The sequence below is a fragment of the Cupriavidus gilardii genome (genome assembly GCF_013347325.1).
Taxonomy (GTDB): domain Bacteria; phylum Pseudomonadota; class Gammaproteobacteria; order Burkholderiales; family Burkholderiaceae; genus Cupriavidus; species Cupriavidus gilardii.
This window is the reverse complement of record NZ_CP054626.1, coordinates 680,674-1,435,000: the sequence shown is the minus strand read 5'-3', so window position 1 is coordinate 1,435,000 and position 754,327 is coordinate 680,674. Positions and strand designations below refer to the sequence as shown.

The window sequence follows — 754,327 nt, the reverse complement described above, 5'->3', positions numbered from 1 at the left end:
CTGAGCACGTCGAACCCGGTCACCTTGACCAGCGTGACCGGCACGTCCACATGCTGGCGCAGATAGGCCCCATTCGAGCCGGCGGCGACCACCGCGTCGAGCCGCCCTTCCCTGGCCTCCCGCGCGATCGCGGTGGCGGCGGCCTCGTAGCCTTTGCCGACCAGCCGAAAGTCGGCCTGGGCGGCATAGGAAGGAATCAGATCGGCGAACGCGCGCGACAGGCGGCTGATGCCGACCGCCCAGATGCGAGGCCGACCAGGGGGGATGGGGGTAGCGGGAGTCATCGATCGAAAGAAAAAACCGAACGCCGCAAGCCGCGGCCAGCGGATGAACAAGAGCGGCCACAATAGGACGTTGACGCACTGTCGCCGCATTCTGCGCCCTCCGTCGCTGCATTTCAATCCACCATCGTGGAATTCAAATTTGAAATGCAAATGGAGCGCCGCGTACATCACCTGAATTGGCAGAAGACCCGGCAATCCCTTGCCCGGCCTGACCAAACCGGGCTTGGTCGCCGCCAGGCCAGCCCTTGGCACGCCGCTTGCGCTCAGCCTGCATTCCGCTCACCAGGACGCCACCATGACCCTGACTTCCCAAGACCTGGCCCGCTCGGCGGGCGCCCGTTTCCGCCAGGCGCTGGCCGACGAGCAGCCGCTGCAGGTCGTCGGCACCATCAACGCCAACCACGCCCTGCTGGCCAAGCGCGCCGGCTACCGCGCGATCTATCTGTCCGGCGGCGGTGTCGCGGCCGGCTCGCTGGGTCTGCCCGACCTCGGCATTTCGAACCTCGACGACGTGCTGACCGACATCCGCCGCATCACGGACGTCTGCGACGTGCCGCTGCTGGTCGATGTCGACACGGGCTTCGGCGCCTCGGCGTTCAACGTGGCTCGTACCACCCGCTCGCTGATCAAGTTCGGCGCGGCCGCGATGCACATCGAGGACCAGGTCGGCGCCAAGCGCTGCGGCCACCGGCCCAACAAGGAGATCGTCTCGCAGGACGAGATGGTCGACCGCATCAAGGCCGCGGTCGATGCCCGCACCGACGAGCATTTCGTCATCATGGCCCGCACCGATGCGCTGGCGGTCGAGGGCCTGGACAAGGCGATCGAACGCGCGGTGGCCTGCGTCGAGGCCGGCGCCGATGCGATCTTCCCCGAGGCGATGACCGACCTGTCGATGTACCGCAAGTTCGTCGACGCGGTGAAGGTCCCCGTGCTGGCCAACATCACCGAGTTCGGCGCCACGCCGCTGTTCACCCGCGACGAGCTGGCCGGAGCCGGCGTCGCGATGATCCTCTATCCGCTGTCGGCATTCCGCGCGATGAACAAGGCCGCGGAGAACGTCTACGCGGCGATCCGTCGCGACGGCACGCAGCAGAACGTGCTGGACACCATGCAGACGCGCGCCGAGCTCTACGAGAGCATCGGCTACCATGCATACGAACAGAAGCTGGATGCGCTGTTCGCGCAAGCCAAGGCCAAGTAACCAGAACAGAGCGAAGCAAGGAGACGCCATGTCCGAAGCCACTCCGGCGCAAGCCACCCCGAAGCCCAAGAAATCCGTCGCGCTGTCCGGCGTCGTCGCCGGCAATACCGCGCTGTGCACGGTCGGCCGCAGCGGCAACGACCTGCACTATCGCGGCTACGACATCCTCGACGTCGCCGAGAACTGCGAGTTCGAAGAGATCGCCTATCTGCTGGTGCACGGCAAGCTGCCGACCCAGGCCGAGCTGAACGGCTACAAGACCAAGCTGCGCGCGCTGCGCGGCCTGCCCGCCAACGTCAAGGCGGCGCTCGAATGGGTCCCCGCCTCGGCCCATCCGATGGACGTGATGCGCACCGGCGTGTCGGTGCTCGGCACCGTGCTGCCCGAGAAGGAAGACCACAATCTGCCGGGCGCGCGCGACATCGCCGACCGCCTGATGGCTTCGCTCGGCTCGATGCTGCTGTACTGGTACCACTACAGCCATAACGGCCGGCGCATCGAGGTCGAAACCGACGACGATTCGATCGGCGGCCACTTCCTGCACCTGCTGCACGGCCGCAAGCCCAGCGAGCTGTGGGAGCGTGCGATGCACACCTCGCTGATCCTGTACGCGGAGCACGAATTCAACGCCTCGACCTTCACCGGCCGCGTGATCGCCGGCACCGGTTCCGACATCTACTCGGCAATCTGCGGCGCGATCGGCGCGCTGCGCGGCCCCAAGCACGGCGGCGCCAACGAGGTCGCGTTCGAGATCCAGAAGCGTTACGACACGCCCGACGAGGCCCAGGCCGACATCACCCGCCGCGTCGAGAACAAGGAAGTCGTGATCGGCTTCGGCCATCCGGTCTACACGACCGGCGATCCGCGCAACCAGGTGATCAAGGAAGTCGCGCGCCGCCTGTCCAAGGACGCCGGCTCGATGAAGATGTTCGACATCGCCGAGCGGCTCGAGACCACGATGTGGGACATCAAGAAGATGTTCCCCAACCTCGACTGGTTCAGCGCGGTCAGCTACCACATGATGGGCGTGCCGACCGCGATGTTCACGCCGCTGTTCGTGATCGCGCGGACCTCGGGCTGGGCCGCGCACATCATCGAGCAGCGCATCGACAACAAGATCATCCGCCCGAGCGCCAACTACATCGGCCCGGACAACCTGAAGTTCGTGCCGATCGAGAAGCGCCGCTGATCCGGCAGACGCGAACGGAAGCGGCCGCACCACGCGCCGCTTCCGTCCCGCAGTCCCAAGACATTCCACGGCGCGCCGAGCACGACCCCGTATCGATCCCCTCCCCATGAATACTGCCTTCCGCAAACCGCTGCCCGGCACGGGCCTGGACTATTTCGACGCACGCGCCGCGGTCGATGCGATCCAGCCCGGCGCCTATGACACGCTGCCCTACACCTCGCGCGTGCTCGCCGAAAACCTGGTGCGCCGCTGCGACCCGTCGCTGCTGACGGCAGCGCTGACGCAGCTGATCGAGCGCAAGCGCGATCTGGACTTCCCGTGGTTTCCCGCGCGCGTGGTCTGCCACGACATCCTCGGCCAGACCGCGCTGGTCGACCTGGCCGGCCTGCGCGACGCGATTGCCGACCAGGGCGGCGATCCGGCCCAGGTCAATCCGGTGGTGCCGGTACAGCTGATCGTCGACCATTCGCTGGCGGTCGAGCACGGCGGTTTCGACAAGGACGCGTTCGCCAAGAACCGCGCGATCGAGGAGCGCCGCAACGAGGACCGCTTCCATTTCATCGAGTGGACTCGCAAGGCGTTCAAGAACGTCGACGTGATCCCGCCGGGCAACGGCATCATGCACCAGATCAATCTGGAGCGGATGTCGCCGGTGATCCATGCGGTCGACGGCGTGGCCTACCCCGACACGCTGGTCGGCACCGACAGCCATACCCCGCACGTCGACGCGCTGGGCGTGATCGCCATCGGCGTGGGCGGCCTCGAGGCCGAGAACGTGATGCTGGGCCGCGCCTCGTGGATGCGGCTGCCCGACATCGTCGGCGTCGAGCTGCGCGGCAAGCCGCAGCCGGGCATCACCGCGACCGATATCGTGCTGGCGCTGACCGAGTTCCTGCGCAGCCAGCGCGTGGTCGGCGCCTATCTCGAATTCCGCGGCGACGGCGCAGCCAGCCTGACGCTGGGCGATCGCGCGACCATCTCGAACATGGCGCCCGAATACGGCGCCACCGCCGCGATGTTCTTCATCGACGGCCAGACCATCGACTATCTGCGCCTGACCGGGCGCAGCGACGAGCAGGTGCGCCTGGTCGAGACCTATGCGAAGACCGCCGGCCTGTGGGCCGATACCCTTCAGCACGCCGAATACGAGCGCACGCTGGAGTTCGACCTGTCGACCGTGGTCCGCAACATGGCCGGTCCGTCGAACCCGCACAAGCGCCTGCCGACCACCGCGCTGGCCGAACGCGGCATCGCCGCCAAGTGGGAAGAGGTGCCGGGGCAGATGCCCGACGGCGCCGTGATCATCGCCGCCATCACCAGCTGCACCAACACCAGCAACCCGCGCAACGTGATCGCCGCCGGCCTGCTGGCGCGCAACGCCAACGCGCGCGGCCTGACGCGCAAGCCCTGGGTCAAGTCCTCGCTGGCACCGGGCTCCAAGGTCGTGCAGCTGTATCTGGAAGAAGCCGGCCTGCTGCCCGAGCTCGAACGGCTCGGCTTCGGCATCGTCGCGTTCGCCTGCACGACCTGCAACGGCATGTCCGGGGCGCTCGATCCGGCGATCCAGCAGGAGATCGTCGAACGCGATCTGTATGCGACCGCGGTGCTGTCGGGCAACCGCAATTTCGACGGCCGCATCCACCCTTACGCCAAGCAGGCCTTCCTCGCATCGCCGCCGCTGGTGGTGGCCTACGCGATCGCCGGCACCATCCGCTTCGACATCGAGCGGGACGTGCTGGGCCACGACGCGAACGGCCAGCCGGTGACGCTGAAGGACATCTGGCCGAGCGACGAGGAGATCGACGCGATCGTCGCGCAAAGCGTCAAGCCCGAGCAGTTCCGCAAGGTCTACGAGCCGATGTTCGCGGTGCAGGCCGCCAACGCCGAGACGATCAGTCCGCTGTACGACTGGCGGCCGCAGAGCACCTATATCCGCCGCCCGCCGTACTGGGAAGGCGCGCTGGCCGGCGAGCGCACGCTCAAGGGCCTGCGTCCGCTGGCGGTGCTCGGCGACAACATCACCACCGACCATCTGTCGCCGTCCAACGCGATCCTGCCCGACAGCGCCGCCGGCGAATACCTGGCGAAGATGGGCCTGCCCGAGGAGGACTTCAACTCGTACGCGACCCACCGCGGCGACCACCTGACCGCGCAGCGCGCGACCTTCGCCAACCCGACGCTGGTCAATGAAATGGCGGTGGTCGACGGCAAGGTCAAGAAGGGTTCGCTGGCGCGCATCGAGCCGGACGGCAAGGTCGTGCGGATGTGGGAAGCGATCGAGACCTATATGGAACGCAAGCAGCCGCTGATCATCATCGCGGGCGCCGATTATGGCCAGGGCTCGTCGCGCGACTGGGCGGCCAAGGGTGTGCGGCTGGCCGGCGTCGAGGCGATCGTCGCAGAGGGCTTCGAGCGCATCCACCGCACCAATCTGATCGGCATGGGCGTGCTGCCGCTGGAGTTCAAGCCCGGCACCAACCGGCTGACGCTGCAGATCGACGGCACCGAGACCTTCGACGTGATCGGCGAGCGCAAGCCGCGTGCGGAGCTTACGCTGGTGATCCATCGCAAGAACGGCGAGCGCGTCGAGACCGCGGTGACCTGCCGGCTCGATACCGCCGAGGAAGTGTCGATCTACGAGGCCGGCGGCGTGCTGCAGCGCTTCGCGCAGGACTTCCTCGATTCGACCAAGGCGGCCCAGGCGGCGGCGTCCGCATCGGCGGCGTGAACGCGCCACGGCGCTCCCCCTTGAACCAGCACGAGGCATCCATGGTTTCTCTTCCCCAGATCCGCATCCCCGCCACCTATATGCGTGGCGGTACCAGCAAGGGCGTGTTCTTCCGGCTGCAGGACCTGCCCGAGGCGGCGCAGTCGCCAGGGCCCGCCCGCGATGCGCTGCTGATGCGTGTGATCGGCAGCCCCGACCCCTACGGCAAGCAGATCGACGGCATGGGCGCGGCCACCTCGAGCACCAGCAAGACGGTGATCGTGTCGCCCAGCACCCGGCCCGACCACGACGTCGATTACCTGTTCGGCCAGGTCGCGATCGACCAGCCCTTCGTCGACTGGAGCGGCAACTGCGGCAATCTGTCGGCCGCGGTAGGCCCGTTCGCGATCGCCGCCGGCCTGGTCGATCCGGCCCGCATCCCGCGCGAGGGCGTTGCCACCGTCCGCATCTGGCAAGCCAATATCGGCAAGACCATCGTCTCGCATGTGCCGATCGTCGACGGCATGGTCAAGGAAACCGGCGACTTCGAGCTGGACGGCGTGACCTTCCCCGCCGCCGAGATCATGCTCGAGTTCATGGACCCGGCCGCCGAGGAGGAAGGCGGCGGCGGCGCGATGTTCCCGACCGGCAACCTGGTCGACGACCTCGAGGTACCGGGCGTCGGCACGTTGAAGGCGACGATGATCAATGCCGGCATCCCCACCATCTTCGTCAACGCCGATGCGATCGGCTACACCGGCACCGAGCTGCAGGAAGCGATCAACGGCGATCCGAAGGCGCTGGCGATGTTCGAGACCATCCGCGCCTACGGGGCCGTGCGCATGGGCCTGATCCAGAACGTCGACGAGGCCGCGCGGCGCCAGCACACGCCCAAGGTGGCCTTCGTCGCCCCGCCGGCCAGCTATACCGCGTCGAGCGGCAAGCCGGTGCGCGCCGAAGACATCGACCTGCTGGTGCGGGCGCTGTCGATGGGCAAGCTGCACCACGCGATGATGGGCACGGCGGCCGTGGCGATCGGCACCGCGGCGGCCATTCCCGGCACGCTGGTCAATCTGGCGGCCGGCGGCGGCAAACGCCAGGCGGTGCGCTTCGGCCATCCGTCCGGCACGCTGCGCGTCGGCGCCGAAGCCGCCCAGGTCGATGGCGACTGGACCGTGAAGAAGGCCATCATGAGCCGCAGCGCGCGGATCCTGATGGAAGGCTGGGTCCGGGTGCCGGGCGACTGGAACCCCGTTGCCTGACGGCTTGCATGCCGGGGCCGCCTGTCGGCCCCGGCATGGCATGGCTTTGAAGGGAAACGTCGGCGGTTAATTGCGTTTCAATACAATGGCCGGCGCGCGCGTGTCCATCGCCACTACGGCGGAGGACGGCCCCGGCCCCGCAGCGCTCAACCGAACAGCACGCTGTTCATCAACGCCTTGGCCACCACGGTGCCCGCCTCCGGCTGCTCGGCATAGACGGTGATTTCGGTGGCGATCTGCCGCTGGCCGCGGCGCACCACGGTCGCCACGGCGCGCAGCGCGGCCGCCTCGGCCGGCGCGACATACTGGATCGACAGCGCGCTGGTCGCCCCGCCGCGCACCTTGTCCGGGTCCGCGCCCGACGCCGCGGCCGCCGCGCCGGCGATATCGATCAGCGTCGCGATCACGCCCCCGTGCACGGTCTTGCCGACCGTGACATTGGCCGGGCTGAACGGCAGCACCAGCTCGACATGCTCTGGCGCCAGCACGTCGAGCGCGACGCCAAGCGTGCGGGCGACCGGCGAACCGATCAGGATTTCCTCGACCATCGCGCGAACGCGGGGCGCGACCTCGGCGTAGGTACCGGTAGCGGAGAGTGGGGGCAGCGAAGACATCATGCGGGCTCCTGAAAAGGAAATCGTTGGCCTGTCGTGGTGAGTCGATGATGGCAGCCGGCGGGGCGCACGCTCAATTACCCGGCAGGTAATCCGCTGGACGACGCGCCCGACTGAATCGCAGCCCAGCGCACCGGCACCGCCTCACCCCGCCGCTTATAATGGCCGCCTTTGCCTCGCCCAGCCGCCATGCCGCCTACCCGCCCCGACACCGCGTCAAACCCGCTCGCCCTGCCGGACACCGCCGACACCACCGACGACAGCCTGTTCGACCGCCCCGACAGCCCCTGCATCGGCATCTGCTCGACGCTGTTCGACGAGGTCTGCCAGGGCTGCGGCCGTACCGCGATGGAGGTCAGCAACTGGGTCTTCATGAGCGATGCGGAAAAGCAGGCGGTGTGGGAGCGCATCACGCGCGAGGCCACCGCGCGCCGTTTCCAGCGCGACTGAGCGCCAGACGCGTCGAAGCGCCCTCACCGGCTCGCACCGCTGGTCCGGCCGCCATCGCCCGCCGCGGGTGTCAGCACCAGCGTCTCGAACGCTTTTGCTCCAGCCGGGTGCCCGGCATCCCGGATCGTCACGTATTCCCCGCGCGCCCATTGCTCGGTCCAGTCGCGATAGTGCGGCGACAACACGTTGCCTGACTGCCCGGTCGGCGTGATGAAGCGCGAGGCCGACAGATCGGCCAGGTCGTAGATCGCGCGCACGCTGGCGCCATGCACGTTCTCGAACGGGGCCTGCTCGTCGCCGATATTGTGGCGCCCGGCATTGACCGTATAGGTATCCCCGCCGGTCGGCACCTTGACGTTGAAGAACCCTGCCAGCGACGGCACCCTGGCGAACGGCCGGTGTTCGGCGCGGGCCGCGTGGGCCTGGCCCCAGCGCCAGCGCCGCGGGTCGTCGCCATAGCGCTGCTGCAGATCGGCGATCGCACGTTTCCACGCCGCGCCCATCTGGTCGTTGCAGTCCTCCGGGGCCGGCGTCTTCGGATCGTCGCACCAGAAGCGCCCCAGGCCCCGCGAGCTGCGCAGGATGTTCAGCATCGCCTGTTGCACATTGCGCTGCTCCCACATGCGCGCGAACACGCCGTCGCCGACCTTGCCCTCGAACATGCCGCGCGACAGCTCGCGCAGCCAGGCGGTGGCGACCAGCGGCTCCGCACGGTCGGCCGACATCGTGCCGTCCCAGCGCGCCAGCGCGGCGAACAGCTCGCGCTCGCGAGGAGGACGCGTCGCGTCGGCCGCGATCGAGGCGCCGAGCAGCAGCGGCAACGCATCCTTGACCGCCAGCGACAGTTCGTCCTTCTGGATCGCCGCGAACGTATCGAGCGTGTGGGGCCGCCGCGCGGCCAGCAAGGCGCGGATGCGGTCGTGCCGATATGGCACCGTCCATTCGCTGGTCAGGAAGAACGGATAGTCGTCCGGCACGATCTTCTGGTTCGCGGTCACCACCACGCCGCCGGGCGGATTGAGGCTGCGCGGCAGCTTTTCGAACGGAATGAAGCCGCTCCAGTCGTAGCGCGCATCCCAGCCCGGCGCCGGCGCCAGCCCCTTCAGATCGTTCGCCGCGTTGCGCAGCGGCACGCGGCCCGGTGCAAGGAAGCCGATATTGCCGTCGACATCGGCATAGACCGCGCTCTGTTGGGGTGTATGGAAGTCGCGCAGCGCCTCGGTAAAGCTGGCCCAGTCGTGCGCGCGGTTCAGCTTCAGCCCGGCCTGCACGGTACGATCGTCCGGCCGCAGCGCCACCCATTGGAAGGACACGACATACTGCGCACCCAGCGGCGCGACGGCGGCGGCAAGCGGCTCGGCGACATCGGAAATCACCGGCCCGTGGCGCGTCGAGCGGACGCGGATCGTCACATCGGGCTGGTCCTTGACCCGGATGGTCTCCTCGCGCACCGCGAAATCGGCCCAGCCGGCCGGCGTCTGGTACTGCTCGGGCCGGCCGGGACGCAAGCGTTCGATATACAGGTCCTGCAGATCCGGCGCGGTATTGGTAAAGCCCCAGGCGATGCGCGGCGTATGGCCGATCACGACCACCGGCATTCCCGGCAGCGTGGCGCCGGTCACGTCCAGTCCCGGCGCGCGCAGCGTGGCGAAATACCACAGCGCCGGCGCCTGCAGCCCCAGATGCAGGTCGTTGGCCAGCAGCGGCTTGCCCGAGCGCGTATGGGCGCCGGAGACGACCCAGTTGTTCGAGCCCATGCCCTCGACCAGCCCCGGCGGCGCCGCGGCCTCGACGCTGGCCATCGCCGTAGTCAGCGGCGCCAGCTGCCGATACAGCGCGGGATAGTCGCTCGTGCGCGGTGGCTGCTCGCCTGGATACGGCGCCAGCAGTTCGTTGATGCGCGACAGCGGCAGCGTCTGCGCCAGCCGCATGCGCAGCACCTCGCGGCTCCAGTTGGCGCTCAGGTCCCAGGCCATCATCGTCTGCCAGGCGAGCGTATCGGCCGGCTCCCAACGCTCGGGCACGGTGCGCAGGATCGCGAATTCGGGCGGCAACGGGCCCTTGTGGCTGGCGATGCCGGCATTGACCCCGTCGGCATAGGCCTGCAGCGCGGCGCGCGTCTCCGGCGTGCTGGCGGCGAAGGCTGCCTCGGCGTTGCGGCGTACGCCGATGGTGCGCAGGAAGCGATCGGTCGGCAGCGCGCTGGCCCCGAGGATCTCCGCCAGCCGGCCCGACGCGATGCGCTTGTTCATCTGCATCTGCCACAGCCGGTCCTGCGCATGGACAAAGCCGAGGCCGAAATAGGCGTCGAGCGGATCGCCCGCCTCGATGCGCGGAATCGCATGGCGGTCGCGCACGATGGTGACGCGCCCATGCAAACCCGCCAGCGCGACGGTGCCTGCCACCGCCGGCTGCGACGCCTGCCGATACCAGGCATAGCCGCCGATCGCCGCGGCCAGTACCAGACCCGCCAGGATCACCGTCAGCCATGCCAGCCGCTTGAGCCAATGCATCGCCTGTCCCTCCCCGTCCAACCGTTCGTTGCGGTGTCGTGCTGTTGTCGATGTGTCGATGTGCCGTTGCCGACGTGCTGTCGTCAATTATCGTCGACACAAAAATGCCCGGACAGGCCGGGCATTTTCAAGGCGGTCGGCGCTCAGGCCGCGGGCTTCTTCAGCTGCAGCGCCTTGTACTCGAGGAACTCCTCGAGGCCGTACTTGCCGGCCTCGCGTCCATTGCCCGACTGCTTGTAGCCGCCGAACGGCGCCATCATGTTGAACGGGCCGCCATTGATGTCGACCTGGCCGGTACGGATGCGGCGCGCGACGCGGATCGCGCGCGCCTCGTCGCCCGACCACACGCCGCCGCCAAGACCATAGACGCTGTCGTTGGCGATGCGCACCGCGTCCTCCTCGGTGTCGTAGCAGATGATCGACAGCACCGGGCCGAAGATCTCCTCCTGCGCGACGGTCGCCTTCGGGTCGACGTTGCCCAGCACCGTCGGCTGCACGAAGAAGCCCTTGTCCAGCCCGGCCGGCGGCTCGGTGCCGCCCGCCACCAGTTCGGCGCCCTCGTTCAGTCCGCGCTGGATATAGCCGGTCACGCGGTCCTTCTGCGCGGCCGAAATCAGCGGACCCAGCCTGGTGGTCTCCTGCAGCGGATCGCCGACGGTAAAGCCAGCGACCACCTTCCTGACGATTTCCTTGACCTCGTCATAGCGGGCGCGCGGCACCAGCATCCGCGTATGCGCCGAGCAGGTCTGGCCGGAGTTCAGGAAACAGGCGTTGATGGTGCCCTTGACGGCGGCCGGCAGGTCGGCATCATCGAGGATCACCGAGGCGGACTTGCCGCCCAGCTCCAGCGCGACCCGCTTGACGGTCTGCGCGGCCAGCTCCGAGACGCGCTTGCCGGCGCGGGTGGAGCCGGTGAACGACACCATGTCGACCTCGCGATGGCTGGCCAGCACCTCGCCGACCACCGGGCCGTAGCCGGTCACCAGGTTGAACACGCCGGGCGGCAGGCCGGCGGCCTCGATCACTTCGGCCAGCACGAAGGCGTTCAGCGGCGCCACCTCGGACGGCTTGAGCACCACGGTGCAGCCGGCGGCCAGCGCCGGCGCGACCTTCAGCGTGATCTGGTTCAGCGGATAGTTCCACGGCGTGATGGCGGCGACCACGCCGACCGGCTCGCGCACCACCAGCGAATTGCCGACTTCTTCCTCGAAGGAGAAGGACTCGACCAGCTTGGCGGCCTGGCTCCAGTTGAAGACCGGTCCGCCGACCTGGATCGCGCGGGCCAGCTTGATCGGCATGCCGACCTCGGCCGCGATCAGCTGCGCCAGCTCCTCGGTGCGCGCCTTCAGGCCCTCGGCGATCTTGCGGATATAGTCGGCGCGCTGCTGCGGCGACGTCGCGGCCCAGCCGTCGAAGGCGGCGCGGGCGGCCTGGATCGCGTCCTCGGCGTCGCGCGCATGGCCTTCGGGGATCCGGCCCATCACCTCTTCGGTGGTCGAGTGGATGACGTCGATCTGCCCGGTGCCGTGCGGGGTCACCCATGCACCGTTGATAAAGAGTTTGTCTCGTTGCTGCATAGCCACAATTCCTCGGTGAGCCGTCAGGCGTATTGCCTTCCGGTGTTTCCAACCTGATTCAGGCGTTTCAGGGCGTTTGCTGTTGTTATCGATTTTTTCTGTGCCGACATTGTAAAACCGATTTTGCCGGCCGATATCGCCTCGCCGCATGCCCTTCGGAGGCGGACGCCAATATGCCGCCGATAATCGCGCGCGCAGCGCCGCGACGGGCCATAGGCCAGGCCACCGGCCATAAAAAAAGGTTCATCGAGGAATACCGGGGAAGGCAGCGCGGATTTTGAGGAAGAAGTACTCCTCATCGCGATAGCCGTAAGCGCGCCGCTTGATGACCTTGATGGTGTTATTGATGCCTTCGACGACGCTGGTGTTCAGCGGGTGCCGGCACCGGGCCACAATGCCGTGCCAGTAGCCGCTCAAGCGATGGGCGAACTGCTGTAACGGACCAATACCGCTTTGCTGCGCTTGCTCAAACCAGTTGTGCCATGCCCGCTGCGCCCATCCCGGGCGGCGGTAGAACCACAGCCGCTTGAGTTCGTCGCGCAGGATGTAGACCGTCATCAACGGTCGGTTCGCAGCCAACACCTCGTTCAGATGAATGGCCTGACCCTCGCTCAGATTGGCCCGATTGCGCAGCAGCAGCCAACGCGTCGACTTCAGAACGCGTCGGGCCGGCCTGTTGTGGCGTAGCCGATTGGCTTGATCGACCCGAACCCGATCAATGACCTCGCGTCCATATTTGGCCACGATATGGAACAAGTCATAGACGACTTCGGCCTGCGGGCAATGCTCGCGGATCTCGAGTTCATATGCCGTCGTCATGTCGATGGCAACCGCTTCAATCCGCTCTGCCGCGCCCGCTGGCAGTTGCTCGAAGAAGGCGCGCGCCGTCTCGCGTGAACGGCCCTTGCCAATCCACAGCACCTGCCGGCCGATCGGGTCCACGACGACCGTGGCGTAGCGGTGGCCCTTATGCAGCGCAAATTCGTCCATCGCCAGATAGCGGATGTTGGCCCAGTCCGGCTCCGTCACCGCCTCGCGCAAGCGCGCCTTGTCGATGGACTTGATCGTGTGCCACCCAAGCTCATAGAACGCGGCGACAGCGCGCACCGAGCAGTCGCGCAACAGTCGACCACAAGCCTCGGCCAGGCGCGCTGTCACGCGCTGATAGCGCCCGAGCCAATCCAGCCGCTCCAGCCGCGGGCCGCCACATTGATCACACCAGACACGCCGGCGCGGCACGTGTAGAACGACGCGATAGTCGAAAATCGGCAGGTCTCGTACCCGCCGAACGGTGGTCTCGTGTACCTGCTTGCAGCGCGCACCGCATTCCTGGCAGTGCATGACCTTGCTGGTCGGCTTCAGATAAAGCGATAGCGTCCGACTGTCGCCTTCGGGCCAGACTACCCGCTCAAGACGGTATCCGGTCCAGCAACCCAGCGCCTGCAACGTCTTCCGATCCAGCATTCCCGCTCCTGACCCCTGAAATAACAGGCATCAAGCATACGAAAAACCGGAACCCTTCACGGAATTCTGCGAAGAACCTAAAAAAAGGCCGCAACGCGTCGATCGCGTTGCGGCCTTCATCGGCTGGCCGACAGAAACGGGAACCGGATCAACCGGCGATGCCCTGCGACTCCAGGTATTCGTCGTAGGTGCCCAGATAATCGGTCACCGTGCCGTCGGTGCGGATCTCGATGATCCGCGTGGCCAGCGCGCTGACGAATTCGCGGTCGTGCGAGACGAAGATCAGCGTGCCGGTGAACTTGTCCAGCGCGATCTGCAGCGACTCGATCGACTCCATGTCCATGTGGTTGGTCGGCTCGTCCAGCGCCAGCACGTTATGGCGGCCCAGCATCAGCTTGCCCCAGATCATGCGGCCCTTCTCGCCGCCGGACAGCACCTTGACCGACTTCTTGATGTCGTCGGCCGAGAACAGCAGCCGGCCCAGCGTGCCGCGCAGCGACTGGTCGTCGTCGCCGGCCTGCGTCCACTGGGTCATCCAGTCCATCAGGTTGGTGTCTTCCGGGAATTCCTCGTAGGTGTCCTGCGGCATGTAGCCGACGTTGGCGTTCTCGGCCCACTTGACGCTGCCGTGGTCGACCTCGATGCCGCGCTGCACGCCGGTCTGCACCGCGCCGTCGAGCAGGCAGCGCAGCAGCGTGGTCTTGCCCGCGCCGTTCTCGCCGATGATCGCGACGCGCTCGCCGGCCTGGATCGACAGCGACAGATTGTTCAGGATCTGGCGGTCGTAGGCCTTGCTGATGTTCTCGGCGGTCACCGCCAGGTTGTGCAGCTTCTTCTCGAACTCGAAGCGGATGAAGGGGTTCTGGCGCGACGACGGCTTGATGTCCTCGACCTTGATCTTGTCGATCTGCTTCAGGCGCGAGGTGGCCTGGCGGGCCTTGGACTTGTTGGCCGAGAAGCGGCGCACGAAGTCCTGCAGTTCGGTGATGCGCTCCTTGGCGCGCGCGTTGGCCGCCATCTGGCGCTCGCGGGCCTGCATCGACGCTTCCATGTAGTCGTCGTAGTTGCCCGGGTAGACCTTCAGCGTGCCGTAGTCCATGTCGGCCATGTGCGTACAGACCGAGTTCAGGAAGTGGCGATCGTGCGAAATGATGATCATGGTGGAATTGCGCTCGTTGAGCACGTGTTCCAGCCAGCGGATCGTGTTGATGTCCAGGTTGTTGGTCGGCTCGTCCAGCAGCAGCACGTCCGGATTCGAGAACAGCGCCTGCGCCAGCAGCACCCGCAGCTTCCAGCCCGGCGCGATATTGCTCATCGTGCCCTGATGCTGGTCGGTCGGGATGCCCACGCCCAGCAGCAGCTCGCCGGCGCGCGCCTCGGCCGTGTAGCCGTCGTATTCGGCGTACTTGGCCTCGAGCTCGGCGGCCTTCATGTAGTCTTCGTCGGTCGCTTCCGGGTTCGCATAGATCGCGTCGCGCTCCTGCGCCGCGGCCCACATCTCGGTATGGCCCATCATCACCACGTCGAGCACGCGCATGTCCTCATAGGCGAACTGGTCCTGGCGCAGCTTGCCCAGGCGCACGCCCGGTTCCAGCATCACGTTGCCGGAGGTCGGCTCGAGATCGCCGCCGAGGATCTTCATGAAGGTGGACTTGCCGCAGCCGTTCGCGCCGATCAGGCCGTAGCGGTTGCCCTCGCCGAACTTGACCGAGATATTCTCGAACAAGGGCTTGGGGCCGAACTGCATGGTGATGTTTGCGGTAGATAGCACGTCGAAGAACCTTTTGGAATGCGGTGTAGCGGTGATGGCGGCCGGTGAAGGCGGCGAATCGGCAAATCGGCGAAGCTGCCGACGGCGTGCCGCATGGCGCGGCGGGCTGGGCCAACGGAACGAAACGACGACCGTGGCGCGTGGCCGGACAGGCCTGGGCCCTTCACCTCGCGAAGAATCGGAGATTTTACCATTCCTCGCGCAATCGGGCGCGAGGACGGCGGCGGATAGGGAGGCCGGGCTGCGCTGGGATCCTGCGACCCAGCCCGCGCCCCGGGCGCGATGCGCCGGGCGCTCGGCGGGCCGCTCAGGCCGGGCGGGCCAGCAACGGGTGCCCCGACATCGTCAGCGTGAATCCGTCGGCCGAGGCCTGAAGCGCGCCCTGCCCGCCCACCGGCAGCGTCAGCTTGCGCGCGCAGTGGCCGAACGGCAGCCCGGTGACGATCGGCACCGGCAAGCGCTCCCGTAGATAGGCCACCACGGCCGGCAGGTCGTAGCCATTGTCGTAGTCGCTGACGCGGTAGCTGGAGAAGTCGCCCAGCAGGATCGCGCGCTGCGCGCCGAGCACGCCGGCCTGTTCCAGCTGCAGCAGCATGCGCTCGACGCGGTACGGCGGCTCGTTGACGTCCTCGAGAAACAGGATGCCGCCCTCGACCTGCGGCAGGTACGGCGTGCCCAGCAGGCTGCACAGCATTGCCAGATTGCCGCCCCACAGCGTGCCCGCCACCTCGCCAGAGAACGGCTGGCCGCCGTCCTGCGGCGCGTCGATGTCGACGGTATAGGACGATGCGTGCAGCAGCCCTTCGAAATGCCGCCACATGAAGGCATCGACCGGCTCGGCGCCGAAGTCGGCCAGCAGCATCGGACCGGCCAGGCTGATGCCGCCGGCCCGCGCGAGATACGCCAGCTGGAATGCCGTGAAATCGCTGTGGCCGACGATCGGCGTGGCCGCGCGGCGCGCCTGCGCGGCGATGCGGTGAAAATCGATGCGCGGCAGCAGACGCGCCAGCCCGTAGCCGCCCCGCACCGCCAGCGTCAGCGCACCGGAAGCCCCGGTGCCGATGCCATGCAGGTCGGCCAGCCGCTCGTCGTCGGTGCCGCCGAAGCGCTGATGGCGGCGGTCCAGCACCTCCGGGTTGACGACGCGGTAGCCGTGCGCCCGCAGCCAGTCGCAGCCGCGCGTGGCGACGGCCATGTCGTGCGGATAGCCGGAGGGAGCGAGCAGGCGGACTTCGATGGGCGCGTTCATGCGTCGGGCTTTCCCTGAGGATCGGATGACGGTTCGGTGACGGAGCCGTTGCCAGGCTCGGTGACAGCCTGCCCGCCGGCGCGGTCAGCCTTCTGCGCGCGCCGCCGCGCCCGGAAAAAATCACGCAGCAGCTGGCCGCACTCGTCGGCCAGCACGCCGCCGCGGATCGTGGTCTGGTGGTTGAGCCGCGCCTCGGCGAACAGGTCGAGCACGCTGCCGGCGGCACCGGTCTTCGGATCGGTCGCGCCGAACACCACGTGACGCAGCCGCGCGTGCAGCATTGCCCCGCTGCACATCGCGCACGGTTCGAGCGTCACGTACAGCTCGCACTCGGGCATCCGGTAGTTGCCGATGACCTGCGCCGCCGCGCGCAGCGCCTGCATTTCGGCATGGGCAGACGGATCGCGCGAACGGATCGGCAGGTTGTGGCCGCGGGCGATGATCGCGTCGTTCCATACCACCACCGCGCCCACCGGCACCTCGCCGGCCGCCTCGGCCAGGCGGGCCTCCTCCAGCGCGGCACGCATGAAGCGCTGGTCGCGCGCATCGGCCAGCGGGCCCTCGAACGGCGGCGTGGCGATGGCTCCGGTAGCGGCGATAGGCGATGGCGGCGGCGTGTCTGTCATCGGCGGGTCATCGTCGAGTCGGTTGTCGGCACCTAGGCGGTCGGATCGAGCCGGATCAATCCTGCGCCGGCGCGACGGCGGGCGCGGTGACCTCGGCCCAGCAGTTCGGCGTTTCGAACAGCACCAGGCGGGTCAGCTGCAGATGGTGGCCGAAGCAGTCCTTGAACACCGGCGCCAGCATGTCGAAGGCGATCTGCGCCAGGTTCTCGACGGTCGGAATCGCGTCGAGCACCACCGTCTTGTGCCCCTCCATGCCACACAGGAATTCGAGCAGCGCGGTGTCGCCGCGATGGATCAGGAAGGCGTGGTCCCACTTGTCGACCAGATGCTGGTTGGCCAGCGCCTTGATGTCGCTGAAGTCCAGGATCATGCCCTCGTCGGCCGCGCCCTCGCGATGCAGCACCTCCCCCGACAGCGTCAGGTCGAGCCGATAGCGGTGGCCATGGATATTGCGGCATTGGCCGCCATGGTTGGGGATGCGGTGGCCGGCATCGAATTCGAGGCGGCGCGTGATCGAGACTTGCTTGTTCATGAAGGCCGGTGCCGGGACCCGTGCGGCAGACGCCTAGCGGATGCCCAGCAGCTTGTGGGTTTGCAGCGAAAGGCGCCAGCGCGGATGGCGCTGGCAGAAATCGACGGCGAGGGCCGTATTCTCGCGCGCCAGCAGGCCGTCCATCGGCTGCACGAGGAAATAGCGGAAATCCAGCGCCTCGTATGCCGCGAAGTCCTGGCCGGGCTGCGGGATCACGACCTTGAGCTCGTCGCCGCGCGTGACCACCAGTTCGGCGCCCATCTTCGGGCTGACGCAGACCCAGTCGATGCCGTCCGGCACCGCGATCGTGCCGTTGGTCTCGATCGCGATCTCGAAGCCCTGCGCGTGCAGCGCGTCGATCAGCGGCGCATCGAGCTGCAGCAGCGGCTCGCCGCCGGTGCAGACCACCAGCGGGCGGCCGCCCGCGCCTTGCGGCCATTGCGAGGCGACCTGCGCGGCCAGTTCTTCGGCGCTGCGGTACTTGCCGCCCAGCGTGCCGTCGGTGCCGACGAAATCGGTATCGCAGAAGCGGCAGATCGCCTGCTCGCGGTCCTGTTCGCGGCCCGTCCACAGATTGCAGCCGGCGAAGCGGCAGAACACGGCGGCACGGCCCGCGTTGGCGCCCTCGCCCTGCAGCGTGTAGAAGATTTCCTTGACGGCGTAAGTCATGCTTGGGGTCGGTTCGACCTGTCTGTTCGACCGATGGGTTCGAACTGGATGGTTGGCGACGGACAGTGCCCTGGCTATGCCAGCCCATCTGCTTCATGCAGGGACGGATGCCGGTGCGGCTGGCCCCTGGCGGTGGCATTTCCGGTCGCGCGGGGAAACGCGACAGTATACCAAAGACGCCTCAATGACGCAGGCGCCCGGCTGGTGGGCGATCCGAGCCCTGGCGCGGGGCTTCGTCCTGCATCCGCGCCGCCAGAAAGTCCAGAAAGCAGGCAATGCGCGCCGACAGTTGCGTGTTCAGATAGTAGACCGCATGGATGGGCTGGCGCACATCGAGCGTCTCGCGCGGGAACAGCTGCACCAGGTCGCCGCGGGCCCGATCCTGGGCCGTCATGAAATCGGCCAGGCACACCACGCCCTGGCCGGCCAGCGCCAGCTGCCGCAGCGTCTCGCCGCTGGAGGCGGACACCGCCGGCGTGATCTCGAACTCGTTGCCGGCTTCGTCGCGCAGCGGCCAGCGGTTCAGGCTGTCGGGCTGTGTGAAGCCGAGCAGGCTGTGGCGGGCCAGCTCGCCGACCGAGCGCGGCCGCCCGTGCGCCTTCAGATAAGCCGGGCTGGCGAGCACCCGCAAGCGGCTGTGGCACAGCGGCCTGGCATGCAGCGTCGAATCGCGCAGCGCGCCGATGCGGATCGCGACATCGGTGCGATGCTCCAGCAGATCGATGATCTGGTCGCTGCTGTGCAGCTCCAGCTCGATCTCGGGATAGGCGCGGCGGAAGTCGTCGACCAGCGGCACCACCACATGCAGCATGAACGGCGAGGCGGCGTTGATGCGCAGCTTGCCGGCCGGCTTCTGCCTCCGCAGCGCGATCTGGTCCTCGGCCTGGTCCACCGCGCCCAGAATCGCGCGGGCATGCGCGAGCAGCGCGGCGCCCTCCTCGGTCAGCTCCAGCCGGCGCGTGGTCCGCCGCAGCAGCGCAGTGGCCAGCTTGTCCTCGAGCCGCGCCAGCGCCCGGCTGACGCCGGAGACGGTCTGGCCCAGCTGGTCGGCTGCGGCCGTGATCGAGCCGCTGTCGACCACGGTGACGAAGGCCAGCAATTCTTCCAGGGTCATCTTCATGGCGGGGTTTCCTGCGGGAGCGATCGCGCCCGGTCCCGGCCGAGCGGGGGCCGGGACCGGGAGCCCACATGGCAATCCGGGAGGTCGCGATTGTTGACTGCTGATCAAATATTATCTGCATATTAACGGATTAATCGGCAAGCCAGCCAGGATCACAATGCGGGCCATTCCAATCCCCATATCCGATCCCTGATACCTGGAGGCCATCATGCCCCTCGCCTTGTTGGCGCTGACGATCAGCGCATTCGCCATTGGCACGACGGAGTTCGTCATCGTCGGCCTGATTCCCACCGTCGCGGCCGATCTGAACGTGTCGCTGCCCTCGGCCGGCCTGCTGGTCAGCCTGTACGCGCTCGGCGTCGCCGTCGGCGCCCCGCTGTTGACCGCGCTGACCGGCCGGCTGCCGCGCAAGACATTGCTGCTGTCGCTGATGGCGCTGTTCACGCTCGGCAATCTGCTGGCCTGGCAGGCGCCCGGCTACGGCTCGCTGGTGCTGGCGCGCGTGCTGACCGGCCTCGCCCATGGCGTGTTCTTTTCGATCGGCTCGACCATCGCGACCGGACTGGTGCCGCGCGAAAAGGCCGCCAGCGCGATCGCCATCATGTTTACGGGCCTTACCGTCGCGCTGGTAACCGGCGTGCCGCTGGGCACCTTCATCGGCCAGCATTTCGGCTGGCGCGAGACCTTCCTGGCCGTCTCCGCGCTCGGTGTCGTCGCCTTCGTCGGCAGCCTGCTGTTCGTGCCGTCCGGCATCCGCCATACGCGGCCCGCGTCGCTGATGCAGCAGGCCCGCGTGCTGGCCGAACCGCGGCTGTTGCTGGTCTATGCGAAGACGGCGATCGGCTACGGGGGCTCGTTCATCCCCTTCACGTTCCTCGCACCGATCCTGCAGGACGTGTCCGGCTTTGACGCGGGCGCGGTCAGCCTGGTGATGCTGGTGTACGGCCTGTCCGTCGCCGCGGGCAATATCTGGGGCGGCCGCCTGGCCGACCGCCACGGCCCGATCCCGGCGCTGAAGACGATGTTCGTGCTGCTGGCCGCGGTGCTGCTGGTGCTGAACTTCACCGCGCCGCACCGCTGGCTGGTAGTGGCGACAGTGCTGGCCTGGGGCGCGGTGGCCTTCGGCAACGTGCCGGGCCTGCAGGTCTATGTCGTCAAGCAGGCCGAGCGCTTCACGCCGCAGGCGGTCGACGTCGCCTCCGGCCTCAATATCGCCGCGTTCAATCTCGGCATCGCCGGCGCCGCGTGGGCCGGCGGCCTGATCGTGACGCACCTTGGCCTGATGCATACGCCCTGGATCGGCGCGGTGGTGGTGCTGGTCGCGCTGGCGCTGACCGCCTGGAGCGGCCGCCTCGATCGCGCCGACGGCGTGGTCCATCGCGGCGGCGGCACCGCGGGCGCGATGTCGCACTGATCGGCCGTGCCAACTGGCGTGGCGGCGCGAATCGACACGCCGCCGCCACACGCCATATCTGCACCGCTTCCCGGCCAATGCTGCAAGCCTCTTCTGCCCTTCCCCGCGGATGTGACGCATGCCATCACGGCATGCAACTTGCGTCGCGCTAGCCCGTCTGCGCGCAACGACAGAACGAACGCCGGGCGACGCCCGGCGATATCACACATCCTGGAGAGACAGCATGAAAGCAACGACCTTGGCAGCAGCGCTTGCTGCTTGCCTGGCGCTCGCGACCGGCGCGGCCCTCGCGCAAGGCGGCGGGGCGGGAAGCGGCAGCGGCGGCAGTGGCGGGAGCAGCAGCGGTGGCGGCAGTGCCGGCGCCGGACCCAGCACGACCCCCGGCACGGGTACCAGTGCCACGGGCTCGGGCAGCACCAGCGGCAGCGGTGGCACCTCGGGCTATCAGTCCGGCAGCGGTTCGGGCAGCAAGAGCGGCGCCAGTGCCCCGCGCGGGCGTTCCGGCAGCGGTGGGACCGGTGGCACCGGCACCGGATCCGGCACCGGCTCGGGAATGGGCTCCGGCAGCCCTGGAAGCCCCGGCAGTTCCGGCAGCACGGGCACCTCGGGCTCGGGCGGTACCGGCACCGGTACCGGCGGGCTTGGCACCGGCGGCATGGGTTCCGGCGGCGCGGGCGGCTCGGGCGGGACCAGCGGCGGTTCCGGCGGCCGCTAAGCCAGGCGTCAGCGCGCCGGCAACGGGGCGCTGACTCGGCCTTGGGCCGCGCTCAGGTCTCGCTCAGGTCTCGCTCAGGTTTCGCTCAGGCCGCGGCCCGCTGCAACACCCGCATCGCCTCCCCCGCCTCGCGGCGCAGCGCCTCGAGGTCCAGTCCCACGATCGCGCCGTCCTGCACGACCTGGCGTCCGCGCACGAACACGTGGCGCACCGGCGTCGGTTCGCCGGCCGCCACCGGCGCGGCGGCGATGTCGTGAAAGCCGTGAAAGCGCAGGCCGCTGACGTCGTAGATCGCCAGGTCGGCCGACTGCCCGGGCGCCAGCGTGCCGATCCGCGGCAGGTCCAGCACCGCGGCACCCCCTGCCGTGCCCCAGTGAATCACCTCCTCCACCGTCGTCTGCGCGGCGCCGCCGACCGCGCGGTGCACCAGCCAGGCGAAGTTGGCCTCGTGGACCATGCTGCCCGACTCATTGGAGGCGACGCCGTCCACCCCGAGCGAGATGCGCACGCCGGCATCGGCCAGCGCGCGCACCGGCGCCACGCCGCTGCCCAGCCGCGCGTTGCTGACCGGACAGTGCGCCATGCCGGTACCGGTCGCGGCCAGCATGCGGATCTCGTCCGGCGACAACGTGACCAGATGCGCGAACCAGACGTCCGGGCCCAGCCAGCCGTGCTCGCCGACGAACTCCACCGGCGTGCAGCGATATTTCTCCCGGCAGAAGCGCACGTAGTTGTCGGTCTCCGACAGATGCGTATGCAGGCGCAGGCCGAGACCGCGGCCGAACTCCGCCAGCTCGCGCAGCATCGCGGGCGGCAGCGAGAACGTCGGCGTGGTCGGCGCCACCGCGACGCGGCGCATCGCATCGCCGGCCGGGTCGTGATAGCGCGCCTTCAGCCGTTCGATATCGGCGACCATCTCGTCGAGCGTCTCCGGCACCAGCGCGGTCTTGGACATGCCGGGATGGTCGGCCGCCGACTGGATCGCGCCGCCGCGGCACAGCACCAGCCGCAGCCCCATTTCAGCGGCCGCGTCGAACAGCAGGTCGCCGGTCTCGGCGCCATGGCCGTGGTGATAGAGGTAGTGATGATCGGCGCAGGTGGTGGTGCCCGACAGCAGCAGCTCGGCCATGCCGAGCCGCACCGCGGCGCGCAGCACCTCGGGCGTGAAGGCCGCCAGGCGCGGATACGGCACCGCCGCGAGCCAGGCCTGCAGGTCGGCGTTGATGCCGGCCGGCACGGCCTTCAGCAGGTTCTGGAACAGATGGTGGTGCGTATTGATCCAGCCCGGGTAGACCACGGCGCCCGGGACATCGAGCACGCGCTCGCCGGGCAGCGGCACGAGCCCTGGCGCGATCTCGGCGATGCGGCCGTCGCGGATGCGGATATCGGCCGCGCCGGCGCGCGCCGCCGGGCCCGCCTGGCCGGTCATCACCGCAGCGGCGCCGCGGATCAGCAGGTTGTCGCGCAGGGTCTCGCGCTGTTTTTCGTTCAGGCATTGGACTTCAGTCAAGATCAGATCTCCGGGGCATGTTCGCCGGCGTGCGCCAGCGGTGCGTCACGGCGCGGCAGGCCGTTGAGCAGCAGGTTCAGGAAGACGGACACCACGCAGGCGATGATCACGCTGCTGTGCACGAACGGCTGCAGCGCTTCGGGCAGCTTCTCGAGCACGGACGGCATGATCACCGGCATCAGCGCGCAGGCCAGCGTGATGGCGACGATGGTCAGGTTCGAGCGGTTGTTCTCGTAGTCGACCTGGCCCAGCGTCTTGATGCCCGCCGCGCCGACCACGCCGAACATCACCAGCGCGGCGCCGCCGAGCGCCGCGGCCGGGATCGACGCAAAAAGCGCGCCGATCTTGGGCACCAGCGCGACCGCACACAGCATCAGGCCGCAGGTCGCCACCACCCAGCGGCTGCGCACGCCCGTCACGATCACCAGCCCGACGTTCTCCATGAACGCGATATACGGAAAGGCCGCGAACATGCCGCCGATCGCGCTGGCCAGGCCGTTGGCGCGCAGGCCGTTGGTCGCCTCGCGTTCGCTGACCGGGCGCTTGACCAGATCGCCGATCGCGATGAACAGCCCCATCGACTCGACCATCTGCACCAGCATCACGATCGTCATCGTGACGATCGCACCGATATCGAATACCGGCAGGCCGAAGGCTAACGGCTGCACCATCGTGAACCACGGTGCGCGGCGGACCTCGGTGAAGTCCCCCATGCCAAGCGCGGTCGCAACCGCCGCGCCGGCCAGCAGGCCGATCAGCACCGACAGGTTGCGCAGGAACTCGCTGCCGTAGCGATTGATCGCCAGGATCAGCGCGACCACCCCGATCGCGACCGCAAAGAACACCGGCGCACCGAACTGGGGCGCACCGCGCCCGCCGCCGAGCCATTGATAGGCAACCGGAAACAGCGACAGGCCGATCGCCGTGACGATGCAGCCGGTGACCACCGGCGGGAAGAACTGCCGCAGCCGGCCGATCACCGGCGCCAGCAGCAGCGTGATCACGCCCGCGCCGATGATGGCGCCGCAAACGCCCTGGAAGCCCAGCGACGGATCGGTGCCGATTGCGATCACCGGACCGACCGAGCTGAACGCGACGCCCTGCATGATCGGCAGCCGCACGCCGAACTTCCAGAAGCCGACGGTCTGCAGCAGCGTGGCGATGCCCGAGGTGAACAGCGCGGTGCTGATCAGCAGCGTGGTCTGCGCCGGCGTCATCTTGAGCGCCGCGGCGACGATCATCGGCACCGTGATCGCGCCCAGATAACTGACCAGCATGTGCTGGAAGCCCAGCGTGAGCATGGCGCGCGGCGGCAGCACCGCGTCGACCGGGTGTTGGGGCGAAGCCATCGTCGTCTCCTTGGTGGTGGCTGTAGGGCGCTCGAAGCGGCGCCTGCAGCCACAGTAGCGGCCGCGCCCATCCCCTCATAGCGCAATTGCGAAGGCGATAGGCGCAAAGCGCAGCGATGTGAGGCCGCCGTGCAATGGCGGTGCGACGGCGATGCGATGGTCCAGGAACACGATGGCCATGCCGCGGTGCGCTGCGGGTTTGTCCCGGCTTTGCCGTCGGCAACGGCGGCCCTTACGATAGGCGCGCACCGCCTGCCCCGATGCCTGCTACCGCATCCTCTGCTCGACGTTTCCATGCTGCCGCCTTCCGACGTTTCCGCGCCCGGCAATGGCGCCGTCCATCGTTTCCACGCCAGCGAGCTGCTTCACGTGCAAGCGCTGTGCGCGCGGCTGTTCGGGCCGGCACGCGTACGGCCGCTCGATACGCGCGCACCATTGCATGTCGAAGGCGAGCAATGCCATATCGGGCAGCTGTCGCTGGTCGATATCCGCTACAGCACCGCGATGGAGATCGAGCCGCAGGCCGGCAAGGACGAGTACGTGATCCAGACCACGGTGGCCGGCCATTGCGAGGCGCTGACCGAGGGCCAGTCGCAGCATTTCGCGCACGGCAGCACGCTGATTGCCTCGCCGACGCTGCGCACGCGGCTGCTGCTCGATAAGGATTGCGAACGTTTTTGCGTGGTGCTGCGCCGGCGCGCGATCGAACACGCGTTCCGCGAGCATTTCGGCTTCGAACCGCCGGCGCCGATCGCGTTCGCGCCGCGCCTGGCCAGCGATGATGGGCTGAATGGCCGCAATGGGCTGGCCGAGCGCTGGCAGGCACTGGTGGGATATCTGCGCGCGGAGATGCGCACGCGCCGGGCCGGCGCCGCCAACCCGACCATCGACGCCAGCATCGAGCATATGGTGGTGTCGACGCTGCTGTTCGACCAGTTCTCCGGCGACGGCGCCACGCTGCCGCGACGCTTCCAGCCGACGCTGCCGACCTATGTGCGGCGGGCCATCCAGTACCTGCGCCGCAATCTCGATCGTCCGATCACGATGCGCGAACTCGCCGACCATTGCGGCGTGTCGGAGCGTTCGCTGCAGGTCGGCTTCCGGCGCACCAAGAACGCGACACCGATGGAATATCTGCGGCTGCTGCGGCTGCAGGGCGCGCGCGACAGCCTGCTACGGGCGCCGCAGCAGCCGGGCGCCGTGACCGCGATCGCGCTCCGGCACGGCTTCGCGCATCTGAGCATGTTCTCGCGCGAATACCGGCGCGAATTCGGGGAACTGCCGTCGGACACGTTGCGCCGCGCGCATCGGCGCGAAGGATAGAGGCAGTTTTATCCAGCGATCCCAGCCGTGGCGGCGCGGTTTTTCCGCCCCGCCTCCCCGCCGCCACGGCGCCGATGCGACGCTGCGCCCTCGCCTCAACGTGCCAGGCAGATCCCGAGCATTGTCTGCAATCGGCCGCGGTCCAGGTTGCGGCCGATAAAGACGAGCTTGCTGTCGCGCGGCGCGTCCAGCCATGGATCGCCCGCATGCAGGTCGAGCTGCCGGTGCACGGCCTGCAGCACATGGCGCCGCCCGCTGCCGGCGACCGCGACGATGCCCTTGATGCGGAACAGGTCGTCGCCCTGCGCCGCCAGCAAGGCTCGGATCGCGCTGGCGAGGCGGTCTCCGTCGAACGGCCGGTCGAACACCAGCGAGACGGAAGACACCGAGGGGTCGTGGCGGTGCGCGTGCTCGCGATCGTGGTCGTGGTCGTGGTCGTGGCCGCAGTGCTCGTCGCAGACGTGGCCTTCTCCATGATCGTGATCGTGGCCGTGCTCGTCCTCGCTGTCGTCGAGCACGGCCAGCCCCGGCGTAAACCCGCCGATCCCCAGGATCCGCCGCAGGTCGACGCGCGCGTAGTTCGAACGCAGGATCTGCGCGCCCTCGTTGAGCCGGCGCAGCCGCGCCTCCAGCGCGTCCACCGCCGCCGGGTCGGCCAGGTCGGTCTTGTTGATGACGATGCGGTCGGCCGCGACGATCTGGTCGACCGCCTGATTGTCGAAGCCGCGCAGCCGCGGATCGTCCAGATGGCTTTCGATATGCAGCGCGTCGACCAGCGTGACCACCCCGTCGAGCGCGACCTCGCGCGCCACCTCGTGGTCCATGAAGAAGGTCGCTGCCACGGGGGTAGGGTCGGCGAGGCCGCTGGTCTCGACGATGATATGGTCGAAGCGTTCGGGCTGCGCCAGCAGCTTCTGCAGGATGCGGACCAGATCGGTACGCACATCGACCACGCAGCAGATGCAGCCGTTGGTCATCTGGTAGATCTCTTCGTCCGAGCTCAGCACCAGATCCGAATCGACATCGACCTCGCCGAACTCGTTCTCGATCACCGCGATCCGATGGCCGTGCCGCTCGGTCAGGATATGGTTCAGCAGCGTGGTCTTTCCCGCGCCGAGAAAGCCGGTCAGGATCGTCACCGGCACCGGTACGGGCGCGCGCTCCGCAGCGTGTCCGGCGGCTTGCTCGCCGCTGGCAGGGCGCACCGCTTCAGGCATCAAGGACGTAAGGGCATTCATCGTGTCTCCTCCTGCGCCATGGCAGTCGGCATCGCGTCGGCCGGCACGGGACGCATCCCCTGCCAACGCGCGACCAGACCGGCATGGTCGATATCGAACAGGTCGAGCGTACGCCCGACGGTATGGTTGACAAGATCGTCGATGGTGCCTGGCCGGTGGTAGAACGCCGGCACCGGCGGCAGCACGATCGCGCCCATCTCGGTGACCGCGGTCAGGTTGCGCAGATGGCCCAGATGCAGCGGCGTCTCGCGCGGCAGCAGCACCAGCCGGCGCCTTTCCTTCAGCATCACGTCGGCGGCGCGCGTGACCAGGTTGTCGGCGATGCCATGGGCGATCGCCGCCAGCGAGCGCATCGAGCACGGCGCCACCACCATGCCGGCGCAGCGGTAGGAGCCGCTGGCGATGGTCGCGCCGATGTCCCGCACGTTGTGTGCGACGTCGGCCAGCGCCTCGACCTCGGCGCGGCGCAGGCCAAGCTCGTGCTGGATGGTCAGCCAGCCGGACGGCGTCACCACCAGATCGGTGCGCCAGTGCGGCTGCTGTGCCAGCCACTGCAACAGGCGCACGCCATAGATCGCGCCGCTGGCGCCGGTGATGGCGACCACGAGGCGCCGGCTCATGGGCGCCCCAACGCTTCGCCGAGCAGCCGCGCCGCGCGCGCCATCGCCTCGTCGCCGATGCGCGCGCGGATGCCGTCGAACTGCGGTCCGCGTGTCGCATCGAGCCCCATGCGCGACGTCGTACCGACGCCGGATGCCGACGGATCGAGCGCGCTGCCGGGCAGGCCGTCGACGACCACCACGTCAAGATGCGGCTGCAGATGCGTGGCGACCGCCCACAGCACCTCTTCATCGCGCGTGATGTCGACGTCCTCGTCGACCGCGATCACCGTTTTCAGGTACGGGTCCCAGCCCAGCAACCCCAGCATGACCTGGCGCGCCTCGCCGGCGCGCATCGGCTTGAGCGCGACATAGGCATGGAAATGCGTGCCCGAACTCGGGTAGTGCACGGCGGTGACGCCGGGAAAACGCTCCTTCAGCTTCTCGACCATCTCCGACTCGCGCGGAATCCGCCCGAGATTGAGGTGCTCGGCCGAATTGCCGCCGACCACGTCGATCAGCATCGCGTCGCGCCGGCGCAGGATCGTCTCCACGCGCAGCAGGTTGTTGGTCGAGCGGTCTGACGAATAGCCGGTGAACTCGCCGAACGGCCCCTCGTCGACGCGCGCCTCCGGATCGATGACCCCTTCCAGCACGATCTCCGCGCTGGCCGGCACCGCGATGCCATGGCGCGGCGTGCGCACGACCTCGAGCGGCGCGCCGAACAGGCCGCCGGCGACGTGGCGCTCGTCGACGCCGTACGGCAGCCGCGCCGCACCGGCCAGCATGAACAGCGGATGCGCGCCGATCACCATCGCGACCGGCAACGGCTGCCCGCGCACGGCGGCCTGCTGCTGCATGCGCCACAGGTGGCCGCGCGAATGCAGGCTGGTGGCGATGCCGGTGGCCGAATGCACCATCGAGCGGTGGTAGCTGGCGTTGCCGATGCCGGTCTCCGGATCCTGCGCGATCAGGATCGCGTTGGTGATATAGGGCCCGCGGTCGGTAGCGAAATGCCGTATGGCCGGGATCGTGCTCAGGTCGATGCCGTCGCCCTGCACGACGTCGAGCACCGGCCCGCTGTCGACCTCGCGCGGCGGCACCAGGCGTCGGCTGCGTGCCTGATATTCGGCGTGGATGCCGTCGGCGCCGACGCCAAGCAGCCGGCCGACGCGCTCGCGCGAGGCGAAGATATTGGTGACCAGCGGCGCGTCCAGACCACGCACGCGTTCGAACACCAGCATCGGATGGCGGCCCTGCGCGGCCAGCTGCCAGACCACGGCGGTCGCATCCTGATCGGCACCGACTTCGTCGCCGATCACCAGCACATCATCGGGATGCGCGGCCCGGTAGGCCGACAGAAAGTCGCGGAAATCCTGCGACGACGAGTAGCGCCCAGAATCGCACCCCGAATCGCGCCCCGAATAGCGCCCCGAATAGCGCCCCGAATTGAGCGACGATGTCATCGTTCTCTCCTTGTCACGCCGGCCGGGCCGCGGCACGCGAAGGTGCCGGGCCCGGCCGGCCGCCGTGTGGGGCGGTTCAGCGAAGACCGGCGTAGGTGTCGGTCAGGCGCGCCTGCGCCTCCTCCATCGTGCGCGGCGGCGGCGTGGTCTCCAGGCCGATCAGGCGGGCGATGTTGTTGCCCATGTAGTCCTCCAGGCCGTCCTCGTCCAGGTCCATGCCCTGCGGCGCGGGGCCGCACAGCATCTCCAGCTCGCGCAGCCACATGCCGGGCTCGTTCGGCGGCGTGTCAGTGCCGAACACGATCTTGTTGCGCGGCAACTGGCGGGCGAATTCGACGATGCGCGACTGGAAGCACCAACCCGATTCGCAATAGACATTGGGCGTGTCCATCGCCATCCAGAACGCCTCGAACGAATAATTGCCGCCGGTCTGGATGCCGAAATGGCCGATGATGAAATTGACCATCGGGAATTCGCGGATGATCGGATAGAACATCGTCGGAATCGTGTACGGCCCGTCGCCGGTGTGGATCAGCACCACGACGTTGTACTTGGCACACATCTTCAATGCGGGCCGCAGCCAGTCGAGCGCGCGGTCGGGGCGATAGCCGTGCATGTTGGCATGCAGCTTCATCATCTTGAAGCCGTATTCCTTGACGTGGTATTCGAGCTCGAGCGCGCCCTCTTCCGGACCCCAGCGCGGATTGAAGGTGAAATTGCCGATGAAGCGGTCCGGATATTTCTGGCACAGCTCGGCCACATAGGCCATGTAGTCGCGCACGCCTTCGCGGCCGCGGCGATTGCCGTCGCGATAGCCGGTATTGCCGGGCGGCGGCTGGATGAAGCCCATGTCGATGCGGCGCGGCTTGCCGTTGATGATGTAGGGGCCGTCCATCATCTTGAGCAGGCGCTCGCCGGTGAACGGTTCGCCGGTATGGCGCCAGGCCTCGTCGACGAGGTTGGTGGGATGCAGATGGGTGTCGATGATCATTGCAGTGGCTCCGTGCGGGGCTGCGTGGTCTGGAAGCGGTCGTGGGCGGCGCGGCTCAGGCGGCGAGCCTGGCGCGGGCCTCTTCGACCGTGCGCGGCACCGGCGTCGGTTCGAGCCCGATCATCCGCGCGACGTTGTTGCCGAGGTAGTCCTCGAGCGTGTCCTCGTCCAGATTGAGCCCCTGCGGCGGCTCGAAACACAGCACCTCCAGCAGGCGCAGCCACATGCCCGGCTCGTTCGGCGGCGTATCGGAGCCGAACAGGATCTTGTGCTTGGGCAACACCTTGGCGAACTCGACGATGCGCGACTGCAGGCACCAGCCCGATTCGCAATAGACGTTCGGCAGGTCCATCGCCATCTGGAACGGCTCGAAGCAATAGACGCCGCCGGTCTGCACGCCGAAGTGGGCCATGATGAAATTCACCGTCGGGAATTCCTTGATCATCGGCACCCATTCGGTCGGGATGCTGTAGGGGCCATCGCCGGTATGCAGCTTGACCAGCACGCCCAGTTCCGCGCATTTCTGCAGCGCCGGACGCAGCCAGTCGAGCGCGCGGTCGGGTCGATAGGCGTGCATGTTGGCCTGGAACTGGACCATCTTGAAGCCGAGCTTGCGCACGTAATGGTCGATCGCGTTGACGCCGTTCTCGACGCCGCAACGCGGGTTGTAGACGAAGCAGCCGATGAAGCGGTCGGGATATTTGCGCACCATCTCGACCGTGTAGGCCATGTAGGCGTCGATCGATTCGCTGCCCGACCTGGTGCCGTCGGTCCAGGTGTAGATGGTGTTGCCTTGCGGCGGCTGGATGAAGGCGCGATCGATGCGGCGCGGCTTGCCGTTGATCAGGAATGGGCCATCCATCATCTGGATCAGGCGCTCGCCGGTGAAGGGCTCGCCATCGTGCCGCCATGCCAGGTCGACCAGATTGGTCGGATAGCAACTGGTGTCGATGATCATGCGGGTGTCTCCTCGCAATGCTGCAGGTTGAAGGCATGCGGGACCGGGCCGGTCATTGCGGGACCGGCCGGGTGCGCGTTGCGTTCGGGAGCACTGTCGAGGGGAGCGTTGGAAGAATGCGCCACCGACGGTACTCCGTCAGTGAGCAATCTCCAGTTGAACGATCGCGGCATTGCGCCGCTGCTTGTTCAATCGACCGCTTCTACCCACGGCGCCTTTATACCGCCGTGGAAATTCGGATGTCAAGCGGGAAGCGTGAACGCCGATGTTGCCGTGCCCACGTTCCCGCGCTCGGATCGATCGCCGGAGCGTGCGATCAGGCGTTGGTACCGTTATCGATGGTCCATGCCGCGCCGGTCACCGCCTGGCCTTCCGGCGAGGCCAGCAAGGCCACGACCGCCGCGACATCGTCCGGCGACGCGAATCGCTGCGGACCCGCCATCAGCGAGCGCTGCCATTCCGCATGCGGGCCATCCGGCGGGTTCATGTCGGTGGCGGTCGAACCGGGATGCACGACATTGACCGTGATGCCGCGCGGACCGAAGTCGCGCGCCAGGCCCTGCGTCATGCCGACCAGCGCTGCCTTGCTGGCGCTATACACCGACATGCCCTGCCCCGGCACGCGCACCGCCAGGTTGCTGCCGATCGAGATGATGCGGCCGCCATCGGGCATCACCTTGTCGACCGCCTTGATCGCGGCGAAGGCAGCGCGCACATTGACCGCCATCGTGATGTCGAAATCTTCGATGCTCAGGTCCGCCGGCGGACCGACGCGGAAGATGCCGGCGTTGTTCACCAGGATGTCGATCTTGCCGAATTGCCCGGCCGCGCGCGCCACCGCATCGGCGACCGCCTTCGGATCGGCGTTGTCCGCCCGAATCGCCAGTGCCTGGCGGCCGTGCGCGCGCACCTGCGCGGCGACCTCTTCGGCTTGCTGCTCCGAACTGGCGTAGGTCAGTGCAACGTCCGCGCCATCGGCGGCCAGCCGGCGCGCGATCGCGGCGCCGATGCCGCGGCTGCCGCCCGTGACCAGGGCCGTTTTTCCTTGCAGGGATGCCATGTCTTGCTCCTTGAACGTGGTGTTCAACGTCGTATGTCGGTTCGCCGGTCCGCCGCCCCAAGGGCTGCCGAACCGGCATCGTCGGTTTCACCCATAATTTGTACTTTCCGGTACAAATTTAAGGCAGATTATTGGCACGTTGTCGCCGACGGTCAAGGGATTTACTATCCGGTCAGTACAGAATTCACCGTTCCATCCATGAGCCAACGAGGAAGACCCCGCGCCTTCGACCGCGACACCGCCCTGCAGGCGGCGATGCGCGTGTTCTGGGAGCGCGGCTACGAGCAGGCGTCGCTGAGCGAGCTGACGGCCGCGATGGGCATCAACCGGCCCAGCCTCTATGCCGCCTTCGGCGACAAGGCGCAGCTGTTTCGCGAGGCGACGGCGCTGTATCAGCGGACCATGAACTTCACCACGCCGGCACTCGCCCGACCGACCGCACGCGCGGGTATCGAGGCGATGCTGCGCGACAACGTCGACGCCTACTGCGACCCGGCGACGCCGCGCGGCTGTCTCGTGGTATCGGTCGCCGCCGCCTGCCCGGACGAGGACAGCGAGATGAAGACCATGCTGTCGAGCAAGCTGCGCACGGTCGGCGAGTCGGTGCGCCAGCGGTTGAAGCAAGGCGTCGAGGCCGGCGAACTGCCCGCCGACACGGACATCGGCGCCCTCGCGGCCTACTTCGAAACGGTGCTGCAGGGGCTGTCGATCCAGGCCCGCACCGGGGCCTCGCGCCAGCGGCTGCACCGGGTGGTGGACTGCGCGATGCGGGTGTGGGACAGCGTATCCGGCGAGCCGCAGAAACGCCCCGCGCGGCAGCGTAGTGCCTGATACGCCTCTTCAAGACCTCCTTTCCTGACGACCAAACGAGCGCGATGCAGGTCGCCCGATGCCATCGTCGTTGCTTGGTGTCAGAAACTATTATAAACTTCCGACAGCCCGAGGAGGAACGATGGGAACCCTTGCCCAACAGATCACCGAATACGCAGCCGGACTACCGGAAGGCACGCCCTTGATGGCCAAGGGCTTGCTGCATCTGGGAAATCGCGCCGCCGTCGACCAGGCGCTCAGCCGTATGGCGCGCCGTGGCGCATTGCTTCGCATCGAACGCGGTATTTATGCCGTTCCCGTGCCTACCCGCTTCGGCAACCGGGCGCCGGCCGCCTCGGCATTGATCGAGGGTCTTGCCCGGCAGCGTGGGGAAACCGTCGTGCCTCATGGCGCCGCGGCGGCCAACGAACTGGGGCTGACGACGCAAGTTCCCGTGCGCGCCGTGTATTTGACCTCCGGCCGCAGCCGCCTGCTTACGCTGGGCGCCCAAGTCATCGAGTTCCGGCATGCGCCGCGATGGCAGTTGGCATTGGCCGGCCGCCACGCCGGAAAGGTCCTGCGCGCTCTGACATGGCTCGGCCCCCAACATGCCAACGAAGCGATCGCAAAACTGCGCGCCCGGCTCTCGGCATCCGACCTTGCCGAAGTCGCGTCTTCACGCGGTCAGCTGCCCACGTGGATGGCCAAGGAAGTGAGTACCTTGCTGCAGCATTGACCCAACGTGACCGAGTTCTTCAGCCTGTCCCGGGCGGAACAACGGGATGCTCTCGAAGTGGTCGCGACGCGATCCGGCAGGCCGCCGCATCTGCTCGAAAAGGATCTATGGGTGGTATGGTCGCTGCGCCATCTCTTTGCCGGCCCTCATGCCGATCATCTGGTCTTCAAGGGCGGTACTTCTCTGTCCAAGGCGTATGGCGCGATCCGCCGCTTCTCAGAAGACATCGACCTGACCTATGACATCAGGGCGATCGCCGGCGACCTGATCGGGGACACCGGCGAACCGCTGCCGCCTAACCGTAGTCAGGAGAAGCGATGGACCAAGGCCATCCGCACGCGCCTGTCCGTTTGGGTCATGACCGAGATGCTTCCGTCGATTCAAGACGAATTGGGGAGGCAACGGCTGCGGGCTGCCGCCAGCGTGGACGGTGACAAGGTCTTTATTGCGTACGAGCCGCTGTCCGGTGGAACCGGCTACGTTTCCCCGGTCGTCATGCTCGAGTTCGGTGCCCGATGTACGGGCGAGCCGAGTCATCTGCGCCCGATCCACTGCGATGCGGCCGCGCATCTTCGCGAGATCGCGTTTCCAGACACTACCGCGCGCGTCATGCGCGCCGAACGCACGTTCTGGGAAAAGGCCACGGCGATTCATGTCTACTGCGCACAGGGTGAGTTCCGTGGCAGCGCGCGTTTCGCCCGGCATTGGCACGATCTGGTGCGCCTCGACGACGTCGGATTCGCCGATGCCGCCCTTGCCGATCGCGGTCTTGCCCACGCCGTCGCGAAGCACAAGGGGATTTTCTTCGCCGAGAAATTTCCTGGCGGCGAACCGATCGACTATGGCGTGGCGGTGTCCGGGGGCTTGCGATTGGTCCCTGACGACAAGGCGCTTAGCGCATTGGCCTCCGACTATCAGCACATGATCGATGACGGCCTGCTGCTTGACGATGGCGAGCCATTTGAAATACTGCTGGAGCGCTGCGCCACCATCGAACGCAGAGCGAACGACCTGGCCCGCGGTACAGAACCACTGCCCAAAAATACGTTCTGATCCGCGGCTCGCGCTATGGCGAAGGGCGTTTCAAAGCTCCGGTTCACGCCGATTCACACTGCTAGGCCCCAAACCGCATGCCGCGCGCCAGCAGCATGGCGGCCAACGCCGATAGCGCCACGACGGCCGCGGCGGCGTGCCAGCCCCACGCCTCGATGGCCGCGCCCACGGTAACGGGTCCGACCACCTGCCCAACATTGCTGCCCTGCATCAGCAGGCCGATCACGACCGGCAGCAGTCCCGCCGTGGGGGCGACGATGGACGCGCCCGACAGCAAGGTCGCGGGAATCAGACCGCCCACCGCCGAGAACAGCAGGCACAGCAGGAAGGTCGGCACATCGCCGAAGAGCGGCAGGAAGATGCCGAGCGCGGCCAGTCCCATGGTCAGGCAGGTAGCGCCCACCACCAGGGACCGCGATACGCCGCGCGCCAGCAGATAGCCCGCGGCCAGATTGCCGATCATGTTGGCGGCGATCGCGAGCGCCGTCAGCAGACCGACCATGCGGTGGGAGACGCCGATCCGTTCGATCAGCAGCACCGGCAGGAAGCTGAACAACGCAAAGAACATCAGGCTGTACAGCGCGAAGCAGGCCGCGAGCCGCAGCGGCTGCGAGGCGCGCAGCACGGACACGATATCGGCGCGCATGGTTGCGGCAGCACCCGCGACGCCGTGCGATCGCAAGGACGGCTGCGGCGACGCCGGCCGCTGCGCCGCAGCCGGTATCGCCAGCCGCGTCGCCACGGTCGCGACCACGGCCAGCGCCGCGCTGCCCCACCATAGTCCGCGCCAGGTGCCGAACAGCGGACCGGCGACCATCGCCAGCGCCATGCCGGCCGGCATGAAGCAGCTCCACAGCGCAAAGGCGATATCGCGCCGCTGCGGCGTCACCACCCGTTGCAGCACCGCGGGCCCGGCCACGGCGATCAGCAGGAAGCCCAGCCCTTCGACGAAGCGCGACGCGATCAGCGCCGGCAGCGTCGGCGCCAGGGCGCCCGCGCAGGCTCCGACCACCACTGCGAGCAAACCGCCCAGCAAGATCCGCCGGTCGCCGAATGCGGGCACCAGAGCGCCGGCCGGAATCCCGCCCAGCGAGCCGAGCACCGCGACGATGGCCATCAGCCAGCCCGCCTGCGCCAGGCTCGCGTCAAGCTCGGCCCGCAGCATCGGCATCGCGATCGCGGCCTTGCCGACCTGCAACGCTGCCACGACGCCGGCGCCGACCACCACCGCCACCGTCAGCCACATCGCCGCGTTGCCTGACCTCGCGGCGGCTATCGGCGTCGCTTTGCCAGACCGCGCGGCGGGCATCCGCGTCACCTTGCCCCACCCCTTGGCGGCGGACCATGCCCGCCGCCGCTTCGCACGATCGTTTGCACAATCCGCCATCTCGGTCTCCCTGCCGGAACTCGCGATGGCGGACAGCATCGCACCGTCTGTACATCGACGGAAGTGATATAAGTTCGATCCAAACGATCGATCCAATAGATCATTGGAGCGACGGCTTCCGGCTACCCAACTCATGCTCGACGCCCTGACCCTCGACCAGCTGCGCACCTTCGCCACCGTCGCGGACGCCGGCAGTTTCCGCGCGGCAGCGGCCAAGCTCGGCCGCGTGCAATCGGCAGTCAGCCATGCGATCGCCAATCTGGAGGCGCAGCTCGGCGTCGCGCTGTTCGACCGTAGCGCGCGGCGTCCGGTATTGACCGCCGAGGGCCAGGCCCTGCTGGTCAACGCGCGCGACATCCTGCTGCGCGTCGACGCGATGCGGGCACGGGCCCGGGGCCTCGGTCAGCAACTGGAGCTCGAACTGTCGGTAGTCGTCGATACGCTGTTTCCGCTGGGGCAGATCAGCGCCGCGCTGGAAGCGATGCGCGACCGCTATCCGTCGGTGGCGATCCGGCTCGCGGTCGAACCGCTGGGCGGACCGCTGGCCGCCCTGCTCGAGCAGCGCGCCACGCTGGCGGTGATGGTCGGCGAGGGCTTTCGCGATCCGCGCGTCGCGCTGCAGGCGCTGTCGTCGACCGAGGTGGTGGCGGTCGTGTCCGCTCGCCATCCGCTGGCATCGCGGCGGCGCGGCCCGCCGCTTGGCATTGCCGATCTGGCCGATCACCTGCAGATCGTGCAGTCCGACCCGACGCCGCTGTCCGCCGGCCGCGACTTCGGCGTGCTGTCGCCGCAGACCTGCCGCGTCAACACGCAGGACACCAAGTACGCGCTGATCCTGTCCGGCCTCGGCTGGGGGCGGCTGCCGCGCTGGCTGGTCGAACGCGACCTGCGCGAGGGCCGGCTGGTTCGCGTGGCCACCACGTCGCTGGGCCGCGATGCGCGCGTCCTCTACGAGGCCTATCTCGCCCATCGCGTCGACCAGCCGCTTGGACCGGCCGCGCAGGCTTTCCGCGAAGCCCTGACCCGCATCGCCGCGCAAGGTTGACCGACTCCTTATGTTGCGAAGCGCCAATGGCCGACGACTTATGTTGCAAACAGGAATGGTTATCAATAAGATTGACGGCTTTTTGTAACCGCAGATTACGAGAGAGCCCGGACCGCGCGCCATGAGACAAGAACGAGCCTGTTTGCAACCGTCGCGGCTGACGCCGTCGGCCCTGATCGCCGCGGCCATCGCCGGCGGCGTCCCGCTTTCCACGCTGGCGCAGCAGGCGCCGTCCGCCAGCCCGGGCACCGCGCCGGCGCATGAGCTGAGCACCGTCGAGGTACGGGTCGACCGGATCAAGAGCGATCTGGTCAATCCGACGCGGCAGGTCACCGTGATCGAGCGCGAGCAGATCGAGGAGCTGAAGACCGGCTCGACCAATCTGGCGACGATGTTGAGCAAGCTGATTCCGGGCATGGCCGATTCGAGCCGCACCGTGACCGACTTCGGCCAGACGCTGCGCGGACGCAGCGCGCTGGTTCTGGTCGACGGCATTCCGCTCAATACCAACCGCGATTCAGCTCGCAATCTGGCAACGATCGATCCGAGCAACATCGAGCGGATCGAAGTGCTGCGCGGCAGCAGCGCGCTCTACGGCGCCGGCGCGAGCGGCGGCATCATCTCGATCACGACCCGCAGCGCGGGCGGCGCGCCCACCGCCGACACCACGGTAACGCTGGGCACGCCGCTGACGCGGCTCAGCAAGGAGGGGCTCAGCGCCAACGTGCAGCAGCACTTCTCCGGCAGCCAGGGACCGATCGACTACGCCTTCCACGTCGGCGCGCAGCGCATCGGCAGCCCCTACGACGCGCACGGCCATCGGATCGCGCCCGAGCCGAGCCAGGGCGATCTGTTCGATTCCAACGTCTACAACATCAGCGGCAAGCTGGGCTGGCGCATCGACGGCCAGCAGCGCGTCCAGCTGAGCCTGAGCCGCTATCACGCCAGGCAGAACACCGACTACGCCTCCGACCCGTCGGTCGGACGCCTGCCGCCGGGCTCGGCCACGGCGCGCGCGATCCGCGGGCTGCAGCTGGAAAACCAGAACGAGCTGCGCAACACGGTGCTGAACCTGGATTACCAGCACCAGGACTTCTACGGCAGCACGGTATCGACGCAGTTCTACTATCGCGACTACTTCACGCGCTTTCCTCCGTTCGACGCGCGCGCGGTCGCCACGCGCGGCGGCAACGTCGACCAGATCAGCCAGAACAGCAGCGTCTTCGGCGGCCGGCTGACCGTCGGCACGCCGCTGGGCACGAGCAAGCAGACCAAGCTGCTGTGGGGCGCGGACTACAACCAGGAACGCAGCGACATGCCGCTCGACGTGTTCGACGCCGCGCGCTACGACGCCAGCGGCGGCCTGGTGTTCCAGCGCACCGGCGGGCTGACCTATATGCCGCCGCTGACCACGCGCAGCGGCGGCGTGTTCGGCCAGCTGCAGCACAAGTTCGACGAGCGCTGGTCGATGGAAGGCGGCGCGCGCTACGAGCGCGCCAGCGCCAGCTTCGACGACTTCGTGCCGCTGTCGCAGTCGAAGGTCGCCAACCCGGTCGGCGTCAAAGGCGGCACCGTCGACTACGGCGCCTGGCTGTTCAACATCGGCGCGGCCTTTGCGCCAGTCAAGGGCCAGGAGTTCTATGGCGCCTTCAGCCAGGGCTTCCAGCTGCCGGACATCGGCCTGCAGATCCGCAATGCACGCCCGGGCTTCGACATCAACTCGTCGAGCCTGGAGCCGGTCAAGACCAACAACTACGAGCTGGGCTGGCGCGGTGCGCTGGGCAGCAACACGCTGGCCAACGTGGCGGTGTTCTACACCACCTCGAAGCTCGGCGACGTGCAGAGCTTCAACAACGGGCTGATCCTGACCCGCACCAAGGAACGGATCTTCGGCGTCGAGGCGGCGGCCGACTACCTGACCGACGACGAGAAATGGGGCGTCGGCGGGACCTTCACCTGGCTGCGCGGCCGCGAGCAGCCGCAAGGCAGCAGCAGCTTCCAGAACATGACGGGCTACCGCATTCCGCCGCTGAAGCTGACCGGCTACCTGCAATACCGGCCGATCAGCCAATGGACCAACCGCCTGCAGGTCAGCTATTACGCCGGGCGCGACTATCGCCTGAACGGCCAGAACGGCTTCGGCAGGCGCGATACCGGCAGCTATACCACGCTCGATCTGATCAGCCGCTACCAGCTGACGCGCAAGGACACCATCACGATCGGCATCGAGAACCTGCTCAATCGCGACTACTACCCGCTGTACAGCCAGCTGCTGCGCAACAGCAGCAATACCAGCCGGCTGCCGGCGGCGGGCATCACGCTGACGGCGATGTATCAGCACCGCTGGTAAGCGGCGGCGAGCCGGGACGGGAGCGCATCGCCTGCCCCGGCTCTGTTCGACCGCATCGCTCGCGCGCATAATTGCAACTGCAACGATACGCAACGGCAACGATACCGGACAGCATCATGACGACAAACGGGCCCGACCTGTGGTTCTCCTTCGTACGCGCGCACCGGCTGATCATCCGCGAGGTGGAACGGCGCCTTGCCGACGCCGGGCTGCCCACCTATGCCTGGTACGACGTACTGTGGGGACTCGAGAGCGGCCCGGGCGGCGCGCGACGCATGCATGAACTGGCCGACGCGCTTGTCATCGAGCGCTACAACCTGACCCGCCTGGTCGACCGGCTGGAGAGCGAGGGCCTGGTCACGCGCACTCGCTCGGCCGACGACGGCCGCGCCGCCTTCCTCACGATCACGCGCGAAGGCCGCGCGCTGCGCAAGAAGATGTGGAAGGTCTATCAGGCCACGATCGCCGACCTGTTCCTGTCTCAGTTCGATCCCGACGACGAACAACGCTTCGCCGACGCGCTGGAGCGTGCCGCCCAGGCCGTGCGCGCTGCCGCGGCCGCATCGCGCCCTTCCTGACGCCGCTGCGCCGGTCCCTGTCCCAGGTGGGAACCGGCTGACGACCCACCACCGGGACCAACCCGTCCTCCCACCATCGCACGCGCACACCACGCCGTGACTGTCGCCGGCCCGGCGACGGCATGCGCGCGTCGACCGCTGCCGTGCCAGCACGCCGGTGCCGCCGGCAATCGGCCGACCGCCCTCTTCGATCGCTCCACCGATGGCCGTGCTTGCCGAAGCCGCCCCCATCGACTACAGTTGCATCTGCAACGATTGCAGATGCAACTCATAGCCATATCGCAGGACATCATCGGAGGAACCACCATGTCATCCGTCATCCCGTCAAGGCTGACCACGCCAGACCTGACCTTCTACACCGCCAACACCCCCAATGGCCAGAAGGTCAGCATCTATCTGCAGGAAGCCGGATTGCCCTACCGGCAGGTGGATGTCGCCCTGGACAAGGGCGAACAGCGCCACCCCGACTATCTCGCGATCAACCCCAACGGCAAGATCCCGGCGCTGGTCGATCACGGCGAAGGCATCACCGTGTTCGAGTCCGGGGCGATCCTCGGCTATCTGTCGAGCCAGTACGGCCCGCTGCATCCGACGCAGCGCCACGAGCAGTGGCAGGTCCAGCAATGGCTGCATTTCCAGGTCGGCGGCATCGGGCCGATGCTTGGACAGCTGTGGTGGTTCCTGCATGGCTCGCAGAGCGGAAATCGCGAAGCGATCGAGCGCTACACGAAGGAAGCGCATCGGCTCTACGGGGTGGTGGACCGACGGCTGGCGGAATCGAACTATCTGGCGCTGGACCGTTACACCATTGCCGACATCGCCGCGTTTCCGTGGTTGCGTAGCCATGACGAACTGCGGCTCGACATCGGGCAATACCGGCATGTGGCCCGCTGGCTCGAGCGGATCGCCGAGCGGCCGGCAGTACAACGCGGTCTCGCGGCGTTGCGCCGGCCCGCGGCGGCAACGCAGGATCGGGCGGAGGCGTGAGCGATGGCGTGGACCTTTCTGTTTGCCGCCGCCGCGCTGGAGATCGTGATGGGCGTCGCGCTGAAGTTGAACCAGGGCTGGACACGGCTGCTGCCGAGCGTGGTGGCCGTTGCCGCTGGACTGGCCAGCATCTACCTGCTGGCCAAGGCGCTGCGCAATCTGCCTGTGGGCACCGCCTATGCGATCTGGACCGGCATCGGCACGCTGGGGCTGGTCGCGATCGGCATCGTCAGCTTCGGCGAGGGCATGCAATGGCAGCGGCTGCTGTTCCTGACGTTGACGGTGGTGGGGATCATCGGGCTGCGGTTCTCCGAGGCGGTGAGCTGACCTGCGGAATAAACCATCGGGAGATACGATGAAAACCGTGCTTCATGTCAGCGCCAGCCCCAATGGAGAGGCGTCGACCAGCCGCGCCACGGGCGCCGCGTTGATCGAGCGGATGCGGCAGCGGGAAACGCTGCGCGTGGTCGAGCGTGACCTGGCGCGTCGTCCGCCGCCCCTGGTCGATGGCGCATTCGCGCATACCAGCCTCGCGGCGGAGTCTACCGATGCGGCCAGCGACACGGGCGTGCTCGCGTTGTCGGCCTCGCTGATCGCCGAACTGCAGGCCGCGGACCGCATCGTGATTTCGACGCCGATGCACAACTTCACGGTGCCGGCGACGCTGAAGGCGTGGATCGATCAGATCCTGCGCCCCGGCCGCACGTTCGCGCGGACGCCGGAAGGCAAGAAGGGGCTGCTGGCCAGCCGCCCCGTCTATCTGATCGTCGGCAGCGGCGGACCGCTCGGCGATGACGGCAAGGGCCAGCCGGACTTTCTGACGCCCTACCTGCGTCACGCGCTGGCGACCGCGGGTCTTCACGACCTGTCGGTGTTGCGGCTCGACAATCTGCGGCGCGGACCGGCCTATCTCGAGCGGGCGCAGGCTCTCGCCGATGCGTGGATCGCGCAGCAGATCGCCGCCCTGTCGCTGAACCCGCCGGCGCTCACTGCACAGAAATCTGCACCGTCTGGAATACCTTGCCCCATCGATCCACCTCTTCGACCAGGTATTGCCTGAACTGCTCGCGCGAGCCACCGACCACAATGGCCCCCTGCGATACCAGCGTGTCGCGCACGTCGGGCGAGGCCAGCGCCTTGTTGACTTCGGCGTTCAGGCGGTCGAGCACTTCCTTGGGCGTTCCCGCCGGGGCCAGCAGGCCGTTCCACGAATCGGCCTCGAATCCGGGCAGCCCCGCCTCCTCCATCGTCGGCAGCTGCGGCATCTGTGGCATGCGCTTCTTCGATGCCACCGCGATCGCGCGCGGATTGCCGGACTTCAACGTGGGCAACGCCGACATCGACGTCATGAAGACCATGTCGACGGTGCCGGCCATCAGATCCGTCAGCGCGGCCGAGGCTCCCTTGTACGGAACATGCAGCATGTCGATGCCCGCGCGCTGCTTCAGCAGTTCGCCAGCGAGGTGCTGCGACCCTCCGGCGCCGGTCGAGCCGAACGTCAAGGTACCCGGCTTCTTCTTCGCCAGCGCGATCAGCGAGCGCAGGTCGTGCGCCGGCAGCCTGGTCGATACCGCCAGCACGGCCGGTGCCGTCATCACATTGGCGATCGGCTCGAAGCTCTTGAGTACATCGAACTTCAGACCCTTGTAAAGGTACTTGGTCATCGTGATCGGCGCCGCGGCCAGCAGCAGCGTGTAGCCATCCGGGGGCGCCGACGCGACATAGTCGGAGGCGATGTTGGAGCCCGCGCCCACCTTGTTCTCGACGATGACCGGCTGCCCCAGCCCCGCCTGCAGCTTGCTCGCCAACAGCCGCGCCGTCAGATCGGTAGGACCGCCGGCCTGGTAACCAACGATGATGCGGATCGGCTTGGTGGGATAGCTGGACGGCGTGGCATGGGCCGCGCTGGCAAGGGACAGGATCAGCGCACCGGCGGCGAGAGCGCCGGCGACCGGACCGAAAGTCTTCATGGATGTCTCCGTCATGGCATCAGGGATGGCGCATTGCCGCATGGCTGCGCTCTGTTCGTCGGCAACGACCGGCTGGTGCCCGCCGTTTTCCGCATGGCAACCGCGACATACCGCACGTGTCCGGTCGAACCATCGCCATGGTGGGTGAACCGCTCGCCCCTGAGAACTTCCGATTCGGCCCGCTGCCATGAGAAAAACTCAATACAGCGCCACTGGTCCCGCACCGCCCTGGCATTCCTGTATGTCATACCTGCACGATCAATTGGAAGTTGCCATCCGCACCGCCCTGCGCGAGCATCGGCGCCAGCCTGCCAACGTGAACGGACCCCATGACCATCATCGAGACCTTTTCCGCCTTCGCCCAGCAGCCCGGCCCCGGCGCGCGCTCCAGCGAAGTGATCCACCACGCCAAGCGTGCGGTGATCGACTGGTATGCGGCATTGCTGCCGGGCGCGGTAGTCGCGCCGTGCACGCTGCTGGAGCGCGCCTGCGCCGACGATCTCGATCGCGGCGATGCCCGCCTGGCCCTGGGCCGCCCGGCCACTGCGCGAACGGCGGCGCTGATCAACGGCACCGCCGCGCATACGGTGGAGGTCGACGACATCTACAAGCACGCGATCTACCATCCGGGCGCGCCGACGATTGCCGCGGCGCTTGCCGCCGCTCAGCAACGCCAGGCAAGTGGGGCGGCATTCCTGCACGCCGTGATGATCGGCTACGAAATCTCGACCCGGATCGGCGCGGCGCTGGGACGCACGCACTACCGCTACTGGCACAACACAGGCACGGTCGGTACCTTCGGTGCGGCGGCCGCCGCCGCTACGCTCTTCAAACTCGATGCTGCGCGCTTCGCGCATGCACTGGCCACGAGTGGCACCTTCGCCGCGGGATTGCAGCAGGCGTTCCGCATGGATTCGATGTCCAAGCCGCTGCACTCGGGCCGAGCCGCCGAGGCGGGACTGCTGGCAGCGCTGGCTGCCGAGGCCGGCGTCACCGGCTCGCTCGACGTGATTGACGGCGAGGCGGGATTGGGACGCGCGATGAGCGATGGCCCGGACTGGCAGGCCGCTGCCGCAACGCTGGGCCGCGACTTCCATATCACGCAGATCACCTTCAAGAATCACGCCTGCTGCGGCCACACCTTCGCCGCGATCGACGGCGCGCAGGCCTTGCAGCGGGCGCACGGCTTTGCGGCCGAGGATATCGCCGCCGTGCGGATCGGCACCTATCGTCCGGCGCTGGACGTGGCGGGCAATCCCAACCCGCGCACCGCGGCAGAGGCCCGCTTCAGCGTGCAGTTTGCCGTGGCCTGCGCGCTGATCCATGGCAGCGTGCGACTTGCCGCCTTCTCCCCCGAACGGCTCGCCGATCCCGCTATCAGGGCATTGATGGCGCGCATCGAACTGTCGGTCGACGGCCAGCTCGATGCCGCCTTCCCCGGACAACGCGCGGCGCGCGTCACCGTGCGTCTGCGCGATGGACGCGAGCTGACCCATCTGCAGCCGAACCGCAAGGGCGACCCCGAGGAACCGCTGAGCGATGCGGATCTCGACGACAAGTTCGTCGAGCTGGTGGCGCCGGTGCTCGGTCAAGCCCGTACGCGCGCGCTGCTGCAGCGGCTGTGGTCGCTCGACAGCGCGGCGTCGCTGCCCTGAGGAAGTGCTGCGTCCGGCGGCATAGATATAATGAAATGTCATTGCTCGGACGCGACAACATGGCTCGCCGCATTCCCCCCTTGAACCCGCTGCGGGTCTTCGAAGTCGTGGCGCGCACCCAGAACCTGACCGTCGCCGCGCAGGAACTGCATGTTTCCCAGTCGGCGGTCAGCCGGCAGATCGCGGTGCTGGAGGGCTATCTGGGCATCGAACTGTTCCGTCGCGAGCGCCATGGCGTTTCGCTGACGCGCGTCGGCCAGGCCTATGCCGAGGAAGTCGTTCCGGCCTTCGATGCCATTGCCACTGCCACCGCCCGACTGCTGAAGAACACCTCGCAAGGCGCGCTGCGGGTGCGCACCTACACCACCTTCGCGGCGAAATGGCTGATCCCGCGACTGCCCGACTTTCAGGCCCAATATCCCAGCATCGAAGTGCGCATCGACAATGCGATTCCCGATGTGGACTTCGATCGCGATCCCGCCGATCTCGCCATCCAGTTTGGCGACGGCCGCTGGCCCCGTGTCAGCGCCGACTTCCTGTTCCACGACGAGATCGAACCGGTCTGCACGCCCGAATACCTGCGCACGCATCGCGGCGGCGGCCGCGGCCGGCCTGAAGCGCTGCTGCGCCACCGTCTGCTGGTGTCGCACTATCGCCGCGCCGACTGGGACGATTGGCTGGCCTTCGCCGGACTGGCCGAGATGGCCGACCGCACCGAGCGCATGAGCTTCGGCAGCTCGGTGCTGACCTGGCAGGCGGCCCTCGATGGCCTTGGTATCGCAATCGGACAGGCTGCCATGCTGCAGGCCGAGCTCGCTTCCGGCCGCCTGGTTCGGCCGTTCGCGCGGCCACTGGTACGCAGCAAGTCCTACTACCTGGTCAGGCCCGCCGTCCAGCGCGAGTCCCGCAAGGTCACGGCATTCCGGGATTGGCTGCTCGACACCGTGGCACGCGAACAGCGCGCGGCGAAATGAGGATGCGAGATGCGGCGGCCTCAGGTATGACGATAGGTTCTACCTGCTCTCCAAACGCGAAGTTCACAACCGTCTCGGGATAGCGGAAGCTGATGCCTGACTTCTGCCCCCAGAGATTTCGACATGAACTTTGAACTCAGCGAAGAACATCAGGCATTTGCGGAATCGGTGCGCCGGTTCGCCCAGGACAAGCTCGCGCCCGGCGCGCTGCAGCGCGCGCACTCCGCGCAGTACCCATGGGATGCGGCACGCATGCTGGCCGAGCAGGGACTGCTTGGCATCGCCTTCCCGGAAGAGGATGGCGGCCAGGGCGGCACGCTGATGCACGCCGTCATCGCGATCCAGGAGATCGCGCTGGTCTGCCCCAAGAGCGCGGATATCGTGCAGGCGGGTAATTTCGGACCGATCCGGACCTTCGTCGAATACGCGACGCCCGAACAGAAGGCGCGCTTCCTGCCCGATCTGCTCGCCGGACGCAAGTTGATCGCGCTCGGCATGACGGAGCCAGAGGCCGGCTCCGCCGTCACCGAACTGCGCACCACCGCGCGCCGCGACGGCGACCACTACGTGATCGACGGCAGCAAGATCTTCTCGACGCATAGCCCCGAGGCCGAGCTGTTCCTGATCTACGTACGCTTCGGCCCGGGCGTCAATGGCATCGGTTCGGTGCTGGTGGAACGCGGCGCGCCGGGCTTCCAGGTCGGCGAGCCGTCGAAATTCATGAGCGGCGAGGAATGGTGCCAGCTGTATTTCGAGGACTGCCGCATTCCCGCCGGCAACCTGCTGCTTGGCGAAGGCGGCTTCAAGCGCCAGATCGCCGGCTTCAACGTCGAGCGGCTGGGCAACTCGTCGCGCGCCCTCGCGCTCGGGCGTCATTGCTTCAACGTGGCCCGCGAGCACGCGATGGTCCGCAAGCAGTTCGGCCGCGAATTGTGCGAATTCCAGGGGATTCAATGGAAGTTCGCGGAGATGGCGTTGAAGCTCGAATCCGCCCAGCTTCTGCTCTATCGCGCCGCCATGGAGGGCGAGCACGGGCTGCCGTCCGCGCACAGCACGGCAATGGCCAAGCTCGCGTGCAACCAGGCGGGCTGGGACGTCGCCAACGAAGCGCTGCAGATCATGGGCGGCATGGGCTACAGCCAGGAATCGATCGTGGAATACTGCCTGCGCCGCATCCGCGGCTGGATGATCGCCGGCGGCTCCATCGAAATGCTGAAGAACCGCATTGCGGAAGGCGTGTTCGGCCGATCGTTTCCGCAGCGTCCGCCCAGGCCTGCCCCGAACTGAACATGCCGCGCCAGCCGAGCTCCCCGACTTTCCCTGTTCCCTGCTCCCTGTTCCCAGCCGCAATGAACTCGACCTCTCCAGCATCCGGCCCCATCGACTCGGCGCTCGCACAGGCGCTGCTGTCTCCACGCAGCGTGGCACTGTTCGGCGCGTCCGACGATCCGGCCAAGACCGCCGGACGTCCATTGAAGTTCCTGCGTGCGGCCGGCTATCGCGGAACGATCTATCCGATCAATCCGAACCGGGATACCGTGCAGGGCGAAACCGCCTACCCCAGCCTCGCATCGCTGCCGCAAGTCCCCGACCAGGTCTTCGTGCTGACGCCGACCGACACCGTGCTCGATGCGGTGCGCGAGAGCGCCCGCCTCGGCGTCAAGGTCGTGACCATCCTCGCCAGCGGCTTTGCCGAGTCCGGGCCCGAGGGCGCGGCCAGGGAGGCGGAACTGCGAGCCCTGAGCCGGCAGACCGGCATCCGCGTGCTCGGCCCCAGCAGCCTCGGGGTCATCCATCCGCAGGCGGGCGTCATGCTGACCGCCAATGCGGCCTTCGCCGAGCCGGAACTGCCACAAGGGCGCGTCTTCGTCGCCTCGCACAGCGGCAGCATGATCGGCTCGCTGGTTTCGCGCGGCAAGGCGCGCGGCGTCGGCTTTGCCGGGCTGGTATCGGTCGGCGGCGAAGCCGACCTGTCCATTGGCGAAATCTGCCTCGCTACGCTCGACGATCCCGCTATCGAGGGCTATCTGCTGTTTCTCGAGAGCCTTCGCCACGGCGACAAGCTGCGCGCCTTCGCGATCGAGGCCGCCCGGCGCGGCAAACCCGTGATCGCATACAAGCTGGGGCGTTCGGCCGTCGCCGCCGAGATGGCCGCCACCCACACCGGAGCGCTGGCCGGCGAGGACGACATCGCCGATGCCTTCCTCAAGGACCTCGGCATTGCGCGCGTCGGCGTGCTTGAAGCACTGCTGGAAGCGTTCCCGCTGGCGCGGCGGATACCGCTGGCGCAGCCGGGCGGGCAACCACGCGTGCCGCCGCGCCGCGTGGGCGTGGTGACTACCACTGGCGGCGGCGCGGCGATGGTCGTCGACCAATTGGGCATTCGCGATGTCGCCGTGGAACCCGCCTCGCCGGCAACGCTCGACAGGCTCGCCGCCGCCGGTATCGCGGTATCGCCGGGACGCGTGCTGGACCTGACGCTGGCCGGCACAAACTACAAGGTCATGAAGACCGCGCTCGACATCATGTTCGAGGCGCCGGAGTTCGATATCGTGCTTGCCGTCGTCGGCTCTTCCGCACGCTTTCAGCCGCAGCTTGCAGTCAAGCCGATCATCGACAGCGCGGACAGCGCCAAGCCGCTGGCCGCGATGCTGGTGCCCGACGCACCCGAGGCGCTGGCCGCGCTGACGGCCGCCGGGGTGCCCTGCTTCCGATCGCCCGAACCGTGTGCCGATGCCATTGCCGCCGTGCTTGCACGCCGCACGCCCGGCACGCAACCGGCGGCGCGACTGACCGGCGAGCGGCCGCCGCGCGCGCTCAGCGAGGCGCAGGCATACGCCGTGCTGGAACAGCTCGGCGTGCCCTACGCGCCGGCGATCACACTGCCGATCGGCGGTCCCATCCCTGCGCTGCCGTTCGACTATCCGGTGGTCGCCAAGGTCTGCTCGCCCGAGATCCCGCACAAGACGGAAGTGGGCGGCGTCGTACTGGGCATTCGGGACGCCGGTCAGTTGAACAGCGCATTCGCAACGCTGAAGACCAACCTGGCCGAGCGCGCGCCCACCGTGCGATGCGATGAAGTGCTGGTGCAGCCGATGACCAGGGGCCTGACCGAGGTGCTGGTCGGCTACCGCATCGATCCGGACGCCGGTCCGATCGTGATGCTGGCCGCCGGGGGCATCTGGGCCGAAGTCGCACGCGATCGAAGCATTCGGCTGGCACCGGTCACCGTCGATGTCGCCCGGGAGATGATCGCCGAAGTGAAGGCACTGAAGACGGTCGGGGGACTGCGCGGCAGGACCCGCGGCGATCTCGATGCGCTGGCACGGGCCGTCTCCGCGTTGTCCCAGCTCGCGGTACGCCCTGAGCTTGGCATCGCCGAAGCGGAGGTCAACCCGATGATGGTGCTGCCCGAAGGGCAAGGTGTGCTCGCCGTCGATGCCCTCGTACTGACATCGTGAAGACGCCTGCCCTGCCCCCAGCCCCCGCGTTGAACGCCGAACTGGCCGCCCTGGACCGACGCGCGCAGACCTGCGTCGTACGTGACGGGGACCGCGAGACGGTCTGGCGCAAGTTCGGCAGCGGGCCACCGCTGGTGCTGATCCATGGCGGCCATGGCAACTGGCTGCATTGGGTCCGCAACATCGAGCCCTTGTCGGCAACGCATACGCTGTGGATTCCCGATCTGCCGGGATTCGGAGAGTCCGACGCGCTGCCCGGGGATCCGCACGCGGCCGACCGGCTCGATCGCCTGGTCGGCACCGTCATCGCAGCGCTGGACCGTCTGGTCGGTGTAGACGCAACCGTCTCGCTCGCCGGCTTTTCGTTCGGTGGACTGGTGGCCGCCCAGGTTGCGGCCCGGCGTGGCGGCACGGCGCGGCTCGCACTGCTGGGGCCCGCGGGACACGGCGGTACGCGACGCCAGCGCATGGAGATGATGGACTGGCGCAAGGACGACCCTCACACCATGCGAAGCGCACTGCGGCACAATCTGCTCGCGCTGATGCTGCACGAGCAAGCCAGCATCGACGAGACCGCCATGCTGGTGCACGAGCTCGCGTGCAGGGCGACGCGATTTCGGAGCAAGGCGATCTCGCGACAGGCGCTGCTCGAATCCGCGCTGGATGCATTCAATGGTCCCACGCTGCTGATCTGGGGCGAGCACGACGTCACCGCCTCGCCGATCGATGTGGCCAATCGAATCGCGGGGCCCGCGACGCACCGGGATTGGTGCCTGGTGCCCGGCGCCGGGCACTGGGTCCAGTACGAGCGCCATCGCGATATCAATACGCTGCTGGCACGCTGGTTCGGCTCGGAACCTCGCTGACACCCGGATTTGCTTGCCGAGTTCCTTCTGGACGTAGGCGTTGGCGTTGCGGCTGCTCAATCCGCACGCAGCCGGTCGAGCGCCGCCGTTGTCTTCAGCCAGTCGAGCACCGCGGCAGCGGGCGTGCCGGCCCGGATGGGCACCGGCGACAACAGACAATAGCGTGAACCGTCCTCGACAAAGCCCATCGGCGCGGCCAGGATGCCGCTGGCGATATCGTCCTGCACCAGATGCCAGGGCCCGATGGCGACACCAAGGCCCGCCACCGCTGCCTGCAGGCTGAAGTAGAAATGTTCGAAGCGCTGCTCCGGCGCGCGCGATAGCGTCTGTCCCGTGATGTCGGCCCAGGTCTGCCAGGCGTTCGGCCTTGTCCGCGTATGCAGGCGCGGTGCGCAAGGACGCAGGGCAGTGCCGGCCTTGCGCGCGGCAAACCATGCGCCGGCCTGGTCCGGCCGGCACACCGGACCGACCCGTTCGACGAACAAGGGCACCGCGTGGACGCTGTCGGGCCAGGCGAAGTCATCGCGGCGAAGCGCGAGATCGATGCCGCTGTCGAACGCGACCGCCCCGCCGCCAGCCACCAGATGGACGTCGAGCTCGGGATGCCGCGCCTTGAAGTCGGGCCAGCGCGGGATCAGCCAGCGCATCAGCAAGGTTGGCTCGCAAGACAGCACCCATTGGCGCGCCTGCCTCGCACTGGCACGCAGCTCCCGTGTGGCCTGTCGGATCACGCCGAGGCCATCCCGCACCGCCTGTGCGAGCCTTCGCCCTGCCTCGGTCAGGAAAACGCGACGGCTGCGCCGTTCGAACAACGCCACTCCGAGATCGTCTTCGAGCGTGCGCACCGCGCGGCTGACCGCGCCATGCGTCAGATGCAATTCGTCGGCTGCTCGGCTGAAGTTCTCCAGCCGGGCCGCTGCCTCGAAGCAGCGCAGGGCCAGCAGGGAAGGAAGCCGGGCGTCTCCCGATGGTGAGTTGGACTCACCATGATGGTCAGAAAACATCGCTATTCGTCGATCGTCCGGTTCCCTAACATAGGGCAACCATGCGTGGCACTTTGCCACAGGATTCGACAGAGTAAACCATGACTGAACTGTTAGCCGTGATCACCATTACGCTGCTCGCCGTGATCAGCCCTGGACCGGACTTTGCCATGGTGAGCCGCAACAGCCTGGTGCTGTCGCGCCGCGCCGGCTTGCTGACGGCACTGGGCATCGGGCTTGGCGTACTGATCCACGTCGGCTACACCATCCTCGGCGTCGGCGTGTTGATCCAGCAGTCGCTATGGCTGTTCCAGACGGCCAAATGGATTGCCGCCATCTATCTGGTCTATTTGGGTATCGGCATGCTGCGCGCCAGGCCGGGCGGCTCGCTGGCCGAGGGCCGCACCGCCCCGCTGTCGGATCTCGCCGCATTGCGCTCGGGCCTGCTGACCAATGCGCTGAACCCGAAGACCACCGTCTTTATCGTCAGCCTGTTCATGCAGGTCGTGCGCCCCGACACGCCGCTGGCCACACAGATCGGCTACGGCGCCTTCATCGCGGCCGCCCATATCAGCTGGTTCAGCCTGGTCGCGGTGTGCCTGTCGACGGGCCCCGTACGCGCTCGGCTGCTGGCCGTGCGCCACTGGATCGACCGTGTCTTCGGCGCCCTGCTGGTCTCGTTTGGCGTGCTGCTGGCGGTGGCGCGCGGCGCGCGTTGAAGCGCGATCCTGCGCCGGTCTACTGGCCGAATTCCTGCTGGATGCGCGGCGCCTGCGGACACTGCCGATCCAGCGACTCCCGATACTTGACGCAGCCGCGCAGAAACTGCGGCCAGTCCGGGACCGCGGGCGTGTGCGTGGCCGCGTCGGGCAGCAAGGCCCACAGGTCCGGGTGATGCCAGCACAGATCGTGGCCCGACGCATCCCGATGGCGGCGGATGCCGGCGCGCAAGCGCCTCACTTCCTCAACCAGTTGTTCGCGGCTCATCGTCTCGACGTCGTCGTCCATGGTGCCCTCCTGCGTGTCGGTTGGCTTTGTCGAAACCTTCAGCTTAGGCGGGCTGCGCGCAAGCTGAGGAGACCTTTGGCATATGGCGCAGCGTCAGCGCCCAGAACGCCAGCGCGGCGGCACTGATGCCGGCGCCGAGCAGGCAGACCGCCTGCCATCCGGCCAGCGCATAGACCCATGTCGACGCGATGGCGCCCAGCCCGCTGCCCACCGAATAGAACAGCATGTAGCAACCGACCAGCCGGCTGTGCGCATCGCGCTGCGCCGCGAAAATCATGCTCTGGTTGGCGACATGAATGGCCTGCCCGCCGAGGTCCAGCGCGACGATGCCGATCACCAGCCACCACAGCCCGTGGGCATCGAACCACCACAGTGGCAGCCATGAGGCCAACAGCACCAGCAGCGCCCCGCCGGTGACCCGCTGCCCCAGGCCGCGGTCGGCCAGCCGCCCGGCCCGCGCGGCCGCCAAGGCGCCGACCACGCCGACCAGCCCGAATGCGCCGATCGCCGTGTGCGACAACGCGTACGGCGGCGCGCTCAACGGCAGCACCAGCGCGCTCCAGAACACGCTGAATGCGGCGAACATCAGCATCGCGATCGTGCCGCGGATCTGCAGCACGCGTTGTTGCCGCAGTAGCGTCAGCATCGACAGGATCAGCTTCGGATAGCTCAGCCGTGAAATCGCTGGGTTCTGTGCCGGCAGACGGCGCCACAGCAGCAGCGACAGCGCCAGCATCGCCAGCGCCGAGAACAGATACACGCCACGCCAGCCTGCCACATCGGCAATCAGGCCGGCCAGCACGCGCGCCAGCAACAGACCGATGACCACCCCGCCCTGCGCGGCGCCGACCACCCGCCCACGCTCCGATGGCGCACCGGCGGTCGCCGCGTAGGCGATCAACCCCTGCGTCATCGCTGTACCGAGCAAGCCGACGGCCAGCATGCCAACCAGCAAGGCCGGCGCCGACGCGGCCGCGGCCACGGCAATCAGCGCCCCCACCAGTGCAGCCGCCTGCCACAGCATCAGGCGCCGCCGATCGATGCGGTCGCCCAGCGGCACCAGCAGCAGCAAGGCCAGCGCGCAGCCGATCTGCGTGGCCGTGATCACGCCCCCTACCGCGGCATGGTCCAGCGCGAACTCCCCGCCGAGCGCGTCGAGCAAGGGCTGCGCGTAGTAGACGTTCGCCACGCTCAGACCGCAGGCGCAGGCGAACAGCGCGACCAATGCGCTCGGCATGGGGCTGGCGGATGGCGTTGGAGGGTTGGGTGCAGGCCCCGTCGGCGGTTCGCCCGGCATGGATGTTCCTTTCGTCAAAGCGGTTTCAAATCAAGACCGGTTTGATTGTAGGCAAACTGGTCTTAAAATGAAACCACCAAGACAAACCCACATCTGGCACATGCCTTTACCGAAGGAGCATCGATGGCAAAACGTCGCGACAGCCAGGCGGAAACCTGCCCGGTCGCCCGCTCGCTCGATCTGATCGGCGACCGCTGGTGCCTGCTGATCGTGCGGGATGCCTTCGATGGCGTGCGCCGCTTCAGCGAATTCCAGCGGCGCCTGGGCGTGGCCCGCAGTATCCTGGCTGACCGCCTGCGCCTGCTGGTCGAAGCCGGCATCTTCCAGATCAGCCCGGCATCGGATGGCACCTCGTATCAGGAATATGTGCTCACACCCAAGGGAGAGCGGCTATTTCCGGTGATCGTGGCGTTGCGGCAATGGGGCGAGCAACATTTGTTCGAATCGAAAGACGCGCATTCCGTGCTGGTCGACAAGCGCACCGGGAAACCGCTGACGAGGATGGAGCCACGCGCGGCCGACGGCAAGGTGGTGCGTCCCGCGGAAACGGTGGTACGGCTGCCAAAAAGAGAGGACTCAATGGCGTCCTTATTGGGTGACTGAAACGTCATGACCGGATCATGGATTTGATGTGAGCGGCGTCCAATTTGCGGGAAACGGCGAGAATGCTTTGGTTCTTCCGCGGCAGACTAGCCGATTGCGTTGGAGGCGTTGTCACTGCGATGGCGTGCCGCCGATATACTCGCGACTTACCCTCTGGAGTCTCAGATGAGCAAGGTCTCCCTTTCGAAGTACAACGTCCCCATCAAGGAACGAACAAAAGTCACGAGTGCCCCAAGCCCAGAGCGCGTCGCCGCAAGCACGAGGATCGAGCATGTGTTCGACGGGCGAATCGTTGTGGTCAATAAGGCCGACTCGACAACCGTTCAGGAAACCGCTCGGAAGGTCATCCAGAAACACCACGAAGTCATCGAGCGCTTGGCGAAGCGATGACCAATGGCTTCATCTCACTCACGCCAGATCAAGTCCGTGAAATTCACGACTTGATTCTCGAAACGGAGATTGGACTGGCGGGCGAGCACAAGGGCTACCTTGAGGGCGCGCTCCATCGCATCGCGGCTGCGCAGTTCTATGAAGGAGTCGATGACCTCTTCGAATTGGCCGCACATTACGCGCGCGCGATTGGCCAAGGCCATTGCTTCATCGATGCCAACAAGCGCACAGGCCTCGTTACATGCCTGACATTCCTGGAATTGAATGGCATCACAGTCCAAAAGAACGACGACCTGGAAGACGCCATGGTCGATCTGACCACGAGAGATCTACCGCTGTCCGACTTTGCCACTCTGTTATTTTCGTTGGCCGAGTGCAACGAGACCGGCGGCCCACCGGCGGGATAGTCCCAAGGACCAGCAGATCCTGACGCACCGGGCACTTCCTGCCGTCGGTTTGGTCCCGGGCCATCTCGGCGACCAGGTCGTTCGGTAGCAGTACGCCGTTCCGCTGACGCAACGCCTCCAGCAGGCGCATCGGGTCTGGCGCCGTGCCCGCCCCGCTCGATCGAAACGAGCGCGGCGTCAGGCGTCATCGCCCGTCCGCCGCGCTTAGTGGATGCTCAATTCGGCGATCTTGTCTTTTTCGATCGTGAACAGAAATTCCAGCGTGACAGGACTATTCGGGAACTGCCCGCTCACCCTGGCGCGGACCCGGACCTCGGTGCCGGTGCCAGCGGCTTCGACTGGCTCGGCGACGTGGCGATATTTTTCCTTGGCCGCCTGCCACCACGCGCGTATCGCCTCCCTTCCCTGATGCCGCGCACTCTCATCATTGACAACGGCATTGGGGAGAAAAAGCGATACCAGCGCATCGGCATCGCCGCCCTTATCCGCTTCGAAATACGCGCCCACAACGGTCGGAATATCCATCCTTCTGCTCCTGATCTGTGCTTGCCTGGCAATGTTGCAGCGCCAGTTTAAGCTTGACCATTGTCCGGATAAACAAGATAAAGCTGGATGTGGCGATGAAATAAACAGGACAATGGAAAGAACCTCCCTTCACGACCTCGAAGCCGTCCTCGCGATCGCCCGCCGTGGAACATTCCGCGCAGCGGCGATCGATCTCGGGATGTCGACCACGGCCCTGAGCCATGCCATTGGCAAGCTCGAGACCCATCTAGGCGTCCGCCTGTTCAATCGTACGACGCGCAGCGTCTCGCTGACCGATGCCGGTCGACAGTTTGTCGAGCAGGTCGGGCCCGCGCTTCACGATATCCACGGCGCATTGGAGGCAGTGCGGTCGCAGCGGGAAACCCCATCCGGAACACTGCGGATCAATGCCGCGGCATTTGCGGCGCGAGACATCATGTCCCCGCTGGTGCTCGAATTCCTGCGCCGCTACCCGGACATGAATGTCGACCTGGTGACCGAAGGACGGCTGGTGGATATCGTTGCCGAGGGTTTCGACCTCGGCGTTCGGGTTGCCAACCTCGTTCCCAGCGACATGATTGCCGTGCCGCTCGGCCGGCCCCAACGCTATGCCGTCGTGGGATCGCCCTTGTATTTCGAGAACCATCGGAAGCCTCGCGTCCCACCCGATCTGCTGAAGCACCAATGCGTGCGTGTACGCCTGCCCGACGGGACGTTGTATCGGTGGCAATTCGAGAAGGCCGGCGAGACAGCGCAGATCGACGTGCGCGGCCCGATCACGCTCGACGAAGCGAGCCTGGCGCGGGCCGCCGTGATCGGGAATATCGGCCTGGGCTATTTCATGGAGCAGGACGTGCAGCCCGATATCGAGGCAGGACGCCTGGTTCGCGTGCTGGCCGATTGGACGCCGCCTTTGCCCGGGCTCTGCCTCTATTACCCCGGCCGGCGCCACCACTCTGCCGGAATGAAGGCATTCCTCGCGTTGGCCCGTGAGGTGGCCGAGCGGGGGCCAGACCGCCAATCGCCGGCCGGACGAAACCGCCGTCGACATTGAGCAGCCGATCGCGTTGCCGAACGCGCGATGTCATGTCGCAAGCGGAAATTCTTGACAACACAACCGACCAACTAGTAGATTGGTCAACGTATTGAATGCCACGCGCGGCATCCCGGCAGTTGCACGAGCGATGTCTTGCATGCGTGGGCCGCAATCCCGCTTATTGATATCTATGGAACTTTCCCCCCGCGCGGCCGAAATCGCCGAGCATACGAAGCTGTTGCTGGCCGCTGGCGGTTATCACGGATTCAGTTATGCGGATCTGTCCGAGCGCGTGCGTATCGGCAAGCCGAGCATCCATCATCATTTTCCGAGCAAGGCGGACCTGGTCCTGACCGTGGTCGCGCTACACCGCGCGCAGGCACGGCAAGGCCTGGCCGCTCTCGATGGCCAGATCGGCGATCCGTTGACGCGGCTGACGGCCTATATCGATTACTGGTCGCGGTGCATACGCGACGGCACGTCATCGATGTGTATTTGCGCGATGCTGGCTGCCGAATTGCCGATCATCCCGCAAGAGATCGCGCATGAGGTTCGAGCCTACTTCGAGGACCTGACCGCATGGCTGGCCACGGTCCTGGAGGCAGGTGCCGCGAAAGGACAATTGCATCTGCGCGATACGGCGCTTGTCGAGGCACAGACCTTTATGTCCACGGTGCACGGCGCAATGTTGACCGCACGGGCTTTCGACAATCCCGAGGCATTTGCCTCCATCTCGCAAGCGGCGATCAGACGGCTGACCGGGTCGAACTGACCGCTTTTTTACCGGCCGCGAGCCGGCTATTTTTTCACCGCGACACCGACCAACTAGTTGGTTGTCTTGCGTGTGAGATTTCGTTGTTTCAACCCATGGTTTGAAGGAGCCATCGTCCTATGCCGCATCCGATTTCCGCCCTGGGGTCCGGGCACACGCTGATCAGCATCGTCCCCGTCATCGCGGGCCTCTATAGCTTTGCGCGCTACTTCAGGATCGACAGCAGCACCCATGCCGGCCGGATTTACCTTGGCGGGCTGGTGTTGTCGGTGCTGACGTCATTCGGGCTGTCCAGCAGCGGGGGCTTCAACGTCGGCCATGCGCTCGGCATCGTGGCGCTGCTCGCCATCTTCGGCGCGCTGGTGCTGCCACGGGTCCCGGTCTTTCCCCGGGCCCAGCCCTACCTGTCCCAGTTCGGATTCACGTTCAGCTTCTTCCTGCTGCTGGTCCCCGGAATCAACGAAACGCTGACACGATTGCCCGTGGCCCATCCTCTCGCCGATGGCCCGCAATCGCCGGTGGTGCGCGGCGCGCTGGCCGCGTGGCTGGTCGTCTTTATGCTTGGCTCCGCGCTGCAGGCTTGGTGGATGCATTCGCAACGGCGGCGCGCGCCACTGTCCTGATTCCGGGTACGCGGCCCACGCGGCCCTCGGATGTCGCGTGGCCCCCGCTTGCCCGCCTCGGCATCACTGTTCAAACCAGGAGAGATGGAGCATGGCATTCCCGCTGGACACTTTTTCCGAAACGGAGTCGAGCGTCGAGGATCTGGAGAGCATGCTGGCCGACGATGAAGCCCTGGAGGGCATCGAGGCCTGGCTCAGCCGACAGCAACTGACGATCCATGCCGGCCCGCGCGGACAGGACCTTGCAGGCGGCGCGACGATCGAAACGTCGGCCGGTTGGCTGCTACGCCTGGTCCGCCATGCGCGTTCGGCGCTGGCGGCGCCCAAACAAGGGCGATCAGTGGCGTCAGTGCGATGACACGAACGGCGAGCCGGCATGCGGAGGCGGCACGGCAAATTCCGCCTTCATCCGCTTGACCTCTTCGACGGGGCTTCGCCCGAAAAGGCGCTTGAATTCCCGGCTGAACTGCGAGGGGCTGTCATAGCCAACTTCGGCGCTTGCGGCGGCCGCGGTCATGCCGTGACGGACCATATGCAGGCGCGCCTGATGCAACCGTATCGACTTCAGGTACTGCACCGGCGAGGTTTTGGTGACGGCTTTGAAGTGGGCGTGGAAGCTGGGCACACTCATCCCGGCTTCGCGCGCCAGCTGTTCGACACTGACGTCGACATGAAAGGACGCATGGATCCGGCGCAACGCGCGCGCGATCTTGCCGAACTGCCCATGCATGGCGAGCGCGGCGCGCATCGATGCGCCTTGCTCTCCTGTCAGAACATGGAAGTAGATTTCCCGCACCAGCGCCGGGCCAAGAATCCGGGCTTCCACAGGGCGGCTCATCGCCTCCAGAAATCGAACCAGCGACTCGCATAGCCGGCTGTCCATCGGGGTGGACATCATGCCGCGCGGCTCGGTCGGCTCCATGCCGCCATGCTGGTCGATCTGCAGCATCAGATCGGCAGCGAGCTTGAAATCGAGGTGCATGTAAATGGCCAGCAGCGGCTCGGATTCGCTGGCGTCCGTTTCCATGGTGAATGGCACGGGCACCGAAACGGCGAGGTAATGCCGATCGTCGTACAGATAAATCTGATCGCCGAAGTACCCGCGTTTCCTGCCCTGGCAAACGATCACGATGCCGGGATCGTAGAGCACCGGCACCGCTTTCAACGGGCGATTCGAACGCAGGAACCTGACATCGGGCAACGCCGACAAGTTGTATCCCTCGTGCGGCGCCAGCGTTGCCAGCATGGACACCATGCGCCGCGCCAGCATCGCCAGGCTTGGCGCCTCGTTTTTGCCAGATCGAGTCATGGCGAACCTCTTTTGTCTGCACTGTAGCGTAGCTTAGCAGCCCCATTACCGAAATTCTTGCCGTTCATAGGATCAGGCAAACATCAGAGATCCCCAGCCATGGTCGCATGCAGGATTGGATTCCATTATTCAATCCGCAGCGCAAAGCCGCGTCGTGGTGACGCGGCGCGCATTGCACCCAACTGGAGCGGTGAATATCCATGATCGACGTACTGAACCCTGCAGACGGATCGCGCATCGGGGCGGCGCCCCATATGAATGGAGCGCAGGTGAAGGCAGCGATAGACCGAACCTGCAACGCATTTCCGGCATGGTCGCGCAAACTCGCCAAGGAACGCAGCGCGCTGCTTCGCCGCTGGTTCGAACTCGTCAGAGACGACAAGCACGTCTTTGCCGAATTGATGGTCAAGGAAAACGGCAAGTGCCTGGCCGAAGCGCTGGGCGAAATCGACTACGGGCTTGGCTTTATCGAGTGGTATGCCGAGGAAGCCAAGCGGGTCTATGGCGACACCATCCCGTCCCACGCCGATCATGCCGCCGTGATGGTCATCAAGGAGCCTGCAGGACCGACTGCGGCCATCACGCCCTGGAATTTCCCCTTCATGATGATCACGCGCAAAGTCGCGACCGCACTGGCGGCCGGTTGCACCATGGTCATCAAGCCATCCGAAGAGACACCGCTGACTGCGTACAAGCTGCTCGAGTACGCGCGCCAGGCAGGCATTCCCGAGGGCGTGTTCGAGATGGTGACCGGCAACCCGCAAGAGATCGGCGCACTCTTTACCGGCGACGATCGGATCCGGAAGATCTCGTTCACCGGCTCCACTGCCGTCGGCAAATTGCTGGCCGAGGCCAGCGGGCGCGCGCTGAAAAGGATGACGCTGGAATTGGGCGGCAACGCCCCGTTCATCGTGTTCGATGACGCCGATTTCGACCAGGCCATCACCGGCCTGGTGGCCGCCAAGCTGCGAAATTCCGGCCAGGTCTGCATTTCGCCGATCCGAATCTACGTGCAGGATGGGATTTACGATCGCTTTGTCCGGGCCGTCGTTGAACGGGTCTCCGAATTTCGCGTGGACCAGGGACTGCAGCCCGGGTTCGTCGTGGGGCCGCTGATCAATCAAGCGGGCTTCGACAAGGTCGTTCAGCTCGTCGAAGACACGAAGCGGCGCGGTGGGAAAGTGTTGCTCGGAGGCAAACCGCACGAAAAAGGCGGGCTGTTCTATGCGCCCACAGTCCTCGCCGACCTCGATGACGATATGCCGATCGCCCATACCGAAATCTTCGGACCGGTCTTCGCCGTCTATCGCTTCCGCGATGAAGCCGAGGTGGTCAACAGGGCCAACAACACCGAATACGGGCTCGTGGCCTATGCCTACACGCGCGATCTTGGCCGCGCCTTTCGCTTGTCCCGCGATATCGAGGTGGGCATGGTGATCCTGAATTCCGGTTCAGTCGGCACAGCCTCGGTGCCATTCGGCGGGGTCAAGCATTCGGGCTATGGGCGCGAAGGCAGCTACTACGGGATCGAGGAGTATGTGGAGGTCAAGTACGTACTGATGGGAGGGTTGGAGTCCTGATCCACGGGGAGATAGGGCATCATGGTGACGTCCACCCAGCCTACGCCTTCTGTTACTGCCATGGTGCGTCGCGCCCTACTCCCCCCACTGAATCCTGCCCGAGCATTCGAAGCGACCGGGCGGCTGCTCAGCATTTCCAAGGCCGCCGATGAGTTGTGCGTCACGCCGGCCGCGGTCAGCAGGCAGGTGCGCGCGCTGGAGAGCTATCTGGGAACGCCGCTGTTCGTCCGCCAACACGGTGGCCTGGAATTGACCCCGGCCGGCGCGCGCTACCTTTCCGACTTGATACCCCTGTTCGAAACATTGCGGGAAGCCACCCTGGCGGTGACCAGCAGCAGCCCTGGCCGAAACACCTTGCGATTACGATCGCCCGCCACGTTCGCCGTACGCTGGCTCATCCCCCGGCTGGCGAGCTTTCATCGACTGCATAAGGACATCGACGTTCAGGTCATGACCTCGTTCGCGCCGTTGGACTTTGAGCGCGAGGATATTGACGCAGGCATACAGCTGGGCGACGGCCGTTGGCCTGGGATGCGAACGTTGCAACTAGTCCGCAACGAGCTTGTTCCCGTGGCCTCGCCTGCAGTGCGCCTGACGCACAAGAAGCAGCTCGCCACGCAAACCTTGCTGCATTCGATGGCGCGCCCCGACGACTGGATGCTTTGGTTGCGCGCAGCAGGCTTGCGCAATGTCAGTGCCACCGATGGCATGAAATACGAAACATCGTTGCTTGCCTATCAGGCGGCGATCGAGGGGCATGGCGTCGCCATCGCGCAGAAAGCATTGATCGAAAAAGAACTGGCGGACCAGACGCTGGTGGCGCCACTCGGTCCGACGCTCGATCGCGGCGATTACACATACTACTTCGCGTGGCCGACGGGCAAACCGCAGTCGAGCGCATTGCGCGCATTTCGCGATTGGCTATCGACGCTAGTCGCGATCTGATCCGCTCGAGCGATCGATCCCCTTTTACAAAAAGTCAAAGCGTACGGCCCATAAAGTCGATTGCCGGCTCGGGTGCCCCTGCCTATTCTGCCCCCCATAACAAGTGATCGCGGCCACCAGCGAAGCCGCGTCATCCGGGAGCCGGAATATGTTGAAGCGCAGCTTGAGAGGCCTGCGGGTAATCGATTTTTCGCATGTACTCGCGGGGCCCGTTTGCACCATGATGCTTGCGGACATGGGTGCCGATGTCATCAAGGTCGAACCGCCCGATGGCGAACTGGCCCGGCAGATCGGCCCGCCGTGGATCGCGGGCGAAAGCGCGGTGTACCTGAGCGTCAACCGGAACAAGCGCGGCATCGCACTGAATCTGAAATGCGCGGAAGGCCGCGAAGTCGCCCGTCGACTGATTCGGGACGCGGACGTCGTGGTCGAGAATTTCAGGCCAGGCGTCATGCAGACATTGAGCCTGGACTACGACACGCTGGCTGGCAGCAATCGCAAGCTGGTGTATTGCTCCATCTCCGCCTATGGCCAAACCGGGCCGATGCGCGAGCGCGCCGGTGTGGACGGCATCATCCAGGCAGCCAGCGGCCTGATGAGTACGCTTGGCACAGCGCACAGCGAGCCCATCAAAGTCGCGATTCCGGTCGCGGATATGGTGGCCGGCTATCTGGCGACGATCGCGATCCTTGCCGCGGCCACCGCCGCTCGGCAAAGCGGACAAGGCGAGTACCTGGACATCAGTCTGTACAACGCCACGCTGATGCTGCAGCAGATCGGCTACGCGTCCTACTTCGCCACCAATGCCGTGCCAGCCAGGACGGGCAGCGCAGCCCCCTACGCCGCGCCCAATGAAGCGTACCAGACGCGCGATGGCTGGCTCATGGTAGCCGCCTACCAGCCGAAGCGTTGGCAAGCGCTATGCGCGGTGCTGGGTGCACCGGACCTGGAGCACGATCCGCGCTTCGCCTGCAATGCCGACCGCGTCGCCCACCGCGACGCGCTGCGCCAGGCACTGACGCCGTTGTTCCAACAGCGCTCCACCGAAGCGTGGATACAGCAGCTGGCCGCGCACGACATCCTGTGCGCGCCCATTGCCAGCTACCAGGATGTCCTCCGATCCCCGCAGTACACGGCCAGTGGCATCGACAGCTGGGTCGACCACCCGCTCGCCGGAAAGGTGCGCATGCCAGGCTTCGCACCCGGACCGACTCACGCGACGAGTGCGCAGGATCGCGATATGCCCGCGCCTACGTTGGGCCAGCACGGCCGCGAAGTCCTTGAGGAATTCGGCTATAGCCGGCCGCAAATCGACGCCATGCTCGATCGCGGCGTCCTCTTCGTTCCTCCAAACCCATCTACCTGACCAGGATACGTCGATGAAACCTGATGAAGCCGGCGCGATGCGCCCCGCCACTGACCAGCCTGACACGCTGGTCCGACAAGACATCGTCGAAGGCGTCCTCACGTTGAGCCTCAATGACCCGGGCACGGGCAATGCCATGTCGGTGTCCATGGCCGAAGCGCTAGCCGAAGCACTGGAGAGGGCCAATCGCCTGCCAGACGTCCACTGCGTATTGCTGCGCTCCACCGGCAAGTACTTCTGCACCGGCGGCAACGTCAAGGACATGGAAAGCGGATCGGATCTGATGCAGGGTTCCGCGGCACAGGTACGGGTTCGGCTGAAGACAACGTTGCACCGAATCACCCATGCCTTGCTGGCACTGCAGGTGCCGTCGATTGCCGCAGTCAATGGGGCAGCGATCGGCGCCGGCTGCGACCTGGCACTGATGTGCGATCTGCGCATCGCGAGCGAGCAGGCCACCTTCGCCGAGAGCTTTCTACGCCTGGGGCTGGTGTCCGGCATCGGCGGCGCATGGTTCCTGACCCGGCTCGTCGGCACGGCGAAGGCACTGGAACTGACGCTGACCAGCGAATTTATCGATGCCGCCACCGCCTTGCAGTTCGGCATGGTGTCCCGTGTCGTTTCGCCGGAGGCATTGGACCAAACAAGTACCGCCCTGGCACGCCGGATCGCATCCAACCCACCCCAAGCCCTGCGCATGGCCAAGCGCCTGGTATTGGATGCGGCCGAGACGACATTGCCCGTGGCGCTGGAGACGGCGGCCGCCATGCAGGCGATCCTGCTTTGCGGGGACGAACACAAGGCTGCCGTGCGCCATTTTCTGGAGCACCGCGCACGACGCAACTTGTCCTCGCAACCCGGCTGAAGGCGCGGCCTCAGCGCTCGCCCGGGACGGTGGATGGACAGTGAAGCCGCTTGACGCCACGTTCCCATAGAACAGGAGACAAACACCATGATCGGAACCACAACGCGCATCGCCCGTCTGGCAGCGGCGATGGCATCGGCGCTCATTGGCCTGGCCTGGGCGGTATCGGTAGCGGCGGCAGACTTTCCGGAAAAGCCAATCACCTTTGTCGTGCCGTTCGGCGCGGGCAGCGCGACCGATTTGCTCGCGCGCGCGCTGTCGGCGTCGATGGCACAGCAGACCGGGAAGGCTGTCGTCGTCGAAAACCGCCCTGGTGCCAGCGGCATGATTGCCGCGCAGCATGTGGCCCGGGCCGCTGCGGACGGCTACACCGTGCTGATCACCACGAACACGACGCAGGCCGCCAATCCGCACCTGTTCAAGAAACTGCAATACGATCCCGTCACGGATTTCCTGCCGTTGACAGCATTGGGGCGTGGCGGCCAGGTGCTCGTCGTGCGCGCCAACTCTCCCTTCCGCACCGTCGATGATCTGGTGCAAGCAGCCAGGAAGGCGAAAGGAAAACTGAGCTTCGGCAGCGGGAATTCGTCCAGCCGAATAGCCGGCGAAATGCTCAAGCAACTGACCGGTACGGACATCGTCTGGGTCGGATACAACAGCAATCCGAACGCCCTTAACGATCTGCTTGGCGGCCACATCGACATGATGGTCATCGACACGGTCACCGGCCTGTCGCAGATCAAATCGGGCAAGCTCCGCGCGCTGGGCGCGTCCACCAGGGAAAGGCTGCCCGAGCTTCCGGACGTTCCGACCCTGGATGAGGCCGGCATCAAAGGCTACGACATGGGGTATTGGTTCGCCGCCTACGTGCCGGCAGGAACGCCTGCTCCGGCGGCTGCCAGGCTGCGACAGCTACTGATTGCCGCGGTTGACAGCTCGGGAGCCCGCGCATTCTTCCGCAATTCCGCGACACAGGCCTGGACTACGACGCCCTCGGAGCTGCGGGCATTCCAGAACGCGGAAATCCAGAAATGGGGCCGTGTCGTCAAGGGAGCCGGCATTGAGCCGGAGTGACAGCCGGAGTGACAGTCACGCTGAAAGGCAAGCATTGAGGCCGTGTCAGGACGCTGTTGAGGATGAGAGCAGACGATCCGCTGAGACCGACACGTCGGTCGAGCGCTGCCGGTATCTGCAGCACGTAGATTGCGTATGGCGTTGACGGATATCCCTCATTGCATGGGGCTTCCTGCAAAAGCCATTTTTAAGCTTGTCAACAAAGGCACAAGGAGGTTCGGCATGTCCGATCAATCCGCCAAGAAGCCGCAACCCGATCCAGCCGAGAGGAATGCATTCTTTCCCTCAAGCTATTCTCTGAGCCAGTTCACTTCGCCGAAGTCCGATCTGAGCGGGGCCGATTACCCCAACGCCCTACAAGGCGGCAAGAAGATCCTGATGATCGGTGCCGACGAGCGCTACCTGCTGACCGACAACGGCACCTTCTTCTCGATCGGCAACCATCCGGTAGAAACGCTGCTGCCGATGTATCACCTTGACAAGGCCGCTTCGCCTTTCCTTATGCCCATGAGCCGGGGCATTCAGGGACTACAGGTTCCAATATTCGGTCCGTTGGGCTGGGAAGGCGCGATGAGCCTAGGCGGGGAGCGGATCGATGCTTCACCGCTGGCGCGTCTCGCCTTCAGGCTCATTGCCGAATCGGCGTTTCTGGCAGCGCGTAGACTGCTGGAGCTGCCCCAAGATCATGGCAACAGATCGCTGTCTGATCGTGAACGCGAAGTGCTCGCGTGGACGGCTGCCGGCCGATGGCAGGTCGACATCGCCGCGACCCTTGGTCTTTCCGAACGCACGGTGTAGAACCATCTGCGCCGCATACGCAAACGCCTCGGCGTCGCAACGACAGCGCAGGCAATCCGAGTGGCGATCCGAAACGGCGAGATCGTCGCGTAAGGATGTTGTTCTGACAATTGCGCCGGGCAAGACCGCTCTCTGTACCGGCGCAACAGCCGGGCTCGCGTTGGCCTCGTTTCTCGGCAAAAAAAGCCCGCGGTTACGCGGGCCTAGCTCGTTTTGGTGCTACCTAGTACCCGGCGATGCGAGATACCGCATCATTCCCACTCGATTATTAATAGTCAAAGAACACCCTTTAAAATCATAGCATTGCTAGACATGACACCCTCGATACCGCAAAAAATACCATGTGCGGAAAAAGCGACGATATGGTCAGCCCATGCTTGCGGTACGAGACTGTTGGCTTGGCGCCTGCCTCAGCCTCCTATCGGCGATCACGCTAACAGCACTGTCATAGGCTTTTTAGCCCAGGCGCTTTGCCGAGGCGCAAGTCTGACCAGCTCACTACCAAAAAGATTTCTACGCCGGTGAGGTTAGAAGCGACGATGACCTGCTTTTCGGGGTCTTCCACGTTTGGCGCAAGATAGGCAGGGACGATGCCGATACCGATCTGGCCACCGGCGCCGATGATGAGGCACGGGGACTTCTCGCCACGGGCTCGGGCCGCCCTGATCTGATCCTCGTACCAATCCCAATCCTGCCCCGTCACGGCCATCGGTGCGAGCGTATGGGCAAGCTGCGGGTGCCATGCATCGACCAAACTGGGAATGTCTTTCAGCATCCTATCCAAAACAAAATCCGAGCTGAGCGCATCAATCGCTTTGGACGCCACGATGGTACCTTGGCTCAGCGGGATACGGGCGCCGAACAGATTTTCGATTTTCTCCGCCGTCTTCGCTGCATCACGACCGTTGCCTAAGGCTTGCTCGACTGATTGAGTAAGCCAGTCCCGACCCGCTTGGACGGCCGCTGCCTTGATACTCGGAATCGTCGGGTCAAGGGCATATTGAGGATCGAAGGCCGCGTAGCATCGGAGCCCCACGTCGAACGCTTGGCACATGAGCGGCTCACCAGGCCCTAGAAAATCAGCCACGAACCAGTTAGCGAAAGCGTTGCTTTGCGCGATTACGGCTTGCTCGTCTTCGTACCGACCGATGGAAAGCGTCGGCGGCTCGTTGGTGATTTCTACGGCGGACAGGTAGCGCAAAGCCGCCTCCTGCATAGGGCGCACGAGATCGGCCTCAGCCCAGAACAAACTAGCCCGCATAAGGCGTTGCTGGTGCTCGTCAGCTTCGGCGTACTGAGCGGCAATCGATGTGAAGCGGCCCAACCGCAAGCCAAAGCCGAAAACTGCGGACATCGTCCATTGCCCATCTTGGATGAGAGGCGTGAGCGCGATGTCATCGAGAAGGGTTACCCCCAGACTCGGAAACCGCCAATCCATACCGGGCTTCGCCAGTCCGCCGAGGAAGTTTCTCATCCGGGGAACGTTTCGGACGGCGTCTCTGGCGTAGTCACCGAGCATGCCCCAAAAATCCATGGTCACCGGCGTGAGGTGCCGATCCGGCGTCACACCGTCCACCATCCAGCGGCGCACATCGCGCAGCGTTCGCCAGTCGGAGAAGCCTTCCCAATGGGCGCGGCCGTAGGCATTCAGGTAGTCGGCCGCCGCTCCTACGTCTCCGCCAATCCAATTCCAGGAAGAGGACAGAGCGTCCAGCTTGCCGCCATCGTAAACGTAGTTGGCAATCGGCGACGTGGTCGCCTGCAAAAATCCTTGGTCGATGGCATGACCCACGAAGCTGAATGGATCCACCACGCCCGCAAGGATCAAATACGGCCCTTCGGCGAAACCCGGATAGAAGTGATTGTAGGCAACCAGCGCGAAACCCGAGCCGCCCGACCGTTCTGCTTCACGGACCATAAGCTGGGCCGCCGTGTCGCAAGCTGCGTATATCTGGTCCTCGGCTAGGCTCGGTTCCGGTGCAAATGAAAGGAACGCTGTGACAATGGCATTGTCCGGCATCGCCGCTTGCCCGATCGATGTCCAAGCCTTCGGCAAGTGAACTTCGAGGAATGGAGCGTCTTCACTGTCATCGAACCGCAAGCAAAGAACGTTTCGGCGGCTCCAGGTGTTTAGGCCCGCCACCGCGTGATCGAGTAGCGTCGAAAACTCTCGAGAGATGATCACCATCATGATGTCGTTTGCACCCGCAAACGGCAGGTGGTTCAAGGCTTCATGCTCGTAGGCAAGCAGCTCGGTAATGGCCTCACGAGCAGTGACATTGTGATTTTTGACTTCAATGACGATGAACTGCGAGGTGCCTCTCGCGCAATAGAGCAAGTCCGTGAACAGTCGCTCACCCTTCTCGGCTGACAAGTTCCGGTTATTCTTGCTGATCAGATCGAGCGTCCCGAGCGATGCCAGCACGTTTTGGGCGGCACGTTGGCATCCCTTGCGTGTCAGGTAGTCAACAGGAAATGAGGGCCAGAACTCTGGCGCGGACCAGTGGGCCAGCTCCAGCCCGACTTTCTCCTGCCCTCGAATATGCTTTTGAATATCACCAGAGCGGACGGCTGCTTCCAGCCAGTCCTGCACGGCCTGCTCTGATGTGAAAGCAGGCTTCGGTTTTGGTGTGGTGGGCATAGTGGATTGTCCTTGATTGCGTCTACGTATCCAGCATGTCCCACTCATCGCCGAGCGCCCAGCGTATTGCAGACAGCTTGCCGTTAATCATCCCCCACTCGAATTCCGTCCAGGGACCTAGATTGTCTTTGCCAAGCTCGTCTTCAGTCCGCTTCATCGCAGCAAGCCTCCCTTCCCAAATTGTGTTGACCATGAGACCTCGACGCTCTTTCGGAGTCGCCCTCTCCCACTCCTCTTTGGGCACTAATTTCTCTGCTCCGCGTTCGACGCGATCAATGATGCCTCACTTCCTGTTGTACCAGACCTGCTGAGTCAGCTTCTCCTCTGCCTCCAACAACTCCGATAGCTGTCGGGGTTCCTGGCTATATTCGCGCTCAAATCTGGTCTCTTCGATCAGGTCGCTCGCGAACTCGCTGAGCAGCGCGCTAAGGTTGGTTTCGTATCGCGATCTCACTCCATCAAAGAGCGGTGCCAAATCGGGGTGAGGGATACGCGTGTCAGCCCTTTTTTGGCTGAAGTCGTGGATGTTGTGGGTCACGAACGCGAACACGTCCTCGTCTTTACGCGCCGCTAGCGCATCAATGTAGGTCTCGATAATGATGGCATCGCCAATCCCGTTCATTTGCCGATGAAATGGGGCAACCATTAGCAATGGCGCGATCCGCAGCGCGCACCTTGATGTTATCGCTGGCCGGTACAGGCGTAGTCTTCCCGAACAACTTTTCGATCAAGTCCACCGCCTCATTCACAGCCTCTCCGCCAGTGGCAACCCGGTGATCGACTTCATTTAGCTGCTTCAGCGTGGCGTCCCGCCCATCTTCTGGGGCGAATTGCATAATCGCCTCCCTAACGCGTTTGAAGTGACTGGAGCATTGCCAAATCCAAATACCATGACAGACCCGCAAAGGGCAGCATGGTATCGAGTGCCGAACATGGCATCGGGTTCAGAGAGTACCACCTACCATGCCATACAAACGGGGTGCTTGGCGATGCGAAAATTTGCCAGACAGCGCCGGACTCAGAATAGAAAAAGCCCGCAGTTACGCGGGCTTAGAGGTGGTTTCGTGCTCTTTGGTGCCGGTCCATGCCGGACGTGGGATCACTCCCACTCGATCGTCGCCGGCGGCTTCCCCGAAACGTCGTACACGACCCGGTTCAAACCCCGCACCTCATTGATGATCCGATTCGAGCAGCGACCCAGCAGCGCATACGGCAGGTGCGCCCAGTGCGCGGTCATGAAGTCGGTGGTCTGCACCGCCCGCAGCGCGACGACGTAGTCGTAGGTGCGTCCGTCGCCCATCACGCCGACCGACTTGACCGGCAGGAACACGGCGAAGGCCTGGCTCGTCAGGTCGTACCAGCTCTTGCCGACCTGGTCTTCGGTGCACAGGCCCGCGGCGGCGTCCTGCGCCGTGGCGATGGTGCCGCGCAGTTCTTCGATGAAGATCGCGTCGGCGCGGCGCAGCAGGTCGGCGTATTCGCGCTTGACCTCGCCGAGGATCCGCACGCCGAGGCCCGGGCCCGGGAACGGGTGGCGGTAGACCATTTCGGGCGGCAGGCCGAGTTCGACGCCGAGTTCGCGCACTTCGTCCTTGAACAGGTCGCGCAGCGGCTCGAGCAGCTTCAGGCCCAGCGTCTCGGGCAGGCCGCCGACATTGTGGTGGCTCTTGATCGTGGTCTGCTTCTTGGTCTTGGTGCCGCCCGACTCGACCACGTCCGGGTAGATGGTGCCTTGGGCCAGCCACTTGGCGCGGGTCAGCTTCTTGGCCTCGGCCTGGAACACCTCGACGAATTCGCGGCCGATGATCTTGCGCTTCTGCTCGGGATCGGTGACGCCGGCCAGGTGGCCGAGGAACTGTTCCGACGCGTCGATGTGCACCACCTTGGCATGCAGGCGGCCGGCGAACATTTCCATCACCAGCTTGCCTTCGTCCTGGCGCAGCAGGCCGTGGTCGACGAACACGCAGGTCAGCTGGTCGCCGATCGCGCGATGGATCAGCGCCGCGGCGACCGACGAGTCGACGCCGCCGGACAGGCCCAGGATCACCTCTTCGTCGCCGACCTGCTCGCGGATCTTCGCCACTGCCTCGTCGATATGGTTGCGCATCACCCAGTCCGGGCGCGCACCGGCGATCTTCAGCACGAAGCGCTCCAGCATTTCGCGGCCCTTGACCGTGTGCGTGACCTCGGGGTGGAACTGCACCGCGTAGTAGCCGCGCGCTTCGTCGGCCATGCCGGCGATCGGGCAGCTCGGGGTCGAGGCCATCAGCTTGAAGCCCGGCGGCAGTTCGGTGACCTTGTCGCCGTGGCTCATCCAGACCTTCAGCATGCCGTGGCCTTCCGGCGTGACGAAATCCTGCACGTCCTTCAGCAGCTCGGTATGGCCGTGCGCGCGCACCTCGGCGTAGCCGAATTCGCGGGAGTCGCTCCACTCGACCTTGCCGCCCAGCTGCACGGCCATGGTCTGCATGCCATAGCAAATGCCGAGCACCGGCACGCCCAGGTCCCACACCGCCTGCGGCGCGCGCAGCTGATGGTCTTCATAGGTGCTGGCGTGGCTGCCCGACAGGATGATGCCCTTCGGCGCAAACTCGCGCACGAATTCGTCCGACACGTCGTTCGGGTGGATCTCGCAATAGACGTGCGCCTCGCGGACGCGTCGCGCGATCAGCTGCGTAACCTGCGAGCCGAAATCAAGGATGAGGATTTTGTCGTGCATGATGGGGAGCGATTGACGTGTCGACCGGTTCGACATCGGTCACCACTTCGGTGCCGGGACCGTAGCCGGGCGGCGGCGTGATGACCGGCTCGCGCCGGACTTCGGGGGATGGGGATGGGTGAACGGTCGGCGCAGCGGGAGCCGGACGGTTGGCCGCGGCCAGCTCGGACTCGCGGCGCAGCAGTTCCTCGCGCTCGCGGTTGCGGATGCGCTTGGCCAGCGGAATCTGCACCAGTGCGAAGAAAGCCAGCATCGCCGCCAGCAGCCCGAGCCAGATTCTGCCGGCGCCCTGCACCTGCAGATCGAAGAAGATCAGCCACGCGGCGATCAGCAACGCGCACGCCAGATTGACGGGCCCCGCCATGCGGGCCACCGGTACGGTCAACTGGCCGCGGAAAGCGGCCTGAGCGAGCAGCCACGCCACGCCGAGCAGCGTGAAGCCGAGCAGCTGGCCGTACAGCGCCGGCTGCGGCTGCGGCAATTGCAGCGCGGCATAGAAGGTGGCGAACGGCGCGAGCAGCAGCACGGCGCCGAGCGCGAGATCGAACAGGGCGTCGAAGAACAACACGGCGCGGAGCAGGACCTTCATCGAATCTCCTTGGCGGACTCAGGGGTGCACCGACGACCGGAGCCGATACGCGGCCCCGATATGAAGCGCGGCCGCACCGCCCTGAAGCCGTGCAGCCGCGCATCACCGGCATCGCGCATGGCGCCGCGCTCGCCGGTCCGTCGCTGACGTTAGTCGATATGGTAGTTCGGTGCTTCCTTGGTGATCTGCACGTCGTGGACATGCGACTCGCGCATGCCCGCGGCGGTGATCTGCACGAACTGGGCGGTCTCGTGCCATTCGGCGATCGAGCTGCTGCCGCAATAACCCATCGACGCGCGCACGCCGCCGGTCAGCTGGTGGATGATGGCCATCACCGAGCCCTTGTAGGGCACGCGGCCTTCGATGCCTTCGGGGACCAGCTTGTCGACGTTGGCGGTGTTGTCTTCCTGGAAGTAGCGGTCCGCCGCGCCGTCCTTCATCGCGCCGACCGAGCCCATGCCGCGGTAGCTCTTGAACGAGCGGCCCTGATACAGGAACACTTCGCCCGGTGCTTCCTCGGTGCCCGAGAACATGCCGCCCATCATCACGGTATGCGCACCGGCGGCCAGCGCCTTGGCGATATCGCCCGAGTAGCGGACGCCGCCATCGGCCACCAGCGGCACGCCGGTACCGGCCAGCGCCTCGGCCACGTTCGACACCGCGGTGATCTGCGGCACGCCGACGCCGGCGACGATACGCGTGGTGCAGATCGAACCCGGGCCGATGCCGACCTTGACGCCATCGGCGCCATGCTCGACCAGCGCGCGGGCGGCTTCGCCGGTGGCGATGTTGCCGCCGATCACCTGCACGTGCGGGAAGTTGTCCTTGACCCAGCGGACGCGGTTCAGCACGCCCTGGCTATGGCCGTGGGCGGTATCGACGACGATCACGTCGACCCCGGCCTTGACCAGCAGCTCGACACGCTCGTCGTTGTCCGGGCCGACGCCGACCGCCGCGCCAACGCGCAGCTGGCCGTGGTCGTCCTTGCTCGCCAGCGGGTGCTCGACCGCCTTCTGGATGTCCTTGACGGTGATCAGGCCGCGCAGCTCGAAGGCTTCGTTGACGACCAGCACGCGCTCCAGGCGGTGGCGGTTCATCAGGCGCTTGGCCTCGTCCAGGCTGGCGCCCTCGGCCACCGTGACCAGCTTCTCGCGCGGCGTCATCTTGGCGCGCACCGGGGCGTCGAGCTCTTCCTCGAAGCGCAGGTCGCGGTTGGTGATGATGCCCACCACGGTCTTGCCTTCCAGCACCGGGAAGCCCGAAATGCCGTGCTGCTGCGACAGCGCGATCACGTCGCGGATCTTCATGTCCGGCGAAATGGTGATCGGATCACGCAGCACGCCCGATTCGTAGCGCTTGACGCGCGCCACTTCCCGCGCCTGGTCGGCCGGCTTCAGGTTCTTGTGAACGATGCCGATGCCGCCCGCCTGTGCCATGGCGATGGCCAGACGCGCCTCCGTCACGGTATCCATGGCGGCGGAAACCAGCGGAATGTTCAATTCGATCGAGCGGGTCAGGCGGGTGCGGAGGGAGACATCCCGGGGGAGGACGGCCGAATAGGCCGGGACGAGCAGCACATCATCGAACGTGAGTGCTTTCTGGACAAGACGCATAGCGATTCCTCTAGGCGCAAAATCGAATTATACAGGAACCGCCCCTTTCATGATGGGCGCGTGCCCGGAATCTGCCGCGCCAATGCTATCCTTTGAGGCTTTTCTGAGCGGAGGCGCGTCCAGCGCGGCAAAACGGATGGGGATCGGCGTACTGTGCGGCCTGCTGGCCGGCGCGTTCTGGGGCATGGTGTTCATCGCGCCCAAGCTGCTGCCGGTGTTTTCGCCGTGGGAGCTGGCGATCGGCCGTTACCTGGCCTACGGGCTGGTGGCCGCCGTCGCCGCGGCGCCACTGATGCGCCGCATCGCGCGCAAGCTGACCCGCGCCGACTGCATCGCCCTGCTGCGCCAGGCCTTCACCGGCAATCTGCTGTACTACGTGCTGCTGGCCTTCGGCGTGCAGCTGGCCGGGGTCGGACCGACTTCGCTGATCATCGGCATCCTGCCGATTTCCGTCACGGTGATGGGCCGGCGCGACCACGGCGCGGTGCCGCTGTCGCGGCTGCTGCTGCCGCTTCTGGTGGTCGCCGCGGGCATCGCCTGCATCAACCTCGATCTGTTCGCGGGCGGCGGCCACGGCGGGCACGGCGCGGCCGCGGCGGAAGCGGCGCGACCGGTCTGGCAGAAGCTGGCCGGCGTCGTCTGCGCGGCCGGCGCGCTGGTCTGCTGGACGCTGTACGCTGTCGACAATGCCCGCTACCTGCAGCGCAATCCGCAATACAGCGGCAACGAATGGTCGGCGCTGTACGGACTGTCGACCGGTATCGTCTCCGCGCTGCTGGCGCTGGTCGGCTGGCTGCTGTTCCGCGACGTGCTGACCGCCCCGGGCAGCGGGCGCGACTGGCAATGGTTCTGGTGGGTCAATGCGGCGGTGGCGCTGGGCGCCTCGCTGATCGGCAACAACCTGTGGAATATCGCCAGCCGGCGGCTGCCGCTGACGCTGTCGGGCCAGATGATCGTGTTCGAGACGCTGTTCGCACTGGCCTACGGCTTCCTCTACGAGCAGCGCTGGCCGCGCGGCCTCGAACTCGCGGCCATCGTGCTGCTGATGATCGGCGTGGCTTGGTCGGTGCGGCTGCATGCGGGCGAGAAGACCGCCGCGCCTGCGGCCAACGAGCCCGCGAAGGCGGAAGCCGCCGAAGCGACCGCAGCCGCAGCCACCGAGTCCGGCCACGCGGACAAGCGGCCGGCCTGACGCGCCGATCGACCGCTCAGCGGCCCGCCGCCTCGCTGTCCCCGCCGCCGCGCATCCACTTCTGCCCTTCCCGCGTCCCGGCCTCGCGCGCCTTCTGTACGCGGCGCCGGCGCGCGGTCTTGGGATCGGCCACCAGCGGCCGGTACAGCTCGATGCGATCGCCCTCGCGCACCACGGTGTCCAGCGTCTTGAGCTTGCCGAAGATGCCGACGCGCAGTGCCGCCGGATCGAGCTCCGGATGGGCCGTCAGCACGCCGCTGGCCTCGATCGCCGCGGCGATCGTGGTGCCGGCGGGCAGTTCGATTTCCTTCAGGAAGACCGTGTCCGGCTTCGCGTGGCAGACGGCCACACGCACGGTGGCCGGCCCTTGCTCAGCTGTTGCCATAGACGACCTCGGCACGCTTGACGAAGGCGTCGACGAAGGTATTCGCGATCATGCTGAACACCGGCCCGATGATCTTCTCGAGGATGATGCTGGAGAACTCGTAATGCAGATGGAATTCGATCTTGCAGGCGTCCTCGCGCAGCGGAATGAAATTCCAGTAGCCGTTGAAGGTCTTGAACGGACCATCGGCGAAATTCATGTCGATGCGGGTCGGCCGATGCTGCGTATTGCGGGTATGGAAATACTGCTTGATGCCGTTGAAATGGATATGCAGCTTGGCGTCGAGCAGCGTCTCGGTCTGCTCGAACACTTCCACGCCGCCGCACCAGGGCAGGAACTTGGGATAGTCCTCGACGCGCGTGACCAGGTCGTACATTCGCTCGGCCGAATAACCGAGCAGCACGGTTTTATGGACGTCTGCCATGAGTTGACGATTCTGGGCCGATGGCTGTCCACGGGCGACAACCGGGGCCGGTCTGTTTGCTAGAATCCGGATTTTAGCCGACGCGCGCCTGCCTGGCGTACGCTCCGGCCGGGCCGCCGCCTTCGGCCGCGGCGCCAATCATCGTACCAGCGGCCGCCACCGGCGTCCGCCGAACCGGCGGAGCCCGCAGAACGGCGCCGCCGCCCCCTACCATCCACCACCACGCATGACCATCGCAGACAACAAGAAGGCCTTCTTCGACTATTTCATCGAGGAGCGATACGAAGCCGGCATCGTGCTCGAAGGCTGGGAGGTCAAGGCGATCCGCGCCGGGCGCGTGCAGATCAAGGAGGGCTATGTGGTGGTGCGCGACGCCGAGCTGTTCCTGATCGGCGCGCATATCAGCCCGCTGCAGAGCGCCTCCACGCACGTCAAACCCGACCCGGTGCGCACCCGCAAGCTGCTGCTCAAGGCCGACGAGATCCGCAAGCTGATCGGCAAGGTCGAGCAGCGCGGCTATACGCTGGTGCCGCTGAACCTGCATTACACGCGCGGCCGCGTCAAATGCGAGATTGGCCTGGCCAAGGGCAAGAAGCTGTTCGACAAGCGCGAGACCGAGAAGGATCGCGACTGGCAGCGCGAAAAGGCGCGGATCATCAAGAGCGGCGGCAAGGAGTAAGCCCCCTGCGCCACGCTGTCATTGCCGCGAAGGCGGCAATCAAGCGTCTTTCAACGGTGGTTCGATGCCGCCGTGTCCCCGCGTTCGCGGGGACGACGGGACACGAAGCGCGATCGCTCAGCCCGCGCTTTTCTGGCTTTTGACGATCTGCAGCGCCGACGCGACCATCGAGCTCATTTCGCCCAGATTGCCCGGCACGATCAGCGTGTTGCCGGTCTTGGCCAGATTGGCAAACGCGCCGACATATTCCTCGGCGACCTTCAGATTGACCGCTTCGACGCCGCCCTCGGCGCGAATCGCGCGCCCGATCTTCTCGATCGCCTGCGCATTGGCCTCCGCCACCGCCAGGATCGCGGCGGCCTCGCCCTGCGCCTTGTTGATCGCGGCCTGGCGTTCGCCCTCCGACTGCTGGATCGCCGCCTCGCGCGCGCCCGAGGCCAGGTTGATCTGCTCCTGCCGGCGGCCTTCCGAGGCCGCGATCAGCGCCCGCTTCTCGCGCTCGGCGGTGATCTGTGCCTGCATCGCATGCAGGATCTCCTTCGGCGGGGTCAGGTCCTTGATCTCATAGCGCAGCACCTTGACGCCCCAGTTAGAGGCCGCCTCGTCCAGCGCATTGACGATGCTGTGATTGATGAACTCGCGCTCCTCGAAGGTCTTGTCGAGCTCCAGCTTGCCGATCACCGAGCGCAGCGTGGTCTGCGCCAGCTGCGTGATCGCGACGACGAAGTTGCTCGAGCCGTACGAGGCCTTCATCGGGTCGGTGACCTGGAAGTACAGCACGCCGTCGACCTGCAGTTGCGTGTTGTCCTTGGTGATGCAGACCTGGCTGGGCACGTCGAGCGGGATTTCCTTCAGGATGTGCTTGTAGGCAACGCGGTCGATGAACGGCAGCACCACGTTGAGCCCGGGCGTCAGCGTCGCACGGTATTTGCCCAGGCGCTCGAGCACCCAGGCGTGCTGCTGCGGCACGATCTTGAAGCTCTGCGCGAGCAGCACGATCACGGCGATCAGGACCAGGAGAGGCAGCACGCTGCCGGCGACATCTAGCATGGGGACTCCATCGGTTGTTGCAGGGAAGGACAAAGGGACGACAAGGGAAGAATGCCGCAGGCGGCATGGCCCACGCGGGCGGCGCCACCGCCCGGGCGAAGCGATGCTGCCCGCGCCGGCGACGGGCTAGCGCGGCACCACGACGAGCGTGTTACCGCGGACCTCGACGATGCGATGGCGGCCCGGCAATGCCTCGCCGGGCGCGCCCAGTTCGACCTGCCACTGCGCGCCGCGGTACGGCACACGCGCGCGGCGATCGGCGCCCCAGGCCGGCACGTCGAGCTCCTGGCCGATATCGAGATTGACGTTTGGATCGGTGGCTGCCGCGCCGCGGCGCGCGCGGCCATAGCGCGAGCGGCGCAGCGCCGCGAAGCCGATCAGCGCAATCACCGCCGCGACGCCGAACTGCGCCGCGATGCCCAGCCCCGACAGCGCCGCGATGCCCGCGGCAACGGCCGCCAGCGCGACCATCAGCAGATACAGCGTCAGGCTGGCCAGTTCGGCGATGACCAGCAGTACCGCAAGGCCGAACCAGATGTGGTAGTCCGCCATGGCGATTCACCCCTCGATCTCGTTGTTGCTGTTCTTGTTCTGATGCACGGGCGCGGCCCTGTGTGTCGACCGCGGGCGCGCCCTGCCAAAGCGAAAAACCCCCGCGGCACCGTAGCACCTGCGGGGGCATGGTCTCGCCCTACCGAGGTAGGGCGCGGCGGACGGCACCGAGCCTGTCGTCCTTTCAAATTACGACGCCAGTTGCCGCCACGTGTCGATCACCGAATCGGGATTCAGCGAGATCGACTTGATGCCTTCCTTGGCCAGCCACGCGGCGAAGTCCGGATGGTCCGACGGCCCCTGGCCGCAGATGCCGACATACTTGTTCAGCCGCAGCGCGGTCGAGATCGCGCGCGACAGCATGAAGCGCACCGCGGGGTCGCGTTCGTCGAAGTCCTTGGCCAGCAGCTCCATGCCCGAATCGCGGTCCAGGCCCAGCGTCAGCTGCGTCAGGTCGTTCGAGCCGATCGAGAAGCCGTCGAAGTACTGCAGGAATTCCTCGGCCAGGATCGCGTTGGACGGCACCTCGCACATCATGATCACGCGCAGGCCGTTCTCGCCGCGCTTCAGGCCATGCTTGGCCAGCAGGTCGATGACCTTCTCGGCCTGGCCCAGCGTGCGCACGAACGGCACCATGATCTCGACGTTGGTCAGGCCCATTTCGTCGCGCACGCGCTTCATGGCCTTGCATTCCATCTCGAACGCCTCGGCGAAATCCTCGGCGATATAGCGCGAGGCGCCGCGGAAACCCAGCATCGGGTTTTCCTCGTCCGGCTCGTAGCGCGAACCGCCGATCAGCTTCTTGTACTCGTTGGACTTGAAGTCCGACAGGCGCACGATCACCGGCTTCGGATAGAAGGCGGCGCCGATCGTCGCGATGCCCTCGGCCAGCTTGTCGATGTAGAAGGCGCGCGGGCTGGCATGGCCGCGGGCCACGCTCTCGACCGCCTTCTTCAGGTCGGAGTCGACCTGCGGATAGTCGAGGATCGCCTTCGGGTGGACGCCGATGTTGTTGTTGATGATGAATTCGAGGCGGGCCAGGCCGACGCCGCTGTTCGGGATCTGCGCGAAGTCGAACGCCAGCTGCGGATTGCCGACGTTCATCATGATCTTGACGTCCAGCTCCGGCATCTCGCCGCGCTGCACCTCGGTGACCTCGGTCTCGAGCAGGCCGTCGTAGATGCGGCCCTCGTCGCCCTCGGCGCACGAGACGGTGACCAGGGTGCCGTCCTTCAGCACATCGGTGGCGTCACCGCAGCCCACCACGGCCGGCACGCCCAGTTCGCGCGCAATGATCGCCGCGTGGCAGGTGCGGCCGCCGCGGTTGGTCACGATGGCCGAGGCACGCTTCATCACCGGTTCCCAGTTCGGATCGGTCATGTCGGCGACCAGCACGTCGCCGGGCTGCACGCGCTCCATCTCGCTGGGGTCGTTGATCACGCGGACCGGACCGGTGCCGATCTTCTGGCCGATCGCGCGGCCGGTGGCCAGCACCGCGGACGTGCCCTTGAGCTTGAAGCGCTGCTCGGCCTTGCCGGCCGACTGGCTCTTCACGGTCTCGGGACGCGCCTGCAGGATGTAGATCTTGCCGTCCTTGCCGTCCTTGCCCCACTCGATGTCCATCGGGCGGCCGTAATGCTTCTCGATGATCATCGCGTAGCGCGCCAGCTCGCTGACGTCCTCGTCGGTGATCGAGTAGCGGTTGCGCAGTTCGCTCGGCACGTCGACGGTCTTGACGCGGCCCGCTTCCCCGGGCCCGGTGAATTCCATCTTGATCAGCTTCGAGCCGATCGAGCGGCGGATGATCGGATATTTGCCCGCCTGCAGCGTCGGCTTGAAGACGTAGAACTCGTCCGGATTGACCGCGCCCTGCACCACCGTTTCGCCCAGGCCATAGCTGGAGGTGATGAAGACCACGTCGGGAAAACCGGATTCGGTGTCGATGGTGAACATCACGCCGGACGCGGCCAGGTCCGAACGGACCATGCGCTGCACGCCGGCAGACAACGCCACCACGTCGTGGGCGAAGCCCTTGTGCACGCGGTACGAGATCGCGCGGTCGTTGTACAGCGAGGCGAACACATGCTTGATCTTGTCGAGCACGTCGTCGATGCCGCTGACGTTCAGGTAGGACTCCTGCTGGCCGGCGAACGAGGCGTCGGGCAGGTCTTCGGCGGTCGCCGACGAGCGCACCGCGAACGAAGCTTCGGCGCCCTCGCGCTCCGCGACGCGTGCGTAGTGTTCGCGGATCTCCTGCTCCAGGCGCGGCTGGAACGGTGCGGTGGCGACCCAGTTGCGGATCTCGGCACCGGCCTCGGCCAGCGCCTTGACGTCGTCGACGTCGAGCGCCTTCAGGCGGTCGGAGATGCGTTGGGTCAGATTGTTGTGGGCCAGGAAGTCGCGGAAGGCCAGCGCGGTGGTGGCGAAGCCGCCGGGCACACGCACGCCGGCGCCTGCCAGCTGGGAGATCATTTCGCCGAGCGACGAATTCTTGCCCCCCACCACTTCCACATCCGCCATGCGCAGCTGCTCGAACGGCAGCACGTAGGCGCCGTCATTTGCCAGGTTGGTCATAAAAGCCTCAAAACAAAGTAGGAAACCTGTCGCTCACGCCGGAATGTCGTTGGAGTTCTGCTACCGGGCGGATCGCTTTGCTAAACAATCCGGGCACCGAGGGACCGTGGGACCGTGAAGTTAGCGGAATGCTGTCGAACCCATTTGTCGACAATCCCGCGCCGAATCGTCCCGCGCGTGGCGCGCCGTGCAATTGCTTAGCGAAAAGATCGCCGCTATTCTACCGTGCCGCACCGCACTTTCGCGTGCGGCAGGCCCCAAAATAATTGTTCAGACATGGATTCCCCCGCCGCGCCGCGCGCCGACAAGCCGGCCGTCCGCACCGTATTTATCGTCTCGGACGGCACCGGGATCACCGCCGAAACATTCAGTCATTCGATCCTGGCCCAGTTCGAGATGCGCTTTCGCAAGGTGCGAATGCCCTTTATCGATACGCCGGAAAAGGCGCATATGGCGGTCGGCAAGATCAACGAGGCCTTCTATGCCGAAGGCGTGCCGCCGATCGTCTTCACCACGCTGGTCAATGCCGAGTCGAACAAGGCGCTGCGCCGCGCCAAGGGCATGATTCTGGACATGTTCCAGACCTTTATCGAGCCGCTCGAAAAGGAATTGGGGCTGAAATCGACTCATGCGATCGGACGCTTTCACCAGAATGCCGATACCGAGGCGTACAAGAACCGGATCGAGGCGATCAATTTCTCGCTGGCCCACGACGACGGCCAGTCGCACAAGAATCTGGCCGAGGCCGACGTGATCCTGGTGGGCGTATCGCGCAGCGGCAAGACCCCGACGAGCCTGTACCTGGCGATGCAATATGGGCTGAAGGCGGCCAATTACCCGCTGATTCCCGACGATTTCGAACGCGGCAAGCTGCCGTCGGCGCTGTACGATTTCAAGCCGAAGATCTTCGGTTTGTCGATCGATCCGCAACGGCTGTCCGAGATCCGCAATGAACGGCGACCCGGCAGCAAATACGCATCGCTGGAGAATTGCCGCTATGAGGTCAACGAAGCGGAGATCATGATGCGCCGCGAAGGGATCAAATGGCTGTCGTCGACGCACAAGTCGATCGAGGAGATCGCCACCACGATCCTGCAGGAGATCAAGGTCGATCGGGACAATTACTGAGGGAAGTTTCCCTCTTTGCTTTCCCCTTCTCCCGCCGTGCGGGAGCGGGGAGCGCGATGGCGGCATGCACGCCGTGTCGCCGGCCCGCATACGTCGCGTCGCCCTGCCCGGCTACCCCCGCCGCTGCCGTACCGCCTCGAACAGGCACACCGCGGTAGCGGCGGCGACGTTGAGCGATTCGAGCCCGCCGGGCTGCGGAATGCCGACGGTGCGCCGCACATGCGCCATCCATTCGGCGCTGACCCCCGCCCCTTCATTGCCGACCACCCAGCCGACCGGCCCGCGCAGGTCCGTGTCAAACAGCGCCGCGTCCGCGTGCGACGAGGTCGCCAGCAGCGGCACCGCCAGCCGCGGCGCCAGCATCTCGACCGTGCAGTGCTCGACGATATTCAGGTGGAAGTTGGCGCCCATCGCCGCGCGCAGCGTCTTGGTGGACCACGCGAAGGCGCAGCCGGTGCCGAGGAACGCGTGCTGGATGCCGGCGGCCGCGGCGCTGCGCAGGATCGAGCCGACGTTGCCGGCGTCCTGCACGCCGTCGAGCACGATGCAGTCGGTGTCGATGCTTGGCGGCAGGTGCCCCGCGGGGGTATCGATCACCAGCATCAGGTCGATGCCGTTGACCACGCCGGTAATCTGCGCGAACAGCGCGTCGGCCAGCACCACGATGCGCTGATCGTCGATGCGGGCCAGCAGCGCGGCGACCTCGGGGTGGTCGAGATGGCGCTCCGACACCACGCAGCTGACCGGCTGGCCCAGCGCGGCCAGATAGGCGTCGGCCAGATGAACCCCGTCGAGCACCGATTGCCCGGCCTTGCGCCGCTGATGGGTCGAGCCGGTCAGGGCCTTCAGGTGCTTGAACAGCGCGTTGTCGCGCGAGCTGACGTGCTTCACGTTAATCCACGTTGTTCTACGTTATGCCGCAAGGTCATGCCGCAGCGGCTCACGACAGCGCCGCCCCGGGGCTGACAGCCGCACCGAGGGCGTCCTCGATCGCGTCGAGCGCATCGAACGCGTCAATGGTCTCGGCCAGTTCGTCCGGCGAAGGCCGCAGGCCAGCGGCGGCGCTGTCCAACCCGCCCGCTGGCAGCAATGCGTCCGGGCCGAGTGGCCCGCGCGCCAGCGCCTCGCGCACCGGCGCGAACGAGCGGCGGTGATGCGGCGTGGCGCCGAAGCGCGCCAGCGCCAGCAGATGCTGCGGCGTGCCGTAGCCGACGTGGCTGTCGAAGCCGTACTCGGGAAACTGCGCGTGCAGCGCGACCAGTTCGCGATCGCGCGCGACCTTGGCGAGGATCGATGCGGCGGAAATCGCCTGCACGGTGGCATCGCCCTTGATCACCGCTTCGACCGGATACGGCACGTGCGGGCAGCGGTTGCCGTCGACCTGCACCAGGTCCGGCGCGATGCCGCAGGCGGCGACGCCGTGCACCGCGCGCTGCATCGCCAGCATGGTCGCGTGCAGGATGTTCAGCGTGTCGATTTCCTCCACCGTGGCAAAGGCGATATGCCACGCCATCGCGCGCGAACAGATCTCGTCGAACAGCGCTTCGCGCCGGGCCGCGGTCAGGATCTTGGAGTCGGCCAGGCCCTCGATCGGCCTGGCCGGATCGAGCACCACCGCGGCGGCGAACACCGGGCCGGCCAGCGGCCCGCGTCCGGCCTCGTCGACGCCGCACAGCCGCTGCGCCATCGCCGCGGCCGGCGACAGCGACAGGCCGAGCTGCGCCTCGGCGGCGGCGACCCGGGCCGCCTTGCCAGACCTCGTCGCCTTGGTGGTCCTGGCAGCCGCACCCGTCTTGGCTGCCTTTGCGGCAGGGGTGCCGGAGCCGGGCTGGCGCGCGGGCAGCCGCGCCATCAGCCGGCCCTCCGGCTGCGCAGCAGATCGACCACCACGTCGGCGGCGATGTCGGCGGTATTGCGGCGCAGGGTCTGGTGCATCTGCGTGAAGTGCTCGTACAGGAAGGCGGTGTTGTCCTGATCGTTCAGCTGCAGCAGCGTCTCGCGCGCCAGCGCCTCGGGCGTGGCGTCGTCTTGCAACAGCTCGGGAACGACGAAGCGTCCCGACAGGATATTCGGCAGGCCGACATAGGGCAAATAGCCCTGCCGCTTCATGATCTGCGCGGTCAGCCAGGGCACCTTGTACGAGATCACCATCGGCTTCTTGTACAACGCCGCCTCCAGCGTCGCGGTGCCGCTGGCCAGCAGCACCACGTCGGCCGCCTCCATCGCCAGATGCGACTGGCCATCGACGATCGTGACATCGAGCTCGGGATACTCGGCGGCATGCGATTCGATCACCGCCCGCAGCGAGGCATTGGCGGCCGGCACGACGAAGGCCAGCGCGTTGTCCATCTGCCGCATCTGATCCATCGCGGCGAAGAAGGTCGCGCCCAGGTGCCGGACCTCGGACTGCCGGCTCCCCGGCAGCACCGCGACCACGCGGCGCCCGGCCGGCAGGCCCAGCCTGGCCCGCGCGCCGTCGACGTCGGGCACCATCGGGATCACGTCGGCCAGCGGGTGGCCCACATAGGTCGCCGCAATGCCGGCCTTGGCGTAGATCTCCGGCTCGAACGGGAACAGGCAGAGGATGTGGTCGACGGCCTTCGCGATGGTGCGGATACGCCCGCCCCGCCAGGCCCAGATCGACGGGCTGACGAAGTGGACCACCGGAATGCCGGCGCGGCGCAGCGGCACTTCGAGGCCGAAGTTGAAGTCCGGCGCGTCGACGCCGATGAAGCACAGCGGCGGATCGGCCAGCAGGCGGTCGCGGATCGCGCGCCGCGTCGCCAGAATCTCGCGCAGCGAGCCCAGCACCTCGACATAGCCGTTGACCGACAGCGTCTCCATCGGCCAATGCGAGACAAAGCCCTGGGACATCATGCGGGCCCCGCCGATGCCCGAGTAGGACACCGCGTCGCCGAGCCGCGCGCGCAGCCCGGACAACAGCAGCGAGGCCAGCAGATCGCCGGAGGCTTCGCCGGCCACCATCGCGATCTCGCCACGCAATCCGGGCAGCGCCGACGCCGCGGCGGCAGCTTGGGGTTCGATGACCGGAATCGGCTGCATTTTCGCGTCGGCCATGGCGACGCCGGGCTTCAGCGCACGATGCCGCGCTTGGTCGCGGCGATGAACTCGAGGAAGGCGCGCAGCGGCACGGCGGTGCTCGCATCGGCCTGGGCCAGCATCTGGCCGATCTCGGCCTGCGCCTGGTCGAAGCCCAGGTCCGACTTGTACAGCAGCTTGTAGGCCTGGCGCAGCGCGGCGATCTGGCCGGCGTCGAAACCGCGCCGGCGCAGCCCTTCGACGTTGATGCCGTGCGGCGTGGCCTTGTTGCCGTTCTTGTCGCTGGCCGCGATCACGAACGGCGGCACGTCCTGCACCAGCGCCGAGGCGCCACCGAGCATCGCGTGGTCGCCGATGCGCACGAACTGGTGCACCCCGCTCATGCCGCCGAGGATGGCCCAGTCGCCGACCTGCACGTGGCCGGCGATCTGCGCATTGCTCGAGAACACGGTGTGGTTGCCGACGCGGCAGTCGTGCGCGATATGCACGTACGCCATGATCCAGTTGTCGTTGCCGATGCTGGTCACGCCCTCGTCCTGCACCGTGCCGGTATGGATCGTGGTGAATTCGCGGATGCGGTTGCGGTCGCCGATCACCAGCCGGGTCGGCTCGTCGCGGTACTTCATGTCCTGCGGCGCGCCGCCGACCGAGGCGTACGGGCCGATGCGGTTGTCCGCGCCGACGGTGGTGTGGCCTTCGATCGTGGTGTGCGAACCGATCACGGTACCGCTGCCGATCCGTACATGGGGACCGACGATGGAAAACGGTCCGACGCTGACGTCGGCCGCCAGTTCGGCCTTCGGGTCGACCAGGGCGGTGGGATGGATTTGCGTCATGCGTGAAAGTCCTATCGATCTTGTGGTGGGCGGCGCGCCCGCGTTCGCGTTCGCGATCACGGGCGCCGCGTCAAGACGGCGCCGGGCGCCGTGGCGTCAGGCGTCGGCCTGCTTGACGGTGCACATCAGCTCGGCCTCGCAGGCGACCTTGTCGTCGACGGTCGCGTGGGCCTTGAATTTCCAGATGCCGCGGATATAGCGCTCGACCGAGACATGCATATGCAGCTGATCGCCAGGATAGACAACCTGCTTGAAGCGGGCGCCGTCGATGCCGACGAAGTAGTACAGCGAGCCTTCCTTGCGCTCCATGTCGGCGCCGAAGGTCAGCAGGCCGGCCGACTGCGCCAGCGCTTCGAGGATCATCACGCCCGGCATCACCGGCGCGCCGGGGAAATGGCCCTGGAAGTACGGCTCGTTGATGGTGACGTTCTTCAGCGTCTTGATGCGCTTCTGCGGTTCGAATTCGAGCACGCGATCCACCAGCAGGATCGGGTAGCGATGCGGCAACAGCTTCAGGATCTGGCGGATGTCGATGTCGGTGGCGGTCATGATGATTTCTCTTCCGTATTCTTTGTCGTGGCGTCCGGGCCCTGCCCGCGCAGGCGCTTCTCCAGCTGCACCACGCGTTCGCGCAGCTTCGACAGCCCCCGCACGATGGCGGCGTTGCGCTCCCAGTCGCCATGCGGCAGGAAGGGAAACACGCTGGTGAAGTGCTGGCCCGGCCTGGCGATCGATTTGGTGATCGAGGTCCCGCCCGATACCGTGGTGCGATCGGCGATCTGCAGGTGGCCGGCGAAATTGGCCGAGCCGCCGATCACGCAGAAACGGCCTACCTTGGTGCTGCCCGCGATCGCGGCGCAACCGGCGATCACGGTATGGGCGCCGACGCGCACGTTATGCGCGATCTGGACCTGGTTGTCGATCTTGCAGCCGTCCTCGATCACGGTATCGCCCATCGCGCCGCGGTCGATCGCGGTGTTGGCGCCGATCTCGACATCGTTGCCGAGCACCGCGCGGCCGGTCTGCGGAATCTTGACGTACTCGACGCCGTCCGGGCGGATGTCCGGCGCAAAACCGAAACCGTCGGCGCCGATCACCGCGCCGCTGTGGACGATGCAGCGTTGCCCGATCACGCAACCGTGATAGATCGATACGTTGGCGTACAGCAGCGTGTCGTCGCCGATCTGCGCGCCGGCGCCGATATAGGTATTGGCCAGCACGCGCACGCGCTCGCCGAGCCGGGCGCCGGCTTCGATCACGACATTAGGGCCGATATGGCAGGAGGCGGGCACCACCGCGCCGTCGGCGACGCTGGCGCGCGGATCGATGCCGGTACGCGGGTCCTGGTTGGCGGCGCGGTCGAATTGCTGGGCGATGCGCGCGAAGCAGACGTACGGGTTGCGCGCGACCAGCCAGTTGCGGCCGTCGGCTCGGCCCTGCTCGCGAATGCGGTCGAGGTCGGCCGGCGAGACGATCACCGCGGCGGCCGACGAGGTCAGCGCCTGGGGCAGATACAGCGGATTGGACAGGAAGGACAGCTGCCCTTCCCCTGCCTGATCGAGCGGCGCGAGGCCGCGCACGGCCAGCGTGGGATCACCCACAACTTGCGCGCCGGTGTCCGTGGCGAGCTGACCCAGTGTGGGTGTCTTCATCGCGGTACTTCCTGGAACGACGAACGCGGACGGCTTACTTGCCGCCGGCGTTCAGGGCCTTCATCACATCGTCGGTGATGTCGATGCGCGGATTGACGTAGACCGCTTCCTGCACGATCAGATCGTACTTGCGCTGCTCGGCCAGTTGCCGGATCACGCGGTTGGCACGCTCGAGCACCTGCGCCAGTTCCTCGTTGCGACGCTGGTTCAGGTCCTCGCGGAACTCGCGCTGCTTGCGCTGGAATTCGCGGTCCAGGTCGGCCAGCTCGCGCTGACGGCGCTGGCGGTCGGCGTCCGCCAGCACGGCGGTGTCCTTGTCGAGCCGGTCGGCCATGCCCTTGATCTTCTGGGCCATGTCCTGCAGCTCGCGGTCGCGCTTGGAGAACTCCTGCTCCAGCTTGACCTGGGCCTGCTTGGCCGGCTGCGAATCGCGCAGGATGCGCTCGGAATTGACGGCGGCAATACGGGTTTCCTGCGCGCCGGCGGGCGCGGCCACCGTCAGCGCGGCCGCCGCTGCGGCGGCGACGACGAACGACTGGATGATGCGGGTTGTATTTTTCATGAATCGACCTCTGTCAGAACGCGGTACCGATCTGGAACTGGAAGCGCTGGGTGCGGTCGCCCTCTTCGCGCTTGAGCGGGAAGCCCACGCTGACCTTCAGCGGACCGATCGGCGACAGCCACGACAGGCCGAGACCGGTCGAATACCGCAGGTCGCTGAAGCGCGGCGCCTCGCCTTCCTGGTACACGTTACCGAAATCAAAGAACGTGAAGAGCCGCAGCGTGCGGTCCACGCCGGAGCCCGGCAGCGGGAAGATGAATTCGACGTTGCCGATCACCTTCGAGGCGCCACCGATCGGGTTGCCGTTCTGGTCCTTCGGGCCCAGCGTGCTGGTCTGGTAGCCGCGCACCGAGCCGATACCGCCGGCGTAGAAGTACTTGAAGACCGGGAAGTCCTTGCCGGCATAGCCGTGACCGTAGGCGATTTCGCCGTTGAATGCCAGCGTGAAGGCTTTCGACAGCGGATAGTAGTACTGCTGCTGCAGCGTGGCGCGGTAGTACTGCGTATCGCCGATGCCGGGCAGGCCCACTTCGAGGTTGGCCTGCGTGTACGGGCCCTTGGTCGGGATCAGCGCGCTGTCGCGGCGATCGCGCGCCCAGCCGATCGTGAACGGGAAGTTGTTGGTGACGTCACCGTTCTCGCGCACCCAGCGCTGGTACTGGATCGGCGTATTGTTCGACACCGTCAGCTCGGTCCGCTCGTAGCCGATGCCGAAGAACACCGTGTCGTTCTCGGAGAACGGCACGCCGAACTTGAAGCCGCCGCCGGTCGACACGATCCGGTAGTCCTGGTCGCCGATGTAGTACAGCGGGCGCGAGGTCCGGTAGTAGATGTCGGTCGAGCGGCTGATGCCGTCGACGGTGAAATACGGGTCGTACTGCGTCAGGGCAATCGTGCGGAACGACTTCGCGGTGTTGACGTCCAGGCCCAGACTGGTACCCGAACCGAACACGTTGTCCTGGCGCAGGCCGGCCTGCAGCACGAGCTTGTCGGTCGACGAGAAGCCCATGCCAAGGCTGATCTGGCCGGTCGGCTTCTCGGTGACGTTGACGTTCACATCGACCTGGTCGGGCGCGCCGGGCACGTCCTCGGTGGTGATGTTGGTGTCGGTGAAGTAGCCGGTGCGGTTGATGCGGGCCTGCGATTGCGTCAGCTTCTCGCTGTCGAACCACGAGCTTTCCATCTGGCGCATCTCGCGGCGCACCACCTCGTCACGCGTCTTGCTGTTGCCGACCACGTTGACGCGGCGCACGTAGACGCGGCGGCCCGGGTCGACCATCAGCGTCAGCGCGACCTCGCGCTTCTCGCGGTCGATCTGCGGCTGCGGATTGATCGTGGTGAACGCATAGCCGTAGGTGCCCATCAGGTCGGTGATGGCCTTGGTGCTCTGCGTCAGCTTTTCCGACGAGAAGATGTCGCCCTTCTTCAGGGTCAGCAGCTTCTCCATTTCTTCCTGCTTGCCGAGCAGCTCGCCCGCCAGGCGGATGTCCGACACCTTGTACTGGTCGCCTTCCTTGATGTTCAGCGTCAGGTAGATGTCCTTCTTGTCCGGCGTGATCGACACCTGGGTCGATTCGATCGCGAACTCGAGATAGCCGCGGTTCAGGTAGAACGAGCGCAGCGCCTCGAGGTCGGCCGTCAGCTTCTGCTTCGAGTACAGGTCGTTCTTGGTGTACCAGGACAGCCAGTTCGGCGTCGACAGCTGCATCTCGTCGCGCAGCGTGCCTTCCTTGAAGGCCTTGTTGCCGACGATATTGATCTGCCGGATCTTGGCGATCGGGCCTTCGTCGACGTTGAACACGACCGAGACGCGATTGCGGTCCACCGGCGTGATCGTCGTCTGCACCTCGGCCGCGTAGTAGCCGCGCGCGACGTACTGGCGCTTCAGTTCCTGCTCGGCCTTGTCGATCAGCGCGCGGTCGTAGTAGCGCGCCTCGGCCACGCCGACGGCCCGCAGCGAACGGCGCAGCGTGTCCTTGTCGAATTCCTTGATGCCGACGAACTCGAGCTGCGAGATGGCCGGGCGTTCCTCGACGTGGACCACCAGCACGCCGTCCTCGGCGCGGATCTGCACGTCCTTGAAGAAGCCGGTGTTGTAGAGCGCGCGGATCGCGTCGGCGCCCTTGTCGTCGGTGAAGGTCTCGCCTACCTTGACTGGCAGATAGCCGAAGACCGTGCCGGGCTCGACCCGTTGCAGACCCTCGACCCGAATATCCCTGACCACAAACGGATCCGCGGCCCAGCCCGCCGGTGCCCAGGCCGCGATGATGGCACTCGCCAGCATGCTAAGCGAGATGCGCTTATGTCTGATCAATCTTGATCCCCTCTTTGATTCCATGCAGGATTGGGCTCTGATGCTTCGCCGGGCGGCCTCGCGACGAGGTCCGCAACGGGTCGCCGTGGCCGGTGCCGCGGCACGCCGCTACGTCATTGCGCACCGGATTCTAGCTGCGCGCGAGAAACAGGCGGCTGACGTCGTTGAACAAGGCGAGCGAAGTCAGGAGCAAGATGCAGGCAATGCCGACCTTCTGCAGCACAGCCTGCCAGTGGTCTGGAACGGGCCTGCCAGTCAAAAATTCAACGCAATAATACAGCAAATGCCCCCCGTCCAATACCGGAATGGGTAACAAATTCAATACGCCGAGGCTGACGCTGACCAGCGCCAGGAAGCCGACGAACGGTTGCCAGCCGAGGTTCGCGGCCTTGCCTGCGTAATCGGCGACGGTCAGCGGACCGCTGAGGTTCTGCAGCGAGGCCTGGCCGATCAGCATGCGGCCGAGCAGCTTCAGCGACAGCACGCTGGTGTCCCACACCTGCTGGCCGGCACGGGCCAGCGCCTGCAGCGGGGCATCGCGCACGGTCTCCATCTGCACGGCCTGCGTCAGCGCCGCGCCGAGCTTGCCGGCGGTCGCGGCCTTGCCGCCGCCCTCCTTCGCCTTCTGCTGTGCTCCTTCGCTGTCGTCGGGCACCGCGTCCACCTTCACCGGAACCTGCAGCGTGCTGCCATCGCGCTCGATCGACAGCGTCGCCTGCGCGCCCGGATTGGCGCGCACCGCGCGGATCAGCTGATCGGCCTGACGGATCGGTTCGCCCTGCCATGCCAGCACGCGGTCGCCGGCGCGCAGGCCGGCGCGTTCGGCGGCCGAATCGGGCAGCACCTCGCGGATCGTCACCGGCCCGCCCTTGAGCGCGAGCCCCAGCGTCGCCAGCGGATCGCGCTCGGGATCGCCGCCGGTGCTGGGCAGCCGCGCGATGGTCAGGTCGCGTTCGGCGCCGTCGGCACCGCGCACGCGCAGCACCGCGCCGGCGCCATCGAATCCCTGCGCCATCACGGCCATGCGCAGGTCGTTCCACGAGCGCACCGCCTCGGTCTCGTCGTTGGCGGTCAGCGCGAGCACCCGGTCGCCCTCGCGCACGCCGGCCTGGGCCGCCGCGGTACCGGCCACCGGGGCGGCCAGCACCGGCGCCGGCTCCTGCATGCCGCCGGCGAACAGCGTGAAATACAGCACGATCGCCAGCAGGAAATTGGCGACCGGCCCGGCCGCGACGATGGCGATGCGCTTGCCGACCGGCTGCCGGTTGAACGCGCGCGGCAGGTCGGCTGGATCGTAGGGAGGATCGCGCTCGGGATCGCGTTCGCGCTCGTCGAGCATCTTGACGTAGCCGCCCAGCGGAATCGCCGCGAGCGTCCATTCGGTGCGGTCGCGATGACGCGACACCCAGCGCAGCAGCGGACGGCCGAAGCCGATCGAGAAGCGCAACACCTTGACGCCGCAGGCGCGCGCGGCCAGGTAATGGCCCATCTCGTGCACGTAGATCAGGATGCCGAGCGCAACGATGAAGGCAAGAATGGTTTGCATGGCGGCGATCCGGTTCAGCCTGGCGTGGCCGCGCCGGCGCTGGCGCCTGCGTGCACCAGCGTCCGGGCCAGCGCACGGGCCTGCCGGTCGGCCTGCAGCACCGCATCGAGGGAGTCGGCCGCATGGCGCGGGCCCTGCTCGAGCACGCGCGCGACCACGTTGGCGATCTCGGTGAAGCGGATCGCGCCCTGCAGGAAGCTGTCGACCGCGATCTCGTTGGCGGCGTTCAGCACCGCAGGTGCCACGCCACCGGCGCGCAGCGCGTCGAAGGCGAGCGCCAGGCACGGAAAGCGCTGCAGGTCCGGCGTCTCGAAAGCGAGCGTGCCGGCCGCGACCAGATCCAGCGGCGAGACGCCGGCATCGATCCGTTCGGGATAGGCGAGACCGTAAGCGATCGGCGTGCGCATGTCGGGGTTGCCCAGCTGCGCCAGCACCGAGCCGTCGGCGTACGCGACCATCGAATGGACGATGCTCTGCGGGTGGATCAGCACGTCGATGCGCTCGGCCGGCGCGCCGAACAGCCAGTGGGCCTCGATGACCTCCAGGCCCTTGTTCATCATCGTGGCCGAATCGACCGAGATCTTGCGCCCCATCACCCAGTTCGGATGGGCGCAGGCCTCGTCGGGGGAAATGTCGTGCAGCGAGGCCGGATCGCGCGTGCGGAACGGCCCGCCCGAGGCGGTCAGCACCACGCGGGCGACGCCGGCCCGATAGCGCGGATCGTCGAACGGCAGGCACTGGAAGATCGCGTTGTGCTCGCTGTCGATCGGCAGCAGCGTCGCGCCATGCTCGCGCACCGCGTCCATGAAGATGGCGCCGGACATCACCAGCGCCTCCTTGTTGGCCAGCAGCACCCGCTTGCCGGCCTGCGCCGCGGCCAGCGTCGGCCGCAGCCCGGCGGCGCCGACGATCGCCGCCATCACGGTATCGGCCTCGGCGTCGGCGGCCACCTCGGCCAGCGCCGCGTCCCCGTGCAGCACCTCGGTGCCGACGCCGGCGACGCGCAGCCGCTCGCGCAGTTCGGCCGCGGCGCTCTCGCTGCCGACTACCGCCCGCGCCGGACGGAACTCGGCGCAGCGCTCGGCCAGCTTGTCGATCTGCCGATGCGCGGTCAGCGCATGCACGGCGTAGCGCTCGGGATGGCGCCGGATCACGTCCAGCGTGCTGTCGCCGATCGAGCCGGTGGCGCCAAGGACGGTAATGCGACGCATGAAAGAGGCCTGGGGAAAATCAGAGGTACAGGATCAGCAACGCCGCCAGCGGCAATACCGGCAGCAACGCGTCGATGCGGTCGAGCACGCCGCCATGGCCCGGCAGCAGCCGGCTGCTGTCCTTCTTGCCGACCTGCCGCTTGAGCAGCGATTCGAACAGGTCGCCCACCACGCTGGCGATCACCATCAGCGTGGTCAGCAGCGCCACCGTCAGCAGACCGCTGCGGTCGGCGACACGATCGAACCAGGTCGGTGCGAACGCATGGGTGGCCGCCAGCGACAGCGCGACGGCCAGCGCAAACAGCCAGCCGCCGATCGCGCCTTCCCACGACTTGCCGGGGCTGATGGACGGCGCGAGCTTGCGGCGGCCGATCGCCTTGCCGACGAAATAGGCGCCGATATCGGCGGCCCAGACCAGCGCCGCGGCCGACAGCAGCACGCCGACGCCGAGCCCGCGCAACAGCATCGCGGCATGGCCGAACGCGGGCAGGATCACCAGGCCGACCAGGCCGGCCACGATCGCGAAGGCCGGCGTGGCCTTGCGCACGCCGCGCGCGAGCAGCACGATGGCGACGCCCCAGGCGACCACCGAGGCCTGCAGCAGCCACAGCATCGCGCCGCGCGCCGGCAGGTCATGCCAGGCGATCATCGCGACCACGCAGGCGATCGCGTAGATCCACGGGCCAGCGCCGCGCAGGCCGAGCAGGCGGCCGAATTCCCAGGCGGCCAGCGCGACGATCACCGCCATCAGGCCGGCCAGCGCCGCGGGCGGCGCCAGGAACAGGATCGGCAGGATCAGCAGCAACAGGCACAGGGCGGTGATGACACGGGTAAGGAGCATGCGCTGCGAGTCCGGGTTGGTTCGATGGCGAGCGGCCGGCCCGCTCAAGCGGTGCCGGACAGCCCGGACGGCGCCACGACCTGCGCGCTGGTGCGGCCGAAACGCCGTTCGCGCTGCCGGTACGAGGCGAACGCCTTGTCCAGTTCGGCCGCATCGAAGTCGGGCCAGAACACGTCGGTGAAATACAGCTCGGAATAGGCCAGCTGCCACAGCAGGAAATTGCTGATGCGTTGCTCGCCCCCGGTGCGGATGAACAGGTCGGGCTCCGGCGCGTAGGCCATTGCCAGGTGCGGCGCCAGCGTCGATTCCTCGATCGTCGAGGGGTCGAGCATCGGCTGCTGCAGCAGCATCTTGCGCACTGCCTGCAGCAGGTCCCAGCGGCCGCCATAGTTGGCCGCGATGGTCACCGTCAGGCCGGTATTACCCGCGGTGCGGCGCTCGGCGTCGGCAATCAGCTGCTGGATGCGCGGGCTGAAGCGGGTCAGATCGCCAACCACCTTCAGGCGGATATTGTTGGCGTGCATCTTCACCACTTCGCGCCGCAGCGACATCATGAACAGCCGCATCAGGAAGGTGACCTCGTCGGCCGGCCGCCGCCAGTTCTCCGAACTGAAGGCGAACAGCGTCAGGTACTTGACCCCTCGCACCGCGCACGCCTCCACCACGGTACGTACCGCATCCAGGCCGCGGCTATGGCCGGCGACCCGCGGCAGATGCCGCTGCGTGGCCCAGCGCCCGTTGCCATCCATGATGATGGCGACGTGGGCCGGTACGTAACCGGTCTCGGGGATGGCGAGTGTGGAACTGATGTGCATGATGGTGGACGGGTCCCGGGCGGCGGCGCCGCGCCAGTCCCTGCGGGGCTGGCGCGCTGCGCCGTGGCTCAGACCGTCATGATCTCCTTGTCCTTCTCGGCGACCAGCTTGTCGATCTCGGCGACATAGCGGTCGGTCAGCTTCTGCACCTCGTCCTGGCCGCGGCGCTCGTCGTCTTCCGAGATGCTCTTGTCCTTGACCAGCTTCTTGAACTGTTCGTTCGCGTCGCGGCGCAGATTGCGCACCGCCACCTTGGCGCTCTCGCCCTCGCCCTTGACCACCTTGGTCAGCTCCTTGCGGCGCTCCTCGGTCAGCGGGGGCATCGGCACGCGGATCACCTCGCCCATGGTGGCGGGGTTCAGGCCCAGGTCGGCGTCGCGGATGGCCTTCTCGACCGCGGCGACCATCTTCTTTTCCCACGGCTGCACGCTGATGGTGCGGGCATCGGCCAGGCCGATATTGGCGACCTGGCTGATGGGCACCGGCGAGCCATAGTATTCGACCTGGACATGGTCGAGCAGACCGGTGTGCGCACGACCCGTGCGGATCTTGGCCAGATCGGCCTTGAACGCTTCGATGGTCTTCTGCATCTTCTGCTCGGCGCTCTTCTTGATGTCGGCGACGCTCATCATAACCTCCGGAAAACTGGCTGCCATGACCCCGGCGGACGGGGCCGAAAACGAATCATTCTACTCTGTGCCGTTGCGTGCGCCACCTCGCGGCGGGCCCGCAAGGCGCCTCAAACGTGGACCAGCGTACCCTCGTCCTCGCCCAGGATCACGCGCTTGAGCGCGCCCGGCTTGACGATCGAGAACACCTTGATCGGCAGCTTCTGGTCGCGGCACAGCGCGAAGGCGGTGGCGTCCATCACCTGCAGATTGCGGGAGATCGCCTCGTCGAAGCTGATCGTGGTGTAGCGCGTGGCGCTGGGGTCCTTCTTCGGATCGGCGGTATAGACGCCGTCGACCTTGGTGGCCTTGAGCACCACCTCGGCACCGATCTCGGAGCCGCGCAGCGCGGCCGCGGTATCGGTGGTGAAGAACGGATTGCCGGTGCCGGCGGCGAAGATCACGACCTTGCCTTCTTCCAGCTGGCGGATCGCGCGCGGGCGGATATAGGGCTCGACCACCTGGTCCATGCGCAGCGCCGATTGCACCCGGCCCTCGATATTGGCGTGCCGCATCGCGTCCTGCAGCGCCAGCGCGTTCATCATCGTGGCCAGCATGCCCATGTAGTCGGCAGTCGCGCGGTCCATGCCGGCGGCGCCGCCGGCGACGCCGCGGAAGATGTTGCCGCCGCCGATCACCACTGCCACCTGCACGCCGAGCTTCACGATCTCGGCAATATCATTGACCATGCCTTCGATCGTGGACCGGTTGATGCCGAAGGCATCGTCGCCCATCAGGGCCTCACCGGACAGTTTCAGAAGGACGCGCTTGTAGGCTGGCATATTCACCCTCGGGCTGGTTCGAGTCTTCGATCTGGGCCTTGCCCCGGAGGGCGGATGCCGCCGGGACCAAGCCGGCTTTCCCCGTGGCCCGGGCGCGTCGGCAGGGCCCCGAGGGCGATGCCAGTCAAAACGGGCGACGGCGAAAACGGGCTCCGCGTGCGGCTCGCAGGCCGGCACGCGCCATTGTTCTCTCTTCTTGTGCCGAGGGGCACCTCGCGGTGCCCCTCGGGATTATACGGCGGGCCGTCATGGCGCCAGACCGGCGCCTGCCTCCCGCCCGGGATATCAGCCCTTCTGCGCGGCGGCGACCTGCGCGGCCACTTCGGCGGCGAAGTCGTCCTGGCGCTTCTCGATGCCCTCGCCGACCACGTACAGCGTGAAGCCCTTGACCGTGGTGTTGGCGGCCTTGAGCATCTGCTCGACGGTCTGCTTGTCGTTCTTCACGAACGGCTGGTTCAGCAGCGAGACTTCCTTCAGGTACTTCTGCACCGAGCCTTCGACCATCTTGGCGGTGATCTCGGCCGGCTTGCCCGACTCGGCAGCCTTCTGCTCGGCGATGCTGCGCTCCTTGGCGATCAGCTCGGCCGGCACGTCGGCCGACGACAGCGCCACCGGCTTCATCGCGGCGATGTGCATGGCGACGTCCTTGGCGGCGACTTCATCGCCGTCGAACTCGACCATCACGCCGATGCGGGTGCCGTGCAGGTACGAGACCAGCTTGCCGCCGCCGTCATAGCGGGCGAAACGGCGGATCGTCATGTTCTCGCCGATCTTGCCGATCAGCGCGGCACGGACCTGGTCGACGGTCTGGCCGTCCAGCGGCAGCGCGGACAGCGCGGCCACGTCGGCCGGGTTCTGCTTGGCGACCAGCTCGGCGACCTTGGCCGAGAAGCCCAGGAAGTCGTCGTTCTTCGAGACGAAATCGGTCTCGCAGTTCAGTTCGACCAGCGCGCCGGTGGTGCCGTCGATGAACGCGGCGACCACGCCTTCGGCGGTCACGCGCGAAGCGGCCTTGCTGGCCTTGTTGCCCAGCTTGACGCGCAGCAGTTCCTCGGCCTTGGCCAGGTCGCCGTCGGCCTCGGTCAGGGCCTTCTTGCACTCCATCATCGGCGCGTCGGTCTTCGCGCGCAGTTCAGCCACCATGCTTGCGGTAATTGCCGCCATTTGTCACTCCTTGATTGGTTCACGCACCGCCGCCCGCCGGACCTGGATGTCCCGCGCCGCGGCCGGCCGCGTGGTGTTCAAAGACTCACCCGCCGTGATCGTAGCCACATCGGATGACAATCATTCCTGCTTGCTGCGCGCGCACCGCGCGCATTCAAAAAAGGGGGCGTACCATGTCGCCCCCTTTTCTGGTGGTCGCGCGGCCGGCGATGCCGGCGCACGCCACGGGTCTGTCAGGGCCGTCCGGGCCGTCCCGCCTGCCGGCGGGGCTGGCCTCAGGCTTCCTCGACTTCGACGAAGTCGTCGCTGCCGCGGACCGCTTCGACCACGTCCTGCACCGCGTTGGCGCGGCCTTCCAGGATCGCGTCGGCGACGCCGCGCACGTACAGCGCCACCGCCTTGCTCGAGTCGTCGTTGCCCGGGATCACATAGTCGATGCCGTCCGGCGAGTGGTTGGTATCGACCACGCCGATCACCGGAATGCCCAGCTTGTTGGCTTCGGTCACGGCAATCTTGTGGTAGCCGACGTCGACCACGAAGATCGCGTCAGGAATGCCGCCCATGTCCTTGATGCCGCCGATCGACTTCTCGAGCTTTTCCATCTCGCGCTCGAACATCAGCGCTTCCTTCTTGCTCATGGTGTCCAGCGCGCCGGCTTCCTTGGCGGCTTCCATGTCCTTCAGGCGCTTGATCGAGGTCTTGACCGTCTTGAAGTTGGTCAGCATGCCGCCGAGCCAGCGGGCGTCGACGTAGGGCATGCCGGCGCGGCCCGCTTCCTCGGCCAGGATCTCGCGCGACTGGCGCTTGGTGCCGACGAACAGGATGGTGCCGCGATTCGCTGCCAGCTGACGCACATACTTCAGCGCGTCCTGGAACATCGGCAGCGTCTTTTCCAGGTTGATGATGTGGATCTTGTTGCGATGGCCGAAGATGAACGGGGCCATCTTGGGGTTCCAGAAGCGGGTCTGGTGGCCGAAGTGGCAACCGGCTTCCAGCATTTCACGCATGGTGACGGACATTGAATTCTCCATAAGGGTTCGGTCTGAAGTCCGCCCCGACATTCCTGAACAGGAACACCCCGGATGGGCGGACTCGCGATTTCGCGGACGTGGCAGGCTGCGCCACCCCGCACCCGCCCGGACCGCCGTTGCGCACCCAACAATTCCCAAGGTCAGGAATTCAAGGGGCGAGGCGAAGCCAAGCGAGCCCGCGATTGTAGCAACATCCCGGCCATCGCTCAAGCCTGACCGACGCCGGCGATCCGTGAGCACCGTCACGGTGCGGCGCCGGCTTCTCGCCGCCGCGGGGTGCGGCGGGCTGCCGATGGTGCGATAATCCCGGTTTGCCAATCCAGAAACGGGCGCCAACCCCACTTGGCGCCCGTGACACATTTTCCGCGTCGCAGCATGAGCATCCATTTGAAGACCGCCGAAGACATCGCCCAGATGCGCGTCGCCTGCCGGCTGGCCAGCGAAGTCCTCGACTACATCACGCCGTTCGTGAAGCCCGGCGTCACCACCGGCGAGCTCGATCGCCTGTGCCACGCCTATATGCGTGACGTACAAGGCACGGTCCCTGCGCCGCTGAACTATGCGCCTCCCGGCTATCCGCCCTTCCCCGGCGCGATCTGCACTTCGGTCAACGACGTGATCTGCCACGGCATCCCGGGCGATCGCGTGCTGAAGAACGGCGACGCGGTGAACCTGGACATCACGGTGATCACCAAGGAAGGCTATTACGGTGACACCAGCCGCATGTTCATCGTCGGCGAGGGCTCGATCCTGGCCAAGCGCCTGGTCCAGGTGACCTTCGAATGCATGTGGAAGGGCATCGCCCAGGTCCGCCCGGGCGCCAGGCTCGGCGATATCGGCCACGTGATCCAGCAGCACGCGGAGGCGGCCGGCTACAGCGTGGTGCGCGAATACTGCGGCCACGGCATCGGCAAGAACTTCCACGAGGACCCGCAGATCCTGCACTACGGCCGCCCGGGCACCGGCATGGAACTGCAGGCCGGCATGATCTTCACGATCGAGCCGATGATCAACGCCGGCAAGCGCGACATCCGCACGATGCCCGACCAGTGGACGGTCAAGACGCGCGACCGCAGCCTGTCGGCGCAATGGGAACACACGGTGCTGGTGACCGACACCGGCTACGAGGTGCTGACGGTGTCGGCCGGCACGCAGGCGCCGCCCGCCTTCATCACCGACACGCTCGCGGCCTGATCGCAGGGGGGCGCCGGAAGGCGCCCCTGTCGTTTGCGCCACGCCGATTTCGCCCGTTCGCCGACCGACCGCACCCTCGCAGCTTCCCCGCGCCCTCGCCGCCTCGCTCCGCCTCAGCTCCCATGTCGACCCAACCCGTCCCAGCCATGGATACTTCCCCGGAACTGCTGCTCGCCACGCGCGTGCGCGACCGGCTCAAGGCCGACAAGCAGACGCTGTTCGACGCCTTCACCGGCGGCAGCCAGGTCGGCTCGCTGCTGACGCGGCTGCGCCAGGCGGTCGACCACGCGCTGATCGAATGCTGGCGCGGCCTCGGGCTGCCGGCCGGCATGGCGCTGGTGGCCGTCGGCGGCTATGGCCGCGGCGAACTGTTCCCGCATTCGGACGTCGACGTGCTGCTGTTGTTGCCGGCCGAACCCGACGCGGACACCGTCGCCCGCATGGAGAAATTCATCGGCCTGTGCTGGGACCTGGGGCTGGAGATCGGCTCGTCGGTACGCACCGTCGACGACTGCATGCGCGAGGCGCGCGCGGACGTGACGATCCGCACCGCGCTGCTCGAAGCCCGGCTGGTGACCGGCAACCGCACGCTGTTCGCCGAGCTGCAGGCGCGCTATCGCGCCGAGCTCGACGCGCGCGCTTTCTTCCAGGCCAAGCTGCTCGAGCTGCGCCAGCGCCACGCCAAGTACCAGGACACACCCTACGCGCTCGAACCGAACTGCAAGGAAAGCCCGGGCGGCCTGCGCGACCTGCAGGTGATCCTGTGGATGACGCAGGCGGCGGGCTACGGCGACAGCTGGAAGGAGCTGCGCGACAAGGGCCTGCTGACCGAGCGCGAGGCACAGGAGCTGACGCGCAACGAGCGCCTGCTCAAGACCATTCGCGCGCGCCTGCATCTGCTGGCCGGACGCCGCCAGGACGTGCTGGTGTTCGACCTGCAGACCGCGCTGGCCGAGGCCTTCGGCTATCGGCAGAACGCCAACAAGCGCGCCAGCGAGCAGCTGATGCGGCGCTACTACTGGGCCGCCAAGGCGGTGACCCAGCTCAACAGCGTGCTGCTGCTCAATATCGAGGCGATGCTGTTTCCCAGCGAGTCGAAGGTCACGCGCGTGCTGAACGAGCGTTTCGTCGAGCGCCAGGGCATGCTCGAGATCACCAGCGACGATCTGTACGAGCGCAATCCGCACGCGATCCTCGAAACGTTCCTGCTGTACGAGCGCACCCCGGGCGTCAAGGGCCTGTCGCCGCGCACGCTGCGCGGGCTGTACAACGCGCGCACGGTCATGGACGCGCGCTGGCGCAACGATCCGGTCAACCGCCAGCAGTTCCTGGCCATCATCCAGGAGCCGCAGGGCATCACGCATGCGCTGCGGCTGATGAACCAGACCAGCGTGCTGGGCCGCTACCTGATCAACTTCCGCCGCATCGTCGGGCAGATGCAGCACGACCTGTTCCACGTCTATACGGTGGACCAGCACATCCTGATGGTCGTGCGCAACATGCGCCGTTTCGCGATCGTCGAGCACACGCACGAATTTCCGTTCTGCAGCCAGCTGATGGCGAACTTCGACAAGCCCTGGGTGCTGTGGCTGGCCGCGCTGTTCCACGATATCGCCAAGGGCCGCGGCGGCGACCACTCGAAGCTCGGCACCGCCGATGCGCGCCGCTTCTGCCGCCAGCACGGCATCGCGCGCGAGGACGCCAACCTGATCGCCTGGCTGGTCGAGCACCACCTGACGATGAGCCACGTCGCGCAGAAGCAGGACATGACCGATCCCGAGGTGGTCCATGCCTTCGCCCGCGTGGTCGGCAACGAGCGCTATCTGACCGCGCTGTACCTGCTGACGGTGGCCGATATCCGCGGCACCAGCCCCAAGGTCTGGAACGCGTGGAAGGGCAAGCTGCTGGAGGATCTGTACCGGATCACGCTGCGGGTGCTCGGCGGCGCGCGCGTCGATCCGCATTCGCTGTGGGCGCAGCGGCGCGAGGAAACCATTGCCGCGCTGCGGCTGCAGGCATTCGATCCGACCCGCGCCGAGGCACTGTGGGAACGGCTCGACGTGGCCTTCTTCCTGCGCCACGACGCGCGCGACATCGCCTGGCTGACGCGCCATCTGGCCCACCGCGTCGACAGCGAGCAGCCGGTGGTCAAGGCGCGCGTGTCGCCGGCCGGCGAGGGGCTGCAGGTCGCGGTCTACGCCAAGGACCAGCCCGACCTGTTCGCCCGCATCTGCGGCTACTTCGAGCGCAAGGGCTTCTCGATCCAGGAGGCGAAGATCCACACCACGCGGCATGGCTACGCGCTGGACACCTTTCAGGTATTCGATCCGGGCGTCGTCGGTGGCGGGCGCGACACCTATCGCGACATCATCGCGCTGGTCGAGCACGAACTGTGCGAGCGGCTGACCCATCAGGCGCCGCTGCCCGAGCCGTCGCAGGGCCGGCTGTCGCGGCAGTCGCGCAGCTTCCCGATCAAGCCGCGCGTCGATCTGCGGCCCGACGAGCGCGGGCAGTACTTCCTGCTCGAGCTGTCGGCCAACGACCGCACCGGCCTGCTGTACGCGATCGCCCGCGTGCTGGGCCGCCACCATATCTCCGTGCATACCGCACGCATCAACACGCTGGGAGAACGGGTCGAGGACATGTTCCTGGTCGACGGCAGCCGCCTCGCCGCCGACAACCGGCTCGAAATCCAGCTTGAACAGGACCTGCTCGCGGCACTCGACATCTGAGCCGCGACACCATTGAAAACCATGAGCGATCAACCCTCCCCCAAGCGCAAGACCTTGGGACTGAAATCCGCCGCCAGCGCGGGTACCGGCGCGGCCCGCAAGAGCGGCGCCACCCGGCCGGTACGCGTGTCCGACCTGAACCGGCGCCGCGTGCAGACGGTAGCCGAAGGCGTGCGCGCCGCGCAGCAGCGCGCCGAAGCCGGCGGCAAGCCGCGCAAGGAAGGCGGCGGCCGTCCGGCGCCGCAAGCGGGCGGCCTGCGCCGGCCTGGTGGCGACGAGCGCGGTCCGCGCCGCGCGGGCGGCGAAGAACGCGGCCCGCGCCGTTTCGGCGACGAAGCGCGCGAACGGCCGGCACGCTGGGGAGAACGCAGCGAGCGCACCGAACGGCCGCAACGCTTCGAGCGCGGCGAGCGCACCGAACGGCCGCAGCGCTTCGAGCGCGGCGAGCGCACCGAACGTGGTGCCGGCCCGCGTCGCGAATTTGGCGCGGATCGCAGTGGGCCCGGCGCCCGCCCCGGTGCCGGTCCGCGCCGCGAGTTCGGCGCCGATCATGGCGAGCGCGCTCAGCGCGGCCGTCCGGGCGAGCGCGGCGAGCGTCCGCCACGCTTCGCGGCAGCCGAATCGCGCGACCGTCCCCGCCGACCGCAGGCGCAAGCCGGCGAACTGCGCCCGGCCCGCTCCGGCTTCGGCGCCGGCGCCGGCCGTGCCCCCAAACCCGGCAGCGACCGTGTCCGCGACGACGCGCGGCGCCCCGCCCCGGCCCGCAGCCCCGCGCGCCCGCCGTCGAACGCGCATGCCGCCGGCGCGGCGCATGAGCCCGATGGCCTGGTGCGCCTGTCCAAGCGGATGTCCGAACTGGGCCTGTGCTCGCGCCGCGAGGCCGACGAATGGATTCCGCGCGGCTGGGTGCTGGTCGACGGCAAGCCGGTGACCGAGCTTGGCACGCGCATCCGCCCAGACGCGACGATCGAGATCCATCAGGCTGCCCGCTCCGAGCAAGGGGAGCGCGTCACGGTGCTGCTGCACAAGCCTGTCGGCTATGTGTCCGGCCAGGCCGAGGAAGGCTATCAGCCGGCCGCCGTGCTGTTTACCGCCGAGAACCAGTGGGAAAACGATCCGACCCGCAAGCGCTATGCGCCCTGGCAACACAAGGGCCTGGCCCCGGCCGGACGCCTCGACATCGATTCGACCGGCCTGCTGGTGCTGACCCAGGACGGCCGCATTGCCCGCCAGCTGATCGGCGAGGACTCGAACATCGAGAAGGAGTACCTGGTGCGGGTGGTCTGGGAAGATGCGCCCGATGGGCCGGTCGAGCGCAATGTTTCCGCCGTGTTCCCCGCCGACCGGCTGGACAAGCTGCGCCACGGCCTGTCGCTGGACGGCGAGCCGCTGAAGCCGGCCAAGGTCAGCTGGCAGAACGAGGAACAGCTGCGTTTCGTGCTGCGCGAAGGCAAGAAGCGGCAGATCCGCAGGATGTGCGAGCAGGTCGGCCTGAAGGTGGTCGGACTGAAGCGCGTCCGCATGGGCCGGATCGTGCTCGGCGACCTGCCGGTCGGCCAGTGGCGCTTCCTCGGGCCGTTCGAGAAGTTCTGAGGCCCGGTGCCGGGACCGGCCGCTGCGCGGTCCCGGCCGATCCCGCCTTTTATCGCGCTTGCTGATCGGCCATCGGCTACCGGCTGTCGGCTATCGCCTCTTGCCCTGTTGCCGAGGCGACGGCCCGCGAGCTCAATCGTCCGACGGCACCCCGTTCAGCTCCGGAAACAGCACCTCGGTAAAACCGAACTTGCTGAAGTCCTTGACCCGCATCGGATACAGGATGCCGCGCAGGTGGTCGCACTCGTGCTGCACCACGCGCGCATGGAAGCCCTCGGCGACGCGCTCGATGCGCTGCCCCATCAGATCGAAGCCGGTATAGCGCAGGCTGGTATGGCGCGGCACCATGCCGCGCAGTCCCGGCACCGACAGGCAGCCCTCCCAGCCGTCCTCCATCTCGTCGGACAGCGGCGTCAGCTCGGGATTGATCAGCACCGTCTTGGGCACCTGCGGGGCATCGGGATAGCGCGGGTTGCGTTCGAAGCCGAAGATCACGACCTGCAGGTCCACGCCGATCTGCGGCGCGGCCAGCCCGGCGCCATTGGCATGGTCCATCGTGTCGAACATGTCCTTGATCAGCGTGCGAAGTTCGGGGGTATTGAAGCGCTGGACCGGGCGGGCAACCTGCAGCAGCCGGGGGTCGCCCATCTTCAGAATGTCGCGAATCATTGCTTGTCCTCTGCCTGGGCGGCCGGCGGTCGTACCGGCGGCCGCATGCGGTGGTTCTCCACCGAGATCCGGTCGATTATAGCCAGCGCTGCGCGCCGACGGCCGCGGGGCGCGCGGGTGCCAGGATCGGACCCATGCTCACGCCGCGAAGATCCTGTCCACGTCGACGTTGACCGAGCGCAGGCGTTCGAGCGGCACATGCGGCGTCAGATAGCGCAGCATCGTCTGCGCGCGCGACTCCAGCATGGGACAGCCGAATGTCCACTGCTTGTCGCCGTCCCACATGTCGAGCAGCGGCGCAAACAGGTTCGCGACAATTTGCCGGATGCGAAGCGGCCACGGCACCGGCGACGGCGCGGCCGACACCCGGCACGCGAGACGTCCGGCGCGCCGCTCGACGCTGCCCCTGTGAGACCGGATGCTGCGCAGGATGCCGGTATCCGCATCGGCGAGATATTCGAGCCGAAATGTCTGGCCGCGAAAGACGAAGACCTGCTCGTGCCGCTGCGCCGGCTGCTGCCGCAAGCGCTCGCGCAAGCCGTCGAGCTTGACGCGGACGGCCAGCCAATCGGCGCATGGTGCGGGTTGTGCTGCGATCGGACTCATGGGTGTCTCCTGGTGATGGGAAGAACCCGGCGAGGTTAATCGCGCGGCGGAGGCCGGTTCTTTCGGAATCGCCCCTGCCCCTTTGCTTTGCCGACCGGCGATCCGGCGTCCCACTGGACAGCGCCGCCAATCGCGGCCAGCGCAGTCCTTCGCGCGGTCCTTCGCACCGGCTTCAGCGGTGGCTTCGGCATCAGCCTCCCGCCACCCCGTGCTGCTGCAGCAGCGCCATCATGCCGGCCTCGTCCAGCACCGGCACGCCAAGCTCCTGCGCCTTGGCCAGCTTGCTGCCGGCCTCCTCGCCCGCCACCACGTAGTCGGTCTTCTTCGACACCGAGCCCGCGACCTTGGCGCCGGCTCCTTCGAGCAACGCCTTGGCCTCCTCGCGCGACAGCGTCGGCAACGTGCCGGTCAGCACGAAGGTCTTGCCGGCCAGCGGCGCCGGCGCGCGCGCGGCCGGCTCGCTCTCGGGCCAATGCACGCCGGCGGCGCGCAGCTGCTCGATGACCTCGACGTTGTGCGCCTCGGCAAAGAAATGCGCGATCGACTGCGCGACCACCGGGCCGACGTCGTTGACCTCCAGCAGCGCGGCTTCGTCCGCCGCCATCAGCCCGTCGAGCTTGCCGAAATGCCGGGCCAGGTCCTTGGCGGTCGCCTCGCCGACATGGCGGATGCCCAGCGCGAAGATGAAGCGGTTCAGCGTGGTGGCGCGCGACGCGTCGATCGCGGCGACCAGGTTGCTGGCCGACTTGTCGGCCATGCGGTCCAGCGCCGCCAGCTTGGCCACGCCGAGCTTGTACAGGTCGGCGGGCGTACGGACGATGCCCTGCTCGACCAGCTGGTCGACCACCTTTTCGCCGAGCCCTTCGATATCCATCGCGCGGCGCTGCGCGAAATGCAGCAGCGCCTGCTTGCGCTGCGCCGCGCAGATCAGCCCGCCGGTGCAGCGTGCGATCGCCTCGTCCTCCAGCCGCTCGATATGCGAGCCGCACACCGGGCACGCGGTGGGCATCACGAACGGCCGCGCATCGGCGGGCCGGCGCTCCGGCACCACCGCGACCACTTCCGGAATCACGTCGCCGGCGCGGCGCACGATCACGGTGTCGCCGATATGCACGTCCTTGCGGCGGATTTCGTCCTCGTTGTGCAGCGTGGCATTGGTCACCGTGACGCCGCCGACGAACACCGGCGCCAGCCGCGCCACCGGCGTGATCGCGCCGGTGCGGCCCACCTGGACTTCGATGTCCTCGACCACCGTGGTCATTTCCTGCGCCGGGAACTTGTGCGCCAACGCAAAGCGCGGCGCGCGCGAGACGAAGCCCAGGCGTTCCTGCTCGTCGACCGCATTGACCTTGTAGACCACGCCGTCGATGTCATAGGGCAAGCTGTCGCGCTTCCTGCCGACGCCGCGGTAGAAGCCGAGCAGCCCCTGCGCGCCCTTGACCACGGCGCGCTCGGCGCAGACCGGCAGGCCGAGCGCGGCGAAGCGTTCGAGCAGCGCCTCGTGGGTGGCCGGGCGCGGCTCGCCGTCAAGCTCGCCCAGACCATAGGCAAAGAACGACAGCGGACGGCGCGCGGTGATGCGCGGATCGAGCTGGCGCAGGCTGCCGGCCGCGGCGTTGCGCGGATTGACGAAGGTCTTCTCGCCGGCCTCGGCCTGGCGCGCATTGAGCCGGTCGAAATCGCGCCGGTACATGAAGACCTCGCCGCGCACCTCGATCACCGCCGGCGCGCCGGCCTTCAGCTTCAGCGGAATCGCCTTGATCGTGCGCACATTGGCGGTCACGTCCTCGCCGGTCTCGCCATCGCCGCGCGTGGCGGCCTGCACCAGCCGGCCGTTTTCGTAGCGCAGCGACATCGCGAGGCCGTCGAACTTCAGCTCGCAGGCATATTCGACCGCGTCGGCGGCCGAGAACAGGTCCGCGGCGCCCTCGGCGGCGACGGTGCGGCCCAGGCCCTGCGCGCAGCGGCGATCGAAGCCGATCACGTCGTCGTCGTCGAACGCATTGTTCAGCGACAGCATCGGCAGCCGGTGCCGCACCGTCGCGAACGCCGTCAGCGGCTGCCCGCCGACGCGCTGGGTCGGCGACTCAGGCGTCAGCAGTTCCGGATGCGCGGCCTCCAGTTCCTGCAGCTCGCGGAACAGCGCGTCGTAATCGGCGTCCGGAATGGTCGGCGCGTCGAGCACGTAATACTGGTAGTTGTGGTGCTCGATCTGCTCGCGCAGCCAGTCGGCGCGCGCGGCCGGGGTATCGGGCTTGTCGGCGGAATTGTCCGGACGCGCGGCTTCGGCCGCGTCGGCTGCTTTGGCCGCAGCGGTCCGCGGCGCATCGGCCGCAGTGGGAGCGCCGTGTTTCTTTGCTGGCATGGGCGTGGGCGGTACGAAAAAGCGGTCGGCTGACGGACGGCGAAACGGGCGATGAAAGCGGACGGCGAAAGCGAACGACTGGAAGCGGTGCGGGTCCGCCCGTCAGCTGCTGAACAGGCGCAATGCCACCGGCGATCCGGCCGGCATGCCGCGCGCCTCGAGCTTGTCGTAGAGCGCCTGCAGCTGCTGGAAGATCGCGACGAACGACGTCTCGGTCAGCGGCCGGTGATTGTCGTCGACCAGTCTTGCGCCCATCCGCTGCGCCAGGCTGTCGCCATACTCGCACATCGTCTTCAGCGGCTTGACCGCCTGGGAGGCCTGCGGCACGTCCAGCAGCAGCGTGATCTGGCTGCCCGCCTTGACGGTCAGATCGTCGCGCAGGAAGTTGGTATCGCCGAACTGCAGCGTAAACAGCGCGCGCTGGATGCCGTCGGGGCCGGCCTGGTAGCGGGTGAAGCGGGTGCCGTCGCGCGACAGCACCAGGCCGTCCTGCGTGGCGACGTTCTGCACATAGGCGGCCGACCACGGCGCGCCGTCGGACACCACGTTGACGCCCAGCTGCACGTCGCAGGCGGCGGCGAAGCCGTCGAGCTCGCGTGCATTGGCGACGGTCTCGCTCATGTCGGGCAGTTCGGCCGACGCATCGAGCGATTCGGCCAGCGCCTCGACCGCGTTGACGAACTCGGAGAATTCCAGCGCGTTCAGCGGACCGCCGCGATTGGCCAGCTGCACCGCGACCTGCAGGTCCTCGTACTGATGGCCGGCGGTCACCGGCTCCCACGCGTTGGCGGGCTCGTACAGGCCCTCGATGTGGACCTGCTTGGTGCCGGCCCGGCGCAGGCGCCCGGTCAGCGGCAGGATGCGGTCGCCCGAGGCCTTGCGTTCCAGATGCAGCGGCACGATGCAGTCGATCAGCGGATCGATGACCGCGGGCCTGGGCTGCCCGTCTGCCACGATCGGCTCGGCCACCGGTTCGGGCTGCGGCGCCGCGGCCGGCGCGGCGGCCGTGGCGGAAGGCTCTGCCCGCGCGGCTTTCGGTGCCTCGCCCGCGTCGGCAGGCGTATCCTGGCCGGCGTGCGGGGCGGGGGGCGCGCCGGGGGTGCGGACGGACGGCGCGCTGCGCGCGACACCATCGGCGACTTCCTCGGCCAGCAGCTCGTCGGCATCGGCGCTGCCGGCCATCAGCGGCGAAGCGGCCTGCGCGGCCTGGGCGTCGTCATCGAGCGGCGGCACCGACAGCTTCGGCTCCTTGCGCTGGATCGTTTCGGGACGCGGCGGCTCGTGCAGCTTGGCGCTGACTTCGGGCTTGATTTCCTCGCCCACCACCGGCTCGCGCATCGGCGGCAGGTCGTCCTCGGGTTGCAGCGCGCGCGGCCGGCGCGACTTGCGGATCTGCCATTGGTTGTAGGCCACCACCAGCAGCAGCAGCACGATGCCGGCGACGACCAGCGCGGTTTGGAGATCCATTACGCGCGCCCTCCACGGTTCGGCGAAAACGCCAGCCGATGCTTGCGCCCATGCGTCAATCGAAGCGATCCGGTCATGCCGCCTCCGCCATCGAAACGGCCGCGTCCATGTCGACGGCGACGATCCGCGACACCCCCTGCTCCTGCATCGTGACGCCGATCAGCTGGTGCGCCATTTCCATTGCAATCTTGTTGTGTGAGATGAAGACGAACTGCGTCTTGTCGGACATGCGCGCGACCATATTGGCGTAGCGCTCGGTATTGGCGTCGTCCAGCGGCGCGTCGACCTCGTCGAGCAGACAGAACGGTGCCGGGTTCAGCTGGAACATCGCGAACACCAGCGCGATCGCGGTCAGCGCCTTTTCGCCGCCCGACAGCAGGTGGATCGTCGAGTTCTTCTTGCCCGGGGGCTGCGCCATCACCTGCACGCCGGCATCGAGGATCTCCTCGCCGGTCATGATCAGCCTGGCCTGGCCGCCGCCGAACAGCTGCGGGAACAGTTCGCCGAAATGATGGTTGACCTGGTCGAAGGTGCCCTGCAGCAGCGCACGCGTTTCCTGGTCGATCTTGTGGATCGCGTCTTCCAGCGTCTGGATCGCGTCGTTCAGGTCGGCCGACTGCGCGTCGAGGAAGGTCTTGCGTTCGCGCGCCGCCGCCAGTTCCTCGAGCGCGGCCATGTTGACCGGGCCGAGCGCGTTGATCGCGTTGTTGATCCGCGTGACCTCGCCCTGCAGATAGGAAGGCTTCAGGTTGGCGCCAAGCTCGCCGGTCAGCTTGCCGGCCAGCGCGGCCTCGTCGACCTCGGCCGCGGCCAGCTGCTCGGCGAACTGCTCCTGCGCCAGGCGCGCGGCCTGCTCCTTGAGCTGCAGTTCGGTGATGCGGTCGCGCAGCGGCTGCAGGCTGCGCTCGGCGGCCAGGCGCTGCTCGTCGGACTGGCGCAGCTGCGCCGACAGCGCGTCGAGCTCGATGCGGGCCGCGGCCAGCTTCTGCTCGCGTTCGGCACGCAGTTCCAGCGCTTCCTGCAGCCCGGTATGGGCGGTCTGCTCGTTGATCGTTTCCAGCTCGGCGCGCGCGTTCTCCAGCGATTCGGCGATGCGCTCGCTCTGGTCGCCCGCGACCTGGATATTGCGGCGCAGCTCGTCGATGCGGGCGGCCAGATTGCGTTCAGCGAACACGGCCTCCTGGGCGGCGCGTTCCAGATCGCGCAACTGCTGGCGCGCGTCGGACAGCTTCGCATCCAGCGCTTCGTAGGCCATCTGGTGGTCTTCGTGCGCGGCCTGCATCTCGGCCAGCTCGGCATCGTGCCGCTCGAAGTTGGCCTCCGATTCGGCCTTCAGCGCGCGCTGCTCGTCGATCTGCGCGGCAATCTCCTCCAGCTCCTCGCGGATCTGGCTGCTGCGCGCGGCGTAGCGCTCCATCGCCTGCGACAGCTTGAGCACGTCCATCTGCAGCCCGTGGACGCGCCGCGTGACGCGCTCGCTGTCGGCGCGCGCCTCCACCAGCTTGCGGCTGCCCTCGGTATAGGCAGCCTCGGCGCGCACCGCCTGGGCCTTGGCCTCGTCGGCCAGCAGCGTCTGCGCGCGGGCCTGCTTCTGCAGATTCTCGATTTCCTGCTCGCGCGCCAGCATGCCGGCCTGCTCGGAGTCGGCGGCATACAGATGCACCGAGCTGCGGCCGACCAGATGGCCTTCGGCGACGACGAAGGTCGCGCCCTCGGGCAGGCTCGCGCGGGCCGCGAGCGCCTGCTCCATGCTATCCGCGGTGTAGACGTCGGCCAGCCAGTCCTGCATCACCGCGCGGATGCCCGGCTCGGTGATCTGCAGCAGCGACATCAGCGGACGCAGTCCGGCCGGTGCTTCGCCGGGGCGCGCCGCCGGCGGCGGCGCGTAGAAGGCCAGCTTGGCCGGCGGCGCGTCGGTCAGCAGCCCCTTGACCCAGTCGAGGCTGGACACTTCCAGCGCGGCCAGCTTTTCGCGCAGCACCGACTCGAGCGCGTTTTCCCAGCCCGGTTCGATATGGATCTTCTTCCACAGGCGCGGCAGTTCGGACAGGCCGTGCCTGGCCAGCCAGGGCTGGACCTTGCCTTCGCTCTGCACGTTCTCCTGCAACTGGCGCAGCGCGGCCAGGCGCGCCTCGAGCGCCGCGATCGCTGCGGCTTCGCTCTGCACGCGCTCCTGCGCGGCGCGGCGTTCCGCGTCGAGCCGCGGCAGATTGTCCTCGGCCTCGGCCAGCGCGGCCTGGGCGTCCTCGAGCATCGCCTCGTGTTCGGCCAGCTCGGCGCGCAATTCCTCCAGCCTGACGTCGTCGGGCCGGTCCAGGCCCTTTTCCTCGCCGGACAGGCGTTCGCGGCGCTGCTCCAGCTGCTGCAGCATCTGGTCGGCATTGCGCTGGTGCGCGGCCTCGAGCTTGAGCGCCTGCTCGGCCTGCATGATGCCGGCGCGCTGCTCGTTCAGCAGCGCCTGCGCGTCGCGCCATTGGGCTTCCAGCGTCGGCAGCGCTTCGCTCTGCTGCTCGACCGCCTGCTGCGCCTCGATGGTGCGGCCCTCGGCCAGCGCCAGTTCCTCTTCGGCCTGCTCGAGCTCGTCCCCGGCCTGCTGGGCCTTGGCCTGCCACTGCTCGCGCTGCGCCGTCAGCGCGGCGATCTGCGCCTGCACGCGGTTGCGCGACTCGACCACATAGCGGATCTCGGCCTCGAGCTTGCTGACCTCGGTATTGGCTTCGTAGAGCGCGCCCTGGGCGGCGTGCATGCCGTCGGAAGCGGCGTAGTGCGCGGCGCGCAGCGTCTCCAGCTCGGCCTCGACGTGGCGCAGCTGCGCGGTCTGCGCTTCCAGGTCGATCTGGGCCTGCTCGATCGCGCGCTGATGGCGTTCCTGCTCGGCCAGCGCCTCGCGCTTGCGCAGCAGCCACAGCAGATGCTGCTTCTCCTCGCCTTCGGCCTGCAGTGCCTTGAAGCGCTGCGCGACCTCGGCCTGGCTCTCGAGCTTGTCGAGGTTGGCCGACAGCTCGCGCAGGATGTCCTCGACCCGGGTCAGGTTCTCGCGCGTGTCCGACAGCCGGTTCTCGGTCTCGCGGCGGCGTTCCTTGTATTTGGAGACGCCGGCCGCTTCCTCGAGGAAGATCCGCATGTCGTCGGGCTTGGCCTCGATGATCCGCGAGATCATGCCCTGGCCGATGATCGCGTAGGCGCGCGGACCTAGGCCCGTGCCCAGGAAGATGTCCTGGATGTCGCGCCGGCGCACCGGCTGGTTGTTGATGTAGTAGGACGAGGTGCCGTCGCGGGTCAGCACGCGCTTGACCGCGATCTCGGCGTACTGGCTCCACTGCCCGGCGGCACGGCCTTCGGCGTTGTCGAACACCAGCTCGACGCTGGCGCGGCCGGCCGGCTTGCGCGCGGTGGAACCGTTGAAGATGACGTCCTGCATCGATTCGCCGCGCAGCTCGGAAGCGCGGGACTCGCCGAGCACCCAGCGCACCGCATCGATGATGTTGGACTTGCCGCAGCCGTTGGGACCGACGATGCCGACCAGTTGGCCGGGCACTTGGAAATTGGTGGGATCGACAAAGGACTTGAAGCCCGCCAGCTTGATCGAGGACAGTCGCACGGTTGGTCTTGAATGGGTTCGAATCCGTGGTGAGGCACGCCCGCGAGCGGCACCCAGAAAGGCCGGGCAGCCTGCGCGACGCCCTGTGCCGACGTGCCGTCCGCACCGCATTCGTCGCGCACTTGTGCCCGAAAATTGGCGCTAATCATACCATCGGTGTGACGCCGTCCAGCCGGATTTACCGGCAGTTACGGGGACGTTGCCGGCCGCTTCCCGCGCCATCCGGGCCGCATCCCGGCCGCATCCGGTGCGCTTCGGCAGCGGTACCGACGGCACCCCGGCGGCATCCCGGGTACCCCCCGGCGCCAGACCGTGATGGCGGCCCCTACTGCCCTTGCTGCCCCTGCAGGCCGGTACACCGGGCGCCGTCGGCCGCCCGCACCGGCCCGCCGCGGCGGTGCACCAGACCCGACAGCGCCCCGGCCGCCACGATGCACAGGCCGCCGGCCGCCTCCTTCCAGCTCAGCGTCTCGGTCGCCAGCCACCACGACGACACCGCGGCGACCACGATCTCGAACAGCATCAGCAGCGAGACCCGGTTCGCCGGCAGATGCTGCAGGCCGTACTGGACGATCGCGTTGCCGACCACCAGCGTGGCCGCCAGGCCCAGCACCAGCAGCGGCGCCGCCACGCGGGCCTCGGGTGCGATCGTCACCGCGCCGGCGTCCAGCCACAGCGAGGCGACGCCGCCGAGCAGCGTGCCGCCGCCGAACACCATCAGCGTGCGCAGCCGCGCGTCCATCTGCGGAAAGCGCTGGCCGGCGCGGCGCGACAGCACGTTGTTGAACGCGAACGCGATGCCGGCCACCAGACCGGCCCATTCGGCCGCATCGCGCGGCAGCGGCACGCCGACCTCGGGCGTCCACAGCATCAGGCCGGCGCCGAACATCGCCAGCGCCACCAGCATCAGGCCCGCCGGCGAGACGCGCTCGCCGATCAGCAGCCGCGCCACCAGCACGGTCCACACCGGGGTCAGATAGAACAGCAGCAGCACCCGCATCACATGACCGTGGACGCTGCCCCAGACAAAGCCGGCATTGGTGACGCCGGCCGCCAGCGCGATCGCGACGAACAGCCACGACCGGCGCAGGCCGCGCAGCTGCCGCCGCAGCACCAACAGCGCCAGCACGGCGGCGACCGCGCTGACCACCGCCGCGGCCTTCATGCCGCCGAGGCCCCAGGCGTCCAGCAATCGATAGGGATACCAGGCGATGCCCCATACCGAGGCGCCGAGCAGGATCGACAGGGAAGCCTTGAAGCTGTCGGCGTCATGGAGGGCGCCGGGCTGCACATTGGCGTTGGAATGGCTCATGGAATGGAAAACACTGGAGGCGGCACCCGGGAAACGGTGCCTGACATGGCTCTGGGTGGTTCGGGGTGCCCGACCGGGGCCCGTCAAGCCGCTCAAGCCCGTTGGCCCAGATCGGGCCGAATGGGCCGAATGGGCTGGAGGGGCCGAACAGGCCGGATGGGCCGGACGTGGGCGGATCGGGCCGGAGAGCGCGCGGCCCGCCGGTCCCTCGGCGCGGCGCCTCGTCCCCTGCCTCGTCCCCAGCCTCGTCCCTTATAATGCTGCGTTTCGACAGGCCTTCGACCCATCATGAACCCGCGTCTCGATTTGCTGCAGCCCTACCCGTTCGAGAAACTGAAGGCCCTGTTTGCGGGAATCGAGCCGAACGGCGCGCTGCGGCCGATCAGTTTCGGCATCGGCGAGCCCAAGCATCCGACCCCGCGTTTCATCCGCGATGCGCTGGCCGAGTCGCTTGGCGGGCTGGCGAATTATCCCACAACGGCCGGTTCCGAAGCGCTGCGCCAATGCATCGCCGGCTGGCTGGAACGCCGCTACGGCCTGCCCCGCGTCGACCCCGCCAGCCAGGTGCTGCCGGTCACCGGCTCGCGCGAGGCGCTGTTCGCCTTCGCCCAGACCGTGGTCGACGGTACCCGCCCCGGCGCGCTGGTGCTGTGCCCGAACCCCTTCTATCAGATCTATGAAGGCGCCGCGCTGCTCGCCGGCGCGACGCCGGTGTTCGCCAACAGCGATCCGTCCCGCAATTTCGCCCCCGCCTTCGACCGCATTGCCGACGACGTCTGGCCGCGCGTGCAGCTGGTCTACGTCTGCTCGCCCGGCAATCCGACCGGCGCGGTGCTGTCGCTGGAGGACTGGCGCCAGCTGTTCGCGCTGTCGGACCGCCACGGCTTCGTGATCGCCTCCGACGAGTGCTATTCCGAAATCTATTTCGACGAAGGCAAGGCGCCGCTGGGCGCGCTCGAGGCGGCACACCGGCTGGGCCGAGGCTTCGAGCGGCTGGTGATGTTCTCCAGCCTGTCCAAGCGCTCGAACGTGCCGGGCCTGCGCTCGGGCTTCGTCGCCGGCGACGCCGCGCTGCTGGGCCGCTTCCTGCTGTATCGCACCTATCATGGCGGCGCGATGAACCCGGCGGTGCAGAGCGCCAGCGTCGCGGCCTGGAACGACGAGGCCCATGTGCGCGAGAACCGCACCGCCTATGTCGCCAAGTTCGCCGAGGTCACGCCGATGCTGGCCGAGGTGCTGGACGTCGCGCTGCCCGACGCGGGCTTCTATCTGTGGGCCGACGTCTCGCGCACCGGCCTTTCCGACACCGAGTTCGCCGCGCGGCTTTACGCCGAGCAGCACCTGACCGTGCTGCCGGGCAGCTATCTGGCACGCGAAGCGGACGGCATCAACCCGGGCGCCAACCGCGTGCGGATGGCGCTGGTGGCGACGCCCGAGGAATGCCGCGAGGGTGCCGAGCGCATCGTCGCCTTCTGCCGGGGGCTGACGAGCCGCGGCTGAGCCCGCCGGAGGACAATTCGATCCCACGATTCGATGCCCCCCGGACCTGGGATCGGCTCCGGGAATCGGCCCCGGAAGTCGGCCCCGGAAGTCGGACCCGGCACTCGGACCCGATATCCGCCGCAATACCGGCCGCCACCGGCACCACGCACGGCGGCCTCGAATTCAACCACGACAACACGCGAAGAAACGCATATGACGCAAGCACTGCAAGCTCTGATCGACCAGGCCTGGGAAGACCGCGCCAGCCTGTCGCCCAAGTCCGCCCCGGCCGACATCCGCGAAGCGGTGGCCACGGTAATCGGCCAGCTCGACGCGGGCACGCTGCGCGTGGCCGAGAAGCAAGGCAAGGACTGGATCGTCAACCAGTGGATCAAGAAGGCGGTGCTGCTGTCGTTCCGCCTCGAGGACAATGCGCCGATGGCCGCCGGCGGCTTCGCGCAGTTCTACGACAAGGTGCCGACCAAGTTCGCCAACTGGTCGGCCGACGATTTCGCCAGGGCCGGCTTTCGCGTGGTGCCGCCGGCGGTGGCCCGCCGCGGCTCGTTCATCGCGAAGAACGCGGTGCTGATGCCCTCGTACGTCAACATCGGCGCCTATGTCGATGAGGGCACGATGGTCGATACCTGGGCCACCGTCGGTTCGTGCGCGCAGATCGGCAAGAACGTGCACCTGTCGGGCGGCGTCGGCATCGGCGGCGTGCTCGAGCCGCTGCAGGCCAACCCGGTGATCATCGAGGACAACTGCTTCATCGGCGCCCGCTCGGAAATCGTCGAGGGCGTGATCGTCGAGGAGAACTCGGTGATCTCGATGGGTGTCTACCTGGGCCAGTCGACCAAGATCTACGATCGCGAAACCGGCGAGATCCACTACGGCCGCGTGCCGGCCGGCTCGGTGGTGGTGGCCGGCAACCTGCCGTCGAAGGATGGCAAGTACAGCCTGTACTGCGCCGTGATCGTCAAGAAGGTCGACGCGCAGACGCGCGCCAAGACCAGCCTGAACGACCTGCTGCGCGGCGACTGACGGCAGCGCGGTGGCGGCCCCGTGCCGCCACCGCTGTCGCTTCTTCCGCCCCCCTCGCCCCGACCGGCGCACCGCACCGGCTCCCACGTGAGGTGACCCGTGCCCTCCCTTCGCAAGCGATTCATGGCCCTGGACCCCGCTACCGTCAGCACCGTGCTGTCCCTGCTGCCGACCATTCTCGAGCAGGCCAACAAGACCATCGAGAAGCTCAAGAAGAGCAAGCGCAAGGACGAGCCGGCCGACAGCGGCGACGGCACGCCGGCGCTCGATCCGCAGGCGCAGGCGCGCCAGCTCGCGGCGCGTGTCGCCGAGCTGGAAACGGCCGCGATGCAGCAGGCCGAGAACGTCAAGCTGCTGGCCGAACAGCATGCGATCACGATCGATGCGCTGCGCAAGGAAGCGGCGCGGCTGGACCGCCGGCTGCGGCTGATGACCGCGGTGGCGATGGCCGGCTTCGCGCTGGGCCTGCCGGCGCTGGTGATCGCCATCAATCTGCTGCTGCGCTGAAGCGGGCTTCGGTCCGCGCCATCGCGACTGCGTCACCGTCGCCACCCCTGCCAACGTTTCATTCTTCATTCGCCATGACCGTCCAGCTCTACGGCATCCCGAACTGCGATACCGTCAAGAAAGCCCGCACCTGGCTCGAATCCAACGGCGTCGACTACGCCTTCCACGATTTCAAGAAGCAGGGCGTCGACGAGACGATGCTGCGCCGCTGGCTGAAGCAGGTGCCGCTGTCGCTGCTGCTCAACCGCAAGGGCACCACCTGGCGCGCGCTGCCGGACGCCGACAAGGCGCTGGCCGAGAACGCCGACGGCGCGATCGCGCTGATGCAGCGCAGCCCCTCGCTGATCAAGCGGCCGGTGCTCGAGCATGACGGCACGGTCGCGGTCGGCTTTGCCGCGGACCAGTACGCCGAACGTTTCCACGGCTGAGCTCGCTCGCCGCTTGATCCCCTCACCGCCTGACCGCCTCCCCACCGCCGCACCATGACCGCCAACGCCCCCGCAACGCCCGCCGCCAATCCCACGCTGGCGCTGACCGAAGACCTGATCCGCCGCCAGTCGGTGACTCCCGCCGACGAAGGCTGCCAGGCCGTGCTGCAGGCGCGGCTGTCCGCGCTCGGCTTCACCTGCGAATCGCTGGTCAGCGGCCCGGACTCGTTTCGCGTGACCAATCTGTGGGCCGTCAAGCGCGGCCGGCTGGGCACCGGCGGCAAGCTGCTGGCCTTCGCCGGCCACACCGATGTGGTGCCGACCGGCCCGCTGGAGCAATGGACTTCGCCGCCGTTCGAGCCGACGCATCGCGACGGCAAGCTGTACGGCCGCGGCGCCGCCGACATGAAGACCTCGATCGCGGGCTTCGTGGTGGCGATCGAGGAATTCCTGCAGGCTCATCCGGACCATGCCGGCTCGATCGCGCTGTTGATCACCAGCGACGAGGAAGGCCCGGCCCACGACGGCACCGTCAAGGTCGTGCAGGCGCTGCAGGCGCGCGGCGAACGGCTCGACTACTGCGTGGTCGGCGAGCCGACCTCGGTCGACACGCTCGGCGACATGGTCAAGAACGGCCGGCGCGGCTCGCTGTCCGGCAAGCTGACCGTCAAGGGCGTGCAGGGCCATATCGCCTACCCGCACCTGGCGCGCAATCCGATCCATCTGGCGGCGCCGGCGCTGGCCGAACTGGTCGGCGAGCGCTGGGACGAAGGCAACGCGTATTTCCCGCCGACCACCTGGCAGATGTCGAACATCCACGCGGGCACCGGCGCGACCAACGTGATCCCCGGCCACGTGACGATCGATTTCAACTTCCGCTTCTCGACGGCCAGCACGCCGGAGCAGCTGAAGGCCCGCGTGCACGCGATCCTCGATCGCCACGGGCTCGACTACCAGCTCGACTGGACGCTGGGCGGCGAACCGTTCCTGACGCCGCGCGGCGAGCTGTCCGAGGCGATGGCCGCGGCGATCGCCGCCGAGACCGGCGTGCAGACCGAACTGTCGACCACCGGCGGCACCTCGGACGGACGCTTCATCGCGAAGATCTGCCCGCAGGTGATCGAGTTCGGTCCGCCCAATGCAAGCATCCACAAGATCGACGAGCACGTCGACGTGCGCTTCATCGAGCCGTTGAAGAACATCTATCGCGGCGTGCTGGAACGGCTGATCGCCTGAGCGACCCGCCCCGGCCGCGCCACTGTCATCGCGCCGCACCGATCGACCCCTGACCTCTCCTTCGCCATGGCTCACGCCTCTCCCCTGTCCACCGTCCGCGATCTGCTGCGCCTGGCGGTGTCGCGCTTCACCCAGGCCGGCCTGTCGTTCGGCCACGGTACCGACAACGCCTACGACGAGGCGGTCTACCTGATCCTGCATACGCTGCATCTGCCGCTCGATACGCTCGAGCCCTTCCTCGATGCGCGGCTGCTGCCCGAGGAGATTGCCGCGGTGATGGAGGTGATCCGCCGCCGCGTCGACGAGCGCGTGCCGGCGGCCTACATCACGCACGAGGCGTACATGCATGGGCAACGCTTCTATGTCGACGAGCGCGTGATCGTGCCGCGCAGCTTCATCGGCGAGCTGCTGCAGGACGGACTGGACCCGTGGGTCGGCGATGTCGATGCGATCGGACCGGTGCTGGAGCTGTGCACCGGCTCGGGCTGCCTGCCGATCCTGGCCGCGCAGGCCTGGCCGCACGCGACGATCGACGCGGTCGACATCTCGGCCGATGCCCTCGAGGTGGCGCGCCGCAATGTCGCCGACTATGGGCTCGAGGACCGCATCCATCTGCATCACGGCGACCTGTACGCGCCGCTGCCGCCGGGCGCGACCTACGACGTGATCCTCAGCAATCCGCCCTATGTGAACGAAGGCGCCATGCAGCGGCTGCCCGCCGAGTATCTGGCCGAGCCCCGCATCGCGCTCGCCGGCGGCGACGACGGCATGGACGTGGTGCGCCGGATCGTGGCCGGCGCACGCGCCCGGCTGAATCCCGGCGGCGTGCTGGTGGTCGAGATCGGCAACGAGTTCGACAATGTCGAGGCCGCCTTCCCCGATCTGGAACTGATCTGGCTGACGGTCAGCGCCGGCGAGGAACAGGTGTTCCTGCTGACGTACGAAGCGCTGGAGGCGGCGGGGCTGTAGGGCCCTTTGCTGGTCCTGCGTTGCCGGTGATGTTCTGCCCCCCAGGGGGAGAGGGCTGGGGAGAGGAGGTGGTTTCTCAGCCTTCCGCCAGCGCCCCCAGCCCCGCCACAGCCGCCCGCACCGCGGTCGTGCACTGCTCGACCACCCCTTCGCGCCAATCGTCGGCGTCGCCATAGAAGGCGCGCCACATGCCCTGGCGGATCAGCGCGCGCTGCGTGTTGTCGGCGTCCGGATGCAGATGCAGCCAGTGGTCGCCGCGCAGCGCCTGCAATACGTCGGGCAGCGGCAAGGTACCGAACTCCAGCGCAATGCCGGCAAAGTCGATATTGGGCAGCGTATCCGGAACGGCGTGCCAGGCAAGCCCGGTCAGGTTGGCCGAGGTCGACGAGCCGTCGTACATCGACGTCACGTGCTGGCCCCAGATCGCACGGGTCCGCTCCAGCTGCGGCGCGTCGTCGGGCCCCATGTAGATCGGCTCGCCATAGCCCCAGGGCCCCAGCCCGGTATGGATGTCGATCCAGCGCAGGCTGGTGCGTCCCGCGCCGTAGCGCGCCAGGATGCGGCGCAGCGTGTAGTTGCTCCAGGTCGCCACGCGGCCGCCATAGAACATGCCGTGCGGATCGTCGTACTGGCCCGCGCTGACGGCGGCCTGATACCAGCTCATGCCGCGCTCGGCGATCGCACGCGCCAGCGCGGCCTCGTCCTGCTCCGATGGCGGCCAGTGCGCCGGCAGCAGCAGCGGCGCGACCTCGGCATAGGCGGGGTTTTGCGGCAGCGGCCGCGTGAAATCCATGAAGTTGCGGTTCAGGTCGACGTTGTCCTCGTTGACCCGCCGCATGTGCGAGAAGCCGTAGGGGTTGACCGCATGGACCAGCAGCAGCGCCGCCCCGGCCTTGGCGCATTGCTGCAGCAGCGCGGCATCGTGCAGCAGCGCGATCTGCGCGCCGGAGCCGCAGAAGCCCTCGGCGCCGTGCATCGCCGAGGTGACCAGGATCAGATGGCGCGCGTCGCGCGGGCCGATCCAGGCGACGTCCATCGCCAGTTCCTCGTCCTCGGCGCCGCGCCGCGTGGGGTGCGCGAACGGCGTGGGCACGTCGCCGACGTTCTCGGCCGCGAGCCGGAACTTCGCGCGGGCTTCCTCGTAGCGGCTTGAAAAGCAATCGTGCAGCTGCATCGGCGGCTCTCCGGGCGACCAGGATCGATCACCGCATTAAACGCCATTCCGCCGCGACACGCCAGCCGGTACAATCCCGTCCGCACAAGGTTGGATCGATCCAGCGCGGCCGGCGCGGCTTCCCAGGCCCGCCACGCGTCTCAGGTAACACCAGTCCCGATCTCCAGCCGGATTTCCCTCGCGCCCGTTCCCCGGGTCCCGCCTCTTCCCTTCATTCCGACCGCCACGTCGTTCGACCGGCCCGGGGTTGGCACGCCCATCCCACCGGCGCACCGGCGGTCTCTTGCTCCTGAGACTTTCGACATGATCGTGCGTTATTCCAAGATCGCCGCGGTATTGGCCATGGCCCTGTTCGCCTCGCTGGTGTCGTTCGGCAACATCACCGACTACGGCACCAACTTCGCCTTCGTCCAGCATGTGTTCCTGATGGACACGACCTTCCCCGGCAACGGCATCATGTACCGCGCGATCCGTTCGCCGGTGCTGCATCACGCCGGCTACATCGGCATCATCGCGCTCGAGACGGCCACCGCGCTGCTGTGCTGGGCCGGCGGCATCGCGCTGTGGCGCGCGCGCGGGCAATCGCCGCGCGCATTCCATCGCGCCAAGACCTCGGCGGTGGCCGGCCTGACGCTCGGTTTCCTGACCTGGCAGGTCGCCTTCATGTCGATCGGCGGCGAATGGTTCGGCATGTGGATGTCGAAGGAATGGAACGGCGTGCCCGACGCCTTCCGCTTCTTCATCACGCTGCTGACCGTGCTGATCTACGTCAGCCTGCCGTACGACGATCTCGATCTCGCCGATCGCCGGTAGGCCGCTCCGGGGCGGTTCCGATCAGCCGTCCCAGTCGGCATCCCGCGCTGCCGCCGCAAGCCGCGGCGGCGCCTCCAGCTGCCACGCGCGCGGATGCAGCGCCAGCCCCGCAGCCTCGCCCTGCGCGCGCGTCAGCGTCAGATGGCGGGCCAGCCAGTCCATCACGCCGCGCAGGAAGCGCTGCTGCTCCAGCCGCACCGCCTCGCGCAGCGCGCGCTCCAGCTGCACGTAGGCGGTGTAGACGTCGAGCAGATTGGCCGTCTTCAGCGTGGCCGGCGTCGACGGGCTGCGCTCGATCGCCAGCACTCGGGCGGCCTGCTGCTGGGTCAGCTTGCCGTGCTCGCGCCAGGCCGCATACAGCGGCTCGAGCGGAGCGAAACGGACGCTGGGCTGCACGCGCGGCACGCCGGCAACCTTGTCCATGCGCAGCAGCAGATAGCGGACCGCGGCGGCATGCTGGCGAGCCAGTTCGCGTTCGCCGTCCCGTCCTCGTTGCCGGCCCCCGCCGCGGCGCGGCCACACGTCGTCGCGCCAGGGTCCGGCGCCGGCCGCGCGCGCGGTGAAATCAGGCACCGCGTCGAGCGCGCCATGGCCGCCCAGCAGCCGCAGCGCGCAATCGGGTCCGAACGCATGCTCGCGGCCGGCCGCGTCGCGCAGGATATAGGCGTGGCCCGAGCCGATGCCGTGGCCCTTGTTGCCCGCCGGCATGCCGATTCCCGCGCCGGCGCAGCGCGTGCCGGGCTCGACGAAATCCTTGCGGACGGCGGTCCAGGTTGCGGCCGGGTCTGAACCGAGGACGGAAGCGGGCTCGAGGGGCATGCCTTGACGGTGGGACAACGAAGCAGCAAAAAGGAGGCCGAAACGGCGGCGGGGGCGCATTGTCGCGCGAAAACCCGCCGGGCGCGATAGCGCAACGATAGCCTCGCGGCATACCGCCCGCCGCCCCAAGCTAAAATGCGCGCTGCCCGGCCTCGTGCCGGGCTCGACTTTCCATAGAAGACTCTCGTGATCCGAATCGACCAGCTAGTACTCCAGCGCGGCACCAAGGTGCTGTTCGACCACACCAGCGTGACGCTCAATCCCGGCGAGCGCGTCGGCCTGGTCGGTGCCAACGGCAGCGGCAAATCGACGCTGTTCGCGCTGCTGCGCGGCGAATTGCATCCGGACGGCGGCGACGTCGCGGTGCCGGCGCAATGGCGCGTGGCCCATGTCGCGCAGGAAACGCCGGCGGTCGAGCGCAGCGCGCTGGACTACGTGATCGACGGCGATACCCGGCTGCGCGCGATAGAACGAACCATCGCCGCCGCCCAGCAGAGCGGCGATGGCCACGCCGAGGCCGAAGCGCACGCGGCCTACGCGGACGCCGACGGCTACACCGCGGCCTCGCGCGCCGAGGCGCTGCTGCTGGGCCTGGGCTTCACGCTGGCGCAAGTGGGCCAGCCGGTGGCGGCCTTCTCTGGCGGCTGGCGCATGCGGCTGAACCTGGCGCAGGCGCTGATGTGCCCGTCCGATCTGCTGCTGCTCGACGAACCGACCAACCACCTGGATCTCGACGCGATCGTATGGCTCGAAGACTGGCTGGCGCGCTATCCCGGCACGCTGGTGATGATCTCGCACGACCGCGAATTCCTCGACGCGATCTGCAACGTCACGGTCCATATCGAACAGCAGCAGCTGCGCCGCTACGGCGGCAACTACAGCCTGTTCGAGACGCTGCGGCTGCAGCAGATGGCGCAGCAGCAGGCCGCCTACGCGCGCCAGCAGAAGCAGATCGCCCACCTGGAATCGTTCATCACCCGCTTCAAGGCCAAGGCGACCAAGGCGCGCCAGGCGCAGAGCCGCGTCAAGGCGCTGGAGAAGATGGAACGGCTGGCGCCGGTGCACGCCGCGGCCGGCTTCTCGTTCGAATTCCGCGAGCCCGATGCCGCCCCCAATCCGATGATGGTGCTCGATGCCGTCGACTGCGGCTACGCGGGGCCGCCGCCGGTGACGATCCTGCGCGGCCTGACGCTGTCGATCCAGAACGGCCAGCGCATCGGCCTGCTCGGCGCCAACGGCCAGGGCAAATCGACGCTGGTCAAGACGCTGGCCGGTACGCTGGCGCCGCTGGCCGGCACGCTGCGGCACGGCAAGGGCCTGCAGATCGGCTACTTCGCCCAGCACCAGCTGGAGACGCTTCGCGACCACGACTCGCCGCTGCAGCATCTGGCGCGGCTGGCGCCCGATACGCGCGAGCAGGAACTGCGCGACTTCCTCGGCAGCTTCAATTTCCGCGGCGACATGGCGACCTCGCCGATCGAGCCGTTCTCGGGCGGCGAGAAGGCGCGTCTGGCGCTGGCGCTGATCGTCTGGCAGAAGCCCAATCTGCTGCTGCTCGACGAGCCGACCAACCACCTGGATCTCGATACGCGCGAGGCGCTGACGATGGCGCTGGCGCAATTCGAAGGCACGCTGATCCTGGTCTCGCACGACCGGCACCTGCTGCGCGCCACCACAGACCAGTTCATGCTGGTGGCCGACGGCGGACTGCAGCCCTTCGACGGCGACCTCGACGACTATCGCGACTGGCTGCTGCAGCAGGCCGCGGCCAAGCGCAACGCCGCGGCGGCGGCGCATCGGGCCGACGGTGCCGAAGGTATCGATGGTGTCGGCAATGCGGCGGCGCCCGCGCAGAATCGCCGCGATCAGCGCCGCGCCGAGGCCGACGAACGGCAGCGGCTGGCGCAGCTGCGCAAACCCTTGACCCGGGAACTGGAAAAGGTCGAGAAGCGGATGGCCGTACTGCAACAGGCCAAGACCGAGATCGACGGCTTCATGGCCGACGAAACCAGCTATGCGGAGGCCAACAAGGCGAAGCTGCTGGAGATGCTCAAGCGCCAGGGCGAGGTCGAAGGGGAACTGGCCGCGCTGGAGGAGCGCTGGCTGGAGTTGCAGGAGCAGATCGAGCAGATCGCCTGATCGGGCGAGCGGCTTCGCGCCGCGAGCCCTTCCCGCTCCCCTACCCCGCTTCCCCGCTTCCCCGCTTGCCGGCCCCTTTCCGGCTGCTGTTTCCGGCTGCCATTTCGCGCTGCCATTTCGCGCTGCCATTTCCCGGCGGGCTTTGCGGCCCCGGCCGCTTACTCCTGCAGCGCCTCCTCGGCCGTCAGGAAGCCGCCGCTCTGGTGGGCCCACAGCCGGCTGTACAAGCCGCCGCGCTGCAGCAGCTCGCGGTGCGAGCCCTGCTCGACGATGCGGCCGCGGTCCAGCACGACGATGCGGTCCATCGCCGCCAGCGTCGACAGCCGGTGCGCGATCGCCACCACGGTCTTGCCTTCCATCAGCCGGTACAGGCTCTGCTGGATCGCGATCTCGACCTCGCTGTCGAGCGCGCTGGTGGCCTCGTCCAGCAGCAGGATCGGCGCGTCCTTGAGCATCACGCGGGCGATCGCGATGCGCTGGCGCTGGCCGCCCGACAGCTTGACGCCGCGCTCGCCGACGTGCGCGTCGTAGCCGCGCCGGCCTTCCCGGTCGCTCAGCGTGTGGATGAAGTCCTCGGCCTCGGCGCGCCGCGCGGCCGCCACCATCTCGGCATCGCTGGCATCGGGGCGGCCGTAGACGATGTTGTCGCGCACCGAACGGTGCAGCAGCGAGGTGTCCTGCGTGACCATGCCGATCTGCGCGCGCAGGCTGTCCTGCGTCACGCCGGCGATATCCTGGCCATCGATCAGGATGCGGCCCGACTCGACGTCATAGAAGCGCAGCAGCAGGTTGACCAGCGTCGACTTGCCCGCGCCCGAGCGGCCCACCAGCCCGACCTTTTCGCCGGGACGGATCGTCAGCGTGAAGTCGTCGAATACCGGCCGGCCCGAGCCGTAGGAGAAGCCGACGTGCTCGAAGCGGATTTCGCCCTGCGGCACCCGCAGCGGTACCGCATCGGGACGGTCCTCGATATGCCGGGGACGCGCCAGCGTCGACACGCCGTCGCGCACCGTGCCGATATGCTCGAACAGCTCGGCGATCTCCCACATCGCCCATTGCGAGATGCCGTTCAGCCGCATCGCCATCGCGGTCGCTGCCGCCACCGCGCCGATGCCGATCTGGCCGGCCGACCACAGGTACAGCGCGAGCCCCGTGGTGGCCACGATCAGCATCATGATCAGCGTGTGGTTGACGATCTCGAAGGCGCTGATCAGCCGCCCCTGCGCATAGACGGGCTGCATGAACTCCTGCATCGCGCTGCGCACGTAGCTGGCCTCGCGGCGCGAGTGCGAGAACAGCTTGACGGTGGCGATATTGGTGTAGGCGTCGGTCACGCGCCCGGTCATCACCGAGCGCGCGTCGGCCTGGTGCGCCGACACGCGCGCCAGCCGCGGCACGAAATACCAGGATGCGCCGACATAGGCGACGACCCACAGCAGGAACGGCGCCAGCAGCCAGCCATCGAAATTGGCCAGCACCACCGCCGCCGACACCAGGTAGATCACGATATAGACCAGGATATCGGCAACCGTCATCACCGCGTCGCGCACGGCCAGCGCGGTCTGCATGACCTTGGTGGTGACACGGCCGGCGAACTCGTCCTGGAAGAAGCCCATGCTCTGGTTCAGCATCAGCCGGTGGAAATTCCAGCGCAGCCGCATCGGGAAGTTGCCGAACAGCGTCTGGAACTTCAGCATGCTCCAGATCGCCACCACGACGATGCTCGCCAGCACGATGCCGGCCAGCAGCAGCAGGCGGTCCGAATAGGTCGACCACAGCTGCTGCGGCTTGACCGCGGCGAGCCAGTCGACCAGGCGGCCCAGCATGCTGAACAGCACCGCCTCGAAGATGCCGATCGCCATCGCGCACAGCACCAGCAGCAGCAAGTAACGCCGCACGCCCGCGGTGCAATCGACGATGAACGCGATCCAGTGCTGCGGCGGCGTATCGGGAAGCGAATCCGGGTAGTTGTGGATGCGCCTTTCAAACCAACGGAACACGGCCAGTTTCTCCAATGATGTTGTCGAGCGGCCGCTGGGGCTCGCTCAACGATAGTTGCGCTCGCGCCGGATCAGTCCGACCGCCAGCACGCCGGTCAGCACCACCAGCCAGATCAGCGACCAGCCGGGAATCGAGATGCCCAGCACCGGCGGCAGCGGCGCGGTGCACAGACCGTCGGAATAGAAGACCTGCGGCAGCACGCGCGCGGTCGGCAGCGCGTTGACCCAGTTCTCGAGCGGATCGATGCCGCAGCTCGCCTTCGGATCGAGCAGCAGCGAGATGTGGTAGCCGGCGACCGCGATGCCGCCGACGCCCGACAGCATCGCCAGCCCTTGCCACAGCGTGCGGGTGCCCTGCCCCAGCGCGGCCAGCAGCGAGAACAGGCCGATCGCGACGAAGGCGAAGCGCTGCATCACGCAGAGCGGACATGGCTGGTAGCCCTGCGCGTGCTGCAGATACAGGGCGTAGCCGACCAGCCCGAACGAGACGATGGCAATCAGCAGGAAGTAGGCGCGGGAATTCGCTTGCATGGCGGAATGGCGGTCGACAGAGCGGTGAACAAGAGCGGTGAACTGGATCCGGAACGTTCCGGATAGACAAGGCATGGCGATAGCGGTGGTCCGGCATCGCGGACAGGCGCCATCTTACCGATTTTGCATCGCGCGCGTCGCAGCGATGCGATGACCCCTGCACGCGCTGGGGGCATCGTTGCGGCCGATCGCCGCAGCGCGGCGGCTTTGCATTGCCGAGGCCGGCGATCGCGCGAACAATGCCGTTCATTGTGTCGGCGCGATGCGATCCCGTGCGATCCCCATGCGTCCGCCCCCGGCTTGGTTGAGGACAGTACCCATGAAGAGCAATGCGCTGCGCGCGGTGCGCAGCAACGATGTGCGTGCCCCGCGTTTTCGCACGACCCCGCCGCCCGCGGCGTCCATGGCCCGGCGCGACGCGGCGGCCAACTCGGCAAACGCCGGGAAACCCTCGGTACCGGTGGTGCCGGTCGGCTATCGCCAGGGGTTCATCACCGCGATCTCCGTGCTGCTGGCCTTTACGCTGGCCTTCTGGCGCTACTGGAGCTTCGAGAGCCCGGGCGCGTGGAATCCGCTGTCGCTGGCGGTCGAGGTCTCGCTGGGCGTCGCGGCCGGCCTGCAGGTGGTGGCGTTGTTCCGTTCGCTGCGGGTCGAGGACGATCAGGTGCCCGAGTATCGCCGCACGCAGCGCTGGCTGTTCGTGTCGGCGGTGGTGCTGATCGCCGCGCTGCTCGGCGCGCTGTGCGAGGACTCGGTGTTCGGTTGAGGGCCGTGCTTCGGCCCGTCTCTATCCGGGCGCGCGCATGGCCGCCCCACAAACCGGAAATCTAGCCGTCGAGGTAGCGCACCCGCTCGATCGCCTGCTCGATCCGCTCGACGGCGATCACCTCGAGCCCGTCGATCGACTGCTTCGGCGCATTGGCCTTCGGGATCACCGCCTGCGTAAAGCCCAGCTTGGCGGCCTCGCGCAGCCGGTCCTGGCCGCGCGGGCTTGGGCGGATCTCGCCGGCCAGCCCCACCTCGCCGAATACCACCAGTCCGCGCGGCAAGGGCTTGTTGCGCATCGACGAATGGATCGACAGCAGCACCGCCAGGTCCGCGGCCGGCTCGGTGATCTTGACCCCGCCCACCGCATTGAGGAACACGTCCTGGTCGAAGCAGGCGATGCCGGCGTGGCGGTGCAGCACGGCCAGCAGCAGCGCCAGCCGGTTCTGCTCCAGGCCCACCGCCAGGCGGCGCGGATTCGGCACGTGCGCCGCATCGACCAGCGCCTGGATCTCGACCAGCAGCGGGCGCGAGCCCTCCTGCGTGACCATCACGCAGGACCCGGACACGGTCTGCTCATGCTGGGACAGGAACAGCGCCGACGGATTGCTGATGCCGCGCAGGCCGCGCTCGGTCATCGCGAACACGCCCAGCTCGTTGACCGCGCCGAAGCGGTTCTTGAATGCGCGGATCAGCCGGTGCGACGAATGCGTGTCGCCCTCGAAATACAGCACCGTGTCGACGATATGCTCGAGCACGCGCGGCCCGGCCAGGCTGCCTTCCTTGGTCACATGGCCGACCAGGATGATGGTGGTGCCGCTGCTCTTGGCAATCCGCGTCAGCTGCGCCGCGCATTCGCGCACCTGTGCCACCGAGCCCGGCGCCGATGTCAGCGCCTCCGAGTATAGCGTCTGGATCGAGTCGATCACCGCGACCTCGGGCTTGTCGGCGTCGAGCGTCGCCTGGATCTTCTCGAGCTGGATCTCGGCCAGCAGCCCCAGGCTCGGACTGTCGATGCCGAGCCGCTGCGCGCGCAGCGCGATCTGCGCGCCCGACTCCTCGCCGCTGACATAGAGCACGCGCCGGCTGGCCGCCAGATTCGCCAGCGCCTGCAGCAGCAGCGTGGACTTGCCGATGCCGGGGTCGCCGCCGATCAGCACCACGCCGCCGGCGACCAGCCCGCCGCCGAGCACCCGGTCGAATTCCTCGATGCCGCTGGTAAAGCGCGGCACGTCGGACGCCTCGATTTCCGACAGCCGCTGCACCGTGCTCGAGGCTGCCAGCGGCTGGAAGCGCCGCGCCGACGGCGTCTCGGGCACGCTCTCGACCAGCGTGTTCCATTGCTGGCAATGCGGGCACTGCCCCTGCCAGCGCGGCACGGAGCCGCCGCATTCGGTACAGGTGTAAACGGTCTTGGTCTTTGCCAACGGAAATCCTTGGGGCCGGGGAGCGGAGAGCGGAGAGCGGAGAGGCGCCGATTCTACTTGGCCGGCGCGGCCTCGGCCACGCCGGGCGCATCCGGCACCGTCAGCGTCGCGACCGTCACCGGCACCCGCGGCGCCAGCGCGCACATCAGCTCGTAGCCGACCGTACCGCTGGCGGCGGCGACATCGTCGATCGGCAGGCCGTGGCCCCACAGCGTCACCGGCGAGCCGACCCGCGCCTTCGGACACGGCGTCAGGTCGACGCACAGCATGTCCATCGACACGCGGCCGACCAGATGCGTGCGTACGCCGTCGACCAGCACCGGCGCCGGCTGGTCGCCCCAGCCCGCGGCATGGCGCGGATAGCCGTCGGCATAGCCGCAGGCGACCACGCCGATCCGCATCGGCCGCTCCGCGGTATACAGCGAGCCGTAGCCGACCGTGTCGCCGGGCCGCAATTCCTGCACCGCGATCAGTTCGCTGTGCAGCGACATCGCCGGCATCAGCCCGGTGTCCGCGATGTCGGCGTGCCGGCCGCTCGGCGAGGCGCCGTACAACACGATGCCGGGCCGCACCCAGGCGCGGTGCGCGGCCGGATGCCACAGCGTGGCCGCGGAGTTGGACAGGCTGGCCTCGCCCGGCAGATTGGCGGTGGCGGCGTCGAACACCTCCAGCTGATGCGCGATGCCGCGCTCGCCGTCGGCGTCGGAGAAGTGCGTCATATGGACGATGCTGCCGACCCCGGACAGCGTGCGGGCGCGCTCCCAGGCGGCACGATACTGGTCCGGTGCGAAGCCGAGCCGGTTCATGCCGGTATTGAGCTTGAGCTGGATCGCCAGCGGCCCCTTGGGACGGGCAACCTCGAGCATGCGCAGCTGCTCCTCATTGTGGATCGCGGTGGTCAGCCGGTACTCCTCAAGCAGCGGCACGTCCTGGGGCTGGAAGAAGCCCTCGAGCAGCAGGATCGGGCCCTGCCACCCCAGCTCGCGCAGCAGCACGGCCTCGTTCAGGTCCAGCAGGCCGAAGCCATCGGCCGCGCGCAGGCCGGCGAAGGCGCGCCGGATGCCATGACCGTAGGCGTTGGCCTTGACCACCGCCCAGACGCGGGAAGCCGGCGCGTGCCGGCGCACCACCTCGAGGTTGTTGGCCAGGGCGGGTTGATGGATGACAGCGTGAATCGGTCTTGGCATGGGGATCAGGGAAGGTTCGTCACAGCGGCCTCGCGGCGTCGCGGGGGCCCTGGCGGCTATTTGCCTGGGCGGGCGCGCCGAAGTGGTGCGCGGGGCACTGTCAGCGGGAACACCGCGGATTGACCGGGGCGTTCGGCATCCATGCGCGGCAGCACACCGAAGGGGCACCGCGTAGACCGTTATTTGACCACATTGGTTCGGCAATTCCCGGGAATCCGCTCCGGAGCGAATGGTCAAATCGGGTCAATTTGCGGTCTTCCCTTCTTCGGAATTGAAAGACTTTCGTGATATAAAGCCGGACGTTCCGGCCATGTTTCAAAAGTGATTCAATATGACGGGTCACGTCAGGTACGTACACGCCCCCGCCACGCCGAACCGGACCCGGCGCGGGCGCCCCGTGCGTCCCGGGCCTCCTTTTGGCACGGCCGCCGTTCACCCCCTCCGCACGATGCCGACGGCCGTTGGCGCGGGCACGCCAGTAGCGCAAGGAAATCGCGATGGAGACAGAGTCCAAGGTATGAAGAAGGGTTTTTACACCATCATGGCCGCGCAGTTCTTTTCTTCGCTGGCCGACAACGCTCTGCTCATCGCCGCCATTGCCCTCCTCGCCGAATTGCACTCCCCGCAGTGGATGACCCCGCTGCTCAAGCTGTTCTTCGTGCTGTCCTATGTCGTGCTGGCCGCCTTCGTCGGCGCCTTTGCCGACTCGATGCCCAAGGGCAAGGTGATGTTCATCACCAACACGATCAAGATCGCCGGCTGCGCGATCATGATGTTCGGGCTGCACCCGCTGCTGGCCTATGGCGTGGTCGGCTTCGGCGCGGCGGCCTATTCGCCGGCCAAGTACGGCATCCTGACCGAGCTGCTGCCGGCCGAGCGCCTGGTGGCCGCCAACGGCTGGATCGAGGGCCTGACGGTCGGCTCGATCATTCTGGGCACGGTGGTCGGCGGCGCGCTGATCTCGGTCAAGGTATCGAGCCTGATGCTGGCGATCGACCTGCCGTGGATCGAGACCGGCATCGATACGCCGGCCGAGGCGGCGATGGTGGTGATCATGCTGTTCTACGTGATCGCCGCGCTGTTCAACCTGTTCATCCCCGACACCGGCGCCCGCTATCCGCAGCAGGAAAAGAACCCGATCAAGCTGATCGCCGAGTTCGCCGACTGCTTCACCGCGCTATGGAGGGACAAGCTCGGCCAGATCTCGCTGGCGGTCACCACGCTGTTCTGGGGTGCCGGCGCGACGCTGCAGTTCATCGTGCTGAAGTGGGCGGAAAAATCGCTCGGCCTGAACCTGTCGCAGGGCGCGCTGCTGCAGGCCGTGGTCGCGGTCGGCGTGGCGGTCGGCGCCATCATGGCGGCGATGCGCATCCCGCTGCGCAAGTCGCTGTCGGTGCTGCCGTTCGGCGTCGCGATGGGCGCGATCGTGATGCTGATGGCCTTCTACACCAAGGACGCGATGCCCGATGTCGCGCTGGACGTGCTGGGCATGCGGATGCCGCTGTATATGGCGATCGCCTATGTGTTCCTGATGGTGGTGGGCGGCATGTCGGGCTACTTCGTGGTGCCGATGAACGCGCTGCTGCAGCATCGCGGCCATGTGCTGCTGTCGGCGGGCCACTCGATCGCGGTGCAGAACTTCAACGAGAACGTTTCGGTGCTGCTGATGCTGTGCCTGTATGCGCTGCTGATCAAGCTGAACGTGCCGATCGGCATCGTGATCATCGCCTTCGGCATGTTTGTCTGCGGCACCATGCTGCTGGTGATGCGCCAGCATCGCAAGAATGTCCGGCTGTACAACTCGCTGGCGATGATCGGCGAGGACAAGCACCACTGAGACGGCGCCGGCCCGCCGTCGCCGTCGCGGACGCGGGGACCCGGTGGCTTGCGCAGAGGCGGGCAAGGACGCCGGGTTCCCGCCTTCGCGGGAATGACGCGACGATCTAACGCGACGATCTAACGCGTCGATCTAAGGCGTCGATTTAACGCGTCGATTTAACGCGACGATCTAACGCGGCGGCTGCGCGATGCGCTGCCGCGCCCTCTCCTCCCATCCCGGCGGTACCACGAAGCCGCGCGAACGCTCGCGCCACCAGCCCGGCGCCGACGCGCCGGCCGGTTCCATCTCGCAGATCATCACCGGCGACTCGCGCCGCCAGGCCAGGTCGCGATGCGGCTCGGCGAAGCGCGCGGCCAACGCGTCGTGCAGCGTCTCGAACGGTTCGGTGTCGTGCTCGGGCACCAGCGCCGGCGACAGCCAGCGGGCGCGCGGCAGCCGATGCCAGCGTACCGGCGCTGCCGAGGCGGACGAAGCCGACCCGCCGACCCGCTGAGCCCATTGCTCCAGCGTCGACCACCAGCCGCGCAGATGGGCCGGATTGAGCCCGAGCGCGTCGAGGCCGGCCGGCATCCGCCCATCGCGATAGAACAGCCAGCCGAGCAGATAGATTTCGCTGCGATCGACGCGGCCGCCCAGCAGCGCCTCGGCCTCCGGCGTGCGCGACAGCGGCAGCTGGCGGCGGACGATATGCGACAGCTTGTCGCCGAGGCGGTCGACCAGGTTCGGGCCGACGAAGGCCTGCAGCCAGGCAGTGCGCTCGGCGGGCGCCGCCGCGTCTGGCGCATCGCCGCCGGGCTCCACCAGCAGATAGAACTTGGCCGCCATCTCCCAGTGCACCAGCTGGCCGGCACTGCCTGCGCCAGCCGTACTCTGCCGCCAGACGAAGTCCAGCTCGCCCAGCGTCTGCACGCCGTGCGCGCCGTGCCGGCGCACCGGCAGATTGGACGCGACCAGCTCGATACCGTCGCCGTGCTCCAGCGCGAAATGCAGCAGCCGTTCGGCATGCCGGCCCAGCCGCAGGCTGCGCGCGGCCGGAGCCAGCGCCTGGACGGCGCCGGGCAAGGCGGACAGTTCCTCGATCGTGGGCGGCAGCTGCCGGGGATCGGCGGCGGCCAGCCAGCGCTGCCAGGCCGCGAGGGCGGCGGGCGGCCAGCTCGCCAGCGCCGCGCCGCCCCCTTCGGCGAGCGCGGCCAGCGCGGCGAGATCGCGCGGCAAGCCGCTCAGCAGCGGCGGCGCCAGCGTGCACCAGGCCAGATCGCGCACGCGCGCCGACGTGGCGGCGCGCCACAGCGGCTCGGCCGTGGTCGCGCCGGCGCCGGCCAGTTCAGTGACCGGCTCCCGCATCGCCGCCGCCGGCAACGCCGGCCCGTGGTAGGTCGCGCAACGGGGAGTCGTGCTGTCCGGAATCCAGCAGATCGGCCGGCGCGGCCGGATCGCTCTGCCGATAGACATCGCGCGCCAGGCACAGGTCTTCCCAGGCGCGCGCCTTGTCGGAGAGCGTGCGCAGCAGGTAGGCCGGGTGGTAGGTCACCACCACCGGGATGCCCTCGTAGCGATGCACCGTGCCGCGCAGCTTGCTGATCGGCGTGGTGGTGCGCAGCAGCGTCTGCGCGGCGAAACGGCCCAGCACGACGATCAGGCGCGGACGCACCAGGGCGATCTGCCGGCGCAGGAAGGGCTCGCACTGCTCGACCTCGGCCGGCTCGGGATTGCGGTTGCCCGGCGGCCGGCACTTCAGCACGTTGGCGATGAACACGTTGCGCCCGCGCGCCAGCTGCAGCGACGCCAGCATGTTGTCGAGCAGCTTGCCGGCCTGGCCGACGAAGGGCTCGCCCTGACGGTCCTCGTTCTCGCCCGGGGCCTCGCCGACCAGCATCCAGTCGGCCTCGCGATCGCCGACGCCGAACACCGTGCGGGTCCGCGTGCCGCACAGCTGGCAGGCGGTGCAGCCGGCCACGCGCGCTTCCAGCGCCTGCCAGTCGAGCGTGGCAAGGTCGTCCGCGGGCTGCGCGACCGCTTCGCCGGGCGGCAGCCGCAAGCCGTCGTCGGCAACGATCGGAATGACCGGCTGGCGTGGCGTCGGCGCGGGGGCGGGGGCGGTCGTCGCGCGGGCAGCGTCGAGGCGCGGCGCCTGATGGTCCGGCGCTGGATGGTCCGGCGCTGGATGGCTCGGCACTTGATGGCTCGGTCCTTCGAAGCCTGGCGCTTGCCGCTCCGGCAGCCCCGTTGCCGCCGCGGCCTCGGGCTCCGCCTGAACCGCCGCGGCATGGCGCGGCACCCATTCGGTGCCGATGCCGAGCGCCTCCAGAAACAACGCGCGCCGGTTCATGCCGATGCCTCCCGCGGGCCGTCCTGCCCGCCGTCCAGGGCCGTGTCCCAGCGGCGCCGCAGCACCAGTGCGTCCTCGCGTCCTTCGGCGGCCGGGTAATAGCCCTTGCGCCGGCCGATCGTCTCGAAACCGGCGGCCTCGTACAGCGCCAGCGCGGCGGTATTCGACGGCCTGACTTCGAGCAGCACATTGGGCAGCCGATGCTGATGCGCGGTGGCCAGCGCCACCGCCAGCAGCAGCTTGCCGAGTCCCTGCCGATGGCGCGCCGGCTCGATCGTGATATTGAGCAGGTGCATCTCGTCGACCACCGGCATCAGCACCGCATAGCCGGCCAGCTGCCCGGCCGGGTCGCGCAGTGTCAGGCCGATATGGCCGGCCTTGACCGAGTTCTCGAAATTGCCGCGGGTCCAGGGGTGGGTATAGGCGCGCTGCTCGATGTCGACCACCGCGTCGAGGTCGCGCGCGGTCATCCGGGCCAGCGCCCAGCCGCTCGGCAACACCGGCATGGCCGGCACCGCGGGCCAGGGGACGGCGCGGGCACGGCTGTCGCCGAGCGCGGCGCTCATTGCCGCTCTCCGGTCGCTGCCAGCGACGCGCGGCCGGCCGCCGCGGCCTGGCGCTCGGCGACGGTCTGCGCGACCTTGTCGCGCAGATACAGCGGCGCCGCATCGGCCGCCGCCACGGTTTCGCCGCGCGCCAGCGCGCGCTGCGCCAGCGCCACCACTGCGGCCGCGTGCGGCATCGCGCCGGGGATCGTGCGCGCGGCCTGCGCGGCGGCGTGCAATCGTTCGCCATGGACCGTGACGCCGTTGCCGGCCAGCCAGAACGTCGCGGACGGCGCCTGCACCGCCTCGGGCGGGACCACGCCCATCGGACCGGCCTGCTGCCATTCGCCGCGGGCCGCGTCCCAGCCGAACAGCCCGGTGTAGACCTCGTCCATGCGCGCGTCGAGCGCGACCAGTACCGGCATGCCGGCGGGCAGCGGCTCGGCCGTGGCGTCGCCCGCCAGCGCGGCCCCGGGCACGCCGCGCACGCGCTCGGCGCAGGCCATCAGCGTATTGACGGGAACGACCGGCAGATCGGCGCCGAAGGCCAGACCCTGGGCGATGCCGCAGGCGGTGCGCAGGCCGGTGAACGAGCCCGGGCCCGCGCCGAAGGCGATCGCGGCACAATCGGCCAGCCGGATGCCGGCCTCGGCCAGCAGTTCGCCCGCGGCGGGCAGAACCCGGCCCGACGAGCGCGGACCGGTCTGTTCGTGGCGGGCCAGGCAGCGCAGGCCGCCGGCTGGCGAGGCGTGGCCGAGCGCGACCGAACACCACTCGGTGGAGGTTTCAACGGCAAGAATCCATGACATGCCGCGATTGTATCCGCTGGCCGCCGAACCGAAGCCGTCCTCGGTTTTTTCCGGGCCGGATCGGCGGCACGCGCGGCTATCATCGCGGGTCGATCCCCCTCACCGTCCCGGAGTCCCCATGAGCGACCTGCAGCAGCGCTTCGAGCAAGCGCAGAACGACGTCAAGCAACTGTCCGAACGCCCCAGCAACATGACGCTGCTGCGCCTGTACGCGCTGTACAAGCAAGGCAGCGAGGGCGACGCCCATGGCGACAAGCCCGGCATGACCGACTTCGTCGGCCGCTACAAGTTCGAGGCGTGGGAAACGCTGAGGGGCACCAGCCAGCAAGAGGCGATGCAGAAGTACATCGAGCTGGTCGAGGAGCTGAAGTCGGGCGCGGCGAGCTGACCCTTGGCGTACCGCCGTCCCCCCGCAGGCGGGGACCCGGCGGCTTCAACGCAAGACCGCCGGCACACGGGGCCCCGCCTGCGCGGGGCGCCGCGATCGGTCACTCGACAAGGCGCTACTGCCCCACCCGCTCCGGCTGCTGCCGCGGCCGGATCCGCCAGGCCGCGAGGATCGCGGTCGCGATCACCAGCCCGACCGCCAGGAAGGTTTCGTCGAACGCGCGGATGCGGGCCGCGGCATCGGCGCCGGCCTGATTGCCGGCCAGCAGCGCGCCATGCGACTCGAGCCGCCATTGCAGGCCGACGCCGGCCAGGCTGACGCCGATCGCACCGCCCAGCTGCCGCACGAAGTTGATCACGCTCGAGCCCTGCGCGATCAGCGAGAAATCGACGCCCCGCATCGCACCCAGCGACAGCGACGGCAGGATGCAGCCCAGGCCGATGCGGCCCAGCACCGCCAGTGCGATCAGCACCACGTAGGGCGTCGTCAGCGAGCCCAGCGCCATCAACAGGAACGACGCGGCCAGCAGCGCGAGGCCGGCCGACACCTGGATATGCGGCGGCACGCGGCTGGTCAGGCGGCCCGCCAGCGCGATGGTCACGGCCAGCGCAATGCCGGCCGGCAGCAGCACGAAGCCCGCCTGCGACGGCGAGTACTGCAGCGCCATCTGCATATAGACCGGCAGCAGATAGGTCGAACCGAACAGTCCGGCGCCATAGATGAAGGCGACCACCGCACCGGCCGAAAACTGCCGATAGCTGTACAGCCGCATGTTCATCAGCGGGTCCGACGCGCGCAGCTGCCACAGCACGAACAGCACCAGCAGCAGCACGCCCAGCCCCGACAGCAGCATGCCGGTGGCCGTGTCCTCGCGCAGCTCGACCAGGCCGTTCAGCAGCATCACCGTGGCGACCCCGGCCAGCGCCAGCCCCTGCCAGTCGAGCGGCTTGCGCTCGCCCATCATCGCCGAATCGATCGCCATGAAGCGGCGCGCCATCAGTCCGGCGACGATCGTCAGCGGCACCACCACGAAGAAGATCGAGCGCCAGCCGAACGATTCGACCAGGAAGCCGCCCAGGCTCGGCCCCAGCGCCGGCGCCAGCACTACGCCGAAGCCGAACATGCCCATCGCCCGGCCCTGCTCGCGTTCCTCGAACACGCGCAGGATCAGGATATTGGGCAGCGGCTGCATGATGCCCGCGGCGATGCCTTCGGCCACGCGCATCGCGATCATCACGCCATAGCTGGGCGAGAAGCCGCCGACCAGCCCGCCGACGCCAAGCAGCACCGCCGCGCCGAGAAAGGTGCGGCGCAGGCCGTAGCGGTTCAGCAGCCATGGGGTCAGCAGCATCGCCAGCGTCATCGCGATCATGAAGCTGGCCGCGACCCATTGCGCGCGCTCCTGCCCCAGCCCGAAATGCCGGCTCAGGTCCGGCACCGCGACGTTGACGATGGTCGACGACACGATCGACGACATCGTGCCGATCATCAGCGTGACCAGCACCAGCCAGCGCAGCTTGTCGCCATAGCGCTCGCGCAGCTGGGCGCGCGTGGGGGCGCTGCGGGCGCGGCCGTCGCCGCCGCGCGGCGGCAAGGCGTCCTCGCTCACCCGAGCCTGCCGGTGCTGGCCAGTTCGCGGATCTTGCGGACCGTATCGAGATCGGCCTCGTGGTAGGCCGACTTGACGATCACGGCGTAGCGGTCGTCGCCGCTGGCGTCGACGGCCGGCATCGTCGTCTCGTAGGTAAAGCGCAACAGCAACGCGCCGGGGCCCGGCGTCTCGACCGTCATCGTCAGCGTGCCGCCGGCATGGTCGGCGGTGGCGGCGGTCTCGTAGCGGACCGAGCGGCGCGGTTCGAACACGACCCGGTCGCGAATCTGCGCGTTGCCGAAATGCAGCACGCGTTCGATCCAGTCGTCGCCGCGGCCCGTGATCTCGGCACGGTCCAGGCCCAGCACGAACAGCTCCGGCGACTGGCCGCGCAGTACCAGCCCCTGCCAGACCTGGTCCGCCGTCAGCGGTTCCAGCGCCGGCATGTTGGGGTCATTGATCTCTACCAGATGCTCGAAGCGCAACTTGATTCTCCCTCTTGCTCAAGCCGCCATTATGAGGGCCTCGCGCCGCAGCCGCATTCCGCAAAGCAAAAAGCCCGCGGATGCGGGCTTGTCCAAGGTGTGCGATCCACCAGTGATCCGCCCTCTCCCGCAAGCGGGAGAGGGCAACGCCATCAGATCTCCTCGTACAGCGGCAGCGTCAGGAATTCGGCGAACGATTCCGACGTCGACATCTGTTCGAAGATCTCGGCGGCGCGGTCGTAGGTCTTCGTGTCGCCACCGACCACTTCCTTGACCTTGGCCAGTTCTTCCGGAATCAGCGCGCGCACCATCTCGGCGGTCACCTTGCGGCCGTCCTCCAGCACGCCCTTCGGCGAGCGGATCCACTGCCAGACCTGCGAACGCGAGATCTCGGCGGTGGCGGCGTCTTCCATCAGGTTGTGGATCGGCACGCAGCCGTTGCCGGCCAGCCAGGCGCCCAGGTAATGGATGCCCACATTGATGTTCATGCGCAGGCCGCCTTCGGTGATCGGCGTCTCCGGCTGGAAGTTCAGCAGGTCGGCGCCGCTGACGTTGACATCCGGGCGCTGCTTGTCGAACTGGTTCGGCTTGTCGCCCAGCACCGCGACGAATTCCTTCATCGCCGGCTCGACCAGGCCCGGGTGAGCCACCCAGCCGCCGTCATAGCCGTCGGTCGCATCGCGGCGCTTGTCGCCGATGATGCCCTGCATCGCGATCTCGTTCTTCTCCGGATCGTTCTTGATCGGGATCAGCGCGCTCATGCCGCCGATCGCGGGCGCGCCGCGCTTGTGGCAGGTCTTGAGCAGCAGCAGCGCGTAGGCGCGCATGAACGGCGCGGTCATCGTGACCTTGGCGCGGTCGGCCAGGCAGAAGTTCTTGTCGGTCTTGAACTTCTTGATGCACGAGAAGATGTAGTCCCAGCGGCCGGCGTTCAGGCCCGCGCTGTGCTCGCGCAGCTCGTACAGGATCTCTTCCATCTCGAAGGCGGCCAGGATCGTCTCGATCAGCACGGTCGCCTTGATGGTGCCCTGCGGCAGGCCGATCTCGTTCTGCGCCATCACGAAGATGTCGTTCCACAGGCGCGCTTCCAGATGGCTTTCCATCTTCGGCAGATAGAAGAACGGACCGGCGCCGCGCGCGATCTGCTCCTTGGCGTTATGGAACAGGAACAGCGCGAAGTCCCAGATGCCGCCCGACACGCGCTGGCCGTCGATGGTCACGTGCTTCTCGTCCAGATGCCAGCCGCGCGGACGCACCTGCAGCGTGGCGATCTTGTCGTTCAGCTTGTAGACCTTGCCCTTGGCCTCGAGCGTCAGCGTGCGGCGCACGGCGGCCTTCAGGTTGACCTGGCCCTGCAGCTGGTTGTGCCAGTTCGGCGTGTTCGAATCCTCGAAGTCGGTCATGTAGCTGTCCGCGCCCGAGTTGAACGCGTTGATGACCATCTTGGCTTCGACCGGGCCGGTGATTTCGACGCGGCGGCATTCGAGCGCCTTCGGGATCGGCGCGATCTTCCAGTCGCCTTCGCGGATCGACCTGGTCTCCGGCAGGAAGTCGGGGCGCTCGCCCGCGTCCAGGCGCTTGGCGCGTTCGACGCGCGCGGCCAGCAGCTGCTGGCGGCGCGGCTCGAAGGCACGGTGCAGCTTGTCCACCAGGGCCAGCGCTTCCGGCGTGAGGATATCTTCGTAGGCCGGCAGGATTTCGCCGGTAATCTTCATGCCCGCAGGCAACGTGATGGCCATCAATGTTCTCCTGTGATCGATGGGGGTTGTGCCATGCCTGCCCTCTTCATCCATGCGCGACGGCGATGCCGCGTGCGCGCACGAAATCGAGCAGGTCGTTCATGTCGTGCCCGGTCCCGCTCGGCTCGGCGTCGAGCCGCTCCGCCGGGTGGCCGGCACGATTGATCCAGAACGTGGTGTAGCCGAACCAGGTCGCGCCGCACGCGTCCCAGCCGTTGGACGAGACAAACAGCATCTCGTGCGCCGGCACGCCGAAGGCCGCGGGACCGAGCGCATAGGCGGCCGGCGCGGTCTTGTACTGGCGCACCGCGTCGACCGACAGCACATGGTCGAACAGGCCCTGCATGCCGGCGCTCTTGACCGAGATGTCCAGCATCTCCGGATTGCCGTTGGACAGGATGCCCAGCGGCAGGCCGGCCGCGCGCAGGCGGCGCAGCGCGCCCAGGTTTTCCGGAAAGGCCGACAGGCACGCGTATTCCTTCAGCAGCTGCCCCTCGGCGGCGGCATCGAGCCGCAGATCCAGCCGCTGCGCCGCATAGCGCAGCGCGTCGACGGTGATCGCCCAGAACGGCTTGTACCAGGCCCCGTCGGGCGCCGCCATCGTGCGGATCCGCGTGTAGTCGATCTGGCGGTCGCGCCACAGCAGCGCCAGCGCCTCGCCCTTGCCGGGAAACAGCTGCTCCGCGCGCGCCGTGACGGAATACACGTCGAACAGCGTGCCATAGGCATCGAAGACGACGGCGCGGATCGGGTTCATAGCAGCAAGGACCAGGGGTTGGCGGCCGCGGCACAGGGCCGGCGTACCACGAATTCCGAGCATTGTAGGCAGGCGCTGCAGCGCGGCATAGCCGACCCGGGTCACTTGATCTTTTACTTTTGCGCTACTAATCTTGGCGAACCGCCGGAAGATCCGAAACCAATATCGGCCCCGGCCCTCCCATCCGCCGGCCCGCACGTATCGCCAAGATCGCTTTGTGTCGCGCCGGCCGCAAAACATCGGGGACACGTGGATCATTTCAAGCAACTGGCGACCTTCGTCTCGGTCGCCTCGCGCGGCAGCCTGTCGGCGGCCGCCACCGCCGAGGGCGTCGCGCCGGCCATCATCGGCCGCCGCATCGACGCGCTGGAGGAACGGCTCGGCGTCAAGCTGCTGGTGCGCACCACTCGCAAGATCACGCTGACCTTCGAGGGCTCGGCCTTCCTGGAGGACTGCCAGCGGATCCTGAACGATCTGCAGAACGCCGAGGCCAGCGTCTCGGCCGGCGGCGTCAAGGCCAGCGGCCATCTGCGCGTGACGGCACCCGCTGGCTTCGGCCGCAAGCACGTCGCGCCGGTAGTGCCGCTGTTCATCGAATCGCATCCGGACGTGACCATCACGCTGGACCTGTCGGACCGCGTGGTCGATCTGGTCAACGAGGGCTTCGACTGCGCGATCCGCCTGGGCGACCTGCCCGATTCGAGCCTAGTGTCGATCCGGCTGGCGGAGAACCGCCGCGTGGTGGTGGCCGCGCCGTCGTACCTGGCGCGGCGCGGCACGCCGCAGACGCCGGAAGAACTGGCGGCCCACAACTGCCTGGCCTTCGGCGCCAGCGCCAACGTGCAGCGCGGCTGGGTGTTCCAGCAGGACGGCCGCCCGGTCACGGTCAAGGTCGGCGGCAATATGGAATGCACCGACGGCGCCGTGCTGCATGCCTGGTGCCTGCAAGGGCATGGCTTGGCGTGGCGCTCGTGGTGGGAGGTCGGACACGAGATCGCGACCGGGCGCCTGGTTACCGTGCTCGACGAATTCCAGGCGCCGCCGATCGGCATCCACGCGGTGTTTCCCCAGCGCAAGCATCTGCCGCTGCGGGTGCGGCTGTTTATCGATCATCTGAAGAACACCTACGGCAATCCTGCCTACTGGCGCCGCGGCGAGCAGGCGCCGCTGCCCGCGGCCGACGAGCCGGTCGGTGCCTGACTCGGCACGACGAGCGGGCAAGGGTTCGCCCGCGATGCATTAGCCGCCACACTGGCTACAATGAAGTCAGCGCGGGTCGGTTCCTTCGCCCCGCTTCCGGTGCCCTCGGGCATGCCTTTGGACTCATCGCAAGGAGATCGGCCATGTTCAAGCACATCCTGCTCCCCACTGACGGTTCGGAGCTGTCCAAGAAAGCGATCGACGGCGGCATCGAGCTGGCCAAGGCCATCGGCGCCCGGGTCACTGCCTATGTCTGTCTCGAGGAATATCCGTACACGCCGTTCAGCGAGATCGTGGTCGAGGCCCCGCAGGCCTTCAAGGACCGCATCGAGGCGCAGGCGCGCATCTACCTGAAGGAGGTCGAGACTGCCGCCACCGCGGCCGGTGTGCCATGCGACACCGATATGTCGACCTTCGCCGTGCCCTATCTGGGCATCATCGACGCGGCCGAACGGCATGGCTGCGACGTGATCTTCATGGCCTCGCACGGCCGTCGCGGCCTGTCCGGCCTGCTGCTCGGCAGCGAGACGCAGAAGGTGCTGACGCATACCGATATTCCGGTGATCGTCTACCGGTGAGTAAGGCCGGCCTGCCCAGCCACACGCTGCGATGATGCTCCCCCTCTCCCCCTCACGGGGGAGAGGGTGGGGGAGAGGAGGTGGTTGCAGGAACCGCATCGGCCTGTGCGCCGCCGCCTTTCCTCTCCCCCAACCCCTTTCCCGCAAGCGGGAGAGGGAACCAGCACGCGCAAGTCTTACGACTTCAAGCCACCTTCTTGTCGAAGAACTGCTCGTCCTCGGTCGAGCCCTTCAGCGCGGTGGTCGACGACTGGCCGCCTTCGATGGTCTGCGTGACCGCGTCGAAGTAGCCGGTGCCGACTTCGCGCTGGTGCTTGACCGCGGTGAAGCCCTTCTCGGCCGCCTTGAACTCGGCCTCCTGCAGCTCGACGAACGCGCTCATCTGGTTGCGCGCATAGCCGTAAGCCAGGTTGAACATCGAGTAGTTCAGCGAGTGGAAGCCGGCCAGCGTGATGAACTGGAACTTGTAGCCCATCGCGCCCAGTTCCTTCTGGAACTTGGCGATGGTGGCGTCGTCCAGGTTCTTCTTCCAGTTGAACGACGGCGAGCAGTTGTAGGCCAGCAGCTTGCCCGGGAATTTGGCGTGCACCGCCTCGGCGAACTTCTTGGCGAACTCCAGATCGGGCTTGCCGGTTTCGCACCAGACCAGGTCGGCCACTTCCGCATAGGCCAGCGCACGCGCGATCGACTGCTCGATGCCGGGCCGGGTGCGGTAGAAGCCTTCGACGGTGCGCTCGCCAGTGCAGAACGGCTTGTCGCGATCGTCGATGTCCGAGGTCAGCAGATCGGCCGCTTCCGCATCGGTACGGGCGATCACCAGCGTCGGCACGCCCATCACGTCCGCCGCCAGGCGCGCGGCGGTCAGCTTGGCGACGGCCTCGCGGGTCGGCACCAGCACCTTGCCGCCCATGTGGCCGCACTTCTTGACCGAGGCCAGCTGGTCTTCGAAGTGCACGCCCGCGGCGCCCGCTTCGATCATCGCCTTCATCAGCTCGAACGCGTTCAGCACGCCGCCGAAGCCGGCCTCCGCGTCCGCCACGATCGGCGCGAAGAAATCGACATCACCCTTGCCCTCGCTCCACTGGATCTGATCGGCGCGCTGGAAGGTGTTGTTGATGCGCTTGACCACCTGCGGCACCGAGTTGGCCGGATACAGCGACTGGTCCGGATACATCTCGCCGGCCAGGTTGGCGTCGCCGGCGACCTGCCAGCCCGACAGATAGATCGCCTTCAGGCCGGCCTTGACCTGCTGCATCGCCTGGTTGCCGGTCAGCGCGCCCAGCGTGTTGACGAACGGCTCGGTATTGAGCAGATGCCACAGCTTCTCGGCGCCACGACGGGCCAGCGTGTGCTCGATCTGCACCGAGCCGCGCAGCCGCACCACGTCCTCGGCCGTGAAGTTGCGGCGGATACCCTTCCAGCGCGGGTTGGTTTCCCAGTCTTGCTTGAGCTTTTGTGCTTCGATTTCGCGGGACATGTCACTCTCCTGTTGATGGGGTTCGGCAAATCTTTGCGACGCGACCGGACGGGGAGCCGGTCTGCCGACCTGGGCGCCGGTGCCGGCATCAGCGTTCCGGAAGCGCCGCAAGTCATATGTCTTATATAAGAGTGTAGAGAAGCGTCCCGCGACGCAACAAGGCTCGATGCGGCCTTCGCCGCAGATTTTTTATCCTTAAATTTCAGTATGTTATCGAAAACATTTCACGATACGGCAAGACCTTTCCCATCATGAGAAACGACGGTTGTGCCGCGCACCCATGTATTTTTGCGCATCAAAACGTCTTTCCGCATCGTGAAATTGTGTGCAAGGGCTGTCGGACGGCTCAGGCCGCCTTGCCCCCCTTGCCCCCCTTGCCCAACTCCACGTCGGACACCAGCACACCGTCCTCGTCGGCATAGATCCAGTTGCCCGGACGCACGACCGCGCCGGGCATCTGCAGCGCGACGTCGCGCTGCCCGCTATTGCGCTTCTCGCTCTTGCGCGGATGCACGCCCAGCGCGCGGATGCCGATCTCGCAGTCGTTCAGCTCGACGGTGTCACGCACATAGCCGTTCAGCACGATGCCCGCCCAGCCGTTCTTCTGGCCAAGCTGGCCGAGATTGCCGCCGACCAGCGCGCAGCGCGCCGAACCGCCGGCGTCGACCACCAGCACCCTGCCCTGCCCCGGCGATTCGAGCGCCTCGCGCACCAGCGAGTTGTCCTCGAACACCTTCAGCGTCATGGCGGGACCGGCAAAGCGCGCACGCTTGCCGAACGCCTGCCAGCCCGGCGTCAGCACGCGCAGCGAGCCGTCGGCCAGGCGAGCCTCGTGATCGTCGCAAAGGTCGGTGGTGGCGAAATCCATGGCAATTCACTCCTCGATCAGCAGGGAAATAAAGGGAAACAACGGGGAAACGGCAAAAGGAAAGCGAAGGCGGCGCGACGCCCCGGTGCCCGCGGTGGTGCGGCGCAACCGGAGCATCATAGTGGAAAACCGCTGGGGAAACGGCGCATCGCGCGCCGGCCGCGCGTTACATCTGCTTGAACAGATAGGCGTACTGGCGCGCCACCGGCAGCGTCTCGGGTCGGTTGCGCAGCTTCAGCGCGAGGCGCCCCAGCGACTGGTTGACCGCGGCGGCGACGCAGTCGATGTTGACCACCGTGCCGCGATGGATCTGCCAGAAGCGGTCCGGATCGAGCTGCTGGGTCAGTTCGCGCAGGCTGGTGCGGATCAGCGCCTCGCCGCTGTTCGACACCACGTTGACGTACTTGTCGGTGGCCTCCAGATAGATCACCTCGTCGACCGGGATGATGCGCACCTCCTGGCCCACCAGCGCCTTGATGAAGCGCAGATACGGACCGCCGGTGCGCGCGATGGTGTCGCGGTCCAGCGCCTCCAGCCGGTTCAGCAGCTGCTCCAGCCGCTCGCCTTCGAGCGCGCCCGCCGAGGCGTTGCCGTCCATCGCCTGCGGCGGCATCGCCAGCCGCGTCTTCAGCCGGTTGACGGTGGCCTCCAGCCGCTCGCGCTGGATCGGCTTGAGCACGTAGTCGACCGCCGCGCTTTCGAAGGCTTCCAGCGCGAACTGGTCGTAGGCGGTGACGAACACCACCAGCGGCGCGCCGGGCTTGCCGAGCAGGTCGCGCGCCACCTCCATGCCGGTGATGCCGGGCATCCGGATATCGAGAAAGGCGACGCGCGGCGCGTGCTGGCGCACCGCCTCGAGCGCCGATACCCCGTCATGCACGGTCGCGACGACCTGCGCCTCGGGCCACAGGCTGGACAATTCGGCATGCAACACGCGGGCGAGCAGCGGTTCGTCGTCGGCAATCAGCAAGGTCGGCGTCATCGTGGAATCGGTGGCAGTCGATCGATGGATCATCGACGGGGCGCGAAGGAGATCGGCGACCGTCGGCGCTAACGGGGCGGGCGGCGGCAACACACGGCGCAGCCCGCGAAATCGGTATCAGGATCGGGGGACGACCGACGCGGCCGAGCCGGCCGGAATCGGCGGCACCGGCACCGCCGGCGCGGCCCCGCCCTGCGCCGCACCGCAACTGGCGGCCGGCGCCGGCACGCCCTGCGCGGCCGGCTTGCGCGTCACGGGCACGGTCAGCCGCACCACCACGCCGCTGGGCACGTTTTCCTCGATCTGCATCGTGGCCGCGGCGCCGAAGATGCGCGCCAGGCGTTCGCGCACATGGGTCAGCCCCAGGCCCGAGCCCTTGACCGGGGCCTGAGCAAAGCCGACGCCGGTATCGGCGATCGACACCTGCACGGCGTTCTCGCCCTGGGCGCGCGCCGACACGGTAATGCGCCCCCCCGCCATGCACGGTTCGATGCCGTGCGTGACGGCGTTCTCGACCAGCGGCTGGATCAGCATCGGCGGAATCTCGACCTCGGCCAGATCGTCCGGCAGATCGAACTGATAGGACAGCCGCTGGCCGAAGCGCAGCCCCTGGATATCGAGATAGCTGCGCAGCAGCGCGAACTCCTGCTGCAGCGTGCATTGCTCCGCGCGGGTATGGGCCAGCGAGCGCCGCAGGAAGCCGATCAGCCCCTGCAGCAGCTTGCGCGCGGCATGCGGATCGGTGGCGATCAGGCCGTCGAGGTGGGCCAGCGAATTGAACAGGAAGTGCGGTTCGATCTGCGCCTGCAGCGCCATCAGCTGCGCGCGCACCAGCTGCTTCTCGGCCTCCTCGCGCTGCAGCGCGTCGAGCGCGGCCTGGCGCTGCAGGAAGGCCAGGCGTTCGCGCGACCAGTAGAAGTAGATCATGCTTGTGGCCGCCAGCATCCCGACCACCAGGCACATGCGCAGCATGTCGTTGGCCTCTTCCATCGACTTGGGCGGCAGGTCCATCACCATCCGTGTCGCCCAGCTGCCGAACAGCACGCCCAGCGGCACCGCGGCGATCGCCAGCAGGATGAAGGGCCAGCCGGCCGGGCGCTCGTTGCGCCAGATCACCACGCGCGGAATATCGATCAGCGCCCAGATCGACAGGCCGATCAGCTGGCTATAGACGAAGTTCTTCAGGAAGGTGCCGCCGGTCTGGAAGCCCCAGGTCAGGCTGACCGCGATCACGCCGTTCATCACGAGCACGAACACCAGGTCGCGCCCCAGCAGCGTCAGGCGGGAGGGAATGGCATGGGTGAAACAGCGGTGCGTCGATCTCATGTCGCCTCCGTCCTTCCACCGCCACCTCGGCGACGCGGGTGTGGGGAGGGACTGTTGCCTCATTCTAGCCGCCGCCCGCCGACGTTCCATGCGGCAGTGCGGCCCCCACCGCGGCATTCGCCAACTGTCGGGCGGATCGCACGCGGCACGGGATGACCGGCGATGCGGTGCAGCATGGCGCGCGGCCGCTGCATCGGACCGCATCCCGTGTCCGTGCGCGTAATGTAACCCGGGTGGCGGCGCGAATGAAACCCGGATGCGACGAACGGGCAGCCGGCGGCGCGAAGGGGCCGCTGCCGGGCCCGAACCGAACGCGGCGGGATCCACGTATGACGAGACGCAGCAGAGTGCAAGCGCGGCGAGCGCCCGGAGCAGAACCATGCCGGCATGCGGCAGCGCCGCGATGCTTGCGGCATGGCAGTCCCTGTGGGTGTTTCTCCCCTCTCCCGCTTGCGGGAGAGGGGCCGGGGCAGAGGGCAGCCGCGTTGGCAACCGCGCCGCGAACGCCTACGCGGCCTCGGCCGTCAGCGCGCCCAGGCTGCCGCCTTCGGACAGCGCGCTGCTGACCGCCTGCTCGGACAGCTGCGGCGCGAACAGCTGGATGAAGGCATGCGCGTAGCCGCGCAGATAGGCCCCGCGGCGCACCGCCACGCTGGTGGTGTTCGGCGCGAACAGATGATCGGCCGAAATCCGCACCAGGCCGCTGTCCTTGCGCGCGTCGTAGGCCATCGACGCAATGATGCCGACGCCCAGATCGAGCTCGGCATAGGTCTTGATCACGTCGGCGTCCAGTGCGGTCAGCACGATCTCCGGCTGCAGGCCGGCCTGTGCGAAGGCGCTGTCGATCTTGCGCCGGCCGGTAAAGCCAGCGTCGTAGGTGATGATCGGAAAGCCTGCCAGGTCCTCCAGCGTCGGCTCGGGCAGCCGCGTCAGCGGATGGTCCGGCGCCACCACCAGCACATGGCGCCAGGTATAGGCGTCGAACGCCGTCAGCGACGGTTCGCTGGCCAAGGCCTCGGTGGCGATGCCGATGTCGGCCTGTCCCGACAGCAGCAGCTCGACGATATGGTTGGGCGAGGCCTCCTGCAGCGCCAGCGTGACGTGCGGGTAGGCACGCCGGAATTCGGTGACGACCTTGGGCAGCGCATAGCGCGCCTGCGTATGCGTGGTGGCGACCGTCAGCCGGCCGGTATGGCGGCCGGCGAATTCGTCGCCGGCCTGGCGCAGGTTCTCCGCCTCGAGCAGCAGGCGCTCGACGATGCGGACGATCTCGCGGCCCGGCGCGGTCAGCCCGGTCAGCCGCTTGCCGTAGCGCTCGAAGATCTCGACACCCAGTTCCTCCTCGAGCTCGCGGATCTGGCGCGACACGCCGGGCTGCGAGGTGTACAGCGCGTTGGCGACCTCGGTCAGATTGAACTGGCGGCGCACCGCCTCGCGGATCGATCGCAGTTGCTGGAAGTTCATCGCGACGCCCCTGCCGATGCCGGCGTGCGTGCCGCCTGCCGCGCGCCCTGCTCTCCGGCGAACACCCGCATGCGGCGCGGCCGCGCCGCCAGCAGCTCGCCCTCGCGATAACCGTCGCGCTGGAAGCGTTCGAGCGGCAGCACCACCTCGATCAGCTCGCGGTTGTCCTCGCGCTCGAGTTCCAGCTGCGCGACGGGGCCGAGCGCGAGCGCACGCCGCAGCGTTGCGACGATGCCTTCGGCGCCGGGCGCATAGCGCTCGAGCTCGACGTCGTGCGGACGGACGTAGCCGATGGCCTCGGCGCCATCCACCTCGTCGACCGCGCCCAGGCCCTCGTCATCAGGACCGCTGCACAACGACAGCAGCGCCGCACCGCTACGCAGCGCCCCGCCCCCGGCTCCGCGCTCGAGCCGCCCGTGAATGCGGTTGACATGGCCAAGGAAGCCGAACACGAACGGCGTGGCCGGATGTTCGTAGACCGCCTGCGGCGAGCCCACCTGCTCGACACGGCCGCGCTGCATCAGCACCACGCGGTCGGCCACTTCGAGCGCTTCCTCCTGGTCGTGCGTGACGAACACGCTGGTCACGTGCAGCTCGTCGTGCAGCCGCCGCAGCCAGCGCCGCAGCTCCTTGCGGACCTTGGCATCGAGCGCGCCGAACGGCTCGTCCAGCAGCAGCACGCGCGGCTCGACCGCCAGCGCGCGGGCCAGCGCGATGCGCTGGCGCTGCCCGCCCGACAGCTGCGGCGGATAGCGGTCGGCCAGCCAGTCCAGCTGCACCAGTTCCAGCAGCGCGCGCACGCGCTCGCGGATCTGCGCCTCGCCCGGCCGCTCGCCGCGCGGCTTGACGCGCAGGCCGAAGGCGACGTTCTCGAACACCGTCATATGGCGGAACAGCGCGTAGTGCTGGAACACGAAGCCGACCTGGCGCTGGCGCACCGGCTGCCCGGTCGCATCCTGGCCCTCCAGCAGCACCTGCCCGCGATCGGCGCGCTCCAGTCCCGCGATCACGCGCAGCAGCGTGGTCTTGCCGCAACCGGACGGCCCCAGCAACGCGGTCAGTTCCCCTTCCGCGAAATCGAGCGTGACGTCGTCCAGCGCGACGAAATCGCCGAACTGTTTGTGCAGATGCCTTACCTGAATGCTCATGATGTCCATCCCAAGCTGTCTTGCGGATCGGCCCCGGCGGCCGGACGGCGCACCTTGGCGGGTTGCGCGGCGCACGCCGATTCGTTGGCGAACGCCGCGGCCTGCGCCGGCACGGCAAGCGCCGACGCAGCCGGCAGCATGGCCGGCGCGACCGGCATGCCTTCCTCGTTCGCCTCGCCCAGTTCGCGCCGGGTACGGAATTCGACCAGCGTCTTGATCGCCAGCGTCAGCAGGGCCAGCAGCGTCAGCAGCGAGGCCACCGCGAAGGCCGCGACGAAGTTGTATTCGTTGTAGAGAATCTCGACGTGCAGCGGCATCGTGTTGGTCAGCCCGCGGATATGGCCCGACACCACCGACACCGCGCCGAACTCGCCCATCGCCCGGGCATTGCACAGGATCACGCCGTACAGCAGGCCCCAGCGGATATTGGGCAGCGTCACGCGCCAGAAGGTCTGCCAGCCCGATGCGCCGAGCACGATCGCGGCCTCCTCTTCCTCGGTGCCCTGCGCCTGCATCAGCGGAATCAGCTCGCGCGCGACGAAGGGAAAGGTCACGAAGACGGTCGCCAGCACGATGCCCGGCACCGCGAACAGGATGCGGATGTCGTGCTCGGCCAGCCACGGTCCGAACCAGCCCTGCGCGCCGAACAGCAGCACATAGATCAGGCCCGAGATCACCGGCGAGACCGAAAACGGCAGGTCGATCAGCGTGGTCAACAGGCTCTTGCCGGGGAATTCGAACTTGGCGATGGCCCAGGCCGCGGCAACGCCGAACACCAGGTTCAGCGGCACGGCGATCGCCGCGACGGTCAGCGTCAGGCGGATCGCGGCCAGCGCGTCGGGCTCGACCAGCGCGCTCCAGTAGGCGTTCAGGCCCTGGCGCAGCGCCTCGTAGAACACCGCGGCGAGCGGCACGAAAAGGAACAGCGTCAGGAACAGCGCGGCGACCGCGATCAGCGTGCGGCGCACCCACGGCGCCTCGGCGGTGGCGTCATGCACCGGCGTCGCCGGCAGCGCGCGTGCCGCGCCCACGGGAAGGGAGCCGGCCATCTCAGAAGTCTCCGGCCGCGGTCAGCGAACGCGATGCCCCCGCCGCGTCGTCGCCGCGCGGCTGCGCGGGCGCCTGGCGGCCGCCGTTCTGGCGGCGCCGCGACCACGCCTGCAGGCCGTTGATCAGCAGCAGCAAGGCGAACGAGATCAGCAGCATCACCACCGCCACCGCGGTCGCGCCGGCATAGTCGTATTGCTCGAGCTTGGCGTAGATCATCAGCGGCGCGATCTCCGACACCATCGGCATGTTGCCGCTGATGAAGACGACCGAGCCGTACTCGCCGGTGGCGCGGGCGAAGGCCAGCGCAAACCCGGTCAGCAGCGCCGGCGCGATCGCCGGCACGATCACGCGGCCGAAGGTCTGCCAGCGCGTCGCGCCCAGGCTCGCCGCGGCCTCTTCGAGCTCGCGCTCCAGTTCTTCCAGCACCGGCTGCACCGTGCGCACGACGAACGGCAGGCCGATGAAGGTCAGCGCGATCACGACGCCCAGCGGGGTGAAGGCGACCTTGATGCCGAGCGGCTCGAGCCAGCGGCCGATCCAGCCGTTGCCGGCGAACAGCGCGGTCAGCGCGATGCCGGCCACCGCGGTCGGCAGCGCGAACGGCAGATCGACCAGCGCATCGACCAGGCGCCGGCCGGGAAAGCGATAGCGCACCAGCACCCAGGCCACCACCAGGCCGAACACCGTATTGACGATCGCCGCGATCAGCGAGGCGCCGAAGCTAAGCTTGTATGCGGCCAGCACGCGCGGCGCCGTGACGAGGGCCCAGAAGCTGTCCCAGCTCAGCGTGAACGCCTTCAGGAAGGCGGCCGCCAGCGGAATCAGCACGATCAGCGTCAGATACAGCAGCGTGAACCCGAGCGACAGGCCGAAGCCCGGCAGCACCGTATGGCGGGCGCGCAGCGGGCCGGGCAGCCGCCGCGGGAAGGTCGGCGCCGCTGGCACGGTATCGGTCAATGGCAAGGTGGCAGGCATGGTGTCGGATGCGAAAGCCGGCGAAGGCAACGTGGCGCGCCGCGCTGGGCGCGCGTTCGACGTGCGTTCGACGTGCGATGGGCACCGCCGGCGCGGCTTTATGCGGCGACGGCAGCGGACCAATAGATTGTGCAGAGCAGCGCTTATATCCAGAACGAATATTTACGCATGTCTTTAGTCGATTCAGATATATGGGACGGTGGGGATCACTTCGAGCCCGGCTTCCCATGCGGTGCCGTGCTTGTCATGGGCACGGCCGGCGCCGCGGGCGTCGATCCTTTGCAGCAGCGTGCCGAGCAGGCCGAGCCCCCCCGGCCAGCGGCCCAACCCGGAATCCGCATTGATGTGACCCAGGCTGCCCGCATCGTGCAGCTCGCTGCCCCACAGCGTGCCCCAGGTGAACGCGGTCCGCTGCGCCATCCACGGGTCGTTGCGGCTCGCGACGACCAGCGTCGGGAACGGCAGCCGGAAGGTCGGCAGCAGCGGCGCGACGCCGAACTTGTCGGGGTCGGCCGGCGCGACCAGCAGGGCGCCGGCGATGCCGTCGGGGTCGTTCGCCGCCTGGCGCAGCGTCGCCAGGCAGCCGAAGCTGTGGGCGACCAGCACCGCGCCGCGCGGTGCGACCCGCCGCACCCGAGCGACCGCGTCGCCGACGCGCTCGGCCCACAGATGCAGGCTCGGGCGCGACCAGTCGCGCTGTTCGACCCGCTGCCAGTCGGGAAAGCGGCGTTCCCAGCGGCTCTGCCAGTGCTCGGGGCCGCTGCCGTGCAGGCCAGGCACGGTCAGGATGCCGAGCCCCGGCGGGACCTCGAGCTCGATGTCGGCGGCATGGGACGGCAGACGCGACGTCATCTGGGTTCCTCCTGGTCGTCGTGGTGGGAATCGGGGCGCCGTGAGTCGGGGTGGCGCAAGTCCGGGTGGCGCAAATCGCGGCGGTGCGGGTCGGGACGCTGCGAGTCGGGACGGCACGACAGTGGTCCCGCGCGCCGCAGTTCGCCCGGGCCGAGCGTCGCGCCGGCATGGGTCCCCTGCCCCAGTTCGATGCCCGCCGCCTGCAGCCGCAGCGCGGTTTCGGCGCTGTCGAGCCGGCGGCCGATCAGCGTCACGCCGGCATCGGCGGCGCTGGCCCGCAGCCCCGCCAGTTGGCGATCGGTCCACAGCCGGCCCATATCGAGCTTGAGCCAGTCCGGCCGCGCCTGCGCGATCAGCACGCCCGCCTCGGCGGGATCGGACGCCTGCAGGCTGACGGCAAAGCCGTTGCGCCGGTAGTTGCCGACCACTTGCAGCAGCAGCGCCAGATTGTCGTTGGCGCTGGCCGGCACCTGGATCACCAGCTGCGACTGCGGCAGGTCCAGCGCCTGCACCGCGCGCCGGAACGCGGCGCCATGGTCGTCGGCCACCGCCGCCAGCAGCCGGTTGTGCACGTTCAGCACCAGCCGGCCCGTGCCGCCCGCGGCCACGTAGTTGATCGCATGCAGCAGCCGCGACAGCCGGTCGAGCGCGACCAGCGAGGCGTCGTCGGCTGCCAGCGCGAACAGTTTCCACGCGGCCAGGCCGGGCTGCTCGCCTGCGTACGTCCGGATGGTGCCCTCATGGCCGATCACGCGGCGGTCGGCCAGCGCGATCAGCGGTGCGAACGCGCTGGTCAGCGAGCACTGGTGGAAGCGCCCCTGCACCTGGCCGCGGGCGTCGCGCCACAGCGAATAGCCGGGCTCGGGCCGCGCCGGCAGCGCCTCCAGATAGCGGGCCAGCGCGGCCGGAAGCGGCAGCGCGCCGGCCGATTCGAACCGCGCGGCGGCGCACCGGTCGAGATCCTGTTGGTCGCCCTCTTGTGCGAGTGGCCGTCCATCGGCGGGGGCGCGGCGGGCGAGCGTGCCACGTTCGGTGCCACGGTCGGTGCCACGGTCGGTGCCGCGTTCGGTGCCAGTTTGGGTCATCAACGCTCCCGGTCCCCCGCGGCTCAGCGGCGGCCAGGCTGATAGACCTGGTCGAAGGTGCCGCCGTCGGCGAAGTGGGCCTGCTGCGCCTTCTGCCAGCCGCCGAACACTTCGTCGATGGTGAACAGCTTGACCTTCGGGAAGGCCGACGCGTACTTGGCCGCCACCTTCTCGGAGATCGGCCGGTAGTAATTGCGCGCGGCGATCTCCTGGCCCTCGTCGGTATAGAGGAATTGCAGATAGGCCTCGGCGGCGCGGCGGGTGCCGCGCTTGTCGACCACCTTGTCGACCACCGCGACCGGCGGCTCCGCCAGGATCGACACGGACGGCGCGACGATATCGAACTTGTCCGGACCGAGCTCCTTGATCGCCAGCAGCGCCTCGTTCTCCCAGGCGATCAGCACATCGCCGATGCCGCGCTCGACGAAAGTCGTGGTCGCGCCCCGGGCGCCGGAGTCCAGCACCGGCACGTTCTTCAGCAGCTGCGCGACGAAATCGCGCGCCTTGGCCTCGTTGCCGCCCGGCTGGCGCAGCGCATAGCCCCAGGCCGCCAGATAGTTCCAGCGCGCGCCGCCGGAGGTCTTCGGATTGGGCGTGATCACCTGCACGCCGGGCTTGACCAGGTCGCTCCAGTCGCGGATGGCTTTCGGGTTGCCCTTGCGCACCAGGAACACGATGGTCGAGGTATAGGGCGAGGCATTGTGCGGCAGCCGCTTCTGCCAGTCCGGCTTGATCAGGCCCTTCTGCGCGATCGCATCGACGTCATAGCCGAGCGCCAGCGTGACCACGTCGGCCTCCAGCCCGTCGATCACCGAGCGCGCCTGCTTGCCGGAGCCGCCGTGCGACTGGCGGATCGTCACGTTGTCGCCGCCCCTGGCCTTCCAGGCCTTGGCAAAGGCGGCATTGACGTCGACATACAGCTCCCGCGTGGGGTCGTAGGACACGTTGAGCAGGGTCGTTTGGGCATGCGCGAGACCGGCCGCGCCGGCAAGGGACAACACTGCGGCCGCAATGGCCAACTGGCGAATCATCTTCAAGGGCTCCCGTCCGTCGGAAAAAATGAGGCTGGCATGCGCGACGGCATGCATGGGCCATCGCGACAGCATCGAGGCTACCGGGCGCCGCAGCGACAAGGAACGAATGGTTTCGCCGATCCAAGCACGTTTTTCGCATAAGGCCGCGGAGCGGCCGTGCCTCGGGTAACGACAGGGGCAATGGCAGCCGTGGCGGCCGTGGCGGCCGTGGCGGCCGTGGCGGCGATGGGGCCGCGGCCGAGCGCCCCAAAAGAAAAAACCCGCGGTACGGGAGCACCGCGGGTCAAGTTTCCGCAAGGAAACGGGTAGACAGTCATGAAGTGCGCCCCCGCAGCTTCATGACGGAGTCGATGTTAGGGGCGCGGAACGGACAGCGACTTGATGCAGGTCAAGAAACGCGCACCGATCGGTGTACTCCCTCCCGCCCTCAGGGGGAGAGGGTCGGGGAGAGGGAGGTGGTTTCAATCCACAGTGGCATAACAAGAGCCGCTTGCCCTCTCCCCCGCCCCGTCCCGCAAGCGGGAGAGGGAAACCCGAACCGGACCGTCAGGCTTCAGGAATGCAGGCGCTTGCCGACTTCAAGGGACCATTGCGCGAGGGCGGCGGCTCCCGTCTTGCCATGAACAGTGGCCGGAATGGCATGCAGACGCAAGCCAAGCGCCGCGACAATCCTCAAGACAGTCGCAAAGTCAGCGGCCGACTTCGTATTCAGAACCTTGCCGAGCGCGTCGACGGACAGACCGGCGCGTACTGCCACATCGTGAAGGCCCTTCGCACGAACGATGTCGCCCAGCGCCGCGATCACCAGCTCGGGATCCTGCTCCTCGAGACAGGCCTCCAGATACAGCGCCATCTGGCGATCCGTCTTGAGGTGATCGGCAACGTCAAAGATTCGGGGTTTTGCGGTCATTTCCTACTCCAGATGCAGGCGAGCAAGGCGCAACGCGCTTCAAATTCGGTGGTGGCGCGGATCGTCGGCATGACCCGACGCTACCGAGGCCCTTATCGGAGGACCATGAGACCCACGGTCCGTCAGACCAAATCCGAACATACGCGGCAAAATAAAAAAACGCCGGGCCAAGGCCCGGCGTCTTCATGTGGCAGCATTCGCCGAAGCGACTGTCGCCCCGCGGGTCAATGCACCACCCGCCCAAACGTGAACTCGCCGTTCTGGTAGTCCACCGGCACGACGTCCTTGGCGGCGAACTTGCCCTCCAGGATCAGCCGCGCGACCGGGTTTTCGATCTGCTGCTGGATCGCGCGCTTCAGCGGGCGGGCGCCGAACACCGGATCGTAGCCCGCGCTGGCGATGCGCTCGAGCGCCGCGTCGCTGACCTCCAGCGCCATGTCCATGCGCGCAAGACGCGACTGCAGCCGCTGCAGCTGGATCTTCGCGATCGACTCGATGTGCTTCTGGTCGAGCGCGTGGAACACCACCACTTCGTCGATGCGGTTCAGGAACTCCGGCCGGAACTGCGTCTTGACCTCCTGCCACACGGCGCCCTTGACGGCCTCGTGCGGTTCGCCGCTCATCTGCTGGATGATCTGCGAGCCCAGGTTCGAGGTCATCACGATCACCGTGTTCTTGAAGTCCACGGTGCGGCCCTGGCCGTCGGTCAGCCGGCCATCGTCGAGCACCTGCAGCAGCACGTTGAACACGTCCGGGTGGGCCTTCTCGACTTCGTCGAGCAGCACCACGCTGTACGGCTTGCGCCGTACCGCCTCGGTCAGGTAACCGCCTTCCTCGTAGCCGACATAGCCCGGCGGCGCGCCGATCAGCCGCGACACGCTGTGCTTCTCCATGAATTCGCTCATGTCGATGCGGATCAGGTGCTCCTCGGAGTCGAACAGGAACTCGGCCAGCGCCTTGCACAGCTCGGTCTTGCCGACGCCGGTCGGGCCGAGGAACAGGAACGAGCCATACGGCTTGTTCTCGTCGGCCAGCCCCGCGCGCGAACGGCGGATCGCGTCGGACACCAGCCGCACGGCCTCGTCCTGGCCGACCACCCGCTTGTGCAGATAGTCCTCCATCGCGATCAGCTTCTCGCGCTCGCCCTGCATCATCTTCGCCACCGGAATGCCGGTCGCGCGGCTGACCACCTCGGCGATCTCCTCGGCGCCGACCTGCGTGCGCAGCAGACGGTTCGGCTGCTTCTGCTCGCTGGCCTCCGCCGCGGTGGCGGCCTTGAGCTTGCCTTCGAGTTCCGGCAGCTTGCCGTACTGCAGCTCGGCGACCTTGTCGAGCTTGCCCTCGCGCTGCAGCCGCGCGATCTCCAGGCGGATCTTGTCGATCTCCTCCTTCAGCGCGGCGGCGCCCTGGGCAGCCCCCTTCTCGGCCTTCCAGATCTCGTCGAGATCGGCGTAGTCCTTCTCGAGCCGTTCGATCTCCTGCTCGATCAGTTCGAGCCGCTTGCGCGAGGCCTCGTCGGTCTCCTTCTTGACCGCCTCGCGTTCGATCTTCAGCTGGATCGTGCGGCGCTCGAGCTTGTCCATCTCCTCCGGCTTGGAGTCGATTTCCATCTTGATGCGCGCGGCCGCCTCGTCGATCAGGTCGATCGCCTTGTCCGGCAGGAATCGGTCGGTGATATAGCGGTGCGACAGCTCGGCCGCGGCGACGATGGCCGGGTCGGTGATCTCGACACCGTGGTGCAGCTCGTACTTTTCCTGCAGGCCGCGCAGGATCGCGATGGTCGCCTCGACCGTGGGCTCGTCGACCAGCACCTTCTGGAAGCGGCGCTCCAGCGCGGCATCCTTCTCGATGTACTTGCGGTATTCGTCCAGCGTGGTGGCGCCGATGCAGTGCAGCTCGCCGCGCGCCAGCGCCGGCTTGAGCATGTTGCCGGCGTCGATCGCGCCCTCGGCCTTGCCGGCGCCGACCATCGTGTGGATCTCGTCGATGAAGACGATGGTCTGGCCCTCGTCCTTGGCGATATCGGACAGCACCGCCTTGAGCCGCTCCTCGAACTCGCCGCGATACTTGGCGCCGGCCAGCAGGCCCGCCATGTCGAGCACCAGCACGCGCTTGTTCTTCAGGGTCTCGGGGACTTCGCCGTTGACGATGCGCTGCGCCAGGCCCTCGACGATCGCGGTCTTGCCGACGCCGGGCTCGCCGATCAGCACCGGGTTGTTCTTGGTGCGGCGCTGCAGGATCTGGATCGCGCGGCGGATCTCGTCGTCGCGGCCGATCACCGGATCGAGCTTGCCCATGCGGGCGCGCTCGGTCAGGTCGATCGTGTACTTCTTCAGCGCCTCGCGCTGGGCCTCGGCATCGGCGCTGTTGACCGACTCGCCGCCGCGCACCGCGTCGATCGCCGCCTCCAGCGACTTGCGGCTCATGCCGTGCTCGCGCGCGATGCGGCCGGTCTCGCCCTTGTCGTCGGCGACCGCGAGCAGGAACAGCTCGCTGGCGACGAACTGGTCGCCGCGCTTGATCGCCTCCTTCTCGGTGGCGTTGAACAGCGCCGCCAGCTCGCGGCCGAGCTGGACCTCGCTGGTGCCCTGCACCTGCGGCAGCCGCTTGATCGCGGCGTCCAGCGCGCTGGCCAGGCCGTTGATGTTGACGCCGGCGCGCGAGAGCAGCGCGCGCGCCGAGCCGTCGTTCTGCGCCAGCAGCGCGCGCAGCAGGTGCTGCGGTTCGATGTATTGGTTGTCGTTGCCGATCGCCAGCGTCTGGGCATCGGCCAGCGCTTCCTGGAATCGGGTAGTCAGTTTGTCAAGACGCATAGGGAAATCCTCACTGGGATACGTGTCCCGAGGCGGCCCCAGCGGCGCAGTCGCAGAGCACCGCGTCGTCGGCCGGCAGGACACCGGATGTCACTGCCGAAGATAGGGCTTTGCCGTGACATTTCAAGACGAAACGATGCGTATTTGATGTGGCGCAAGCAGCGCGCCATCGGACGGATCAGGAAGGAACCGCGGTCTGGCGGCCCTGCGCGAGGCCGCCGGCATCGCCGGCAAGCTTGCGCTCCAGGTTGCGGACCAGCACCAGCGCCTCGCCCTGCAGCACCGGCCGGCCGTCCTCGCCGGTGATGTCGGTGGCCAGGTTGACCAACTCCTTGTCGGCGCGCAGCCGCACGATCCGTACCGAGGCCCGCAGCGGCTCGCCCAGCCGGGCGGCCGCGCGCAGCCGCAGCGACTGCTTCATCCAGCCGGTGCCGCGCCCCGGCAGGCGGGTGCCGAGCAGGTCGGAGAACATGCCGGCCAGCAGCGGCAGCGGCACCAGCGGGCCGTCGAAACCGCGGCGCCGGGCCAGCGCCGCGTCGGCATACAGCGGATTGGCGTCCCCGCTCAGCGCCACGTACTCGTCGAGATCGGCCCGCTCGAAGGCGCGCACCGCGTCGGCCTGCTGCCCCGGCCTCAGGTGGTACAGCGCCGCATCGCCTGCCGCCGCGGCGCCCGCGCCGCCTGCACCGGACACGAGCGGCCCGGCCAGCGCGGCCGCGTCGGGATCGAGCAGCAGCTCGGCGTCGCCGCTGGCGGTGACCGGCGCCTCCCCCGCCGGCAACGCGCGGCCGCCGCGCTGCACGCAACGGATCGCGGTGCGCAGCCCGATCCGTCCGGCCGCCCCCTCCCCCGGCACCAGCTCCGCCACCACGCCGTCGCCGACGTAGGTCGGCTGCGGGAACATCAGCGTCTGCGCCAGCGGCAGCACCGGCCCGGCGCGGCCGCGCTGCATCTGCGCGCACAGCAACGAGAACAGCAGCATGCCGTGCGCGACGGTGGCGCCGAAATGCGTGCCGCGCGCAAACGCCGGGTCGCAGTGGATCGGATTGTCGTCGCGCGACAGCCTCGCGAAGCGATCGAAGTCCTGCTGCGTCAGCACGCGCGGCGCGGACGGTACGGAAGACCCGGAAGGCTGGGAAGGCTGCGGGATGGCCATCGTCACTGCGGCACCTCGACGATGCCCCCGACGACCTCGATGCGGTCGCCGGCGGCAGGGTTGGCGGCAAAGCCGGGAACATTGGACGGCTGGATTGCCGGCGCGGGCGAGTTCGGCGTACCGCCGCGCGGCACCGTACGCACCACCTGCGACGGCGGCAGCGGCGTGCCGTTGCGCAGATGGTCGTACATCGCGTCGAGCGCGCGGTTCAGGTACAGATGCAGCGGCACATAGCGATTGCCATAGCCGGGCACCAGCGCATTGAAGGCGTCGAAGTGCTGGGCGTTGGTCACCTCGACATACGACAGCCGGCTCGCCGCGCCCTCGCGCTGCCGGTTCAGGCCCAGATACGGGCGCGACGTGTGGTTGACCGGCAGCAGCGCATCGTCGCGGCCATGCACGATCAGCGCCGGCTTGCCGCGCAGATTGCCGTTGCGCAGCGTCAGCCGCTGGCCGACCTGCAGCGCAAGGGCCTGCGGCGAATTGCCTGTCACCAGATCGCGCAGGCAGCGCGCGCCCGCGGTGTTGGCGTCGTCCACCGGCGAGCCCGGCGAGCGCGACAGCAGATCGCGGCGCGGACCGCGCGGGTCCAGGTCGTTGATCAGCTGCACGCCGGACGACGGCGGCACGCCGTTGCCGGTCGCGAACATGTTGGCCATCTGCGCCTGCGTCACCGGCGCGGGCTCGAACGCGGCGTTGATGCCGCTGAAGCTGTAGCCGCACAGCCGGTCGGTCACGCTGGCGCGCGACAGCGCATTGGCATAGGTCACCGACACCGCGCTGGCGACTTCAAAGAAGCCCAGCGAGGCGTGCAGCACAGCGGACTCCGGCTCCCAGCCATAGTCGCGCAGCGCCTGCTGCGCGCTGGCGGCCTGCTCGGCCAGCGTCGCGCCCTTGACGATGCCGGGGCTGGCCAGCGCGGCGCAGCGGTTGGCCGGGACGGCGCCCAGCGTCGCGTAGAAGCCGACCGCCGGCGCCTGCGCGTTGGCCGGGTCCTGCGCCGCGCACAGCTGCAGCAGGTTGGCCATCGTCGTGTAGTCGTACAGCGTGCGACCGTTGACGGCCACCGGCGTGCCGCCGCGCCGCACGGTGATGCCGGCATCCTGCGGCATGTTCAGGTTCGGCTCGCTGACCGCGACGCCGTCGATCAGGCCCTGCACGTCGGCCTCGGCCGCGGCGACCGCAGCGCCGCCGCCATTGGACAGGCTCGAGGCGATCACCAGCAGCTTGTCCTTGCCGATGGTGCGGCGGCGCTGGCCGTCGCGCATCTCGCCATGGCGGTCGTTGATCGCCCAGAGGCCGAATTCGATCGCCTGCAGCGTGAACAGGCCCCAGTCCTTCTCGGGATTGCGCTGCGAATGCGCGTGCTTGAAGGCGAGCCGATGCGGCGCCGCGGCGATGAAGGCGGCGCGCGCGTTGTCGTCGATCGGCGCGGCGAAATGCGCCTCGCGGCCGGCGGCGGCGCGGCTGGTGCGGGTGCCGTCGATCAGCGCGACGGTGTCGTTGGCGAGATCGTGCGCCGCGGCGCCGGTGCCCTTGTCGGTATAGGCCACCGCGCAGCCGCGCTTCAGCCCCCATTCGCCGGTCGAGATGCCGCCGTAGATGCCGCGCGAGCCGGACGAGGTCGCGGTGATCAGGCACGGCCGCGCGGGATCGAAGCTGGCCGGGATCTGCACCATCATCGTGACGTTCTGCCGGCCGCTGCCGTCGTCGGCGTAGGCCAGATACTCGACGCCGGCGATCTTGCCCTGGCCGCCGGTGACATTGCCCTGCGCATCGACGTTGGGCCCGTACAGCGTGCCGTAGCCGCCCGCCGCGCTGACGTCGACCAGCGCCTGGTAGTTGCTCCAGATCGCATAGCGGCGCAGCTCGGTGCGGGTCGGCGCGTTGGGATCGGCCGGCAGCGGCGCGGTGCCGGCCAGTCCGTCCTTGCCGAGACCGGCGGTCAGCAGATCGTCGGCGTTGCCGTCGTAGTCGTGCACCGTCAGCGAGCCGATATAGGCGGGACGCTGGTTGACCGGAGCGCCATGGTCGTCGTCATCGTCGGAGCCGCAGCCAGACAGCGCCATGCAGGCCAGCGCAATCAGCAACGGGACCAGCGGCGTCCGCCCTGCCGATCCCGCCCTTGCCCTGGGCCGGCCGCGCCGTTGCCCTGCCGCTTCGCGTCGGTGTGTCTGCTGCATCGTGGTCTCCTTGCATGGCAACGCCGCATGCGAGCGCCGCATCAATGCTGCCGGTATTGCATGCGCAGCTTGTGTTTCTCGATCTTTCCCGATGGCGTGCGCGGCAAGGCGTCGACTACGCGCACGTGGCGCGGCACCTTGTAGCCGGCCAGCCGCTGCCGGCAATGCGCGATCACGTCCTGCGGATCGAGCGCGGCGCCGGGCCGAAGCACCAGCAGCGCCATGCCGACCTCGCCCCAGCGCTCGTCGGGCACGCCGATCACCGCGGCCTCGCCGACCTGCGGCAACGCGAACAGCGCCTGCTCGACCTCGGCCGGATAGACGTTCTCGCCGCCGGAAATGAACATGTCCTTGGCGCGATCGACGATGTAGTAGTCGCCGTCGTCATCGACATAGGCGATATCGCCCGAATGCAGCCAGCCGTCGCGCAGCGCGGCCGCGGTGGCTTCGGGCAGATTCCAGTAGCCCGGCGTCACGCCCGGCCCCTTGATCAGCAGCTCGCCGCGCTCGCCGGGCGCGACATCGTTGCCCAGCGGATCGACCACGCGCGTCAGCATCGAGCCGACCGGCTTGCCGATGGTGCCCGGCTTGCGGCGCGCGGTGTCCTCGTCGGCGACGAACACCGTCGGGCCGGTCTCGGTCATGCCGAAGCCGAAGCAGATCGTCACGCCCTTGGCCTGGTATGCGTGCAGCAGCGGCAGCGGCACCGGCGAGCCGCCGGCCGCGCAGCTGCGCAGCCGCGACAGGTCGGCCCGCTCGAAGTCCGGATGCTGGGCGAGAAACTGGTAGATCGACGGCACCGCGAAGAACATCGTGATGCCCGCGCCCGAGCGCGCATCGAGCCGCGCCAGCGTCGCGCCCGCATCGAACTGGCGCGCGACGTGCACGGTGCCGCCGGCATGCAGCACCGGATTCGCGTACAGATTCAGGCCGCCGGTATGGAAGAACGGCAGCACCGCCAGCATCACGTCGTCGCGCGTGATGCGGTTGGCGATCGTCGCGTTGACGGCGTTGAAGAACACCATGCCGTAGGTCTGGATCACGCCCTTGGGCCGGCCGGTGGTGCCCGAGGTGTACAGCAAATGCCAGACCTCGTGTTCGTCGCGGCAAGGCATCTCGACGATGCGCCCCGACGCGGCGGCCAACACCGCCTCGTATTCGGTCCAGCCCGCCGGCACGTCGGCCGCCTCGTCGTCGGCCAGATGCAGCACCGCGCGCAGCGCGCGCCCGCGTGCCAGTTCGGCGGCGACATCGAGAAAGCCATCACCCGCCACCAGCACCTCGGGCGTGCAGTCGTCGAGGATCGGCGCGAGTTCGGCCGGCGCCAGCCGCCAGTTCAGGCAGACCATCACCATGCCGGCCTTGGCGCAGCCGTACAGCATCTCGAGATAGTCGGAACTGTTGTGCGCCAGCACGGCGATGCGGCTGCCCGGGGCCAGCGCCAGCGTGTCGGTCAGGTATTCGGCGAAGCGGCTGGCGCGTTCGTCGAACTGGCGGTAGCTGACCTGCCGGCCGCTGTCGACATCGACCAATGCGATCTTGTCGGGGCGGTGCCGTGCGTGCTTGTGCAGCCAGTCGACTACGTACATGGGCGCCCCGCCTCGCGTTGAACTTCGATGGTGAGCTCGGTCATGGTCGTCACCGCGCGGCGCGCAGGCGTCCGACGATGCCCTGCGGGAAATAATAGACGCTGAGCACGAACAGCAAACCCAGCCACAGCAGCCAGCGATCCGGATGCAGCAGCGACGACAGCAGCGGCAGCGCCGCGGTGGCCTCGCTGGCGAGCGCCATCACGTCCTGCAGATAGGTCTGCGCCAGCAGGAACAGCACGGTGCCGATCACCGCGCCATACATCGTGCCCATGCCGCCGATCACGACGATCAGCAGGATGTCGACCATGATCTCGAACGACAGCGAGGTATCCGGGCCGTTGTATCGCAGCCAGATCGCCATCAGCACGCCGGCCAGCGTCGCGAAGGCCGCCGACAGCACCGTCGACACCGTGCGGTAGACCACGGTGCGGTAGCCGATCGCCTCGGCGCGGAAGTCGTTCTCGCGGATGGCCTGCAGTACGCGCCCGAACGGCGAATTGACCACGCGCAGCAGCATCAGGAACAGCACGGCGGCGCCGGCCAGCACCAGGTAGTACGAAAACAGCTTGCCATTGAGCGGCACGCCCAGCCATTCGATCGCCTCGCCGTCGGCGTCCTCCAGCGCGAAGCCGGGCGTCAGCATCGCCGGCACCTTGAACGACAGGCCGTCCTCGCCGCCGGTCCAGTCGGACAGCTGCGACACCAGCGTGGCGAAGGCGGTCGCCACCGCCAGCGTGATCATCGCGAAGAAGATCGCGCGTACGCGCAGCGAGAACAGCCCGATCAGCAGCGCCAGCAGCATCGAGACCGCCAGCGCGCCGGCGACGCCTGCCAGCAACGCACCCCAGCCAGGCTCGAAGCGCGTCATCGCGATCGCGACGCCATAACCGCCGATGCCGAAGAACATCGTGTGCGCGAACGAGACGATGCCGGTGTAGCCGAGCAGCAGGTCGTAGCTCGCCACCAGCACCACGAAGATGCAGATCTTGGCGGCCATGTTCAACGCGCGCGCCCCGGGGATCAGGAACGGCGTGCAGAGCAGCGCCAGCAGCAGCAGGAGCAGCAGCACCGTCAGTGCACGGCTGCGCGGGGTATCGCCGGAGAGCAGTCGGATCATGATGCGGTCGGTGTCTCGATAGCGGGGCAACGGTGGCGATGCAAGGATGCGGCGGCGCGGCTTCAGCGGCGGGCCACCGGATACAGTCCCTGCGGCCGCCACAGCAGGATCAGCACCATCAGCAGGATGTTGGAGAACAGCGCCACCTTGGGAAACAGGAAGCCGGTGTAGTTGGCCATCAGCCCGACCAGCAGCGCGCCGACGAAGCAGCCCGCGGTGGAACCCAGCCCGCCGATGATGATCACGATGAAGATCAGCACATTGACCTGCGCGCCGATCGCCGCGGTGATGTTCTGCTGATAGAGCCCCCACAGCACGCCGCCCATGCCCGCCAGCCCCGCGCCGACCGCGAACACGCCGACGAACAGCCGGCGCACGCGATAGCCGAGCGCCTCGACCATCTCGCGGTTCTCGACGCCGGCGCGGATCAGCAGGCCGATGCGCGTGCGGTTCAGCACCAGCAGCATCGCGATGAAGACGGCCAGCCCCAGCACCACCGCGATCAGCCGGTATTTCTCGATTGCGGCATCGCCCAGCAGCACCGCGCCGCGAAAGCTCGCCGGCAGCGTCAGCGCGATGGTCTCGGGTCCCCAGATCGCCTTGATCAGCTGTTCGGCGACGATCATGCCGCCCATCGTGATCAGGATCTGCTTCAGATGCTGGCCATAGACCGGACGCACCACCACGCGCTCGAAGGCCAGGCCCAGCGCGCCGGCCACCGCCATCGCGGCGAAGATCGCCAGCGCGAACACCGCGAGGTTCAGCGCCAGGCTGTCGGCCTCGACCCAGGGCGCCAGCGGCAGCAGCACCGAGGCCGCGATATAGGCGCCCAGCGCGATGAAGGCGCCGTGGCCGAAGTTCAGCACGTCCATCAGGCCGAACACCAGCGTCAGGCCCGACGACACCACGAAGATGATCATGCCCATCGCCAGGCCGGCGATCGTCAGCGTCAGCCAGGTCGAGCCGCTGCCGATCAGCGGGTACGCCAGCAGCATCAGCAGCGGCGCCAGCGCCAGCGGCAGCCAGTCGAGCCGGGCCGCCGGCAGATGGGTGGCATTGGCCGCCGGCGTGGCGTCGGCACTGACCGAGGTCACGGGGGCGGCGGGTTTGGATGCGGTGCTGCCAGCGGTCATGGTCGGGTTTCCTCGCACAGGGGCCGGCATCATTGATGCGCGGCCAGCGACAGCCCCAGCAGGCGCTGCTGCAGGCCCTCGTCGGCCGCCAGTTCGGCCATGGTGCCGGCGTGCACGACGCGGCCGTCGTCCATCACCGCCACCGTGTCGCCGACCGCGCGCGCCAGCTGGAAGTTCTGCTCGACCAGCAGCATCGACACCTCGGTCTGCTTCAGTTCGCGAAACACCGCGATCATGTTCTGGATGATGGCCGGGGCCAGCCCCTTGGTCGGTTCGTCGACGATCAGCAGCCGGCGCGGCTCGACGATGGCGCGCGCGACCGACAGCATCTGCTTCTGGCCGCCGGACAGCACGCCGGCGCGCTGATGCCAGAACACCTTCAGCGCCGGGAACATGCGCAGCACCCAGTCGAGCCGCCGCGGATCGGCCGGGCCCTGGCGCGCGGCCAGCCGCAGGTTCTCGGCCACCGTCAGGTCGGAGAACACCCCCATGTTCTCGGGCACGTAACCGATGCCGGCCTGCGCGATCGCCGGCGTGTCGAGCGCGGTGATGTCGCTGCCGTCGAATTCGATCCGCCCCGCGCTGGCGCGCCACAGGCCCATCACCGTGCGCAGCGTGGTGGTCTTGCCGGCGCCGTTGCGCCCGAGCAGCATCGTCACGCCGCCGCGCGGCACCTCGAGCGTGACGCCGTGCAGGATGTGATACGGACCGATATGCGTGTGCACGTCGCGAAGGCGCAGCAGCGGCCGAGCGGCAGCTTGCGGCGCGGACGGCAAGGTGGTGTGCTCAGGCATCGCCGTCCTCCCCGTCGGCCGGCAGGCCCAGATAGGCCTGCTGCACGATCGGCGAGGCGATCACCTCGGCCGGATCGCCATCGGCCATCAGGCTGCCGTTGTGCAGCACGACGATGCGATCGGCCAGCGAGCGCACCACGTCCATCTTGTGTTCGACCAGCAGCACGGTGTGCGCGCGGTCCTGCTTGATCTCGCGGATCAGGTCGAGGATCACCGGCACCTCGTCGACGCTCATGCCGGCGGTCGGCTCGTCGAACATGAAGACGCGCGGGCGCAGCGCCAGCAGGATCGCGACCTCCAGCTTGCGCGGTCGCCGTGCGGCAGCGCGGCCACGGTCAGGTCGCGCTTGGCCGCCAGCGCGACCCGCTCCAGGCAACGCTCGGCCTCGGCATTGACGCCGCGATGGCTGCTCCAGACGGTCAGCAGATCGAGCCCGATGCGGGCCCGTGCCTGCACCGCCAGCCGCACGTTCTCCAGCACCGACAGGTTCGGAAACAGGCTGGTCAGCTGGAAGGCGCGGCCGATGCCGCGGCGCGCCTTGCCCGATGCGCTCAGCCCGGTGATGTCGCGGCCATACAGCGCGATGCGGCCGCCGGTCGGGGCCAGCTGGCCCGAGATCAGGTTGAAGTAGGTGGTCTTGCCGGCGCCGTTCGGGCCGACGATGCAGGTCAGCTCGCCGGCGCGGAACGCGCACGACACCGCGTTGACGGCCACATGGCCGCCGAAGCGGATGGTCAGGTCGCGGGTTTCCAGCGCCGGCTGTCCGGGCGCCGCCGCGCCGGCGGGTCCGCGCCGCGCATCGCCGCCGGGCAGCGGCGCGGCGCTATCGGCGGCCGCGGTGCGCGCGGCCGCGCGGGCCGCGCCAGGGGTTGCAGGGGTGGCTTGCACCGGGCTCTCCACGGTTATTGCCGTCGTTGCCGTCGTTGCCGTCGTTGCCGCTTGTCGACGCGGATTCCGGCTCATTGCAGCTTGTTGGCGCTGGTTGCCGCTCGTCGCCCTTATTGCCGCTTGTTGCGGATCGGCACCTGCATCTCCTCGGGCTTGATCTCGCGGACCAGCTCGGGGACGCCCCAGGCGAAGGCGGGGTCGACCTTGATCTTGAAGTGGTACATCGACTGCATCGCCTGATGGTCCTCCTTGCGGAACGTCATCCGTCCCTTCGGCGTATCGAACGACATGCCTTCCATCGCGGCGATCAGCTTTTCGCTGCCGGTGGCGCCGCCGGTCTTCTTCAGCGCCTCGACCAGCGCGATGCCAGAGGCCATGCCGCCGGCGGTAAAGAAGTCGGGCGGCGTCTTGTACTTGTTGTAGTGATTGGCGACCAGCCACTGGTTGGCCGGATTCTTCGGGATGCCGAAGTAGTAGTAGGTCGCCCCTTCCATGCCCGGGAAGTTCTTGTAGCTGGCCATCGCCGGCAGGATGTTGCCGCCGGTGGCGATCTCGATGCCGTAGCGCTTCGGATCGAGGTCGGCGATCTTGAACGGATTGCCGGCGCCGGCCCAGATGATGAAGATCACCTTGCGGCCGGGCTTGTCCTTCAGCGCATCGAACAGCCGCTGGGCACCGGCGGTGAAATCGGTGGTGTTGGTCGGCAGGTATTCCTCGTGCACGACCTTCGCCTGCTTCAGCGCGTCCTTGAACGCCTTGACGCCGTCGCGGCCGAACGCATAGTCCTGCGCCAGCGTGGCGATCTGCACGCCGGGCTTGTCGAGCGCGACCGCGTTCGCGATCGCGTCCTGCGACGAATTGCGGCCGGTACGGAAGATATAGCGGTTCCACTTGTCGCCGGTGATCGAATCGGCGACGGCCGGCTCGACCAGCAGCACCTTGCGGTATTCCTCTGCCACGGGCAGCATCGCCAGCGCCGTGCCGGACGAGGTCGGTCCCACCGCGATATCGGCGCGGTCGTCGCTGTACGCCGCCGCCAGTTGCGCCTTGGCGACGTCGGGCTTGCCCTGCGTGTCCTTCTCGATCACCACCAGCTTGCGCCCGTTGACCGTCATGGTGCCGCCGGTCGCGTATTCGAGGCCCATCATCAGCCCGATCTGGGTCTGCTTGGCATAGGCCTCGAGCGCCCCGGTCTTGTCGTAGACGTGGGCGATGCGGATGTCCCTGGCGGCGGCGGCGCCGGTCAGCAGCGTGGCGGCGAGCGCGACGGCAAGCGCCGCGGTGCGGCGGGCAATGCGGTGGGGTTCCATCGTTTGTCTCCTCGGTCCTTCTTGTTTTGTCGTGGCCAGGTGGTACCGCCGATCGATGTCCTATGTCGCGCTGATGCGCTCTTCGTTGACCGTCATCGCGGCGCCAGCCCGTGCGTGATCAGGTCGAAGGCGGTGTCGACGACCTTCTCCATCGACGGCGGCCGCTTCCAGCGCGCATAGCGCATGCCGAGGAAATTGCTGATGCCGATCAGGCACCAGGCACGCACCTCGGCATCGCCGGGAACGATCTCGCCGAGCTCCTGCGCGCGCGTCAGTCGGCGGCTGTAGAGTTCGGCGAAGACCTGGAAGTACTGGCTGTAGATCGTCTCGTCGACCGAATACGAGTCGAGCACGATGCGGTACAGGTTCTTGTGGCGCGAGACGAAGGACAGGAAGGCCTTCAGGCCGAGGCGTTCGGCCTCGATCTGCGTGGTGGCCGGCGCCACATGCTTGCGCAGATGCGCGCGCACCAGCTCCAGCATGTGCTGGACCAGCGCGCGGAACACGTCCTCCTTGTCCTTGAAGTACAGGTAGAAGGTGCCCATCGCCACCTGGGCCTCCTGCGTGATCTCGGAGATCGACGCGGCGTAGTAGCCCTTCTCGCCGAATACTTTCTCGGCGGCCCGCAGCAGCGCCTCGCGGGTCTTCTGGCCGCGCGCGGTTTTCGGGATCACACAGGCTTCGGTCGGTGGCATCGGCGCCTTCGTTCGAGCTGGACTACGGTTGGCAAACGTGGCAGCAAGGCATGGCGCCGGGCAGCGTCGGCGCATGTTGCGGAATCGCGCATCAAGCCGTGAAACCTGATAAGTGATTCATGTTTCATGGTATAAAGCAGCGAATCGGAATGTCAATAGATGGCTGTCCCAAGGGCCCCGGCCGGCATGGCGGCGGCGCGCGGCTTGGCCGCACCCCGGGATGGGCCACGCCGCCACGGAGACACCGTTTGGACGCCGCCGATCGCACTGCCCCGCCCGGCTCAGCCGTGCCCTGCCCTGCCGGGTCGTCTCCCGCCGCCTCTGGTTTCAAGGAATACCGCCCCCACGCGGACCTGCCCGGCTGGCGCGAAGCCGGCACCGGCAGGCCCTTGCTGCTGCTGCACGGCTGGTCGGTGCCCGGCCTGGCCTTCGCCGGCCAGGCGGCGCTGGCGGCGCGGGGTTATCGCGTGATCGTGCCCGATCATGCAGGGCATGGGTTGTCGGTGCGGTGGCGCGCCGTGGCCGGCGGCACCATCGCCGGACTGGCGGACGGCGTCGCCGGCCTGATCGACGCGCTGGCTCTGCGCGATGCCATCGTGGTCGGCTGGTCGATGGGCGCGATGGTCGCCTGGGAGCTGGCGCGCGGTCGTCCCCGGCAATGGCTGGGGGCGCGCGTCGCGGCGATCGGCGCGATCGACATGACGCCCCGCCTGCTGACCGCGCCCGACTGGCCGCATGGACTGCACGGCCGTTACACCGCGGCGGAGGCAGAGCAGATGGCGGCGCAGGTTCGGCGCCACTGGCACGGCATGGTGCCGCTGGTCGGCGCCGGGCTGTGGGCCGATGGCGCCGAGCCGGCGGCGCATCAGGCGGCACGGGTGCGGGAATGGATGGTGGGCTGCGATGCCGGCATACTGGCCGAGCTGTGGCTCGACATGGCGCGGCAGGACTACCGGCCGATGCTGCGCGAGGCCGCCGTGCCGCTGTTCTGCCTGTATGGGGAACGAAGCCGGCTCTACGGGCCGCCGCTGGCGGCGGCCACCGCGGCGCTGCAGCCCGCGCTGCGATTCGCGACGATCCCCGCGGCGGGCCATAGTCCCCATCTGGAGCGGCCCCAGGCCTTCAATACCGCGTTATTGCAGATGATCGATGCGATGTCGGGCGCTGGATCGTCGACGGATCGTCGACGGTTCGGGGATGATCCGGATCAGGCCAACGCCCGATAGCTCCACAGCCCGAACAGCGTCAGCAGCAACGAGCCGCCCAGGTGCAGCAGCACGTGCAACGCCGCGGCGGCATAGTCGCCCGCCAGCAGGTTGGCGGTCAGCTCGCTGGAGAACGTCGAGAAGGTGGTCAGTCCGCCGAGAAAGCCGGTGATCACCAGCAGCCGCCAGGCCGGTGACAGTGAGGCATGGGCGTCGAAGAAGCCGACCGCCACGCCGATCAGGAACCCGCCGAGCAGATTGGCCGCCAGCGTGCCGTACGGCAACGCCGGGTTGGCGGCATTCCACAGCAGCGAGAATAGCCAGCGCAGCCAGGCGCCGATCGCCGCGCCGACGCCGACCGCGACGAAGCCGAGCCCGCTCAAGCCGGGGCTCCGGACCGGCCTTCTCCCTCGTCGGCATCGCCACTGGCATTGAGCGAGCGCACGCCCCAACGCGCCAGCGCGGCCTCGTCGGTGACGCGGGCATCGACCCAGCGCGCGCCGTCGGGCGTCGATTCCTTCTTCCAGAACGGCGCCTCGGACTTCAGATAGTCCATGATGAACTCGCAGGCGGCGAAGGCATTGCCGCGATGGGCCGACGCCACCGCCACCAGCACGATCTGGTCCTGCGGCTGCAGCGGGCCGACGCGATGGATGATGGTCACGCCTTCCAGTGCCCAGCGCTCGCGCGCCACCGCCTCGATCCGCTCCAGCGCTTTCTCGGTCATGCCCGGATAGTGCTCGAGCTCCATCGCCTGCACCGGGCTGCCGTCGTTGACGTCCCGCACCGTGCCGATGAAGCTCGCCACCGCGCCGACGCCGGGGCGCCCCGCGCGCAGCGCCGCCACCTCGGCGCCCAGGTCGAAATCCTCGCGTTGTACCCTGACGCTCATCTCAGCCTCCGGTCACCGGCGGGAAGAAGGCGACTTCGCTGCCGTCGGCCACCGCGGTATCGGCGCGCGCGACCGCATGGTTCACCGCCATGCGCAGCGCCCGGCCCTCGGCCAGCGCCTCCTGCCAGACGCCGCCGCGCTCGCGCAGCCACTGCCGCACCTGGCCCACCGTCGCGACAGTGTCCGGCAGCTCGACGCGCTCCTGGGCCACCCCCAGTTGCTCGCGTACGCTGGCGAAGAACCGCAATTCGATCTGCATCGCTACCTCTTCTCTCTACGGCTTCGGCTGGCCTCGCCTCGGCTAGGCCACCAGATTGGCAAACGGCAGGAACGACACGATGTCGCCGCGCCGGATCGGCTGGTTGGGCGGATTGTCGACCAGGCCGTCGCCCCAGACCGTCGAGGTCAGCACGCCCGAACTCTGGTTGGGGAACAGGTCCAGTCCGCCGCCCTCGTTGATCTTCACCCGCAGGAATTCGTTGCGGCGATCGAACTTGGTCAGGTCAAAGTCGGCCCGCATCGGAATGCGCCGCGGCGCCACGTCGGTGACGCCCTGCATGCGCAGCAGGAACGGACGCACGAACAGCAGGAAGGTGACGAAGCTCGACACCGGGTTGCCCGGCAGGCCGAGGAAGGCCGCGCTGTCGGCGACGCTGGCTGCATCGCCTGTACCGGTCGTGCCGCCGGCACCGCCGCGCGACACATGGCCGAACGCCAGCGGCTTGCCCGGCTTGATCGCGATCTGCCACAGGTCCAGCCGCCCTTCGGCCTGCACCGCCGGCTTGATATGGTCCTCCTCGCCGACCGACACGCCGCCCGAAGTCAGGATCAGGTCGTGACCCTGCGCCGCGCGCCGCAGCGTGTCGCGCGTGGCGTCGAGCGTGTCGGGCACGATGCCGAAATCGGTCACTTCGCAGCCGAGGTTTTCCAGCAGGCCGCGCAGCGTGAAGCGGTTCGAGTTGTAGATCGCGCCCGGCTTCAGCGGCTCGCCCGGCATCGCCAGTTCATCGCCGGTAAAGAACACCGCCACGCGCGGGCGCCGCACCACGTCGACCTGCGCCTGGCCGACCGAGGCCGCCAGGCCCAGCGCCTGCGGCGTCAGCCGCGCACCGGTGGGCAGGATCACCGCGCCTGCCATGATGTCCTCGCCGGCGCGGCGGATCCACTCGCCAGGACCGGGCGCGTGATTGACCACGACGAAGTCGCCGTCGGCCTGGCACTGCTCCTGCATCACCACCGCATCGGCGCCGGCCGGAATCAGCCCGCCGGTAAAGATGCGCGCCGCGGTGCCCGCTTCCAGCGGCACGCCGACATGGCCGGCCGGAATGCGCTGCGCAACGCGCAGCCGGGTGCCCGGCATCGGCACGTCCGCGCAGCGCAGCGCGTAGCCATCCATCGACGTGTTGTCGGCGGGCGGGACGTCGAGCGTGCTGGCGACCGGCCGGGCCAGCACGCGGCCATTGGCCTGCAGCGTATCGACGCGTTCGCTTTCGGTGATCGGCTGCGCGCCGGCCAGCAGCGCGTCGAGCGCCTGCGCCAGCGTCAGCATCGGGGGACGATTTTCCATGCGAGGTGCGTTGTCGTCGCGGCCCGCGCAGGCGGGAACGCAATGTCCGGACAGGCCCCGCCTGCGCGAGGCGGCGCTGGCGGCCGCGGCGCGAAGCCGGCGGCGGCAAGCGGCTGATTCGATTGTACTGGGGCGATTGTAATGACTCGGCGGCCGCCGCGCAGCGCGCACGGCGGCAGAACGCCGGATTACAGCCCGGTATGCCGGGCGATGTACGCCTTGACCTGCTCGACGTCGGCCGGCATCACCTCGAAACGCTGCGGCAGCGCCTCGATGCCCTCGAAGGCGGCCGGACGCTCGGGCTCGCGGCCCAGCGCCTCGCGGATCGTGTCGGCGAACTTGGCCGGCAGCGCGGTTTCCAGCACCACCATCGGCGTGCCCGCCGACAGATGTTCGCGCGCGACCTTGACGCCGTCGGCCGTGTGGGTATCGATGGTGATGCCATAGCGCGCCGACAGGTCGCGGATCGTCGCGATGCGGTCGTCATGCGTGCTGCGGCCCGAGACGAAACCGAACTGGCGGATGCGCTCGTAGTCCGGCGTGCCGGACAGGTCGAAGCCGCCCTTGGTATCGACATCGCGGAACAGCTGCGCCAGCTTGCCGGCATCCTGCCCCAGCAGATCGAAGATGAAGCGTTCGAAATTCGACGCCTTCGAGATATCCATGCTCGGGCTCGACGTGTGGTACGTCTCGGCCGCCTTGCGCACGCGATAGATGCCGGTGCGGAAGAACTCGTCGAGCACGTCGTTCTCGTTGGTCGCCACCACCAGCTTGTCGATCGGCAAACCCATCATGCGCGCGATGTGGCCGGCGCAGACATTGCCGAAGTTGCCCGACGGCACGCAGAACGAGACCTTCTGGCCGGGACCATCGGTTGCCAGCAGCCAGCCCTTGAAGTAGTAGACCACCTGCGCGACCACGCGCGCCCAGTTGATCGAATTGACGGTGCCGATCTTCTGGCGCGACTTGAATTCGAGGTCGTTGGACACCGCCTTGACGATGTCCTGACAGTCGTCGAACACGCCCTGCACCGCCAGGTTGAAGATGTTCGGGTCCTGCAGGCTGAACATCTGCGCGGTCTGGAACGCGCTCATCTTGTTGTGCGGGCTCAGCATGAACACACGGATGCCACGCTTGCCGCGCATCGCGTATTCGGCCGCGCTGCCGGTATCGCCCGAGGTCGCGCCCAGGATATTGAGCTCCTGCCCGGCGCGCGCCAGCGCGTACTCGAACAGGTTGCCCAGCAGCTGCATCGCCATGTCCTTGAACGCGAGCGTCGGTCCGTTGGACAGGCCGAGCAGGTACAGCGGTGCGCCAGCCTCGTCGCCGAGCTTGCGCAGCGGCGTGATGTCCGCGGTGTTGTCGCCGGCGCGCGCATTGCAGTAGACGTCGGCGGTATAGGTCTTGCGCGTCAGCGCGCGCAGGTCCTCGGCCGGAATGTCGTCGCAGAACCTGGCGAGGATTTCGTAGGCCAGATCGGCGTACGACAGCTTGCGCCACGACTCGAGCTCGTCTGCGCTGACCTGCGGATATTGCTGCGGCAGATACAGGCCGCCGTCCGGCGCCAGGCCGCCCAGCAGGATCTCGGAGAAGGTTTGCGGCACGTCATGGCCGCGGGTCGACTTGTAGTTCATCGTGATGGTGGCCTGCCGGGCCGTGCCTTGCCCGGTGCGGGCGGCGGCGCGGCCATCGGCGCGGCTTCAGTTCAGTTCTTCCATGCGCAGGCGGGTGACGCCCGAGAGCACCGTCGGCAGCGCCTCGATCCTGGCGATGGCGGCGTTGACCTGCTTCTCGCGCGCCAGGTGCGACAGCATGATGATATCGGTCTGCGGCTCGCCCTCGCGCGACTCCTTCTGCAGCATCGCGTCGATCGAGATGCCCGAATCGGCTAGGATGCGGGTGATGTCGGCCAGCACGCCGGTCTGGTCCGACACGCGCATGCGCAGATAGTAGCTGCTGGTGACTTCCTCGATCGGCAGCACCGGCACGCTGGACAGCTCGTCCGGCTGGAACGCCAGATGCGGCACGCGGTGCTCGGGGTCGGCGGTATGCAGGCGCGTCACGTCGACGAGGTCGGCGATCACCGCCGATGCGGTCGGCTCCGCGCCGGCGCCCTTGCCGTAGTACAGCGTGGCGCCGACCGCGTCGCCCTGCACCAGCACCGCGTTCATCGCACCCTCGACGTTGGCGATCAGCCGCGAGGCCGGCACCAGCGTCGGATGCACGCGCAGCTCGATGCCGTCCTCGCGGCGGCGCGTCAGGCCCAGCAGCTTGATGCGGTAGCCCAGTTCCTCGGCGTACTGGATGTCGATCGCGGACAGCCGCGTGATGCCCTCGACGTGGGTCTTGTCGAACTGCACCGGCATGCCGAACGCGATCGCGCTCATCAGCGTGATCTTGTGCGCGGCGTCGATGCCCTCGATGTCGAAGGTCGGATCGGCCTCGGCGTAGCCCAGCTGCTGAGCCTCCTTCAGCACGGTGTCGAAGTCCAGGCCCTTGTCGCGCATCTCGGACAGGATGAAGTTGGTGGTGCCGTTGATGATGCCGGCGATCCACTGGATGCGGTTCGCGCTCAGGCCCTCGCGCAGCGCCTTGATGATCGGAATGCCGCCGGCCACCGCGGCCTCGAACGCGACCATCACGCCCTTGCTGCGGGCGGCCTCGAAGATCTCGTTGCCATGCACCGCCAGCAGCGCCTTGTTGGCGGTCACCACATGCTTGCCGTTGGCGATCGCCTGCAGCACCAGCTCGCGCGCGATGCCGTAGCCGCCGATCAGTTCGACCACGATGTCGATGTCGGGATGGCTGACCACCTCGCGCGCATCGGCCACCACCTGGACTTGCCCACCGGTCAGCTCGCGCGCGCGCTCGGTGTTCAGGTCGGCCACCATCGTAATTTCGATACCGCGGCCCGCACGGCGGCGGATCTCCTCCTGGTTGCGCTTGAGCACGTCGAACGTGCCGCTACCGACGGTACCGATGCCGAGCAGGCCTACTTTGATGGGGTTCATGGTCAATCAGATTCCAGTTTGCAAATGGGTGAGCGCGACGGAGCGTGGGTTCGGAGCCGGCCGCAGCCGCAGCCAGTGAGTCGGTCAGGCCGTCGCGCCGTGTCGTTTTCGATAGGACTCGAGGAAGCGGCCGACGCGGCCGATCGCTTCGCGCAGATCCTCTTCGTGCGGCAGAAACACGATGCGGAAATGGTCCGGCCTGGCCCAGTTGAAGCCGGTGCCCTGCACCAGCAGCACCTTCGATTCCTGCAGCAGCTCGTAGATGAATTCCTGATCGTCCTGGATCGGATACATCGACAGGTCCAGCTTCGGGAACAGGTACAGCGCCGCCTTCGGCTTGACGCAGGTCACGCCGGGGATCTGCGTGATCAGCTCGTAGGCCAGGTCGCGCTGGCGGCGCAGGCGCCCGCCCTCGGCCACCAGGTCGTTGATGCTCTGGTAGCCGCCCAGCGCGGTCTGGATCGCCCACTGGCCCGGCACGTTGGCGCACAGGCGCATCGAGGACAGCATGTTCAGGCCCTCGATATAGTCGTGCGCCGGACGCTTGTCGCCCGACACCACCATCCAGCCGGCGCGGTAGCCGCACGAACGGTAGTTCTTCGACAGGCCGTTGAAGGTCACGGTCAGCACGTCGGTCGACAGCGCGGCGATCGACGTGTGCGTATGCCCGTCGTACAGCACCTTGTCGTAGATCTCGTCGGCGAAGATGATCAGCCCGTGCTGGCGCGCGATCCCGACGATCTCGCGCAGCAGCTCGTCCGAGTACAGCGCCCCGGTCGGGTTGTTCGGGTTGATCACGACGATGGCCTTGGTATTGGGCGTGATCTTCGCGCGGATGTCGTCCAGGTTCGGCATCCAGTCGTTGGCCTCGTCGCACAGGTAGTGCACCGGGGTGCCGCCCGACAGGCTGACCGCGGCGGTCCACAGCGGGTAGTCCGGCGTGGGCACCAGCACCTCGTCGCCATTGTTCAGCAGCGCGTTCATCGACATCACGATCAGCTCGGACGCGCCGTTGCCGACATAGATGTCGTCCAGGCCGACGCCGTGGATGTTCTTCTGCTGGGTGTAGTGCATGATCGCCTTGCGCGCGGCGAAGATGCCTTTCGAATCCGAGTAGCCCGCCGAGTTCGGCAGGTTGCGCATCATGTCCTGCTGGATCTCCTCCGGCGCATCGAAGCCGAATACGGCAAGGTTGCCGATATTGAGCTTGATGATCTTGTGCCCTTCTTCCTCCATCTGCTTGGCCTTCTCCAGCACCGGGCCGCGGATGTCGTAGCAGACGTTGTTCAGCTTGTTGGATTTCTGGATCGGTTTCACGGCGTGGTCGGGCAGGAGTCTGACGGAGACAAAGGGAGCAAGGGGCCGCCGGTTCGTGCGGCGGCGAACAGGGAATCTGCGTAAAACAGGGGATCGTCCGGAGCGCGCTTCGCTGCACTGCGGGGCGATGCGGAGGCAGCGCGGCCGGCAGGAAGGCAAAGGCTATAATTTAGCGGATTATGACAGACTTCGGGCAGGGATCTTGCGATGCAGCGTGGGGAAGCGCGACCGCCAGCACCCCGCTCCCGCCTGCCGGCCGGCGCTGCGCCGACAAGGCTCCGGACACGCTGCTGACCCGCTCCCTATTCGATTCCCTTCCCGATTCCCGCCACGATTCTCCCCGATTCCCGCAAGGTTCCCCCGTGAAACTCCATGCCGACCAGCCCAACGCCATGAACACCGTCACGGCGTATGGCCCGGGCTATATCGAGATCAACAAGGTGCGCTACACCACCTCCGTGCTGGTGATGCCCGAGGGCGAAGTCCGGCCCTGGCCGGTCCAGCGCTTCGAGGACCTGGCCGCGGACCAGTTCGAGGGGCTGCTCGACCACGCCCCCGAGGTGGTGCTGCTCGGCACCGGCGACCGGCTGCGCTTTCCGCATCCGCGGCTGATCGCCGCGCTGTCGCGCCGCCATATCGGCGTCGATGCGATGGACATGCCGGCCGCCTGCCGCACCTACAACATCCTGATGGCCGAAGGCCGCAAGGTGGCGGCGGTGCTGCTGCTCGAAGACGCGGCCGCCGGCGGCTGAAGACGCCGCCGCCGAGGGTCGGCCGATGTCTGCCCGACGCCACGCTTGAACTATGCCGACGCGCCCTCATTTGCCGTGAGCATGGCCATGCCCGCCTTCCCCGCCCCCCTCGACCGGCCTTTGCCCGAGCCGGCGCGGGGCCAGTTCCCGGCAAGCCGATTTCCCCAGCGCCGCTTCCTCCAGGAGCCATAAGAATGACAGTGAGTCTCAACCAGGCCGTTCCCGATTTCAGCGCACCGGCCACCGGCGGCACCTTCCGCCTCGCCGACTACCGCGGCAAGACGGTGGTGCTGTACTTCTATCCGAAGGACAACACCCCCGGCTGCACCAACGAGGCGATGGACTTCCGCGATCAGCACGAAGCCTTCGAGGCCGCCGGCGCGGTGGTGTTCGGCGTCTCGCGCGACAGCATGAAGTCGCACGAGAATTTCAAGGCCAAGCTGGAGCTGCCGTTCGAGCTGATCTCGGATGCCGACGAGGCGCTGTGCCAGCTGTTCGATGTCATCAAGATGAAAAAGCTCTATGGCAAGGAGGTGCGCGGCATCGAGCGCAGCACCTTCGTGATCGACGGCAAGGGCAAGCTGCGCCATGAGCTGCGCGGCATCAAGGTGCCCAGCCACGTCGACGAAGTGCTCGAACTGGTGCGCGCGATGTGACCTTCACCTGGGCAATTGCCAAACGGAAATCGTTCGGATACATTGCCCCGTAATGAGTTCAGATTCTGGTTGCCACGCTGCTTCTCCCCTCCGGCCCAGGCGCACGATGCCCAGGGCCGGTAGCGGAACTGCCGTGTCGTCCGCCCGCACAAGACAAGCCGCCTCGCCCGCTCAACGGGCCCGGCGGCTTTTTCGTCTGTGCGCGGCCCCGCCCCGTTTTCCCTCCCCCTGAAAGGAACGCCCAGCATGCCGCTGCCGACCATGCCCGCCAAGCCTGCACAACTGCTGGACCCGAGCGAGTTCGCTCCGGTTGCAAGGTTGACCAAGTCCGCGACGCAGGCCAAGAAGCCCGTTCCGGCCCTGGAACGCGTGGCCCTGCTTGAAAGCGGACCCAGCGAAGTCGCCGCGCCCGCGGTGCAGGCCCGTGCCGCCGGCACGCGCGCCCGCGCGAAAGACGTGCCGAGCGCCCCGGTATCGACGACGCCGGCCTCGCCGGTATCCCTGGTCAAACCGAGCACCGGCACCACCGGCCGCCGCCAGCGCAAGGACACCGGCCCCGCCAAGCTGTTCGTGCTCGACACCAATGTGCTGATGCACGATCCGACCTCGCTGTTCCGCTTCGAAGAGCACGACATCTATCTGCCAATGATGACGCTCGAGGAGCTGGACAACCACAAGAAGGGCATGAGCGAAGTCGCCCGCAACGCGCGCGCGGTCAGCCGCACGCTCGACGCGCTGGTGGCCGGCACCGACGGCGTGCTCGACGAAGGCTTGCCGCTGGCCAAGCTGGGCAACCGCGACGCGCAGGGGACGCTGTTCTTCCAGACGCGCCTGAACGATACCAAGCTGCCCGAAGGCCTGCCGGAGGGCAAGGCCGACAACCAGATCCTGGCCGTGGTCAGCGCGCTGCGGCAGCAGCATCCCGAACGCGACGTCGTGCTGGTGTCCAAGGACATCAACATGCGGATCAAGGCCCGGGCGCTGGGCCTTCCCGCCGAGGACTATTTCAACGACCAGGTCCTCGAGGACAAGGACCTGCTGTACTCCGGCGTGATGGTGCTGCCCAACGATTTCTGGACCCGGCACGGCAAGGGCGTCGAAAGCTGGCAGGACCCGAAGACCGGCGCGATGTTCTACCGGCTGACCGGCCCGCTGGTGCCCTCGTTCCTGGTCAACCAGTTCGTCTACCTCGAGCCGATGGACGGCAGCCTGCCGCTGTATGCGCAGGTCAAGGAAATCAACGGCAAGACCGCGCTGCTGCAGACGCTGAAGGACTACACGCACCACAAGAACAACGTCTGGAGCGTGACCGCGCGCAACCGCGAGCAAAACTTCGCGCTGAACCTGCTGATGAACCCCGACATCGACTTTGTCACGCTGCTCGGCCAGGCTGGTACCGGCAAGACGCTGCTGGCGCTGGCCGCGGGGCTCGAGCAGGTGCTGGACCAGAAGCTGTACAACGAGATCATCGTCACGCGGGCGACCGTGCCGGTCGGCGAGGACATCGGCTTCCTGCCGGGTACCGAGGAAGAGAAGATGCAGCCGTGGATGGGCGCGTTCGACGACAACCTCGAGGTGCTGCAGAAGAGCGACGACAGCGCCGGCGAATGGGGGCGCGCCGCCACGCAGGAACTGATCCGCTCGCGCATCAAGGTCAAGAGCATGAACTTCATGCGCGGCCGCACCTTCGTCAACAAGTTCGTCATCATCGACGAGGCGCAGAACCTGACGCCCAAGCAGATGAAGACGCTGGTCACGCGCGCGGGCCCCGGCACCAAGATCGTCTGCCTCGGCAACATCGCGCAGATCGACACGCCGTACCTGACCGAGGGCTCGTCGGGCCTGACCTTCGTGGTCGACCGCTTCAAGGGCTGGAGCCACAGCGGCCATATCACGCTGGCCCGCGGCGAGCGTTCGCGCCTGGCCGACCACGCGGCGGACGTGCTGTGAGCGGAGCGAGGCGAGCCATGCCAGCCGATCGCTGGCTGCGCGCCTGCCGCGCGCTGATCCCTTGTGCGGTGGCGACGGGCGCGGCGGCCGCGCCCGGCCTGTTGCACGCGCAGGCCATCTCCGAACCGGCCGCGGCGCCCCCGCCGGCGGCTACCGCGCCGGCGCCCGGCATTGTCCCGCCCGCGATGCAGACTCCCACGCCTGCCCCTGCACCGGTGGCCGCCCCACCGGTCAACGAGCCGGTGATCCGCACCGTCGGCGCGGTCAGCTATGTCTGCGGCGGCGTCGGCGAGGACGAGCAGCGGCGGCTCGCCGCGCGCCAGAAGCAGTTCAATATGGGCGTGCTGTTTACGCAGGGCGCGAGCGGCGAATATCTGGCCGATGTCGAAGTACGACTGATGCGCGAAGGCCACGAAGTGGCGCGATTTCGTACCGAAGGGCCGCGCTGCCTGATCAAGGCGCCGGAGGGCCGCTACAATGTGCACGCCACTTACAACGGCCAGCCCAGGTCCATGACCGTCGGCACCGGCACCTACGACGCGCAGTTGCGCTGGTAGCCATCCGGGCATCGTTCGCAACGATGCCCCGGTCGATGGACCCGCACCGGCTGGCCCACCAGTCCATGCGATCGACCTGCACCGGCCTTCTTTCCTTGCTTCCATCGATCCCATCGCTCCCGTCGCCGCGCGCGGCGGCGATCGGCACGCGCCCGCTGCTGCTGGGCGCCCTCGCGCTGCTGCTCGCCGCCTGCGCCAGCACGCCACCGTCGCGCCACGGCGGCCATGCCCGCGGCACGCCGCGCGCGCCGATCGTCGAGCCCAGCGCCGGCCTCGAAGAGATCTCGATCCAGGCAATGTCGCTGGTCGGCACGCCCTACCGCTACGGCGGCAATACCCCCGATTCCGGCTTCGACTGCAGCGGCCTGGTCCGCTATGTCGTAGCGCGCGCGGCCAATGTCAACCTGCCGCGCACCACCGAGGCCATGGGCGGCCGCGGCACGCCGCTGGCGCGCGAACAGGTCGCCTCGGGCGATCTGGTCTTCTTCAACACGACGGGACGCGCCAATTCGCATGTCGGCATCTACGTGGGCCAGAACCGCTTCGTTCACGCACCGTCGACCGGCGGCACCGTGCGGCTCGAGGACATGACCAAGCCCTATTGGGCGTCGCGCTACAACGGTGCGCGGCGCATCGCCAACGCCGCGGTACCGGTTGCGCCGAGCACGCCGATTCCTCCGCCAATGCCGGCGGTTCCGGCCGTGCCCGCATCGCCGCCGCCGGTACCCGCCGCGCCGGTACCGGACGACGACGATCCGATCGCCGCCTTCGCCAACCGCTGAGTCGGCAGCACCGGCCGGGAGACGGCGCGCCAATGACAAAGGCCAGGCAAATGCCTGGCCTTTCGTTTCATCGGTTGCCCCTACGGGCGGATCTCACAGCAGATGCCGCCCGATCCACCAGGCAATCGCCGACATGAACGCCGACGCCGGAATGGTCAGCACCCACGCCCAGACGATATTGCCCGCCACGCCCCAGCGCACCGCCGAGGTCTTGCGCACCGAGCCGACGCCGACGATGGCGCCGGTGATCGTATGCGTGGTCGAGACCGGCACGCCCAGCGTCGAAGCGAGGAACAGCGAGATCGCGCCGCCCGTCTCCGCGCAGAAGCCGCCCACCGGCTTGAGCTTGGTAATCTTCTGCCCCATGGTCCGCACGATTCGCCAGCCGCCGAACAGCGTACCCATGCCGATCGCGACATAGCAGCTGACGATGACCCAGGTCGGCGGCTCGGTGGCGCTCTGCATCACGTGGCCGCTGGCGATCAGCAGCATCCAGATGATGCCGATGGTCTTCTGCGCATCGTTGCCGCCGTGGCCCAGGCTGTACAGCGAGGCCGAGACCAGCTGCAGGCGGCGGAACCAGCGGTCCACGCGCGACGGCGGCGTGCGGAAGAAGGTCCAGCCGACCACCAGCATCAGCAGCGAGCCGAGCAGCATGCCCATCAGCGGCGAGATCAGGATAAAGGCGACGGTCTTCAGCAGGCCGCTGGCGACCAGCGCCCCGGTGCCCGCCTTGGCCACCGCCGCGCCGACCAGGCCGCCGATCAGCGCGTGCGACGACGAGGACGGGATGCCGTAGTACCAGGTGATCAGGTTCCACGCGATGGCCCCGACCAGCGCGCCGAAGACGACATAGTGGTCGACGATATTGACGTCGATGGTGCCGGTGCCGACCGTGGCCGCCACCTTCAGATGGAAGACGAAGATCGCGACCACGTTGCAGACGGCGGCCAGCGCCACCGCGTGGTGGGGCTTGAGCACACCGGTCGACACCACGGTCGCGATCGAGTTCGCGGCGTCGTGAAAGCCGTTCATGAAATCGAACAGCAAGGCGAGCGTCACCAGCAGGACGATCACCCACAAGCTCATTTGTACAGTCTGCATGCCGAGTTCCGGTTGGCGCGCTCAGGCGTTTTCCAGCACGATGCCTTCGATGATGTTGGCCACGTCCTCGCACTTGTCCGTGATCGTCTCGAGCTGCTCGAAGATGGCCTTCATCTTGATCAGCCGCTTGACGTCGGTCTCGTCGCGGAACAGCTTGGAAATCGCCCCGCGCATCAACCGGTCAGCCTCGGATTCGAGCTGGTCGATCTGCTGGGCCGTCTTCAGGATCGTGCTGGCGTTGCCCATGTCCTCGAGCAGGCCGACCGCGATCTTGACCAGTTCGCAGCACTGCACGCAGATCGAGGCGAGCTTGCGGGCCTCGTCGGTCAGGCTGGTCACGTCGTACAGCGTGATGGTCTCGGCCACGTCCTCCATCAGGTCGAGGATGTCGTCCATGGTCGTGATCAGCTTGTGGATCTCGTCCCGGTCGAGCGGCGTGATGAAGGTCTTGTGCAGCAGATCGATGGTGTCGTGCGTGATCCGGTCCGCCTTCTTCTCGGTGGCCTGCACGCGCCGCGCATGGGCTTCGGCGTTGCCGAGATCGTTGATCAGCGTTTCCAGTTCGCGCGATGCGGTGACCGCGCAGTCGGCGTGCTGGTTGAAGTATTCGAAGAACTTGCCCTCGGTGGGCATGAATCGGCCGAACATGGCTGTTCCTTGTCGCGGCGCGCCAGCGCGCCGTCTCGTTGGGAAGTACTGGATTGCGGGAGAGATCGTGCAACAGCCGGCGTCGCCGCCGGCTGTCACGGAAAAGCAATATTCTACAGGGTAGTCGATGCGCGACGTACGCTTTGTGTGCCGCCACAGCAAAGCGTGCCGCCAGCCGGCGATGCAGGCGCGGTCAGGTATCGTTGTCGAAGAACGCCGGGCCGCCGCTGAAGTTGTCGAACTTGGTGAACTGGCCCAGGAAGGTCAGGCGCACGGTGCCGATCGGACCGTTACGCTGCTTGCCGATGATGATTTCGGCGGTGCCCTTGTCCTGCGAGTCGGGGTTGTAGACCTCGTCGCGATAGATGAACAGGATCACGTCGGCATCCTGTTCGATGGCGCCCGATTCTCGCAGGTCGGACATCACCGGGCGCTTGTTGGGCCGCTGTTCCAGGCTTCGGTTCAGCTGCGACAGCGCGATCACCGGGCAGTTGAGCTCCTTGGCCAGGCCCTTGAGCGAACGCGAGATCTCCGAGATTTCGGTCGCGCGGTTCTCGCCGCCGCCCGAGCCCGACATCAGCTGCAGATAGTCGATGATGATCAGGCCGAGCTGTCCGCATTGCCGCGCCAGCCGGCGCGAGCGCGCGCGCAGTTCCATCGGATTGAGCGCGGGCGTCTCGTCGATGAACAGCTGCGCGTCGTTCATCCGCTGGATCGCATGCGTCAGCCGCGGCCAGTCCTCGTCGAGCAGCCGCCCGGTACGCAAGCGATGCTGATCGAGCCGGCCGACCGAGCCCAGCATCCGCATCGCCAGCTGCGTGCCGGCCATTTCCATCGAGAACACCGCCACCGGCAGCCCCTGCTCCACCGCCACGTGCTCGCCGATATTCAGCGAGAACGCGGTCTTGCCCATCGATGGACGGCCGGCGACGATGATCAGGTCGCCCGGCTGCATGCCGCTGGTCATCCGGTCCAGGTCGATAAAGCCGGTCGGCACGCCCGTGACATCGGTGGTGGTATCGCGGTGATACAGCTCGTCGATCCGTTCGACCACCTGCGTCAGCAGCGGCTGGATCTCCTGGAAGCCCTTCTGCCCGCGCGAGCCCTCCTCGGCGATCGCGAACACCTTGGATTCGGCCTCGTCCAGCAGCTCGCGAACTTCGCGGCCCTTCGGCGCGAACGCCGAGGTCGCGATGTCGTCGGCCACCGTGACCAGTTTGCGCAGCACCGAACGCTCGCGGACGATCTCCGCGTAGCGGCGGATATTGGCCGCGCTCGGCGTGTTCTGCGCGAGCGAGTTCAGATACGCGAGACCGCCGACCTCCTCGGCCTTGCCGGCCACCTGCAGCATCTCGTAGACCGTGATCACGTCGGCCGGCTTGGTGTCCGAGATCAGCCGCGCGATGCTCTGGAAGATCATCCGGTGGTCGAAGCGATAGAAGTCCGCCTCGGACAGGAAATCGGCGATGCGGTCCCAGGCCGCGTTATCCAGCAGCAGGCCACCCAGCACCGATTGCTCGGCCTCGATGGAGTGCGGCGGGACTTTGAGATTGTCGAGTTGGGGATCGGCGACGGGCGCGTTCATGGGGGGCAATTATAGCGGCCTGCTCGCGCTGGGCCGAGCGATTCTCGGCGGGCGGGGCGAGCGGATGATGGTGGCGCCGTGCGCGCCGCGCGCATGCGAGCCGGCGGCCCAAAGAAAAAAGGCAGAAGCGGCTGTCAGCCTGCTCCTGCCTTCTTGCTGCGTTTTGCTGCTTTCGTGCTGACCTGGCCGCGGCGGCGCGAGCGGAAGTCGCGCCGGTCGCGGCCGGCAAGCTTAGACGTGCTCGCCCAGCACCGAGACGGTGATGTCGACCGCGACGTCCGTGTGCAGCGACACGCTGATCGGATAGTCGCCGACCATCTTCAGCGGACCGTTCGGCAGACGAACCTGCGCCTTCTCGAGCTTGAAGCCCTGGCCAGCCAGCGCTTCGGCGATGTCGGCGTTGGTCACCGAGCCGAACAGACGGCCGTCCACGCCCGACTTCTGCGTGATCTGGACGGTCAGGCCGCTCAGCTTCTCGCCTTCGGCTTGCGCAGCGGCCAGCTTCTCGGCGGCGGCTTTCTCCAGCTCGGCGCGCTTGGCCTCGAATTCCTCGATGGCGGTCTGCGTCGCGCGGCGGGCACGCTTGGACGGGATCAGGAAGTTACGGGCGTAACCATCCTTGACGCGGACGATGTCACCCAGGTTGCCCAGGTTGACGACTTTTTCCAGCAGAATGACTTGCATCGTGTTTTCTCCTTAGCGACCAGGCGATCAGTTCTTGTGCAGGTCGGTGTACGGCAGCAGCGCCAGGAAGCGGGCGCGCTTGATTGCCGTGTCGAGCTGACGCTGATAGTGCGCCTTGGTGCCGGTCAGACGAGCCGGCGTGATCTTGCCGTTGTCGCCGATGAAGTCCTTCAGCGTGTCCAGATCCTTGTAGTCGATCTGTTCGACGCCGGCCACGGTGAAGCGGCAGAAGCGCTTGCGCTTGAACAGCGGGTTCTGCTGCTGGAAGCGCTTCTTGTTCTTGTTGTCACGTTTGACGAATGCCATGGTTCAATCCTTTACGAATGCTTTACATCCAGTGATGTGAAAGACGAGAGCCTTGCTGTTGCGGTGCTTGCGGGCGAGAAAGCCTTCGCAGTCGAGCACCGTGCCGAGCGGCGTACGCTCGAGGTGCTGGCCGACGGGACCGACGCCCATCGCGGCGATCGCGAACTCGACCTGCCGCGGCGTCTGCGCTTCGACCACCTCGCCGCCGTATTGCAACAGGCAATTGACGACGGGGATGCCGGCCGGCGTGTAGCGCAGCGCGTCGCGCTCGACAAGGGTGGCGTGCAGCCTCAGCTGGTTCATCGCGCCACCGCCCCTCGCATGCCGCCCCGGTCATGCCGGAGCGAACCGCACACAGCAGACCGCACTCAGGCGGCCTGGCCTTCGCTGGTTTGCTGCGAAGCCTTGCGGGCTTCTTCGCGCTGGACTTCCTTCATCATCGGCGACGGGGCCGTCTCGGCCTTCTTCGTCTGGACGATCAGGTGGCGCAGCACGGCGTCGTTGAACTTGAACGCGTGTTCGAGCTCAGCCAGCGTGTCCTTGCCGCACTCGATGTTCAGGCAAACGTAGTGAGCCTTGGCCAGCTTCTGGATCATGTAGGCCAGTTGACGACGGCCCCAGTCTTCCACGCGATGCACCTGGCCGTTCTGCGACGTGACCAGCGTCTTGTAACGCTCGATCATGGCCGGCACTTGCTCGCTCTGGTCCGGATGGACGATGAATACGATTTCGTAATGACGCATTGACGCTCCTTTTGGGATAAGCCGCCCGGGCGTCAAGTCCGGTGCAGCAAGGGTTAAATAGCCCGCGAGTATAGCCCGGAACGGCCACGGCGGCAAGCAGCATGGGATCGCGGCCGCAACGGCGGTGCTGCGCGTACGCGCCGTCCGCCTCAGATCTGCGTAAAGAACTGCTGCAGCCGTACCGGATCGCCCGCGAGAGCCGGTTCCGCCCCGAGCGCCAGCAGCAGCGCCACCCTGGCCTTGTACGGATTCAGATCGCCGGCCGACACGAAGGCCCCGGCGGCCGGATTCGGCTGCGTCGGCGCAATCACATTGCCGGCCCCGGTGCGCGTGCTGCGCACCACCGCGACACCGGCCCGCGCCGCATCGGCAAGCGCGGCGAGCAGCGTCTCGTGGATCGACCCATTGCCGGCGGCGGCCACCACCACCCCACGCACGCCGCCGGCCACCAGCGCATCGACCAGCACGCGGCTCGGCTCCGCATAGCTGGCGACGATTTCGACCGCCGGCCACTGCCGCGGCAGCGGCAAGGCCTGCCGCGGCAGCCGCAGCGGTGCGCGCGTGAAACGCACCAGCGCATCCTGCACCAGCCCGATCGGCCCGGCGGCCGGCGATGCGAACGCGTCGACAGCCGAGGTATGCGCCTTGACCGCGTCGCGCCCGGCATGGATCTCCTGATTGAGAACCACCAGCACGCCCTTGCCCGCGGCATCCGGATGCGCCGCGACGCGGACCGCATCGAGCAGATTCAGCGGCCCATCGGCCGACAGCGAGGTGGCTGGCCGCATCGCGGCGGTCAGCACCACCGGCACGCTGGCCACGCCGGCCAGGTGCAGCAGCATCGCCGTTTCTTCCAGCGAATCGGTGCCGTGCGTAATGACGATGCCGGCCACGTCGCGCTGCGTGGACCAGTGATGAACCCGCTCCGCGAGCCGCCCCCACAGCGCGAACGACATGTCCTTGCTGTCGACCTGCGCAAGCTGTTCCGCCTCGATCCGGGCCACGTCCTTGAGCGCAGGCACGGCATCGAGCAGCGCCGACACCGGCACCGTCGCCGCCTGATAACGGGCGCTGCTGGCGGCGCTGGACGAAGAACCGGCGATGGTGCCGCCGGTGGCGAGAACGATTACGCGAGGCAGGGTCATGGGCACGAGATGTTCGTAAACAGGCGGCGATTGTACCCGCCGGGACAGGGCACTCCCCTACGGTCTTGCCCTGCCCCCGCGGCCGGACCGCACGCAACCGAAAGTGGACGACGATGCAAATTCCTCTTGCACTTCGACCGATACTGTATAAAATCACAGCACACTGTTCAAACGTACAGTGTTGCACATGACGGTCCTCGACACTCCCTCCCCGCGCGCCTCACGGCTCGCGGCGACGACGGGACCGCCACCGGATACAACAACACGGACAAGCCATGGCGACTCTGACACCCCGGCAGCAGCAGATCTTCGACCTGATCCGCAATACCATCCGGCAGACCGGCATTCCGCCGACCCGCGCCGAGATCGCTGCGGAATTCGGCTTCTCGTCGCCGAACTCGGCCGAAGAACACCTGCGCGCGCTGGCTCGCAAGGGCGTGATCGAGCTGACCCCCGGCGCTTCGCGCGGCATCCGGCTCAAGGTCAACCGCAGCGACTCCGAAATGCCGGACCAGTTCTCGCTGCCGATGGCGGGGGTGATGCAGTTGACGCTGCCGCTGGTGGGCCGCGTCGCCGCCGGCAGCCCGATCCTGGCGGCCGAACATATCGACCGCCAATATCAGGTCGACGCGTCGGTCTTCGACGAGCGCCCCGACTACCTGCTGCGCGTGCGCGGCATGAGCATGCGCGACGCCGGCATCTTCGATGGCGATCTGCTGGCGGTCAAACGCGCGCAGGACGCCGCCAACGGCAAGATCGTGGTGGCCCGCATCGGCGAAGACGTAACCGTCAAGCGGCTCAAGCACCGCGGCGATGCCATCGAGCTGATCGCCGAGAACCCCGACTTCGCCAACATCATCGTGCAGCCTGGACGAGAGGAATTCTCGCTCGAAGGCATCGCCGTCGGACTGATCCGCCAGTCCGGCTTCTAGCGCAACGAAGCAATCCGGCAGGCGCCGCCGCCTTGGCGCCAACTCAGTCATGCAGCCACACGAGCCGCAGGGCCCCGTGTTGCCGCAAGACTTCCGCTGACGCCTTACCAAAGAGGACCACCATGCTGCAAGCCGACCGCTCCCTGACCCGCTACCCCGTCAAGCCGACGCCGTTCCGCCAGTCCAAAGGTGTCCGCATCTACCAGGGCGCCCAGCGCCGCACGATGGTCGGCAGCATGGCCGCGATCTGCCGGATGCTCGAACTCGATCAGCCGGGAGTGAAGCTGAACGCCTGAGCAAGCGTCGCTCGTGCGACTGCCGCGACAAGATCGACTGCGTTGCCAGCGTGAACCGGCGTCAGCGCGAAGCGAGAGATACGGCGGCCCGGCGGCAAGCGACGCCTCTTGCGCATCGCAACAAACCTTTACAACTCGGACCGTGAATTCGTCGAAGCTTGGCCTAGCCTTTTCCCATGCTTTTCGAAGGAGACGGCCATGCCTTCGTCCGACGACACCATCAAGCTACTTCGTCCCGGTCGCCGCACCATGAACTGGCACGATGTCGCACTGATCGCAGCCGGTTGGATCGCCTTGTGTGTCGGTGTCGGGTGGACGATCACCAAGGCCGCTGCTCGGTTGGTCTGAGAACCACGAGCGCCCTCGCCCGCAAACTCCACAAAGCAAAACAGCCGCTCGATGAGCGGCTGTTTGCAAGGGATCTTGGGGTGGCTGATGGGACTCGAACCCACGACGACAGGAATCACAATCCTGGACTCTACCAACTGAGCTACAGCCACCGTAGCACCGTCGTCAGTACTGCTCGACGGAAACCAAGATTATACAAACTTCGTTTGGCGATGGCTAGTACTACGCACAAAAATTTTCGTGCAGCCGGATCGCCATCAAGACCACCGGGCTTCGAGCCGGATTGCCTCGTGGATCGCATCGAGCGTTTCCTTTTCGGTCTGATAGGTGCCCGGCAGTCTTCGGCTCCTGCCGTTCAGCACGTCGGTCTGCAGGGCGGCGGCCGCCGCCGCATCGGTGCCGCGATGCCAGCAGTAGCGCGCGGTCCAGGTACCGTTCTGCAACCGCTCGACCACCCAGACGACGCGGAAGCCTTCGAACGCGACACCAAACAAGCCGTCTTCTTCCATTCCACCCTCCGAGGCCAAGTCTTGTTGTCGTTTTGGGCTCCATCTTGCCATCACCCGGTTGGGGGGTCATCTCTTTGGATGAGGTAAACGTGAACTGCTGGCCGCGGCGTTGCTGCCCGACATCGTGCAAAACGGGTAGAACGCGAGCGGCAGACGGGGGGAGCGGCGGACGGACGACGGGAAGGGAGGACGGCTGCGGGGAGCGCCAGGCAAAAAAAAGTCCGCACACGGCGGACTCTTAAACTCTTGCGATCTCAATGCCCTGAAGGCAATTGCAATGTAACTGTCATCGCCGCCAAGCACTATTCGGGTAAACGAAAGGACGAGCGACCGGCGAGGCCCGGCACAAAAAAAGCCCGCGCAAGGCGGGCTCCAAAATCAGTTGAAGAAAGCCCTGTATTCGAGGGCACAGACAGTTTAAGAAAATCGGAATCGGCTTGGCTATCTAGGGGAATCCCTTTCCTGGTGCCCGGGATCGCCGAAACCTGCGCCGAAAGTGCCTCGAGCACAGCCGCACGGGGCATCGGGCACCATGCCGGTTTCGAAATTAGAGTCTGGCCTCCAATCTGCGGGCCATCCCGCCGCTAGAACTACGCCGCGACCGTCCTTCGGTCACGCCGCCTGCAGCGGGCGTTCGGCATGCAGATGGCTGCGCGCCTCCTCGAACAGCGCGTCGACGCCGTCCCGCGTACGGATCGCGTTCATCCGGCGCGCGTCGGACAGCACGCGCCGCCAGCCTCGCCCGCCGGCCACGCCGCGATACAGGCCCAGCATATGTCGTGTCGCCGCGCCCATATACCCGCCCCGCTCCACCAGGTCACCGATATAGCGCTGCATCGCCAGCTCGGCATCGAGGCGTGACGGCGACGGCGCCGTATCGCCGTAGTAACGGCGATCGACCTCGGCCAGCAGGAACGGCTGATGATAGGCCTCTCGACCGATCATCACGCCATCGACATGGCGCAGATGCGCGTCGATCTCGTCGTAGCGAGTGATGCCGCCATTGATCAGGATTTCGAGGTGCGGAAATTCCCGCTTCAGCTGGTAGGCGACCTCGTAGCGCAACGGAGGAATCTCGCGGTTTTCCTTGGGGCTGAGCCCCTTCAGGATCGCGTTGCGCGCATGGACGATAAAGGTCTGGCAGCCGGCCTCCGCGATCGTGCCCACGAAATCCCGCACGAAATCGTAATGTTCGATCGTGTCGATGCCGATGCGGTGCTTGACGGTGACGGGCACGGATACCGCGTCGCGCATCGCGCGCACGCAGTCCGCGACCAGCTGCGGCTCGGCCATCAGGCAGGCGCCGAACGCCCCCCGCTGGACGCGTTCCGACGGACAGCCGCAATTCAGATTGATTTCGGCATAGCCCCAACGCTCGCCCAGCTTGGCGGAGGCCGCCAGATCGGCCGGCTCGCTGCCGCCCAGCTGCAGCGCGACCGGCTGCTCGGCCGGATCGAAGTCCAGATGGCGCGCGACATCGCCATGCAGCAGCGCACCGGTCGTCACCATCTCGGTGTACAGCCAGGTGTGGCGGCTCAGTTGACGATGAAGGGTGCGGCAATGGCGGTCAGTCCAGTCCATCATCGGCGCAACCGAAATGCGCCTCGGATTGACCTTCCCGGGACCTGCCGGAGCCGGCGCCATGCTGGCGGCTAGCGATTCGGACATGACTTGGGTCGACTATCCCGTACGTCGACGGGAACGAGGAAAACCGGCAAGTTTACCACCCGCAGCCACGTCGCATCGCCCCACTGCCTGCACGCACAATCGCGGGCGAAGGGCACCGACTCGACCGGATGGAAACCGCCGGCACCCCTGCTCACTCGGCGGCTCAGTCGTTCAGCCGCTGCTGCCGGGGCTGCAGTTCCAGCCCAAGCTTGACGAACAGGTCGAAGGCGTCGGCCAGCAGGTGCTGCTGGCGTGGCAGCAGACTCGCATACGGCATGTCGTAGATCGACTGGTGCGCGCCGCGATTGCCCTTGAGCCCACGGTCGCGGGCGATGTCGGACAGCAGCGCCGCGAAGCCGGATAGATCCTCGGCATCGATGGCGTTGTTCAGCACGGTCGCCAGCAACTGCGGCGAGGCAGTGGCCCAGCACCCGACCAGTTCGGCGTTGGCCGCCCCTTCCGGGAAATCGGAGGAATTGTCGCTTGCATCCATATCAGCATTGTCGGCGCCGTTTTCGCTATCTTGAGACTCCCCCTACGAGAGGGGGGTCTCCAGGCGGCCGCGCCGTCACGGTCAGCTTGCGGCGTTGCGCTCCACCCAGGCCGCAAAGGTCGTCAGGAATTTGCCCAGAAAGGCACGTGTCGATTCGTTGCCAATATTGCCCTGCTCATCGAACAGCTTGTCGACACCACCGATATAGGCCTCCGGCATCTGGAGCACCGGCACATTGAGAAACACCAGCGACTGGCGCAGATGGTGATTGGCGCCAAATCCGCCAATCGCCCCAGGCGACGCGCTGATCACGGCTCCCGGCTTGCGATCCCATGCACTCTGCCCGTACGGGCGGGATCCCACGTCGATGGCGTTCTTCAGCGGCGCCGGCACCGAGCGGTTGTATTCCGGAGTGACGAACAGCACCGCATCGGCGCGGCGAATCCGGTCACGGAACGCAGTCCACGGCGCCGGCGGGTTGTCGTCGTCGTCCTGGTTGTAGAGCGACAGCTGACCGATCTCGACGATCTCGAGCTTGAGCTCGGGCGGCGCCAACTGCGCCAGCGCCAATGCCAGCTTGCGATTGAAGGATTCCTTGCGGAGACTGCCCACCAGTACCGCGACGTCGCGAGGAGTGCTCATCGTGCTTCCTTTTCTGAAAGAGACGGGGAAAGGAAAGACTGCCGAAAGGCGCGGGACCAGCGATCGCCGGCCCGCGCCCAGACCACACTCTAACCCGATGTCGTTTCAGCCGTGCGCAGGCAGGCTCGCGTGCGCCGAAGCGCGCGGCGGCTCAGGGCCGCAGGCCGGCGAGTGGGTGCTCGTCAGCCCGCCACGGACTGTCGAAGAAGGCGAGCACCTTGTTGCGCTCCACCTCGTCGAGCCGGGCCGGCCGCCACTTCGGTGCGTGGTCCTTGTCGATTGCCAGTGCGCGGATGCCCTCGACGCCATCGCCGTAGCGGAACACGTCGTGCATCATGTCGAGCTCCATGCGCAGTTCGTCCTCGAGCGCCATCGTCCGCGCGCGGCGGATCTGTTCCAGCGTCACGCACAGCATCAGCGGGGAGCGCGTACGCAGGGCGGCGGCCGTCTGCGCGGACCAGTCGTCCGTGGCATCGCTGACGATGGCAACAATTTCTTGCACCGTGGCAGCGCCAAAGGCCGCGTCGATTGTCTCGCGCTGGCGCGCCAGCATGCCGGTCGCCGGGTCGCAGGCGGCGCGATGCTCGGCGCTGCAGGCGTCGACCGCAGCCAGCACCTCGTCGCCGCTGCCAAAGTTGCCGGCACGCAGCGACGCCACGAGTTCGGCCAGCGCGTTGCTCGGCACGAAGGCGTCGGCCAGACCGGCGTACAGCGCGTCGGCCGCGTGAATCACGTTGCCGGTCAGGCCCAGATACTCGCCGAGGCGGCCCGGCGTGCGCGCCAGGAACCATCCGCCACCCACGTCGGGAAACAGGCCGATATTGGTCTCGGGCATCGCCATCTTGGTGCGCTCGGTGACCAGACGCCGCCGCGCTCCCTGCGAGATGCCCATGCCGCCGCCCATCACCACGCCATCCATCAGCGCGATATAGGGCTTCGGATAGCGGTGGATCTTGTGATTGAGCGCGTATTCCTCGACGAAGAAACGGTCCAGCATCGGGTCGCCGGCCAGCGCGGCCTGATGGAAGAAACGGATGTCGCCGCCCGCGCAGAAGGCCTTGCCGCCCGCGCCGGCGACCACCACCGCGACAACGCCTGGGTCGGCCGCCCACTGGTCCAGCGCCTGCGTCAAGGCGCGCACCATGTCGAGAGACAGGGCGTTCAGGGCCTGAGGGCGAGTCAGCGTCAGATAACCGACACCGCCGACGACTTCGGTTGCAACAAACTCGGTCATGTCTCCTGTTCCTGTGGTAACGAAATGCAGGCCGCCACTGTACACCAGCCATGCCGCCCGGCCATCCGCACCGCCGGCCGGACGGCGGGATTCAGGCGATTCAGGTCGTTACGTGAAATTCACGCGAGGCGGAAGCGCGCCATCAGGCCTGTCAGGCGCTGCGCCTGGTCCTCGAGCGAGGTCGCCGCAGCGGCCGCCTCCTCGACCAGCGCGGCATTCTGCTGCGTCATGCTGTCCATCTGGGTCACCGCCTGGTTCACCTGCTCGATTCCCTGCGACTGCTCCATCGACGCGGTGTTGATGCCACCGACGATCGCGCTGACACGGCGCACCGCGCCAACGATGTCCTCCATCGCGCGGCCCGCATCGGCGACGATATCGCTGCCGGCGCGGACATTGCGCACCGACTCGTCGATCAGCCCACGAATTTCCTTGGACGCGGTCGCGCAGCGCTGCGCCAGATCGCGCACGTCGCCCGCCACCACGGCAAAGCCGCGGCCATGTTCGCCGGCACGCGCGGCCTCCACCGCCGCGTTCAGCGCCAGGATATTGGTCTGGAATGCGATCTTCTCGATCACGTCAATGATGTCGACGATCTTGTTGGCGCTGGCGTCGATTGCCTGCATGGTGTCGACCACGCGCGTGACCGCTTCCCCGCCCCGCTCCGCCAGCCCGCTGGCGTCGCCGGCCAGCGCATCCGCTTCGCGCGCATTGTCGGCCGTCTGACGCACCGTGCCGGTCAGCTGCTCCATGCTCGACGCAGTCTGCTCCAGCGAGGCCGCCTGTTCCTCGGTCCGTTGCGACAGATCCGCGTTGCCCATCGCGATCTGCCGGCTCGCCGCAGCGATGGCATCGGCGCCGTGTCGCACCTCGCCCACCATGCCGGCCAGACTCGCCTCCATGCGCGCCAGCATGGCCAGCATGCGGCTGGTCTCGTTGCGGCTCTCCTCTCCCGCCATGCCGCTGTCACGGCCCGCAGCACGACCATCCCGCTGTGGCGGCGTAACGAAAGCCCGGGCCGCGCTCAGATCGCCGCGGGCGATCCGCTCGAAACGCCCGATCGCAATATCGAGCGGACCGACGATCGATCCGCGCAGCCGCCAGGCAAAGACAGTACTGAATGCCAGACCCAGGGCCAGCAGCGCCAGCGACCACGCGCGCAGCTTGGCATAGCGCTGCTGCGAATCCTGATAGACGGCCTCTGCCGCGGCGGTCTGCAGCTTGTTCAGTTCGACATTGGCCGAAGTGAACGCGATATCGAGCTTCGGAATCGTATCGAGCACCAGCGCCATCACGCGCTCGCGATCGCCCGCCTTCAGCGCGGCGATCATCGGCTCGACACCTTGCTTGTGCAGCGCCTCCCGGCGCGACGACACCAACTCCGCGGCGCGGTCTTCCTCCCTGCCGCGCGCAAGCGCCAGATACGCGTTCCACGCCTTCTCCGACGCCCGCGCGAATCCGGCCGCGGTATCGGCACGCGCCAGCGCATCGGCCGGATCGGTGGCGAAGGCCGCCTGGTCGAGCAGCACGCGTACCAGCAACTGATTCGCGCGCGCCTCGGACAGATGCATCGCGGCGGCCAGTTGATGCTGATAGATCTCCCGCGTGGCATCGTTGCTGCGCGACATGCCGAGCCAGCCAAAGGCGCCGACGATCAGCAGAATCAAATTGGTGACGACAATCAGGCACCACAATCTGGCGCCAATGGTGGTGTTGCGAAACATTCGAGCTCCCCGGTCTTATCGTGCGATCGCGGCACGTGCGCCGCCCCGCTATCAACGGCGCGCTCGGGCATTCCTTGACGGCATCGGAACGAAAGACTGTGTAACCGTCCGATGTACGAATCGGCCCGCCGGCGACGGCTCGAACCGAGCGATGGACCGTAGAATCGCCAGATCTGATCGCCGGAGAACCACCATGTCCGTCAAGCGCGTCGTCGCCAATATCGCAGCCTCGAGCATCGAGCAAGCCCACGCCTTCTATGGCGATCTGCTAGGCATGGAAGTCGTGATGGATCACGGCTGGATCCGGACCTACGCAACCGGGCAAAGCACCACGCCGCAGATCAGCATCGCGATCGAGGGCGGCTCCGGTACCCCGGTGCCCGACCTGTCGATCGAAGTCGACAACCTCGACGAGGTCCATGAGAAGGCCGTACAGGCAGGCTTTTCGATCGAGTACGGCATCGCCGAAGAACCCTGGGGCGTACGCCGCTTCTTCGTGCGCGACCCGTTCGGCAGGCTGGTGAACATCCTGTGCCATCTCTGACCCACGTGGCTCTGCTTCGCGAAGGCGCCGGCAAAAAAATGCCCGATGCCGGTGAAGGCATCGGGCAAATACAACCGACTAGGAAATAGGCTCGGACAAGACACGGCGACCGGCGCATTACCGCTGATGGGGGCAGCGGCTCTGTTACCGCCCTATGCATCTCGTCCTCGCCCGTTCATACCTTAGTTCCAGCGTGCCGTGTCTCATACTGAAAACAGGCTCGGTTCTGTAGAGAACTGACGGCGCTGGCCCAACGCGAAGCGAAGACGGTCGCCATCATCGCGAAAAGGGCATCCTCTACCGCCTCAAGGCGGTAGAGGATGCCCTTGTTGACCTGCGCCGCCTGGCGTCGCCTTGGAACACAGCAATCCGGACTGGCTGAGGGAGCGCCCGATGCGGAACGGCCTTGCCGGAGCGCCCCCTTTCGGAGGCACGAGCGCTGATCATGGAATGTGAAAGAAGGAAACCCGAATCCGACAGAAGCTTCTCCGACTGGTGGCGTAATGGCTGCCCGGCCCTTTCCAAGGAGGAGAATATGCCGTTCTGCAACGACACCCGCTATTTCACGCAAGAGGAAGATCCCGCCTACGAGCTTGTCCTCGCTCCTGGCGCCCAGGCTCCGTACTCGGGCATCTATCGATGCGAGGGCTGCGGTTCCAGCGCCATCTCGCCACGTGAACAACCATTGCCCCCGCCGAACCACCATGTTCATGGGGCACTGCAGGGACAGATTCGCTGGCGCCTGATCGCGAGAACGACTCACCCGTAATCCGATGCCCGCAATGCGTTGATCCGTCAGGCCGGTACCCGAAACGCCCGATGAAGCTTGTCGGGCGTTTTGCATTGGATCCTTGCTCGGTACGGCGGACGCGCCACAAAAAAAAAGGTTCATCGAGGAATACCGGGGAAGGCAGCGCGGATTTTGAGGAAGAAGTACTCCTCATCGCGATAGCCGTAAGCGCGCCGCTTGATGACCTTGATGGTGTTATTGATGCCTTCGACGACGCTGGTGTTCAGCGGGTGCCGGCACCGGGCCACAATGCCGTGCCAGTAGCCGCTCAAGCGATGGGCGAACTGCTGTAACGGACCAATACCGCTTTGCTGCGCTTGCTCAAACCAGTTGTGCCATGCCCGCTGCGCCCATCCCGGGCGGCGGTAGAACCACAGCCGCTTGAGTTCGTCGCGCAGGATGTAGACCGTCATCAACGGTCGGTTCGCAGCCAACACCTCGTTCAGATGAATGGCCTGACCCTCGCTCAGATTGGCCCGATTGCGCAGCAGCAGCCAACGCGTCGACTTCAGAACGCGTCGGGCCGGCCTGTTGTGGCGTAGCCGATTGGCTTGATCGACCCGAACCCGATCAATGACCTCGCGTCCATATTTGGCCACGATATGGAACAAGTCATAGACGACTTCGGCCTGCGGGCAATGCTCGCGGATCTCGAGTTCATATGCCGTCGTCATGTCGATGGCAACCGCTTCAATCCGCTCTGCCGCGCCCGCTGGCAGTTGCTCGAAGAAGGCGCGCGCCGTCTCGCGTGAACGGCCCTTGCCAATCCACAGCACCTGCCGGCCGATCGGGTCCACGACGACCGTGGCGTAGCGGTGGCCCTTATGCAGCGCAAATTCGTCCATCGCCAGATAGCGGATGTTGGCCCAGTCCGGCTCCGTCACCGCCTCGCGCAAGCGCGCCTTGTCGATGGACTTGATCGTGTGCCACCCAAGCTCATAGAACGCGGCGACAGCGCGCACCGAGCAGTCGCGCAACAGTCGACCACAAGCCTCGGCCAGGCGCGCTGTCACGCGCTGATAGCGCCCGAGCCAATCCAGGCGCTCCAGCCGCGGGCCGCCACATTGATCACACCAGACACGCCGGCGCGGCACGTGTAGAACGACGCGATAGTCGAAAATCGGCAGGTCTCGTACCAGTACTGTAGACCGGCCCTGGATGCCGTACTTGCGCTGCGCCTGTTTGTACGTCAGTTCGCCTTTTTCCACCGCCTCCACAACTGCCAACTTAAAAGCCAGCGTGTAGTCACGTTGCGTTCGCTTCCGTTCCCTCTCCACAGCACTCTCCCAATCTCGACAGGAAAAGTGTCAACCGTATTCAGGACGGGTCATAGGCAACAAAAAAGCCCGCGTGACTCTGGCCAGCGGGCTTTTTTGCGGTTCTACCTGGTCTCTACTCGTCTTCCAGCGCCGAGATCAGGGCGTCCGCGTACTGAACAGCCCGCTTCGCGGCCGCCTCGACTTCGAGCTCGCCCGACATACTGGTAACGAGTCCTTGCATCGCCATGGCGGCAAGTTGCAGTCGCTGGCTTGTCGACGAGGCGGAGTAGTACGCCAGGTCGTCGAGACGTTCGACGATCTCTCTCACATGCTTGACCAGCTCTTGCGAATGGCTTTCGTCCATACATTCCTCCCTTCAGGGGTTGAGGAGCTGCCATGGTGCCAAGCCCAGCCGGAACAAAGAAGCGGTTGATGACGGGAACCTTCGATACCGGGGCGGAAATCGAAGGTTTGCGGGGCGCGGCTTGGCGGCTCGTCGATCGATGAGGCGCCGCAGGGACATGATCCATTCCCAAGCGGCAACTGCCCGGCCGACCTGCAGGCCCGACGGCCGAAGCGCTGCGCGACATCTGGGAGCGAAGCGGCTGCCCGACGTGACGCGCCAAGGGAAAAAGCGCGCGAGCGGAAGCGCCGGCGGCGTCGGTGAACCTGCATTGTCATCGACGCGCCGCCACCTAGACTGATGCCATGAGGATACTGCGTTGCTGGGAGGAGCCATGACCGCTACGACCGAGTCCGTCAGGTTGCTGCGCCCCCCGCTTCTGTTCGACCGGTTATACGCGGACGCAACCGGCGAATCTCACTTCGCTCCGCTCTCCGTCGCCATGACGGAACGGGTGTTTGCCCCACCCGCGCCCGCATTCTGGGTGTCATCCCTGGCCGAAGCCACACAGCAAGGGTTTCTCTTCCTGCCCGCCGGCTGGACCGGGGAACGCCATCCATCCCCGATTCGCATGTGGATCTTCGTGCTGTCCGGCGCCATGGAATTCCAGGCGAGCGATGGCGACAGCCGCCCACTGCCGACCGGCCGCGCATTGATGCTTGAGGACACCTCGGGCAAGGGACATCTCAGCTGGGTTGTCGGCCCTGACGATGTCACGCTGGCGGTCGTGCAGCTACCAGAGGCGTAGGCCATGGCTACCGCTCGGCCGCCCGCCCCTACGCTGGCCGGGCTCTCGCCGATCATCTGAACCGGATGCACGCAGCCGGGAAAGAGAAGGGATCAATCGTGATCGTGCCTGGCTCTCAGTGGAGCGCTTGGCTGCGTGCCGCGACCTGAGGTTGTGCGCAAGTTCCTGAGCTTGTACCGGCAGACAGGATGGCACCCGAACCAGCGCTGCCTCCGCCGCGAACGAAGAAGCCCCAACAGTTGCGAGGGGCCAGCCTTTTCGTGGTTGTAATCCTTGTCGGCCTTTGCTATCTGACGTGCCAACGCCCCACTGAAATCCGAAATCTCCCATGGTCGCAAGCCGACGAGGCGGCCGGCGTCATTCGCTTCGAGCCGAGCAAGACGGAGGACAGCACCGGAGAGCCGGTGGACCGGCCAATCACACCAGAGATCGCCGCGGTGCTGAAGCGGGCGCAGGAGTTGCGCACATCCCGTGAGGTTCAGAAGTTGGGCGGCGGCTATGTCCTGACGGACATGCTCGCAAGCAGAAGACAGCGGCAGCTTGCCGGGCTCGGTGGCGCGTGCTGGCCGAGGTGAGAAGGACTACACCATCAAGGATTTTCGGGCAAAGCCCATGATCGGTGCGAGCAAGGCTGGCCACGACCTGGACGCACTGCAGGTCGCCGGCGCTCACGCTGACGGCTCGACGACGCAGGGCGACATCAAGCAGCGCGAGGTTCCAGTGTCCAATACTGTCCGACTGCTGTTGCCGACGACTTGATATTGGATGCCATCCAAGAACCTGCCTTCAGCGCGCCACCGTAGATAAAGCAAAAGCCCGCGCAATCTTGCGATTACGCGGGCTTCAATTTGGTCGGGGCGAGAGGATTTGAACCTCCGACCACCTGCACCCCATATTGTTATGCACTCGCCACGAAACCGCGTCCAGTCAACGGATTGCGCCTTTTGTGCCGAATACTCTGCTCAGAAAACAGGCACGTAGCCGTGCGGGTTTCCGGGCTGCGTATGAGCAAGTATTCGGCACCTCTGGCGCTCGGTGTCAACGCGTTATACTGTACATCCATACAGTATCTAGACAGCCGACGATGCCTGCCACATACCCCGCCAAGTCCATCTTCCTCGAGGTCGAGTTCTTCGGTAACGACCGTGACGAGATCCTGCTGCCCTGCCAAGCCGTTACCGTCGACCGCGGCGCCATCCTGGTGCGCGGCGTCGAGACGCGGCACCTGAACGCCATCCGCTGGATCCCGGACGCCCTGTCATTCCAGGCTTACGACCGCCACCACCGCTTCCCGGTCGGCCGGCCGATCGTTCTGGATCGGGATTTGGCCAAGTTTCCCCTTCTCTGAGGCGCCGCGGCGACATGACCCATGCCAAAGCGGTACTGCCCGGCCGACCTCCCGGCCATGACGGCCGAAGAGCTGCGCGACATCTGGGAGCGGAATCGGCTGCCCGACGTGCGCGATCTGCTGTGGGAAATCGCGCGCCTCCGGCAGCGTGTCGCGTCGGCGCACTACTTCATAGCGCTGGTCGACGCGGGCCAGCCCGGCGCAAAGTTGATGTCGCACACCTACCTGGCCAAGTTCGCGGCGGAGCCCTGCGTGCTCGAGGACGTGGAGACCGACTACAGCAGCGGCACGCCGGGCTCCCGGAAGTGGCGCGGCGAGATCCCAACCGACGAAGAGCTGCAGCAGTTCGAGGCAATGCACCGTGAGGCGCGCACGCGAATAAACGAACGGAAGAGGCGCCCATGATGCAGTTGCGCCCCGTACGCGAATGCAGCGAGCCGTTCGATAGCCGAACGCTCGGCACCTCGATCTATATGCGAATCGGTCGAATCAAGATACACTACCTGCCGCGGCGCCTTCTTCCCTGGCGCTGCCCCTTATTGACCCCTCGCCATGACAAAGCGAGTTATAGGCGCCGACTTTGGTTCGGCGCTTTTTTTTGTGTGGGGATGCGCTTGATTTTTCCATAGTGCGTACACTCAGGCCATGCTCATCCCCGCCCACGGCGCACGCGAAGAGTACCGCGACGTAGTGCGCTCCGCCCTGATCGATCAGCATCGGTACTCAAAATTAGAAGCGATACTTGCTTGCGAACGCCATTGCGCGCTTGTTGAGACGGGGTTCCGCAGGAACCGGAGACCGTCTGAGGTGGCGGAGCAAATCCACCGGCGCGACCGACTCAATGGAGGTACACCTCCGCTGGTCGCAGCTGTCGCTTCAAGATTGCGTAAGCTGCCGGCGTGCCGCTGGCTGTCCACGATCGAAGGCACTAGAATGCTATCGCCCGGATGCGAATGACGGGTACCGTCGCATGCCTTGACAGGCGCTTTTTTTGTAGCCGATACGATAGGGCTCCTGCCGGAAGCATGGATCTAGGCTTCAGGCGCCGGCAGCCAAAGTCACCGACGCTTTGGTGAAGGTCCAGCCGCCTCAGCGACCCGATGGTGAAGCGCGAACGCTGATCACTTCTCCCAAGGGCAACGGCCGCCTAGAATTCCGCCATGAAAAAGAACGCGAACTCGGGCGTCCTGCCGCAGCGCTACCACGACGCCGTCGGCGAATTATTGATGAACACCTACGGCTACAGTTGGGGGGAGCTGCGGCGGTGCAGGCAGGCACACGCTCAGCTCCTGGAGCAGGCTCGTACCGATGGCGTGCCAGCAGAGACGCTGGCCGCTCAAATTTCGCAGCTAGATGTCGCACGGGGGGGGGCAAGCGCTGAGCCTCTCCGCCCGAACGGCCCAAGGCCGTAGGTGGTGCATGCAAGCGGGATTGGACGATTGGCTGCGGTGCCGAGACACCGAGGTGGCGCGCAGCTTCTTGGGGCTGTATCCGGCGGACAGGATGGAGACTGAGCCGGCGCCAGTCGAGCGAAAGGCGGCAGTGCAATAACCCCACAGTCCGGTTCGAAGCCTGAATGTCTTGATACATAATCCGACCTGCTTGCACAAAAACTAGACAGGAACGGGTTATGAAGATGGAGACAGGTCAATCCTCGGCTGCCGATCTGTACGCCGAGGGCTTCAAGGACGGCGTCCGCCAGGCACTACAGCGCTGCCGTTTGCTGCTGGCGTCGGGCAACGTGACAGCGACGGCGTGCATCACGGCGCTGGAGGCGATGGCGGTGGAGCCGCAGAAGGAGCCACCGCCGCGGTTCCACTGCATCCACTGCGCCCGATACTTCTACTCGTCGCCGCCACCGGCTAGCTGTCCGGTCTGCTCGACCGCGCCGGCCGTCAACGCGGCGTAGGCGCGCTCGCAGGCGTGTCCTGCGATCCGGGCGGCGTCAGCATATTCAGCCAGGATTCCCGCTCGGCGGTCAGCGCGGCTGAGCACGTCGGCAAGCACTCCAAGGGGATCGCCGGCTGCCGTGCTTCCGCTGGTAGCGGCGGAATCGCCGCCGGCTCGATTGGTGGCGACCAGGTCGGCAACTCGCTTGCGCAGCCGGCCAGCGACAGCATCAGCATCGCGAGCATCGGCCCGCGCCTTGGCAGCTTCTTTCTTCGCAGCATTCGCAATCTCCGCTTGTTCGAATAGGCGGCGCTGTTCTTCCCGGCGCGCATCGCCTACTGCCCCGACCTTGGCCACCTCCTGTGCGAGTCGCTCCTCCGCATACCCGCGGCGCAGGCGATCGATCTCGCCTCCCTTCCGCCAGCCGTTCACCGTCCAGCCGGCGCCGAACGCCGCGCCGGCCAGCACCACGACAGCGACCGCGCGCCACGGCACAGCCGCTGCAGCGGCTCGAATAGCAGTAGCCTGTATCATCGTTCCCTCGTCGCGCATTCGGCGTACATCTTCGCCGTCGTGTCGATGTGAGCTAGGAGCGCGTCCCGGCCCGCGCCACGCTTGATCGTTGGCAGCGGCGGGCAGCCCTCGCGCTCCACCGGCGGAGCAGCAGCGCAGCCGGCCAAGAGCAGACAGAACAGGATCACCCTCACCTGGCGCCCTCCTTCACCTTTCGGTTTGCAGCCTCGATCGCGCCGTTGATGCGCGATCTGTCCGCCTCGGAGAGCGGTTCCGGCTTGGTGCGCGCCGCCTGCTGTTTGACGGTTCTTGCCGCCTGCGCCGATGTCTCGGCCGCCTGAGCTGCCGCGCCTGCCGCCGCCGACGCCGTCTCCGCGATGTCGCCGAGCTGCGGCGCCAAGGCCTGCAATGTCTTGGCAAACGTGCCCTGCAGCCGCTCGATCTCGGCCGCGTGGTCCGTCCGCATCTGCACGATCGCGTCCTGCGCCTGCCATTGCGCAAGCGCGTAGCCGCCGACCGCACCGCCCGCCGCAATGACCAGCACCAGGGTCACCGCCTCAGTGGCATGCGCCACGCGGCGAAACGTCGCGCGGTGCCGGCTCATCCAATCACGTAGCTTTCCCATCGAGCCTCTCCTTCAGGAAGCGAACCTCGGCCGTCAGTTCGGCGATCGTCCGCTCCAGGTCGCCGATCTCGCGCAGCAACTCGTTCCGCTCCTTGTAGGCGGTGTCGGCCCGCTGCTCGGCCAGATCGGCGCGGGCGTTGGCCCGGCTCGCCCAGTCCCACGTGTCCGTTTTGATCTTCCCGGGCACGGCGGCCATGATCTGGTAGCGGCCGGCGGCGTCGCTCAAGCCCCAGCGCGTTAGCACCACGATGCGCGGGTGCTTGGTGGCGCTAGCGCATCGTCGGTGCGCCCCTACTCGGTGCCGGCCTACACGCAGCAGCCGAGCGCGCAGCAGGCCGAGCGGAAGGACTGCCAGCACGGCTACGCGGACATCTGCGCTGCTGGTGCACGTGATGGTGTGGCATGCCCGGTGGACTCTTGCGACATCGACGACGGCAAGATGACACCGCAGCTTCGGGACGTGCTCGCGCGTGCGAACAGCATCGCCGGTGGGGACGATGACGGCGCGCAGGTGAAAGGCCTGACGGTGATCCACACCACGACCGGCAAGCCCTACACCTACGCTGGCGCGCAGACTGCATGGAAGCGTGCCATTGCGCGGGCGCGCGAGGCCTACGAAAAGGAATGCGTCGAAGCTGGCGTCCAGCCCGTTGCAGGATTCCTGCAGAACATGCACTTTCACGACCTGCGTCGAAAGTCATTGACCGACGCAAAGGCTCAGGGCAAGGATCCCCAGAAGCTCGGTGGCCACACAGATCCGAAGATGACGGCACGGTATCTGGAGCAGGTGGAGATCGAGTGGGTCGAGCCGACCCAGATGGCGAGTTTTGCCGGCTGAGTATTCGGCAGGCCGAATAAAAGTATTCGGCAGATGCGCCTGACGCCAGAAGTAAAAAACCCGCTTGGCCTTACGCCAAGCGGGTTCTGTCTGGTCGGGGCGAGAGGATTTGAACCTCCGACCACCTGCACCCCATGCAGGTACGCTACCAGGCTGCGCTACGCCCCGAAAGCACAAGAGTATATCAGAAGCCCCACCGAAATGAATAGGCGGTTGGGCGCATTTTTTAGCCCTTGGCGGCGATCTGCTTCAGTTGCGCGAGCACGTGCTGCACCTGGATCAGGTCGGCGCGCAGCGCGGGGACGTCGACGGTCAAGACGGACGCGGACGGCGCGATGCCGGTGCTGGCCGGAGGCAGCGGCGCGGCCTCTTCGGGCATGGCCGGTTCGGCGTGATGCCGCCCTTCGTCGAGCCGGTTGCGCGCGCCGTTAATGGTGAAGCCTTGCTCGTACAGCAGTTCGCGGATGCGGCGAATCAGCAGCACTTCGTGGTGCTGGTAGTAGCGCCGATTGCCGCGTCGCTTGACGGGCTTGAGTTGCGTGAATTCCTGTTCCCAATAGCGCAGCACGTGCGGCTTGACGGCGCACAGTTCGCTGACTTCACCGATGGTGAAATAGCGCTTGGCGGGAATAGGCGGCAACGTGATGCGCTCGCTCGATTTATCCGACATGCAATGGACGGACGGGTTTCAGGCCAGGCCGGCGGTAGTTGGAGGGGGATGGCGCGCGCCGACACGGCGCGCAGCAGCAGCATACAGACTGGCCGCCGGAGCGGCAATGGACCGCGTCGTTACGGCAATCGACTGTCGTCGGTGGGTCAGTCGCTGGACGCCAGCCCGGCGCGTTCCTCGACCAGGCTCTTGAGCTTCTGGCTGGCGTGGAAGGTCACCACGCGGCGGGCAGTAATCGGGATGATCTCGCCGGTCTTAGGGTTGCGGCCGGGACGTTGCGGCTTGTCGCGCAACTGGAAGTTGCCGAACCCGGACAGCTTGACGCTGTCGCCCTGCTCCAACGCTTCGCGGATCACGTCGAAGAACGCTTCGACCATGTCCTTCGATTCCCGCTTGTTGAGACCGACCTGGTCGAACAGCATCTCGGCAAGTTCGGCCTTGGTCAGGGTAGGCACCTCGGTGACGCGCGGTTCCGGCGCTTCTTCCGGCTGCGTAGCCGCGCGCCGGTCGTCAGCTTCGCCCAATGCTGCTGCGGTCATCAGAGTCGCGTGTTGGTCGTTCATCTCGTCAATCTGCCGCCCGGATGCGGGTGCCCGGGCGGCCCATTCAGGGTTCGGGCTGTGGCTAGCCGCGCAGCCGGGCGCCGAAGGCGGCGGTGGCGGCTTCGACCATGCAGCGCACGGCGCTGTCGACGGTCTCGTCCTGGAGGGTCGCCCCAGTATCTTGCAAGGTCAAGCGGAAGGCAAGGCTTTTCTCGTCCGCGCCGATGGCTGCGGAAGCGGCCTTCGGGCGGAACTCGTCGAACAGCACGAGGCTCTGCAGATAGCGTCCGACACCCTGCTTGTCTAGCGCGGCGCGCATCGCGTCGGTCAGGTCCTGCACGCGCACGGACTGCTTGACCACCAGCGCCAGGTCGCGCACGGCAGCCGGGAACTTGGAGATCTCGGCATAGCCAGGCAGACCGATGTCGCGCACGGCATCCAGGTCCAGTTCGAACAGCACCGGTGCGTTGCTCAGCTCGTATGCCTGCAGCCACTGCGGATGCAGCTCGCCAATGACGCCGACCGGCTTGCCGTCGAGCAGTACCGTAGCCGCGCGACCCGGGTGCAGTGCGGGATGCGAGACCGGTTCGAAGCGCGCCTGGCGCGGATGCAGCAGCGCTTCGACATCGCCCTTGATGTCGAAGAAATCGACCGGCCGCGTCGGCACGCCCCACTGTTCTTCGAAGGCCGGGCCGTAGGCGATGCCGGCCACGCGCATCGGCTGATCGTAGCCTGCGACCGTCAGGCCGCCATCGGCGGTAGCGGCATTGCGCAGGAACACGCGGCCGACTTCGAACAGGCGCACGCGTGCGGCCTTGCGGTTCAGGTTGTAGCGGACCTTGTCGAGCAGGCCGCCGATCAGCGTCGAACGCATCACGGCCAGTTGGCTGGCGATCGGGTTCAGCAGACGGATCGGGTTGACGTTGGCGGCGAAATCGCGCTCCCACTTCTCCTCGACGAAGGCGAAGTTGATCACCTCCTGATAGTCGCGGGCGGCGACGGCATGGCGCACCGCATGGGTCGAGCGGCGCGCCTCGCCGGTCGGGCGCATCTCGCTCTCGGCGACCGGCGGGCGGGCCGGAATCCGCTCGAAGCCATAGATTCGGGCGACTTCCTCGATCAGGTCTTCTTCGATTTCCAGATCGAAGCGATAGCTCGGCGGCGTGACCTCAAAAACGGTGCCTTCGGCGCCCTCGCTCTGCGCGAACGGCAGGCCCAGCCGCTGAAACACGTCGGCGATGTCGGCGGGATTCAGCGCGATGCCCAGCACGCGCTCGGCGCGCGCGACACGCAGGCGCACCGGCGGACGCTGCGGCAGATTGACCGCCTGATCGTCGACGGGGCCGGCCTGGCCGCCACAGATCTGCAGGATCAGCGCGGTGATGCGCTCGATATGCTCGACCGTGGTCGCATAGTCGACGCCGCGCTCGAAGCGATGCGCGGCATCGGTCGAGAAGTTGTAGCGGCGCGCGCGGCCCTGGATCGCCTGCGGCCACCAGAACGCGGCCTCCAGGTAGATATTGGTCGTGTCCAGCGTCACGGCGGTGCTGTCGCCGCCCATGATGCCGGCCAGGCTCTCGATCTCCTTGTCGTCGGCGATCACGCCGACGGTCTCGTCGACCTCGACGGTATTGCCGTTCAGCAGCTTCAGCTGCTCGCCCTTGCGGCCCCAGCGCACGTCGAGGCCACCGTGGATCTTGTCGAGATCGAACACGTGCGACGGACGGCCCAGTTCGAGCATCACGTAGTTCGAGATGTCGACCAGCGCCGAGATGCTGCGCTGGCCGGCACGCTCGAGCCGCTGCACCATCCACGCCGGCGTCGCGGCGCGCGCATTGACGCCGCGGATGACGCGGCCGCTGAAGCGGCCGCACAGGTCGGGCGCGGAAATCTTCACCGGCAGGCGATCGTCGATCGTGACCGCCACCGGTTCCATCGCCGGCAGCGTCAGCGGGGCGCCGGTCAATGCGGCGACCTCGCGCGCGACGCCGTGGATCGACAGGCAATCGGCCTTGTTCGGCGTCAGCTTGATCACGAAGACCTGGTCGTCGAGGTCCAGGTAGCGGCGGATGTTCTCGCCGACCGGAGCGTCCTCGGGCAGGATCAGCAAGCCTTCATGGTCCTCGGACAGCTTCAGTTCGCGCGCCGAGCACAGCATGCCGTAGCTTTCGACGCCACGCAGCTTGCCGACCTTGATCTCGAACGGCTTGCCGCCGGCTTCGGTCGGCGGCAGCACGGCGCCCACCAGCGCGCACGGCACCAGGATGCCCGGCTTGACGTTGGGCGCGCCGCAGACGATCTGCAGCGTCTCGCCGGTGCCGGCGTCGACCTGGCAGACGTTGAGACGATCGGCGTTCGGATGACGCTCGGTGGCCAGCACGCGGGCGACCACGATCTTGTCGAACGGCGGCGCGACCGGCCCGACCTCCTCGACTTCCAGCCCCGCCATGGTCAGGCGGTGCGAAAGCGCGTCGGTGGTCAGATTGTCGGGATTGACGAAGGTACGAAGCCAGGATTCCGAGAATTGCATGGCGCTACTGATCCGGTGGGTATGCTGTGGGCGGCGGCATGGCGCCGCCAGGGTTCGACGATGACGCTACGGCCGTTCGGGCAAGCAGGCAAGGCGCGGCGAAAACACGCGCCCCTGCCTTCACGCAAACTGGCGCAGGAAACGCACGTCGCCTTCGAAGAACAGGCGCAGGTCATTGATGCCATAGCGCAGCATCGTCAGCCGCTCCAGCCCCGAGCCGAACGCGAAGCCGATATAGCGCTCGGGGTCCAGCCCCATGTTGCGCATGACGTTAGGATGCACCTGGCCCGAGCCGGAGATCTCCAGCCAGCGGCCCGCATTCTTTCCCTCCTCGAATGCCATGTCGATCTCGGCCGACGGCTCGGTGAACGGGAAGTACGACGGACGGAAGCGCACCTGGATATCGTCGCGCTCGAAGAACTTGCGCAGGAAATCGGTATAGACACCCTTCAGGTCGGCGAAGCTGACGTTCTCGCCAATCCACAGTCCCTCGACCTGGTTGAACATCGGCGAATGGGTCGCGTCGCTGTCGACGCGATAGGTGCGGCCCGGGCAGATCACCTTGATCGGCGGCATCGCCTTGCCGCGGTACTTCTCGACGTGCATGCGCGCATAGCGGACCTGCATCGGGCTGGTATGCGTGCGCAACAGCAGCAGCTTGCCTTCGCTGTCGCGGCCGTCGACATAGAACGTGTCCTGCATCGAACGCGCCGGGTGGTTGTCCGGGTTGTTCAATGCCGTGAAATTCATCCAGTCGGTCTCGATCTCGGGACCGTCCGCGACATCGAAGCCGATCGAGCCGAAGATCTGCTCGACGCGCTCCCAGGTGCGCATCACCGGATGCAGGCTGCCGCGCGCGACGGCGCGTCCGGGCAGCGTGACATCGATCGCCTCGGCCGCCAGCCGCGCGTTCATCAACGCGTCGGCCAGCGCCTGGCGGCGCGCCTGCAGCGCGGCCTCGACCTGCTGCTTGGCCTGGTTGATGCGGGCGCCCTGCTCCTTGCGGGCCTCCGGGTCCAGTTTGCCGAGGCCCTTGAGCAGCTCGGTCAGCGCGCCGGTCTTGCCGAGAAAGCGCGCTTTCTCGTTTTCCAGCGTGGCGTTGTCGTTGGCGGCGGCGAAGGCGGCCTGCGCGTCGGCGACGATTTGGTCCGGATCCAGTGACATGGCGGTGGTCGGCGATGAATGGTGTATGGCTCTGGGTCCCGCACGCGGCGGAACCGGCAAAAAAAAAAACGGGACTCGATTCGGAGCCCCGTTTCGGCGGCCCCTTGGCGGAGGCCGCTTTCGACCTTGCGGTCGGTGCATGCGCCCGGTCGCTTGCGCGACCGGAACCGGCATCAGGCAACGGCGGCTTTCACCTGGTTGACGATGGCGGCAAAGGCAGGCTTGTCGTGAATCGCCATGTCCGACAGCACCTTGCGGTCCAGCTCAATCGAGGCCTTCTTCAGACCGTTCATGAACACGCTGTAGGTCATGCCATGCTCACGCGTCGCCGCGTTGATACGTGCAATCCAGAGGGCGCGGAACACGCGCTTCTTGTTGCGACGATCGCGGTATGCGTACTGGCCAGCACGCATGACCGCCTGCTTGGCGATGCGATAGACATTATTGCGACGGCCGCGGTAACCCTTGGCAGCGTCAATGACTTTCTTGTGGCGGGCCCGTGCGGTGACCCCACGTTTGACTCGAGGCATGAAACTCTCCTTTCGTTTTCGTCAGGGGTTAGGCGTAGGGCATCATCGCGCGAACGGACTTCAGGTTCGTCTCATGGACGTCCTGAGTGCCACGCAGTTGACGCTTGTTCTTGGTGGTCTTCTTCGTCAGGATGTGACGCTTGAAGGCCTGGCCACGCTTGAACGAACCGTTCGGACGCGCAGTAAAGCGCTTAGAAGCGCTTTTCTTGGTCTTCATCTTCGGCATGAAAAACTCCAGCTCTATGACATGCATGCAGGTGGACGGCTGACGCCGACGCTTGCAAGACCCGCATCCACTTGTTTTGCACGGCGCCGCGAGCGGCCCGCGCTGTGCTCGCGTGTCGTCCGGACGCACAACCGGCGCCCGCACGCCACGCAAAACCCGCTTACTTTTTCTTCTTGGGCGCCAGCACCATGACCATCTGGCGGCCTTCCATCTTCGGCATCTGCTCGACCTGGCCGAACTCCTCCAGATCGCTCTTGAGCCGCTCGAGCATGCGCGCGCCGATTTCCTGGTGGGCCATCTCGCGACCACGGAAACGCAACGTGATCTTCGTCTTGTCGCCGTCTTCCAGGAATCGCTTCAGATTGCGCAGCTTGACGTTGTAGTCGCCATCATCCGTGCCCGGGCGGAATTTGACTTCCTTGACCTGGATGATCTTCTGCTTCAGCTTGGCCTCGTGGGCGCGCTTGGCTTCCTCGTACTTGAACTTGCCGTAGTCCATGATGCGAACCACGGGAGGAGACGCGTTGGGCGCGATCTCCACCAGATCCAAGTCCTTGTCTTCCGCCTGGCGCAGTGCGTCCATGAATTTGACGATGCCCAGCTGCTCGTTATCAACCCCTACCAGGCGCACTTCGGGCGCGCTGATCTCGCGGTTGATGCGATGACCTTTGTCCGTAGCGATGTTCCGTTACCTCAAGAAGAAAAAAACAAGCCGTGCTCCCATCAGGCTTTGGTGGCGACGTCGTTGTTCAGACGCTCCACGAACGCGGAGACGGGCATCACACCCAGATCCACGTTGCCACGGGCACGCACGGCCACTTGATTGGCGTCTCGCTCCTTGTCGCCGACCACGATCAGGTACGGCACCTTCTGGAGCGAGTGCTCGCGGATTTTATACGTAATTTTCTCGTTACGCAAATCCGCCTTGGCCCTAAACCCTTGTTTTTGCAGCAGTTGCACGACGTTTTCCGCATATTCCGCCTGCGAATCTGCAATATTCATCACCACGACCTGCTCCGGGGCCAGCCAGGCCGGCAGTGCGCCGGCATGGTTCTCCAGCAGGATGCCCAGGAAGCGCTCGAAAGAGCCCAGGATCGCCCGGTGCAGCATCACGGGACGCTTGCGGGAATTGTCCTCGGAGACGAACTCGGCACCCAGCCGCTCCGGCAGCACCAGATCCAGCTGCAGCGTGCCGCATTGCCAGGAACGGCCGATCGCGTCCTTGATGTGGTACTCGACCTTCGGGCCGTAGAAGGCGCCCTCGCCCGGCAGTTCCTCCCACTGCACACCGCAGGCGCGCAGCGCCATCCGCAGCCCTTCCTCGGCGTGGTCCCAGACCGCGTCCGAACCGGCGCGCTGCTCGGGGCGCAGCGACAGCTTGACCGCCACGTCCTTGAAGCCGAAGTCGTCGTAGACCGAGAACGCCAGGTCGTTGAAGGCCTTGGCCTCGGCGACGATCTGCTCTTCCGTGCAGAAGATGTGGGCATCGTCCTGCACGAAGCCGCGCACGCGCATCAGGCCGTGCAGCGCGCCGGACGGCTCATTGCGGTGGCAGGAGCCGAATTCGGCCAGCCGCAGCGGCAGGTCGCGATACGAACGCAGGCCGTGATTGAAGATCTGCACATGGCCGGGGCAGTTCATCGGCTTGATCGCGTAGTCGCGCTTCTCCGACTCCGTGACGAACATGTTTTCCTTGTAGTTCTGCCAGTGGCCGGACTTCTCCCACAGCGAACGGTCCATCACCTGCGGCGTGCGTACTTCGCTGTAGCCGGCCTCCGTCAGCCGGCCACGCATGTACTGCTCGACCGCCTGCCAGATCTGCCAGCCCTTCGGGTGCCAGAACACCATGCCGGGCGCCTCTTCCTGCAGATGGAAAAGGTCCAGCAGCTTGCCGAGCTTGCGGTGGTCGCGCTTCTCGGCCTCCTCGAGCATGTGCAGGTAGGCGTCCTGGTCTTCCTTGCGGGCCCAGGCCGTGCCGTAGATCCGCTGCAGCATCTCGTTGTTGGCATCGCCGCGCCAGTAGGCGCCGGCCACCTTCATCAGCTTGAATACCTTCAGCTTGCCCGTGGACGGCACGTGCGGGCCGCGGCACAGGTCGACGAACTCGCCCTCGCGATACAGGCCGATTTCCTCGCCGGCCGGAATCGACGCGATGATCTCGGCCTTGTACTTCTCGCCCATCGACTCGAACAGCTTGACCGCCTCGTCGCGATCCCAGACCTCGCGCGACACCTTTTCGTCCTTCTTCGCCAGCTCGGCCATCTTCTTCTCGATGGCGGCCAGGTCTTCCGGCGTGAAGGGACGCTTGTAGGCGAAGTCGTAGTAGAAGCCGTTCTCGATCACCGGGCCGATCGTGACCTGCGCGTCGGGATAGAGCGACTTGACCGCATAGGCCAGCAGGTGGGCCGTCGAGTGGCGAATGACCTCGACGCCCTCCGGATCCTTGTCCGTGACGATGGCCAGCGAGGCATCGCGATCGATCAGATAGCTGGTATCGACCAGGTTGCCGTCGACCTTGCCGGCCAGCGCGGCCTTGGCCAGGCCGGCACCGATGCTCTGCGCGACCTGGGCGACCGTGACGGGTTCGGGGAACTCGCGGCGGGAGCCATCCGGCAGCGTGATTGCGATCATCTTGGACCTCTTACAGGGAATCCGCCGGCAACGATCGTGGCCTCGGGGCGGATGAATAGTTCTCGACTGGCCGCCCCGCACGGGACCGGGCGACCGGCAGCTTATCAGGGTGCTGGCAGGCGACAGACGAAAAAAAACGCGGCCAAGGCCGCGTTTTTCATAATTTCACCCAATCGATCGACCCGATGTTCCGGGCGACCTGGGACGAAGACGCACCTCGACCTACTGTCGCTTGTCAGCGGTAGTAGTTCGCGGTGTCATAACCATGGCGTCTGGATGTCCTTCGGTGAAATGTCTGGGTACTGCTGTCTTCGGTACTGCAATTCGTTGGTAGGCTCGATTGGACTCGAACCAACGACCCCCACCATGTCAAGGTGGTGCTCTAACCAGCTGAGCTACGAGCCTAGCGAAGCCGCAAGTATAGCATCACTTTCTTTGGGCCTGCAACACCCCGGACACCTCTTCGATCAATCCCAGCGCGCGCTGCAACTGCGTGGCCTCCGCCACCTCGGCGGTGAACTGCATCCGCGCCACGCCCTTGCTGCTCAGCGTCTTGACCCCGGTGACGTTGATCTTCTCGCGCGACAAGACCTCGGAGATATCGCGCAGCAGCCCCTGGCGGTCGATCGCCTCGACGTGGATCGCCACCGGATAGACCGCGTCGCTCTTCTTGCCCCACTCGGTCTGGATGATCCGCTCGGGCGCGCGCGCCGCGAGCTGCTGGAAGGTATGGCACTGGCGTCGGTGGATCGACACGCCGCGTCCGCGCGTGACGAAGCCGACGATGTCGTCGGGCGGCGCCGGCTTGCAGCAGCGCGACATCTGCGTCATCAGCGAATCGACGCCGACCACCAGCACGCCGCTCTTGGCGCCGCGGGCGACGCTGGTGGCGCGGCTCTTCTTGGTGACCGCCTCCTCCTCGCTGACCTGCGGCGCGGCCTCGCCTTCCGGATGGCGCAGCGCCTGCTCGACGTGGCGCAGGCTGAATTCTTCCTTGGCCACCGCCGCATACAGTTCGTCCGGCGTCTTGAAGCCCAGCCGCGTCGCCAGCACGTCCAGATTGACCGCGGTCTTGCCCTCGCGCTGCAGCGTCTTGTCGATCAGCACACGGCCCTGAGCGATGGTCTCCTGCGAATCGAGCGCGTTGAACCACGCGCGCACCTTGGCGCGCGCCCGCGAGCTGGCCAGGTAGCCGAGGTCCGCATTGAGCCAGTCGCGCGAGGGCCCGCCCTGCTTGACCGCGACGATCTCCACCGTCTGGCCGTTCTTCAGCGGCGTGTTCAGCGGCACCATCGCGCCGTCCACGCGCGCGCCGCGGCAGCGATGGCCGAGGTCGGTATGCAGGTAGTAGGCGAAGTCGACCGGCGTCGCGCCCTGCGGCAGCGCCACCACCCGCGCCTGCGGCGTCAGCACGTAGATGTGGTCGTCGATCGCCGCATGCTTGAGCTGCTCCCACGGCGACTCGTCGTGCGCCACCGTGTGGTCCGCATCGTCCTTCCACGCCAGCAGCTGCCGCAGCCAGGCGATCTTCTCGTCGTAGCTCTCGTTGGCGGCGAACTGCCCGCTGTAGCCCTTGCCGCCGGCCTCCTTGTAGCGCCAGTGCGCAGCCACGCCGTACTCGGCGAAGTGGTGCATCTCGTGCGTGCGGATCTGCACCTCGAAGGCGCGCCCATCGTCGCCGATCACCACCGTGTGCAGCGACTTGTAGCCGTTGGCCTTGGGGCGGGAGATGTAGTCGTCGAACTCGCGCGGAATCGGTTGCCACACGTGGTGCACGATGCCGAGCACCGCGTAGCAGTCCTTGATGTCGTCGACGATCACGCGGAAGGCGCGCACATCGTACAGATCGGCGAAGTCGAGATCCTTGCCGCGCATCTTCTTCCAGATGCTGTAGATGTGCTTGGGCCGGCCGCTGACCTCGGCGCGGATGCCGGCCGCGGCCAGCTCGCGCTGCAGCCGTTCGATCGCCTGCGAGATGTAGCCCTCGCGCTCGATGCGCTTCTCGTCGAGCAGCCGCGCGATGCGCTTGTAGGTGTCCGGCTGTTCGAAGCGGAAGGCCAGGTCTTCCAGCTCCCACTTCATCTGCCAGATGCCGAGCCGGTTGGCCAGCGGCGCGTAGATGTCCAGCGTTTCCCGCGCCACGCCGGGCAGCGGCGCGTTCTTGGTCTGTGCCAGCCAGCGCAGCGTCTGCAGCCGCGAGGCCAGACGCACCAGCACGACGCGGATGTCCTGGGCGAAGGCCAGCAGCATCTTGCGCAGCGCCTCGACCTGCTCGTGGCGCGCCTGCGCCTCGTTGCGCGAGGACGGCGCCTCGACGGCATCGCCGCGATTGACGGCGATCGCGCCGATGCGCAGCAGCTGGCGCACGTCCTTGACCAGGCGGGTGACCTCGTCGCCGAAGCGTTCGGGGATCTCGGCTTCGGTCTCCGGGACGAAGGCCGCCACCGGGAACAGGCAGGCCGCGGCGCGCGCGGCGTCGTCGATGCGCAGGCCGTCGAGAATGCGCAGCATCCCCTCGGCATGCGACAGCACGCTCTCGCCGGTGGGCAGCGCTACCGCCTCGCCATGCTCGCGCGCGTACGCCAGCGCCTGCTCGACCAGGCCCGCGTCCGGCGTACCGGCGATCTGCCCGGTCGCGTCGGTGGACGTCACCATGTCACCACTTCCCCTGCTGCACCTTCAACGCACCCTCAACGCACCTCAACGCACCTTCAGCGCCATCGGAACCAATACGCGTTGCGCTCAGTTCAGCGCCGCGGTGACCACCACCTCGATCCGGTACTTCGGATTGGCCAGCTTCGCCTCGACCGTCGCGCGCGGCGGCGTATTGCCCTGCGGCACCCACTCGTCCCAGACCTCGTTCATCGCGCCGATATCGGCGATGTCGGTCAGGAAGATCTGGCACGACAGGATGCGCGTCTTGTCGCTGCCGGCCTCGGCCAGCAGTCGGTCGATATGGCCGAGCACCTCGCGGGTCTGGCCGCGGATATCGGCGTCGGGATCGACCTCGGGCACCTGGCCGGCCACGTAGACCACGCCGTTGTAGACGGCATATTCGGAAAGACGTTTGCCCACATGGGCGCGTTTCAGTTCGGTCGTGCTCATCGTTCTATGAAGGCAGCTGCGCTGCTCTGGGTTGACTGGCGCGGCAAGGGGCTCAGGCCCCTGCCGTGCCGATGAAGAATTCTCGCGCAATGGCGATCTGCGCCGGATCGACGAAGGTCGGCGCATGGCCCACGTCCGGCACCTCGACCGAACGCACCTGCTTGCCGCGCGACACCATCTCGGCGACAGTTTCGCGCGTCAGCAGGTCGGACTGCGCGCCGCGCACCACCAGCACCGGCACCGGAATCGCCTCGAACATGCGCCACATCGTCGCCTCGCCGGCCGCGGCCATCTCGGGCGTGGTCTCGCGGAACGGCACCGCCAGCGCGGGATCGTAGTGCAGGCCCCATTCCAGCCCTTCCGCGCCCTGCACCGGCTTCAGGATCGCGCCATTCAATTCGCGCCACTGCTCCGGCGTATGGCGGCCGAACGACGCACTGATGGTCTGCAGATACGCCAGCCCCTCCTCGAAGGTCTTGAAGCGGACCGGCAGCCCCAGATAGGAGCCGATCCGCTCCAGCGCCGAGGCCGCGATGCGCGGGCCCACGTCGTTGAGCAGCAGCTTGCGCACCGGACTCTTCGGCAACGCGGCCAGCCCCATGCCGATCAGTCCGCCCATCGAGGTGCCGAACCAGTCCACCTGCTCGACGTTCAGTCGCGCGATCAGCGTCACCATGTCCGAGACGTACTGCGGCACGATGTAGCGGCGCGGATCGGCGAGCCAGTCGGAACGCCCGCGGCCGACCACGTCGGGACAGACCACGCGATATTCGCCGCTGAACGCGCGCGCGGCCTCATCGAAATCGCGGCCGGTGCGCGTCAGGCCGTGCACGCACATCAGCACGCGCGGATTGCTTGGGTCGCCCCACTCGTGGTACGCCATGCGGTGCAGGCCAGCGGGGCTGATGCACTGCACGAAGCCGAGGCGCGGACTGGCTGACATCTTGACTCCCTGCGCGAGGAACGCGAATAAGGCGCGGCAATGGCGCGCGACGGTAACCGCGACACATGAGCGTCGCGCATGACGCCGCGGGGCGGCGCCGGCTGGGCAAAGCCCGATTGTACGCCAGCGCTACAATGCGACAGCAACGACGGCCGTGCCACGGCGGCACGGCGCATTGCCATCCCATTTCTCCACGGAGGCTCATATGCTGAAGGGCAAGACGGCGCTGGTGACCGGTTCGACCAGCGGAATCGGTCTGGGCATCGCCCAGGCGCTGGCGGCGCAAGGCGCGCATCTGATCGTCAACGGTTTCGGCGATGTGGACGGCGCCAGGCGCCAGATCGAGCAGGCCGGCAGCGACATCCGCGTCGGCTATCACGGCGCCGACATGAGCAAGGCCGCCGAGATCGAGGACATGATGCGCTATGCCGACAGCGAGTTCGGCGGCGTCGATATCCTGGTCAATAACGCCGGCATCCAGCATGTGGCCAATATCGAGGACTTCCCGATCGAGCGCTGGGACGCGATCATCGCGATCAACCTGACCTCGGCCTTCCACACCACGCGGCTCGCGCTGCCCGGCATGAAGCGCAAGGACTGGGGGCGCGTGATCAACGTCGCGTCGACCCACGGACTGGTTGCCTCGGCGCAGAAGTCCGCCTATGTCGCCGCCAAGCATGGCATCGTCGGCCTGACCAAGGTCACCGCGCTGGAGACCGCGCAGACCGGCGTCACCGCCAACGCGATCTGCCCGGGCTGGGTGCTGACGCCGCTGGTGCAGAAGCAGGTCGAAGCCCGTGCCGAGCGCGAGGGCATCCCGATCGAGCAGGCCAAGCGCGAGCTGGTGCTGGAGAAGCAGCCCTCGGGGCAGTTCGTCACGCCGGACGAGCTCGGCGCGCTGGCGGTCTTCCTGGCAAGCGACGCCGCGCGCCAGGTGCGCGGCGCGATCTGGAACATGGATGGAGGCTGGGTCGCGCAGTGATGGCGTGCTCCGCAAAGACGATGAAGCGAAGAGACGTACTGAAAGACCTGCTCGGCGCCGCCGCGCTGTGGGCCGGCCTGGCACCGCTGGCGCGCGCCGCCGCGCCCGCCACGCCTGCGAAAGCCGCACCCGCAGCCGCAGCGGCAAAGACTCCGATCGAGGTCTACAAGAGCCCGCTGTGCGGTTGCTGCGATGGCTGGGTCGCGCATCTGCGCGAGCATGGCTTCGAGGTCAAGGTGCACGATGTCGAAGACACCGGCGTGCACCGCGCGCGCCTGGGCATGCCGGAGCGCTTCGGTTCCTGCCACACCGGCGTCGTCGCCGGCTATGCGCTCGAGGGCCATGTGCCGGCCGCCGAGATCCGCAAGCTGCTGGCAGGCAAACCGAAGGCGGTCGGGCTTGCCGTGCCCGGCATGCCGGTCGGCTCGCCCGGCATGGAGCAGGGATCGCGGGTCGACCCGTATTCGGTGCTGCTGGTACGGGCCGACGGCGGCGCGTCGGTATTCGCGCGCTATCCCGCTTCCGCCGTGGCGCGCTGACCGGCGCTGACGGAGGCAGGCCGGCGCCGATCCGCGCCGCGGCCAATAAAAAACCCCGCCTTCATCGAGGCGGGGTTTTCATTGCGCCAGGCGAGCGCGTCCGCTTACAGCAACGGCACGCCGGTCTTGCTCTGGATTTCCTCGCGGCTGACGCCCGGTGCGGTCTCGACCAGCTTCAGCCCTTCGGGCGTGACATCCATCACGCCCAGGTCGGTGATGATCCGGTCGACCACGCCCACGCCGGTCAGCGGCAACGTGCAGGCCTCCAGGATCTTCAGGTCCTCGCTGCCGTCCTTCTTCTTGGCGGTATGTTCCATCAGCACCACCACGCGGCCGACGCCGGCCACCAGGTCCATCGCGCCGCCCATGCCCTTGACCATCTTGCCCGGGATCATCCAGTTGGCCAGGTCGCCCTTCTGGCTGACCTGCATCGCGCCGAGGATGGCCAGGTTGATATGGCCGCCGCGGATCATCGCGAACGAGTCCGCCGACGAGAAGATCGACGAGCCCGGCAGCGTGGTCACGGTCTGCTTGCCGGCATTGATCATGTCGGCGTCGACCTCTTCCTCGGTCGGGAACGGACCGATGCCCAGCAGGCCGTTCTCGGACTGCAGCCAGACCTCGACGCCGGGCGGCACATGGTTGGCCACCAGCGTCGGCAGGCCGATGCCCAGGTTCACATAGAAGCCGTCCTGCAGTTCGCGCGCGGCGCGCGCCGCCATTTCATCACGTGTCCATGCCATGATCTGTCTCCTTGATCGTCAGGCCGCGGCACGCACGGTGCGCTGCTCGATGCGTTTCTCGGGATGGGCATTCAGCACGATGCGCTGCACGAAGATGCCCGGGGTGTGGACCTCGTCCGGATCGAGCTCGCCGATCTCGACGATCTGCTCGACCTCGGCGATGGTGACCTTGCCCGCCATCGCGCACATCGGGTTGAAGTTGCGCGCGGTGCGGCGGTAGATCAGGTTGCCGGCCTTGTCGGCCTTGTACGCCTTGACCAGCGCGACGTCGGCGGTCAGGGAGCGCTCCATCACGTATTGCTCGCCGTCGAATTCGCGGATCTCCTTGCCTTCGGCGACGATGGTGCCGACGCCGGTCTTCGTGAAGAAGGCCGGGATGCCGGCGCCGCCGGCGCGCAGCTTCTCGGCCAGCGTGCCCTGCGGCGTGAATTCGAGCTCGAGTTCGCCGGCCAGGTACTGGCGTTCGAACTCCTTGTTCTCGCCGACATACGACGAGATCATCTTGCGGATCTGCCGCGTGGCCAGCAGCAGGCCCAGGCCGAAGCCATCGACGCCGGCATTGTTCGAGATGCAGGTCAGCCCTTTCGCGCCGCTGTCGCGCAACGCCGCGATCAGGGCCTCGGGGATGCCGCACAGGCCGAAGCCGCCGACCGCGATGGTCTGTCCATCGCGGACCACGCCGGCAAGCGCCTCGGCGGCGCTGGCGTAGACCTTGTTCATATCGTCTCTCCTTCCTCGATGATGTTCCCGGACGAGGCGGCGACGCCGCTCGCGGGTAACGTTACAATCGCTACGGCCGCGCCGGGCGGGACCCGGGCGCCGGCCGTCGACAGCGCTCCAAAGGATACGCAAGCCCCGCAGCGGACGCCAGTACGTAGAAATACATAAGGACAATGCCTGCCATCGACTATCAGACCGCCTTCCAGCTGGCGCCGGTCGGCCTCGTGCTGTCGCGCGAGCGCAGGATCGAGGACTGCAACGACGAGGTCTGCCGCATCTTCGGCACGACGCGGGAGGCGCTGATCGGCCAGTCGTTCCAGGTACTGTATCCGACCGCCGACGAGTTCGAGCGCACCGGCGCCCGCATCGTGCCGATCATGAACGCGCGCGGGCTCTATTCCGACGAACGGATCATGAAGCGGGCCAACGGGGAATTGTTCTGGTGCCATGTCACCGGCCGCGCGCTGGACCGGCAGCAGCCGCTCGGGGCCGGCATCTGGAGCTTCGAGGACCTGTCGCAGAAGCGCCCGGTGACCGCGCAGCTGACCGCGCGCGAGCGCGATATCGCGGCCCAGCTGGTCGAGGGCAAGACCAGCAAGCAGATCGGCAAGTCGCTATCGATCAGCCCGCGCACCGTCGATATCTACCGGGCGCGGCTGATGAAGAAATACGGCGCGCATACCGCGGTCGATCTGGTGCAGCGGCTGGTCAATCATTGACCGTTGCGGCCCCCCCAAGTCGCCCCTCTCCCGCCCCTCTCCCGGCCACTCTCCGCACACGAGAAAGGGGCGCAAACCTCAGCCTTCCAGCAATTCCCGGATCGCCGCCGGCAGCGGCACCGATTTCTCCGCCTCGTAGTCGCACCAGACCACCTTGGCGCCGCCATCGGCGAACACGGTGTCCGCGTCGTCGCAGCGGCGGATTTCCGCCCGCGTCTCGAAGCTGCTGCGGCCCAGTTCGCCGGCGTAGACGCGGCATTCGATGTCGCCCGGATAGCGCAGCTGGCGCCGGAAATTCATATGGGCGTTGACGATCACCGGGCCCTGGCCGTTCTCGTCGCGGCCGTTGCAGCCCAACGATTCGAACCACGAGATGCGCGCCTGCTCCAGGTAGCGGAAATAGACGGTGTTGTTGACATGGCCCATCGCGTCCATGTCGCCCCAGCGGATCGGCATGCGCAGCGTGAAGACGTGTTTCATCGCGTATGGTTCGAGGTTGCCGTGTGGTTCGGGATCGGGCCGGATGGGCGTTCCCGCGCGGGCAGGCGCGGGAACGCTTCACGCCGGGCTCGCGCAGACATCAGCGCTTGGCGATGGCCGCCTCGGCCTTGCCGACCAGCTCGGCGCCGATCTGCTTCTTCCACTTGTCGTAGACCTTGGCGGTGGCCTTGCGGAAGGCGCCGTGCTCGGCGGGGCTCAGGTGCGTGACCTTGACGCCGTGCGCCTCCATCTCCTTCCAGGCCGGCGCGCCCGGCTCGGCCAGCCCCTTGCGGGCCAGCGCGACTTCCTGCTTGCCGGCATCGATCGCCGCCTGCCTGACGATCTCGCGGTCGGCCGGCGTCCAGCTTTCCCAGATCTGCTTGTTGACGACGAAGATCAGCGGGTCGGCGACATAGCCCCAGGTCGTCACGAACTTCTGGCCTACCGTGTACAGCTTGGCGGCGGCGAACACCGACTGCGGGTTCTCCTGGCCGTCCACCGCGCCCGAGGCCATCGCCGGCTGCGCGTCGGCCCAGCTCATCTGCGTCGGGTTGGCGCCCAGCGCGTTGAACGTGTCGATATACAGCGGCGAGCCGACGACTCGCAGCTTCAGGCCCTTCAGGTCCTCGGGCTTGCGGATCTCGCGCTTGGAGTTCGACACCTCGCGGAAGCCGTTTTCGCCCCAGGCCAGCGGCACCACGCCGGCCTTCTCGAGCGTGGCGAACAGGTGCTTGCCGACCTCGCCTTGCGTCAGCGCGTCGAGCGCCTTGTAGTCGGGCATCAGGAACGGCAGCGAGAACAGGTTCAGCTCGCGCACCTGCGGCGACCAGTTGATGGTCGAGCCGATCGCCATGTCGATCACGCCCTGGCGGATCGCCGAGAATTCGCGGGTCTGGTCGCCGGCCACCAGCGAGGTGCCCGGATAGAGCTTGATATTGATGCGGCCGTTGGTGCGCTGGCGGACCAGATCGGCCCAGATCTCGCCGCCCTTGCCCCACGGAAAGGCCGGGCCGAGCACCAGCGACATCTTGTATTCGGACTTGTAGGTCTGCGCCATCGCGCCGGCGGGCGCGAGCGCGGCGGCGGCGATGGTGGCGGCCATCGACAGCATCAGGACACGGCGTTTCATGAGTCAGTTCTCCTCTCGGGAATCGTTATTTGGACTGAAGATCAAGCAGAAATACGGGGCCGGGGCACACGCACCCCGGACCTCAATAGCCGAGCCGCGCCGGCAGCCACGTCGCCAGCGGCGGGAACGCCAGCACCAGCAGCATCGCGCCGAACATCGCCAGCAGCATCCACACCACCCACGGCACGGTCTCCTCCATCCGCACGCGGGCGATCCGGCAAGATACCATCAGGTTCACCGCGAGCGGCGGCGTGAACTGGCCCAGCGCGACCTTCAGCGTCAGCACCACGCCGAACCACACCGGGTCCCAGTTGAACGCATTGGCGATCGGCAGCAGCAGCGGCACGAAGATCAGGAAGATCGAAATGCCGTCGAGGAACATGCCGACCGTGATCAGCAGCAGCACGATCAGCGCCAGCACGCCGTATTCTCCGACGCCCGAATTGGCGATCGCCTGCGCGAGCGGGTCGATCACGCCCAGCGTCGACAGCGCGTAAGCGAAGATGCCGGCCAGCGCCACCACCAGCAGGATCACCGACGAAGTCTCGGCGGCCTCGCGGAAGATCACGTACAGGTCGCGCAGGCCGATCGAGCGGTAGACCACCATGCCGACGAACAGGCCGTAGACCACCGCCACCACCGCGGCCTCGGTCGGCGTGAACCAGCCCGCGCGCATGCCGCCCAGGATCAGCACCGGGGCGAACAGCCCCCAGGCCGCCTCGCGCAGGCTGCGCCAGAACGGCGGCCGCGGCAGCGAGGCCTCGGCCGCGCCCATCCGGTGCTTGCGCGCCAGCCAGACCGCCGGCACGATCAGCGCGATGCCGGCCAGCACGCCGGGAATCATGCCCGCGGCGAACAGCGCCGGCACCGAGGCGCCGGGCACCAGCACGCTGTAGACGATGAAGGCGACCGACGGCGGAATCAGGATGTCGGTGGCGGCGGCCGCGCCGACCACGGCGGCGCTGAACGAGCCCGGATAGCCGGCGCGCGACATCGCGGCGATCATCACGCCGCCGACGGCGGCGGCATTGGCCGGCCCCGAGCCCGAAATCCCGCCCAGGAACATCGCCACCAGGATCGCCACCAGCGGCAGCATGCCGGGGCCGCGGCCGACCACCGCGATCGCCAGCGTGACGAGCCGCTGCGCGACGCCGGAGCGGTCGAAGATCGAGCCGACCAGCACGAACATCGGAATCGCCAGCAGCGGATACTTGGCCAGCCCCGCGTAGAAGTTCTGCGGCACCGCCAGCAGGCCGAACATCTGCGTGTCCAGATTGGATAGCCCGATCGCGGCGAGGCCACCGAGGCCCAGCGCGACGCCGATCGGCACGCCGAGCAGCATCAGCACGATGAAGACGGCAAACAGCACGATGGCGATCAGCGTCATGGCTGGCGCTCCCCGCCGTCCTGCCGGCGCTGCGCGTGCAGCGCCTTCAGCGCGCGCAGGTTGCGTCCCGCCAGCGCCAGCGCGCGCAGCGCGATGCAGGCCGACAGCACCGGCAGCCAGACCGAGTACCACCAGCTGGGCACGCCGATGCCGGGCGAGGTCTCGCCATAGGTGTATTCATCCCAGGTGATACGCGCGCCGAGCACCGCCAGCGCGACGAACATGACCGCCACCGCCAGCGCCGACACGACGGCCAGCCGGTGCTGCCGCGCGATGCTGCCGCGCTCGAAGAAGAATTCGATACGGATATGCCGGTCCCGCGCGACCGCGGCGCTGCCGCCGACCAGCGCCAGCACGATCATCAGGAATACCGAGAATTCCTCGGTCCAGGCGAACGACTCGTCGGTCAGATAGCGCACCACGACGTTGGCGAAGGTGATGACCACCAGCAGCATCATCACGACGATGCCGATCCAGTCTTCGATGCGGGGGCTGATGCGGAATTCGGCATCCGCTGCCTGGTCCACGGGTTCGGTGATCAACGCCGAATCGACCGCGTGCTGTGGCGCGGCGTCGCGCCGTGCCTGCTCTTGCTGCTCCATCTCCCCGGCCTCCGGTCCGGTCTGCCGTGCCCTGCGGGACCGCGGCAGCTGCTGCATGACGCCTTGGCGGCGTACTTTTTGCGAATGCGTTCTTTTCTGGCCGATGCCGCCGCCGCGTCGCCGCGGGGCGCGGCTAATTAAAGGCTTACGGAATCGGCACCAGCGAATTATGCCCACACTGGCGATGGGCGGACACCTCCAATACCCTAGGCAATGGCAGCGGCATGCAGGTGGCCAGGCGTCGGCGCTGGCGCCCGAGGGGACCGGATAAGCCCCGGGCTGAATGGCCCGCCCCGCTTCTGGCGGGCGGCAGGCACAGGCGATCGCCGTGGGTCGCGCTCGCCGACTCGCGGATGAAGTCGGTATCGGCGGCGCGCGCGGCTGGCTTTATACCATACCGTCGTCGGCGGTGATCACGGCGCCGTTGATGAACTGCGACTGGTCCGAAGCCAGCAGCAGCAACAGCCCATCGAGATCCTCGGGCTTGCCGAGCCGCTTGCGGGGCAGCAGCTGGATCAGCTTCTGGCCGGCATCGGTGTCCCAATGATGGTGGTTGATATCGGTGTCGATATAGCCCGGGCAGATCGCATTGACGTTGATGCCATAGCGGGCCCATTCGAGCGCCATCGCCTTGGTCATGTGGACCACCGCGGCCTTGCTCATGCAGTAGACGCCGATCTGCGACAGCACCTTCAGGCCCGCCACCGAGGCGATATTGATGATGCGCGACTGCGGCAGCGGCGTGCCGTTGCGCTCGGCGCCCTTGGACCGCGCGATCATCCGCTTGGCCACTTCCTGCGCGACAAAGAAGGCGCCGCGGGTATTGGTGTCGAAGACGAAGTCGAAGTCCTCGGCGGTGACATCGGTCAGCCGCTGCGTGGTCGACACGCCCGAGTTGTTGACGACGATATCGATCGCCCCGGCCTCGGTCTCGGCATGCGCCACGGCGGCGCGAATGCTGTCGGGGTCCGTCACGTCGAGCCGCACCACGTGCGCGCTGCCGCCATCGGCCTCGATCGCCGCGCGCAGTTCCTTGAGCCGCTCGGCGCGGCGGGAGGCCAGCACGACCTTGGCGCCCGCGGCCGCCAGCACCTGCGCGAAGCGCATGCCCAGCCCGCTCGACGCGCCGGTCACCATCGCGACCTTCCCTTCCAGATTGATCGACAAACCCATATGGACCTCTGCAGTGGAACGCGTGCCGGCAGCGCCGGCGATCGCGTTCGATGGCTGCCCTCGTTTCACGGGAACGCGGGCAGTATATTAAAAAACGAACGATCGTTCCAAAAAATTGCTTGCCTGTGGGTGTCGAGTCCCGGACAATGCCGGAGATTCTAAGAACTCGGGCACAAAAAGGAAACAGCGAGGCAGAAGCGTGCAGGCAAAAAACCGCGCGCCGATCCGTCGCGATCCAGCAGAAGAGCCGACCACAAGCAGCCGGACCGCGCGCCAACCCGCAGCACTCCGCCCCCGCCTGCCGGCCCCATGCCATCCTTGCCGACCTTGCCGTCGCCCGGTTCCGGCAACACAGGCCACCCCGGATCACCGCTTCCCCAAACACAAGTACGCAGCAACAAAAGAGGGTTAGAGACAATGGACCAGCAGCAGCTCGTGGAGCAGTTCGGCCCCCGCGAATCCATGGAATACGACGTCGTCATCGTCGGCGGCGGTCCCGCCGGCCTGGCGACGGCCATCCGCCTGAAACAGCTGGCGCAGGACAATGGCAGCGAAGTCAATGTCTGCGTGCTGGAAAAGGGCTCGGAGCCCGGCGCCCACATCCTGTCGGGCGCGATCATGGACCCGCGCGCGCTGAACGAACTGCTGCCGAACTGGAAGGAACTGGGCGCGCCGCTGAACCAGCCGGTCACCGAGGACCAGTTCCTGTTCCTGAACGAGACCGGCTCGCGCGGCACGCCGCCGGCGCTGCTGCCCGAGTGCTTCCATAACGAAGGCAACTACATCGTCAGCCTGTCGAACTTCGTGCGCTGGCTCGGCCAGCAGGCCGAGGCGCTGGGCGTGGAGATCTTCCCGGGCTTCCCCGCCGCCGAGGTGCTGTACAACGAAGACGGCTCGGTCAAGGGCGTGGCCACCGGCAACCTGGGCATCGGCAAGGACGGCGAGCCGACCGACAACTTCCAGCTCGGCATGGAGCTGCACGCGAAGTACACGATCTTCGCCGAAGGCTCGCGCGGCCATCTGGGCAAGCAGCTGATCGAACGTTTCCGCCTCGACGCCGGCAAGGATCCGCAGAGCTACGGCATCGGCCTGAAGGAGCTGTGGGAGATCGACCCGAGCAAGCACAAGCCCGGCCTGGTGGTCCATACCGCGGGCTGGCCGCTGGACCCGGCCACCTACGGCGGCTCCTTCCTCTATCACATGGAGGACAACAAGGTCGCGGTGGGCTTTGTCGTCGGACTCGACTACACCAACCCGTGGCTGTCGCCGTTCGAGGAATTCCAGCGCTTCAAGACCCATCCGCAGATCCGCCAGTACTTCGAGGGCGGCAAGCGGATCGGCTACGGCGCACGCGCGATCACCGCCGGCGGCCTGCTGTCGCTGCCCAAGACGATCTTCCCGGGCGGCGCGCTGGTCGGCTGCGACGCCGGCTATCTGAACGCCTCGCGCATCAAGGGCAGCCACGCCGCGATCAAGACCGGCATGCTGGCCGCCGAGGCCGCCTTCGAGGCGCTGCAGGCCGGCCGCCAGCACGACGAGCTGACCGCCTACCCGGCTGCGTTCGAGAACAGCTGGCTGTACAAGGAACTGCTGCAGGCCAAGAACTTCAAGCAGTGGTTCAAGAAGGGCCGCACCACCGCCACGCTGATGACTGGCATCGAGCAATGGCTGCTGCCCAAGCTCGGCATCCGCAACCCGCCGTGGACCCTGCACCGCGAGAAGCCGGACCACGTCTACCTGAAGCCGGCCGCCGAATGCCAGCAGATCGTCTATCCGAAGCCGGACGGCAAGCTGACGTTCGATCGCCTCAGCTCGGTGTTCATCAGCAACACCAACCATGAGGAAAACCAGCCCGCCCACCTGACGCTGAAGGACGCGAGCGTGCCGGTGCAGATCAACCTGGACAAGTACGCCGGCCCGGAAAGCCGCTATTGCCCGGCGGGCGTCTACGAGTTCGTCGCCGACGAGGAACGCGGCGGGCAGCGCCTGCAGATCAACGCGCAGAACTGCGTCCACTGCAAGACCTGCGATATCAAGGACCCGACCCAGAACATCGTCTGGGTGACGCCGGAAGGCGGCGGCGGTCCGAATTACGTGGGGATGTAAGGCGGCTCACCGCCTTGCTGTTCTCCCCTCTCCCAGGGTGGGAGAGGGGTCGGTGGGAGGGCAAGCGGCGTCCGCCATCGCGAACGCCGCCGTTCATCGAACGCTGGCTGCGCCTCTCCCCCAGCCCCTCTCCGGCCAGGCGGGAGAGGGGCTGCCCTCTACACCGGCATGCTCGCCGCGGCCAGCAGCTGCTCGTAGATATAGCAGTGCAATAGCGCCGCTTCCCTTTCCCCCAGCAGATCGAACGCGACGCCGAACGCCGGAAACTCGGCATCGCCGTCGTCGCGCGCCGGATTGCGCGCCCAGGCGTCGACCGTGATCTCGCTGTCGGTGCCGACGGTGCGCAGCACGAAACGCAGCCGCAGGCGCGTGCCGGGAGCCGGCGCGGGGCCGGCGGTCTGAACCAGCGCGCCGCCCGCACCGAGATCCGACAGCACCGCCAGACGCGGCGCGCCGGCCGCGTCGCCGTCCTGAGGCATCAGCTGCGCCGCCAGCCGGGTCTGCACGCGCGGACTGCTGCGCACCGGCACCTGCTGCACCTCGGTCGGCACCGACAGCACCAGGTAGCGGAACGGACTGCGGCATACCGCGGTCACGGTGCAGCGGAAGCTGTGGATCGACTGGCCGGTGAAGCCGCGCAGCAGCACCTGCTCGCCCGCCTGGAAGGTGGCATCGTGGCCGCCGAATTGCGGCCAGCTGACGAACAGCCCCTGCTCGATAAAGCCGATCAGCCGGCTCGCCGCCGCACGGCCGCCGCCGTCGGGCGCCTGGATCTGCAGCAACGTGCCGACCTGCAGCCCGAGCGGGCCCGAGGCCTGCGCCGGCACCGGACCGACACGCACGGCATCGACCGGGGCGGCATCGTCGGCCGGCAGCGGATCGGGCCGGCACACCGAGCCATGGCGAAACACCAGCGCCACGTCGCGGCCATCGGCCAGCACCTTGCCGCTGCCGAGCAACAGATTGCCCTGCCCGTCGAGCAGCGACCACGGCAAGGGCTGGCCGACCGGCAGGTCGTTCGGTGTCAGAGGAATCATCGGCATCCCAATCTCAATGCCCACCGGCGTGGGCGACAGTGCGGAGGCGGCCGCCGGGCCGCGGTCCCGCCTTCCCGATTCCACAGCTATCGGCGCCCGGCTCCAAAGGTTTAGCGACACCCTACCTAAGGGGGATAGCGAAGCGCACGGTGGCGCCAATTGACGAAGGGCAAAGGACGAGCGCCACCGACGAGCGCCACCATTTCGCCTTGACGCTGACGCCGAGTCCGGCCAGAATTGTGCAAAGCTGTCTGACAGCCTTACAGATTTACTGACAAACCGGCGCGCGATGCCGGCTCGACCCTGGCCCTTTCACCGACGACCTGCCTGCGCCATCCCCTTGGAACCTCTTAGCCGCCCCTCTTCCCTGGCTTCGCGCATCGCCGACGCGATCCGCGCCGATATCGGCGCCGGCCGCTTCGTCGCCGGCGCCCGTCTGCCGGCCGAGGCCGCGCTGGCGGCGGCCTTTGGCGTCAGCCGCCCGATCGTGCGCGAGGCCATCGCGCAACTGAAGGCCGACGGCGTGCTGGTCACGCGCAAGGGCTCTGGGGCCTACGTTTCCGACACGCCCGGCGGACAGGTCTGGCGGCTGCGCGGCGATGCCGCCGGTGCGGACGGCAATCCGGCCGACGGGCCGACGCTCACGCACCTGTTCGAACTGCGCGTGATGGCCGAGACCGCCTGCGCCGAACTGGCCGCGCGCCGCCGTACCGACGCCGATCTCGCCGCGATCGCCGCCGCCCTCGCCGCGATGCGCGAGCGGCGTGACGACCCGGCCAGCGCCGCGGCGGCCGACGTGGCGTTTCACCAGGCGATCGCGCAGGCGGCGCACAACCCCTGCATGGCGGGGCTGACCGATTTCGTCGGCCAGCAGCTGCTCGCCGCGCGCCGGCTGGCCTGGGAAAACGCCGCCCGCTATCGCGGCGGGCCCGGCGCGGCCGAGCAGGAACACGCGGCGTTGGCCGAGGCGATCGCCGTCGGCGATGCCAGCGCGGCACGGCAGGCGGCGCGCCGGCATCTGGAAGCGGCCGCCGCGCGCATGGGGCTCGAACTGGATTGATCGACGGGACCGGCAAGCCGGTTCGCGAACGCGGCTCCGGCCGCGTATCGGCTCACGTCGGCCCGCGTCGAATCGGCAAGCAAGACAAGCAAAGCAAGGAAGCAACGATGGAATCAGTGGATTGCGTGGTAATCGGCGCCGGCGTGGTGGGCCTGGCGGTCGCGCGGGCGCTTGCGCAGCAGGGGCGCGAGGTAGTGATCCTGGAGGCGGAGAACACCTTCGGCACGATCACCAGCGCGCGCAACAGCGAGGTGATCCACGCGGGCATCTACTACCCGGCCGGCTCGCTGAAGGCCAGGCTGTGCGTGCGCGGCAAGGCGATGCTGTACGACTATTGCGCCAGCCACCAGATCGCCCACCAGCGTTGCGGCAAGCTGATCGTCGCGACCAGCGCGGCGCAGGTCGCCACGCTCGAAGGCATCCGCGCGAAGGCCGCTGCCAACGGCGTCGGCGATCTGCGGCTGCTGTCGCGCGAACAGGCGCTGGAACTGGAGCCGAATCTGCAATGCGAGGCGGCGCTGCTGTCGCCGTCGACCGGCATCGTCGACAGCCACGGCGTGATGCTGGCGCTGCTGGGCGATGCCGAACGGGCCGGCGCGATGCTGGCGGTCTGTTCGCCGGTGCAGGCCGGCGCCGTCACCGGCGACGGCATCGTGCTCGAAGTCGGCGGCGACACCGCGACCACGCTGCTGGCCCGCACCGTCGTCAACGCCGCTGGGCTGACGGCGCCCGCGCTGGCGCGCCGGATCGACGGCATGCCGGCGGCGCATGTCTCGCCACAGTTCTACGCCAAGGGATGCTATTTCACGCTGGCCGGCCGGGCGCCATTCTCGCGGCTGATCTACCCGGTGCCCGAGGCGGCCGGGCTGGGCGTGCATCTGACGCTGGACCTGGGCGGCCAGGCCCGCTTCGGTCCGAATGTGCGATGGATCGACGAGATCGAATATGGCGTCGATCCGCACGATGCCGACAGCTTCTATGACGAGGTGCGGCGCTACTGGCCGGCGCTGGCCGATGGCGCCCTGCAGCCCGGCTATGCCGGCATCCGCCCGAAGATCGGCGGCCCGGGCGAGCCTGCCGCGGACTTCCGCATCGACGGCCCTGCCGTGCACGGCGTGCCGGGGCTGGTCAACCTGTTCGGCATCGAATCGCCGGGACTGACCGCGTCGCTGGCGATTGGGGAAATGGTGGCGGCGATCGCGGAATAGAAGCGCCGCACACGACAATCGAGCTTCCCTCCCCGCCCCTCTCCCGCATGCGGGAGAGGGGGAGAAAACAATCGGGATGACTTAACCCTGCGCCTTCGGCGCCTGCGCCGGAATCCGCGGCGTGTCCACCCGCACGTCTGCGCATTGCGCGCGATGGCGCAGCGCGTGGTCCATCAGCACCAGCGCCAGCATCGCCTCGGCGATCGGCGTCGCGCGGATGCCCACGCACGGGTCGTGGCGGCCGAAGGTCTCGACCGTCGCGGCCTGGCCAGCCTTGTCGATCGATTCGCGCGGCGTGCGGATGCTGGAGGTCGGCTTGATCGCCAGCGACACCGTGATGTCCTGACCGGTCGAGATGCCGCCGAGCACGCCGCCGGCATTGTTGGTGCGAAAGCCCCCCGCGGTCAGCTCGTCGCCATGGACGCTGCCGCGTTGCGCCACGCTGGCGAAGCCGGCGCCGATCTCGACACCCTTGACCGCATTGATGCCCATCATCGCGTGCGCGATATCGGCATCGAGCTTGTCGAACAGCGGCTCGCCCAGACCCACCGGCACGCCGCTGGCCACCACTTCGATGCGCGCGCCGACCGAATCGCCGTCACGGCGCAGCGCATCCATATACGTTTCCAGTTCGGGGACGATATTGGCGTCGGCGGCGAAGAACGGGTTGCGCGGCACTTCCGCCCAGTCGGTGAACGGCACCTGGATCTCGCCCAGCTGCGACATATAGCCCCGGATCTCGGTGCCGTACTGCTCGCGCAGCCATTTGCGCGCAACCGCCGCGGCGGCCACCACCGGCGCGGTCAGCCGGGCCGACGAGCGGCCGCCGCCGCGATGGTCGCGGATGCCGTATTTCTGCCAGTAGGTGTAATCGGCGTGGCCGGGGCGGAAGGTCTCGACGATATTGCCGTAGTCCTTGCTGCGCTGGTCGGTATTGCGGATCAGCAGGCAGATCGGCGTGCCGGTGGTCTTGCCCTCGAACACGCCCGACAGGATCTCGACCTGGTCCGGCTCCTTGCGCTGCGTCACGTGGCGCGACGTGCCCGGCTTGCGGCGGTCCAGATCGCCCTGGATATCGGCCTCGCACAGGCTCATGCCCGGCGGGCAGCCGTCTACCACCGCGCCGATCGCGGGTCCGTGCGATTCGCCAAAGGTGGTGACTGTGAAGAGCAGGCCGAGGGTATTGCCGGACATGATGAAAACCACGCAGGAATTGGGAAAGGCCTACATTGTACGGCCTGGTGCCGCACAGCACCGCACCGTACGGCGCCGCGGGCGGGCGCGGCTCAGCGCCATTCGCCGCGCAGCCCCTGCACCACCTGCTGCAGGCCTTCGGGCGTGGCCTGCTCCGGCGCGATCGGCTCGCCGACCACAAGTTCGAGCCGGCTCAGGATGCCGCGCCGGAACGGCCGCGTCATCGCCGCCCCGCCCTTGCGCGAGAAAAAGCTGCCCCACAGGCCGCGCAGCGCCATCGGCACCACCGGCACCGGCGTGCGGCGCACGATCTGCTGCACGCCCTGCTTGAACGGATTGATGTCGCCGCTGGCGGTGATCTTGCCTTCCGGGAAGATGCAGACCAGTTCGCCGGCCGCCAGTGCACGCGCGACCTCGTCGTAGGCATGCTTCAGCGTCTGCGGATCTTCATGCGCGGGCGCGATCGGAATCGCGCGCGCCTGCCGGAAGAACCACGACAGCAGCGGCACGCGGAAGATCCGGTGATCCATCACGAAACGCACCGGCCGCGGGCTCGCCGCCATCAGCACCACCGCATCGGCGAAGCTGACGTGATTGCAGACCAGCACCGCCGGCCCTTCGGCCGGAATCCGGTCGGTGTGGATCCGCTTGAGCCGGTACACCGTATGCACGAGGATCCAGGCGACGAAGCGCAGCAGGAATTCCGGCACCAGCGAATAGATGTAGATCGCCACCGCGGCATTGAGCAGCCCGACGGCCAGGAACAGCTCGGGGATGCTGTAGCCGGCGCCGGTCATCGCCATCGCCAGCAGCGCCGAGGCGATCATGAACAGGCTGTTCAGGATGTTGTTGGCGGCGATGATCCGCGCCCGATGCGTGGGCGCGCTGCGGCTCTGGATCAGCGCGTACAGCGGCACGCTGTAGAAGCCGCCGAACATTGCCAGCAGGAACAGGTCCGCCAGCACGCGCCAGTGCGCGGGCTCGGCGATGAAGGCGGCGACGCCGCTCAGCGTGGCCGGTGCCTGGCCGCGGCTGGCGAAGTACAGATCGATCGCGAACACCGTCATGCCGATCGAGCCGAACGGCACCAGGCCCACTTCGACATGCCGGCCCGACAGCCGCTCGCACAGCAGCGAGCCGACCCCGATGCCGACCGAGAACACCGCCAGCAGCAGCGTCACCACGCTCTGGTCGCCGCCGAGCACGGTCTTGGCGAAGGCGAAGAACGAGGTCAGGAAGGTCGCGCCGAGGAACCACAGCCACGAGATGCCCAGCAGGCTCAGGAATACCGTGCGGCTCTGGCGGGCCAGCATCAGGTTGCGCCGGGTCTCGGTGACCGGATTCCAGTTCAGCTTCAGGTCCGGTTGCGGCGCCGGCGACAGCGGCACGCGCGACGCGGCCACGCGGCCGGCGATCGCCAGCGCCACGCAGGCCGCGCCGATATAGAGCGTGGCGGGAATGCCTTGCTGCGCCGCCGTCCCACCCACCGCCGCGAGCTCGCCGCCGAGCACGGTGCCGAGCAGGATCGCGACGAAGGTTCCCATCTCGACCAGCCCGTTGCCGCCGACCAGCTCGCTATCTTCCAGGTGCTGTGGCAGGTAGGCGTATTTGACCGGGCCGAACAGCGTCGAATGCAGGCCCATCAGGAAGGTCGTCAGGTACAGCAGCGGCGCGCTATACCAGGCGAAGCCCGCCAGCCCGACCAGCATGATCGCGATCTCCAGCGACTTGACCAACCGGATCAGCCGCGACTTCTCGATCTTGTCGGCGATCTGCCCGCTGGTGGCGGAGAACAGCACGAACGGCGCGATGAAGATCGCCGAGATCAGGAAGGCCGCGCTGGCCCCGTCCACGCCCTCGAAGCGCGCGGTCTGGTAGGTCACCAGCGAGGTGAACGCGACCTTGAACACGTTGTCGTTCATCGCGCCCAGGAACTGGGTCCAGAAGAACGGCGCAAAGCGGCGCTCGCGCAGCAGGCGGGACTGGCTCGATTGGCTCATGGATGGCGGGGAATTCGCAGCGGAGCTGGCGGGAAATCGACGGGCAACGCTGGCGAGCCCCGATGGCAGGCGGCGCCATCGAAGCTGCGGCTACCCGATCGGCCGTGCCGGAACGGCGGCCGCTGGGCCCCCGCATGCGCGGGCGCCGCCCCCCTGCCCGCGCGGACGCTTCAGCTGGCCTTCTCTTCCGGCCAGTCGCGGATATAGGCCTTCAGCATCCGGTTCTCGAAGCTCTGCTCCTCGACCACGGCCTTGGCCACGTCGTAGAACGAAATGACGCCCATCAGCGTGCGGCTGTCGAGCACCGGCATATAGCGGGCATGGCGCTCGAGCATCATCCGGCGAACTTCATTGACATCGGTCTCGGGCGTGCAGGTCAGCGGCGCGTCGTCCATCACGCGGCGGATCGTTGCGTTGCCGACATTGCCGTTGTTCGACGCCAGCGTCTGGATGATCTCGCGGAAGGTCAGCATGCCGACCAGTTCGCCGTACTCCATCACCACCAGAGAGCCGATGTCGCGCTCGGCCATCGTGGTGACCGCCTCCAGCAGTGACGTATCCGGCTTGACGGTATAGAGCGTATTGCCCTTGATCTGCAGGATGTCGCTGACTTTCATAATGGTCTCCCCTCGATGATGCCGGTGCGGCGGGCGGCGGGCATGGCCCCGCCCGATCAGGCCCGAACCGCGTGGCTGCGCAGGCTTTGCGCGCCATCCGCGATAGATGTGGCCGATGCTAGCCGAAAGCGGGCGCCCAAGTAAAGCCGGAGCCCTTCGGCCCCGCGCGGCCCCCGCCGGCGGCCAGTGCTACGATGCAGGCCGGCACATCCGCATGCCGCCGGACGTTCGCCCCGCGCGAGCGTGTCGGTACCGGCCGCTGTCAGACGGCTTCGCTGGAACCACGATACAAGGAGACACGAAAGAGACCATGTCCGATACCCGTTTCGATACCCTCGCGCTGCACGCCGGCGCCGCGCCCGATCCCGCCACCGGGGCACGCGCCACGCCGATCCACCTGACCACCTCGTTCGTGTTCCGCGACAGCGAACACGCGGCCTCGCTGTTCAATATGGAACGGGCCGGCCATGTGTATTCCCGCATCTCGAATCCGACCGTGGCCGTGTTCGAGGAGCGCGTCGCCGCGCTCGAGAACGGCGTCGGCGCGATCGCCACGGCCTCGGGCCAGGCCGCGCTGCATCTGGCGATCGCGACGCTGATGGGCGCCGGCTCGCATATCGTCGCGTCGGCCGCGCTCTATGGCGGCTCGCACAATCTGCTGCACTACACGCTGCGCCGTTTCGGCATCGAAACCACCTTCGTGCAGGCGCGCGATATCGACGCCTGGCGCGCGGCGATCCGGCCGGAGACGCGGCTGCTGTTCGGCGAGACGCTGGGCAACCCGGGCCTGGACGTGCTCGACATTCCGACGCTGGCGCAGCTGGGCGACGAGCATGGCATTCCGCTGCTGGTCGACTCGACCTTCACCACGCCGTATCTGCTGCAGCCGTTCGCGCATGGCGCGGCGCTGCTCTACCACTCGGCGACCAAGTTCCTCGGCGGCCATGGCACCACCATCGGCGGCGTGCTGGCAGAAGGCGGCAATTTCGATTTCGAGGCATCCGGGCTTTTTCCCGAGCTGTCGGAACCGTATGCCGGCTTCCACAACATGGTGTTCACCGAGGAGAGCACCGTCGCGCCCTTCCTGCTGCGCGCGCGCCGCGAGGGTCTGCGCGACTTCGGCGCCTGCATGAATCCGATGGCCGCGTGGCAGCTGCTGCAGGGGATCGAGACGCTGCCGCTGCGGATGGCGCGCCATGTCGACAATGCGCGCCGGGTGGTGCAGTTCCTGGTCTCGCACCCGATGGTCGAGTCGGTGGCCTATCCCGAGCTCGAATCGCACCCGGACCATGCCATCGCCAAACGGCTGCTGCCGCGCGGCTGCGGCGCGGTATTCAGCTTCAACCTGAAGGGGGACCGCGCCGCGGGCCAGCGCTTCATCGAAAGCCTGACGCTGTTCTCGCATCTGGCCAATGTCGGCGACGCGCGCTCGCTGGTGATCCATCCCGCCTCGACCACGCACTTCCGCATGGATGCCGCGGCGCTGCGCTCGGCCGGCATCGCCGAGGGCACGATCCGGCTGTCGATCGGCCTGGAAGATCCGGACGACCTGATCGACGACCTGAAGCGCGGGCTGAAGGCGGCGCAGAAGTCGATGGAGAAAGGCAGCAGCGGTGGCAGCGGCACTGCCGGCAACAAGACCAACGGAGGGAACGCCTGATGTATCTGAACGTCGATGGCCAGCGGGCCTACGCCTATACCGGCGGCAAACCCTTCGATCCCGCCCTGCCCTGCGCCGTGTTCGTCCATGGCGCGCAGAACGACCACAGCGTCTGGGGCCTGCAGACACGCTGGTTCGCGCATCACGGCTATTCGGTGCTGGCCGTGGACCTGCCCGGCCACAACCGCAGCGAAGGGCCGCCGCTGGCCACGGTCGAGCAGATGGCCGACTGGATTGCCGCGCTGCTGCGGGCGGCCGGCGTCGAGGCGCCCGCACTGGTGTTCGGCCACAGCATGGGCTCGCTGATCGCGCTCGAATGCGCGGCGCGCCATGCCGATACGGTGCGCGCGATCGGCATGCTGGCGACCGCCTATCCGATGAAGGTCTCCGACGCGCTGCTCGATGCCGCGCAGAACCGCGAGCACGAGGCGATCGCGATGGTCAATGCGTGGTCGCATTCGAGCCTGGCCAACAAGCCGTCGGCGCCCGGTCCGGGCTTCTGGATGCATGGCGTCGGTCAGCGGCTGATGGAACGGGTCGGCCGCCGCAATCCGCAGGGCCAGGTGTTCCATACCGACTTTGCCGCCTGCAACGCCTACGCCAACGGCGAGCGCGCCGCGGCGGGCCTGCAGTGTCCGGCGCTGGTCGTGATCGGCAGCAAGGACATGATGACGCCGGCGCGCTCGGCCCGCGCGCTGGCGGCGACGATGCCGCGCGCCAGCGTGGTCGAAGTGCCCTGCGGCCACGCAATCATGGGAGAGAGGCCGGACGAGGTGCTGGACGCGCTGGCGGGCTTTGCGCGGCGCGTGATGGTGAGCGGCGGTTAATCGCGCATACCGTCATCCCCGCGAAAGCGGGGACCCAGTGGCTTGAAAAGACGCTGGGTTTCCGCGTCCCCGGGAACGGCGCGATATCCCCCCTCAGACCTGCCCGTGCCAGCCGGGCGGGACCACCTCGAGCGTGCGGCGCTGCCCCTCGGGGGCCGGTGTCTGCGGCGTCTGCGGCGACATCGCACCCGTGTCGAAGATTTCCTGCAGCGTCTTGTCGAGCATCGGGTTCTCCAGCACGCCGCGCAACGCGTCGGCGCCATGGAGCAGCTGTGCCACCGCGGTGCGCGGCAACCGCGGCAGATTCAGCACCAGCCGGTCGTGCAGCAGCCGCAGCGGCACGCGCGCCGGGTCGCACAGCAGCGCCCAGTGTGCCTGGCCGCGATGGTGCTGCAGCTTGCCGACCAGATGCATCGCATTGAGCTTGCCCAGCAGCACCGCCAGATAATCGGCCTCGACCCGCAGCTTGCGGCCCAGGTCGAGCTCGCCGACGCTGCGCGGTGGCTGCTCGCGCGCGCGGTACAGCACGTACAGCACGCCCAGCGCATCGTAGAACTCGCTGCCGGCAAAGGTGCGGCGGCGCCAGTAGCCCTGCCGCACCACCGGCAGGTTGGCCGCGATGGTGGCGCCCAGCAGCGTCACCAGCCAGCTCAGGTAGATCCACAGCAGGAAGATCGGCAGTGCGGCAAAGGCGCCGTAGACCGCGGTATAGGTCGGGAAACGCGTGACGAAATAGCCGAACCCGCGCTTCGACAGCTCGAAGGCGAGCGCCGCCACCAAGCCTGCCAGAATGGCATCGCGCCATTCGACATAGGCATTGGGCACCGCCGTATAGAGCAAGGCGAAGGCGATCGCCGACAGCAACACCGGAGCGAGGCTGACCGCAAAGCCGACGCCAAACGGCATCGTGCCGACATAGCCGGCGGAGATCGAGATCAGGTACGAGCTGATCGACAGGCTGCCGCCGATCAGCACCGGGCCGCACGTCAGCACCGCCCAGAACACCAGCACGCGCTGCGCGAAGCGCCGCTTCTGCTTGACCCGCCAGATCGCATTGAGCGCGTCCTCGACCGTCAGCATCGTCAGCACCGCGGTGACCATCAGGCCGACCAGGCCGACCGCGGTCAGGCCCTTGGCGTTGCGCGCGAATTGTCCCAGATAGCCGGTGATCGAATCGGTCAGATTGCCGGGAATCAGATTCTGGAACAGGAAGCCTTCGATCGCGCTGCGGAAGTTCGCGAACATCGGAAAGGCGGCGAGCAGCGCGAACGCGACCGTCAGCACCGGCACCACCGACAGCACGGTCGTGAAAGTCAGGCTGGCGGCAACCTGCGGCAGGCGGTCCTCGCCGGCGCGCCGCGTGGCATAGCGCAGCAGCGCACGCAGCTTCTGCCAGTTCCATTCGCGGCGCAGCCGCGCGAGACGGTTGGTGCTGCGGGACAGAAGACTCGGATGGGACATGCGGGGCAAACTCCAGGGCGGCGGGCGCCGAGCCCGCCACTATAATACGCCGGTTGCCCTGCATGGGATGCGTTGCCGCGCAATGCAATGCCCTTCCCGTTTCCGCCTGCCCTCCTGCCCTCATGTCCGACATCCTGGTCCTCTACTACAGCCGTCACGGCAGCACCCGCAAGCTCGCCGAGCTGATCGCCACCGGCATCGACAGCGTGCCCGGCGCCCACGCGCGGCTGCGCACGGTCCCGCCGGTCTCGACGGTATGCGAGGCTACCGCGCCGGACATCCCCGGCGACGGCCCGCCCTATGTCGAACTGCGCGACCTGCACGAGTGCATCGGCCTCGCGCTCGGCAGCCCGACCCGCTTCGGCAACATGGCCGCGCCGATGAAGTACTTCCTCGACGGCACCATCGCCGAATGGCTGTCGGGCACGCTGACGGGCAAGCCGGCCTGCGTGTTCACGTCGACCGGCAGCCTGCATGGCGGCCAGGAAACCACGCTGCTGTCGATGATGCTGCCGCTGCTGCATCACGGCATGCTGGTGATGGGGCTGCCCTACAGCGAGCGCGGGCTGATGACGACCGTGGGCGGCGGCACGCCATATGGTCCGAGCCATCACGCGCTGGGCGACAACAGCCGGCCGGTCAGCGAAGACGAGTCGGCGCTGGCCGTCGCGATGGGCAAGCGGCTGGCGCAGACCGCGCTGCGGCTTGCCGGCCCTGCCTCCGCCAATGGAGCCGCGCGATGAACGCGGCCGACCCGCGCGGCGACGCGGCGCTGCACAGCCCGCTGCTGTACCGCCTGAGCCTGGCCAGCCTGCTCGCGCTGATTGCGCTGTCGATCGCCTGGGAGTGGTTCCTGGCCCCGCTGCGGCCGGGCGGTTCGTGGCTGATCGTCAAGTTCGTGCCGCTGCTGCTGCCGCTGCGCGGCATGCTGACGCGCAACCGCTACACGATGCAGTGGTCGTCGATGCTGATCCTGCTGTATTTCACCGAAGGGGTCGTGCGCGCCACCAGCGACCGCGCGCCGTCGTCGTGGCTGGCATGGTGCGAGGTGGCCCTGACCGTGCTGTTCTTCTTCGCGACCATCTTCTATCTGCGCCCGTACAAGCGCCGTGCGCGTGCGCAGGCTCGCGTGCACGACAAGGCCGAGGCCGACGCCGCGGCCTCCACGCCGACGCGGCGCTGAAGCGCCGCGCCATTTCCCTTCGACGTCTTCCCGATCCGAACGCCAACGCCATGACGCAAGCCCCGACCGACGCCCGCCTCCACTCCTTCCTGTCGCTGTGCCGCGCCGCGCTGGGGCCGACGCACGTGCTGACCGAAGCCGAGGACAAGGCGGCCTACCTGACCGACTGGCGCCGCCGCTATACCGGCGATGCGCTGGCGGTGCTGCTGCCGGGCACCACCGAGGAAGTGGCCGCCGCGGTGCGCGGCTGCCACGCGCACCAGATCGCGATCGTGCCGCAGGGCGGCAACACCGGGCTGTGCGGCGGCGCGACGCCGGACACCGCGCAGCCCTCGGTGGTGCTGTCGCTCAAGCGCCTGAACCGCATCCGCCAGGTCGATCCGCTGAACAACACGATCACGGTCGAGGCCGGCGCGATCCTGCAGCAGGTCCAGCAGGCCGCCGCCGAGCACGAGCGGCTGTTTCCGCTGAGCCTGGCCGCGGAAGGCAGCTGCACGATTGGCGGCAATCTGGCCACCAATGCCGGCGGCACCGGCGTGCTGCGCTATGGCAATACGCGCGAGCTGTGCCTCGGCCTGGAAGTGGTGACGGCCAGCGGCGACATCTGGAACGGCCTGCGCGGCCTGCGCAAGGACAACACGGGCTACGACCTGCGCGACCTGTTCATCGGTGCGGAAGGCACGCTCGGCGTGATCACCGCGGCGGTGATGAAGCTGTACCCCGCGCCCCGCGCACGCGTGACCGCGCTGGCCGCCGTGGAGGACCCGCGGGCCGCGCTGGCGCTGCTCGCGCTGGCGCAGAGCCACGCCGGCGCGATGCTGACCGGCTTCGAGCTGATGTCGGCGATGTGCCTGGAACTGGTGACGCGGCACTATCCGCAACTGCGCTACCCGTTCGACCGGCTGCATCCGCAGGTGGTGCTGCTCGAGCTGTCCGACAGCGAAAGCGCCGAGCATGCGCGCGCGACCTTCGAAACGCTGATGGAGGCGGCCTTCGACGCCGGCATCGTCGCCGACGCGGTGGTCGCCGAATCGGTGCAGCAGTCGCGCGATTTCTGGAATCTGCGCGAGCACATCCCGCTCGCGCAGGTCGAGGAAGGCAAGAACATCAAGCACGACATCGCGGTGCCGATCTCGCGCATCGGCGACTTCATTGCCAGCACCGACGCGCAGCTGCAGGCCGCCTTCCCCGGCGTGCGCATGGTCACCTTCGGCCATCTGGGCGACGGCAACCTGCACTACAACGTGTCGCCCCCGGCGGGACAGGACCACGACGCCTTCCTCGCGCATCAGGATGCCATCAATCGCATCGTGCACGACAGCGTGCATGCGCATGGCGGCTCGATTTCCGCCGAGCATGGCCTGGGCCAGCTCAAGCGCGAGGAGAATCGGCGCTACAAGAGCGAGGTCGAACTGGCGATGATGCGGGCCATCAAGCAGGCGCTGGACCCGCTCGGGCTGATGAATCCGGGCAAGGTGGTGTAAGGCGCGGCGGCGGCAAGCGCGCATAAGCTCATGCGAAATCCGTCGTAGCGCCAGGCCCCGGTTTCGTTGACGCCCCTTTCGTCGCGACCTAGTGTAGATAGGTTCGCGCGGCATATCCGTGCCAGGAGGGGCCTTCCATGAGCCTGCGGCCAGATCCCACATTCCACGCTTCACCGGCGCTGGCGATGCAAGCGCCGGCCGAGGAGTACGCCTACACGGTGATGCTGAGCCCCGATGGCTCCCAGCCCGATGCGCTGGCCGTCATCGACGTCAAACCGGGCTCGCCGGCCTACAGCCAGGTCGTGCATACGGTGCCGATGACCCATCGCGGCGACGAACTGCACCACTTCGGCTGGAATGCCTGCTCCTCCGCGCTGTCTCCGCTGACCGGGCATGCGTTTCTGGAACGGCGCTTCCTGATCATCCCCGGCATGCGCTCGTCGCGGATCTATATCGTCGACACGAAGCCGCATCCGACCCAGGCGGCGATCCACCGCGTGATCGAGCCCGACGAGATCTTCCGCAAGACCGGGTATTCGCGGCCGCACACCGTGCATTGCGGCCCCGAGGGCATCTATGTCAGCACGCTCGGCGGCGCCGGCAAGGATGGCACCGACGGCGCGCCCGGCATCTTCATCATGGACTGCGAGACCTTCGACGTGCTGGGCCGCTGGGAGATCGACCGCGGCCCGCAGGACAAGCACTACGACTTCTGGTGGAACCTGCCGCGCGATTACATGGTATCGAGCGAATGGGCGCTGCCGCCGCAGTTCGAGAACGGCCTGGTGCCCGAGGACCTGCTGTCCAACCGCTATGGCCATCGCCTGCACTTCTGGGACCTGCGCGCGCGGCGCAACGTGCAGACCATCGACCTCGGCGCGCAGCATCAGATGGCGCTCGAAGTGCGCCCTGCCCACGACCCGGTGCGCGAATACGGCTTCGTCGGCGTGGTGGTCGACACCACCAATCTCGAAGGATCGATCTGGACGTGGTGGCGCGAGGACAGGCAATTCCACGTCGAGAAGACCGCGACAATTCCGGCCGAACCGGCCGCCGCCGACTTGTTGCCGCCGATGCTGCAGCCGTTCGGCGCCGTGCCGCCGCTGGTGACCGACATCGACCTGTCGCTCGACGACCGCTTTCTCTACGTGTCGTGCTGGGGCACCGGAGAGATGCGCCAGTACGACGTCACCGACCCGCGCAAGCCACGGCTGACGGGTTCCGTCCATCTGGGTGGCATCGCGCGCCGCACGCCGCATCCGAACGGCAAGCCGTTCGCCGCGGGACCGCAGATGGTCGAGATCAGCCGCGACGGCCGCCGCGTCTACTGGTCCAATTCGCTCTATTCGAGCTGGGACGACCAGTTCTATCCCGACGGCGTGCCGGCGGCCCAGGTGATGGCGCATGCCGATCCTGACGGCGGCCTGACGCTGGCCGACGACTTCTGGGTCGACCTCCCCGCGGGCTACCGCGCCCATCAGATCCGCCTCGAAGGCGGCGACTGCTCGACCGATTCGTTCTGCTATCCGTCCGTCGGACCGCGATGACGTGGGAACAGGCCGGCCTGTGGACCGGCGTGATGGTCAGCGGCCTGTATCACGGCCTGAGCCCCGCGATGGGCTGGCCGCTGGCCGTGTCGAACGGCCTGATGGCGCGGCGTGACGACGCCGTGTTCGCCGCGCTCGGCTATCTGGGCCTCGGCCATGCCGGCGCGGTGATGGCCCTGACCCTCCCGTTCGGCCTGCTCGCCTCGCTGGCGGCATGGCAGCGCGAGATCCGCTTCGTCGCCGCCGCCCTCGTGATCGGCTATGGCATCGCGCTGCTGGTGCGGCGGCGCCATGCGCGCGCGCTCGCCCGCATCCCGCCGTCGCGGCTGGCGCTGTGGTCCTTCGCGATCGCGCTGGCCCATGGGGCGGGGCTGATGCTGGTGCCGCTCTATCTCGGCCTCTGCGGCACCGCGGCCGACACGGGCCATCAGCCCGCTGCCTTGCTCGCCTTCGGCAACGCCGGCATGGCCGTGCTCGTCGCGCTGGTCCACACCGCGGCGATGATCGCCGGCGGCGGCGCGATGGCATGGGTCGCCTATCGCCACGTCGGCCTCGCGCTGGTATCGCGCAGCTGGCTCAATACGGACGCCGCCTGGGCGTTGAGTCTCGTGCTGGTGGGTGGGATGTCGCTGATGGCGGCGACGGCGCGCTGAACGTACCTGGATGCCGAACGCGCCTGGCGCCGATGCAAGGTGTAGCGCGACGGAACCCAGCTCCCCCACACCAGAATTTTCATCCAATGAAAATCTGATCGCTTCGTTTGACGCTGCTTTCGGCGCCGCCCTACCCTGTGCCGCACAGAGTTTCCATTGACGAAACCAGCGTGCGCCTTGGCGCCGAGGAGACAAACCGATGAAGCGTCATTCCCGTGCGCGGCGCGCCCTGCTCGCCGCGATGGCGGTGCTGTGCGGCGCGGCCGTTCCCGCGATGTCGGCCATCGCGGCCGAGGCCTTCCCCAGCCGGCCCATTCGCCTGATCGTGCCGTTCACGCCGGGCGGCACCACGGACATCCTGGCGCGGCTCGTCGCGCAGAAGGCCGGCGAGACGCTGGGCCAGCCGATGGTGGTCGAGAACCGCCCCGGTGCGGGCGGCAACATCGGCGCGGAGGCGGCCGCGCGCAGCGCCGCCGACGGCTACACGCTCGTGATGGGCACGCTCGGCACGCAGGTCACCAACCAGTTCATCTATCCGCGCATGCCGTATGACAGCGCGAAGGACTTCGCGCCGGTGACGCTGGTCGCCAATTCGCCCAATGTGCTGCTGGTCAACAGCACGTTGCCGGCCAACTCCATCGGCGAGCTGATCGCGCTCGCCAGGCGCGAGCCCGGCAAGATCAACTACGCGTCGACCAGCACCGGCGGCTCGCCGCATCTGTCGGGCGAGCTGCTGAGCATGATGGCCGGCGTCAGGATGCAGCATGTGCCGTACAAGGGCGCGGCGCCCGCGATGACGGACCTGCTGGCCGGTCAGGTCAACCTGATGTTCGACAACCTGCCCTCTGCGCTGGCGCAGATCCAGGGCGGCAAGATCAAGGCGCTGGCCGTCACCGGCGCCAAGCGCGCCTCGGTGCTGCCGTCGGTGCCGACGGTGCGCGAGTCGGGGTTGCCGGACTACGAAGTCAATTCCTGGTTCGGGCTGCTGGCACCAGCAGGCACGCCGCCCGAGCGCGTGCGCCAGCTGCAGCAGGCCGTCGACAAGGTGCTGGCGATGCCGGACGTGCGCAAGCGCATCCAGGAACTCGGCGCCGAGCCCGGCGGCGAAGGCTCCGCGGCGTTCGCGGCGCAGATCAAGGCGGATACCGACAAGTGGGCGCGCGTGATCCGCAGCGCGGGGATCAAGGCGCAATGAGCGTGCTGCACGTATCGGACGTACCGCGCGTACCGCACGTACTGCACCACGTACTGCACGTACCGCACGTCGTGCACGTGCGGCTCGTATGGCACGCACGACACGTACCGCAGCAAAGAAGGACCCAGGCATGACGGACACCATGACTCGCAGCAGCACCCTTCGCATCGGCTCGGGATCGGGCTGGTGGGGCGATCGCGTCGAACCCGCAGAACGCTCGGCGCGCCTCGGCAAGCTCGACTATCTCTGCTTCGAAACGATGGCCGAGGCCACGGTCTCGGCCGCGCAGGTCCGCAAGCGGCGCGACCCGGCCTTCGCCGGCTACGACACCTATCTCGATGAGCGCATGCGCGCGGTGCTGCCGCACTGCATCGCCAATGGCACGCGCATCGTCAGCAATCAGGGATGGATCCATCCGCTCGGTGCCGCCAGGCGCGTGGCCGAGCTGTGCGAGGAGCTGGGGCTGCCCGGCGTCAGGATCGCGGCGATCACGACCACCGACCTGACCGGCAGCATCTGCGATCTCGACCTGACGCTGCTGGAGAGCGGCGCGCCGGTGTCGTCGCTGCGCGGCACGCTGATCAGCGCCGAGCCGTACGAGGGTGCCGCGCCGATCGTCGAGGCCTTGCGCGCGGGCGCGCAGATCGTGATCACCGGTCGCGTCGCCGACCCGTCGCTGTTCCTCGCGCCGATGATCGCGCATTTCGGCTGGTCCCCCGACGACGTGACGCGTCTCGCGCGCGGCAGCGCCATCGGCCATCTGCTCGAATGCGGCGCGCAGGTGACCGGCGGCTACTTCGGCGATCCGGGCTACAAGGACGTGCCCGAACCATGGAATCTGGCCTTCCCGATCGCGGAGGTCGAGGTCGACGGCAGCGCGGTGATCGCCAAGGTCGACGGCAGCGGCGGCCGCATCGATCTGCAGACCGTCAAGGAGCAGATGTTCTACGAGGTCCACGATCCGCGCCGCTATATCACACCGGACGTCATCGTCGACTTCTCGACCGCGGTGCTGGAACAGGTCGGGCCCGACCGCGTGCGCGTCAGCGGTGTCAGCGGGCTGCCGGCCACCGACACGCTGAAGGTGTCGCTCGGCTGCACCGAGGGCCATATCGGCGAGGACATGTTCTTCTACGCGGGACCGGGCTGCCTGGAGAAGGCGAAGCTGGCCAGGCGCATCCTCGAGGAGCGCTTCGCCATCGCGAAACTGCAGGCCGACGAGTTGCGCATCGACTTTCTCGGCGTCAACGCCGTGCATGGCGCCGCGTCGCCGGAACCCGCGTGCGAGCCGAACGAGATCGCGGTACGCGTGGCGGCGCGCACGCGCACACGCGAGGAAGCCGCCAAGGTCGGGCGCGAGATCGACAGCATGGCCGTCTGCGGGCTGGCATCGACCGGCAAGCGCGTGCCGCATCAGGACCGCACCCGCGAGATCATCGGCGTCTGGTCCGCGCTGGTGCCGCGCGCGGCGATCCGCTCCGAGATCCACTATCTGTGAGGAAGACCATGCGCGTCCCCCTGCGGCGTCTGGCCCATAGCCGCTCCGGCGACAAGGGCAATACCTCGAACACGGCCGTGATCGCCTACGCGCCCGAGTTCTATCCCCATATCAAGTCGCAACTGACGGCGGCGGCATTCAGGTCGTGCTACGGCACGCTGATCACGGGCGAAGTGACACGCCATGAAGTCGATGGACTGCAGGTACTCAATTTCGTCGCCGAGGGCGCGCTCGGCGGCGGCGTGTCGCGCAGCCTGGCGATCGACAACTATGGCAAGGCGCTGGCCAGCGTGGTGCTGCGTTTCGAGATCGAGATTCCGGACGCACTAGCGCCGCTGCTGCGTGGGCCGGCGCGATAGGCGAACCGCTGTCCCGCGCGCTGTCACGCGACCCGGGTCCCCCTGCGGCGACAACGCCGAGCCGGTCCATGCGCTGGCGATATGGCTGGCCTCCGCCTTCAGCCGGCGTGCCAGAACCGCTTCGCGGGCGCGCAACCGTACCGTCTGCGCCGCGACGCTGAGCGCGCCGATCGGCCACCCCTGCTCGTCGAGAATCGGCACCGCGATGCCTCCCATGCCCTCGACCACCCAGTCGAGAAACATCACGTGCCTGCGCGAGCGGGCCGCCTCGATCTCGGCGGCGATGACGGCGGCATCGAGCCGCGGATAGTTGGCCAGCTTGCGCGAGGTCTGCTGCAAGCGCCGCGCGCGTTCTGGCGGCGGCAGCCAGGCCAGCACGGCCAGGCTGCCCGCTCCCACGCCGAGCGGCCGGCGCGTGCCGACCGAGACGTAGTTCGCGCTGAACGTGAACGTGCCCGGCTCTACGTCCGAACAGACCGCCTCGCCGCGGCTGGCCTCGGTCAGCACGGCGGTATCGCCGAATGCCTCGACCAGCCGCTGCAAGGCCGGACGCGCCAGCTTGCGCAACTCGGCCCGGCGCTGCGCGACATCGGCCAACTGGAAGACCTCCGGGCCGATGCCGTAGCGGCGCATCGGGTCGCGCGTGGCAAAGCCCTCCCGCACCAGCAGGTCCAGCATGCGCGACGCGGTGGCGGGATCGAGCCCGGTCGCGCGCGCGACATCGCTCATGCGGCGCACTTCGGGATCGGACAGCGCGCGCAGCACGGCGAGGGCGCGCTGGACCGGTGAGGGACGCGACGACATATCGCGCGGTTCAGCTTGCTTGCGTGCCGGCCAGCGTCTCGCGCTTGATCTTCTTCGCGAGCGACCACTTGTGGACCTCGGTGGGACCGTCATAGATGCGGAAGGCCCGCACCTCGCGCAGGATCTGCTCGACGATGGTGTCGCGCGACACGCCCAGGCCGCCCATGATCTGCACGCAGCGGTCGGCCACGCGGTACAGCGCCTCCGACACCGCGACCTTCGCCATCGAACTCTCCACCGTGCCGGCCGCGCCGCCGTCGAGCACGCCGGCGCACCAGTCGATCATCAGCGCGGCCTGCTGCAGATCGATCAGGTTCTCCGCAAGCATGAAGCCCACGCCCTCATGGTCGATCAGCAGCTTGCCGAAGGCCTTGCGCGTGGTGGCATACGCGCGCGCGATCTCGTCGGCCCGGACCGTGCCGCCAAACCAGCGCATGCAGTGCGACAGCCGCGCCGGCGACAGGCGCACCTGCGCATAACGGAAGCCCTCGTTGACCTCGCCGAGCACCTGGTCGGCCGGCACGCGCAGGTCGTCGAGCAGGATCTGCGCATGGCCGCCGGGCATCGAGCTGTCGATGGTGTCGATCACGCGCTCGATGCGGACGGCCGGATGCGGCAGGTCCACCAGGAACATCGTCGCCTGCGCATGTTCGCCATCGCCGGTGCGCGCCATCACGATGCCGACCTGCGCCCCTTCGGCGCCGGTGATGAATTTCTTGCGGCCGCGGATGACCCAGTCGCCGCCGTCCTGCGTCGCCGTGGTCTGCAGCATCGAAGGATCCGAACCGGCCCCGCCCTCCTCGGCAGGCTCGGTCATGAAGAAGGCGGAGCGGGCCTCGCCGCGTACCAGCGGCTCGAGAAAGCGCTGCTTCTGCGCCGGCGTGCCGACCTTGCCGAGCAGGAACATATTGCCCTCGTCCGGCGCCATCGTGTTGACGGCCACCGGGCCCAGCGGCGACAGCCCCGAGCGCTTGAGCACGGCCGCGGTCTCCCGCTGCGTCAGATGCGAGCCGTCGGGCAGGATATGCGGCGTCATCACGCCCGCGGCGCGGGCTTTCGCGCGCATCTCGTCGATCAGTTCGCTGGTCGGCCCGTGCGCCGTGCAGCGGGGATCGGCTTCATAGGGGACGACGATATCGCGGACAAAGCGCTCGACGCGGTCGGCAATGACGCGGCTACGTTCGGTGGGACACGGGGTGAACATCGTGGCAGTCTCCCTGGATCTGGCGCATTGGCAGGCCGCTCTGCATGCCGCATGCCCGTCGCCGATTGTGTTGGATAGCGTGACCCGATTGTAGGGGATTCCATCGGCGCGGCCGGCCAGCCATGAGCACCATGTCAGCATTGCCCTCGTTTGAATTTTCGAAGGTCGAATGCCTGCGGCCATCCCGATGCGCGAGTCACTGCGTTGGAAAGGCTCTTGCCGCGATCCGTTGATAAAGACCCATTGCACGCCCGGTGTGGCTTGACGTGCCGATGCCTTGCGCGCAGTGGCATCAATCCTGCAAGCCCCTACCCCATGCGTCCGTCCCGGCACAGGAGGTAAGGCATGAAGGCATGGCTCGATCTGAACGTCTTCCTGGGCATCCCGGCCCTGAACTGGCTGCATGCCGGCATCGCAGCCGTCGTCAGCTATCTGGTGCTGATCACGCTGCTGCGTTTCACCTGCGCCCGCCTGGACCGGCTTGCGGCCCGGACAAGGCCGGTGATCATCGACCGCATGGCGGACATGCTGCGGCATACGTCGCGCTTCGTGCTGCTGCTGGCCGCGCTGCTGATCGCCGTCGACTTCCTCGACCTGCCGCCGAAATGGGCCAGCCGCATCGGCCATCTGTGGTTCCTGCTGATCGGACTGCAGATCGCCATCTGGATCAATCATGCCGTGACGCTATGGACGTATGACCGGCTGACCGGCACCGGGCCGACGGCCCACAATCCGGTGTTCACCACGGTGATGGCGTGGGGCATGCGCGTGATGCTGTGGTCGGTGCTGCTGCTCGCGGTGCTGGCGAACATGGGCGTCAATATCACGGCCTTCGTCGCCAGCCTCGGCGTCGGCGGCGTGGCGGTGGCGCTGGCCGTGCAGAACATCCTCAGCGACCTGTTCGCGTCGCTGGCCATCGGTCTGGACAAGCCCTTCGAGAACGGCGATTTCATCGTGTTCGGCGACATCGCCGGCAGCGTCGAGCGCATCGGCCTGAAGACCACGCGGCTGCGCGCGCTGAGCGGCGAGCAGATCGTCTGCAGCAATACCGAGCTGCTGAAGACGACGATCCACAACTACAAGCGCATGGCGGAACGCCGCATCCAGTTCAATTTCCGCGTGACATACCAGACGCCGCCGGAGACGCTGCGGCGCATCCCCGAGATCGTCAAGTCGGCCGTCGTCGCGGCAGGCAGAACCCGCTTCGATCGCGCGCATTTCAAGGGCTTCGGCGAAAGCGCGCTGGAGTTCGAGGTGGTCTACTTCGTCACCGATCCGGACTACAACCTATACATGGATATCCAGCAGTCGATCAATCTGGCGATGGTGACGGAGCTGGGCAAGCTGGGCGTGGAGTTTGGCGTGCCCGTGCGGACGGTGCAGCTGGCGGCAACGAATGCGGATGCCGATGCCGATGCGGAACCAGCCTCGCGCGATGCGAACGCGCCCGCGCGCGCCTGGCCCCCACAACCGCGCCAACGCGGCCAGGCTTCGTTGTCGCAGGCACGGTAGACGTCAGCAGCACCGCGATTGCAGCGATTGCAGCGGTCGGCATCGCCGCGATGCCGACGACATCGAGGGCCACAAAAAACAAAACCCCGGAAGACCGCGATCTTCCGGGGTTCCGCCGCCATGTACCGATGTACTGGCGGAGACGGAGGGATTCGAACCCTCGATCCAGGTTTTGGCCCGGATGCTCCCTTAGCAGGGGAGTGCCTTCGACCTCTCGGCCACGTCTCCCAAACTTGCGTTGTGCGAGGGAGGCCGCACAACGAAGCGCGTATTCTAGCGAGGGTGCGGCAATTGGTCAACGACGAATCGATGACACCGCACTTGCTCTCTCTCGCCAGGGCCGGCGCGCGAACGCGCCGGAAATCAGGCCTGTTCCAATTCGAACGCCTTGTGCAGCGCGCGGACCGCCAGTTCCATGTACTTCTCGTCGATCAGCACCGAGATCTTGATTTCCGAGGTCGAGATCATCTGGATATTGATGCCCTCTTCCGACAGCGTGCGGAACATCTTGCTGGCGATGCCGACATGCGAGCGCATGCCCACGCCGACCACCGACACCTTCGACACCTTGGGATCGCCCGACACGCTGCCCGCGCCGATATGCGCCTTGACGCCGTCGTTGAGGATGCCCAGCGCGCGCTGATAGTCGGCGCGCGGCACGGTGAAGGTGAAGTCGGTCTTGCCCTCGACGGACTGGTTCTGGATGATCATGTCGACGTCGATATTGGCGTCGGCGATCGGACCGAGGATCTGGTAGGCGATGCCGGGCTTGTCGGGCACGCCGAGAACGGTGATCTTGGCTTCGTCACGGGCAAAGGCGATGCCGGAGATGACGGCTGCTTCCATGTCAGGGTCTTCCTCAAAAGTAATCAGCGTGCCCGAATGCATTTCCTGCTCGAGCGGCATCAGGGGATCGGTCAGCGACGACAGCACGCGCGTCTTGACGCGGTATTTGCCGGCGAATTCCACCGAGCGGATCTGCAGCACCTTGGAACCGAGGCTGGCCATTTCCAGCATTTCCTCGAAGGTGATGCGGTCCAGCCGGCGCGCGTCTTCGACCACGCGCGGGTCGGTGGTGTAGACCCCGTCCACGTCCGTATAGATCAGGCACTCGTCGGCCTCGATCGCGGCGGCGATGGCGACGGCCGAGGTATCGGAGCCGCCGCGGCCCAGCGTGGTGATATTGCCCAATGCGTCGATGCCCTGGAAACCGGTGACGATCACGACGCGGCCCGCGTCGAGATCGCCCAGGATGCGCTCATCGTCGATCGATTCGATGCGTGCCTTGGTGTATGCCGAGTCGGTCTTGACCGGGACTTGCCAGCCGGTATAGCTGATCGCGTCGATGCCCTCGCCGTGCAGCGCGATGGCCAGCAGCGCAACGCTGGCCTGTTCGCCGGTCGAGGCCAGCATGTCGAGCTCGCGCGGATCCGGCTGCGGCGAAATCTCCTTGGCGAGTCCCAGCAGGCGATTGGTCTCGCCCGACATGGCCGAAGGCACCACGACTACGCGGTGACCGGCGCGGTGCCACTTGGCCACGCGCTTGGCGACATTCTTGATGCGTTCCGTGGAACCCATCGAAGTGCCGCCGTATTTGTGAACGATGAGAGCCATCTTCTTGTCGACGCCAGCGATTGTGCAAAACCACTGAAAATACACCAAGCACCGGCGCCCGGCAAGGCGGAATAGCGGCCGTTTGGCCTTGTCAAGCCTTGCGGCAGCGACGTCCCGTGCGGTAGCCGGCGGGGCGGGCGCGGCCGCGACGCCCACGCCACGCGCCGATCGCTGCGGTCAAGGCAACGGTCCGGGTTGCGGACCCCAGGCGTGCCATTCGACGCGCCAGCGTGGGGCCGGCGCGGCGTCGAGCCAGCGGCGATGCATGCCGAGCCCGGCGGCGAACACGATCTGCTCCCCTGCCCGCAGCAGCGGCAGATACGGACGGCGCCAGGCCGGCACGGCGGCCTCCTGATAGGCCTGCTTCAGCGCGCGGGCCGGGCCGCCCGGCCGCAGCACGATACGCTCGCCGCCGCTGCGCGGCCCCAGCGTCAGCGGCTGCCGCAGCACGGCCTCGGGCACGCCGAAGGTGTCGTCGCGCGTAAAGCGCAGCTCGCCGCGCCAGGCGGGAACCGGCAGGGTGCCCTGCCCGGCCCACTGCAGCGCAACCGCCTCCGTGGGCGGCTCGCCCGGCGGCATGCAGGCCAGCACACGGGATCGAAAACGCCGCAGCACCAGGCCGTCATGGGGCAGCGCCGGCTCGCCGCCGCGATGCTCGATCAATTGCGCCCGCATCGCCGCCAGCCGGGCCACCGAGGGCGCGCGCACGCCGAGGTCGCGCAGCCACAGCCGCAGCACCGCGTCGCCTTGCGCGGCCGGCAAGGCGCCCAGTCCGTCGAGATCGAGTTCGGCAAGCGTGGCGGCATCGCGCCCGGGATGCGCCAGCGCCGCCAGTTGCCGCGCGGCCAGCGCATCGAGCGCGTGGGCCGCTTCGGCCAGATGCGCCGCGGCCTGGGCAACGTTGGCGCGCAGCGCCGGGAAGGCGGCGAGCAAGCCGGGCAACTGCTGGCGCAGCGCGTTGCGGGCGAAGCGAGTGTCGTCGTTGGACGGATCGTCGATCCAGCGCAGGCCATGCGCCAAGCAATAAGCCTCGATGTCGCGCCGTTCGATCTCGAGCCAGGGCCGCAGCAGCGCGATGTCGCGATGCTCGGCCAGGCGCCGCAGCGCCGGCATGCCGGCCAGGCCATGCACGCCGCTGCCGCGGAACAGCCGCATCAGCACGGTCTCGACCTGGTCGTCCAGATGGTGGCCGAACAGCAGCCAGCTGACGTTGTGCTGCTCGCAGAGCTCGGTCAGCGCCTGGTACCGGGCACGGCGGGCGGCGGCCTCGAGCCCCTCCCCGTGCGCGGGGACGACCGTGACCCGGGCGGCGCGGTATTCGACGCCCCAGTCCTGGCACAGCCCGGCGCAGAAGCGGTCCCATTCGTCGGCCTGGGCCTGCAGGCCGTGGTGGACATGCAGCGCCAGCAGCGGCACAGGTTCGGCCTCGCCAACACGGGTGGCGGCGAGCGCGGCGCGCGTGGCATGCAGCAGCGCCACCGAATCGCGGCCGCCCGACAGGGCCACCGCCACCGCCTTCGCACCATGCTGGCCGGGTTGGCCGGCCCCGGAAACGACAAAGGCCGCACCGGCCTGCAGGGCCTGTGCGACCTTGTCGGTCAGCGTGGCGGTCGGGTCGCGCAAATCGGGCGCGGCGGGATCAGCCTCAGCCCTGGGCGCCGGTTTCCTTGAACTTGCCATAGGCCATCAGCCGCTCGTGGCGGCGCGCCTGCAGTTCCTTGACGCTGATGCCCTGGAACTGGCGCAGCGACTCGGCCAGCGAACGCTTGAGCATCGCGGCCATGGCCTTCGGATCGCGGTGCGCGCCGCCCAGCGGCTCGTTGACGATCTTGTCGATCAGGCCCAGTGCCTTGAGCCGATGCGCGGTCAGGCCCAGCGCCTCGGCGGCCTCGGGCGCCTTCTCGGCGGTCTTCCACAGGATCGAGGCGCAGCCTTCCGGCGAAATCACCGCGTAGGTGGCGAATTGCAGCATCTGCACCACGTCGCCGACCGCGATCGCCAGCGCGCCGCCCGAACCGCCTTCACCGATGATGGTGGCGATCAGCGGCACCTTCAGGCCGGCCATCACGTACAGGTTGTGGCCGATCGCCTCCGACTGGCCGCGCTCCTCGGCGTCAATGCCCGGGAAGGCACCCGGCGTGTCGACGAAGGTGAAGATCGGCAGGCCGAACTTGTCGGCCAGTTCCATCAGCCGCTTGGCCTTGCGATAGCCCTCGGGCTTGGACATGCCGAAGTTGCGCAGCGCGCGTTCCTTGGTGTCCCGGCCCTTCTGGTGGCCGATCACCATGCACGCCTGGCCGTTGAAGCGGGCCAGCCCGCCCACGATCGACAGATCGTCGGCGAAGGCGCGGTCGCCGTGCAGTTCGTGGAAGTCGGTGAAGATCTCCCGCACATAGTCCAGCGTGTAGGGGCGCTGGGGATGGCGGGCAATCTGGGCCACCTGCCACGGGGTCAGGTTGGCGTAGATGTCCTTGGTCAGCTGCTGGCTCTTGCCGGCCAGCCGCGAAATCTCTTCGGAAATGTCGACGGCCGAGTCGTCCTGCACGAAGCGCAGTTCTTCGATTTTTGCCTCGAGTTCGGCGATCGGCTGTTCGAAATCCAGGAAGGTGGTTTTCATTGAATCACACGTACCTGTCTGTGAAGGGGCGCATTCTACCGGAATTTGCCGGCGCGCCGGGCGCTGAAATCGCCTCGTATGCGCCGCTCGCGCCGCCTGAAGATGGTGAAAGGAGCACTTTCGCGCCCGCTATCGGCTGCCGGTTATCGAAGCCAGACTAGTAAGTGACAGGCAGCGGATCAAGGCTGCGCCACATGTACCAGGTCGCCACGGTGCGCCATGGTTCCCAGTTCGCTGCCACTTCGCGGGCCTCGCTGCGCGTGACCGGTTCGCCGCTGAAATAGTTGGCGGAGATCGCGTTGATCAGGCCGATGTCGTCCAGCGGCAGCACGTTGGGCCGCATCAGGTTGAACATCAGGAACATCTCGGCGGTCCAGCGGCCGATGCCGCGGATCTGCGTCAGTTCGGCGATCACCGCCTCGTCGTCCATCTCGGCCCATTTGTCGACATGGACGCGTCCCGCCTTGAAGTGATCGGCCAGGTCGACGATGTATTCGGCCTTGCGGCGCGACAGCCCGCAGGCGGCCAGCTTGTCGACGCCGGCCCGCAGCAGCTGCGCCGGGGTCAGCTTCGGACAGGCGGCCGCCAGCCGGTCCCACACCGATTGCGCGGCCTTGACCGAGATCTGCTGCCCGACGATCGAACGCGCCAGCGTGATGAAGGGGTCGCCGCGCGAAATCAGATGGGCCGGCCCGTACGTCGGGATCATCTTGCGCAGGATGCGGTCGCGCTTCATCAGGTCGGCGCAGGCCTCGTCCCAATAGGCGGGACGCACGGCGCCCTCGACGGTCTCGACCGGCAGCGGGATCGCCGCGGCCTCGGGCAGCGTCGTCTTGCCGGCGCGCGCCGTCTTCAGCGCCGGCTTGCCGTCGGCCTTGGTCACCACGCGGCCCTTGGGCGCGGCCACGTCGGCGACGGCGGGCGCCTTGGCGCCCTTGGCCGGCTTGGCGGCCTTGGCCGCGCTGGTCGCCTTGGCAGCCTTGATGGCCGGCTCTCCGGTGGCCCGCGCCGGCTTGGCGGCCTTGGCGGCCGTGCCGGGCGTCTTGCGCACGGCAGCGTTCAAGCACGCCTCCATTCGGTCACGCCGCCCGGCTTGTCCTCCAGCACCACGCCGGCCTCGAGCAGTTCGGCGCGGATGCGGTCGGCCTCGGCGAAATTGCGCTCGGCCTTGGCCTGCTTGCGAGCGGCGATGCGTTCCTCGATCTGTTCCGGCGCGATGCCGGCCGAGTCGGCGCCGCCCTGCAGGAAGGCGTGCGCATCGCGACCGAGCAGGCCGAGCGTGGCGGCCAGGCCCTTCAGCTGACGTGCCGCCGCGGGCGAACCGCTGCGGTTGACTTCGCCGGCCAGGTCGAACAGTACCGAGACCGCGATCGGCGTATTGAAGTCGTCGCCCATCGCCTCGGCGAAGCGGCGCGCATGCGGCTCGTCCCAATCGAGCGGTTGCGTGTCGGGCTGCACGTCCTTCAGCGCGGTGTACAGGCGGGTCAGGCCGTGGCGCGCGTCGTCCAGATGCGCGTCGCTGTAGTTCAGCGGGCTGCGGTAGTGCGCGCGCAGAATGAAGAAACGCACGACCTCGGCATCGTACTGTTTCAGCACCTCGCGGATCGTGAAGAAATTGCCGAGCGACTTCGACATCTTCTCGTCGTTGATGCGCACGAAGCCGTTATGCATCCACACGTTGACGAATGGCTTGCCGCTGGCGCCTTCGGATTGCGCGATCTCGTTCTCGTGGTGCGGGAACTGCAGATCGGCGCCGCCGCCATGGATGTCGAAATGCTCGCCGAGCAGCGCGCAGCTCATCGCCGAGCATTCGATATGCCAGCCCGGACGGCCGACGCCCCACTTCGACGACCACTTGCTTTCGGCCGGCTCGCTGTCCTTGGCGGACTTCCACAACACGAAGTCGAGCGGGTCGTGCTTGGCATCGTTGGCCGCCACGCGCTCGCCGGCGCGCAGGTCCTCCAGCGACTTGCCGGACAGCTTGCCGTAGCCGTTGAATTTGCGCACCGCGTAATTGACGTCGCCGTCGCTGGCCTGATACGCCAGGCCCTTCGCTTCCAGCTTGCCGATGATGTCGAGCATCTGCGGCACGTATTGCGTCGCGCGCGGCTCGTGGTCTGGACGCTGGATGCCGAGCGCGGCCGCATCCTCGTGCATATAGCCGATGAACCGCTCGGTCAGCTCGCCGATGGTCTCGCCGTTCTCGGCGGCGCGGCGGATGATCTTGTCATCGATGTCGGTGATGTTCTGCACATAGGTCACCTCGTAACCCGCGGCGCGCAGCCAGCGCTGCACCATGTCGAACACCACCATCACGCGCGCGTGCCCGACGTGGCAGTAGTCGTACACCGTCATGCCGCAGACATACATGCGGACCTTGCCGGGTTCGATGGGCACGAAGGGCTGTTTCTCGCGCGCGAGCGTGTTGTAGATGTTCAGTGGATGCATGAAACGAGGTGTTCGAAGAGAATGCGTGGCGCCTGCCGCGCGAGCCGGTGCGACTGGCCGATCGCGCATCGGTCGACTTGCCGGACAACGCGACCCGGCGATTCGTCACGGCCGCGGCGTCGACTTCGGGTCGCCGGGCGAGGCCATATCTTACCGGAAGCCTTCGCGCGTCGGCGTCGATGCCGCGCTTTGCTAGAATGCCGCGAAGTATAAAGGACCGCACCTACATGAGCTTGCCTTCGTCCAACGTCGCGACCGACGCGATGCACCACGTCACGCCCGGCATCATCACTGCGCGCCGCCGCGCCGCCACCACCGTACGCCGCGCATGCGCCGTCGCCGTGGCGAGCGCCGCCGCGCTGCTGTGCGCCCTGCCCGCTGCGCCGGCGCTGGCGCAGTCCGTCGGGTTTCCCGGCGGCGGCGCTCCTGGCGCGAAAGGCTTCCAGCCCTCCGGAGACCCGGGCATGGCGGACGCCGAAAAGGCCGCGCAGCAGCGCCGCTATGCCGAGGCGATCGAGCGCTTCGACAAGGTGATCGCCGCCAACCCGCGCAATGTGCAGGCACGATTCGAGCGCGCCTGGGCGCTGTCGCAGGCCGGCCGCGAGGACGAGGCAGTGCAGGCCTTCCACGAGATCGCACAGGAATATCCCGAACTGCCCGAGCCGCACAACAATCTGGCGCTGATCTATGCGCGCCGGGGCGACCTGAAGCGCGCCGAGGCCGAACTGCTGGCCGCGCTCGAAGCCAAGCCCGGCTTTGCGATCGGCTATACCAATCTGGGCGACGTCTACCGCAAGCTCGCCGAGCGCTCCTACGCCGAGGCGCTCAAGCGCAACCCGGGCGACGCACGTGCGCGCACCGGTCTGGCCGCGGTGGGCACCAGGGCGCCGGCCAACAAGTCGGCCAACACGCCCGCCCCCGCCCAGCCGCGCACGTCCGAGCCGGCGGCCGAGCCCCAGGCACCGATCGCCCCGCCGCCGCTGCCGAGGCCGCCGGGCCCGGATCGCGAAGACCTGGACTGACGGGTCCACGGCATTGCCCCGCTCGCGTGCCGGCCCATGCAACGCGGAGCGAGCGGGCGCCATCGTCATCGATGCGGGTGATCGCCGGAATGGCGCATCCATCGAACGCAGGTATCCGCCGATCGCCCTGATCCAAACCTTTGGAGATTCCCATGTCCTTGACCCGACGCGGCGCCCTCGGCGCCATGCTGGCCGCGCTGATGGCCGGCACCCTGAGCTTCGGCGCCGCACAGGCACAGGCGCCGGCTTCCGCCTCCGCTCCGGCGGCCTCGGCCGCCGAGCGCGTGCGCTTTGTCACCAGCGCCGGCAACTTCACCATCGAGGTCTATCCCGAAGCTGCGCCCAAGACGGTCGCCAACTTCCTGGAATACGTGAACAGCGGCTTCTACAGCGGCACGATCTTCCACCGCGTGATCAACGGCTTCATGGTGCAGGGCGGCGGCTTCGATCGCGACATGAAGCAGAAGCCGACGCGCGCGCCGATCCCGCTCGAGTCGCAGAATGGCCTGAAGAACAAGGCCGGCACCGTGGCGATGGCCCGCACCGGCGATCCGAACTCGGCCACGGCGCAGTTCTTCATCAATGTGGTAGATAATCCGAGTCTCGACTATCCGCAGCCGGACGGCAACGGCTATGCCGTGTTCGGCAAGGTGGTCGAAGGCATGGACACCGTCGATCGCATCAAGAAGTCGCCGACCACTGCCTACGGCCCCATGCGTAATGTGCCAGCCACGCCGATCGTCATCGAATCGGCCACCATCGTCAAGTAACAGAGGAAAGCCATGTCCAAGGTCCAGCTGCAAACGAATCACGGCGCCATCGTCATCGAACTCGACGCCGACAAGGCGCCCAAGACGGTGGAGAACTTCCTGTCCTATGTCCGCAAGGGCCACTACGACAACACGATCTTCCACCGCGTCATCAAGAACTTCATGATCCAGGGCGGCGGCTTCGAGCCCGGCATGAAGCAGAAGCCCACCGACGACCCGATCGACAACGAGGCCGGCAACGGCCTGAAGAACGATCGCTACACCGTCGCGATGGCGCGCACCAACGCGCCGCACTCGGCGACCGCGCAGTTCTTCATCAACGTGGTCGACAACGACTTCCTGAACTTCACGTCGCCGACGCCGCAGGGCTTCGGCTATGCGGTATTCGGCAAGGTCGTCGAAGGCACCGACGTGGTCGACAAGATCAAGGGCGTGCGTACCGGCAGCGCCGGCTTCCATCAGGACGTGCCGCTCGAGGACGTCGTGATCGAGAAGGCGGTGGTGCTCGAGTAATCGCGCACTGCGTCCTTGCGGCACATCGTCCCGCACGGCGCGTGGCTGCCTCTTTGCGGTACAGCCCGCGCCATTGACGGCGGCATGCCCTCGCCCATGGAAATCGCTCCGAATCGATGAGCCCTGCCGCCAGCACGCCGGCTGCCTCCGTCCTCGCGGTGGAGGCGCCGGCGTGGTTCATTTCCGACCTGCATCTGACGCCTGGGATGCCGCGCACGCTGGCGGCATTCGAGCGCGTGCTCGAACGCGCCGGCGAACAGGCGCGCACTCTGTTCATCCTCGGCGACTTCTTCGAATTCTGGATCGGCGACGAGGAGAGCGAGGCACCGTTTCCGCGCGCCGTCGCCGCGGCGCTGGCGCGCCTGTCAGCGCGCGGCGTGCCCGTCTATCTGATGCACGGCAATCGTGACTTCCTGCTGGGCCCGCGCTTTGCCCGCGAGGCCGGCGCCACGCTGCTGCCCGACCCGACCGTGATCGACTGCGCCGGCCACCGCGTGGTGCTGACCCACGGCGACATGCTGTGCACCGACGACACGCGCTATATGCGCTTCCGGCACTGGACCCGCAAAGCCTGGATCCAGCGGCTGTTCCTGGCGCTGCCGCTGTCGTGGCGGCTGGGCATCGCGCGCAAGCTGCGCAGCGACAGCGAGGCAGGCCGCCAGCGGCCCGGGCCGCCGCGCGACTACGGCGATGTCGCGCCGGCCGCGGTAGCGGCGCTGCTGCGCGACAGCGGCACGGCCGCGATGGTCCATGGCCATACGCACCGCCCTGCCCGGCATGACGAGCCGCATGGCCTGCGCTGGGTGCTGACCGATTGGGATCTCGATGGCGCGCATCCGCGCGCGGCGGCATTGCAGCTCGATGCCGAAGGCTTTCGCGAGCTGCCGCAGCTCGACTGAGCAATCGGGGCAAGGCCGAGGCCCTGCCCCGTTCGCTTCATGCGTTCGCGCTACTTCATCAGCTTGCGCAACTCGCTGGCATCGAAGCGATCGTTCGGCGTGTTTTCCAGATGCTCGCCGAGCCGATCCAAGGCCGCCTGCACGGCCTCGAGCTTTTCCTGTTGGCTGGCCGCATGGTCGATCAGGCTTTTGAGCGCCAGCGACACCGGATCGTCGGCGTTCGGCGTGATGCCGTAAGCCGAGAACTCCTGCCGTGCGCCCTGCTGCGAAGGCGGCGCGTCGGGCAGGATGATGCGGGCCGGCACGCCGACCGCGGTCGCGCCCGGCGGCACCGGCTTCAGTACCACGGCATTGGAGCCGACGCGCGCGCCATCGCCGATGGTGAAGCCGCCCAGCACCTTGGCGCCGGCGCTGACGACCACGCCGGTGCCCAGCGTCGGATGCCGCTTCTGGCCCTTGTACAGCGAGGTGCCGCCCAGCGTCACGCCCTGATAGATCGTGCAGTCGTCGCCGATCTCGGCGGTCTCGCCGATCACCACGCCCATGCCGTGATCGATGAACACGCGCCGGCCCATCTTCACCGCCGGATGGATCTCGATGCCGGTCAGGAAACGCGACCAGTGCGAGATCCAGCGGCCCAGCCAGTGCATCCCCGCGTTCCAGCAGGCGTGCGCGAAACGGTGGAACACCACGGCATGCAGGCCCGGGTAGCATGTCAGCACCTCCAGCCGGCTGCGCGCGGCGGGGTCGCGCTGCATGATGGTGTCGATATCTTCCTTGAGGCGAGAGAACATCTTGGTCGTGTGCGATTGCCCCGCCGTGCCGCGCGCCATCGGAACGCGCATGCCGCCGGGGTCGTGTCCGGGCGATGCCCTAGGGAAACGGAAGCAGGGAGTGTAAGAGATTTGGCACCCTGATGCCGTCATGGGCATCGGGCGTCGCACCTGCCCCGCCGCTATGTCGACACGCGCGGGACAAGCCCGGGCGTGGGCGGCGCGGGCATCAACATCGCTCGCGATGGAAGGCGTAGGCAGCGTTGCGGATCGCATGCTCGCCGGCGCGCTCGCGTCGCGCCGGCGACAGGTCGGCCGCCCCCTCGGGACGTGGGCGAGGAGCGTCGGTGTTCCGGGAAAAGGCGGCGATTCGCGCCAATGTCATGTCTCCGTGGTGTGACCACTGCGGTCGTCGCTGCGGTTGTCGCTGCGATCGCCGCTGCGCGATCCGCGCCCGGCCAGCGTCATCTGCTTGGCGATCCCGCGCAGCAGATTGACCTCCTCCTGCTCCAGCCCGCTGCGCGCGAACAGCCGGCGCAGCCGCGGCATCAGCTTTTTCGGATGCGCCGGATCGAGAAAACCGATCGCCTCCAGGCCCTGCTGCAGATGCACGAACATCGCCTCGATCTGCTCGGCCGTCGCGGCCTGCCCAGCATAGCCGATATCGCTGGGCGGCGCCGCGCGCTCCTGCAGCAGCGCCAGCCGCATCTCGTAGGCGACGAGCTGCACCGCCTGGGCCAGATTCAGCGAGGCGTAGGCCGGATTGGCGGGGATATGGGTCACCACCGAGCAGCGGTCGACCGCCTCGTTGGGCAGGCCGTAGCGCTCGTTGCCGAAGACGAACGCGATATCGGCCGGCTCGGCGGTTTCCGCTTCGATGCCGGACGCGGCGGCCAGCAAGTGCTCGCCGGCCTTTGCCGTCGCCTCGCGCGGCAGCAACCGCGGTGGCCCGAACTCGCGCTGGCGCGCGGTCATCGCGACGGTATAGGACGCGCCGGCCAGCGCCGTCTCCAGATCGTCGACCACAAGCGCGGCCCGCAGCACGTCGTCGGCACCGCTGGCCAGCGCGACGGCTTCCGGATGCTCGCGCACGGCCGGCTCCCGCGGCGACACCAGCACCAGCGTGCCGGCCCGGCCGCCGAAGCCCATGGTCTTGATGGCGCGCGCCACCGAGCCGACGTTGCCGGGATGGCTGGTCTCGACCAGCACGAAGCGCACGCGCGCGAACGCGGCGTCCAGGGCCTGCTGCGGGGCGCCCGGGGCCTCGTTTGCGTGCTCGCTCGTGTCCATTGACGGGTTCCTATACAATGCGGGGTTCAATTTATTTGGCGCGCCGCTCCGCCGCTCCGGCCAAGGCATTGATGCCGGCCAGCGCAGCCAGGGCCAGCGCGCCCGTTCTTCTACAATCCGTTGTGTTGTCCGCCGGGAGCCGCGCGCGCCATGTCGTCCGCAGCGCTGCCCGCTTTCCGGCGTCCTGGAGAGATTCATGCATCCGATGCTCAATATCGCCATCAAGGCCGCCCGCAAGGCCGGTTCCATCATCAACCGCGCGTCGATGGACGTGGATCTCCTGCGTGTTTCGCGCAAGCAGCACAACGATTTCGTCACCGAGGTCGACCGCGCCGCCGAGGCCGCGATCATCGAGATCATCCGCACCGCGTACCCGGAACACGGCATTCTAGCGGAAGAGTCCGGCCAGTCCTGGCGCGAGGGCGAGGAAGGCCACGAGTACACCTGGGTCATCGACCCGCTCGACGGCACCACCAATTTCATCCACGGCTTCCCGCAATACTGCGTGTCGATCGCCCAGCTGCACAAGGGTTCGCCGGTGCAGGCGGTGGTCTACGACCCGACCCGCGACGAACTGTTCACCGCGACCAAGGGCGCCGGCGCCTTCCTGAACAACCGCCGCATCCGCGTCAGCCGCCGCGACAAGCTGGCCGACTGCCTGATCGGCACCGGCTTCCCCTTCCGTGACCTGGACGGCCTCGAGGCCTATGTCGAAGTGTTTGCGCTGATGACGCAGAACTGCGCCGGCCTGCGCCGGCCCGGCGCCGCCGCGCTGGACCTGGCCTACGTCGCCTGCGGCCGGCTGGACGGCTTCTTCGAGACCGGCCTGAAGCCCTGGGACATGGCGGCCGGCATGCTGCTCATCACCGAAGCCGGCGGCCTGGTGGGCAACTACGCCGGCGAAGCGCGCCAGCTCGAACAGGGCGAGGTGCTGGCCGGCAACCCGAAGGCATTCGCGCAGATGGTGCGCCTGCTGACGCCGTACTCGCTGGACAACGGCGGGCCGGCGGCCTGAGGGGCGTGAAAGCAGCCGACGCCGCGCCCGCGGCGGTGTCCCGGCGGTGACCGATACGTGGTCGCACTGAAGTCGTTGGGCAATATACGCAAAATTGTTTATATTCACCAAAGGCGCATGACTGAATCCGGCTGACACTTCGCCTCCGTTCAAGGGCGGAGGCGAAGTGAAGCAGAGCGAGTTCAGACGCTGGCTAGGCCGGCAAGGCGCGACCTTCGCCGACGGCGGAAAGCACCTGAAGGTCTATCTCAACGGCCGACAGAGCACGATGCCGCGGCATCCCGGAAAGGAAATCGCCGAACGCACGCGCAAGGCCATCCTGAAGCAACTTGGATTGGCGTGAAGCCGGGCCGAATCGGTCAACCGCACAGGAGTACTCGACATGCTGCGCTACCCCGTCATCCTCACCGCCGACGACGATGGTGTGGCGGTCTCCTTCCCGGACATCCCCGAGGCATTGACCTGCGGTGACTCGCACGAAGAGGCCTTGCAGATGGCCACCGATGCCCTTGTGACGGCGATGGATTTCTATTTCGAGGATCGGCGGCCGGTGCCGATGCCCTCGGCTCCCGAGGTAGGGCAGGAACTGGTCGACCTGCCCGCGAGCCTGTCCGCAAAGGTCTTGCTGCTGAACGAAATGCTTTCGCAGAAGGTCAGCCAGTCGGAACTGGCACGGCGCTTGGATACCCGACCGCAGGAAGTCCAGCGCATCGTCAATCTCGATCACACGACCAAGATCGACACGATCGAGGCTGCCTTTCGGGCGCTCGGCAGGCGGATAGAACTGCGAATTACCTGAAGGGCCGAACACCGTCGGTCGCATCCCGTCGCGGCCACCATCTCGCCGAGTCACAGTTTTTCACCGAACTCCTCTCCGTTCCCGGCCGCAACGCGCAGTAAAATGCGCGTTTGCGTGCGACGCCCACGGCCTCGCGCACGCTCCGAACCCGGCCGCTGCCCGTCTGCAGCGGCCCGCCGAGAGGATTGCATGTCCGAAGACCTGCCAACTACCGCGGCCGCCAGCGCATCGGCTGGCACCGCGGAAAAACACACGCCAATGATGCAGCAGTATTTACGCATCAAGGCCGACCATCCGGACACCCTGCTCTTCTACCGGATGGGCGATTTCTACGAGCTGTTCCACGACGACGCCGAGAAGGCCGCGCGGCTGCTCGACATCACGCTGACCGCGCGCGGCAGCTCCAACGGCGTGCCGATCCGCATGGCCGGCATCCCCTTCCATTCGGTCGACCAATATCTGGCCAAGCTGGTCAAGCTGGGCGAGTCGGTGGCGATCTGCGAGCAGATCGGCGATCCGGCCACCAGCAAGGGACCGGTCGAGCGCAAGGTGGTCCGGATCGTCACGCCCGGCACGCTGACCGATGCGGCGCTGCTGCCGGACAAGGCCGATACCTTCCTGATGGCGGTGCACCAGCAGACCCTGCGGCGCGGCGTCAGCAAGACCGGGCTGGCCTGGCTCAATCTGGCCAGCGGCGAGCTGCGGCTGATGGAATGCGAGGCGGCACAACTGGCGCGCGAACTGGAACGGATCCGCCCCGCCGAGCTGCTGCACACCGATGGCATCGAGCTGCCGGCGCATCCGTGCGCGCGCACGCGCTTGCCCGAATGGCATTTCGACCAGGATGCCGGCGCTCGCCGGCTGCGCGAGCAGCTGGGCGTCGCCAGCCTGGATCCGTTCGGCTGCCGTCCGCTGGGCGCGGCGCTGGGCGCGGCCGGCGCGCTGCTGAACTATGCGGCGAGCACGCAGGGCCAGTCGCTGCGTCATGTGCAGGGCGTCACGGTCGAACACGAAACCGAATTCGTCGGCCTCGACACCGCCACGCGCCGCAATCTCGAGCTGACCGAGACGCTGCGCGGCGGCGAATCGCCGACGCTGTTCTCGTTGCTCGATACCTGCGCCACCGCCATGGGAAGCCGGCTGCTGCGCCATTGGCTGCACCATCCGTTGCGCGAGCGCGCGATTCCGCAGGCAAGGCAGCAGGCCATCGGCGCGCTGCTGGCACAGGACCTCGACACGCTGCGCGCGCGGCTGCGCCGGCTCGCCGACGTCGAGCGCATCACCGCCCGGCTGGCGCTGCTGAGCGCGCGTCCGCGCGACCTGTCGTCGCTGCGCGATACGCTGGCGGCGCTGCCCGACGTGCAGGCCTGCGTGACCCCGGACGACACCGCCCCTCTGCTGGCGCAGACACTGACCGAACTGGCGGTGCCGCGGGACTGCCTGGACCTGCTGTCGCGCGCGATCGCACCGGAGCCGTCGACGGCCGTGCGCGATGGCGGCGTGATCGCCCGCGGCTACGACGCCGAGCTCGACGAGCTGCGCGATATCTCCGAGAACTGCGGGCAGTTCCTGATCGATCTGGAAGCGCGCGAGCGCACGCGCACCGGCATCGCCAATCTGCGTGTCGAATACAACCGCGTGCACGGCTTCTATATCGAGGTCACCAACGGCCAGGCCGACAAGGTGCCCGACGACTATCGCCGGCGCCAGACGCTGAAGAACGCCGAGCGCTATATCACGCCGGAGCTGAAGGCCTTCGAGGACAAGGCGCTGTCGGCGCAGGACCGTGCGCTGGCGCGCGAGAAGCAGCTGTACGAAGCGCTGCTGCAACTGCTGCTGCCGCATATCGGCGAGCTGCGCCGGGTCGCGGCGGCGCTGTCGCGGCTGGACGTGCTGGCCGCGCTGGGCGAACGGGCGCGCACGCTCGACTGGTCGTGCCCGGAGCGTGTCGACGAGAATGTGATCGACATCGTGCAGGGCCGCCATCCGGTGGTAGAGGGTCAGCTGGCCGCGGAGTCGACGCCGTTCATCGCCAACGATTGCCAGCTGACCGAGGCGCGCAAGCTGCTGCTGATCACCGGCCCGAACATGGGCGGTAAATCGACCTTCATGCGGCAGACCGCGCTGATCGTGCTGCTGGCCTGCGTCGGTGCCTACGTGCCGGCCCGGCGCGCGACGGTCGGGCCGATCGACCGGATCTTCACGCGCATCGGCGCCGCCGACGACCTGGCCGGCGGCCGCTCGACCTTCATGGTCGAGATGACCGAAGCGGCCGCGATCCTGCACAACGCGACGCCGCACAGCCTGGTGCTGATGGACGAGATCGGCCGCGGCACGTCGACCTTCGATGGACTTGCGCTGGCCTGGGCGATCGCCCGCCATCTGCTGGCGCACAACCGCAGCCACACGCTGTTCGCCACGCACTATTTCGAGCTGACGCAGCTGCCGCAGGAGTTTCCGCAGGCGGCCAACGTGCATCTGTCCGCGGTCGAGCATGGCGACGGCATCGTCTTCCTGCACGCGGTGCAGGACGGCCCGGCCAGCCAGAGCTACGGCCTGCAGGTCGCGCAGCTCGCGGGCGTGCCGCAGCCGGTCATCCGCGCGGCGCGCAAGCATCTGGCCTGGCTCGAGCAGCAATCGACCGACGCCACGCCGACACCGCAGCTGGATCTGTTCGCGGCGCCGGCGGTGCCCGCGGCGGACGATGACGGCGACGATGGCTTCGCCGTTGCGCCCGCCAACGATGCGCTGAACGAGGCGATGCGCGACATCGATCCCGACAGCATGACGCCGCGGCAGGCGCTCGACGCCTTGTACCGACTGAAGGCGCTGGCCGAGGAATCCGGTCAGCCGGCATGACGATGGCAAGCGCGCGCCGCCGGGCCCTGTCGTGCCGACCGCTGCTGGCCTTCGCGATGGCGGCGGCGCTGCTGGGCGCGTGGTGCGCGCACAGTGCCGCCGCCGTGCAGCCGGTCGCCGCCAAGTCGCAGGCAGCCGGCGGCAAGGCCACCGACTCGCGCCCGGTCCGCATCGCGCTGATCGCCGACCTGCCCCAATGGCCGGATGCCGAGGCGCCGACGCAGCAGTTGCTGGACAACCTCGCGCAACGCAAGCTCGCCTTCGTGATCCATGCCGGCGGCATCAAGGGCGATACCGAGTCGTGCGCCGATGCGATGCTGGCTGGCCGGCTGGCATTGCTCGATCAGTCGCCGCTGCCGCTGGTCTACGTTCCCGGCGAGACCGACTGGGCCGAATGCGAGCAGGCGGTCAATGGCAGCTTCGATCCCGACGAGCGGCTGGCGCGGCTGCGCGAGCTGGCCTTTCCGGACGACGACTCGCTGGGCCAGCGCAAGCTTCGGTTGATCCGGCAATCGGATCAGGCCAAGTTCCGCAGCTATCGCGAGAACGTTCGGTGGAACGCGGGCAAGGTACTGCTGGTCGGCATGAACGTGCCCGACGACAACAACCACTATCGCACCGAGGCCGGCCGCAACGGCGAATTCGAGGATCGCCGCGAAGCCAACCGGCAATGGCTGGCGCGCGCGTTCTCGGTGGCCGAGCAGGAGTCGCTCGACGGCATCGTGCTGGTGATCCACGGCGACCCGCTGTTCGGCAACGGCTGGGAGAAGCGCGGCAAGCCGACGCTGCTCGACGGATTCCTGCGCCATCGCCAGCGCGACGGCTATCTCGAATTCAAGCGGCAGCTGCGCGAGCTGGTCAGCGACTATCGTGGGCAGGTGCTGCTGATCCACAGCAGCATCGGCGGCTTCGGCATCGATACGCCGCTGCGCGATGCCAAGGGCAGGACGATCCGCAGCTTCACGCGCGTCGCGTTGCCGGTGGGCTCGCCGAAGCAATGGACCGAACTGACGATCTCGCCCGATTCGCGTTCGCTGTTCTCGGTCGCGCTGCAGGACGGCGCGGGCAAGAACTAGCGCGGAAACCTCGTCCCCCGGAAAGCGAAAAAGCCGGCAATGCCGGCTTTTCCGTTCGATGGATCCATGCGTCGATCAGTGCAGCGTGCGCGGGCTGTCGTCGTCCTCGTCCTCGTCGACCACTTCGATGCCCGACGCGCCATGCGCGTGACCATGCTCGACTTCCTCGGCGGTCGCCTCGCGGACCTCGGAGACCTTCAGCCAGAAACGCAGCGCCATGCCGGCCAGCGGATGATTGCCGTCGAGCACCACCTTGTCCTCGGCGACATCGGTGACGGTATAGATCACCGAATCCTCTTCATCGCCGTCCTCGGGCACGCCTTCGAACTGCATGCCGACTTCGAGGGGCTCGGGAAAACGATCGCGCGGCTCGACCTTGACCAGTTCGGCGTCGTAGTCGCCGAAGGCATCCTCTGGCTCGAGCTGCAACTGCGTCTCGAAGCCTGCGGCATGACCGTCGAGTGCTTCCTCGATCTTGGGGAACGTGCCATCATAGCCGCCGTGCAAGTAGACCATCGGCTCATCCGATTCTTCGATCAGATTGCCCTGCGCATCCGACAGCTTGTACACCACGGACACAACCGTGTTCTTCGCGATTTTCAATTCTTCACTCCATGAACGATTCCGCATTATACGCGCAGGCCCTGCCCCGCGGCCCGGTGGATCCGGATGCGCCACTTCAGCTGCTCGGGGGCATGACGCCCGCCGCATTCATGCGTGATATCTGGCACCGCAAACCCCTGCTGGTTCGACAAGCCATCCCTGATATCGTGCCCCCAGTCTCGCGGGAAGCGCTTTTCGAGCTGGCCGACCGCGACGACGTCGAGTCGCGGCTGGTCACCCACTTCCGCAACCGCTGGAAACTGGCGCACGGCCCCTTTGCCGCCGACAATCTGCCATCGACCAAGGCGCGCCAATGGACGCTGCTGGTCCAGGGCGTGAACCTCCACAATAGCGCGGCGGCCGCGCTGATGGGGCAATTCCGCTTCATTCCCGATGCGCGCCTGGACGACGTGATGGTCAGCTATGCGACCGACGGCGGCGGTGTCGGCCCGCACTTCGACTCCTATGATGTGTTCCTGCTGCAAGTTTCGGGCCGGCGCCGCTGGCGGATCTCGTCGCAGGACCGGCTCGACCTGGTGCCGGACCTTCCTTTAAAGATACTGGCCGAATTCGAAGCGGAACAGGAGTTCGTGCTCGAGCCCGGCGACATGCTGTACCTGCCGCCGCAATACGCCCACGACGGCATCGCCGAGGGCGAGTGCATGACCTGCTCGATCGGTTTCCGCGCGCCGGCCTATCGCGAGCTGGCCGGGCATTTTCTGGCGTGGCTGTCGGAAACCGTGGAGGACAACGAGGCGTTGTCCGGGCGTTATGCCGATCCCGGTCAGGCAGCCACGTCGCGCCCCGCTCAACTGCCGGCGGATCTCGCGCGCGCCGTCGCGCAACGGCTGCAGGCGTTGCGCTGGTCCAATGACATGGTGTCCGAGTTTATCGGCACCCATCTGTCGGAACCGAAGCCCGGCGTGGAGTTCGCCGAGGTTCCGCAAATCGCCGCGGGAAAATACGCGAAACTGGCCAGAACGCACGGCATTGTGTTGGCGCCGGCTTCGATCGCGCTATACGACCGCAGCCATTTCTTCCTCAATGGCGAGGCATACGAGGTGCCGGGCGAGCTGGCCGGCTGGCTGCGCCGGCTGGCCGATCGGCGCCATTTGACCGCGGCCGAGGTCAACCAATGCGCCGACCTGCCGGAGCTGATGGAGACCTTTCACCATTGGACGCTGGAGGGCTGGCTGCAGCTGGCGCCGGCTGCGATGTAATAATGCGTAACAGTGTGGTCAGCAAATGACGCCGCTACACAAGCCGGGAAAACGTGGATATAATCGCCAGCTGGCTCGTACTGTGGACCAATGCAATTACGGCACCGGGGAGAGCCATTAAATTGAAGTTCACGAGCGATAATTACCGGTAATTATTCATCGCCTGTTTTTCTTTCTATTACAAGTTAAAGGACGAACAATGAAGAAGTCTCTCCTGATCGCTTCCCTGCTGGCTGCTGTTGCCGTGGCCGCTTGCGGCAAGAAGGAAGAAGCCGCTCCCGCAGCTGACACCGCTGCTCCGGCTGCTACCGCTCCGGCTACCGAAGCTTCGGCTCCGGCTGCTGACACCGCTGCTGCTCCGGCTGCCGACGCTTCGGCCCCGGCTGCTGACGCTTCGGCTCCGGCCGCTGACGCTTCGGCTGCAGAAGCCAAGTAAGCGTTCGCCCGAACGAAAAAACCGGCCTTCGGGCCGGTTTTTTTATGGGCGCTCGCCACGCCGGGATTCCACATCCAGCGCCTCGCGCTTTATCGCTTCCGATTCATCCCTTCACCGTCTGCCAGCCCAGCCCTTCGTACTGATCCGCAACCAGGATATCGTCGGCCACCGTGCCGAGCGCCGCGGCAAGCGCGCCAGTCGCCAGGGCCGGCGTATTGTTCTGCTGGCTCAGATGGGCCGCAACCACGCGGCCGAGGCCGCTGTGCGCGACGCGCGCGAGGATCGCCGCGGCCACCTCGTTGGCCAGATGGCCGAAGTCGCCACCAATGCGCCGTTTCAGCGAAGGCGGATACACCGAGTTGCGCAGCATCTCGCGGTCGTGATTGCACTCGAGCACCAGCGCATCGACGCCGGCCAGACGGGCCACCAGGTAAGGGGTCTCCATGCCCGCGTCGGTCAGCACGCCAAGCCGTGCATCGCCATCGGACAGCACGAACTGCACCGGCTCGCGCGCATCGTGGGGCACTGTGTAGGGCAATACCTGCAGATTGCCGATCTCGAACGCGTAGTCGGCGCCGATCACGCGCACATCGGCCTTGTCGGCGCCGCGCAGATGCGAGGTCGCCAGCCAGGTGCCGTGCGTGGTGAAGACCGGCAGCCGATGCCGCGCGGCGAAGGCGTAGGCCGAGCCGATATGGTCGCCGTGCTCGTGCGTGACCAGCACCGCATCGAGCCCGTCCGGGGTGACGCCAAGCCGCTCGAGCCGCCGCGCGGTCTCGCGCAGGCCGAAGCCGCAGTCGAGCAGCACGCGGGTCACGCTGGCGCCATCGCGGGATTCGATCAGCAGCGAATTGCCTTCGCTGCCGCTGCCGAGAAAGCCGAACCGCATCATCGCCGCGCCCGCCCCATGCCGGGGCGGACCGCGGCGGCGCGACGATCCGGCATCGCAGGTCCGCTCAACGCAGCGCTCAATGCAGCTGCTCGTCGAGCAGCGTCAGGATGCGCTTGGCGATCTCGGTCGACTCCGGCTGCCCGGCGTCGTTCAGCACGGTGACGGTGGTGCCCGAACCGCTGCCCTTCAGTGCCACGCGATACTTCTTGGCCTGGCGCGCGGCATCACCGCCGCTGCGCGTGAACAGCTTGGAGAAGAAGCCGCGGTTGTCGTTGACCGTGTCGCGGGTATCGACATAGCGGACGTAGTACAGGCCCTGGCCGCGGTCGCGGTCTTCGACCGTGAAGTTGACGCGGTCCAGCGCGAGGCCGACCGAGCGCCAGGCGCGGTCGAACGGCTCGGGCAGCTGCAGCGCCTGGGCGCCGTTGATCTGCGTCAGATAGGTTGCGGAAGCGGCGGCCGCCGCGGTCTTGCCGGCGCCGGCATCGGCCGGTGCGGCCGGCCTGGCGGCGCCCGCCGGCGCGGGCAGCGTGCCGTTCTTGGCCATGCGGTCGGCCTGTTCCTTCTGCACGCCCAGGCGCTGTGCCAGGCGCGACAGGAATTCGGCTTCCAGCTCCGGATCGGCGGCGCGCGGCGTCCACACCGTCTGCGACTTGTCCAGGCCGGTCAGCTCTTCCTTGGCGCCGCGATGGCTGATGAAGACTTCCAGGTTGCCGTTCTGGCCCTTCTCGAGGCGGGTGCGGAACTTGTCGCGCTCCGACGTCGAATACAGGCTGTCGAAGACCTTGCCGATGGTGTTGCGGATGAAGTCCTGCGGAATCTTGGCGCGGTTCTCGGCCCAGTCGGTTTCCATGATGCCGGTCTCGGGCGAGTCCTGCACCAGCAGGAAGCCGTTCTCCTGCCAGAATTCGCGCATGGTCTGCCACAGCTGGTCCGGCGCCATGCCGTTGCTGATGACGAGCCAGCGCTGGTTGCCGTCGCGTTCGACGCGGATGCCTTCCGCCGACGGCAGCACGTTGGTGCCGGCGACCTTGGGCTGGGTGCTGGTGGCCTGCTGGTAGCCGGACAACGTCGCACCGGCCTGCTCGGGGACCGAATAGCGGCGATCGCCGTCGAGCTTGGTCAGGTCCGGCGGCACCTCGAGCGTCGAGGTCCGCTTGGCCGCGGCGGCCGATTTGTAGTCGATCTTGTCGGCCTGCATCATGTCGTTGACGGTGCTGCAGCCAGCGATCATGCCGGCGGCGAGCAGCGGCAAGACCAGGGCGGCACGGCGGCCTTGCGGCACGCCGTGGCGGTTAAGCTTGAGTTTCATTGACACGCAATCCTAGTGAAGGGAATGACCGCTTGGCGCGAAAGAAAAATCGGAACGATCAGGCGAGCAGCCCGGCGCCGGCCAGCGCGCGGCGCACGGTCTCGTGGTGGTCGGGCGACAGCGGCGTCAGCGGCAGGCGGATGCCGCCGGCCATCTTGCCCATCTGCTGCAGCGCCCACTTGACGGGGATCGGGTTGGCCTCGATGAACAGCGCCTTGTTCAGGGCGATCAATTCCATATGGAGGCGGCGCGCGGTGATCGCATCGCCCTGGAGCGCGGCGACGCACAGCTCGTGCATCTTGCGCGGCGCCACGTTGGCGGTCACCGAGATATTGCCGTGGCCGCCCAGCAGCATCAGCGCCACCGCGGTGGGATCGTCGCCGCTGTAGATCGCGAAGCCTTCCGGCGCGTCCTTGATCAGCTGGGCCGCGCGGTCGATATTGCCGGTGGCCTCCTTGACGCCGACGATGCCGGGCACCTGGGCCAGGCGCAGGATGGTGTCGTTGCTCAGGTCCGCGACGGTACGTCCCGGCACGTTGTACAGCAGCACCGGCAGGTCGACCGCTTCCGCGATCGTGCGGAAATGCCGGACCATCCCTTCCTGCGTCGGCTTGTTGTAGTACGGCACGACCTGCAGCGACGCATCGGCGCCCACCCGCTTGGCGAAGGCGGTCAGTTCGATCGCCTCGCGCGTCGAGTTGCCGCCGGTCCCGGCGATGATGGGGATGCGCCTGGCGGCCTGCTCGACCGCGACCCGGATCAGCTCGCAATGCTCCTCGACCGACACGGTGGGCGATTCCCCTGTGGTACCGACGATCACGATGCCGTCGGTGCCTTCGGCGACGTGCCAGTCGATCAGGCTGCGCAGCGCGGCGTAATCCAGGCTGCCATCCTCCTGCATCGGCGTCACGATGGCGACGATGCTGCCGGTAATCTGTGTCATAGCTCGTATGGTTTTCGAGATTTCGAATAGCGGGATTGTACCGGATACGAATTGGCCGCCGAAGCACACCGGCAAGCCCGGCCTACCCGGGCAAACACCAAGTGGATCAACGCATCGTCCCGCTGTTGCGCCGACATCGCGCCGCGCGGTCAGCCGTCCAGGCGATAGCGTGGCGGGGCCGCCGCTCCAGCGCCGTCCACTGCCTCGCGCACGGCGCACATCCGCTGTACGAACGCCGTCCGGGGCACTTCGATCACGCCGTCTTCGTAGGCGATCACCCGCAGGCGGTTACGCACCGCATCGAGCAATTCGCCGGGCCGCAACAGGAAATCGGGGTTGGACGGCTTGCCGACCGTCTCGTTCCCCGCTGCGAACGTCTCGTAGACCAGCACGCCGCCGGGCGCCAGCGCATCGAGCAGATGCGGCCACAGCGGGCGATGCAGATAGTTGGTGACGATCACCGCGTCGAACGGGGCCTCGTCGCCGAGCGGCCAGACGCCCTGCTCCAGGTCGACCTGGCGGGTGCGGACGGCCGGCGGCAGGCCGGCCAGCGCGGCGCCATCGCGATCGACGCCGAGCACCGCGAAGCCGCGCTCGGCCAGCCAGCGCGCATGGCGCCCGCTGCCGCAGGCCAGATCCAGCACGCGGCCGCCGGCGCGCAGCAACGGCGTCCAGCGCACCACCCACGGCGACGGCTCGCCGATCGCGGCATGCGGCGCACCGGCAGCGGGGGACGGCGGCAACGAGCCCATCAGCGGTATCCCAGCCCCATGGCCTCGCGCACCTCGCGCATGGTTTCCTGCGCGACCGTGCTGGCCCTGGCGCAGCCATGGTCGACGATGTCGCGCAGCAGGGCCGGATTGTCCATGTACGGCTGCGCGCGCTCGAGCATCGGCTGCTGCTCGCGCAGGATGCCCTCGATCACCGGCTGCTTGCATTCGATGCAGCCGATGCCGGCGCTGCGGCAGCCCTTGAGCACCCACTCCTTGGTCGGTTCGTCGGAATACACCTGGTGCAGCTGCCATACCGGGCAGCGCGCCGGCTCGCCCGGATCGGTGCGGCGCACGCGCGCCGGGTCGGTCGGCATCGTGCGGACCTTCTTCTCGACCGAGTCCTTGTCCTCGCGCATGCGGATCGTGTTGCCGTAGGACTTCGACATCTTCTGGCCATCGAGCCCGGGCATCCGCGAGGCGGCCGTCAGCAGCGCCTGCGGCTCGACCAGGATGGTCTTGCGCGATCCGGCCAGATAGCCCAGCAGCAGTTCGCGATCGTCATTGGACAGGCTCTGCGATTGCGCGACCAGCGCGCGGCCCTCTTCCAGCGCGCTGTCGGTGCCCTGCTCCTGGAAGGTCTTGCGCAGGTCGAGGAACACGCGGGTACGCTTGCCGCCGAGCTTCTTCGCGGCCTCCTGCGCCTTCTCCTCGAAGCCCGGCTGGCGGCCATACAGGAAGTTGAAGCGGCGCGCGATCTCGCGCGTGATCTCGACGTGCGGCACCTGGTCCTCGCCCACCGGCACCTTGTCGGCGCGATAGATCAGGATGTCGGCCGCCTGCAGCAGCGGATAGCCGAGGAAGCCGTAGGTCGCCAGGTCCTTGTCCTTGAGCTTCTCGATCTGGTCCTTGTAGGTCGGCACGCGTTCCAGCCAGCCCAGCGGCGTGCCCATCGACAGCAGCGTGAACAGCTCGGCGTGCTCGGGCACGCGGCTCTGGATGAACAGCGTCGCCTGCTCCGGATCGACGCCGGCGGCCAGCCAGTCGGTCAGCATCTCCCAGACCGATTGGCCGATCACCTCGGGCGACTCGTAGTGCGTCGTCAGCGCGTGCCAGTCGGCCACGAAGAAGAAGCACGGGTGCTCCGACTGCAGCTTGACCCAGTTTTTCAGCACGCCATGGTAGTGGCCAAGATGCAGCGCGCCGGTAGGCCGCATGCCGGAGAGAACGCGATCGGGGAACATGTCGTTGTAATCAGTCTTTCAGGAAATCATTGCACCAGTGCCAGGATCGGCGCGAGCAGCAGTTGAACCAGCGAGCCGAGCAGGCTCATCACCGGCTGCATCCAGACCCGCGTGATCACGCCGGCGGCGACCAGCGCCAGCACGACGAAGATGCCGTACGGCTCGATCTTCGACAGCGCGTACGCCATCCGTTGCGGCAGCAAGGCGCTGAGCACGCGCCCGCCATCGAGCGGGGGTATCGGAAACAGGTTGAACGCCGCCACGACCAGGTTGACCAGCACGCCGGCGCGCGCCATCTGCGCGAAGAACGGCTCGTCGACCTGCGCGAGCACCAGGCCCAGCGCGATCAGCGCCCAGGCGAAGGCCTGCACCAGGTTCGCGCCCGGGCCGGCCAGCGCCACCCACATGCTGTGCCAGCGCGGATTGCGCAGCCGGCCGAAGGCGACCGGCACCGGCTTGGCGTAGCCGAACACGAACTGGCCGCTGGTGACCAGATACAGCAGCAGCGGCACGGCGATCGTGCCGATCGGATCGATATGGCGGACCGGGTTCAGGCTGACCCGGCCGAGGATATAGGCGGTGTTGTCGCCGAAATGCTTGGCCACATAGCCATGCGCGGCCTCGTGCAGCGTGATGGCAAACAGCACGGGCAGCGCGTAGACCGCGAAGGTCTGAATCAGAGAGGCGTCCATGGGGCGCTATTGTAACGGCGGGCACCGGATGCCACGCCGTTTCGTGAGACGCGCGAGACGCGTGGGGCGCGTGGGGTGGCTCGGGCCGGCCAGCGGCAGGACGCCGCGCTCACAGACCGAAGCGCGCGACATCGCCGCGCCCGGCGCGCACCAGCACCGGTTCGCCGCTGGTCAGGTCGATCACCGTACAGGCATGCGCGGGCGCGGTGCCGCCGCAGATCACCAGGTCCAGCTGCTTCTGCAGGCGCTCGCGGATCTCCAGCGGTTCGTCCAGCGGCGCGGCATCGCCGGGCAGCTGCAAGGTCGAGCTGATCATCGGCTGGCCCAGTTCGTTGAGCAGCGCCTGCGGAATGGCATGGTCGGGCACGCGCACGCCGATGGTCTTGCGGGCCGGATGCGAAAGCCGCCGCGGCACCTCCTTGGTGGCCTCGAGGATGAACACATAGGGCCCCGGCGTGGCGCCCTTGATCCAGCGGTACTGGCGATTGTCGACCCGGGCAAAGTTGCCGAGCTCGGACAGGTCGCGGCACATCAGCGTCAGATGGTGCTTGTCGTCGATGCCGCGCAGCCGGCGCAGGCGCTCGACCGCCGCCTTGTCGTCGAGCCGGCAGGCCAGCGCGTAGCTCGAATCGGTCGGCAGCGCGATCAGCCCGCCCTTGCCGACGATCTGCGCGGCCTGCTTGATCAGCCGCGATTGCGGATCGAGCGGATGGATATCGAAGTACTGCGACATGGCGCGCTCCGGCGGCTTACCAGTCGTGCCAGACCGGCGTCAGCGACGACGGCAGCGGCGGCAGCGTGCCGATCTCGACGCGTCCCTCGCCCGGCCCGTGGAAGTCGGAGCCGCGCGAGGCGAGCAGCCCGTAGTGCCGCGCGACGTCGGCATAGCGGCGGTACTGGTCCGGCGTGTGGCTGCCGGTCACGACCTCGACGGCCCCGCCGCCAAGCGCGGTGAACTCGTCGAACAGCGCGTCGTGCTGCGTATCGGTGTAGTCGTAGCGGCCGGGATGCGCCATCACGGCAATGCCGCCGGCGGCGCGGATCCATTTGACCGCCTCGCCGAGCGTGGCCCAGCGATGGCCGACATAGCCGGGCCGCCCTTCGGTCAGATAGCGGTCGAACACCTCGGAGATACTGCCGCAGATGCCCTCGTCGACCATCCAGCGGGCAAAGTGCGTGCGCGAGATCAGGTCCGGGTTGCCGACATAGCGCAGCGCCCCTTCGTAGGCGCCCTCGATGCCGACCGCGCGCAGCGCCTCGCCGATGTCCTGCGCGCGGCGCGCACGGCCCGAGCGCGTCGCGGTCAGGCCGTCGATCAGTTCGGGGCACAGCGGATCGATCTGCAGGCCGACGATGTGCACCGTCTGGCCGGCCCAGGTCACCGAGATCTCGACGCCGGGCACATAGCGCATGCCCAGCGCCTCGGCGGTCTCGCGCGCGATCAGCTGGCCGCCCAGTTCGTCATGGTCGGTCAACGACCAGATTTCGACGCCGTTGGCATGCGCCCGCTCGGCGACGACCGCGGGCGGCAGCGTGCCGTCCGAGATGGTCGAGTGGCAATGCAGGTCGGCGTTGATGGCGTGGGAGGCGGCGTGGGAAGCGTGCATTCCGTCATTCTACTCCCGCGCCTTCGCGGTCAGCAGGGCCGGGGCGCGGTGGCCCGCGCAGGGCGGTGCCGCGCCGCGCAAAGCCATGCCGGCAACGCTGGCGTAGCCGGAAGCGCGGCGGGGCCGGGGTATAGTGGACGCCTCCCCAGTCTCTTCGCGGGCGTGCCGCCCTGGCGCACGCCGACCGCAACGATCCGATCATGCAGAACTCCCATCCGGCCTCCCCCACCCACGACGCTTCCTCCCTCGCTGCAACGAACGCCGAGCCAGTCCGCACCGACGTGCTGATCGTCGGCGCCGGCCCGGTCGGCCTGTTCGCCGCCTTCCAGGCCAGGGTGCTGGGCCTGCAATGCGAGATCGTCGATGTGCTGGACCGCGCCGGCGGCCAGTGCACCGAGCTCTATCCCGAGAAGCCGATCTACGACATCCCGGCCGTGCCGGGCTGCCTGGCCCAGGAACTGGTCGACCGGCTGCTGGAACAGTGCGCGCCGTTCGCCGTGCCGATGCACTTCGGCCAGCGTGCCGAGAGCGTGCAGGAGCTGCCGGGCGAGCCGCAGCGGCTGCGGGTCGCCACCGATGCCGGCAAGCGTTTCGACGTCGCCGCGGTGCTGATCTGCGCCGGCGCCGGCGCCTTCGCCCCGCAGCGGGTGTCGCTGCCCGAAGCCGCGGCGCTGGAAGGCCGCCACCTGCACTATGCGGTGCGCGACGTGTCGCGCTTTGCCGGCAAGCGCGTGATTGTCGCCGGCGGCGGCGATTCGGCGCTGGACTGGGCGCTGGCGCTGCGCAAGGTCGCCGCGCGGGTCACGCTGCTGCATCGGCGCGAGGGCTTCCGCGCGGCCGACCATACCGTGGCCGAGATGCGCGCCGCGGTGGCGGCCGGCGAGATGGAGTTCGTCGTCGGCATGCTGGGCGCGCTGCAGACCGAGGGCGACACGCTGGTCGCGGCGCAGGTACGCACGCGCGAGGACACGCTGACGCTGCCGGCCGACGAACTGGTCGCGCTGTACGGCCTGGTGTCCGAACCGGGTCCGATCGCGCATTGGGACCTCGACATGCGCGCCGGCCGCATCCTGGTCGATACGATCACCTACGAAAGCTCGCGCCGCGGCATCTTCGCCGCCGGCGACATCGCGTTCTATCCGAACAAGCAGAAGCTGATCCTGTCGGGCTTCCACGAGGCCGCGCTGGCGTTGCGCCGCGCCTATCACTATGCCTTCCCCGACAAGGCACTGGTCCACGTGCACACCAGCAACAACGCCGCGCTGAAGGAGGCGCTGACGCACGGCACCGATTGAGGCAGGCAGGCCCCGGGCCCCTCGGACCCTGGGGCCTGGCGCGCAGGTCAGCCGCAGAACGACTCGATCAGCGCCGCGACCGCCTCGGGCTGGTCGTGGTGCAGCATGTGGCCGGCGTCGTCGACGATCACCTCGCGGAAATCGCGGAACGCGGCGAAGCGCTGCTTGAATTCCGCGATGCTCTGCTTGTGGGCGATATGGCGCAGCGTCTCCGAGTCGCGCGCCTCGACATGCAGCACCGGCGCCGTCGCGGCGGCCCAGATCGCCATCGCCTCGTCCACGCGATACAGCACCGGGTTGATCATCTTGTGCGCGGGGTCGCCGAGGATTTCCCAGCGGCCCGCTTCGTTGCGCCGCGACCAGTGTTCGGCCAGAAACGCCGCGCGGTCGTCGCGCAGCCGCGGATTGGTCTTCTTCAGCCTCGCCGCGACCGCCTCGACGCTGTCGTAGGTCTTCAGCGTCGGCGGATCGCGCAATTCGTCGAGCCAGCGGGCATACCGCCGCGGCGCCTGCTCCGGCCGCGTGGCGGTCATGCCGAAACCTTCCAGGTCCACCACGCGGCGCACCCGCTCCGGACGCACGCCGGCGTAGAAGCACGCGATATTCGCGCCCATGCTGTGGCCGACCAGGTCGACCGCGCCGTCGGGCTGATAGTGGTCGAGCAGGACTTCGAGGTCGGCCAGATAGTCGGGAAACCAGTACGAGTTCGTGCCCGGATGGCCGGTCGGCCAGCCGCTGCGGCCGAAGCCGCGCCAGTCCGGCGCGATCGCATGCCAGCGGCCGCGCAGCGCATCGACCAGGAACTGGAACGAGGCGGCCACGTCCATCCAGCCATGCAGCAGGAACAGCTTCGGCGCGCCCGGTTCGCCCCAGTGGCGCACGTGGTAATCGAGGCCACGCACCGTGATACATTCGGAGCGCGATGTGTCGCGGATCGTCATGGTCTGCCCTGTCTGCCTGTCGGCTGTGTGGTGTGGTTGCGGATGGCTCGGTCTGTCGCGATGGTTGTCGCGATCGCCGATGCGATCGTCGATGCCATCGTCGATGGCGATGGTTGCCATTCCGGAAGGCGAGAAAATCGAACGCTCGTTCGATTTATCGCGATTGTAGCCACAAGCGTGTCCGCGACGCCAGCCAGCATGCCAACCGGTTCCGTGGCGCACGACGCCACGGGCACAAAGAAAAGAACGGAGACCACCATGGCCGCATCCTCGCTGCCGGACAGCCGGCGCGACGACTATCCCGCGCTCTACCGCGACTTCCGCTGGCACGTTCCCGAGTACTTCAATCTGGCCGAAGCCTGCTGCGGCCGCTGGGCGCGCGACCCCGCCACGCGCGACCGCATCGCCGTCCATACCGAGCACGAGGACGGGCGGCGCGCCGCGCATCGCTACGGCGAAATCCAGCGCGATGCCAACCGGCTGTCGCACGCGCTGCGCCAGCTCGGGGTTCGGCGCGGCGACCGCGTCGCGATCGTGATGCCGCAGCGGATCGAGACCGTGGTCGCCCACATGGCGGTCTACCAGCTCGGCGCGATCGCGATGCCGCTGTCGATGCTGTTCGGCCCCGAGGCGCTGGGCTATCGGCTGCAGCACAGCGAGGCCTGCGTGGCGATCGCCGACGAGACCTCGATCGACAACCTGCTGGCCGCGCGCGGCGACTGCCCGGCGCTGCATGCCGTGATCGCCGTCGGCGACGCGGCGGGCCGGGGCGACCGCGATTGGGATGCGGCGCTGGCGGACCAGGCCGACGAATTCTCCGCCGAGCGCACCAAGGCCGACGAGGCGGCGGTGCTGATCTACACCAGCGGCACCACCGGCCCGCCCAAGGGCGCGCTGCTGCCCCACCGCGCGCTGATCGGCAACCTGACCGGCTTCGTCTGCTCGCAGAACTGGTACCCGCGCGAGGACGATGTGTTCTGGAGCCCCGCCGACTGGGCCTGGACCGGCGGGCTGTGGGACGCGCTGATGCCGGCGCTGTATTTCGGCAAGCCGATCGTCGGCTATCAGGGCCGCTTCTCGCCCGAGGTCGCCTTCGGCCTGATGGAGCGCTACCGCGTCACCAACACCTTCCTGTTCCCGACCGCGCTCAAGCAGATGATGAAGGCCTGCCCGGCCCCGCGCGAGCGCTACGACCTGCGGCTGCGCGCGCTGATGAGCGCGGGCGAGGCGGTCGGCCAGACGGTGTTCGACTGGTGCCGCGAGGCCTTCGGCGTGATCGTCAACGAGATGTTCGGCCAGACCGAGATCAACTACATCGTCGGCAACTGCACCGCGCAATACGACGACGACCAGCTCGGCTGGCCGGCGCGGCCGGGGTCGATGGGCCGGCCCTATCCGGGCCACCGTGTCGCCGTGGTCGACGACGAAGGCCGCCCCTGCCGGCCCGGCGAGGACGGCGAGGTGGCGGTCTGCACCACCGACCTCCACGGCCATCCCGATCCGGTGTTCTTCCTTGGCTACTGGAAGAACGAGGCCGCCACCGAGGGCAAATTCCTCGAGCACGATGGCCTGCGCTGGTGCCGCACCGGCGACCTCGCGCGCGTCGATGAGGACGGCTATCTGTGGTACCAGGGGCGTGCCGACGACGTCTTCAAGTCCTCGGGCTACCGGATCGGACCCAGCGAGATCGAGAACTGCCTGCTCAAGCATCCGGCGGTGTCGAACTGCGCGGTGGTGCCGTCGCCGGACCCCGAGCGCGGCGCCATCGTCAAGGCCTTCATCGTGCTGACCCCGGGCATGCCGCGCTCGGCCGAGGCCGAGGCCGCGCTGGTCGCCGAATTGCAGCAGCATGTGCGCGGGCAGCTGGCGCCGTACGAGTACCCGAAGGCGATCGCCTTCATCGACCAGCTGCCGATGACCACCACCGGCAAGATCCAGCGCCGCGTACTGCGGCTGCAGGAGGAAGAGGCGGCGCGGCAGCGTGCGAACGGCGGCCAACGCGCCGAGACCGCTGCCGTCGGCAACGGCTAGCCGGCGCTGCCGGTCAGCCAGGCCAGCTCGTCCTCGTCGAAGCCGGCCGCGCGGCGCGCCGGCAGATTGAACGGCGGCCGCAGCCGCGGCGCCTGGTGGCGCTCGGCCAGCTCGGCGTAGGTAGCCACCGGGTCCAGGCCCCGCTCGGCGCACAGCCAGCGATACCACCGGTTGCCGATCGCGACGTGGCCGACCTCGTCGCGCAGGATGATGTCGATGATGGCCGCCGCCTCGGCATCGCCGGCGTCGGCCAGCCGGGTGCGGACCACCGGAGAGGCATCGAGCCCGCGCGCCTCCAGCGTGCGCGGCACCAGCGCCATGCGCGCCAGCACGTCGCCGGCGGTGCGGTCCGCCATTTCCCACAGGCTGTTGTGCGCCGGGAAATCGCCGTAGGCGAAGCCCAGCTGGCGCAGGTGCGCGGCCAGCAGCGTGAAATGCAGCGCCTCCTCGTCGGCGACCTGCAGCCAGTCCCGGTAATACGCCGCCGGCATGCCGGCGAAGCGCCAGACCGCATCGAGCGCCAGATTGATCGCGTTGAATTCGATATGCGCCAGCGCGTGGATCAGCACCGCGCGTCCCGCCGGGCTCTGCAGCGAGCCGCGCCGCTCGACCTTCTGCGGCGGCACCAGCTCCGGGCGCGCCGGGCGCCCGGGCACCGGGACGGCGGCTTCGAGCATCAGGCCGGCCCCGATGGCGTCATCGTCCGCGTCCAGTGCGGCGGCGCGCAACGCGCGGGCCGCGGCCGCCTTGGCGGCGGGATCGGGCTCGGCCAGCACGGCGAGCGCGCGCTGGCGCAGAGAAAGCGGCGAAGAGGTCGCACCTGGGTCGTTCGGCGCCGCGATATCGCGGTTCGGGGCGGGTTCGGCAGCGTAGGCGGGCATGGGCGTAAAATCCGGTCTGCCGCCATTGTAGAGCCCCGCCGGCAGCGGCCGGCCGCACGGCCCACGGCCGTCCACGGGCACCGCCGCGGCGCCTGCGCCCTGCCTTGCCGGTCGTGCGGCCCGGCAAGCGCTGCAACGGCACGCTGTCACGCCCTTTAAGGCACGGCCGCCATCCCCATCTAGAAACGAACCCCGTACAGGAGACCTCATGTCGCTTTACCAGCTCGGCGATACCGCCCCTTCCATCGATGCCGACGCCTACGTGGCCGCGGAAGCCACCGTGATCGGCAACGTGACGCTCAAGGCGCGAGCCAGCGTCTGGCCGGGCGCGGTGATCCGGGGCGACAACGAACCGATCGTCGTCGGCGAAGCGACCAACGTCCAGGAAGGCGCCGTGCTGCATACCGACCCGGGCTGCCCGCTGACGATCGGCGACCGCGTCACCATCGGCCACCAGGCCATGCTGCACGGCTGCACGATCGGCGAAGGCGCGCTGATCGGCATTCAGGCGGTGGTGCTGAACCGCGCGGTGATCGGCAAGGAATGCCTGGTCGGCGCCGGCGCCATCGTCACCGAAGGCAAGGTGTTCCCCGATCGCACGCTGATCCTGGGCGCCCCGGCCAAGGCGGTACGCGAACTGAGCGACGAGGAAGTGGCGGGCCTGTACCGCAACACCGACACGTATGCGGCACGCCAGGCCGTCTACAGGAAGGAATTGAAACGCATCGGCTGAGCCCAAGCGCCAGCCGATCCCACCGATGGATGATCGTGACTGAAACCCAAACCCCGGACACCCTGCAGAAATTCCTGTTCGACGCCGCCCCGGTGCGCGGCGAGCTGGTGCGGCTGCAATCGACCTGGCAGGAAGCGCTGGAGCGCCATCACTATCCGGCGCCGGTGCGCCGCCTGCTCGGCGAGATGATGGCCGCCGCGGCGCTGCTGTCGGCCAACCTGAAGTTCAACGGCGCGCTGGTGATGCAGCTGCATGGCGACGGACCGGTGCGGATGCTGGTGGTCGAATGCCTGTCCGACCTGTCGCTGCGCGGCACCGCCAAGCTGGCCGAAGGCGTCGAGATCGCCGACGATGCCACGCTGGCCGAGCTGGTCAACGTGCATGGCCAGGGACGCTTTGCCATCACGCTGGACCCGCACGACAAGCTGCCTGGCCAGCAACCTTACCAGGGCATCGTGCCGCTGGCCGACGCCCACGAACCGCTGGGCTCGATCAGCGCCGTGCTCGAGCACTATATGCAGGCTTCGGAGCAGCTCGACACGCGGCTGTGGCTGGCCGCCGACGACCGCGTCGCGGCCGGCATGCTGCTGCAGAAGCTGCCGTCCTACGGCGGCACGATGGAAGGCAGGCCCGGCCGCCCGCCCGCCCAGGTCGGCGAAACCGGCGCGCCGCTGTCGGCTCACGGCCGCGCCCAGGATCTCGATACCTGGGACCGGGCCTGCCAGCTCGGCGCCACGCTGAAGACCGAGGAACTGCTGGCCGAGCAACCCGATACGCTGCTGCGGCGGCTGTTCTGGGAGGATCTGCAGGACGCTGGGCTGCGCGTGTTCGAACCCGGTACGCCGCATTTCCGCTGCTCGTGCTCGCGCACCAAGGTCGCCAACATGCTGCAGTCGCTGGGCCAGGCCGAGGTCGACGACATCGTCGCCGAGCGCGGTTCGGTCGAGATTCATTGCGACTTCTGCGGCCAGCAGTACCGCTTCGACCCGGTCGACTGCGCGCAGTTGTTCAGCGGCGCCGCGATGCCGGCGGGTGTCGGCGAGGGCGCGGGGCATCGGCACTGAGTGCGAGGACGGTGTTCTCCCTCTCCCCTCAGGGGAGAGGGTTGGGGAGAGGGAGCCGTTTCAGGCCCAGGTGCCATATTGACCGCCGTTGCCCTCCCCCTACCTCTCCCGCAAGCGGACAGGGGAAACCCCCCGCCAGCGCGCTGCCATCGCAAACTTTGCGCGCTCACTAAAATCAAAGTCACCAAAGTCTTGCCCGCTCTCCCCGCACCGCCTGGAGGTCATCATGCCGGCCATCCCTTCGTCGATCCGTGTTGCATTGCTGGCCGCGCCGCTGATGCTGGCCGCGGGGTGCGCCGCCAATCTGCCGCGCGACGTCAACGGTTCGCCGCCGACCGCCCGGCTGGCGCCCGATAGCGGCTCGCGCGCACCCGCCGCACCGCTGAGCCCGGAGGAACGCAAGCGGCTGGACGCGCTGAACAAGCAGGTACTGCGCGAGCAGGAAGCCGCGATCGCGCGCGACCAGCAGGCGCAGGCATGGGCGCGCGCGTCGACCTACGCCTATCCGGCGTATCCGCTGTCGAGCTGGAGCCTGTACTACGGAGGATGGGGCCGCGGCCGCTGGGGCGGCGGCGTCAGCATCGGGTCGCCCGGCTATTGGGGCTGGGGCGGCTATCCGTACTGGTGGTGGTGAAGCGCTGGCCGTGAAGCGGGCCGTGGTGAAGCGGCCCTGGTGACGCGGGCGCCGGTGAAACGGCTGGATGCGAAGGCCGAGCCCGCGAGAGCCTGCTGCTCGGTGGCCCGCTCCGGGGCCGCTCAATGGCCGCTCCGGGGCCGCTCAGTGCCCGCCGGAACCCGGCTTGGTCGCCGGAGGCGGCGGCAGCGGCGGCGTGGCGCTGACCTTGGGGGCCGGCGCGACGAACTGGATGAACACCTCGCCGTCCTTGACCATGCCGAGCTCGTAGCGCGCCCGTTCCTCGACCGCGCCGGTGCCGTCCTGCAGGTCCAGCACCTCGCCCTCGAGCTTGGCGTTGCGGCGCTTGAGCTGTTCGTTGCGGGCGGTCTGTTCACCGACCTGCTTGTTCAATTCCCACACGCGCAACCAGCCGCCCTTGCCCAGCCACAGGGGATACTGGATCGCGAGCAGCACCACGAACAACAGCAGCGTAATCAGGCGCATGGGCAATGAGAAATCGGACGACTTGGCGGTGGCGGCGGGGGCGCAAGAGGCGCGGCGGCCGGGGCCGCCGCACACCCGCCGACTCCCGGGCTTAGCGCAGATTGTAGAACGCGCTCTTGCCGGGGTAGCTGGCGATATCGCCCAGGTCTTCCTCGATGCGCAGCAGCTGGTTGTACTTGGCGATACGGTCCGAACGCGACAGCGAGCCGGTCTTGATCTGGCCGGCGTTGGTGCCCACCGCGATATCGGCGATGGTGCTGTCCTCGGTCTCGCCCGAACGGTGCGAGATCACGGCGGTGTAGCCGGCGCGCTTGGCCATCTCGATCGCGGCGAAGGTCTCGGTCAGCGTGCCGATCTGGTTGATCTTGATCAGGATCGAGTTGCCGATGCCCTTCTCGATGCCTTCCTTCAGGATCTTGGTGTTGGTGACGAACAGGTCATCGCCGACCAGCTGCACGCGCTTGCCGAGCTTGTCGGTCAGCACCTTCCAGCCGTCCCAGTCGCCTTCGGCCATGCCGTCCTCGATCGACACGATCGGGAACTTGTCGCACAGATTGGCCAGGTAGTCGGCCCACTGGGTCGAATTGAGCGTCAGGCCTTCGCCTTCGAGGTGATACAGGTCCTCGCCTTCGCGGAAGAACTCGCTCGAGGCGCAGTCCAGAGCCAGCAGCACGTCCTCGCCGGCGCGGTAGCCGGCCTTCTCGATCGCCTGCAGGATCGTGTTCAGGCATTCCTCGTTCGAGGCGAAGTTCGGCGCGAAGCCGCCTTCGTCGCCGACCGCGGTCGACATGCCCTTGTCGGCCAGGATCTTCTTCAGCGCGTGGAACACCTCGGCACCGCAGCGCAGCGCTTCACGGAAGCTCTTCTGCGACACCGGCATGATCATGAATTCCTGGATGTCCAGGCTGTTGTTGGCGTGTGCGCCGCCGTTGACGATGTTCATCATCGGCACCGGCATCTGCATCGCGCCCGAACCGCCGAAGTAGCGGTACAGCGGCAGGCCGGCCTCCTCGGCGGCGGCCTTGGCGACCGCCATCGACACGGCCAGCATCGCGTTGGCGCCCAGGCGGCTCTTGTTCTCGGTGCCGTCCAGATCGATCAGCGTGCGGTCCAGGAAGGCCTGCTCGGAGGCGTCCAGGCCCATGATCGCTTCGGAGATCTCGGTGTTGATGTGCTCGACGGCCTTCAGCACGCCCTTGCCCAGGTAACGCGACTTGTCGCCATCGCGCAGTTCGATCGCCTCGCGCGAGCCGGTCGACGCGCCCGACGGCACCGCGGCGCGGCCCATCACGCCCGATTCGAGCAGAACGTCGCATTCGACGGTCGGGTTGCCGCGCGAGTCGAGAACCTCGCGACCGATGATATCTACGATTGCACTCATGGATTCCTCTTGATCTAGATCTGATGAAGCTTGGGTCCGTGCACTGCGACTGTGCACCGCGTCTGGTATCGCGCTGCCGAGCCGCGTGCTCCGGATGGAAACCCGCGTCCGGCAACGCGCCGGTCGAAGCTCAAACGCCCTCGACCACGATCATGTTCATCCGGGCCGCATGCTCGCGCGCCTTGCGGGCCGCGCGGTAGGTCTCGCCGTCGTGGAAGGCCTGGGCCGCCTCGACGCTGGGGAATTTCAGCAGCACCACGCGCGTCGGCGCCCAATCGCCTTCGAGCGGGACCGTGCGGCCGCCGCGCACCAGCACCTCGGCGCCGTGCTCCTGCATGGCCTTGCTGGACAGGACCTTGTACTGCTCGTACTGCTGCGGATCAGTGACGTCGACGTAGGCGATGATGTAGCCGGCGGCCATGCGTATCTCCAGGATGAATCTTATGGTTGTCAACGTTGCCGCCGGATGACGGCGGCAACGTGCGGAATCGGTGATCGGCGAGAAAGCCGTTGCAGCTGACGATGGGCGGCTGGCGGTTGCGCAGGCGCTCAGGCGCAGGCCGGCCAGCCGAAATTGTCTTCGAGGAAGCCGGCGCGCTTGGTCAGCGCGTCCAGATCCTTCAGCACTGCCAGCAGTTCGCGCATGCGCGACAGCGGCACGGCATTGGGGCCGTCGGACATCGCCTTGCTCGGATCCGGGTGGGTCTCCATGAACAGGCCTGCGATGCCGACCGCCACCGCGGCGCGCGCCAGCACGGGCACGAACTCGCGCTGGCCGCCCGAGCTGGTGCCCTGCCCGCCCGGCAGTTGCACCGAGTGGGTCGCGTCGAACACCACCGGCGCGCCGGTCTCGCGCATGATCGCCAGCGAACGCATGTCGGACACCAGGTTGTTATAGCCGAACGACACGCCGCGCTCGCAGGCCATGAAGCTGTCCTCGGGCAGGCCGGCTTCGCGCGCGGCGTCGCGGGCCTTGTCGATGACGTTCTTCATGTCGCCCGGGGCCAGGAACTGCCCCTTCTTGATATTGACCGGCTTGCCGCTCTGCGCGCAGGCGCGGATAAAATCGGTCTGCCGGCACAGGAAGGCCGGCGTCTGCAGCACGTCGACCACCGCCGCCACCGGCGCGATCTCGTCGATCTCGTGGATGTCGGTCAGCACCGGCACGCCGATCTCGCGCTTGACGGTGGCCAGGATCTCCAGCCCCTTCTCCATGCCCAGTCCGCGGAAGGACTTGCCCGACGAGCGGTTTGCCTTGTCGAACGAGGACTTGTAGATGAAGGGAATGCCGAGCTCGCCGGTGATCGCCTTCAGCTGCCCCGCCGTATCGAGGGCCATCTGCTCCGACTCGATCACGCAGGGACCGGCGATCAGAAAGAACGGCCGGTCCAGGCCGACGTCGAATCCACACAATTTCATCTTGCTCTCCTGCTATGCGGCCGCTTCAGGCGCCCTTGCGCCGCTGCTGGCCAGCCAGCGCGGCTTCGACGTAGGCCTTGAACAGCGGATGGCCCGCGCGCGGCGTCGAAGTGAATTCGGGGTGGAACTGCACGCCGACGAACCACGGGTGCATCTGCGCCGGCAGCTCCATCATCTCGGGCAGGTTCTCGGTCGGTGTGCGGGCCGAGATCACCATGCCGGCCTGCTCCAGCTGCGGCACATAGTGATTGTTGACCTCGTAGCGATGGCGATGCCGCTCGTTGACCTCGGCGCCGTAGATCTGCGCGGCCTTGGTGTCCGGCTTGACGGGCACGCGTTGCGCGCCCAGGCGCATCGTGCCGCCCAGGTCGGAATCGGCCGAGCGCTGCTCGACCTTGCCGTCGCGGTCGACCCATTCGGTGATCAGCGCCACCACCGGGTGTTCGGTTTCCAGGCTGAATTCGGTCGAATTGGCGTCGCGCATGCCGGCCACATGGCGGGCGAACTCGATCACCGCCAGCTGCATGCCCAGGCAGATGCCCAGGTATGGCACCTTGTTCTCGCGGGCGTACTGGATCGCGCGGATCTTGCCCTCGGTGCCGCGCTTGCCGAAGCCGCCGGGCACCAGGATCGCGTCCAGGGGCTTGAGCACTTCCAGGTGGCCCGATTCCAGTTCTTCGGAATCGATGTATTCGATATTGACGCGCGTCGCGGTATGCATGCCCGCGTGGCGCAGCGCCTCGATCAGCGACTTGTACGACTCGGTCAGGTCGACATACTTGCCGACCATGCCGATCGTCACTTCGTGCTCGGGGTTTTCCTGCGCGTTGACCAGCTTCTGCCACATCGACAGGTCGGCCGGCTTGGGATCGAGGCGCAGTTCCTCGCAGATCAGGCGGTCCAGGCCCTGCTCGTTGAGCATCTGCGGAATCTTGTAGATGCTGTCGACATCCCACACCGAGATCACCGCTTCCTGCGGGATATTGGCGAACAGCGAGATCTTGGCGCGTTCGTCGTCCGGGATCGGCCGGTCGGCACGGCACAGCAGCGCGGTCGGCGAGATGCCGATTTCGCGCAGCTTCTGCACCGAGTGCTGGGTGGGCTTGGTCTTGAGCTCGCCGGCGCTGGCGATGAACGGCACCAGCGTCAGATGGACGAAGGCCGCGTGGTTGCGCCCCATGCGCAGGCTCATCTGGCGGGCGGCCTCGAGGAACGGCAGCGATTCGATGTCACCGACGGTACCGCCGATCTCGACCAGCGCCACGTCGGCCTTGCCTTCGTGCGACGCGGCCGCGCCCTTCTCGATGAAGGCCTGGATCTCGTTGGTGATATGCGGAATCACCTGCACGGTCTTGCCCAGGTATTCGCCGCGCCGCTCCTTGCGGATCACCGATTCGTAGATCTGCCCCGTGGTGAAGTTGTTCGACTTGCGCATCTTGGCCGAGACGAAGCGCTCGTAGTGGCCAAGATCGAGGTCGGTCTCCGCGCCGTCTTCCGTGACGAATACTTCGCCATGCTGGAAGGGGCTCATCGTGCCGGGGTCGACGTTGATGTAGGGATCGAGCTTGAGGAGGGTGACTTTGAGGCCGCGCGACTCGAGAATAGCCGCGAGCGAGGCGGCAGCGATGCCCTTGCCGAGGGAAGAGACGACGCCACCGGTGACGAAGACGAATTTGGTCATAAACCGAGCTTGCCGGGGAAATCGGGATTATACATGAGCGGGGCCGGATGGACCGGCGGAATCGGCGTGCCGGACTGTGCGCTCGCGTGTCGTTTCGGCGGCGGACCGGGCCTTGCACGAGGCGCCGCCATCCCGTTCACTGCGGTTCGCGCGGACGATCGCGCGGGGCCCGCACCGGCTGTCCCCAGCGGTCGCCCTCGCCCTGCCGCGTCAGCGGATGTTCGGCCGGGGCCGCGGCGTCCCACTCCGGATTGTCGATCTCTCCGAACACCTGACGCAGGCGCTGGCCCCAGGTCTCGCGGATCATGCAGAAATAGGGATTGCGCTCGTCGATGGTGGCAAAGCGCGTGACGTGCAGCGAATCGGCCTCGTAGACCAGCAGGTCCAGCGGCAGCCCCACCGAGATATTGGACTTGAGCGTCGAGTCCATCGAGATCAGCGCGCACTTGGCTCCTTCCGCCAGCGGCAGCGACGGATGCACCACGCGGTCGATGATCGGCTTGCCGTACTTGGCCTCGCCGATCTGGAAGTAGCAGTTCTCCGGCGTTGCCTCGACGAAATTGCCGGCCGCATAGATATTGAACAGCCGCACCCGCTCGCGGCCGATCTGGCCGCCGAAGATCAGGCTGACGTTGAACTCGATGCCGGCATCGCGCAGCGCGTCGGCGTCGCGGCGATGCACCTGCCGGACCGCGTCGCCGACGATCGAGGCGGCCTCGAACATATCGCGCGCGGTCCACAGCGAGCGCTTGCCATCGCGGCTCTCCATCAGGATCTGGCGGATCGACTGGCTGATGGCCAGGTTGCCGGCGGTCATCAGCACCATGACGCGGTCGCCGGTCTCCTCGAACACCGTCATCTTGCGGGCGGTCGAGATCGCGTCGACACCCGCATTGGTGCGCGAATCGGACAGGAATACCAGGCCGGCATCGAGCCGCATGGCTACACAGTACGTCATGGCTTTGTCTTATTGTGGTGACATGGCGCGCGGCGGAACGCGCGGGAGCATCCCGGCATTCTAGCGCCCTCCTCGCGCGCGCCCTGCACCGCGGCCAGACTAGACCGGCTCGATCAGGATCTGCACCGACAGCGATTCGGTGCCGCCGCCTTCGCGCACGCCGCGGATCGGCGCCGCCGAGCGGTAGTCGCGCCCCACCGCCAGGCGGATATGGCGGGTATCGGTGAAGCAGCCGTGCGTCACGTCGATGCTGCACCAGCGCTCGCGCTCGGTGTCGACGCACAGGTCGGCCCACGCGTGGCTGGCCAGCTCGGTCGCGGCCGGGTCGTGGAAATAGCCGCTGACGTAGCGCGCCGGCACGCCGAAGGCGCGGCAGGCGGCCACCATCACCTGCGCCTGGTCCTGGCAGACGCCGGCGCCGAGCGCGAAGGCCTCGGCGGCGCTGGTGCCGACATCGGTGGCATTGGGCTGGTAGCGCACGCGTTCGCCGATGGCCTGGGCCAGCGCGAGCAGCGCGGCCGGCTCATGGCCGGCAGCCAGATACGGCGCGGCGAATGCGCTGAGCTCGGCCGGCGCGCTGGTCAGCGGCGTGCCGCTGCGAAAGTACAGCGGCGACACGCGCGCCTCGCCCGGCGGCGGCGCGTCGCTGAAGCAGCCGTCGGCATCGGCCGCGGGCGTGATCTCGACCTCGCCGCTGGCGGCGATCGTGATGGTGTCGGCCGGCCGCGCCAGCGTGAATTGATGGACGATATTGCCGAAGCCGTCGAGCGCCTCGGACAGATTGCCCGGCACCGACAGCTGCCATTGGTGCACCTGCTGCAGCGGGCCGGAGCGCGGCGCCAGCCGCAGCTCGTGAACGCTGCGGATCACCGGCTCGGTATAGCGATAAACGGTGCGATGGTGGATCTGGTATTTCACGGTCCTGTCGCGCGACGCCGGGTTCAGGCTTTCAGGCTGCCAGCGGCGGCACCAGGAAGTCCCGGCTGATGCCGCTGCCCAGATCGCCGATGCGTTCGAGAAAGCTGGTCAGGAACGCGTGCAGCCCGACCGCGAAGATGTCGTCGATGCGCGCGTATTTGAGGTCGGCATGCAGTTTACCAGCCTGCCGCTCGGTCTCGGCCGATTGCTGGTTGCGCACCAGCGCCAGGATCGCCACCACCTCGTCCATGCTCGACACCAGCGAGCGCGGCATGTCGGGACGCAGGATCAGCAGTTCGGCGACGCGCACCGGCGTGATCACCGTGCGGTAGATCTTGCGGTAGACCTCGAAGCCCGACACCGAACGCAGCACCGCGGCCCAGTGGTAGAAGTCCTGCTCGGTCCGCTCGCCGCCGCCGTTTTCGCTGCCGGTCGCCTGGAACTTGACGTCGAGGATCCGCGCGGTGTTGTCGGCGCGCTCCAGGAAGGTGCCCAGCCGCATGAAGTGGAAGGCATCGTCCTTCAGCATGGTGCCGAACTGCACGCCGCGCGCCAGGTGCGAGCGGAACTTGACCCACTCGAAGAACTGCGACGGATCGTCGCGCAGCACGCCGTCCGAGATCATCCGCTGCACGTCCAGCCACGTGGTGTTCAGCGTCTCCCACACCTCGGTGGTCAGCGAGCCGCGCACCGCCCGTGCGTTCTCGCGCGCCGCGCGCAGGCAGCTCATGATCGACGAGGGGTTGGTCATGTCGCGCACCATGAAGTCGATCACGTCCTCGCGCGACAGCAGCCCGTACTTGTGGTCGAACGCGTGCGTCAGCTCCGAGATATCGAGCATCGCCCACCAGCCCTGCTCGGCCACCTCGATCGATTGCGGCAGCAGCGAGGTCTGGTAATTGACGTCGAGCATGCGCGCGGTATTCTCGGCGCGCTCGGTGTAGCGCGCCATCCAGAACAGGTGGTCGGCGGTGCGGCTCAGCATGATGGCTCTCCGTGGTCCGGTCGAAGATCGCGGGGTCGGCAGGGCTGCCGTCGTTGTCGAAGGCTCGGCGGCTCAGCGCTCCAGCACCCAGGTGTCCTTGGTGCCGCCGCCCTGCGAGGAATTGACCACCAGCGATCCCTCGCGCAGCGCCACGCGCGTCAAGCCGCCCGGCACCATGCGCACCTCCTTGCCCGACAGCACGAACGGCCGCAGATCGATATGCCGCGGCGCGATGCCGGCCTCGACATAGGTCGGACAAGTCGACAGCGCCAGCGTCGGCTGCGCGATGTACTGATGCGGCCGCGCCTTGACCACCTCGCGGAACGCGTCGATCTCCGCGCGCGTCGCCGCCGGCCCGACCAGCATGCCGTAGCCGCCGGCGCCATGCGTTTCCTTGACCACCAGTTCGTCCATATGGTCGAGCACGTACTGCAGATCGTCCGGGCGCCGGCACATATAGGTCGGCACGTTGGCCAGCAGCGGTTCCTCGCCCAGATAGAAGCGGATCATCTCGGGGACATAGGGATAGATCGACTTGTCGTCGGCGACGCCGGTGCCGATCGCATTGCAGACCGTGACATTGCCGGCGCGATAGACCGCCAGCATGCCGGCCGCGCCCAGCGTCGAGTCGGGCCGGAACACCAGCGGATCGAGGAAGTCGTCGTCGACGCGGCGGTAGATCACGTCGACGCGCTGCGGCCCCTGCGTGGTGCGCATGTACAGATAGTCGTCCTGCACGAACAGGTCGCTGCCCTCGACCAGTTCGATGCCCATCTGCTGCGCGAGGAACGCGTGTTCGAAGTACGCGGAGTTGTACATGCCCGGCGTCAGCACCACCACGGTGGGATCGGCCATGCCCTGCGGCGACACGCTGCGCAGCATGTCGAGCAGCAGATCCGGATAGTGGGCCACCGGCGCGACGCGATTGCGGGCGAACAGCTCGGGGAACAGTCGCATCATCATCTTGCGGTTCTCGAGCATGTACGAGACGCCGGACGGCACCCGCAGATTGTCCTCGAGCACATAGAACTGGCCCTCGCCGGCGCGCACCACATCGATGCCGGCGACATGCGCGTAGATGTCGCGCGGCACGTCGATGCCCAGCATCTCGGGCCGGTACTGCGCGTTGTCGTAGACCTGCTCGGGCGGAATCACGCCAGCGCGGATGATGTCCTGACCGTGATAGATATCGTGGATGAAGCGGTTCAGCGCGGCGACGCGCTGGCGCAGCCCCCGTTCCAGCAGCGCCCATTCGCCGGCGGGAAAGATGCGCGGAATCACGTCGAACGGAATGGTGCGCTCGGTGCCGCTGTTGTCCTCGTCCTTGTCGCCATAGACGGCGAACGTGATGCCCACGCGCCGGAACACCAGATCGGCCTCCGCGCGCTTGTTGGCCATCGTCGCGTCCGACTGGCGCGCCAGCCAGTCGGCGAAATGGCGGTAGTGCGGCCGGATCGCGTCGGACGGCAAGGCCTGCCCGGCGGCGATGTTCGGCGGCGCGTCGCCGCGCCAGTCCAGCATTTCATCGAAAAACCGCGCCGCCATGATGCCCTCCCCCTGTACCGGGCGCCCGACCGGCCGCCGCGCATCGTTGACTCCTACAGCATACGTCCGGCCGCCGCCCCCGAGAAGGAAGCCAGGTGCCTTGGCAGACATTCAAGCAAGATGTCTGCCAGTGGCACCGTTGCACAAAACGGGGCGGAAAGCCGCGCCGGGACAGGAAACGGCATGGAATGGCCGGGAGCGGCGCGGGAACACGCCGCTCCGCGACACCAATTCAGTGCACCGGCTGGCTGCCGCGGACGGGCGGGCGCTCCTGCAGGATCTGGCGCACCAGTTCCTCGGGCGGCTTGCGAATATCGAGCACCAGCGCGTCGCGCGGCTCCTCCAGCGTATCGAGCTGGCTCTGCAGCAGCTTGGGATCGAAGAAGTGTCCGCTGCGGCCGGCCAGGCGGGTACGCAGCACGTCGATGTCGCCCTTCAGGTAGATGAAGCTGACCCCGCCGTCGGGTGGCGTCAGCCGGTCGCGATAGATCTGGCGCAGCGCGGAGCAGGTAAACACGTGCGGGCGGCCCTCCGCGCGGGCCTGATCGATGGCCGCACGCATCGCGTCCAACCAGGGCCAGCGGTCTTCGTCGGTCAGCGGAATGCCCGCGGCCATCTTCGCCTTGTTGGCGGCGCTGTGGAATTCATCGGCGTCATGGAAGCCGCAATGCAGCGCCTGCGCCAGCAGCGAGCCGACCGTGGTCTTGCCGCTGCCGGAGACGCCCATCAGGATATAGATCATGTCTGCTCCATCGATCAGGATCGGACGGTCGGTGCCGTCCTTGTTGGTCTGACCGCGCGCCGGCGAGTTCGCGTGCGGGCGGTCGAGGCCGGACGCCAGGTCCGGCCAACTTCGGGATTGATTCGGTATCGGATATCGCCCAGCGGGTAGCGGATAGCGCGTTCCGGATAACGGCTGCCGCAAGTACGCCCGACAGCACGACTACAGCACGACTATAGTGCGCGCGGCGCCGCCATCGCATCGGCCTCGCTGAGGTCCAGCGCGCTGCCGCCCAGCTCGGCGCCGCGCGCGTGGCGGCGGAACAGCCCGAACAGGCCGCGGCCAAGGCTGTAGTCGGCGAACCGGTCCTGCGGCGGCGCAGCGGGCACGCGCGCGGCGAACTCTGCCGGATCGCCGAGCCAGGCCAGCGTGCCGGCGACCGCATCGACCCGCAGCAGGTCGCCGTCGCGCACACGCGCCAGCGGCCCCCCTGCACTCGCTTCCGGTCCGACGTGGATCACCGCCGGCACCTTGCCGGAAGCGCCCGACATACGGCCGTCGGTAACCAGCGCGACGCGATGGCCGGCGTCCTGCAGCGCGCCCAGCGGCGGCGTCAGCCGGTGCAGCTCGGGCATGCCATTGGCGTTCGGCCCCTGGAAGCGCACCACGACGATGACGTCGCGGTCGAGCTCGCCGCGCGCGAACGCGTCCTGCAGCGCCTGCTGGGAATCGAACACGCGCGCCGGCGCCTCGACAATCCGGTGCTCGGGCGCCACCGCCGACACCTTGATCACGCCCCGCCCCAGATTGCCGGACATCAGCCGCAGCCCGCCCTCGCGATCGAAGGGCCGCGCGATCGGCGCGAGCACCTGCGGGTCTCCGCTTTGCGCCGGGGCATCGCGCCACTGCAGCGCACCGTCGTGCAGCACCGGCTCCCGCGCATAGCGCGATAGTCCCGGGCCGGCCACGGTATCGACGTCCTCGTGCAGCAGCCCGGCATCGAGCAGCTGGCGAATCACGAAGCCGACGCCGCCGGCCGCATGGAAATGGTTGACGTCGGCGGCGCCGTTCGGATAAACGCGAGCAAGCAGCGGCGTCACGCGCGACAGCCGGTCGAAGTCGTCCCAGTCGATCACGATGCCGGCCGCGCGCGCCATCGCCACCAGGTGGATCGTGTGGTTGGTCGAGCCGCCGGTGGCCAGCAGCCCGACGATGCCGTTGACGACCGCGCGTTCGTCGACGACGCGGCAGATCGGCAGATAGCCATCGCCGCGCGCCGACAGCGCCAGCGCGCGCTGCGCCGCGGCCGCCGTCAGCGCATCGCGCAGGCCGCCCTCCGGCGGCACGAAGGCCGCGCCCGGCAGATGCAGGCCCATGATTTCCATCAGCAGCTGGTTGCTGTTGGCGGTGCCGTAGAAGGTGCAGGTGCCCGCGCCGTGATAGGCCTGGCACTCGGCCTCGAGCAGCGCATCGCGGCCGACCTGGCCGGTCGCGTACAGCTGGCGCACACGCGCCTTCTCCTTGTTGGGCAGGCCGCTGGCCATTGGGCCGGCCGGCACCATCACCACCGGCAGATGGCCGAACTGCAACGCGCCCATCACCAGCCCCGGCACGATCTTGTCGCAGACGCCGAGCATCACCACCGCATCGAAGGTGTTGTGCGACAGCGCGATCGCGGTGCCCATCGCGATCGCATCGCGCGAGAACAGCGACAGCTCCATGCCAGGATTGCCCTGCGTGATGCCGTCGCACATCGCCGGCACGCCGCCGGCCACCTGTGCCACCGCCCCCGCCTCGCGCGCGGCCGCGCGAATCAGCGCGGGATAGCGCTCGTAGGGCTGGTGCGCCGACAGCATGTCGTTGTACGCGGTGACGATGCCGAGGTTCAGCGCGTGTTCGACGCGCAGCTTCAACTTGTCGGCGGCCGGCAGCGCGGCATAGCCATGGGCCAGGTTGGCGCAGGACAGCCCCTGCGCCGGCCCCTGTTCGCGTTGCGCGCGGGCGCAGCGCTCCAGATAGGCGGCGCGGCTGGCACGGCTGCGTTCGACGATGCGCTCGGTGACGTCGCGCACGGCGGGATCGAGAGTCTGTGGCATTCGGTATCGGGAGGCGAACAGGGAATCGGGCGGTTCGTTGAGCGGGATATCGGCGGATCCCGGCGAGGCAATTTGTGTAGAATTTCTACATTCTACCGGATGACAGCGCCATTCCAGAAGCCCCTTTCCGCACCGGCTCATCGATACCGACGAAAAACCCCGGCGAAAATGGCCCTCTCCTCTTCTTTCATCAGGGTTATTCCCGACTGCGGCGCACCGCGTTCGGCCCGATCATTCGGCCGGCAAAGTAGAATCTCTACATACTTCGATCCAATCCCACTCTTGCCGCCCTCATGCGCGACCGCATCCTCGCCGTCTACGACTCCCTTCGTCCCTCCGAACGCCGCCTCGCCGACTATGTCGCGCGCCACGGCGCCAGCGTGATCCGGCTGTCGATGCCGGAGCTCGCTCGCCTTGCCGGCGTGTCGCAGCCGACCATCGCACGCTTTTGCGCGGCGCTCGGCTACGACGGCTTTCGCGAGTTCAAGCTGCAGTTCGCGCAGACCGTCGGCGCCGGCACGCCGTTCGTGCACCAGGACGTCAACCCGCAGGACCGGCCGGCCGATATTGCCGGCAAGGTCTTCGACCGCACCATCGCGACATTGATGTCGGTGCGCAATGCGCTGTCGGCCGATCAGATCGAGCACGGCATCGCGCTGCTGGCCGGCGCGCGCCGCATCGAGTTCTACGGCTGCGGCAATTCCGGCATCGTCGCCCTCGACATCCAGCACAAGTTCTTCCGTCTCGGCATGCCCACCGTCGCGTACTCCGACCCGCATGTGTTCAGCATGTCGGCCGCGCTGCTGGCGCCGGGCGATGTCGCGGTGCTGGTATCGAACAGCGGCCGCACCTGGGACATGCTGACCGCCGCCACGCTGGCGCGCGGCGCGGGCGCCAGCGTGCTGGCGCTGACGCACAGCGGCTCGCCGCTGGCCGCGCTCGCCGACGTCTGCGTGTTCTCCGATGTCGAGGAGGACAGCGAGGTCTATACGCCGATGACCTCGCGCATCAGCCATCTGGTGCTTGGCGATGTGCTGGCCGCGGGCGTCGCGCTGGCACGGGCCGACACGATGGCGGGCCGCCTGCAACGCGCGAAGGCGCATCTGCGCGAACGCCGCATCGCCAGCGCCGAGCCGAGCCACGCGCTCGAGCCGCTGCCGCGCGGCAAGGTGCGCCGCAGCGCGGGTCCGGCGGCAAAAGGTGCGTCGAAGCGAGTGACTACGCCCGCGACCAAGCGTGCGGCGAGCCCGGCCGCCCGCCGCGCGGCCAAGCGGTAACCCGTACTCGGTCATTCCGGCGCATCCGGCGCCGGCCGCCAGTAGCGCCGCGCCTGCTGCCGGAACGACGCGATCGCGATGCCGTCCCGATCCGCGACGACTTCGACCGCGCCGGTGCGATCGCTGCGATAGCGCGCGATCCCGCGGCGGCCATAGCGCGCCCATACCTGCGCATGCGGATGCCGGTAGCGGTTGCGATAGCCGAGCTGGAACACCGCCGCGGCGGGCCTTACCGCGTCGAGCCATTCGTCGCTGGACGAGGTGCGGCTGCCATGGTGCGGCACCAGCAGCAGGTCGGCGCGCAGCGCATCGGGCGGCAGGCGCGCCACCATCGCCAGTTCGGCGGCGCGGTCGATATCGCCGGTCAGCAGCATCGCGGCGTAAGGACTCGAGACCCGCAGCACGCAGCTGCGCGCATTGCTGCCGATCGCCGCGTCGTCGCCCTGCCCCGGCAACGGATGCAGCAGTTCGAAGCGCACGCCGTCCCATTGCCACGCGATACCGGCCGCGCACACCTGACCGACATCGGGTCCGCCCCCGGGCGGCCACCGCCATAGCGGATGGCCACGCGGCAGCGAGCCCCACAGGCGCCGGACCGGCAGCGCGGCCATCACGTCGCGCGCACCGCCGGCATGATCGGCATCCTCGTGGCTGATCACCAGCGCATCGAGCGAATGGATGCCGACCGCGCGCAGGAACGGCACCACCACGCGTTCGCCGGCGCTGGGCCGTGGCGCGTCGGCGGGGCCATAGGCTGGCCCGGCGTCGTACAGCAGCCGATGGCCGCGGGTCTCGATCAGCACCGCGGCGCCCTGTCCGACATCGAGCGCCGTCGCGCGGAAGGCCGCGGCCGGCAGCGGCGCGCGGCCGCTCGACAGCATCGGGATCAGCAGCACCAGGCCGTGCACGCGCCAGCCCCAGCCGAAGGCGCGCGGGGCCAGCAGCACCGCCGTGCCGAGCAGCGCGAAGGCGAGCTCGACCGTGTCCGGCCGCGCCGCCTGCCAGACGGCCCAGTCCAGCGCCGCCAGCCGCACCAGCGCCGCCGCCAGCCATGCCATCGCCTGGTGCGCCAGCGCCAGCAGCGATGCGGCCGCCATCGCGATGGCGCCGCCTGCCGGCCAGTCCACGGGCCAGGCGGCCAGCAGCGCCGCGCACAACGCCAGCGGCGTCACCAGCAGGCTGACGAGCGGAATCGCCAGCGCATTGGCCAGCGGCGACACCACCGACACCTGCTGGAACAACAGCAGCGTCGGCGGCAGCAGTCCGATCGTGACGGCCCATTGCGTGCGCACCGACTCGGCCAGGTGCCGCCGCACGCCTTGCCAGCGCGCCTGCCAGACCGAACGCTGCGACGGCTCGCCGCCGGTCACGGCCACGGTTCGCTGCGACGCCGCCACGAAGATCGCGGCGACCGCGCCGAACGACAGCCAGAAGCCCGCCGCCCGCACCGCCCACGGGTCGAGCGCCAGCGCGACCGCGGCGGCCCAGGCCAGCACCAGCGAGGCCGGCGGCCGGCGCTGCCACCACAGCGCCAGCGCGGCCACGGATACCATCGCCACCGTGCGTTGCGCCGGCACCTCCATACCCGACAGCAGCCCATAGCCGAGCGCCATCGCCACGGCGACCAGCGCCGCCGCCCGCTGCGCCGGACAACGCAACGGCAGCGGCCGCCGCAGCCATCTGCCCACGCCGAACGAGCGCCGCCACAGGGCCCGTGCCAGCGCGCCCGCCAGCCCCGAGATCATCGTGATATGCAGGCCCGAGATGCTGACCAGATGGCCGATGCCGGTGCGCGTGAACCAGCGCCACTGCTCGGCGGCGATGCCGCTCTGGTCGCCGATCGCCAGCGCCACCAGCACGCCCGCCAACGGCGCCTCGGCCGGCATCGCCGCCAGCATGCGGGACCGGATCTGCGCACGCCAGCGGGCAATGCGCCAGGCCGGCCGCAGGGCCACCGGCGCTGCGGGGCGGGCCGCCAGCACGTAGCCGGTTGCGCCAATGCCCCGCTGCAGCAGCCAGTATTCGTAGTCGAAGCCATGCGGATTGGCGAGACCATGTGGCCGCTTCAGCCGTGCGGTCACCGCCAGCCGCGTGCCGGGCAGCAGATCGGGCGGCGCCTGCTGCCAGCCGAGCGACAGCAGCGGCGGCAAGCCGGCCGGCCTGTCGCCGTCGACCGTGAACGCGAAACGCAGGCCCTCGCCGTTGCCCGTCGGCAGTCCCGACACCACGCCCGTCAGCGACAGCGTGACGCCTTCGAACTGCGCCGCAAGCCGCTCGGCCAGGCGACGCTCGGCACGCCAGACGGACCATGCCGCGCCGACGATCAGCGCGGCCAGCACGGTGGCCAGCAAGCGCACATGGAGGCCGATCGAGGAAGGCCCCGGACGCCCGGCAAGCGGCGACAGCGCGATCACCACGACCAATGCGGCCAGACCGGCGGTCACGCCGATCGACGCTGGCGGCAATGCCGGCAATTGCTGCACCAGCCAGCAGCCCGCGACGAAGGCGCACAGCGTCAGGCGCATCGCGGCCCGGCAATAGCGGCGGCGGCAACAGCGGCCGCGGCAATGGCAGGAACAGCAGGCGCCGCAGAGAACGAAACGACGATAGCGGCCGCAACGACCGCACGCACCGCAGACATGCACGCCCCCGCTCAAGGGATCACGATGCCGCGTTTATACCGCCGGGCGGCGGAACGAACCTTGTCAGTCCGTCACGGCGAAGGACGGTGCCATTGTCGCGGCAAAGGCGGCCAGCCGGGGCAGCGCCTCGGCCGCATTGCGCCAGGTCGCCCGGGCCAACGCGTCGGCATCGATGCCGCGCAGTTCGGCCAGCACGCGCGCGACGCCCGCCACCTCGGCCGGCGTGTTGCGCACCTTGCGCTGTTCGCCGAACTGGTCGTCGGTCAGCCAGGCCGGCGCGATATCCGGGGCATCGGTCTCCAGCACCAGCGCGTCCAGCGGCAACTCCACCGCCAGCCGCCGGATCTGCCGCGCGCGGCTGAACGTCACGTTGCCGCCGAAGCCGAGCTTGAAGCCCTGCTCGACGAAGCGCTGCGCCTGCTGCGCGCTGCCGTTGAAGGCATGGGCGATGCCGCGCCGCACGCCGACGCGCCGCAGTTGCGCGGCAACCTGATCCTGCGACTTGCGCACGTGCAGCAGCACCGGCAGATCGAACTCGCGCGCGATCTTCAGCTGCTCGACGTAGAGCCAGCTCTGGTGCTGCGCGTCGAGGCCCGGCACGAAGAAGTCCAGGCCGATCTCGCCGATGCCGACGAAGCGGGGGTCGGACAAGGCGACCTCGACCTCGCTGCGCAGCGCGTCCAGATCGGACTGCCCTGCCCCGGGCGTGCACAGCGGATGGATGCCGAGCGCGTAGACGCAGGCCGGATGGCGATGCGCCAGCGCGCGCACCGCGGCGAAGTTCGACACCGCCACCGCGGGCAGCACGATGCCGCCGACGCCGGCCGCGGCCGCGGCGGCCACCACCGCGTCGCGGTCGTCATCGAACTCGGCCGCGTCCAGGTGGCAATGGGTGTCGATCCACATCGGGGACAGGCTCCGGCGCGCCGCGGGTCAGCGTTCGCGATGCAGATGGCCGTCGCGCAGCCGCAGCACGCGGTCGCAGCGATTGGCCAGATCGAGATCGTGGGTGACGATCACGAAGCTGGTGCCCAGCGTGCGCGACAGCTCCAGCATCAGGTCGTAGACGCCGCCGGCCGTATGGTCGTCGAGGTTGCCGGTCGGCTCGTCGGCCAGCACGCAGGCGGGCTGCCCCACCAGCGCGCGCGCGATCGCCACGCGCTGCCGCTCGCCGCCCGACAGCTCGCCCGGACGGTGCTTCGCGCGCTCGCCCAGGCCGACGCGCGCCAGCATCGCCTGCGCCGCCTCGCGCGCCTCGCCCTGGCGCAGGCCGCGGATGCGCATCGGCATCGCGACGTTGTCCAGTGCGGTGAACTCCGGCAGCAGATGGTGGAACTGGTAGACGAAGCCGAGCGAGCGGTTGCGCACGAGGTTGCGCTCGGTCTCGCGCAGATCGGTGAAGGGCTTGCCGAGCAGCGCGACGCTGCCCGAATCGGGATTGTCGAGCCCGCCCAGCACATGCAGCAGCGTGCTTTTGCCCGAGCCGGAGGCGCCGACGATGGCGACCTTCTCGCCGGCGTCGATGCGCAGGTCGACGCCGCGCAGCACCTCGACATCGAGTCCGCCCTGGCGGAAACGCTTGCACAGCCCCTGCGCGGTCAGGATCGGCCTTGCCGCGGCGGTGGCGCCCGCCGGCACGGCCGCGGGGCAGGCGTCGGGGGAAGCGGCGCGGTTCAGCATGGTCTCACTCATAGCGCAGCGCCTCCGCGGGGTTCACGCGCGCGGCGCGCCAGCTGGGATAGAGCGTGGCCAGGATGGCCAGCACGAAGGAAATGGTGCCGATGGTGGCGATGTCGTTCACGCGCGGGTCCGAGGGCAATTCGCTGATGAAATAGATGTCGCGGGGCAGGAACTGGACCTGCAGGATCCGCTCGATGAAGGGCACGATCACGTCGATATTGGTCGCGATCAGCGTGCCGCCGAGCACGCCCAGCACGGTGCCGATGAAGCCGATCGCCACCCCCTGCACGATGAAGATGCGCATGATCGAACCGGGCTGCGCGCCCATCGTGCGCAGGATCGCGATATCGGCCTGCTTGTCGGTCACGGTCATCACCAGCGTCGATACCAGATTGAAGGCCGCCACCGCGATGATCAGCGTCAGGATGATGAACATCATCCGTTTCTCGGTCTGCACCGCGGCGAACCAGTTGCGGTTCTGCTTGGACCAGTCGCGCAGATAGAGCTCGCCGGACAGCGTGCCGGCCAGCGCATCGGCGACCTGCGGCGCGCGCTGCATGTCGGACAGCTTCAGCCGCAGGCCGTTGGGGCCATCGAGCCGGAACAGCGTCTGGGCGTCCTGGATGTCGATCAGCGCCAGCGCGCTGTCGAACTCGTAATGGCCCGACGAGAACAAGCCGACCACGGTGAACTGCTTGAGCCGCGGCAGCACGCCGGCCGGCGTGATGGTGCCCTGCGGCGCCACCAGCGTGACCTTGTCGCCGACGCGCACGCCCATCGCCGCGGCCAGCTCGCCGCCAAGCACGATGCCGAAGCCGCCCGGCTGCAGCTCGTTCAGGCTGCCGGCCTTGAACTGCTTGCCGATGTCCGAGACCTTGGGCTCCTCGGCCGGGTCGACGCCGCGCAGCAGCACGCCGCGCACCGTGTCGTCGCGCGTCAGCATCGCCTGCGCGGCGACATAGGGCGCCGCGCCGACGACCTCCTTGTTGCGCATCGCCTCGGCGGCGGTGCGGCGCCAGTCGGGCAGCGTGGAAGGGCCGATCACCTCGATATGCGCGAGCACCGACAGCATGCGGTCCCGCACCTCCTTCTGGAAGCCGTTCATCACCGACAGCACGACGATCAGCGCGGCCACGCCGAGCGCGATGCCGAGCATCGAGATCATCGAGATGAACGAGATGAAGGTATTGCGGCTGGCGCGTTTGCTGGCGCGGGTATAGCGCCAGCCGATCTGCCACTCGTAGGGAAAGTTCAAGACGGTTCCTGTGTTCGTTGCCAATGCGCGATGGGCGCAATTGCCCGCGCCATTGCCCGCGCAACTGCCCGCGCAAATCCGGCGCCAATTCGGTGAATCGGGACGCGCCGGCCAGCCGCGAGTTTACAATCTCGCCAACCATGACGACGCACCTGACCCTGATTGTGCCCTTTTCGGTCCCGCCCGGCGCGGATACCGAGGGCCTGGACGAACCGAACGGCACCGGTGGCGGCATTGCCGGCGCGCTGCTGCGCCAGTTGGAGTTGCCGGCGCTGGGAAAGTTGCTGACCCGCGCTGGCGCCACCGCGCGCGAGCGCCACGGCCAGGGCTACGACCCGACGGCCCTGCGCTCGCTGCCGCATGAACGCTGGCTGGCGGCGCGCGCGGGCCTGGACACGGCGCGCGTGCCCACCGCCCCCTACATGCGGCTGGCCGACCATGGCGGCGCCGCGGCGGGCCGCGACGAGCAGTCGTGGGTCTGCCTGCAGCCGGTCCATATCCATGCCGCGCGCGATCATCTGGTGCTGATGGACCCGGCGCTGCTGACGCTGGACGCCGCCGAATCGGCCGCGCTGCGCGAGGCCATCGGGCCGCTGCTGGACGATTCCGGCATTGCGCTGGACGCTCCCCATCCCGGCCGCTGGTATCTGCCCGAGGCCGTGTTCGGCCCGCTGGACGCGACGCCGCCGCTGCGCGCGGCCGGCCGCAATATCGATGTGTGGATGCAGTCCGGCCCGCGCGAGCGTGACTGGCGCCGGCTGCAGAACGAGATCCAGATGACCTGGTTCGACCATCCGGTCAACCAGGCGCGCGAGGCCAGCGGCGCGCTGGCCGTCAACTCGGTCTGGCTGCATGGCGGCGGCGCGCTGCGGCCGGTGCCGCGGCTGGCCGATACGGTGCTGGCCGACGATCCGCTGCTGCGCGGGCTGGCGCTGGCCGGCGGCGCCGCATGCCGGCCCTTGCCGTCCTCGCTGGCGGCGCTGGCCTCGGAGACGTCGCAGCACGCCGACGGCAGTGCCATGGCGCTGCTCGATGCCTGCGCCTCGGCCTATATCGCCGAGGACTGGGGCAGCTGGATCGAGCGGCTGCATGCGCTCGAGGCCGACTGGTTCGCGCCGGCGCTGGCCGCGCTCGAGGCGGGCCGGCTGCAGGCGCTGACGCTGGTGCTCGGCGGCGACGACCATCACGCCGAATTCACCGTGCGCCGGGGCGACCTGCGCAAGTTCTGGCGCGGCCTGGGCATGCGCGGCGACTGGCGCGCGCTGCTGTCCGATCTGGCGCTGGCCGCATGAGCGCGACCATGCCGATGCCACTTCTCCCGTCTTACCCGCTCAGTATGCGTTGCCGCCGCGCCGGCCCCTGCTCCGCTATCGTTCCGACTCCATGACCCGCATCGCGATCCGCCCCCACCAGCCCGACCACGCCAGCGCCCTCGCCGCGCTGGGCCTGCATCCGACGCTGGCGCGCATCCTGTCGGCGCGCGGCGTCACCCATGCGCGCGAGCTGGCCACCGACCTGCCCGAGCTGATGGCGCCGCAGGCGATGAAGGGCATCGACCGCGCCGCGGTCTATCTGGCCGACGCGATCGCGGCCCGCCGCCGGCTGCTGATCGTCGCCGATTACGACTGCGACGGCGCCACCGCCTGCGCGGTCGGCGTGCGCGGTTTGCGGATGCTCGGCGCGCAGGTCGACTACATCGTGCCGAACCGCTTCGAATACGGCTACGGCCTGACGCCGGAGATCGTCGCGCTGGCGGCGCAGCGCAATCCCGACGTGATCGTCACCGTCGACAACGGCATCGCGAGCGTCGATGGCGTGGCCGCGGCCAATGCGCGCGGCATCGACGTGGTCGTCACCGACCACCATCTGCCGGGCGACCGGCTGCCCGACGCCGCGGTGATCGTCAATCCGAACCAGCCGGGCTGCGGCTTCCCCAGCAAGAACCTGGCAGGCGTCGGCGTGATGTTCTACGTGCTGCTGGCGCTGCGCGCCGAACTGCGCCAGCGCGGCGTGTTCACGCCGGCCAGCCAGCCGCGGCTGGACACGCTGCTCGATCTGGTCGCGCTCGGCACCGTGGCCGACGTGGTCAAGCTCGACAGCAACAACCGCATCCTGGTCGCGCAGGGCCTGAAGCGCATGCGCGCGGGCCGCATGCATGCGGGCGTGGCCGCGCTGTTCCGCGCGGCCGGACGCGAGGCCAGCCGCGCCACCACCTTCGATCTCGGCTTCGGCCTGGGGCCGCGGCTGAACGCCGCGGGACGGCTGGCGGACATGTCGCTCGGCATCGAATGCCTGCTCAGCGACGATGCGGAGCGCGCCTGGGAGATCGCCCAGCAGCTCGATGCGATGAACCGCGAGCGGCGCGACATCGAGGCGGGCATGCAGCAGGAAGCGCTGCAGATCCTCGAACGTCCGCTGGACGGGCTCGATCCGTCGTCGCGCTTTACCGTCAGCGTGTTCAACGACACCTGGCACCAGGGCGTGATCGGCATCGTGGCGTCGCGCCTGAAGGAGAAATTCCATCGGCCGACGATCACCTTCGCGCCGGGCGACGAGGCCACGATCAAGGGCTCGGGCCGCTCGATCCCGGGCTTTCATCTGCGCGATGCGCTCGATCTGGTCTCCAAGCGTCATCCCGGTCTGCTGGTCAAGTTTGGCGGCCATGCGATGGCGGCCGGCCTGACGCTGCGGGCCGGCGACTTCGAACGCTTCATGGACGCGTTCGAGGGCATCGGCCGCGAATGGCTGACCGACGATCACCTGGCCCGCGTGATCGAGACCGACGGCGAGATCGAGGACCACTGCTTCGATCCGGCCTTCGTGTCGCTGCTGGAGCAGCAGGTATGGGGCCAGGGCTTCCCGCCGCCGACCTTCTGCGGGGAGTTCGACGTGCTGCGCCAGACCGTGCTCAAGGGCAAGCATCTGAAGCTGCAGCTCGGACGCGGCAAGCGCCAGTTCGACGCGATCTGGTTCAACCACGCCGACACGCTGGGCGCCAGCGCGATGGTCGCCTACCGGCTCGACAACAACACCTTCAACGGCGTCACGCGCGTGCAGATGGTGATCGAGCACGCGCAATAGCAAGCCGGCGCCTCACGCTGTCGCCCCCGCGCAGGCGTGGCGGCAGCGGCTTGTCCGGCCAGTTTGCAGTCACTGGGTCGCCGCCTGCGTGGGGACGACGAAACGGATGCCTATCCCCGCGCAGGCAGCATGCTGGCCGGATCGACCGGCTTGCCGTTGCCGCGCACTTCGAAATGCAGCTCGCTGGCGGCGGCGCCCATGCGGCCCACCACCTGGCCGGCGTCGACGTGGGCGCCTTCCTTGACCATCGGCTGATCGAGATTGCCGTAGACCGTCAGCCAGTCGTCGTTGTGCTTGACGATCACCAGCGTGCCATAGCCGCGCAGCGCGCCGACATGGATGGCCCAGCCGGCCGCGGCCGCGCGCACGGTGCCGTTGGCCGGCACCGCGATGCGAAGGCCCTTGCTCGACGGCGGCGAATAGCCGTGCGTGACCGTGCCGTCCGCCGGCCATTGCAGCGCGATGCGGCTGGACGGCGGCCGGCTCGACGGCGCCGCGGCGCGCGGCGTGTCCTCGACCGTGGTCGGGCCGCTGGCGTTGCTCGCCGCCGCCGCCGTGGCGCCGGCGGCAGGCCGGACGCGGATCAGCTGGCCCACTTCGATGCGGTCGGCGCTTGGCAACGCGTTCCAGCGCACCAGATCGCGCACCGAGCGGCGATGGCGGCGCGCGATCGAATACAACGTGTCACCGGAGCGGACACGGTAGAAGCCATCCGGCGCGGGGCCGCCCTCGCCCACCGTGCCGCAGCCGGCCAGCGTGGCCAGCATCGTGGCGGCCAGCGCGGCGATGGCGCGACGCCGGCCGATGGCGGGGGCGTCGGTGGCGGTCGCGGTCGGGAAGGTCGTGGTGGCTGGCATCGTCATGGCGGCATCGGAAATCTGGCGCCCGCCGCAATATCGATGGCCCGGATCTACGGGCCCGGCTGTCGCGGCGGCGGACTGGAACGGCGGATAAAAACGGAAGCGGCGCCACCGATGTAACGGTTGACGCACCCGCAACTGTAGACCATCGGTCACGGCCACAGTTCGGCGTGGCGTCCGCGAACAGCTGCGTGGCGCCCCGGCGACCGCGGCGGCGGCCGGCCGCAGGCGCGGCCTTCCGCGCGGCGCATTATCCGCCATTGCCGGGGGAATGCCTCCCCGTTCCGCTATAATTCACGGTTTTCAAAGCGCAAGAACACCATGGAAGCAGAACGCCTCAACGCCATCTCCGGCGCCATCTCCGATCTCCGTTCCCGGACGGAAGATCTACGGGGGTATCTTTGACTACGACGTCAAGGTAGGACGTCTGGCCGAAGTCAACGGCGAACTGGAGGACCCCGAGGTCTGGAACAACCCGAAGCGGGCCCAGGATCTCGGCAAGGAAAAGAAGATGCTCGAAGGCGTGGTCCAAGTCCTGGGCAAGCTGACCGAGGATCTGGAAAGCGCGCAGGAGCTGTTCGAACTCGCGCGTGAAGAGGGCGATGACGACACGCTGGTGTCGATCGAAGAGGACGTCAAGGGCTTCGAGGCGACCGTCGCCGACATGGAGTTCCGCCGCATGTTCTCCGGCGAACTCGATCAGGCCAATGCCTTCATCGACATCCAGGCCGGCGCCGGCGGTACCGAGGCGTGCGACTGGGCCTCGATGCTGCTGCGCCAGTACCTGAAGTACTGCGAGCGCAAGGGCTTCAAGGCCGAAGTGCTGGAAGAATCCGAGGGCGACGTCGCCGGCATCAAGAGCGCCACGATCAAGGTCGAGGGCGAATACGCGTTCGGCTATCTGCGTACCGAGACCGGAGTGCACCGGCTGGTGCGCAAGTCGCCGTTCGATTCCTCGGGCGGCCGGCACACCTCGTTCTCGTCGGTGTTCGTCTATCCGGAGGTCGACGACTCGTTCGAGGTCGAGATCAATCCGGCGGACCTGCGCGTCGATACCTATCGCGCTTCCGGCGCGGGCGGCCAGCACATCAACAAGACCGATTCGGCGGTGCGGATCACGCATATTCCGACCGGCATCGTGGTGCAGTGCCAGAACGACCGCTCGCAGCACCGCAACCGCGCCGAGGCGATGTCGATGCTGAAGTCGCGCCTGTACGAGCACGAGATGCGCAAGCGCCAGGCCGAGGCCGACAAGCTCGAATCGACCAAGACCGATGTGGGCTGGGGCCACCAGATCCGCTCGTACGTGCTGGACCAGAGCCGCATCAAGGACCTGCGCACCAACGTCGAAATGTCCAACACGCAGAAGGTGCTGGACGGCGACCTGGACAACTTCATCGAAGCGAGCCTGAAACAGGGCCTGTAAGCGCAGCACCGGCGCCGGCCGCGCCACCCATCCCGCGGCGCGGCCGTGCCGCGGGGTCCGACCTCTCTCTCCGCCAGGGCGACATCCATGACCACAGCCGCATCGACCGACGCTACGACCGACGCATCGCATCTGATCATCGTCACCGGCGCCTCGCGCGGGCTGGGCGCCGCGCTGGTGCGCGCGCTGATGGTGCCGGGCAACCGGCTGGTGTGCGTGGCGCGCAGCCGCAATGCCGAACTGGAGCAGGCCGCGCAGGCCAGCGGCGTGCCGATCGCCTGGCATCTGCAGGACCTGTCGAAGCCCGCGCAAGGGGCAAGCTGGCTGGCGAGCGTGCTCGACAGCATCGACGCCCCCGCCAGCGCGACGCTGGTGCTGAACGCCGGCGTGATCGAGCCGATCGCGCCGATCGCCGAGCTGCAGGAGGCCACGCTGGTGCCGCACCTGATGACCAACCTGGTGTCGCCGATGACGATGACCGCGGCCTTTCTGGCGCGCAGCGAGCGCTTTGGCTGCCCGCGCAAGGTGCTGGCGATCTCGTCGGGCGCCGCGCGCCGGCCGGTCGAGGGCTGGAGTGCCTACTGCGCCGGCAAGGCGGCGCTCGACATGTTCGTACGCTCGGTCAATGCCGAATACGCGTCGCTGCCGGCCGAGCGCGGCGTGCGCGCGGTGGCGCTGGCCCCGGGCGTGGTCGATACCGGCATGCAGGCCGCGATCCGCGAGGCCGACTTCGCCCAGGTCGAACGCTTCCGCTCGCTGAAGGCCAACGCGCAGCTGACCAGCCCCGACGAGGCCGCGGCCCGCATCGCCGCCTATCTGCAGCGCGCCGACTTCGGCAGCACCGAACTCGACGATATCCGCAATACCTGACTTTCCCGCGCGGCCCTCGTGCCCCGCCCTTTGACGACATCATGACCGAACCCACCCGCGCGCCTGCCGAGCAGGCCCCCGCCGTCGACGAAAACAAGATCATTGCCGAACGGCGCGAGAAGCTGCAGGCGCTGCGTCAGCAAGGCGTCGCCTTTCCCAACGACTTCCGCCCGACCCACCAAGCCGCCAGCCTGCACGCGCAGTACGGCGAGGCCGACCAGGCCGCGCTCGAGGCCAGCCCGGTCGAGGTCGCGGTGGCCGGCCGCATGATGCTCAAGCGCGTGATGGGCAAGGCCAGCTTCGCCACGGTGCAGGACGGCAGCGGCCAGATCCAGTTCTACATCACGCGCGACAAGGTCGGCGAAGACGTCTACGCGCAGTTCAAGCATTGGGACCTGGGCGACATCGTCAGCGCGCGCGGGCTGCTGTTCCGCACCAACAAGGGCGAATTGTCGGTGCAGGTGCAGGAGCTGCGCCTGCTGTCGAAGTCGCTGCGGCCGCTGCCGGACAAGTTCCACGGCCTGGCCGACCAGGAAATGAAGTACCGCCAGCGCTATGTCGACCTGATCGTTTCGCCGGAGACGCGCGCGACCTTCCGCGCCCGGACCGAGGCGATCTCGTCGCTGCGCCGCCATATGGCCGAGGCCGGCTTCATGGAAGTCGAAACGCCGATGCTGCATCCGATTCCCGGCGGCGCCGCGGCCAAGCCCTTCATCACGCACCACAACGCGCTGGACATGCAGATGTTCCTGCGCATCGCGCCCGAGCTCTATCTGAAGCGGCTGATCGTCGGCGGCTTCGAGCGCGTGTTCGAGATCAACCGCAATTTCCGCAACGAGGGGGTCAGCCCGCGCCACAACCCCGAGTTCACGATGATGGAGTTCTACGCGGCCTATACCGACTACCGGTGGCTGATGGACTTCACCGAGGACCTGATCCGCAAGGCGGCGATCGACGCGCGCGGCAGTGCGACGCTGACCTACCAGGGACGCGAGCTGGACCTGGGCAAGCCCTTCCATCGTCTGACGATCACGCAGGCGATCCAGAAGTACGCGCCCCAATACACCGATGCGCAGCTGGCCGATGCCGAATTCCTGCGTGCCGAGCTGAAGAAGTTCGGCGTCAACACCAGCGCGCCGCAATTCCTGAACGCCGGACTGGGCACGCTGCAACTGGTGCTGTTCGAGGAGACCGCCGAGAGCCAGCTGTGGGAGCCGACCTTCATCGTCGACTATCCGGTCGAGGTGTCGCCGCTGGCGCGCGCCTCCGACACCGTGCCCGGCATCACCGAGCGCTTCGAGCTGTTCATCACTGGCCGCGAGATCGCCAACGGCTTCTCGGAGCTCAACGATGCCGAGGACCAGGCCGAGCGCTTCCGCAAGCAGGTCGAGCAGAAGGACGCCGGCGACGAGGAGGCGATGTATTTCGACGCCGACTACATCCGCGCGCTGGAATACGGCATGCCCCCGACGGGCGGCTGCGGCATCGGCATCGACCGCCTGGTGATGCTGCTGACCGACAGCCCGAACATCCGCGACGTGATCCTGTTCCCGCATCTGCGGCGGGAAGACTGAGGTCGCCGCGGCGGCCCAACAAAAAAAGCGCGCTTCATGGAAGCGCGCTTTTTTTTGCGTCCGCAGCCTACTCGGCTTCCGCGATCCACGCGGCCTGGATGGCCTCGAGGATCTTCTCGCCCGAACGCTCGGGCAGGTCGTCGAAGCCGTCCAGCTCCAGCACCCAGCGGCGCAGGTCGGTGAAGCGCACGGTCAGCGGATCGACGTCGGGGTACTTGTCGTACAGCGCCGCCGCGATGTCATAGGTGTCGGTCCATTTCATCAGGGGTTCTCCAAGGTCTTCGTTCGCCGTCGGGGTTGCCGTGCCGCCCGGGCAGGCACTGCAAGGCTCAGTGGCCTTCCTTGGCGTGGTTGATCGTGTATTTGGGAATCTCGATGGTCAGGTCTTCGTCGGCGACGATCGCCTGGCAGGACAGCCGGGAATTCGGCTCAAGGCCCCAGGCCTTGTCGAGCAGGTCTTCCTCTTTCTCTTCGGCTTCGTTCAGCGAATCGAAGCCCTCGCGCACCACCACGTGGCAAGTGGTGCAGGCACACGACTTCTCGCAGGCATGCTCGATCTCGATGTCATGCTCGAGCAGCACATCGCAGATGCTGGTGCCCTTCCTGGCTTCGATGACGGCGCCCTCGGGGCAGTATTCGGCGTGGGGCAGTACGACAATCTGTGGCATATCGGGTCCTGATTTGGGGATGGCGGGCGGTCGCGGCGAGCGCGCTCAGCCGAGCTCCTGCACCTTGCGGCCGGCCAGCGCCTGCTTGATCGAGCGGTCCATGCGGCGGGCCGCGAACTCGTCGGTGCCGCGCGACAGCGTTTCGATGGCGGCCTTGATCGCCAGATGGTCGTCGCCCGCAGCGGTCTCGCGTACGCGCGCCATCAGCGCTTCGACCTCGGCGCGCTCGTCGTCCGACAGCAGATCGCCGTCGGCCTGCAGCGCGCTGCGCGTGGCCTCGAGCAGGCGCTCGGCCTCGACGCGCTCCTCGGCCAGCGCACGGCTCTTCATGTCGTGCTCGGCCTCGCGGAAGCTGTCCTGCAGCATCCGCGCGATATCGTCGTCGCCGAGCCCGTACGAGGGCTTGACGGCGATCGAGGCCTCGACGCCCGACTGCGTCTCGCGCGCCGACACCGACAGCAGGCCATCGGCATCGACCTGGTAGGTCACGCGGATACGCGCGGCGCCGGCCACCATCGGCGGAATCCCGCGCAGCTCGAAACGCGCCAGCGAACGGCAGTCGCTGGCCAGCTCGCGCTCGCCCTGCAGCACGTGGATCGCCATCGCGGTCTGGCCGTCCTTGAAGGTGGTGAATTCCTGCGCGCGCGCCACCGGGATCGTGCTGTTGCGCGGAATGATCTTCTCGACCAGGCCGCCCATCGTCTCGACGCCCAGCGACAGCGGGATCACGTCGAGCAGCAGCCAGTCGTCGCCCGGCGCGTTGTTGCCGGCCAGCAGATTGGCCTGCATCGCCGCGCCCAGCGCGACCACCTTGTCCGGATCGAGATTGGTCAGCGGCGGCTGGCCGAAGAAATCGGCAACCGCCTTGCGGATCGACGGCATGCGCGTGGCGCCGCCGACCAGCACCACGCCCTTGACCTCGTCGGGCGCCACGCCGGCATCGCGCAGCGCCTTGCGCACCGGCGCCAGTGTCTTCTGCACCAGATGCGCGGTCATCTCGCGGAACTGCTCGGCGGTCAAGGGCAGGTGGACGATCTCGCCGGTGCCCAGCACCGCGTCGATGACCGTGCTGTCGGCTTCCGACAGCGCTTCCTTGGCGGCGCGCGCACGCACCATCAGCAGGCGCGTGTCCTCGGCCGACAGCGGCTGCAGGCCGGCCTGCTCGACGATCCAGCAGACCAGCCGCTGGTCGAAGTCGTCGCCGCCCAGTGCGGAATCGCCGCCGGTCGCCATCACCTCGAAGACGCCCTTGGTCAGCTTCAGCACAGAGATATCGAAAGTGCCGCCGCCCAGGTCGTAGACCGCGTAGATCCCTTCCGAGGCGTTGTCGAGTCCGTAGGCGATCGCCGCCGCGGTCGGCTCGTTCAGCAGGCGCAGCACCTCGAGGCCGGCCAGACGCGCCGCGTCCTTGGTCGCCTGGCGCTGCGCATCGTCGAAATAGGCGGGCACGGTGATCACCGCGCCGACCAGGTCGTCGCCCAGCGCATCCTCGGCGCGCTGGCGCAGCGTGGCCAGGATCTCGGCCGACACCTCGACCGGGCTCTTGATGCCGGCGACGGTCTTGATCTGCAGCATGCCCGGCGCGTCGACGAAGTCGTACGGGGTGTGCTCGATATGCGCGACGTCGTGCAGGCCACGGCCCATGAAGCGCTTGACCGAGACGATCGTGTTCTTGGGGTCGCGCACCGCCTCTTCCTGCGCGCGGAAGCCGATCTGCGCGCTCTGGTTCGGCAGATAGCGCACCACCGACGGCAGCAGCGTGCGGCCGCTCTCGTCGGCCAGCACCTCGGGAATGCTGTTGCGGACGGCCGCTACCAGCGAATTGGTGGTGCCAAGGTCGATACCGACCGCGAGCCGTCGCTGGTGGGGCGCCGGCGACATGCCGGGTTCGGAAATCTGAAGCAGTGCCATGTCAATCTTCTGTTGTCGGGGCGGGCGGCGCGATGGCCGGGCGAAGGCCCGGCGCGCTGCCGCATTACCCGCTTTTGCCGGGGCGCCATTGTGTCATGGCCCCCGCGATGGTGCCTGCCGCGCTAGCCTTCGAGGCGGTCGATCGCCTCGCTCGCGTCGTGCTCGATCTTCTCGACGAACATCAGCTGGCGCGCCGCGGCGGCCGCGGCCTCGTTGTCGCCGGCATCGAGCAGTCCGCCCAGTGCGCTCTGGCGTTCGCGCTTCTGCTGGCGCAGCGAACGCAGCAGCGCGTCCAGCGCCGCGGCGTCGCGCTGCTGTACCGCGTCCTGCAGCGCCTCGCGCCATTCCATCTGCTGCATCAGGAAGTCGGGCGCCATGGCCGTATTGTTCTCGGCCTGGATATCGATGCCGCGCAGCGACAGCAGATAGATCGCGCGCTTGAGCGGCTGGCGCAGGGTCCGGTAGGCCTCGTTCGCATGCGCGGCCCATTGCATCGCGACGCGCCGTTCGGCGTCGCCGGCGTGGGCAAAGCGGTCCGGGTGGGCCTGCGATTGCACCGTGCGGTAGGCGGCGTCGAGCGCGGCCTCGTCGACGGTGAAGCGGGCCGGCAGCCCGAACAAGGCAAAGTAATCGTCTTTCAAGGTAGTCCTGCTGGAAGGCTGTGGCGGGGGCGGCGGCGCGCGCCGAGGCGCGAGGCGCCGCCACCGTGCCCGGCCCTCTCCCGCCAGCGGGAGAGGAACACGCTCAGGCCGCCGGCCTTACACGCGGAACGATTCCCCGCACCCGCACTCGTCCTTGACGTTCGGGTTGTTGAAGCGGAAGCCCTCGTTCAACCCTTCGCGGGCGAAGTCGAGCTCGGTGCCGTCGATATAGGGCAGGCTCTTGGGATCGACCACCACCTTGACGCCGTGCGACTCGAACACCTGGTCCTCCGGCTGCAGCTCGTCGACATACTCGAGCTTGTACGCCAGGCCGGAACAGCCGGTCGTCTTGACGCCGAGCCGCAGGCCGATGCCCTTGCCCCGGCGGTCCAGATAGCGCGAAACGTGCTTCGCGGCTTTTTCGGTCAATGTGATCATCGCTACCACTTCCCTTCGATCGCTCAGGCGGCCTGTTGCGTCGGGGCGCCCGCGTGCTTCTTCTTGTAGTCTTCGACCGCGGCCTTGATCGCGTCCTCGGCCAGGATCGAGCAGTGGATCTTGACCGGCGGCAGCGCCAGTTCCTCGGCGATCTGGGTGTTCTTGATCTCCAGCGCCTGGTCCACGGTCTTGCCCTTGACCCACTCGGTCACCAGCGACGACGAGGCGATCGCCGAGCCGCAACCGTAGGTCTTGAACTTCGCGTCCTCGATCACGCCCTGCTCGTTGACCTTGATCTGCAGCTTCATCACGTCGCCGCAGGCCGGCGCGCCGACCATGCCGGTGCCGACGGCGTCGTCGTTCTTGTCGAACGAGCCGACGTTACGGGGATTTTCGTAGTGGTCGAGTACCTTGTTGGAGTAAGACATTTGGCTACCTCTGTGACGTATCTTTTATGGGGTCGGATGGACAGCGTTCAATGCGCCGCCCATTGAATCGAATTCAGGTCCACGCCGTCCTTGTACATCTCCCACAGCGGGGACAGGTCGCGCAGCTTGCCGATCTTGCTCTTCAACAGTTCGACCGTGTAATCGATCTCCTGTTCGGTGGTGAAGCGGCCGACGGTGAAGCGGATCGAGCTGTGCGCCAGTTCGTCGTTGCGGCCCAGCGCGCGCAGCACATAGGACGGCTCCAGCGAGGCCGAGGTGCAGGCCGAGCCCGACGACACGGCGACGTCCTTGATCGCCATGATCAGCGACTCGCCTTCGACGAAGCTGAAGCTGACGTTCAGGTTGTGCGGCACGCGGCGCTCGAAATCGCCGTTCAGATAAACCTCTTCCATGCCGGACAGGCCGTTCCACAGGCGGTCGCGCAGCATGCGGATGCGCTCGTTCTCGGTCGCCATTTCCTCGCGGGCGATGCGGAAGGCCTCACCCATGCCGACGATCTGGTGCGTCGCCAGCGTGCCCGAGCGCATGCCGCGTTCGTGGCCGCCGCCGTGCATCTGCGCCTCGATGCGCACGCGCGGCTTGCGGCGGACATACAGCGCGCCGATGCCCTTCGGGCCATAGGTCTTGTGCGCCGAGAACGACATCAGGTCGACCTTCAGCTTCGACAGGTCGATCTCGACCTTGCCGGTGGCCTGCGCGGCGTCGCAATGGAAGATGATGCCCTTCTCGCGGCAGATCTCGCCGATCTGCTCGATGTCCTGGATCACGCCGATCTCGTTGTTGACCAGCATCACCGACACCAGGATGGTGTCCGGGCGCAGCGCCTGCTTGAACACCTCGATGTCGATCAGACCGTTTTCCTGCACGTCCAGGTAGGTCACCTCGAAACCCTGGCGCTCCAGTTCGCGCGTGGTGTCGAGCACGGCCTTGTGTTCGGTCTTGACCGTGATGATGTGCTTGCCCTTGCCCGAGTAGAAATTGGCCGCGCCCTTGATCGCCAGGTTGTCGGACTCGGTCGCGCCGGAAGTCCAGACGATCTCGCGCGGATCGGCGCCGACCAGCGCGGCGACCTGCTCGCGCGCTTCCTCCACGGCCTTCTCGGCTGCCCAGCCGTAGGCGTGGCTGCGCGACGCGGGATTGCCGAACTGCTCGCGCAGATACGGAATCATCTTGTCCGCCACGCGCGGGTCCACCGGCGTGGTGGCCGAATAATCCATGTAGATCGGGAAATGTGGGGTGCTCATCGTTGTCACTGCCTTGTTTTGACTGCCGGGTGGGACACTGTGCGTCGCCTGGCCGCGGTCCCGCTCAGGACTGCGCCAGGCTGAAAACCGAATTCACCATCTTGGGCCGGGCGGGCTTGTCCGCCTTTTCCGCCGCGCTCGGTTGCGTGCGCGCCGCCGGTGCCGGCTGGCGGGCGCCGCCGTCCTCGCGCATGTCGCGCAGCACGCCGGGCTGGCGGGCGCGCTGCTGCTCGACCAGATCCTTCAGCGAGACCGAGTCCAGATACTCGACCATCTTCTGATTCAGCGTCGCCCACAGCTCGTGGGTCATGCAGCGGCCGGTATTCTCGTCGCCATTGCAGTTGCCCTTGCCGCCGCACTGGGTGGCGTCGAGCGGCTCGTCCACCGCGATGATGATGTCGGCCACCGTCACGTCCTCGGACTTGCGCGCCAGGCTGTATCCGCCGCCCGGGCCACGCACGCTCTCGACGATCTGGTGCCGGCGCAGCTTGGCGAACAGCTGTTCCAGATAGGACAGCGAGATCTTCTGGCGTTGGCTGATGCCGGCCAGCGTCACCGGCCCCTGGTCCTGGCGCATGGCCAGGTCGATCATGGCGGTCACCGCGAAGCGGCCTTTGGTCGTCAATCTCATGATTGCGGGGGTAATACCTGATGAATTTCGTCAAGTATAAATTTCCCGACTAAATCGGTCAACTACCCATGTCACTTGTCCGGCAGATACCGCGGTGAAGGTGGGGTCTTCCCGGCATCTGCAGGACCGGTTCGGCTAGGCCTCGCGGGTTCCGGCCCCTGCCGGCGCCTGGCGCGGCGGCACGATCAGCGACAGCGGATGGCGCAGGATGCGCGCCCGTACCGCGGCGCTCAACGCCCGCCGGTCGACCCGGCGCAGATTGCGCGAGCGCAGGGCCATGTGGAAGGCCAGCGCGAAGCTGACCGCGACATTCAGCAGCCCCATCAGCGCGATGCCGGCCACCGCCAGCCACAGCGACGGCAGCCGCAGCGCCTCGACCCCGAGCACGCCGAGCGCGGTGCCGACCGACCCGGTCGACAGCGTCACGTGCCGGACCTCGATATGCGGCCCGAAGAAGCTCAGGATTTCCGGCCCCAGGCCGAGCAGGAAGCCGAGCGAGACATTGGCCGCGATACCGGACACGTTCCGCTTCCAGAAGTCGGCCACCCGTACCGCGCCCCGCTCGCCGAGCACATAGCGCAAGCGGCGGTGGTAAGCCAGCACGTCGTGCATCCGGTGCAGCGCGAACCAGTTGTCGGCCCAGCCGGCGATCAGGCTCGATACCCATAGCAGCACGCCGGTGAAGACCGCATACAGCGGCGTGGGCCCGAGGATCGAGAACGACTCGATGGTGGCGATCGCCTTGTCCGGCGTGATCAGATTGACCGACAGCAGCTTGCCGGCCAGCCACTGGATCGCCAGCGCCACCGGAAACACCACCACCAGGTTGCCGACGATCGCCGCCGCATTCGAGCGGATCATCGCGATGGTGTCGTCGACGAAGGCCTCCCTGCCCTCCGGCCGCCCGACCGCATCGAGCCGGTGCGCCAGCGCCGGGCCCGTCATCGCCGGCTGCTTGGTCGCCAGCGTGAAATGGGCGAAGTGGATCGCCAGGAAGCTGCCGGCATAGTTCAGCGAGGCCAGCAGTCCTTCGATGAACTTGTCCAGGTGCAGGCCATAGATCAGGAATTTCAGATAGACCGTGGCCACGGTAATCAGGCCGCCGCCGGCCGCCGCGCGCACCAGTTCGCCGTACTCCTTGCGATCGCGCGTGATGTAGTGCTCGCCGGTCTCGGCGGAACGTTCGACCACCTTGCGGGCCAGCTGCGAGAAGGACTCCGCGGCCAGATGCTTGACGCTGCGGCGCGCCTGCGTCGTGCGGATCAGCTCGCCCGCCAGTTGCGCCACCTTGCCGCGGCGCGCGGGATCGACCCAGGCGGCCAGCAACATGTCGATGCGCGCCAGCCGCACCTTCATCCGCTCGATCTGGAACACGACCTCGACCGAGACGCCGTTCTCTTCCAGGTCCGCGTAGACATGGCGGGCGGCGTCGTGGCAACCGTCGAGCAGGGCGCGGCAGTAGTTCAAGCGGTGCCGGAAGGCATCGCTGTCGCGCGGCAGCCCCTCCTCGCACAGCGCGGCGACGGCAGGGCCGAGGCGGAAGAACGGCGTGTCCTCGACCCGTCCCTGCAGACGCGCGCGGATCGCCTGGCTCAGGCCGGTCGCGCGCACCTGGCTGGCCAGCACCTGGATGCTGCTGGCCAGGGTGCGGGCGAAATCGTCGCGGTAGCGTGCGTGCATCGCCTGGCCGGCAGCCGAGGCGGCATGGGTGGCAAGCTCGTTGTCGGCGGAGGCGCCGCCCACGTCGCCGTCCGCTGGTTCGTCGACGTCGTGCCCGGCTTCGCCTTCCAGCCCGCCGCCCTGCTCCGGCGCGAACATCAGCAGCGCGCCGAGGCGATCGAGCAGCTCGGCGTCGAGCGCCGCCACCCAGTCGGCGTCGCGCTCGCCGACGAACAGCAGCGCGAACAGGTCGGCCATGTCGCCGCGATTGGGCGGCGGCGACAGGAAGCGCGCCTGCAGGCGGTCCATCATTTCGCCCCAGAAGCCGGGGTGCGAGGCGACGCCGGTGTCGCAGAACAGGCCCGTCGGATCGTTGTCGCGCACGATCGATCGGACGGTCCGCGCAAAGCGCGCCGCGAGCTCCGGATTGCGTTCCAGCACCTGCAGCAGATAGCGCAACCGGACATGCTCGCGCCAGGTGATGTCATGCCGGCCGGCTCCCCCCGCCTCGTCGGCCGGCAGACCGTCGCGCCGCAGCCAGTAGCCCAGCTCGATCAGCCAGCCGTTGCGCTCGGCCAGCGTGCCGTCGGGATTGGCGGCGGACAGGATGGCGTCCAGTTGCAGGCTGGCATTGCGCGACTCGCGCCATTTGCGAAGCAGGGATCGAAACATCGGAAAGGGAGGAAGAGACTGGCGCGATTCACGCGGATCAGGGCGGACGCACGCCGGTGGGAGGCAGACGGGCCGCGGCGCGGCCCCTGGGTCATTGCCGTTGGCGCAACATCGCGACGATACCGTCGCAGGCGTCCTCGACGTAATCGAGCACGCGCTCGAAGCCGTCGCCTTCGCCGTAGTAGGGATCGGGTACTTCGTCGGCGTCGTGCCGGGTCGCGAAGTGCATCAGCAGCTTGACCTTGTGGCGATGCTCGGGCGGGCACAGCGCCTGCAGCCGCGCCAGGTTGTCGCGGTCCATCGCCAGCACCAGATCGAAGCGGCCGAAATCTTCGACCGCCGCCAGCCGCGCCCGCTGCCCGGCCAGGTCATAACCGCGCGCCAGCGCATGCTGCTGCGCGCGCCGGTCCGGCGCGTGACCCAGGTGATAGCTGTGGGTGCCGGCCGAATCGACGTCGACGGCGTCGGCAAGGCCCGCCTGCGCGAGCTTGGCGCGCAACACGCCCTCCGCGGTCGGCGAGCGGCATATGTTACCCATGCAGCACATCAAGATGGCGAAGCGTTTCATCGTTCGGATCGTCTGGCTCGTGCGAGTCTTGCGAGTCTTGCGGGTCGTACGGGTCGTACGGGTCGTGCGGGCCTTTGACGGCATTCGCGACCGCCGTGCCGGGCCGCCACGGAAAGGGAGCCGATTTTAACCCCGGGACGCCAGCCAGCGCCCCGGTTTTTGGTCTCAGGCCGGCAGCGCCCCGCCCTCGCCCGCGGCGCCAAATACCTGCTGCTTGAGCTTGCTCAACTGATCGCGGACCTGTGCGGCCTGCTCGAATTCCAGGTTCTTGGCATGGTCGAGCATCTTTTTCTCCAGCCGCTTGATTTCCTTGGCGACCTGCTTCTCGCTCATGTCCTCGTAGCGCGCGCGCTCCTCGGCGGCCATCAGCTCGGCCTTGACCTCGTTCGGATCGTAGACGCCGTCGATGATGTCCTTGATCCGCTTGACCACGCCGCGCGGCGTGATGCCGTTGGCCGTATTGAATGCGATCTGCTTGGCGCGGCGGCGCTCGGTCTCGTCGATGGCCTTGCGCATCGAATCGGTGATGCGGTCGGCGTACAGGATGGCCGTGCCGTTGACGTTGCGCGCGGCGCGGCCGATCGTCTGGATCAGCGAGCGCTCGGCGCGCAGGAAGCCTTCCTTGTCCGCGTCGAGGATCGCCACCAGCGACACCTCGGGAATATCGAGCCCTTCGCGCAGCAGGTTGATGCCGACCAGCACGTCGAAGGCGCCCAGGCGCAGGTCGCGGATGATCTCGACCCGTTCGACGGTGTCGATGTCCGAATGCAGATAGCGGACCTTGATGCCGTTCTCGGACAGGAACTCGGTCAGCTGCTCGGCCATCCGCTTGGTCAGCGTGGTCACCAGCACGCGCTCGCCGGCCTGGATCCGCAGGTGGATCTCGGACAGCAGATCGTCGACCTGCGACACCGCGGGACGCACGGTGATGATCGGATCGACCAGGCCGGTGGGCCGCACCACCTGCTCGACCACCTGGCCGGCATGGGCCCGTTCGTAATCGGCGGGCGTCGCGGTGACGAACACCGCCTGCCGCATCTTGCGCTCGAACTCCTCGAACTTCAGCGGCCGGTTGTCCATCGCCGACGGCAGCCGGAAGCCGTATTCGACCAGCGTGGTCTTGCGCGAGCGGTCGCCGTTGTACATCGCGTTGAGCTGGCCGATCAGCACGTGCGATTCGTCCAGGAACATCAGCGCGTCGGGCGGCAGGTAGTCGACCAGCGTCGGCGGCGGATCGCCGGGGCGCGCGCCGGACAGATGGCGCGAATAGTTTTCGATGCCCTTGCAGAAGCCGAGCTCGGCCAGCATTTCGAGGTCGAAGCGCGTGCGCTGCTCCAGCCGCTGCGCCTCGACCAGCTTGTTTTCCTTGTAGAAGAAATCGAGCCGCTCGCGCAGCTCGGCCTTGATCGCCTCGATGGCGCGCAGCACGGTCTCGCGCGGCGTCACGTAGTGGCTGGACGGATAGACGGTGAAGCGCGGAATCTTCTGTCGCACCTTGCCGGTCAGCGGATCGAAATACTGCAGCGACTCGATCTCGTCGTCGAACAGTTCGACGCGCACCGCCACTTCGGCGTGTTCGGCCGGGAAGATGTCGACGGTGTCGCCACGCACGCGGAAGGTGCCGCGCTGAAAATCGGTGTCGTTGCGGGTGTACTGCATCGCGATCAGCCGCGCGATCACGTCGCGCTGGCTGATGCGGTCGCCGGCCCGCAAAGTCAGAATCATCTGATGGTATTCGTTCGGGTTGCCGATACCATAGATTGCGGACACCGTCGCCACGATAATCGTGTCGCGCCGCTCCAGCAGGCTCTTGGTCGCCGACAGCCGCATCTGCTCGATATGCTCGTTGATCGACGAGTCCTTCTCGATGAACAGATCGCGCTGCGGAACGTAGGCCTCCGGCTGGTAATAGTCGTAATAGCTGACGAAATACTCGACCGCATTGCGCGGAAAGAATTCGCGGAATTCCGAGTAAAGCTGGGCGGCCAGCGTCTTGTTCGGGGCAAAGACGATAGCCGGCCGGCCCATCCGGGCAATCACGTTGGCCATCGTGAAGGTCTTGCCCGAGCCGGTGACGCCGAGCAGCGTCTGGTAGGACAGGCCGTCCTCGATGCCCTCGACCAGTTGGCGGATGGCCTCGGGCTGATCGCCGGCCGGCGGATAGGGCTGATACAGCTGAAATGGCGAGCCGGGGAAGCTGACGAATTTGTCCTCATCCAGGGCGGGAGCGGCATCCGCGACAGGCACGGCGAGATTCGACATAGACGGGGAGAAAACCTTTGGAATACGGGCGGATACGCTAGAATCTCGGGGTTGCGCGGTCCGTTTCAAGGCGGACCCACCGCACGCCCGCAGCGCAATCCGAGCATTCTACGCCTTCCCGTTTTGTTACATAGCTGACCACGAGAATCCCAAATGAGTTTGTTTTCTGCCGTCGAGATGGCCCCGCGCGATCCCATCCTGGGCCTGAATGAAGCGTTCAACGCCGACACCCGTGCCAACAAGGTCAATCTGGGCGTGGGCGTGTACTTCACCGACGAAGGGAAGATTCCGCTGCTGCGCGCGGTGCAGGAAGCCGAGAAGGCGCGCCTGACGACGGCCACGCCGCGCGGCTACCTGCCGATCGAAGGCATCGCGGCCTACGACCAGGCGGTGCAGACGCTGCTGTTCGGCAAGAACTCGCCGCTGATCACCGAAGGCCGTGTGGTGACGGCTCAGGCACTCGGCGGCACCGGCGCGCTGAAGATCGGCGCCGACTTCCTGAAGCGCCTGTATCCGGACGCCAAGGTCGCGATCAGCGATCCGAGCTGGGAAAACCACCGCGCGCTGTTCGAAGCCGCCGGCTTCCCGGTGGTCAACTATGCGTACTACGACGCGCCGAGCCACGGCCTCAATTTCGCCGGCATGGTCGAGTCGCTGAAGTCGTATCCGGCCAACACCATCGTCGTGCTGCACGCCTGCTGCCACAACCCGACCGGCGTCGACCTGTCGGCCGAGCAGTGGCAACAGGTGGTGAGCCTGATCAAGGAACGGAACCTGATTCCCTTCCTCGACATGGCCTACCAGGGCTTTGCCGACGGCATCGACCCGGACGGCGCCGCGGTGCGCCTGTTCGCCGAGTCGGGCCTGCCCTTCTTCGTGTCGAGCTCCTTCTCGAAGAGCTTCTCGCTGTATGGCGAGCGCGTCGGCGCGCTGTCGATCGTGACCACCGGCAAGGAAGAGGCCCAGCGTGTGATGTCGCAGGTCAAGCGCGTGATCCGCACCAACTACTCGAACCCGCCGACGCACGGCGGCACCGTCGTCGCGACCGTGCTGAACAGCCCGGAACTGCGCGCGATGTGGGAAGAAGAACTGGCCGAAATGCGCGACCGCATCAAGCAGATGCGCCACGCGCTGGTCGACAAGCTGGCCGCCAAGGGCGTGTCGCGCGACTTCTCCTTCGTCAAGGCGCAGCGCGGCATGTTCTCGTATTCGGGCCTGACCACCGAGCAGGTCGAGCGCCTGAAGACCGAACACGGCATCTACGCGGTCGGCACCGGCCGCATTTGCGTGGCCGCGCTCAATAGCCGCAATATCGACGCGGTGGTCGACGCCATCGCGGCGGTGCTGTAAGCGCAAGCTTCCGCACCTTGAGCGCAAGCGGGCCCATCGACGATGGGCCCGCGTTCCTTTCCGGCGGCCGTTCTCGCCGCTGCCGCGGTGCTCCCACAGGCCACCTGCCCCTCCGGCTCAGCCCCTATTTGTGCGCTGCACGGCACCCCTCGTTGTCCGCCTGTCGGTGTAGTCCAACACCGCGCCAGAATTACAGCCATTGTCCTATTGAGTTCCCCTCACGCCGTCATACCTTTAGGTATATGCTGCATTGCAAGATCGTGCGCACGGTCGTTCGCAAAACGGACGGGTTGGGCGCATAATCCGCCACAGCAGAAAACCCGATATCGAAAGGCAGGTGTTCGGCAATGCTTTACCAACTGCATGAATTTCAGCGCTCGATCCTGAACCCGCTGACCGCGTGGGCCCAGGCGACGGCCAAGACCTTTACCAACCCCCTGAGCCCGCTGTCGCTGGTGCCGGGGGCCACCCGGCTGGCCGCGGGCTACGAATTGCTGTACCGGCTCGGCAAGGAATACGAGAAGCCCGCCTTCGACATCAAGTCCGTGCGCTCCAACGGCCGCGATATTCCGATCGTCGAACAGACGATCATGGAAAAGCCGTTCTGCAAGCTGATCCGCTTCAAGCGCTACGCCGACGATCCCGAGACGATCAAGCTGCTGAAGGACGAACCGTCGGTGCTGGTCTGCGCGCCGCTGTCGGGCCACCACGCGACGCTGCTGCGCGATACGGTGCGCACGCTGCTGCAGGACCACAAGGTCTATGTGACCGACTGGGTCGACGCACGCATGGTGCCGGTCGAGGACGGCCCTTTCCATCTGGCCGACTACATTCGCTACATCCAGGAATTCATCCGCCATCTGGGCGCCGAGAACCTGCATGTCGTGTCGGTCTGCCAGCCGACGGTGCCGGTGCTGGCGGCGATCTCGCTGATGGCCTCGGCCGGCGAGAAGACGCCCAGGACGATGACGATGATGGGCGGCCCGATCGACGCGCGCAAAAGCCCGACCGCGGTCAACTCGCTGGCGACCAACAAGTCGTACGAGTGGTTCGAGAACAACGTCATCTACACCGTGCCGGCCAACTATCCCGGCCACGGCCGGCGCGTCTATCCGGGCTTCCTGCAGCACGCCGGCTTCGTCGCGATGAACCCGGACCGCCATCTGTCCTCGCATTACGACTACTACCTGAGCCTGATCGAGGGCGATGCGGACGATGCCGAGGCGCACGTGCGCTTCTACGACGAATACAACGCCGTGCTCGACATGGCGGCCGAGTACTACCTCGACACGATCCGCGAAGTCTTCCAGGAGTTCCGGCTGGCCAATGGCACGTGGGAGATCGAGGGCGAGCCGGTGCGGCCGCAGGACATCAAGCACACCGCGCTGATGACGATCGAGGGCGAGCTCGACGACATCTCCGGCGCGGGCCAGACCGCCGCCGCGCACGATCTGTGCGCCGGCATTCCGAAGACCCGCAAGCAGCATCTGACCGCGCCCCGCTGCGGGCACTACGGCATCTTCTCGGGCCGCCGCTGGCGCGAAACGATCTATCCGGAGCTGCGCGACTTCATCCGCAAGTACCGCTGAGCCGCAGGCAGATGCCAGCAGACCGCCGATGACAAACGGGACCGCAACGCGGTCCCGTTTTCTTTCCCTTGCGCCCTTGCTTGCGCTAGCGCCGCGCCAGATAGGCCAGCAGCATGTCCGTATGCAGCTTGGCGAAGCGCTCGTGCTCGTCCTGCGAGGCCACGTCGCGGCCGATCACCGCGCTGATGGTGTAGCGATTCGACAGCACGTAGTAGCCCAGCGCCGAGATCGTCAGATAGAGCTGGGGCACATCGACGTTGTCGCGGAACACGCCCTGCAGCTGGCCGCGGCGAACGATCTCGGCCAGCACGTCGACCACCGGGTTGACCAGTTCGTGCAGCTGCGCGGACTTCTTCAGGTGCCGCGCCTCGTGCAGGTTCTCGCTGTTGACCAGACGGATGAATTCGGGGTGCTGGTAGTACCAGTCCCAGACGAAGCGGGCCAGCGTGCGGACCGCGGCGACCGGGTCCTCGTCGCCGATCTGCAGGCGCTCCTCGGCGGCGCGGAATTGCGCGTATTGCCGTTCGAGCACGGCGAGAAACAGCCCTTCCTTGCTGCCGTAGTAGTAATACAGCATGCGCTCGTTGGTCTCCGCGCGGCGGGCAATCTGGTCGACGCGTGCGCCGGCCAGGCCGCCCTTGGCGAACTCCTCGGTGGCCGCATCCATGATGCGACGGCGGGTTCCTTCAGGATCGCGTTTGGTCTTGGTGGCGTTCGACATGCGTGGTCGGCTCGATTTTGTGAATGATGGCATGGCGCAACCGCGCCTCCGGCGCGGGCCAGCCGCGTTGATCGACATCTGCGCCATGGCAAAGCGCGCATCTTCAGGGTTTCTGCGGCGCGGCGAAATCGGGGATAATCCTTGCCGCGTCAGCCGCACCGTACGGCTGCACCCTGTGTTACCCCGCATCGTTTTCCTGCTTTCGTGACCCCTTCCGCCGCCGATTCCGCTTCCGCCCCCTCCACCGACGCCCGCCGGAACGCCGATCTGGCGGCCGCTTCGGCGACTCTCGCCGACCGCCTCGACGCCCTGCTGCCCCAGACGCAATGCACGAAATGCGGCTTTCAGGGATGCCGGCCTTATGCCGAGGCCATGGCGCGCGGCGAAGCGGACTGCAACCGCTGCCCTCCCGGCGGTGCCGAAGGCATCCGTCGGCTGGCGGCCGAGCTCGGTGTCGCGCCGTTGCCGCTCGATCCGGATCACGGCATCGAACAGCCACGCGCGGTCGCGCGCATCGACGAGACACTGTGCATCGGCTGCACGCTGTGCATCCAGGCCTGCCCGGTCGACGCGATCGCCGGTGCCGCCAAGCAGATGCACACCGTGCTGCCGGACTGGTGCACCGGCTGCGATCTCTGCGTCGCGCCCTGCCCGGTCGACTGCATCGCGATGATCCCGGTCACCGGCGAGCGCACCGGCTGGGACGCCTGGTCGCAGCCCCAGGCCGACGCGGCCCGTGTCCGCTACCTGTCGCGCAAGCAGCGGCTGGTGCGCGAGCGCGAGGAAAACGAAGCACGCCTCGCGGCCAAGCTGGAAGCGCTGCGCCAGGAGGCCGCCTCGTCCGAAGCCGAGCGCCAGGCGCAGGAGCGCAAGAAAGCCATCATCCAGGCGGCCATCGAACGCGCGCGCCTGAAGCGGCAGGCCGCCCAGCCGCTCAACGCCGCACAGGCCGATCCGGTTGACCGCCCCGAGGCCGCGCCCGCCGCCGCGACGCCCGGCCATCCCGTCTCCTCCGACACCAAGCGACCACAATGAACGCCGCCAAGTGCCGCGCGCTGTTTGAAACGCTCAGAGAAACCAACCCGTCTCCCACCACCGAACTCGAGTACAGCTCGCCGTTCGAACTGCTGATCGCCGTGCTGCTGTCGGCGCAGGCCACCGATGTGGGCGTCAACAAGGCCACCCGCAGGCTGTTCGCGATCGCCAACACGCCGCAGAAGATCCTGGCGCTGGGCGAATCCGGCCTGATCGAGTACATCAAGACGATCGGTCTGTACAAGACCAAGGCCCGGCATGTGATGGAGACCTGCCGCATCCTCGTCGAGCGCTACGGCGGCAAGGTGCCGGCCGACCGCGAGGCGCTGGAAGCGCTGCCGGGCGTCGGCCGCAAGACGGCCAACGTGGTGCTGAACACCGCGTTCGGCCATCCGACCGTCGCGGTCGACACGCATATCTTTCGCGTCAGCAACCGCACCGGACTCGCGCCTGGCAAGACCGTGCAGGCGGTCGAGATGAAGCTGCTGGAGGTCGTGCCCGACGAGTTCCTGCACGACGCGCACCACTGGCTGATCCTGCACGGGCGCTACGTCTGCAAGGCGCGCAAGCCCGAGTGCTGGCATTGCGCGATCGAAACGCTGTGCGAGTACCCGGACAAGACGCTGCCGCCGCGGCTGTGAACGCGCCGGCGGCCAGCCGGCCGGCGCATCCTGCCGTCAAACGATGCGGCAGGCCTCGTCGAAGCTCAGGCGCGGGTTGCGCGGATACAGCTTGTCGGCGTCGCCATAGCCGAGATTGATCAGGAAATTGACGGACCACTTGCCGTCGGGGAAGAACGCCGCATTGACCTTGGCTGCGTCGAAGCCGCCCATCGGGCCGCAGTCGAGGCCAAGCGCGCGCGCAGCCAGGATCAGATAGGCGCCCTGCAGCGAGCTGTTGACCAGCGCGTCGCGCGCGATCTTGTCCGGCTGGCCGGCATACCAGGAACGGGCATCGGCATGCGGGAACAGCTTCGGCAGCTGCTCGTGGAACGCGTTGTCGAACGCGACGATCGCCGTGACCGGGGCCGAGCGGGTCTTGTCGACATTGCCTGGCGACACGCACTCGACCAGCTTCGCCTTCTGCTCCGCGGTCTTGACGAATACGATACGCGCCGGCGAGCTGTTGGCCGCGGTCGGGCCGAACTTCATCGCCTCGTACAGCCGATGCAGCACGGCGTCGTCGATCTGCCGATCCTGCCAGGCGCTATGCGTGCGGGCCTCGGTGAACAGTTGGGCGATGGCGGCCTGGTCGAGCGGTGTCATGCGGAATCCTCAGCAAAGTTCGGGAAAGGGCGCATTCTACCGATGGCCCCCGTCCGTTCCACGCCAAGGATTTCAGCAAGCCGTTCAATTTTGTTGTACAGGCGTCGGGGCCGTGCCCTTGTGGGTCAACCACAGCACGCCGGCCAGGATCAGGCCGCCGCCGATGGCCTGCGCCACGCCGATCTGCTCGCCCAGCAGCAGCGCGGCCAGCAGCACCGTGACCACCGGCTCCAGCGTGGACAGCATCGAGGCCTGCGCCGCGCCGAGGCGTTGCAGGCCGGCGAAGAAGGTCAGGATGGCCAGCACCGTCGACAGCAGCGCGATCGCCGCCAACGCCAGCCATCCGCCGGCATCGGCCGGAAACCGCGGCGCCATGCCGGCCGCGGTCCGTACCAGCGCGGCGCCGACATAGACGACGGCGGCCGCGACGCACACCACCGTGGTGGTCGCGACCGGATGCACGCCGGGCGTCAGCCGCGCGCCGACGATGATGTAGACCGAATAGATCAGCGCCGACGCCAGCCCAAGGCCGATGCCCAGCGCGCTGCCCTCCCCGCCGCCGACGGTCAGGCCCGCGCCGACCGAGCACAGCACCAGCGCGGTGACCGCCGCGCCGGTCAGCTTCTCCTTCAGGAACAGCGCCGCCATCACGGTGACGAAGACCGGATACAGATACAGCAGCAGCGCGACCAGGCTGGCCTGCGCATGGTTCAGCGCGCTGAAGAAACAGAACGACTGGCCGACATAGCCGATGCCGCCCATCGCCGCCAGCGCCAGCACGCGCGGCCACGGCGGCAGCGCGATCCGCTGCCAGCGCATCACGGCCGCCAGCGCGATCGCGGCGAGCACGAAGCGCACCGACAGCAGGCCATAGACGTCGGCGCCCGAGTCATAGGCAAGGCGGGCGAAGATCGCCATCGCGCCGAAGGCGCTGGCCGAGATGGCGATCAGCAGCACGCCGGCGAGCTTGTCGCCGGCATGCCGCAGCAGGGTCGATGAGCGTGGGGTAGCGGTCATGGAGGGAGGGCCGGCCCGATGGCGAGGTCAACGATCCCGCATTCTAGTCGTCATGCGGCCCCTGCGGCACAGCGGCGCCCCCATCCATCGGAAGGGGCCGCGGCAAGCCCGCGGACCGTCGTTTACAATCCGCCCCATCATGTTCAATCCCTCCCGTGAAGAAGTCCGCCGGTTCTTTTGCGAAGCCTGGCGCAAGCAGGGTGCCAACGAAGTGCTGACGCCGCTCGAGGCGATCGCCGTCGACTGGATCCGCGCGCACCCCGAATACCACGATCAGCTGGCCGACGCGGAGGCGGCGATCGCCGAAGAATTCACGCCCGAGCGCGGGCAAACCAACCCCTTCCTGCATCTGGCCATGCATCTGTCGATTGCCGAGCAGGTGTCGGTCGACCAGCCGCGCGGCATCCGCCAGGCGTTCGAACAGCTGGCGCGCCGGCTCGATTCGCCGCACGAGGCGCATCACCAGATGATGGAATGCCTCGGCGAGATGCTGTGGCAGTCGCAGCGCAGCGGCCTGCCGCCCGACGGCGAGCACTACATCGCCTGCGTCCAGCGCCGCGCCCGCGGCTGAACTTCCGCCTGCGCCCGGCCGACCGGCCGGTACAAATGGTCACAGCCAGCCCGGCCGGCCCCGTGCTAGGCTTTGCCGCGTTGCCATTCCCGGCCGTGCCAGGCGTCCTATCCGGCACGGCCCACCACCATCTCCGATGATGCCGTTGCTCCGAACCCCGTCCGCGGGGCGTCGTCCGCGCCTGCTCGCGCCTGCCGCCGCCGTTTCCGCCATCTCTATCGCCCTCGGCGTGCTGTACGCGCCGTCCGCCCGCGCCGCGATCGCGCTGCTGCAGCCGCCGCGCGTACTGGACGGCGCCCAGCCGCTGCGGCTGACGCTGCTGGTCACCGCCGACACGGCCAATCGCAGCTATCTGGTGCCCGATACGCTGGAAGTGGTCGCCTCGCCGGAAATGCTCGCGCCGGTGCGCATCTCGATGCGCCGGATCACGCCGGGCCCTGCCACGGTGCGCCTGCGCCGCGGCGAGAACCGCACGATTCAATACCAGGGCGAGATCCCGCCGACGCTGCGCGGCCAGATCCGGCTCGATCCAGTGGGCCTCGACGCCGCGCCGGTGCTGGTGACGCTGAACCAGTCGGGGGTCACGCCGCCGGCCACCGCGGCGGCGCCGGCCGCCTCTGCGGCACCGGCCACCGCCGCCGCCACGCCGGCCGCCGAAGGCGAACAGCACGCCGATGTCGCCGCGACGCCGGTCGAGCCGGTACTCCAGCCGAAGGGACCGGGCCAGCCCGTCTACGATCAGCCGATCCTGACGGGGGGCAGCCGCCTGACCTTCAACGATCCGATGTACTACGCGGTCGGCGCGCACGGCGGCGCCAATGCCAAGTTCCAGTTCAGCTTCAAGTACCGCATCTTCGAAGGCCGGGACCCGAACTCGCGCTACTGGCTGGACAACCTGTACCTGGGCTACACGCAGTTCTCGCTATGGGATCTGTCCGAGGAATCGAAGCCCTTCCACGACACCAACTACCGGCCCAGCATCTTCTACTACCTGTCCGATACCGGCGTGCGCAATCGCTGGATCAGCCGGCTGTCGGTGGCGACCGGCCTCGAGCACGAGTCCAACGGCCGCGACGGCGACCAGTCGCGCAGCGTCAATACGCTGTTCCTGAAGCCGACCTTCCACTTCGGCGAGACGGACGACTGGCACTGGACCGTGACGCCCAAGCTCTACTACTACCTCGAGAAGAGCGACAACAGCGATATCGCGCGGTACCGCGGCTATATGGATCTGCGGGTCGCCTACGGCAAACCCGATTCGTGGGAACTGGCGGCGACGGTGCGCAAGGGCACCCGCCAGTGGTACGGCAGCGTGGATGCGCAGTTCACCTACCCGATGGGCCGGCTGATACCGGGCACGGCCGGCTATCTGATGGCCGGCTACTTCGTCGGCTACGGCGAGAGCCTGCTGGACTACAACCGCAAGACGCCCTGGCAGTTTCGCATCGGCTATTCGCTGAACCGCTGAGTCGCCGCCGGACCGCGAAGCCGCGGCGGCGGCCGGCCTGTCATCCGGTCAGCGGCTTGCCGCTCGCCTTCAGCCGCGCGTTGGCGACCGCCGCGGAGAACTGTCCGATGCCGTGCCAGCCGGTGGCGCGGCCCAGCTTCTTGCCGCGGTGGAAGAACATGAACACCGGGATGCCGTACAGCCCGAAGCGCCGTCCCAGCGCCGGATGGGTGTAGACGTCGGCATGCAGCCAGTGCAGATCGAGCGCGCGCAGCGGGTCCGGGTTGGCCAGCATGGCCTTCTTGGCCATCTCGCAGTTGTAGCAGTCCTCGCCCCAGAAGAACACGCAGACCAGGTCGTCGCCGGCCGCGGCGAGCGCGTCGTCGATGGTGTCATGATCGACCGCGCGCATGCCGAAGGCCTCGAAGGCGCGGTGATCCGTGTGGGGCGCCGGCGCTGCGCCGAACGGGTAAGGCATCGCATTTCTCCACAAACGAGAACGCCCGGTGCCGAAACGGCGCCGGGCGTGGCTGCGCATCGGTGGCAGGCCGGTCTGCCCGCCGACCCTTACTTCGGCGCAGCCACCGTCACCAATGCGGGCCGCAAGACGCGGTCCGCGATCAGATAGCCGCGCTGCAGCACGGCCACCACCGTGTTGGGTTCCTGATCCGACGGCACCATCGAAATCGCCTGGTGCCGATGCGGGTCGAACTTCTCGCCGACCGGATTCAGCTCGACCATGCGGCCCTTCTCGAAGGCGCTGGCCAGCTGCTTGGCGGTCAGCTCGACGCCCTCGCGCAGCTTGGCGATATCGCCCGATCCATCGGCCAGCGCGGCCTGCAGGCTGTCCATCACCGGCAACAGATGCTCGGCGAAGCTCTCGATGGCGAACTTGTGGGCCTTGGCCACGTCCTCCTGTGCGCGGCGCCGGATGTTCTCGGACTCGGCGACGGCGCGCAGATACAGATCGTAGTTCTCGCGTGCCTTGGCTTCCTGTTCCGCCAACTGTGCGGCCAACTGCGCCGCCGGCTGGTTCGCCACGTCATCCGCGGCGGCGGCAGGCTCGGCCGATTGGTTTGGCGTGGCCGATTGCGCGGCTTGCGCTTCGGCGGCCTGGTCGGCGGGCGAGGTCGGCGGCGTGTTGGATGGCGTTTGCTTCTGGTCTTCCATGTCGATCCGTTTCAGAACAAGTTGCGGCCGCACATGGCGGTCCGCCTGGGGTCAATCGGAATTCAGCTGGCAACTGGTGGCGCCAAGCCGATATTTCAAGAGCGGATGGACATCTGCAACGAAACATCAGCTTACAAACTTAAACCAGTGCTGCGAGAAGTGAAATTGCTTTGCTGCAGTGCAGCTTCTAAGATAAATCCAAAAAAACGACAAAACTGCCGGGGTGCCGTCTCCTATTGCAGTCTTCCTGCCGGGGCAAGGCCATGCGCAAGCTGCCGAAACCGTCCAACAAGACGCCGAAGTTCTCCGTGTTCACGTTGCTGGTGCTGCTTTCGCTGGTGGCGCTGACCGTCTTCATCTGGCTCTCGGACGGACTGGCCCCGCGCGACAGCGTCGCCGGCGGCGCCGATCCGGCGCTGCGCCAATACATCATCCAGTACTCGCGCTGAACGTTTCAGCGGCTTACCCTTTGAAATCGTCGATGCGGCGGCGATCCCGCTTGGTCGGTCGTCCCTGTAGTTGCGACGCTGGCTCCACATGGAAACGCCGCCGCTCGGCTTCCGCGGCACGCCGCGTGCGGCTCTCCTCGGTTTCCTCATAGAGCGTCTGGGCCACGGACGCCGGCCCGCGCGCCGGGGCGATGCCCTTGACCACCAGCTCCCAGCGCTGCTGATGGGCGTCGATGCGCACCGTGTCGCCCGGCTTGACCTCGCGCGAATTCTTGCATGGCTGCCCGTTGACCTCTACGCGGCCGCGTTCGACGGCCTCCGCCGCCAGCGAGCGGGTCTTGAAAAAGCGCGCGCACCACAGCCACTTGTCGATCCGCTGCCGCGCATCGTCTTCATACGACGGATTCATGCCGCGGCCCCCCTTGCCTGCGCCAGCGCGCGCCTCGCTTCCAGTTCGTGCGCATGCGGCAGTCGCAACGGCCAGCCCTGCATATGCTGCAGCGCGATCTCCGACAGCGCGGTGATCCAGAAGGGCGCGTCGTTCAGGCACGGAATGAAGTGGAATTCCTTGCCGCCGGCGACCTTGAATTCGGACTGCCCTTCCATCGCGATCTCTTCCAGCGTCTCGATGCAGTCGGCCGGAAAGCCAGGGCAGAACACGTCGACCCGCGCGGTGCCGACCTTGCCCAGCTCGGTCAGCGTCGGTGCCGTATAGGGCTGCAGCCACTCGGCCTTGCCGAAGCGCGACTGGAACGTGACCTGATACTGGCCAGGCTGCAGGCCCAGCGCCTCGCCCAGCATGCGGCCGGTCTTCAGGCATTCGCAGTGATATGGGTCGCCCAGCTCCAGCGTGCGCCGCGGCACGCCGTGGAACGACAGGATCAGCCGGTCGCCGCGCGCGAAATCGGGCGCCCCATGCTGGGCCCAGTAGGCGCCGACCTGCTGATGCAGCGCCCCCAGATAGGCCGGGTGATCGTGGAAATGTTTGACCAGGCGCAACTCGGGCTGATTGCGCCATTCGCCCAGCACGCGGAACAGTTCGTCGAAGGCGGTCGCGGTAGTGGTGCCGGAATACTGGGGATACATCGGCAGCGCCAGGATGCGCTCGCAGCCCTGGCGCCGCAGCGCCTCCATCACCGACGGGATCGACGGGTTGCCGTAGCGCATCGCGCAGGCGACCGTCACGTCGTGGCCCTGCTGCGCCAGCAGCTGCTGCAGCGCATGCGCCTGCCGCTCGGTATGCACCAGCAGCGGCGATCCGGTCCGGTGCGCCTCGCGCAGCCAGATCGATTCGTACTTCAGCGCCGACGCGCGCGAGCGCAGCGGCAGGATCAGCCCGTACAGCACCGGCAACCAGGCGGCGCGCGGAATCTCCACCACGCGCGGATCGGACAGGAACTGCTTCAGGTAGCGTCCGACCGCCTTCGGGGTCGGCTCGTCCGGCGTGCCCAGATTGATCAGCAGGATCGCCGTGCGGGGCGCCTGCCCATGCCGGTAGGCAGGTTCTGCGGTAAATGTCATAGGGATTCCGGTATCGCTGGGGCGCGAAGGCCGCCCTGCGCGTGGCGGCCCGCCCTGGCCGCCATCAGTTCTGGCTGCTCAGCGCGCTCGACAGCAGCCGCGCCGTGATATCGACGATCGGGATCACCCGGTCATAGGCCATCCGCGTCGGGCCGATCACGCCCAGCGTGCCGACGATCTGGCCATCGACCTCGTACGGCGCGGTGATCACCGCCATGTCCTCGAGCGGCACCAGCCGGCTCTCGCCGCCGATGAAGATCTGCACGCCCTCGGCGTGGCTCGACACATCGAGCAGCTGCAGCAGGCTGGTCTTGTGCTCGAACACGTCGAACAGCCGGCGCAGCTTGTCCATGCTCGAGGCCAGGTCCTCGACCTCGAGCAGCTTGCGTTCGCCCGAGATATAGACCTGCTCGTCCTCGTCGGCCATCGCGCTGCTGCCGGCCTCGACCGCGGCCTGCATCAGTTCCGACATGTCGATGCGCAGCGCCTTCAGTTCGTCGCGCAGCCGCTCGCGCACGGTGTCGAAGCGCATGCCGGCGTAATGGGTGTTGATGAAATTGGCGGCCTCGACCAGCTGCGACGCGCTGTAGGGCAGCTCGGTCTGGATGATGCGGTTCTGCACGTCCCCTTCGGGCGTCACGATGATCAACAGGATGCGCTTGTCGGACAGCCGCATGAACTCGATCTGCCGGAACGCCTGCGCGCGGCGGGGGGTCATCACCACGCCGGCGAATTGCGACAGGTTCGACAGCGTGCGCGCGGCCGTCGTGATCATCCGCTGCGGGCTCTGCTCCTGCGCACCGAGTTCGCCCTGGATCAGCCCGGCCAGCTTGGTGCGGTCGAACTGGGTATCGAGCGGCTGGGCCGTCAGCATGGTATCGACGAACAACCGGTAGCCGCGCGGGGTCGGGATGCGCCCCGCCGACGTGTGCGGGCTGGCGATGAAGCCCATCTCCTCCAGGTCCGACATCACGTTGCGGATGGTCGCCGGCGACAGGTCCAGTCCCGAGTACTTCGACAGCGTACGCGAGCCGACCGGCTGCCCTTCGGCGATGTAGCGCTCGATCAGGGTCTTGAGAAGGGTTTTCGCTCGTTCGTCCATGGTGTCCCGATTTTACGCAAGTTTTGCGCGGTGGGGCTCGCTCTGGCACTCGTCCCCCGGGCCGTGCTGACAATGGTCATGGCGGTATGGTCTAATCCGGGCATGTCTGCACACCCCAAGTCCGGCGCCGCGCACGCGCCCTTTCGCACGGTCGCCCTGGTCGGCAGGTATTCGACCGCGGGCATCGAAGGTCCGCTCGAGGAGCTGGCGGCCTGCATCCTGCGCAATGGCCAGGACGTGGTGTTCGAACGCGAGACCGCGCTTGCCACCGGCCTGACGGACTACCCCGCGCTGTCCGCCGAAGAGATCGGCCGCGAGGCCGACGTCGCCGTGGTGCTGGGCGGCGACGGCACGCTGCTCGGCATCGCCCGCCAGCTGGCCGGCTTCTCGGTGCCGCTGATCGGGGTCAACCATGGCCGCCTCGGCTTCATGACGGACATCCCGCTGGAGGATGTGCAATCGGTGCTGCCGGCCATGCTCAGCGGCCACTACGAGCCCGAGAACCGCATGCTGCTCGAATCGCGCGTGATCCGCGACGACGGCGTGATCTTCTCCGCGCTGGCCCTGAACGACGTGGTGGTCAATCGTTCGGGCATCTCCGGCATGGTCGAGCTGGCGGTCTCGGTGGACGGCTACTTCATGTACAACCAGCGTTCCGACGGCCTGATCGTGTCGACGCCGACCGGATCGACGGCGTATGCGCTGTCGGCCGGCGGGCCGATCCTGCATCCGACGCTGTCGGGACTGGTGCTGGTGCCGATCGCCCCGCATGCGCTGTCGAACCGCCCGATCGTGCTGCCGCACGATGCCGAGGTGTCGATCGAGGTGGCCACCGCGCGCGATGCCAGCGTCAATTTCGACATGCAGTCGCTGACCTCGCTGCTGCCCGGCGACCGCATCGTGGTGCGCCGCTCGGCCAAGACCATCAACCTGCTGCACCCGGTCGGCTACAACTACTACGCGACGCTGCGCAAGAAGCTGCACTGGCACGAGTACCCGACCGAAGACAACCGGCTCTGAGCGCAAGCGTCCCGCATCGTCAGCCTCGCCGCCTCAGCCGGTCCCGATCCCTCACCAAGTCACCGCCGCCCTCCGTCTCCCAAGATGCTGCGCAGCCTGTCCATCCGCGATTTCGTCATTGTCGATACGCTCGACCTCGACTTTTCCGCCGGCTTTACCGTGTTCACCGGCGAGACCGGTGCCGGCAAGTCGATCCTGATCGATGCGCTGGCGCTGGTGCTGGGCGAGCGCGCCGATGCCGGCGTGGTGCGCGAGGGCGCCGCGCGCGCCAGCGTCAGCGCCACCTTCTCCACGCACCCCGCGCTGGACGCCTGGCTCAACGAGCAGGCGCTGGCCGAGGACGACGGCAACGTGCTGCTGCGCCGGGTCGTCGACGCCAACGGCCGCAGCAAGGCCTTCATCAACGGCAACGCCGCCACGCTGGCGCAGCTGCGCGAGGTCGGCGACCAGCTGGTCGACATTCACGGACAGCACGCGCACCAGCTGCTGCTGCGGCCGGACGCGCAGCGGCTGCTGCTCGATGCGCATGCCGGCCTGACCGCGCAGTCGGCCGCGGTCGCCGAAGCCTGGCGCACGTGGCGCGCCTGTGTGCGCCAGCGCGAAGCGGTCGAACAGCAGTCGCGCGAGATGCAGCTTGAACGCGAGCGGCTCGAATGGCAGGTCGGCGAGCTCGACAAGCTGGCGCCGCAGCCCGATGAATGGGAGGCGATCCAGGCCGAGCACAAGCGGCTGTCGCATGCGGCCAATCTGCTCGAGGGCGGCCGCGCCGCGCTCGACGCGCTGTCCGAGTCCGACGGCGCGGTGCTGTCCGCGCTCAATGCGATGGTCCATCGGCTGCGCCAGCTCGCCGAGGTCGACCCCGCGCTGGGCGATGTGGTGACCGCGCTCGAAGCGGCCGAGGTGCAGGCCGAGGAAGCGGCCCACTCGCTGACCCGCTACGTCGACCGGCTCGAGCTCGATCCCGAACGGCTGCAGGTGGTCGAGGAGCGGATGCAGGCGCTGCACACCGCGGCGCGCAAGTTCCGCGTGCCGCCCGAACAATTGCCGGACGAATTGCTGGCGCGCCGCCAGCAACTGGACGATCTGCAGGCCGCGCAGGACCTGAACAAGATCACCGCGCGCGAGGCCGCGGCCCGCGCCGCCTATCTGACCATTGCGCGCCATCTGAGCGAGAGCCGGCGCGAGGCCGCCGAGCGGCTGTCGGCGGCCGTCACCGAGGCGATGCAGGGCCTGTCGATGGCCGGCGGCAGCTTCACCGTGGCGCTGCACCCGCTCGACGAAGGCGCCAGCCACGGGCTCGAGCAGGTCGAGTTCCTGGTTGCGGGCCATGCGGGGGTCAGCCCCCGCCCGCTGGCCAAGGTCGCATCGGGCGGCGAACTGGCGCGGATCAGCCTGGCGATCTCGGTGATCACCAGCGAGGCCGCGCCGACGCCGACGCTGATCTTCGACGAGGTCGACACCGGCATCGGCGGCGCGGTCGCCGAGGTCGTCGGCCGCCGGCTGCAGGAACTGGGCCGCGCCCGCCAGGTACTGTGCGTGACCCACCTGCCCCAGGTCGCCGCGCAGGCCGGCACCCATCTGCTGGTCAGCAAGGAGACCGTCGGCGATGGCGGCGAGGCCGTGACGCGCTCGCAGATCCGCGTGCTCGACGCCGCCGGCCGCGTGGTCGAGACCGCGCGCATGCTGGGCGGCGCGACGGTGACCGCCACCACGCTGCAACATGCGGAAGAGATGCTGGCGCAGGGCGCGCGCGGCGTGCCGGCGGCCAAGGAAGGCCGCCGCACGCGCCGTGCGGCGAGCTGACGCCGGCGGCGCACGGCCGCGCCGACGCGCCGACGCATCATCGACTCGCAACAACCAATCGCACCGACACAGGAAACCCCATGCTCTTCGCCAAGCCGCCCTCGACCCTCGACGACCCGGCCGCCACGACCGGCGCCGCTGGCCTGGCGCGCCGCCCGGTCAGCCGTCCCACGCGCCGGCTGACGCTGGCGGTGGCGCTGTGCGGCCTGGCGCTGGCCGCCGCCTGCAGCTCGAAGCCGGCCATGCCGCCGCCGGGCAGCATCACCGACGACCGCGCGGTTGGCGACATCCTGGTCCGCTTCACGCCGCCGGCCGTCGATACCTCGCTGCAGGCCGGCGAACTGCTGGCGCAGGCCAAGGGACCGATCCGCTTCGTGGTCAAGCGCCCGATGTCCGGCGGCACCTGGCTGGTGACCGCGATCTCGCCGTCGCCTGAGGCCACCATCGAGCAGGCGGTCAGCACGCTGCGCGCGCTGCCGCGGATCGAAGCGGCCGAGGCGGACCGCCGCCTGACGCCGAGCCGGCCCAAGCCGACCGGGCGCGACATGCCGGCGAACTGAAGGCGCGGCGCCGGCGGCCGTTAACCGATGGGGAAGCGGATCGAGGCAAGCGAACCGCCCCGAACGCCACCCCGATAGCGTGCGCTGTCGGACTGCCGCCGATTGCCCGACCGCATTCCCCTGACTATCGTTTAGCCACATGCCCGCGAGCGCCGGCCGCTGCACCCCGGCTTCGCCCTTCCCGGAGGTGTTCATGCCGCGTTCGATTCCGCCCGTCGCCCTGCGTCTGGTCCTGGCCGCCGCCGTCTCGGCGGGCGCCCTGCTGCCCCCCTCGGCCGCGATGGCCGCCCCGAATCCGGACGCCCGTCCGGCACCGGTCTACAGCGGCAACATCATCGTCCGCTGGAAGGATGCCCCGGCCGGCAGCGCGCTGATGCCGGCCGAGGCCGCCGCCGAACAGGTGCGCAAGGTGGCCGAGCAGACCGGCATCGGGCTGACCGTCAAGCGGCAGATGGGCGGCAACCTGGCGCTGCTCGGCGTGCCGGCCGGCAAGGGTGCCGATCCCGAGGCGGTGGCCGCGCAGCTGCGCCAGGATCCGCGCGTGGCGGACGCGGTGCCGGACCGCTGGCTGCGGCCGCACGACACGGTGCCGAACGATCCCGAATTCGCCATCAACCAGCCGTATCTGGGCTCGCCTTCGCTGGTGACCGGTGCCGCCAACCTGCCCGCCGCCTGGGATCGTTCGCGCGGCAACGAAGGCCTGGTGATCGCGGTGGTCGATACCGGCGTGCTGCGGCACCCGGACCTGGCCTCGCGTCTGGTGGCAGGCTATGACTTCATCGCCGACCCGCAGTATTCGCAGGACGGCGACGGCCGCGACGGCGATCCGACCGACGCCGGCGACTTCGTGCCGCAGGGCTTCGCCTGTCCCGGCATGCCGGCCGCGCGGGATCTGCGCCCCAGCACCTGGCATGGCACCCGCGTCGCCAGCGTGCTCGGTGCGATCACCAACAATGGCCAGGATGTCGCCGGCGTCGACTGGAATGCCCGCATCCAGCCGCTGCGCGTCTCCGGCCGCTGCGGCGCGCTGCTGTCCGATACCGTCGACGCGATGCGCTGGGCCGGCGGCCTGCCGGTGCCGAACGTGCCGAACAACCCCACGCCGGCGCGGGTCGTCAATATCAGCCTCGGGGCCGGCAGTTGCAGCACCTTCGAACAGCAGGCCGTCGATGAACTGGCCGCGCGCGGCGTCGTCGTGGTGGCCGCCGCCGGCAACAGCGCGGGCGCGGTCGAAGCGCCGGCCGACTGCCGTGGCGTGATCGCGGTCACTGCCCATGTCGACGACGGCGAAAACGCCAGCTATGCCAACGTCGGCCCGCAGATCGCAATCAGCGCCCCGGGCGGCGGCTGCCCCAACAGCAAGGTGTCCAACAACACCTGTCTGGTGCCACCGTCGACGATCCGCACGCTGACCAACGACGGCGAAACCACCGCGCGCAACTACACGCTGGTGAACTCGCAGGGCACCAGCTTCGCCGCGCCGATGGTGTCGGGCGTCGCCTCGCTGATGCTGGCCGTCAACGGCAACCTGACCAGCGCGCAGGTGACCGAACTGCTCAAGAGCAGCGCGCGTCCGCATCCGGCCAATACCTATTGCACGACCGGCAATAACGCCGCCAATTGCGGCGCGGGGCTGCTCGACGCGAATCGCGCGCTCGCCGCGGCCGCGGGTGCACCGATTCCCCCGGCGCCGCCCCCTGCCGCCAACGGCGCGGGTGGCGGCGGCGACGGTGGCGGCGGCGGTGCCGTGCCGCTGTGGAGCGGCGCGGCCCTGGCGCTGGCCGGCCTGCTCGGCGTGCTGTTGCCCGCGAGCCGTCGCCCGCGGCAGCAGCGCTGAAGCGGGCGCTGAAGGGGCGCTGAAGGGGCGCTGAAGCGAGGACCGGCGCGCTAGCCCACGGCGGCGCGCCGCTGCCCCCACCACTGCTGCGCCAGCCACCAGCCGAAGCCGGCCACCGCGCCGGCCGCATGGGCGGCGCGCACCACGCCGAACCCCCACGCCGCATCGAAGCGTACCGGCGCCAGCCAGGACTGTTCCAGCCACAGCTTGAGCAGCACGCCGGCGGCGAGCGCAACGCCGATCGCGCGGGACCAGCGGTCGGCTGCCAGCAGACGCAAGGCGCCCCAGACCGCCAGTCCATGCAGCGCGCCCGACAGTCCGCCATACCAGCGCAACACCGGCTGCCACAGCAGCGCGACCTGCACCGCGACCCCGCAGACCACCAGGGCCAGCAGCATCTGCCGTGCGCCGGCGGCACGGCCGGTCAGCAGCAGCAAACCCAGGGCCGCCAGCAGATTGCCGAGCCAGTGGCGTCCATCCAGGTGGACCCACATCGCGGTCAGCAGCCGCCACCATTGGCGGTCGCCGCCGGGCAGCATCAATGCATCGCGCAGATAGAGGCCGTGCGCATACAGCCACGGCACGAAGGTAAAGGCCGCCGACAGCGCGCCGATCGCCGCCACCGCGCCCAGGGCCGGCCCCATGCGCCGCCATGCGACCGGCCGCGCCGGGGCGCTCGCGCCGCCGCCGTGTTCAGCGCTCACCGGCGCTCAGTCCTCGCCGAACACGGCCTGCCATAGCGCGCGCACATCGCGCGCCTGCGCCTCGATCGTCTGCGGCGGCACGCGCGCCTGATCCTGGCCGTCGAGCCGCAGCTTGTGCTGGCGCGCGCGGAAGGTCCGGTAGGCATCGCCGACCGATTCGGCCAGCGTGGCGTCGATCAGGCCGAGCTGCCCGGCCATCCGCAGCAGCGCGATATTGCCGGCATTGCGCGTCAGCTCGGGATGGGCGCGGCTGTGCAGCAGCACCAGGTATTGCACGGTGAACTCGATGTCGACCATGCCGCCGCGGTCGTGCTTCAGGTCGAAGCGGTCGCTGCGGTTCGGATGGCCCTCGGCCACCTTGTGGCGCATCGCGACGATCTCCTGGCGCAGCGTGTCGGCATCGCGCGGCTGGCACAGGACCTCCTCGCGCAGCCGCTCGAAGCGCGCGCCCAGCTCGCGGTCGCCGGCGCAGAAGCGCGCGCGCGTCAGCGCCTGGTGCTCCCAGACCCAGGCGGTGTTCTCGCCCTGGCGCAGCTGATAGCGGCGGAACGACTCGAAGCTGGTGACCAGCAGCCCGGCGGCGCCGTTCGGGCGCAGCCGCGTGTCGACATCGAACAGCATGCCCGCGGCGGTATGGCTGGTCAGCCAGGTGATCAGGCGGCGCGCATAGGCCGCGTAGATCTCGGCGGCGCCGTCGTCATCGTCGTCGTGCAGGAAGATGATGTCGAGGTCGGACGCGTAGCCGAGCTCCTTGCCGCCCAGCCGGCCATAGGCGATCACCGCGAAGCGCGGCGTGTCGCGATGGCGCATCGGCAGTTGCTGCCAGACCGCGGCCAGCGTGACGTCGAGCATCGCGTCGGCCAGATCCGACAGGCGGTCGGCGATCTGCTCGACCGTCAGCCTGCCGTGCAGGTCCTGCAGCAGCACGCGAAAGGTCTCCGCATGGTGCTCGCGGCGCAGGATGTCCATCTGCGCCTCGATCTGACCGTGAGCCGCCAGCAGGCGCTCGCCGAGCCGGGCACGAAAGGCGTCCCAGTCCGGCACGCTGGCCAGCGCCTCGGCGTCGAGCAGTTCGTCGAGCAGCTGTGGATGCCGCGTCAGATAGCTCGCGGCCCAGCGCGACGCATGCAGGGTATGGGCGACACGCTCCATCGCCTGCGGATACTCGGACAGCAGCGACAGATAGGAGGCGCGCCGGCTGATCGCATCGAAGAAGTCGAGAAAGCGCGCGATGGTGGCATCGGCATCGTCCTGCCGCCCCGCCAGGTCCAGCGCGCGATTGACCAGCAGATCGAAGCGCGCGCGGCTCTGCTCGGACAGCGCGCGATAGCGCGGCGAGCTCGCGGTGGCGCGCAGCCGCTCCAGCAGCCCGCCGCAGTCGGAATAGCCGGCCTGCGCGAGCCGCGCGCACGGCGCCTCCTCGTCGTCGCCATGCGCCAGCGCCGGCCATAGCGTCTCGGCGGGCGCCTGGCCCTGTTCCGGGTCGGAGAAGGTGACCTCGAACTGCTGCGCCACCGGCTCCTGCAGCTCGGCCAGGCGGGCCAGCAGCGCCGGCCAGTCCGGGCAGCCCATCATCCGCGCGACCGCGGACTGTTCCTCTTCGCTGGTCGGCAGGTGATGGGTCTGCGCATCGTCACGATACTGCAGCCGGTGCTCCAGCTGGCGCAGGAAGCGATAGGCGTCGGACAGCTGCAGCGCCTGCCCCGCCGGCAGCAGCCCGCGCTCGACCGCGATCGCCAGTACCTCCAGCGTCGGCCGCGCGCGCAGCGCCAGATCCTGGCCACCGCGGATCAGCTGGAACACCTGCGCCATGAACTCGATTTCGCGGATGCCGCCGCGCCCCAGCTTGATATCGGCCGAGCGCTGGTTGACGCCGTGCCCGGCCAGGCCGCCGCTGCGCTTGGCGGCCTCGGCGCGGATCTGCGCGTGCAGCGAGCGGATCGCGGCGATCACGCCGTAGTCCAGATAGCGGCGGAACACGAACGGCGTGGTCAGCCGCCCCAGCTGGTCGGCGGCGCGTTGCGCGTGCCGCGTGGCCAGCGACGACACCACGCGGCCCTTGATCCAGGCATAGCGCTCCCATTCGCGCCCCTGCACCACCAGGTATTCCTCGAGCATGCCGAGGCTGCAGGCCAGCGGTCCGGCGTCGCCGTTGGGCCGCAGCCGCATGTCGACGCGGAACACATAGCCGTCGGCGGTGGTCTCGGCCAGCACGCTGATCAGGCGACGGCCCAGGCGGGTGAAATATTCGTGGTTCGACAGGCTGCGCTGGCCACCTTGGGTATCGCCATCCTCGTCGTACAGAAAGATCAGGTCGATGTCGGACGACACGTTCAGTTCGCGGCCGCCAAGCTTGCCCATGCCGACCACGATCAGTTCCTGCACTTCGCCGCTGTGCTCGCCGACGGGCCGGCCGAAGGTCGGCGCCATGTCCTCGGTCAGCGTGGCCAGCGCATGCTGGATCGACAGTTCGGCCAGGTCGGTCATCGCGCCGGTCACCTCGGCCAGCGTGGCCAGGCCGCGCAGATCGCGCTCGATGACGGTGCACATCACCTCGGCGCGCAGCCGGCGCAGCGCCTGGCCGATCGCCTGCTCGGCATCGGCGGCGGGCTGGCGCAGCGTCGCCAGCCGCGCTTCCATCCAGACCCGCGTCAGCGGCTCGGCGCTGGCCTGCGCGACCAGCGCGGGCAGTTCGGGCCGGGCCTGCATCACGCGGCGCACGTAATGCGAGGCGGCCGCCGAGTACAATGCGTGTCCCTCGCAATCGGCCGGGTCGAGACCGGTTGCGGCCGTCAGCGCGAAGGCGCCGCTGGCCATGCCGCCCAGGCCGCCGGCCGCGGTGGCGGCATCGATGGCAACGGCGGCAGCGGCATCAACGGCATCAACGGCGGCGGCAGCGTGCCGGCCGGCGCCCGCCTGGGAACTCGCGATATCTGGGGAAGTCATTCCTGTCACTTGGATGGATCGCGGCGGAGGATCGCCGCGCGAGGAACCATGCGCCACCGGTAACGCCGCCCGGGCTGGCTTCGAATTGGAGAGCGGCTAGTATTGTCGGATAATCTGCGCATGTCCAGCCGCGCCACCCCACCCGCCGAACGCCCCACCCCGTCCAGCGGCGCGGCAGCAGCCCCAGGGCCGGCAGGCGCGGACGCCGCGGCCGGGGCCACCGCCGCCCCAGGCGCCGATCCCAGCGGCTCCAGCACCCATCCCTCCGGCAAGCCGCTTTCGACCTCGGCCTGGCGCCGCCGCGCCGGCCAATTGATCGGCTGTCTGAAGGCTTCGCCCCGCGCCATCGGGCGCGCCATCGCCGCCGCGGTGCGGCACCGCTGCTGGGGCTGGATCGCGCGCTGGCTGCTGCGCATCGGCGTGGCGCTGGCGGCCGTCGCCGCGGTGCTGTTCCTGCTGATGCGTTTCGTGCTGTGGCCGCAGGCCGCCGGCGCACGCGCCTGGCTGGAGCAACGCGGTTCGGAGGCGCTGTCGGCCCGGCTGACCATCGCCGCGCTGGAAACGACGTGGGACGGCTGGCATCCCGCCTTCCATGCGCGCGGCGTGCGGCTGGTCGACGCACAGCAGCGCGTGCTGCTGTCGGCGGACACGCTGCAGGGCGCGCTGTCCTGGCAGTCGCTGAGCGCGCTCGAGCTGCGCTTCGCCCGCTTCGATGCCAACCACGCCGACGTGCTGGTGCACCGCTCCGCCCAGGGCAAGCTGGAGGTGGCCGGCATGCCGATGCGCATGCAGGACAGCAGCGGCGACGATCATCGCTTCCTCGACTGGCTGCTGGCGCAGGGCTCGGTCACGCTGACCGGCGGCAAGGTGCGCTGGCTCGACGAGCAGCGCGGCCTGCCGGTGCTCGAGGTCGGCGACATCCTGCTGCGCTCGACTCGCAGCGGCGCCCGCCACGACCTGCGGCTGGAAGCACGCTCGGCCGCGCTGGCCGCCCGCCCGCTGGTGATCACCGGCACCTTCCGCCATACCTATCTGCATGCGCAGGGAGACTGGCGCAACTGGCGCGGCCAGGCCAGCTGGGATATCGGCCAGCTGCAGCTGCCGGCGGTGCAGCGCTATTCGAGCCTGTTCGAACAGGTCGACAGCGGCGTGCTGAGCAGCGACGGCACCATCGAATTCGCCAATGGCGAGATGCTGCGCAGCCAGGCGCGGCTGCGCGCCAACGCAGTCGATCTGCGCCTGGCCGGCGCGGCCGAGCCGCTGCGGCTGAATCAGTCGCAGGCGCTGTTGCTGCATCGGCGCGAAGGCGCCGACAACCAGCTGACCATCGACACGCTGCTGTGGGAGCCCGCCGGGGCGCAGGCACAGGCCAGCGGCGGCGCCTGGCGCGACGGCATGCGCCGCGTCACGCTGCGCTGGGCGCGCGACGACAATGGCGCGCTGCGGCGGCTGGCGCTGAAGGCGCCGACGCTGGACCTCGACGCGCTGCGCGCGCTGTCGACCGCGATGCCGCTCGATACCGCGCTGGCCCGCAAGGTGCGCGCGCTGCGGCCATCGGGCCGGCTCGACAATCTCGACATCACCTGGACGCGCGAGCGCGGCGGCCTGCTGCAGCGGCAAGGCGGCCCTGCCCGCTACCAGGTCCAGGGCACGCTGCGCAATGTGTCGGTGCGCGAGCAGCCGGCCGAACCGGCCTACGACAAGGACGGTCACGCCAATCTCGGCGTGCCCGGCTTCAGCGGGCTGTCCGGCAGCTTCTCCTTCGACCAGCAGGGCGGCAACGCGCGCTTCGAGGGCACCCAGGCCACGCTGATCTTCCCCGGCGTGTTCGAAGACCCGCGCCTGCCCTTCGACGAACTGGCCGGCGCGTTCCAGTGGCGCCGCGAGGGCGGCAAGCTGGCGGTACGCAGCGACGGCATCCGCTTCGCCAACGCCGATACGGCCGGCACCGTGCGCGGCAGCTGGCGCGAAGGCGGCGACGGCCATGCCGGCATTGCCGAGCTCGACGGCGAGCTGGCCCGCGCGCAGGTCGCGCGCGTGCCGCGCTACCTGCCGCTGCACGTGCCCGCCAGCACGCGCCACTATCTGGCGGGCGCGCTGGCCGGCGGCGAGTCCGAGGCGGTCCGCTTCCAGGTCAAGGGCGACCTCGCCCACTTCCCCTTCCACGGCGACGCCGCGCGGCATGGCGACTTCCGCGTCGACGTGCCGCTGCGGCAGGCGTCGTATCAGATCGATCCGCGCGGCCCCGACGGCAAGCCGCTCTGGCCGCTGTTTACCGAGATCGAAGGCAGCCTGCAGTTCGAGCGCGGCGCGATGGCGCTGAACGTCGAGCGCGCCTCGGTGCAGGGCCTGCCCGGCGTGGCGCTGCGCGACATCAAGGGCCGCATCGACGAGCTCGACCACCGCGGACGGCTGACGCTGGACGGCAGCGCCAGCGGCCCGATGCAGGGCTTCCTGCGCTATATCGCCAGCAGCCCGGTGCGCGAGTGGACCGGCAACTTCACCGGCGAGGCGCGCGGCCAGGGCAACGGCGAACTGCGTCTGAAGCTCGACCTGCCGCTGGCCGATGCCGCGCGCAGCAAGGTCGACGGCCAGTACCGGCTGACCGGCAACGATGTGGTGCTTGCACCGGGCCTGCCGACGCTAGGCGGCGCCACCGGCACGGTCGCCTTCAACGAGCACGGTTTCCAGCTCGACGCGGTGCGCGCCCGCCTGCTCGGCGGCGAGGTGCGCGCCAGCGGCGGCACCCAGTCCGACGGCACGGTGCGCGTGACCGCGGCGGGCAGTGCAAACTCGCGCGGCATCGCCGAGGCGCTGGCCGGGGCCGGCCTGAGCCCGCTGGCGCGCCGCTTCGACGGCAACGCGAGCTACCAGGCCATCATCGGCGTGCGCGAACGCCAGCCGGTGATCTCCTTCACCGCGGATCTGGCCGGCATGGCGGTCGACCTGCCGGCCCCGCTGGCCAAGCCGGCCGGCCAGCCGGCGCCACTGCGCTTCGAACTGCGCCCGCTGGCCGGACGCGCGGGCCACGAAGAACTCGAACTGCAATACGGCGCAATGATGAGCGCGCGCTATCTGCTGCGCCGTGGCGCCGGCGGCGTCGAGGTCGTCAACGGCGGGATCGGCATCGGCCAGCCGGCCCCCACGCCGGCGACCGGTGTCAGCGCCGCGCTGGCGGTCGAGCGTTTCGAGCTGGACGGCTGGCGCGCGGCGCTGGCCGGCAACCCGGGCAACCCAGGCAACGACAGTGACGGCGCCCCGCGCGGGCCGGTCACGGCCTCCTACTTGCCCGAGCGCATCACCGCACGCTCGCGCACGCTGCTCGCGTTCGGCCGCGAGCTCGACGACGTGACGCTGGACGCCGTGCGCGCGCCGCAGTCCGGCGATCCCGGCTGGCAGTTCCGCCTGGACTCGCGCCAGATCGCCGGCCAGATGCAGTGGCGCGCGGTGCCGTCGAGCCCCGGTGGCGCGCTGACGCTGCGGCTGTCGCGGCTGAACATTCCCGACAGCCAGGACACCAGCCAGGTCGCCGACGCGCTGGCCGGCCAGATCGAGGAGCTGCCCTCGATCGATCTGCAGGCCGAGCGCTTCGAGCTGCGCGGCCACGACTTCGGCAAGCTGCAGGTCAAGGCGCACAGCGCGCTGGACAATGGCGAGCCGGTATGGACGCTGGAATCGCTGACGCTGGAACAGCCCGGCGCCACCTTCACCGGCCAGGGCAGCTGGCGCGTGCCGCGGCGCGTGCGCGACAGCGGCAAGGCCGGCGGCCAGCGCCGCACGCTGCTCAGTTTCAACGTCGACGTGCGCAATGCCGGCGACGTGCTGGATCGGCTCGGCATGCCGCACACGCTGCGCGACGGCAAGGGCAAGCTCGAGGGCCGCATCCGCTGGATCGGCTCGCCGCTGGCGATCGACTACGCCTCGCTGAACGGCCGCGTGGCGCTCAAGCTCGAGAACGGCCAGATCGTCAGCGTCGAGCCCGGCGCGGCCAAGCTGCTTGGCGTGCTGAGCCTGCAGAGCGTGATGCGGCTGGTGACGCTCGACTTCCGCGGCATCGCCGGCCAGGGCCTGGTGTTCGACGAGATCAGCGCGACCGGCACCATCGAGAACGGCATTGCCAGCACCAGCGATTTCCGGCTGAAGAGCCCGCAGGTCAGCGCGGCAATGACCGGCAGCGCCAATCTCCCGCAGGAAACTCAGGATCTCGAGGTCGCACTGGTGCCGCGCATCAACGCGACCTCCGCCTCGGTCGCCGCCGCCTTCATCAATCCGGCGCTGGGCATCGGCACGCTGGCGGCGCAACTGCTGTTCGCCGACGAGTTCTCCAAGGCCTTCACCCAGCACTACAAGGTCACCGGGAGTTGGGCCGAGCCGCGTATCGCCAAGGTGGGCGACAATAATGCCGACGGGCAACGGCGCGCACCCGACCGCCGCCAGCCCGAGCAGTCCTACATGCCGTAATTGCCGTAATTGCCGTAACTGCGGCAATGCCGCAATGTTCGCCATCGCGCCGAGGAAACGTCATGCCAGCCGCCGACCCCGCCACCACGCCAGCCAACCCAATCGCTACACGCTCCGCCGCGCCGCGCGCGATGCGTGTGGCGGCGATCCAGACCGTGACCGGCACCGCGCTCGACGCCAATCTGGCGCGCGCCGACGCGCTGATCGCCGCCGCCGCGCGCGGCGGCGCCGAACTGGTGCTGCTGCCCGAGTATTTCTGCCTGATGGGCCGCCAGGACAGCGACAAGGTCGCGGTGCGCGAGCAGGACGGCGACGGGCCCATCCAGCACTTCCTCGCCGATGCCGCACGGCGCCACGGCATCTGGCTGGTCGGCGGCACGCTGCCGCTGTGGTGCGAGGACGCCGAGCGGGTCCGCAACAGCTCGCTGGCCTTCGATCCGCGGGGCGAACGGGTGGCGCGCTACGACAAGATCCACCTGTTCGGCTTTACCCGCGGCGAGGAGCGCTACGACGAGTCGCGCACCATCCTGGCCGGCCGCGAGCCGGTGACCTTCGATGCGCCGTGCGGCCGCGTCGCGATGTCGGTCTGCTACGACCTGCGCTTCCCCGAGCTGTATCGGCAGATGGCGAGCACCGACAGCGAGAACGGCCTGGCCTTGATCCTGATGCCCGCCGCCTTCACCTACACGACGGGGCAGGCGCATTGGGAGATCCTGCTGCGCGCCCGCGCGATCGAGAACCAGTGCTATGTGCTGGCCGCGGCCCAGGGCGGCAAGCACGAGAACGGCCGCTGCACGTGGGGCCATTCGATGCTGGTCGACCCCTGGGGCGAAGTGCTGGCCATGCTGCCCGAGGGCGAAGGCGTGGTCAGCGGCACGCTGGACCCGGCGCGCATCGCCGAAGTGCGGCAGAACCTGCCTGCGCTGCGCCACCGGGTGCTGTAGCATGGACACCCGTAGTACCCGACCGAACACATGGGCGCCGCACCAGCCGGCGCCCCACCCTTGCGGCTGCCGGCCCGATGCCGGGCAGCGCGACACCGAATCCAACAGAGGACATTCATGAACGCCGGCGATCTCGGAATCCGCAATCTCGCCACCGCGCAGCAGCTGCTGCTGACCCCGTACGGGCTCGATGAAGCCCGGCTGCAGCGCGTGCTGGCCGACATCTTCACGCACAAGGTCGACTACGCCGACCTGTATTTCCAGTACACCCGCAGCGAGGCCTGGAGCCTCGAGGAAGGCATCGTCAAGTCGGGCAGCTTCAATATCGACCAGGGCGTCGGCGTGCGCGCCGTGTCCGGCGACCGCACCGCCTTCGCCTACTCGGACGAGATCAGCCTCGAAGCGCTGCTGCAGGCCAGTGCCGCGACGCGCACCATCGGCAAGGTCGGCAGCGGCCGCACCAAGGTGGCGGGCTCGCTGGCCTCGCACGGCGGCCGGGACCTCTACGCGCCCAACGATCCGCTCGATTCGATGCCGGCGGCCGAGAAGGTCGCGCTGCTCGAGCGCGTCGAGAAGATGGCGCGCGCCAAGGACCCGCGCATCGTGCAGGTGATGGCAGGCCTGGCCGGCGAATACGACGTGGTGCTGATCGCGCGCAGCGACGGCGTGATTGCCGCCGACGTGCGGCCGCTGGTACGCGTGTCGGTCACGGTGATCGCCGAGCAGAACGGCCGCCGCGAGATGGGCACCTCGGGCGGCGGCGGCCGCTACCACTACGGCTACTTCACCGACGACCTGCTGCGCACCTATGTCGACGAGGCGGTGTCGTCGGCGCTGGTCAATCTGGAGGCGCGCCCCGCCCCGGCCGGCGCGATGACGGTCGTGCTCGGCCCGGGCTGGCCCGGCGTGCTGCTGCACGAGGCAGTCGGCCACGGGCTGGAAGGCGACTTCAACCGCAAGGGCTCGTCGGCCTTCGCCGGCCGCATGGGCGAGCGCGTCGCGGCCAAGGGCGTCACCGTGGTCGACGACGGCACGCTGGAAGGCCGCCGCGGTTCGCTGAACCTCGACGACGAGGGCAACCCGACCCAGTGCACCACGCTGATCGAGGATGGCATCCTGCGCGGCTATATCCAGGACACGCTGAACGCGCGGCTGATGAAGATGCCGGTGACCGGCAACGCGCGCCGCGAGAGCTTCGCCGCGCTGCCGATGCCGCGCATGACCAACACCTACATGCTGAACGGCGACCGCGACCCGCAGGAGATCATCGCCAGCGTCAAGCGCGGCCTGTACGCGGTCAACTTCGGCGGCGGCCAGGTCGACATCACCAACGGCAAGTTCGTGTTCTCGGCCAGCGAGGCCTACCTGATCGAGGACGGCAAGATCACCGCGCCGGTCAAGGGCGCGACGCTGGTCGGCAACGGCCCGGAATCGCTGAAGGACGTCACGATGATCGGCAACGACATGCGGCTGGACTCCGGCGTCGGCGTCTGCGGCAAGGAAGGCCAGAGCGTGCCGGTCGGCGTCGGCCAGCCGACGCTGCGCATCGAGAACATGACGGTGGGCGGCACCGCCTGACGGGCTGCCCGGCGTCGGTGCTGCTGCAGCGCCGACGCCACAGCCGGGACCGTCCGGCCGTTTCGGCGCGCTTGCCAAGCGTGCCGAAACGGGCTATAAAGTGGCTTCGTTGCCGACGCTGGCCGCCTGGCCGCCGCAAAAGGCAGACGAAAACCAGCGCAGTACCGACCGATTTCCGACTGAATACCGCCCTGCCCTCCCTGATGTCCGCCAAGTTTTACTTTTACTTTTTTAGCGATCTCGCACCGCTGGCGGAAGGAGAGGATCAGTCGTAAGCGCCTCCCAAGATTGCAAGAAAGCCGCCAGCAGAACTGGCGGCTTTTTTTTGGCCCGATTTTCCGCCGCTGCCGCGGCACCCCGAATACCGAATCCCCCACCCTCACGACCTGACAAGACCTGGAGCCATCATGTTGAAGAACACCGACGACCTTCGTATTCGCGAACTGAAGGAGCTGCTGCCGCCGGCGCACCTGATCCGCGAGTTCTCCCTGTCGGAGAAGGCGTCGGACGTCATCTACGGCGCGCGCCAGGCGATGCACCGGATCCTGCACGGCATGGACGACCGGCTGATCGTCATCATCGGCCCCTGCTCGATCCACGATACCCGCGCCGCGCTCGAATACGCCAAGCTGCTGAAAGAGCAGCGCGATCGCTTCAGCAACGAGCTCGAGGTCGTGATGCGGGTCTACTTCGAGAAGCCGCGCACCACGGTCGGCTGGAAGGGGCTGATCAACGATCCGCACATGGACGGCAGCTTCAAGATCAACGACGGCCTGCGCACCGCGCGCGAGCTGCTGCTCAATATCAGCGAAATGGGCCTGCCCGCCGGCACCGAATATCTCGACATGATTTCGCCGCAGTACATCGCCGACCTGGTCAGCTGGGGCGCGATCGGCGCGCGCACCACCGAATCGCAGGTCCATCGCGAACTGGCTTCGGGACTGTCGTGCCCGGTCGGCTTCAAGAACGGCACCGACGGCAACGTCAAGATCGCGGTCGATGCGATCAAGGCCGCGTCGCAGCCGCACCATTTCCTGTCGGTGACCAAGGGCGGCCATTCGGCGATCGTGTCGACCTCGGGCAACGAGGACTGCCACATCATCCTGCGCGGCGGCAAGAACCCGAACTACGACGCCGACAGTGTGCAGCAGGCCTGCGACGCGATTTCCAAGGCCGGGCTCGCGGCACGGTTGATGATCGACGCCTCGCACGCCAACAGCAGCAAGAAGCATGAGAACCAGATCCCGGTCTGCGAGGACATCGGCCGCCAGCTCGCCGCCGGCGACGATCGCATCATCGGCGTGATGGTCGAATCGCACCTGATCGCCGGCCGCCAGGACCATGTCCAGGGGGCGCCGATCGACTCGCTGACCTACGGCCAGTCGGTCACCGACGCCTGCATCGGCTGGGACGATTCGGTGCGCGTGCTGGAGATCCTCGCCAATGCAGTGAAGGCACGGCGGCTGGCGAAGGGCAGCGGAAACTGAAACATTGATCTGGCGGCCGATACGCCGCCATCGTCGTGCGGGCGCCTACGATCCCATCAACGGGCGCCCGGTCACGTCCTCATACATCGCGTCCGGCGCAATATCGACCCCGTTTGGCCACACCACTGCGCCGTCGGCAATGGACGCCTTGGCGAAATAGGCTTCATCCGCCAACGGCGCAAACACGCCATGGAAATCATCGCGGGACATGTCCACGATGCCGCGCGTGCCATCGGCGAATTCAACGTCCAGTCGGTAATTTGGCAGGACAGCCAGACGGGTGACGTGCCATGCGGCCATTGCATTTACTCCAAGGGCGGGATGGGCTTTGGCATTTCGTGATTTCTGCACAGACGCCAATCTTCGGCCAATTCTGTTCGATGCGTCGCCGCCCACTCCAACACCAGTGCCAGGGCACGCCGAGGCAACGATCCGGCGATCACCTCGAGCGTATCGATTCGGATGATCGCTTCGGCATCGCCATAGCGCGCATGGAAATGGGCCGGCTCGTGATCACGCCAATACATCGTGATCACGATCCCAAAAAATATACTGATGGTTGGCACGCTGGCTCCCGCTGTCGAGGGAGCGCCATCGTATTGCGGTGTCATCTGGCCTTCGATCGATCCATGCCCAAGATATAAAAAAAAGCCGCCTCCAAGGAAGCGGCTTTTTTACCAATCGACCGAGCTTACCTCTTCAACACCAGATCGCCCGGCAGCGATTCGAGATAGGCGGCCATGTCCTTCAGTTCCTGCCGGGTGAACGGACGCGGCTTGCCATCCTTGCCGACCACGCCGGGGTTGGCGTTGACCTGGCCCTGCATGATCGCGTTGGAGCGGCCGACCTGCGGGTTGCCGTGGATCTGGTAGGCGACCAGCGCGTGGTACAGATAGCTGGCGTGCTGGCCGGCCAGCTTCGGATAGTCCGGCGCGATCGGGGAATTCATGTCGGCGCCGTGGCAGGCGGCGCAATTGCCCTTCTGCACCAGGGCCTTGCCGGCTTCGATATCGGCAGCCGCAGCCGACATCGCCGAGGCACCCAGCACGAGTGCGCCGAGCGCGAACGAGAGCGTCTTGAGCGTCTTCATGTCGGGTCCTCTCACTTCTGCGGATTGTCGCGGGTGTCGCGCTTCTGCTGCGCGTAGTACGCAGCCACATCGGCGATATCCTGGTCGCTCAGCGTCGCCGCGATGCCGCGCATCGTCGGATGCTTGCGGCCACCCTTCTTGTATTCCTGCAGCGCGTTCGCGATGTACTTCGCGCTCTGGCCCCCGATCATCGGCACTTCATACACCTCGGGAAACGAAGCCCGATATCCCGGAATACCGTGGCAGCCGATACACATCGCCACCTTATCCCGGGCTGCCTCCACATTGCCCTTGACTTCCTGGGCCTGCGCTGCCGTCGCGGCGGCGCCCAGCACCACCATCGTGAGGAGCTTTTTCATTGTCGTAGTCGGATTGGAAGGATTGAACCTTGCGTGACCTGCCCGAGCGGCCAGACATGGAACTCCCGCCGAATGCACGGCCGAGGCCGCGCGCATCGACCGTCATGCCGGCCATTCTTTCGTGATCGCCGCTTCCCGACCGGAGCCGCCGGGGTGCGACGTGGCGGCAGGGGAAGGAGGATGGACGTACGTGGGGGCGCGTCAAACCGGCGCATTGTACCGCACGCGGCACGCGGCAGTCCATAGAGCGGCGCCGTGAGCGCACGCGAACGGGAAAGCTCTTTTATACTGGCCCATTCCGACCCGAACGAAGCCTCAGAACGCGACATGACCGATACCGCCCAAGCCGCCGCTGGCGCCTCTGCCGCCCCCTCCGCCCGCTTCGAGGGCAGCGCCCACTACGTGGCCACCGACGACCTGAAGCTCGCCGTCAATGCCGCGCGCACGCTGCAGCGTCCGCTGCTGATCAAGGGCGAGCCCGGCACCGGCAAGACGATGCTGGCCGAGGAAGTGGCCGCCGCGCTGGGCATGCCGCTGCTGCAATGGCATATCAAGTCGACCACCAAGGCGCAGCAGGGCCTGTACGAATACGACGCGGTGTCCCGCCTGCGCGACTCGCAGCTCGGCGACGACCGCGTGCACGACATCCGCAACTACATCGTCAAGGGCGTGCTGTGGCAGGCGTTCGAGTCGGACGAGCCGGTGGTGCTGCTGATCGACGAGATCGACAAGGCGGACATCGAATTCCCCAACGACCTGCTGCGCGAAATCGACCGGATGGAGTTCTACGTCTACGAGACGCGCGAACTGATCCGCGCGAAGCACCGCCCGCTGGTCATCATCACGTCGAACAACGAGAAGGAACTGCCGGACGCCTTCCTGCGCCGCTGCTTCTTCCACTACATCAAGTTCCCCGACGCTGACACGATGCAGCGCATCGTCGACGTCCACTATCCGGGCATCAAGCGCGAGCTGGTCTCCGCCGCGCTCGAGGCGTTCTACGAGATGCGCAACCTGCCGGGCCTGAAGAAAAAGCCGTCGACCTCGGAGCTGATCGACTGGCTCAAGCTGCTGATGGCCGAGGACATTCCGCCCGAGGCGCTGCGCAGCCCGGACAAGAAGGCCGCGATCCCGCCGCTGCACGGCGCGCTGCTGAAGAACGAGCAGGACGTGCATCTGTTCGAGCGGCTGGTCTTCATGAACCGCGCCAACCGCTGAACGGCTGCCCCGCCCTCGTCGACCGTCGCACGTCCAAACCCTCGCCAGGAACCCCGATGACCCGTCTGATCGCGCCGATCGTGCTGGAAGGCCGGCACGTCATGCTGGAGCCGCTCGACGCCGCGCATGAAACCGAGCTGCGCGCGGCCGCCAGCGACGGCGAGCTGTGGAAGCTGTGGTACACCTCGGTGCCGACGCTCGACGGCCTGCGCGCGTGGATCGACACCGCGCTGGACCAGCGCGACCGCCTCGGCGCGATGCCGTTCGTGGTGCGGCGCGTGCAGGACGGCGTGGCCGGCCCGGTGGTCGGCTCGACGCGGATGTTCAATGTCGACGAGACCCATCGGCGGCTCGAGATTGGCCACACCTGGTATGCGCAGAGCGTGCAGCGCACCGCGGTCAACACCGAGTGCAAGCTGCTGTTGCTGGCGCACGCCTTCGAGCAGCTGCGCTGCATCGCGGTCGAATTCCGCACGCACTGGATGAACCACCAGAGCCGCGCCGCGATCGCGCGGCTCGGCGCCAAGCAGGACGGCGTGCTGCGCAACCACCAGGTAATGGCCGACGGCTCGCTGCGCGACACCGTGGTCTTCTCGATCATCGCCAGCGAATGGCCGACGGTGAAGCGCCATCTGCACTACCGCCTGGAGATGCCGCGCTGAGCGCCGGGGCTTTCCCCCCTCGCCCAGCCAGCCACCCGCGACACCGAGACCCGCCATGCTGATCGACTTCTTCTTCTCGCTGCGGCACGCCAAGCTGCCGGTATCCGTCAAGGAATACCTGACCATGCTGGAGGCGCTGAAGGCCCAGGTGATCGCGCCGTCGATCGACGAGTTCTACTACCTGTCGCGCATGACGCTGGTCAAGGACGAGAAGCACTTCGACAAGTTCGACCAGACCTTCGCGGCATACTTCAAGGGTGTCGAGAACCTGATCGACTGGAAGTCCGACATTCCGCTCGACTGGCTGCAGAAGACGCTCGAGCGCGAACTGTCGCCCGAGGAGAAGGCGAAGATCGAGGCGATGGGCGGGCTCGACAAGCTGATGGAGCGCCTGAAGCAGCTGCTCGAGGAACAGAAGGAAAAGCACGAGGGCGGCAACAAGTGGATCGGCACCGGCGGCACCTCGCCGTTCGGCCACGGCGGCTACAACCCCGAGGGCATCCGTATCGGCGGCCCGTCCAAGGGCAACCGCACCGCGATCAAGGTATGGGAGACGCGCGCCTATCGGGACTACGACGATCAGGTCGAACTGGGCACGCGCAACATCAAGGTCGCGCTGCGGCGGCTGCGCCGGTTCGCGCGCGAAGGCGCCGACACCGAACTCGATCTGGACGACACCATCCATTCGACCGCGGCGAACGCCGGCCTGCTTGACATCAAGCTGCGCCCCGAGCGGCACAACAAGGTCAAGGTGCTGATGCTGATGGATGTCGGCGGCTCGATGGACGACCACATCAAGCGCGTCGAGGAGCTGTTCTCGGCGGCCAAGACCGAGTTCAAGCATCTGGAGTACTACTACTTCCACAACTGCGTCTACGACTACGTGTGGAAGAACAACCGCCGCCGCCACGCGGAAAAGATCGCCACCTGGGACCTGATCCACAAGTACACGCCTGACTACAAGGTGATCTTCGTCGGCGACGCGACCATGAGCCCGTACGAGATCCTGCAGCCGGGCGGGTCGGTCGAATACAACAACGCCGAGGCGGGCGCGGTCTGGCTGACCCGGCTGATCGACCAGTTCCCGCGCTTCGTCTGGCTCAATCCCGAGCCGGAAGGGCTGTGGCAATACCGGCAGTCGATCTCGGTGATCAACCAGATCATGAAGGCGCGGATGTACCCGGTCACCATCGCGGGCCTCGAGCAGGCGATGAAGGTGCTGTCGAAGTAGGCCCGCCGCTCACACCACCACGTCGACCCCTTCCATCAGCCACTGCCGGAACGTCTGCAGCGCCGGCAGATGCTGCTTCTGCTCCGGATAGCACAGGTAATAGCCCTTCTTGCTGAGCACCCGCGCCGGATGCGCGACCACCAGCGCGCCGCTGGTCAGTTCCTGCTCGATCAGGCAGCGCGGGATCAGCGCGATGCCCAGGCCCGACAGCGCGGCCTGCGTCAGCAGCGAGAACTGGTCGAAGCGCGGCCCGCTCCAGGCCTCCCGCGTCGTCACGCCGAGCTCGCCCAGCCAGTCGGACCACGCCTCGGGCACCGTCGTATGGTGCAGCAGCGGATAGTTCAGCAGCGCCTGCGGCGACGCCGCCACGCCGTTGGGCTCGTTGGCGAGCAGACCCGGCCGGCATACCGGCAGCACCTCGCGCCCGGTCATGTAGTCGGCCAGGCTGCCCGGCCAGACACCGTCGCCGAAGCGGATCGCCGCGTCGAGGTCCGGCTGCGAGAAGTCATAGCCCTGCGCGTGCGGCACGAATTCCAGTGTGACCTCGGGATGCCGCTCGAAGAACTGCGGCAGCCGCGGAATCAGCCACTTGGCGCCGAGCGTCGGCATGCTGGCGATGTGCAGCGTGCCGCCGCGGCCCTGACTGGCCACCAGCTCGACGGTCGCGGCCTCGATCTCCTGCAGGCTGGGCCGGATCCGCTCCAGGTAGCGGCGGCCGGCATCGGTCAGCAGCAGCCGCTGACGGACGCGTTCGAACAGGTCCACGCCCAGCGACGACTCGAGCTGGCGGACCTGCTTGCTGACCGCGCCCTGCGTGACATGGAGCTCGCGGGCGGCCAGCGTAAAACTGAGATGACGGGCGGCGGCCTCGAAGGCCTGCAGCCCGGTCAACGACGGGCATAGGCGCCGCATGCGACTTCCTCGATTTCCCAGACTTCACGACCAAATGGAATGACCGTGCGATTTTAATTCGTTTGCACGGTTCTTGCAGATTTGCGCAGAATCACAAGCAAAGCTCAACGAGGCTTTCTAGCACAGCAACGACGGGCCCGCCCTGCCGGCGCCCTTACTCCCCCATTCCGTGTTGGACTCCCTTTTCAGGATCATTCATGCAACGCCGTAACATGCTCCGCCTCATCGCTGCCGGCTCGGCCGCCCTGGCCGCCGGCCTGTCGTTCCAGGCTGCCGCGCAGGGTTCGTACCCGACCAAGCCGATCACGCTGGTCGTGCCCTTCCCGGCCGGCGGCACCACCGACATCGTCGCCCGCATCGTCGCCGACAAGCTGGGCCAGCAACTGGGCCAAGCCGTGGTGGTCGACAACCGCGGCGGCGCCGGCGGCAGCATCGGCACCAGCTACCTGGCCAAGGCCACGCCGGACGGCTACACGATCGGCATCGCCACGGCCTCGACGCACGGCATCAACCCGGCGATCTACCCGCGCCTGCAGTACGACGCGACCAAGGACTTCACCACCATCACCAACCTGGCCTCGGTGCCGAACGTGATGAGCGTCCACCCGTCGGTCAAGGCCAACGACATGAAGGCCTTCATCGCGCTGGCGCAGTCGCAGCCGAACAAGCTGGCCTACGGTTCGGCCGGCAACGGCAGCGTGTCGCACATGATGGGCGAGCTGTTCAAGCTGAGCAGCAAGACCGAGCTGCTGCACGTGCCGTACAAGGGCGTCGGCCCGGCGCTGAACGACACGCTGGCCAACCAGGTGCAGATCCTGTTCGACAACCTGCCGTCGTCGCTGCCGTTCATCCAGGGCGGCAAGCTGCGCGCGCTGGCCGTCGCCGCGCCCAAGCGCGTTGCCGCGCTGCCGAACGTGCCGACTTTCGCCGAGCTGGGCCTGGCCGAGGTCAACGATTCGTCGTGGTTCGGCCTGATTGCCCCCGCCAAGCTGCCGGCCGACATCCAGACGAAGCTGCACGACGCTACCGTCAAGGTGCTGGCGATGCCCGAGGTCAAGGAGAAGTTCGAGAAGCTGGGCGCGACCCCGGTCGGCGACACGCCGGCGCACTTCGCCACCCAGATCAAGAACGAGGTGGCCAAGAACAAGCGCATCGCCGCCGCCGCCAAGATCTCGTTGGACTAAGCCGCAAGACCGAGCCGCAAGCATCATGACCGAAGCAGACCGAAAGAGCGCGGAGCGCCCTTACTTCCTGCAGCTGCCGGAAGGCGAGAGCAGCCCGCTCTTTCTCGATTCACCGCATAGCGCCACCAGCTACCCGGCGGACTTCCGCTACGCCGCCGGGCTGCCGCTGAACCTGCTGCGCCAGGCCGAGGACACCTTCGTCGACGAGCTGTACGCCGACGCGCCGAAGCAGGGCATCGCGCTGCTGTGCGCCGGCTTTCCGCGCAGCTACCTCGATGCCAACCGCGGCATCGAGGAGATCGACCAGGCCCTGCTCGACGCCCCGTGGCCGGGCCCGATGCAGGAAACGCCCAAGACCCGGCTCGGCAAGGGCCTGGTCTGGCGCGTGCTGGACACCGGCGAGGCGATCTACGATCGCCGGCTCAGCGTGGCCGAGGTGCAGGCGCGCATCGAGCGCTACTACCTGCCCTACTACGCGCAGCTGCAGAAGCTGGCCGACCGGGCGATCGCCGAGCACGGCAGCGCATGGCACATCAACTGCCATTCGATGCCCAGCGAGGCCGCGCAATACGCGACCGAACACCCGGGCCTGCAGCATCCGGACTTCGTCGTCGGCGACCGCGACGGCACCACCTGCGACAAGCGTTTCACCGACCTGGTCGAAGGCGTGCTGAAGGAAATGGGCTACGACGTCTGGCGCAACCACCCGTACAAGGGCGTGGAGATCGTGCGCGTGGTTGGTCAGCCCCAGGCCGGCCGCCACAGCCTGCAGCTCGAGATCAATCGCAAGCTGTACATGGACGAGGTGGCGCTGACCCGCAATGCGGGCTTCGACAAGCTCAAGCAGAACCTGAACGCGCTGCTTGCCGAGCTCGACCGCTTCGCCCGCACGGCCAGCGCGACGCGCTGAACGCGGGCCGCAAGGCCGGTAACGGTCCGGCCCGATCCGCGCGACCGTGGTGCCGCACTGGCGTCACGAGCGCACGGATCGGGCCCGGACCGCGCTCGGGACTGACCCTAGGTTGGCTGCCGCGAGGAACTTTGTGCAAAGGGTTTCCTCTATCATGGCAGTCTTTTGCCAACCACTTCGCCCCCGAAGCAAGCAGATCCCGTGATCCGACGAATTTCCATGCGGCTGCGCGCCCTCGCCGCCGCGGCCGCCGCCCTGATGCTGGCCGCCTGCGCCACCGCGCCCTCCGAGTCCGGCGACGCCGCCGGCCAGCAGGCCCAGGCCCCCGCCGCCAGCCCCGCACCGCAGGCCCCGGCGCCCGCACCGCGCGGCGCGACTTCCTACTCCGACAAGCAGGCGGTACCGCCGCCGGACAACGACAACTCCCCGACCAGGACCGTCACGCTGCCGCCCACCGGCCGCGTCAGCCTGGCCGAATACCGTGCGCAGATGCGCCAGCAGCTGATGCAGAGCGAGAACGCCAGCGCCGATGTGGCCGACTGCGCCGCGCACGCGAGCTGGGTGGTGCCGCGCTCGGCGACCTACGACGCGCTGCGCATTCCGACCGGCGCGCTCGCGTCGGGCCAGGCGGCGGTCGAGAGCTGGGAAGGCCGCTTCTCGCGCGGCAAGCAGGCGGTGCCGGTGACCTCGGTGGTGACCTTCTCGGCCGCCGCGCACCGCCGCAACGGGCAGTCGCGCTGGGACCCGGTCAAGGTCCGCTGCGGCTATGACGACGGCATGATGCTGGCCTACGAACTGCTGGACGACGACGGCGACATCATCGTCGAACCGGCCGCCAGGCCGGCCGTCAGCGTCGCCCCGGCGCGCAATGCCACGGCCAAGGGCCGCAAGGCCAAGGCCACCAGGTCGAGCCGCCCGGGCAAGGCCACGTCGGCCAAGTCGTCGGCCACCACGAAGAAGGCCGCGGCGAAGTCGACCTCTTCCAGCAAGTCGACGAAAAAGACCAGCAAGCCGTCGCGCTGACGCTGCCCCGCCGCATCGCCGCGGCATCACCGCCGCCCTCGGCGGCGGCGTTCAGTCCAGCTGCGCCAGGATCGCCTGCAGCATCGCCGCCCCGAGCAGCGCGCTGCGGGCGCCGTTCCAGCCGACCTCGGGCTGCGGCAGATCGGCGTTGTCCTTGAACGGCATCTCCAGCGTCAGCGACAGGCAACCGAACGCATGGCCGATGTACTTCGAGGCCAGCTTCAGCGCATCGGCGTTGTACTTGCTCGCCGCATAGCCATGCACGTCCTGGAAGTCCGGCGTGGCGCGCTTGAACGCCTCGACGAAACGCGCCTGCGCGGCGCGCTGGGACTCGGTGAAGCTCGGCAGCATCTCGCTGCCGGCAATGAAGTTGTACGGCAGCCCTTCGTCGCCGTGGATGTCGAAGAACAGATCGCAACCGGTCGATTCGATCGCGCGGCGCACGTGATGGACCTCGGGGCTGGACTCGAGGCTCGGCGCCATCCATTCGCGGTTCAGGTTCGCGCCGGCCGCGTTGGTGCGCAGATTGCCCAGCGCCGAGCCATCCGGATTCATGTTCGGCACGATATGGAACACGGCCTTCTGCAGCAGCCGTTCGGCGACGCCGTCGCCGGCCCAGATGCCGGTGCCGGTCAGCCGCTGCAGCACCCCTTCGACGAACCATTCGGCCATGGTCTCGCCCGGATGCTGGCGCGCGATCATCCAGATGGTCTTGCGCCCCTCATTGCCACCGTCACTGGCACCCTCGGGCGGCGCGCCGATCGTCACCACGGTCATGTCGCGGCCCTGCACCGTGCTGCCCAGATGCCTCAGCCGCGCACGCGGCGAACGCTGACAGGTGCCGAGCAGCGCCAGATGGCGCTCCTCGGGATACGGCTCGAAATAGGCCAGCCAGACGCTGTCGTGGACCGGCGTGAATTCCACCGTCATCACCTGCCCGTCGAAGCGCGTCGGCACACGGAACCAGTGCACGCGGTCGTACGAGGCCACGGCGCGGTAGTCGCGCCAGCCGTCCGGATAGGTGCAATCGCCGGCGTTCAGGAACTGCAGCCGGCAGGGCTGGCCGGCCGCGCCATGCAGCCCGAAATGGAACCACTGGCGGAAGTCGGCATGCGAATCGGCGCGGATGCGCAGCCGGATATCGTCGGCGCGGTCCAGCGCCTCGACTTCGATCGCGCCGGAATCGAACCGGCTGGAGATATGCAGCGCTGCGGTCTTCATGTCTGAGCCTCGCAAGACGAATTCGTGGTTGGCCGGCCGCGCGTGTGGCCAGCGGGCCAAGGCAACGGGCGCGGCCTCAGTCTTCCAGCCGGCGGCGGAACACCCAGCGCGTCGCGTCGGACGCCTTCGCGTCGTAGGCGTAGCCGTCCTCGGCAAATTTCTTCAGGCCAGCCGCATCGGTGATGCGCCGGGTCACCGCGAAGCGCGCCATCGTGCCGCGGGCCCGCTTGGCGTGGAACGAGATGATCTTGTAGCGGCCGCCCTTCCAGTCCTCGAACACCGGCGTGATCACGCGCGCGTCCAGCACCTTCGGCCGGACGGCCTTGAAGTACTCCTCGGAAGCCAGATTGACGAGCGTGGGCGCACCCTCGCCCTTCAGCGCGGCAAGATCCTTGTTCAGCAGCTGCGTCACGTCGTCGCCCCAGAACGCGTACAGGTCCTTGCCGGCGTCGTTGGCCAGCCGCGTGCCCATCTCGAGCCGGTACGGCTGCATCCAGTCCAGCGGCCGCAGCACGCCGTACAGGCCCGACAGGATGCGCAGATGGCGCTGCGCGAAGGCCAGGTCGTCGTCGGACAGGTTCGGCGCGTCCAGCCCCTCATAGACATCGCCGTTGAAGGCCAGCACCGCGGGCTTGCTGTTGCGCACCGTGAACTTGGGCGTCCAGTCGGCGTAGCGCGTCGCGTTCAGCACCGCCAGCTTGTCGGAGATGTCCATCAGCGTGCCGATTTCCTGCGGCGCCAGCGCGCGCAGGCGTTCGATCAGCTGCGCGGAACGCGGGATCAGCCGCGGCAGGTGGCTGGCATTGAGCGGGGGCCGGACGCGGGGCGGCGTCTCGTAGTCCAGCGACTTGGCGGGCGACAGAACGATCAACATGGCAGAATGCGGCAGAAACAAAGTCCAGATTGTAACGAATGCACAACCCCTCTACCGGGCCGGACATCGCATCCGACACCGACCCCGTTGCCAATGGCGCTTCGCCGCCGCCCGCCGTGCCCGCCCCCCGCGTGGTACTGGACTCCAACGTCTGGATCGACCTGCTGGTCTTCCGCGATCCGCACGCCGAGCCGATTCGCACCGCGCTGCGGGATGGCGCCATCGCACCGCTGATCCGAGCCGATTGCCGCGAGGAATTGCGACGGGTGCTGGCCTACCCGCAGTTCGCCCGCTTCGAGGTCGATATCGACGAGGCGCTGGCCACCGTCGACAGGCTGACGACCGCGGTCGCGCCGCCCTGCCCGACGCAGGCCGAGGCGATCCGGCTGCCGCGCTGCCGCGACGGCGACGACCAGAAGTTCATCGAGCTGGCGCACTTCGCCGGCGCCGATTGCCTGGTGTCGAAGGACAAGGCGGTACTCAAGCTCGCGGGGCGGCTGCGCCGCAGCAGCGGCGTCGCGGTGCTGACGCCGCAGGCCTTCGCGCCGTGGCTGGCCGCGCGGCCGGCGCGCTAGAATCGCCTGCGCTTGTCGCGCCGCCTGTGGCCGCCTCGATTTCCCTGCCATCCGATTGACGATTTGACGATTTGACGATTGACGCCATGTCCGCCGACGCCCCGCTCCGCCCTCCCCCTCCCGCCTGCCCAATGTAGGCACCACCATCTTCACCGTGATGTCGGCGCTTGCCGCCGAGAAAAATGCGGTCAACCTGGGCCAGGGCTTTCCGGACTTCGACTGCGATCCGAAGATCGTCGACGCGGTCACGCGCGCGATGCAGGGCGGCCTGAACCAGTACCCGCCGATGGCGGGCGTGCCGAAGCTGCGCCAGGCCATCGCCGACAAGATCGGCAAGCTCTATGGCCGCGCCTACGACGCCGACAGCGAAATCACGGTGACCGCCGGCGCGACACAGGCGCTGCTGACCGCGATCCTGTGCGCGGTCCATCCGGGCGACGAAGTGATCGTGCTGGAGCCGTGCTACGACAGCTATCTGCCTGCGATCGAACTGGCCGGCGGCAAGCCGGTGCCGGTCACGCTCGACGCGCCGCACTTCCGCATCCCGTTCGACCGCCTCGCCGCCGCGATCACGCCGCGCACGCGCATGATCCTGATCAACACGCCGCACAACCCGACCGGCACGATCTGGCGCGAGGAAGACATGCGCCAGCTGGCGGAGCTGCTGGCGGGCACCGATATCCTGCTGCTGTCGGACGAGGTCTATGAGCACATGGTCTACGACGGCCAGTCGCACCAGTCGGTGGCGCGCCATCCGGAACTGGCGCGGCGCAGCTTCGTCGTGTCGAGCTTCGGCAAGACCTATCACGTGACCGGCTGGAAGGTCGGCTATGTCGCCGCGCCGGCCGCGCTGATGGCCGAATTCCGCAAGGTCCACCAGTTCAATGTGTTCACCGTCAATACGCCGGTGCAGCACGGGCTGGCCGACTACATGGCGGACCCCGCGCCCTATCTTGAATTGCCGGCCTTCTACCAGGCCAAGCGCGATTACTTCCGCGCGGGGCTGGCCGATACGCGCTTCAGGCTGCTGCCGTCGGACGGCACCTACTTCCAGTGCGTCGACTATTCGGCGGTCTCGGACATGAGCGAGGCGGACTTCGCGATGTGGCTGACGCGGGAGATCGGCGTCGCGGCGATTCCGGTGTCGGCGTTCTATTCGCAGCCGCGCGAATCCGGTGTGGTGCGCTTCTGCTTCGCCAAGCGGGAGGAGACGCTGGCGCTCGCGCTGGAGCGGCTGCGCAAGCTGTGAGTTTGAACGGGCGGTCGGCGCGATGCGACCGCCCGTTGCCCCCTCCCGCTGAGGGGAGGGGCGTGGTTCCAAACCGCGCTCGCGCTCTTACGGCTTGTTCCGGCTCAGCATCAACTCGGTGTTCGTCTTGCGGTCCGCGTTGACCTTCTGCACCGTCGGCCGCTCGCTCATCCGCTTCAGATAGTCCTTGACCGGCAGGTCGGCCAGCATGTCGGTGCCGTAAATGATCCTGGTGCACGCCGACACCAGCGGCAGATGGACCACCGCGGCGCAGTCCGCCAGCGTGAAGCTGTCGCCGGCCACATACGGCGAGAACTTCGCCAGTTTGGCGAACGCGGGAATGTAGCGGGTCAGCAGCTTCTGCTGGCGCTCCTTGACCCCGTCGCTGACCTTGCCGCCGAAAAACGCCTCGGGATAGAGCTCCCGCACGGTCAGCTCCAGATACAGTTCCATGTAGGTGACCAGCTCGCGCACCTTGCCGGCGGCCAGCGGATCGGCCGGCAGCAGCGGGGTCTGCGGATAGGCGGCCTCCAGGTACTCGGCGATCACCTCCGATTCGCACAGCGTGCCGCCATCGGCGATGATGTACGGCACCTTGCCCAGCGGCGAGGCGTTCAGGTCGGTCTCGCCGATCCAGGCCAGCACCTCCTCGAACGGCACATTCTTTTCCAGCAGCGCCAGCTTGACCTTGTTGTAGTAGTTGCTGGCGGCAAAGCCGCAGAGCTTCAGCATCGGTATGTCTCCTTTGTTGTGCTGCGTTCTCCCTGACGGGATCGGTGGCCGCGCCCCGGCTTGTCTGGCCGATCAGCGCACGCGCCGGCGCGGCAGTGTTCACGCAACGAGTGCAAAAACCGCACGAGCGTGCTAATTTAACCACAACTTTTTGGAAGCACGATGAGCACTTTGACTATCGACACCCTCGGCATCGTGGGCACCGGCGCAATGGGCCGGGGTATTGCCCAGATCGCGGCGCAGGCCGGCCTGACCGTCCGCCTGTTCGACACCAATCCCCAGGCCGTGGCGGCCGCCCGGCAGTATCTGCAGGACACGCTGGCCAAGCTCGCCGACAAGGGCAAGATCAGCAGCGACGATGCCGCCGCCACGCTCGCGCGCGTGCAGCCGTGCGGCGCGCTCGAGGAGATGGCCGATTGCGACATGGTGCTCGAGGCCATCGTCGAGCGGCTCGACGTCAAGCGCGATCTCGTTGCCAAGCTCGAAGCGATCGTGCGCGAGAACGCGGTAATCGCGTCGAACACGTCGTCGCTGTCGATCACCGCGATCGCGGTCGGCGCCAGGCACCCGGGGCGCGTCGTCGGCTATCACTTCTTCAACCCGGTGCCGCTGATGAAGGTCGTCGAGGTGATCGACGGCCTGTCCGGCGATCCGGCGGTCGGCGATGCGCTGATGGCGCTGTCGCGCCGCATGGGCCATACGCCGGTGCGCTGCAAGGACATGCCCGGCTTCATCGTCAACCACGCCGGCCGCGGCATGAACATCGAGGGGCTGAAGGCCGCGCAGGAAGGCGTGGCCGAGTTCGCCGACATCGACGCGATCATGCGCGAGCAGGCGGGCTTCCGCATGGGCCCGTTCGAGCTGATGGACCTGACCGGGCTCGACGTGTCGCACCCGGTGATGGAGTCGATCTACAACCAGTTCTACCAGGAGCCGCGCTACCGGCCGTCGCCGATCACGGCGATCCGTCAGGTCGGCGGGCTGCTGGGCCGCAAGACCGGCGCGGGCTTCTACCGCTACGCCGATGGCCAGAAGCAGGTCCCCGCCACCGCACCGGTGCCGAGCGCCCGGCCGGCCAGCATCTGGGTCAGCCGCGACAGCGAGCGCGGCCATGCGATGGTGGTCAAGCTGCTGACCGCGATGGGCGTGACGCCCGAAGGCGGCAACGCCCCGTCGGCCGAGGCGCTGATCGTGGTCACGCCGCTGGGGCTGGATGCCACCAGCTGCGCGCTGCAGCAGGGCCTGGACGCGAGCCGCGTGGTCGCCATCGACACGCTGCTGCCGTTCGAGGCCACCAAGCGGCGCACGCTGATGACGACGCCCGCCACCAGCGCCGCAATGCGCGACGCGGCGCACGGCCTGTTCGCCAGCGACGGCGTGCCGGTCACGGTGATCCGCGACTCGGCCGGCTTCGTCGCCCAGCGCATCGTCTCCTGCATCGTCAATATCGCCTCCGATATCGCGCAGCAGCGCATCGCGACGCCGTCGGACATCGACCTTGCCGTCAATCTGGGCCTCGGCTACCCGAAGGGTCCGCTGGCGCTGGGCGATGCGATCGGCCCGCAGCTGATTCTCGAGGTGCTGCGCAATATGGAGCGGCTGACCGGCGACATGCGCTATCGCCCGAGCCCGTGGCTGTGGCGCCGCGCGAGCCTGGGCCTGTCGCTGCTGACCGAGGAAGCCTGACGCTTCCTTGCCGCCCTTCCCCGGGCCTTCCTTCTCTCCTACCACGCCACCGAGCCGAGCCGCCATGCCTGCCCAACTGCTGTCCGAACGCGTCGATGCGACGCTGGTGCTGACCATCTCGAATCCGGAAATGCGCAATGCGCTCGGCCCGGAGATCTACCTCGCGACGAAGGAAGCCCTGCAGGCCGCCGAGCAGGACAACGGCATCCGCTCGGTGGTGCTGACCGGCGCCGACGGCATGTTCTGCGCCGGCGGCAACCTGAACCGGCTGCTGGGCAACCGCGCGCAGCCGCCGCAGGTGCAGGCCGACAGCATCACGATGCTGCATGCCTGGATCGAGAGCCTGCATGCGTTTCCGAAGCCGATCATCGCGGCCGTCGAGGGCGCTGCCGCCGGCGCGGGCTTCTCGCTGGTGCTCGCCTGCGATTTCGTGGTGGCGGCCAGCAATGCCAAGTTCGTGATGGCCTACGTCAAGGTGGGCCTGACGCCGGACGGCGGCGGCTCGTACGAGCTGGCGCGCGCGCTGCCGCGCCAGCTGGCCTCCGAGCTGCTGATCGAGGGCAAGACCGTCGACGCGCAGCGGCTCGCGCAATTCGGCCTGGTCAATCGCGTGACCGAGCCGGGCCAGGCGCTCGGCGAAGCGCTGCGCCTGGGCCAGTCGCTCGCGGCGCAGTCCTCGCACGCGATGGGCCGCATCAAGGGTCTGATCAATCAGGCCGGCACGCTGTCGCTGAACGCGCATCTGGCGCAGGAGCGCGAGAACTTCGTCGCCGCGCTGCATCACCCCGACGGCGGCGAAGGCATCAGCGCCTTCCTGGAGAAGCGCAAGCCGAACTATCGTTGAAGCCGCACCGATCCCGATAAAAAAGACACCGGAGACAGCATGAGCAGCAATCTTTCCCACTTCGAGGGCACGCGCCCGGTCGCCGACCAGCAGCGCTTCGATACCGCGGCGCTCGAGGCCTGGCTGCGCGACCATGTCGAGGACTTCGCCGGCCCGCTGACCGTCGAGCAGTTCAAGGGCGGCCAGTCCAACCCCACCTTCAAGCTGATCACCCCGGGCCGCACCTATGTGATGCGCGCCAAGCCGGGGCCGAAGTCGAAGCTGCTGCCGTCGGCGCACGCGATCGAGCGCGAGTACCGCGTGATGGCGGCGCTGGCGAACACCGACGTGCCGGTCGCGCGCATGTACGCGCTGTGCGAGGACGAGGCCGTGATCGGCCGCGCCTTCTACATCATGGAATACGTCAACGGCCGCGTGCTGTGGGACCAGTCGCTGCCGGGCATGAGCACCAGCGAACGCGCCGCGATCTACGACGAGATGAACCGCGTGATCGCCGCGATGCATACCGTCGACTACCAGGCCATCGGGCTGGGCGACTACGGCAAGCCGGGCAATTACTTCGCGCGCCAGATCGAGCGCTGGACCAAGCAGTACAAGCTGTCTGAGACCGAGAAGATCGACGCGATGGACGCGTTGATGGACTGGCTGCCGCACCATATCCCCGAGGAAGACCAGGACCTGACCAGCATCGTCCATGGCGACTACCGGCTCGACAACCTGATGTTCCACCCCACCGAGCCGCGTGTGCTCGCGGTGCTGGACTGGGAACTGTCGACGCTGGGCCATCCGATGGCCGACTTCGGCTATCACTGCATGAGTTGGCATATCGCGCCGGGCCAGTTCCGCGGCATCGCGGGGCTCGACTACGCCGCGCTCGGCATTCCTGACGAGGCGACCTACCGCCGCATGTACGAGCAGCGCACCGGGCGCCAGATCACCGGCGACTGGAACTTCTACCTGGCCTTCAGCATGTTCCGTATCGCCGGCATCCTGCAGGGCATCGCCAAGCGCGTGGTCGACGGCACCGCTTCGTCCGCGCAGGCGGTCGACGCCGGCAAGCGGGCCCGGCCGATGGCCGAGATGGGCTGGCAGTACGCGCAGAAGGCGAAGCAGCGGATCGCCTGAGCCGGACACCGGCGATCCACCGTGGTCTGACGAGGGCCGGTGCGGCGATGAGCCGTGCCGGCCCTTTTGTCGTTGTGTGGCGCTCGTGCAGCATGCACGTCGTATTGTCTGACGACATATAACGTCAACGCCTTGGAGCCCCCCCCGGGATTTCCCTGAATCCGGCGAAATTTCCCTACTTGCCTGCTGGACGGCGTGCATATGGCCTCTTATGATGGCGACCATTGTTGTATGACGACTGACAAATAACCCGTTCCGGAGACATCATGCACGCACGCCGCCGCTTCCTCAGAATCGCCTCCACCGCCGCCCTCGCCGCTGCCGCCGCGCCATTGGCGGCGCCGGCGTTGGCCGCCGACAGCTGGCCTAACCGCCCGATCCGGCTGGTGGTGCCCTATCCCGCCGGCGGGTCGTCGGACATCATCGCCCGCCTGATCAGCAAGCAGCTGGGCGAGGCGCTGGGCCAGCCGGTCGTGGTCGACAACCGTCCGGGCGCCAACGGCAACGTCGGCGCCGCCTTCGTGGCGCAGTCCGGCGGCGACAACCACACGCTGCTGCTGTGCGACGTCGGCGCGCTGGCGATCAGCCCGTCCGTCTATACCAAGCTGACCTTCGACCCGGCCAAGGACCTGAAGGGCGTCAGCATGCTGGCCTACTCGCCGCACATGCTGGTGGTCAACCCGTCGGTGCAGGCCAATACGCTGAAGGACCTGGTCGAGATGTCCAAGCGCGGCGAGCTGAATTTCGCCGTCACCGCGATCGGCAGCGCCCCGCATCTGGCCGGCGTGGCCGTGCAGCAGGCCACCGGCGCCAAATGGCAATACGTGCCGTACAAGGGCGGCGCGCAGGCGATTGCCGATACGGTCGGCGGCACCGCGCAGGTGCTGATGAACGGCATGCTGGCCACGCTGCCGCACGTGCAGAGCGGCAAGCTGAAGGCGATCGCGGTCTCCAAGCGCACGCGCATGCCGCTGGTCGGCAATCTGCCGACGATCGCCGAACAGGGCGTGGCCAATTTCGAATCGGGCACCTGGCAGGGCGTGATGGCACCGGCCAGGATGCCGGACGCCGCGGTGACGCGCCTGAACGCCGAGCTCGTGCGCATCATCCGCTCGCCCGAAGTGCGCGCGCAGCTGGCCGGCCAGGGCGCCGAGGTGGTGACGATGACGCCGGCGGAAACCAACCGCTTCTTCGCCACCGAAAAGACCCGCTGGGCCGCGGTGGTCAAGCAGGCCGGCATCAAGCTCGACTGAGGGCGGCCACAGGCCCTTCGGGCCTGTGCCGTCACGGGCAAGGCCGGAACGGCAAGCGTATACTGGCCGTTGCTATAGGTTTTCGCCCGTTCGCTGTGTCCGCCCCTTCTCCTCTCGACGATCCCCGCCCGCTGCCGCCCAACCGGCCCGACGACGACGCCTGCTGCGGCAGCGGCTGCAGCCCCTGCATCTTCGACTTCTACTACGAGGAAATGGAGCGCTACCGGCAGGAGCTGAAGGACTGGCTGGTGCGGCATCCCGAGCAGGCATCCTCGTCGTGACCGCCCAGATGCCGGGCACTGCCGCCCCGATTGCCTCCTCGATTGCGGCCTCGAACGCAACCGACGGTCCGCCTCATGGCGATGCCGACGCACTGATCGACTTCGTGCGCTGCCACCCGCGGCTGCTGGTGCTGACCGGCGCCGGCATCAGCACCGACTCGGGCATCCCCGGCTATCGCGATGCCGATGGCAACTGGCGTGCGAGCACGCCGATCCAGCACCGCGAATTTCTCGAATCGCACGCGCGCCGGCAGCGTTATTGGGCGCGCAGCATGGTGGGCTGGCCGATCATGTCGCGCGCGTTGCCCAACGACGCGCACCGCGCGCTGGCCCGGCTGCAGCAGGCCGGGCATGTCGAGGCGCTGGTCACGCAGAATGTCGATGGCTTGCATCAGGCTGCGGGCAGCACCGGCGTGATCGAGCTGCACGGCAGCCTGGCTTCGGTAGTCTGCCTCGCTTGCGGCGAACGGCATCCGCGCGGCGAGATCCAGCGCGAACTTGAAGCGGCCAACCCGGCCATCGCCGGCCTGTCCGCCGTGCCGTCGGCCGACGGCGACGCGCATCTCGAGCCCGACGACCTGCACGGCTTCACGGTGCCGCACTGCCGCCGCTGCGCGGGCGTCATCAAACCCGATGTGGTGTTCTTCGGCGATTCGGTGCCGCGCGATCGCGTGGCCAGGGTCCATGAGGCGTTGACCCGTGCCGATGCGCTGCTGGTCGTGGGCTCCTCGCTGATGGTCTATTCCGGATACCGCTTCTGCGTCGCCGCTGCGCAGGCCGGCAAGCCGGTGGTCGCCATCAATCTCGGCCGCACTCGCGCCGATCCCCTTCTGACGATGAAGATCGCCGCGCCCTGCGGCGCCACGCTGACGCGCCTCGATGCCGCGTTGCGCAACATCGCCGCCTGACTTCGCAGCAAATTCAATACGAATAAGTCGCAAATCGGAAACGGCCGTCAACCACCGACAGTTGAGACATCAATTCGGTAGCAGCATGTGACCCGTCGTTGGTTGTGGCGCCGGGTCGACAGCATGTTCGTCGCGACAGCACCCTTCCACGACGCAGAACCGTCCGCGCGCCTTTGATGCCATGCCGGCCATGGACGTCGAATCCATCCTGCCCGAAGGAATTACCATGCCCGTTTCCTACCTGACTTCGATGCCGACCCAGCAGTCCTATGCCGCCAAACCCCTGTTCGAATCGCAACTGCATTTTCCGGAACTGACCGCCGAGCAGCTTCCCGCCTTTATCGAGAACGCCGAACGGCTGCTGCTTCAGGAACAGCGAATCAAGCTGTCGGTCAATGGGACCCCCCTGCCGCTGGCGGAGATGATCGGCCATAGCAACGACCGGGAGGGCGCCGCCATTCTGAAGGGCATCGCGGAAGCCCTGCCTCGCGCCTTCGAGAATCAATCAGACGTCGAGGTTCGCGATCTGGCGTTTTATGAAGCAGCGGGCCTGATTGCCAGTCCAGCGTTCTGGGAGGCAACCGAAGACGCGATGAAGGCGACGCTGAACCGGGGCACCACCAGCGGCGACATCCGCCTGCACGACGCGGCGCAGCTGGGAATGAATGTCACGCTGGCCAGGGACGGGAAAAGCCTTGAGTGCCATATCAGCGCCACCTGGAAGGAGTTCACCGCCGCAGCGAAGTGGCACGCGATGACCGGTCTTGAACCCGTGATGAAGGCGGACGTGCGGATGATGATCCCGCTGGAGCGCAAAGGCGGTCAGCAGGAACTGCGGCCGGCCTTCGTTTATCTGCACGCAATCAGCCCTGTCCCTGAAATCGCCAGCAAGCTCAAGGAACGGAAGACCACACTGGCTCAGGCCCTTCTCAACGCGCTGGCCAGCCTTCCGCTGCTCGGTCGCCTGTTCCGCGGCGTGCAGATCAAGGTGTGTGTCGGGGAAAATTTCCGTGGTCATGGGCTCGCCTACATGCCGGCCCAACTCGGTGGCAGAGACTGGATCGGCCGGGGACATGACAGGCGCCTGGGACACCATCTCGCCGCGTGCACCCACATCACCGCAAAACGACTGACGCGCCGGCCCAACGCGACCCGGCAGCTGACTGGCGCCATGGCAGCGCCCCCGGCAAACGCCAATGAAGTTGCTCCGCTGAAAGTCTTGCTGGCTCACCGGGCTCCCGAATTGAGAGTCAAGGCCAACATTGCGGAACGCATGGACCATTGGGCGTTCCAGCGTGGGCTCAACGATCAAGCAGCAAACGAGATTGCCGGCCAGCCGCCGCAGGAAGTGCCGGCGCGCCCGCTCGATGTTCCGCCGCGGCCCGATGAAATGCCGCCGATCGGCCCGACCGTCGAGGCGCTTCAATCCCAGCTGCAAGAGTTGCAACAAACCCTGGAGGCGGAACGGAGCGCACGGCAGCAGGCGGATACCGAACGCGATGGATTACGCGCGGAAACCGAGAAGCTGCGGCTGCAACTTGCGGCCCTGCATCAGGAGCGATTGCAGCTGACTGGGGAACTCGAAGAGTTGAACGCGAAATTCATGAAGACGCATACCGCGCTGATGGCGACGCGAAGCCCGCTCGTCTCCATGCCGCAAAGCCTGGACGGCGGCCCCATCCCCAACGGAATCGTCAGGAAGCGGGCACAGTCAATCTCGAACCAAAGAAGCACGAGACCCGCGGCGCCTGGCGCCAATACGTCAACCACGACGCCCACAGCCGCGATACAGGCTACACCCGTGGCTCCGGCTACGACCGAGGCTCGGGCTACGACCCAGGCACCGGCTACGACCCAGGCTCCGGCTACGACCGAGGTGCGGGCTACGACCGAGGCACCGGCTACAACCGAGGCACCGGCTACGACCGGAACATCCGCTACATCGGCGACAACCGCCACGACAGGCACGACGACGTCCACGGATGACGCATAGCAGGCCGGGTGAACCGCTTCTTGCCGCCTTGCGCCAGATGGCGGCCGCCCGGCGGCAACGGCGGACGCTCGTCAGCTCGAAACGTCCGCCATACCCGTGCCCAGCTCTCCGATCACCGCCCCCAGCTGCTCCCGCAACCACCGGTTGGCGCCGTCATTCTCCCCGCCCGCATGCCAGTACAAGTGCAGTTCCAATGACGGCACCTTGAACGGCAGCGTCAGCAGGCGGTTGCCGTACGCCTCGTTGGCGATGCGCGCATAGCGCAGCGGCAGCGTCGCCAGCAGGTCGGTGCAGCTGACGATGCGGCACGCCGCCGCGTAGTGCTGGCAGCGCAGCCGCACGCGCCGCGTCATGCCCATCCGGTGCAGCGCCTGGTCTTCCAGCCCCGCCCCGCGCCGCCGCGACGACACGTGCACGTGCTCGGCGGCCAGATAGCGCTCCAGCGTCAATTCCTTCTTCACCAAGGGATGGTCGCGCCGGGCCAGCACCACCATCGGGTCGGCCATGAACTGCGCGTGGTGGATTGCCGGCGAGACCGGCAGCAGGATATCGATCGCGGCATCGAGCGTGCCGGCCAGCAGTTCCGATTCCATCTCGCGGCGGTCGAAGCGGACCGCGGCGATGTCGACGTGCGGCGCCACCGCGGCGACGCGCGACATCAGCGGCGGCAGCAGCGTCGATTCCAGCGCGTCGCGCATGCCGATGGTGAAGCGCCGCACCGTCGCCGCCGGATCGAAATGCGGCGTGTCCTGCAGCGTCCGCGCGAACGACTGCAACGCGGTGCGTACCTCCCCGGCCAGCGAGCGCGCCAGCGGGGTCGGCGCCATGCCCTGCCCGCGCCGCTCGAACAGCGGCTCGTCGAACAGCGTGCGCAATCGGCCGAGCGCATGGCTGACCGCCGGCTGCGTCAGGTTCAGCTGCCGGGCGGCCGCCGTGATGCTGCCTTCGGTATAGATGGCGTCAAACACGACGAACAGGTTCAGGTCGATGCGGGAGAGCTGCATGGCGGCGATTGTGTCATGGAATGCAGCAGATTGATACCATCGGATCTAGAAAATTCATTTTTCATATTCCATCGAATCGGATAGAGTGGCCTCAGTCGGCGTATATCGCGCCCGCCCGCCGCCTGCCGCTCCGCCCCTCATGCGGGACGGCAGCCCCGGCGGGGCCAAATCGCAGGGGTTGTGAGGAGACACCATGGATTTCGAATACTCGCCCAAGGTCAAGGAAATGCGCGCCAGGCTGCTGGCTTTCTTCGACCAGCACATCTATCCGAACGAGAAGCGCTTCCACGCCGAGATCCAGGCCAATCGCAAGGCCGGCAACGCCTGGGTGCCGAGCCAGCTGATCGAGGAACTGAAGCCGCTGGCGCGCGAGGCCGGCCTGTGGAACCTGTTCCTGCCGCGTTCGAAGCGCGCGCCCGAAGGGCTGTCCAACCTGGAATACGCGACGCTGTGCGAAATCATGGGCCGTGTGCCCTGGTCGCCCGAGGTGTTCAACTGCGCGGCGCCCGACACCGGCAACATGGAAACGCTGGAGCGCTACGCCTCCGAGGAACTGAAGGACAAGTGGCTGGAGCCGCTGCTGCGCGGCGAGATCCGCTCCGCCTTCCTGATGACCGAGCCGGACGTGGCCTCGTCCGACGCGACCAATATCCGCTGCCGCATCGAGCGCGATGGCGACCATTACGTGATCAACGGCACCAAGTGGTGGTCGTCGGGCGCCGGCGACCCGCGCTGCAAGGTCTATATCGTGATGGGCAAGACCAATCCCGATGCGGGCCGTCACGAGCAGCAGTCGATGATCGTGGTGCCGGCCGATACGCCGGGCATCACCGTCAAGCGCCATCTGCCGGTATTCGGCTATGACGATGCGCCGCACGGCCACATGGAAATCGAGCTGAAGAACGTGCGCGTGCCGGCGGACAACATCCTGCTGGGCGAGGGCCGCGGCTTCGAGATCGCCCAGGGCCGCCTCGGCCCGGGCCGCATCCACCACTGCATGCGCAGCATCGGCGTGGCAGAGCGTGCGCTGGAACTGATGTGCAAGCGCAGCCTGGAACGGGTCGCATTCGGCAAGCAGATCGCCCGCCATGGCGTCACGCAGGAGCGCATCGCCGAGGCCCGCTGCGAGATCGAGATGGCGCGCCTGCTGACGCTGAAGGCCGCGTACATGATGGACACGGTCGGCAACAAGGTCGCCAAGGCCGAGATCGCGATGATCAAGGTGGTGGCGCCCAATGTCGCGCTGAAGGTCATCGACTGGGCGATCCAGGTGCATGGCGCCGCCGGCGTGTCGGAAGATTTCCCGCTGGCCTCGTGGTGGGCGCACCAGCGCACGCTGCGTCTGGCCGACGGTCCGGACGAGGTGCACCGCAACGCGATCGCCAAGCTGGAACTGGCCAAGCACATGAGCCTGAATCCGGACGAAGTCCAGATGCCGGTCACCCGCGGCGGCTGATGCGGTCTTCACGATAAACAGCATCCGGCGGCCCTCCGGCCGCACGACTCCAGGGCAGCTGCGCCGGCAGCGAGCCATCCACGCGCAGCCTGTCTGCGCGTTTTTTTCTTCTGTGATTAAATGCGTCGGTCCATTCAACCGGCGCTGCGCTGCCGAGTCTGCGGCGCCTTTCTCCCGTCCAGGAGCTTCCTCGATGATCGATGTCTACAGCTGGGCCACGCCCAATGGCCATAAGGTTCATATCATGCTGGAAGAGTGCGGCCTGCCCTACCAGGTGCACCCCATCAATATCGGAGCCGGCGACCAGTTCGGCGAGGAATTTCTGAAGATCAGCCCGAATAACAAGATCCCGGCGATCGTCGACAGCGAAGGGCCGGACGGCAAACCGATCTCGTTGTTCGAATCGGGTGCGATCCTGGTGTATCTGGCCGGCAAGACCGGCAAGTTTCTGCCCGAAGACGTGCGCGGCAAATACGAAACGCTGCAATGGCTGATGTTCCAGATGGGCGGCGTCGGCCCGATGCTGGGCCAGGCGCATCATTTCCGCATCTATGCGCCGGAGAAAATCGAATATGCGATCAACCGCTATACCAATGAGGCGCGCCGCCTCTATGGCGTGATCGACAAGCAGTTGTCGAATCGCCCCTGGCTGGCCGGCGACGAATATACGATCGCCGATATCGCGACCTTCCCGTGGCTGCGCAGCTGGCAGAACCAGGGCATCGAACTGGACGACTATCCGCATCTGAAGCGCTGGTTCAATACGATCGCCGAACGTCCGGCGGTCAAGCGCGGCGTCGAGGTACTGGCACGGGAGCGCAAGCCGCTGCACACCGACAAGGAACGCGAGATCCTGTTCGGCGCGACGCAATACGCCCGCCGCTGAACGGGAAGCAGCTCCGGCACCGAAGGCCCCCAGCGCAAGCTGGGGGCCTTTTTCATTGGACGCGCTCGAGTGCGCGGTGCGCGGCTCGCATCGGCGGCACCGCCGGCGGATTGCCGTCGCCCGTCCTTAAGGAAAACGCGCTGCTCTTTAGTTTATTGAGAGATCGATTCAGGTGAATACCTGTATGACATTCACCTCCGAACATGAGAAAAAAGCGTTACGTGCTTTTGATTTCCCGATGCCGGCGCAGATTTTCAACACTTTACGCAATCTATAGTGTTTATATCGAAGGTTATGTTGTCTGACACCGATTGTGCGACGGACTCTAGGATGTCGAGTCGATCAGGCAAATCCCTTAACTTCCTTCAAATTCCTCTCTCCCCCTTACCATGATCGGCGATCCTCTCAAGCTATTTGGCCAAAGACTAACGGCCCTGCGCAAACAAAGGGGCTGGTCGCAGGAAAAACTCGCGCTCGAAAGCGGAATGGCGCGCTCCTACCTCAGCGGCATCGAGCGCGGGCTGCGCAACGTGGCCCTGATCAACATCTGCACGCTGGCCGACACCCTCGGCGTTCCTCCCGGCGAAATGTTGAAGTTCGATGGCGACAACTCGGTATTGACGGTCGAGGAATTGCGCACGCCGTTCGGTGCGGAAGAAACTACCGCGCAACGCAATGCGCGGCGTTATATGGCAAGGCTCGATAATGACGACCAGGATCTGGTCGCCTCGGTCGCACGTGCCCTCGCCCGCAAGCGCGCCGCCGGACAAAATGCCGCGTGACGGCATCGGCCGCCGGGCTACATTGCCAGCATGCCCTGCCGCTCGATAAAGCGGATCACCGCGTCAAGACCCTGCCCCGACTTGACGCTCCCCATCACGAAAGGCCGTTCCCCGCGCATCTTGCGCGCGTCGCTTTCCATTACCTCAAGGTTGGCGCCAACATACGGCGCGAGGTCGGTCTTGTTGATCACCAGCAGATCCGACTTGGTGATGCCCGGCCCGCCCTTGCGCGGAATCTTCTCGCCGCCGGCCACATCGATCACGTAGATCGTCAGATCGGACAGCTCGGGGCTGAACGTCGCCGCCAGATTGTCGCCACCGGATTCGATGAACACCACGTCGGCATCGGGAAAGCGCGCCAGCATGCGGTCGACCGCCTCCAGGTTGATCGATGCGTCCTCGCGGATCGCGGTATGCGGGCAGCCGCCGGTTTCCACGCCCATGATGCGCTCGGCCGGCAGTGCTCCGGAGATCGTCAGCAGGCGCTGATCCTCCTTGGTGTAGATGTCGTTGGTGATCGCCACCAGGTCGTAGCGCTCGCGCATGGCCTTGCACAGCATCTCGAGCAACGTGGTCTTGCCGGAGCCGACCGGGCCGCCGACGCCGACGCGCAGCGGAGGAAGTGTCTTGGTACGGGTCATGATGTCTCTTCCGATTCGATATGCGGCTGCGCTCAGGAGCGGAACAGCCGGGAGTACTGCGTTTCGTGGCGCGCCGACAGCAGGCCGAGCATCGGCGACAGCGTGGACAACGCGGGCGGCTCGGCATCGGCGCGGCGCGCTGCCTCGGCCACGGCGTCCAGCACGCAGCCATGCATGGCGCGCAGGATCTGCTGGCCGGCGACCTGCCCCAGCGGCACTGCCTTGATCGCCGCGGCGATCTGGTTCTCGGCCCAATTGAAGCAGTAGGCCACCAGCCCGTCGCGCTCGTCGACCTGCAGCGCGACGCAGGCGGCCGCGAACGCCGTCGGCAGGCATACCGGCGACATCGCCGCCAGGCCAGCGCGCAACGCCGGCTCGCCCCATTCCATCTGCGCGACGAGCCGCGCCAGCGACCATCCCATTTGCTCGGTCTCGAGCCGTAACTCGGCGGTCTCCCGGCTTTGATGAAACCAATCGTTCCAATGCCGCACGCCATCGCGGTCGCCCACGCACCACGCACGATGCAGCAGCAGCCACAGCGGTCCTTCGGCATGCGCCTGGACGTGCAGCAGATTGTCGCGAATCCACTGCCGCGCACTGTCGGCATCCCGCACGATGCCGCATTCGATCGCCGCCTCCAGCCCTTGCGAATAGCTGAACCCGCCGATCGGCAACGCCGGCGAGGCCAGATGCAGCAGGGACAGCAGTTGCGGGAGTTGGGTCATGGCAGCGCGAGCGACTCAGTGAGAGTGATTGCAGCCGGCATGGTGTCCTTGATCCCCATGCGAATGATCATGGTCATGCGAGTGCGAGTGCGAGTGCGAGTGCGAGTGCGAGTGCGAGTGCGAGTGCGAGTGCGAGTGCGAGTGCGGGTGCGGGTGCGGGTGCGGGTGCGGGTGCCCATGATGCTCGTGAAACACCGCCTGCGCCGCCGCGTAGTCCTCGGCGAAGGTCGCGTCGTGGCCGTGCTTGTGGCCGCCGCCGTAGGCGCCGGCTTCCGGCTCGAACGGCAGCTCGGCACGTTCTGCCTGCACGCCCAGGCGCATCAGCATGTCCGCCAGCACCGGGTCGTATTCGAGGCGCAGATAATCGCGGCCGATCTCGACCGGCGTGTGCCGGTTGCCGAGATGGTAGGCCGCGCGCATCAGTGCGTGCGGATCGCCGGCCCGTACTTGCAGCACCGATTCCGCTGCCGCCTGTACCTCGACCAACGTGCCGTCGGCGCTCACCAGCAGATCGCCGCCGCGCAGCACCGTGCCGCGCGGCAGGAAGATTGCCGCTTCCTCGCCGTTGTCGAGCACGGCGCGCAGGCGGCTCTTGCTGCGGTCGCCGAACGGCAGCACCAGCTTAGGCGCGCGACGCACCAGAACCGGCGCGATGCCGTGCGGCGCGGGAAGATGCTTGTCGATCTTGTGCATCGTCAGAACAGGAAATAGCGCTGCGCCATCGGCAGCGAGGTGGCCGGCTCGCAGGTCAGCAGTTGGCCGTCGGCAACCACCTGATAGGTCTCGGGATCGACGGTGACGGTGGGCTGCCAGTCGTTGTGGACCATGTCGCGCTTGCTGACCGTGCGTGTGCCGCGCACCGCCGACAGCGTCTTCTGCAGCCCATAACGCCCGCCCACATCCGCGGCCAGCGCGGCCTGCGACACGAAGGTCAGCGAAGACCGGTGCAGCGCACCGCCGGCGCTGGCGAACATCGGCCGATAGTGCACCGGCTGCGGCGTCGGGATCGACGCATTGGGATCGCCCATCGCCGCGGCGGCGATCATGCCGCCCTTCAGGATCAGGCTCGGCTTGACGCCGAAGAACGCCGGCTTCCACAGCACCAGGTCCGCCCACTTGCCGACCTCGATCGAGCCAACCTCGTGTGCCACCCCATGCGTCAGCGCCGGATTGATCGTGTACTTCGCGACATAGCGCTTGACGCGGAAGTTGTCGTGCCCGCCGCGCGCATCGTGCGGATCGCCGGGCAGCTTGCCGCGCTGCATCGCCATCTTGTGCGCGGTCTGCCAGGTGCGCAGGATCACCTCGCCGACGCGCCCCATCGCCTGCGAATCGCTGGAGATCATCGAGAACGCGCCGAGGTCGTGCAGGATATCCTCGGCCGCGATGGTCTCGCGGCGAATCCGGCTCTCGGCAAAGGCGATGTCCTCGGCGATCGACGGATCGAGGTGATGGCAGACCATCAGCATGTCCAGATGCTCGTCGATCGTATTGATCGTGTAGGGCCGCGTCGGATTGGTCGACGACGGCAGCACGTTGGCCTCGCCGCAGACCTTGATGATGTCCGGCGCGTGCCCGCCGCCGGCGCCTTCGGTGTGATAGGTATGGATGGTGCGGCCCTTGAACGCGGCGATGGTCGCCTCGACGAAGCCGCCCTCGTTCAGCGTATCGGTATGGATCGCGACCTGCACGTCGGTGGCGTCGGCCACCGACAGGCAGGTATCGATCGCCGCCGGCGTGGTGCCCCAGTCCTCGTGCAGCTTCAGCCCGATCGCGCCGGCCTCGACCTGCTCGACGATCGGCTGCGGCAGGCTGGCGTTGCCCTTGCCGAGCAGGCCGATATTCATCGGATAGGCGTCCACCGCCTGCAGCATCCGCTCCATGTGCCAGGGGCCCGGCGTCACCGTGGTCGCATAGGTGCCGGTAGCCGGACCGGTGCCGCCGCCGATCATCGTGGTGACGCCGCTCATCAGCGCCTCCTCGATCTGCTGCGGGCAGATGAAGTGGATATGGCTGTCGATGCCGCCGGCGGTCACGATCATCCCCTCGCCCGCGATCACTTCGGTACCGGGACCGATGACGATGGACACGCCGGGCTGGATATCGGGGTTGCCGGCCTTGCCGATACCGGCGATGCGGCCGTCCTTGATGCCGATATCGGCCTTGACGATGCCCCAATGGTCGACGATCAGCGCATTGGTGATCACCGTGTCGACGCAGTCGCGCGCCAGCCGCTGGCTCTGCCCCATGCCGTCGCGGATCACCTTGCCGCCGCCGAACTTGACCTCCTCGCCGTAGATCGTGAAGTCCTTCTCGACCTCGATGACCAGCGCGGTATCGGCCAGGCGCACGCGGTCGCCGGTGGTCGGCCCGAACATCTCGGCATAAGCCTGCCTTCCGATCGTCAACGCCATCACAGCGCTCCCATGATCTTGCCGTTGAAGCCGTAGACGATGCGGTCGCCATCGAGGGCGACCAGTTCGACGGTGCGCGACTGCCCCGGCTCGAAGCGCACCGCGGTGCCGGCGGCGATATTGAGCCGGAAGCCGCGCGCGGCATCGCGATCGAAGTCCAGCGCGGCGTTGGTCTCGTGGAAATGGAAATGCGAGCCGACCTGGATCGGCCGGTCGCCGGTATTGGCGACTGCCAGCCGTATCGTCGCGCGGCCAGCGTTCAGCTCGATCTCGCCGTCGGCGGGAATCAGTTCACCGGGAATCATGGCGTCTCCTGTCTTCGGCCCTTGCGGATTCAAGCCACCATCAGCCCGACGCCATACAGCGCGACGCCGGCGCCAAGGGCGCGTGCGAGCCACGGCGCATGCCGGCGCAGCACGGTGCCGGCGGCGATGCCCGCCAGATGCAGCGTCATCGTCGCCAGCGCGAAGCCGCCGACATAGGCCAGCACCGCGGGCAGCGCGCCGGCGGTTGCGGGCAGCTCGGCACCGTGCGCATGGCCATGGAACAGTGCGAAGCCGCCGACCAGCGCCATCGCGACGCCGGCCGGCAGCCGCGCGCGCAGCGCAACCAGCAGGCCAATCACCAGCAGCGAGGCGGCGATCATCGGCTCGACCGCAGGCAGGGCAATGCCGGCGAGGCCCAGCGCGGCGCCAACCAGCATCAGCGCAACGAACGCCAGCGGCACGCGAACCAGGCCAACACCCGTGCCGCCGCCCGCGCCTGCGCCACCCACCGCCAGCGCGCTCCAGACGCCGACCGCCACCATCGCCAGCAGATGGTCGGCTCCGGTCAGCGGATGCAGCAGGCCGGACGCCAGACTGGCGCCGACGCTGGCGACATCGTGGCCCGGATGTGCCAGTGCCGGCCCGCTGGCAAGCACGGCTGCCGCGGCCGGCAGACATGTGGCAACGCGCGCGAGCCCGCGCGGCATCGCCTGTTGGAAGGGAAGGAAGCGAATCAAACCGGCCATGTTGGTCCTCGGTAGAAAACGAAATCTCGGTGAAACCCAGCGATGCAGGTCCTCAGACGATCGGCTGGTGCACGGTGACCAGCTTGGTCCCGTCTGGAAAGGTCGCCTCGACCTGGATTTCCGCGATCATCTCGGCGACGCCATCCATCACGTCCTCGCGCGACAGCACCGTGGTGCCCGCATGCATCAGCTCGGCGACGGTGCACCCATCGCGCGCGCCCTCCATGATCGCGGCGGTGATCATGGCGACCGCCTCCGGATAGTTCAGCTTCAGCCCGCGCGCGCGGCGGCGCTCGGCCAGCAGCGCGGCGGTGAAGATCAGCAGCTTGTCCTTCTCTCTTGGCGTCAGTTCCATCGCCCGTCCTCGGTATTCCGCTGTTACATCGACTGATTGCATCGACCGATTACGTCGACGCGTTGCATCGACTCGTTACGTCGCCCACAGCCGCAGCGGCCTGGCCGCTACCCCATGGATCGGCATCCGCAAGGCGGCCCACGCCGCCACCATCAGCTCGCGCACCGGCTCGATGCGCGCGCCCAGCACGCGCAGCAGCAGCATCGGCTGCTCGGCGTCGGCCAGGCACGTCACGCCGGCACGCAGATCGGGCCGATACGGCAGGCTTTCGGCAAGCTGCTCGGCCAGGTCCTGCGTCGCGCCTGCGCCGACGGCCCACAGCGTGCCCAGCACCGGCACGCCGTCCAGGCCCACGCGTGCATGGCGCAGCGGCGAATCGGCTTCGAGGCGGGCATGCTCGCGCCACAGCGTGCGCGTGCCTTGCCCGATGCGCGTGTCCATCCACGCGGTGCCGCGCCGCCACTGCTCGCCGGAGGCCTGCCGGCCGAGCACCAGCGCATCCCAGCCGATCGCGCTGGCGCCCGGGGCGACCTCCACCGTGGTCGCGAGCCGCGCGCGCGCATCGTCGAACACGATGTTCTCCTGCGGCAGCCAGTCCAGCCTCGCGCCGGGCGCGACCGCAATGCGCACGCGCTGGCTGGCGTCGCGGCCGAGCGACTTGTACCACTTGGTCGCGCCCGGCGTGGCCAGTACCGCGTGCGCGCCCGGCTCGATGCCGATATCGATGTCGAGCAGGTCGCCGCCCGCGATGCCGGCCGGCGGATGCAGCACCACCGCATGGCAGATGCCCCCTTCCGGATACAGCGGCTTCTGCACCATCAAGGGCCCGGCGTGCCGCCGCTCGACCAGCGCGCTGCGTTCGCCGCGCACCGCGAAGCGCAGCCGCAGGCTGGCGTGCCACGCGGCCGGCATGGCCATCGTCGCGGCAGGATCGTCGGCGGGAAAATCGGGATGGCGCATGGACTCGGCGGAGGCGGAAGCGAACGCGAAGACGGAACGCGGCCTAGACCGCGATCATCTCCCGCACGCCGTGCTCCTCCATGCGGCCGCCCTCGCCGCTGGCCACCACCTCGCCGCGGCTCATCACCACGTAATGGTCGGCCAGATGGCGCGCGAACTCGTAGTACTGCTCGACCAGCAGCACTGTCATGCCGAACTCGTCGACCAGCAACCGCAGCGCGCGTCCGATGTCCTGGATGATCGACGGCTGGATGCCTTCGGTGGGCTCGTCGAGGATCAGCAGCTTCGGCTCGCTCATCAGCGCACGGCCGATCGCCAGCTGCTGTTGCTGCCCGCCCGACAGATCGCCGCCGCGGCGCAGCCGCATCGTGCGCAGCACCGGAAACAGCTGGTAGATCCGGTCGGGCACGCCGGCCGGCTTGCCGCGGCTGGCCGCACCGATCAGCAGGTTTTCTTCGACCGTCAGCCGCGGAAAGATCTCGCGGCCCTGCGGCACATAGCCCAGGCCCGCGGCGACGCGCTCGTAGGGCGGCGCCTTGTCCAGCGTGCGGCCGTGCCAGCGGATCGTGCCGCTGCGGGTCGGCACCACGCCCATCAGGCATTTCAGCAGCGTGCTCTTGCCCACGCCGTTGCGGCCGAGCAGCGTGGTCAGACGGCCCTCCGGCACGTCGAAGCTGACGTCGCGCAGGATATGGCTGCCGCCGTAGTACTGGTTCAATCCGCTGACTTGCAGCATCGGTTTTCCTTTCTGCGCTTCCATTCCGCGCCGCAGTTCGGCGCCGCAGTTCAGCGCCCCAAATACGATTCGATCACGCGTTCGTCGCGCTTGACGGCGTCCAGCGTGCCCTCGGCCAGCACGCTGCCTTCCGCCAGCACCGTAACCTTGCCGGACTCGCCGGCCAGCGCGGCGACGAATTCCATGTCGTGCTCGACCACCATCATCGAGCAACTGCCGCGCAGGCCATTGAGCAGCCTGGCCAGCTGCATCGTTTCCTCGTCGGTCATGCCGGCCACCGGCTCGTCGAGCAGCAGCAACTGCGGCTGCTGCATCAGCAGCATGCCGATCTCGAGACGCTGCTTCTGGCCGTGCGACAACAGCCCCGCCGGCCGGTAGGCCTCGTCTTCCAGGCCCGTCAACGCCAGCGTCTGCTCGATGCGGCGGCGGCCATCGGCGCCGAGCCGCGCGCGCAGCGACGACCACCAGCGCTTGTCGGCCTTCATCGCCAGCTCCAAGTTCTCCCACACCGCGTGCTGCTCGAACACGGTGGGCTTCTGGAACTTGCGGCCGATGCCGGTCTGCGCGATGGTCGGCTCGTTCAGCCGCATCAGGTCGATGCTCTGGCCGAGAAACACGCGGCCGCTGACCGAGGCATTGCGCGGCCCGGTCTTGCCGGTGATCACGTCCATCATCGTGGTCTTGCCCGCGCCATTGGGGCCGATCACGCAGCGCAGCTCGCCGTGGTCGATCGACAGCGTCAGCCGGTTCAGCGCGCGAAAGCCGTCGAACTGCACGGTGACGTCTTCCAGATACAGGATCGGGCCGTGCGAGACATCGATGGTGCCGCGCTCGAGCACGCGGCCCAGGCCGGTGGCGTCGCCGCTTTCCGCCTGCGCCGCGTCGTGGCGCGGATCTGGGTTCGGTTGCGTTGCGGCGATCATGCTTCTCCTCCGCTGCGGGCAGCCGGCACCGGGATTGGTGCGGCGATCGGTGCGGCGGGCGTCGGCGGCGGCACGGACGAAGCGGACGAAGCGGAGGCGGCGGACGGCGCCGGCACGCGCGCACCGTCGGCGCGGCGCAGGCGTGCCAGCAGGCCGACCACGCCGTTGGGCAGATACAGCGTGACCAGCACGAACATCGCGCCGAGCAGGAACAGCCAGTACTCGGCGAAATGCGCGGTGAACAGCGTCTTCGCGCCATTGACCAGGAAGGCGCCGATCACCGGGCCGATCAGCGTGCCGCGTCCGCCGACGGCGACCCAGACCGCCATCTCGATCGAGTTCGCCGGCGACATCTCGCCCGGATTGATGATGCCGACCTGCGGCACATACAGCGCGCCCGCGATGCCGCACAGCACCGCCGAGAAGGTCCAGACGAACAGCTTGTAGCCGAGCGGGTTGTAGCCGGAGAACATCACGCGCGTCTCGGCGTCGCGCACCGCGGTGACCACGCGGCCGAGCTTCGACGTCACGATATAGCGGCAGGCGATCAGCCCGCCCAGCAGCGCGAACGCCGTCAGCACGAACAGCACGGTGCGCGTCTCCGGTGCGGCGATGGCAAAGCCGGCGATGCGCTTGAAGTCGGTGAAGCCGTTGTTGCCGCCGAAGCCTGTCTCGTTGCGGAAGAACAGCAGCATCGCGGCATAGGTCATCGCCTGCGTGATGATCGACAGGTAGACGCCCTTGATGCGCGAGCGGAACGCGAAGAAGCCGAACAGCCAGGCCAGCACGCCGGGCACCAGCACCACCAGCAGCAGCGCGTAGCCAAGATGCTCGGTGCCGTGCCAGAACCACGGCAGCTCCTTCCAGTCGAGGAACACCATGAAGTCGGGCAGCTCGCTGCGATAGACACCGTCGCGGCCGATCGCGCGCATCAGGTACATGCCCATCGCATAGCCGCCGAGCGCGAAGAACAGCCCGTGGCCCAGGCTCAGGATGCCGCAGTAGCCCCACACCAGATCGAGCGCGATCGCCGCCAGCGCGAAGCACATGATCTTGCCGATCAGCGTCAGCGCATAGGCCGACAGATGCAGCGGATGCGTGTCGGGCAGCACCAGCGCGCACACCGGCACCACCACGGCGGCGAGCAGCGCGACCAGCGCCAGCACCAGCCAGCCGCGCGTGGAGAACAGCGGCTGGCGCGCGGGCACCGCCAGCGTGAAAGCGCGCGTTCCGGGATCGATCGAACCTTGCATCATGCCTCCGCGCTGCGCCCCTTGAGCGCGAACAGTCCCTGCGGCCGCTTCTGGATGAACAGCACGATCAGCACCAGGACGATGATCTTGGCCAGCACCGCGCCGTAGAACGGCTCGATGAACTTGTTGATGATCCCCAGGCCGAAGGCGCCGACGATGGTGCCGGCCAGCTGCCCGACGCCGCCCAGCACGACCACCATGAAGGAATCGATGATGTAGGCCTGCCCCAGGTCGGGGCCGACATTGCCGATCTGCGACAACGCGCAGCCGCCGAGCCCGGCGATGCCCGCGCCGAAGGCAAACGCATAGCTGTCGACCTTCCAGGTCCGTACGCCGACGCACGCCGCCATCGTGCGGTTCTGCGTGGTGGCGCGCACGAACAGTCCGAGCCGGGTGCGATTGAGCACGGCCCAGGCGATCGCCACCACGGCCAGCGCGAACACGACGATGACGATGCGGTTGTACGGGATCACCAGCCCAGGCATCCACTGCACGCCGCCGCTCATCCAGCTGGGGTTCGCCACCTCGACGTTCTGCGCGCCGAACAGCATCCGTACCGCCTGCATCAGCAGCAGGCTGATGCCGAACGTCGCCAGCAGCGTTTCCAGCGGACGGCCGTACAGATGGCGCAGCACCAGCCGCTCCAGCACGAAGCCGACCGCGGCGGCGGCGAGGAAGGCCGCGGGCAAGGCCGCCGGCAGATACCAGTCGAAGGCATCGGGCAGATAGGCGCGGAACAGCGACTGCACCAGCCAGGTCGCATAGGCGCCGATCATCAGGAATTCGCCGTGGGCCATGTTGATCACGCCGATCAGGCCATAGGTGATGGCCAGGCCCAGCGCGGCCAGCAGCAGCACGCTGCCCAGGCTCAGGCCGGCGAACAGGTTGCCGATCAGTTCGGCCTGGCGTTCGCTGGCGCGCAAATTGTCGAGGGCCTGCTGCGCGGCGGCACGCAACTGTGCGTCGGGCTCGCGGTACTGGCCGCTGTCATCGCGCTCGACCAGAGGCTGCAGCCGCTGGCGCGTGGCCGGATCGCTGTCGCGGCCCAGAATGCCGATCGCTTCCAGCCGCTCTTCGCGGCTGCCGTCGGCGAGCACGGTATTGGCCCAGATCACGTCGAGTCTGGCGCGCAACGCGGTGTCGGCCTCCGACTGGCGCGCGGCGGCGACGGCCTCGCGCGGCGCGTCCTCGGGACGCTCGAGCAGCGCCGCGATCGCCCGCGCGCGCACCGTGGCGTCCGGGGAGCTCAGCAGCAGGCTGCCGGCCGCGCCGTCGACCTGCGCGCGCAGGCTGTTGTTCAGCGTCAGCGATAGCAGCGCGCCGGCATCGACCTCGACCGGCTTGCCGGTGATCGCGTCGATCGCGCGCTCGCCGTCGACGCGCACCATGCCGATGCCCGGCGCGAACTGCAGCGTGTCGTCCTGCAGCGCCTGCAGGATCGGACCGGCCTGCTTCGGATCGGCCTTGGCCAGCGCGGCGATGGCCGCGCGCTTGGCATCGAAATCGTCGTCGGCCAGGGGCTGCAGATCGGCCTGGGTCAGCGCGGCGGCCGCCCACAGCGCGGGCGCCGCCAGCAACAGCAGCACGGCGAGCGTGGCGCGCCACCAGGGCGCTCGGGGCAGCAGGGGTCGAGGCATGAAATCGGTATCGGAATTCGGTGAAAGAGAGAGGCACGGCTGCGGTGCCGTGCCGCCGGCCGTCCCGCGTGCGGGAGACGGCCGGAAAAGCCGGGTGGCCTCCCCCACCCGGGCCTGGCCTTACATCACCTTGTCCGGCTTGCCCTCGTTGCCCGCGATGAACGGGCTCCACGGTTGCGCACGCAGCGGCTTCGGCGTCTTCCAGACCACCGAGAACTGGCCGTCGCCCTTGACCTCGCCGATCATCACCGGCTTGTACAGATGGTGGTTCTCGCCCATCGTCAGCGTGAAGCCGCTCGGCGCCTTGAAGGTCTGGCCGATCATCGCGGCGCGGACCTTGTTCGGGTCGGTGGTGCCGGCCTTCTTGACCGCCTGCGCCCACATGTGGATGCCGACGTAGGTGGCCTCCATCGGATCGTTGGTCACGCGCTTGTCGCCGCCCGGCAGGTTGTTCGCCTTGACCCAGGCCGCCCATTGCTTCTTGAACGCGTCGTTCTCCGGGTTCTTGACCGACATGAAGTAGTTCCATGCGGCCAGATGGCCGACCAGCGGCTTGGTGTCGATGCCGCGCAGCTCTTCCTCGCCGACCGAGAACGCCACCACCGGCACGTCCTTGGCCTTCAGGCCCGCGTTGCCCAGTTCCTTGTAGAACGGCACGTTGGAATCGCCGTTGATCGTCGAGATCACCGCGGTGCGGCCGCCCTGCGAGAACTTCTTGATGTTGGCGACGATGGTCTGGTAATCGCTGTGGCCGAACGGCGTGTAGACCTCCTCGATATCCTTGTCGGCCACGCCCTTGCTCTTCAGGAAGGCGCGCAGGATCTTGTTGGTGGTGCGCGGATACACGTAGTCGGTGCCCAGCAGGAAGAAGCGCTTCGCGCCCCCGCCCTCCTTGCTCATCAGGTACTCGACCGCGGGAATGGCCTGCTGGTTCGGCGCGGCGCCGGTGTAGAAGACGTTCTTCGACATCTCCTCGCCCTCGTACTGCACCGGATAGAACAGCAGCGCGTTCAGTTCCTCGTAGACCGGCAGCACCGACTTGCGCGACACCGAGGTCCAGCAGCCGAAGGTCACCGCGACCTTGTCGTTGCTGATCAGCTGGCGCGCCTTCTCGGCGAACAGCGGCCAGTTCGACGCGGGATCGACGACCACCGGGACCAGCTTGCGGCCCAGCACGCCGCCGCTCTTGTTGATCTCGTCGATGGCCATCAGCGCGACGTCCTTCAGCGACGTCTCCGAGATCGCCATCGTGCCCGACAGCGAATGCAGCACGCCCACCTTGATCGGCTCTTTTGATTGCGCGATCGCCAGCGGACTGGTACCGATCATCGCCGCGGCGGCCACCGCCGACAGCTTCAATATCTCACGTCGTTTCATTGCAGCTCCCTAGCTCGTATTGGTGTTCGAGGAAGAACGCACCCCGGCAGGGACTTCTGCAACTAGCGTGCCACCAAAAAAGAACGCGGCCTGTGGCCGCGTGGGTGACTGCATCGAGATCACGGCACCGTGGCGGTGCGCGCGCGCCTTGCATCACGATGGTGCGATGACGCAAAGCGGTGCGACGCACCGCGCCGGGGCGTCAGGAATAGCGCCGGCTGATCGATTCGGCGACGCAGACCGGACGATCGCTGCCCTCGCGTTCGATCGTGACCTCCCAGGTCGACTGCGCGCCGACCAGATCCGGTGCATTGGGCGGCGGCGCGATGCGCTCGACCTTCAGCAGCTTGATCCGCGCGCGCAGCCGGCTGCCGACCGGCACCGGCGCGGTGAAGCGCACGCGGTTCAGGCCGTAGTTGACGCCGATCTTGACGCCCGGCATCTGCATCGCGCTCTGCATCAGCGCGGGCAGCAGCGACAGCGTCAGGAAGCCGTGCGCGACCGGCGCGCCGAACGGCGATTCGCGCCGCGCGCGTTCGGGATCGACGTGGATCCACTGATGGTCGCCGGTCGCCTCGGCGAACAGGTTGACCTGGTGCTGCGTGATCTCGGTCCAGTCGCTGACGGCAACCTCCTGCCCCTGCAGGCCCTCGAGCTCTTCCAGCGAAGCGATGGTGCGCATCTTCTCTCCTTGTCCAATGTCAGGACGGCCGGCGGCCGTACATGCCCATGCCCTTGACGGTGCAGACCAGCTCGCCGCGCTGGTTGACCGCCTCCCACTGCGTGTGCACGACGCCGCGATCCGGCTTGGACTGCGACGGCCGCTTGTCCAGCACCGACACAAACACGGTCAGCGTGTCGCCGGCATAGACCGGCTTGAGCCAGCGGATCTCGTCGACGCCGGGCGAGCCCATGCTGGCCGACTTCGACGTCATGTTGTCGACCAGCATGCGCATCATCACCGCGCAGGTCATCCAGCCGCTCGAGATCAGGCCGCCGTAGATGCTTTTCTTCGCCGCCTCCCTGTCGACGTGGAAGGGCTGCGGATCGTACTGCGTGGCGAAGCTGACGATCTCGTCCTCGGTGATCAGCCGCGAACCGAGCTCGCGCCGACTGCCGACGACGAAGTCTTCGAAGTACATGGTGTCGGACATGGGGTCTCCTGGGTCCTCGTATCGAATGCGTTTCTCCCTCGCCTCTCAGCGGGAGAGGGTTGGAAGAGGGGCTGGTGTCGACCGCCATCGGTACTGCGACCGCCGCTGCCCTCTCCCCCGCCCTTCTCCCGCCCGCGGGAGAGGGGAGAAACCCTGAATACAAAAAGCCGCGCCGGACGTTTGTCCGAGCGCGGCCTTGCTTGCCTCAGCGGCTGGCCATCATGCCGCCTGCTGGAATTCCGGCAGGCTGGCGAAGCGGCCAAGATGGTGGTCGACGTCGCCGAAGGTGGTGTTGATCAGCGTCAGCCGCTTGAACATGTGCGCGGCCGGCAGTTCGTCGGTGACGCCCATGCCGCCGTGGATCTGCACCGCTTCCTGGCCGACCGTGCGCGCGGCCTGTCCGACCCGCGCCTTGGCGGCGGACACGTAGCGGCGGCGCTCCTCGGGGCTCGCCTCGTCGAAGCGGGCCGCGGCCAGTAGCGTGATCGAGCGCGACTGCTCGGCATGGATGAACATCTCGACCATGCGGTGCTGCAGCGCCTGGAAGCGCGCGATCGGCACGCCGAACTGCTGGCGCGTCTTGGCGTACTCGATGGTGGCGGCGGTCAGCGTGTCCATCACGCCCACGGCCTCGGCGCACAGCAGCACCGCGGCGTAGTCGGCGACCTGCTCGAGCAGCGCCCAGCCCTGACCTTCGGTGCCCAGCAGCTCGCCGGCGGCGTCCTGGAACGTGATATCGGCCGCGTGCAGGTTGTCGATCGTGCGGTAGTCGCGGATGGTGACGCCCGGCGCCTTCGCATCGACCAGGAACAGCGAGATGCCATCCTGATCGGCATTGCCGCCGCCGGTACGTGCCGACACCACCAGCTTGTCGGCCTGGCCGCCGTGGATCGCCACGACCTTGGTGCCGTTCAGCTTGCCGCCCTTGGCGGTCACCCGCACGTCGTTCAGCGCATAGCGCGCCTCGCGCTCGTTAAACGCGGTGGCCAGCTTGACTTCGCCGCCGGCGACCTGTTCGAGTACGGCGTCCTGGCCGCCGGCCTGCTTCAACGCATAGGCGGCTGTCACCGTCGCCAGATACGGCTCGACCACCAGGCCGCGGCCCAGCTCCTGCATCACCACCATCATGTCGATGGCCGACCCGTTGAATCCGCCCTGGGCTTCCGGCACCGGCAGCGCGGTCAGGCCGAGCTCGACCAGCGCGCTCCATGCCGCTTCGCTGTAGCCGGTCTCGCTCTTGTAGGCCTTCTTGCGGGACTCGAAGTCGTAGCTCTTGTCGATGAAGCGGCGTACCGCGTCAGCCAGTTGCTTCTGCTCGTCGCTGAGATTGAAGTTCATGGTTCCTGTCTCCTCACAGCCCCAGGATCATCTGGCTGATGATGTTCTTCTGGATTTCGTTGGATCCGCCGTAGATCGAGGTCTTGCGGAAGTTGAAGTAGTACGCGGCCAGCGGCGCGGCATCGTCGTAGCCGGTCACCGCGTGCTCGGTCTCGCACTCCAGGTAGTCGCGGTCGAACGGCTGCGCGTACGGGCCGACCGCTTCGACCATCAGCTCGGTCAGCATCTGCTGGATCTCGGTGCCCTTGATCTTCAGCAGCGAGGCCTCGGGGCCGGGGCCCTTGCCGGCGCTCTCGCTCGACACCACGCGCAGCACGGTGATTTCGAGCGCCATCAGCTCGATTTCCAGCGCGGCGACCTTGGCGCCGAACACCGGGTCTTCCAGCAGCGGCTTGCCGTTCTTCTGCTGCTGGCGCGCGACGCGCTTCAGGAAGCCGAGCTCGCGCTTGGAATTGCCGACGCGGGCGATGCCGGTGCGCTCGTGGCCAAGCAGGTACTTGGCGTAGGTCCAGCCCTTGTTCTCCTCGCCGACGCGGTTCTCCACCGGCACCTTGACGTTGTCGAAGAAGACCTCGTTCACCTCGTGGTCCTCGTCGAGCATGATGATCGGACGCACGGTGATGCCCGGCGTCTTCATGTCGATCAGCAGGAACGAAATGCCCTCCTGCTTCTTGGCTTCGGGGTCGGTGCGGACCAGGCAGAAGATCATGTCGGCGTGCTGGCCGAGCGTGGTCCAGGTCTTCTGGCCGTTGACGATGTAGTGCTTGCCGTCCGGAGTCAGTTCGGCGCGGGTCTTCAGCGAGGCCAGGTCCGAGCCCGAGCCCGGCTCCGAATAGCCCTGGCACCACCAGTCGGTGCAGTCCAGGATGCGCGGCAGGTAGTAGGACTTCTGCTGCTCGTTGCCGTACTTCATGATCACCGGCGCGACCATCGCGACGCCGAAGGGCAGCACGCCGGGCGCGCCGACGCGGGCATTTTCCTCATCCCAGATATGGCGCTGGGTCGCGTTCCAGCCGGTACCGCCGTACTCGACCGGCCAGTGCGGCGCCGACCAGCCCTTGCCCGCCAGGATCTTGTGCCAGCGCACCAGATCGTCCCGGTTGGGCCGGCGGTGATTCAGAATCTTGGCGCGAATGTCCGCCGGCAGGTTGGCTTCCAGCCAGCTGCGCACTTCCTCGCGGAAGGCGTTGTCGGCCGCCGTGTAGTTGAGATCCATGCCCGTCTCCAGTGATGCCGGCTGCGGCCGGCAAATTGTTCTGGCCAACGCGCCCTCGCACCGGCGCGAAGGCGGGCACGGGACGCGATTCAGTGAGCCGTCTGCTTCAGCGCATCCGGCACCACGAGCGGAAACGTTTCGATGCCCTCTTCGGCGAGCGCCTGCACTTCCTCCGGCGACGCCGTCCCGCGGATGCCGCGTTCCGGTGCCTCGTCGTAATGCATGCGCCTGGCCTCTTCGGCAAAGCGCGGCCCCACGTCCTCGGTCTGCGCCAGCACCTGCCTGACCGCCTTCAGATACAGCGATTGCAGGACCTGCGCCGCCGGCGGGACCGCCTGAGCCTGCTGCACCGGCGCCTGGGGCGCCGGCTGGCGCTCGGCCGCGCCAGACAGATTCAGGCGCGGGGCGCTCGGCAGCCGCGTCACGGCGTGGTCGCCGCAAACAGGACACTGAACGAGATCGCGCGAAATCTGCGACTGCGCATCGTCCTCCGAAGCAAACCAGCCTTCGAACCGATGGTCATGCGCACAGCGCAGGTCGAGCACCTTCATGATGTTTCCAGCCCGTCAAAGCAATATTAGCCGTGAATCGCAAATTTGTGAACGGTCGTTCTAATTTTTCCTGACCGCGGCCAGCCCCGGGGGCCGGCGTCAGGCGAAGATGGTAGCGTCCTGGTGAATTTAAAGATGGGCTGCGCTCAGTCCGGCACCTTCTGCTCGCCCGGCTGCCAGGCGCCGGACAGCACCTTTTCCAGCCAGAACGCGCCGATGATGGTCTTGACGTCGGTGATTCGGCCCTGGCGGACCCAGTCGATCACCTGCCCCGCCGGCACAATCAGCGTTTCCAGGAATTCGCCGTCGTCGAGCGCCGCCTCGCCGGCGGTCAGCTCGCGCGCCAGGAACAGGTCGATGAACTCGGTCGAGTACGAGATCACCGGGTGGATTCGGGTCAGATAGTCCCAGCGCGCGGCGCTGTAGCCGGTCTCCTCGCGCAGCTCGCGCTCGCCGCAGCGCTGCGCCCCCTCCTGCGGATCGAGCTTGCCGGCCGGAAATTCCAGCATCACCTCGCGCACCGCATAGCGGAACTGGCGCTCCACCAGCACGGTGCCGTCGTCGAACAGCGGGATCATCATCACCGCGCCGGGGTGCTCGACATACTCGCGGCCGGCCTGCTTGCCGTCGGGCAGCCGTACGATGTCCTGCTTCAGCGTCAGAAACTTGCCCCGGTGCAGCGTCGCGGACGCCAGGGGGACTTCCTTCAGATGGTCGTCGCCGCCCGCGTCGAGCGCTTCGGGAGAGACCAGGGAGGCGGCGTTGGCGCCTTGGGATCGGGATGACGACATGAACCCTCCGGGATGGCGAGGCCGCCGAAGGTCATGCCGGGTTCGGCGTCAGCTCGCGCGATGTTTGACCAGGTATTGCCAGGTGTAGCCGGGGAAGGCGAACACCAGCATCAGGCAGGCGGTGATCGCATAGAACTGCCAGCCCTGGGCAAAGCGATTGCCCAGGCCGGCCTCGACCGCGAAGCCCACCGCGCCGACCAGCAGATAGTAGACGATCAGCTCGGCGAGCCGCACCCAGAACGGCTTGCGCGGCTTGCCGAGCGGAATGACCGCGAACAGGCGCTGGTTGACAAACGGCAGATTGGCACAGGCCAATGCCAGCAGGATGACAAACCAGCCGCCCGCGGATGCGCTCATTGTGGTGTGCGTGGTGCGCGTGTCGGCCGGGCGCTCAGGCGCCCAGCGTGGTGCGCACGACCTGGTAGCACAGGTTCATCAGCGCGGCCGGGAAGATGCCCAGCACGACGATGACCAGGCCGTTCAGGCTCAGCAGCGAACGCAGGCCGCCCGAGGCCTCCAGCGTTTCCTCGCCGGCCGGCACGTCGAAGTACATCAGCTTGACGATGCGCAGGTAGTAGAACGCACCGATCAGCGAGAACAGCACCGCCACCACGGCCAGCCACGACATGCCGGCCGCAACCACCGCCTCGAGCACCGCCAGCTTGGCGTAGAAGCCCACGGTCGGCGGGATGCCGGCCAGCGAGAACATCATCACCAGCATCAGCAGCGCGAACCACGGGTTCTTGCGCGACATGCCCTTCAGGTCTTCCAGCGTCTCGGCCTCGAAGCCCTTGTTCGTGCGCAGCAGGATGATGCCGAAGGTGCCCAGCGTGGTCAGCACGTAGGTGACCGCGTAGAACATCGCCGAGCCGTAGGCGCTGGCGGCGCCGTCGGTCTGGCCGCCGGCCACGCCGGACAGCATGCCCAGCAGCAGGAAGCCCATGTGCGAGATCGTCGAATACGCCAGCATCCGCTTCAGGTTGCTCTGCACGATCGCCGTCAGGTTACCGATCGCCAGCGATACCACCGCCAGCACCGACAGCATCAGCTGCCAGTCCACCGCCAGCGGCAGCAGGCCTTCGACCAGGATACGCAGCGTCATCGCGAACGCGGCCAGCTTCGGCGCACCGGCGATCAGCAGCGTCACCGCGGTCGGCGAGCCCTGGTAGATGTCCGGAATCCACATGTGGAACGGCGCGGCACCCAGCTTGAAGGCCAGGCCGGCCACCAGGAACACCACGCCGAAGGCCAGCATCGTCGTGTTGACGCGGCCGGACTCGACCACGCGGAACACCTCGCCCAGGTTCAGCGAACCGGTGGCGCCGTACATCATCGACATGCCGTACAGCAGGAAGCCCGACGCCAGCGCGCCCAGCACGAAGTACTTCATCGCCGATTCGGACGTCACGCGCGAATCGCGGCGCAGCGCGACCAGCGCGTACGACGACAGCGACAGCAGTTCCACGCCGAGATACAGCGTCAGGAAGTTGTTGCCGGTGATCATCACGATCTGGCCGCCCAGCGTGAACAGCGCCAGCATGTAGAACTCGCCGGCGTACAGGTCGCGGTCGCCGAGGTAGCGGCGCGTGTAGACCAGCGTCACGAACAGCGCCAGCGCCGAGAACGAGGCCAGCACGTTGGCCATCGGGTCGATCACGGCCAGGTTCGAGAACGCGTAGTGGGTCTCGCCGTTGGCGGCGTTCAGGCCGAACCAGACGGTCAGCACCAGCGTGATCAGCAGCGACAGCGGATAGGCGACGCTCGGCCGATTTTTGCCGCGTGCAAGGTCGATCCAGTTGACCGCCGCGATGGCGATCGCCAGGAAGATGATCGGGGCCACAGGCGCCCAAGTCGTGGTCGATTCCATGATTCGTTCTCTCCCTGCTTACAGCTTGGACTGCGCCACGTGCGACAGCAGGTTGACCACCGATGCGTGCATCACATCGGTAAAGGGTTTCGGATGCAGGCCCATGTACAGCGTCATCGCGGCCAGCAGGCCCAGCATGACGAACTCGCGCTTGTTCAGGTCGACCAGCTCGGCGACGTGCTGGTGCTTGATATCGCCGAACACCACGCGCTTGACCATCCACAGCGAATAGGCCGCGCCGAGGATCAGCGAGGTGGCCGCCGCCAGGCCGATCCAGAAGTTGTACTGGACGCCGCCCAGGATCACCATCCACTCGCCGACGAAGCCCGAGGTCGCCGGCAGGCCGCTGTTGGCCATCGCGAAGAACACCGCGAAGGCCGCGAACTTCGGCATCGTGTTGACCACGCCGCCGTAGTCGGCGATCTGGCGCGAGTGCACGCGGTCATAGAGCACGCCGATGCAAAGGAACATCGCGCCCGAGATGAAGCCGTGCGAAATCATCTGCACGATGCCGCCCTCGATGCCGATCTCGCTGAAGATGAAGAAGCCCAGCGTGACGAAGCCCATGTGCGCGATCGACGAGTACGCGACCAGCTTCTTCATGTCGGCCTGCACCATCGCCACCAGGCCGATGTAGATCACCGCCACCAGCGAGATCGCGATGATGAACGCGGCCAGGCTGTGGCTGGCGTCCGGCGCGATCGGCAGCGAGAAGCGCAGGAAGCCGTAGGCGCCGAGCTTCAGCATGATCGCGGCCAGCACCACCGAGCCGCCGGTCGGCGCCTCGACGTGGGCATCGGGCAGCCAGGTATGGACCGGCCACATCGGCACCTTGACCGCGAAGGCCAGGAAGAACGCCAGGAACAGCAGCACCTGCTCGTTCATCGACAGCCTGGCCTGATGCCATTGCAGGATCTCGAAGCTGCCGGTCTTGTTGTACAGGTACAGCAGCGCGATCAGCGTCAGCAGCGAGCCGAGCAGCGTGTACAGGAAGAACTTGAAGGCCGCGTAGACCCGGTTCGGGCCGCCCCAGACGCCGATGATGATGTACATCGGGATCAGCGTGGCCTCGAAGAACACGTAGAACAGCATGCCGTCGAGCGAGGCGAACACGCCGACCATGATGCCCGACAGGATCAGGAACGACGCCATGTAGGCCGCCACGCGCTCGGTGATGACCTCCCAGCCGGCGATCACGACGATCACCGTGATGAAGGCGGTCAGCACGACGAACCACATCGAGATGCCGTCGACGCCGAGGTGGTAGTTGATGTTGAAGCGCTCGATCCACGAGTACTTCTCGACGAACTGCATCTGCGCGGTGCCGCGGTCGAAGTTCACGATCAGCGGCAGCGTGACCAGGAAGCTGACGATCGAGCCGAACAGCGCGGTCCAGCGGACGAAGCCCGGGCTGCGATCCGAGCCGAAGGCCAGCACCAGCAAGCCGAAAAAGATAGGCAGCCAGATAGCGAAAGAGAGAACCATTTTCGTTGTATTCCTTACTTGGCGCCCACCGCGCTAGCCGAGCCGAAGATCGTGATCGACAGCAGCACCAGCATGCCCAGGATCATCGCGAATGCGTAGTGATAGATATAGCCGGACTGCACGTAGCGGCTGACCGAGGCGACCCAGCCGACCACACGCGCGGCGCCGTTGACCAGCAGGCCGTCGATCAGGCCCTGGTCGCCGCCCTTCCACAGGCCCGTGCCGATCAGGCGCGCGCCGCGGGCGAACACCGCTTCGTTGATGGCGTCCATGTAGTACTTGTTGTCGAGCAACTTGTACACGCCGCTGAAGCGCTGCTGGATCGCCGCCGGGATGTCGGGCCGCTTCATGTAGAAGAACCACGACAGCACCACGCCGGCCAGCGCGAGCCACAGCACCGGGGTCTGCAGCGAGTGGATGCCCATCGCGACCCAGCCGTGGAACATCTCGGCCAGCTCGCGCATCGCGTGGTGGTTCTCGCCGACGAAGATCACGTTCTGGAAGGCCACGCCGTTCTTGAAGAAGTCGCCGAACAGCATCGGCTCGATCGCGATCGCACCGATCACCACCGACGGGATCGCCAGCAGCACCAGCGGCAGCGTCACGACCCACGGCGACTCGTGCGGCTTCTCGCCCGGCGCCAGGCCATGGTGATGGTCGTCGCCATGCGCCTCTTCCTCTTCCGCGGCGTGGTCGTGGTGCAGGTGCGGCTTGCCGAAGCGCTCCTCGCCGTGGAACACCAGGAAGTACATGCGGAACGAGTAGAACGCGGTGACGAACACGCCCGCCATCACGGCGAAATAGGCGAAGCCCGAACCGGCGATGTGCGACTCGGCCACCGCCTCGATGATCGAGTCCTTCGAATAGAAGCCCGAGAAGAACGGCGTACCGATCAGCGCCAGCGAACCGACCAGCGAGGTGATCCAGGTGATCGGCATGTACTTGCGCAGGCCGCCCATGTTGCGGATGTCCTGGTCATGGTGCATGCCGATGATCACCGAGCCCGCGGCCAGGAACAGCAGTGCCTTGAAGAAGGCGTGCGTCATCAGATGGAACACCGCGACCTGGTAGGCCGAGGCGCCCAGCGCGACCGTCATGTAGCCCAGCTGCGACAGCGTCGAGTATGCGACCACGCGCTTGATGTCGTTCTGGATGATGCCCAGGAAGCCCATGAACAGCGCGGTGATCGCGCCGATCACCAGCACGAAGGACAGCGCGGCGTCGGACAGCTCGAACAGCGGCGACATGCGGCTGACCATGAAGATGCCGGCGGTCACCATGGTGGCCGCGTGGATCAGCGCGGAGATCGGCGTCGGGCCTTCCATCGAGTCCGGCAGCCACACGTGCAGCGGGAACTGCGCCGACTTGCCCATCGCGCCGATGAACAGGCAGATGCACGCCACCGTCAGCATCATCCAGTCGGTGCCCGGGAAGGTCACGGTCGCCAGCTGGTCGCGCGCGGCGAACACCTCGGTGTAGTTCAGGCTGCCGCTGTAGGCCAGCAGCAGGCCGATGCCCAGGATGAAGCCGAAGTCGCCGACGCGGTTGACCAGGAAGGCCTTCAGGTTCGCGAAGATCGCGGTCGGACGGGTGTACCAGAAGCCGATCAGCAGATACGAGACGAGGCCCACCGCTTCCCAGCCGAAGAACAGCTGCAGGAAGTTGTTGCTCATCACCAGCATCAGCATCGAGAAGGTGAACAGCGAGATGTAGGCGAAGAAGCGGTTGTAGCCCGGGTCGCCCTGCATGTAGCCGACGGTGTAGATGTGGACCATCAGCGAGACAAAGGTCACCACCACCATCATCATCGCGGTCAGCGAGTCGACCAGGAAGCCGACCTCCATCTTCAGCGGGTGGCCGGCGAACGGCAGCACCATCCACTCATAGACCGTGGCGTTGAAGCTGGCCCCATCCACCATCACGTCGCGCAGCACGAGCAGCGACAGCAGGCAGGCGATCGCCACACCGAGAATGGTCACGGTGTGGGCGATGGCGCGGCCGGCGCGCGTCTCCGACGAGAACGATCCGAAGAACTTGGTGCCGAACAATCCCGCGATGGCCGCGCCGGCGAGCGGCGCCAGCGGAATCGCGAGCAGCAGGTTGGGGTTGAGCGTGGTTGCCATAGGACGCTTGTTGGTGTGCGGTCGGGTGCGGTCGGTTGGGTGACGTGTTTCGACAGGATCGGCTCGCGGGCATCAGCCCTTGAGCGCGTCCAGGTCGTCGACGTTGATCGTGTCCAGGTTACGGAACAGCACGACCAGGATTGCCAGACCGATCGCCGACTCGGCGGCGGCCACCGTCAGGATGAAGAAAACGAAGACTTGTCCGGCCAGATCGCCCAGATAGTGCGAAAAGGCGACGAAGTTCATATTGACCGCCAGCAGCATCAGCTCGATCGCCATCAGCAGCACGATCACGTTCTTGCGGTTCAGGAAGATGCCGACGATGCTGATCGCAAACAGGATCGCACCGAGCACCAGGAAATGGGCGAGAGAGAGCACGTCGTTCCCCGATCTTCAGTTCTTGTTGGCGGCGTCGGCTTGCTCGCCGGCGGCTTGCGCGGTCTGTGCCGGCATCGAAACCAGCCGCACGCGGTCGGCGCGGCGGGTGCGCAGCTGTTCGGACACGTCCTGCGCCTTGGTGTCCTTGCGGCGGCGCAGCGTCAGCGCGACCGCGGCGATGATGGCCACCAGCAGGATGATGCCGGCCACCTCGAAGGCGTAGATGTAGTCGGTGTAGATGACCTGTCCGAGCGCGCCGGTGTTCGAGTAGTCGGGGCCCTGCGGCATCGTCTTCAGCGGCTGCGTGGTGCCGATGAAATTGCGCACCAGCACGATCGCCATCTCGGCGATGATCAGCGCGCCGACCACCGAAGCCAGCGGCACATAGGTCCAGAAATCGCGGCGCAGGTGCTCGATGTCGATGTCGACCATCATCACGACGAACAGGAACAGCACCATCACGGCGCCGACATAGACCAGCACCAGCAGGATGGCGAGGAATTCGGCCTGCAGCAGCATCCACAGCGCGGCTGCCGTGAAGAACGACAGCACGAGGTACAGCGCCGAGTGCACCGGGTTCCTGGCGGTGATGACTTTCAGTGCGGAGAGCACCAGCACCACTGCGAAGACGTAGAAGATGGTGGTCGTGAATTCCATGGTTCTCGTCGTGCCGCACGGCACAGCCCACCCCCGGTGGCCTGCCCTTGCGGCATCCTTCTAGTTGCCCCTCGCGGGGCACGATTCAATATGTAGCCTTGCGGCCCGGTTCGCCCGGATTCGCGCCGTTTCGCGCGAACGGCGGGCGATCAGCGGTACTTCGCGTCCGCCGCCTTGGCCGCCGCGATCTGCGGCTCGTAGCGGTCGCCCACCGCGAGCAGCATGTCCTTGGTGAAATACAGGTCGCCGCGCTTCTCGCCGTGGTACTCGAGAATCTGGGTTTCGACGATCGCGTCGACCGGGCAGGCTTCCTCGCAGAAGCCGCAGAAAATGCATTTGGTCAGATCGATGTCGTAGCGCGTGGTACGGCGGGTGCCGTCGGCGCGCACGTCCGACTCGATCGTGATGGCCAGCGCCGGGCAGACCGCTTCGCACAGCTTGCAGGCGATGCAGCGCTCCTCGCCGTTCGGATAGCGGCGCAGCGCGTGCAGGCCGCGAAAGCGCGGCGACACCGGCGTCTTCTCCTCGGGGAACTGCACCGTGATCTTGCGGGCGAAGAGATAGCGGCCGGTCAAGGCCATGCCCTTGAAGAGTTCCTTCAGGAGCAGGCTGTTGAAGAAGTCCTTGATGGCGAGCAGCATGACGATTGCTTCCTAGTAATTCCACCGGGCGCGGCGCGTGCGCCGCTGCCCGGTTTGGCCCGTCCCGGCCGGCTTCGTGGCCGGGATCGGCGGCGATTTCAGTGCCAGATGTTCCAGGGCGACTTGATCCAGATCGCCACGATGATCAGCCATGCGACGGTCAGCGGAATGAAGACCTTCCAGCCCAGGCGCATGATCTGGTCGTAGCGGTAGCGCGGGAACGAAGCGCGGATCCAGATGAACACCGACAGCAGCAGGAACACCTTGATCAGCAGCCAGAAGAAGCCCGGGATCGCGTTGGTCACGACGCTGTCGACCGGGGGCGCCCAGCCGCCGAGGAACATCAGCGCGGTCATCGTCGAGATGATGATCATGTTGATGTATTCGGCCAGGAAGAACAGCGCGAAGCCCATGCCCGAGTACTCGATCATGTGGCCGGCCACGATTTCCGATTCGCCTTCCACCACGTCGAACGGGTGGCGGTTGGTTTCTGCCACGCCCGAGATGAAGTAGACGCCGAACATCGGCAGCAGCGGCAGCCAGTTCCACGACAGGATGTTCAGGCCCATGTTGGCGAAGTAGCCGGTGTTCTGGCCGTTGACGATCGCCGACAGGTTCAGGCTGCCCGAGACCATCAGCACGGTGACCAGCGCGAAGCCCATCGCGATTTCGTACGACACCATCTGCGCCGCGGCGCGCATCGCGCCGATGAACGCGTACTTCGAGTTCGAGGCCCAGCCAGCCAGGATCACGCCGTAGACGCCGACCGAGCTGATCGCCATCACGTACAGCAGGCCCGCGTTGACGTCGGCCATCACCACCTCGGCCTGGAACGGGATCACCGCCCAGATCGCCACGGCCGGCATCAGCACCATCAGCGGCGCGATCAGGTACAGGCCCTTGCTGACCTGCGAGGGCGTCATCACTTCCTTGAGCAGCAGCTTCAGCACGTCGGCGATCGGCTGCAGCAGGCCCAGCGGGCCGACCCGGTTCGGGCCGATCCGCACGTGCATCCAGCCGATCAGCTTGCGCTCCCACAGGATCAGGTAGGCCACGCACAGCAGCAGCGGCACCACGATGACCACGGCGCGAATCAGGATCCACAGCGGCGTCCATGCGCCACCGAAGACGGCCTGTCCCTGCGAGGTAATCCAATCGATCATCTTTCTCTCTCGCCTGTCGTATTCGCTTCTTTAAGCCGCGGCCACCGGGGCCAGTTCCACCGCCTTTTCCACCAGCACGGTGCCGAACATCGGCCCGAGGCCGACGGCCGCCGGCGTCGCCGCCGACACGCGCACCGTATTGGCGGGCAGACCTTCTTCCAGCACGGCCGGCAGCACCACGCTGCCCTGCCCTTGCGTGACCCGCACCGGATCGCCGGCGGCCACGCCCAGCGCGGCGAACAGATCGGCCGACAGGCCCACCTGCATCGCACGGCGCGCCGCCGCGGTCAGCTGCAGCGAATCGGCACGGCGCACGATCGCGTCCGAGTGGTAGATCGGCACGTCGGCGACGCGCTCGATCGCCGGCACGGCGCCATCGGCCGACGGCGCGGCGACCTGGATCGCGGCGGACGTGCGGTTGTTCAGGCGCGGACCGATCGCGTCGGCCAGCGCTTCGTCGCGGACCGATTCCGCGGTCTCGTAGTCGAAGCCCGGCACGTCCAGCAGATTGCCCAGCACGCGCAGCACCTTCCAGCCCGGGCGGGTCTCGCCCAGCGGACGCACCACGCCGTTGAAGCTCTGCGGCACGCCTTCGCAGTTGACGAAGGTGCCCGAGGTCTCGCTGAACGGCGCGATCGGCAGGATCACGTCGGCGTATTGCAGCGCGGCCTCCGAGCGGAACGGCGACAGCACGATCACCGTGCCGGCCTGGCCCAGCGCGGCCAGCGCGCGTTGCGGATCGGCGCTGTCGAATTCGGGCTCGGCGTTCAGCACCACATAGGCCTTGCGCGGCGTCTCCAGCATGGCGCGGGCGTCGGCCCCGCCCTGGCGCGGCAGCGCGCCGACCAGATGCGCGCCGACGGTGTTGGCCGCTTCGGTCAGGAAGCCCAGCGTGGCGCCGGTGTTGTCGGCGATCCACTGCGCCAGCGCATGCAGCGCGGCGAATTGCGGATGACGAACGGCCTCGTTGCCGAGGAAGACGGCACGGCGCTCGCCCGACAGCAGGGCCTGCGCGGCCGCCTCGGCCAGCGCGCCACCGTCGAAACCTTCCGTGCCGGCCGGAGCGGCGACGCCCTTGGCGGCCGCGACGGCACGCGCCACGCCAGCCAGCGCGGCGGCCCAGGCCGACGGCGCCACGGCGATGCGCGCTGCCAGCGGCATCAGCAGGTCTTCGGGGCTGGCGCCCAGCACGGCGACGCGGGCACCCTTCTTGGCGGCCTGGCGCAGGCGCGAGGCCAGCAGCGGCTGATCCTTGCGCAGCGACGCGCCGATCACCAGCGCACCCTGCAGCGCCGACACCTCGGCGATCGGCATGCCGAGCCACGGCGCGCCCTCTACCTGCGCCGAGAAATCGGACTGGCGCAGGCGGAAGTCGATGTTGTCGCTACCCAGGCCGCGCACCAGCTTGCCGAGCAGATAGAGCTCCTCGACGGTCGCGTGCGGGCTGGCCAGCGCGGCGATCTGGTCGGCGCCATGCTCGCGCTTGATGCCGGCCAGGCCGTTGGCGACGTATTCAAGCGCGGTCTGCCAGTCGGTCTCGAGCCACTGGTTGTCCTGCTTGATCATCGGCCGGGTCAGCCGGTCGGCGCTGTTCAGGCCCTCGTACGAGAAGCGGTCGCGGTCCGACAGCCAGCATTCGTTGATGGCTTCGTTGTCCAGCGGCAGCACGCGCATCACGCGGTGGTTCTTGGACTGGACGATCAGGTTCGCGCCCAGGCCGTCGTGCGGCGACACCGACTTGCGGCGCGACAGTTCCCAGGTCCGCGCGGTGTAGCGGAACGGCTTGCTGGTCAGCGCACCGACCGGGCACAGGTCGATCATGTTGCCCGACAGCTCGGAGTCCACCGTCTTGCCGACGAAGGTCGTGATCTCGGAATGCTCGCCGCGGTTCAGCATGCCCAGCTCCATCACGCCGGCCACTTCCTGGCCGAAGCGCACGCAGCGGGTGCAGTGGATGCAGCGCGTCATCTCTTCCATCGAGATCAGCGGGCCCACGTTCTTGTGGAACACCACGCGCTTCTCTTCCTTGTAGCGCGATTCGGAGGCGCCGTAGCCGACCGCCAGATCCTGCAGCTGGCACTCGCCGCCCTGATCGCAGATCGGGCAATCGAGCGGGTGATTGATCAGCAGGAATTCCATCACCGACTTCTGGGCCTTGACCGCCTTCTCCGAATTGGTGAAGACCTTCATGCCCGCGGTGACCGGCGTGGCGCAGGCCGGCAGCGCCTTCGGCGCCTTTTCGACCTCGACCAGACACATGCGGCAGTTGGCCGCGATGGACAGCTTGCGGTGATAGCAGAAGTGCGGGATGTAGGTGCCCAGCTTGCGGGCCGCTTCCATCACCAGGCTGCCTTCCGCAACCTCAACCTTCTTGCCGTCGATTTCGAGTTCAACCATGTTCTGCCACGCTTAGATGTAGGCCGGAACCATGCACTGCTTGTGTTCGACGTGATATTCGAACTCTTTCCAGTAGTGCTTGAGCATGCCGCGGACCGGCATCGCCGCCGCATCGCCGAGCGCGCAGATCGTGCGGCCCATGATGTTTTCGGCAACGTTGTTGAGCAGGTCCAGGTCTTCCTGGCGGCCTTCACCATGCTCGATGCGGTTCACCATGCGGTAGAGCCAGCCGGTGCCTTCGCGGCACGGCGTGCACTGGCCGCACGATTCTTCGAAGTAGAAATAGGACAGGCGCAGCAGCGAGCGAACCATGCAGCGCGTCTCGTCCATCACGATCACGGCGCCCGAGCCCAGCATCGAGCCGGCCTTGGCGATCGAGTCGTAATCCATGTCGGACGCCATCATCAGGTCGGCCGGCACCACCGGCGCCGACGAGCCGCCCGGGATCACCGCCTTGAGCTTCTTGCCGCCGCGCATGCCGCCGGCGAGCTCCAGCAGCGTCGCGAACGGCGTGCCGAGCGGGATCTCGTAGTTGCCGGGACGCTCGACGTCGCCCGAGACCGAGAAGATCTTGGTGCCGCCGTTGTTCGGCTTGCCCATCTTCAGGTAATTCTCGGGACCGACGGCCAGCAGGAACGGCACCGCGGCGAAGGTCTCGGTGTTGTTGATCGTGGTCGGCTTGCCGTACAGGCCGAAGCTGGCCGGGAACGGCGGCTTGAAGCGCGGCTGGCCCTTCTTGCCTTCCAGCGATTCGAGCAGCGCGGTTTCCTCGCCGCAGATGTACGCGCCATAGCCGTGATGGGCATGCAGCTGGAAGCTGAAGCCCGAGCCAAGGATGTTGTCGCCGAGGAAGCCGGCCGCGCGCGCCTCTTCGAGGGCTTCCTCGAAGATCTTGTATTCGTTCCAGATCTCGCCGTGGATGTAGTTGTAGCCCACGGTGATGCCCATCGCGTACGCCCCGATGGCCATGCCTTCGATCAGCGCGTGCGGGTTGTAGCGGATGATGTCGCGATCCTTGAACGTGCCCGGCTCGCCCTCGTCGGTATTGCAGACCAGGTACTTCTGGCCCGGGAACTGACGCGGCATGAAGCTCCACTTCAGGCCGGTGGGGAAGCCCGCACCGCCGCGGCCGCGCAGGCCCGAGGCCTTGACGTCGGCGATCACCTGCTCGGGCGGCACCTTCTCGGTCAGGATGCGCTTGAGCTGCTGATAGCCGCCGCGCTTGACGTAGTCTTCCAGATGCCAGTTCTTGCCATCCAGCCCGGCCAGGATCAGCGGCTGGATATGGCGGTCGTGCAGACAGGTCATATTACTTGTCCCCCTTGGCAGCGGCTTCGGCCTTGAGCTCGTCGACCAGTGCGTCGAGCTTGGCGTCGCTCATGAAGCTGCACATGCGGGTGTTGTTGACGATCATCACCGGGGCGTCGCCGCAGGCGCCCATGCACTCGCCTTCCTTCAGCGTGAAGGTGCCGCACGGGGTCGTCTCGTTGTAGTCGATGCCCAGCTTTCGCTTCAGGTAGTCGCCGGCGCGTTCGCCGCCGGACAGTGCGCAAGGCAGGTTGGTACAGACGGTCAGCTTGTAGCGGCCGACCGGCTTGGTGTCGTACATGTTGTAGAAGGTGGCCACTTCCTCCACCCACACCGGCGGCATGTCGAGGTACTTGGCCACGAATTCCATGACTTCCGGGGACACCCAGCCCACTTCGCCCTGCGCCACGGCCAATGCCGCCATCACGGCCGATTGCTTCTGGTCGGCCGGATACTTGGCGATCGCGCGATCGATTTCCTTGAGAGCTTCTGCTGATAGCATGGTCGTTGCCGTGGTGTTGCCTAATGCGCCGATTTACAAGCGAAACGCGCCAGCCGGTGGCGCGGTCCGCATCAGTTGCAGCCGTCGCTGCGTTGTCCTCGCAGGCATGAGCCCATGCCGGCTTGCCGCGGTCGGTCCGGATCGTCGTCCGGAGGCGGCACGTCGTTAGCGGTCGATCTCGCCGAACACGATGTCCTGCGTACCGATGATCGTCACCGCGTCCGCGATCATGTGGCCCTTGGCCATTTCGTCGAGCGCGGCCAGGTGGGCGAAGCCCGGTGCGCGGATCTTCAGACGGTACGGCTTGTTCGCGCCGTCGGAGATCGCGTAGATGCCAAACTCGCCCTTCGGGTGTTCCACCGCCGCGTAGGTCTCGCCCTCGGGCACGCGAATGCCTTCGGTGAAGAGCTTGAAATGGTGGATCAGCTCTTCCATGTTCGACTTCATGTCGACGCGCGACGGCGGCGTGACCTTGTGGTTGTCGCTCATCACCGGGCCCGGATTGCGGCGCAGCCAGTCGACACACTGCTTGATGATGCGGTTGGACTGGCGCATTTCTTCCACCCGCACCAGATAGCGCGAATAGCAGTCGCCGCCCACGCCGACCGGCACGTCGAAATCGACCTTGTCGTAGACCTCGTAGGGCTGCTTCTTGCGCAGGTCCCACTCGATCCCCGAGCCGCGCAGCATCGGGCCGGTGAAGCCCATCTGCAGCGCGCGCTCCGGGCTGACCACGCCAATGCCGACCAGGCGCTGCTTCCAGATCCGGTTGTCGGTCAGCAGCGTCTCGTACTCGTCGACGTACTTCGGAAAACGGTTGGTGAAATCCTCGATGAAGTCGAGCAGCGAGCCGGAGCGCGCCTCGTTCATCGCCTTGATTGCCCGCTCGTTGTGGACCTTGGACGCCTTGTATTGCGGCATCGTGTCAGGCAGGTCGCGGTAAACGCCGCCCGGACGATAGTAGGCCGCGTGCATCCGCGCCCCCGACACCGCCTCGTACATGTCGAACATGTCCTCGCGCTCGCGGAACGCGTACAGGAACACCGCCATGGCGCCCACGTCGAGCGCGTGCGAGCCGATCCACATCAGATGGTTCAGCAGACGCGTGATCTCGTCGAACATCACGCGGATGTACTGCGCGCGGATCGGCACGTCGATACCGACCAGCTTTTCGATCGCCATCACGTAGGCGTGTTCGTTGGCCATCATCGACACGTAGTCGAGACGGTCCATGTACGGCACGCTCTGGATCCAGGTCTTCTGCTCGGCCAGCTTCTCGGTGGCACGGTGCAGCAGGCCGATGTGCGGATCGGCGCGCTGGATCACCTCGCCGTCCAGCTCCAGCACCAGACGCAGCACGCCGTGCGCCGCCGGGTGCTGCGGACCGAAGTTCAGGGTGTAATTCTTGATATCTGCCATCGCGGGTTCTCAGTGCCGGTCAGTGCTTCAGGCCGCCGTAGTTTTCCTCGCGGATCACCCGTGGCGTCAGCTCGCGCGGTTCGATCGTGACCGGCTGATAGATGACGCGCTTCTGCTCGGGGTCGTAGCGCATCTCGACATAGCCGGACACCGGGAAGTCCTTGCGGAACGGATGGCCGACGAAACCGTAGTCGGTCAGGATGCGGCGCAGGTCCGGATGGCCTTCGAAGATGATCCCGTAGAAATCGAACGCCTCGCGCTCGAACCAGTTGACCGAGTTCCACACGTCGATCAGCGACGGGACCACCGGCATGTCGTCGTCCGGCGCGAACACACGGACGCGCAGGCGCCAGTTATGCGTCAGCGACAGCAGGTGCGAGACCGCGGCGAAACGCGGACCGTCCCAGGCACCGTCGCCATAGGTGGAATAGTCGACGCCGCACAGGTCGATCAGCTGCTCGAAACGCAGCGACGGATCGTCGCGCAGCACGCGGGCGACTTCGAGGTAGTCGTCGGCCTTGACGATCAGCGTCAGCTGGTCGAACGACTCCACCAGCTTGCCGATGCGATTGCCGAGCGCCTTCTCCAGCGCGGACTTCAGGGTATCGAGCTTGGCCATGTCAACCCTTGCGCGCGATGGTGTTGGTGCGGCGGATCTTGTTCTGCAGCTGGATGATGCCGTAGATCAGCGCTTCGGCCGTCGGTGGGCAGCCCGGCACGTAGATGTCGACCGGCACGATCCGGTCGCAACCGCGCACCACCGAATACGAGTAGTGATAGTAGCCGCCGCCGTTGGCGCACGAGCCCATCGAGATGACCCAGCGCGGCTCGGCCATCTGGTCGTACACCTTGCGCAGCGCGGGGGCCATCTTGTTGCACAGCGTGCCGGCCACGATCATCACGTCCGACTGGCGCGGCGACGGGCGGAAAATCACGCCGAAGCGGTCCATGTCATAGCGCGACGCGCCGGCATGCATCATTTCCACGGCACAGCAGGCCAGGCCGAAGGTCATCGGCCACAGCGACCCGGTGCGGGTCCAGTTGATCAGCTTGTCAGCGGTAGTCGTGACGAAGCCTTCGTTCAGAACGCCTTCGATTGCCATTTCACATCACTCCCAATCGAGCGCGCCCTTTTTCCAGATGTAGACGAAGCCCACGATGAATTCCAGCAGAAACACGCCCATGGCGATGAAACCCGGCCAGCCGATGTCCTGCAGGGCAACGCCCCACGGGAAAAGGAAAGCGGTTTCGAGATCGAACAGAATGAAAAGGATGGCGATCAGGTAATAGCGCACGTCGAACTTCATGCGCGCGTCCTCGAACGCCTCGAAGCCGCACTCGTAAGGCGAGAGCTTGGCGGCGTCGGGCTTGTTCGGACCCAGGATCCGGCCGATCGACATCAGCGCGAGGCCGAGCACCACGCCGAAGATGATGAAGACGAGAACGGGGAAATAGGCTTCGAGATTCAAGGTACGGCCAGCCTTATCTGGAATGTTGTCAACAGCACCAGCTGAAGCGGCGTCCTGTTGCCCACCCCAAGCGCCCAACGCCATTGCGCAGACATCACGGCGCCGCCTTGCGGACTGCCGGAGTCCCTCACCGGGGCATTGCCCGGGAGCAGACTCCGATCAAGTTGTTTGGTGCCGACGGCGAGACTCGAACTCGCACAGCTTTCGCCACTACCCCCTCAAGATAGCGTGTCTACCAATTTCACCACGTCGGCTGGGGGAGAAACAATATTGCCTGGCGCCGGGTTTCAAGCCCTTCGGATCGCTGGTTTTGCGGCCATTTTTGCTATTTGGCTGCGTCGCCAGGAACCGTCGCTGGGGAATCGTTTCAAGCCCTGCATTCTAACCCATGATCGCCACTTTGTTCAATGCACAAGTGCAAAATGTTCGGCAATCCCGGGCGCGAATGCCGGATTATTTCGGCACGGCAGGAGCGGCCGGCGCCGATGCGGCGGCGGCCGGCACCGAGGCAGCGGGCGCCGAGGCGGCCGGGGCCGGAGCGGCGCCCATCACGCCCAGCGAGGCGGACGGACGGTAGTTGCCCAGCAACGTCAGCGCCAGCGTGCAGACGAAGAACAGCGTGGCCAGGATCGCCGTCGTGCGCGACAGGAAGTTGGCCGAGCCGGTGGCGCCGAACAGGCTGCCCGAGGCGCCCGAGCCAAACGCCGCGCCGACGTCGGCGCCCTTGCCGTGCTGCAGCAGCACCAGCCCGATCACGCCCAGCGCCGACAGCACCTGCGCGACCATCAATAGAGTTTTCAGAATTGCCATGGATTCGATTCGCTTGCCTGATTCAGACGGTCGGTGCGGCCGGCATCAGGCGTTGCCGATCGCGAGAAAATCTTCGGATTTGAGGGAGGCGCCGCCGATCAGACCGCCGTCGATATCGGCCATCGAGAACAGCTCGGCCGCATTGTCCGGCTTGACGCTGCCGCCGTACAGGATCGCCATGCGCTGCGCCACGCCGGCGTCGCGCGCGGCGACCTGGGCGCGCAGGAAGGCGTGCACTGCCTGGGCCTGCTCCTTGCTGGCGGTCTTGCCGGTACCGATCGCCCAGACCGGCTCGTAGGCCAGCACCACGCGGCCCAATTGTTCCACCGACAGCGCTTCCAGCACGGCCTGCAGCTGCCTGCCGACCACGGCCTCGGTCTCGCCCGCTTCGCGCTGCGCCAGCGTCTCGCCGACGCAGATGACCGGCACGATGCCGAATTCGAGGGCCCGCAGCGCCTTGGCGGCGACGGCGGCATCGCTCTCGCCATGATAGGTGCGGCGCTCGGAATGACCGACCAGCACGTAGCTGACGCCGAACTCGGCCAGCATCGACGCCGCCACCTCGCCGGTGAAGGCGCCGCGCGCCTCGGCCGACACGTCCTGGGCGCCCCAGGCGACCGGGCTGCCCGCCAGCAACGCCTGGCACTGCGCCAGGTAGGGGAACGGCGCGCACACCGCGAGGCTCGCGCCCGACGTGACGCCGGCCTTGATACCGTTCAGCAGGGCCTCGTTGGCAGCCAGGCTGCCATGCATCTTCCAGTTGCCGATGACGAGCTTTTGTCTCACGAAAGCGCCTCTCAAAATCAAACCCGCAATTGTACCGCGCCGAGTACCCGGGCGCTACGACCGCGCGATACCCTGCGCCGCCGCATCACACCGCCAGGCGCGATCGCGCTGAAGCCCGGCGGCGCGGCGCGGCACGTTCCGCCAGCCTGACGCCGGGCAACGGCCGGCGCTCAAGGGGCCAGGCGTGCCGGCGCCTGGGCAGCCGCCCGCGCCTCCATCCGCTCCATCACCCTCTTCGACACGCGGTAGGAATGACAGGCCTCGACGCAGCAAATACAGGGAAAGAGGCAGCGCAGGCAACAGCATAGCCAGCCCCGCCACGTTCCCGCCCGCTCCAGCTCGGGCTGGACGAGCGCGGTCAACTCGTCGATATCCTGCTGCGTCAGCGCGCCGGGGTCCTCCGACGGCGACAGTTGCGGGCGAATGGTCTGGGGTGCGATTCGATTGGTCTGCATGGCAAGCTCCTTGGTAGTGACCGATGCCGGTATGGCCAAGGAAGTATTCGCCGCCAACTCGCCAGGACTGTCTCGTTGCCACCCCGATTTCAACTTCTGCCCCGCCGGGCGCGCATGCGAAAGAAAGCGGCCGGCCATCGCCCGGCCGCTTTGGCCATCAGCCTTGCCAGGTCAGCACGATCTTGCCGACGTGCTCGCTCGACTCCATCAGGCGATGGGCGTCGGCGGCCTGCGCGGCCGGGAAGACCTGGTGGATCACCGGCTTGATGCTGCCGTTGGCCAGCAGCGGCCACACATGTTCGTGCAGAGCCCGCGCGATCTCGCCCTTGAACGAGGCCGGGCGTGGCCGCAGCGTCGAGCCGGTGACGGTGATGCGTCGGCGCAGGATGTCGCCAAGCGGAATCTCCGCCTTGGCGCCGCCCAGCAGCGCGATGATCACGATGCGGCCATCGTCCGCGATGCACGACAGTTCGCGCGCCAGATACGGACCCGCCACCATGTCGAGGATCACGTCGACGCCGCGGCCGCCGGTCAGCGTCTTGACCTCGGCGGCGAAGTCCTGGGTCTTGTAGTTGATCGCGCGGTCGGCGCCGAGCTCCTCGCAGGCGCGGCACTTCTCGTCGCTGCCGGCGGTGACGAAGACCTTGTGGCCGAGCGCCTTGGCGATCTGGATCGCGGTGGTGCCGATACCGCTCGACCCGCCCTGGATCAGCAGCGTTTCTTCCTTGCCGCGCGGGCCGCGTCCGAGATAGCCGCGATCGAACACATTGCTCCACACGGTGAAGAAGGTCTCGGGCAAGGCCGCCGCCTCGATATCGCTCAAGCCCTGCGGCACCGGCAGGCACTGCGCCAGCGGCGCGGTGCACAGCTGCGCGTAGCCGCCGCCCTGCACCAGCGCGCAGACGCGGTCGCCCACTTTCAGGCCGAAGCGATTGTCCGGATGCGACAGGTCGCCGCCGACGACCTCGCCGGCCACCTCGAGCCCGGGCAGGTCGGACGCGCCCGGCGGCACCGGATAGTTGCCGGTGCGCTGGAACACGTCGGGCCGATTGATGCCGGCCGCGGCGACGCGGATCAGGACCTCACCGGGACCGGGCGCAGGATCGGGACGCTCGGTCAATCGCAACACGTCGGGGCCGCCGTATTCGCGGATCTCGATGGCTTGCATGCTGGCTCCTTGAAACTCGAAACCGCGCCTGGCGCGCGGCAGGGATGCGGAAAGGGAAAAAAGAAAGCGCGAACTGGCGCGCTTGCCCTGAGGGACTGGCGGCAGTGTAAACAAAAAAACGGCCGGGCATCGCCCAGCCGTTTTTCCATACGCCTTGCGCCTGACCGGGAAACCGTCGCTCCGCTTGCGCGGAACGGCGGCCCGGTTCGGCTTACTGCTGCTCGCCGCCGGCCGGTTCGGCCGGCGCCGCCGGTGCTTCGGCATTGGCCAGCGGAGCGATCGAACCGCCCTCCTCGGCCATCGCCGCCTTCAGCGACAGACGCAGGCGACCCTTCTCGTCGGCCTGGATCAGCTTGACGCGGACCTGCTGGCCTTCCTTCAGCCAGTCCTTGATGTCCTTGACGCGCTCGTTGACGATCTCCGAGATATGCAGCAGACCGTCCTTGCCCGGCAGGATGTTGACGATGGCGCCGAAGTCCAGCAGCTTCAGCACGGTGCCGTTGTAGATCTTGCCCACTTCGGCTTCCGCGGTGATGCCCTCGATGCGGCGCTTGGCCTCGGCCATGCCCTCGGTCGAGGTCGACGCGATCGTGATCGTGCCGTCTTCCTGGATGTCGATGGTCGTGCCGGTTTCCTTGGTCAGCGCCTGGATCGTCGAGCCGCCCTTGCCGATCACCTCGCGGATCTTGTCCGGGTGGATCTTCATCGTGATCATGCGCGGCGCGTGTTCCGACAGCTCGGTGCGCGCATGGCCCATCGCCTCCTGCATCTTCGACAGGATATGCAGGCGGCCTTCCTTGGCCTGCGCCAGCGCGACCTGCATGATTTCCTTGGTGATGCCCTGGACCTTGATGTCCATCTGCAGCGCGGTGATGCCGTTGTCGGTACCCGCCACCTTGAAGTCCATGTCGCCGAGGTGGTCCTCGTCGCCCAGGATGTCGGTCAGCACGGCGAACTTGTTGCCTTCCAGGATCAGGCCCATGGCCACGCCGGCCACGTGCGCCTTGACCGGAACGCCGGCGTCCATCAGCGCCAGGCAGCCGCCGCAGACCGAAGCCATCGACGACGAACCGTTCGACTCGGTGATTTCCGACACCAGGCGGATCGTGTAGGCGAACTCGTCCTCGGCCGGCAGCACCGGAATCAGCGCGCGCTTGGCCAGACGTCCGTGCCCGATCTCGCGGCGCTTGGGCGAACCGACGCGGCCGGTCTCGCCGGTTGCGAACGGGGGCATGTTGTAGTGGAGCATGAAGCGATCGCGGTATTCGCCGGCCAGCGCGTCGATGATCTGCTCGTCGCTCTTGGTGCCCAGCGTGGCCACCACCAGCGCCTGCGTCTCGCCGCGGGTGAACAGCGCCGAGCCGTGCGCGCGCGGCAGCACCGACGAACGGATCTCGATCGGACGCACGGTGCGGGTGTCGCGGCCGTCGATGCGCGGCTCGCCGGCCAGCACCTGGCCACGGACGATCTTCGCTTCCAGATCGAACAGGATGTTGCCGACCTCGACCTTGTCGAACTCGACGCCGGCCTCGGCCAGACGGGCCTCCACCGCGGCGTAGGCTTCCTTGACCTTCTGCGAGCGGGCCGACTTCTGACGGATCTGATAGGCCTCCTGCAGCAGCGGCGAGCCGACCTCGGCCACCTTGGCGATCAGCGCCTCGTTCTTCGGCGCCGGAGCCCAGTTCCACTCGGGCTTGCCGCCTTCGCGCACCAGCTCGTGGATCGCGTTGATCGCGACCTGCATCTGTTCGTGGCCGTAGACCACGGCGCCCAGCATCACCTCTTCGGACAGCTGGTTGGCTTCCGATTCGACCATCAGCACGGCACGCTCGGTGCCGGCGACCACCAGGTCCAGCTCGGAGCTTGCCAGCTGGCTGCGGGTCGGGTTCAGCAGGTACTGGCCGTTCTGGTAGCCGACGCGCGCGGCGCCGACGGGACCGTTGAACGGAATGCCCGAGACCGCAAGCGCGGCCGAGGCACCGATCAGCGCCGGGATATCGGCCGGTACTTCGGGGTTCAGCGAGACGACGTGGACGACCACCTGCACGTCGTTATAGAAGCCCTCCGGAAACAGCGGACGCAGCGGACGATCGATCAGGCGCGAGGTCAGCGTCTCGTTCTCCGACGGACGGCCTTCGCGCTTGAAGAAGCCGCCCGGGATCTTGCCGGCGGCATAGGTCTTCTCGATGTAGTCGACCGTCAGCGGGAAGAAATCCTGGCCCGGCTTGGGCTGCTTGGCGGCCACCACGGTGGCCAGCACCACGGTGTCCTCGACATCGACGAGCACCGCGCCGCCGGCCTGGCGGGCGATTTCGCCGGTTTCCATGCGGACCGTATGCTGGCCCCACTGGAATTGCTTGACGACCTTGTTGAACATGGACATGAGCGTTCCCCTTTGTGCTTGCACGGCGACGGGCCAAATGCCCGCCGGCGTGCCGGCGCCCGCGTGATGCAGCCGCGGGCATTGCTGCCGGATCGCTGTCAGGCGCGGTCGCAGGGAAGTGCTATGCCATTCCAGCGCGTCACCGTGGCGGCCGCAGCGATCAAGGTCAAACGATCGCTGCCGATATCCGATGAGGCGCTGGAATGACACAAAGCCCTGGTTCCTTGCCGGACTCCGGTGTCATGAATGAAAAGAACGATTCAACTTACTCCGTTGCACATCGTGGTGCAACGGCAACGGTGTCCGGCCTGGCCGGCCACCCGCGGCGCAATCGGATTGCCGGCATTCGCCGGCTTGGCCAATCGGCCGCGCAAAAACAAAATGCCTGCATCAGCAGTGCTGACGCAGGCATCCTGGCGTCACGCCGGGGCGTACGGTGCGAGGACCGACATTGCCGACCATGCCGGCATCGGCATCGCCATCCTCGTCCCTTCCCCGATCCGAGCAGCCTGGCGCAATTTACTTGCGCAGACCCAGCTTCTCGATCAGCGCGCGATAACGATCGGCGTCGTTCGACTTCAGGTAGTCCAGCAGGCGGCGACGACGGCTCACCATGCGCAGCAGACCGCGGCGGCTGTGGTGATCCTTCATGTTGGCCTTGAAGTGCGGGGTCAGTTCGTTGATGCGCGAGGTCAGCAGAGCGACCTGGACTTCGGGGCTGCCGGTGTCGTTGGCGCCACGGGCGAACTGCTTGATGACTTCGGACTTGTTGATATCGGCTACGGACATGATGTTTCCTTTCACTTGCGAACGTCGCAGCGCCAGGGCCGCGAACGTCGTGCGGGATAAAAATGCGGCTGGTGCCGCACACTGCATTGCCGCCGGACGCGCCCGCGTTGCCGCGAGTGCCGCCTGAACGACAGCCGCGCATTATAGCGCAACTGGAGTTGCCGGGCAAAAGCGCCCGGGCCGGGGCCTGCGCGGGCCTACGGGCGCTCCATCTTGCAGGTCGTGGCGCGCGTGGTCTGGGCCGCCTTCAGCCGCTTGACCGTGCGGAAGCCGAATCCCGAACCTTCGTTGTCGAAGCGCACGTCCCCGCCCTGGCGCTCCATCATCGACACATAAAGGGGCTGCAGCACCTGGTGGTCGTCCGCGCGCACGGTGGCGTCGTGGAAGTCGTTGACGTAACGCATACCCTCCAGCGCCCGCGCGACCTTGGCCGCATCGGTGGAACCGGCCTGTTCGATCGCCCTTGCCAGCATCTCGACCATCATCTGCATGCGCAGATGCACGTAGTCGTCCTTCGGCTCGGGATAGCGGTTGCGGAAGGCCTGATAGAAGGCGTCGGAGGCGGCGCCGCCGACGTTCGGGTGCCACTCGGCCACCGCCAGCACGCGGCCCACGCCGGCATCGCCCATCGCGGCCGGGGCACCGAGGCCATTGCCGTAGAAGGTATAGAACTTGGCGCCCAGCCCGCCCTCGCGCGCCGCCTTGACCATCAGCGTCAGGTCGTTGCCCCAGTTGCCCGTGATCACCGCGTCGGCGCCGCTGGCCTTGATCTTGGCGATATATGGCGCGAAGTCCTTGATCTTGCCGATTGGATGGAATTCGTCGCCGACGATCTTCACGTCCGGCCGCTTGGCCGCCAGCATGTCCCGCGCAAGCCGCGAAACCTGATGACCGAAGCTGTAGTCCTGCGCGATCAGGTAGACACGGCGCACGCTGGCGTCGGCACGGATCACCTCGGTCAGCGCCTCCATCCGCATGTCGGCGCCGGCATCGAAGCGGAAATGCCAGAAGCTGCAGTTCTCGTTGGTCAGTGCCGGATCGACCGCCGAGTAGTTCATGAACAGCACGCGCGCATCGGGCTGGCGCGCGTTGTGCCGGTTCACCGCGCCGACCAGCGCCGCGGCGACCGCCGAGCTGTTCCCCTGCAACACGAACGGAATGCGGCGGTCCACCAGCGCGCGGAACTGGATCAGGCTCTCGTCGACATTGCCCTTGCTGTCGAAAGTGACCAGCTCCAGCGGGCGCTGCCCTTCGGCGGTGCGCACGCCGCCGCGCGCGTTGACCCGATCGATCGCAAGCCGCAGATTGCGCACCACCGCTTCGCCGGCATTGGCGAACGGCCCCGACAACCCGTCGATCATGCCGAGCCGGATCGGCTCCTGCGCCGATGCCGCGCCCGCCGCCAGGGCCAACAGGCAAGCCCCCAGCCACCCCTTCACAACCATCGATCGACCTCCGCGAAAGCGCAGCATGGTAAGGCAGCGCTCACCACCTTGCAATCGCGCCGGCGCTGCGATGCGGCGCCTGCGGCGCTACACTGCCGCTATTCCGTTGCCATGAAGGATCGAGGATCGCAATGAATGCACTGAAGAGCATTGGCCGCTGGCTGGCGCTGGGCGTGGCGGGCGCGCTGTTGACGGCCTGCGTCATCCTGCAGCCCGTACAGGAGGCGCAGAAACTGATCGGCGCGCCGGAGAGCACGGTGCGCGCGACCTTCGGCGAGCCGACCGACATCTTCCGGCTCGACGACGGCACCGTGCGCTGGATCTATTCGAAGCAGCCACTGGGGCGCCAGGCCTATGCGGCCGACTTCGATGGCAGCGGCAAGCTGACGCGCTTCCGCCAGATGTTGACCACCACCGAGCTGTACAAGGCGCGGATCGGCACCTGGACCAAGCGCGACGTCGCCGAGCATTTCGGCCTGCCGCGCGAGCCGACGCAGTACTTTCCGCTGATGCGCCGCGATGTCTGGTCGTACCGCTTCCTGCACGAGGAGAACTGGCCGTCGCTGTTCCACTTCTATTTCGACGATGCCGGCGTGCTGCGGCAGACCCAGATCACCCCCGATCCGCTGGCCGATCCGCGGGAAACGATCCGCTAGGCACCGTGCCGCCTGGTGCGGCTCAGTGCCGGCCATGGCGCGCTGGCAACGTGGGCGGCGGCACCAGCCGGCTGCGCGAACATCCCGGCATGCCCCTGGCCGGCTCGAGGTCCATCGCACACTCGCGGGTTGCCGGCGGCTCGCCACCGTGCTTGCGAACGATGTCGAGCACCCAGGCATCGGCCGGTCGGGCCTGGACCCTTGCTTGCGCGCAATCCCATATCGTCTGCCCGGCCCGGTTGCGTCGCTCGGCAAAACGCGGGCCCGCGCTCCCGGTGTTTTCCGAGTCTGTCTTTGCCGCCTGCTGCAGGAAGCGCAGCACCGATGCCCTGTCGCCATGGAGTACGGCAAGGTGGACCGGGGTATTGCCGTAGTAGTCGGAGGCGAAGATGCGCGGGGTGGTCTCTCCCCCTTCTGTCGCCCCCGCTCCCGCGTTGGCGACACCGGCCCCGCGGCATTCGAGCGCCTCGATGGCGATCTTCATGAACAGCGAATCGAGCACCGGGCCGGTCGCGAGTCTTGGGTCGCGCGCGACGTGGTGCAGCACGGTGCTGGCGTCATCGTCGAAGCGCTCCAACGCGCTGCCGTCGTATCGCAGGAATTGCATGACGGCCTCGGGCGAGGCGATCCGGCCGCGAAAGATGTCATGAACGTCGGACGGATTCTGCCTGTCGAGCCCGCGCATCAGTTTCAAGCGGTCGGCCTCGATCGATTCGCGCTTCGCCTTGACCTCGTCCGCCGGCAGCAGGCAGCGGAGCTCGTGAAGCAACCGCCGTTCGTCCCGCCATTCCCGCCGGCCCGAACTTCCCAGGCAGCGAAGCCAGTTCCACAGGGCCTTCAATGCGGGCCAGCGAGATTCGCTGACGGTCGCCCATGCCGCCTTGCCGCGCCGGTCGACGACGACGGTGAAGCGCTTTGAGCAGGCGCGCCCATGCACTTGCAGCAAGCCGCCCGCGGCCACGTGTTCCAGCGCCGCGTTCCGGCCGACGGTGTCATAGGGATGCAGTCGAGCCAGATCGACAGCGCTGACCACGCCCGCGCGCAACTGCCCGGCCAGGCTTTCGGCCAGCGTCCTTTCCTCGCGACGATCCCGCCGCGACGCAGCACACCAATTGGACAGGCACTGCAGATGGGGAGCGGCGTACTGCCTGTCCCAGTTGAAGCGATAACAGCGATCCCCAACGATCAATGGGGATCCCAGAGCGATGCGCTGCTTGTCCGGCTCCCCGAGCGTCTTGATCTGTTTCACATCCAGCACCGTGCATGGCACGGCAAACTCACTGACTGCCAACGACATCGACATTCCTCAACCAAGGGTCACAAACCAGCCACCAAACCACCGAATACATGCCCATGCATTCGTGGCGAATCGTGGCCGCGATGTTCGTCGAGTCATTGCCGGCCCGCTTCCAGCTTTCATGGCCACATTGCGTTTTGTGGCATGTACGACAGCCAGGCTGCTGCGCGGCACCCATAAAAAACGGTTCATCGAGGAATACCGGGGAAGGCAGCGCGGATTTTGAGGAAGAAGTACTCCTCATCGCGATAGCCGTAAGCGCGCCGCTTGATGACCTTGATGGTGTTATTGATGCCTTCGACGACGCTGGTGTTCAGCGGGTGCCGGCACCGGGCCACAATGCCGTGCCAGTAGCCGCTCAAGCGATGGGCGAACTGCTGTAACGGACCAATACCGCTTTGCTGCGCTTGCTCAAACCAGTTGTGCCATGCCCGCTGCGCCCATCCCGGGCGGCGGTAGAACCACAGCCGCTTGAGTTCGTCGCGCAGGATGTAGACCGTCATCAACGGTCGGTTCGCAGCCAACACCTCGTTCAGATGAATGGCCTGACCCTCGCTCAGATTGGCCCGATTGCGCAGCAGCAGCCAACGCGTCGACTTCAGAACGCGTCGGGCCGGCCTGTCGTGGCGTAGCCGATTGGCTTGATCGACCCGAACCCGATCAATGACCTCGCGTCCATATTTGGCCACGATATGGAACAAGTCATAGACGACTTCGGCCTGCGGGCAATGCTCGCGGATCTCGAGTTCATATGCCGTCGTCATGTCGATGGCAACCGCTTCAATCCGCTCTGCCGCGCCCGCTGGCAGTTGCTCGAAGAAGGCGCGCGCCGTCTCGCGTGAACGGCCCTTGCCAATCCACAGCACCTGCCGGCCGATCGGGTCCACGACGACCGTGGCGTAGCGGTGGCCCTTATGCAGCGCAAATTCGTCCATCGCCAGATAGCGGATGTTGGCCCAGTCCGGCTCCGTCACCGCCTCGCGCAAGCGCGCCTTGTCGATGGACTTGATCGTGTGCCACCCAAGCTCATAGAACGCGGCGACAGCGCGCACCGAGCAGTCGCGCAACAGTCGACCACAAGCCTCGGCCAGGCGCGCTGTCACGCGCTGATAGCGCCCGAGCCAATCCAGGCGCTCCAGCCGCGGGCCGCCACATTGATCACACCAGACACGCCGGCGCGGCACGTGTAGAACGACGCGATAGTCGAAAATCGGCAGGTCTCGTACCCGCCGAACGGTGGTCTCGTGTACCTGCTTGCAGCGCGCACCGCATTCCTGGCAGTGCATGACCTTGCTGGTCGGCTTCAGATAAAGCGATAGCGTCCGACTGTCGCCTTCGGGCCAGACTACCCGCTCAAGACGGTATCCGGTCCAGCAACCCAGCGCCTGCAACGTCTTCCGATCCAGCATTCCCGCTCCTGACCCCTGAAATAACAGGCATCAAGCATACGAAAAACCAGAACCCTTCACGGAATTCTGCGAAGAACCTAAAAAACGCCGGCGGTCCGTGAGTCGAAGCTCACGAACCACCGGCGTTGCGCCTGCGTCGGCCGGCGGGTTCTCCCGTCCCCGCGCTGCGATCAGATCTGCGGATTGATCTTCTGCACCGCCTTGTCGTGCAGCTTGTTCAACGCGGCCAGGTAGGCCTTGGCCGAGGCCGCGACGATGTCCGGATCGGTGCCGACGCCATTGACGATGCGGCCGGCCTTGGACAGCCGCACCGTGACCTCGCCCTGCGCCTGGGTGCCGGTGGTGATCGCGTTGACCGAATACAGCACCAGCTCGGCGCCGCTGTTCACCTTGCCTTCGATCGCGTGCAGCGTGGCATCGACCGGGCCGTTGCCCTCGCCCTCGCCGGTGCACTCCTGGCCATCCATGTTGAACACCACGCGCGCATGCGGCCGCTCGCCGGTTTCCGAGCGCTGCGACAGCGAGATGAAGCGATAGTGTTCGTTGGCATCATGGGCCTCGTCCGAAACGATGGCCATGATGTCTTCGTCGAAGATCTCCGCCTTCTGGTCGGCCAGCTCCTTGAAGCGGGCGAAGGCGGCATTGACCTCGCTCTCGCTGTCGAGCTCGATGCCCAGTTCCTGCAGGCGCTGCTTGAACGCGTTGCGGCCCGACAGCTTGCCGAGCACGATCTTGTTCGCGGTCCAGCCCACGTCCTCGGCCCGCATGATCTCGTAGGTGTCACGCGCCTTCAGCACCCCATCCTGATGGATGCCCGAGGCGTGTGCGAACGCGTTGGCGCCGACCACGGCCTTGTTCGGCTGCACCACGAAACCGGTGATCTGCGAGACCAGCTTCGAGGCCGGCACGATCTGCGTGGTATCGACGCCCACATCGAGGTTGAAGTAGTCGCGCCGGGTCTTGACCGCCATCACCACCTCTTCGAGGCTGGTGTTGCCGGCACGCTCGCCCAGGCCGTTGATCGTGCATTCGATCTGGCGCGCGCCGCCGAGCTTGACCGCGGCCAGCGAGTTCGCCACCGCCATGCCGAGATCGTTATGGCAGTGCACCGACCACACCGCCTTGTCCGAATTCGGAATGCGCTCGCGCACCGAGCGGATCAGCGCGGCATAGCCTTCGGGCACCGCATAGCCGACCGTGTCCGGCAGGTTGATCGTGGTCGCGCCCTCGTCGATCACGGCCTCCAGCACGCGGCACAGGAAGTCCATGTCGGAGCGGCTGCCGTCTTCCGGCGAGAACTCGATGTCGTCGGTGAACTGGCGCGCGAAACGCACCGCCAGCCGCGCCTGCTCGTAGACCTGGTCCGGCGTCATGCGCAGCTTCTTTTCCATATGCAGCGCCGAGGTCGCGATGAAGGTATGGATGCGGAAGGAATTCGCGGGCGTGAGCGCCTCGGCGGCACGGGCGATGTCCTTGTCGTTGGCGCGGGCCAGCGAGCAGATGGTCGAGTCCTTGACGGTCTGCGCGATCGCGCGGATCGCCTCGAAGTCGCCGTTCGAGCTGGCGGCGAAGCCGGCCTCGATCACATCGACCTTCAGGCGCTCGAGCTGGCGCGCGATGCGGATCTTCTCCTCGCGCGTCATCGAGGCGCCGGGCGACTGCTCGCCGTCGCGCAACGTGGTATCGAAAATGATCAGTTTGTCCGACATGGAAAACGCTCCTGGGGAATAAGTGCTCGAACGGGTTTCGGCGGTTTCTGTTCCGGTGCCCCGCTGCCTGCCAGTCGCATCGTCGCCGCTCGCTGCGGCCCAATGCAAAACGCCCCGGCGTGCAGGGATGCAGGCCGGGGCGTGGATAAATCCTGTGCGACTTCGCGTGAGGCTATCGCTTCCTCAGCGCGCGCGCGTCCCGACCTGGCTGCCTAGTAGGCTACCTAGCAGGGTACGGGCGAGTCTGGCTTGGCGCGAAATCATGGCAGCGAATATAGCCGAGATGGCAACGACGCGCAACACGCGGGTTTTCCCCAGCGGCCGCGCGGCTGCGCCCCGCGCAACGCGGGGCTCGTGCAAGCGGTCAGGGCTGGGGCGGAATGCGCAGCTTCTGGCCCGGATAGATCTTGTCCGGGTGCGACAGCATCGGCCGGTTGGCCTCGAAGATCGCGTTGTAGGCGTTGGCCTTGCCGTAGTACTTCTGCGCGATCGCCGACAGCGTGTCGCCCTTGGCCACGGTGTGCCATTGCGCCGATTCAGACTCGACATTGACCGACATCTTGTCCTCGACCTGCTCGACGCCTTCGACGTTGCCGCAGCACAGGATGATCTTCTCGCGCGTGGCCTGGTCCGGCGCCACGCCGAACACCGTGACCTTGCCCTGGGCGCCGTCGACCTGCACCGACAGCCCGGTCGCGTCGAGACCCATCTTGCGGATGTAGTTCTCGATCGCTTCGCCGGCGGTGCGGTTGGCCGCCTCGGCCTGCTGCGCGGCATCGGCGGGCGCGGCCTGGGCCGGCTCGGCGGCCTTGGCTTCGCGGCCGAACAGCTTCTCGCCTGCTTCCTTGATGAAATCCAGCACGCTCATGGGATTCTCCTTGTTTCAGTGGCAAGTCGGTAGCCGATCGCGGCTACGCGGCGGGCCGCCATGCCTTCGCGGCATGACGCCTCGGCAACATACCGCGAATTGGACGGACATCACAAGCGGGGAATCGCAAGCAAACGCAAAAACAAAAAAGGCGCCGAAGCGCCTTTCCCGTTCATCAAATCGACATCCGCGGCTGCTCCGCGCGGCCCGGCGTCAATCCGAGCCGCCCGCCTGAGAGCGCGCCACGGCGCCCCGCTCGCCATGCATCGCGCGCCAGCCCCACAGCACGTAGCCGGAGATCGCATAGCCGACGAACAGCCCGAACAGCGCCACCGGCGGATCGCTGGACACCACCACGAACAGCACCATCACCAGGATCATCACGCCGAAGGAGACGCGATGACGCACGTCGAGGGCCTTGCCGCTGTAGAACGGCGCATTCGTGACCATCGACAGCCCGGCATACAGCGTGATCGCGAACGCCACCCACGGCATCCACAGTTCGCGCACCGGCAGCTTGTTGTCGATCGCCAGCCAGACGAAGCCGGCTACCAGCGCCGCCGCGGCCGGGCTCGGCAGGCCCTGGAAGAAGCGCTTGTCGATCACGCCGATATTGGCGTTGAAGCGCGCCAGACGCAACGCGGCGCAGGTGCAATAGACGAAGGCCGCGATCCAGCCCCACTTGCCGAGGTCCTTCAGGATCCATTCGTACATCACCAGCGCCGGCGCGACGCCGAACGAAGTCATGTCGGACAGCGAATCGTACTGCTCGCCGAAGGCGCTCTGCGTGTTGGTGATGCGGGCCACGCGGCCGTCCATGCCGTCGAGCACCATCGCCGCGAAGATCGCGATCGCGGCGACATCGAAGCGCATGTTCATCGCCTGCACGATCGCGAAGAAGCCGGCGAACAGCGCGGCCGTGGTGAAGGCGTTCGGCAGCAGGTAGATGCCGCGCCGGCGCGGCCGCACGTATTCGACCTCGAGCTCGTCGTCGTCCGCCGGATCGATCTCGGCGCCCCGCATCTGGTTATGGCGGAACGGCCGCAGATGGGTCACGTTGCCGCCGATCACGCGCTTGTTGCGACGATTGAATGCACCCATGCCGAATCTCCTCGATCGCTCGTGGCTCAATCCAGCTCGGCGAGGATCGTCGACGAAGCCGAAACCTTCTCGCCGATCGTCACGCGCGGCCGGGCGTCGAGCGGCAGATAGACGTCGACGCGCGAGCCGAAGCGGATGAAGCCGTAGCGCTGCCCGCGCGCGACCGTGTCGCCGACGCGCGTATAGCAAAGAATGCGCCGCGCGATCAGGCCGGCGACCTGCACCAGCGTGACGACCTTGTCGTCGCCGGCGCGGCGGATCACCACCGCGTTGCGTTCGTTCTCGGTCGAGGCCTTGTCCAGGTCGGCGTTGACGAACTGGCCGGGGAAATAGTCGATCTTCTCGACGGTGCCGTCGACCGACACGCGGTTCGAATGCACGTTGAACACGTTCATGAACACGCTGATCTTCAGCGCCTCGCGGCCGACGTAGGGATCCTGGGTCTTCTCGACCGCGACGATGCGTCCGTCGGCCGGCGCCAGCACCGCATTGGGCTGGGTCGGGATCGGCCGCGGCGGATCGCGGAAGAACTGCAGCACGAACACCGTGATGATCCAGAGCGGCAGCGCCCACCAGAATCCCGCGCTGGCATGCACCAGCAGCGAGATGACAAAAGCGCCGGCCAGGAACGGCCAGCCTTCACGGGCGATCAGCGGATGGGGATAGTTCATGCAGGTGGGAAAGAGGTCAATGGGGGTCAGTCAAGTCTGACAAGGATAACAAAAAGCCGCCCAGCCCTCGCCCGTTTCCCTCGGCGGACCATGGTCTGGCCATGGCGACCGCCTCCGGTGGGGACGGAAGGCTGAACGGCTGCAGGGCGCAGGCCGCGCCAGCCGGCAACCCGGCGGCGCGGCGTTCGGCACGCTTAGTTCTTGGACTGGTCGACCAGCTTGTTCTTGGCGATCCAGGGCATCATCGCGCGCAGCTTGGCACCCACTTCCTCGATCTGGTGCTCGGCGGTCAGGCGGCGGCGCGAGATCAGCGTCGGCGCGCCGGCCTTGTTTTCGAGCAGGAAGCTCTTGGCGTATTCGCCGGTCTGGATGTCCTTCAGGCACTGCTTCATGGCCTTCTTGGTCTCCTCGGTGACGACGCGCGGGCCGGTCACGTATTCGCCGTACTCGGCGTTGTTGGAGATCGAGTAGTTCATGTTGGCGATGCCGCCTTCATAGATCAGGTCGACGATCAGCTTGAGCTCGTGCAGGCACTCGAAGTAGGCCATTTCCGGCGCGTAGCCGGCTTCGACCAGCGTCTCGAAACCGGCCTTGATCAGCTCGACGGTACCGCCACACAGCACGGCCTGCTCGCCGAACAGGTCGGTCTCGGTCTCTTCGCGGAAATTGGTCTCGATGATGCCGGCACGGCCGCCGCCGTTGGCGGTGGCGTACGACAGCGCGATGTCGCGGGCGGCGCCCGACTTGTTCTGGTGCACCGCGATCAGGTGCGGCACGCCGCCGCCCTGGCTGTAGGTCGAACGCACGGTGTGGCCCGGGGCCTTCGGCGCGATCATGATCACGTCGAGGTCGGCGCGCGGGATCACCGCGCCGTAGTGCACGTTGAAGCCGTGGGCGAAGGCCAGCGCGGCACCTTCCTTGATGTTGTCGTGCACTTCGTTCTTGTAGACGTCGGCGATCTGCTCGTCCGGCAGCAGGATCATGACCACGTCGGCGTCCTTGACAGCCTCGGCCACTTCCTTGACCTGCAGGCCGGCGTTGACGGCCTTGTTCCACGACGCGCCGTTCTTGCGCAGGCCGACCGTCACCTTGACGCCCGAGTCGTTCAGGTTCAGCGCGTGGGCGTGGCCCTGCGAGCCGTAGCCGATGATGGTGACGTTCTTGCCCTTGATCAGGGACAGGTCGGCATCCTTGTCGTAAAACACTTTCATGATGATTCCTTCGCTCTTTTTCCGATGTTGGGAGTCGACGACGCGCCGCGCATGTCATGGGCGCCGGCGCGCCGCCGTCGATACTGCAATGGGGTGGGGTGGGTTGCCGCGCGAGAGACCGGCGTCAGACCTTCAGGATGCGCTCGCCGCGGCCGATTCCCGAGCCGCCGGTACGGACGGTCTCCAGGATCGCGCTGCGGTCGATCGCATCGAGGAAGGCATCGAGCTTGCTGCCGTTGCCGGTCAGCTCGATCGTGTAGGTCTTCTCGGTGACGTCGATGACCCGGCCGCGGAAGATGTCCGCGGTGCGTTTCATTTCCTCGCGCTCCTTGCCGACCGCGCGCACCTTGACGAGCATCAGCTCGCGCTCGATATGCGCGCCCTCGGTCAGGTCGACCACCTTGACCACCTCGACCAGCCGGTTCAGATGCTTGGTGATCTGTTCGATCACGTCATCCGAGCCGGTCGTCACGATCGTCATCCGCGACAGCGAGGCATCCTCGGTGGGCGCCACGGTCAGCGTCTCGATGTTGTAGCCGCGCGCCGAGAACAGCCCCACCACGCGCGACAGCGCGCCCGGTTCGTTCTCCAGCAGGACCGAAATGATGTGTCGCATCACAGGTCCTCCGCGCCGAGCAGCATTTCCGAAATGCCCTTGCCAGCCTGCACCATCGGCCAGACGTTTTCGGTCGGGTCGGTCTGGAAGTCCAGGAACACGGTGCGGTCCTTCAGGCGGAAGGCTTCGCGCAGCGCCGGCTCGACGTCGGCGGTCTTCTCGATGCGCATGCCGACGTGGCCATAGGCCTCGGCCAGCTTGACGAAGTCGGGCAACGCGTCCATGTAGGAATGCGAGTAGCGGTTGTCGTACTCGATCTCCTGCCACTGGCGCACCATGCCCAGGTAGCGGTTGTTCAGCGCGCAGATCTTGACCGGGGTGTCGTACTGCAGGCAGGTCGACAGTTCCTGGATGCACATCTGGATCGAGCCCTCGCCGGTCACGGTGACGACCTCCTTGTCCGGGAACGCCTTCTTGATGCCCATCGCGTACGGCAGGCCCACGCCCATCGTGCCGAGGCCGCCGGAGTTGATCCAGCGGCGCGGCTGGTCGAACTTGTAGAACTGCGCGGCCCACATCTGGTGCTGGCCCACGTCCGAGCAGACGAAGGCATCGCCGCCGGTCAGTTCCCAGATCTTCTCGATCACGTACTGCGGCTTGATGATCTCGGAATTGCGGTCGTACTTCAGGCAGTCGACCGAGCGCCATTGCTCGATCTGCTCCCACCAGCGCGACAGCGCTTCGCGGCGGGGCTTGACGTCGCTGGCCTGCAGCTGCGCGATCAGTTCCTGCAGCACGTCCTTGACGTTGCCGACGATCGGGATGTCGACCTTGACCCGCTTCGAGATCGACGAGGGATCGATGTCGATATGGATGATCTTGCGCGGCTGCGAGGTGAAGTGCGCCGGATTGCCGATCACGCGGTCGTCGAAGCGCGCCCCGATCGCGATCAGCACGTCGCAGTTCTGCATCGCCATGTTGGCTTCGTAGGTGCCGTGCATGCCGAGCATGCCGACGAACTGCTTGCTGGTGCCGGGGAACGCGCCCAGGCCCATCAGCGTGTTGGTGACCGGATGGCCGGTCAGCGCGGCCAGCTGGCGCAGCTCGTCGCTGGCATTGGCCAGCACCACGCCGCCGCCCGAATAGATCAGCGGCCGCTCGGCGCTCTGCAGCAGCGCCAATGCCTTGCGGATCTGACCCGAATGCCCCTTGTTGACGGGGTTGTACGAGCGCATGTCGATCGCTTTCGGGTACTCGTAGCGGCAGGCATTGCGCGACACGTCCTTCGGGATGTCGACCACCACCGGACCAGGTCGGCCGGTCGCGGCGATGTAGAAGGCCTTCTTGATGGTCGCCGCCAGATCGCGCACGTCCTTGACCAGGAAGTTGTGCTTGACCACCGGGCGCGTGATGCCGACCGTGTCGCACTCCTGGAAGGCATCCTGGCCGATCGCGTGGGTCGGCACGTTGCCGGTGATCACCACCATCGGAATCGAGTCCAGATAGGCGGTGGCGATGCCGGTGACGGCATTGGTCACGCCGGGACCCGAGGTCACCAGCGCGCAGCCCACCTTGCCGGTCGCGCGCGCATAGCCGTCCGCGGCGTGGACCGCGGCCTGCTCGTGGCGCACCAGGATGTGCTCGATTTTCTTTTGCTTGTACAGCTCGTCGTAGATATACAGCACTGCGCCGCCGGGATAACCCCAGACGTATTCGACGCCTTCTTCGGCAAGTGCGTGGACGAGGATTTCCGCCCCGATCATTTCGGGTGCGGCGGATGAATTGCTGTCGGCGTGGGAGAATTCCGCGCTGGGCATGTTCATGTCAGTCCTTTGCAATTTTCGGCAAAAAATTGTTTGGATGCTCTCTGCCGGGCTTGTGGCACGGGTTCAAGCGGTGCGCGTCTGCATGGGAGACCGCCTCATAAGCGGCCAGATGAGACAACCACTGATGTCGTGAACCGTCGATGATACTGCATCGCACCAGCGCGGTCTATGACCTCGTATCGTGTCGCCGGGGCGACACGGCCGCCCGGTTATTTGCTAGCATCGCCGCATTTTGCTGATTTCCGGGCTGCCGGCCGCCCCGTCCTGGTGCGGTATTGCCGGCCGCTCTCGCCCGCCGCATGGCAACCGAACAGGAACTATCCGATTTTCTCGCCAGCGCCGAACGCCGCGCCTTCAAGCACGCGGTCTTCGCGGTACGAGACGAACAGGCCGCCCTGGACATCGTCCAGGACGCCATGATCAAGCTGGCCGAAAAATACGGCGACCGCGGCCCCGCCGAGTTGCCGCCGCTGTTCCAGCGCATCCTGCAGAACACCATCCACGACTGGTTTCGCCGCCAGAAGGTGCGCAACACCTGGGTCACGCTGTTCTCGAACCTGCGCGACGAGCGCGACGGCGAGGACGCCGACCTGCTGGAGGCGCTGGAGAGCGAGCCGGGATCGCAGGCCGCCGAGAGCAGCGCCGACCGGTTCGAGCGCGTGCAGACCATGCGCATCATCGAAGAAGAAGTCCGGCGCCTGCCCACCCGTCAACGCGAGGCCTTCCTGCTGCGTTACTGGGAGGATATGGACGTCGCGGAAACGGCCGCTGCCATGGGATGTTCCGAAGGCAGCGTCAAGACCCACTGTTCGCGCGCCACGCATGCCCTGGCGCAGGCGCTGCGCGCCCGGGGACTCCGACTATGAACAGCAGAAACGCATCCGAGATCGAGCAACGCCGCCTGGCCCGGCAGATCACCGCCATGCTGGACGCCTCCGCCAACCAGGTGCCGGACGATATCGCCGCCCGGCTGGCCGCCGCGCGCCGCGTGGCGCTGTCGCGCCGCCGCGTCGAAGCGACTCAAACATCACCTCATCTGGCGACGACCGGACCGTCGCTGCACGGCGACGTGCGCCGGTCGATGCGGCCGCTGGGCGACTGGGTGCGCCGCCTCGGCCTGGTATGGACGCTGGTCGCCCTGGCCGGCGGACTGGCCGGCATCTACCAATGGCAGCAGCAGCAACGGATCGAGGAACTGGCCGATGTCGACGCCGCGATGCTGCTCGACGAACTGCCTCCGGCCGCCTACGCGGACGAGGGTTTCCATGTCTTTCTCAAGCATGGCGAATAAGGCCGAGCGTGTCGGCGCACGCGGCGCTGTCGCGCTGTGGCTCGGCGCGGGCCTGAGCGCCGCGGCGCTGTGGTGCGTGACGCCGCCGGCCGCGCATGCGCGCGATGCGGTCGAGCCGGCCACCAAGGCATCGAGCCCGGCCACCAGCCACGCGGTCCGTGCCGTCCGTCCCACCTGGGCGGAGCTGACGCCGGCGCAGCAGCGCGTGCTGGCGCCGCTGGCCGGCCAGTGGAACACGCTGACCGAAGTCCATCGCCGCAAGTGGCTGCGCATCGCCGCCCGCTTCCAGGAACTGGCGCCGGCCGAGCAGCAGCGCCTGCACGCGCGCATGACCGAGTGGGCGCAGATGACGCCGGAGCAGCGCCGGCTGGCGCGCGAGAACTTCCAGATCCATCGGACCGTGCCGGTCGAGCGCAAGACCGAGGCCTGGGACCGCTACCAGCAGCTGCCCGAGGCGCAGAAGCGCCAGCTCGCCAAGGCCGCCAAGGTGCCGCCGCACCCGGGCGCGGTCAGCGCGCTGCCGTCCAGCCGCAAGCCGCCGATCTCGACGACGCCGCCGGTACGGCCGATGCCGCACGCGACGGGCGCCGCCTCCGTGCCCGCCGCCGCGGCGAGCGCCGCGGCCGTACTGTCGGCCTCCGCCGCGCTGGTGCCAGGCGCCACCGCGGCCAGCGGCGCCGTTGTGGCGAGCCCCGGTGCCGGCATCCCGCTCGACGCCGCCAGCGCGACGGCCGCAGCCTCGACACCGGTCGCCGAGACCGCGCCGGCCGCCAATACCGACACCTTCTCCCGCGGCAACTGATCTGCGGAAACTGATTCGCGGCAACGGATCCACCCCGTCGACGCCTGCGGCCGCCCGAAGCCGCGCTGCCCTCTCCCCGCTCTCCCGTACCAACCGCCACGCCGCCGCGATGCAGCCCATGGCGACGCCTTTGGCATAATGCCGCTGCCCATCACGCCAGCGCGCGGCCTTTCCGCGCCTCGCCCCGACTCGTCCATGCCAGTCCATGTCCGCCAAGACCGCCACTGACGCCGCCGCACCGCGCCCCGCGCCGACCGCCTCCGCGCAGGTACCCGAGCAGGTCCCCACGCAGGCGCCTGCGATCCGCCGCCGCGTCGCCTGCATGCTGTACGAAGGCGTGCTGCTGTTCGGCGTGCTGAGCGCCTCCACCGCGCTCTATCTGCTGGCCCGGCCGCTGCTGCGGGAACTGCGCGTCGATACGCCGCTGACGATGCAGTTGTGGAGCTTCCTGGTGATGGGCCTCTATTTCTGCTGGTTCTGGCAGCGCACCGGCCAGACCCTGCCGATGCAGACCTGGCGCATCCGCGTCGAAGGCGCCGACGGCAAGCCGCCACGCTGGCCGCGCGCGGCGCTGCGCTATCTGCTGGCCTGGCTGTGGCTGCCGCCGTCGGCGGCGGCCGGCCATGCGCTGGGCCTCGTCAAGGGACCCTTCGTCGGCGTGCTGGCTTGCGGGCTGGCGATCTGGATATTGCTGACCTTCCTCGATCGGCGCCGCCAGTTCCTGCACGACCGGCTGGCGGGCACGCGGCTGGTCGACCTGCGGCCGCCGCGCCGGCCATGAAGCTGACCGCCACCGCGGTGCGGCGCATCGCCGTGGCGATGCAGCTCGGCGGGGTGTACGGTGTGGCGCTGGCGCTGGTCCGGCAGGCCGGCTGGCACTGGGGCGCGGCGCTGGCCGGGGGCATCGCCACCGTGCTGCTGCTGTTCGGGCTGTCGGTCGCGATGGCCTTCGCGATCTCGGTGGGCGGCACCGGCGCATCGGGTACCGGCACATCGGGTACCGGCGCATTCAGCGCCGGCATGCCGACGCTGCCGCCCGCACTGCAGGCGCATCGCACCGCCGCGCGGCTCGGTCCGCGGCAGGCGCTGCTCTGCTATCTGCGCGAATGCCTTGCGGTGTTCCGCATGTTCAACTGGCTGCAACCATTCCGCCATCGGCAGCCGCTGATGCCGGCCCGGCCGGACGCCGCCGCATCGCGCCCACCGGTGCTGCTGGTGCACGGCTACGGCTGCAACCGCGCGGTCTGGCTCGACCTGCAGCCGGCGCTGGCGGCGGCCGGCTACCGCTGCGAAGCGATCGACCTCGAGCCGATGCTGGCCGATATCGACGACTACGGCGACGCGCTGCTCACCGCAATCGAAGCACTGAACCGCTCCACCGGCCGCGCCCCGCAGCTGCTGTGCCACAGCATGGGCGGACTGGCCGCGCGCGCGGCGCTGGCCCGCGCCCGCCGCGAGGGCCGGCCCGCTGCCTGCGCGGGCATCGTCACGCTGGGCACGCCGCACCATGGCTGCACGCTGGCCAGCATCGGCAGCGGCGCCAATGCGCGCCAGATGCGTTGCGGCAACGACTGGCTGCAGGCGCTGGCGCGCAGCGAAAGCCCGCGCGATCGCGCCGCGATGGTGTCGATCTTCAGCTGGCACGATTCGATCGCCGGCCCGGCCGAAACCAGCTGGCTCGACGGCGCCCACAACGTGGCGCTGGCCGGCATCGGCCATGTCTCGCTGCTGCGCGACGCACGCGCCGTCGACGCGGTGCTGGCAGCGCTGGACCGTCTCGCGCACGCCCCGGCCGCGGCCGCTTCCTGATCCCCGGCTGATCGATTGCTGGCCCGCGGCATCGCCGCGCGAGCGGGCGCCCAACGTCTTTACGGTCGGTCACATGTCATTCATGTTTCCGTCATGGCGCCGTCATCGATGGCTGGCTCAATGCAGTCATCGCCGTCACCGGGGCCGCCATGGTCAGTCCACTCCGTTCCGCCCGGGCACATCTGGCCCGCGCCGCGCAGCGACTGCGCGGACGCTCCGACCCGATGCTGCCGCTGGCCGCCATTCCCGGCATGCCAGCCGCCTTCATGCCGCCCGGCCTGGACCGTGCGCCGACCACCGCCTTCCCCGCCGACACCGACCGCCCCGGCCAGCATGACCGGGGCGACCCGGTCCCCGCCGCTGCCCCGTCTCCCGAACCGCCCGAAGTCGAGCGCTACCGCGCGATCTGGCTGTCCGACATCCATCTGGGGACACCGGGCTGCCAGGCCGACTACCTGCTCGATTTCCTCAAGCACAACGAGTCCGACACGCTGTACCTGGTCGGCGACATCATCGACGGCTGGCAGCTGCGGCGCGGCTGGTACTGGCCGCAGAGCCACAACGACGTCGTGCAGAAGCTGCTGCGCAAGGCGCGCAAGGGCACCGAGGTCATCTACGTGCCGGGCAACCATGACGAGGTCGCGCGCCAGTTCGATGGCCTGGCCTTCGGCGACGTGGTGGTGCGCGAGGAAGCGGTGCACGTGACCGCCACCGGCCGGCGCCTGTGGGTCGTCCACGGCGACCTGTTCGACGGCGTGGTGCAGCACGCGCGCTGGCTCGCCTATCTGGGCGACACGCTGTACACGCTGATCCTCGCGCTGAACCGGCATTTCAACCGCATCCGCGCGCGGCTGGGCTTTCCGTACTGGTCGCTGTCGCAGTACCTGAAGCACCAGGTCAAGAACGCGGTCAACTACATCAGCTCGTTCGAACACGCGATGGTCGAGGAAGCGCGCCGGCGCGGCTGCGATGGCGTGGTCTGCGGCCATATCCACAAGGCCGAGATCCGCGAGGTCGACGGCCAGCTCTACTGCAACGATGGCGACTGGGTCGAGAGCCTGTCGGCGCTGGTCGAGACCGTCGAGGGCGAGCTGAAGATCGTCTACTGGACCACGCTGCGCGACCCCGCGCCGGCCGTCGCGCGCCGCACGCGCAAGAGCGCCGCGACGGCGTAACGCCGCGCCGCATTCCGACCGATCGCTGCTCGGCAACCGATACCGCGGCCGCTGCCGCAAGGACACACCATGAAAATCCTGATCGTGACCGATGCCTGGGAACCGCAGGTCAACGGCGTGGTCCGCACGCTGAAGTCGACCCGCCGCGAGCTGCAGGCGATGGGCCATACCGTGGAGCTGCTGACGCCGCTCGAATTCCGCACGGTGCCCTGCCCGACCTACCCGGAGATCCGCCTGTCGCTGCTGCCCGGCGCGGCGGTGCGCCGGCGCATCCGCGAGTTCGCGCCGGACGCGCTGCATATCGCCACCGAAGGCCCGCTCGGCCTGGCCGCACGCCGCCATGCGGTGCGCCAGAAGCTGCCGTTCACGACGGCCTACCACACCCGCTTTCCGGAATACGTGCAGGCGCGCTTCGGCATTCCGCTGGCCTGGACCTATCGCTTCCTGCGCTGGTTCCACGGTCCGGCCCAGGCGGTGATGGCGCCGACCCCGGTGGTGCTGCAGGACCTGCACCGCTTCGGCATCGAGCATGCAGTGCTGTGGACGCGCGGCGTCGATCTCGACGTGTTCGTGCCGCAGTCGGTCAACGTGCTGAACACCGCCCACCCGATCTTCCTCTACGTCGGCCGCGTCGCCGTCGAAAAGAATGTCGAGGCCTTCCTGTCGCTCGATCTGCCCGGATCCAAATGGGTGGTCGGCGACGGCCCGGCACTGCCCGCGCTGCGGGCCCGCTATCCGAACGCGAACTACCTGGGTGTGCTGAGCCAGCCCGAACTCGCCAAGGTGTATGCTTCGGCCGATGTCTTCGTGTTCCCGAGCCGCACCGATACGTTTGGGCTGGTGTTGCTCGAAGCGCTGGCCAGCGGTCTGCCGGTCGCGGCCTATCCGGTCACCGGCCCGATCGATGTACTGGGCGACAGCGACGCCGGCGTGATGCACGAGGATTTGCGCGAGGCCTGCCTCGAAGCGCTGCGCATCGACCGCGCCACCGCACGCGCGCACGCCGAACGCTTCTCGTGGCGCGCCGCGTCCGAACAGTTCCTCGCGCATCTGCGACCGCTGCACGGCATGCCGAACGGCCAGGCCGCGCGCCCCCGACAAGATCATGGCGAAACCCCCTCTTCCCTCCGACAACTCCGTGCCGAAGCCGACCTTGCCCCGCGAGAACGGCGACTACACGATTGAAGACAACCCCCACAAGGGCAACCGCGGCATCGCCCGCGCCTGGCGGGCCGCGGTCAATTCGCTGTCCGGCCTGCGCTATGCGGTGCTCGAGGAAAGCGCGTTCCGTCAGGAGCTGACGCTGGTCGCGGTGCTGACGCCGCTGGCCTTCCTGCTGCCGGTGACCGTGGTCGAACGGATCCTGCTGCTCGGCACGCTGCTGCTGGTGCTGATCGTCGAGCTGCTCAATTCCAGCGTCGAGGCGGCCGTCGACCGCATCTCGCTGGAGCGGCACGGCCTGTCCAAGCGGGCCAAGGACTTCGGCAGCGCGGCGGTGATGCTGGCGCTGGTGCTGTGCGGCGGCACCTGGCTGGCGATCGCCGCCCCGCATGTGGTGGGCTGGCTGCGCGCGCTGATCGGTTGAGCGGGGACCGCGGCGCCGGCGCGCCGCAGGGGCGCATGCGATGCCATTGCATATAATCGCAGTCCGTCCATTCGCAGTGCGCCGGTCCGTCTGTTTGCGGCCCGCGGCTGCCTAGCTTGTCCGGCCTCATGGAATCCAAACCCCAGACCGGTCCCCGCCGCACGCGGGACCGCATCCTCGATGTCTCGCTGCGCCTGTTCAACGAGGTCGGCGAGCCCAACGTGACCACCACCACCATCGCCGAGGCGATGGAGATCAGCCCCGGCAACCTGTACTACCACTTCCGCAACAAGGACGACATCATCACGTCGATCTTCGCGCGCTTCGAGCAGGAGATGGAGCGCCGGCTGAAGCTGCCCGACGACCACAAGCCCACGCTCGGCGAAAGCTGGGGCTACCTGCAGTACATGTCCGAGTTCCTGTGGAACTACCGCTTCCTGTACCGGGACATCAACGATCTGCTGGCCCGCAACCGGATGCTGGAGACCAACTTCAAGCGGATCGTCGAGCAGAAGAAGCGCTTCGCGCAGGAGATCTGCCGGCAGTTCCTCGACGACGGCGAGATGGAAGCCACGCCCGACCAGGTCGATGCGATCTGCACCAATATCGTCGTGGTCGCGACCTACTGGCTGTCGTTCCAGTTCGTGCAGCATCCGCGCCAGTACAACGATCCCGAGCAGATCCGCGGCTATCTGCACAGCGCCAGCTACCACATCTTCTCGATCCTCGCGCCCTATCTGCGCGGCAACGCGCGCCAGGCCTTCGATCAGCTGGCACGCGAGTTCGCCGCGGCCAAGGCGCAGGCGGAACCATCGGGCCAGGCGAGCGCGCCGTCGCCCTCCCTCCCCAAACCCAGACAGGAAGGAAAGCAGTGAAATCGGTTTGCGTCTATTGCGGTTCGAGCCCCGGCAATCGTCCGGAATACGCGGAGGCGGCGCGGGCGATGGGCCGCGCGCTGGCCGACAAGGGCTTGGCGCTGGTCTACGGCGGCGGCAAGGTCGGCCTGATGGGCATAGTCGCCGATGCGGTGCTCGAGCATGGCGGCACCGCGATCGGCATCATTCCCGAGGCGCTGATGCACAAGGAGATCGGCCACGCCGGCCTGACCGAGCTGCACGTCGTGCGCAACATGCACGAGCGCAAGCAGATGATGGCCGACCGTGCCGACGCCTTCGTCGCGATGCCCGGCGGCATCGGCACCTACGAGGAACTGTTCGAGACGTTCACCTGGCTGCAGCTGGGCTATCACGCCAAGCCGGTCGGCGTGCTCAATGTCGCCGGCTTCTATGACGGCATGCTCGGCTTCCTGCGCCATGCGGTCGGCGAAGGCTTCCTGAAGCCCGAACACGCCGGCCTGCTGCGCGTGGCCGACACGCCGGACGGCATCCTCTCGTCGCTGGCCAACGTGCCGCAGCTGCGCGTCGACAAGTGGCAGCAGGCCCGCGACAAGACCTGATCGGATTCAGAAGGACGAGCCCGGCTGGCGCAGGAAGGCGACTTCCTCGTCGGTGCTGGGCCGGCCCAGTACCGCATTGCGATGCGGGAAGCGGCCGAAGCGTTCGATCACCACGCGGTGGCGTTCGGCCCATTCGACGACGTCGACGCGCCCCGCCGTATCCTCGCGCAGCGCGGTCATCAGTTCGACCGCCGCGTGCTGGGCGTCCAGCGCCTCGGCATGCTCGAACGGCATATAGCAGAACATCCGGTGATACGGCGTCGGCAGGCAGCGGTCGTCGCCGCGCTCGACCATCTGCCGGGCCAGCGCCAGCGCCTGCGCATCGGTGGCAAAGCTGCGCGGATCGCCGCGGAACATGTTGCGGGGGAACTGGTCGAGCAGCACGATGCGCGCGCAGACCGTTTCCGGCGCCAGCTCGGCGGTGTTCTCGACGAAGGCCGACCATCCATCGGTGCCCGCATGCGCGGCCTGCCACGCCGGCAGGAATTCGGCGCGCACGCGGGCATCGAATGCTTCGCTGCGCGTGAACCACATCGCCCGTTCGCAATCCCAGTCCGGCGAGTCCGGCGTGCCGAACCAGAACGCCAGGATGCGCGCGGCCAGATTGTTGTGATTGGTTTGGTCCATCGTTTCTCCTTGCTGCTGCCGTAGCGGCGCTCCCCTGGCGGCTTCCCCCTGCCACATGCGGGAGAGGGAGCCGTTGCCGGCAGCGCGTCAGTGGTCGCGCTGGCGACGCATCATCGCGCCACGTTGCGCATCCAGTCGGCCGTCTGGAACAGCGCCTGCAGCAGCCGCATCTGCAGGTCCTCGGACAGGCCGACGTCCTGCATCGCCATCGCCATGCAGCGCATCCACTGGTCACGCTCGCTGATGCCGATCTCGAACGGCAGATGGCGCGCGCGCAGCCGCGGATGGCCGAAGCGTTCGATGAAATGGTTGGGCCCGCCCAGCCAGCCGCACAGGAACCAGAACAGCTTGTCGCGCGAGCCGTCCAGCGACGGCGGATGCAGCGCGCGCAGCCCGGCGAACTCCGGCTCCAGGTCCATCAGGTCGTAGAAGCGGTCGACCAGCTCGCGCACGCGCGCTTCGCCGCCGATCAGCTCGTAGGCGGTGGGCTGCGCCGCCTGTTCGGTAGCGTCGGTAGCGCCATCGGTGGCGCTGTCGGTGGCCTTGTCATTGGCCTGCTGCTCGGCAGCGGTGTCGGCATTCTGCCGGGATACGTCGGACATGGCGGTTTGAATCAATGGAATCGGCTTGCCGGCTCAGGCCTCGCGCAGCGTCGCGAGCGCCGGCTGGCGCAGCACGTCGCGCAGGCCCAGCCAGCCGCCGGCAAAAGCGCACAGCATGCCAGAAACCACGCCGACCGGCACGATCCACGGATTGAGCACATAGGAGAAGTCGAACACGAAGCGCGACAGCGCCCAGCCGACCGCGATCGCGCCGATGCTGGCCAGCAGCCCCGCCAGGCCGCCGACCACCAGGAATTCGGCGTACTGGGTCTGCTTGATGGTCGCCGCCGATGCGCCCAGCGCCTTCAGCAGTCCCGCGTCGCGGCGGCGCTCGTCGCGCGCGCCGGCCAGCGCGGCATAGAGCACGGTCACGCCGGCCGCCAGCGTGAAGGCGAACAGGAACTGCACCGCGGCGATGACCTGGTCCAGCACGCCCTGCACCTGCCGCAGGATCAGCTCGGTATTGACGATCGTGATGTTCGGAAAGCGCGCGCTCAGCGCATTGCCCAGCGATGCCTGCTCGGGCTTCAGATGGAACGCGGTGATATAGGTCTCCGGCAGTCCCTGCATCATCGACGGCGGCAGGATCACGAAGAAATTGACGCGCATCGAGCTCCAGTCCAGCTTGCGCAGCGAGGTCACCGGCGCCTCGATCTGCTGGCCCGCCACGTCGAAGCGCAGCGTATCGCCGAGCTTCACGCCCAGCGTCCTGGCGATGCCCTCCTCCATCGACGCCTCGGGCCGCTTGCCGTCGAACCAGCGGCCGGCTACCACGCGGTTGCCCTCGGGCAGCGCATCGGTATAGGACAGGTTGAATTCGCGCTCGACCAGATTGCGCGCGCGGCCCTCCTCGTAGCGCGAGGCCTGCACCGGCTCGCCGCCGATATGCGTCAGCCGGCCGCGCACCATCGGATAGAGCAGATCGTCGATGCCGTCGCGCGCCAGCATCTGCCGCAGCGGCTCGCGCTGGTCCGGCTGGATATTGATGATGAAGCGGTTCGGCGCGTCGGCCGGAGTGGCGTTGCGCCACGAATCGATCAGGTCGTTGCGCGTCATGCCCAGCAGCAGCAACGCCATCAGCCCGACCGCCAGCGCCACCGTCTGCAGCACCGTGACTGCGCGGCGGCGCTCCAGCACCGCCAGCGCAAAGCGCCAGCCGACCGCGCGGCCGGCCGATTTGCCGCCCACCAGGCGGCCGCGCACCAGCCGCGCCAGCAGCGTCAGCAGGCCCAGCGCCAGCAGCGCGAACACCACGCCGGCGCCGGCGAAGCCGCCCGCGGTCAGCAGCCCCAGCTTCAGGTCGCGCGCCGCCACCAGCAGCAGCGAGACGAAGGCGCCCAACCCCAGCGCATAGGCGATCCAGACCGAAATCGGCGGCATGCCGACGTCGCGGCGCAGCACCCGCAGCGGCGCGACCCGCGTCAGCGCCAGCAGCGGCGGCAGGGCAAAGCCGACCAGCAGCACCAGCCCGGACAGCAGACCGATCACCGCCGACAGCGCGGACGGCTGCGGCAGCGACACGGTCAGCAGGTCACCCAGCGACAGCAGCAGCCCGTAGTGGCCGAGATAGCCAAGCACGACGCCGAGCGCGGCGCCGACCACGCCGACCAGCAGGAATTCGAGTGCGAACGCCAGCAGGATCTCGCGGCGCGACAGCCCCAGGCACTTGTAGATCGCGCAGGCGTCGGTATGGCGCTGCATATAGCGGCGCGCCGACATCGCGATCGCGACCGCGGCGATCATCGACGACAGCACCGCGACCAGCGACAGGAACCGCTCGGCCCGGTCCAGTGTGGCGCGCATCTGCGGCTGGCCCGAGTCCAGCGACTCGACGCGCGTATTGCGCAGCCCCCGCCGCTCGATCTCGGCCTGTGCCCACTGCCGATAGGCGGCGCCCGCCGCCTCCGGCCCGGCGACCAGCAGCCGGTAGCTGACGCGGCTGCCCCAGCCGATCAGGCCGGTCGCTTCCAGGTCGGACAGCGGCAGCATCACGCGCGGCGCGAAGTTCATGAAGCCGCCGCCGCGGTCGAGCTCCTGCGTGATGATCCGCTCGATCCGGAAACTGCGGCTGCCCAGCCGCAGCGTGTCGCCGATCTGCACGCCGAGCGCGCCGAGCAGCGCCTCGTCGACCCATACCGTGCCGGCTGCCGGGATGCCGCCGGCCGGTTGCCCCGGCGCGCCGGGCGCGGTGGCGGTCTTCAGCGTGCCGCGCAGCGGATAGCCGGCGCTGACGGCCTTCAGCGCGGCGAGCTGGCTGGCCGGCGCGTCATCCTCGGCGGGCGCGGCACCGGCCTGGCCGGCGTTCGGGTTGTCCGCACGCTCGGCAGTCTCGCCGCCGTTCGGCCTGTCTGCCGGGCGGGCGACGGTCGCCATGCTCGGAAAGGTGACCGTCTGCGCGACGGACAGGCCCTGCGCCGCCGCCTGCGCCGCGAAGGCCGCATCGAACGGCTGGTCCGCCACCAGCAGCACGTCGGCGCCGATCAGCTGGCGGGCATCGCGCTCCAGCCCCTGCCGCATCCGGTCGGACAGGAAGCCGACGCTGGCCAGCGCCGCGACCGCCAGCACCAGCGCGAACAGCAGCAGCGTCAGCTCGCCGGCGCGCCAGTCGCGCCGTGCCATCCGCCACGCCTGGGCCCACGGCGAGAAACGCGCTCCGGCATGGGGAACGGCGACGGGGCGCACCAGCGCAGGGGCGGTGGAATCCGCGGCGGAATCGGTCGGCATGATGTCGTGGTCAGGGGTGTTCGTGTTGGGGGCAGCGGACGCTGCCGATCCCGGTCAGTACGTGGCGGGCGGCCCGCCCTTGCGGGTCAGCGTGCCATGCAGCTTGCGCACGCCGCGCCACAGCTTGGGCAGCAGCCACAGCGCGAGCAGCAGGCTGATCGCCAGCAGCACGAAGAACAGCACCGGCAGGAAGAACGCCAGCAACAGGCTGCCGGTGGCCGTCACGTCCTCGGTGAATGAGGCCGCCCAATTCGAAAAGGGTTCCGGCGACACATTGATCAGCGCGCGGGTGCCGGCCTTGGCGGCATGCGCGGTACCGGCCAGCGTGCCGCCGATCAGGCCGGCGACCACCATCCACTGCGGATCGAGATTGCCGAACGCGGCCGCCGCCAGGATCGCCCCGGCGGGAATGCGGACGAAGGTATGGATGCCGTCCCAGACCGAATCGAAGCCGGGGACCTTGTCGGCGACGAATTCGGCCAGCGCCAGCACGGCGGCCACGCCGATGACCCAGTTCGACGCCAGCGGCTGCAGCCCGGCCGGCAGATCGAGCCAGCCCATGCGGGCCAGCAGGCCGGCGGCCAGCACGGCCAGGTAGAGACGAAAGCCGCTGGCCCAGGACATGCCGGCGGCCAGCGCGGCGGTTTCCAGCATCGGGACGCCCTCGCAGAGTCGCGGCCGGCGGCGCCGGCCATGGGCGCAGTGTAATACGGGTGTCGTTCCGGGCTGCCCGAAGGTCCGCGGTCTTGCCCCGGTCTTGCCCCGGTCTTGCCCCGGTCTTGCCCTACTCGCGCCCGTCGACCCCGTACCAGGGCAGCACCTGCTCCGGGGCCAGCAGCCCGCGCTGCTCGACCAGCGCATAGCCGGGCAGCGCGGTAATGCGGGCGGCGATCGCCGGATCGGCCAGCAGCGCCAGCAACGCATGGACCCACGGCGCGAACTGGTCGGCCTTGCGCAGCGCCAGATAGTAGACCTCGCGCGTCAGCGGCACGAAGGCCAGGCCGTGCGCCTCGGCATTGACGCGCAGGCCGAAGCCGACTTCGGCGCGGCCGGCATGCACCGCCTCGGCGACCTTCTCGTTGCTGAACTCGGGCTCGTCATAGCCGACCACCTGGTCGGCATACAGTCCGTGCGCCGCCAGCAGCTGGTCGAACAGCAGCCGCGTGCCCGAGCTGCGCTGCCGGTTGACGAAGCGCGCCTGCGTGCGGACCAGATCGCGCAGCTCGCGGATTTCGCGCGCGCGCGACGGCGCGACGATCAGCCCCTGCTCGCGCGAGGCCACCGGAATCAATCGCACCGCGGACGGGCGCAGCCATTTGCGCAGCGTCACGTGCGCGACCGATCCGGCGGTCTGGATCGGCGCGACATAGAAGCCCGCCAGCTCGGCCTGCCGCTCGTGCAGGCAGATCAGGCCCTCGACGCTGCCGCAGAACACGGTGTCGAGCTGCAGCCCCTCCGGCTGCTCGTTCAGGGCCGCGGCCAGCACCTCCATCGCGGGATCGTGACTGCCGGAGAAATGGATGCGGGTCTGTGGCCGGGCGGCGTCGTCCAGTTCCGCGGCGAACTCGGCCAGCGCCTTGCGCACCGCCGGATCGACCGCCTCGCGCAGCTTGCCCTCGGCCCGCAGCAGGCGCTCGCCGAACCGGGTCAGCGAGGCGCCGCGACCGCGTTCCATATCCAGCATGCTGCGCCCGAGCAACGCCTCCCAGTCACGCATCACGCCCCAGGCATGCCGGTACGACAGCCCGACCTTGGCGGCGGCGCGATGCAGCGAGCCGGTCTCGCGCACCGCCTGCAGCAGCAGGAACACCTTGCCGTTGGCACGCGGGTTGTCGTCCGCCGATACCACCGGAAACAGTTCGAATTGGAATGTCATATGTTCCGCTGTTCTTATTTACTTTGTTCTTGGAGTGCCGAGACAATCATGGCGCCCGTACAAGCTTGCGCAGATTAGCGGAAGCTTCGGATGTTGCGCATTGTCACCGAAGCCGATGGGCGCACGCAATTATGTTCTGACAAACATAACTAGAGGAATTCCACATGCCGTCTCCCCTCCTGGGTCGCCCCTCCCGCGCGCTGCCGCGCCTGCTCGCCGCCGCCCTGCTATCCGCCGCCTCGCTGCTCGGGACCGGCAGCGTCTTCGCCGGCGAACTGAAGCTGGCGACCACCACCAGTACCGAAAACTCCGGCCTGCTCAAGACCCTGCTGCCCCGCTTCGAGCGCGACAGCGGCGTCACCGTCAAGGTGATCGCGGTCGGATCCGGCAAGGCGATGAAGATGGGCGAAATGGGCGACGTCGACGTGCTGCTGGTGCATGCGCGCAAGATGGAGGATGCCTTCGTGGCGGCGGGCCACGGCATCGACCGGCGCGACGTGATGTACAACGATTTCATCGTGGTCGGTCCGTCGGCGGATCCGGCGAAGATTGCGGGCAGCAAGGACGTGATCGCCAGCTTCCGCAAGATCGCCGCCAGCGGCGTCAAGTTCATCTCGCGTGGCGACAACTCGGGCACCGACGTGATGGAGAAGTCGTACTGGAAGGAGGCCGGCATCGAGCCCAAGGGCCAGGCCTGGTACGTCAACGCCGGGCTCGGCATGGGCGAGGTGCTGACGATGGCAGCGCAAATGCCCGGCTATACGCTGTCCGACCGTGCCACCTATGGCGCGTATCGCGCGAAGACTGGACTGGCCATCGCGGTGCAAGGCGATCCGAAGATGTTCAACCCCTACGGCATCATCGCGGTCAATCCGGCCCGGCATGCCGGCGTCAACTACTCCGATGCGCGCAAGCTGATCGAGTGGATCACGTCGAAGGCGGGGCAGGACGCCATCGCCAGCTACAAGGTCGACGGCGAACAGCTGTTCTTCCCCAGCTACAAGGAAAAGGCGGGCTCCTGATCCGCGGCCGGAAGCAACGGCAGCAACAACCGCAGCAACAACAGCAGCAGCCGCGGCCGTGCCTTGCCGTGTCAGGGCTCGGCCGGGATCTCCAGCCGCGGCAGCAGCGGCAGATCGGCTGCCACCTCGGCGATCATCCGGCGCAGCCACAGCACGTCCGGCGCGGCGTGGCAGCGCTCGTGCCATAGCTGGTAGAAGCGCATCCGCGGGAACGCCACCGGCGCCGGCACCATCCGGATCGGCAGGTACTGCGCATAGTGCGCGGCGAACTGACGGCCGGTGGTGAACACCATGTCGGTCTTCATCAGCACATAGGGCACCAGCCCGAAATACGGCAGCGTGACCTGGATGCGGCGCTTGTAGCCCTGCTCCGCCAGCGCCTGGTCGATCATGCTGCGCTGCATCGACGCATACGGCGCCGGCGCCAGATGCGGCATCTCCAGATAGTGCTTCAGCGACAGCCCCTTCTTCGCCAGCGGATGCTGGGCGCCAAGCATGCAGACCACCTCGTCCTCGAACAGCGGCGAGATATGCAGATGCTCGGGGGGCGACAGCCAGTTACCGACCACGATATCCAGCTTGCCCTGCTCGAGCTCCTCCAGGAAATCCGTGGCGCTGGTCAGCGGATGGACGAACAGCTTCGCGCCCGGCGCCAGCCGGCGCACCCGTTCGACGATATTGGGCAGGAAGAAGGCATCCAGATAATCGGGCGCCCCCAGATGGAAGGTCCGGTCGGTAGTGGCCGGATCGAACTGCTGCGGGGGCCGCGCGATGCGGTCCATCGCGGCCAGGCTTTGTTCGGCGAGCTCGAGCAGCTCGCGGCCGCGCTCGGTCGGCACCATGCCGCTCTTGCCGCGCACCAGGATCGCGTCGCCGGTGATCTCGCGCAGCCGCTTCAGCGTATTGCTGATCGCCGGCTGCGACTGCCCCATCCGCACCGCGGTGCGCGTGACGCTCTGCTCGGTCAGCAGGGTGTGCAAAACCCGAAGCAGATAGGTGTCCAGATGGTCGCGTCCGTGCATGGTGAATTCGTCCGGCCTGATAAGCCTGCGGGCCGGTGGCGTGGGGATAAGGATCGGCGCATAGTGTATGCCAGTCTCCCTGGCAGCGGTCAATTCGGCGCAAACCCGCGGAATGCCACCGGTTTTCGTGCGCCACGGCACATTTGCGGGGCGCGCCGGCGGTGCCGCGGGTGACCGGGGCGTCATGATGGGGCATATCACCTGGGCCGAATATTGCTACTCGGCGCGAGTGCTATGTTTGTCCCCATCGCAAGGAGATAAAACGACCATGGAGACACAACCCATCCGCTTCTATCATCGCGGCCAGGTTCAGCAGGTCACCGACGCCCCGATCACCCGCACCGTGCTGCAATACCTGCGCGAGGACGCGCGTTGCACCGGCACCAAGGAAGGCTGTGCCGAAGGCGACTGCGGTGCCTGCACCGTGGTCATCGGCGAACTGCAGCAGGATGGCGAACTGAGCTTCAAGGCCGTCAACTCCTGCATCCAGTTCCTGCCCACGCTGGACGGCAAGGCGCTGATCACGGTCGAGGACCTGCGCCAGGCCGACGGCTCGCTGCATCCGGTGCAGGAAGCGATGGTCGAATGCCACGGCTCGCAATGCGGCTTCTGCACGCCGGGCTTCGTGATGTCGCTGTGGGCGCTGTACCAGCAGCACCAGCCGGGCGGCCCCGCGCCGGACCGCCAGACCATCTGCGACGCGCTGACCGGCAATCTGTGCCGCTGCACCGGCTACCGGCCGATCATCGAGGCCGGCCAGCGCATGATGTCGCTGCCGGCGCCGCATGCCAGCCGGCTCGAGCCGAAGGCGATCGCCAGCGCGCTGCGCACGCTGATGCGCGAGGACACCTTCCACTATCGCGATCCGTCGGGCGCTCTCTTCCATGCGCCGCGCACCGCGTCGGCCTTCGCCGCGCTGAAGGCGGCGGAACCGTCGGCACGCATCCTGGCCGGCAGCACCGACGTGGGGCTGTGGGTCACCAAGCAGTTCCGCGAGCTTGGCAATCTGCTTTATGTGGGACAGGTCGAGGACCTGCAGCATGTCGTCGAGCACGACGGCGTCATCGAGATCGGCGCAGCCGTCTCGCTGGAGCGCGCCTACGCCGCGCTGAACCAGGCCCATCCCGAACTCGAAGAGCTGTGGAAGCGCTTCGCCTCGCTGCCGATCCGCAATGCCGGCACGCTGGGCGGCAATATCGCCAACGGCTCGCCGATCGGCGACTCGATGCCGGCGCTGATCGCGCTCGGGGCCGAGGTCGTGCTGCAGCATCGCGACACGCGCCGCACGCTGCCGCTCGAGGACCTGTACCTGGCCTACCAGAAGACCGCGATGGCCGAGGGCGAATTCGTCGCGGCGCTGCGGGTGCCGGTGTCCGGGCCCCAGCACTTCCGTACCTACAAGCTGTCCAAACGGTTTGACGAGGACATCTCGGCGGTCTGCGCCGCCTTCGGCATCACCATCGCCGACGGCGTGGTGCGCCAGGCCCGCATCGCCTTCGGCGGCATGGCGGCCACGCCCAAGCGCGCGGCCCACGCCGAGGTCGCGCTGCTCGGCCAGCGCTGGGACGAAGCCACCGTCAAGGCCGCGATGGCCGCGCTGTCGCAGGACTACACGCCGCTGACCGATATGCGCGCCACCGCCGAATATCGCGCCCGCGGCGCCGCGAATCTGCTGTACCGCTTCTGGCTGGAAACGCGCGACGATGCGCTGCCGGCCGCCGCCGTCAACGTACGGGCGCCCGGCGCGGGCAGCGTGCCGGCCACCGCGATCACCGCTTAAGACAAGGAGCGATCGGCATGAACAAGCAAACCGAAGCCTTCCTGCTCGACACCGGTGTCGCCAACGGCGGTGCGCCGGTCGCGGCGGACTTCAGCGGCGGCGACCTCGCCGCCCATATCGCGGCGGAGGCGCCGCCGCAGATCGGCGTGTCGCGCCCGCACGAGTCCGCGCATCTGCATGTGGCCGGCACGGCCACCTATACCGACGACATTCCCGAACTCGCCGGCACGCTGCACGCCGCGCTCGGCATCAGCGCCCGCGCCCACGCCCGCATCCGTTCGATCGCGCTGGACAAGGTGCGCGCCGCGCCCGGCGTCGTCGCGGTGCTGACCGCGCAGGACATCCCCGGCGTCAACGACTGCGGCCCGATCGTCCACGACGATCCGATCCTGGCCAGCGACACCGTGCAGTTCGTCGGCCAGCCGATCTTCATCGTGGTGGCGTCCTCGCACGATGCCGCGCGCCGCGCCGCACGCCTGGCCGCGATCGACTACGAGGACCTGCCGCCGATCCTGTCGCCGCAGGCCGCGCACGAGGCGCGCAGCTACGTGCTGCCGCCGATGCATCTGGAGCGCGGCCAGCCGCGCCAGCAGCTGGGCACGGCCGCGCATCGCGACAAGGGCCATATCCGCCTTGGCGGCCAGGAGCAGTTTTATCTGGAAGGCCAGATCGCCTATGCGGCGCCGAAGGAAAACGACGGCATGCACGTCTGGTGTTCGACCCAGCATCCGACCGAGATGCAGCACGCGGTCGCCCACGTGCTCGGCTGGCAGGTGCACCAGGTGCTGGTCGAATGCCGGCGCATGGGCGGCGGCTTCGGCGGCAAGGAATCGCAGTCCGCGCTGTTCGCCTGCTGCGCGGCGCTGGCCGCGTGGAAGCTGATGTGCCCGGTCAAGCTGCGTCCGGACCGCGACGACGACATGATGATCACCGGCAAGCGCCACGACTTCGTGTTCGACTACGAGGTCGGCCACGACGCGCAGGGCCGTATCGACGCGGTCGCGGTCCAGATGGTGTCGCGTGCCGGCTTCTCCGCCGACCTGTCCGGCCCGGTGATGACGCGCGCGATCTGCCACTTCGACAACGCCTACTGGCTGCCGCACGTGCAGATCGACGGCTACTGCGGCAAGACCAATACGCAGAGCAATACCGCGTTCCGCGGTTTCGGCGGACCGCAGGGCGCCTTCGCGATCGAGTACATCCTCGACAATATCGCGCGCACCGTCGGCCGCGATGCGCTGGACGTGCGCCGCGACAACCTGTACGGCAAGACCGAGCGCAACGTGACGCCCTACGGCCAGACCGTCGAGGACAACGTCATCCACGAGCTGCTGGACCAGCTCGAGACCAGCAGCGACTACCGCGCGCGCCGCGAGGCCACGCGCGCGTTCAACGCGGCGAGCCCGGTGCTGAAGAAGGGCATCGCGATCACGCCGGTCAAGTTCGGCATCTCGTTCAACGTCGCGCACTTCAATCAGGCCGGCGCGCTGGTGCACGTCTACAACGACGGTTCGGTGCTCGTCAATCACGGCGGCACCGAGATGGGCCAGGGGCTGAACACCAAGGTGGCGATGGTGGTCGCGCACGAGCTCGGCATCCGGCTCGAACGCGTGCGCGTGACCGCGACCGACACCAGCAAGGTCGCCAATACGTCGGCGACCGCGGCCTCGACCGGCACCGACCTGAACGGCAAGGCCGCGCAGGACGCGGCGCGCCAGATCCGCGAGCGGCTGGCCGCCTTCGCGGCGCGCCAGGCCGGCGTCGATCCGTCCACGGTGCGCTTCGGCGACGACCTGGTGGTCGCGGGCGAGCTGCGCCTGCGCTTCGACGAGCTGGCGCGCCAGGCCTACGTCGCACGCGTGCAGCTGTGGTCCGACGGCTTCTACGCCACGCCCAAGCTGCATTGGGACCAGAGCAAGCTGCAGGGCCGGCCGTTCTACTACTACGCCTACGGCGCGGCCTGCTCCGAAGTGCTGGTCGACACGCTGACCGGCGAATTCCGGCTGCTGCGCGCGGACGTGCTGCACGACGTCGGCCGCTCGCTGAACCCGGCGATCGACATCGGCCAGGTCGAGGGCGGCTTCATCCAGGGCATGGGCTGGCTGACCACCGAGGAGCTGTGGTGGAACAAGGACGGCAAGCTGATGACGCATGCGCCGTCGACCTACAAGATCCCGACCGTCAACGACTGCCCCGAAGTGTTCAACGTGCGGCTGTTCGAGAACCGCAACGCCGAGGACAGCATCCACCGTTCCAAGGCGGTCGGCGAGCCGCCGCTGCTGCTGCCGTTCTCGGTGTTCTTCGCGATCCGCGATGCCGTTGCCAGCCTTGGCGGCTATCGCATCAACCCGCCGCTGGATGCGCCGGCGACCGCCGAGGCGATCCTGAACGCGGCTGATGCCGTGCGTCAGGCCGCTGCGGCCTGAACGCCGTCACGCGCAATCAGTCGAAGGCCAACATTCGGACGCGATCATGCAGGACGCCCCGCTCAAGCCCTTCCGCTTTGCCGACGCCGCCGCGCTGGTGCGCGCCGGCGTGCCGGTCGCGATGGTCACCATCGTCGAGGTCAAGGGCTCCGCGCCGCGCGAGCCCGGCATCCGCATGCTGGTGACCGGCGACGACCTGATCGGCACGATCGGCGGCGGCCATCTGGAATGGCGCGGCATGGCGATCGCGCGCGAGATGCTGGACGCGGCCGCGCAAGGCGAGGCCTCGTCGCTTGCGCCCGATGCCACGCGCCGCGTCGTGCGGATTCCGCTCGGACCGGCGCTGGGCCAGTGCTGCGGCGGCGTGGTGCAGCTCGCCTTCGAGCGGCTCGGCCCGGCCGATCTCGAGTGGCTGGACGCGGTCGAGGCCGCCTTCGCCGCGCGCCGCACCGTGACGCGGACGGTGCCGTCCAGCGGGCCGGTCCGCCATGCGCTCGATCGCACGCCGCTGCCGACGCTGCCCGCCGTCACGCTGCACGAGGACGGCAGCTGGACCGACCTGCTGGCCCCGGACGAGATGCATGTGGTGCTGTTCGGCGCCGGCCATGTCGGCCACGCACTGGTCAAGGTGCTCGGCACGCTGCCGTGCACGGTCCATTGGGTCGACGAGCGCGACACGTTATTTCCTGCCGGCCTGCCCGGCAACGTGGTGGCCGAAGCCACCGACACGGCCGAGGCGGTGGTCGACGAAGCCCCGCCCGGCAGCTACTTCCTAGTCATGACGCATAGCCACGCGCTGGACCAGGCGCTGTGCGAACGGATCCTGCGGCGCACCGACTTCGCCTACTTCGGGTTGATCGGCTCGAAGACCAAGCGCGCCCGCTTCGAACACCGGATGGTCGAGCATGGCATCAACCCGGCTGCCTTTGTACGGATGACCTGCCCGATCGGCGTCGCGGGCATCACCGACAAGGCTCCGGCTATGATTGCAGTTGCCATCGTCGCCCAGCTGCTGCAAGTGCGCGATCAGCGCCTGGCGGCGCTGCGCGCCGGCGCACCGGCAACGCAGCGCGACGGCGGGCAGCCGGGCGGCAGCGAAAGCCCCGCCCACCGGTAACCGCGCCGGCACACTGTTCGAACACGGACAGCATGCCGGCACAGAAAAAAGGATTCCCCATGACGCTCGACGCCGCGCTCGCGGACCGCATCCGCCGCACTCCCAAGGCCGAACTGCATGTGCACATCGAAGGGACGCTCGAACCCGAGCTGATCTTCCGGCTCGCGCAGCGCAACCAGGTCAAGCTGCCCTACCCCAGCGTCGAGGCGCTGCGCGCCGCCTATGCGTTTACCGATCTGCAATCGTTCCTCGACATCTACTATGCGGGCGCCAGCGTGCTGCTGACCGAGGAGGACTTCTTCGACATGACGATGGCGTACGTCGAGCGCGCGGTCGCCGACAACGTGCGTCACGCGGAAATCTTCTTCGATCCGCAGACGCATACCGCGCGCGGCGTGGACATCGAGATCGTGATCGACGGCATCGCCGATGCCCTGGCTCAGGCCCGCACGCAGTACGACTTCTCCAGCAGCATGATCCTCTGCTTCCTGCGGCATCTGTCGGAGGAAGACGCGTTCGCCACGCTCGAGGCCGCGCTGCCCTATCGCGACCGCTTCATCGGCGTCGGTCTCGACTCGTCGGAGCGCGGCAATCCGCCCGAGAAGTTCGCGCGGGTGTTTGCCCGTGCGAAAGAGCTGGGCCTGCATCGCGTCGCTCATGCCGGCGAGGAAGGGCCGGCCGACTATGTCCGCGACGCGCTCGACATCCTGCACGTCGAGCGCATCGACCACGGCGTGCGCGCGATCGACGATCCGGCACTGGTCGAGCGGCTGGCGCGCGAACGCATCGCGCTGACCGTGTGCCCGCTGTCGAACCAGAAGCTCAAGGTCTATCCCGACCTGCGCGACCACTCGCTGAAGAAGCTGCTCGACGCCGGCGTCGCGGTGACGATCCACTCGGACGACCCGGCCTATTTCGGCGGCTATATGAACGCCAACTGGGAGGCCACCTTCGACGCGCTGCCGCTCGATGCCGCCGACGCGCACCGGCTTGCCCGCAACAGTTTCGAGGCCAGCTTCCTGCCGCCGGCGCTGAAGGCCGAATACCTGACCGAGGTCGACCGCTTCTGGCAGGCGGCCAGCCCCACGAAGCCGGCAAGCGCGGCGACGGCTTGATGCCGTTGCCGCCCTGACCGGCGCAACATCGGCCGGCGCCCCCCGCCGGCCTTTCCCAACCCCACGACCATGAACCAGACCACCAGCCCCTCTTCCCCTACCGGTACCCTTCGCGCCATCCGTGGCCGCGTGCTGCATTTCCTGCGCGACCCGCAATTCCATGATGACGCGTATCAGTATTGGGAAGACGGTGTGCTGCTGGTCGACGACGGCCGCATCGTGGCCGCGGGCCCCTATGCCGAGCTGGCGCCATCGGTCGCCCCGGGCACCGAGGTGATCGACCATCGCGGCAAGCTGATCGTGCCGGGCTTTATCGATACGCACGTGCACTATCCGCAGACCGACATGATCGCGTCGCCGTCGCCGGGCCTGCTGCACTGGCTCGACACCTATACCTTCCCCGAGGAGCGCCGCTTCGCCGAGCCCGAGTACGCGGCCGGCGTGGCCGCCTTCTTCGCCGACGAGCTGCTGCGCAACGGCACCACCAGCGCGCTGGTCTGGAGCACCGTCCATGCCGCCTCGGCCGACGCGCTGTTCGCCGAGAGCCATCGCCGCAATCTGCGGCTGGCGACCGGCAAGGTGCTGATGGACCGCCACTGCCCCGACTTCCTGCGCGACACCGCCGAGTCCGGCGCGCGCGAATCTGCCGATCTGCTGTCGCGCTGGCATGGCAAGGGACGCCTGTCCTATGCGATCACGCCGCGCTTCGCGCCGACCTCGACCGAGGCCCAGCTGGCGGCCTGCGGCGAGCTGGCGCGCGCCTACCCCGATGCGCTGATCCAGACTCACGTGGCGGAGAACCGCGACGAGGTCAAATGGGTCGCCGAGCTGTTCCCGCAGGCGCGCAGCTATCTGGACGTCTACGATCGATACGGGCTGCTGCGGCCGGGGGCGTTCTACGGCCATGCGATCCACCTCGACGACGACGATCGCCGCCGGCTCGCCGATACCGGCGCCGCCGTGGCGCACTGCCCGACCTCGAACCTGTTCCTCGGCAGCGGCCTCTACGACTTCCACCAGTCGGACGCACATCGGCTCAATCTGACGCTGGCCACCGACGTCGGCGGCGGCACCTCGTTCTCGATGCTGCGCACGATGAACGCGGCGCACAAGGTCGCGCGGATGGGCGGCTACCATCTGACCGCGCTGCGGATGTTCTACCTGGCCACGCGCGCGCCGGCCGACGCGCTGGGCTGGGGCGACCGCGTCGGCAGCTTCGCGCCGGGCAACGAGGCCGACTTCATCGTGCTCGACCCGGAGGCCACGCCGCTGCTGGCACGCCGCAGCGCGCGCTCGGAAACGCTCGAAGAGCAGCTGTTCGCGTTCGCGATGCTGGGTGACGATCGGGTGATCGACAGCGTGTACGTGATGGGCGAGCGGGCCTGAACGGCCACGGTGTAGCCGGTACGGCGGTGCGTCTGAAGACACCGGGTCCCCGCCTTTGCGGGGACGACGACGATTCGCGAACATGCCCGTCGTCCCCGCGCACGCGACGACCCAGCGGCTTGCGCCTTGCTTGACCCCGGTCAAGGTCCTCGCCATCGATCTGCATTACGCTGGCCCGCGCCATTCGACAATGCCGATCCCGATATGACCACACCCGTTGCACCCGCCGATGCCGTTCCATCCGGCGTTCCACCCGAACCGCTGTCGCCCGACGCTGCGCTGCCACCCCGCAAGGTCATCCGCAGCTGGCTGATTCCGCTGTCCGACCGCAGCACGCCGCGCGCGCTGCTGCTGTTCGCGCTCGACGCGTCGCTGTTTGTCGCGGCCCTCGCCGCCCTGGTGATGGCATCGCACTGGCTCGCGAAGATTGCCCTCGGCGTACTGGCCGGCGTGCTGATCGCGCGCCTGTTCATCCTCGGCCACGATGCCTGCCACCAGAGCCTGACGCCGCGCCGCGGCCTGAACAAATGGCTGGGCCGGATCGCCTTCCTGCCGTCGCTGACGCCGTACAGCCTGTGGGAAGTCGGCCATAACGTCGTCCATCACGGCTACACCAACCTGAAGGGCTTCGATTTCGTCTGGGCCCCGTACTCGATGCAGGAATACGCGTCGCTGCCCTGGTGGCGGCGCGCGCTGGAGCGGCTGTACCGCAACGGCCTGGGCGCCGGGCTGTATTACCTGATCGAGATCTGGTGGCTGAAGCTGTTCTTCCCCAGCCGGCGGCAGATGGCGACACGCCGCCGGATCTTCCTGGCCGACTGCCTGCTGGTGGCCGCCTTCGCGGCGCTGTGGATCGGCACGCTGGTCTGGCTGGCCATGGCGACGCAGCAGTCGGTCGCGCTGCTGGTGGCCGCCGGTTTCGGCGTGCCCTTCCTGGTCTGGAATGCGACGGTCGGCTTCGTGCTGTATGTCCACCATACCCATGAAAGCGTGGCCTGGTACGACAGCAAGGCGATGTGGACGCGGGCCCAGCCCTTCGTCTCGACCACGGTCCATCTGCGCTTTCGCCATGGCGTCGGCACGCTGCTGCACCACATCATGGAACACACGGCCCACCACGTCGACATGAGCGTGCCGCTGTACCGGCTCAAGCGCGCGCAGGCGCTGCTGGAGCGCGCGCTGCCCGGCCGCATCGTGGTGCAGAACTTCTCGTGGCGCTGGTACTTCGATACCGCGCGCCGCTGCAAGCTGTACGACTTCCAGGCGCTGTGCTGGACCGATTTCCGCGGCCGCCGCACCACCGCGCCGTCGCCGGTGCCGGCGTAGCGAGCGCGGTCGGACGCAGCGGAGATCGGTGCCGGTATGGACGACCGCCTCGCAGACTGGCTATAATCGCGCTTCCCATTGGGGAGTAGCCGCCCTGCCGCTCGGCACCGAGCCATGCGACAGGGGCGTACGTCAACAGACTTGACCGCTTGCGGTTATGGCGTGCGCAGCTTCCGGAACGGTGCAATGCCTGTTCCAGGGCCTGGCGAGACCGATGACGTCGTTTTTCGGCTGGGCCGGGGAAAACGCACGTCATTGGCATCTCGCGATGCGTCCGGCCCGCTGCTCCGATAACAACGAATGGAATCCCTGCTCGTCTCGACCGGTATCGTCGCCCTCGCGGAAATGGGCGACAAGACCCAACTGCTGTCGCTGATTCTCGCTGCGCGCTACCGCAAGCCCATCCCCATCATCCTCGGCATCCTGATCGCGACGCTTGTCAACCATGGCCTGGCCGGCGCGCTCGGCGGCTGGATCACGCAAATGGTCGGCCCGGCGCTGCTGCGCTGGATCCTCGGCCTCGGCTTCATCGCGATGGGCGCATGGATGCTGATCCCCGACAAGCTCGACGAGACCGAAAAGCCCAAGGCGGTCAAGGGCGCGTTCGGCGTGCTGTGTGCGACCGTCGTGGTGTTCTTCTTCGCGGAGATGGGCGACAAGACCCAGATCGCCACCGTCGCCCTCGCCGCCCGCTTCAGCACCGATATCCTCGCGGTGGTCGCCGGCACCACGATCGGCATGATGCTGGCCAACGTGCCGGCGGTGCTCCTGGGCGAACGCTTCGCGCACCGGCTGCCGATCAAGCTGGTGCACCGCATCGCCGCGGCGGTGTTCGTCGTGTTGGGGGTGGTGGCGCTGATGGATATCGGAGGCTGATCCCGGCCACGCGCTCCGGCCACGGAATGCCGGTCGCCGGCTCTCGCCGATTCTCCTGTCACGTGCGGTCGCAACGGCGCAAGCGCGATCGTCGCCACGCGCAAACCCAGGGACTTCGTCGATTGCGGTATTGCGATCGTCAATCCGTGGGAGCCGCCGCCAGGCGAAGCCGGCGTCCGTTGAGACGCCGCCTGCGAACGCGACAAACCAATACGAAGCCACAAAAAAACGGGGCTTTCGCCCCGTTCAAACCCTCGCCGGCCCGGTACTGCGGTCGCCGACTGCGCGGCCACCGGACCGTCGATCACCGATCGGTAGGTTATTGCGTCGTGCTGGCGCCGGCCTCGAACCACTGGCCCAGCAGCGCGCGCTCGTCGTCCGTGATCTGCGTGACGTTGCCCAGCGGCATCGCCTTCTGCTGCACGGCCTGCTGATAGATCAGCTGGGCGTGCGCCTTGATCTCGTCCGGCGTTTCGAGCTTGATGCCCTTGGCCGCGGTCGGCATCATCTTCGGCGCTTCGGCATGGCACTGCACGCAGCGCGCGTTCATGATCTCCTGCACTTTGGTGAAGCTGACCTTGGTCGCGGCGGCGCCGTCCGGCTGCGCGGCAACCGGCTGGCGCGGCTGCGGGGCGATCATCACGGCAACCACGCCCAGCGCGGCGACGCCGGCGGCGGGCCACAGCACATTGATCTTGCCCTTGTGCTTGAGAATGAAGAACTGGCGGATCAGCACGCCGGCCAGCATGATCAGCACCAGCACGACCCAGTTGTACTTGTGCGCGTAGGTCATGCTGTAGTGGTTCGACAGCATCGCGAACAGCACCGGCAGCGTGAAATAGGTGTTATGCACGCTGCGCTGCTTGGCGTTCTTGCCGTGGATCGGATCGACCGGCTTGCCTTCGCGCATCGCCGCGACGGTCTTGCGCTGCCCCGGAATGATCCACACCAGCACGTTGGCGCTCATGATGGTCGCGATCATCGCGCCGGTCAGCAGGAACGCCGCACGGCCCGAGAACATGTGGCAGGCCACATAAGCCGCCAGCACCACGTACAGCGCGACAAGAATGCCGACCACGCGATCGTTCTTGCCGAACACGCGGCAGATGCAGTCGTAGACGACCCAGCCCACCGCCAGATAGGCAATGGCCAGCCCGACCGCCGCGCCCGGCGACATGTCGTAGACGTTCTTGTCGATCAGGAACGTGCTGGCGTTGAACAGGTACAGCACCACCAGCAGCGCGAAACCCGTCATCCAGGTCGAATACGACTCCCAATAGAACCAGTGCAGGTTCTCCGGCAATTTCTTCGGTGCGGTCAGGTATTTCTGCGGGTTGTAGAAGCCGCCGCCGTGCACGGCCCAAAGCTCGCCGCCGACGCCCTTGTCCACCAGGTCGGGATCGACCGGCTTTTGCAGGCTGTTGTCCAGCCAGACGAAGTAGAACGACGAGCCGATCCACGCGATCGCGGTGATCACATGGGCCCAGCGCAGCAGCAGATTGGCCCAGTCGAGAATGTAGCCTTCCATCTCTTGTCTCCTGTTTCCCTCGCCGCGCGAATCAGCTGCCGCGGTAGGTCGAGTACGACCACGGCGACACCAGCAGCGGCACGTGGTAGTGCGCGTTCGTATCGGCAATGCCGAAACGCAGCGTCACCACGTCGAGAAAGGCCGGTTCGGGCAACTGCACGCCGCGCGCGCGGAAATAATCCCCGGCGCCGAATTCGAGCTCGTAGACGCCGACGGCAAGATCGGCCCCCTCGAGCAGCGGCTGATCGCAACGGCCGTCGTGATTGGTCACAACGGTCTTCAGCGTTTCGCGGCGATTGTCAACAATTTTGGAAAGGGTAATCGACAGGCCTTGGCCGGGAATGCCTGCGGCGGTGTCGAGAACGTGGGTGGTCAAGCGTCCCATGGTCTGGTTCCTTAGCACGTGGGTGGTGAGAGGCGCCGCTGCCTTCACTAGCACCATTTGTGGGTATGGTGCCCGCTCGGTACGTCATTTCAACGCATCCCGGCGCAGAACTGGTGCATGGCGACAATGCGCCGCACCAATCCGGATGACAACTGCGGGATTACCCGTAGTTGTCGAAAACCTGGTTCGGTTTTGTTGACAATATTGAATGCACAACCAAATAATTGTCAACAATTTTTGGATCGGCGCGCCGGAGCGAAGCGTGGCCCGATCCTCCACCAGCGGGTGCCACGATGTCCAAGACTCTCAAGCTGATTGCCGGCGCCGATGAAGGCGCCGCGCCCAACGAAACGAAGCCGCGCAAGGGCTCGGTCGAGGAGCGCATGTATCACGAGATCTACGACGCGATCATGGAGCATCGGCTGCCGCCGCGCACCAAGCTGACCGAGCATTCGCTTTGCGAGATCTATGCCACCGCGCGCCACACCGTACGGAAGGTGCTGGCCCGTCTGGCGGCCGACGGCATGGTGGACCTCGAGCCCAATCGCGGCGCCTTCATCGCCAGCCCTTCCACCGACGAGGCGCACGACATGTTCGAACTGCGCCAGATGCTCGAGCGCGCGGTGCTGGAAAAGCTCGCGGCGCAGCGCAATGTCCGCAGCGTGATCGCCCCGGTGCGGCAGATGGTGCAGCAGGAGCGCCAGGCCTTCCTGAACAACGAGCGGCCCAAGTGGATCCGCCTGTCGGCCGAATTCCATACCGCGCTGGCCGAGCTGTCCGGCAACGCGCTGCTGGTCACGATGATGCGCCGCCTGGTGTCGCGCACCACGCTGATGATCGCCAGCGTCGAGGCGCCGGGCAACAACGCCTGCTCCTTCGACGAACACGAGGCCATTCTCGATGCGCTGGAACAGGGCGACGCCGCCCTGGCGCAATCGCGCATGGCGCACCATCTCGGCGCCTGCGCCGACCGCGTACAGCCCGACGACCCGGGCAGCTTCGATCTTCGCAGCGTGCTGGGGCGCTCCACCTAGCACGCTGTTCCACCCTGCCGGCGCCCCGCCCAGCTTTCGCAGCCCGCCCAGCCACGCGCACCCTCGCAGGTGCCGGCAGCGGGACCAGGCCCGGATCGTTCCGAACGACCGGGCCGGACGCACCAGAAGGCATGCGGACGCCAAGCAAACGTCCAACCATCGGAGAGGAGACAAACACAATGACAAGCGCAAGCACCACGGTCCCCACGGACCTGACCAATGAGCGCCTGCCCTCGGGCCGGCTGCTCGCGCTCGGGCTGCAGCATGTATTGGTGATGTACGCGGGCACCGTGGCGGTGCCGCTGATCGTCGGCGGCGCCCTGAAGCTGCCGAAGGACCAGCTGGCCTTCCTGATCAACGCCGACCTGTTCGCCGCCGGCATCGCCACGCTGATCCAGGCATTCGGCTTCTGGAAATTCGGCATCCGGCTGCCGGTGATGATGGGCGTGACGTTCGCCTCGGTGGCGCCGATGATCGCGATCGGCACCGATCCCAATATCGGGCTGCTCGGCATCTACGGCGCGGTGATTGCGTCCGGGCTGTTCGGCATCCTGATCGCACCGATGATGGGCCGGATGCTGGGCCTGTTCCCGCCCGTGGTGACCGGCACCGTGATCACGCTGATCGGCGTGTCGCTGATGCGGGTCGGCATCAACTGGGCCGCCGGCGGCCAGCCGACGACGCGGGCGGTGATCGACGGCGTCGTCAAGGAGGTGCCGAACCTGGCCTACGGCGACCTGACCAATCTGGGCATCGCCGGCGCGGTGCTGGTCATCATCCTGCTGCTGACGAAGTACGGCCGCGGCCTGGTGTCGAACTGCGCGGTGCTGCTGGGCATCATCGCCGGCACGCTGATCGCGATGGCGATGGGCAAGGTGTCGTTCGAAGGCCTGCACGAAGCGAGCTACGTCGCCGTGATCACGCCGCTGCATTTCGGCATGCCGACCTTCCACTTCTCGGCGATCCTGTCGATGTGCATCGTGATGGTGATCACGCTGGTGGAATCGACCGGCATGTTCCTTGCACTGGCCGACATCACCGGCAAACGGCTGTCCAACGCCGACCTGACGCGCGGCCTGCGCGCCGACGGCCTGGGCACGGTGATCGGCGGCGTGTTCAATACCTTCCCGTACACCTCGTTCTCGCAGAACGTCGGCCTGGTCACGGTGACGGGCGTGCGCTCGCGCTATGTCGCGGCGGCGGGCGGCCTGATCCTGATTGCCTTCGGCCTGTTCCCCAAGATGGCGCACGTGGTCGCCTCGGTGCCGCAGTTCGTGCTGGGCGGCGCCGGCATCGTGATGTTCGGCATGGTCGCGGCGACCGGCATCCGTATCCTGGGCTCGTGCGATTTCAACCGCAACCGCCACAACCTGTTCATCGTCGCGATCTCGATCGGCTTCGGCATGATCCCGACGCTGTCGCCGACGTTCTTCCAGTACCTGCCGAGCTGGACCCATGCGATCACGCACAGCGGCATCGTGCTGGGCACCGTGGTCGCGGTGGCGCTGAACCTGTTCTACAACGGCATGCAGTCGGCCGACGAAGCGATGCGCAACGCGGCCGCCAACAGCCACGGCACGGAGTAAGGCCAGCCGTGCGTTTGCCCGCGCCGCCGCCGTGGCCGTTGTTGCCGCCGCGGCGGCGGCGCGGGCCGGGTCGATGCCGTGCGGCCTGTTTTGACAACCCGAGTGACCCTGATGACAAACCATAACTATCCACGCGATCTGATCGGTTACGGCAGCCAGCCGCCGCACGCCCGATGGCCGGGCGGCGCGCGCATCGCGCTGCAGTTCGTGCTCAATTACGAAGAAGGCGGCGAGAACTGCGTGCTGCACGGCGACGCGGCCTCCGAGCAGTTCCTCTCCGAGATCGTCGGCGCGGCGGCCTACCCCGACCGCCACATGAGCATGGAGAGCATCTACGAATACGGCTCGCGCGCCGGTGTCTGGCGCATCCTGCGCGAGTTCGAGCAGCGCGGCCTGCCGCTGACCATCTTCGGCGTGTCGATGGCGCTGCAGCGCCATCCCGAGCTGACCCGCGCCTTCGTCGAGCTGGGCCACGAGATCGCCTGCCATGGCTGGCGCTGGATCCACTACCAGAACATCGACGAGGCCACCGAGCGCGAGCACATGCGCATCGCGATGCAGATCATCCGCGAACTGACCGGCAGCGCGCCGCTGGGCTGGTACACCGGCCGCGACAGCCCCAACACGCGGCGCCTGGTGGTCGAGCACGGCGGCTTCGTCTACGACTCGGACTACTACGGCGACGACCTGCCGTTCTGGACCGAGGTGCGGACGAGCAACGGCGAAACCAGGCCGCATCTGGTGGTGCCCTACACGCTGGACTCGAACGACATGCGCTTTGCCACGCCGCAGGGCTTCAACACCGGCGAGCAGTTCTTCCAGTACCTGAAGGACGCCTTCGACGTGCTGTACGCCGAGGGCGACCCGCAGGGGCTGAACCAGCCGAAGATGCTGTCGATCGGCATGCATTGCCGGCTGCTCGGACGCCCGGGCCGCTTCCGCGCGCTGCAGCGTTTTCTGGACTACGTGCAGTCGCACGACAAGGTCTGGATCGCACGCCGCATCGATATCGCCCGGCACTGGATCGAGACGCATCCGTACGCCGCGAAGGCGCCGCGGTAATCCACCATCCCAGGCGCCACGCCTCCATCGAACACAGCCGAGTCCCGACGTGACCTACACCCTCTCCCAACTGAACGCGATGCCGTCCGCCGAATTCGTGCAGGCCCTCGGCGGCATCTATGAACACTCGCCCTGGGTTGCCGCCAGCGCCGCCGAGCAGCGGCCCTTCGCCGACCGCCAGGCGCTGGCGGCGGCGATGCGCGCGGCCGTCGACCAGGCCGGCGAAGCGGCCCAGCTCAAGCTGGTGCGCGCCCACCCGGAGCTGGCCGGCAAGGCCGCGGTGCGCGGCGAGCTGACCGAAGAATCGACGCGCGAACAGAGCGGCGCCGGGCTCAATCAATGCACGCCCGAGCAGTTCGAACGGCTGCAGGCATTGAATGCGCGCTACAACGAGAAATTCGGCTTCCCGTTCATTCTCGCCGTACGCGGCTACGATCGCGCCGGCATCATCGACGAGTTCGCAAGACGCATCGAGAATTCGCCGGCCGATGAGTTGCAAACATGCATCAATCAGATCCATCGCATTGCCCAGTTCCGTCTCGACGACTTAGTATCCGGCTGAGTCGAAATTCCCCTCGCATGGAACCCATGCATGGAGCCAGACCGCGCATCGGGCAAGGCCTCGGCATGTCACCGCCGGCGCCCTGCCCGATGACATGATGAACGGCGCCCGAAGCCAGCGCCGTCCGCCGCCGGCACCCTTGCCACCGATGCCGGCGGCGCACCAAAAAGAGAACCCGTCAGGGACCCAGTACACAACGTTCCAACAGGATCAAACCACGGAGGTCTTTCATGCAGAAGCAGTTCAAGTTGGCGGCACTGGCCGCGGCCCTTTTCAGCGGCGCGGCCATGGCGCAATCGAGCGTCACGCTCTACGGCCAGGTCGACATGTTCGTCGGCGCGGTCAAGAACCCGGGCACCGGCGAGCGCGCCTGGGTCGCCAATTCGGGTGGCATGCAAACGTCGTACTGGGGGATCAAGGGCGCCGAGGATCTGGGCAACGGCCTCAAGGCGATCTTCGACCTGAACGGTTTCTATCGCACTGATAACGGCCGCACCGGCCGCTTCGACGGCGATGCGATGTTCAGCCGCAATGCCTATGTCGGGCTGCAGAGCGACCGCGCCGGTACGCTGAAGCTCGGCCGCAACACCACGCCGTATTTCATCTCGACCATCCTGTTCAATCCGCTGGTCGATTCGTACGTATTCTCGCCGGCGATCTTCCACACCTATTTCACCGCGACCAATGGCACGGTGTTCGATCCGGGCATCATCGGCGATTCGGGCTGGAGCAACTCGCTGGTCTATTCGACGCCGACCTTCGGCGGCCTGACCGCCAACCTGATCTATTCGTTCGGCGAACAGGCGGGCTCGACCGGCCGCAACAAGTGGGGCGGCAACCTGATGTACTTCAACGGCCCGCTCGCCGCGACCGTCGCCTTCCAGCAGGTCAAGTTCAACAACGTGCCGGGCGACGTGACCTCGCCGGCCACGCTGGCCGGCTTCGACAAGCAGAACGCGGTGCTGGCCGGCCTGTCGTACGACTTCAAGGTGGTCAAGTTGTTCGCCCAGGGCCAGTACATCAAGAGCGACGTGAACAATGCCACCGGTGACATCAAGCACACCAGCGGCCAGATCGGCGCCTCGGTGCCCATCGGCGCCGGCAGCCTGCTCGCTTCGTATGGCTATGGGAAGGCCGAGAACAATGTCGACGACTTCAAGCGCAATACCTTCGCGATCGCCTACGACTACAACCTGTCGAAGCGCACCGACGTGTATGCCGCCTACTTCTACGACAAGATCACCGGCGCCGAGCACGGCGATTCGTTCGGTGTGGGCGTTCGGCACAAGTTCTGATTGGATTGCCTTCCGGGCCTGAAGCCCGAAGGCGCCCTCTCCCCAACCCCCTTCCGCCCGCGGGAGAGGAGTGGGGGCGAGGGCAGCAGCGCCTCTCTCGCTGCGGCGCAATGCCGCAGCATCGCATCATTTCCCCCTTCCCCGCTGCATCGCAGCACCGTTCCCCTGCTCCCGCGGCGGGAATGAACGACTTCACCTCATAGGCTCATTCAATTGGCACGGCCCAGGACGAATGCCTACATTGAACGTCCAGACCACGATTAGCCAAACGAGAGAGGTGACTCATGCGGCGATACGCAAAGACCCGGTCGGAGTTGATGGCTATCCTCAACCAGTGCCTCGATAACAATCCGGAATGCGGCGAGTGCGAATTGCATGCGGTACGCGTGCACCAGCCGGACCACACGGGGTGCAATTGGAGCGCCGAGGTGGACTTTCCCCGTGCGGCCGAAGACAGCGTATCGATGCAACTGCGCGCGGCGAAGTCGATCATCGTCGACATGCGCCAGCAGTACAACGTCTTGCAATAGCGCGGCCTTCAGCGCGACTTCAGCGATTACGCTGCTCCGCAACAAAGCACCGCGGCACCGAAATATCGAGTACCAGAATATCCAGCACCAAATCGGCGATCACCAATACGACAGGCACCAAATCGACGATTGCAACACGCGACCGAATGTCGCAACGAAAAAAGCCGGGCACGCAGCCCGGCTTTTTGTTTGGATCGACCACCGGCCGACCGTGCGTCGGATCAGCGCAGCGCGCCCGACTCCGCCACCGCTACCGCCGTCATATTGACGATCCGGCGAGTGGTCGCCTGCGGATTCAGGATGTGCACCGGCTTGGCCGCGCCCAGCAGGATCGGGCCCACCGTCACGCCCTGGCCGCCGGTGATCTTCAGCAGATTGAACGCGATATTGGCCGCATCCAGCGTCGGCATCACCAGCAGATTGGCCGAGCCGGCCAGCTTGGTGCCCGGCAGGAAATGACGGCGCACGTCCTCGACCAGCGCCGCGTCGCCCTGCATCTCGCCCTCGACTTCGAGCTCGGGCGCGATCTGGCTCAGGATCTGCTGCGCCGCGCGCATCTTGCGCGCCGAAGCACGATTGGACGAGCCGAACATCGAGTGCGACAGCAGCGCGACCTTCGGCGTCAGGCCGAAGCGGCGGATTTCCTCGGCCGCCAGTTGCGTGATCGCGGCCAGCTCGTCGGCCGTCGGATCCTCGTTGACGAAGGTGTCGGTGATGAACAGCGTGTACTTCTCCAGCATCAGCGCATTCATCGCCGCCAGCACCTTGGCGCCGGGCTTCAGGCCGATCACGTCGCGCACATGCTCGAGGTGCGCCTCGAAGCGGCCCACCGTGCCGCACAGCAGCGCATCGGCATCGCCCATATGCATCAGCATCGTGCCGATCAGCGTATTGGAGCGGCGCAGCGCGACCTTGGCCATGTCGGGCGTCACGCCATCGCGTCCGCGCAGCGCGTGATAGGCCTCGTGATAGGCGCGATAGCGCGGATCGTCCTCGGGGTTCACCAGTTCGAAATCGACGCCCGGCTTCAGCCGCAGGCCGGCCTTGTCGATGCGCATCTGGATCACGTGCGGACGGCCGATCAGGATCGGGCGGGCCAGCCCTTCGTCGACGACGGTCTGCACCGCGCGCAGCACGCGCTCTTCCTCGCCCTCGGCATAGGCGACGCGCTTGGGCGCGGCCTTGGCGGCCGAGAACACCGGCTTCATGATCAGGCCGGTGTGGTAGACGTATTGCGTCAGCTGCTGGCGATAGGCCTCGAGGTCCTGGATCGGACGCGTGGCCACGCCCGATTCCATCGCCGCGCGCGCGACGGCCGGCGCGATCTTCTCGATCAGGCGCTGGTCGAACGGCGTCGGGATGATGTAGTCGGGACCGAACTTCAGTTCCTTGCCGGCATAGGCAGCGGCCACCGCGTCGTTGGTCTCCGCCTCGGCCAGCTCGGCGATCGCCTTGACGCAGGCCAGCTTCATTTCCTCGGTGATCTTGGTCGCGCCGCAATCGAGCGCGCCGCGGAAGATGTACGGGAAGCAAAGGACGTTATTGACCTGGTTCGGATAGTCCGAACGGCCGGTCGCGATGATGCAGTCGGGGCGCGCGGCCTTGGCCACTTCCGGACGGATCTCCGGCTCGGGATTGGCCAGCGCCAGGATGATCGGCTTGTCGGCCATCGTCTTGACCATCTCGGCGGTCAGCACGCCGGCGGTCGAGCAGCCGAGGAACACGTCGGCGCCCTTGACGATATCGGCCAGCGTGCGGGCCGAGGTGTCCTGCGCGTAGCGCGCCTTGTTGGCCTCCATGTTGGCGTCGCGGCCGACGAAGATCACGCCCTTCGAATCGACCACGTAGATGTTCTCGCGCTTGACGCCGAGGCTTACCATCGTGTCGAGGCAGGCGATCGCCGCCGCGCCCGCGCCCGACACCGCCATCTTGACGTTGGCGATGTCCTTGCCGACCACCTTCAGGCCATTGAGCAGCGCCGCCGCCGAGATGATCGCGGTGCCGTGCTGGTCGTCATGGAAGACCGGAATGTTCATCCGCTCGCGCAGCTTCTTCTCGATGTAGAAGCACTCGGGCGCCTTGATGTCCTCGAGGTTGACGCCGCCCAGCGTGGGCTCGAGCGCGGCCACGATCTCGACGATCTGGTCCGGGTCGCGCGCATCGAGTTCGATGTCGAACACGTCGATGCCGGCGAACTTCTTGAACAGGCAGCCCTTGCCTTCCATCACCGGCTTGCCGGCCAGCGGGCCGATGTCGCCCAGGCCCAGCACCGCGGTGCCGTTGGTGACCACCGCCACCAGGTTGCCGCGCGAGGTGTACTCGGCCGCCATGGCCGGGTCCTTGGCGATCTCCTCGCACGCATAGGCCACGCCCGGCGAATAGGCCAGCGACAGATCGCGCTGATTCGACAGCGCCTTGGTCGCGGTCACCTGGATCTTGCCCTTGGTGGGGCTGCGGTGATATTCCAGCGCGGCGAGGCGCAATTGCGCTTCAGGACTGTTGGGGGCGTGTTGCGGTGCGTCACCGCTGGTCTTGCTGCTCATGTCGCTCGTCCGGAAAGAGGCCCAACATGGCGCCGTGCGAGGCCGGTCGATGCCGGTCGGACAGCCAGGGCCGAAAAAATCGAGCAGCTATTCTAGCCCAGCAGCAGAGCGCGAGTCGCGTCGATGGCGCCCTGGCAGGCCGCCAATACGGGGATTTTGCGGTTAAAGAGCTTTTACCGGAATAGCGTCAATGGCGCAGAGGGGGCGCGCATGGGCTCTGGACGATCCACCGGTAATACAAGACGCCGGCATGCAACCTTTGACGGATGCATGCCGGCGTCCATGTCGATGCACCGGAACCGGTCGTTTCGCGCTACCTCGCGTTCTTGTCGACCTCCAGCGTCACGCGCCGCGGCCGGCCGCTTTCCATCGGAAATTCCGCGAAGGCGCTGCGCACCAGATAGGGCATCAGCCCGGGCATCGTGCTGCCTTCGCTGAGGTTCTGCGCGGTGACCTGGTAGACCCGCTTGTTGCCGGCGGCCTCGCGGATAAAGACGCGCAGGCTCGCCAGCGTGGCCGGCACGTCGCGGATCACCGTCTGCGGCGGCCAGTAGCCCGGGCCCCAGCCCCACGGCCCCCACGGACGGTAGTAGCCGTAAGGCCCCCAGTACGGCCCCCACGGATACCACGGATCGGGATAGTAGGTCTCGTGCACGCGCACCAGGCGCGGATCCGAATCGAAATCGAAGCTGACCAGGTAGCGTGCCTGCGACCGCGGCACCTGCGTGAAGCCGTGGCCGGCCAGCGCGTCGGCAATCCAGTTCTGATAGGTGGCACGGTCCAGTTGGGCCTGCTGCTCCTGCTGGCCCTGCCCCTTCTCCGCCTCGAACGCGTAGGTGCGGGGCGGATCGTTCTGCCAGCCGGGCTGCCGGAACGCCGTCACGTCGGTGGTCACGGTGCTGGCGCAGCCGGACAGCAGCAAGGCGCCGAGCATCGCGGCCCCGGCCCATCCGGACCGGCCGGCGGTCCGCCCCACTGTTTCGCCGCGACGGCTCACGGTGCTCAGCCATTGGCCCACCCGTGCACAGGCCTTTCGCCATTGCCACATGATGTTCTTCCTTCTGTTCATGGTCTCGCCGACAGGGCTTCACCGGACCGGGCGCCGGTGATTGGCGCGGGGCGGTCGGCGGGCCGCCCTCTCGTTGCATCAGACCGGCCGCGTGCGCCGGAATTCCCTTGACGCCATGCGGCCATGCCGTGCTTGGCTACAATGGATTACCCGGCGCCCGGCGCGCCCGACTCATCGCCTTCCAGGACAGGACCATCCATGCTCCGCACCGATACCCCCGTCACCGTCCACCGCAAGGACTATACCCCGCCCGCCTTCGCCATCGAACACGTCGACCTGGTGTTCGAACTGGATCCGCGGCGCACCGTGGTGACCAGCACGCTGCGCTTTGCTCGCCGCCAGGCCGGCGCGCCGCTGGTGCTGGCCGGCGAAGCGCTCGAGCTGCTGAGCGTCGGCCTCGACGGCCAGCCGTTCGGCGACTATGACGTCGACGAGGGCAGCCTGACGCTGAACGGGCTGCCCGAGCATGGCACGCTGCAGATCGTCAGCGCCTGCCAGCCGGAAGCCAATACCACGCTGTCGGGACTGTACGTCTCCAACGGCAACTTCTTCACGCAGTGCGAGGCCGAGGGCTTTCGCCGCATCACCTATTTCCTCGACCGCCCCGACGTGATGGCGACCTACCGCGTCACGCTGCGCGCGGACAAGGCCGCCTATCCGGTGCTGCTGTCCAACGGCAATCTGATCGGCGAACAGCAACTGGACGGCGGCCGCCACGAGGCCGTGTGGGAAGACCCGTTCCCCAAGCCCTCCTATCTGTTCGCGATCGTCGCCGGCAAGCTGCAATGCATCGAGCAGCGCATCACCACCGGCTGGGGCAAGGAGAAACTGCTGCAGGTCTGGGTCGAACCGCAGGACCTGGACAAGACGCAGCACGCGATGGATTCGCTGATTCACGCGATCCGCTGGGACGAGCAGCGCTTTGGCCTCGAGCTCGATCTGGACCGCTTCATGATCGTCGCCGTCGGCGACTTCAACATGGGCGCGATGGAGAACAAGGGCCTGAACATCTTCAACACCAAGTACGTGCTGGCCAATGCGGCCACCGCGACCGACACGGACTTCTTCAATATCGAAGCGGTGGTCGGCCACGAGTACTTCCACAACTGGACCGGCAACCGCGTGACCTGCCGCGACTGGTTCCAGCTGTCGCTGAAGGAAGGGCTGACGGTGTTCCGTGACCAGGAATTCTCCGCCGACATGATGGCCCAGCAAGGCGCGGACGACGGCTCGGCGCGCGCGGTCAAGCGCATCGAGGACGTGCGCGTGCTGCGGCAGGTGCAGTTCCCCGAGGATGCCGGACCGATGGCGCATCCGGTGCGGCCCGACAGCTACGAGGAGATCAACAACTTCTACACCGTGACGGTGTACGAGAAAGGTGCCGAGGTCGTGCGCATGTACCAGACCCTGCTGGGCCGCGAGGGCTTCCGCAAGGGCATGGACCTGTATTTCCAGCGGCACGACGGCCAGGCCGTGACCTGCGACGACTTCCTTGCCGCGATGGCCGACGCCAACGGCCGCGATCTGACCCAGTTCGGACGCTGGTACAGCCAGGCCGGGACCCCGGTGGTCGGCGTGCATACCGAATGGGACGCCAGCCAGGGCCAGCTGACGCTGACGCTGACGCAGCAATGCCCGAAGGTCGGCATCGAAACCCTGCCCGGCACGCCGGAGAAACTGCCCTTCCATATCCCGTTCGCGCTGGGGCTGATCGGCGCCGACGGCAAGGACCTGCCGCTGCAGCTCGATGGCGAATCCGCCGCGGGCGGAACGACCCGCGTGCTGAACTTCACCGAAGCGCGGCAGACCTTCCGCTTCGTCAACCTGCCCAAGGGCCCGCGCCCACCGCTTCCCTCGCTGCTGCGCAACTTCTCCGCGCCGGTGATCGTCGATGTCGACTACAGCGACGACGAGCTGACCTTCCTGCTGGCGCACGACAGCGATCCGTTCAACCGCTGGGAAGCCGGCCAGCGGCTGGCGACGCGGGCGCTGCTGAAGCTGGTCGCCGACGTGCAGGCCGGGCGCGAGCTCGAGCTGGACCATGCGCTGATCGGCGCGTTCCGCTCGGTGCTGACCGACACCTCGCTGAGCCCGGCCTTCCGGGAGCAGGCGCTGATGCTGCCGGCCGAGGCCTATCTGGCCGAGCGCATGGGCGTGGCCGATCCGGCGGCGATCCATCGCGCCCGGCAGTTCCTGCGCGCGGGCCTTGCCCGCACGCTGCAGAGCGACTGGCTGGGCGCCTACGAGAGCAACGCGACCACCGGCCCGTATCGGCCCGACCCGGAATCGGCGGGCAAGCGCGCGCTGCGCAATCTGGCGCTCGGCTATCTGGTCGAGGTCGGCGACGATGCGATGTATGCGCTGGCCGGTGAGCAGTATCAGCAGGCCGACAACATGACCGACCGCTTCGCCGCGCTGACCGCACTGGTCAACAGCTTCGCGCCGGGCCGCGAGGCCGCGCTGGCCGATTTCTACCAGCGCTTCGAGCACGATCCGCTGGTGGTCGACAAATGGTTCTCGCTGCAGGGCATGCAGCGCGGCGAAGTCGGCCCGCATGCGGGCAAGCGCACGATCGACACGGTGCGGGCGCTGATGCAGCATCCGGCCTTCACGCTGCGCAACCCCAACCGCGCGCGTGCGCTGATCTTCAGCTTCTGCTCGGGCAACCCCGCGCAATTCCATGCCGAGGACGGCTCGGGCTACGAATTCTGGGCCGAACAGGTGCTGGCGCTCGACGCGATCAATCCGCAGGTGGCGGCGCGGCTGGCGCGCGCGCTCGACCGCTGGCAGAAATACGCGCTGCCGCTGCGCGACAGGATGCGCGCAGCGCTCGAGCGCGTGGCGGCGGCCGACAAGCTGTCGCGCGACGTGCGCGAGATCGTCGGCAAGGCGCTGTCGGCGTGATGCGGCCCGCTTGGGCGCGATTGAGGCGCGATTGAGGCACGGTAGGGACGCGGTTGACGGCCTGGCTGCGTGCCCCGGGCGGGTGCCGGTCAGGTGCGATAGCGAACCGGCGATCGCGGCAAGGCCCGCCGGCATCGGTGGGCCGCCCGCCCCGGCCTGTAGAATGGCGGCCATTCAAGGAGGAAACCCATGACTCGCATCAGCCTGACCCGCTATCTGGTCGAGGAACAACGCAAGCACAACACCATCCAGCCCGAACTGCGGCTGCTGATCGAGGTGGTCGCGCGCGCGTGCAAGGCCATCTCCAATGCCGTCAGCAAGGGCGCGCTCGCCGGCGTGCTGGGCTCGGCCGGCACCGGCAACGTGCAGGGCGAAACCCAGCAGAAGCTGGACGTGATCGCCAACGAAGTGCTGCTCGACGCCAACGAATGGGGCGGCCACCTGGCCGCGATGGCGTCGGAGGAAATGGACTCGTTCTACGAGATCCCGAACCGCTATCCGAAGGGCGAATACCTGCTGCTGTTCGATCCGCTCGACGGCTCGTCGAACATCGACGTCAACGTGTCGATCGGCACGATCTTCTCGGTGCTGCATATGCCCAAGCCGGGGCAGACCGTCACCGAGAGCGACTTCCTGCAGCCGGGCACCCATCAGGTCGCGGCCGGCTACGCGGTGTACGGCCCGCAGACCACGCTGGTGCTGACCGTCGGCAACGGCGTCCATATGTTCACGCTGGACCGCGAGGCGGGCAGCTTCGTGCTGACGCAGTCGGACGTGAAGATCCCCGAGGACACCAAGGAATTCGCGATCAACATGTCGAACATGCGGCATTGGGCCCCGCCCGTGCGCCGCTACATCGATGAATGCCTGGCCGGCGAGGAAGGCCCGCGCGGCAAGAACTTCAACATGCGCTGGATCGCCTCGATGGTGGCCGACGTGCACCGCATCCTGACGCGCGGCGGCATCTTCATGTACCCGTGGGACAAGCGCGAGCCGGAGAAGCCGGGCAAGCTGCGCCTGATGTACGAGGCCAACCCGATGGCGATGCTGGTCGAGCAGGCCGGCGGCGCGGCCACCAACGGCCATCAGCGCATCCTCGAGGTCCAGCCGGAAAAGCTGCACCAGCGCGTATCGGTGATCCTCGGCTCGAAGAACGAGGTCGAGCGGGTGACGCGCTACCACCAGGAAGCGCAGGCGGGCAGCTGATACCGCTGCGCCGCGACCGGTCCTCGACGCAGGCCGGTCCCGCATCGGCCTGCACGGACGTGCAAGGCCACGGCGAAAGGGAGCCAACCGCATTGCCGGTGGCTCCTTTTTCTTTCCGCAGCGGAAATCAGAATCCGCTCATTTCCTCCGCCTCGCCGAGTCCCTACCCTGCTGTTTTCTCCACGCAGCAAGGAAACCGCGATGGTCCCCCTTTCGGATGCCGGCGCCCGCTACGCCATCACCCCGCCGATCAACCCGCCCGTTACCGCCACCCTGCCGGCCAACCCGCCGTGCGGCGAGGCCCCGCTTGAACTCGCAGCCGTGCAGGCCCTCGCCATCCGGCTGCACGAGACGCTCGACGTCGCGCTGCATTACGGCCTGAGCGACGGCATCGACCTGCATGTCTGCGATCTGCGCCAGCTGGCTAACTGGGGCGTGCCGATCAGCGAGCAGGAACGCGAGCTGTATTTCCATCCCTGGACCATCGACGCATCGGACCCGGTATTTCCGGTCACGCTGGTCCGCCTGCGCGAATTCATCGCCGCGATCGACGGCCTGCTGACCGCGCTGGCGCGGCCGGACGGGGCCACGCCAGCCCATCCCGCCCCGCCTACGGGCCGCACCTTCGGCTGACGGCCGCCTGGGGGAACCGTGAAAAAAGTGCGCCGAGGGGCTTCACAGGCGCGTGATCCGCTGCTATTATTGCGGGCTCTATCCGGTTCCCAACCGGTAGTGTTGCCGAAGTAGCTCAGTCGGTAGAGCAGCTCATTCGTAATGAGAAGGTCGGGGGTTCGATTCCTCTCTTCGGCACCAGGTTTCAAAGAAATGCCCTTGGATATTCCAAGGGCATTTTTGTTTGGCGCCCCACCCTTACGCCTCAGGCCCAGGCTCCGTCCGACGGCCGGTCGCTTTCCAGCTCTACCTTTCAGAATCCGCTCAGCGCCCACCGCGCCGACGCTGGATAAGCTCGAACCTCCTCCACCCACTCGAGCTCGCCATGAATCCGATCGCGTTGCACCGGCAGTCGCAGTCATTCGGCACTGCGCCCATTCCCGGAACTCCGCTCGAACGAAAGCTCGCGCCAACGCCCAAGCACAGCGCGGAAAACAACGACACGCCGACTTGCACCGAAGCCCGCGCAATGACGATGCGGCTGGACCAGGCCATTGGCCGCGCCGGCTCGAACGATCCCGATGCGTTCGTCACGCTATGCCTAGCCGACCTGCGGCAAATGGACCGCTGGGGCGTCACGATCCACGGCGAAACGCTCTGGAGCTATTTCGATCTCGGCTCGATCGACGACGTGGAGCCGCGCTATCCGGTAACGCTGGACGAAGCGCGTTTATTGCGTCGCGCCGTTGCCGCGTTGGATCACGATCGCTGTCAGCCGATCCGTCGTAGTAGGCGTTGGCGCGGCACGGTCTGAGCGACGGGCCGACATCGCCAACGCAAATACACGACAGGATGGAAGCCGGCCCGCCTCTATCCCAACGGTCCGTTCCGGTCAACCCTACTTCACGGTCCCCACTTTCGGGGAGCGCCTTGCAAATATCCCGCGCGGCTTGTTGCCGATAAAAGAACAAGGATCAATAACAAGGAAAAGAGATGAGAAATTGGACGGAATTTACCGCAGCCGCATTGCTGCCGTGGCACTGAGCGCGTGCGGCGGTGGTGGCGATGACGTGCGCGGGTCGCAGCCAAGGTCGGTGAGACCACGTTGTGGCGCGAGCCGGGCACAACTGTCGACGGCTCACCCATCGACCGCACCTATCGCGATACGACAACTGCCGTCGATTCGCAAGGCGGATTCACGATGAACCGCTACATGACCACTGGCGAGCTGACCGATACCATCCTCAACGACGCGGATCGCAACCGTACGGCGCGCATTAGCGCAGACAGCCCGAGCCAGACCTGCACCTTCACGCCGAAGCGTGAGCATTTCCAATACCCGATGTTCGTCGGCAAGACGTGAACCTCGGGCTGGCAGTATCAGTGTGGCGCGTATCACGAAACCGCGGCACTGGAAGCCAATGTGGAAGCGTTCGAGCGTGTCGCCGTCGGCAGCGATACGTTCGATACGTTGCGCATCAAGTACGGCGTAGCATTCACCAATTCCAATGACGGCAACCTGACCAACGGCGTGACCAGCAATGCCGCCTATCGGATGGACTACCGCTGCTGGTGGGCCACCGAACTCGGCCGGGCGGTCAAGTGCGAGTTCAACTACAGCTATGTCGGCATTGAGCCGGCCAGCAATATGCGGCACTACACGCAGACCGCGCTGTCGCTGCAGTAACCAGGGCGCGAAGGCGTAACCAGTCTCAGAAAAAGCGGCGCTGTGCGCCGCTTTTTCATTCCCGCACCACCCCGATCCCTTCGCCGACCAGCCGCAATTCGACCTTCGGCATATCTTCCATCACGCGCATGGTCTTCTGACCGATCGTCACGCGGACGCCGCCATGCACGCGCTTGCCGACCACCACGGCGGCGTCCGGGCGTGGATGCAGTTGCTCGGCGAGCTTGGCCAACTGGGCGTCGGTGTCCAGCATGTCGCGCGTGTATTTGAACAGCGTCGCGCGCGCTTTCTCCCGCAGTTCCGGCGTGGCGCGCTCGGGATTCTTGGCGAAGAACGCCATCAGTTGCTGGATCTTGGCCTGCTCCTGTTCCTGCCGGCGCTTCTCCGCTTCCAGCGCCGCCTTTTCGGCGTCGGCATAGGGGTTCAGGCCGACGTGGATGGCGGTAGCGGTGCCCGCCGGCGCGCCCAGCGTGCCGGCACGGACCGCATGCCAGGCGCGGCAGCGGCCGCCGGTGATATTGCCGCTGCCGATGGCCGCGTCTCCGGCAGTGATCGTCTCCCCAGCCGCGACATCGCTCTGGCGAATGGCGCTGTCGGCAGTGACCGTGGTGCCGGCCTCGACCACGGCGTTTTCGATGAAGCGCGCATGTACCGATCCCTTGCACTGGATCCGTGCGATGGCGCTGGCCGGGTCGTGCGGCCCGTCGGACTTGCCGATGATGCCGCCGCTGACGACCACATTGCCGCCGGCCTCGACGTGGGCGGCCTCGATGGTGCCGGCGACGATCACGTCGCCGCCGACGCGCACCGACATGCCGGTCTTGATGTCGCCGTTGACGCGCAGCGTGCCTTCGAACGCGATATTGCCGGAGTGCATGTCGACCGCATCGACGGCGACGACCGGATTGACGCTGACGCCGCGCGCGCGCACCGATGGCAGGCCGGCGACGGTCGCCACCAGCAGATCGGGATCGTCCGGGTCGGGACCGACGCCGGTCAGGCGATCGGTGAACGGTGTATCGGCGACTTCCGGCGCCGGCAGCACGCGGCCGAACACGTCCTGACCCGCGGTGCCCTGCACCGCGGGGATACGCCGCATCAGGTGCGTGCCGGGCTGCACCAGCAACAGGTTGCCGAGGTCACGCAGATCGATGCGGGCGTGGTCGTCGTCCGCGCCGACGCGACGTGGCTCGAGCAGATTGACGAAGCGAGCCGGCGTGCCGCGCGTCGGCGCCGTGCCGTGCACGATCGGCAGGTCGTCGCAACGTCCCGCGGCAAAGGCTTCTGCCAGCGCCGCCTCGTCGACCGGCAGCTTGATGCCGCGCCCCGCCAGCACGATGCGAACATCGTCTGGCTGCACCACCCGTCCGCCTTCGGGCGGCCACAGCGTCAGCCGCACCGTCAGCGAATCGGCATCGATATCGATCTCGAAATAGCCGTCGACCAGTTCGCCGATCACCGCCTCGGCCGGCGCCCCGTCGCGATGGCAGGCGAGCAGGAACGCCGCGATGGCGGACTCGTCCAGCCTGGCATGCGCCCAGCCCTGGGCCTCGAGGGCTGCCATCAGCGCGGCGCGGTCGGGGGGCCCGTTGCCCTCTTCGGCCTCCGCCGGCAACTCGTAGCGCGCCCGCACGGCCTTGTCCGTGCTGTCCACCCACACCCGTACAACCGAAGCTGCTACGTCGCTCATCGCGTCCTCCAGCCGTCTGCCTTTGATTTATCGTTGTTGTCGGGGCGGCACCCAGTCGGCATGCCGCCTGTCCGTCACCTACGGCAGATTTCGGCAAAACTTTAGGAAAATTCTTTCGGGACGCCTTCCGGTAAACTGTCGCCCTGCCCGCCCGGGCCCACGCGCCTGTCCCAAGGCCGCACGATGCCGCAAGACGCGGCGCACCAGTACCCGGGCCAACCGCGCCGTATCCCATGTCGAACACCCACGAAATCCGTCCCGGCCAGTCGATCGAGCTGCTCAAGGAACTCCATATCCTGACCCGCGACGGCAAGATGAACCAGGACAGCCGCCGCAAGCTGAAACAGGTCTATCACCTTTATCAGTTCATCGAACCGCTGCTGCAGGACCTCAAGCGCGACCATGCCGACCTGACGCTGGTCGATCATGGCGCCGGCAAGTCGTATCTCGGCTTCATCCTCTACGATCTGTTCTTCAAGACGCAGCAGGACCGCTCGCATATCTACGGCATCGAAACGCGCGAGGAGCTGGTGCGCTCATCCACCGCGCTTGCCGAGCGGCTCGGCTTCCCCGGCATGTCGTTCCTGAATCTGTCGGTGGCGGAGTCGATCACCTCGGACCGGCTGCCGGCGACGGTCGACATGGTCACCGCGCTGCATGCCTGCAATACCGCGACCGACGACGCGATCCGTTTCGCATTGACCAAGCGCGCGAAGTACATCGTCGTGGTCCCCTGCTGCCAGGCCGAGGTCGCGGCGGTGCTGCGCAGGAACAAGTCGAAGTCGCTCGGCAATCCGCTGGCCGAGATCTGGCGCCATCCGCTGCATACGCGCGAATTCGGCAGCCAGGTCACCAACGTGCTGCGCTGCCTGCAGCTGGAGGCGCACGGCTACCAGGTCACGGTAACCGAGCTGGTCGGGTGGGAACACTCGATGAAGAACGAACTGATCGTCGCGCAGTACAAGGATTTGCCGCGCCGGCGGCCGGCGGAGCGGCTGGCTCACGTGCTCGAAACACTGGGGCTCGAGGAAATGCGCGAGCGGTTCTTTACGCCCGCCTGAGGTTCAGCAGCAGAGCGCCCGTGGCGGGAGCCCACTGACCGGCGCTTACTGGGCGTCTTCCCCCGCCATCCAACGCCGCCAGCCTTCGTGGCCAAGCCGGCGCATGGTCTCCTCGTTGCGCTCGTAGATGTCCGCCGCGTCGGGAAAGGCTTCGACCGCGCGCGCAATGCTGTCTTCGCGCAACAGATGCAGGATCGGATACGGTGCCCGGTTGGTGTAGTTCTCGATATCGTCCGCGTCGGTGCCGGCGAACTGGTATTGCGGGTGAAAGCTGGCGATCTGCAGCACGCCGGACAGGCCGAGGCTGTCGAGCACGCGCTCGGCCAGGTACAGAAAATCGTTGTAGTCGGCGAAGTCCGCCAGCATCCGCGGAACGATCAGCAGCGTGGTGTCGATGTGCGCGGGATCGGCCGCGGCCAACGCCTTCAGCTCGGCCTCGACCGTATCGAGCAGCGTCTCGGCATCGGTCGCTTCGCAGACCACGTAGCGGATCTGCTCCTTGACGTGGACGCTCTTGGCGAACGGGCACAGATTGAGCCCGATCACCGCGCGCGTCAGCCAGTGACGCGTGGCATCGACGATCTGCTGCTGCTCCGCCGGCGACATCGCTCAGGCCGCCTTGCCGACCCGGTTGACGATATCGAGCGCGACCGCCTCGGCCACCTCGATGCCGTCGATCGCCGCGGAATAGATGCCCCCCGCGTAGCCCGCGCCCTCGCCGGCCGGATAGAGGCCCGCGACATTGACGCTCTGGTAGTCGTCCTTGCGGCGGATGCGCAGCGGCGACGAAGTCCGCGTTTCGACGCCGGTCAGCACGGCGTCGTCCATCGCGAAGCCGGGCACCTGTCGTTCGAATGCCGGCAGCGCCTCGCGAATCGCCTCGATCACGTAGTCCGGCAGCGCGGTGCTCAGATCGGTCGGCGTCACGCCCGGCTTGTACGACGGCTCGACCGTGCCGAGCGCGGTCGATGGCCGCCGCGCGAGGAAGTCGCCGACCAGCTGGCCCGGCGCGCAGTAGTTGCGTCCGCCCAGTTCGAAGGCGCGCTCTTCCCAATGCCGCTGGAAGTCGATGCCGGCCAGCGGTCCGCCCGGATAGTCGGCGGGCGTGATGCCGACGACGATGCCCGCATTGGCATTGCGCTCCGCGCGCTTGTACTGGCTCATGCCGTTGGTGACCACCCGCCCCGGCTCCGATGCCGCCGCTACCACGGTGCCGCCCGGGCACATGCAGAAGCTGTAGACCGAACGGCCGTTGCTGCAGTGGTGCACGATCTTGTAGTCGGCCGCGCCCAGCAGCTTGTTGCCGGCAAACTTGCCGAAGCGGCTGCGGTTGATCATGCCCTGCGGATGTTCGATGCGAAAGCCCAGCGAGAACGGCTTGGCTTCCATGAATACGCCGCGTCGGTACAGCATCTCGAAGGTGTCGCGCGCGCTGTGGCCGACCGCCAGCACGACCTGCTCGCACGGCAGGTAGTCGCCGTTCGACAGCTGCAGGCCGCGGACGCGGCCGCCTTCGATGTCGATGTCGTCGACGCGCGTGCCGAACCGGATCTCGCCGCCGAGGGCGAAGATCTCGGCGCGGATGTTCTCGACCATCTTGACCAGCCGGAACGTGCCGATGTGCGGCCGCGCCTTGAACAGGATGTCCTCGGGCGCACCCGCCTTGACAAACTCGTGCAGCACCTTGCGGCCGTAGTGCTTCGGGTCCTTGATCTGGCTATAGAGCTTGCCGTCGGAGAAGGTGCCGGCCCCGCCCTCGCCGAACTGCACGTTCGATTCAGGATTGAGCACGCTCTTGCGCCATAGCCCGAAGGTGTCGCGAGTGCGCTCCCGCACTTCCTTGCCGCGCTCGAGAATGATCGGGCGAAAACCCATCTGCGCGAGGATCAGCCCGGCCAGCAGGCCGCACGGGCCCATGCCGATCACCACCGGCCGCGGCGTCGCCGTGTGCTGCGGCGCCTGCGTGACGAAGCGGTACGTCATGTCCGGCGTCACGCTCCAGTTCGGCTTGCCGGCGATGCGCTTGCGCGCCGCGTCCTCGTCCTTCACCTCGATATCGACGATATACGTCAGCTTGATATCGGAGCGCTTGCGCGCGTCGTGCGCGCGGCGGAACACGGTAAAGGACACCATGCCATCGCCCTTGACGCCGATGTCGATCAGACGCGCACGGACAGCGGCCTCCAAGTCACTTTCGGAATGGTCGAGGGGGAGCTTGAGTTCACTGAGGCGTAGCATGGGGGACAAGGTATTCGGCGGCCGAGCGGCGGGTCCGATGGCCAACCCGCAATTCTAAAGCCTTTCGGTGCCGTCGGCCGCTCGCGGCCGCCCCTTCCTTGCCCAGCCGGTCCGTCAGTCCTGCGCCGGCGCCTGCCCCAGCAGCGCGGCGTAGCGGGCCATGTCGACATTGCCGCCGGACAGGATGATGCCGACCCGCTTGCCGGCGATCTGGACCTTGCCCGCAAATGCCGCGGCGGCGGCCAGGCAGCCGGTGGGCTCGACCACCAGTTTCATGCGGCCGGCAAAGAAGCGCATCGCCTCGATCAGTTGAGCGTCGCTGACCGTGACGATATCGTCGACCAGTTGCTGCAGTACCGGGAAGGTGTGGCGGCCCAGATGCTGGGTCTGCGCGCCGTCGGCGATGGTGTCGGGCGTGCCGATTTCGACGATGCGCCCCGCGCGCAGGCTTTGCTGGCCGTCGTTGCCCGCTTCCGGCTCGACACCGATGATGGTGCAGCCCGGATGCATCGCCCGGGCCGCCACGGCGCAGCCCGACAGCAGACCGCCACCGCCCAGCGGCACCAGCAGCACGTCCAGCGGACCGGCCTGCTCGAACAGTTCCTTGGCGGCCGTGCCCTGGCCGGCCATCACGTCCGGATGGTCGAACGGCGGGATCAGCGTCAGTCCCTGCTCGCGCGCCAGCCGCTCGCTGATGGTCTGGCGGTCCTCGGTATAGCGGTCGTACAGCACGACTTCGCCGCCATAGCCGCGCGTCGCGGCGATCTTGGCCGCGGGTGCATCCTTGGGCATCACGATCACCGCGCGCGTACCGAACAGCCGCGCCGACAGCGCGATCGCCTGTGCATGGTTGCCCGACGAGAAGGCCGCGACACCGGCGGCGCGCTGTGCGGCGGACAGCTGCGCAATCGCGTTGTAGCCGCCGCGAAACTTGAAGGCACCCATGCGCTGCAGGTTCTCGCATTTGAAGAACAGCCGCGCGCCGGTCTGCGCGTCGGCGGTGGCCGAAGTCAGCACCGGCGTATGGTGCGCGACGCCGCTGATGCGGCGGTGCGCCTCCACGACATCGATGAACGAGATGGCCAATTGCGTCATGGGACAGCACTCCTTGCAGGGAAAAAAAGTACGCGATTCGAATGGGACGGGCATCGGCCGGGCTCAGTGCGCCAGGCGCCGGCGGCGCCAGCCGGAAAGTATGCGCGCGATGCGGGCCCGGGAGAATACCCAGGCACGTTGGCGCAGCCGCACAGTGGTATCGCGCCGCGCACGCACGGAACACCAGCCCGAGCGGGACAGCGTGACCACGCTGCCGGACGCCAGCGTCCGGCGCGGCCAGTGCAGCGCGCCGGCCAGCAGCAGCGGCGGCTCGACCAACTCCACGTCGCCATCGGCGACATGCAGTTCGGTGCCGGCCCTGGCGTGGAAGCCCACCGCATGGCCGGCATGCAGCATCAGGGCGCGGTAGTGGTAGATCGGATGTGGCAGCAGCGACAGGATGGACATGAGGGGCCTCGGGCTCGGGCGTCAAATTCAGGGTCGGCGTCGGGGTCGGGTTCGGCTGCGGCAGCAACCGCGGCGGCGCCTCGTGCCGCCGGCACGACCAGACGGACCGGCCGGTTCGTCAGTGCCGCGATCGACTGAACGCAGCGTACCGGCCGCGGCCGCGGTGCGGCAGGCACACCGCACCGGAACGGACAGCAGAACAGAGCCCCATCCTTTGCTCTGTTACGATACGGCGGATACTTTTCTGTATCTGTTGCGCATCGGCCGGATGCGCCACCATGCCGCATGGACTCCGCCCCGCTGTATCGCCAACTCGCCGGCCACTATCGGCAGGCCATCGCCGCGGGCACGCTGCTGCCGGGCGAACGGATGCCCTCGATACGGGCCCTGATGGAGCGCCACGACGTCAGCCTGTCGACGGCGCTGCAGGCGTGCCGCGAGATGGAGGCGCAAGGGCTGCTCGAAGCGCGCCCCCGCTCCGGCTACTTCGTCCGCCCCCCGGCACCGCAGACCACACCGATCGCCGAACCGTCGGCATCGCTGCCCGATCCCGCCCAGTACGTCGGCATCCACGCGCGCATCTCGGCGATCATCGCGCGCGGCCGCCGGTATCCCGACGCGGTCAATCTTGCGGGCGCCTGCGCGCCGCCCGAGCTCTATCCGGTCGAAGCGCTGCGCCAGGCCACCGGCCGCGCGCTGCGCCGCCACCCCAATCTGCTGGGCAGCGCGGTCGAGCCCGACGGCCATCCGGCACTGCGCGCCGCGCTGGCGCGCCAGGCGCTGCAGGCCCGCATGACGCTGGCGCCGGAACAGATCGCCATCACGCATGGCTGCACCGAGGCGCTGAACCTCGCCTTGCGCGCAGTGGCCGGCCCGGGCGACGTCATCGCGGTCGAATCGCCGACCTATTACGGATTGCTGCAAATCCTCGAAAGCCTCGGCATGCGGGCGCTCGAGGTCCCGTGCAGTCCGCAGACAGGGCTGTCGCTGGAGGCGCTGGAACTGGCCGCGCAGACCTACGACAACATTCGCGCGGTGGTGGTGGTGCCGAACCTGCAGAACCCGCAGGGCAGCATCATGCCGGACGCGAACAAGGCGCGGCTGGTGCAATGGTGCGAGGCGCGCGGCATCGCGCTGATCGAGGACGACTGCTTCTCGACGCTGGCCGACGACGACACGCCGCTGGCGGCCGCCAAGGCATGGGACCGCAGCGGCAACGTGATCTACTGCGCGTCGCTGCACAAGAATCTGGCGCCCGGCATGCGGCTCGGCTGGATTGCCGCCGGCAGATGGCAGGCCCGCGTCGAGATGCTGAAGTTCAGCCAGTCGCGGCCGAACGAGCTGCTGTCGCAGATCGCCGTGGCCGAGCTGATGGCGTCCGGCGATGTCGATCGGCATCTGCGGCGCCTGCGCGCGCGGCTGCGCCACCAGCGTCATTGGGCAGCGGAGACCATCGCGGCGCTGTTTCCGCCCGGCACGCGGCTGTCGGCACCGCAGGGCGGCATGCATCTATGGGTGGAATTGCCGGACCGGCTGTCGTCGGAGGCGGTGTTCGAGCAGGCGCTCGAAGCCGGCGTGCGCGTGATGCCAGGCGTGGTGTTCTCCAACTCGAGCCGCTTCGACCATTGCCTGCGGATCAATATCGGCGCGCCGCGCTCGACCGCGCTGGAGCGGGCGTATCGGAAGCTGGCGGGAGTGGTGGCGCGGCTGTCGCCACGCTAGGAGGAGCGGTGGGACGCGGTGCATGGCACCGCGTCCTTGCAGCGGCTGCGGTCCCGAAGCCGGCAGCGTTACAGGAAGACGATCAGCGCGACGCCGGCGGCGATCAGGCCGAACTTGACCACGTAATAGACCTGGCGGTTCCACGCTTTCAGGCGGCGGCGATATTGGCCGCCCAACCAGACGATGCGGAACAGCTTGTTGATCATGCCGGTCTGGTCGTTCTCGTCGTTCGGCGAACTGGCGGCGCTCATCACCTTGCGGCCCAGCCAGCGATTGATCTTGCCGGCCCAGCCATAACGCATCGGCCGTTCGATGTCGCAAAACAGGATCAGCCGGTTCTGGTCGCTGCGGTTCTCCGCCCAGTGCAGATAGGTCTCGTCGAAGACCACGCCCTGCCCGTCGCGCCAGCTGTGCCGCTCCCCGTCGACCTCGATGAAGCAGCGGTCGTCGTTCGGCGTGGCCAGCCCGAGGTGGTAGCGCAGCGAACCGGCGAACGGATCGCGGTGCGGATTGAGCTTGCCGCCCGGCGGCAGCTCGGCAAACATCGCGGCCTTGACGAACGGCAGTTCGCGCAGCAGCGCGACCGTGCGCGGGCACAGCTGCTCGGCCGACGGGTGATGCGCCTCGTACCACTTCAGGTAAAAGCGCTTCCAGCCGTATTTGAAGAAGGAATTGAAGCCGGCATCGTCGTTCTTCTCGGCCGCCTTGATCTTGCGCATCGCGGCCAGCGCCAGCCCTTCGTCGCGGATCTCGGGCCAGGCGGCGCGCAGCTTCTCCAGTTCAGGGAAGCGCTCCACCGGGATGAACGGCGTGCGGGGAACGCCGGAGAACGCGTACATGAAGCAATTGACCGGCGCCACCAGCGCCGAATGATCCAGCAATTGCCGCCAGATGCGCAGACGCACCTTGCCGCGGAAATGCACATACAGAATCGCGCCGAGATAGGCCGCGACAATGATCCACTTGACCACCTCGAACTCCCCCTGAGCTGCCTGGTGCCAGCCTGTTGCCGTGCGGGCAAAGGCACACCATTAGCAATGAAGGATCGTAGTTTACCTAAATGGCTGGCTCGGCGCTGGAGAGCGGGATCAAGGCTTGCCGCGGGACTGGCGGGCGATGCGCTCGATCAGCGCGCGGGCGTCGTCGGGAGCGCCCTGCAAGGTCAGAAGGCGCGCGTTCAGCACCATGTTTTCGAGGACCAGCTTGGCGGTCGAGGCCCACATGGTGGCCAGCACCGCGTCGACCGGCATGCCGGCCGCTTCCATTGCCTGCGAGCGCTCGGCCACCAGACGGCAGACCAGGGACCGCAGCGCGCCGTCGTCGAATGGCAGGTTCGCATAGTCGATCGGATCTTCCTTCTCGACCTCGACCATCAATTGCATCAGCATGTCCTCGGTCATCGGCAGCTCCTTGCGGGATGATGCGGGTGCCCCCTTGCGGGATCGGGCAGCGGCGGCGCGGGCGCGGGCCCATGCGACCGAAGCTACGGCAAACGGCGCCGGGCTGTCAATTCCGGGCCCTCGCCCGGCGCGACGAATCGATCCCGGCCAGCGATAGAAAATGGCCTCGCACCCCAGCTGAACAAAGCGCGGGCGGCACGGTCAGATCACGTGGTTCTCATTCTCATTTCGACCGGAGACGCACGAACAATGACGAAGCGTTTGTTGTCCGCCATGCGGCAGTACGCATGGTTCCAGGGAGTCAAGCATCACGTCGTCCAGGGTGTCGAGGCGCTGGCCGAGCTGCTGAAGTCCCCTTCCGTCGCCGCGCGCGCGGTGGCCGCGATCATCGCCGAGACCGAGCACGGCGTGCAGGTGTGGGTGTCGTACTTCGGCAAGCCGCTCGACCCGCATACCAACTACGTGCTGTGGCCCACCCGCGCGCTGAAGGCGGCGCGCCGGCGCGTCGCGCTTCCGGTCTTTCCGGCCCGCGATCGGCCCGAAGGTTGACGGCGTAAAGTTGACGGCGTCAATCGCCATCGGACAGGCGTGCTGTAGGCCACGTCCCGACAGCAGGCGCCCCGGGGCCGCCACTAGAATGGACATCACACCGCCAACCCACAGCACGGAGGCCGAGATGGACATGCCCGAACCGGTACACGACGAAGCGCTGGTCAACCTTTACCTCGAGCGCATCTCGGCGCTGTCGGTCAGCGCGTTCGATGGCGCCGATGTCGGTGACGAACTGCAGCAGCTGATGACCGAGGCGGTCAGCGAATGCGACGCCAGCAAGACGGCTCCGGTCGGCAACAATCTGCAAGTCCTGGTGGCCAGGTTGCGCGAACGCGCCGAGGCCGCGGAGCGTGAAGATCAGCCGGCGATACGCGAGACGTTCGAACAGGCGATCGCGCTGGCGGGCGGTTCCGCAGTGTAAGCGCGGCAAGGCGCGGACGACCCGGCCCCGATGCATCGAACACGGAGGCAGTGAAGGCGGTACTTGTCAGGGGGATACTGCGAGGGACGGAACTGCGTGCCGCTGAGATGTCTGCACGGTACCTGGTTCAATGGCCAGGCACCGTGCGTAACGACGACATCTCGGGAATCTGGTTGCGGGGGCAGGATTTGAACCTGCGACCTTCGGGTTATGAGCCCGACGAGCTGCCAGACTGCTCCACCCCGCGTCTGGAAGAACAACATTATGCAGCAATCGCGCCGCCATTGCAAGCCTTATTGTCGGCACGAACTCCGGCCGCGAAGCGGCAATCCATCACAACGTGACATGATGGCGCACGACTCCCGCGATGCCGCCACGGGCCTCAGCACTCCGGACCGAGAATGCGATCGACGCGCGCGTAACCCGCGCTGAAGGCCGCGACCTCGGCGGCATGGCGGGTCGCAAAGACCTGCTCGCCGCTGGAGATCCTCTCGACATCGCCGGCATCGCTCGGATCGCCACCCTCCTGCCCGATGCGGACCTCGTAGGTCCATCCCGAGGCTCCGCCACCCTCTCGCTCGGACACCAGCACATAAACGTCCATGCCGCGATAGTCCTCGACACGCCAGTCGTCGTCATGCATCGCGCCTCCTGCAATGGGCCTGGTACACAGGTTCAGGCTAGCCAGCGTGCGGCGCAGGCGCAAGGCGGCGAAGGCTGACGCGGCTGTCGGAGAACGGCGCAGTCGAAACGCAATTTGACAGTGAGCCTGCTCGATTCGTGCCATCATCCTCGCCATTGCAGAACCCGTGTCAGCCGGGCATTCCCGCCTGGCCGCGAGCCCGGCCAGAACCCCGCACCAACGTCAATGCATCATGGAAAATCGCAAGATGGACCGAATCGATCGACTGGAACAATCGGTGACCCGGCTCGAGGGCGACGTCTCGATGTTGAAGACCGACGTGTCGACTCTAAAGGCCGACGTCTCATCGCTGAAGACGGACGTCTCGTCCCTGAAGACGGACGTGTCGTCCCTGAAGACCGATGTCGCCCACCTGACCACCAGTGTCGCGGACATCCAGACCACGCTGACGCGCCTCGACGCCAAGCTTGACCTCGGCGAGATCCGGGCCTCGGTCGAACGCGCGCATACCGACATCTACAAGTGGGTCGCCACGCTTGCGATCTCCGTCGCCGCGCTGGGCTTCGCGGCATACGCCGGACTGAAGGCCGGCGCCAACGTCACGAGCGGCCGCCCAAGCGCGGTGGCAAACAGCGAGAATCCGGCCGCGCTGTAAGGGGGAGCGCTCGATCAGCGTCGATCGCCACGCTGGCGGCCCGGCATCCGCGGCAATCCAGCCCCACCGGCAACACCAAAACAAAAACGGCCTGGAGAGAAGACTCTCCAGGCCGTTCGTACTGCATGTAGGTGGCGCGGCTGGCAGGATTCGAACCCACGACCCCTTGGTTCGTAGCCAAGTACTCTATCCAACTGAGCTACAGCCGCACGCGAGAAAGAGATTATATCGCGTTTTTTGTTTTTGGGAAGCCCCCTGCGTCATCTTTTTCGGCGTCACCGTTGCAGGCCGCTGTTCCTATAATGTCTGCCTGCCAAGAAGTGATCCGTACCATGAGCAAGGCATTTGTCAAAGAACCGTCGGACGACGAAGACGACGACCTCCCCGAAGGCGCGACCCCGCTGCCTGCCGGCACCAAGAACTACATCACCGCGCAGGGCTACCAGCGGCTGCGCGACGAGTTGATGCACCTGATCGATGTCGAGCGACCCGAGATCGTGCAGATCGTTTCGTGGGCCGCGTCGAACGGCGATCGTTCGGAGAACGGCGACTATCTGTACGGCAAGAAGCGTCTGCGCGAGATCGATCGGCGCATCCGCTTCCTGACCCGCCGGCTCGACAAGGCCGAGGTGGTCGACCCCTCGCTGCAGGGCGACAACGACCAGATCTTCTTCGGCGCGACGGTGACCTACGCCAACCAGTCCGGCGAGGAAAACACCATCACGATCGTCGGCATGGACGAGGTCGATCTGGACGCGCACCGGGTCAGCTGGATCTCGCCGATCGCCAAGGCGCTGATCAAGGCCCGCGAAGGCGATACCGTGCCGCTGCGCACGCCGAGCGGCATCGAACAGATCGATATTCTGGAAGTCCGCTATCCGAAGCGCGGCGAGGCCTGAGGCCCTGCCGACCCCGGCCGCGCGTCAGCCGTCGTTGCGGTCGCGGAAGATGCGGATGACGTCGGTGTTGCGGCGCAGGGCCCGCATCACGTTGGCCAGGTGCAGGCGGTCGTGGACCTGGATCACGAACTGCATATAGGTCGCTTCCTGCCGGCCGTTGTCTTGGTGCTCCATCGCGACGTGGGCGACGTTGGCGTCGGCGGCGGTCAGGTCTGCCGCCACGCGCGCGACGATGCCCTTGACGTTGCGCACCAGCACCTTGATCGAGACGTCGAAGGCACGCGTGGTCTTGTTGGCCCACATGACCTCGATCCAGTGCTCCGGATCCTTGCTGTGCAGCCGCTTGGCCACCTTGCAGTCCTGGACATGGATCTGCAGCCCTTCGCCCTTGCCGAGATAGCCGACGATCGAATCGCCGGGAATCGGCCGGCAGCACGCCGAGAAGATCATCGACATGCCCTCGTCGCCGGTGATCGGCACCGCGGGCGCCTCCTCGCCGGCAAAGGTCTGCACCGCCGCCATCAACGCGGTATCGAAGTCGCCGGACAGCTCCTGCAGCAGGATCTCCATGCGCTTGGCGACCACCGCCGGCACGCGCCGCCCCAGCGCCAGGTCGGCGAAGATGTCGTCGCGCTGCTTGTTGCCGGTCCACTGGATCATCCGTTCCCAGACCGGCTGCGGCACCGCCTTCAGGTCGATGCCGAGCTGGCGCGCGGCCTGCTCCAGCAGCCGCTCGCCGAGCTGGATCGCCTCGTCGAGCTTGGTCGTCTTCAGATAGTGGCGGATCGCCGCGCGCGCCTTGCCGGTACGCACGAACGACAGCCAGGCCGGATTGGGCTTCGAGTACGGCGCGGTGATGACCTCGACGATATCGCCGCTCTTCAGTTCGGTACGCAGCGGCAGCAGCTCGTTGTTGATCTTGACCGCGACGCACTGGTTGCCGAGATCGCTGTGCACCGCATAGGCGAAGTCCAGCGCCGTGGCTCCGCGCGGCAGCGCGCGGATATGGCCCTTGGGCGTGAACACATAGACCGCGTCCGGGAACAGGTCGATCTTGACGTGCTCGAGGAATTCCTGCGAATCGCCGGTCTGGCTCTGGATATCGAGCAGCGACTGCAGCCACTGGTGCGCCTGCTGCTGGATATCGTTGATCTGGTCGGCGTGATGCTTGTACATCCAGTGCGCGGCCACGCCAGCCTCGGCGATCTGATGCATCTCGCGCGTGCGGATCTGGAACTCGACCGGCGTGCCGAACGGGCCGACCAGCGTCGTATGCAGCGACTGGTAGCCGTTGATCTTCGGGATCGCGATGTAGTCCTTGAACTTGCCGGGCATCGGCTTGTACAGCCCATGCAGCGCGCCGAGCGCCATGTAGCAGTGCATCTGCGTCTCGACCACCACGCGGAAGCCGTAGACGTCGAGCACCTGCGAGAACGACAGCTGCTTGTCGTGCATCTTGCGGTAGATGCTGTACAGGGTCTTCTCGCGGCCCGACAGCTCCGCCACGATGCCCGCGTTGGCCAGCGCGCTCTGCGCGGCCTCGAGGATGCGCGAGACCACCTCGCGGCGATTGCCGCGCGCCGCCTTGACGGCTTTCTCCAGCGTCGCGTAGCGGAACGGCGAGCCAACCTTGAACGACAGCTCCTGCAGCTCGCGATAGGTGCTGTTCAATCCGAGCCGATGCGCGATCGGCGCGTAGATCTCCATCGTCTCCAGCGCGATGCGCCGGCGCTTCTCGGGCGGCACGAAGTCCAGCGTCCGCATGTTGTGCGTGCGGTCCGCCAGCTTGACGAGGATCACGCGCACGTCGCGCGCCATCGCCAGCAGCATCTTGCGGAAGCTCTCCGCCTGCGCCTGCTCGCGGCTCTGGAATTCGAGCTTGTCCAGCTTGGTCAGGCCATCGACCAGTTCGGCGACCTTGGGACCGAACTTCTCGGCCAGCTCGCTCTTGGTGATGCCCTGGTCCTCGATCACGTCGTGCAGCAACGCCGCCATGATCGACTGCGCATCGAGCTTCCACTCGGCGCACAGCTCGGCGACCGCCACCGGATGCGTGATATAGGGCTCGCCGCTCTGCCGGTACTGGCCGAGGTGAGCTTCGTCGGAAAACTGGAAGGCCTCTCGGACGAGGGCCTGGTCGGCAGGCTTCAGGTAATTGAGCTTCTCCATCAGCCTGGAGATGGAGATTACCTGTTGCCGCGGCGGCACCGCGGGCTGCGAGGTCGGGCCGAAGAAATGCCGGTACGTCTGCGCGAGGACCGCGTCGATGAACAGGCCGTCCGCAGCCTGGGCAGCCGGCGCGGCCAGCGCGATGCCGCTGTCGGTCTCGCGCGGCTGCGCGGACGCGGCGCTCGCGGCCCGGCCCTTGGCGGGTGCCATCGCCGGGGCGACGGCGCGCTCGCCGACCACGTCGTCGCCCAGGGGATCGGGCAGGTTCGGCGCGCCGGTGCGCGCCGCGGCGCGCGTCTCCCCCGTGCTGCCCGGCTTGGGCGACGATCGCGAGGAAGAGCGCGGCGACGAGGGCATGATGGCGGCCTGTGGTTCAGACGTGGGCAACGAATGCGATCAGGACAATCCGGTCGACCAGGGCGACGATCGGGCGGGATCCCAGGATAGCTCGCAATGCCGTTGAAAACCGGGCCGCCGGCCGATCAGGTCGGAACCTTCTTCAGCATTTCGATGCCGACCTGGCCCGACGCGATCTCGCGCAGTGCCACCACGGTCGGCTTGTCCTTGGCCTCGACCTTCGGCGTGTGCCCCTGCACCAGCTGGCGCGCGCGGTAGGTCGCCGCGAGCGCGAGCTCGAAGCGGTTCGGGATGTGTTTCAGACAATCTTCGACGGTAATACGCGCCATATCAAATCTACCTTGAGACAGAACCTATGCGATGGCCGCCATTTTACCGCAGGTGGCCCGCGGCCCCGCGGCCTCGCCTTCAGTGGATGCCGAGTTCGATGAACAGATCGGCGTGCCGCGCCTTCTGCGACGAGAAACGCAGCCGCGTGGCACGCACCACGCAGCGCAGCTTTTCCAGCGCTTCGTCGAACACGTCGTTGATGATCACGTAGTCGGCTTCGGAGGCATGCGCCATCTCGCTGCCGGCCGCCAGCAGGCGCCGCACGATCACGTTGGGCTCGTCCTGCCCGCGCTTGCGCAGACGCTCTTCGAGCGCGGTCAGCGACGGCGGCAGGATGAAGACCTCGACCGCATTGGAGAAGCGCTTGTGCACCTGCTGCGCGCCCTGCCAGTCGATCTCCAGCAGCACGTCGTGGCCATGCGCCATCTGCTGCTCGATCCAGACGCGCGAGGTCGCGTAGTAGTTGCCGTGGACCTCGGCCCATTCGAGGAAGTCGCCGCGATCGCGCGCCTCGCGGAAGGCTTCGATCGTGGTGAAGTGGTACTCGCGTCCGTCCTGCTCGCCGGGACGCGGCGGCCGCGTGGTATGCGAGATCGACAGGCGGATCGACGGGTCCTGCGCCAGCAGCGCGTTGACCAGCGTGGATTTGCCCGCGCCGGACGGGGCCACCACCATGAACAGGTTGCCGGGGTAGACGGTGTCGATCGCGGTATGCGACTGCGCCGGCGCGTTGGACGCAGGATGGGGCTGAGTAGTGTCGCTCATGTTGGTCATTCGAGATTTTGAATCTGTTCGCGCATCTGCTCGATCAGCAGCTTGAGCTCCATCGACGCATCGGCCAGTTCCTTGGCCGCGGCCTTCGAGCCCAGCGTGTTGGCCTCGCGGTTCAGCTCCTGCATCATGAAGTCGAGCCGCTTGCCGACCTGGCCGCCCTTGTCGAGGATATGCCGGGTCTCGTTCAGATGCGCCTCGAGCCGGGACAGCTCCTCGGCGATATCGATGCGGATGCCGTAGACGGTCGCCTCCTGGCGGATGCGCTCGCCGATCTCGTCGCGCGACATCGATGGCATGCCGTTCGGCGCAACCAGGTTGAAGGCCTCCTGCAGCCGCTCGGTCAGCTTCTCCTGGTGCTGCGCGATCAGGTCCGGCACCGCGGGCGCGAGGCGCTGCACGATCGCCAGCATCGCGTCGATGCGGTCGACCAGCGCGGCCTTCAGCGCATCGCCCTCGCGGCGGCGCGCTTCGAGCAGCTGCGCCAGCGCGTCCTTGGCGGCGCCGAGCACCGCGTCGCGCAGCGCATCCTGCGACAGCTCGGGCTCGATCAGCACACCGGGCCAGCGCAGGATCTCGCCCATGCGCAGCGTGCCGGCCTGATCGAAGGTCCTGGCGACGGTGGTTTCGAGCTCGCGCAGCTGCGCGAGCAGGCCGGTATTGAGCGCCAGCGCCGCGCCGCCCGCGTCGGTGCGCTGCAGATTGATGCGGCACTCGAGCTTGCCGCGCGACAGCTTGGCCATCAGCATCTCGCGCAGGGCCGGCTCGAACGCGCGGCACTCTTCCGGCGCGCGGAACAGCAGATCGAGGAAGCGCGAATTGACGGTGCGGAATTCGACCGACACGGCGGCGGTCCTGCCGCTGGGCGCGCCATGCGCGTCGGTCAGCGGTGCCTGGCGCGTCGCCAGGCCATATCCGGTCATGCTATGGATCATGGATTCGTCTCTTGAGGGGGCTGGCGGCGAGGGCCGCACGACGCGGCGACCGCGGCCTGCCCGGCAGTGGGCTGACCAACACTGATTGAACACAGTATTGTAAAGAACTTTGCCCGGCGGCCCCCTCGCCGCCCCGCTACCGCGCCACTGCCGCGCCGCCGCCGTGCGGGACCCGGCGCGGCGCGCGGCCGCCAGCATCCGCGGGCACCCGGCGTTAAAATCGCGCCTGTTCCCGATTTTCCTTCCAAGAGAGCCTCCATGCGACCCAGTGGACGCGCGGCCGACGCGCTGCGCCCGATCACCCTGACCCGCCACTACACCCGGCACGCCGAAGGTGCGGTGCTGACCGCCTTCGGCGACACCAAGGTGCTGTGCACCGCCAGCGTGCTGGCCAAGGTGCCGCCGCACAAGAAAGGCAGCGGCGAAGGTTGGGTGACCGCCGAATACGGCATGCTGCCGCGCGCCACCCATACCCGCTCGGACCGCGAGGCCGCGCGCGGCAAGCAGTCTGGCCGCACCCAGGAGATCCAGCGGCTGATCGGCCGCGCGCTGCGCTCGGTGTTCGATCTGTCGCGGCTCGGCGAATACACGCTGCAGCTCGATTGCGACGTGCTGCAGGCCGATGGCGGCACCCGCACCGCCGCGATCACCGGCGCCTTCGTCGCCGCCCATGACGCCGTCTCGGTGATGCTGCGCGACGGCCTGATCGCGGAAAGCCCGATCCGCGACTTCGTCGCCGCGGTATCGGTCGGCATGGTCGACGGCGTGCCGGTGCTCGACCTTGACTACGCCGAAGACAGCGCCTGCGACACCGACATGAACGTCGTGATGACGGGCAGCGGCGGCTTCGTCGAGGTCCAGGGCACCGCCGAGGGCGTGCCGTTCTCGCGCGCGCAGCTCGACGCGATGACGCAGCTGGCCGAGCGCGGCATCGCGCAGCTGGTCACGATGCAGCGCCAGGCGCTGGATCTGGCATGACGGCGGGCATGACGGCGAACATGACCGCGGGCATCGCCATGCGCGCCGCGCAACGCCTGGTGCTGGCCTCGAACAACGCCGGCAAGCTGCGCGAGTTCGGCGCGCTGCTGGCGCCGCTGGGCTTCGACGTGGTGCCGCAGCGCGAGCTCGGCATCCCCGAGGCCGAGGAACCGCACGTGACCTTCGTCGAGAATGCGCTGGCCAAGGCGCGCCATGCCAGCCGCCTGTCGGGCCTGCCCGCACTGGCAGACGACTCCGGCATCAGCGTCGACGCGCTGGGCGGCGCGCCCGGCGTCTACTCGGCGCGCTACGCGCAACTGGCCGGCAAGGAGAAAAGCGACGCCGCCAACAATGCCCATCTGATCGCCGAGCTGGCAGGCCACAGCAATCGCCGCGCGCACTACTACTGCGTGCTGGTGCTGGTGCGCCATGCCGACGATCCCTGCCCGATCATCGCGGAAGGGCGCTGGGACGGCGAAGTGGTCGATGTCCCGCGCGGCGACGGCGGCTTCGGCTACGACCCCTACTTCCTGCTGCCGGCGCTGGGCAAGACCGCCGCCGAACTGTCGGCGGAAGAGAAAAACCGCGTCAGCCATCGCGCGCTGGCCCTGCAGGCACTGTGCGAGCGGCTGCGCCAGGACGCGGCCATGGATAGCGCCACGCAAAACGCCACCGATAGCGCGACCGATAGCGCCACCGATAGCGCTACCGAAAACGCCGCGAACACGTCCGCGCACGGCCGGCCATGATCCCGATCCTCCCCGTCACCGGCACCGCGCCCGCCCCCGCTTCGTCCGGCGGCGACAGCGTCGGCCTGTGGCTCAAGCCCGGGCAGATTTCGCTGCCGGCCTCGCCGCCGTTGTCGCTGTATGTGCACGTGCCCTGGTGCGTGCGCAAATGCCCGTATTGCGACTTCAATTCGCACGCGGCGCCCGACGGCAGCGAGATTCCCGAGGCCGCGTATCTCGACGCGCTGCGAGCGGACCTCGAGCAATCGCTGCCGCTGGTATGGGGACGCCCGGTCCATACGGTGTTCATCGGCGGGGGCACGCCGAGCCTGCTGTCGGCCGCCGGCATGGACCGGCTGCTGTCCGACATCCGCGCGCTGCTGCCGCTGGACGCCGATGCCGAGATCACGATGGAGGCCAACCCCGGCACCTTCGAGGCCGAGCGCTTCGCCAGCTATCGCGCCAGCGGCATCAACCGGCTGTCGATCGGCATCCAGAGCTTCAACGACGAACACCTGCGGGCACTGGGCCGCATCCACGGCGGCGCCGAGGCCCGCGCCGCGATCGACATCGCGCTGCGCCACTTCGACAACGTCAATCTGGACCTGATGTACGCGCTGCCACAGCAAACGCTGGCGCAGTGCCGGCAGGACGTCGAGACGGCGCTGTCGTACCGCACTTCCCACCTGTCGCTGTACCACCTGACGCTGGAACCGAACACGCTGTTCGCGCGCTTTCCGCCGGCGCTGCCCGACGACGACACCGCCTACGAGATGCAGGACTGGATCGAGGCGCGCACGGCCGAAGCCGGCTATCGCCACTACGAGACCTCGGCCTATGCGCAGCCGCATCGCGAGGCGCGTCACAACCTGAACTACTGGCGCTTCGGCGACTACCTCGGCATCGGCGCGGGCGCGCACGGCAAGCTGTCGTTCCCGCATCGCGTGCTGCGCCAGATGCGCTACAAGCATCCGGCCACCTATATGGCGCAGGCGATGGCAGGCAACGCGGTGCAGGAAGCGCGCGATGTCGATGCCGCCGAGCTGCCGTTCGAATTCATGCTGAACGCGCTGCGGCTGACCGACGGCGTGCCGGCGAGCCTGTTCCACGACCATACCGGCCTGCCGCTGCATGCGATCCGCCGCGAGCTGGCGCAGGCAACCGACAAGGGCCTGCTGGACCCGGACCCGACCGTGATCCGCCCGACCGAGCTGGGACGGCGCTTCCTGAACGATCTGCAGGAGATCTTCCTGAAGTCGTGAGCGGCAGCGGCCCCCCGCCGCACCCATGAAAAAAGGCCGCGATCCGCGGCCTTTCTCCATTCCATTGCTGCCCTCGCAGCGGCGGAACTCGCTCAGATCGGCGACGCCATGTCGTTGGCGACCTGCACCCGCTGGCCGACCTGCAGATTGTTGGCCTGGCGCTGCGTCACGGTGGCCATGCGGCCATCGTCGAGTCGTACGTGCACGCGATAGACGGTCTCCATGCCGCCGGTGGCACGCTGCTCGATCTGGTTGCCGGCCACGCCGCCCGCCACCGCACCGCCAATCGTCGCGATGGTCTGGCCGCGGCCGCCGCCGATCTGGTGGCCGAGCAGGCCGCCGGCCAGACCGCCGATCACGGTGCCGAGCAGGCCCGAGCTGGCGCCGCGCGGTTGTTGAATCGGTTCGATCGCTTCGACGCGACCGTAGAACACCGAGCCGGCCGGCGCCTGGTAGGACCCCTGGCCGTAACCCGTATTGGCCGCCGGGGCGCCGTAGCCATAACCGCCACCGGGCGCCGCGCAGCCGGCGGTACCGATCGCGGCCGCCAACGCGGCCATGCCAAACAAAGTCTTGCCATTCATTTAATGTTCTCCTGACTGGGACGAGAAGAGACGGGATGCGGCGCACCGCCGCTTCCCTCCTGCCCTAGGAGGTATACATCCAGACAAGGTTCCGCGATGTCGGACGGACGCCGACAGGGCCGGTTTCTTGTCTTCCCGCGGTGCAAGATGTGTAACGAGGCGTTTCCGACCCCACCGGGATACCGCCTTGCTATAATGCGCGGCCGGCGCAAGGCCGGCCCGTCATGGGACTGGAGACGTGGCCGAGTGGTTTAAGGCAGCAGTCTTGAAAACTGCCGATGGGGTGACCCATCCGTGAGTTCGAATCTCACCGTCTCCGCCAATCGCAGCACAAGACCTTCACGGCCACATCCGCACGGCCACACATCCCCCGACGCAATGAAAAAGCCCCGCATGACGCGGGGCAGGAACATCTCGTACGGCGGTCTTCCGATCGTCAATCGATCGTGATCTTGCCGGTCTCGATCACGTTCTTCCAGCGCTGCAGCTCCTGGTTCTCGAACTGCGCGAACTGCTCCGGCGTATTGGCGACGACCTCGAAGCCGGTCTCGGCCAGCTTGGCGCGCATCTTGGGATCGGTCAGCGAGCTGACCAGCGCGCCGTGCAGCCGCGTCTTGACGTTGGCGGGCAGCCCGCGCGGCGCGGCGACGGCCTGCCACGAATAGACCTCGACATCCTTGACCCCGGCTTCGGCCAGCGTCGGCACATCGGGCAGCAGCGGCGAGCGCTTCTCCGAGGTAATCGCCAGCGCCTTCAGCTTGCCGGCCTTGATGTGCTGGATCACCGCGTTGATGTTCTGGAACGAGACCTCGACCTGGCCGGCCAGCAGGTCCTGGATCGCCGGGCCGCCGCCCTTGTACGGCACGTGCAGGCCGTCGGTGCCGGTCTTCTGCCAGAACAGCGCCGCGGTCAGGTGGTCGGACGAACCCGCGCCCGACGACGCGAAGCTGACCTTGCCCGGATTCTTCTTCATATGGGCCACCAGGTCCTGCACGCTGCGCGCGGCGACCGACGGATTGGCGACCAGCACGTTGGGCGCGCGCACCGCGACCGTCAGCAGGTCGAAGTCCTTGGCCGGATCGTACGGCAGGTTCTTCTGCAGGAACGGGTTGACCGCATAGACGCCGATCGACGCGATCATGATCGTGTAGCCGTCGGCCGGCGCGCGCTTGACCATCGCCGCGCCGATCGCGCCGGTCGCGCCCGGGCGGTTCTCGATGACGAAGGGCTGGCCCAGCTTTTCATTCAGCGGCTGCGCCAGCATGCGGGCAATGGTGTCGGTCGATCCGCCAGGCGGGAACGGCACCACGACCGACACCGGTTTCTGCGGCCAGTCCTGCGCGGCCGCGGTACCGCTGGCCAGCAGGCCGCCGGCGAACGCGCCGGCCAGCATGCCCGCGGACAGCATCAGCCGCGGCAGGCGGCGCACACAGGTGATGAAGGACTTGCTCATGTTGTCTCCTGAATCTCTGTTCGTTGTCGAAGCGATCGCCGGCACCGGCTACCGGACCATGCACGGCGCCTTGTTGTCGAATTTCCAGCCGGGGATCAGGAACTGCATCGCTACCGCGTCGTCCCGCGCGCCCAGTCCCATGCTGCGATAGCGCTGATGGGCCTTGTCCAGTTCGGCCATGTCGATCTCCACGCCCAGCCCGGGCCGCTTTGGCACCTGCACCATGCCGCCCTCGATCTTCAACGGCTCCCTGGTCAGGCGCTGGCCGTCCTGCCAGATCCAGTGCGTGTCGATCGCGGTGATCCGTCCCGGCGCGGCCGCGGCCACATGGGTGAACATCGCCAGCGAGATGTCGAAGTGGTTGTTCGAATGCGAACCCCACGTCAGCCCCCACTCCGCGCACATCTGCGCGACGCGCACCGAGCCCTGCATCGTCCAGAAGTGCGGATCGGCGAGCGGAATGTCGACCGATTGCAGCCGCACCGCATGGCCCATCTGGCGCCAGTCGGTGGCGATCATGTTGGTCGCGGTCGGCAGGCCGGTCGCGGTGCGGAACTCGGCCATGATCTCGCGGCCCGAATAGCCATCTTCGGCGCCGCACGGGTCCTCGGCATAGGCGAGCACCCCGCGCTTGTCGCGGCACAGCCGGACCGCCTCGGCCAGCGACCAGGCGCCGTTCGGATCGAGCGTGATCCGCGCCTTGGGAAAGCGCTCGGCCAGCGCGACGATCGCCTCCATCTCCTCGTCGCCGCGCAGCACGCCGCCCTTGAGCTTGAAGTCGTTGAAGCCGTAGCGCTGATAGGCGGCCTCGGCCAGGCGCACCACCGCCTCGGGGGTCATCGCCTCCTCGTTGCGCAGCCGGAACCAGGCATCGTCGGCCTCGGCCTCCTGGCGATACGGCAGCGTGGTGCGCTTGCGGTCGCCGATATAGAACAGATAGCCGAGCATCTCGACCGCATCGCGCTGCTGCCCTTCGCCGAGCAGCGCGGCGACCGGCACATCCAGATGCTTGCCCAGCAGGTCGAGCAGCGCCGCTTCCAGCGCGGTGACCGCATGGATCGTGATGCGCAGGTCGAAGGTCTGCAGGCCGCGGCCGCCGGCATCGCGGCTGGCGAAGGCCTGCCGCACGCGGTTGAGCACCGCCTGCCAGGCGCCGATGGGCTGGCCGACCACCAGCGGCTGGGCGTCCTCCAGCGTCTGGCGGATGCCCTCGCCGCCCGGCACTTCGCCGACGCCGGTGCGGCCAGCGCTGTCCTTGAGCAGCACCACATTGCGCGTGAAGAAGGGACCGTGGGCGCCTGACAGGTTCATCAGCATGCTGTCGTGGCCGGCGACCGGGATCACGGTCAGTTCGGTGACGACGGGCGTGGCGCCCGGCGCGGAGATCGAGGGGTCTGTCATGAAGCGTCTCGGAAGGCTGTCTCGAATGGCTTGTCGCTACGGCCCCTGCCGCACCGGATGGTGGCAGCGAGAGGCCTGCGATAAAGTCGGTTATCAGTCGTCGTATAACTTACGACGCAGTATAATGAGCCGTTCGCGAACCGGTCAAGCACCGTACATACCCTATGAAAGCCTCGACCCTGGCCCCCACTCCGCTGCGCCGCCGCGGCCGTACGCTGGCCGAAGAAGCGGTCGCCAGCCTGACCGACAGCATTCGCCAGGGCACGCTGCGCCCCGGCGACAAGCTGCCCACCGAATCGGAAATCATGGCCACGCTCGGCGTCAGCCGCACCGTGGTGCGCGAGGCGCTGTCGCGCCTGCAGGCGAGCGGCCTGGTCGAGACCCGCCACGGCATCGGCACCTTCGTGCTGACGCCGCCCCCGGCCGAATCGGTCTCCCCCTTCCGCATCGATCCGTCGGCCATGGTCACGGCGATGGACGTGCTGGCGATGCTGGAATTCCGCGTCAGCATCGAAGCGGAAGCCGCGGGCCTGGCGGCCGTGCGGCGCAGCGACGCGGATCTGGCCGAGATGCGGCGCGCGCTGGACGAACTGAAGCGCACCGCCGCGTCCGGCGGCGACTCGGTCGCCTCGGACTTCGCCTTCCATCTGGCCGTGGCGCGCGCCACCGGCAACCGCTACTTCAGCGAGATGCTGGGCCACCTGGGCGCCTCGGTGATTCCGCGCGGCCGGCTGCACGTCACCCCGGGCGACCGCGAGCAGTATCTGGAACGGGTCAATTTCGAACACGACAGCATCTACGACGCGATCGAGCGCCGCGACCCCGATGGCGCCAAGGCGGCGATGCGCATGCACCTGACCAACAGCCGCGAACGCCTGCGCAAGGCGTCGGCCGCGGCGGCCAATACGCAGGCCTGACTCCGCAAGCCTGATTCCGCAAGCCGGATTCCGACGCCCTGCCCACCGCCCCTCCGGGGGTTAACCCCCGATGCGAAACGCTTGCACTTCAGTTGTATGATGTCTTACGATATCGATCATCGAAGGACGCCCCCCCCTGCCGCGGCGCCTTCACCGTCCAATGTTGCGCATCGGGCAGGACGCCCGGCCTTTTCATCGGTAAATCGGAAAATCGGAAACCACCATGTCCCTGAATCCCCAAGACCTCAAACAGATCATCAGCGCCGGCCTGCTGTCGTTCCCGGTGACCGATTTCGACGCCAACGGCGACTTCGCCGCCGCGTCCTACGCCAGGCGCCTCGAATGGCTGGCTCCGTACGGTGCCAGCGCGCTGTTCGCGGCCGGCGGCACCGGCGAGTTCTTCTCGCTGGCCCCGAGCGAGTACAGCGACATCATTCGCACCGCGGTCGACACCTGCCGCGGCAAGGTGCCGATCATCGCCGGCGCCGGCGGTCCGACCCGCGTCGCGATCGCCTATGCGCAGGAGGCCGAGCGCCTGGGCGCCCACGGCGTGCTGCTGCTGCCCCACTACCTGACCGAGGCCAGCCCCGAAGGCATCGCCAACCACGTCGAGGCGGTCTGCCGCTCGGTGTCCTGCGGCGTGATCGTCTACAACCGCGCGGTGTGCCGCCTGAACGCGGTGCAGCTGGAACGGCTGGCCGAGCGCTGCCCGAACCTGATCGGCTACAAGGACGGCCTGGGCGACATCGAGCTGATGGTGTCGATCCGCCGCCGGCTGGGCGAACGCTTCGCCTATCTGGGCGGCCTGCCGACGGCCGAGGTCTACGCCGCCGCCTATCGCGCGCTGGGCGTGCCGGTCTACTCGTCGGCGGTGTTCAACTTCATTCCGAAGACCGCGATGGACTTCTACCGGGCGATCGCCGCCGAGGACCACGAGACCGTCGGCCGCCTGATCGACACGTTCTTCCTGCCCTACCTCGACATCCGCAACCGCAAGCAGGGCTACGCGGTCAGCATCATCAAGGCGGGCGCCCGCCTGGTCGGCCACGATGCCGGCCCGGTGCGCGCGCCGCTGACCGATCTGAGCGAAGAGGAATGCGCGATGCTGCAACGGCTGATCGACAAGGTCGGCGGCCAGTAACTCCTTCCGTACGCGCCGTGTCCGGCCTTGCCGGCGCGGCGCGCGCCATCATGCCCCCGGCGCATCGGCCGCTCCCGGTATCGCACCGCGGCGGCCGTTGCGCCATCGACGTTTTCAGGAGAAGCCAATGAAGATCACCGGAGAGATGCTGATCGGCGCCAGCGCCGTGCGCGGCCACGACGCCGTGCTGCAGGCGATCGACCCCGCCACCGGCGCGACGCTGGGCCCAGACTTCCATGGCGGCGGCGCGGCCGAAGTCGACCGTGCCTGCGCGCTGGCCGAACAGGCCTTCGACGCCTTCCGCAACACGCTGCCGGCGCAACGCGCGGCCTTTCTGGAGCGCATCGCCGACGGCATCGAGGCGCTCGGCGACACGCTGATCGAACGCGCCCATCGCGAAAGCGGCCTGCCGCTGGCGCGGCTGCAGGGCGAGCGCGGCCGCACCGCCAATCAGCTGCGCCTGTTCGCGCGCGTGCTGCGCGACGGCCGCTGGCAGCAGGCCACCTGGGACAGCGCGCTGCCCGAGCGCACGCCGCCGCGCCCCGACCTGCGCATGCAGAACATCGCGCTGGGCCCGGTGGCGGTATTCGGCGCCAGCAATTTCCCGCTGGCGTTCTCGGTGGCCGGCGGCGATACCGCGTCGGCGCTGGCCGCGGGCTGCCCGGTGGTCGCCAAATCGCACCCGGCCCATCTGGGCACCTCCGAGCTGGTCGGCCGCGTGATTCAGCAGGCGGTGGCCGACGCCGGCCTGCCCGAGGGCGTGTTCTCGCTGGTGCTCGGCGCCGGCAACGAGATCGGCACGGCGCTGGTCGGGCATCCGGCGATCCAGGCGGTCGGCTTCACCGGCTCGCGCGCCGGCGGCCTGGCGCTGAGCCGCGTGGCGCAGCAGCGGCCGCAGCCGATCCCGGTCTATGCCGAGATGAGCAGCATCAATCCGGTGTTCCTGTTGCCGGCGGCATTGGCCGCGCGCGGCGAGCGCATCGCCACGGAGCTGGTCGATTCGCTGGTGCTCGGCGTCGGCCAGTTCTGCACCAACCCCGGCCTGGTGATCGCGATCGACAGTCCGGCGCTCGCCGCGTTCCGCGCGGCCGCGGTGCAGGCGCTGGGCGGCAAGCCCGCCGGCACGATGCTGACGCCGGGCATCCACCAGGCCTATCAGCAGGGCGTGGCAAGCCTGGGCGAGATCAACGGCCTGCAACGCATCGGCACGGGTCTGGCCGGCAGTGGACCCAATCAGGCCTGCGCCGCGATGTTCGAGACCAGCGCCGCGCAGTTCATCGCCGATCATCGGATGCAGGCGGAGGTGTTCGGCCCGTCGTCGGTGCTGGTGGTCTGCCGCGACATCGACGAGATGGCCGCGCTGACGCGCAGCCTCGAGGGACAGCTGACCGCCACCGTGCATGCCGATGCCGGCGACCATGCGGCGGCCGCGCAGCTGCTGCCGGTGCTCGAGCGCAAGGCCGGACGCGTGCTGTTCAACGGCTATCCGACCGGCGTCGAGGTGTCGTATGCGATGGTGCATGGCGGCCCCTTCCCGGCGACGTCGGACGCGCGCACGACCTCGGTCGGCGCCGCGGCGATCTCGCGTTTCCTGCGCCCGGTCTGCTATCAGAACGTGCCGGCCGAATTGCTGCCGCCGGCGCTGCGCGACGACAATCCGCTCGGCCTGTGGCGGCTGCGGGACGGGGAGCTGGGCCGCACGTGACCGCCGGCGTTGTCGCCGCCGCGCAGGCAGCGGTTCCGGCGGCGCTCAGGGACGCCGCGCTCCCGCCGGCGCGGGAACGACGGGGTGGCCGGCCATGACCGGCGGCGACTGTGTGTGATCCATCCCACAGTCGCTGCAGGTCGACGTACGTACAGTGACGGTGTCACCGCAACGTGTGCCCGCCGGCCACAGAGGATCGCCATCATGACCACCCCGCCGCCCCTGCGCATCCCGCCCGAATCCGCCCATGTCGCGGTGGTCGGGCCGGTGCGGAATTGCGGCGCGACGATCGGGGGTGAAGTGGCGCACCTGCGCAAGGTCCTGGCCGGCTTCGCGTCGGTCAGCTTCCTGCTGGTCGAGAGCGATTCCTCCGACGATTCCGTGCAGCAGCTGCGGCAGCTCGCCGCGCAGGTCCCCCGCTTCGCCTTCGAGTCGATGGGCTCGCTGCGCGAGCGTCATCCGGCACGCTGCGACCGCATCGCGCTCTGCCGCAATGTCTATGTCGAGCGCCTGGCCAGCGATCCGCGGTACGCGAAGATCGATTACGTGATTGCGGCCGACCTGGACGACATCAACCATGGGCTGACCGCCGACGCGGTGCTCAGCTGCTGGCGCAGCGAGGTGGACTGGGCCGGCATGACGGCCAACCAGCGGCTGGGTTACTACGATATCTGGGCGCTGCGCCACCCGGCCTGGTCGCCGGTCGACTGCTGGGCCGCCTATCGCGACATCGTCGACGTGGTGGGGCATCGCCAGGCACTGGAGATGTGCGTGGCATCGAAGCAGATCCGCGTGCCGGCCGACGCCGCGCCGATCGAAGTCGAATCGGCCTTCGGCGGCTTCGCGGTGTACCGGCGCGATGCCTTCGTGACGGGGCGCTATGTCGGGCTCGACGCCAACGGCGGCGAGATCAACGAGCACGTGTCCTTCCACGCCGACCTGCGCGCGCGGGGACATCGCATCTATATCAATCCGGCGATGATCAACGCCGATTTCACCGAACACACCTATCACAAGACGCGCCTGGGCCATCTGCGCAAGGAGCTGATGTGGCGCGTGCGCGAGACCGCCGATTCGCTGCATTGCCGCGAGCAGCTCGAATCGGCAATCGACGCGATCAAGCGGCGGCTGGCGGGCCCGATCGACCCACCCGGCAGGCTGCGCTGACGCCGCGGCGCATCAGCGCATCAGCGCATCGGCGCATCGGCGCATCGGCTCACCGGCACACCGCCGGGCCGTACGTCCTCAAGCCGCCGCGCGCAGCGGCGCGGCAGCGCTCGCTGCCGAGGCCGGCGCCGCCGAGGCCGCGGGCGCCGCGATGGCGCCGCTGCGCGAGCGCCCCGAGCTCAGATAGCCCGCGATCGATTCCTGCGTGACCTCGCCCAGGTAGACGCCGTCGGCATCGACCACCGGCAGCCAGCTGGTGTTGTGCTGATACATCCGCGACAGCACGATGCGCAGATGCTCGTCGAACGCCGCGGTCGCGGCGAACGGACGCAGCACGTCGCCGCAGGCCTGCTTGCCCGCGGCCGGATTGCGCGCGTCGCGGCGCGCCACATAGCCGAGCGCGCGCTGGTCGCGATCGAGCACCGGCAGATAGCGCACGTCGGCGTCGTCCATCAGCGCCAGCGCCTGCGCCAGCGGCATCTGCGGCGTCGCGGTGGCGCCCATCGTGGCGGCATCGCCGGCGCGTACCAGCAGCAGACGCTTGAGCGTGTTGTCGTGGCCGACGAAAGCCTGCACGAACTCATCGGCCGGATGCGCCAGCAGCGCGTCGGGATGGTCGAACTGGACCAGCTTGCCGGCGCGGAACACGGCGACCTTGTCGGCCAGCTTGATCGCCTCGTCGATGTCGTGCGAGACCATGATCACGGTCTTGCCCAGCTGGCGCTGCATCTGCAGGAACTCGTTCTGGATGCTTTCGCGGTTGATCGGATCGACCGCGCCGAAGGGCTCGTCCATCAGCAGCACCGGCGCGTCGGCGGCGAGCGCGCGGATCACGCCGATGCGCTGCTGCTGGCCGCCGGACAGCTCGCGCGGATAGCGCGACAGCATCCGGTTCGGATCGAGCTGCACCATCGCCATCAGCTCGCGCGCGCGTTCGCGGCAGCGCTGCTTGTCCCAGCCCAGCAGGCGCGGCACCACGGTGATGTTCTGCTCGATCGTCATGTTGGGGAACAGGCCGATCTGCTGGATCACGTAGCCGATCTTGCGGCGCAGCGCCACCTCGTCGATGCCCGCGGTGTCCTCGCCCTCAATCAGCACGCGGCCCGAGGTCGGCGGGATCAACCGGTTGATCATCTTCAGCGTGGTGGTCTTGCCGCAGCCCGACGGGCCGAGGAACACGCAGATCTCGCCGCGCGGCACCGTCAGCGACACCGAGTCGACCGCGCGCACCAGCGCGCCATCCTTCTGCGTGAACGATTTGCTCAGTTGGTCCAGTTCGATCATGTGCGGATTCCTTTGGGCGTCAGCACGCGCTGCAACCATTGCAGGCACGCGTCCGCCACGATGGCGAGCAGGCTGACCAGGACGGCGCCCACCGCGAGTTTGCTCATATTGCTCTGGCTGATCGCTTGCAGGATCAGCACGCCGAGACCGCCGGCGCCGATCAGCGCGGCGATGGTCGCCACGCCGATGTTCATCACGACCGCGGTGCGCACACCGCCGAGGATCACCGGCACCGCCAGCGGCAGGTCGACCAGCCGCATCCGTTGCCAGGTGGTCATGCCGATGCCGCGCCCGGCCTCCTGGATGCCGCTGTCGATGCCGGCCAGCGCCACGTAGGTGTTGCGCAGGATCGGCAGCAGCGAATACAGGAACACCGCGGTGACGGCCGGCAGGTAGCCGAGCGCGTGGCCGAAGCGCGCGAACACCGGGATCATCAGGCCGAACAGCGCGATCGACGGGATCGTCAGCACGACCGTGGCCAGCGTCATCATCGGCGTGGCCAGCCAGCGCCAGCGCGTGGCCAGGATGCCGAGCGGCACGCCGATCAGGATCGCCAGCCCGACCGCCGCGCCGACCAGCGCGAGATGCTCGCCGGTCATCTTCAGCAGCGTGGGCCAGCTGTGTTGCAGATAGGAAATCAGGTCCATGGAGTGTCCGTGCTTGTCCTTGGTTGTCCTTCGTTATCCCGGCCGGGCCGTCAGATCAGCCCGTGCTGGCGCAGGAAATCGGCCGCGACGGCATCGACCGGTTTCTGCTCGATCTCGACGCGGTAGTTCATCTCCGTCATCGACGCGTTGTCGAGCGCCGCGGCCAGCGCGTTCAGCAGCTCGGCCAGTTGCGGGTGCGCGTCGAGCACCGCCTTGCGCACCACCGGCACCGCCTGGTAGGCCGGGAAGAAGCCCTTGTCGTCGCGCAGCAGCACCAGATCGAAGCCCTTGACGCGGCCGTCGGTGGCGTAGACCAGGCCGGTCTCGACCTGGTCGTTGCGCAGTGCGGTATAGACCAGGCCCGGATCGAGCTGGATCACGTCGCGGCGCGTCCATGGCAGCCCGTAGGCGGCCTTCAGCGGCTCGAGGCCGTCGGGCCGCGCGGCGAACTCCATGTCGACCGCGAAGTTGTGCCGCTTGTCCTCGCCCCCGGCGCGGATCTTGTCGGCGAGCTCGGACAGCGAGGTCACGCCGGCCGCCTCCGCACGGTGGCGCGGCATCGCCAGCGCATAGGTGTTGTTGATCGTCGAAGGTTGCAGCCACACCAGGCCCTTGGCCGCGTCGAGCGACTTGACCCGGGCGTAGCTCTGCTCGGCATCGAGCTTCTCTTCGACGCGATTGAAGACGATCAGCGCGGTGCCGGTGTAGTCCCACACCACGTCGAGCTGTCCGCTCTCCATCGCCTGCCGCATCAGCGTGCTGCCCAGGCCCGCGGTCAGCTCGGTGTTCAAGCCCTTGGCGCGCAGATATTGCGAGGTCATCGACGACAGGATCAGCTGCTCGGTGAAATTCTTGCCGCCCACGCGCACCGGCGCGGCATCGGCGGCCGTCGCGGGGGTGTTCGCCACCAGCGCGGCGGCGCCGAGCAGCGCGGCCAGCCACGCGCGCGGACGAAGCGATCGCATCAGCGTCATGGTGTTCTCCTTGATGTTCCGCTTCATGCCGCCAACCCTCGCCGGCGCAGATAGAAGCGTCCGCCCGCGGCGAACAGCGCATCGAGCGCCAGCGCCAGCAGCGCGGTGGCCGCGGCGCCGAGCAGCAGCAGCGACGGCTTGTTCAGATAGATGCCGGGGAAGATCAGTTCGCCGAGGCTGTTGGCGCCGATCAGGAACGACAGCGGCACGGTGCCGACGTTGATCACCAGGCTGGTACGCACGCCGGCCAGGATCACCGGCATCGCGTTGGGCAGCTCGACCCGCAGCAGACGCTGGCGCGGCGTCATGCCGATGCCCTTGGCCGCCTCGAGCAACGCGGGCGGCAGACCGCGCAGGCCCTCGCAGGTATTGCGCACGATCGGCAGCAGCGAGGCCAGCCACAGCGCCAGTATCGCGGGGCGCTCGCCGATGCCGAGCACCGCCAGCGACAGCGCCAGCACCGCCAGCGACGGCACGGTATTGCCGATGTTGAAGACCTGCATCAGCCGGTCGGCCCAGCGCCGCAGCGCCGGCCGCGACAGCAGGATGCCGGCCGGCACGCCAGTGGCGAGCGCCAGGGCCATCGACCACGCCACCAGGCGCAGGTGGTCGGCCACGTCGAACAGCAGGCGTTCGCGGTGTTCCGCGATCGTGTCGACGCCGACCCAGGCCAGCAGGCCGGCCAATGCCAACACGATGAAACCGGTCCAGCCGAGTCCACGCCAGATTCGCTGAGACATCTTTTCTCCTGTAAGCCAGCCGGCGTCGCGATCGGCGGATCGGCGGATCGGCGGATCGGCGGATCGGCCAAACGGCGACAGGCGGCGACAAAAGCACGGCACGACAGGCGCCACGAGGCGCGAGGGCCGCGACGGCGGTCCATGAAGGACGACGGCGACGGACCAGCGCGATGGCGGACCCGATGGGGACATGCGCCATGGCGGCGGACCCGGCCGGGTCCAGACTAGATTGGTGCTGTCCGCCATGACCGGCGGGATGCCGGCGGACGGACGGTGGGCGCCCATCGCCGCACAAGGGGGCGAGACGGTGGGGGCCCGGTGACGGACCGCGGGTGCTGCCCGGAACGGGCAGGCGCCAGCGGCCCTGGCGCGGCGCTGCGGATCGGTTCGACGGCCGGCGCGGCGTCGGCAAGGAGCCGGACGGTCGCGGACGGTCGGTCTGACCTCGCAGGCCAGTGGCAGCGCAAAATTGAAGGTTCCGACGCGCCGCCGGTCAATCGGCCGTGGTCGCGAAATCGGCCACGGCGAGCGCGAAGCTCAAGCGGCTAATTTGCAACAACGGATGGCAAAGAGGTCGCTATTCTAACCAACTTCAGCGATCTTGTCACCCCGCACGGGAACGGGCGGCTTTCTGCCGTCATTTCGGCCCATCGCGGCGCGCCGAAAACGGTCCCCATGACGCCCCTTCCCGCCGCCTTCCGACTCCCTTCCGACTCCCTTCCGACTCCCTTCCGACTCCCTTCCGACTCCCTTCCGGCACCCTTTTGCGGTCCCTTTCCGAGACCTTTCGCGTTCCAATCCCGTCCACAAACGGACATCGATCGTCCCAGCCACGGAACGCTCTTTTGCCCTTCGCCCGGCTACCGCTTTTCCGCCAAACCCTTACATTGACTGGGTAACGCGGCGCGAGGCGCCGCTCGCCAAGACACAGGAGATCGACATGGACGACATCCGCAACCTGAACGACGTGACCACCGTGCCAGCCGCCGCCGAGGAATCGGTGCAGCGCACCCGCACCATCGACCGCGTGGTACGCGGCATCGCCACCTCCGACGGCGCGGGCGTCAAGCTGACCCGCGTGCTGACGCAGAACCTGCAGCGCCGGCTGGATCCGTTCCTGATGCTCGACGCCTTCGGCACCGACCGCGCCGACGACTACATCGGCGGCTTCCCGGCCCACCCGCATCGCGGCTTCGAGACCATCACCTACATGCTGGCCGGACGCATGCGCCATCGCGACAGCGCCGGCAACGAGGGCCTGCTGGAGAACGGCGGCGCGCAATGGATGGTCGCCGGCGCCGGCGTCGTGCATTCGGAGATGCCGGAACAGCAGGACGGCCGCATGGAGGGCTTCCAGCTGTGGCTGAACCTGCCGGCCAGCGACAAGATGACGGCGCCCTGGTATCGCGACCTGCCGGCCGCGGCGATCCCGACCGTCGCGCTGCCGGGCGGCGCGGTGGTGCGCGTGCTCGCCGGCGCCTCGCATGGCGTGCAGGGTGCGATGACGCGGCCTGTCACCGAGCCGCTGTATCTGGACGTATCGCTGCCGGCGGGCCAATCGTTCGCACAGGCGATCCCCGCCGGGCATAACGCCTTCGTCTACGTCTATCGGGGCGAAGTCGGCATCGGCGAGGGCGACGCGCTGGCCGCGCTCGACGCGCAGCGGATGGGCGTGCTGGCCAACGAGGCCGACGCCGACGGCGTGATCGTCAAGGCCACGCAGGATGCGCGCTTCCTGCTGATCGCCGGCAAGCCACTGGGCGAGCCGATCGTGCAGTACGGACCGTTCGTGATGAACAGCGAGGCGCAAATCCACCAGGCGCTCAGCGACTTTCGCGATGGGCGGTTCGAGGGGAAGGTGCAGAGCGCGGGGTAAGCTCGGGAAGCGGCGCGATGCGCCGCGGCCCTCTCCCGGCCCCCTCGCCCGCCAGCGGGGAGAGGGTCCGGGAGAGGGCCGCCTTGCGTCTTACCCGTTCCCCTCCACCGCCTCCGTCACCCCCTTGCCCCTGCGCAGCCGTGCGCGCAGGTCGCCGATCATCGGCCAGATCAGCACCAGGATGGCCAGCGTCATGATGGTGCCGACCAGTCCGTTGGACCAGAAGATGTCGAGCGAGCCGGACGACACCAGCATGGTCTGGCGGAACGCATCCTCGGCGCGGTCGCCCAGCACCAGCGCGAGCACCAGCGGCGCCAGCGGATAGTCGAGCTTCTTCAGCACGTAGCCGATCACGCCGAAGCCCAGCATCAGCCAGACGTCGAACAGCGCGTTGTTGACCGTATAGGCGCCGATCGCGCAGACCACCAGGATCAGCGGCGCGATGATCGAGAACGGGATGCGCAGGATCGCGGCGAACAGCGGCACCGTCGACAGCACCACCAGCAGCCCGACGATATTGCCCAGGTACATGCTGGCGATCAGCCCCCAGACGAACGGGCCCTGCTCCTGGAACAGCAACGGCCCCGGCTGCAGGCCCCAGATCATCAGGCCGCCGAGCAGCACCGCGGCGGTGGCCGAGCCCGGAATGCCGAGCGCCAGCATCGGCAGCAGCGCGCTGGTGCCGGCCGCGTGCGCGGCGGTCTCGGGCGCGACCACGCCCTCGATATTGCCCTTGCCGAACGAGTCCGGATCGCGCGCCATGCGCTTGGCCACGCCATAGCCCATGAACGACGCCGCGGTGGCGCCGCCCGGCGTGATGCCGAGCCAGCAGCCGATCGCCGACGAGCGCAGCACCGTCATCCAGTAGCGCGGCAGCTCGGCCCAGGTACGCAACACCACCTTCAGGTCGATGCGCGCCTGCTTGCCGCGGAAGGCCACGCCCTCCTCCATCGTCATCAGGATTTCGCTGATGCCGAACAGCCCGATCACCGCCACCAGGAAGTCGAAGCCGCGCAGCAACTCGGTGGAGCCGAACGTCATCCGCAGCGTGCCCGAGACCGTGTCCATGCCGACCGCCGCCAGCAGGAAGCCCGCGCACATCGCGATCAGGATCTTGGGCTTGGCCTCCTTGCCCATGCCGACGAAGCTGCAGAAGGTCAGCAGATAGACCGCGAAATATTCCGGCGGGCCGAAGCGCAGCGCGAACTTCGCCACCAGCGGCGCGAGGCAGGTGATCAGCAGCACGCCGGCCATCGCGCCGAGGCACGAGCCGGTGAAGGCCGACGTCAGCGCGCGGCCTGCCTCGCCGCGCTGCGCCAGCGGATAGCCATCGAAGGTGGTCGCCACCGACCAGGCCTCGCCCGGGATATTGAACAGGATCGACGTGATCGCGCCGCCGAACAGCGCCCCCCAGTAGATGCAGGACAGCATGATGATGGCCGAGGTCGGATCCATCGAGAACGTCAGCGGCAGCAGGATCGCGACGCCGTTGGGGCCGCCCAGCCCGGGCAGCACGCCGACCACGATGCCGAGCAGGATGCCGACGAACATCAGGCCGACGTTCTGCCACGACAGCGCGACCGAGAAGCCGTGCATCAGCGCGTTGAATTCCTCCATGGTGCCCCTCCTAGAAGCCGAGCGCCGCTTCCAGCGGCCCCTTCGGCAGCGGCACCCGGAACTGGATCTCGAAGATCCAGAACAGCACCAGATTGATCCCCGCGCCCAGCAGCACCGCCCGCCACCATTCGGCCTTGCCCACCGCCATCATGAAGCCGGCGATGAAGATCGCCGATGCGACGTAGATGCCGAGCCAGCCGATCAGCGCGACATAGACGGACAGCGGCAGCAGGATCACGCAGACCTGCCGCAATTGCTGCCAGCTGGCGAAGATCGCGTCCGCTGGCGTGCGCCACGCCTGCCATGCCACGGCCAGGCTGCACACCAGCACGATCACGCCGACGCGCAGCGGAAAGTAGCCGGCCTCCGGACCGTCGGCGGCCCAACCGGCGCCGATGCGGTGATTGCTCCAGATCACCACCGCCGCGGCCGCCAGCAGCAGCGCGGCCACCGCCAGCTCGACCGCGCGCAGCGACATGCCGCGTGCGCCCGCATCGGCATGATCAGCGTGCGCGGCGTTCGCGGCGGCGGCCGCATGCTCTTGCTGTGTTTCCATCGAAAGCTCTCCCAGTCGGTGCGCGCGGCGGCCCGCGTCGAGCCGGCCGCGCGTCGTTGGCGGTGCCGGCTCAGCGCGCGGCCATGAAGCCCGCTTCCTTCAGGATGTCGCGGTGCGCATTCTCGTCCTTGACGAGGAAATCCTCGAGCGCCTTGCCCGCGACGAATTCGCTCTTCAGCGCATTGCGCTCGAGGTACTCCTTCCACTCGGGCGTGGCGACGATCTTGCGCATCAGCTCGACGTAGTACTTCTGTTGATCGGGCGTGATGCCGCCGGGCATCATGAACACGCGCAGCATCTGGTACTGGACGTCGAGCCCCTGCTCCTTGCAGGTCGGCACGTCGCGCCAGCTCTGCGACTGGGTGACCTTGGTGGTGTAGCCCATCCGTTCGGGCGCGAACACGCACAGCGCGCGATGCTCGCCGGCGCGCCACTGGCCGATCGATTCGGACGGGTTGTTGACGTTTGCGTCGATATGCTTGCCCGACAGCTGCGTGGCCGCCTCGCCGCCGCCCTTGTACGGCACGTAGATGAACTTCGCGCCGGTCTTCTTCTGGATCAGCGTGGTGATGATCTGGTCCTCGCGCTTGGAGCTGGTGCCGCCCATCTTGACCTTGCCGGCGCCGGCCCTGGCGCCCTCGACGAACTCGGCGACGGTCTTGTACGGGGCCTCGGCATTGGTCCACAGCACGAACTCGTCCTGCGCGACCATCGCGATCGGCGTCAGGTCGCGCCAGCTGAACGGCAGGTGGCTGACCATCGGCACCGTGTACAGCGCCGACGATGTCACCAGCAGCTTGTGCGCATTGCCCTGCGACGCCTTGGTGTCCATCAGGCCCTCGGCGCCGCTGGCGCCGGCCTTGTTGACCACGATCACCGGCTGGTTCATCAGCTTGTGCTTGGCGATGATGCTCTGGATCGAGCGCGCCATCTGGTCGGACGCGCCGCCCGCGCTGAACGGCACGACGATCTCGACCGGCTTGGTCGGCTCCCATGCCCATGCCGCGGCCGGCGCGCCGCCGATCGCGAGCGCGGCCGCGCCGAACGCGCCGAACGCCAGCATCGAACGCTTGCCCTGCTTGCTGTGCTTGCTTTGCATTGCCTGTCTCCTCGTTGGAATGTCACATCGGCCCGCCGCGTGCCGGCCGTCGAGCGGCCTTGTCCGGTCTGTGCGGCGGACTGGTTTGCGGCCGGAACGGCAACGGTGCCGGCCTGTCCTCCCTGTATTGCTACCCCCCCTCGCTAGTCCGTCACCGCCGCCGCTGCGCGCGCCGTCAACGCGGCGGCCAGCACGCGCGCCACGTGCCAGGCCTGCGCGTCGGCACCGTCAAGGATCTGATGGCGGCAGCTGGTGCCGTCGGCAACGACGATGGCGTCGTCCGTCCGCGCGCGCACGGCCGGCAGCAGCGACAGCTCGGCCATCGCCAGCGACGCCTCGTAGTGCTCGGCCTCGTAGCCGAAACTGCCGGCCATGCCGCAGCACGAGGACTGGATCGGCGACACCTTGAGCTGCGGAATCCAGCCCAGCACCGTCTGCACCGGCGTGAACGCGTCGAAGGCCTTCTGGTGGCAGTGGCCATGCACCAGCGCCTCGCGCTGCGGCAGCGGCTGCAGCGCCAGCTGCTTCAGGCTCAGGCGCCCCGCCTGGCGCTCGCGCACCAGGAACTCCTCGAACAGGAAGGCGCCGGCGGCCAGCCGCGCCGCCTCGTCGCCATAGCCGTAGCCGAGGAATTCGTCACGCAGCGACAGCAGGCACGACGGCTCGAGCCCGACGATCGGCACGCCGCGCGCGACGTACGGCTGCACCGCGTCGAGCAGCCGCCGCGCCTCCTGCCGTGCCTGCTCGACCAGGCCCGCGGCCAGGAAAGTGCGGCCGCAGCAGAGCGGCCGCTCGCCCGGCCGCATCAGCGGATGCACGGTGTAGCCGGCGGCTTCGAGCACGGCCTGCGCGGCGCGCGCGTTCTCGGGCTCCATGTGGTTGTTGAAGGTGTCGACGAACAGCACCACCTCCCGAATTCCTCCGGCGGCTGCATCGCGCAGCGGTTGGCTTGACGATGCGGCCAGGGAAGCGGTGCCCGTCGCAGCGCCGGCGCCGGCGGTGGCCGGGGTGGCATCGCCGCGGCCGGCACGCGCAATCGTCGACAGAAACGAACGCTGCCAGCGCGGCAGGCTGCGCTGCGGCGCGAAGCCGAGCGCGCGCCTGGCCCACGCCGACAGCAGCGGAATGCGGTCGGCCAGCGCCATCAGCGCCGGCATCCGGCTTGCCAGCGGCGCATAGCGCGGCATGAAGGCCACCAGCCGGTCGCGCAGCGTCAGCCCATGGCGCCGTGCCCACGCATGGCGCGCCTCGATTTTCATCCGCGCCATGTCGACGCCGGTCGGACAGTCGCGCTTGCAGCCCTTGCACGACACGCACAGGTCCAGCACCGCCTTGACGTCCTCGCTCGCCAGGCCTTCCTCGCCCAGCTGGCCCGACACCGCGAGCCGCAGCGTGTTGGCGCGTCCGCGCGTGACGTGCTGCTCGTCCCGCGTGACGCGGTAGCTCGGGCACATGGTGCCGGCGTCGAACTTGCGGCAGTGGCCGTTGTTGTTGCACATCTCGACCGCGGCGGCGAGCCCGCCGGTGCGATCGCCGCCGCTGCCCGGCGGCGTTTCCTCGCCGCTCAAAGGATCGCGGCTGACGTTCCACGCCGACCAGTCCAGCGCCGGCTGCAGCGGCAGCCGCTGGTAGCCGGGCGGGAAGCGGAACAGCTCGCGCGTGTCCATCTTCGGCGGCCGCACGATCTTGTCGGGATTGAAGCGGTTGTCCGGGTCGAACAGCGCCTTGATCTCGCCGAAGGCCGCATGGATGCGCGGGCCGTATTGCCAGGCCACCCATTCGCCGCGGCACAGGCCGTCGCCGTGCTCGCCCGAATAGGCGCCCTTGTACTCGCGCACCAGCGCGGCGGCCTCCTCGGCAATCGCGCGCATCTTCTGCGCGCCGTCGCGGCGCATGTCCAGGATCGGCCGCACGTGCAGCGTGCCGACGCTGGCGTGCGCGTACCAGGTGCCCTCGGTGCCGTGGCGATGGAACACCTCGGTCAGCCGGCGCGTGTACTCGGCCAGATGCGGCAGCGGCACCGCGCAGTCCTCGATGAAGGAGACCGGCTTGCCGTCGCCCTTCATGCTCATCATGATGTTCAGGCCCGCCTTGCGCACTTCCCACAGCGCCTTCTGCGCGCCGGCGTCCGGCATCTTGACCACCGAACCGGGCAGGCCGAGGTCGCCCATCAGTTCGTCGAGCGCATCGAGGTCGGCGCGCAGCGCGGCGGCATCCTCGCCGGCGAACTCGACCAGCAGGATCGCCTGCGGCTCGCCGCGCAGCGCCGACGCGATCACCGGGCGGAAGGCCGGGTTGGCCATCGACAGGTCGATCATCGTGCGGTCGACCAGCTCGACCGCGACCGGCGCCAGCCCGACGATATGCTGGGTCATTTCCATCGCCTGGTAGAAGGTCGGGAAATTGACCACGCCCAGCACCTTGTGCGCCGGCAGCGGTGCGAGCTTCAGCGTGATCTGCCGGCTGTAGGCCAGCGTGCCTTCGGAGCCGACCAGCAGGTGCGACAGGTTGGCGTGGCCGTCGTCGGTATAGGCGCGCGGGTTCTGGCAGTCGAACAGATCGATGTTGTAGCCGGCGACGCGGCGCAGCACCTTGGGCATGCGCTCGGCGATCTCGTCGCGTTCGCGCGTGGCGATCGCGCGCAGCTGCCCCAGCATGGCCTGCACGCGCGGATCGGTGGGCGCCTGCGCCAGCGATCCGAAATGGCATTGCGCGCCGTCGGCCAGCACGGCGTCGATCGCCAGCACGTTGTGCACCATGTTGCCGTAGGCCAGCGAGCGCGAACCGCAGGAGTTGTTGCCCGCCATGCCGCCGATCGTGCATTGCGCGCCGGTCGAGACATCGACCGGAAACCACAGCCCATGCGGCTTGAGCCAGGCGTTCAGGTGATCGAGCACGATGCCCGGCTCGACCGTGACGGTGGCCGCGACCGGATCGAAGTCGATCACCTGGTTCAGCCACTTGCTGTTGTCGATCACCAGCGCCTCGCCGACGGTCTGGCCGCACTGGCTGGTGCCGGCGCCGCGCGCCAGCACCGGCGCATGCGCGTCGCGTGCAATCTCCAGCGCCAGCAGCAGGTCGCGCTGGTCGCGCGGCACCACCACGCCGACCGGCATGATCTGGTAGATCGACGCGTCGGTCGCATAGCGGCCGCGGCTGGCGCGGTCGAACAGCACGTCGCCGCGCAGCTCGCGCCGCAGCCGCGTGGCCAGCGGCGAGCCGGGGCCGCCTTCGGCGCGGACGAAGTGCAGCGGCTTGACGATCGGCGAGGCAGCCAATGAAGGGGCCAACGGCGTGGACAGATCCGTCATCGCAGCTCCATCCGCTCAGGCAGCGGCCTTCAGCACCGGGGTGTCGGCATGGGAGGTCAGGTACTCCATCGCCGCCGCGACGCCGCTGCCCTGCAGCGGCACGCCCGACAGCTTCAGCCCCATCTCGCAGCCCGACAGCGTCGCCATCAGCGTCAGGTCGTTGCAATCGCCGAGATGGCCGATGCGGAACATCTTGCCGCGCATCTTGCCCAGCGCCTGGCCCAGCGACATGTTGAAGCGTTCGTAGATGCGCTTGCGCACCGCGTCCGCGTCGACGCCCTCGGGCATCATCACGCCGGTCAGCACCGGGCTGTAGACCGCCGGATCGGCGCACTGGATCTCCAGACCCCAGGCGCGCACCGCACGGCGGGTCGCCTCGCCGAGGCGCTGGTGGCGCGCGAACACGTTGTCCAGCCCTTCCTCCAGGATCATGTCGAGCGCCTCGGACAGGCCGTACAGCAGGTTGGTGTTCGGCGTGTACGGCCAGTAGCCGTTCTTGTTGGCCTCGATGATCTCGTCCCAGCGCCAGAAGCTGCGCGGCATGCGCGCCTCCTTGCTGGCGGCGATGGCCTTCGGCGACAGCGCATTGAAGCTGATGCCCGGCGGCAGCATCAGGCCCTTCTGCGAGCCGGACACCGTCACGTCCACGCCCCACTCGTCGTGCCGATAGTCGGCCGAAGCCAGGCCCGAGATCGTATCGACCATCAGCAGCGCCGGATGGCCCGCCGCATCGATCGCGCGGCGCACCGCGGCGATGTCGGAGGTCACGCCGGTCGAGGTCTCGTTGTGCACCACGCAGACCGCGCGGATCCGATGGCCGCTGTCCTCGCGCAGCCGCGCCTCGATCATGTCGGGCTGCACGCCGCGCCGCCACCCCTCGATGCCCGGCAGGCCGAGGAATTCCGGCTGCAGGCCGAGCGACTGCGCCATCGACTTCCACAGCGTGGCGAAATGCCCGGTCTCGTACATCAGCACGGTATCGCCCGGGCTGGTCGTGTTCGACAGCGCGGCCTCCCAGGCGCCGGTGCCCGAGGCCGGATAGATGATCACCGGATGCTCGGTCTTGAAGATCTTGCGGATGTCGGCCAGCACCTTGCGCCCGAGCGCCCCGAATTCCGGCCCGCGATGATCGATGGTCGGATAGCTGATCGCACGCAGGATGCGATCCGGTACCGGGCTGGGTCCCGGGATCTGCAGGAAGTGGCGGCCGGCGGGGTGAAAGTCGAGCGAGATCATGGGACTGGTGCCTCCTTGTTGAATTTTGAATTCAAAATACTGTAGCAGCCGAGGTCGGCCAGCCCAAGCGGAAATTGCCGCATAAGCGCGCTCGTTTACCCCGATTGCCGGCGCCATGCGGGCTGGGGGACAGTTCCGCGCGACTCTGCGCTAGAATGGCCGGGACATCACGGATAAGGACTTTGAATGCAAAATTCCGCCGAAGGGGCGCCGCTGCCCGACAGCGGCGCCACCCCGCTGCTGCCCCGGCTGGAGCGCCAGCGCCTGCACGACACCGTGGTCGAGCACCTGCGCAAGTTCATCACCGAAGGCGTGCTCAAGCCCGGCATGAAGCTCAACGAGCGCGAGCTGTGCGAGACGCTGGGGATTTCGCGCACGCCGCTGCGCGAGGCGTTCAAGGTGCTGGCCGCCGAGAACCTGATCGAGATCTCGCCGAACCGCGGCGCCAGCGTGTCGCGGATGACCGAGGCCGAGATCTGGGAGACCTTCGAGCTGATGGCCGGCCTGGAAGCCTTTGCCGGCGAACTGGCCTGCGAACGCATCACGCCGGCCGAGCTGGCGCAGATCAAGGCGCTGCATTACGCGATGCTGGCCTGCCGCGCGCAGAACGATCTGTCGGGCTACTACAGCCGCAACCAGGAGATCCACGACCGCATCAACGCGGCCGCGCGCAATGGCGTGCTGCGCCAGACCTATCTGTCGATCAACCGCCGGCTCAAGGCGCTGCGCTTCCGCTCCAACCAGCAGACCCAGAAATGGGACCGCGCGGTGCAGGACCACGAGGCCATGATCCAGGCGCTGGAAGCGCGCGACGGCAAGCGGCTCGCCGCGATCCTGCGCCAGCATCTGCTGGAAAAGCGCGAGGCGGTGATGCAGGGCTCGCTGGCCGCGGAGCGTACCGGCGGCGAGGCGGGCGACAACACGGGGGCTTCGGCGTCCGCGGCCTGAGCGCGCCGGCCGGACTTTCCAGGCCCGCGCTCGCCGGGCCTTCCCCCTCCTTTCCCTTCCCTCGCCGCGCATCCGGCATGCGACTTGCAACCGTCCGCCATCCGTTGCGGGGCCTGCGGCGGCGGTCATGGCGGCCGTTGCGGGACCGGCGCACTTATATAATCCCGACCTGATAACAGGCATTACGCTTCCGTGATGACGCAGCCAGGCGCGCCGGCCATGCTGGCCCCGCCTTGCCGCTGTTCACTGCTGACCGCTGCCGCCGTGCCGTGGCGCCGCTTCCCCGCGGTCTGCCCCGGCGCCGCGCAGTGCCGACGGACGAAGCTGCCACGACAACCAGAGCCGCCTCAGTGACATCCAATTCCACCCCCAGGCTGGCGCTTGCCCATATCGTCAAGCGCTATCCCGGCGTGACCGCCAACGACGACGTCTCGCTGACCGTCGCTCCCGGCGAAATCCATGCCGTGCTCGGCGAGAACGGCGCCGGCAAGTCGACCCTGATGAAAATCATCTTCGGCGCGGTCAAGCCCGACGCCGGCCAGATGCACTTCAACGGCGCGCCGGTCGTCATCGACAGTCCGCACGACGCCCGCGATCTGGGCATCGCAATGGTGTTCCAGCATTTTTCGCTGTTCGACACGCTGACCGTGACCGAGAACATCGCGCTCGGCCTGCCGGCCGCGCAGCGCGGCGGCACCTCGATGAAGGCGCTGGCCGCGCGCATCCGCGAGACGGCCGCGCGCTACGGGCTGCCGCTCGAGCCCGAGCGCCATGTGCATACGCTGTCGGTCGGCGAGCGCCAGCGCGTCGAGATCGTCCGCGCGCTGCTGGCGCGGCCGCAATTGCTGATCCTCGACGAACCGACCTCGGTGCTGACGCCGCAGGCGGTGCAGACGCTGTTCGTCACGCTGCGCCAGCTCGCCGACGAAGGCACCAGCATCCTCTACATCAGCCACAAGCTCGACGAGATCCGCGCGCTGTGCCATCGCGCCACCGTGATGCGGATGGGCCGGGTCACCGGCCTGTGCGATCCGCGCCAGGAAAGCGCGGCCTCGCTCTCGCGCATGATGATCGGCGGCGAGCCGCCGCGCGAGGCGCGCGTGGCGACGCCGCGCGGCGCGCTGCGGCTGTCGGTGAGCGCGCTGTCGCTGCCGCGCGCGCATGCCTTCGCCACCGCGCTCGAAGACATCTCGCTCGATCTGCATGCCGGCGAGATCGTCGGCATCGCCGGCGTGTCGGGCAACGGCCAGCAGGAACTGCTGGCGGCGCTGTCCGGCGAGGATACGCGCGCCGCGCGCGAGGCGATCGCGCTCGACGGCAAACCGGTCGGCCGGCTCGATGCCCGGGCGCGCCGGCGCGCGGGCCTGGCCTTCGTGCCCGAGGAGCGGCTGGGCCGCGGGGCGGTACCCGGCATGAGCCTGGCCGACAATACGCTGCTGTCGCACCAGGACCCGCCCTATGTGCGGCGTGGCCTGGTCTCGCCGAAGGCGGCGGCCGGGCTCGCCGCCGCGATCATCCAGCGCTTTCGCGTCAAGGCCGGCGGCCCCGACGCGCTGGCCCGCAGCCTGTCGGGCGGCAACCTGCAGAAGTTCATCGTCGGCCGCGAGATCGAAAGCGGCCCCGGCGTGCTGATCGTCGCGCAGCCGACCTGGGGCGTCGACGTCGGCGCCGCCGCGCAAATCCACAACGAGCTGCTGGCGCTGAAGGCCACCGGTTGTGCGATCCTGGTCGTGTCGGAGGAGCTCGACGAGCTGTTCGCGATCTGCGACCGGCTGCACGTGATCGCCAAGGGGCGGCTGTCGCCGTCGATCCCGGTCGAGGACGCCACGCGCGAACAGGTCGGCCTGTGGATGAGCGGACTGTGGCAGGGCGGACCCGGCGGCCAGGACGAAGACCGGCAGGATGTCACGGAGGCGCGCGTCCATGGCTAGATCGCCCGGCTTCGCCTTTCCCCTGTCGCTGGCCCCGCGCGGCCTGCCGTCGCGCCCGATGGCCTATGCCTCGCCGGTGATCGCGCTGGCGCTGACGCTCGCTTTCGGTGCGCTGCTGTTCGTGCTGCTCGGCAAGGACCCGATGGCCGCGCTGAAAGTCTTCCTGGTCGATCCGGTCAAGGACAAGCGCGCGCTCGGCGAGGTGCTGCTCAAGACCGTGCCGCTGGTGCTGTGCGCGCTCGGGCTGTCGGTCTGCTACCGGGCCAACGTCTGGAACATCGGCGCCGAGGGCCAGCTGATCCTCGGCGGCATCTTCGCCGCGGCGACGGTGCTGTGGTTCGACGTGCCCGGCCATGCGGTCAGCGGCGTCGCGGTGCTGGTGCTCGCTTCGCTCGCCGGCATCGCCGGCGGCATGCTGTGGGCCGGCATCACGGCGCTGCTGCGCGACCGCTTCAACGCCAACGAGATCCTGGTCTCGCTGATGCTGACCTATATCGCGCAGCAGCTGATCCTGTACGTGGTCAACGGCCCGCTGAAGGATCCGCAGGGCATGAACTTTCCGCAGTCCAGGGTGTTCTCGTCGGAATTCCTGCTGCCCAACCTGATGTCGGGCTCGCGGCTGCATGCCGGCTTCGTCGTGATGCTGGTGCTGGTGGCCGTGATGACGGTGTTCCTGTTCCGCAGCTTCGCCGGCTATCGGCTGCAGGTTGGCGGCACCGCGCCGTCGGCCGCGCGCTATGCGGGCTTCTCGGCGCGTGCCTCGCTGTGGATGGCGCTGCTGATCTCCGGCGGCTTCGCCGGCCTGGCCGGCGCCTTCGAAGTGGTGGGACCGATCGGCCAGCTGCTGCCGTCGATCTCGCCGGGCTACGGCTTCACCGCGATCATCGTCGCGTTCGTCGGCCGGCTGCATCCGGTCGGCGCGGTGTTCGGCGGCATCGTGATGTCGCTGTTCTATATCGGCGGCGAGATGGCGCAATCGCGCCTGGGCCTGCCGTCGGCCATCGGCTGGGTGTTCCAGGGGATGCTGCTGTTCTTCCTGCTGGCCTGCGACAGCCTGATCGACCACCGCGTGCGCTGGCGCGCGGCGGCCGCCCGCTGATCCGGCGACTCTACCGATATCCGCTCATGGAACAATTCGCTCCCCTTGTCGCCACCGCGATCAATGCCGGCACGCCGCTGCTGCTGGCCGCGCTCGGCCTGTTGATCAACGAACGCGCCGGCGTGCTGAACCTCGGCGCCGAGGGCATGATGCTGGTCGCCGCGGTGTTCGGCTTCATGGTCGGCTACCAGACCCAGTCGCCGCTGCTCGGCTTCGTCGCCGGCGCGCTGGCCGGCATGGCAATGGCCACGCTGTTCGCCTGGCTGGCGCTGGTGCTGGCCACCAACCAGGTCGCCACGGGCCTCGCGCTGTCGATCTTCGGCACCGGCCTGTCGGCCTTCATGGGCCAGCGCTTCGTCGGCCATGCGATGCCCGCGCAGGGCAGCAAGGTGCCGGTGCTCGGCGACCTGCCCTTCGTCGGCCCGGCCTTGTTCCAGCATCACTGGATGGTCTATGCCAGCGTGCTGCTGTGCCTGGCCATCATGTGGTTCCTGTTCCGCACGCGCGCCGGGCTGACGCTGCGCGCGATCGGCGAATCGCCGGAGTCGGCGCACGCGCTCGGCTATCCGGTGCGCTGGATCCGCTTCGCCGCGCTGCTGTTCGGCGGCGGCTGCTGCGGGCTGGCGGGCGCCTACCTGTCGCTGGTCTATACGCCGATGTGGGTCGAGAACCTGGTCGCCGGGCGCGGCTGGATCGCGCTGGCCCTGACCACCTTCGCCACCTGGCGGCCCGCCCGCGTACTGGTCGGCGCCTGGCTGTTCGGCGGCGTGACGATCCTGCAGTTCTATCTGCAGGGCATCGGCGTGTCGGTGCCGTCGCAGGTCCTGTCGATGCTGCCGTATGCGGCCACCATCGTCGTGCTGGCGCTGATCTCGCGCAATCCGGCGTGGATCCGCCTGAATATGCCGGCGTCGCTGGGACGGCCGTTCCGTCCCGGCAACGCCTGACCCGTTTCGATCGACGGCGCGGCGAACAGGGGTCGCCGCGGGGCCGCGCCGCCGTCTGCAAGCAGAGCCAACCCGCCATCCATCCCGCAAGCATTCGCGCATTCAACACAAGGAGAAATCGATGAACGTCACGCGCAGGAAGTCCCTCGCGACGCTGGCCGCCACCACGCTGCTGGCGGCCGCCACGCTGGCCGGCTGCGGCAAGAAGGAGGCCGAACAGCCGGCCCCGGGTGCCGCCTCCGCGCCGGCCGCCGCCGGCCAGGCGGGAGAGCCGCTGAAGGTCGCCTTCGTCTATATCGGACCGGTCGGCGACGCCGGCTGGACCTATGCGCACGACCGCGGCCGCAAGGCGGTCGAGGAGAAGTTCGGCGACAAGGTCAAGACCACCTATGTCGAGAACGTGCCCGAGTCGGCCGCGGACGCCGAGCGCGTGTTCCGCGACCTGGCCAGCCAGGGCAACAAGCTGATCTTCGGCACGACGTTCGGCTACATGGAGTCGATGCTGAAGGTCGCCCGCGAATTTCCGGACGTCCGCTTCGAGCACGCGACCGGCTTCAAGACCGCGGAGAACGTCGCGCAGTACGACGTTCGCACCTACGAGGGCGCCTACCTGGCCGGCGTGGTCGCCGGCAAGATGAGCAAGACCGGCAAGATGGGCGTGGTCGCGTCGGTGCCGATTCCCGAGGTGATCCGCAATATCGACTCGTTCGCGCTCGGCGCGCGCAGCGTCAATCCGAACGCGACCGTCAAGGTGGTCTGGGTCAACAAGTGGTTCGATCCGGGCAAGGAACGCGAGGCCGCGACCACGCTGATCGGCCAGGGCGTCGACATGCTGATGCAGAACACCGACTCGGCCGCCGTGGTGCAGACCGCACAGGAAAAGGGCGTGCACGCGTTCGGCTGGGACAGCGACATGAGCAAGTTCGGTCCGAAGGCCCACCTGGCGGCGTCGGTGATTTCGTGGGGCGTCTACTACAACAAGGTGGTCGGCGACGTGCTCGGCGGCACCTGGACCAACGGCACGACCTGGTGGGGCCTGAAGGAGAACATGATCGACCTGACCGGCTTCAACGCCGATGTGCCCGAGGACGTCAAGGCGCTGGTCGCCGAGCGCCGCCGCGGCATCATCGAGGGCAGCGCGCCGATCTGGAAGGGCCCGATCAAGGACAACACCGGCAAGGAGCAACTGGCCGAAGGCCAGGTCGCCGACGACAAGTTCCTGCACGGCATCAAGTTCTATGTCGAGGGTGTGGAGGGGCAGATTCCGGGTTGACCGGAACGCTCCGGCGGCGCCCTTTACCGCCTGTTTGCCCCCTCTCCTGCCGCGCGGGAGAGGGGAGCAAACCCTACTCCCTACCCTTCACCGCATCCCCTAGGGAACTTGAACCGCGGCGAACCGGCCCAAGCTATCCTGTTGTCGTGCCGCGCATTTCCAGCCGCGGGTGCACAGTGTGAAGGAGGCCTCTCATGTGGAAACGATTCTCGGCGCTTTGGACGCTCGTGCGGCGGGATGGGCGCCTGCTCTGGCATGCGCTGCGGCACCCGGACGCGCCCGGCTGGCTCAAGCCGGCGGTGATCGGCGTGGTGCTGTACGCGCTGTCGCCGATCGACCTGATTCCGGACGTGGTGGCGGGACTGGGCATCGTCGACGATCTGGTGCTGATTCCGCTGGCGGTCCATCTGATCCTGAAGCGCCTGCCACCGCATATCCTGCGGCAGGCGCAGATGCGGACGCAGTCGACCACGGTCAGGCCGCACTGACCTCGCGGTAGCGGGCAAGAAGAAAGGGCGCCAACCGGCGCCCTTTGTCGTTGCGATCCCGCCGTTGCCGTCCCCGCGCAGGCGGGGATCCAGTGACACCGCAAGTCGCCGGGTTCCCGCTTGCGCGGGAACGACAGCCGCTCACCTTATGGAATCAGCACGGTCGAGCCGGTGGTCTTGCGCGCCTCCAGCTCGCGATGGGCCTGCGCGACCTCGGACAGCGGATAGCGCTGCCGCACCTCGATCCTGACCTTGCCGCTGCGCACGATGTCGAACAGCTCGGCCGCCATCGGCTCGAGCAGCTCGCGCTGCGTCACATAGGTCATGATGGTCGGCCGCGTCAGCTTCAGCGAGCCCTTCGCGCCCAGCACCGAGATATCGACCGGCGGCACCGGACCGGAGGCATTGCCGAAGCTGACCATGGTGCCGCGCGGCGCCAGGCAGTCCAGCGAATCGTTGAAGGTGTCCTTGCCGATCGAGTCGTAGACGACCGCCACACCCTTGCCGCCGGTGATCTCCTTGACGCGGTCCAGGAACGACTCGCGCGTGTAGACGATGGTGTGGTCGCAGCCGTGCGCGCGCGCCAGCGCGGCCTTGTCATCGTTGCCGACGGTGCCGATCACGGTGGCACCCAGCGCCTTCAGCCACTGCGATGCGATCAGGCCGATGCCGCCGGCGGCGGCGTGCAGCAGCACGGTGTCGCCCGGCTGCACGCGGTAGGTGTCGCGCACCAGGTACTGCACCGTCATGCCCTGCAGCATCATCGCGGCGGCCTGCTCGAACGAGATATCGTCCGGCAGCTTGACGACGATGTCGGCCGGCATCACGCGCACCTGTGCATAGGCGCCGGTGGGACGGCCGGCATAGGCGACGCGATCGCCTTCGCGCAGATGCGTGACACCCGGCCCGACCGCCTCGACCACGCCGGCGCCTTCCATGCCGATGCCGCCGGGCAGCGGCTGCTTGTACAGGCCGGTGCGGAAGTAGACGTCGATGTAGTTCAGGCCGACCGCCTCCTGCCGGATGCGGATCTCGCCCGGGCCGGGCTCGCCGACCTCGACGTCGACCCACTGCATCACTTCAGGACCGCCGTTCTCGAATATGCGGATGGCTTTGCTCATGGTTCGGTTCTCCTTGGGGATCATCGGATGGGAAGCGCCGCGGCGATGCCGCACCGGCTCAGGCCGCCGGCGTTTCGGCGCGCCGCCGCATTTCGGCGATCAGCATGTCGGCGGTCGCCACATTGGTCGCGCACGGTACGTCGTGCACGTCGCAGGCGCGCACCAGCGCGTTGATGTCGGGCTCGTGCGGCTGCGGCGTCATCGGGTCGCGCAGGAAGATCACCGCGGCCACCCGGCCCTCGGCCAGCTGCGCGCCGATCTGCAGGTCGCCGCCCCACGGGCCCGACAGCATGCGCGTGACGGGCAGCCCCACCTCGTCGATCAGCCGGCCGCCGGTGGTACCGGTGGCCAGCAGTTCGCAGTGCACGAGGAAGTCGCGGTGGCGGCGGGCGAAGGCGACGATATCGTCCTTCTTGCGGTCGTGCGCGATCAGCGCGATGCGCGGCGGAACCGCGGCCACAGGGATGGTCGTCATGCGCGCGCTCAGAAGGTGCCGGGGTAGGCGCCGCCGTCCAGCAGGATGTTCTGCGCGGTGATGTAGGCCGCCTGCTTGCTGCACAGGAATGCGCAGGTCGCGCCGAACTCGGCCGGGTCGCCGAAGCGGCGCGACGGGTTCTGCGCGGCGCGGCGCTGCGCGACTTCATCGACGGTCAGATTGGCCTTCTTCGCCGCGCCTTCCATCGTCTTGTACAGCCGGTCCGTATTGAACGGCCCCGGCAGCAGGTTGTTGATGGTCACGCCATGCTGCGCGACCTCGCGCGCCACGCCGGCGACGAAGCCGGTCAGGCCCGAACGCGCGCCGTTGGACAGGCCCAGCACATCGATCGGCGCCTTGACCGCGCCGCTGGTGATGTTGATGATGCGGCCCCACTTGCGCGCGATCATGCCGTCCACCGTCGCCTTGATCAGTTCGATCGGCGTCAGCATGTTGGCGTCGAGCGCGGCGATCCAGTCCTCGCGGTTCCAGTCGCGGAAGTTGCCCGGCGGCGGGCCGCCCGCGTTGTTGACCAGGATGTCGAGCTCGCCCAGCTTGGCCGCGGCCTCGAGCGCCTGCTGGCGGCCTTCCGGCGTCGTGATGTCGGTCGCCACCGCGATCACGCGGCGGCCATGGCGCGCGCGCAGATCGGCGGCGGCCTTGTCCAGCGCCTCGGCGCCGCGCGCGACGATTACCACATCAACGCCCTCGGCGGCCAGCGCATCGGCGCAGGCAAAGCCCAGTCCCTTGCTCGCGCCGCACACCAGCGCATGCTTGCCTCGCAGTCCGAAATCCATGCTCCCTTTCTCCTTGATTCGCTAGTTTGTCTTCACGCCTGTGTTCAAGCCCGCGCGGCCTTGCCGCGCGACAGCAGATAGATGCCGCCCATCACCAGTGCGCTGCCGGCCAGCTGCACCACGGTGATCGGCTCGCCCAGCAGCCAGAAGCCGAGGAACAGCGTCGACACCGGGCCGATCATGCCCGCCTGCGAGGCCATCGGCGCGCCGATGCGCGCGACCGCCATCATCGTCAGCGACACCGGCAACACGGTGCAGAACACCGCGTTGATCACGGACAGCCACATCACCGGCGCCGGCTGCAGCAGTTCGCCCCAGGGGCGTCCCAGCACCAGATATTGCACCACGCAGCAGGCGGTGGACACGCACATCGCATAGGCGACCAGCCGCAGCGAGCCGATGCGGGCGACCAGCTCGCCGCTGGCGATCAGATAGACCGCGTAGCTCAGCGCGCTGCCGAGCACCAGCGCGGCGCCGAGCCATACCTGGCTGCCGCTGACGTCGAGGTCGTGGGCCAGCACCAGCACGATGCCGGCATAGGCCAGCAGCAGCGAGATCCACTGCTGCCGGCTGATATGGCGCTTGAAGCCGAAGGCGGTGGCCAGCACGACGAAGGACGGCGTCAGGAACAGGATCAGCCGCTCCAGCCCCGCGGTGATGTATTGCAGGCCGAGGAAATCGAGAAAGCTCGACAGGTAGTAGCCGATGAAGCCGAGCATCAGCACGCGCCCGCGATCGGCCCAGGACAGCGGCGGCAGCCGCAGCGACTGCCACCAGCCGATCGCCATGAACAGCGGCACCGCGAACAGCATGCGCAGCGTGATCACCATCACGGCGTCGACGTTGTAGCGGTACATCAGCTTGGCGACGATGGCCTTGCCGGAGAACAGCACCGCGCCGATCGCGGCGACGGCAAGCCCGGTGCGCTGCCGCGCACCGGCGGAAGCGCTGGCGGGGCTGGCGAGGGATTTCTGGGAAGCGGGCACGGGTATGGTGCAAACGGCCTGTCCGCGCACGGTCGCCGACAGGCGGGCGCGGCAAGGCACGACATCGGGAAAGGTTGGGAATTGCCGTCGCGTCGGCAACGCTTGAAGTTGTCGTCCGACAGACGCGAGGATTGTATGTCAAAAGGCGCAAAGGCATCGGAGGCCCGCTCGAAGCCGCTGGGTCCCCGCTTTCGCGGCGACGACGCGGAGTCGATCCATTACAATCCCGCACCAACGGCCAACCAGACCGACAAGCCAGACCTCCCGGCCTGACCCAGGCCCCGCCCTTCCCGCCCAGCCGCTACCCGCCATGAAGCAAGATCCGCGTTTCCCCAACCTGTTCATCCTCGACCACCCGCTGATCCAGCACAAGCTGTCGCACATGCGGGACCGCGACACGTCGACGCGGACCTTCCGCGAGCTGCTGCGCGAGATCACGCTGCTGATGGGTTACGAGATCACGCGCAGCCTGCCGCTGACCACGCGCCATATCGACACGCCGCTGGTCAGCATGGATGCGCCGGTGATCGCCGGCAAGAAGCTGACCATCGTGCCGGTGCTGCGCGCCGGCGTGGGCATGAGCGACGGCCTGGTCGAGCTGATCCCGTCGGCGCGGATCGGCCATATCGGCGTCTATCGCGACGAGCATCATCGTCCGGTCGAATACCTGGTGCGGCTGCCCGACCTGGAGGACCGCAGCTTCATCCTGTGCGATCCGATGGTCGCCACCGGCTATTCGGCGGCGCATGCGGTCGATGTGCTCAAGCGCCGCGGCGTCAAGGACGAGGCGATCACCTTCGTCGCGCTGGTGGCGGCGCCCGAAGGGGTCGAGGTCTTCCAGAAGGCCCACCCGAACGTCAGGCTGTACGTGGCCTCGCTCGACAGCCATCTGGACGAGCACGCGTACATCGTGCCGGGCCTGGGGGATGCGGGCGACCGGTTGTTCGGCACCAAGAACTGAGTCGGCGGCTGGGGGCGCTTGCCCTCACCGCCGCGCCCTTCCGCCGCGCCCATCCGCCGTGCGGCGGAAGATGGCTGGGGAAAAGCGCAGCGCCGCTGGCTACCGGCGCTTGCGCCCCGACCCCAGCAGGCTGCCGAGCACGCCGCGGATCAGTTCGCGGCCGACCTGCGAACCCATGGTGCGCGCCGCGGACTTGGCCATCGATTCGAGGATCGAATCGCCGCGGCCGCTCTTGCCGGTGCCGCGCGTCAGGCCGCCGAACAGATCGCCCGCCTCGTCGAGCCAGCCGCGTTCGCCGGCCTGCTGCTGCGCGGGCTCGCCACCGGCCTGCCCGCCGTTCTGCGCCCCGTCCTGCCCCGTCTGTGCCTCCGCGCTCTGCGCGGCCCTGCCCTTGAGCCGCTCGTAGGCCGATTCCCGATCCACGGCCTTCTCGTAGGTGCCCGCCACCAGCGACGAGGCCAGCAGCTGCTTGCGCTCGGCCTCGTCGATCGGGCCGATGCGGCTGCCCGGCGCCAGCACCCAGGCGCGCTGCGTGATGCCGGGCGTGCCCTTGGCGTCGAGCAGCGAGATCAGCGCCTCGCCGACCGCCAGCTCGCCGATCGCCTTCTCGACGTCCAGCTCGGGATTGGCGCGCATCGTCGTGGCGGCCACCTTGACCGCCTTCTGGTCGCGCGGCGTGAAGGCGCGCAGCGCATGCTGGACGCGGTTGCCGAGCTGGCCCAGCACGGTGTCGGGAATATCGATCGGGTTCTGCGTGACGAAGTACACGCCGACGCCCTTCGAACGGATCAGCCGCACCACCTGCTCGATCTTCTCGAGCAGTGCCTTCGGCGCGTCGTTGAACAGCAGGTGGGCCTCGTCGAAGAAGAACACCAGCTTGGGCTTGTCGAGGTCGCCCGCCTCGGGCAGCTTCTCGAACAGCTCGGACAGCAGCCACAGCAGGAAGGTCGCGTACAGCCGCGGTGCGTGCAGCAGCTTGTCGGCGGCCAGGATATTGACCATGCCCAGGCCCTTGTCGGTCTGCATGAAGTCGTCCAGGTTCAGCATCGGCTCGCCGAAGAACACGTCGGCGCCCTGCGATTCGAGCGCGACCAGGCCGCGCTGGATCGCGCCGATCGACGCGGCCGAGATATTGCCGTACTCGGTGGTGAACTGCGACGCGTTGTCGCCGACGTACTGCAGCATCGCGCGCAGGTCCTTGGCGTCGAGCAGCAGCAGGCCGTTGGCATCGGCGATGCGGAACACCAGGTTCAGCACGCCCTGCTGGGTGTCGTTGAGCTCGAGCATGCGCGACAGCAGCAGCGGGCCCATGTCGGACACGGTGGCACGCACAGGATGGCCCTTCTCGCCGAACACGTCCCACAGCGTGGTCGGGCAGGCGCCCCAGACCGGTTCGGGCAGGCCCAGGTCGGCCAGCCGCCTGGCCAGCTTGTCGGACAGCTGGCCGGGCTGCGAGATGCCGGTCAGGTCGCCCTTGACGTCGGCCATGAAGACCGGCACGCCGAGCCGCGAAAAGCCTTGTGCCAGCGCTTGCAGCGTCACGGTCTTGCCGGTGCCGGTGGCGCCGGTGATCAAGCCGTGGCGATTGCCCATCTGCGGCAGCAGGGCCAGTTCGTGCTGGGCGTTCTTGGCGATAACGATGGGGTCGGCCATGCTGGGGCTCCGGTGAATGACGAGGCGAGGAATGAATCGAGGATCGCGCGATGGTGCGGCGCCACGGAGCGGGCCTTTGGCCGGTGCGGGAAAGGCCGGGCCGGCGGTCTGGCGCGCGGGGGCGCGTGATAAAATCCCCGGCTGATTATATCCAGCAGTGATTGCCAGCAGTCATGGCCTGCCGCTGATGATTCCATCACCCGGCGCGTGCATCGCAACAAGCCGAGGGCGTCCTCGAACGTCCGCCGGCCCGGCCGCCACCTTCGGCCATGCTGCGCTTGCCGCGCTGCACGCGCATCGCGTACCTGTTCCGCCTCGGAGAGAAACATGGCCGGTCATTCCAAATGGGCCAATATCAAGCATAAGAAAGCCGCCGCCGACGCCAAGCGCGGCAAGATCTGGACCCGCCTGATCAAGGAAATCACCGTCGCCGCCAAGCTGGGCGGCGGCGATCCCGACTCCAATCCGCGCCTGCGCCTGGCCATGGACAAGGCCACGGACGCCAACATGCCGAAGGACAACATCCAGCGCGCGATCCAGCGCGGCGTGGGCGGTCTGGAAGGCGCCAGCTACGAGGAAATCCGCTACGAGGGCTACGGCCTGTCCGGCGCCGCGATCATCGTCGATTGCCTGACCGACAACCGCACCCGCACCGTCGCCGAAGTGCGCCACGCCTTCTCCAAGCACGGCGGCAACATGGGCACCGAGGGTTCGGTCGCGTTCATGTTCACGCACTGCGGCCAGTTCCTGTTTGCCCCGGGCACGCCCGAGGACAAGCTGATGGAAGCCGCGCTCGAGGCCGGCGCCGACGACGTCGTGACGCACGAGGACGGCGCGATCGAGGTCACCTGCCCGCCCAATGACTTCGGTGCCGTCAAGGCGGCGCTGGAAGCGGCCGGCTTCAAGGCCGAGGTCGCCGACGTCGTGATGAAGCCGCAGAACGAAGTCAGCTTCACCGGCGACGATGCCGTCAAGATGCAGAAGCTGCTCGACGCGCTGGAAAATCTCGACGACGTGCAGGAAGTCTTCACCAACGCGGTGATCGAGGACTGAGCCGGCGCCTCCGCCCCTCCCCTCTCCCCGGCGGCCGCCGCCCACGCAATGCGGCGGCCGCCCTCCCCAAAGCTTTATCTTCTGGCAGTGGATCATGAAAGTATTGGTTGTCGGCTCGGGCGGACGTGAACACGCGCTGGCCTGGAAACTGGCCCAGTCGCCCAAGGTGCAGGTCGTCTACGTGGCGCCGGGCAACGGCGGCACGGCGCTGGACAAGCGGCTGCAGAACGTCCCGGTGACCGATCCGGCGGCGCTGGCCGAGTTTGCCCGGCAGCAGAGCGTGCATTTCACCGTGGTCGGTCCCGAGGCGCCGCTGGCGGCCGGCATCGTCGACGTGTTCCGCGCGCAGGGCCTGCGGATCTTCGGCCCGAGCCGCGCGGCCGCGCAGCTGGAGTCGTCGAAGGACTTCGCCAAGGACTTCATGCACCGGCACCAGATTCCGACCGCCGCCTACCAGACCTTCGCCGACGCCGGCCAGGCGCACGCCTATATCGATGCGCAGGGCGCGCCGATCGTGATCAAGGCCGACGGCCTGGCCGCGGGCAAGGGCGTGGTGGTCGCCACCACGCTGGAAGAGGCGCACGCCGCGGTCGACATGATGCTGGCCGACAACAAGCTCGGCGATGCCGGCGCGCGCGTGGTCATCGAGGAATTCCTCGAGGGCGAGGAAGCCAGCTTCATCGTGATGGTCGACGGCGCGAACGTGCTGGCACTGGCGACCAGCCAGGACCACAAGCGCCTGCTCGACGGCGACGCCGGCCCCAATACCGGCGGCATGGGCGCCTATTCGCCGGCACCGGTGGTCACGCCGGCGCTCCATGCGCGCGTGCTGCGCGAGATCATCATGCCGACCGTGCGCGGCATGGAGAAGGACGGCATCCCGTACACCGGCTTCCTGTACGCCGGCCTGATGATCGACAGTGAAGGCAATCCGAAGACGCTCGAATTCAATTGCCGCATGGGCGATCCCGAGACGCAGCCGATCATGGCGCGGCTGAAGACCGACCTGTTCGACGTGATGGAGCACGCGGTCAATGGCCGGCTCGACGCGGTCGAGCTCGACTGGGACCGCCGTACCGCGCTGGGCGTGGTGATGGCCGCGCACGGCTACCCCGATGCGCCGCGCAAGGGCGACCTGATCACCGGCATCCCGGCCGAGACCGACGACAGCGTGACGTTCCACGCCGGCACCACGCTGGCCGACGGCAAGCTGCTGACCGCCGGCGGCCGCGTGCTGTGCGTGGTGGGCCTGGCCGATACCGTCAAGGCGGCGCAGCGCGCGGCCTATGCGGCGGCCCAGCAGATCCACTTCGACGGCATGCAGTACCGCTCCGATATCGGGTATCGCGCGATCAAGCGCTGAAGTCTTTCCCTCACCCCGGCCCTCTCCCCGCGGGAGAGGGAGAACACCCCCGCAGCACAAGCCGCCCCGCGTGCCGGCGCCGCCGCACCATGACGGGGCAGCGGCTACAATCCTGACCATGCTGATGATCGACTCCCAGGCAGTCCGCGCCTATCTGCTGGATCTGCAAGACCGCATCACGGATGCCGTCGCCGCCATCGACGGGCAGCCGTTCGCCACCGATGCCTGGGAAAAGCCGCCGACCGAACGCCTGCGCGGCAGCGGCCGCACCCGCATCCTCGAAGGCGGCGCGGTGATGGAGCGCGCCGGCGTCGGCTTCTCGCACGTGCGCGGCGACGCGCTGCCGCCTTCGGCCAGCGCCAACCGGCCCGAACTGGCCGGGCGCGGCTTCGAGGCGATGGGCGTGTCGCTGGTGTTCCATCCGCGCAATCCCTACGTGCCCACGGTCCATATGAACGTGCGCTGCTTCCTCGCGGTCAAGGAAGGCGCCGACCCGGTCTGGTGGTTCGGCGGCGGCATGGACCTGACGCCCTACTACGGCAATGCCGACGACTGCCGGCATTTCCACGCGACCTGCAAGGCCGCGCTCGATCCGTTCGGCGCCGATCTCTATCCGCGCTTCAAGCGCTGGTGCGACGACTACTTCTTCCTGAAGCATCGCGGCGAGGCGCGCGGCGTCGGCGGCGTGTTCTTCGACGACTTTTCCGCGCTCGGCTTCGACGACAGCTTCGCGATGATGCGCGCGGTCGGCGACGGCTTCCTCGACGCCTACCTGCCGATCCTGCGGGCGCGCAAGGACACGCCCTACGGCCCGCGCGAACGCGACTTCCAGGCCTATCGCCGCGGCCGCTATGTCGAATTCAACCTGGTGTTCGACCGCGGCACGCTGTTCGGCCTGCAATCGGGCGGACGCACCGAATCGATCCTGATGTCGATGCCGCCGCAGGCCGCCTGGCGCTACGACTGGCAGCCCGAGCCGGACAGTGCCGAAGCGGCGTTGTACACCGACTTCCTGCCGGCGCGCGACTGGGTCTGAACCTCACCGATGAACACCACCGCCTCCGCCGCCAGCGCGCCGATCCGGCCGGGCCCGGCCGACGATCCGGGTCCCGCCGGGCACGGCCGCCCCTGGCGCCTCGGCATCCTCGGCGGCACCTTCGATCCGCCCCATGTCGGCCACCTGGCGCTGGCGCGGCTGTGCATCGACCATCTGCAGCTCGACGAACTGCTGTGGATCCCGACCGGCCAGTCCTGGCAGAAGGGCAACGACGTGACGCCGGCCGCCGACCGGCTGGCGATGACCGAGCTGGCCGCCGCGGCGCTGGCCGACGCGCCGGCGCGCGTCCACGCCAGCCGCATGGAGGTCGATCGCGCCGGCCCGAGCTACACCATCGACACGGTGCGCCAGCTGCGCGAGCATTACGGCGCCGAGGCCTCGCTGGCCTGGCTGATGGGCGCCGACCAATTGCTGCGCCTGCACACCTGGCATGGCTGGGAGGACCTGCTCGACTACGTCCACCTGTGCGTCGCGACCCGGCCCGGTTTCGCGCTGGAGCAGCTCGATGGCCCGGTGCGCGATGCGCTGGCCCAACGCCGCGCCGACGCGCACCTGATACAATCCACGCCCTCCGGCCGGATGTGGATCGACCAGACGCTCGCCGTCGACCTCTCCTCCACCGCCCTGCGCCAGCGCCTTGCCGCCGGCCAGCGCGCGGATGACCAACTCCCCCCGGGCGTGGCACACTACATCGCCACCCACGGACTCTATCGCCAGGACTGAGCAGGACCGTGGAACCGGGCCGGCCTTGGCACTGGCCCGGGACGCGGCTACGGCCACCGATCCCTCGCTGACAAAATACAAGGGCACCACCAAGGCACCATGGATATTCGCAAACTGCAACGCGCCATCGTCGATGGCCTCGAGGACGTCAAGGCACAGGACATCAAGGTGTTCGACACCACGCACCTGACCGAACTGTTCGACCGCGTGGTGATCGCCAGCGGCACCTCGAACCGGCAGACCAAGGCGCTGGCCGCCTCGGTGCGCGACACCGTCAAGGAGGCCGGCGGCCACATCATCGCGGTGGAAGGCATGGAGACCGGCGAATGGGTGCTGGTCGACTGCGGCGACGCGGTGGTGCATATCCTGCAGCCGCAGCTGCGCCAGTACTACAACCTGGAAGAGATCTGGGGCGACAAGCCGGTGCGGATCAAGCTCGGCGCGGGCGCCAAGGGCCTGGCCAAGGCCAGCGAGCGGATGGACGAAGAGGAGGACGCCGAGGAGGCGCCGCGCACCCGCACGCGCCGCGCCGTCGGCGAACGCCCGGCGCTGGCCCGCCTGCCCGAAGGCATGAAGGAGCCGTCGCCGCCGATGGGCCACGAGGACACCGACCCGGACGCGATCGCCACGCAACGCAAGCCGGTCGCGCGCACCCGCACCACCAGCGTCAGCGGCGCCGCGCCGGCGCGCAAGGCTCCGGCCCGCACGGGCACCGGCAGTGGTAGCGGCGCCGCGCGCAAGACGGCGGCCAAGACCGCCACCAAGACGGCCACCAAGACCGCCACGAAGACGGCCACCAAGACGGCGGCAAAGACGGGAACCGGTACCGGCACCCGCACCGCGGCCAGGACCACCGCCACGCGCAGCGCCGCCGCCAAGACCGCGGCGCCGCGCAAGCGCGCCACCCGCTCGGCCTGAGCCGCGCCCGCTCCCGCAGCAGCGCGTCGCCGTGCAGTTGCTGATCGTCGCGGTCGGGCACAAGATGCCGGCCTGGATCGAGTCCGGCTTCGCCGAGTATGCCAAGCGCATGCCGCCGGAGCTGCGTATCGTGCTGCGCGAGATCAAGCCCGAGGCCCGCACCGCCAGCAATAACGCGGCGACCGTGATGCAGCGCGAGGCCGCGCGCATCGAGGCCGCGCTGCCGCGCCAGTGCCGCATCGTCGCACTGGACGAACGCGGCCGCGACCTGACCACGATGCAGCTGGCCGAGCAGCTGACCGGCTGGCAGCGCGAGGGCGGCGACGTCGCCTTCCTGATCGGCGGGGCCGACGGGCTCGATCCGGCGCTGAAGGCGCGCGCGCAGACGCTACTGCGGCTGTCCAGCCTGACGCTGCCGCACGGCATGGTGCGCGTGCTGCTGGCCGAGCAGCTGTACCGCGCCTGGACGGTCACGCAGAACCACCCTTACCATCGGGTCTGATCCCGCTCCCCGGTATCAACCGGCGTTCCATCCCGTCGTTCCATCCCGTCGTTCCACCCTTGTCCCTGAGCGCGCCCGCCGCGCCCGTGCCACCGTGCTCCACGACGTCCTCTACCTCGCCTCCCAAAGCCCCCGCCGCCGCGAACTGCTGACGCAGCTCGGCGTGTCCTACCAGTTGCTGCTGCCCGACGACGACGAAGACGCGGAGGCGCTCGAAGCGGTGCTGCCCGGCGAGACGCCGGACGACTATGTGCAGCGGGTCTGCGCGCTGAAGGCCGAGGCCGCACTGCGCCGCCGCGAACGCCGCGCGTTGCCCGACGCCCCGATCCTGACCTCCGACACCACGGTCTGCCTGGGCGGGCGCATCCTCGGCAAACCCGAGCATGCCGACGACGCCGCGGCGATGCTGGCGGCGCTGTCCGGCACCACGCATCGCGTGCTGACCGCGGTGACCGTGGTCTCGACCCTCGGCGCGCACCATGCGCTGTCGATCTCCGAGGTCAGTTTCCGCGCGATGCGGGAGGACGAGATCGCCCGCTACGTGGCCAGCGGCGAGCCGCTCGGCAAGGCCGGCGCGTATGGCATCCAGGGCCGCGCCGCCGAGTTCGTGCAGCGGATCGCGGGGAGCTATTCGGGTATCATGGGCCTGCCCCTGTTCGAGACGGCAGCACTGTTGCGACAGGCCGGCCTGCGCTTCTGAAGCGCACCGCCACGCAACGCCGAGCAAGGCGCCGGTTCGCCCGCCGACCGCGCCGCACGGCATCCAGGGGACCAACCTGCTCCGCCGCGACGGATCACCGTCGGCGGAGCCAGCCAGCCGGCGACGGATCGCACACAACATGACCGAAGACATCCTCGTCAATATCACCCCGCAGGAAACGCGCGTGGCCATCGTGCAGCAGGCCGCGGTGCAGGAGCTTCATGTCGAGCGCACGCTGACGCGCGGACTGGTCGGCAATATCTATCTGGGCAAGGTCGTGCGCGTGCTGCCCGGCATGCAATCGGCCTTCATCGACATCGGGCTGGAGCGCGCCGCCTTCCTGCACGTTGCCGATATCTGGCACCGGCGCGAACCGGACCGCAACGGCAGCACGCAGCTGGCGATCGAGAAGACGCTGTTCGAAGGCCAGGCGCTGATGGTGCAGGTGATCAAGGACCCGATCGGCACCAAGGGCGCGCGGCTGTCGACCCAGGTCAGCATCGCCGGCCGTACGCTGGTCTATCTGCCGCAGGACCCGCATATCGGCATCTCGCAGCGGATCGAGGGCGAGGTCGATCGCGAGGCGCTGCGCGCCCGCGTGCAGGGGCTGGTGCCCGAGGACGAGCGCGGCGGCTTCATCGTGCGCACCATCGCCGAGGAGGCGACCGACGAGGAGCTCGGCAACGACATCGCCTATCTGCGCAAGATCTGGGGCGCGATCCGGCTCAACGCCACCACGCTGCCGGCGCCCAGCCTGCTGTATCAGGATCTGAGCCTGGCGCAGCGCGTGCTGCGCGATTTCGTCAACGACGCCACCGGCGTGATCCAGGTCGACTCGCGCGAGAACTATCAGAAGCTGGTCGAGTTCGCGCAGGAATACACGCCGGCGGTGCTGCCGCGGCTGTCGCACTACACCGGCGAGCGGCCGATCTTCGACCTGTTCAATATCGACGCGGAGATCGAGCGCGCGCTGTCGCGGCGCGTCGACCTGAAGTCCGGCGGGTATCTGATGATCGACCAGACCGAGGCGATGACGACGATCGACGTCAACACCGGCGGCTATGTCGGCGCGCGCAATTTCGACGACACGATCTTCAAGACCAATCTCGAGGCGGCGCACACGATCGCGCGCCAGCTGCGGCTGCGCAACCTGGGCGGCATCATCATCATCGACTTCATCGATATGGAGAACGCGGAGCACCGCGACGCGGTGCTGTCGGAACTGAAGCGCGCGCTGTCGCGCGACCGCACCCGCATCACCGTCAACGGCTTCTCGCAGTTGGGCCTGGTCGAGATGACGCGCAAGCGCACGCGCGAATCGCTGGCGCACGTGCTGTGCGAGCAGTGCCCGGTCTGCCAGGGCAAGGGGCAGGTCAAGACGCCGCGCACGGTGTGCTACGAGATCCTGCGCGAGATCATGCGCGAGTCGCGCCAGTTCAATCCGCGCGAGTTCCGCATCCTGGCCTCGCAGGAAGTGATCGACCTCTTCCTCGAAGAGGAAAGCCAGCACATGGCGATGCTCGGCGACTTCATCGGCAAGCCGATTTCGCTGCAGGTCGAATCGACCTTCCATCAGGAGCAGTACGACATCATCCTGATGTAGCGCAACCCGTCCGGATTTCCACTAGGGTCTGACCGCATGTCATTGCCGCCGCGATCCCCTATAACGAATGCAGGAATGGCACGGCAGGAGCGGACCATGACGGGGCGGCAAGCGACGAGGGCCGGACTGGCCTGGACCTGGCAAGGCGCGCCGTGGGTGGGCGCGATGCTGATCGCAATCTGCGGCATCCAGGGCTGCGCGCCCGTGCAGGAACTGGCCAAACGCGCGCCCTCGTTGCCGCCGGCCGCGCCCGAACGCCAGGTTACCCCTGCCCCGCCGCCACCGATCGCTGCGCGCGTGATCGAACTGGCCGGCTACTGCAGCCGTACCGAGGACGACGGCTTTCGCGAAGAGGCGCGGGTGCGCGTGATCGCCAACGAGGTACAGGCGCTGAACTGGAAGCTGTGGGTGCCGCGGCGCCGCGGCTCGTGCGCCTTCGATCTGAGCGAATTCCGGCAGGTCCAGAAGGCCCCGCATATCGAGCTGGTCGCACGCGACGACAGCGGCTGCAAGCTGATGGTCTGGCAGGATCCGCGGCGCGTCACGCTGGCGCATGCCAACTGCCAGAAGCGCTGCACGCCGGGAATCTACGAGGAAGCGTGGCCGGTGATGTTCGACCCGGGCAGCGGCATGTGCGCGCAGGTCAAATAGGGCGGCAATCAGGGCGGCAATCAGGGGGGCAATCAGGGCGGAACCTCGCCGCGCACCGGCCGGCCTGAACCGCGACCGTCGCCGGCGCCGTGCGAGCGATCATTCGGCCCGACCGCCGCCGGTGCCGCCAGTTCGCGGCCGATGCATATCAAGGTTGCCAGCCGCGCCAGGCAGCTTGCCGGCCACGTATCCGAGCGCCGCGCACATCCCCACCAACGCAACGATCCCCGCTGCCGCGAAGAGGGCGGGGATCGCCATGCCAGTCATGACGAGGGCACAGACGATGCCGCCAACCACCGCGCCCTGCGCTGCCCTGACCAGCACGCGGCCAACAATGCGACCGGCGCCCGGCACCGGAGCCTGCGGCATGCCGCGCGCCCGCACGAGCCACCAGAGCCCGCTCTTGAGCCGCTCCGCCAGCCGGGGCGCTGCCGGAGCCTGCGGCGCCTGCCATGCGGGCAACAGCGGCGCGGCTTGCTGGGCGCCAACCGCGGGGGCGTTGCGGGGCGCTCGGCCCAGATGGGACGGCACGGACACCGTGCGCGTGGGTTGCGATGGCGATTGCGGGAGACTAACGCGGTGCCCGACTCTCATGTGGCGGCCTCGATGTTGGCGAATTGACTGGGGAAGGATGCGGTGATCCGGTTCGGCGAACCGTCACCGCAAGCAAGACCCGGATCATCCGCAATCGAGGCCGCGGTTGCTTTCGCAATCGCCGTGCCCTATTGCAATTGGTCCACCAACGTCGGCATTGGCATGCCGACGTTCAGCCGCGCTTGACCCAGACCACGAGCCCACCCGCGATGCCGAGCGTGCGGCGGTCCGGACGGTAATCCATGGTGCCGGGAAACTGCTGCGCGTCGCGCTGGCCGATGCGCCAGGCGCAGCCGTCCAGCAGCGCGATCGCCTCGGCCTCGGGCTTGCCGACCAGCGCGTCGTCGGCGAGCTTGTCGGCGGCGCAGCCTTGCGGCGTGGCCGCGCCTCCCATCGGCGGCGGCGGCGGGCCAGGCGGCGGTTCGCTGGCGCAGGCGGTCAGCATGGCCGCGCCGGCAGCGGCGCCAGCCAGCCGGCCCAGGCCACCGAGGCCAATCCAGCGCGAAAGCAGGCGGGAAACAAGCGATCGGTCGACGATCCGGTGCATGCAATCTCCTTGCAGGTCGATGGCGGACAGCGTGTGCCGCCGGGAGTCATGGGGGCCGTGGTCATCAGGGCAGTGACCACGACGGCCGTGGCGAGAACGGCCGTGGTCGGGACGGCGTCGTCAGGACGACTTTGCCTTGGGCACGCGCCCCATCAGGAAGAACTCGTCGTTGGGGCGCATGCCGATGGTGTTGGCCATGCGGTTCGACAGGCCGAAGAAGGCGGTGATCGCGGCGATATCCCAGGCGTCCTCGTCGGAGAAGCCGTGCGGGCGCAGCGCGTCGAAGTCCGCCTCGTCGATCTCGTGCGAGGCCTGGCAGACCTTCATCGCGAAATCGAGCATCGCGCGCTGCCGCGGCGGCAGGTCGGCCTTGCGGTAATTGACCGCGACCTGGTCGGCCAGCAGCGGCTTCTTCTCGTAGATGCGCAGGATCGCGCCGTGCGCGACCACGCAATAGAGGCACTGGTTGACGCCGGAGGTGGCGACCACGATCATCTCGCGCTCGCCCTTGGTCAGCCCGCCCTCCTTGTCCATCAGCGCGTCGTGATAGGCGAAGAAGGCGCGAAACTCGGCCGGCCGGTGCGCCAGCGCGAGAAAGACATTGGGCACGAAGCCCGCCTTCTCCTGCACCGCCAGGATCCGCTCGCGGATATCGTCGGGGACCTGCTCCAGTGTCGGCACGGGGTAGCGGCTGATCGGCTTGTCGGCCGATGCAGTCGAGGACGGACTGGCTTGCTGCGATTCGCTCATCGTGGTCTCCTCGGTGGGTTCCGGTTGATCCGGCTGTCGGCATGGCCCCGCGCGGTGTGCGGGGGCCTGCGACAGTATCGGCCAGCCACGGCGGCACGCCAAGCCTCGCCGGCCGGCGGCTAAGCGCGCGGCCGGTTTACTGCGAGGCCGGCTTACTGCGAGGCCAACTTACTGCGTCGCGAACTGGATCCGGTGCAGCCCGGCGTACAACCCGTTGGCGGCCAGCAGTTCGGCATGGGTGCCGTGCTCGGCGATGCGGCCCTGATCCAGCACCGCGATGCGGTCGGCGTTCTCGATGGTCGACAGCCGGTGCGCGATCACCAGCGTGGTACGGCCGACCATCAGCGATTCGAGCGCGGCCTGGACCTGGCGCTCGGACTCGGAGTCCAGCGCCGAGGTGGCCTCGTCCAGAATCAGGATCGGCGCGTCCTTGTACAGCGCACGCGCGATCGCCAGGCGCTGGCGCTGCCCGCCGGACAGCTTCATGCCGTTGTCGCCGATATTGGTCTGCAGGCCCTCGGGCAACGCCTTGACCACGTCGGTCAGATAGGCGGCTTCCAGCGCGCGTTCGACCCGCGCCAGGTCGATCTGGTCGGCCGAGTGCACGCCATAGGCCACGTTGGCGGCGACGGTGTCGTTGAACAGCACCACGTCCTGGCTGACGAAGGCGATCTGGCGGCGCAGGTCCTTCAGCGCCAGCGCATCGAGCGGCTGGCCATCGAGCAGGATGCGTCCTTCGGTCGCGTCGAAGAAGCGCGGCACCAGATTGACCAGCGTGGTCTTGCCGCTGCCCGACGGGCCGACCAGCGCCAGCACCTCGCCCGGGCTCACGCGCAGCGACACGTCCTGCAGCGCCGGCCGCCCGGCATCGCCGTAGCGGAAGCCGACGCGCTCGAACACCAGCTCGCCGCGCGCGCGCTCCAGCGGCAGTCCGCCATGCTGCGGCTCGACCGGCTCGTCGATCAGCCGGAAGATCATTTCGGCGGCGGTCATGCCGCGCGTCAGCGGCTGGTTGATGTCCGTCAGATGCTTCAGCGGCGAGATCAGCAGCAGCATCGCCATCACGAAGCCGGTGAAGCCGCCGATGGTGGTCTGATTGCCCTGCGCCTGCACCATCGCGATGGTGATGATCACCGACAGCGCCAGCGCCGCCAGGAACGCGGTGACCGGCTGATTCAGCCCGCCCGCGACCGCCATCCGCATCGAGTAGTTCTTCAGCCGCTCGGCCATCGCGCGAAAGCGCGCCAGTTCGTAGGTCTCGCCGCCGTGCAGCTTGACCACCTTGAAACCGCCGGCCGCTTCCTCGACGACGTAGGCGGCGCTGTTGGTCAGCGTCTGGTGCTCGCGGTTGAGCTTGCGCAGGCGCCGGTTGATCTTCGACATCAGGTAGCCGATCACCGGCAGGATCACCGCCACGATCAGCGTCAGCCGCCAATTCGTGTAGAACAGGTAGATCAACAGCGCGACCACGGTCAGCGAGTCCCGCACCAGCGTGATGAACACGCTGGTCAGGATCTGCAGCACCTGGTTGACCTCGAAGATCACCGCATTGATCAGCGACGCCGCGGTATTGCGATGGAAGAACATCGCGGGCACATGCAGCATCCGCTCGAACATCTGCAGCCGCATCTTCAGCAGCACGCGGTTGGAGATCAGGCTCAGCAGATAGCCCGAGGCGAACTGCGCCAGGCCGCGAATCAGCGCGACGCCGGTCAGGATCGCCGGCACATGCCAAAGCTTGCCGGCGTAGTCACCGCCGAAGCCCTTGTCCAGCAGATCGTTGACGACCTTGGGGATCACCCCTTCGCTGGCGGCCACGACGGCCATCGCGACGATGGCGGCGATAAAGATGCGCAACTCCGGGCGCAGGTAGGACCAGAGTCGGGCGGGCATGGTTTGCACACCTGGCGTCGATGGGCGGGACAAGAACACTCCTTCGGAATAATCAGAGGCACCGGTGAGCCCGGGCCGGGGACCGGAAGCGGGCACCGGCGGGGTCGGCGCGGCGCAGGGGCCGGCAGGGGCCGGGGTACAATGGCGCCGCGCTCGACCGGGGCGATACCGTGCCGATGGCGGTCGGATCGCGGCTCGGTCGCGTCAATACAGCAGGCCATACGACCACGTCAATGAAACTCTCCGTCGTCATCATCACCCGCAACGAAGCCCACAATATCCAGGCCTGTCTGGAGAGCGTGAAGTGGTGTGACGAGGCGATTATAGTGGATTGCATGAGCGCGGACGCCACCCCGGCGATTGCCCGGGACATGGGCGCGCGCGTGATCCAGACCGAAGACTGGCCCGGCTTCGGGCCGCAGAAGAATCGCGCGGTCGACGCCGCGACGGGCGACTGGATCCTCAGCATCGATGCCGACGAGCGCGTCAGCCCGGCGCTGCGCGACGAGATCCTCGCCGCGATCGCCACTGACAGCGCCGACGGCTACGAAATGCCGCGGCTGTCGCAGTTCTGCGGCCGCTTCATCCGCCATGGCGGCTGGTATCCCGACTATGTGACGCGGCTCGTGCGCCGAGGCCATGGGCGCTTCAGCGATGCGCTGGTGCACGAGAGCCTGATCGTGCAGGGCCGGCTCGGCCGGCTGCGCGAACCGCTGACGCACTACAGCTATCGCGACTACTCCGACGTGCTGCGCAAGATCGACAGCTATTCGTCGGCCGGCGCGCGCCAGGCATTCAGCCGCGGCAAGCGTTCGTCGCCCCTGGCCGCCGCGGGCCACGGCCTGTGGGCCTTCGTGCGGACCTGGCTGCTTCGCCGCAGCATTCTCGACGGCGCCGAGGGCTTCGGCGTCGCGCTGATGAACGCGCAGGCGAGCTATTACAAATATCTGAAGCTGTGGTACCTGGGCCGGCAGCAGGCCGGCGGCCAATGAACGGCCGCCCATGACCCCGGCTTTCCTTCCGTCCCGATATCCGTGTCCATGAAGATCGGCATCTCCTGCAACCGCTTCGGCAAAGGCGGCGGCTTCGAACGCTATGCGCTGGACCTGGCGCGCGGCCTGATCGCGCGCGGCGAGCGCCCGGCGGTGTTCGCGCGCCGCTTCGACACCGACATCCCCGAGTACGGTCAGGTCGACCGCCATCTGGTGCGCGTGCGCTGGCTGCCCGGCAAGATGCGCGACACCGCGTTCTCGTGGGGCATGCGCGACGCGCATCGCCACTGCGATCTGCTGATCGGCTGCAACCGCGTGGTCGGCGCCGACCTGGCGGTCTGCGGCGGCACCCATCGCGGCTACCTGCGCGCATCGGGACGCGCGTCGACCTTCTGGGACCGGCGCCAGATCGAACTGGAATCGCGCCACTATGCGGCCGCGCGCTGCGTGGTCGCGCATTCGCAAATGATGGCCGACGAGCTGGCCGAGCTCTATGGCGTGCCGGAGGACCGGCTCGCACTGCTCTATCCGCCGGTGGACATCGCGCGCTTCCGCCCGATCGACGATGCCGCGCGTGCGGCATTGCGCCAGCGCTTCGGCTTCGGCGACACGCCGGTGTTCCTGTTCCCGTCGTCCGACCACTCCCGCAAGGGGCTCGATGTGCTGGCCCGCGCGCTGGCCGACAGCGGCCTCGATGCAACGCTCGCCGTCGCCGGCCGGCCGGTCGGCAAGTCACTGCCCGGCGTCCGCGAACTGGGCTACTGCGCCAACATGGCCGAGCTCTATGCCGCCGCCGATTTCACCGTGCTGGCGTCCAGCTACGAGCCGTTCGGGCTGGTCGGCATCGAGTCGGTGCTGTGCGGCACCCCTGTGCTGCTCGCGGACAATATCGCCTGCCTCGAGGTGATGGACGATGCGGTGGCGCGGCGCTTCCCGCGCACCGACGTGGCGGCGATCGCCGCCGCGATGCGCGAGGCCGTGGCCTGGTCGAAGGATGGCGGCGCGCGGATCGCCGAGCCGCGCCGTCATCTGCGCTACAACCCCGAACCGGCGGCGCATCTCGATGCGCTGCTGCGGCTGGGTGGCGCCTGAGAGAATTCCGCCTCGGGTCCGGGACCTACGGTCCGCTCAGCGCTGCCTGGTGGCAGCCGCGGCTTCCAGCTGCCGGGTGCGGTTGGCGATGATGCCCAGCAGCGTCGCCGACGTCAGCCCGAAGAAAGCGGTGTTCATCACCAGCGTGAACACGTCGATGGTCAGCCCGAACACCACCGTCCCCAGCGTCAGCACCAGGCCCATCGCGGCCGCGGTCGCGATGTCGGGATCCGGCGAATGACGATGGCGCCAGAAATGGATCGCCGAGCCGTAGTACAGCAGCAGCAGTGCCGCCAGCCCCAGCAGCCCCATCTCGGCCAGCGTCGAGAACAGCTCGTTGTGCGCGTGCGGATGGACGATCGCCGGCGAAGCCTCGCCGCGCTCGGCCAGCACCTGCAGATTGTCCTTCAACGTGCCCTTGCCGACGCCCAGCGCCGGCTCCCGCTCGAACAGCGTCCAGGCCGCCTGCCACAGCTGCAATCGCAGGCCGATCGAGGTATCGGCGTCGCCGTGCGCCAGCCGCTCGAAGTCCGAGGTCGCCGCGGCAATCCGGCTCTGCACCACCGGCGTATTGAGCGCCGCCATCGCACCCAGCGTCAGCGACGCGGCAAACACCAGCATCAGCCGGCGCGGGCGCACGCGCGCCAGGTCGAAGCGGCACAGCAGCACCCACAGCATCACCGGAATGGCGATCCAGCCGCCGCGGCTCTCCGACGCGTACGACGCATAGCAGCCGGCCGCCAGCCCCAGCAGGCGCAGCACCTGCTCCCAGCGCGGGCGCCCGCGTTCGGCCAGCGGAATCGCGCCCATGAAGCCGAGCACCAGCGCGGTGTCGCCGAACGGAATCGGATTGGTGAAGGGGTTGCCGGCGCGGCCGGACATCACCCACTCGGCCGGCGAGAACAGGATCAGCACGGACCAGAAGCAGGCGCCCAGCGCGCCGGCCACGCAGCCCCACTGGAACGGCCGCAGCCGCTCGGCCGGCACCGCGGCGAGCAGCAGGAAGATCGGCACGGACAGCAGCAGCCGCGATGGCGAGTCGAAGGCGCGTGACGGCACCTCGCCGGTCAGCAGCGCCTGCAGGCCGATCGCCAGCGGATAGGCCGTCATCGCGACGACATACCACTTGTAGCGCAGCAACAGTTCGCGGCTTTGGCGGCGGTTCTCGGCCTGGCTCAGCCACAGCAGGCTGAAGGCCAGCACGACGAAGAAGCAGTAGCCGGTGCCGCCCTGCAGGGTCAGCATCAGCACAGGGGACAGCGCCGCGGCGATCGCCGCGACACCGATGGAAACACGATGCATGCTCATGGGGTGAAATACGGATCGGCGCCGGAACGGCGTTGGCGGGCACATTGGCCATGAGCCGGAAACAAGGGGCAGCCGGGGCCGCCACGCGGCGCATTATACCGTTGCCCCTTGCGCCACCCTCCCTGCGAGGGGGGCCGGAGCGGCATGGTATCGTTCGGCCTTGCCGCGATGGGGCCAAATGCGGGCCACGCGCGTGGCGAGCGCAAATGCAAGCAGATTGGCAAGCGCAAGCAGATTGGCAAGCGCAAGCGGATTGGCAAGCGGATTTGCAGGTAGAGAGGGAGCGAGGATGAGCGGTACGGTCAATGGCGGCGAGGTGCGGGCGACGGCCGAGACGGCGGACGCGACGGACGCGGCGAATGCGCGGGACCGCGCGTGGCCGTCCGCGACGCTGCTGCTGATCACCTACAACCAGCGACGCTTCATCGCCGACGCGATCGCCGGCGCGCTGGCCCAGGACTACCCGGACCTGGAGATCATCGTCTCGGACGACGCCTCGACCGACGACACCTTCGCCGCCGCGCAGCAGGCGCTGCAGGGCTACGCCGGCCCGCATCGCGTGACGCTGCGGCGCAATCCGGTCAACCTCGGCATCAGCGGACACCTGAGCCAGCTGGTCGAGCTGTCGCACGGCGAGCTGATCTTCGTCGCCGCCGGCGACGATATCTCGCTGCCGACGCGCTGCCGCGAGGTCGCCCAGGCCTGGCTCGCGCACGGCCGCAAGCCGGACCTGATCGCCACCGACCTGATCGACATGGACTACGAGGGCACCGACCACGGCACCATCGCGCACAGCGAGCTCGGCATCTATGACAGCGTGGACCGCTGGATGGCCGAACCGCCGGTCGTCATCGGCGCCTCGCATACCTGGACCCGCCGGCAGTTCGAACGCTTCGGCCCGATCGCGCCGGGCATGATCTCCGAAGACCAGATCACCACGCTGCGCGCCGTGCTCGGCGGCGGCGCCATCACGCTGCGGCGGCCGCTGGTGCGCTATCGCCGCGGCGGCGTCTCGGGCAAGCGCAAGTGGCGCACGCCGGCCGACTTCGTCAGGCGAATCCAGCTGACCAACCGCAGCTCGCTGGCCGAGACGCTGCAATTCATCCAGGACGCCGAACTGGCAGGCGCCGGCGATGCGATGCGGCGCCACAAGGCCGGCAAGCTGGCGCGCGAAACCTTCACGCGGGACATCTTTGCCGCCACCAGCACCGGCGAGCGCCTGCGGCTGCTGTTCGGCTCGCGCGGCGTACGGCTGGGCCACCGGCTGCGGATGTTCCTCTATGCCGCCTGCCCCGGCGTCTATGCGCCGTTCTTCGCACTGGGGAATCTGGTGAAGGGAATGAAGGGATGAAGGGGTCAGGGGATGAAGCGCTGAGGGGCTTCGGTACTCCTGTCTGCCGCGTGCGGGAGAGAGGCTTGGAGAGAGGAAGCGGGCGCTTCCTGTAACCCTCAACGCTCGCTGAACCGCCCTGTTGGCTCTCCCCTACCCTCTCCCGCAAGCGGGAGAGGGAGCCGGTAACACCCGATATCGGGAAGGCACGCGTCCCGCCAGATCGATGCCTCGCTGGCCCCTCACTCGTACAGCGTACTGACGCACTCCGGCGACAGCGCCGCGCGCAGCGCCGCCAGCGTGTCGTCCGACGGCACCACCTGCCACGCCTGGCCCAGCACCGCCTCGCAGACCGCCGAGGCGCTCGCGTACTGGATGCAGACCGGCAAGCCCGCGCCGCCGGCGGATTGCGCCAGATGCGGGGTCAGCAGTTCGCGCAGCATCGCGGTCGACGAATTGCCGTTCAGCGACAGCTTCAGCGCGCGCGCATGGCGGATGCGGGCAGTGGTCAGATCCATCACCGTTTCCGCGGTGAAGCGCACGCCGCCGGTGAAGGTGTCGTGGCGCGCATTGCCCTGCGCGATCAGCAGTTCGTCCTCGCGGAACATGTGCCGGTTGGCGTCGAACAACTCGTTGAACACCGTCATTTCGATCTGCCCGGTGCCGTCGTCGAGCAGCACGATCAGCATCTTGCCGCGCTGGGTCATCTGGGTGCGGATGCCGGTGATCACGCCGGCGACCATCTTGCCGCGCACGTCGCGGCCATAGCCGCCGCCGTTGCCCTGCACTTCCTTTTCCAGCGCGGCCAGCGTGCCCTTGACGAAGCGCCGCACCTCGTCGCGATAGGCATCGAACAGGTGGCCGGAGAAGTAGTAGCCGAGCGCCTGCTTTTCTTCCTGCAGCATGCGCTTGGGCGTCCACGCCGGCTCGTCGATCAGCTCGGGACGGTGCGCGTCGCCGTCGTCGGCCATCAGGTCGAACAGCGACACCTGGTTGGCCGATTCGGCCTTCTGCTCGGCCGCCTCCATCGCGCGCGGCACCGAGGCCAGCAGCTGGGCGCGGTTCGGATGCAGCGTGTCGAAGGCGCCGGCGCGGATCAGCGCCTCGATCGTGCGGCGGTTGACCTGGCGGCGGTCGACACGCTCGCAGAAGTCGAACAGGTCGGTAAAGGGCCGTTCCTCGCGCGCGCGCAGGATGTCCTCGATCGCGCCCTGGCCCGAGCCCTTGATGCCGCCCAGTCCGTAGCGGATCGTCTTCGCATCGGTCGGGGCGAAACGGTATTCGCTGGCATTGACGTCCGGCGGCAGCACGCGCAGCCCGTTGGCGCGGCAATCCTCGTAGAGGATCTTGACCTTGTCGGTGTCGTCCATCGCCAGCGACATGTTGGCCGCCATGAATTCGGCCGGATGATGCGCCTTCAGCCATGCGGTGTAGTAGGCCAGCAAGGCATAGGCGGCCGCGTGCGACTTGTTGAAGCCGTAGCCGGCGAACTTCTCCATCAGGTCGAAGATCTCGTCGGCCTTGTCGGCCGACAGCCCGTTCTTCGCGGCGCCCTCGCGGAACAGCTCGCGATGCTTGGCCATCTCTTCGGGCTTCTTCTTGCCCATCGCGCGGCGCAGCAGGTCGGCGCCACCGAGCGAGTAGCCGCCGATGATCTGCGCCATCTGCATCACCTGCTCCTGATAGACCATGATGCCGTAGGTCTCTTTCAGGACGGGTTCGACGCGCGGGTCCGGATATTCCACCTTCTCGCGCCCGTGCTTGCGCGCGCAGAAACTGGGGATCAGGTCCATCGGACCCGGGCGGTACAGCGACACCAGCGCGATGATGTCCTCGAAGCGGTCGGGCTTGGCGTCCTTGAGCATGCCCTGCATGCCGCGGCTTTCCAGCTGGAACACCGCCACCGTGTTGGCGGACTTCAGGATGTCGAAGGCGGCCGGATCGTCGAGCGGGATCTGGCTGCAATTCCAGTCGGCCTTGCCCGGATCGAGCCGGCGGATATAGCGCTCGGCCCAGTCGAGGATCGTCAGCGTGGTCAGGCCCAGAAAGTCGAACTTGACCAGGCCGGCGGCCTCGACGTCGTCCTTGTCGTACTGGCTGACCACGCCGCTCATGCCGTCGTTCTGGCCGCCCTGCGTGTACAGCGGACAGAAGTCCGTCAGCTTGCCCGGCGCGATCAGCACGCCGCCGGCGTGCATGCCGACGTTGCGGGTCATGCCTTCGACGCGCTGCGCCAGCTCGAGCAGCTGGCGCACTTCCTCTTCGTTGTTCTCGCGCTCGGTCAGCAGCGGCTCTTCCTTCTTGGCCTCCTCGATCGTCACCAGCTTGCCGGGCTTGAACGGGATCAGCTTGGCCACGCCGTCGACGAAGTTGTAGCCCAGATCGAGCACGCGGCCGACGTCGCGCACCGCGGCCTTGGCCGCCATGGTGCCGAAGGTGGCGATCTGCGACACCGCGTCCTTGCCGTACTTCTCCTTGACGTACTGGATCACGCGATCGCGGCCGTGCTGGCAGAAGTCGATATCGAAGTCGGGCATCGACACCCGCTCCGGATTCAGGAAACGCTCGAACAGCAGCGCGTACTTCAGCGGATCGAGGTCGGTGATGCCCAGCGCGTAGGCGACCAGCGAGCCGGCGCCCGAGCCGCGCCCCGGACCGACCGGCACGCCGTTGTTCTTGGCCCAGTTGATGAAGTCCGCCACGATCAGGAAGTAGCCGGGGAACCCCATCTTGATGATGATGCCGGTCTCGAACTCCAGCCGCGCGTAATACTCGGGGCGCTTCGCCTCGCGCGTCGCCTCGTCGGGGAACAGCACCTCCAGACGGCGCTCCAGGCCCTCCTTCGACATGTGCACCAGATAGTCGTCCAGCGACATGCCGTCCGGCGTCGGGAACAGCGGCAGGCGCGGCTTGCCGAGCTCGAGCGTCAGGTTGCAGCGGCGCGCGATCTGCACCGCGTTCTCGAGCGCCGACGGGATGTCGGCGAACAACGCGCACATCTCGTCCTGCGTCTTGAAATACTGGTCGGTGGTGAAGCGGCGCGCGCGGCGCGGATTGGCCAGCAGCTCGCCCTCGGCGATACAGACGCGCGCCTCGTGCGCGGTATGGTCGTCGGGGGTCATGAACTGGACCGGATGCGTCGCGACCACCGGCAGTTGCAGCGCCGCGGCCAGCTGCACCGCGCGTTGCACATAGGCCTCGGTGCCAGGATGGCCGGCGCGCTGCAGCTCGATGTAATAGCGCTGCGGGAACACGGTCGCCCAGTGCCGCGCGGCGCGCTGAGCGGCCGCCTCGTTGCCGTTGGCCAGCGCCTGGCCGACGTCGCCGCCCATCGCGCCGGACAGCGCGATCAGGCCGCTCGACAGCGGCAGGCCGTCCTCGCCGGGTTCCTCGAACCACCCCGGCTCGAGCTCGGCGCGGCCGCGGTACTGGTTCGACAGCCAGGCGCGCGACAGCAGCACGCACAGGTTCAGATAGCCGCGCCGGTCCTGCACCAGCAGCAGCATGCGCGCGGGCTTGTCGCGATCGTCGGCGTTGGTCAGCCAGACGTCCGCGCCGACGATCGGCTTGACGCCGCCGCCGCGCGCCTCCTTGTAGAAGCGGATCAGGCCGAAGGCATTGGCCAGGTCGGTCAGCGCGAGCGCGCCCATGCCATCGGCGGCGGCGGCCTTGACCGCATCCTCGAGGCGGACGATGCCGTCGACGATCGAGTATTCGGAATGGAGACGGAGATGTACGAAGCGGGGCGAAGACATGGGCGCCATTGTACCGGCGCGCGCTGGCCGCCGGGCCGCCGGGCCGCCGGCGGGTAACGAAATCCGCATGCGCAAGCGGTTGCGCGGCGATCCGCGCTTCAGGCACGGCGCCGCCCGCCTGCCCGAGCCGCTATAATTTCGCGTTTCCAATCAGGCAGTTAATGGCGGCACCGCGGCACGGTTCACGGACCGGCCCCGGCACCTGCGCGGGCACCGCCCGGCACGACCGGCATGCCGCCACGCCATCCTCCGCAGTCCATGCAGATCGTCAATATTTCCGCCTACAAGTTCGTCACCCTGAACGACATCGACACGCTGCGCGCCGCCCTGCGCGAGCGCTGCGAGGCGGCCGGGCTCAAGGGCACCATCCTGCTCGCTCCCGAGGGGATCAATCTGTTCCTGGCCGGCGGCCGTGAAGGCATCGACGATGTGGTGGGCTGGCTGCGCGCCGATCCGCGCTTTGCCGACCTGGAGCCGAAGGAGAGCCTGTCGGAGACCCAGCCGTTCAAGCGGATGCTGGTGCGGATCAAGCGCGAGATCATCACGATGAAGATGCCGCTGATCCGGCCGGAGGAAGGCCGCGCGCCGTCGGTACGCCCCGCCGACCTGAAGCGCTGGCTCGACCAGGGCCATGACGACGAAGGCCGCCCGGTGGTGATGCTCGACACGCGCAATGCGTTCGAGGTCGCGGTCGGCACCTTCGAGCAGGCGGTCGACTACGGGCTGCAGAAGTTCAGCGACTTCCCGGCCGTGGTGGCGCAGCACAAGGACGAGTTCGCCGGCAAGACCGTGGTGTCGTTCTGCACCGGCGGCATCCGTTGCGAGAAGGGCGCGATCCATATGCAGCAGGCCGGCATCGAACGCGTCTATCAGCTCGAGGGCGGCATCCTGAAGTACTTCGAGGAGGTCGGCGGCAACCACTATCGCGGCGACTGCTTCGTCTTCGACTACCGCACCGCGCTCAATCCCGAATTGCAGCCGGCCGGCCCCAGGCAATGCTTCGCCTGCCGTGCGGTGGTCACGCCGGAGGAGCAGCAGAGCCCGCACTACGTCGTGGGCGTCAGCTGCCCGCACTGCCATGCCGACCGTGCGGCGCAGCGCGAGTCCGAATCGAAGCAGGAAGGGAAAGCGGCGCGGGCCTGATCGCCTGCACGCCGTCGCCAGGCATGCGCCCGCGCGCTAGGCCGCCAGCAGGTGGTACAGATTGCGCAGCATGCCCGCGGTCGCGCCCCAGATGAAACGATGCCCGCCGCCCTCGCGCGGATACGGCATCGCGTAGAACATCCGCTCGCCGTCGACCCAGCGGAACAGCCGCCGCTGATGGCGCGACGGATCCATCAGAAAGGCCAGCGGCACCTCGAACACATCGGCGACCTCGCGCGCATCGGGGCGCAGCGTGAAGCCATCGCGCACCAGAGCCACGACCGGGCTGACATGAAAGCCGGTGCCGGTGATGTAGTCCGGCAGCGCGCCCAGCACCTCGATGTAATCCCGCTCCAGCCCGATCTCTTCTTCGGTTTCCCGCAGCGCGGTGGCAACGCGATTGGCATCCTCGGGCTCCCAGCGGCCGCCCGGAAAGCTGATCTGTCCCGCGTGCGCGCTGAGGTTCGCGTTGCGCTGCGTCAGCAGCACGGTCAGGCCGTCGGCGCGCTGCACCAACGGCACCAGCACCGCGGCGTCGCGCAGGCTCTGCCTGGGGTCGTAGGCGCGCGACTCGTCGGTCAGCTCGGGCTGCCAGGCCGGCGGGCTCAGGAAACGATGGCGGATGAAGTCGGGCCGCAGGCGCGGCTCGGAAAGCGGCGGGTGTTGGCTGTCGACCGAGACGATCGGCAGCGCTTCGGGATCGAAGGCGGGGCGCATAGCGGCACAAGTATGACAGACCTCGCCGCGGCGCATCGGCCGCCGGGCGGCAGCCCGTCCACCATGCGGGCCATCGTCCATGGCCCGGGCAGAAGGGCACCAAGCAAAAAGGGCACCCGAAGGTGCCCTCGAAGACGGGGCGCGAACCCCGTCCATCGCTCCGGCCGGCGTGCCGGCCAGGCGCTGCGTCTTACTCGGCAGCCGCGACCTTCGAGGCCTTGGTGACGAGCTTTTCCTTGATGCGAGCGGACTTGCCCGAACGCTGGCGCAGATAGTACAGCTTGGCGCGGCGCACATCGCCGCGGCGCTTGACTTCGATGCCGGCGATCAGCGGCGAGTACAGCTGGAACGTACGCTCCACGCCCTCACCCGACGAGATCTTGCGCACGATGAAGGACGAATTCAGGCCACGGTTGCGCTTGGCGATCACCACGCCTTCGTAAGCCTGCACGCGCTTGCGGTTGCCTTCGACCACGTTCACGTTGACGACAACGGTGTCGCCCGGCGCGAATGCGGGGATGGTCTTGTTCGCGGTCAGACGCGCGATCTCTTCCTTCTCGATCTGCTCGATGATGTTCATCGTTTCTTCTCCTGTGCCATCGTGCCGGCGTTGCATGCCTCGCCTGATGGCGCGGCCCCGACAGAGGATGGGGTTTCAACTGGCGGAGGCTTGCCCCCGCCCTTCCTTCGCCGCCCACTCCGACAAGAACTTCTCGTCGGCCTTGGTCAGCAAACCTTGGCGGCGCGCGGACTCGATCAGGTCGGGCCGCTTGCGCGCCGTATTGGCCAGCGCCTGACGGCGCCGCCATTTTTCGATCTCGGCATGATGGCCGCCGAGCAATATCTCGGGGACCCGTACGCCTTCATATTCCTCGGGCCGCGTGTAGTGCGGACAATCGAGCAGCCCGTTGACGAAGCTGTCCTGCACCGCGGATTGCGCGTCGCCCAGCACGCCGGGCAGCAGCCGCACCACCGCGTCGATCAGCGCCATCGCCGGCAGCTCGCCGCCCGACAGCACGAAATCGCCGAGGCTGATTTCCTCGTCGACACGGCGGTCGATCAGGCGCTGGTCGATCGCCTCGTAGCGGCCGCAGATCAGCACCAGTCCGGGGCGCTGCGCCAGCTCGACCACCTTGGCGTGCGTCAGCGGCGCGCCCTGCGGCGACATCAGCACCACGTGGGCAGGGCTGGCACCGGCATCCGCCTGCGCCGCAACCGCGGCGTCGATGGCGTCTTCCAGCGGCTTGGCCAGCATCACCATGCCCGGACCGCCCCCATAGGGACGGTCGTCGATGGTGCGGTAGTTGTCGGTGGTGAAGTCCCGCGGATTCCAGCTGCGCAGCGTATAGCGCTGCTGCTTGGCAGCCCGGCTGGTGATGCCCCAGTCGGTCAGCGCGCGGAACATCTCCGGGAACAGCGTGATCACGTCGAACTGCATCCGTCTCACTCCTGTTCCATTGCCGCCATTGCCTGCCGTTGCCTTGCCGCCCTTGCTGCCGCGGCTAGTAGTCCAGCCCCCAGTCCACCACGATGCGCCTGCCGTCGATATCGACGTGGCGCAGATAGGCGTCGACGAAGGGAATCAGACGCTCGCCGGGCTTGCCATCGGGCAGCGCGTAGGCAACCTGCAGGATCTGGTGGGCGCCGTTGTCGATCAGCCCGGCGACTTCGCCCAGGGCTTCGCCCTGCTCGTTGCTCACCGCGCAGCCGATCAGATCGACCCAGTAAAACTCGTTCTCTTCGGGCGCGGGGAAATCCTCGCGCCGGATCCAGACGCGGCGCCCCTTGAGCGCCTCGGCCAGATTGCGGTCCGCCACACCGGATGCCTGTGCCACCACCGTGCCGCTATGCTCGCGCGACTGGGCGATCTTCAGGCACAGCGGCTCCGACTCGCGCGCCGCGGACTGGGCCACCGGCCTCGAAGCCGGAGCCTCGGGCTGCAGCAGCCACCAGCGCCGCGCATGCAGCAAGGCACCGGCGTCCTGCGCATGGGGCTGGACCTTGATCCAGCCGCGCACGCCATACGCGGCAGCCACATAGCCGACCTCGATCAGGTCTTCGGGCAGGGCTTGCGCATGCACCAGCGCGGCCGGGATACGGGCCTCGCGCACCTGGCGCACCTCGCGCGGCGTGCCGGTCCCTGTCCCTTTCCCGGTGGCACCGGGCGGCAGGTTCAACGGCCGCCGTTGCGTGCCGCGCGCGGACGTGGCCACGGCAGACTAGCGGTAGCGAAATCGGACAGCGAAAATCAGGCAGCGGCCTTGGCGCCCTGCTTGACCAGACGGGCAACGGTCGGCGACAGTTGGGCGCCAACGCCTTGCCAGTAGGTCAGGCGGTCTTGCGCCAGGCGCAGACCTTCTTCGCCTTGCGAAGCCAGCGGGTTGTAGAAGCCGATACGCTCGATGAAACGGCCGTCGCGGCGGTTGCGCGAGTCGGCTGCAACGATATTGAAGAACGGGCGCTTCTTGCTGCCGCCACGGGCCAGACGGATTACGACCATGGGTGAATTCCTCGAAAAACGGGGTGTTCGAACACGAAACGCAAGAGTATAGCCCAATTACTGAGGCCAAACAAACACTTAGGGTGTCTGACGGCGGCGCGGGCCGATTGACGGGCGCGTCACGCGTCGGCATCGTGGCAAAAACACCAATCGCAGGAGGGGTCGTGCGCTACTTCAGTCACTTTTCCACCGTCCTGGCCGGGCTTGCCGCCCTGCTGTCCCACGCGATCGCGCCGAGCGCGCAGGCCCAGTCGCTCGAGCAGATCCAGTTGCCGCCCGGGTTTCGGATCGAGCGCTTGACCGGGGACGTGCCGGAGGCGCGCGGCATGACGTTTTCTCCGGGCGGCACGCTGTACGTCGGCAGCCGCGGCGCCGGCAAGGTCTACGCGGTGCAGGCGCCGCTCAGCGGCAAGCCCGTGGTTCATACGGTTGCCAGCGGCCTGACGCTGCCGATCGGCGTGGCCTGGCGCGACGGCGCGCTCTATACCTCGTCGGTCTCGCGCATCCTGCGGCTGGATGGCATCGAACAGCGCCTGTCCAATCCGCCCAAGCCGGTCGTCATCAACAACCAGCTGCCCAGCGAGACCCACCACGGCGGACGCTTCATCGCCTTCGGTCCGGACGGCTACCTGTACGTGCCGATCGGCGCGCCATGCAATGTCTGCACGCGCGACGAGGGGCGCTACGCCAACGTGATGAAGATGAAGCCGGACGGCACGGACCTGCAGGTCGTGGCCAAGGGCGTGCGCAACACCGTCGGCTTCGACTGGCATCCAACCACCGGCGAGCTGTGGTTCACCGACAACGGCCGCGACTGGCTCGGCGACGACCAGCCGCCTGACGAGCTGAACCGCGCGCCGCGCGCCGGGCTGCATTTCGGCTTTCCCTATTGCCACGCCGGCAATCTGCGCGATCCCGAATTCGGCAAGCAGCGTCCGTGCTCGGCGTTCGAGCCGCCGGTGGCCCGCCTGGGTCCGCACGTGGCCGCGCTCGGCATGCGGTTCTACACCGGCACGCAGTTCCCCGCCGAATATCGCAACAACATCTTCATTGCCGAGCACGGCAGCTGGAACCGCAGCGAACGGATCGGCTACCGCATCACGCGCGTGGTGCTCGACGACAGCGGCAAGGCGGTCCGGCAGGAGGTGTTCGCGCAGGGGTGGCTGCAGGACGGTCAACCGTGGGGTCGGCCCGCCGATGTCGAGGTCGCGCCCGACGGTTCGTTGCTGGTCAGCGACGACATGGCCGGCGCAATCTACCGCATCCGCTATGCGCCATAGCGACGCCATCCACCGTCGAACGCCGCCCCGGGCGGCGCCCGCGCAGGCGTCGCCGAAGATGAGAACAGACCGCATTCGCAGGCGAAACAATCCGTTACACCGGTAACGGGATTGGCATAGGCGCCTGCTGGCAGCGCTGCGTACCATGATCCCAATCTTCTCGATAACGACAGCAAGCGAAGGCTTTGGGATTCCGCATGCTTTTCCGCTCTCTCCTGCGCGACGCCGCGGCCGCCACCGTGCTGGTGGCGTCGGTGCTCGGCCTTGCGGCCCTGAGCCATGCTCAGGGCGGCTGGTCGCGGCAAGGCGCCGACATGCGGGACGGCTTCGGCTTCGGTGCACGCCTGCTGCCGACCGGCATGGAACGCACCGTGATGCGCGCGGAAAGCCCTGATCACGTACGTGCCCAGATCGAGCGGATGGAAGCGCGCGCCCGCGCCGACAGCCGGCTGAACGGGCGCCCGAACCCACCGGCCGAACGCGGCCTCCCCGAACGTACGCAGACTTCCGACCGCAGCGCGCAGAACGGCGGCGGCGTGTCCGGAGACAATCGGCCCGCCAATGTCGGACCGGGCTGGCAAGGCTCCGGGCGCGAGACCACCCGCTAGTCCCCCGCGAACTTTCCCCGTCCGGATACGATCGGCGACCGCGCCAGGCGGCCGCCCTGACCTTTCGCGTTTGCCGGCCCCTTTCGCCCTTTCGCCCTTTCGCCGATCGCGATGGGCGCGGAATCCCGCACCGGAACTCCACCCGCCTTCCAACGGTCCAACAGCTTGTGGCGGCCGAAGCTGCGCCGCCACCAGGCTGCCGCCCGGCGCTGACCGGTGTTCAGCAGCGTGCCGTCGATCGCAGGCGGCGAACGCACACTGACATGCCCTCTCCTTCGGATCGTGTCGCGATGGGCGCGGCCTTCGTCCAACCAACCGACGAGGTTCGTATGCTATCCATGCTGACCGACCTGGCTCGACACGCGGGCCAGCTCACTCTGACCGTATTGTTCATGGGAATTCTGGCTGCCGTGCTGTACGGCGAAACCAATCTCGGCGTCCTGCTGGGCGTCGTGTCGAACGCGCCGCGCTGACGGCAATCGGACGCTGCTGCAAGACAGGTCATTGCAGGTTTTGCACCAGCGCCCCGGGCCGGTGATCGAATCAACGATCCACCGGCCTTCCAACGGGTCATCGAAGCGGGCGGTGCGGCGTACAATGTGCGCTGCACTGCCCGCTTCTATCGTATGGCCGCGTCTGAGTCTGCTTCCTGGCAGATTCTCCCTTCCTCATGTCCACGCCCATGTCCGCCGCTCCGTCCTCCGCCTCGTCCGCCTCTCCCGCCATTGCCGCCGGCATGGGCCGCGCGCCGATGCGCAAGTCCAAGCTGCTGACCGTTGCGCTGGCGTTCCTGCTCGGCAGCCTCGGCGCCCACCGCTTCTATCTGGGCGGGCTGCGCGACCGCTATGGCTGGCTGCACCTGCTGGCCACGCTGGCTGGCGCGCTCGGCATCGCTTCCATGGTGCTGCACGCCGGCTCGCCGGCGCTGAACTGGACCTTCGCGGTCGCCGGCGGCGCCTCGGTGATCAGCGCCTTCCTGGCGGCCATCGTCTATGGGCTGCGGCCGGACGAGCGTTGGGACACGCGCTTCAATCCGGACGGCGAACCGACCCGCTCCGGCTGGCCCGTCGTGATCCTGGTGATCCTGTCGCTGCTGATCGGCACCGGCCTGCTGATAGCAGGACTGGCCATCAGCTTCCAGACCTTCTTCGAGTCGCAGGTCGAAGCGGCGCGCGAGCTGTCGCAATAGCGCGGAACGACATTGCCGCGGCGGACATCGCAGCCGTGCGCGTGCGCCGTTCGTTTTGCTGATCCACGTCAACCCCATTGCGCCGTTCGTCGACCATACTGAACGCGATGTTTGCAAGGTCGGTGAACTCCAGGAGTGGACATGAACGTTCCCAGCTATGAAGTGGGCCGGGTGGCCGCGTTGACCGTCAGACTGATGCGCGCGTCCGGCCTGTCGCACGACGACGCGGTCGCCGCGCTGGACCTGGCCTGCAGGATGATGGACGACGACATGGCGCCGCGATCGGCCGGCCCGGTGCGGGCAGGCGCGGTGCGGCCCCATGCCGCGGCGAACCCTGTGCGGCCCGGCCGGCAATGAACTAGGCCGCCGCGAGCCAGCGGCGCACCGCGGGATGCACCGTCTCGCGCCAGCGTGCGCCGCTGAACAGACCATAGTGGTCGCAACGTTCGATCGTCAGCCGTTCGCGGCATCGTGTCGGCAGGCCGCTGCACAGGCCCTGCGCAGCATGCGTCTGTCCGGGCCCGGAAATGTCGTCGCGCTCGGCCTCGACGGTCAGCAGGCGGGTTCGCCGCAGACTGTCGGGACGCACCATCTCGCCGGCAACCCGCCACGCGCCCTTGGGCAGCAGCATCTGCTGGAACACCACGCGCAGCGTGTCGAAGAAGAATTCCGCGGTCATGTCGAGCACGGCACCGTATTGCGCGACGGCACGCTCGATCTCGCGCGCGGTATCCGCATCCACGGCCTGGCGCCGGCATAGCCAGTCGAACATCAGCGTCGCGTGCCGGTCCGGCTGCGCCGCGACCAGCGCCGGATATTGCAGGAAGCCCGGATAGATGCGCCGCCCCGCACCGGCATAGCCGCTGGGCACCACATCGATCGCGGTCGCCTCGAGCCACGGCAGCGACAGCGTGGCGGCGACGCGATCGAGCGTGGTGGGCCCGAGCCGCGGATCGATCGGCCCGCCCATCAGCGTCAGCGTCGCCGGCTCGGCGCCATCGGCTTGCGCGACGCGCGAGACCGCGGCCAGCACCGGCACCGTCGCCTGGCAGACCGCAAGCACATGCAGACCGGCGGGATCGAGCTGACGGATGAAGCGCTCCACCAGCAGCACGTAATCGTCAAGGCCGAAGGCGCCGGCTTCACGCGGCACATCGCGCGCATCGGCCCAGTCGGTGACGTAGACGTCCGCATGCGGCAGCAATGCCGCGACGGTATCGCGCATCAGCACCGCGCGATGGCCGGCCAGCGGCGCGCACAGCAGCACGCGCGCGCGCGGCTTGCGGCGGGACGGCGAAGGACACTGGAATGCCCGCAGCGTGCAGAACGGCGTCACGGCTACCGTGCTCTCGCTGACCGGCTTGCGCATGCCATCTACCTCGATGTCATCGAAGTCGAAACGGGCCGTGCCGAACGGCGCGAGCCAGGTCTGGAACCAGCGGTAGCAGTGTTCGAAACGGCGGCGGTGCGTGGCCGCGGCCAGCGGATACGGCCCGGCAGCGAGCGCCTGCTGGGTCAGCTCGCCCCACATCACGACCGGATCGAAGGCCGCGCGGCCGCCGTGCTGCATCAGATGGATCATGGCTTCCCCAAGGCGACGCCGAGATGGCCGGCAGCGCGACCGCACCGCAGGCGGCGGCGGCGGGCGCGGCGGATCGAACAGCCATTATGGACAGCGGGTCGCACTTGTACAAACCCGCAGGTTCAGAACAGCGAACCTTGTGCGTCGTCCTGTTGCTTGCGGGGACCCCGTGCGCCGCGGCGCATGCCGGCGGGCGGCGCGGGCGGGACAAACTGCGAGGTATCCAGATCGAAGCGGTGATAGCGAAAGCCGAGGCGATCGGCGGCCTTGTGGAAGCGCTGGCGCATCAGGTCCGCCCAGACCCCGGTGCCGCGCATGCGGGTCGAGAAATCCGCATCGTAATCCTTGCCGCCACGCATCTCGCGGACGCGATTCATCACGCGCTCGGCCCGGTCGGGGAAATGCGCCTCCAGCCATTGCTGGAACAGTGGCGCGACCTCCCACGGCAGGCGCAGCACGATGTAGTTCGCATAGACCGCGCCGGCCTCGCGCGCCGCCTCCAGAATGCGCTCCAGATCGGGCTCGGTGATGAAGGGAATGACCGGCGCCACGCTGACCGCGACCGGAATGCCGGCCTCCGACAGCGTGCGGATCGTCCGCAGCCGTCGCGACGGCGTGGCCGCGCGCGGCTCCAGCGTGCGTGCGATCTCGGCATCGAGCGTCGTGATCGTGATCGCGGCGACCGCGAGCCGCCGGGCGGCCATCGGCGCCAGCAGATCGATGTCGCGCTCGATCAGCGACGACTTGGTGATCAGCGCGACCGGATGGTGGCATTCGTGCAGCACCTCCAGCACCTGGCGCGTGATGCGCTGGGTCCGCTCGATCGGTTGATAGGCGTCGGTGTTGACGCCCAGCGCGATCAGCTCGCATCGGTAGGACGGCCGCGACAGCGTCTCGCGCAGCCGCTCGGCGGCATTGGCCTTGGCGAACAGCTGCGTCTCGAAGTCCAGCCCCGGCGACAGGTCGAGATAGGCGTGCGTCGGACGCGCGAAGCAATAGATGCAGCCATGCTCGCAACCGCGATAGGGATTCAGCGAGACGCCGAACGGAATGTCCGGCGACGAATTCCGGCTGAGGATGGAGCGGGCCTGCTCCTGCGTGACGCGGGTGATCAGCTTCGGCGGGGCCGGTTCGGCGGCGGCGCCTTCCCGGCTCTCGCCGCCCGCGGCGGCCTCGTGCTCGCCGATGTCGGCCGGACCCCAGCCATCGTCAAAGGGCTCGCGGGTATCCCGCTCGAAACGCCCCTGCAGATTGCTGACGGCACCACGCCCCTTCAGCGGTCGAGGCGGTGGCCGCAGCATCGCCGGCTCGGCGGCGGCGTCATCCGCCGTCCGGCCCGCTTCGCGAGAGCCGGTGTGGCGTCCCTTGCGCGCGTTGTCCTTCATCTCATGCAGGCTGGCTCTTCTCGTCGACGGGGATGGCCAGCGTCTCCTTGATCTCTTCCATCACGACATAACTCTTGGACTGGGCGGCACCTGGTAGTTGCAGCAGGATGTCGCCGAGCAGCCGGCGATATTCGCCGATCTCGCGGATGCGCGCCTTGATCAGGTAGTCGAAATCGCCCGACACCAGATGACACTCCATCACCTCGGGAATGCGCAGCACCTCGCGCCGGAACTGCTCGAACATGTTGCCGGCCTTGTTGTTCAGCGTGATCTCGACGAAGACCAGCAGCGCGCTGCCCAGCAGGGCCGGATTCAGGCGGGCGTAGTAGCCCATGATGACACCGTCGCGCTCCATCCGCTTGACCCGCTCGATGCACGGCGTGATGGTCAGCCCGACCGCCTCGGCGAGGTCTTTCATCGAGATGCGGCCATCGGCCTGCAGCACGGCGAGAATGCGGCGGTCGAGGCGGTCCAGGCCGCGTACCGGCTGGCGGGTCGTTCTCATGATTTTTTCCTTTTTTAGGGAAATTTTCGGTAATTATGACTGGTTTGATTGCAATACCATAGCGGATATACCTTCATAAAACCGACATCCTGGTTGGGGTCCATCGCAATGCGTGTTCTCGTTCTTGGCAGTGGCGTGATCGGCGTGACCAGCGCCTGGTATCTGGCCCGTGCCGGCCATCAGGTCACCGTGATCGATCGCGAAGCGGCGCCGGCGCTCGGCACCAGCTTTGCCAATGCCGGCCAGATCTCCCCCGGCTATGCCTCGCCGTGGGCGGCGCCCGGCGTGCCGCTGAAGGCCATCAAATGGATGTTCCAGCAGCATGCGCCGCTGTCGATCCGGCCCGACGGCACGCTGTTCCAGCTGCAGTGGATGTGGCAGATGCTGATGAACTGCAGCGCCGACCGCTACGCGGTCAACAAGGAGCGCATGGTGCGGCTGGCCGAGTACAGCCGCGACTGCATCCGCGCGCTGCGCGCCGAAACCGGCATCGCCTACGAGGGCCGGCAGCAAGGCACGCTGCAGGTGTTCCGCACCGACGAGCAGCTCGAAGGCGCGGCCAGGGACATTGCCGTGCTCGAGGAAGCCGGCGTGCCCTATCAATTGCTGTCGCGCGAGGATCTCGCCGCGAGCGAACCGGCGCTGGCCGCGGTCAGCCACAAGCTGACCGGCGGCCTGCGCCTGCCCAACGACGAAACCGGCGACTGCCAGCTGTTTACCCAACGGCTGGCGGCCATGGCCGAGGGCCTGGGCGTGCAGTTCCTGTACAACCGGTCGATCGACAGCCTGATGACCCAGGGCACCGCGGTGACCGGCGCCATCGTCGGCGGCGAGCCGATCTTCGCCGATGCCGTGGTGGTCGCGCTGGGCAGCTGGTCGACGCCGTTCATCAAGGACTTCGTGCGCATTCCGGTCTATCCGCTGAAGGGGTTCTCGATCACCGTGCCGATGACCGACGCCGCGCGCAGCCCGGTGTCGACGGTGCTGGACGAGACCTACAAGGTCGCAATCACCCGCTTCGACGACCGCATCCGCGTCGGCGGCATGGCGCAGATCGTCGGCTATGACCGTTCGCTCGATCCGGCCAAGCGCCGCACGCTGGAACACGTGGTGACGGACCTGTTCCCGGGCGCCGGCGACGTGGCGCGCGCCTCGTTCTGGACCGGCCTGCGCCCGATGACGCCGGACGGCACGCCGATCGTCGGCCCGACGCCGGTCAAGGGGCTATGGCTCAATACCGGCCACGGCACGCTGGGCTGGACCATGGCCTGCGGCTCCGGCAAGCTGCTCGCCGACCTGGTGTCCGGCGCCTCGCCCGCGATCCGCGCGGAAGATCTGTCGGTGGCGCGCTATCTGCAGCAGACGGCCCGGCAGCCGGCACCGCGTCCGGCCACGGCCTGAGAAAAGACTGCGCAAAAAAAAGACGGCCAACCGGCCGTCTTTTTTTTTTTGCCTCCACCTCCACCGCCGTCAGAACTGCGCCTCGCTCAGCGCCAGCGCCGCCGGCGCGCCGGCCACGATCGCATCGCGAATGCCGCCGGCCTGCGACAGCACGTGCTCGGCGAAGAAATGCGCGGTAGCGATCTTGGCCTCGTGGAAGGCCGGGTCCTCGGCACGCCGCGCGTCGGCGGCCAGCATCGCGCGCCCGAGCTGCCAGCCCGAGAACACGATGCCGCACAGCTTCAGATACGGCACGCTGCCGGCAAATGCCGCGTTGGGATCGGTCTTGCCATTGGCCACGATGAAGTCGATCGCCTGCTCCAGCGCGGCACGGCCCTTGGCCAACTGCGCCTGCATCGCGGCGAACGGCGCGCCGCCGTGCGCGGCCAGCGCGGCCTCGGTCTCGGCAATTCGCGCGCAGATGCCGCGCGCGACCGCACCGCCATCGCGCACCGTCTTGCGGCCGACCAGATCGTTGGCCTGGATCGCGGTGGTGCCCTCGTAGATCGGCAAAATGCGCGCATCGCGATAATGCTGCGCCGCGCCGGTCTCCTCGATGAAGCCCATGCCGCCGTGGACCTGCACACCCAGGCTGGTCACGTCGATCGACAGCTCGGTGCTCCAGCCCTTGATCACCGGCACCAGGAATTCGTAGAACGCCTGGTGTTCGCGGCGTACCGCCTCGTCCGGATGCTGGTGCGCGGTATCGCAGGCCGCCGCGCCGACGTAGGCCAGCGCCCGCGCCCCTTCGGTCAGCGCGCGCATCGTCATCAGCATGCGCCTGACGTCCGGATGATGGATGATCGTGACCGCCTGCCGGGCCGAACCGTCGACCGGGCGGCTCTGCACGCGCTCGCGGGCATAGGCCACGGCCTGCTGATAGGCGCGCTCGGACACCGCGATGCCCTGCATGCCGACCGAGAAGCGGGCCGCATTCATCATGATGAACATGTACTCGAGGCCGCGGTTCTCCTCTCCGACCAGCGTGCCGATCGCGCCGCCGTGGTCGCCGAACTGCAGCACCGCGGTCGGGCTGGCCTTGATGCCCAGCTTGTGCTCGATCGACACGCAATGCACGTCGTTGCGCGCGCCCAGCGAGCCGTCCTGGTTGACCAGGAACTTCGGCACGATGAACAGCGAGATGCCCTTGACGCCTTCCGGTGCATTCGGCGTCCGCGCGAGCACGAGATGGACGATGTTCTCGGCCATGTCGTGCTCGCCGTAGGTGATGAAGATCTTGGTGCCGAACAGCTTGTAGGTGCCGTCGCCCTGCGGCTCGGCGCGCGTGCGCACCGCCGCCAGGTCCGAACCGGCCTGCGGCTCCGTCAGGTTCATCGTGCCGGTCCACTGGCCCGAGATCAGCTTGGGCAGGAAGACCTGGCGCTGCGCGTCGCTGCCGGCGGTCAGCAGTGCCTCGATGGCGCCGTCGGTCAGCAGCGGGCACAGCGCGAACGACAGGTTGGCCGAATTCAGCATCTCGTTGCAGGCGGTGGCGATCAGCTTGGGCAGACCCTGGCCGCCGAATTCCTGCGGATGCAGCACGCCCTGCCAGCCGCCCTCGCCGAACTGGCGGAACGCCTCGCGAAATCCCGGCGTGGTGGTGACCGCGCCGTCCTTCCAGCTGCTCGGCTCGATGTCGCCGGCGCGGTTCAGCGGCGCGATCACCTGCTCGGTGAACTTGGCCGCTTCCTCGAGCACCGCCTGCGCGGTGTCGGCCGTCGCTTCCTCGAAGCCTGGCAGCTGGCTGATGGCATCCAGCCCGGCCAGTTCGTTGATCGCGAACAGCATGTCCTTGAGCGGGGCGCGGTAGGTCATCGAAGTCTCCGTTATCGCAATGGGTCGCTGCAGCCTGCTGACTGCAATCGTTCGATGCAGCGTATAAAAAAGCCGCTCGCGGGCGGGCCCGGAACGGCTTGTCTTGGCTTTTCCTTTTTCTTGTGCTGGCCGGCTTCGTCCTGCCGCGGCACCGGGCGGCGCCGCGGCAGGGCCTGCGATCAGCCCAGCGCCGCCACCAGCTCCGGCACCACGGTGTTCAGGTCGCCCACCAGGCCGTAGTCGGCGACCGAGAAGATCGGCGCCTCGGCGTCCTTGTTGATCGCGACGATCACCTTGGAGTCCTTCATGCCGGCCAGATGCTGGATCGCGCCCGAGATACCGACGGCGATATACAGCTGGGGCGCGACGATCTTGCCGGTCTGGCCGACCTGGTAGTCGTTCGGCACGAAGCCGGCGTCCACCGCCGCGCGCGAGGCGCCCAGCGCGGCGCCCAGCTTGTCGGCCAGCGGCGTCAGCACCTTGGTGTAGTTCTCGCCCGAGCCCACGCCACGGCCGCCCGACACGATGATCTTGGCGGCGGTCAGTTCGGGGCGATCGCTCTTGGTCACTTCACGCGACACGAATTGCGAGATGCCGGCATCGGCCACGGCGGGCACGGTGTCGACCGAGGCCGAACCGCCTTCCGCGGCGGCCGGATCGAAGGCGGTGCCGCGCACGGTGATCACCTTGGTCTTGTCCGACGACTTGACCGTGGCGATCGCGTTGCCGGCATAGATCGGGCGCTCGAAGGTGTCCGGGCCGTCGACCTTGGTGATGTCCGACAGCTGGGCCACGTCCAGCTTGGCGGCGACGCGCGGCAGCACGTTCTTGCCGTAGGCGGTGGCCGGCGCCAGGATGTGGCTGTAGTCGCTGGCGATCGCCAGCACCTGCTCGGCGACGTTCTCGGCCAGGCCTTCGCCGAAGTACGGCGCGTCGGCCAGCAGCACCTTGGTGACGCCGGCGATCTTCGCGGCGGCCTCGGCGGCGGCCTGGGCGTTGGCGCCTGCCACCAGCACGTGGACGTCGCCGCCGCACTGGGCCGCGGCGGTCACGGTATTCAGGGTCGCGCCCTTGATCGATTGATTGTCGTGTTCAGCAATGACGAGTGCAGTCATGTTCGTATCTCCTGGCGCGCTTAGATGACCTTGGCTTCGTTCTTGAGCTTCTGCACCAGCGTCGCGACGTCCGGCACCATCACGCCCGCGCTGCGCTTGGGCGGCTCGACGACCTTCAGCGTCTGCAGACGCGGCGCCACGTCGACGCCCAGGTCTTCCGGCTTCACGGTTTCCAGCGGCTTCTTCTTGGCCTTCATGATGTTCGGCAGCGTGACGTAGCGCGGCTCGTTCAGGCGCAGGTCGGTGGTCACCACCGCCGGCAGCTTGACCGACAGCGTTTCGAGGCCGCCGTCGACTTCGCGGGTCACCGAGGCCTTGCCATCCGCGATCACGACCTTCGAGGCGAAGGTCGCCTGCGGCAGGCCGGCCAGCGCGGCCACCATCTGGCCGGTCTGGTTGGAGTCGTCGTCGATCGCCTGCTTGCCCAGGATCACCAGCTGCGGCTGCTCCTTGTCGATCAGCGCCTTCAGCAGCTTGGCCACGGCCAGCGGCTGCAGGTCTTCGCTGCTCTCGACGAGGATGCCGCGGTCGGCGCCGATCGCCATCGCGGTGCGCAGCGTTTCCTGGCATTGCGCCACGCCGCAGGAGACCGCCACGACCTCGGTGGCCACGCCGGCTTCCTTCAAGCGGACCGCCTCTTCCACGGCGATCTCGTCGAACGGGTTCATGCTCATCTTCACGTTGGCCAGGTCGACGCCCGAGCCATCGGACTTCACACGGACCTTGACGTTGTAGTCAACCACGCGCTTGACTGCGACGAGTACTTTCATGCGCTCACTCCACTGATTGTCAGAAATTTGGTTCGCTCGCCATTATAACCACCGGGTCGGCGGCGCCCGGAATTTTCGAACGACCGTACTATTTTATAGGCAAAGAATTGCCGGGCATAGCCCGGCAAGCGATCTGGTGACCCGTATTGTGCCGCAGAAAACCCATCGCGGCACAGCGCCAGCGGCCGGATTCGAGGTTTTGTTCGATACCCGGCCGTGACGCCCGGCTCGCGGCTTACCAGGCCGTGATCACCGAATCCTTGAAGGTCGTGGTCACGTACTGCTTGATCTCCGGCGAGTGATAGGCCTTGATCAGCTTGGCGACCCAAGGCTTGTTCTTGTCGGCCTCGCGCACGGCGATCAGGTTGGCGTACGGACCCTTCGGGCCTTCCATCGCGATCGCGTCCTTGGTCGGCGACAGGCCGGCCGATTCCGCGTAGTTGCCGTTGATCGCTGCGGCATCCAGGTCGTCCAGCGAGCGCGGCAGTTGCGCGGCGTCCAGTTCGACGATGCGCAGCTTCTTCGGATTCGCGACGATGTCCAGCGGCGTGGCCTTCAGGCCGGCGTCCGCGCGCAGCTTGATCACGCCCTTGCTCTGCAGCAGCAGCAGGCCGCGGCCGCCGTTGGTCGGGTCGTTGGGCACGCCGACGCGCGCACCTTGCTTGAGCTGGTCCAGCGACTTGATCTTCTTCGAGTAGACGCCCATCGGGAACGTGACGGTGTAGCCGACGTTGGCGAACTTGTAGCCGCGGTCCTTCATCTGGGCTTCGAGGTACGGCAGGTGCTGGTAGCTGTTGGCATCGAGATCGCCCGCAGCCAGCGCGGCGTTCGGCTGGATGTAGTCGCTGAACTCGACGACCTGGATATTGAGACCATCCTTGGCGGCGACCTTCTTGACCTGTTCCATGATCTGGGCGTGCGGACCACCGGTCACGCCGATCTTGATCGGCTTGTCCTGCGCCACCGCGGCGGTGGCGAGGCTGGCGCCGAGCGCGGCGCCGATGATCCATTGCAGCAGGCTACGACGTTGCATGTCTGACTTCCTTTGCGATGCGTTCTGGGTTGAGTCTGGGGTAAAGCAAAAATGAAACGGAAAACGAAACGATCCCGGCCGGTGCGACATGGCGCTCAGCGATGGCTGATCCGGCGGACCAGCCAGTCGCCGAAGCTCTGCACGGCCTGCACCAGCACGATCAGGATCAGCACCACGGCCACCATCACCTCGGTGATGTAGCGCTGGTAGCCATAGCGGATGCCGAGGTCGCCCAGGCCCCCGCCGCCGATCGCGCCGGCCATCGCCGAGTAGCCGACCAGGCTGACGAAGGTGATGGTCAGGCCGGCGACGATGCCGGGCATCGCCTCGGGCAGCAGCACCTTCCAGACGATCTGGCCGGTGCTGGCGCCCATCGATTGCGCCGCCTCGACCAGGCCCTTGTCGACCTCGCGCAGCGCGCTCTCGACCAGCCGCGCGATGAACGGAATCGCGGCGATCGTCAGCGGCACCACGGCCGCCGCGGTACCGATCGACGAGCCGGCGAGGAAACGGGTAAACGGAATCACCACCACCAGCAGGATGATGAACGGGATCGAGCGCACGGCGTTGACGACCACGCCGATCAGCCGGTTGAACAACGGGTGCGCCAGCGGGCCGCCGCGGTCGGTCAGATGCAGCACCACGCCGAGCGGCACGCCCAGCAGCGCGCCGATCACGCCCGAGATGCCGACCATCACCAGGGTCTCGCCCAGCGAGGTCACAAACAGGTCGAACAGCTCAGACCACATGCTCGTACTCCTCCACCACCACGCCCTGCTGCTGCAGGAATGCCATTGCCGCCCGGACGTTGTCGGTCTCGCCGGTGGCCATGATGGCCAGCGAGCCGAACGCCTGTCCCTGGATCTCGTCGATATGCCCGTGCAGGATGTTGAAGTCCAGCCCGTAGCGGCGGATCGCCTGCGCCAGCACCGGCTGGTCGACGCCCTCGCCGGTGAACGCGAGACGATAGACGTGGTCACGCCCGTTGCCGAGCCGGCTCTCGACGCGCTTGAGCACGCTCGGCGGCAGCTCCTGCGAGATCACGTCGCCGATCATTGCGCGCGTGACCGCATGCTGCGGCCGCAGGAAGACGTCGATGACCTGGCCCTGCTCGACCACGCAGCCGGCGTCGAGCACCGCGACGCGATCGCAGACCTGTTTGATGACCTCCATCTGGTGCGTGATCATCACGATGGTCAGCCCCAGGTCGCGGTTGATCTGCTTGAGCAGATCGAGAATGGAGCGCGTGGTTTCCGGGTCGAGCGCCGAAGTGGCCTCGTCCGACAGCAGCACCTTGGGCTTGCTGGCCAGCGCGCGCGCAATGCCGACGCGCTGCTTCTGCCCGCCGCTGATCTGCGCCGGATAACGATCCTTCAGCGCCGACAGGCCGACCAGGTCCAGCAGCGGCAGTACCGTCGCGGCGATCTCGTCGCGGCTCTTGCCGGCCAGCTCCAGCGGCAGCGCCACGTTGTCGTAGACGGTGCGCGAGGACAGCAGGTTGAAATGCTGGAAGATCATGCCGATGTCGCGGCGCGCCAGCCGCAGCGCCGACGCGTCGAGCGCGGTCAGGTCCTGCCCGGCGACGATCACGCGGCCGGCGGTCGGACGGTTCAGCAGATTGATGGCGCGCACCAGCGTACTCTTGCCGGCGCCGCTGCGGCCGATGATGCCGAAGACTTCGCCGGCCGCGATGGACAGGCTGACATCCCGCAAAGCGTGCACATCCCCGGTCGCACCGGGGAATCGCTGCGAGAGACCTTGCAGTTCGATCATGAGACAGAGCGAAAAGAAAACGGCAACAGCCGGGACGGGGTCTCCAGCGCTGCTGCCGCATTTATCGTTTTTGGATTAACGGGCTATTTTAAGCGATCCGCTTCTTACCAGAAACGACTTTTTGCCGATGTCTTTAGACGAAAAGGGAATAAGGCGCCGACTCCGAGTGCCGGTATATCAACTCGAGCGCCAGGCCGGCGGCCGCTTGTCGATGAACGCCTGCACGCCCTCCAGCGCCGACTCGTCCATCATGTTGCACGCCATGGTCTGCCCGGCCAGCTGGTAAGCGGCCTCCACGCCCATTTCGAGCTGGCGGTAGAACAGGCCCTTGCCCGCGGCGATCGCCGCCGCGGGCTTCGCGCAGATGCTGGTGGCCAGCTTCGCCACCTCGCCGTCCAGCTCGGCGGCCGGCACCACCCGGTTGACCAGGCCGCGCGCCTGCGCCTCGCGGGCGCCGATCATCTCGCCGGTCAGCAGCATCTCCATCGCGTGCTTGCGATGCAGGTTGCGCGACAGCGCCACGCCGGGAGTCGAGCAGAACAGACCGAGGTTGACGCCCGAGACCGCAAAGCGTGCGTCGTCGGCCGCGACCGCGAGGTCGCACATCGCCACCAGCTGGCAGCCGGCGGCGGTGGCAATGCCGTGCACGCGCGCGATCACCGGCTGCGGCATGCGCTGGATCGCCAGCATCATGCGCGTGCAGCGGTCGAACAGCCGGCGGTAGTAATCGTGGGAAGGCTGGGCGCGCATCTCGCGCAGATCGTGCCCGGCGCAGAAGGCCCGGCCCGCGCCGGCGAGCACCACGACCCGCACGGCGGGATCGGCGGCGATGCGGGTCAGCGCCTCGGTTACCGCGTCGATCAGCGCCTCGGACAGCGCATTGAAGGCGTCGGGACGTTGCAGCGTCAGGCGCAGCACGCCCGGGGCATCTTCGCTTTGCCTCAGCAGTGCGCCGGCGGCTTGCGCGTGTTCCGATTCGGCCATGATGGTCTCCTGGTTTGCTGATCTGACGTTGTCGTGCCGCGGTGGCCCCGCTGCGGCCTATTTCTCCAGCAGCACCTTCAGATGCGCCAGCACGCTGCGGCCCAGCGCGCTGAGGTTGTAGCCGCCTTCGAGGCAGCTGACGATGCGCCCCTGCGCGTGCTGCCGCGCCAGCGCCATCAGCTCCGTCGTGATCCAGGCGTAGTCCTGCTCCACGAGCCCCATCTGGCCCAGGTCGTCCTCGCGATGCGCGTCGAAGCCCGCCGAGATGAACAGCATCTGCGGGCGGAAGGCCTGCAGCCGCGGCATCCAGATCGTCTCGACCACCTCGCGCACCGCCATGCCGTTGGTATAGGCCGGCAGCGGAATATTGGCCATGTTGTTGGCGACGTGCTCGGTGCCGCTGTACGGGTAGAACGGATGCTGGAAAAAGCTGCACATCAGCACACGCTCGTCGCCGCGGAAGGCGGCCTCGGTGCCGTTGCCGTGATGCACGTCGAAGTCGATGATCGCCACGCGCTCGAGCCCGTGGGCGTCGAGCGCATGGCGGGCGGCGATCGCGACGTTGTTGTAGAAGCAGAAGCCCATCGCGCGATCGGGCTCGGCGTGGTGGCCGGGCGGCCGCACGCAGCAGAAGGCGTTCTCCAGTTCGCCGGCGATCACCGCGTCGGTCGCGGCCACCGCGGCACCCGCCGCATGCGTGGCCGCGGCCAGCGTATGCGCGTTCATCGCGGTATCGGGATCGATCGCATGGTAGCCGCTGGCGGGACTGGCCTGGTGCAGCCCGTCGACATAGCCGGGCAGGTGCACGCGCTCGATCTGCTCGCGGCTGGCGGCCGGCGCCTCGCGGCGGTCCAGCAGGCCGTCGATGCCGTGCGAGATCAGATGGTCTTCGATGGCGGTCAGACGTTCCGGGCACTCGGGATGGAAGTGACCCATCTCGTGCAGCAGGAATTCGGGATGCGTGTAGTAGCCGGTCGGCATGGGATGTTTCAGCGCGTTTATCGAGGCGTTGTTGGGCGCGTGGCGGGCACGCCGTCGGGGCGCGCCGCTGTCTCCATCCCCGTACGTTAGCACAGCGGATGGCCCGGCAACGCGGGCCCGCCTTCGCCGCCGGGTCGTATCGTCCCGTGATGTTTTGCGTCGGATGCGTCCGCTATACTCGGTCCGACTTGCAAAGGACACCATGACCGAACACACGCGTAACCTGCGCCGTCCGCTGCTGGGCGCCGCGCTCTGCTCCGTGGCGCTTGGCCTGTGCGGCGCCACCCCCTCGCTGCTGGCGGCCGGCAAGCGCCGCGTCAGCCTTCAGGAAGAAGAGATCGATCCCGGCCGCTATCGCAACGGCAGCAACCCGCAGGCGGCCGCCTTCATCGACGAGATGGTCGCCAGGCACGGCTTCTCGCGCGCGACCCTGAACGACTGGTTTGGACAGGCCGTCTACTCGGCCACGGTGGCGCGGCTGATCATGCCGCCGACCACGCCGGGCCGCAAAAGCTGGCGCGCCTACCGCTCGCGCTTCATCGAACCGATTCGCATCAATGCGGGCGTGCGCTTCTGGCAGCAGCACCGCGACACGCTGCGCCGCGCCGAAAGCGAATTCGGCGTGCCGGCCTCGGTCATCGTCGGCATCATCGGCGTCGAGACGATCTACGGACGCGACATGGGCAACTTCCGCGTGCTCGACTCGCTGTCGACGCTGGCCTTCGACTATCCCGATACGCCCAACCGTGCCAGCCGCTCGGCCATGTTCCGCGCGCAGCTGCAGGACTACCTGCTGTGGTGCCGCGATACCCGCACCGACGTGTTCTCGGTGCTCGGCTCGTACGCGGGCGCGATCGGCATTCCGCAGTTCATGCCGACCAGCCTGCGCGAATACGCGGCCGACTTCGACCGCGACGGCCATATCGACCTGCGCAACAGCCCGGTCGACGCGATCGGCAGCGTCGGCCGCTTTCTGCAACTGCACGGATGGGAGGCCGGCCGGCCGGTGGTGTGGCGCCTGGCGCAGGACGAAGGCAGCCGCGGCATCGCGGCGGCCGCGGCCGACGGCGAACCGTGGCCGACGCGCACGCTGAATCAGCTGACGCGCGCCGGGCTGCGGCTGGACGAGCCGATCGACGTGGCGCGCGAAGGCGAGACCGGGGTGCTGGTGGTGGACCTGCCGACGCCCGATGCGCCCACCGACTACATGCTCGGGCTGCGCAACTTCTACGTGCTGACGCGCTACAACCGCAGCTTCTTCTACGCGCTGGCGGTCTATCAGCTGGGCGAGGCCGTCAAGGCGGCGATGGTGTAAGGACCAATGGTCGGGCCGGCGCCTGCCCCGCTTCTGGCGGACGGCGCCGGCCCTGGTCGACTCGGTTCAGGCGGGGAAAACGCCGGTCGACAGATAACGGTCGCCGCGATCGCAGACGACAAACACGATCGTTGCGTCGCGGACCTCCTCGGCAATCCGCAGCGCCACGCACAGCGCGCCGGCGGCCGAGATACCGCAGAAGATGCCTTCCTCGCGCGCCATCCGGCGGGCCATGTGTTCGGCGTCGGCCTGGCTGACCGGCTCGGTGCGGTCGATATGGCGCGGATCGTAGATCTTCGGCATATAGGCTTCCGGCCATTTGCGGATGCCCGGAATGCGCGAGCCTTCGGCCGGTTGCGCGCCGACGATCTGGATCGCCGGGTTCTGTTCCTTCAGATAGCGCGACACCCCGGTAATGGTGCCGGTGGTGCCCATCGCCGAGACGAAATGCGTGACGCGTCCTTCGGTGTCGCGCCAGATTTCGGGACCGGTGGTCTCGTAGTGGGACTGCGGATTATCGGGATTGGCGAACTGGTCGAGGATGATGCCCTTGCCGTCGCGCTCCATCGAATCGGCCAGATCGCGCGCGTATTCCATGCCGCCCTTGACCGGTGTCAGGATGATCTCGGCGCCGTAGGCCGCCATGCTTTGGCGGCGCTCCATGCTGAGGTCCTCGGGCATGATCAGCACCATCTTGTAGCCGCGGATCGCGGCGGCCATCGCCAGCGCGATGCCGGTATTGCCCGACGTCGCTTCGATCAGCGTGTCGCCGGGCTTGATGCGGCCGCGCGCTTCGGCACGCGCGATCATCGACAGCGCGGGGCGGTCCTTGACGGAGCCGGCGGGATTGTTGCCTTCGAGCTTGCCGAGAATCACATTGCCGCGCTCGGCGTTGGCGGCTCCGGGAATACGCTGCAGTTGCACCAGCGGCGTATTGCCGATGGTGTCTTCGATCGTCTTGTAGGCCATGATGGGGCGAGTCCAAATGTCGGCGCCCATTGTAATGCAGTCGTCATGACCCTGCCGCCAGCGCGGCGGCAAGCGCGGCGAGGCAGCTTGCGCGTGCCCCGCCCCGGTTCATCAGGCGCGCGCGCGCCCCTTGCCGAGCAGGTGATACAGCAGGATCGCGCCGAAGGTGGCGGTCCCGATGCCGCCCAGCGTCATGCCGCCGAAGCGCAGCGTCAGATCGCCGGCAGCGACCGTCAGCGTGGCGCCGACGGTGATCAGATTGCGCGAATCGGAGAAGTCGACGCGGTTCTCGACCCAGATCCGGCCCGCGGTGGCCGCGATCAGGCCGAACACGACGATGGTCAGGCCGCCGATCACCGGACCGGGAATGGTCAGGATCAGCGCACCGAACTTGGGCGAGAAGCCCAGCAGGATCGCCACCAGCGCGGCGACCACGAAGATCAGCGTCGAATAGATGCGCGTCACTGCCATCACGCCCATGTTCTCGGCATAGGTCGTCACGCCGGTACCGCCGCCCGCGGCCGACAGCATCGTCGCGACGCCGTCGCCGATAAAGGCGCGGCCGATATACGGGTCCAGATTGCGGCCGGTCATCACGCCGATCGCCTTGATATGGCCCAGGTTCTCCGCGACCAGCACGATCGCCACCGGCGCGATCAGCAGCATCGCGTTGAGCTCGAACACCGGCGTGGTGAAGGCCGGCAGGCCGAACCAGCTGGCGCTGGCGACGCCGGAGAAGTCGATCGGCTTGCCCAGGCCGAACGCATTGGCGCAGACCCAGTAGGCCAGATAGCCGATCAGCCCGCCGATCAGCACGGGCAGCCGGCCGATCATGCCGGGCGCGCGCACCGCCACCAGCCCGACCGCGACCACCGTCAGCAGGCCGATCCAGGTATCGAGCGCGGCGGCGCTGACCGCCTTGACCGCAACCGGCGCCAGGTTCAGCCCGATCGCGGCGACGATGGCGCCGGTCACCACCGGCGGCATCAGCCGTTCGACCCAGCCATAGCCGGCGGCCTGCACCACCAGGCCGATCACGGTGTAAAGCAGGCCGGCGGCGATGATGCCGCCGAGCGCCAACGGAATATTCGGATTCGGGCCGCTGCCGGCATAGCCGGTGGCCGCGATCACGACGGCGATGAAGGCAAAGCTGGAACCGAGGTAGCTCGGCACGCGGCCGCGCACGCACAGGAAGAAGATCAGCGTGCCGATGCCCGAGAACAGGATCGCGATATTGGGGTTGAAGCCCATCAGGATCGGCGCGATCGCGGTCGAGCCGAACATCGCCACCACGTGCTGGATGCCGGCCAGCACGGTCTGCCCCGCGGGCAGCCGTTCATCGGGCGCGATCACGCCTTCGGTCTTCAGTGTCCAGCGCGGCAGGAATCCCGCCTCGTCGCCATTCGCCATCGTTGAGCTCCCGTTCTGAGGTGGCCGCTGGCGCGCCGCGCCCGGCCGTTTCTGGTGATGTGTTGGTGATGTGTTGTGGCCGGCAGCGCTTGCCGCGGCGGCGCGGCATGCGTTCCCCGGTGGCTCCCGGTCCGCGCATCGCGCGCCGCCAGCCCCCTTCGCTCTCCATCGAGAGACGAACGAGGCGCCCTGCCGCAGCGCCCGCATCATACTCCCTGGCCCAGGGCCTGCGAAGCGCCGCGGGATCCGATTGGCGGCGCCGCGACATTGCCGTGCCGCTCAGGCGTTAGCACGAGCCATACCAGCCCAGGATGGCGGCATCGGCCGACGGCGGCCGCCAGGCCGCTCAGTGCGCGGCCTTGCTGGTCTTGCCGGAACCCTTGCCGGCCGGCGGGACTACCGCCGCGCTCGGTGCGGCAGCGGGCTGCTTGCCGCCCTTTGCTGCGGGAAGCGCCCCACCCTTGCCGATGTTCAATCCCTCGCCCTGCAGACGCACCACCGACTTCGGCCCCAGGCCCTTGACCCGCTCGACCAGATCGTTGGCGTCCTTGAACGCGCCCTGCTTGCCGCGCTCCTCGACGATGCGGCGCGCCATCGCCGGTCCGATTCCCTTGACCGTGGTCAGCGCCGCCTCGTCGGCACTGTTGACGTCGACAGCGGCCAGCACGCTGCCGGCCGGCGCCATCGACATGCCCAGGCAGCATGCCAGCGCCAGCAAGGTTTGCTTGATCATGAACAGGCTCCTTCTCCGGTGACCGGAGTTCGGCTTCGTTGGCGATGCCCGGACGGGCATGCCGCCCCGCCGTCGCGACGGGGTAGGCCGAGAATAAGAGCCAGGGAGACAGGCGGCGCGCCGTGCAACAAAAGTTGACGCGATTCGAGCGGAAAGCGCGGCGCCGGTTTGCGGGGAAACGACAGCGGGGAAGCGGCCGCCGCCCGTCACAGAGTCGGGCGGCCGCCGGCTTCAGCCCCCGCGCTCGAGCAGCCAGCGGCAATAACGCGCCACGCCTTCCTCGACCGTATAGAACGGCGCGGTATAGCCGGCGCCGCGCAGGCGCGAGACGTCGGACTGCGTGAAGCACTGGTACTTGCCGCGCAGCGCATCGGGGAACTTGATGTATTCGATCAGCCCTTCCTGCTCCATCTCCTCCAGCGTCAGCGGCGGCTTGCCTTCCGCGCCGCGCAGCGTGTTGACCACGGTGGTGGCGATGTCGTTGAACGGCTGCGCGCGCCCGGTGCCGAGATTGAAGATGCCAGACTTCTCGGGATGGTCCAGGAAGAACAGGTTGACCTTGACCACGTCCTCGACCGAGACGAAGTCGCGGCTGTGGCCGCCGGGGCCATAGCCGCCGTATTCGCCGAACAGCTTGACGGTGCCGTCCGCGCGGAACTGGTTGAAGTTGTGGAAGGCCACCGAAGCCATGCGGCCCTTGTGCGCCTCGCGCGGACCATAGACGTTGAAGTAGCGGAACCCGACGATCTGCGAGTGGGCGTTCGGCAGCGTGCGCCGCACCAGCTGGTCGAACAGGAACTTCGAGTAGCCGTAGACGTTCAGCGGCTTCTCGTATTCGCGGTCTTCCTTGAAGGTCTGCGAGGCGCCGTAGGTCGCCGCCGACGACGCATAGAGAAACTGCACGCCCTGCTCCAGGCACGCTTGCATCAGCGCCTTGGTGTAGCGGTAGTTGTTCTCCATCATGTAGCGGCCGTCGGTCTCCATCGTGTCCGAACAGGCGCCTTCATGAAAGATCGCGCGGACCTTGCCGAATTCGCCGCGCGCAAAGCGGTCCAGGAAGTCGGTCTTGTCCAGGTAGTCGGCGATCTCGCAATCGACCAGGTTGTGGAACTTGTCGGCGCGGGTCAGGTTGTCGACCGCGATGACGTTGTTCTCGCCGCGCTCGTTCAGCCCCTTGACGAGGTTGCTGCCGACGAAACCGGCGGCGCCGGTGACGATGATGGTCATGGTGAATCCAGCAGTGATAAGGGGCGTCAGCCTTGCGCCGCGCCGAACAGTTCGGGGTAGCTGACCACGGCCGTGCCCAGCTTGCCGACCACGATGCCGCCGGCGCGGTTGGCATGCTGCACCGCTTCCTTCAGCGGAATGCCGGCGCCGAGCATGGTGGCCAGCGTCGCGATCACGGTGTCGCCGGCGCCGGACACGTCGTAGACCTCGCGCGCCTGCGCGGAGACGTGCAGCACTTCGGCCTCGGTGTACAGCGTCATGCCTTCCTCGGAGCGCGTCAGCAGCAGCGCTTCGAGCCGCAGCGCGCGGCGCAGGTTCTGCGCGCGGATGGTCAGGTCGGCCTCGGTCTTCCAGGCGCCGACCACATGGCGCATCTCGGCGCGGTTCGGCGTGATCAGCGTGGCGCCGCGATAGCGCGAATAGTCGTCGCCTTTCGGGTCGACCAGCACCATCTTGCCGGCGGCGCGGCCGCCCTCGACCATGCGCGCGACATGGGTCAGTCCGCCCTTGCCGTAGTCGGACAGCACCAGCACCTGGTAGTCGCCGATCAGCGCCTGGAAACGGTCCTGCACCGACAGCAGCACCTCGTGCGCCGGCGGGTTCTCGAAGTCGACGCGCAGCAGCTGCTGCTGGTGCGCGACCACGCGCAGCTTGATCGTCGTATTGACGCTGCGGTCGCGGTAGAGAAACGGCTGCACGTGCTCGGCGGTCAGCAGGTTCTCCAGCATGCTGCCGGGTTCGTCGTCGCCCACCACCCCCAGCATGCCGACCGTCGCGCCCAGCGCGGCGGCGTTGCGCGCCACGTTGGCGGCGCCACCCAGGCGCTCCTCGCTGCGCTTGACCTGGACCACCGGGACCGGGGCCTCGGGCGAGATCCGTTCGACATCGCCGAACCAGTAGCGGTCCAGCATCATGTCGCCCACCACCAGGATGCGCGATTGCCGGATCTGTTCGCGAGAGATCGGGTTCCTGTTCATCAGCTTCCTTTTGGCCGGCGCGCCGCCCGGCGGCCGCACCGGCATGTTGCGTCAGGCCGCCGCCGCGGGCCGGCCGATCGCGTGATACTCGATACCGGCCTCCTGCATCGCGGCCGGCTCATACAGATTGCGCCCGTCGAACACGACCGGCGTCTTCAGGCGGCGCCGGATCTGCGCGAAGTCCGGGCTGCGGAACACCTTCCATTCGGTGACGATCGCCAGCGCGTCGGCGCCGTCCAGCGTCTCCATCTGCGCATCGCAGAACGTCACGCGCTCGAAGCCGCCTTCGATGCCGGCCAGGTCCTGCGCCAGCGCGCGCCGCGCCTCCTGCATCGCGACCGGATCGTGCACCCGCAGCGACGCGCCGCGCGAGACCAGCTCGCGCGCCAGCACGCGCGACGGCGCCTCGCGCATGTCGTCGGTATTGGGCTTGAACGCCAGGCCCCAGATCGCGAAGGTGCGCCCGCTCAGGTCCTCGCCGAAGCGCCGCACGACCTTGTCGCCGAGCACGCGCTTCTGCGCCTCGTTGACCGCCTCGACGGCCTCCAGCACCCGCATCGCCTTGCCGCTCGCGGCGGCCGTGCGCATCAGCGCCTGCACGTCCTTCGGAAAGCACGAACCGCCGTAGCCTGCGCCGGCATAGAGGAAACTGTAGCCGATCCGCGGATCGGAACCGATTCCCAGGCGCACCAGCTCGATATCGGCGCCGACCTCGTCGGCCAGGTTGGCCAGTTCGTTCATGAACGAGATCCGCGTCGCCAGCATCGAGTTGGCCGCGTACTTGGTGAACTCGGCCGAGCGCACGTCCATATAGAAGGTGCGCTCGTGATTGCGGTTGAATGGCGCGTACAGCGCCCGCATGATCGCCTTGGCATGGCGGCCGGCCGCGTCGTTGTTGCAGCCGAGCACGATGCGGTCGGGCCGCATGAAGTCCTCGACCGCGGCGCCTTCCTTCAGGAATTCGGGATTGGAGACCACCGAGAACTGCAGGTCCTCGAGCCCGCGCGCGGCGAGCTCCTCGCGGATCACGGCGGCGACGCGGTCGCCGGTCCCGACCGGCACGGTCGACTTGTCGACCACGATCTTGAAGCCGGTCATGTGCCGGCCGATATTGCGCGCGGCCGCCAGCACATACTGCAGATCGGCCGAGCCGTCCTCGTCCGGCGGCGTGCCGACCGCGATGAATTGCACGTCGGCGTGGTCGACCGCCGCGGCGACGTCGGTGGAGAACACCAGCCGTCCCGCTTCGCGGTTGCGCTGGATCAGGTCCTTCAGGCCGGGCTCGTAGATCGGCACGCCGCCATCGTTGAGCAGCGCGATCTTCTCTTCATCGACGTCGAGGCAGAACACATCGTTGCCGAGCTCGGCCAGGCAGGCGCCGGTGACCAGGCCGACATAACCGCTGCCGATGATGGTGACTTTCATGAGGACGACTCCGTGAGACGGGGCGGATCAGGCTGGACGCAGGCTCAGCCGAGCGCTTCGGTGCGCCGCGGCGCGTAGGATTCCCAGCGGTTGCAGCCGGGGCACTGCCAGTAGAACAGGCGCGCGCGGAAGCCGCACTCGCGGCAGGTGTAGCGCGCCAGATTGCGGGTGCGCAGCTGCAGCAGGTCGCGAATGGCGGCGTCTTCCTGTGCGGTCGCGTCGGCCGGCGTCGCATCGGCGGCGGTTCCATCCGCGGCAGGCGCGCCATTGCCTTCGGCGACATCGGCCGTCGCCGGCGCCGGCGCGGCCAGCGCGGCGCGCGCATCGAAATAGCGCGTCAGCGCCTGCAGCGACGGCTGCCGGCGCAGCTGGTCGCGCATCAGCGCGGCCGCGGCGGCGGGACCTTCGAGTTCCAGTTCGGTGCGATAGGCGGTGTCGAGCAGCTCGGCCGCGAGGCCCGTCTTCAGCAGGCCGCGCAGCCATTCGAGCGCCTTGCCCTGCTCGCCCAGTTCGCGATATGCCTTGACCACGCGATCGGCGACCAGCGGCAGATAGCTGGCATCCTGGCGTTCGATGCCGAGCCAGTGGCCCAGCGCCGCACCGAGATCGCCCGACGCCATCGCGACATCGCCGAGCAGGATCGGCGCGCGCACGTTCTTCGGGTTCTCGCGCAGCGCCTGCTCGAGCCAGCCGACCGCCTCGTCGGGCTGCTTGCGCTGCAGCGCGTCCTGCGCCAGTTCGCAGCAGAACTGCGCAATCTGCACGCTGTAGTCCTGCTGGGTCGCGCTCTGCAGCTCGCGCGCGGCGTCGATCGCCTTGCGCCATTCCTTCTCGACCTCGTACAGCTCCAGCAGCACGCGCTTGGCCGATGCGGCATACGGGCCGGACATCAGCGCACGCAGCGCGTCCTCGGCGCGGTCAAGCAGGCCGGCGCGCAGATAGTCCTGGCCCAGCTCGTACAGCGCATGCTCGCGCTCGGTGTCGGGCAGATCGGGGCGCGTGGCCAGATTCTGGTGCACGCGGATCGCGCGTTCGGTCTCGCCGCGGCGGCGGAACAGCGCCCCGAGCGCGAAGTGCAGCTCGGTGGTTTCCGGGTCGAGCCGCGCGACCTCGATGAAGGCGTCGATCGCCTTGTCGGGCTGCTCGTTGAGCAGGAAGTTCAGGCCCTTGAAATACGAGCGCGGCAAGGCGCCCTGCTCGCTGATCGCCTGCCGCAGGTCGAGGCGGGCCGCCATCCAGCCGAGCCCGAATACGAGCGGAAGGGCGAGCAGCCACCAGGTTTCAAAATTCATTGCTTAGACTTTCGGGCCGATTACGTTGTAAGGCGCCACGGCCTTGGAAGAAGACGCGCCGGCTCCGTCCTCGGCCGGCGTGCGCGCGTTGCCGACCGCACGGCGCAGCCGGGCGATCTCGAGCCGCTGCCGCATCAGGCCCGGCGCCACCGAGATCAACGCCGCCAGCGCGCCGAGCACGAAGGCGGCCAGCAGGATCAGGATCAGCGGCGCGCGCCACACCGCGTCGAAGAACAGCTGCAGCGACACATCGGCGGTATTGCGCAGGGCGAGCACGAACAGCAGCGCGAACAGGACGATACGGATAATCCAGGCGACAAGTTTCATGCGATTGACGAAGTGTCTGCGGCGGCGTGGCGGCAAAAAGGGGCGAAAGGACGAGGACACGCCATGCGGGTGCCGGTTGCCGGGTATCTCGAACGGCAGGCCGGCCGCGGGCGGCGGCTCCCCGGCATTGTAGCGGAATCGATTGGCGCACACGGCGCGATCGGGGCTGGCGCCGCAGGCAAATTGGCAAGTCCTATGGGGATACGGAGAGGTCACTCAGACACCCTCGCCCGCGCCGCGGTTCCACGCGTGCGGATGCGCCAGGCATAAAAAAAGCGCTCCTTGCGGAGCGCCTTTTCGATTCCGTAGCCGGCTTCGTCGCCGAAGCGGCCGGGATTCAGGACTGCGCCAGATTCAGGCCGGAGCCTTCCTGCTGGACGCCAGGCATCGCGGTGCCATGCGTCAGCGAGCCGCGTTCACCGCCGAGCGGGACATGCCCGTTGGCGGCGGCGCCGCCGCCGTTGCCATGCAGGCCCAGCGCGGTGCCATCGACACCATTGCGGCCGTTGCCGTTGACGCCGTGATCGCCGTTGCCGCCGCCATTGCCGGCCGCCGGGTTGCGGTCGACCCGCTCGCGCAACTCCTTGCCCGCCTTGAAGTGAGGCACCCGCTTCTCGGGCACCAGCACCCGTTCACCGGACTTGGGATTGCGCCCCACGCGCGGCGGCCTGCGATTCAGGCCGAAGCTGCCGAACCCGCGGATCTCGATGCGATGGCCATCGGCCAGCGCATCGGACATCGCGTCCAGGATCGTTTTGACCGAGATGTCCGCGTCCCGCAGCAGCAACTGCGGAAAGCGGGCAGCCAGCTTTTCGACGAGCTCGGACTTGGTCATGGCATCCGCGCGTGAGTTGGACGGTCGCGATGGACGCGATTACTGGTTATCCTGGCCCAGCTTGGCCTTCAGCAGCGCGCCCAGGTTGGTCGTGCCAGCCGTGCCGGTGTCGGCCTGGAACTTCTGCAGGGCTTCTTGCTGCTCCGCCGAATCCTTGGCCTTGATCGACACGTTGATGTTGCGCGACTTGCGATCGATGTTGACGATCACCGCGGTCACCTGCTCGCCTTCCTTCAGCACGTTGCGGGCGTCCTCGACACGGTCGGCCGAGATTTCCGAGGCGCGCAGATAGCCTTCGACGTCGTCGGCCAGCTGGACCACGGCACCCTTCGGATCGACGGTCTTGATCGTCGCGGTGACGATCGAGCCCTTGTCATTGGCCGAGATGAAGTTGTTGAACGGATCGCCCGACAGCTGCTTGATGCCCAGCGAAATGCGTTCCTTGTCCACATCGATGCCCAGCACCACGGCCTCGACTTCGTCGCCCTTCTTGTACTTGCGCACGGCCTCTTCGCCCGACTCTTGCCAGGACAGGTCCGACAGGTGCACCAGGCCGTCGATGCCGCCCGGCAGACCGATGAACACGCCGAAGTCGGTGATCGACTTGATCTGGCCGGTCAGCTTGTCGCCCTTCTTGTGGTTGCGGCTGAAGTCGTCCCACGGATTGGCCTTGCACTGCTTCATGCCCAGGCTGATACGACGCTTGTCTTCGTCGATATCCAGCACCATGACTTCGACTTCGTCGCCCAGCTGGACAACCTTGGACGGGGCCACGTTCTTGTTGGTCCAGTCCATTTCCGACACGTGAACCAGGCCTTCGATGCCGGCTTCGATCTCGACGAACGCGCCGTAGTCGGTCAGGTTGGTGACCTTGCCGAACAGGCGGGTGCCTTGCGGGTAGCGGCGCGAGATGCCGACCCACGGATCTTCGCCCAGCTGCTTGACGCCCAGCGAGACGCGGTTCTTTTCCTGGTCGAACTTGAGGATCTTGGCGGTGATTTCCTGGCCAACCGACAGCACTTCGCTCGGATGGCGAACGCGGCGCCATGCCAGGTCGGTGATGTGCAGCAGACCGTCGATGCCGCCCAGGTCGACGAACGCACCGTAGTCGGTGATGTTCTTGACGATGCCGTTGACGATGGCGCCTTCCTTCAGGGTTTCCATCAGCTTCTGGCGCTCTTCGCCCAGGGTCGCTTCGACCACGGCGCGGCGCGACAGCACCACGTTGTTGCGCTTGCGATCCAGCTTGATGACCTTGAATTCCAGGGTCTTGCCTTCGTACGGCGTGGTGTCCTTGATCGGACGCACATCGACCAGCGAACCCGGCAGGAATGCGCGGATGCCGTTGACCATCACGGTCAGGCCGCCCTTGACCTTGCCGGTCACGGTACCCGAGATGATTTCGCCGTCTTCCAGCGCCTTCTCGAGGTTCAGCCACGATGCCAGGCGCTTGGCCTTGTCGCGGGACAGGATGGTGTCGCCATAGCCGTTCTCGAGCGCGTCGATGGCCACGGAAACGTAGTCGCCGGCCTGCACTTCGAGTTCGCCCTGGTCGTTCAGGAACTCCTCCACCGGCACGAAGGCTTCAGACTTCAGGCCGGCGTTGACGACCACGAAGTTGTGGTCGATCCGCACCACTTCGGCGGAAATCACTTCGCCAGCCTTCATATTGGAGCGGGCGATCGATTCCTCGAACAGTGCGGCAAAGGATTCGTTGTTTTGCAGGTCGGACATAAACGTAAGTTAGCAATCCGCAATACCGTGGCCGGCGCGACGATCGCGCTCAGTCTGCCAGGGCAGCGGGGTCAGGTTGAACCATGCCGGCGGCGCGCTCCGCTTGCGGCGCGATCGTTGTCGCGTTCGCTGCGGCCGGCTGCCGGCGCCTCGTGGCACTGCGCGGTCACCCCTGGGTCAGCGGACCCAGCTCGGCGTGCCACGCCAGCACCTGCGCCACCGCCTGATCCACCGTCATGTCGGAGGTATCGAGCAGCCGCGCATCTTCCGCGGGACGCAGCGGCGCGGCGGCACGGGAACGGTCCCGCGCGTCGCGTGCTTCCAAATCACGCAAAAGGTTTTCGATACTAGCAGAAATTCCCTTATCAATCAATTGTTTATAGCGTCTGCGAGCGCGCGCCTCGACGCTTGCGGTCAGGAACACCTTCAGCCGCGCGTCCGGGAAGATCACCGTGCCCATGTCGCGACCGTCGGCCACCAGGCCGGGCAGTTTGCGAAAGCCCCGTTGCAGTGCCGTCAACGCATCGCGAACCGGCTGATGGACCGCCAGCGCCGAGGCCCGGTTGCCGATCGCCTCGGCGCGGATCGCCAGGCTGACCTCCTCGCCGGACAACCAGACCCGGTCCGGGCCGAACTTCACATCGAGGCGGCTCGCCAGATTTGCAAGGGCCGGCACATCCCCTTCATCGACGCCGGCCCGTTCGCTGGCCAGCGCCACCAGACGGTACAACGCCCCGCTGTCGAGCAGATGGAAGCCCAGCGCGTCGGCGACCTTGTGCGCCACGGTTCCCTTGCCGGAGGCCGTTGGCCCGTCGATAGTGACGACTTCAGCGATAGTCATTTCTTATCAAAACGAAAGCAACGATCAATTTCTCGATCTAATTGAGAACCATTATCATTCTTCCATCGGTAGGGAGCGCGTCGATCCGCGGCTCCCGCAGACCAACGAGGCAATCTACCATGGCAAAAACCCTGTCGTTCGGCATCATGCACCTTGGCATCGCGTTCAGCGTGACCTATGCGCTGACGGGCAGCATTGCCATCAGCGGCGCCGTCACCTTCATCGAACCGGCCGTCAACACGGTGGCCCACTACTTCTTCGACCGCTACTGGGAGCAGCGCGAACGGCGCAAGGCGGCGCAGGCCGCCGCACCGGACTCCCCGCAGCATTCCGCACGGCACGACGCCGGCATGGCGATGACCCCGGCGCCAGCCCGATAAGCCGGTCGTGCTCGCGGCCAGGGCTCAGCGGACCACCTGGCCGAACACGTCGAAATAGTCGGGAAAGGTCTTGGCCACGCAGCGCGGATCGTTGATGCGGATCGGCAAGGGACCAAACGTCGCCAGCGAGAAGCACATCGCCATCCGATGGTCATCATAGGTATCGATGCCGTCTGCGGGCGTGCGCCACTGCGCCGGCGGGGCGATACGCAGATGGTCCTGGCCCGCCTCGATGTCGGCGCCGAGCTTGCGCAGCTCGGCCGCCATCGCGTCGATGCGATCGGTCTCCTTGACGCGCCAGCTGCCGATGTTGGTCAGCGTGGTCGGGCCATCCGCGAACAGCGCCGCGACCGCCAGCGTCATCGCGGCATCCGGAATATGGTTGCAGTCCAGCGTGATGCCGTTCAGCCGGCCGTCGTCGCGGTCCACGCCGCGCACCTCGATCCAGTTGGCGCCGGCCATCACGTTGGCGCCCATCCGGTTCAGCGCATCGGCGAACTGCACGTCGCCCTGGATGCTGGCCAGTCCCACCCCTTCGACCCGGACCGGACCGCCGCCGATGGCACCCGCGGCCAGGAAATACGATGCCGACGAGGCATCGCCTTCGACGAAGATCTCGCCCGGCGAGCGGTAACGCGCCCGAGCCGGCAGCACGAAGCGCGACCAGCCGTCGCGCTGGACCTCGATGCCGAAGCGTGCCAGCAGATTCAGCGTGATCTCGATATAGGGCTTCGAAATGAGCTCGCCCACCACCTCGATCTCGATGCGGCCGCCCGGCGCGTCGGCCAGCGGCAGCGCCATCAGCAGCGCGGTCAGGAACTGGCTGGACACGTCGCCGCGCACGCGGATCGGGCCATCGATGCGGATCGCCGACGGCTGCAGGTGCAGCGGCGGGTAGCCCTCGTTGCCCAGGTAGTCGATGCGCGCGCCGACCTGTCGCAGGCCGTCGACCAGGTCGCCGATCGGCCGCTCGTGCATGCGCGGCACGCCCGAGAGCCGATAGTCGCCGCCCTGCAGCGCCAACGCCGCGGTCAGCGGACGGATCGCGGTACCGGCATTACCCATGAACAGCTCGGCCGCCTTGACCGGAAAACGGCCGCCGGCGCCGGTGACCAGATGGTCGTCGCCGTCCTTGCGCCAGTCCACGCCCAGCGTCTTGAGCGCGCCGAGCATCACGCGCGTGTCATCGGAATCGAGCAGGTCGCGAACCCGGGTCTCCCCCTCGCTGAGCGCTGCCAGCAGCAGCACGCGGTTGGAGATGCTCTTCGAGCCGGGAAGACGGACCGTGCCAGCGGCACGGGTGAAAGGGCCAAGCGTCAGATGTTCCATGGTCGGGCTGCGGTCGGTAGGGCTTGCAAGGGGCGGCAAGTGATCGCCGGCTCGGCGCAGATCACGACTCGACGTCGGCCGCGGCGGCACGCTCGGCGCCCCACTGCAGCCGGGCCTGGCTGGCGCGCGCGAACACGCGCTCGAGCGCCTCGCCATTGCCGGCCTCGATCTGCGCCTTCAGGTGCGCCAGCACCGATTGGTAGGTATTGAGTTCGCGCAGCAGCGCGTCGCGGTTGGCCAGGCAGATGTCGCGCCACATCTCGGGCGACGACGCGGCGATCCGCGTGAAGTCGCGAAAGCCGCCGCCCGCGCAGGCGAGCTTGAGCGCCGCGTCCTCGGCATTCGCAACCTGCGCGACCAGCGCGTACGACAGCAGATGCGGCAGGTGGCTGACCGCGGCGAACACCGCGTCGTGCTGCACCGCGGACATGATCTCGCAGACGCCGCCGGCAGTCTCCCACATCGCGCGTACCGCCGCGACATCGGCCCGGCTGTTCTCCTGCAGCGGGCACAGCACCACCTTCTTGCCGTCGTACAGATCGTCGAGCGCCGCTTCCACGCCGTTCAGTTCGCGTCCCGCGATCGGATGAGCCGGCACGAACTGCGCGACCTTGTCGCCCAGCGCGGTCTTGGCCGCCATGATCACGTCGGACTTGGTGCTGCCCGCGTCGGTGACGATGGTGCTGGGCTGCAGGTGCGGCTCCAGCGCGTGCAGCAGCGCGAAGGTCTGCGCGACCGGCGCGCACAGCACGATCATGCTGGCGCCCTGCGCGGCGTCTTCCAGCGAGGCAGCCCGGTCGATCACGCCGAGGGCCAGTGCCCGTTCCAGCGAGGCGGGCGAACGGCCGACACCGACCACTTCGCCGACAACGCCGGCGCGCTTCAGGGCTCGAGCGAGGGAACCGCCGATCAGGCCGACGCCGACGATCACGACACGGGAAAAATGCAGGGCACTCACGACAGTACGCCGAGACCGGCGGCGGAAAGGAGAAAACCGGCATTGTAGCCGCTCGCTGCACGGCGGCGGGCGCGATCGGTACACGCGGGCCGGATATGGCAAACAGGGCGCCAGCGGCGCCCCGTCGAATGTTCAACCACGGCGCCGCCGCCGCACGGCGGCAACCCTATTGCAGCGCGCGCTCGAGCGCCGCGATAAACGCGGCATTTTCATCCGGCAACCCGATCGTCACGCGCAGCCACTGCGGCAGCCCGTAGCTGCCGACCGGACGCACGATCACGCCCTGCTTGAGCAGCGCGAGATTGACGCGCGCGCCGGCCTCGTCATCGTCGCCGACGCGGACCAGCACGAAGTTGCCGTACGAAGGCACATACTGCAGCCCGAGCCGCTCGAAGGCCGCCACGAGCTGCGCCTTGCCCTCGCGATTGAGCGTCGCGCTCCTGCGCAGGAAGGCCTCGTCGCCCAACGCCGCCACCGCGGCCGCCTGCGCCAGGCTGTTGACGTTGAATGGCTGGCGGATGCGGTTCAGCAGATCGGTCAGCGCGGGCTGCGCGACCGCATAGCCGACCCGCAGCCCGGCCAGCCCATAGGCCTTCGAGAACGTGCGCGAGACCATCAGGTTCGGATGCTTGCGTACCCACTGCACCGACTCGTACTGGTCCTCGGGGTCCAGATACTCGTTGTACGCCTCGTCGAGCACCACCGCCACATCGGCCGGCACCTTGGCCAGAAACGCTTCGATCTGCGCGGCAGGCAGGAAGGTCCCGGTCGGATTGTTGGGATTGGCGATGAAGACCAGCCGGGTATCGGGCGCGATCGCCGCGGCCATCGCGTCCAGATCGTGGCCGTAGTCGCGCGCCGGCACCTCGATCGCGCGCGCGCCGATTTCCTGCGTCGCCAGCGCGTAGACCGCAAACGAATACTGCGCATAGACGATCGACTCGCCCGGCTTGACCAGCGCATGCGCGGCCAGCTCGAGGATGTCGTTGCTGCCATTGCCCAGCGTCAGCCAGTCGGCCGGCACATCGTAGCGCGCCGACAGCGCGGCCTTCAGTTCGAAGCCGTTCGAATCGGGATAGCGGCCGAGCTCGGCCACCGCGGCGGCCATTGCCGTCCTGGCCGAGTCGGGCATGCCGAGCGGATTCTCGTTGGAGGCCAGCTTGACGATGCCGGCCTCGTCCAGGCCGAACTCGCGCGCGACCTCGGAGATCGGCTTGCCTGCCACGTAAGGAGAAATCGCCCGCACATATTCCGGACCGAACTGCCTGCCCTGCTCTGCCATATCGACTCCTGATTGCTTTGCCTCGGCCCGCTGCGGGCCGATGTTCGTGTCGCCGCTGCCCGCCAGCTTGCTACTTGCTCGACGGATACGAGCCCAGCACCTTGAAGTACGCCGCGTTGGCGCGCAGCTGCTGCAACGCCCGCTCGACGGCGGCATCGCGCTGATGGCCCTCGATATCGACGTAGAAGTAGTACTCCCAGGCCCCGCTGCGCGCCGGCCGGGATTCGAAGCGGCACATCGACACGCCGTTGTCGGCCAGCGGCGCCAGCAACTGGTACACCGCGCCCGCCTTGTTCGGCACCGACAGGATCAGCGAGGTCTGGTCGCTGCCCGAGGGCTCGGTCTCGTAGCGGCCGATCACCGCGAAGCGCGTGCGATTGTGCGGATCGTCCTGGATATGCGAGCGGATGATGTGCAGGTGATAGCGATTGGCCGCGGTCTCGGCGGCAATCGCGGCCACGGTCGGGTCTTCGCTGGCCATGCGCGCCGCCTCGCCGTTGCTCGACACCGCCTGCCGCTCCAGATGCGGATAGTTGGCGGTCAGCCAGTGCTGGCACTGGGCCAGGGCCTGCGGATGGGCGCGGACCACGGTCACGCCCTTCATGTCCGGCGACGACGCCATCAGGTTGTGATGGACCTTCAGCGCGATCTCGCCGCTGATCTTCAGCGAGGTCTGCAGGAACAGATCGAGCGTGCGCGACACCGCGCCCTCGGTCGAATTCTCGACCGGCACCACGCCGTACTCGACGGTGCCGGCCTCGACCGCGCGAAACACCTCGTCAATGCTGGGGCACGGCACGCCGGCGACCTCATGGCCGAAGTGGGCGTACAGCGCCTGCTCGGAGAAGGTGCCGGCCGGGCCGAGGAAGGCGACTTCCAGCGGCTTCTCCAGGCCGCGGCAGGCCGACATCACCTCGCGCCAGATCGCCGCGACGCTGTCGCCACGCAGCGGTCCCGGGTTGTTGCCCTGGACCTTCCGAATGACCTGCAGTTCGCGCTCGGGCCGGAACACCGGCGCGCCGAATTTCTTCTTGACCTCGCCGACGTCCAGCGCCAGCTGCGCGCGGCGGTTCAGCATCGCCAGCAGCTCGCGGTCGACGGCATCGATCTGCTCGCGCAGCGGTGCCAGCTCCACGGACAGCGCGCGCTCCTGCTCCTCGGTCGGCATGGTCGGCTGCTGGCCCTGGGCTGGGGCCGCAGCGTCTTTATCTTGTGTCGTCATGATGAAAATCCCGATTCGCCATCGAACGGCAGACCGCGCCCACGCAGGGCGATCGCGCCGCCGATGGTGCAATGGCCGCCGCTCAGGCGGCGCTGCGCTCGAACTCGCGCATGTAGTCGATCAGCGCGGTGACGCCCTCCAGCGGCATCGCGTTATACAGGCTGGCGCGCATGCCGCCCACCGACTTGTGGCCCTTGAGCTGGACCAGGCCGTTGGCCCGCGCGCCGGCCAGGAAGGCCTCGTTGCGCGACTCGTCGGCCAGGAAGAACGGCACGTTCATGCGCGAGCGGCAGCTCGGATCGATCTCGTTGCGATAGAAGGCGCTCTGGTCCAGGAAATCGTAGAGCGCGCGTGCCTTGGCGATATTGCGCTGCTCGATGCCCTCCACGCCGCCCTGCCGCTTCAGCCATTTGAACACCAGCCCGGCGATATAGATCGCATAGGTCGGCGGCGTGTTGTACATCGAATTGTTGTCGTTGACGATGCGCCAGTTGAACGCCGACGGGCACAGCGGATGCGCGTGGCCAAGCAGGTCCTCGCGCACGATCACGATGGTGACGCCGGCCGGGCCGATGTTCTTCTGCGCGCCGCCATAGACGACCTGCACGCGCGACCAGTCGATCGGCCGCGACAGGATATGGCTCGACGCATCGGCGACCACCACGCGGCCGCGGTTCTGGCCGATATCCGGCACCTGCTGGAATTCGACGCCGACGACCGTCTCGTTGGTGCACAGATGCACATAGGCGGCATCGTCGGACAACTGCCAGGTCGCCGGATCCGGGATGCGCGCAAAGCGCTGCTCGACGCTGCTGGCGGCAACATGGCTGGCGCCGTAGCGGCGCGTTTCCTGTTCCGTCTTGACCGACCAGGTGCCCGTCACGACGAAGTCGGCCTTGGGCCGTTCCGGGTTCAGGCGCCCGATCAGGTTCAGCGGAACGATGGCGTTCTCGCCGATCGCGCCGCCCTGCAGGAACAGGATGCGGAATTCCTTCGGCACCTTCAGCAGGTCGCGCAGATCGGCCAGCGCCTCGTTGTGGATCCCCTCGAACTCCTTGCTGCGGTGGCTCATCTCCATCACCGAGATACCGGTGCCGTGCCAGGAGAGCATTTCCTCGGCTGCCTGTTGCAGCACCTCGGCCGGCAGCGTCGCGGGACCCGGGGAGAAGTTGTAGACACGTTCGGCCATGGCGCGCTGCATCATGGCGGCAAGGGCGGGATTCTGGGGATCGTTCATGAACGGAAAGAAAAATGGCTGCTTGGGGATAGCCCAAGCAGCCATTATTACCTAAAGACGCATTTCGTTGGCGTCCCGGCGTCGCCGAGGTGGCGCACCGGACGCCGCGCCCGGTTTACTTCGATGCCGCGGTGACTTCCTTCTCGGCGGCGTCGCGCATCGACTTGCCCACTTGCGGGCCGTACTTCTGCATCATCGAGCCCCAGATCTCCTGGGTCGCCTTGCCCTGGTTGGCCATGAACTTCTGGCCGGTCGGCGACTTCAGGAAGGTCGTCAGGTCGCGGATTTCCTGCGCGGTGTAGTACTTGCCGAAGGCGTCGTAGTGGGCCTTGATCGCGTCGTTCTTGAACGCATCGGTGCCGAACTGCTTGCCGGCGCCGTCGACCATCCGCTGCACCGCGCCGTTCTTCTTCAGCTTCTCGACCGCGGCCTGCTTCTGCGCGTCGCTCAGCGTCTTGTTCTCGACCAGCACCTGTTCGAGCACCAGCGGCGCTTCCTGCTTGGCGCCGGCCTGCCAGTTCTCGGCCTGGCCCTTGACGGCCTGGTCGGCCTGCATCACCGACAGCAGTTCCTTGATCGCCGCGGTCTTGTCCGCGTCCTGCGCGCGCGCATGCTGCGCGACCATCAAGGCCGGAACAAAAGCAGCCAGCACAGCAATACGTCGAGTGGTGTTGAGCATTATGACTCCCTGATGAATTCGTCCGGTTTAGTCCGGTAGCGACTGGCCTAGTTCCAGCGGCCGCGCCATTGTTGCATCTGATTACGATTGAGCGCCATTGTCACCATTTGCGACATCATCGGCGCCATTGCCGGCACCATTGTCGTCGCCGTTGGTGGCGGCATCGGTGGCGGCATCGTGATCGCCATTCTCGCCGCCCTCGCTGCTCTCGCCGTTTTCGCCATTATCGGCATCGCTTTCGACGATGCGCTGCAGGCCCGAGAGCTTGGTGCCCTCGTCGACGTTGATCAGCGTGACGCCCTGGGTCGCGCGGCCCATCTCGCGGATTTCGGCCACGCGGGTGCGGATCAGCACGCCGCCGGTGGTGATCAGCATGATTTCGTGCTCGGGCGCGACCAGCGCGGCGGCGACCACGCGGCCGTTACGCTCGCTGGTCTGGATCGCGATCATGCCCTTGGTGCCGCGGCCGTGTCGAGTGTATTCGGTGATCGGCGTGCGCTTGCCATAGCCGTTCTCCGTGGCGGTCAGCACGCTGCCGACCGAGCCGGCATCCTCGGCGTTCTCGGCCGGTGCGACCAGCATCGCGATCACGGTCTGGCCCTCGTCGAGGTTCATGCCGCGCACGCCGCGGGCCTGCCGGCCCATCGGACGCACGTCGTTCTCGTCGAAGCGCACCGCCTTGCCGGCGTCCGAGAACAGCATCACGTCGTGCTGGCCATCGGTAATCGCCGCGCCGATCAGATAGTCGCCCTCGTCGAGGTCGACCGCGATGATGCCGGCCTTGCGCGGGTTCGAGAACTCGGTCAGCGCGGTCTTCTTGACGGTGCCGCGAGCGGTCGCCATGAAGATGAAGTGCTCGGCGTCGAACTGGCGCACCGGCAGGATCACCGTGATCTTCTCGCCTTCCTGCAGCGGGAACATATTGACGATCGGCCGGCCGCGCGAGGTCCGCGAGCCCTGCGGCACCTCATAGACCTTCAGCCAGTACAGCCGGCCGCGGTTCGAGAAGCACAGGATGTAGTCGTGGGTATTGGCGACGAACAGCGTATCGATCCAGTCATCTTCCTTGGTCGCCATCGCCTGCTTGCCGCGGCCGCCGCGCTTCTGCGCGCGGTACTCCGAGATCGGCTGGCTCTTCATATAGCCGCTGTGCGACAGCGTGACCACCATGTCCTGCGGCGTGATCAGGTCCTCGGTGTCGAGTTCGGTCGCGTTCAGCTCGATCTGCGAACGGCGGTCGTCGCCGAATTCGGCGCGGATCGCGGTCAGTTCGTCGGTGATGATCGTGGTAATGCGCTCCGGGCGGGCCAGGATGTCGAGCAGGTCGGTGATCGCGGCCATCACGTCGCGATATTCCTGCACGATCTTGTCCTGCTCCAGGCCGGTCAGGCGCTGCAGGCGCATCTGCAGGATTTCCTGGGCCTGCGAATCGGACAGGCGGTACAGGCCGTCGTCCTGCATGCCGAACACCGGCGGCAGGCCGTCCGGCCGGTAGGCCGCCCGGCCGCCCGGGGTATCGGTCTCGGCGCGCGCCAGCATCTCGCGCACCAGCTGCGAATCCCAGGACTTGGCCATCAGTTCCTGCTTGGCGATCGGCGGGGTCGGCGCGGCCTTGATGATCGCGATGAACTCGTCGATGTTGGCCAGCGCCACCGCCAGGCCTTCCAGCACGTGGCCGCGCTCGCGGGCCTTGCGCAGCTCGAACACGGTGCGGCGGGTCACCACCTCGCGCCGGTGCGACAGGAAGCACTCCAGCATCTGGCGCAGGTTCAGCAGGCGCGGCTGGCCGTCGACCAGCGCCACCATGTTCATGCCGAAGGTGTCCTGCAGCTGGGTGTTCTTATATAGGTTGTTGAGGACGACCTCGGGCACCTCGTTGCGCTTCAGTTCGATGACCACGCGCATGCCGGACTTGTCGGACTCGTCCCGGATGTCGGAGATGCCTTCGATCTTCTTCTCGGTGACCAGCTCGGCGATGCGCTCCAGCAGCGTGCGCTTGTTCACCTGGTACGGCAGCTCGTCGATGATGATCGCCTGCCGCTGGCCGCGGTCGATGTCCTCGAAATGGGTACGTGCTCGCATCACCACACGGCCACGGCCGGTGCGGTAGCCTTCGCGAACACCCTGGATGCCGTAGATGATGCCGGCGGTCGGGAAATCGGGCGCCGGAATCAGCTCGATCAGCTCGTCGACCGTCGCCTGCGGGTTACGCAGCAGATGCAGGCAGCCGTCGACCACTTCATTCAGATTGTGCGGCGGGATATTGGTGGCCATGCCGACCGCAATACCCGACGAGCCGTTGATCAGCAGATTCGGAATACGGGCCGGCAGGATTTGCGGCTCGTTTTCGGAGCCGTCGTAGTTCGGTACGAAATCGACGGTTTCCTTGTCGATGTCCAGCAGCATTTCATGCGCTATCTTGGACAGGCGGATTTCCGTATAACGCATGGCCGCGGCATTGTCGCCGTCGACCGAACCGAAATTGCCCTGGCCGTCGACCAGCATATAACGCAGCGAAAAATCCTGCGCCATGCGGACGATGGTGTCGTAGACCGCGGTGTCGCCGTGCGGGTGATATTTACCAATCACATCGCCGACGATACGCGCCGACTTCTTGTACGGGCGGTTCCAGTCGTTGTTCAGCTCGTGCATCGCATACAGCACTCGCCGGTGGACGGGCTTCAGGCCGTCCCGTACATCGGGAAGCGCGCGCCCGACAATCACGCTCATCGCGTAATCCAGGTACGAGCGACGCATTTCCTCTTCGAGGGAGACCGGAAGGGTTTCTTTGGCGAATTGATCCATTGCGGCGTGGCTTATGCGGTTGAAACGCCCGCAAGCGGCGGTCGGCACGGAATGAATCGGTGCTGCCGGCGCGGCGGGTAACATGGCATTCTAACATGCGGCGCACCGGCTCCCGGCAGCCCGCCAGCCACCCTCGACGCAGCCTCCCCGGCTCAGGGGCGATGCCCTGGAACCCAAGCCGGACAAGGGTTTGCGGGCATCGCAAGGGCCATGTTGCACAAACACCACAGGCCCCGAAGCCATGGATTGAATCGCATATATTTACTTCTTAGGAAACGAGCCTTGTGGCACAATTCCCCAGCGAAGAGCCAGACATTGTTCGAAGTGGAGCATTCGTCACCTCGAGCGAGAAGGTTATACTCCGAAGAATGTATGACTTGTTTTCGTCCATTTGCTCGCAGTAACCCTGCGGTGATCTCATCCTGAGAGGAGAAATATGAAAAAATTTGCCAAGCTCGCGCTCGTTGCAGCTACCGCAGTAATGGCCGCATCCGCTCAAGCCCAGACCGCGTCGGTCCCCTACGAAAAGAAGGCGGTCAACGACAACTGGGGTAACGGTACGAGCGAGTACGTGTGGAAGAATGGCACGAACGAGCTCTGCTGGCGCGATAGCTCCTGGACCCCGGCCACGGCCAATGCTCAGTGCGACGGCGCGCTGGCTCCGGCTGCTGCTCCGGCTCCGGCTCCGGCTCCGGTCGCTCCCCCGGTGGTCTCGAGCGAGAAGGTCACCTTCGCCGCTGACACGCTGTTCGACTTCGACAAGGCTGTGCTGAAGCCGGAAGGCCGCGCCAAGCTGGACGACCTGGTGTCGAAGCTGTCGGGCATCACTCTGGAAGTGATCATCGCCGTCGGCCACACCGACTCGTTCGGTACCGATCGCTACAACGATCGCCTGTCGATCCGCCGCGCCGAAGCCGTCAAGGCCTATCTGGTGAGCAAGGGCGTGGAAGCCAACCGCGTCTACACCGAAGGCAAGGGCGAGCGTCAGCTGAAGGTCGATCCGAAGTCGTGCAAGGGCAACCGCACCGCTCAGATCGCCTGCCAGCAGCCGAACCGCCGCGTGGAAGTCGAAGTGGTCGGTACCCGCAGCGCTCGCTGATCGGTCCCGCTCCACGGCGAAAAAGCCCAGCGCAAGCTGGGCTTTTTTTCGTCCCGCGTTTTCGTTCGACTTCCTGGTACTGCCCTCCTGCCCCACTCTCTTGTCCATCGGACAACCCGCCGCCCGGCTCGCCTCGCGGGACGCATTTTGTTAGAGTTGCCCCAATTCCTAATGTCCCGCGCTGCCAGGCGCGCGCCAGATTCATGACGCCGACTTCCCCCGTGATTCACCCGACCGTCGACACCCGCCAGATTGCGCGCAACGCCGATCTGAAGGAAATCGACAAGTTCAGCGAAATGGCCCACCGCTGGTGGGACCCGAACAGCGAATTCAAGCCGCTGCACGAGATCAATCCTCTGCGGCTGGGCTGGATCGACAGCATTGCCGACCTGCGCGGCAAGAACGTGGTGGACATCGGCTGCGGCGGCGGCATCCTGTCCGAGAGCATGGCCCGCGCCGGCGCCACCGTGCGCGGCATTGACCTGTCGACCAAGGCACTGAAGGTCGCCGACCTGCACAGCCTGGAATCGGGCGTCGCCGTGACCTACGAGGAGATCGCGGCCGAGGCCTTGGCCGCGCGCATGCCGGCCAGCTTCGACGTGGTCACCTGCATGGAGATGCTGGAGCACGTGCCGGACCCGGCCTCGATCGTCCGCGCCTGCGCCACGCTGGTCCGGCCCGGCGGCCACGTGTTCTTCTCGACGATCAACCGCAATCTGAAGGCGTATCTGCTGGCCGTGCTCGGCGCCGAATACGTGCTCAACATGCTGCCGCGCGGCACGCACGACTACGACAAGTTCATCAAACCCGCCGAACTGGCCCGCTTCGCCCGGCAAGCGGGCCTGGACCTGATCGAGCTGCGCGGCATGGTCTACCGTCCGCTGTCCCAGGTCTACGAGCTGAGCCGCGATACCGACGTCAACTACATGATGGCCCTGCGCCGGACCGCCTGAGCATGCCCACCTTCGACGCTGTTTTCTTCGATCTGGACGGCACGCTCGCCGATACCGCGCCCGACCTGGCCGCCGCCGCCAACCGCCTCGTGGTCGAGCATGGCTGCGAACCGGTGGACTACGCGCTACTCCGCCCGGTCGCCTCGCATGGCGCACGCGGGCTGATCGGTGCCGCCTTCGGCAAGACGCCGGACGACCCCGATTTCCCGGCGCTGCGCGATGCCTTCCTGAACTACTACGAAGCCGATATCGCGGTGCGCACACGCCTGTTCGACGGCATGGAAGAGGTTCTGGGTGCGCTCGAATCCGCCGGCATCCGCTGGGGCATCGTCACCAACAAGATTGCCCGTTTCACCACCCCGCTGGTCAATGCGATCGGCCTGGCGCCGCGCGCCGCCGCGGTGGTCAGCGGGGACACCACGCCCTATCCGAAGCCCCACCCGGCCCCGCTGCTGCACGCCGCGCAGCTCAGCGGCGTCGATCCGCTGCGCTGCGCCTATGTCGGCGACGACCTGCGGGATATCCAGGCCGGCAAGGCGGCCGGCATGGCGACCATCACGGCAGCCTACGGCTACTGCGGCGAGGGCGAGCCGCCCGAGCGCTGGGGCGGCGACCACCTGGTACGCCATCCCAGCGAGTTGATTCCACTGCTCACCGCGGGCGTTGCCGCTCTCTAGGGAACCGACACGCACGCCCGGCGTCGAAAGCGAGTACAATCCGTTTTCCTTACTGGGGCCGACCTGGTTTCGACGTGGGTTGCAAAGCAGTAGAGGGCATACCGAGGACCCGTCACCTCGTAAATCAATGGGAACGCAATAACTGCTAACGACGAACGTTACGCACTGGCAGCCTAAGGGCCGCCGTCCTCGCACTGGCTCGCTGACGGGCTAGGGTCGCAAGACCACGCGAGGTCATTGACGTCAGATAAGCCCTGCGGGTGTCACGACCTCAGGGACGAAAACCAAGTGACTCGCCGTCGTAGAGCGTGTTCGTCCGCGATGCGGCGGTTAAATCAAATGACAGAACTAAGTATGTAGAACTCTCTGTGGAGGATCTGCGGACGCGGGTTCGATTCCCGCCGGCTCCACCATTTACCCAAGGCCAACCGTTCTCGGTTGGCCTTTTTTCTTGCGCGTTCCCCGCGTGTTGGCGCGTGTTCACGGCGTGATCTTGCGGACGCAGCCTTTGAGCTCGGACCGCCTTCGCCCCTCACGGCCTCTCTGTTCTCTGTTTTTCGCTCAGTGTCCGTGGAGGACTCCGGGGACCTGTACGTGCTCCATCAAGGACTTAGCGGCGCCGGTTGCAGTCGGCAACTGCCCGGCGGCGGTGACCGAGAGAGATCGTCAGGCCGCAAAAAGGCCGCCCGAAGGCGGCGGCGATGTGATGACAGGGCCCGTCAGGGCATCGAGGCCAGCACCCGGATCTGCTCGGCCCAGCCATAGGGCCACGGGCGACCCAGCAGTCGCTCGACGGGGAGCTCGGGGGTGGCGGCGAGGCGCTCCACCAACTCGGGGGCCAGCAGGGTCAGCCGCATAAGGCGATGGACCTGCGAGACGTCCATCCCCTCGGCTATGGCGATCTCGGCCGCCGAGGCAACCCGTCCCTCGGTGAGCAGCCGCTGCCAGTGGTGCGCCAGCCCAAGCGCTCGCAGGAGCGCGGTGTCCGGGATCTCGGTGCGCACGGGAGCGGCCCAGGTCGAGTGCGCCTCGACGGCCGTCCGGACCCCAGGGGGTGGGATCACCGCGCGCCGGGTGCCACGCTGGACGAGCCGCCAGGGCAGAAAGGTTTCCAGCTTCACGCCGCCGGCCGGCGCCGGGAGTTTCTGGGTGATTAGCGCCCCCTCGAAGCGTCCGCGATGCTTGGTGCTCACGCGGCCTCCTCGAAGCGTCGCACGATCTCGCGCTGCGCCGCCCAGTCCACCGGCAGCGGATTGCGCTGGAACCAGATCAGGCTCATCCGGCGCGGCTGTCGCCCGGCCATCAGCAGCTCAACGATGTCGGGCGCGAGCAGCGTCAGGCGCAGCAGTTCGTTGACCACCGAGTGGTGCAGCCCTTCGGCACGCGCAATGGCCGAGCCGCTCGGCATGGCGCCGCTGTCTAACAACCGCTGCCAGTGGAAGGCCCTTGCCATCCCTTCGATGAGCGTGCTGTCGTGCGTGTCCCGGTCCTCGGCCTTGTGCTGAACCAGCCGGCGCACGCCGCGCCGCCGCAGGGTCAGCGGCACAAAGGTTTCGCGAACTCCGTCTTTCATGCTTCGACCTCCAGCAACTCGGCGCCGATGCTCCTGGGCGCGAACTCGCCAATCAAAGCGTCCCAGCCCAGTTCGCGCCACTTCACCTTGATCCCCTGCATCTCGTCGGTGTGGACGAGGTCGATGCGCTCGATCATGAGGTTGGCAATGCGGTGCCGCTCGACCGGGAAGAGCTGATCCCACACGTCGTTCAGCCGCCCCATCGCCATCACGACGGCGGCTTCGTCCATGGGCGCGCCCTGGCGCTGGACCTGGCGCACGACGGCGGCGACGGATTCGGGGCTGGTGAGCACGGTCCGGATCTGGGCCACGACCGCCGCTTCGATCTCGCCGGCGGGCAGGCGCTCGTAGCTCTTGCCGGGTGCGCCGAACCGGCTCTCAGACTTGGAGACGTAGTACTGGTACTTGCGGCCGTTCTTGCGCGAGTACGTGGGGTACATGCGTTCGCCCGTCGGCGCGTACAGCAGCCCCCGCAGCAGCGCGTCGTTGCGCGAGCGGATCTTGGTGTCCACCGACCGCGCGTGGCTGTCGCGGGCCAGCACCGCATGCACCTGATCCCACAGCTGGCGTTCGATGATCGGTTCGTGCTGCGCCGGGTACCACTGGCCGCGATTTGACAGTTCTCCGAGATAGATGCGGTTGCGCAGCACCTTGTGGATGTACTTCTTGTCGATGCGCGTGCCGGTACGCACGCGGCCGTCCTGGGTCGTCCATGCCTTGGTCGTGACGCCCTCGGCAGTCAACCGGGCGGCGATCTGCGTGGGTGATCCGATGGTCAGCATCTCTTCGAACATACGCCGCACCACCGCCGCCTCGGCTGGGTTGACCACCAGTTGGCGGTTGACCACGTCGTAGCCGATGGTGGGCACGCCGCCCATCCACATTCCCTTCTTCTTGGCGGCGGCGATCTTGTCGCGGATACGCTCGCCGGTGACCTCGCGCTCGAACTGGGCGAAGGACAGCAGGATGTTCAGCGTCAGCCGCCCCATCGAGGTGGTGGTGTTGAACTGCTGCGTGACCGACACGAAGGACACGCCCTGGCGCTCGAACACCTCGACCATCTTGGAGAAGTCGGCCAGGCTGCGCGTGAGGCGGTCGATCTTGTAGACCACCACGATGTCGACCAACCCGCGCTCGATGTCGGCCAGCAGACGCTTGAGGGCCGGCCGCTCGGTGTTGCCGCCGGAGTAGCCGGGGTCGTCGTAGTCGTCGACGACCGGAATCCACCCCTCGGCGCGTTGGCTGGCCTGTTGTTCGATCAGGCGGCGAGCGACTCGTCGGTGATCTCGCAGTGAATCACAAACCCGGTCAGGTAAGGCAGGCCGCGCGGGATGCCGTAGTCCTTGCTGGTCTGGCGTCCGATCTTCCAGCCCATCCACTGCTGGGTGGCGGCGTGGATCGCGTCGGCCAGGGCTTGGCCCCGGTGCAGCCCGTTCTGCACATCGTCCGCAAAGTGGCGACCGTGGCGGCTGTCGAGGAAGATCCGGACAGATTCGAGGGGCTGGCTGGTGGCGTCCGAGATTGCGGTCATCGCCAAGGGCCACGCGGCGCTGGCCTGCTCGTTCATCGTGCCCCAAAAGCCCCAGGCATCGTTTTGGGTGGCGGGGATTTGCTGGTTGGTGGTCATCTCGGGCTCCCTTCGGGGTTGATCGTTGCGACGTCCGTAGTAACGCGCTGTTCGATTGAGAAGCCAAGCGCCGCTTGGCCTCTTTCTCGAACAATTCCGCTCACCCGAGCCGAGCCACGTACCGGGCGTAATCGCCACCCTCGGGATTGACGTAGAGGTAGGGGCGTCCCGGTGCGGTGACCTCGACGCAGAGGTAACCATCGCCGGTGCCGCCGCCCTTGCCGCGCAGCCAATCACACGACACCAACAGGCTGCGGGCAAAGGCATCGAATTCGGCAGTGGTGAGTTCCTTGGTTTCGGTGACGTAGATCCTGGTCTGGCCCTGGCCGCCGACCTCGCCCAGATCGGCGGGCTTGCGGGCAAACGGCAGTCGGACGCCCAGCTCCTCGACCTGGATGGTGTTGTCGCCAACCTGCAGGGTGCGCGGGGTGCGTTCGATGGTGATGGTCATGGTGCTCATTGCAGTTCTCCTTGTCTTGCGTCGTCAATCACGACACCAGCATGAACACGCTGTTCTGCGGAGAAGCCAAGCGTTTCAGGCGGCGTCGTGATCGAATTCCTCAGGCGATCCGGTAGACCCGTTCGCCGCCTTGGGCCTTGTCCGAGACGATCGTCAGGCCAAGCTTCTTCTTGAAGGCTCCAGCGAAGGTGCCACGTACCGTGTGCGCCTGCCAGCCGGTGGCGTCGCAGATCTGGCGTACCGTCGCGCCCTCGGGGCGTTGCAGCATCCTGATGACTTCGGCCTGCTTGCTGTTCTCGCGGGTGCGGGGCTTGGCCGGCACTTGCTCCGGGGTCTTCTCCTTGGCCCACTCGGCTTCGGCTGCCGCCACGGCGGCTTCGATCTCCGGGTCGGCGGCCAGTGGCGCAGGCGCGGGACGGGCGTGCCCCATTGCGTCGTAGCCCTCGGCGGCGACGAACCAGTCGGTGCCTGAGGGGGTGATCAGGGCGCGGTTGAACAAGCCGTCGAGCACCTTCTTGCGCGCGCCGCCTTTGATGTTGTCGGGAAACCAGTCGATCTTGCCGTCGGTGTGTTCGAGGGCGTAGGCCAGGATCGCGTGCTGGGCCGGGGTCAGGTGGGCGGTGGTCATTTGCTGCTCCTTCGGGGTGGTTGATCGGGTGACGTGATGAACGCGCTGTTCGGCAGTGAAGGCAAGCGCTTTCCGCTTGTCTCCAGCCGTTCTTGATCAGCTGCCGGCCTTGTCCGCCTTCACGGCCTTGCGACCCTGCTCGACGCCTGCGTTGAACGCGGCTTCAAGGGCATCGCGCAGGCACCAGACCGCCAGGTCATGGAAGTCGAGGCTGTCCGATTTGCGCGTCTCCAGGGTTTCGATGCGGAGGTGCTGCTGGGCGATCTGCGTGAGCAGGGTGTCGAGCTGGTTCATTTCCGTGTCCTTCGATGTGGTGGATGACGAACGTATGAACGCGCTGTTCCAGATGGAAGCCAAGCTGATTCCGGGGGAATCACGAACGAATGATTGAAGGGGCCGATGGGTATCTCGATTCGCGCTTACGCCCGTCACCGTGGCGTGACGGACACCGCTGTTCACAAGGCGATTCGCGCCGGGCGCATCACGCCGGAGGCTGACGGCACCATCGATGCAGACCGTGCCGACCGCGAGTGGGCGCGCAATTCGGATACGCCCAAGGCCGGAACGCGCGCCAAGCCCGCAAAGGTCGCCGTGCCGGAGGGTGGTGGCGACGGGCCTGGGGCCTTACCCGCTGGCGGCACCTCCTTGCTTCAGGCCCGCACGGTCAATGAGGTGGTCAAGGCGCAGACGAACAAGGTGCGGCTGGCCCGTCTGAAGGGCGAACTGGTGGATCGGCCGCAGGCCATCGCCCACGTTTTCAAGCTAGCGCGCTCCGAGCGCGACGCGTGGCTGAACTGGCCCGCGCGCATTTCGGCGCAGATGGCGGCCAAGCTTGGCGTCGATCCGCACACGATGCACGTCGCCCTGGAGGCGGCGGTGCGTGAGCACCTGCAGGAACTGGGCGAGTTGCGTCCCCGGGTGGACTGATGTTGGACATGGACTACGAAGGCGCTACCGAGATCGAGCGTGCGTGGCGCGAGGGGCTGACCCCCGACCCGCTGCTCACGGTGTCCGAATGGTCGGATCGGCATCGGATGCTGTCCTCCAAGGCGTCCGCCGAGCCGGGGCGCTGGCGCACCAGCCGCACGCCGTACCTGAAGGCGATCATGGACTGCCTGTCACCGACCTCGCCGGTCGAGCGCGTGGTGTTCATGAAGGCCGCCCAGCTCGGGGCGACCGAGATGGGCTCGAACTGGATCGGCTACGTGATCCACCACGCGCCGGGGCCGATGATGGCCGTGTGGCCGACCGTGGAGATGGCCAAGCGCAACTCCAAGCAGCGGATCGATCCGCTGATCGAGGAGTCGGCGGCCCTGGCGGAACTGATCGCACCGGCTAGGAGCCGGGACTCGGGCAACACCATCCTGGCCAAGGAGTTCCGGGGCGGCGTGCTGGTGATGACCGGGGCCAACAGCGCAGTCGGCTTCCCGGTGCGCGAGTGGCAAAAGATGCGTGAGCGCAACGAAGCGCTCGACTGCTACGTGTACGCCCGTGCCGCCGCGTCGGCGGCAGGGCTGGATCGCTTCGAGGAGCGCCACTGGCGGGAACTGGAGCGGCAGCTCGGGATGGAGCGACCACCGGATGAGCCGCCCCCGATTCAAGCATTCGACCCAGATGAGGCCACCCATAGCGGTGGCCTCGCTGCTTCTGGCGCCCGCCATTCCGGTCGGCGCGTGATCAAGAGCCGCTGGCTGACCCGATGAGGACCCGATGACCTACACCACCACACAACTCGACGCGCTCAAGCGCGCGCTGGCTACCGGCGAGCGCCGCGTGAGCTTTGGCGACAAGACGGTCGAGTACCGCTCGGTCGAGGAACTGCAGTCGGCCATCCGCACGGTCGAGGCCGAAGTCGCGCGCGGCGCGGGCACAAGTCGCAAGCGCCAAATCCGCGTCACCACGGGCAAGGGCTTCTGATGGCCTGGTTCTCTAAGTTCCGAAGCCTGTTCGGCCAATCGCCCGTCCACGAAGCCGCTGGCCGAGGCCGTCGCTCGCTTGCCTGGATGCCCGGGAACCCGGGTGCGGTGGCCGCGATGCTAGCGACCAACAGCGAACTGCGCAGCAAGAGCCGCGACCTCGTCCGTCGCAATGCCTGGGCGCAGGCCGGCATCGAGGCCTTCGTGGCCAATGCGGTGGGTACCGGCATCAAGCCGCAGAGCCTGGCTGCCGACGAGCACTTCAAGACCGAGGTGCAGGCGCTGTGGCGTGACTGGACGGAGGAAGCCGACGCCGCTGGGCAGACCGACTTCTACGGCCTGCAGGCGCTGGCCTGCCGCGCGATGCTCGAAGGGGGTGAATGCCTGATCCGGCTGCGGCCACGGCGCCCGGAGGATGGCCTGGTCGTGCCCCTGCAGCTTCAGTTGCTGGAGCCCGAGCACCTGCCGATCAGCCTCAACACCGATCTGCCCTCGGGCAACGTGGTGCGCTCGGGCATCGAGTTCGACGGGCTCGGGCGACGCGTGGCCTACCACCTATACCGTTCGCATCCCGAGGACGGGCGTCTGGCGCCGATGTCGGGCCAGGGCGGGATGGACACGGTGCGCATCGACTCGGGCGAAATCATCCACCTGCCTGAAGGTTTCCCATGACCCTGCTGCCGCATTTGTCGGCACGCCTCTTTGGCGTGCCGCTGGCGATCCATCGCCCGAAACTTGACGTGATCCTGGCCGTGCTCGGCCCCCGGGTCGGTCTGGCAGATCTGGCCGCACCAACCGGCTTCACGCCGCCCACGCGCACCGCGGCCACCGAGACGCCGAAGGTCGCGGTCATCCCGATCCACGGCACGCTGGTGCGGCGCACCGTGGGGCTGGAAGCCGAATCGGGCCTGACCAGCTACGCGGGACTCACCGCCCAGCTCGACGCCGCCCTGGCCAGCCCGGATGTCGCCGCGATCCTGCTCGACGTCGATTCCCCGGGTGGCGAGTCGGGCGGTGTGTTCGATCTGGCGGATCGCATCCGTGCAGCATCAAGCGTCAAACCAGTCTGGGCGGTGGCCAACGACATGGCCTTCTCGGCGGCCTACGCACTGGCTTCGGCCGCCAACAAGGTGTTCGTGTCGCGCACCGGCGGCGTCGGCTCGATTGGCGTCATTGCGATGCACATCGACCAGTCGGAGAAGGACGCCCAGGACGGCGTCCGCTACACGGCGGTGTTCGCCGGCGACCGCAAGAACGACCTCAACCCGCACGAGCCGATTTCGAGCGAGGCCCACGCCTTCCTCAAGGCCGAGGTGAATCGCGTCTATGGCTTGTTCGTCGAGACGGTGGCCCGCCACCGGGGCATCGAGCCGTCCGCCGTGCGGGACACCGAAGCCGGGCTGTTCTTCGGGCAGGCCGCCGTCGCCATCGGGCTGGCCGATGCCGTCGGCACGTTCGATGACGCGCTTGCCCAGCTCTGCGAATCCATTTCCCCACTCCCGAATCTGGCGGCAAGCCACTCGGGCTCTTTCCGCAACCTCCAGATGGAGCCTTTCATGAATGATCGAACCCACCCCGCTGCTCCTGATCGGCTTGCTGCTGATCCTGCTGGCAGTACTTCTCAACCGGCGACCGCCACCGCTTTTGACCTGGCCGACGCCGTCGAAATCGCCCAGACCTGCACCCTGGCCGGGCGAGCCGACCTGATCGCGGGCTTCCTCGAGGCGCAGGCGTCGCCCGCCAAGGTGCGCAGCCAGTTGCTGGCCGCACAGGCTGAAGCCAGTCCCGAGATCGTCAGCCGCATCGCCCCCGATGCCGCTGCCTCCACCACCGCCAGCAACCCGCTGCTCGAGGCCGCGAAGCAGCTCGCGGCCAAGTCCGCATCGCTGAAGAAGGAGATCTGAGATGCCCACTGTGTTCACCGAATCGATGAACTTGGGCGACCTGCTCAAGTACGAGGCCCCGAACCTTTACTCGCGTGACCGCGTCACGGTGGCCGCTGGCCAGACCCTGCCGCTGGGCGCGGTCGTCGGGATGGTCACCGCCACCGGCAAGGTCAAGCGGATCGACCCCTCGGCCACCGACGGCAGTCAGGTCGCCGCTGGCGTGCTGATGCAGGCAGTCGATGCCGCCTTGGCCGAGCGCAATGACGGCCTGATGGTGGCGCGTCACGCCATCGTCTCCGACCACGCACTCTCGTGGCCCACCGGCATCACCACCGCCGAGCAGCAGGCCGCCATTGCCCAGCTCAAAGCGCTGGGTGTCCTCGTTCGCCAAGGAGTCTGACCATGCAGAACATCTTCGAAAACCCCGCCTTCTCGATGTCGGCGCTGACTGCCGCCATCAACCTGCTGCCGAACAACTACGACCGCCTGGGCGCGATGGGCCTGTTCGTCGACAAGCCGCAGCGCTTCCGCTCGGTGATCGTCGAAGAGCAGAACGGCGTGCTCACGCTGTTGCCGACGATGCCCCCGGGCTCGCCCGGCACCGTAGGCGTGCGCGGCAAGCGCAAGGTGCGCTCGTTCACCATCCCCCACATCCCGCACGACGACGTGATCCTGCCCGAGGAAGTCCAGGGCATCCGCGCCTTCGGCTCGGAAACCGAACTGCAGACCGTCGCGGGGGTGATGGCGCAGCACCTGCAGACGATGCGCAACAAGCACGCGATCACGCTGGAGCATCTGCGCTTCGGGGCGTTGAAGGGCCAGATCCTCGACGCTGATGGCAGCGTCATCTACGACCTCTACAACGAGTTCGGGATCACGCCCAAGACCTTCACCTTCAACATTTCCAATCCGGCCAACGGCTGGGATGTGAAGAAGGCCTGCCTGGATGTCGTCCGCTACGTCGAGGACAACCTGCAGGGCGAGCGGATGAGCGGCCTGCATGCCTTCGTTGGCGAGGATTTCTTCGACGCGCTCACCGGCCACGATGAGGTCAAGGCCGCCTACGACCGCTGGCAGGATGGCCAGGCACTGCGCACCGATATGCGCGCGGGCTTCACCTTCGCCGGGGTCACCTTCGAGGAGCATCGCGGCCGCGCGGTTGCACCGGGCAGTGCCGTGCGCCGCTTCGTCGAGGCCGACGAGGGCCACATCCTGCCGCTGGGCACGATGGACACCTTCGCCACCTACTACGCGCCGGCCGACTTCAACGAGACGGCCAACACGGTGGCGCTGCCGCTGTACGCCAAGCAGGAGCCGCGCAAATTCGACCGGGGCACCGATCTGCACACGCAGGCCAATCCGCTGCCGCTGTGCCACCGCCCGGCGCTGCTGGTCAAGCTGGTGATGGCCTGATGGGCCTGATCGAACGGCTCTACGAGGCCGCTGATCGTGCCGGCCTGCTGGTGATCGCCGATGTCGATGGGAAAAGCGTTGCGGTGGATTTTTCGTCTGCTGATGAAACCGTGCTTGACGGTCTGCTTCGCGCGGCCGACTACACGATTCGCTTTCCTGCGTCCGCGCTGCCGGAACTTGCCACAGGCCACACGCTTTCCATTGCCGGCGTCACCTACCAGGTGCGCGATGTCCGCAGCATCGGCGATGGCAGCGAGCGTCGCGCCGACCTCTCCCGTCTCTGAGGACCCACAGCATGAACTCCATCCGCGAGCGCATCCTGCGCGAGGTCGTGGCACGTCTGTCGGACGCCGTCGCGCCTATGCCGGTGCTGCGCCATCCGACCATACCCATCACCCGCGAAGCCAGCCCCGCGCTGCTCGTCTTTGCCGAAAGCGACAGCATCGCCGGCCACGCGAATCACCTTGTGGATCGAGCCCTCACCCTGCGTCTCACCGTGGTGACGCGCGGCGAGGACGCGTTCGACCAGGCCGATCAGACGCTGGTGGCGGTCCACGTGGCACTGATGCGCGACGCGAGCCTCGGCGGCCTTTCGCTCCTGCTCCACGAAATCGACTGCGAATGGGACGCCGAGGACGCGGATGCCGGCGCCGTCGCAATGCCCGCCCGCTACGAGATTCGCTACCGCACCCACGCCCTGGACCTGACCAAGAACGGATGACTTTCCATGACCCTTGAACTGCTGAAACCTCACACCCACGCCGGGGTGCTTCACTCCCCCGGCACCCACCTCGAGCTCGACGAGGCCACTGCCCGCTGGCTCATCGAGCACGGCGTCGCCCAGCCTGCGCCCCCGGAGGCCGATAGCAAACCCAACACCACTTCCCGCAAAGGAGACTGACCATGCCGTACTTTTCTGGACAAGGCCGCGTATACATCGGCGCCCGCGACACTGCCGGCAACCCGCAAGGCCTGAGTTTTGTCGGCAACGTGCCCGAGCTCAAGGTATCGCTGTCAGTGGAGACGTTGGAGCACCAGGAGTCCACCAGCGGACAACGCCTGACGGACCTGCAGCTGATCAAGACCAAGAAGGGCGAATTCGCCTGCACGCTGGAAGAGCTGATCGCGGTGAATCTGGGCCTGGCACTCTACGGCACGACCATCGAACAGGTTAGCGGCACGGTGACGGCCGAGGCACTGCCCAACCCGGTCACGGCAGGAAGCCTGTACCTGCTCGCCAAGCAGAACGTCTCCTCGGTGGTGGTCAAGGACGCCTCGGGCACGCCCAAGACGCTGCCCGTCGCCCAGTACAGCCTCAATGCCAAGCACGGATCGCTGGTCATCAACGACAAGACGACGGGCGGCCCCTACGTGGAGCCGTTCAAGGTCGACTACGCCTACACCAGCTGGCAGGCCCAGCAGATCGACATCCCCGAGTGCCGTGGCTACGGCATGTTTTACGGGGCAACCTACGGAGAATGAGATGGCTGCACTGATTGGCCCGAACCTGGGCGTGAATTACGGGTGGACCGCCCGCGAATCGGGCTGGAACGCGGGGATGGATGCGAACCTGAAGCTGCTCGATGCCGTCCTGCAGTTGTCGGTGAAGTCGCGCGCTCAAGCCACGCCACCGGCCACGCCCGCCAACGGCGATCGCTACATTGTGGCGGCTAATCCTACCGGCGCGTGGGTCGGGAAAGCCGGCCAGATCGCCGTCCGCATCGATGCGGGGTGGACGGAGGCCGATCAGGCGCTGTGGGCCGGGGTGCTGAACTTCTGGTTCCTCGGGCGCGTGTTCGACCGGGTGCGGCCGTGATCGCGGTGCCGAAAATGGCCATCGAGCTGGCCAAGCGCTTCGAAGGGTTCGAACGCAAGGTGAAGCGCGGCACGGAAATCAGCGCCATCCCCTACGTGTGCCCCGCAGGTTTCTGGACGATTGGTTACGGCCATCTCTGCGATCCGAAGCACCCACCGATCAGCGAGGCCGAAGCCGAGGTCTATCTGGTTCGAGATCTGCAGACGGCACTCGCCGCAACGCTGCGCTACTGCCCGGTGCTGGCCACCGAACCCGAGAGCAGGCTCGCCGCCATCGTGGACTTCACGTTCAACCTCGGCGCGGGGCGGCTGCAGACGTCGACGCTACGGAGGCGAGTCAATCAGCGCGACTGGCCCAGCGCCGCAACCGAGCTGCGGCGCTGGGTCTTTGGCGGTGGCAAGGTGCTGCCGGGGCTTGTCACGCGGCGGGAGGCCGAGGCGACTTGCCTGCTCCGCGCCGCCTGATAGGCCGGGTCGACTCGATCAAATCCCCGGTTGCAGCTCCACACGCACTTCGCGCGTTTTGCCGGCCCGTTCCACTGACAAGACCACGACATCGCCGACCTTCCTGTCGTCTAGCCGCGCGAGCAGCTTAGCCACATCGTCCGTCGCCTTGCCATCAACACCGATGATGCGGTCGCCGGGCACGATGCCTTGTGGGGTAATCTCGACCCCCGCGAGCCCGGCTTTGTGCGCTGCAGAGCCGGGGGTGACACGCAGCACGAACACGCCCTTGCTTCCGGTCAGCGCCAGCAGGCGCTGATTGAGCTGTTCGTCCACCTCGATGCCAAGCGCCGGGCGGATGTATCTGCCGGACTTGATGAGTTGCGGCACTACGCGCATGACGGTGTCCACCGGCACGGCGAAACCAATCCCGGCCGAGGCGCCGGAGGGGCTGTAGATCGCCGTGTTGATGCCGATAAGCCGCCCTGCCGAATCGAGCAGGGGGCCGCCCGAGTTGCCGGGGTTAATGGCGGCGTCGGTCTGGACCAGGTGATCAATGGCCGGGCCGCCCGCTTCTCCCGGTAACGAGCGGTCGAGCGCGGAGACGATGCCGGTGGTGAGCGTCCAGTCCAGGCCGAAGGGGTTGCCGATAGCGAACACCTTCTGACCCACCTTGAGGTCGGCACTGGTGCCGACCGGCACGGCCGGCGGGCGCTTGAAACCGACGCCGATCTTGAGCACAGCGATGTCGTGCGCTGGGCTTACCCCCACCAGCGCGGCCTGGTAGTCGCGGCCGTCGGCCAGTTTGACGGTGGCTTCGGACGCGCCCTGGATGACGTGGAAGTTGGTGACGACGTGGCCGGCGTCGTCCCAGATGAAGCCCGAGCCGGTGCCACGCGGCACGGAGAAGACGTTACGCGTCCAGACATCGCGTACTAATTGCGCGGTGGTGATGTAGACCACCGAGGCGCGCGATTTTTCGAACAGTTCGATGGTGGCTTTCTCGTCCGCCGCCAGGTCGCCGCGCGCCGTCACAGTCCGTTCTGCCGCCTCGCGCGGACTGAACCAGTCCTCGATGGCGGGCAGAAACTGCCACAGCAGCATGAGCGCGGCAATGCAGGCGGTGATGAAGAGCCAGCGACGGATAAAGTGGTCCTGTGGCGGGCGACCGTACGGGTCGGGGTAGGCCATGAGAAGTCTCCTGTTGATATTGATAGGCAATCAGCGCCACAGCCCGCTCGGGCGCCAGCGCGGCGGGCGCGGCGTCACAGCGGATTCCGGCAAGAAATGGGGCGCGTGAAACGGCAAGGCTGTTGCTGGTCCAGGCGCCAACGTCAGCAGGCGTGAGATGCGATCTTGCGTTGCCGGATGCGTGCGCAACCAGGAAGGCTCGGGATTGCCCCATCCCGGCCACAGCCAGGCACGCCAGGAGCGACTGACCCGCTCGATCTTCGCCAGCGCGGACGCCAGCCCTTGCGGGTCGCCGGTCAGTTCCGCCGCGAGGCGGTCAGCGTCGAACTCACGCACGCGAGACAAGCCGAGCTGTGCGAGCAGGGCCAGCTGGGGCGAGGCGGCCAGCAGAAGCAGTCCAGGCCAATTGACCGCCACCGCGCCGGCCAGCAGTGCGGGCAAGCTGAACACAATAGCGATCTGTCCGACCATAGCCAGCAGGCTCGTGAGGCGACTGACGGAATCCGCCAGCCCCATGACACGCATATCCTCATTAGCGATGTGCGCGACCTCGTGCGCGAGCACACCCGCCAGTTCGCGCGAACTCAGGTTGCGCAGCAGGCCATCGGTGAGGGCGATCGATGCATGCTGCTTCGAGCCGGTGGCGAAGGCGTTGACGACGGCACTGGGCACGTAGTGCGGCACCGGCGTTGCGGGCAAACCGGCACGGACGGACAGCTCGCGCAACAGGGCCCAAATTTCCGGGGCTTCGTGCGGGTGCAGCGCCCGGGCGCGGTATAGGCGCAAGGTCAAGGCGGATGCGGCTGCCGGTTCCAGCAGCAGCGTGCCTGCAACGGCAAACAGCGCGAGCCACAGGCCGCTTTCCCCGAACAGCAGGCTTCCTGCGGCGGCTGCGATCCCGACCAGGGTCAGGATCAACAGCCCGGTCTGCAGGCGGTTGAGCCAGCGGTGTTGCAACAACGCCGCGCGCGGGTCACTGGGATGATGACGGGTCATGCTCAGATGTCTCGGCGGCGCGGTCGTCGCGCTCGCGCAGCAGCCAGTAAGTGGCACCAAGCGCCAGCGTGGCTCCTGCAAGCGCGGCGATCTTGCCAGGGCTCGCCTCGGCGTCGAGGATCACGAACTTGCGCGCCAGCGCGATCAGGCCGATGAGGATCACGGTCTTGACCTGGATGATGCTGTCCCGACGCAGCGCCACGCGCACGATGGAATGCTTGAACTCCATCGCGATCAAGAGCGTCATGATCATGCCGAACACACTCTGGAATACCTTGTGATCCAGGGGATTGAAGGCATCGAGGACCAGCAGTGTGACGACTATAGAGATGAGCTGGAACAGCGACACCACGATGATGACGGCAATTACCGCCGACAGAACGAGGGCGACGACCTGCTCGAAGCGCTCGTAAACCGTCATCAACCGCCACTGGGAGCGCATCTCGTCAAGGGCCGTGTGGCCAGATTCTTTATGCATAAGCGTTGCGCTCCCTCTTTCAATGAAACGTTAATGGAACGGGGAGTCCGAGAAGACGACTCGATTGCACCTGAATCATCGGGGCAATTGCGAAGCCACCCAGCGCATAATGTCCTGCGCGCCCGTGGCGCCCGCCTGACGTGCAACCTCATGTCCCCCTCGGAACAAAATCAGGGTTGGAATGCTGCGAATACCGAACTGGGCGGCCAGGTGAGGCTCGGCCTCGGTATTTACCTTGGCCAACCTCACCTTGGGTTCAAGCAGGGAGGCTGCCTGCTCGAACTGCGGCGCCATCATCTTGCACGGTCCGCACCACGGCGCCCAAAAGTCAACCAGCAGCGGCAGGTCACTGCGCTCCAGATGACGGGCGAAGGTCGCTGTGGTCAGATCAATGGGTTCTCCGGTGAACAGCGGGTGCTGGCACCGCCCGCAATTGGGCTTCTCTGCCAACTTGTTGGCTGGCACGCGATTGATGGATTGGCAGTGTGGGCAGACGATATGAATGCTGTCACTCATGAGGTGACTCCTTGAGACACAGAGGAAGTCATGGCTCCGGCAGTTGGGCCGCTGTGACATGGGGATTCGAGCTGTAGCCCTTGCGTCAGTTGCCGGATGCTGTATTCATCCAGCGTTTCCCGTGCGAGCAGTTCGCGCGCGCACCGCTCCAGCACTTCTCGGTTGATTTCGAGAATTCGGTATGCACGATCAAACACACCCATCACGATGTCACGGATGGCTTGGTCGATGCGTGTCTGAGTCGATTCGGCTACCCGGCAGCCACCCTGTACCAGTTCAGGCGCATCAAGAAAACGCGGCCTCTGTGCCTCAAAAGCAACGTACCCCAAGCCCTCATCCATGCCGAAGCGTGTAATCATGTCGCGGGCGATGTCGGTGGCCCGCGCGAGATCGTCTGAAGCCCCTGTGGACAGCTCGCCAAACACGAGCTTCTCAGCCGCGCGCCCTCCCAGGAGCACGGCGATCTTGTGCTCCAGGTCGGCACGTGTCATCAGAAATCTGTCTTCGGTGGGCCGCTGCAGGGTGTAGCCGAGTGCACCGATGCCACGCGGAATGATCGATATCTTGTGTACCGGATCGGTGCCGGGCAGCGCCAGCGCCACCAGCGCATGCCCCATCTCGTGATAGGCCACGGTTTCCCGCTCCTTCGGATTGAGCACACGGTTCTTCCTTTCCAAGCCGGCCACGATGCGCTCGATGGCGGCGGTGAAGTCTTGCAGTTCCACAGCCTGCGCTTTGCGCCGCGTCGCGTTCAGCGCTGCTTCGTTCACGAGATTGGCCAGATCAGCGCCGGAAAAGCCGGTGGTCAGCGCCGCCACCTGTTCGAGATCGATATCCTGAGCCAGCGTCACCTTCTTGACGTGGACTTTCAGGATGTCCAGCCGTCCCTTCTTGTCGGGCCGGTCCACCAGCACCTGACGGTCGAAGCGACCGGCGCGCAGCAGCGCCTGGTCGAGGATTTCGGGGCGGTTGGTGGCGGCGAGGATGATCAGCCCGACCGAGCTGTCGAAGCCGTCCATCTCCGTGAGCAGCTGGTTGAGGGTCTGCTCGCGCTCGTCGTGGCCGCCGATGGGGCCGCCGACGCCGCGCGCGCGGCCCAGCGCATCGAGCTCGTCGATGAAGATGATGGCCGGCGCCTGCCCGCGGGCCTGCTCGAACAGGTCGCGCACACGGGCCGCACCCACGCCGACGAACATCTCGACAAACTCTGATCCGGAGATGGAGAAGAAGGGCACCGCCGCCTCGCCGGCAACAGCCTTGGCCAGCAATGTCTTGCCGGTGCCCGGTGGGCCGACCAGCAACACGCCCTTGGGAATGCGCGCCCCGAGCCGTCCATACTCCTGCGGATTCTTGAGGAAATCGACGATCTCAACCAACTCCGCCTTGGCTTCATCGACGCCAGCGACATCGGCAAAGGTCACGCCAGTGTTCTTCTCCATGAATACCTTGGCACGGCTCTTGCCGATGCTCAGGAAGCCACCCATGCCCTGCTTCTCGGCGAAGCGGCGGAACAGGAAGAACCAGACGCCGAAGAAGGCCACCGCCGGCAGAATCCAGGAGAGCACATCACGCAGCCAGGTGCTTTCCACCACCCGCGCATAGGGCACGTCGTACTTGGACAGCCGCTCGGCCAGGTCGGGTTCGACACGGGTGGCCACGATGGTGGTCTTGCCCCGGCTGTCCGGCGATTTCAGGCGCCCGGTGACCGTGCGGTCCGCCACCAGCACTTCGGCGATGCGCCCCTCGGCCAGCGCCTTCTCGAATTCGCTGTAGGGCACGGGCTCGACGGTCTTGGCCGCCTGCCAGTAGTTCTGCAGCGTCAGCAGCAACAGGCCGGCGACGATCCAGTAGCCAATGTTCCATTGATCTTTCTTTTCCATGGGCAATGTTCCTCGCAAGTCGTGCCGCTAGAGAATGGGGGTGAACAGACGGGCCACCCCGTCGCGCAAGCGGATGGCCAGCGGGCGGGCGCGCAACGCCATGGCCGATATCTCGTTCGATGCATCACGGGCGGCATCAAAAAGGGATTCCAGCCGCGTAGACAGCGCGGTGTCGTACACCTCCACATTGAACTCGAAGTTGAGGCGCAGGCTGCGCGCATCCCAATTGGCCGAACCCAGGCAGCACCACTGGCCGTCTATCAGCATCAGCTTGCTGTGGTCGAACGGGCCAGGCCGTTCGAAGATGCGTACACCGTGCTCCAGCACCTGCCAGTAGTGGGCGCGCGCGGCCCATTGCACCGTGGGATGGTCGCCGTTTGCGGGCGTCAGCACCTCGACGCGCACGCCGCGCAACGCGGCCGTGCTCAGCGCCGCGATCATCGGCTGATCGGGCACGAAGTAAGGTGTCCAGATGCGCACCGAATGCTTCGCCGCGCTCAAAGCGCCCATGAAGGTCCAGCGCAGCCGGTCCAGGGCCTCATCGGGACCGGCCTCGATGCCGCGCGCCCAAGAGGTTCCTTGCTCATCAGCCGTTGCGGGCGGTTCGCCCCAGAAAGCCTCGCTGAGCCGCTCGCCTGTGGTATCGCACCAGTCATCGGTGAAGCACCGCATCAGGTGCGCAACCACCGGCCCGCGCAGACGAAAGTGCAAATCGTGACAGGCCTGGCCCGGCGCATCGGGCCGCCAATACGGGCTGAAGATGTTCATGCCGCCGGTGAAACCCGTCTCGCCATCGATCACCAGCAGCTTGCGGTGATTGCGCAGATGCGCGGCATGCAGGCGCGCAGGAATCAACGTCGGGTTGAACGTCGCCGCCGGAACGCCGGCGCGTTGCAAGGCGCGGTAGGCGCTGCGGGGCCTCCAGCGGGCATAGACGTCGTCGATCAGCACCCGCACTTGCACGCCGCGCTCATGAGCCCGGCGCAGCGCATCGACGAACTGCGCCCCGATGCCTTGGCTGTCGAAGATGTACGAAGCCAGCGCGACGCTGTACCGCGCCGACTCGATGGCGGCGAGCATGGCCGGGTAGGCCTGCTCGCCATCGACGAGCGGCTCGATGCGGTTGCCGCTGGTCAGCGACTGGCCGGTGGCGCGTCCCACCAGGTGGGCCAGGCCGGCAAGTGGCGGCGATACAGCCTCGGGCATCGTGGGCGAGAGGTCCTGCCGAGCAGCAGGATCTGCCCCCGGGAAGAGCCGCCGCGCCCGCCGCTGGTAACGGTTGATGCCGAACAGCCCATACAGCAGCGAACCGCCCAGCGGCAACAAGACGATCAGCAGTACCCACAGCGTGGCCGATCGAGGGTCACGCTTGTAGATGACCGCGTGCCCCGCTGTGGGGATAGCGACCGCCAGCGACACGAGGGTGGCTGCCCATGTCAGCCCATTGGGGTCGGACACAACAGCCTCCCGTCGCTCAAGATTCGCCGTCCGCTGACTTCTTCTTGCGCGCAGGCTTGCTCGCGTCGCTCGGCGGCGCCTCAGCCACGTTCGCGGCATCGGGCTTCTCAGGCTCGGCCGGCTTCGCGGGTGGCTCCTGGCGCTCGAAGACCACCCGTTCGGCCTTGTCATCCCAGCGGGCGCTGGCGTGATCGCCCTTGCCGATACCGCCACCCAGCATCTCGCGCGCCAGTGCGGTTTCCAGCTCGCTGCGGATCAGCCGCTTGAGCTCACGCGCGCCGAACTCGGGCTTGTAGCCTTCCTCCGCGAAGTGATCGATCAAGGTCTGATCGAAGGTCAGCGTCACGCCCTGGCTGGCGGCGTTGCGGGCCACACGATCGAGCTGCAGGCCGACGATATGGCGGATCTCCTCCTTGCCCAGCGCATGGAAGACGATGATCTCGTCGATGCGGTTGATGAACTCGGGGCGGAAGTGTCCGCGCAGCACGTCCATCACCTCGGCCTTGGTCTTCTCGTATTCTTCGCCGGCGGCGCCACGGGCCTTCAGCCGACGCTGGATGATGTCCGAGCCCAAGTTCGAGGTGGCGATGATGATGGTATTGGTGAAATCCACCACCCGGCCCTTGCCGTCGGTGAGCCGCCCGTCGTCGAACACCTGCAGCAGGATGTTGTAGACGTCGGGGTGAGCCTTCTCGATCTCGTCCAGCAGCAACACGCTGTAGGGCTTGCGCCGCACCTTCTCGGTGAGCTGACCGCCTTCGTCGTAACCGACATAGCCCGGAGGCGCGCCCACCAGGCGTGCCACGGTATGGCGTTCCCCGTACTCGGACATGTCGATGCGCAGCAGCGCACCTTCATCGCCATAGATGGACTCGGCCAGCGCCTTGGCGAGCTCGGTCTTGCCCACGCCGGTCGGCCCGAGGAACAGAAAAGTCGCCACCGGCTTGCCGCCTTCGCGCAGGCCCGCGCGCGACAACCGCACGGAATCGGCCACCGCGCGCACCGCTTCGTCCTGACCCACCAGGCGCTCGTGCAGCCGCTGCTCCAGATGCAGCAGCTTCTCGCGTTCTTCCACCGTCAGCTCGTTGACCGGAATGCCGGTCAGGCGCGAGACGATCTGCGCGACATGCTCGGCCTTGACTTCGGCGCTGCCCGAGGCGCGCTCGCGTTCCCATTCCTCGACGAGTTTCTTGAGTTCAGTCTCCTTGGCCTCGATGCGCTTGCCCAGCTCGGCGGCCTTGTCGTATTGCTTGCGCGAGGCCACATAGTCCTGCTCACGCCGCAACTGATGCAGTTCGGACTCCATCTCTTGCACCGCCACCGGGCGCGCCGTGGCCGACAGCTTCACGCGTGCGGCCGCCTGGTCGAGCAGGTCGATGGCCTTGTCAGGCAAAAAGCGCGCGGTGATGTAACGGTCGGACAACTCGGCGGCGGCGATGATCGCATCCTCGGTGATGCTGACCTTGTGGTGCGCCTCGAAGGTGTCGCGCAGGCCGCGCAGGATCATCATGGTCTGCGCTACCGTCGGCTCGGGCACCATCACCGGCTGGAAGCGACGCTCCAGCGCGGCGTCCTTCTCGATGTACTTCTGATACTCGTTGAGCGTGGTGGCGCCGATCAGGTTCAGTTCGCCGCGCGCCATCATCGGCTTGAACACGTTGGCCACGTCCAGCCCGCCTTCGCCGCCACCCTGGCCTGCACCGACGATGGTGTGCACCTCGTCGATGAAGAGAATCAGCTCGCCCTGGTGCTCGGTCACTTCCTTGAGCACCTTCTGCACGCGCTCCTCGAACTCGCCGCGGTACTTGGCGCCGGCCACCATGGCGTTGATGTTGAGTTCGACCAGACGCTTGTCACGCAGCGTCTCGGGCACTTCGCCTGCGACCATGCGCTGCGCCAGCCCTTCGACGATGGCGGTCTTGCCGACGCCGGGCTCACCGATCAACACCGGGTTGTTCTTCTTGCGCCGGGCCAGCACTTCGATGGTGGTCTCGATCTCCTGCGCGCGGCCGATGACCGGATCGAGTTTGCCCTCACGCGCCATCTTGGTGAGGTCGCGCGAGTATTTATCCAGCTCGGGCGTGTTGGTCGGCGTCTCGGCGCGGCCATCCTCGGCCCCTTTGCCGACCACCTTGCTTACCTGCTGGCGCAGCGCTTGCGGCGTGAGGCCGTAACGGCGCAGCAGGTTGGCCGCCAAACCTTCGCCTTCCTCGGCGAGCCCGATCAGGAAATGCTCCGGCCCGACATAAGAGTGGCCGAGTTCGTTGGAGGCCACGAAAGCACGGCTGAGCGCGTCCTTGACCCGGGGCGACACGCCGATCTCGCCCTCGAACGGCTTCTCGCCGCGCTTGGCTTCGGATTCGATCTGGCGCTTGAGGTCATCGACCTTGATCTTGAACTGCCCCAGGATGGTCTTGACCACGTCGCTGTCGGATAGCGCCAGCAGCAGGTGTTCGGTATCGACTTCGGCGCGCCCGAACTCTGCAGCGTGTCGGGCGGCCTCCTGCAATAGGGCCTCGGACTGTTCGCTGATACGGCTGGCGAGCCCGCTGCCGCGACGGCGCGCGGTGCCCGTACCGGCCGGGGCGGGTTCGCCGAACGAGGCATCGACGACCTCGTCGGTAGCGGCCGCCATGGACGGTGCGCCGTCACCGATACGGAAGAAGTCGCTGCCAAGGAAGTCTTCGAACAGCCCGCTGCGCGAGCCGAACAAGGCTTCCAGCGGTGAGACGGTGCGCTTTTGCTGGCGCACCAGTTGGCGATAGTGATCGTCACACAACAGCATGGTGCTGTGGCGACCATTGAGATTGGCTTCCACCCGCACCGTGGCGGGCTGGCCGCAGACTTGGCATTGTTTTCTGGCCATGCTGATGCTCCTTGAGAGGACTGATTTGACGAGGCGCCGAAGGTCACGGCGCCTCGCCATTCACTTGGTTTTTCTGTAGAGAACGAGCCGATCGGCGTCAGCCGTTGATCGGGATCGAGCGGCCCTGCTTGGGCGCACTGGCCTCGCGCTTTTCCATCGTGATCGTGAGTACGCCGTTCTTGAAAGCGGCCTTGATCGTGTCCTGGTTGGCATCGGTCGGCAGGTTCAGAGCGCGCTGAAAGCTGCCGTAGGAGCGCTCCACCCGGTGGAAACCGCCGTCTTTCGTTTCCTGCTCCTGACGCTTTTCACCGCGCACCAGCAGCACGTCGTTGTCGAGCGTGATCTGGATGTCTTTTTCCTCGACGCCGGGTACTTCCAGGGCGATCTTGTACTGCTTGTCGGTCTCCTGGATGTCCAGCGCCGGCTTCAGCATGCCCGGCCAGTCCGACGGCCAGCGTGGCATGGCCAGCGTCGGGAAACCGAAGCCTCGAAACGCGTCGTCAAACAGGCGGTCGATCTCGCGATGCAATTGCAGGATGGGACTGACGGGCCCACCCGCCACCGGCAGGTCATTGCGCTGCACGGGCAGCGAGGCAGCGCTCTGTTGTTCTTCCTGCTCTTTCTTAAACCAGTTCCAGGGAGCCAATTTCTTGAAATCAATGTCCATGTCACACCTCCAGAAGAAAAATTGAAGACTCTCGCTCACTCCGTTTGCCTGCGGCTATGGATAGCGCGCCCAGGCAACACGGGATGTTTCGCTGACTTTGGCTGGTCATCTGTACGTATCACCTCCTTCTTTCTGCCTGCTTGGGTCTGATCATTGATCCATCGATCGATTTCACTTTGACGAAACCGCCACGTCCCGCCGACCTTGAAGGCCGGAATCTCCCCGTGCGCGGCGAGCCGGTAGAGCGTTCGCTTGCCGACCTTTAAGTAGGTAGCCAACTCGTCGAGTGTGAAGATCGCCTGCTGGCGTGCTGTCATACCGCCCCCACAAGTTCCGCCTTCGTACAGCCTCAATCGAGGATTTTTTTCAAGACCTTGCAAGACTTTGCAAAATATTGCGCCCAACATGCAGAAAGTCAAGAGTCAACATCCCGCGATCTGCTGGGCGATTGATGTGACTCAAATTTCCAGAGAGGGTGTGCTGGGGCAGTCCGATCCGGCGATAGGCAAAGGTTTGATCGGGAGCCTACAAGTGCTGCGGGCAGCCGCAGCCAAACGCCGATCCTCACGTTGTAACCGAGCGCCCGCAGCCCCTTGCTCGTCCGCATGTTCCTTGGCGGAAACTCGTCTGGACGCGCCCAGCCGACGATTTCCCCGAGGCTGCTCGGACTATCGCAACCCGACGCCGACCCAGCCGAGACTTTTCACGTAGCAAAACGGCCACTTGGTGCAGGCGGGCACACCCTCAAGAACAGTGCTTTGCTAACGAACCTCATATGCGGGCGCGGGTTCGGTTCCGTGTTCCACCACCAAATACCTCTCAAACATCTTCAACGTTTGGCAACGAAACCCCGCAGGGCTTGGCTCTGCGGGGTTTTTTGTTGCAAACTTTCTCAAGTGACTCCCAGCCACAACACCCCCAACACGGGGGTTCTCTTGGGGGTTGCAGGACACCCTCAGAAGCGACAACCCCCAACCCCATCCGCAGTAAAAGACAGCGCATGGCACTGACTGACGTAGCAATCCGCAACGCCAAGCCCACGGAAAAGCAGCAGAAGCTGTTCGACGGTGGAGGGCTGCATTTATTGATCACACCAGCCGGCGGAAAGCGCTGGGTACTCAAGTACCGATTTGGCGGCAAAGAGAAAAGCCTTGCCCTTGGTACCTACCCCAACGTTTCGCTTGTGGAGGCACGCCGGAGACGGGACGATGCCCGCGAGAAGCTGGCGGCCGGCATCGATCCCGGAGAAGTCAAGAAAGCGGAAAAGCGAACAGCCCGCCTAAACGCTGAAAATTCGTTCGAGGCGATTGCCCGGGAGTGGCACGCCAAATACGCACCCAGTTGGTCTGAAAGTCACGCCGATCGCATCCTACGTCGCCTTGAGGGTGATGCTTTTCCTTGGATCGGGAACAGGCCGATGACCGAACTGGCGCCCGCGGACGTACTGGACGTCTTGCGGCGAGTGGAGAGTCGCGGAGCGCTAGAAACAGCACATCGGCTAAGAACAAACGTCGGTCAGGTATGTAGATACGCAGTAGCGACCGGGCGGGCCCAAAGGGACGTGACAGCCGATTTGCATGGCGCTTTGCCCCCCGTGCAGAAGAAGCACTTCGCAGCCGTAACTGACCCCAAGGAGGTTGCAGAACTGCTGCGGGCCATCGAGGGCTATCAAGGCACCTTGCCCGTCTCTTGCGCGCTCCGCCTCGCGCCATTGCTTTTTCAGCGGCCCGGCGAACTCCGCGCCGCCGAATGGGGTGAGTTCGATCTCGACAACGGCACGTGGGAAATTCCAAGTAAGCGCATGAAGCGAACCAAGCAAGGCAAGGCAAGCGGGAGCGCACACATTGTCCCGCTCCCCCGCCAAGCGATTGCAATCTTGCGCGAACTTCAGCCGCTCACAGGGAACGGTCGGCTGCTGTTCCCAAGCGTCCGCACGAAAGAACGCCCCATGTCGGATAACACTGTGAACGCCGCGCTCCGTCGGCTGGGTTACGACGGCGAAACCATGACTGGCCACGGCTTCCGCGCCATGGCTCGTACCATTCTGGACGAGGTCTTAGGTATTCCCGCCCCAATCATCGAGGCACAGCTTGCTCACGCTGTGAAAGACCCTTTGGGACGCGCCTATAACCGTACAGCTCACCTCCCGCAGCGCCACGAGATGATGCAAAAGTGGGCAGACTATCTTGATCGCCTGAAAGCTGGCGCTGAAATTATCCCGATCTCGATGGCAAGCTAGTCACTCGCCTCTGCACGCGTAATCCGTCACCGAGGCTCTAAACCTGTTCGAAGCGAGATCTCGAACGATAACTTTTGATAACAACCGAGCAAGGTCTATGCGCGGACTGTCTTAGCAAGATCGGACCTTGGCAGCTCCACGATTCCACGACGCTGTAGCATGAACGTCGGCCGTGGCCATGCGGGGGTCCTCGTTTCCCGCACCATCGACTGTTCACCGAAGCTGGCGCCATCACCTGATTCAGGCATGCGGGATCACCGTTCATCGGGCGCACTCCAGTGCCTCAGCAGCGCCAAAGGGTCTAACTGCCCTATCAACTCCCTGGCAAGTCGCAAGCGCTCGCGGACGAGTACAGCGTCTTCTTCGGGGAGGCTCCCAATCTCGGCTTCGACTGATTCGAAATAAGCTCGCACACGCCTAACTTCGTCCCAGGAAGCAATAGCCGCCATCAGTTCCTTCCTTGATTGCTGTCTTGCCTCCTCCCGCCGCACCCGCTCGGCCTCGATTTCCCTCTGCCTTCGCTCTTCCTCCCACGTGCGACGCTTTTCTTCAGCTTGGAGGTTGGCCTGCTCCAACTGCCCCGCGAGCCCAGGCGCCATGTCTTCCAACTCGCTGACAATGCTCGGAATCATGCTGGCGAACGTACCCGGTTTGGCCTCCCGCCATCGTTTCGACCAGGTCACAAGCCAGTAAGGGCAATAAGCCTGCAAGCAAAGCCGTCCGCTTGCATGTTCCTCCTTGGACCTCCAGTGATGAATGCCCGTGTAGCTGCGCAACGCCACTTGCGGTAGCATGATTCCAGTCGATGCTCTCGGTTGATCGAGAGTGCATGCGTGCAATGCGAGTGGCACCTCGCTTCCCCAACTCAAATAAAAAATTTTGTCGATGAGCACGAATTCCAGCATTCTCAAGACTACCAGGCTGCGCGAAAGCGATGTACCGGGACGGTCGGTTGTTACTGAGTCGGAGAGCGATCGCGGAAGAATTCTTTTTTGTCCTGCGTTCCGTCGACTGCAGCAAAAGGCGCAGGTTTTCTCGATGGAGCCAAACGCCGCCGTCAGAAGTAGATTGACGCACTCGTTGGAGGTAGCTCAGCTTGGCCGCTTCATTGCCGATGAAATCGGCGATCGGCTACGTAATGAGTTGGAGCCGTTAGAACGCACGGCGTTCGTGAACTTTGTCGAGGCGGCATGCCTTCTGCACGACATCGGCAACCCTCCTTTTGGGCACTTTGGCGAGGCCGCAATTCAAAGATGGTTTTCGGAAAATGGCCAAGACCACCTAAAAAAGGCTGTTCAGCAATCGCCTGGCGAGTTGGGTTCGGGTGACGAACGACTCAAGCAGGCGCTTTCTGATTTCACCGAATTCGATGGCAACCCACAAGGATTACGTATAGTTACGCGCTTGCAATGGAATACTGACGAATTTGGGTTAAATTTAACCAAGACAACGCTCGCATCGTTCCTTAAGTATATTCGCTGCGCTGGCGGCGAGGTCTCCGGAAGTTTTTCGAAGAAGGCCGGATATTTCACAACAGAAGCCTCGATCGTCAATTTAATTTGGAGTGAGTTTGGTTATTCCCAACCCCAGCGATTTCCGCTTGCGTATGTAATGGAAGCCGCTGACGACATCGCATACTGTATCAGCGACCTAGAAGACTCAATTGAAAAAGGCGTCGTAAGCGAATCCTCTGCCCTGAAAGAAATCGAGAAAAGATTCGAGCAGTGCGCAATCACCGAAAACGACACTGCGCATCCTGAAATCAAGCGCGCGCTTTCGGCCTTGCGTTCTGGTCGGGACGGAAACGATAAAGAGTTCACGTACACAAATTTTCGGACCACATTGAACCGGGCCATAGTTAAATATGTAGCAGACCGTTACGTCCAGTTTAAGAGCGAGGTTTACTCTGGCACATTAGACTCATTGCTACCGCGCTCGTCTGCTGCTGGCGCAATCCTTGAGACGCTGAAAGATTACTGTCGCGATCATGTATATTGCCACGAATCGATCCAGAGAACTGAATTGGCCGGCTTTACGGCGATAAGCGGCTTGCTAGATCACTACGGCCCGCTGCTGTCCTTATCGCACGACGCTTTTTCTGCTGCATTGAGAAACGAACGGAAAGATTCATCCGGAAAATCCATATTAATTGAATCAAAGTTACTTAGCCTTTTCCCCGACAGATATATCAAGGCATACAAACATTACGTCACCAATCTTCCAGCTGGTGATAAAAATAGATTTTTGGAGTGGAATGCAAGAGCTCACCTCATCGTCGATTTTGTCTCCGGAATGACAGACGACTTTGCGATGACTACTTACAGAACACTTTCTGGTATGCGGCTTTAATTAATGATTCACAAATTACATCCTTATTGGCACGTCAGGTCGATTGTCGAAAATCGACCTGACGTGGTTTCGCTTTCTTTTAGCTACTACAGCTATCGCCCCCAAACCGTCGAAGACCGTCGTGTGGCCTGGACCGTTTCCCGAAAGACGTTTCTCGATGCCAATGAGATCGAAGCGCTAATTGAGAACGTACCGCTGGACAACGAACTCGCCTTCCATTCTAATGCGCTACTGGAGAATGGCGAAATCCGACACGTCGTCATGGTGGATATGTCGACATCATCTAGAGCGCATTTGGCTAAGCTTCGCACTTTTCTAGGCGACAATTTCTTCCAGCGCATTGCCTGGTATGCAAGCGGCCGTTCTTTTCATGGCTACGGTGAAGACCTCTTGTCTAGTGCCGATTGGGTCAAATTCATGGGGCTACTGCTTTTGGTTAACCAACCTAGGCTCGAACCGACAGTTGACCCTCGCTGGATAGGTCATCGTTTATTGGCGGGTTTCTCTGCGCTGAGATGGACAAAGAATACAGCGCACTATTTGCTGCCTCCATCTTTGATAGATAGTAGCCGCTGAAACTCGAGTGAGTTCCGCTCTTTACCACGAAACTTTCATGAAGAACGACCCCGAGACAGGGAGTGCCTTACTATAGGCGCTAGGTTCACCGATGAGTTCAGCCAAACGGGGACGCTTCGCTCGTTCCCCGATTTATTCTTGATGTTGAGGGGGCTTACCACCCCATTGGACCGAAGCGGGCGGAATACAAAAGAGCATTCCTAACCTTTTCAATATTGGTCCGCGATTTTTTGGCTTCCTCTCCCATCACGAGAAACAATCGAGCATTAAATTCTATGCTAGCGGCTATCTCCTAAAGATCTCCAGCACGGAATGTCGGCAAGCTAATAATAGGGACTAGCTGTCAAAAGCCCCAGGACCATAGGTCAAATTGAACGCCTGCCGCTGTGCAAGATAGCGGCAGCGAACAACGAGGTGCCGTGCAGAAGGGCAGCGGTAGCCACATCGAATACTAGGTACTTACAGCCTCGTCGGTTTCCAATACTCGAATTATTGAGGAAGCGTTTGCCCCAAACTTGCCCGCCATCCGCCTCCGTGCCGCATTCAGTTGGACAGCCCATCAGCGACGCCGATCCTCGATCACCATCGTCGGCGCGCTCCGAATGTCCATCCGTTCGTAGTCTGCATCACTCTCTGCCAAACACCTGAAGGTGACGTTAATCGTCGTGTCGATATTCATCCGCGTTCGCTCAGAGGATTCTCGGACCATCTGGAGACGCTTACCGTCAGCCTTGCACTTCTGGCGGCCGGCCTCATACGCGCTTTCTCGCGCTGCTGCGGCAGTTCGGAGTCCATCGGCCGTTGCTGACACGCTGTAGGTATCCCGCCCCACCTCCAGGACAGAGCTAGTGGACACGCACCCCGCAGACATCAATCCGACAATCGAACCCAACAGAAGCACACGACCAGACACGGGATACCCCCTTGTTTGTTTCAACAAGATTCAACAAGACCAGAATTTTGGGTATCCTATCCCGTGGTATTTCATCCGTCAAATTCAGAACATTGGCGGATGGCGAAACCATCCCCAAAGCACGTTGGCAACCCCGCTCTCGCCTCTATTGGCAAGACGATCCGTGCTATGCGGAAGGCTCAAGGCCGGTCGCAGGAAGAGCTGGCCTATGCCGTAGAGATGGACCGCTCTTATGTCGGCGGCATCGAGCGTGGTGAGCACAATCTCACCGTCATGAACCTGCTAAGGATTGCAAAAGAATTGGGGATACCCGCTAGCGAGCTTTTGAAGGAAGCTAGCCTGTAGCACGACAGTTGAGATAAACGCCGCAGCGCCCATCAGAAAACAGAAAACCGTGCCACTCACTTCCCGCATGCGGGTTCATCAAGCCGCTCTCCGATCATGAACCGTCCGCCTCACAGGCGGACGAACGCTCATTTGGAGACGTGGCAGAGTGGTTGATTGCAGCGGGCTTGAACCCCGCCGTGTCGTTTGGCACCGTGAGTTCGAATCTCACCGTCTCCGCCAAGCTAGGTGGAGACTTGATGCTGTACCACCATAGTCATTGAGTTGCGGCACCTCGTTTAGCCGAGCGTTCGGCTTGAGAACCAACGCCCAAAGAGTTCTTCGGCAGAGTCCTCTCTTCAGTAACTCCAGTCTTCGTGCCTAACAGGCAACCTGTTTAACTCGCGCCGTCGTGCCTCCCACTCAGGCATGAACGCTCGCATCAGTGCCTTAAACCTGTCGTTGTGTGTCGGCTCCAACAGATGAACGAGTTCATGCAAGACAATGTATTCGAGGCATTCCGGGGGCTTTTTTGCCAGCTCTGTGTTCAAGCGTATGGACCTTCGTTCCGGAGAACAACTGCCCCATTTCGTTTTCATGTGCTGTACACGTACGTATGGCGCATCGATTCCTAGCGTGCGACTCCACTGAGCCGTAAGCACCGATGCCCGTGCTCTTATCTGATCACGGTACCATCGGGACAACGCAGCATCCTTCGCCGCAGCGTCCGCATTCGGTCGAACCGAAAGCAGTAGCGTGCGATGTCGCAGTTCCACGGACGGTGCCGCCTCACTCTCCACCAATCGAAGCAGGTACCGTCGGCCCCATACGTAGTGGCTCTCTCGCTCAATGTACTCGCGTGACGACTCGCGCTCCTGTGCCGCCATCTTCTCGCGTTGGGCCTTGATCCACGCGAGTTTGGACAGCGCGAAAACACGAACTGTATCGAGCCCCATATGCCGGGGCGCCGAAATACGTACTCGGCCTGCAGGCGGCAAGACAGTCAGATGAACGTTCCGGATGTCCTTGAAAACGACGTCCGCCTCGAAAGCACCCAGAGCGATGCGAGAAGGCATCAGTACTCCCCTTGTGCCTTAACGATCATGAAAAGGTGTTCAACCTGATCAGCATCCTCCAACACGGCGAATAACGCTGCTTTGATTGTATTTTCCTTCGCCTGATGACCTCTCCAGCCATCGGGGCGAACTTCTTTGATGATCTGATCTACACGCAGCGCAAGAGTCAACGCACAGTCAGAACCATCGCTCTCACGGTCAGACTCTGCGGATTGGGACGCGGCCTTCATCGAGAGCCATGGCTTAAGATTGTTGTAAATCGCGCGACGCCCAGGCGTCGTCAACTCAATCGGCACGTCATCCGCCCTGCCTGCCTCCACCTGCCGTACCAATTGCGCAATGCGCTGCAAGTATTGCTCGTACTCCTCCGCCCGCTCCTTACGCTGCTTGATTATTCCGTCCAGCAACGCTGACATGCGCTCGTAGAATGCCGGATCGTTCAGGTGTTCTTTGACGATCTTGCTGCGGACGTTGTTTTCGATCGTCTCGGCAATCGCATCGCGGTTGCCCTTCAGCTCGCCGAGTTTGGCAGCGATGGCATCGGCAATACCGGTCTTCACAATCAAGTCCAACAGGCCAACGCCTTCAAAAGGCGAGATCTGTCGCGGCTCCTCGGCTTCAATATAGGTGTCGATGAGGTGCCGCATGTCGGCTTCATACGGTTTCAGGTCCAACGTCTCGCCGCTCGCTTTGCGCACAATTTCTCGCAGCTTGACATAGTGATCAAGCAAGCCTCGAAGCCGTGACATACAGCACAAGATCAGGCCGACGAGTGCGATCGCCTTTTAGCGTCACCTCCTCAGCAATCGCGAAGTCGTTCTGCAACGGATTCTGCCAATCGATCAATTGCACCGTCTGCGTTTGAGCGCCGGCCGCTGTCTTTACCGGCACCCCATAACGCAGCAGGTCGTAAACGGCCTGGTTGTTCGCATACAGCGTGCGATGATGGTCGCCAGCCTCCATGCGCAGACGCAGCAGCGCAGCGCTGATCTGTGCACGCGTGGCACCCCGCTTTTCCAGCCAAGGCGAGAGCAGAGCTTCTTCGATATTGCTGTTGTCGTCGCGATCAGACCAGTCGCCGAGATAACGCCAGCGCAATTCATCTCGGAACAGGGCGATCACACGGTTCTGCGTGATACGTTCGGGCTGGCCTATGGCGCTCATGTCAGACCTTAGTCAGTTTGAAACTGATCTGATATCGATAGAAGGCGATGGAAGGCACCGCCGCCAGCGCCCAGCGAAGCTTCTGGTCATCATCAAGCGCGATGATCGCTCCCTCGACCACCGGAATCCATGCCTTGTTGAAATCGCGCCAAGCGTCCGGCAGCTTTCCCGTCAGATCCTGATGGATACCGTAGTCGGTTCCGACGAATCCCCCGGCAAAGCACTCGGACGCGTGCATGCTCTTACGTCCCAGCATGACCCGATAGTAGCCGTTCTTCAATGCAATCGCTTCCGGCCCCTTGTACTTGGTGTTCGGATCATAGGGGCCGGCGGCCTTCTTCAGATAACCCTTGGCGCAGCCTTCAGCGTGGCGGTGCAGCAGATACATCAGCTTCACGCGACGCTTGCGAGGCAACGGGAATTTCTCGTTGCCAAAGCGCTGCGCCAGCACGCCGATGACCACGGCTTCGTTGATCTGCCAGTTGTGAGCGGGTTGGGATGGCGGTTGATTGACGGCAGCGGGTTTGACCGGCAGCGGTATGACGTTAGAGCCAGGCTGGACCAGCCTAATACGGCCGGTCAGCAGCTCTTGCATCATGGCCTGCTTGATACTTCGAGCTTTGGCCAATCTCGATTCCATTGTCCTAGTCTCCTCTTCCATTTCGCCAACGACCTCGGCAATGGCAACTTGCTCGCAGGCTGTCGGCGGAAGACGAACTGGAAAATTTTGAAATGTGGGAAGGCGCAGCGAATCGACAGTGGCTTTAACGGAATTCTGCATCGCATACGGGCCAAAGTACTGAGTCATATAGAGGTGCACATACTTCCCGAAAACTTCCGGAGCGAACTGTGTTATCGCATAGGCCACGCGACGCAGCGTGCAGAGCCGAGTTGGACGCGTTTTGGGAACCGTCCCTTCAGCTCGCGTTGCCGGACCGATTCGTGGCTCAGAGGAATGATGTGCTTCAGCTCATTCCAACGCGTGAAGCCATCGAGCGGGAGGGCCTTGGGTTCAGGGTTTGCGCCACTGCTCGGCGCGGTTTGGGTATTTGCCATGTGCAAAACCTCGCGGTTGATTGAACATGGCTGAACCTTGACTGGCAGAATTGCCAATAGCCGGTTCCTGACATCATTTTTTTGTCTTTCCGCTCAGCCCGTAGTCGCTCATGATCCGGCGAACTGTCCGTTCGGACAGGCCGAACTTCTTCATGGCATCCTGGACAATACCCTTTCGCAAACCCCGGTCCACGACCTCAATATTGCGATGCTTCAGGTACCGAGCCACCTTCTCGTGCAAAACCGTCGTTTCGTCACGAGGCCCTCTGGCCCGACGGCTTTGCAATGCACTCTCGACGACACCGGCAACTGTCGCGGAAACGTAATGTTCCGGATGAAGGCGATAATCTTGAAGCTTGGCGTACGCGCGGTCGAGATCGTGTAGAACGTCGTGGTATTCGAACGGAATCGGTTCGAGCCCATCAACAGGTCGATCATTGGGCTCAAGCCCCCAGGCAGCGATGTATCGGGTGCGGTTACGCCGAAAGCGCGAAAGCATTTCCCAGCGCTCGTTGGCGTCAGGAATCAACCGTTCAGCATGACCTAAAGCACGCCTTAGTTCTTCCGCGAGTGCTTCCGGGAATCTCCTGTCTACCGTATCCCGGAAATCTCTTACCTCATCGTTTGCCATTGCACTGCGATCCCTCGGCACTTGGCACGGCTCATTGGTCGACGTTGCCGTAGTCTGCAAGTATTAGCGAAAGATTGTAGCCGAGCGAACCGTATCATCCCCGCAACTGTCCAGCAGGCATTACATGGGGGTCTTTTTGGGGGTTCTTCCAAGAAAATCGGACATAGAATCCTTATGTGGACAGGGATAGCGGGGAGAATTCGATTGCCGCCGGCTCCAGTATTCCACCCGACGACATCCGGCAGATGTCCTCAAACCCGCGACGGCGTCAGCTGCGCGGGTTTTTGTTTGCCCGGCCGCGGCCGATTCGACGCGCGCACCGGAACTCAAGCCGTTTCGGAGACGGCGTTCCCCTCTGCCAGTCAGCGTTTGCGCCGGACCGATGGCATGATCGCGGCAGCGCGTCCCAATTCCTTTTCTGCCGAATCCAACCGATGACCGCCTTCCAACCCGTCCCCCTGCAATACGCCAGCCGTCTGATCAACCATGGCCCGACGGTGCTGATCACCAGCAGCGACGGCGCCCGCCGCAACGTGATGGCCGCCGCCTGGTCGATGCCGGTCGAGTTCACGCCGCCGCGCATTGCGATCGTGATCGACAAACGCACCTTCACGCGCGAGCTGGTCGCGGCCAGCGGCAGCTTTGGCATCTGCATTCCGGGCGCCGCTGCGATCGACATGACGTACGCCGTAGGCAGCGCCACGGGCCGCGACGTCGACAAGTTCGCGCAGTTCGGCATCGCGGCCATCACCGGCCCTGAGCTCGGTCTGCCGCTGATCGAAGCGGGCTGCAGCGCGTGGATGGAGTGCCGGCTGATTCCGGAGGCGCATACCGAGGATGCCTACGACACCTGCTTCGGCGAGGTCGTGGCCGCGGCCGCGGATCCGCGCGTGTTCGCCAATGGCCGGTGGAAGTTCGATGCGGGCAACGAGGCCCTGCACACGATCCATCATCTGGGCGGCGGCAATTTCGTGCGTTCGTCCTCGACGATCGTCGCCAAGCCGATCGGCTGACGCAAACCCTGCGCCCAACCCAAGCTCGATCGTGATCGCCGCGAAGCCGATCGGCTGATCCAAAGATCAGCCCCCGGCCTGAGCCGAACGCGACTTCGATCGTTCAGCGCTTTCTACCCGCCCGCAACGGCTGCAACGGCCGCAACGACACTGCCGCCGCCTTCCGCACCGCGCGCGTGACGGCGTCGAGCGCCGGCGAGCGCAGCCGCCATCGGTGCCAGTACAAGGGCACGTCCAGATGCCGGCGCGGCGCAAATTTGGCGAGCGTCCCGTGCGCCAGCGGCTCGCGCACGAAGGGCTCGGGCATCATGCCCCAGCCGAGCCCACGCTGGGCAAACGCGACGAAGCCGGCGGTCGAGGGCACGTAGTGAATCGGCGGCATCGGCTGCTCGGCATCGGGCCCGATCAGCAGCGCGATAAAGCGCGCCTGCAGCGCATCCTTGCGATTGAAGGCCAGCATCGGCGTGCGCGACAGGCTGGAGGCGTTGACGCCCTTGGCAAACGCCTGCGCGATCAACTGCGGCGAGGCCACGGCGAGATACCGCATGATGCCGAGCGGTTCGACCGTGCAGCCCTGCACCGGCTCGGCGCTGGCGCTGACCGCCGCCATCACGACGCCTTCGCGCAACAGCGTGGCCGAATGGTCCTGGTCCTCGACGCGCAGATCGAAGACCATCGCCGGCTCGGCCGGCAAGGCGTCGAAGCTGGCGGGAAACCAGCTGTCGAGCGAATCGGCGTTGACGGCCAGCGGCACCCGCAGCGGCACCCCGCCCGTGTCTCGCAGGCCGTTGCCGTCGACATCGCCAAGTTCGGCCAGCGTTTCCGCTTCGAGCAGTGCCAGTTGCTCGGTGTAGCGCGCCAGCGTGCGGCCGGCCGCGGTCGGCTGGCAGGGGCTGCCTCGTTGCAGCAGCACCTGGCCGAGCCGCTCCTCGAGCTGGCGCATCCGTTGGCTGATCGCCGATGGCGTGACATGCAGGCGCCGCGCGGCGGCCTCGAAGCTTCCCTCCTGCAGCACGGCGGCAAAGGCGGCCAATTGGCCGTTGTCGATCTTCATCATTAGCGTTTCTAATCCAGGACAAGCAAGTTTAGTTTTTCTTTTGACCGTGGCAAAGCTAGGCTGACGACCTTCCCACTCGTGCCCGCTCCCCCCGATGAAGATCGACATGCCGTTGATGGCCGGCTTCCTCTCCAGCCTGGCGCTGATCATTCCGATCGGCGCGCAGAACGCCTTCGTGCTGCGGCTCGGCATCCGTCGCCAGCACCGTCTGCCGGTAGCGCTGCTGTGCGCGATGTCGGATGCGCTGCTGATCGGCGTCGGCATCGCCGGCCTCGGGGCGCTGCTGCACGCGCATCCTGGCTGGCTGACGCTGACCCGCTATGGCGGCGCGGCCTTCCTTGCCGTCTATGGCCTGCTGGCGGCGCGCCGCGCCTTCGATGCCGGCCAGGTCGAACTGCAGGCCGCGGCGCCGCTGCCCCTGGCGACCGCACTGGCAACCTGCCTCGCCTTCACCTTCCTGAACCCGCACGTCTATCTCGATACCGTGGTGCTGCTCGGCGCGCTGGCCAGCCAACATGGCCGCGATGGCCGCTGGATCTTCGGCATCGGCGCGGCGCTGGCCAGCCTGTCGTGGTTTCTCGCGCTCGCCTATGGCGCCGGACTGCTGGCGCCGCTGTTCCGCCGCCCACTGGCATGGCGCTGTCTCGACGGCGCGATCGCGGCGGTGATGATCGGTCTGGCCGTGACGCTGGTACTGGGCTAAGCAGGACGCTCGCGCGGCTTCAATGCGGCCGAATTCTGCATTGCACAAATTTGTGCGATGTAACACGGAACTGAGTTTTGCCGCGGCCGGACGAAGAGTTGTTCCGCCGTACGGCACCGCGATCCCGATGCACTGATGCAGTGCGCTAGTGGATTCCGCACTGACGCCGCGCCTCGTTGCAAGCGCTGGCGCAGTGCACGTGGCCGCGGCGGCCGTCCCGTTCCAACCGTCCGCCAGCAAGGAGCCACCATGGAAGTCGCCAAACGCCTGATGCTCGAGAACCGCGCCTGGGCCACCGAAGTGTTGTCACGCGATCCCGAACGCTTCAAGCGCCTGGCCGTGCGCCAGGCGCCGGACGTGCTGTGGATCGGCTGTTCGGACAGCCGCGTGCCCGCGGAGCTGATCACCAATGCCGAGCCGGGCGATCTGTTCGTGCACCGGAACATCGCCAACCTGGTGTGCGAGGACGACCCCAACCTGATGAGCGTGCTGCAGTACGCGCTGGAAGTGCTGAGCGTCGGCAACGTCATCGTCTGTGGGCATCAGGGCTGCGGCGGCGTACGCGCGTCGCTGGCGCGCGTTCCGGAGCTGCCGCATGTCGATGCGCGGCTGGACGAGATCCGGCAGGTCTATCGCGCGCATTGCGCCGAGCTCGACCGTCTCGATGGCGACGACGCCCGCACCGCGCGCCTGGTCGAACTCAATGCGATCGCGCAGGTACGCAAGCTGGCCGAGATGCCGCTGGTCCGCAATGTGTGGGACAGCGGCCGCGCGCTGCGCCTGCATGCATGGATCTACTCGCTGGAAACAGGTCTGCTCGAGGAGCGGCTGTGCCTGGACGGCAGGGAAGCGGCAGCGGACCTGGAACCGCTGGCCGCCTGACCCCATCGACCTGGACCACTGGAAGCCTCCACCCAATGAACTCGGCGCCCCCTACCTCAACCGTTTCCATCCCCTCCTCGCGCGACGCCTATCTGCGCCACCTCGGCCGCGATATCCCGGCCGGCGTGGTGGTGTTCCTCGTTGCCCTGCCGCTGTGCCTCGGCATCGCGCTGGCCTCCGGCGCACCGTTGTTGTCCGGCCTGCTGGCCGGCGTGATCGGCGGCGTGGTGGTCGCCATGCTGAGCGGCTCGCAACTGAGCGTCAGCGGTCCCGCGGCCGGCCTCGTCGTGATCGTCGTCGGCGCGATCGCGACGCTCGGCAGCTTTTCGGCCTTCCTGGTCGCCGTGATGCTGGCCGGCGTGCTGCAGATCGTCTTCGCATGGCTGCGCGCCGGCGATATCGCGGCGCTGGTGCCGTCCGCGGTGATCAAGGGCATGCTGGCCGCGATCGGCCTGCTGCTGATCATCAAGCAATTGCCGGTCGCGCTGGGCCTGCCTTCGTCCGCGCCGCTGGACAGCCGGCTGGTCGACGAGGCCGGCCTGGCCGAGGCCGCACAGCAGGCGCTCGGCATGGTGTCCGGCAGCAATCTGACGGTGGCCGCGGTCGCACTGGCAATCCTGGTGCTGTGGGATACCGATTTCATCCGGCAACGCCGCGCGCTGCGCGCCCTGCCCGCGCCGCTGCTGGCGGTGCTGTGGGGCGTGCTGTACCAGCGCTTCGCGATGCATGCGAGCCCCGATGCCGCGCTGGCGCCCGATCATCTGGTGCAGCTGCCGGCCATCGACGGCCCGGCTTCGCTGCTGGCCGAACTGGCGCGCCCGGACTTCTCGGCGCTGGGCAATCCGGATCTCTATGTGGTCGCACTGACGCTGGCGATCGTCGCGAGCCTGGAAACGCTGTTGAGTCTGGAGGCGGTCGACAAGCTCGATCCGATGCGCCGCGTGGCGCCGCCCAACCGCGAGCTGTACGCGCAGGGCGTCGGCAATATCGTGGCGGGCCTGCTTGGCGCGCTGCCGCTGACCGCGGTGATCGTGCGCAGCTCGGCCAATATCAGCGCGGGCGGACGCACCAAGGTGTCGGCGGTCGTGCATGGCGTGCTGCTGCTGGCGAGCGTGCTGTTCCTATCGGATCTGCTGCGCTGGATTCCGCTGGCGGCGCTGTCGGCCATCCTGCTGCACGTGGGCTACAAGCTGGCCAAGCCCGCGCTGTTCGTCGAGGCCTGGCGCAAGGGCCCCGCGCAGGCGCTGCCGTTCGTCGTCACGATCGCGGCGATCCTGGCCACCGACCTGCTGTTCGGCATCGCCATCGGCATGGCGGTGGGGATTGCCTTCACGCTGCGCCATCACGCGCAAAGCGCGATCTCGCTGACGCGCTACGAGGACTGCTATCTGCTACGGCTGCACAAGGACGTGTCGTTCTTCCACAAGGCGCAGCTGCGGCGCCATCTGGCGAAGGTCGAAGCGGGCGGCAAGCTGATCATCGATGCCACCCGTTGCGAGCGCATCGACCACGATATCGAGGAAACGCTGACCGACTTCCAGCGCGCCGCGCGGGTGGCGGGCATCGATGTCACGCTGCGCACGCCGGGGCCGGCGTCGCGCGTGCCGAGGGCATTGGCCGCCGCCGGGTCGTAGCGGCCGCCCGCGTTGCGACGCGGGCGGCGAGCGGGCGGGCGGCCGGTCAGTCAACCACCGGCAAATCAACCGGCGATCAACCCGCCCATCCAGCGGGCGTCAATCGGCCTTGACCGGCTCGATCGCCATCTCCTTGAGCTTGACCTCGACCGCCTTGCCCTTGCGCGCGCGCTTGCCGACATAGGGCAGCAGATTGGCGCCGGCCAGCTTTTGCGACGACGCCTTGCCGCCGCGGCCCAGCCCGGACACCATCAGTCCGGGCGCGCCCACCGCGGCGACCTGCTGCAGCGTTTCCTTCGGCTCGAGCTCCATCAGGATCACGCCGCGTCCGCCGCCGGACAGCACCTTGATCTCGTCGAGCGCGATCAGCAGCAGGCGGCCGTTGCCCGACAGGCAGGCCACGTGCGTGGCCTCATCGCCGATCGGCGCGGGCGCCAGCGGCGCGTCGCCGTCGTCCAGCGTCAGGAACGACTTGCCGCCCTTCTGCCGGCTGATCATGTCCCCGACCTTGCTCTGGAAGCCGTTGCCGCCGCGCGTGGCGATCAGCATGCGCTGCTCCGCCGTACCGGCGAAGGTATGCGCGATCTGCGTGCCCGCCTGCAGCTCGACCAGCGTGGTCAGCGGCACGCCGTCGCCGCGCCCGCCGGGCAGGCCGGCGACCGGCACCGAATAGACGCGGCCATTGGTGCCGAAAGCCAGCAGCACGTCGATCGTGCGGCATTCGAAGGTGCGGTACAGCGCGTCGCCCGCCTTGAAGGCGAACTGCTGCGGATCGTGCCCATGGCCCTGGCGCGTGCGCACCCAGCCCTTCTGCGACACCACCACGGTCACCGGTTCGTCGATCACGCGCACCTCGGCGGCGGCGCGGCGCTCTTCCTGGATCAGCGTGCGGCGCGGGTCCTTGTCGGCCGGGCTGTACTGCCTGGCGTCGGCCTCGATCTCCTTGACGATGCGACGGCGCATCATGGTCTCGGACTTGAGCAGCACGTCCAGGTCGGCCTGTTCTTCGCGCAGGTCCTTCAGCTCCTGCTCGATGCGGATCGACTCCAGCCGGGCCAACTGGCGCAGCCGGATTTCGAGGATGTCCTCGGCCTGGCGCTCGGACAGGCCGAACGCCTGCATCAGCGCGGGCTTGGGCTCGTCGCCTTCGCGGATGATGCGGATCACCTCGTCGATGTTGAGCAGCACCAGCATCCGGCCTTCGAGGATATGGATGCGGTCCTCGACCTTGGCCAGCCGATGGCGGCTGCGGCGAGTCACCGTCTCGAAGCGGAAGGCGATCCATTCGCGCAGGATCTCGGCGAGCCCCTTCTGCCGCGGACGGCCGTCGGTGCCGATCATCACCAGGTTGATCGGCGCGCCGGTCTCGAGGCTGGTATGCGCGAGCAGCGTCTGCGCGAATTCCTGCTGATCGATGTTCTTGCTCTTGGGCTCGAACACCAGCCGCACCGGCGCATCCTTGCCGGACTCGTCGCGCACCGCGTCGAGCACGCCGAGCATGGTCTGCTTCAGCTGCAGCTGCTCGGGCGTCAGCGACTTCTTGCCGGCGCGCACCTTCGGATTGGTCAGTTCCTCGATTTCCTCGAGCACCTTCTGCGCCGAGGTGCCGGGCGGCAGCTCGTTGACCACCAGCTGCCACTGGCCGCGCGCCATGTCCTCGATGACCCAGCGCGCGCGCACCTTCAGGCTGCCGCGGCCGCTCTCGTAGATCTGCGCGATGTCGGCCGGCGACGAGATGATCTGGCCGCCGCCGGGATAGTCCGGGCCCGGCATCAGCGCCAGCAGCTCTGCCAGCGTGATGTTCGGATTGCGGATCATCGCGACCGTGGCCGCGGCGACCTCGCGCAGATTGTGCGGCGGGATTTCGGTGGCCATGCCGACCGCGATGCCCGACGCGCCGTTGAGCAGCACGAACGGCAGCCGCGCCGGCAGCAGCCTGGGCTCTTCCATCGAGCCGTCGTAGTTCGGCGCGAAGTCGACCGTGCCCTGGTCGATCTCGTCGAGCAGCAGCCGCGCGATCGGCGTCAGCCGCGCCTCGGTGTAGCGCATCGCCGCCGCGCCATCGCCGTCGCGCGAGCCGAAGTTGCCCTGGCCGTCGATCAGCGGATAGCGCAGCGAGAAGTCCTGCGCCAGCCGCACCAGCGCGTCGTAGGCCGACTGGTCGCCGTGCGGGTGGAATTTGCCGAGCACGTCGCCGACCACGCGCGCCGACTTGACCGGCTTGGCGTCGGCGCGCAGGCCCATCTCGTGCATCGCGAACAGGATGCGGCGCTGCACCGGCTTCTGGCCGTCGGCCACCTCCGGCAGCGCGCGGCCCTTGACCACGCTGATCGCGTAGTCCAGATAGGCGCGTTCGGCGTAATGGGCGAGCGTCAGCGAATCGGCCGGCTCGTCGGGTTGAAACGTAATGTCTTGTTGTTCCATGGATGCTCAATACCTGCCGTCAGCGGCGATCAGATGTCGGCCACGACTTCGTTGCCGCGTTCCTCGAGCCAGTTGCGCCGCTGCGCGGCCTCGCCCTTGCCCATCAGCATGTTCATCACGCCGACCGTCTTCGGCAGGTCGTACTCGCCGAGCGCCACCGGCAGCAGCCGGCGCGTATCGGGGTTCATCGTGGTCTCCCACAGCTGCTCGGCGCTCATCTCGCCCAGGCCCTTGAAGCGGGAGATCTGCCACGCGCCTTCCTTGACGCCGTCCTTGATCAGCTTGTCCTGGATCGCCTCGAGCTCGCCGTCATCGAGCGCGTACAGCTTCTGCGCGGGCTTCTTGCCGCGCGCCGGAGCGTCGACGCGATACAGCGGCGGACGCGCGACATAGACGTTGCCCTGCTCGATCAGCTTGGGGAAATGGCGGAAGAACAGCGTCAGCAGCAGCACCTGGATGTGCGCGCCGTCGACGTCGGCGTCCGACAGGATGCAGATCTTGCCGTAGCGCAGGTTCGACAGGTCCGGCTCGTCGTCCGGGCCGTGCGGGTCCACGCCGATCGCCACCGCGATGTCGTGCACCTCGTTGTTGGCGAACAGGCGGTCGCGCTCCGTCTCCCAGGTGTTCAGCACCTTGCCGCGCAGCGGCAGGATCGCCTGGAACTCCTTGTCGCGGCCCATCTTGGCCGAACCGCCCGCCGAGTCGCCCTCGACCAGGAACAGCTCGTTGCGCGACACGTCGGTCGATTCGCAGTCGGTCAGCTTGCCGGGCAGCACGGCCACGCCGGAGCCCTTCTTCTTCTCGACCTTCTGCGCGGCGCGCGTGCGCGCCTGGGCCTGGCGAATCACCAGCTCGGCGAGCTTCTTGCCATAGTCGACATGGTGGTTCAGCCACAGCTCCAGCGCCGGGCGGCTGAAGGTCGAGACCAGACGCACCGCGTCGCGGCTGTTCAGCCGTTCCTTGATCTGGCCCTGGAACTGCGGGTCCAGCACCTTGGCCGACAGCACGAACGAGGCGCGCGCGAACACGTCCTCGGACATCAGCTTGACGCCCTTGGGCAGCAACGCGTGCATCTCGATAAAGCTCTTGACCGCCTGGAACAGGCCCTCGCGCAGGCCGGATTCGTGCGTGCCGCCGGCCGGCGTGGGGATCAGGTTCACATAGGACTCGCGCACCGGCGCGCCTTCCTCGGTCCAGGCCACCACCCACGACGCGCCCTCGCCCTCGGCGAAGCCTTCCTCGCCGGCATTGGCGTCCGGATCGGCGAAATGCTCGCCCTCGAACATCGGGATCACCAGTTCGGCGCCGCTGCCCTGGGCCAGCGCCTCGATCAGATAGCCCTTCAGGCCCTGGTCGTACTGCCAGGTCTGCACGGTCGGCTCCTGGCCGCCGCTCTTCTCGATGACCAGCGTGACCTTGACCCCGGGCAGCAGCACGGCCTTGCTGCGCAGCAGCCGCTGCAGCTCGGCCAGCGGAATGGTCGCCGAATCGAAGTACTTCGGGTCCGGCCAGACCTGCACGCGCGTGCCGTTCTTCTTCTCGCCGCGCTCGATCTTGCGCGTGGTCAGCGGCGTGGTCACGTCGCCGCCGGAGAAGGTCAGCGTGGAGAAATTGCCGTCGCGCCAGACCGAGACATCCAGCCGCGTCGACAGCGCATTGGTCACCGACACGCCGACGCCGTGCAGGCCGCCGGAGAACGCATAGGCGCCGCCCTTGCCCTTGTCGAACTTGCCGCCCGCGTGCAGCCGCGTGAAGACGATCTCGACGACCGGCACCTTTTCCTCGGGATGGATGCCGACCGGAATGCCGCGGCCGTCGTCCTCGACGCTGACGCTGCCATCGCGATGCAGCGTGACGACGATCTCGCTGCCGAAGCCGCCCAGCGCCTCGTCGGAGGCGTTGTCGATGACCTCCTGCACGATGTGCAGCGGGTTATCGGTGCGGGTGTACATGCCGGGTCGTTGCTTGACCGGCTCCAGTCCTTTCAGGACGCGGATGGAGGATTCGCTGTACTGACTGGGTTTGCTCGCCATGGAGTCGTTACGAAAGTGGGAATCGCGGCCGCCGGACATCCGCATCGGGAGGGCCGGCCAGGCCGGGCAGCCTGCATTGTAATGGAACGCCGGGGCCGCCAATCCCGCAATTGCCGCGAGATTGGCGCCGGTCCAGGCCCCGTTCAGCGTGCCGTCCAGCGGCGGCGGACGGTCCGGCTGCAGCCCGTGCCGGTCCTTGCCGGTGCGTCCCGCGGGCCACCCGGCCCGCATAAAACCCCGGCCGCCCGGGTGAATTCGGCGGCGGCCGACGCGCCTTTTCGATGCGGAGTACACTCGCCAGCACGATTGCCCGGCAGGGCAAGACGACGGCAACGAACAAGACAACAACGACAACGGCAACACCCTCCGAACCGAGCCACACATGCCAAGAAAAGAACTCTCCCTGACCACCGTGCTGATCTGCGGCGGCCTGCTCGTCACGCTGTCGATGGGCATCCGCCACGGCTTCGGCCTGTTCAACCTGCCGATCACCCAGGCGCACGGCTGGAGCCGCGAAACCTTCGCCTTCGCGCTGGCGCTGCAGAACCTGATGTGGGGCGCGGCGCAGCCCTTCGCCGGCGCGCTGGCCGACAAGTTCGGCGCGCTCAAGGTGATGCTGGCCGGCGTGGCGCTGTACGTGGCAGGGCTGGTGGTGATGGCGATGGCCAGCAGCGGCACCGCGTTCGCTTCGGGCGCCGGCATCATGATCGGCATCGCGCAGGCGGGCACGACCTACAGCGTGGTCTATGGCGTGATCGGCCGCGTCGCCAGTCCCGAGAAACGGGTCTGGGCCATGGGCATCGCCGCCGCGGCCGGCTCCTTCGGCCAGTTCCTGATGATCCCGGTCGAACAGAGCCTGATTTCGGGCGTGGGCTGGCAGAACGCGCTGTTCGTGCTGGCGGTGATGGCCTGCATGATGCTGCCGCTGGCGATCGCCTTGCGCGAACCGGACCAGGGCGCCGTGGCGCACGGCCATCGCCAGACCATCGGCCAGGCGGTCAAGGAGGCGTTCGGCAACCGCAACTTCCAGCTGCTGACGCTGGGCTACTTCGTCTGCGGCTTCCAGGTCGTCTTCATCGGCGTGCACCTGGCGCCGTACCTGAAGGACCGCGGCTTCACCGATCCCAAGGTCGCCACCGTGGCGCTGGCGCTGATCGGGCTGTTCAATGTGTTCGGAACCTATACCGCCGGCGCGCTGGGCCAGCGCATGCCCAAGCGCTACCTGCTGTCGTTCATCTACCTGAGCCGCTCGATCGTGATCGCCGCCTATCTGCTGCTGCCGCTGTCGGCGTTCAGCACCTGGGTGTTCGCCGCGGTCATGGGCGCGCTGTGGCTGTCGACCGTGCCGCTGACCAACGGCATCATCGCGCAGGTGTTCGGCGTGCAGTATCTGTCGATGCTGTCGGGCGTGGTGTTCTTCTCGCACCAGATCGGCAGCTTCCTCGGCGCGTGGCTGGGCGGCTATCTGTACGACCGCACCGGCGCCTACGACATCGTCTGGGGCATCGCGATCGCGCTCGGCGTGGTGGCGGCGCTGGTCAATCTGCCGATCCGCGAGCAGGCGCTGGTGCGCCCGCAGGCGGCGGCCGCCTGACCATGACGACTCGCGTGCTGCGGATCATGGGCGCCGCCACGCTGGCGGCGGCGCTGGTGCTCGGCTTTATCGGTTATCTGCAGCCGGCGTTCATGGTCGATCTGACGAATATGGTGCTGGCGTGGTGCGGGTAGCGCTTCAGGCGTCGAGGCGCTGAGTGCCCTCTCCCCCGCCGCTCTCCCGCGCGCGGGAGAGGGAAGAAGACCGGCGGCACCTGGGCCAACGGCAGCCGATAGACCGACACCCCCCTCTCCCGCTTGCGGGAGAGGGCAGCCTGCCGAAAGCGCCCGCGCCCTAGCCTTCGCCGCGGCGCTTGGCCTCCAGCAGTTCCCAGCGCTCCAGCGCTTCCAGCAGCTCCATCTCGATCTCGTCGAAGCGAGCGGCCAGCTGCGCGGCGCGCGGCGGATCGCTGGCGTACAGCGAGCCGTCCTCGAGCTGCCCGCCGATGGTCTTCTGCTCGGCCTCCAGCGCGGCGATGCGCTCCGGCAGCGCGTCGAGTTCGCGCTGTTCCTTGTACGACAGCTTGACGGTCCGATTGGCGCCGCGAGCATCTCGCCCGGCGGCCTTGGCCGCCTCCTCCGCGGCGGCGGGCTTGCCGGCCTCGGTGCCCTTGCGCTCCGTTCCCTTCTGGCCCTGCGCGGCCGCGCTGCGCTCCGACTGCTGGACCCAGTCCGAATAGCCGCCGACATATTCGCGCCAGCGCCCCTCGCCTTCCCACGCGATCGTCGAGGTCACCACGTTGTCGAGGAAGGCGCGGTCGTGCGACACCAGGAACACGGTGCCGCCGTAGTCCTGCAGCAGTTCCTCCAGCAGTTCCAGCGTCTCGATATCGAGGTCGTTGGTCGGCTCGTCGAGCACCAGCACATTGGCCGGCCTTGCAAACAGCCGCGCCAGCAGCAGCCGGTTGCGCTCGCCGCCGGACAGCGACTTGACCGGCGAACGCGCGCGCTCGGGCGCGAACAGGAAATCGCCCAGATAGCTCATCACGTGCTTGCGCTGGCCGTTGACTTCGACCCAGTCGCTGCCGGGGCTGATGGTGTCGGCCAGCGACGTCTCCAGATCCAGCTGCGTACGCATCTGGTCGAAGTACGCCACCTGCAGGTTGCTGCCGTTCTTGACCACGCCGGCGTCGGGCGCCAGTTCGCCGAGGATCAGCCGCAGCAGCGTGGTCTTGCCCGCGCCGTTCGGCCCGATCAGGCCGACCTTGTCGCCACGCATGATGGTCGCGGTGAAGTCGCGCACCACGGTGCGCTCGCCGAAGGACTTGGTCACGCCGGTCAGTTCGGCGACGATCTTGCCCGAGCGCTCGGCCTGCGAGACCTCGAGCTTCACATTGCCCTGCACCTCGCGCCGCGCCGCGCGCTCGGCGCGCATCGTCACCAGCCGCTGGATGCGGGCGACGCTGCGCGTACGGCGGGCCTCGACGCCCTTGCGGATCCACACCTCCTCCTGCGCCAGCAGCTTGTCGAACTTGGCCTGCTCGACCTGCTCGGCCGCCAGCATCTCGGCCTTGCGCGTCTGGTAGGCGGCGAAATTGCCCGGGAAGGACACCAGCTTGCCGCGGTCGAGCTCGACGATCCGCGTGGCGACGCGATCGAGGAACGCACGATCGTGGGTAATCAGCAGCACGCTGCCGCGAAAGCCCAGCAGCAGGTCCTCGAGCCAGCGGATCGCTTCGACATCGAGGTGGTTGGTGGGCTCGTCCAGCAGCAGGATGTCGGGCTCGGCCACCAGCGCCTGCGCGAGCGCCACGCGCTTGCGCGTGCCGCCCGACAGTGCGTCGACGCGCGCCAACGGATCGAGGCCCAGCCGCGCCAGCGTCGTCTCGACACGCGTGCGCAGCTGCCAGGCATCGGCCGCGTCGAGCTCCGACTGCAGCCGATGCAGTTCGGCCAACGTGGCCTCGTCGTGGTGCTCGGCCAGCCGGTTGGCGGCATGTTCGTAGGCGACCAGCAGATTGTGGGCGGCGCCCATCCCCTGCGCGACGGCATCGAACACCGTCAGTTGCGCCGCGAACTCGGGTTCCTGCGGCACATAGGCGGTGGTGATGCCCTGCTGACGCGCGATCAGCCCGTCGTCCGGCGCGGCCTGTCCGGCCACGATCTTCAGCAGCGAGGGCTTGCCCGAGCCGTTGCGGCCGATCAGGCCGACCCGTTCGCCGGCCTCCAGCGAAAAGTCGGCGTGGTCGAGCAGCGCCACGTGGCCAAAGGCCAGCTGGGCATCGGAAATGGAGAACAGGGCCATGACAGCGAAGGAAGGAGGCGCGAAATGAAGTGTCGCGAAATGAAGGAGCGCGAGCGCCGAGGCGGGCACGAGGGGCGCGGCATCGGCGTTGCTTGAGTGCGGCCGAGCGCGCCGCGGCGCGCGCACGCCCGGATCGGCGGCGAGCCGGCATTGTAGAGCATGGTGGGCGCGGTGGCGGAACGGCCTGGCCGGCCAGCGACCGCGGGCGAGCTGCGGGCGCGCTGCGGGCGAACAGCTAGCGCGGCGCGGCCGGCAGGCGCAGCAGCGCCTGGGCCCCGCCCTGAGGCCGGTTGCCCAGCGTCAGCTCGCCCCGGTGCAGCAGCGCCACCTCGCGCGCGAAACACAGACCCAGCCCGGTGCCCTTGTCGCGGCCGCCGGGCCGGGGCAGCGAATAGAAGCGCTCGAACACGCGCGGCAGCGCGTAGTCGGGGATGCCCGGGCCGCTGTCGGCGACCGTCACGGCAAACGCCTCCCCGTGGCGGTCTTCCTCTCGGCGCAAGCCCAGCGCGACGGTGCTTCCGGCCGGGGCGAAGTCGACCGCGTTGTCGATCAGGTTGACCAGCGCCTGCCGCAGCAGGAACGGATCGCCCAGCACTTCGGCAGGCCCGGCATCGGTCTCGACACACGGCGACAGCATCACGCCGCGCTGGCGCGCCCGCGGCTCCAGCTCGGTCGCCAGCTGCGTCAACAGCGGCGCCAGCGCGACCGGGCGCGGCGCCTCCAGCCGCTGGCGCTGCTCGACCTCGGCCAGCGCCAGCAGCTTGGCCACCATTTCGGCCAGCCGCCGCGCCTGGCTGTCGATATTGCGGACGAAGCGGGCGCGGTCCGCTGCGGGCATGTCCTCGCGCAGCAATTCCGCCGCGCCGCGGATCGCCGCCAGCGGACTCTTCATCTCGTGCGTCAGCGTGTGGATATAGTGCTCGACGTACTGCTTGTCCTCGAGCCGCAGGCGCATGGTCTCCATCGCCCGGCCCAGCTCGGCCAGCTCGCCGGCGCCCGACAGCGGCATCGCGGCGCGTTCGCCGGCCGCCACCGCGCGTGCATAGCGGCGCAGCCGGCGCAGTCCGTTCGCCAGCCACAGCGTGCAGGCCAGACCGATCGCCGCCGCCCCGCCCATCAGCAGCAGCCCGTGCAGCAGGATCCGATGCTGGCTGCGTGCGATCACCGGCGCCATCACCGCATTGGGCTTGGCCACGGTCAGCACGCCAAGCAGGCGCTCGCCGTCGCGCATCGGCGCGGCGACATACATCACGGTGCTGCCCTCGTCGTTCGGGTCGCTGCGCGTGCTGCGCGCGCCGTACCTGCCGCGCAGCGTCAGGTAGACGTCGTTCCAGCGCGAATAGTCCTGGCCGACCGCGGCGCCCGCCGTATCGAAGCGCACGATGCCGGCCGTGTCGGTGACATAGACGCGGTAGCCGATTTCGCGCTTGCGCAGGCCCCACAGTTCGGCGTCCAGCGGCGCGTCGCGCAGCGCGGTCAGCTGACGCGCGAAGGCGCCGTCGGCAATGCGGCCCTCGCGCATGTCATCGGCCGCCAGCGCGGCCAGCGCATGCGCGGTATCGATCAGCGTGTCCTCCATCGCCTGGCGCACGCCCGGCTTGACCTCCTGCACGAACACGCGCAGCGTGAGCCAGGCCGCCAACCCGACGATCAGGAAGAAACCCAGGAAGATGCGCAGGCCGATCCGCATGCGTGATGGCTCGCTCAGACCGCCAGCGAATAACCCATGCCGCGATGGGTGCGGATCGGGTCCTCGTCGCCGGCCGCGCGCAGCTTGGCGCGCAGCGTCTTGATATGGGTGTCCACCGTGCGGTCGCTGGTGTCGAGCGCGTCGTCCCAGACGAGGTCCATCAGCTGCGCGCGCGAATAGATGCGGCCCGGGTGGTCGGCCAGCAGCGCGAGCAGGCGGTATTCGTAGCGGGTCAGGTCGAGCCACTGGCCGCGATAGGCCAGCCGGGCGCCGTCGCGATCGTGCACGAACGGCGGCGCGGTCTCGTGCGCGGGTGTCGACGGCACGCCGTCGGCCCTGCCGCGCATGCGGCGCAGGATCACGCGCACGCGCGCCGCCAGTTCGCGCGGCGAGAACGGCTTGACCACATAGTCGTCCGCACCGATCTCCAGTCCGACCACACGGTCGATCTCCTCGTGGCGCGCGGTCAGGAAAATCACCGGCACATCGGAAAAGGTGCGCAGCGTGCGGCAGACCTCGAAGCCGTTCAGGTCCGGCAGGCCCACGTCGAGGATCACCAGGTCGACCGGCTGCGCGCGCAGCCGCGCGATCGCCTCGCCGCCGAGAGCGCAGTGCTCGACCTGCATGCCCTCGGTGCGCAGCGCATAGAGGATCGTATCGGCAATGGCGGACTCGTCGTCGACGACGAGGATCGACGGGGCATGCGTGGCGTTGGCTTGCATCGAGGACGTGCGGGCGGCGGCGGCAAATGTAGCGCGGGAAACGGGTCCGTCATTCTAGTCGAGCGCGCCCAGCACGGCCCCGCCCTGCCGCTGGCGCCGTCGATGGAAATAGAGCCGCTGCGCGGCCCAGCGCAGCGGCGCGGAATACAGCATCCACTCGAACAGCCGGTCGGACTGGCAGCGGTCGAACAGCCAGCGCAGCACGCGCTTGGCGCGAAAGCGCGGGGTGGCACGCGGCACGGTGCGCTCGGGCGCCGGTCCACCGTCGCGCAGATGCGCGGCGATCGCCGCGCCGATCGTCTCCCCGTGCTCCCACGCCGAATGGATGCCGCCCGCGGTGACGGGCGACACCACGCCGGCCGCATCGCCCGCCAGCAGCACGCCATCGCGGCCCAGCGGCAGCACCGGTCCGCCGCAGGGAATCAGGCCGGCACGTGTCGATGCCGGCACCGCGTCGTCGGGCACCTCGAGCAGATGCCGCACGCGCGCGAGGAAGCCTTCGATGTCGGGCGTACGCGGACCGCGGCGGCGGCGCCGCAGCGCCAGGCCCATCTGCACGCCGGTGGGCGTCTGCGCGGCCCAGCCGAGATAGCCGGGTGCAAAGCGCTTGCCCACGAAGCAATGCAAGGCCCCGGGCTCGGCCAGGGTCAGGCCGTCGAATTCGTACTCGATGCCGTAGAGGAAGTCACGCGGTCCGGGCAGGCCCAGCCAGGCCGCCACGCGCGACCTGGCGCCGTCGGCGCCGACCAGGTAGCGGGTGCGGCCGATGCCCGGAATGCGCCAGCGGTCGCCGTCGCGCATCGCCTGCACGAAGGGCGTGCCCAGGTGCACCGTCACGCCATGCCGCACCAGCTCGCCGACCAGCCAGCGCATCAGCGCCGGCGTATCGGTGGTCAGGAAGTAGTAGCCGGGCGCGTCCAGCCGCAGGCTGCGCAGCGCCGGCGAATAGAGGCGGACCTGCTCGACGCGGCGGAAGCAGTGCGCCGGCGCGCGGCCCAGCCAGGTCCGCTCGGCCGCTTCCTTGACGACGATGCCGGTGGTATGGAGCTTCGCGCCGGGGTCGCTCTTGCGCTCGAGCACCGCCACGCGCAGGCCGGCACGGGCAGCCGCCAGCGCGCAGGCCGCACCGGCAAAGCTGGCGCCGACGACAATCACGTCATAGTCGGCAGTGCTGGCGGGGAACGGCGAGACGGTGGAGGCGCTACCGAAACGGCTGGCGGAAGCGGGGTTCGAAACGGACACTGCGGGACGGAATGGCATCATGCCGGGCTCCTGTTGCGTCGGTGACAGGCAGCGCAGTGTCGCGGGCGAATGTGAAGGCGGCGTGGGGTTGATGTGTAGCGGGCTGCCACGGAACGCAGCGCGGTGCCGATCGGCGGCCCATCAAAAAGAACAGCCCGCGACATAGGCGGGCTGAAGAGTCTCTCCTCGGTGCCCTGCTCCCAAGGCACGGCCTCACTGTATCGGGACGGCGGCAGGCGCTCCAGTCGGACAAATCCGTAAGGGAAAACGCCTGTAGGCCGGCGGCGGCCCCTCGGTCCCCGCGACGGCATGCCAGCGCCGCGTCGACGAGGCCGCGCGGTCGTGCGAAGATGTCGCCCTCAACGCACTGCGGGCCCGATCGCCAGCGCATCTTCGCATGCCGGCTGCGTGACCAATCGCCGCAAGTTGCCGATCGCGCAACGCGGCTGTCCACCGCCATATGCGACCGGCCGCACCGACCGAACCCAATCGCCATGCCCTCCGCCACGCTCAAAGTCACCGATCTCTCCGTTTCGGCCTTCGTCGCCGGTCTGGTCGCCATGCTGACCGGCTATACCAGTTCGCTGGTGCTGATGATCCAGGCCGGTCAGGCTGCGCATCTGAGCGACGCGCAGATCGCCTCGTGGATCTGGGCGCTGTCGATCGGCATGGGCGTGACCACCATCGGCCTGTCGCTGCTCACGCGCGTGCCGATCGTGATCGCGTGGTCCACGCCGGGCGCGGCACTGCTGATCGCCAGCCTGCCCGGCGTGCCGTACGCCGAGGCGATCGGCGCCTTCCTGCTGGCGGCGCTGCTGATGACGGCCGCCGGCCTGACCGGCTGGTTCGACCGGCTGATGCGCGCGCTGCCGGCCAGCATCGCGGCGGCGCTGCTGGCCGGCATCCTGTTCCGCATCAGCATCGACGTGTTCGTGCAGGCGCAGCACCAGACGCTGCTGTTGTTGCCGATGTTCGCGGTCTATCTGCTGGGCAAGCGCTGGTGGCCGCGCTATGCGGTGCCCGGCGTGCTGGCGATCGGCGTCGCGCTGGCCGGCATGCTCGGACAATTGCATTTCGAACAGTTCCATTTCGCGGTGGCGGCGCCGGTATGGACCACGCCGGCGTTCTCGCTGCAGGCCTTCGTCAGCATCGCGATCCCGCTGTTCATCGTCGCGCTGGCATCGCAGAACATCCCGGGCCTGGCCGTGCTGCGGGCCGATGGCTATCACGTCAAGGCGTCGCCGCTGATCACCGTGACGGGCGTGGCCTCCGCGGTGCTGGCTCCGTTCGGTTCGCACGGCATCAATCTCGCCGCGATCACGGCGGCCATCTGCACCGGCAACGAGGCACATCCGGACCCGGCGCGGCGCTACACCGCGGCGGTCGTCTGCGGCGTCGGCTACCTGATCGCCGGCACGCTGGCCGCCAGCATCGCGGCGCTGTTCGCCGCCTTCCCGCAGGCGCTGGTGATCGCCGTGGCCGCCTTCGCGCTGCTCGGCTCGATCGCCAGCGGCCTGACCACGGCGATGCAAAGCCCCGGCGAGCGCGAGGCCGCGCTGCTGACCTTCATGATCACGGCCTCCGGCATGACGCTGGCCGGCATCGGCTCGGCGTTCTGGGGCGTGGTGGGCGGGATCGTCGCGCTGTGGGTGCTGCGGCCGCGGGAAGGCCGTTGAAGGTCAACGCAGACTGGGGGCTTCGCGGCGCGCCGGAGCATTGAGACAACGGCGCATCCGCGCCAACTACGGCCTGTTCCCGACAGCTTACGTCAACTCGGCACAAGCGCAGCCGATTTCGGCGATTTAGCGTAGTAGCAAAAATCTTAATAGATGAACGCAGGCAATACGGCGAAACACGCTACATCGCCTACGGCCCGATCGGTACCCGCCTGCAATGTCTGGTCTTCACCATACGAGGCGACACGCTGCGGGCCATCAGTCTACGCAAAGCCAATTTCCGAGAGGTGCGAGACCATGAACAGGAAATCTAAGCTGACCATGCCGGCCGCCGACGAGAACGCCGCCATCGCGCGCGGCATTGCGGGCGATCCGGATGCGGTCGAACTGACGACCGAGCAGATCAAGCGTATGCGTCCGGCACGTGAAGCATTGGCCGAAGTGCTTGGCGAGAAAAACGTTGAGGCGCTGATCAAGCGACGGGGTCGCCCTGCCCTGCCGGCGGCCGAACGCAAAGTCAGTCAAACCCTGCGACTCGATCCTGACGTGCTGCAGGCATTCAAGGCAACCGGCGACGGGTGGCAAACGCGCATCAATGATGCGCTGCGCGCCTATGCCAAGTCTCATCGGATGCTGCCGCGCGGCTGCTGAGCGTCGCATGACATCACGAGACGGCTATCTGCAGTCGGTACTGGACTGGGCGAGCGCCACGGACGCGGTCCTGGCGGTGATCCAGACGGGTTCGCTGGCACGACGCGACGATTCCGCGGACGAGTATTCCGATCTCGATATCGAGATCATCTCGTCCGATCCCAATACGCTGGCGCGTGACGACGGCTGGCTTCGCCAGATTGGCACGCTGATCACGGTGTTGCGCCTCGAGGCCGACGGCGATCAGCGATGGCCGACGCGGCTGGCAATCTACCGGGGCGGCGTCAAGATCGACTTCACGGTCGCCGGTATCGAACGGCTGGAACGGATGACGGGCCCCGAGGGCCTGGACGGCTTGTATGCCCGCGGCTATCGCGTCCTGCTCGACAAGGCCAGCGTGACCGGCTCGCTGCCGCCTGCGCCGTATCGCTTCCCGCTGCAAGGCCTGCCGTCACAGCAGGAATTCCAGGCGAGTGTCGAAGAGTTCTGGTTCGAAGCGTTCCATGTCCCGCGCTATCTGGTGCGCGGCGAACTGTGGCTGGTCAAGCAGCGCGACTGGACGATGAAGACGCTGCTGCTGCGCATGGCGCAATGGCACGCGCTGGCGCTGCACGGCGGCAAGGTCGATGTCTGGCACAACGGCCTGCGCATGGAACAGTGGACCGATCGCGATGCATGGCATGCGATGCAGCAGGTATTCGGACGTTTCGGCACCGCCGATGCACGACGCGCGTTCGACGCCACGGTCCAGCTCTATGGGCGCCTGGGACGAGAGGTGGCCGCGCGTACGGGACTGGCATATCCGCAGGCCTGCGAGGATCAGATCCAGCAGTGGAATCGGGCCGTGCTGGCGCGCCTTCGCGGCTGACCGGGGAACCCACGGCCACCCTCGGCATCGAGGGGATCGCGGCCGTCGTGCAGGCCCGTCTGGGCCACTGCCAGCAGGCGGCGCGCTTGATCGAGCCGGCTCGTCATGCTGCCCGGCGACCTCCCACTAGCGCCTGGCCACGTCGCCCGCGAACGACTGGATCTTGCGCGTCGGGCCCGACACGATCAGCAGGTCGCCCGGCAATACGCGCGTGCTCGGCGTTGCATGCTGGAAGTCCTCGTTCGCGCGTTTGACGCCAACCACCGTGACGCCCGACTTCTCCCGCACGCCGGATTGCGCCAGCGTCTGGTTATGGGTCGACGCCGGCGCATGGACCTTGGCGATCGCGAAGCCGTCGTCGAACTCGATGAAATCGATCATCCGTCCGGTGATCAGATGCGCGACGCGCTCGCCCATATCGGCTTCCGGATAGACCACGTGATGCGCGCCGATGCGCTGGGCGATCTGCCCGTGCTCGGCCGACATCGCCTTGACCCAGATGTCCTTGATGTCGAGTTCGGTCAGCGCCATGATCGTCATCAGGCTGGCCGCAAGGTCCGAGCCGATGCCGACGATGGCATGGGCGAAGTCGGCCACGCCGAGCTGGCGCATCACGTTGACGTTGGTGGAATCGGCCTGCACCGCATGCGTCAGATAGTTGCCCCAGACCTGTACTGGCTCCGCTTCCTTGTCCAGGCCCATCACGTCGTGGCCCAGGCGCATCAGAGACTGCGCGACCGAGCTGCCGAAGCGGCCCAGCCCGATCACGACGACGCTGTCGCCCTTCGAGAACGAGAACTGCTCGGTAAACAATCTAGCCAACAATTGGGTGCTCCTCCGGATAGCGGAACGGCATGCGGCGCTCGCCCAATACCAGCGATGCCGCCAGCGTGATGGTGCCCACGCGGCCGGCGTACATCAGCAGGGCCAGCGTCAGCTGCGCCGGCGCGGGAAGGTCGGCGGTGATTCCAGTCGACAGGCCGACGGTGCCGAATGCCGAGATGACCTCGAAGATGACCTGGTCGGTCGGAACGACCGTCGTGCGCAGCAGCACCAGTGTACCGATGGTGGCCAGCGCACTGCCGAGCACCAGCACCGTGATGGCCTGGCGCTGCGCCGACGCGCCCAGCCTGCGGCCATATGCCTCGCAATCGCTTTGGCCCCGGATCTCGGCGATTACCAGCAGTACGAGGATCGCCATGGTACCGACCTTGACGCCGCCCGCCGTGCCCGCGCTGCCGCCGCCGATGAACATCAGGAAGTAGTGCAGCGCCAGGGATTCCCGCGTCAGGCCGCCGATATCCACCGCATTGAAACCGGCCGTGCGCGCCGACACCGACGCAAAGGCGGCACCCAGCAGCTTGTCGGCCACGGACATCGGACCCAGCGTCCTTGCATTGGACCATTCGAACAGCAGGATGCCGACGAATCCGGCCAACAGCAGGACGGCCGTACCGGCAAGGGTCAGCTTGGTGTGCAGTGACCAGTGATGAGGATTGCGCGCCTTGCGCCGGACATCGTGCAGCACCGGGAAGCCGATGCCGCCGACCACGATCGCCAGCATCACCGGCATCAGCATCAGCGCATCGGACGCATAGCGCGTGAGGCCGTCGGCGTGGATCGAAAAGCCGGCGTTGTTGAAGGCGGACACGGCATGGAACAGTCCGCTCCACAGTGCCTCGGCCCACGGCAGATCGTAGGCGTAGTGAAGCCGCAAGGTCAGCAGCGCCGTAACGACGGCCTCGGACGCAAGGGTCGCGACCAGTACCAGCCGCGCCACGCTGGTCACGTCGCCGACGCCCAGCGAGCGCGTCTCTACCTGCGTGATCAGCTTCGTGCGCAGCCGCAGCGAACGATTGACCATCAGGCCCAGCAGGGTCGCGGCCGTCATCATGCCGAAGCCGCCGATCTGGAACAGCACCAGGATCACGGTCTGGCCGAAGCCGGACCAGTAGGTACCGGTATCGACCACCGCCAGCCCGGTCACGCAGACCGCGGATACGGCGGTGAACAGCGCCGTCAGCCACGGCGCCGCATGCCCGTCTGCCTGGGACATCGGCAAGCGCAGCAGCAGCGTGCCGGCCGCGATCGCCAGCAGGAAGGCCAGCGCGACGACGCGTGGGGGATGCGCAATGGATTTCATCGGTTGGCTGGCCGCGAACCGACAGCGCTGGCCGCGGGCACGCAGAGGATCGCTTGTTGTTGTCCGTCCATGTTGTCGACTCCGCGACGGTGCTCGACAAAGGCGTCAGCGCACAGCGGCCGCCTTGGGGCAACACGCGGCCGAATTCTACACTGGCCCATTCGCGTCGAGCCTTCGCGATCGATGCCTGCGCGCGCGCCTGGCGCACGGCTACGCAATCCCTGCGCCGGCGCCGTTGCGGCCATTGCGCGCGTGGTTGTAAGCCGCATCGGCGCCGCTGACAAGGCTCGTTAATCACCGTTGCAAAATCGAACAGAATGTCAGACGCCTCGCCGCTACAGTGATTCCTCCCTTGCCTGTAGGCGTTTTGATGGAGGTACACGAATGAAGCAACATCTGGCGAAATCCCTGTTGATGGCTGGCGCGATGATCGCGTCGTACCCGCTGCTCGCGCGGCAGTCCCAGCCGCTGCAGCCGACTCAGCCGATGCCGGCCGCACAGACGATGCAGCCGATGCAGTCCACCCAATCCTCGCCATACGCACAATCCGCGCAATCCGCGCAGTCGATCCAGTCCGCGCCTTCCGCGCAGGCGATGCCTTCGGCCCAGCCGATGCAGGGCATGCCGGCGGCAACGGCGCAAGCTCCAGCCGCCGCGCCGGTCGCCGGCGATCCGTACGCGCCAGCCGCCGCGCCTGTTGCGCAAGCGGGCATGCCGAGCACCGACCCTGCCATCGACCCGGCCAGCATGAGCCTGCCGCCGGATGCGCTGGGCACGCGCCTCGGCCAGCGCAGCCCGTTCCTCGACGGCGCCTGATCCTCGATAGCCGTTTCGGTCCTGCCGGATGCCGACGCCCGGCCATCAGTGCTCGCGCGGCGTCCGGCGTCGCGGATTGCGCGCCGCGACCGTGTGGAAAACGGGGCGATGCAAATGGGAATGTGGGGAGTGGTCCCGCCGACAGGAATCGAACCTGTATCTAGCGCTTAGGAGGCGCTCGTTCTATCCATTGAACTACGGCGAGCGGATAGACGGGCATCGCTGCGACGCCCTGGGATGCGGACACCGTTGAACCGGCAATTCCGCGCGCGCGGCCATCGGCCGAGACAGGGGCGGAGTATAGCAAAGTCACTTGGCGGGGAGCGTCTCGCCGGCACCAGGCCATGTGCGATTTCGCCCGTGGAGCTGCGTCCCGGGTGCGACTTGGCGCGCGGACCCTCCTCTCGGGGCCGATCGTCCGGCATGCGGAGCCGCCTCGCGGGTGTGATCTGGCCGTCGTGCCCGCCTCGTGGCGCCAACTCCCGCACAAATGAAAAGCCCGCCAATGTCCTGGCGGGCTGGCTGCGGACGGGCCGGGCAGTCTGGGTCGACGCTGGCGGCATCGCCACAAGCCACGGTACAGGTCCTCTTCCTCATGGTTCCGCCGATGTCGCGGCCGCCCATCCGGACCACCCGGACAGTCGGAGAAAGAAGGCGCTGGCGTGCATTGCGGAGATACCGATGGCGAACAGCGAGGCACTCGCTGGAGACGGCCATCGGGTGGGAGGTTGTCCGCATCCGTGCCGGCACTTCGTGTCGACACTGCGAGTATAGGGCGGGGGTTCGGGGATTCAAGAGACGTGGACTCGGGAGCCGGCGGAGCCTCGCCAATGTCCGCCCAAAGGCGCTTGCGGGCAATGTTTTCGCAGTGCAGCAAGAATTTGCGGGTTCTGCTAGAATGCGCCCCGTGAGTTCGCAATGCGAGCCGTGCACACGCCGACCAGCCCCGCGGGCCAGAGGCGATGCCGCTTCCGCTCTCAAGCTCTGTCGCTCGGTTCTCCGGTCGTTTCCCAGTAGTGTTCGACCACCCGCCGCTTGCCAGGCCGCCATCTCACTTGACGCCGCCTCGTCTCCGATCCTGTTGAACAGCCTCGTTGCTGTTTGCCTGCCAGGGACCCGGCTTCCGGTCTTGTACCGGTCGCCCCCTGCCTGCCGCCGTACTGCCAGCTGAGTCTGTCGTCACGGCCTTCCGATTGGCGCCGAAGCCTTTTTAAGACTTTGCACTGCGCCCACCCTCTTGCCGACGGCAGGGGTGCCATGCATCAAGACCCTTACGACATGACCCAGCACGAATTCCGTGCGGAGCAGCCTTTTGCCTCCGCCAACGATATCTCCAATACCAACGCGCCGAGCCCGCTGGACCGCCTGCAGGCGATCCTCGAGCCGCAGGACGCGCCCGAAGCCGCCGCCTCGGCGGCCGACGGTTTTGCCGCGCTAGGCCTCGACGCCGCGATCCTGCGCGCGCTGGCCGAAGCCAACTACACCACGCCGACGCCGGTACAGGCGCAGGCGATCCCGGCCTTCCTGGCCGGCCGCGACCTGCTGGTGTCGAGCCAGACCGGCTCGGGCAAGACCGCCGCCTTCATGCTGCCGGCGATCCAGCGCATTTCGGAACGTCCCGCGCCGAACCGCCCGCGCGCCGACGAGCCCGTCAAGCGGATGAAGGGCAAGCGTCCCCGCCCGGCCCCGGCCCAGCCGTCGCTGCTGGTGCTGACGCCGACCCGCGAACTGGCGCTGCAGGTGACCGACGCGGCCGCCAAGTACGGCCGCCATCTGCGCCGCATCATCTGCGCGAGCATCCTGGGCGGCATGCCATACCCGAAGCAGCTGGCGATGCTGTCGAAGATGCCGGACATCCTGGTGGCGACGCCGGGCCGTCTGCTCGACCATATCGACGCCGGCCGCATCGACCTGTCGCAGCTCGACATGCTGGTGTTCGACGAGGCCGACCGCATGCTGGACATGGGCTTCTCCGACGACATCGACGCGATCGTCGCGGCGACGCCGGCCACCCGCCAGACGCTGATGTTCTCGGCGACCGTCGATGGCCGCATCGCGCAACTGGCCGCGCGCCAGCTGCGTGACCCGCAGCGCATCGAAATCGCGGCGGCGCGTGCCGATCAGAGCAACATCGAGCAGCGCCTGCATTTCACCGACGACATGTCGCACAAGGAGCGCCTGCTCGACCATCTGCTGCGCGACGCGTCGCTGAAGCAGGCGATCGTGTTCACCGCGACCAAGCGCGATGCCGATTCGCTGGCCGAGCGCCTGTCGGACACCGGTTTTGCCGCCGGCGCATTGCACGGCGACATGACGCAGGGCGCGCGCAATCGCACGCTGACGGCACTGCGCCGCGGCAACCTGCGCGTGCTGGTCGCCACCGACGTGGCCGCGCGCGGCATCGACGTGCCCGATATCACCCACGTGGTGAACTTCGACCTGCCCAAGCAGGCCGAGGACTATGTGCACCGTATCGGCCGTACCGGCCGCGCGGGCCGCTCCGGCGTGGCGATCAACCTGGTCAACCACAACGATGCATTCCAGTGGAAGCGGATCGAGCGCTTCACCAACAACCGCGTCACCGCGTCGGTGATCGAAGGCCTGGAACCGCGCCGCACGCCCAAGCCGCGCACCGGCTTCGGCGGCAAGCCCGGCGGTGGCCGTCCGGGCAATGGTGGCGGCTATCGCGGCGGCGAGCGCAAGTTCGCCGGTGGCGAGTCGCGCGGTTATGGCAACGGCGGCGGCAACGGTGGCGGCTATCGCGGTGATCGCGAGCAGGCACCGCGCAGCTTCGGCGGCGGCGAATCGCGTGGCTACGGCGCCGGCGGCAACGGCAATCGCCCGTTCGGCGAGCGCAGCTTCGGCGATCGTCAATATGGCGACCGTCCGTTCGGCGACCGCAAGCCGGCCGAGCGCAGCTTCGGCGACCGCGATGGCAATCGTGGGGGCTATCGTGGCGACAATCGTGGCGACAGCCGCGACGGTGCCCGCAGCTTCGGCGACGGCAACCGCGGCGGCTACGGCAATCGCCATGGCGGCAACGGTGGCGGCTACGGCGGCCAGCGCCAAGGCCAGGGCCGCTCGCGCTTCTCGCGTTAAGCCGGTTCGGGGCCGGGCCCCGAACCAATGAAAAGGACGTCTTCGGACGTCCTTTTTTTTTGAGCCAGCGCCAAACAAAAACCCGCGCCGGCGTCCTCACGCTGCGCGGGTCGTATTGCGACGGGCCAATGTATTGCCCGCCCGTTGCGCGCTATTGCCCGGTCACGACGCGGGCGATGGTGCCGTTGCGGGTCGAGACCAGCAGGAACTCATTGCCGATACCGACCCACTGGTGCCCCTTCGGCGGGCGTTCCAGCTGGAACGAGCGCCAGTCGTCGATCACGTACTGACGGTCCCGATAGGCGGTCGGCAGACGATCGCCCTTCTTCCATTGCCCTGGCGCATAGGCATACGGCGAAGCCGATGCGCCGGGACCGCCGGGCGTAGCCGACGGCGTGGCGCGCTCGCCGGGTTGAGCGACGCGTCCCGAGGGGCCGCCCATCTGCGCGCCGCCCCTTTGCGAGCCGCCCATCTGCGAGCCACGCGTATCCGAACCGCCCGTCTGCGGCCCCCCCATCTGCGAGCCACCCCGCTGCGACTCCGGCGGGGCCCCCGCTCCTGCGCCGTACCCGCCGGCGCCGGCCGAGCCGCCGCCAGAGCTGGATTGCGCCAGGCCGACCGATGAACCGAACACGCCCGCGGCCACCAGCAAACCCATCAACATGTGGTTCCTCTTCATCGAGATCTCCTTGTTGGTTGGGACAGCGATGGCAAGTTACACCCTGCGGGCGCGAGGCGGCAACGCAGCTTTGTATCTGGATATTTCGGTGGTGCGGCCTAAGAGACTCGCGGCAACGGACGCTTGGCGCAGCCGCGTGACAGCGCTTACAGGAAGCGGTCCAGCAGCTTGCGGCTGGCCTTGTCCAGCGCCTGCTGACTGCGGATCAGGTAGTGGATGCCATGGCTGTCGGAGATCAGCAGCGTGGTGCCCGCCAGCCGGCGGATATCCTCCTCGCCGCGCAGCACCAGCCGGGTCGGACCGCGATCGGTCTCGACCTGCCACGTACTCGGCGTGGCGAAGGTCGACACGCTGACGATGCGGCGGATCTCGGGCATGAATTCGCGCCCGCCCAGCTCTTCCTCGACGATCGCGCGCGCGCTCGCCGGCAGGTGCTCCAGGCGCTCGATCCACGCCAGCTCGTGGCCCTCGGCGCTGACCAGCGCGATGCCATCGTCCGGCGCCGTGATCGGGAACGCGCGCACGGCGACCACGCCCTCATGCACCATGCCCTCGGCGGTCGTCAATACCAGACGGCCGAAGGGATTGCGCGACAGCTGGAACGGGAATGCGACCGCAGTCGTCGATTCGCTTGCTTGCATGATCGGACTTCCTTATTGCACGACGGCGGCACTGGCCGTGACATGGGGCGCGACGGTATTGACCTCGACCGGATCGTCCGGATCGGTATCGACATTGCGGGCCTGCGCCTGGTACAGCCTGTAGTAGGCGCCCTCGCGCGCCATCAGCTCGTCGTGCGGGCCCACCTCGACAATGCGTCCGCGGTCCATCACCACCAGCCGGTCGGCCTTGCGCAACGTCGACAGCCGGTGCGCGATCGCAATCGTGGTACGGCCCTGCACCAGGTTGTCGAGCGCCTTCTGAATTTCCTTCTCGGTCGCGGTATCGACCGACGAGGTCGCCTCGTCCAGGATCAGGATGCGCGGATCGATCAGCAGCGCCCGCGCGATCGAGATGCGCTGGCGCTCCCCGCCCGACAGCGCCTGGCCGCGTTCGCCGACCAGGGAGTCGTAGCCGTGCGGCAGCCGCAGGATGAACTCATGCGCATGGGCCGCGCGCGCGGCGGCGATGATCTCGGCGCGGGTCGCATTGGGCCGCCCATAGGCGATGTTCTCGGCGATGGTGCCGAAGAACAGGAACGGCTCCTGCAGCACCAGGCCGATATGGCGGCGGTAGTCGGCCACCGCCAGCGAACGGATATCGACGCCGTCGACGCGGATCGCCCCTTCCGACACGTCGTAGAAGCGGCAGATCAGGTTGACCAGCGTGCTCTTGCCCGAGCCGCTGTGCCCGACCAGGCCGATCATCTCGCCCGGACGGATCTGCAGATCGAGCCCGCGGATCACCGCGCGGCTGCCGTAACGGAAACCGATATCGCGCAGCTCGATGGCGCCGCTGACCTGCGCCAGCTGCGTGGGCCGCGCCGGTTCCGGCACGCTCGACACGTGGTCGAGGATGTCGAAGATCCGCTTGGCGCCCGCCGCGGCCTTCTGCGTGACCGAGACGATCCGGCTCATCGAATCGAGCCGCGTGTAGAAGCGGCTGATATAGGTCAGGAACGCGACCAGCACGCCGACCGTGATCGCATCGCGCGAGACCTGCCAGATGCCGAAGATCCAGACCACCAGCAGGCCCACTTCGGTCAGCAGCGTCACGGTCGGCGTAAACAGCGACCACACGGCGTTGACGCGGTCGTTGATCGCCAGGTTGTGCCGGTTGGCCTCGCGAAAGCGCTCGACCTCGCGGCGTTCCTGCGCGAAGGCCTTGACCACGCGGATGCCTGGAATGGTATCGGCCAGCACGTTGGTGATCTCGGACCAGTTGCGGTCGATCTTCTCGAAGCCATGGCGCAGCCGGTCGCGGACCTGGTGGATCATCCAGGCAATGAACGGCAGCGGCACCAGCGTGACCAGCGCGAGCCAGGGGTTGATCGAGATCAGGATGACCGCCGTCATCATGATCATCAGCACGTCGGTGAAGAAGTCGAGCAGATGCAGCGACAGGAAGACGCAGATACGGTCGCTCTCGTTGCCGATGCGCGCCATCAGGTCACCGGTGCGCTTGCCGCCGAAATACTCGAGCGACAGCTTCAGCAGGTGCTCGTAGGTGGTGGTGCGCAGGTCCGCGCCGATGCGCTCGGACACGCGCGCCAGCAGATAGGTGCGTGCCCAGCCCAGGCTCCACGCGATCAGCGCCGCGCCCAGCAGGCCGCCCAGATAGAGCCGCACCAGACCGTAGTCGATCGGCACGCCGTTCTGGTAGGGGATCAGCACCTTGTCCATCAGCGGCATGGTCAGGTACGGCGGCACCAGCGTCGCGCCGGTGGACAGCAGCGTCAGCACGAAGCCCGCCAGCAGCTGCATCCGGTACGGCCTGGCGAAGCGCCACAGCCGCAGCAGCGCCCACGTCGACGGCGGCGTTTCGAGTTCGCGGCTGCATTGCGGGCATTCGTCCTCGCCCGGCGGCAGCGGCGCGCGGCAGGTCGGGCAGACGCCCTCGACCTCGATCGGCTCGCGCGCGGCCGTGCCGGCGGCGAGACGATCGCGTTGCGCGTTGAACGTTTCGAGCAGCCGCAGCGCGGCGGGATTGTTGCCCAGCGTGTAGTGCCAGGCCGCGAGCCGGCCGCTTCGGTCCTGCAGCTCCAGCGTGCCGACGCCGGCGTGGTCGCCATGGTGCATCGTCAGTTCGGCGCCGATCGGCCATTGCCGCCAGCCGTCCTGCCCGCCCTGCCCATTGTCCCGGGCCAGCACGCGGCGATCGGTGACAACCACCACGCCTTCTGTAAAATGCAGCCGCCGGTCGAGATCGACCTCCAGCCAGGCCAGCACCGTTTCGCCGTGCAGGTCCCGGCGGGAGCCGAGTTCGGCCTCCAGCGAGACGCGCCAGGGGTCAGGCAGCGTGGGGGTCGATGATGCGGAGGTAGCGGCTAGGGTCATGGTCGGCACAGCGGGCGTCGTTTCGTCGGGCTGCGCGAGCATGGCGCAAGCGGTCGGCCGACGGTCGAAACGACATGTCTTGATACAAATAAAAATGGCGGGCGCTGCCGGAATGCCGATATGTCGGAGGATGGATCGGCGCAAGCGCGGCGCAAGTATACATAAGCCACATCGGCGCAGCGGCGTCTGTCGCGGCGCACAAACGCTTTTTCGTCGGGAAGTCAACCAGGTCTACGCTGTAACGTTATTGAAAGGTTAGACTTCCGCCCCACGGGCGCATCGCCCATGCCTCAAGCTCATTCAATGAAGAAAAAGGACATTGAGATATTCGATGTCATGTCGCTGCGCGGCCCCAATATGTGGACATATGGGCCGGTGCTGGAGGCGTGGGTCGATATCGGAGAACTGGAGGAATACCCCTCCAACAAGATTCCCGGCTTCTACGAACGCCTCACGGCCTGGCTGCCTTCGCTGATCGAGCACCGCTGCAGCATCGGCGAGCGCGGCGGCTTCCTGCAGCGGCTGAAGGAAGGCACCTGGCCGGCGCACATCATGGAGCATGTGACGCTGGAGCTGCAGAGCCTGGCCGGCCTGCCCGGCGGCTTCGGCAAGGCGCGCGAGACGCCGGTGGTCGGCGTCTACAAGGTCATCGTCACCGCCTGGGACGAGCGCGTGGCCCGCGCCGCGCTGTTCCTCGCGCGCGATCTGGTGATGGCCGCGATCGAGGACCGCCCCTTCGATGTCGATGGCGCCGTCGACGAACTGCGCCGGCTGATCGATCGCCACTGGCTCGGCCCGAGCACCGCCTGCATCGTCTATGCCGCCGACGACCGCCGTATCCCGGCGCTGCGCCTGTCCGACAGCAATCTGGTCCAGCTGGGCCACGGCGCGCGCCAGCGCCGCATCTGGACCGCCGAGACCGACCGCACCTCCGCGATCGCGGAAAGCATTTCGCGCGACAAGGACCTGACCAAGTCGCTGCTTCAGTCGTGCGGCGTGCCGGTGCCCGAGGGCCGGCTGGTGGACAGCCCCGAGGATGCCTGGGAGGCCGCCGAGGAGATCGGCGTGCCGGTGGTGGTCAAGCCCTATGACGGCAATCACGGCCGCGGCGTGTTCACCAATCTGATCAGCCGCGAAGAAGTGCAGACCGCCTATGCGGTCGCCATCGACGAAGGCAGCGGCGTGATCGTCGAGCGCTTCGTGCCCGGCAACGAGCACCGCCTGCTGGTGGTCGGCGGCCGGCTGGTCGCGGCGGCAATGGGCGAGTCGGCCAGCGTGGTGGGCGACGGCAAGTCGACCATCGACGAGCTGATCGAGCTGCAGATCAACTGCGACCCGCGCCGCGGCAATACCGAGGATCATCCGCTGAACCGCGTGCGGCTGGATTCGGCCGCCCGCCTCGAACTGAAGCGTCAGGGCTTTACCGGCGAATCGGTGCCGCCCGAGGGCCGCCATGTGCTGATCCAGCGCAACGGCAACGTGGCGTTCGACGTCACCGATCGCGTCCATCCGAGCGTCGCCGCGCATGCCGCGCTGGCGGCGCGCGTGGTGGGCCTCGATATCGCCGGCATCGACCTGGTCGCCGAAGACATCTCGCGCCCGCTGGAAGAGCAAGGCGGCGCGATCGTCGAGGTCAACGCCGGCCCTGGCCTGCTGATGCACCTCAAGCCCGCTGCCGGCACGCCACGTCCGGTCGGCCGTGCGATCGTCGATCACCTGTTCCCGCCCGCCGCGGACGGCGATGCCCCGGCCGACGACGGCCGCATTCCGGTGGTCGGCATCACCGGCACCAATGGCAAGACGGTGGTGGCCAAGCTGGTCGCGCGGCTGCTGCAGTTGTCGGGCCGCCATATTGGCCTGGCCTGCAGCGACGGCCTCTATCTGGACCGCCGGCTGGTGGAAGGCGGCGATCGCGCCAACTGGGAAGCCGCGACCCGCGTGCTGAAGAACCGCGCCGTCGAGGCCGCCGTGTTCGAGAACGACAGCGGCACGATGCTGTCCGAGGGCCTGGCCTACGACCGCTGCCTGGTCGGCGTGGTCACCAATATCGATACCCCGGACCACCTCGGCCACTACTACATCGAAGACGCCGACAAGATGTACAGCGTGTTGCGCACGCAGGTCGACGTCGTGCTCAAGCACGGCGCCGCGGTGCTCAACGCGCGCGATCCGCTGGTGGTCGAGATGGCCGAGCTGTGCGACGGCGACGTGATCTTCTTCGGCGGCAGCGCCGAGCTGCCGGCGATCGCGCAGCACCGTGCCGCCGGCAAGCGCTCGGTGTACGTGCGCGAGGGCCGCATCGTACTGGCCACCGGCAACAGCGAATTGCCGCTAGCCGATGTCGCGGCGATTCCGCTCACCTATGCCGGCCGCGTCGGCTTCCAGATCGAGAACGTGCTGGCGGCGGTGGCCGCGGCCTGGGCGCTGGGCATCTCGCACGAGCTGATCCGCGCCGGCGTGATGACCTTCGATGTCGGCCAGCTCGACGTGCCGGGCCGCTTTACGCTGTTCGAGCGCAACGGCGCCACCGTGATCGTCGACGACGCGCACAACGCCCCCGCGCTGGAGGCCCTGGCCAAGGCGCTGGAGCGCTTCCCGTCCGAACGCCGGCTCGCCGTGTTCGGCGCCGGCGCCGATCGCCGCGACGCGGACCTGATCGAACAGGGCAAGGCGCTCGGCGCCGCCTTCGATCGCGTGTTCCTGTGCGAAGACCGCAGTGTCGCGCGCAAGCTGCCCGACAGCGAGGCGCGCGCGCTGCTGAAGAAGGGCCTGTACGAGGGCCGCCGCGTCAGCAAGATCATCGACCAGGGCAGCCGGCGCGAGGCCGTCGAGGCCGCGCTGTCGCAGCTGGTCGCGGGCGATCTGCTGGTGCTGCAGGCCGACGAGGCCGATATCGGCACCACGCTGGACCAGGTTCACCACTGGCTGGGCCAGCCGGCCCGGCGCGGTTGACCGGCCGGCATCGATGATCAGGGGCAAGGCGCCGAGGTTCTGACTCGCTGAAGCGCTGAAGGATAGAACGGTCGCCTGCCGCGGGGTCGCGCCCCGACCGGCTGGCGGCCGACCGATAGGAAACTGATTGATGGAAGTCTCACGCATCCGCGCGCTGCGCGGTCCGAACCTGTGGTGCCGCCACACCGCGATCGAAGCGATCGTCGCGTGCCCCGACGAAGCGGGCACGATCGAGGACCTGCCCGGTTTCGAGGAGCGCCTGCGCGCGCGCTTCCCCGACATCGGCCCGCTGCGGCCCGACGATGCGCACGGCGATGCGTCGCTGGCCCATGCGCTCGAATGCGCGACGCTGCGGCTGCAGGCGGCCGCCGGTTGCCCGGTGACCTTCAGCCGTACCTCGCCCACCGTCGAGCCCGGCACCTACCAGGTCGTGGTCCAGTACAGCGAGGAAGAAGTCGGACGCCTTGCGCTCGACCTGGCCCAGCAGCTGTGCATCGCCGCGCGCGACGACACGCCGTTCGACCTGGACCATGCGCTGTCCCGCCTGCGCGAACTGGACGAGGATGTACGGCTCGGGCCGAGCACCGGCTCGATCGTCCATGCGGCGGTCGCGCGGGGCATTCCCTATCGCCGCCTGACGCAGGGCAGCATGGTGCAATTCGGCTGGGGCAGCCGCCAGCGGCGCATCCAGGCCGCGGAAACCGATATGACCAGTGCGGTTGCCGAATCGATCGCCCAGGACAAGGAGCTGACCAAGAGCCTGCTGCATGCGGCCGGCGTGCCGGTGCCGCTGGGCCGCTCGGTCAGCAGCGCCGAAGAGGCATGGGAAGTGGCGCAGGAAATCGACGCGCCGGTGGTGGTCAAGCCGCGCGACGGCAACCAGGGCAAGGGCGTGGCGGTGCGCATCCGCACGCGCGAGGAAGTGATGGCGGCCTATGAGGTCGCGGCCGAGATCAGCAGCGACGTGATCGTCGAACGCTATATCCCCGGGCACGACTTCCGCCTGCTGGTGGTCGGCAACCAGCTGGTCGCCGCGGCCCGGCGCGATCCGCCGCAAGTGATCGGCGATGGCGTGCATACCGTGCGCCAGCTGGTCGACGAGGTCAATCGCGATCCGCGCCGCGGCGAAGGCCATGCGACCTCGCTGACCAAGATCCGCTTCGACGATATCGCGCTGGCCACGCTCGCCAAGCAGGGCCTGACCGCGGAATCGGTGCCGCCCAAGGGCACGCGCGTGATCCTGCGCAACAACGCGAATCTGTCGACCGGCGGCACCGCCACCGACGTCACCGACGACGTACATCCCGAGATGGCGGCGCGCGCGGTGGCCGCGGCGCAGATGGTCGGCCTCGATATCTGCGGCGTCGACGCGGTCTGCGAAACCGTGCTGAAGCCGTTCGAGGAACAGGCCGGCGGCATCGTCGAGGTCAATGCCGCGCCGGGCCTGCGCATGCATCTGCAGCCCTCGTACGGCAAGGGCCGCGCGGTCGGCGAGGCGATCATCTCGACGATGTTCGCCGACGGCGACGACGGCCGCATTCCGGTCGTCGCGGTGTCGGGCACCAACGGCAAGACCACCACGGTCCGGCTGATCACCCACCTGCTGGCCGGCAGCGGCCTGCGCATGGGCATGACCGGCACCGACGGCGTCTATATCAACGGCCAGCGTATCGACACCGGCGACTGCAGCGGCCCGCGCAGCGCGCGCAATGTGCTGATGCACCCCGACGTCGACGCGGCCGTGTTCGAGACCGCGCGCGGCGGTCTGCTGCGCGAAGGGCTGGCGTTCGACCGCTGCGACGTCGCGGTGGTGACCAATGTCGGCGAAGGCGACCACCTCGGCCTGTCCTATATCAGCACGGTCGAAGATCTGGCGGTGCTCAAGAGCGTGATCGTGCAGAACGTCTCGCCGCAAGGCATGGCCGTGCTGAACGCGGCCGATCCGATGGTTGCGCGCATGGCGGACGCCTGCCCGGGCGCGGTGACGTTCTTCGCCCGCGATGCCGAGCACCCGGTGCTGGCCACGCATCGCGCGCAGGGCAAGCGCGTGGTATTCACCGACGGCGGCGACCTGGTCGCGGCAGAGGGCGATACCCAGGTACGGATCGCGCTGAAGGACATTCCGCTGACGCGCGGCGGCAGCATCGGCTTCCAGGTCGAGAACGCGATGTCGGCGACCGCGGCGGCATGGGCGCTGGGCATCGACTGGTCGGTGATCCGCCGCGGCCTGGCGACCTTCGTCAGCGACGCGGCCAGCGCGCCGGGACGCTTCAATCTGTTCGACTATCGCGGTGCGACGCTGATCGCCGACTACGGCCACAATCCGGACGCCATCCAGGCGCTGTGCAATGCGATCGAGACGATGCCCTCGCGCCGCCGCATGGTGGTGATCAGCGGCGCCGGCGACCGCCGCGACGAGGACATCCGCCGCCAGACGCAGATCCTGGGCGGCGTGTTCGACGACGTGGTGCTGTACCAGGACCAGTGCCAGCGCGGACGGGAAGATGGCGAGGTGCTGGCGCTGCTGCGCGAGGGCCTGCGGGGTGCCACGCGGGCCAGCGCGGTCGACGAGATCCGCGGCGAGTTCCTCGCCATCGATACCGCGCTGGGCCGCCTGCAGCCGGGCGACCTGTGCCTGATCCTGGTCGATCAGGTCGAGGAAGCGCTGGACCACATCGCCAGGCGGATCGCGGAAGGTTGAGGCGAGCGGGCGCCGGCAGGAGTGCCGGCGCCCGCTTCGCTATCGGCGGCTCAATGCCGCCCCGGCAACGACAGCCGGCGCTCCAGCAGCCGTTGCACGAACGACAGCAGCGTGCTCAATACCCAGTAGATCGCCGCCGCCGCCAGATAGAGCGGCAGCGGCTGATAGGTCGCCGCGATCAGTTCCTGCGTGGTGCGCAGCAGTTCGGTGACCGTGATCACCGACACCAGCGAGGTGTCCTTGATCAGGCTGATCAGGCTGTTCGACAGGCTCGGCACCGCGATGCGCAGCGCCTGCGGACCCACCACGTAGCGCAGCGTCTGCGCCGGCGTCAGCCCGAGGCTGTAGGCCGCCAGCCATTGCCCGCGCGAGATGCCGAGGATCGCCCCGCGCATGCTCTCCGACAGATAGGCGCCGACATTCAGGCTCAGCGTCAGCACGCCGGCGGGCGTGGGCTCCATCGTGATGCCAATGCCCGGCAGGCCGTAATACACCACGAAGATCTGCACCAGCAGCGGCGTGCCGCGCATCACGCTGACATAGACGCGCGCGATCGCCCTGAGCACGCGGTTATGGCCGATCCCCATCAGCGCGACCACCAGGCCGATCACCAGCCCGAAAGCCATCGACCACAGCGCGAACTTGATGGTCAGCACCATGCCTTGCAGCAGCACGGGCAGCGAATCGATTACCAGTTGAAGGGATGGCATGGCAGGCGGGGAATGTAGGCGGGGTGGAGGCGCTGATGACCGCGCAAAGTCGGAATCATAAAGGGGTGCCCCAAAAAACAAAACGGCAGTGCGATTGCACTGCCGTCTGTCATTGGGCGCTGTCGCCCGGCCGGACCAGGCTTACTTGACCGGCTTGGTCACGTCCGCGCCGAACCACTTGTTCGACAGCTTGGTCAGCGTGCCGTCCTTGCGCAGATCGTCCAGCGCGCGGTCGAGTGCCTGTGCGAACTTCGGATTGTCCTTGCGGAACGGGATCGCGACCTCGGTATCGCCGCCCTTCACCACCGCGCCGGCGCGCAGCGGCAGATTCGACGTCTTGATCAGGTAGTTGACCATCAGCCGGTCGTTCAGCGCGGCATCGACACGTTGCGCGGCCAGGTCGCGCAGATACTCGGGCGCGCCCGGATAGGTCTTGACGTCGATGCCCGCCACCGACTTGGCCAGCTCGTTGTAGTTGCTGCCCAGGCTGACGCCCAGCCGCTTGCCCTTCAGGTCTTCCAGCGACTTGAACTCGCGCTTGTCGTCCTTGCGCTGGATCAGCTGCGCGGCCGAGAAGACGTAGGGCTTCGAGAAGTCCAGCACCTGCTTGCGCTGCGGCGTCACGTTGACCTGATTGACGATCACGTCGAACTTGCCCGCCTGCAGCCCGGCGATGATGCCGCTCCATTCGGTGGTGACGAACTCGGGCTTGACGCCCAGCTTGGCCGCAACGGCGCGCGCGACATCGACGTCGAAGCCTTCGAGCTGGTTGTTGGCGCCGCGATAGCCGAACGGCGGATAGGTGCCCTCCAGGCCGATCTTCAGTACGCCTGCCTGCTTGACGTTGTCGAGCAGATCGGCGGCATGGGCGCCGGCCATCGTCAGGGCCAGCAGCGGCGCCGCGATCAGCGGGCGGATCCAGCCAGCGGGAAACCAGGTCATCGAGTTCTCCAATCGAAGTTGATGGACGGCATGATAGTGCATGCGCCTGACGGCGCCTCGGCAGCGTTTCAGCAGCGTTTCGGCACCGCCTCCGTACCGGCACAGACTAAGTCAATCGCTATCAAATCAAAAATAACAATTCATAATGGCTATATAACGGGTAGTCCAGGCGGCGTTCGGTTCGCATTGACAGCCCGCATCGGCCTGCACCATCATCGAAACGCCCTTCCGGCCTCCAGCCACCGGCCCCTGCCGCCATCGCCATGTTCGTCCTGATCCTGCTGCTGCTGATCCTGATCAGCGCCTTCTTCTCGATCTCCGAGATCGCCCTGACCGCCGCTCGCCGCACCAAGCTGCAGACGCTGTCGGAGCGCGGCGACCGGCGCGCGACCAAGGTGATGCTGCTCAAGGAGGAGCCGGGCAACTTCTTCACCATCGTGCAGATCGGCGTCAATACCGTCGCGATCCTGGCGGGCGTACTGGGCGAGAAGCATCTGTCCGACGTTGCCTTCGCGCTGCTGTCGCCCCACTTCAGCGACACGATCGCGCAGCGCATCGCCAATATCGGCTCCTTCCTGCTGGTCACGCTGCTGTTCATCCAGTTCGCCGACCTGATCCCGAAGCGGATCGCGATGAGCTTCCCCGAGGCCTGCGCGCTGGCGGTGATCGGGCCGATGCTGTGGCTGCTGAAGGTGCTCAAGCCGCTGGTCTGGCTGTTCAATGCCGCCGCCGATGCCGCGCTGCGGCTGCTGGGCCTGCCCACCAAGGCGGTCGAGCAGATCACGTCGGAAGACATCGCCGCGATGGTCGATGCCGGCGCCGAGGCCGGCGTGCTGCTCAAGCACGAGATCCACCTGATCGAGAACGTGTTCGAACTCGATTCGAAGAGCGTCACGGCGATCATGACGCCGCGCGACGAGGTGGTCTACCTCGCGCTGGACGAGAGCGCCGACAGCCTGCGGCGCAAGCTGGTCAAGTACCCGCACGCGCAATATCCGGTCTGCGACCACGATCTGGACGACGTGCAGGGCTTCGTCGAATCGCAGGACATCCTGCGCTCGATGCTGGCCGACGAAGCCGATTCCGCGATCGCCAATCTGGCCCGGCACTACGACAAGAACGTGCTGGTGATTCCCGACACGCTGACGCTGTCCGAGGCGATGACGCGCTTTCGCGAGATGCACCAGAGCTTTGCGGTGGTGATGAACGAATACGGGCTGGTCGTCGGCATCGTCACGCTCGACGATATCGTCGGCGCGCTGATGGGCGACATCCTGTATTCGTCGGAGGACGAGCAGATCGTGCGGCGCGACGAGGACTCGTGGCTGGTCGACGGGGTGACGCCGCTGGTCGATCTGAAGAAGGCACTGGACCTGGACGCGCTGCCGGCCGAGGACTATGTCGACACCGCGGCCGGGCTGGTGATCTATACCCTGAAACGCATCCCGAAGAAGTCGGAATTCATCGAGACCGCGGGCTATCGCTTCGAGGTGCTCGACATCGACCACCACAAGATCGACCAGTTGCTGGTATCGCGGCTGCCGGCCGGCCGCGGCGGCGGCGGTGCCGCCAAGCCGGCGCAGGCATCGCCGCCGTCCGTGGCACCGCCGGCCGCTGCGTCGGCGGATCCAGCCGCGCCGGGCTCCGTCCCTGCTCCTGCCCCGGCTCCGGCGCAACGGGCACGGCCTTAGCGGCATCGCGGTAGCGCTCCACGTTGTGGGGCAGATGATAGACGGCGACCCACGCACCCATCGCGAGCGCCGCGGCCGCGGCCACGCCGGCCAGCGGCGCCGCCGAGAGCCTGGCCGGCACATGCAGTGTCAGATAGGCGGTCGCCAGCATCACGATCCAGGCCATGCCCAGCGCGTAGCCGGCCACCACGTCGGACAGCCAGTGCATGCCCAGATAGAGCCGCGACAGGCCGATGGCGACCACCACGGTCGCGATCACCGCCAGCACGGGGATGCGCACGCGCCACGGCTGCCGCACGCACAGCAGAAAGGCCAGGAAGCCGTAGGTCACCATGCTGCTGGTCGCGTGCCCGCTCGGAAACGAGAACGACTCCACGCCGCCGTAGATGCTGGCCGGCCGCGCGCGCGCGAGGCCGTACTTGAGCACCAGCACGCAGGCTCGCGCGCCAATCAGCGCGATGGTCCAATAGACGGCCGCCGCCCACGCCCGGCGCCACGCCAGCCAGCCGAACACCGCGATCCCGATCGCCACCGAAATGCGCGCGCCGCCGAATTCCGTGATTGCGGTCATCGCGACATCGAGCCAGTCCTGCCGGCCCTGCTGCAGCCATGCGAACACCGCCTGGTCGACGCGTACCAGCGGCGTTTCCGCGGCGACCGCCACCGCGAGCCAGATCAGCAGGCCCCCGCTGGCCAGCAGCACCGCCGCCGCGATCGCCACCAGCAGGATTTCGGCGACCTCGCGCTCCAGCAGCTTCAGCACGCGCGGCCAGCGGTCGCCCGCCCGCGCGTGCAGCGCATCGTGTGCGACGCGGCGCAGCGAATCGAGCAGCCGCACCGCCGGATGGATCAGCACCAGCGCGATGCGAACGAGGCAAAGCCCCAGTACCGCCAGCACGACGAACAGCAGCAGGCCGCCGATCAGCAGGCCGGGCGTGGGTTGCTCGAAGCGCAGCCAGGCAGGCCACTCGGCGATCAGCTCGTCCATCGTGTCCTCGAACTGATCAATCCCGACGTCAAACTCATCTTCAATAGCAGCATGGGCAGATCCCGTGTATTCGTATTCGACCGCGGCAACGACCGTGTCATGCGGGCCGGATAAAACGATCGCGTCAGCCCGCATGATAGAACGCGGCTCCGGGCAGATCGCGGCCGCGCGGCCATGGCATCGCAATCACGACGCGCTCGCGCTGCAATCCCGCTGCAATCGCGCTGCAATCCCGCTGAACTCACGCTTGAAAATTTTGCAGTGGCCGCCCCGGCACGAAGCCGTTAGGCTATGCAGCGAGCGCGACGAGGAGAAAACCCCGATGCCACGCGACGATACCCCGCCCCTGCAGCATCTGCATCCCAAGCTGCGCCAGGTCAGCAACGGCAGCGAGCCGGTCAACCAGCTGCGCGCGCAATACTCGCAATGCGTGGTCACGCGCAAGCCCGCGCTGCCCGAACCGGCCGAGCGCCGGCTGACGATCGAGCAGCAGGAACGCGACCGCTTTGCCGCCGGCCTCAGCGACTACAGCTGTCTGACGGTGCACCGGGGCCGCGTGACCCGGCCGAAGCAGCAGGCCATGCCGGTGGCCGACGACGTCTTCATCAACGTGGTCGTCGAAACCGAGCCGCGCGAGCCCGGCGCGCCCGACGATACCGAGCACGTGCTGCGTGCCATCGATCGCATGCTGGCCGAGGCGGGCCACCGGCGCCGTCCCGGCCAGCAGCCCGCCACGCCGCTGCTGCACCGGCGCAATTTCATCGCGGCCACCGTGCCGATCTCCACGTTGCGCGCGCTGGCGGCGCTCGACGGCGTGCGCTACGTGCATCGCAGCGAGACGCTGTCGCTGCGGCTGCCCCGCCCCGATCGCGTACCGGCGGCAGCGGCGGCGGCGCTCGAACCGACGCCGCGGCGCGTCGCGGTCGACGGCCAGACGCAGAACGGCGCCGGCGTGCTGATCGGCATCATCGACGTGGGCGGCTTCGATTTCTCCCATCCGGATTTCCTCGATGCCGACGGCAATACCCGCTTCGTCTCGATCTGGGACCAGGGCGGCGATTTCCGGCCGCCGCCGCGAGCCTTCGGCTATGGTGCCGAACTGACGCGCGAGCGCCTGAACGCGGCGCTGCAGGCCGCGCGCAACGGCGGCCCGCCCGCCACCGAGCTGGAACGCCAATCGCAGCAGGAGCCGGGCTCGCATGCGACTCATGTGGCCAGCATCGCGGCGGGCAACCAGGGCCTGTGTCCCGGCGCGCTGATCGCCGGCGTGCTGATCAGCGTCGAGCCGCCCGGCGACGACTATGCCGCGCGCCGCTGGACCTTCAGCGATGCCTCGCGCATCGTCCATGCGGTCGAATATCTGCTGGCGGTGGCCGAACGCGAGGGCCTGGCGCTGTCGATCAATATCAGCCTGGGCACCAACGGCGGCTCGCACGACGGCGCCAACGGCACCTGCCGCTGGCTCGACGCCTTCCTGGCCACGCCGGGCCGCGCGATCTCGATCGCGGCCGGCAACGCCGGACAGGAGCGGCCCACCGACGAGGACCGCTTCGGCTGGATCATGGGCCGCATCCACACCAGCGGCAAGATTGCGGCCAAGGGCCTGACGGTCGAGCTCGAATGGATCGTGGTCGGCGACGGCATCGCCGATCTGTCGGAAAACGAACTGGAGATCTGGTACGGGGCGCAGGACCGCTTGACGGTTTCGGTGCAGCCGCCCGGCTCGGCCGACTGGTACGAGGTTGCGCCGAAGCAATACATCGAGAACCGGCGGCTGCCCGACGGCACCGTGCTGTCGGTCTACAACGAGCTCTACCATCCGTCCAACGGCGACAACTACATCGGCGTCTACCTGTCGCCCTTCCTCGATGCGCGCGCCTATACACCGATCACCGCCGGCGTCTGGAAGGTACGGCTGCACGGCGACGAGATCCGCGACGGCAGCTTCCATGCGTGGATCGAGCGCGACGATCCGACGGAACTGCAGCGCCGGCGCGAACTGGCGGCCTACCGCTTCCCATCGTTCTTCGCGGAGGCGACCAACGTCGATTCGCATTCGATCAATTCGCTGGCCTGCGCGCATTGGGTGATCGGTGTGGCGAACGCCGACACCGAGCAGGCGCGCGTGCATATCTCCAGCAGCCAGGGGCCGACGCGCGACGGCCGCAACAAGCCCGACGTCTGCGCGCCCGGCACCGGCATCGTCGCCGCCAACGGCTTCGTCGACGATGGCGGCTGGGTCGCGATGACCGGCACCAGCATGGCCAGTCCCTACGTGTGCGGCGTGATCGGCCTGATGCTGGCCGCCAGGCCGACGCTGACGGCGGCTCAGTGCCAGGGCATCCTGCGGCGCACCGCGCGGCCGCTGCCCTCGCACGACTACGCCTGGCGCAACGACGCGGGCTACGGCCTGATCGATCCGGTCGCCGCGATAGAGGAGGCGCGCGCATTCGACGAGCGCCGCGAGCGGCGCGATCCACCGGCGCGGAGGCGCGCATGAAGATCCGCCTGTTCCAGTCCTATCAGGGCGACTGCCTGCTGATCGAGGCAGCGTCGGGCCACCGCATGCTGTGCGACGGCGGCACCGGCGCGGCGATGCGCGATTTCGTCGCGCCGTCGCTGGAGCGGCTCGCGCGCGACGGCGCCATGCTCGATCTGGTCTACGTCTCGCATATCGACGACGATCATCTGGGCGGCGTGCTGGCAATGCTCGAGGCCGCGCTCCAGTGGAAGGTCTACGACTACCATGCCGAGCGGGGCGATCCGCCCGCCAAACCGGATGCTCGCCGCGTGCCGCGCATTGGCGCGCTGTGGCACAACGCCTTCCACGATCAGATCGGCGCCAACGCCGGACCGATCCATACGCTGCTCGCCGCAAATGCGCGGGCGCTGCGGGCGAGCCATGTCGAGACGCTGGAGCTGCTGGGCCGCGAATACGCGCGCATAGCCAATTCGGTGCCGCAGGCGCTGCGGGTATCCCGCCTGGTCAAGGCCGATCTGCTCGATATTCCGTTGAACACGCGATTGGGCGACGCCGCGGAGGCCGGCGTGGCGCCGGCCGGCGCTTCCGCCGGCAAGCTGATCGTCGCCCGGCCGGACGCCCCGGCGCAGTCGCTGGGCTCGCTGCGCATTCGTGTACTGGGCCCTACCGCGGCGGAACTGAAGCGGCTGCGCGAAGGCTGGAACAACTGGCTGCGCGATCCCGCCAATCGGCTGCGCGCGCAGGCCATCCGCGACCGCTATGCCAACGGCCTGCTGGCGATGGCGGGCGGCCGGGCCGACGATCCGTTCGACCTGCGCGAATGGGAGGGCACGCCGTCTTACCGCGGTGTCACCACGCCGAACATCGCGTCGCTGATCCTGCTGGTCGAAGAGGAAGGCCATCGCGTACTGCTGACCGGCGACGCGCATCCGGACATGATCCTCGCCGGGCTCAAGCAGGCCGAGCTGCTGCGCGACGGCGCGCTGCACGTCGATGTGCTGAAGGTCCAGCACCACGGCTCCGAGCACAATATGTCGCCGGCCTTCTGCCGCGCGGTGTCGGCCGATCATTACCTGTTCTGCGGCAACGGCGCGCATACCAATCCGGAGCTGACCGTGCTCGATGCCTTGCTGGCCGCGCGCGTCGGCCCCGCCGGGCAGCGGGCACGCGCACCGGAAGCCGAATCGCGGCCGTTCACGTTCTGGTTCAATACCACCGCCGCCGCGCAGACCCAGCAACGTCATATCGCCCACATGGAGCAGGTCCAGCGCTGGGCCGATGCGGCGCTGCGCAAGCATGGTCCGCGGCTGCGGGTGCGCTTCGTCGACGGCGCCTACGCCAGCCTGACGCTGCGCTGAGCACGGGCATCGCCGTGGCCATGCGGGGAGGCGATCCCGGCGGCTATTTGAGCGCGTGCTCGAAGGCGACCGCCGGCGCGGACAGGCGCCGGCCCAGCTGGGCGGCCAGTTCCTGCGCGGCCTCGGCAAAGCGCTCGCGCAGCTGCTCGGCCAGGCTCGGAATGCCGCGATGGCTGGCGCGCAGCATCTGGATCTCGAAGGCCATCGCCGGCTGGATCTCGTGCAGCGAGACGGCGTGCGGATCGCTGCCCAGCGCGGTGTACTGATCGAGCAGCGCCACGCCGAGCCCACCCTCGACCAGCTTGCGCGCCAGCGAGTAGGTCTGCACCTCCAGCGTCGAGCGCGGCTCCAGCGCATTGCGCGCCAGCAGCTGGCGCACCATCAGGCCGAGCGAGCTGTGGTCGTCGTAGCCGATGAAGGCGCGGTCCATCAGCCTGGCCATCGGCAGCGGCGTGCGCCGCGCCGCCCCGGACAGCGGCTGGCCGCGCGGCACCGCCAGCAGCATGCGGCCTTCGGCCACCGTCTGCGCGGCGATCGCCTCGTGCGGCGGCGGCGCGAAGGCAAAACCGATATCGATCTGGTTGCGCAGCAGCCCCTGCACGATCTCGTCCGTATGGTGGGTCAGCACCTGCACCTGCGTGTCGGGATGGCGCGCGCAGAAGCGCTGCAGCGCCGGCACCAGCAGCGGATCGGCCAGGCTCGGCGTGGCCGCCACGCGCAGCCGGCCGGCGCCCTTGTGGCGCAGGCTCTCGGATACCCGCCGCACGCGGTCGATCTCGCCATATAGCCGTTCGACATCGCCGTACAGCGCGGTGGCCTCCGGTGTCGGGCGCAGCCGGCCCTTCGCGCGGTCGAACAGCCGGAAGCCGAGCGAGGCCTCGGCATGCTGCAGCACGCGCGTGACCACCGGTTGCGAGACATGCAGCAGCCGTGCGGCCTCGCTGACGGTGCCGGTCAGCATCACGGCGCGGAAGACCTCGATTTGTCGCAGGCGCATGGCAATCCAGGGGGATCGGGCAAGGTATAGCCTAAAGACATATTCTGGCACGTCTTCGCATTGGGCAGGCCGGGCGCCCTGCTCTACCCTTGCGACATCGCAAACCGGTAGGGATGAATACGGCAATGAAGGTGGTGATCACCGGCGCCGGCGTGGTCGGCATGGCCACCGCCTGGCAACTGGCCAACGACGGCCATCAGGTCACGGTGCTGGAACGGCGCGACGGTCCGGGACTGGAGACCAGCTTTGCCAACGGCGGGCAGCTCAGCTACAGCTATGTCGCGCCGCTGGCCGGTCCCGGCGTGCTGGCCAAGGTGCCCGGCTGGCTGCTGCGCCGCGACGCGCCGCTGCGCTGGCGGCCGCGGCTGGACCCTGCCCAATGGCGCTGGCTCGCCGCCTTCGTCGGCGCCTGCAATGCCTCGCGCAGCGATGCGACCACGCGCAAGCTGCTGCGGCTCGCCTTCCATTCGCGCGACCGCATGCGTGCCTTCCTCGACCGCCACGACATCGACTTCGATTTTGCGCGGCGCGGCAAGCTGATCGTCCACCGCGACATGGCCAGCTTCGACGCGGCGCGCCGACTGCTGGATTACCAGGCGGGGCTCGGCAGCGAGCAGCACGCGCTGGACCGCGACGCCTGCGTCGCACTCGAGCCGGCGCTGGCCGGCATCCGCGACCAGATCGTCGGCGCCATCCATACCCCGAGCGAGGAAGTGGCCGATTGCCACCGCTTCTGCGTCGGACTGGCCGATCTGCTGCGCCAGCATCCCAATGTGTCGCTGCGCTTCGGCACCGCGGTACGCGCGATCGAGCGCCAGGGCGACGCCGCCCGCGGCGTGCATACCGACGCCGGCTTCGAGGCCGCCGACGCGGTGGTGCTGGCTGGCGGCATCGGCAGCGCGACGCTGCTGCGGCCGCTGGGGCTGCGTGCACCGCTGTGGCCGCTGAAGGGATACAGCATCACTGTGCCGGTCGGCACCGGCGCGCAGGCCCCGCACATCAGCGTCACGGACTTTGCCCGCAAGATCGTCTATGCCCGCATCGGCAACACGTTGCGCGTGGCCGGCATGGCGGACCTGACGCGGCCCGATACCCGGATCGACCAACGCCGGGCGGCGACGCTGCTGGACGAGACCCGCTCGGTCTTCGGCGGCATCGCCGGCGACCGTTCCTTGTCCGACCTGCAGCCCTGGGCCGGTCTGCGGCCCGCCACACCGACCGGTCTGCCCCTGATCGGACAGTCGCGACTGCGTCAGCTGTGGCTCAACATCGGGCACGGAGGACTGGGGTTTACGCTGGCAATGGGCAGCGCGAGCCTGCTGGCAGATATGATCGCGAAGCGGCCGCCCACGGTCGATCCCGCCGACTACAGCGCGACGCTGGCGTAGCGCGCCACTGCCCGCAGCACAGAGCAGCAGAGCGGAACGAGGGGCCGCCGCTTGCACGGCCCTTGCTAGCAGTACCACCCGATGTTGCGTTTCAACAAGAGCCGTTCCACAACCAAGGAGAGCCTGACCATGAAACTGCCTACCGCCACCCGCACTGCGCCACGACAGGCGCGCCGTTCGCTGCGGTCCGCCCTGGGTGCGCTGCTGACCGCCGCGCTCGCTTACGGTGCGTTCGGCACCATCGGCGCCGCTCATGCCCAGCAGAACGACACGCTGGCCAAGATCAAGCAGAACGGCGTGATCACCCTCGGCCATCGCGAATCGTCGATCCCGTTCTCCTATACCAATGGCCGCGAGGTCATGGGGTATTCGCACGAGATCATGATGGCGATCGTCGACAAGGTGAAGACGCAGCTGAACATGCCGAACCTGCAGGTGCGGATGATCCCGATCACCTCGCAGAACCGTATCTCGCTGATGCAGAACGGCACCATCGATCTGGAATGCGGCTCGACCACCAACAACCTCGAGCGCCAGAAGCAGGTCGGCTTTACCAACAGCCTGTTCGTCTACGGCATCCGCATGCTGGTGCGCAAGGACGCCGGCGTGAAGGACTTCGATGACCTGAAGGGCCGCAATGTCGTGACGACCGCCGGCACTACGGGTGAGCGCCTGCTGGTCAAGATGAACGGCGAGAAGGCGATGAACATGAACCTGACCGGCGCCAAGGACCACGGCCAGGCCTTCCTGATGCTCGAGTCGGGCCGCGCGGTCGCCTTCGTCATGGACGAGCCGCTGCTGTACGGCGAACTGACCAAGGCGAAGAATCCCGCCGAATGGACCGTCGCCGGCACGCCGCTGCAGACGGAGAACTACGCCTGCATGCTGCGCAAGGACGATCCGCAATTCAAGGCGCTTGCCGACGGCGTGATCGCCGACCTGATGAAGTCGGGCAAGGCCGAGCAGCTGTACAAGAAGTGGTTCCAGTCGCCGATCCCCCCGCGCGGCATCAACATGAACTACCCGCTGTCGGCGGAGATGAAGGAGCTGTTCGCGAACCCGAACGACAAGGCGTTCCAGTAAGCGTTTTCGGTCTCCGCAACAGGAAGTCCGCATCGGCGCTCAGGCGTCGATGCGGACTTTTCTCATTCTGCGCGCGCCTCCGGCCGAAACGTAAAGCGCGTGCATTTTTCAGAAGCTTCCGGGTCCACCGATCGGCAAGCTACGCAGGTCTCAACACGGTATCGCCGATCATGGTTCTGACCTACGACTCCTGCTACAAGCTGCTGTTCTCCACGCCCGATCTGGTGCGCGAACTGGTCACCGCATTCGTCGAGAACGACTGGCTGCGCAGCCTCGATTTTGAAACGCTGGAGAAAATTCCCCCGCAATACGTTGGCGACAACTTGCGCCAACGCGCCAATGATGTGGTCTGGCGCGTCCGCGCCGACGACGATCGGCTCTACCTCTACATGCCGATCGAATTCCAGAGCACTGTCGACCCTTGCATGGCAGTCCGTGTCATGGAATATATGGGACTGCTCTATCAGGACCTTGGCCGCCGCAAGAACGTGCTCGCGGATCGCAAGCTGCCGCCCGTTCTGCCGCTGGTGATGTACACCGGCAAGGCGCCGTGGACCGCCCCTACCGACATGGCTTCGATGGTCGTTGCCGCTCCGCGTTTGGCAGCTAGATTCCAGCCGCAACTCGCCTATCTGCTGATCGATACGAGCCAGTATCGGGATAGCGATCTGCAGGCGCTGAACAATCGCGTGGCCATGGTGATCCTGATCGAGCGCGGGGATCTGGATCGCCTGCCCGAACTGGTCGATCAACTGAACGAGATGATCGATGGCGACGTCGAACTGCACCGGATTTTTTCGATCTGGATGCGTCAACTACTCCATCGCCGGAGCGACGGGGTTTTGTTGCTACCGGAGGTGGTCAACCTGAAGGAGGTCAATATGAGCCTGGTGTTATCGCTAAATGAGTTGAGACAGAAAGGAGTTTTGCAAGGCAAGGTAGAGGGGGAAGCATACGTGCTGCAGAAGGTGCTGACACAGCGATTTGGCTCGTTGCCGCCGGACATTGCCTCCCGCATCGCGCGGGCCAATACCGAACAACTCGAACGCTGGGTGGATCGGCTGGACTCAGCCCAATGCCTCGACGACATCTTCAGTGACCACACTGAAGGACGGGTCGCCGCCTGATTCCCTGATCGATGGATTGAGCCAGCGCACCCAAACCCGAACAAGAAGCACCGCCCAAAACAAAAACCCCCGAAGGCACGCCTTCGGGGGTTTTGCACTACTGGCGGAGAGGGTGGGATTCGAACCCACGGTACCGTTGCCGGTACGCCTGATTTCGAGTCAGGTACATTCGACCACTCTGCCACCTCTCCTGAACTGGTCGCGTTGCGGCGAAACCGAGATTATAGAGAAGTCAAAAACAGACTGCAAGAGGGTCGGCACGTTTTTGGCGTGGCTTCTTGCTGCTGCCCGGTTGGCCGGCCTCAGGCCTCCGGTTCCAGCCGCGTCAGGCCGCCCAGATACGGTTGCAGCGCGGTCGGCACCGTGACCGAACCGTCTGCGTTCTGGTAGTTCTCGAGGATCGCCACCAGCGTGCGGCCGACCGCCAGGCCGGAGCCGTTCAGCGTGTGCACGAGCTCCGGCTTGCCTTGGCCGGCGCGGCAGCGTGCCTGCATGCGGCGCGCCTGGAAGTCGCCCATGTTCGAGCACGAGCTGATCTCGCGATAGGTGTTCTGCGCGGGGATCCAGACTTCGAGGTCGTAGGTCTTGGTGCTGCCGAAGCCCATGTCGCCGGTGCACAGCACGATCGTGCGGAACGGCAGGTCCAGCTTCTTCAGGATCGCCTCGGCATGGCCGGTCAGTTGTTCGAGCGCGTCGAACGATGCCTCCGGGCGCACGATATGGACCAGCTCGACCTTGTCGAACTGATGCTGGCGGATCATGCCGCGCGTGTCCTTGCCGTACGAGCCGGCCTCGGAGCGGAAGCACGGCGTATGGGCGACGAAGCGCAGCGGCAATTCGTCAGCCGACGCGATGACGTCGCGCATCAGATTGGTCAGCGGCACCTCGGCGGTCGGGATCAGGTAGTAGTTCTCGGTCCGCTCGCCGCCGTCCGCGCCCTCGCCGCCCACCTGGCGCGGCACCTTGAACAGGTCGTCCTCGAACTTGGGCAGCTGGCCGGTACCACGCATCGACGCCGCATTGACGATGTACGGCACGTACATCTCGGTGTAGCCGTGTTCGAGCGTATGGGTATCGAGCATCAGCTGCACCAGCGCGCGATGCATGCGGGCGATGCCGCCGCGCAGTACCGCGAAGCGCGAGCCGGTGATCTTGGCCGCGCTCTCGAAATCGAGGCCGAGCCGCTCGCCGACGTCGACGTGGTCGCGCACCGGAAAGTCGAAACTGCGCGGCGTGCCGACGCGGCGCACTTCGACGTTGTCGTTCTCGTCCTTGCCGACCGGCACGCTGTCGTGCGGCAGGTTCGGCAGCGACAGCATCAGCTGCTGCAGCTGGGCCTGGATGTCGTCGAGCCGCGCCGCCGATTCCTTCAGCGTGTCGCCGATGCCGCCGACCTCGGCCATCAGCGCCGACGCGTCCTCGCCCTTGCCCTTGGCCATGCCGATCTGCTTGGACAGCGTGTTGCGGCGGGCCTGCAGTTCCTCGGTGCGGGTCTGCAGTTGCTTGCGCTCGCTTTCGAGCGACTGGAAGGCGCCCAGGTCGAGTTGGAATCCGCGCGTGGCAAGGCGTTGTGCCACGGCGTCGGGGTCTTTGCGGAGCAGCTGGATGTCGAGCATGTTTGCGGGAAAAGCGTGCGGTCGGAGCGATCGGGAAGCGGCAGGCATGCCGCCGAACCGCACATTTTACTGCACCGCGGCAGGGCCTGGCCGCGATGCCGGCCCGCGGCGCCGCTAGCCGCGGCTAGCCCCCGCTATCGTCGGCCTTGCTCCCCTTGCCCGCCGGCTGGCTCTTCTGCCGGCGATGCCAGGCCTCGTCCAGCTCGCGCAGATGGCGCAGCTTGTCGCCGATCTTGCCTTCGAGGCCGCGCGGCGTCGGCTGATACCAGCCCTGCGCCTTCAGGTCGTCGGGGAAATAGTGCTCACCGGCGGCATAGGCTTCAGGCTCGTCGTGCGCGTAGCGGTAGGCGTGGCCGTAGCCGAGCTCCTTCATCAGCCTGGTCGGCGCATTGCGCAGATGGACCGGCACGGCGCGCGACTTGTCCTTGGCGACGAAGGCGCGCGCGGCGTTGTAGGCGTTGTAGCCGGCGTTCGACTTGGGCGCGACCGCGAGGTAGATCAGCGCCTGCGCCAGCGCCAGCTCGCCCTCGGGCGAGCCCAGGCGCTCATAGGTCTCGGCCGCGTCCAGCGTCATCCGCGCCGCGCGGGGATCGGCCAGGCCGATGTCTTCCCATGCCATCCGCACGATGCGGCGCGCCAGATAGCGCGGGTCGGCGCCGCCGTCCAGCATGCGGCAGAACCAGTACAGCGCCGCGTCAGGGTCGGAGCCGCGCACCGACTTGTGCAGCGCGCTGATCTGGTCGTAGAACGCATCGCCGCCCTTGTCGAAGCGGCGCAGGTTCTCCGACAGCGCGCTGCCGAGCAGCGCCTTGTCGATCGTCTGCGCGCCGGCGGTACGCGCGGCCCGCGCGACGATCTCGATATTGTTCAGCAGCTTGCGGCCATCGCCGTCGGCGGACGACACGATCAGCTGCAGCGCCTCGTCGTCCCACGCCAGGCCGCCCAGCGCGTCGCTGGCGCGCAGGGCCAGCTGGCGCAGTTCGGCATCGTCCAGGCTCTTGAGCACATAGACCGCCGCCCGCGACAGCAACGCGCCATTGACCTCGAATGAGGGATTTTCGGTGGTCGCGCCGATGAAGGTGAACAGGCCGCTTTCCACATGCGGCAGGAAGGCGTCCTGCTGGCTCTTGTTGAAGCGATGGACCTCGTCGACGAACACCAGCGTGCGGCGCCCGTGGGCGCGGTATTGCTCGGCACGCTCGACCGCCTCGCGGATATCCTTGACGCCCGACAGCACCGCCGACAGCGCGATGAACTCGGCATCGAAGGCATCGGCCATCAGCCGCGCCAGCGTGGTCTTGCCGACGCCGGGCGGGCCCCACAGGATCATCGAATGCGGCTCGCCCGATTCGAAGGCCACGCGCAGCGGCTTGCCCGGGCCGAGCAGATGCTGCTGGCCAATGACCTCGTCGATATTGCGTGGGCGCAGCCGTTCGGCCAGCGGTTGGCGGGAAGCGTCGGAAGGTTCGGAAAACAGCGTGTCCGGCACGGTGGTCAAGGCTTGGGTTTCAGTGCGGGCGGTGCGCAGGTCGCGATGCTGGTGTCGGTGCACGTCTCGGTGCACGTCTTTCCGCAGGCCGCGCGGCCGGCCAAAGCGCCAGTGTAGTGCATCCGTACGCGGTGCCGCCCGGCGGGGATCGGGCTCGCCGCGCTAGCGCGGAAACGCCACCACGTCGTCGACCTCGACGCGGATGCCGATCCAGTCGCCGACGCCGTGGTCGTGGTGCGACGGCGCCAGCGACAGCACCCTGCCGCCGCTGGCCAGCCGCAGCGTGTAGAGAATCTCGGCGCCGCGGAAGGCCTTGTGCAGGATCTGCGCGCGCAGCGCGCTCGCATCGTCGTGCAGGATGTCGTCGGGGCGGATCAGCACGTCGACCTCGGCCACGCCGGGCGCCAAGGCGAGGCCGTCGCGGCTGTGCAGCGTGCCCAGTTCGCAGTCAAGTTGTCCCGGCGCGGTGACGCGGGCGGGCATCAACACGCCCTGCCCGATGAAATCGCCGACGAAGCGCGTGGCGGGCTTGTGATAGAGCTGATGCGCCGTGCCCCACTGCTCGATCGCACCGGCGTGCATCACGCCGATCTCGTCGGCCATCGCGAACGCTTCGAGCTGGTCGTGGGTCACCAGGATCGCGGTCGCGCCCTGGGCCTTCAGGATCGCGCGCACCTCCAGGCTCAGCCGCTCGCGCAGGTCCACGTCGAGATTGGAAAACGGCTCGTCGAGCAGCAGCAGCTCGGGCCGCGGCGCCAGCGCGCGGGCCAGCGCCACGCGCTGCTGCTGGCCGCCGGACAGCTCGTGCGGGAAGCGCGCGCCGGCGCCCGCCAGACCGACCAGCTCGAGCACTTCGGCGACACGCTCGCGCCGCGCCTGGCGGCTGTCACGATGCAGGCCGAAGGCGACGTTGTCGGCCACGCTCAGATGCGGAAACAGCGCGTAGTCCTGGAACACCATGCCGACGCGCCGCCGTTCAGGTGGGACCGACAGGCCCGGTGCCGATACCAGTTGCCCGTCCAGCACGATGCGCCCGGCACGCAACGGCTCGAAGCCCGCGATGGCCCGCAGCACGGTGGTCTTGCCGCAGCCGCTGGGACCGAGCAGGCAGCCGATGCTGCCGCGCGCCAGCGAGAACGACAGGTCGTCGATCACGATCTGGCTGTCGAAGCCGTGGCGGATGTGCTCGACCTCCAGCACCAGATCGGGCGGCACGCTGGCTGGGGCGGCAGCCGCGACGGCGCCGGGCCGGGGCGAAGCGGTGGGCGCGGCAGGCGCGGCGGGAGGCGCGGTGTCGAGATCGAAGGCGGACATGCGAATCATTATAAGTATCAGCAACGCGGGACCGGCGATTGTTAGAATGCCCGAGCCGCGCCGCCCGCGGCACTTTCTTCCCAGCCGATCGCCGCGCATGTCCCTGCTCCATCCCGCCCGATTGCCCGATCACGACCATGCCGGTGTGGCACGGCGTGGACGGCGGCCGGCGGCCATCCATCCGCTGTCGTTCGCGGCGGGCGTGGTGGCCCTGCTGATCGCAGTGCCGATCCTGGTGGTGGCGGCCAGCCTGCTGACGCCGAGCACCGAGACCTGGCATCACCTGGTCGACACGGTGCTGGCCGAATACGTCGCCAATACGCTGTGGCTGCTGGCCGGCGTCGCCATCGGCGTGCTGCTGCTCGGCGTGCCGACCGCCTGGCTGGTCTGCACCTATCGCTTCCCGGGCCGCAGCCTGATGGAATGGGCGCTGGTGCTGCCGCTGGCGATGCCCGCCTACGTGATCGCCTACGCCTATACCGACGCGCTGCAGTTCGCCGGCCCGGTGCAAAGCTGGCTGCGCGCACTGACCGGCTGGGGCGCGCGCGACTACTGGTTCCCGGACGTGCGGACGCTGGGCGGCGCGATCGTGCTGTTCTCGCTGGTGCTCTACCCCTACGTCTACCTGACCGCCCGCGCCGCCTTCCTGCAGCAGACGCTGAACACGCTGGAGGCGGCCCGGCTGCTCGGCCACGGGCCTTGGCGCAGCCTGTTGCGCGTGGTGCTGCCGCTGGCGCGCCCCGGCATTGCGGCCGGCACCGCGCTGGCGCTGATGGAGACGCTGGCGGATTTCGGCACCGTCGCCTATTTCGCGATCCCGACCTTCTCGACGGGCATCTATCGCGCCTGGTTCTCGCTTGGCGACAAGAGCGCGGCCGCGCAGCTGTCGGCCTGCATGCTGGCCTTCGTGATCGCGATCCTGGTGGCCGAGCGGATCTCGCGCGGCAAGGCCCGCGTGCATGGCGGCCAACGCCGCGCGCAGACCTATCGGCTGACGGGCTGGCACGGCTGGGCCGCGCTGGCGGCGTGCGCGCTGCCGGTGCTGCTGGGCTTCCTGGTGCCGGCGCTGATGCTGTTCGAGATGGCCTTCACCGACGGCGACGCGCAGTTCGGCCCGCGCTTCATCGGCCTGGTCCGCAACAGCTTCCTGCTGGCCAGCGTTACCGCGCTGGCCGCGGTGCTGATCGCGCTGGCGATCGGCTATGCCGGACGGCTCGGCCGCGGCTGGCCAATGCGGGCGCTGCTGCGGGTCTGCGGCATGGGCTATGCGCTGCCCGGCTCCGTAATCGCGGTGGGCGTGCTGGTGCCGGTCGCGCGGCTCGACAATGCGATCGCCGGCTGGATCCAGCAACTGACCGGCGCGTCGCCCGGCCTGCTGCTGACCGGCGGCATCGCGGCGCTGGTCTACGCCTATCTGGTTCGCTTTCTCGGCGTCGCGCTGCAGACGGTCAACGCCGGACTGGCCAAGATCACGCCCAGCATGGACACCGCCGCGCGCAGCCTGGGCCACGGCCCCGCCGCGACGCTGCGCCGCGTGCATCTGCCGATGCTGCGCGGCAGCCTGCTGACCGCGGCGCTGATCGTCTTCGTCGACGTGATGAAGGAACTGCCGGCGACCTTCGTGATGCGCCCCTTCAATTTCGACACGCTGGCCGTGCAGGCCTACAACCTCGCCGCCGACGAACGGCTCGCCGAGGCCGCCACCGCCTCGCTGGTGATCGTGCTGGTCGGGCTGATTCCGGTGATCGTGCTGTCGCGCCAGATCCGCCGCAGCGCGCAGGACTGAGCGAGCGGCGCGCGGGCCGTAGGCAGCGTGCCTGCATGGGGTGCAGGCGCGCCGGTCCGCTCTCCATGTCGAGCTAAAGCCCGCCGCGATTTCGCCGATATCCCGTGAATGCCAAGCTGGGCCGCGCAAGCCGGCCCGCTTTCCTCGAACTCGATGGGCAGGAGTCGTATGCAAATTCGTTACCGGATGCTGGTCTTCAAGATGTCGCGCCTGGCCAGCCAGAACAAGCTGACGGCGGTGCAGGAGATCGGCTTCGCCACCGAACTCGCCGAACTGGTGGTCAAGGAAGGCATCGCCGAGCGGGTGGTGCAGGAACTGTTCGACGATGATCATCCGCAGCTGCGCCGCATCGCCGTCAATGCGATCCGCCGCACCGGGCGCTTCGACGTGCCGGGCCTGCAGTCGGCGCTGCTGCGCAGGTTGTCCGATGCCGAGCCGTGGCTGCGCCACGATGCGGTCTGGGTCATGCAGGAAGCGGCGATGGACGGCGGGCTGGTGCGCGCGGGGCTGCGCCGGCTGGCGGGCACCGTGCAATTGCCGCAGGACGCGGTACGTGCGAAGTCCAATCCCGGGGATGCGCTGCTGCAGGCCCAGGTGCGCGCACGGCAGGCGCTCGATGCCTTGCTGAAGAAGGATGCGCAGGCCGCGCTGGCGGCGCTGCGAGCCACGTTGGCGACGTTCGCCGCGCTGAATCAGGAGCCGTATGGCAGCGGCACGGTAGGCCAGATGAACCTGGCGCGGCGCGAACTGCAGCGCCGCATGGCCAGGCGGGCCTTGTCGAGCAGTACGCGGCTGACCTTCCGCCGCGTCGAGGGGCCGGACGGCAAGGCGGCCTTCGCGCAGACCGCGAGCACCACCAGGTCCGGCCAGACCAGTGACGACGCGGCCGGCGATCCGTCGTGAGGATCCGCGCCGGCCGCGCCCTTCAGCCGGCGATCACTTGAAGCCGGCCTTGTCCGCCAGCTTCTGCGCGACCGGCTGATACTTGCCGAGTTCGGCCACATTGATCCGGTCGGCCTTGAAGCTGCCCATCGCCTCCAGCGCCGGATTGCCGACCTTGACGCTCGGCACCACCGGCCACTCGTTGTTGCCGTTGGCGAAGTAGGCCTGGGCCTCGTCGCTGGCGAGATACTCCAGGAACTTGACCGCCGACTCCTTGTTCGGCGCGTGCTTGAGCATGCCGCCGCCCGAGATGTTCATGTGCACGCCCTGGCTGTCCTGGTTGGGCCAGACCACGCCGAGCTTGTCGGCCACCGCCTTGTCCTCGGGCTTGGTCGACTTCAGCAGGCGCGCGATGTAGTAGGTGTTGGAGATCGCCAGATCGCATTCGCCCGCGGCCACGGCCTTCAGCTGGTCGGTGTCGCCGCCCTTGGGCGTGCGCGCCAGGTTGGCGACGACGCCCTGCGCCCAGCGCTCGGTCTTCGCTTCGCCGTCATGCGCGATCAGGCTCGAGATCAGCGACAGGTTGTAGACGTGGCCGCTCGAGCGCGTGCACAGCTTGCCCTTCCACTTCGGGTCGGCCAGGTCCTCATAGGTCTTGATGTCGCCCGGCTTGACGGTGTCCTTGTTGTAGGCGATCACGCGGGCGCGCGCCGAGAAGCCGAACCATTCGCCGTTGGGATCGCGGAAGTTGGCGGGGATGCGCGATTCGAGCACCTTCGATTTGACCGGCGCGAACACGCCGGCCTGCTGCGCCCGCCACAGGCGGCCGATATCGACGGTGATGAACACGTCGGCCGGGCTGTTGGCGCCCTCGCTCTTGATCCGCTCGAGCAGCGGATCCTCCTGGCCCTCGATGCGATTGATCTTGATGCCGGTCTGTTTGGTGAAGTTGCTGTACAGCGCCTCGTCGGTCTGATAGTGCCGGGCCGTATAGAGGTTCAGCACCTTTTCCTGTGAGCCCTGGGCCATCGCGGCCAGGGGAATCGACGCGGCGCTGGCCGCCATGGCGAGAGCTGCCGCAGCGGGCAGCAGACGACGAAACACGAACATGGACTCCTCCGGGCTTTGCGGTTCCGCCGCTGGCCGAATGTCAGCGGGCGAGCGCAAACAATAATGATTCCCGTTTTCGGCGTCAATGTCGGTTTCCCCGCGTGGAACGGCCGCGACAGGACTGCTCCACTGGCGGGAATATCACCAGGCCGGAATGGTCGCTTCGGCCTGGCACGCCCTCAGCCGCTGGCGCGAGACACCAGCGCGCCGACCGCGTCGGCCGGCAGCGGTCCGTGGCAGCCGCGTTCGCCGCCGCGCCGTTGGGTCACCAGCCAGACCCGGCCGGGCTGACCGGTCGGACGCAGCAGCCAGGCATCGCCGCGCGCGGCGCCCGGCAACTCCTCGAGCACGCCGCTGCGCTCGGACTGCAGCATCGTCGCGCAGTCGCGCGCGGAGGCGGCCGTGGCGGCGAGGAAATCCGCATTGGTCAGCACCTCGGCCAGCGTGGTGTCGGGCGCGCGCAGAAACGCGTCGATATCGAATTGCCGGCTCGGGGCCGCATTCCTGCCACCGGTGCATGCGCCCAGTGCCAGCAGCGTGGCCAGCGCCGGGCCGATCGCCAGACGCCCCCCCAATCGCAGCGCCGTGTGGCGCGAGGTGGCCGGCCTCATTGGCGGATCACGTCGGCGCCCTTGGGGACGCTGAAGCGGAAGGTGTCGGCCGGCAGCGACGGGTTCTTCTGCATCGCGCTGAAGGTCAGCAGCGTGGTGTTGCCGAACGCGTCGCGCAGCTCCATCGCTTCCAGGTTGCCGCCCTTGAAGCCGATGCCGATCCGCTCGAACTGGGTGTCCTTGGCCTTGGGCGTCAGCTCCAGCCATTCGACGCCGTCGCGGGTCGGGCCGTCCTTGACGACGAAGCTCTTCTCCAGGTCGTTGCTGCCGAACAGGATCGCCGCTGGGCTCGAGCCCAGCGCGGCGTCGAGCTTGCGCTCGGTGACCTGGTTCAGGTCCTTGTCGTAGATGTAGAGCGTCTGTCCATCGGCCTGCAGCAGTTGCTCGTAGGGCTTGGTATAGCGCCACGCGAATTTGCCGGGACGCGAGAACACGAAGGTGCCGCTCGAGGTGCCGGTGATGCGCATCGCCTCTCCCGTGCCCTTGACCTGGCGCTGCGTGAATTCGCCGCGTGCGCTCTTGACGGTAGTGACGAAGGTTTTCAGCTGATCGGTGGCGGCGGCTTGCGCGGTGGCCGGGGCCAGCGCGGCCCAGCCCAGGGTGGCGGCAGTGCCGACGGCGGCAAGTGCGGACGCCAGTACGCGATTAGGCATGCAATCGATCCTTGTTTTGGGTAAGTGTCCGGTTAGAGCCGGGGAGCGGCGCCGGATTCCGTCCGCGGGCGTCAGCAAGCGTGACACGCGTAACGGCATATTACCGGGCATGGGCCGGGGCGCCCGGCGCGCGCTATTCGTCGCGTGCGCCGCCGGCGGGCGCCAGGATGTCGCGATTGCCGTTGCCCGACATCGCCGACACCAGACCGGCCTTCTCCATGTCCTCGAGCAGGCGCGCGGCGCGGTTGTAGCCGATGCGCAGATGGCGCTGCACCAGCGAGATCGACGCGCGGCGATTTTTCAGCACGACTTCGACGGCCTGGTCGTACAGCGGGTCGGCCTCGCCGCCACCGCCGATGCCCGCACCGCCGCCCATGCCATCGACACCGATGTCGCCCTCGGCCAGCCCGCCTTCGAGAATGCCCTCGATATAGTTCGGCTCGCCGGCTTCCTTCAGCTTGTCGACCACGCGGTGCACCTCGTCGTCCGAGACGAAGGCGCCGTGCACGCGCACCGGCAGGCCGGTGCCCGGCGCGAGATACAGCATGTCGCCCATGCCGAGCAGCGTCTCGGCGCCCTGCTGGTCCAGGATCGTGCGCGAGTCGATCTTGCTGCTGACCTGGAACGAGATCCGTGTCGGCACGTTGGCCTTGATCAGGCCGGTGATCACGTCGACCGACGGCCGCTGCGTCGCCAGTACCAGATGGATGCCGGCCGCGCGGGCCTTCTGCGCAATCCGCGCGATCAGCTCCTCGACCTTCTTGCCGACCACCATCATCAGGTCGGCCAGCTCGTCGATCACGATCACGATGGTCGGCAGCTTCTCCAGCGGCTCCGGGGCATCCGGGGTCAGGCTGAACGGATTCGGAATCTTCTCCTCGCGCGCCGCCGCCTCGTCGATCTTCTTGTTGTAGCCGGCCAGATTGCGCACGCCCATCTTGCTCATCAGCTTGTAGCGGCGCTCCATTTCGCCGACCGCCCAGTTCAGCGCATTGCCGGCCTGGCGCATGTCGGTGACCACCGGGCACAGCAGATGGGGGATGCCCTCGTAGATGCTCATTTCGAGCATCTTGGGGTCGATCAGGATCAGCCGCACGCTGTCGGCCTTGGCCTTGTACAGCAGCGACAGGATCATCGCGTTGATGCCGACCGACTTGCCCGAGCCGGTGGTACCGGCCACCAGGCAGTGCGGCATGCGCGCCAGGTCGGCGACCACCGGCTTGCCGGCGATGTCCTTGCCGAGCGCCAGCGTCAGCTGCGAGGCGCTCTCGTTGTAGACCTGCGAGCCGAGGATCTCGCCCAGGCGCACCGCCTGGCGCTTCGGATTCGGCAGCTCCAGGCCCATGTAGTTCTTGCCCGGGATGGTCTCGACCACGCGGATCGACACCAGCGACAGCGAGCGCGCCAGGTCCTTGGCCAGGTTGACGATCTGGCTGCCCTTGACGCCGGTGGCCGGCTCGATCTCGTAGCGGGTGATCACCGGGCCCGGATAGGCGGCCACGACCTTGACCTCGACGCCAAAGTCCTTGAGCTTCTTCTCGATCAGCCGCGAGGTGAATTCCAGCGTTTCGGCGCTGACCGTCTCCTGCGACGCCGGCACCGGATCGAGCAGCGACAGCGGCGGCAGGTCGGCATCCTGCAGGTCGGCGAACAGCGGCTGCTGCTTCTCGCGCTCGACCCGTTCGTGCTTGGGCACCGCCTGCGGACGCACGATCTGCACCGGCGCGGCCTCCTCGATGCGCACGCGCTGGACCTCGACAGTCTCGGTACGCTCGACCTTGGCCGCCTCGCCGATGATGCGGTCCTGCTTGCTTTCGCGGCGCGCCTTGAAGCCGAGGAAGGCGGTCTCGACGAAGGCGCCGACCTTCTCGCAGACCGACAGCCACGAGAAATGGAAGAACAGCGACAGCCCGATCGCCAGCATCAGCAGCAGCAGCAGCGTGGCGCCGGTAAAGCCCAGCGCGGTCTGCAGCCAGCCGCCCAGCAGGTCGCCCAGCACGCCGCCGGGCGCGCGCGGCAGCGCCTCGCGCAGCGGATACATGCGGACCGCCTCGAGGCCCATGCTGGCGGCCAGCGTCAGGCCGAATCCGATCCAGCTGACCACCACGCCCTGGCGCGCCTGTTCTACCTGGTCGGGGAACTCGGCCGTCAGCATGCGCCAGCCGCGCCAGCAGCGGCGCACCAGCAGCACGCCGAGCCAGTAGGCGGAGAAACCGAAGATGAAGAACAGCACGTCGGCGAGCCAGGCGCCGACGCGGCCGCCGAGGTTGTGAATCTGCGCCACCTGGTTGGCGTGCGACCAGCCCGGATCGGCCTTGCTGTAGCTGGCCAGGATGCACAGGAAGGCCAGCGTCGCGGCCAGCAGCAGGAACCAGCGTACTTCTCCCAACAGCTTGCCGATGCGGGAAGGCAGGACGGAGGGATCGGTGCGGGTGGTCGTGGTGGTTCTGGCCATGCGGGGGTACGGATGGCGGCGCGGCACGGCGCCGTACGGAATTGCGGTGGCGGCATTTTACCTCCCCCGCAGGCTATCGCCGCCATTGGAATTTGCAACAATGCGCCAACGCCGGTCCACTTATAATGCGGGTTTTCGATTACCCATGCCGGCGCGCCATGCACGCCGGTCACAGGAACGCATCATGGCCAAACACGCGAAAGTGCTGATTCTCGGTTCCGGTCCCGCCGGCTACACCGCCGCCGTCTACGCGGCGCGCGCCAACCTGGAGCCGGTGCTGATCACCGGCCTGGCCCAGGGCGGCCAGCTGATGACCACCACCGACGTGGAAAACTGGCCGGCCGATCCGAACGGCGTGCAGGGCCCCGAGCTGATGCAGCGTTTCCTCGAGCATGCCGAGCGCTTCAAGACCGAAATCATCTTCGACCATATCCATACGGCCAAGCTGACCGAGCGTCCGATCCACCTGGTCGGCGACGCCGGCGAGTACACCTGCGACGCGCTGATCATCGCCACCGGCGCCTCGGCGCAGTACCTGGGCCTGCCCTCCGAGGAAAACTTCATGGGCCGCGGCGTGTCGGCCTGCGCCACCTGCGACGGCTTCTTCTACAAGAACCAGGAAGTGGCGGTGATCGGCGGCGGCAATACCGCGGTCGAAGAGGCGCTGTACCTGTCCCACATCGCCAGCAAGGTCACCGTGATCCATCGCCGCGACAAGTTCCGCGCCGAGCCGATCCTGGTCGATCGCCTCTTGGCGCGCGAGAAGGAGGGCCGCGTCGAGATCGTCTGGAACACCGTGCTCGACGAGGTGGTGGGCGACGAGTCCGGCGTGACCGGTGTGCGCATCCGCAATGTGCAGAGCGGCGCCACCGAGGAGCGCAAGCTCGCGGGCGTGTTCGTCGCGATCGGCCACAAGCCGAACACCGACCTGTTCGTCGGCCAGCTGGAGATGAACAACGGCTATATCGTGACCAAGAGCGGCCTGTCGGGCGACGCCACGGCTACCAACATCCCGGGCGTGTTCGCCGCCGGCGACGTGCAGGACCACGTCTACCGCCAGGCCATCACCAGCGCCGGCACCGGCTGCATGGCCGCGCTCGACGCGCAGCGCTACGTCGAAGCGCTGAAGTAAGTTTCGCTGCTCGCCTGCGGCGAGCGGCCCTCTCTCCGGTCCCTCCCGCAGGTGGGAGAGGGGCATACCGACGCCTCGGCTGCCCTCGGTTTCTCCCTCTCTCCCCTCCCTCTCTTGCGGGAGAGGAATCACCGGCGCCTCGACTGTCCGTGGGTTTTCTCCCCTCTCCCGCGCGCGGCAGAGGGGCCGGGGAGAGGGATCCCCACCGCTGCGCCCGCGCCACCTTCTGCCGCCGATCGTGTTACCTTGCCGGTTTCACGGTCTTGCCCGCCGCCACGCGGCGGTGCCGCTTTTCCCATCATGAAGCACGGTGCCAGCAAATCCGGCCGCCCTGCCGGTTCCTCCCCCACTCCCGCCCGTACCCGCCTTGGCCTCGACGACCTGGCACGGCTGCGCGACCAGATGAAGGCCGACGCCGAGCGCCGCGAGGCCGAGCGCCTGGCCGCCGAGGAAGCCGCGCGCCAGGCGGCGCTGGAAGCCAATGTGTTCCGCAACAGCATCGGCAATGTCCAGACATTGCGCGATCGCAACCGCGTGACGCCGCCCGCGCGGCGGCCCGAGCCGGTGCCGGTGCAAACCCGGCTCGACGACCAGGCGGTGCTGGCGGCCTCGCTATCGGATCAGTTCGATGTGGAAAACCTGCTGGAGACCGACGACACGCTGTCGTTCCGCCGTCCCGGCATCGGCAACGACGTGATCCGCAAGCTGCGGCGCGGCGAATGGGTGCCGCAGGACCGCATCGATCTGCATGGATTGCGACGCGACGAGGCACGGGAGGCGCTGGCCGAATTCCTGCGCCGATGCGTGCGGCGCGGCGTGCGCTGCGTGCGCGTGATCCACGGCAAGGGCAACGGCTCGCCCGACAAGCAACCGGTGCTCAAGGGCAAGGTGCGCAGCTGGCTGGTGCAGAAGGAGGAAGTGCTGGCCTTCGTGGAGGCGCGGGGCGCCGAGGGCGGCTCGGGGGCCTTGATGGTGTTGCTGCGTCAGCCGTACGCTTGACGGCTGTGGCCCCCCTCCCCCGGGCGGGAGAGGGGCAAAACCGGGCGGCCTCAGACCGCCGCTTCGTCCTGCTCGCCGGTACGGATCCGGATCACGCGCTCGATCTCGGTGACGAAGATCTTGCCGTCGCCGATCTTGCCGGTATGGGCGGCCTTGACGATCGCGTCCAGCACGGTATCGAGCTGGCTTTCGGCCACGACCACCTCGATCTTGATCTTCGGCAGGAAGTCGACCACATACTCGGCGCCGCGATACAGCTCCGTGTGGCCCTTCTGGCGGCCGAAGCCCTTGACCTCGGTGACCGTCAGGCCGGTCACGCCCACGTCGGCCAGCGCCTCACGCACTTCGTCCAGCTTGAACGGTTTGATGATGGCGGTAATTTGCTTCATGTCGGCCCCCTTTCTGTCGTGATTGGTTGATGCAAGATTCTAGCCCGCGCGGCGCGATGACGCGCCAAAGCGGGTTGGGGATCACCCCTTGTCGTGTCGATTGCCGGCCTGCGCCGCCGCCCCACCCTTGCCCCGGGCGTTCGGCGCAGCGGCGGTGTCCGGAATGCGGTCCAGTTCTGCCAGCCACGCGCTGGACTCGCTGTCGCTGGGCGCGCGCCAGTCGCCGCGCGGCGACAGCGAACCGCCCGAGCCGACCTTCGGCGCATTCGGAATGCACGAACGCTTGAACTGGCTGGTGCGGAAGAAGCGGTCGAGGAAGATCCGCAGATTGCGCTTGATGTCGGCCAGTTCGTACTGGTTGCGCGCGACATGGGCCTCCTCGGGCCACTGCCCCGCCTCGCGGTCGCCCCAGGCATGCAGTGCCAGGTAGGCGACCTTCGACGGCGTGAAGCCGAAGCGCAGCGTGTAGTACAGATTGAAATCCTGCAGCTCGTAGGGGCCGATCACGCTTTCGGTCTTCTGACCCGGCTTGTCGCTGGAATCGCCGGGCACCAGTTCGGGGCTGATATCGGTGCCCAGCACGTCGAGCAGCACCTCGCTGCCACCCGCACCGATCTGGCCCGTTTCGGCGACCCAGCGCACCAGATGCGAGATCAGCGTCTTCGGCACGCTGGCATTGACGTTGTAATGCGACATGTGGTCGCCGACGCCGTAGGTGCACCAGCCCAGTGCCAGCTCGCTCAGGTCGCCGGTGCCGATCACGATGCCGTTGTGGTGATTGGCCAGCCGGAACAGATGATTGGTGCGCTCGCCGGCCTGCACGTTCTCGAAGGTCACGTCGTAGACCGGCTTGCCGTCGGCGAACGGATGGCCCAGGTCCTTCAGCATCGCCAGGCAGCTCGGCCGGATGTCGATCTCGCGCGCGGTGCAGCCGACCACCTCCATCAGCCGCCTGGCCTGCTGCAGCGTGCGGTCGCTGGTGGCAAAGCCCGGCATCGTGAAGCCGAGGATATTGGCGCGCGGCAGTCCCAGCCGGTCCATCGCCTTGGCGCAGACCAGCAGCGCATGGGTCGAGTCCAGACCGCCGGAGACGCCGATCACCACCTTCGAGATGCCGGTGGCCGCCAGCCGCTGCAGCAGTGCCTGCACCTGGATCTGGTAGACCTCGTTGCAGCGTTCGTCGCGCCGCCGGCGGTCGGCCGGCACATAGGGGAAACGCTCGACGCGGCGTTGCAGCGGCAGATCGCGGTCCTCGTCGACACCGAGCACAAAGCCGACGGTGCGGAACTTCGCCACCTCGGCGGCATGGCGGCGCACCGAATCGCCGAACGTCGTCATGTGCATGCGCTCGCGCGACAGCCGCTCCAGATCGACGTCGGCGAAGATCATGTGCGAATCGTCGGCAAAGCGCTCCGATTCGGCCAGCAGTTCGCCGTTCTCGTAGACCAGCGCCTGGCCGTCCCAGGCGAGATCGGTGGTCGATTCGCCCTTGCCGGCCGAGCTGTACAGATAGGCGGCCAGGCAACGGGCCGATTGCTGCGACACCAGTTGATGACGGTAGCCGGACTTGCCGACCACGATATTGGACGCCGACAGATTGACCAGCACCGTGGCCCCCGCCAGCGCGGCGAACGACGACGGCGGGATCGGCACCCAGACGTCCTCGCAGATCTCGACATGGAAGCGCAGCAGCGGGATGTTCTCGACCTCGAACAGCAGGCCGGCGCCGAACGGCACGCTCTGGCCCAGCAGGTCGACCTGGTCGACCGTGGCGCAATCGGCCGCGCTGAACTGGCGCGCCTCGTAGAATTCCCAGTAATTGGGCAGGAAGCTCTTGGGCACGACGCCACGCAGCTGGCCGCCGGCGACCACCACCGCGCAGTTGAACAGCTGATGCTGGACCCGCAGCGGCATGCCGACCACCAGGGCGCACGGCAGCGTGCGCGAGGCCTCGACGATCTCGCCCAGCGCGCGCTCGCAGGCGTCGAGCAGGGTCTTCTGATGGAACAGGTCGTCGCAGCTGTACGCCGACAGGCCCAGCTCGGGGAAGGCCACCAGCGCGGCGCCGGCGTCGGCCGCCTGGCGGGCCAGTGCGATGGTCTGCTGCGCGTTGAAGACGGGATCGGCGACCTTGCAGCGCGGCACGCCGACTGCCACGCGCACGAAGCCATGGGAATACAGATTGAAGAATCGGCTCATCTCGAACACCCTTGTTGTGCGCAGGGCCGCATGGTGCCGGACCGATGCCAGGCGCAGCCACAGGCGATAATGCGAGTCGGCATCTGCCCCGCAACCACCCGCATCACCCCTTGTCGCCGCAGGTCCCATGGACCTCGGCAAGGCACACCGTGAAAGCAAGCAAGCCCATGCCATCCCACGCAGGCAGCGCCGCCATGCCGGCGGAGCGACCGGAGAATTATCGCACGCGTATCGTCGAGAACCTGGCCGACATCGCGCCGGCCCAGTGGGACGGCCTGCTGGCGCGGCAGCCCGGCCGCACGCCCTTCCTGCGCCATGCCTTCCTGCACGCGCTGCATGCGAGCGGCAGTGCCAGCGACGACACCGGCTGGAGTCCGCGCCATCTGACCTTGTGGAAGGACACCGCCGACGGCGAGCGGCTGGCCGCCGCGATGCCCCTTTACGCGAAGGCGCACTCGTACGGCGAGTATGTGTTCGACTGGGCCTGGGCCGACGCCTATGCGCAGAACGGCCTGGAGTACTACCCGAAGTGGCTGTCGGCGATTCCGTTCACGCCGGTGCAGGGCACGCGCCTGCTGGCCGAGAACGCGCTGGCGCGCGAACTGTTGCTGCAGGTCGCGCTGACGCTGGCCGAGCAGAGCCAGCTGTCCTCCCTGCATGTGCTGTTTCCCGACGACGCCGAGGCCGAGCTGATGCAGCAGGCCGGCATGATGATGCGCCACGGCGTGCAGTTTCACTGGACCAATCCCGGCTATCCGGATTTCGACGCGTTTCTCGCCACGCTGTCGCAGAAGAAGCGCAAGAACATCCGGGCGGAAAGGCGCCGCGTCGCCGAGGCCGGCATCGCGTTCCGCCATCTGCGCGGCAACGAGATCGGGCCCGATGACTGGCGGCTGTTCCATCGCTGCTATCGGCAGACCTATCGCGAACACCGCTCGACGCCGTATCTGAACCTGGATTTCTTCGAGCGCATCGGCGCGGCGATGCCCGAGCATCTGCTGATGGTGATCGCCCGCCGCGAGGGCCGTGACATCGCCGCCTCGCTGCTGGTCTACGACGACGATCCGGCGGTCAGCACGCTGTACGGACGCTATTGGGGCGCGCTCGAACACCATCCCTGCCTGCATTTCGAAACCGCGTACTACCAGCCGCTGGCCTTCTGCATCGAACAGGGGATCCGCACCTTCGAGGGCGGCGCGCAGGGCGAACACAAGATGGCGCGCGGCTTCCTGCCGGTCGCCACGCGCTCGGCCCACTGGCTCGCGCACCCCGCCTTTGCCGATGCGGTCGAGCGCTTCCTCGCGCGCGAACGCGCGGGAATCGATGCGTATCTGGATGAACTGAACGACAGGACGCCGTATGCGAGGACGGCGGGGGAGCCGGGCTAGCGCGGCCAGTGTGAGCGCGAAATAGCTCACGGCGGAGGTGTTCGCCCTCTCCCGCTTGCGGGAGAGGGGTCGGGGGAGAGGGAAACGCCGGTAGTGATGCCAGCGCCGTCAGCGCTTACGGACGCCCTTTTTCCTCTCCCGCAGCCCCTCTCCCACATGTGGGAGAGGGGAGCCAACCAACGGCAAGGCCGATCGTATCGACCTCAGACCTTCGCGGCCACCCACTCGCCCACGCCCGCCAGCGCCGCCGGCAACTTCGCCGGTTCGGTGCCGCCGGCCTGCGCCATGTCGGGGCGGCCGCCGCCCTTGCCGCCGACCTGCTGGGCGACGAAGTTGACCAGCTCGCCGGCCTTGACCTTGCCGGTCGCGTCGGCGGTCACGCCGGCGATCAGGCTGACCTTGCCGTCCTGCACCGCGCCGAGCACGATGGCCGCGCTCTTGAGCTTGTCCTTGAGCTTGTCCATCGTCTCGCGCAGCGTCTTGACGTCGGCGCCTTCCAGCTGGGCCGCCAGCACCTTCAGGCCCTTGACCTCGATCGCCTGGCTGGCCAGCTCGTCGCCCTGCGACGCGGCCAGCTTGCTCTTCAGGCGCTCGAGCTCCTTCTCCAGCGCGCGGACCTGGTCCTGCATCTGGCCGATGCGCGGCACCAGTTCGCTCGGCTGCGCCTTCAGCGCGGCCGCGGCCTCGTTCAGGCGCGCGTCCAGCGACTGCAGATAGTGCAGCGCGTTGTCGCCGGTGATCGCTTCGACGCGGCGGATGCCGGCCGCGACGCCGCCTTCCACCACGATCTTGAACAGGCCGATATCGCCGGTGCGGGCCACGTGGGTGCCGCCGCACAGCTCCTTCGAGCTGCCGATCGACAGCACGCGCACCTCGTCGGCGTACTTCTCACCGAACAGCGCCATCGCGCCGCTCTTGACCGCATCGTCGAACGGCATCAGCTCGGCGCCGGTGGCCTCGTTGCGCAGGATTTCGGCGTTGACGATCTCCTCGACCTCGCGGATCTGCACCGCGGTCAGCGGCGCGTTGTGCGAGAAGTCAAAGCGGGTCTTGTCGGCATCGACCAGCGAGCCCTTCTGCTGCACGTGGCTGCCGAGCACTTCGCGCAGCGCCTTGTGCATCAGGTGGGTGGCCGAGTGGTTGCGCATCGTGCGCGCGCGGCGCAGCGCGTCGACCTCGGCGGCCACGGTGTCGCCGACCTTCAGCGCGGCGCCGGCGAGCGTGCCCTGATGGCCGAACACATCGGCCTGCACCTTGGTCGTATCGGCCACCGCGAACACCGCCGCGCCGGCCCTGATCTCGCCCTGGTCGCCGGCCTGGCCGCCCGACTCGGCGTAGAACGGCGTGTGGTCCAGCACCACCACGCCGGTCTGGCCCGGCTGCATGGTATCGACCGAAGCGCCGTCGACGTACAGCGCGACCACCTTGGCGTCATTCAGCGCCAGCTTCTCGTAGCCGTGGAAGGTCGTCTTGGCGCCGGTATATTCGAGGCCGGCGGCCATCTTGAACTTGCCGGCGGCGCGGGCCTGCTCGCGCTGGCGCGTCATCGCGGCGTCGAACGCGGCCTCGTCGACCGAGACCTGCTGCTCGCGGCAGACGTCCTGCGTCAGGTCCAGCGGGAAGCCGTAAGTGTCGTGCAGCTTGAACGCGAGCTCGCCGTCCAGCATGGTGCCGCCCTTGGCCTTCAGGTCGGCCAGCGCCGCATCGAGAATGCTCATGCCGTTCTCGATGGTCTCGAAGAAGCGCTCTTCCTCGGCCTTCAGCACCTCGACCACGCGCGGCTCGGCCTCGGCCAGCTCCGGATAGGCCTCGCCCATCTGCGCGACCAGGTCCGCCACCAGCTTGTGGAAGAACGGCGTCTTGCGGCCCAGCTTGTAGCCGTGGCGGATCGCCCGGCGCACGATCCGGCGCAGCACGTAGCCGCGGCCCTCGTTGCCCGGGATCACGCCGTCGACGATCAGGAACGAGCAGGCGCGGATATGGTCGGCGATGACCTTCAGCGAGTTGTTGTTCAGGTCGTCGACGCCGGTCTCGCGCGCGGCGGCGCGGATCAGCGCCTGGAACAGGTCGATCTCGTAGTTGCTGTGCACGTGCTGCAGCACCGCGGCGATCCGCTCCAGGCCCATGCCGGTGTCGACGCAGGGCTTGGGCAGCGGCGTCATGTTGCCCTGCTCGTCCCGGTTGAACTGCATGAACACCAGGTTCCAGATCTCGATGTAGCGGTCGCCGTCCTCTTCGGCCGATCCCGGCGGGCCGCCCCAGACCTCGGGACCATGGTCGTAGAAGATCTCGGAGCACGGGCCGCAGGGACCGGTGTCGGCCATCTGCCAGAAGTTGTCGGACGCGTAGCGCGCGCCCTTGTTGTCGCCGATCCGCACGATGCGCTCGACCGGCACGCCGACTTCCCTGGCCCAGATGTCATAGGCCTCGTCGTCCTCGGCATAGACCGTGACCCACAGCTTTTCGGCCGGCAGGTTGTAGACCTTGGTCAGCAGCTCCCATGCGTACTGGATCGCCTCGCGCTTGAAGTAGTCGCCGAACGAGAAGTTGCCCAGCATCTCGAAGAAGGTATGGTGGCGCGCGGTATAGCCGACGTTTTCCAGGTCGTTGTGCTTGCCGCCGGCACGCACCGAACGCTGCGACGAGGTCGCGCGCGAATAGGGCCGCTTGTCGGTGCCGAGGAAGACATCCTTGAACTGCACCATGCCGGAGTTGGTGAACAACAGCGTCGGATCGTTGGCCGGCACGAGGCTCGACGAGCGGACCACGGTATGGCCCTTCGATTCGAAGAACTGCAGGAACTTGCTGCGGATGTCGGAGACTTTCATGTTTGGGGGCAAGGCGTCCCCGCATGGACATCGCAGGGCGCAGTCGGATTGGATTTGCAAACCGTTGATTATACGGGGAACGCGGCCGCAACGGCAGGCTGGGCCGGCGCTGGCGGGCGGTCCGCGGCGCCGTCCGGGGGCATGCGCGGCACGGAGGCAACACCGCTGCCGGGGTCCGCGGATGTGCGTCCGGCGACCCGCCGGTGGTACAGTGCTGGCTGTCCGGGCCGGGGCGGCCCCGCCCGCCTGCGCGCCTGTGCCGGCCGGTGCCGCCGGTTCGTTCGGCCGGCGATTCGCCGCCCTGCCCGATTCGTCGTCCCGCTGCCTCACCGCTACCGCCTGATATTCCCATGGGAGCCTTAAGCCACCTCCGCGTTCTGGACCTGACCCGCGTGCTCGCCGGGCCCTGGTGCGCGCAGAACCTTGCCGACTTCGGCGCCGACGTGATCAAGATCGAACGGCCCGGCGCCGGCGACGACACCCGGACCTGGGGCCCGCCCTGGCTGCAGGACGAGTCGGGCCGCGACACCGCCGAGGCGGCCTACTACCTCGCCGCCAACCGCAACAAGCGCTCGGTGACCTGCGACATCAGCACGCCCGAGGGCCAGCAGCTGGTACGCGAACTGGCGGCGCAAAGCGACGTGGTGCTGGAGAACTACAAGGTCGGCCAGCTGAAGAAGTACGGCCTCGACTACGAATCGCTGAAGGCGGTCAAGCCGGACCTGATCTACTGCTCGGTGACCGGCTTCGGCCAGACCGGCCCCTACGCCGCCCGCCCGGGCTACGACTTCATCATCCAGGGCATGGGCGGCTTCATGAGCCTGACCGGCGAGCGCGACGACCTGCCCGGCGGCGGGCCACAGAAGGCGGGCGTGGCGATCTCCGACCTGATGACCGGCCAGTACGCGACCATCGCGGTACTGGCGGCGCTGGCGCACCGCGACCGTACCGGCGAGGGCCAGTACATCGACATGGCGCTGCTGGACGTGCAGGTCGCCATGCTGGCCAACATGAACACCAACTACCTGGCCAGCGGCGTCGCGCCGAAGCGCTGGGGCAATGCGCACCCGAACATCGTGCCGTACCAGACCTTCCAGGCGGCCGACGGCTGGATCATCGTCGCGGTCGGCAACGACGGGCAGTTCCGCAAGTTCGTCGAGGCCGGCGGCAGGCCTGAACTATCGGCCGATCCGCGCTTTGCCACCAATCCGCAGCGCGTGGCCAACCGCGACACGCTGGTGCCGATGCTGGCCGAGATGGTCCGGCCGCGCACGCGCGCGCAGTGGATCGCCGATCTGGAAGCGGCCGGCGTGCCGTGCGGCCCGATCAATACGCTGGATGACGTGTTCGAGGACGCCCAGGTCAAGGCGCGCGGCCTGCGCGTGGACCTGCCGCACCCCAGCGCCGGCGAGGTCAAGCTGGTCGGCAGTCCGATCAAGATGAGCGCCACGCCGCCGCAGGCGGTCCGCCACCCGCCGCTGCTGGGCGAGCACACCGACGCGGTGCTGGGCGAGATGCTCGGCTATACGCCGGAGCGCATCGCCGAACTGCGGGCCAAGGGCGTGCTGTGACGGTTCGAATGACGACTGGAACCACGGCCTGAGCGATCAATGACGAGGCAGCGGCCGCGGGGCCGGCCGTCGTCCGCACCGATTTCGCCCCTCCCCCAACCGAACCGAGCCGGAGTACCCATGCAGATCGATGCCTTGCTCGCTTTTCTCCACTTCCTGTCCATCTTCGCGCTGATCACCTTCCTGGTCGCCGAGGCCGTCGTGCTGCGGCCCGGCATCACACCGGCGGCGGTGCGCCGCGTCGGCATCTACGACCTGCTGTACTTCGGCTCCGCGATGGCGGCGCTGGCCACGGGCCTGCTGCGGCTGTTCTATGGCGCCAAGGGGGTCGAGTTCTATCTGCCCAACCCGTGGTTCCACGCCAAGATGACGGTGTTCGTGCTGATCGCGCTGTGCTCGCTGCCGCCGACCTTCCGCTTCCGCCGCTGGCGCGCGCAGGCGGCGGGCCAGGCCGGCTTCGTGCCGTCCGACGCGGAATTGAAGGCCGCGCGCCGCTGGGTCATGATCGAAGCGCATCTGCTGATCCTGCTGCCGCTGTGCGCCGTGATGATGGCGCGCGGGCTCGGCATCCGCGGCTGAGTCCGGCCGCCACCTCGGCAAAAGACCGCCAGGACGACCCAGACCGATACGAAACCAATACGAGGCGCCGACGGACCCGCCGCGCCCGCCGATTCCCAACCTGCTGACTGGCTACCATGTTCAAGACCTTCGCCGCCAACGCGCTGAGCGCGGCCGCCCTCGTGGCGTCCGTCGGCGCCGCCCTGTTCGCCGCCCCGGCGGCCGCGCAACCGCCTGCCGCCGCCTGGCCGAGCAAACCGATCCGCTTCGTCGTGCCCTATCCGGCCGGCGGCCCGCTCGATACCGTCGCGCGCGCGATCGGCGACAAGCTCAAGGACTCGCTCGGCCAGCCGGTCGTCATCGAGAACCGGCCGGGCGCCGGCGGCAACCTCGGCGCCGACTACGTGGCCCGCCAGCCGGCGGACGGCTACACGATCGTGATGGGCGCGGTCGCGACGCACGCGATCAACCCGACGCTGTTCGCGAAGATGCCCTACGACCCGGTCAAGGATTTCACGCCGATCACGCTGGTCGCGGACGTGCCCAACGTGCTGGTGATGCACCCGGGCAAGGCCGCCGAACTGCACATCGAATCGGTGCGCGACCTGGTCGAATATGCGCGCAAGAACCCGGGCAAGCTGGACTACGCCTCGGGCGGCAACGGCAGCGCCGGCCATCTGTCGGGCGAACTGTTCAAGAGCCTGGCCAAGGTCAGCATGGTCCATATCCCGTACAACGGCGCGGCGCCTGCCCAGCTGTCGGTGCTGTCCGGCCAGACCGACCTGATCTTCGACAACCTGGCCTCGGCCAGCGCCAATATCAAGGCCGGCAAGCTCAAGGCCTTCGCCGTGACCACGCCGGCGCGCGCCAGCGCCGTGCCCGAACTGCCGACCATCGCCGAAGCGGGCAAGGGCCTGGGCCTGGAGAGCTTCGACATCTCGACGTGGTTTGGCGTGTTCGCGCCGGCCAACGTGCCGCGCGACGTCGTCGACCGTCTCAATCGCGAGATCGTCGCGATCCTGAAGACCGACGAGATGAAGGCGCGCATGGCCCGTATCGGCGCCCAGCCCGCGCCGACCACGCCGGAACAGTTCGGCGCGCTGGTGCAGCGCGAACTGAAGAAGTACGCGCAGATCGTCAAGGCCTCGGGCGCGAAGGTCGACTGACGACATCGGCCCGGCCTTCCCCGGCCGGCGCGATTGCGGCCCGCCGCCCGTCATGGGCGGCGGGCCGTTTCCTTTGTTGACATCGAGATGGCCGCGCGGACCGATTTGACAATGTTTGCGCATGCCCGGACATCCCCTTCGCCCTTATCGTGAGCCACGCGACGGCCAGCCGGTCGCGAATCGAAACGCCCTCGGGGGGAGACATCATGACCGCCAGCCATATCGACTTCGACATGCCGCTGCCGCCTGCCGCCTGGCACGGCGGCTGTCACGTGCAGTGCGGCGCCGATGGCAGGCTCGAGCTCGGCAGCAGTTTCGCCATGGCGCTGCGCGCCGGGCTTCACCGGATCTTCCGTATCGGCAAGACCAGCGCCGACGCCGCACGCAACCGGGCGTCATGGCGCGCGCTGATCGCCGCGTTCGAAAGCCGGGGCGGCGCCGCGGTACGCGAGCGCCTGTGCCGCGCCAGCCTGGCGCTGCCCGGCGATCGCGCATCGGGCCTGACCATCGCGGACCGTATCGAGCGCGGCAGCTATCTTTCCCACGCGGCGCTGCTGCAGGTGTTCCAGCTGTTCCGCTGTACCTTGTCCGTGCATCGCGCCAATCAGCGGCTCTATGCCGAATTGCTGACCCCGGCCGCCAATTCGGCGACGGCCACGCCGCTGTACGCGATGCTCGATGGCATCAGCCTCGGGCTCGGCGACACCGCCGACAGCGGCGCCGCCTGCCCGTTGCCGGCCACCCGCGCCTACGTCGCCGAACAGCTCAAGCTTGGACTGCAGGCGCAAGCCACACGGCCGCGCCAGCGCGATCCCGCCGTGCTGCTGTCCACGCTGGCCAGTTGCGCCCCCGAGCTGGCGAGCCCGAACAACCTGGCGGGGCGCGACCGATGGCTGCGCGAATACGACCGCCGTCTGCGCACCGGGCCGATCCAGCAGGCGGCGATGAGCCCCAGTGAACGCAAGGCCTGCGACCGGGAGGCCGCGGTCGCGGGATTGCTGGCCGACCTGAAGCACGGGGAGCTGGTGCGCGACCTGAAGCAGAACGAAGCGGACATCGCGGAAAAGCGGTCCCGGTCGGCACGCGAGTCCGGCGACGACGCCGACGACATGCTGGCCGAGCTGCTGGCCACCCGCACCGGCCTGCTCGCGGCGCTGAAGGAGCGCGAGCTGCACGATGTGCTGCGCCGTTGCGATGGCGAGCTGGCGCTGAGCCCGCTGAGCCAGGACGCGACGCACATCCGCTCGCTGATGCAGCGCCGCAGCCATGCGCGCGCGCAGCTGGACGGCAACCTGGCGGTGCAGAAGCAGCGCGACCTGATCCGAGCCGATCTGGTCAAGGGCCTGTGCCTGGCCGTACAGCAGGAAGTCGATCGCCATACCGCGCGCGGCGAACGGATGGACGAATCAGGACTGCTGCGCGTCGTCGACGCGAAATTGTCGGCCCCCGCCTGCCTGCGGCAGTTTCTCGCCGCCCGCAATCTGCAATATCTGCACGACCTCGGCCATGAGCACGATCGCGCCGCGGCCATTGCCGCGCTGGTGCGCGCCAGCGATCGGTATCCGTTCGACGAAGCCACACGGGGCGAGCTCGACAGCAGCGACTTCCAATGGCTGTCCGCCGCGCTCGAAGCCGGCGAAAGCGAAGCCGTGGCACTGAACCATCGGCCCATGCTGAACGGCGCGCGCAAGCTGTTCGCGCGCTTCTTCCGGGAACGCTGGCCGATCGCCGCCATCTGCGACAACGTTGCCGCCCTGCTCGACGACTTTGCCGAAGACCACGGGCACGCGTCGCATCGGCGCGGCTGCTATCCGGCGATCCCGCTGGAGGCACGCTGGCAGGCCGGCGTACATGCGCTGCACGACCGTATCCGCAACGCCGAGCTTGGCCCGTCCGATGTGATCGGCGTCATGTTTCCCGCGATCAAGTCGTACCTGCGCGCACGGCACGAGGTCATGGAGCAGGTGCGCCGCGACATGCTGGTGGCCGAAGCCCGGCTCGACGAACTGCGCGGCCTGTTCCCCGAACTTTCGGGCTGGACCGCCAGCGTGCCGGCCGGCGCGATGGCCGCGACGCTGCTCGACCTGGCCAGCGTCCACATTACCGGCCGGCTGATGAACGCGCACAATCGGCGCCTCGAGGCCAGGCGGGTGCAAGACTTCGCGCGGCAGGAAGGGCAGCTTGCGGTCAGGGCGGCCCGCAGGCTGGACGACTCGCTGCAGCAGTGGACCAGCCTGCGCGACCAGCATCGGGCCAGGATGGCGGACCACGGCATTGACGAGCCCGATACGGACGGCGCCGGCCGCGAGGGCCCGGCCGGCTGGGGCAACGATGGCGAGGGCGCGCTCGCGAACAGCTTGCGGCAGCAATGGGACCTGGCCGACCGGCATGCCTCGATGGCGCTGGGCGACACCGCCAATGCGCTGGAGAATCGCCTGGACGCGGAAATCGAGCAGCTGCGCCGGCAATCGGCGGCGCAGATGGGGAATGTCAAGCGGGATATCGAGCGGGCACTGCGCGACGCGCTCGAAGGCAGCCGGTCCAGGCCCGGCATGCTGGAAACCGTCTGCGACGTGCTGGACCGCGCGAGTGCGAAACTGCCGGGCTGGCTGGCGTCGATGAACCACGACGGCGAACTCGAGGCGAACCACGCCACGCGCCGACAGGCGCTGGAACTGCGCGAGGCGGCAGCCAATGCGCTGCCGTTGATCGACCGGATCCGGCGCGAGCACGTCGTCCCGCTCGACCATACCGCCGATCTGCCGGACGCCGCGGTCGCGCCATACCGGGAGGATCTCCAGGCGGTGCACCGAGCGCTGGACGCGCTGGCCCACTCGCTGCAATGGGTCGTCTCGACGATACGCATCGCCGGCATGGAGACGGCCGCCTCGACGCGCGATATCGCCAAGCCAGCTCCCTTCGGCCCGTCCCACCCGATCCGCCTGCAGGTTCAATGCGGCAAGCCCTCGGCCGGCAGCAAGATCGTGCTCGACCTCTATCGTGGCAAGTTGCCGCCCGTGCTTGGCTGGACGGTGCGCCAACTGGTCAATATGGGCGCACTGCGCTAAGCCCGTCGCGGCAGCCTCAACCCGACTTGCAGGATCCGGCCGTCTTCCATGCGCACCGCGGTCAAGTTCAACCCCGCGATCTCGACCGTATCGCCTTCCACCGGCGGGGTGGCGAAGGCGTTCAGCATCGCAGCCTCGAGCGTCGACGGATATTCGCCCGGCGTCAGATCGCGCGTGCCGTACAGCCCGGCCACATCGCGCAGCAGCGCGTCGCCGGACAGCACGAAGTCGTGCGGCACCTGTTGCCAGACCGGCGCCCGTTCGGGCGTGCTGAACAGCCTTGCCAGCGTCGGCACGCTGCTCGCGGGCCCCAGCACCGAGACCGTATCGCCGGCCTGCAGCACGGTCTGCTCGGGCGGCAGCAGCGCGTCGTCGCGGGCCACCGTCATCAGCCGGCAGCGCGGCGGCAATTCCAGCCGATCCGCCCGCACGCCGGCCGCCGCCGACTCGGGCTGGACCTCGAACTGCATCAGGTCCATCGCCGGCGCGCGTGTGCCGTGCAGCCGTTCACGCGCCAGCGGCTCGGGGTACGATGGCCGCAGCACGCGGCCGAGACGCGCGGCCAGCGGTACCGTGGTCCCCTGCAGCAGCAGGCTGGCCAGCACCACCGCGAAGGCGATGCGGAACAGCAGGCCGGCATCGGGCATGCCTTGCAGCAGCGGAAACAGCGCCAGCACGATCGGCACCGCGCCGCGCAGTCCCATCCATGCGATGAAGCCCTTCTCGCGCGCATTGAAGCGAAACGGCAGCAGTGAAATCCAGACGGCGAGCGGCCGGGCGACCAGCATCAGGAACAGCGCCACCGCCATCGCCGGCACCGCCACGTCCCAGATCCGGTGCGGCGTCACCAGCAGGCCCAGCAGCAGGAACATCGCCGACTGCGCCAGCCACGCCATGCCGTCCATCGCCCGCATCGCGTCGGGGCTGACCGCGCGGTCGCGGTTGCCGATCAGCATGCCGGTCAGATAGACGGCCAGGAAGCCGCTGCCGCCGGCGCTCTGCACGATCGCGAAGACCATGGCGCCGCCCGAACACAGCAGGATCGCCTGCAGGCCCTCGGCGACCCGGATGCGCTCCAGCACATTGGCCAGGCAATAGCCGAGCGCCAGGCCCAGGGCGCCGCCGACGCCGAACTGCACCAGCAGCCGCCACAGCAGCGCGCCGCCCGTCAATCCCTGCGGCGCATGGATCCACTCGATCAGCGTCAGCGTCAGGAAGATCGCCATCGGATCGTTGATGCCCGATTCGATCTCGAGCACGCTGGCGACCCGTTCCTTCAGGCGCACCCCGCTGCTGTTGAGCAGCGAGAAGACGGCCGCCGCGTCGGTCGAGCCGACGATCGCGCCCAGCAGCAGGCCGAGCTTCCAGTCGATCTCCAGCACCCAGGCCGCGAACAGTCCGACCAGCCCGGTGGTCAGCAGCACGCCCACGGTGGCCAGCGCCAGCGATGGCCGCAACGCGACGCGGAAGGTCGCGTATTGGGTTCGCAGTCCGCCATCGAGCAGGATCACCGCCAGCGCGAGATTGCCGACCAGGAAGCTGAGCCAGGTATTGGAGAAGCGGATGCCGCCCGGACCGTCGACCCCGGCCAGCATCCCGACCAGCAGGAATACCAGCAGGAACGGCACGCCGATGCGCGCAGAGAAGGCGCCGACGACGATGCCGAGCGACATCACCACGGCGCCGATCAGGATCACGTGTTCAATGCTTTCCAAACTGGCCCTTGCAAGTAACGGTGGAACAGGGGGAGACGGCGGCGCGGCATGAGCCGCGGCGCCGCCGATGATAGCCGACTGCCATGACGGCACCGCCGCGGTCCACGGCACCGCCCGCCGGTACGACCGGTCGGGCGGCATCGGCGGGGACCTAGGGAGATACCCTCACATTGACCAAGTTTGCAGACATCTGAAAGGTCGCTGAAAGGTGGCACCCTTACCTTCCCCCTGCCTGCGGACGGGGAGGGTGCCGCGCGCGGTTTCGTTGCACCGCACAAACGCTGCAACGTCCCGTCGCGACACCATGAGACCAGCGCCATCGACGCGCGGCTCGCAGCACCGCAAGCACCAGTTTTGTCAAATCGAGGAGAATCATTTTGCGCATACGTAGCCAAAAGGACTTTGCCTCCGGCCTGATGTTCATCCTGGTCGGATTCGGCTTTTCCTGGGTCGCTCGCGGCTATTCGATGGGAACCGCCGCGAAAATGGGTCCGGGGTATTTCCCGTTCTGGCTCGGCGTCGTGCTCGCCCTGCTGGGCGTGCTGGTGCTGATCGGATCGTTGTCCAGCAAGGGCGAGAGCGACGAGCTGGCCCGCTGGGATATCAAGCTGCTGCTGTGGATCCTCGGTTCGGTGGTGCTGTTCGGCCTGCTGCTCAAGCCGCTGGGCATGGTGCTGTCGGTGATCGTGCTGGTACTGGTGTCGTCGATGGCCAGCCACGAGTTCACGTGGCGCGGCGCCATCCTGAACACCATCATCCTGGTGCTGATCAGCATGGGCGCTTTCGTCTACGGCATCAATCTGCAGATGCCGGTGTGGCCGGCCTTCATTACCGGCTAAGGAGCGCCAGATGGAACTGCTAACCAACCTGGGCATCGGCTTCTCGACCGCCCTGACCTTCCAGAACCTGGCCTACGCCTTCCTCGGCTGCCTGCTCGGCACGCTGATCGGCGTGCTGCCGGGCCTGGGCCCGCTCGCGACCATCGCGATGCTGCTGCCGATCACGTACACGCTGCCGCCGGTGGCCGCGCTGATCATGCTGGCCGGCATCTATTACGGCGCGCAGTACGGCGGCTCGACCACCGCGATCCTGGTCAACCTGCCGGGCGAATCGTCGTCGGTGGTGACCACGATCGACGGCTACCAGATGGCGCGGCGCGGCCGCGCCGGGGTGGCGCTGGCGACCGCGGGCATGGGCTCGTTCTTCGCCGGCTGCGTGGCCACGCTGATCCTGGCCGGCTTTGCCGCGCCGCTGTCGGAACTGGCGTTCAAGTTCGGCCCCGCCGAGTACTTCTCGCTGATGGTGCTGGGCCTGATCGGCGCCGTGGTGCTGGCCTCGGGTTCGCTGGTCAAGGCGATCGCGATGATCGTGCTGGGTCTGTTGCTCGGCCTGGTCGGCACCGACGTGAACTCGGGCGCGGCGCGCTTCTCGTTCGACGTGCCGGAACTGACCGACGGCCTGAACTTCGTGGCCGTGGCGATGGGTATCTTCGGCTTCGCGGAAATCATCGCGAACCTGGAGCAACGCGAAAAGCGTGAGACCTTCACCGACCACATCACCAGCCTGTTCCCGACCAAGGAAGACTTCAAGCGGATGGTCCCGGCGGTGCTGCGCGGCACCGTGCTGGGCTCGGCGCTGGGCATCCTGCCGGGCGGCGGCGCCTCGCTGGCTTCGTTCGCGGCCTACACGCTGGAGAAGAAGTCGTCGAAGTATCCGCACGAGTTCGGCAAGGGCGCGATCGAAGGCGTGGCGGGTCCGGAATCGGCCAACAACGCCGCCTCGCAGACCTCCTTCATCCCGCTGCTGACGCTGGGCATTCCGCCCAACGCGGTGATGGCGCTGATGGTCGGTGCGATGACGATCCACAACATCCAGCCGGGTCCGCAGGTGATGACCAGCAACCCGCAGCTGTTCTGGGGCCTGATCGCCTCGATGTGGATCGGCAACCTGATGCTGATCATCCTGAACCTGCCGCTGATCGGCATCTGGGTCAAGCTGCTGAAGGTGCCCTACCGCTTCCTGTACCCGGCCATCCTGACGTTCTGCTGTATCGGCGTCTACTCGGTCCAGAACACCACCTTCGACGTGTTCCAGACCGCGGCCTTCGGCGTGGTGGGCTACCTGTTCCTGAAGCTCAAGTGCGAACCGGCGCCGCTGCTGCTCGGCTTCGTGCTCGGACCGATGATGGAAGAGAACTTCCGCCGCACGCTGCTGCTCTCGCGTGGCGAGTTCTCGGTGTTCTTCACCCGTCCGCTGTCGCTGAGCCTGCTGATCGCCGCCGCGATCCTGGTGCTGATCGTCGCCCTGCCGTCGATCAAGGCCAAGCGCGAGGAAGCGTTCCAGGAAGAATAAGTAGCAAGGACGCAGATGCAAAACGGGGTGCCGGCCGGCACCCCGTTTTTTTTGGCCGATGCCGGCGACAGCGCTAGCGCGGCTCGCAGAACAGCGCGGCGCACGCCGCGCGGATCGCCTCGGTGATGTGCCGGCGCGAATGATCGCGCCGCTCCAGCATGCCGATGGTGCGCCATACCGGCTCGCCGCCCGCCTCCAGCGGCAGCACCCGCAACGCCTCGTCGTCGCGCCAGCGCGCCCGCTGCAGCAGCGGCACCACGGTCACGCCAACCTGCTGCCGCACCAGCTCGACCAGCGCTTCGATCGAATTGAGCTCGAGGAATTCGTTGACGCGCAGATGCGCGCGCCGCAGGGCCCGCTCGACCAGCATGCCGGTCAGCTGCGTGCGGTCGAAGCGCAGGAAGGCCTGGCCCGCCAGCGCCTGGCGCGCGTCCGCGGCGGCGCTGCCGGCCGCGGCGATCGCCACCAGCGGCTCCCGATACAGCGGCGTCCAGCGCAGCGCCCCCGCCAGCCGTCCCGGGCCCTCCACCACGATGGCCGCATCGAGCTCGCCGGCTTCGACCAGCGTCGCCAGCTCGATCGACTTGGCGCCGACCAGCCGCACGTCCAGCGCCGGATGCTCGGTCTTCATGCTGGCCACCACGTGCGACAGGCCGCCCATCACCGACACCACCGCGCCGACGGCGACCGCGCCCGCCATCGCCTCGGGCGTCTCGGGCGCGGCGCGCATCTCGTCGTACAGCGCGAGCAGCTGGCGCGCGCGCGGCAGCAGCTCGCGCCCGCCCGCGTTGAGCACGACCACGCGCCCGGTCCGATCGAACAGCTCGCGCCGCAGTTCGCCCTCCAGCGCGCGCATCTGCAGGCTGACCGCGGCCTGGGTCAGCGCGACGTGGCCCGCGGCGGCGGCAAAGGAGCCGTGCTCGGCGACCGCAACGAAGGTACGAAGGAAGCGGATGGTGCTCATAACGGATGGGGAAGCGATCAGCGCCGGACGTCGAGCGCGCCTTCAACGAAACTGGATGCGCGGACTGAAACGGGGCCTTAAGCGAAACTTGAGGGAAAAGAAAGAAATATTAGCTTTCATTATGTAAAGCTGCACGGAATAATGCGGCATCGGCCGGTCCGCCGGCACCGAACCGACAACGTCCACGGAGATTGAACGATGACATCCTGGCTGCGCCTGCTGGGCACCGGCCTGGCGGCGACGCTGGCCTTCGCCGCCGCGCCCGCCCTGGCCGAGAGCTATCCCGCCAAGCCGATCCGCCTGATCGTGCCCTTCCCCGCCAGCGGCGCGACCGATCTGCTGGCGCGCGCGATCGCGCAGAAGGTCGGCGCCAATCTGGGCCAGCAGGTCGTGGTCGACAACCGGCCCGGCGCGGGCGGCGCGATCGGCTCGGACATGGCCGCCAAGGCCCCGGCGGACGGCTACACGCTGCTGATGGCCACCAGCAGCACGCATTCGATCGGACCGCATATTCACCCGCGGCTGCCGTACAACGTGCAGACCGATTTCACGCCGATCGGCCAGGTCGCCAGCGCGACCAACCTGCTGGTGGTGACGAACCATCTGCAGGTCAACAGCGTGAAGGACTTGATCGCCTATGCCAAGGCGCATCCCGGCGAACTGAACTACGCGTCCAGCGGCAACGGCACCGTGGTCCACCTGATGGCCGAGGCATTCAGCGCGCAGGCCGGCGTCCAGTTGACGCACATTCCGTACAAGGGCACCGCGCTGTCGATCGCCGATCTGATCTCGGGCAAGGTGCATATCCTGTTCGACAGCATCGTCACCGCCCTGCCCCACGTGCGCGACGGCAAGCTCAAGGCGCTGGCGGTGACCAGCGCGAAGCGCTCGTCGCTGGTGCCGGACGTGCCGACCGTCGGCGAGTCGGGCCTGCCCGGCTTCGTCAGCGAGACCTGGTTCGGCATCTATGGCCCGAAGAACCTGCCGCCCGACCTGGTGACGCGCCTGAACGCCGAGTTCAACAAGGCGATCCAGGCGCCGGAGGTCAAGGAACGGCTGGCCAAGCTCGGCGCCGAGCCGGTCGGCGGCACGCCCGCGCAGTTCGCGGCGATCGTCGGCAAGGAAAGCGCCCGCTGGGGCAAACTGATCAAGGACCGCAACATCACCGCGGAATAAGCGGCAGACAACCATAGCCGCCATCACGGCAACGCCAAGAGACAAGCCATGCAGACCTTCGACTGGACCAATCCCTACCCCTCCGTGCGCATTCCGCTGTTTGCGCGCAACGTGGTATCGACCTCGCATCCGCTGGCCGCGCAGGCCGGCCTGCGCATGCTGCTCAAGGGCGGCAATGCGATCGACGCGGCAATCGCCGCCGCTGCCGCGATCACCATCGTCGAGCCGGTCTCGTGCGGCCTGGGCAGCGATGCCTTCGCGATCCTGTGGGACGGCAAGCAGCTGCACGGCCTGAACTCGTCGGGGGTGGCCCCGGCCGCCTGGAATCCCGAGTACTTCCGCAACAAGTACGGCGAGGAAGGCAACGGGCTGGCAAAACGGCCGATCCGCGGCTGGGACAGCGTCACCGTGCCGGGCGTGGTGGCCGGCTGGGCCGCGCTGCACGAGCGTTTCGGCAAGCTGCCGTTCGCCGACCTGATGGAACCGGCGATCGAGATCGCCGAGCGCGGCTATGCGGTGCCGCCGATCGTCGCGCACAAGTGGGCCGCCGCGGTGCCGGACCTGAAGGACCAGCCGGGCTACGCCGACACCTTCATGCCGAACGGCCGCGCGCCGCATACCGGCGAGAAGTTCGTGATGAAGGCCGCCGCGGAAACGCTGCGCCGCATCGGCGCCAGCGGCGGCCGCGACTACTACGAGGGCCAGATCGCCGAGCGCATCGCCGCCTTCAGCAAGGAGTGCGGCGGCGCGATGACGCTGGCCGACCTGCGCGACTACCGCCCGGACTGGGTCGAGCCGATCCGCAAGTCCTATCGCGGCTACGAGATCCACGAGATTCCGCCCAACGGCCAGGGCATCGCCGCGCTGATGGCGCTCGGCATCCTGGACAACTTCGACGTCGGCAGCCTGCCGGTCGACTCGATCGACTCGCAGCATCTGCAGATCGAGGCGATGAAGCTGGCGTTCGCCGACCTGTACCGCTACGTGTCGGACCCGCGCAGCATGGAGGTCACGCCCGAGCAGATGCTGGACGACGGCTACCTGAAGTCGCGCGCCAGGCTGATCGACATGAAGCGCGCCACGCATTTCGACTTCGGCATGCCGAAGGTCGGCGGCACGATCTACCTGACCGCGGCCGACGAGAACGGCATGATGATCTCGTTCATCCAGTCGAACTACATGGGCTTCGGCTCCGGCGTGGTGGTGCCCGGCACCGGCATCAGCCTGCAGAACCGCGGCGTCGGCTTCTCGATGGATCCGAAGTCGCCCAATGTGGTGGCCGGCGGCAAGCGGCCGTTTCACACGATCATCCCCGCCTTCATGACGCGCGACGGGCAGCCGGTGATGAGCTTCGGCGTGATGGGCGGCGACATGCAGCCGCAGGGCCATCTGCAGACCGTGGTGCGCATGCTCGACTACAAGCAGCAGCCGCAGGCCGCCTGCTGCGCGCCGCGCTGGAAGGTCAACCGCGACTTCACGCTGGACGTCGAAGCGACGATGAACCCGGCCACCGTTGCGGGCCTGAAGGACCGCGGCCACCAGCTCAAGTCGGTCGCGGACCCGTATATGGACTTCGGCTCCGGCCAGTTCATCTGGCGCCTGTCGGAAGATCCCGAGCACGGCTATGTCGCCGCCAGCGACAGCCGTCGCGACGGACAGGCGGTGGGGTTCTGAGTTTTCGCGTTTTCGCGTCTTGATGGAAAGAAAGCCGGTCATGCCGGCTTTCTCCTTTTTGCGGGGTTGTTGCGTGTTAGCGGATAGATTCAGCTCTACAACCGCACGACACTGGTCGACCCCAACATCGCCAGGAAGCAGGCATGACTCAGGAATCGAACACCGTCCAACGCGGGACAAAGCAGACCACCTCGACGTTGGAGGAAAAGCTGGCGCAGTTCATTCCGGAGTTGCACGGAGGCGAAGCTATTCCGTCCTCGCCTATCGACGAGACTCCGGCCGGCGCACCGAGGTCAATCGATCTCGCGGAAGCGAGTTCATCCAAACTGGCCCGACCGTGACGCCGTTAACTGTACATGGCTCTCACGTGCCATCCGCCTACACTGGCAGCCTGTCCCCGACGATTCCACCGCCATGCCCACCTACGCCTTCCGCCTGCTCAATGTCTTTGCCGAATCGACCTTCGGCGGCAATCCCCTGTGTGTGTTCGAGGACGGCCGCGGGCTGGACGATGCCACCATGCAGGCGCTGGCGCTGCAGTTCAACCTGTCCGAGACGACCTTCATCCTGCCGTCGGAGCGGGCCGACGCGATGGTGCGGATCTTCACGCCCGGCTACGAGATGCGCTTCGCCGGCCATCCGACGCTGGGCACCGCCCACGCGGTACGGGCGCTGCGCAACACCGGCGATGCGCTGACGCTCGAGTTCAAGGCGGGCGTCGTGCCGGTGCGCGCGCAAGGCGATGTGTGGACCTTCACCGCGCCGCATCGCGGCCAGCCGAAGACCGCGCCGGCGCCACTGCCCGATGCGGAAGTCGCCGCGCTGCTCGGACTGCGGGCCGACGATCTGGCCGGCTCGCCGATCTGGGTCGATACCGGCGCCGATCAGCTGCTGGTGCCGCTCAGCAGCCCCGACGCCGTGCGCCGCGCGGTGCCCGACGGCAGCCGCCTGGACGCCTGGCCCGCCAGCAGCCTCGGCCGCAAGACCGCCTATCTGTTCGCCTTCGATCCGCAGCAGCCTGGGTGCGTGGTCGCCCGCTACTTTTTTACCAAACAGGGCGGCGGCGTGGCCGAGGACCCGGGCACCGGCTCGGCCTGCGCGAATCTCGGCGGCTGGCTGCTCGCCACCGGCCATGCCTTGCCGGCGCGCTACGAGATTGCCCAGGGCGATCTGGTCGAGCGGCCCTGCCGGCTGCGGCTAGAAGTCGATGTCGAAGATGGCGAGGGCGCGATCCGCGTCGGGGGCCGCGTGATCGAGATCGGCCGGGGCACCGTCACGCTGTAGACTTGCCGATGCCGCGCACCGCCCGAACGGACCACCCGTCGGAAATTCAAACCCGCGGCCGCCCCACTCCTCCACCTCGCTCGACCGCCCATCCGCCATGACCGATCACACCATCGCCACGCTGGCAGACCTGGAAACGCACTACGGCAAGCCCGCACCGGCCTCGCTGGCCAAGGAAGTCGATTACCTGCATCCGCACTATCGCGCCTTCGTCGAGGCCTCGCCGTTCTGCCTGCTGTCGACGGTGGCCGACGGCATGGCCGAATGTTCGCCGCGCGGCGATGCGCCCGGCTTCGTCAAGGTGCTGGACGACCGCACGCTGCTGCTGCCGGACCGCCGCGGCAACAACCGCATCGACAGCCTGCGCAATATCGTCGCCGACCCGCGCGTCGGCCTGCTGTTCCTCGTGCCTGGCGTCGACGAGACGTTGCGCGTGGCCGGCACGGCGACGATCTCGACCGATCCGGAACTGATCGCGCAGTGCACAGTCGACGGCAAGGCCCCCTCCACCGTGCTGCTGATCGCGATCCGCTCGGTGTTCTTCCAGTGCGCCCGCGCGCTGGTGCGTTCGCGGCTGTGGTCGCCCGAAGCGCAGATTCCGCGCAGCGCGTTGCCGAGCACCGGCACCATCCTGGCAACGCTGAGCCGCGATGCCATCGACGGCCGGGCCTACGACGCCGAGCTGCCGCAGCGGATCCGCCAGACGCTGTACTGATCTGCGCCGAGTCGAAGGCGTGCCGCGCTAGGCTGCCGGCGCGCGCGCCCGCCTGCCGGCTGTCGATGCGGCCCGCTCCGGCCGCGCGCGGATGCCCTCGACCAGCGTACGCACCATCGCCTCGGCCAGGCGCTCGCGCGCGTGCTCGTCGGCATCGGCCTCCGGGCGATACCAGATCAGCGACCATTGGATTCCGCCCAGCAAGGTCTTCACCGCGATCGACAGATCGGCATCGGCGGCCAGCGAGCCATCGCGCCTTGCCGCCGCGGCCTGATCCTTGAACAGACGCTCGAAGCGGTCGCGGCTGGCGATCAGCTCGTCCAGCGTCTGCCGCTGCGACGGCGTGGTCGCGCCGAAGCGATGCATCTGCACGCCCTGCGCCACCACGCTCTCGAACGTGTGGTGTTCCAGCACGGCGACCGCATGCGCACGCAGCATCGCCGCCAGCACGGTGACGCCGTCGCCCTCGACCTTGCGCGCGGGCTCCACCGCCTCGAACAGCAGCCGCATGCCTTCGCGATGCACCTCGAAGAACAGGTCGATCTTCGACGCGTAATGATGGTAGATGCGGCCCTTGGTCGCGCCGAGCCGCCGCGCGACGTCGTCGATGCTGGTGGCATGGAACCCTTGTTCCATGAAGCATTCGGCGGCCTGGATCAGGATTTCCTGCTTGCTGGGGGTCATGCCGCCCCTCCCCGGGCGATATCGCGAAACAGTTCTGTGGCGTAGCGGCGGAAGTCTACCTCCAGCGTATAGCGTGCCGAGCCGACGAAGCGGCGCGATACGTAGCGCTGATGGGCATCGATTTCCGCCATCATGCCGTCCCGGCCCGGCAGCCGGATCTCGTTGGCCAGCACCGCGGCCAGCCATTTTCCCTGGATCTCGACCAGCGGAATCGTCGGGCCGATCGGCTGCACCAGCCCCAGCATGAACAGGCCATGGCGGCCGGGCGGCATCATGCGGCGATAGAGCTCGGCCTTGCCATCCGCGACCTCGAACACCTGCCGGTCGAGAAACGGAAAGCTGGCCCGGTAGCCGGTGGCGTGGATGATCGCATCGACGGCCTCACGCGTGCCGTCCTCGAACTCGACGTGGTCGCCGTCCAGCCTGCGGATGTTCGGCTTGATGCGGATCCAGCCATGGCCGCAATACGGAACCAGCTCCTGGCTCAGCGTGGCATGCTCGCGCCAGATCTCGTGACGGGGCCGCGGAATGCCGACGCGCGCCTGGTCGCCGGTGGCCAGATACGCCAGCCAGCGCACCAGCGTGCGCGTGACGCGTGTCGGCAGATGCAGGCGCCGTGCGAAGAAGGCGGACCAGCGGTCGATGGGATGGCCCATGATGTATTTCGGCATGATCCACGCGCTGCGCCGCGTCGAGATCCACGTGCGCTTGGCCGACTTGCAGACATCGACGGCGATGTCGACCGCGGAATTGCCGATGCCGACGATCAGCACGTTGCGGTCGCGGAACGGCTCGGTGGTGCGGTAGTGGTGCGAATGGATCTGCTCGCCGGAAAACTGGCCGTCGAAGCTCGGCCAGCGCGGGTCCCACAGATGGCCGTTGGCGACGATCACCGCGCGATAGCGCCGGCTGCTGCCGTCGCCCAGCGTGACGCGCCAGCTGCCGTCGCCGACCGGCGCCACGCGCTCCACCCGCGTGTTGAAGCGGATATGCGGCGGGATGCCGAAGCGCTCGGCATAGGCTTCCAGATATTCGATCACCTCGTAGTGCGACAGGAAATCGGGATACCGGTCGGGAATCGGGAAATCGGAGTAGCCCAGGTTGGTGCGGCTCGTGTCGATATGCAGGCTGCGGTAGGCCGACGACATGCCGTTGTCGTTTTCGTAGCGCCACATGCCGCCGATCTTCGAGCCCAGTTCGAAGCAGTCGAAGGCGACGCCCTTCTCCTTCAGCGCCTTGGCGGCGGTGACGCCCGAACAGCCGGCACCGACGATGCAGACCGGCAGCGCGGCGACCTCGGCCGACAGCCTGTCGTCGAAGCGCATCGCGGCGTCGGCCTGCCGCTCGTGTTCATTGGTGGAGAGCGGGCCGTTACGGCGGAAGCCGATCGCGGGGTTCTTCATGCCGTCCCCTTGCTGTCGAGGTAGGCGCCGAGAATCGCGTCGAAATCGGCGTCGGCATGCAGGCCGAGCGCGCTGGCCTTGTCCGAGGTAAAGGTGCGCGGCCAGCTGTCGACCACGCGCTGGAGCGCGGGGTCGGGTTCGTAACGGATGCGCGCCGCGGCTGCGTCGCCTGCCACGCGGCGCAGCGCGGCCACCATCTGCGCCACGGTGGTCGACAGCGACGGCAGATTGAGCGCCCTGTCGTGCGGCAGCCGGTCCGCCGGCAGATCGTGCATGGCGATCAAGGCCTGCGCGACGGCCTGCGCCGACGCTACCGGCATCCGCGTGTCCGGATGCAGGCCGCAGACGACGTCGCGGCTGGCCAGCGGCTCGCGCACGATCGCGGCGATGCGGTCCGACACCGCGGGCAATGGCGCGCCGTCGCGGATCAGCACGATCGGCAGGCGCAACGCGCGCGCGTCGACGCGGCCGCGGCGGCTGTAGTCGGCCAGCAGCAGCTCGGCGATGGCCTTGTGCGTGCCATAGGTCGTGTCGGGCTCGGCGCGCAGCCCGTCGCCGACCGTCTCGGGCAGGTCTCCCCCGAAGACGGCGATCGAGCTGGCCAGCACCAGCCGGGGCGGCCTGGCGAAGCCGGCGATCAGCCCGCGCAGGGCCTCGACATGCAGCCGATAGGCGCGCGGCTCATCGGCTTCGGCCTCCAGCGTCAGGCTGGCCGCGAGATGAAACACGCTGTCCGGCGCCAGCGCCGCCAGTTGCGCGGCAAAGCCGGGCTCGGCCAGGTCGCCGCGCAGCACGGTGCGCCGGCACGGCGCGTCCCCAGGCAGCGGCACGTCGGCGCGGTCGGCCAGCACGAGTTCGTCGATCTGGCGCGGCGTGCCGCCGGGGTCGGCCAGGCTTGCCCGCGCGATCAACGCGCGTTGCAGCGCGGTGCCGATAATGCCGGCCGCGCCCGTGATCAGAACCCGCATGCTCTGTCTCCTTGTTGTCGTTCTTGTCGCCGTTCTTGCCGAAGGTGGGCCTTCGTCGGAAAAACATACTACTCGGTAGGTTTTCTCCCGTCAAAAAAATATCGAGGTGGTCGCCCTGCCTGGCCCTGCCTGGCCCTGCTTGTCTCGGCCATGGCGCGGCATGGCGTGACGCCGGCAGCGAAGGACGGCGGCCGCGCCTCAACGGGCCACCGTCGGCAAGGTTCGACAGGATTGCGGCTCGCCTTACTTCCCCCCGCCGCGCGGCAACCACTGCGCGGCGTCGCTGCCCAGCGGCACCGATGGCTGTTCCCAGCGGGCCGGCGTCTCGGACAGTTGCGCCGCGTGCCGTACCGTCGTCAGCATGCCGAAGCCCGACGGCACCGCCTCCAGCAGGTCGCTGATGTCGTCGATCCGCTGGTCCGGCGCCTGCAGGCCGTTGTCGATCCGGCCGAGGCCGCGCAGCCACTGGCCGGTCTGCGCCAGCGACACGCGCACGTGCCAGCTGCCGCCCTCGGTGGCGCGCCGGTGCAGGGCCGCCATCGCGCCGAGCGCGAGCAGGTAGCCGGCGGCGTGGTCGAGCACCTGTGCCGGCAGCGGACGCGGCGTGTCGCTGCCGGCCGCTCGGGCCTCGGCGTCGTTGAAGCCAGTCGCGGTCTGCACCAGCGAATCGAAGCCGCGCTTGCCGGCCCACGGTCCGACATGGCCATAGGCCGACAGCGAGACATAGACGATGCCGGGGCGGGCGCGCGCGGCCGCCTCGGGGCCGAAGCCTAGCGCCGCGAGGCCGCCGGGCCGGTATCCCTGCAGGAAGACATCCGCGCCGTGCAGCAGCTTGTGCAGCGTGCGCTTGTCGTCGGCATCGCGCAGATCGAGCTGGCAGGACCGCTTGCCGCGGCCGGTGTCGATCACCAGCGGCGCGATCGACGGCAGATGCGGCGCGGTGACCAGCAGCACGTCCGCGCCATGCGCGGCCAGCGTGCGGCCGGCCACCGGGCCGGCGATGATGCGGGTGAACTCCAGCACCCGCACGCCGGACAGCGGCCGGGCGTCCTGCGCCGGCAAGTCCGGCAAGGGCATCGGCGGCGCGTCGCCGATCCGCTCGATCACGATGGGCGGCAACTCGCGCAACGCGGCGGCCTGCGGATGGCCGTCCCATTCGTCGAAGCTGCGCATCGCCGCGACAACCAGGCCGGCATCGGAAGCGGCGGTCTCGAAGGCCTCCGCCTCCCATTTGCCCAGCGCGGCCTGCACCGCGTCCTTGTCGTTGGCACAGCCGAGCAGCCGCAGCACGCCGTCGCGGTGATGCAGGAAGTTCGTGTGCAGCCGGACCCAGCGGCCATCGCCGCAACGATAGGCGCCCGCGATCTTGTCCCACAGCTCCGGCGCCGGACCGCCGTCGACGCGCAGATAACGCTCGCTGCGAAATTCCGCGATGGCGTGGCGCATATCGACCGCGACCTGCTGCCAGCGGCCGGTGCGCTGCTGCCACAGCGCCGCGGCCGCCAACGCCGAAGCGGCCACGCTGGCCTGCGCGGCAGTGCCGACCGCGAACGATGACGGCAGCACCGGTTCGGCGCCGCTCAGCGTTGCCTGCGCGAGGGCGGCCTCGGGCAGGCCGGTGGCGCGCCACAGCGCGGCAAGGGTGGCGGCGGGATCGGGAGATGGCATGGGGCTCCTCGTGAACGATGGGGTCGGAAACGCCATGCTAGCGCGCGTCCGACGATTGCGCGCGCGGCCGATGCGCCGGCACGGTAAAATCCCGGGTTCCCGCCAACATGCCGCGCCTTCCGGGACGCCGGCACGCTGGCCCGGCGCAAATCCGCGCCGATCCTTACCCCGAATCCGAATTCGCCCTGAAGCCGGCCGCGACCCGCGGCCCAACCTGGCCAAACCATGAGCCACGATCCCAAAGCCCAAGACAGCACCCCCGCCGCCTCGAATTTCCTGCGCAGCATCATCGACCAGGATCTGGCCGCCGGCACCTATGCCGGCCGCACCGACGCGCAGGGTCGGCCGCTGCCCGCCGTGATCACGCGTTTCCCGCCGGAGCCCAACGGCTATCTGCATATCGGCCACGCCAAGAGCATCTGCCTGAATTTCGGGCTGGCGCGCGACTACGGCGGCCGCTGCCACCTGCGCTTCGACGACACCAATCCGGTCAAGGAAGACACCGAGTACGTCGATTCGATCATCGACGCGGTGCACTGGCTCGGCTTCAGCTGGGACAGCACCGATGCCCAGGGCGGCCAGCAGGCCCACCTGTACTACGCCAGCGACTACTTCGACCAGCTGTACGCGTTCGCCGAGAAGCTGATCGAGCGCGGCGTCGCCTATGTCGACAGCCAGAGCGCAGAGCAGATCGCCGCCAGCCGCGGCAACTTCGCCGAGCCGGGCACGCCCTCGCCCTACCGCGAGCGCAGCGTCGAGGAAAACCTGCAGCTGTTCCGCGACATGCGCGCCGGCAAGTACGCCGACGGCGAACACGTGCTGCGCGCGAAGATCGACATGGCCGCGCCGAACATCGTGATGCGCGACCCGGTGCTCTACCGGATCCGCCATGCGCACCACCATCGCACCGGCGACAAGTGGTGCATCTATCCGATGTACGACTTCACGCATTGCATCTCCGATGCGATCGAGAACATCACGCACTCGCTGTGCACGCTGGAGTTCGAGAACAACCGCCCGCTGTACGACTGGGTGCTGGCGCAGCTGCGCGATTGCGGCCTGCTGCGCGAGCCGCTGCCGCATCAGTACGAGTTCGCCCGGCTGAACCTGACCTATGCGATCACCAGCAAGCGCAAGCTGCTGCAGCTGGTCAACGAGGGCCGCGTGGACGGCTGGGACGATCCGCGCATGCCGACCATCGTCGGCATCCGCCGCCGCGGCTATACGCCCGAATCGATCCAGCTGTTCTGCGACCGCGTCGGCGTGGCCAAGTCCGACAGCTGGATCGACATGAGCACGCTGGAAGGCGCGGTGCGCGACGACCTCGATGCGCGCGCGGCGCGCGCCGTGGCGGTGCTCGATCCGCTCAAGCTGATCCTGGACAACTATCCCGAGGGCCACAGCGAGGAGTGCTCGGCACCGGTCCATCCGAAGCAGCCCGAGCTCGGCAAGCGCGTGTTCCCGCTGTCGCGCGAACTGTGGATCGAGCGCGAGGACTTCAGCGAGAACCCGCCGAAGGGCTACTTCCGGCTGTTCCCGGGCAACAAGGTGCGGCTGCGCTACGGCTACGTGATCGAATGCACCGGCGTCGACAAGGACGCCGACGGCAATGTCGTCGCGGTGCACGCCAACTACCTGCCCGACACCAAGAGCGGCACGCCGGGCGCGGACAGCGTCAAGGTCAAGGGCAACATCCACTGGGTCAGCGCGCAGCACGCGCTGCAGGCCGAGGTGCGGCTGTACGACCGGCTGTTCAACGACCCGCATCCGGATGCCGGCGGCAAGAACTTCCTCGATGCATTGAACGCGGACTCCAAGCGCGTGGTCACAGCGTATCTGGAGCCCGGCCTGCGCGAGGCCAGGGCCGAGGACCGCTTCCAGTTCGAGCGGCACGGCTACTTCGTCGCGGACCGCGTCGACAGCCAGCCGGGCCGCCCGGTCTTCAACCGCATCGTCGGACTGAAGGACAGCTGGGGCAAGTAATAGCCGCGGCTCACGCCGGCGCGCCGAAGGTTCGGCGCCCGGCGCCACCTCCAACCCAATCTTCACCATGCAGACCCTGACCTTCCCGCTGGACCGCGAGCACATCGCGCTGAACGATCTGCTCAAGCTGGCCGGCGTGGTCGACAGCGGCGGCGCCGGCAAGGCGCTGGTCGCTGCCGGCGAGGTCGCGGTCGACGGCGTGGCCGAGTCGCGCAAGACCGCCAAGATCCGTGCCGGCCAGGTGGTGACGCTGCCCGGTGTGACGATCCGGGTGGTGGCGGCGTGATTTCCGACTGAGCGCGCCCCGATCGCCGCCCGACCGCCGCCCGACCGCTGACAACCGCCGACGACATAACCGAGGACAACGCCATGCCGATCGCTTTCTGGTGCGTGCTGATCGCCGGCATCCTGCCCATCGTCACGGTGGGCATTGCCAAATGGGGCGCGCCCGGTTTCGACAACCACGATCCGCGCGCCTGGCTGGAGCGGCAGACCGGCCGCGCCCGCCGCGCCGATCTCGCCCACCGCAACCACTTCGAAGCCTTTCCGCTGTTCGCCGCCGCGGTGCTGTGCGCCAGTCATCTGCAGGCGCCGCAGGCGCGCATCGACGAACTGGCGGTCGCCTTCATCGTGATCCGCCTGCTCTACACGGTCTGCTATCTCGCCGACCGCGCCACGCTGCGCTCGCTGTGCTGGACGCTCGGCTTCCTGTGCGTGCTGGGCATTTTCCTGCTGCCGGTGCTGGTCCCCTGACTGACTGCCGCCTTCTTCCACAGGTCGACCAGGCGACACCTGAAATCCCGAAATCTTCTGTAGAATCAGCGCTTTGCAAAATTCAGCCCCGGCTTTTTCGCCCGGGTGCGACGGGACGGGGAATCATGTTCGGGATTGGACTGGGGGATGTGGTGGCGGCTTCGCTCGCTGCCGCAGGGGCGTGCTTGATCTGCAGCATTCCGCGCGATTTCGTCGGCCACCTGCTGCGCAACTTCCCCGGCTGGGTGATGCGCACCTACGGTCGCCGCGCCCTGGTGATCCCGGTGCTGGTGATGCTGGTGATCGGCCGCCTGGTCGAACTCGGCGTCAACGGGCAGATCGACAGTCCGGCCGGCCAGGCGATGGTGATTGCCGCCGCCTTCCTCGCGCTGGTGATCGCCTCCGCGCTGCTGCGCTTCTACTTCAGCGACTACCGCAAGTCCCGTTGACCCCCGGCGCCGCGCCTGCCGCGCGGCGCCGCCGTTTCCGCTGTTCGTTGGCCCAGGCTTGCCGCCATGCCATCGGCACCGTCATGCGCGCGGTGATCGGGTAACATGCGCGCTTCGCCGGCCATGCCGGGCATCCTGCCCGCGCCATCGCGCCGGCCCGCCGTCCCCTCTTCCCCATGGCCCTGAAGTCCACCATCTGCAAAGCCGAGCTGTCGATCTCCGATATGGATCGGCACTACTACGGCACCCACGCGCTGACCGTCGCGCAACACCCGTCCGAGAACGATGCCCGCATGATGGTGCGGCTGCTGGCGTTCGCCTGCGAGGCCAGCGAGACGCTGAGCCTGACGCGCGGGCTCGACGAGCCCGATGAGCCGGACCTGTGGGAGCGCAGCTTGACCGGCGAAATCGAACACTGGATCGACCTGGGCCAGCCCGACGAGACGCGGCTCAAGCGCGCCGCCTCGCGCGCCGCGCGCGTGACCGTGTTCGCCTACCAGCCCGCCAGCGCCCGCGAATGGTGGAAGGGCATCGCCGGCAAGGCCGGCAAGCTGCGCAATCTGACGGTGCATGCGGTGCCGGGCGAGGCGGTCGACGCGCTGGCCGGCATGGCGCGCCGCGCGATGCGGCTGACCGTGACGATCCAGGACGGCGAGATCTGGTTCAGCGACGACGAGCGCAGCGTGCAGTTGCGCCTGGACACCTGGCAGCGGGCCGACGCCTGAGCGCTTGCGGGTACACTGCCGTCTCGGCAGCACCGCGGCAGCACTGCGGCAGGACCGTGAGCGCGGCCACGGCCGCGGGGTCCATGCTCCGAATCACCACGCGGGTCGCGATCCCTGACCGCGATCCGCAGTCACACAAAGGAAAGACCGATGATCACCACTCCTTCCGGCCTGCAATACGAAGACACCGTGACCGGCCAGGGCGCCGAAGCGACCGCGGGCAAGCACGTCACCGTGCATTACACCGGCTGGCTGTACGAGAACGGCCAGGCCGGCCGCAAATTCGATTCGAGCAAGGATCGCAACGATCCCTTCGTGTTCCCGCTGGGCGCCGGCCATGTGATCCGCGGCTGGGACGAAGGCGTGCAGGGCATGAAGGTTGGCGGCACGCGCCGGCTGGTGATTCCCGCCGACCTGGGCTATGGCGCACGCGGCGCCGGCGGCGTGATTCCGCCGAACGCCACGCTGCTGTTCGAAGTGGAGCTGCTGGCCGTCTGAGGCGGTAGACGCTCCAGCAAGGCAACGAGCCGGCAAGCCGGCTCGGAAGCAGATTCAGAAGCCGATCGACGCGTTGCCGACGTCGACGCGCACCCGATCGCGGCCCAGGATATGCGCGGCATGCCGCGCGTACTCCCGGGCCCAGTCCGGATCGCTGGCAAAGCGCTGCTCGCCCGAGAAGCGCGCCACGCTGAGGATCTTGTCGATGACCAGCACCTTGCCCACCGGGCTGGAGGCCTGGCAGTCGAGCTCCGCATACTCCCGATCGAACCAGCGCCAGCCGGCATCATCGCTGATGCCCGCGAGTTCGGTATCGCCGATGGTGAACTCGAATTCCTTGCCGGTGCCGAAGGCCACCGTAAGCGTTCGCGCCATGTCCATCCCTCCTGGTAGTTGGCAGCCATTGTAAGGACGGCGCAACATCGGCCGCCACCCCGCCGGCAGTGGGTGGGGCTTCACCGTTGCCCCACGCCGACATCTCCCTGCCATGTGGTGTACCAAGCCTCCCGCTGCCCGGCTTTGCATTATGCTTGCACCATGGCCATCACCCGACAAGATCTTGAAGCGGACCGGCTGCGGACCACGCTGGGCGGTACCCCGGTAGCTTCCTCGCTGCTGTCGGACGACGCGCTCGAGCGCTCGTTGCGGTCCACGCTGGATCGCCGGCCAGACCAGCCGGACCTGAATGGCGACGTCTGGCTGTTCGGCTACGGCTCCCTGATCTGGAATCCGATGGTCGTGCACACCGAGCGCCGGCTCGCGACCGTGCACGGCTATCACCGCGGCTTCTACCTGTATTCGCGCATCAACCGGGGCACCTGGGACAACCCGGGCCTGGTGCTGGGCCTGGACCGTGGCGGCAGCTGCCACGGCATGGTGTTCCGCATCCCGAGCCACGTCGTCGAGCAGGAATTTCGCGTGCTGTGGCGCCGCGAGATGATGACCGGCGCCTACCATCCCCGCTGGCTGCGCGTGAAGCTCGACGGCGAGGCGCCCCCGCAGCGGGCGCTCGCCTTCGTGATGAACCGCGCCCACGAAGCCTATGCCGGCCGCCTGCCCGACGAGCGCGTGGTGGCCTGCCTGCGGCGCGCCACGGGGCTTTACGGCCCCGCGCGCGACTATCTGCACCAGACGCTGCTGGGTCTGGCCACGCACGGCGTCGACGATCCCTATCTCGGCCGGCTGTGGCGGCAGATCCAGGCCGCCGACGCCGAACCGGCCGGCGACATCGACGCGCCCGGCGATACCGAAGCGGCCAACGCCGCCTGAACCGGAGACCGCCATGCCCGCCCCCGCCCGAGCCCGCCGCCTGATGGTCGCCGAAGCGCTGGGGTTGTCGGGGCTGCTGCTGGGTGGGGCGTTGCTGTCAGGACCGGCCGGCGTCTCGATGGCGGCGCGGCCCGGTTCGTCCTCGCCCGCTCCCGCCTCGCCGTCGTCCCCGCCGCGGGCCGCCGCCCAGCCGGGCAGTGCGGGCCGGCCGCACGACGCGCTGAGCGCGCTGAACCGCAATCTGCTGACCGCCGCCGCGCTCGGCGACGCGGCGCTGGTGCGCAAGCTGCTCGGTGCCGGCGCCTCGCCGCATGCCGCCGACGAGCGCGGCCGCACCGCGCTGCTGCTCGCGGTCTATCAGCGCCACGGCGAGGCCGCCCGCGCGCTGATCCACGCGGGAGCCGATGTCAACCACAAGGACGAGCAGGCCAACAGCGCCTTCCTGCTGGCCGCCGCCAGCGGCCAGATCGAGCTGGTGCGGCTGGCGCTGGCGCACGGTGCCGATCCGCGCAGCACCGACCGCTATCGCGGCACCGCGCTGACCGCGGCGTCGCAGCACGGCAACCCCGAGGTGGTCAAGCTGCTGCTGCAGGCCGGCGTGCCGGTCGATCATGTCAATGCGCTGGGATGGACGGCGCTGCTGGAGGCCATCGTGCTCGGCGACGGCAGCACGCGCTACGAGCATGTGGTGCAGCTGCTGCTCGATGCGGGCGCCGACGCCAATCTGGCCGATCGCGACGGCGTCACGCCGACGCGCCACGCGCGCGAACGTGGCTACAAGACGATGGTCAAGATGCTGATGCGGGTGCGCGGGCACTGAGCGATTGCGCACCCCTTGTACCGCGCGCCGTCAACCCAGGCGCGCGTTCTCCGCTTCCTGCAGCTGGCGCCACATCACCTTGCCGGTCCCCGACTTCGGCAGCGCGTCGACGAACTCGACCACGCGCGGGTACTTGTAGGCGGCCATATTGTCCTTGGCCCAGGCGATGATGTCGTCGGCGGTGGTCTTGCCCTTCGCATGCGCCTTCAGCACGACCACGGCCTTGACCGTCTCGCCGCGATAGGCGTCGCGCGTGCCGATGATGCAGGCCTCCTGCACGTCGGGATGCTTGTACAGCAGGTTCTCCACTTCGGCCGGCCAGACCTTGAACCCGGACGCGTTGATCATCCGCTTGAGCCGGTCGGTGATGAAGAAATAGCCCTCCTCGTCCATCCGGCCGAGATCGCCGGTGCGAAAGAAGGTCTTGCCTTCGAACTCGATGAAGGCCTCGCGCGTCGCGTCCGGCTTGCCCCAGTAGCCCTTGAACACCTGCGGGCCGCAGACGATGATCTCGCCGACCTCGCCCGGCGGCAGCTCCTTCAGCGTGACCGGGTCGACCACGCGCGCGTCGGTGTTGAAGGTCGGCACGCCCAGGCACTGCAGCTTGGGCCGGTCGGCCGGATTGCTGTGGGTCGGCGCCATCGTCTCGGACAGGCCGTAGCCCTCCAGATAGTTCAGGCCGAACTGCTCGCGCAGCCGCTCGGCGATCGCCTGCGGCATCGCCGCCCCGCCCCCGCCGATATAGCGCAGGCTCGACAGGTCGAACTCTGCCAGATTCGGGCTGGCCAGGAAGTCGATCACCATCGTCGGGATATTGGTCCAGTGCGTGACCTGGTAGCGCGAGATCAGCCGGCCCGCGACCTCGCGGTCCCAGCGCGGCAGCATCACCACGGTCGCGCCGCTGTAGATCGGGCCGTTCATGCCGTACTGCATGCCGGTCACGTGGAACAGCGGCAGCACCGACAGGATCACCGACTCGGCGCCCGAGCCCGACCAGGTCGAGCCGCCGACCACGTTGTGCATCACCGAGCGATGGGTATGGATGCAGCCCTTCGGGAAGCCGGTGGTGCCCGAGGTATAGGGCATCACCGCCATGTCGTCGGGACCTGCGGTATGCGGGCCGGGCTGGTGGCCGGCGGCCAGCGCGTCGCGCCACTGCACGGCACCGGCCGGCAGCGGATGCTCGGCGGTCAGCCAGGCGGGCGGCGCGTCCTCGGGGTGCTCGTGGCGCTCGGGCAGCGCGTCGGCGTATTGGGTCACCAGCAGATGCTGCAGCTGCTGATCCTGCGGCAGCTCCGCATTGGCGGCCGCGGCACCGCTGGCCAGATCGGCCGAGCAGATCGCCACGCGAGCCTGCGCGTCGGTGATGTAGTGCTTGAATTCTTCGGCCCGGTTCATCGGATTGACGGGCACCACCACCGCGTCGGCGCGCAGGATCGCGTAGTAGCCGACGATGAACTGCGGGCAGTTCTGCATGTACAGCAGCACCCGGTCGCCCTTGGCCACGCCGGCCTCGCGCTGCAGCCAGCCGGCCAGCGCGTTCGCCTGCGCCTCGAGCTCGCGGAAGGTGATGGCCTTGCCGAAATAGCGGATCGCGGCCTTGTCGGCATAGCGGCGCGCCGACACCTCCAGATTGACCCACAGCGAGGTTTCGGGAAGCACGATGGCGGTGGGCGCCCGCTTGGGCCAGAACTGGAAATGCGGGCGCGCGGCGGGCTTCTGGGTCTGCATGCGTTGTCTCCTGAGCGGTCTTCGCGACCTGTTCTCGAGCGTCGTTGCTGGGCGTCGTTGTCTGGCGTTGAGCCGACGCCGCCGCGGCCGGCAAGCAGCCCCGGCGGCGAATCGTCAAGCAATATAACCGAACGACCGTTCTATTTCCAAGGGGTAGATTCCCGCAACCAGGGTTGATATGCGCCGCGCCGTCCCCACATCGACCACAGGAAACCGGCCGTCCGGCGCGAGGCCGAACCTGTCCGCACGCGCCTTGGAGCCGGGGCGCGGATCTCACGCGATACCGGAATTCACGAACAGCGAGGCAAGGAATGAGCGACGTCACCCTGCAGAACTTTGACCACGACGTGATTGCTATGTCGCGCAGCGTCCCCGTGCTGGTGGACTTCTGGGCGCCATGGTGCGGACCGTGCCGCACGCTGGGCCCGCTGCTGGAAAAGCTCGAGCGCGAGGCCGGCGGCAAGTGGAAGCTGGCCAAGATCAATGTCGACGAGAACCAGGAGCTGGCGGCCCACTTCGGCGTGCGCAGCATCCCCCATGTGATCGCCTTCGTCGACGGCAAGCCGGTCGACCAGTTCATCGGTGTGCTGCCCGAATCGGGGCTGCGCGAATTCATCGCCCGGGTCACGCCTGACCCGGGCCAGATCGCGCTGCGCGAGGCCCGGCAGGCGGCTGCCGGCGGCAAGCGCGAGATCGCGCGCGAGGCCTTCCAGGCGGCACTGGCCTTCGACCCCGGCTTCGACGAGGCACGCATCGACTACATCGCCTTCCTGCTCGACGGCAATGCGCTGGAGGAAGCGCAGGCCCAGTTCGGCATGCTGACGCCGCGCGCGCCGCAGCACGATGCCTATGCCGCGCTGCAGACGCGGCTGGAGGCGATGAAGGGCCTGGGCGACCTGCCCGACGAGGCCACGCTGACCGGCCGCATCGAGGCCAATCCCGCGGACCTGCAGGCCCGGCTCGATCTGGCGCGGCTGCTGATCGCCCGCCGTCAATACGAGCCGGCGCTGGAGCAGCTGCTGGCCATCGTACGCACCGACCGCGGCTTCGAGGACGATGTCGGCCGCAGGACGATGCTGTCGGTATTCGAGATGATGGGCGACGCGCCGGAGGCCGTGTCGCGCTGGCGCCGGCAGCTCAGTGCGGCGTTGAATTGATGTTGCGGGCCTGAGGGGGCGCGGCCGCCCTCTCCCCCCGTGCCCCGGCCCCTCCCGTGCGCGAGAAGGGAAAAACCGGGGAGAAAACCGCGGAGAAAACTGCGGAGAAAACCGGCGGTACTCTCCCTCGCCGCCTCGATGGTGTTCTTCCTCGCCGCTTCAGCGGGAGCGGGCCGGGCAGAGGAAGCGGCTCTGAAACGCAGGCGACCGCCCCGCCCTCACGCCGCCGGCCCCTCCACCAGCGTAAAGCCGTTCTGCCGCATGTAGGCCACCATCGCGGCGTCCTGCTTGCGCACGTGCAGCGCGAACCAGCCGGGCAGTTCCGCCACCAGGCGGCGCCCGGTCTCGAAGTCTCCTTCCTGCTCGACCTTGGCCCGGACCTTGTCGACGATCTCCAGCATCTGCCGATGCTCGCCGGCATGGCATTGGCGCGGGCCGAAGTTCATCGCTTCCATCCACGCCTCTTCCATGCCGAAGTGATAGCGGGTGTGGTCGATCCACTCGTCCAGCGCGGCCAGAAAGCCGTCGTCGCTGGCGCGCGCGGCGGCCTCGAGCAGCAGCACGAACTCCGCATGGGTATGGTCGGTGACCGGCTCGCCCAGATGCAGGTCGGCGGGCAGCGCGCTGCTGTCGAGATCGGGCGGTGCGGCGGTCGGGGTTGCGGGAATGGAAGCGGGAGCGGGAGCGGAAACGGTCATGAAGGCGATCGGTTATGCTGGGCGGAATGCCCGAAGGCACAGGGATACGCGCAAGGATACCGAATCCCGCGCGAATCCCGCGCCGGGCACGCCGTCCTTCCCCCTTCGTTCCCCTCGATGCCACGACTGATTTTCTTCTGCGGCCATGCCGGTACCGGCAAGACCACGCTGGCCCATCGGCTGATCGGCCCGCTGATGGAGGCCACCGGCGAGCCGTTCTGCCTGCTCGACAAGGACACGCTGTACGGCCGCTACAGCGCCGCCGCGATGGGCGCGCTGACCGGCGACCCCAACGACCGCGACAGTCCGCTCTATCTGCAGCATCTGCGCGATCCGGAATACCAGGGCCTGCTCGATACCGCGCGCGAGAACCTGGCGCTGGGCATCAGCGCGATCGTGATCGGCCCGCTGTCGCGCGAGATCCGCGAGCATCGGCTCAGCGATCCGGACTGGCTGGCGGTGCCGGCCGGCACCACGGTGCGCATCGTCTGGGTCCATCTGCCCGAGGACGAGGCGCACGCGCGCATCGTGCGGCGCGGCAATCCCAACGACGCCTACAAGCTCGCGCACTGGGAAGACTATCGGCGGCGGCGCTTCATGCCGGCGGCGGCCGACTATCCGGAACTGATCTTCTTCGACAACCTCGCGCCCGGCGAGGCGCAGGTCGCGCGGCTGCTGGACGCGCTGCGCGCCTGAACACTCGTGTCGTCCCCCTGCAGGCGGGGACCCAGTGGCTCGAGCTCAAGTCGCTGGCCCCCGCGTTCGCGGGGCGACAGAGACCGCCAGCGTCAGCGGGCCTGCGCGATCGCGCTCAGCGCCATCGACGCCGCGACGAAGCCGAACACCGCGGTGACCGCGACCGACGAGCCGAAGCCCGCGCAGGCCAGCCCCTGCGGCCCCTGCCGCGGCGGATGGGCGGCGTCGGCGAACGGCGCCTCGTCGATCTCGCATGCCTGCTGTTCGGGCTCGGGATAGCGCAACGGTTCGTCGGAATACACGGCCGGCAGGCCGAACGGCTTCTTCGGATCGCGCGGCAGACCCCACTGCTTGCGCAGCCCGGCACGGACCTTGGCCAGCAGCGGGTCCTGGATCGTGCGGGACAGGTCGGCGACGCGCACGCGGGTCGGGTCGAGCTGACCGCCCGCGCCGCCGCAGGTGACGATCGGCAGCCGCTGGCGCCGGGCCCAGCCCAGCATCGCGATCTTGACCTTGACCGCGTCGATCGCGTCGATCACGTAGTCATGGCCGGCCAGCAGCGCCTCGACGTTGTCGGGCGTCACGAAATCGTCGACGGGACGCACCCGCACGCGCGGGTTGATCTGCACCAGCCGCTGCGCCATCGCCTCGACCTTGGCGCGCCCGTACTCGTCGCCCAATGCGTGGATCTGCCGGTTGGTATTGGACGGCGCGATATGGTCCAGATCGATCAGCGTGATGCGGCCCACCGCGTTGCGGGCCAGTGCCTCGGCGGCCCAGCTGCCGACCCCGCCGATGCCGACCACGCAGATGCTGGCCGCCTCCAGCCGGGCCAGCCCGTCGGCGCCGTAGAGCCGCGCCACGCCGCCGAAGCGGCGGTGATGGTCGTCGGCCTCGGCGCTGTCGTGCGGCAGCGCGGCGGGCAGTTCCGCCAGCGCGAGCGCGGCGGCGGGGTCGTCATTGCGGTCGGGTCGGGAGTGCGCGTTGCGGTCGTCGGCCATCGAGGACTTCACCATCGGCTGGACCCGCCGGCCGAGCAAAGACGGTGGACGGCGGCGGGCAAAAAATGCGGAAAACGCGGGCATCATTGTCAGTCGCATGCCGACAGGAGGGCCCGGCGCGCAACTATACAATAGCCGCAACGTGGTACGTCCGCCGCGCCAGCGCACCAGCCCGGTCCGCGCGTGCGCCGGCCAGGAGCCCTTCAATGTCGTTGCGCCGCCAGGCCGTGCTGTGGAGTGTGTTGACGCCCTTGGTATTGATCGCGGCGGTGGTGGCCTTCGTGCTGCTGTTCGACTGGAACCGCCTCAAGCCCTGGCTCAACGAGAAGGTCAGCGATGCCATCGGCCGGCCGTTCGCCGTCAATGGCGACCTGATCCTGACCTGGCGCCGGCCCGAAGGCGAAAGCGGCTGGCGACGCCTGGTGCCGTGGCCGCGGCTGTCCGCCCGCGACATCACCATCGGCAATCCCGACTGGACCCAGCAGCCGAACCTTGCCACCGCGCGCGAACTGGTGTTCCTGCTGCGGCCGCTGCCGCTGCTCACGCGCGAAATCTCGCTGCCGACCATCACCATCGACGGCCCGTCGGTCGCGCTCGAGCGGCTGGCCGACAAGCGCAACAACTGGACCTTCCCCACCCGCGAAGACAAGGAGCCATCGCAATGGCATCTGGAAATCGGCGAGGTGGTGCTCACGCGCGGCCATCTGGCGCTGAACGATGCCGCCAGCAAGATCGAACTGCGCGCGACGCTCGAAACCATCGGCGATGCCCCGCTGTATGACAAGGATCGCGACGGCCCGCTTGCACCTTCATCGGCACCTTCGTCGGCACCTTCGTCGGCACCCTCGTCGGCACCGGCCGCTTCGGCGGCCCCCGCGAGCGGCGCCAGCGGGCCGGCCGCGGCTTCGGCCGCCGCGGCCTCCGCCGCCAGGGCAAACAGCAAGGGCGAACCGGTCTACGGCATCCGCTGGCGCGCGGTCGGCCACTACAACAAGGCCACCATCAACGCCAACGGCAAGGCCGGTGCGGTGCTGAACCTGCGCGACGCCAGCCGGCCCTACCCGCTGCAGGCCGATATCCGCGTCGGCAGCACCCGCGCGCAGATCGAGGGCACGCTGACCGAGCCGGCCCGGCTCGCCGCGCTGGACCTGATGCTGCAGCTGTCCGGCGAGAGCATGGCCGACCTGTACCCGCTGACCGGCGTGGTGCTGCCGGAGACGCCGCCGTATCGGACCAACGGCCGGCTGACCGCGACGCTGCGCAAGGGCGCGTCGGTCTACCGCTATCAGGACTTCAGCGGCCGGGTCGGCGGCAGCGACCTCGGCGGCACGCTGACCTATACGCAGCGCGATCCGCGCCCGCTGCTCGCCGGCGAGCTGGTGTCGAAGCAACTGCGCTTCGAGGACCTGGCGCCGCTGATCGGCGCCAACGCCAAGCCGGGACAGGCGGCGCCGCGCAGCCCGGTACGCCAGCCGGCCGACAAGGCGCTGCCGGTGGCGCCGTTCCGCACCGAACGCTGGGACGACATCGACGCCGACGTGCGTTTCACGGGCCAGCGCATCATCCGCGACGTCGATCTGCCGATCAACAATCTGCAGACCCACATCGTGCTGCAGGACGGCGTGCTGAATCTGAAGCCGCTGAACTTCGGCGTCGCCGGCGGCACGCTGAGCTCGACGCTGCAGCTGAACGGCAAGCGCACGCCGATGGGCGCGACCATCGACATGACGGCGCGCCGTCTGAAGATCAAGCAACTGTTCCCCAATCTCGAATCGATGCGCGCCAGCATCGGCGAGATCAACGGCGCGGCCAAGCTGTCCGCCACCGGCAATTCGGTCGCGGCGCTGCTCGGCTCGTCCAACGGCGAGGCGCGGCTGCTGGTCGAGAACGGCACCATCAGCAAGTTCATCCTGGAGGCGATGGGACTGAACGTCGGCAGCGTGATCATCGCCAAGCTGTTCGGCGACAAGCCGGTGCAGATCCATTGCGGCGTGGCCGACTTCACGTTCACCAATGGCATGGGCCGGGCCCGCACCTTCGTGATCGACACGCAGGACGCCACCATCAACGCCACCGGCGTGGTCGATCTGGCCAGCGAGCGGCTGGGCCTGACGATCAACCCCGACTCCAAGGGCATGCGCGTGTTCTCGCTGCGCTCGCCGCTGTATGTCGGCGGCACGCTGAAGGACCCGCGCGTCAGCCCCGACATCGGCGTGCTGGCGCTGCGCGCCGGCGGCGCGGTCGCGCTGGCGCTGCTGGCGCCGGTCGCCACGGTGCTGCCGCTGATCGACCTGTCGCCGGCCGAGGACAGCCAGTGCGGCAAGCTGCTGGCCGAACTGCGCAAGCGCCCGACCGCGCCGCCGCCGGGCAAGACCTATCGCGATCGCCGCGCGCCGGCCGCCTCCGGTCCGGCCGCGCAGCCGCCGGCGGGCGGCAACGAGCCCGAGCCGCGTCGCCAGAATCCAACCGCGCCGGCCGCACCGTCGCCCGGACCCAACAGATCGCCGATGTACCAGGGCGGTTGACGCGCAGCGCGATGCACTCGTCTGCGCCGCTGCCTCGGTTACCGATGCTCCAGCGCAACACTCTCGAACGCACGCCCCCTTTCTGTGCACCAAAACCTAAAAGACCGTTGCACGCTGTCAACAAGCGTCCCATAATTAAATGGCCATTTACATGGAGACGCCAAGCGGTAGCGGCGGCTCGATGCACAACACGACGCTGTAAACGGATGGCAATTTGCAGGTGACGTCCTTCAGGATGCCGCCTGTTGCGGGGCGCGGCGCATGCCGCCCCCCGTTCGTCTTTTTTCGGGTTGTTCCCGTCTTCCGGTCTTTCCGGTCCTTCGTTCCACCTTCCGCCTCCCGGTCCCTGCACGAATGACGCCGTATCCCGCCGCCGCCATGCCGATCAGTGTTCTGATCGCGCTGACGGTGTGCAACCACGTGGCGTTCAACGCCAGCCGCGTCGTCGTTTCCCTGTTCGCCATTTCGCTGAAGGCCTCGACCATCACGCTCGGCCTGCTGATGTCGCTGTACGCGCTGCTGCCGATGCTGCTGGCGATCCGCGCGGGGCGCCGCATCGACCAGATCGGGCCGCGCCGGCCGATGACGGCGGGCTCGCTGATGGTGGTCGGCGGCACGCTGTTGCCGGCGATCTGGCCGAGCATCGCCGCGCTGTACCTGTCGTGCGCGCTGATCGGTGTCGGCTTCATGCTGGTCCAGGTCGCGATGCAGCTGCTGATCGGCCAGCTGTCGACCGACGAGACCCGTCTTCGCAACTACACCTGGCATGCGCTGGGCCTGTCGGTGTCGGGCACGCTCGGTCCGGTGGTGGTCGGCTACGTGATCGAGCACGCCGGCTACCGCCCCGCCTTCCTGCTGCTGGTCGGCGTCGCGCTGATCGGCCAGATCGGGCTGCGGCTCGTCCATGACCGCCTGCCCGCGCAGGGCGCCGGCGCGGCGCGCCAGGCAGCGCTCGATGGCAGCCGCGGCTCCGCGCTGGACCTGCTGATGGTGCCCGAGCTGCGCGCCGTCTTCGTCGCCAGCGCGGTGCTGTCCGCCGCGTGGGACCTGCATGCCTTCCTGATCCCGATCCAGGGCACGCGCGTCGGCCTGTCGCCCTCGTCGATCGGCTGGGTGCTCGGCGCCTTCGCGATCGCCACGCTGGCGATCCGCATCGCGATGCCGCTGGTCACGCGCCATCTGTCCGAATGGAAGATCATCCGCGGCGCGCTGCTGGTCGGCGGCATCGCCTACCTGCTCTATCCCTTCGTCTCGACGTTCTGGCTGATGTGCTGTCTGGCGTTCGTGCTGGGACTGGCGCTCGGCAGCGCGCAGCCCAACGTGATGAACATCCTGCATAGCGCGTCGCCGTCGGGCCGCGCCGGCGAGGCGCTGGGCCTGCGCTCGGCCGTGCTGAACACCAGCCAGGTGGTCTGGCCGCTGACCTTCGGCGTGGTCGGCACCGCGCTGGGCATGCTGCCGATCTTCTTGTCGATGGCCGGCGCGATGGGCGTCGCCGGTTTCTATTCGCGCGGACGGACGCGCAAGCTGCCGCCGCCGGCCGCCTGAAGGCCGCCCCGGTGGGAAGGCCAAGCGGAGCCCGGTCGGAGCCGGCTCGCGGGCCGGGATGCGTTCGCTATACTCGAGGCATCCGGATCCGCATATCGACCGCGCGCAAGCAGGTGCGCCGACGCGATCGGAGAACCGTTCAGGAATCTTCAGCCATCCCCTCCGCGGCCATGCCGCTGCCCTTCCCGCCATGACGCAACTCGCCGATCTCCGTCGTACCTATGTGCTCGGTTCCCTCACCGAAGCCGATGTCGCGCCCCAACCCATCGCGCAGTTCGAACGCTGGTTCGAGGAAGCGCTGACCGCCAAGCTGCCCGAGCCCAATGCGATGACGCTGGCCACCGTCGATGCAAGCGGCCAGCCGTCGGCCCGCATCGTGCTGCTCAAGGGCATCGACGAGCGCGGCTTCACCTTCTTCACCAATTACGAGAGCCGCAAGGGGCTGGACCTCGCGGTCAACCCGCGCGCCGCGCTGCTGTTCCACTGGGTTCAGCTCGAACGGCAGGTGCGCATCGAAGGCGTCGTCGAAAAGGTCAGCGACGCCGAGAGCGATGCCTACTTTGCCTCACGGCCGCTGGGCTCGCGCATCGGCGCCTGGGCTTCGGCGCAGAGCCAGGAGGTGGCCGACCGCGCGCTGCTGGAACAGCGCGAGGCCGAGTTCCGCCAGCGCTTCGGCGAGAACCCGCCGCGGCCGCCGCATTGGGGCGGATATCGCGTGGCGCCGACGCGCGTCGAGTTCTGGCAGGGCCGCCCGTCGCGGCTGCACGATCGCATCGCTTACCTGCGCCAGCCGGACGGCAGCTGGCGCATCGCGCGCCTGTCGCCGTGATCGTTCTGACGGGCGCGCTGCGCTGTGCCTGTTTTGCCCCTGACATCGACATGGGGTCTAGGCAGTGCACTGCACACCGGCGCGGTTTGGCGTATAAAGTGAAACGCCAGACGCACCCGGCAGCGGGCTCTGGCGTTGGGTATGGCACAGCTTGATATATCTGGCAGCGAGGCCGCCCACAGCTGTTCGTTCGGAAATATGCCGCCATTCATCAGGAGGAAAGCCGCATGTTTTTCAAGCAAGCACTGGACACGCAACTGGAGCGCTGGGTCGCGGAACTGCGCGACAAGGCCAACCTGCCCGTCAAGCTGCGGCTCTGGAATGGCCATGAATACGCGCTGGGCAACTTCGAACAACCCGCGGTCACGCTGACCGTGCGCGAGGCCGGCGCGCTGCCGCTGCTGCTGACGCCGACGCTGGACAATCTGGGCGAGGCCTACGTCCAGCAGAAGATCGATCTGGAAGGCAAGCTCGCCGACATCATCGCGGTCGGCTACGGCTTCTCGCGCGCGACCACGCAGCTGGCCGGCAGCACGCTGGCGCGCGTCGCGCAACGCTTCACCCATACCAAGCAGGAAGACAAGGCGTCGATCGAATACCACTACGACGTCTCCAACGACTTCTACAAGCTGTGGCTGGACCCGAACATGGTCTACTCGTGCGCGTACTTCGAGCACGGCACCGAGGACCTGGCCACCGCGCAGCTGAAGAAGATCGACCACATCCTGACCAAGATCCGCGTGCAGCCGGGCCAGACGCTGCTCGACATCGGCTGCGGCTGGGGCGCGCTGGTGCTGCGCGCCGCGCAGAAGTTCGGCGCGCGCTGCGTCGGCATCACGCTGTCGGAGAACCAGTTCGCGCTGGCGACCGAGCGCGTCAGGCAGGCCGGACTGCAGGACCAGATCGAGATCCGGTTGCAGGACTACCGCGACGTCACCGGCACGTTCGACCGCATCACCAGCGTCGGCATGTTCGAACACGTCGGCAAGGAAAACCTGGTCACCTACTTCAGCCGCATGTGCGAGCTGCTGGCCGACGACGGCATCGCGATGAACCATGGCATCACCTCGCCCGACCCGGACAGCGGCAAGGTGCCGATGGACGGCGCGCAGTTCATGGACCGCTACGTGTTCCCGCAGGGCGAGCTGCCGCATATCGGCATGGTGCTGCATACGCTTGCCAAGGGCGGCCTCGAGGCCTACGACGTCGAGCTGCTGCGCCGGCACTATGCGCAGACGCTGCGGCACTGGGCCGACAACTTCGAGGCGCACGGCGAGACCATCCGCGCGATGGTCGGCGAGAAGAAATACCGCATCTGGCGGGTCTATCTGGCCGGCTGCGCGCAGGCCTTCGACAGCGAGAAGATGTCGATCTACCAGGTGGTCTGCCACAAGGCGACCCAGCCGTCGAGCACGCTGCCCTGGTCGCGCCATTACATCTACGACAAGACGCTGGATTGAGGTCCTGGCTTGACGCCGACGTTGCCGACTCGCCGACTCCATCAGGCTCGACTGAACCCCCTTTGACTGAAGATCTGTTCGGCGACCCGGTGTCCGACACGACATCGGGTCGCATCGCTTCTACCGCAGCCCCCGCCGACCCCGCGGCCCCGGCCGCGTCCGCAACGGGCGCCAAACCGGCCCGGCGCGGCAAGACGGTCCAGCCGGTCGCGCCCTCGGCGGAACTGGCGGCGCTGGCCGCGCGCCTGCCCGCTCATCTTTATCTCGGCACCTCGACCTGGTCCTATCCCGGCTGGAAGGGCCTGGTCTACGACGGCGACTACAGCGACAGCCTGCTGTCGCGCAAGGGCCTCGGCGCCTACGCCAGCCATCCGCTGCTGCGCGCGGCCGGCGTGGACCGCGGCTTCTACGCGCCGATTCCGCTGGCCGACTATCTGGCCTACGCGGCGCAGGTGCCCGACGATTTCCGCTTCCTGGTCAAGGCGCCCGCCAGCGTCTGCGATCCGTGGCTGCGCGCCAGCAATGGCGCCGGCCGGCTCGCCAACGCGGCATTCCTCGATGTCGAGATCGCGATCCGCGACTTCATTGCGCCGGCCACCGCTGGGCTGGGCGCCAAATGCGGGCCGCTGCTGTTCCAGCTGTCGCCGCTGCGCGCGATGGCGGCCGATGCCGCCGGCTTCCTGTCGCGGCTCGATGCCTTCCTGTCGGCGCTGCCCGCGCTCGACCCGGCGCAGACGCCGAACGCCTGCTACGCGGTGGAACTGCGCGACCCCGAACTGCTGACGCCGCGCTTCATCAAGCTGCTGCGCGCGCATCGCGTGCGTTTCGGCTGTGCCGCGCGCGACCGCATGCCGCCGCTGGCGCGCCAGGCCGCGGCGCAGGCGTTGCGCGACGAGGGCGAGCCGGGGCCGCTGGTGCTGCGCTGGCTGCTGCATCAGGGCTATGGCTACGAGCAGGCCGAGGCGGCGTTCGAACCGTTCGACCGGCTGCGCGCGCTCGATCCGCAGACGCTGGCGGCCGCGGCCGATCTGGCCGTGCGTACGCTGCAGGCCGGGCAACCGGCCTATCTGATCGTCAGCAACAACGCCGAAGGTTGCGCGCCGCTGACGCTGGCGCGGCTGGCGGAAGCGATCGCGCAGCGGCTGGGTGTGTAGCGTCTCGCCGCTGCCGTGTTGGCTGTGATTGGCGTATTGCGCGCTTACTGCGCGCTTACTGCGCGCGCAAGCGGTGCGCGAAGCTCTTGCGGAACTTGGCCACCTTCGGCGAGATCACGAAGGCGCAATAGCCCTGTTCGGGATGATTGCGGAAGTAGTTCTGGTGATAGGCCTCGGCGCGCCAGTAGCGCTGCGCCGGCTCGACCTGCGTGACCAGCGGCCCGTCGTACAGCTGGCGCGCGGCGATGTCGGCCATCACCTGCTGCGCGGTCGCACGTTGCGCGTCCGAGTGGGTGTAGATCACCGAGCGGTATTGCGTGCCGACGTCGTTGCCCTGGCGATTGAGCGTGGTCGGATCGTGGATCGCGAAGAAGATCTCGAGGATCTCGCGATAGGAGATCACCGACGGATCGAACGACACCCGCACCACTTCGGCATGGCCGGTGTCACCACTGCAGACCTGCTCATAGCTGGGATCGTCGACATGGCCGCCGGTATAGCCGGACTCCACCGCGGTCACGCCCTCGACCTGCTGATAGACCGCCTCCAGGCACCAGAAGCAGCCGCCACCGAGCGTGGCGATTTCGGTTCGATCTTCCATGGATGCTTACCCGTTGGGATGCGCGGCAAGGCGCGATCGAACGATGATACCCGCCGCGCTCAGTTCGTGCCGCCGCTGCCGCCGCTGCCGCCCCGCGCCGCCTCCAGCGTCGCGCGCAACTGCGGCTTCAGGACCTTGCCGAGCGCGCTCCTGGGCAGCGCGTCGAGCAGCACCACCTCGCGCGGCAGCTTGAAGCGGGCAATGCGCTCCGCCAACGCCTTGCGCAGCGGTTCGGTGGCGAGCGCCGCGCGGTCCGCGCCCGCCGCGGGGACGATGACCGCCACCGGCACCTCGCCCCAGCGCGGATCGGGCAAACCCACCACCGCGCATTCGGCCACGCCGGGCAACGCGACCAGCGCGTTCTCGATCTCGGCCGGATAGATGTTCTCGCCGCCCGAGATGATCATGTCCTTGCTGCGCCCGACCACCTCGATGCAGCCGTCGGCGTCGCGATGCGCCAGATCGCCCGAGCGGAACCAGCCGTCGACAAAACCGGGATGGGATGGCTCGCGCCAGTAGCCCTGCATCAGATTGCTGGCGCGGATGCAGATCTCGCCGACCTCGCCGTCCGCCACTTCGTTGCCGTCGCGGCCAAGCAGCCGCACCTGCGCCTCGGGCTGCGGCCAGCCCGCATAACCGGGCCGCGCCATCGCCTCGTGCAGGCGCAGCACGATCGATACCGGACCGGTCTCGGTGGCACCGTAGACCTGCCCCAGCGGCACGCCGCGCGCATGAAAGGCATCGATATAGGCGCGCGGGATCGTCGACGAGCCCGCCATCACGCCGCGCAGCACGCTCAGGTCGGCGTCGGCCCAGCCGGGATGCTCGAGCACCGCGCGCAGCGTGGCCGGCACCATCAGCGACAGCGTCGGCCGTGCTTGCGCCAGCGCGTCAAGCCAGGCGTCGGGCGTGAAGCGCTCGTGCAGGGTTACCTGCGCACCGAGCAGCAGCGCCGGCACGGTCTGGATGCACAGCCCGCCCACATGGAACAGCGGCAGCGTCGACAGGACATGGTCGCTGTCGCGCATCTCGTGCGCCCACCAGCTGGCGCGCGCATTGGCCAGCAGCGCCGCCTGCGTATGCAGCGCGCCCTTGGGCTGACCGGTGGTGCCGGACGTGTAGACCAGCAGCAGCGGCGTGTCGTCGGGCATCGGGCCGATCGGTGCTTCGGTCGGCTCGGGCGGGGCCGGACTGTCGATCAGCCGGTCGATATGGGCATGGCGGACGGCACCGGACAACGTACGGGGCAACGCATCGCCTTCGGCGGCACGCGCGACCGCCGCCGCGGTCTGCGCATGCGCATCGTCATGGAAGATCGCGCGCACGCCGGCGTGCGATGCGATGGCGGCAAGCTCCGGCACCGCCAGCCGGTAGTTCAGCGGCACGAAGATCGCGCCGAGCCGCGCGCAGGCGAACAGCAGCGCCAGCTGCAGATCGTGGTTCAGGCATAGCGTCGCCACACGGTCGCCGCGCGCGATGCCCCAGTCGGCCAGCAGATGCGCGGCGACGCGCTCGATGCGGCTCCACAGCTTGGCATAGCCGATCGTGCGGCCGCCAACATGCAGCGCCGGGCGTTGCGGCTGCGTGTCGGCCAGCGCGTGCAGCGGCCGCAGCAGCGCGCCGACGCTGGCCGCATCCAGATGCGGCCGTCCTCCGCAGGCGCCGCTCATTCGTCGCGCTCGCCCGGTTCGTACAGCGTCTCGCGGCCCATGCGGTCGAGGATCAGCTCGGCGGTCCACGGCAGCATCAGCGCGCCGCAGCGCGAATCGCGATAGAGCCGCTCGAGCGGCAGGTCCTTGAGCATCGACTGGCCGCCGCAGGTGCGGATCGCCAGCCGTGCGATATCGTTGGCCCCCTCCATCACCGCGTAGTGCGCGGCATAGAGACGCATGCGCTGGTCCTTGGTCGGGTTGGGCCGCGCCTCGTGGATGACGCGCCAGAACAGCGAGCGCATCGACTCGAGCTGGATGCGCATCTGCGCCACCGCGATCTGCTTGGTCGGGTACATCCGGCGCTTGACCGGGGGCTGCCCGGGCACTTCGCCGCGCAGGTATTGCACGGTGAAGTCATAGGCGGCCTGCGCCACGCCGAGATACGTCGGCGACAGCGTGAAGAACATCGCGGGCCAGGTCTGCGCAGCCTTATAGTAGACGCCGCGCGGCATCAGTTGCTCGTCGTCGGGCACGAACACGTCCTTGAGCAGCAGCGTGCGCGAGACCGTGCCGCGCATGCCCATCGGATCCCAGTCGCCGGTCACGGTCAGTCCTTCCGCCTTGCCGGGCACCGCGATATACAGCGTGTCGCGCATGTCGGGATGATGATCGCCGCGGTCCTCGGTGCAGAGGATGCCGTAGTAGTCGGCCGCGCCCGACAGCGACGCGAAGATCTTGCGGCCGTTCAGCAGCCAGCCGCCGTCGACCTTGCGCGCGGTGGTGCCGAACGGCGCCTTGCCGGCCGCGGCCGCCGAGCCTTCGGAGAACGGCTGCGCATAGACGGCGCCGTCCTTGACCACGCGCGCGAAATGCAGCTCGCGACGGGCCGCGTGTTCGGCGCGCTGCGCGTCGGTCATCGCGATGCCGTCGGCCAGCATGCCGGTCCACATCGTCGAGCAGATATGCATGTTGAAGGTCAGCGCGGTGGCGCCGCAGAAGCGGCCGATCTCCGCGCCGATCATGCAGTAGGTCGCGAAGTCCGCGCCCTCGCCGCCGAAGGCCTTCGGCACGCACAGCGCCAGCAGCCCGGCCTCGCGCAGGTCGTCGTAGTTGGCGAACGGGAAGCTTGCCTCGCGGTCCCATTGCGCCGCGCGCGGCGCGAAGCGTTCGCGGCCGAGCCGGTTGGCCAGCGTCAGCAGACGGACCTGATCGTCGGTGAAATCGGCCTCGCCGACAGCGGGAACGAAGTCCAGGGGCATGATGGTGTCTCTCGTGGTCAGCTTGTTATGCGTTGGGTGCGGTAATGCGTCGGTGCGTCGGTCCGGTTGTGCCGTGGTGCGGTGGTGCGGTTGTGCCGTGGTGCCGTGGTGCCGTGGTGCGGTGGCGCGTGGCTTCGACACGTCCGGGCCGACGTCAGCGGACCGGAAAATGCCGCGCCAGGAAATCGAGCACGGCCTCGTTGAACCGCGCCGGCCGCTCCATGCAGGCCAGATGGCCGACGCCCGGCAGGCAGCGGTACTCGGCGCCGGGGATGCGCGCCGCCATCCGTTCCATCACGGCCGGCGCGGCATTGGCGTCGTGCTCGCCGGCCAGCGCCAGCACCGGCACCGCGATGCGCGCCAGTGCCTCGCGCTGGTCGAACCGCACCAGCGCATGCAGCGCGGCGCGATAGGTGTCGGGCGGCACGCTCGCCATCACGCGCGTGGCGAAGGCCACCGCGTCCGCCGGCGCATCAGGCGCGACCATGCCGCGCACCAGGCCGGCCGCCATCTCGGCCATCGTGCGGCCCGCGTCGAGCGGCGCGGTGCGGGCCGCGATGAAGCCGCGCTGCCAGTCGCCGTCGGCCTTGCCGAAAGCCGGCGAGGTGCCCGACAGCACCATGCCGTCGATCGCCGCGGGCATCGCCGCACAGGCCTGCTGCGCGACCATGCCGCCCATGCTGTGGCCGAGCAGCACCACGCGCCGCCCGGCATCGCGCTCCGCTTGCAGCACCGGCGCCAGCGCGGCGGCGAGGCCGGCGAAGTCGTAAGGATCGATCGTCGCGCTGTCGCCGTAGCCGGGCATGTCCCAGGCGACGGCGCGATAGCCGGCGTCGCCGAGCGCGTCGAACTGCGCGGGCCACGCCGCCTTGCCGCCGCCGATGCCATGCAGCATCACGACCGCGACGGGACCGTCGCCGCGGACCAGCGTGGCGATGCCGTTGGCGTGGCGGATCGTGGCATCGCGATCGGCGTCGCGGCGGAAGTCAGGCTGGGACATCGAAGCTCCTGTCTTGGAACGGGTAGGCGAATCGGCGGATAGACGGGTCACCCCGGCATGGCCGCCAGCCGGCCCTGCTCGACCTCGGCCACGCCATCGAGCGTCACCGTGCAGCCGCGCAGCGGCAGATCGAAATGGCCGAGCGTATGGCGGCCGGCCACTTCGTTGGCGCCCGTCGAGTAAAGGAAATTGCCGGCGAACGCGCGCAGCTCGGTGCCGTTGCAGTCGCGCCGATCGTAGAAGGTCAGCGCGTCCCAGCGCGCCAGCGGGTTCATGCCCCAGCCGACATGCGAGACCGCGTAGGCGTCGCGCGTGCCCTCCTTGTCGGCCCAGGCCGCGTAATAGCCGCGCATCATGTCGGCATCGACGCCGTTGCCCTCGATGCCGACGATGTAGTCGTTCTCGACATGGCAGACCACCGTATCGCGCAGATAGGTCTTGAAGGTCAGGTTGACGTCGCCCGGCGCCAGCACCAGCGTGCCGTTGACCTGCCCGGTGGCAGGGAACGCGAGGCACAGCCCGCCCGGCCAGTGCGCGACCTGGCCCGGCTTGTTGCAATAGCCCCAGACGCCGCCGACGCGCGCGCCGGCCAGGCCGATGCGCAGGTCGGTGCCGGCGCCGGAGGTCACGCGCATCCCGGATGCACCGCGCAGCCGCCGCATTGCCGCGCGCACGGCGGTCTCGAGCTCGGGATCGGGCACGCAGCGTTCCAGAATTTCGGGATGTTCGTTGCTGATCATCAGCAGCCGCGGCACGACGCCGTCGGCGCCCTGCAGGATCCGCGGCAATTCGGGCGCATGCAGCAGGCCTTCGACGGTGCAGTCCAGCACCAGATGGCAGCGCGACAGCGCGGCGACGACCGGTTCAAGCCGCTGCAACGCGTCGCTGGCGCCGGTCGAGCGCACCGGCGCCGGCGCCTGCAGCGCGGGGGTCGGCACGCGCACGCGGATCGGGGTCGCACCCAGCGCCTGTACGGCCAGCTCGGCCAAGTCCACGATGACTTGTCGGGATTGCGACTCCGATACAATGCCGACAACTTCACCCGCGGAAAGCGCGCACAGCTCCAGCGTCCGCCGAAAGGCCGCCAGCCAGCGGTGTTCGATCTGCTCGACGAGCATGACGCTCCTCCTCTGCTGCTGATTGGGGGCCGGGCCCCGCCCCTCGGTGCGTTCCGCGGCAATCGCAGCAAAGCCCCGCCTTGCCGTTTGCGATCCCGCGCCCGTATGGATTGCTTGTGTTTCTTCGCTTGTGATTCTGCGTTCTGCGGCAAATAATATATGAAATTTCATGGAAATCAGCGGTACCCGACCTATGGGATTTCCCGACGCCAACCCGCCTGACCGGGACCCGACGCCGCACGGCCAGGCCGCCGCGCCGGACTTCGACGCGCTGCATTTCCGCCGCGCGCTGTCGCAGTTCGCCACCGGGGTGACCGTCATCACCACACGCGCCATGCGCGAATCGCCGGCCGATCCGCCCTTCGTCGGCATCACCGCCAGCTCGTTCAATTCGGTCTCGCTCGATCCGCCGCTGGTGCTGTGGAGCATGGCCACACGCGCCAACAGCCTGCCGATGTTCCGGGGCGGCTCGCACTACATCATCAACGTGCTGGCCGCCACGCAGCTGGACCTGTGCCAGCGCTTCGCCACGCTCAAGGGCGACCGCTTCGCCGGCGTCGATTACCGCCTGTCCGCCACCGGCCTGCCGATCCTGGCCAATGCGCTGGCCTGGTTCGAATGCCACAACCGCAGCCGTTACGACGAGGGCGATCACGTGATCTTCGTCGGCGAGGTCGAGCGCTGCGGCATCCACGACAGCGGCGGCCTGCCGCTGGTGTTCCAGGGCGGCGCGTTCTCCACCACCTGCCCGCTGCGCGACTGAACGCGCCGCCCCCACAGCGCCCGCCGAACAGGCCGAACGTGACCATGCCCTTCGTCGACGGTTATCTGCCCTATCTGCTGGCGCGCGCCAGCCATCTGGTATCGGGGGAATTCCACCGCAAGGTCGAGGCCGCGGGCCTGAGCGTGCCCGAGTGGCGCGTGCTGGCGACGCTGGCCGACCGCGACGTCTGCACGGTCGGAGCGCTCGCCGATATCACGCTGACCAAGCAGCCCACGCTGACCAAGCTGCTCGACCGCATGACGGCCGACGGCCTGGTCGAGCGCCGCCGCGAAGGCGCGCCCGATCGGCGCCAGGCGCTGGTATCGATCACCGAGCGCGGCCGCGAACGCGCCCGGCCGCTGCTGGTGCAGGCGGCCGAACATGAGGCCCAGGTGCTGGCCGCGTTCGGGGCCAGCCAGGGCGACCAGCTGAAGGAAACGCTGCGCCGGCTGATCGCGCTGCATGCGCGGCGCTGAGCAGCCGCCAGGCTGGCGGCTGCTCGCGGGGCGGCGCGCTAGCCCTGCGCGCCGGGCTGCACCAGCGCCAATGGCGAGCCCTCGGTCTTGATCCGCTGCAGCACGATGTTCGAGCGGATGTCCATCACGCCCGGCGTCCGATAGAGCCGGTTCACGATGAAGTCGGAGTAGTGCTTCAGATTGCGCGCCTGCACGCGCAGGATGTAGTTGCTGTCGCCGGTGATCACATAGGCCGACAGCACCTCGGGCCACGACTGCACCGCCGCGTTGAACGTGTCGTGCCACCCCTCGACCGCCGGCCGCATCGACACCTGCACGATCGCCTCCAGTTCCAGCCCCAGCCGCTCGGCGTCGAACCACGCGCGATAGCCGCCGATCACGCCGCTTTCCTCCAGCAGCCGCACCCGCCGCAGGCAGGCCGAAGGCGACAGCGCCACGCGCTCGGCCAGGTCCTGGTTGCTGATGCGGCCGTTCTGCTGCAGGCAGGTCAGGATGCGTAGATCGATCGGGTCCAGGGTCATGTCGAAGATTATTTCATCATGAATTCGATTCATCGAATTCTATGCGAAATATGGCTGGGACAGCCGTCGAAATAGCAAGCCTCTTTCTCGGAATCTTGACTATCATGCCCGGAGCGGCGCGACCGCCGTGTCGCGTCAATCGCTTCCGGATTCCATCCATCCCCTCACCGAGGCGCCAGCCCCATGTCCGACGGTTTTTCCGCTTCCCCGCCCTCGCCCCCGGCCCGCACACTGTGGGACATCAGCCCGCCGCTGTCGCCGGCGACGCCGGTTTGGCCCGGCGACACGCCGTTCCAGCAGCAGGCCGCCTGGCAGATGGACGAGCACTGCCCGGTCAATGTCGGCCGCATCACGCTGTCGCCGCACACCGGCGCGCATGCCGACGCACCGCTGCACTACGCGGCCGACGGCGCGCCGATCGGCGAGGTCGATCTGGACCCGTACCTGGGCCCGTGCCGCGTGATCCATTGCATCGGCGCCGCGCCGCTGGTCCGGCCGGAACAGATCGCGGGCGCGCTGGCGAGCGCACCGGCACGCGTGCCGCCGCGCGTGCTGCTGCGGACCTACCGCAGCGCGCCGCTGGCCGAATGGGACCCGGACTTTTGCGCGGTGGCGCCGGAAACCATCGCGCTGCTGGCCGAACACGGCGTGCGGCTGATCGGTATCGACACGCCGTCGCTCGATCCGCAGCAATCGAAGACCATGGACGCGCATCGGATGGTGCGAAAGCGCCGGATGGCGATTCTCGAAGGGCTGGTGCTCGACGCCGTCGCGCCCGGCGATTACGAACTGATCGCGCTGCCGCTGCGCCTTGCCGGGCTCGACGCCAGCCCGGTGCGGGCGGTGCTGCGCAGTCTGGCCTGAGCGGCGACCGGCCCGGCACCCCCGCATCCCGGCATTGACAGCGATCGCCCCCCGACGGCGATTGCCAACCATCATCAAGGAACCCATGACCGCAACTACCCGCGAGCACTGCCTGTCGCTGGACCGGCAAGACCCCTTGCGCCCGCTGCGCGACGCCTTCGCGCTGCCCGACGGCGTGATCTATCTGGACGGCAATTCGCTGGGCGCCCGCCCGCGCGCGGCCGCGGCCCGCGCCGCCCAGGTGGTCGAGCAGGAATGGGGCGAGGGCCTGATCCGCAGCTGGAATACCGCCGGCTGGTTCGAGCTGCCGCAGCGCCTGGGCAATCTGCTGGCCCCGCTGGTCGGCGCCGGCCCGGACGAGGTCGTCGTCACCGACACCACCTCGGTCAACCTGTTCAAGGTGCTGGCCGCCGCGCTGCGCGTGCAGGGCCTGCGCGCGCCGGGCCGCAAGGTCATCGTCTCCGAGCGCAGCAACTTCCCGACCGATCTGTATATCGCCCAGGGCCTGGCCGATCTGCTGCAGCAAGGCTATTCGCTGCGCCTGGTCGACAGCTCCGACGAGATCGACGCCGCGGTGCGCGACGATACCGCGGTGCTGATGCTGACCCACGTCAACTACAAGACCGGCGAGATGCTGGACATGGCGGCGCTGACCGAGCTGGCGCATGCGCGCGGCGCGCTGACGGTCTGGGATCTGGCGCATTCGGCGGGCGCGGTGCCGGTCGCGCTGCGCGAGTCCGGCGCCGACTACGCGGTCGGCTGCACCTACAAGTACCTGAACGGCGGCCCTGGTTCGCCAGCTTTCCTGTGGGTCGCGCCGGCGCTGCGCGACGCGTTCTGGCAACCGCTGTCGGGCTGGTGGGGCCACGCCGCGCCGTTCGCGATGGAGCCCGTCTATCGCCCGCGCAGCGGCGTCTCGCGCTTCCTGTGCGGCACCCAGCCGATGACGTCGCTGGCGATGGTCGAATGCGGGCTGGAGGTCTTCGGCCGCACCGACATGCAGACGCTGCGCGCCAAGTCGCTGCAGCTGACCGACCTGTTCATCGCGCTGGTCGAAGCGCGCTGCGGCCATCATCCGCTGACGCTGGTCACGCCGCGCGAGCATGCGCGCCGCGGCAGCCAGGTCAGCTTCGCCCATCCGCAGGGCTATGCCGTGATGCAGGCGCTGATCGAGCGCGGCGTGATCGGCGACTACCGCGAGCCCCGGATCATCCGCTTCGGCTTCACGCCGCTCTACACTGGTTTTGCGGACGTCTGGGATGCAGTGGAGGTGCTGCGCGACGTGCTCGACAGCGGCGCCTACGAAGCGGCGCGCTTCCAGACGCGCACGGCGGTGACCTGAGCAGCGAGCGAAACGATGACCATGGAATCGAAGAACATGAAGGCCGGACACGGCGGCTGCCCGATGTCGGGCGGCGCGGCGCACCAGGCAGAAGGGACCCGCGAGGCCGGCACCCGGTCCGGCGACCAGTGGCATGGCGCCCAGCTCGACATGCGCCAGCAGATGAGCTACGGCGACTATCTCGCGCTGGACCAGATCCTGAACGCGCAGCATCCGCTGTCGCCGGATCACAACGAGATGCTGTTCATCGTCCAGCATCAGACCACCGAGCTGTGGATGAAGCTGATGCTGCATGAGCTGCGCGCCGCGCGCGAAGCGGTGCGGCGCGACGACCTGCCGCCGGCGTTCAAGATGCTGACGCGGGTGTCGCGCATCATGGACCAGCTGGTGCAGGCGTGGAACGTGCTGGCGACGATGACGCCGCCGGAGTATTCGGCGATGCGGCCCTATCTGGGGATGTCGTCGGGCTTCCAGTCGTTCCAGTACCGCGAGATCGAATTCATCCTCGGCAACAAGAACGCCGCGATGCTGCGCCCGCACGCGCACCGTCCGCAGCACCATGCGCTGGTCGAGCAGGCGCTGCGCACGCCGTCGCTGTACGACGAGGCGATCCGGCTGATGGCGCGGCGCGGCTTCGCGATCGACGCGGCCTGCCTCGAGCGCGACTGGACCGAGCCGGCCGGCTACAACGCCTCGGTCGAGGCGGCGTGGCTCGAGGTCTATCGCCGGCCCGAAGCGCACTGGGAGCTGTACGAGCTCGGCGAGAAGTTCGTCGATCTGGAGGATGCCTTCCGCCAATGGCGCTTCCGCCATGTCACCACGGTCGAACGCGTGATCGGGTTCAAGCGCGGCACCGGCGGCACCGAGGGTGTCGGCTATCTGCGCAAGATGCTCGACATCGTGCTGTTCCCCGAGCTGTGGAAGCTGCGCACGGACCTGTGATGGCGATCGCTCGCTGAGCGGCCCCGGCGACCCAAGCGACTCGGATAACCGGGGCGGCGGCTTCTGCGGCCCGGCGGCCCGGCGGCCCGGCCACCTCAGCGGCTCAGCGGCTCAGCGGCTTCGGCCGCCTCGGCCGCCTCGGCGGCCCGAGCAACCACATCGGCCGGGACGCCGCCGCTCTCAGCGCGCGGCGCCCTCCGACAACCGCGCCGCCAGCGCGCGCAGCGCCGGGGCCAGCGTCTCGTGGAAGACCGCCTCGTCGACGCTGCCATACGACGCGCTGCAGCTGAGCATGTGGATGTCCTTCTCGCCGATCGGCCGGAACGCCACCGCACAGGCGTGGATGGCCGGGTGCCAGTCGCGGAACGAGGCCGCGTAGCCGCGTTGCTCGGCCTCCGCCACCGCCGCGCGCATCGGCGCCTGCTGCGCCTTCCATTGCTCCGGATAGGCCTGCGCGAATTCTGCCAGCAGGCGTTCGCGCTTCGGCCCGGGCAGCGCCGCCAGATAGGCGCGCCCCATCGAACTCGACACCAGCGACAGCCGCGATCCGACGCCGAGCCCCAGCATCGAGCCGGCATCGTTGCGGATCGACTCCAGATAGATGACCTCCAGCCGCTCGCGCTTGCCGAGCGACACCGACACGCCATGCGTCTGCGCGAACGCCAGCATATGGGGCCGCGCCAGCGCCACCACGCCGGAGGCCGACAGGTAGGCAAAACCGAGCGCCAGCACGCCGGCGTCCAGCGCGTACTTCCCCAGGCTGTCGTCGTAGCGCAGATACCCCAGTTGCACCAGCGTGCCGGCCAGGCGGCTGACGGTCGCCTTCGGCAGGCCGGTGCGCCGCACGAAATCCTGGTTGCCCAGCATCGACTCGCCGGTGCGAAAGCACCGCAGCAGCTCCAGGCCCCGGGCCAGCGCGGTGACGAAGTTCGGATCGCTCTCGCGCACCGCACGCTCGGGCTTGCCGTCCGGAACCTCGTTGGCGGCGGTGGCGGCGGGAGAAAGCACGTCGGAGTTGGCCACGGCGGGCTCCTCGGTCGAAAGGCGTTGAAATGCGGTGAAAGGAAGTCCGGGCGTTTCCAGACGGCAGGACATGGGTGTTGCCGGCCGGACGCTTTGCGCTATACTAACGCATCGGAACACAGTTCCGCAATGCGGAACTTCAAAACAAGCCCGGCGGCACGTCGCCCGCCGGTTCGCCGCGCCGATTACCGACTTCAATCACGCTGACCCGCGTTTACCGCTCTACCGAAGGAGACCTCGATGGCCGCCAACGCCGAATTCCACTGGGCCGACCCGCTGCTGCTCGACCAGCAACTGACCGCCGACGAACGCATGGTGCGCGACGCCGCCGCGGCCTACTGCCAGGACAAGCTGATGCCCCGCGTGCTGGAGTCGTTCCGGCATGAAAAGACCGACGCGACCATCTTCCGCGAGATGGGCGAACTCGGCCTGCTCGGACCGACCATTCCCGAGCAGTACGGCGGCCCGGGACTGAACTACGTCAGCTACGGCCTGATCGCGCGCGAGGTCGAGCGCGTCGATTCGGGCTACCGCTCGATGATGAGCGTGCAGTCGTCGCTGGTGATGGTGCCGATCTACGAATTCGGCAGCGAGGCGCAGAAGCAGAAGTACCTGCCCAAGCTGGCCACCGGCGAATGGATCGGCTGCTTCGGCCTGACCGAGCCGAACCACGGCTCCGATCCGGGCTCGATGGTGACGCGCGCGAAGAAGGTGGACGGCGGCTACGAGCTGAGCGGCGCCAAGATGTGGATCACCAACTCGCCGATCGCCGACGTGTTCGTCGTGTGGGCGAAGCTCGCCGACGATCCGCAGAACGGCGGCAAGGAAACCATCCGCGGCTTCATCCTGGAAAAGGGCTGGAAGGGCCTGAGCGCGCCGGCGATCCACGGCAAGGTCGGGCTGCGTACCTCGATCACCGGCGAAATCGTCATGGACCAGGTGTTCGTGCCGGAAGAGAACCTGATGCCGGGCGTCAGCGGCCTGAAGGGTCCGTTCACCTGCCTGAACTCGGCGCGCTATGGCATCGCCTGGGGCGCACTCGGCGCCGCGGAGTTCTGCTGGCATACCGCACGCCAGTACACGCTGGACCGCAAGCAGTTCGGCCGCCCGCTGGCCGCGACCCAGCTGGTGCAGAAGAAACTGGCCGACATGCAGACCGAGATCACGCTGGGCCTGCAGGGCTGCCTGCGCCTGGGCCGGATGAAGGACGAAGGCACCGCGGCGGTCGAGATCACCTCGATCATGAAGCGCAACTCCTGCGGCAAGTCGCTCGACATCGCCCGCGTGGCGCGCGACATGCTCGGCGGCAACGGCATCTCGGACGAGTTCGGCGTGATCCGCCATGTGGTCAACCTCGAGGTGGTCAACACCTATGAGGGCACGCACGACATCCACGCGCTGATCCTGGGCCGCGCGCAGACCGGCATCCAGGCATTCTTCTGAGCGACCTCGTGCGGAACCGGGCCGGGCACGCGAGCACGGCCCAATAAAAAGGCCCGGCTGTCGCCGGGCCAAAGCACACTACCAAGGAGACGACGGGCGAACCCGTCGGTACGACACCGTTGCCGCCGCCCGGGCCCGCTTGCACCACGCGGGTCCGGGCGGCGTTTCCGTTTCTGTTTTCGTTTCCCGGGACGCTTATTGCTGCTTGTCCGGCTGCGGCGTCATCCGCAGGTACGGGCGAATCGCCTTGTAGCCCTTCGGGAACTTCTGCTTGATCACCTCTTCGTCCTTCAACGACGGCACGATCACCACATCCTCGCCCTGCTGCCAGTTACCGGGCGTCGCCACGCTATGCTTGTCGGTCAGCTGCAGCGAATCGATGACGCGCAGGATCTCGTTGAAGTTGCGGCCGGTGCTGGCCGGATAGGTGATGATCAGCCGCACCTTCTTGTTCGGATCGATCACGAACAGCGAGCGCACCGTCAGCGTCTCGTTGGCGTTCGGATGGATCATGTCGTAGAGCTCGGACACCTTGCGGTCGGCGTCGGCCAGGATCGGGAAATTGACCTGGCAGCCCTGCGTTTCGTTGATGTCCTGGATCCAGCCCAGGTGCGACTCGACCGGGTCGACCGACAGCGCGATCGCCTTGACGTTGCGCTTGGCAAACTCGTCCTTCAGCTTGGCCGTCAGTCCCAGCTCGGTCGTGCAGACCGGCGTGAAGTCCGCCGGATGGGAGAACAGCACGCCCCAGCTGTCGCCCAGCCATTGATGAAAGCGGATGCGGCCTTCGCTGGAATCCTGTTCGAAGTCCGGCGCAATGTCGCCTAGCCTGAGTGCCATGGTTGCCTCCTTGCCTGTCGGTCGTCAGTCGTCTGTCCAATGTTGCTTGCCTCCGGGCCGCCAGCGCCCGGACTCAGACCAGTCTATTCCGATTGCGGTGAGACACAAACAAATATAAAGTCACTACAACATCACGCGAAGTCATTTGCCGAATCAATCGTCGAAGACTCCGGCGTGACGCCGAAACCCGCCGCCACCTCGCGATCGGGACGCGCCGGAGCGGCGCGCGACGCCTGACGGCGTGCCGGCCGGGCAAAACGATTAAGGTTTGCCTCGCGCTGCGCCGATGTCCTACATGACTTGTAGGACTCGCTGTCTTGAAACCATTGCTGAGCGCCGCATATCCTAGGAAATGCTTGGACCGCAGCAAGGCGAAGACACCCTACGAGAGCGAGGAAGGCCAACATGCAACTATCCGAAACAACCGCCCGCAACCAGGAGAAACTGATGAGCGATGTCAAAACCGTCCTGTCCGATGCCGAGGAACTGCTCAAGCAAGCCGCCTCGACCACCGGCGAGAAGGCCGCCGAACTGCGCGAGCGTGGCATGGGCCTGCTGAAGCAAGCCAAGGAAAAAGCGCAGGATCTGCAGGACGCCGTCGTCACCAAGAGCAAGGCCGCGGCCCGCGCCACCGACGACTACGTACATGACCATCCCTGGCGCGCGGTCGGCATCGCCGCCGGCGCCGGTCTGCTGATCGGCCTGCTGCTGAATCGCAAGTAAGGGCTGCCGGTCGGGCCGAAGGAACCAGCCGGTTCCCGCGCCCGACCGCGACTTGCCGGCCTGCGCCGGCGCGAAGCCGGGCCCCCGTTCGCGGGCGCCCGCGGCGCGCCGACGGCGCGGGCCCCCTCCTGCCGGGTGCCGCGACGCGGCGCATGACGACACTCCAATCAGCGGAACCGCATGACCGACACCTCCTCACCCAAGTTGCTGGACTCGCTGCGCACACTGGGCAGCTCGGTGGCGGCGATGGTGCAGACCCGACTGGAACTGGCCAGCGTCGAACTGTCCGAGGAAAAATCGCGGCTGTTGCGCATGGCGCTGCTGGCGCTGGTCGGCCTGATCTTCTTCGGACTCTCGCTGTTCGCGTTGACCGGCCTGATCGTGCTGCTGTTCTGGGACAACTACCGGGTGCAGGCGCTGAGCGCGGTGGTCGTGGTCTATCTGCTGCTCGGCGGCATCTGCCTGCTCGCCGCACGCAACATCATCCGCAATTCGCCGCCGATGTTCGAAGCCACGCTGGCCGAAATCGACAAGGACCGGGAGAGCCTGCGCCAATGACACCGACCCCCGCTCCAACACCGGCCTCCACTCCGGTCCCGACACCGGCCCCGACGCCAGCCGCCTCCGCGGAATCGTCGGCCGACGCTTACGCCGCGCCCTCGGCCGCGGCGCTGAACGAAGCCGGACTGCCGCCGATGCCGCCGACCGGCGTCGGCGCCCGGACCGCCCGATCCGAACCGCCGGCACGCCGGCGCACGGACCGCGAGGTGCGGCTGCCGCTGGCGGTGCGCAAGGAACTGCTGATCACGCGCGCGGCCCTCGAACGCTACGATTGCGCGCAATCGCTTGCCGACGTGCGCGCCAGCGTCCGCAACATCGGCCGCATCGGCGCCTGGCTGCCGCGCATGGCGCGGCCCCAATCGATGTGGAAGCTGCTCGGCATGGCCAAGGACTATCCGGTCATGAGCTCGGCACTGTCGCTGGCGTTGCCGCTGATGCGGCGCGTGCCGGTGCTGCGCTGGGGCTGGAAGCTGTCCAAGCTGGGCGCGGTTGCCGGCGCAGGCTACTGGGCCTGGCGGACCTTTCAGCAGGCGCGCGCGCAGACGCCCGAAGGCAATGTCCCGGCAGCCGGGACCGCCCGCGACGCCGCCGGCGCACGCGCCGATACCGGTTTTCACGATCCGCTGGTACGCTGAACCGTCGCGACCCGCCGCAGGACACCAGATCGCACTGGCATCCGGGCGGGCCGCCAGCTCGCCGGCGCATCGCCCATTCCATCTCGTGTCCTTGACACCTCGACACTGAACCGCCATGCACCAGAAGGCCTTCTACATCCTGTTGGCCATCGTCACCATCGCCTTCTTCTGGGTGCTCCAGCCGTTTTTCGGCGCGGTATTCTGGGGCGTGATCCTGGCGATCATCTTCACCCCGCTGAACAATCTGCTGACGCGCAAGATGCGCGGCCATCCGAACCTCGCCGCGCTGATTACGCTGCTGCTATGCCTGCTGGTGGTGGTGCTGCCGATGTTCCTGGTCACCGCCTCGCTGCTCAATGAAACCACCGCGGTGGTGCACCAGATCCGCTCGGGCCATATCAATTTCACCGC

The 754,327-nt window shown here is 67.5% G+C and carries 700 protein-coding genes, 12 tRNA genes, 1 other RNA gene, 5 pseudogenes and 1 riboswitch (2 of these 719 running past the window's edge); of the genes and pseudogenes, 302 read left to right on the top strand and 416 right to left on the bottom strand.

Annotated elements, in window-relative coordinates; translation table 11 throughout:
• Nucleotides 1–284, bottom strand: partial view of a propionate catabolism operon regulatory protein PrpR gene (gene prpR / locus FOB47_RS16825; protein WP_174781604.1) — the 5' portion only. The gene continues 1,678 nt to the left of window position 1, outside the view; the window shows 284 of its 1,962 coding nt (coding positions 1–284); its start codon is at nt 282–284; its stop codon lies off the left edge, out of view.
• Nucleotides 285–579: 295 nt separating this feature from the next.
• Between prpR and prpB the strand changes: the two genes are divergently transcribed.
• The 4 genes from prpB (at nt 580) to prpF (ending at nt 6,646) form a co-directional block, all read left to right on the top strand.
• Nucleotides 580–1,488 (top strand): methylisocitrate lyase, encoded by a 909-nt coding sequence (gene prpB, locus FOB47_RS16820; RefSeq protein WP_043438308.1) that lies wholly within the window; start codon nt 580–582, stop codon nt 1,486–1,488.
• Between the two features lie 28 nt (nt 1,489–1,516).
• Nucleotides 1,517–2,677: a bifunctional 2-methylcitrate synthase/citrate synthase gene (gene prpC / locus FOB47_RS16815; RefSeq protein WP_174781603.1), complete on the top strand. Its 1,161-nt coding sequence runs from the start codon at nt 1,517–1,519 to the stop codon at nt 2,675–2,677.
• Between the two features lie 106 nt (nt 2,678–2,783).
• Nucleotides 2,784–5,405: a Fe/S-dependent 2-methylisocitrate dehydratase AcnD gene (acnD, locus tag FOB47_RS16810; RefSeq protein ID WP_174781602.1), complete on the top strand. Its 2,622-nt coding sequence runs from the start codon at nt 2,784–2,786 to the stop codon at nt 5,403–5,405.
• Nucleotides 5,406–5,446: 41 nt separating this feature from the next.
• The gene (gene prpF, locus FOB47_RS16805) at nt 5,447–6,646 is read left to right on the top strand and encodes a 2-methylaconitate cis-trans isomerase PrpF (protein WP_174781601.1); all 1,200 of its coding nucleotides are present in this window, start codon (nt 5,447–5,449) and stop codon (nt 6,644–6,646) included.
• Nucleotides 6,647–6,792: 146 nt separating this feature from the next.
• Here prpF and FOB47_RS16800 read toward each other — a convergent pair whose 3' ends face one another.
• Nucleotides 6,793–7,263, bottom strand: coding sequence for a PaaI family thioesterase (locus tag FOB47_RS16800; protein WP_174781600.1), 471 nt, complete (start codon nt 7,261–7,263; stop codon nt 6,793–6,795).
• Nucleotides 7,264–7,449: 186 nt separating this feature from the next.
• On the opposite strand from FOB47_RS16800, the gene FOB47_RS16795 reads away from it, so the two are divergent.
• Nucleotides 7,450–7,710, top strand: a complete 261-nt coding sequence (locus FOB47_RS16795) for a DUF1289 domain-containing protein (RefSeq protein WP_244959444.1) — start codon at nt 7,450–7,452, stop codon at nt 7,708–7,710.
• A 23-nt stretch (nt 7,711–7,733) separates the two neighbouring features.
• Here the strand turns inward: FOB47_RS16795 and FOB47_RS16790 are convergent, their stop codons facing one another.
• The 9 genes from FOB47_RS16790 to FOB47_RS16750 form a co-directional block, all read right to left on the bottom strand.
• A complete protein-coding gene (locus tag FOB47_RS16790; protein ID WP_151022944.1) occupies nt 7,734–10,223 on the bottom strand; it encodes a penicillin acylase family protein in 2,490 nt (829 codons plus the stop codon).
• A 143-nt stretch (nt 10,224–10,366) separates the two neighbouring features.
• Nucleotides 10,367–11,800, bottom strand: coding sequence for an aldehyde dehydrogenase family protein (locus FOB47_RS16785; protein ID WP_174781599.1), 1,434 nt, complete (start codon nt 11,798–11,800; stop codon nt 10,367–10,369).
• A gap of 243 nt (nt 11,801–12,043) precedes the next feature.
• Entirely contained in the window at nt 12,044–13,264 is a 1,221-nt protein-coding gene (locus FOB47_RS16780; protein ID WP_174780257.1) for an ISL3 family transposase, read from the bottom strand.
• A 148-nt stretch (nt 13,265–13,412) separates the two neighbouring features.
• Nucleotides 13,413–15,035: an ABC-F family ATPase gene (locus FOB47_RS16775; RefSeq protein ID WP_174781598.1), complete on the bottom strand. Its 1,623-nt coding sequence runs from the start codon at nt 15,033–15,035 to the stop codon at nt 13,413–13,415.
• Nucleotides 15,036–15,342: 307 nt separating this feature from the next.
• Entirely contained in the window at nt 15,343–16,284 is a 942-nt protein-coding gene (gene ldcA, locus FOB47_RS16770; protein WP_174781597.1) for a muramoyltetrapeptide carboxypeptidase, read from the bottom strand.
• Nucleotides 16,281–16,910 (bottom strand): tRNA adenosine(34) deaminase TadA, encoded by a 630-nt coding sequence (gene tadA / locus FOB47_RS16765; protein ID WP_174781596.1) that lies wholly within the window; start codon nt 16,908–16,910, stop codon nt 16,281–16,283. The genes ldcA and tadA overlap by 4 nt, the downstream gene beginning before the upstream one ends.
• A 55-nt stretch (nt 16,911–16,965) precedes the next feature.
• Nucleotides 16,966–17,442, bottom strand: coding sequence for a 6-carboxytetrahydropterin synthase QueD (queD, locus tag FOB47_RS16760; protein ID WP_174781595.1), 477 nt, complete (start codon nt 17,440–17,442; stop codon nt 16,966–16,968).
• A gap of 33 nt (nt 17,443–17,475) precedes the next feature.
• Nucleotides 17,476–18,111, bottom strand: coding sequence for a 7-carboxy-7-deazaguanine synthase (gene queE, locus FOB47_RS16755; protein WP_053821706.1), 636 nt, complete (start codon nt 18,109–18,111; stop codon nt 17,476–17,478).
• Nucleotides 18,112–18,292: 181 nt separating this feature from the next.
• Nucleotides 18,293–19,231, bottom strand: coding sequence for a LysR family transcriptional regulator (locus FOB47_RS16750; protein ID WP_174781594.1), 939 nt, complete (start codon nt 19,229–19,231; stop codon nt 18,293–18,295).
• A 208-nt stretch (nt 19,232–19,439) separates the two neighbouring features.
• Here FOB47_RS16750 and FOB47_RS16745 point away from each other — a divergent pair, with 208 nt between their 5' ends.
• Together FOB47_RS16745 and FOB47_RS16740 are read left to right on the top strand one after the other, a co-directional pair.
• Nucleotides 19,440–20,645: an MFS transporter gene (locus FOB47_RS16745; protein ID WP_174781593.1), complete on the top strand. Its 1,206-nt coding sequence runs from the start codon at nt 19,440–19,442 to the stop codon at nt 20,643–20,645.
• Between the two features lie 223 nt (nt 20,646–20,868).
• Nucleotides 20,869–21,360, top strand: coding sequence for a hypothetical protein (locus FOB47_RS16740; protein ID WP_174781592.1), 492 nt, complete (start codon nt 20,869–20,871; stop codon nt 21,358–21,360).
• Nucleotides 21,361–21,445: 85 nt separating this feature from the next.
• Here FOB47_RS16740 and FOB47_RS16735 read toward each other — a convergent pair whose 3' ends face one another.
• Together FOB47_RS16735 and FOB47_RS16730 are read right to left on the bottom strand one after the other, a co-directional pair.
• Nucleotides 21,446–22,789, bottom strand: coding sequence for an amidohydrolase family protein (locus FOB47_RS16735; protein ID WP_174782465.1), 1,344 nt, complete (start codon nt 22,787–22,789; stop codon nt 21,446–21,448).
• 83 nt (nt 22,790–22,872) lie between these two features.
• A complete protein-coding gene (locus FOB47_RS16730) occupies nt 22,873–24,219 on the bottom strand; it encodes a nucleobase:cation symporter-2 family protein (RefSeq protein ID WP_174781591.1) in 1,347 nt (448 codons plus the stop codon).
• A gap of 294 nt (nt 24,220–24,513) precedes the next feature.
• Here FOB47_RS16730 and FOB47_RS16725 point away from each other — a divergent pair, with 294 nt between their 5' ends.
• Entirely contained in the window at nt 24,514–25,542 is a 1,029-nt protein-coding gene (locus tag FOB47_RS16725; protein WP_174781590.1) for an AraC family transcriptional regulator, read from the top strand.
• A gap of 95 nt (nt 25,543–25,637) precedes the next feature.
• Here FOB47_RS16725 and FOB47_RS16720 read toward each other — a convergent pair whose 3' ends face one another.
• The 6 genes from FOB47_RS16720 to FOB47_RS16695 all read right to left on the bottom strand — a co-directional run bounded on the left by FOB47_RS16720 (nt 25,638) and on the right by FOB47_RS16695 (nt 31,854).
• On the bottom strand, nt 25,638–26,780 hold the full coding sequence (locus FOB47_RS16720; RefSeq protein ID WP_226994859.1) for a CobW family GTP-binding protein: 1,143 nt from the start codon (nt 26,778–26,780) through the stop codon (nt 25,638–25,640).
• The gene (locus FOB47_RS16715) at nt 26,777–27,400 is read right to left on the bottom strand and encodes a UbiX family flavin prenyltransferase (protein WP_174781589.1); all 624 of its coding nucleotides are present in this window, start codon (nt 27,398–27,400) and stop codon (nt 26,777–26,779) included. The genes FOB47_RS16720 and FOB47_RS16715 overlap by 4 nt, the downstream gene beginning before the upstream one ends.
• On the bottom strand, nt 27,397–28,845 hold the full coding sequence (locus FOB47_RS16710; protein ID WP_244959443.1) for a UbiD family decarboxylase: 1,449 nt from the start codon (nt 28,843–28,845) through the stop codon (nt 27,397–27,399). Before FOB47_RS16710 ends, FOB47_RS16715 begins: the two co-directional genes overlap by 4 nt.
• Before the next feature lie 76 nt (nt 28,846–28,921).
• On the bottom strand, nt 28,922–29,836 hold the full coding sequence (locus FOB47_RS16705; RefSeq protein ID WP_006578677.1) for an amidohydrolase family protein: 915 nt from the start codon (nt 29,834–29,836) through the stop codon (nt 28,922–28,924).
• A gap of 55 nt (nt 29,837–29,891) precedes the next feature.
• Nucleotides 29,892–30,794, bottom strand: a complete 903-nt coding sequence (locus FOB47_RS16700) for an amidohydrolase family protein (RefSeq protein WP_053821701.1) — start codon at nt 30,792–30,794, stop codon at nt 29,892–29,894.
• A 316-nt stretch (nt 30,795–31,110) separates the two neighbouring features.
• A complete protein-coding gene (locus FOB47_RS16695) occupies nt 31,111–31,854 on the bottom strand; it encodes an SDR family NAD(P)-dependent oxidoreductase (RefSeq protein ID WP_174781588.1) in 744 nt (247 codons plus the stop codon).
• 198 nt (nt 31,855–32,052) lie between these two features.
• On the opposite strand from FOB47_RS16695, the gene FOB47_RS16690 reads away from it, so the two are divergent.
• The 3 genes from FOB47_RS16690 (at nt 32,053) to FOB47_RS16680 (ending at nt 34,453) form a co-directional block, all read left to right on the top strand.
• Nucleotides 32,053–32,685, top strand: a complete 633-nt coding sequence (locus FOB47_RS16690; RefSeq protein WP_174781587.1) for a TetR/AcrR family transcriptional regulator — start codon at nt 32,053–32,055, stop codon at nt 32,683–32,685.
• 121 nt (nt 32,686–32,806) lie between these two features.
• On the top strand, nt 32,807–33,400 hold the full coding sequence (locus FOB47_RS16685) for a DUF6088 family protein (RefSeq protein ID WP_174781586.1): 594 nt from the start codon (nt 32,807–32,809) through the stop codon (nt 33,398–33,400).
• A 6-nt stretch (nt 33,401–33,406) separates the two neighbouring features.
• On the top strand, nt 33,407–34,453 hold the full coding sequence (locus FOB47_RS16680; RefSeq protein WP_174781585.1) for a nucleotidyl transferase AbiEii/AbiGii toxin family protein: 1,047 nt from the start codon (nt 33,407–33,409) through the stop codon (nt 34,451–34,453).
• Between the two features lie 61 nt (nt 34,454–34,514).
• On the opposite strand, the gene FOB47_RS16675 is transcribed toward FOB47_RS16680, so the two are convergent.
• Nucleotides 34,515–35,699: an MFS transporter gene (locus FOB47_RS16675; RefSeq protein ID WP_170265861.1), complete on the bottom strand. Its 1,185-nt coding sequence runs from the start codon at nt 35,697–35,699 to the stop codon at nt 34,515–34,517.
• Between the two features lie 274 nt (nt 35,700–35,973).
• Here FOB47_RS16675 and FOB47_RS16670 point away from each other — a divergent pair, with 274 nt between their 5' ends.
• The 6 genes from FOB47_RS16670 (at nt 35,974) to FOB47_RS16645 (ending at nt 41,860) form a co-directional block, all read left to right on the top strand.
• Entirely contained in the window at nt 35,974–36,885 is a 912-nt protein-coding gene (locus tag FOB47_RS16670) for a LysR family transcriptional regulator (RefSeq protein WP_174781584.1), read from the top strand.
• Nucleotides 36,886–37,006: 121 nt separating this feature from the next.
• Nucleotides 37,007–39,235 carry a TonB-dependent receptor gene (locus tag FOB47_RS16665; protein WP_174781583.1) on the top strand — a complete coding sequence of 743 codons (2,229 nt, stop codon included), beginning with the start codon at nt 37,007–37,009 and terminating at the stop codon, nt 39,233–39,235.
• 116 nt (nt 39,236–39,351) lie between these two features.
• Complete coding sequence (locus tag FOB47_RS16660; RefSeq protein ID WP_053821697.1) at nt 39,352–39,813, top strand: MarR family winged helix-turn-helix transcriptional regulator; 462 nt, start codon at nt 39,352–39,354, stop codon at nt 39,811–39,813.
• A 306-nt stretch (nt 39,814–40,119) separates the two neighbouring features.
• A complete protein-coding gene (locus tag FOB47_RS16655) occupies nt 40,120–40,800 on the top strand; it encodes a glutathione S-transferase family protein (RefSeq protein ID WP_053821696.1) in 681 nt (226 codons plus the stop codon).
• 3 nt (nt 40,801–40,803) lie between these two features.
• A complete protein-coding gene (locus tag FOB47_RS16650) occupies nt 40,804–41,127 on the top strand; it encodes a DMT family transporter (RefSeq protein ID WP_053821695.1) in 324 nt (107 codons plus the stop codon).
• A gap of 28 nt (nt 41,128–41,155) precedes the next feature.
• Complete coding sequence (locus tag FOB47_RS16645) at nt 41,156–41,860, top strand: FMN-dependent NADH-azoreductase (RefSeq protein WP_174781582.1); 705 nt, start codon at nt 41,156–41,158, stop codon at nt 41,858–41,860.
• Here the strand turns inward: FOB47_RS16645 and FOB47_RS16640 are convergent.
• Nucleotides 41,787–42,770, bottom strand: coding sequence for a tripartite tricarboxylate transporter substrate binding protein (locus FOB47_RS16640; protein WP_244959442.1), 984 nt, complete (start codon nt 42,768–42,770; stop codon nt 41,787–41,789). The genes FOB47_RS16645 and FOB47_RS16640 overlap by 74 nt on opposite strands.
• Nucleotides 42,771–43,099: 329 nt before the next feature.
• On the opposite strand from FOB47_RS16640, the gene FOB47_RS16635 reads away from it, so the two are divergent.
• The 5 genes from FOB47_RS16635 to FOB47_RS16615 all read left to right on the top strand — a co-directional run bounded on the left by FOB47_RS16635 (nt 43,100) and on the right by FOB47_RS16615 (nt 49,726).
• On the top strand, nt 43,100–44,425 hold the full coding sequence (locus FOB47_RS16635; protein ID WP_174781580.1) for an MmgE/PrpD family protein: 1,326 nt from the start codon (nt 43,100–43,102) through the stop codon (nt 44,423–44,425).
• Between the two features lie 35 nt (nt 44,426–44,460).
• Complete coding sequence (gene gcvA / locus FOB47_RS16630; protein ID WP_244959441.1) at nt 44,461–45,399, top strand: transcriptional regulator GcvA; 939 nt, start codon at nt 44,461–44,463, stop codon at nt 45,397–45,399.
• A gap of 123 nt (nt 45,400–45,522) precedes the next feature.
• Nucleotides 45,523–46,686: an acyl-CoA dehydrogenase family protein gene (locus tag FOB47_RS16625; RefSeq protein WP_174781579.1), complete on the top strand. Its 1,164-nt coding sequence runs from the start codon at nt 45,523–45,525 to the stop codon at nt 46,684–46,686.
• A gap of 62 nt (nt 46,687–46,748) precedes the next feature.
• A complete protein-coding gene (locus FOB47_RS16620) occupies nt 46,749–48,860 on the top strand; it encodes an acetate--CoA ligase family protein (RefSeq protein WP_174781578.1) in 2,112 nt (703 codons plus the stop codon).
• Nucleotides 48,861–48,889: 29 nt separating this feature from the next.
• Nucleotides 48,890–49,726 (top strand): alpha/beta fold hydrolase, encoded by an 837-nt coding sequence (locus FOB47_RS16615; RefSeq protein ID WP_244959440.1) that lies wholly within the window; start codon nt 48,890–48,892, stop codon nt 49,724–49,726.
• 56 nt (nt 49,727–49,782) lie between these two features.
• Here FOB47_RS16615 and FOB47_RS16610 read toward each other — a convergent pair whose 3' ends face one another.
• Nucleotides 49,783–50,730 (bottom strand): LysR family transcriptional regulator, encoded by a 948-nt coding sequence (locus FOB47_RS16610; RefSeq protein WP_174782461.1) that lies wholly within the window; start codon nt 50,728–50,730, stop codon nt 49,783–49,785.
• A gap of 80 nt (nt 50,731–50,810) precedes the next feature.
• On the opposite strand from FOB47_RS16610, the gene FOB47_RS16605 reads away from it, so the two are divergent.
• Entirely contained in the window at nt 50,811–51,428 is a 618-nt protein-coding gene (locus FOB47_RS16605; protein WP_174781577.1) for a LysE family transporter, read from the top strand.
• 19 nt (nt 51,429–51,447) lie between these two features.
• On the opposite strand, the gene FOB47_RS16600 is transcribed toward FOB47_RS16605, so the two are convergent.
• Together FOB47_RS16600 and FOB47_RS16595 are read right to left on the bottom strand one after the other, a co-directional pair.
• A complete protein-coding gene (locus tag FOB47_RS16600) occupies nt 51,448–51,717 on the bottom strand; it encodes a hypothetical protein (protein WP_174781576.1) in 270 nt (89 codons plus the stop codon).
• Nucleotides 51,718–51,760: 43 nt separating this feature from the next.
• Nucleotides 51,761–52,954 carry an MFS transporter gene (locus FOB47_RS16595; protein ID WP_174781575.1) on the bottom strand — a complete coding sequence of 398 codons (1,194 nt, stop codon included), beginning with the start codon at nt 52,952–52,954 and terminating at the stop codon, nt 51,761–51,763.
• 183 nt (nt 52,955–53,137) lie between these two features.
• Between FOB47_RS16595 and FOB47_RS16590 the strand changes: the two genes are divergently transcribed.
• From FOB47_RS16590 to FOB47_RS16580, 3 genes are all read left to right on the top strand, one after another.
• Nucleotides 53,138–53,617 (top strand): winged helix-turn-helix transcriptional regulator, encoded by a 480-nt coding sequence (locus FOB47_RS16590; RefSeq protein WP_174781574.1) that lies wholly within the window; start codon nt 53,138–53,140, stop codon nt 53,615–53,617.
• A 165-nt stretch (nt 53,618–53,782) separates the two neighbouring features.
• Nucleotides 53,783–54,007, top strand: a complete 225-nt coding sequence (locus FOB47_RS16585; protein ID WP_144425779.1) for a hypothetical protein — start codon at nt 53,783–53,785, stop codon at nt 54,005–54,007.
• Entirely contained in the window at nt 54,004–54,414 is a 411-nt protein-coding gene (locus FOB47_RS16580) for a type II toxin-antitoxin system death-on-curing family toxin (RefSeq protein WP_174781573.1), read from the top strand. The genes FOB47_RS16585 and FOB47_RS16580 overlap by 4 nt, the downstream gene beginning before the upstream one ends.
• A 204-nt stretch (nt 54,415–54,618) precedes the next feature.
• On the opposite strand, the gene FOB47_RS16575 is transcribed toward FOB47_RS16580, so the two are convergent.
• Nucleotides 54,619–54,939 (bottom strand): nuclear transport factor 2 family protein, encoded by a 321-nt coding sequence (locus FOB47_RS16575; RefSeq protein WP_174781572.1) that lies wholly within the window; start codon nt 54,937–54,939, stop codon nt 54,619–54,621.
• A gap of 112 nt (nt 54,940–55,051) precedes the next feature.
• Between FOB47_RS16575 and FOB47_RS16570 the strand changes: the two genes are divergently transcribed.
• The 4 genes from FOB47_RS16570 to FOB47_RS16555 all read left to right on the top strand — a co-directional run bounded on the left by FOB47_RS16570 (nt 55,052) and on the right by FOB47_RS16555 (nt 57,728).
• Nucleotides 55,052–55,993, top strand: a complete 942-nt coding sequence (locus FOB47_RS16570) for a LysR family transcriptional regulator (protein WP_174781571.1) — start codon at nt 55,052–55,054, stop codon at nt 55,991–55,993.
• Nucleotides 55,994–56,159: 166 nt separating this feature from the next.
• The gene (locus FOB47_RS16565) at nt 56,160–56,747 is read left to right on the top strand and encodes a TetR/AcrR family transcriptional regulator (RefSeq protein WP_174782460.1); all 588 of its coding nucleotides are present in this window, start codon (nt 56,160–56,162) and stop codon (nt 56,745–56,747) included.
• A gap of 119 nt (nt 56,748–56,866) precedes the next feature.
• A complete protein-coding gene (locus tag FOB47_RS16560) occupies nt 56,867–57,370 on the top strand; it encodes a hypothetical protein (protein ID WP_053821680.1) in 504 nt (167 codons plus the stop codon).
• Between the two features lie 91 nt (nt 57,371–57,461).
• Nucleotides 57,462–57,728: a hypothetical protein gene (locus FOB47_RS16555; RefSeq protein WP_053821679.1), complete on the top strand. Its 267-nt coding sequence runs from the start codon at nt 57,462–57,464 to the stop codon at nt 57,726–57,728.
• Here the strand turns inward: FOB47_RS16555 and FOB47_RS16550 are convergent.
• On the bottom strand, nt 57,717–58,640 hold the full coding sequence (locus FOB47_RS16550) for an AraC family transcriptional regulator (RefSeq protein WP_053821678.1): 924 nt from the start codon (nt 58,638–58,640) through the stop codon (nt 57,717–57,719). The genes FOB47_RS16555 and FOB47_RS16550 overlap by 12 nt on opposite strands.
• Before the next feature lie 239 nt (nt 58,641–58,879).
• On the opposite strand from FOB47_RS16550, the gene FOB47_RS16545 reads away from it, so the two are divergent.
• From FOB47_RS16545 to FOB47_RS26390, 7 genes and pseudogenes are all read left to right on the top strand, one after another.
• Nucleotides 58,880–60,259, top strand: coding sequence for an NAD-dependent succinate-semialdehyde dehydrogenase (locus FOB47_RS16545; RefSeq protein ID WP_174781570.1), 1,380 nt, complete (start codon nt 58,880–58,882; stop codon nt 60,257–60,259).
• A gap of 60 nt (nt 60,260–60,319) precedes the next feature.
• Nucleotides 60,320–61,204 carry a LysR substrate-binding domain-containing protein gene (locus tag FOB47_RS16540; protein ID WP_174782459.1) on the top strand — a complete coding sequence of 295 codons (885 nt, stop codon included), beginning with the start codon at nt 60,320–60,322 and terminating at the stop codon, nt 61,202–61,204.
• A 148-nt stretch (nt 61,205–61,352) separates the two neighbouring features.
• Nucleotides 61,353–62,570: a CaiB/BaiF CoA transferase family protein gene (locus tag FOB47_RS16535; RefSeq protein ID WP_174781569.1), complete on the top strand. Its 1,218-nt coding sequence runs from the start codon at nt 61,353–61,355 to the stop codon at nt 62,568–62,570.
• Between the two features lie 37 nt (nt 62,571–62,607).
• The gene (locus FOB47_RS16530) at nt 62,608–63,435 is read left to right on the top strand and encodes an enoyl-CoA hydratase-related protein (protein ID WP_174782458.1); all 828 of its coding nucleotides are present in this window, start codon (nt 62,608–62,610) and stop codon (nt 63,433–63,435) included.
• Nucleotides 63,436–63,522: 87 nt separating this feature from the next.
• The gene (locus tag FOB47_RS16525) at nt 63,523–64,509 is read left to right on the top strand and encodes a Bug family tripartite tricarboxylate transporter substrate binding protein (RefSeq protein ID WP_174781568.1); all 987 of its coding nucleotides are present in this window, start codon (nt 63,523–63,525) and stop codon (nt 64,507–64,509) included.
• Between the two features lie 222 nt (nt 64,510–64,731).
• A pseudogene (locus FOB47_RS16520) lies at nt 64,732–65,007 on the top strand (glyoxalase III HchA); the annotation flags it as partial.
• A 3-nt stretch (nt 65,008–65,010) separates the two neighbouring features.
• Complete coding sequence (locus FOB47_RS26390) at nt 65,011–65,307, top strand: LuxR C-terminal-related transcriptional regulator (protein WP_420839250.1); 297 nt, start codon at nt 65,011–65,013, stop codon at nt 65,305–65,307.
• Nucleotides 65,308–65,752: 445 nt separating this feature from the next.
• On the opposite strand, the gene FOB47_RS16510 is transcribed toward FOB47_RS26390, so the two are convergent.
• The 6 genes from FOB47_RS16510 to guaB all read right to left on the bottom strand — a co-directional run bounded on the left by FOB47_RS16510 (nt 65,753) and on the right by guaB (nt 72,869).
• Nucleotides 65,753–67,948, bottom strand: coding sequence for a hypothetical protein (locus FOB47_RS16510; protein WP_174781567.1), 2,196 nt, complete (start codon nt 67,946–67,948; stop codon nt 65,753–65,755).
• Between the two features lie 22 nt (nt 67,949–67,970).
• Nucleotides 67,971–68,141, bottom strand: coding sequence for a hypothetical protein (locus tag FOB47_RS26035; protein ID WP_217488936.1), 171 nt, complete (start codon nt 68,139–68,141; stop codon nt 67,971–67,973).
• 90 nt (nt 68,142–68,231) lie between these two features.
• A complete protein-coding gene (locus FOB47_RS26030) occupies nt 68,232–68,570 on the bottom strand; it encodes a PIN domain-containing protein (protein WP_217488935.1) in 339 nt (112 codons plus the stop codon).
• Between the two features lie 477 nt (nt 68,571–69,047).
• On the bottom strand, nt 69,048–70,667 hold the full coding sequence (guaA, locus tag FOB47_RS16500; RefSeq protein WP_023264342.1) for a glutamine-hydrolyzing GMP synthase: 1,620 nt from the start codon (nt 70,665–70,667) through the stop codon (nt 69,048–69,050).
• The gene (locus FOB47_RS16495) at nt 70,642–71,256 is read right to left on the bottom strand and encodes a hypothetical protein (protein ID WP_174781566.1); all 615 of its coding nucleotides are present in this window, start codon (nt 71,254–71,256) and stop codon (nt 70,642–70,644) included. The genes guaA and FOB47_RS16495 overlap by 26 nt, the downstream gene beginning before the upstream one ends.
• Nucleotides 71,257–71,405: 149 nt before the next feature.
• On the bottom strand, nt 71,406–72,869 hold the full coding sequence (gene guaB, locus FOB47_RS16490) for an IMP dehydrogenase (protein ID WP_151022927.1): 1,464 nt from the start codon (nt 72,867–72,869) through the stop codon (nt 71,406–71,408).
• A 136-nt stretch (nt 72,870–73,005) separates the two neighbouring features.
• Between guaB and FOB47_RS16485 the strand changes: the two genes are divergently transcribed.
• Nucleotides 73,006–74,061, top strand: coding sequence for a DMT family transporter (locus tag FOB47_RS16485; RefSeq protein WP_174781565.1), 1,056 nt, complete (start codon nt 73,006–73,008; stop codon nt 74,059–74,061).
• Nucleotides 74,062–74,077: 16 nt separating this feature from the next.
• Here FOB47_RS16485 and FOB47_RS16480 read toward each other — a convergent pair whose 3' ends face one another.
• Nucleotides 74,078–74,446, bottom strand: a complete 369-nt coding sequence (locus tag FOB47_RS16480; protein ID WP_082371445.1) for an RnfH family protein — start codon at nt 74,444–74,446, stop codon at nt 74,078–74,080.
• Nucleotides 74,433–74,870: a type II toxin-antitoxin system RatA family toxin gene (locus FOB47_RS16475; RefSeq protein ID WP_006579355.1), complete on the bottom strand. Its 438-nt coding sequence runs from the start codon at nt 74,868–74,870 to the stop codon at nt 74,433–74,435. Before FOB47_RS16475 ends, FOB47_RS16480 begins: the two co-directional genes overlap by 14 nt.
• Before the next feature lie 226 nt (nt 74,871–75,096).
• Between FOB47_RS16475 and smpB the strand changes: the two genes are divergently transcribed.
• Nucleotides 75,097–75,549, top strand: a complete 453-nt coding sequence (smpB, locus tag FOB47_RS16470) for an SsrA-binding protein SmpB (protein WP_006579356.1) — start codon at nt 75,097–75,099, stop codon at nt 75,547–75,549.
• A 117-nt stretch (nt 75,550–75,666) separates the two neighbouring features.
• On the opposite strand, the gene FOB47_RS16465 is transcribed toward smpB, so the two are convergent.
• The 3 genes from FOB47_RS16465 to ppsA form a co-directional block, all read right to left on the bottom strand.
• Entirely contained in the window at nt 75,667–76,599 is a 933-nt protein-coding gene (locus FOB47_RS16465; protein WP_053821671.1) for an SPFH domain-containing protein, read from the bottom strand.
• Nucleotides 76,600–76,725: 126 nt separating this feature from the next.
• Nucleotides 76,726–77,151, bottom strand: coding sequence for an NfeD family protein (locus tag FOB47_RS16460; RefSeq protein WP_053821670.1), 426 nt, complete (start codon nt 77,149–77,151; stop codon nt 76,726–76,728).
• A gap of 189 nt (nt 77,152–77,340) precedes the next feature.
• Nucleotides 77,341–79,725, bottom strand: a complete 2,385-nt coding sequence (ppsA, locus tag FOB47_RS16455; protein WP_053821669.1) for a phosphoenolpyruvate synthase — start codon at nt 79,723–79,725, stop codon at nt 77,341–77,343.
• 276 nt (nt 79,726–80,001) lie between these two features.
• Between ppsA and ppsR the strand changes: the two genes are divergently transcribed.
• Nucleotides 80,002–80,853 carry a posphoenolpyruvate synthetase regulatory kinase/phosphorylase PpsR gene (gene ppsR, locus FOB47_RS16450; RefSeq protein WP_053821668.1) on the top strand — a complete coding sequence of 284 codons (852 nt, stop codon included), beginning with the start codon at nt 80,002–80,004 and terminating at the stop codon, nt 80,851–80,853.
• Between the two features lie 111 nt (nt 80,854–80,964).
• On the opposite strand, the gene FOB47_RS16445 is transcribed toward ppsR, so the two are convergent.
• The 16 genes from FOB47_RS16445 to rpsB all read right to left on the bottom strand — a co-directional run bounded on the left by FOB47_RS16445 (nt 80,965) and on the right by rpsB (nt 97,323).
• Nucleotides 80,965–81,744 carry a TrmH family RNA methyltransferase gene (locus FOB47_RS16445; protein WP_174781564.1) on the bottom strand — a complete coding sequence of 260 codons (780 nt, stop codon included), beginning with the start codon at nt 81,742–81,744 and terminating at the stop codon, nt 80,965–80,967.
• 49 nt (nt 81,745–81,793) lie between these two features.
• Nucleotides 81,794–82,540 (bottom strand): ribonuclease HII, encoded by a 747-nt coding sequence (gene rnhB / locus FOB47_RS16440; RefSeq protein WP_082371621.1) that lies wholly within the window; start codon nt 82,538–82,540, stop codon nt 81,794–81,796.
• A 164-nt stretch (nt 82,541–82,704) separates the two neighbouring features.
• On the bottom strand, nt 82,705–83,838 hold the full coding sequence (gene lpxB / locus FOB47_RS16435; protein WP_244959477.1) for a lipid-A-disaccharide synthase: 1,134 nt from the start codon (nt 83,836–83,838) through the stop codon (nt 82,705–82,707).
• 107 nt (nt 83,839–83,945) lie between these two features.
• Nucleotides 83,946–84,749 carry an acyl-ACP--UDP-N-acetylglucosamine O-acyltransferase gene (gene lpxA / locus FOB47_RS16430; RefSeq protein ID WP_174781563.1) on the bottom strand — a complete coding sequence of 268 codons (804 nt, stop codon included), beginning with the start codon at nt 84,747–84,749 and terminating at the stop codon, nt 83,946–83,948.
• 96 nt (nt 84,750–84,845) lie between these two features.
• The gene (gene fabZ / locus FOB47_RS16425) at nt 84,846–85,298 is read right to left on the bottom strand and encodes a 3-hydroxyacyl-ACP dehydratase FabZ (RefSeq protein ID WP_006577561.1); all 453 of its coding nucleotides are present in this window, start codon (nt 85,296–85,298) and stop codon (nt 84,846–84,848) included.
• The gene (gene lpxD, locus FOB47_RS16420; protein WP_174781562.1) at nt 85,295–86,401 is read right to left on the bottom strand and encodes a UDP-3-O-(3-hydroxymyristoyl)glucosamine N-acyltransferase; all 1,107 of its coding nucleotides are present in this window, start codon (nt 86,399–86,401) and stop codon (nt 85,295–85,297) included. The genes fabZ and lpxD overlap by 4 nt, the downstream gene beginning before the upstream one ends.
• Before the next feature lie 34 nt (nt 86,402–86,435).
• Nucleotides 86,436–86,963 carry an OmpH/Skp family outer membrane protein gene (locus tag FOB47_RS16415; RefSeq protein WP_174781561.1) on the bottom strand — a complete coding sequence of 176 codons (528 nt, stop codon included), beginning with the start codon at nt 86,961–86,963 and terminating at the stop codon, nt 86,436–86,438.
• 13 nt (nt 86,964–86,976) lie between these two features.
• Nucleotides 86,977–89,277 (bottom strand): outer membrane protein assembly factor BamA, encoded by a 2,301-nt coding sequence (bamA, locus tag FOB47_RS16410; RefSeq protein ID WP_043438778.1) that lies wholly within the window; start codon nt 89,275–89,277, stop codon nt 86,977–86,979.
• 130 nt (nt 89,278–89,407) lie between these two features.
• Nucleotides 89,408–90,823 (bottom strand): RIP metalloprotease RseP, encoded by a 1,416-nt coding sequence (rseP, locus tag FOB47_RS16405; protein WP_174781560.1) that lies wholly within the window; start codon nt 90,821–90,823, stop codon nt 89,408–89,410.
• 14 nt (nt 90,824–90,837) lie between these two features.
• Nucleotides 90,838–92,034, bottom strand: a complete 1,197-nt coding sequence (ispC, locus tag FOB47_RS16400) for a 1-deoxy-D-xylulose-5-phosphate reductoisomerase (RefSeq protein WP_174781559.1) — start codon at nt 92,032–92,034, stop codon at nt 90,838–90,840.
• A 19-nt stretch (nt 92,035–92,053) separates the two neighbouring features.
• The gene (locus tag FOB47_RS16395) at nt 92,054–92,875 is read right to left on the bottom strand and encodes a phosphatidate cytidylyltransferase (RefSeq protein ID WP_053821661.1); all 822 of its coding nucleotides are present in this window, start codon (nt 92,873–92,875) and stop codon (nt 92,054–92,056) included.
• Nucleotides 92,876–92,919: 44 nt separating this feature from the next.
• Nucleotides 92,920–93,690, bottom strand: coding sequence for an isoprenyl transferase (locus FOB47_RS16390; RefSeq protein WP_006578099.1), 771 nt, complete (start codon nt 93,688–93,690; stop codon nt 92,920–92,922).
• Nucleotides 93,691–93,758: 68 nt separating this feature from the next.
• A complete protein-coding gene (gene frr / locus FOB47_RS16385; protein WP_053823064.1) occupies nt 93,759–94,319 on the bottom strand; it encodes a ribosome recycling factor in 561 nt (186 codons plus the stop codon).
• A gap of 110 nt (nt 94,320–94,429) precedes the next feature.
• Nucleotides 94,430–95,140 (bottom strand): UMP kinase, encoded by a 711-nt coding sequence (pyrH, locus tag FOB47_RS16380; protein ID WP_006578101.1) that lies wholly within the window; start codon nt 95,138–95,140, stop codon nt 94,430–94,432.
• A 285-nt stretch (nt 95,141–95,425) separates the two neighbouring features.
• Nucleotides 95,426–96,304, bottom strand: coding sequence for a translation elongation factor Ts (tsf, locus tag FOB47_RS16375; RefSeq protein ID WP_053821660.1), 879 nt, complete (start codon nt 96,302–96,304; stop codon nt 95,426–95,428).
• A 275-nt stretch (nt 96,305–96,579) separates the two neighbouring features.
• Nucleotides 96,580–97,323: a 30S ribosomal protein S2 gene (gene rpsB / locus FOB47_RS16370; protein WP_053821659.1), complete on the bottom strand. Its 744-nt coding sequence runs from the start codon at nt 97,321–97,323 to the stop codon at nt 96,580–96,582.
• Between the two features lie 387 nt (nt 97,324–97,710).
• On the opposite strand from rpsB, the gene map reads away from it, so the two are divergent.
• The 3 genes from map (at nt 97,711) to FOB47_RS16355 (ending at nt 102,854) form a co-directional block, all read left to right on the top strand.
• Nucleotides 97,711–98,529, top strand: coding sequence for a type I methionyl aminopeptidase (gene map, locus FOB47_RS16365; protein WP_053821658.1), 819 nt, complete (start codon nt 97,711–97,713; stop codon nt 98,527–98,529).
• Nucleotides 98,530–98,675: 146 nt separating this feature from the next.
• A complete protein-coding gene (locus FOB47_RS16360; protein WP_174781558.1) occupies nt 98,676–101,261 on the top strand; it encodes a [protein-PII] uridylyltransferase in 2,586 nt (861 codons plus the stop codon).
• A gap of 21 nt (nt 101,262–101,282) precedes the next feature.
• Entirely contained in the window at nt 101,283–102,854 is a 1,572-nt protein-coding gene (locus FOB47_RS16355; protein ID WP_174781557.1) for a pseudouridine synthase, read from the top strand.
• Between the two features lie 132 nt (nt 102,855–102,986).
• Here FOB47_RS16355 and def read toward each other — a convergent pair whose 3' ends face one another.
• The 6 genes from def to FOB47_RS16325 all read right to left on the bottom strand — a co-directional run bounded on the left by def (nt 102,987) and on the right by FOB47_RS16325 (nt 112,874).
• Complete coding sequence (gene def / locus FOB47_RS16350) at nt 102,987–103,523, bottom strand: peptide deformylase (RefSeq protein ID WP_174781556.1); 537 nt, start codon at nt 103,521–103,523, stop codon at nt 102,987–102,989.
• A 138-nt stretch (nt 103,524–103,661) separates the two neighbouring features.
• Nucleotides 103,662–104,129 (bottom strand): hypothetical protein, encoded by a 468-nt coding sequence (locus FOB47_RS16345; RefSeq protein WP_174781555.1) that lies wholly within the window; start codon nt 104,127–104,129, stop codon nt 103,662–103,664.
• 190 nt (nt 104,130–104,319) lie between these two features.
• Nucleotides 104,320–106,494 carry an NAD-dependent DNA ligase LigA gene (gene ligA / locus FOB47_RS16340; protein ID WP_174781554.1) on the bottom strand — a complete coding sequence of 725 codons (2,175 nt, stop codon included), beginning with the start codon at nt 106,492–106,494 and terminating at the stop codon, nt 104,320–104,322.
• Between the two features lie 102 nt (nt 106,495–106,596).
• The gene (locus tag FOB47_RS16335) at nt 106,597–107,961 is read right to left on the bottom strand and encodes a cell division protein ZipA C-terminal FtsZ-binding domain-containing protein (protein ID WP_174781553.1); all 1,365 of its coding nucleotides are present in this window, start codon (nt 107,959–107,961) and stop codon (nt 106,597–106,599) included.
• Between the two features lie 73 nt (nt 107,962–108,034).
• Nucleotides 108,035–111,562, bottom strand: a complete 3,528-nt coding sequence (gene smc / locus FOB47_RS16330; RefSeq protein WP_174781552.1) for a chromosome segregation protein SMC — start codon at nt 111,560–111,562, stop codon at nt 108,035–108,037.
• Between the two features lie 325 nt (nt 111,563–111,887).
• Nucleotides 111,888–112,874 (bottom strand): DMT family transporter, encoded by a 987-nt coding sequence (locus tag FOB47_RS16325; protein WP_174781551.1) that lies wholly within the window; start codon nt 112,872–112,874, stop codon nt 111,888–111,890.
• 288 nt (nt 112,875–113,162) lie between these two features.
• On the opposite strand from FOB47_RS16325, the gene dapC reads away from it, so the two are divergent.
• The 6 genes from dapC (at nt 113,163) to prmB (ending at nt 118,537) form a co-directional block, all read left to right on the top strand.
• Nucleotides 113,163–114,374 carry a succinyldiaminopimelate transaminase gene (gene dapC, locus FOB47_RS16320; RefSeq protein WP_174781550.1) on the top strand — a complete coding sequence of 404 codons (1,212 nt, stop codon included), beginning with the start codon at nt 113,163–113,165 and terminating at the stop codon, nt 114,372–114,374.
• A gap of 195 nt (nt 114,375–114,569) precedes the next feature.
• The gene (gene dapD, locus FOB47_RS16315; protein ID WP_053821651.1) at nt 114,570–115,397 is read left to right on the top strand and encodes a 2,3,4,5-tetrahydropyridine-2,6-dicarboxylate N-succinyltransferase; all 828 of its coding nucleotides are present in this window, start codon (nt 114,570–114,572) and stop codon (nt 115,395–115,397) included.
• 123 nt (nt 115,398–115,520) lie between these two features.
• Nucleotides 115,521–115,904 (top strand): hypothetical protein, encoded by a 384-nt coding sequence (locus FOB47_RS16310; RefSeq protein ID WP_174781549.1) that lies wholly within the window; start codon nt 115,521–115,523, stop codon nt 115,902–115,904.
• A gap of 74 nt (nt 115,905–115,978) precedes the next feature.
• A complete protein-coding gene (locus tag FOB47_RS16305; RefSeq protein WP_053821649.1) occupies nt 115,979–116,332 on the top strand; it encodes an ArsC family reductase in 354 nt (117 codons plus the stop codon).
• A gap of 54 nt (nt 116,333–116,386) precedes the next feature.
• Nucleotides 116,387–117,568, top strand: coding sequence for a succinyl-diaminopimelate desuccinylase (dapE, locus tag FOB47_RS16300; protein ID WP_053821648.1), 1,182 nt, complete (start codon nt 116,387–116,389; stop codon nt 117,566–117,568).
• A 66-nt stretch (nt 117,569–117,634) separates the two neighbouring features.
• Entirely contained in the window at nt 117,635–118,537 is a 903-nt protein-coding gene (prmB, locus tag FOB47_RS16295; protein ID WP_053821647.1) for a 50S ribosomal protein L3 N(5)-glutamine methyltransferase, read from the top strand.
• Nucleotides 118,538–118,613: 76 nt separating this feature from the next.
• Here the strand turns inward: prmB and FOB47_RS16290 are convergent, their stop codons facing one another.
• Nucleotides 118,614–119,711 carry a M14 family metallopeptidase gene (locus FOB47_RS16290; protein ID WP_053821646.1) on the bottom strand — a complete coding sequence of 366 codons (1,098 nt, stop codon included), beginning with the start codon at nt 119,709–119,711 and terminating at the stop codon, nt 118,614–118,616.
• A 303-nt stretch (nt 119,712–120,014) separates the two neighbouring features.
• Here FOB47_RS16290 and FOB47_RS16285 point away from each other — a divergent pair, with 303 nt between their 5' ends.
• The gene (locus tag FOB47_RS16285) at nt 120,015–120,524 is read left to right on the top strand and encodes a DUF2165 family protein (RefSeq protein ID WP_174781548.1); all 510 of its coding nucleotides are present in this window, start codon (nt 120,015–120,017) and stop codon (nt 120,522–120,524) included.
• Between the two features lie 21 nt (nt 120,525–120,545).
• Here FOB47_RS16285 and FOB47_RS16280 read toward each other — a convergent pair whose 3' ends face one another.
• Nucleotides 120,546–121,343, bottom strand: coding sequence for a hypothetical protein (locus FOB47_RS16280; protein ID WP_174781547.1), 798 nt, complete (start codon nt 121,341–121,343; stop codon nt 120,546–120,548).
• A 186-nt stretch (nt 121,344–121,529) separates the two neighbouring features.
• Here FOB47_RS16280 and FOB47_RS16275 point away from each other — a divergent pair, with 186 nt between their 5' ends.
• Complete coding sequence (locus FOB47_RS16275) at nt 121,530–123,482, top strand: ATP-binding cassette domain-containing protein (RefSeq protein ID WP_174781546.1); 1,953 nt, start codon at nt 121,530–121,532, stop codon at nt 123,480–123,482.
• A 158-nt stretch (nt 123,483–123,640) separates the two neighbouring features.
• Here FOB47_RS16275 and FOB47_RS16270 read toward each other — a convergent pair whose 3' ends face one another.
• Together FOB47_RS16270 and FOB47_RS16265 are read right to left on the bottom strand one after the other, a co-directional pair.
• Nucleotides 123,641–125,482 (bottom strand): ABC transporter ATP-binding protein, encoded by a 1,842-nt coding sequence (locus FOB47_RS16270; RefSeq protein WP_174781545.1) that lies wholly within the window; start codon nt 125,480–125,482, stop codon nt 123,641–123,643.
• Between the two features lie 45 nt (nt 125,483–125,527).
• Nucleotides 125,528–126,013, bottom strand: a complete 486-nt coding sequence (locus FOB47_RS16265; protein WP_006577845.1) for a disulfide bond formation protein B — start codon at nt 126,011–126,013, stop codon at nt 125,528–125,530.
• Between the two features lie 319 nt (nt 126,014–126,332).
• Here FOB47_RS16265 and FOB47_RS16260 point away from each other — a divergent pair, with 319 nt between their 5' ends.
• Nucleotides 126,333–126,779 (top strand): hypothetical protein, encoded by a 447-nt coding sequence (locus FOB47_RS16260; protein ID WP_315904144.1) that lies wholly within the window; start codon nt 126,333–126,335, stop codon nt 126,777–126,779.
• Between the two features lie 61 nt (nt 126,780–126,840).
• On the opposite strand, the gene radA is transcribed toward FOB47_RS16260, so the two are convergent.
• Together radA and alr are read right to left on the bottom strand one after the other, a co-directional pair.
• On the bottom strand, nt 126,841–128,205 hold the full coding sequence (gene radA, locus FOB47_RS16255; protein WP_174781544.1) for a DNA repair protein RadA: 1,365 nt from the start codon (nt 128,203–128,205) through the stop codon (nt 126,841–126,843).
• A gap of 53 nt (nt 128,206–128,258) precedes the next feature.
• Nucleotides 128,259–129,392: an alanine racemase gene (alr, locus tag FOB47_RS16250; RefSeq protein ID WP_053821642.1), complete on the bottom strand. Its 1,134-nt coding sequence runs from the start codon at nt 129,390–129,392 to the stop codon at nt 128,259–128,261.
• Between the two features lie 517 nt (nt 129,393–129,909).
• Here alr and lplT point away from each other — a divergent pair.
• Nucleotides 129,910–131,229 (top strand): lysophospholipid transporter LplT, encoded by a 1,320-nt coding sequence (lplT, locus tag FOB47_RS16245; RefSeq protein WP_174781543.1) that lies wholly within the window; start codon nt 129,910–129,912, stop codon nt 131,227–131,229.
• Between the two features lie 171 nt (nt 131,230–131,400).
• Here lplT and FOB47_RS16240 read toward each other — a convergent pair whose 3' ends face one another.
• From FOB47_RS16240 to tsaB, 4 genes are read right to left on the bottom strand one after another with little or no spacing between them, the layout of a single operon-like run.
• Nucleotides 131,401–132,576, bottom strand: coding sequence for a DUF1853 family protein (locus tag FOB47_RS16240; RefSeq protein WP_174781542.1), 1,176 nt, complete (start codon nt 132,574–132,576; stop codon nt 131,401–131,403).
• Entirely contained in the window at nt 132,557–133,561 is a 1,005-nt protein-coding gene (locus FOB47_RS16235) for a uracil-DNA glycosylase (protein ID WP_174781541.1), read from the bottom strand. Before FOB47_RS16235 ends, FOB47_RS16240 begins: the two co-directional genes overlap by 20 nt.
• Complete coding sequence (gene rimI / locus FOB47_RS16230; protein ID WP_174781540.1) at nt 133,558–134,127, bottom strand: ribosomal protein S18-alanine N-acetyltransferase; 570 nt, start codon at nt 134,125–134,127, stop codon at nt 133,558–133,560. Before rimI ends, FOB47_RS16235 begins: the two co-directional genes overlap by 4 nt.
• On the bottom strand, nt 134,124–134,915 hold the full coding sequence (gene tsaB, locus FOB47_RS16225; protein ID WP_174781539.1) for a tRNA (adenosine(37)-N6)-threonylcarbamoyltransferase complex dimerization subunit type 1 TsaB: 792 nt from the start codon (nt 134,913–134,915) through the stop codon (nt 134,124–134,126). The genes rimI and tsaB overlap by 4 nt, the downstream gene beginning before the upstream one ends.
• 118 nt (nt 134,916–135,033) lie before the next feature.
• On the opposite strand from tsaB, the gene FOB47_RS16220 reads away from it, so the two are divergent.
• Complete coding sequence (locus FOB47_RS16220; protein WP_174781538.1) at nt 135,034–135,303, top strand: acyl-CoA-binding protein; 270 nt, start codon at nt 135,034–135,036, stop codon at nt 135,301–135,303.
• Between the two features lie 115 nt (nt 135,304–135,418).
• Here the strand turns inward: FOB47_RS16220 and FOB47_RS16215 are convergent, their stop codons facing one another.
• From FOB47_RS16215 to FOB47_RS16200, 4 genes are all read right to left on the bottom strand, one after another.
• Nucleotides 135,419–136,912 (bottom strand): DHA2 family efflux MFS transporter permease subunit, encoded by a 1,494-nt coding sequence (locus tag FOB47_RS16215; RefSeq protein ID WP_390884873.1) that lies wholly within the window; start codon nt 136,910–136,912, stop codon nt 135,419–135,421.
• A complete protein-coding gene (locus FOB47_RS16210; RefSeq protein WP_174781537.1) occupies nt 136,909–137,379 on the bottom strand; it encodes an SRPBCC family protein in 471 nt (156 codons plus the stop codon). Before FOB47_RS16210 ends, FOB47_RS16215 begins: the two co-directional genes overlap by 4 nt.
• A gap of 152 nt (nt 137,380–137,531) precedes the next feature.
• Nucleotides 137,532–139,118, bottom strand: a complete 1,587-nt coding sequence (aceB, locus tag FOB47_RS16205) for a malate synthase A (protein WP_053821635.1) — start codon at nt 139,116–139,118, stop codon at nt 137,532–137,534.
• A 46-nt stretch (nt 139,119–139,164) separates the two neighbouring features.
• Nucleotides 139,165–139,875 (bottom strand): haloacid dehalogenase type II, encoded by a 711-nt coding sequence (locus FOB47_RS16200; RefSeq protein WP_053821634.1) that lies wholly within the window; start codon nt 139,873–139,875, stop codon nt 139,165–139,167.
• A 249-nt stretch (nt 139,876–140,124) separates the two neighbouring features.
• Here FOB47_RS16200 and FOB47_RS16195 point away from each other — a divergent pair, with 249 nt between their 5' ends.
• Both FOB47_RS16195 and FOB47_RS16190 read left to right on the top strand, forming a co-directional pair.
• Complete coding sequence (locus FOB47_RS16195) at nt 140,125–141,075, top strand: LysR family transcriptional regulator (protein WP_053821633.1); 951 nt, start codon at nt 140,125–140,127, stop codon at nt 141,073–141,075.
• Between the two features lie 143 nt (nt 141,076–141,218).
• Nucleotides 141,219–141,653 carry a universal stress protein gene (locus FOB47_RS16190; RefSeq protein ID WP_006576556.1) on the top strand — a complete coding sequence of 145 codons (435 nt, stop codon included), beginning with the start codon at nt 141,219–141,221 and terminating at the stop codon, nt 141,651–141,653.
• Between the two features lie 184 nt (nt 141,654–141,837).
• Here the strand turns inward: FOB47_RS16190 and aceA are convergent, their stop codons facing one another.
• The 22 genes and pseudogenes from aceA to FOB47_RS16080 form a co-directional block, all read right to left on the bottom strand.
• Nucleotides 141,838–143,130, bottom strand: a complete 1,293-nt coding sequence (gene aceA / locus FOB47_RS16185) for an isocitrate lyase (RefSeq protein ID WP_006576216.1) — start codon at nt 143,128–143,130, stop codon at nt 141,838–141,840.
• 346 nt (nt 143,131–143,476) lie between these two features.
• Nucleotides 143,477–143,998 (bottom strand): ribonuclease E activity regulator RraA, encoded by a 522-nt coding sequence (gene rraA / locus FOB47_RS16180; RefSeq protein ID WP_174781536.1) that lies wholly within the window; start codon nt 143,996–143,998, stop codon nt 143,477–143,479.
• Between the two features lie 166 nt (nt 143,999–144,164).
• On the bottom strand, nt 144,165–144,980 hold the full coding sequence (locus FOB47_RS16175) for a LytR/AlgR family response regulator transcription factor (protein WP_053821630.1): 816 nt from the start codon (nt 144,978–144,980) through the stop codon (nt 144,165–144,167).
• Between the two features lie 117 nt (nt 144,981–145,097).
• On the bottom strand, nt 145,098–146,306 hold the full coding sequence (locus tag FOB47_RS16170) for a sensor histidine kinase (protein WP_053821629.1): 1,209 nt from the start codon (nt 146,304–146,306) through the stop codon (nt 145,098–145,100).
• A gap of 507 nt (nt 146,307–146,813) precedes the next feature.
• Nucleotides 146,814–147,770, bottom strand: a complete 957-nt coding sequence (locus FOB47_RS16165) for a CysB family HTH-type transcriptional regulator (protein ID WP_053821628.1) — start codon at nt 147,768–147,770, stop codon at nt 146,814–146,816.
• A complete protein-coding gene (locus FOB47_RS16160; protein ID WP_174781535.1) occupies nt 147,767–148,918 on the bottom strand; it encodes a sulfate/molybdate ABC transporter ATP-binding protein in 1,152 nt (383 codons plus the stop codon). The genes FOB47_RS16165 and FOB47_RS16160 overlap by 4 nt, the downstream gene beginning before the upstream one ends.
• Nucleotides 148,915–149,967, bottom strand: a complete 1,053-nt coding sequence (gene cysW / locus FOB47_RS16155) for a sulfate ABC transporter permease subunit CysW (protein ID WP_174781534.1) — start codon at nt 149,965–149,967, stop codon at nt 148,915–148,917. The genes FOB47_RS16160 and cysW overlap by 4 nt, the downstream gene beginning before the upstream one ends.
• A gap of 1 nt (nt 149,968) precedes the next feature.
• A complete protein-coding gene (gene cysT / locus FOB47_RS16150) occupies nt 149,969–150,943 on the bottom strand; it encodes a sulfate ABC transporter permease subunit CysT (RefSeq protein WP_174781533.1) in 975 nt (324 codons plus the stop codon).
• 183 nt (nt 150,944–151,126) lie between these two features.
• Nucleotides 151,127–151,795, bottom strand: coding sequence for an RBBP9/YdeN family alpha/beta hydrolase (locus FOB47_RS16145; RefSeq protein ID WP_174781532.1), 669 nt, complete (start codon nt 151,793–151,795; stop codon nt 151,127–151,129).
• Complete coding sequence (locus FOB47_RS16140; RefSeq protein WP_174781531.1) at nt 151,792–152,880, bottom strand: EAL domain-containing protein; 1,089 nt, start codon at nt 152,878–152,880, stop codon at nt 151,792–151,794. Before FOB47_RS16140 ends, FOB47_RS16145 begins: the two co-directional genes overlap by 4 nt.
• A gap of 23 nt (nt 152,881–152,903) precedes the next feature.
• Nucleotides 152,904–153,911 (bottom strand): sulfate ABC transporter substrate-binding protein, encoded by a 1,008-nt coding sequence (locus tag FOB47_RS16135; RefSeq protein ID WP_151023282.1) that lies wholly within the window; start codon nt 153,909–153,911, stop codon nt 152,904–152,906.
• 556 nt (nt 153,912–154,467) lie between these two features.
• Nucleotides 154,468–154,824 carry an addiction module antidote protein gene (locus tag FOB47_RS16130; RefSeq protein WP_174781530.1) on the bottom strand — a complete coding sequence of 119 codons (357 nt, stop codon included), beginning with the start codon at nt 154,822–154,824 and terminating at the stop codon, nt 154,468–154,470.
• A 224-nt stretch (nt 154,825–155,048) separates the two neighbouring features.
• Complete coding sequence (gene clpB / locus FOB47_RS16125) at nt 155,049–157,637, bottom strand: ATP-dependent chaperone ClpB (protein WP_174781529.1); 2,589 nt, start codon at nt 157,635–157,637, stop codon at nt 155,049–155,051.
• Nucleotides 157,638–157,815: 178 nt separating this feature from the next.
• Nucleotides 157,816–158,793, bottom strand: a complete 978-nt coding sequence (locus FOB47_RS16120; protein ID WP_174782455.1) for a MaoC/PaaZ C-terminal domain-containing protein — start codon at nt 158,791–158,793, stop codon at nt 157,816–157,818.
• Between the two features lie 2 nt (nt 158,794–158,795).
• Entirely contained in the window at nt 158,796–160,976 is a 2,181-nt protein-coding gene (locus FOB47_RS16115) for a D-(-)-3-hydroxybutyrate oligomer hydrolase (protein WP_390884872.1), read from the bottom strand.
• Nucleotides 160,977–161,017: 41 nt separating this feature from the next.
• Nucleotides 161,018–162,565, bottom strand: coding sequence for an acyl-CoA synthetase (locus FOB47_RS16110; RefSeq protein ID WP_174781527.1), 1,548 nt, complete (start codon nt 162,563–162,565; stop codon nt 161,018–161,020).
• Nucleotides 162,566–162,614: 49 nt separating this feature from the next.
• A complete protein-coding gene (locus FOB47_RS16105; protein WP_174781526.1) occupies nt 162,615–163,685 on the bottom strand; it encodes a branched-chain amino acid ABC transporter permease in 1,071 nt (356 codons plus the stop codon).
• A 62-nt stretch (nt 163,686–163,747) separates the two neighbouring features.
• Nucleotides 163,748–164,818, bottom strand: coding sequence for a branched-chain amino acid ABC transporter permease (locus FOB47_RS16100; RefSeq protein ID WP_390884871.1), 1,071 nt, complete (start codon nt 164,816–164,818; stop codon nt 163,748–163,750).
• A gap of 29 nt (nt 164,819–164,847) precedes the next feature.
• The gene (locus FOB47_RS16095) at nt 164,848–165,612 is read right to left on the bottom strand and encodes an ABC transporter ATP-binding protein (protein ID WP_053821623.1); all 765 of its coding nucleotides are present in this window, start codon (nt 165,610–165,612) and stop codon (nt 164,848–164,850) included.
• A pseudogene (locus FOB47_RS16090) lies at nt 165,605–166,425 on the bottom strand (ABC transporter ATP-binding protein). Before FOB47_RS16090 ends, FOB47_RS16095 begins: the two are co-directional and overlap by 8 nt.
• A gap of 185 nt (nt 166,426–166,610) precedes the next feature.
• The gene (locus FOB47_RS16085; RefSeq protein WP_174781525.1) at nt 166,611–167,810 is read right to left on the bottom strand and encodes a substrate-binding domain-containing protein; all 1,200 of its coding nucleotides are present in this window, start codon (nt 167,808–167,810) and stop codon (nt 166,611–166,613) included.
• Nucleotides 167,811–167,902: 92 nt separating this feature from the next.
• Nucleotides 167,903–168,505: a TetR/AcrR family transcriptional regulator gene (locus FOB47_RS16080; RefSeq protein WP_053821620.1), complete on the bottom strand. Its 603-nt coding sequence runs from the start codon at nt 168,503–168,505 to the stop codon at nt 167,903–167,905.
• Between the two features lie 389 nt (nt 168,506–168,894).
• Between FOB47_RS16080 and FOB47_RS16075 the strand changes: the two genes are divergently transcribed.
• Nucleotides 168,895–169,731: an alpha/beta fold hydrolase gene (locus tag FOB47_RS16075; RefSeq protein WP_244959438.1), complete on the top strand. Its 837-nt coding sequence runs from the start codon at nt 168,895–168,897 to the stop codon at nt 169,729–169,731.
• On the opposite strand, the gene crcB is transcribed toward FOB47_RS16075, so the two are convergent.
• The 7 genes from crcB to FOB47_RS16040 form a co-directional block, all read right to left on the bottom strand.
• Nucleotides 169,713–170,093 carry a fluoride efflux transporter CrcB gene (gene crcB / locus FOB47_RS16070; protein ID WP_053821619.1) on the bottom strand — a complete coding sequence of 127 codons (381 nt, stop codon included), beginning with the start codon at nt 170,091–170,093 and terminating at the stop codon, nt 169,713–169,715. The genes FOB47_RS16075 and crcB overlap by 19 nt on opposite strands.
• Nucleotides 170,090–170,602 carry a molybdopterin synthase catalytic subunit MoaE gene (moaE, locus tag FOB47_RS16065; RefSeq protein WP_151023476.1) on the bottom strand — a complete coding sequence of 171 codons (513 nt, stop codon included), beginning with the start codon at nt 170,600–170,602 and terminating at the stop codon, nt 170,090–170,092. Before moaE ends, crcB begins: the two co-directional genes overlap by 4 nt.
• A 1-nt stretch (nt 170,603) precedes the next feature.
• Nucleotides 170,604–170,861 carry a molybdopterin converting factor subunit 1 gene (moaD, locus tag FOB47_RS16060; protein WP_053821618.1) on the bottom strand — a complete coding sequence of 86 codons (258 nt, stop codon included), beginning with the start codon at nt 170,859–170,861 and terminating at the stop codon, nt 170,604–170,606.
• Between the two features lie 42 nt (nt 170,862–170,903).
• Nucleotides 170,904–172,151: a molybdopterin molybdotransferase MoeA gene (locus FOB47_RS16055; RefSeq protein WP_053821617.1), complete on the bottom strand. Its 1,248-nt coding sequence runs from the start codon at nt 172,149–172,151 to the stop codon at nt 170,904–170,906.
• 206 nt (nt 172,152–172,357) lie between these two features.
• Complete coding sequence (thrC, locus tag FOB47_RS16050) at nt 172,358–173,803, bottom strand: threonine synthase (protein ID WP_174781523.1); 1,446 nt, start codon at nt 173,801–173,803, stop codon at nt 172,358–172,360.
• A 66-nt stretch (nt 173,804–173,869) separates the two neighbouring features.
• Nucleotides 173,870–175,180, bottom strand: a complete 1,311-nt coding sequence (locus FOB47_RS16045; RefSeq protein WP_053821615.1) for a homoserine dehydrogenase — start codon at nt 175,178–175,180, stop codon at nt 173,870–173,872.
• Between the two features lie 84 nt (nt 175,181–175,264).
• Entirely contained in the window at nt 175,265–176,497 is a 1,233-nt protein-coding gene (locus tag FOB47_RS16040) for a pyridoxal phosphate-dependent aminotransferase (protein WP_174781522.1), read from the bottom strand.
• A 362-nt stretch (nt 176,498–176,859) separates the two neighbouring features.
• Here FOB47_RS16040 and FOB47_RS16035 point away from each other — a divergent pair, with 362 nt between their 5' ends.
• From FOB47_RS16035 to FOB47_RS16015, 5 genes are all read left to right on the top strand, one after another.
• Nucleotides 176,860–177,249: an Mth938-like domain-containing protein gene (locus FOB47_RS16035; protein ID WP_174781521.1), complete on the top strand. Its 390-nt coding sequence runs from the start codon at nt 176,860–176,862 to the stop codon at nt 177,247–177,249.
• A 194-nt stretch (nt 177,250–177,443) separates the two neighbouring features.
• Nucleotides 177,444–177,905 carry a peroxiredoxin gene (locus FOB47_RS16030; RefSeq protein ID WP_053821613.1) on the top strand — a complete coding sequence of 154 codons (462 nt, stop codon included), beginning with the start codon at nt 177,444–177,446 and terminating at the stop codon, nt 177,903–177,905.
• Between the two features lie 246 nt (nt 177,906–178,151).
• On the top strand, nt 178,152–179,855 hold the full coding sequence (locus FOB47_RS16025; protein ID WP_053821612.1) for a PhoH family protein: 1,704 nt from the start codon (nt 178,152–178,154) through the stop codon (nt 179,853–179,855).
• A gap of 17 nt (nt 179,856–179,872) precedes the next feature.
• Complete coding sequence (locus FOB47_RS16020; RefSeq protein ID WP_174781520.1) at nt 179,873–180,412, top strand: hypothetical protein; 540 nt, start codon at nt 179,873–179,875, stop codon at nt 180,410–180,412.
• A gap of 107 nt (nt 180,413–180,519) precedes the next feature.
• A complete protein-coding gene (locus FOB47_RS16015; protein WP_053823058.1) occupies nt 180,520–181,194 on the top strand; it encodes a C40 family peptidase in 675 nt (224 codons plus the stop codon).
• 93 nt (nt 181,195–181,287) lie between these two features.
• On the opposite strand, the gene FOB47_RS16010 is transcribed toward FOB47_RS16015, so the two are convergent.
• The 8 genes from FOB47_RS16010 to FOB47_RS15975 form a co-directional block, all read right to left on the bottom strand.
• Nucleotides 181,288–182,298 carry an inorganic phosphate transporter gene (locus FOB47_RS16010; RefSeq protein WP_053821611.1) on the bottom strand — a complete coding sequence of 337 codons (1,011 nt, stop codon included), beginning with the start codon at nt 182,296–182,298 and terminating at the stop codon, nt 181,288–181,290.
• 21 nt (nt 182,299–182,319) lie between these two features.
• A complete protein-coding gene (locus FOB47_RS16005; RefSeq protein WP_006575384.1) occupies nt 182,320–182,946 on the bottom strand; it encodes a DUF47 domain-containing protein in 627 nt (208 codons plus the stop codon).
• A gap of 193 nt (nt 182,947–183,139) precedes the next feature.
• The gene (locus FOB47_RS16000) at nt 183,140–184,531 is read right to left on the bottom strand and encodes a replicative DNA helicase (RefSeq protein ID WP_006575385.1); all 1,392 of its coding nucleotides are present in this window, start codon (nt 184,529–184,531) and stop codon (nt 183,140–183,142) included.
• A 231-nt stretch (nt 184,532–184,762) separates the two neighbouring features.
• Complete coding sequence (gene rplI / locus FOB47_RS15995) at nt 184,763–185,215, bottom strand: 50S ribosomal protein L9 (RefSeq protein WP_053821610.1); 453 nt, start codon at nt 185,213–185,215, stop codon at nt 184,763–184,765.
• Between the two features lie 27 nt (nt 185,216–185,242).
• On the bottom strand, nt 185,243–185,521 hold the full coding sequence (gene rpsR, locus FOB47_RS15990) for a 30S ribosomal protein S18 (RefSeq protein ID WP_006575387.1): 279 nt from the start codon (nt 185,519–185,521) through the stop codon (nt 185,243–185,245).
• A gap of 3 nt (nt 185,522–185,524) precedes the next feature.
• Nucleotides 185,525–185,824 (bottom strand): primosomal replication protein N, encoded by a 300-nt coding sequence (priB, locus tag FOB47_RS15985; protein ID WP_006575388.1) that lies wholly within the window; start codon nt 185,822–185,824, stop codon nt 185,525–185,527.
• A 65-nt stretch (nt 185,825–185,889) separates the two neighbouring features.
• Complete coding sequence (gene rpsF / locus FOB47_RS15980; protein WP_006575389.1) at nt 185,890–186,264, bottom strand: 30S ribosomal protein S6; 375 nt, start codon at nt 186,262–186,264, stop codon at nt 185,890–185,892.
• A 149-nt stretch (nt 186,265–186,413) separates the two neighbouring features.
• On the bottom strand, nt 186,414–187,409 hold the full coding sequence (locus FOB47_RS15975; protein WP_053821609.1) for an asparaginase: 996 nt from the start codon (nt 187,407–187,409) through the stop codon (nt 186,414–186,416).
• A 275-nt stretch (nt 187,410–187,684) separates the two neighbouring features.
• Between FOB47_RS15975 and lexA the strand changes: the two genes are divergently transcribed.
• The 3 genes from lexA to FOB47_RS15960 all read left to right on the top strand — a co-directional run bounded on the left by lexA (nt 187,685) and on the right by FOB47_RS15960 (nt 188,985).
• On the top strand, nt 187,685–188,341 hold the full coding sequence (gene lexA, locus FOB47_RS15970; protein WP_053821608.1) for a transcriptional repressor LexA: 657 nt from the start codon (nt 187,685–187,687) through the stop codon (nt 188,339–188,341).
• Nucleotides 188,342–188,463: 122 nt separating this feature from the next.
• Nucleotides 188,464–188,637 carry a hypothetical protein gene (locus tag FOB47_RS15965; RefSeq protein WP_023265037.1) on the top strand — a complete coding sequence of 58 codons (174 nt, stop codon included), beginning with the start codon at nt 188,464–188,466 and terminating at the stop codon, nt 188,635–188,637.
• Between the two features lie 198 nt (nt 188,638–188,835).
• Nucleotides 188,836–188,985 carry a hypothetical protein gene (locus FOB47_RS15960; RefSeq protein WP_156526608.1) on the top strand — a complete coding sequence of 50 codons (150 nt, stop codon included), beginning with the start codon at nt 188,836–188,838 and terminating at the stop codon, nt 188,983–188,985.
• 76 nt (nt 188,986–189,061) lie between these two features.
• Here FOB47_RS15960 and FOB47_RS15955 read toward each other — a convergent pair.
• From FOB47_RS15955 to FOB47_RS15925, 7 genes are all read right to left on the bottom strand, one after another.
• A tRNA-His gene (locus FOB47_RS15955) sits at nt 189,062–189,137 on the bottom strand.
• Between the two features lie 105 nt (nt 189,138–189,242).
• Complete coding sequence (locus FOB47_RS15950; RefSeq protein WP_174781519.1) at nt 189,243–189,494, bottom strand: hypothetical protein; 252 nt, start codon at nt 189,492–189,494, stop codon at nt 189,243–189,245.
• Nucleotides 189,495–190,106: 612 nt separating this feature from the next.
• The gene (dusA, locus tag FOB47_RS15945; protein WP_232963014.1) at nt 190,107–191,078 is read right to left on the bottom strand and encodes a tRNA dihydrouridine(20/20a) synthase DusA; all 972 of its coding nucleotides are present in this window, start codon (nt 191,076–191,078) and stop codon (nt 190,107–190,109) included.
• 247 nt (nt 191,079–191,325) lie between these two features.
• Nucleotides 191,326–191,655 (bottom strand): hypothetical protein, encoded by a 330-nt coding sequence (locus FOB47_RS15940; protein ID WP_006575455.1) that lies wholly within the window; start codon nt 191,653–191,655, stop codon nt 191,326–191,328.
• Nucleotides 191,656–191,736: 81 nt separating this feature from the next.
• The gene (locus FOB47_RS15935; RefSeq protein ID WP_053821591.1) at nt 191,737–192,297 is read right to left on the bottom strand and encodes an NADPH-dependent FMN reductase; all 561 of its coding nucleotides are present in this window, start codon (nt 192,295–192,297) and stop codon (nt 191,737–191,739) included.
• Between the two features lie 151 nt (nt 192,298–192,448).
• Nucleotides 192,449–193,531, bottom strand: a complete 1,083-nt coding sequence (locus FOB47_RS15930; RefSeq protein WP_053821590.1) for an enoyl-CoA hydratase/isomerase family protein — start codon at nt 193,529–193,531, stop codon at nt 192,449–192,451.
• Nucleotides 193,532–193,650: 119 nt separating this feature from the next.
• A complete protein-coding gene (locus FOB47_RS15925; RefSeq protein WP_174781518.1) occupies nt 193,651–195,255 on the bottom strand; it encodes a methyl-accepting chemotaxis protein in 1,605 nt (534 codons plus the stop codon).
• A 193-nt stretch (nt 195,256–195,448) separates the two neighbouring features.
• On the opposite strand from FOB47_RS15925, the gene FOB47_RS15920 reads away from it, so the two are divergent.
• A complete protein-coding gene (locus tag FOB47_RS15920) occupies nt 195,449–195,799 on the top strand; it encodes a glyoxalase superfamily protein (protein ID WP_174781517.1) in 351 nt (116 codons plus the stop codon).
• An 888-nt stretch (nt 195,800–196,687) separates the two neighbouring features.
• Here the strand turns inward: FOB47_RS15920 and FOB47_RS15915 are convergent.
• A complete protein-coding gene (locus FOB47_RS15915; RefSeq protein WP_244959437.1) occupies nt 196,688–197,866 on the bottom strand; it encodes an ISL3 family transposase in 1,179 nt (392 codons plus the stop codon).
• A gap of 115 nt (nt 197,867–197,981) precedes the next feature.
• Nucleotides 197,982–198,212 (bottom strand): hypothetical protein, encoded by a 231-nt coding sequence (locus tag FOB47_RS15905; protein WP_174781516.1) that lies wholly within the window; start codon nt 198,210–198,212, stop codon nt 197,982–197,984.
• Between the two features lie 373 nt (nt 198,213–198,585).
• On the opposite strand from FOB47_RS15905, the gene FOB47_RS15900 reads away from it, so the two are divergent.
• The 4 genes from FOB47_RS15900 to FOB47_RS15885 all read left to right on the top strand — a co-directional run bounded on the left by FOB47_RS15900 (nt 198,586) and on the right by FOB47_RS15885 (nt 200,752).
• Complete coding sequence (locus FOB47_RS15900) at nt 198,586–198,999, top strand: cupin domain-containing protein (protein ID WP_174781515.1); 414 nt, start codon at nt 198,586–198,588, stop codon at nt 198,997–198,999.
• A 540-nt stretch (nt 199,000–199,539) separates the two neighbouring features.
• Nucleotides 199,540–199,758 carry a hypothetical protein gene (locus tag FOB47_RS15895; RefSeq protein WP_174781514.1) on the top strand — a complete coding sequence of 73 codons (219 nt, stop codon included), beginning with the start codon at nt 199,540–199,542 and terminating at the stop codon, nt 199,756–199,758.
• Between the two features lie 325 nt (nt 199,759–200,083).
• A complete protein-coding gene (locus FOB47_RS15890) occupies nt 200,084–200,347 on the top strand; it encodes a hypothetical protein (RefSeq protein ID WP_174781513.1) in 264 nt (87 codons plus the stop codon).
• A gap of 57 nt (nt 200,348–200,404) precedes the next feature.
• The gene (locus tag FOB47_RS15885) at nt 200,405–200,752 is read left to right on the top strand and encodes a hypothetical protein (RefSeq protein WP_174781512.1); all 348 of its coding nucleotides are present in this window, start codon (nt 200,405–200,407) and stop codon (nt 200,750–200,752) included.
• A gap of 1,437 nt (nt 200,753–202,189) precedes the next feature.
• Here the strand turns inward: FOB47_RS15885 and FOB47_RS15880 are convergent.
• From FOB47_RS15880 to FOB47_RS15870, 3 genes are all read right to left on the bottom strand, one after another.
• Nucleotides 202,190–202,771, bottom strand: coding sequence for a DUF2514 family protein (locus FOB47_RS15880; RefSeq protein ID WP_174781511.1), 582 nt, complete (start codon nt 202,769–202,771; stop codon nt 202,190–202,192).
• 169 nt (nt 202,772–202,940) lie between these two features.
• The gene (locus FOB47_RS15875; RefSeq protein ID WP_174781510.1) at nt 202,941–203,354 is read right to left on the bottom strand and encodes a hypothetical protein; all 414 of its coding nucleotides are present in this window, start codon (nt 203,352–203,354) and stop codon (nt 202,941–202,943) included.
• Nucleotides 203,355–203,358: 4 nt separating this feature from the next.
• Nucleotides 203,359–203,601 carry a hypothetical protein gene (locus FOB47_RS15870; RefSeq protein WP_174781509.1) on the bottom strand — a complete coding sequence of 81 codons (243 nt, stop codon included), beginning with the start codon at nt 203,599–203,601 and terminating at the stop codon, nt 203,359–203,361.
• A gap of 57 nt (nt 203,602–203,658) precedes the next feature.
• Between FOB47_RS15870 and FOB47_RS15865 the strand changes: the two genes are divergently transcribed.
• Nucleotides 203,659–204,213, top strand: coding sequence for a site-specific integrase (locus tag FOB47_RS15865; protein WP_174781508.1), 555 nt, complete (start codon nt 203,659–203,661; stop codon nt 204,211–204,213).
• 91 nt (nt 204,214–204,304) lie between these two features.
• Here the strand turns inward: FOB47_RS15865 and FOB47_RS15860 are convergent.
• The 13 genes from FOB47_RS15860 to FOB47_RS15800 all read right to left on the bottom strand — a co-directional run bounded on the left by FOB47_RS15860 (nt 204,305) and on the right by FOB47_RS15800 (nt 216,554).
• Nucleotides 204,305–204,381 (bottom strand) — tRNA-Pro (locus FOB47_RS15860).
• 58 nt (nt 204,382–204,439) lie between these two features.
• Nucleotides 204,440–204,883, bottom strand: coding sequence for a MerR family transcriptional regulator (locus FOB47_RS15855; protein ID WP_053821573.1), 444 nt, complete (start codon nt 204,881–204,883; stop codon nt 204,440–204,442).
• A 146-nt stretch (nt 204,884–205,029) separates the two neighbouring features.
• The gene (locus FOB47_RS15850) at nt 205,030–205,422 is read right to left on the bottom strand and encodes an integration host factor subunit alpha (protein ID WP_370646864.1); all 393 of its coding nucleotides are present in this window, start codon (nt 205,420–205,422) and stop codon (nt 205,030–205,032) included.
• A gap of 85 nt (nt 205,423–205,507) precedes the next feature.
• Complete coding sequence (gene pheT, locus FOB47_RS15845; protein ID WP_174781507.1) at nt 205,508–207,955, bottom strand: phenylalanine--tRNA ligase subunit beta; 2,448 nt, start codon at nt 207,953–207,955, stop codon at nt 205,508–205,510.
• Nucleotides 207,956–208,075: 120 nt separating this feature from the next.
• On the bottom strand, nt 208,076–209,113 hold the full coding sequence (gene pheS / locus FOB47_RS15840) for a phenylalanine--tRNA ligase subunit alpha (protein ID WP_174782454.1): 1,038 nt from the start codon (nt 209,111–209,113) through the stop codon (nt 208,076–208,078).
• Between the two features lie 179 nt (nt 209,114–209,292).
• Entirely contained in the window at nt 209,293–209,649 is a 357-nt protein-coding gene (rplT, locus tag FOB47_RS15835; RefSeq protein WP_006575465.1) for a 50S ribosomal protein L20, read from the bottom strand.
• 28 nt (nt 209,650–209,677) lie between these two features.
• Nucleotides 209,678–209,875 carry a 50S ribosomal protein L35 gene (gene rpmI, locus FOB47_RS15830; RefSeq protein ID WP_006575466.1) on the bottom strand — a complete coding sequence of 66 codons (198 nt, stop codon included), beginning with the start codon at nt 209,873–209,875 and terminating at the stop codon, nt 209,678–209,680.
• Nucleotides 209,876–210,035: 160 nt separating this feature from the next.
• Complete coding sequence (gene infC, locus FOB47_RS15825; RefSeq protein WP_082371427.1) at nt 210,036–210,557, bottom strand: translation initiation factor IF-3; 522 nt, start codon at nt 210,555–210,557, stop codon at nt 210,036–210,038.
• A 41-nt stretch (nt 210,558–210,598) separates the two neighbouring features.
• Nucleotides 210,599–212,506: a threonine--tRNA ligase gene (gene thrS, locus FOB47_RS15820; RefSeq protein WP_174781506.1), complete on the bottom strand. Its 1,908-nt coding sequence runs from the start codon at nt 212,504–212,506 to the stop codon at nt 210,599–210,601.
• 328 nt (nt 212,507–212,834) lie between these two features.
• A tRNA-Val gene (locus tag FOB47_RS15815) sits at nt 212,835–212,911 on the bottom strand.
• Between the two features lie 21 nt (nt 212,912–212,932).
• Complete coding sequence (locus FOB47_RS15810) at nt 212,933–215,161, bottom strand: RelA/SpoT family protein (RefSeq protein WP_174781505.1); 2,229 nt, start codon at nt 215,159–215,161, stop codon at nt 212,933–212,935.
• 87 nt (nt 215,162–215,248) lie between these two features.
• The gene (locus tag FOB47_RS15805; RefSeq protein WP_006575471.1) at nt 215,249–215,611 is read right to left on the bottom strand and encodes a RidA family protein; all 363 of its coding nucleotides are present in this window, start codon (nt 215,609–215,611) and stop codon (nt 215,249–215,251) included.
• A 52-nt stretch (nt 215,612–215,663) separates the two neighbouring features.
• A complete protein-coding gene (locus FOB47_RS15800) occupies nt 215,664–216,554 on the bottom strand; it encodes an alpha/beta fold hydrolase (RefSeq protein WP_053821569.1) in 891 nt (296 codons plus the stop codon).
• Between the two features lie 205 nt (nt 216,555–216,759).
• On the opposite strand from FOB47_RS15800, the gene FOB47_RS15795 reads away from it, so the two are divergent.
• Both FOB47_RS15795 and FOB47_RS15790 read left to right on the top strand, forming a co-directional pair.
• On the top strand, nt 216,760–217,536 hold the full coding sequence (locus FOB47_RS15795) for a 3-hydroxybutyrate dehydrogenase (protein ID WP_174781504.1): 777 nt from the start codon (nt 216,760–216,762) through the stop codon (nt 217,534–217,536).
• A 20-nt stretch (nt 217,537–217,556) separates the two neighbouring features.
• Entirely contained in the window at nt 217,557–218,075 is a 519-nt protein-coding gene (locus FOB47_RS15790) for a DUF411 domain-containing protein (protein ID WP_244959436.1), read from the top strand.
• A gap of 104 nt (nt 218,076–218,179) precedes the next feature.
• Here the strand turns inward: FOB47_RS15790 and FOB47_RS15785 are convergent, their stop codons facing one another.
• Nucleotides 218,180–218,818, bottom strand: coding sequence for a CoA transferase subunit B (locus FOB47_RS15785; RefSeq protein ID WP_149319238.1), 639 nt, complete (start codon nt 218,816–218,818; stop codon nt 218,180–218,182).
• 18 nt (nt 218,819–218,836) lie between these two features.
• Entirely contained in the window at nt 218,837–219,538 is a 702-nt protein-coding gene (locus tag FOB47_RS15780; RefSeq protein WP_053821566.1) for a CoA transferase subunit A, read from the bottom strand.
• Nucleotides 219,539–219,711: 173 nt separating this feature from the next.
• Between FOB47_RS15780 and FOB47_RS15775 the strand changes: the two genes are divergently transcribed.
• Complete coding sequence (locus FOB47_RS15775; RefSeq protein WP_006575476.1) at nt 219,712–220,257, top strand: PAS and helix-turn-helix domain-containing protein; 546 nt, start codon at nt 219,712–219,714, stop codon at nt 220,255–220,257.
• Nucleotides 220,258–220,335: 78 nt separating this feature from the next.
• On the opposite strand, the gene FOB47_RS15770 is transcribed toward FOB47_RS15775, so the two are convergent.
• The 5 genes from FOB47_RS15770 to FOB47_RS15750 all read right to left on the bottom strand — a co-directional run bounded on the left by FOB47_RS15770 (nt 220,336) and on the right by FOB47_RS15750 (nt 225,028).
• Entirely contained in the window at nt 220,336–220,737 is a 402-nt protein-coding gene (locus FOB47_RS15770; protein WP_053821565.1) for an acyl-CoA thioesterase, read from the bottom strand.
• Nucleotides 220,738–220,837: 100 nt separating this feature from the next.
• A complete protein-coding gene (locus tag FOB47_RS15765) occupies nt 220,838–221,866 on the bottom strand; it encodes a DctP family TRAP transporter solute-binding subunit (protein ID WP_174781502.1) in 1,029 nt (342 codons plus the stop codon).
• A gap of 82 nt (nt 221,867–221,948) precedes the next feature.
• Nucleotides 221,949–223,253 (bottom strand): TRAP transporter large permease, encoded by a 1,305-nt coding sequence (locus FOB47_RS15760; protein WP_170265977.1) that lies wholly within the window; start codon nt 223,251–223,253, stop codon nt 221,949–221,951.
• The gene (locus FOB47_RS15755; RefSeq protein WP_053823055.1) at nt 223,250–223,855 is read right to left on the bottom strand and encodes a TRAP transporter small permease; all 606 of its coding nucleotides are present in this window, start codon (nt 223,853–223,855) and stop codon (nt 223,250–223,252) included. Before FOB47_RS15755 ends, FOB47_RS15760 begins: the two co-directional genes overlap by 4 nt.
• Nucleotides 223,856–224,242: 387 nt before the next feature.
• Nucleotides 224,243–225,028, bottom strand: coding sequence for an SDR family oxidoreductase (locus FOB47_RS15750; RefSeq protein ID WP_053821564.1), 786 nt, complete (start codon nt 225,026–225,028; stop codon nt 224,243–224,245).
• A gap of 417 nt (nt 225,029–225,445) precedes the next feature.
• On the opposite strand from FOB47_RS15750, the gene FOB47_RS15745 reads away from it, so the two are divergent.
• On the top strand, nt 225,446–227,134 hold the full coding sequence (locus FOB47_RS15745; protein ID WP_053821563.1) for an electron transfer flavoprotein-ubiquinone oxidoreductase: 1,689 nt from the start codon (nt 225,446–225,448) through the stop codon (nt 227,132–227,134).
• 158 nt (nt 227,135–227,292) lie between these two features.
• Here FOB47_RS15745 and FOB47_RS15740 read toward each other — a convergent pair whose 3' ends face one another.
• Complete coding sequence (locus FOB47_RS15740) at nt 227,293–228,171, bottom strand: flagellar brake protein (protein WP_174782453.1); 879 nt, start codon at nt 228,169–228,171, stop codon at nt 227,293–227,295.
• 340 nt (nt 228,172–228,511) lie between these two features.
• On the opposite strand from FOB47_RS15740, the gene FOB47_RS15735 reads away from it, so the two are divergent.
• Nucleotides 228,512–229,231, top strand: a complete 720-nt coding sequence (locus tag FOB47_RS15735) for a FadR/GntR family transcriptional regulator (RefSeq protein ID WP_174781501.1) — start codon at nt 228,512–228,514, stop codon at nt 229,229–229,231.
• A 107-nt stretch (nt 229,232–229,338) separates the two neighbouring features.
• Nucleotides 229,339–230,439, top strand: a complete 1,101-nt coding sequence (locus FOB47_RS15730) for an NAD(P)/FAD-dependent oxidoreductase (protein WP_174781500.1) — start codon at nt 229,339–229,341, stop codon at nt 230,437–230,439.
• 81 nt (nt 230,440–230,520) lie between these two features.
• Here FOB47_RS15730 and aroC read toward each other — a convergent pair whose 3' ends face one another.
• The 3 genes from aroC to FOB47_RS15715 form a co-directional block, all read right to left on the bottom strand.
• Nucleotides 230,521–231,633: a chorismate synthase gene (gene aroC, locus FOB47_RS15725; protein ID WP_174781499.1), complete on the bottom strand. Its 1,113-nt coding sequence runs from the start codon at nt 231,631–231,633 to the stop codon at nt 230,521–230,523.
• 92 nt (nt 231,634–231,725) lie between these two features.
• Nucleotides 231,726–233,633: an MFS transporter gene (locus FOB47_RS15720; protein WP_174781498.1), complete on the bottom strand. Its 1,908-nt coding sequence runs from the start codon at nt 233,631–233,633 to the stop codon at nt 231,726–231,728.
• A gap of 170 nt (nt 233,634–233,803) precedes the next feature.
• A complete protein-coding gene (locus FOB47_RS15715) occupies nt 233,804–234,250 on the bottom strand; it encodes a CBS domain-containing protein (RefSeq protein ID WP_006578180.1) in 447 nt (148 codons plus the stop codon).
• Between the two features lie 310 nt (nt 234,251–234,560).
• Between FOB47_RS15715 and FOB47_RS15710 the strand changes: the two genes are divergently transcribed.
• A complete protein-coding gene (locus tag FOB47_RS15710; RefSeq protein ID WP_053821559.1) occupies nt 234,561–235,910 on the top strand; it encodes an O-acetylhomoserine aminocarboxypropyltransferase in 1,350 nt (449 codons plus the stop codon).
• A complete protein-coding gene (locus FOB47_RS15705; RefSeq protein ID WP_053821558.1) occupies nt 235,910–236,737 on the top strand; it encodes an alpha/beta fold hydrolase in 828 nt (275 codons plus the stop codon). Before FOB47_RS15710 ends, FOB47_RS15705 begins: the two co-directional genes overlap by 1 nt.
• Before the next feature lie 93 nt (nt 236,738–236,830).
• Here FOB47_RS15705 and FOB47_RS15700 read toward each other — a convergent pair whose 3' ends face one another.
• Complete coding sequence (locus tag FOB47_RS15700; protein WP_053821557.1) at nt 236,831–238,198, bottom strand: YihY family inner membrane protein; 1,368 nt, start codon at nt 238,196–238,198, stop codon at nt 236,831–236,833.
• A 122-nt stretch (nt 238,199–238,320) separates the two neighbouring features.
• Between FOB47_RS15700 and wrbA the strand changes: the two genes are divergently transcribed.
• From wrbA to FOB47_RS15660, 8 genes are all read left to right on the top strand, one after another.
• Entirely contained in the window at nt 238,321–238,941 is a 621-nt protein-coding gene (gene wrbA / locus FOB47_RS15695; RefSeq protein WP_174781497.1) for an NAD(P)H:quinone oxidoreductase, read from the top strand.
• Nucleotides 238,938–239,381, top strand: coding sequence for a DUF2069 domain-containing protein (locus tag FOB47_RS15690; RefSeq protein WP_174781496.1), 444 nt, complete (start codon nt 238,938–238,940; stop codon nt 239,379–239,381). Before wrbA ends, FOB47_RS15690 begins: the two co-directional genes overlap by 4 nt.
• 50 nt (nt 239,382–239,431) lie before the next feature.
• Complete coding sequence (locus FOB47_RS15685) at nt 239,432–240,865, top strand: FAD-binding oxidoreductase (protein WP_174781495.1); 1,434 nt, start codon at nt 239,432–239,434, stop codon at nt 240,863–240,865.
• 137 nt (nt 240,866–241,002) lie between these two features.
• On the top strand, nt 241,003–242,412 hold the full coding sequence (locus FOB47_RS15680) for a selenium-binding family protein (RefSeq protein ID WP_174781494.1): 1,410 nt from the start codon (nt 241,003–241,005) through the stop codon (nt 242,410–242,412).
• Nucleotides 242,409–243,065, top strand: coding sequence for a hypothetical protein (locus FOB47_RS15675; RefSeq protein ID WP_174781493.1), 657 nt, complete (start codon nt 242,409–242,411; stop codon nt 243,063–243,065). The genes FOB47_RS15680 and FOB47_RS15675 overlap by 4 nt, the downstream gene beginning before the upstream one ends.
• Before the next feature lie 199 nt (nt 243,066–243,264).
• Nucleotides 243,265–244,260 (top strand): Bug family tripartite tricarboxylate transporter substrate binding protein, encoded by a 996-nt coding sequence (locus FOB47_RS15670; protein ID WP_174781492.1) that lies wholly within the window; start codon nt 243,265–243,267, stop codon nt 244,258–244,260.
• 142 nt (nt 244,261–244,402) lie between these two features.
• Nucleotides 244,403–245,758, top strand: a complete 1,356-nt coding sequence (locus FOB47_RS15665; protein ID WP_174782452.1) for an acyclic terpene utilization AtuA family protein — start codon at nt 244,403–244,405, stop codon at nt 245,756–245,758.
• An 8-nt stretch (nt 245,759–245,766) separates the two neighbouring features.
• On the top strand, nt 245,767–246,117 hold the full coding sequence (locus FOB47_RS15660; protein WP_082371426.1) for an AtuA-related protein: 351 nt from the start codon (nt 245,767–245,769) through the stop codon (nt 246,115–246,117).
• On the opposite strand, the gene FOB47_RS15655 is transcribed toward FOB47_RS15660, so the two are convergent.
• Nucleotides 246,085–246,921, bottom strand: coding sequence for an IclR family transcriptional regulator (locus FOB47_RS15655; RefSeq protein WP_053821549.1), 837 nt, complete (start codon nt 246,919–246,921; stop codon nt 246,085–246,087). The genes FOB47_RS15660 and FOB47_RS15655 overlap by 33 nt on opposite strands.
• A 10-nt stretch (nt 246,922–246,931) precedes the next feature.
• A complete protein-coding gene (locus FOB47_RS15650; RefSeq protein ID WP_174781491.1) occupies nt 246,932–248,125 on the bottom strand; it encodes an acyl-CoA dehydrogenase family protein in 1,194 nt (397 codons plus the stop codon).
• A gap of 345 nt (nt 248,126–248,470) precedes the next feature.
• On the opposite strand from FOB47_RS15650, the gene FOB47_RS15645 reads away from it, so the two are divergent.
• Nucleotides 248,471–249,637: a mechanosensitive ion channel family protein gene (locus FOB47_RS15645; RefSeq protein WP_174781490.1), complete on the top strand. Its 1,167-nt coding sequence runs from the start codon at nt 248,471–248,473 to the stop codon at nt 249,635–249,637.
• A gap of 134 nt (nt 249,638–249,771) precedes the next feature.
• Here FOB47_RS15645 and FOB47_RS15640 read toward each other — a convergent pair.
• The 6 genes from FOB47_RS15640 to cysS form a co-directional block, all read right to left on the bottom strand.
• Nucleotides 249,772–249,865 (bottom strand) — tRNA-Ser (locus FOB47_RS15640).
• Nucleotides 249,866–250,000: 135 nt separating this feature from the next.
• On the bottom strand, nt 250,001–251,251 hold the full coding sequence (locus tag FOB47_RS15635) for an aspartate kinase (RefSeq protein ID WP_053821546.1): 1,251 nt from the start codon (nt 251,249–251,251) through the stop codon (nt 250,001–250,003).
• 177 nt (nt 251,252–251,428) lie between these two features.
• Nucleotides 251,429–252,931, bottom strand: a complete 1,503-nt coding sequence (gene tilS / locus FOB47_RS15630; RefSeq protein WP_174781489.1) for a tRNA lysidine(34) synthetase TilS — start codon at nt 252,929–252,931, stop codon at nt 251,429–251,431.
• The gene (locus FOB47_RS15625) at nt 252,897–253,868 is read right to left on the bottom strand and encodes an acetyl-CoA carboxylase carboxyltransferase subunit alpha (protein ID WP_023264370.1); all 972 of its coding nucleotides are present in this window, start codon (nt 253,866–253,868) and stop codon (nt 252,897–252,899) included. The genes tilS and FOB47_RS15625 overlap by 35 nt, the downstream gene beginning before the upstream one ends.
• Nucleotides 253,869–254,025: 157 nt before the next feature.
• Nucleotides 254,026–254,943 carry a DNA-3-methyladenine glycosylase family protein gene (locus FOB47_RS15620; protein WP_151023302.1) on the bottom strand — a complete coding sequence of 306 codons (918 nt, stop codon included), beginning with the start codon at nt 254,941–254,943 and terminating at the stop codon, nt 254,026–254,028.
• Nucleotides 254,928–256,316 carry a cysteine--tRNA ligase gene (gene cysS / locus FOB47_RS15615; RefSeq protein ID WP_174781488.1) on the bottom strand — a complete coding sequence of 463 codons (1,389 nt, stop codon included), beginning with the start codon at nt 256,314–256,316 and terminating at the stop codon, nt 254,928–254,930. Before cysS ends, FOB47_RS15620 begins: the two co-directional genes overlap by 16 nt.
• A gap of 227 nt (nt 256,317–256,543) precedes the next feature.
• Here cysS and FOB47_RS15610 point away from each other — a divergent pair, with 227 nt between their 5' ends.
• The 4 genes from FOB47_RS15610 to FOB47_RS15595 all read left to right on the top strand — a co-directional run bounded on the left by FOB47_RS15610 (nt 256,544) and on the right by FOB47_RS15595 (nt 259,520).
• Nucleotides 256,544–257,338 (top strand): tetratricopeptide repeat protein, encoded by a 795-nt coding sequence (locus FOB47_RS15610; protein ID WP_244959435.1) that lies wholly within the window; start codon nt 256,544–256,546, stop codon nt 257,336–257,338.
• 152 nt (nt 257,339–257,490) lie between these two features.
• Nucleotides 257,491–258,108 carry a peptidylprolyl isomerase gene (locus tag FOB47_RS15605; protein WP_053821542.1) on the top strand — a complete coding sequence of 206 codons (618 nt, stop codon included), beginning with the start codon at nt 257,491–257,493 and terminating at the stop codon, nt 258,106–258,108.
• Between the two features lie 12 nt (nt 258,109–258,120).
• Nucleotides 258,121–258,621 carry a peptidylprolyl isomerase gene (locus FOB47_RS15600; RefSeq protein ID WP_023264649.1) on the top strand — a complete coding sequence of 167 codons (501 nt, stop codon included), beginning with the start codon at nt 258,121–258,123 and terminating at the stop codon, nt 258,619–258,621.
• Nucleotides 258,622–258,737: 116 nt separating this feature from the next.
• On the top strand, nt 258,738–259,520 hold the full coding sequence (locus tag FOB47_RS15595) for a UDP-2,3-diacylglucosamine diphosphatase (RefSeq protein WP_053821541.1): 783 nt from the start codon (nt 258,738–258,740) through the stop codon (nt 259,518–259,520).
• A gap of 50 nt (nt 259,521–259,570) precedes the next feature.
• Here the strand turns inward: FOB47_RS15595 and cysE are convergent, their stop codons facing one another.
• Both cysE and FOB47_RS15585 read right to left on the bottom strand, forming a co-directional pair.
• Nucleotides 259,571–260,314 carry a serine O-acetyltransferase gene (cysE, locus tag FOB47_RS15590; RefSeq protein WP_006577564.1) on the bottom strand — a complete coding sequence of 248 codons (744 nt, stop codon included), beginning with the start codon at nt 260,312–260,314 and terminating at the stop codon, nt 259,571–259,573.
• A gap of 360 nt (nt 260,315–260,674) precedes the next feature.
• Nucleotides 260,675–261,583 carry an RNA methyltransferase gene (locus FOB47_RS15585; RefSeq protein WP_174781487.1) on the bottom strand — a complete coding sequence of 303 codons (909 nt, stop codon included), beginning with the start codon at nt 261,581–261,583 and terminating at the stop codon, nt 260,675–260,677.
• A gap of 196 nt (nt 261,584–261,779) precedes the next feature.
• On the opposite strand from FOB47_RS15585, the gene FOB47_RS15580 reads away from it, so the two are divergent.
• The 5 genes from FOB47_RS15580 to FOB47_RS15560 all read left to right on the top strand — a co-directional run bounded on the left by FOB47_RS15580 (nt 261,780) and on the right by FOB47_RS15560 (nt 267,332).
• Nucleotides 261,780–262,598, top strand: a complete 819-nt coding sequence (locus FOB47_RS15580) for an inositol monophosphatase family protein (protein ID WP_064573223.1) — start codon at nt 261,780–261,782, stop codon at nt 262,596–262,598.
• A 166-nt stretch (nt 262,599–262,764) separates the two neighbouring features.
• Nucleotides 262,765–262,941 (top strand): type II toxin-antitoxin system HicA family toxin, encoded by a 177-nt coding sequence (locus FOB47_RS15575; RefSeq protein WP_053821538.1) that lies wholly within the window; start codon nt 262,765–262,767, stop codon nt 262,939–262,941.
• Nucleotides 262,942–262,980: 39 nt separating this feature from the next.
• The gene (locus tag FOB47_RS15570; RefSeq protein WP_174781486.1) at nt 262,981–263,397 is read left to right on the top strand and encodes a type II toxin-antitoxin system HicB family antitoxin; all 417 of its coding nucleotides are present in this window, start codon (nt 262,981–262,983) and stop codon (nt 263,395–263,397) included.
• A 189-nt stretch (nt 263,398–263,586) separates the two neighbouring features.
• Complete coding sequence (gene mutS / locus FOB47_RS15565; RefSeq protein ID WP_082371422.1) at nt 263,587–266,256, top strand: DNA mismatch repair protein MutS; 2,670 nt, start codon at nt 263,587–263,589, stop codon at nt 266,254–266,256.
• The gene (locus FOB47_RS15560) at nt 266,253–267,332 is read left to right on the top strand and encodes a hypothetical protein (protein WP_174781485.1); all 1,080 of its coding nucleotides are present in this window, start codon (nt 266,253–266,255) and stop codon (nt 267,330–267,332) included. Before mutS ends, FOB47_RS15560 begins: the two co-directional genes overlap by 4 nt.
• A gap of 75 nt (nt 267,333–267,407) precedes the next feature.
• Here FOB47_RS15560 and FOB47_RS15555 read toward each other — a convergent pair whose 3' ends face one another.
• On the bottom strand, nt 267,408–267,935 hold the full coding sequence (locus tag FOB47_RS15555) for an FKBP-type peptidyl-prolyl cis-trans isomerase (protein WP_006576455.1): 528 nt from the start codon (nt 267,933–267,935) through the stop codon (nt 267,408–267,410).
• Between the two features lie 11 nt (nt 267,936–267,946).
• Between FOB47_RS15555 and FOB47_RS15550 the strand changes: the two genes are divergently transcribed.
• Complete coding sequence (locus FOB47_RS15550; RefSeq protein WP_315904139.1) at nt 267,947–269,155, top strand: cupin domain-containing protein; 1,209 nt, start codon at nt 267,947–267,949, stop codon at nt 269,153–269,155.
• A gap of 199 nt (nt 269,156–269,354) precedes the next feature.
• Nucleotides 269,355–269,591: a hypothetical protein gene (locus tag FOB47_RS26170; RefSeq protein ID WP_043437644.1), complete on the top strand. Its 237-nt coding sequence runs from the start codon at nt 269,355–269,357 to the stop codon at nt 269,589–269,591.
• Between the two features lie 103 nt (nt 269,592–269,694).
• Here the strand turns inward: FOB47_RS26170 and FOB47_RS15545 are convergent, their stop codons facing one another.
• The 8 genes from FOB47_RS15545 to FOB47_RS15510 all read right to left on the bottom strand — a co-directional run bounded on the left by FOB47_RS15545 (nt 269,695) and on the right by FOB47_RS15510 (nt 276,991).
• Nucleotides 269,695–270,483: an MBL fold metallo-hydrolase gene (locus tag FOB47_RS15545; protein ID WP_053821531.1), complete on the bottom strand. Its 789-nt coding sequence runs from the start codon at nt 270,481–270,483 to the stop codon at nt 269,695–269,697.
• A 76-nt stretch (nt 270,484–270,559) separates the two neighbouring features.
• Nucleotides 270,560–271,795: an outer membrane protein assembly factor BamC gene (gene bamC / locus FOB47_RS15540; protein ID WP_174781484.1), complete on the bottom strand. Its 1,236-nt coding sequence runs from the start codon at nt 271,793–271,795 to the stop codon at nt 270,560–270,562.
• A 58-nt stretch (nt 271,796–271,853) separates the two neighbouring features.
• Nucleotides 271,854–272,738 (bottom strand): 4-hydroxy-tetrahydrodipicolinate synthase, encoded by an 885-nt coding sequence (gene dapA / locus FOB47_RS15535; RefSeq protein ID WP_174781483.1) that lies wholly within the window; start codon nt 272,736–272,738, stop codon nt 271,854–271,856.
• A 149-nt stretch (nt 272,739–272,887) separates the two neighbouring features.
• Nucleotides 272,888–273,490 (bottom strand): class I SAM-dependent methyltransferase, encoded by a 603-nt coding sequence (locus FOB47_RS15530; RefSeq protein WP_174781482.1) that lies wholly within the window; start codon nt 273,488–273,490, stop codon nt 272,888–272,890.
• Complete coding sequence (locus FOB47_RS15525) at nt 273,490–274,692, bottom strand: tryptophan--tRNA ligase (protein ID WP_174781481.1); 1,203 nt, start codon at nt 274,690–274,692, stop codon at nt 273,490–273,492. Before FOB47_RS15525 ends, FOB47_RS15530 begins: the two co-directional genes overlap by 1 nt.
• Nucleotides 274,693–274,718: 26 nt before the next feature.
• Entirely contained in the window at nt 274,719–275,384 is a 666-nt protein-coding gene (locus tag FOB47_RS15520) for a site-2 protease family protein (RefSeq protein ID WP_006579093.1), read from the bottom strand.
• 109 nt (nt 275,385–275,493) lie between these two features.
• Nucleotides 275,494–276,117: an L-threonylcarbamoyladenylate synthase gene (locus FOB47_RS15515; RefSeq protein ID WP_053821526.1), complete on the bottom strand. Its 624-nt coding sequence runs from the start codon at nt 276,115–276,117 to the stop codon at nt 275,494–275,496.
• Between the two features lie 16 nt (nt 276,118–276,133).
• Nucleotides 276,134–276,991, bottom strand: a complete 858-nt coding sequence (locus FOB47_RS15510; RefSeq protein WP_053821525.1) for a 3',5'-nucleoside bisphosphate phosphatase — start codon at nt 276,989–276,991, stop codon at nt 276,134–276,136.
• Between the two features lie 200 nt (nt 276,992–277,191).
• Between FOB47_RS15510 and FOB47_RS15505 the strand changes: the two genes are divergently transcribed.
• Nucleotides 277,192–278,286, top strand: a complete 1,095-nt coding sequence (locus tag FOB47_RS15505) for an NAD(P)/FAD-dependent oxidoreductase (protein ID WP_174781480.1) — start codon at nt 277,192–277,194, stop codon at nt 278,284–278,286.
• A 47-nt stretch (nt 278,287–278,333) separates the two neighbouring features.
• On the opposite strand, the gene FOB47_RS15500 is transcribed toward FOB47_RS15505, so the two are convergent.
• Nucleotides 278,334–279,227: an alpha/beta fold hydrolase gene (locus FOB47_RS15500; RefSeq protein WP_174782450.1), complete on the bottom strand. Its 894-nt coding sequence runs from the start codon at nt 279,225–279,227 to the stop codon at nt 278,334–278,336.
• Between the two features lie 258 nt (nt 279,228–279,485).
• Between FOB47_RS15500 and FOB47_RS15495 the strand changes: the two genes are divergently transcribed.
• Nucleotides 279,486–281,258, top strand: a complete 1,773-nt coding sequence (locus FOB47_RS15495) for an acetate--CoA ligase (protein ID WP_174781479.1) — start codon at nt 279,486–279,488, stop codon at nt 281,256–281,258.
• Here the strand turns inward: FOB47_RS15495 and FOB47_RS15490 are convergent.
• Nucleotides 281,255–282,139: a ferritin-like domain-containing protein gene (locus FOB47_RS15490; RefSeq protein WP_174781478.1), complete on the bottom strand. Its 885-nt coding sequence runs from the start codon at nt 282,137–282,139 to the stop codon at nt 281,255–281,257. The two genes, FOB47_RS15495 and FOB47_RS15490, sit on opposite strands and share 4 nt — an antisense overlap.
• A 208-nt stretch (nt 282,140–282,347) precedes the next feature.
• Here FOB47_RS15490 and FOB47_RS15485 point away from each other — a divergent pair, with 208 nt between their 5' ends.
• The 3 genes from FOB47_RS15485 to FOB47_RS15475 all read left to right on the top strand — a co-directional run bounded on the left by FOB47_RS15485 (nt 282,348) and on the right by FOB47_RS15475 (nt 284,570).
• Entirely contained in the window at nt 282,348–282,872 is a 525-nt protein-coding gene (locus tag FOB47_RS15485) for a gamma carbonic anhydrase family protein (protein ID WP_174781477.1), read from the top strand.
• Nucleotides 282,873–282,907: 35 nt separating this feature from the next.
• Nucleotides 282,908–283,936: an Hsp33 family molecular chaperone HslO gene (gene hslO / locus FOB47_RS15480; RefSeq protein ID WP_174781476.1), complete on the top strand. Its 1,029-nt coding sequence runs from the start codon at nt 282,908–282,910 to the stop codon at nt 283,934–283,936.
• 226 nt (nt 283,937–284,162) lie between these two features.
• Complete coding sequence (locus FOB47_RS15475) at nt 284,163–284,570, top strand: hypothetical protein (protein WP_174781475.1); 408 nt, start codon at nt 284,163–284,165, stop codon at nt 284,568–284,570.
• Between the two features lie 144 nt (nt 284,571–284,714).
• Here FOB47_RS15475 and ftsB read toward each other — a convergent pair whose 3' ends face one another.
• The 11 genes from ftsB to edd all read right to left on the bottom strand — a co-directional run bounded on the left by ftsB (nt 284,715) and on the right by edd (nt 296,760).
• Entirely contained in the window at nt 284,715–285,056 is a 342-nt protein-coding gene (gene ftsB, locus FOB47_RS15470; protein WP_053821521.1) for a cell division protein FtsB, read from the bottom strand.
• Between the two features lie 91 nt (nt 285,057–285,147).
• Nucleotides 285,148–286,437 carry a phosphopyruvate hydratase gene (eno, locus tag FOB47_RS15465; RefSeq protein WP_006576077.1) on the bottom strand — a complete coding sequence of 430 codons (1,290 nt, stop codon included), beginning with the start codon at nt 286,435–286,437 and terminating at the stop codon, nt 285,148–285,150.
• A gap of 130 nt (nt 286,438–286,567) precedes the next feature.
• On the bottom strand, nt 286,568–286,858 hold the full coding sequence (locus tag FOB47_RS15460; protein ID WP_053821520.1) for a DUF1330 domain-containing protein: 291 nt from the start codon (nt 286,856–286,858) through the stop codon (nt 286,568–286,570).
• Between the two features lie 128 nt (nt 286,859–286,986).
• Complete coding sequence (kdsA, locus tag FOB47_RS15455; protein ID WP_053821519.1) at nt 286,987–287,856, bottom strand: 3-deoxy-8-phosphooctulonate synthase; 870 nt, start codon at nt 287,854–287,856, stop codon at nt 286,987–286,989.
• Between the two features lie 25 nt (nt 287,857–287,881).
• On the bottom strand, nt 287,882–289,537 hold the full coding sequence (locus FOB47_RS15450) for a CTP synthase (RefSeq protein ID WP_053821518.1): 1,656 nt from the start codon (nt 289,535–289,537) through the stop codon (nt 287,882–287,884).
• A gap of 136 nt (nt 289,538–289,673) precedes the next feature.
• Nucleotides 289,674–290,495: a proteasome-type protease gene (locus FOB47_RS15445; protein WP_174781474.1), complete on the bottom strand. Its 822-nt coding sequence runs from the start codon at nt 290,493–290,495 to the stop codon at nt 289,674–289,676.
• Between the two features lie 99 nt (nt 290,496–290,594).
• On the bottom strand, nt 290,595–291,413 hold the full coding sequence (locus FOB47_RS15440) for a transglutaminase family protein (RefSeq protein ID WP_053821516.1): 819 nt from the start codon (nt 291,411–291,413) through the stop codon (nt 290,595–290,597).
• Nucleotides 291,414–291,444: 31 nt separating this feature from the next.
• Nucleotides 291,445–292,398, bottom strand: coding sequence for an alpha-E domain-containing protein (locus FOB47_RS15435; RefSeq protein WP_053821515.1), 954 nt, complete (start codon nt 292,396–292,398; stop codon nt 291,445–291,447).
• A gap of 72 nt (nt 292,399–292,470) precedes the next feature.
• Nucleotides 292,471–293,943, bottom strand: a complete 1,473-nt coding sequence (locus FOB47_RS15430; protein ID WP_174781473.1) for a circularly permuted type 2 ATP-grasp protein — start codon at nt 293,941–293,943, stop codon at nt 292,471–292,473.
• 232 nt (nt 293,944–294,175) lie between these two features.
• Entirely contained in the window at nt 294,176–294,685 is a 510-nt protein-coding gene (locus FOB47_RS15425) for a gluconokinase (RefSeq protein ID WP_053821514.1), read from the bottom strand.
• A 212-nt stretch (nt 294,686–294,897) separates the two neighbouring features.
• Nucleotides 294,898–296,760, bottom strand: a complete 1,863-nt coding sequence (edd, locus tag FOB47_RS15420) for a phosphogluconate dehydratase (RefSeq protein WP_174781472.1) — start codon at nt 296,758–296,760, stop codon at nt 294,898–294,900.
• A gap of 293 nt (nt 296,761–297,053) precedes the next feature.
• Here edd and FOB47_RS15415 point away from each other — a divergent pair, with 293 nt between their 5' ends.
• The gene (locus FOB47_RS15415) at nt 297,054–298,037 is read left to right on the top strand and encodes a MurR/RpiR family transcriptional regulator (RefSeq protein ID WP_174781471.1); all 984 of its coding nucleotides are present in this window, start codon (nt 297,054–297,056) and stop codon (nt 298,035–298,037) included.
• A gap of 11 nt (nt 298,038–298,048) precedes the next feature.
• Here the strand turns inward: FOB47_RS15415 and FOB47_RS15410 are convergent, their stop codons facing one another.
• The 4 genes from FOB47_RS15410 to FOB47_RS15395 all read right to left on the bottom strand — a co-directional run bounded on the left by FOB47_RS15410 (nt 298,049) and on the right by FOB47_RS15395 (nt 303,614).
• The gene (locus FOB47_RS15410) at nt 298,049–300,562 is read right to left on the bottom strand and encodes a DNA internalization-related competence protein ComEC/Rec2 (protein WP_174781470.1); all 2,514 of its coding nucleotides are present in this window, start codon (nt 300,560–300,562) and stop codon (nt 298,049–298,051) included.
• A gap of 180 nt (nt 300,563–300,742) precedes the next feature.
• Nucleotides 300,743–301,585, bottom strand: coding sequence for a TatD family hydrolase (locus tag FOB47_RS15405; protein WP_053821511.1), 843 nt, complete (start codon nt 301,583–301,585; stop codon nt 300,743–300,745).
• 27 nt (nt 301,586–301,612) lie between these two features.
• Nucleotides 301,613–302,371: a lipoprotein-releasing ABC transporter ATP-binding protein LolD gene (gene lolD / locus FOB47_RS15400; RefSeq protein ID WP_053821510.1), complete on the bottom strand. Its 759-nt coding sequence runs from the start codon at nt 302,369–302,371 to the stop codon at nt 301,613–301,615.
• On the bottom strand, nt 302,364–303,614 hold the full coding sequence (locus FOB47_RS15395) for a lipoprotein-releasing ABC transporter permease subunit (RefSeq protein WP_053821509.1): 1,251 nt from the start codon (nt 303,612–303,614) through the stop codon (nt 302,364–302,366). The genes lolD and FOB47_RS15395 overlap by 8 nt, the downstream gene beginning before the upstream one ends.
• Nucleotides 303,615–303,754: 140 nt before the next feature.
• Between FOB47_RS15395 and FOB47_RS15390 the strand changes: the two genes are divergently transcribed.
• Both FOB47_RS15390 and recJ read left to right on the top strand, forming a co-directional pair.
• Complete coding sequence (locus FOB47_RS15390; protein WP_174781469.1) at nt 303,755–304,906, top strand: hypothetical protein; 1,152 nt, start codon at nt 303,755–303,757, stop codon at nt 304,904–304,906.
• Between the two features lie 91 nt (nt 304,907–304,997).
• Nucleotides 304,998–306,695, top strand: a complete 1,698-nt coding sequence (gene recJ, locus FOB47_RS15385; protein ID WP_174781468.1) for a single-stranded-DNA-specific exonuclease RecJ — start codon at nt 304,998–305,000, stop codon at nt 306,693–306,695.
• Between the two features lie 110 nt (nt 306,696–306,805).
• Here recJ and FOB47_RS15380 read toward each other — a convergent pair whose 3' ends face one another.
• The gene (locus FOB47_RS15380) at nt 306,806–307,552 is read right to left on the bottom strand and encodes a M23 family metallopeptidase (RefSeq protein WP_151023243.1); all 747 of its coding nucleotides are present in this window, start codon (nt 307,550–307,552) and stop codon (nt 306,806–306,808) included.
• Nucleotides 307,553–307,876: 324 nt separating this feature from the next.
• Here FOB47_RS15380 and prfB point away from each other — a divergent pair.
• The 3 genes from prfB to lysS all read left to right on the top strand — a co-directional run bounded on the left by prfB (nt 307,877) and on the right by lysS (nt 311,425).
• Nucleotides 307,877–308,981 (top strand): peptide chain release factor 2 gene (gene prfB / locus FOB47_RS15375; protein WP_144425760.1). Its coding sequence is split into 2 segments (ribosomal slippage): nt 307,877–307,957 and nt 307,959–308,981, totalling 1,104 coding nucleotides; the frame shifts between segments, so codons are not numbered across the junction.
• Between the two features lie 87 nt (nt 308,982–309,068).
• Nucleotides 309,069–309,851, top strand: a complete 783-nt coding sequence (locus FOB47_RS15370; protein ID WP_174781467.1) for an SDR family oxidoreductase — start codon at nt 309,069–309,071, stop codon at nt 309,849–309,851.
• A 41-nt stretch (nt 309,852–309,892) separates the two neighbouring features.
• The gene (gene lysS / locus FOB47_RS15365; RefSeq protein ID WP_174781466.1) at nt 309,893–311,425 is read left to right on the top strand and encodes a lysine--tRNA ligase; all 1,533 of its coding nucleotides are present in this window, start codon (nt 309,893–309,895) and stop codon (nt 311,423–311,425) included.
• 67 nt (nt 311,426–311,492) lie between these two features.
• Here the strand turns inward: lysS and iscX are convergent, their stop codons facing one another.
• From iscX to uvrB, 11 genes are all read right to left on the bottom strand, one after another.
• On the bottom strand, nt 311,493–311,687 hold the full coding sequence (gene iscX, locus FOB47_RS15360) for a Fe-S cluster assembly protein IscX (protein ID WP_006577719.1): 195 nt from the start codon (nt 311,685–311,687) through the stop codon (nt 311,493–311,495).
• A 67-nt stretch (nt 311,688–311,754) separates the two neighbouring features.
• On the bottom strand, nt 311,755–312,093 hold the full coding sequence (fdx, locus tag FOB47_RS15355; RefSeq protein WP_053821506.1) for an ISC system 2Fe-2S type ferredoxin: 339 nt from the start codon (nt 312,091–312,093) through the stop codon (nt 311,755–311,757).
• Nucleotides 312,094–312,138: 45 nt separating this feature from the next.
• On the bottom strand, nt 312,139–314,004 hold the full coding sequence (gene hscA, locus FOB47_RS15350; RefSeq protein ID WP_174781465.1) for a Fe-S protein assembly chaperone HscA: 1,866 nt from the start codon (nt 314,002–314,004) through the stop codon (nt 312,139–312,141).
• 122 nt (nt 314,005–314,126) lie between these two features.
• A complete protein-coding gene (gene hscB, locus FOB47_RS15345) occupies nt 314,127–314,645 on the bottom strand; it encodes a Fe-S protein assembly co-chaperone HscB (protein ID WP_053821504.1) in 519 nt (172 codons plus the stop codon).
• Between the two features lie 117 nt (nt 314,646–314,762).
• Complete coding sequence (gene iscA / locus FOB47_RS15340; RefSeq protein WP_023263777.1) at nt 314,763–315,083, bottom strand: iron-sulfur cluster assembly protein IscA; 321 nt, start codon at nt 315,081–315,083, stop codon at nt 314,763–314,765.
• A gap of 23 nt (nt 315,084–315,106) precedes the next feature.
• Nucleotides 315,107–315,511 carry a Fe-S cluster assembly scaffold IscU gene (gene iscU, locus FOB47_RS15335; protein ID WP_053821503.1) on the bottom strand — a complete coding sequence of 135 codons (405 nt, stop codon included), beginning with the start codon at nt 315,509–315,511 and terminating at the stop codon, nt 315,107–315,109.
• 47 nt (nt 315,512–315,558) lie between these two features.
• Entirely contained in the window at nt 315,559–316,776 is a 1,218-nt protein-coding gene (locus FOB47_RS15330; RefSeq protein WP_174781464.1) for an IscS subfamily cysteine desulfurase, read from the bottom strand.
• Nucleotides 316,777–316,840: 64 nt separating this feature from the next.
• Nucleotides 316,841–317,407 carry a Fe-S cluster assembly transcriptional regulator IscR gene (iscR, locus tag FOB47_RS15325; RefSeq protein WP_053821501.1) on the bottom strand — a complete coding sequence of 189 codons (567 nt, stop codon included), beginning with the start codon at nt 317,405–317,407 and terminating at the stop codon, nt 316,841–316,843.
• Nucleotides 317,408–317,542: 135 nt separating this feature from the next.
• A complete protein-coding gene (locus FOB47_RS15320) occupies nt 317,543–319,738 on the bottom strand; it encodes a site-specific recombinase (protein ID WP_174781463.1) in 2,196 nt (731 codons plus the stop codon).
• A 91-nt stretch (nt 319,739–319,829) separates the two neighbouring features.
• On the bottom strand, nt 319,830–320,306 hold the full coding sequence (locus FOB47_RS15315) for a low molecular weight protein-tyrosine-phosphatase (RefSeq protein ID WP_053821499.1): 477 nt from the start codon (nt 320,304–320,306) through the stop codon (nt 319,830–319,832).
• 165 nt (nt 320,307–320,471) lie between these two features.
• Nucleotides 320,472–322,568 carry an excinuclease ABC subunit UvrB gene (uvrB, locus tag FOB47_RS15310; protein ID WP_174781462.1) on the bottom strand — a complete coding sequence of 699 codons (2,097 nt, stop codon included), beginning with the start codon at nt 322,566–322,568 and terminating at the stop codon, nt 320,472–320,474.
• Nucleotides 322,569–322,721: 153 nt separating this feature from the next.
• Between uvrB and FOB47_RS15305 the strand changes: the two genes are divergently transcribed.
• Nucleotides 322,722–323,918 (top strand): amino acid aminotransferase, encoded by a 1,197-nt coding sequence (locus tag FOB47_RS15305; RefSeq protein ID WP_053821497.1) that lies wholly within the window; start codon nt 322,722–322,724, stop codon nt 323,916–323,918.
• 347 nt (nt 323,919–324,265) lie between these two features.
• Nucleotides 324,266–325,507 (top strand): polyhydroxyalkanoate depolymerase, encoded by a 1,242-nt coding sequence (locus tag FOB47_RS15300; protein ID WP_151023241.1) that lies wholly within the window; start codon nt 324,266–324,268, stop codon nt 325,505–325,507.
• A gap of 85 nt (nt 325,508–325,592) precedes the next feature.
• On the opposite strand, the gene FOB47_RS15295 is transcribed toward FOB47_RS15300, so the two are convergent.
• Nucleotides 325,593–326,228, bottom strand: coding sequence for a TetR/AcrR family transcriptional regulator (locus FOB47_RS15295; RefSeq protein ID WP_174781461.1), 636 nt, complete (start codon nt 326,226–326,228; stop codon nt 325,593–325,595).
• 267 nt (nt 326,229–326,495) lie between these two features.
• Between FOB47_RS15295 and rsxB the strand changes: the two genes are divergently transcribed.
• Complete coding sequence (gene rsxB, locus FOB47_RS15290) at nt 326,496–327,263, top strand: electron transport complex subunit RsxB (protein ID WP_174782449.1); 768 nt, start codon at nt 326,496–326,498, stop codon at nt 327,261–327,263.
• Nucleotides 327,260–327,904 carry an endonuclease III gene (gene nth / locus FOB47_RS15285; protein ID WP_053821495.1) on the top strand — a complete coding sequence of 215 codons (645 nt, stop codon included), beginning with the start codon at nt 327,260–327,262 and terminating at the stop codon, nt 327,902–327,904. The genes rsxB and nth overlap by 4 nt, the downstream gene beginning before the upstream one ends.
• Before the next feature lie 36 nt (nt 327,905–327,940).
• Here nth and FOB47_RS15280 read toward each other — a convergent pair whose 3' ends face one another.
• Both FOB47_RS15280 and FOB47_RS15275 read right to left on the bottom strand, forming a co-directional pair.
• Entirely contained in the window at nt 327,941–328,528 is a 588-nt protein-coding gene (locus tag FOB47_RS15280; protein WP_053821494.1) for a malonic semialdehyde reductase, read from the bottom strand.
• 84 nt (nt 328,529–328,612) lie between these two features.
• On the bottom strand, nt 328,613–329,545 hold the full coding sequence (locus FOB47_RS15275; protein ID WP_174781460.1) for a DMT family transporter: 933 nt from the start codon (nt 329,543–329,545) through the stop codon (nt 328,613–328,615).
• Nucleotides 329,546–329,684: 139 nt separating this feature from the next.
• On the opposite strand from FOB47_RS15275, the gene FOB47_RS15270 reads away from it, so the two are divergent.
• Both FOB47_RS15270 and FOB47_RS15265 read left to right on the top strand, forming a co-directional pair.
• On the top strand, nt 329,685–330,116 hold the full coding sequence (locus tag FOB47_RS15270) for a DUF1841 family protein (protein ID WP_053821492.1): 432 nt from the start codon (nt 329,685–329,687) through the stop codon (nt 330,114–330,116).
• A 139-nt stretch (nt 330,117–330,255) separates the two neighbouring features.
• Nucleotides 330,256–331,584: a phospholipase A gene (locus FOB47_RS15265; protein ID WP_151023244.1), complete on the top strand. Its 1,329-nt coding sequence runs from the start codon at nt 330,256–330,258 to the stop codon at nt 331,582–331,584.
• A 40-nt stretch (nt 331,585–331,624) separates the two neighbouring features.
• Here the strand turns inward: FOB47_RS15265 and FOB47_RS15260 are convergent, their stop codons facing one another.
• Together FOB47_RS15260 and grpE are read right to left on the bottom strand one after the other, a co-directional pair.
• A complete protein-coding gene (locus FOB47_RS15260; protein WP_174781459.1) occupies nt 331,625–332,041 on the bottom strand; it encodes a thioredoxin family protein in 417 nt (138 codons plus the stop codon).
• Between the two features lie 89 nt (nt 332,042–332,130).
• Nucleotides 332,131–332,733: a nucleotide exchange factor GrpE gene (gene grpE / locus FOB47_RS15255; protein WP_053821490.1), complete on the bottom strand. Its 603-nt coding sequence runs from the start codon at nt 332,731–332,733 to the stop codon at nt 332,131–332,133.
• A gap of 263 nt (nt 332,734–332,996) precedes the next feature.
• Here grpE and FOB47_RS15250 point away from each other — a divergent pair, with 263 nt between their 5' ends.
• Nucleotides 332,997–333,182 carry a hypothetical protein gene (locus tag FOB47_RS15250; RefSeq protein WP_053821489.1) on the top strand — a complete coding sequence of 62 codons (186 nt, stop codon included), beginning with the start codon at nt 332,997–332,999 and terminating at the stop codon, nt 333,180–333,182.
• Nucleotides 333,183–333,195: 13 nt separating this feature from the next.
• Here the strand turns inward: FOB47_RS15250 and FOB47_RS15245 are convergent, their stop codons facing one another.
• From FOB47_RS15245 to hrcA, 3 genes are all read right to left on the bottom strand, one after another.
• Nucleotides 333,196–333,591 (bottom strand): RNA-binding S4 domain-containing protein, encoded by a 396-nt coding sequence (locus FOB47_RS15245; RefSeq protein WP_174781458.1) that lies wholly within the window; start codon nt 333,589–333,591, stop codon nt 333,196–333,198.
• Nucleotides 333,588–334,703: a ferrochelatase gene (hemH, locus tag FOB47_RS15240; protein ID WP_053821487.1), complete on the bottom strand. Its 1,116-nt coding sequence runs from the start codon at nt 334,701–334,703 to the stop codon at nt 333,588–333,590. The genes FOB47_RS15245 and hemH overlap by 4 nt, the downstream gene beginning before the upstream one ends.
• A gap of 64 nt (nt 334,704–334,767) precedes the next feature.
• A complete protein-coding gene (gene hrcA, locus FOB47_RS15235; protein WP_053821486.1) occupies nt 334,768–335,805 on the bottom strand; it encodes a heat-inducible transcriptional repressor HrcA in 1,038 nt (345 codons plus the stop codon).
• A gap of 102 nt (nt 335,806–335,907) precedes the next feature.
• Here hrcA and FOB47_RS15230 point away from each other — a divergent pair, with 102 nt between their 5' ends.
• From FOB47_RS15230 to FOB47_RS15215, 4 genes are all read left to right on the top strand, one after another.
• A complete protein-coding gene (locus tag FOB47_RS15230; protein WP_053821485.1) occupies nt 335,908–336,825 on the top strand; it encodes an NAD kinase in 918 nt (305 codons plus the stop codon).
• A gap of 84 nt (nt 336,826–336,909) precedes the next feature.
• Nucleotides 336,910–338,628, top strand: a complete 1,719-nt coding sequence (recN, locus tag FOB47_RS15225) for a DNA repair protein RecN (RefSeq protein ID WP_174781457.1) — start codon at nt 336,910–336,912, stop codon at nt 338,626–338,628.
• 80 nt (nt 338,629–338,708) lie between these two features.
• Nucleotides 338,709–339,188, top strand: a complete 480-nt coding sequence (locus FOB47_RS15220) for a hypothetical protein (RefSeq protein ID WP_174781456.1) — start codon at nt 338,709–338,711, stop codon at nt 339,186–339,188.
• A gap of 193 nt (nt 339,189–339,381) precedes the next feature.
• Nucleotides 339,382–341,025 (top strand): S8 family peptidase, encoded by a 1,644-nt coding sequence (locus FOB47_RS15215; protein WP_174781455.1) that lies wholly within the window; start codon nt 339,382–339,384, stop codon nt 341,023–341,025.
• 50 nt (nt 341,026–341,075) lie between these two features.
• Here the strand turns inward: FOB47_RS15215 and rrtA are convergent, their stop codons facing one another.
• Nucleotides 341,076–341,669, bottom strand: coding sequence for a rhombosortase (gene rrtA / locus FOB47_RS15210; protein WP_174782448.1), 594 nt, complete (start codon nt 341,667–341,669; stop codon nt 341,076–341,078).
• A gap of 66 nt (nt 341,670–341,735) precedes the next feature.
• Nucleotides 341,736–344,546, bottom strand: a complete 2,811-nt coding sequence (glnE, locus tag FOB47_RS15205) for a bifunctional [glutamate--ammonia ligase]-adenylyl-L-tyrosine phosphorylase/[glutamate--ammonia-ligase] adenylyltransferase (RefSeq protein WP_244959472.1) — start codon at nt 344,544–344,546, stop codon at nt 341,736–341,738.
• Between the two features lie 249 nt (nt 344,547–344,795).
• Between glnE and FOB47_RS15200 the strand changes: the two genes are divergently transcribed.
• The 4 genes from FOB47_RS15200 (at nt 344,796) to aroG (ending at nt 353,145) form a co-directional block, all read left to right on the top strand.
• The gene (locus FOB47_RS15200) at nt 344,796–349,136 is read left to right on the top strand and encodes a YhdP family protein (protein ID WP_174781453.1); all 4,341 of its coding nucleotides are present in this window, start codon (nt 344,796–344,798) and stop codon (nt 349,134–349,136) included.
• 62 nt (nt 349,137–349,198) lie between these two features.
• Entirely contained in the window at nt 349,199–350,080 is an 882-nt protein-coding gene (locus FOB47_RS15195) for a carbon-nitrogen hydrolase family protein (RefSeq protein ID WP_390884853.1), read from the top strand.
• Between the two features lie 117 nt (nt 350,081–350,197).
• Entirely contained in the window at nt 350,198–351,658 is a 1,461-nt protein-coding gene (gene tldD / locus FOB47_RS15190) for a metalloprotease TldD (protein ID WP_053821481.1), read from the top strand.
• A 407-nt stretch (nt 351,659–352,065) separates the two neighbouring features.
• Nucleotides 352,066–353,145, top strand: a complete 1,080-nt coding sequence (aroG, locus tag FOB47_RS15185) for a 3-deoxy-7-phosphoheptulonate synthase AroG (protein ID WP_006578951.1) — start codon at nt 352,066–352,068, stop codon at nt 353,143–353,145.
• A 45-nt stretch (nt 353,146–353,190) separates the two neighbouring features.
• On the opposite strand, the gene FOB47_RS15180 is transcribed toward aroG, so the two are convergent.
• From FOB47_RS15180 to FOB47_RS15165, 4 genes are all read right to left on the bottom strand, one after another.
• A complete protein-coding gene (locus FOB47_RS15180; RefSeq protein WP_006578950.1) occupies nt 353,191–353,445 on the bottom strand; it encodes a DUF2442 domain-containing protein in 255 nt (84 codons plus the stop codon).
• A 5-nt stretch (nt 353,446–353,450) separates the two neighbouring features.
• A complete protein-coding gene (locus FOB47_RS15175; protein WP_244959434.1) occupies nt 353,451–353,756 on the bottom strand; it encodes a DUF4160 domain-containing protein in 306 nt (101 codons plus the stop codon).
• 80 nt (nt 353,757–353,836) lie between these two features.
• Nucleotides 353,837–354,235: a c-type cytochrome gene (locus FOB47_RS15170; protein WP_174781452.1), complete on the bottom strand. Its 399-nt coding sequence runs from the start codon at nt 354,233–354,235 to the stop codon at nt 353,837–353,839.
• Between the two features lie 11 nt (nt 354,236–354,246).
• Nucleotides 354,247–354,594, bottom strand: a complete 348-nt coding sequence (locus FOB47_RS15165; protein ID WP_006578948.1) for a c-type cytochrome — start codon at nt 354,592–354,594, stop codon at nt 354,247–354,249.
• A 327-nt stretch (nt 354,595–354,921) separates the two neighbouring features.
• On the opposite strand from FOB47_RS15165, the gene FOB47_RS15160 reads away from it, so the two are divergent.
• Genes FOB47_RS15160 through FOB47_RS15150 form a run of 3 tightly spaced genes read left to right on the top strand, consistent with a single transcriptional unit; the run spans nt 354,922 to nt 357,705 of the window.
• The gene (locus FOB47_RS15160; protein WP_053821478.1) at nt 354,922–355,812 is read left to right on the top strand and encodes an AAA family ATPase; all 891 of its coding nucleotides are present in this window, start codon (nt 354,922–354,924) and stop codon (nt 355,810–355,812) included.
• Nucleotides 355,813–355,868: 56 nt separating this feature from the next.
• Nucleotides 355,869–356,474 carry a GNAT family N-acetyltransferase gene (locus FOB47_RS15155; RefSeq protein WP_174781451.1) on the top strand — a complete coding sequence of 202 codons (606 nt, stop codon included), beginning with the start codon at nt 355,869–355,871 and terminating at the stop codon, nt 356,472–356,474.
• Nucleotides 356,475–356,529: 55 nt separating this feature from the next.
• Nucleotides 356,530–357,705: a vWA domain-containing protein gene (locus FOB47_RS15150; RefSeq protein ID WP_174781450.1), complete on the top strand. Its 1,176-nt coding sequence runs from the start codon at nt 356,530–356,532 to the stop codon at nt 357,703–357,705.
• Between the two features lie 9 nt (nt 357,706–357,714).
• On the opposite strand, the gene gcvA (FOB47_RS15145) is transcribed toward FOB47_RS15150, so the two are convergent.
• Nucleotides 357,715–358,617, bottom strand: coding sequence for a transcriptional regulator GcvA (gene gcvA, locus FOB47_RS15145; protein WP_174781449.1), 903 nt, complete (start codon nt 358,615–358,617; stop codon nt 357,715–357,717).
• A gap of 197 nt (nt 358,618–358,814) precedes the next feature.
• Between gcvA (FOB47_RS15145) and FOB47_RS15140 the strand changes: the two genes are divergently transcribed.
• The 3 genes from FOB47_RS15140 (at nt 358,815) to FOB47_RS15130 (ending at nt 361,734) form a co-directional block, all read left to right on the top strand.
• Nucleotides 358,815–359,801: a Bug family tripartite tricarboxylate transporter substrate binding protein gene (locus FOB47_RS15140; RefSeq protein ID WP_053821475.1), complete on the top strand. Its 987-nt coding sequence runs from the start codon at nt 358,815–358,817 to the stop codon at nt 359,799–359,801.
• 25 nt (nt 359,802–359,826) lie between these two features.
• Nucleotides 359,827–360,711, top strand: a complete 885-nt coding sequence (locus tag FOB47_RS15135; RefSeq protein ID WP_053821474.1) for an N-formylglutamate amidohydrolase — start codon at nt 359,827–359,829, stop codon at nt 360,709–360,711.
• Nucleotides 360,712–360,912: 201 nt separating this feature from the next.
• Nucleotides 360,913–361,734, top strand: a complete 822-nt coding sequence (locus FOB47_RS15130; RefSeq protein ID WP_390884852.1) for a BspC domain-containing protein — start codon at nt 360,913–360,915, stop codon at nt 361,732–361,734.
• Between the two features lie 51 nt (nt 361,735–361,785).
• Here FOB47_RS15130 and FOB47_RS15125 read toward each other — a convergent pair whose 3' ends face one another.
• Both FOB47_RS15125 and yaaA read right to left on the bottom strand, forming a co-directional pair.
• Entirely contained in the window at nt 361,786–362,955 is a 1,170-nt protein-coding gene (locus tag FOB47_RS15125) for a M14 family metallopeptidase (RefSeq protein WP_174781447.1), read from the bottom strand.
• Nucleotides 362,956–363,031: 76 nt separating this feature from the next.
• Nucleotides 363,032–363,829, bottom strand: a complete 798-nt coding sequence (yaaA, locus tag FOB47_RS15120; RefSeq protein WP_053821471.1) for a peroxide stress protein YaaA — start codon at nt 363,827–363,829, stop codon at nt 363,032–363,034.
• 38 nt (nt 363,830–363,867) lie between these two features.
• Between yaaA and FOB47_RS15115 the strand changes: the two genes are divergently transcribed.
• On the top strand, nt 363,868–364,404 hold the full coding sequence (locus FOB47_RS15115; protein WP_174781446.1) for a putative toxin-antitoxin system toxin component, PIN family: 537 nt from the start codon (nt 363,868–363,870) through the stop codon (nt 364,402–364,404).
• 157 nt (nt 364,405–364,561) lie between these two features.
• Complete coding sequence (locus tag FOB47_RS15110; RefSeq protein ID WP_244959433.1) at nt 364,562–365,653, top strand: pyridoxal phosphate-dependent aminotransferase; 1,092 nt, start codon at nt 364,562–364,564, stop codon at nt 365,651–365,653.
• A gap of 87 nt (nt 365,654–365,740) precedes the next feature.
• Here the strand turns inward: FOB47_RS15110 and FOB47_RS15105 are convergent, their stop codons facing one another.
• On the bottom strand, nt 365,741–366,385 hold the full coding sequence (locus FOB47_RS15105) for a glutathione S-transferase (protein WP_174781445.1): 645 nt from the start codon (nt 366,383–366,385) through the stop codon (nt 365,741–365,743).
• Nucleotides 366,386–366,547: 162 nt separating this feature from the next.
• Between FOB47_RS15105 and FOB47_RS15100 the strand changes: the two genes are divergently transcribed.
• The 7 genes from FOB47_RS15100 (at nt 366,548) to FOB47_RS26025 (ending at nt 374,475) form a co-directional block, all read left to right on the top strand.
• Nucleotides 366,548–368,071 carry a 3-hydroxyacyl-CoA dehydrogenase gene (locus FOB47_RS15100; protein WP_053821467.1) on the top strand — a complete coding sequence of 508 codons (1,524 nt, stop codon included), beginning with the start codon at nt 366,548–366,550 and terminating at the stop codon, nt 368,069–368,071.
• Between the two features lie 64 nt (nt 368,072–368,135).
• Entirely contained in the window at nt 368,136–368,915 is a 780-nt protein-coding gene (locus FOB47_RS15095) for an oxepin-CoA hydrolase, alternative type (RefSeq protein WP_174781444.1), read from the top strand.
• A 39-nt stretch (nt 368,916–368,954) separates the two neighbouring features.
• Nucleotides 368,955–370,040: a phosphotransferase gene (locus tag FOB47_RS15090; RefSeq protein WP_053821465.1), complete on the top strand. Its 1,086-nt coding sequence runs from the start codon at nt 368,955–368,957 to the stop codon at nt 370,038–370,040.
• A 266-nt stretch (nt 370,041–370,306) separates the two neighbouring features.
• Nucleotides 370,307–371,293 (top strand): Bug family tripartite tricarboxylate transporter substrate binding protein, encoded by a 987-nt coding sequence (locus FOB47_RS15085; RefSeq protein WP_390884851.1) that lies wholly within the window; start codon nt 370,307–370,309, stop codon nt 371,291–371,293.
• A gap of 95 nt (nt 371,294–371,388) precedes the next feature.
• Nucleotides 371,389–371,574, top strand: a complete 186-nt coding sequence (locus tag FOB47_RS15080) for an oxidoreductase-like domain-containing protein (RefSeq protein ID WP_174781443.1) — start codon at nt 371,389–371,391, stop codon at nt 371,572–371,574.
• Nucleotides 371,571–372,482: an NAD-dependent protein deacetylase gene (locus FOB47_RS15075; RefSeq protein WP_244959432.1), complete on the top strand. Its 912-nt coding sequence runs from the start codon at nt 371,571–371,573 to the stop codon at nt 372,480–372,482. Before FOB47_RS15080 ends, FOB47_RS15075 begins: the two co-directional genes overlap by 4 nt.
• 190 nt (nt 372,483–372,672) lie before the next feature.
• A complete protein-coding gene (locus tag FOB47_RS26025) occupies nt 372,673–374,475 on the top strand; it encodes a hypothetical protein (protein ID WP_217488934.1) in 1,803 nt (600 codons plus the stop codon).
• A gap of 71 nt (nt 374,476–374,546) precedes the next feature.
• Here FOB47_RS26025 and FOB47_RS15065 read toward each other — a convergent pair whose 3' ends face one another.
• Complete coding sequence (locus FOB47_RS15065) at nt 374,547–375,479, bottom strand: LysR family transcriptional regulator (protein ID WP_174781442.1); 933 nt, start codon at nt 375,477–375,479, stop codon at nt 374,547–374,549.
• Between the two features lie 193 nt (nt 375,480–375,672).
• Here FOB47_RS15065 and FOB47_RS15060 point away from each other — a divergent pair, with 193 nt between their 5' ends.
• From FOB47_RS15060 to FOB47_RS15050, 3 genes are all read left to right on the top strand, one after another.
• Nucleotides 375,673–376,935, top strand: a complete 1,263-nt coding sequence (locus FOB47_RS15060) for an acyl-CoA dehydrogenase family protein (RefSeq protein WP_174781441.1) — start codon at nt 375,673–375,675, stop codon at nt 376,933–376,935.
• Nucleotides 376,936–377,128: 193 nt separating this feature from the next.
• Nucleotides 377,129–377,821 (top strand): glutathione binding-like protein, encoded by a 693-nt coding sequence (locus tag FOB47_RS15055; protein WP_006578009.1) that lies wholly within the window; start codon nt 377,129–377,131, stop codon nt 377,819–377,821.
• 389 nt (nt 377,822–378,210) lie between these two features.
• Nucleotides 378,211–378,603 carry a helix-turn-helix domain-containing protein gene (locus tag FOB47_RS15050; protein WP_023263593.1) on the top strand — a complete coding sequence of 131 codons (393 nt, stop codon included), beginning with the start codon at nt 378,211–378,213 and terminating at the stop codon, nt 378,601–378,603.
• Between the two features lie 17 nt (nt 378,604–378,620).
• Here the strand turns inward: FOB47_RS15050 and ureG are convergent, their stop codons facing one another.
• From ureG to FOB47_RS14840, 42 genes are all read right to left on the bottom strand, one after another.
• Entirely contained in the window at nt 378,621–379,244 is a 624-nt protein-coding gene (gene ureG, locus FOB47_RS15045) for an urease accessory protein UreG (protein ID WP_151023248.1), read from the bottom strand.
• Between the two features lie 32 nt (nt 379,245–379,276).
• Nucleotides 379,277–379,969, bottom strand: a complete 693-nt coding sequence (locus FOB47_RS15040; RefSeq protein WP_174781440.1) for an urease accessory protein UreF — start codon at nt 379,967–379,969, stop codon at nt 379,277–379,279.
• A 15-nt stretch (nt 379,970–379,984) separates the two neighbouring features.
• A complete protein-coding gene (ureE, locus tag FOB47_RS15035) occupies nt 379,985–380,662 on the bottom strand; it encodes an urease accessory protein UreE (protein WP_174781439.1) in 678 nt (225 codons plus the stop codon).
• 2 nt (nt 380,663–380,664) lie between these two features.
• Complete coding sequence (gene ureC, locus FOB47_RS15030; RefSeq protein WP_174781438.1) at nt 380,665–382,383, bottom strand: urease subunit alpha; 1,719 nt, start codon at nt 382,381–382,383, stop codon at nt 380,665–380,667.
• The gene (locus tag FOB47_RS15025; RefSeq protein ID WP_053821456.1) at nt 382,383–382,688 is read right to left on the bottom strand and encodes an urease subunit beta; all 306 of its coding nucleotides are present in this window, start codon (nt 382,686–382,688) and stop codon (nt 382,383–382,385) included. The genes ureC and FOB47_RS15025 overlap by 1 nt, the downstream gene beginning before the upstream one ends.
• A 29-nt stretch (nt 382,689–382,717) precedes the next feature.
• On the bottom strand, nt 382,718–383,356 hold the full coding sequence (locus tag FOB47_RS15020; protein ID WP_174782442.1) for a HupE/UreJ family protein: 639 nt from the start codon (nt 383,354–383,356) through the stop codon (nt 382,718–382,720).
• Between the two features lie 91 nt (nt 383,357–383,447).
• Nucleotides 383,448–383,750, bottom strand: a complete 303-nt coding sequence (locus FOB47_RS15015; protein WP_174781437.1) for an urease subunit gamma — start codon at nt 383,748–383,750, stop codon at nt 383,448–383,450.
• A gap of 75 nt (nt 383,751–383,825) precedes the next feature.
• The gene (locus tag FOB47_RS15010; RefSeq protein ID WP_174781436.1) at nt 383,826–384,710 is read right to left on the bottom strand and encodes an urease accessory protein UreD; all 885 of its coding nucleotides are present in this window, start codon (nt 384,708–384,710) and stop codon (nt 383,826–383,828) included.
• A gap of 43 nt (nt 384,711–384,753) precedes the next feature.
• Entirely contained in the window at nt 384,754–385,446 is a 693-nt protein-coding gene (gene urtE / locus FOB47_RS15005) for an urea ABC transporter ATP-binding subunit UrtE (protein ID WP_174781435.1), read from the bottom strand.
• Nucleotides 385,447–385,496: 50 nt separating this feature from the next.
• Nucleotides 385,497–386,369, bottom strand: coding sequence for an urea ABC transporter ATP-binding protein UrtD (gene urtD / locus FOB47_RS15000; RefSeq protein ID WP_174781434.1), 873 nt, complete (start codon nt 386,367–386,369; stop codon nt 385,497–385,499).
• Entirely contained in the window at nt 386,366–387,625 is a 1,260-nt protein-coding gene (gene urtC, locus FOB47_RS14995) for an urea ABC transporter permease subunit UrtC (protein WP_174781433.1), read from the bottom strand. The genes urtD and urtC overlap by 4 nt, the downstream gene beginning before the upstream one ends.
• Nucleotides 387,622–389,259: an urea ABC transporter permease subunit UrtB gene (gene urtB, locus FOB47_RS14990; RefSeq protein ID WP_174781432.1), complete on the bottom strand. Its 1,638-nt coding sequence runs from the start codon at nt 389,257–389,259 to the stop codon at nt 387,622–387,624. Before urtB ends, urtC begins: the two co-directional genes overlap by 4 nt.
• 120 nt (nt 389,260–389,379) lie before the next feature.
• Nucleotides 389,380–390,636 (bottom strand): urea ABC transporter substrate-binding protein, encoded by a 1,257-nt coding sequence (gene urtA / locus FOB47_RS14985; RefSeq protein ID WP_053821449.1) that lies wholly within the window; start codon nt 390,634–390,636, stop codon nt 389,380–389,382.
• Nucleotides 390,637–390,838: 202 nt separating this feature from the next.
• On the bottom strand, nt 390,839–391,318 hold the full coding sequence (locus tag FOB47_RS14980; RefSeq protein ID WP_006576677.1) for a MaoC family dehydratase: 480 nt from the start codon (nt 391,316–391,318) through the stop codon (nt 390,839–390,841).
• A 19-nt stretch (nt 391,319–391,337) separates the two neighbouring features.
• Nucleotides 391,338–391,790 (bottom strand): MaoC family dehydratase, encoded by a 453-nt coding sequence (locus FOB47_RS14975; RefSeq protein ID WP_053821448.1) that lies wholly within the window; start codon nt 391,788–391,790, stop codon nt 391,338–391,340.
• Between the two features lie 219 nt (nt 391,791–392,009).
• Nucleotides 392,010–393,128 (bottom strand): acyl-CoA dehydrogenase family protein, encoded by a 1,119-nt coding sequence (locus tag FOB47_RS14970; protein WP_053821447.1) that lies wholly within the window; start codon nt 393,126–393,128, stop codon nt 392,010–392,012.
• A gap of 13 nt (nt 393,129–393,141) precedes the next feature.
• Complete coding sequence (locus FOB47_RS14965) at nt 393,142–394,344, bottom strand: acyl-CoA dehydrogenase family protein (protein ID WP_006576680.1); 1,203 nt, start codon at nt 394,342–394,344, stop codon at nt 393,142–393,144.
• Between the two features lie 89 nt (nt 394,345–394,433).
• Entirely contained in the window at nt 394,434–394,895 is a 462-nt protein-coding gene (locus FOB47_RS14960) for a DUF1178 family protein (protein ID WP_053821446.1), read from the bottom strand.
• A gap of 146 nt (nt 394,896–395,041) precedes the next feature.
• Entirely contained in the window at nt 395,042–395,686 is a 645-nt protein-coding gene (locus tag FOB47_RS14955) for an NUDIX domain-containing protein (protein ID WP_244959431.1), read from the bottom strand.
• Nucleotides 395,687–395,734: 48 nt separating this feature from the next.
• On the bottom strand, nt 395,735–396,043 hold the full coding sequence (locus tag FOB47_RS14950) for a DUF2818 family protein (protein ID WP_053821445.1): 309 nt from the start codon (nt 396,041–396,043) through the stop codon (nt 395,735–395,737).
• A 34-nt stretch (nt 396,044–396,077) separates the two neighbouring features.
• Nucleotides 396,078–397,553: an NADH-quinone oxidoreductase subunit NuoN gene (nuoN, locus tag FOB47_RS14945; protein ID WP_053821444.1), complete on the bottom strand. Its 1,476-nt coding sequence runs from the start codon at nt 397,551–397,553 to the stop codon at nt 396,078–396,080.
• A gap of 18 nt (nt 397,554–397,571) precedes the next feature.
• Nucleotides 397,572–399,038: an NADH-quinone oxidoreductase subunit M gene (locus tag FOB47_RS14940; protein ID WP_174781431.1), complete on the bottom strand. Its 1,467-nt coding sequence runs from the start codon at nt 399,036–399,038 to the stop codon at nt 397,572–397,574.
• 14 nt (nt 399,039–399,052) lie between these two features.
• Nucleotides 399,053–401,161, bottom strand: a complete 2,109-nt coding sequence (gene nuoL, locus FOB47_RS14935) for an NADH-quinone oxidoreductase subunit L (RefSeq protein WP_053821442.1) — start codon at nt 401,159–401,161, stop codon at nt 399,053–399,055.
• A gap of 72 nt (nt 401,162–401,233) precedes the next feature.
• Nucleotides 401,234–401,539 carry an NADH-quinone oxidoreductase subunit NuoK gene (nuoK, locus tag FOB47_RS14930; protein WP_006576687.1) on the bottom strand — a complete coding sequence of 102 codons (306 nt, stop codon included), beginning with the start codon at nt 401,537–401,539 and terminating at the stop codon, nt 401,234–401,236.
• Between the two features lie 15 nt (nt 401,540–401,554).
• Nucleotides 401,555–402,196 carry an NADH-quinone oxidoreductase subunit J gene (locus FOB47_RS14925; protein ID WP_053821441.1) on the bottom strand — a complete coding sequence of 214 codons (642 nt, stop codon included), beginning with the start codon at nt 402,194–402,196 and terminating at the stop codon, nt 401,555–401,557.
• A gap of 149 nt (nt 402,197–402,345) precedes the next feature.
• Entirely contained in the window at nt 402,346–402,837 is a 492-nt protein-coding gene (nuoI, locus tag FOB47_RS14920; RefSeq protein WP_006576689.1) for an NADH-quinone oxidoreductase subunit NuoI, read from the bottom strand.
• 98 nt (nt 402,838–402,935) lie between these two features.
• Entirely contained in the window at nt 402,936–404,000 is a 1,065-nt protein-coding gene (gene nuoH, locus FOB47_RS14915; RefSeq protein ID WP_053821440.1) for an NADH-quinone oxidoreductase subunit NuoH, read from the bottom strand.
• Between the two features lie 30 nt (nt 404,001–404,030).
• The gene (nuoG, locus tag FOB47_RS14910; protein ID WP_174781430.1) at nt 404,031–406,397 is read right to left on the bottom strand and encodes an NADH-quinone oxidoreductase subunit NuoG; all 2,367 of its coding nucleotides are present in this window, start codon (nt 406,395–406,397) and stop codon (nt 404,031–404,033) included.
• 12 nt (nt 406,398–406,409) lie between these two features.
• Nucleotides 406,410–407,705 carry an NADH-quinone oxidoreductase subunit NuoF gene (gene nuoF, locus FOB47_RS14905; RefSeq protein WP_053821438.1) on the bottom strand — a complete coding sequence of 432 codons (1,296 nt, stop codon included), beginning with the start codon at nt 407,703–407,705 and terminating at the stop codon, nt 406,410–406,412.
• A 1-nt stretch (nt 407,706) separates the two neighbouring features.
• On the bottom strand, nt 407,707–408,207 hold the full coding sequence (gene nuoE, locus FOB47_RS14900; RefSeq protein ID WP_053821437.1) for an NADH-quinone oxidoreductase subunit NuoE: 501 nt from the start codon (nt 408,205–408,207) through the stop codon (nt 407,707–407,709).
• A gap of 165 nt (nt 408,208–408,372) precedes the next feature.
• Complete coding sequence (locus tag FOB47_RS14895) at nt 408,373–409,626, bottom strand: NADH-quinone oxidoreductase subunit D (protein WP_053821436.1); 1,254 nt, start codon at nt 409,624–409,626, stop codon at nt 408,373–408,375.
• A 19-nt stretch (nt 409,627–409,645) separates the two neighbouring features.
• On the bottom strand, nt 409,646–410,245 hold the full coding sequence (locus FOB47_RS14890) for an NADH-quinone oxidoreductase subunit C (protein ID WP_053821435.1): 600 nt from the start codon (nt 410,243–410,245) through the stop codon (nt 409,646–409,648).
• Between the two features lies 1 nt (nt 410,246).
• Entirely contained in the window at nt 410,247–410,729 is a 483-nt protein-coding gene (locus FOB47_RS14885; protein WP_151023252.1) for a NuoB/complex I 20 kDa subunit family protein, read from the bottom strand.
• Nucleotides 410,730–410,735: 6 nt separating this feature from the next.
• Nucleotides 410,736–411,095, bottom strand: coding sequence for an NADH-quinone oxidoreductase subunit A (locus FOB47_RS14880; RefSeq protein WP_006576543.1), 360 nt, complete (start codon nt 411,093–411,095; stop codon nt 410,736–410,738).
• Between the two features lie 169 nt (nt 411,096–411,264).
• Nucleotides 411,265–411,349: transfer RNA gene (locus tag FOB47_RS14875), tRNA-Leu, on the bottom strand.
• Between the two features lie 199 nt (nt 411,350–411,548).
• Complete coding sequence (gene secG / locus FOB47_RS14870; protein WP_174781429.1) at nt 411,549–411,905, bottom strand: preprotein translocase subunit SecG; 357 nt, start codon at nt 411,903–411,905, stop codon at nt 411,549–411,551.
• A 45-nt stretch (nt 411,906–411,950) separates the two neighbouring features.
• The gene (gene tpiA / locus FOB47_RS14865; protein ID WP_232963068.1) at nt 411,951–412,658 is read right to left on the bottom strand and encodes a triose-phosphate isomerase; all 708 of its coding nucleotides are present in this window, start codon (nt 412,656–412,658) and stop codon (nt 411,951–411,953) included.
• Between the two features lie 203 nt (nt 412,659–412,861).
• Nucleotides 412,862–413,146 carry a hypothetical protein gene (locus tag FOB47_RS14860; protein ID WP_006577038.1) on the bottom strand — a complete coding sequence of 95 codons (285 nt, stop codon included), beginning with the start codon at nt 413,144–413,146 and terminating at the stop codon, nt 412,862–412,864.
• A 157-nt stretch (nt 413,147–413,303) separates the two neighbouring features.
• Nucleotides 413,304–414,314, bottom strand: a complete 1,011-nt coding sequence (locus FOB47_RS14855) for an NAD(P)H-quinone oxidoreductase (protein WP_174781428.1) — start codon at nt 414,312–414,314, stop codon at nt 413,304–413,306.
• A gap of 211 nt (nt 414,315–414,525) precedes the next feature.
• Nucleotides 414,526–416,697, bottom strand: coding sequence for a polyribonucleotide nucleotidyltransferase (gene pnp / locus FOB47_RS14850; RefSeq protein WP_174781427.1), 2,172 nt, complete (start codon nt 416,695–416,697; stop codon nt 414,526–414,528).
• Nucleotides 416,698–417,216: 519 nt separating this feature from the next.
• Nucleotides 417,217–417,486 (bottom strand): 30S ribosomal protein S15, encoded by a 270-nt coding sequence (rpsO, locus tag FOB47_RS14845; RefSeq protein WP_006577035.1) that lies wholly within the window; start codon nt 417,484–417,486, stop codon nt 417,217–417,219.
• A 197-nt stretch (nt 417,487–417,683) separates the two neighbouring features.
• Nucleotides 417,684–418,931 (bottom strand): branched-chain amino acid ABC transporter substrate-binding protein, encoded by a 1,248-nt coding sequence (locus FOB47_RS14840; RefSeq protein WP_174781426.1) that lies wholly within the window; start codon nt 418,929–418,931, stop codon nt 417,684–417,686.
• Nucleotides 418,932–419,062: 131 nt separating this feature from the next.
• Here FOB47_RS14840 and FOB47_RS14835 point away from each other — a divergent pair, with 131 nt between their 5' ends.
• Nucleotides 419,063–419,587 carry a hypothetical protein gene (locus FOB47_RS14835; protein WP_174781425.1) on the top strand — a complete coding sequence of 175 codons (525 nt, stop codon included), beginning with the start codon at nt 419,063–419,065 and terminating at the stop codon, nt 419,585–419,587.
• A 22-nt stretch (nt 419,588–419,609) separates the two neighbouring features.
• Here FOB47_RS14835 and FOB47_RS14830 read toward each other — a convergent pair whose 3' ends face one another.
• The 9 genes from FOB47_RS14830 to FOB47_RS14790 all read right to left on the bottom strand — a co-directional run bounded on the left by FOB47_RS14830 (nt 419,610) and on the right by FOB47_RS14790 (nt 430,232).
• Nucleotides 419,610–420,884 carry a hypothetical protein gene (locus FOB47_RS14830; RefSeq protein ID WP_174781424.1) on the bottom strand — a complete coding sequence of 425 codons (1,275 nt, stop codon included), beginning with the start codon at nt 420,882–420,884 and terminating at the stop codon, nt 419,610–419,612.
• Nucleotides 420,885–421,072: 188 nt separating this feature from the next.
• Nucleotides 421,073–422,293, bottom strand: a complete 1,221-nt coding sequence (locus tag FOB47_RS14825) for an ISL3 family transposase (protein ID WP_174781215.1) — start codon at nt 422,291–422,293, stop codon at nt 421,073–421,075.
• Nucleotides 422,294–422,463: 170 nt separating this feature from the next.
• Nucleotides 422,464–424,002, bottom strand: a complete 1,539-nt coding sequence (locus FOB47_RS14820; protein ID WP_174781423.1) for a 2-isopropylmalate synthase — start codon at nt 424,000–424,002, stop codon at nt 422,464–422,466.
• A gap of 364 nt (nt 424,003–424,366) precedes the next feature.
• Nucleotides 424,367–424,870: a peptidoglycan-binding protein LysM gene (gene lysM / locus FOB47_RS14815; RefSeq protein ID WP_174781422.1), complete on the bottom strand. Its 504-nt coding sequence runs from the start codon at nt 424,868–424,870 to the stop codon at nt 424,367–424,369.
• Between the two features lie 213 nt (nt 424,871–425,083).
• A complete protein-coding gene (gene pssA, locus FOB47_RS14810; RefSeq protein WP_053821426.1) occupies nt 425,084–425,971 on the bottom strand; it encodes a CDP-diacylglycerol--serine O-phosphatidyltransferase in 888 nt (295 codons plus the stop codon).
• Between the two features lie 26 nt (nt 425,972–425,997).
• A complete protein-coding gene (locus tag FOB47_RS14805; protein ID WP_174781421.1) occupies nt 425,998–426,642 on the bottom strand; it encodes a phosphatidylserine decarboxylase in 645 nt (214 codons plus the stop codon).
• 194 nt (nt 426,643–426,836) lie between these two features.
• The gene (ilvC, locus tag FOB47_RS14800; protein ID WP_006577028.1) at nt 426,837–427,853 is read right to left on the bottom strand and encodes a ketol-acid reductoisomerase; all 1,017 of its coding nucleotides are present in this window, start codon (nt 427,851–427,853) and stop codon (nt 426,837–426,839) included.
• 124 nt (nt 427,854–427,977) lie between these two features.
• The gene (gene ilvN / locus FOB47_RS14795; protein WP_006577027.1) at nt 427,978–428,469 is read right to left on the bottom strand and encodes an acetolactate synthase small subunit; all 492 of its coding nucleotides are present in this window, start codon (nt 428,467–428,469) and stop codon (nt 427,978–427,980) included.
• Nucleotides 428,469–430,232: an acetolactate synthase 3 catalytic subunit gene (locus FOB47_RS14790; RefSeq protein ID WP_053821425.1), complete on the bottom strand. Its 1,764-nt coding sequence runs from the start codon at nt 430,230–430,232 to the stop codon at nt 428,469–428,471. Before FOB47_RS14790 ends, ilvN begins: the two co-directional genes overlap by 1 nt.
• 302 nt (nt 430,233–430,534) lie before the next feature.
• Here FOB47_RS14790 and FOB47_RS14785 point away from each other — a divergent pair, with 302 nt between their 5' ends.
• From FOB47_RS14785 to FOB47_RS14740, 10 genes are all read left to right on the top strand, one after another.
• Nucleotides 430,535–431,101, top strand: a complete 567-nt coding sequence (locus tag FOB47_RS14785) for an RNA polymerase sigma factor (RefSeq protein WP_053821424.1) — start codon at nt 430,535–430,537, stop codon at nt 431,099–431,101.
• Entirely contained in the window at nt 431,098–431,526 is a 429-nt protein-coding gene (locus FOB47_RS14780; protein WP_174781420.1) for a DUF3619 family protein, read from the top strand. Before FOB47_RS14785 ends, FOB47_RS14780 begins: the two co-directional genes overlap by 4 nt.
• The gene (locus FOB47_RS14775) at nt 431,501–432,328 is read left to right on the top strand and encodes a DUF3106 domain-containing protein (RefSeq protein WP_244959430.1); all 828 of its coding nucleotides are present in this window, start codon (nt 431,501–431,503) and stop codon (nt 432,326–432,328) included. Before FOB47_RS14780 ends, FOB47_RS14775 begins: the two co-directional genes overlap by 26 nt.
• Before the next feature lie 205 nt (nt 432,329–432,533).
• Nucleotides 432,534–433,109 carry an RDD family protein gene (locus FOB47_RS14770; protein WP_212762988.1) on the top strand — a complete coding sequence of 192 codons (576 nt, stop codon included), beginning with the start codon at nt 432,534–432,536 and terminating at the stop codon, nt 433,107–433,109.
• Complete coding sequence (locus tag FOB47_RS14765) at nt 433,106–434,137, top strand: esterase/lipase family protein (protein ID WP_174781419.1); 1,032 nt, start codon at nt 433,106–433,108, stop codon at nt 434,135–434,137. Before FOB47_RS14770 ends, FOB47_RS14765 begins: the two co-directional genes overlap by 4 nt.
• A 149-nt stretch (nt 434,138–434,286) precedes the next feature.
• On the top strand, nt 434,287–435,312 hold the full coding sequence (locus FOB47_RS14760) for a UDP-2,3-diacylglucosamine diphosphatase (protein ID WP_151022039.1): 1,026 nt from the start codon (nt 434,287–434,289) through the stop codon (nt 435,310–435,312).
• Nucleotides 435,313–435,381: 69 nt separating this feature from the next.
• A complete protein-coding gene (locus FOB47_RS14755; RefSeq protein ID WP_151022041.1) occupies nt 435,382–436,497 on the top strand; it encodes a glycosyltransferase family 4 protein in 1,116 nt (371 codons plus the stop codon).
• The gene (locus tag FOB47_RS14750; RefSeq protein ID WP_149319401.1) at nt 436,418–436,897 is read left to right on the top strand and encodes a diacylglycerol kinase; all 480 of its coding nucleotides are present in this window, start codon (nt 436,418–436,420) and stop codon (nt 436,895–436,897) included. Before FOB47_RS14755 ends, FOB47_RS14750 begins: the two co-directional genes overlap by 80 nt.
• A 128-nt stretch (nt 436,898–437,025) precedes the next feature.
• Nucleotides 437,026–437,772, top strand: a complete 747-nt coding sequence (locus FOB47_RS14745) for a TetR/AcrR family transcriptional regulator (protein WP_174781418.1) — start codon at nt 437,026–437,028, stop codon at nt 437,770–437,772.
• Nucleotides 437,769–438,353 carry an LOG family protein gene (locus FOB47_RS14740; protein WP_174781417.1) on the top strand — a complete coding sequence of 195 codons (585 nt, stop codon included), beginning with the start codon at nt 437,769–437,771 and terminating at the stop codon, nt 438,351–438,353. Before FOB47_RS14745 ends, FOB47_RS14740 begins: the two co-directional genes overlap by 4 nt.
• Before the next feature lie 6 nt (nt 438,354–438,359).
• Here the strand turns inward: FOB47_RS14740 and FOB47_RS14735 are convergent, their stop codons facing one another.
• The 5 genes from FOB47_RS14735 to FOB47_RS14715 all read right to left on the bottom strand — a co-directional run bounded on the left by FOB47_RS14735 (nt 438,360) and on the right by FOB47_RS14715 (nt 444,182).
• Nucleotides 438,360–438,980 (bottom strand): DUF924 family protein, encoded by a 621-nt coding sequence (locus FOB47_RS14735; protein ID WP_174781416.1) that lies wholly within the window; start codon nt 438,978–438,980, stop codon nt 438,360–438,362.
• Between the two features lie 110 nt (nt 438,981–439,090).
• Complete coding sequence (locus tag FOB47_RS14730) at nt 439,091–439,582, bottom strand: group II truncated hemoglobin (RefSeq protein ID WP_244959429.1); 492 nt, start codon at nt 439,580–439,582, stop codon at nt 439,091–439,093.
• A gap of 33 nt (nt 439,583–439,615) precedes the next feature.
• Nucleotides 439,616–442,306, bottom strand: coding sequence for an ABC transporter permease (locus tag FOB47_RS14725; RefSeq protein WP_174781415.1), 2,691 nt, complete (start codon nt 442,304–442,306; stop codon nt 439,616–439,618).
• 54 nt (nt 442,307–442,360) lie between these two features.
• On the bottom strand, nt 442,361–442,960 hold the full coding sequence (locus FOB47_RS14720) for a DUF4126 domain-containing protein (protein ID WP_053821415.1): 600 nt from the start codon (nt 442,958–442,960) through the stop codon (nt 442,361–442,363).
• Nucleotides 442,961–443,090: 130 nt separating this feature from the next.
• Nucleotides 443,091–444,182, bottom strand: a complete 1,092-nt coding sequence (locus tag FOB47_RS14715; protein WP_174781414.1) for a substrate-binding domain-containing protein — start codon at nt 444,180–444,182, stop codon at nt 443,091–443,093.
• Nucleotides 444,183–444,346: 164 nt separating this feature from the next.
• On the opposite strand from FOB47_RS14715, the gene FOB47_RS14710 reads away from it, so the two are divergent.
• Nucleotides 444,347–445,204 (top strand): ABC transporter substrate-binding protein, encoded by an 858-nt coding sequence (locus FOB47_RS14710; RefSeq protein WP_053821413.1) that lies wholly within the window; start codon nt 444,347–444,349, stop codon nt 445,202–445,204.
• A 71-nt stretch (nt 445,205–445,275) separates the two neighbouring features.
• On the opposite strand, the gene FOB47_RS14705 is transcribed toward FOB47_RS14710, so the two are convergent.
• Nucleotides 445,276–446,226: a LysR substrate-binding domain-containing protein gene (locus tag FOB47_RS14705; RefSeq protein ID WP_053821412.1), complete on the bottom strand. Its 951-nt coding sequence runs from the start codon at nt 446,224–446,226 to the stop codon at nt 445,276–445,278.
• Between the two features lie 268 nt (nt 446,227–446,494).
• Between FOB47_RS14705 and xdhA the strand changes: the two genes are divergently transcribed.
• The 7 genes from xdhA to FOB47_RS14670 all read left to right on the top strand — a co-directional run bounded on the left by xdhA (nt 446,495) and on the right by FOB47_RS14670 (nt 456,252).
• Nucleotides 446,495–448,006, top strand: a complete 1,512-nt coding sequence (gene xdhA / locus FOB47_RS14700) for a xanthine dehydrogenase small subunit (RefSeq protein ID WP_151022048.1) — start codon at nt 446,495–446,497, stop codon at nt 448,004–448,006.
• Between the two features lie 17 nt (nt 448,007–448,023).
• Entirely contained in the window at nt 448,024–450,432 is a 2,409-nt protein-coding gene (gene xdhB / locus FOB47_RS14695) for a xanthine dehydrogenase molybdopterin binding subunit (protein ID WP_174781413.1), read from the top strand.
• Between the two features lie 46 nt (nt 450,433–450,478).
• Nucleotides 450,479–451,549 (top strand): xanthine dehydrogenase accessory protein XdhC, encoded by a 1,071-nt coding sequence (gene xdhC, locus FOB47_RS14690; RefSeq protein WP_174781412.1) that lies wholly within the window; start codon nt 450,479–450,481, stop codon nt 451,547–451,549.
• Nucleotides 451,550–451,608: 59 nt separating this feature from the next.
• Nucleotides 451,609–452,664: an adenosine deaminase gene (locus tag FOB47_RS14685; RefSeq protein WP_053821409.1), complete on the top strand. Its 1,056-nt coding sequence runs from the start codon at nt 451,609–451,611 to the stop codon at nt 452,662–452,664.
• A gap of 69 nt (nt 452,665–452,733) precedes the next feature.
• Nucleotides 452,734–454,050 carry a guanine deaminase gene (gene guaD, locus FOB47_RS14680; protein ID WP_174781411.1) on the top strand — a complete coding sequence of 439 codons (1,317 nt, stop codon included), beginning with the start codon at nt 452,734–452,736 and terminating at the stop codon, nt 454,048–454,050.
• A 204-nt stretch (nt 454,051–454,254) separates the two neighbouring features.
• Complete coding sequence (locus tag FOB47_RS14675) at nt 454,255–455,376, top strand: fatty acid desaturase (protein WP_174781410.1); 1,122 nt, start codon at nt 454,255–454,257, stop codon at nt 455,374–455,376.
• A gap of 68 nt (nt 455,377–455,444) precedes the next feature.
• Nucleotides 455,445–455,620: riboswitch (yybP-ykoY riboswitch) on the top strand.
• Between the two features lie 56 nt (nt 455,621–455,676).
• Complete coding sequence (locus FOB47_RS14670) at nt 455,677–456,252, top strand: TMEM165/GDT1 family protein (RefSeq protein WP_006576979.1); 576 nt, start codon at nt 455,677–455,679, stop codon at nt 456,250–456,252.
• 319 nt (nt 456,253–456,571) lie between these two features.
• On the opposite strand, the gene FOB47_RS14665 is transcribed toward FOB47_RS14670, so the two are convergent.
• Nucleotides 456,572–457,780 carry a urate hydroxylase PuuD gene (locus tag FOB47_RS14665; protein WP_174781409.1) on the bottom strand — a complete coding sequence of 403 codons (1,209 nt, stop codon included), beginning with the start codon at nt 457,778–457,780 and terminating at the stop codon, nt 456,572–456,574.
• A gap of 31 nt (nt 457,781–457,811) precedes the next feature.
• The gene (gene uraH / locus FOB47_RS14660) at nt 457,812–458,165 is read right to left on the bottom strand and encodes a hydroxyisourate hydrolase (RefSeq protein WP_053821404.1); all 354 of its coding nucleotides are present in this window, start codon (nt 458,163–458,165) and stop codon (nt 457,812–457,814) included.
• A 293-nt stretch (nt 458,166–458,458) separates the two neighbouring features.
• On the opposite strand from uraH, the gene FOB47_RS14655 reads away from it, so the two are divergent.
• The 6 genes from FOB47_RS14655 to FOB47_RS14630 all read left to right on the top strand — a co-directional run bounded on the left by FOB47_RS14655 (nt 458,459) and on the right by FOB47_RS14630 (nt 464,234).
• Nucleotides 458,459–459,199 carry a GntR family transcriptional regulator gene (locus tag FOB47_RS14655; RefSeq protein ID WP_006576976.1) on the top strand — a complete coding sequence of 247 codons (741 nt, stop codon included), beginning with the start codon at nt 458,459–458,461 and terminating at the stop codon, nt 459,197–459,199.
• A gap of 179 nt (nt 459,200–459,378) precedes the next feature.
• On the top strand, nt 459,379–460,785 hold the full coding sequence (locus tag FOB47_RS14650) for a nucleobase:cation symporter-2 family protein (protein WP_053821403.1): 1,407 nt from the start codon (nt 459,379–459,381) through the stop codon (nt 460,783–460,785).
• Nucleotides 460,786–460,896: 111 nt separating this feature from the next.
• A complete protein-coding gene (gene puuE, locus FOB47_RS14645; RefSeq protein WP_174781408.1) occupies nt 460,897–461,847 on the top strand; it encodes an allantoinase PuuE in 951 nt (316 codons plus the stop codon).
• 79 nt (nt 461,848–461,926) lie between these two features.
• The gene (gene uraD, locus FOB47_RS14640) at nt 461,927–462,409 is read left to right on the top strand and encodes a 2-oxo-4-hydroxy-4-carboxy-5-ureidoimidazoline decarboxylase (RefSeq protein WP_053823034.1); all 483 of its coding nucleotides are present in this window, start codon (nt 461,927–461,929) and stop codon (nt 462,407–462,409) included.
• Nucleotides 462,410–462,639: 230 nt separating this feature from the next.
• Nucleotides 462,640–463,704 carry a porin gene (locus FOB47_RS14635; RefSeq protein WP_174781407.1) on the top strand — a complete coding sequence of 355 codons (1,065 nt, stop codon included), beginning with the start codon at nt 462,640–462,642 and terminating at the stop codon, nt 463,702–463,704.
• A 284-nt stretch (nt 463,705–463,988) separates the two neighbouring features.
• Nucleotides 463,989–464,234 carry a hypothetical protein gene (locus tag FOB47_RS14630; RefSeq protein WP_006576013.1) on the top strand — a complete coding sequence of 82 codons (246 nt, stop codon included), beginning with the start codon at nt 463,989–463,991 and terminating at the stop codon, nt 464,232–464,234.
• Between the two features lie 19 nt (nt 464,235–464,253).
• Here the strand turns inward: FOB47_RS14630 and FOB47_RS14625 are convergent, their stop codons facing one another.
• The 3 genes from FOB47_RS14625 to FOB47_RS14615 all read right to left on the bottom strand — a co-directional run bounded on the left by FOB47_RS14625 (nt 464,254) and on the right by FOB47_RS14615 (nt 467,711).
• Complete coding sequence (locus tag FOB47_RS14625; protein WP_174781406.1) at nt 464,254–464,436, bottom strand: hypothetical protein; 183 nt, start codon at nt 464,434–464,436, stop codon at nt 464,254–464,256.
• Between the two features lie 19 nt (nt 464,437–464,455).
• Nucleotides 464,456–466,777, bottom strand: a complete 2,322-nt coding sequence (locus tag FOB47_RS14620; RefSeq protein WP_174781405.1) for an NADP-dependent malic enzyme — start codon at nt 466,775–466,777, stop codon at nt 464,456–464,458.
• A 313-nt stretch (nt 466,778–467,090) separates the two neighbouring features.
• Nucleotides 467,091–467,711 (bottom strand): DUF4136 domain-containing protein, encoded by a 621-nt coding sequence (locus FOB47_RS14615; RefSeq protein ID WP_053821400.1) that lies wholly within the window; start codon nt 467,709–467,711, stop codon nt 467,091–467,093.
• A gap of 333 nt (nt 467,712–468,044) precedes the next feature.
• Here FOB47_RS14615 and pepN point away from each other — a divergent pair, with 333 nt between their 5' ends.
• The 7 genes from pepN (at nt 468,045) to FOB47_RS14580 (ending at nt 474,255) form a co-directional block, all read left to right on the top strand.
• On the top strand, nt 468,045–470,750 hold the full coding sequence (gene pepN, locus FOB47_RS14610) for an aminopeptidase N (RefSeq protein ID WP_174781404.1): 2,706 nt from the start codon (nt 468,045–468,047) through the stop codon (nt 470,748–470,750).
• 189 nt (nt 470,751–470,939) lie between these two features.
• Nucleotides 470,940–471,956, top strand: a complete 1,017-nt coding sequence (locus FOB47_RS14605) for a class 1 fructose-bisphosphatase (protein ID WP_053821398.1) — start codon at nt 470,940–470,942, stop codon at nt 471,954–471,956.
• Nucleotides 471,957–472,157: 201 nt separating this feature from the next.
• The gene (locus FOB47_RS14600; RefSeq protein ID WP_174781403.1) at nt 472,158–472,589 is read left to right on the top strand and encodes a hypothetical protein; all 432 of its coding nucleotides are present in this window, start codon (nt 472,158–472,160) and stop codon (nt 472,587–472,589) included.
• Nucleotides 472,590–472,693: 104 nt separating this feature from the next.
• Nucleotides 472,694–472,769 (top strand) — tRNA-Thr (locus FOB47_RS14595).
• 184 nt (nt 472,770–472,953) lie between these two features.
• Nucleotides 472,954–473,382, top strand: a complete 429-nt coding sequence (locus tag FOB47_RS14590) for a hypothetical protein (protein ID WP_174781402.1) — start codon at nt 472,954–472,956, stop codon at nt 473,380–473,382.
• A gap of 387 nt (nt 473,383–473,769) precedes the next feature.
• Complete coding sequence (locus FOB47_RS14585) at nt 473,770–473,931, top strand: hypothetical protein (RefSeq protein ID WP_174781401.1); 162 nt, start codon at nt 473,770–473,772, stop codon at nt 473,929–473,931.
• Between the two features lie 60 nt (nt 473,932–473,991).
• Nucleotides 473,992–474,255, top strand: coding sequence for a hypothetical protein (locus FOB47_RS14580; RefSeq protein WP_174781400.1), 264 nt, complete (start codon nt 473,992–473,994; stop codon nt 474,253–474,255).
• 55 nt (nt 474,256–474,310) lie between these two features.
• Here FOB47_RS14580 and FOB47_RS14575 read toward each other — a convergent pair whose 3' ends face one another.
• A complete protein-coding gene (locus tag FOB47_RS14575) occupies nt 474,311–475,945 on the bottom strand; it encodes a DUF342 domain-containing protein (protein WP_244959428.1) in 1,635 nt (544 codons plus the stop codon).
• A 233-nt stretch (nt 475,946–476,178) separates the two neighbouring features.
• On the opposite strand from FOB47_RS14575, the gene FOB47_RS14570 reads away from it, so the two are divergent.
• Entirely contained in the window at nt 476,179–477,006 is an 828-nt protein-coding gene (locus tag FOB47_RS14570) for a class I SAM-dependent methyltransferase (protein ID WP_174781399.1), read from the top strand.
• Between the two features lie 45 nt (nt 477,007–477,051).
• Here the strand turns inward: FOB47_RS14570 and FOB47_RS14565 are convergent, their stop codons facing one another.
• From FOB47_RS14565 to FOB47_RS14550, 4 genes are all read right to left on the bottom strand, one after another.
• Nucleotides 477,052–477,612, bottom strand: coding sequence for a DUF1415 domain-containing protein (locus tag FOB47_RS14565; protein ID WP_174781398.1), 561 nt, complete (start codon nt 477,610–477,612; stop codon nt 477,052–477,054).
• Between the two features lie 3 nt (nt 477,613–477,615).
• Nucleotides 477,616–479,244 (bottom strand): NAD(P)/FAD-dependent oxidoreductase, encoded by a 1,629-nt coding sequence (locus FOB47_RS14560; protein WP_174781397.1) that lies wholly within the window; start codon nt 479,242–479,244, stop codon nt 477,616–477,618.
• A 114-nt stretch (nt 479,245–479,358) separates the two neighbouring features.
• Nucleotides 479,359–480,339 (bottom strand): threo-3-hydroxy-L-aspartate ammonia-lyase, encoded by a 981-nt coding sequence (locus FOB47_RS14555; RefSeq protein WP_174781396.1) that lies wholly within the window; start codon nt 480,337–480,339, stop codon nt 479,359–479,361.
• Nucleotides 480,340–480,402: 63 nt separating this feature from the next.
• Nucleotides 480,403–480,747: a hypothetical protein gene (locus FOB47_RS14550; RefSeq protein WP_053821384.1), complete on the bottom strand. Its 345-nt coding sequence runs from the start codon at nt 480,745–480,747 to the stop codon at nt 480,403–480,405.
• Between the two features lie 285 nt (nt 480,748–481,032).
• Between FOB47_RS14550 and FOB47_RS14545 the strand changes: the two genes are divergently transcribed.
• Nucleotides 481,033–482,469, top strand: coding sequence for an aminotransferase-like domain-containing protein (locus FOB47_RS14545; RefSeq protein WP_053821383.1), 1,437 nt, complete (start codon nt 481,033–481,035; stop codon nt 482,467–482,469).
• Nucleotides 482,470–482,537: 68 nt separating this feature from the next.
• Here FOB47_RS14545 and lpxO read toward each other — a convergent pair whose 3' ends face one another.
• Nucleotides 482,538–483,440, bottom strand: a complete 903-nt coding sequence (gene lpxO, locus FOB47_RS14540) for a lipid A hydroxylase LpxO (RefSeq protein WP_006579274.1) — start codon at nt 483,438–483,440, stop codon at nt 482,538–482,540.
• A 117-nt stretch (nt 483,441–483,557) separates the two neighbouring features.
• The gene (locus tag FOB47_RS14535) at nt 483,558–483,869 is read right to left on the bottom strand and encodes a hypothetical protein (RefSeq protein WP_053821382.1); all 312 of its coding nucleotides are present in this window, start codon (nt 483,867–483,869) and stop codon (nt 483,558–483,560) included.
• A gap of 249 nt (nt 483,870–484,118) precedes the next feature.
• Between FOB47_RS14535 and FOB47_RS14530 the strand changes: the two genes are divergently transcribed.
• Both FOB47_RS14530 and FOB47_RS14525 read left to right on the top strand, forming a co-directional pair.
• Nucleotides 484,119–484,418, top strand: coding sequence for a hypothetical protein (locus tag FOB47_RS14530; RefSeq protein ID WP_053821381.1), 300 nt, complete (start codon nt 484,119–484,121; stop codon nt 484,416–484,418).
• 133 nt (nt 484,419–484,551) lie between these two features.
• The gene (locus tag FOB47_RS14525) at nt 484,552–484,842 is read left to right on the top strand and encodes a hypothetical protein (RefSeq protein ID WP_043440599.1); all 291 of its coding nucleotides are present in this window, start codon (nt 484,552–484,554) and stop codon (nt 484,840–484,842) included.
• 170 nt (nt 484,843–485,012) lie between these two features.
• Here the strand turns inward: FOB47_RS14525 and FOB47_RS14520 are convergent.
• Together FOB47_RS14520 and FOB47_RS14515 are read right to left on the bottom strand one after the other, a co-directional pair.
• Nucleotides 485,013–485,089: transfer RNA gene (locus FOB47_RS14520), tRNA-Met, on the bottom strand.
• A 135-nt stretch (nt 485,090–485,224) separates the two neighbouring features.
• Complete coding sequence (locus tag FOB47_RS14515; RefSeq protein ID WP_174781395.1) at nt 485,225–485,485, bottom strand: hypothetical protein; 261 nt, start codon at nt 485,483–485,485, stop codon at nt 485,225–485,227.
• A 247-nt stretch (nt 485,486–485,732) separates the two neighbouring features.
• Between FOB47_RS14515 and FOB47_RS14510 the strand changes: the two genes are divergently transcribed.
• Entirely contained in the window at nt 485,733–486,140 is a 408-nt protein-coding gene (locus FOB47_RS14510; protein ID WP_174781394.1) for a hypothetical protein, read from the top strand.
• 132 nt (nt 486,141–486,272) lie between these two features.
• Here the strand turns inward: FOB47_RS14510 and FOB47_RS14505 are convergent.
• A tRNA-Arg gene (locus FOB47_RS14505) sits at nt 486,273–486,349 on the bottom strand.
• 123 nt (nt 486,350–486,472) lie between these two features.
• Between FOB47_RS14505 and greB the strand changes: the two genes are divergently transcribed.
• Nucleotides 486,473–487,039, top strand: coding sequence for a transcription elongation factor GreB (gene greB / locus FOB47_RS14500; RefSeq protein WP_174781393.1), 567 nt, complete (start codon nt 486,473–486,475; stop codon nt 487,037–487,039).
• A gap of 24 nt (nt 487,040–487,063) precedes the next feature.
• Here greB and FOB47_RS14495 read toward each other — a convergent pair whose 3' ends face one another.
• From FOB47_RS14495 to FOB47_RS14480, 4 genes are all read right to left on the bottom strand, one after another.
• On the bottom strand, nt 487,064–489,565 hold the full coding sequence (locus tag FOB47_RS14495; protein ID WP_232962998.1) for a RelA/SpoT family protein: 2,502 nt from the start codon (nt 489,563–489,565) through the stop codon (nt 487,064–487,066).
• A 125-nt stretch (nt 489,566–489,690) separates the two neighbouring features.
• A complete protein-coding gene (gene rpoZ / locus FOB47_RS14490) occupies nt 489,691–489,894 on the bottom strand; it encodes a DNA-directed RNA polymerase subunit omega (protein WP_006578656.1) in 204 nt (67 codons plus the stop codon).
• A 79-nt stretch (nt 489,895–489,973) separates the two neighbouring features.
• Nucleotides 489,974–490,570, bottom strand: coding sequence for a guanylate kinase (gene gmk / locus FOB47_RS14485; protein ID WP_226994888.1), 597 nt, complete (start codon nt 490,568–490,570; stop codon nt 489,974–489,976).
• Nucleotides 490,571–490,665: 95 nt separating this feature from the next.
• On the bottom strand, nt 490,666–491,601 hold the full coding sequence (locus FOB47_RS14480; RefSeq protein ID WP_053821377.1) for a YicC/YloC family endoribonuclease: 936 nt from the start codon (nt 491,599–491,601) through the stop codon (nt 490,666–490,668).
• 258 nt (nt 491,602–491,859) lie between these two features.
• Here FOB47_RS14480 and rph point away from each other — a divergent pair, with 258 nt between their 5' ends.
• The 3 genes from rph to hemW are packed head-to-tail and all read left to right on the top strand — an operon-like array spanning nt 491,860 to nt 494,569.
• Nucleotides 491,860–492,579: a ribonuclease PH gene (rph, locus tag FOB47_RS14475; RefSeq protein WP_053821376.1), complete on the top strand. Its 720-nt coding sequence runs from the start codon at nt 491,860–491,862 to the stop codon at nt 492,577–492,579.
• Nucleotides 492,580–492,587: 8 nt separating this feature from the next.
• Entirely contained in the window at nt 492,588–493,328 is a 741-nt protein-coding gene (rdgB, locus tag FOB47_RS14470) for an RdgB/HAM1 family non-canonical purine NTP pyrophosphatase (RefSeq protein WP_244959427.1), read from the top strand.
• On the top strand, nt 493,325–494,569 hold the full coding sequence (gene hemW / locus FOB47_RS14465) for a radical SAM family heme chaperone HemW (RefSeq protein ID WP_174781392.1): 1,245 nt from the start codon (nt 493,325–493,327) through the stop codon (nt 494,567–494,569). The genes rdgB and hemW overlap by 4 nt, the downstream gene beginning before the upstream one ends.
• Before the next feature lie 92 nt (nt 494,570–494,661).
• On the opposite strand, the gene FOB47_RS14460 is transcribed toward hemW, so the two are convergent.
• The gene (locus FOB47_RS14460) at nt 494,662–495,153 is read right to left on the bottom strand and encodes an outer membrane lipoprotein (RefSeq protein WP_006578288.1); all 492 of its coding nucleotides are present in this window, start codon (nt 495,151–495,153) and stop codon (nt 494,662–494,664) included.
• A 232-nt stretch (nt 495,154–495,385) separates the two neighbouring features.
• Between FOB47_RS14460 and FOB47_RS14455 the strand changes: the two genes are divergently transcribed.
• A tRNA-Ser gene (locus tag FOB47_RS14455) sits at nt 495,386–495,475 on the top strand.
• Between the two features lie 114 nt (nt 495,476–495,589).
• Here FOB47_RS14455 and FOB47_RS14450 read toward each other — a convergent pair.
• Both FOB47_RS14450 and gudD read right to left on the bottom strand, forming a co-directional pair.
• Nucleotides 495,590–496,546, bottom strand: coding sequence for a Bug family tripartite tricarboxylate transporter substrate binding protein (locus FOB47_RS14450; protein ID WP_144425878.1), 957 nt, complete (start codon nt 496,544–496,546; stop codon nt 495,590–495,592).
• A 108-nt stretch (nt 496,547–496,654) separates the two neighbouring features.
• Nucleotides 496,655–498,007 carry a glucarate dehydratase gene (gene gudD / locus FOB47_RS14445; protein ID WP_174781391.1) on the bottom strand — a complete coding sequence of 451 codons (1,353 nt, stop codon included), beginning with the start codon at nt 498,005–498,007 and terminating at the stop codon, nt 496,655–496,657.
• 164 nt (nt 498,008–498,171) lie between these two features.
• Here gudD and FOB47_RS14440 point away from each other — a divergent pair, with 164 nt between their 5' ends.
• From FOB47_RS14440 to FOB47_RS14425, 4 genes are all read left to right on the top strand, one after another.
• Nucleotides 498,172–498,924, top strand: coding sequence for a FadR/GntR family transcriptional regulator (locus tag FOB47_RS14440; protein WP_174781390.1), 753 nt, complete (start codon nt 498,172–498,174; stop codon nt 498,922–498,924).
• Between the two features lie 223 nt (nt 498,925–499,147).
• Nucleotides 499,148–500,065 (top strand): 5-dehydro-4-deoxyglucarate dehydratase, encoded by a 918-nt coding sequence (gene kdgD / locus FOB47_RS14435; protein WP_198751505.1) that lies wholly within the window; start codon nt 499,148–499,150, stop codon nt 500,063–500,065.
• Between the two features lie 127 nt (nt 500,066–500,192).
• Complete coding sequence (locus tag FOB47_RS14430) at nt 500,193–501,770, top strand: aldehyde dehydrogenase (NADP(+)) (protein ID WP_174781389.1); 1,578 nt, start codon at nt 500,193–500,195, stop codon at nt 501,768–501,770.
• Between the two features lie 204 nt (nt 501,771–501,974).
• Nucleotides 501,975–502,937, top strand: coding sequence for a hypothetical protein (locus FOB47_RS14425; protein WP_174781388.1), 963 nt, complete (start codon nt 501,975–501,977; stop codon nt 502,935–502,937).
• A gap of 78 nt (nt 502,938–503,015) precedes the next feature.
• On the opposite strand, the gene FOB47_RS14420 is transcribed toward FOB47_RS14425, so the two are convergent.
• Genes FOB47_RS14420 through FOB47_RS14405 form a run of 4 tightly spaced genes read right to left on the bottom strand, consistent with a single transcriptional unit; the run spans nt 503,016 to nt 506,582 of the window.
• Nucleotides 503,016–504,221 (bottom strand): osmoprotectant ABC transporter ATP-binding protein OsmV, encoded by a 1,206-nt coding sequence (locus FOB47_RS14420; RefSeq protein WP_174781387.1) that lies wholly within the window; start codon nt 504,219–504,221, stop codon nt 503,016–503,018.
• A complete protein-coding gene (locus FOB47_RS14415) occupies nt 504,218–504,868 on the bottom strand; it encodes an ABC transporter permease (protein ID WP_174781386.1) in 651 nt (216 codons plus the stop codon). The genes FOB47_RS14420 and FOB47_RS14415 overlap by 4 nt, the downstream gene beginning before the upstream one ends.
• A 50-nt stretch (nt 504,869–504,918) precedes the next feature.
• Nucleotides 504,919–505,833 carry a glycine betaine ABC transporter substrate-binding protein gene (locus FOB47_RS14410; RefSeq protein ID WP_390884814.1) on the bottom strand — a complete coding sequence of 305 codons (915 nt, stop codon included), beginning with the start codon at nt 505,831–505,833 and terminating at the stop codon, nt 504,919–504,921.
• Between the two features lie 32 nt (nt 505,834–505,865).
• Complete coding sequence (locus FOB47_RS14405; protein ID WP_174781384.1) at nt 505,866–506,582, bottom strand: ABC transporter permease; 717 nt, start codon at nt 506,580–506,582, stop codon at nt 505,866–505,868.
• 940 nt (nt 506,583–507,522) lie between these two features.
• On the opposite strand from FOB47_RS14405, the gene FOB47_RS14400 reads away from it, so the two are divergent.
• Nucleotides 507,523–508,458 carry a pirin family protein gene (locus FOB47_RS14400; RefSeq protein WP_174781383.1) on the top strand — a complete coding sequence of 312 codons (936 nt, stop codon included), beginning with the start codon at nt 507,523–507,525 and terminating at the stop codon, nt 508,456–508,458.
• Nucleotides 508,459–508,548: 90 nt separating this feature from the next.
• Here the strand turns inward: FOB47_RS14400 and FOB47_RS14395 are convergent, their stop codons facing one another.
• The 5 genes from FOB47_RS14395 to FOB47_RS14375 all read right to left on the bottom strand — a co-directional run bounded on the left by FOB47_RS14395 (nt 508,549) and on the right by FOB47_RS14375 (nt 516,277).
• Complete coding sequence (locus FOB47_RS14395) at nt 508,549–510,075, bottom strand: tripartite tricarboxylate transporter permease (RefSeq protein WP_174781382.1); 1,527 nt, start codon at nt 510,073–510,075, stop codon at nt 508,549–508,551.
• Nucleotides 510,076–510,085: 10 nt separating this feature from the next.
• Nucleotides 510,086–510,631 (bottom strand): tripartite tricarboxylate transporter TctB family protein, encoded by a 546-nt coding sequence (locus tag FOB47_RS14390; protein ID WP_174781381.1) that lies wholly within the window; start codon nt 510,629–510,631, stop codon nt 510,086–510,088.
• Between the two features lie 70 nt (nt 510,632–510,701).
• A complete protein-coding gene (locus FOB47_RS14385) occupies nt 510,702–511,694 on the bottom strand; it encodes a tripartite tricarboxylate transporter substrate binding protein (protein WP_174782438.1) in 993 nt (330 codons plus the stop codon).
• Nucleotides 511,695–511,873: 179 nt separating this feature from the next.
• The gene (locus FOB47_RS14380; RefSeq protein ID WP_174781380.1) at nt 511,874–515,041 is read right to left on the bottom strand and encodes an FAD-binding and (Fe-S)-binding domain-containing protein; all 3,168 of its coding nucleotides are present in this window, start codon (nt 515,039–515,041) and stop codon (nt 511,874–511,876) included.
• A gap of 15 nt (nt 515,042–515,056) precedes the next feature.
• Complete coding sequence (locus tag FOB47_RS14375) at nt 515,057–516,277, bottom strand: pyridoxal-phosphate-dependent aminotransferase family protein (protein ID WP_174781379.1); 1,221 nt, start codon at nt 516,275–516,277, stop codon at nt 515,057–515,059.
• A 186-nt stretch (nt 516,278–516,463) separates the two neighbouring features.
• Between FOB47_RS14375 and FOB47_RS14370 the strand changes: the two genes are divergently transcribed.
• The 6 genes from FOB47_RS14370 (at nt 516,464) to FOB47_RS14345 (ending at nt 522,963) form a co-directional block, all read left to right on the top strand.
• Nucleotides 516,464–517,225 (top strand): GntR family transcriptional regulator, encoded by a 762-nt coding sequence (locus tag FOB47_RS14370; protein WP_053821363.1) that lies wholly within the window; start codon nt 516,464–516,466, stop codon nt 517,223–517,225.
• Nucleotides 517,226–517,575: 350 nt separating this feature from the next.
• On the top strand, nt 517,576–519,156 hold the full coding sequence (locus FOB47_RS14365; protein WP_174781378.1) for an ABC transporter ATP-binding protein: 1,581 nt from the start codon (nt 517,576–517,578) through the stop codon (nt 519,154–519,156).
• On the top strand, nt 519,149–520,255 hold the full coding sequence (locus FOB47_RS14360) for an ABC transporter permease (RefSeq protein WP_174781377.1): 1,107 nt from the start codon (nt 519,149–519,151) through the stop codon (nt 520,253–520,255). The genes FOB47_RS14365 and FOB47_RS14360 overlap by 8 nt, the downstream gene beginning before the upstream one ends.
• A 26-nt stretch (nt 520,256–520,281) precedes the next feature.
• The gene (locus tag FOB47_RS14355; RefSeq protein ID WP_174781376.1) at nt 520,282–521,202 is read left to right on the top strand and encodes an ABC transporter permease; all 921 of its coding nucleotides are present in this window, start codon (nt 520,282–520,284) and stop codon (nt 521,200–521,202) included.
• A gap of 121 nt (nt 521,203–521,323) precedes the next feature.
• Complete coding sequence (locus FOB47_RS14350) at nt 521,324–522,475, top strand: BMP family ABC transporter substrate-binding protein (protein ID WP_053821359.1); 1,152 nt, start codon at nt 521,324–521,326, stop codon at nt 522,473–522,475.
• 194 nt (nt 522,476–522,669) lie between these two features.
• On the top strand, nt 522,670–522,963 hold the full coding sequence (locus FOB47_RS14345; protein WP_174781375.1) for a YkvA family protein: 294 nt from the start codon (nt 522,670–522,672) through the stop codon (nt 522,961–522,963).
• A gap of 146 nt (nt 522,964–523,109) precedes the next feature.
• Here the strand turns inward: FOB47_RS14345 and FOB47_RS14340 are convergent, their stop codons facing one another.
• From FOB47_RS14340 to FOB47_RS14325, 4 genes are read right to left on the bottom strand one after another with little or no spacing between them, the layout of a single operon-like run.
• Nucleotides 523,110–524,084: a quinone oxidoreductase family protein gene (locus FOB47_RS14340; protein WP_174781374.1), complete on the bottom strand. Its 975-nt coding sequence runs from the start codon at nt 524,082–524,084 to the stop codon at nt 523,110–523,112.
• Between the two features lie 58 nt (nt 524,085–524,142).
• Nucleotides 524,143–524,559 (bottom strand): methylglyoxal synthase, encoded by a 417-nt coding sequence (locus FOB47_RS14335; RefSeq protein WP_053821356.1) that lies wholly within the window; start codon nt 524,557–524,559, stop codon nt 524,143–524,145.
• An 8-nt stretch (nt 524,560–524,567) separates the two neighbouring features.
• The gene (locus FOB47_RS14330; protein ID WP_053821355.1) at nt 524,568–525,356 is read right to left on the bottom strand and encodes an SDR family oxidoreductase; all 789 of its coding nucleotides are present in this window, start codon (nt 525,354–525,356) and stop codon (nt 524,568–524,570) included.
• Nucleotides 525,357–525,400: 44 nt separating this feature from the next.
• Complete coding sequence (locus tag FOB47_RS14325) at nt 525,401–526,342, bottom strand: DMT family transporter (RefSeq protein WP_174781373.1); 942 nt, start codon at nt 526,340–526,342, stop codon at nt 525,401–525,403.
• 310 nt (nt 526,343–526,652) lie between these two features.
• Between FOB47_RS14325 and upp the strand changes: the two genes are divergently transcribed.
• A complete protein-coding gene (gene upp, locus FOB47_RS14320) occupies nt 526,653–527,303 on the top strand; it encodes a uracil phosphoribosyltransferase (RefSeq protein WP_053821353.1) in 651 nt (216 codons plus the stop codon).
• A gap of 99 nt (nt 527,304–527,402) precedes the next feature.
• On the opposite strand, the gene FOB47_RS14315 is transcribed toward upp, so the two are convergent.
• A complete protein-coding gene (locus tag FOB47_RS14315; protein WP_053821352.1) occupies nt 527,403–528,956 on the bottom strand; it encodes a helicase HerA-like C-terminal domain-containing protein in 1,554 nt (517 codons plus the stop codon).
• A 327-nt stretch (nt 528,957–529,283) separates the two neighbouring features.
• Here FOB47_RS14315 and FOB47_RS14310 point away from each other — a divergent pair, with 327 nt between their 5' ends.
• The 9 genes from FOB47_RS14310 to FOB47_RS14270 all read left to right on the top strand — a co-directional run bounded on the left by FOB47_RS14310 (nt 529,284) and on the right by FOB47_RS14270 (nt 537,526).
• Nucleotides 529,284–530,009, top strand: a complete 726-nt coding sequence (locus FOB47_RS14310; RefSeq protein WP_053821351.1) for a YebC/PmpR family DNA-binding transcriptional regulator — start codon at nt 529,284–529,286, stop codon at nt 530,007–530,009.
• A gap of 94 nt (nt 530,010–530,103) precedes the next feature.
• The gene (gene purD, locus FOB47_RS14305) at nt 530,104–531,372 is read left to right on the top strand and encodes a phosphoribosylamine--glycine ligase (RefSeq protein WP_174781372.1); all 1,269 of its coding nucleotides are present in this window, start codon (nt 530,104–530,106) and stop codon (nt 531,370–531,372) included.
• A 124-nt stretch (nt 531,373–531,496) separates the two neighbouring features.
• Nucleotides 531,497–532,408 (top strand): oxygen-dependent coproporphyrinogen oxidase, encoded by a 912-nt coding sequence (gene hemF / locus FOB47_RS14300; protein ID WP_053823026.1) that lies wholly within the window; start codon nt 531,497–531,499, stop codon nt 532,406–532,408.
• Between the two features lie 9 nt (nt 532,409–532,417).
• Nucleotides 532,418–533,152, top strand: coding sequence for a nicotinate-nucleotide adenylyltransferase (locus FOB47_RS14295; RefSeq protein ID WP_082371410.1), 735 nt, complete (start codon nt 532,418–532,420; stop codon nt 533,150–533,152).
• 99 nt (nt 533,153–533,251) lie between these two features.
• Complete coding sequence (gene rsfS, locus FOB47_RS14290; RefSeq protein WP_174781371.1) at nt 533,252–534,070, top strand: ribosome silencing factor; 819 nt, start codon at nt 533,252–533,254, stop codon at nt 534,068–534,070.
• Nucleotides 534,071–534,101: 31 nt separating this feature from the next.
• Nucleotides 534,102–534,572 (top strand): 23S rRNA (pseudouridine(1915)-N(3))-methyltransferase RlmH, encoded by a 471-nt coding sequence (rlmH, locus tag FOB47_RS14285; RefSeq protein WP_053821348.1) that lies wholly within the window; start codon nt 534,102–534,104, stop codon nt 534,570–534,572.
• 94 nt (nt 534,573–534,666) lie between these two features.
• Nucleotides 534,667–535,272, top strand: a complete 606-nt coding sequence (locus tag FOB47_RS14280; protein ID WP_053821347.1) for a Maf family protein — start codon at nt 534,667–534,669, stop codon at nt 535,270–535,272.
• A gap of 139 nt (nt 535,273–535,411) precedes the next feature.
• The gene (gene rng / locus FOB47_RS14275; protein ID WP_023264366.1) at nt 535,412–536,875 is read left to right on the top strand and encodes a ribonuclease G; all 1,464 of its coding nucleotides are present in this window, start codon (nt 535,412–535,414) and stop codon (nt 536,873–536,875) included.
• Nucleotides 536,876–537,040: 165 nt separating this feature from the next.
• Nucleotides 537,041–537,526, top strand: a complete 486-nt coding sequence (locus FOB47_RS14270) for a hypothetical protein (protein ID WP_053823024.1) — start codon at nt 537,041–537,043, stop codon at nt 537,524–537,526.
• A gap of 99 nt (nt 537,527–537,625) precedes the next feature.
• Here FOB47_RS14270 and FOB47_RS14265 read toward each other — a convergent pair whose 3' ends face one another.
• The 4 genes from FOB47_RS14265 to msbA form a co-directional block, all read right to left on the bottom strand.
• The gene (locus tag FOB47_RS14265; protein WP_174781370.1) at nt 537,626–537,988 is read right to left on the bottom strand and encodes a hypothetical protein; all 363 of its coding nucleotides are present in this window, start codon (nt 537,986–537,988) and stop codon (nt 537,626–537,628) included.
• Nucleotides 537,989–538,292: 304 nt separating this feature from the next.
• Nucleotides 538,293–538,667 carry a hypothetical protein gene (locus FOB47_RS14260; protein WP_390884807.1) on the bottom strand — a complete coding sequence of 125 codons (375 nt, stop codon included), beginning with the start codon at nt 538,665–538,667 and terminating at the stop codon, nt 538,293–538,295.
• Nucleotides 538,668–538,787: 120 nt separating this feature from the next.
• On the bottom strand, nt 538,788–539,417 hold the full coding sequence (locus FOB47_RS14255; RefSeq protein ID WP_053821345.1) for a peroxidase-related enzyme: 630 nt from the start codon (nt 539,415–539,417) through the stop codon (nt 538,788–538,790).
• Between the two features lie 168 nt (nt 539,418–539,585).
• Complete coding sequence (gene msbA / locus FOB47_RS14250; protein ID WP_174781369.1) at nt 539,586–541,310, bottom strand: lipid A export permease/ATP-binding protein MsbA; 1,725 nt, start codon at nt 541,308–541,310, stop codon at nt 539,586–539,588.
• A gap of 233 nt (nt 541,311–541,543) precedes the next feature.
• On the opposite strand from msbA, the gene FOB47_RS14245 reads away from it, so the two are divergent.
• Both FOB47_RS14245 and FOB47_RS14240 read left to right on the top strand, forming a co-directional pair.
• Nucleotides 541,544–542,302 (top strand): glycosyltransferase family 2 protein, encoded by a 759-nt coding sequence (locus tag FOB47_RS14245; protein WP_053821343.1) that lies wholly within the window; start codon nt 541,544–541,546, stop codon nt 542,300–542,302.
• Nucleotides 542,303–542,350: 48 nt separating this feature from the next.
• Complete coding sequence (locus tag FOB47_RS14240) at nt 542,351–543,394, top strand: glycosyltransferase family 4 protein (RefSeq protein ID WP_151022068.1); 1,044 nt, start codon at nt 542,351–542,353, stop codon at nt 543,392–543,394.
• Nucleotides 543,395–543,430: 36 nt separating this feature from the next.
• Here the strand turns inward: FOB47_RS14240 and FOB47_RS14235 are convergent, their stop codons facing one another.
• Nucleotides 543,431–544,696 (bottom strand): O-antigen ligase family protein, encoded by a 1,266-nt coding sequence (locus FOB47_RS14235; protein ID WP_174781368.1) that lies wholly within the window; start codon nt 544,694–544,696, stop codon nt 543,431–543,433.
• Nucleotides 544,697–544,991: 295 nt separating this feature from the next.
• On the opposite strand from FOB47_RS14235, the gene FOB47_RS14230 reads away from it, so the two are divergent.
• Nucleotides 544,992–546,053, top strand: a complete 1,062-nt coding sequence (locus tag FOB47_RS14230; protein WP_174781367.1) for a glycosyltransferase — start codon at nt 544,992–544,994, stop codon at nt 546,051–546,053.
• Nucleotides 546,054–546,274: 221 nt separating this feature from the next.
• On the opposite strand, the gene dnaE is transcribed toward FOB47_RS14230, so the two are convergent.
• A complete protein-coding gene (dnaE, locus tag FOB47_RS14225; protein ID WP_174781366.1) occupies nt 546,275–549,787 on the bottom strand; it encodes a DNA polymerase III subunit alpha in 3,513 nt (1,170 codons plus the stop codon).
• 258 nt (nt 549,788–550,045) lie between these two features.
• On the opposite strand from dnaE, the gene FOB47_RS14220 reads away from it, so the two are divergent.
• Entirely contained in the window at nt 550,046–550,930 is an 885-nt protein-coding gene (locus tag FOB47_RS14220; protein ID WP_174781365.1) for a sulfurtransferase, read from the top strand.
• A 36-nt stretch (nt 550,931–550,966) separates the two neighbouring features.
• Here the strand turns inward: FOB47_RS14220 and FOB47_RS14215 are convergent, their stop codons facing one another.
• From FOB47_RS14215 to rpsP, 5 genes are all read right to left on the bottom strand, one after another.
• Complete coding sequence (locus FOB47_RS14215) at nt 550,967–551,647, bottom strand: CoA pyrophosphatase (protein ID WP_053821339.1); 681 nt, start codon at nt 551,645–551,647, stop codon at nt 550,967–550,969.
• Nucleotides 551,648–551,837: 190 nt separating this feature from the next.
• The gene (gene rplS / locus FOB47_RS14210) at nt 551,838–552,227 is read right to left on the bottom strand and encodes a 50S ribosomal protein L19 (protein ID WP_053821338.1); all 390 of its coding nucleotides are present in this window, start codon (nt 552,225–552,227) and stop codon (nt 551,838–551,840) included.
• Between the two features lie 75 nt (nt 552,228–552,302).
• Nucleotides 552,303–553,085, bottom strand: a complete 783-nt coding sequence (trmD, locus tag FOB47_RS14205) for a tRNA (guanosine(37)-N1)-methyltransferase TrmD (RefSeq protein ID WP_174781364.1) — start codon at nt 553,083–553,085, stop codon at nt 552,303–552,305.
• Between the two features lie 64 nt (nt 553,086–553,149).
• Nucleotides 553,150–553,860, bottom strand: a complete 711-nt coding sequence (rimM, locus tag FOB47_RS14200; RefSeq protein ID WP_390884808.1) for a ribosome maturation factor RimM — start codon at nt 553,858–553,860, stop codon at nt 553,150–553,152.
• A gap of 35 nt (nt 553,861–553,895) precedes the next feature.
• Nucleotides 553,896–554,147 (bottom strand): 30S ribosomal protein S16, encoded by a 252-nt coding sequence (rpsP, locus tag FOB47_RS14195; RefSeq protein ID WP_006577009.1) that lies wholly within the window; start codon nt 554,145–554,147, stop codon nt 553,896–553,898.
• Between the two features lie 164 nt (nt 554,148–554,311).
• Between rpsP and FOB47_RS14190 the strand changes: the two genes are divergently transcribed.
• From FOB47_RS14190 to FOB47_RS14170, 5 genes are all read left to right on the top strand, one after another.
• Nucleotides 554,312–555,427, top strand: coding sequence for a PQQ-dependent sugar dehydrogenase (locus FOB47_RS14190; protein ID WP_053821336.1), 1,116 nt, complete (start codon nt 554,312–554,314; stop codon nt 555,425–555,427).
• A 197-nt stretch (nt 555,428–555,624) separates the two neighbouring features.
• Nucleotides 555,625–556,035, top strand: a complete 411-nt coding sequence (locus FOB47_RS14185; RefSeq protein WP_053821335.1) for a hypothetical protein — start codon at nt 555,625–555,627, stop codon at nt 556,033–556,035.
• A gap of 263 nt (nt 556,036–556,298) precedes the next feature.
• Nucleotides 556,299–556,508, top strand: a complete 210-nt coding sequence (locus FOB47_RS14180) for a hypothetical protein (protein ID WP_144425751.1) — start codon at nt 556,299–556,301, stop codon at nt 556,506–556,508.
• A 209-nt stretch (nt 556,509–556,717) separates the two neighbouring features.
• On the top strand, nt 556,718–557,224 hold the full coding sequence (locus FOB47_RS14175; protein WP_390884809.1) for a TM2 domain-containing protein: 507 nt from the start codon (nt 556,718–556,720) through the stop codon (nt 557,222–557,224).
• Between the two features lie 141 nt (nt 557,225–557,365).
• Nucleotides 557,366–557,581 carry a hypothetical protein gene (locus FOB47_RS14170; RefSeq protein ID WP_053821332.1) on the top strand — a complete coding sequence of 72 codons (216 nt, stop codon included), beginning with the start codon at nt 557,366–557,368 and terminating at the stop codon, nt 557,579–557,581.
• Nucleotide 557,582: 1 nt separating this feature from the next.
• Here the strand turns inward: FOB47_RS14170 and phaZ are convergent, their stop codons facing one another.
• From phaZ to FOB47_RS14155, 3 genes are all read right to left on the bottom strand, one after another.
• Complete coding sequence (gene phaZ / locus FOB47_RS14165) at nt 557,583–558,806, bottom strand: polyhydroxyalkanoate depolymerase (protein ID WP_053821331.1); 1,224 nt, start codon at nt 558,804–558,806, stop codon at nt 557,583–557,585.
• Between the two features lie 122 nt (nt 558,807–558,928).
• The gene (locus tag FOB47_RS14160) at nt 558,929–560,107 is read right to left on the bottom strand and encodes a PA0069 family radical SAM protein (RefSeq protein WP_053823021.1); all 1,179 of its coding nucleotides are present in this window, start codon (nt 560,105–560,107) and stop codon (nt 558,929–558,931) included.
• An 85-nt stretch (nt 560,108–560,192) separates the two neighbouring features.
• Nucleotides 560,193–560,696, bottom strand: coding sequence for an Lrp/AsnC ligand binding domain-containing protein (locus FOB47_RS14155; RefSeq protein ID WP_053821330.1), 504 nt, complete (start codon nt 560,694–560,696; stop codon nt 560,193–560,195).
• A gap of 108 nt (nt 560,697–560,804) precedes the next feature.
• On the opposite strand from FOB47_RS14155, the gene FOB47_RS14150 reads away from it, so the two are divergent.
• Nucleotides 560,805–562,097 carry a D-amino acid dehydrogenase gene (locus FOB47_RS14150; protein ID WP_174781363.1) on the top strand — a complete coding sequence of 431 codons (1,293 nt, stop codon included), beginning with the start codon at nt 560,805–560,807 and terminating at the stop codon, nt 562,095–562,097.
• Nucleotides 562,098–562,166: 69 nt separating this feature from the next.
• Here the strand turns inward: FOB47_RS14150 and FOB47_RS14145 are convergent, their stop codons facing one another.
• The 8 genes from FOB47_RS14145 to FOB47_RS14110 all read right to left on the bottom strand — a co-directional run bounded on the left by FOB47_RS14145 (nt 562,167) and on the right by FOB47_RS14110 (nt 570,607).
• Nucleotides 562,167–563,951: an acyl-CoA dehydrogenase gene (locus FOB47_RS14145; RefSeq protein ID WP_174781362.1), complete on the bottom strand. Its 1,785-nt coding sequence runs from the start codon at nt 563,949–563,951 to the stop codon at nt 562,167–562,169.
• 179 nt (nt 563,952–564,130) lie between these two features.
• Nucleotides 564,131–565,066, bottom strand: a complete 936-nt coding sequence (locus tag FOB47_RS14140) for an electron transfer flavoprotein subunit alpha/FixB family protein (RefSeq protein ID WP_053821327.1) — start codon at nt 565,064–565,066, stop codon at nt 564,131–564,133.
• A gap of 20 nt (nt 565,067–565,086) precedes the next feature.
• Nucleotides 565,087–565,836: an electron transfer flavoprotein subunit beta/FixA family protein gene (locus tag FOB47_RS14135; RefSeq protein ID WP_053821326.1), complete on the bottom strand. Its 750-nt coding sequence runs from the start codon at nt 565,834–565,836 to the stop codon at nt 565,087–565,089.
• Nucleotides 565,837–566,071: 235 nt separating this feature from the next.
• The gene (locus FOB47_RS14130) at nt 566,072–566,869 is read right to left on the bottom strand and encodes a MetQ/NlpA family ABC transporter substrate-binding protein (RefSeq protein ID WP_053821325.1); all 798 of its coding nucleotides are present in this window, start codon (nt 566,867–566,869) and stop codon (nt 566,072–566,074) included.
• A gap of 95 nt (nt 566,870–566,964) precedes the next feature.
• Nucleotides 566,965–567,618 carry a methionine ABC transporter permease gene (locus tag FOB47_RS14125; RefSeq protein WP_053821324.1) on the bottom strand — a complete coding sequence of 218 codons (654 nt, stop codon included), beginning with the start codon at nt 567,616–567,618 and terminating at the stop codon, nt 566,965–566,967.
• Nucleotides 567,608–568,642 (bottom strand): methionine ABC transporter ATP-binding protein, encoded by a 1,035-nt coding sequence (locus FOB47_RS14120; protein ID WP_053821323.1) that lies wholly within the window; start codon nt 568,640–568,642, stop codon nt 567,608–567,610. Before FOB47_RS14120 ends, FOB47_RS14125 begins: the two co-directional genes overlap by 11 nt.
• Before the next feature lie 177 nt (nt 568,643–568,819).
• Nucleotides 568,820–569,626 (bottom strand): enoyl-CoA hydratase, encoded by an 807-nt coding sequence (locus tag FOB47_RS14115; RefSeq protein ID WP_174781361.1) that lies wholly within the window; start codon nt 569,624–569,626, stop codon nt 568,820–568,822.
• 57 nt (nt 569,627–569,683) lie between these two features.
• Entirely contained in the window at nt 569,684–570,607 is a 924-nt protein-coding gene (locus FOB47_RS14110; RefSeq protein WP_053821321.1) for a histone deacetylase family protein, read from the bottom strand.
• A 202-nt stretch (nt 570,608–570,809) separates the two neighbouring features.
• Between FOB47_RS14110 and mltB the strand changes: the two genes are divergently transcribed.
• Nucleotides 570,810–571,922 carry a lytic murein transglycosylase B gene (gene mltB / locus FOB47_RS14105; RefSeq protein ID WP_174781360.1) on the top strand — a complete coding sequence of 371 codons (1,113 nt, stop codon included), beginning with the start codon at nt 570,810–570,812 and terminating at the stop codon, nt 571,920–571,922.
• A 66-nt stretch (nt 571,923–571,988) separates the two neighbouring features.
• On the opposite strand, the gene cysM is transcribed toward mltB, so the two are convergent.
• The 11 genes from cysM to cmk all read right to left on the bottom strand — a co-directional run bounded on the left by cysM (nt 571,989) and on the right by cmk (nt 583,692).
• Nucleotides 571,989–572,891 carry a cysteine synthase CysM gene (gene cysM / locus FOB47_RS14100; protein WP_053821319.1) on the bottom strand — a complete coding sequence of 301 codons (903 nt, stop codon included), beginning with the start codon at nt 572,889–572,891 and terminating at the stop codon, nt 571,989–571,991.
• 111 nt (nt 572,892–573,002) lie between these two features.
• On the bottom strand, nt 573,003–574,301 hold the full coding sequence (locus tag FOB47_RS14095; RefSeq protein ID WP_053821318.1) for a solute carrier family 23 protein: 1,299 nt from the start codon (nt 574,299–574,301) through the stop codon (nt 573,003–573,005).
• A 346-nt stretch (nt 574,302–574,647) separates the two neighbouring features.
• Nucleotides 574,648–575,034, bottom strand: a complete 387-nt coding sequence (locus FOB47_RS14090; protein WP_174781359.1) for a ComEA family DNA-binding protein — start codon at nt 575,032–575,034, stop codon at nt 574,648–574,650.
• A 231-nt stretch (nt 575,035–575,265) separates the two neighbouring features.
• A complete protein-coding gene (gene rfaD, locus FOB47_RS14085; protein ID WP_174781358.1) occupies nt 575,266–576,261 on the bottom strand; it encodes an ADP-glyceromanno-heptose 6-epimerase in 996 nt (331 codons plus the stop codon).
• Between the two features lie 26 nt (nt 576,262–576,287).
• Nucleotides 576,288–577,238 (bottom strand): D-glycero-beta-D-manno-heptose-7-phosphate kinase, encoded by a 951-nt coding sequence (rfaE1, locus tag FOB47_RS14080; protein WP_082371610.1) that lies wholly within the window; start codon nt 577,236–577,238, stop codon nt 576,288–576,290.
• 51 nt (nt 577,239–577,289) lie between these two features.
• On the bottom strand, nt 577,290–578,663 hold the full coding sequence (locus FOB47_RS14075) for a UDP-glucose dehydrogenase family protein (protein WP_174781357.1): 1,374 nt from the start codon (nt 578,661–578,663) through the stop codon (nt 577,290–577,292).
• Between the two features lie 44 nt (nt 578,664–578,707).
• Entirely contained in the window at nt 578,708–579,955 is a 1,248-nt protein-coding gene (gene lapB, locus FOB47_RS14070; protein ID WP_053821313.1) for a lipopolysaccharide assembly protein LapB, read from the bottom strand.
• Nucleotides 579,956–579,958: 3 nt separating this feature from the next.
• Nucleotides 579,959–580,282, bottom strand: coding sequence for a LapA family protein (locus tag FOB47_RS14065; RefSeq protein WP_006576293.1), 324 nt, complete (start codon nt 580,280–580,282; stop codon nt 579,959–579,961).
• A gap of 337 nt (nt 580,283–580,619) precedes the next feature.
• Nucleotides 580,620–581,117, bottom strand: a complete 498-nt coding sequence (locus tag FOB47_RS14060; RefSeq protein ID WP_174781356.1) for an integration host factor subunit beta — start codon at nt 581,115–581,117, stop codon at nt 580,620–580,622.
• Nucleotides 581,118–581,156: 39 nt separating this feature from the next.
• Nucleotides 581,157–582,851 (bottom strand): 30S ribosomal protein S1, encoded by a 1,695-nt coding sequence (rpsA, locus tag FOB47_RS14055; protein ID WP_006576291.1) that lies wholly within the window; start codon nt 582,849–582,851, stop codon nt 581,157–581,159.
• A 166-nt stretch (nt 582,852–583,017) separates the two neighbouring features.
• Entirely contained in the window at nt 583,018–583,692 is a 675-nt protein-coding gene (cmk, locus tag FOB47_RS14050) for a (d)CMP kinase (RefSeq protein ID WP_006576193.1), read from the bottom strand.
• 119 nt (nt 583,693–583,811) lie between these two features.
• On the opposite strand from cmk, the gene FOB47_RS14045 reads away from it, so the two are divergent.
• The gene (locus tag FOB47_RS14045; protein WP_053821311.1) at nt 583,812–584,072 is read left to right on the top strand and encodes a DUF2061 domain-containing protein; all 261 of its coding nucleotides are present in this window, start codon (nt 583,812–583,814) and stop codon (nt 584,070–584,072) included.
• Nucleotides 584,073–584,096: 24 nt separating this feature from the next.
• On the opposite strand, the gene aroA is transcribed toward FOB47_RS14045, so the two are convergent.
• The 7 genes from aroA to gyrA form a co-directional block, all read right to left on the bottom strand.
• A complete protein-coding gene (gene aroA / locus FOB47_RS14040; RefSeq protein WP_174781355.1) occupies nt 584,097–585,401 on the bottom strand; it encodes a 3-phosphoshikimate 1-carboxyvinyltransferase in 1,305 nt (434 codons plus the stop codon).
• Between the two features lie 61 nt (nt 585,402–585,462).
• Nucleotides 585,463–586,359: a prephenate dehydrogenase gene (locus FOB47_RS14035; RefSeq protein ID WP_174781354.1), complete on the bottom strand. Its 897-nt coding sequence runs from the start codon at nt 586,357–586,359 to the stop codon at nt 585,463–585,465.
• Between the two features lie 166 nt (nt 586,360–586,525).
• Entirely contained in the window at nt 586,526–587,641 is a 1,116-nt protein-coding gene (gene hisC, locus FOB47_RS14030; RefSeq protein WP_053821308.1) for a histidinol-phosphate transaminase, read from the bottom strand.
• 70 nt (nt 587,642–587,711) lie between these two features.
• Nucleotides 587,712–588,863 (bottom strand): prephenate dehydratase, encoded by a 1,152-nt coding sequence (pheA, locus tag FOB47_RS14025; RefSeq protein WP_053821307.1) that lies wholly within the window; start codon nt 588,861–588,863, stop codon nt 587,712–587,714.
• 82 nt (nt 588,864–588,945) lie between these two features.
• Complete coding sequence (gene serC / locus FOB47_RS14020; RefSeq protein ID WP_053823020.1) at nt 588,946–590,100, bottom strand: 3-phosphoserine/phosphohydroxythreonine transaminase; 1,155 nt, start codon at nt 590,098–590,100, stop codon at nt 588,946–588,948.
• A 115-nt stretch (nt 590,101–590,215) separates the two neighbouring features.
• Entirely contained in the window at nt 590,216–590,779 is a 564-nt protein-coding gene (locus tag FOB47_RS14015; protein WP_053821306.1) for a DUF2059 domain-containing protein, read from the bottom strand.
• An 81-nt stretch (nt 590,780–590,860) separates the two neighbouring features.
• Complete coding sequence (gyrA, locus tag FOB47_RS14010; RefSeq protein WP_174781353.1) at nt 590,861–593,584, bottom strand: DNA gyrase subunit A; 2,724 nt, start codon at nt 593,582–593,584, stop codon at nt 590,861–590,863.
• 436 nt (nt 593,585–594,020) lie between these two features.
• Between gyrA and ompA the strand changes: the two genes are divergently transcribed.
• From ompA to ssrA, 4 genes are all read left to right on the top strand, one after another.
• Nucleotides 594,021–594,683, top strand: a complete 663-nt coding sequence (gene ompA / locus FOB47_RS14005) for an outer membrane protein OmpA (protein ID WP_023265125.1) — start codon at nt 594,021–594,023, stop codon at nt 594,681–594,683.
• Nucleotides 594,684–594,886: 203 nt separating this feature from the next.
• Nucleotides 594,887–595,636: a bifunctional 2-polyprenyl-6-hydroxyphenol methylase/3-demethylubiquinol 3-O-methyltransferase UbiG gene (ubiG, locus tag FOB47_RS14000; protein ID WP_053821304.1), complete on the top strand. Its 750-nt coding sequence runs from the start codon at nt 594,887–594,889 to the stop codon at nt 595,634–595,636.
• Nucleotides 595,637–595,638: 2 nt separating this feature from the next.
• Nucleotides 595,639–596,313 (top strand): phosphoglycolate phosphatase, encoded by a 675-nt coding sequence (gene gph / locus FOB47_RS13995; RefSeq protein WP_174781352.1) that lies wholly within the window; start codon nt 595,639–595,641, stop codon nt 596,311–596,313.
• Nucleotides 596,314–596,367: 54 nt separating this feature from the next.
• Nucleotides 596,368–596,726, top strand: a transfer-messenger RNA (tmRNA) gene (gene ssrA, locus FOB47_RS13990).
• 306 nt (nt 596,727–597,032) lie between these two features.
• Here ssrA and FOB47_RS13985 read toward each other — a convergent pair.
• From FOB47_RS13985 to FOB47_RS13955, 7 genes are all read right to left on the bottom strand, one after another.
• Nucleotides 597,033–597,506: a hypothetical protein gene (locus tag FOB47_RS13985; RefSeq protein WP_174781351.1), complete on the bottom strand. Its 474-nt coding sequence runs from the start codon at nt 597,504–597,506 to the stop codon at nt 597,033–597,035.
• Nucleotides 597,503–597,886, bottom strand: coding sequence for a hypothetical protein (locus FOB47_RS13980; protein WP_063391274.1), 384 nt, complete (start codon nt 597,884–597,886; stop codon nt 597,503–597,505). Before FOB47_RS13980 ends, FOB47_RS13985 begins: the two co-directional genes overlap by 4 nt.
• Complete coding sequence (locus tag FOB47_RS13975; RefSeq protein WP_244959471.1) at nt 597,883–599,256, bottom strand: recombinase family protein; 1,374 nt, start codon at nt 599,254–599,256, stop codon at nt 597,883–597,885. The genes FOB47_RS13980 and FOB47_RS13975 overlap by 4 nt, the downstream gene beginning before the upstream one ends.
• Entirely contained in the window at nt 599,145–599,513 is a 369-nt protein-coding gene (locus FOB47_RS13970) for a hypothetical protein (protein ID WP_063392228.1), read from the bottom strand. The genes FOB47_RS13975 and FOB47_RS13970 overlap by 112 nt, the downstream gene beginning before the upstream one ends.
• A 100-nt stretch (nt 599,514–599,613) precedes the next feature.
• Nucleotides 599,614–599,973, bottom strand: a complete 360-nt coding sequence (locus tag FOB47_RS13965) for a hypothetical protein (RefSeq protein ID WP_063392227.1) — start codon at nt 599,971–599,973, stop codon at nt 599,614–599,616.
• 100 nt (nt 599,974–600,073) lie between these two features.
• Complete coding sequence (locus tag FOB47_RS13960; RefSeq protein WP_095558445.1) at nt 600,074–600,601, bottom strand: DUF3489 domain-containing protein; 528 nt, start codon at nt 600,599–600,601, stop codon at nt 600,074–600,076.
• Between the two features lie 96 nt (nt 600,602–600,697).
• Nucleotides 600,698–600,895 carry a DUF6900 domain-containing protein gene (locus tag FOB47_RS13955; protein WP_063392225.1) on the bottom strand — a complete coding sequence of 66 codons (198 nt, stop codon included), beginning with the start codon at nt 600,893–600,895 and terminating at the stop codon, nt 600,698–600,700.
• 105 nt (nt 600,896–601,000) lie between these two features.
• Between FOB47_RS13955 and FOB47_RS13950 the strand changes: the two genes are divergently transcribed.
• The 14 genes and pseudogenes from FOB47_RS13950 (at nt 601,001) to FOB47_RS13890 (ending at nt 608,096) form a co-directional block, all read left to right on the top strand.
• On the top strand, nt 601,001–601,528 hold the full coding sequence (locus FOB47_RS13950) for a hypothetical protein (RefSeq protein WP_063392224.1): 528 nt from the start codon (nt 601,001–601,003) through the stop codon (nt 601,526–601,528).
• Nucleotides 601,528–602,037, top strand: a pseudogene (locus FOB47_RS13945) (phage terminase large subunit family protein); the annotation flags it as partial. The gene FOB47_RS13950 and the pseudogene FOB47_RS13945, both read left to right, overlap by 1 nt.
• 12 nt (nt 602,038–602,049) lie before the next feature.
• Nucleotides 602,050–602,304 (top strand): terminase gpA endonuclease subunit, encoded by a 255-nt coding sequence (locus FOB47_RS26385; RefSeq protein WP_420839249.1) that lies wholly within the window; start codon nt 602,050–602,052, stop codon nt 602,302–602,304.
• A gap of 7 nt (nt 602,305–602,311) precedes the next feature.
• Nucleotides 602,312–602,518: a phage head-tail joining protein gene (locus tag FOB47_RS13940; RefSeq protein WP_063392223.1), complete on the top strand. Its 207-nt coding sequence runs from the start codon at nt 602,312–602,314 to the stop codon at nt 602,516–602,518.
• A pseudogene (locus FOB47_RS13935) lies at nt 602,518–603,171 on the top strand (phage portal protein); the annotation flags it as partial. The gene FOB47_RS13940 and the pseudogene FOB47_RS13935, both read left to right, overlap by 1 nt.
• A gap of 14 nt (nt 603,172–603,185) precedes the next feature.
• A complete protein-coding gene (locus FOB47_RS13930) occupies nt 603,186–604,421 on the top strand; it encodes a S49 family peptidase (protein WP_174781349.1) in 1,236 nt (411 codons plus the stop codon).
• 1 nt (nt 604,422) lies between these two features.
• Entirely contained in the window at nt 604,423–604,803 is a 381-nt protein-coding gene (locus FOB47_RS13925; protein ID WP_009521786.1) for a head decoration protein, read from the top strand.
• A gap of 2 nt (nt 604,804–604,805) precedes the next feature.
• Nucleotides 604,806–605,816 carry a major capsid protein gene (locus FOB47_RS13920; RefSeq protein ID WP_053243728.1) on the top strand — a complete coding sequence of 337 codons (1,011 nt, stop codon included), beginning with the start codon at nt 604,806–604,808 and terminating at the stop codon, nt 605,814–605,816.
• Complete coding sequence (locus FOB47_RS13915) at nt 605,816–606,100, top strand: head-tail joining protein (RefSeq protein ID WP_174781348.1); 285 nt, start codon at nt 605,816–605,818, stop codon at nt 606,098–606,100. Before FOB47_RS13920 ends, FOB47_RS13915 begins: the two co-directional genes overlap by 1 nt.
• An 11-nt stretch (nt 606,101–606,111) precedes the next feature.
• A complete protein-coding gene (locus FOB47_RS13910) occupies nt 606,112–606,537 on the top strand; it encodes a hypothetical protein (RefSeq protein ID WP_053243729.1) in 426 nt (141 codons plus the stop codon).
• 6 nt (nt 606,538–606,543) lie between these two features.
• Nucleotides 606,544–606,717: a DUF7210 family protein gene (locus tag FOB47_RS13905; protein ID WP_009521782.1), complete on the top strand. Its 174-nt coding sequence runs from the start codon at nt 606,544–606,546 to the stop codon at nt 606,715–606,717.
• A 2-nt stretch (nt 606,718–606,719) separates the two neighbouring features.
• Nucleotides 606,720–607,298: a phage tail tube protein gene (locus FOB47_RS13900; RefSeq protein ID WP_244959426.1), complete on the top strand. Its 579-nt coding sequence runs from the start codon at nt 606,720–606,722 to the stop codon at nt 607,296–607,298.
• Between the two features lies 1 nt (nt 607,299).
• Nucleotides 607,300–607,632: a DUF2793 domain-containing protein gene (locus tag FOB47_RS13895; protein WP_174781347.1), complete on the top strand. Its 333-nt coding sequence runs from the start codon at nt 607,300–607,302 to the stop codon at nt 607,630–607,632.
• A complete protein-coding gene (locus FOB47_RS13890; protein ID WP_174781346.1) occupies nt 607,629–608,096 on the top strand; it encodes a lysozyme in 468 nt (155 codons plus the stop codon). Before FOB47_RS13895 ends, FOB47_RS13890 begins: the two co-directional genes overlap by 4 nt.
• A gap of 18 nt (nt 608,097–608,114) precedes the next feature.
• Here the strand turns inward: FOB47_RS13890 and FOB47_RS13885 are convergent, their stop codons facing one another.
• From FOB47_RS13885 to FOB47_RS13845, 9 genes are all read right to left on the bottom strand, one after another.
• Entirely contained in the window at nt 608,115–609,266 is a 1,152-nt protein-coding gene (locus FOB47_RS13885; protein WP_174781345.1) for a S1C family serine protease, read from the bottom strand.
• 30 nt (nt 609,267–609,296) lie between these two features.
• Nucleotides 609,297–610,262, bottom strand: coding sequence for a zinc metalloprotease HtpX (locus tag FOB47_RS13880; RefSeq protein ID WP_174781344.1), 966 nt, complete (start codon nt 610,260–610,262; stop codon nt 609,297–609,299).
• A complete protein-coding gene (gene psiE-GI / locus FOB47_RS13875; RefSeq protein ID WP_174781343.1) occupies nt 610,240–610,740 on the bottom strand; it encodes a heat resistance protein PsiE-GI in 501 nt (166 codons plus the stop codon). Before psiE-GI ends, FOB47_RS13880 begins: the two co-directional genes overlap by 23 nt.
• A 75-nt stretch (nt 610,741–610,815) precedes the next feature.
• Nucleotides 610,816–611,256: a thioredoxin TrxC gene (gene trxC, locus FOB47_RS13870; protein WP_028914928.1), complete on the bottom strand. Its 441-nt coding sequence runs from the start codon at nt 611,254–611,256 to the stop codon at nt 610,816–610,818.
• Nucleotides 611,253–613,136 carry an ATP-dependent zinc metalloprotease FtsH gene (ftsH, locus tag FOB47_RS13865; protein WP_174781342.1) on the bottom strand — a complete coding sequence of 628 codons (1,884 nt, stop codon included), beginning with the start codon at nt 613,134–613,136 and terminating at the stop codon, nt 611,253–611,255. Before ftsH ends, trxC begins: the two co-directional genes overlap by 4 nt.
• A gap of 27 nt (nt 613,137–613,163) precedes the next feature.
• Nucleotides 613,164–614,594 (bottom strand): cardiolipin synthase, encoded by a 1,431-nt coding sequence (gene cls, locus FOB47_RS13860; RefSeq protein WP_174781341.1) that lies wholly within the window; start codon nt 614,592–614,594, stop codon nt 613,164–613,166.
• Nucleotides 614,595–614,610: 16 nt separating this feature from the next.
• Entirely contained in the window at nt 614,611–617,460 is a 2,850-nt protein-coding gene (gene clpK / locus FOB47_RS13855) for a heat shock survival AAA family ATPase ClpK (RefSeq protein WP_174782435.1), read from the bottom strand.
• A gap of 97 nt (nt 617,461–617,557) precedes the next feature.
• Nucleotides 617,558–618,127 carry an Hsp20/alpha crystallin family protein gene (locus tag FOB47_RS13850; RefSeq protein WP_174781340.1) on the bottom strand — a complete coding sequence of 190 codons (570 nt, stop codon included), beginning with the start codon at nt 618,125–618,127 and terminating at the stop codon, nt 617,558–617,560.
• A 35-nt stretch (nt 618,128–618,162) separates the two neighbouring features.
• Entirely contained in the window at nt 618,163–618,444 is a 282-nt protein-coding gene (locus FOB47_RS13845) for a helix-turn-helix domain-containing protein (protein WP_174781339.1), read from the bottom strand.
• A gap of 683 nt (nt 618,445–619,127) precedes the next feature.
• Between FOB47_RS13845 and FOB47_RS13835 the strand changes: the two genes are divergently transcribed.
• Nucleotides 619,128–620,366: a tyrosine-type recombinase/integrase gene (locus tag FOB47_RS13835; protein ID WP_174781338.1), complete on the top strand. Its 1,239-nt coding sequence runs from the start codon at nt 619,128–619,130 to the stop codon at nt 620,364–620,366.
• Between the two features lie 254 nt (nt 620,367–620,620).
• On the opposite strand, the gene FOB47_RS13830 is transcribed toward FOB47_RS13835, so the two are convergent.
• Nucleotides 620,621–621,271 carry a hypothetical protein gene (locus tag FOB47_RS13830; protein ID WP_174781337.1) on the bottom strand — a complete coding sequence of 217 codons (651 nt, stop codon included), beginning with the start codon at nt 621,269–621,271 and terminating at the stop codon, nt 620,621–620,623.
• Here FOB47_RS13830 and dgt point away from each other — a divergent pair.
• From dgt to FOB47_RS13810, 4 genes are all read left to right on the top strand, one after another.
• A complete protein-coding gene (gene dgt, locus FOB47_RS13825) occupies nt 621,252–622,715 on the top strand; it encodes a dGTPase (protein WP_174781336.1) in 1,464 nt (487 codons plus the stop codon). The two genes, FOB47_RS13830 and dgt, sit on opposite strands and share 20 nt — an antisense overlap.
• A 3-nt stretch (nt 622,716–622,718) precedes the next feature.
• Nucleotides 622,719–623,291 carry a primase 1D-like protein gene (locus FOB47_RS13820; protein WP_174781335.1) on the top strand — a complete coding sequence of 191 codons (573 nt, stop codon included), beginning with the start codon at nt 622,719–622,721 and terminating at the stop codon, nt 623,289–623,291.
• A 928-nt stretch (nt 623,292–624,219) separates the two neighbouring features.
• Nucleotides 624,220–624,549: a helix-turn-helix domain-containing protein gene (locus tag FOB47_RS13815; RefSeq protein ID WP_244959425.1), complete on the top strand. Its 330-nt coding sequence runs from the start codon at nt 624,220–624,222 to the stop codon at nt 624,547–624,549.
• A 134-nt stretch (nt 624,550–624,683) separates the two neighbouring features.
• A tRNA-Ser gene (locus FOB47_RS13810) sits at nt 624,684–624,771 on the top strand.
• Nucleotides 624,772–624,887: 116 nt separating this feature from the next.
• On the opposite strand, the gene FOB47_RS13805 is transcribed toward FOB47_RS13810, so the two are convergent.
• The 5 genes from FOB47_RS13805 to FOB47_RS13780 form a co-directional block, all read right to left on the bottom strand.
• Nucleotides 624,888–625,484 (bottom strand): M48 family metallopeptidase, encoded by a 597-nt coding sequence (locus FOB47_RS13805; protein ID WP_244959470.1) that lies wholly within the window; start codon nt 625,482–625,484, stop codon nt 624,888–624,890.
• 119 nt (nt 625,485–625,603) lie between these two features.
• Nucleotides 625,604–626,335, bottom strand: coding sequence for a hypothetical protein (locus tag FOB47_RS13800; protein WP_174781333.1), 732 nt, complete (start codon nt 626,333–626,335; stop codon nt 625,604–625,606).
• Nucleotides 626,328–626,768, bottom strand: coding sequence for a type I restriction endonuclease (locus FOB47_RS13795; protein WP_174781332.1), 441 nt, complete (start codon nt 626,766–626,768; stop codon nt 626,328–626,330). The genes FOB47_RS13800 and FOB47_RS13795 overlap by 8 nt, the downstream gene beginning before the upstream one ends.
• 1 nt (nt 626,769) lies before the next feature.
• Nucleotides 626,770–627,576 carry a restriction endonuclease subunit S gene (locus FOB47_RS13790; protein WP_174781331.1) on the bottom strand — a complete coding sequence of 269 codons (807 nt, stop codon included), beginning with the start codon at nt 627,574–627,576 and terminating at the stop codon, nt 626,770–626,772.
• Nucleotides 627,577–627,897: 321 nt separating this feature from the next.
• Nucleotides 627,898–628,455, bottom strand: coding sequence for a hypothetical protein (locus tag FOB47_RS13780; protein ID WP_174781329.1), 558 nt, complete (start codon nt 628,453–628,455; stop codon nt 627,898–627,900).
• Nucleotides 628,456–628,889: 434 nt separating this feature from the next.
• On the opposite strand from FOB47_RS13780, the gene FOB47_RS13775 reads away from it, so the two are divergent.
• Complete coding sequence (locus FOB47_RS13775) at nt 628,890–629,468, top strand: flavin reductase family protein (RefSeq protein WP_053821283.1); 579 nt, start codon at nt 628,890–628,892, stop codon at nt 629,466–629,468.
• A gap of 103 nt (nt 629,469–629,571) precedes the next feature.
• Here FOB47_RS13775 and FOB47_RS13770 read toward each other — a convergent pair whose 3' ends face one another.
• On the bottom strand, nt 629,572–630,525 hold the full coding sequence (locus FOB47_RS13770; protein WP_315904290.1) for a LysR family transcriptional regulator ArgP: 954 nt from the start codon (nt 630,523–630,525) through the stop codon (nt 629,572–629,574).
• 94 nt (nt 630,526–630,619) lie between these two features.
• Between FOB47_RS13770 and FOB47_RS13765 the strand changes: the two genes are divergently transcribed.
• The 3 genes from FOB47_RS13765 to FOB47_RS13755 all read left to right on the top strand — a co-directional run bounded on the left by FOB47_RS13765 (nt 630,620) and on the right by FOB47_RS13755 (nt 633,744).
• A complete protein-coding gene (locus FOB47_RS13765; RefSeq protein WP_217488933.1) occupies nt 630,620–631,228 on the top strand; it encodes a LysE/ArgO family amino acid transporter in 609 nt (202 codons plus the stop codon).
• A 249-nt stretch (nt 631,229–631,477) separates the two neighbouring features.
• Entirely contained in the window at nt 631,478–632,110 is a 633-nt protein-coding gene (locus tag FOB47_RS13760) for a carbonic anhydrase (protein WP_174781328.1), read from the top strand.
• Nucleotides 632,111–632,145: 35 nt separating this feature from the next.
• Complete coding sequence (locus FOB47_RS13755) at nt 632,146–633,744, top strand: SulP family inorganic anion transporter (protein WP_174781327.1); 1,599 nt, start codon at nt 632,146–632,148, stop codon at nt 633,742–633,744.
• Between the two features lie 99 nt (nt 633,745–633,843).
• Here the strand turns inward: FOB47_RS13755 and parC are convergent, their stop codons facing one another.
• Both parC and FOB47_RS13745 read right to left on the bottom strand, forming a co-directional pair.
• The gene (gene parC, locus FOB47_RS13750) at nt 633,844–636,168 is read right to left on the bottom strand and encodes a DNA topoisomerase IV subunit A (RefSeq protein WP_174781326.1); all 2,325 of its coding nucleotides are present in this window, start codon (nt 636,166–636,168) and stop codon (nt 633,844–633,846) included.
• Nucleotides 636,169–636,197: 29 nt separating this feature from the next.
• Nucleotides 636,198–638,201, bottom strand: coding sequence for a DNA topoisomerase IV subunit B (locus FOB47_RS13745; protein WP_174781325.1), 2,004 nt, complete (start codon nt 638,199–638,201; stop codon nt 636,198–636,200).
• 382 nt (nt 638,202–638,583) lie between these two features.
• Here FOB47_RS13745 and FOB47_RS13740 point away from each other — a divergent pair, with 382 nt between their 5' ends.
• Both FOB47_RS13740 and FOB47_RS26290 read left to right on the top strand, forming a co-directional pair.
• On the top strand, nt 638,584–639,795 hold the full coding sequence (locus FOB47_RS13740; RefSeq protein ID WP_174781324.1) for an MFS transporter: 1,212 nt from the start codon (nt 638,584–638,586) through the stop codon (nt 639,793–639,795).
• A 2-nt stretch (nt 639,796–639,797) separates the two neighbouring features.
• Nucleotides 639,798–639,929, top strand: coding sequence for a hypothetical protein (locus FOB47_RS26290; protein ID WP_255567016.1), 132 nt, complete (start codon nt 639,798–639,800; stop codon nt 639,927–639,929).
• 160 nt (nt 639,930–640,089) lie between these two features.
• Here FOB47_RS26290 and FOB47_RS13735 read toward each other — a convergent pair whose 3' ends face one another.
• The 4 genes from FOB47_RS13735 to FOB47_RS13720 all read right to left on the bottom strand — a co-directional run bounded on the left by FOB47_RS13735 (nt 640,090) and on the right by FOB47_RS13720 (nt 645,714).
• On the bottom strand, nt 640,090–642,039 hold the full coding sequence (locus FOB47_RS13735; protein ID WP_174781323.1) for an ATP-binding cassette domain-containing protein: 1,950 nt from the start codon (nt 642,037–642,039) through the stop codon (nt 640,090–640,092).
• 235 nt (nt 642,040–642,274) lie between these two features.
• Entirely contained in the window at nt 642,275–643,729 is a 1,455-nt protein-coding gene (gene creC / locus FOB47_RS13730; RefSeq protein ID WP_174781322.1) for a two-component system sensor histidine kinase CreC, read from the bottom strand.
• Between the two features lie 14 nt (nt 643,730–643,743).
• Entirely contained in the window at nt 643,744–644,451 is a 708-nt protein-coding gene (gene creB, locus FOB47_RS13725) for a two-component system response regulator CreB (RefSeq protein ID WP_174781321.1), read from the bottom strand.
• 54 nt (nt 644,452–644,505) lie between these two features.
• Nucleotides 644,506–645,714: an NAD(P)/FAD-dependent oxidoreductase gene (locus FOB47_RS13720; RefSeq protein ID WP_244959424.1), complete on the bottom strand. Its 1,209-nt coding sequence runs from the start codon at nt 645,712–645,714 to the stop codon at nt 644,506–644,508.
• A 473-nt stretch (nt 645,715–646,187) separates the two neighbouring features.
• On the opposite strand from FOB47_RS13720, the gene FOB47_RS13715 reads away from it, so the two are divergent.
• From FOB47_RS13715 to FOB47_RS13700, 4 genes are all read left to right on the top strand, one after another.
• Nucleotides 646,188–647,369 (top strand): benzoate/H(+) symporter BenE family transporter, encoded by a 1,182-nt coding sequence (locus FOB47_RS13715; RefSeq protein WP_174781320.1) that lies wholly within the window; start codon nt 646,188–646,190, stop codon nt 647,367–647,369.
• A gap of 143 nt (nt 647,370–647,512) precedes the next feature.
• Nucleotides 647,513–647,683: a BrnT family toxin gene (locus FOB47_RS13710; RefSeq protein ID WP_174782430.1), complete on the top strand. Its 171-nt coding sequence runs from the start codon at nt 647,513–647,515 to the stop codon at nt 647,681–647,683.
• The gene (locus tag FOB47_RS13705) at nt 647,667–648,020 is read left to right on the top strand and encodes a BrnA antitoxin family protein (RefSeq protein ID WP_244959423.1); all 354 of its coding nucleotides are present in this window, start codon (nt 647,667–647,669) and stop codon (nt 648,018–648,020) included. The genes FOB47_RS13710 and FOB47_RS13705 overlap by 17 nt, the downstream gene beginning before the upstream one ends.
• Nucleotides 648,021–648,027: 7 nt before the next feature.
• Complete coding sequence (locus FOB47_RS13700; protein WP_174781319.1) at nt 648,028–648,888, top strand: aminoglycoside 6-adenylyltransferase; 861 nt, start codon at nt 648,028–648,030, stop codon at nt 648,886–648,888.
• 126 nt (nt 648,889–649,014) lie between these two features.
• Here the strand turns inward: FOB47_RS13700 and FOB47_RS13695 are convergent, their stop codons facing one another.
• Both FOB47_RS13695 and FOB47_RS13690 read right to left on the bottom strand, forming a co-directional pair.
• Nucleotides 649,015–649,713, bottom strand: a complete 699-nt coding sequence (locus FOB47_RS13695; protein WP_170265835.1) for a potassium channel family protein — start codon at nt 649,711–649,713, stop codon at nt 649,015–649,017.
• Nucleotides 649,703–651,031, bottom strand: a complete 1,329-nt coding sequence (locus FOB47_RS13690; protein WP_174781318.1) for a TrkH family potassium uptake protein — start codon at nt 651,029–651,031, stop codon at nt 649,703–649,705. The genes FOB47_RS13695 and FOB47_RS13690 overlap by 11 nt, the downstream gene beginning before the upstream one ends.
• 384 nt (nt 651,032–651,415) lie before the next feature.
• Here FOB47_RS13690 and FOB47_RS13685 point away from each other — a divergent pair, with 384 nt between their 5' ends.
• Nucleotides 651,416–651,847 carry a hypothetical protein gene (locus FOB47_RS13685; protein ID WP_174781317.1) on the top strand — a complete coding sequence of 144 codons (432 nt, stop codon included), beginning with the start codon at nt 651,416–651,418 and terminating at the stop codon, nt 651,845–651,847.
• A 130-nt stretch (nt 651,848–651,977) separates the two neighbouring features.
• Here FOB47_RS13685 and FOB47_RS13680 read toward each other — a convergent pair.
• A tRNA-Arg gene (locus FOB47_RS13680) sits at nt 651,978–652,052 on the bottom strand.
• Nucleotides 652,053–653,125: 1,073 nt separating this feature from the next.
• On the opposite strand from FOB47_RS13680, the gene FOB47_RS13675 reads away from it, so the two are divergent.
• On the top strand, nt 653,126–654,946 hold the full coding sequence (locus tag FOB47_RS13675) for a DEAD/DEAH box helicase (protein WP_053823015.1): 1,821 nt from the start codon (nt 653,126–653,128) through the stop codon (nt 654,944–654,946).
• 151 nt (nt 654,947–655,097) lie between these two features.
• Here FOB47_RS13675 and FOB47_RS13670 read toward each other — a convergent pair whose 3' ends face one another.
• The 3 genes from FOB47_RS13670 to FOB47_RS13660 all read right to left on the bottom strand — a co-directional run bounded on the left by FOB47_RS13670 (nt 655,098) and on the right by FOB47_RS13660 (nt 658,621).
• Nucleotides 655,098–655,625, bottom strand: a complete 528-nt coding sequence (locus tag FOB47_RS13670; protein WP_244959422.1) for an RcnB family protein — start codon at nt 655,623–655,625, stop codon at nt 655,098–655,100.
• Between the two features lie 146 nt (nt 655,626–655,771).
• Nucleotides 655,772–656,266 (bottom strand): cyanophycin metabolism-associated DUF1854 family protein, encoded by a 495-nt coding sequence (locus FOB47_RS13665; protein ID WP_053821270.1) that lies wholly within the window; start codon nt 656,264–656,266, stop codon nt 655,772–655,774.
• Nucleotides 656,267–656,278: 12 nt separating this feature from the next.
• Complete coding sequence (locus FOB47_RS13660; protein ID WP_244959421.1) at nt 656,279–658,621, bottom strand: cyanophycin metabolism-associated ABC transporter; 2,343 nt, start codon at nt 658,619–658,621, stop codon at nt 656,279–656,281.
• A gap of 303 nt (nt 658,622–658,924) precedes the next feature.
• Between FOB47_RS13660 and cphA (FOB47_RS13655) the strand changes: the two genes are divergently transcribed.
• Together cphA (FOB47_RS13655) and cphA (FOB47_RS13650) are read left to right on the top strand one after the other, a co-directional pair.
• Nucleotides 658,925–661,573: a cyanophycin synthetase gene (gene cphA / locus FOB47_RS13655; protein ID WP_174781316.1), complete on the top strand. Its 2,649-nt coding sequence runs from the start codon at nt 658,925–658,927 to the stop codon at nt 661,571–661,573.
• Nucleotides 661,574–661,703: 130 nt separating this feature from the next.
• A complete protein-coding gene (gene cphA / locus FOB47_RS13650) occupies nt 661,704–664,274 on the top strand; it encodes a cyanophycin synthetase (RefSeq protein ID WP_174781315.1) in 2,571 nt (856 codons plus the stop codon).
• A gap of 50 nt (nt 664,275–664,324) precedes the next feature.
• Here the strand turns inward: cphA (FOB47_RS13650) and FOB47_RS13645 are convergent, their stop codons facing one another.
• Both FOB47_RS13645 and FOB47_RS13640 read right to left on the bottom strand, forming a co-directional pair.
• Nucleotides 664,325–664,984, bottom strand: coding sequence for an amino acid ABC transporter permease (locus FOB47_RS13645; protein ID WP_006576846.1), 660 nt, complete (start codon nt 664,982–664,984; stop codon nt 664,325–664,327).
• A 141-nt stretch (nt 664,985–665,125) separates the two neighbouring features.
• Entirely contained in the window at nt 665,126–665,863 is a 738-nt protein-coding gene (locus FOB47_RS13640) for a transporter substrate-binding domain-containing protein (protein ID WP_226994887.1), read from the bottom strand.
• Nucleotides 665,864–666,189: 326 nt separating this feature from the next.
• On the opposite strand from FOB47_RS13640, the gene paeA reads away from it, so the two are divergent.
• A complete protein-coding gene (paeA, locus tag FOB47_RS13635) occupies nt 666,190–667,617 on the top strand; it encodes a polyamine export protein PaeA (RefSeq protein ID WP_174781314.1) in 1,428 nt (475 codons plus the stop codon).
• A 196-nt stretch (nt 667,618–667,813) separates the two neighbouring features.
• On the opposite strand, the pseudogene FOB47_RS26165 reads toward paeA, so the two are convergent.
• Nucleotides 667,814–668,188 (bottom strand): annotated as a pseudogene (locus FOB47_RS26165) (phosphatase PAP2 family protein); the annotation flags it as partial.
• Nucleotides 668,189–668,927: 739 nt separating this feature from the next.
• Here FOB47_RS26165 and FOB47_RS13625 point away from each other — a divergent pair.
• On the top strand, nt 668,928–671,105 hold the full coding sequence (locus FOB47_RS13625) for a S8 family serine peptidase (RefSeq protein ID WP_174781313.1): 2,178 nt from the start codon (nt 668,928–668,930) through the stop codon (nt 671,103–671,105).
• Nucleotides 671,102–672,445: an MBL fold metallo-hydrolase gene (locus FOB47_RS13620; RefSeq protein WP_174781312.1), complete on the top strand. Its 1,344-nt coding sequence runs from the start codon at nt 671,102–671,104 to the stop codon at nt 672,443–672,445. Before FOB47_RS13625 ends, FOB47_RS13620 begins: the two co-directional genes overlap by 4 nt.
• A 43-nt stretch (nt 672,446–672,488) precedes the next feature.
• Here the strand turns inward: FOB47_RS13620 and FOB47_RS13615 are convergent, their stop codons facing one another.
• Nucleotides 672,489–673,442, bottom strand: a complete 954-nt coding sequence (locus FOB47_RS13615; protein WP_053821262.1) for a LysR family transcriptional regulator — start codon at nt 673,440–673,442, stop codon at nt 672,489–672,491.
• A gap of 125 nt (nt 673,443–673,567) precedes the next feature.
• Here FOB47_RS13615 and FOB47_RS13610 point away from each other — a divergent pair, with 125 nt between their 5' ends.
• The 3 genes from FOB47_RS13610 to FOB47_RS13600 all read left to right on the top strand — a co-directional run bounded on the left by FOB47_RS13610 (nt 673,568) and on the right by FOB47_RS13600 (nt 677,040).
• Nucleotides 673,568–674,830, top strand: coding sequence for a D-amino acid dehydrogenase (locus FOB47_RS13610; RefSeq protein WP_053821261.1), 1,263 nt, complete (start codon nt 673,568–673,570; stop codon nt 674,828–674,830).
• A 129-nt stretch (nt 674,831–674,959) separates the two neighbouring features.
• Complete coding sequence (locus FOB47_RS13605; RefSeq protein WP_174781311.1) at nt 674,960–675,913, top strand: glutamate/aspartate ABC transporter substrate-binding protein; 954 nt, start codon at nt 674,960–674,962, stop codon at nt 675,911–675,913.
• Nucleotides 675,914–676,083: 170 nt separating this feature from the next.
• Nucleotides 676,084–677,040: an Rpn family recombination-promoting nuclease/putative transposase gene (locus tag FOB47_RS13600; RefSeq protein WP_053821260.1), complete on the top strand. Its 957-nt coding sequence runs from the start codon at nt 676,084–676,086 to the stop codon at nt 677,038–677,040.
• A gap of 101 nt (nt 677,041–677,141) precedes the next feature.
• On the opposite strand, the gene FOB47_RS13595 is transcribed toward FOB47_RS13600, so the two are convergent.
• From FOB47_RS13595 to FOB47_RS13580, 4 genes are all read right to left on the bottom strand, one after another.
• A tRNA-Ser gene (locus FOB47_RS13595) sits at nt 677,142–677,231 on the bottom strand.
• 111 nt (nt 677,232–677,342) lie between these two features.
• On the bottom strand, nt 677,343–678,656 hold the full coding sequence (gene serS, locus FOB47_RS13590) for a serine--tRNA ligase (protein WP_053821259.1): 1,314 nt from the start codon (nt 678,654–678,656) through the stop codon (nt 677,343–677,345).
• A gap of 124 nt (nt 678,657–678,780) precedes the next feature.
• Nucleotides 678,781–680,145 (bottom strand): replication-associated recombination protein A, encoded by a 1,365-nt coding sequence (locus FOB47_RS13585; RefSeq protein WP_053823012.1) that lies wholly within the window; start codon nt 680,143–680,145, stop codon nt 678,781–678,783.
• 162 nt (nt 680,146–680,307) lie between these two features.
• Nucleotides 680,308–681,348, bottom strand: coding sequence for an ABC transporter ATP-binding protein (locus FOB47_RS13580; protein WP_390884816.1), 1,041 nt, complete (start codon nt 681,346–681,348; stop codon nt 680,308–680,310).
• 208 nt (nt 681,349–681,556) lie between these two features.
• On the opposite strand from FOB47_RS13580, the gene FOB47_RS13575 reads away from it, so the two are divergent.
• Nucleotides 681,557–683,245 (top strand): ABC transporter permease, encoded by a 1,689-nt coding sequence (locus FOB47_RS13575; protein ID WP_174781310.1) that lies wholly within the window; start codon nt 681,557–681,559, stop codon nt 683,243–683,245.
• A 168-nt stretch (nt 683,246–683,413) separates the two neighbouring features.
• Complete coding sequence (locus FOB47_RS13570; protein WP_226994831.1) at nt 683,414–684,148, top strand: hypothetical protein; 735 nt, start codon at nt 683,414–683,416, stop codon at nt 684,146–684,148.
• 33 nt (nt 684,149–684,181) lie between these two features.
• Here FOB47_RS13570 and FOB47_RS13565 read toward each other — a convergent pair whose 3' ends face one another.
• From FOB47_RS13565 to FOB47_RS13550, 4 genes are all read right to left on the bottom strand, one after another.
• Nucleotides 684,182–685,237 carry a Fe(3+) ABC transporter substrate-binding protein gene (locus FOB47_RS13565; RefSeq protein WP_053821258.1) on the bottom strand — a complete coding sequence of 352 codons (1,056 nt, stop codon included), beginning with the start codon at nt 685,235–685,237 and terminating at the stop codon, nt 684,182–684,184.
• 179 nt (nt 685,238–685,416) lie between these two features.
• A complete protein-coding gene (locus FOB47_RS13560; protein ID WP_144425748.1) occupies nt 685,417–685,848 on the bottom strand; it encodes a hypothetical protein in 432 nt (143 codons plus the stop codon).
• Nucleotides 685,845–686,501 carry an outer membrane lipoprotein chaperone LolA gene (gene lolA / locus FOB47_RS13555; RefSeq protein WP_151022162.1) on the bottom strand — a complete coding sequence of 219 codons (657 nt, stop codon included), beginning with the start codon at nt 686,499–686,501 and terminating at the stop codon, nt 685,845–685,847. Before lolA ends, FOB47_RS13560 begins: the two co-directional genes overlap by 4 nt.
• Nucleotides 686,502–686,634: 133 nt before the next feature.
• Nucleotides 686,635–688,956, bottom strand: coding sequence for a DNA translocase FtsK (locus FOB47_RS13550; protein WP_151022164.1), 2,322 nt, complete (start codon nt 688,954–688,956; stop codon nt 686,635–686,637).
• A gap of 184 nt (nt 688,957–689,140) precedes the next feature.
• Between FOB47_RS13550 and trxB the strand changes: the two genes are divergently transcribed.
• Together trxB and FOB47_RS13540 are read left to right on the top strand one after the other, a co-directional pair.
• Nucleotides 689,141–690,088 carry a thioredoxin-disulfide reductase gene (gene trxB / locus FOB47_RS13545; protein WP_174781309.1) on the top strand — a complete coding sequence of 316 codons (948 nt, stop codon included), beginning with the start codon at nt 689,141–689,143 and terminating at the stop codon, nt 690,086–690,088.
• 300 nt (nt 690,089–690,388) lie between these two features.
• Nucleotides 690,389–691,087: a Smr/MutS family protein gene (locus tag FOB47_RS13540; protein ID WP_053821257.1), complete on the top strand. Its 699-nt coding sequence runs from the start codon at nt 690,389–690,391 to the stop codon at nt 691,085–691,087.
• 50 nt (nt 691,088–691,137) lie between these two features.
• On the opposite strand, the gene glnK is transcribed toward FOB47_RS13540, so the two are convergent.
• Together glnK and FOB47_RS13530 are read right to left on the bottom strand one after the other, a co-directional pair.
• Nucleotides 691,138–691,476: a P-II family nitrogen regulator gene (gene glnK / locus FOB47_RS13535; protein WP_006578394.1), complete on the bottom strand. Its 339-nt coding sequence runs from the start codon at nt 691,474–691,476 to the stop codon at nt 691,138–691,140.
• An 81-nt stretch (nt 691,477–691,557) separates the two neighbouring features.
• The gene (locus FOB47_RS13530) at nt 691,558–693,675 is read right to left on the bottom strand and encodes an NAD(+) synthase (protein ID WP_244959420.1); all 2,118 of its coding nucleotides are present in this window, start codon (nt 693,673–693,675) and stop codon (nt 691,558–691,560) included.
• Between the two features lie 167 nt (nt 693,676–693,842).
• Between FOB47_RS13530 and FOB47_RS13525 the strand changes: the two genes are divergently transcribed.
• The gene (locus FOB47_RS13525) at nt 693,843–695,063 is read left to right on the top strand and encodes a GNAT family N-acetyltransferase (protein ID WP_244959419.1); all 1,221 of its coding nucleotides are present in this window, start codon (nt 693,843–693,845) and stop codon (nt 695,061–695,063) included.
• Nucleotides 695,064–695,266: 203 nt separating this feature from the next.
• Here FOB47_RS13525 and alaS read toward each other — a convergent pair whose 3' ends face one another.
• Nucleotides 695,267–697,891, bottom strand: a complete 2,625-nt coding sequence (alaS, locus tag FOB47_RS13520; RefSeq protein WP_174781307.1) for an alanine--tRNA ligase — start codon at nt 697,889–697,891, stop codon at nt 695,267–695,269.
• 350 nt (nt 697,892–698,241) lie between these two features.
• On the opposite strand from alaS, the gene FOB47_RS13515 reads away from it, so the two are divergent.
• From FOB47_RS13515 to FOB47_RS13500, 4 genes are all read left to right on the top strand, one after another.
• On the top strand, nt 698,242–699,462 hold the full coding sequence (locus tag FOB47_RS13515) for a CaiB/BaiF CoA transferase family protein (protein WP_174781306.1): 1,221 nt from the start codon (nt 698,242–698,244) through the stop codon (nt 699,460–699,462).
• A gap of 120 nt (nt 699,463–699,582) precedes the next feature.
• Nucleotides 699,583–700,041 (top strand): DUF2214 family protein, encoded by a 459-nt coding sequence (locus tag FOB47_RS13510; protein WP_053821254.1) that lies wholly within the window; start codon nt 699,583–699,585, stop codon nt 700,039–700,041.
• Between the two features lie 116 nt (nt 700,042–700,157).
• The gene (locus FOB47_RS13505) at nt 700,158–701,186 is read left to right on the top strand and encodes a Bug family tripartite tricarboxylate transporter substrate binding protein (RefSeq protein WP_174781305.1); all 1,029 of its coding nucleotides are present in this window, start codon (nt 700,158–700,160) and stop codon (nt 701,184–701,186) included.
• Nucleotides 701,187–701,392: 206 nt separating this feature from the next.
• Complete coding sequence (locus FOB47_RS13500) at nt 701,393–704,254, top strand: hypothetical protein (protein ID WP_174781304.1); 2,862 nt, start codon at nt 701,393–701,395, stop codon at nt 704,252–704,254.
• On the opposite strand, the gene FOB47_RS13495 is transcribed toward FOB47_RS13500, so the two are convergent.
• Entirely contained in the window at nt 704,251–705,969 is a 1,719-nt protein-coding gene (locus FOB47_RS13495) for a potassium/proton antiporter (protein WP_174781303.1), read from the bottom strand. The two genes, FOB47_RS13500 and FOB47_RS13495, sit on opposite strands and share 4 nt — an antisense overlap.
• Before the next feature lie 377 nt (nt 705,970–706,346).
• On the opposite strand from FOB47_RS13495, the gene FOB47_RS13490 reads away from it, so the two are divergent.
• Both FOB47_RS13490 and FOB47_RS13485 read left to right on the top strand, forming a co-directional pair.
• On the top strand, nt 706,347–706,808 hold the full coding sequence (locus FOB47_RS13490) for a tripartite tricarboxylate transporter TctB family protein (protein WP_053821250.1): 462 nt from the start codon (nt 706,347–706,349) through the stop codon (nt 706,806–706,808).
• Nucleotides 706,809–706,818: 10 nt separating this feature from the next.
• On the top strand, nt 706,819–708,321 hold the full coding sequence (locus FOB47_RS13485; RefSeq protein ID WP_053821249.1) for a tripartite tricarboxylate transporter permease: 1,503 nt from the start codon (nt 706,819–706,821) through the stop codon (nt 708,319–708,321).
• A gap of 73 nt (nt 708,322–708,394) precedes the next feature.
• Here the strand turns inward: FOB47_RS13485 and FOB47_RS13480 are convergent, their stop codons facing one another.
• Nucleotides 708,395–709,285 carry a LysR substrate-binding domain-containing protein gene (locus tag FOB47_RS13480; RefSeq protein ID WP_053821248.1) on the bottom strand — a complete coding sequence of 297 codons (891 nt, stop codon included), beginning with the start codon at nt 709,283–709,285 and terminating at the stop codon, nt 708,395–708,397.
• Nucleotides 709,286–709,483: 198 nt separating this feature from the next.
• Here FOB47_RS13480 and FOB47_RS13475 point away from each other — a divergent pair, with 198 nt between their 5' ends.
• The 5 genes from FOB47_RS13475 (at nt 709,484) to FOB47_RS13455 (ending at nt 714,134) form a co-directional block, all read left to right on the top strand.
• Nucleotides 709,484–710,461, top strand: coding sequence for a Bug family tripartite tricarboxylate transporter substrate binding protein (locus FOB47_RS13475; protein ID WP_174781302.1), 978 nt, complete (start codon nt 709,484–709,486; stop codon nt 710,459–710,461).
• Between the two features lie 48 nt (nt 710,462–710,509).
• Nucleotides 710,510–712,135, top strand: coding sequence for a gamma-glutamyltransferase (ggt, locus tag FOB47_RS13470; protein WP_053821246.1), 1,626 nt, complete (start codon nt 710,510–710,512; stop codon nt 712,133–712,135).
• Nucleotides 712,136–712,278: 143 nt separating this feature from the next.
• Entirely contained in the window at nt 712,279–712,476 is a 198-nt protein-coding gene (locus tag FOB47_RS13465; protein ID WP_144425745.1) for a hypothetical protein, read from the top strand.
• A 73-nt stretch (nt 712,477–712,549) separates the two neighbouring features.
• Complete coding sequence (locus tag FOB47_RS13460) at nt 712,550–713,419, top strand: PhzF family phenazine biosynthesis protein (protein WP_053821245.1); 870 nt, start codon at nt 712,550–712,552, stop codon at nt 713,417–713,419.
• Between the two features lie 97 nt (nt 713,420–713,516).
• Nucleotides 713,517–714,134: a pyridoxamine 5'-phosphate oxidase family protein gene (locus FOB47_RS13455; RefSeq protein ID WP_053821244.1), complete on the top strand. Its 618-nt coding sequence runs from the start codon at nt 713,517–713,519 to the stop codon at nt 714,132–714,134.
• A gap of 27 nt (nt 714,135–714,161) precedes the next feature.
• On the opposite strand, the gene FOB47_RS13450 is transcribed toward FOB47_RS13455, so the two are convergent.
• The 4 genes from FOB47_RS13450 to FOB47_RS13435 form a co-directional block, all read right to left on the bottom strand.
• The gene (locus FOB47_RS13450) at nt 714,162–714,818 is read right to left on the bottom strand and encodes a TetR/AcrR family transcriptional regulator (RefSeq protein ID WP_053821243.1); all 657 of its coding nucleotides are present in this window, start codon (nt 714,816–714,818) and stop codon (nt 714,162–714,164) included.
• On the bottom strand, nt 714,815–716,221 hold the full coding sequence (locus FOB47_RS13445; RefSeq protein ID WP_174781301.1) for a flavin-containing monooxygenase: 1,407 nt from the start codon (nt 716,219–716,221) through the stop codon (nt 714,815–714,817). The genes FOB47_RS13450 and FOB47_RS13445 overlap by 4 nt, the downstream gene beginning before the upstream one ends.
• A complete protein-coding gene (locus tag FOB47_RS13440; protein ID WP_174781300.1) occupies nt 716,218–717,189 on the bottom strand; it encodes an NAD-dependent epimerase/dehydratase family protein in 972 nt (323 codons plus the stop codon). The genes FOB47_RS13445 and FOB47_RS13440 overlap by 4 nt, the downstream gene beginning before the upstream one ends.
• A gap of 243 nt (nt 717,190–717,432) precedes the next feature.
• Complete coding sequence (locus tag FOB47_RS13435) at nt 717,433–718,893, bottom strand: CoA transferase (RefSeq protein ID WP_174781299.1); 1,461 nt, start codon at nt 718,891–718,893, stop codon at nt 717,433–717,435.
• 189 nt (nt 718,894–719,082) lie between these two features.
• Between FOB47_RS13435 and FOB47_RS13430 the strand changes: the two genes are divergently transcribed.
• The 6 genes from FOB47_RS13430 to FOB47_RS13405 all read left to right on the top strand — a co-directional run bounded on the left by FOB47_RS13430 (nt 719,083) and on the right by FOB47_RS13405 (nt 723,265).
• The gene (locus FOB47_RS13430) at nt 719,083–720,840 is read left to right on the top strand and encodes a glutamine--tRNA ligase/YqeY domain fusion protein (RefSeq protein ID WP_174781298.1); all 1,758 of its coding nucleotides are present in this window, start codon (nt 719,083–719,085) and stop codon (nt 720,838–720,840) included.
• Nucleotides 720,841–720,907: 67 nt separating this feature from the next.
• Entirely contained in the window at nt 720,908–721,126 is a 219-nt protein-coding gene (locus FOB47_RS13425; RefSeq protein ID WP_006578670.1) for an RNA-binding S4 domain-containing protein, read from the top strand.
• Between the two features lie 83 nt (nt 721,127–721,209).
• Nucleotides 721,210–721,593, top strand: coding sequence for an MAPEG family protein (locus FOB47_RS13420; protein WP_053821241.1), 384 nt, complete (start codon nt 721,210–721,212; stop codon nt 721,591–721,593).
• Between the two features lie 125 nt (nt 721,594–721,718).
• Nucleotides 721,719–722,042 (top strand): hypothetical protein, encoded by a 324-nt coding sequence (locus FOB47_RS13415; RefSeq protein WP_053821240.1) that lies wholly within the window; start codon nt 721,719–721,721, stop codon nt 722,040–722,042.
• A gap of 176 nt (nt 722,043–722,218) precedes the next feature.
• Entirely contained in the window at nt 722,219–722,767 is a 549-nt protein-coding gene (locus tag FOB47_RS13410; protein ID WP_053821239.1) for a YaeQ family protein, read from the top strand.
• A gap of 150 nt (nt 722,768–722,917) precedes the next feature.
• Nucleotides 722,918–723,265: an FKBP-type peptidyl-prolyl cis-trans isomerase gene (locus tag FOB47_RS13405; RefSeq protein ID WP_006578666.1), complete on the top strand. Its 348-nt coding sequence runs from the start codon at nt 722,918–722,920 to the stop codon at nt 723,263–723,265.
• A 54-nt stretch (nt 723,266–723,319) separates the two neighbouring features.
• On the opposite strand, the gene FOB47_RS13400 is transcribed toward FOB47_RS13405, so the two are convergent.
• Nucleotides 723,320–723,640, bottom strand: a complete 321-nt coding sequence (locus tag FOB47_RS13400; RefSeq protein WP_053823006.1) for a hypothetical protein — start codon at nt 723,638–723,640, stop codon at nt 723,320–723,322.
• Between the two features lie 162 nt (nt 723,641–723,802).
• Between FOB47_RS13400 and FOB47_RS13395 the strand changes: the two genes are divergently transcribed.
• Together FOB47_RS13395 and FOB47_RS13390 are read left to right on the top strand one after the other, a co-directional pair.
• Entirely contained in the window at nt 723,803–724,534 is a 732-nt protein-coding gene (locus FOB47_RS13395; RefSeq protein WP_053821238.1) for a gamma-glutamylcyclotransferase, read from the top strand.
• Nucleotides 724,535–724,547: 13 nt separating this feature from the next.
• Complete coding sequence (locus FOB47_RS13390) at nt 724,548–725,354, top strand: ankyrin repeat domain-containing protein (protein WP_170265837.1); 807 nt, start codon at nt 724,548–724,550, stop codon at nt 725,352–725,354.
• 30 nt (nt 725,355–725,384) lie between these two features.
• On the opposite strand, the gene FOB47_RS13385 is transcribed toward FOB47_RS13390, so the two are convergent.
• Nucleotides 725,385–727,085: a long-chain fatty acid--CoA ligase gene (locus tag FOB47_RS13385; protein WP_174781297.1), complete on the bottom strand. Its 1,701-nt coding sequence runs from the start codon at nt 727,083–727,085 to the stop codon at nt 725,385–725,387.
• A 311-nt stretch (nt 727,086–727,396) separates the two neighbouring features.
• Between FOB47_RS13385 and trxA the strand changes: the two genes are divergently transcribed.
• The gene (trxA, locus tag FOB47_RS13380; protein WP_053821235.1) at nt 727,397–728,242 is read left to right on the top strand and encodes a thioredoxin; all 846 of its coding nucleotides are present in this window, start codon (nt 727,397–727,399) and stop codon (nt 728,240–728,242) included.
• Nucleotides 728,243–728,460: 218 nt separating this feature from the next.
• Here trxA and FOB47_RS13375 read toward each other — a convergent pair whose 3' ends face one another.
• Complete coding sequence (locus FOB47_RS13375) at nt 728,461–728,940, bottom strand: bacteriohemerythrin (RefSeq protein WP_082371403.1); 480 nt, start codon at nt 728,938–728,940, stop codon at nt 728,461–728,463.
• A 117-nt stretch (nt 728,941–729,057) separates the two neighbouring features.
• Between FOB47_RS13375 and FOB47_RS13370 the strand changes: the two genes are divergently transcribed.
• Nucleotides 729,058–729,636 (top strand): P-loop nucleotide/nucleoside kinase family protein, encoded by a 579-nt coding sequence (locus tag FOB47_RS13370; protein ID WP_053821234.1) that lies wholly within the window; start codon nt 729,058–729,060, stop codon nt 729,634–729,636.
• A 92-nt stretch (nt 729,637–729,728) separates the two neighbouring features.
• Here the strand turns inward: FOB47_RS13370 and FOB47_RS13365 are convergent, their stop codons facing one another.
• A complete protein-coding gene (locus tag FOB47_RS13365; protein WP_390884817.1) occupies nt 729,729–730,571 on the bottom strand; it encodes a tRNA threonylcarbamoyladenosine dehydratase in 843 nt (280 codons plus the stop codon).
• A gap of 272 nt (nt 730,572–730,843) precedes the next feature.
• Here FOB47_RS13365 and FOB47_RS13360 point away from each other — a divergent pair, with 272 nt between their 5' ends.
• From FOB47_RS13360 to FOB47_RS13340, 5 genes are all read left to right on the top strand, one after another.
• A complete protein-coding gene (locus tag FOB47_RS13360; RefSeq protein WP_174781295.1) occupies nt 730,844–733,162 on the top strand; it encodes an AsmA family protein in 2,319 nt (772 codons plus the stop codon).
• Nucleotides 733,163–733,516: 354 nt separating this feature from the next.
• Nucleotides 733,517–734,710: an MFS transporter gene (locus FOB47_RS13355; RefSeq protein WP_174781294.1), complete on the top strand. Its 1,194-nt coding sequence runs from the start codon at nt 733,517–733,519 to the stop codon at nt 734,708–734,710.
• A 190-nt stretch (nt 734,711–734,900) separates the two neighbouring features.
• Nucleotides 734,901–735,539 (top strand): pyridoxamine 5'-phosphate oxidase, encoded by a 639-nt coding sequence (gene pdxH / locus FOB47_RS13350; RefSeq protein ID WP_053821232.1) that lies wholly within the window; start codon nt 734,901–734,903, stop codon nt 735,537–735,539.
• Nucleotides 735,540–735,766: 227 nt separating this feature from the next.
• Nucleotides 735,767–736,999: an SAM-dependent methyltransferase gene (locus FOB47_RS13345; protein ID WP_053821231.1), complete on the top strand. Its 1,233-nt coding sequence runs from the start codon at nt 735,767–735,769 to the stop codon at nt 736,997–736,999.
• A 62-nt stretch (nt 737,000–737,061) separates the two neighbouring features.
• Complete coding sequence (locus FOB47_RS13340; RefSeq protein WP_244959416.1) at nt 737,062–738,153, top strand: DUF72 domain-containing protein; 1,092 nt, start codon at nt 737,062–737,064, stop codon at nt 738,151–738,153.
• A 55-nt stretch (nt 738,154–738,208) separates the two neighbouring features.
• Here FOB47_RS13340 and msrA read toward each other — a convergent pair whose 3' ends face one another.
• The 5 genes from msrA to FOB47_RS13315 form a co-directional block, all read right to left on the bottom strand.
• Complete coding sequence (gene msrA, locus FOB47_RS13335) at nt 738,209–738,754, bottom strand: peptide-methionine (S)-S-oxide reductase MsrA (protein ID WP_053821230.1); 546 nt, start codon at nt 738,752–738,754, stop codon at nt 738,209–738,211.
• 59 nt (nt 738,755–738,813) lie between these two features.
• Nucleotides 738,814–740,424: a class I adenylate-forming enzyme family protein gene (locus FOB47_RS13330; RefSeq protein ID WP_174781293.1), complete on the bottom strand. Its 1,611-nt coding sequence runs from the start codon at nt 740,422–740,424 to the stop codon at nt 738,814–738,816.
• The gene (locus tag FOB47_RS13325; protein WP_174781292.1) at nt 740,421–741,665 is read right to left on the bottom strand and encodes an acyl-CoA dehydrogenase family protein; all 1,245 of its coding nucleotides are present in this window, start codon (nt 741,663–741,665) and stop codon (nt 740,421–740,423) included. Before FOB47_RS13325 ends, FOB47_RS13330 begins: the two co-directional genes overlap by 4 nt.
• A gap of 154 nt (nt 741,666–741,819) precedes the next feature.
• Nucleotides 741,820–742,665: an alpha/beta fold hydrolase gene (locus tag FOB47_RS13320; RefSeq protein ID WP_174781291.1), complete on the bottom strand. Its 846-nt coding sequence runs from the start codon at nt 742,663–742,665 to the stop codon at nt 741,820–741,822.
• A 47-nt stretch (nt 742,666–742,712) separates the two neighbouring features.
• Entirely contained in the window at nt 742,713–743,783 is a 1,071-nt protein-coding gene (locus FOB47_RS13315; protein WP_174781290.1) for a 2,5-dihydroxypyridine 5,6-dioxygenase NicX family protein, read from the bottom strand.
• A gap of 193 nt (nt 743,784–743,976) precedes the next feature.
• On the opposite strand from FOB47_RS13315, the gene FOB47_RS13310 reads away from it, so the two are divergent.
• The gene (locus tag FOB47_RS13310) at nt 743,977–744,546 is read left to right on the top strand and encodes a flavin reductase family protein (RefSeq protein WP_053821226.1); all 570 of its coding nucleotides are present in this window, start codon (nt 743,977–743,979) and stop codon (nt 744,544–744,546) included.
• 44 nt (nt 744,547–744,590) lie between these two features.
• Complete coding sequence (locus FOB47_RS13305; protein ID WP_006578454.1) at nt 744,591–745,022, top strand: MarR family winged helix-turn-helix transcriptional regulator; 432 nt, start codon at nt 744,591–744,593, stop codon at nt 745,020–745,022.
• Between the two features lie 38 nt (nt 745,023–745,060).
• Here the strand turns inward: FOB47_RS13305 and FOB47_RS13300 are convergent, their stop codons facing one another.
• Complete coding sequence (locus FOB47_RS13300) at nt 745,061–745,543, bottom strand: Lrp/AsnC family transcriptional regulator (protein ID WP_053821225.1); 483 nt, start codon at nt 745,541–745,543, stop codon at nt 745,061–745,063.
• Between the two features lie 183 nt (nt 745,544–745,726).
• Between FOB47_RS13300 and kynB the strand changes: the two genes are divergently transcribed.
• From kynB to kynA, 3 genes are all read left to right on the top strand, one after another.
• Nucleotides 745,727–746,407 (top strand): arylformamidase, encoded by a 681-nt coding sequence (gene kynB, locus FOB47_RS13295; protein WP_174781289.1) that lies wholly within the window; start codon nt 745,727–745,729, stop codon nt 746,405–746,407.
• 85 nt (nt 746,408–746,492) lie between these two features.
• Nucleotides 746,493–747,749: a kynureninase gene (gene kynU / locus FOB47_RS13290; protein WP_174781288.1), complete on the top strand. Its 1,257-nt coding sequence runs from the start codon at nt 746,493–746,495 to the stop codon at nt 747,747–747,749.
• 63 nt (nt 747,750–747,812) lie between these two features.
• Nucleotides 747,813–748,691, top strand: coding sequence for a tryptophan 2,3-dioxygenase (kynA, locus tag FOB47_RS13285; RefSeq protein ID WP_174782425.1), 879 nt, complete (start codon nt 747,813–747,815; stop codon nt 748,689–748,691).
• A 180-nt stretch (nt 748,692–748,871) separates the two neighbouring features.
• Here the strand turns inward: kynA and FOB47_RS13280 are convergent, their stop codons facing one another.
• Nucleotides 748,872–749,699: an IclR family transcriptional regulator gene (locus tag FOB47_RS13280; protein WP_390884818.1), complete on the bottom strand. Its 828-nt coding sequence runs from the start codon at nt 749,697–749,699 to the stop codon at nt 748,872–748,874.
• Nucleotides 749,700–749,954: 255 nt separating this feature from the next.
• Between FOB47_RS13280 and FOB47_RS13275 the strand changes: the two genes are divergently transcribed.
• A complete protein-coding gene (locus tag FOB47_RS13275; protein WP_053821223.1) occupies nt 749,955–751,157 on the top strand; it encodes an acyl-CoA dehydrogenase in 1,203 nt (400 codons plus the stop codon).
• A gap of 195 nt (nt 751,158–751,352) precedes the next feature.
• Here FOB47_RS13275 and FOB47_RS13270 read toward each other — a convergent pair whose 3' ends face one another.
• The gene (locus FOB47_RS13270) at nt 751,353–751,997 is read right to left on the bottom strand and encodes a peroxiredoxin (RefSeq protein ID WP_053821222.1); all 645 of its coding nucleotides are present in this window, start codon (nt 751,995–751,997) and stop codon (nt 751,353–751,355) included.
• Between the two features lie 131 nt (nt 751,998–752,128).
• Nucleotides 752,129–752,404 (bottom strand): hypothetical protein, encoded by a 276-nt coding sequence (locus tag FOB47_RS13265; protein WP_144425743.1) that lies wholly within the window; start codon nt 752,402–752,404, stop codon nt 752,129–752,131.
• Here FOB47_RS13265 and FOB47_RS13260 point away from each other — a divergent pair.
• The 4 genes from FOB47_RS13260 to FOB47_RS13245 all read left to right on the top strand — a co-directional run.
• Complete coding sequence (locus tag FOB47_RS13260) at nt 752,403–752,720, top strand: ElaB/YgaM/YqjD family protein (RefSeq protein ID WP_315904136.1); 318 nt, start codon at nt 752,403–752,405, stop codon at nt 752,718–752,720. The two genes, FOB47_RS13265 and FOB47_RS13260, sit on opposite strands and share 2 nt — an antisense overlap.
• Before the next feature lie 180 nt (nt 752,721–752,900).
• Nucleotides 752,901–753,278, top strand: a complete 378-nt coding sequence (locus FOB47_RS13255) for a phage holin family protein (protein ID WP_053821221.1) — start codon at nt 752,901–752,903, stop codon at nt 753,276–753,278.
• Nucleotides 753,275–753,916 (top strand): DUF3318 domain-containing protein, encoded by a 642-nt coding sequence (locus FOB47_RS13250; protein ID WP_082371402.1) that lies wholly within the window; start codon nt 753,275–753,277, stop codon nt 753,914–753,916. The genes FOB47_RS13255 and FOB47_RS13250 overlap by 4 nt, the downstream gene beginning before the upstream one ends.
• Nucleotides 753,917–754,031: 115 nt before the next feature.
• On the top strand, nt 754,032–754,327 hold the 5' end (the start) of the coding sequence (locus tag FOB47_RS13245; protein WP_006578190.1) for an AI-2E family transporter. The gene runs 802 nt beyond the window's last position; only the first 296 of its 1,098 coding nucleotides appear in the window; its start codon is at nt 754,032–754,034; its stop codon lies beyond the right edge, outside the window.

Excerpts from the sequence above, each read along its gene's own strand:
- prpB (WP_043438308.1), top strand. The coding sequence starts at position 580 with ATGACCCTGACTTCCCAAGACCTGGCCCGCTCGGCGGGCGCCCGTTTC.
- prpC (WP_174781603.1), top strand. The coding sequence starts at position 1,517 with ATGTCCGAAGCCACTCCGGCGCAAGCCACCCCGAAGCCCAAGAAATCC.
- acnD (WP_174781602.1), top strand. The coding sequence starts at position 2,784 with ATGAATACTGCCTTCCGCAAACCGCTGCCCGGCACGGGCCTGGACTAT.
- prpF (WP_174781601.1), top strand. The coding sequence starts at position 5,447 with ATGGTTTCTCTTCCCCAGATCCGCATCCCCGCCACCTATATGCGTGGC.
- FOB47_RS16800 (WP_174781600.1), bottom strand. The coding sequence starts at position 7,263 with ATGATGTCTTCGCTGCCCCCACTCTCCGCTACCGGTACCTACGCCGAG.
- FOB47_RS16795 (WP_244959444.1), top strand. The coding sequence starts at position 7,450 with ATGCCGCCTACCCGCCCCGACACCGCGTCAAACCCGCTCGCCCTGCCG.
- FOB47_RS16790 (WP_151022944.1), bottom strand. The coding sequence starts at position 10,223 with ATGCATTGGCTCAAGCGGCTGGCATGGCTGACGGTGATCCTGGCGGGT.
- FOB47_RS16785 (WP_174781599.1), bottom strand. The coding sequence starts at position 11,800 with ATGCAGCAACGAGACAAACTCTTTATCAACGGTGCATGGGTGACCCCG.
- FOB47_RS16780 (WP_174780257.1), bottom strand. The coding sequence starts at position 13,264 with ATGCTGGATCGGAAGACGTTGCAGGCGCTGGGTTGCTGGACCGGATAC.
- ldcA (WP_174781597.1), bottom strand. The coding sequence starts at position 16,284 with ATGAACGCGCCCATCGAAGTCCGCCTGCTCGCTCCCTCCGGCTATCCG.
- tadA (WP_174781596.1), bottom strand. The coding sequence starts at position 16,910 with ATGACAGACACGCCGCCGCCATCGCCTATCGCCGCTACCGGAGCCATC.
- queD (WP_174781595.1), bottom strand. The coding sequence starts at position 17,442 with ATGAACAAGCAAGTCTCGATCACGCGCCGCCTCGAATTCGATGCCGGC.
- queE (WP_053821706.1), bottom strand. The coding sequence starts at position 18,111 with ATGACTTACGCCGTCAAGGAAATCTTCTACACGCTGCAGGGCGAGGGC.
- FOB47_RS16750 (WP_174781594.1), bottom strand. The coding sequence starts at position 19,231 with ATGAAGATGACCCTGGAAGAATTGCTGGCCTTCGTCACCGTGGTCGAC.
- FOB47_RS16745 (WP_174781593.1), top strand. The coding sequence starts at position 19,440 with ATGCCCCTCGCCTTGTTGGCGCTGACGATCAGCGCATTCGCCATTGGC.
- FOB47_RS16740 (WP_174781592.1), top strand. The coding sequence starts at position 20,869 with ATGAAAGCAACGACCTTGGCAGCAGCGCTTGCTGCTTGCCTGGCGCTC.
- FOB47_RS16735 (WP_174782465.1), bottom strand. The coding sequence starts at position 22,789 with ATGACCGGCCAGGCGGGCCCGGCGGCGCGCGCCGGCGCGGCCGATATC.
- FOB47_RS16730 (WP_174781591.1), bottom strand. The coding sequence starts at position 24,219 with ATGGCTTCGCCCCAACACCCGGTCGACGCGGTGCTGCCGCCGCGCGCC.
- FOB47_RS16725 (WP_174781590.1), top strand. The coding sequence starts at position 24,514 with ATGCTGCCGCCTTCCGACGTTTCCGCGCCCGGCAATGGCGCCGTCCAT.
- FOB47_RS16720 (WP_226994859.1), bottom strand. The coding sequence starts at position 26,780 with ATGAATGCCCTTACGTCCTTGATGCCTGAAGCGGTGCGCCCTGCCAGC.
- FOB47_RS16715 (WP_174781589.1), bottom strand. The coding sequence starts at position 27,400 with ATGAGCCGGCGCCTCGTGGTCGCCATCACCGGCGCCAGCGGCGCGATC.
- FOB47_RS16710 (WP_244959443.1), bottom strand. The coding sequence starts at position 28,845 with ATGACATCGTCGCTCAATTCGGGGCGCTATTCGGGGCGCTATTCGGGG.
- FOB47_RS16705 (WP_006578677.1), bottom strand. The coding sequence starts at position 29,836 with ATGATCATCGACACCCATCTGCATCCCACCAACCTCGTCGACGAGGCC.
- FOB47_RS16700 (WP_053821701.1), bottom strand. The coding sequence starts at position 30,794 with ATGATCATCGACACCAGTTGCTATCCGACCAATCTGGTCGACCTGGCA.
- FOB47_RS16695 (WP_174781588.1), bottom strand. The coding sequence starts at position 31,854 with ATGGCATCCCTGCAAGGAAAAACGGCCCTGGTCACGGGCGGCAGCCGC.
- FOB47_RS16690 (WP_174781587.1), top strand. The coding sequence starts at position 32,053 with ATGAGCCAACGAGGAAGACCCCGCGCCTTCGACCGCGACACCGCCCTG.
- FOB47_RS16685 (WP_174781586.1), top strand. The coding sequence starts at position 32,807 with ATGGGAACCCTTGCCCAACAGATCACCGAATACGCAGCCGGACTACCG.
- FOB47_RS16675 (WP_170265861.1), bottom strand. The coding sequence starts at position 35,699 with ATGTGGCTGACGGTGGCGGTGGTGGTCGGCGCCGGCGTCGTGGCAGCG.
- FOB47_RS16670 (WP_174781584.1), top strand. The coding sequence starts at position 35,974 with ATGCTCGACGCCCTGACCCTCGACCAGCTGCGCACCTTCGCCACCGTC.
- FOB47_RS16665 (WP_174781583.1), top strand. The coding sequence starts at position 37,007 with ATGAGACAAGAACGAGCCTGTTTGCAACCGTCGCGGCTGACGCCGTCG.
- FOB47_RS16660 (WP_053821697.1), top strand. The coding sequence starts at position 39,352 with ATGACGACAAACGGGCCCGACCTGTGGTTCTCCTTCGTACGCGCGCAC.
- FOB47_RS16655 (WP_053821696.1), top strand. The coding sequence starts at position 40,120 with ATGTCATCCGTCATCCCGTCAAGGCTGACCACGCCAGACCTGACCTTC.
- FOB47_RS16650 (WP_053821695.1), top strand. The coding sequence starts at position 40,804 with ATGGCGTGGACCTTTCTGTTTGCCGCCGCCGCGCTGGAGATCGTGATG.
- FOB47_RS16645 (WP_174781582.1), top strand. The coding sequence starts at position 41,156 with ATGAAAACCGTGCTTCATGTCAGCGCCAGCCCCAATGGAGAGGCGTCG.
- FOB47_RS16640 (WP_244959442.1), bottom strand. The coding sequence starts at position 42,770 with ATGAAGACTTTCGGTCCGGTCGCCGGCGCTCTCGCCGCCGGTGCGCTG.
- FOB47_RS16635 (WP_174781580.1), top strand. The coding sequence starts at position 43,100 with ATGACCATCATCGAGACCTTTTCCGCCTTCGCCCAGCAGCCCGGCCCC.
- gcvA (WP_244959441.1), top strand. The coding sequence starts at position 44,461 with ATGTCATTGCTCGGACGCGACAACATGGCTCGCCGCATTCCCCCCTTG.
- FOB47_RS16625 (WP_174781579.1), top strand. The coding sequence starts at position 45,523 with ATGAACTTTGAACTCAGCGAAGAACATCAGGCATTTGCGGAATCGGTG.
- FOB47_RS16620 (WP_174781578.1), top strand. The coding sequence starts at position 46,749 with ATGAACTCGACCTCTCCAGCATCCGGCCCCATCGACTCGGCGCTCGCA.
- FOB47_RS16610 (WP_174782461.1), bottom strand. The coding sequence starts at position 50,730 with ATGTTTTCTGACCATCATGGTGAGTCCAACTCACCATCGGGAGACGCC.
- FOB47_RS16605 (WP_174781577.1), top strand. The coding sequence starts at position 50,811 with ATGACTGAACTGTTAGCCGTGATCACCATTACGCTGCTCGCCGTGATC.
- FOB47_RS16600 (WP_174781576.1), bottom strand. The coding sequence starts at position 51,717 with ATGGACGACGACGTCGAGACGATGAGCCGCGAACAACTGGTTGAGGAA.
- FOB47_RS16595 (WP_174781575.1), bottom strand. The coding sequence starts at position 52,954 with ATGCCGAGCGCATTGGTCGCGCTGTTCGCCTGCGCCTGCGGTCTGAGC.
- FOB47_RS16590 (WP_174781574.1), top strand. The coding sequence starts at position 53,138 with ATGGCAAAACGTCGCGACAGCCAGGCGGAAACCTGCCCGGTCGCCCGC.
- FOB47_RS16585 (WP_144425779.1), top strand. The coding sequence starts at position 53,783 with ATGAGCAAGGTCTCCCTTTCGAAGTACAACGTCCCCATCAAGGAACGA.
- FOB47_RS16580 (WP_174781573.1), top strand. The coding sequence starts at position 54,004 with ATGACCAATGGCTTCATCTCACTCACGCCAGATCAAGTCCGTGAAATT.
- FOB47_RS16575 (WP_174781572.1), bottom strand. The coding sequence starts at position 54,939 with ATGGATATTCCGACCGTTGTGGGCGCGTATTTCGAAGCGGATAAGGGC.
- FOB47_RS16570 (WP_174781571.1), top strand. The coding sequence starts at position 55,052 with ATGGAAAGAACCTCCCTTCACGACCTCGAAGCCGTCCTCGCGATCGCC.
- FOB47_RS16560 (WP_053821680.1), top strand. The coding sequence starts at position 56,867 with ATGCCGCATCCGATTTCCGCCCTGGGGTCCGGGCACACGCTGATCAGC.
- FOB47_RS16555 (WP_053821679.1), top strand. The coding sequence starts at position 57,462 with ATGGCATTCCCGCTGGACACTTTTTCCGAAACGGAGTCGAGCGTCGAG.
- FOB47_RS16550 (WP_053821678.1), bottom strand. The coding sequence starts at position 58,640 with ATGCTGGCGCGGCGCATGGTGTCCATGCTGGCAACGCTGGCGCCGCAC.
- FOB47_RS16545 (WP_174781570.1), top strand. The coding sequence starts at position 58,880 with ATGATCGACGTACTGAACCCTGCAGACGGATCGCGCATCGGGGCGGCG.
- FOB47_RS16540 (WP_174782459.1), top strand. The coding sequence starts at position 60,320 with ATGGTGCGTCGCGCCCTACTCCCCCCACTGAATCCTGCCCGAGCATTC.
- FOB47_RS16535 (WP_174781569.1), top strand. The coding sequence starts at position 61,353 with ATGTTGAAGCGCAGCTTGAGAGGCCTGCGGGTAATCGATTTTTCGCAT.
- FOB47_RS16530 (WP_174782458.1), top strand. The coding sequence starts at position 62,608 with ATGCGCCCCGCCACTGACCAGCCTGACACGCTGGTCCGACAAGACATC.
- FOB47_RS16525 (WP_174781568.1), top strand. The coding sequence starts at position 63,523 with ATGATCGGAACCACAACGCGCATCGCCCGTCTGGCAGCGGCGATGGCA.
- FOB47_RS26390 (WP_420839250.1), top strand. The coding sequence starts at position 65,011 with ATGCCCATGAGCCGGGGCATTCAGGGACTACAGGTTCCAATATTCGGT.
- FOB47_RS16510 (WP_174781567.1), bottom strand. The coding sequence starts at position 67,948 with ATGCCCACCACACCAAAACCGAAGCCTGCTTTCACATCAGAGCAGGCC.
- FOB47_RS26035 (WP_217488936.1), bottom strand. The coding sequence starts at position 68,141 with ATGGTCAACACAATTTGGGAAGGGAGGCTTGCTGCGATGAAGCGGACT.
- FOB47_RS26030 (WP_217488935.1), bottom strand. The coding sequence starts at position 68,570 with ATGAACGGGATTGGCGATGCCATCATTATCGAGACCTACATTGATGCG.
- guaA (WP_023264342.1), bottom strand. The coding sequence starts at position 70,667 with ATGCACGACAAAATCCTCATCCTTGATTTCGGCTCGCAGGTTACGCAG.
- FOB47_RS16495 (WP_174781566.1), bottom strand. The coding sequence starts at position 71,256 with ATGAAGGTCCTGCTCCGCGCCGTGTTGTTCTTCGACGCCCTGTTCGAT.
- guaB (WP_151022927.1), bottom strand. The coding sequence starts at position 72,869 with ATGCGTCTTGTCCAGAAAGCACTCACGTTCGATGATGTGCTGCTCGTC.
- FOB47_RS16485 (WP_174781565.1), top strand. The coding sequence starts at position 73,006 with ATGGGGATCGGCGTACTGTGCGGCCTGCTGGCCGGCGCGTTCTGGGGC.
- FOB47_RS16480 (WP_082371445.1), bottom strand. The coding sequence starts at position 74,446 with ATGGCAACAGCTGAGCAAGGGCCGGCCACCGTGCGTGTGGCCGTCTGC.
- FOB47_RS16475 (WP_006579355.1), bottom strand. The coding sequence starts at position 74,870 with ATGGCAGACGTCCATAAAACCGTGCTGCTCGGTTATTCGGCCGAGCGA.
- smpB (WP_006579356.1), top strand. The coding sequence starts at position 75,097 with ATGACCATCGCAGACAACAAGAAGGCCTTCTTCGACTATTTCATCGAG.
- FOB47_RS16465 (WP_053821671.1), bottom strand. The coding sequence starts at position 76,599 with ATGCTAGATGTCGCCGGCAGCGTGCTGCCTCTCCTGGTCCTGATCGCC.
- FOB47_RS16460 (WP_053821670.1), bottom strand. The coding sequence starts at position 77,151 with ATGGCGGACTACCACATCTGGTTCGGCCTTGCGGTACTGCTGGTCATC.
- ppsA (WP_053821669.1), bottom strand. The coding sequence starts at position 79,725 with ATGACCAACCTGGCAAATGACGGCGCCTACGTGCTGCCGTTCGAGCAG.
- ppsR (WP_053821668.1), top strand. The coding sequence starts at position 80,002 with ATGGATTCCCCCGCCGCGCCGCGCGCCGACAAGCCGGCCGTCCGCACC.
- rnhB (WP_082371621.1), bottom strand. The coding sequence starts at position 82,540 with ATGGCGCAGCGGCTGTGCGGCGTCGACGAGGCCGGACGCGGGCCGCTG.
- lpxB (WP_244959477.1), bottom strand. The coding sequence starts at position 83,838 with ATGGTGGCCGGCGAAGCCTCCGGCGATCTGCTGGCCTCGCTGCTGTTG.
- lpxA (WP_174781563.1), bottom strand. The coding sequence starts at position 84,749 with ATGACGCAAATCCATCCCACCGCCCTGGTCGACCCGAAGGCCGAACTG.
- fabZ (WP_006577561.1), bottom strand. The coding sequence starts at position 85,298 with ATGACCGCCACCGACATCGACATCCGCCAGATCCTGAAGCTGTTGCCG.
- lpxD (WP_174781562.1), bottom strand. The coding sequence starts at position 86,401 with ATGAAGACACCCACACTGGGTCAGCTCGCCACGGACACCGGCGCGCAA.
- FOB47_RS16415 (WP_174781561.1), bottom strand. The coding sequence starts at position 86,963 with ATGAAAAATACAACCCGCATCATCCAGTCGTTCGTCGTCGCCGCCGCA.
- rseP (WP_174781560.1), bottom strand. The coding sequence starts at position 90,823 with ATGCAAACCATTCTTGCCTTCATCGTTGCGCTCGGCATCCTGATCTAC.
- ispC (WP_174781559.1), bottom strand. The coding sequence starts at position 92,034 with ATGCGTCGCATTACCGTCCTTGGCGCCACCGGCTCGATCGGCGACAGC.
- FOB47_RS16395 (WP_053821661.1), bottom strand. The coding sequence starts at position 92,875 with ATGCTCCTTACCCGTGTCATCACCGCCCTGTGCCTGTTGCTGCTGATC.
- FOB47_RS16390 (WP_006578099.1), bottom strand. The coding sequence starts at position 93,690 with ATGCACATCAGTTCCACACTCGCCATCCCCGAGACCGGTTACGTACCG.
- frr (WP_053823064.1), bottom strand. The coding sequence starts at position 94,319 with ATGAGCGTCGCCGACATCAAGAAGAGCGCCGAGCAGAAGATGCAGAAG.
- pyrH (WP_006578101.1), bottom strand. The coding sequence starts at position 95,140 with ATGCCAGCCTACAAGCGCGTCCTTCTGAAACTGTCCGGTGAGGCCCTG.
- tsf (WP_053821660.1), bottom strand. The coding sequence starts at position 96,304 with ATGGCGGCAATTACCGCAAGCATGGTGGCTGAACTGCGCGCGAAGACC.
- rpsB (WP_053821659.1), bottom strand. The coding sequence starts at position 97,323 with ATGTCCGTCACCATGCGTGAAATGCTGGAAGCCGGTTGCCACTTCGGC.
- map (WP_053821658.1), top strand. The coding sequence starts at position 97,711 with ATGAGCATCCATTTGAAGACCGCCGAAGACATCGCCCAGATGCGCGTC.
- FOB47_RS16360 (WP_174781558.1), top strand. The coding sequence starts at position 98,676 with ATGGATACTTCCCCGGAACTGCTGCTCGCCACGCGCGTGCGCGACCGG.
- FOB47_RS16355 (WP_174781557.1), top strand. The coding sequence starts at position 101,283 with ATGAGCGATCAACCCTCCCCCAAGCGCAAGACCTTGGGACTGAAATCC.
- def (WP_174781556.1), bottom strand. The coding sequence starts at position 103,523 with ATGATTCGCGACATTCTGAAGATGGGCGACCCCCGGCTGCTGCAGGTT.
- FOB47_RS16345 (WP_174781555.1), bottom strand. The coding sequence starts at position 104,129 with ATGAGTCCGATCGCAGCACAACCCGCACCATGCGCCGATTGGCTGGCC.
- ligA (WP_174781554.1), bottom strand. The coding sequence starts at position 106,494 with ATGCCAGCAAAGAAACACGGCGCTCCCACTGCGGCCGATGCGCCGCGG.
- FOB47_RS16335 (WP_174781553.1), bottom strand. The coding sequence starts at position 107,961 with ATGGATCTCCAAACCGCGCTGGTCGTCGCCGGCATCGTGCTGCTGCTG.
- FOB47_RS16325 (WP_174781551.1), bottom strand. The coding sequence starts at position 112,874 with ATGAGCCATTCCAACGCCAATGTGCAGCCCGGCGCCCTCCATGACGCC.
- dapC (WP_174781550.1), top strand. The coding sequence starts at position 113,163 with ATGAACCCGCGTCTCGATTTGCTGCAGCCCTACCCGTTCGAGAAACTG.
- dapD (WP_053821651.1), top strand. The coding sequence starts at position 114,570 with ATGACGCAAGCACTGCAAGCTCTGATCGACCAGGCCTGGGAAGACCGC.
- FOB47_RS16310 (WP_174781549.1), top strand. The coding sequence starts at position 115,521 with ATGGCCCTGGACCCCGCTACCGTCAGCACCGTGCTGTCCCTGCTGCCG.
- FOB47_RS16305 (WP_053821649.1), top strand. The coding sequence starts at position 115,979 with ATGACCGTCCAGCTCTACGGCATCCCGAACTGCGATACCGTCAAGAAA.
- dapE (WP_053821648.1), top strand. The coding sequence starts at position 116,387 with ATGACCGCCAACGCCCCCGCAACGCCCGCCGCCAATCCCACGCTGGCG.
- prmB (WP_053821647.1), top strand. The coding sequence starts at position 117,635 with ATGGCTCACGCCTCTCCCCTGTCCACCGTCCGCGATCTGCTGCGCCTG.
- FOB47_RS16290 (WP_053821646.1), bottom strand. The coding sequence starts at position 119,711 with ATGCAGCTGCACGATTGCTTTTCAAGCCGCTACGAGGAAGCCCGCGCG.
- FOB47_RS16285 (WP_174781548.1), top strand. The coding sequence starts at position 120,015 with ATGATCGTGCGTTATTCCAAGATCGCCGCGGTATTGGCCATGGCCCTG.
- FOB47_RS16280 (WP_174781547.1), bottom strand. The coding sequence starts at position 121,343 with ATGCCCCTCGAGCCCGCTTCCGTCCTCGGTTCAGACCCGGCCGCAACC.
- FOB47_RS16265 (WP_006577845.1), bottom strand. The coding sequence starts at position 126,013 with ATGCAAGCGAATTCCCGCGCCTACTTCCTGCTGATTGCCATCGTCTCG.
- FOB47_RS16260 (WP_315904144.1), top strand. The coding sequence starts at position 126,333 with ATGAAGAGCAATGCGCTGCGCGCGGTGCGCAGCAACGATGTGCGTGCC.
- alr (WP_053821642.1), bottom strand. The coding sequence starts at position 129,392 with ATGCCAAGACCGATTCACGCTGTCATCCATCAACCCGCCCTGGCCAAC.
- lplT (WP_174781543.1), top strand. The coding sequence starts at position 129,910 with ATGAAGAAGGGTTTTTACACCATCATGGCCGCGCAGTTCTTTTCTTCG.
- FOB47_RS16240 (WP_174781542.1), bottom strand. The coding sequence starts at position 132,576 with ATGCGGGAGCCGGTCACTGAACTGGCCGGCGCCGGCGCGACCACGGCC.
- FOB47_RS16235 (WP_174781541.1), bottom strand. The coding sequence starts at position 133,561 with ATGAACCGGCGCGCGTTGTTTCTGGAGGCGCTCGGCATCGGCACCGAA.
- rimI (WP_174781540.1), bottom strand. The coding sequence starts at position 134,127 with ATGAGCGCCGCGCTCGGCGACAGCCGTGCCCGCGCCGTCCCCTGGCCC.
- tsaB (WP_174781539.1), bottom strand. The coding sequence starts at position 134,915 with ATGTCATGGATTCTTGCCGTTGAAACCTCCACCGAGTGGTGTTCGGTC.
- FOB47_RS16220 (WP_174781538.1), top strand. The coding sequence starts at position 135,034 with ATGAGCGACCTGCAGCAGCGCTTCGAGCAAGCGCAGAACGACGTCAAG.
- aceB (WP_053821635.1), bottom strand. The coding sequence starts at position 139,118 with ATGGCCATCACGTTGCCTGCGGGCATGAAGATTACCGGCGAAATCCTG.
- FOB47_RS16200 (WP_053821634.1), bottom strand. The coding sequence starts at position 139,875 with ATGAACCCGATCCGCGCCGTCGTCTTCGATGCCTATGGCACGCTGTTC.
- FOB47_RS16190 (WP_006576556.1), top strand. The coding sequence starts at position 141,219 with ATGTTCAAGCACATCCTGCTCCCCACTGACGGTTCGGAGCTGTCCAAG.
- aceA (WP_006576216.1), bottom strand. The coding sequence starts at position 143,130 with ATGTCCCGCGAAATCGAAGCACAAAAGCTCAAGCAAGACTGGGAAACC.
- rraA (WP_174781536.1), bottom strand. The coding sequence starts at position 143,998 with ATGGATTTCGCCACCACCGACCTTTGCGACGATCACGAGGCTCGCCTG.
- FOB47_RS16175 (WP_053821630.1), bottom strand. The coding sequence starts at position 144,980 with ATGACGCCGACCTTGCTGATTGCCGACGACGAACCGCTGCTCGCCCGC.
- FOB47_RS16170 (WP_053821629.1), bottom strand. The coding sequence starts at position 146,306 with ATGAGATCGACGCACCGCTGTTTCACCCATGCCATTCCCTCCCGCCTG.
- FOB47_RS16165 (WP_053821628.1), bottom strand. The coding sequence starts at position 147,770 with ATGAACTTCCAGCAACTGCGATCGATCCGCGAGGCGGTGCGCCGCCAG.
- FOB47_RS16160 (WP_174781535.1), bottom strand. The coding sequence starts at position 148,918 with ATGAGCATTCAGGTAAGGCATCTGCACAAACAGTTCGGCGATTTCGTC.
- cysW (WP_174781534.1), bottom strand. The coding sequence starts at position 149,967 with ATGGCCGGCTCCCTTCCCGTGGGCGCGGCACGCGCGCTGCCGGCGACG.
- cysT (WP_174781533.1), bottom strand. The coding sequence starts at position 150,943 with ATGCCTGCCACCTTGCCATTGACCGATACCGTGCCAGCGGCGCCGACC.
- FOB47_RS16145 (WP_174781532.1), bottom strand. The coding sequence starts at position 151,795 with ATGACGTCGCGTCTGCCGTCCCATGCCGCCGACATCGAGCTCGAGGTC.
- FOB47_RS16140 (WP_174781531.1), bottom strand. The coding sequence starts at position 152,880 with ATGACCCAAACTGGCACCGAACGCGGCACCGACCGTGGCACCGACCGT.
- FOB47_RS16135 (WP_151023282.1), bottom strand. The coding sequence starts at position 153,911 with ATGATTCGCCAGTTGGCCATTGCGGCCGCAGTGTTGTCCCTTGCCGGC.
- FOB47_RS16130 (WP_174781530.1), bottom strand. The coding sequence starts at position 154,824 with ATGACCGCAAAACCCCGAATCTTTGACGTTGCCGATCACCTCAAGACG.
- clpB (WP_174781529.1), bottom strand. The coding sequence starts at position 157,637 with ATGCGTCTTGACAAACTGACTACCCGATTCCAGGAAGCGCTGGCCGAT.
- FOB47_RS16120 (WP_174782455.1), bottom strand. The coding sequence starts at position 158,793 with ATGGCCATCCCGCAGCCTTCCCAGCCTTCCGGGTCTTCCGTACCGTCC.
- FOB47_RS16115 (WP_390884872.1), bottom strand. The coding sequence starts at position 160,976 with ATGCAGCAGACACACCGACGCGAAGCGGCAGGGCAACGGCGCGGCCGG.
- FOB47_RS16110 (WP_174781527.1), bottom strand. The coding sequence starts at position 162,565 with ATGTACGTAGTCGACTGGCTGCACAAGCACGCACGGCACCGCCCCGAC.
- FOB47_RS16105 (WP_174781526.1), bottom strand. The coding sequence starts at position 163,685 with ATGATCCGACTGCTCTCCGGCGATACCCCGCGCAGCCGTGCACTGACG.
- FOB47_RS16100 (WP_390884871.1), bottom strand. The coding sequence starts at position 164,818 with ATGACCGCTGGCAGCACCGCATCCAAACCCGCCGCCCCCGTGACCTCG.
- FOB47_RS16095 (WP_053821623.1), bottom strand. The coding sequence starts at position 165,612 with ATGCCTGAGCACACCACCTTGCCGTCCGCGCCGCAAGCTGCCGCTCGG.
- FOB47_RS16085 (WP_174781525.1), bottom strand. The coding sequence starts at position 167,810 with ATGGAACCCCACCGCATTGCCCGCCGCACCGCGGCGCTTGCCGTCGCG.
- FOB47_RS16080 (WP_053821620.1), bottom strand. The coding sequence starts at position 168,505 with ATGCCACCGACCGAAGCCTGTGTGATCCCGAAAACCGCGCGCGGCCAG.
- moaE (WP_151023476.1), bottom strand. The coding sequence starts at position 170,602 with ATGAGCGTCAGGGTACAACGCGAGGATTTCGACCTGGGCGCCGAGGTG.
- moaD (WP_053821618.1), bottom strand. The coding sequence starts at position 170,861 with ATGCAGATCGAATTGCGGTTCTTCGCCAGCGTACGCGAGCAACTGGGG.
- FOB47_RS16055 (WP_053821617.1), bottom strand. The coding sequence starts at position 172,151 with ATGCTGACGCTGGCGCAGGCGCTCGACGCGCTGCTGGCCGGCGCGCAG.
- thrC (WP_174781523.1), bottom strand. The coding sequence starts at position 173,803 with ATGAACTACAAGTCGACCCGCGGCCATGACGTGCCGCAAACCTTCTCC.
- FOB47_RS16045 (WP_053821615.1), bottom strand. The coding sequence starts at position 175,180 with ATGAACCCCATCAAAGTAGGCCTGCTCGGCATCGGTACCGTCGGTAGC.
- FOB47_RS16030 (WP_053821613.1), top strand. The coding sequence starts at position 177,444 with ATGACAGTGAGTCTCAACCAGGCCGTTCCCGATTTCAGCGCACCGGCC.
- FOB47_RS16025 (WP_053821612.1), top strand. The coding sequence starts at position 178,152 with ATGCCGCTGCCGACCATGCCCGCCAAGCCTGCACAACTGCTGGACCCG.
- FOB47_RS16020 (WP_174781520.1), top strand. The coding sequence starts at position 179,873 with ATGCCAGCCGATCGCTGGCTGCGCGCCTGCCGCGCGCTGATCCCTTGT.
- FOB47_RS16010 (WP_053821611.1), bottom strand. The coding sequence starts at position 182,298 with ATGCAGACTGTACAAATGAGCTTGTGGGTGATCGTCCTGCTGGTGACG.
- FOB47_RS16005 (WP_006575384.1), bottom strand. The coding sequence starts at position 182,946 with ATGTTCGGCCGATTCATGCCCACCGAGGGCAAGTTCTTCGAATACTTC.
- FOB47_RS16000 (WP_006575385.1), bottom strand. The coding sequence starts at position 184,531 with ATGAACGCGCCCGTCGCCGATCCCCAACTCGACAATCTCAAAGTCCCG.
- rplI (WP_053821610.1), bottom strand. The coding sequence starts at position 185,215 with ATGCAAGTCATTCTGCTGGAAAAAGTCGTCAACCTGGGCAACCTGGGT.
- rpsR (WP_006575387.1), bottom strand. The coding sequence starts at position 185,521 with ATGGCATTCGTCAAACGTGACAACAAGAACAAGAAGCGCTTCCAGCAG.
- priB (WP_006575388.1), bottom strand. The coding sequence starts at position 185,824 with ATGAACCAGCTGAGGCTGCACGCCACCCTTGTCGAGCGCGACGCGCTG.
- rpsF (WP_006575389.1), bottom strand. The coding sequence starts at position 186,264 with ATGCGTCATTACGAAATCGTATTCATCGTCCATCCGGACCAGAGCGAG.
- FOB47_RS15975 (WP_053821609.1), bottom strand. The coding sequence starts at position 187,409 with ATGACCCTGCCTCGCGTAATCGTTCTCGCCACCGGCGGCACCATCGCC.
- lexA (WP_053821608.1), top strand. The coding sequence starts at position 187,685 with ATGGCGACTCTGACACCCCGGCAGCAGCAGATCTTCGACCTGATCCGC.
- FOB47_RS15965 (WP_023265037.1), top strand. The coding sequence starts at position 188,464 with ATGCTGCAAGCCGACCGCTCCCTGACCCGCTACCCCGTCAAGCCGACG.
- FOB47_RS15960 (WP_156526608.1), top strand. The coding sequence starts at position 188,836 with ATGCCTTCGTCCGACGACACCATCAAGCTACTTCGTCCCGGTCGCCGC.
- FOB47_RS15950 (WP_174781519.1), bottom strand. The coding sequence starts at position 189,494 with ATGGAAGAAGACGGCTTGTTTGGTGTCGCGTTCGAAGGCTTCCGCGTC.
- dusA (WP_232963014.1), bottom strand. The coding sequence starts at position 191,078 with ATGATGGACTGGACTGACCGCCATTGCCGCACCCTTCATCGTCAACTG.
- FOB47_RS15940 (WP_006575455.1), bottom strand. The coding sequence starts at position 191,655 with ATGGATGCAAGCGACAATTCCTCCGATTTCCCGGAAGGGGCGGCCAAC.
- FOB47_RS15935 (WP_053821591.1), bottom strand. The coding sequence starts at position 192,297 with ATGAGCACTCCTCGCGACGTCGCGGTACTGGTGGGCAGTCTCCGCAAG.
- FOB47_RS15930 (WP_053821590.1), bottom strand. The coding sequence starts at position 193,531 with ATGACCGAGTTTGTTGCAACCGAAGTCGTCGGCGGTGTCGGTTATCTG.
- FOB47_RS15925 (WP_174781518.1), bottom strand. The coding sequence starts at position 195,255 with ATGTTTCGCAACACCACCATTGGCGCCAGATTGTGGTGCCTGATTGTC.
- FOB47_RS15920 (WP_174781517.1), top strand. The coding sequence starts at position 195,449 with ATGTCCGTCAAGCGCGTCGTCGCCAATATCGCAGCCTCGAGCATCGAG.
- FOB47_RS15905 (WP_174781516.1), bottom strand. The coding sequence starts at position 198,212 with ATGGACGAAAGCCATTCGCAAGAGCTGGTCAAGCATGTGAGAGAGATC.
- FOB47_RS15900 (WP_174781515.1), top strand. The coding sequence starts at position 198,586 with ATGACCGCTACGACCGAGTCCGTCAGGTTGCTGCGCCCCCCGCTTCTG.
- FOB47_RS15890 (WP_174781513.1), top strand. The coding sequence starts at position 200,084 with ATGCCTGCCACATACCCCGCCAAGTCCATCTTCCTCGAGGTCGAGTTC.
- FOB47_RS15885 (WP_174781512.1), top strand. The coding sequence starts at position 200,405 with ATGACGGCCGAAGAGCTGCGCGACATCTGGGAGCGGAATCGGCTGCCC.
- FOB47_RS15880 (WP_174781511.1), bottom strand. The coding sequence starts at position 202,771 with ATGATACAGGCTACTGCTATTCGAGCCGCTGCAGCGGCTGTGCCGTGG.
- FOB47_RS15875 (WP_174781510.1), bottom strand. The coding sequence starts at position 203,354 with ATGAGCCGGCACCGCGCGACGTTTCGCCGCGTGGCGCATGCCACTGAG.
- FOB47_RS15855 (WP_053821573.1), bottom strand. The coding sequence starts at position 204,883 with ATGTCGGATAAATCGAGCGAGCGCATCACGTTGCCGCCTATTCCCGCC.
- FOB47_RS15850 (WP_370646864.1), bottom strand. The coding sequence starts at position 205,422 with ATGACCGCAGCAGCATTGGGCGAAGCTGACGACCGGCGCGCGGCTACG.
- pheT (WP_174781507.1), bottom strand. The coding sequence starts at position 207,955 with ATGCAATTCTCGGAATCCTGGCTTCGTACCTTCGTCAATCCCGACAAT.
- rplT (WP_006575465.1), bottom strand. The coding sequence starts at position 209,649 with ATGCCTCGAGTCAAACGTGGGGTCACCGCACGGGCCCGCCACAAGAAA.
- rpmI (WP_006575466.1), bottom strand. The coding sequence starts at position 209,875 with ATGCCGAAGATGAAGACCAAGAAAAGCGCTTCTAAGCGCTTTACTGCG.
- thrS (WP_174781506.1), bottom strand. The coding sequence starts at position 212,506 with ATGATCGCAATCACGCTGCCGGATGGCTCCCGCCGCGAGTTCCCCGAA.
- FOB47_RS15810 (WP_174781505.1), bottom strand. The coding sequence starts at position 215,161 with ATGGTGACGTCCACCGACGCGACCGGGCAGATCGCCGGTACGCCGGAC.
- FOB47_RS15805 (WP_006575471.1), bottom strand. The coding sequence starts at position 215,611 with ATGAGCACGACCGAACTGAAACGCGCCCATGTGGGCAAACGTCTTTCC.
- FOB47_RS15800 (WP_053821569.1), bottom strand. The coding sequence starts at position 216,554 with ATGTCAGCCAGTCCGCGCCTCGGCTTCGTGCAGTGCATCAGCCCCGCT.
- FOB47_RS15795 (WP_174781504.1), top strand. The coding sequence starts at position 216,760 with ATGCTGAAGGGCAAGACGGCGCTGGTGACCGGTTCGACCAGCGGAATC.
- FOB47_RS15790 (WP_244959436.1), top strand. The coding sequence starts at position 217,557 with ATGAAGCGAAGAGACGTACTGAAAGACCTGCTCGGCGCCGCCGCGCTG.
- FOB47_RS15785 (WP_149319238.1), bottom strand. The coding sequence starts at position 218,818 with ATGGCATGGACACGTGATGAAATGGCGGCGCGCGCCGCGCGCGAACTG.
- FOB47_RS15780 (WP_053821566.1), bottom strand. The coding sequence starts at position 219,538 with ATGAACAAGGTCTACGCCAGCGCCGCCGAGGCGCTTGCCGGCGTGGTC.
- FOB47_RS15775 (WP_006575476.1), top strand. The coding sequence starts at position 219,712 with ATGCCTGCCATCGACTATCAGACCGCCTTCCAGCTGGCGCCGGTCGGC.
- FOB47_RS15770 (WP_053821565.1), bottom strand. The coding sequence starts at position 220,737 with ATGAAACACGTCTTCACGCTGCGCATGCCGATCCGCTGGGGCGACATG.
- FOB47_RS15765 (WP_174781502.1), bottom strand. The coding sequence starts at position 221,866 with ATGAAACGCCGTGTCCTGATGCTGTCGATGGCCGCCACCATCGCCGCC.
- FOB47_RS15760 (WP_170265977.1), bottom strand. The coding sequence starts at position 223,253 with ATGACGCTGATCGCCATCGTGCTGTTTGCCGTCTTCATCGTGCTGATG.
- FOB47_RS15755 (WP_053823055.1), bottom strand. The coding sequence starts at position 223,855 with ATGGAGCAGCAAGAGCAGGCACGGCGCGACGCCGCGCCACAGCACGCG.
- FOB47_RS15750 (WP_053821564.1), bottom strand. The coding sequence starts at position 225,028 with ATGGGTTTGTCGATCAATCTGGAAGGGAAGGTCGCGATGGTGACCGGC.
- FOB47_RS15745 (WP_053821563.1), top strand. The coding sequence starts at position 225,446 with ATGGACCAGCAGCAGCTCGTGGAGCAGTTCGGCCCCCGCGAATCCATG.
- FOB47_RS15740 (WP_174782453.1), bottom strand. The coding sequence starts at position 228,171 with ATGATTCCTCTGACACCGAACGACCTGCCGGTCGGCCAGCCCTTGCCG.
- FOB47_RS15730 (WP_174781500.1), top strand. The coding sequence starts at position 229,339 with ATGGAATCAGTGGATTGCGTGGTAATCGGCGCCGGCGTGGTGGGCCTG.
- aroC (WP_174781499.1), bottom strand. The coding sequence starts at position 231,633 with ATGTCCGGCAATACCCTCGGCCTGCTCTTCACAGTCACCACCTTTGGC.
- FOB47_RS15720 (WP_174781498.1), bottom strand. The coding sequence starts at position 233,633 with ATGAGCCAATCGAGCCAGTCCCGCCTGCTGCGCGAGCGCCGCTTTGCG.
- FOB47_RS15715 (WP_006578180.1), bottom strand. The coding sequence starts at position 234,250 with ATGAAAGTCAGCGACATCCTGCAGATCAAGGGCAATACGCTCTATACC.
- FOB47_RS15710 (WP_053821559.1), top strand. The coding sequence starts at position 234,561 with ATGTCCGATACCCGTTTCGATACCCTCGCGCTGCACGCCGGCGCCGCG.
- FOB47_RS15705 (WP_053821558.1), top strand. The coding sequence starts at position 235,910 with ATGTATCTGAACGTCGATGGCCAGCGGGCCTACGCCTATACCGGCGGC.
- FOB47_RS15700 (WP_053821557.1), bottom strand. The coding sequence starts at position 238,198 with ATGTCCCATCCGAGTCTTCTGTCCCGCAGCACCAACCGTCTCGCGCGG.
- wrbA (WP_174781497.1), top strand. The coding sequence starts at position 238,321 with ATGTCCGACATCCTGGTCCTCTACTACAGCCGTCACGGCAGCACCCGC.
- FOB47_RS15690 (WP_174781496.1), top strand. The coding sequence starts at position 238,938 with ATGAACGCGGCCGACCCGCGCGGCGACGCGGCGCTGCACAGCCCGCTG.
- FOB47_RS15685 (WP_174781495.1), top strand. The coding sequence starts at position 239,432 with ATGACGCAAGCCCCGACCGACGCCCGCCTCCACTCCTTCCTGTCGCTG.
- FOB47_RS15680 (WP_174781494.1), top strand. The coding sequence starts at position 241,003 with ATGAGCCTGCGGCCAGATCCCACATTCCACGCTTCACCGGCGCTGGCG.
- FOB47_RS15675 (WP_174781493.1), top strand. The coding sequence starts at position 242,409 with ATGACGTGGGAACAGGCCGGCCTGTGGACCGGCGTGATGGTCAGCGGC.
- FOB47_RS15670 (WP_174781492.1), top strand. The coding sequence starts at position 243,265 with ATGAAGCGTCATTCCCGTGCGCGGCGCGCCCTGCTCGCCGCGATGGCG.
- FOB47_RS15665 (WP_174782452.1), top strand. The coding sequence starts at position 244,403 with ATGACTCGCAGCAGCACCCTTCGCATCGGCTCGGGATCGGGCTGGTGG.
- FOB47_RS15660 (WP_082371426.1), top strand. The coding sequence starts at position 245,767 with ATGCGCGTCCCCCTGCGGCGTCTGGCCCATAGCCGCTCCGGCGACAAG.
- FOB47_RS15655 (WP_053821549.1), bottom strand. The coding sequence starts at position 246,921 with ATGTCGTCGCGTCCCTCACCGGTCCAGCGCGCCCTCGCCGTGCTGCGC.
- FOB47_RS15650 (WP_174781491.1), bottom strand. The coding sequence starts at position 248,125 with ATGTTCACCCCGTGTCCCACCGAACGTAGCCGCGTCATTGCCGACCGC.
- FOB47_RS15645 (WP_174781490.1), top strand. The coding sequence starts at position 248,471 with ATGAAGGCATGGCTCGATCTGAACGTCTTCCTGGGCATCCCGGCCCTG.
- FOB47_RS15635 (WP_053821546.1), bottom strand. The coding sequence starts at position 251,251 with ATGGCTCTCATCGTTCACAAATACGGCGGCACTTCGATGGGTTCCACG.
- tilS (WP_174781489.1), bottom strand. The coding sequence starts at position 252,931 with ATGGCAAGTTCAAGGAAACCGGCGCCCAGGGCTGAGGCTGATCCCGCC.
- FOB47_RS15625 (WP_023264370.1), bottom strand. The coding sequence starts at position 253,868 with ATGAAAACCACCTTCCTGGATTTCGAACAGCCGATCGCCGAACTCGAG.
- FOB47_RS15620 (WP_151023302.1), bottom strand. The coding sequence starts at position 254,943 with ATGGAGGCGTGCTTGAACGCTGCCGTGCGCAAGACGCCCGGCACGGCC.
- cysS (WP_174781488.1), bottom strand. The coding sequence starts at position 256,316 with ATGCATCCACTGAACATCTACAACACGCTCGCGCGCGAGAAACAGCCC.
- FOB47_RS15610 (WP_244959435.1), top strand. The coding sequence starts at position 256,544 with ATGAGCTTGCCTTCGTCCAACGTCGCGACCGACGCGATGCACCACGTC.
- FOB47_RS15605 (WP_053821542.1), top strand. The coding sequence starts at position 257,491 with ATGTCCTTGACCCGACGCGGCGCCCTCGGCGCCATGCTGGCCGCGCTG.
- FOB47_RS15600 (WP_023264649.1), top strand. The coding sequence starts at position 258,121 with ATGTCCAAGGTCCAGCTGCAAACGAATCACGGCGCCATCGTCATCGAA.
- FOB47_RS15595 (WP_053821541.1), top strand. The coding sequence starts at position 258,738 with ATGAGCCCTGCCGCCAGCACGCCGGCTGCCTCCGTCCTCGCGGTGGAG.
- cysE (WP_006577564.1), bottom strand. The coding sequence starts at position 260,314 with ATGTTCTCTCGCCTCAAGGAAGATATCGACACCATCATGCAGCGCGAC.
- FOB47_RS15585 (WP_174781487.1), bottom strand. The coding sequence starts at position 261,583 with ATGGACACGAGCGAGCACGCAAACGAGGCCCCGGGCGCCCCGCAGCAG.
- FOB47_RS15580 (WP_064573223.1), top strand. The coding sequence starts at position 261,780 with ATGCATCCGATGCTCAATATCGCCATCAAGGCCGCCCGCAAGGCCGGT.
- FOB47_RS15570 (WP_174781486.1), top strand. The coding sequence starts at position 262,981 with ATGCTGCGCTACCCCGTCATCCTCACCGCCGACGACGATGGTGTGGCG.
- mutS (WP_082371422.1), top strand. The coding sequence starts at position 263,587 with ATGTCCGAAGACCTGCCAACTACCGCGGCCGCCAGCGCATCGGCTGGC.
- FOB47_RS15560 (WP_174781485.1), top strand. The coding sequence starts at position 266,253 with ATGACGATGGCAAGCGCGCGCCGCCGGGCCCTGTCGTGCCGACCGCTG.
- FOB47_RS15550 (WP_315904139.1), top strand. The coding sequence starts at position 267,947 with ATGAACGATTCCGCATTATACGCGCAGGCCCTGCCCCGCGGCCCGGTG.
- FOB47_RS26170 (WP_043437644.1), top strand. The coding sequence starts at position 269,355 with ATGAAGAAGTCTCTCCTGATCGCTTCCCTGCTGGCTGCTGTTGCCGTG.
- FOB47_RS15545 (WP_053821531.1), bottom strand. The coding sequence starts at position 270,483 with ATGATGCGGTTCGGCTTTCTCGGCAGCGGCAGCGAAGGCAATTCGCTG.
- bamC (WP_174781484.1), bottom strand. The coding sequence starts at position 271,795 with ATGAAACTCAAGCTTAACCGCCACGGCGTGCCGCAAGGCCGCCGTGCC.
- dapA (WP_174781483.1), bottom strand. The coding sequence starts at position 272,738 with ATGACACAGATTACCGGCAGCATCGTCGCCATCGTGACGCCGATGCAG.
- FOB47_RS15530 (WP_174781482.1), bottom strand. The coding sequence starts at position 273,490 with ATGGGCTCGTTGCCGCCGTCCCCCGCTGCCGGTGCGCCGCATGCCGCG.
- FOB47_RS15525 (WP_174781481.1), bottom strand. The coding sequence starts at position 274,692 with ATGTTCCCCGATCGCGTTCTCTCCGGCATGCGGCCTACCGGCGCGCTG.
- FOB47_RS15520 (WP_006579093.1), bottom strand. The coding sequence starts at position 275,384 with ATGGACGCCTCTCTGATTCAGACCTTCGCGGTCTACGCGCTGCCCGTG.
- FOB47_RS15515 (WP_053821526.1), bottom strand. The coding sequence starts at position 276,117 with ATGTCGCAGTACTTCGATATCCATCCGCTCGATCCGCAATCGCGGCTG.
- FOB47_RS15510 (WP_053821525.1), bottom strand. The coding sequence starts at position 276,991 with ATGCACGCTTCCCACGCCGCCTCCCACGCCATCAACGCCGACCTGCAT.
- FOB47_RS15505 (WP_174781480.1), top strand. The coding sequence starts at position 277,192 with ATGCAGAACTCCCATCCGGCCTCCCCCACCCACGACGCTTCCTCCCTC.
- FOB47_RS15500 (WP_174782450.1), bottom strand. The coding sequence starts at position 279,227 with ATGACGATCCGCGACACATCGCGCTCCGAATGTATCACGGTGCGTGGC.
- FOB47_RS15495 (WP_174781479.1), top strand. The coding sequence starts at position 279,486 with ATGGCCGCATCCTCGCTGCCGGACAGCCGGCGCGACGACTATCCCGCG.
- FOB47_RS15490 (WP_174781478.1), bottom strand. The coding sequence starts at position 282,139 with ATGCCCGCCTACGCTGCCGAACCCGCCCCGAACCGCGATATCGCGGCG.
- FOB47_RS15485 (WP_174781477.1), top strand. The coding sequence starts at position 282,348 with ATGTCGCTTTACCAGCTCGGCGATACCGCCCCTTCCATCGATGCCGAC.
- FOB47_RS15475 (WP_174781475.1), top strand. The coding sequence starts at position 284,163 with ATGCCGGCCATCCCTTCGTCGATCCGTGTTGCATTGCTGGCCGCGCCG.
- ftsB (WP_053821521.1), bottom strand. The coding sequence starts at position 285,056 with ATGCGCCTGATTACGCTGCTGTTGTTCGTGGTGCTGCTCGCGATCCAG.
- eno (WP_006576077.1), bottom strand. The coding sequence starts at position 286,437 with ATGAGTGCAATCGTAGATATCATCGGTCGCGAGGTTCTCGACTCGCGC.
- FOB47_RS15460 (WP_053821520.1), bottom strand. The coding sequence starts at position 286,858 with ATGGCCGCCGGCTACATCATCGCCTACGTCGACGTCACTGATCCGCAG.
- kdsA (WP_053821519.1), bottom strand. The coding sequence starts at position 287,856 with ATGAAATTGTGTGGATTCGACGTCGGCCTGGACCGGCCGTTCTTTCTG.
- FOB47_RS15450 (WP_053821518.1), bottom strand. The coding sequence starts at position 289,537 with ATGACCAAATTCGTCTTCGTCACCGGTGGCGTCGTCTCTTCCCTCGGC.
- FOB47_RS15445 (WP_174781474.1), bottom strand. The coding sequence starts at position 290,495 with ATGACGTACTGTGTAGCCATGCGGCTCGATGCCGGCCTGGTATTCCTG.
- FOB47_RS15435 (WP_053821515.1), bottom strand. The coding sequence starts at position 292,398 with ATGCTGAGCCGCACCGCCGACCACCTGTTCTGGATGGCGCGCTACACC.
- FOB47_RS15430 (WP_174781473.1), bottom strand. The coding sequence starts at position 293,943 with ATGGCGGCGCGGTTTTTCGATGAAATGCTGGACTGGCGCGGCGACGCG.
- FOB47_RS15425 (WP_053821514.1), bottom strand. The coding sequence starts at position 294,685 with ATGATCTATATCCTGATGGGCGTCTCCGGCAGCGGCAAGACCACGGTC.
- edd (WP_174781472.1), bottom strand. The coding sequence starts at position 296,760 with ATGCCACAGACTCTCGATCCCGCCGTGCGCGACGTCACCGAGCGCATC.
- FOB47_RS15415 (WP_174781471.1), top strand. The coding sequence starts at position 297,054 with ATGCGCGACCGCATCCTCGCCGTCTACGACTCCCTTCGTCCCTCCGAA.
- FOB47_RS15410 (WP_174781470.1), bottom strand. The coding sequence starts at position 300,562 with ATGCGCCTGACGCTGTGCGCCTTCGTCGCGGGCTGCTGGCTGGTGCAG.
- FOB47_RS15405 (WP_053821511.1), bottom strand. The coding sequence starts at position 301,585 with ATGTGGATCGACACCCATTGCCACCTGGACGCGGCCGAGTTCGATGAC.
- lolD (WP_053821510.1), bottom strand. The coding sequence starts at position 302,371 with ATGAGTGAGACCATGCTGAACCGCGCCGCTTCCCCCGACGCCTGCCCC.
- FOB47_RS15390 (WP_174781469.1), top strand. The coding sequence starts at position 303,755 with ATGACGACGCACCTGACCCTGATTGTGCCCTTTTCGGTCCCGCCCGGC.
- recJ (WP_174781468.1), top strand. The coding sequence starts at position 304,998 with ATGACCCGCATCGCGATCCGCCCCCACCAGCCCGACCACGCCAGCGCC.
- FOB47_RS15380 (WP_151023243.1), bottom strand. The coding sequence starts at position 307,552 with ATGCCAGCCACCACGACCTTCCCGACCGCGACCGCCACCGACGCCCCC.
- FOB47_RS15370 (WP_174781467.1), top strand. The coding sequence starts at position 309,069 with ATGACCACAGCCGCATCGACCGACGCTACGACCGACGCATCGCATCTG.
- lysS (WP_174781466.1), top strand. The coding sequence starts at position 309,893 with ATGACCGAACCCACCCGCGCGCCTGCCGAGCAGGCCCCCGCCGTCGAC.
- iscX (WP_006577719.1), bottom strand. The coding sequence starts at position 311,687 with ATGAAATGGACCGACACCTATGACATCGCGGCGGCGCTGTACGACAAG.
- fdx (WP_053821506.1), bottom strand. The coding sequence starts at position 312,093 with ATGCCACAGATTGTCGTACTGCCCCACGCCGAATACTGCCCCGAGGGC.
- hscA (WP_174781465.1), bottom strand. The coding sequence starts at position 314,004 with ATGGCACTGCTTCAGATTTCCGAACCCGGCATGTCGCCGGCGCCCCAC.
- iscA (WP_023263777.1), bottom strand. The coding sequence starts at position 315,083 with ATGATCACATTGACCGAAAAAGCCGCGAAGCACGTTTCGCGCTATCTG.
- iscU (WP_053821503.1), bottom strand. The coding sequence starts at position 315,511 with ATGTCTTACTCCAACAAGGTACTCGACCACTACGAAAATCCCCGTAAC.
- FOB47_RS15330 (WP_174781464.1), bottom strand. The coding sequence starts at position 316,776 with ATGAGCACCCCACATTTCCCGATCTACATGGATTATTCGGCCACCACG.
- iscR (WP_053821501.1), bottom strand. The coding sequence starts at position 317,407 with ATGAGATTGACGACCAAAGGCCGCTTCGCGGTGACCGCCATGATCGAC.
- FOB47_RS15320 (WP_174781463.1), bottom strand. The coding sequence starts at position 319,738 with ATGTTTCGATCCCTGCTTCGCAAATGGCGCGAGTCGCGCAATGCCAGC.
- FOB47_RS15315 (WP_053821499.1), bottom strand. The coding sequence starts at position 320,306 with ATGAAACGCTTCGCCATCTTGATGTGCTGCATGGGTAACATATGCCGC.
- uvrB (WP_174781462.1), bottom strand. The coding sequence starts at position 322,568 with ATGTCGAATCTCGCCGTGCCTGTCGCGGATGCCGCTCCCGCCCTGGAT.
- FOB47_RS15305 (WP_053821497.1), top strand. The coding sequence starts at position 322,722 with ATGAGTTTGTTTTCTGCCGTCGAGATGGCCCCGCGCGATCCCATCCTG.
- FOB47_RS15300 (WP_151023241.1), top strand. The coding sequence starts at position 324,266 with ATGCTTTACCAACTGCATGAATTTCAGCGCTCGATCCTGAACCCGCTG.
- FOB47_RS15295 (WP_174781461.1), bottom strand. The coding sequence starts at position 326,228 with ATGTCGAACGCCACCAAGACCAAACGCGATCCTGAAGGAACCCGCCGT.
- nth (WP_053821495.1), top strand. The coding sequence starts at position 327,260 with ATGAACGCCGCCAAGTGCCGCGCGCTGTTTGAAACGCTCAGAGAAACC.
- FOB47_RS15280 (WP_053821494.1), bottom strand. The coding sequence starts at position 328,528 with ATGACACCGCTCGACCAGGCCGCCATCGCCCAACTGTTCACCGAGGCC.
- FOB47_RS15275 (WP_174781460.1), bottom strand. The coding sequence starts at position 329,545 with ATGACCGCTACCCCACGCTCATCGACCCTGCTGCGGCATGCCGGCGAC.
- FOB47_RS15270 (WP_053821492.1), top strand. The coding sequence starts at position 329,685 with ATGTTCAATCCCTCCCGTGAAGAAGTCCGCCGGTTCTTTTGCGAAGCC.
- FOB47_RS15265 (WP_151023244.1), top strand. The coding sequence starts at position 330,256 with ATGCCGTTGCTCCGAACCCCGTCCGCGGGGCGTCGTCCGCGCCTGCTC.
- FOB47_RS15260 (WP_174781459.1), bottom strand. The coding sequence starts at position 332,041 with ATGCCTTACCCGTTCGGCGCAGCGCCGGCGCCCCACACGGATCACCGC.
- grpE (WP_053821490.1), bottom strand. The coding sequence starts at position 332,733 with ATGGAAGACCAGAAGCAAACGCCATCCAACACGCCGCCGACCTCGCCC.
- FOB47_RS15250 (WP_053821489.1), top strand. The coding sequence starts at position 332,997 with ATGCGCAAGCTGCCGAAACCGTCCAACAAGACGCCGAAGTTCTCCGTG.
- FOB47_RS15245 (WP_174781458.1), bottom strand. The coding sequence starts at position 333,591 with ATGAATCCGTCGTATGAAGACGATGCGCGGCAGCGGATCGACAAGTGG.
- hemH (WP_053821487.1), bottom strand. The coding sequence starts at position 334,703 with ATGACATTTACCGCAGAACCTGCCTACCGGCATGGGCAGGCGCCCCGC.
- hrcA (WP_053821486.1), bottom strand. The coding sequence starts at position 335,805 with ATGGACGAACGAGCGAAAACCCTTCTCAAGACCCTGATCGAGCGCTAC.
- FOB47_RS15230 (WP_053821485.1), top strand. The coding sequence starts at position 335,908 with ATGTCTGCACACCCCAAGTCCGGCGCCGCGCACGCGCCCTTTCGCACG.
- recN (WP_174781457.1), top strand. The coding sequence starts at position 336,910 with ATGCTGCGCAGCCTGTCCATCCGCGATTTCGTCATTGTCGATACGCTC.
- FOB47_RS15220 (WP_174781456.1), top strand. The coding sequence starts at position 338,709 with ATGCTCTTCGCCAAGCCGCCCTCGACCCTCGACGACCCGGCCGCCACG.
- FOB47_RS15215 (WP_174781455.1), top strand. The coding sequence starts at position 339,382 with ATGCCGCGTTCGATTCCGCCCGTCGCCCTGCGTCTGGTCCTGGCCGCC.
- rrtA (WP_174782448.1), bottom strand. The coding sequence starts at position 341,669 with ATGGGGCCGGCCCTGGGCGCGGTGGCGGCGATCGGCGCGCTGTCGGCG.
- glnE (WP_244959472.1), bottom strand. The coding sequence starts at position 344,546 with ATGGCCAGCGGCGCCTTCGCGCTGACGGCCGCAACCGGTCTCGACCCG.
- FOB47_RS15200 (WP_174781453.1), top strand. The coding sequence starts at position 344,796 with ATGTCCAGCCGCGCCACCCCACCCGCCGAACGCCCCACCCCGTCCAGC.
- FOB47_RS15195 (WP_390884853.1), top strand. The coding sequence starts at position 349,199 with ATGCCAGCCGCCGACCCCGCCACCACGCCAGCCAACCCAATCGCTACA.
- tldD (WP_053821481.1), top strand. The coding sequence starts at position 350,198 with ATGAACGCCGGCGATCTCGGAATCCGCAATCTCGCCACCGCGCAGCAG.
- aroG (WP_006578951.1), top strand. The coding sequence starts at position 352,066 with ATGTTGAAGAACACCGACGACCTTCGTATTCGCGAACTGAAGGAGCTG.
- FOB47_RS15180 (WP_006578950.1), bottom strand. The coding sequence starts at position 353,445 with ATGGCCGCATGGCACGTCACCCGTCTGGCTGTCCTGCCAAATTACCGA.
- FOB47_RS15175 (WP_244959434.1), bottom strand. The coding sequence starts at position 353,756 with ATGACACCGCAATACGATGGCGCTCCCTCGACAGCGGGAGCCAGCGTG.
- FOB47_RS15170 (WP_174781452.1), bottom strand. The coding sequence starts at position 354,235 with ATGAAGACGCTCAAGACGCTCTCGTTCGCGCTCGGCGCACTCGTGCTG.
- FOB47_RS15165 (WP_006578948.1), bottom strand. The coding sequence starts at position 354,594 with ATGAAAAAGCTCCTCACGATGGTGGTGCTGGGCGCCGCCGCGACGGCA.
- FOB47_RS15160 (WP_053821478.1), top strand. The coding sequence starts at position 354,922 with ATGACCGATACCGCCCAAGCCGCCGCTGGCGCCTCTGCCGCCCCCTCC.
- FOB47_RS15155 (WP_174781451.1), top strand. The coding sequence starts at position 355,869 with ATGACCCGTCTGATCGCGCCGATCGTGCTGGAAGGCCGGCACGTCATG.
- FOB47_RS15150 (WP_174781450.1), top strand. The coding sequence starts at position 356,530 with ATGCTGATCGACTTCTTCTTCTCGCTGCGGCACGCCAAGCTGCCGGTA.
- gcvA (WP_174781449.1), bottom strand. The coding sequence starts at position 358,617 with ATGCGGCGCCTATGCCCGTCGTTGACCGGGCTGCAGGCCTTCGAGGCC.
- FOB47_RS15140 (WP_053821475.1), top strand. The coding sequence starts at position 358,815 with ATGCAACGCCGTAACATGCTCCGCCTCATCGCTGCCGGCTCGGCCGCC.
- FOB47_RS15135 (WP_053821474.1), top strand. The coding sequence starts at position 359,827 with ATGACCGAAGCAGACCGAAAGAGCGCGGAGCGCCCTTACTTCCTGCAG.
- FOB47_RS15125 (WP_174781447.1), bottom strand. The coding sequence starts at position 362,955 with ATGAAGACCGCAGCGCTGCATATCTCCAGCCGGTTCGATTCCGGCGCG.
- yaaA (WP_053821471.1), bottom strand. The coding sequence starts at position 363,829 with ATGTTGATCGTTCTGTCGCCCGCCAAGTCGCTGGACTACGAGACGCCG.
- FOB47_RS15115 (WP_174781446.1), top strand. The coding sequence starts at position 363,868 with ATGCACAACCCCTCTACCGGGCCGGACATCGCATCCGACACCGACCCC.
- FOB47_RS15110 (WP_244959433.1), top strand. The coding sequence starts at position 364,562 with ATGTCGGCGCTTGCCGCCGAGAAAAATGCGGTCAACCTGGGCCAGGGC.
- FOB47_RS15105 (WP_174781445.1), bottom strand. The coding sequence starts at position 366,385 with ATGCTGAAGCTCTGCGGCTTTGCCGCCAGCAACTACTACAACAAGGTC.
- FOB47_RS15100 (WP_053821467.1), top strand. The coding sequence starts at position 366,548 with ATGAGCACTTTGACTATCGACACCCTCGGCATCGTGGGCACCGGCGCA.
- FOB47_RS15095 (WP_174781444.1), top strand. The coding sequence starts at position 368,136 with ATGCCTGCCCAACTGCTGTCCGAACGCGTCGATGCGACGCTGGTGCTG.
- FOB47_RS15090 (WP_053821465.1), top strand. The coding sequence starts at position 368,955 with ATGAGCAGCAATCTTTCCCACTTCGAGGGCACGCGCCCGGTCGCCGAC.
- FOB47_RS15085 (WP_390884851.1), top strand. The coding sequence starts at position 370,307 with ATGCACGCACGCCGCCGCTTCCTCAGAATCGCCTCCACCGCCGCCCTC.
- FOB47_RS26025 (WP_217488934.1), top strand. The coding sequence starts at position 372,673 with ATGGACGTCGAATCCATCCTGCCCGAAGGAATTACCATGCCCGTTTCC.
- FOB47_RS15065 (WP_174781442.1), bottom strand. The coding sequence starts at position 375,479 with ATGCAGCTCTCCCGCATCGACCTGAACCTGTTCGTCGTGTTTGACGCC.
- FOB47_RS15060 (WP_174781441.1), top strand. The coding sequence starts at position 375,673 with ATGGATTTCGAATACTCGCCCAAGGTCAAGGAAATGCGCGCCAGGCTG.
- FOB47_RS15055 (WP_006578009.1), top strand. The coding sequence starts at position 377,129 with ATGATCGATGTCTACAGCTGGGCCACGCCCAATGGCCATAAGGTTCAT.
- FOB47_RS15050 (WP_023263593.1), top strand. The coding sequence starts at position 378,211 with ATGATCGGCGATCCTCTCAAGCTATTTGGCCAAAGACTAACGGCCCTG.
- ureG (WP_151023248.1), bottom strand. The coding sequence starts at position 379,244 with ATGACCCGTACCAAGACACTTCCTCCGCTGCGCGTCGGCGTCGGCGGC.
- FOB47_RS15040 (WP_174781440.1), bottom strand. The coding sequence starts at position 379,969 with ATGACCCAACTCCCGCAACTGCTGTCCCTGCTGCATCTGGCCTCGCCG.
- ureE (WP_174781439.1), bottom strand. The coding sequence starts at position 380,662 with ATGCACAAGATCGACAAGCATCTTCCCGCGCCGCACGGCATCGCGCCG.
- ureC (WP_174781438.1), bottom strand. The coding sequence starts at position 382,383 with ATGGCGTTGACGATCGGAAGGCAGGCTTATGCCGAGATGTTCGGGCCG.
- FOB47_RS15025 (WP_053821456.1), bottom strand. The coding sequence starts at position 382,688 with ATGATTCCCGGTGAACTGATTCCCGCCGACGGCGAGATCGAGCTGAAC.
- FOB47_RS15020 (WP_174782442.1), bottom strand. The coding sequence starts at position 383,356 with ATGCCGCGCGGGCTCGCGCGCGTTGCCACATGTCTGCCGGCCGCGGCA.
- FOB47_RS15015 (WP_174781437.1), bottom strand. The coding sequence starts at position 383,750 with ATGGAACTGACGCCAAGAGAGAAGGACAAGCTGCTGATCTTCACCGCC.
- FOB47_RS15010 (WP_174781436.1), bottom strand. The coding sequence starts at position 384,710 with ATGCGCCATCCCGATTTTCCCGCCGACGATCCTGCCGCGACGATGGCC.
- urtE (WP_174781435.1), bottom strand. The coding sequence starts at position 385,446 with ATGCTGCAAGTCAGCGGATTGAACCAGTACTACGGCGGCAGCCATATC.
- urtD (WP_174781434.1), bottom strand. The coding sequence starts at position 386,369 with ATGATCGCCGCAACGCAACCGAACCCAGATCCGCGCCACGACGCGGCG.
- urtC (WP_174781433.1), bottom strand. The coding sequence starts at position 387,625 with ATGATGCAAGGTTCGATCGATCCCGGAACGCGCGCTTTCACGCTGGCG.
- urtB (WP_174781432.1), bottom strand. The coding sequence starts at position 389,259 with ATGCCTCGACCCCTGCTGCCCCGAGCGCCCTGGTGGCGCGCCACGCTC.
- urtA (WP_053821449.1), bottom strand. The coding sequence starts at position 390,636 with ATGAAACGACGTGAGATATTGAAGCTGTCGGCGGTGGCCGCCGCGGCG.
- FOB47_RS14980 (WP_006576677.1), bottom strand. The coding sequence starts at position 391,318 with ATGCGCACCATCGCTTCGCTGGAAGAGCTCGAGGGCCTGCAGGGGCAG.
- FOB47_RS14975 (WP_053821448.1), bottom strand. The coding sequence starts at position 391,790 with ATGTCCGACACCATGTACTTCGAAGACTTCGTCGTCGGCAGTCGGCGC.
- FOB47_RS14970 (WP_053821447.1), bottom strand. The coding sequence starts at position 393,128 with ATGAACTTCAATCTCAGCGACGAGCAGAAGCAACTGGCTGACGCGGTA.
- FOB47_RS14965 (WP_006576680.1), bottom strand. The coding sequence starts at position 394,344 with ATGGATCTCAACTACACGGCGGCCGACAACGCCTTCCGCGAGGAAGTG.
- FOB47_RS14960 (WP_053821446.1), bottom strand. The coding sequence starts at position 394,895 with ATGAAGGTGCTCGACCTGCGCTGTGCGCATGACCATCGGTTCGAAGGC.
- FOB47_RS14955 (WP_244959431.1), bottom strand. The coding sequence starts at position 395,686 with ATGTCGTCATCCCGATCCCAAGGCGCCAACGCCGCCTCCCTGGTCTCT.
- FOB47_RS14950 (WP_053821445.1), bottom strand. The coding sequence starts at position 396,043 with ATGAGCGCATCCGCGGGCGGCTGGTTTGTCATCCTGCTGGCATTGGCC.
- nuoN (WP_053821444.1), bottom strand. The coding sequence starts at position 397,553 with ATGGAATCGACCACGACTTGGGCGCCTGTGGCCCCGATCATCTTCCTG.
- FOB47_RS14940 (WP_174781431.1), bottom strand. The coding sequence starts at position 399,038 with ATGGTTCTCTCTTTCGCTATCTGGCTGCCTATCTTTTTCGGCTTGCTG.
- nuoL (WP_053821442.1), bottom strand. The coding sequence starts at position 401,161 with ATGGCAACCACGCTCAACCCCAACCTGCTGCTCGCGATTCCGCTGGCG.
- FOB47_RS14925 (WP_053821441.1), bottom strand. The coding sequence starts at position 402,196 with ATGGAATTCACGACCACCATCTTCTACGTCTTCGCAGTGGTGCTGGTG.
- nuoI (WP_006576689.1), bottom strand. The coding sequence starts at position 402,837 with ATGCTGCTCGCCATCAAGGACTTCTTCAACAGCCTGCTCCTGAAGGAA.
- nuoH (WP_053821440.1), bottom strand. The coding sequence starts at position 404,000 with ATGATCGATTGGATTACCTCGCAGGGACAGGCCGTCTTCGGTGGCGCA.
- nuoG (WP_174781430.1), bottom strand. The coding sequence starts at position 406,397 with ATGGTTGAACTCGAAATCGACGGCAAGAAGGTTGAGGTTGCGGAAGGC.
- nuoF (WP_053821438.1), bottom strand. The coding sequence starts at position 407,705 with ATGACCTGTCTGCACGACCGCCATATCCAGCCGCTGATCCTGGCCGGG.
- nuoE (WP_053821437.1), bottom strand. The coding sequence starts at position 408,207 with ATGCTATCAGCAGAAGCTCTCAAGGAAATCGATCGCGCGATCGCCAAG.
- FOB47_RS14895 (WP_053821436.1), bottom strand. The coding sequence starts at position 409,626 with ATGGCAGATATCAAGAATTACACCCTGAACTTCGGTCCGCAGCACCCG.
- FOB47_RS14890 (WP_053821435.1), bottom strand. The coding sequence starts at position 410,245 with ATGGCCAAGCTCGATACCCTGAAGTCCGCGCTGGAGAAGGCGCTCGGC.
- FOB47_RS14885 (WP_151023252.1), bottom strand. The coding sequence starts at position 410,729 with ATGGCAATCGAAGGCGTTCTGAACGAAGGCTTCGTCACGACTACCGCT.
- secG (WP_174781429.1), bottom strand. The coding sequence starts at position 411,905 with ATGGCAATTCTGAAAACTCTATTGATGGTCGCGCAGGTGCTGTCGGCG.
- tpiA (WP_232963068.1), bottom strand. The coding sequence starts at position 412,658 with ATGCATGGCAGCCTGGCTGCCAACGAGGCCCTGCTGAACGGTATCAAG.
- FOB47_RS14860 (WP_006577038.1), bottom strand. The coding sequence starts at position 413,146 with ATGCAGACCAATCGAATCGCACCCCAGACCATTCGCCCGCAACTGTCG.
- FOB47_RS14855 (WP_174781428.1), bottom strand. The coding sequence starts at position 414,314 with ATGCAAGCCATCGAGATCCGCGAATACGGCGGCCCCGACGTGTTGCGA.
- pnp (WP_174781427.1), bottom strand. The coding sequence starts at position 416,697 with ATGTCCATGTTCAACAAGGTCGTCAAGCAATTCCAGTGGGGCCAGCAT.
- rpsO (WP_006577035.1), bottom strand. The coding sequence starts at position 417,486 with ATGTCCGTAGCCGATATCAACAAGTCCGAAGTCATCAAGCAGTTCGCC.
- FOB47_RS14840 (WP_174781426.1), bottom strand. The coding sequence starts at position 418,931 with ATGGTTGTGAAGGGGTGGCTGGGGGCTTGCCTGTTGGCCCTGGCGGCG.
- FOB47_RS14835 (WP_174781425.1), top strand. The coding sequence starts at position 419,063 with ATGAATGCACTGAAGAGCATTGGCCGCTGGCTGGCGCTGGGCGTGGCG.
- FOB47_RS14830 (WP_174781424.1), bottom strand. The coding sequence starts at position 420,884 with ATGTCGTTGGCAGTCAGTGAGTTTGCCGTGCCATGCACGGTGCTGGAT.
- FOB47_RS14825 (WP_174781215.1), bottom strand. The coding sequence starts at position 422,293 with ATGCTGGATCGGAAGACGTTGCAGGCGCTGGGTTGCTGGACCGGATAC.
- FOB47_RS14820 (WP_174781423.1), bottom strand. The coding sequence starts at position 424,002 with ATGTCGGACAAACTGATCATTTTCGATACCACGTTGCGCGACGGCGAG.
- lysM (WP_174781422.1), bottom strand. The coding sequence starts at position 424,870 with ATGAGCGTGCTGGATTTCATCAAGGAAGCAGGCGAGAAGCTGTTCGGC.
- pssA (WP_053821426.1), bottom strand. The coding sequence starts at position 425,971 with ATGGGTGCATTCAATCGTCGCAACAAGCGCGTGATCGGCGGCAACGTG.
- FOB47_RS14805 (WP_174781421.1), bottom strand. The coding sequence starts at position 426,642 with ATGAACTATCCCCATCCGCTGATCGCCCGTGAAGGCTGGCCGTTCCTG.
- ilvC (WP_006577028.1), bottom strand. The coding sequence starts at position 427,853 with ATGAAAGTGTTTTACGACAAGGATGCCGACCTGTCCCTGATCAAGGGC.
- ilvN (WP_006577027.1), bottom strand. The coding sequence starts at position 428,469 with ATGCGACACATCATTTCGGTCCTGCTGGAGAACGAACCGGGCGCGCTG.
- FOB47_RS14790 (WP_053821425.1), bottom strand. The coding sequence starts at position 430,232 with ATGAACATGCCCAGCGCGGAATTCTCCCACGCCGACAGCAATTCATCC.
- FOB47_RS14785 (WP_053821424.1), top strand. The coding sequence starts at position 430,535 with ATGGCAACCGAACAGGAACTATCCGATTTTCTCGCCAGCGCCGAACGC.
- FOB47_RS14780 (WP_174781420.1), top strand. The coding sequence starts at position 431,098 with ATGAACAGCAGAAACGCATCCGAGATCGAGCAACGCCGCCTGGCCCGG.
- FOB47_RS14775 (WP_244959430.1), top strand. The coding sequence starts at position 431,501 with ATGTCTTTCTCAAGCATGGCGAATAAGGCCGAGCGTGTCGGCGCACGC.
- FOB47_RS14770 (WP_212762988.1), top strand. The coding sequence starts at position 432,534 with ATGTCCGCCAAGACCGCCACTGACGCCGCCGCACCGCGCCCCGCGCCG.
- FOB47_RS14765 (WP_174781419.1), top strand. The coding sequence starts at position 433,106 with ATGAAGCTGACCGCCACCGCGGTGCGGCGCATCGCCGTGGCGATGCAG.
- FOB47_RS14760 (WP_151022039.1), top strand. The coding sequence starts at position 434,287 with ATGGTCAGTCCACTCCGTTCCGCCCGGGCACATCTGGCCCGCGCCGCG.
- FOB47_RS14755 (WP_151022041.1), top strand. The coding sequence starts at position 435,382 with ATGAAAATCCTGATCGTGACCGATGCCTGGGAACCGCAGGTCAACGGC.
- FOB47_RS14750 (WP_149319401.1), top strand. The coding sequence starts at position 436,418 with ATGGCGAAACCCCCTCTTCCCTCCGACAACTCCGTGCCGAAGCCGACC.
- FOB47_RS14745 (WP_174781418.1), top strand. The coding sequence starts at position 437,026 with ATGGAATCCAAACCCCAGACCGGTCCCCGCCGCACGCGGGACCGCATC.
- FOB47_RS14735 (WP_174781416.1), bottom strand. The coding sequence starts at position 438,980 with ATGGACCAAACCAATCACAACAATCTGGCCGCGCGCATCCTGGCGTTC.
- FOB47_RS14730 (WP_244959429.1), bottom strand. The coding sequence starts at position 439,582 with ATGTCCGACGTATCCCGGCAGAATGCCGACACCGCTGCCGAGCAGCAG.
- FOB47_RS14725 (WP_174781415.1), bottom strand. The coding sequence starts at position 442,306 with ATGCCGACCGATTCCGCCGCGGATTCCACCGCCCCTGCGCTGGTGCGC.
- FOB47_RS14720 (WP_053821415.1), bottom strand. The coding sequence starts at position 442,960 with ATGCTGGAAACCGCCGCGCTGGCCGCCGGCATGTCCTGGGCCAGCGGC.
- FOB47_RS14715 (WP_174781414.1), bottom strand. The coding sequence starts at position 444,182 with ATGACATTCCAATTCGAACTGTTTCCGGTGGTATCGGCGGACGACAAC.
- FOB47_RS14710 (WP_053821413.1), top strand. The coding sequence starts at position 444,347 with ATGCCGTCTCCCCTCCTGGGTCGCCCCTCCCGCGCGCTGCCGCGCCTG.
- FOB47_RS14705 (WP_053821412.1), bottom strand. The coding sequence starts at position 446,226 with ATGCACGGACGCGACCATCTGGACACCTATCTGCTTCGGGTTTTGCAC.
- xdhA (WP_151022048.1), top strand. The coding sequence starts at position 446,495 with ATGGAGACACAACCCATCCGCTTCTATCATCGCGGCCAGGTTCAGCAG.
- xdhB (WP_174781413.1), top strand. The coding sequence starts at position 448,024 with ATGAACAAGCAAACCGAAGCCTTCCTGCTCGACACCGGTGTCGCCAAC.
- xdhC (WP_174781412.1), top strand. The coding sequence starts at position 450,479 with ATGCAGGACGCCCCGCTCAAGCCCTTCCGCTTTGCCGACGCCGCCGCG.
- FOB47_RS14685 (WP_053821409.1), top strand. The coding sequence starts at position 451,609 with ATGACGCTCGACGCCGCGCTCGCGGACCGCATCCGCCGCACTCCCAAG.
- guaD (WP_174781411.1), top strand. The coding sequence starts at position 452,734 with ATGAACCAGACCACCAGCCCCTCTTCCCCTACCGGTACCCTTCGCGCC.
- FOB47_RS14675 (WP_174781410.1), top strand. The coding sequence starts at position 454,255 with ATGACCACACCCGTTGCACCCGCCGATGCCGTTCCATCCGGCGTTCCA.
- FOB47_RS14670 (WP_006576979.1), top strand. The coding sequence starts at position 455,677 with ATGGAATCCCTGCTCGTCTCGACCGGTATCGTCGCCCTCGCGGAAATG.
- FOB47_RS14665 (WP_174781409.1), bottom strand. The coding sequence starts at position 457,780 with ATGGAAGGCTACATTCTCGACTGGGCCAATCTGCTGCTGCGCTGGGCC.
- uraH (WP_053821404.1), bottom strand. The coding sequence starts at position 458,165 with ATGGGACGCTTGACCACCCACGTTCTCGACACCGCCGCAGGCATTCCC.
- FOB47_RS14655 (WP_006576976.1), top strand. The coding sequence starts at position 458,459 with ATGTCCAAGACTCTCAAGCTGATTGCCGGCGCCGATGAAGGCGCCGCG.
- FOB47_RS14650 (WP_053821403.1), top strand. The coding sequence starts at position 459,379 with ATGACAAGCGCAAGCACCACGGTCCCCACGGACCTGACCAATGAGCGC.
- puuE (WP_174781408.1), top strand. The coding sequence starts at position 460,897 with ATGACAAACCATAACTATCCACGCGATCTGATCGGTTACGGCAGCCAG.
- uraD (WP_053823034.1), top strand. The coding sequence starts at position 461,927 with ATGCCGTCCGCCGAATTCGTGCAGGCCCTCGGCGGCATCTATGAACAC.
- FOB47_RS14635 (WP_174781407.1), top strand. The coding sequence starts at position 462,640 with ATGCAGAAGCAGTTCAAGTTGGCGGCACTGGCCGCGGCCCTTTTCAGC.
- FOB47_RS14630 (WP_006576013.1), top strand. The coding sequence starts at position 463,989 with ATGCGGCGATACGCAAAGACCCGGTCGGAGTTGATGGCTATCCTCAAC.
- FOB47_RS14620 (WP_174781405.1), bottom strand. The coding sequence starts at position 466,777 with ATGAGCAGCAAGACCAGCGGTGACGCACCGCAACACGCCCCCAACAGT.
- FOB47_RS14615 (WP_053821400.1), bottom strand. The coding sequence starts at position 467,711 with ATGCTCGGCGCCTTGCTGCTGTCCGGCTGCGCCAGCACCGTGACCACC.
- pepN (WP_174781404.1), top strand. The coding sequence starts at position 468,045 with ATGCTCCGCACCGATACCCCCGTCACCGTCCACCGCAAGGACTATACC.
- FOB47_RS14605 (WP_053821398.1), top strand. The coding sequence starts at position 470,940 with ATGACTCGCATCAGCCTGACCCGCTATCTGGTCGAGGAACAACGCAAG.
- FOB47_RS14600 (WP_174781403.1), top strand. The coding sequence starts at position 472,158 with ATGGTCCCCCTTTCGGATGCCGGCGCCCGCTACGCCATCACCCCGCCG.
- FOB47_RS14590 (WP_174781402.1), top strand. The coding sequence starts at position 472,954 with ATGAATCCGATCGCGTTGCACCGGCAGTCGCAGTCATTCGGCACTGCG.
- FOB47_RS14585 (WP_174781401.1), top strand. The coding sequence starts at position 473,770 with ATGAACCGCTACATGACCACTGGCGAGCTGACCGATACCATCCTCAAC.
- FOB47_RS14575 (WP_244959428.1), bottom strand. The coding sequence starts at position 475,945 with ATGAGCGACGTAGCAGCTTCGGTTGTACGGGTGTGGGTGGACAGCACG.
- FOB47_RS14570 (WP_174781399.1), top strand. The coding sequence starts at position 476,179 with ATGTCGAACACCCACGAAATCCGTCCCGGCCAGTCGATCGAGCTGCTC.
- FOB47_RS14565 (WP_174781398.1), bottom strand. The coding sequence starts at position 477,612 with ATGTCGCCGGCGGAGCAGCAGCAGATCGTCGATGCCACGCGTCACTGG.
- FOB47_RS14560 (WP_174781397.1), bottom strand. The coding sequence starts at position 479,244 with ATGCTACGCCTCAGTGAACTCAAGCTCCCCCTCGACCATTCCGAAAGT.
- FOB47_RS14555 (WP_174781396.1), bottom strand. The coding sequence starts at position 480,339 with ATGACGCAATTGGCCATCTCGTTCATCGATGTCGTGGAGGCGCACCGC.
- FOB47_RS14550 (WP_053821384.1), bottom strand. The coding sequence starts at position 480,747 with ATGTCCATCCTGTCGCTGCTGCCACATCCGATCTACCACTACCGCGCC.
- FOB47_RS14545 (WP_053821383.1), top strand. The coding sequence starts at position 481,033 with ATGGACTCCGCCCCGCTGTATCGCCAACTCGCCGGCCACTATCGGCAG.
- FOB47_RS14535 (WP_053821382.1), bottom strand. The coding sequence starts at position 483,869 with ATGACCGAGGACATGCTGATGCAATTGATGGTCGAGGTCGAGAAGGAA.
- FOB47_RS14530 (WP_053821381.1), top strand. The coding sequence starts at position 484,119 with ATGACGAAGCGTTTGTTGTCCGCCATGCGGCAGTACGCATGGTTCCAG.
- FOB47_RS14525 (WP_043440599.1), top strand. The coding sequence starts at position 484,552 with ATGCCCGAACCGGTACACGACGAAGCGCTGGTCAACCTTTACCTCGAG.
- FOB47_RS14515 (WP_174781395.1), bottom strand. The coding sequence starts at position 485,485 with ATGCATGACGACGACTGGCGTGTCGAGGACTATCGCGGCATGGACGTT.
- FOB47_RS14510 (WP_174781394.1), top strand. The coding sequence starts at position 485,733 with ATGGACCGAATCGATCGACTGGAACAATCGGTGACCCGGCTCGAGGGC.
- greB (WP_174781393.1), top strand. The coding sequence starts at position 486,473 with ATGAGCAAGGCATTTGTCAAAGAACCGTCGGACGACGAAGACGACGAC.
- FOB47_RS14495 (WP_232962998.1), bottom strand. The coding sequence starts at position 489,565 with ATGCCCTCGTCGCCGCGCTCTTCCTCGCGATCGTCGCCCAAGCCGGGC.
- rpoZ (WP_006578656.1), bottom strand. The coding sequence starts at position 489,894 with ATGGCGCGTATTACCGTCGAAGATTGTCTGAAACACATCCCGAACCGC.
- gmk (WP_226994888.1), bottom strand. The coding sequence starts at position 490,570 with ATGGTGGTGGCCCCGTCCGGCGCGGGCAAATCCACGCTGGTCAACGCG.
- FOB47_RS14480 (WP_053821377.1), bottom strand. The coding sequence starts at position 491,601 with ATGATCCATAGCATGACCGGATATGGCCTGGCGACGCGCCAGGCACCG.
- rph (WP_053821376.1), top strand. The coding sequence starts at position 491,860 with ATGCGACCCAGTGGACGCGCGGCCGACGCGCTGCGCCCGATCACCCTG.
- rdgB (WP_244959427.1), top strand. The coding sequence starts at position 492,588 with ATGACGGCGAACATGACCGCGGGCATCGCCATGCGCGCCGCGCAACGC.
- hemW (WP_174781392.1), top strand. The coding sequence starts at position 493,325 with ATGATCCCGATCCTCCCCGTCACCGGCACCGCGCCCGCCCCCGCTTCG.
- FOB47_RS14460 (WP_006578288.1), bottom strand. The coding sequence starts at position 495,153 with ATGAATGGCAAGACTTTGTTTGGCATGGCCGCGTTGGCGGCCGCGATC.
- FOB47_RS14450 (WP_144425878.1), bottom strand. The coding sequence starts at position 496,546 with ATGCTGGCCGGCGCGTTCGCCGGCGGCCTGCTGGCCAGCGGTACCGCG.
- gudD (WP_174781391.1), bottom strand. The coding sequence starts at position 498,007 with ATGACAGACCCCTCGATCTCCGCGCCGGGCGCCACGCCCGTCGTCACC.
- FOB47_RS14440 (WP_174781390.1), top strand. The coding sequence starts at position 498,172 with ATGAAAGCCTCGACCCTGGCCCCCACTCCGCTGCGCCGCCGCGGCCGT.
- kdgD (WP_198751505.1), top strand. The coding sequence starts at position 499,148 with ATGTCCCTGAATCCCCAAGACCTCAAACAGATCATCAGCGCCGGCCTG.
- FOB47_RS14430 (WP_174781389.1), top strand. The coding sequence starts at position 500,193 with ATGAAGATCACCGGAGAGATGCTGATCGGCGCCAGCGCCGTGCGCGGC.
- FOB47_RS14425 (WP_174781388.1), top strand. The coding sequence starts at position 501,975 with ATGACCACCCCGCCGCCCCTGCGCATCCCGCCCGAATCCGCCCATGTC.
- FOB47_RS14420 (WP_174781387.1), bottom strand. The coding sequence starts at position 504,221 with ATGATCGAACTGGACCAACTGAGCAAATCGTTCACGCAGAAGGATGGC.
- FOB47_RS14415 (WP_174781386.1), bottom strand. The coding sequence starts at position 504,868 with ATGGACCTGATTTCCTATCTGCAACACAGCTGGCCCACGCTGCTGAAG.
- FOB47_RS14410 (WP_390884814.1), bottom strand. The coding sequence starts at position 505,833 with ATGCGATCGCTTCGTCCGCGCGCGTGGCTGGCCGCGCTGCTCGGCGCC.
- FOB47_RS14405 (WP_174781384.1), bottom strand. The coding sequence starts at position 506,582 with ATGTCTCAGCGAATCTGGCGTGGACTCGGCTGGACCGGTTTCATCGTG.
- FOB47_RS14400 (WP_174781383.1), top strand. The coding sequence starts at position 507,523 with ATGGACGACATCCGCAACCTGAACGACGTGACCACCGTGCCAGCCGCC.
- FOB47_RS14395 (WP_174781382.1), bottom strand. The coding sequence starts at position 510,075 with ATGGAGGAATTCAACGCGCTGATGCACGGCTTCTCGGTCGCGCTGTCG.
- FOB47_RS14390 (WP_174781381.1), bottom strand. The coding sequence starts at position 510,631 with ATGGAAACACAGCAAGAGCATGCGGCCGCCGCCGCGAACGCCGCGCAC.
- FOB47_RS14385 (WP_174782438.1), bottom strand. The coding sequence starts at position 511,694 with ATGCTGGCGTTCGGCGCGTTCGGCGCGGCCGCGCTCGCGATCGGCGGC.
- FOB47_RS14380 (WP_174781380.1), bottom strand. The coding sequence starts at position 515,041 with ATGACGGATCTGTCCACGCCGTTGGCCCCTTCATTGGCTGCCTCGCCG.
- FOB47_RS14375 (WP_174781379.1), bottom strand. The coding sequence starts at position 516,277 with ATGATCTCGCTCGACTTTCACCCCGCCGGCCGCCACTTCCTGCAGATC.
- FOB47_RS14370 (WP_053821363.1), top strand. The coding sequence starts at position 516,464 with ATGCAAAATTCCGCCGAAGGGGCGCCGCTGCCCGACAGCGGCGCCACC.
- FOB47_RS14360 (WP_174781377.1), top strand. The coding sequence starts at position 519,149 with ATGGCTAGATCGCCCGGCTTCGCCTTTCCCCTGTCGCTGGCCCCGCGC.
- FOB47_RS14355 (WP_174781376.1), top strand. The coding sequence starts at position 520,282 with ATGGAACAATTCGCTCCCCTTGTCGCCACCGCGATCAATGCCGGCACG.
- FOB47_RS14350 (WP_053821359.1), top strand. The coding sequence starts at position 521,324 with ATGAACGTCACGCGCAGGAAGTCCCTCGCGACGCTGGCCGCCACCACG.
- FOB47_RS14345 (WP_174781375.1), top strand. The coding sequence starts at position 522,670 with ATGTGGAAACGATTCTCGGCGCTTTGGACGCTCGTGCGGCGGGATGGG.
- FOB47_RS14340 (WP_174781374.1), bottom strand. The coding sequence starts at position 524,084 with ATGAGCAAAGCCATCCGCATATTCGAGAACGGCGGTCCTGAAGTGATG.
- FOB47_RS14335 (WP_053821356.1), bottom strand. The coding sequence starts at position 524,559 with ATGACGACCATCCCTGTGGCCGCGGTTCCGCCGCGCATCGCGCTGATC.
- FOB47_RS14330 (WP_053821355.1), bottom strand. The coding sequence starts at position 525,356 with ATGGATTTCGGACTGCGAGGCAAGCATGCGCTGGTGTGCGGCGCGAGC.
- upp (WP_053821353.1), top strand. The coding sequence starts at position 526,653 with ATGAAGCAAGATCCGCGTTTCCCCAACCTGTTCATCCTCGACCACCCG.
- FOB47_RS14315 (WP_053821352.1), bottom strand. The coding sequence starts at position 528,956 with ATGGCCGACCCCATCGTTATCGCCAAGAACGCCCAGCACGAACTGGCC.
- FOB47_RS14310 (WP_053821351.1), top strand. The coding sequence starts at position 529,284 with ATGGCCGGTCATTCCAAATGGGCCAATATCAAGCATAAGAAAGCCGCC.
- purD (WP_174781372.1), top strand. The coding sequence starts at position 530,104 with ATGAAAGTATTGGTTGTCGGCTCGGGCGGACGTGAACACGCGCTGGCC.
- hemF (WP_053823026.1), top strand. The coding sequence starts at position 531,497 with ATGATCGACTCCCAGGCAGTCCGCGCCTATCTGCTGGATCTGCAAGAC.
- FOB47_RS14295 (WP_082371410.1), top strand. The coding sequence starts at position 532,418 with ATGAACACCACCGCCTCCGCCGCCAGCGCGCCGATCCGGCCGGGCCCG.
- rsfS (WP_174781371.1), top strand. The coding sequence starts at position 533,252 with ATGGATATTCGCAAACTGCAACGCGCCATCGTCGATGGCCTCGAGGAC.
- rng (WP_023264366.1), top strand. The coding sequence starts at position 535,412 with ATGACCGAAGACATCCTCGTCAATATCACCCCGCAGGAAACGCGCGTG.
- FOB47_RS14270 (WP_053823024.1), top strand. The coding sequence starts at position 537,041 with ATGCTGATCGCAATCTGCGGCATCCAGGGCTGCGCGCCCGTGCAGGAA.
- FOB47_RS14260 (WP_390884807.1), bottom strand. The coding sequence starts at position 538,667 with ATGCACCGGATCGTCGACCGATCGCTTGTTTCCCGCCTGCTTTCGCGC.
- FOB47_RS14255 (WP_053821345.1), bottom strand. The coding sequence starts at position 539,417 with ATGAGCGAATCGCAGCAAGCCAGTCCGTCCTCGACTGCATCGGCCGAC.
- msbA (WP_174781369.1), bottom strand. The coding sequence starts at position 541,310 with ATGCCCGCCCGACTCTGGTCCTACCTGCGCCCGGAGTTGCGCATCTTT.
- FOB47_RS14245 (WP_053821343.1), top strand. The coding sequence starts at position 541,544 with ATGAAACTCTCCGTCGTCATCATCACCCGCAACGAAGCCCACAATATC.
- FOB47_RS14240 (WP_151022068.1), top strand. The coding sequence starts at position 542,351 with ATGAAGATCGGCATCTCCTGCAACCGCTTCGGCAAAGGCGGCGGCTTC.
- FOB47_RS14235 (WP_174781368.1), bottom strand. The coding sequence starts at position 544,696 with ATGCATCGTGTTTCCATCGGTGTCGCGGCGATCGCCGCGGCGCTGTCC.
- FOB47_RS14230 (WP_174781367.1), top strand. The coding sequence starts at position 544,992 with ATGAGCGGTACGGTCAATGGCGGCGAGGTGCGGGCGACGGCCGAGACG.
- dnaE (WP_174781366.1), bottom strand. The coding sequence starts at position 549,787 with ATGTCTTCGCCCCGCTTCGTACATCTCCGTCTCCATTCCGAATACTCG.
- FOB47_RS14220 (WP_174781365.1), top strand. The coding sequence starts at position 550,046 with ATGCAGATCGTCAATATTTCCGCCTACAAGTTCGTCACCCTGAACGAC.
- FOB47_RS14215 (WP_053821339.1), bottom strand. The coding sequence starts at position 551,647 with ATGCGCCCCGCCTTCGATCCCGAAGCGCTGCCGATCGTCTCGGTCGAC.
- rplS (WP_053821338.1), bottom strand. The coding sequence starts at position 552,227 with ATGAACATCATCGAGCAGATCGAGAAGGAAGAGATCGCGCGTCTGACC.
- trmD (WP_174781364.1), bottom strand. The coding sequence starts at position 553,085 with ATGCAGTTCGACGTGATCACGCTGTTCCCGGAGATGTTCCGCGCGCTG.
- rpsP (WP_006577009.1), bottom strand. The coding sequence starts at position 554,147 with ATGGTCGTAATCCGTCTGGCCCGTGGCGGCAGCAAGAAGCGCCCGTTC.
- FOB47_RS14185 (WP_053821335.1), top strand. The coding sequence starts at position 555,625 with ATGCTTTTCCGCTCTCTCCTGCGCGACGCCGCGGCCGCCACCGTGCTG.
- FOB47_RS14180 (WP_144425751.1), top strand. The coding sequence starts at position 556,299 with ATGCCCTCTCCTTCGGATCGTGTCGCGATGGGCGCGGCCTTCGTCCAA.
- FOB47_RS14175 (WP_390884809.1), top strand. The coding sequence starts at position 556,718 with ATGTCCGCCGCTCCGTCCTCCGCCTCGTCCGCCTCTCCCGCCATTGCC.
- FOB47_RS14170 (WP_053821332.1), top strand. The coding sequence starts at position 557,366 with ATGAACGTTCCCAGCTATGAAGTGGGCCGGGTGGCCGCGTTGACCGTC.
- phaZ (WP_053821331.1), bottom strand. The coding sequence starts at position 558,806 with ATGATCCATCTGATGCAGCACGGCGGCCGCGCGGCCTTCGATCCGGTC.
- FOB47_RS14160 (WP_053823021.1), bottom strand. The coding sequence starts at position 560,107 with ATGCTGCGGCCACCGCCTCGACCGCTGAAGGGGCGTGGTGCCGTCAGC.
- FOB47_RS14155 (WP_053821330.1), bottom strand. The coding sequence starts at position 560,696 with ATGAGAACGACCCGCCAGCCGGTACGCGGCCTGGACCGCCTCGACCGC.
- FOB47_RS14150 (WP_174781363.1), top strand. The coding sequence starts at position 560,805 with ATGCGTGTTCTCGTTCTTGGCAGTGGCGTGATCGGCGTGACCAGCGCC.
- FOB47_RS14145 (WP_174781362.1), bottom strand. The coding sequence starts at position 563,951 with ATGACCTACCGCGCCCCGCTCAAGGACATGCTGTTCGCGATCAACGAA.
- FOB47_RS14140 (WP_053821327.1), bottom strand. The coding sequence starts at position 565,066 with ATGACTGCACTCGTCATTGCTGAACACGACAATCAATCGATCAAGGGC.
- FOB47_RS14135 (WP_053821326.1), bottom strand. The coding sequence starts at position 565,836 with ATGAAAGTACTCGTCGCAGTCAAGCGCGTGGTTGACTACAACGTCAAG.
- FOB47_RS14130 (WP_053821325.1), bottom strand. The coding sequence starts at position 566,869 with ATGCAACGTCGTAGCCTGCTGCAATGGATCATCGGCGCCGCGCTCGGC.
- FOB47_RS14125 (WP_053821324.1), bottom strand. The coding sequence starts at position 567,618 with ATGTGGTCTGAGCTGTTCGACCTGTTTGTGACCTCGCTGGGCGAGACC.
- FOB47_RS14120 (WP_053821323.1), bottom strand. The coding sequence starts at position 568,642 with ATGATCGAACTGCAAGGTCTCTCGCAGCGATTCCCCGGTGCGACCGGG.
- FOB47_RS14115 (WP_174781361.1), bottom strand. The coding sequence starts at position 569,626 with ATGGCCGAATCGGAACACGCGCAAGCCGCCGGCGCACTGCTGAGGCAA.
- FOB47_RS14110 (WP_053821321.1), bottom strand. The coding sequence starts at position 570,607 with ATGCCGACCGGCTACTACACGCATCCCGAATTCCTGCTGCACGAGATG.
- mltB (WP_174781360.1), top strand. The coding sequence starts at position 570,810 with ATGACCGAACACACGCGTAACCTGCGCCGTCCGCTGCTGGGCGCCGCG.
- cysM (WP_053821319.1), bottom strand. The coding sequence starts at position 572,891 with ATGGCCTACAAGACGATCGAAGACACCATCGGCAATACGCCGCTGGTG.
- FOB47_RS14095 (WP_053821318.1), bottom strand. The coding sequence starts at position 574,301 with ATGGCGAATGGCGACGAGGCGGGATTCCTGCCGCGCTGGACACTGAAG.
- FOB47_RS14090 (WP_174781359.1), bottom strand. The coding sequence starts at position 575,034 with ATGATCAAGCAAACCTTGCTGGCGCTGGCATGCTGCCTGGGCATGTCG.
- rfaD (WP_174781358.1), bottom strand. The coding sequence starts at position 576,261 with ATGACCATCATCGTCACCGGCGCCGCCGGTTTCGTCGGCAGCAACCTC.
- rfaE1 (WP_082371610.1), bottom strand. The coding sequence starts at position 577,238 with ATGAACAGGAACCCGATCTCTCGCGAACAGATCCGGCAATCGCGCATC.
- FOB47_RS14075 (WP_174781357.1), bottom strand. The coding sequence starts at position 578,663 with ATGAAAGTCACCATCATCGGCAGCGGTTATGTCGGCCTGGTCACCGGC.
- lapB (WP_053821313.1), bottom strand. The coding sequence starts at position 579,955 with ATGAATTTTGAAACCTGGTGGCTGCTCGCCCTTCCGCTCGTATTCGGG.
- FOB47_RS14065 (WP_006576293.1), bottom strand. The coding sequence starts at position 580,282 with ATGAAACTTGTCGCCTGGATTATCCGTATCGTCCTGTTCGCGCTGCTG.
- FOB47_RS14060 (WP_174781356.1), bottom strand. The coding sequence starts at position 581,117 with ATGACCAAGTCCGAGCTCGTCGAAAAGCTGGCTGCCCGCTTTCCGCAG.
- rpsA (WP_006576291.1), bottom strand. The coding sequence starts at position 582,851 with ATGTCCGACCTGCAAAACAACGAATCCTTTGCCGCACTGTTCGAGGAA.
- cmk (WP_006576193.1), bottom strand. The coding sequence starts at position 583,692 with ATGACTATCGCTGAAGTCGTCACTATCGACGGGCCAACGGCCTCCGGC.
- FOB47_RS14045 (WP_053821311.1), top strand. The coding sequence starts at position 583,812 with ATGGCAAAAACCCTGTCGTTCGGCATCATGCACCTTGGCATCGCGTTC.
- aroA (WP_174781355.1), bottom strand. The coding sequence starts at position 585,401 with ATGGAACATCTGACGCTTGGCCCTTTCACCCGTGCCGCTGGCACGGTC.
- hisC (WP_053821308.1), bottom strand. The coding sequence starts at position 587,641 with ATGGCAGAGCAGGGCAGGCAGTTCGGTCCGGAATATGTGCGGGCGATT.
- pheA (WP_053821307.1), bottom strand. The coding sequence starts at position 588,863 with ATGACGACACAAGATAAAGACGCTGCGGCCCCAGCCCAGGGCCAGCAG.
- serC (WP_053823020.1), bottom strand. The coding sequence starts at position 590,100 with ATGAACGATCCCCAGAATCCCGCCCTTGCCGCCATGATGCAGCGCGCC.
- FOB47_RS14015 (WP_053821306.1), bottom strand. The coding sequence starts at position 590,779 with ATGCTCAACACCACTCGACGTATTGCTGTGCTGGCTGCTTTTGTTCCG.
- gyrA (WP_174781353.1), bottom strand. The coding sequence starts at position 593,584 with ATGGATCAATTCGCCAAAGAAACCCTTCCGGTCTCCCTCGAAGAGGAA.
- ompA (WP_023265125.1), top strand. The coding sequence starts at position 594,021 with ATGAAAAAATTTGCCAAGCTCGCGCTCGTTGCAGCTACCGCAGTAATG.
- ubiG (WP_053821304.1), top strand. The coding sequence starts at position 594,887 with ATGACGCCGACTTCCCCCGTGATTCACCCGACCGTCGACACCCGCCAG.
- gph (WP_174781352.1), top strand. The coding sequence starts at position 595,639 with ATGCCCACCTTCGACGCTGTTTTCTTCGATCTGGACGGCACGCTCGCC.
- FOB47_RS13980 (WP_063391274.1), bottom strand. The coding sequence starts at position 597,886 with ATGAAAGACGGAGTTCGCGAAACCTTTGTGCCGCTGACCCTGCGGCGG.
- FOB47_RS13970 (WP_063392228.1), bottom strand. The coding sequence starts at position 599,513 with ATGACCACCAACCAGCAAATCCCCGCCACCCAAAACGATGCCTGGGGC.
- FOB47_RS13965 (WP_063392227.1), bottom strand. The coding sequence starts at position 599,973 with ATGAGCACCATGACCATCACCATCGAACGCACCCCGCGCACCCTGCAG.
- FOB47_RS13960 (WP_095558445.1), bottom strand. The coding sequence starts at position 600,601 with ATGACCACCGCCCACCTGACCCCGGCCCAGCACGCGATCCTGGCCTAC.
- FOB47_RS13955 (WP_063392225.1), bottom strand. The coding sequence starts at position 600,895 with ATGAACCAGCTCGACACCCTGCTCACGCAGATCGCCCAGCAGCACCTC.
- FOB47_RS13950 (WP_063392224.1), top strand. The coding sequence starts at position 601,001 with ATGGGTATCTCGATTCGCGCTTACGCCCGTCACCGTGGCGTGACGGAC.
- FOB47_RS26385 (WP_420839249.1), top strand. The coding sequence starts at position 602,050 with ATGCGTGAGCGCAACGAAGCGCTCGACTGCTACGTGTACGCCCGTGCC.
- FOB47_RS13940 (WP_063392223.1), top strand. The coding sequence starts at position 602,312 with ATGACCTACACCACCACACAACTCGACGCGCTCAAGCGCGCGCTGGCT.
- FOB47_RS13930 (WP_174781349.1), top strand. The coding sequence starts at position 603,186 with ATGACCCTGCTGCCGCATTTGTCGGCACGCCTCTTTGGCGTGCCGCTG.
- FOB47_RS13925 (WP_009521786.1), top strand. The coding sequence starts at position 604,423 with ATGCCCACTGTGTTCACCGAATCGATGAACTTGGGCGACCTGCTCAAG.
- FOB47_RS13920 (WP_053243728.1), top strand. The coding sequence starts at position 604,806 with ATGCAGAACATCTTCGAAAACCCCGCCTTCTCGATGTCGGCGCTGACT.
- FOB47_RS13915 (WP_174781348.1), top strand. The coding sequence starts at position 605,816 with ATGGGCCTGATCGAACGGCTCTACGAGGCCGCTGATCGTGCCGGCCTG.
- FOB47_RS13910 (WP_053243729.1), top strand. The coding sequence starts at position 606,112 with ATGAACTCCATCCGCGAGCGCATCCTGCGCGAGGTCGTGGCACGTCTG.
- FOB47_RS13905 (WP_009521782.1), top strand. The coding sequence starts at position 606,544 with ATGACCCTTGAACTGCTGAAACCTCACACCCACGCCGGGGTGCTTCAC.
- FOB47_RS13900 (WP_244959426.1), top strand. The coding sequence starts at position 606,720 with ATGCCGTACTTTTCTGGACAAGGCCGCGTATACATCGGCGCCCGCGAC.
- FOB47_RS13895 (WP_174781347.1), top strand. The coding sequence starts at position 607,300 with ATGGCTGCACTGATTGGCCCGAACCTGGGCGTGAATTACGGGTGGACC.
- FOB47_RS13885 (WP_174781345.1), bottom strand. The coding sequence starts at position 609,266 with ATGGCCTACCCCGACCCGTACGGTCGCCCGCCACAGGACCACTTTATC.
- FOB47_RS13880 (WP_174781344.1), bottom strand. The coding sequence starts at position 610,262 with ATGACCCGTCATCATCCCAGTGACCCGCGCGCGGCGTTGTTGCAACAC.
- psiE-GI (WP_174781343.1), bottom strand. The coding sequence starts at position 610,740 with ATGCATAAAGAATCTGGCCACACGGCCCTTGACGAGATGCGCTCCCAG.
- trxC (WP_028914928.1), bottom strand. The coding sequence starts at position 611,256 with ATGAGTGACAGCATTCATATCGTCTGCCCACACTGCCAATCCATCAAT.
- ftsH (WP_174781342.1), bottom strand. The coding sequence starts at position 613,136 with ATGGAAAAGAAAGATCAATGGAACATTGGCTACTGGATCGTCGCCGGC.
- clpK (WP_174782435.1), bottom strand. The coding sequence starts at position 617,460 with ATGGCCAGAAAACAATGCCAAGTCTGCGGCCAGCCCGCCACGGTGCGG.
- FOB47_RS13850 (WP_174781340.1), bottom strand. The coding sequence starts at position 618,127 with ATGGACATTGATTTCAAGAAATTGGCTCCCTGGAACTGGTTTAAGAAA.
- FOB47_RS13845 (WP_174781339.1), bottom strand. The coding sequence starts at position 618,444 with ATGACAGCACGCCAGCAGGCGATCTTCACACTCGACGAGTTGGCTACC.
- FOB47_RS13835 (WP_174781338.1), top strand. The coding sequence starts at position 619,128 with ATGGCACTGACTGACGTAGCAATCCGCAACGCCAAGCCCACGGAAAAG.
- dgt (WP_174781336.1), top strand. The coding sequence starts at position 621,252 with ATGAGCACGAATTCCAGCATTCTCAAGACTACCAGGCTGCGCGAAAGC.
- FOB47_RS13830 (WP_174781337.1), bottom strand. The coding sequence starts at position 621,271 with ATGCTGGAATTCGTGCTCATCGACAAAATTTTTTATTTGAGTTGGGGA.
- FOB47_RS13820 (WP_174781335.1), top strand. The coding sequence starts at position 622,719 with ATGATTCACAAATTACATCCTTATTGGCACGTCAGGTCGATTGTCGAA.
- FOB47_RS13805 (WP_244959470.1), bottom strand. The coding sequence starts at position 625,484 with ATGGGGCTCGATACAGTTCGTGTTTTCGCGCTGTCCAAACTCGCGTGG.
- FOB47_RS13795 (WP_174781332.1), bottom strand. The coding sequence starts at position 626,768 with ATGAGCGCCATAGGCCAGCCCGAACGTATCACGCAGAACCGTGTGATC.
- FOB47_RS13790 (WP_174781331.1), bottom strand. The coding sequence starts at position 627,576 with ATGACTCAGTACTTTGGCCCGTATGCGATGCAGAATTCCGTTAAAGCC.
- FOB47_RS13780 (WP_174781329.1), bottom strand. The coding sequence starts at position 628,455 with ATGGCAAACGATGAGGTAAGAGATTTCCGGGATACGGTAGACAGGAGA.
- FOB47_RS13775 (WP_053821283.1), top strand. The coding sequence starts at position 628,890 with ATGACCGCCTTCCAACCCGTCCCCCTGCAATACGCCAGCCGTCTGATC.
- FOB47_RS13770 (WP_315904290.1), bottom strand. The coding sequence starts at position 630,525 with ATGATGAAGATCGACAACGGCCAATTGGCCGCCTTTGCCGCCGTGCTG.
- FOB47_RS13765 (WP_217488933.1), top strand. The coding sequence starts at position 630,620 with ATGAAGATCGACATGCCGTTGATGGCCGGCTTCCTCTCCAGCCTGGCG.
- FOB47_RS13760 (WP_174781328.1), top strand. The coding sequence starts at position 631,478 with ATGGAAGTCGCCAAACGCCTGATGCTCGAGAACCGCGCCTGGGCCACC.
- FOB47_RS13755 (WP_174781327.1), top strand. The coding sequence starts at position 632,146 with ATGAACTCGGCGCCCCCTACCTCAACCGTTTCCATCCCCTCCTCGCGC.
- parC (WP_174781326.1), bottom strand. The coding sequence starts at position 636,168 with ATGGAACAACAAGACATTACGTTTCAACCCGACGAGCCGGCCGATTCG.
- FOB47_RS13745 (WP_174781325.1), bottom strand. The coding sequence starts at position 638,201 with ATGGCGAGCAAACCCAGTCAGTACAGCGAATCCTCCATCCGCGTCCTG.
- FOB47_RS13740 (WP_174781324.1), top strand. The coding sequence starts at position 638,584 with ATGCCAAGAAAAGAACTCTCCCTGACCACCGTGCTGATCTGCGGCGGC.
- FOB47_RS26290 (WP_255567016.1), top strand. The coding sequence starts at position 639,798 with ATGACGACTCGCGTGCTGCGGATCATGGGCGCCGCCACGCTGGCGGCG.
- FOB47_RS13735 (WP_174781323.1), bottom strand. The coding sequence starts at position 642,039 with ATGGCCCTGTTCTCCATTTCCGATGCCCAGCTGGCCTTTGGCCACGTG.
- creC (WP_174781322.1), bottom strand. The coding sequence starts at position 643,729 with ATGCGGATCGGCCTGCGCATCTTCCTGGGTTTCTTCCTGATCGTCGGG.
- creB (WP_174781321.1), bottom strand. The coding sequence starts at position 644,451 with ATGCAAGCCAACGCCACGCATGCCCCGTCGATCCTCGTCGTCGACGAC.
- FOB47_RS13720 (WP_244959424.1), bottom strand. The coding sequence starts at position 645,714 with ATGATGCCATTCCGTCCCGCAGTGTCCGTTTCGAACCCCGCTTCCGCC.
- FOB47_RS13715 (WP_174781320.1), top strand. The coding sequence starts at position 646,188 with ATGCCCTCCGCCACGCTCAAAGTCACCGATCTCTCCGTTTCGGCCTTC.
- FOB47_RS13705 (WP_244959423.1), top strand. The coding sequence starts at position 647,667 with ATGAACAGGAAATCTAAGCTGACCATGCCGGCCGCCGACGAGAACGCC.
- FOB47_RS13700 (WP_174781319.1), top strand. The coding sequence starts at position 648,028 with ATGACATCACGAGACGGCTATCTGCAGTCGGTACTGGACTGGGCGAGC.
- FOB47_RS13690 (WP_174781318.1), bottom strand. The coding sequence starts at position 651,031 with ATGAAATCCATTGCGCATCCCCCACGCGTCGTCGCGCTGGCCTTCCTG.
- FOB47_RS13685 (WP_174781317.1), top strand. The coding sequence starts at position 651,416 with ATGAAGCAACATCTGGCGAAATCCCTGTTGATGGCTGGCGCGATGATC.
- FOB47_RS13675 (WP_053823015.1), top strand. The coding sequence starts at position 653,126 with ATGACCCAGCACGAATTCCGTGCGGAGCAGCCTTTTGCCTCCGCCAAC.
- FOB47_RS13670 (WP_244959422.1), bottom strand. The coding sequence starts at position 655,625 with ATGAAGAGGAACCACATGTTGATGGGTTTGCTGGTGGCCGCGGGCGTG.
- FOB47_RS13665 (WP_053821270.1), bottom strand. The coding sequence starts at position 656,266 with ATGCAAGCAAGCGAATCGACGACTGCGGTCGCATTCCCGTTCCAGCTG.
- FOB47_RS13660 (WP_244959421.1), bottom strand. The coding sequence starts at position 658,621 with ATGACCCTAGCCGCTACCTCCGCATCATCGACCCCCACGCTGCCTGAC.
- cphA (WP_174781316.1), top strand. The coding sequence starts at position 658,925 with ATGAAGAAAAAGGACATTGAGATATTCGATGTCATGTCGCTGCGCGGC.
- cphA (WP_174781315.1), top strand. The coding sequence starts at position 661,704 with ATGGAAGTCTCACGCATCCGCGCGCTGCGCGGTCCGAACCTGTGGTGC.
- FOB47_RS13645 (WP_006576846.1), bottom strand. The coding sequence starts at position 664,984 with ATGCCATCCCTTCAACTGGTAATCGATTCGCTGCCCGTGCTGCTGCAA.
- FOB47_RS13640 (WP_226994887.1), bottom strand. The coding sequence starts at position 665,863 with ATGGCCGGCGCCCATGCCGCCGATCTGCTCGACAACGTCAAGCAGGCA.
- paeA (WP_174781314.1), top strand. The coding sequence starts at position 666,190 with ATGTTCGTCCTGATCCTGCTGCTGCTGATCCTGATCAGCGCCTTCTTC.
- FOB47_RS13625 (WP_174781313.1), top strand. The coding sequence starts at position 668,928 with ATGCCACGCGACGATACCCCGCCCCTGCAGCATCTGCATCCCAAGCTG.
- FOB47_RS13620 (WP_174781312.1), top strand. The coding sequence starts at position 671,102 with ATGAAGATCCGCCTGTTCCAGTCCTATCAGGGCGACTGCCTGCTGATC.
- FOB47_RS13615 (WP_053821262.1), bottom strand. The coding sequence starts at position 673,442 with ATGCGCCTGCGACAAATCGAGGTCTTCCGCGCCGTGATGCTGACCGGC.
- FOB47_RS13610 (WP_053821261.1), top strand. The coding sequence starts at position 673,568 with ATGAAGGTGGTGATCACCGGCGCCGGCGTGGTCGGCATGGCCACCGCC.
- FOB47_RS13605 (WP_174781311.1), top strand. The coding sequence starts at position 674,960 with ATGAAACTGCCTACCGCCACCCGCACTGCGCCACGACAGGCGCGCCGT.
- FOB47_RS13600 (WP_053821260.1), top strand. The coding sequence starts at position 676,084 with ATGGTTCTGACCTACGACTCCTGCTACAAGCTGCTGTTCTCCACGCCC.
- serS (WP_053821259.1), bottom strand. The coding sequence starts at position 678,656 with ATGCTCGACATCCAGCTGCTCCGCAAAGACCCCGACGCCGTGGCACAA.
- FOB47_RS13575 (WP_174781310.1), top strand. The coding sequence starts at position 681,557 with ATGTCCCTGCTCCATCCCGCCCGATTGCCCGATCACGACCATGCCGGT.
- FOB47_RS13570 (WP_226994831.1), top strand. The coding sequence starts at position 683,414 with ATGCAAATTCGTTACCGGATGCTGGTCTTCAAGATGTCGCGCCTGGCC.
- FOB47_RS13565 (WP_053821258.1), bottom strand. The coding sequence starts at position 685,237 with ATGTTCGTGTTTCGTCGTCTGCTGCCCGCTGCGGCAGCTCTCGCCATG.
- FOB47_RS13560 (WP_144425748.1), bottom strand. The coding sequence starts at position 685,848 with ATGAGGCCGGCCACCTCGCGCCACACGGCGCTGCGATTGGGGGGGCGT.
- lolA (WP_151022162.1), bottom strand. The coding sequence starts at position 686,501 with ATGCCTAATCGCGTACTGGCGTCCGCACTTGCCGCCGTCGGCACTGCC.
- FOB47_RS13550 (WP_151022164.1), bottom strand. The coding sequence starts at position 688,956 with ATGGCCAGAACCACCACGACCACCCGCACCGATCCCTCCGTCCTGCCT.
- trxB (WP_174781309.1), top strand. The coding sequence starts at position 689,141 with ATGGCCAAACACGCGAAAGTGCTGATTCTCGGTTCCGGTCCCGCCGGC.
- FOB47_RS13540 (WP_053821257.1), top strand. The coding sequence starts at position 690,389 with ATGAAGCACGGTGCCAGCAAATCCGGCCGCCCTGCCGGTTCCTCCCCC.
- glnK (WP_006578394.1), bottom strand. The coding sequence starts at position 691,476 with ATGAAGCAAATTACCGCCATCATCAAACCGTTCAAGCTGGACGAAGTG.
- FOB47_RS13530 (WP_244959420.1), bottom strand. The coding sequence starts at position 693,675 with ATGAGCCGATTCTTCAATCTGTATTCCCATGGCTTCGTGCGCGTGGCA.
- FOB47_RS13525 (WP_244959419.1), top strand. The coding sequence starts at position 693,843 with ATGCCATCCCACGCAGGCAGCGCCGCCATGCCGGCGGAGCGACCGGAG.
- alaS (WP_174781307.1), bottom strand. The coding sequence starts at position 697,891 with ATGAAAGTCTCCGACATCCGCAGCAAGTTCCTGCAGTTCTTCGAATCG.
- FOB47_RS13515 (WP_174781306.1), top strand. The coding sequence starts at position 698,242 with ATGGGAGCCTTAAGCCACCTCCGCGTTCTGGACCTGACCCGCGTGCTC.
- FOB47_RS13510 (WP_053821254.1), top strand. The coding sequence starts at position 699,583 with ATGCAGATCGATGCCTTGCTCGCTTTTCTCCACTTCCTGTCCATCTTC.
- FOB47_RS13505 (WP_174781305.1), top strand. The coding sequence starts at position 700,158 with ATGTTCAAGACCTTCGCCGCCAACGCGCTGAGCGCGGCCGCCCTCGTG.
- FOB47_RS13500 (WP_174781304.1), top strand. The coding sequence starts at position 701,393 with ATGACCGCCAGCCATATCGACTTCGACATGCCGCTGCCGCCTGCCGCC.
- FOB47_RS13485 (WP_053821249.1), top strand. The coding sequence starts at position 706,819 with ATGGAACTGCTAACCAACCTGGGCATCGGCTTCTCGACCGCCCTGACC.
- FOB47_RS13480 (WP_053821248.1), bottom strand. The coding sequence starts at position 709,285 with ATGAGCACCATCCGCTTCCTTCGTACCTTCGTTGCGGTCGCCGAGCAC.
- FOB47_RS13475 (WP_174781302.1), top strand. The coding sequence starts at position 709,484 with ATGACATCCTGGCTGCGCCTGCTGGGCACCGGCCTGGCGGCGACGCTG.
- ggt (WP_053821246.1), top strand. The coding sequence starts at position 710,510 with ATGCAGACCTTCGACTGGACCAATCCCTACCCCTCCGTGCGCATTCCG.
- FOB47_RS13465 (WP_144425745.1), top strand. The coding sequence starts at position 712,279 with ATGACTCAGGAATCGAACACCGTCCAACGCGGGACAAAGCAGACCACC.
- FOB47_RS13460 (WP_053821245.1), top strand. The coding sequence starts at position 712,550 with ATGCCCACCTACGCCTTCCGCCTGCTCAATGTCTTTGCCGAATCGACC.
- FOB47_RS13455 (WP_053821244.1), top strand. The coding sequence starts at position 713,517 with ATGACCGATCACACCATCGCCACGCTGGCAGACCTGGAAACGCACTAC.
- FOB47_RS13450 (WP_053821243.1), bottom strand. The coding sequence starts at position 714,818 with ATGACCCCCAGCAAGCAGGAAATCCTGATCCAGGCCGCCGAATGCTTC.
- FOB47_RS13445 (WP_174781301.1), bottom strand. The coding sequence starts at position 716,221 with ATGAAGAACCCCGCGATCGGCTTCCGCCGTAACGGCCCGCTCTCCACC.
- FOB47_RS13440 (WP_174781300.1), bottom strand. The coding sequence starts at position 717,189 with ATGCGGGTTCTGATCACGGGCGCGGCCGGCATTATCGGCACCGCGCTG.
- FOB47_RS13435 (WP_174781299.1), bottom strand. The coding sequence starts at position 718,893 with ATGGCGTTTCCGACCCCATCGTTCACGAGGAGCCCCATGCCATCTCCC.
- FOB47_RS13430 (WP_174781298.1), top strand. The coding sequence starts at position 719,083 with ATGAGCCACGATCCCAAAGCCCAAGACAGCACCCCCGCCGCCTCGAAT.
- FOB47_RS13425 (WP_006578670.1), top strand. The coding sequence starts at position 720,908 with ATGCAGACCCTGACCTTCCCGCTGGACCGCGAGCACATCGCGCTGAAC.
- FOB47_RS13420 (WP_053821241.1), top strand. The coding sequence starts at position 721,210 with ATGCCGATCGCTTTCTGGTGCGTGCTGATCGCCGGCATCCTGCCCATC.
- FOB47_RS13415 (WP_053821240.1), top strand. The coding sequence starts at position 721,719 with ATGTTCGGGATTGGACTGGGGGATGTGGTGGCGGCTTCGCTCGCTGCC.
- FOB47_RS13410 (WP_053821239.1), top strand. The coding sequence starts at position 722,219 with ATGGCCCTGAAGTCCACCATCTGCAAAGCCGAGCTGTCGATCTCCGAT.
- FOB47_RS13405 (WP_006578666.1), top strand. The coding sequence starts at position 722,918 with ATGATCACCACTCCTTCCGGCCTGCAATACGAAGACACCGTGACCGGC.
- FOB47_RS13400 (WP_053823006.1), bottom strand. The coding sequence starts at position 723,640 with ATGGCGCGAACGCTTACGGTGGCCTTCGGCACCGGCAAGGAATTCGAG.
- FOB47_RS13395 (WP_053821238.1), top strand. The coding sequence starts at position 723,803 with ATGGCCATCACCCGACAAGATCTTGAAGCGGACCGGCTGCGGACCACG.
- FOB47_RS13390 (WP_170265837.1), top strand. The coding sequence starts at position 724,548 with ATGCCCGCCCCCGCCCGAGCCCGCCGCCTGATGGTCGCCGAAGCGCTG.
- FOB47_RS13385 (WP_174781297.1), bottom strand. The coding sequence starts at position 727,085 with ATGCAGACCCAGAAGCCCGCCGCGCGCCCGCATTTCCAGTTCTGGCCC.
- trxA (WP_053821235.1), top strand. The coding sequence starts at position 727,397 with ATGAGCGACGTCACCCTGCAGAACTTTGACCACGACGTGATTGCTATG.
- FOB47_RS13375 (WP_082371403.1), bottom strand. The coding sequence starts at position 728,940 with ATGACCGTTTCCGCTCCCGCTCCCGCTTCCATTCCCGCAACCCCGACC.
- FOB47_RS13370 (WP_053821234.1), top strand. The coding sequence starts at position 729,058 with ATGCCACGACTGATTTTCTTCTGCGGCCATGCCGGTACCGGCAAGACC.
- FOB47_RS13360 (WP_174781295.1), top strand. The coding sequence starts at position 730,844 with ATGTCGTTGCGCCGCCAGGCCGTGCTGTGGAGTGTGTTGACGCCCTTG.
- FOB47_RS13355 (WP_174781294.1), top strand. The coding sequence starts at position 733,517 with ATGACGCCGTATCCCGCCGCCGCCATGCCGATCAGTGTTCTGATCGCG.
- pdxH (WP_053821232.1), top strand. The coding sequence starts at position 734,901 with ATGACGCAACTCGCCGATCTCCGTCGTACCTATGTGCTCGGTTCCCTC.
- FOB47_RS13345 (WP_053821231.1), top strand. The coding sequence starts at position 735,767 with ATGTTTTTCAAGCAAGCACTGGACACGCAACTGGAGCGCTGGGTCGCG.
- msrA (WP_053821230.1), bottom strand. The coding sequence starts at position 738,754 with ATGGAAGATCGAACCGAAATCGCCACGCTCGGTGGCGGCTGCTTCTGG.
- FOB47_RS13330 (WP_174781293.1), bottom strand. The coding sequence starts at position 740,424 with ATGAGCGGCGCCTGCGGAGGACGGCCGCATCTGGATGCGGCCAGCGTC.
- FOB47_RS13325 (WP_174781292.1), bottom strand. The coding sequence starts at position 741,665 with ATGCCCCTGGACTTCGTTCCCGCTGTCGGCGAGGCCGATTTCACCGAC.
- FOB47_RS13320 (WP_174781291.1), bottom strand. The coding sequence starts at position 742,665 with ATGTCCCAGCCTGACTTCCGCCGCGACGCCGATCGCGATGCCACGATC.
- FOB47_RS13315 (WP_174781290.1), bottom strand. The coding sequence starts at position 743,783 with ATGCTCGTCGAGCAGATCGAACACCGCTGGCTGGCGGCCTTTCGGCGG.
- FOB47_RS13310 (WP_053821226.1), top strand. The coding sequence starts at position 743,977 with ATGGGATTTCCCGACGCCAACCCGCCTGACCGGGACCCGACGCCGCAC.
- FOB47_RS13305 (WP_006578454.1), top strand. The coding sequence starts at position 744,591 with ATGCCCTTCGTCGACGGTTATCTGCCCTATCTGCTGGCGCGCGCCAGC.
- FOB47_RS13300 (WP_053821225.1), bottom strand. The coding sequence starts at position 745,543 with ATGACCCTGGACCCGATCGATCTACGCATCCTGACCTGCCTGCAGCAG.
- kynB (WP_174781289.1), top strand. The coding sequence starts at position 745,727 with ATGTCCGACGGTTTTTCCGCTTCCCCGCCCTCGCCCCCGGCCCGCACA.
- kynU (WP_174781288.1), top strand. The coding sequence starts at position 746,493 with ATGACCGCAACTACCCGCGAGCACTGCCTGTCGCTGGACCGGCAAGAC.
- kynA (WP_174782425.1), top strand. The coding sequence starts at position 747,813 with ATGTCGGGCGGCGCGGCGCACCAGGCAGAAGGGACCCGCGAGGCCGGC.
- FOB47_RS13275 (WP_053821223.1), top strand. The coding sequence starts at position 749,955 with ATGGCCGCCAACGCCGAATTCCACTGGGCCGACCCGCTGCTGCTCGAC.
- FOB47_RS13270 (WP_053821222.1), bottom strand. The coding sequence starts at position 751,997 with ATGGCACTCAGGCTAGGCGACATTGCGCCGGACTTCGAACAGGATTCC.
- FOB47_RS13260 (WP_315904136.1), top strand. The coding sequence starts at position 752,403 with ATGCAACTATCCGAAACAACCGCCCGCAACCAGGAGAAACTGATGAGC.
- FOB47_RS13265 (WP_144425743.1), bottom strand. The coding sequence starts at position 752,404 with ATGTTGGCCTTCCTCGCTCTCGTAGGGTGTCTTCGCCTTGCTGCGGTC.
- FOB47_RS13255 (WP_053821221.1), top strand. The coding sequence starts at position 752,901 with ATGACCGACACCTCCTCACCCAAGTTGCTGGACTCGCTGCGCACACTG.
- FOB47_RS13250 (WP_082371402.1), top strand. The coding sequence starts at position 753,275 with ATGACACCGACCCCCGCTCCAACACCGGCCTCCACTCCGGTCCCGACA.